At 60.1% G+C, this 660,167-nt stretch carries 518 protein-coding genes, 18 tRNA genes, 1 other RNA gene, 9 pseudogenes, 1 CRISPR repeat array and 1 riboswitch (2 of these 548 only partly in view); of the genes and pseudogenes, 382 read left to right on the top strand and 164 right to left on the bottom strand.

Annotated elements, in window-relative coordinates:
- Positions 1 to 375: 375 nt before the first annotated feature.
- A complete protein-coding gene (locus QRX40_RS03595) occupies positions 376 to 1,212 on the bottom strand; it encodes an alpha/beta hydrolase (RefSeq protein WP_313836325.1) in 837 nt (278 codons plus the stop codon).
- A 566-nt stretch (positions 1,213 to 1,778) separates the two neighbouring features.
- Here QRX40_RS03595 and QRX40_RS03590 point away from each other — a divergent pair.
- The 4 genes from QRX40_RS03590 (at position 1,779) to QRX40_RS03575 (ending at position 9,329) form a co-directional block, all read left to right on the top strand.
- Entirely contained in the window at positions 1,779 to 4,766 is a 2,988-nt protein-coding gene (locus tag QRX40_RS03590; RefSeq protein ID WP_313836323.1) for a glycoside hydrolase family 3 C-terminal domain-containing protein, read from the top strand.
- Between the two features lie 244 nt (positions 4,767 to 5,010).
- Complete coding sequence (locus QRX40_RS03585) at positions 5,011 to 7,440, top strand: glycoside hydrolase family 3 C-terminal domain-containing protein (RefSeq protein WP_313836321.1); 2,430 nt, start codon at positions 5,011 to 5,013, stop codon at positions 7,438 to 7,440.
- On the top strand, positions 7,433 to 8,104 hold the full coding sequence (locus QRX40_RS03580; protein ID WP_313836319.1) for a hypothetical protein: 672 nt from the start codon (positions 7,433 to 7,435) through the stop codon (positions 8,102 to 8,104). Before QRX40_RS03585 ends, QRX40_RS03580 begins: the two co-directional genes overlap by 8 nt.
- A 175-nt stretch (positions 8,105 to 8,279) precedes the next feature.
- Positions 8,280 to 9,329 carry a glycosyltransferase family A protein gene (locus QRX40_RS03575; protein WP_045923746.1) on the top strand — a complete coding sequence of 350 codons (1,050 nt, stop codon included), beginning with the start codon at positions 8,280 to 8,282 and terminating at the stop codon, positions 9,327 to 9,329.
- Here the strand turns inward: QRX40_RS03575 and QRX40_RS03570 are convergent.
- Positions 9,293 to 10,660 (bottom strand): GHKL domain-containing protein, encoded by a 1,368-nt coding sequence (locus QRX40_RS03570; protein WP_313836315.1) that lies wholly within the window; start codon positions 10,658 to 10,660, stop codon positions 9,293 to 9,295. The genes QRX40_RS03575 and QRX40_RS03570 overlap by 37 nt on opposite strands.
- Positions 10,657 to 11,367 carry a LytTR family DNA-binding domain-containing protein gene (locus QRX40_RS03565; protein WP_313836314.1) on the bottom strand — a complete coding sequence of 237 codons (711 nt, stop codon included), beginning with the start codon at positions 11,365 to 11,367 and terminating at the stop codon, positions 10,657 to 10,659. Before QRX40_RS03565 ends, QRX40_RS03570 begins: the two co-directional genes overlap by 4 nt.
- A gap of 220 nt (positions 11,368 to 11,587) precedes the next feature.
- On the opposite strand from QRX40_RS03565, the gene QRX40_RS03560 reads away from it, so the two are divergent.
- Positions 11,588 to 12,517: a DMT family transporter gene (locus QRX40_RS03560; protein ID WP_313836313.1), complete on the top strand. Its 930-nt coding sequence runs from the start codon at positions 11,588 to 11,590 to the stop codon at positions 12,515 to 12,517.
- Here the strand turns inward: QRX40_RS03560 and QRX40_RS03555 are convergent.
- The 8 genes from QRX40_RS03555 to dnaA form a co-directional block, all read right to left on the bottom strand.
- A complete protein-coding gene (locus QRX40_RS03555) occupies positions 12,487 to 13,599 on the bottom strand; it encodes a VanZ family protein (protein ID WP_313836311.1) in 1,113 nt (370 codons plus the stop codon). The two genes, QRX40_RS03560 and QRX40_RS03555, sit on opposite strands and share 31 nt — an antisense overlap.
- 58 nt (positions 13,600 to 13,657) lie before the next feature.
- Positions 13,658 to 14,257: a DUF3566 domain-containing protein gene (locus QRX40_RS03550; protein ID WP_313836309.1), complete on the bottom strand. Its 600-nt coding sequence runs from the start codon at positions 14,255 to 14,257 to the stop codon at positions 13,658 to 13,660.
- Positions 14,258 to 14,361: 104 nt separating this feature from the next.
- Positions 14,362 to 17,079 carry a DNA gyrase subunit A gene (gyrA, locus tag QRX40_RS03545; protein WP_024627119.1) on the bottom strand — a complete coding sequence of 906 codons (2,718 nt, stop codon included), beginning with the start codon at positions 17,077 to 17,079 and terminating at the stop codon, positions 14,362 to 14,364.
- Between the two features lie 43 nt (positions 17,080 to 17,122).
- Positions 17,123 to 19,162 (bottom strand): DNA topoisomerase (ATP-hydrolyzing) subunit B, encoded by a 2,040-nt coding sequence (gene gyrB / locus QRX40_RS03540; RefSeq protein WP_216476353.1) that lies wholly within the window; start codon positions 19,160 to 19,162, stop codon positions 17,123 to 17,125.
- Between the two features lie 292 nt (positions 19,163 to 19,454).
- The gene (locus QRX40_RS03535) at positions 19,455 to 19,952 is read right to left on the bottom strand and encodes a DciA family protein (RefSeq protein ID WP_313836306.1); all 498 of its coding nucleotides are present in this window, start codon (positions 19,950 to 19,952) and stop codon (positions 19,455 to 19,457) included.
- Positions 19,949 to 21,211, bottom strand: coding sequence for a DNA replication/repair protein RecF (gene recF / locus QRX40_RS03530; RefSeq protein ID WP_313836304.1), 1,263 nt, complete (start codon positions 21,209 to 21,211; stop codon positions 19,949 to 19,951). Before recF ends, QRX40_RS03535 begins: the two co-directional genes overlap by 4 nt.
- Before the next feature lie 29 nt (positions 21,212 to 21,240).
- Positions 21,241 to 22,365: a DNA polymerase III subunit beta gene (gene dnaN, locus QRX40_RS03525; protein ID WP_024627115.1), complete on the bottom strand. Its 1,125-nt coding sequence runs from the start codon at positions 22,363 to 22,365 to the stop codon at positions 21,241 to 21,243.
- Positions 22,366 to 22,779: 414 nt separating this feature from the next.
- Entirely contained in the window at positions 22,780 to 24,525 is a 1,746-nt protein-coding gene (gene dnaA / locus QRX40_RS03520) for a chromosomal replication initiator protein DnaA (RefSeq protein ID WP_313836301.1), read from the bottom strand.
- 331 nt (positions 24,526 to 24,856) lie between these two features.
- On the opposite strand from dnaA, the gene rpmH reads away from it, so the two are divergent.
- The 8 genes and pseudogenes from rpmH to QRX40_RS03480 all read left to right on the top strand — a co-directional run bounded on the left by rpmH (position 24,857) and on the right by QRX40_RS03480 (position 33,593).
- Positions 24,857 to 24,991: a 50S ribosomal protein L34 gene (gene rpmH / locus QRX40_RS03515; RefSeq protein ID WP_015022700.1), complete on the top strand. Its 135-nt coding sequence runs from the start codon at positions 24,857 to 24,859 to the stop codon at positions 24,989 to 24,991.
- Between the two features lie 26 nt (positions 24,992 to 25,017).
- Positions 25,018 to 25,410 (top strand): annotated as a pseudogene (gene rnpA / locus QRX40_RS03510) (ribonuclease P protein component); the annotation flags it as partial.
- 107 nt (positions 25,411 to 25,517) lie between these two features.
- Entirely contained in the window at positions 25,518 to 25,829 is a 312-nt protein-coding gene (gene yidD, locus QRX40_RS03505) for a membrane protein insertion efficiency factor YidD (protein WP_045925193.1), read from the top strand.
- Positions 25,830 to 25,831: 2 nt separating this feature from the next.
- Positions 25,832 to 26,854, top strand: a complete 1,023-nt coding sequence (yidC, locus tag QRX40_RS03500) for a membrane protein insertase YidC (protein ID WP_045925058.1) — start codon at positions 25,832 to 25,834, stop codon at positions 26,852 to 26,854.
- Positions 26,855 to 27,031: 177 nt separating this feature from the next.
- Positions 27,032 to 27,568, top strand: a pseudogene (locus tag QRX40_RS03495) (protein jag); the annotation flags it as partial.
- A gap of 541 nt (positions 27,569 to 28,109) precedes the next feature.
- The gene (locus QRX40_RS03490) at positions 28,110 to 28,991 is read left to right on the top strand and encodes a 16S rRNA (guanine(527)-N(7))-methyltransferase RsmG (RefSeq protein ID WP_082067758.1); all 882 of its coding nucleotides are present in this window, start codon (positions 28,110 to 28,112) and stop codon (positions 28,989 to 28,991) included.
- A 2,057-nt stretch (positions 28,992 to 31,048) separates the two neighbouring features.
- A complete protein-coding gene (locus tag QRX40_RS03485) occupies positions 31,049 to 31,996 on the top strand; it encodes a ParA family protein (RefSeq protein WP_045925192.1) in 948 nt (315 codons plus the stop codon).
- A gap of 4 nt (positions 31,997 to 32,000) precedes the next feature.
- The gene (locus tag QRX40_RS03480; RefSeq protein ID WP_313836293.1) at positions 32,001 to 33,593 is read left to right on the top strand and encodes a ParB/RepB/Spo0J family partition protein; all 1,593 of its coding nucleotides are present in this window, start codon (positions 32,001 to 32,003) and stop codon (positions 33,591 to 33,593) included.
- Positions 33,594 to 34,344: 751 nt separating this feature from the next.
- On the opposite strand, the gene trxB is transcribed toward QRX40_RS03480, so the two are convergent.
- Positions 34,345 to 35,289 carry a thioredoxin-disulfide reductase gene (gene trxB, locus QRX40_RS03475; protein ID WP_198189405.1) on the bottom strand — a complete coding sequence of 315 codons (945 nt, stop codon included), beginning with the start codon at positions 35,287 to 35,289 and terminating at the stop codon, positions 34,345 to 34,347.
- 109 nt (positions 35,290 to 35,398) lie between these two features.
- On the opposite strand from trxB, the gene QRX40_RS03470 reads away from it, so the two are divergent.
- Positions 35,399 to 35,749 carry a hypothetical protein gene (locus tag QRX40_RS03470; protein ID WP_313836291.1) on the top strand — a complete coding sequence of 117 codons (351 nt, stop codon included), beginning with the start codon at positions 35,399 to 35,401 and terminating at the stop codon, positions 35,747 to 35,749.
- A gap of 1,141 nt (positions 35,750 to 36,890) precedes the next feature.
- Here the strand turns inward: QRX40_RS03470 and QRX40_RS03465 are convergent.
- From QRX40_RS03465 to QRX40_RS03445, 5 genes are all read right to left on the bottom strand, one after another.
- Positions 36,891 to 38,105, bottom strand: coding sequence for a D-alanine--D-alanine ligase (locus QRX40_RS03465; protein WP_313836289.1), 1,215 nt, complete (start codon positions 38,103 to 38,105; stop codon positions 36,891 to 36,893).
- 3 nt (positions 38,106 to 38,108) lie between these two features.
- Complete coding sequence (locus tag QRX40_RS03460) at positions 38,109 to 39,392, bottom strand: PLP-dependent aminotransferase family protein (RefSeq protein ID WP_045925052.1); 1,284 nt, start codon at positions 39,390 to 39,392, stop codon at positions 38,109 to 38,111.
- Positions 39,393 to 39,631: 239 nt separating this feature from the next.
- Positions 39,632 to 43,837, bottom strand: coding sequence for a murein biosynthesis integral membrane protein MurJ (locus tag QRX40_RS03455; protein WP_313836287.1), 4,206 nt, complete (start codon positions 43,835 to 43,837; stop codon positions 39,632 to 39,634).
- Positions 43,834 to 46,047, bottom strand: coding sequence for a DUF6049 family protein (locus tag QRX40_RS03450; RefSeq protein WP_313836286.1), 2,214 nt, complete (start codon positions 46,045 to 46,047; stop codon positions 43,834 to 43,836). The genes QRX40_RS03455 and QRX40_RS03450 overlap by 4 nt, the downstream gene beginning before the upstream one ends.
- Positions 46,044 to 46,685 carry an NUDIX hydrolase gene (locus tag QRX40_RS03445; RefSeq protein WP_396184227.1) on the bottom strand — a complete coding sequence of 214 codons (642 nt, stop codon included), beginning with the start codon at positions 46,683 to 46,685 and terminating at the stop codon, positions 46,044 to 46,046. Before QRX40_RS03445 ends, QRX40_RS03450 begins: the two co-directional genes overlap by 4 nt.
- 108 nt (positions 46,686 to 46,793) lie before the next feature.
- On the opposite strand from QRX40_RS03445, the gene QRX40_RS03440 reads away from it, so the two are divergent.
- Positions 46,794 to 48,206 carry a CCA tRNA nucleotidyltransferase gene (locus tag QRX40_RS03440; protein WP_313836380.1) on the top strand — a complete coding sequence of 471 codons (1,413 nt, stop codon included), beginning with the start codon at positions 46,794 to 46,796 and terminating at the stop codon, positions 48,204 to 48,206.
- Between the two features lie 123 nt (positions 48,207 to 48,329).
- Here the strand turns inward: QRX40_RS03440 and QRX40_RS03435 are convergent, their stop codons facing one another.
- The 8 genes from QRX40_RS03435 to QRX40_RS03400 form a co-directional block, all read right to left on the bottom strand.
- Positions 48,330 to 52,085, bottom strand: a complete 3,756-nt coding sequence (locus QRX40_RS03435; protein ID WP_313836284.1) for an InlB B-repeat-containing protein — start codon at positions 52,083 to 52,085, stop codon at positions 48,330 to 48,332.
- A gap of 233 nt (positions 52,086 to 52,318) precedes the next feature.
- Positions 52,319 to 52,930 (bottom strand): LytR C-terminal domain-containing protein, encoded by a 612-nt coding sequence (locus QRX40_RS03430; RefSeq protein WP_029676096.1) that lies wholly within the window; start codon positions 52,928 to 52,930, stop codon positions 52,319 to 52,321.
- Positions 52,931 to 52,940: 10 nt separating this feature from the next.
- Positions 52,941 to 53,861, bottom strand: a complete 921-nt coding sequence (locus QRX40_RS03425; protein ID WP_313836282.1) for a 4-(cytidine 5'-diphospho)-2-C-methyl-D-erythritol kinase — start codon at positions 53,859 to 53,861, stop codon at positions 52,941 to 52,943.
- Positions 53,858 to 54,739 carry a 16S rRNA (adenine(1518)-N(6)/adenine(1519)-N(6))-dimethyltransferase RsmA gene (rsmA, locus tag QRX40_RS03420; RefSeq protein ID WP_313836280.1) on the bottom strand — a complete coding sequence of 294 codons (882 nt, stop codon included), beginning with the start codon at positions 54,737 to 54,739 and terminating at the stop codon, positions 53,858 to 53,860. The genes QRX40_RS03425 and rsmA overlap by 4 nt, the downstream gene beginning before the upstream one ends.
- 32 nt (positions 54,740 to 54,771) lie before the next feature.
- A complete protein-coding gene (locus QRX40_RS03415) occupies positions 54,772 to 56,175 on the bottom strand; it encodes a G5 domain-containing protein (RefSeq protein WP_313836279.1) in 1,404 nt (467 codons plus the stop codon).
- A 405-nt stretch (positions 56,176 to 56,580) separates the two neighbouring features.
- A tRNA-Thr gene (locus QRX40_RS03410) sits at positions 56,581 to 56,654 on the bottom strand.
- A 108-nt stretch (positions 56,655 to 56,762) separates the two neighbouring features.
- Positions 56,763 to 57,686, bottom strand: a complete 924-nt coding sequence (locus tag QRX40_RS03405; RefSeq protein WP_313836278.1) for a thioredoxin domain-containing protein — start codon at positions 57,684 to 57,686, stop codon at positions 56,763 to 56,765.
- Between the two features lie 61 nt (positions 57,687 to 57,747).
- A complete protein-coding gene (locus tag QRX40_RS03400; RefSeq protein WP_313836276.1) occupies positions 57,748 to 59,751 on the bottom strand; it encodes a serine/threonine-protein kinase in 2,004 nt (667 codons plus the stop codon).
- Between the two features lie 213 nt (positions 59,752 to 59,964).
- On the opposite strand from QRX40_RS03400, the gene QRX40_RS03395 reads away from it, so the two are divergent.
- From QRX40_RS03395 to QRX40_RS03385, 3 genes are all read left to right on the top strand, one after another.
- Positions 59,965 to 60,327 carry a carboxymuconolactone decarboxylase family protein gene (locus tag QRX40_RS03395; RefSeq protein WP_313836274.1) on the top strand — a complete coding sequence of 121 codons (363 nt, stop codon included), beginning with the start codon at positions 59,965 to 59,967 and terminating at the stop codon, positions 60,325 to 60,327.
- 203 nt (positions 60,328 to 60,530) lie between these two features.
- Positions 60,531 to 61,658 (top strand): sn-glycerol-3-phosphate ABC transporter ATP-binding protein UgpC, encoded by a 1,128-nt coding sequence (locus tag QRX40_RS03390; protein ID WP_313836273.1) that lies wholly within the window; start codon positions 60,531 to 60,533, stop codon positions 61,656 to 61,658.
- 171 nt (positions 61,659 to 61,829) lie between these two features.
- Entirely contained in the window at positions 61,830 to 63,506 is a 1,677-nt protein-coding gene (locus tag QRX40_RS03385) for a DUF4032 domain-containing protein (RefSeq protein WP_313836272.1), read from the top strand.
- 103 nt (positions 63,507 to 63,609) lie between these two features.
- On the opposite strand, the gene rlmB is transcribed toward QRX40_RS03385, so the two are convergent.
- From rlmB to QRX40_RS03360, 5 genes are all read right to left on the bottom strand, one after another.
- Complete coding sequence (rlmB, locus tag QRX40_RS03380) at positions 63,610 to 64,602, bottom strand: 23S rRNA (guanosine(2251)-2'-O)-methyltransferase RlmB (protein ID WP_313836270.1); 993 nt, start codon at positions 64,600 to 64,602, stop codon at positions 63,610 to 63,612.
- Positions 64,603 to 64,716: 114 nt separating this feature from the next.
- Positions 64,717 to 65,493, bottom strand: a complete 777-nt coding sequence (locus QRX40_RS03375) for a carboxymuconolactone decarboxylase family protein (protein ID WP_313836268.1) — start codon at positions 65,491 to 65,493, stop codon at positions 64,717 to 64,719.
- A 107-nt stretch (positions 65,494 to 65,600) separates the two neighbouring features.
- Positions 65,601 to 66,182, bottom strand: a complete 582-nt coding sequence (gene dcd, locus QRX40_RS03370) for a dCTP deaminase (protein ID WP_045925038.1) — start codon at positions 66,180 to 66,182, stop codon at positions 65,601 to 65,603.
- An 854-nt stretch (positions 66,183 to 67,036) separates the two neighbouring features.
- Positions 67,037 to 68,440, bottom strand: coding sequence for an MFS transporter (locus QRX40_RS03365; protein ID WP_313836267.1), 1,404 nt, complete (start codon positions 68,438 to 68,440; stop codon positions 67,037 to 67,039).
- Positions 68,441 to 68,453: 13 nt separating this feature from the next.
- Positions 68,454 to 69,446: a nucleoside hydrolase gene (locus QRX40_RS03360; RefSeq protein ID WP_313836266.1), complete on the bottom strand. Its 993-nt coding sequence runs from the start codon at positions 69,444 to 69,446 to the stop codon at positions 68,454 to 68,456.
- Positions 69,447 to 69,720: 274 nt separating this feature from the next.
- Here QRX40_RS03360 and fbaA point away from each other — a divergent pair, with 274 nt between their 5' ends.
- The 8 genes from fbaA (at position 69,721) to QRX40_RS03320 (ending at position 86,692) form a co-directional block, all read left to right on the top strand.
- Entirely contained in the window at positions 69,721 to 70,785 is a 1,065-nt protein-coding gene (gene fbaA / locus QRX40_RS03355) for a class II fructose-bisphosphate aldolase (protein WP_313836265.1), read from the top strand.
- A gap of 194 nt (positions 70,786 to 70,979) precedes the next feature.
- Entirely contained in the window at positions 70,980 to 72,281 is a 1,302-nt protein-coding gene (locus tag QRX40_RS03350) for an adenylosuccinate synthase (protein WP_313836264.1), read from the top strand.
- A 9-nt stretch (positions 72,282 to 72,290) separates the two neighbouring features.
- Entirely contained in the window at positions 72,291 to 73,259 is a 969-nt protein-coding gene (locus QRX40_RS03345; protein ID WP_313836262.1) for an FAD:protein FMN transferase, read from the top strand.
- A gap of 399 nt (positions 73,260 to 73,658) precedes the next feature.
- Positions 73,659 to 74,915, top strand: a complete 1,257-nt coding sequence (locus QRX40_RS03340) for an MFS transporter (protein WP_195760154.1) — start codon at positions 73,659 to 73,661, stop codon at positions 74,913 to 74,915.
- 266 nt (positions 74,916 to 75,181) lie between these two features.
- Positions 75,182 to 76,231, top strand: a complete 1,050-nt coding sequence (gene ilvC, locus QRX40_RS03335; RefSeq protein ID WP_015022635.1) for a ketol-acid reductoisomerase — start codon at positions 75,182 to 75,184, stop codon at positions 76,229 to 76,231.
- 418 nt (positions 76,232 to 76,649) lie between these two features.
- Entirely contained in the window at positions 76,650 to 79,628 is a 2,979-nt protein-coding gene (locus QRX40_RS03330) for an Ig-like domain-containing protein (protein ID WP_313836259.1), read from the top strand.
- 147 nt (positions 79,629 to 79,775) lie between these two features.
- Complete coding sequence (locus QRX40_RS03325) at positions 79,776 to 82,949, top strand: immunoglobulin-like domain-containing protein (protein WP_313836257.1); 3,174 nt, start codon at positions 79,776 to 79,778, stop codon at positions 82,947 to 82,949.
- A 29-nt stretch (positions 82,950 to 82,978) separates the two neighbouring features.
- Positions 82,979 to 86,692 carry a family 43 glycosylhydrolase gene (locus tag QRX40_RS03320; RefSeq protein ID WP_313836255.1) on the top strand — a complete coding sequence of 1,238 codons (3,714 nt, stop codon included), beginning with the start codon at positions 82,979 to 82,981 and terminating at the stop codon, positions 86,690 to 86,692.
- Positions 86,693 to 86,755: 63 nt separating this feature from the next.
- Here QRX40_RS03320 and QRX40_RS03315 read toward each other — a convergent pair whose 3' ends face one another.
- Positions 86,756 to 88,261, bottom strand: coding sequence for an amino acid permease (locus QRX40_RS03315; protein WP_313836254.1), 1,506 nt, complete (start codon positions 88,259 to 88,261; stop codon positions 86,756 to 86,758).
- Positions 88,262 to 88,465: 204 nt separating this feature from the next.
- Entirely contained in the window at positions 88,466 to 89,941 is a 1,476-nt protein-coding gene (locus QRX40_RS03310; protein ID WP_313836253.1) for an amino acid permease, read from the bottom strand.
- A 96-nt stretch (positions 89,942 to 90,037) separates the two neighbouring features.
- Positions 90,038 to 90,216, bottom strand: a riboswitch (Lysine riboswitch).
- A gap of 311 nt (positions 90,217 to 90,527) precedes the next feature.
- Between QRX40_RS03310 and QRX40_RS03305 the strand changes: the two genes are divergently transcribed.
- The 7 genes from QRX40_RS03305 (at position 90,528) to QRX40_RS03275 (ending at position 102,115) form a co-directional block, all read left to right on the top strand.
- Entirely contained in the window at positions 90,528 to 91,853 is a 1,326-nt protein-coding gene (locus QRX40_RS03305) for an extracellular solute-binding protein (RefSeq protein ID WP_313836251.1), read from the top strand.
- Positions 91,854 to 91,996: 143 nt separating this feature from the next.
- Positions 91,997 to 92,953, top strand: coding sequence for a sugar ABC transporter permease (locus QRX40_RS03300; RefSeq protein ID WP_313836250.1), 957 nt, complete (start codon positions 91,997 to 91,999; stop codon positions 92,951 to 92,953).
- Positions 92,950 to 93,885 (top strand): carbohydrate ABC transporter permease, encoded by a 936-nt coding sequence (locus tag QRX40_RS03295; RefSeq protein ID WP_313836249.1) that lies wholly within the window; start codon positions 92,950 to 92,952, stop codon positions 93,883 to 93,885. The genes QRX40_RS03300 and QRX40_RS03295 overlap by 4 nt, the downstream gene beginning before the upstream one ends.
- A 65-nt stretch (positions 93,886 to 93,950) precedes the next feature.
- Positions 93,951 to 96,116, top strand: coding sequence for a 1,3-beta-galactosyl-N-acetylhexosamine phosphorylase (gene gnpA, locus QRX40_RS03290; RefSeq protein WP_313836248.1), 2,166 nt, complete (start codon positions 93,951 to 93,953; stop codon positions 96,114 to 96,116).
- Between the two features lie 28 nt (positions 96,117 to 96,144).
- Entirely contained in the window at positions 96,145 to 97,230 is a 1,086-nt protein-coding gene (locus QRX40_RS03285; RefSeq protein ID WP_313836247.1) for an aminoglycoside phosphotransferase family protein, read from the top strand.
- Complete coding sequence (locus QRX40_RS03280; protein WP_313836246.1) at positions 97,230 to 98,702, top strand: UDP-glucose--hexose-1-phosphate uridylyltransferase; 1,473 nt, start codon at positions 97,230 to 97,232, stop codon at positions 98,700 to 98,702. The genes QRX40_RS03285 and QRX40_RS03280 overlap by 1 nt, the downstream gene beginning before the upstream one ends.
- A gap of 38 nt (positions 98,703 to 98,740) precedes the next feature.
- Positions 98,741 to 102,115: an endo-alpha-N-acetylgalactosaminidase family protein gene (locus tag QRX40_RS03275; RefSeq protein ID WP_313836245.1), complete on the top strand. Its 3,375-nt coding sequence runs from the start codon at positions 98,741 to 98,743 to the stop codon at positions 102,113 to 102,115.
- Between the two features lie 109 nt (positions 102,116 to 102,224).
- Here the strand turns inward: QRX40_RS03275 and QRX40_RS03270 are convergent, their stop codons facing one another.
- Complete coding sequence (locus QRX40_RS03270; protein WP_313836244.1) at positions 102,225 to 103,682, bottom strand: amino acid permease; 1,458 nt, start codon at positions 103,680 to 103,682, stop codon at positions 102,225 to 102,227.
- A 302-nt stretch (positions 103,683 to 103,984) separates the two neighbouring features.
- On the opposite strand from QRX40_RS03270, the gene QRX40_RS03265 reads away from it, so the two are divergent.
- From QRX40_RS03265 to QRX40_RS03230, 8 genes are all read left to right on the top strand, one after another.
- A complete protein-coding gene (locus tag QRX40_RS03265) occupies positions 103,985 to 105,475 on the top strand; it encodes an amino acid permease (RefSeq protein WP_313836243.1) in 1,491 nt (496 codons plus the stop codon).
- Between the two features lie 159 nt (positions 105,476 to 105,634).
- Positions 105,635 to 107,449, top strand: coding sequence for an FTR1 family protein (locus tag QRX40_RS03260; protein ID WP_313836241.1), 1,815 nt, complete (start codon positions 105,635 to 105,637; stop codon positions 107,447 to 107,449).
- Positions 107,446 to 108,069 carry an iron transporter gene (locus QRX40_RS03255; protein WP_313836240.1) on the top strand — a complete coding sequence of 208 codons (624 nt, stop codon included), beginning with the start codon at positions 107,446 to 107,448 and terminating at the stop codon, positions 108,067 to 108,069. The genes QRX40_RS03260 and QRX40_RS03255 overlap by 4 nt, the downstream gene beginning before the upstream one ends.
- Before the next feature lie 13 nt (positions 108,070 to 108,082).
- Positions 108,083 to 109,357, top strand: a complete 1,275-nt coding sequence (locus QRX40_RS03250) for a DUF2318 domain-containing protein (protein WP_313836239.1) — start codon at positions 108,083 to 108,085, stop codon at positions 109,355 to 109,357.
- A 22-nt stretch (positions 109,358 to 109,379) separates the two neighbouring features.
- Complete coding sequence (locus QRX40_RS03245) at positions 109,380 to 110,690, top strand: ABC transporter permease (RefSeq protein WP_313836238.1); 1,311 nt, start codon at positions 109,380 to 109,382, stop codon at positions 110,688 to 110,690.
- 16 nt (positions 110,691 to 110,706) lie between these two features.
- Positions 110,707 to 111,873, top strand: a complete 1,167-nt coding sequence (locus QRX40_RS03240; protein WP_313836377.1) for an FtsX-like permease family protein — start codon at positions 110,707 to 110,709, stop codon at positions 111,871 to 111,873.
- 44 nt (positions 111,874 to 111,917) lie between these two features.
- Positions 111,918 to 112,745, top strand: coding sequence for an ABC transporter ATP-binding protein (locus QRX40_RS03235; RefSeq protein ID WP_144085191.1), 828 nt, complete (start codon positions 111,918 to 111,920; stop codon positions 112,743 to 112,745).
- Between the two features lies 1 nt (position 112,746).
- Entirely contained in the window at positions 112,747 to 113,298 is a 552-nt protein-coding gene (locus tag QRX40_RS03230; RefSeq protein ID WP_313836237.1) for an FMN-binding protein, read from the top strand.
- Between the two features lie 73 nt (positions 113,299 to 113,371).
- On the opposite strand, the gene QRX40_RS03225 is transcribed toward QRX40_RS03230, so the two are convergent.
- A complete protein-coding gene (locus QRX40_RS03225; protein WP_313836236.1) occupies positions 113,372 to 114,661 on the bottom strand; it encodes a class I SAM-dependent methyltransferase in 1,290 nt (429 codons plus the stop codon).
- Between the two features lie 189 nt (positions 114,662 to 114,850).
- On the opposite strand from QRX40_RS03225, the gene QRX40_RS03220 reads away from it, so the two are divergent.
- Positions 114,851 to 115,273, top strand: a complete 423-nt coding sequence (locus QRX40_RS03220; RefSeq protein WP_313836235.1) for a DUF4186 domain-containing protein — start codon at positions 114,851 to 114,853, stop codon at positions 115,271 to 115,273.
- A gap of 5 nt (positions 115,274 to 115,278) precedes the next feature.
- Here the strand turns inward: QRX40_RS03220 and QRX40_RS03215 are convergent, their stop codons facing one another.
- From QRX40_RS03215 to QRX40_RS03190, 6 genes are all read right to left on the bottom strand, one after another.
- Positions 115,279 to 116,277, bottom strand: a complete 999-nt coding sequence (locus QRX40_RS03215) for a hypothetical protein (protein ID WP_313836234.1) — start codon at positions 116,275 to 116,277, stop codon at positions 115,279 to 115,281.
- Between the two features lie 436 nt (positions 116,278 to 116,713).
- Positions 116,714 to 117,703, bottom strand: a complete 990-nt coding sequence (locus QRX40_RS03210; protein ID WP_029676084.1) for an ABC transporter permease — start codon at positions 117,701 to 117,703, stop codon at positions 116,714 to 116,716.
- Between the two features lie 93 nt (positions 117,704 to 117,796).
- Positions 117,797 to 119,314, bottom strand: coding sequence for a sugar ABC transporter ATP-binding protein (locus tag QRX40_RS03205; protein ID WP_313836232.1), 1,518 nt, complete (start codon positions 119,312 to 119,314; stop codon positions 117,797 to 117,799).
- Between the two features lie 2 nt (positions 119,315 to 119,316).
- Positions 119,317 to 120,276: an ABC transporter substrate-binding protein gene (locus QRX40_RS03200; protein ID WP_313836231.1), complete on the bottom strand. Its 960-nt coding sequence runs from the start codon at positions 120,274 to 120,276 to the stop codon at positions 119,317 to 119,319.
- Between the two features lie 26 nt (positions 120,277 to 120,302).
- Positions 120,303 to 121,397, bottom strand: a complete 1,095-nt coding sequence (locus QRX40_RS03195; protein WP_313836229.1) for a LacI family DNA-binding transcriptional regulator — start codon at positions 121,395 to 121,397, stop codon at positions 120,303 to 120,305.
- A gap of 145 nt (positions 121,398 to 121,542) precedes the next feature.
- Positions 121,543 to 122,583 (bottom strand): LacI family DNA-binding transcriptional regulator, encoded by a 1,041-nt coding sequence (locus QRX40_RS03190; protein ID WP_313836227.1) that lies wholly within the window; start codon positions 122,581 to 122,583, stop codon positions 121,543 to 121,545.
- Between the two features lie 132 nt (positions 122,584 to 122,715).
- Between QRX40_RS03190 and QRX40_RS03185 the strand changes: the two genes are divergently transcribed.
- The 4 genes from QRX40_RS03185 to QRX40_RS03170 all read left to right on the top strand — a co-directional run bounded on the left by QRX40_RS03185 (position 122,716) and on the right by QRX40_RS03170 (position 127,977).
- The gene (locus QRX40_RS03185) at positions 122,716 to 124,002 is read left to right on the top strand and encodes an extracellular solute-binding protein (RefSeq protein WP_313836225.1); all 1,287 of its coding nucleotides are present in this window, start codon (positions 122,716 to 122,718) and stop codon (positions 124,000 to 124,002) included.
- Positions 124,003 to 124,226: 224 nt separating this feature from the next.
- Entirely contained in the window at positions 124,227 to 124,964 is a 738-nt protein-coding gene (locus QRX40_RS03180) for a sugar ABC transporter permease (RefSeq protein ID WP_313836223.1), read from the top strand.
- The gene (locus tag QRX40_RS03175) at positions 124,961 to 125,800 is read left to right on the top strand and encodes a carbohydrate ABC transporter permease (protein ID WP_313836221.1); all 840 of its coding nucleotides are present in this window, start codon (positions 124,961 to 124,963) and stop codon (positions 125,798 to 125,800) included. Before QRX40_RS03180 ends, QRX40_RS03175 begins: the two co-directional genes overlap by 4 nt.
- A gap of 29 nt (positions 125,801 to 125,829) precedes the next feature.
- The gene (locus QRX40_RS03170) at positions 125,830 to 127,977 is read left to right on the top strand and encodes a glycosyl hydrolase 2 galactose-binding domain-containing protein (protein WP_313836219.1); all 2,148 of its coding nucleotides are present in this window, start codon (positions 125,830 to 125,832) and stop codon (positions 127,975 to 127,977) included.
- A 226-nt stretch (positions 127,978 to 128,203) separates the two neighbouring features.
- On the opposite strand, the gene QRX40_RS03165 is transcribed toward QRX40_RS03170, so the two are convergent.
- From QRX40_RS03165 to QRX40_RS03140, 6 genes are all read right to left on the bottom strand, one after another.
- Positions 128,204 to 129,862, bottom strand: coding sequence for an MFS transporter (locus QRX40_RS03165; protein ID WP_313836218.1), 1,659 nt, complete (start codon positions 129,860 to 129,862; stop codon positions 128,204 to 128,206).
- A 475-nt stretch (positions 129,863 to 130,337) separates the two neighbouring features.
- Positions 130,338 to 131,231, bottom strand: a complete 894-nt coding sequence (locus QRX40_RS03160) for a 3-hydroxyacyl-CoA dehydrogenase (protein WP_313836216.1) — start codon at positions 131,229 to 131,231, stop codon at positions 130,338 to 130,340.
- Between the two features lie 101 nt (positions 131,232 to 131,332).
- Positions 131,333 to 132,226 carry a 3-hydroxyacyl-CoA dehydrogenase gene (locus tag QRX40_RS03155; RefSeq protein ID WP_045925005.1) on the bottom strand — a complete coding sequence of 298 codons (894 nt, stop codon included), beginning with the start codon at positions 132,224 to 132,226 and terminating at the stop codon, positions 131,333 to 131,335.
- 258 nt (positions 132,227 to 132,484) lie between these two features.
- Positions 132,485 to 132,871 (bottom strand): VOC family protein, encoded by a 387-nt coding sequence (locus tag QRX40_RS03150; protein WP_396184250.1) that lies wholly within the window; start codon positions 132,869 to 132,871, stop codon positions 132,485 to 132,487.
- A 75-nt stretch (positions 132,872 to 132,946) separates the two neighbouring features.
- Entirely contained in the window at positions 132,947 to 133,951 is a 1,005-nt protein-coding gene (locus tag QRX40_RS03145; RefSeq protein WP_313836212.1) for a zinc-dependent alcohol dehydrogenase family protein, read from the bottom strand.
- Positions 133,948 to 135,045: an NAD(P)-dependent alcohol dehydrogenase gene (locus tag QRX40_RS03140; RefSeq protein WP_313836211.1), complete on the bottom strand. Its 1,098-nt coding sequence runs from the start codon at positions 135,043 to 135,045 to the stop codon at positions 133,948 to 133,950. The genes QRX40_RS03145 and QRX40_RS03140 overlap by 4 nt, the downstream gene beginning before the upstream one ends.
- Positions 135,046 to 135,270: 225 nt before the next feature.
- Between QRX40_RS03140 and QRX40_RS03135 the strand changes: the two genes are divergently transcribed.
- The 3 genes from QRX40_RS03135 to QRX40_RS03125 all read left to right on the top strand — a co-directional run bounded on the left by QRX40_RS03135 (position 135,271) and on the right by QRX40_RS03125 (position 139,144).
- Complete coding sequence (locus QRX40_RS03135; RefSeq protein WP_313836210.1) at positions 135,271 to 136,152, top strand: AraC family transcriptional regulator; 882 nt, start codon at positions 135,271 to 135,273, stop codon at positions 136,150 to 136,152.
- 798 nt (positions 136,153 to 136,950) lie between these two features.
- The gene (locus tag QRX40_RS03130; protein WP_313836208.1) at positions 136,951 to 138,588 is read left to right on the top strand and encodes an anthranilate synthase component I family protein; all 1,638 of its coding nucleotides are present in this window, start codon (positions 136,951 to 136,953) and stop codon (positions 138,586 to 138,588) included.
- Entirely contained in the window at positions 138,569 to 139,144 is a 576-nt protein-coding gene (locus QRX40_RS03125) for an aminodeoxychorismate/anthranilate synthase component II (protein ID WP_313836206.1), read from the top strand. Before QRX40_RS03130 ends, QRX40_RS03125 begins: the two co-directional genes overlap by 20 nt.
- A 243-nt stretch (positions 139,145 to 139,387) precedes the next feature.
- Here QRX40_RS03125 and QRX40_RS03120 read toward each other — a convergent pair whose 3' ends face one another.
- The 6 genes from QRX40_RS03120 to QRX40_RS03095 all read right to left on the bottom strand — a co-directional run bounded on the left by QRX40_RS03120 (position 139,388) and on the right by QRX40_RS03095 (position 145,013).
- On the bottom strand, positions 139,388 to 140,359 hold the full coding sequence (locus QRX40_RS03120; RefSeq protein WP_313836204.1) for a siderophore-interacting protein: 972 nt from the start codon (positions 140,357 to 140,359) through the stop codon (positions 139,388 to 139,390).
- Between the two features lie 178 nt (positions 140,360 to 140,537).
- Positions 140,538 to 141,437 carry an ABC transporter ATP-binding protein gene (locus QRX40_RS03115; protein WP_313836202.1) on the bottom strand — a complete coding sequence of 300 codons (900 nt, stop codon included), beginning with the start codon at positions 141,435 to 141,437 and terminating at the stop codon, positions 140,538 to 140,540.
- A 5-nt stretch (positions 141,438 to 141,442) separates the two neighbouring features.
- Positions 141,443 to 142,522 carry an iron ABC transporter permease gene (locus QRX40_RS03110; RefSeq protein WP_313836200.1) on the bottom strand — a complete coding sequence of 360 codons (1,080 nt, stop codon included), beginning with the start codon at positions 142,520 to 142,522 and terminating at the stop codon, positions 141,443 to 141,445.
- A 2-nt stretch (positions 142,523 to 142,524) separates the two neighbouring features.
- Positions 142,525 to 143,505, bottom strand: a complete 981-nt coding sequence (locus tag QRX40_RS03105) for an iron ABC transporter permease (RefSeq protein ID WP_313836198.1) — start codon at positions 143,503 to 143,505, stop codon at positions 142,525 to 142,527.
- Positions 143,506 to 143,619: 114 nt separating this feature from the next.
- The gene (locus tag QRX40_RS03100) at positions 143,620 to 144,690 is read right to left on the bottom strand and encodes an iron-siderophore ABC transporter substrate-binding protein (protein ID WP_313836197.1); all 1,071 of its coding nucleotides are present in this window, start codon (positions 144,688 to 144,690) and stop codon (positions 143,620 to 143,622) included.
- Positions 144,691 to 144,803: 113 nt separating this feature from the next.
- The gene (locus QRX40_RS03095) at positions 144,804 to 145,013 is read right to left on the bottom strand and encodes a hypothetical protein (RefSeq protein ID WP_313836196.1); all 210 of its coding nucleotides are present in this window, start codon (positions 145,011 to 145,013) and stop codon (positions 144,804 to 144,806) included.
- A 105-nt stretch (positions 145,014 to 145,118) separates the two neighbouring features.
- Here QRX40_RS03095 and QRX40_RS03090 point away from each other — a divergent pair, with 105 nt between their 5' ends.
- From QRX40_RS03090 to QRX40_RS03070, 5 genes are all read left to right on the top strand, one after another.
- Complete coding sequence (locus tag QRX40_RS03090; RefSeq protein WP_313836195.1) at positions 145,119 to 145,814, top strand: lantibiotic protection ABC transporter ATP-binding protein; 696 nt, start codon at positions 145,119 to 145,121, stop codon at positions 145,812 to 145,814.
- On the top strand, positions 145,811 to 146,662 hold the full coding sequence (locus QRX40_RS03085) for a hypothetical protein (RefSeq protein ID WP_261253485.1): 852 nt from the start codon (positions 145,811 to 145,813) through the stop codon (positions 146,660 to 146,662). Before QRX40_RS03090 ends, QRX40_RS03085 begins: the two co-directional genes overlap by 4 nt.
- A gap of 1 nt (position 146,663) precedes the next feature.
- Positions 146,664 to 147,533 (top strand): ABC transporter permease, encoded by an 870-nt coding sequence (locus tag QRX40_RS03080; protein ID WP_198219577.1) that lies wholly within the window; start codon positions 146,664 to 146,666, stop codon positions 147,531 to 147,533.
- A 76-nt stretch (positions 147,534 to 147,609) separates the two neighbouring features.
- Entirely contained in the window at positions 147,610 to 148,341 is a 732-nt protein-coding gene (locus tag QRX40_RS03075) for a response regulator transcription factor (protein ID WP_198219576.1), read from the top strand.
- On the top strand, positions 148,329 to 149,837 hold the full coding sequence (locus tag QRX40_RS03070; protein ID WP_261253488.1) for a sensor histidine kinase KdpD: 1,509 nt from the start codon (positions 148,329 to 148,331) through the stop codon (positions 149,835 to 149,837). The genes QRX40_RS03075 and QRX40_RS03070 overlap by 13 nt, the downstream gene beginning before the upstream one ends.
- Before the next feature lie 1,499 nt (positions 149,838 to 151,336).
- Here QRX40_RS03070 and QRX40_RS03065 read toward each other — a convergent pair.
- From QRX40_RS03065 to QRX40_RS03050, 4 genes are all read right to left on the bottom strand, one after another.
- Positions 151,337 to 153,160: a prolyl oligopeptidase family serine peptidase gene (locus QRX40_RS03065; protein ID WP_082097816.1), complete on the bottom strand. Its 1,824-nt coding sequence runs from the start codon at positions 153,158 to 153,160 to the stop codon at positions 151,337 to 151,339.
- The gene (locus QRX40_RS03060) at positions 153,150 to 154,544 is read right to left on the bottom strand and encodes an ABC transporter ATP-binding protein (protein ID WP_313836374.1); all 1,395 of its coding nucleotides are present in this window, start codon (positions 154,542 to 154,544) and stop codon (positions 153,150 to 153,152) included. The genes QRX40_RS03065 and QRX40_RS03060 overlap by 11 nt, the downstream gene beginning before the upstream one ends.
- A gap of 433 nt (positions 154,545 to 154,977) precedes the next feature.
- A complete protein-coding gene (locus QRX40_RS03055; protein WP_024627010.1) occupies positions 154,978 to 156,408 on the bottom strand; it encodes an ABC transporter permease in 1,431 nt (476 codons plus the stop codon).
- Positions 156,405 to 157,070, bottom strand: a complete 666-nt coding sequence (locus QRX40_RS03050) for an ABC transporter ATP-binding protein (RefSeq protein WP_229281577.1) — start codon at positions 157,068 to 157,070, stop codon at positions 156,405 to 156,407. Before QRX40_RS03050 ends, QRX40_RS03055 begins: the two co-directional genes overlap by 4 nt.
- Positions 157,071 to 157,181: 111 nt before the next feature.
- Here QRX40_RS03050 and QRX40_RS03045 point away from each other — a divergent pair, with 111 nt between their 5' ends.
- From QRX40_RS03045 to QRX40_RS03030, 4 genes are all read left to right on the top strand, one after another.
- Positions 157,182 to 157,568 (top strand): hypothetical protein, encoded by a 387-nt coding sequence (locus QRX40_RS03045; RefSeq protein ID WP_146210942.1) that lies wholly within the window; start codon positions 157,182 to 157,184, stop codon positions 157,566 to 157,568.
- A gap of 453 nt (positions 157,569 to 158,021) precedes the next feature.
- Positions 158,022 to 161,060 carry a cation-translocating P-type ATPase gene (locus tag QRX40_RS03040; protein ID WP_373312885.1) on the top strand — a complete coding sequence of 1,013 codons (3,039 nt, stop codon included), beginning with the start codon at positions 158,022 to 158,024 and terminating at the stop codon, positions 161,058 to 161,060.
- Positions 161,061 to 161,181: 121 nt separating this feature from the next.
- Positions 161,182 to 165,018, top strand: a complete 3,837-nt coding sequence (locus tag QRX40_RS03035) for an AAA domain-containing protein (protein WP_313836194.1) — start codon at positions 161,182 to 161,184, stop codon at positions 165,016 to 165,018.
- A gap of 255 nt (positions 165,019 to 165,273) precedes the next feature.
- Positions 165,274 to 167,742: a P-loop NTPase fold protein gene (locus QRX40_RS03030; protein WP_313836372.1), complete on the top strand. Its 2,469-nt coding sequence runs from the start codon at positions 165,274 to 165,276 to the stop codon at positions 167,740 to 167,742.
- Positions 167,743 to 168,784: 1,042 nt separating this feature from the next.
- Here the strand turns inward: QRX40_RS03030 and QRX40_RS03025 are convergent.
- Positions 168,785 to 168,857, bottom strand: a tRNA-Lys gene (locus QRX40_RS03025).
- Between the two features lie 502 nt (positions 168,858 to 169,359).
- On the opposite strand from QRX40_RS03025, the gene QRX40_RS03020 reads away from it, so the two are divergent.
- From QRX40_RS03020 to QRX40_RS02970, 11 genes are all read left to right on the top strand, one after another.
- Positions 169,360 to 170,097: an ABC transporter ATP-binding protein gene (locus tag QRX40_RS03020; RefSeq protein WP_313836193.1), complete on the top strand. Its 738-nt coding sequence runs from the start codon at positions 169,360 to 169,362 to the stop codon at positions 170,095 to 170,097.
- Positions 170,097 to 171,518: an ABC transporter permease gene (locus tag QRX40_RS03015; RefSeq protein ID WP_313836192.1), complete on the top strand. Its 1,422-nt coding sequence runs from the start codon at positions 170,097 to 170,099 to the stop codon at positions 171,516 to 171,518. Before QRX40_RS03020 ends, QRX40_RS03015 begins: the two co-directional genes overlap by 1 nt.
- 398 nt (positions 171,519 to 171,916) lie before the next feature.
- A complete protein-coding gene (locus QRX40_RS03010) occupies positions 171,917 to 172,822 on the top strand; it encodes a histidine kinase (RefSeq protein WP_313836191.1) in 906 nt (301 codons plus the stop codon).
- On the top strand, positions 172,815 to 173,489 hold the full coding sequence (locus QRX40_RS03005) for a response regulator transcription factor (RefSeq protein WP_313836190.1): 675 nt from the start codon (positions 172,815 to 172,817) through the stop codon (positions 173,487 to 173,489). The genes QRX40_RS03010 and QRX40_RS03005 overlap by 8 nt, the downstream gene beginning before the upstream one ends.
- Positions 173,490 to 173,787: 298 nt before the next feature.
- Positions 173,788 to 174,351 carry a GNAT family N-acetyltransferase gene (locus tag QRX40_RS03000; RefSeq protein WP_313836189.1) on the top strand — a complete coding sequence of 188 codons (564 nt, stop codon included), beginning with the start codon at positions 173,788 to 173,790 and terminating at the stop codon, positions 174,349 to 174,351.
- Between the two features lie 1,060 nt (positions 174,352 to 175,411).
- Positions 175,412 to 176,320 carry an ABC transporter ATP-binding protein gene (locus tag QRX40_RS02995; protein ID WP_198183184.1) on the top strand — a complete coding sequence of 303 codons (909 nt, stop codon included), beginning with the start codon at positions 175,412 to 175,414 and terminating at the stop codon, positions 176,318 to 176,320.
- Positions 176,317 to 177,048, top strand: a complete 732-nt coding sequence (locus QRX40_RS02990; RefSeq protein WP_198177162.1) for an ABC transporter permease — start codon at positions 176,317 to 176,319, stop codon at positions 177,046 to 177,048. Before QRX40_RS02995 ends, QRX40_RS02990 begins: the two co-directional genes overlap by 4 nt.
- Positions 177,049 to 177,273: 225 nt before the next feature.
- A complete protein-coding gene (locus QRX40_RS02985; protein WP_313836185.1) occupies positions 177,274 to 177,837 on the top strand; it encodes a hypothetical protein in 564 nt (187 codons plus the stop codon).
- A gap of 49 nt (positions 177,838 to 177,886) precedes the next feature.
- A complete protein-coding gene (gene ftsY / locus QRX40_RS02980; RefSeq protein WP_313836183.1) occupies positions 177,887 to 179,134 on the top strand; it encodes a signal recognition particle-docking protein FtsY in 1,248 nt (415 codons plus the stop codon).
- A gap of 190 nt (positions 179,135 to 179,324) precedes the next feature.
- Positions 179,325 to 180,590, top strand: a complete 1,266-nt coding sequence (locus QRX40_RS02975; protein WP_254477807.1) for an ammonium transporter — start codon at positions 179,325 to 179,327, stop codon at positions 180,588 to 180,590.
- A gap of 17 nt (positions 180,591 to 180,607) precedes the next feature.
- Positions 180,608 to 180,946, top strand: coding sequence for a P-II family nitrogen regulator (locus QRX40_RS02970; protein WP_313836173.1), 339 nt, complete (start codon positions 180,608 to 180,610; stop codon positions 180,944 to 180,946).
- A 90-nt stretch (positions 180,947 to 181,036) separates the two neighbouring features.
- On the opposite strand, the gene QRX40_RS02965 is transcribed toward QRX40_RS02970, so the two are convergent.
- Entirely contained in the window at positions 181,037 to 182,428 is a 1,392-nt protein-coding gene (locus tag QRX40_RS02965) for an MATE family efflux transporter (protein WP_396184248.1), read from the bottom strand.
- A gap of 417 nt (positions 182,429 to 182,845) precedes the next feature.
- Here QRX40_RS02965 and dnaB point away from each other — a divergent pair, with 417 nt between their 5' ends.
- The 5 genes from dnaB to QRX40_RS02940 all read left to right on the top strand — a co-directional run bounded on the left by dnaB (position 182,846) and on the right by QRX40_RS02940 (position 188,766).
- Positions 182,846 to 184,186 (top strand): replicative DNA helicase, encoded by a 1,341-nt coding sequence (gene dnaB, locus QRX40_RS02960; protein ID WP_045925168.1) that lies wholly within the window; start codon positions 182,846 to 182,848, stop codon positions 184,184 to 184,186.
- A 2-nt stretch (positions 184,187 to 184,188) separates the two neighbouring features.
- A complete protein-coding gene (locus QRX40_RS02955) occupies positions 184,189 to 185,580 on the top strand; it encodes a MurT ligase domain-containing protein (RefSeq protein WP_313836171.1) in 1,392 nt (463 codons plus the stop codon).
- 26 nt (positions 185,581 to 185,606) lie between these two features.
- Entirely contained in the window at positions 185,607 to 186,407 is an 801-nt protein-coding gene (locus QRX40_RS02950) for a glutamine amidotransferase (RefSeq protein WP_313836170.1), read from the top strand.
- A gap of 196 nt (positions 186,408 to 186,603) precedes the next feature.
- Positions 186,604 to 186,963 carry a phasin family protein gene (locus QRX40_RS02945; protein WP_101432988.1) on the top strand — a complete coding sequence of 120 codons (360 nt, stop codon included), beginning with the start codon at positions 186,604 to 186,606 and terminating at the stop codon, positions 186,961 to 186,963.
- 93 nt (positions 186,964 to 187,056) lie between these two features.
- The gene (locus QRX40_RS02940; RefSeq protein WP_313836371.1) at positions 187,057 to 188,766 is read left to right on the top strand and encodes an AarF/UbiB family protein; all 1,710 of its coding nucleotides are present in this window, start codon (positions 187,057 to 187,059) and stop codon (positions 188,764 to 188,766) included.
- Between the two features lie 54 nt (positions 188,767 to 188,820).
- On the opposite strand, the gene QRX40_RS02935 is transcribed toward QRX40_RS02940, so the two are convergent.
- Positions 188,821 to 189,681: an aldo/keto reductase gene (locus tag QRX40_RS02935; RefSeq protein ID WP_313836169.1), complete on the bottom strand. Its 861-nt coding sequence runs from the start codon at positions 189,679 to 189,681 to the stop codon at positions 188,821 to 188,823.
- A 183-nt stretch (positions 189,682 to 189,864) separates the two neighbouring features.
- Between QRX40_RS02935 and QRX40_RS02930 the strand changes: the two genes are divergently transcribed.
- Positions 189,865 to 190,947 (top strand): glycerophosphodiester phosphodiesterase family protein, encoded by a 1,083-nt coding sequence (locus QRX40_RS02930; RefSeq protein ID WP_313836168.1) that lies wholly within the window; start codon positions 189,865 to 189,867, stop codon positions 190,945 to 190,947.
- Here the strand turns inward: QRX40_RS02930 and QRX40_RS02925 are convergent.
- The 5 genes from QRX40_RS02925 to QRX40_RS02905 form a co-directional block, all read right to left on the bottom strand.
- Positions 190,916 to 192,991, bottom strand: coding sequence for an FtsX-like permease family protein (locus tag QRX40_RS02925; protein ID WP_313836167.1), 2,076 nt, complete (start codon positions 192,989 to 192,991; stop codon positions 190,916 to 190,918). The two genes, QRX40_RS02930 and QRX40_RS02925, sit on opposite strands and share 32 nt — an antisense overlap.
- A 293-nt stretch (positions 192,992 to 193,284) precedes the next feature.
- Complete coding sequence (gene upp, locus QRX40_RS02920) at positions 193,285 to 193,923, bottom strand: uracil phosphoribosyltransferase (protein ID WP_015022561.1); 639 nt, start codon at positions 193,921 to 193,923, stop codon at positions 193,285 to 193,287.
- A gap of 247 nt (positions 193,924 to 194,170) precedes the next feature.
- A complete protein-coding gene (locus tag QRX40_RS02915) occupies positions 194,171 to 194,866 on the bottom strand; it encodes a hypothetical protein (protein WP_024626983.1) in 696 nt (231 codons plus the stop codon).
- A gap of 13 nt (positions 194,867 to 194,879) precedes the next feature.
- The gene (locus tag QRX40_RS02910) at positions 194,880 to 195,959 is read right to left on the bottom strand and encodes an NUDIX domain-containing protein (protein ID WP_313836166.1); all 1,080 of its coding nucleotides are present in this window, start codon (positions 195,957 to 195,959) and stop codon (positions 194,880 to 194,882) included.
- 61 nt (positions 195,960 to 196,020) lie between these two features.
- Positions 196,021 to 198,267, bottom strand: coding sequence for an RNA degradosome polyphosphate kinase (locus QRX40_RS02905; RefSeq protein WP_313836165.1), 2,247 nt, complete (start codon positions 198,265 to 198,267; stop codon positions 196,021 to 196,023).
- A gap of 667 nt (positions 198,268 to 198,934) precedes the next feature.
- On the opposite strand from QRX40_RS02905, the gene QRX40_RS02900 reads away from it, so the two are divergent.
- From QRX40_RS02900 to QRX40_RS02845, 12 genes are all read left to right on the top strand, one after another.
- Positions 198,935 to 199,897 carry an ATPase gene (locus QRX40_RS02900; protein WP_313836164.1) on the top strand — a complete coding sequence of 321 codons (963 nt, stop codon included), beginning with the start codon at positions 198,935 to 198,937 and terminating at the stop codon, positions 199,895 to 199,897.
- Entirely contained in the window at positions 199,894 to 200,982 is a 1,089-nt protein-coding gene (locus tag QRX40_RS02895) for an ATPase, T2SS/T4P/T4SS family (RefSeq protein WP_313836162.1), read from the top strand. The genes QRX40_RS02900 and QRX40_RS02895 overlap by 4 nt, the downstream gene beginning before the upstream one ends.
- 12 nt (positions 200,983 to 200,994) lie before the next feature.
- Entirely contained in the window at positions 200,995 to 201,657 is a 663-nt protein-coding gene (locus tag QRX40_RS02890) for a hypothetical protein (protein WP_313836161.1), read from the top strand.
- Entirely contained in the window at positions 201,648 to 202,190 is a 543-nt protein-coding gene (locus tag QRX40_RS02885; protein WP_313836160.1) for a pilus assembly protein, read from the top strand. Before QRX40_RS02890 ends, QRX40_RS02885 begins: the two co-directional genes overlap by 10 nt.
- A 182-nt stretch (positions 202,191 to 202,372) precedes the next feature.
- Complete coding sequence (locus tag QRX40_RS02880) at positions 202,373 to 202,753, top strand: DUF4244 domain-containing protein (protein ID WP_313836158.1); 381 nt, start codon at positions 202,373 to 202,375, stop codon at positions 202,751 to 202,753.
- Positions 202,740 to 203,117 (top strand): TadE family type IV pilus minor pilin, encoded by a 378-nt coding sequence (locus QRX40_RS02875; RefSeq protein WP_313836156.1) that lies wholly within the window; start codon positions 202,740 to 202,742, stop codon positions 203,115 to 203,117. The genes QRX40_RS02880 and QRX40_RS02875 overlap by 14 nt, the downstream gene beginning before the upstream one ends.
- 3 nt (positions 203,118 to 203,120) lie before the next feature.
- On the top strand, positions 203,121 to 203,516 hold the full coding sequence (locus QRX40_RS02870; protein WP_313836154.1) for an Rv3654c family TadE-like protein: 396 nt from the start codon (positions 203,121 to 203,123) through the stop codon (positions 203,514 to 203,516).
- A 71-nt stretch (positions 203,517 to 203,587) separates the two neighbouring features.
- The gene (locus QRX40_RS02865) at positions 203,588 to 206,530 is read left to right on the top strand and encodes a DNA polymerase III subunit gamma and tau (RefSeq protein WP_313836153.1); all 2,943 of its coding nucleotides are present in this window, start codon (positions 203,588 to 203,590) and stop codon (positions 206,528 to 206,530) included.
- On the top strand, positions 206,530 to 207,132 hold the full coding sequence (gene recR / locus QRX40_RS02860) for a recombination mediator RecR (protein ID WP_015022549.1): 603 nt from the start codon (positions 206,530 to 206,532) through the stop codon (positions 207,130 to 207,132). The genes QRX40_RS02865 and recR overlap by 1 nt, the downstream gene beginning before the upstream one ends.
- A gap of 157 nt (positions 207,133 to 207,289) precedes the next feature.
- Complete coding sequence (locus tag QRX40_RS02855; RefSeq protein WP_082067745.1) at positions 207,290 to 208,096, top strand: aspartate kinase; 807 nt, start codon at positions 207,290 to 207,292, stop codon at positions 208,094 to 208,096.
- 23 nt (positions 208,097 to 208,119) lie between these two features.
- Positions 208,120 to 208,683: an ACT domain-containing protein gene (locus QRX40_RS02850; RefSeq protein WP_045924944.1), complete on the top strand. Its 564-nt coding sequence runs from the start codon at positions 208,120 to 208,122 to the stop codon at positions 208,681 to 208,683.
- A gap of 17 nt (positions 208,684 to 208,700) precedes the next feature.
- On the top strand, positions 208,701 to 209,789 hold the full coding sequence (locus QRX40_RS02845; protein ID WP_313836146.1) for an aspartate-semialdehyde dehydrogenase: 1,089 nt from the start codon (positions 208,701 to 208,703) through the stop codon (positions 209,787 to 209,789).
- Between the two features lie 110 nt (positions 209,790 to 209,899).
- Here QRX40_RS02845 and QRX40_RS02840 read toward each other — a convergent pair whose 3' ends face one another.
- Complete coding sequence (locus QRX40_RS02840; RefSeq protein WP_313836144.1) at positions 209,900 to 210,940, bottom strand: sugar-binding domain-containing protein; 1,041 nt, start codon at positions 210,938 to 210,940, stop codon at positions 209,900 to 209,902.
- A 245-nt stretch (positions 210,941 to 211,185) separates the two neighbouring features.
- On the opposite strand from QRX40_RS02840, the gene QRX40_RS02835 reads away from it, so the two are divergent.
- From QRX40_RS02835 to leuA, 8 genes are all read left to right on the top strand, one after another.
- Positions 211,186 to 212,175: a phosphotriesterase gene (locus QRX40_RS02835; RefSeq protein ID WP_101432973.1), complete on the top strand. Its 990-nt coding sequence runs from the start codon at positions 211,186 to 211,188 to the stop codon at positions 212,173 to 212,175.
- A 5-nt stretch (positions 212,176 to 212,180) separates the two neighbouring features.
- A complete protein-coding gene (locus QRX40_RS02830; protein WP_313836141.1) occupies positions 212,181 to 212,855 on the top strand; it encodes a 3-dehydro-L-gulonate-6-phosphate decarboxylase in 675 nt (224 codons plus the stop codon).
- Positions 212,852 to 213,721, top strand: a complete 870-nt coding sequence (locus QRX40_RS02825) for an L-ribulose-5-phosphate 3-epimerase (RefSeq protein WP_313836140.1) — start codon at positions 212,852 to 212,854, stop codon at positions 213,719 to 213,721. Before QRX40_RS02830 ends, QRX40_RS02825 begins: the two co-directional genes overlap by 4 nt.
- Before the next feature lie 213 nt (positions 213,722 to 213,934).
- Entirely contained in the window at positions 213,935 to 214,891 is a 957-nt protein-coding gene (locus tag QRX40_RS02820; RefSeq protein WP_313836138.1) for a sugar kinase, read from the top strand.
- A 133-nt stretch (positions 214,892 to 215,024) separates the two neighbouring features.
- Positions 215,025 to 216,386, top strand: coding sequence for an MFS transporter (locus tag QRX40_RS02815; protein ID WP_313836136.1), 1,362 nt, complete (start codon positions 215,025 to 215,027; stop codon positions 216,384 to 216,386).
- A 94-nt stretch (positions 216,387 to 216,480) separates the two neighbouring features.
- Positions 216,481 to 217,173 carry an L-ribulose-5-phosphate 4-epimerase gene (locus QRX40_RS02810; protein ID WP_313836134.1) on the top strand — a complete coding sequence of 231 codons (693 nt, stop codon included), beginning with the start codon at positions 216,481 to 216,483 and terminating at the stop codon, positions 217,171 to 217,173.
- Positions 217,174 to 217,257: 84 nt separating this feature from the next.
- Positions 217,258 to 217,878 (top strand): DUF5701 family protein, encoded by a 621-nt coding sequence (locus QRX40_RS02805; protein WP_024626962.1) that lies wholly within the window; start codon positions 217,258 to 217,260, stop codon positions 217,876 to 217,878.
- A gap of 254 nt (positions 217,879 to 218,132) precedes the next feature.
- The gene (gene leuA / locus QRX40_RS02800) at positions 218,133 to 220,043 is read left to right on the top strand and encodes a 2-isopropylmalate synthase (RefSeq protein WP_313836131.1); all 1,911 of its coding nucleotides are present in this window, start codon (positions 218,133 to 218,135) and stop codon (positions 220,041 to 220,043) included.
- A gap of 105 nt (positions 220,044 to 220,148) precedes the next feature.
- Here leuA and QRX40_RS02795 read toward each other — a convergent pair whose 3' ends face one another.
- Positions 220,149 to 222,374: a transglycosylase domain-containing protein gene (locus QRX40_RS02795; protein ID WP_313836129.1), complete on the bottom strand. Its 2,226-nt coding sequence runs from the start codon at positions 222,372 to 222,374 to the stop codon at positions 220,149 to 220,151.
- Between the two features lie 194 nt (positions 222,375 to 222,568).
- On the opposite strand from QRX40_RS02795, the gene QRX40_RS02790 reads away from it, so the two are divergent.
- A complete protein-coding gene (locus tag QRX40_RS02790) occupies positions 222,569 to 223,711 on the top strand; it encodes an inositol-3-phosphate synthase (RefSeq protein ID WP_313836128.1) in 1,143 nt (380 codons plus the stop codon).
- A gap of 251 nt (positions 223,712 to 223,962) precedes the next feature.
- Here QRX40_RS02790 and glf read toward each other — a convergent pair whose 3' ends face one another.
- Entirely contained in the window at positions 223,963 to 225,141 is a 1,179-nt protein-coding gene (gene glf, locus QRX40_RS02785; RefSeq protein ID WP_313836127.1) for a UDP-galactopyranose mutase, read from the bottom strand.
- Between the two features lie 236 nt (positions 225,142 to 225,377).
- On the opposite strand from glf, the gene ffs reads away from it, so the two are divergent.
- The 4 genes and pseudogenes from ffs to QRX40_RS02770 all read left to right on the top strand — a co-directional run bounded on the left by ffs (position 225,378) and on the right by QRX40_RS02770 (position 228,476).
- An RNA gene (gene ffs / locus QRX40_RS02780) (signal recognition particle sRNA small type) lies at positions 225,378 to 225,468 on the top strand.
- A gap of 227 nt (positions 225,469 to 225,695) precedes the next feature.
- The gene (locus tag QRX40_RS02775) at positions 225,696 to 226,886 is read left to right on the top strand and encodes a DUF6574 domain-containing protein (RefSeq protein WP_313836125.1); all 1,191 of its coding nucleotides are present in this window, start codon (positions 225,696 to 225,698) and stop codon (positions 226,884 to 226,886) included.
- A 48-nt stretch (positions 226,887 to 226,934) separates the two neighbouring features.
- Positions 226,935 to 226,997 (top strand): annotated as a pseudogene (locus tag QRX40_RS08750) (zinc-ribbon domain-containing protein); the annotation flags it as partial.
- A 6-nt stretch (positions 226,998 to 227,003) separates the two neighbouring features.
- On the top strand, positions 227,004 to 228,476 hold the full coding sequence (locus QRX40_RS02770; protein ID WP_313836123.1) for a hypothetical protein: 1,473 nt from the start codon (positions 227,004 to 227,006) through the stop codon (positions 228,474 to 228,476).
- 89 nt (positions 228,477 to 228,565) lie between these two features.
- Here the strand turns inward: QRX40_RS02770 and QRX40_RS02765 are convergent, their stop codons facing one another.
- Positions 228,566 to 230,848, bottom strand: a complete 2,283-nt coding sequence (locus QRX40_RS02765) for a zinc-ribbon domain-containing protein (RefSeq protein ID WP_313836121.1) — start codon at positions 230,846 to 230,848, stop codon at positions 228,566 to 228,568.
- A 409-nt stretch (positions 230,849 to 231,257) separates the two neighbouring features.
- On the opposite strand from QRX40_RS02765, the gene QRX40_RS02760 reads away from it, so the two are divergent.
- The 4 genes and pseudogenes from QRX40_RS02760 to QRX40_RS02745 all read left to right on the top strand — a co-directional run bounded on the left by QRX40_RS02760 (position 231,258) and on the right by QRX40_RS02745 (position 237,379).
- On the top strand, positions 231,258 to 232,277 hold the full coding sequence (locus QRX40_RS02760; RefSeq protein WP_313836119.1) for a phosphatase PAP2 family protein: 1,020 nt from the start codon (positions 231,258 to 231,260) through the stop codon (positions 232,275 to 232,277).
- 148 nt (positions 232,278 to 232,425) lie between these two features.
- A complete protein-coding gene (gene topA / locus QRX40_RS02755) occupies positions 232,426 to 235,272 on the top strand; it encodes a type I DNA topoisomerase (protein ID WP_313836117.1) in 2,847 nt (948 codons plus the stop codon).
- Positions 235,269 to 235,928: pseudogene (tmk, locus tag QRX40_RS02750) on the top strand (dTMP kinase); the annotation flags it as partial. The gene topA and the pseudogene tmk, both read left to right, overlap by 4 nt.
- A gap of 290 nt (positions 235,929 to 236,218) precedes the next feature.
- A complete protein-coding gene (locus QRX40_RS02745) occupies positions 236,219 to 237,379 on the top strand; it encodes a DNA polymerase III subunit delta' (protein ID WP_313836115.1) in 1,161 nt (386 codons plus the stop codon).
- Between the two features lie 19 nt (positions 237,380 to 237,398).
- On the opposite strand, the gene QRX40_RS02740 is transcribed toward QRX40_RS02745, so the two are convergent.
- Together QRX40_RS02740 and QRX40_RS02735 are read right to left on the bottom strand one after the other, a co-directional pair.
- Positions 237,399 to 238,457, bottom strand: coding sequence for a LacI family DNA-binding transcriptional regulator (locus tag QRX40_RS02740; RefSeq protein ID WP_313836114.1), 1,059 nt, complete (start codon positions 238,455 to 238,457; stop codon positions 237,399 to 237,401).
- Between the two features lie 52 nt (positions 238,458 to 238,509).
- Positions 238,510 to 238,776 carry an HPr family phosphocarrier protein gene (locus tag QRX40_RS02735; RefSeq protein ID WP_024626952.1) on the bottom strand — a complete coding sequence of 89 codons (267 nt, stop codon included), beginning with the start codon at positions 238,774 to 238,776 and terminating at the stop codon, positions 238,510 to 238,512.
- A gap of 233 nt (positions 238,777 to 239,009) precedes the next feature.
- Between QRX40_RS02735 and ptsP the strand changes: the two genes are divergently transcribed.
- The 25 genes from ptsP (at position 239,010) to clpB (ending at position 266,491) form a co-directional block, all read left to right on the top strand.
- Positions 239,010 to 240,659: a phosphoenolpyruvate--protein phosphotransferase gene (ptsP, locus tag QRX40_RS02730; RefSeq protein ID WP_313836368.1), complete on the top strand. Its 1,650-nt coding sequence runs from the start codon at positions 239,010 to 239,012 to the stop codon at positions 240,657 to 240,659.
- Between the two features lie 77 nt (positions 240,660 to 240,736).
- Positions 240,737 to 241,183: a PTS sugar transporter subunit IIA gene (locus QRX40_RS02725; RefSeq protein WP_144084939.1), complete on the top strand. Its 447-nt coding sequence runs from the start codon at positions 240,737 to 240,739 to the stop codon at positions 241,181 to 241,183.
- A gap of 42 nt (positions 241,184 to 241,225) precedes the next feature.
- The gene (locus QRX40_RS02720) at positions 241,226 to 241,498 is read left to right on the top strand and encodes a PTS sugar transporter subunit IIB (protein ID WP_024626949.1); all 273 of its coding nucleotides are present in this window, start codon (positions 241,226 to 241,228) and stop codon (positions 241,496 to 241,498) included.
- 88 nt (positions 241,499 to 241,586) lie between these two features.
- Positions 241,587 to 243,134 carry a PTS ascorbate transporter subunit IIC gene (locus QRX40_RS02715; protein ID WP_144084940.1) on the top strand — a complete coding sequence of 516 codons (1,548 nt, stop codon included), beginning with the start codon at positions 241,587 to 241,589 and terminating at the stop codon, positions 243,132 to 243,134.
- A 205-nt stretch (positions 243,135 to 243,339) separates the two neighbouring features.
- Positions 243,340 to 243,912 carry a YbhB/YbcL family Raf kinase inhibitor-like protein gene (locus QRX40_RS02710; protein WP_306221409.1) on the top strand — a complete coding sequence of 191 codons (573 nt, stop codon included), beginning with the start codon at positions 243,340 to 243,342 and terminating at the stop codon, positions 243,910 to 243,912.
- 192 nt (positions 243,913 to 244,104) lie between these two features.
- Entirely contained in the window at positions 244,105 to 245,631 is a 1,527-nt protein-coding gene (locus tag QRX40_RS02705) for a C69 family dipeptidase (protein WP_313836109.1), read from the top strand.
- A gap of 39 nt (positions 245,632 to 245,670) precedes the next feature.
- Positions 245,671 to 247,191: a formate--tetrahydrofolate ligase gene (locus QRX40_RS02700; RefSeq protein WP_313836107.1), complete on the top strand. Its 1,521-nt coding sequence runs from the start codon at positions 245,671 to 245,673 to the stop codon at positions 247,189 to 247,191.
- 95 nt (positions 247,192 to 247,286) lie between these two features.
- Positions 247,287 to 247,360 (top strand) — tRNA-Lys (locus QRX40_RS02695).
- 302 nt (positions 247,361 to 247,662) lie between these two features.
- On the top strand, positions 247,663 to 248,715 hold the full coding sequence (locus QRX40_RS02690; RefSeq protein WP_313836105.1) for a LacI family DNA-binding transcriptional regulator: 1,053 nt from the start codon (positions 247,663 to 247,665) through the stop codon (positions 248,713 to 248,715).
- Positions 248,716 to 249,042: 327 nt separating this feature from the next.
- On the top strand, positions 249,043 to 249,984 hold the full coding sequence (locus QRX40_RS02685) for a nucleoside hydrolase (protein WP_154312887.1): 942 nt from the start codon (positions 249,043 to 249,045) through the stop codon (positions 249,982 to 249,984).
- Positions 249,985 to 249,998: 14 nt separating this feature from the next.
- The gene (locus QRX40_RS02680) at positions 249,999 to 251,405 is read left to right on the top strand and encodes an MFS transporter (RefSeq protein WP_313836103.1); all 1,407 of its coding nucleotides are present in this window, start codon (positions 249,999 to 250,001) and stop codon (positions 251,403 to 251,405) included.
- 123 nt (positions 251,406 to 251,528) lie between these two features.
- Positions 251,529 to 252,134, top strand: coding sequence for an ECF transporter S component (locus tag QRX40_RS02675; RefSeq protein WP_313836102.1), 606 nt, complete (start codon positions 251,529 to 251,531; stop codon positions 252,132 to 252,134).
- The gene (locus QRX40_RS02670; RefSeq protein ID WP_313836100.1) at positions 252,131 to 252,871 is read left to right on the top strand and encodes an energy-coupling factor transporter transmembrane component T; all 741 of its coding nucleotides are present in this window, start codon (positions 252,131 to 252,133) and stop codon (positions 252,869 to 252,871) included. Before QRX40_RS02675 ends, QRX40_RS02670 begins: the two co-directional genes overlap by 4 nt.
- Positions 252,868 to 253,713, top strand: coding sequence for an ABC transporter ATP-binding protein (locus QRX40_RS02665; protein ID WP_313836098.1), 846 nt, complete (start codon positions 252,868 to 252,870; stop codon positions 253,711 to 253,713). The genes QRX40_RS02670 and QRX40_RS02665 overlap by 4 nt, the downstream gene beginning before the upstream one ends.
- A gap of 2 nt (positions 253,714 to 253,715) precedes the next feature.
- Complete coding sequence (locus QRX40_RS02660) at positions 253,716 to 254,534, top strand: energy-coupling factor ABC transporter ATP-binding protein (protein WP_313836096.1); 819 nt, start codon at positions 253,716 to 253,718, stop codon at positions 254,532 to 254,534.
- Between the two features lie 375 nt (positions 254,535 to 254,909).
- Positions 254,910 to 255,644, top strand: coding sequence for an MIP/aquaporin family protein (locus tag QRX40_RS02655; protein ID WP_313836095.1), 735 nt, complete (start codon positions 254,910 to 254,912; stop codon positions 255,642 to 255,644).
- Between the two features lie 183 nt (positions 255,645 to 255,827).
- Entirely contained in the window at positions 255,828 to 256,292 is a 465-nt protein-coding gene (locus QRX40_RS02650) for a PTS sugar transporter subunit IIA (RefSeq protein WP_313836093.1), read from the top strand.
- Between the two features lie 5 nt (positions 256,293 to 256,297).
- Complete coding sequence (locus tag QRX40_RS02645; protein WP_313836091.1) at positions 256,298 to 256,603, top strand: PTS sugar transporter subunit IIB; 306 nt, start codon at positions 256,298 to 256,300, stop codon at positions 256,601 to 256,603.
- Positions 256,600 to 258,006 (top strand): PTS ascorbate transporter subunit IIC, encoded by a 1,407-nt coding sequence (locus QRX40_RS02640; RefSeq protein ID WP_313836090.1) that lies wholly within the window; start codon positions 256,600 to 256,602, stop codon positions 258,004 to 258,006. The genes QRX40_RS02645 and QRX40_RS02640 overlap by 4 nt, the downstream gene beginning before the upstream one ends.
- 242 nt (positions 258,007 to 258,248) lie before the next feature.
- Positions 258,249 to 258,980, top strand: a complete 732-nt coding sequence (locus QRX40_RS02635; RefSeq protein WP_313836088.1) for a GntR family transcriptional regulator — start codon at positions 258,249 to 258,251, stop codon at positions 258,978 to 258,980.
- Between the two features lie 253 nt (positions 258,981 to 259,233).
- The gene (locus QRX40_RS02630) at positions 259,234 to 260,580 is read left to right on the top strand and encodes an amidohydrolase family protein (protein WP_313836086.1); all 1,347 of its coding nucleotides are present in this window, start codon (positions 259,234 to 259,236) and stop codon (positions 260,578 to 260,580) included.
- A gap of 90 nt (positions 260,581 to 260,670) precedes the next feature.
- Positions 260,671 to 261,714 carry a tRNA glutamyl-Q(34) synthetase GluQRS gene (gluQRS, locus tag QRX40_RS02625; protein ID WP_313836085.1) on the top strand — a complete coding sequence of 348 codons (1,044 nt, stop codon included), beginning with the start codon at positions 260,671 to 260,673 and terminating at the stop codon, positions 261,712 to 261,714.
- Between the two features lie 131 nt (positions 261,715 to 261,845).
- Positions 261,846 to 262,664 carry a YggS family pyridoxal phosphate-dependent enzyme gene (locus QRX40_RS02620; protein ID WP_313836083.1) on the top strand — a complete coding sequence of 273 codons (819 nt, stop codon included), beginning with the start codon at positions 261,846 to 261,848 and terminating at the stop codon, positions 262,662 to 262,664.
- A 66-nt stretch (positions 262,665 to 262,730) separates the two neighbouring features.
- The gene (locus QRX40_RS02615; protein WP_313836082.1) at positions 262,731 to 263,546 is read left to right on the top strand and encodes a fumarylacetoacetate hydrolase family protein; all 816 of its coding nucleotides are present in this window, start codon (positions 262,731 to 262,733) and stop codon (positions 263,544 to 263,546) included.
- Positions 263,547 to 263,707: 161 nt separating this feature from the next.
- Entirely contained in the window at positions 263,708 to 266,491 is a 2,784-nt protein-coding gene (gene clpB / locus QRX40_RS02610) for an ATP-dependent chaperone ClpB (RefSeq protein ID WP_313836080.1), read from the top strand.
- Between the two features lie 74 nt (positions 266,492 to 266,565).
- Here the strand turns inward: clpB and QRX40_RS02605 are convergent, their stop codons facing one another.
- Entirely contained in the window at positions 266,566 to 268,629 is a 2,064-nt protein-coding gene (locus QRX40_RS02605) for a hypothetical protein (protein WP_313836078.1), read from the bottom strand.
- Between the two features lie 174 nt (positions 268,630 to 268,803).
- Between QRX40_RS02605 and rmuC the strand changes: the two genes are divergently transcribed.
- The 11 genes from rmuC (at position 268,804) to QRX40_RS02550 (ending at position 280,284) form a co-directional block, all read left to right on the top strand.
- Positions 268,804 to 270,156, top strand: a complete 1,353-nt coding sequence (rmuC, locus tag QRX40_RS02600; protein ID WP_313836077.1) for a DNA recombination protein RmuC — start codon at positions 268,804 to 268,806, stop codon at positions 270,154 to 270,156.
- Between the two features lie 37 nt (positions 270,157 to 270,193).
- Positions 270,194 to 270,871 carry an orotate phosphoribosyltransferase gene (locus QRX40_RS02595; protein WP_313836076.1) on the top strand — a complete coding sequence of 226 codons (678 nt, stop codon included), beginning with the start codon at positions 270,194 to 270,196 and terminating at the stop codon, positions 270,869 to 270,871.
- The gene (locus QRX40_RS02590) at positions 270,868 to 271,593 is read left to right on the top strand and encodes a TrmH family RNA methyltransferase (RefSeq protein ID WP_313836074.1); all 726 of its coding nucleotides are present in this window, start codon (positions 270,868 to 270,870) and stop codon (positions 271,591 to 271,593) included. The genes QRX40_RS02595 and QRX40_RS02590 overlap by 4 nt, the downstream gene beginning before the upstream one ends.
- Entirely contained in the window at positions 271,590 to 272,537 is a 948-nt protein-coding gene (locus tag QRX40_RS02585) for an ATP-binding cassette domain-containing protein (protein ID WP_313836073.1), read from the top strand. Before QRX40_RS02590 ends, QRX40_RS02585 begins: the two co-directional genes overlap by 4 nt.
- Positions 272,534 to 273,523, top strand: a complete 990-nt coding sequence (locus QRX40_RS02580) for an ABC transporter permease subunit (RefSeq protein WP_313836071.1) — start codon at positions 272,534 to 272,536, stop codon at positions 273,521 to 273,523. The genes QRX40_RS02585 and QRX40_RS02580 overlap by 4 nt, the downstream gene beginning before the upstream one ends.
- A gap of 43 nt (positions 273,524 to 273,566) precedes the next feature.
- The gene (gene gatC, locus QRX40_RS02575) at positions 273,567 to 273,863 is read left to right on the top strand and encodes an Asp-tRNA(Asn)/Glu-tRNA(Gln) amidotransferase subunit GatC (protein WP_015022515.1); all 297 of its coding nucleotides are present in this window, start codon (positions 273,567 to 273,569) and stop codon (positions 273,861 to 273,863) included.
- Between the two features lie 4 nt (positions 273,864 to 273,867).
- Positions 273,868 to 275,421 carry an Asp-tRNA(Asn)/Glu-tRNA(Gln) amidotransferase subunit GatA gene (gatA, locus tag QRX40_RS02570; protein ID WP_045924910.1) on the top strand — a complete coding sequence of 518 codons (1,554 nt, stop codon included), beginning with the start codon at positions 273,868 to 273,870 and terminating at the stop codon, positions 275,419 to 275,421.
- Between the two features lie 24 nt (positions 275,422 to 275,445).
- Positions 275,446 to 276,948, top strand: coding sequence for an Asp-tRNA(Asn)/Glu-tRNA(Gln) amidotransferase subunit GatB (gatB, locus tag QRX40_RS02565; protein ID WP_313836065.1), 1,503 nt, complete (start codon positions 275,446 to 275,448; stop codon positions 276,946 to 276,948).
- Positions 276,949 to 277,193: 245 nt separating this feature from the next.
- A complete protein-coding gene (locus QRX40_RS02560) occupies positions 277,194 to 278,246 on the top strand; it encodes a GNAT family N-acetyltransferase (protein WP_313836367.1) in 1,053 nt (350 codons plus the stop codon).
- On the top strand, positions 278,243 to 278,557 hold the full coding sequence (locus tag QRX40_RS02555; RefSeq protein ID WP_015022511.1) for a DUF2469 domain-containing protein: 315 nt from the start codon (positions 278,243 to 278,245) through the stop codon (positions 278,555 to 278,557). Before QRX40_RS02560 ends, QRX40_RS02555 begins: the two co-directional genes overlap by 4 nt.
- A 137-nt stretch (positions 278,558 to 278,694) precedes the next feature.
- The gene (locus tag QRX40_RS02550) at positions 278,695 to 280,284 is read left to right on the top strand and encodes an NAD(P)/FAD-dependent oxidoreductase (protein ID WP_313836064.1); all 1,590 of its coding nucleotides are present in this window, start codon (positions 278,695 to 278,697) and stop codon (positions 280,282 to 280,284) included.
- 59 nt (positions 280,285 to 280,343) lie between these two features.
- On the opposite strand, the gene QRX40_RS02545 is transcribed toward QRX40_RS02550, so the two are convergent.
- Entirely contained in the window at positions 280,344 to 281,006 is a 663-nt protein-coding gene (locus QRX40_RS02545) for a TetR/AcrR family transcriptional regulator (RefSeq protein ID WP_052692865.1), read from the bottom strand.
- 195 nt (positions 281,007 to 281,201) lie between these two features.
- Here QRX40_RS02545 and rho point away from each other — a divergent pair, with 195 nt between their 5' ends.
- A complete protein-coding gene (gene rho, locus QRX40_RS02540) occupies positions 281,202 to 283,094 on the top strand; it encodes a transcription termination factor Rho (RefSeq protein ID WP_313836060.1) in 1,893 nt (630 codons plus the stop codon).
- 138 nt (positions 283,095 to 283,232) lie between these two features.
- Here rho and QRX40_RS02535 read toward each other — a convergent pair whose 3' ends face one another.
- The 6 genes from QRX40_RS02535 to QRX40_RS02510 form a co-directional block, all read right to left on the bottom strand.
- Positions 283,233 to 284,213, bottom strand: a complete 981-nt coding sequence (locus QRX40_RS02535; RefSeq protein ID WP_313836059.1) for a transketolase C-terminal domain-containing protein — start codon at positions 284,211 to 284,213, stop codon at positions 283,233 to 283,235.
- Positions 284,214 to 284,271: 58 nt separating this feature from the next.
- Positions 284,272 to 285,135 (bottom strand): transketolase, encoded by an 864-nt coding sequence (locus QRX40_RS02530; protein ID WP_313836057.1) that lies wholly within the window; start codon positions 285,133 to 285,135, stop codon positions 284,272 to 284,274.
- 70 nt (positions 285,136 to 285,205) lie between these two features.
- Entirely contained in the window at positions 285,206 to 287,854 is a 2,649-nt protein-coding gene (gene ppdK / locus QRX40_RS02525) for a pyruvate, phosphate dikinase (RefSeq protein WP_313836055.1), read from the bottom strand.
- Positions 287,855 to 288,035: 181 nt separating this feature from the next.
- Positions 288,036 to 288,824 carry a sulfite exporter TauE/SafE family protein gene (locus tag QRX40_RS02520; protein WP_313836053.1) on the bottom strand — a complete coding sequence of 263 codons (789 nt, stop codon included), beginning with the start codon at positions 288,822 to 288,824 and terminating at the stop codon, positions 288,036 to 288,038.
- Between the two features lie 110 nt (positions 288,825 to 288,934).
- Complete coding sequence (locus QRX40_RS02515) at positions 288,935 to 289,804, bottom strand: sugar phosphate isomerase/epimerase (RefSeq protein WP_313836052.1); 870 nt, start codon at positions 289,802 to 289,804, stop codon at positions 288,935 to 288,937.
- A 142-nt stretch (positions 289,805 to 289,946) separates the two neighbouring features.
- Entirely contained in the window at positions 289,947 to 290,999 is a 1,053-nt protein-coding gene (locus tag QRX40_RS02510; protein WP_313836051.1) for a 3-isopropylmalate dehydrogenase, read from the bottom strand.
- Between the two features lie 373 nt (positions 291,000 to 291,372).
- Here QRX40_RS02510 and QRX40_RS02505 point away from each other — a divergent pair, with 373 nt between their 5' ends.
- The 4 genes from QRX40_RS02505 to QRX40_RS02490 all read left to right on the top strand — a co-directional run bounded on the left by QRX40_RS02505 (position 291,373) and on the right by QRX40_RS02490 (position 294,961).
- Complete coding sequence (locus tag QRX40_RS02505) at positions 291,373 to 292,263, top strand: AraC family transcriptional regulator (RefSeq protein WP_313836049.1); 891 nt, start codon at positions 291,373 to 291,375, stop codon at positions 292,261 to 292,263.
- A 201-nt stretch (positions 292,264 to 292,464) separates the two neighbouring features.
- Positions 292,465 to 293,484, top strand: coding sequence for a Gfo/Idh/MocA family oxidoreductase (locus QRX40_RS02500; protein ID WP_313836047.1), 1,020 nt, complete (start codon positions 292,465 to 292,467; stop codon positions 293,482 to 293,484).
- Positions 293,485 to 293,493: 9 nt separating this feature from the next.
- Positions 293,494 to 294,435, top strand: coding sequence for a TIM barrel protein (locus QRX40_RS02495; RefSeq protein ID WP_313836046.1), 942 nt, complete (start codon positions 293,494 to 293,496; stop codon positions 294,433 to 294,435).
- A gap of 238 nt (positions 294,436 to 294,673) precedes the next feature.
- Entirely contained in the window at positions 294,674 to 294,961 is a 288-nt protein-coding gene (locus tag QRX40_RS02490; protein ID WP_313836045.1) for a putative quinol monooxygenase, read from the top strand.
- A gap of 114 nt (positions 294,962 to 295,075) precedes the next feature.
- On the opposite strand, the gene QRX40_RS02485 is transcribed toward QRX40_RS02490, so the two are convergent.
- From QRX40_RS02485 to QRX40_RS02460, 6 genes are all read right to left on the bottom strand, one after another.
- A complete protein-coding gene (locus QRX40_RS02485) occupies positions 295,076 to 295,960 on the bottom strand; it encodes a sugar phosphate isomerase/epimerase family protein (RefSeq protein WP_313836043.1) in 885 nt (294 codons plus the stop codon).
- A 44-nt stretch (positions 295,961 to 296,004) separates the two neighbouring features.
- On the bottom strand, positions 296,005 to 297,432 hold the full coding sequence (locus QRX40_RS02480; protein ID WP_313836041.1) for a sugar porter family MFS transporter: 1,428 nt from the start codon (positions 297,430 to 297,432) through the stop codon (positions 296,005 to 296,007).
- 239 nt (positions 297,433 to 297,671) lie between these two features.
- Positions 297,672 to 299,135, bottom strand: coding sequence for an NAD-dependent succinate-semialdehyde dehydrogenase (locus tag QRX40_RS02475; protein WP_313836039.1), 1,464 nt, complete (start codon positions 299,133 to 299,135; stop codon positions 297,672 to 297,674).
- Positions 299,136 to 299,190: 55 nt separating this feature from the next.
- Complete coding sequence (locus QRX40_RS02470) at positions 299,191 to 300,300, bottom strand: alcohol dehydrogenase catalytic domain-containing protein (protein ID WP_313836037.1); 1,110 nt, start codon at positions 300,298 to 300,300, stop codon at positions 299,191 to 299,193.
- 62 nt (positions 300,301 to 300,362) lie between these two features.
- Positions 300,363 to 301,244: a 5-deoxy-glucuronate isomerase gene (gene iolB / locus QRX40_RS02465; protein ID WP_313836035.1), complete on the bottom strand. Its 882-nt coding sequence runs from the start codon at positions 301,242 to 301,244 to the stop codon at positions 300,363 to 300,365.
- A gap of 14 nt (positions 301,245 to 301,258) precedes the next feature.
- Positions 301,259 to 302,710: a sugar porter family MFS transporter gene (locus tag QRX40_RS02460; RefSeq protein WP_313836033.1), complete on the bottom strand. Its 1,452-nt coding sequence runs from the start codon at positions 302,708 to 302,710 to the stop codon at positions 301,259 to 301,261.
- Positions 302,711 to 303,184: 474 nt separating this feature from the next.
- Between QRX40_RS02460 and iolD the strand changes: the two genes are divergently transcribed.
- The gene (iolD, locus tag QRX40_RS02455) at positions 303,185 to 305,074 is read left to right on the top strand and encodes a 3D-(3,5/4)-trihydroxycyclohexane-1,2-dione acylhydrolase (decyclizing) (protein ID WP_313836031.1); all 1,890 of its coding nucleotides are present in this window, start codon (positions 303,185 to 303,187) and stop codon (positions 305,072 to 305,074) included.
- A 183-nt stretch (positions 305,075 to 305,257) separates the two neighbouring features.
- Here iolD and QRX40_RS02450 read toward each other — a convergent pair whose 3' ends face one another.
- Positions 305,258 to 308,767 carry an InlB B-repeat-containing protein gene (locus QRX40_RS02450; RefSeq protein ID WP_313836029.1) on the bottom strand — a complete coding sequence of 1,170 codons (3,510 nt, stop codon included), beginning with the start codon at positions 308,765 to 308,767 and terminating at the stop codon, positions 305,258 to 305,260.
- 412 nt (positions 308,768 to 309,179) lie between these two features.
- On the opposite strand from QRX40_RS02450, the gene QRX40_RS02445 reads away from it, so the two are divergent.
- Complete coding sequence (locus QRX40_RS02445; RefSeq protein WP_313836027.1) at positions 309,180 to 309,536, top strand: chorismate mutase; 357 nt, start codon at positions 309,180 to 309,182, stop codon at positions 309,534 to 309,536.
- A 65-nt stretch (positions 309,537 to 309,601) separates the two neighbouring features.
- Here the strand turns inward: QRX40_RS02445 and QRX40_RS02440 are convergent, their stop codons facing one another.
- The 5 genes from QRX40_RS02440 to QRX40_RS02420 form a co-directional block, all read right to left on the bottom strand.
- Entirely contained in the window at positions 309,602 to 315,091 is a 5,490-nt protein-coding gene (locus QRX40_RS02440) for an InlB B-repeat-containing protein (RefSeq protein ID WP_313836025.1), read from the bottom strand.
- Positions 315,092 to 315,411: 320 nt separating this feature from the next.
- Complete coding sequence (gene valS / locus QRX40_RS02435; RefSeq protein ID WP_313836023.1) at positions 315,412 to 318,153, bottom strand: valine--tRNA ligase; 2,742 nt, start codon at positions 318,151 to 318,153, stop codon at positions 315,412 to 315,414.
- A 44-nt stretch (positions 318,154 to 318,197) separates the two neighbouring features.
- A complete protein-coding gene (locus QRX40_RS02430) occupies positions 318,198 to 319,730 on the bottom strand; it encodes an ABC transporter substrate-binding protein (RefSeq protein WP_313836021.1) in 1,533 nt (510 codons plus the stop codon).
- A gap of 10 nt (positions 319,731 to 319,740) precedes the next feature.
- The gene (nth, locus tag QRX40_RS02425; protein WP_313836365.1) at positions 319,741 to 320,388 is read right to left on the bottom strand and encodes an endonuclease III; all 648 of its coding nucleotides are present in this window, start codon (positions 320,386 to 320,388) and stop codon (positions 319,741 to 319,743) included.
- A 61-nt stretch (positions 320,389 to 320,449) separates the two neighbouring features.
- Positions 320,450 to 321,280: a response regulator transcription factor gene (locus QRX40_RS02420; RefSeq protein WP_313836019.1), complete on the bottom strand. Its 831-nt coding sequence runs from the start codon at positions 321,278 to 321,280 to the stop codon at positions 320,450 to 320,452.
- Positions 321,281 to 321,443: 163 nt separating this feature from the next.
- Between QRX40_RS02420 and QRX40_RS02415 the strand changes: the two genes are divergently transcribed.
- Positions 321,444 to 322,106, top strand: a complete 663-nt coding sequence (locus QRX40_RS02415) for a hypothetical protein (protein WP_313836017.1) — start codon at positions 321,444 to 321,446, stop codon at positions 322,104 to 322,106.
- A 1-nt stretch (position 322,107) separates the two neighbouring features.
- Here QRX40_RS02415 and QRX40_RS02410 read toward each other — a convergent pair whose 3' ends face one another.
- From QRX40_RS02410 to QRX40_RS02385, 6 genes are all read right to left on the bottom strand, one after another.
- The gene (locus tag QRX40_RS02410; protein WP_313836015.1) at positions 322,108 to 322,671 is read right to left on the bottom strand and encodes a manganese efflux pump MntP family protein; all 564 of its coding nucleotides are present in this window, start codon (positions 322,669 to 322,671) and stop codon (positions 322,108 to 322,110) included.
- 217 nt (positions 322,672 to 322,888) lie between these two features.
- Entirely contained in the window at positions 322,889 to 323,203 is a 315-nt protein-coding gene (locus QRX40_RS02405) for an addiction module antidote protein (RefSeq protein WP_313836363.1), read from the bottom strand.
- Between the two features lie 48 nt (positions 323,204 to 323,251).
- Positions 323,252 to 323,569: a type II toxin-antitoxin system RelE/ParE family toxin gene (locus QRX40_RS02400; protein ID WP_313836013.1), complete on the bottom strand. Its 318-nt coding sequence runs from the start codon at positions 323,567 to 323,569 to the stop codon at positions 323,252 to 323,254.
- Between the two features lie 140 nt (positions 323,570 to 323,709).
- Positions 323,710 to 324,354: a DUF421 domain-containing protein gene (locus QRX40_RS02395; protein WP_024626892.1), complete on the bottom strand. Its 645-nt coding sequence runs from the start codon at positions 324,352 to 324,354 to the stop codon at positions 323,710 to 323,712.
- A gap of 3 nt (positions 324,355 to 324,357) precedes the next feature.
- A complete protein-coding gene (locus QRX40_RS02390; RefSeq protein ID WP_121915011.1) occupies positions 324,358 to 324,804 on the bottom strand; it encodes a DUF3290 family protein in 447 nt (148 codons plus the stop codon).
- Between the two features lie 150 nt (positions 324,805 to 324,954).
- On the bottom strand, positions 324,955 to 325,446 hold the full coding sequence (locus QRX40_RS02385; RefSeq protein ID WP_101432914.1) for an inorganic diphosphatase: 492 nt from the start codon (positions 325,444 to 325,446) through the stop codon (positions 324,955 to 324,957).
- A 157-nt stretch (positions 325,447 to 325,603) separates the two neighbouring features.
- On the opposite strand from QRX40_RS02385, the gene QRX40_RS02380 reads away from it, so the two are divergent.
- Positions 325,604 to 329,497, top strand: a complete 3,894-nt coding sequence (locus QRX40_RS02380) for an LPXTG cell wall anchor domain-containing protein (protein WP_313836010.1) — start codon at positions 325,604 to 325,606, stop codon at positions 329,495 to 329,497.
- A gap of 344 nt (positions 329,498 to 329,841) precedes the next feature.
- Here QRX40_RS02380 and QRX40_RS02375 read toward each other — a convergent pair.
- A pseudogene (locus QRX40_RS02375) lies at positions 329,842 to 330,518 on the bottom strand (aldo/keto reductase).
- Entirely contained in the window at positions 330,458 to 330,847 is a 390-nt protein-coding gene (locus QRX40_RS02370; RefSeq protein ID WP_313836009.1) for an aldo/keto reductase, read from the bottom strand. The pseudogene QRX40_RS02375 and the gene QRX40_RS02370 overlap by 61 nt, the downstream one beginning before the upstream one ends.
- A 491-nt stretch (positions 330,848 to 331,338) precedes the next feature.
- Here QRX40_RS02370 and QRX40_RS02365 point away from each other — a divergent pair, with 491 nt between their 5' ends.
- Complete coding sequence (locus tag QRX40_RS02365) at positions 331,339 to 331,719, top strand: hypothetical protein (RefSeq protein ID WP_313836007.1); 381 nt, start codon at positions 331,339 to 331,341, stop codon at positions 331,717 to 331,719.
- 119 nt (positions 331,720 to 331,838) lie between these two features.
- Positions 331,839 to 333,365, top strand: coding sequence for a DUF2130 domain-containing protein (locus QRX40_RS02360; protein ID WP_313836005.1), 1,527 nt, complete (start codon positions 331,839 to 331,841; stop codon positions 333,363 to 333,365).
- 1,632 nt (positions 333,366 to 334,997) lie between these two features.
- On the opposite strand, the gene QRX40_RS02355 is transcribed toward QRX40_RS02360, so the two are convergent.
- The 4 genes from QRX40_RS02355 to QRX40_RS02345 form a co-directional block, all read right to left on the bottom strand.
- Positions 334,998 to 335,885 carry a hypothetical protein gene (locus QRX40_RS02355; RefSeq protein WP_313836003.1) on the bottom strand — a complete coding sequence of 296 codons (888 nt, stop codon included), beginning with the start codon at positions 335,883 to 335,885 and terminating at the stop codon, positions 334,998 to 335,000.
- A gap of 388 nt (positions 335,886 to 336,273) precedes the next feature.
- Complete coding sequence (locus QRX40_RS08745; RefSeq protein ID WP_396184165.1) at positions 336,274 to 336,678, bottom strand: Rep family protein; 405 nt, start codon at positions 336,676 to 336,678, stop codon at positions 336,274 to 336,276.
- A complete protein-coding gene (locus QRX40_RS02350; RefSeq protein WP_313836001.1) occupies positions 336,567 to 336,866 on the bottom strand; it encodes a Rep family protein in 300 nt (99 codons plus the stop codon). Before QRX40_RS02350 ends, QRX40_RS08745 begins: the two co-directional genes overlap by 112 nt.
- A gap of 1,345 nt (positions 336,867 to 338,211) precedes the next feature.
- A tRNA-Met gene (locus QRX40_RS02345) sits at positions 338,212 to 338,288 on the bottom strand.
- Between the two features lie 95 nt (positions 338,289 to 338,383).
- Here QRX40_RS02345 and metA point away from each other — a divergent pair.
- From metA to QRX40_RS02270, 15 genes are all read left to right on the top strand, one after another.
- On the top strand, positions 338,384 to 339,430 hold the full coding sequence (gene metA, locus QRX40_RS02340; protein WP_313836000.1) for a homoserine O-succinyltransferase: 1,047 nt from the start codon (positions 338,384 to 338,386) through the stop codon (positions 339,428 to 339,430).
- Between the two features lie 191 nt (positions 339,431 to 339,621).
- Positions 339,622 to 340,437, top strand: coding sequence for a F0F1 ATP synthase subunit A (gene atpB / locus QRX40_RS02335; RefSeq protein ID WP_045924886.1), 816 nt, complete (start codon positions 339,622 to 339,624; stop codon positions 340,435 to 340,437).
- A 131-nt stretch (positions 340,438 to 340,568) separates the two neighbouring features.
- Positions 340,569 to 340,796 carry an ATP synthase F0 subunit C gene (gene atpE, locus QRX40_RS02330; protein ID WP_015022486.1) on the top strand — a complete coding sequence of 76 codons (228 nt, stop codon included), beginning with the start codon at positions 340,569 to 340,571 and terminating at the stop codon, positions 340,794 to 340,796.
- A 50-nt stretch (positions 340,797 to 340,846) separates the two neighbouring features.
- Entirely contained in the window at positions 340,847 to 341,389 is a 543-nt protein-coding gene (locus QRX40_RS02325; RefSeq protein ID WP_024626881.1) for a F0F1 ATP synthase subunit B, read from the top strand.
- A 51-nt stretch (positions 341,390 to 341,440) separates the two neighbouring features.
- Complete coding sequence (locus QRX40_RS02320; RefSeq protein ID WP_313835996.1) at positions 341,441 to 342,268, top strand: F0F1 ATP synthase subunit delta; 828 nt, start codon at positions 341,441 to 341,443, stop codon at positions 342,266 to 342,268.
- A 46-nt stretch (positions 342,269 to 342,314) separates the two neighbouring features.
- Positions 342,315 to 343,973 carry a F0F1 ATP synthase subunit alpha gene (gene atpA / locus QRX40_RS02315; RefSeq protein ID WP_045924883.1) on the top strand — a complete coding sequence of 553 codons (1,659 nt, stop codon included), beginning with the start codon at positions 342,315 to 342,317 and terminating at the stop codon, positions 343,971 to 343,973.
- Positions 343,974 to 343,976: 3 nt separating this feature from the next.
- A complete protein-coding gene (locus tag QRX40_RS02310; RefSeq protein ID WP_101432900.1) occupies positions 343,977 to 344,927 on the top strand; it encodes a F0F1 ATP synthase subunit gamma in 951 nt (316 codons plus the stop codon).
- A gap of 8 nt (positions 344,928 to 344,935) precedes the next feature.
- Positions 344,936 to 346,420 carry a F0F1 ATP synthase subunit beta gene (atpD, locus tag QRX40_RS02305; protein WP_101432899.1) on the top strand — a complete coding sequence of 495 codons (1,485 nt, stop codon included), beginning with the start codon at positions 344,936 to 344,938 and terminating at the stop codon, positions 346,418 to 346,420.
- Positions 346,421 to 346,422: 2 nt separating this feature from the next.
- Positions 346,423 to 346,719 carry a F0F1 ATP synthase subunit epsilon gene (locus QRX40_RS02300; protein WP_306221357.1) on the top strand — a complete coding sequence of 99 codons (297 nt, stop codon included), beginning with the start codon at positions 346,423 to 346,425 and terminating at the stop codon, positions 346,717 to 346,719.
- 87 nt (positions 346,720 to 346,806) lie between these two features.
- Entirely contained in the window at positions 346,807 to 347,610 is an 804-nt protein-coding gene (gene nucS, locus QRX40_RS02295) for an endonuclease NucS (RefSeq protein ID WP_313835991.1), read from the top strand.
- A gap of 225 nt (positions 347,611 to 347,835) precedes the next feature.
- A complete protein-coding gene (nrdH, locus tag QRX40_RS02290) occupies positions 347,836 to 348,078 on the top strand; it encodes a glutaredoxin-like protein NrdH (protein WP_024626874.1) in 243 nt (80 codons plus the stop codon).
- A 373-nt stretch (positions 348,079 to 348,451) separates the two neighbouring features.
- Entirely contained in the window at positions 348,452 to 349,105 is a 654-nt protein-coding gene (locus tag QRX40_RS02285; RefSeq protein ID WP_313835988.1) for an amino acid ABC transporter permease, read from the top strand.
- Positions 349,092 to 349,766, top strand: coding sequence for an amino acid ABC transporter permease (locus tag QRX40_RS02280; RefSeq protein ID WP_144084980.1), 675 nt, complete (start codon positions 349,092 to 349,094; stop codon positions 349,764 to 349,766). Before QRX40_RS02285 ends, QRX40_RS02280 begins: the two co-directional genes overlap by 14 nt.
- The gene (locus tag QRX40_RS02275) at positions 349,759 to 350,631 is read left to right on the top strand and encodes an amino acid ABC transporter ATP-binding protein (protein ID WP_313835987.1); all 873 of its coding nucleotides are present in this window, start codon (positions 349,759 to 349,761) and stop codon (positions 350,629 to 350,631) included. Before QRX40_RS02280 ends, QRX40_RS02275 begins: the two co-directional genes overlap by 8 nt.
- Before the next feature lie 86 nt (positions 350,632 to 350,717).
- Complete coding sequence (locus tag QRX40_RS02270) at positions 350,718 to 351,629, top strand: cysteine ABC transporter substrate-binding protein (protein WP_313835986.1); 912 nt, start codon at positions 350,718 to 350,720, stop codon at positions 351,627 to 351,629.
- An 88-nt stretch (positions 351,630 to 351,717) separates the two neighbouring features.
- On the opposite strand, the gene QRX40_RS02265 is transcribed toward QRX40_RS02270, so the two are convergent.
- Positions 351,718 to 352,653 carry an FKBP-type peptidyl-prolyl cis-trans isomerase gene (locus QRX40_RS02265; protein WP_313835984.1) on the bottom strand — a complete coding sequence of 312 codons (936 nt, stop codon included), beginning with the start codon at positions 352,651 to 352,653 and terminating at the stop codon, positions 351,718 to 351,720.
- A gap of 82 nt (positions 352,654 to 352,735) precedes the next feature.
- Here QRX40_RS02265 and QRX40_RS02260 point away from each other — a divergent pair, with 82 nt between their 5' ends.
- The 3 genes from QRX40_RS02260 to QRX40_RS02250 all read left to right on the top strand — a co-directional run bounded on the left by QRX40_RS02260 (position 352,736) and on the right by QRX40_RS02250 (position 355,926).
- Positions 352,736 to 353,812: a hypothetical protein gene (locus QRX40_RS02260; RefSeq protein WP_313835982.1), complete on the top strand. Its 1,077-nt coding sequence runs from the start codon at positions 352,736 to 352,738 to the stop codon at positions 353,810 to 353,812.
- A 5-nt stretch (positions 353,813 to 353,817) separates the two neighbouring features.
- A complete protein-coding gene (locus QRX40_RS02255; RefSeq protein ID WP_313836361.1) occupies positions 353,818 to 354,843 on the top strand; it encodes a hypothetical protein in 1,026 nt (341 codons plus the stop codon).
- A gap of 117 nt (positions 354,844 to 354,960) precedes the next feature.
- Complete coding sequence (locus QRX40_RS02250; protein ID WP_313835981.1) at positions 354,961 to 355,926, top strand: tetratricopeptide repeat protein; 966 nt, start codon at positions 354,961 to 354,963, stop codon at positions 355,924 to 355,926.
- Between the two features lie 18 nt (positions 355,927 to 355,944).
- Here QRX40_RS02250 and QRX40_RS02245 read toward each other — a convergent pair whose 3' ends face one another.
- Positions 355,945 to 356,574: a hypothetical protein gene (locus tag QRX40_RS02245; protein WP_313836359.1), complete on the bottom strand. Its 630-nt coding sequence runs from the start codon at positions 356,572 to 356,574 to the stop codon at positions 355,945 to 355,947.
- Positions 356,575 to 356,938: 364 nt separating this feature from the next.
- On the opposite strand from QRX40_RS02245, the gene QRX40_RS02240 reads away from it, so the two are divergent.
- From QRX40_RS02240 to QRX40_RS02205, 8 genes are all read left to right on the top strand, one after another.
- Positions 356,939 to 357,014, top strand: a tRNA-Arg gene (locus tag QRX40_RS02240).
- 289 nt (positions 357,015 to 357,303) lie between these two features.
- Positions 357,304 to 359,058 (top strand): pyruvate oxidase, encoded by a 1,755-nt coding sequence (spxB, locus tag QRX40_RS02235; RefSeq protein ID WP_045924872.1) that lies wholly within the window; start codon positions 357,304 to 357,306, stop codon positions 359,056 to 359,058.
- Between the two features lie 104 nt (positions 359,059 to 359,162).
- Entirely contained in the window at positions 359,163 to 359,552 is a 390-nt protein-coding gene (locus QRX40_RS02230; protein ID WP_015022467.1) for a Rid family detoxifying hydrolase, read from the top strand.
- Positions 359,553 to 359,595: 43 nt separating this feature from the next.
- Positions 359,596 to 361,353 carry an arginine--tRNA ligase gene (gene argS / locus QRX40_RS02225; RefSeq protein WP_313835978.1) on the top strand — a complete coding sequence of 586 codons (1,758 nt, stop codon included), beginning with the start codon at positions 359,596 to 359,598 and terminating at the stop codon, positions 361,351 to 361,353.
- A 27-nt stretch (positions 361,354 to 361,380) separates the two neighbouring features.
- Positions 361,381 to 362,952: a diaminopimelate decarboxylase family protein gene (locus QRX40_RS02220; protein WP_396184157.1), complete on the top strand. Its 1,572-nt coding sequence runs from the start codon at positions 361,381 to 361,383 to the stop codon at positions 362,950 to 362,952.
- Positions 362,953 to 363,065: 113 nt separating this feature from the next.
- Complete coding sequence (locus QRX40_RS02215) at positions 363,066 to 364,406, top strand: homoserine dehydrogenase (protein WP_082067735.1); 1,341 nt, start codon at positions 363,066 to 363,068, stop codon at positions 364,404 to 364,406.
- Positions 364,406 to 365,458 carry a homoserine kinase gene (gene thrB, locus QRX40_RS02210; protein ID WP_313835976.1) on the top strand — a complete coding sequence of 351 codons (1,053 nt, stop codon included), beginning with the start codon at positions 364,406 to 364,408 and terminating at the stop codon, positions 365,456 to 365,458. Before QRX40_RS02215 ends, thrB begins: the two co-directional genes overlap by 1 nt.
- A complete protein-coding gene (locus tag QRX40_RS02205) occupies positions 365,448 to 366,797 on the top strand; it encodes a Maf family nucleotide pyrophosphatase (protein ID WP_313835974.1) in 1,350 nt (449 codons plus the stop codon). The genes thrB and QRX40_RS02205 overlap by 11 nt, the downstream gene beginning before the upstream one ends.
- A gap of 22 nt (positions 366,798 to 366,819) precedes the next feature.
- On the opposite strand, the gene QRX40_RS02200 is transcribed toward QRX40_RS02205, so the two are convergent.
- The gene (locus QRX40_RS02200; protein ID WP_313836355.1) at positions 366,820 to 367,764 is read right to left on the bottom strand and encodes an AEC family transporter; all 945 of its coding nucleotides are present in this window, start codon (positions 367,762 to 367,764) and stop codon (positions 366,820 to 366,822) included.
- Between the two features lie 143 nt (positions 367,765 to 367,907).
- Here QRX40_RS02200 and dapE point away from each other — a divergent pair, with 143 nt between their 5' ends.
- From dapE to rplA, 12 genes are all read left to right on the top strand, one after another.
- Positions 367,908 to 369,137 (top strand): succinyl-diaminopimelate desuccinylase, encoded by a 1,230-nt coding sequence (gene dapE / locus QRX40_RS02195; RefSeq protein WP_313835972.1) that lies wholly within the window; start codon positions 367,908 to 367,910, stop codon positions 369,135 to 369,137.
- 236 nt (positions 369,138 to 369,373) lie between these two features.
- On the top strand, positions 369,374 to 372,019 hold the full coding sequence (locus QRX40_RS02190) for an Rne/Rng family ribonuclease (protein WP_396184153.1): 2,646 nt from the start codon (positions 369,374 to 369,376) through the stop codon (positions 372,017 to 372,019).
- A gap of 155 nt (positions 372,020 to 372,174) precedes the next feature.
- Complete coding sequence (gene rplU, locus QRX40_RS02185) at positions 372,175 to 372,483, top strand: 50S ribosomal protein L21 (protein ID WP_024626855.1); 309 nt, start codon at positions 372,175 to 372,177, stop codon at positions 372,481 to 372,483.
- 32 nt (positions 372,484 to 372,515) lie between these two features.
- Positions 372,516 to 372,767, top strand: a complete 252-nt coding sequence (gene rpmA / locus QRX40_RS02180; protein WP_015022457.1) for a 50S ribosomal protein L27 — start codon at positions 372,516 to 372,518, stop codon at positions 372,765 to 372,767.
- A 127-nt stretch (positions 372,768 to 372,894) separates the two neighbouring features.
- Positions 372,895 to 374,574, top strand: coding sequence for a GTPase ObgE (gene obgE / locus QRX40_RS02175; RefSeq protein ID WP_313835971.1), 1,680 nt, complete (start codon positions 372,895 to 372,897; stop codon positions 374,572 to 374,574).
- Positions 374,571 to 375,713 carry a glutamate 5-kinase gene (proB, locus tag QRX40_RS02170; protein WP_313835969.1) on the top strand — a complete coding sequence of 381 codons (1,143 nt, stop codon included), beginning with the start codon at positions 374,571 to 374,573 and terminating at the stop codon, positions 375,711 to 375,713. The genes obgE and proB overlap by 4 nt, the downstream gene beginning before the upstream one ends.
- Before the next feature lie 43 nt (positions 375,714 to 375,756).
- Positions 375,757 to 376,965 (top strand): pyridoxal phosphate-dependent aminotransferase, encoded by a 1,209-nt coding sequence (locus tag QRX40_RS02165; RefSeq protein WP_313836351.1) that lies wholly within the window; start codon positions 375,757 to 375,759, stop codon positions 376,963 to 376,965.
- A gap of 120 nt (positions 376,966 to 377,085) precedes the next feature.
- Positions 377,086 to 377,161 (top strand) — tRNA-Trp (locus tag QRX40_RS02160).
- Positions 377,162 to 377,205: 44 nt separating this feature from the next.
- On the top strand, positions 377,206 to 377,430 hold the full coding sequence (secE, locus tag QRX40_RS02155) for a preprotein translocase subunit SecE (protein WP_024626851.1): 225 nt from the start codon (positions 377,206 to 377,208) through the stop codon (positions 377,428 to 377,430).
- A 30-nt stretch (positions 377,431 to 377,460) separates the two neighbouring features.
- The gene (gene nusG / locus QRX40_RS02150) at positions 377,461 to 378,303 is read left to right on the top strand and encodes a transcription termination/antitermination protein NusG (RefSeq protein WP_045924864.1); all 843 of its coding nucleotides are present in this window, start codon (positions 377,461 to 377,463) and stop codon (positions 378,301 to 378,303) included.
- Between the two features lie 138 nt (positions 378,304 to 378,441).
- The gene (rplK, locus tag QRX40_RS02145) at positions 378,442 to 378,873 is read left to right on the top strand and encodes a 50S ribosomal protein L11 (protein WP_015022451.1); all 432 of its coding nucleotides are present in this window, start codon (positions 378,442 to 378,444) and stop codon (positions 378,871 to 378,873) included.
- A 64-nt stretch (positions 378,874 to 378,937) separates the two neighbouring features.
- Complete coding sequence (gene rplA / locus QRX40_RS02140) at positions 378,938 to 379,627, top strand: 50S ribosomal protein L1 (protein WP_029678147.1); 690 nt, start codon at positions 378,938 to 378,940, stop codon at positions 379,625 to 379,627.
- A gap of 90 nt (positions 379,628 to 379,717) precedes the next feature.
- On the opposite strand, the gene QRX40_RS02135 is transcribed toward rplA, so the two are convergent.
- Both QRX40_RS02135 and QRX40_RS02130 read right to left on the bottom strand, forming a co-directional pair.
- Complete coding sequence (locus tag QRX40_RS02135) at positions 379,718 to 380,950, bottom strand: helix-turn-helix domain-containing protein (protein WP_313835961.1); 1,233 nt, start codon at positions 380,948 to 380,950, stop codon at positions 379,718 to 379,720.
- A complete protein-coding gene (locus QRX40_RS02130) occupies positions 380,947 to 382,839 on the bottom strand; it encodes a DUF6020 family protein (RefSeq protein ID WP_313835960.1) in 1,893 nt (630 codons plus the stop codon). The genes QRX40_RS02135 and QRX40_RS02130 overlap by 4 nt, the downstream gene beginning before the upstream one ends.
- Positions 382,840 to 383,361: 522 nt before the next feature.
- Here QRX40_RS02130 and QRX40_RS02125 point away from each other — a divergent pair.
- The 17 genes and pseudogenes from QRX40_RS02125 (at position 383,362) to QRX40_RS02050 (ending at position 419,008) form a co-directional block, all read left to right on the top strand.
- Positions 383,362 to 384,123: a biotin--acetyl-CoA-carboxylase ligase gene (locus tag QRX40_RS02125; protein ID WP_313835958.1), complete on the top strand. Its 762-nt coding sequence runs from the start codon at positions 383,362 to 383,364 to the stop codon at positions 384,121 to 384,123.
- A gap of 64 nt (positions 384,124 to 384,187) precedes the next feature.
- Entirely contained in the window at positions 384,188 to 386,023 is a 1,836-nt protein-coding gene (locus QRX40_RS02120; protein WP_313835957.1) for a biotin carboxylase N-terminal domain-containing protein, read from the top strand.
- Entirely contained in the window at positions 386,020 to 387,591 is a 1,572-nt protein-coding gene (locus tag QRX40_RS02115; protein ID WP_313835955.1) for an acyl-CoA carboxylase subunit beta, read from the top strand. The genes QRX40_RS02120 and QRX40_RS02115 overlap by 4 nt, the downstream gene beginning before the upstream one ends.
- Before the next feature lie 51 nt (positions 387,592 to 387,642).
- Positions 387,643 to 390,639 (top strand): annotated as a pseudogene (locus QRX40_RS08740) (fatty acid synthase subunit beta domain-containing protein); the annotation flags it as partial.
- Between the two features lie 603 nt (positions 390,640 to 391,242).
- Positions 391,243 to 396,969 (top strand): annotated as a pseudogene (locus QRX40_RS08735) (acyltransferase domain-containing protein); the annotation flags it as partial.
- Between the two features lie 2,270 nt (positions 396,970 to 399,239).
- Positions 399,240 to 399,313, top strand: a tRNA-Gly gene (locus tag QRX40_RS02105).
- 342 nt (positions 399,314 to 399,655) lie between these two features.
- Positions 399,656 to 400,147 (top strand): holo-ACP synthase, encoded by a 492-nt coding sequence (locus QRX40_RS02100; protein WP_313835951.1) that lies wholly within the window; start codon positions 399,656 to 399,658, stop codon positions 400,145 to 400,147.
- Positions 400,148 to 400,563: 416 nt separating this feature from the next.
- Positions 400,564 to 403,731: a CRISPR-associated endonuclease Cas3'' gene (locus QRX40_RS02095; protein WP_313835949.1), complete on the top strand. Its 3,168-nt coding sequence runs from the start codon at positions 400,564 to 400,566 to the stop codon at positions 403,729 to 403,731.
- Positions 403,732 to 403,803: 72 nt separating this feature from the next.
- Positions 403,804 to 405,561, top strand: coding sequence for a type I-E CRISPR-associated protein Cse1/CasA (gene casA, locus QRX40_RS02090; protein WP_313835947.1), 1,758 nt, complete (start codon positions 403,804 to 403,806; stop codon positions 405,559 to 405,561).
- Positions 405,558 to 406,283 carry a type I-E CRISPR-associated protein Cse2/CasB gene (gene casB, locus QRX40_RS02085; protein WP_313835946.1) on the top strand — a complete coding sequence of 242 codons (726 nt, stop codon included), beginning with the start codon at positions 405,558 to 405,560 and terminating at the stop codon, positions 406,281 to 406,283. Before casA ends, casB begins: the two co-directional genes overlap by 4 nt.
- Positions 406,284 to 406,405: 122 nt before the next feature.
- Positions 406,406 to 407,542 (top strand): type I-E CRISPR-associated protein Cas7/Cse4/CasC, encoded by a 1,137-nt coding sequence (cas7e, locus tag QRX40_RS02080; RefSeq protein WP_313835945.1) that lies wholly within the window; start codon positions 406,406 to 406,408, stop codon positions 407,540 to 407,542.
- Positions 407,543 to 407,544: 2 nt separating this feature from the next.
- Positions 407,545 to 408,258: a type I-E CRISPR-associated protein Cas5/CasD gene (gene cas5e / locus QRX40_RS02075; RefSeq protein ID WP_313835943.1), complete on the top strand. Its 714-nt coding sequence runs from the start codon at positions 407,545 to 407,547 to the stop codon at positions 408,256 to 408,258.
- Positions 408,259 to 408,267: 9 nt separating this feature from the next.
- Positions 408,268 to 408,957, top strand: coding sequence for a type I-E CRISPR-associated protein Cas6/Cse3/CasE (cas6e, locus tag QRX40_RS02070; RefSeq protein ID WP_313835941.1), 690 nt, complete (start codon positions 408,268 to 408,270; stop codon positions 408,955 to 408,957).
- On the top strand, positions 408,954 to 409,940 hold the full coding sequence (gene cas1e, locus QRX40_RS02065) for a type I-E CRISPR-associated endonuclease Cas1e (protein ID WP_313835940.1): 987 nt from the start codon (positions 408,954 to 408,956) through the stop codon (positions 409,938 to 409,940). The genes cas6e and cas1e overlap by 4 nt, the downstream gene beginning before the upstream one ends.
- On the top strand, positions 409,940 to 410,323 hold the full coding sequence (cas2e, locus tag QRX40_RS02060) for a type I-E CRISPR-associated endoribonuclease Cas2e (protein WP_313835939.1): 384 nt from the start codon (positions 409,940 to 409,942) through the stop codon (positions 410,321 to 410,323). The genes cas1e and cas2e overlap by 1 nt, the downstream gene beginning before the upstream one ends.
- Positions 410,324 to 410,530: 207 nt before the next feature.
- A CRISPR array of direct repeats spans positions 410,531 to 414,652; the repeat unit is 28 nt; unit sequence GTGCTCCCCGCATCCGCGGGGATGATCC.
- Positions 414,653 to 415,809: 1,157 nt separating this feature from the next.
- Positions 415,810 to 416,085: a hypothetical protein gene (locus QRX40_RS02055; protein ID WP_313835938.1), complete on the top strand. Its 276-nt coding sequence runs from the start codon at positions 415,810 to 415,812 to the stop codon at positions 416,083 to 416,085.
- A 2,206-nt stretch (positions 416,086 to 418,291) separates the two neighbouring features.
- Positions 418,292 to 419,008: a hypothetical protein gene (locus QRX40_RS02050; RefSeq protein WP_313835936.1), complete on the top strand. Its 717-nt coding sequence runs from the start codon at positions 418,292 to 418,294 to the stop codon at positions 419,006 to 419,008.
- A 50-nt stretch (positions 419,009 to 419,058) separates the two neighbouring features.
- Here the strand turns inward: QRX40_RS02050 and QRX40_RS02045 are convergent, their stop codons facing one another.
- Entirely contained in the window at positions 419,059 to 420,285 is a 1,227-nt protein-coding gene (locus tag QRX40_RS02045) for a hypothetical protein (protein ID WP_313835934.1), read from the bottom strand.
- A gap of 637 nt (positions 420,286 to 420,922) precedes the next feature.
- Positions 420,923 to 421,252, bottom strand: a complete 330-nt coding sequence (locus tag QRX40_RS02040; protein ID WP_313835932.1) for a DUF4176 domain-containing protein — start codon at positions 421,250 to 421,252, stop codon at positions 420,923 to 420,925.
- Positions 421,253 to 421,571: 319 nt separating this feature from the next.
- Here QRX40_RS02040 and rpsO point away from each other — a divergent pair, with 319 nt between their 5' ends.
- From rpsO to QRX40_RS01945, 19 genes are all read left to right on the top strand, one after another.
- Positions 421,572 to 421,841 (top strand): 30S ribosomal protein S15, encoded by a 270-nt coding sequence (gene rpsO / locus QRX40_RS02035; RefSeq protein WP_024626835.1) that lies wholly within the window; start codon positions 421,572 to 421,574, stop codon positions 421,839 to 421,841.
- Between the two features lie 250 nt (positions 421,842 to 422,091).
- A complete protein-coding gene (locus tag QRX40_RS02030) occupies positions 422,092 to 424,845 on the top strand; it encodes a polyribonucleotide nucleotidyltransferase (protein WP_313835930.1) in 2,754 nt (917 codons plus the stop codon).
- Between the two features lie 80 nt (positions 424,846 to 424,925).
- On the top strand, positions 424,926 to 425,510 hold the full coding sequence (locus tag QRX40_RS02025) for a LemA family protein (RefSeq protein ID WP_144085014.1): 585 nt from the start codon (positions 424,926 to 424,928) through the stop codon (positions 425,508 to 425,510).
- Positions 425,507 to 427,768 carry a DUF2207 domain-containing protein gene (locus tag QRX40_RS02020; RefSeq protein WP_313835929.1) on the top strand — a complete coding sequence of 754 codons (2,262 nt, stop codon included), beginning with the start codon at positions 425,507 to 425,509 and terminating at the stop codon, positions 427,766 to 427,768. Before QRX40_RS02025 ends, QRX40_RS02020 begins: the two co-directional genes overlap by 4 nt.
- Before the next feature lie 78 nt (positions 427,769 to 427,846).
- Complete coding sequence (locus QRX40_RS02015) at positions 427,847 to 428,728, top strand: aldo/keto reductase (RefSeq protein WP_313835928.1); 882 nt, start codon at positions 427,847 to 427,849, stop codon at positions 428,726 to 428,728.
- Entirely contained in the window at positions 428,725 to 429,705 is a 981-nt protein-coding gene (locus QRX40_RS02010; protein ID WP_313835926.1) for a polyphenol oxidase family protein, read from the top strand. The genes QRX40_RS02015 and QRX40_RS02010 overlap by 4 nt, the downstream gene beginning before the upstream one ends.
- Positions 429,706 to 429,824: 119 nt before the next feature.
- Positions 429,825 to 430,616 carry an IspD/TarI family cytidylyltransferase gene (locus QRX40_RS02005; protein ID WP_313835924.1) on the top strand — a complete coding sequence of 264 codons (792 nt, stop codon included), beginning with the start codon at positions 429,825 to 429,827 and terminating at the stop codon, positions 430,614 to 430,616.
- Between the two features lie 22 nt (positions 430,617 to 430,638).
- Positions 430,639 to 431,358 (top strand): pyroglutamyl-peptidase I, encoded by a 720-nt coding sequence (locus QRX40_RS02000; protein ID WP_306221321.1) that lies wholly within the window; start codon positions 430,639 to 430,641, stop codon positions 431,356 to 431,358.
- A 144-nt stretch (positions 431,359 to 431,502) separates the two neighbouring features.
- A complete protein-coding gene (locus tag QRX40_RS01995) occupies positions 431,503 to 433,239 on the top strand; it encodes a cell division protein (RefSeq protein WP_313835921.1) in 1,737 nt (578 codons plus the stop codon).
- A 196-nt stretch (positions 433,240 to 433,435) separates the two neighbouring features.
- Positions 433,436 to 434,416 carry a type II CAAX endopeptidase family protein gene (locus tag QRX40_RS01990; protein WP_313835919.1) on the top strand — a complete coding sequence of 327 codons (981 nt, stop codon included), beginning with the start codon at positions 433,436 to 433,438 and terminating at the stop codon, positions 434,414 to 434,416.
- Between the two features lie 114 nt (positions 434,417 to 434,530).
- Positions 434,531 to 435,895 (top strand): C1 family peptidase, encoded by a 1,365-nt coding sequence (locus tag QRX40_RS01985; protein ID WP_313835917.1) that lies wholly within the window; start codon positions 434,531 to 434,533, stop codon positions 435,893 to 435,895.
- Between the two features lie 145 nt (positions 435,896 to 436,040).
- Positions 436,041 to 437,201: a 3-deoxy-7-phosphoheptulonate synthase gene (locus tag QRX40_RS01980; protein WP_313835916.1), complete on the top strand. Its 1,161-nt coding sequence runs from the start codon at positions 436,041 to 436,043 to the stop codon at positions 437,199 to 437,201.
- Positions 437,182 to 438,402 (top strand): 3-deoxy-7-phosphoheptulonate synthase, encoded by a 1,221-nt coding sequence (locus QRX40_RS01975; RefSeq protein WP_313835914.1) that lies wholly within the window; start codon positions 437,182 to 437,184, stop codon positions 438,400 to 438,402. Before QRX40_RS01980 ends, QRX40_RS01975 begins: the two co-directional genes overlap by 20 nt.
- A gap of 64 nt (positions 438,403 to 438,466) precedes the next feature.
- Positions 438,467 to 439,201 (top strand): 5'-methylthioadenosine/S-adenosylhomocysteine nucleosidase, encoded by a 735-nt coding sequence (mtnN, locus tag QRX40_RS01970; protein WP_313835912.1) that lies wholly within the window; start codon positions 438,467 to 438,469, stop codon positions 439,199 to 439,201.
- 376 nt (positions 439,202 to 439,577) lie between these two features.
- Complete coding sequence (rplJ, locus tag QRX40_RS01965) at positions 439,578 to 440,099, top strand: 50S ribosomal protein L10 (protein ID WP_045924838.1); 522 nt, start codon at positions 439,578 to 439,580, stop codon at positions 440,097 to 440,099.
- Positions 440,100 to 440,202: 103 nt separating this feature from the next.
- Complete coding sequence (gene rplL, locus QRX40_RS01960; protein WP_045924837.1) at positions 440,203 to 440,583, top strand: 50S ribosomal protein L7/L12; 381 nt, start codon at positions 440,203 to 440,205, stop codon at positions 440,581 to 440,583.
- Between the two features lie 367 nt (positions 440,584 to 440,950).
- Positions 440,951 to 442,525 (top strand): FHA domain-containing protein, encoded by a 1,575-nt coding sequence (locus QRX40_RS01955; RefSeq protein ID WP_313835908.1) that lies wholly within the window; start codon positions 440,951 to 440,953, stop codon positions 442,523 to 442,525.
- 8 nt (positions 442,526 to 442,533) lie between these two features.
- On the top strand, positions 442,534 to 446,244 hold the full coding sequence (locus QRX40_RS01950) for a helicase (protein WP_313835906.1): 3,711 nt from the start codon (positions 442,534 to 442,536) through the stop codon (positions 446,242 to 446,244).
- Positions 446,244 to 446,477, top strand: a complete 234-nt coding sequence (locus QRX40_RS01945; protein ID WP_306221311.1) for a hypothetical protein — start codon at positions 446,244 to 446,246, stop codon at positions 446,475 to 446,477. The genes QRX40_RS01950 and QRX40_RS01945 overlap by 1 nt, the downstream gene beginning before the upstream one ends.
- A 9-nt stretch (positions 446,478 to 446,486) precedes the next feature.
- Here QRX40_RS01945 and mscL read toward each other — a convergent pair whose 3' ends face one another.
- The 4 genes and pseudogenes from mscL to QRX40_RS01930 all read right to left on the bottom strand — a co-directional run bounded on the left by mscL (position 446,487) and on the right by QRX40_RS01930 (position 449,018).
- A complete protein-coding gene (gene mscL / locus QRX40_RS01940; protein ID WP_313835905.1) occupies positions 446,487 to 447,014 on the bottom strand; it encodes a large conductance mechanosensitive channel protein MscL in 528 nt (175 codons plus the stop codon).
- A 601-nt stretch (positions 447,015 to 447,615) separates the two neighbouring features.
- A pseudogene (locus QRX40_RS08730) lies at positions 447,616 to 447,954 on the bottom strand (SAF domain-containing protein); the annotation flags it as partial.
- Between the two features lie 72 nt (positions 447,955 to 448,026).
- Entirely contained in the window at positions 448,027 to 448,239 is a 213-nt protein-coding gene (locus tag QRX40_RS01935; protein WP_045924833.1) for an FmdB family zinc ribbon protein, read from the bottom strand.
- 101 nt (positions 448,240 to 448,340) lie between these two features.
- Entirely contained in the window at positions 448,341 to 449,018 is a 678-nt protein-coding gene (locus tag QRX40_RS01930) for a 5-formyltetrahydrofolate cyclo-ligase (RefSeq protein ID WP_313835903.1), read from the bottom strand.
- A gap of 79 nt (positions 449,019 to 449,097) precedes the next feature.
- Here QRX40_RS01930 and QRX40_RS01925 point away from each other — a divergent pair, with 79 nt between their 5' ends.
- From QRX40_RS01925 to rpmG, 13 genes are all read left to right on the top strand, one after another.
- On the top strand, positions 449,098 to 449,751 hold the full coding sequence (locus tag QRX40_RS01925; RefSeq protein ID WP_313835902.1) for a GNAT family protein: 654 nt from the start codon (positions 449,098 to 449,100) through the stop codon (positions 449,749 to 449,751).
- 103 nt (positions 449,752 to 449,854) lie between these two features.
- Positions 449,855 to 451,273 (top strand): hypothetical protein, encoded by a 1,419-nt coding sequence (locus QRX40_RS01920; RefSeq protein ID WP_313835901.1) that lies wholly within the window; start codon positions 449,855 to 449,857, stop codon positions 451,271 to 451,273.
- 178 nt (positions 451,274 to 451,451) lie between these two features.
- The gene (groES, locus tag QRX40_RS01915; protein WP_015022393.1) at positions 451,452 to 451,745 is read left to right on the top strand and encodes a co-chaperone GroES; all 294 of its coding nucleotides are present in this window, start codon (positions 451,452 to 451,454) and stop codon (positions 451,743 to 451,745) included.
- Between the two features lie 119 nt (positions 451,746 to 451,864).
- Positions 451,865 to 452,965 carry a histidinol-phosphate transaminase gene (locus QRX40_RS01910; RefSeq protein WP_313836349.1) on the top strand — a complete coding sequence of 367 codons (1,101 nt, stop codon included), beginning with the start codon at positions 451,865 to 451,867 and terminating at the stop codon, positions 452,963 to 452,965.
- Between the two features lie 178 nt (positions 452,966 to 453,143).
- A complete protein-coding gene (nrdI, locus tag QRX40_RS01905) occupies positions 453,144 to 453,632 on the top strand; it encodes a class Ib ribonucleoside-diphosphate reductase assembly flavoprotein NrdI (RefSeq protein ID WP_313835899.1) in 489 nt (162 codons plus the stop codon).
- Between the two features lie 65 nt (positions 453,633 to 453,697).
- Positions 453,698 to 454,693 (top strand): class 1b ribonucleoside-diphosphate reductase subunit beta, encoded by a 996-nt coding sequence (nrdF, locus tag QRX40_RS01900; RefSeq protein WP_045925134.1) that lies wholly within the window; start codon positions 453,698 to 453,700, stop codon positions 454,691 to 454,693.
- A gap of 175 nt (positions 454,694 to 454,868) precedes the next feature.
- Complete coding sequence (gene nrdI, locus QRX40_RS01895) at positions 454,869 to 455,366, top strand: class Ib ribonucleoside-diphosphate reductase assembly flavoprotein NrdI (RefSeq protein ID WP_101432834.1); 498 nt, start codon at positions 454,869 to 454,871, stop codon at positions 455,364 to 455,366.
- Between the two features lie 51 nt (positions 455,367 to 455,417).
- Positions 455,418 to 457,613, top strand: a complete 2,196-nt coding sequence (gene nrdE / locus QRX40_RS01890) for a class 1b ribonucleoside-diphosphate reductase subunit alpha (RefSeq protein WP_313835897.1) — start codon at positions 455,418 to 455,420, stop codon at positions 457,611 to 457,613.
- Between the two features lie 170 nt (positions 457,614 to 457,783).
- The gene (gene nrdF / locus QRX40_RS01885) at positions 457,784 to 458,779 is read left to right on the top strand and encodes a class 1b ribonucleoside-diphosphate reductase subunit beta (RefSeq protein ID WP_045924827.1); all 996 of its coding nucleotides are present in this window, start codon (positions 457,784 to 457,786) and stop codon (positions 458,777 to 458,779) included.
- A gap of 116 nt (positions 458,780 to 458,895) precedes the next feature.
- Positions 458,896 to 458,977 (top strand) — tRNA-Tyr (locus tag QRX40_RS01880).
- A gap of 1 nt (position 458,978) precedes the next feature.
- A tRNA-Thr gene (locus QRX40_RS01875) sits at positions 458,979 to 459,050 on the top strand.
- A 4-nt stretch (positions 459,051 to 459,054) separates the two neighbouring features.
- Positions 459,055 to 459,128 (top strand) — tRNA-Met (locus QRX40_RS01870).
- A gap of 46 nt (positions 459,129 to 459,174) precedes the next feature.
- Positions 459,175 to 459,342: a 50S ribosomal protein L33 gene (rpmG, locus tag QRX40_RS01865; protein WP_015022386.1), complete on the top strand. Its 168-nt coding sequence runs from the start codon at positions 459,175 to 459,177 to the stop codon at positions 459,340 to 459,342.
- A gap of 160 nt (positions 459,343 to 459,502) precedes the next feature.
- On the opposite strand, the gene QRX40_RS01860 is transcribed toward rpmG, so the two are convergent.
- The 5 genes from QRX40_RS01860 to QRX40_RS01840 all read right to left on the bottom strand — a co-directional run bounded on the left by QRX40_RS01860 (position 459,503) and on the right by QRX40_RS01840 (position 466,856).
- Positions 459,503 to 460,834: a PLP-dependent transferase gene (locus tag QRX40_RS01860; protein ID WP_313835895.1), complete on the bottom strand. Its 1,332-nt coding sequence runs from the start codon at positions 460,832 to 460,834 to the stop codon at positions 459,503 to 459,505.
- Positions 460,835 to 460,936: 102 nt separating this feature from the next.
- Positions 460,937 to 462,724 carry an ATP-binding cassette domain-containing protein gene (locus QRX40_RS01855; RefSeq protein ID WP_313835893.1) on the bottom strand — a complete coding sequence of 596 codons (1,788 nt, stop codon included), beginning with the start codon at positions 462,722 to 462,724 and terminating at the stop codon, positions 460,937 to 460,939.
- On the bottom strand, positions 462,721 to 464,541 hold the full coding sequence (locus tag QRX40_RS01850) for an ABC transporter permease (RefSeq protein WP_313835892.1): 1,821 nt from the start codon (positions 464,539 to 464,541) through the stop codon (positions 462,721 to 462,723). Before QRX40_RS01850 ends, QRX40_RS01855 begins: the two co-directional genes overlap by 4 nt.
- Positions 464,542 to 464,550: 9 nt before the next feature.
- Positions 464,551 to 465,741 carry an ABC transporter substrate-binding protein gene (locus QRX40_RS01845; protein WP_313835891.1) on the bottom strand — a complete coding sequence of 397 codons (1,191 nt, stop codon included), beginning with the start codon at positions 465,739 to 465,741 and terminating at the stop codon, positions 464,551 to 464,553.
- A gap of 50 nt (positions 465,742 to 465,791) precedes the next feature.
- Positions 465,792 to 466,856, bottom strand: a complete 1,065-nt coding sequence (locus QRX40_RS01840; RefSeq protein WP_313835890.1) for a uroporphyrinogen decarboxylase family protein — start codon at positions 466,854 to 466,856, stop codon at positions 465,792 to 465,794.
- Between the two features lie 396 nt (positions 466,857 to 467,252).
- On the opposite strand from QRX40_RS01840, the gene QRX40_RS01835 reads away from it, so the two are divergent.
- The 4 genes from QRX40_RS01835 (at position 467,253) to dapC (ending at position 471,675) form a co-directional block, all read left to right on the top strand.
- Positions 467,253 to 468,482 (top strand): FAD-binding protein, encoded by a 1,230-nt coding sequence (locus tag QRX40_RS01835; protein ID WP_396184136.1) that lies wholly within the window; start codon positions 467,253 to 467,255, stop codon positions 468,480 to 468,482.
- Positions 468,483 to 468,575: 93 nt separating this feature from the next.
- Entirely contained in the window at positions 468,576 to 470,099 is a 1,524-nt protein-coding gene (locus QRX40_RS01830) for an amino acid permease (protein ID WP_045924822.1), read from the top strand.
- Positions 470,100 to 470,156: 57 nt separating this feature from the next.
- Positions 470,157 to 470,474, top strand: a complete 318-nt coding sequence (gene fdxA, locus QRX40_RS01825) for a ferredoxin (protein WP_015022367.1) — start codon at positions 470,157 to 470,159, stop codon at positions 470,472 to 470,474.
- Positions 470,475 to 470,544: 70 nt separating this feature from the next.
- Positions 470,545 to 471,675 (top strand): succinyldiaminopimelate transaminase, encoded by a 1,131-nt coding sequence (gene dapC / locus QRX40_RS01820; RefSeq protein WP_313835888.1) that lies wholly within the window; start codon positions 470,545 to 470,547, stop codon positions 471,673 to 471,675.
- On the opposite strand, the gene dinB is transcribed toward dapC, so the two are convergent.
- Positions 471,672 to 472,943 carry a DNA polymerase IV gene (gene dinB, locus QRX40_RS01815; RefSeq protein ID WP_045924820.1) on the bottom strand — a complete coding sequence of 424 codons (1,272 nt, stop codon included), beginning with the start codon at positions 472,941 to 472,943 and terminating at the stop codon, positions 471,672 to 471,674. The two genes, dapC and dinB, sit on opposite strands and share 4 nt — an antisense overlap.
- Before the next feature lie 226 nt (positions 472,944 to 473,169).
- On the opposite strand from dinB, the gene QRX40_RS01810 reads away from it, so the two are divergent.
- Positions 473,170 to 473,259 (top strand) — tRNA-Ser (locus QRX40_RS01810).
- A gap of 209 nt (positions 473,260 to 473,468) precedes the next feature.
- Here QRX40_RS01810 and QRX40_RS01805 read toward each other — a convergent pair.
- Positions 473,469 to 474,131, bottom strand: a complete 663-nt coding sequence (locus QRX40_RS01805; protein WP_313835885.1) for a YigZ family protein — start codon at positions 474,129 to 474,131, stop codon at positions 473,469 to 473,471.
- A gap of 108 nt (positions 474,132 to 474,239) precedes the next feature.
- On the opposite strand from QRX40_RS01805, the gene QRX40_RS01800 reads away from it, so the two are divergent.
- The 29 genes from QRX40_RS01800 to QRX40_RS01660 all read left to right on the top strand — a co-directional run bounded on the left by QRX40_RS01800 (position 474,240) and on the right by QRX40_RS01660 (position 495,447).
- Positions 474,240 to 474,872 (top strand): AbrB family transcriptional regulator, encoded by a 633-nt coding sequence (locus QRX40_RS01800; RefSeq protein WP_045924818.1) that lies wholly within the window; start codon positions 474,240 to 474,242, stop codon positions 474,870 to 474,872.
- Positions 474,873 to 475,075: 203 nt separating this feature from the next.
- Complete coding sequence (gene rplM, locus QRX40_RS01795) at positions 475,076 to 475,525, top strand: 50S ribosomal protein L13 (protein ID WP_024626794.1); 450 nt, start codon at positions 475,076 to 475,078, stop codon at positions 475,523 to 475,525.
- A 20-nt stretch (positions 475,526 to 475,545) separates the two neighbouring features.
- A complete protein-coding gene (gene rpsI, locus QRX40_RS01790; RefSeq protein WP_015022361.1) occupies positions 475,546 to 476,037 on the top strand; it encodes a 30S ribosomal protein S9 in 492 nt (163 codons plus the stop codon).
- 299 nt (positions 476,038 to 476,336) lie between these two features.
- Positions 476,337 to 479,066: a bifunctional acetaldehyde-CoA/alcohol dehydrogenase gene (gene adhE, locus QRX40_RS01785; RefSeq protein ID WP_396184244.1), complete on the top strand. Its 2,730-nt coding sequence runs from the start codon at positions 476,337 to 476,339 to the stop codon at positions 479,064 to 479,066.
- 287 nt (positions 479,067 to 479,353) lie between these two features.
- Positions 479,354 to 479,662 (top strand): 30S ribosomal protein S10, encoded by a 309-nt coding sequence (gene rpsJ, locus QRX40_RS01780; protein ID WP_006295278.1) that lies wholly within the window; start codon positions 479,354 to 479,356, stop codon positions 479,660 to 479,662.
- A 16-nt stretch (positions 479,663 to 479,678) separates the two neighbouring features.
- The gene (rplC, locus tag QRX40_RS01775) at positions 479,679 to 480,332 is read left to right on the top strand and encodes a 50S ribosomal protein L3 (protein WP_015022359.1); all 654 of its coding nucleotides are present in this window, start codon (positions 479,679 to 479,681) and stop codon (positions 480,330 to 480,332) included.
- Between the two features lie 4 nt (positions 480,333 to 480,336).
- The gene (gene rplD, locus QRX40_RS01770; RefSeq protein ID WP_015022358.1) at positions 480,337 to 481,011 is read left to right on the top strand and encodes a 50S ribosomal protein L4; all 675 of its coding nucleotides are present in this window, start codon (positions 480,337 to 480,339) and stop codon (positions 481,009 to 481,011) included.
- A 5-nt stretch (positions 481,012 to 481,016) separates the two neighbouring features.
- Positions 481,017 to 481,319 (top strand): 50S ribosomal protein L23, encoded by a 303-nt coding sequence (gene rplW, locus QRX40_RS01765; protein ID WP_015022357.1) that lies wholly within the window; start codon positions 481,017 to 481,019, stop codon positions 481,317 to 481,319.
- Positions 481,320 to 481,354: 35 nt separating this feature from the next.
- Positions 481,355 to 482,185, top strand: coding sequence for a 50S ribosomal protein L2 (gene rplB / locus QRX40_RS01760; RefSeq protein ID WP_015022356.1), 831 nt, complete (start codon positions 481,355 to 481,357; stop codon positions 482,183 to 482,185).
- 15 nt (positions 482,186 to 482,200) lie between these two features.
- Positions 482,201 to 482,479 carry a 30S ribosomal protein S19 gene (rpsS, locus tag QRX40_RS01755; protein WP_015022355.1) on the top strand — a complete coding sequence of 93 codons (279 nt, stop codon included), beginning with the start codon at positions 482,201 to 482,203 and terminating at the stop codon, positions 482,477 to 482,479.
- A 21-nt stretch (positions 482,480 to 482,500) separates the two neighbouring features.
- Positions 482,501 to 482,860, top strand: a complete 360-nt coding sequence (gene rplV / locus QRX40_RS01750; RefSeq protein ID WP_045924817.1) for a 50S ribosomal protein L22 — start codon at positions 482,501 to 482,503, stop codon at positions 482,858 to 482,860.
- Positions 482,860 to 483,705 (top strand): 30S ribosomal protein S3, encoded by an 846-nt coding sequence (gene rpsC / locus QRX40_RS01745; protein ID WP_313835877.1) that lies wholly within the window; start codon positions 482,860 to 482,862, stop codon positions 483,703 to 483,705. Before rplV ends, rpsC begins: the two co-directional genes overlap by 1 nt.
- A 3-nt stretch (positions 483,706 to 483,708) precedes the next feature.
- Entirely contained in the window at positions 483,709 to 484,128 is a 420-nt protein-coding gene (gene rplP, locus QRX40_RS01740) for a 50S ribosomal protein L16 (protein ID WP_015022352.1), read from the top strand.
- The gene (gene rpmC / locus QRX40_RS01735) at positions 484,128 to 484,391 is read left to right on the top strand and encodes a 50S ribosomal protein L29 (protein WP_015022351.1); all 264 of its coding nucleotides are present in this window, start codon (positions 484,128 to 484,130) and stop codon (positions 484,389 to 484,391) included. The genes rplP and rpmC overlap by 1 nt, the downstream gene beginning before the upstream one ends.
- A gap of 2 nt (positions 484,392 to 484,393) precedes the next feature.
- Positions 484,394 to 484,660 (top strand): 30S ribosomal protein S17, encoded by a 267-nt coding sequence (gene rpsQ / locus QRX40_RS01730; RefSeq protein ID WP_015022350.1) that lies wholly within the window; start codon positions 484,394 to 484,396, stop codon positions 484,658 to 484,660.
- A 79-nt stretch (positions 484,661 to 484,739) separates the two neighbouring features.
- The gene (rplN, locus tag QRX40_RS01725; protein WP_015022349.1) at positions 484,740 to 485,108 is read left to right on the top strand and encodes a 50S ribosomal protein L14; all 369 of its coding nucleotides are present in this window, start codon (positions 484,740 to 484,742) and stop codon (positions 485,106 to 485,108) included.
- A 1-nt stretch (position 485,109) separates the two neighbouring features.
- The gene (rplX, locus tag QRX40_RS01720; RefSeq protein ID WP_015022348.1) at positions 485,110 to 485,445 is read left to right on the top strand and encodes a 50S ribosomal protein L24; all 336 of its coding nucleotides are present in this window, start codon (positions 485,110 to 485,112) and stop codon (positions 485,443 to 485,445) included.
- Positions 485,442 to 486,014, top strand: coding sequence for a 50S ribosomal protein L5 (gene rplE, locus QRX40_RS01715; RefSeq protein WP_024626788.1), 573 nt, complete (start codon positions 485,442 to 485,444; stop codon positions 486,012 to 486,014). The genes rplX and rplE overlap by 4 nt, the downstream gene beginning before the upstream one ends.
- A 1-nt stretch (position 486,015) precedes the next feature.
- The gene (locus QRX40_RS01710; RefSeq protein WP_015022346.1) at positions 486,016 to 486,201 is read left to right on the top strand and encodes a type Z 30S ribosomal protein S14; all 186 of its coding nucleotides are present in this window, start codon (positions 486,016 to 486,018) and stop codon (positions 486,199 to 486,201) included.
- Between the two features lie 80 nt (positions 486,202 to 486,281).
- Positions 486,282 to 486,680: a 30S ribosomal protein S8 gene (rpsH, locus tag QRX40_RS01705; protein ID WP_024626787.1), complete on the top strand. Its 399-nt coding sequence runs from the start codon at positions 486,282 to 486,284 to the stop codon at positions 486,678 to 486,680.
- A 16-nt stretch (positions 486,681 to 486,696) separates the two neighbouring features.
- On the top strand, positions 486,697 to 487,236 hold the full coding sequence (rplF, locus tag QRX40_RS01700; RefSeq protein WP_313835872.1) for a 50S ribosomal protein L6: 540 nt from the start codon (positions 486,697 to 486,699) through the stop codon (positions 487,234 to 487,236).
- A gap of 1 nt (position 487,237) precedes the next feature.
- Positions 487,238 to 487,609 (top strand): 50S ribosomal protein L18, encoded by a 372-nt coding sequence (rplR, locus tag QRX40_RS01695; protein WP_015022343.1) that lies wholly within the window; start codon positions 487,238 to 487,240, stop codon positions 487,607 to 487,609.
- Positions 487,606 to 488,367, top strand: coding sequence for a 30S ribosomal protein S5 (gene rpsE, locus QRX40_RS01690; RefSeq protein ID WP_045924815.1), 762 nt, complete (start codon positions 487,606 to 487,608; stop codon positions 488,365 to 488,367). Before rplR ends, rpsE begins: the two co-directional genes overlap by 4 nt.
- The gene (gene rpmD, locus QRX40_RS01685) at positions 488,367 to 488,552 is read left to right on the top strand and encodes a 50S ribosomal protein L30 (RefSeq protein WP_015022341.1); all 186 of its coding nucleotides are present in this window, start codon (positions 488,367 to 488,369) and stop codon (positions 488,550 to 488,552) included. The genes rpsE and rpmD overlap by 1 nt, the downstream gene beginning before the upstream one ends.
- A 2-nt stretch (positions 488,553 to 488,554) precedes the next feature.
- Positions 488,555 to 489,019, top strand: a complete 465-nt coding sequence (rplO, locus tag QRX40_RS01680; RefSeq protein ID WP_313835869.1) for a 50S ribosomal protein L15 — start codon at positions 488,555 to 488,557, stop codon at positions 489,017 to 489,019.
- Positions 489,020 to 489,204: 185 nt separating this feature from the next.
- Positions 489,205 to 490,533 carry a preprotein translocase subunit SecY gene (gene secY / locus QRX40_RS01675; RefSeq protein WP_024626782.1) on the top strand — a complete coding sequence of 443 codons (1,329 nt, stop codon included), beginning with the start codon at positions 489,205 to 489,207 and terminating at the stop codon, positions 490,531 to 490,533.
- 241 nt (positions 490,534 to 490,774) lie between these two features.
- Entirely contained in the window at positions 490,775 to 491,347 is a 573-nt protein-coding gene (locus QRX40_RS01670) for an adenylate kinase (protein WP_313835868.1), read from the top strand.
- A 289-nt stretch (positions 491,348 to 491,636) separates the two neighbouring features.
- Positions 491,637 to 493,442, top strand: coding sequence for an ABC transporter ATP-binding protein (locus tag QRX40_RS01665; protein WP_396184131.1), 1,806 nt, complete (start codon positions 491,637 to 491,639; stop codon positions 493,440 to 493,442).
- Positions 493,435 to 495,447 carry an ABC transporter ATP-binding protein gene (locus QRX40_RS01660; protein WP_313835865.1) on the top strand — a complete coding sequence of 671 codons (2,013 nt, stop codon included), beginning with the start codon at positions 493,435 to 493,437 and terminating at the stop codon, positions 495,445 to 495,447. The genes QRX40_RS01665 and QRX40_RS01660 overlap by 8 nt, the downstream gene beginning before the upstream one ends.
- A 447-nt stretch (positions 495,448 to 495,894) precedes the next feature.
- Here the strand turns inward: QRX40_RS01660 and gdhA are convergent, their stop codons facing one another.
- Entirely contained in the window at positions 495,895 to 497,241 is a 1,347-nt protein-coding gene (gene gdhA / locus QRX40_RS01655) for an NADP-specific glutamate dehydrogenase (protein ID WP_045924809.1), read from the bottom strand.
- 384 nt (positions 497,242 to 497,625) lie between these two features.
- Here gdhA and QRX40_RS01650 point away from each other — a divergent pair, with 384 nt between their 5' ends.
- The 14 genes from QRX40_RS01650 to yicI (QRX40_RS01585) all read left to right on the top strand — a co-directional run bounded on the left by QRX40_RS01650 (position 497,626) and on the right by yicI (QRX40_RS01585) (position 509,698).
- Entirely contained in the window at positions 497,626 to 498,087 is a 462-nt protein-coding gene (locus QRX40_RS01650; RefSeq protein WP_029678055.1) for an Hsp20/alpha crystallin family protein, read from the top strand.
- A 184-nt stretch (positions 498,088 to 498,271) separates the two neighbouring features.
- Positions 498,272 to 498,490: a translation initiation factor IF-1 gene (gene infA, locus QRX40_RS01645; protein WP_015022331.1), complete on the top strand. Its 219-nt coding sequence runs from the start codon at positions 498,272 to 498,274 to the stop codon at positions 498,488 to 498,490.
- Between the two features lie 25 nt (positions 498,491 to 498,515).
- On the top strand, positions 498,516 to 498,629 hold the full coding sequence (gene rpmJ, locus QRX40_RS01640) for a 50S ribosomal protein L36 (protein WP_015022330.1): 114 nt from the start codon (positions 498,516 to 498,518) through the stop codon (positions 498,627 to 498,629).
- A 132-nt stretch (positions 498,630 to 498,761) separates the two neighbouring features.
- Positions 498,762 to 499,139 (top strand): 30S ribosomal protein S13, encoded by a 378-nt coding sequence (gene rpsM, locus QRX40_RS01635; RefSeq protein WP_015022329.1) that lies wholly within the window; start codon positions 498,762 to 498,764, stop codon positions 499,137 to 499,139.
- Positions 499,140 to 499,219: 80 nt separating this feature from the next.
- Positions 499,220 to 499,618: a 30S ribosomal protein S11 gene (rpsK, locus tag QRX40_RS01630; protein ID WP_015022328.1), complete on the top strand. Its 399-nt coding sequence runs from the start codon at positions 499,220 to 499,222 to the stop codon at positions 499,616 to 499,618.
- 75 nt (positions 499,619 to 499,693) lie between these two features.
- Positions 499,694 to 500,689: a DNA-directed RNA polymerase subunit alpha gene (locus QRX40_RS01625; protein WP_015022327.1), complete on the top strand. Its 996-nt coding sequence runs from the start codon at positions 499,694 to 499,696 to the stop codon at positions 500,687 to 500,689.
- 126 nt (positions 500,690 to 500,815) lie between these two features.
- On the top strand, positions 500,816 to 501,460 hold the full coding sequence (gene rplQ, locus QRX40_RS01620) for a 50S ribosomal protein L17 (protein WP_144085055.1): 645 nt from the start codon (positions 500,816 to 500,818) through the stop codon (positions 501,458 to 501,460).
- Between the two features lie 78 nt (positions 501,461 to 501,538).
- Positions 501,539 to 502,501: a tRNA pseudouridine synthase A gene (locus QRX40_RS01615; RefSeq protein ID WP_313835854.1), complete on the top strand. Its 963-nt coding sequence runs from the start codon at positions 501,539 to 501,541 to the stop codon at positions 502,499 to 502,501.
- Positions 502,502 to 502,609: 108 nt separating this feature from the next.
- A tRNA-Ser gene (locus QRX40_RS01610) sits at positions 502,610 to 502,695 on the top strand.
- A 111-nt stretch (positions 502,696 to 502,806) separates the two neighbouring features.
- Complete coding sequence (locus QRX40_RS01605; RefSeq protein WP_306221283.1) at positions 502,807 to 503,835, top strand: LacI family DNA-binding transcriptional regulator; 1,029 nt, start codon at positions 502,807 to 502,809, stop codon at positions 503,833 to 503,835.
- A 204-nt stretch (positions 503,836 to 504,039) separates the two neighbouring features.
- Positions 504,040 to 505,332, top strand: a complete 1,293-nt coding sequence (locus tag QRX40_RS01600) for an extracellular solute-binding protein (RefSeq protein ID WP_313835851.1) — start codon at positions 504,040 to 504,042, stop codon at positions 505,330 to 505,332.
- A 113-nt stretch (positions 505,333 to 505,445) separates the two neighbouring features.
- Complete coding sequence (locus QRX40_RS01595) at positions 505,446 to 506,414, top strand: carbohydrate ABC transporter permease (RefSeq protein ID WP_045924803.1); 969 nt, start codon at positions 505,446 to 505,448, stop codon at positions 506,412 to 506,414.
- Positions 506,415 to 506,418: 4 nt separating this feature from the next.
- The gene (locus tag QRX40_RS01590; protein ID WP_024626772.1) at positions 506,419 to 507,276 is read left to right on the top strand and encodes a carbohydrate ABC transporter permease; all 858 of its coding nucleotides are present in this window, start codon (positions 506,419 to 506,421) and stop codon (positions 507,274 to 507,276) included.
- 1 nt (position 507,277) lies between these two features.
- Positions 507,278 to 509,698 (top strand): alpha-xylosidase, encoded by a 2,421-nt coding sequence (gene yicI / locus QRX40_RS01585; RefSeq protein ID WP_313835848.1) that lies wholly within the window; start codon positions 507,278 to 507,280, stop codon positions 509,696 to 509,698.
- 439 nt (positions 509,699 to 510,137) lie between these two features.
- On the opposite strand, the gene QRX40_RS01580 is transcribed toward yicI (QRX40_RS01585), so the two are convergent.
- Positions 510,138 to 510,950: a hypothetical protein gene (locus QRX40_RS01580; RefSeq protein WP_313835846.1), complete on the bottom strand. Its 813-nt coding sequence runs from the start codon at positions 510,948 to 510,950 to the stop codon at positions 510,138 to 510,140.
- Positions 510,951 to 511,090: 140 nt separating this feature from the next.
- On the opposite strand from QRX40_RS01580, the gene nusA reads away from it, so the two are divergent.
- The 5 genes from nusA to QRX40_RS01555 all read left to right on the top strand — a co-directional run bounded on the left by nusA (position 511,091) and on the right by QRX40_RS01555 (position 518,029).
- A complete protein-coding gene (gene nusA, locus QRX40_RS01575; protein WP_313835844.1) occupies positions 511,091 to 512,149 on the top strand; it encodes a transcription termination factor NusA in 1,059 nt (352 codons plus the stop codon).
- Between the two features lie 183 nt (positions 512,150 to 512,332).
- Positions 512,333 to 515,101 carry a translation initiation factor IF-2 gene (gene infB / locus QRX40_RS01570; protein WP_313835843.1) on the top strand — a complete coding sequence of 923 codons (2,769 nt, stop codon included), beginning with the start codon at positions 512,333 to 512,335 and terminating at the stop codon, positions 515,099 to 515,101.
- A 129-nt stretch (positions 515,102 to 515,230) separates the two neighbouring features.
- Positions 515,231 to 515,734, top strand: coding sequence for a 30S ribosome-binding factor RbfA (gene rbfA / locus QRX40_RS01565; RefSeq protein ID WP_045925129.1), 504 nt, complete (start codon positions 515,231 to 515,233; stop codon positions 515,732 to 515,734).
- Positions 515,718 to 516,776, top strand: a complete 1,059-nt coding sequence (truB, locus tag QRX40_RS01560) for a tRNA pseudouridine(55) synthase TruB (RefSeq protein ID WP_313835842.1) — start codon at positions 515,718 to 515,720, stop codon at positions 516,774 to 516,776. Before rbfA ends, truB begins: the two co-directional genes overlap by 17 nt.
- Before the next feature lie 119 nt (positions 516,777 to 516,895).
- Positions 516,896 to 518,029 carry a riboflavin kinase gene (locus tag QRX40_RS01555; protein WP_313835840.1) on the top strand — a complete coding sequence of 378 codons (1,134 nt, stop codon included), beginning with the start codon at positions 516,896 to 516,898 and terminating at the stop codon, positions 518,027 to 518,029.
- A gap of 21 nt (positions 518,030 to 518,050) precedes the next feature.
- On the opposite strand, the gene QRX40_RS01550 is transcribed toward QRX40_RS01555, so the two are convergent.
- The 4 genes from QRX40_RS01550 to radA all read right to left on the bottom strand — a co-directional run bounded on the left by QRX40_RS01550 (position 518,051) and on the right by radA (position 522,091).
- Complete coding sequence (locus QRX40_RS01550; protein WP_313835839.1) at positions 518,051 to 518,818, bottom strand: amino acid ABC transporter ATP-binding protein; 768 nt, start codon at positions 518,816 to 518,818, stop codon at positions 518,051 to 518,053.
- A complete protein-coding gene (locus QRX40_RS01545) occupies positions 518,815 to 519,672 on the bottom strand; it encodes an amino acid ABC transporter permease (RefSeq protein ID WP_045924795.1) in 858 nt (285 codons plus the stop codon). The genes QRX40_RS01550 and QRX40_RS01545 overlap by 4 nt, the downstream gene beginning before the upstream one ends.
- A 25-nt stretch (positions 519,673 to 519,697) precedes the next feature.
- On the bottom strand, positions 519,698 to 520,561 hold the full coding sequence (locus tag QRX40_RS01540; RefSeq protein ID WP_313835837.1) for an ABC transporter substrate-binding protein: 864 nt from the start codon (positions 520,559 to 520,561) through the stop codon (positions 519,698 to 519,700).
- Between the two features lie 123 nt (positions 520,562 to 520,684).
- Positions 520,685 to 522,091, bottom strand: a complete 1,407-nt coding sequence (radA, locus tag QRX40_RS01535; protein WP_313835835.1) for a DNA repair protein RadA — start codon at positions 522,089 to 522,091, stop codon at positions 520,685 to 520,687.
- 90 nt (positions 522,092 to 522,181) lie between these two features.
- Between radA and QRX40_RS01530 the strand changes: the two genes are divergently transcribed.
- The gene (locus tag QRX40_RS01530; RefSeq protein WP_313835833.1) at positions 522,182 to 522,832 is read left to right on the top strand and encodes a hypothetical protein; all 651 of its coding nucleotides are present in this window, start codon (positions 522,182 to 522,184) and stop codon (positions 522,830 to 522,832) included.
- A gap of 67 nt (positions 522,833 to 522,899) precedes the next feature.
- On the top strand, positions 522,900 to 522,989 hold the full coding sequence (locus tag QRX40_RS01525) for a 30S ribosomal protein bS22 (RefSeq protein WP_004268639.1): 90 nt from the start codon (positions 522,900 to 522,902) through the stop codon (positions 522,987 to 522,989).
- Positions 522,990 to 523,075: 86 nt separating this feature from the next.
- Here QRX40_RS01525 and rpiA read toward each other — a convergent pair whose 3' ends face one another.
- The 4 genes from rpiA to QRX40_RS01505 all read right to left on the bottom strand — a co-directional run bounded on the left by rpiA (position 523,076) and on the right by QRX40_RS01505 (position 527,817).
- Positions 523,076 to 523,774: a ribose-5-phosphate isomerase RpiA gene (rpiA, locus tag QRX40_RS01520; RefSeq protein WP_029678040.1), complete on the bottom strand. Its 699-nt coding sequence runs from the start codon at positions 523,772 to 523,774 to the stop codon at positions 523,076 to 523,078.
- Between the two features lie 107 nt (positions 523,775 to 523,881).
- Positions 523,882 to 524,925, bottom strand: coding sequence for a ribonuclease H (locus QRX40_RS01515; protein ID WP_198199801.1), 1,044 nt, complete (start codon positions 524,923 to 524,925; stop codon positions 523,882 to 523,884).
- A 60-nt stretch (positions 524,926 to 524,985) separates the two neighbouring features.
- Positions 524,986 to 526,659 carry a phosphoglucomutase (alpha-D-glucose-1,6-bisphosphate-dependent) gene (gene pgm, locus QRX40_RS01510; protein WP_313835829.1) on the bottom strand — a complete coding sequence of 558 codons (1,674 nt, stop codon included), beginning with the start codon at positions 526,657 to 526,659 and terminating at the stop codon, positions 524,986 to 524,988.
- A gap of 63 nt (positions 526,660 to 526,722) precedes the next feature.
- Positions 526,723 to 527,817, bottom strand: coding sequence for a diacylglycerol kinase family protein (locus tag QRX40_RS01505; RefSeq protein ID WP_313835827.1), 1,095 nt, complete (start codon positions 527,815 to 527,817; stop codon positions 526,723 to 526,725).
- 220 nt (positions 527,818 to 528,037) lie between these two features.
- Between QRX40_RS01505 and QRX40_RS01500 the strand changes: the two genes are divergently transcribed.
- The 7 genes from QRX40_RS01500 (at position 528,038) to QRX40_RS01470 (ending at position 534,173) form a co-directional block, all read left to right on the top strand.
- Positions 528,038 to 528,715 (top strand): serine dehydratase beta chain, encoded by a 678-nt coding sequence (locus tag QRX40_RS01500; protein WP_045924788.1) that lies wholly within the window; start codon positions 528,038 to 528,040, stop codon positions 528,713 to 528,715.
- 12 nt (positions 528,716 to 528,727) lie between these two features.
- Positions 528,728 to 529,603 (top strand): L-serine ammonia-lyase, iron-sulfur-dependent, subunit alpha, encoded by an 876-nt coding sequence (gene sdaAA, locus QRX40_RS01495; RefSeq protein WP_045924787.1) that lies wholly within the window; start codon positions 528,728 to 528,730, stop codon positions 529,601 to 529,603.
- A gap of 143 nt (positions 529,604 to 529,746) precedes the next feature.
- Positions 529,747 to 531,033 (top strand): serine--tRNA ligase, encoded by a 1,287-nt coding sequence (serS, locus tag QRX40_RS01490; protein ID WP_313835824.1) that lies wholly within the window; start codon positions 529,747 to 529,749, stop codon positions 531,031 to 531,033.
- Positions 531,034 to 531,126: 93 nt separating this feature from the next.
- Positions 531,127 to 531,211 (top strand) — tRNA-Ser (locus QRX40_RS01485).
- A gap of 170 nt (positions 531,212 to 531,381) precedes the next feature.
- Positions 531,382 to 531,879 carry a hypothetical protein gene (locus QRX40_RS01480; RefSeq protein WP_313835822.1) on the top strand — a complete coding sequence of 166 codons (498 nt, stop codon included), beginning with the start codon at positions 531,382 to 531,384 and terminating at the stop codon, positions 531,877 to 531,879.
- 139 nt (positions 531,880 to 532,018) lie between these two features.
- Positions 532,019 to 532,486, top strand: a complete 468-nt coding sequence (locus QRX40_RS01475) for a YbaK/EbsC family protein (RefSeq protein ID WP_313835821.1) — start codon at positions 532,019 to 532,021, stop codon at positions 532,484 to 532,486.
- Between the two features lie 127 nt (positions 532,487 to 532,613).
- On the top strand, positions 532,614 to 534,173 hold the full coding sequence (locus QRX40_RS01470; RefSeq protein WP_396184243.1) for a ClC family H(+)/Cl(-) exchange transporter: 1,560 nt from the start codon (positions 532,614 to 532,616) through the stop codon (positions 534,171 to 534,173).
- Between the two features lie 10 nt (positions 534,174 to 534,183).
- Here QRX40_RS01470 and QRX40_RS01465 read toward each other — a convergent pair whose 3' ends face one another.
- Complete coding sequence (locus QRX40_RS01465; RefSeq protein WP_313835818.1) at positions 534,184 to 534,795, bottom strand: Type 1 glutamine amidotransferase-like domain-containing protein; 612 nt, start codon at positions 534,793 to 534,795, stop codon at positions 534,184 to 534,186.
- A 204-nt stretch (positions 534,796 to 534,999) separates the two neighbouring features.
- On the opposite strand from QRX40_RS01465, the gene QRX40_RS01460 reads away from it, so the two are divergent.
- The 3 genes from QRX40_RS01460 to QRX40_RS01450 all read left to right on the top strand — a co-directional run bounded on the left by QRX40_RS01460 (position 535,000) and on the right by QRX40_RS01450 (position 537,969).
- Complete coding sequence (locus QRX40_RS01460; RefSeq protein WP_313835817.1) at positions 535,000 to 535,647, top strand: hypothetical protein; 648 nt, start codon at positions 535,000 to 535,002, stop codon at positions 535,645 to 535,647.
- Positions 535,648 to 536,270: 623 nt separating this feature from the next.
- The gene (locus tag QRX40_RS01455) at positions 536,271 to 537,125 is read left to right on the top strand and encodes a sugar ABC transporter permease (protein WP_313835815.1); all 855 of its coding nucleotides are present in this window, start codon (positions 536,271 to 536,273) and stop codon (positions 537,123 to 537,125) included.
- 1 nt (position 537,126) lies between these two features.
- On the top strand, positions 537,127 to 537,969 hold the full coding sequence (locus tag QRX40_RS01450; RefSeq protein ID WP_029676007.1) for a carbohydrate ABC transporter permease: 843 nt from the start codon (positions 537,127 to 537,129) through the stop codon (positions 537,967 to 537,969).
- Here QRX40_RS01450 and QRX40_RS08725 read toward each other — a convergent pair.
- Positions 537,959 to 539,014, bottom strand: coding sequence for a LacI family DNA-binding transcriptional regulator (locus QRX40_RS08725; protein ID WP_396184120.1), 1,056 nt, complete (start codon positions 539,012 to 539,014; stop codon positions 537,959 to 537,961). The genes QRX40_RS01450 and QRX40_RS08725 overlap by 11 nt on opposite strands.
- A gap of 238 nt (positions 539,015 to 539,252) precedes the next feature.
- Here QRX40_RS08725 and QRX40_RS01440 point away from each other — a divergent pair, with 238 nt between their 5' ends.
- Entirely contained in the window at positions 539,253 to 540,515 is a 1,263-nt protein-coding gene (locus QRX40_RS01440) for an extracellular solute-binding protein (protein WP_313835812.1), read from the top strand.
- 77 nt (positions 540,516 to 540,592) lie between these two features.
- Positions 540,593 to 542,659, top strand: coding sequence for an alpha-xylosidase (yicI, locus tag QRX40_RS01435; RefSeq protein ID WP_313835811.1), 2,067 nt, complete (start codon positions 540,593 to 540,595; stop codon positions 542,657 to 542,659).
- Positions 542,660 to 542,864: 205 nt separating this feature from the next.
- Here the strand turns inward: yicI (QRX40_RS01435) and QRX40_RS01430 are convergent, their stop codons facing one another.
- Entirely contained in the window at positions 542,865 to 543,566 is a 702-nt protein-coding gene (locus QRX40_RS01430; RefSeq protein WP_313835810.1) for a response regulator transcription factor, read from the bottom strand.
- A gap of 99 nt (positions 543,567 to 543,665) precedes the next feature.
- The gene (locus QRX40_RS01425) at positions 543,666 to 544,979 is read right to left on the bottom strand and encodes a PspC domain-containing protein (RefSeq protein ID WP_313835809.1); all 1,314 of its coding nucleotides are present in this window, start codon (positions 544,977 to 544,979) and stop codon (positions 543,666 to 543,668) included.
- 113 nt (positions 544,980 to 545,092) lie between these two features.
- Between QRX40_RS01425 and QRX40_RS01420 the strand changes: the two genes are divergently transcribed.
- Together QRX40_RS01420 and QRX40_RS01415 are read left to right on the top strand one after the other, a co-directional pair.
- The gene (locus QRX40_RS01420) at positions 545,093 to 546,997 is read left to right on the top strand and encodes a PspC domain-containing protein (protein ID WP_313835808.1); all 1,905 of its coding nucleotides are present in this window, start codon (positions 545,093 to 545,095) and stop codon (positions 546,995 to 546,997) included.
- Positions 546,990 to 547,397 carry an ABC transporter permease gene (locus tag QRX40_RS01415; RefSeq protein WP_313835807.1) on the top strand — a complete coding sequence of 136 codons (408 nt, stop codon included), beginning with the start codon at positions 546,990 to 546,992 and terminating at the stop codon, positions 547,395 to 547,397. Before QRX40_RS01420 ends, QRX40_RS01415 begins: the two co-directional genes overlap by 8 nt.
- On the opposite strand, the gene QRX40_RS01410 is transcribed toward QRX40_RS01415, so the two are convergent.
- The 6 genes from QRX40_RS01410 to QRX40_RS01385 form a co-directional block, all read right to left on the bottom strand.
- Positions 547,347 to 548,903, bottom strand: coding sequence for an acyl-CoA thioester hydrolase/BAAT C-terminal domain-containing protein (locus tag QRX40_RS01410; RefSeq protein WP_313835806.1), 1,557 nt, complete (start codon positions 548,901 to 548,903; stop codon positions 547,347 to 547,349). The genes QRX40_RS01415 and QRX40_RS01410 overlap by 51 nt on opposite strands.
- 65 nt (positions 548,904 to 548,968) lie before the next feature.
- Complete coding sequence (locus tag QRX40_RS01405) at positions 548,969 to 549,604, bottom strand: DUF4125 family protein (protein WP_313835805.1); 636 nt, start codon at positions 549,602 to 549,604, stop codon at positions 548,969 to 548,971.
- A 12-nt stretch (positions 549,605 to 549,616) separates the two neighbouring features.
- A complete protein-coding gene (locus QRX40_RS01400) occupies positions 549,617 to 551,656 on the bottom strand; it encodes a DUF4037 domain-containing protein (RefSeq protein WP_313835804.1) in 2,040 nt (679 codons plus the stop codon).
- Positions 551,657 to 551,784: 128 nt separating this feature from the next.
- A complete protein-coding gene (locus QRX40_RS01395) occupies positions 551,785 to 552,366 on the bottom strand; it encodes a hypothetical protein (RefSeq protein WP_313835803.1) in 582 nt (193 codons plus the stop codon).
- Positions 552,359 to 553,561, bottom strand: coding sequence for an ATP-binding protein (locus tag QRX40_RS01390; RefSeq protein WP_313835801.1), 1,203 nt, complete (start codon positions 553,559 to 553,561; stop codon positions 552,359 to 552,361). Before QRX40_RS01390 ends, QRX40_RS01395 begins: the two co-directional genes overlap by 8 nt.
- Positions 553,562 to 553,811: 250 nt before the next feature.
- Positions 553,812 to 553,885, bottom strand: a tRNA-Pro gene (locus QRX40_RS01385).
- Positions 553,886 to 554,013: 128 nt separating this feature from the next.
- Here QRX40_RS01385 and lysS point away from each other — a divergent pair.
- The 4 genes from lysS (at position 554,014) to QRX40_RS01365 (ending at position 558,479) form a co-directional block, all read left to right on the top strand.
- Positions 554,014 to 555,642, top strand: coding sequence for a lysine--tRNA ligase (lysS, locus tag QRX40_RS01380; RefSeq protein WP_313835800.1), 1,629 nt, complete (start codon positions 554,014 to 554,016; stop codon positions 555,640 to 555,642).
- 34 nt (positions 555,643 to 555,676) lie between these two features.
- Positions 555,677 to 556,657, top strand: a complete 981-nt coding sequence (gene menA, locus QRX40_RS01375) for a 1,4-dihydroxy-2-naphthoate octaprenyltransferase (protein ID WP_313835798.1) — start codon at positions 555,677 to 555,679, stop codon at positions 556,655 to 556,657.
- 66 nt (positions 556,658 to 556,723) lie between these two features.
- On the top strand, positions 556,724 to 557,671 hold the full coding sequence (gene menA / locus QRX40_RS01370) for a 1,4-dihydroxy-2-naphthoate octaprenyltransferase (RefSeq protein WP_313835797.1): 948 nt from the start codon (positions 556,724 to 556,726) through the stop codon (positions 557,669 to 557,671).
- A 67-nt stretch (positions 557,672 to 557,738) separates the two neighbouring features.
- A complete protein-coding gene (locus QRX40_RS01365) occupies positions 557,739 to 558,479 on the top strand; it encodes a phosphoglyceromutase (protein ID WP_024626731.1) in 741 nt (246 codons plus the stop codon).
- 192 nt (positions 558,480 to 558,671) lie between these two features.
- Here QRX40_RS01365 and phoU read toward each other — a convergent pair whose 3' ends face one another.
- A complete protein-coding gene (gene phoU, locus QRX40_RS01360) occupies positions 558,672 to 559,349 on the bottom strand; it encodes a phosphate signaling complex protein PhoU (protein WP_313835796.1) in 678 nt (225 codons plus the stop codon).
- A 200-nt stretch (positions 559,350 to 559,549) separates the two neighbouring features.
- Between phoU and QRX40_RS01355 the strand changes: the two genes are divergently transcribed.
- Positions 559,550 to 560,800 carry a HAMP domain-containing sensor histidine kinase gene (locus tag QRX40_RS01355; protein ID WP_313835794.1) on the top strand — a complete coding sequence of 417 codons (1,251 nt, stop codon included), beginning with the start codon at positions 559,550 to 559,552 and terminating at the stop codon, positions 560,798 to 560,800.
- On the opposite strand, the gene QRX40_RS01350 is transcribed toward QRX40_RS01355, so the two are convergent.
- Positions 560,733 to 561,020, bottom strand: coding sequence for a hypothetical protein (locus QRX40_RS01350; protein ID WP_046323256.1), 288 nt, complete (start codon positions 561,018 to 561,020; stop codon positions 560,733 to 560,735). The two genes, QRX40_RS01355 and QRX40_RS01350, sit on opposite strands and share 68 nt — an antisense overlap.
- Before the next feature lie 140 nt (positions 561,021 to 561,160).
- On the opposite strand from QRX40_RS01350, the gene manA reads away from it, so the two are divergent.
- The 4 genes from manA to QRX40_RS01330 all read left to right on the top strand — a co-directional run bounded on the left by manA (position 561,161) and on the right by QRX40_RS01330 (position 565,742).
- The gene (manA, locus tag QRX40_RS01345) at positions 561,161 to 562,546 is read left to right on the top strand and encodes a mannose-6-phosphate isomerase, class I (RefSeq protein ID WP_306221250.1); all 1,386 of its coding nucleotides are present in this window, start codon (positions 561,161 to 561,163) and stop codon (positions 562,544 to 562,546) included.
- Between the two features lie 283 nt (positions 562,547 to 562,829).
- Positions 562,830 to 563,741 (top strand): CHAP domain-containing protein, encoded by a 912-nt coding sequence (locus tag QRX40_RS01340; RefSeq protein WP_313835791.1) that lies wholly within the window; start codon positions 562,830 to 562,832, stop codon positions 563,739 to 563,741.
- A gap of 69 nt (positions 563,742 to 563,810) precedes the next feature.
- Positions 563,811 to 564,524, top strand: coding sequence for a C40 family peptidase (locus QRX40_RS01335; RefSeq protein WP_313835790.1), 714 nt, complete (start codon positions 563,811 to 563,813; stop codon positions 564,522 to 564,524).
- Positions 564,525 to 564,695: 171 nt separating this feature from the next.
- Positions 564,696 to 565,742, top strand: a complete 1,047-nt coding sequence (locus tag QRX40_RS01330) for a universal stress protein (protein WP_045924763.1) — start codon at positions 564,696 to 564,698, stop codon at positions 565,740 to 565,742.
- Between the two features lie 73 nt (positions 565,743 to 565,815).
- Here the strand turns inward: QRX40_RS01330 and QRX40_RS01325 are convergent, their stop codons facing one another.
- Positions 565,816 to 566,229 (bottom strand): OsmC family protein, encoded by a 414-nt coding sequence (locus QRX40_RS01325; protein ID WP_024626723.1) that lies wholly within the window; start codon positions 566,227 to 566,229, stop codon positions 565,816 to 565,818.
- 143 nt (positions 566,230 to 566,372) lie between these two features.
- On the opposite strand from QRX40_RS01325, the gene QRX40_RS01320 reads away from it, so the two are divergent.
- The 3 genes from QRX40_RS01320 to QRX40_RS01310 all read left to right on the top strand — a co-directional run bounded on the left by QRX40_RS01320 (position 566,373) and on the right by QRX40_RS01310 (position 568,545).
- Entirely contained in the window at positions 566,373 to 567,248 is an 876-nt protein-coding gene (locus QRX40_RS01320) for a thymidylate synthase (protein WP_313835787.1), read from the top strand.
- Positions 567,249 to 567,337: 89 nt separating this feature from the next.
- Positions 567,338 to 568,006 (top strand): dihydrofolate reductase, encoded by a 669-nt coding sequence (locus tag QRX40_RS01315; protein WP_313835785.1) that lies wholly within the window; start codon positions 567,338 to 567,340, stop codon positions 568,004 to 568,006.
- Positions 568,006 to 568,545 carry a low molecular weight protein-tyrosine-phosphatase gene (locus tag QRX40_RS01310; RefSeq protein WP_313835784.1) on the top strand — a complete coding sequence of 180 codons (540 nt, stop codon included), beginning with the start codon at positions 568,006 to 568,008 and terminating at the stop codon, positions 568,543 to 568,545. Before QRX40_RS01315 ends, QRX40_RS01310 begins: the two co-directional genes overlap by 1 nt.
- 69 nt (positions 568,546 to 568,614) lie before the next feature.
- Here the strand turns inward: QRX40_RS01310 and QRX40_RS01305 are convergent.
- The 3 genes from QRX40_RS01305 to galE all read right to left on the bottom strand — a co-directional run bounded on the left by QRX40_RS01305 (position 568,615) and on the right by galE (position 569,891).
- Positions 568,615 to 568,687 (bottom strand) — tRNA-Phe (locus QRX40_RS01305).
- 47 nt (positions 568,688 to 568,734) lie between these two features.
- Positions 568,735 to 568,808 (bottom strand) — tRNA-Asp (locus tag QRX40_RS01300).
- Between the two features lie 72 nt (positions 568,809 to 568,880).
- Positions 568,881 to 569,891 carry a UDP-glucose 4-epimerase GalE gene (gene galE, locus QRX40_RS01295; protein WP_313835783.1) on the bottom strand — a complete coding sequence of 337 codons (1,011 nt, stop codon included), beginning with the start codon at positions 569,889 to 569,891 and terminating at the stop codon, positions 568,881 to 568,883.
- A 149-nt stretch (positions 569,892 to 570,040) separates the two neighbouring features.
- Here galE and trmB point away from each other — a divergent pair, with 149 nt between their 5' ends.
- The 5 genes from trmB (at position 570,041) to QRX40_RS01270 (ending at position 575,771) form a co-directional block, all read left to right on the top strand.
- Positions 570,041 to 570,859 (top strand): tRNA (guanosine(46)-N7)-methyltransferase TrmB, encoded by an 819-nt coding sequence (gene trmB / locus QRX40_RS01290; RefSeq protein WP_045924758.1) that lies wholly within the window; start codon positions 570,041 to 570,043, stop codon positions 570,857 to 570,859.
- A gap of 76 nt (positions 570,860 to 570,935) precedes the next feature.
- Complete coding sequence (locus QRX40_RS01285; protein WP_313835782.1) at positions 570,936 to 572,918, top strand: TetM/TetW/TetO/TetS family tetracycline resistance ribosomal protection protein; 1,983 nt, start codon at positions 570,936 to 570,938, stop codon at positions 572,916 to 572,918.
- Between the two features lie 112 nt (positions 572,919 to 573,030).
- Positions 573,031 to 573,417 (top strand): VOC family protein, encoded by a 387-nt coding sequence (locus tag QRX40_RS01280; protein WP_313835781.1) that lies wholly within the window; start codon positions 573,031 to 573,033, stop codon positions 573,415 to 573,417.
- A 57-nt stretch (positions 573,418 to 573,474) separates the two neighbouring features.
- On the top strand, positions 573,475 to 575,007 hold the full coding sequence (locus QRX40_RS01275; RefSeq protein ID WP_313835779.1) for an FGGY family carbohydrate kinase: 1,533 nt from the start codon (positions 573,475 to 573,477) through the stop codon (positions 575,005 to 575,007).
- A gap of 377 nt (positions 575,008 to 575,384) precedes the next feature.
- The gene (locus QRX40_RS01270) at positions 575,385 to 575,771 is read left to right on the top strand and encodes a hypothetical protein (protein WP_313835777.1); all 387 of its coding nucleotides are present in this window, start codon (positions 575,385 to 575,387) and stop codon (positions 575,769 to 575,771) included.
- 359 nt (positions 575,772 to 576,130) lie between these two features.
- On the opposite strand, the gene QRX40_RS01265 is transcribed toward QRX40_RS01270, so the two are convergent.
- Positions 576,131 to 576,202 (bottom strand) — tRNA-Glu (locus tag QRX40_RS01265).
- Positions 576,203 to 576,262: 60 nt separating this feature from the next.
- Positions 576,263 to 577,156, bottom strand: a complete 894-nt coding sequence (locus QRX40_RS01260) for a glycosyltransferase family 2 protein (RefSeq protein WP_045924753.1) — start codon at positions 577,154 to 577,156, stop codon at positions 576,263 to 576,265.
- Positions 577,157 to 577,246: 90 nt separating this feature from the next.
- Here QRX40_RS01260 and QRX40_RS01255 point away from each other — a divergent pair, with 90 nt between their 5' ends.
- The 10 genes from QRX40_RS01255 (at position 577,247) to QRX40_RS01210 (ending at position 589,544) form a co-directional block, all read left to right on the top strand.
- On the top strand, positions 577,247 to 578,686 hold the full coding sequence (locus QRX40_RS01255; protein ID WP_101432721.1) for an AI-2E family transporter: 1,440 nt from the start codon (positions 577,247 to 577,249) through the stop codon (positions 578,684 to 578,686).
- The gene (locus tag QRX40_RS01250; RefSeq protein WP_045924751.1) at positions 578,686 to 579,912 is read left to right on the top strand and encodes a glycosyltransferase; all 1,227 of its coding nucleotides are present in this window, start codon (positions 578,686 to 578,688) and stop codon (positions 579,910 to 579,912) included. Before QRX40_RS01255 ends, QRX40_RS01250 begins: the two co-directional genes overlap by 1 nt.
- 78 nt (positions 579,913 to 579,990) lie before the next feature.
- Positions 579,991 to 580,836, top strand: coding sequence for an ABC transporter ATP-binding protein (locus QRX40_RS01245; RefSeq protein WP_313835774.1), 846 nt, complete (start codon positions 579,991 to 579,993; stop codon positions 580,834 to 580,836).
- On the top strand, positions 580,833 to 582,464 hold the full coding sequence (locus tag QRX40_RS01240; protein WP_313835773.1) for a hypothetical protein: 1,632 nt from the start codon (positions 580,833 to 580,835) through the stop codon (positions 582,462 to 582,464). The genes QRX40_RS01245 and QRX40_RS01240 overlap by 4 nt, the downstream gene beginning before the upstream one ends.
- 86 nt (positions 582,465 to 582,550) lie before the next feature.
- Entirely contained in the window at positions 582,551 to 583,999 is a 1,449-nt protein-coding gene (locus tag QRX40_RS01235; protein ID WP_313835771.1) for a D-alanyl-D-alanine carboxypeptidase, read from the top strand.
- A gap of 19 nt (positions 584,000 to 584,018) precedes the next feature.
- The gene (gene tilS / locus QRX40_RS01230) at positions 584,019 to 585,128 is read left to right on the top strand and encodes a tRNA lysidine(34) synthetase TilS (RefSeq protein ID WP_313835769.1); all 1,110 of its coding nucleotides are present in this window, start codon (positions 584,019 to 584,021) and stop codon (positions 585,126 to 585,128) included.
- A complete protein-coding gene (gene hpt / locus QRX40_RS01225; protein ID WP_101432715.1) occupies positions 585,115 to 585,717 on the top strand; it encodes a hypoxanthine phosphoribosyltransferase in 603 nt (200 codons plus the stop codon). The genes tilS and hpt overlap by 14 nt, the downstream gene beginning before the upstream one ends.
- Entirely contained in the window at positions 585,714 to 587,828 is a 2,115-nt protein-coding gene (gene ftsH / locus QRX40_RS01220; RefSeq protein WP_045924746.1) for an ATP-dependent zinc metalloprotease FtsH, read from the top strand. Before hpt ends, ftsH begins: the two co-directional genes overlap by 4 nt.
- A gap of 82 nt (positions 587,829 to 587,910) precedes the next feature.
- A complete protein-coding gene (locus QRX40_RS01215) occupies positions 587,911 to 588,993 on the top strand; it encodes a dihydroneopterin aldolase (RefSeq protein ID WP_306221232.1) in 1,083 nt (360 codons plus the stop codon).
- Complete coding sequence (locus QRX40_RS01210) at positions 588,990 to 589,544, top strand: DUF3180 domain-containing protein (protein ID WP_313835768.1); 555 nt, start codon at positions 588,990 to 588,992, stop codon at positions 589,542 to 589,544. Before QRX40_RS01215 ends, QRX40_RS01210 begins: the two co-directional genes overlap by 4 nt.
- 108 nt (positions 589,545 to 589,652) lie before the next feature.
- On the opposite strand, the gene QRX40_RS01205 is transcribed toward QRX40_RS01210, so the two are convergent.
- Together QRX40_RS01205 and ettA are read right to left on the bottom strand one after the other, a co-directional pair.
- Complete coding sequence (locus QRX40_RS01205) at positions 589,653 to 590,567, bottom strand: acyl-CoA thioesterase domain-containing protein (RefSeq protein WP_313835767.1); 915 nt, start codon at positions 590,565 to 590,567, stop codon at positions 589,653 to 589,655.
- 39 nt (positions 590,568 to 590,606) lie between these two features.
- Positions 590,607 to 592,283 carry an energy-dependent translational throttle protein EttA gene (ettA, locus tag QRX40_RS01200; protein ID WP_313835765.1) on the bottom strand — a complete coding sequence of 559 codons (1,677 nt, stop codon included), beginning with the start codon at positions 592,281 to 592,283 and terminating at the stop codon, positions 590,607 to 590,609.
- Between the two features lie 305 nt (positions 592,284 to 592,588).
- Between ettA and QRX40_RS01195 the strand changes: the two genes are divergently transcribed.
- The 3 genes from QRX40_RS01195 to QRX40_RS01185 all read left to right on the top strand — a co-directional run bounded on the left by QRX40_RS01195 (position 592,589) and on the right by QRX40_RS01185 (position 595,091).
- Positions 592,589 to 593,215: an ECF transporter S component gene (locus tag QRX40_RS01195; RefSeq protein WP_045924741.1), complete on the top strand. Its 627-nt coding sequence runs from the start codon at positions 592,589 to 592,591 to the stop codon at positions 593,213 to 593,215.
- Between the two features lie 103 nt (positions 593,216 to 593,318).
- On the top strand, positions 593,319 to 594,947 hold the full coding sequence (locus QRX40_RS01190; RefSeq protein WP_313835763.1) for an ABC transporter substrate-binding protein: 1,629 nt from the start codon (positions 593,319 to 593,321) through the stop codon (positions 594,945 to 594,947).
- A 70-nt stretch (positions 594,948 to 595,017) separates the two neighbouring features.
- A tRNA-Ile gene (locus tag QRX40_RS01185) sits at positions 595,018 to 595,091 on the top strand.
- A 596-nt stretch (positions 595,092 to 595,687) separates the two neighbouring features.
- On the opposite strand, the gene QRX40_RS01180 is transcribed toward QRX40_RS01185, so the two are convergent.
- Positions 595,688 to 596,464: a PAS domain-containing protein gene (locus tag QRX40_RS01180; protein WP_313835761.1), complete on the bottom strand. Its 777-nt coding sequence runs from the start codon at positions 596,462 to 596,464 to the stop codon at positions 595,688 to 595,690.
- Positions 596,465 to 596,605: 141 nt separating this feature from the next.
- Between QRX40_RS01180 and QRX40_RS01175 the strand changes: the two genes are divergently transcribed.
- Positions 596,606 to 597,817, top strand: a complete 1,212-nt coding sequence (locus QRX40_RS01175; protein WP_313835759.1) for an aminotransferase class I/II-fold pyridoxal phosphate-dependent enzyme — start codon at positions 596,606 to 596,608, stop codon at positions 597,815 to 597,817.
- A gap of 88 nt (positions 597,818 to 597,905) precedes the next feature.
- Here QRX40_RS01175 and QRX40_RS01170 read toward each other — a convergent pair whose 3' ends face one another.
- A complete protein-coding gene (locus QRX40_RS01170) occupies positions 597,906 to 598,679 on the bottom strand; it encodes a (S)-acetoin forming diacetyl reductase (protein ID WP_154312704.1) in 774 nt (257 codons plus the stop codon).
- Between the two features lie 207 nt (positions 598,680 to 598,886).
- On the opposite strand from QRX40_RS01170, the gene rpmE reads away from it, so the two are divergent.
- The 8 genes from rpmE (at position 598,887) to QRX40_RS01130 (ending at position 607,151) form a co-directional block, all read left to right on the top strand.
- Positions 598,887 to 599,099: a 50S ribosomal protein L31 gene (rpmE, locus tag QRX40_RS01165; RefSeq protein WP_015022244.1), complete on the top strand. Its 213-nt coding sequence runs from the start codon at positions 598,887 to 598,889 to the stop codon at positions 599,097 to 599,099.
- 103 nt (positions 599,100 to 599,202) lie between these two features.
- On the top strand, positions 599,203 to 600,291 hold the full coding sequence (gene prfA / locus QRX40_RS01160; RefSeq protein ID WP_045924736.1) for a peptide chain release factor 1: 1,089 nt from the start codon (positions 599,203 to 599,205) through the stop codon (positions 600,289 to 600,291).
- 23 nt (positions 600,292 to 600,314) lie between these two features.
- Positions 600,315 to 601,238, top strand: coding sequence for a peptide chain release factor N(5)-glutamine methyltransferase (gene prmC / locus QRX40_RS01155; RefSeq protein ID WP_313835754.1), 924 nt, complete (start codon positions 600,315 to 600,317; stop codon positions 601,236 to 601,238).
- Positions 601,239 to 601,359: 121 nt separating this feature from the next.
- A complete protein-coding gene (locus QRX40_RS01150) occupies positions 601,360 to 602,007 on the top strand; it encodes an L-threonylcarbamoyladenylate synthase (protein ID WP_313835752.1) in 648 nt (215 codons plus the stop codon).
- Complete coding sequence (locus QRX40_RS01145; protein ID WP_313835751.1) at positions 602,004 to 603,194, top strand: MraY family glycosyltransferase; 1,191 nt, start codon at positions 602,004 to 602,006, stop codon at positions 603,192 to 603,194. The genes QRX40_RS01150 and QRX40_RS01145 overlap by 4 nt, the downstream gene beginning before the upstream one ends.
- A gap of 66 nt (positions 603,195 to 603,260) precedes the next feature.
- A complete protein-coding gene (gene guaB / locus QRX40_RS01140) occupies positions 603,261 to 604,808 on the top strand; it encodes an IMP dehydrogenase (RefSeq protein ID WP_313835750.1) in 1,548 nt (515 codons plus the stop codon).
- A gap of 194 nt (positions 604,809 to 605,002) precedes the next feature.
- Entirely contained in the window at positions 605,003 to 605,704 is a 702-nt protein-coding gene (gene orn, locus QRX40_RS01135; RefSeq protein ID WP_313835748.1) for an oligoribonuclease, read from the top strand.
- A gap of 40 nt (positions 605,705 to 605,744) precedes the next feature.
- On the top strand, positions 605,745 to 607,151 hold the full coding sequence (locus QRX40_RS01130) for a PIF1 family DEAD/DEAH box helicase (RefSeq protein ID WP_313835747.1): 1,407 nt from the start codon (positions 605,745 to 605,747) through the stop codon (positions 607,149 to 607,151).
- A 33-nt stretch (positions 607,152 to 607,184) separates the two neighbouring features.
- Here the strand turns inward: QRX40_RS01130 and QRX40_RS01125 are convergent, their stop codons facing one another.
- On the bottom strand, positions 607,185 to 607,667 hold the full coding sequence (locus QRX40_RS01125; protein WP_313835746.1) for a GNAT family N-acetyltransferase: 483 nt from the start codon (positions 607,665 to 607,667) through the stop codon (positions 607,185 to 607,187).
- A 220-nt stretch (positions 607,668 to 607,887) separates the two neighbouring features.
- Between QRX40_RS01125 and QRX40_RS01120 the strand changes: the two genes are divergently transcribed.
- Entirely contained in the window at positions 607,888 to 609,702 is a 1,815-nt protein-coding gene (locus QRX40_RS01120) for a proline--tRNA ligase (protein ID WP_313835745.1), read from the top strand.
- Between the two features lie 130 nt (positions 609,703 to 609,832).
- Here QRX40_RS01120 and QRX40_RS01115 read toward each other — a convergent pair whose 3' ends face one another.
- A complete protein-coding gene (locus QRX40_RS01115) occupies positions 609,833 to 610,687 on the bottom strand; it encodes an exodeoxyribonuclease III (RefSeq protein ID WP_313835743.1) in 855 nt (284 codons plus the stop codon).
- A gap of 370 nt (positions 610,688 to 611,057) precedes the next feature.
- On the opposite strand from QRX40_RS01115, the gene QRX40_RS01110 reads away from it, so the two are divergent.
- Complete coding sequence (locus QRX40_RS01110) at positions 611,058 to 611,567, top strand: single-stranded DNA-binding protein (protein WP_313835742.1); 510 nt, start codon at positions 611,058 to 611,060, stop codon at positions 611,565 to 611,567.
- 122 nt (positions 611,568 to 611,689) lie between these two features.
- Here the strand turns inward: QRX40_RS01110 and QRX40_RS01105 are convergent, their stop codons facing one another.
- Positions 611,690 to 613,783 carry a M13-type metalloendopeptidase gene (locus QRX40_RS01105; RefSeq protein ID WP_313835741.1) on the bottom strand — a complete coding sequence of 698 codons (2,094 nt, stop codon included), beginning with the start codon at positions 613,781 to 613,783 and terminating at the stop codon, positions 611,690 to 611,692.
- Positions 613,784 to 613,959: 176 nt separating this feature from the next.
- Between QRX40_RS01105 and QRX40_RS01100 the strand changes: the two genes are divergently transcribed.
- The 3 genes from QRX40_RS01100 to QRX40_RS01090 all read left to right on the top strand — a co-directional run bounded on the left by QRX40_RS01100 (position 613,960) and on the right by QRX40_RS01090 (position 617,178).
- The gene (locus QRX40_RS01100) at positions 613,960 to 614,658 is read left to right on the top strand and encodes an HdeD family acid-resistance protein (RefSeq protein ID WP_313835739.1); all 699 of its coding nucleotides are present in this window, start codon (positions 613,960 to 613,962) and stop codon (positions 614,656 to 614,658) included.
- A 103-nt stretch (positions 614,659 to 614,761) separates the two neighbouring features.
- Positions 614,762 to 615,538 carry a type I methionyl aminopeptidase gene (gene map / locus QRX40_RS01095; protein ID WP_029678693.1) on the top strand — a complete coding sequence of 259 codons (777 nt, stop codon included), beginning with the start codon at positions 614,762 to 614,764 and terminating at the stop codon, positions 615,536 to 615,538.
- Between the two features lie 350 nt (positions 615,539 to 615,888).
- Positions 615,889 to 617,178: a citrate synthase gene (locus tag QRX40_RS01090; protein ID WP_313836343.1), complete on the top strand. Its 1,290-nt coding sequence runs from the start codon at positions 615,889 to 615,891 to the stop codon at positions 617,176 to 617,178.
- Positions 617,179 to 617,197: 19 nt separating this feature from the next.
- Here the strand turns inward: QRX40_RS01090 and dapD are convergent, their stop codons facing one another.
- Complete coding sequence (gene dapD, locus QRX40_RS01085; protein ID WP_313835736.1) at positions 617,198 to 618,157, bottom strand: 2,3,4,5-tetrahydropyridine-2,6-dicarboxylate N-succinyltransferase; 960 nt, start codon at positions 618,155 to 618,157, stop codon at positions 617,198 to 617,200.
- Between the two features lie 146 nt (positions 618,158 to 618,303).
- On the opposite strand from dapD, the gene QRX40_RS01080 reads away from it, so the two are divergent.
- The 12 genes and pseudogenes from QRX40_RS01080 (at position 618,304) to QRX40_RS01025 (ending at position 632,637) form a co-directional block, all read left to right on the top strand.
- A complete protein-coding gene (locus QRX40_RS01080; protein ID WP_255297770.1) occupies positions 618,304 to 618,435 on the top strand; it encodes a hypothetical protein in 132 nt (43 codons plus the stop codon).
- A gap of 107 nt (positions 618,436 to 618,542) precedes the next feature.
- On the top strand, positions 618,543 to 619,676 hold the full coding sequence (prfB, locus tag QRX40_RS01075) for a peptide chain release factor 2 (RefSeq protein ID WP_045924723.1): 1,134 nt from the start codon (positions 618,543 to 618,545) through the stop codon (positions 619,674 to 619,676).
- Positions 619,677 to 619,773: 97 nt separating this feature from the next.
- Positions 619,774 to 620,805: pseudogene (ftsE, locus tag QRX40_RS01070) on the top strand (cell division ATP-binding protein FtsE); the annotation flags it as partial.
- 770 nt (positions 620,806 to 621,575) lie between these two features.
- The gene (gene ftsX, locus QRX40_RS01065; RefSeq protein WP_313835733.1) at positions 621,576 to 622,499 is read left to right on the top strand and encodes a permease-like cell division protein FtsX; all 924 of its coding nucleotides are present in this window, start codon (positions 621,576 to 621,578) and stop codon (positions 622,497 to 622,499) included.
- Between the two features lie 87 nt (positions 622,500 to 622,586).
- The gene (locus QRX40_RS01060; RefSeq protein ID WP_313835731.1) at positions 622,587 to 623,975 is read left to right on the top strand and encodes a CHAP domain-containing protein; all 1,389 of its coding nucleotides are present in this window, start codon (positions 622,587 to 622,589) and stop codon (positions 623,973 to 623,975) included.
- Positions 623,976 to 624,068: 93 nt separating this feature from the next.
- Positions 624,069 to 624,545, top strand: a complete 477-nt coding sequence (gene smpB / locus QRX40_RS01055; protein WP_313835729.1) for an SsrA-binding protein SmpB — start codon at positions 624,069 to 624,071, stop codon at positions 624,543 to 624,545.
- A gap of 278 nt (positions 624,546 to 624,823) precedes the next feature.
- On the top strand, positions 624,824 to 625,762 hold the full coding sequence (locus QRX40_RS01050; protein ID WP_313835727.1) for an ABC transporter substrate-binding protein: 939 nt from the start codon (positions 624,824 to 624,826) through the stop codon (positions 625,760 to 625,762).
- 109 nt (positions 625,763 to 625,871) lie between these two features.
- Entirely contained in the window at positions 625,872 to 626,846 is a 975-nt protein-coding gene (locus QRX40_RS01045; protein ID WP_313835725.1) for an amino acid ABC transporter permease, read from the top strand.
- A 16-nt stretch (positions 626,847 to 626,862) separates the two neighbouring features.
- Positions 626,863 to 627,675 (top strand): amino acid ABC transporter ATP-binding protein, encoded by an 813-nt coding sequence (locus QRX40_RS01040; protein WP_313835723.1) that lies wholly within the window; start codon positions 626,863 to 626,865, stop codon positions 627,673 to 627,675.
- A gap of 97 nt (positions 627,676 to 627,772) precedes the next feature.
- Entirely contained in the window at positions 627,773 to 629,665 is a 1,893-nt protein-coding gene (glmS, locus tag QRX40_RS01035; RefSeq protein ID WP_313836341.1) for a glutamine--fructose-6-phosphate transaminase (isomerizing), read from the top strand.
- A gap of 6 nt (positions 629,666 to 629,671) precedes the next feature.
- A complete protein-coding gene (locus tag QRX40_RS01030) occupies positions 629,672 to 630,424 on the top strand; it encodes a pseudouridine synthase (RefSeq protein ID WP_313835721.1) in 753 nt (250 codons plus the stop codon).
- 110 nt (positions 630,425 to 630,534) lie between these two features.
- A complete protein-coding gene (locus QRX40_RS01025) occupies positions 630,535 to 632,637 on the top strand; it encodes a beta-galactosidase (protein WP_313835719.1) in 2,103 nt (700 codons plus the stop codon).
- Here QRX40_RS01025 and QRX40_RS01020 read toward each other — a convergent pair.
- Positions 632,594 to 633,391 carry a type III pantothenate kinase gene (locus QRX40_RS01020; RefSeq protein ID WP_313835717.1) on the bottom strand — a complete coding sequence of 266 codons (798 nt, stop codon included), beginning with the start codon at positions 633,389 to 633,391 and terminating at the stop codon, positions 632,594 to 632,596. The genes QRX40_RS01025 and QRX40_RS01020 overlap by 44 nt on opposite strands.
- A gap of 145 nt (positions 633,392 to 633,536) precedes the next feature.
- Between QRX40_RS01020 and QRX40_RS01015 the strand changes: the two genes are divergently transcribed.
- The 10 genes from QRX40_RS01015 (at position 633,537) to QRX40_RS00970 (ending at position 643,894) form a co-directional block, all read left to right on the top strand.
- On the top strand, positions 633,537 to 635,183 hold the full coding sequence (locus QRX40_RS01015) for an ABC transporter substrate-binding protein (RefSeq protein ID WP_313835716.1): 1,647 nt from the start codon (positions 633,537 to 633,539) through the stop codon (positions 635,181 to 635,183).
- A gap of 2 nt (positions 635,184 to 635,185) precedes the next feature.
- Complete coding sequence (locus QRX40_RS01010; RefSeq protein WP_313835715.1) at positions 635,186 to 636,163, top strand: ABC transporter permease; 978 nt, start codon at positions 635,186 to 635,188, stop codon at positions 636,161 to 636,163.
- Positions 636,164 to 636,240: 77 nt separating this feature from the next.
- Positions 636,241 to 637,191, top strand: a complete 951-nt coding sequence (locus QRX40_RS01005) for an ABC transporter permease (protein ID WP_313836339.1) — start codon at positions 636,241 to 636,243, stop codon at positions 637,189 to 637,191.
- Positions 637,182 to 637,976, top strand: a complete 795-nt coding sequence (locus tag QRX40_RS01000; protein ID WP_313835712.1) for an ABC transporter ATP-binding protein — start codon at positions 637,182 to 637,184, stop codon at positions 637,974 to 637,976. Before QRX40_RS01005 ends, QRX40_RS01000 begins: the two co-directional genes overlap by 10 nt.
- A complete protein-coding gene (locus QRX40_RS00995) occupies positions 637,963 to 638,811 on the top strand; it encodes an ABC transporter ATP-binding protein (RefSeq protein ID WP_313835710.1) in 849 nt (282 codons plus the stop codon). Before QRX40_RS01000 ends, QRX40_RS00995 begins: the two co-directional genes overlap by 14 nt.
- A 246-nt stretch (positions 638,812 to 639,057) precedes the next feature.
- Complete coding sequence (locus QRX40_RS00990; protein WP_313835709.1) at positions 639,058 to 639,423, top strand: GntR family transcriptional regulator; 366 nt, start codon at positions 639,058 to 639,060, stop codon at positions 639,421 to 639,423.
- On the top strand, positions 639,420 to 640,280 hold the full coding sequence (locus QRX40_RS00985) for an ABC transporter ATP-binding protein (protein WP_313835708.1): 861 nt from the start codon (positions 639,420 to 639,422) through the stop codon (positions 640,278 to 640,280). Before QRX40_RS00990 ends, QRX40_RS00985 begins: the two co-directional genes overlap by 4 nt.
- Positions 640,281 to 640,411: 131 nt before the next feature.
- Positions 640,412 to 641,239 (top strand): hypothetical protein, encoded by an 828-nt coding sequence (locus tag QRX40_RS00980; RefSeq protein ID WP_313835707.1) that lies wholly within the window; start codon positions 640,412 to 640,414, stop codon positions 641,237 to 641,239.
- 90 nt (positions 641,240 to 641,329) lie between these two features.
- The gene (locus tag QRX40_RS00975; protein ID WP_313835706.1) at positions 641,330 to 643,348 is read left to right on the top strand and encodes a RecQ family ATP-dependent DNA helicase; all 2,019 of its coding nucleotides are present in this window, start codon (positions 641,330 to 641,332) and stop codon (positions 643,346 to 643,348) included.
- Between the two features lie 63 nt (positions 643,349 to 643,411).
- Positions 643,412 to 643,894 (top strand): S-ribosylhomocysteine lyase, encoded by a 483-nt coding sequence (locus QRX40_RS00970; RefSeq protein WP_015022202.1) that lies wholly within the window; start codon positions 643,412 to 643,414, stop codon positions 643,892 to 643,894.
- A 79-nt stretch (positions 643,895 to 643,973) separates the two neighbouring features.
- Here QRX40_RS00970 and QRX40_RS00965 read toward each other — a convergent pair whose 3' ends face one another.
- The 5 genes from QRX40_RS00965 to QRX40_RS00945 all read right to left on the bottom strand — a co-directional run bounded on the left by QRX40_RS00965 (position 643,974) and on the right by QRX40_RS00945 (position 649,108).
- Positions 643,974 to 644,873, bottom strand: a complete 900-nt coding sequence (locus tag QRX40_RS00965; RefSeq protein ID WP_313835704.1) for a dihydrodipicolinate synthase family protein — start codon at positions 644,871 to 644,873, stop codon at positions 643,974 to 643,976.
- A 2-nt stretch (positions 644,874 to 644,875) separates the two neighbouring features.
- Complete coding sequence (locus tag QRX40_RS00960; protein WP_313835703.1) at positions 644,876 to 645,673, bottom strand: amidohydrolase family protein; 798 nt, start codon at positions 645,671 to 645,673, stop codon at positions 644,876 to 644,878.
- A 1-nt stretch (position 645,674) separates the two neighbouring features.
- On the bottom strand, positions 645,675 to 646,943 hold the full coding sequence (locus tag QRX40_RS00955; protein ID WP_101432670.1) for an MFS transporter: 1,269 nt from the start codon (positions 646,941 to 646,943) through the stop codon (positions 645,675 to 645,677).
- 8 nt (positions 646,944 to 646,951) lie between these two features.
- Entirely contained in the window at positions 646,952 to 647,743 is a 792-nt protein-coding gene (locus QRX40_RS00950; RefSeq protein ID WP_045924701.1) for an SDR family oxidoreductase, read from the bottom strand.
- Between the two features lie 81 nt (positions 647,744 to 647,824).
- Positions 647,825 to 649,108, bottom strand: a complete 1,284-nt coding sequence (locus tag QRX40_RS00945; protein WP_045924700.1) for an enolase C-terminal domain-like protein — start codon at positions 649,106 to 649,108, stop codon at positions 647,825 to 647,827.
- A 150-nt stretch (positions 649,109 to 649,258) separates the two neighbouring features.
- Between QRX40_RS00945 and QRX40_RS00940 the strand changes: the two genes are divergently transcribed.
- From QRX40_RS00940 to dnaG, 6 genes are all read left to right on the top strand, one after another.
- Positions 649,259 to 650,314 carry a LacI family DNA-binding transcriptional regulator gene (locus QRX40_RS00940; protein WP_313835701.1) on the top strand — a complete coding sequence of 352 codons (1,056 nt, stop codon included), beginning with the start codon at positions 649,259 to 649,261 and terminating at the stop codon, positions 650,312 to 650,314.
- A 146-nt stretch (positions 650,315 to 650,460) separates the two neighbouring features.
- Positions 650,461 to 651,096 carry an N-acetyltransferase gene (locus QRX40_RS00935; protein WP_313835699.1) on the top strand — a complete coding sequence of 212 codons (636 nt, stop codon included), beginning with the start codon at positions 650,461 to 650,463 and terminating at the stop codon, positions 651,094 to 651,096.
- Positions 651,097 to 651,138: 42 nt separating this feature from the next.
- A complete protein-coding gene (alr, locus tag QRX40_RS00930; protein ID WP_313835697.1) occupies positions 651,139 to 652,497 on the top strand; it encodes an alanine racemase in 1,359 nt (452 codons plus the stop codon).
- 70 nt (positions 652,498 to 652,567) lie between these two features.
- A complete protein-coding gene (locus tag QRX40_RS00925) occupies positions 652,568 to 653,026 on the top strand; it encodes an Ohr family peroxiredoxin (RefSeq protein ID WP_024626651.1) in 459 nt (152 codons plus the stop codon).
- 18 nt (positions 653,027 to 653,044) lie between these two features.
- Positions 653,045 to 654,328 (top strand): deoxyguanosinetriphosphate triphosphohydrolase, encoded by a 1,284-nt coding sequence (locus QRX40_RS00920; RefSeq protein ID WP_313835695.1) that lies wholly within the window; start codon positions 653,045 to 653,047, stop codon positions 654,326 to 654,328.
- Positions 654,329 to 654,385: 57 nt separating this feature from the next.
- Positions 654,386 to 656,476, top strand: a complete 2,091-nt coding sequence (gene dnaG, locus QRX40_RS00915) for a DNA primase (RefSeq protein WP_313835693.1) — start codon at positions 654,386 to 654,388, stop codon at positions 656,474 to 656,476.
- 94 nt (positions 656,477 to 656,570) lie between these two features.
- On the opposite strand, the gene QRX40_RS00910 is transcribed toward dnaG, so the two are convergent.
- On the bottom strand, positions 656,571 to 658,322 hold the full coding sequence (locus tag QRX40_RS00910; protein WP_313835691.1) for an alpha/beta hydrolase: 1,752 nt from the start codon (positions 658,320 to 658,322) through the stop codon (positions 656,571 to 656,573).
- A gap of 403 nt (positions 658,323 to 658,725) precedes the next feature.
- Here QRX40_RS00910 and QRX40_RS00905 point away from each other — a divergent pair, with 403 nt between their 5' ends.
- Together QRX40_RS00905 and QRX40_RS00900 are read left to right on the top strand one after the other, a co-directional pair.
- A complete protein-coding gene (locus QRX40_RS00905) occupies positions 658,726 to 659,004 on the top strand; it encodes a helix-turn-helix transcriptional regulator (RefSeq protein ID WP_313835690.1) in 279 nt (92 codons plus the stop codon).
- 50 nt (positions 659,005 to 659,054) lie between these two features.
- A complete protein-coding gene (locus QRX40_RS00900) occupies positions 659,055 to 659,828 on the top strand; it encodes an HAD family phosphatase (RefSeq protein WP_313835688.1) in 774 nt (257 codons plus the stop codon).
- A 10-nt stretch (positions 659,829 to 659,838) separates the two neighbouring features.
- On the opposite strand, the gene QRX40_RS00895 is transcribed toward QRX40_RS00900, so the two are convergent.
- Positions 659,839 to 660,167, bottom strand: the 3' portion of a protein-coding gene (locus tag QRX40_RS00895; protein ID WP_313835686.1) for a nucleotide pyrophosphohydrolase. The gene runs 4 nt beyond the window's last position; only the last 329 of its 333 coding nucleotides appear in the window; its start codon lies beyond the right edge, outside the window — the gene reads right to left on this strand; it ends in the stop codon at positions 659,839 to 659,841.
- A protein-coding gene (locus QRX40_RS00890; RefSeq protein WP_313835685.1) for a DUF2075 domain-containing protein crosses the window boundary here: on the top strand, positions 660,127 to 660,167 show its 5' portion. Its footprint extends 2,221 nt past the window's final position; the window shows 41 of its 2,262 coding nt (coding positions 1-41); the start codon lies at positions 660,127 to 660,129; the stop codon falls past the right edge of the window. The two genes, QRX40_RS00895 and QRX40_RS00890, sit on opposite strands and share 45 nt — an antisense overlap.

Below are 660,167 nucleotides of genomic sequence, written 5' to 3'. Positions count from 1 at the left end.
AGCTATAAGTAGCACAAACACGCTCTTGAGTTCTCAAACCACCACCACACCAACAGCTCCAAGCCCTCCGAAGAGTTCTCATCACTGCCGGGCAGCAAGAAGTAAACTTACACGAGTTTGGGTTGACCCGCAAATTGGCATACTAAAATCACGGTGGAACCCAATAATTTCGCGGTTTCTACGGCGTGTCGGTTTTTGCCGACCAAGCCCCGCTCAATTGGCCTTCACCTATCCAGGAGCCCCGCGCACTCTTCAGCGAGGCTCAAACCAATATCTTCAATGACTCATATTAGTAGATTCGGTTCTTCGCAAGAGGTATTTCTTCCATGCGGATGGGTGCGTGCAGCCAGGCTGCAGTTCCTTCTTACACAGGCGCTACAAGCAGAGGGCTTTAACCGTTGCTGCGAACCGTTCTGGCTCGTCCCACTGTGGGCAGTGCCCTGACCGGTCAAATCGGATGAACCGATGCGTGCTCTTCAGCCCATCAGCAAACCGCTCAACCAGACTGCCTGGCAGATGACGGTCATACTTGCCGCTGATGAAATAAACAGGGGCCCCGAAAGAGGTCTGCCCGTTGAAATCGACCTGCTCCAGCTCAGCGTCCAAGCGCGCCCGGGACTGAGCCACCCCCTTGACATGGTTGAGCAGACGCGACCAGTTGTAGCAAGGCGAGCGCAGGTAGGTCATGATCCGTCCCAGAGATCCGAACAGCATGGCAACCCCGCCACGAGACAGCAGCTCATCTATCATCAGCACCATGTCGGCAGCCCCGCTCTCCTTGCTGACGATCGAACCGAGCCGGGAGCCCAAACTCTGTTGCCCCCAATGCCGTCTTAGCCGAAGAGCGGCGCGCATGCTGACGACCTGCCCAAGGCCGATGTAGCAGCGAACGAGCGAGGGATACCGCTTCACCATCTCCAGTCCCAGGACGCTGCCCCATGAATGACCGACGAGGATGAGGGAATCCTGCCCGTAGGCGCGAAGAAGCTGTAGCACGAACTGGTGAACATCCTCAACCATCGAATCGATGGTCACTACCTCGCCAGGCGCAAAAGGATGGTAGGACAGTCCACTGCCTCGCTGATCCAGGTTGATGAAGCGGAAATCGCGCTCCAAGGCCGCGTTGTAGCGCATGGTCAGCGGAATGCAGGCATCACCCGGACCACCATGGAGGTAAAGAATGATAGGAGCACGAGGAGGTGCCGGATTCATCGAGAAAACAAAGCGCGCACCATTGATCCGCGTCCTATATGGGCGAGAGCGACTGGGAACTACGTCGGCACGACTAGTCATATAGTCATTTTATCTGTACCCTTATCTATCTCTCGCCTTATGGCTGCACACTGGCACTCCCTCCCTCTAGGTGCGGAACCAGAAACATTCAATTGCGATATAATCCGTTTCTTTAAGGGTCTCCCGGCATCATCGCCATCCTGAACGACTCCGTTCTGGCAGTTTGCCGTTCGCTGTAAAAGCAAGCTGCTCCGTATGTGTCCTACCAAGCCAAACCAGATGAGGACCAGTTCTCATCACACGCAAATACACACCACAAAACAGGTCAGGTTATGCGGCAAATTCGACAGTTCGCGCATACGCAGCCGCAGAAACACGTAGTAAATGATTAACTGAAACCGTGGCATAAAGGCGTGTCGATGCAGCTGAAGGTCGCTCGCCCACCCAGGAGGCGGACCACAGTTCAAATGCTCCGTCTGCTGCGTGACCGGTCCATAGTCGTGACCGGGTGAAGCTTCGGCAGAGAACAGAGGAAAGTAGCGAACATGTTCAGTGTCAATCTGAGCGATGTGGTCGCCGTACTCAAGTCGCTGATACCCCAGCTGGTGGTCATCGGCGTCTTTCTGGTACTGGCCCTGCTGATCACGATCGCCGTGAACAAGCACACCGTCAAAAACGTAGCCAACCGAAAGATGATCCACTCCCAGTCCTGGCTGGTGGCCTTCGTGGCTGTCGTCGCAGCCCTGGCGACCATGCTCCTGGGACCCTTGTCCAACCTGATCACCAAGTCCACCAGCAAGCACGAGCTGCAGCCGGCGACCGTTACCGCAGCCCGGAACCTTGCCAAGGACATCCAGCGTGAGTCCGTCACCATGCTGCAGAATTCGGATGGCACGCTCCCCCTGAAGTCCGACAAGGTCAACGTCTTCGGCTGGGCCTCGACCAACCCCGTCTACGGCGGCACAGGCTCCGGCTCCATGTCGGCTGACAACCCCACCACCAGCCTGCTCGACGGCATCTCCTCAGCCGGTCTGAAGACCAACAAGGAGCTGAGCGACTTCTATACCAAGTACCGCGCGGACCGTCCCAAGGTCGAGATGTTCGCCCAGGACTGGACCCTGCCTGAGCCCACGGCCGACAAGTACACCAGCAAGCTCATGGATGACGCCAAGCAGTTCTCCGACACCGCTGTAGTGGTCATCGGCCGAGTGGGCGGCGAGGGCGCCGACCTGCCGAAGGACATGAAGGCCAAGGACATCACCTATCACGACAACGACAAGGCCAACCCGGACTTCAAGCAGGGCCAGAGCTTCCTGGAGCTGTCCAAGCCCGAGAGCGACATGATCGCCAAGGTCACCAGCTCCTTCGACAAGGTGGTTCTGGTCTACAACGGCGCCAACACCTTCAACCTGAACTTCGTGGGTCAATACCCGCAGATCAAGTCCGTCCTCTGGTGCCCGCCCCCGGGCCAGGCCGGCTTCACCGCCCTGGGCGAGGTCCTGAAAGGCAAGGTCAACCCCTCGGGCAAGACCTCCGACACCTTCGTGCGCGATCTGACCAAGACGCCGACCTACAACAACTTCGGCTCATTCACCTACACCAATATGGACGACCACAAGGCCACCTTCACCGGGTTCACCGGCAAGCCCGAAACCAGCACGCCTACCTTCGTGGACTACAACGAGGGCATTTACGTGGGCTACCGCTTCTGGGAGACTGCAGCCAAGGAAGGCCTGATCAACTACGACCAGATGGTCCAGTACCCCTTCGGATACGGCCTGTCATACACCACCTTCAGCCAGAAGATGGGACCGATCCATCATGCTGATGGGAAGATCTCCTTCGATGTGACCGTCACCAACACTGGCGCCAAGGCCGGCCGCGACACTGTCCAGACCTACTTCGATCCCCCCTATATCGACGGGGGCATAGAGAAGGCCAGCGCCAACCTAGTCTCCTTCAAGAAGACCAGGATCCTGGATCCCGGCAAGAGCCAGACCATCCCTGTGAGCTTCAAGGACGAGGACATGGCCTCCTATGATGCCGACCATGCCAAGGCCTACGTGCTGGACCAGGGCGACTACGGCATCTCCATCCGTTCCGACTCCCATCGTCCGATCCAGTCCGACACGGTCAACATCGCCCATACGGTCACCTATGACAAGAGCAATCCCCGCTCCGTCGACAAGGTCGCGGCCACCAACAGGTTCGACGATGCCAAGGGCACGGTGACCTATCTGTCCCGGGCCAACCACTTCGCCAACTATGAGGATGCCGTGGCGGCGCCCAAGAGCACTGAACTGCCTGAGGAGGCCAAGGCCCACTTCTACAACAACAGCAACTACGACCCCAAGAAGTTCGACAACGACAGCGACAAGATGCCCACGACAGGCGCCAAGAACAACGTCAAGCTCTACCAGCTGCGTGACAAGAAGTACGACGACCCCATGTGGGACAAGCTGCTGGACCAGCTCAGCGTCAAGGATATGGACAGCCTGATCGCCATGAGCGGCTATGGTACCCAGGCCGTCAAGGGCATCGGCAAGATCGAGCTCACCGACGCCGATGGCCCCGCCGCCCTGAACAACAACTTCACCAAGGTCGGCTCCCTGGGCTTCCCCTCATCCACCTCCCTGGCCTGCACCTGGAACCCCGGTCTGGCCACCCGCTACGGCGAGATGATCGGCACCATGGCCCATGACATGGATGTCTCCGGCTGGTATGCGCCAGCTTTCAACATCCACCGCAGCGCCTTCTCCGGACGTAACTTCGAGTACTTCTCCGAAGACCCCGAAATCAATGCGGTCATGGGATCCAACGAGGTCGCGGCAGCCAGGTCCAAGGGCGTCTACTCCTTCATGAAGCACTTCGCCATGAACGACCAGGAGACCAACCGTACCAACATGCTGGCCACCTGGGCCAACGAGCAGACCATCCGCGAGATCTACCTGAAGCCATTCCAGGCTGCTGTAGTCAAGGGCGGCGCCCAGGCTGCCATGAGCTCCTTCAACTACATCGGCACCACCTACGTGGCCGCCTATGCGCCGCTGATGCAGGATGTGCTGCGCGGTGAGTGGGGCTTCCGTGGCATGGTGCTGACCGACTACTTCGGCGTCTATGGTTACCAGAACGCCGACCAGTTGATCCGCAACGGGAACGACGCCATGCTGGCCACCACCGAGGTGACCAACCATGTCAAGGACAAGAGCGCCACCTCGGTCAAGGCCATGCGCCAGGCCAGCCACAACATCCTCTATACGGTCGTGCACGGCTACAAGTACGCCAATGGCGACCCCAAGGTGCAGACCCCGGCCTGGCAGATCGCCCTCTATGTGGCACTGGTTGTGCTGGCCCTGATCTTCCTGGCCTTGGAGTACCTGGCCTTCAGAAGGTTCAAGGCACGGCGCAGCGCTGTCGACGTGGGCACCCTGAGCGATCTGGCGGACGACGCCCGGCAGACCCGCGCCCAGGATCCGGCCAGCATGGAGACCACGCCGTCCGAGGACAGCTCCGACCAAGGGCCGACGGCCTGATCCTCCATCTCTGTTGATTTGCTCCTTGGCAGACGGACCTATGCACCGTCCGCCAAGGAGCGGATCGACACCCCCGTTGATGCCCAGGCAACATTCATACCGGGAAAACAACAGGTTATGCAACCCGCCCGAGCAGGCCTCGGCAGTCGGGGAATAATGAAATTCAGTACCAGTCCGAGGCCGATTGTGGAAGCAACGAGGGTTCCCGCAGCAGGATCGGCCCCCGTCACAGAGAGGGAACACTATGGAAGTCAAGGATCTGACAGTTCTGGAACGGGCATCGCTGCTCTCCGGAAAATCCACCTGGGCGACCCGTGCCTTGAAGAGGGCGGGCATCCCGAGCATGGTCCTGAGCGACGGACCGCACGGTCTGCGCCGCCAGACCGGATCAGGGGACAACCTGGGCATGGGCAAGTCCAAGCCCGCCACCTGCTTCCCCACAGCCGGCACGGTGGCCTGCTCATGGGACCCGGAGCTAGCCAAGACCATGGGCCAGGCGCTGGGCAACGAGGCCAGGAGCCTGGGCGTCAACATGGTCTTGGGTCCGGGCATGAACATCAAGCGCAATCCCCTGTGCGGCAGAAACTTTGAATACTATTCCGAAGACCCCCAGGTGGCCGGTCACATGGCTGCAGGCCTGATCGAGGGCATCCAGTCCCAGGGCGTGGCCGCCACCCCCAAGCATTTCGCCATGAACAGCCAGGAGCTGCGCCGCCAGGCATCCGACTCCGTGGTGGACGAGCGCACCATGCGCGAACTCTATCTGACTGGATTCGAGATTGCTGTGCGCCAGGCCCACCCCTGGGCCATCATGACCTCATACAACATGGTCAACGGCACCTATGCCAACGAGAATCCCCACCTGCTCAAGGACATCCTGCGCAAAGAGTGGGGCTTCGACGGCATGGTGGTCTCGGATTGGGGCGGCTCCAACAGCGCGATCGCCGCAGCCGCCAATGGCTCCTCCCTGGAGATGCCCCAGGCCGGATATGACTCCGTCCGACAGGTCGCCAAGGCCGTGCAGGAGGGCCGCCTGGACGAAGCCGACCTGAACGCCCGGGCCGAAGAGGTGGCACGGCTGGCCAAGCTGACCTACCACTCTGACATGGACCCCGATGGGAACCTGACCGCAGACCAGATACGGGACCATCATCAGGTGGCGAGGAGCATCGCCGAGGGATCCGCCGTCCTTCTGGTCAACCGGGAGGGCCGCCTGCCACTGGCCGCCGGCACCCGGGTCGCCCTGGTCGGGGATATGGCCAAAACCGCAAGGTTCCAAGGATCCGGATCCTCAAAGGTCAACGCAGCCAAGCAGGAGAGCATGCTGGACCTGCTCAGGCAGGGCAACGGCGACGGACTGGAGCTGGCCTCCTACAGCCAGGGCTACGAACGCCATGGCGAGAAGAACCGGTCTTTGATCGACCAGGCCGTGGCTGCGGCTGGCCAGGCTGACGTGATTGTCGCCTGCGTGGGCCTGGATGAGCGCAGTGAATCCGAGGGTCTGGACCGTTCCCACATGGACATTCCCAGCAACCAGGTCGACCTGATCAAGGCGCTGGGTGCGACGGACAAGCCCCTGGTGGTCGTCCTGGTGGCGGGCTCCCCCGTCACCACCGACTGGATCGACCAGTGCGATGCCGTCCTCTACATAGGACTGTCCGGACAGGCTGGAGCATCAGCCACCCTGAACATCCTGACCGGCCGGGTCAACCCCTCCGGCCACCTGGCGGAAACCTGGCCCAAGTCCTATGCCGACTGCCCCAGCGCCGACTGGTACCCCGACCCCGCGCACGAGTCCATCTACCGGGAGGGCCCCTTCGTCGGCTACCGCTACTACCTGACCGCCGACGTGGAGGAACGCTTCCCCTTCGGATACGGCCTGTCTTATGCACACTTCGCCTACGCCGATCTGACCGTGGACGACAAGGGAGTCGCCTTCACCCTGACCAACGACTCAGACAGGCAGGGGGCCACTGTACCCCAGCTCTACGTCCAGGCGCCCAAGGGTGGCGTGCTCAGGCCGGTCCGCGAACTGAAGGGCTTCAAAAAGGTCAGCCTGGAGGCCGGCCAGTCAACCCAGGTCCGCATCGACTTCGACCAGACGACCTTCCGGCACTTCGATACGGCCAGCAACTCCTGGCAGGTCGAGTCCGGCGACTGGACCATCATGATCGGATCCGACGCACGCAAGATGGAGCTGAGCGGGCACCTGACCGTCCAAGGCACCGTCGATCCGCAGAGTCCCGACCCTGCCTTGGGCGCCTACCTGACCGGCCGGGTCAAGGAAGTCGACGATGCCGCTGTGACAGCGCTCTTCGGCCACCCGGTGGTCCGACAGGGCGCCGTCAGCACCTTCGGCGCCAATGATCCGCTCTCGTCCTGGAAGGACTCAAGAAGCGCCCTGGCCAGGTTCGTGGCCAACTTCCTAGCCAAGAGCGAGAACCGCCACGAGGCCAAGACCGGCAACCCCGACCTGAACACCCTCTTCCTGCTCAACATGCCTCCCAGGGCCATGGCCAAGATGACCAACGGGCTGATTGACACGGCCATGGTCGAAGCCATCGTCCGCATCCCCAACGGCCACCTATGGAGGGGGCTGGGCGGATTCATCGCCGGATTCTTCAGGAACATGTCCGCCAACCGCAGGACCGGAAAGGAGCTCAATCATGAGTGATCAGCACAGCCAGCAGGCCGGACAGCCGGCCCAGGGGAAAGCGACGACAGCCTCACAGTGGGCGATCGTGCGCTGGTGGCGGCGGTTCAGCGACCGGCACACCACCCTGGCCCAGTTCATTGTCTTCTTCATCCTGTCCAACGGAGTCACCGTCCTGCAGCTGGTGCTCATGCCCGTGCTCAAGGCCATCTTCAACGGCACCTCCCTGGTGGGCACCAACTTCCAGATCTGGCGCATGGGGACCGTCGGCGGCAAGCCCTACTACCTGTTCGACTACGCGGCCGGGTCCATCGGCCACGGCGGCGGGGGCGGCCTGGCCTACTTCCTTGCGGTGGAGATCACCCTGCTGATCGCCCAGATCATCAACTTCTTCCTCCAGCGCAACATCACCTTCAAGTCCAACTCCTCGGTCTGGAAAGCGGCCTTCTGGTACCTGGTGGCCTACGTGATCATCACCATCATCGCGGCGGCGCTGCAGGGCTGGTACAAGGACCCCATCTACGGCTTCTTCCAGCACACCCTGAACTGGGGCAGCCTGGGGACCACCATTGCTGATCTGGTCACCATGATCATCAACTCGGCCATCTCCTTCTGGGTCTTCTTCCCCATCTTCAAGGTCATCTTCCGTCAGGAGCCCACCGAATCCAAGGCGAGCGCCCAGTAAAATTCCGGCCCCACTCCCCCGGCCGCCAATGAACCGGCATGCATCGGCAGCCAGAGGGGCGGGGCCTTTTCCTCAAACCCATCATGTACAGTGGTCGCATACAACGGCCGCCGACGGGATTACGGCAACCCCGCCGGCAACCCCGCCGACCCATTCTTTTGCGAAGTGATCGTTCATGACAGCTGACCGACCGGCCTCTACGAGCCCGCCCGTTCTCACCTTCATCGTCCCCGCCTACAACATGGCCCAGCATCTGCCGACCTGCCTGGATTCGCTCCTGAGCCGGGAGGGGGAGGACCTGGAGGTCATCGTGGTCGATGACGGATCCACCGATGCCACAGCGCAGGTAGTGCAGTCATATCAGGCACGCCATCCGCACACTGTCCGACTGATCAGCCAGACCAACAAGGGCCACGGCGGCGCGGTCAACACCGGCCTGGCAGCCGCCCGGGGCCGCTATGTCAAGGTGGTCGATGCCGACGACTGGGTGGACCCGACCTCCTTGAGTCTGGTCTTGGACCAACTGCGCGACCAGTCACAACGTACGAATCCGGTGGACATGGTGGTCACCAACTACGTCTACGAAAAGGAAGGCCGCAGACATAAGCGGGTCATCAACTTCCGCAGCGTCATGGACCCGGGACGGGTGTTGGACTGGAACCATCTGCGGCGGTTCGGGCTGGCCCAGTACATGATCATGCATGCTCTGATCCTGCGCACCGAGGTGCTCCGCCAGGCCCACACCCATCTGCCCGAGCACACCTATTACGTGGACTTCATCTACTCCTATCAGCCCCTGCCCTGGGTACACACCCTGCTCTACCTGGACACGAATTTCTACCGCTATCACACCGGCCGCCAGGGCCAGTCGGTACAGACCTCGATCATGATCGCCCGGGTCTCGCAACTGCTGCTGGTCAACGGGCTCATGGCGGATTCCACGCCTGACCCGGGGACGGTTCCCCGTGGACTTTATCGTTATATGATCCACTATCTGTCCATTAACTGCGTGGTGACCTCGGTCTTCCTGATTCTTTCACGCAAGCCCAGCAACTACCGAAACAAGGACATGCTCTGGCGAAGGCTGGAGCACCGCTCCCCCGTCATCGCCTCCGACGTGCGCTCCACCCTGCTCTGCCGGATGATCAACATGCCGGGCAGGCCGGGCCGCTTGGCCATTCGCCTGGGTTACAAGGCCGCCGAGGCCGCCATGGGCTTCAACTGATCGCCCACCCGCGGCAGGAGCACACAAAGGCTGAACCAGTGATGCTCGGTCCGCAGGGTCATCTCGCCCTGGTAGCGGTGGGCTATGTGCCGGATGGACTTGACTCCGTAGCCATGCAGGCCATCCTCAGTTCTGGTCTTGGTGGTGGCCAGCTCGCCGTTGCCCTTCCAATTCAGGGGCGATACAAAATAGTTTTCAATGCGAATCACCACGAATTGTCCCCGTGCGTACAGGGCCACCTTGATCAGGCGGCGGTCTGAGTCCTCAACCTTCCTCAAAGCCTCGATGGCATTGTCCAAGGCGTTGCCGAAGAGGGTGGAGACATCCATGGGCGACATCCCCTCCAAGAGGGAGCCGTCGGCCACCATGGTCAGGGTGATCCCCTCTTCGGAGCATATGCGCTCCTTGGTTGACATGACCACGTCCAGGATGGGGTTGCCGGTATGCTGCTGCGACCCGTACCGCCCGACTGCAGCCTCCAGCTCCTCGAAATCCTGGGACTTGCGCTCAGGGTCCATCTGCGAGCGCAGGGCGGCGATCTGATGCTTGAGGTCGTGGGCGAGCCTGCCCATGGCCTCCAGGTTTTCCTTGGACCGCATGTACTCCCGATGCTGGCTGTAAGCCCGGGCGTTGATGGAGGCCAGCTCGGCGCTGGTATGGCTCTCCCGCAGCTGTTCCTGCTGGGCGTAGAGCATGGCGAAGCCGCACAGATCCACCAGAGTGCGGATGTAGAAGACCTCCAGGCCGACCCGACCGGAGAAGGGGGTGTTGGTGGAAACGAAACTCAGGTTGGACATGGCGAAGGTAACCACAGCGATGACCGCGGCTATGAAGACGCTGCGTCCTGGCACAGAAGGCTGGGCATCGGCGAAGTTGCGCCGTTCCGCCACCCAGGCCAGCAGTCCTACGCCCCCGTAGATCAGCACCAGCAGGATCAAGGAGGCCGGGTCGTACAGGCTGTGGCTGGAAGGACGCATGAAGGAGTCCAGCTGCCAGTGCAGGGAGGCAACCAGCTCGGCCAGAACGAAGGCACGGGCCAGCAGATAGGCCCCGTCCAGCGCCCTCAACCCCGAAGCCAGCATGATGATGGCATACATGCAGGCCACGGCCAGGCACATGCTGATGATCCAGAAGGCGATAGGCAGGGTGCCGGCCCAATATTGGACCCCGATGAGCACAGCCAGACCGGGCAGAAGCACAGCCACCATTCTTAGGCGTGAGGTCCTTGCCCCAATAGCCAATAGATAGACCAGGCAACCCAGCCACTCGCTGATGCCCGTATAGAGCCGGGGGATGTCGGGCAGGGCATTGAGGATGTGGGTGCTGGTCATGGCCGACCTGCCACATAGGCGGTCAGAGCCGTCATGAAGGCCTTCTTGCGGGGTCGGCTGACCCGCAGCCGCTGGCCGGTAGACATGATGCAGTCCTGGTCCTCCATGCCCGTCACATGGGCTAGGTTGACCAGGTAACAGGAGTTGGAGCGGAAGAATCCCCGCTGGTCCAGCTGGCCCTCCAGGCTTTTCAGCGTGCTGTTCGTGGTCAGTGAGGAATCCAAGGTGTGGATGACGCTGCTGTGGCGGACGGATTCGATGAAGACGATGTCCTTGAGGGGGATCCTGGTGGATCGGGCACCCTCGGTGATCAGGATGGACAGGTCCACGCGGCCGCGCACCTGGGCGATGGATCGGTCCAGCTCCTGGGAGAAGGCGAACCAGGGCAGGGGCTTGAGCAGGTAAGAAAGAGCGCCCACTTCATAGCCGTTGATGGCGTACTGGGGGGCGGAGGTGATGAAAACGATGACCACCGACTCGTCACGGGTGCGTACCCTGCGGGCCACTTCGATTCCGTCCATGGGGGTCATCTGAATGTCCAGAAGGAGGATGTCATAGACGGGTCGATAGCCATCCGCAAAAGCCTTGCCATCGGTGAAGACGCTGACCGTCAGTTCTTCCTGACGTTCCTTGCGGTAGCGGCTCAGGTAATTGACCATGGTCCGACAGCTGATGGAATCATCATCCACCACTGCGATTCTGATCATCCTGGCACACACTCCTTACCCCGTCGGCCAAGGACCCATGGCCGCCGTTATCACCGTTCTTCAATGATATCGGAGATGTCCGCATGGCAGTCCCCGCTTGCCTGAAGCCGAACGCTGACAAACAGGGGTTGGTTTGGAAAAAGCAAACAAGTTTGAACCACTCGTTTTTTACGCTGCGAATCTATTCTCACTTGTGGGCGGGAACGATTAGAGTCGAAACATGTCTACCTTCGCACCCTCTTCGTCCTGGAAACCCTCCACCTGGCTGGCCCGCCTGATGCTGCTGATGGCTGCGGCCGCCTGGGGAGCCGGATACACCTTCGAAAAGGTTGCCATGGAGACCCTGACCGTGCGCTGGCTGATGGGCATTCGCATCCTCTGCGCCATCGTGATCATGACACCCTTTTTGCTGCCCAGGCTGCGCAGAACCGGGGCCATACATACCCTGGTGCCGGGACTGATCCTGGGAGTCAGTTACTGGGCGGCCTTCAGCCTGCAGATGATGGGGCTGACCACCATCGCTCCGGGCCGGAACTCCTTCCTGACGGCCACCTACTGCATCTTTGTGCCCTTCCTGGTCTGGATCATGGCCCGCCGACGGCCGGCCCTGCTGCACTTCGTCGCGGCCGCCATCTGCATCCTGGGCGTGGCTCTGATCTCGCTGCCGGCCCAGGGCGGGGGACAGGGGCTGGCTCTGAGCACCGGCGACCTGCTGACCCTGGCCGGCGCCCTGCTCTACGGGGTCAACCTGGTGATCACCGGTTTCCTGACCAAGAAGTTCGATGCCCCCACGCTGACCTACCTGGAGCTGCTCTTCGGCGGCATGCTCTTCCTGGTCTGCGCGCTGATCTTCGATCCCTTGCCTACTGCGGCCGACTTCACGCCCTCGACCCTGGGCTCCATGATTTATCTGACGCTGATCTCGACCCTGATGGCCCAGAACTTTCAGAACATCGCCTTCTCCAGGGTCCCCGCCGCCCAGGGCTCGCTGATCCTGTGCTCGGAGAGCCTGTTCGGCATGCTGGTCTCGGTCCTGGTCCTGCACGAGGAGCTGACGGCCACCCATCTGCTGGGCTTCGCCATCATCTTCGCCGCCATCATCCTGTCCGAGGTCAGGCTTCATCCCCGCCGGCTGTCGAGGGATTCCTGAGCAGCCGGATCCTCCCGGTAGGCTGTTCCGGGCAAGAGGTCGTAGGGCATCTGCCGCTTGATCAGGTAGAAGACCAGCAGGAGCAGGGCCAGGATGCGCGTCGCAGTCTGAACCTTGCCGGTCCAGGGGCCGAAGACGGCCAGGATGACTGCGGTCCGGAACAGATAGAAGAGGAAGCGGGACCAGCCATGCCGTTGCTTGGTTTCGACGGTCATGTGGGTGAAGGTGGCGCCCAGCGTCCGTCCCCGGCGGGGCAGGGGTATGAGCAGTTCAAAGATCAGCAGCATGGCCAGATCCACCACGGTCCCGAACACATCCAGAGCGGATGGGGCGATCAGCAATCCGCCAAAGCGGTAGTGACCATCCAGCTGATAGGCGCCCAGGCGATGGACCGCATAGGTCACGCCCATCCCCAGAGACAGGGACAGAATGGTGGCCAGAAGCAGATCCAGAGCCAGGGAGACGGCGCGGTGTATGAACCCGGGATTGGTGACCAGCTGGGCAGCGTCCGCCTGACGAGTGGGAACGAGCTTGTTGGCCGCCATGGCCACCAGGTAGCCGATCAGAGCGCCTGATGTATTCCAAATCAGGTCGTCCACGTCGAAGAGACGGTAGGCGCAGCCCACGATGCCGAAAACCCCGGTCAGCTGGGCCGTTTCGATGAAGAGGGAGACCAGGAAGGCAACCGGCAAGGCCAGGATGAAGCGCCAGCGGAAGACCCGCCCCATGATGAAGCCCAGGGGCAGGAAGAAGGCCACATTGAGCAGGATCTGCAGCATGGCCATCCGACCGCCTGTGCTCAGGTCGGTCAGGAATTGCATGGGGTTGAGCTGGGGGGTCAGATGGTGGGTGGCGCAGAAAGCAGCACGGTCGTCGGGCATGGGCCAGAGGGTGAAGAAGACCAAGGCCAGCAGGTATAAGACGGTCAGGTAGGCCGCCATGGCTGCTGTCAGCCGGAGCCGGTGATAGCGGTTGTAGATCAGGGCAAGAATGGGCAGGGTCAGGATCAGCGAGGCCAGGGGCCAAAAGACCAGAGATATGCCGAAGGAGCCGCTGAAGTAGTCCAGGTATGTCGAGAGCACAGTTCCAGTCTAAATCGTGCTTGGGCCTATCGACCGATTGACTGCGCCGACGAAGAGCTCAGTCGTCGCCCAAGGTTACGTGGATGCCGCCAACCAGGGAGCTGACCAGATTGTAGAGAAAGGCAAAAATGGTGACCAGAGCCACTACTATGACGATCTCGAAGATAGAGAAAATGGTCACCGAGCTCAGGACCGTCCCCAGGCTCAGCACCTGGCCCAGGTCGAAACCACCCGCATCCAGGCCTGTCTTGGAGATGACCTGGGTCAGATTGTCAAAGAGCCCCATAGCGTTGAGCAGAATCCAGAGCAGGGCGGCGGCCACCACCTGAATGATGGCCCCGGCGATGGACAGCAGGAAGGTGACCTTGGCCACCGACCAAGGTTCCAGCCGGGTCAAGGACAGCTGCATGCGCCGGGCCCGAGGCACGTGAGGACGTGTCGTTGAAGAGGCCTTGACCGGACCGGCAGCCGAAGCTGCGGTTCTTGCGGAGCGCCCTGCTGCCGTCCGGCCGGCAGCAGAAGCCGGGGGAGTGGCCGATGAGGGTCGGCGGGACTCGCCCTTTTCGGATTCATCAGCCTTGGTCTTTCCGGCTTTGGGCTTTTCTGTACCCTTCTTACCGGTACCGGCCTTGGCCTGCTTCTGATCATCCTGGCTCATGGGCACTCCTTGATCCTTGCATTCACCAGTCCGCGCACACCGCCGCAGGACCTGCACAACTTCTTACGAGGCTACCAGTCTTGTCAGACTGGTAGCGGACCTGCTCAGTCCTCTTGGGCCAGACCTTGGCCGTCGCCGGTTCCGGTGGTGGCGATGGGCTGATCCTTGGCCGCCAGGGGAGCGGCAGGAGCCAAGTCAGCCTGACCGCCATTCTCCTCCTGGTCGTCACGCTCGGCATTGCGGGCGATGGAGAGGATCTCATCGCCCTTATCGGGCTTGGCCAGAGTGACTCCCTGGGTGTTGCGGCCGGTCCGCTTGACCTCGGCCACATCGGAGCGGATGACCTTGCCAGACTTCATGATGGCCATGATCTGATCGTCCTCGTTCACCACCAGGGCGCCGACCAGGGATCCCCGGCCCTCCACCATGGCAATGGCCTTGACGCCGTAGCCGTTGCGGCCCTGTAGGCGGTACTCGCTCAGGGCAGTCCGCTTGGCAAAGCCTTCATCGGTGACCACCAGCAGATCATTCCCGGACTCCTTGGCGATCACGTCCATGCTCAGCAGTTCATCGCCGGGGCGGAACCGCATGCCTTGGACGCCGGCGGTCTGCCGTCCCATGGGCCGCAGGGTGGAGTCGTCGGCCGGGAAGCGCACGCTCATGCCCTTGCGGGAGACCAGGATGATCTCATCGTCGGCATTGCAGAGGGCGGCACCCACCAGCTCGTCACTCTGGGGCACCTCTTGCCCGTCCTCGTCGGTGACGGTGCCCAGCTCCATCAGCCGCACGGCGATCAGGCCGCCCTGGCGGGGCGAATCATACTCGGTCAGGCGGGTCTTCTTGACCCGTCCGGTCCGGGTGGCCAGGACCAGATAGTCGGCATCGTCATAGTCGTGCAGGGAGAGGACCTGTTCGATCCGCTCGCCCGGGCCCAGCTGGAGCAAATTGGCTACATGCTGTCCCTTGGAGTCGCGGGAACCCTCAGGCAGCTCATAGGCCTTGAGCCGATACACCCGGCCCTTGTTGGTGAAGAAGAGCAGCCAGTTGTGGGTGCTGGTCAGGAAGAAGTGGTCCACCACATCGTCCTCGCGCAGCCTGGCTCCGCGGATGCCCTTGCCGCCACGGTGCTGGGCCCGGTACTCGTCGGCCTTGGTCCGCTTGACGAAGCCGGAGTGGGTGACGGTGACCACCACCTGCTCGTCGGCGATCAGGTCCTCCACGTTCATCTCGCCTGAGTAGGGGACGATCCGGGTCCTCCGCTCGTCGCCGTACTTGTCGACGATCTCGTCCAGCTCATCGCCCACGATGGTGCGCTGGCGCTCGGGGTGGGCCAAAATATCGTTGTAGTCGGCGATCTTGCGCATGAGATCCTCATGCTCGTCCAGGATCTTCTGCCGTTCCAGGGCGGCCAGACGGCGCAGCTGCATGGCCAGGATGGCATCGGCCTGGACCTCGTCCACATCCAGCAGCTCCATCAGGCCAGTGCGGGCCGTCTCCACGTCCTTGGAGGCGCGGATCAGGGCGATGACCTGGTCGATCATGTCCAGGGCCTTCAGATACCCCTGCAGGATGTGGTCGCGATCCTCGGCTTCCCGCTTCAGATAGCGGGTGCGCCGCTCGACCACATCCAGCTGGTGGTCCACCCAATGGCGGATGAAGGCATCCAGACTCAAGGTCCTGGGGACCCCGTCCACCAGGGCCAGCATGTTGGCCCCGAAGGTCTGCTGCAGCTGGGTGTGCTTGTAAAGGTTGTTGAGGACCACCTTGGGCACGGCATCACGCTTGAGCACCAGGACCAGGCGCTGGCCGGTACGGCCCGAGGTCTCATCGCGCATGTCGGCGATGCCCTGGATCTTGCCGTCGCGCACCGCCTCGCGGATGGAGGAGGCCAGCCGGTCGGGGTTGACCTGGTAGGGCAGCTCGGTGACCACCAGGCACATCCTTCCGCGGATCTCCTCGGTGTTGACCACGGCCCGCATGGTGATCAGGCCGCGTCCGGTCCGGTAGGCCTGCTCGATGCCCTTGTGACCCAGAATGGTGGCGCCGGTAGGGAAGTCCGGTCCCTTGATGATGGCGATCAGGGCGTTGAGCAGCTCCTCCTTGGAGGCCTCGGGATGCTCCAGTGCCCAGTGCACGCCCTTGGATACCTCGCGCAGGTTGTGCGGAGGGATGTTGGTGGCCATGCCCACGGCGATGCCGGCTGATCCATTGACCAGCAGGTTGGGGAAGCGGGAGGGCAGAACCGTAGGCTCCTGGGTTTTCCCATCGTAGTTGGGGATGAAATCGACCGTGTCCTTGTCGATGTCGCGCACCATCTCCATGGCCAGGGGGGCCATACGGCACTCGGTGTACCTCATGGCGGCCGCCGGGTCGTCGCCGGGGGAGCCGAAGTTGCCCTGGCCGTCCACCAGCGGGTAGCGCATGGACCAGGACTGGGCCAGACGCACGATGGTGTCATAGATGGCCGCATCGCCATGGGGGTGGTACTTGCCCATGACGTCGCCCACCACGCGCGAGCACTTGTTGTAGCCGCGGTCAGGCCGGTATCCGCCGTCGTACATGGCGTAGATGACCCTGCGATGCACCGGCTTCATGCCGTCACGGACATCGGGCAGGGCCCGCTCCACGATCACGGACAGGGCGTAGGACAGGTAGGATTCCCGCATCTCCTGCTGGAGGTCGATGGGCTGAATCCGCTCGCCCTTAAGGAGGCCGTAATCGGTGTTGTCCATCTCCTGGGGGCTGAGCGGCTCGCGGGACCCGTCGGGCAGGTTGAGGCCGTCCTGGTCCGGGCTGTTGTCATTGTTGTTATCGTCTGCCAAAATCGATCCTTAGCTCAAATGGTTAAAAGGGGAGGCTTCCGTCTCAGGCGTCGATGAAGCGGGCGTCGTGGGCGTTGCGTTGGATGAACAGACGCCGAGGTTCGACCTCGTCGCCCATGAGCATGGTGAAGGTCTCGTCGGCCTGCTCAGCGTCATCGATGCGGATCTTCTTGAGGATGCGGTGATCCGGATCCATGGTGGTCTCCCAGAGCTCCTGGTAGCTCATCTCGCCCAGACCCTTGTAACGCTGGATCCCTTCGCCCTTGGGCAGCTGTCGGCCGGAGGCCTTGCCCTCGGCCAGGACCCTGTCGCGCTCGGCATCGGTGTAGACGAAGCTGTGGGGCCCCTTGGTCCACTTGAGCCGGTAGAGCGGGGGCATGGCCACGTAGACGTAGCCAGCCTCGATCATGGGCCGCATGTAGCGGAAGAAGAGGGTCAGATTCAGGGTGGCGATGTGGGCGCCGTCCACATCGGCGTCGGCCATGATGATGACCTTGTGGTAGCGCACCTTGTCGATGTTGAAGTCCTCGCCGTATCCGCCGCCCACAGCCGTGATCAGGGATTCGATGGTGTCGGACTTCATCATGCGGTCCAGACTGGCCCGCTCCGTGTTGAGGATCTTGCCGCGCAGGGGCAGGATGGCCTGGGTCATGGGGTTGCGCCCCTGGATGGCCGAGCCGCCTGCGGAGTCGCCCTCCACGATGAACAGCTCGCACTCCTCGGGGTCGCTGGACTGGCAGTCCTTGAGCTTGTCGGGCATGCCGGCCGTCTCGAAGATGGACTTGCGACGGGTGTTCTCGCGGGCCTTCTTGGCCGCGATCCTGGCCCGGGAGGCCTCCATGGCCTTCTGGATGATGGACTTGGCCTCGCCGGGATGGGCGTCGAACCAGTCGCTCAGCCTCTCGGTCATGACCCGCTGGACGAAGGTCTTGGCCTCGGAGTTGCCCAGCTTGGTCTTGGTCTGGCCCTCGAACTGCGGATTGGTCAGCTTGACGGAGACCACGGCGGTCAACCCCTCGCGCACGTCATCGCCCGAGAGGTTGTCATCCTTGTCCTTGAGGATGTTCTTGTCCCGGGCGTAGCGGTTGATCATGCTGGTCAGAGCTGCACGGAACCCCTCTTCGTGGGTGCCGCCCTCGGTGGTCGCGATGGTGTTGGCGAAAGTGTGGACCGACTCCGAGTAGGCGGTGGTCCACTGCATAGCCACCTCGGCGGAGATGCCCAGCTTCAGGTCCTCGGCCTCGAAGTCGATGACCTCGGCCTCCACAGGCGTGGCCTTCCTGACCTTGACCAGATAGTCCACATAGTCCTTGATGCCGTTGGCATACTGGTAGCTGACGGACTGGCCCTTCTGCTCAGGGGTCTGCTCCTCGCCCGCCACCTCGTCACCGGCCTGGTTGTTGGGGCGCAGATCGGTCAGGGTGATTCTCAAGCCCTTGTTGAGGAAGGCCATCTGCTGGAAACGGCTGCGCAGGGTCTCGAAGTCGTAGACCGTGGTCTCGAAGATTTTGGGATCGGCCCAGAAGGTCACCGAGGTGCCGGTGCCCTCGTCCGGCCCCATGGCCTGATCCTTGGATAGGGGAGCCGTGGGCTTCTGATTGCGGAAGCTCTGATGCCAGTGGTAACCCTGACGGCGTACCTGGACGTCGATCCGGGTGGACAGGGCGTTCACCACGGATATGCCCACGCCGTGCAGGCCGCCTGAAACCGCGTAGCCGCCGCCGCCGAACTTGCCGCCGGCATGCAGCTTGGTCATGACCACTTCGACGCCGCTCTTGCCCTCGCCCGGCACCTCGTCCACAGGTATGCCACGGCCGTTGTCGTCCACCCGGATGCCGTTGTCGGGCAGAATGGTGACTTCAATGTGGTCAGCATACCCAGCCAGGGCCTCGTCGACCGAGTTGTCGACGATCTCGTAGACCAGATGGTGCAGGCCCCTGGGACCTGTAGAACCGATGTACATACCGGGACGGACGCGAACCGCCTCCAGCCCCTCCAGCACTTTCAGATCGCTGGCGTCATAGTGTTCGGGGGAGAGCGAGTCATCCAGCTGCGCGTCGTCCAGCTGATCCTGGCCCGTCATGCCGTCATCCTGAGGCTTGTCCTCCTCATGCTCCCGGCCCTCTTGCGGGGTCCGGGACGGGTCAGTGTTGAGATCTGCCACGGATAGTCCTTTCTGCACCCCCATGGTCGCCCACTGACGACAAAGCAGCTTCCGTTCGTGGTCGAGCGGGGGATCGAGTCATGGTCACCAGGTTCCAAATCGTCCATAAAGGGGCCTTGGAAGCGTTTGACCCTATAACCTATAGATTACCAGCGCTAGGGGACTTTAGGCTGACAGAAAGCTGGGAAGACGGTATCCACAGATTATGGGTTCACCCATAGGTGTCGCGCACGCCTCGGCCCGGCGGATCGAACCGTGAACGGCGAAAGCTGTAGTTGTGGGGGCCGGTCACCCGGATCTGCTTGACCGGCATGCCCAGCCGCCTGACAATGGTCGCCTTGAGCTGGGGGACCAGGTAGGTCAGCTGGGTGGCCCAGACTGTGGTCTGCGCCTGGATGATCAATACGCCCTCCCGGTAGGAGACCACTCTCGAATGGGCGGCGATGCCGGGTCCCACCACACTGTCCCACTGGTTGCGCAGCCGGGCCACCTTCAGGTGGCTGGTCCACCCGCTCCCGGCAGCCAGGCTAGTCACCACTCCTCCCAGTTTGGCTGGGTCGCGGCCTGGCTTTCCGAACGCATACCAGGCCTTGCGGGAGTTGTCCTCCTGCTGCCGACGAGTGGCCGCCCGTCGTGTGCAACCCTCGAAGACCAAGGCCGGCAATCGACGCTGGTCCAGGTGCAAAGTCTCAACCATGGGCGCCTTCATGACAGGTCGTTCCCCTCTGGCCCATCCTTCATATCCGAGTCGTCATGAGCCGTCCCTCTGGTTCGACGCAGATCCTGCATGGCACTGGCGATGGCCGGATCCTGAGCGGCCGGATCGGATGGTTGCACAGGCCTCAACCTGGACACATCCACCAAGCTGGCACCCTGAAGGGATGGAATATCGCTGTCGGCGGCCACGGTGATCAGCACCTGGTCCTGCTGGCGGGCAAAGTCCAGGATCTGATCCCTGCGGCCCCGATCCAACTGGGCGAAGACATCATCCAGAATGACGATCGGCTCCAGGGCGCGACGATCCTTGACCACCTGCAGCAGAGCCAGCCTCAGAGCCAGGGCCAGGGTCCACATCTCACCGTTGGAGGCGAACTCCCTGGCAGGCATGCCGTTGAGGGTGAAGGCCAGATCATCGCGCTGGGGGCCGATCAGATTGGTGCCCCGGGCCACTTCTCCCGGGTATATCCGCTGAAAGTGACGGCTGACGGCTTCGGCGACCTCGGGACCGGTCTGCCCATCGGATCCTATCTCCTCCAGGGAGGGCCGGTAGGTCAATCGAGCATCCTGATCAGGGCCTGCCAGCCGACCATACAGATCACTGAAGGGCCGGTCCAGAGCCTCTACCAGAGCCGCCCGTCGTCGGCTCAGATCCAGCCCGGTGCGAATAAACTGCCCAGTCCATACCTCTAGGCCGGACAGGGCTGCGTCACGCCCGTCACCCGAGGGGTCGCGGCCCGCCTGGGAGAGCTGCTTAAGCAGGGCGGCGCGCTGCCTGGCCACATGGCGAAAATCCTGCCGAACCTGGAAGTAGTCGGCATCGAGCTGGCTGCCGGCCTGGTCCAGCACGGCACGTCTGGCTGCCGGCTCTCCGGAGACCATCAGCTGATCCTCGGGGCTGAAGGTCACGCAGGGCACCCGGCCCACCAGATCACGCTGATAGAGGGAAGGCCCGCCGTTGATTCTTCCCCGGTTGGCCCCCTTGGCGGCAATGGTCAGCTCATAGTCGGTGGCGGTCCCGTCCTGCTCCAGTCTGGCCCTGACAGTGGCCTTGGACTGCCCACGCTCTACCAGGGGCAGCGAGGATGAGGTCCTATGGCTGCCGCCGGTGGACAGAACTTCGATGGCCTCGACCAGGTTGGTCTTGCCCAGGCCGTTGCGTCCCTCCAGAATGGTCACTCCGGGCTCCAGATCGAGGACGCAGTGCTCCCAGGAACGGAAGTGATCCAGAACCAGACGGGAGATGTGCACGGCGATCGTTCCTCGAACCTGCCCGGGTGTCAGTTGTTGAAACGCATGGGCACCAGCAGGTAACGGTAGTCCATGGACTCCTCGGAATCCTGCTCCTGCTGGCCGTTGAACTCCACGGCCTTGACCGCCGAGGTCATTTTGATACGGACAAAGGGCTCGGCGATGGCGCCCAGCCCGTCGATCAGATAGCTGGGATTGAAGGCCACCGTGATGTCTTCGCCATCCAGATCCGCCTGCAGAACCTCATGGGCCTGTGCCTCGTCAGCCGTGCCTGCGCTCAATGTCACCTCGTTGCCGGAGAAGACCATGCGAATGGGGGCGTTGCGTTCGGCAACCAGGGCCACGCGCTTGATGGCATCGATCAGATCCTGCCTGGCGATGACCGCCTGGATGGGGTACTCGTCCGAAAAGAGACGATCCACGGCCGGAAATTCCCCGTCAATCAGCTGCGTGGTGGATATCTTGCCGGCGTTTTCCACGCCCATGATGGTGGGGTTGTCAGCCTCGTAATCCATGGTCACGTTCTGGTGCTCGTCGAGGGAGCGGGCGATGTCTCGCAGCAGAGAGCCGCGGATCAGCATCGATGTGGAGAAGTCGGCGTCGCGAGGAGTCCAGGTGAAGCTCGAACGGGACAGCCTGAAACGGTCAGTGGCGGTCATGACCACCTTGTCCCCGGTGATTTCGGTTTTTACGCTAGTCAGAACTGGCCGGCTTTCTTCCCGGGAAACAGCGACGATGGATTGGGAGATGGATTGGATAAAGGTCTCAGCATCCACCTGGCCCATGGGTTCGGGAACGGCAGGAAGGTCGGGATACTCGCTGTCAGGCATCAGCTGCAGGGAAAAAGTGGATTTGCCTGAAGTGATGGTCATCTTGGATCCCTCGGTTGATAGGTAGGTCTTCTCCGAGGGCAGTGATTTAGTGATGTCCGCCAGAAGTTTGCCCAACACCAGAGCCGTTCCGGATTCGTCGATGCCTGCCTCGATGTGGTTTCTCGCCGAAACCTCGTAATCGAAGGCAGAGAGCTTCAATGTTCCGTCCGAGGCTTCCATTCTCACGCCCGCCAGAATCGGCGAAGCCGGTCGGGAGGGGATGATGCGGGTGGTCCAAGCCACTGCATCCGAGAGTGCGGATGAATTCACTTCTACTTTCATGGGAGCCTTCTTGTCGATGAATGAACTGGACTCATTCTATCGAACAGGCCAGGGGATGTGGTTGGAGTGAGGAAGTGTGCTTGAATATGACGATGATTGTTGCATAAATATACATAGAGTCATCGTAATAAGCTCGGTGGATGGTGTGGATAAGTTTCCAAATCCTTGCAATGCGGTGGATACACCTCCTCCAGGCGCTGTGGATAAGTGGTGAGATCGATGTGACTAAAAAGCCAAATTATCCACAAGGGCGGATTTTTGCTGAGTTATCCACAAAAGCATGGTGGTTATTCGCTGAAGATCCACCACTTGTCCCCGGAAAATCGGTGGGTTATTCCCAAGGTTTGCCCACATCTGGGGATAAACAGGTGGATATCTTTTTCTGCCGATCCACACCGGTTCCTGCGTGTCGCATCAGTTCTGAGGCTGCTTGAGCCGGACCGTCAGCTCCATGACGTAGTTGTAAATCTCCCGCTTTTCCTGCATCTCATTGGAGATGCGCGTATAGGCATGCATGACTGTGGTATGGTCGCGGCCGCCGAAGACCTCGCCGATGTCTACCAAGGACATACTGGTCATTTCCCGGGCCAGATACATGGCGATCTGGCGGGCCAGGGCGATGTTCTTGGTGCGCGTACGGCCGACGATATCGTCAAAGGTCAGATGGAAGTACTTGGCCACCTGGGAGATGATGTCGGTGGGCTTGATTTCTACGTCCGTGGAGAAGAAGTCCTGCAGGGTCTGTTCAGCCAAGGCCGTGGTGACTGGCTGGTTATTGAGGCTGGCCACGGCTGTGACACGAGTCAAAGCCCCCTCAAGCTCTCGGATGTTCTCGGTGAAGCGTTCCGCGATCAGATCCAGGACCTCGTTGGGAATGCTGACCCCGTTCATGGAGGCCATCATTCTCAGGATGGCCACCCGGGTCTCCCGGTCTGGCGGCTTGACGTCCACGGTCAGGCCCGAGTCGAAGCGCGAGATCAGTCGCGATTCGAAGCCTTTCAGATTCTTGGGGGCCACGTCCGAGGCGATGACGATGCGCTTGTTGGCGTCGTGCAGGGCGTTGAAGGTGTGGAAGAACTGGTCCAGGGTGGCTTCCTTGCCCCCCAGGAACTGGATGTCATCGATAAGGAGCACATCCACCTGCCGGTAACGGCGGTTGAATTCTGCGATCTGGCCCGAGCCTTGGGTTGAGTTCTGCAGGGCGTCGATGAATTCGTTGGTGAATTCCTCCGAGTTGACGTACCGGACCTTGAGCGAAGGATCCTTAACCAGGGCATAGTTGCCAATGGCGTTGAGCAGATGGGTCTTGCCCAGACCTGAGCTGCCATAGATGCACAGGGGATTGAAGTCCTGGCCCGAGCCTTCGGCCACGGCCAGGGCCACGGTCCGCGCGAAGCGGTTGGAGTCGCCTGGGACGAAGGTATCGAAAGTGGCGTTCTTGTTCAGATGAGTCTGCGGATCGCGCTCCACCCGGTTCTGGCTCATGGGGAAGCGAGGCACGGTAAAAGCGGGCCGCGACGTTGTTCGCTCGGCCTCGGCCTGCTGATCGGCATCGGCGCTGGCCGTGGACCTTGTAGCAGGGGAGGACTCGGACAGCTCGGCCTGCATGTCCAAAGTCATGGGCACGTAGGTGCCCTGATGGAAATCATTGGCCGAGACGATCGGGGTTTTGGCGGTCCCTGCGGTCTCAGGCCTCCAATTTGAACGGGTCTTTGTGTCGGAGGAGGATCGGCCGGTGCTGTTCTGGCGCTGGTAGTCGCCGTATGGATCCTGGGCTGGGCCGGGGACCTGACGGAACTCGCCGCTTCCCGGGGCGGAGCCAGCCATGGCGGATGCGCGTTGGTCGTTCTGTTGGTCGGCAGCCATCTGCTTGGCCATCTGCTCAGGGTAGACGATTTTGATGGCCGGGAACATTTCCTGATTGGTGACCAGTTGCAATGCGCTGAGGACGGGCTGGCTGAGCGGTCCCTGAATAGCTTCCTGGGTGGCCTTGGAGGAGACACGCAGAACGATGGTGGTGCCGAAGACCGCCTCGGGGGTGATGTCTTCAAGCCAGCCCTTGTCCCTGGAGGTCAGCGAACTGCTGTAGCGGAGCACCTGCAGGACCGCATCCCAGATTCTCTTGGCCTGGGCAGCGGCATCCAGCGGATCCTGCGCCATCAGTGTGCTCCTCTCTTCTCGACGACGGATTTCCCGTGTTTCCTGCTTCTCTCAAAGTCGACAGTAGCCCATTGTTACACCGACTTTGCGTGGTTATCCACAGGATAGCGTGTTGTGTCTGCGCTGAATGTGAATAACAGTGATGTAATTTGTGGATAAGTGAGGAGGCGCTTTCTCGCGCCATGACAGGGTTTGTGCAGGATACGAGGCGGTCCTTGTCATCTGAGGGGCGGATGCCTGTTTGACTCCGTCCCGGCTCCTGTGTACCGTGATATAGCTTGACTCATAACGAGCCGTACTCGAGTATGTCTACACACGGGAGCAACGAATTATGAAGAGGACATTCCAGCCCAATAACCGCCGTCGTCACATGAAGCACGGGTTCCGCGCTCGCATGCGCACCCGCTCTGGCCGCGCTCTGATCAATCGTCGCCGGGCCAAGGGCCGTCGGACGCTCTCCGCCTGAATCGGATTTCGATCCTTTCGCAAAAGGTGGAACGGCTGAGGAGCCACCGGGAGTTCACGGCGGTGCTCAGGCGACACCATCGGGTCAGCAGCCGGGATCTGGTCATTCATTATTTGATCCCTGGATCTGACCAGACGGTGACCCCGCTGCCGGTGGCATCGGTTGCGCACGAAGGGCGGCATGACATCCTGCCTGCGGGCAGACGCCGCATGGGGCTCGCTGTATCCAAAAATGTAGGCAAGGCCGTGACTAGGAACAAGGTCAAGCGCAGATTCAGGCAACTTGCCGAATCCAAGGAGGGCCTGCTGCCATCCTCCTGTGATCTGGTCATGCGCGCCAAGCCCAGCGCTGCCAGAGCCACCTATGAGCAGCTGGAGGAGCAAGTGGACAGGCTCTTCCGTGACCTTATGCGCAAGACTGGCAAGATTGCCGGCGGCTCTGAAGGGCGAACGCAATCAGGTTTGCAGCTCGTCGGGTCCAAGCGTCAACCGGCTCAACGGCTGGAAGCCAATGAAGGATACAGGGCATGAGCGGCCTGGCCTCCCGGGCTCTGCAGGGTGCAGTCCGCTGGTATCAGCGCCACATCTCACCCCTCTCGCCGCCGCGGTGCCGTTACTACCCGACCTGCTCCCAGTACGCTCTGACCGCTCTGAGGCGGTTCGGGGCCTTGCGTGGAACCATCCTGGCCGTTCTGCGGCTATTGCGCTGCACGCCTTTCAACAACGGCGGGATCGATGACGTGCCCCAGAGGTTTTCCATCTTCTATCGGTTCCCGTGGTCCAAGGCCCATGAGGAGGCCCGGCTGACCCCCATGGCCCCAGACAAGGAGACGGCCTGACAATGTTCCAGAACAACGACACTTTCACTTTCGATACGGGCATATACGGCTTCTTCTATAAGATCCTCTACCCCATCGAGTGGCTCATGACCTACATCATGACCTACTGCCACAAGTTCCTGACCCTGATCGGACTCCATAAGGGTCCCGGGGTGGCCTGGGCGCTCTCGGTAGTGATGCTGGTGCTGGTCGTCAACCTCTGCGTGCTGCCGCTCTTCATCAAGCAGCTGCGATCCATGCAAAAGATGCAGGCCCTGCAGCCCAAGCTGATGAAGATCCAGAACAAGTACCGCAACAAGAAGGATCCAGCCAGCCGAGAGGCCATGAGCCGGGAGACCATGAAGGTCTACCAGGATAACCATGCCAACCCCATGAGTTCCTGTCTGCCCGCGCTGGTCCAGGGCCCGGTCTTCATGACCATGTTCTACGTGCTTTCGGCTGTGCCCTTCATCGCCCGGGGCAAGCGGGCGCCCCTTGGAGCCTTCAACCGACAGGTGGCGCGAGAATTCGAGGAGACCACCTTCTTCGGGCTGCGGATTTCGGACAACTTCATGTCCGCCCAGGGTGCGGGCCGCATAGTCATAGTGGTCTTCATCGTGCTCATGTGCCTGGCCATGTTCTACTCGCAGTTCCACAACGTCCGGCGGAACATGCCCAGGTCGGCCATGCAGGGACAGCAGTACAAGATGCAGCAGATGATGGCCTTCATCTTCCCGGTCATGTACATCTTCTCAGGCATCTACTTCCCCTTCGCCGTGCTGATTTACTGGCTGACCAACAACCTTTGGAATCTGGGCCGAACCCTCTTCCAGGTCCGCCATATGCCTACGCCGGGCTCGCCGGCCGCAGAGAGCAAGGAGGAGCGGGACCACCGCCGTGAGAACGCTCGTCGCAAGCGCCAGGGGCTGCCCTCTTTGGAGGAGGAGCAGCTGATGGAGGCCAAGCGGCTGGAGGAGGAAGCCCGCAACAACAAGAACGTCTCCCACCAGCGTTCTCAGCCCCACCGCAAGCGTCGCGGTCGTTGATGCAGCCACTGGCAGCGGTGGCCGGTGTGGTGACCAAGCTTTCGGTCAGGCGGATACTGGAGTAGTCTGCAATCATCACGTCCGTGTATCCTCAATACTGGACACTCGATTGGTGACCAGGAATCCAGTGGACCTGAGGTTATGAATCGGATGTAAACGCGTGTAAGGAGAGCATAGATGTCTCAGTCTCTGGATCAGGGAAAGACCATCGAGCAACTCAATGAGGAGGCGGATGTCGCCGCCGACTATCTGGAGGGGTTGCTGGACATCGTCGATTACGAGGGCGATATCGAGATGGGGGTGCGCAACCACCGTCCGACCGTGCAGATTGTGGCTGACGACGACACGGATATCAAGCATTTGATCGGCAAGGATGGCGAGGTGGTGGATGCCCTGCAACAGCTGACGCGGTTGGCCGTGCAGCAGAAGATAGGGGAGCGCTCCCATCTGATCGTGGATGTGGACGGCTTCCTGCGGCGCAAGCGCGAGCATCTTCGCGAGCAGGCCCTGGATGTGATCGACGAGGTTCGTGAGACCGGCGATCCCGTCAATATGAAGCCCATGAACTCCTTCGAGCGCAAGATCGTCCATGACATGGTCCGAGAGGAGGGGCTGAAGTCACGCTCCCACGGTGAGGAGCCCCACCGGTACGTCACCGTCTACCTGAAGGCCAAGAACGAAGACGAGGACCTGCCTGACGATGTTGAGGACGAACCAGTCGGGTATGATGCCCCGCTGGACTCGGATGAAACCGATCAGGCCGATGATTCGGCTGACTACGCGGCTGATGACGATCCTGCTGGCGCGGACAGGGAGTGATTGCAGAACCAAGTAGGGCTGTGCGCCGATGAAGTATTGGTGAGGTCAGCCTTGTTTGGATTGTTTCATTGTTTGCTGCAGTCAGACTGTCTAAGTTTGCTGTGCTATCGGCCAGGGTCGTGCCATCTGTCAGATGTATTGCCTTGTCTGGCTCATGATGGTGGTGAGTTTGCCATGCTGCTTAATTCGGAATGATCTTGGTTGGTCATCCCCTATAGGAGGCCGCCTCCTATGCTGGTTCCGTTAGGATACTGATGTGTGCCTTCGACGCTATTTTGTAGTTGAAAACCGCAAGTTGGTAACCGCCCTCGGTATCCAGTGGTTTCAGATTCTGACATGGTGGAATCTTCTGGATGCAAGATGCAAGACAGTATGACGCTGTCGGGGTCTGTGGCTGTGATTGACTGCGCGTCGAATGTGAATGTGAGGAGTTGAAATGGCTGTTGTGGATGATGAACTGAACGATAGTCCCCTCTTGAGGCAGGTGCTTGGCGATGCTTTGGTACCCATGCAGCGTTTCCACGACAAGCTCTTAGGTGAGGGTGTGGAGAGGGGCATCATCGGCCCTCGCGATGAAGACATTATTTGGGAACGGCACATACTCAATTCAGCTGCCATTGTGCCTTTTGTGCGAGAACGATTGACTACTGATGGTCAGACAGCAACGGTGGCAGATATAGGTTCTGGTGGGGGCTTTCCGGGCATTGTGCTAGCTGCGTGTCTTCCGCAGTGCAGTGTTGTGCTTGTCGAGCCAATGGAGCGGCGTGTGCTCTGGTTGCGGGAAGTCATCGATGAGTTGCACCTGGTTAATGCCTCAGTGCTTCGCAAACGTGCAGAGGATCTGGCCCCGCAATCCTCTCACGCATCGAATCGGCACAAGAAAAGAGCTTCACAAGGCCACCGTCATGGTCGTCGCCGAAGCGAGGAAGGGTCCAATTCTGTTTCTGGCCTTGGTTCTTCAACTTTGGTCACCACCAGGAATGGTGATAGTCAGCAAACCGTGAATGGTCCTGAATCATCGGCAGCGATGGGCGGAGAAAGTCTGGCAAGGGTAGGTTCCACGCCTTCAGTACCTGAGACTTTTGATGTCGTGACCTGCCGGGCTGTGGCACCTATGACAAAGCTCGCTGGGTGGACCCTACCTCTCTTGAGATCAGGGGGTCAGCTTATTGCTCTTAAAGGCCGTTCGGCGCAAAATGAGCTTGATAAAGCTGCTAAAGAGATAAAAAAATATCATGGAGTGAATCCACGGGTCAGCCAAGCTCCAGTTGCACCTGGTCTTGAAGAAACCCACGTAGTTCTTGTGGACAAACGCTAAAACACGACGTCGATACAACATTATTTTATGACTGCGTTGTCAGAGCATTTACTCAATAGCGAGATAAAAATCAGGCAACTTAGGAATTTGCTACCTCAGAGAATAAATTATCAGCATTCAAACAGAGCCATGTCAAAGCTTATGAGAAATTATTGAACAACTCTTCTTGATCGAAACTGCCTTTTCCGGACAGCAACATGAGTGGTTGTCTCCTTATCGTGATGGGTGCCATGCTCAGTTAAAGGGAGTGCAAGCACACTTGTGATCCTGTATTGCCTTCCTTAGACTGGTTTTCACTCCGGAGCTTTTATGAACTTTGACACTCCAGCCTCTATCCTTTGTCAAAGAGTAAGGCTGCAGCTGTTTATATATAATTATAATATTTGAAATAATCATGTCTGTCTCATTTGCGATTGAGCACAACGCTTTGTATCTTCCGGTTGCTTTGCTCAGAATCTTAGTTGATACTGGTTTTGTCTCCCGTACATCGTTGGGCTAATTGTATGGAATATATCTTCGAACTTGATATACCGCTAACTTTCTGGTGCTTGATTAACCGTCTCTGGCGATATTGTCCCTTTGGTGCTCAGTGATCTATAAACTGACCTACTTTACCCAGTTCTTGCGTAGACCATACTATTTATACTCGCCATGGTGTGTTCATTTACAGGCCCCATTACATACAGGGGATTTAACGTGTTTGAACCTGTGCATCGCCCTTCGTTGTCTGATCATTAACACTTGCAGAGCAATATTGATCTTTGCACATGTATGAGCGATAGCTTGAGTAATCGATTAATCAGCCCCGGAGAAACTCCGGAATCACTTTTCAACATCGAATATTCTTCTGATGTTGGAGATAGAGGGGAGGGCTGCACTGAGCACAAGAGAGATATTCACTAGTTCCTGATGTGTGCACTAGAGATTGTTTCACGTGAAACATTGCAAATACACATCTTATTTAACATTTAACTGAAAAATCATGCTTCGTTGCTTACAGATGTCACAGGTTAATACCCAGTTGATCGCTGAGGGTATGTGACATACGAGAGAGGTATTCAAGAGAGGTATCCGAGACAGCTATATTCAGCAGCATCTTAGCCATGACCTTATTCAGCTGTTGCTGCTCCTGGTGGATGATTTCTTAGTGGAGATTGTTTGCAATGTTTCACGTGAAACAATCGACGCGGAATTCAATAATCTAGATCACGGTTATTGGAGTACATGTGAAAGAATACGGCACTAGCTTCTATATCTTCATTAGGAAACGGGTAGTCTGTGAACACTTTCTTAGAGTCCTTTATGCAACCACACTTGCACCAGGTAGAATACGACGCTTATCGGTTAGTAAGACCTATCGCTTAACAATAATAAATACATTTTTATAATTTAAAAATTGAGAAGTGTCTATTGAATCCGTAATATTGACTGCTTGTAGAAGGGCAGGCTTTGAATATACAACATGCAAAATTAAAGCACGCAACTACGTGAGCCAACAATCAACAAGGTAATAGTACTTCCCAGACAGTAGAGATGTTTCACGTGAAACACTACTCTGCAGTACAGTTGTACAAGGTCCGTCGCCAAGAGGTTTAATAGGAGCGTTGAAGCAGTGTTATAACCGTTATCCAACAGGTTGATGTATTCATTGACAAGTCCCATGAATAGTATTGCATGCTTAATTGATGTAGTGAATTTATTGATTCCCGATTTTTAAGTTATGCACAATTTAGACCTCAGAAATGAATTATCCACATTATCGTTTGTAGACCATGCTGCCTTGTGGGTAGCGCCAGAATTGTCAATAATCACAAGGCAAAGCTAATAATCTATAGAAAGCGACAGCGCTGGAGGCACCGATGTAACTATCCACACTTATCCACAGTTATGAACAACGGCTGTGTGTAACTAGCGGTTATTCTGACATGTCCAACTAGGACGGGAAAATTGAGTTGTTATCAAAAGGAGGAAGGTTCGTGGCCGCATCGAAGAAGGTGAAACCCGTTACGAGAAATACCTCGGATAGCGGTGAGCAAAGTACGCCGAACGCATCAGGTATGGAGTCGGCAACGGATATTCTGAATCGAATATTCGCTGACGGGTCAGGTTCGGTGTCCGGTGCGGAAATGGCAGATCTTTCTGCACGTTATCAGGCCTTACGTCAGGCTCAATTCCCTCATCCTTCAAAAACCCGCTTCATTGCCGTTGCCAATCAAAAAGGCGGGGTAGGGAAAACCACTACCACAGTCAATCTGGCATGCGCGTTTGCTGAATTCGATGAACAGGTGCTGGTCATTGATATGGATCCACAAGGCAACGCTTCTACTGCGTTGGGTGTGGCCCATGAGTCTGGTACACCATCAACATATGATGTGCTCGAGGGTCGTCTTGGGATCGATGACGTTAAGGTGGTTTCCCCTGAATTCCCCAACCTCGAGGTGGTCCCCTCTTCTATTGATCTAAGTGGTGCTGAACTGGAAGTTGCGGATATGCCCAACCGTAATCAGCTGATGAAAAAAGCAGTTGCCGACTATCTCAAAGTCTGTCACCAACACTATGACTATGTTCTCGTTGATTGCCCACCTAGTCTCGGACTGCTAGTTCTGAATGCCATGTGTTCAGTCAACGAAGTATTGATCCCAGTGCAAGCTGAGTATTATGCTCTTGAAGGACTGCAACAACTACTGCATACTATTGGACTTGTTCAGCAAAGTTATAATCCTTATCTCGTAATCTCCACCATGTTGTTGACGATGTACGACAGGCGGACGTTGCTCAGCAAAGAAGTGTTTGATCAAGTCAAGGAACACTATCCAGAGATAGTGCTGAATACGACCATTCCGCGTTCTGTCAAAATCTCTGAAGCTCCCAGCTTTCGGCAAAGCGTTGTCACCTACGACCCTAAGGGAGCCGGCGCTATCGCTTATGAAGAGGCAGCGTTAGAAATCGCGCAGAGATCCGAGCAAGTGCTGGAACATATTGCCAATAGAAGACAGGGGGAGTGAGGACATGACAAGCCGTTCACGGTTAGGCAAAGGCTTGGGGGCTTTATTCCCTGCCCTGCCAGGTGAAGATGATGAAACCAATGCTGACAATAGTCGGCGAGGAGATAACAAAGTACCAAATCCAAGCAATAAGCAGTCTACTCTTCAAGGTTTGGGTGCGGAGTCGAATGGACGAAAACGCCTAGAGAAGGACGACACAGCAAAAGGCGAGGCAAAACCAGAAAGAAGAACTAAGCATTCGGATCCTGCTAGCTCAGAGCTCGCGGATTCTGAAAGATTGTCTAAAAGCGGTCGTAAACATACCAACACAGGACAAAAGCGAGTCAGTATTTCCAAGTCGCTCGACGGTGATGTTTCACGTGAAACATCATCCTCGAAGAGGGCTACCAAGCGTAGGTCTGTCCCATCCATCAGCAGCTTGGAGCATCCGAGCGATCTATTCTTCGGTTCTACGACGACAAATGTTTCACGTGAAACATCGCCGATTGCGGGATCGATAGAGGCTGATGACCTTCGGACAAAAGAAACTCGGCAAAGCATTAACCGAGCAGCTACTATCGACAATGATAGTGGGCTAAATAAAGTGGAGGGCAATAGCCAAGAGGAGCTGAAGCCTGTCCAAGGCGGGTATTTGGCTGAAGTGCGTGTGGACGACATTAGGCCCAATGCTCAGCAACCGCGGCAGATTTTCGATGAAGATGAACTGTTGGAGTTGTCCCGCTCCATCAAGGAAGTCGGTGTATTGCAGCCCATAGTGGTGCGAAAATCTACTTTTGCAGACCGGCCAAGAACAGTCGAGGATAAAACAACTTCAGCTGCCAGTGCAGGAGGTAAATCCGAAGCATTTGACACTAAGACTGGTGAAGAGCAATCGGGCCAGCATTTAAACCAGAGAAACGCTAATCTGGGGCAAACAACCCATTATGAAATCATAATGGGCGAACGTCGGTGGCGTGCTACTAGGTTGGCTGGTCTGAATACCATACCTGCAATTGTGAAAACAACGAGCGATGACGCCATGCTGCGTGATGCATTGCTCGAGAATCTCCATAGAGTAGCTCTTAATCCCTTGGAAGAAGCAGCGGCTTATCAGCAAATGATCGATGAGTTCGGCTTGACTCAGGACGGTTTGTCTAAGTCAATCTCCAAGTCCAGACCTCAGATCACCAACACGCTTCGATTGTTGAAGTTGCCTCCAAGTGTGCAGAAAAAAGTAAGCTCCGGGGTGTTGTCAGCTGGACATGCCCGTGCCCTGCTTACTTTGCCAGATGAAAAATCCATGACGGCTCTGGCAGACAAGATTATTGCTGAAGGACTGTCGGTAAGATCTACGGAGGAACTCGTAGCATTGCAGACCGGGCAGACGAAGAAGAGAGCAAAAAAGCCTAGGGTCAACGCATGGGTGGATAGTCCTGTACGCCAAGATTTAGAAAGCCGCTTTGATACAAAGGTGGCTATTAAGGGCACTAAAAAGCACGGGAAAATAGAAATCGTGTTTTCTTCGCCTGAAGATATGGACCGCATTGTTGCCATACTCCTGGAAAAGGATCAATCCGCGAGTAATAGCAGTCATTCAGGCGACAAAGGCTGGGTTTGATCCCATTCTGAAACTGCGACCGCAGGGGTTGCTCAATCAAACCCTGCCGATAAGGCAAGCGATTGTTTCATAGCTCGATCTGATTTTGTATGAGCTGATGAGCAATCGCTGCATTTGTCTTAAACCCGGGATGGTTAAATGCCGTTAGTATGTGCCATTCTCTGCACAGATATATCGGTGTTGAAAGGCTGTGTGCAATATATACGCTGACTAACTGTCGGATTCCGAATGACTGCTAACCGAGCAACAAGATAATGTTGCGGGCTCACGACATCAGATCCGATCGGTATCTCAGCTCCTTAGCTGTCATAAATGGATGAGTGCCTCCAATAGTGGGGGCGTGCGGTGAGTCGTTGACTAGCCAGCCAGCTAGTGGGGCATACTGGAATGGTTGCTTATGCGTGTGTCAACTAGATAGGTGAGTCTTCACCGCTTAAAGGTGGTTCTAGAGCAAGCACCGCTCTTGTCTGGTAGGGCGATAGTATACCTGAGCTGGCAGGGCCTTTAGAATTTTCGATGTGGCGAGGGGGCTGGGTTGTGCAATGTCTCCTCAACGAGGAGCAGTTATTTCAGTGGGGGCGATAGTAGCAGCTGTAAGGTCAGTGATGTTCCTATTGAGCGTGCTATTCCGTCGTGACCATTGGAGAATTAAGGGCAGCTGAATAGGCGGCTGTGATGGTCAATAAACGATGTGCCTGGCAATCGTAAACTGCCAGGCACGTAAATTCTTGTTTACAGGGCGTATCAGGCCTTATCGCTTATCCAGGCTCGTAAGATACTCTTGAGCATCCAAGGCTGCACGGCAACCCATGCCAGCAGCAGAGATGGCCTGACGATAGATCTTGTCGGTTACGTCACCAGCGGCAAAGACTCCGGGTACGGAGGTTTTCGTTGACCCACCCTTGACCAGGATATAGCCGTCCTGATCCAGGTCGACTTGGCCATTAAAGAAAGCAGTCTGAGGGGTGAATCCAATGGCAACAAAAACTCCATTCGCCGGAATATTGGACTGCTGACCTGTTGCTGTATTGCGTACATCCAAAGAGGTTACGCCGCTACCGTCGCCGTTGATCCGCGTGACGACTGAATCGAGAAGGAAGCTGATCTTGTCATTGGCCTTGGCTCGGTCCACCATGATTTTTGAAGCGCGGAAGCCTTGGCGACGGTGAATCAACGTGACAGAGGAGCCGAAACGGGTCAGAAAGTCTGCGTCACTCATGGCAGAGTCGCCGCCGCCAACGACCACGATCGGCTTATTCTTGAAGAAGAATCCGTCACATGTGGCGCAGTAGGAAACCCCTCGCCCAGAAAATTCGCGCTCTCCGGGAATCTCCAACTTTCGATATTGCGAACCAGTGGTGATAACGACTGCTCGAGTTTGGTATTCTTCACCGCCATCGGTGGTGATCCGTTTGATGTCTCCACTCAAGTCAACTGAGACGACATCATCGTATTCGATCTGAGCACCAAAATGTTCGGCCTGCTCGCGCATCTGATCCATCAGATCCGGTCCCAGTACGGCTTTTGGAAATCCTGGGAAATTCTCTACTTCTGTCGTGTTCATAAGCTGACCGCCGGGCGTTAGGGCTCCAGCAATAACGAGGGGAGCATAACCGGCTCTGCCAAGATAAATGGCGGCGGTGTAACCCGCTGGTCCGGACCCTATGACAATGGCATCGTGAACAGTTTGCTTCATAACGCTACTGTATCCATGCATGATGACCGGGTCACACGCGGTGGGCGAAAAGGATCCCTACTTATCTCACTGTAAGTCCGTTCCTGACAGAGCAGGCTATTCTTAAACCATGGAGAAAACCGTGATAGTGGCTATTGTAACCAATCTTGGGACGATTCTGGTGCTGATCTGGTTTATGCTCCGAGTTGATCGATTGCTGCGGGAGCATCCCAGCCATCAGACAGATGATAAGGATGAGGATGACAGCTGGCATAGCTGGCGTTTTTGGAATCCTCCAAGCTCTGATGGCAATGAAGACAAGTTGGACACAGATTCTCCGGTAACAGACAAAAGCCTTGGGGCTGATGATGATATGACGGTTAGGTCTGCCGACCGATATACATCCTCGACTCAAGAAGAACCGGGTGAAAGTTCTTCGCGCGCATCGGACAAGGGCGAGGAAAGCGGCGGAGATAAGTAAGGCATATTGAGCAAGGCCGCAGACTGTTCAATCATAGTGGGGTGCGGTTTCGATTGTTTGTTTGATCTTGTCAAATGCAGTCCCTGAACAAGGACAGATTGATGCACTTGGATATATTGATCCACTGATTTGCAGAGTAGTTATGGGCTTGTATCTATAGGTCTTGAAGCGGGCACGGGGGAGCAAACCGCGTCAGCACAATATGACTCGATAAATGAATCCTGATAGGAAGATCATGCTCTCAGCGAGGGCGATGAACAAACTAGGGCAAATGAACTGGGATAACAATGCCTAGGACCGAATGATAATTCGCAGGTGAAAACACAGCTTTCGCTCTCAGTTCATGATGGCATAGTCGAAATGGCCTGATTCTCGATGCTTTAAAAGCAGCATCGCCTATATGCCGCCTTGCGGGTTTTTGATGAGACATCTTGGTGAGATAACTTGAGCAACATGATGCGAAACTTGTTGTGATTGCAACCCTATGAAGGCTGTCTTCATTCTCGCTCGATCATATCTTTATTCGACCAGCACTTTTAACGGGAGAATCCGTTGTCGGTCATAGACCGCTATATCGCGTGAGGCTCTCGCTGGAGTTGATGACGTAAGTTGATCACCTCGGAATGTTTCACGTGAAACATTCGATATCGACTGTGTTTGTATTCAAGGGTGTGTATCAATACTGCGGTTTACTGAGCGTGGAGTCTTGGAGGATGACCCAGTTATTGCAGCATCGACAATTCATTAGTCCGCGTCGCTTCTGCGAGTAAGTCTTGTCGGCAATATAAAAGCCGGAACCTGATTGAACATGCCTTTCGGGCAATGTCGGCCTTGGCTGAACAGTAGAGAAAAAGTTGAGAATACAGCAGATGTGGAGAGGCGAGCACATCACATAGAAGGAGGGAAATAACCGACAACGAATGGTGAATGGTGAATGGTGAACAGCTGTCATTCGATGGCCTGAAAACGATGCTAATGAAAATATGGTGCCTGCCATGGGTGCTATCCGCTCGGCCTGTATTGCAATCCGTGTATATTGCAGATCCGCCTGGCGCATATTGCACGAATTGCAAACTATGCACCAGGCGGACCCTGCTCGTGCCAGTCGAACGATAGGCGGGACCAGAGAGGCTTTGCTATCTCAATCGGTTCGCTTTTGATTCAAAACTGATTGAACCAATGCCGTGTATAGCTCTGGCAGATTGTAACCAGCGGCCTGCGCTGACTGTGGCAGCAGCGAAGTGTCCGTCATGCCGGGTGCCACATTGGACTCCAGGAATTGCGGCTGACCTTGGGCATCAACAATGAAATCGGTTCGTGAAATATCGCGGAGCCCCAGAGCACGGTGAGCAGTCAGTGCGGCATCGCTGACAGCCTGCGTGGTCTTGGCATCCAGTCGGGCTGGAACATAGAACTCTGTCGGGCCGGGTGTGGAACGAGCTTCGAAATCGTAGGTGCCTGAGGGAGTCCAGATTTCAAGCGGAGGCAGCACCAGGGGGTGTCCGTCAAACTCGAGGATGGACACAGAGACCTCGGTGCCCGTGACAGCCTGCTCGATCAGCGCTACATCACCATAGGCAAAGCAGTTGATCAGCGCCTGAGTGAGTTGGCTCTGTTCAGTCACCATGGTGCACCCCATAGCTGAGCCGCCCATGGTGGGCTTGATGAAGAGCGGGAGCCCCAGCGAGCCTAGAAGCATATCGATAACGGGTTCGACACCCAGCTCGCGGAACATGGATTCGGGCAGCGTCACGGAATGCGGAGTGTGCAATCCGGCCATACGGACAACGTTCTTGGCGATGGGCTTGCTCCAAGCGGTCCGTGAGGCCTTGGCCCGGGATCCGATGTAGGGCAGTTCCGCCATCTCCAAGACATCGCGGATGGAGCCGTCTTCGCCGTTGGCGCCGTGCAGCAGAGGCCAGACCAGATCGGGGCGGGTCGACTCGTCGGTCAAGTACGGCAAAAGCGAGCCATCCATGTCGTGGACGCGGACTGTCCATCCGGCCTCCTCCAGGAATCCCTGGACCCGATGTCCCGAGCTGATGGAGACATCACGCTCATGGCTGAGGCCCCCGCAGATCACCAGGATCGACTTATCGGCACGCTTGGTGGCCTTGCTGGCCAGGGAGGCGACATCGTCCATGGTGACTGGCGTAGCCTCACGGATGGAGCGATGTGAGGTCCGCTTGGCTTTTTTGGCCACTTCGCCAGCAGCTGTGGCTGAAGTGGTGGCCGCAGTGCTGGTCGGGCTTGCGACCGTGGTCGTCGTTGCGCTCGCGGTTGCCTTGGTCTTGCTGGCTGCCGCGGTTTTGCCCCCGGTCTGCTGCCGAGGTGTCTTGCTGTGCTTGGGCGCCATGATTCAGCCCCTTTCCTTGCCGCTGTCAGGCTCGAACAGCCGGACGGTGGCGAGTTCGTTCTCGATGACTGTGGACAGTCTGCGTATTCCTTCCCGGATCCGATCGGGGGTGGGGTAGCAGAAGGACAGGCGCATGTGGTCCGCTCCCTCCCCGTTATCGTAGAAGGCTGTGCCTGACACGTAAGCCACCTTGGCGGTGATTGCTCTGGGCAGCATGTCCTTGGCGTTGAGCCCCTGGGGTATCTTCAGCCAGATGTAGAAGCCGCCCTTGGGCTTGAGCCATGAGCAGTAGGGCAAATATTTTTTCAAAGCCTCGTCCATGGCATCGCAGCGTTCCTTGTACATCCCCCGGTAATCATTGATCTGCGATTTCCAGTCGAAGTTGTCCAGGTAGGTGGTGATGGTCATCTGGCTCATGTTGGAGGGGCAGAGAATGGCTGACTCGTTGGCCAGAACCAGCTTCTGTCGGATGCCAGGAGGCGCAACCATCCAGGCCACGCGCATGCCCGGGGCGATGATCTTTGAGAAACTGCTCAGGTAGACAATGCCCTCGGAATCGTAGGAGCGCAGGGCCGGATAGGTCTGGCCGTCGAAGGCCAGCAGTCCGTAGGGATTGTCCTCCACAATGAGCACGTGGTACTTTCTGGCGATCTCGATGATCCGCGGCCGCCGCTCGACGCTCATGGTGGCGCCGGCAGGATTGTGGAAGTTGGGTACAGTGTAGAGGAACTTGACCGCTTTGCCTTGGCGGCGCTGTTCCAGAATGGTCTCCTCCAGAGCCTCGGGAATCAGTCCGTCTCCGTCCATGGCCACGTTGACCACATCGACCTGGAAGGACTGGAAGACGCCCAGGGCACCCACATAATTAGGTGCTTCAGCCAGCACCACATCGCCGGGGTCGCACATAATCCTGGTGATCAGGTCCAGTCCCGACTGGGAGCCGTTGACGATAACCACGTCATCCGGCTGGACATCCTTGATGCCTTCCAGCTCCATAATGGGTAGCACATCCTCGCGCAGGTGGGGATCGCCCTGTGCTGACCCATACTGCCAGGCCACCTGGCCCTTGCTCCGCAGCATGTCGCCAAGCTGGTCGGCCAGCTTATCGAAAGGCATCCGGCCCAGGTAGGGCATGCCGCCAGCCAAGGAGACTACCTCGGGCCGGTTGGCCACAGCGAAGAGGGCACGAATTTCGGAGGCGCGCATCTGCTCGGCCCGTGCCGCATAGGAGCTGTACCAGGGATCGTTCTTGATGACCTTGGATGCGATATTGGGATCATCCGCCATAACTGACTTCCGCCTTCCTGCCGCCGTTGTCTAAGGAAACTGTATTACCTGCAAGGGCTTTGTTGGAGGAAAAATCCAACACATCACCATTTCGGTACACCCATGGTCGGAACCCCGCCTGGGATTCCTGCCCATTGTCCAGGAACTATCAATCCTAGCTGCTTTGAAGATCGGCAACAGCAAGGCAGCGATAAGGATGAACAGCCAAGTTTTTCGCCAAGGACGTGTGACGGACCTGCTTAGAAGGCCTGGACAGACGTGAAGCGTAGGGAGTTGCCCGGCATGCCGTCCATGGGCACCCAGACGACCAGGTCCTGGGTCGTGACCGGTTCACGCAGGGTGACTTGGGTGGTGCCCGAGGGATCGAAGCTGAAGTCGGCCAGCGGCTGCCCCTGGTTGGGCTGGGCCGCTGTGGAGTTCGCGTAGATCTGAGCATGGCCGCCGCTCTGGGGCATGACGATGGTCAGGCGGGAGACTTCCTCCGGCTTGGTCAGATGCATGTACCATCCGAATCCCTGCAGGCCGGCGGGCTTGTTCAGGAAGAGCTGCCGATCCGACTGATAGGCCGTGGTGTTCTTGGGCTTGGGCGGATCGGGGACCTTCTTGGCCTCCTTGTCGGCATGGCTGACCTTGTCGGCTTCGGCCTTGGCTTTGCCGTTAGCCTTGGCCTTGCCATTGCTGGAAGTTGTCGCCTCCTCGTCCCCATCAGTCCCACCGGGGAAGGGGACGTTGGACATGACCGGCCAGCCGCCCTCCTCCTTGCCGGCGTTGGGCCGGGAGCCGGAGATGGTCGAGACCGCCCAGACCAAGGCCACTACGATGATTGCGGCCGCTACCGCAATGACTACAGAGCGAGTCGTAAAACGGCCGAATAGACGGGTGTCGGCCATGTCTGTCTCGTCATCCAGATCCTCGTCCTGGCCATCGTCCGGAAGCTCCGAATAGGTCACCGGCGCCGGCATGGAGTGGATCTCAGGCGTGAAGCTGGGGGGCAGGGGCTCCATGACCGTGGTCTGCTGCTCTTCTTCATCAACATCGGGCTGCTTGGGAGATCGGGGCGCTCGCTCGGCATGCTGATTCGAGTCGACATTCTGCCGCTCTTCGTATGCCTGGTCGGTCGAGCCGCTGGCCACGCGGGCATGGGTCCTGTCGTGTGCCTCGGCGTCATCCTCGCGCCGGGCATGTGAGTCTCCATTGCTCTGTGGGGCGCTCTGTGAGGCGGACCGACTGGATGTCGCCCTGGCCTGACGACCGCCGGACTTGTCGAAGTCCCACTGGGAGAAGCCGCGCTCCACGGGGTTGTCGGCGGTCACGCCGCTGCCGCTGATGGCCTCGGGCGGCCGATGCTGATCGTCTCCCACGGTCGGCATTCGCCCGGTCACTGCCTTGGACTCCTCGTCATGTAAGGCAGCGGGCCTGGCAGTCGTCGTCCTGAGTGCGCTCACATCCATGGCTGCGGTTCTGCGGGAGCGGCTGTTCAGCGAGCGCTGCTGCTGACGTTCGTCGAAGAGCGAGAAGAGGTCGGTGTCTGTGTCTTCGGGATTGAGCATCTCGATTTCGCCCCGGCCGGGGAAGAGCAGTTGGTTGGTCTTCCAGTGTGGCTCATGATGGGTCACAGTCTGTGCGGCAGGCAGGGCGGAGGAGGTCAGCCCATCGGGCAGGGGCAGTACATCCTTGGGATCCACCGGTCTCAGAGCCACGGTCTCGATGGAGGCGCGGCCGTCCATCTCAGGCCAGATCAGATCGCTGTCGGTCAGCTCCTCGGGAGGGATCCAGGGGCTGAGCAGCGCCGACAGCTCGGCCAGAGTGACCAAGGGCACCGGCTTGGCCCCCTGGTCATCAGTCAATCCCAGTCCGCGCATGCAGATGATCCTGAACTCCTCGGGCGTGTGCTTGGGAAGCTCCTGCAGGCTGGGCTGCCGTCCGTCTTGGTCGGGCCGGCGGGTCAGCATGGCGTAGAGCACGCCAGCCAGTTCGCGTATGGCATGCTCCTCGTCCGTCAAACCCATCTCGTTCGGGACTGACGGGTGCGCGATCATGGGCGAGATGGGGGCATCTGCCAGGGTGATAGAGGCCGGCGCCAGCCTGATGGTACTGGTTGAGACTGCATAGTCGACCATGCCGGCGGCATGCAGGGTGCGCATGGCCTCGGTGACCTCGCCCATGATGGTGCCCATGGCCCGGTCGCTCAGCGTCTCGCCGGCGGGCCCGTGCATATAGTCCCTCAGGGACATGCCGGCATCGGGGGCGGTGACGATCAGAGAGACCCCGTCCCGGGTGTGCAGCTGGTAGACCGGAGTGAATCGGCGGTCCTTGTTCAGCGCCAGGCCGGAGGCGTTGACGTTGATCAGGTCCGTGCAGGTCGAATCGCCGGCGATGAAGAGCTGGCAGTCCCTGTCCAGAACCTTGTCCTTGGCCCGCCAGACGCTCAAGCCCTTGGCACGGCGGAGCAGGGTGACCAAGGTGTATCTGCCGAGGATGGTGTCTCCGATATGCGCGTTCATGCTTGCCGAGCTCTCATCAGAAGTGGGGCGTCGCCTGTGGTTGGCGACGCCGTGGTGGACCGTGCTGTTCCTAGGCACAATCCTAACGGGTTGCGGGGCCGGAGGAGCCGGTGGGGGCCCGGCTGTCGCGGATTCTCCATCAGTGCCGGGCTCGCGGGTCTCTTCGAAGTTCTCCAGAGCCGCGTCCATGCCAGGCTGGGTGGAATCAGGAGAGGAGGAGTGCACCACCCTGACCGAGCGGTCGGCCAGTCGGGAGGGCCGTCCGTCCAAGGCGTCCAGGCTGCGGACCGGGTGCCGGGCCGTCCTGCCCAGACGGCGGGCCAGGTCGACCATGAGCCGGGTGAATTCCTCGGTGCGCAGCGCAACCAGGGTCACGGCGTAGATGGCCGCTGTCAGCAGGGTGATGACCACGCAGATAAAGAGCGCCTGCACCCAGCTCATGTGGCCCTGCCGGTCCTGGACCCAGGCGCCGACCAGGCGGGTCAGCGGAGTCTTGACCGTCAGGGAGGCCGCCAGTGCCAGACCCGCCGCCAGAAAAGCCTTGGCGTAGGTGCCAAGGATGCGTCGGCCATCCAAATATCCCTGGAAGGGCCTGCGCAGCATGCCCGCCAGCATGGGGAAGCTGAGGATGTTGCTCAGGGACAGGCTGAGTCCCACCAGGGCCGCCCAATAGCGGGGAGGGGCCAGACGGATGGATGCCAGGACCAGCACCACCTGGATGGTGTTGGAGACGGCTGCGAAGATGAAAGGATGCCGTCCGTCCTCGAAGGCGTAGAAGGTGCGCTGAATGAGCAGGAAGGCGCTCATGGGCACCAGCCCCAGGGACAGGCCTATCAGGGGTCCCGAGATCAGGACTGCCTCGTGGACGCCCACGGAGGGCAGCAGGGCGCGGGTGATGGGCACCGGAATGGCCAGCATGACCGCAGTGAAAAAGAACATCATCAACCCGACATTGCGCAGGGCCTGGCTCAGATCCTCGCGGGCGTCCCCAATGCGGCCGTCCGAAACCGCCTTGGACAGCTTGGGGAAGATGGCCGTGCTGACGGAGACGGCCACCAGGGAGTATGGCAGGATGAAGAGGGTGTAGGCGTTCTGGTAGGAGCCGTTGCCGGCGATGTCCAAGGGGTTGCCCTCCAGGGGGGCGCCGTTGTTGATGCGGGCGTTGATCACATTGGCCAGCTGGTCGATGACCACCACACCCATGCTCCAGGCCGCCACCGAGCCCATGGATCGCAGGCCGATGCCCCGCAGACCCCAGCGCGGACGGTAGCGGAAGCCGCTCATGATCAGGGGGATGAAGAGGACCAGCGCCTGGAAGGCCACCCCCAGGGTCCAGGCTCCGGCGGTCAGGGCCACCTTGCCGTTGTCCCAGAAGCCGACCGGCTGGCTGCGGGCGTTGCCGAACAGGAGGATGAAGACCAGGAAGCCCAGGCAGCTGATCAGGTTGGCGCCCACCGAGCTCCAGGCGTATGCGGTGAACCGGCCCTTGGCGGCCAGGATCTGGCCCAGTACCGTGTAGAGCCCGTAGAAGAAGACCTGGGGCATGCACCAGAGGGTGAAGGAGTTGGCCAGGGCCCGCTGTGCAGGGTTCCACTTGGAATTCAGATAGATGGTGGTCAGCACCGGAGTGCCCAGCATCAGCAGCAGGGTCAGCAGGGCCAGGAGAACCATGGCGACCGTGATCAGCTTGTTCAGCCGGTCAGCTGCGTCCCGCTCCTTGAGTGTGCGCACGATCTGCGGAACCAGGACGGCGTTGAAGATGCCGCCCGAGATCAGGGTGAACATGACCTGGGGGATCATGGCGCCGGTTTGGTAGGCATCGGCTGCGATCCCGGTGGTGCCGATGGCGGCTGCCAGCAGGATGGTGCGGATCTGCCCGGTCACCCGGGAGGCCGCGGTGCCCGTGGCCATGATGGCGGAATTGCGCCCTACGGAGCTCATTCGTCCGGGTCCTTCGTGCGGTGGAACTGCCGCCAGAGCCCCAGGAACCCAAGCAGCACGGCGAAGACAATGATGAGCAGGCCGCTCATGTCGCTCAAACGAAGATTGCTGGTGATCTGGGCCCGGCGCATCTGACCGAAGGGGCGGCCCTGGCTGTCCAGCAGGCCGATATCCACGTTGGCCCTGCCGGCCGTCGCCACTCTGACCTTGAAGGTCACTTGGGCCTCGGAGCGGGCGGGAATGACCACATCCGCCAGGCGGGAGGTGACGATCTCCATGGAGTCGGTGCGGGCGCTGATGCGGGCGTGGACCGGGTAGGGGTGGCTGTTGCTGACGGTGACGGGCATGGAGGCCGTCTCGCTGACCACGTTCAGGGACTCGCTGGGCGTGATGCTGATGCCGTCCAGGAGCCGGTGGGATATGGCGCCGGCCTGATCGGCCAGGCCGGCGGCGGCTGCGGTTCCGCCCAGGGACTTCAGGGCTAGATCGTCATGGGCGGCGGTCAGCCGGTTCAGCCACTGGTGTGGATCCTTGGGCTGGCGGGCGGTGGCGTCAGCATCCTGTCGGGCCAAGGCCTGGCTGTCGGTCTTGCCGGTCGTGGCGCTGGCGGTGGGCTGGGAGGCCTGCTGGCCGTCGGCCAGAATGGAGGAGGCGAACCGGTCGATGTCCGCCCTGCTGGCGATCAGAGAGTCCAAGGTGGCTGTCGAGCTGTCGCCATGCTTGGCGCCGCCCTGAGCGTCATCGGCTTCCAGGGCCTTGAGCAGGCCCGATGAGCCGCCGGTGAAGTCGGGTGCTCGCATCAGATTGTCCATGGGTTCCAGGCGGATCCAGGGAGCGTGTTCCAGCTCGGTCATGATCCTGTCCGCCTGCTGAGTGTCCTGATCGGCATCGAAGCAGACCAGGAGGGAGCGTTCGGCGTAGGGCTGTTCCATCTGATAGAAGGCGCTCTGGGCAATGAAACGTGCCGTCTGCCCCGCCTGGGTCTGCTCCCCGGTGGCCCGCGTGGAGCTGGGGTTGCCCCTTGCCAGGTTGCTGAGTTCGCGCTGGGCCGACAGGACGGTCACCTGTCCGGCCTGGGTGTCGATGGTGTACTTGCCGGTGTGGGCGGAGGTGCCGGCTCCTACCTCGAAGCCCTGCGGGGCAATGACCGTCTGGTAGCCGGCGCGGCGGGCTGCGGCGATGGATTCCATGGTCCACTCCTGCTTGCCCTGCCAGGCGTATGTGCCGGAAGCGGCATCAGGATAGAGCTTGGCTGCTGTCTGGGCGCTCCAGGACTCGGGGGTGATCCCGGCCCTGGCATAGCGATCCTGGTTCTGGGAGGCGTATCCGGTGATGTCGAAGTCGGCTGGCTGAATCAGTCCCTGGATCTTGGGACGGTTGGCGAAGGCGGACAGGTAGACCGGATCGCCCAAGGTCTGCAGGGCCCCGTGCTTGGCCAGCAGCAGACTCTGCTCTTCCTGGCGGCGGCTCCCTTGACGGGTCAGTGTCACGCTCTGGTCTTTATCCTTGCCCGAGCCTGGATCGGATTCGGCACCGGGCTGGGTCATCAGCGCTGTCATGGCCTTGTCGTCAATGTTCCAGTCCGAGGAGATCAGCGGCATGACCATGGTCAGAGACAGGGGGGGTGTGCCTGCAGTGGGCAGGCCATCCCATGTCCGGGTTAGAAAGGTGAACACGTCGCCCAGGACCCGGTTCTGGCTGTCGCTCAGGGAAAGCCGGACGGGTTTGGGCCCCCAGCTGGTCATCTTCTTGATCGCGTCTTGATCAGCCGGCACGTTGACTGAAACCTCGACGCTCTGCCCGGCCGGGATTGTCGGTACGCTCTGAGTGCCCAGCACGTCTGGGGTGGGGATGCGGGCGTGGCCTTCGGACCAGGCCTGCATGTCGGCCCGGGAGCTGAAGGAGTACAGGGCGCTGGTGGACACGCCCAGATGGGCATTTTCCATGGGCTGGTTCGCGGTGTTGGTCACCGTAGCGCGCAGGGCGTAGCCGGATTTGTCAGTCACCACAGGCGTCGACCAGCGCAGGGCCACCTCGGCCGAGTTCTGATGATTGGGGGCAGCCAGGGCCGGTGTTGGCAGCCAGGGAGTCATCACCAAGGCTAGCAGGAGGACGATCGCCGGTAGGATTCGAGCCCACCGAGCCCATCGGTTGAAGGCATGGGTGCGCTGGCTGGTGCGCCCGCTCGGGCGCAGGGGGGTCTGGATCATGGCTGTTTTTTATACTTCCTCGCGTAGAGCCAGGCTATTTTACGCTCATTAGGGTAACTGAGCACGGAGGTCAGGTCGGAAAAGTCCACCCAGATGGCATCTTCGGCCTCATGATCAGGGTCGCCCTCCACGCTCAGGGATCCGCCGATCATACGCAGGACGAAATGATGGACCAGCTTGTGGACCCGTTGGTTGGTTCCCGTGAACCAGTAGTCGATAGTGGCGATGGAATCGGTCACCCTGCCCAGTATCCCCGTCTCCTCGTGGACCTCGCGCACGGCTGTCTGCTCGGGTGTTTCCCCCTTCTCGATATGCCCCTTGGGCAGGCACCATTCCAGGTGGCCCGAGCGGGAGTGCCGGGCGATGATGGCCACCCGGTCATGTCGGTCGAAGATCAGTCCACCCGCCGAATACTCCCGCACTACGGGCAGTTCCTGGGCATCCAGGGAGGCAAAGGTGGAAGGCCCTGAGGCATGCTTATGCCGGGGCATGAGGGCAGGCGTGGGAGCGTCATCCTCGGTCTGTATGCGCTCGCGGACCCGCGGATCCAGACGTTCGCTTACAGTCTCCACCAGGTGGTCCCGCCCCTGCTGTCCGCGGGCATGGGTGCCCGCAGAGTCGGCGCTATGTGCAAGCATGCGCGCCATGTCCGCGGGCGTAATCATACTCCAACTTTACGTAAGGTAATGTGCAGGTGGGGTAACGGTATGCTAGTAGGCGCATCAACTCCGTAGGAAAGGGTGAGCGTGGATTTCCAAGTCTGGCCGGAGGCCATCGAGCTCGGGCGCCTCTTCGCCGAGCAGGGATTTGAACTGGCGTTGGTAGGGGGTCCTGTACGCGATCTGCTCCTGCACCGGCCCTCCCACGACCTGGACTTCTGCACCTCGGCCCGGCCCGAGCAGTTCGAGCCCATCCTGCGCCACTGGGGGTCGGGCTTCTGGGATATGGGGCGCAAATTCGGTACCCTGGGCGCGCTTCGCCGGCGTCCTGACGGCACCGAGGTCAAGGTGGAGGTGACCACCTACCGGCGAGACACCTACGATCCCGACTCCCGCAAGCCCGAGGTGGACTATGGGGACAACCTTGAGGGCGACCTTTCACGGCGTGACTTCACCGTCAACGCCATGGCCCTACGGGTGCCCGACCTGGTCTTCGTAGACCCCTACCGGGGGGCCAACGACCTGGCCAAGCAGGTGCTGCGGACCCCGGTGGACCCCCGTCAGTCCTTCGACGATGACCCCTTGCGGATGATGCGGGCCGTGCGGTTCGTGGCCCAGCTGGGATTCACCATCGCACCGGAGACTGCAGATGCCATCACCCGCATGACCGATCGAATCAGCATCGTCTCGGCCGAGCGGATTCGCGACGAGCTGACCAAGCTCATGCTGTCCGACCACCCCGTCCAGGGCATCGAGGCCCTGGTGCAGTCCGGCCTGGCTGACATCGTTCTGCCCGAGATCCCCGCCCTGCAGCTGGAGATAGACGAGCATCACCGGCACAAGGACGTTTTCGAGCACACCCTGATGGTAGTGGACCGGGCCATCGCCCTGGAGACAGGACCTGACGGACCTGTGCCCGCCCCGGATCTGACCCTGCGCCTGGCCGCCCTGCTGCACGACATCGGCAAGCCCGCCACCAGACGCTTTGAGCCCGGTGGCAAGGTCAGCTTCCATCACCATGATGCAGTCGGGGCCCGGTTGGCCCGCAAGCGCCTCAAGGCCCTGCGCTTCGACCACCACCTGATCGCCGACGTCTGCGACCTGATCTCCATGCACCTGCGCTTCCACGGCTACGTGGACGAGCGGTGGACCGATGCGGCCGTACGCCGCTACGCCCGGGAGACCGGTCCTCTTTATGAGCGGCTCAACCGTCTGACCCGGGCCGATGCGACCACCCGCAACAAGCGCAAGGCCCAGGTCTTCTCCTCCGCTATGGACGAGTTGGAGGACAGGGTGGCTCAACTGCGTCGGCAGGAGGATCTGGATGCCATCCGGCCAGACTTGAATGGACAACAGATCATGCAGATTCTGGGCCTCAAGCCGGGACCGCAGGTGGGACGCGCCTATCAGCACATGCTGGACTACCGCCTGGATCAGGGCCCGGTCGACCAGCAGACAGCCGAGCAGGAGCTGCGGGACTGGTGGCAGAGCCAGGGCTAGAGCCAGGCCTGGTCCGCATTCTGCAGGTTCGGCTGCCGCCGGATTATATGTGGAAGATGTTTGCCTGGTCATCAGGTGCCAGGCTGGTATTGGCTGTGATTGTCGTGTGGCCCGGACTGTTGCTTACTTGTGTGAAGTGTTCATGCTGCCTGTCGTACGGGCCTGCTTTTGGCGGCTTTTGGCGGCTATGGCGGCTCCTGCGGTGAGCAGTCCTGTGGCGAGCAGGAGGAGCATGCCGTCGCCTCCGGTCAGGGGCAGGCTGGCGATGGCTAGGTACCGGTAGGTGTTGCCCTTGTCAGTTTCCTGCTGTTTGCCGTCCTGGGTCCAGTCGATGGCCACGGGCGCCAGCCCCGGCGTGTAAGGGGGAGTGGTCACCTTCCAGGTGCCGTCGGGGCTGGGCTTGAGGTCCTTGCCTGCGGCGAGGCACGTGCCCTGCTCCTGATTCTGGCCGAAGCATACGCTGGTGGTCTGCGGCTCTCCGGGGAAGCCGACCGGTCCCGGCCGGCTGGCCGGCCAGGCGTTGGAGGGGGCGCGCCCCAGCTGACCGTTGCCGTTGTTTCCCCAGGTGTAAAGCTGGCCGTCGGAGCCGATGGCTGCGGAATGATACCATCCCACGCCGGATTGTTTCCAGGCGAATCCCTTGGGCGCCCCCTGGGGCTTGCTGACCAGGGTCGGCGTCTGCCGGTCGGTGGTGGTGCCATCGCCCAGCTGGCCGCTGATGTTCCATCCCCAGGCGTACAGGTTCCCATCGGATCCGGAAGCTACAGAATCCCCGTCGCCTAGGCTGGCTTGTGCCCAAGTGAATCCATTGGGCTTCGCGATCTGAATTGGCGTCTGCCGATTGGTGGTGGTGCCGTCGCCCAGCTGGCTCTCGGAGTTTCTTCCCCAGGTGTACAGGCCGCCGTCGGAGCCGATGGCCGCGGAATGATGTTCGCCTAGGCTGGCTTGTGCCCAGGTGAATCCTTCTGGCGCTCCTTGGGGCTTGCCGATTTGCACTGGCATGTTCCGCTTGGTGGTGGTGCCGTCGCCTAGTTCGCCGTACTGGTTGTCTCCCCAAGTGTAGAGGCCGCCGTCGGAGCCGATGGCCGCGGAATGCCAGCCGCCTAGGTTGACCTGTTTCCAGGTGAATCCTTCAGGTGCGCCTTGGGGCTTGCCTATCAGGACTGGCCTGTTCTGGTTGGTGGTGGTGCCGTTGCCGAGCTGGCCGTACTCGTTGTACCCCCAAGTGTAGAGGTTGCCGTCCGAGCCGATGGCTGCGGAATGAAAGCCACCCAGGCTGACCTGTTTCCAGGTGAATCCTTTGGGTGCCCCATCGGGCTTGCCTATCAGGACTGGCCTGTTCTGGTTGGTGGTGGTGCCGTTACCCAGCTGGCCACTGCCATTGTCTCCCCAGGCGTACAGGTTGCCGTCGGAGCCGATGGCTGCGGAATGCCAGCCGCCGAGGATGACCTGTTTCCAGGTGAACCCGTCCGCCGCCCCCTGAGGCTTGTCGACCAGGGTCGGCCTGCTCCGGCTGGTGTTGGTGCCGTCGCCCAGCTGTCCGTCGTCGTTGCCTCCCCAGGTGTAGAGGTTGCCGTCTGAGCCGATGGCCGCGGAATGGTTGTAGCCCAGTCTGATCTGGTTGAATCTGATGCCTCGCTGTGCGGGCGGAGTCAGGGTCACCTCGGTGCCGCCGGTCTCGGGCCCATGGTCCGGGCTGATGGACCAGTGTTGCGTGTCCTCCCTGGTCCAGTGGGCGGTCAGGGTGGTGTCATGGGTGACTGGCTGGCTGAAGTCGTAGGCGACATCGCCTTGGAACCAGCCGTCGAACAGGCAGCCTTCGGCCCTCGGGTCCGGGTAGGGGCGTTCCGCCTGCCCGTCCTGGGTGACGGACTGGCTGGGGGGCATGCCCGTGGGGGTGGGGCAGGAATCGTTTTTGGAATTGAAGCCGACTTGGTATTGGGGGGCGATGTACGTGTATTGCAGGTGATCGTCCGGCTGCGGCCCGTTCCGGCTCCAGCCGACCGTCACGTCCACGCCCCCCGGCTCATGCTTGGGCGTGGATACCTGCCAGGTGCCGTCTTGGTTGGCCGTGATCCCTGTGGCCTTGGCCTGGCCGAACAGGACGCTGGTGGGCGTGACGGCGCCGGGGAAGTTGACCATGCCCGGCCTATTCCAGCTGGTGGTGGTGCCGTTGCCCAGCTGGCTGTTGCCGTTGACTCCCCAGGTGTAGAGGTTGCCGTCCGAGCCGATCGCTGCGGTATGGTTGCATCCTGGGATCGTGTATTTCCAGGTGAACCCGGCGGGTGCGCCTTGGGGCTTGCTGACCAGGATTGGCCTGCCCCGGGTGGTGTTGGTGCCGTCGCCCAGCTGGCCGTTTTCGTTGCTTCCCCAGATGTAGAAGTTGCCGTCCGAGCCCAACGCCTCGGTATGCCAGTCGCCTAGGTTGACGTGTTTCCAGGTGAACCCGGCGGGTGCGCCTTGGGGCTTGCTGACCAGGGTCGGCGTGTGCCGGTCGGTGTTGGTGCCGTCGCCCAGCTGGGTTCTGTAGTTCTGCCCCCAGGTGTAGAGGTTGCCGTCCGAGCCGATTGCCGCGGAATGTTGCCAGCCTATGCTGACCTGTTTCCAGGTGAACCCGGCGGGTGCGCCTTGGGGCTTGTTGACCAGAGTGGGCGTGTGCCGGTCGGTGGTGGTGCCGTCGCCCAGCTGGCCGCTGAAGTTCCATCCCCAGGTGTAGAGGTTGCCGTCCGAGCCTATAGCTCCGGAATGATTGCAGCTAAGGCTGGCCTGTTTCCAGGTGAATCCTGCTGGCGTGCCTTGGGGCTTGTCGACCTTGATCGGCCTGGTCTGGTTCGTGGTGGTGCCGTTGCCCAGCTGCCCATACTGGTTGTTTCCCCAGATGTAGAGGTTGCCGTCCGAACCGAATGCTGCGGTACTCAAGTCGCCTAGGGTGAATTGTTTCCAGGTGAATCCTGCTGGCGTGCCTTGGGGCTTGTCGACCGGGGCCGGTGTGTTCCGCTTGGTGGTGGTGCCGTCGCCCAGCTGGCCGCGGCCGTTTTGGCCCCAGATGTAGAGGTTGCCGTCCGAACCGAATGCCGCAGAATGGTCCCAGCCTATACTGACTTCTTTCCAAATGAATTTTTCCGGCGTGCCCTTGGGCTTTTTGACTTGGACTGGTGTGGACCGGTTGGTGTTGGTGCCGTCGCCCAGCTCGCCAGCGCCATTGTCTCCCCAGGTGTAGAGGTTGCCGTCCGAGCTGATGGCCGCGGAATGAAGGCCGCCCATGCTGAGCTGGCTGAGTCTGATGCCGCGTTGCGCGGGCGGGGTGAGGGTGACCTTGGCGCCCCCGGCTATGGGTCCTTGACTGGGGCTGATGGCCCAATGGCCGTCTCCCTTGGTCCAGTGGGCGGTGAGGGTGATGCTGCCGGTGACGGGCTGGGTGAAGTCGTAGGCGACGTCGCCTTGGAACCAGCCGTCGAACAGATATCCGTCCCTGGCGGGGTCGGGGCTGGGCCGACTGGCCTGGCCCCCGTCGGGGATGGTCTGCCTGCCAACGCTGCCGCCGCCTGCCGTGTCGAAACTGACCGTCCAGGCTGTGGAGGACCGGGCCTGGACGGCATCAGCATCGCCGGCAGTGTCGAGCGTGGGTGAGGAAGGCATCGGGGTCGTGTGGCTCAGGGGCGAGGACGTTGGCAGGGGTGAGGACGTTGGTGGGGAGGACGTTGGTGGGGAGGAGGACGGCGATACGGCCTGCGGGCTATCATCCCCCTGCTGTTTGTCCAGGGTGGTGGGCGTGACTGCTTCGGATGGACTGCCGGTGCTCCCGGCCAAAGCGGGTGTGCAGGACAGGGCTAGGAGAAAGGCCAGGGCTGCTGCTGCCATGCCCGAACGCTGACGCATGATGAGTCGACCCCCTTCTTCGCAGAGCCTGCTACAGCATCCCCCGGACATCGCACTCAAAACTGTAGCAAAAAGCTGTACTAAGAAACTGTATCAAGTCCCCAAACACCCACGACCCCAAGGTGTTACACCTACTACCATACCATGCGCGCAAACGCCTCCGGTTGAAGGTTCTACAACAGCCGGGTCCGCGCTCCTGGGCGGGATGCCAGGCCGGCAACATTGCTGCGGTGTCAGGCCTTGGGAGCCTTGGGCAGGTTCTTCAGGGAGGAGGGGTCAGCCAGGCAGCCCTTGATGGCTTTGATGTTACGGCCTACGACAGAGGTGCTGTCCTCGTCGTTCAGATCGGTAAAGGTTGCCCCGATGACCACATCGATCAGATCGTCGCTGCGGTCGTCCATGACCAGAACGGCATCGTTGAATTGGGACCCCACCGTGTAGCCGCGATCAATGGCCGAGGCACCGAAGCGTATCTGGGTACGCGCTGTCTCGGTCTTGCCCGGATAGTCCGCCACATCCTGCATGTTGAATCCCCGATTGCGCAGGGCCGACGCCAGGGCAGTGGCCAGACCGGACTTGTTGGTTCCGTTGAGCACCCGCACACGGATGTCGGGGTGGTTGACCAGCTTGGACTTGTCGGGCGGACAGGGCACGGCGACCCCATAGTTGGGCTTGGCGATGGTGGCGTGTTTGGCGGTATGCCCGATGGACCCGAAGATGATCAGACCACAGATGACCAGGATGACCACCAGGGCGCTGACGGCTATAGTGAAGACCATCTTCTGCCGCCGTCGTACGAACTGCCTGCGGGCCTCGCGTTCGTCGAGTGGTTCGGGATTCGTCATGTTGTCTACTCTACTGTCCATGGGTGACTCGCAGGGGGACCATCCTGGGCAGGACTGGCGAGTCAGCCTCAATGATCCTGTCCACGGCATTCTGCTCCCGCCAGAGTCTTATCAGCGTAGCCGCCTGGTCTAAGTGAGGAACCATAGCCACCACCGATGGGCCGGATCCTGAGACGAAAGCCGGCCCTGCCCCTGCCCGCCTGGCCAGATCCAGAGCCAGGAGCGAGCGTGGGTGAAGAGCACAGGCGGTTTTTTGCAGGTCGTTCAGGTCGCCGGGGCTGGGGCCGATTGCGTCGAAGGCCTTGTATACCTGGGCCGTGCTCAGCTGGTCTTCATAGGCGCCGATCAGCAGGCGGCCGGTCAGTCCGGCATTGCGCAAATTTCGAGCCTGCGCGCTTGTCGGATCCAAGGGCTCCAGAACCTGGCCGAAACCCGAGCCGTGGCTGAGGCCACCATGCAGGCAGAAGGGCAGGTCTGCACCCAGGCCGGCGGCGATCTCATCCAAATCAGCCGCGCCCAGCTCCAGCTTCCAGAGCCGGTTCAGGCCCAGCATGGTTCCGGCCGCATCCGTGGATCCCCCGGCCAGCCCGGCACCCACCGGTATCCGTTTAATGATGCGGATGGCCACATCCGGCTGGTGTCCGGTGGCCTGAGCCATGGCTAGAAGGGCCTTGACAGCCAGATTTGCATGGGGATCAGCGTCATTGTTGGCCAGATCGCCCAGATGCTCCCCCTCCATGTGCAGCCGGAAGCCACTGCCAGGCTCTCTTTGGCGCAGTTCCACCCTGTCCAGGATGCTTACGGCGCTGTAGATGGTGTCCAGGCGGTGACGGCCACCCCAATCCGCTCGGGCGGGTCCGACCCGCAGCAGCAGGTTGATCTTTGCCGGGCAGTCCAGGGCGATCCCCTCCCTGCCGACGGCCGGGCTCACGCGTCCACCTCGCGGCCAGCGCGCTCCAGGACGGCGAATTCCGCAATGGTCATGGTCTCTCCGCGTCGGCTCGGATCGATGCCCGCCGCCTTGAAGGCCTCGGGGGACACCAGGCCTTTCAGGGCGGCATGCAGGGTCTTGCGGCGCTGGCCGAAAGCAGCGTCGATCAGAGCGAAAACCCGAATCCGGGTGCGCTCGTCCTCGCCGATGTGTCCTTCCTCGTCACGGACAAAGGAGACCAGGGCCGAGTCGACATTGGGAGCAGGCCAGAAGACGTGACGTCCGATCCTTCCCGCTTGGGTGGCACGGCCGTACCAGGCCAGTTTCAGGCTGGGGGCGCCGTAGACCTTGGAACCCGGGCCAGCCGTCAGACGATCCGCCACCTCCTTCTGGACCATGACCAGGAACCGGCTCAGATTGGCGAACCGGGCCAGGAGGGTCAGGATGATCGGAGTGGCTACGTTGTAGGGCAGGTTGGCTACCAGGGTCAGGTCGGCGGTTCTGCCCGCGTCGTCTGCCAGCTGAGGGGTCAGGGTCAGGGCATCCCGGTTGATCACGGTCAGCCGGTCCAGGGCTTCCGGCATGCGCTCGCTGACGGTCTGAGGCAGACGCCGGGCCAAGCCGGAGTCAATCTCGTCGGCGGTCACCAGGCAGCCCGCCTCCAGCAGCCCCAGCGTCAGGGATCCCAGACCTGGACCCACCTCCAAAACGGACTGACCGGGTTTCACCCCTGCCAGGCGGACGATCCTGCGGACAGTGCCTGGATCGATAACGAAGTTCTGGCCCAGACGCTTGGTGGGATGGATGCCCGCTTGGTCGGCGATGCGTCGGATATCGGCGGCACCCAGAAGGCGGTCGCTCTCGCTTCTAGTGTTCATGTCGGTTCGCTGCTCGTGAATGTAGTAGGAGGTCAGTACCAGTTGTACTGCTCGGAATGGTGCCAGGCCGTGCTGGGGTTTCCGTATCGTTGGCCGATATACCAGAGGCCCCAGTCGATTTGGATGGCAGCATCGTCACGCCAGTTGGCACCGAATTGACTCATTTTAGAGCCCGGCAGGCTTTGGGGGATGCCGTAGGCACCGGAGAGGTTCTCGGCATCCCATTGCCATCCTGATTCCTTGTTCCAGAGTTTCACCAGGTCATCGAATTGCGAACCTGTCCACCCGCGCTGAGCAGCTGCGCCCGAGGCATAGGCTTGGGCTACGCCGGGTCCTGCATGCCAAAGGCCGCTTGGCGGTGGGCTTGGCGATGGCGACGGGGCTGGTGTGTTTTCGGCCTGGCTCGGGGGATCCGGCTTGGTCGTTGCATTCGAGCCTGATGGCTGTGATGCCTGTGGTGGCGTGGTAGTGGTCGTTCCCGACTGCGCATCCTTGTTCGGCGAGGCGCTTGGCGAGGAGGTGTCCTTGGCGTGATCGGATCCCTTGTCCTTGGACTGCTGCCCGCTGTTCTGCCCCTCCTTTGGCTTGTCAGGGCCGACGGCCACCACCTGGTCCACTGGCATGGCCACAGTCTCTTCCTTGACGACCTGCTCCGATTCTGCCTGTCCGTCCACATAGGTGACCTGGATGGTCTGCAGACGCTGGCCGGCTACCCCCTCCTGTCGGATCTGGGTCTGGCCTGGCGCCAGGCTCGGGTCGACCACGGTACGTGTGGCAAAGGCCAGGGGGATGGTCTTCTGGGTGTTCCCGTGGGTGACCCGTCGGACACGCAGCACGGTGGCGCCCTGGTCGTGCTCTACGCTGACCCGGTCCTCCTTGCCCAGCACGATGCCCTTGGAGTCCAGGATGGAGGCGGCTGGGAGCTTGCCGTCGGGGGCCACCGAGGTCTTCCCGTCGGCCACGACCGTGACCGGCCCCGCCTGGTTGATGACCAGACCGCCGGTCAGCTGGTTGTAGACGTTGCCTATATCCACGGTGACCTTCATGGCCTGCTTGCGGTTCTCCTCGAAGAATCCCAGCAGCTGGTCCATGCTGGTGGCTGTGGTCCAGAAGGGCACCCGCTGGCCCTGGATGACGATGGTGGTCTGATAAGCGGAACGCACGGTGACTGCCGCATGGTTGCGCAACTGGCCTCCGGAGCTGGAATCGACCAGGTCGTGGGTCTTGACCTTGATCCCCTGCTGGCGCAGCAGGCCGTCCACGCTGTAGGCGTAGGTGGTCACCGTTTTGGTCTGGCCGTTGACGCTCAGCGCCACGCTCTTGCGTGCGGTGATGCCGAAGGCCAGGACCATGGCCAGAACAACCAGGAGTGCGCAGGATGCCACGCGGATCCTTCTGAGCACGACGAAACGCCGTGGCGTCCAGCGTCTGGCCATGTGCTCGCCTCCCCGTTCCTGCCTTGTGCGTACCTGGCAATTCTAGCGGCGCGGGCATGGAGCCAAGCCAGACAATCAGCAAGGTCGGGCAAACATCCACATTTGTCACAGACGGGTGGCAACAAAAAAGCCGACTTGGCCGTCATCGGTCAGTCGGCTTTTCAAGACCCGGGCCCTGGGGCCGGCGGATCAACGTCAAGAGGACGGGAATGAAGGGGAATGATCCCGTCCTCGAATACGAACGGAGATGGTTGGGGAAAAAGCTCCGTTCGTACTTCGGAGAACGAGCCTCCGAAATGACTTACTCGAGGGAAGTATTTGCAATTATCCAGGTAATGTCCATCATTATAGCCTGCCCGGAGACAAAGCTGAATAGTCGAATTCGATGGTTCGTTCCTGGCGTAGAGCCTCCTGTCAGAGTCGAACTGACGACCTGCCGCTTACAAGGCGGCTGCTCTGGCCAACTGAGCTAAGGAGGCGGTCCCGGTGGTCCATTACAGCTCCGGGCCGCGGTACGGAATGATATCGTACCATCACCGTGCCCCCGAGGGGACGCTGGACGCGAAATTGCTCTCGATCTGCCCGGTTCAGTCCAGCGAGTGCGGTTGGCCGGAGGCGCCGATGGCGGGCATGGCGCCCTTGACGCCCACCTTGGACTGATCCAGGCCCAGAGCCTTGAGCAGGCCCGTGCGGTAGTCCAAACCTGCCTGGGACAGGTTGCCCAGCTCCCAGTAATTGCCGTTGATGCGGACCGTGGGCGTGGTCATCTGCCCCTTGTTGGATCCGGAGGGATTCCAGAGCTCCTTGCGCAGGGGGGTGTAGGTGTCCATGGCCTTGATCCAAGCCCGGTAGTGGCCCTTGACCGCCTGGTCGGCCACTTTGGGATCAACCCCGGCCTTGATGGCCTGTTGGCGGATCTTGTCGTTGCTGATGGGGTGGTAGTCGGACTCATCCGGCTGGAAGTCCTTGGCGTAGAGATTGGCGATGAAGGGCAGCAGGTGGTCCGGATCGTGCTGGGCCACGTAGATGGTGGCCGTGCCCGTCCTGGTCGAGTAGTTGTCGGTGGAGAGCCGATCCATGAAGCTCATGGGATAGATGACCAGGTTGATCTGCCCGGCATCCACCAGACCGGTCAGGGTGGAGTCCAGCCCGCGATGCAGGGCGCCGCAGCCCGGGCACATGAAGTCCATGTAGATCTCCACCGTCGGAGCCTTGGCCACCGGTTTGCCCAGCCCTTGGGAGCTGATCAGAAAGCCGCCCTGGTCATTGGCGGCCGAGGGCTTTTCCTTGACCTTTGCGACGGCCTGACGAGCCTGCTCCAGGTCCTGGGTCTTGACCGGGCGATGGCTGCGCCAGTACAGGAATCCGCCCAGAGCGATCAGCGCGATGAGCACCACAGTGACGATGACGCCGATCATGGTCTGCTGGCGGCGCTCCTTGGCCTCCTGGAGCCGCCGGGCCTCTTCCTGGGCCTTGAGCGCGGCCTTGCGGTTCTGCTTGCCCTTGGACATGACCTGGATCCTTTCCTTGGCGTACTGAGCATAGTGTAGCCGCCAGGGGTGGAGCTCGATCTTAGGCGCGCAGGAGGTGGATGGGGGCCCAGTCCATGGAGGGCTGGGCGATCAGCCCGGCCAGGAGGACGGCAATGATCAGCAGCCAGATCAGGAGCAGGATCCACCTGCGGCGGGGGTTGCCCGGCGCCGTGGGATCCTGGCGGCCCATGGGGATGCGACCCGCCGCCAGCCGCAGGACCATGTTGCCGCTGTTGGCTTTGGGGGTTGAGCGGTCCTGCGTGGGCAGAGTCGTCAACAGCCAGCCTGCCAGCGTCGCCAGGGCCATGGCCAGCCCGCCGGCGGACAGGGGTCTGGCTGCCGGCAGGGGGAGGGTCAATAGGTGTTCACCCAGGGTCAGGCCTGCGCGAACGGTGGTGAGGGCGCCCGCCCAGGTCAGCGGCAGAGCGACCAAAACCTGGACAAGGATCATGCCCGGCAGGCGCAGCAGGGCGGCCCCCAGGCCCTTGAGCAGGTGCCAGGGGAGGGCAGCTGCGTTCAGCAGACGGTCGGTGCCCCGCCGAGGGCCGTCGCGGCGCAGCTCGCGTTCGATCTGGGCTTTGATGCTCCATCCGGCAGTGCTCAGGGCCCAGAGAAGGATTCCGGCGGTTGCCAGGGCCGAGACTGGAGCCAGTGCTGTCAGCAGGGCAGGGAACATTCCCAGCATGACCAGGCAGGGGGTTCCGGCCTTCAGGTAGCGCAGGCGTCGTATCTGGGCAGGGGGCTGGTCTCCCAGCCAGTGGGCGTTTGCGTCATTGCTGTAGCCGCTGGGCAGGGGCTGTGCCGGCGGAAGCGGATCCTGGACGGTAGTGGCTTGCAGATCTTGACGATCGGCTGCAGGCTGGAGATCCTGCCAGGTCTGCGTCTGCTCCTGCTGCTCCTGGGCTGCCGGAAGGGGATTCAAGAGGCTGGTGGGCTGTTCCGAGTCGGGCAGGAGGGTCGTCTGCTCATCGGTTCCCTTATCTGTCGTAGGTCGTGACCAGGCCGTCCGCGGACTGTCTGGATCAGCCTGGGTGATCGGCGGCATGGGCATGGTGGCCGGCTCAACGACCATGGTGGGCGAGTCGGTCTGCTCCTCAGCCTCCGAAGAGCCGCCGCCAAAAGGGCGCATCGTCTCCTGACCGTCCTTGCTGGGTTGCTGATCGTCTTGCTCCCCTTGCCAGGCCTGCGGATCCATGGCGTCCTGGCCGATGGCCTCCAGGAGCTCCTCGGGCGTGCAACGCGCACTCCTATCGGGGGAGAGGGCCGAGCGCAAGGCTCTCATGGTGCCGGTGGGAAGTCCGGACAGGTCGGCATTGCCCGAGGCCTCCCGTTCCAGGACCGCCATCATGGGTTTGTCGCCGAAGACCGCACGTCCGGTGGCTGCATAGGCCAGAACGGCGGCCGTGCTCCACCAGTCGGTTCCCTGGTCGGCCTCGGCTCCGTCGATGATCTCCGGGGCGATGAAGCCGGGGGTTCCCATGACCAGCCCGGTCCGGGTCACATGGCTCTGCCCCTGGCCCATGGCGATGCCGAAGTCCACCAGCACCGGGCCCGAGACCGAAATCATCACATTGGTGGGTTTGATGTCCCGATGGACGATGCCCGCCTGGTGGACGGCCGCGACGGCATCGGTCAGCTTCCGCGCCAGCCGTTCCAGGTCGTCGCCCTGATAGGGCCCGTTGACGGCCACGTCGTCCCGTAGATTGCGCCCCTCGATCAGTTCGGTGACGATGAATGCCAGGGCATCATCAAGCTCCATGTCCACGATCCGGCAGACGCCTGGATGACGGATCCGCTGCAGGGCCAGTGCCTCGCGTCGCAGGCGCTCGCGTGCCGAGGCGCGGTCACGTTCGTCAGAGCTGTCTGGTGACACCTGGCTCTCTTCTTCCAGGGACTCCCGCAGGATCTTCATGGCGTAGTCCTGGCCCCCGCCATCCCGTGCGCGCCAGACAGAGCCCATGGCACCACCGCCCAAGGGCTCAATCAGGGTATAGCCCCCGACAAGCCGTCCCGGCTTCAGATCCAATCCCTCAAGATCGCTCATATCTCCATTGTGCTCCGACTGCTTGAAAAGGACCTGATTGTCCCCTCTTGCTGTTTTGCGTCCTCGACCGCTGGGAATCTGGCAGCCTGATCGGAGCCAGCGGCATAATGCGTAAACAGGCGTTGATACAATATTATCGGTGGGAAAACATCCAAAACAGCAGAAAGAAGGGGCTTCGTGGAAGCTTCGCGCTTTGAAAAAGGATCTGAGGCCTTGGCCGCTATCGATGGCAAGGGTGGTCAGGCCGTTATTGACTCTCTCCAGGACATAGCACCGGACTTGGGCCGCTGGATTGTTGAATTTGCCTTTGGCGACATATACACCCGGAAAGGACTCGATCTCCAGCAGCGGGAGCTGGTCACCATAGGCAGTCTGGTTACGCAGGGCGACACGGCTCCGCAGTTGGCCGTTCACATACAGGGAGCCTTGAATGTGGGGCTGAGCAAGGCGGCCGTGGTCGAAGCCATACTCCAATGTGCTCCCTACGTAGGATTCCCGCGGGTCATCAACGCGATCAACGTGGCCAGGACGGTCTTCGAGCGCGATGCCGAAGATTCCGACAAGCCCGAGGATTGAGTCGGCAAGGGTTCACCGGTCGAATTCAGACCCTGGTGTATAGTGGGCACTGGCTCAAGGGAGAGTTTCTCTTAACCACAAAACAGAAAACCGTCACATGGCCATACCGATGTCGGTGTTGACCCCGGGACGGAAACCACAGTGAACATCAACCCCTTCACTACGGATCGTTCGGCACGTACCTGCCGATGAAAGGATGAATAATGGCAGAAGTGGTATTCGACCACGTCACTCGTATCTACCCGGGCAACGATGAGCCCTCGGTCAGTGACCTCAGTCTGGACATCAAAGACGGTGAATTCCTTGTTCTGGTAGGGCCTTCCGGCTGCGGAAAGTCCACCACCTTGCGCATGCTGGCCGGCCTGGAGGAGGTCAACAAGGGCCGCATCATGATTGGCGACAAGGACGTGACGACCATGCAGCCCAAGGACCGCGACATCGCCATGGTCTTCCAGAACTACGCTCTTTACCCCCATATGACCGTGGCCGACAACATGGGCTTCGCCCTGAAGATCGCCGGCACCCCCAAGGACGAGATTCGCCAGCGGGTGGAGAAGGCCGCCGAAGTGCTGGATCTGACCGAGTACCTGGACCGCAAGCCCAAGGCTCTGTCCGGTGGTCAGCGTCAGCGTGTGGCCATGGGGCGCGCCATTGTGCGTCAGCCCAAGGTCTTCCTGATGGATGAGCCTCTGTCCAACCTGGACGCCAAGCTGCGTGTCCAGACCCGTACCCAGATCGCCGCCCTGCAGCGTCAGCTCAACGTCACCACCCTGTATGTGACCCACGATCAGACCGAGGCTCTGACCATGGGCGACAGGATCGCCGTCATCAAGCTGGGCGTCCTGCAGCAGGTCGGTGCGCCTACCGAGCTCTATGATCGGCCCGAGAACGTCTTCGTGGCCGGCTTCATCGGCTCGCCCTCCATGAACATCAACATCCACCCCGTGGTCAACGGGCAGGCCAAGATCGGCGAGGACACCATCAGCCTGCCGCGCGAAGCCGTCGACAAGCTGACCCCCGACGACCAGGGCAAGATCGTCGTAGGCTTCCGTCCCGAGAATGCTGCGCTGGCCGGTGCCGACGAGCCGGACGCCTTCTCCCTGAAGGTGGCCAACGTGGAGGATCTGGGCTCCGACGGCTACATCTACGGCAACATTCTGACCGACAACAGCGCGGCTGAGCAGGCCATCGTCATGTCTGACCAGAACAAGTTGACCACCATCCGCGTCAATCCGCGCGACCTGCCCAAGGTGGGCGACGTGGTCAAGATCCACATCGATCCTGAGAAGATGCACCTGTTCTCCCCGGCCAGCGAGCTGCGGCTGAACTGACTCTTCCTGCGACCCTGCGGTTCGGCCACGGTTTCCCGCCGTCCGCAGGGCCTGTATCGATTATTGATATCATCTCCTTTCCTTGTTCGACCGGGTGACCAGGAGCCCCGCGCGGCGCATCCGTGCGGGGCTCTTCCCGTATAGGATGGGCGGCGATGGGATGGATGAAGCATGACTAGCGTGAATATCAACCGGGCGACGGCCTCCTCTCTGGATCCCCGCGCCATGAAAGCCACCTCGATAAAGACCACGGCCGACCCCTCCTCCGAGCGGGAGCCGGCAGCCCTGCACATCACAGCCACCAGCTCCAACCCCAGGATGTTCACCCTGCCCTGGGAGAGGCCACTGGCCACCTGGCCCCGGGATCTGCTGGCCAACCTGCCCAGAGGCATATCCCGGCACGTGGTGCGCTTCGTCCACGTGGGCGACGATGTCTATGCCATGAAGGAGATCACCCAGCGGGTGGCCGAGCGTGAGTACGAGCTCCTGCGCAAGCTGCAAAAGCTGGAGCTGCCTACGGTCAACCCCATCGCCGTGGTCACCGGTCGGCACACTCGCGAGGGCGAGCCCCTTGAGGCCATGCTGGTCACCCAGCACCTGAAGTTCTCGCTGCCCTACCGTGCCCTCTTTGCCCGCAACCTGCGTCCGGACACGGCCGAGCGGCTGATCGATGCTCTGGCGGTTCTTCTGGTAAGGCTCCATTTGGCCGGCTTCTACTGGGGCGACGTCTCCCTGTCCAATGTGCTCTTCCTGCGCGACGCCGATGCTTTCTCGGCCTTCCTGGTCGATGCCGAGACCGGCGATCTGCACGCCAGCCTGACCGACGGTCAGCGCGAGTACGACATCGACCTGGCCAGAACCAACATCATCGGCGAGCTCATGGATCTGGATTCCGGCAACCTGCTGGCCGGCGAGGTGGACGAGGTCGGCGTGGGCAACCGGCTGGTGGACCGCTACCACTCCCTCTGGAGCGCCCTGACGGACGTGGACAGCTTCGATCCGGACGAGATGTGGAAGATCGAGCGCCGCGTCAACCGGCTCAACGATCTGGGCTTTGACGTGGACGAGCTGGAGATGAAGACCGAGGAGGACGGCAACCGGGTGCTGGTGCGCCCCAGGGTGGTCGATGCCGGCTATGCCTCCCGCAAGCTGCTGCGGCTGACCGGTCTGGATGTGCAGGAGAACCAGGCCCGGCGGTTGCTCAACGATCTGGATGCCTACCGGGCATCCACCTGGCGGCAGGGCGAGGACCTGGAGATTGTGGCTACCGACTGGATGCGCGAGGTCTTCGAGCCCACCGTGCGCATGATCCCGCCGGAATATCGCTCGCAGATCGAACCGGCCCAGTTCTTCCATGAGGTGCTGACCCACCGCTGGCTGATGGCCGAGAAGGCCGGCCACGACGTGCCCATGGCCGAGGCCGTGCAGAGCTACATCAGCGAGTCCCTGCCCGAGTACCGGCTGGACTCCGAGGACATGAAGACCATCAACGAAGAGGCCGATGCCGGGGTGGTCGATGACGAGATGAGTTGGCAGGACGCCCATGCCCAGGCTGGTCAGAGTAAGCAAACTGCCCGTAATCAGATTGACAAGGATGCAAATGGCCATGAGGAGGGGGGCCATGACGCAGCCAACAGTGGGATGGCTGACCAAACCAGTGTTGGAGGCCAAACCGGAGCGGGCACCCAGAAGGATCGTGACCGGGCAGGCGAGGAGGTGCCGTCGCAGCCAGCCTTTGAAGACGAGAATGGCGGCCGAGGCTCGCTGAGATCGGTCTACGCCCCCGGCAGCCTGGATGCGGCTGCCGACGAGGACGATCAGGACGATGCAGTCTGGGCCTCCAGTTGACTCTTGGGTTTGTGCGGCACCGGTCTGATGCATGCTGGCTGAGGCGCGAAGGCTGTTGCCGCTCGGGTCTGCCCGTCTTCAGATTGCCGGTGCCTGTCTGGGGCTATTTGGCTTGGTTGGCGGACCGTCGGCGTGCCATGGCTACGGAGTAGAGGCTGATGCCGGCCGCCACCGAGGCGTTCAGGGATTCCACCGAGCTGGAGATGGGGATGGAGGCCAGGGCATCGCAGTTCTCTCGGACCAGGCGGCTCAGCCCCTTGCCCTCGGAGCCCAGGACCACCACCAGCGGATCGGTTTCGAAGCCTGTCTCGCCTACTGTGGCGGTGCCTGCGCCGTCCAGGCCGACCGCGTAGTAGCCGCGCTCCTTGAGCCCTTGGATGGCCTTGGTCAGGTTGACCACACGGGCCACGGGCAGATGGGCGGCGGCCCCGGCAGACACCTTCCAGGCTGCAGCTGTGACCGAGGCGCTGCGACGCTCGGGCAGAACCACTCCCGAGGCTCCGAAGGCCGCGGCTGAACGGATCACTGCCCCTAGGTTCTGTGGGTCGGTGACCCCGTCCAGGGCGATGAACAGCGGGCGGGCGGCAACCCTGGTCGCTTGGTCGGCCCCTTCCAGGGCGGCCGCGTGCTTCTCGGCCTTGTCGACCAGGCTCTGCAGGGAGGCGTACTGGTAGGGCTGCACCTTGAGGACCACGCCCTGGTGGTTGCCGGACCGGGCGATGCGGTTCATCTCCAGACGGTCGGCTTCCAGCAGGTTGAGCCCTTCCTGTCCCGCCAGCCGCACGATCTCCCTGGTCCTGTCGTCGTGTTCCATCCGGGCGGCCAGATAGAGCTGGCTGGCCGGGACTCCTACGCGCAGGGCTTCCAGAACGGCGTTGCGGCCGATGACCAGGTCGTCGGAATCGGAGGTGAACCGGTCGGCCCGGCGGCGGGCCGCCAGGCGTGGGTCGGCCGCCTGCCTGCGCTGGGCCGCCTGCCGGGCCTTGTAGGCCTTGTGGTAGACGCGATCCTCGGCCTTGGGCGTGGGCCCCCGGCCGCGCAGTTTGTTGCGGTGCTTGCCGCCCGAACCCTTGGTCGGGCCTTTCTTGTTAGCCATGTCTTCAGTGTAAAGGCAGGCGGGAACCGGTTGGCTGTCTGTCGGTCTCAACATCTGCAGGGTGAAGACACGCTGTACCTTTATCGTTCAGGCCGCGCAGACCGACCGTGCGGGTCATCCCAGAGCGGCTACCTGATCAGGATCTGGGAACTCCATCCACTCGACCGGGGACTGTCCCTTCGATGCCGGGGTGACGGCGATGTGGGCCATGGATGACCGGCCCGAGGCCCCGTGCCAGTGTCTGACGCCAGCCGGGCAGAAGACCACATCGCCTGCTTCCAGTCTGCGCGGCTGATGGCCTTCCTCCTGCTCCCACCCTTGCCCGGCGGTGACGATCAGGAGCTGGCCATGCGGGTGGGTGTGCCAACGGTTGACGCATTCGGATGCGAAGGTCACATTGCTGGCTGAGCATTCCGCGTCCGGATCGGTCAGGGGGTGCAGCCAGACATGGCCGGTGAAGTTGGGTCCGTCAGCCGGATCCCCCAAGGGATAAGGCCCTGAATCCGGCTCGGTCCCGGCTTTAGATGCGGTTGCAGGTGCAGCGGTGTCCCGGCTCCCGTCGTCGTTGTCGCCCTCACCGTAGACCTCCTTGGCCAGGTCGAAGGCCGACCATGCCTTGGGCCATCCCGCGTAGAAGGCCAGGTGGGTGATCAGCGCCACCATTTCAGTGCGGGTGACGCCATTGCCCTTGGCCATGGCCATATGGCTCTTCAACTGGGGGAAGAGCCCCATGCTCATCAGGCCTGCGCAGGTGATCATGCTGCGGTCTCGAGCCGAAAGTTCGTCCTCGCGGGACCAGACCTGGCCGAAGAGCACATCGTCGTTGAGGTGGGCGAATTGTGGTGCGAGCCGACCGAGTTGGTCGTGGCCCGCCGTTTGTTTGATTGCCATGGGTTGATCTCCTTGCCGTCATCTTGGCCGGGTCATTCCGGCAGGTTCAGCTATACTCCTTCGAGTGCGCTCGAAGTCAAGGTGATGGCGGAAGCGGCTGCTGGCAGTCAGCCCGAGACGTCGGCCTTGTAGAAGTTGACGTAGGAGCGGGAAGGGGTCGGACCGCGCTGGCCCTGGTAGTGGGAGCCGTTGTGCTTGGATCCATAGGGGTACTGTGCGGGCGAGGAGAGCTGGAAGAAGCACATCTGGCCGATCTTCATGCCAGGCCAGAGCTTGACCGGCAGGGTGCTCACGTTGGACAGCTCCAGGGTGATGTGTCCTTCGAAGCCCGGATCGACGAACCCGGCGGTGGAGTGGGTCAGAATGCCCAGACGGCCCAGGGAGCTCTTGCCCTCCAGCCGTGCGGCCAGCGTCGAGTCCAGCTTGACGTACTCCCAGGTGGATCCCAGAACGAACTCGCCTGGATGCAGGATCCAGGGTTCGTCCTTGGGCACCTCGAACTGCTCAGTCAGTGCGCCCTGGTCCTCTGCCGGATCCACGTAGGTGTACTGATGGTTGTTGAAGACCCGGAAGTAGCGGTCCAGGCGCACGTCCACGCTGGAGGGCTGGACCATGGCAGGCGTCCACGGGTCCAGATTCAGGTGTCCTGCCTGGTGGGCATCCAGGATGTCATGGTCGCTGAGCAACATGCCTAGGTATCTCCTTCAGGTTCGTTGATCGAGGGTCTCTCCTCTGACGGGAAACCATCCGAAATCCAGTCTAACCGGCCCTATGCCCGCTTTCTGACCTGGCCGGATTCACAGAGAATTTTCAGATAACACTATCGTCACTACAAGGTAGCTGTTCTTTACTATAGATATCGGCTCAAAAACCGAACGGGCGGTTGACCTCCGTCCGACAACTGATTTCCCTTTCTTCTCTCTCGCCCGGCGGTGTTCAAGCACCGCCGGGTTCTCTTCATTTTGGGGGAAGGATCAGTGCGCCGACGTTTCACGTGAAACCACCTGGCCAATGGCTCGATTGAGTTCGTTGAGGCTTATTGCAGGACAGTAGGGCATTCGCAAACCCATGAGACGTCTGGTGTTTGATCGGGCCGGGCTTCTGTTCCTTGAGCTTCCATCTCCTTTGGATTTGAGACTCAAGGTCTGCAGATCTCCAAGATGGGCTCGAAGGTTCCGGGCACTCGCATTCTCTGGTTCAGATTCCTCTTCTCTGATGTCTATATAAATTGTGTTTCGGTGTACGGCCCGAGTCGTAGGCACAGAATTGAAGACAGGAGCTGAAGATATGAAGATATGGAAGGACCCCCGTCAGTTATGGCTATGACGGGGGTCCTCCACCGGGGGGAGGGGCGGCGATCTTCTTGCCTTCGGCGGCTGAGGGAAGAGGGGGACTATCACAATGCCGAAAGCAGTCCGAACTCCGCTTCCTCCCCGGTTCGCGCGGCCGGGTGCCGGGCCTGGACCTGACCCATTCCCAAGGCTGGGAAGAGCGGACCGGGCCGTGCGGCTATCCGACCAAGAATGTGTGGGTCACACCAGCCTTACTCCTGGGGAGCCTTGGCTGACATGGCCTTGTGGAAGACGGCCACGATGATCAGGGCCAGCAGGGCGGCTAGCGCCATGACCCAGAACATGTTGGCCACCTGGGCCTGGATGCCGGTCTTGACGCCCGCCAGTGCATGCGACCCGAATTGTGGGTTGGCCATGAGTCCGCTGTAGACGGCCATGCCGATGGAGGCCGAGGTGTTCATCATCAGATCCCCGATGCCGATGCCGCGTCCGTTCTGGTCCACCGGCAGGGTGGCCGAGAAGGAGTCGTAGAGGGGCGTGTAGGACATGGTGATGCCGGCGATGAAGACCGAGGCCAAGGCGGTCAGGACCCAGAAGCCCGAGGTGAGCATCAGGGCCGAACCGGCAGCTCCGGCGATCATGAGCAGGGCGGACAGGATCAGCATGGGCAGGCGTCCCATGGCGTTCATGATGACTCCGGACAGGCAGCCCACCAGGGTGGCCACGATGTAGACGATGGTCAGGCAGAGGGAGACCTGGCTCAGGGAGATCCCGTAGATGCGGTCGCCGATCACGTTGTAGATGGGTACGCAGGCGAAGTTGAAGAAGTAGAAGACGAAGAGGGCCAGCAGGACAGCCATGTAGGCGCCGTTGGTCACGAACCCGCGGCTCAGGAAGGGGTTGGCGCCCTTCCAGACATAGCCGGCGAAGATCAGGATCAGGACCGCCAGCACTCCCAGCATCCAGGTGGCCGGGAAGGAGAAGTAGACGGCTACGAATCCGGCGATCAGCGCGAACAGGGCGATGCCGAAGACATCGATGCGCTCGCCCTTGATGCCGGTGTCAGGCGTGTACTTGAGCACCGGAGGGATCAAAAGAACGGAGACCAGCGGCACCAGGAAGAGGTAGCGCCAATCGATGGAGGTGATCAGTCCGCCGGCGAAGATGCCCACGGCAGAGGATGCGTAGTAGACAGCGTTGAAGATGCCCAGATAGAAGGCGCGCTCCTTGTCGCTCAGGTATTTCATGGCCATGACCAGGAAGACCGAGCCGGCCACCTGGCCACCCGCGGTCTGGATCATGCGGGCCAGGACCACGGCCCAGAAGTTCGATGCGCCGAAGAAGCCCAGGAGGCTGCCGATGATCAGGGCGCCCACGCCGAACAGGGTCATCTTCCGGGGGGAGATGTAGTCGCAGAGGGTTCCGTAGAGCATGCAGACCACGCCCAGGACGATGCCGGGCAGGGTGCTGATCAGCGAGGCGTTGGCGGACATCCCCAGGGAGTCGCCCACGTTCTGGAAGACCAGGTTGAAGGCCTGGATCATCAGGGTGCCCAGCAGGAAGATGGTCAGCAGGGCCGGCAGGGCCCGCTTGGTGCTGCGGCGGTTTTCGTCCACGGTCGCTTCGGTAGCCTCGGTGGTGATGGATTCGCTCATGACTGCCGTCCTTCTATCGTTCGCTCTCGGTCTTGCGCACCAGGGTCAGAAGCCTGTCCATGAAGCGCCGGGTGAACCGCTCGGCGTCGACCGACAGGGCCACCTTGGTGTTCTTGACCGTGTCCAGAAGCCTGCTGGGGTCGCCGATGGTGCGGGCCCGCTGTGGCCCCTCGGTCTCGACCATCAGGTTGGTGGCGAAGGTGGTGACCAGGCTGGGGTCGATGGCCACGGCGGCGGCCAGGGGGTCGTGCAGGTTGCAGCCGCCCAGGTAGACCCCGCTCTCCTTTTCGCTGATGTCGATGTAGTAGTCGGTCATGTCTGCCAGGAAGCGGCCGGCGCTGGTGCCTGTGGCGCGCAGGGCCTCGGTGTCCTCGCGGCTCATCAGAGCCTGGGTGGTCACGTCCAGGCCGACCATGGTGATGTCTGCGGTGGTGGCGAAGACCCGGTTGGCGGCCTCGGGATCCTGGTTGATGTTGGCTTCCGCGAAGGCTCCTACGTTGCCCGGCTGGGTCAGCGTGCCGCCCATCATGACAATGCTGATGCGGTCGACGATGTCGGGGGCCTTTTCCAGGGCGGCGGCGATGGTGGTCAGAGCGCCGGTGGGCACCACGACCAGCTCGCCCTTGGGGTAGCGGCGGACCGCGTCGATGATGAAGTCCACTGAGCTCTGCTGGCTGGCCTGCCGGTCGGTGCGTGCGGGGATTTCAATGTTGCCGGTGCCGTTGGCCCCGTGGAAGATTTCGGAGTCCGGCGGAACGCTGAAGGATTCGGCCGTGCTGGGGTGATCGATTCCCTTGAAGACCGGGATGTCCTCCCTGCCATACATGGCCAGCAGCCGCAGATCGTTGTCGACGCCTTGGTCGAGCACTACGTTGCCGTAGGTGCCGGTGATCCCGATCAGTTCGGCGTCTGGGGAACCCAGGACGTAGGACAGGGCCAGCGTGTCATCGATGCCAGTGTCCAGATCCAGGATGATCTTGCGGACGGTTTCCTTGCTTGCTGACACGTTGGTCTCCTTCCCAGAAGGATGGGCAGCCCCAACCCTCTGCTTACCTATGTCGTGCCTTCTCTAGGCTGATTCGTTACTGCCGTGAAACAAACAACCTGTTTGATGTAACGTTTCATCAAACTGTACGGAGCTAAACTACCTGCGGCTCGGAGGCTTGTCAAAGTGCGTCGCGGGGTGTTCGCCATCAGAGCAGAGACCTGCAAATCCATCGGTGATGTCTGCAGCTGCGAGTGGCCGGCCGCTTTTCCGCGCAACCGACGATAATGAGGGTATGACTTTAGCGACTCCTGAACGGTATGCGGCAATGCTTAATGCGGCCAGACGGGGGTCCTACGCCTATCCCGCCATCAATGTGACCAGCACGCAGACCCTGAACGCGGCCCTGCAGGGGCTGGACGAAGCACAGTCTGACGGGATCATCCAGGTCTCCGTCGGAGGTGCCGCCTACCTGTCCGGACAGCGTCTGGCCGACCGGGTGGCTGGCTCCATCGCCTTTGCCAGATTCGCCCATGAGGTGGTCGCCCGCTATCCGAGCATTACCGTGGCCCTGCATACGGACCACTGCGCCCCGCAATACTTGGACGAATGGGTTCGGCCCCTGCTGGCCTACGAGAAGGACCAGGTGGCCCACGGTCAGGATCCGCTCTTCCAGTCGCACATGTGGGACGGTTCCGGCCTGCCCCTGGGGGAGAACTTGGCTATGGCGGCAGAGCTGCTGGAGCTGTCCCGCGCCGCCCACACCGTTTTGGAGATCGAAGTGGGAACAGTCGGCGGCGAGGAGGACGGTCACTCGGCGGCTATCGACCAACGGCTCTATTCCTCGCCCGAGGATGGCCCCAGGGTGGTCGATGCCCTGGGTCTGGGTGAGCGCGGCCGCTACATGGTGGCCTTTACCTTCGGCAACGTGCATGGGTCCTACAAGCCCGGTGTGGTCAAGCTAAGGCCCGATCTGCTGAGGCAGATCCAGGCCAGGACGGCCAGAGCCATATCCGATGGGGAGGTCGGCGGCATCCCCGCCCCGGACGCCCCTGCCGACAAGCCCTTCCTTTTGGTCTTCCATGGGGGCTCTGGCTCGCAGCCGGAGGAGATCGCCTCGGCCGTCGCTCATGGCGTGGTCAAGATGAATGTGGACACCGACACCCAGTACGCCTTCACCAGGGCTGTGGCCGGGCACATGTTCGCCAATTATGACAAGGTCCTCAAGGTGGATGGGGAGGTCGGCGACAAGAGCGAGTACGACCCTCGTTCCTGGGGGCGCCAGGCCGAGGACGGGATGGCGGCTCGTGTAGTCGAAGCCTGTCAGCAGCTGGGCAGTGCAGGACGGGCCATGAGATGATTGGTGATTTCCTATCCGAGGAGGGCCCTGCGAGCGGGGAACTTACGATCGGCTGCTGAGCCTGTCGGGCCTTCTGATGCCAGGGTTGGTGCCTGGGTCGGTCTGTCTTCCGCTCCATACGTAGGGTTAGGCTCGTCTATGGATGGTCTGCCTTTGTTTTCCTTGGATGGCGACCAGCGGATAAGGAGCATCGTATGCCGGGAATCGTGATCGTCGGGGCCCAGTGGGGCGACGAGGGCAAGGGTAAGGCAACGGATCTGATCGGCGAGCACATGGACTACGTCGCCAGGTTTAACGGAGGCAACAATGCCGGCCATACCGTGGTCGTGGATGACCAGGAGTACGCCCTCCATCTTCTGCCATCGGGGATCATCCACCCGGCCATCACCCCGGTCATCGGCAACGGCGTCGTGGTTGACCCGGCCGCCCTCTTTGAGGAGATTGATGGGCTCCAGTCCCGTGGCGTGGACTGCAGCCGGTTGAGGATCAGCGAGTCTGCGCACATCATCGCCCCCTACCACCGGACGCTGGACAAGGTGACCGAGCGCTTCCTGGGCAAGCATAAGATCGGCACGACAGGCCGCGGGATCGGTCCGGCCTATGCCGACAAGATCAACCGTGTGGGCATCCGGGTGCACGACCTGTTCAATGTCGACCATCTGCGCGACAAGGTGGAGGCCAGCCTGCACCAGAAGAACCAGATGCTGGTCAAGCTCTACAATCGTCGGGCCATCGAGGTGGAGGCCACCGTTGAAGAGCTGGCGGGATACGCCGAGCGGCTCAAGCCCTACGTGGCCAATACCTCATTGATGCTCAACCAGGCCCTGGAACAGGGCAAGAACGTCCTCTTCGAGGGGGGGCAGGCCACCATGCTGGACGTGGACCATGGCACCTATCCCTTTGTCACTTCATCCAACTGCACAGCCGGGGGCGCCTGCACCGGCACCGGCGTGGGCCCGACCAAGATCGACCGGGTGGTCGGCGTGGCCAAGGCCTATGTGACCCGTGTGGGGGAGGGGCCCTTCCCTACGGAGCTGGACAACGAGCAGGGCGAATGGCTGCGCCGTCAGGGTCACGAGTACGGGGTGACCACCGGCCGCTCCCGCCGCTGCGGCTGGTTCGACGCGCTGGTCAGCCGCTATGCAGTGCAGATCAACGGCCTGACCGACATCGTGCTGACCAAGCTGGATGTCCTCTCTGGTCTGGAGACCATCCCGGTCTGCGTGGGCTACGACATCACCCGCTCCGACGGCTCCAGGGTCAGGGTGGATCAGATGCCCGTGGACCAGGCCGAGTTCCAATCCGCCCAGCCGGTGTACGAGGAGCTGCCGGGCTGGCGCGAGGACATCTCCGGCGCCAAGAGCTTCGAGGAGTTCCCGACCAAGGCCAAGGACTACATCCACCGCCTGGAGGACCTGTCCGGCTGCCGCATCTCGGCCGTGGGCTCGGGCCCGGGCCGCGACCAGATCGTGCAGATCCACTCCCTGATCGACTAAGGAAGATCCATGGCTCTGTCCTGCCTGACCGCCTTCCCTGAGGCGGTCGGTACGGGAATCATCATCTCCACGGACAGGCCTCTGGGAGAACGGCTGCACGGCGCCATCGTCGATCTGATTGAGGGTTACGAGCGTGCCCTGTCACGGTTCAGGCAGGATGCCATACCTGCGCAAATGGCTCGGGCTTCTCATGGGGGCAGGTTTGTCTTTCCTGACTATTGCCAGGGGCTCTTTGACCTATATGACAGGCTGTATACCGCCACTGACGGGGCCCTGGACCCCATGGTGGGCGAGGACCTGACCCGTCTGGGCTACGGAAGACAGCCCACCTTCCGGCTGCAGGCCGATGCCGCCGGTCATCTGGGACGGATCCACGGGCGACCGACCTGGGGTGATGACCTCAGGCGTCAGGGTGCTGTCCTTATGACTACCGGCCCGGTCAGCCTTGATTTCGGGGCGGTTGGCAAGGGCTATCTGGTAGACCTCATTGCCGATCTGCTCGAACCTCGTGTCGAAGAGTACCTGATCGATGCCGGCGGCGACATGCGTATGCGGACCTCTCACCTGGTCTCCATCGCCATGGAGGATCCCGGCGATCTGTCTGCAGGCGTGGGTCGGATCGAGCTCTCCCGCGGCTCCTTGTGCGCCTCGGCACCCAGCCGTCGCCATTGGACCGACCGGTCCGAGGATGCCGCAGCGGCGGGATTGACAGCACTTCACCACATCCTGGACGCCATCGACGGCCGTCCGGTCGACCGTGTGCTGGCCTCCTGGGTGGTGCCCGGGGAAAAGGACAATGAACACCCCACGGGCCTGGCTGATGGTCTGGCCACTGCCCTCTTCCTAGTGCCGCCGGATGTGCTGGCAGCCGGATTTTCCTTCTCCTGCGCCCTGATGTACACCGACCGTCAGGCTGTGATCTCCGACGAATTTCCAGGCCGGTTCTTCACTGACCCCAATATCCATCCGTCCACATAGTGGACCTGTCTCGTTGAGCAAGCCGGTGTCAGGCCTATGGTCGGCAGCAATGCGGATGCGCAGAGAACGCATCCGGTTTGTGAATGATGAAGGGAGGTTCGCCGTGATGACCAGCTTGACAGACACCCGCCGATTCGGCACTGTGTCCGCACGAATTATTAGCCCGTCCTCACCGGCGGACTGACTCGACAATCTTCATTGTTCGACCCCGTCGGAAGGCGGGGCTGGACGCATAGGCTTCATCGCATCAGACCCTGCCAACAGCGGGGTTTTTCTATAAGGAGATGAGATGAAGTGACGGCAAACGACGTCAGTGTTGCTTCCCCGGCCCCGGCAGCGTCCGCGCCCGGCAGCACCCGTGTGACCCGCAGCTCGGTTCGCACAGTCATCGGGGCCTCCATGGTCGGCACGGCCATCGAGTTCTACGATTTCTACGCTTACGGGACGGCTTCGGCCAACTATTTCCCCAAGCTCTTCTTCCCCAAGACCGATCCGACCGTGGCGCTGCTGGCCTCCCTGCTGACCTTTGCCATCGCTTTCATCGCGCGGCCCTTGGGATCCTTGATCTTCGGACACTTCGGGGATCGCCAGGGGCGCAAGACCACCCTGGTGGTCTCCCTGCTGACCATGGGCTGCTCTACGGTCCTGATCGGCGTCCTGCCCACCTATGCCACCTGGGGACTCTGGGCCGTGGTGGTCCTCTGCCTGTGCCGGTTCGTGCAAGGTATCGGCCTGGGCGGCGAGTGGTCAGGCGCGGCCCTGGTGGCCACCGAGAACGCCCCGGAAGGCAAGAGGGCGCTCTACGGCTCCTTCCCTGAGCTGGGCGCCCCCATCGGCTTCTTCCTGGCCAACGGAACCTACTTCCTGCTGGAGATGTTCTGCACCCCCGAGCAGATGCTGAGCTGGGGCTGGCGCGTGCCCTTCCTGCTCTCCGCCATCCTGGTGGTCGTGGGTCTGGCTGTGCGCGTCTCCATGCAGGAGACTCCTATCTTCCAGATGGCCCTGGATCAGCAGAAGGTCGTCAAGACCCCGCTGCTGGAGGTCTTCCGCAAGAGCTGGCGCCAGGTGCTCCAGGCCACCTTCCTGGTCGCAGTCACCTACACGCTCTTCTATACCCTGGCTACCTGGTCGCTGGCTTACGGCACCAAGCCCAAGTCCCAGGGCGGCGGTGGACTGGGCTTCACCAACCAGGAGTACCTGCTCATGCTCATGGTCTCCATCCTGGTCTTCGCCCTCTTCATCGTGCTGGCCTGCGTCTATGCGGACCGCATCGGCCGTCGACGGGTGCTGATCGGCAGCTCCGTCATGCTGGTGGTCTTCAGCCTGGTCTTCCCCTACCTGCTCATGGCCCATCACAACACCTTCCAGGTCATGGTCTTCCTCTGCGTCGGGTTCGCCCTGATGGGCATCGCCTTCGGGCCCATCGGCGCCTTCCTGCCGGAGCTCTTCGACGCCAACGTGCGTTACTCGGGCTCCGGCATCGGCTACAACTTGGCGGCCATCGTGGGCGCGGCCTTCGTGCCTACCATCGCCACCTGGCTCTCCTCCCACTGGGGAGTGCGCTCGGTCGGGCTCTACCTGGCCGTTATGGCGGTCTGCTGCCTGGTGGCAGTGCTGACCTGCCACGAAACCAAGGATGTGGACTTCACCAAGTAAGCCTTGGGACGCATCCCGCCGGCCGGTTCCTCGAATCGCGCCGGTGTCCGAACAACGAATTGCGGACAGTTCATCTGGCCATATCACGAGTATGGTTGGAGGCATACCGTATCCATAGGGTACGGATCGGGGTCAAGGACAAAATCCGTCGCCCCGGTCGAAAGAGCATCGTCCGCCTGGAACAACAACAGGAATTCACAGTATTTTGCGTTCCCCCGGCCTGGAAGAGCCGGTCCGGTTGGACCGCACATAAAGGAGTGTAGATAATGGCAGCACAGATCTGGTATGAGAAGGATGGGGACCTTTCGGTTCTGGATGGCAAGAAGGTGGCCATCATCGGCTACGGTTCCCAGGGACATGCTCATGCGCTGAACCTGCGTGATTCCGGTGTGGACGTTGTGGTCGGCCTGCGTGCCAACTCCAAGTCGGTGCCCTTCGCCAAGGAGCAGGGCCTGGAGGTCAAGACCGTGCCCGAGGCCACCAAAGAGGCCGACATCGTCATGATCCTGGCTCCCGACCAGTACCAGCGCAACATCTGGCGGGACGACATCGAGCCCAACATCAAGGAGGGTGCGGCTGTCGCCTTCGCTCACGGGTTCAACATCCATTACGGCTACATCAAGCCCAGCGCCGACCACCCGGTCTTCATGGTGGCCCCCAAGGGCCCAGGCCATATCGTCCGTCGTGAGTATGTCGCTGGCCGTGGCGTGCCCGTGGTCGTGGCCGTGGAGCAGGATCCGCGCGGCGACGCCTGGGACATCACCCTGGCCTATGCCAAGGCTCTGGGCGCCCTGCGCGCCGGCGCCATCAAGACCACCTTCAAGGAAGAGACCGAGACCGACCTCTTCGGTGAGCAGGATGTGCTCATGGGCGGCGTCAACCACCTGGTCGAGGCCGGCTTCGAGGTGCTGACCGAGGCCGGCTACCAGCCGGAGATCGCCTACTTCGAGGTCTGCCACGAGCTCAAGATGCTGGTCGACCTGATGAACGAGGGTGGCCTGAACAAGGCCCGCTGGTCCTGCTCCGACACCGCTCAGTACGGCGATTTCACCTCCACCGTGGTGGACGAGTCCACCAAGGACAGGATGCGTCACCAGCTGCAGCGCATTCAGGACGGCTCCTTCGCCAAGGAGTTCATCGACGATCAGGATGCCGGCGCCCCCAAGTTCAAGGAGCTGCAGGAGAAGTACTCCCACGAGAAGATCGAGGAGGTCGGCCCCAAGCTGCGCGCCATGTTCTCCTGGAACAAGGACGTCAAGGATGCCGACGAGGCCCAGTCCTTCACCGGCAAGATCGCCCGTTCCCAGGTGCAGTGACCTCTAGGTTCTGAGCATCAGCTGCCATTTCCTTGGCATCGCCGCAGACCAGCATTCGATGCGAATCTGGTCTGCGGCGATTTTTTTTTTTTTTCTTATTTGAGGCATCAGGGTTCAGCGTTGTGCCTGGGCTGCATGGTTCGTCAATCCGTACGGTAATGAGATGCCCGTTATTCGTTCCTGCCAATGCTGAGAATCTATTGTTATTGAATCGTTATCCTTTTCAGGGACAGCGGCTGATTGCAGATGTCAGAATGGATTTTGGCATAGGTGCTGACGTGATGATCAATTATGGGTCATGACCCATCTATGAATACTTGTCGTGCCGACTCAGGGCAGTCATCGAAGCCAAGCCGCAGTCGGCATGACACTGCAGGCGGGATTGCGGTATCCCGATGAGCCAAAGGTGGTGGAGCGCATGAAAAAAATGAAAGCATTGGTGTCGGTCATTGCGACCCTGCCGATGTTGCTGTCCTTCGCAGGAGGTACGGCATACGCCCTTGAGCGGCCTGAGACAAAAGGGCAGGAAGCCAGCTCGCTGACCCCGGTTGCCTCCTATGACTTTAGTCAGGGAAACTTATCGGATTCAGTCAATGGCTATGCCATGACTCTTCACGGCGGGGCATCCATCGGGGCCTTCGGAGACCGAAACGGAAACGAGGCGCTGAATCTGCAGAACGGTCAGTCAGATGCTTCAAAAAACGTTCAATATGCTCAGCTGCCTTCGGAAATCTTCGGGTCAATAGGCAACGAGGCGACCATCGACTTCGCTGCCAAGTCGAGGCATGCTGACGATGGCAATTATTTCTCGCTGGCTATCGGCAAGGATGCCTCACATTACCTTTTCTTCTATCTGAGTAAAACCAGCGCCAAATTGGCTGTTGCGGACAATGGCTGGCACAATGAGCCCTCCTTCAAGGAGCAGCTCGCCGACAATGACGGAATCTGGCATGACTTCCGAATCATCATCAAGGATGATTCCATGGCCCTGCTCAGGGACAACAAGTTGGTGGGAATCAAGACCAAGACCGGTATCAAGCTCTCCGATCTGGGGGGTTCCACCACCTTCATCGGCAAATCCTTCTATCAGGGCGATGCGTACTGGAATGGCGCCATTGATGACCTGAAGATCTACAAGGGGGCCGATCTGGTCATGCCGACTGGGCTAACCGTGACCGGAACCGGCCTGGTGAACGGATCCCTGGCCTTGATGGAGAACGATGAGCGGCAGCTGACCGCAACAATCACGCCTGAGAGTGCCATCAGCAAGGAGGTGAGCTGGGCCTCGTCCAATCCCTCTGCAGCTACGGTCGATGCCAAGGGCAAGGTCAAGGCTGTGAAGGCTGGAACCAGCACCATCACCGCCACCAGCCGGGCTGGCGGACTGGTCAGTTCAGTCGACGTAACCGTCAAACCCTTGGATCCGGAAACGGCTGCCCAAGATGATGTGGATGCTCTGATCACCGGGGTTCCCTCTCAGGCGACAGGGAACCTGCCTTTGCTGGCCAAGGGACCCAGACATGATGTTGACGTCACCTGGACTTCTTCCGACCCTGGTCGCATCACTCCGACGGACAGCAATTACCAGGCACCGGCCAATGGGGCATCCGACCCCTATCGGGGCGCCGGCATTGTCACCCGACCCTCTTATGGGCAGGGTGATTCCAAGAAGGTCAGCCTGACGGCCACGGCCAAGGCGGGCAATGGGCGCACTGTATCGCGCAGCGTCGATGTCGTGGTTAAGGAGAAGCCGAGGTCTGCGTCCAATGTCGGGTACGCCTCGGTCACTTTTCTCTCTGACGCTGACAAGACCGGAGGAAAAATCGGTGAGGCCCTCTATGAATCGGCGACCTCCACCGAGCGCAATGACTTCTTCTCCTTCAGCCCCATCAACAATGGCGACCCCGTCATCACTTCCAAGACAGACACCACCGGCTTGCGCGATCCATACGTGCTGCGCTCGCATGATGGCGACGAATACTATATGATCGCCACCGATCTGAAGGTCTCGCGCCAGGGCTGGGGCCAGAACCAGCAATATGGCTCGCTGAAGATCGAAGCCTGGAAATCCAAGGACATGGTCAATTGGACGCGGACCAACGCCGATGACGGTTCGGATGCAGGGATCGTCGTCAACTCCCCCAACCAGGGGATGACCTGGGCTCCTGAGGCATTCTGGGATGACGCGCTGAACGCCTATGTGGTCTTCTTCTCCTCACGGGCCTATACCGACGGCTCACGCTCGACAGCCGTCACCGGGAAGAAGGGTTCCCCGTACAACATCGTGCGCTATGCCATCACCCGGGACTTCAAAACCTTCACCCCCGCCAAGGACTGGCAGGACACCGGATACTCGCGCATTGACTCCACGGTTTTCAAAATCGGCAGCTACTACTACCGAATGACCAAAAACGAAGAGAACGGTGCCGCAGGATCCTACGTGGTGGATGGCAAGTCCACCTTCCTGGAACGCTCGAAGTGCCTGACCTGCGCCACGTCCAGTTCGGATCCCGATGCTGATGAGACCAGCACCTGGCGATTGCTCGACCAGCGGCTGCTTCCCTTTGAGGGGCCGGAATCCATAGCTCTGAACAAGGATGACGTCAACCAGAACGAAGCCGGTGACGCCATGGTCATCATGGCTGATTCCGGTGGATATCAACCCTTTATGACCAGCAAGACGGATCTGAGCCGCACCGACTGGTCCCACAGGCTTTCGCAGACGCCGGGATGGTTTACTCAGAAGAAGCCGGGCAAGGGCGTCACCGGGTATGTCACGGATGACGGCATGCCCACCCCGAAGAGGCATGGGGCTTTCGTTGCCGTGCCTCGGAATGTTCTGGAAGCCATGCATAGGTACACCACGGCCAACCCCTCGCATCTGGAACCGGTCGCCTCCACAACCCAGGCTGATTATGCCTCGGACAGCCGCAAGCTGACCGTGACCGTCAAGGCCGAAGACCAGGGCGATGTGGCTGGCGCTGTACGTATCACGCAAAGCCCGGCATCGCGGCTGAGTCAGTCTTGGACGGCCGATGTGAAACTGGGGGCTGATGGAAAGGCGACGCTGACTGTACCGGATGAGGTCTCCGGAGATATCAGAGTCGATTATCTGGGGTACACCGACAAACTGGTCAAGCCATCTTCGACCAAGGTGACCGGGCTTGTCGCCAAGGCTGCAGACATTGGCGTGCCTGGCACGTCGGATACCCACCTCTCCCAGACATCTCCCATTGAGCAAGTCAAGGCAGGAGGTGCTGGGTCGGTTTCACCGGACCCGGGGCTTTCTCAAACAGGTGCATCCGTTGGCGTCATTGCCTTGGCTGCGCTCGCATGCGCAGTCCTGGCAATCTGCTGGTTGCGATCGGCCGGGTATAGGTCGGCATCCAGGCACTGACTGCTCTGGCCGGCTGTCCCTATGGGTTTTTCGAGGAACGGCCGGCGTCGGCAGTCCAAGACAAGAGGCTCCCGGAATCAGCTGTTCCTGGAGCATTCAAGAGCCACCGCAATGATGTGGTGGCATTACACAGGAAGAGGCCCGTTAATGAACGGACATGGAAAGAAAGCCCTGGGGTTGCTCCTAGGGTGTGCAACACTGGCATCGGGGTCGTTGCTGCCCCTTGCCGCCTCGGCTGAGGAGGGGGAGAAACCGCTGGTTCACTATTCCTTCGATGCCGCCCCCAACGGCCGGACCATAGCCAACGAGGGCTCTGACGGTCATAGTGACGCCACTCTGGAAGGTGATGCTTCCGTCAAGGATGGCCGTCTCGTGCTGACTGGCACCCAGGACGTAGTCATTCCCACCAGTGCTTTGAAGGATAAGCAGGACCTTACCGTTTCGATCTGGCTGAAGAATAATTCCGGCTCCATGAACACTTCAGCGGCCTACATAGGGAACGCAGATACCACTAAAGGGTATTTCCTGCTCAACCCATCCAACCCTGCGGGGCGGGTCAAGGCGGTAATGACCACAGCGACCGCCAATCAGCCCAACAAATCCCCATGGGGCACCGAAGTAGGTCCAGGATCCACCGGGGCTCCCTCATCAGGCTCCAAATCCACTGACGACATGGCCTTGTACACCACGGTCATCAGCGGCTCCACAGGAACGATGAGCTCCTATCTCAATGGCGCTCCGCTGGGTTCTTCCACCTACTCCATACCCATGGGCGGTCTCAGCAATTACGGGGATCTGGTCGCTTACCTGGGCAAATCCTCCTATCCCGATCCCAAGAGCAGGATCGAGGTCGATGATTACGCCATCTACGATCAGGCCATGGATGCCGCTGGGGTCAAGGGGCTCTATACCAGCCAGGCCTTGGAGAAGATCATGCCGACGGTAGCAGTCCCTGCTCAGGCGAGTGAGAACTTCACCCTCCCCACGGACCTCTCGGGCGTGCATCTGGACTGGGCATCCTCTTCAACAGCCCTGGTCGTGGCCAGTGATGGGGCAGTCACTGTCAACAGGCCTGCTTCCGGGCAGCCGGACGCGCAGGTGACTCTGACGGCCACTTTCAGCCTGAACGGGGTCACTCGCACCAAGGCCTATCAGGTTTTGGTTCCCCATCTTCTGAGCGATCAGGAGCAGGCGCAGGCTGATCTGGATGCCGTGGCCATCGAGAATGCCGATGATGTGCGAACCAATGTTTCCATACCTACGCTCGGTGAGCACGGCTCCTCCTTCACCTGGTCCGTCAAGGATCCAGGAACGGTCGGCGCGGTGATCGTCGATGGCGTCAACGTTTCTTCCAAGACCGTGAAGGTCAACCGTCCCGCCGCTGGCAAGCCGGCTGCAACTGTGGTCCTGAGCCTGGAGGTCAGGCATGGTGACAGCAGGCTGGTCAAGGAGTTCACCCTTAAGGTGCAGCCCATGCCTGCCGACAACTCCAAGGATCAGGCCTATGTCTGGGCATTCTTCACCGGCGAGGGCGTCGGCGGCGAGAAGATCAGCCTGGCCGCGTCCAAGGGCAACAATGCACTGGACTGGAACACGCTGAACAACGGTTCGCCCCTCTTCACCTCAAGCAAGGGCGAGCAGGGGCTTCGCGATCCCTTCATCATGAGGTCCAAGGATGGCGACAAGTTCTACATGCTGGCCACCGATCTGAAGATATCCGGACGCCCCAATGCCCCCGGAGGACTGAGCGGTTTCATGGGTGCCCAGGCCAACGGATCCAAATACATCGAGATCTGGGAGTCGGATGATTTGACCCACTGGTCCCAGGAGCGGCATGTCAAGGTGAGCAACGACTATGCCGGCAACACCTGGGCGCCTGAGGCCTATTACGACGCTGAGATCGGCAAGTACGTGGTCTACTGGGCCTCCAACCTGTATCCGGGCACCGATCCGGCTGAAAGGACCGCGCTGACTTACAACCGGATGATGTATGTCACCACCGACGATTTCATCAACTTCTCCAAGCCCCAGGTCTGGATCGACGTAGACCGCAGGGGTCAGCCCGGCTCGGGATCCATCGATGCCACCGTGCAGAAGAAGGATGGCACCTACTATCGCGTCTATAAGGACGAGAAGACCATGACGCTGCGTCAGGAGAAGTCCAAGGACCTTCTGGCCAAGGTTGCGGGATCCTATCCCACCGCCGCATCCGGCGATGCCAACGACTGGTCTATGGTTGGGGAGCGCATCGGCGGCGGGCAGGCCAACGGATACGGCGGTACTTTCAGCGCCGGCGAAGGCCCATCCCTTTTCCGGGCGAACGATGGGGATGTCAACGGATACCAGTACTACCTCTTCGCCGATCAGCCCAATTACCACGGCGGCCCCAACCACTATGTGCCTATGGCCACGAACAATATATCCAAGGCCGACCAGTGGAAGGTGATCGGCGACAAGATGCCCGAGGCCAACTTCCCGACCAATACGGACGGCGGCAAACCACGGCACGGCACTGTCCTGCCAGTGACCAGGGCTCAGTATCAGAAGGTCCTGGAGGCCTATGCGCCCCATGTGGCGGTCACCTCGGTTCCGGCCATGTCTGTAGAGACGAAGGTCGGTCAGGATCCCACGCCGAACCTTCCTGCCCAGGTGGAGCTGACCAAGGCTGACGGAAGCAAGGAGCAGGTGAAGGTGGCTTGGGATGCCGTGGATCCTTCCTCCTACAGCCACCCCGGAGCCTTCCGAGTAAGCGGAATCGCTGCGGATGCTTCTCGGATGCCCGTGGAGGTTACGGTCAAGGTCCTCTCCAATGACGCCAGCCTCAAGTCTCTGACCGTGGCCGGCCAGCCAGTGGATCTGGCGCAGGCCTTGGCGGGTACTGCCACGCTGGCGCTCGCCGACCTGCCTGGACTGGCTGAAGCCGACATCGCCGCTCTCGCTACGGATGATCAGGCTACTGTCGCCTTGACCTTGGACTCTCCTGGATCAGCTGAAAGGATGCTGACGATCAAGGTCACAGCGGCGGATAAGGCCACCACAAGGACCTACCAGGTCAAACTGACCCAGATTCGCAGCGCCCAGCCTGCACCCGACAAGGACAACGCCCAGAAGCCGGGGCATTCATCATCCGGCAATTCTTCCGGCACTGCGAACCCGCAGGCACAGGCCCGTCCCTCCCTTTCCGCCACAGGTGTGGACCTGTCGAAGGTTCCAGGCCTCCTGCTGGCAGCAAGCCTGGGTCTGGTTCTCATTGCCGTCTGCAGGTTCTTCGTCCGTCGACAGGGGTCGGCATCAGCCATGGATGGAGATGAGCAGAAGTGAAACGATGTGGAAGAATGATCGCCTGGATGATGGCGATTCCGACCGCCTTGGCCGGGTTGGCTTTCATCCCTGCAGCAGCAAGCGCTGTTGAGAGCCTGCCCACCGACGATTTGCTGGCCGAGTACTCCTTCGCCAGCAAGCCATCGGACGGGCGCACGGTCGCCAATACCGCCCCTGGCAGCGCCTTTGGCCAAGCCCAGGTGCAGAACCCGGGAGACGATCTGTGGAAGGATCAATCCCTGGTTCTTTCCGGTGGGGACTGGAACGGAGGGGGCAGCTGGGTTCGGCTGCCTGCGGATCTGCTTTCAGACAAGTCCTCCGCTACCGTCCAGATGGAGGTCAAGGCGGATCCCGACATGCTCAAGAGCTTCCACTTCATGTGGAACATCGGCAACGCCTCCAACCAGGAATACCTGTTCAGTTCCCTCAACTGCGCCTTCGGACGCCAGCCCCTGGTGGGCATCAAGGCGAAGGGGATCGAGCATCTGGTCCAGTCGGGCTCCTGCGCGGTCCGGGCCGACCAGTGGATGTCGGTGACGGCCACCTTGGACGGGTCGGACGGCATGGCCAGGCTCTACGTCGATGGCGAGGAGGTCGCCTCTGGCAAGGTTCCCGTCACCACTGCCGACATTGGTGACCAGAGCCTCAACACCATCGGCCACTCGCCCTGGAAGGATGTGAATTTCAAGGGCCAGGTGGCCAACTTCCGCGTCTACGGCAGGGCCTTGGACGCTGGACAGGTCAGGAGCATCAGCACTGTCGACGCCAACATCCACAGGAGCGAACTGGTGGACGGACGCATCGATGCCCTGGGCTTCCATGACCAGAGTGTGGACGGCGACTACCTGGCTCTGCCCACAGCAGGCGGCACGGTAACCTGGTCCTCATCGGATCCTTCGGTCATCACTGATACGGGTATGGTCAACCAGCCGCCCTCCGGCGCTCAGGATCAAACGGTGACCATGACGGCTACCACCACAGTGCGTGGATTGACCGGCAGCAAGAGCTATCGCATCACTGTCAAACCGAGCACGAAGACCAAGGCCGAAAGGTTGCAGGAGGCGGCTGACGGTTACGTCATCCCGCCCCTGATCGCCTCGGGCGCCAAGCTTCCTGCAGCTCCGGATCATACGACCCTGCAGCTGCAGGCCGCTTCCGGCATCTCCATCCATGACGGGGGCCTGGTCTCCATAGCTGGCGACAAGCCTGTCTCTGGACGGATCACTGCCAGAATCGCCGCCGCGGGGGTTACCGATCCCATTGTCAAAGACTTCGAGGTGAAAGTCCTTCCCAAGTCGAAGGCCAGCACCCTCCTTGCCTACGACCGCAATGCGACCTCGGCGGATACAGCCAATAACGGCGATATCGCGCACAGCATGCATCTGGCCCTCAAGGACGAAGCCTCGGGGCGGTACCAGCCCTACAACGGCAACTATGGCATCTTCTTCCCGCTGGGTTACGCCTCGCAGCCCGTCAACCAGAACACCAGGGACTACGCGCGCAGCCTGAAGGATCCCTCGATTTTCATGATGGGGGACGGGTCCTACGGAATCCTCTCCGTGCGTACCAATCGGGGGACGGATGTGCCGGACAGTCCTGGCCGCCTGCTCTTTGCCCGGTCCGCTGACTTGCTTGCCTATGAGGAGAGCCCGAACTCCGCAGGCCTGATTGACCTGGGCGAAACCAACGGGGTCAACAGCCCCTATGGGGTCTACGATACGGCATCCAAGACCACCATGATCGGGTGGTATGACGACAACGGAGTGCCCAAGTACACCAGCTTTGCTGAGCTCAAGGACAAGGATTCCGTGCATGGGCCTGTCCATGTCGGGCGGTTCGCCACGGTCGGCGGCAGTCAACCGGCGTCAGAGGTTCAAGGTATTGATGACTATCGCCACGGTTCGTCCATCGTTATTGACCTGGACCGTGTCAAGGCCCTGCAAACCCGATTCGGCCGTCTGACCAACACCGGTGTGGATGGTTTCAAGGACATCACCGTGACCAAAGGGAGTTCGGCTGACGGATTGAAGCTGCCGAAAACCGCTCGACTGACCTATTCCGACGGTTCCACGGGTTCGCTGCCCATCAAAGACTGGGATACCTCCCATCTTGACTTGGACAAAGTCGGGGAATATGAGGTCGCCGGCACCATCGGCCAGACCTCCTACAAGGTTCCTTTCGCCGAGGAGCGCGCTGATCCCTCCATCTACAAGTGGCAGTGGAAGCGGCAGGTGGACGGCCACGAACGGGTGGACACCAAGTACCTCATGATCGCCACCAATGACATTGAAGGAGACTGCACCTGGCAGCATGGCAGTCCCCATATGCCTCTGCGGATGGCCGATGCCATTGCCGATCTGGCTGACACCCCTGGCCAGGATTCCGGGTTGATTGATGCCAACGGGTACAACGCCAAGGAGCATATCATCCTTAAGGCGGGGGATCCCGATGCAGAGGGGCAGCCGATCATGCACAGCTTCTGGGCGCCTGAGATTCACGAGATCAATGGCAGGCTGACAGTCCTGTTCATGGCTGGATACGGAAACCAGTGGACCAATGGCAAGGCGGTTTATATGCAGCTCAAGCAGGATGCCGGAGGTCATGACCTCGACCCGACCGTCGCTTCCAACTGGGAGCGGCCGCGAGCTGTGACTCGTTCCGACGGGCGTCCCCTGGCCCTTGCCGCTGATGGAAGTGTCGGCATGTCCTTGGATATGAGCTACTTCCAGGATCAGAAGGGACAATCCTATTATGTCTGGCAGCAGTTGGGCGCTACCTATTTGGCCAGGATGAATCCTGCCGACCCTGCTCACGTCACCACCGACCCGGTGAGGATTGTCGCTCCTGATTACGCTTGGAACGCCACAATCGCCGAGGGGCCCAATGTAACCCTGCACCAGGGCAAGCTCTATCTCATGTATTCCGGTTCCTCGGTCGGCAAGACCTACACCACCGGCATGGCTGTGGCCGACGGATCAGGCAATACCGACCTGACCAATCCAGCCAGTTGGAGCAATCTGAACTACCCCATCCAGAACTCGGGCATTTTCAACGGAAAGTGGCAGCTGGGCACCGGCCATGGCATGTGGAGCGAGGATGAGGACGGCAATCAGATCTACGTCTTCCACGCATACGCCAACAAGACGGATGGCTACCGCAACTATTCCGGGCGGGATACCTTCGTGCGCCGGGTCCATTGGGCAGCAGATGGCCTGCCGGTGCTGGACATGGATGCGAATGAAGAGCTCGCCCACCCTGATGTGAAAGTCCGGGTCAAGGTGGTTGATTCCTCGGTCAAAGTCGACAAATCCGGCCTTTCTGCTGCCTTGAAGAAGGCCGATGGTCTGGACCAGGGCAAATACGAGTCCGGTTCCTGGCTGGCTTTCACTGCGGCTCGAATGCAGGCACAGGCTGTCTATGACGATCCCAATGCCGACCAGGCGGCAGTTGATCAGGCGCTGAAAGGTCTTCAGGAGGCTATCAAGGCCCTGGTTCCCCTCAGCGGACCGGGCGGAAATGGAACGCAAGGCGGCAGTCTGGGACAAGGTACCAGTCTGATCTCTGCCGGTGTCAGCGGAAATGGTCGTCACGACCCTGGCCGTGATGCATCAGTCGGGAGCGGCGGTTTGTCCTCCACCGGAGCGGATGTCGCTGCAGTGAGCCTGGCGGCCTTGCTTATGGTCTCACTGGCCTTGATGGTGGCCATTCCGGTCAGAAGGTCGAAGCCATCGTCGTTGGCCTAGGCTTGGGCTTGGCCTGATGGTGCCCCGCGGATGGAACAGATCATCTGCGGGGCACCTTCTGCTTCAGCGGGCGGATTCGGCGCCGGACACGTCCATGTCCTTGAGACGCACGATCTTGGTATGGTTGACGAACTTGAAGCCCAGGTAGAGGACCAGGACCAGGACCACGCTGAAGTAGGTCATGGCCATGTGCGACCAGTTCAGGCTGAGCAGGGAGGGGATGTCCTGTCCGGCGATGACGATGACGCAGAGCACCATGGCTAGGACCGGGCCCAGCGGATAGAGCTTGGAGTGGTACTTGAGCTCGCTCAGGTCGTGCCCCTGGAGCTTGAAGGCCCTCCGGAAGCGGAAGTGGCTCAGGGCGATGCCGATCCAGGCGATGAAGCCGGTCAGTCCAGTGGCGGTCACCAGCCACATGTAGAAGGACTGGCCGAAGATGCTGGAGGCGAAGGTGGCCAGGGACATGCAGACCGTGGCTACCAGGGCCGCCAGGGGGATGCCCCTCTTGGTGGTCTTGGCGAAGATGGCCGGGGCATAGTGGTCCTTGGCCAGTCCGTAGAGCATGCGGCTGGAGGCGTAGGCCCCGGTGTTGACGGCCGAGAGGATGGATGTCAGCACCACCGCGTTCATGACGCTGGCCGCCGAGGCCAGGCCGGCCCGCTGGAAGACCAGGGTGAAAGGCGACATGGCGATGTTCCCGTCAGAGGCACCCAGGAGGTTGGGGCTGGTGTAGGGGATCAGGGCAGCGATGACGAAGATGGACAGCACATAGAAGAGCAGGATCCGCCAGAAGACGTCGTTGATGGCCTTGGGAACCGCCTTGCCGGGGTTTTCGGACTCGCCAGCGGTCACGCCCACCACCTCGGTGCCTTGGAAGGAATAGCCGGCGATCAGGAAGACGCTCATGATGGCCGGGAACCCTCCTACGAAGGGGGCGTCCTTGTAGGTGAAGTTTTTCAGGCCGACCGCCGGCTGGAACATGATGCCGCAGATCATGGCCATGCCGATGACCAGGAAGACAATGATGGTGGCCACCTTGATCAGGGAGAGCCAGAATTCGGTCTCCCCGAAAGCGGAGACCGTCAGGGCGTTGATCAGGAAGACGATGACCAGGACCAGCAGGCTCCAGATCCATCCCGGGGTGTGGGGCAGCCAGTACTGGATCAGCAGGGCGGCGGTGGAGATGTCCACGGCACCCGAGATGGTCCAGTTCAGCCAGTAGTCCCAGCCCATGGCGAAGCCCAGGGCCGGATCCACGTAGCGGGCGCTGTAGGCGGCGAAGGATCCCGACACCGGCAGGTGGGTGGCCAGCTCGCCCAGGCTGGTCATCAGGAAGTAGACCATGACGCCCATGGCTATGTAGGCCAGAAGTCCGCCGCCGGGGCCGGCTGTGGAAATGGTGGAGCCGGAGGTCATGAACAGGCCCGTGCCGATGCAGCCGCCCAGGGCGATCATGGAGATGTGGCGGGTCTTGAGGTTGCGCTTGACGCTGCCGTAGCCATGATGCTCTTGCCCGGCCCGGTCGGATTGATTGGTGTTCGACGCTGCATTGCTGGTGTTCCGCGTCATGATCCTCCTCCTTTTGGCTGGGCGACGCACCGGGGAGTCCGGGGTCGTACTGAAATTGCGATTCCTGATATGCCGGCTGGATGCCGGAACAGATTCATATGGCCGGGTCCTTGAGCCGGTCCTCGAACGCTTAGGGAGTCTATGCCATTGGTGTGGCTTTCCAGCTCCCATGGTCATAATGTGTCATGCTAGTTGACAAATCTTTCATAGCGATTCTGGATCCCCGCTCAAATCCATCTCATTCAGGGGAACGATACGGGTATGGTATCGGATCTTGTAGCCCAGGTAGAGCGCAAGCACCAGGGGCACGCTGATGTAGGTGACGCCGATCTCCTGCCAGTTCCAGTTGACGAAGGCCTCGATGTTCTGCCCGCCGATGACGATGATGCACAGAATCAGGGCCAGGATGGGCCCCAGGGGGAAAAGCTTGGCATGGTAGCGCAGCTCCTCAACCCGGTGGCCCTGGACCACCCATGCGCGGCGGAAGCGATAGTGGCTGAGTGCGATGCCGATCCAGACGATGAAACCGGTCAGACCCGAAGCGGCCACCAGCCACATGTAGATCCGCTGGCCGAAGATGCTGGCGGCAAAGGTGGCCAGGGAGACCACCAGGGTGGCGACCAGCGAGGCCATGGGGATGCCGTGGCGGGTGGTATGCCCGAAGAAGGCCGGGGCGTAATGGTCCTTGGCAAGGGCGTAGAGCATCCGGGTGGAAGCGTAGACCCCCGAGTTGGCGGACGAGAGGACCGAGGTCAGGATGATGGCGTTCATGACGCTGGCCGCCGAGGCCAGGCCGGCCCGCTGGAAGACCAGGGTGAAGGGCGACATGGCGATGTCCCCCTCGGCGGAGCTCAGCAGATTAGGGCTGGTGTAGGGGATCAGCGCAGCGATGACGAAGATGGACAAAATATAAAAGAGCAGGATCCTCCAGAAGACATCATTGATGGCCTTGGGGACCGCCTTGCCGGGGTTTTCGGACTCGCCGGCCGTGACGCCGATCAGCTCGGTGCCTTGGAAGGAGAAGCCGGCAATCAAAAAGACGTTGAGAATGGCGGGGAATCCGCCCACGAAAGGAGCATCCTTGTAGGTGAAGTTGCCCAGGCCCACGGCCGGGCGGAACATGATGCCGCAGATCATGGCCAGACCGATGACCAGGAAGACAATCACCGTCACCACCTTGATCAGGGAGAGCCAGAACTCGGTCTCGCCAAAGGTGGACACGGTCAGGGCGTTGATCAGGAAAATGACCACCAGGACCAGCAGGCTCCATATCCATCCTGGGGTGTGGGGCAGCCAGTACTGGATCAGCAGGGCGGCGGTGGAGATGTCCACAGCCACGGTGATGGCCCAGTTCAGCCAGTAGTTCCAGCCCATGGCGAATCCCAGGGCCGGATCCACGTAGCGGGCGTTGTAGGCGGCGAAGGAGCCGGAAGTGGGCAGGTGGGTGGCCAGTTCGCCCAGGCTGGTCATCAGGAAGTAGACCATGAGGCCCATGGCCGCGTAGGCCACCAGCGCGCCTCCCGGTCCGGCCTTGGCGATAGTGGAGCCGGAGGTCATGAACAGGCCCGTGCCGATGCAGCCGCCCAGGGCGATCATGGTGACGTGTCGGGTCTTGAGGTTGCGTTGGACCCGGTCGTCGGATGCGGAGGGGCTGACCTTTCCGCCCTGCCTGGTCGCCATGGCTGCTCTTCTCCTCGAACTGACCTGAGAGCCCTATGACGACGGTTCCGGCCGGTTCCGCTCAGGCGAAATCCAGGCGGGTTGCCTGTCTGTGACACTGCACATAGCGCTCCGCAACATCTGGTTGCGACAGTCCCGGACCTGTTCGACCCGGGCCCAACGGGTCGGATGGGCGGATCCGAACCGTTTCGGCCGGACTTCCTTTCGCCGGGAATAGGCGACACCGCACTGTCTGATCCCGGTTACTGATAGGTTCGGCGACCTCTTCAGTGGCTTTGCAATTACGGGTAAGCATAGATGGATTCTCAGACAAGGCCGGATCGCTCGCCTATAGGGCATAGGGTGAAGTCGTCGAAAGCGCCGCTACCGCAAATCACTACTCTCGCTTAGAACGCATTGGATCCAATAGATCGATATCAATTGTGAACGAAGGTAATCAAATCAAAATCCCGTGGTTTAGCACTGCTTTGCTAAATCTACATTTCTTATAATTGAATTAATAAACTATCCTTGCAAATAAGTACTGCTATACTGAATGTGAACTTCGAGGTAAGACAATGATGTTTTTGTGAAGGGGTGAGTCTAGATGAGAACCAGCAACAAACGCATAATGGCGGCCATGGCTGCAGTCGCGGCCTTAAGCATGGCACTGGCCGGGTGCGGGTCCTCCGGCGGATCCGATGCCAACAAGAGCGGTGACACCAAGTCGGGCGGCAAGGTCGAACTGACATACTTGCATCGTCTTCCTGACAAGCAGGGCATGACCATGGTCAAGGACACCGTGGCCAGGTGGAACAAGGATCACCCGAACATCCAGGTTAAGGCCACTAAGTTTAACGGCAGCCCCGGCGACCTGATCAAGAAGCTGGAGACCGACGTCAAGGCCGGCAATGCTCCCGATCTGGCCCAGGTGGGCTACGCTGAGCTGCCTGAGGTCTATACCAAGGGCATCGTCGAGGATGTCACCGCAGAGGCCGGCAAGTACTCCAAAGACTTTGCAGAGGGCCCCAACAAGCTCATGAGCGTGGACGGCAAGGTCTTCGGCCTGCCCCAGGATACCGGCCCCATGGTTTACTACTACAACAAGACTGAATTTGACAAGCTGGGCATTAAGGTTCCCACCACGGCCGAGGAATTCATCGAATCGGCCAAGAAGGCAGCGGCTCAGGGCAAGTACATCATGACCTACCAGCCCGATGGTGCAGGCATGGCCTTCTCCGCCTTGTCAGGCGCGTCATCTCCCTGGTACGAAATCAAGGACGGCAAGTGGGTCGTCAACGTTGACACGCCCGGCTCCAAGGCCACGGCCGACTTCTACCAGCAGCTGCTCGATGCCAAGGCAATGAACCTGACCCCCAGCACCGACCCCTCCTTCGCTGGCGCCTTCCATGACGGTTCCATCATCGGAACCATTGACGCTGCCTGGAACGCCCCGATCATGATGGACTGGATCGGTGATGCCGGCAAGGGCCAGTGGAGGGTTACCCAGATCGGCGACTGGTTCAAGAACGGCGAGAAGACCGGGCCCAACGGCGGTTCGGGCGTTGCAGCCATCAAGGGCACCAAGCACAAGGCAGAAGCCATGGAGTTCCTGGACTGGTTCAACACCCAGGTGCCTGATCTGACCTCTCAGGGTCTGATCGTCGCGGCCTCCACAGAGAAGGCCAAGACCCCCCAGTCCTGGACCGAGTTCTTCGGCGGGCAGGACGTGATGGCGGAGTTCGCCAAGGCCAATGCCAACATGGGCTCCTTCAACTACATGCCCGGATTCTCCGCGGTGAGCAGCGCCGTTGGCGAGGCTGCCGACAAGGCTGGCAAGGGTCAAGCCAAGGTCTCCGATGCCTTCGATGCGGCACAGAAGACATCTCTTGCCACACTGAAGGATTATGGCCTTCCGATCGCCAAGGATTGATCGGTAACCGCTCTTCGGCGGATACAGCAGGGAGGCCTTCCCTGACAATCTCACCAGGTTGGGGAACCCGGGTCTGTGGCCCGTGTTCCCCGCCTGCTGGAAGGTCGCTCGCCTTATAGGTTCCGAGAGGATGGGTTATTCACATGAGCCATCGAACAGCAGCTGAGGCAGGGGCCCAGAAGAAGGGGAGATCCGAGATCGTCAAACGCAACGAGCGGACAGGTTGGGCATTCATGATGCCTTTCTGCATCCTCTTTGCGATTGTCTTCATCATACCCATTGCCTATGCCGTCTATATGAGCTTCTTCCAGCAGGTGGCTTCGGGCGGCGGCGCCTACGGCGGGGGCGAGATGATCAATAAGTTCGTCGGGTTTGAGAACTTCCGATTTACAGTCACTTCCGCAGCCTTCTGGACCGGCATCGGCAGGGTCCTGATCTACACGGTCATCCAGGTCCCGGTCATGATCATCGCAGCCCTGGCTTTGGCCATGCTTCTGGATTCCTTCATCGTCAAGCATGTCACCCCCTATCGGCTGGGCTACTTCCTGCCCTATGCCATCCCGGGCGCGATCGCGGCCATCATCTGGGTATTCCTTTACAACGACCAGTTCTCGCCCATCGTCAAGGGCCTGGCAGCCATAGGAATCCACGTCAACTTCTTCGCATCCAACGCTCTGATCGCCTCCATGGCCAACATCACCACCTGGACCTTCACGGGCTACAACATGCTGATCTTCCTGGCAGCCCTCCAGGCCATCCCGCGTGACCTCTACGAGGCTGCCCGAATCGACGGAGCCAACGGTTTCCAGATCGCCATGAGGATCAAACTCCCCAACGTCAGGGGGGCCGCCCTCCTAGCCATGCTCCTGTCCATCATCGGCAGCATCCAGCTCTTCAACGAGCCCCAGGTCATGCAGACCGTCGACAAGGGCATATCGAACTCCTACACCCCTATGATGATGGCCATGAACACATCACGAGGCATCCTCACCCCCAAGGGTGACGGCCCGGCTTCAGCCATCGCAATCGTCATGGCGCTGATTGCCGGGGTCCTTGCCGCCCTCTACGCATACATCGAGAGGAAGGTGAACGAATCATGACCTCGGCCAATCCCGCACGCCTCGCAAAAAAGCAGGAGAGGCTCCTCAAGCAGAAGGCCGATGAGTTGCCCCGTTCCATGAGGCCCACCAAGGTGGTCAAGATCACTACCATCGTGGTCCTGGTCTTCGCCCTGATCTACTTCCTCTTTCCCATTTACTGGGCCATCATTGCCTCTACCAAGTCGCCCTCCCAGCTGGTCAGCAGCAACGGCCTTTGGTTTGCGGTCGACCTGAATAAGATTCCCCAGGCGGTGGCCACAAACTACTCGATTCTCCTGGGCTGGACCCATTCACAGTTCTGGCACTGGGTCTTCAATTCCTTGATTTACTCGGGGGTCTCCGCCCTGATCGGCACGGTGGTTTCGGTCATGGCCGGGTATGGCACAGCCAAGTTCCAGTTCCGGGGCAGGGGCGTTGTCATGACCATCGCCATGTCCGCCCTGCTGATGCCTTCGGCGCTGATGACCATCCCCCAGTACTCCATCTTTAATGCCCTGCATCTGAGCAACACCATGCTGGCGGTGATCATCCCCTGCTCGGTCTCGCCATTCGGTTTCTTCCTGGGAAGGGTATACGCCCAGAGTTCGGTCCCTACCGAGCTTCTGGAGGCGGCCAGGATTGACGGTGCTGGTGAGGCAAGGATCTTCTTCACGATTGTGCTGAGGATTCTTGCGCCCGCCATGGTGACGATCTTCCTCTTCCTTTTCGTGGCCACCTGGAACAACTTCCTCCTGCCGTTGATGATGCTCTCCAGTGAGAACCTCTTCCCGGTGACCCTGGGCCTCTATGGTCTGGTCTCTCTGCCGGTCTTTACCGATCGAGGGGCGCTGATGATGGGGTCGCTGCTGGGTGTTCTGCCGGTGATCATCCTCTTCTTCTGCCTGCAGCGGTTCTGGCAGGCTGGACTGACCGCCGGTTCTGTCAAGGAGTAAGGGTCCAAGGCTGCACACAGTTTTCAGTCATTCCGTTACGAGATATTCCAAGGAGATTTGATTCGATGACCACGACCGGGCGCTTTACCCTGCCGGGCGAAGAGAACTTTGCCGAAAAGACCAAACAGCTGGCCAAGCTCTGGGGCGCGGATGCCATTCGTAACTCGGACGGCACCCGCTTGGACCAGGAGCTGCTGAACTTAGGAATGAAGGTGTACAGCGCCTACTTCCCTACTCGCGCCCACAACGAGTGGATCTGCAAGCACATGGACGAGACTCCACAGGTCTACCTCATGTCTGAGCGCATACTGGCCCACGAAGACCAAGTGCAGATTCCCTTGATGGACCGCTACTTCGACCAGCAGCTCAGGCCCAACAGGGATGCCGACCCCCACCGGTACTGGGAGGTCATTGACCGCACCGCCGGGAGGGTCCTGGACCAGTCGGAGTGGAGCCTGGATCCGGATCAGGACCTGGTTCGCGTGACCGGGGCCACCCCTATGCATGAGTACACGGCATCCTTCCTGGCCTACATCATCTGGGATCCTGTCGAAATGTACAACCACCTGACCAACGACTGGGGCGACAAGGAACACGAGATTCCCCTGGACATCTACCACCCTGCCACCCGAAAGTTCGTCATGGATGCCTATCGGCAGTGGCTGGATGAGAACCCGGCGACCGACGTGGTCCGGTTCACCACCTTCTTCTACCAGTTCACGCTGATCTTCGACCAGCTCCACCGGGAGAAGCTGGTGGATTGGTTCGGATATGCCTGCACGGTCTCCCCCCAGGCCTTGGACGATTTCGAGACCCGGTACGGTTACCGTCTTCGTCCAGAGGACTTCATCAACAAGGGCAGCTACAACTCCTCCTTCTGCGTTCCTGGCAGGGCACAGCGCGATTGGATCGATTTCCTCTCGGATTTCGTGCGGGAGAACGTGAAGACCATGGTCGATATGACCCACCAGGCAGGCAAGGAAGCCATGATGTTCCTGGGAGACCAGTGGATCGGCACCGAGCCCTACAAGCCGGGCTTCGAGAAGCTGGGTCTGGATGCTGTGGTCGGATCCGTGGGCGACGGCACCACCCTGCGCATGATCTCCGATATTCCCGGGGTCCGCTACACCGAAGGTCGTTTCCTGCCTTACTTCTTCCCAGATACCTTCCATGAGGGCAACGATCCCAGTATCGAGGGACTGGACAATTGGCGCAAGGCCCGTAGGGCCATCCTGCGCAGCCCCATATCGCGCATGGGCTACGGTGGCTACCCATCCCTGGCGGCCAAGTTCCCCAAGTTCGTTCAGACCGTGGCGCGCATCGCAGACGAGTTCCGCGATCTGCACGACAGGACCAAGGGGAGGGCGGCCCAGGGCCAGCTCAATGTGGCGGTGCTGAATTCCTGGGGCGCCATGCGCTCCTGGATGGCCTACACGGTGGCGCACGCCCTGCCCAACAAGCAGACCTACTCCTACTACGGGGTTCTGGAGGCACTGTCAGGCATGAGGGTGAACGTCCGCTTTATCAGCTTCGACGACATTCTGGCCCACGGCGTGGATCATGACCTGGATGTGATCATCACAGGTGGTCCGGCCGATACGGCCTTCAGCGGTGGCGAAGTCTGGAAGAATCCCGCTCTGCTGGAGATCCTGCGGTCCTGGGTCGACGGGGGAGGGGCCCTGGTCGGCATAGGCCAGCCGACTGCTTTGGAAAGAGAAGGGCGCTTCTTCCAATTAGCCGACGTTTTCGGGGTTGATCAGGAGCGTTTCCACACCCTTTCGGTAGACAAGTACTTCCCGAAGGTCACAGAGAGGCACTTCATCACCGCCGATCTGCCCGAGGACGGCAAGGCGGACTTCGGAGAGCCCGTAGTGAACACCTACCCCATCAACGAGGATGTCACCCTGCTCAGGGCCGACCAGGGTCAGGTGCAGCTGGCGGTCAACCAGTATGGTATGGGCCGTGGGGTCTACCTTTCCGGACTGCCCTATTCGGCCGTCAATGCCAGGCTTCTTGAACGGATCCTCTTCTATGCCAGTGGGCGGGAGGACCGGTACAGGGACTGGAGCTGCACCAATCCTCATTGCGAGGTGGCCTACTTCCCACAGGGGGATGTCTACTGCGTCGTCAACAACACTGACTTGCCCCAGGAGACCAGCGTTCGTCAGGCAGATGGCCAGGTCAGAGACATTGTCCTGGAACCCAGCGCCATGGTCTGGCAGCAGGCATAAGGGCAGTTTCGGCAGGAAAGGGGCTATTATGACGACGGTTCAGGATCAGGAGCTGGCCGCAGTTGCCGCCCACTACCCCCTCGAAGGGCGTGTGGAGAGCATTGCGCCTTATGGCAACGGGCACATCAATCAGACTTATCTGATACAGACGGACAAGCGTCGTTACATTCTGCAGCGAATGAACACTTCGGTTTTCCCCGATACGGCCTCCCTGATGCGCAACATCGAGTTGGTGACCGAATTCCTGCGCTCGCAGGGTCAGGAGACCCTGGACATTATCCGCAATAGAGAGGGCAATACCTACTGTGAGCTGGCAAGTGGGGCCTGGCGGGTCTATGCCTTCATCGAGAACACGATTTCCTACGATCTGGTCCCCAGCTCAGATGTTTTCCAGGAGGCGGGCCAGGCTTTCGGACGCTTCCAGAACTCCCTGGCGCTCTTCGATGCCTCTCAGCTGACCGAGACCATCGCCCACTTCCATGACACCCCCAAACGGTTCGAGACCTTCAAACGGACTGTTCAGGAAGATATCAAAGGCAGGGCATCCACCTGCCGGGCCGAGATCGGCTGGTACGTGGAACGTGCCGACCAGTACCCGGTCATCATGGAAGGGCTGGCCGATGGATCCATTCCACTCAGGGTCGCCCATAACGACACGAAGCTCAACAACATCCTGATGGATGCCGCCACCGGTAAGGCCAGGGCCATCATTGACCTGGACACGATCATGCCTGGATCCATGCTCTTCGATTTCGGCGACTCCATCCGTTTCGGCGCCTCGACAGCCCTGGAGGATGAGCGTGATCTGGATAAGGTTCATTTCAACCCCGATCTTTACCGTGCCTATGCTCAAGGGTTCCTGGGAGCCGTGGCCAGAAAGGCCGTGGACCGGGAGCTGAGCCTCTTCCCGGCTTCCTGCAGGATTATGACCCTGGAGTGCGGCATGCGCTTTCTGACCGACTACCTTCAGGGCGACACCTATTTCGCCACCGCCTACCCGGAGCACAATCTGGTGCGGACCCATACCCAGATGCGCTTGGTTGAGGAGATGGAGGCTGACGATGCTCAAATGCAGGAGATGACCGCCCAAGTGGTCGAAGAGGTGAGGGGCTGATGCTGAACCGGGTTTACCGGAGCATTGACGCTCTGATAGGGTACGCCTGTGCCTGTCTGGACCTGGACCCGTCCGATGTCGACTGGGCTCGCAATCAGATCCTGGCGCTTTTCTCCTTGGACTCCTACGATTCCGGGGATGGATCTGCTGATCCCGCTTCCGGCGGCGTCGATGATCTTCTGGAGTCCTTTATACGGGCCTTGGTGGGTACTGGGCTTATGGCTCAGGATGATGCCCCCTCCATGGCAGATACGGTTATGGGAATCCTGTCCTCCAGGCCTTCTCATCTGCAGCGGCGTTTCGCGCAGGTGGAGAGGGCCCGGGGTGGTACGGCCGCCATGCACTGGTTCTACGACTATTGTGTCAGGAACACCTATATCAAGAAGTCCCGCCTGGATAGGAACCCTCGTTTCTCCTCCGGGGGCGTGGTGGTCACCATCAACCTGGCCAAGCCGGAATTCAAGGATATGAAGAAGGCTGCGGCAGGCAACAGCACTGCAGGTGGGTATCCAAAGTGCACCATCTGCCATGAAAATGAAGGCTTCGCCGGGCGCGACAAGCGCACACTGCGGACCATCCCCCTGACTCTGGGCGGGCATGACTGGTTCTGGCAGTTCTCGCCCTATGGGTATTTTCGCGAGCATGGCATCTGTGTCAACGCTGCTCACACCCCCATGCATGTGGACAAGGACAGCTTCGGGAACCTGCTGGATTTCGTGGACCGTTTTCCCGGCTACTTCCTAGGCTGCAACGCCGCCCTGCCCCGCATTGGCGGATCCGTTCTGGCCCATGACCACTATCAGGGCGGAGGACAACGCCTGCCCATGCATCAGGCCGGGGCTTGGCGAACCCTGCACTTGGACGGCCACCCTGATACCCCTATCGAGATTCTGGACTGGCCGGGGACCGTGGTCAGAGTGGTTTCGCCGTCACGGCAGGAGATCATCGAGGTCAGCGAGACCATCAGGCAGGCCTGGGTGGATTACGACAACCCGGACCTGAACATCACCAGCCAGGGACCAGAAGGGCGGCAATCAGCCCTTTCGCCCAGCTTGGTCAAAACCGACCGAGGCTACGAGATGAGTCTGATCCTGCGTAATAACGGTGTCAGTCCGGAGTTTCCGGATGGCATCTTCCACGTGCACCCGGAGTTCTATCCGGTCAAGCAGGAACCCATCGGGCTGATCGAGGCCCAGGGGCTCTTCGTCCTGCCCGGAAGGCTGGTCGGCCAGCTTGCCTGCCTGGAGAAGGCCCTGGTGGCAGGTACCGGGCTTCCCGAACAAGTAGCCGACTTCAGCTTGGAGTATGGCGAAATTACCAAGACTCTGCAGGGGTCGCATGATCCGGATCAGGTCCATGAGGCCCTTAAGAGTGAGATCGGCAGTGTCTGCGCCCGGATCCTGGGCAACACCGCAGTCTTTAAGCGGCCCGAACAGACCGAGGGATTCCTGCGGGGGCTGGGTTGCCGGTAGTGGCGTAGATGAATAACACCAATGACAGGGGATGACCGATGGGCGGAACAATCATGGGCGGAAACCAACCGATCGCGAGGCCGGGCGCCACGGACTCTTGGGAGACCCTGCGTACTCAAGTAATGGAAGTGCGCCTCAGGCCCGACTTTCCTTCGGTGATCGACTATCGGTTGAAGACGCCTCAGGCTGAAAGAACCATGCTTGGGCAGGTCCGGGATCTGCGTCTGGTGGCCATCAACGGCATCGAGATTGAGCTGGGTCCTGACCAGGTGCAGCTGGAGCGGGAGGATCAGACCAGTCTGGTCTATCGACTCCATGTGACCGCCGCAGGTCAGAGGATCGATGCGGTTTTGGCGGTCCGTATTTCAGTCGAGGATGCCTCTCTAAGCTTTAAGGTGCTCTCGATTGGGAACCAGGCTGGACCTGGCCATCCAGTTCAGACGGTGGCCTTCCCCGGTCAATGTCTGATTTCCGTGGCGAGTACTCAGGCGAATGCGGAGTTTACTGGCGCTCGCATGTCTGCGGACGTCTCCATCAGTGGTGATGTGCACCGGGCGGTCACCGAGCAGATGGAGGAGGATCCCATTGGGCATGACTACATGTATGGCTTCCTCTCTGCAGATGGTCTCAGCGCCGGCCTCTGGAGCAACTCCGAGCACGATGGGACTACTGCCAGCAAAACGGGAACCGGTGGCGCGCAGAACACCAGGGTTATGACTGTTCGCGACCAGGTGGACGGAGTCACCATCCTCGGCCTGACCAGCGCACCTTGGATATACAACCGGGTGGTCCAGGATTCCCACGGACGTTCTTATACGGTCGGGGAGACGGACAAGCCCGCCATGGCCGTGGCTCTGGCCGGAGACCTGAATGATGACGGGGTGGTCAACTGGCAGGATGGTGCCATCGCCTTCAGACACATCATGAACAATCCGTATGGTTCTGATGACATCCCGGACCAGGTGGCACGACGCATAGCCATGAACTTCGGCTCTCAGGCCCAGAATCCCTTCATGACGACCTTGGATAACGTCAAGCGGGTTGCCCTGGCTACCGATGGCCTAGGTCAGTCCGTTCTTCTCAAGGGATATGGCAACGAGGGCCATGACTCCGGCCATCCGGACTACGACGACATTGGTCGACGAATCGGCGGAGTTAAGGACATGAATACCTTGATGGACAGGGGCAAGGCCTACGGGGCCCGGTTTGGCGTCCATGTCAATGTGGACGAGATGTATCCCGAGGCCAGGGCCTTTTCTGAAGACATGATTCGCAGGGACGACAAGGGTGGTCTCCGCTACGGCTGGAACTGGCTGGACCAGACCGTGGGCATCGATGGCATCTACGACCTGGCCTCGGGCGCCAGGAGGGAGCGCTTTGCCGCCCTCGCCCGCGAGGTCGGTGACAGGATGGACTTCGTGTACGTGGATGTCTGGGGCGATGGGACCTCGGGGGAGGAGGATTCCTGGCAAACCAGGCAGCTCTCGAAGATTTTGACCGATAACGGGTGGGGGGTTGGCACGGAGTACGCTTCGGCTAACGAGTATGACGCCACCTTCCAGCATTGGTCCCTGGATTTGACCTATGGATCCCCCCGCGACAAAGGTGAGAATTCCCAGGTCATGCGCTTTCTGCGCAACCACCAGAAAGACAGCTGGATAGGTGATCACCGAGCCTTCGGAGGCGCAGCCAACGCCCCGCTCCTGGGCGGCTACAGCATGAAGGACTTCGAGGGCTGGCAGGGGCGCAACGACTTCGATGCCTATATGGATAACCTCTACACTTGCGACCTCTCGACCAAGTTCATCCAGCACTTCAGAATCATGGCCTGGTACAACGACCCAATCAACGTCGATTCCGTCCATGATTCGACCAGGAATCAGGGCAATGAACAGATTGAGCTGGTCAATGATCAAGGTGACAGACTGATTATCTCCAGGGGTTCCGATGAGCAGGCATCACCCGCCTACCGCGAGCGCACGATGAAACTGAATGGCCGCGTGGTTCTTGTCGGTGATCTGGAGGCCAACGACCCCAAGGCCGACAAGCCTGGGATTGAAACTGGAACCGGCGCAGGGGCATATCTGCTGCCCTGGGTCTGGGATGCCAATACAGGGGACCTGCTTGATCCAGACGAGCAGAAGCTCTACCACTGGAATGCTGCTGGCGGCTCAACCACCTGGGAACTCCCGGAATCGTGGAGCGATGTCTCTACTGTCATCGTCTACCGGCTGACCGACCAGGGTAGATCGGAGCCAAAGGAGATTCCGGTGGTGCAGGGCAGACTCACCCTGGATGCCAAGTCCAGAACACCCTACCTGGTCTGCCGTCATACGGGCCGGGGAGTCCAGGTGGACTGGTCGGGAGAGCATCTAGTGGATGCAGGGTTCAACGGCGGTGAAAGGCTGTTCCAGTCGGTCTGGTCCGTGGAGGGGACCGGTCGTGCTTCGATCACCAAGGGCCAGTGCGCCAATTCCATGCTCCGGCTTGAGGGTTCGGTCTGTGCTGTGCAACCCCTGACCAGCCTGGTGCCAGGCAGACGGTATGCCCTCTATCTAGGGCTTGACAACCGTGGCGGCCAGGTCGAGCTGAGTGTGGAGGCGGACCAGGGTGGGGTGCTGGCTCGCAATATGAGCGGCCCGAGCATTGCCAAAAACTATGTCAAGGCTTACGCCCATAACACTGATGCTCCAACGATTGACGGCAGCAGCTACTTTCAGAATGCCTATCTCTTCTTCACGGCGCCCAAGGGTGAGCAGACCCGTCTGGCCTTGGCCCATGAAGGGGATGGTGTCGCGTATGTCGACGACATTCGCCTGGTCGAGAACGACTATGACGGCATCAGCCTGGACCAGGACGGTCATCTGGCTGAGCTTACCTGTGACTTCGAGGATAACGTCCAGGGGATTTGGCCCTTTGTGGTAGCTGGGGCCGAAGGGGTGGAAGACAACCGAATCCACCTGGCCCAGCTGCATGAGCCCTTCACTCAGGCCGGATGGACGGTCAAAAGGATGAATGATGTCCTCCAGGGTAACTGGTCTCTGAAAGTCAACGGTCTGACTGGAAGACGCGCTCTCCTCTTCCAGACCATTCCCCAGAACGTCCCCTTTGCGCCGGGCCGACACTACAGGGTCTCGTTCGATTACCAGTGCGGATCAGACGGCATATACGCCCTGGCAACAGGAAGGGGCGAGTATTCCGGTGAGGACCTGAACCTGTATCCCTTGCACAAGGCTCTGGGGGTCACTGCCAAATGCGAGTTCGAGCTAACTGGCGATCCGAATGGCGATACCTGGTTCGGCATTTACTCCACCGACAGGCAACCAGATCTGGAAGGCAGCAACGGCTCGGAGGCCAACATGGCTGGCTACCAGGATCTGGTTGTCGACAATCTGCGGATTACCAGTCTCTAGTCAGAGATTCCCGGGTCAAGAAGGAGGGGTTGCATGGTCGATTTCCTTAACTTGTTCTTGGCCACACTAAGCAAAACAGCCGGTCGCGCTTTATATTGATTCGTCCATTTCAGGCTCGCCGCTGGGTCAGCTGGTAGGCCGTCAGGAGGACGATCAACCAGATGGGCCCGGCGATGACGGCCACCCGGTAGCTGGACGAGAAGCACATGAGCACCACGATCATGGCCAGGAAGGCCAGGACCAGCCAGGGGGTCACCCGGGCCCAGGGGAGCTTGAAGTGGAGGGCATCCAGGGCTTCCTTCCCGGTCTTGCCGGCCAGGTCGCCCGGCCCCTCGCCTCGTGCCACGGCACGCCGGAAGAGCATCTCGGTCACCATGATCATGGACCAGTTGATGATGGCCGAGATCGTGGCGATGCTCATCAGGTAGTTGAAGGCGAACTGCGGCCAGAGGAAGACCACGACCACGGCCAGGGCGATGATGCAGGCTGAGGTCAGCACTCCTGCGTAGGGTACGCCTCCCTTGGACAGGCGGCTCAGGTACTTGGGGGCATTGCCCTGCCGGGCCAGGGAGAAGAGCATGCGGGAGTTGGAGTAGAGGGCCGAGTTGTAGACGCTCATGACCGCCGTCAGGCAGACGAAGTTGAGGATGCCTGCGGCCGCGTGGACTCCCACCGAGTCGAATATCTGGACGAAGGGGCTGACGACCATCCCCTGCGCGTTGGGCTTGCCGATGGCATTCCAGGGGACTACGGCCATGATCACCCCAAGCGTCAGGATGTAGAAGACCAGAATCCTCCAGATGATGGCGTTGGTGGCCTTGGGGATGGTCCGGCGGGGATCGGAGGCCTCTCCGGCGGTGATGCCGATCAGCTCGGTGCCGCCGAAGCTGAACATGACCACCGCCAGCGACATGAGCAGACCGGTCCACTGGCCATTGGCCCCGTGACGCATGAGTCCGTTGGGCAGGAACCCGCCGCCCACGGTGAACCAATTGGCGAAGGAGGCCCGCAGTCCGTTGGCCGTGGGCAGGGCCATGACCACGACAGCCAGGCCGCCGATGATCATGGCGACGATGGCCGCGATCTTGATGATGGCGAACCAGAACTCGAACTCGCCGAACTTGCTGACTCCCATCAGATTGGCCGCTGTGATGACCACCAGGAAGAAGGCCGCAGAGACCCAGGCGGGGATTGCCGGGAACCAGAAGTTGACGAAGGTGCCCACCACGGAGAGTTCGACCATGGATACCAGGACGTAGTTCATCCAGTAGTTCCATCCCGACACGAAGCCCGCACGCTTGGACCAGTAGCGGGTGGCGTAGTAGCTGAAAGCGCCGGACTTGGGGTCTTCCACGCTCATTTCGCTCATGGCCCTGACGATCATGAAGATGGCCAGACCGCCTATCAGATAGGCGATGATGATGGCCGGCCCTGCCAATGAGATGGATTCCCCGGACCCGTAGAAGAGTCCCGTTCCGATGGCGCCGCCCAGCGAGATGAGCTGGATGTGCCTGTTCTTCAGGGTTTTGCGCAGGTTCTTGCCCTGCGACTCCTTGGGTTGATCCATGGGGATGTCATTCCTTAGGTGGTAGTTGTCAGCTGAATGTGACCGGCTGACAGGGCCAACCCTATAGGAGCCGATCCGAGCGGAATGAGCATGCCTTTGCATTGTGGAACAGAGACGTCCGCCATATGAGATGGTCAATTCACCGAATGGTGACCGTCAGGCCCTACCATAGGCGTCGGTGCCTGCCGTCTGCTCCCGGTTATCGACACCTCTGTGGTATTGCTGTCCTACCGGCCTTGATGGGATACCCCTTCCTGGACGGCGATGATTAATGGGTTGTGAAGACAAGGAGGTGCAGTCGCATGAACCGTACGGGCAATGGCCCTTTGGCGCAGCAGGATCAAGGTGACAGCGCCTCGGCAGGCGACGGCATGGAACGCGGTCTGAGCAACCGTCATGTACAGTTCATCGCCATCGGCGGCACCATCGGCACCGGGCTCTTCCTGGGGTCGGGCAAGTCCATAGCCCTGACCGGTCCCTCCATCATCCTGGTCTACATCGGGGTGGGGCTGATCATGTACCTGCTCATGCGGGCCATCGGCGAGCTCATGTATCGCAGTCCCGTCCAGCACACCTTCATCGCCTTCATCAGCCGCTACCTGGGCCAGGGGTGGGGGTCCTTCGCCGGCTGGTCCTACTGGATCGTGCTCATCCTGATCGGCATGTCCGAGCTGACTGCCGTGGGCACCTACTTCGTCACCTTCTTCGGCACCTTCGGCATTGATCTGAGTGCCTGGCGGGGTCTGATCGAGCTCTGTTTCCTGGCGGCCATGGTGTGCATCAACCTGATTGCCGTGCGGGTCTTCGGGGAGACCGAGTTCTGGTTCTCCATGATCAAGATCACCCTGATTCTGGCCATGATCGTCACGGCCGTGGTCATGGTCATCATGGGCTTCCACTATCCGGCCGTTCATATGCCGGGCCAGGATCGGATCAGCCCGGCCGGCCATGCGGGCCTGGACAACATCACCACCGGCCTGAGCCTGGCGCCCAACGGGTGGATGGCCTTCTTCATGAGCTTCCAGATGGTCTTCTTCGCCTACGAGATGATCGAGTTTGTGGGGGTCACCGTCTCCGAGACCCAGAATCCCCGCAAGGTCCTGCCCAAGGCCATCAACCAGATCATCCTGAGGGTGCTGATCTTCTACGTGGGCGCCCTGGTCGCCATCATGCTGATCGTGCCCTGGCGCTCTTTCCGCCCCAACGCCGACGGCAGCTTCACCTCGCCATTCGTCATGGTCTTCCGCTACGCCGGGGTCGACTGGGCGGCCGCCCTGGTCTTCTTCGTGGTCATCACGGCAGCCAGCTCCTCGCTGAACTCCCTGCTCTACTCCGCCGGCCGCAACCTCTTCCAGCTGGCCGCGGCCGGCCACTCTCCGGTGATGCGCAGCCTGCATACGATCTCGCGCCGCGGCAAGGTGCCCGCCCGGGCCATCGTCCTGTCCGGGGTGCTGATCCTCCTGTCTCCGGTGCTGCATCTGCTGCCCGGCTTCGAGGACACCTTCGTCCTGTTCACCTCCTGCTCGAGCGCGGTCATCATCTTCATCTACATCCTGACCCTGCTTGCTCACCGTCGCTACCGGACCAGCCCGGACTTCATGCCTGACGGGTTCATCATGCCGGCCTACCGGGTGACCGGGGCCGTTGCCATCGCCTTCTTCGTCCTGATCTATCTCTCGCTCTTCCTGGCTCCCGACACCCGGTATCCAGCCATACTGGGATTGGTCTGGCTGCTGGTCTTCGGCGGCATCTGCCTGTGGAAGCACAGGGGCGAGCCGTTGCCGGGCGACTGACCGTCTGCGGGCGCGGGCGCATTATATGGCCTCAAAACGCTATAAACAAGTCTGTTTTTCCACTTGTACTTGAGCTAGATTGATTTCCGGTAGTTGTCAAATCGGCCTTCGTTTCTCGCAGGTTCGATTACGAGGGACTGACGAAGGAGATCATCGCCCATGGTTGCACAGGTCGGAGGGACACGAGTGGCCAGGACCGCTGGCCCCCTGCTCTCATGCTTGCTGCTGGCCCTGATATTCCTGGTTCTGCAGACCCCGCAGTCGGCCATGGCGGCGAGCGGAGCTACGGATTATGACAGCTGGACCCAAGTGGTTGGCTCTGTATCTCGCCAGCTGGATAGAGGGTGTGAGGACTATGCCCAGGGGGATCGTGCCGGGGCGGCCTCGCAATTCATGGGAGCCTACAACGTGGGCTACGTGGGTTCAGGATTCGTCTCGGTCGTGGAGTCGACCCTGGGGCAGGATAGGCGCAACGCTCTGGATGGGCAGTTCCAGGCCCTGCAGAGCCAGGCCTACGCCCCGGATGCCGGGCAGGCCCTGACCCAGGGCAGTGAAAAGCTCAAGGACGATCTGGCTGCCGCGGCCACCCAGCTGGATGCCACCCAAGGGCTGGCCAATCCCCGTGCCTACGCCAAGGCCCAGCAGGAGCAGATCAAGGCGGATCGTCGACGGCTGGACGCAGCCAAGAAGCATCGGAACACCGGCAAGGGCGACCGGACCTGGACCCAGGTGGCCCACGAGATGACGCCCATTCTGGATCAGGCGCTCGCCCAGGCGTCCAAGGGGCAGGGCCAGGCGGGATCTGACCTGGTCAACAAGGCCTATTACCAGTATTACGAAAAGCTGGGCTTCGAGAAGAACGTCATGAACGCCATCAGCGGCAACAGGGTCTCCCAGGTCGAGTACCAGTTCAAGGAGACCCGGATGACCATGGTGGCGGGGAAACCGGCCAAGACCCTGGTGAACGACCTGAAAAGCATGCTGATCGAGGATGCAGCCATTTTGGATGGAGGCGCCGCGGACCAGGTCAATGGGTGGACGTCCTTCCTGACCTCCGCCTTCGGCCAGGCCTTTGTGGTCCTGCTGCGGGAGGGGCTGGAGGCCATCCTGGTGGTGGCTGCCATCATCGCCTACCTGGTCAAGGCCGGCCATAAAGACAAGGTTCGGCACATCTACTGGGGCATTGCGGCAGGTCTGGTGGCCAGCGGGCTGGTGGCCCTGCTCTTCACCCTGCTCTTCAACGGGAACGGTCCCCAGCAGGAGATCCTGGAGGGCGTGGTGGCCCTGGTGGCCATGCTCATGCTGCTCTACACCAGTAACTGGATGCTGTCCAAGTCCTCTGTGGAATCCTGGAACCACTACATTCAAAGCCGGACGGTGGCGGCCATCTCGAAGGGCAGCGTGATCTCCCTGGCCCTGCTCTCCTTCCTGGCGGTCTTCCGGGAGGGGGCTGAGACGGTCATGTTCTACCAGGCCATCTTCGCCATGGCCCCTGGCGGCTCACGGGAGATCTGGACCGGTTTTGCGGCCGCCGCCGTGGTCCTGGTCATCGTTTTCGTGCTCATCCGCTTCACCTCGGTCAAGATCCCCATCCGGCCCTTTTTCATCATCACCAGCCTGCTCATGGCGGTCATGGTGGTCATCTTCGCCGGGGGCGGCGTACATGCCCTTATCGAGGGCGACTTGGTGCCGGCCACCTATCTGCCCGGGGTGCCCACCAGCGACTGGATCGGGCTGTATCCCTATAAGCAGACCATCGGCGCTCAGATCCTGGCGGCTCTGGTCGTGGTCGTGCTGGCAATTGTGTCGACCCGCCGCCTGCACAGGCAGGAGCGTTCGCAGTCGAATCAGGACTCCGGCAGGTCAACGTCGGCAACCGCCCGCCAGGCGGAAACCGAGCAGGCTGCCGAAGGGGCTGTGCCCTCTGAGGTCACGGCATCCATGCAAACACCAAAGAGCGAAGGAAAATCATGAAGAAGAGACAATTGACCGCCCTGGTCGCGCTGGTGCTCTCAGGCACCCTGGCCCTGGCGGGGTGCGGCTCCAGAGGGTCAGGCACCCGTGAGGCCCCCGCGCCTGAGGCTTCCGGTGCCTCCCAGTCCTCGGCGGGCAAGGGGGCCGGGTTCGAAGAGATCCCCATCCCGCCCGACGATCAGCAGAAGGGCCCTCTGAACATCGGCACGGTCTTCTTCCAGCCCATCGACATGGAGCCTGCATCCATGGGTCTGAAGGCGGCTGATGCCAGCCTGCACCTGGAGGCTGATATCCACGCCCTGCCCAACAACAACCTGGGCTATGCCAAGGGCGAGTTCGTTCCGGATCTGACCGTCAACTACACCATTCAGAACAAGGATGACCCCAACGACAAGCAGTCCGGCACCTTCATGCAGATGAACGCCTCGGATGGCCCGCATTACGGGGCCAACATCAAGATGGAGAAGGCCGGATCCTACAAGCTGACCTATTCCATCGACTCTCCTGAGAAGAAGGGCTGGATGCTGCACGTCGACCCGGAGACCGGCGTGAAGGGACACTTCTGGACCGAGCCCATCGTGGTCAGCTGGGACTGGGACTACACGCCCCACCAGTGGTAAGCTGCCATGCACCATGCTTGAACAATTTGTCACGGTCTTGCCGGGGACACTGGCCCCGGCCCTCCTGGTCATGGTTTTCAGCGTGCTTCTAGGGGTTGGCGAGGGCCGCGATCGGCCCCGCTCCTCCTCCTGGCGACTGATTGGCTTGGGGGTCGGCGTGCTGGGGGCGTTGGTCTTCGCCCTCCTGCGCGCCACCGTGATCATCAACCGCCGGACCATGGTCAACTATCCGACCCTGGTGGCTTGCGTTCTGGCCGATCTGGCGGCCATCGCGGTAGTGCTGGTCGCTGACCGGCTGGTTTCAGACTGGCATCGCCACCCCTGGGCCATGGATCTGGCCAACGGTTTCGCGGCACTGGCCATAGCCCTGACCACCTTCCGTGCCCTGCCCGATGTCATCCTGCAGCTTACGGCCTTTGTTGAGCCGGGGGAGCCGGTGCTGACCTCGGCCATGCTCCTGCGGGCCTTGGGTTTCCTGCTCGGCCTGGCTGCCGCTGTGACGGTGGCTGCCATTCTGAGGACCATGCATACCTCCTGCCCCCGGATAGCCTTCCGTCTGGCCGCCCTGCTCATGGTGGTTCTGCTGCTGGTCCGGCACGGCGTAGCCCTGGTGGCCCTGATGCAGACCACCGGCCTGGTTCTTCTACACGGCTGGGCCTTCCGGGTCATGGCCCTGGGATACAACGCCGACCTGATCCTGGTTCTTGCCCAGGTTCTGGTCTTCATCATTCCAGTCCTGGCCTGCCTGGTCGCAGGCTGGCGCATGCCGGTGACCGGAGCCTCCACGGCCGACGACCGCAGCCACCGGGCCTTCCGTCGAAGGGCCCTGGCATCAGCGGTCTGGAGCCTGGTGGCCATGATCGGCGTCACCCTGGCCCTGACCGTGGGCACGGCCAAGGCCCACCAGGTGCCCGTGCTTTCGCCTCCGGAACGCTATTCTCTTACTGCCGAAACGGCTACCATCCGTTTCTCCCAGGTGGAGGATGGCCACCTGCATCGATTCAGCTACCGGGCCAAGGACGGCACCGAGATGCGCTTCATCATCATCCGCAAGAATGGCGCCGCCTACGGGGTAGGGCTGGATGCCTGCGATAACTGCGGGGATGCGGGCTACTACGAAAAAGACGGCAAGATCATCTGCAAGAAGTGCGACGTAGCCATCAACCTGGCCACCATCGGGTTCAAGGGCGGCTGTAATCCCGTCCCCCTGCCCTACAAAACCGGCCGGGGCGCCATACTGATCAGCACCGCCGACCTGGATGCCCTGTCATCGCACTTCAAGAGCTGAAAAAAGGGAAGGAGCGGTTGGTATGTTCTTCATGCGCATGATGCTGCGGTCGTTCAGCCGCCAGTTCGGGCGAAGAATGCTCATCGCCGTCACGGTCTGCCTGTCGGCCTGCGTGGCTACGGCCATGCTGGGGGTGGTCTTCGACGTAGGTGACAAGCTCAACGCGGAACTGTCCACCTACGGATCCAACATCACGGTCCAGGCCAAGGCGGATGCCGTGGTCTCCGACCTCTACGGCGACCAGGAGGGCGGCCCCTCAGGCGATGAGCCAACGCCGACCGCCTTCCTCAAGGAGTCCCAGGTGCCCAAGATCAAGACCATCTTCTGGGCCTATAACATCACCGACTTTGCCCCCCGCCTGGACCTTCGCGGCACTGTGGACCAGGCCGCCGCCCCCCTGGTGGGCACTTGGTTCGGCCGGATCGTCAAGGTCGACAGCGGTGAAAGCAGCACCGCGGGCCTGAAAGGTCTTCGGCCCTGGTGGAAGGTTCAAGGCCGCTGGCCCAAGGATGAGGCCGTATCCGGCGGCAAGTCTGAGGCCATGATGGGTAAGGAGCTGGCTGCACGACTGGGCGGCCGTCAGGTCGGCGACCAGGTCAAGGTCGGCCTGGGTAATCAGCAGCGGACCGTCACCGTTGTGGGCATCTTCGACTCCGGTGATTCGGATGCCTCCTCCCTCTACCTGCCTACCAAGCCGTTGCAGGAGATGTCCGGCCTGACCGATCAGATCGACCAGGTGGAGGTCAAGGCCCTGACCACGCCCGAGAACGACTTGGCCCGCAAGGCCGCACGAAATCCTGCTGCCCTCTCCCAGGACGAGTGGGAGACCTGGTACTGCACGGCTTACCCGTCCTCCATCGCCTACCAGATCGAGGAGGCCATCCCCGGGTCCATGGCCAAGCAGGTCAGACAGGTGGCAGCCCTGCAGGGCGATGTTCTGCAAAAGACCCAGGCGGTCATGATCCTGATGACTGTGCTCAGCCTGCTGGCGGCAGCCATCGCCGTGGCCAATCTGATGGCATCCTCCATATCCGAGAGATCCTCGGAGTTTGCCCTGCTCAAGGCCTTGGGCGCCACTGACGGGGCCGTGTCCCGACTGGTGCTGGCCGAGACGGCGCTGATCGCCTTGGCCGGGGCACTGGTCGGCGCCCTGCTGGGCTCCGGAGTGGCACAGATTGTGGGCAGAGTGGTCTTCGGCTCGGGCATCACCATGAGGCCCATGGTCTTCGTGCTGGTCTTCGTGCTGCTGGCCCTGACTGTGCTGCTGGCGTCCATTTCGTCCATCAGATCGATTCTGCGGCTTCGGCCGGCGGAGGTGCTTCATGGCCGCTGATCGCCATACAAGCCATATGACCAACACCCGCATGTTCCTGACCATGCTCTTCGGGGCCGTCTTCCGCCGTAGGGGCCGGGCCCTGATGGCCGTGGTGGCCTCCCTGGTGGGTGCGGCCACCCTCTTCTGCCTGGCGGCGGTCTGCATCGAGGCCCCCAGGCAGATCAACCAGGAGATGCGCTCCTACGGGGCCAACCTGGTTGTCTCGCCCATTCAGGGAGGCAATCGGTCCGGATCCGGCATCGAGCAGGGCATGGTGGACCACACCACCCACATGGTGACCGCCAAGGCCCCGGCGCGGTACGCCACCTATCGATATGAGACGGTGCAGGTCAATGCCGGGGCTCGCGTGATGGCCGGCATCCAACCCGACCAGGTGCGTCAGCTCAACCGTCACTGGAGTGTGGAGGGATCCTGGCCGCAGGCCGGTTCAGTCATGGTGGGGCGAGATCTGGCAGATTCGCTGGGGCTGACCACTGGCAAGCAGATAACTATTGGCTATCCGGCCGGGCAATCCACCGTCACGGGCAAGACCGGAGGGCAGGGGCGAGACTTCCGTGTGGGGGGCATCGTCGATACCGGCGGTCCCGAGGATCGCATCATCTACGCCGACCTGACCGATCTGGAGCTCCTGACCGGGGCCAAGCGGGGTACCGATGTCATCGAATACTCGGTCAACACCATGACCTCGGGGCTGAAGACCATCGCTGCCAGCATCAACGACATGACCTCCATGGGGGTCAAGGCCCGGCCGGTCACCAGGATCACAGCGGGCGACAGCCACACCATCGCCATGCTCCAGTCGCTCTTCTGGCTGGTTTCGGTGGTGGTGCTGGTCCTGACCTTCGTGGGCGTGGGGACCACCATGGCCTCCATCGTCTCCCAGCGGCGCAGCGAGATCGGCCTGCGCAAGGCTCTGGGCGCCTCCTCGCGGGGGATAGCCATGGAGTTTCTGGCTGAGTCGGCCTGCTACGGATTGGCAGGAGGCCTGATCGGCACCGCTCTGGGCTATGGCTTCGCCCGGCTGCTCTGCCTGTCCGTCTTCCAGCGGCCGCTGGGCTTCAACTGGTGGCTGGCCCTGGGCACGGTCCTGCTGAGCGTGGCCATATCCATGATCGCATCCATCCGGCCGGTCCTCCGGGCTTCGCGTATCGACCCGGCCCTGGTTTTGAGGGAGGAATGACAATGACGCAGGCAAAGGCGAACGAGTCCCCGTCGGGCGGCGGCATGCTGCTGGATCTGGACCATGTATCCAAGATCTACGGCGATCTGCATGCCCTGGACGATTTGAATCTGAGCGTCCCGCAAGGTCAGTGGCTGGCCGTGGTGGGGTCATCCGGCTCAGGCAAGACCACGCTGATGAACATTCTGGGTTGCATGGACACGCCCAGCCGTGGTTCGGTCCGCCTGCAGGGGCGGCCGTTGGAGGATCTGAGTCAGTCCCAGCTGGCCGATGTGCGCAAGAACGTGATCGGCCTGGTCTTCCAGAAGTTCTACCTGGTCCCGCATCTGACCGCCCTGGAGAACGTCATGGTGGCCCAGTACTACCACTCAGTGGTGGACGAGGACCAGGCCATGAAGGCCCTGGACCGGGTGGGTCTGGCGGATCGAGCCCGCCATCTGCCCAGCCAGCTTTCGGGCGGCGAGCAGCAGCGGGTCTGCGTGGCCCGGGCGCTGATCAACGAGCCCAAACTGATCCTGGCTGACGAGCCCACTGGCAACCTGGACGAGGCCAATGAGCGGATCGTGCTGGACCTCTTCCGGCAATTGCATGACCAGGGGACCTCCCTGATCGTGGTCACCCACGATGCCCTGGTGGCCTCCTGCGCCCAGCGGGAGATCATGCTCAACCACGGTGTGCTGGCCGGCGAGCAGTGGAACGATGAGGAGGCCAAGCGGGCCTACCTGGCAGCCGGAGGTCGTCCGGCATTCAGCGGCGCCCCTGGCGATCCAGGGGACCAGGATATTCCGGTGGGCTTCCACGACCCCACCAAGACGGCCAAGACCGGCGGCTCCCTGCCGGGATCGGCTGCTGATGCAGAAGGAGGGCGTTGAAATGGCCACAAGCAAGTCTCGGGGACTGGTCACGGCCTCGGCAACCTTGGCGACCCTGGTGGTGGTGGGCTCTCTTTTGGGCGGCTGCGGAAGCCAGCAGGCCAAGCCCATGGACGACGAGTTCGCCGGGTCAGGCGCAGAGTCCAGCTCTGCTCCAGGGTCAGCGAAAGGATCCGGCGCGGCGGGCGAGGGCAAGCCTACGGCCGTCTCGCGTGATGGGTTGCCGGCCGCTCCGGCCGACACGGGCAACTATCACGACGGCACCTATGCTCTGACGGGCAAGTACGGGCGTGACGGGGCCGACACCATCGATGTGGATCTGGATCTGTCGGGAGGCCAGGTGAGCCGGGTCCAGGTCCAGGGGCATTCGGACTCGCCCATTTCACGCGGTCACATGGAACGCTTCGCCCGGGCTGTGCCCGGTGTGGTCCAAGGGCGTCCGCTCAAGGACCTCAAGGTGGAGAAGGTGGCCGGGGCCAGCTGGACCTCGGACGCCTTCAACAAGGCCCTGGACCTGGCCCGGCTGGAGGCTTCGGCGGACAGGTCTTCCTGAGAACCGGGCTGCACGGGTGGCAGAGACAAAAAGGGGCGAGGATTCGATTCCTCGCCCCTTTTCTTCAGATCAACTAGCGATCCCACCAGGGCCGCAGCGGGTAGGTGTCCGTGCCGGTCTCGGGATCGGGCTTGATGCACTGGAACTGGTGTATTTGAATGTTGTCGAGCTCGAAGTTGAGGCGCGCGCCGGCCATGTACAGGCCCCAGAGACGCGCCTTGGGCTCGCCCACCATGGGCTTGGCCTGGCCCCAGTGCTCCTGGAGGTTCTCAGTCCAGTGCTTGAGGGTCAGCGCATAGTGCTGGCGCAGGTTCTCCTGGGTGATGACCTCGAAGCCGGTGTCCTGGATGGCCAGTTCGATCTCGGCTGGGCTGGCCAGCTCGCCGTCGGGGAAGATGTAGCGGTCGATGAAGCCGCCGGCCCGCTTGTGGTCATGGGAGTTGGTGCGGGTGATCTGGTGGTTGAGCAGGATGCCGCCCGGACGCAGCTTGTCCATCATCTCCTTGAAGTAGGAGGGGTACTGCTTGTAGCCCACATGCTCCATCATGCCGATGGAGCAGATTCCATCGAAGCCGGACTCGGGCACGTCGCGGTAGTCCATCAGCCTGACCTCGGCCAGATCCTGCAGGCCCTCCTGACGAATCCAGTTCTGAGCCCACTCGACCTGCTCCTCAGCCAGAGTCACGCCGATGACGTGAATGCCGCGGCGGGCGGCCGCGATCTCCATGGAGCCCCAGCCGCAGCCCACGTCCAGCAGACGGTCGCCCTTGTTCAGGTGCATCTTGTCCAGAACCATGTTGAGCTTGTGCCACTGAGCGTCCTCCAGGCTGTCGTTCTCCTTCTCGAAGACGGCGCAGGTGTAGGTCATGGAAGAGCCCAGGAAGAGCCGGTAGAAGTCGTTGGACTGGTCGTAGTGGTAGCTGACGGTGGCTGCGTCGCCCCGGCGGGTGTGGGGACGGATGCCCTCAGTCAGTCGCTTGGCCAGGGAGGGCCCTTCGATGGCCGGCGGCTCGGGTACGCGCACCCCGTGTGAGAAGACGGCCGCAGCTGCCCGGGCCAGCTCCATCTTGCTGGGATGCTTGACGAAGTGCTTGAGGCCCATCAGTTCCTTGAGAACCTGGTAGGGGTTGCCTGGCAGCAGCTCGGGAGAATCCAGATCGCCCTGCAGATAGGCCCGGGCCAGACCCAGGTCGTTGGGATTTTCCGTGATGTAGTACATGGCACGGGAATTCTTGACTTCCAGATGCAGCGGCGCTTGGTCCTGCCCGAAGACCGACCCATCGAAGGCGGTCACCTGCACAGGCGCGTCAGGGGTGAGGAAGAGCCCGATCATCTCGGCTACAGTCATCTTGCTTTTGGCCATGAAGCCCCCTTGTGTGACCCGGACATGACCGAACATGGCGGGTCTGGTAGTTAGTGGATACAAGTACTGTCTTCACCCTACCCCTGACACTGGTCCCTATCAGTGTCATGTTCAGTGAATTATTCCGCATGGGAAACCTTGCCTGGGTACAGACTCTTTGGTAAGGCTGAACAGGGAGGCGAGCAGGAAATGACCAGCAGCGGATCAGCGTCGGCCGGGGCAGATGAGGCCTGGATTCAGCACACGCTTGCCAGATTGGGGCATTCGCGCTTCCGGTCCGGTTTCTCCCTTTCGGCCAAGGATCGCGCCTACGCCCGCGCCAAGGGCAGGGATACCATCGACCGCCACGCCCATGAGATGCTGGCCAAGCGTGTGGGGCCTGCCCGCCCTTTGAAGGACGGCAAGCAGACCCCCTACCGCGGGCATCCGGTCTTCACGGCCCAGCATGCCACGGCCACCTGCTGCCGGGGGTGCATCGAGCGCTGGCACCACATCCCTCGCGGCCGGGCTCTGACCGATGCCGAGGTGGATGCCCTGGCCAGGCTGATCATGGCCTGGATAGAGCGCGATTTGGTGAATCATCCGGTCCGTCAGGACAGGCGGACCGGATGATTCGTTCAGGAAGCTTGCTTCTGGACTTGTATGCTTGTCTGAGTCTCCAAATCAGCTCTTTCGCGCCAAGATTGAGCATAGTTGCCATAGATGGTGCGGATTCGAGTGCCAACAGGCAGGGCTGGGGACTCGTTTTCTGTGTTGGTTCCCCAATTCACCCATCCGGATTGTGGCCGCTGTACGATCTGGAAACCGCCTGATGGTTGTGATGTCAGCCAGATCATGCATCGCCCGTTACTGCTGTTGAATTCTGCAGTGCAATCAGCGGCCCCTGGGAAGATGGTTTGGTCTTTCAGGGATGAGACATCAATTGCCTGACTTGGCATATGCCATGGACGCTCATTCGCATCAGCGGTCACGTGTGCCTGGGCGGTCACCTGAGCCAAATGCTCTCGGATCTGCGCATCGGTGAGAGCGTGCTCCCAGTATGAGAACAGCCGCCAGTACAAGTCCCAGTGTGCATTGGTCAAATCTCTGTCCAGAAGATTGCGGAAGTATGCGAATCTTGCTGGTTCTTCCTGGGGGTTTTCCTGGTTCTTGGACTCGTTGATGATGGAAGCCACCTCTTGCTTCAACAGGGCTGCATAGGGATCGCCTTCTCTGTAAGGGGTGCGGTTATAGGAATCAAAGCGGTCAAAGACCAGTCCTCCTTCGCCGCTTTCAAATTCATCCCCAACTGTGATGCGATCTAGGGCACAGCGGCCGTTGACTTCAGTTTCGAAGTGATCCACATGGTATCGGCGGTCGAAAAAGTCGACATCACGGTAGAAAGTAAATTCGACCGAGAAGGATTTGCCGCGCAGCTCTGGACGGAGACCATCCGGTATGCGTCCGCTCAGCAAATATCGATGCATTACCGGTCCGCATTCCTCGATCGTTACGTCTGCCACCACATGCTCGGGCGGGTTGATAAGCCCATTCTCAGGGGTGAAGAATGGTCCATAGAAACCGCCCATGGCGTTGTTGCCGCTCTTAAGCAGGTCGACTTGCTCCTCCTTGCTCATAAAGTGACGAATTCCCCACTTGGATGCGCCTTCTCCCGATCCTGTACCTCTGCACAGTTCGAGGTCGAAGTATCCGGTATCCAGTCTGCATATGGCATCACGCTCGTGAACTGAATGTAATGACCTGATACCTCCGGTGGCTTCAGACGATCCGGATGTGGGCCTAGTTGCGCTTTCCGGTTCATATGATGAATCGTCAAAGACTACAATTTGGCCATCATGCGGTTCTACTATGCCCAGATAGACCGAGTTTTCAGGCGTACTCTCCCCAGCTAGGCGTTGGAAGGGGACAGTCCCTTCTTGCTCGACTTGAGCAGTCAGAATCGGCTGGTCGATTGAGCTGGGCAGACGTATGCGAATCGGTCTGGGGCCCGAGTGTGCTGGTCCGGAATAATGAATCCGATAGCGTGCGGATATATTCATGGCTGTTGCCTCCTTATGCGTCTATGCTGGCTGCTCTTCTCCTCAAGAAGGAGAATGAGAAGGAATTCTGCTTCATGCCATCAATCAGGACTGCAATGATGATGACTACGCCTTTGATCAGCTGCTGGGTGAAGAATGGCACATTCATCAGCACCAGACCGGTTGTTAAGACTCCGAAGATGACCGAACCGATGACAGTGCCTGATATGCGTCCTTTGCCTCCGGCAAGTGAGGTGCCGCCGAGTACCGTTGCAGCGATGGCATCCATTTCATAGCCATTGCCAGCCGTCGGCTGTGCCGATACGACCCTGGCGGCGAAGATGCAGCCTGCCAGACCGGCGCATAGCCCGGCGATCAGGTAGACGGACATAAGGACTGACTTGACATTGATGCCTGCCAGACGGGCGGCTTCTGGATTGCCTCCTACTGCGTAGACATGAGCTCCATACCGGGTTTTGTCCAGGACCACCCACATGACCAGATATACGACGACCATGATGATGAAGGGGATCGGTATGTGCCAGATGTACCCATTGCCGATCGCTCTAAAAGACAGATTATTGTCAACAATCGGCAGTCCGCCAGTGATCGTGTATGCCAGTCCTCTCAGGAATGTCATAGTCCCGAGAGTGACGATGAAAGCGGCCAGGTTGCAATAGGCAATAAGCAATCCATTGACGAGTCCAGCTATTGCCCCAACGATGATGCCAAGGGATACGGCAATCAAAGGATTCATGCCTGAGCGGGCTGCCAGTACAGCCACACATCCGCTGACAGCGATTGTCGAGCCTACAGAGAGGTCAATGCCGGCCGTAATGATCACCAGCGTCATGCCTGCCGCCAGGATGGCATTGATGGATATGGCCCTGGCTACGTTGAACAAATTGCTCAGCGTGCCAAAATTCGGTGCCTTTACCAGCATGAAGAGTATGAGCAGCAAAAGGACGAAGGGCATGCCGACCTTCTCCCAGATTGCCGCAATATTGACGTTTTTGCCTTTCATAATGCTTCTTTCATGTTCCAAATGACGGTTGCCGGCTTCCCGGACGATGCATACGGACGGTGGAGCGGAACCATGTGTTTGCTGTCTTATGAGTCAGTGGAGCAACTGCGGTTTGCTCACTCCGGTGGCATATGACATCACGTTTTCCTCAGTCGCCTCTGTGGCTGGAATATTGGCCACCACCTCGTTCTGCCGGACTACTAGAATCCGATCACTGACTCCCAATACCTCAGGCAAATCAGAGGAAATCATCAGGATTGCCTTCCCTGCTTTTGCGAGGGAATTAATCAAGCCGTATATCTCCTGTTTGGCACCCACATCTACTCCACGGGTCGGCTCGTCCAGGATGAGCAAGTCCGATTTCTTGAGCAGCCATCGGGCTAGAACAGCCTTCTGCTGGTTGCCACCGGACAAATTGTTGATCTCGGTGTGCTCCATGGTCTGGTCGATGTTGACCTCCTGCATGATGTTCCGAACAGATGCCCGCATCTTGCCCTTGCGGAGAAGATGCATGTATTGGAACTGATCCAGTGATGAGATGGCGATATTTTCTTCGACGCTCATGACGGGGAAGATGCTCTGGGTCTTTCGGCTCTCCGGCAGGTAGGCCACTCCATGATTGATTGCTGATTTTGGAGAGTGGAAAAGAACCTTGTTCCCCTGAAGCTGGACGCTGATGGAGGCGCAGCGGTCGGCGCCAATTATGGCACGTGCCATTTCTGTCCTTCCGGCGCCAACCAGCCCGGACATGCCCACAACTTCGCCGGCGTGGACGCTGAATGATACAGGCTGGTCGTCTTCCTTGATTCTGAGATTTTCGACCCTCAGAACCTCGGCGCCTTTCTGTCGGGCATCGTGCTCATAGAGTTTTTCAACCTTTCTGCCGACCATTTTGGATACGACCTGAGATTGGTCGACCTGGGAGAGCTTGTCGGTCAACACAGTCTGGCCATCGCGGAGCACGGTAATCCGATCAGCCAGACGCCAGACCTCCTCCATGCGGTGCGAGATGTAGATCAGTCCAGTGCCCTCGTCGCGAAGAGTGCTGATCAGGGTGAACAGCTGCTCCGATTCGGCTTTCGATAGGGAAGCAGTGGGCTCGTCCAGAATGAGTATTCGGGCCTTCTGGGCGAGGGCCTTGGCTATTTCGACCATTTGCTGTTCGCCGACGCCTAGTTTGCCCAACTCCGTATTTGGATCGATGTCCGCCTTGATGACCTCAAGCTTGCTTTTGGCTTCATCCTTGAGGCGCTTTTTGTCTACCAGACCGTACCGTGTCTTTGGCTCTTGACCCAAGGCCAGGTTTTCTGCGACAGTCATGGTCGGCACGACGTTGAGCTCCTGATGGATAATGGCAATGCCTTGATCCGTTGCCTGCTTGGGGGTTCGGATCTCAACAGGCTTGCTTTCGATGGCAATGGAGCCGGAATCGAGGCTGAGGTTGCCTGACAGGATGTTCATCAGCGTCGATTTTCCTGCCCCGTTTTCTCCCATCAGAGCCAGAACCTCATGGTCATAAAGGTTTAGGCTAACGTTGTCGAGGACTGTTACACCTGAAAAGCTCTTGCAGATGTTCCGTAGCTCCAATAAGGCGGCTTTATTCTCTGACATGCTCACCACCCTTTGTACTTGTTGACGTTGTCGCGAGTGATCATTTCGCTGGGAATCAGGATGGTCGTTTTCTTGGGTGTCTTTCCTTTGACCTTGTCCTGGGCGAACTTCACGGCCTGATCAACCATGGCCCTTGGATTCTGGGTGGCTGCACCGATGAAAGGCGAACCTGCTCGTTTGAGCTCGTCCACTCCTTGTGGGCTGGCATCGATGCCTGTGACGATGATCTGGTCCTGCCGCCCGGCTTGTTCCACAGCCAGGGCTGCCCCGAGGGCAGAGGGGTCGTTCATGCCGAAGATGCCCTGCACGTCCTTGTTGGCGGTGAGCATATCGGTGGTCACTGTCAACCCTGTGGCTCTGTCGTTCTTTGAGGCCTGCTGGGCTACCACTTTGATTCCAGGGTATTTCTTGAGCGCTTGCTTGCAGCCTTTGATCCTATCGGTGATGGTTTGAATGGGTGTTCCATCAACGATTAGGATGTTACCTTTGCTTCCCAGCTTCTCTGAGAGGTAAGAGCAGGCAAGCTGCCCAGCCTGCACGCCATCGGTGGTTACGATAGCATCAGCTCCTTTGGCTGGGGTGTCTACAGCCACAACGATTATGCCTGCGTCTCTAGCCCTCTTGATTGCCGGTTGCAGGCCGCTTTCATCGACGGCGGATACGATGATCAGATCCACGTTCTGCTCGATGAAAGCAGAAATTTGGTTATCTTGGGTAGCCAAATCGAGTTGGGCGTCCTGAACGTTCAGACGTGCTCCGATTCGTTTCGCCTCCTTTTTTGCCTCCTTGTCCATGGAAGAGAAGAAGGGATTCGACATATCTTGAACCATCAGACCAATGCTTTTGATTTCAGTTCGCTTTGGTGCAGACTGCCTGTCTTCGTCGCCATTGCTGCAGCCGGTTAGAGCGAGCGATGCGGACAGAATTGCCGCCATCGCGGCGATGATTTTCTTGGATCTCATAATTTAATTTACCTTTCGCAAAACGGTCAGGCAGCCCCCGTTGGATACCTGCAACCGCACGATTCTCTGATCTTCAGTGATGCTTCAATCGTTTGGTGAATGGGTTCCATCGTCATTTGTGGTTTCCCATCCGGTTTCGAATCGTCGTCACCTCCTTTTCTGTCTTGTTTCTGATCAATCAGTGCAAGAATATGTTCAGCGGCCTTGGCGCCGATTCCATAGCTGTCTTCCGAAACCAGGGTGATGCGTGGTTTCAATAGGTCGGACCATATGAAGTCATCGAACGCCACTAGCGCCAGGTCGTCGGGTATCTTAATCGCCCTTGACTGTAGGGCAGTCATGATCCCTAGCAGTATTGGGTTGTTGCCGGCGATAATGACATCGGGCCGGAATTTATCATGATCCAAAAACTCGTCGAGTGCTTTCCTCGTGGAGAACTGATCGTTGTTGCATTCCAGAACGCGGATGGCGGCTCCGCATCGCGCAGCTGCTTGGCGGAGTCCTGATTCCCTGATATATCGGCTGTTCCAGACCGACGGGTAGATGACTAATAGCCATCGTTTGAAGTGATGCTCTGCCAAATGGTTCCCCAGTTTGTTTGAGGCATCCTTGTTATCTGTTGTGACATAGGAGAAGTCTTCGTGAGCTGATCCAGGAGTCGAATCGACGAAGACTACAGGCATCTTCCACTCCCGCAGCCGTTGCCGGGATGAATCGCTCAGTCCCAGGGTTGATATTATGCCTCCAGGGCGCGTTTCCAAGACATGCTGAAGCAGCAGGCTCTCGGCAGACTCTGAGTAGTGGCCGTCAATGGCGATGTCTGATATGAGCAGGTTTTCGCCCCTTATTTGGAATATGCTTTCGATTCCGCTAATCAGATCCAGGTAGTAGGGATTTGACATTCCTGCTGTAAGGAGACTGACTGAGTGGTGAAGTCCCTTGCGCAGATCCCTGGCATTGACGTTGGGAATGTAGCCCTTTTCTTTAGCGACTTTCAGTACGGCGGCACGTGTGGTTTTGGAGACCCCGCTTAGGTCGTTGATGGCCCTTGACACGGCATACACGGAAAGGTTCAGCTCGTCCGCAATGTCCTTCAAAGTAACGCCAGTGTGTTTCATCATCGAATCCTAAACGTTTATTATTAGCAATATAAAGATACTATCAGGTTAATTTTGTCGGGTCAAGTTATATCTGGAGACGATGGGCGATGATGGCATCTTTTTAATGGCGTCGGACCCTGTGGTCTTTTGCTGTTAACGAAGTGCTTTACTGGCTCGGGGGTATCTCTCCGGAACCTCTGGGGATCAATTCAGTAGGAAGCAGGATGTGGCGAGGTTCGGCAGTCAAGCCATTGATGCGTTCGAACGCCATGTTTGCGGCTATTCGGCCGATGTTCTCAGGATTCTGCTTGATGACCGTGATTCCAGGATCAAGCATGTCAAACATATCGGCGTCATCGAAGCTGATGATTGCTATGCTCTTTTCCAGTCCTCTTGTTCTCAGGGCGCGAATCACGCCTCGGGCGATGAGGTTCTGCCCTGCAAAGATCGCGGTAGGCCGTTTGGTTCGTGCCCTGTCTATCAGTCTGCATGTGACAGTGTATGCTTTGCATTCATCCATATCGTCAACCAGATCAATATTGCCCATCGGCAGGGAGCTCTCTTTGACGGCGGCAAGGAAGCCTTTTCTCCGCTGGCTTACGGTATACACGTTTTTCTTGGCTCCTAGGTAGGCCATGTTCCTATGCCCAATGGATAAAAGCGCCCGGGTCCCATTGATGGCACCGGCATAGTTGTCAGACATGACGGTGTCTGAAGGCAGCCCCATAGAGGTGCTGTCGGCAAAAACGACAGCCAGCCCACGACGCATTTCGGGAATCAGGTAGTCCTGTGAGCTGGCGGCTGTGACCAGGATCAGTCCGTCAATCCGCCGGCTCAGCATTTCGTCTACGGTCTTGGAGTCCCTGTCTTGATTACCGGTAAGCGCCGAGGCCAGAACCAGACTGGAGTGCTGCACGGCGACGCTGTCGATGGACCAGTGCACCGATGAGGAGAAGGGGTTGGGCCTTGCTCCCAGCAGAACCCCGAGGGTTCTGCTGCTGCTTTTGCCGCGTTTCAGATCGGCTGCATGCACGTCGGGCCGATAGTGCAGCTCCTTGATGGCCGAAAGGACGCGCTCCTTGGTCGTTGAAGAGACATAGGGCTCTTCATTGATCACACGGGATACCGTCTTTGGCGCGACTTGTGCAAGGGCCGCCACGTCCTTGATGGTGGGGTGGCTGTTCGCATTGCCGCTGTTCTGTGTCATATCTAGCATTGTCCCCCGTGAATTGACAACGGTCTGTAATTAGTATAGCTTTACATATGTCAACGTTGTCAGACAACGTTGACATATAGTCACTATGAGGTGGCGTTGGTTACGTCCAACGAAGGAGAGACCATGAAACTATCATTCGCTAAGAGGGCATGCACCTGTGCGGTGGCTGCCCTATCCTTATTTGGTTTCGGGGGGTGCGGTTCTTCGCAGCAGTCGGGCACTATCACTTGGCTCAGTGCGAGGCCTGCCAGTGAAGGAAGCATAAAAGCAATCAAGCAGATCGCTAACGAGTACGCGAAGTCGCATCAGGGTTTCAAGCTGGAGTTCCAGAATATCTCTGATCGACCTTCATATAACCAAAAGTTGAAAGTGCTGGCATCCAGTAACCGTTTGCCTGAGTTATGGGATGCGGATCCTGACCCGTACTTCGCCAAGCTTGTCAAGGACGGCCGTGCTGAAGATATTGGAAAACTCTACAAGGACATTGGCGTAACCAACCGCTTTTATCACATATCCACCAAGTACCCGACAATGGCTGATGGCAGTCTGCACTTAATGACTTTCAATGCTAATGCGGAGTACTTTTGGTACAACAAAGACGCCTTCCGCAAAGCAGGCATTGCAGAGGAGCCTAAGACCTTTGACGAGTTGCTGACAGACCTTCAGAAGCTCAAGGACACGGGCGTTATACCGATCGCTCTTGATGGCAAGGACCAGTGGCCTTTTTATAGGTTCCTGGGGATGATTCCATACAGGGAAACCGGCAATGAGTTCCTTGCCAAGCTCAAGGTCGGAAAGGAATCTATGGCCAGTCCGACTGGTCAAGCCGGAATCGCTTTCCTCCAAAAGATGTCAGCTTATTTCCAGCCTGGCTTCACGAATTCGGATGCCACCGCCACTTTGAATCTGTTCAAGAGCAAGCGTGCTGCGATAACGTATGACGGTACTTGGAACCTCCCGTCCTACGTTGACGATTCCGGCAATCTGAAATCGGACATCGGTTATTTCCGCCTTCCCATGCTTGGTAAAGGAGACAAAACTGCGCCCACGGACTTCTTTGCCAATTCGGGCATCGGCACTGCCGTCAGCAAGGGCAAGCTAACTCCTCAGCTGAAGGATTTTCTCAAATATCTATTCGGCAAATACGGTGATGTGGCTTTGAACGACTATCGGGTCATTCCTTCAGTCAAGCCCAAAGGCAGTGTTAAGACCCCCCGCATATATCAGGATGTCCTGTCCGACATAGCCAAGGTCAACGATTATGCACAAGTCTGGGATGTACAACTTGATGCGAATACTGTCAGTGTGCTTGGACGACAGTGCCAAAGCCTGCTGGTGGACAATACCTCTACCCATGAGTTTGCGGCCAATGTCGACAAAGCCATCGCTCAATACAACAAGGCCAAGTGAAGGCAGATATGGAAAAATCTAATCCAGCGGATTCCATCCCGCCACGGATAGTGCGTCGGAGGTGGTCCTGGCCAGGTCATTCGTCCAGGGGCAACAGGGCCATCAGTTCGGGAGCCGCGTGGCCCTATTACCTGCCTGCGGTCATCATCTTTACGCTCATAGTGGTTGTCCCTATCATTTGGTCATTCGGTGCGAGTCTGTTTGACTGGAATGGAATAGGAGCCATGCGATTTTCTGGCCTAGCGAATTTCAAACTGATGCTGACCGATAAGGTATTCCGCGCGGCTTTCCTCAACACCATTTTCTTCACCCTTCTGGGTACCTGCGTTCAGATGCTCATGGGTTTGGTGATGGCCCTGTTGGTCTTGTGCATCGACCGATTTAGGACCATCATCAGAACGGTTTATTTCATTCCGTGCGTCATTTCCTCGGTCGCTATCAGCCAGATCTTCGCCCAGATGCTGGCTGTCAATCCGCCGGGGGTTGTGCCGGCAGTAGGCAGTCTGTTCGGGCTAGCTCCTCACGCTTTGCTCTCTGATCCTCATTGGGCCTTGGTGCTGGTGACGCTCATCGATGCCTATAAGTTCGCCGGCATATACATGGTCATCTATTATGCGGCTCTGCAGTCAGTTGATGCCGAAGTGCTGGAAGCGGCATTGATCGACGGCTGCAATTGGTGGCAACAGCTCATCTATATAAGGGTGCCTCTGATCAGGGCTGTCTTGGAGGTGACGTTGGTGATGCTGGTTTCTGGATGCTTGAAGGGGTTCGATGTCTCCTACGTGCTTACTGGAGGTGGTCCCGGTTCGTCCAGCGAGCTGGTGTCTACCTACCTGTACAAGACAATCTTCATATCCGGGAATTTTGGCTACGGTAGCGCCATCAGCATCTTCCTGGCGGTGGAGTGCCTGGTAACGCTTCTTATTCTGCGCCGCCTGTTCGGGAGAGGGGACAAAGCATGACTACGAAGCCAGGCAAGAAAACCAGGGGATTGGTATATGCGATTATTGCAGTTTTCGTTCTGGTGCAGATATACCCGATTCTTTGGGTCACACTCTCTTCGTTGAAAAGCCCCGATGAGCTCGCAGATACCTTGGCTTATCAACTGCCTAAGGGTCTGTATTTGGGTAATTATGTGAGAGCCTTTGCCACATCAGGTCTGCTGCGATATTTGATCAACAGCACGATCGTTGCCGTGCTGACCATTCTGGTCACCGTCATGGTCGGAGCGCCTGCGGCGTTTGCCATTGAAAAGCTGCGGTTCCGGGGGTCGGATAAGGTGCTTTCCTATTTGCTGGTAGGACTTCTGGTGCCTTCATTCGCAGCTTTGCTTCCGCTGTTCGAAGTATTTAACAAAATCGGCATTACGGACACCTATCTGGCCCTCATCATTCCGCAATTGGCTTTCAACCTGCCGATGTGCGTTTACTTGTATGCTGGATTCATGAAGGAGATACCGGATTCGTTGTTGGAGGCCGCTCGTATAGATGGGGCCGGAACCTGGCAGATCTTTTCGAAGATCGTCATGCCTCTTTCCCGCAACACGACTGTGACTGTGGCGACCTACAACTTTGTCTTCATCTGGAATGAATTCGTGTTCGCCAACACTTTTATGGTTCGCAGCGATATGAAGACCCTCCCAATAGGTCTGAACGACTTTGTCGGCATGTATGGGCAGACCGACCTGGGAGCTACGTATTCGGCCATAGTCGTGTCCATGATCCCGACCCTCATACTCTACTTCTTCCTGAACAGACAGGTTATCTCCGGCATGGTGGCCGGAGCAGTCCGCGGGTAGAGGCGCCAGCAACAGAATTAAGGAAAATAATGAACAAGCAATTGGACATCAGTAGTGATTGGAGCGTTCTACAGGACGTCAATGATGTCGGTGAAAAACTGAGGCTATATGAGGATCGCGACTGTACGCAGGTCGGACCGCAGATATCAGAGTGGGAGCCGTTGCCGGCTCTGGAGCATCTCCAGTGTCTGTTGGATGAGCAGCCTTATTGGGGACGCCGGCTGCGGTATTTCAATCAGGCACCTTGGTGGTATCGTCGGCTCATTGATCTTGATAATTCTGAGATGGACGGCAAGATTCTCCTGCGGTTCAGCAATGTCGATTACTTTTGCAAGGTGTGGATGAACGGGCAACTCCTTGGCTCCCATGAGGGCTACAGTGAGTCGTTCGTCTTTGATGTCAGCAATGTCGTACACTCCGGCACGAATATCCTGATGGTCAAGGTTTGGTCACCTTGGGATAGGCAGATAAGGAATGATGACGTTGAGAACCGTACCTATATGGTTGAAAGGAGATTGGTCAAAGGAACCTACGAGCATGATGACGGCCTTATAGCCCGTGACGTGAATCCCGTGGGCATTTACGGCAAGGTTACCCTATCGATTCATGAGTCTGCTTGTCTGGCTGAAGATCCGCGCCTGAGCGTGTGGATGGATGATCAGGGTCGTGGAAGAATAGCCGTCAGAGGGAAAGTACTCGGTCGCGGTAGTGATTGTTCATCCGTGTTGAGAATCCTGGTGCGAGATCCAGTTGATGGCCGTGTGCTGCTAGATGCAGATAAGCAGGTCCAGGGACCTTTCGAATTCAAAGCTGCCGTTGATGGCGTGACGCCTTGGTTCACTTGGGATCTGGGAGAGCCGAAGCTCTATGACATGACATTGAGCTTGGACGGCGAACAGGAGGAAAGCCGGAAGATCGGATTCCGGAATGTCAAACTTGATCGTGATGAATCGACAACCCGGTTCGTGCTTAATGGAAAGCCGCTGTATGTGCGTGGGACATCCTATTTCCCTGATGTCTATATATCTCGAATGCACAGAATGCGGTACCTGCGTGATTTGCAGGCTATCAAAATGGCTGGATTCAACTTGATCCGGGTGCATGTGCATGTCGAGAAGCCGGAATTGTACGATTTATGCGACCGCATGGGCATTGCCGTGATCCAGGATTCAGAATACAACTGGAACCAGCCCAGGACTTCTGAGTGGGCGGAAACGTTTGTACGGTTGTTTGTCAGTACCGTCAAAACCCTCGATAGACATGCCAGTGTTTTCAGCTGGATATGTCTTAATGAACCAGGCGTAGTGGATGTGCCGAAGGGCACACAGGGCACGGCTATGCAAGTGAGTCCAGGCCCTGCCATCTATCGGGAGGTCACTCGAACAGACCCGACTCGTCCCGTTATCAAAGGCTCGTATTGCGCTGATGATTTGACCAGCGGAGACAGCCACAACTATACGGGATCGTTGGATACTCCTCCCACGTCGTATACGTTGATTGACGGCACGAAAGAGAAGTTCAATACAGAATTTGGTTTCGACGCCCCCGGCTACTTTGGAAATTTGAGGAATCTCGGGACGTTGACAGAGCGTATAGCGGCCTTGGAGCCTTTGACAGGAACATTGCAACGTTATCAGACTGAGCTGCTCAAGTATTACATCGAGCACTATCGGTGTCAAAGAGCTGCACCCAATTGGGGATATGTACAGTTCATGTTCATAGACCTGTGCCCACAAAGCTTCTATGGGCTGTTGGATTGGTGGGGGCAGCCGAAACCTGCATACGAGGTGGTTGCCAGGATCAATCAACCCATAGGTGTTTTCCTGAATAGGTGTAGCAAAAAGATCTCTGGATTGGTTGTTGCCAATGACTCCCCCAAGGATCTAGGTCAGGTTTCCGTTACCTGGCGATTCGTGAATTCGCAAGGGTACGAGGTGCTGAAAGGAAATGCATCTATTTCACTTGCGCCTTTTTCAAGCGTTCAGATACAGGAGGTCTCACTCGCTTCACAGCAAAATGACGGCGACGATTTATCGGCTTACCTGACCCTGTGTGACGGAGAAAAAAGAGTTCTGGCATCAAACAGCTATGACAGTGTCTTCAGCCATCCTGAGCATCCGTCGGGCCATCCTGTAAGGCTTAGCCATGAGTTTGGAGTCCGGCTATATTCTGCCTGAACGGCAGTAAGAAAGTGGTGATGGAATCAAGAATCGGCCGGTGGCTTGAAATGATTTTCTTTTCAAGCCACCGGCCAAATACTTTGCGTGTCGTATTTTCGACACATCGACAGTGAAGCAACTAAACTGTCGCCTTATTCTCCAAGGAGAAAGAGATCTCCCGTATGCAGCTTAGACATAGTCGCCTAAGTAGAGCCTGGATGTTTACGCGGCTTGACGGTGGTAGCTACTTCTTGTTTTTGTCTCCGGAGCGGGGAATGCCCAGAAGTTTGCGAGTCTCGGCAACCAGCTTTTTCGGCGTCTTGCGCACTCCGCTCTCTTCGGCATCCTTGATGATGGTCTTTACGTCCAGATCGGGGTTGCGGTCCTGTGTGGCCACCAGGTCGCGTGCCTCCTGCCGGTTGAGCACGGTGGGCAGGGTGCCAGGCATGGGGCGCCGCGCGGTCTCTGCAAGGAAGAGCACGGTGATCAGACCGCAGGTCGAAGTGAACATGATCCAGTAGGCGGGTGCCAGGGACTTGCCAGTCGCGGTCACCAGTCCTTCCATGATGACAGGTGCGGTTCCGCCGAAGACGGCTACGGCCAGGTTGTAAGACAGTCCCATGCCGCCGTAACGGGAGGCAGTGGGGAAGAGGGCCGGCAGGGTGGAGGCCAGGTTGGCCACGAAGAAGATGACCGGGATGGCCAGCAGAACCAGTCCGCCGAAGACGGCACCTGTGGTCTCGTGCTCCAACAGTCGGAAGGCCGGCAGGGCCAGGCACAGTCCGGTGAAGGCCCCCATGAACAGCACCTTCTTGCGGCCGAAGCGGTCGGAAAGGGCTCCGGTAATGGGGATGCAGCAGGCCACCATGAGCAGGACCGGCAGGGAGAGCAGGTTGGCCTGGGCCGTGTTGTAGTGCAGGGTGCCCGACAGGTAGGTGGGCATGTAGGCGGTCAGCGTGTAGCTCAGGGTGTTGGCCGCGGCCACCAGGATGAAGGCCATGAGCAGCTCTCGCCAATAGCCCCGGATCAGGTCCAAGAGGCTCTTGTGTTGGCTCTTGGTCTTCTCGTCACTGGCATCCTGGGCCTGGCGGAAGGCAGGTGTGTCCTGGACCTTGGCCCGGAAGTAGACCGCGATAGCGGCCAGCGGCAGGGCGATGATGAAGGGGATGCGCCAGCCCCAGGCCAGCATGGCCTGCGGGGAGATGGAGAATTCCAGCAGGGAGACCAAGGCTGCTCCGAAGGCGTAGCCCAGGTAGGATCCCACATCCAGCAGGGAGGCGAAGAAGCCGCGATGCCGGTCCGGGGAGTATTCGGTGACCATGGTCGAGGCGCCCGCGTACTCGCCGCCCGTGGAGAAGCCCTGGATCAGCTTGAGCAGGATGAGCAGAATGGGCGCCAGGGGACCGACGGCCGCATAGCTGGGTAGAAGGCCGATCAGCAGGGTGGCTGCGGACATGCTCAGCAGGGTGAAGGCCAGAATGCGCTGTCGGCCGACCTTGTCGCCCAGCTGGCCCAGAACCACGCCGCCCAAAGGCCGTGCGATGAAGGTGACAGCGAAAACACCCAGGGAGAAGAGCCGCTGCACGGCATCGGACGCGTCGGACAGGAAGACGCGGCCGATCGTCACTGCTAGGTAGCCGTAGACCCCCACGTCGTACCATTCCATGAAGTTGCCGACCACGGTGCCGGCGATGGCCCGCTTGAGGGTGGACCTATCCACCACGTTGATGTCGGTCAGATGCAGGCGTTCGCTCCAGCCCCGATGGGGTTTGGGATTTTGCTTGCGGGCCTTACGCTTGGCTGCGGCCTGCTGCTTCTTGATCTGCTTGGCTGTCTGCCTGCCGCGTCGTTCCTGCTCATGTTGGCCGCTATCTGCAGCCACGATTTTATCGTCCTCTGCCATTGTTCCTTCTCCGGCCCCTAGGCCGTTGTTCGTCTTTTCCGCCTTTGTGATTTCCCTGTCTGCCTCTTCCTTTAGCGGTTTTCACAAAAATGCCATAAATATACAGCTTACCACGCCCCCTGTTGTGAGCTGTGAAAGGCCAAGCTTCGCCCTCACAGCTCACTTGGGAGGATTCGATTCAGACCTTGAGAAATCCGGGACCCCGGTAGTCGTTATCTGGGAAGTGGAAGAAGGCCTATCAGTCTCTTCTCACAGCTTGTCCAGGAAGGGCTTGGCTCGAGCATTGCCGCCCTTGTGCTAGCAGAGGATGCTGTAGGCGGTCCGAAGGAGCCCTTGGGTACGCCTGAGAGCTGCGTGACGATAGGCTCCGATCGAGAATGACTGATGAAAAAGCGGGCCCGCCGGTTGAGGGGGAGGTGCGTCGCAACGCGGTCCCTCAGAACGGGCGGGCTCTGTTTGGCGGAAAGCGGTCCTATCAGGCCTTCAGGAAGTCAGGCTTGGCAAAGGCGGGATCAGGATAGGTGTAGAAGCCCTGTCCGGAGTCCTTGCCGGTCTTGCCCTCGTCCATCATCTTCTGGATCTTATCCATGAAGGGCTTGAAGTCAGGGTTGTCGCCCTGCTGCTCCTTGGTGATATTGAAGGCTGTCCGCAGCCCCACAACGTCGAAGATGGCAAAGGGCCCCATCGGGGCGCCCGTGCCGATCATCCAAGTCTTGTCCACGGTCTCCGGGTCTGCAATGTCGTGGCCCCAGAGGTGGGCAGCGGCGTTGAGCAGGGGGATGAGAAGGGTGTTCAGGACGTATCCGGGTTGCTCCTTCTTCAGGACGATGGGGACCATGCCGATTTCCTTGGCATAGTCCACGATCTCGTTGAAGACCTTGGGGTCGGTCTGCTCGGAGCCCATGATCTCTGCAGTGTTGTTCAGCCAGACCTGGTTGGCGAAGTGCATGTTCAGGAACTTGTCCGGCCTGCCCGTGTCGGGGGCGAAGGTGCTGGGCACGTAGGTGGATGAGTTGCTGGTGAAGATGGTGTCCTTGGGCGCCAGTTTGGCCAGGCTCTGGTAGAAGTCGTGCTTGATGGAGGGCTTCTCGGGGACAGCCTCGATGACCAGGTCAGCGTTCTTGACAGCCTCGGCCATGTCGGCGGTAAAGGACATGTTATTCAGGCCTGCGTCGAACTGCTCATCAGTGGCGTTGATGTCGTGCTTGTAAGAATCGCGTAGGTTCTTGACACGCTCCTCTGCGGCCGCCACAGCCTGGTCGTTGATGTCGTAGATCGTCACTTTTTTGCCTTTGAAGGCTGATTGATAGGCGATTTGGCTGCCAAGCACCCCACCGCCGGCAACCGTGACATTATGAATGTTCGTCATAAAAACCTCTTTCATTCGTGGTATCCATCCTTGGATACGCTCTTCCATAGTAGAGCCAGGTCTTGGACGGGGCCAGGCTCACAGATGTGGCAGACAGGCGATCAGGCCTTAAGGAAGTCCTCATCCTTGTAACGCGGGTTCGGATAGTCATAGAATCCGTGGCCTGCGTCACTGCCGGTCTTCCCCTCGTCGAGCATCTTCCTGACCTTCTCCAGGAAGGGCTTGAAGTCGGGGTCGTCGCCTTTCTGTTCTTCGATGATGTTGTAAATGGTCCGCAGGCCGACCGCGTCATAGGCGCCGAAGGGGCCAACGGGCGAGCCAGTGCCGATCATCCAGGTCTTATCGATGGTTTCAGGGTCTGCTATGTCGTTGCCCCAGAGGTAGCCGGCATCCTCCAGGAAGGGGACCAGCAGGCTGTTGAGGATGTACCCGGGCTGCTCCTTGTGGAGTGGGATGGGGACCATGCCGATTTCCTTGGCATAGTCGACAATCTCATTGAAGATGTCGGGGTCGGTCTGGTCGGAACCCATAATCTCGGCGGTGTTCATGCGCCACACGTGATTGGCGAAGTGAAGGCAGAGGAACTTAGCTGGACGACCGGTGTCTGCGGCATAGGTGCTGGGCACGTAGGTGGAGGAGTTGCTGGCGAAGATGGTCTTCTCAGGGGCTACCTTGGCCAGGCTCTGATAGAAGTTGTGCTTGATGGAGGGTTTCTCGGGGACGGCTTCGATGACCAGGTCGGCGTTCTTGACGGCTTCAGCCAGGTCTGCGCTGTAGCTCAGGTTGTTCAAGCCTGCATCGAACTGCTCGTCGGTGGCGTTGATGTCCCGCTTGTAGAGGTCACGACGGTTCTTGATCCGCTGCTCCGCCGCTGCAATGGCCTCATCATTAATGTCGTAGACTGTGACTTTCTTGCCCTTGAAGGCTGATTGGAAGGCGATCTGGCTGCCCAGCACTCCACCGCCGGCCACCGTGACATTCTCAATGTTCGTCATGAGAAACTTCTTTCATTATCAGGCGCCCCGCATTGGACGCAATGCTCATTTTAGTGGAGGAATACGGGTCGCATTGAAAGGGGTTTTGTGTCGAAAGCGGCTGGTTTCTAGGGAAATTCAGGTGAATTCAGTTCCTTGCAAGCTGCAGATAAATGTGTCTCATTACTCACATGGGATTTCCCGTATGGAGCTCTGCGCTCGCTGTATACAGGATTCGCACGTCAGGCTATGTCTTCTTGCAGCCTGATCGGATGGCGTTCAGAGAATCTGGCAGAACTCGATGGTCTCCTGGTTGGGGCCAATGACGTTGAAGTAGCGGATTCCGCGCTGCCAGAAGGTGGGAATGGACTGGATGGAGTCCTCTCTGATGGTCAATCCCATCTCCAGGGCATGCTTGTAGGCGGCATCGATGTCTGGCGTATCCAGCGCCCAATGGTTGATGGCTCCGGTGCGCATGGGCGCAGGCTCGCCCTCCCAGGTTTCGATGGTCAGATGGCCCAGTCGCAGAAAGGCGCAGCGGTTCTCTCCGTTGGGGTAGATGCCGACCAGCTCGAACCCGAGTTTGTTCGTGTAGAAGTCGATGGTCTCGTCCAGATCGCGGGCGATCATGCCCGAGTGCTGGAAGTCAGTGGTGAAAGCCGACATGTTTTGCATAGTGATGACTCCTCCTTGAGGGTTAAGGTACTTGATAGCATGTTAGGGCTGTTTCAGCAGTTCTTGTCAATTCGGGAATGTGACCAATGCCTTGGTCGTTTCACCAATCTTGCCTTCCATGAGTTCAGGAACTTGTTCCAGTTTCAGTTCGTGACTAATCAGGTCACTTATATTCAACCGCCCGGATTCTAGGAGACTGATGGCATCCATGCAGGAGAGGGGATTGATGAAGGATCCTTTGATGGTCAGTTCTTTCTGGTAAATATCATAGGTATTCATGGTGAAGTGGGCATCGGGGGCGCCCACCCCGAACATGAGGACCTGGGCACCACGTCTGCACGCTTGGATGGCCTGCGCCTGTGTGGCTGGAAGGCCAACGGCCTCCACGACCAGATCATAGGCCTCGACAGGCAGAGTCTCGCAGTCAGTCTTGTACGTGGCGTGGATGTTGCTCAAACGTCTGCCTAAGGCCAGTTTCTCAGCACTGATGCCGGCTAGATCCACCTGGACCAGACCATAGCATTGAAGAATCTGGGCGAAGAGCTGTCCCATGAAGCCGTCCCCGATGACCAGTGCCTTCTGATTGGGTCGCAATGCCATGAGATTTACGCCGTGGACCGCACAGGAGATTGGTTCCATCATGGATGCTTCTCGCAGCGTGACTCCATCGGGTACTTTGTAGACTACTTCAGCAGGGGCCGAGAAGTATTCCGCCATCCCCCCGTTCCGGGTTACACCGATAGCTGACAAGTGACTGCAAAGCCCGGGTTTCCCGCTTCGGCAGTAGTTGCACTGGTGGCAGTAGATGTTGGGATCCACGGCCACATTATCCCCAACCGCTAGACCGGTCACCTGGCTTCCGACGTATGCGATCCGGCCTGAATTCTCGTGGCCTAGTATGATGGGCGGATCAGCTTTAGCTGAACCAGGAAGACCCAGATACAGATCACGGTCGGTGCCGCAAATACCCGCATAAGCAGTGCGGATTAGGACTTCTCCGCTGCCAATGTGGGGCGTGGGCACATCCTCCAGGTCCAGTTCTTGTGGGTTTTTTAGAACAAGTGCCTTCATGACTCATCCCCAGGTTCCTGTGCTCCGGGTTGTGCGTTGTCGGCAGCTTCCTTGAAATCGGGTAGCTCTATCTGGATTTTGACATCCTCCTGGTGCCCCTGGGCTGCCCTGTCGAAAGCCTCCTGGGCCTGATCCATTCTGTAGGTTCGGGAGATGAAGGGCTTCAAGTTGATTTTTCCTGCTGAAACTAGATCAATGGACTTCTGGTAAACATTGGCATACCTAAAGACGTTCTCTATACGGGTCTCCCTGGCCTGGACCTCGGTAATATCCATAGGGACGATTCCTTCGGCTGGGATGCCGACGATAACGGTAGTGTTGCCCGGCGCTCCCAGTTTCCAGAGCTCCTGATAGGCATTGAGGTTTCCAGATGCTTCGAAGACACGGTCTGCTCCCCATCCGTCTGTCTCATCCATGACTCGGTCCAGAAGGCTGTCTTGGTTGATGTCCACAGGAATGACTCCAGGGATTTGGGCAGCTAGGTTCAATTTAACGCGGGATGAGTCGGACACTAGGACGCGTGCGCATCCCCCGGCCATAGCCGAAGCCGCCGTCATCAGTCCAATGGTTCCTGCTCCACTCACTGCTCCGGTGTCGCCTGGTTTTATCCTGGCCTTGGTAGCAGACCACATTCCTACTGAAAGGGGCTCTAAGAGGGCTCCTTCCGCGTAGGACATATTCTCCGGCAACTTGTAGGTGAAGGCTGCGGGGTGAACAATTTTTTCGCAGAGGCAGCCATCAACGGGCGGAGTTGCAAAGAAACGGACAGAGGGGTCAATATTGTATAGTCCCAGCTTGGAGGCTTTGGAATTCATATCAGGGATTCCGGGTTCCATCGCCACCTTATCGCCGACCCTGAACCCTTTGACCCCGGGTCCGACTTCAAGAACAGTCCCTGAGGCCTCATGTCCGATGATCATCGGTTTTTGCACGACGTACTTGCCCACTCTACCGTGCAAGTAGTAGTGCAAGTCTGAGCCACATATGCCAACGGTATGAGGAGCTATGAGCAATTCGCCAGATCCGGGTGCGGGTGGATCGGGGACATCCCGCACCTTGATGATGCCTTGTTTCTCTAAAACGACCGCTTTCATTTGCTGCTCCTTTAACCGGGCTAAAAAGGGGGTTGGATTTACATCGTCATTGACAACTTGCTTCCATACTATGCGTCACTGATGGGATGAATATATTGCCCTATAACCAATAGTGGTATTATTTTGACTTCTAATCTGATCTGCGGGGGAAGGACAGCACGAATAGGCTTTCGATAGCTTTGTTGCACTTGATAGTGTCAGATTGCAGCGGAGGTTTACATATACATGAGAGACAGCGCAGTTGATCGCGGGGCACTTGAGGTTGTGGTGCCACGAGGAGATGAATCAATCCGTTGGCTGGAGCACGGCTACCCGTCCGCTCTGGCCCGGTGGCATTATCACCCGGAGATAGAGATCCATTTGATCAGAGAAAGTAGAGGCTACATGATGGCCGGTGACGGCATGGTCTCTTTTTCTCCAGGGCAGGTCTCGCTTTTGGGAAGCAATGTGCCACACAATTGGATTTCTGATCTGACCGCAGGCACCGTCATCTCGCATAGGGATGTGGCTTGCCAGGTTCATCCCAACCGTATCCAGGCTCTTGCACGGATCTTTCCTGAGGCTGGCCAGATTTCAGCTCTCCTGCAGCGGGGGCATCAGGCGATCGTACTTTCCGGTCAATCCGCCGTCCGTGTGGCCACGATATTGACCGACATGGGGAATCACCGTGAACTTGACCGCCTGATTGACCTCTTGGAGATATTCAGAGTCTTCGTGCAAGCTCCGAGTAACGAATGGTCCACCATGGTCACTCCGGGCTATGAGCCTGATGCTTCAGTAGATGCGGCTAACCGGATCAATCAGGTCCTGGCCTATGTCAATTCACATATTGCGGGCCAGATAAGCCTGAACGGGGCCGCAGAGGTTGTTTCGATGAGTCCATCGGCCTTCTCCAGGTTCTTTAAGAAGGCTGCAGGAATCAACTTTTCCGACATGGTCCGTAGGCTGCGCATCTCCCGAGCATCCCGCCTCCTGGTCACGACCGACTTGCCCATTGCCAGTATTCGAGCTCGAAGCGGATTTGGCAATGTTGCCAATTTCAACCGTCGATTCAAACAGGAAATGGGAACGACGCCAAGAGCCTACCGGCAATCCCATCGGTACTGAGCTGACCAGCTTCCGATTATGCGTGCATAGTTCTGCATTGTCAGATATTCACTAGGAGCCTGCAGAATCGTAATTTTGCTTATAGCGGGGAAGGGGCCGCTTGGGCAAGCTCTTTTCAGCCGATTTTCATCGGCCCGCATGCTGAGGATCTGACCAACCAATGATACTTATTTGTCAAATATTCATGCTGTCTTGCCTTTTTAGGCGTCTCGAGAAATAGGTAGGCATTGCGAATGAGCCATATTATGAAAGTCCTTTCAACGCCATATCGGAATCCGAGCCGCTCTGCTTACGCCAACGAAGTTCATCTGCCTTCATTCGCCATGTTGAGCATAGGGCATCAGCGATCAGGAAGGCTCATGTCATTACCGGATAAGCAGGCTTAATTGTTGAGTTTGCGGTAAGCGTCACGCATGCCACCGTCCATGGCATCGTCCAAGACGGCTGATTTCGTCGCTGACATTGGCATCTATTGAAATGGACAGATTGCGTCCGAATTATGGATACCGGTTGGGCGTTCGCATCCTGGTGCTCTAGCATCGTGGCCATGGAGAAAACGACATCACTGAAGCCTTGGTTGCCCAAGGGTGCCTTCTTCTATGTCGATGCCCGATGGCGTTGATGTTTTAGCCGGTTCTTCTTCTGATTCCTATATTTACCTCGGTGTTTGAGGTTGCTCTTTTATTATCTGCGGACATGTTGCCATAGGAAATCCGTATCCTTGGCCTGCTCAATCGGCACCGGGTGGGGTTTCACTGCCGTTTCCAAACCGCAGTATCTGAACTAGGAAGTGCCCTAATGACTATCAACGTAACTATCGAATCACGCCGATTCTCCAGCGACCTCGATGCCCTGGCCATCTATCACCGGCTGCGCACCAGATACCAGGAGGATCAGCTCTTCCTCCTGGAGTCCCTGAGCGGCCCCGATCCAGACCGGAACCGCTCGGTGATTGGCTTCGAGCCGGTGCTGACCGTAAGCGTGACAGACCACGTCATGACCATCGACCCTTTGGGCAATTCTCAGCTGACAGGAATCCTGAGGCCCTTTGACCGGATTGAGCAGGGAGTGGTCCATCTTCCGGTCTCCGGCATCCAGGAAGTCTTTGCAGTGCTGAGGCGGCTGGAATCCTCCTTCGCTATCAGCGGCGACCACGAAGGCCCCTTCGGAATGGGCTGGTTCGGCTACTTCGGGTATGACACCATCTTCATGATCGAGGATCTGGAGGAGCGCATACCAAGGGACGCGGCCTTGCCGGTCATCTCGTTGACTCTTTATCGGGGAATCATCACCTTGGATCTGAAGGCTGGCGGCTACTGCGCCACTTTGATTCATGCCGAAGAGAGTTCGGCCGAGTGCGGCATTCCAGAGGGCGGGGAAAATCTGCGAGAGCGCGGATCTTCTACACGGTCTGGTGCACAGATCCAGAATGCGGCAATTGAAAGCGGCGGGCACGGTCATGGATTCGCGTCGTTGGAAGAGGTGGTGGAGCTGCTCAAATCCGACGCATTGCCGGAGCAATCTTCTGAATCGCATGCTGACCAGGGTGGCATACAGGATGGCATAGGGCCGGACTATCCATATAAGGCACAGGACACGATTGACCGGGACCTCTTCTATCGGTGGTTTGCCAAGGGCAAGGAGCACATAGCCCAGGGAGATGTATACCAGCTCCAGCTCGGGCATGAGATTCAGGTGGACTCCAGGATTCCGCCCTTCCAGGTCTACCAACGGCTGCGTCGGCAGGACCCGTCCCCCTATATGTACTATTTTGTGACTCCCCAAGGGGTACATGTCATCGGCGCCAGCCCCGAGCTCTTCATCGGGCTGACCCCTGATGGTGACATAACCCTGAGGCCCATCGCCGGAACTGTCGGCAATCCCGGAGATGATGAGGCCCGCCAGGTGGCCATCAGGCAGTTGACCGGCGACCCCAAGGAACGGGCCGAGCACCTGATGCTGGTGGATTTGGGGCGCAACGACGTAGCCAGGTGCTGCACACCCGAATCCTTGGAGGTGGACCGGCTGATGACCACCGAGGTTTACTCCCACGTCATTCATATGGTCTCGGATGTGGTCGGTCGAATTCGGCCTGGCCTGGACAAGTACGACGTCTTCTCGGCCGCCTTCCCCGCCGGCACCATGACAGGAACCCCCAAGGTGCGCGCCGTGGAGATCATCGAGGAGACCGAGGTCAGTTCGCGCGGGGTATATGCCGGAGCGGTGGGCTTCCTCGGATTTGACGGCCAGGTCCTTACGGCGCTGTGCATAAGGACGGCCTCCTACCATTCGGGCAGGTACCACCTGCGCGCCTCGGCCGGAATCGTCGAGGATTCTCAGCCGGAAAGCGAATGGCAGGAAACCATGAAGAAGATGAGTTCGGCCTATCTGGCCATCACCGGAAAGGAGCTGGCCCATGAGAGTCTTGCTGGTTGATGCCTTCGACAGTTTCGTCTATGTGGTCAAGAACTACGTGGACCTGTTGGGCGCCGATACGACCATTGTCCGGGTGAACCACCTTGCCGAGGTGGATCCACTCACCTTCGATGCGGTCATTCTGGGTCCCGGACCGGGTCGCCCGGAGGACTGCGGCTACCTAGAGCTTTTAGACCAGGTGGCAGGACGGAAGCCGGTCTTCGGCATCTGTCTGGGCATGCAGGCCATCGCGGTACACGCTGGAGCCCGTGTAGTCAGGGCCTCCAGTCGTCAGCATGGCAAGGTGAGCGGGATAAGCAACGACGGGAAGGGCTGCTTCAAGGGCCTGCCCGATACCTTCGATGTGACCAGATACCATTCCCTGGTTGCCGACGAGGCCTCGGTCAGTCAGGTCGCCGACCTGGAGATCAGCGCGCGCTCGCTTCTGGATGGCTATGTGATGGGTTTGAGACGGGACCAGTCGCTCATGGAGGGCGTCCAGTTCCACCCCGAGAGCATCGGCAGCCAGTATGGTCACCAGGTTATTGGCAATTTCTTCAAAGAGTACTGCGGCTGATTTGACGGGGACTGTCCCGTCAGGTCCGAACCGGGTTGTTTTTTCCCGCAATCCGCCATTCAGTAAGCAAAGCCAGTAATTTCTCTGGGTAAGTCCGGCAAGATGCTGCGGCGGATTCGATTTGGCAGCCCATGACCTGGACCTGACGCTCACACGATCAGGGGAACTTGTGCGACCGCTCTCTAAACTCACAGGTCAGGAAGGACAAAGGTGGGTGGCCGTCCGTGTGTGAGATTCGGCCGGTCAGGACATCTCGCTGCGGCCCTGGCGCCAATAACCCATGAAAGATACGTTGCGCCGGTCCATTCCCCGGTCTCTGACTAGCATGCGTCTCAGCTCGCGGACGGTGGCTGCCTCTCCGGCGATCCAGGCATACAGGTCGTCGGCATGAATAGTGGCATCGGCTTGGGCGGCATCGGCAGTCTCCCAGAGCAGCTCTTTGTCGATATCGACCTCTGTGAATTCCTTGGAGGATTCAGCGGCTGCGGCCGTAGGCGAATGGATCGGCAGGTCCTCCAGCAGGCTGCGCATGGCTTCAGTCAGGGCGTGCCCATGCCCGGATTCGTCGCAGGTCGTCCAAATTATGCGGATTCCTTCATGCTCGGGCAGTGGAAGACGATCCTTTTCGGTCGGGACTTCGATCAATGCCACCCTGTCGCCCTGCCAGTGGTCACGGATCAGGCTGTCCATTATGGCGGCGATGGCTGGTACCGCCGTCTCGTCGCCTACTAGGAGAAGATGTCTGGATTGGCCTGGGTGAAAGTCCATCCCCGCGACCGGTCCTTCGGCCTGTGCATTAGGGCCGATGATGATGGCCTGATCGCCAGGTCTGGCAGCCTCTGCGAAGGCTCCGGCCGGGCCAGGATGATCGTGGATGACGAAGTCCACATCTATTTGCTCGCTTTCGGGCCTGACCTTGCGAACCGTATAGGTGCGCATGGGATTGCGGCTCTCTGCGGGCAGGGCTCTCCACTGTTGGTACCATGCGAGCGGATCTTCAGGGGATGCTTTGAAGAAGGAAGGAGCCGGAAGGGATCCGTCAGGGAGGGGTAGGAGGATTTTGATTCGTTCATCGTAACCGGCATCTGCGAAATTGCGCAGATCCGGCCCTTGGAAGACGATCCGCTTGAAGTGGGGCGAGAGCGTTTCCGCTCTGGCTACGGAGACACGGAAAGGAATCAGGGGTACAGGATGATTGTCGGCTTGGTGTTCCATGGATAGCTCTCTTTAGGTTGCGATTGATGGGTTGATCTGAACGTCAAGTTGCCTGAGGATGGGGCTCCGTTCAGATTGTCACGGTTCGTGAGTTGGTGGTTTTGAGGCTTTCTGGTTGGAGACGTTTGTGCTCGCGGTGCGGAGGGCGGGACGAGGGGCTGACATCAAGGATTTCACATCATCGGACTATGCGGTGTCGTCCTGCCGAGTCATTCCAGTGTACGTGTACATTACAAGCTCCGCCAGAGTGGGCTTCAAGGCTATGGAGGGGAGCAGGTGTCATCAGTGGAGTTCCGGTGGACTCATCCTTCACCACGGTGGACGCGATGTCGAACACCTCCGTGACCAGGTTCTCGGTCATGACCTCGTCGGGAGCGCCCAGGGCGACCCTCCTGCCATCCTTGATGGCCAGGATCCAATCCGAGTATCTGGCGGCCATGTTCAGGTCGTGGAGAACCATGACCACCGTGACGCCCTCCTGCCTGTTCAGGGTGCTCAGCAGGTCAAGCACCTCAAGCTGGTAGGCGATGTCCAGGTAAGTGGTCGGCTCGTCAAGAAGGAGTATGTCGGTCTGCTGGGCGAGGGTCAGGGCAATCCAGGCGCGCTGGCGTTGGCCTCCGGACAGGCGGTCGATTGGACACCCCGCCATATCGGTCAGTCCGGTCAGGGCGAGGGCCCGTTCCACAGCCTTTTCGTCCTTGGTTGTCCACCGCTCGACGAAGTGGTGGTGGGGGTATCGGCCGCGAGCGACCAGGTCGGCGATGGTGATGCCTGCGGGTGCTGACGGGTTCTGCGGCAGTAACCCCAGAATCGTTGCAACCTTGCGGGTGGGCATGCTGGTGATGGGCTCTCCGTCCAGCATGACGGTCCCCGAGGCTGGTTTCAGTATCCTGGCCATAGCCTTGAGGAAGGTTGATTTTCCGCACCCGTTGGGTCCGATGATGGACCCCATCGTGTGTGGGGGTATATCCAGACTCAGGTCCTCGATGACCGTACGCCCGCCATAGGTGAGGCGAAGGTGCGAGGCGGTCAGCTTATGCGCGCTGCTCCAGGAGTCGTGTGCCGGGGGTGACGTCATGATGTTCAGAGCTCCTGTCTGCGGGTCATGAGGACCATGATCAGGATGAGGACGGGTCCGCCCACAATGCTGGTGATGATGCCGACCGGCACCTGGGTTGTGGGCAGATGTTGGGCGACGATGTCCGACCCCAGAACCAGGCAACCTCCCACCAGGCCCGACTGGATAAGGGCCGATGTTCCCCGACCAACCAGGACTGCGGCGATGGGGCCGGAGAGGAACGAAACAAAGGAGATGGGACCGGTGGTCGCCGTTGCGACAGCCAGGAGCAGCACACCCACGATAATTACCTCGAACTGGACACGGCTTACCCTGACTCCCAGTCCGGCGGCCATCTCCGGTCCCAGCTGCAGTGTGCTGACATTCCTGTCGAGTGCCAGCAGGAGCATGGCGCCGACGAGGGTTGTTGTTGCCAGTATGGGTAGATCGGACCACTGGGCATCGGCCAGGCTGCCCGTCAGCCACCGGGTTGCTGCCTGGATGTCCCATTGGTTGCTGCGAACCATCAGCCAGGAACCCAGAGCATTGAACCCTGCGGCCACTCCGATTCCGATCAGTATCAGCCGGGTCGGGTCGAACGAACCGCGCCAGGCCAGGGCCATGACCAGGAGGGCTGTCAGGAGACCGCCTATGACCGCCAGGCAGGCCAAGGGCATGCCCGACAGGCCCAATACGACAATGCCGAAGATGGCGGCCGTGTTGGCTCCTGCCGTGATGCCGATGATATCCGGGCTGGCCATCATGTTGCGCAGGAGGTGTTGGAAACCAATTCCGGCCATGCCGAATGCGATGCCGGCGGCGCAGCCGATCAGTGCCCTGGGCATGCGGAGTTGGAGAATCACGAATCTGGTCCCTTCGTCTCCCTGCCCCAGAAGCGCTCCAATCAGGTCGCTCATGGAGTATGTGCGGTGTCCCAGAACCAGGTCGGACAGCGCGAGAGCAACCAGGAGTACCACAAGCAGGATGGTGACTGCCAGTGAACGAACGGTATGGGTCCGTCGTATCCGTTGCAGGTCGGTCATCGCATCGGGTCTATGCGATTTCTGAAGGGTGGGGTTATCGCCACGAACGGGAGGAGCGACCATGCCTATACCTCCGCGGTTCTTCTGCGCCCGGCCAGAATCACGAATACGGGAGCCCCAATCAGTGCTGTGACGATGCCGACCTCCACGTCGGATGGGCGGGTGATCATCCTGCCCACCACGTCGGCGCCAACCACCAGAAGGGGGCCGATGAGGATGCTCAGAGCCATGATTCGTCTGTAGTCGGGTCCTATAAGCAGTCGTGCCACATGGGGGACCACCAATCCGACGAAGCCAATCGGACCCGCCAGTGCCGTACAGGAGGCGCAGAGGAGTATCGCCGCAAGCCAGGCCAGGCTGCGGACACGCCCGACGTGCATACCCAGTCCTTCGGCCATCTGATCACCCAGGGTCAAGGCGTTGATTCCGGGTGTCAGACAGAAGGCGAGTATCAGGCCAAGAGCGAGAAGAGGCAGGACCGGCATCATGAGATTGAACCGGGCGCCGGAGATTCCGCCCACCTGCCAGAAGCGATATGAGCTGATGACATTGATGCGCGGCAGAAGGATGGCGGAGGTAAGAGATCCCAGTACTGAACTGATCACGACACCGGCCAGGGTCAGCCGTAGCGGAGATGGACCGGATGGCCCCAGAGAGCCTATGGCCCAGACGACCAGTGCGGTCGTCGCACTGCCCAGCAGTCCCACCCAGACATACTGGGCCGGGGTCGATAGGGAGAAGAAGGCTATGGAGCAGACGATCGCCAGGGCCGCCCCCGTATTGAAACCCAGAATCGACGGGTCCGCCAGTGGATTGCGTGATATGCCCTGCATCAGGGTCCCGGCCACCCCGAGCCCGGCACCGACCAGGAGGCCGAGGACGGTGCGAGGGATTCTCAGGCGGATGGCCGAGACCGCGATGTCATCCGAGGAGGCGGACAGGGCGTGGAGGATGTCGGAAGGGCTGACGGAACGGGATCCGAAAACCAGGGACAGGGCGCAGACCATGACCAGGCAGACCGCCAGAATCAGCCCGGACAAGACCATGGGTCCGTTTCCATTGCGATGCATGGTTGCTCGCCGGGTGCCTGGGCGCGGAGTCACTCCCGACCGCATATATGCGCCACCTCTCCCTCTTTCATCCCCTCACCTGCGGCCTGATTAGACCTTGGCGGCAGCCTCGCCCAGAAGTTGGGCGTATGCGTCGGTCGTCTTCTGGATGGACAGGGCCGAGGGGTCAAGGGCATTGGCCATCTCGCTGTCATTGTCGATGACCACGACGGATCCGCGCTCAACTGCGGGAATCTTGGAGAGGAGGGGGTCCTTGCGCATCGCTTCAAGCAGGTCCGGGGTGCCGTAGGTAACGATGATGTCGACATCCTTGTACCTGTCGGCATGCTCGGAGGAGATCTCCTTGTAGAAGTTCTTGGTGCTCTTGGAGTCCTCCTTGATGGACTCCGGAGTCTCCATGCCGAGGTCGTTCAGGAACTGAGGCCGGGCGTCGGAGGTGGTGTAGACGCTGAACTTGGAGAGCTTGGAAGCATCGAAATACATAACTGCCGCGGTCTTGCCCTTGATGGCCGGTTGGGTCTCTCCGGTCTTTGAGATGCGCTCCTCCAGGTCGGATATCAGCTGCTTGCCCTTTTCGGGTTCTCCGATGGCTTTGGCTGTGGACGTGATGACCTTGCGCCAGGGGTCGCCCCAGGCAACCTCTTGATAGGCGATTGTAGGCGCAATCTTGCTCAAGGTGTCATGCTGCTTCTTGGTCATGCCGGAGAGCAGGCCGATGATTAGATCGGGCTTGGACGCGGCGATGGCCTCGACATCGATGCCGTCCGATTCGTCATGCAGCTTGGGCATATCCGCCTTGGCCACATGCATCTCATCCAGGGTATCCTTGGTCCAGGGCAGATACCCTCCATCCACGGTCTTGCCGAAGGAGTTCTTCTGGATGCTGACCGGCACGACCCCCAAGGCGATGAGGTTGTCGGGAGTGGCCCATCCGACGGTGGCGATGCGCTTGGGCTTGGAAGGTATCGAGGTGGTGCCGTAAACATGGTCAATCTTGACGGGGAAGGAGCCTTGCCCTTCCGAGGCCTTCGACTGGTTGGACTGGTCTGCCTGCGAGCCCGATCCGCAGGCGCCCAGGAAGAAGAGGGCGCTTGCCAGCACCAGGATGACTGCGATAGTGCGCTTGAATCGGGTGAGGGAAAGAAGTGGTCGAATGTGCATGTGGTTCCTTTGATCGTGCTGTCGAATTGGCATGGTGCACCAGAGCCAGGTACCAGATGTAGCATCGGCGCGACGGGAAGAAAAGAGTTGATTTCCCTGGTTGCATGTGTTAATTAGCGCGCTGCGAAAACGAGGAGACGGCAAGGAAAAGACGAGGGTTGGCTCAGATCGGCACCTTTATAGCCTTCGTCGAAACCATCTAGGAAAACCCTTGCTTTGCTGGCCTCTTGCTCTGCCGGCTTGCCGCGGATCCAGTCGGATGTCAAGGTTCGGCCGACGCAGGGTTCTGACTGTTCCAGGTCTTTCAGATCTTCACCCTTCACAGTGCCTTCCTTGGATTGCAGCAGGGCTCTGCTCGCTCCTTTATCTTTCTTTATTTTCGGTCTTTAGTCTGGCTCCTGCCACACGGAAATGAATAGGAGCTGACCATGCGTTACATATTGCGGACCGAGGGACTGACCAAGGTCTTCGGCCACGGACAGCGGGCCGTCGACCAGGTGTCCCTGCATGTCCCCGAGGGCGGAGTCTACGGGCTCCTGGGGCCAAACGGGGCTGGCAAATCCACTACCCTGAAGATGGTCACAGGCATGCTGCACCCCAGTGGCGGATCCATGATTCTGGACGGGCACCCCTGGTCGCGCCGGGACCTCTACGACATCGGTGCTCTGATTGAGCAGCCGCCCGTCTACCCCAACCTGACGGCCCGCCAGAACCTCAAGGTGCGCACCACCCTGTTTGGCCTGCCTGATGAGCGGATCGACCAGGCGCTCTCCATTGCCGGACTTGTCGATACGGGCTCCAAGAAGGCTGGGCAGTTCTCCCTGGGCATGAAGCAGCGCCTGGGGATAGCCAACGCCATCCTGACCAAACCTCGGCTGCTGATCCTGGATGAGCCCACCAACGGGCTGGATCCGCTGGGCATCGAGGAGCTGAGAGGGATGATCCGCAGTTTCCCCCAGCAGGGGATGAGCGTGATCGTCTCCAGCCATATCCTCTCCGAGGTGTCGGTCCTGGCGGATCACATCGGCATCATCGCCGACGGCCGCCTGGCCTACGAGAATGAGCTGCATGCCGGGGAGGACCTGGAGGGGCTGTTCATGGATGTGCTCAGGAGGTCGCGATGAGCAGCAGGAACCTTGAAGAACTGACCCAAGATAATGTGGCTGCATCAGGCGACCAGATCGGGACGCGGGTCAGGGCCGGAGGCATCCCCTTCGGCAGGATCCTGGCAGTAGAGATCATGAAAGGTCGGTCGGCCGCGCCGAGGCGTATGGCCCTGGCCTTTCCTCTGGTGCTCATTATCATCATGGCTGTCCTCGTGTTCGGACTGCATGTCTGGTCGCCCTCTTCGGTCAACTACTGGTATGTCCTGCTCCTTCCAGCCATGGCTGCCCTGATGAGCGCCGCCGTGGCCAGCATCGACGCAAGGCAGCAGTGGAGGACGACCCTGGCCCTGCCCGCCGCGCCCATTCTGGTTTGGTGGGCCAAGATCGTCTACTGCCTGTTCCTGGTCGGCGTCGCCACCCTGCTGGCTCTGGGCCTGCCGGCGCTCATGATCGCCATCTCTGGAGTCGAGGGGCCCTCTCCGGCTGATTTTGTCATCAGCGCCCTGATGCTGGTCCTGGCCTGCTCCTGGATGATACCGGCGGGATTGGCGCTGACCGCCAGATTCGGCATCCTGATCGGATTCGGCCTGCCTTATATGGCGGACCTGCTGGTCTCGACAACCTTCTGGGGAAACCAACGGCTATGGCCCTTCCTGCCGCCCTCCGCCATGATCAGCCTGCCAGTGCCTTTCATGAGGGTCATGCCCGATGGCGTGCCCCTGAAAATCGAGAGCAGTAGTCCGATCAAGACCGCACTGTCCGTCTTCGGCGGTCAGAGCCTGACGGCGCTGGCGGTCTGTCTGGTCTGGTTCCTGCTCCTGTCCCTCCTGACGGGAATCTGGTTCTCGCATAAGGAGGCCGACTGACATGACCGTGCACTACAGACGCGCCGCCAGACAGACCGTTCCGACCAGGCAACCCAGGACAACCATCTGCCGGGCCATAGTCTCGGAGGCCGGACGGCTGCGCGGATCAGCGCTCATCCCCATCCACGCCGTCTGCGGGCTGGCGGCCGGGATCGCCTGCGGCGCCTACTTCGTTGCAGCCCCTTACGACCCCGGGTTCGGGACCGATGCCTTCTTCCAGATTCTGGGTGCCTTCATGCCCCTGATGGTCGCCATCATCGTCGCCTTGAACATCGAAACCGAGCGCGAGGCTGGCGACATGGCCAACCTCCTGGGGATTCCCAGCCGCCGCCTGGGCCTGACAGCCAAGATCATGGTGCTCTGGATCTTGGGCCTGCTGGCTCTGGTCCTGGCCGCCCTGGCCTTCCGCCTGCCCATGGCTCTGGCAGGCCGGGCGGGGACGCCGGTCTCCGCCCTCGCGCTCGCCATCCTGGGCATTGCCGGGGGTTCCCTCTGCCTCTACCTCTTGGCCATAGCCCTGGCCATGCGTTTCGGCAGGAACCTGACCATTGCCGTCGGGGTCGTCGGCACTGGGACCGCCATCGGCTCCCTGGGAGGCCTGCTCAACGGCCTGTACAGTCACACCCTGGCCGGGGCCGGCCCCACTGGGGTCAGCCGGTGGATCCCCTTCACCTGGCCCGCCCGCTTCGGCTCCCTGGGCATTGAGCAGGCCTTGGCCCTGACCATGCCGGGAGGGGACGGCCTACGGGTCTCCATCGGCGTAACTGCCTTGGATAATCTGGTTCCCTGCCTGGACTTTACCCTGGCCTTGGCCGTGGCGCTCATGCTGTGGATCGGCTGGTTCGAAGACCGGCACAAGGCCAGCGATTAGACTGGGCTGAGAAACGCCTGACAGGCATGTATGCCGGCTGAGCCGGGGGAGGCCAAGCGCAGAGAAGGAGCCGATCATGGTTGACACGCAGGCCGACCTTTCCCATGGGGGCGATCGGCATCAGGCCACCATCCTGGTGGTGGACGACGATCCCAGGATCACTGCGCTGCTGATGGCGGCCCTGTCCAAGGACGGCCACGCGGTGACCGTGATCAACGATTCCCGAAAGGTTACGAAGATGGATCTGTCCTCGGTCGACCTGATCCTGTGCGATGTCATGATGCCTCACATGGACGGCTTCGCCCTCCTGGCATCCATCAGGGACCGAGCGTCCTGCCCGATCATCTTCCTGACGGCCAAGACCGACGAGGACAGCGCTGTGCTGGCCTATGGCCTAGGTGCCGACGATTACATACGCAAGCCCTTCGGCGTAGCCGAACTCCGCGCCAAGGTCAGGGCGCGGCTGTCCCAGGGCAGCCGGTCCAGACGCCCGCTTCTGCGTTTCGGCTCCTTGGACATGGATCTTCAGACGCGTCAAATCAGAGTGAATGGGCACAAAGCCAATCTGACGGATGCGGAATACCGCATATGCGCCCTCTTGGCCCAACATCCTGGGCGGGCATATACGCCTCCGCAGATATGGGAGGCCTGCCTGGCCACGGCGGACGACTCGGCCGCCAATAGTCCAAACGGCGATGCCACTGCAGCGGTCAGGGTGCACCTGAGCAATGTCCGGCGCAAGTTCAAAGCCCTGGGAGCGGATCCCATCAGAACCATCTGGTCGGTGGGGTACCAGTGGGCGGCCTGACCGGCGGCGGGCCCGGATCGCCACAGAGGCGGAGCAGCGAGGGGAAGGGTGCGTCCGGCCGCAAAGGGATCCCCATTGTTCTGCTGATTATCAGATACTTTCTTTATGTGCTCCTAGCACTGGTCCTGCTCTTCGCCGGCATCGACGCGGTCTGGACGGGTCTGGGCGCCAGGGGCGACTTCCTTTGGGCCAACTACGGCGAACGGCACCTGGAGGAGGTGGGGCGCACCATCAGCAGTTCGGCCACTGTGGACGACGCCATGATTCCCGCAGCCTACTGGTACCGGACCTATGACCATCGAGGACGTCCCTTGGAGGGCGACATGGGCCCTGGCATGGCGGCTGATGCGGACCTGTTGGCGGCCGATCATCCTGAGCGCGGGGCATCCACGCTGGTGGAGGAGCAGGGAAGGAAGACCGGCCAGCCGCTGGGCACCCGCGTGGGCAAGGAAGCGACGTATGCCATCTATGCCACGGCTGATGGAAGCCGGTGCGTTCTGGCTTATCAGATCATGCCGCAGTGGGTTTCGAAGCAGGCCCGTGACCGGTACCCCAACCCTCAGGACTTCCTGCTGGCGGCATTTGCGGCGGCCCTGCCGATTACTCTGCTGGCGGTCGGGCTGAGGGCAGCTCATGTCATATCTTCCAAGCTCAAGGTTTTCAACCAGGTGGCTGCCGATATAGGGCGCCAGGATCTGGAGGTCGGGCTGCCCCGCACCAACATCCTGGAGATCAACCGGGTGCTGGACTCCTTCGACCGGATGCGCGTCACGCTCAGGAAGTCCCTGGAGGCGACCTGGACGGCACAGGAGGCCCAGCGGCGGCAGGTGGCAGCCCTGGCTCACGATTTGAAAACGCCTTTGACCGTCATGCGAGGCAATGCAGAACTGTTAAGCGAGACCGAGCTCAGCCAGGAGCAGCAGACCTACCTGGGTTATATCGAGGGTGCCATCCGTGAAATGGCTGACTATGCCCAGGCCATCAGCCAGGGCTCCATGGGTGCGGCCTCCGGACGATCTGGGGTCGCCACAGCTGTCCTGAGGGATATGGTCGACAATCAAGCCCAAGGCTATGCGAAAGCCCGGGGGCTGCGGCTTGAGAGCGATGGCCGTCTGGATTCCGCCGCTGGTCACATTTCCGGTGATGCCGCTGACCTTGTCCGAGCGATCATGAACATCGTTGCGAACGCGGCTGACTACTCGCCGGACCATGGCCTAGTGACGTTGACCTGGAGGCTGGAGGGTGGTCAGGAGGGCGGGCGAGCCTTAGTGGTGACCGTGCGTGACCGGGGTCCAGGTTTCAGCAGCCGGGCTCTGGCCCATGCCACGGAATGGCTCTATCAGGCTGACAGCAGTCGGCACGGCTCCAGCGGTCACCATGGCATCGGCCTGGCTGCAGCGCGGTCGACTGTGGAAAGTGCAGGAGGCCGCCTAATCCTGGCCAATGCAGCCAGTGGCGATGGCGCAGCAGTCACTGTATCTTTGCCAGTGCAGTGAATTCAGCGGAGCTGATACCGGTCACAGCAAACTCGGTGTCCAGTTAAGAATTGCGCAGTGGTAAAGATTAGGAAATAGTGTTAGTCGTGGGCTATTAATTATAAAAACATCAATTATTTAGTAATTGATTACAGAGGTTTGCCATTCTTTAGTAGATCTGTATGTTACAGATAACAGGAATTATAAATTTGTAGGGACTGTAGGGACCTGCATGTAAAAATCAGATGACGCTGAACAGAGCGATCGGTCGCTGGAGGAGGTTGTGCGTTCGATTCAGCACAAGGGTTGTGAAAGCCAATCGATAGAAGCCAAAGCCGCCAGCCAAGGGCCTCCGACGGTGTATGACTGGTTGTCGTCGCTGTTCGGCCAGGATGAGGGCGGCATCGCTGTGTGTGGGCTTGACGAGAATCTTAGTCTAGGTTGTCGGTGTCCGTGACGTACAGGAGCTGGAGAAGGCAATAATGGTACAGGGGGAAGAGATGAGTCCCACAAGGTCAAGCCGATTATAGCGAAGGCCTGATTGACGGCAAAACGGTGATTTTGGTTTCTGTTAGCGGCAGATGCATGGATGAAAGACTAATCTACCACAAAACAACAAGCACCAGCACAGGCGGTCATGCCCGGATCCAGGATGCCGATGCCGCATGAAGCCTACACAGCTAAAAGAAACTGAGGTTTTCGGGACTTCCGATGCGATAATGTTTCGGTAGATCCTCAGACCGATGCCAATATGTTGAGCCCTGAAAGACGCCGTATTTTCATAAGCCGCGCTCAACGGAGTGCACCATCTAGTGCAGAGGCAATCATATCCAAAGAACACGCAATCAGATCAAATTCAATAGATGGACATAATGCATGATCAGGCGGCATAGTCAAGGGCAGGGCCTGCAAAAACAACGGGGATGTGATCGTGTTGCAGTCTGCGCGACCGTTAATAGTGTGAACTGCTGGTTTTGAAACTGCCATTGTTTATTGAGTCTACGTGACCGCCTACATCTACTTCCTTCCTCCTAGCACAATGCACTAATAAAGAAAAAGGGACAGAATTATGCGCAGATCAGGAACGAGAAGTGGGAAGAGGACGACCGGAGGAGCTCTAAGACCGTCGCCATGGCCCGAGATGCAAAAATGCCGAAAGGACACGACCGACATAATGCACTGGCTGTACCCTCTTTTTCCTCCTTCCAAGCGCTTTCGTATCATCCCATCATGGCTTAGGGAAGACCGGAGCGCACGGCATCTATTAACTTACGCATACCCGTTTAGATTATTATTGAGTGGCTGAAGTCAGGTTCAGTCTCTTAGGTCTATAGGAAATCATCATCATTGAGATCAGATAATCATAAAAAAGATAGCTGATTGGTTGTTCGGAACAGCATGGGTTATGTTTTGAGAATGAGCAATTCCGAGATTTGTTCCTGTACGACCTATGGAAATTCGCGTGCAACTTCTTCAGCTAAACCTTGCCGTTAGATACTCAACGATCAGTTCAGCAGTGACTACGTATCATGCTGAAAATTAAGCAACCAATTAATTTCATCAAAGATATCTTTAGAAGGCAAGACGAAAGTGTGAGTCGCCTGTTCTCTAGTTGAAATGAAAATCCTGCCGCCAGCGGCTCGTATTTTCCTCGCATATAGATATATATCCGAATTATTCACATTAGTATCAAGTTTATTAACAGCAATGCATATGGGAGGATAAGATTGGTGGGCAACATTTTCCAGAGGAGACCAAGATCTAAGATATTCAATTTCTCGAGGATATTGGGTTCTTCCAAATTCCTCTTGGTCTATAGCAAGCCTAGGGTTTCTGTCATTAAGAACTGCTTTTAGCGGCGAAATAAATGGTGCCACTAAGTATGCGGCATCATATAGATCAGGGCGTTGGTTTAATGCTGCAGCCGCTATCGCTCCTCCCGCACTTGCTCCCGCAGCAATGATGTGCACATCATCCCCAGCACATTCATGTTTTATGGATATAGACACCGATATATAATCATTTATGGCGTTTTGTTTGTTACCCCTCTGGCCGGCGTGATGCCATTCAGTCCCAAGCTCGCCTCCTCCCCTGACATGCGCATAGGCTATATGCATGCCTCTGCTCACCAGATATTGGATGGATGAATCGTATGTAGGATCAAGATTTTTCCCGTAAGCGCCATATACCAAAAGAACCACTACTGTGTTATTAAGCGGAGTTTCTCTCGTGTTTTTAGGACAAATCAATGTAACAGGGATTTTTGCGTTATCGTATGATAGGGGAGTAAGAAATCTAATATAATGATTTGGTTCAATCATTTGGTGATGACGGTCTAGCCCCTTGTGCCAATCAACAATGCCCTTTCCTATATAGGCATATGAAGAGACTTTGCAAGCCGGACAACAAACATCCACCATCATTTGGCAATGCTGAGGACTAAACGCCTGTACCAGAAAAAGCGAAGTATGATGCACGCTTGGTTCCGTTGCTACCATCTTCCATTTCACTTCGCCTGGTTCATTGATGACGCTCATCCAGGTTGTCCATATGATATTTTCATCACCGCCTGTGCGGATAACCAGAAGAATCTCGTCGTTGAAAATCGCATAGTCAGTGATGATGCCCTTGACGCTTACATGGACATATTTCCAAGCTTGTGGTCTCAATAAGCTCTTTTCTCCGTTAACAACGATGATGTATTGCTGGTCTTCTCCATCATTTCCGTACCCAATGAAGTACGTGTTCCCTTTAGCACTTACATCTTGAACTTTTCTCAGGCCATTGACGTTTCGCGAGCATAATTGAGGGGAATCAGCGAGATGACCATCAGTGTGTATAAGGAAGGTGCTGTCTCCCTCATGCAGAAAAAGAAATCTGCGCGAAGGTAACACATCTATCGTGGCCCATTTCCCTACTGACAAAGTCTTAAGGTTAACATCTAGAAATGGGAATGCTGTACGTCTCTTCCTGAGTTCTTTGGGACTTCCATCTCTATCGAGCGATAGATAGTACAACCACGAATCATCAGGCGATAAGCAGACATCACTACCTGCGGTATTGACAGTCGTCAGTAAAGTGGCTGTTTCTAGTGCTATTAGATTCAACTCGTACGACGAATCCAATTCAGAGTGGAGGATGGAGACGGCGATCTTCCCGTTGAAGCCGATTTGCAATCCATAAAATCGGTTAATGACGGAAGCGCTTAATTTGCAGGCGATTTTTGGGTGGCGTTCCTTTGACTTGTCCCCGCATGAAAGCCTTTCAAGAATGAAATCGTTATTGGAATTGCTTGTTTCTGAATACCACCAATCGCCAATGCGAAACGGCTTGCTATTGTCCATTGATGCATCTTTCCTGCATGTGACTTAAATCAATGTCATCCATCCCTGTATTCCTACACAATTGTTGGTACAAAGGATTGTTCATGCTCAGATCAGCATGTGTCCCAACTCCGTTGATGGTTCCACTGGCCAAAACTATGATTCTATCTGACGAAGCGATCGATTCTAATCTATGAGCTACCATAACAATTGTCTGCTCGGGAAAATTGGCATGAATAACTTGTGTGACCAACTCCTCGTTTTTAGCGTCTAAATTAGAGGTTGTTTCGTCAAGCAAGATAATTGGCCGCTTTATGAGCAACAACCTTGCCAGGGCCAAGCGTTGACGTTCACCACCACTCAGCAACACACCGCGTTCGCCTACCAAGGTATCCAATCCATCGGAGGTGCCTCTCACTTTTTGCGCGAGGTTCACCTTATTCAAGGCATCCCAGCAGTCTTCATCAGATACGTCGTTCTTGTTCATCGCCAAATTCGTTCTGAAAGAACCAGAATAGATAGGGGCATCTTGTTCAACATAGCCGATCAGAGAATGTACATAAGAGGAGCTAAGCGTTGAAATGTCAACACCATTAAAGAGAATGTGGCCATGATTCGGCTTATAGAATGCCTCTATGAGGGCCAGCATGGTTGATTTCCCTGCTCCGGATGGTCCGACTATCGCGTAGACGTCACCGCCTTTCATATGTACACTTACATCATTCAATTGGAGCTTGCCACGATTTTCTTGTGTGTCATCATAAGAAAAATCAACATGGTCAAAATCGATGTCAATCCGATCGGGGTTGGGGATCTTCCTTTGGAGCTTACAGGACACTGCTCCTGCTGACGTTGCATCTTCGGTCGACATTCCCATTATTGCTTGAATTCTGGAGTATGCGCCCAACGCTCTGAACAGGCTGCTAAATGCCGACGAAAGTGTCGCCATAGGTGTAAACATCATTTCTAAGTACATAGAGAAAGTTACCAGTTGCTGAACAGTCATCACCCCTTTGACCACTTGGAAAGCGCCGATCCCCAATACAATCATTAGGCACAACTGCATTAAGGCCATTCCTGATGGCTGTATTAGTGATTGCTTCTTGGAAATTAGACGACCAAATGTGTACGCTTGTTTGGCCTTTTCGCTGATTATGTCGGTCTCCTGCTCTGTAGCGTTGAAGGCCCTGATCGTTTTTAAACCCATCAAAGCATCAGTGGCTGCAGACGTCATATCTCCTATGGCCGTTTGAGCCCCTCTGGAGAAGTCTTGTAATTTTCCGGATAAGACTACCAGTAAACCGACGGTAACAAGACAGGTCGAAAGAGAGATAACGAACATGACGGGACTGATTATGACCATTCCCACACACGCGCCTATGAACACCAGTAAAGTGCCAAACACTTCTGGCAATTATCGGTCAGCAATCGCTTCAGTTCATTTGTATCAGATGAAATAATAGAAATTACGTTGCCTGTATGCGACTGGTCCAGATCTTTGAACGGCAAATGCAGAATATGCATTACTAGAGACCGTCTCATATCGTTCAACAGCAGGTAAGCGTCAAAAGAAGTGATTGCTGCGCCGGACAGAAACACTCCTGCCAACGCTATTAGAGGGGCACTGCGGATCGCATGTTATGCTGCACGCGTCCAAGAATGACATTGACAAGCTGTGGCTGAGCCAGATTTAAGAGGGCGCTCGCTATACTTAGCAGACTAACCGTGAATAAAACACCCTTATGGATTTCAAAAGGCGGGGCACGTCTATCAAAGATGCGGTTTTCTCATTACTATTCCGCTTGTGTGGCGACATTTTCGTCCTTTGTTGGGGGTGGTTACTCACCGACTGCACGTGATATGACCCTCACAGAATCCTCGGAACGCGCGCACAGCGCCTGCACGCCTGTGACGAGGGCGCCTACGACAATAGCGAGGAGTGCGATGACCGCCCAATATCCCCATTGAACGCTTATCTTTGCGCTTCCCAGATATCGTTGCAGCATGAAGGCGGTGCCGCAGGTGCTGAGCAGTGTGATGACGAAGGCGAGCAGCACCGAGGTGACCATCGAAATGAGACCATCGAGGGCTCCCAAAATGCGCAACTGTCCGGTACTGGCACCGGATACGTATGTCAGCGCCAGATCCAGGCGTCGCCCTCGTGCGGTGATCATCAGTCCGGAGATTGCGCCCACCAAAGCGATGATGAGCGCAGGGCCGAGCATGGCCATCAGGTTCGTCAGCATGTGTGGGTTCACGTTCATGGAATGGCCGTTACTGGCGAAATTCTTGAGGCTGTCGGTCAGCGTATGCAACACACCAGAGAAAGTCATGAGCAACGACAAGCCGGCCGTCATGGGAATGATGGTCGCGTTCTGTCGTTGGATCCTCCCAACGGCCTGCTGCCTAGCGAGTTTCCAGGTGCTGAATGGCAGGGGGAGAAGATGCGTCCATCCTTTGGTGAACCAGTGCATGACATAGGGAGCCAGAACAGCCAATGCGAAGATCAGGAGGAACATGCCTCCCATGGAGAACCCAATGAATCCTGTCACTCTGGACTCTATGGGATTCCTGCCGGAAATGTGCGTGGCGAGCTCGCCAGAGTCTATCTTGCGTGTAGCTGTCCCCGGGATGATGAGCGCGCATATCGCTCCCACGAGCAACGATGCGCCTAGCAGAACACGGAATGCGTTCACTTGTCTCGGCGGGTTTTGTGACTGCCGAAGCGCCTCTATCGGCCTGATCTTGGATAGTGTGCGCACGGTCAGCACTGTGCCTGCAAGGACGGCGACTCCGGCAATGGCCAACCCAGTGCCGATGGATGCCAGCAGCTGGGTTGCTTGATACGTCAGTTTCAGCTCGAATGCTCTGGCCAGGAGGTCGAACAGATATGGTGCTGCCAGCGGCGTCAGGAGGGATGACGCTACTGCTGCCAAGATGAATAGGACGATGATGATAGCCAGATTCCCGAAGAGCAGCTGCCAGGGCGTGGCGCCTTGAAGGACCAGCAATGCTAGTTGGTGCCTGCGCTGGTTCAGAGCGGCGGTCACGACCCACAGCATCACGAACACGGCTATGACCACGCTGAACAGCATTGCTGGGCCGGAAAGGTTGGCGCCTAACCCGGCATCCGGTCCGTGGTAAGCGGCATCAATAGCCCTGCGCGCGGCGACGATAGTGCACACAGCGGTCTGGGAAACGATTAGTGACAGCCATACGCCGGCCCATACGGCCGGGGCTGCTTTCAGATCAGAGAGTGCGCCCCTCATATGCGGGCCCCGCTCTCCGTATCAGCGTTCAGCACGTGGCCATCACGGACCTCAACGATCTGGTCGCACTGTCCGGCTACCTCTCCACTGTGGGTCACTATTACTACGGTCCTGCCCGCATCCATAGCCAGGCTTTTGAACACCTGCATGACCTTGGCGCCAGATTCCTGATCCAAGGCTCCAGTCGGCTCGTCGGCGAAAATGATATCTGCATCGGAGAGCAGCACTCGTGCAAGCGCGACACGTTGCTGCTCTCCGCCTGAGAGCATCGTCACGCTCCTTTTTTTCTCGTTTGCCAATCCGAAGTACCGCAACATCTCATCCGCTTTTTGCTTGGGGAGTCGACGGCCGCGCAGGGTGAATGGCAGCGCGAGGTTCTCCTCCACCGTCATGCTCGTGATCAGGTTGTAGGATTGAAACACGAATCCCAGATGTCGACGCCGAAACCGAGTGAGCGCGGACGCTCGCATATGTGTGATGTCATGCCCTAGAAGGGAGATGCTTCCGGATGTCGCACGTTCCAACCCCGAAAGGCAGTACAGCAAGGTGGACTTTCCGCTGCCTGAGGGGCCGACAATCCCCGTGATTCTTCCGGGCTCAGCATGGAAGTCGACATGGTCGAGGATGGTGATCGAATCATCCTTCCTCGGAGTCACCGTCATTGTCAATCCATTTGAACTCACTGAAGCACCACTCATCACCGTTCTCCCATCATCGCCGTTCTCGCGACTTATAAATCTTCATCAGAATATTGCTATGGATGCCATACAAGGATGGCGCCCATAGACTTACATGACTGTTGTCCCTGCCGTCATCAGGGCAAAAATGACAGCCCATGCCATTTTGATGAATGCGTCATCGCAGTGGCATATTTTTGTGGATTAGCTGCAGGTCCATCAACTCCAGATATTATCATGCCCACCGCCGTGGCATGCAAATATGCTGACGCCGCTATGATGAGCGGCTTCATCATTCATGGCGATATTACTATTCTGCAGATCGATAATGTTGTGCATTTTGTCCGTCTCTCTCCTCTCTTTCTCGTGTTTAGTGCTATTTCCAATGGTGTCTCCACTGAAAGGATCGTTAGGGCAGACGGCTGGCAAGAACTACCATGGTTGGCCTATAAGACTATTTACTGCTCAGATAACGCCAGCTGAGCCTGTCGAATAATCACAAGAGGGTCTTAAATAGGATTCTCAGGGCAGATAAGGGTTTTTATGCCAGATGAGCCCAAATTGATTAAAGCTTTTCTAATGAAGATCTAGTATTTTTTTTGGGGGGGGGATTCGGCAACTAGGGCGCTGCCAAGTTAAGTGCAGCAAAGATACCGTCTCTGTCATGAGACAGGCCTGAGAATGCATACTGAAGCAAAGGCCTTGACGACTTCGGCCGTGTTTATGTATATTATTGGTTCAACTTGGCAAGCATCCACGCAGCGTTTTGGTCTGGCCGCCTCTGATTTCTTCCAACGGGCCTCTGAAGCGTTGACTACTCCGTGGCATAAGCAGGAGAGTGGCATGACTGGGTTGACCAGCGATCCCAAGCATGAGAAATCGACAGATACCGGCGTGATCCCGACTGCAGGGCAGGGCCATGAGCAGAGGCGCAGAGTGAATGGCCCCGTCCTCAAGGACCCTTCTATAGTAGGTGTCGATCAGGTTGCCCTTGCTCTGAATGTGGACCCCGACCGGGGCCTGGATGAGGCCGAGGCGGCGCGTCGGCTGGACAGGTTCGGTCCTAATGAGCTGGCTGGAGCGCCTCCCGTTCCTGCATGGAGGGAATTCCTTCAACAGTTCAAGGACCCCTTGGTCTATCTGCTTCTGGCAGCCACGGCCATTTCGTTGGTGCCCTGGGTGGTGGAACGCTCACATCCGGCATCAGGAGGCGGGGAGCCCCTGCCCTTTGATGCCATCGTCATCATGATCATCCTCATCCTTAATGCCGCCCTGGGGTACGCTCAGGAGGCTAAGGCCGAGCGGGCTGTGGATGCTCTGGCGAGCATGACGGCCCCGCACGCCTCGGTGCTGCGATGCGGCCGGGTGGTCAGCCTGGAGACCAGCAGGATCGTGCCTGGTGATGTAGTAGTCCTGGCTGAAGGCGATTCGGTCGGCGCCGACGGAAGACTGTTCCAGGCCGCGGGTCTGCGCGTGGCCGAGGCATCGCTGACCGGCGAGTCGCTGCCGGTGGGCAAGCGGCCCGGTCGGCTTGACCAGCCCAAGGCTCTGGGTGACAGAACCAACATGGTCTTCAACGGCACCGCAGTGACCCAGGGGAACGGGCGCATGATCGTCACCTCTACTGGTATGGACACCCAGGTCGGGAAGATCGCCGACATGCTGGCTGATACCCAGGAGGAACCCACGCCCCTACAGAAGGAGATGGCCCGCGTCTCCAAGCTCCTCGGACTGGCCGTCTGCTTGATTGCCGCCCTGGTTTTGGCTGCTTTGGCCCTGATGGAAGGCTTTCAGACAACCCAGGATCTGATTGATTCCCTGCTCATGGCCGTATCTCTGGCCGTAGCTGCTGTGCCGGAGGGGCTGACGGCCATCCTGACTGTGGTTCTCGCCCTGGGCGTGCAGCGCATGGCCAAGCATCATGCCATCGTCAAGAAGCTCAGCTCGGTGGAGACCCTGGGATCGGCATCAGTCATCTGCTCCGACAAGACAGGAACTCTTACACGCAATGAAATGACCGTTGAACGGGTGGTCGTCCCCTCGGGGCAGGTCAGGCTCACTGGCACCGGGTACGCTCCGGAGGGAACCATGCAGCCGTTCGAGGCCAGTGGGTCAGATGATCAACAACTGACAGATACCATTGGTTCATCTCTGGCTGAGGCAGTGGAAGAGACCCTGATGGTCGGGGCCATCGCCAACGACGGAGACCTGCATTGGCAGCCGGTCGAGGCCGAACCTGATTCCCAGGCCCAGTCTGGATCCGGGCAGGGTCACTGGCAGAGCGTCGGCGATCCCACGGAGGTTTCGCTGATTGTTGCCGCCCGTAAAGTCGGCGCTGATGCCAAGGCTGATAGCTACCGTCGTCTGGCCGAGATTCCTTTCACGTCCGAGCGCAAGCTCATGTCGGTTCTGGCTGCCCCGAATGATGACAACGAAAGGGAATCACGTCTCTTCTGCAAGGGCGCTCCCGACGTGCTGCTTGGCCGATGCGACCGGATTCTCGATGGCGGCCAGGTCAGACCTATGACCAGTGCCGATCGGGAAAGGATACTTGCTCAGGTCAGCAGTCTCTCGGCGGATGCCTACAGGACCTTGGGACAGGCTTTCCGGCCTGTATCCGACCAGGAGCTGTCGGCGCTGGCCGAAGCTGACGCGGGGGAGTGGCCGTCAAGCACGGTCGGGACGGATCAGACGGACCGGTTGCCTGAAAAGTCTCAGCATGCTCCTGCAATTCGCTTGTCTGCCGACAAGGTGATCCAGGAAAGCACCCGACTGGAGAGCAATCTGATCTGGACGGGCATGGTCGGCATCATTGACCCGCCCCGCACTGAGGTCCGCCATGCGGTGGATCAGGCTCACAAGGCCGGCATCAGAACGATCATGATCACCGGCGACCATCCGCTTACTGCAGCCAGAATCGCAGGGGACCTGGGCATCATCAAGCCCGGACAGCCGGCCTGCACTGGCGAGCAGCTGGATGCCATGGACTCGGACCAGCTTCGGGAGACCACCTCCAAGGTCTCCGTCTACGCCCGCGTGGCCCCCGAGCACAAGCTGAAGATCGTCGAATCGCTCCAGGACCAGGGCAAGGTCGTGGCCATGACCGGCGACGGCGTCAATGATGCCCCTGCTGTCAAGACCGCAGACATCGGCGTGGCCATGGGCATCACCGGGACCGAGGTCACCAAGGAATCGGCCAAGATGATCCTGGCGGACGACAATTTCGCCACCATCGTCCAGGCCGTGCGAGAGGGCCGGGGCATCTTCGACAACATTCGCAAGTTCCTGCGCTACCTGCTCAGCTCCAACATGGGCGAGGTCTTCACGGTCTTCGGCGGCGTGGTCTTCGCTGGTCTTCTGGGCATATCGCAGCCCGGCATGGCGGGCGTGACCGTGCCGCTGCTGGCCACCCAGCTGCTCTGGATCAACCTCCTGACCGACGCGGCGCCCGCGCTGGCCATGGGCGTGGATCCGCAGACCGACGATCTGATGGACCGCCCGCCCCGATCCGTCAGCGACCGGGTCATCGACCGGGACATGTGGGTTGACATCATCTACATAGGCCTGGTCATGGCCCTGGTCACCCTGATCGGCATGGACATGCACCTGAGCGGCGGCCTCTTCACCGACAGGTCCGTCCAGGCGATCGGCCACGAGGCGCAGATCAGGGAGGCGCGGACCATGGGCTTCACCATCCTGGTCTTCGCCCAGCTCTTCAACGCGCTGGCCTCCCGCTCCTCCCGCAAGTCGGCCTTCCAGGGGCTCTTCAGCAACCCATGGCTCTGGGGCGCCATCGGCATCTCCATCCTGCTGCAGCTCCTGGTGATCTACGTGCCCTTCCTGGGCGAGGCCTTCGGCACCGTCCCCCTCCAGCCCCAGGCCTGGCTGGAGTGCATCGCGCTGGCTTCCCTGGTCCTGATCGCTTCGGAGCTGCGAAAACTACTCAACTGGGCGGTCAGACGGATACGGGCATGAATGCTTATTCCGATGCGGTGATTGGACTGGACAATGCCGCATCGGGATTGTCTCCTATGGCCTCATCCGTGGCTCGAACCTGTTCCTGCACCTGTCCCCGCTTATCCGCATACTGGCAAATATGGGGAACGATGAGCAACAGCATGCAATGGATGTTTTGTCATATTGGTGCGCGGTTGAACTGTTCTCGCCACAAAATTGGAGGGATAACCAGCTCATTGCTTTATCCTCCTCCCGCAACGACGACCAAAGGGTAAGCGTTTCTGAGCAGGAGCGACTTCCATGGAATGACATTCATGCTGATCTTCTCATCGGGCCGGTTGACAATGAGCATCGTTCCTATACAAACCTCTATAACGACCTGCAGAGCAGGAAAATATACCGGTTGCAGACAGACATGAACGCCCGGCTGACCAAACCTTTCTCGTTTGCAGAAGATACTGAGAACTGGCTGCGCGTGCAGGCGGTCAGATCAGGACTTGACGAACAGACTATAACCGGTCTGCTTGGGGAGACGAACCAGCTATGGCTAGAGGTGGCTAAGCAGCCCGATCCTCTGCCGGCAGGTACTGAACTGACGGATTCCATGATTTCGCGCCTTCTGCAGGTGTCGGGAAAGCTGTCAGCAACGGCCAATCGGCCTGGCTCAGCCTGTGCTGTTTACCGCAAGGACTATAACCGTCGATTTGCGCGTCGCCCCGTCCACCAGGCGGTAAAACCCGACGAGAGCTCGGAGCAGCAAGAAGGGGTGGGACGACAAAATCGGTGGCTTAAGCATGAACGTTTTCGAATAGCAGTCGGGCTCTCCCAGCGTGTAGTCACGAATGCGCTGTTGAAAGCCGCCAAGCTTGTTCGAGAGCTCTCGCCAGCCGAGGAGACTGCTCAGGACGAGGTGTTGCAGGAGCTAGCCCATCGGCAGAGTAGGCGCGCCGGCGGTCCTTCTACCGTGGCTTCCCTTATGGAGTTCTGCGTAGGGGATGATGGCTGTCTGGTCCCAAGATCATTGACGCTCTCTCAATATGCCAAGGCGGTTTCCTGTCTGTTCAATCATGAAGGCTGGCCTGATTGCCCGGCTGGGTGGCCGCATATCGAAGTATTTGACGATACGGAAAGCAAACTCAAGTCCGAATTCAATCGTCTGGCTGGGGAAGACTCTGAAGATGGAGCAGGCCGACCGATGTACAAGGCAGGTCCGGTCGGCAGATATGAGATCGAAAGCCTCATTGAGCATGTAGCGGATCGGATGGGACTGGATGACCGCGCGGTGAGTAGATCTCCTCTTTTCGCTCGCGCTGACGGCTCACCACTGATCAGGGATTATGTCAATTGCCATCTGGAAGCCAGCTCAGAATCATTGAATGGCGAAATGATGGATTCCTTCTTCCTAGAAGATCTTGAAGACCTTTATCAAAATGGGACTGAAATATTTTCTGAACCGGTCAGGCAATATCTATCGGTTGGTCATCCTCGACGGTTCAATCTGCAGAAGGACCCTGAGGGGCATTTGGTAGGCGACTTTACGGAACCAGCCAACATGCCGTTCGGGCGATGGCCAAGTGCTTCCAATCAATTTCAGTCGACAGGCCAGCAGCTGGCGATTAATCAAATACGGGCGGCCTTGGAAGGATATGGCAGGTCATCGCTGCTAGGTGTCAATGGTCCTCCTGGAACCGGCAAGACCACACTGCTCAAGGATGTGGTGGCCGAGATTATTGTGGCCAGGGCTCGTCGGTTGGCAGGATTCTCCCGTCCTCAGGATATTTTCACATCTCGGAGGGTGGCTAGAGCAACCTCGGACGAGGACAAGGACTATGTCTACTGGACGCTTGATCCGTCGGTGACCGGCTTTGAGATTGTCGTTGCTTCCAGTAACAACAAGGCTGTTGAAAACGTCAGCCAGGATCTGCCCAGTGCCGATGCTATAGACGCCGAGTGGGAAACCTATATTGACAGTGAATTCAAACAGGTTCCCTGTGGATTCGCTTTTCGAGACTTTGCCGGGCAAATTACCGGTCGCAGGGGTCAGGATAATGAGAGTGGTTCTTCAAATACCTCATCCGCTTGGGCTCTTATATCGGCGGTCTTGGGAAACATGAGCAATAAAAACCGATTCCTGTGGCCCTTCAAAAATGAGTTTATCTATAAATCATTGAGATATAGGCCAGATGAAAGGGCCAGTAGGACCAATTGGGCAAAGGCCAGGAACGACTTTAATGCTGCGCTGAAGAAGGAAGAGAGCATCCGCGCCAGGAAAATTGTCCAGTACAATCTTGTGCGTTCTTATTCAGGCCTGTGCAATCAGCGATCCGATCTGTCAGCCGAGCTGAAAACCCTTAATGAACAACTTCATGGCATGAAAGCAAGCCGCTCAAGGTATGTCGGACAGGTTCAATCGATGGAACGGCAGATGTCGGATGCTGGCCAGGCTGCCAATAATGCGCAAGCTGCTTGGGAACAGGCTGATAGCATTTGTCAGGTTCACTTGTCTTACTGGAAGGCGCATCCACTAAGGTCGTTTTTCCACAGCCGCGAAAGGCAGCAGGACGAGCTTAAGGTACGTACTGATCTGGAGCAGGCACGTCGTACAAAGCAGCATTTCGATGAGCAGGCCAGCACGGTCCATCAGCGGTTGCAGTCCTTCTATGGAGGGTTGGAAGTCGGTGATCAGAAGTTAGGGGAATGCCAAACACAGATTGCGACTTTGAACAGGCAACTTGCTGCCCTTGAACAGCAGATCGCTGAGGCCGAACAGATTCAGTGGCCCAGGCCTGACATTGGCGATGACCATGTTGCGTGGATGGACCAGGAATGGAGCAAGGCGCGGACGGAGGTCTACATCAAGGCGTTGGCTCTTCATCAGCAGGCCGTTATGGGTGCTGCCCACCAGTTCATGTGCAATCTGTCCCTGGCTTGCGCCGTGATGCAGTCGAATGGTTTTACGGATGGCGAGAGGTTGGTGGCTTGGCAGACTTTCTTCCTGGTGATCCCAGTCGTCTCCTCGTCCTTTGCATCAATATCCAGAATGTTTTCGGGGATAGGCAAGGAGGCGCTCGGCTGGGCGATTGTGGATGAGGCCGGACAGGCCCTGCCCCAGGCCGCTGCTGGTCTGTTGCAGCGTGTGAAGCATGCGGTTGCGGTTGGAGACCCTATGCAGCTCCAGCCCGTGGATACCATGCCCAAGCCGATGCGTGAACTCTTGGCGAGCACCCATCATCTCAAGCGTCTGGGCCTGGAGTCCGAAAACATGCAGGCCTTGGTTGATTACCAGACGCCTTGTGGCCTGTTGGACGAGACCGATGATCACTGGCTGGGGATGCCTCTGGTGGTGCATCGGCGCTGTGATGAGCCTATGTTCTCCATATGCAACGATATGGCCTACTCCGGCAGGATGGTTCGCGTAGGGCCGGAGCATCAGCCCTGTGTATATCCGTCCGGTCCTCATGCGGGAGATGAGCTGCCGGCCTCCTGTTGGTACGATGTGCCGCCGAATTCCGGCGAAACCGGGAGAACGCAATGGAGGCCGCAGGAAGGCTACGAACTTCACAAGCGTCTGTGCGGGCTCTTCAAGGGCGGGATCGACCCCACCAATATTCTGGTCATCGCTCCGTTCAGGGCCGTGGCCAACCAGGTGCGTGACACCTTCGCGGATGCCTTGCGGCAATGCACTGGTTGTAACAGCAGCGAAGCGAGCCGGCTGGCATCAAGCCAGGCTGGAACCGTGCACACCTCTCAGGGGCGCGAAGCCGATGTGGTCTTCATCGTTCTTGGCAGCAGGGCCGGCAAGCGTGGAGAAGGCTCTCGTTCATGGGTTAACGGGTCGCCCAATCTGCTCAATGTCGCTGTGTCTCGAGCCAAGCGCCGTGTCTACGTGATTGGCAATCTCGCTGATTGGAAGAACGGAACCTATACGTCCAGGATCGCTAAGGACCTCCCGGTGGAGGCGAGTGCGGAAGTTTGAGTGGGTTGGAATGCAAATGAGTTAAGTCTCGAAGCATCTGCATTTGATTGCAGAGCGATATATGTGTGTCATTCTTGCGGAGAAAAATAGAGTCGGTTTGAAAATGGGGAGGTTACCTTGTGATGGGATACAGGTTTCTAATTGTTAAGGGCCTCTATCTATATCTCATAACTTAATCAATGGATGTCTGATCTAGCAAAGGGGTGCTCGGTGTAAATACAGGGATGGGACTCAGGTGGTGATCTATCCCCTGTGATGACTTTAGTGTCGGAAAAGCACAATGCGAGCATTAATCGCGTGATCCTGTTCTCTCAATGGAAGTCCAAGAATTGTCCATCAGGGCAACTGATATCCGAGATTGTATGCCAGCACGGCTCCTCGTTTATGTACTCTGGGTGTATGAATGAGTGTTCGGAGTCGTATCCTCCATTGCTTCAGGATGAACCCATCAGGTTTGTTGCTGACGATCGATATGGCCGGGACGAGTACGTGCGGAACCTCGCATTAGGTTTGAGGCGGTCCACGGGGCCAGGCCCTCTTGTTGTCGGTATTCAGGGTCCGTGGGGGTCGGGCAAGACTTCATTGAAGAACATGCTTGTCGAACAGCTTGTTGCGGCTCCTTCTGATAAGGTGAAAGGACAAAAGCAAGAACAAGAAAAAGTTATAGTTGTAGAGTTCGAGCCTTGGATGTACTCAGGTAGTGGTCGGCTTGTGTCCCTGTTATTCAGACAGATCTCCTATACAATATCGGGTTGGCAGGGCATCGTGAAACGCCATATTGCAAAGGTGAGCAAGACCGCCTCAGACATTGCCGATTCCATGTCTGATATGGATGTCGCTAGCTTGCAGGCAGCGAATAAGACAATTGCGAAAGGATTCAAAGAAGTTGCGGAAGTTTTGGACCCTAGCAGCGAGGATGTTGAAAGTCTCTCAAAACAACGTCGGAAGCTGCAGAAGAAACTAAATAAGTCGGCGACCAGGATCATCGTGTTCATTGATGACTTGGATCGCCTGATGGATGACGAGGTCACAGATGTGATGCGTGCTGTCAAGGCTGTGGGCGATCTGCCATATATGACGTATGTGCTGCTGTATGACAGGGATTCCGTCACTAGGTCGCTGGATAAGAGCTGCCACGGTAAGGGCGATGAATACTTGGAAAAGATAGTCCAGGTTCCTATTGGACTTCCCGAGCCCGTAAAAGAAGTTGTGCTGGACCGGCTGAAAGATGAGCTACACAATATCGTTGGTGAGCAGGATACCCCTCGCTCCTACGGCGGGTCCAGCGATAGTTCGTCCCGAATGCGAACTATCTATGAATCCTGCGTAATTCCATTTGTCAACAACATGAGGGATGTCAACCGTTTGATAAATGAGTTCAGTCTGCGTTATCAGGTGCTGAAAGATGATGTGGAGACGGGAGATCTGCTTGGCATCACCAGTCTGGAGGTGTTCAATCCCGACCTGCACGAGTGGATCATGGCGAGTAAGAACCAACTGTGCAATCCTGGATACCTCGAGCAGTTTGGCCACGATTTATATAATTCCATGGAAAGCGATAATGAGCTCGAAGAGTACATGGGGAGTATGCCATCGAGCAATACGCCCGCCGAGGAAAGAAACTTACAGGCCGTCGAATCCCTGTTCCCCAGAGTCGGATATGCAGTCGAAAAGGATCGTGTTGCAGAAGATCGGCTTTTTTCACGGCTTTGGGGATATCGGAGCATATTCAAGGCTGAGCATTTCGACGCTTATTTCCGGCTTTCCATAGGTAACGGCCTCCTTCATGAGGATATCTATAAGAAGCTGCTGATCGACGATCCGCTGGACGAAACAGCCTTTAACCCTGAACATTGGTATATCGTTAGTGACGAATATTTTGCCGGTAAAGCAGGGAAATACGCCGAATTGTTAGGTGCTGAACGCTGTGCCAAGATTATGAAATATTGTCTCGATCTCGAAGCGGAGTTCTACGAAGGTCAAGCTGTCACAAAATGCATATCACTTGATGTCGCGCTTAGTTTAATGCGTTCCGAGTCTACCAATGACTATATTGAAGCTATTCTGGATGCAATTGCAAATTCAAATTCTCCGGTGTCAATGTGGGTAGCGGCCGTATTGGTTATGGAAATGCAGGACAAACTTTTTCCCAAGGATTATCCAACAGGAAATGATACGGCTGGGAACAAAAATAATATTGATTGGCTGACTCAATCCGTTAGCCGTAAATTTACATTTGAGGCAGGCGCCAAAGCACAGATATGGAAGAATAGTTTTAAAGCATTAAGCAATAAGCTCAAGCATCAAGAATTCAAATTGCCGAGTAAGCCGCTGTCTGGCCCCTTTATGCTAGCCTACGCGGAAATAATTCCAATTATATTTGATGATGACGATGACAAATATATAGCTTTTAAAGTATTCCATCAATTGGTGACAAATAACATATTTGTTGAATATGTGCTCGAAGCATTGACTCAAGAGTCTGAATCTGGATATGTCTGGGTTAGCCCGCTATTGAAATACCTACTTACTCCTGAATTGTGCCGGTCTTTTATAGATTCTTGGAAGGAGAATCCTGACTCCTGCAACGCGAGGGATATCGCAGCTTATGAACTGGCTTCTGGTAGTGGTGGTCTGGATGGTTCTGGATCCGAGTCTGTGTTTGTGCCTGCGGATAAGGTGAATGGGCTCATTCATCAGTGGATGGGTAGTAAGGCCGAGTAACGATTCCTGCCAAACTCGTTATATGCGAGGTGTCAATAAGGAACCAGAGGGCGTGCAGATCATTGAGAGTATTGGCGTTGAGTCCGCAGGTGAGGCTGATGGTCTCCTGGTGCCAGCAAATAAGTTTGGTGTCAACCTCGGTTATGAACCATCTAGATGCCTGTTCCGGGGGTCGATGTGACGCATATCAGCTTGCGCGGAATCAAGTGACTCAGTGGGTTCGGCCAGCACGATCGGTTTATGTGGAAGTTCTATTCGTTAACATGCGAGCCAAAATCTAATTCCAGGTCTTTTCTGGCTCGCGTGGTGTTGTCTGTGCCATTTGTCATCTAATACGTAGATTTTGTCACCTTGCAGTATTAGAAGACAGTTGAATTTTAATGAAGTAGAGAATTTGTCTGCGGCGTAATCGGCATTATAAATAGTATAAGTCACAAATAGTATAAGAGTGAATTTATTATTTAGTTCTCTGAGGAAAACTGGATCGTGTTTTGCGTTTTGCGGACATCGGTGGTGATGGTGCATGTGCGGCACAGGCTAGATGATCCAGTTTTCTCTCGGTCGCGGTGGATTGGAATATAAAATATAAGAATACGCCATCGCTATCTTGTGCGATTTGGTTATGGCCGAGTCAGCAGGCTGTGAAACATCGCTTCGGGGTGCGTGTCAAGTCGAATATAAACTGCGATAAACAAATGTAGAAAGCCGGTTACGTCGTTAAACCAGGTAGAAGTGTATTAGTTGAAGTTGTGTGTTTCAGTTTCAGATTCAGGAGGAAGATATAGGGCAAGGTGCAGGTTAAAGCTCATATGGGAAACGGATAGTTTAGGTAAAAACCACCCAAGGCATATATAGGTGAGTTTTGCGATTGGCTACCTCTCTTTCTATTTAAGCGTTCCCGCATACTCTGTATGCAGTAGGTAAGCTGTGCAGAAAGCTCATGTTAAGGCTTGTGAAACAGAATTAGTTATTCGTTATAAGAATGGGGGGCAAGCTGATGGACCAAACTCAATTCATCACAAGTTGAGTAAAGAATCTAAAGTGCCCCCCGTGGGATTCGAACCCACAACCCACGACTTAAAAGGACGCTGCTCTAACCATTGAGCCAGAGGGGCAACAGCTCAACACTACATGTTTGATCTGGATTTTTCCAGTTCACGGCAAGCCGGTTCTCGGGCGAAGCATCACTGAAAACCTGTACAGATAGATGAAGAATATCAATATGAAGCGCTACCCTTCCGCCCGCTTAGGAAGGTTGTTGAGGTGGGTGGAGGGCGGTAGGGGCGGCTAGGCGCTGAACTTGTGCGACGGGATCTGTGCCGGACAATAAACGAACCTGTATGCCAGAGTTTCTGCCAAGGTTGTTGTGAGGCATTCTTCACCGTGAGGCGTTGGCTGGTCCATGTTTTGCCATCTGCAGATGGCGAACTGGCGAGCAACGTTGATTCCCCGTACTCGGATTGAAAGAATCATCTCTGCGAGGCGACCTCTTGTCCTCGCAAGTGCGCTGAGGGAGGGAGCTCCGATGAAACATCCGGCTCAATACGCATTGCCGCACGTACAGAGCGTCACAGTCTCATACGGACATTCACCCGTTTGCAGGCGCGGGATACTGCTATGAAGCGTACCGTCGATCCTTCCGGCCAGGGCGAGCCCTTCCCCATCCGCGCATCCAGCCTATGCAAGCAGGTTTCACCCAGGAAAGGGGAGACCATAACTCTCTTGGACAATGTGGAATTCACCGCCTCCTGGAGAGCCATGACCGGGATTGTAGGGCCATCGGGTAGCGGCAAATCAACCCTGCTCTACTGCCTGGCTGGTCTCGAACCAGTCAGCTCGGGCCAGGTGGAAGTCCTGGGTCGGCACATCTCTGCCATGGGGCCTGCGGCATCGGCACGGTTCCGCCGTGCGCACCTGGGCTTCGTTTTCCAGTCCTATAATCTGGTGCCTTCGATGAGTGTGGAGGACAACCTCAAGCTGCCCTTTATTCTGCGCAAGACCCGCTGGCCGGAGGATCAGGCGGCCAAGTTGCTGGACAGACTGGGCATCAGGGGGCTGCTCAAGGCCAATGTGACCCTCCTGTCAGGGGGCGAACAGCAGCGTGTGGCTCTGGCTCGCGCATTGATTTCGGATCCAGATATCATCTTCGCCGATGAGCCTACTGGCGCCCTAGACCAGGAGACCGGCAATGCGGTCGTCAATGAGCTCGCCGCCTTCGCCGATCGACCGGGCCACGCAGTGATTATGGTCACCCACAGCCCGGAAGTCGCCTCCCGTTGCAACACTCTGGTGCACCTGAGCGACGGTCGCATAGCCACAGCCGACAAGGTTCCCATGCCGAAAGTGGGCATCTGATGCGACTTCTTCTGCGAGATTTCAAGGATGCCCCCCTGGCTTGGTCTGGCGTCATCCTGGTGTTGATCGCCTCGCAAACCATGGTCGGCCTGCTTGCCATGATGCTCTCTTCAGCCAAGGCCCTGGGCGATCTCCCCGGCATGGCCGAGCAAGGCCGCACTGCCTACCAAAATTTGATGATTCCTTTCGTGGCTCTTCTCGTTGCCGCAGTATTGATCATTCTGCAAGTCGTTTCGTCGGTGATTAACCAGCGCAGACGCAACCTTGCCCTCCTGACTCTGCAAGGCGCCACGCCCTGGCAACTGACCTCGCTGACTTGTATGCGCGTATTCATTTTGGCGCTCGCGGCTAGTGGAGTCTCGCTGGCGGCCTCTTTTCTGCTGGCCCGTCCCCTCTATGCCTGGCAGACCTCACAGTTCCTGATCGGTAGACAGCCTTTTATCGCCAGCCACCAGCTGGCTTCCTGGACAGCAGGAACCTTATGCGGAGTAGTGGTGGCCTTGATCGGCACGCTGCTGACCATCCGGACCATCAGCAGGATCAGTCCCGTGGAATCCCTGCGGGCCGCAATTATCCCTCCAAAAACAGCAGGTTTTACTCGTCGTATCGCCGCTGCCTTGTGTTTGCTGGCAGCCTTGGCAGTCATACTGATGCCGATTATGCAAGCGCGGACCATTTCTGGTGAGCAACTGGTCCGTTTGCACACCGCGGCACCCATTCTGCCTATCGCCATGGGAAGCACTTTCGGCTTCATGCTCCTGCTGGCCGCAATCTGTTTGGCGGGTCCCTCCCTGCTGGGTGCGGTCACCAGCGGCTGGACCAGGCTCGTCGCTCTTCACAGCCCCTCATGGCTGATCGCTTGCCGGCAAGCCAGCGCCCGCATGCGTAGTCTCAGCTCCACGGTCATACCGCTGGTCGTGGGGGTTTCATTGCTGATGATGACCGATTCCTTCTACCAGACCAGCGCCGATTCCAGTCGCCTGTTGCCTCCCAACCTGGATGTCAGCAGCTCTGATTTCTCCATGCTCATTACCCTTCTGGGCCCCGCGCTGGTCGTCACGCTGGCTGGAGTGTGCGCCGGATACCTGATCTCAGCCCATGGTCGAAGCCTGGATCTGTCCCTCATCTCGATCGCTGGTGCGGACCCGAATCAACTCGAGCTCATGTCCGCCCTCGAAGGGTTCGTCATGGCAACTACCGCCGTATTGATATCCTTCACCTCCAGCATCCTGCCCGTCATGGCTTACGCTGTCGGATTCCGCAAGGTCTTTGGCGCTGCCAGCATCGGCATACCTTGGGTCCACTGGGCGCTGGTCTTCCTGCTTCTGACTTTGGCGGCATCACTGGCTTCGTGGATCAAGGTGCGCAAATCAGCAGGTCGTTCCCCTGCCTGTGTGATAGCACAGTACACTGGCGAATGAACCTGGGGATCCTCGGCATGACAGCGTGAGGGGGCGCGATGAAGGGCATGGCAACCAACCTATTTGAGCTGTTGAGCAATCAACGCTTGACCAGGTTCGTCATGCCTCTGCTGAGCCTGACTTATACGCTTCTCTATGTCAGCGCCCCCACGTTTCCTCCAGTCTGGGCTGGGAACATTCCTTTGCCCGTTTGGAAGACGGACATCGGCCTGATTGGACTTCTGTCTTCCTGCCTGCTGTACTGGAGCAGACAGCTTCCCCTGCTCATCACGACCATGGAGACCCTGCTATACCTCGGCTTGTCATTTGCCACCTCGGACGATAGCTTCCTGATACCACTTGTAGGGGCTCTCTATTTCTGTGTCTGCTTATCGTCGGCACCCAGGATTGCGGCAGGCGTGGGTGAGGCAGTTGCGGCCGTCAGCCTGGTCACCGTCAGCATGCATGCCGGGCACGTGCTCTTTCTGGAATGGTCGGCCCGGATGGCTGTCATCATGGCGGTCGCGGCCGTTGCCGTAGCTGTCAGGTTCTACCGGATTCGACGCGAGATGCAGCAGCGTGAGGAGCAGGAGCGGATCCGCTCTGAGATGCTTGCCAGGCAAAGGGATCAGGCTGTATCGCGCGCCCAGGTAGCAGGGGAGTTGCACGACAGCGTGGGCCACGACCTCACCACGATCATCGCCCTGACCCAGGGATTCGCTGATTCGGTTGAGATCGAAGAGCTGCAAGAAGTGCTTAAGGACATTAATCAGGTTGCCAGGGATGGATTGGCCGACACTCGGCAAGCCGTCCGTACCCTTGTCCAAGAGCATGAGGCAATCCCTCAAGAGCCCGATGATGATGGGCGCAGGTTTGGTTCCAGGCTGCACACGCTCGACGAACTCGACACCGTAATCGCCCATGCCCGCGCAGCTGGTCTGGCTGTCGTGTCTACCGAAACAGGGCATCAGCAGCACGATCCCAGACAGGACAACCTCTGCTTCATAAACAGCAGGGAGGCCATCACTAACACGCTCCGGCACGCCTCAGACCCGAGCACCATCGTCATCTCCCGCGACTATGAGCAGGGCGGCACCCTCCGAATCAGCATCCGCGACGATGGGCATGGGAATGCACATCGACAAGCCTCGGGCGATTGGAAACCGGCCATTCATGACCATCCAGGAGTGGGCCTCAAGCAGATTGGCGAGCAATGCCGACTGATGGGAGGGAGTCTGAGTTGCGGACCGGGCAAGAATGGAGGATGGACTGTAGAAGCCATCCTGCCTTGCGCCGGCGAGAAAGAGGGCAATGCCCATGATTGACCTGATGCTGGTCGACGACCTTGCGCTCCTCCGCAAGGGGTTGGTGCGCATGATCGAGGCCGACCACGATTTACAGGTCGTCAGACAAGCCTCCAACGGTCAGGAGGCAGTGACCATGCTTCGAGAGATGAAAGCAGCCGCCCAGCCGTTGCCTCGGGTGATCCTGATGGACGTTCGCATGCCGGTGATGGACGGCATCAGTGCCACTGCGGTCATTGCCAAGGAGTTCCCCGACATTCGCACGCTGATCCTGACCACCTATGACGAAGACGATTACGCCTTCACCGGTCTGCACGCAGGCGCCTACGGCTTTCTGCTCAAGGACGTATCCACGAGAGATCTGCACCGAGCCATTCACGCAGTGGCCGATGGAGACGCGGTGCTCACCCCCCGTGTCACAGCAGAGCTCATCAATCGCGACAGAGCCTACGCCCGGCATAAGGTCAGTGATCCGCAGGCCAGACAGCAGCTGGATAAGTTGACCCCCAGGGAGTACGAGATAGCCGGGCTCATCGCTCAAGGGCTCTCCAACCAGGAAATAGCCCAGCGCCTCACTCTCGAAATCACCTCCGTCCGGCGCTATGTAAGCCGCATGCTCGACAAGACTGGCCTGCGAGACCGTACACAAATTGTCATCACATGGTTTCAGGCCGGAATGTCTGACTGACGGTCTTTAACCAGCCATTCGGGGCATTGGGATGAGAAAAGTAGAAAGAACGATAGATTCCAGAGCGACGCTTTCGTTGACCTGATGAAGCTGAAGCTGGGAACTAAAGACCAGAACTTAAGTGTGGAAGAACCTTATTGAACATTGTGATTCTTGCTGTATTGAGTTCCGACTATTCACCCATGCGCGCGATGTCCCTGTGGCGCTTGTTCACTTTGGAAACCCCAGTTCCGTTGAATGCTGCTCTTGTAAGCTGAAGCACAAAGGGTGGCCAAGCACTCGACAGAAGAGGTGGACCATGGGAATCCTTCTGGTGAGGATGGACCAGCCGGGGGCAGTGGATGCCGAAATGATCTGGGAATATCTGCAGGCCTGCCGTTCTCAGCCTCAGGATGAAGCGGCTGGTCTCGGCCCCTTGGAGGACTGCCACAGCCTGGATGAAGTTCGTCGGTCGGGTCTGCCCGAGGTGGCTCGTCAGGCGCGTGGCGATGATCTGCCGCCGGGGTTTGTGCCAGCTCTGCAGTTCGCCGCCCTGGATCCCAGCGGCAAACTGGCGGGGATGATTCAGCTGAGGTTGCAGCTTACGCAGGCGCTTCTGCGAGTGGGCGGCAACATCGGCTATTCAGTTCGTCCGGATTGTCGCCGGCTGGGCTATGCCGGGCTGATGCTGGATGAATGTCTTCGACAAGCTGCCACTCTGGGCATGAGTAGGGTCCTGATTACTTGTTCCCCGTCGAATCTGGCCAGCCGCCGGACCATCCTTTCGCGTGGCGGGCAACTGGAGAATGTGCTCCCCAGCAGATCTGGTCAGCCAGTAGAACGGTATTGGATTGATTTGTCTACGAAACGAACAGATCGGTAAACGCAATCTTGGATGCAAAAGCAGCTTTCATGTAATTGCTTCCTGGCTAGGCTCTCTGCAATGATTTTCTCCGGCTATGACGTATATGCGCATCCAGAACGCGAACTTATTTTAAGCTTATTTTGAGCGAATGCCGGTTAGTGTATATTTTGTTTTTATGCACATTCCGTGCATTATGTACGACGGTAAAGGAACCGCCATGAGACAAACAGCTTCGACACAGAAACCATCCGATAAGCCGCAAGTCATTGCTGTCAGGTTTTTTGCCCTGGCATTAATTCTCGCCCATGTTATATCGTTTGCCACCGGTTCACAGTTCTGGAGTTTATGCACATACCCAGTAGCTTGGCTAATGATGATTGTCTTCATGATGGTAAGAGACTGGCGGCGAAACGGTGAAGGCCAGCATCATTCGAGATAGCCAATACGCGAAAAGGGCGAAATAGTGGGTTCCGTCGATAACTTGCAGAGTTTCGCATCATCGCCGTCGCTGTTCGTTCGCGCGGTCTACTGTTGTCGGTGGTCAACCTCCCCACTGGTGAGCATGAGCCGGGGGAACAAGCATCGCACTTTTCTCAATATCCGCTTTTGCTGATACTGGTATGGCTTCTCTTACCAAAGTGCCGATTGGGAACAAAGTAGATGTACCCGTCCGCCCCTTGCGGCCCGCTTGATAAATGGGAATATGCTGTTCCAGCTGCAGGTAAACCAGTAGTGGAATCATTGTTTGCCAGTACGTGCTCTTGGATGCCATAATTTGTGGGACGGTGGCGGTTTTATGTCTGATCCAGCTTGTATTTTATTAGAAAATGCCTGAAATTCTGGGCTCATGGATGAGGAAAGAATATGGATTAATAAGCTATCGTAGTTGAAGCAGATGGTCTCATGGAAAAGACCATCGGAGCCAAAATCACCATACTATGCTGGGCCGGAATTTGGACTGATTCTTTCCTCCACCTGCGCAGACTCAGCAAATTGAAATAGTCATGAATAGACAAGCAGCAATAGACGACACAACCCGCGCTTTACCACATCAGTATTGACGCTGAAAGGCTCTGGAATGGGCAATATCGAAGTAAGCGTATCGAACCTTACTGTTCGAATAAAGAACAAAACGATTCTCTCTCATCTTTCATTGGAGGTTGAAGAAGGGGCCTTCCATGGGGTCATCGGGCCAAATGGCGCTGGAAAGACAACCTTGTTCACCGTCTTGGAAGGACTGCAAAAACCGGTTGAGGGAACGGTCTCTGTTCTGGGCAAGACGCCCTATCCACGCAACTTGGCCCTGCTCCGCCAAATAGGCATCCAGCCTCAAAAGTCGTCCTTCTTCCCTAAAACGACGCTCCTTGAGCACCTTACCGCAGTGGCGGATATCTACCAGGTGCCCCGGTCGCGTGTGGACGATCTTATTGATGCATTGAAACTGGATCATGTGGCATCCAACAAGGTTGAATCATTATCCGGCGGCGAACAGCAGAGATTGGCTATCGCTACGGCCGTCGTCCATCATCCTCGGCTGCTCTTTCTAGATGAGCCCACTGCCGCCCTCGATCCGGAGTCACGCCATGATCTTGTGAGCTTGCTCAAATCGAATCAGCAATTGGCCGCCACGGTTCTTTATACGACGCACCATCTGGATGAGGCGGAGCGGTTGTGCAGCATGGTTTCGATCTTGGCGGATAAGCATATTCTCGTAACAGCCAGTCCCAGCAAGCTTATTGCGCAAGCAGAGATGGAATCGACCATTCTTCTTCCAAATGCCTTGGATCACGCTGATCAAGTAGCCCATCTCGTGGGGGACGACTATGTAAAGGTCACGCCCGATGGTCTAACAGTACGCACCCGGGATACCGGAGTTACTTTCGCGAAATTGGTTGATTCCGGGATCAATACAAGCCAGGCACAAGTCAAGGATGGGCGTCTGGAGGATGTCTACCTTCGCCTTCTCGAAAAGGAGAACGTCAAATGAACAGCTTCAAAACTCTATTCAAGTTGATGTTCCACTACGATATTCGTGACTGGTCCACTTTGGTTTTCACCTTTCTCTTTCCTATAGCCTTGTTGCTGGTCCTGGTCCTGTCTTTTAAGAGCTACGTTCCTGGAGTTGATATTGCCAGTCAAATCAGCGCCAATGTCATTGCGTTTGGTGCGGCCTACGTGGGTATTTTTGCGGGTGCTTCGCACCTTGCCCTCTGGCGTGAGAATGGCATGCTGCAGACGGTTCGCAATTTTCCTCTATCCTGGAATGTGATTATCCTCTCCCAGGCTGTTGTGGGTATCGTCGTCCTTCTGGCGCAGGCTGTAGTGCTTGTCGTCTTGGGGATGGTCATGGGAATGAGGCTGAAACCGACGTTTTTGTCGGGATTGCTTCCCCTGGTCCTTGGCTATCTTTTGTTCTTTTTCCTGGGTGTCATTATCGCCATGATAATTTACTCCATCGCAGGGGTATCCATCCTCGCGAACATCATTATTCTGCCCCTGGGCTTCATTGGCGGAGCTATGATGCCTGTCAATATGCTGCCGTCCTGGGTGCAGACCATCGCCCCGTATACGCCCCTATATCACATGCGGGAGGCCTTATCGATGATGCTGATCGGATCGGGCACCTGGCCTCATGCCTGGCTCGGGATCCTCTACCTGGCCGTGGGCTGCATTGCCTCAGGGCTTGTTTCCATCTACGGATTTCGCTGGAAATGATACTTTTGATGGCTATGCATCTTTTGTCGCCATTGCAGGAGATTTCTCGAATGGTAGTTGCGGACCTTGCTGAGCGTAATTCCTGCGATAGTCTTCCTACTTGCCTGCGACTGCCTTGGGTGTAAGAGGGGTCCTGAGCATCTGCTGACCTGCCAGTGTGAAAGAGACCGATAGATTCCTCGTGTCTTAGCGCGTCTGAGGGGTTCTTCTGAGAGAATGGCAGGTATGGTCTGGCTGATTGTCCTGGTATGGGTGCTGGTGGTTGCGGCATTCATCGTATTTGTCATGCGCTTGGCGCTTGGTGAGTCCCAGGACCGTGCCTTCTCCCAGTCTCTGGATGAGCGTGTACGTCGGGCCGCCCGCCGTCAGCAGGAACGAGAGAATAAACTGCCACGTATAGCAGGAGGGCACCTGTCTTTCGCTCCTGGTTCGGGCGAGGATGCGCCAACCGCTGAAGACCGCGCACATCCCTATCCGGTCTATGTCAATGCATCCTCCGTGGTGGAGGTTCGGGGTATGCTGGCCTCCGATTCCACAGACGAGATCAATGTGCCTCCGCCACCAAGCAGCGATTCTTCATCATCGGTCAATCCGAGACAGAAGAATAATGCCATGCAGTCGGCTTCTACGGCCTCTGGGCCTCCAGCTCCCAGGAACTCCACCCTGCGATCATCCAGCCCTGAGCCTTCGCGTTCGCAGCGACGGGAGCCTCAGTCCACCACCTCCGACGTCATGCCAGCAGTCAAGAGCGGTTCGCAGGCGGGAACGAGCTATCCAAGCGGAAAGTGATCGTTGGTGGTGACCGTCCGTGTCCCTTTTCGCCTTTAGGCTGGTACCTATGACAACACAGCAGCTCCTTATTCTTATCGCGGTGCTGATCGTCCTGGTACTGGCCGTGGTCGGCATTCTGGTGGCGGTCCGTAAACGCCGGTCCCAGGGGGATTCCACGCGTCCCGGCAGGGCGGAAGAGCCTGATGCTTCCCCAGCAGCTTCGTCGGGTGACCAGGCAGCCGGATCTGCCTCGCATGCATCGGGTGCTTCTGCCAATCCGGACGCTTCTGCGGGTTCCGACTCAGTCGATTCAAAGGCATCCAGTCAGTCGTCCTCAGTCGAGCAAGCGGCATCGTCGGCGCAGGAGGAACTGGCTCACCCGGAGTCCTCTGCATCGCGTATGACCAGGCTCAAGGCCAGGCTGGCCAAGAGCCCCAACCCCTTCGGCAAGGCCCTCTTTGCCATTCTGACCAAGGACCATCTGAGCGAATCCGATTGGGAGGATGTGGAAGACACCCTGCTCATGGCGGATGTGGGTGCCGAGGCCAGCGAACAGCTGGTGAAGCAGCTGCGCGACGATGCCCGGATCACAGGGCAGAAGGACCCCGCAGCCGTGCGTCGTGGCCTTCGTCAGCGCCTGATCGATCTGGTCGATCCCAATATGGACCGAACTCTTGTGGCTGCCCGACCCCAGGCCAACAGGCCGTCGGTCATTATTATGGTGGGCGTCAACGGCACCGGCAAGACCACCACGGCGGGCAAGCTGGCCAGGCTTTTCGTGGCCGATGGCAAGTCAGTGGTCATGGGTGCCGCCGATACCTTCCGCGCCGCCGCCGCTGATCAGCTGGAGACCTGGGGCGGCAAGGTGGGCGTGCCCGTGGTCCGCAGCGACCGCGACGGCGCCGACCCGGCCTCGGTGGCCTTCGAAGCCGCGGAACGGGCCAAAAACGATCAGGCGGATGTCCTCATCGTGGACACAGCCGGGCGCCTGCAGAACAAGGCCAATCTGATGGATCAGCTGGGCAAGATCCGGCGGGTGATCGAGAAGAACCTGCCCGTGGATGAGGTTCTGTTGGTTCTGGATGCCACTACCGGGCAGAACGGGATGATCCAGGCCAAGGTCTTCGCCCAGGCCATCGGGGTCACAGGCATTGTCCTGACTAAGCTGGACGGCTCGGCCAAGGGCGGCATTGTCATATCTGTCCAGCGGGAGCTGGGCGTGCCCGTCAAGCTGGTCGGGCTGGGCGAGGGGCCCGACGATCTGGCCGTTTTCGATCCCGAGTCCTTTGTCGACGGCATCCTGGGAGACGAGTAGTCCAGCCGGCCGGTTGGTCATACGGTGGTCATCCAATAGTCACCCGCAGGTAATGCGGCGGTGACCTGACCGTCATCCTCTTCCTGTTTGATGAATCGGGAAGTGGAAGAGAATCTGACGTAGGCTGTCCGGAGGAAAGTCCTCTTTATTGGGGACTGCCCGCCCGGATGGGGAAAAGAGAGGTGTAGGCATGGATTCTGGAAATGCTGCCTGGATGCTGGTAGCGGCATCCATGGTTTTCCTGATGACTCCGGCGGTGGCTTTCTTCTATGGGGGTATGGTCCGAGCCAAGGCCGTGCTCAACATGATGATGATGTCCACGCTGGCCATTGCCGTGACCGGGGTTATCTGGGCCTTCTGGGGATGGTCGATTTCCTTTGCCGGCAAGGACATCGGAGGCGTCTTCGGCGACCCCATCACCGGCTTCCTGCTCAAGGACACGGTCACGGCCAAGGACGGGGTCTTCACCTCGCTTGATTCCGCGAACGCCGCTTACCCGCATACGGTGGACATTGCCTTCCAGGCCGCCTTCGCCATGATCTGCGTGGCCCTGATCTCGGGAGCCTTGGCAGAGCGAGTCAGAATCAGCACCTGGATGATCTTCGTGGCCCTCTGGGTCACCTTGGATTACGCGCCCATGGCCCACATGGTTTGGAATCACGGACTGCTGGCTGCCGATGGACCCATCTCCAACGCCATCGGAGCCCAAGCGCACGACTTCGCAGGCGGTACGGTCATCCACATCAACGCGGCAGTAGCAGCCCTGGTCATTGTGCTCATCATCGGCAGGCGCATCGGCTTCCCCAAGGAGTCCATACGCCCCCACAATGTGCCCATGGTCATGCTGGGTGCCTTCCTGCTCTGGTTCGGCTGGTTCGGCTTCAATGCCGGGTCTGCCTTCGCCGCCAATGGCACAGCTGGATATGCCTGGGTTTCCACGACCATGGCCGCCAGCGCCGCCACCTTGGGTTGGCTCTTTACTGAACGGATCCGCACCGGGCACTACACCGCCATGGGTGCTGCATCCGGCATGGTCGCCGGCCTGGTGGCCATCACTCCAGCGGCCGACGTGGTCTCCCCGCTCTGGGCCATGGTCATCGGCCTCTTGGCTGGTTTCGTCTGCTGCCTGGCCTGCGGGCTCAAGTTCCGTTTCGCCTATGACGACTCCTTGGATGTGGTGGGCATCCACGGTGTGGGTGGTTTATTGGGCACGCTGCTGATAGGCTTCTTTGGTACCGGCACGGGCTTCCTGGCCGGCGGCAATTTCCGGCAGTTGCTGGTTCAGTTCCTGGTGGCGCTGATTGCGATCATCTACGCAGCTGCAGTAACCGGTGTGATCGCCTTTGCGCTGGAGAAGACCATTGGTTGGCGAGTCAGCAAGGATCAGGAGGTCATCGGCGTCGATCAGAGCGATCAGGGTGAGAGCGCCTACGACTTCGGGTCCATTCTGAACTGATCAGAAAGGAAGGCAGCATGAAACTCATTACCGCCATCATTCAGCCCGGGCGGCTGGATCAGATTAAACAGGCCCTGACCGAGGTCGGCGTGCACGGCATGACCGTCTCGACAGCCCAGGGCTATGGCCGGCAGGGCGGCCATAAGGAGGTCTACCGGGGCAGCACTGTCAAGGTGGATCTGGTTCCCAAGGTGCGCCTGGAGGTGCTGACCGAGGATCGCCGGGTCGACGAGCTGGTCAACGCCATCGTCCAAGCTGCCGCCACCAACACCGTGGGCGACGGCAAGGTCTGGGTGCAGACCCTGGACTCGGTGGTCAGGGTCCGTACAGGGGAGACCGGCGTCGACGCCATCTGAGGCAGCCGCCTGCTGACCAGTTTCGCAGGATTCCGTCGCTGTGGCCAATTTCATGGTCGAGCGGTCGGGGTCCTGCTTTTCTATGGCTCTTCAGGCTTGGCTGGCCTGGCCAATGGTCCCCATCCAGACATCGGTGCGCGTTCTCAAGCCATTGCAGATGGCCCTGACGCCAATGAAGAGGACATTGAGGACGGCCCAGAGCATGGCTATCCGCCAGGTGGGCGTCCAGTTCATGGCCAGAGCCGTCATGCCCAGCAGCCCGATCAGGTAGATCACAGCCGTCAGGGAGCAGGTGGCCGCCAGGTAGCGATAGTCCCCGGCCCCGATCAGGATCCCGTCCAGGGCCCACATCCATCCGGCGACGGGCATGAAGACTCCCTGGACGATCATGCCCACGGTGATCAGCGATCTGATGGCCGGCGTGGGGCTGAACAGGGGGGCGGCGAAGAGGCCCAAGGCGATCATGACCAGTCCGACCAGCACTCCCATGACCATGCCGGCCCTGGCTGACAGGTCGGTCATGACCCGTGCCCGCGACCGCCGTCCGGCGCCCAGTTCGGTGGCTACCAGTGACTGACCGGCGATGCCCACGGCATCCAGCATGTTCAGTCCGAAGTTCCAGGCCGAGTTGACCCCCTGGTAGGCCGCCAGCACCTGCTCGCCAAGGTGGGCCGCAGCCACTACGGTCATAAAGAGGCAGACCCGCAGGGCCAGGGTCCGCAGGAAGAGGGGGAAGCCGTCGCCCATGCTGGCCGCCATGCCTGAGAGCCGGGGCCGCAGCTGGGCGCCTTCCCGACGGGCCCAGACCAGGGCGGGGATGGTCAGGAAGAGCCCCATGGCCCACTCGGCGATCAGGGTGGCCAGGCCCGAGCCCAGAATGTCCATGTGCAGGCCGAAGACCAAAAGGACCTCCAGGGCGGTGTTGAGGATGGCGCCCGACACGGCGGCCACCAGGGTGATCTTTACCTTCTGCAGTCCGCGGAAGATGCCGTTGGCCGCGTAGACCATAAGCATGGCCGGAAGGCCGAAGACCAGGGCATTCAGATAGGTCTGCGCCGCCTGCAGGACCGGCCCGCGGGCTCCCATCAGGCTGCAGATGGGCCGGCTCAAAGTCAGGAGCAGGGCGCAGACGACCAGGCCGATGACGAAGGCCAGCCACATGCCGTCCACACCGGCCTGCATGCCCTCCCGTCGGCGGCCGGCGCCCATGAGCCGGGCCACCTGGGAGGTGGTTCCGTAGGCCAGAAAGATGCACAGGCCCACGGTGGTCAGCACCACCGTGGATCCGATGGAGAGCCCGGCCAGGGCCGAGTCGCTGATGTGGCCCACGATGGCGGTGTCGATCATGACGAAGAGCGGGGAGGCGATCAGCTGGCCGAAGGTGGGTATGGCCAGTCCGGCAATGGTCCGGTAGGTCGCCCGCCGTTCTTCCGGCGTGATTGATCCGGTCTTGGTTTCGGGAATGTTCCTGTGGCTGCGCATGGACGCCATGCTAATGCTCTGGACTGAATGCACAACCCCTGAAAGCCAGTCCGTGGACGCCCTGCCGGCAGATGACATATCACCAAACAGCCCTGAGTGCAAGCTGGATTGATGATGTGGAAGACTGTCCCCAAGTTTTGCACAGAGTTATACCCATGAGGTGGATAAGTTGCGCACATGTCCTCTAGGACACGCCTTGAATGTGGATAACTTATTTTTCTGTACACATGCAGGAGCGACCCTGTGCTCCATCCAGTACGGTCGGCGCGCCCTGGTGAATGCCTTGGGTGAAATCCTCCTCTTAGGGCTGTCAAGGACGGCCCTCTTCGTAGAATCGTGGCTATGGCTTCCGACGACTACACCGACTACACCCATCCCGAACAGCGTCCAACCGATCATACCCAGACCGGCCGTGACATGCTCTTCGACCGGGTGCCCCCGCATGACGACGATGCGGAGATGGCTGTGCTGGGCGGCATGCTCATGAGCAAGGATGCCATCGGCGAGGTCAGCCAGATGATCGACATATCCGACTTCTATCAGCCCAAGCACCAGACCATCTATGAGGCCATAGTCACCCTCTTCTCGGCCTCCCAGCCGGTGGATGCGGTCCTGGTGGCCAACGAGCTGCTCAAGTCCGGGGACCTGGAGAAGGTGGGGGGCACCGACTATCTGCATTCCCTGGTGGCCTCGGTCCCTACAGCCGCCAACGCCACCTACTATGCGGAAATCGTCCACCAGCGGGCCATCCTGCGCAATGTGATCGCGGCCGGCACCAAGATCGCCCAGCTGGGCTACTCGGCCGAGGGCTCCCAGGCGGAGGACATCGTCAACCTGGCCCAGGCCGAGGTCTACGAGATGAGCGTGGGCAGGGTCCGCCAGGATTACGAGGCCATCGGGCCGGTCGTCCACGACACCCTGGACCAGCTGGACAAGCTGCAGAACGGCGACATGGAGCGGGGCGTGCCCACCGGTTTCAAGAGCATCGACGACGTGACCCAGGGCCTGCAGCCCGGACAGATGATCGTGGTGGCCGGCCGCCCCGCCATGGGCAAGTCCACCCTGGGCATCGACTTCGCCCGTGCTGCGGCCCTCCACAACAACATGACCACAGTGGTTTTCTCCCTGGAGATGAGCAAGAACGAGCTGGCCCAGCGCATCATCTCGGCCGAGACCGACATCCCCCTGGTGGCCCTGCGCCGGGCGGACGACATCACCCCTGAGCGTTGGAACACCCTGAACACCTTCTGGAGCAGACTCCAGGACGCCCCGCTCTTCCTGGACGATTCGCCCAACATGAGCCTGATGGAGATCCGGGCCAAGTGCCGTCGGCTCAAGCAGACCAACGACCTGAAGCTGGTGGTCATCGACTACCTGCAGCTGATGACCTCGGGCAAGCGGGTCGAATCCCGCCAGCAGGAGGTCTCCGACTTCTCGCGCGCCCTGAAGCTGCTGGCCAAGGAGCTGGAGGTCCCGGTGGTGGCGCTGAGCCAGCTCAACCGTGGTCCCGAGATGCGCAACGACAAGAAGCCCATGCTCTCCGACCTGCGTGAATCGGGATCCATCGAGCAGGACGCCGACGTGGTCTTCCTGGTCCACCGGCCGGACTTCTACAACAAGGAGGACCGCCCGGGTGAGGCCGACATCATTCTGGCCAAGCACCGCAACGGCCCCACCGACACCTTCAAGCTGGCCTTCCTGGGCGAGAAGTCCAAGTTCAAGGACATGCCCCAGGACTACCAGCAGGGAGGGGTCTGATCATGCGGTCCACGACTTCCAAGGCGCAGCCTGCCGATCAGCCCGGTCGTCCCCGTAGGCCTTGGCGCTCGCTCCTGGCCCTTCTGGTCGGCAAGGCGGTGCGTTTCGTTGCGCGTCTGTCCCATCACGGCGGTTCTGCCCTGCCTGGCAAGGTGGTTGAGCGGATCGATCCGGACTTCCTGGCCAGGACCCTGTCGGGGCTGCCTCGCGGGGTGGTTCTGGTCTCGGGGACCAACGGCAAGACCACCACTACCCGAATGGTCGCCTCCATGCTGGAATCCCTGGGCCTCAAGGTCTTCACCAATCCGACCGGGTCCAACTTCACCCGCGGCGTTGTTTCGGCCTTGGTCTCTACATTGGGGCTCTCCGGCCGTCTGCACGCTGACATTGCCGTCCTGGAGCTGGACGAGGCCTATGCGGTCCACTTCGTGCGACAGGTCAAGCCCCGCTACGCCCTCCTGCTCAATGTCATGCGTGACCAGCTGGACCGGTTCGGGGAAATCGATACTACTGCCCGGCTGCTGGGTCAGGTGGCCCAGGCCACCACGGGCACGGTGGTCCTCAACCGTGAGGATCCGCGCATCGCCAGCCTGGCTGCTCAGACGCCGGCCCAGACCGGTGTGGCCTACTTCGGCCTGTCGGACGATCTGCTGAGCTATTTCCCCACCGATGACGACATGCATGCCTCGGATCAGGATGCTGATGGTGCCGGTGCGGCCAGCGCTTCCCGCCCGGTCCGCCCCGGTCACCGGCTGCCAGCCGAGGTTACCCTGGAAAGGGTCATGGACCACAGGGCCGCCTTCCGCCTGGACGGTCGGCTCCTGGAGACCGATCTGCGTCTGGAGGGCGTCTACAACCTCTACAATGCGGCTGCTGCCCTGGCCCTGGTGAGGGTCGTTCTGGAGGACAGGGAACCAGATGATGCAGTGCTCATGGACGCCCTGTCCAAGGTGACGCCCGCCTTCGGCCGCGGGGAGGTCATCACCTACCAGGGCGCGCCGGTTGAGCTGGTCCTGGTCAAGAACCCCATGGGCTTCCGCCTGGCCCTGTCCTCCTTCGACCCTGCCGGACAGGACACCATGATCGCCATCCGCGACGAGTATGCGGACGGGCGTGACATGAGCTGGCTCTGGGATGTGGACTTCACCTCGCTCAGGGATACCGGCGTGGCCATGGTCTCCGGCACCCGGGCCTATGACATGGCCCTGCGCCTGGCCTATGACCAGGTGCCCACGGAGGCGATCGAGACCGACCTGGATCGGGCGCTGACAGCATTCCTTGAGGTGCATCCCGGCCGACCCAAGCGAATCTACTGCACTTACACATCTATGCTCCGGCTGCGGTCCGCCCTCGGCAGGATCGCGAGCGTTGACGATGCGGGGGTGGGCGCATGAGCGAGCGGACCAAAAGGAGCGCAGGAATGCGGCAGACACAGGATAAGGCCAAGGCTGTGGGAGACCATCCGCCATTGCAGATCCTCTCCCTCTACCACCGTGACATGAACATCTACGGGGATTCAGGGAACATACTCAGCGTGACCCGCAGGGCTGAGCTGTACGGGTTCCGCCCCATGGTCCGCTATTACGATCCCGGTGATGCCTGGCCCGAGCGGATCGATATGATTCTGGGCGGCGGCGGCCAGGACCATGGCCAGGAACGGATCATCGACGACCTGAGGAAGCGGGGCGGGGATCTGCGTGATCTGGCTGACCAGGATGTGCCCATGCTGATGATCTGCGGGCTCTATCAGCTCTTCGGCCATTATTTCGAGACCTCCGACCATGAGCGCCTGGAGGGGGTCGGCATCCTTGACGTGCACACCATCGCCCAGCCCGAGCGGATGATCGGCAACCTGGTGGAGCAGGCAGAGGACTTCGGCAGAGTGGTTGGCTACGAGAACCACTCGGGCCTGACCTATCTGGGGGAGGGGGCCCATCCCCTGGGCATGGTGACCGAGGATGGCCGCGGCAACAACGGCAAGGACCACACGGAGGGGGCCCGATGGAAGAAGGTCATCGGCACCTACATGCATGGGTCGCTGCTGCCGAAGAATTCGGCCATCACGGACTTCCTTATCAAGGGTGCGGCCGAAAGGCGGTACGGCCAGGGCACGTTCGCCCAGATGCAGGAAACCATGGACCAGAAGAGCCGGAGCGAGCTGGAGCGTCTGGACTCCCTGGCGGATCAGGCCAGCCGTATTGCCGCATCAAGGCCCAGATGAAGAGGAGCCTGCGGTTCCTTCGGTTCCGGCACAGGGGCGTGCCAAGGAGCCAAGGCGCTGCGGTCCCTCTTGCTATGGTGTTGAATCGGATCGGTCAATGATAACCAGCTAGACTGTAAAGAGAGACGGCCGCTCGTCTCTTGGCGGTCAAAAGGGCCCGGTACTTCAAGGGCGTATGAATGCTGGGAGGCATATCATGTCGGATTTGCATATTGGTGACGGATTGCACAAGGTGCTTCTGGCTGGCATTGGAGCGCTGGCCACAGGCGTGGAGAAGGGCCAGGAGGTCATCGACAGCCTGGTGAAGAAGGGCGAGCTGACGGTCGAGCAGGGGAAGATTCTCAACACTGAGCTCAAACGGAACAGGAAGACCCCTCCCGCTCCTGCACCGGCTGACAGCGCTCCTGCACCGGCTGCTGGCGCGCCCAGGCCTGCGACCCATGTTGCTCCTGACCCCCGTCGTCCCGACCATGATCCCTTGGCGCCAATGCCGAATCGTCGGTCCGGGTCCATCCCCATCACCTCCAATGATCCCATTGCAGGTCAGCAGGGCTGAAAGGCAGTCAATTACTGTCAGCGTCGGTCGTCTGCGCCGGAATGTCTGCCGCTGGTCGGCCATGCGGATAAAGGACGCAGGTGAGTGGTGAGTATGGATGCCATGAACGGACATGATGCCCCGGTGCAGACCATTGGCCTCTTCGGGGTCGGCACGGGAGAGCGGCAGGGGGCGGCAGGAAGGATCCGGCACAGGCGTGGCAGGGCCCGTCGACTGGCTGAGATGATCCGCATCGCCAACCGGTTCGACATCATCCACGGGCTGACTCCGGTCACCATGCGTCGACTGTTCGAGGCGCTTGGGCCCACTTTCGTCAAGGTGGGCCAGATTCTCTCCATGCGTTCGGAGATCCTGCCGGAGGCCTTTTGCCGTGAGCTCTCCAAGCTGCGCGCCGACGCGGATCCCATCCCGTATTCCATGGTGACCAGCACCCTGGCCGCCGAGTATGGTCGTCCGCTCGACCGGATCTTCTCCTCCATAGACCCTGTTCCCTTGGGGTCGGCTTCCCTGGCGCAGGTGCACCGGGCCCGCCTGATCAGCGGTGAGGACGTGGCCGTCAAGGTCCAGCGCCCAGGGATTCAAGAGACCATGGCCCAGGACATCGACATCCTGCGCAGCATGGTCAAGTGGGCCTCCCGGTTCGTCCGCAGCACCCAGGTGATCGACATCCGCGGGGTGGTCGAGGAGCTCTGGGAGACCTTCCAGTCCGAGGTCGACTTCCAGCAGGAGGCCGCCAATCTGGCGGAGTTCAAGGATTTTTGCGACTCATACGCCTACATCGACTGCCCGAAACCCTATCCTGAGCTTTGCACCAGGCATGTGGTGGTGATGGAGTACATCGACGGAATATCGCTCTCACGGCCCGCCCAGCTGGTGGCCCAGGGCTATGACCTGAAGGAGATCGGCACCAAGCTGGTCGACAACTATGCTACCCAGATCATGGACCGGGGATTCTTCCACGCCGATCCGCACCCCGGCAACATCATCATCCGCGATGGTTCCATAGTGCTGATCGACCTGGGAATGGTCGGCCGCCTGGACGAGGTGACCAAATCGGCTTTGAAGGACATGATTTTTGCAGTAGGCCGCGAGGATTCACCAGCCCTGGCCCAGGGGCTGCTCCGTTTCGCCGGTACGGGAGAGGCCAGAGCCGAGGACTACCCTTATCTCCTTGCCGACCTGGATGCGGTCGTCCAGCGGTTCGGCAAGCTGGATCTGGCCGATCTGGATATCGCCGAATACGTCAATGCCGTGATGAGGCTGGCCGCCCGGCATGGCATCAAGGTGCCGGGGTCGGTCACCATGGTGGCGCGGTGCCTGGTCACCCTTGAAGGACTCTTGGACGAGTTCCTGCCTGAGGCCAACATCGTGCAGATCATCACTGATCATGTCGCCTATAGCCAGAGCACGGGGTCCATCCTCAAGGAGGAGGCCCGGAAGCTGGGCATGCAGGGCGACCTGGCCCTGCATGGCCTTTTGGGCGCCCTGGCTGAGTCCCAGACCGCGACCAAGATGCTGACCCGGGGCCAGCTGCGCGCCAATGTGCAGCTGGTAGGTTCCGAGGAACCTCTGCAGCAGCTGTCCGACATGGTCAACAGACTGACCATGGCTCTCATTGTCGTCGGACTCTATGTGGGCTCTTCAATCGTCTACTTCGCCCGCGTCAAGCCGGTGGTCTTCGGCATCCCGGTGGTCAGCATGCTGGGATACGTGGTGGCCTTCATTCTTTCGGTCTGGATAGTCCTGGACATCCTGATCAAGCACCGGGCCCTCAAGCGCCGGCGACGCAACGGCGAAGCCTAGGCTGAGAGCCCGTCCATCCTGCACAGATACTGTCAGATGCTGTCAGATGCTGAATCAGTTGGCGAAATCCTCCACGGTCTCAGGATCCTCATGGTTCATGAAGGCGGATTTGCCGGTGTCCATGGCCCGCAGCCGGCCCATCTCCTGGTCGCTGAGCTGGAAGTCCCAGATGTCGAGGTTCTCGCGCATGCGCTCGCGGTGGGTGGTCTTGGGGATGACGATGACCCCGTCCTGGACCAGGAAGCGCAGGGCCACCTGGGCTGCGGTCCGGCCGTGCGCCTGCCCGATCTCGGTCAGGGTCGGGTTGGTGAACATCCCCTGGCGTCCCTCGGCGAAAGGTCCCCAGGATTCGATCCTGGTGCCGTACTTGTCCATGTAGGCGCGTTCCTGGGGGCGCTGGTGGAAGACGTGGGTCTCCAGCTGGTTGACGGCAGGGACGATTCTGTTGAACTTGACCAGGTCCACATACCGGTCGGCGTAGAAGTTCGAGACGCCGATGGCCCGCAGGACCCCCTGGTCATAGAGGTCCTCAAGGGCGTGCCAGGCTGCGTAGTAGTCGTTGAAGGGCTGGTGGAGGAGGACCAGGTCCAGGTGGTCAGTGCCCAGCTTCTTCATGGACTCCTCGACCGAGGCCTTGGTCTTGTCGTATCCGTAGTTGGTGATCCAGACCTTGGTGGTCAGGAAGACCTGGTCGCGGTCGAGGCCGCTCTGGGCCAGGGCATCTCCGACGGCCTGCTCGTTTCCATAGGCCTGGGCCGTGTCGATGGCCCGGTACCCGGTCTCCAGGGCGTCCAGAACCGAGCGGCGGCACTCGTCCAGGTCGGCGATCTGGTAGACCCCGAAGCCTTCCATAGGCATGAGGACGCCGTTGTTGAGCTTAACGGACGGGACGGAGGCGGATAAATCATTCTGCATGGTATTGCGCTTCTTTCTTGGCAGATTGCTCGACAGAGTTGGCTAAAGGCGAGAGCGTGCCTCTCTGATCTGCTTGTTCAAGGATAGGGCCTTCAAGCAGCTTGAAGTCAAGCTCAGCAAAGCGCGTCCAGCCTCCTGCGATGCTAGCGTGGGTAGTGAAGTAGCTGATGGCTGGAGGCGATGATGGGGTCCAAAGCACGATTGGCCGGCAAGGTCGCACTGGGTCTGGGATTCGGTGTTTTGGGAGGCTGGTGCTGGGCCCTGGCCCCTGGCCTTTCAGTGGTTGTGGGGCGGAGAAAGCCCGTCGGTCTGTCCTTGCATCCCTACGCCCATAGGGGCCTGCACGACGCTGGCTCGGGGATGGAGACGACCAATCCCAACCCTGGACAGACCGCCTACCTGCATCGTATCCATGACTGCCTGAAGGTTGAATCCGATCGTCCCTCAGGCAGGCACGCCTCGGCCCAAGCCAAGTCCCCTCGGGTAGTGGCGCCTGAAAATTCTCTGGCTGCCTTCGAGGCGGCCTGCAGGGCCGGCTACGGGATTGAGCTGGATGTTCATCTCAGCCGGGACGGCCAGGTGGTGGTCATCCACGATGGAGACCTGCAGCGGGTGGCTGGCGTCAACCGGGCAGTGGCGGACCTGACCTATGAGCAGCTGCAGAGGATTCCCCTGTGCCCAAGCCCTGCCCAGGCTCTTGAGTCCGGGGAAGGAATTCCTGGCTCTGCCGACCACGATGGCGGGCCCGAAACGGAGGGCGGGGACGGGGGCCTCAACGATCCCGACGCGCAGCATGTGCCTCTTCTGTCCGAGGTGCTCGCTCTGGTGGATGGCCGGGTGCCCTTGGTCGTCGAGATCAAGATGGACAGGGGCTTGGATCGGGAGCTCATGCGTCGGACCGATGCCCTCCTGTCCAGGTACCAGGGCCCCTATGTAATTGAGTCCTTCAACGTCCTGGCCCTTGCCTGGTATCGGGTTCACCACCCAGGCGTCACCAGGGGGCAACTGGTCGCCCCCTACCATGGCCGGGTGGACTCCCGCTCATCGGCCCTGCGCTGGATGGCCGGGTCCCTCCTCTTCAACTGGCTGGGGCGGCCGGACTTCGTGGCCTGCGAGTGGCACAGCGGGCACTCACTGCCCATGCGTCTCTATCGGTTCCTAGGTGGAACGCCCATTGCCTGGACCGTCCGCTCCGAGCATGCGCAGGAGGAGGCCAGTCCGGACTTTGATGGGATTATCTTCGAGTCGTATCTGCCTGAGAGCTGAACCAGCTATACAGGCCTGAGGCCGCAGCGGCCAGGCCTATGGCCCAGAGGGCCATGATCAGGAAGTAGCCGTAGGGGAGAGGCACGACGCTCATGTCCACCTGGCCGGACAACTGATGGAAGATGACGGCCAGCACCCCCGCCATGGCCAGGGCTGAAAGCAGAATGGCCGAAAGAGCATCGATTACTGACTCCCAAATCGAGGAGCAGACCAATGTTCCACGTGAAACACCGGCAGCCTGCATCCTTCGGTTCTCCTGGCGGCGCTCATTGACTGCGATGGCGCATGCCTGGATCAGGAAGATGGCCGTCAGGACGATGGCCCCGTTGACCATCTGGGGCATGGCCCGCTGCACCTCCTGGGACCTTTGGATTTCGGAACGAATGTACTCCTTCTTGGTGCAGGCCTTGATGCCTTTCCTGTCCCATGAAGCATTGAGCTTATTGATCAGATCGTCTGTGCGAATTTCAGGGGCGGTCCTGGCCAGGGTGGTCGATCCGCTGTTGTCTGGCGCCAGTTGCGACAGGTCGGCATCCGTCATCAGGTATTGGCCCATCTGCCCTGTCGGGGTCATGTCGACTACGGCGGTGATGGTCAGCGTATGGCCTTTGTCGTACCTGTCGATCAGAGTCAGCTTGCGTCCGATGGGGTTTTTCTCCTGAGCGCGGCCACTGGCAATAACGGCGATCTTGCCCGGCCCCAGGTCCGCAGCGGAGCCCTCGATGAAGATTGGGCTAATGGTATTGACGCTCTTGCCTGCTTTATTGACATGCATAGCCATGACGGAGGGTTCGCCATTGCCGCCGGTATCTTCCTTGTCTGCAGTTTTCCAGGATCCCTCGCTATAGGTGACGGCGGATTCGACGTCTGCAGTGGACCGAAGCTGGCGATCCAGGTCTCTTGGATCATTGCTCTCTGCGGTGATCATGGTTTCGGCAGCGACCGGCTTATACCGGCTTATGGCTTCTTGCGCCCAGCTGGACCGTACTAGGGCTATTATTCCGGTCACGATGACCAGCATCAGTATGATCGGCACTGCGACGGCGGTAGAGCTCCGGTTTTCCTTCCGTGCCCTTTGCCGTGCCAGGAGTCCGGCACCTCGGAAGGCCAGTTGGAAGGGGATGCCGATCAGGTTGGCGCAGGCCGGAACCAGGACAGGGGCCAGGGCGCCGATGATGACGAGCAGGCAGCCGGTCGAGGCCAGGATCTGGATTTCAATGTCCATGCCGTTGAAGCGGTGATAGACCATGGCCAGTCCTCCAGCCAGGCCGGCCAGGGCGATTATCAGGCGAAGAGGGCCGATTGACTTGGTCCCTGATCTGTTCTCGGAGTCCTGCAGGGCCTCGATGGGAGAGATGGCGGTAATCCTCCTGGCGGCGAACCAGGTTCCTAGAAGACCTGCCAGGAGTATCCCCACGAAAGCGAAGATAATTCCCATGGGGTGCGGATGCGCGGTCATTTCCAGTGCTTCAAGACCTGAGTTGATCAGGGACTTGGCGAATGCGGGCACCAGCAGGCATCCCGCCGAACTGCCCAGGAGGGCGGCCAAACCTACCGGAATCATGAATTCCAGCAGAGAGATGAATCTCACGGTCCTGGGAGAGGCGCCGGAAAGCCGCATCATGGCATACTCGCGACGACGGCGTTCGATCAGGAACCCCACGGAGGTGATGACCAGGAAGATGGAGACGAACCCGCATATGCAGGCATACGTTATGGATATCAGTGCAGCGCCGTCTTGTAAGGACAGGGTCATAGCGCGGTCGTAGGAATTCATTGCGTGCGTATCCGGCATCCCGTCGCCCCTCCGAGCGGCAATGGCTGCCTGGGCCCAGGCGCTGGTTAGGGCCGAAGCGGCCATGACCGCCAGGACCATGACCGTGTAGGAGGACCGATGCTCATGCAGAAAGGACTGCACCAGGGAGCCCAGTCCAGGAGTGCGTGCCTTGGTTCGACCTGCGGTTTGCGAGCCGCCCCCGCCCATCGGTCCTGGGGTCCCGGTTCCTCCCAGCGATCTACCTAGGGAAAGGGACTTGCCCTCCATGGTGTGCTCCTTTCTCGCCCTTGAATGCCGCTGTTCTTATTGCAACACCGGGCAAAGGCCCACTCAGGGTGTTTTCAGGGTCAGACCAGGGGAGAACCAGGGTGGCGATGAGCGATTGTGCGCTTGGCGGGGGGGGGGTGCGAGAGGGCAGGAGGAGCACGGATGGAATGGCCGCCCTGCCAAGTGTCTTCAGCTAGGGCTGCCGTAGAAGGCGATTGAAAAAAGGACCCGAACCGCGCCAAGTTCGGATCCTCGTCAGAGATGGGGGTTTATGCCCCTGTCAATTTATTGGCTCAGTCGATGACGCCGTAAAGGCGGTCGCCGGCATCGCCCAGGCCTGGCACGATGTAGGCGTGCTCGTTCAGTTTCTGATCGACTGCGCAGACCACCACCTTGAGGTTGATGGAGGGGTCCATCTCCTCCTTAAGGCGGTTCAGGCCCTCGGGAGCGGCCAGAATGTTGATGGAGGTCACGTCCTTGGCGCCGCGCTCGGCCAGGTATTTGGTGGCGGCGATCAGGGTGCCGCCGGTGGCCAGCATGGGATCCAGCAGGAAGCACTGACGGCCGGAGAGGTCCTCCGGCAGGCGGTTGGCGTAGGTGATGATGTCCAGGGTGTTCTCATCGCGCTTGAGGCCAAGGAATCCGACCTCGGCGGTGGGCAGCAGACGGGTCATGCCGTCAAGCATGCCCAGTCCGGCGCGCAGAATGGGAACCACCATGGGGCGCGGGGAGCAGAGCTTCTTGCCCACCATGGGAGCGACCGGGGTCTCGATTGGGTGGTCCTCGATGTCCAGATTTCGGGTGGCCTCATAGGCCTCAAGCATGACCAGTTCGCTGATCAGCTCGCGGAAGGTGTTGGAAGGGGTGTTTTTGTCCCGCAGTACGGTCAGCTTGTGCTCGATCAGCGGGTGTTCCAGTACGTGAAGTTCCATACCTCTCAGCGTAGCTCAGCGGGTCGGCTTCTGGTAGCGACCGGCAAGCCATGCTGTCTTTGATTTGGGAATGGAAATGAAAACGCCGAACCATGCAAGCGCCTGTCGGCGCAAACGCCGCTCGCAGCGGCAACAAACGGAGCCCGGGGCTTAGCCATGGTCCGGCGCAGTCCCCATTGTAGGGCATGCCGGGCCTGATCTGCGCTCACGGCGCGCTTACGCTTCCGGCTTGAAAGGGTGGCGGATCTTACTCCAGCCGTCCCCGCCGCCAGAGCGAGGCGCCCCGCATGAAGTCGCGAGCCGTCTGATTGAGGGAGTTGACCGTGCGCTGTGCCGCGTCGACCTCCTTAGCTTCCTGACCGTCCAGCTGTCGGCTCTGGGCATCCCGAATGGTGGTCTTGATGCCGCGGGCGATCACGTCACAGAAGGCTCCGGCCCGTTCCAGGGCTATGGCGAAGTCGCCGGTGAAGGCTCCGGAGAGGATGGAGTCTGCGGTTCGGATGATGTCATCGGCCTCCGGCGCCTGGTCCACGCCGGCGATGGCTGATGCGGCGGTGTCGGTGGGTTCTCCCAGCCGCCACAGACGACTGATACCGTCAGCGTCCTTACGCATCCAGCTGCGAAGCATGTAGAGCCGCCAAAGAATGCCGGGCAGGGAGTCGGGGTCGCTATCGCTCCAGAGCTCGGCCACGACATCCACGCCCTCGCGGTCCACCAGGGTCAGAACCCGTTTTACGATGACGGGGTCGGCGCTGTGGTGGACCCGGTCCAGCAGGGAGGCTGCAGACACGTGGCTCATCTCGCTGATCTGCTGCGGATCCATGCCTCCGGAGAGCTGGTCGGCGATGGCCGGGTCCAGCTGTCCTGGGCGTGAGGGCCTGGATGCTCCGGTGCCGGATGCCACGAATCCCGTGCGGGAGGAGCGGATTGAGGATGAGCCGATTCTGGAGTTGCTGTCAGTAGACAATGGGAGTCACCTTCTGTATGTCGATGATGGTCGGATGATTGGGGTCGCCGGTCAGACTGAGGACGACGGCGTTGCCGGTGGGCATGAAAGGGGAGTCGTCGGGCAGCCGTTTGGACAGTGATCCGCTGGAGCACAGCCCGCGAAGCTTTTCGAAGATGCCGCCCAGGACCGGGCGATGCATGCAGATCATAGTGGTTCTGTTGCCTGTCAGCAGGTCGGCTATCTGCCTGTCCAACCAGCTGTGGGCCTGTTCCGGGCGGCGGTGGTAGGAGGACTCCGTCAGGCAGGCCACCATCTCCATGGGCAGGCCTACCTCGTCGGCGTAGGGTCGCAATGTCTGCACACAACGGATCCAGGGTGAGGACAGGAGGCGGTCGGGCGCGAAGCAGGCCAGCTCCCTAGCCAGGGCGTAGGAGGTGCCGGCGCCTCTGGGGGTCAGAGGACGATTCGCATCCTTGCCTGTCCACTCCTTGCGTGCCACTGCCTTGCCGTGGCGGACGATGATCAACTGACGGGCCCGGATGCCACCCTGCTCCACCCGATCCACGAAGGCGTCCAATATGGTTCTGTCGCTTGGGTGGGTCAATAGTTTGCGGGCTTCAGAGGCTCCGACCCATCGTATCTGGTCGACTTCCCTGGAATCAGGCCGGTGGATGGGACCTAGCAGCGCGCTCTGACCGGCGGCGTGTTCCGAGTCGGTCGGCGTGGCCATCCAGTAGCAGATATGTTTGAGCCTGCCGCCCTTGCCGCCCCGGCGTCGGCCCTCGTTGTTCAGGGGATATTCGGCATCTCCCAGGTATGGCCCCAGCCGGACAAGACAGCCTGTCTCCTCGCCCGCCTCGCGCACGGCCGCCCGCATGTGGGTCTCACGATTCTCCAGCTTGCCCTTGGGCCAGCTCCAGTCGTCGTATTTGGGGCGATGAACCAGGCAGAGCTCCAGCTCATCAAGGTCGGAGCGTGGGCTGGCTCCTGGGGCTGCCCGGCCGTCGTCGCTGAATTTCATCCAGCCCTGGAAGCTTGTGCGCCACCGGTAGAGAATGGCTCCGGCTGCTTCGACCGTCCTGCTCATGGCCGGATGCCATCCCGATCGTCCACCTCGGCGGCGGACCTGCCGGCCTGGAGGCGCATCATCATCGCCTGGCCCTGGGGGTTCGGGCGTGGCGGTCGATCAGGTACTCCTGCGAGTCGACCAAAGGCTGGCCCTGGTCATCCCGGCTGTGGCGCACGTAGGTGCCGTCGGGCTGCATGTGCCAGGAACTGGTGGTGTCAGCCATCTGCAGATCCACGTAGTCGATCAGTCCCTGCACCTGCTCGGGCGCAGTGATCCGGACCAGCGCCTCCACACGGCGGTCCAGGTTGCGGTGCATCAGGTCGGCAGAGCCTATCCAGACTTCTGGACCGGCCAGGGGACCCTCGCCGATCTGGGGGCCCTGGGAGTTGGCGAAGGCGAAGATACGGCTGTGCTCCAGGAACCGTCCCAGGATGGAGTGGACTCGGATGTTCTCACTCAGCCCGGGCACGCCTGGCTTCAGGGCGCAGATGCCGCGCTCCACGATGTCGATGCGGACACCCGCCTGGCTGGCCCGGTAGAGGGCGTCGATGATCTTTTCGTCCACCAGGGAGTTGACCTTGATTCGTATCCATGCAGGCTTGCCGTTCAGGGCAGTCTCTTCCTCGCGGGCGATCCGCTGCAGCAGCCCGGAGCGAACCGTGCGCGGGGCTACCAATAGGCGGTGGAAGGATGACTTGGGCGCATAGCCTGACAGCTGGTTGAAAAGCCGTGTCAGGTCCTGTCCCACCACCGGGTCACAGGTGAGCAGACCCAGGTCGGTGTACTGGCGGGCGGTCTTGGGGTTGTAGTTGCCGGTGCCTACGTGGCAGTAACGACGCAGGCCGTCTTGCTCCTGACGGACCACCAGGGAAAGTTTGCAGTGGGTCTTGAGCCCCACGATCCCGTAGACCACATGGACGCCGGCTCGTTCCAGCTGACGAGCCCAGGCGATGTTGGCCTCCTCGTCAAACCGGGCCTTGATCTCGACCAGGGCCAGGACCTGCTTGCCGGCGTGTGCGGCATCCACCAGGGCATTGATGATGGGCGAGTTGCCCGAGGTTCGGTAGAGGGTCTGCTTGATGGCCAGCACTCGCGGATCGGCCGCCGCCTGCTCCAGGAAGGCCTGGACCGAGGTGGAGAAGGAGTCATAGGGGTGGTGGAGGAGGATGTCATGCTCGCGGATGGCGGCGAAGATGTCTTGGGCCTGGCTGGATTCCACCTCGGCTATCTGCCGGTTGGTGGTGGGAATGAAGGGGCGAAACTTGAGGTCGGCCCGGTCGATGGACTGCAGCTCGAACAGGACCGTGCAGTCCAAGGGTGCGGGCAGTCGATAGACCTCCTCCTGGTTGACCCGGAGCTTGCTGGCCAGCAGCTGTGAGAGGAAGGGAGAAGCGGAGTCGGAAATCTCCAGGCGGATGGGCGGTCCGAACCGACGCTGCAGCAGCTCCTTCTCCATGGCGTTGAGCAGATTTTCGGCGTCGTCCTCTTCTACGTCAATGTCTTCGTTGCGGGTGACGCGGAAGGAGCGGGCCTCCTTGATGATCATGCCTGGGAAGAGGTATTCCAAGTGGGCGATGATCAGGTTCTCCATGGTGATGAACCCGTAGCGCTCCTCCCGGCCCTCCTCGTCGGTCAGATCGTCCACAGGAACCAGACGGGAGAGGTTGTCGGGAATCTTGACGCGGGCGAAATGGGTCTTGCCTGAGGTCGGGTTCTCCACCAGGACCGCCAGATTCAGGGAGTTGCCTGAGATATAGGGGAAGGGGTGGGCCGGGTCGACGGCCAGCGGGGTCAGGACCGGAAAGACCTGATTACGGAAGAAGTTGGTGAGCCGTTCCTGCTCCTGGCTGCTCAGCTGTGTCCAGCTCAGCAGGATGATGCTTTCGGCGGCCAGATCCGGCAGAATGTGGTTGATGACATAGTGGGCATGCTCGTCCTGCAGCTTGTGCGCCTGCTCGGAGATGGCCCTCAGTTGTTGACGGGGGCTCATTCCGCTGGCGGCCGTCACAGCGATGCCGGTGTCCACGCGACGCTTCAGACCCGCCACGCGGACCATGAAGAACTCATCGAGATTGCTGGCGAAGATGGCGGCGAAGTTGGCGCGCTCCAGCAGGGGCACGCTCTCGTCTTCGGCCAGTTCAAGCACGCGTTTGTTGAACTTGAGCCAGCTCAGCTCCCGGTCGAAATAGCGGTCCTCAGGCAAGGGCGAGACCGGGTGATCCGAGTGCCTGGATACATGCCGTGCCTGGCCGTCGGTCTCGGCAATATGCTCCGCGATCTGGCTGCGTAGCAAGGCCTTGGAGGGTGCGTCAAATTTCTGAACCATACCATAGCACTTTATTCGCAGGTGCCGTCCTCTGCAATCGTTGATAAAGCTTGTGGATAAATAGGAACGGCCCCCCGCAGGAGGCCGTTCCCACAAGGTCGATCCAGATGGAATCTCTGCACAACATCATCGTTGCAACGGTCAAGTCTTATACACCCGTCCAACGTATCGGTCCTAGTGGCCATACACTTTGTGGGCTTCCGCGTTCTCGAACCGTCCTTGTATATGCCATTATGCCAGTTTTCAGACCGCTGGCAAGCCTGTCCATCGGCTGGGGCGGGGAAGGCTGCCGGCTTGGTCTTTTGTGCGATTGCGTGCATTGCGGCAGGCTGAATACGCCAAGTTTGGAGGAATCTGTTGCTTCTGTGTGATCATCTGTGGCCTTTCATGGGCATGGGCTCAAAAATGCTGCAGTTTCAGGCGTGTCGTGGTCTTGATGCGTTTTTACACAGAGAGGGCGAAGCGATGTGGAGGCATAGGGTCATTCGACCACATCCGTTCCGGGGACTGGTGCTGTTGCCAGTGGACGGGTGTACTGGTAGCCATGACCGGAATGAGCATATGTAGACCGCCGAGGATAAACGGCGGCATGGAAGGAAGGGAGCCCGGACGAACTCCGCACTCCTTTAATTCAGTCGGGCTGTCTCCGGAACGCCGACCAGGGAGAGTGGCGGGCGCGGTCCGACGGTTTGATTCTTCAGGATCCTCAGGATCAGGTCGCCTGCAAGACGAGGATGCCGTTGGGTTCGAGCAACCCATCCTGTCCGATCGGCGGATTGTGGGTGAAGATGCTGGATATGAGTCTGCCGTGACCGGTCTGGTCTTTCTCTCGGCCTCGGGAGGAATTGGGCTGACAACCATGACGGCTCTGATGGCCAAACAGCTTCGGGACATGGCCCTGTCATGCGCTCTGGTGGATCTGGACCTGGATGGCGGAGGGATGGATGTCCTGGTCGGCATCGAGGGGGCGCCTGGCATGCGGCTTGGGCGAATCCACGCGCCCCTGGGCCGGGTGGACCCTCAGGCGCTCTGTGAAGAACTGCCGATCTGGGATGGCGTCCCGCTGCTCAGCAACGATCCATGGAGTGCCCCGCCACAGGGCTGGTGGGACCTGGATGCAGCAGTCAGCGCAATGGCTGGATTTGCTGATCTCTTGCTGATTGATGCCGGTCGGGGCCAGGGTCTGGGTAATCTGCGCTCGCTTAAAGGGCTGCCTTCGCTGTTGATGGTGGACATGACCGTGCTGGGCCTTGCACGGGCGAAGGCACTTCTCCATGCCCTGAACGGCAGCAGAGGTGCTGGTGATCGAGCCCGAGACAATCCATTGATTTCATGCAGGCCGCCCATGGCTCTGATTGGAATGATGCCCACACAGCACCGGGTCAGTCATGGCGTCGACCCAGAGCAGGCGGAAGAGTTTCTGGGCCGATCGCTGGACGTGGTTCTTAAGCCGCAACCGAAGCTGTCGGCATCCGTTCTGGATGGGCGTGGCCTGGAACGGGTGCCGCGTGCTTATGCCCGGGCCCTTCATCCCCTGGTTGAGCGGATCGCAGGAATGATCGTCGTAGGGGAAAGAAGAGAAGAACGGATCTCTTCTCGCGAATCGGCTCGGTCCGGGGCTGTCAAATGATCATAGGAAGCGGGGAAAGCAATGAAGGTCGATTCTCTGACGACGATTCCGATCAGCCGCCCACTTTCGGATACTTGGATGGGCTGACGAACGATCCTGCGGTGACTGACATCGCAGTGACCGGGCAGGGCAATGTCTGGATCGACCGAGGCGCGGGCATGGAGGAGGTCCTGCTTCGGCCTGGATTCGCAGGCCCTCGAGCTGTGAGGGACTTTGCCGTGCAGTTATGCGCTCAGCTGGGACGTCGCCTGGACGATGCCCGGCCCATGGCTGACGCTTCCAGCAGGGAGGGGATCAGAGTCCACGCCGTGCTGGCCCCGCTTGTTCCCGAGGGTGCCGCCATTTCCATCAGACTGCCCAACAGACACCCGCCAAGCTTGGAGGAGCTGGCTGCTGCCGGGCTGTGTCCCGCCAGCTGGCTCTTCATCCTTCGGGCGCTGGTGGTCAATCGGGCCAGCATTCTAGTGACTGGTGGCACGGGTGCAGGTAAGACCACGCTCCTACGGGCCCTGCTGGGCATGTGTCCACGGGAGCAGCGGCTGGTCGTCGTGGAGGAGGTGCGTGAACTGGGTCGTATCGCCGGCCATGGGAATATGGTTTCCTTGGCTGTCAGAGAATCCAACGTTGAAGGGGCGGGGGGTGTTGGGCTGGTCGATCTGGTGAAAGCCACATTGCGCATGCGGCCCGATCGGATCATCCTGGGCGAGTGTCGTGGCGAGGAGATAGCTGATCTGCTGCGGGCTTTCAATTCCGGTCATAGGGGCGGCATGGCAACGCTGCATGCCGACAATGTAGAACGCGTTCCCGTCAGGCTGGCGACTCTGGGGTTGCTGGCGGGGTTGCAGCCGAGGGCCCTGGCTGCTCTGGCGCAGGGGGCGTTCGATGCTGTTATCCATCTGGAACGTTCCGGCGGCCATAGACATATCGCTCAAATTGGCCGACTGACAACTGCAGCTGATGGCCGGCTTCTTGGGGAGGCCGTCTGTACATGGACAGGCCGAGGGGCCGCTACGTATGGAACGGCCTGGTCAAAGTTCGCCAGGCGGTGGGGCATTGTGACCAGCGCCCCGGCGAGCGTTCCGTAGTTGAGGTGGATTATGCATGACGAGACTGCAGCCTGGCTGGCTGCAATGATGACGGCTATTGCCTGTCTGGTCTTGCTCGCGCCTAGCGGCAGCGCATCCGCGAGACTGAAGGCCATGTCAGTCAGGCCCTCTGCACAGTCGGATAGGCCCGGCCTGGCGGTGCTGGTCACTTCCCTGCTTGCCTATGTCGACAATGGAGGCGGTCTGGTAGAGGCTTTTGAGGAGGCATCCGGGCGGCGGTTCGCCACCCAGGAGGTCACGCGGGAACGTGTCATGGCCATGCTGGAGAACCGGTGCCTGCCTCAGGAACGGGGGCCGACTCTGACGATTATGGCCCAGGCTCTGATGGCCTGTTATGGTCTCAGCGCCATCCTGGGCTGCCGGGCTTCTGATGGGCTGCGGACTGTGGCGGCTATGCAGAGGCGGCGGGCGGCACTGGATGAGGCGCGAGAAAAAGCCTTTGCTGTGCCTAGGGCCACGATCCGCCTCCTGTCAGCTTTGCCGGTGCTGACCATCATCATGGGAGAGTTCATGGGTGCGCGACCGTTGTCCTTCCTATGCCGCCCAGGCCTGGGAACCATATGCCTGATCCTTGGGGCGGCCTTCTATGTTTTTGGTCTGGTTTGGATACATCTGCTGATGAACGATCTGGGCAGGGAGGATCTATGGATCTGAAGCCACTGATTGCCGCCCTGTCAAGCATACTGGCCTTTCTGCTTATGGAATCCGACGGCCCGGGTGGGCGATTAGCCGATGAGCAGGTCTCCACGCCATCCTTGAGCCTGGTATTGGCCTTGTTGGGAGTCGCTGTTCGTCAGGGGGCCTCCCTGCCCAGGGCCCTGGGTGTGGTTGGTGGGCTGCTGCCAGGCCCTTATGGGCTTCGGATGGCTCGCGTGGCTCACCTGCTCGGACGTGGCAACGGATGGGATCTGTCCTGGTCGGGAGCGATCGGGGATCCTGATTATGGGCAGTCCATGCAGGTCCTGGCTGACTGTCTGGAGCCGTCCTGGCGTTTGGGATCATCGCCTCTGACGCGTATCGAGACGACCCTGCGCCAGCTGGATCACCATGCCCGCAGCGTGCTGGCCCGGGCCGCAGCGGCGATAACCGTCAGGCTGCTGGTGCCGACCGGACTGTGTATTCTGCCGGCCTTCGTGCTGATCGGAGTCATCCCCTGCATTGCGGCCTTCGTAGGCGGGATTTCCTGAGGGTAGAGCCCTTATGGGCAGTTGTCCACAGGCTGCCGACTCAGCTCCGCTCGTCCACATGCATCCGATAAGGCGACCGAGACGGACCGGAACGGGCACAGTGAAAGGTACCGGATGCCGATTCCCTGAGGAACGGCCATTCGCCGGGGCGGGGAAGATAAGGAAAGGCAAAGGTGAGAACGATGACATATTCACAGGAGGTTGCGACGGTCTTCCATCTGCAGGCCAGACATGCAGGAGGGCAATTGGTGCCAGCTGAGACATGGCCTGCTGTAGGTGCCGGATCCCGGTGGCTGCAAAGAATGAGGCAGCGCTTCAACCGGTTCATAACGGCTTTGTACGTTCGCATCAGCCAAGCCATGGACTCTGCAGCGAGTGCCCTGCGTGCGCGGATGAGTGTGGTGCTGGCCAGGCCTGAATCGGGGGCCATCACTGCTGAATACGCTGTGATCATGGTGGCAGCTGCCACGCTGGCTGGTGTATTGCTGGCCATTGTCAAGTCCTCTTCCACGCGCACTTTGCTGATGGGTCTGGTCAAGAAGGCGCTTAGTGTCGTCGGCTGAGAGACGGTCCGTGTGGAGCCGACGGTGGCGATCCGATACCGGTACGGTAACGGCCGAGTTCGCCATCGTGCTTCCCGCCGTCATGGTTCTGGCTCTCCTGCTGCTGACGCTGACCCAGACGATCAGGATCGGCATGGTCTGTCAGGATGCAGCCAACGCGGCTGCCAGGGATCTGATTGTCACCCGGGGCAAGGGTGATTCCCAAGGGCTGGTGCACCGGATGGCCGGTCCGCATGCTCAAGTGCAGTTGAGCCCATCGGCCGGGCAGACGGCAGTCAGGGTGTCATGCCCAGTGGTTTCCGGCCCGATGGGCGTGCTGCCTGCACAGGTCCATGGCGATGCCGTGGCCATATTGGAGGAATGAGTCATGCTCGGACATGTCAGGAGGAAGCGCGCGGAGCGTACCGGTTCATGGCTGGGAGGTTCGGATCCTGGCTCCGGCACGGTTCTGGGCATCATGCTGATGGCTCTGGTTGGCCTGGGTCTGGTTCTGGCGGCCCTGCTGGGCAATCTCATGATCTGCCGGACGCGTGCACGCACCGGTGCAGATGTCTCGGCTCTGGCTGCAGCTTCTGCCCTGGACGAAGGACAGGCGCAGCCCTGTACTCTGGCCTCCCGGGTCGCCCGTCTCAACCGCGGGGTCCTGACAGACTGCCAGGTGGATGGGAGCGACGTGAAAGTCTCGGTGGGGGTAGACACCGGAGTCTCGATGCTGCCGCGTCTGATCCAGTCGGCCCGGGCAGGGCCCGATCCCTGTGAATGAGAAAAGGAAGCGTGGCCAGAAGCCTTAGGAAGGAAAGCGAACGTGTCTAAAGAAATGGATAGCCTTGAACCATGGCACTAGCACTCTATCGGCGGTATCGGCCTGACACTTTTGACGGCATCATCGGTCAGAAGCAGGTCACGGTGCCCCTTACCCGAGCTCTGGATGAGGACCGGCTGACCCATGCCTACCTGTTCTCCGGTCCCAGGGGATGTGGAAAGACCAGCAGTGCCCGGATTTTCGCCCGCTGTGTCAACTGCGCCAAGGGACCGACCAGCCATCCCTGCGGCGAATGTGACAGCTGCAGGGATCTGGCCACGGGAGGCCCCGGTTCCATCGACGTGGTGGAGATTGACGCCGCCAGCCATAATGGCGTCGACGATGCAAGGGAGCTCAGGGAGCGGGCAGGCTTTGCCCCTGTGCGTGACCGCTACAAGATCTTCATTTTGGACGAAGCTCATATGGTCACCCAGCAAGGATTCAATGCCCTGCTAAAGATCGTCGAGGAGCCGCCGGAACACGTCATGTTCATCTTCGCCACCACAGAGCCGGAGAAGGTGATCGGCACTATCCGCTCCCGCACCCACCATTACCCCTTCCGCCTAGTGCCCCAGGAGGTCATGGGGCCTTATCTCGAGGGCATCTGCGAAAAGGAGGGCATCAAGGCCGAGCCCGGTGTCCTCAAACTGGCCATGCGGGCTGGAGGCGGATCGGTGCGTGACACCCTTTCTGTGTTGGATCAGCTCATGGTAGGCGCTGACGAGCACACCATCGCCTATGATGCGGCTGTAGCTCTGCTGGGGTTCACTCCTGCCGCACTGATCGGCGAAGCTGTGGATACGCTGATCGACCACGATGGTGCTGGCCTCTACGGGGTCATCCAAAAGGTGGTCGTCGGCGGGTTCGAGCCCCAGCGCTTCGTCGAGGATCTGCTGGCCCATGTCCGCGACCTGCTGGTTCTCAAGCTGGCGGGGGACCGGGCTGAAAGCGTGCTGAGCGAAGATGGTGACGACGACCAGGTGGCCGATCTGCGTCGGCAGGCGGATGCTTTGGATCTGCAGGTCCTGACCAGAATGGCCGACATCATCAACGATGCGCTGGCGGGAATGAACGGGGCTACTTCGCCCAGGATGCGCTTGGAGCTGCTGGCCGCCAGGCTGCTGGCAATTGGCTGCGAACCTATGGAGCAGGCATCGGCCGCAGGGGCAGCTTCCCCCTCCGGGTCGGCCACGGCGCCCGCCCGCGGCGGGTTCATTGGCGCTGACAGGTCGCAGCGGAGCGGTCGGCCGTCCACAGCATCGCAGTCTGGCAGTGCTGATGGCGCTGATCGCCCCGAACAATCCGGCATGGCAGGCTCGCCATCTGTTGCAGCGCCCGCCTCTTCTGCCGGGCCACAGACCATGGCCGGCTCTCATTCCGATTCCTCCGCTTATGGACAGCGAGTGGGCGAAGAGCAGTCGCCCCATTCCGGCTCTGATCCTATCCAACCCGAGCGCAAGGAAGCTCCCTCCTGGCCGACTGGACAGGCGGAGGGACAAGCTAGGCCATCCAGTCCCTCCAGACCCGCCCGGTCTGCGGAAACACCTCGGCCTGCACAACAGGAGACTGCGCAAGGGCAGGCAAACGAGGTGCCGACTGGTACAGAGCTGGATAAGCGCTGGGATGCCCTGGTTGCTGCCCTGCCTGATGAGGTCCGCCAGTATGTCGTGCGAGACCGGGTGCCCACGGTAGCCATGACAGCAGGCCCCTCCGGCCGCAAGCGGCTGTCTATGACCTTCGACCGTCCACTCAGTCAGCATGCCTTCGCCATGGCCGTGGCTGCACAGTCGGTTGACGGGGAGACCAAGGTGCCGCGTATCGTCATGGTCCGCGCTCGCCAGGAGTTCGGACAGTCCACCATGATCGCCCCATCGGGGACGGCTGCCAACGGTGAGACTGTGGAGTCCGTCAACAGGATGTCTCCCCAGCGCCGGGCAGAGGTCAAGAAGGAGGTGGCTCTAGCGCGAGCCGGGTTAGCCACCATGAACCTTGGGGCGGCGGTCATGCCTCATGCGGCCACAGAGCAGGGGCATGCCCCTAGAGGGATGACGGCCTCGGCCGGTCATGATGGCGGGGCCGGAGCATCGGCATCGGACGGGAAGTCCACTCCTGGAGAAGCTTCAGGCGACGGGAGCTCCGACGATGCTCACCACCCGGTCGGTGGCCCTGTCCAGTCGTCTTCGAAACCGCTTCCAGCGGCGGGTTTCGGCTCGACCGCTTCAACGGTGTTGCCGGACGATGATCCCTGGGCTCACCCCATGCCAGCGACTCATGCGCCGCAAAAGACCTGGCAGCCTGATCAGGGCGGCGATGGATCCACTGGCCAGAAAGACCATGAGTCCAAAAAGGTGGCCCTGCCGGACATGAGCGATGACACGGATCCTTGGGCCGTGCCCGATTCCGGGACCAGCACCGCAGCCTTTGCGGAGTCTTCCAACAGTCAAGGCCATGAAGCTTCGGATCAGGGGCTTGAAGTTTCCAAGTCGGTTGATTCGTCGGGTCAGGGAAGCGCCTCGGTTGCAACCTCGAATTCGACATTGGAGACCGGGTCGGCTCCCGGAGATGTGGCTGCGGCAACGGGCGCCCCAACCTCGTCGGACAGACGGGGTGATGGTCATGGTTCGGGTACCGCCGGTGGCTCGGATGGCCCCCAGGCAATGGCAAAGGCTTCTGGAGCTGAGGGCAGGGCGATGCCAGCAGGCTTCGCTAGTCCGGCCTCCAGTGGTTCCGATCAGGATGGGGCCTCGTCTGCTGCAGTCTCCTCCCAGGCTTCAGGGCCTTCAGTGGATCCCGAGGACGATGTCTATTCCATGGACGATGCCAGGCTCGGGGCGGACAATGCCATGAACCAGGATGAACTGACCAAATTGTTCGACGTGACCAAGGTGGAGGACTTTGCTGCTGACGACCCCCAGAATCCGATCAACGTCCAAAGGCGCCGGCAGGAACAGGCACAACGACAGGGAGGTGAATGATGGCTGCTACCTATGATGGAGCCATTCAAGAGCTGATCGACGCCTTTGCCCAACTGCCGGGCATTGGTCCCAAGGGTGCGCAGCGCATTGCCTTCTACATTCTGGGAGCCGATCGGCGCAGTGCTCAGGATCTGGCCGATGCCATTGTTGCAGCCAAGGAGAAGGTCCGGTTTTGCGAGATCTGCGGCAATGTCTGCGAGACCAGTCCCTGTCCCATCTGCCAGGATCCGAGACGTGACCGCAGCATCATCTGCGTAGTCGAGGAGCCCAAGGATGTCATGAGCATCGAACGTACCGGAGAATACCGTGGTCTTTATCATGTGCTGGGCGGGGCCATCGACCCTATGTCCAACGTCGGGCCCGGCGATCTGCGCATTCCCGAGCTTTTGAAGCGGTTGGGCACGGATCAGGTCAAGGAGGTCATGCTGGCCCTGGATCCCAACATTGAAGGCGAAGCCACCACCACCTACCTGGGACGGCTGCTGGGTCCTCTGGATCTGCGGGTCACCAGGCTGGCCAGCGGCCTGCCCGTCGGCAGCGATCTGGAATATGCCGACGAGATCACCCTTGGCCGGGCAATATCCGGCCGTCGCGATCTGTAAGGCCTGCGGTCACTGATTCGCAGCCTCCCCGGCTGCCGTCAATGTTTCGCATATTGGTGGAGGGGGTCTGATAGAACGGTGTCGTTCGTATAATCCATGTAATCAACATGTTGCAGATGATGGTCTAGTGGCTTAACCGTCGCGGGATGGAACAGCAGTGGCACTTATCGTTCAGAAGTATGGCGGGTCCTCGGTGGCGGACTCGGACTCCATCAAGCGTGTGGCCAAGCGCATTATTGACACCAAGCGCGCCGGCAATGACATTGCTGTGGTGGTTTCCGCTATGGGGGACACCACTGACGATCTGATTGACCAGGCCATGGATGTGGATTCCAATCCTCCTGCCCGAGAGATGGACATGCTCATGACGGCCGGGGAGCGCATCTCCATGAGCCTGCTGGCCATGAGCATCCATGCACAAGGCGAGCGCGCCCATTCTTTCACCGGTTCGCAGGCGGGATTCATGACTGATGCACGCTACGGCGCAGCCCACATCCGCCATGTCCGACCCCAGCGAGTCATGAAGGCCCTGGACCGAGGCGAGGTGGGGATTGTGGCAGGCTTCCAGGGGGTCAACCCCGACGGCGATGCCACCACCCTGGGTCGTGGCGGCTCGGATACCTCGGCTGTGGCCCTAGCCGTGGCACTCAAGGCGGATGTCTGCGAGATCTATACCGATGTGGACGGGGTTTTCACCGCCGATCCGCGCATTGTTCCCACCGCCCGTAGAATCGCCCGCATTTCATATGAGGAGATGCTGGAGATGGCGGCCGGCGGATCCAAGGTGCTGGCCCTGCGCTGCGTGGAGTATGCCCAGCGCTTCCGCATGCCCATCCATGTGCGCAGTTCCTTTTCCCATCGCCCAGGCACGCTGATCATGCCCGACGATGTCGATGCTGACAAGATTCCCAATTTGGAGACCGGCCAGCTGCCGGATCGCCCCGCCGCACGCGCTGACAGGTGACGGGATATGACGGAAGGAAGGAAATGACCAACGGCGAATCCATGGGCGACCTGTTCCCGGACCTGAACGGCCCTGAGTCACCCATCATCTCAGGGGTTGCCCACGACCGCAGTGAAACTCAGGTCAGCCTGCGGGCCGTGCCCGACCGACCTGGCGTGGCCGCACAGCTTTTCACTATCCTTGCCGAGGGCGGCATCAACATCGATATGATCGTCCAGGCTGGGGCGGCTACCGGCACCGTGGACATCTCTTTCACGCTCCCGTCCGCTCAGGCTGATCAGGTGGTCCCCATGCTGGATGACTCCCGCGAGCAATTGGGGTTCCGATCAGTGGACATCAATCCCGAGGTGGGCAAGGTGACCCTGGTAGGCGTAGGGATGAAAACCCATTCGGGCATCACTGCCACCTTCTTCCGGGCCTTAAGCGAGCGACATATCAACGTGCTCATGATCTCGACCTCCGAAATCCGCATCTCCGCCCTGGTGCCCATCCAGGACCTGGACGAGGCGGTACGGGCCATCCATACGGCCTTCCACTTGGATGCTGATCAGGTCGAGGCGGTCGTTTACGGCGGCACGGGTCGCTGAGCGGAGAGGAGAGAGCAATGACGGATAAGGCTGATTTGGCGAGCAACGGACGCCGTGGCATCAATGTAGCCGTTCTGGGCGCCACCGGCCAGGTAGGCATGGTCATGCGCCGGATGCTGGACGAACGGGACTTCCCTGTGGCCGACCTGCGATTCATGGCTTCGTCGCGGTCTGCCGGAGAGCAGCTGCGCTGGCGTGACAGGACCATCACGGTCGAGGATGTTGAGCAGGCCGACCTGAACGGGATCGATTTGGCCATCTTCTCCGCCGGCGGCTCGACCTCAGGAACCTGGGCCCCACGTTTCGCCGAGGCCGGAGCCTACGTGGTCGACAACTCCTCCCATTGGCGGATGGATCCCGAGGTCCCCCTGGTGGTGTCCGAGGTCAACCCCGAGGACCTGGATCTTATCCCCCGGCGGATCGTGGCCAATCCCAATTGCACCACCATGGCCTGCATGCCGGTGCTGAGCCCCTTGGCCAAGGCGTACGGTCTGCGCCGTCTGATCGTCTCCTCCTATCAGGCTGTGTCGGGGGCTGGTCGTGCCGGCGTCCTCCAGCTGCGCGACGAGGCCAAAACCGCCGTGGAGCAGGGTGCCGACCGACTGGTCTTCGACGGATCGGCCATCGAGTTCCCACCGCCCACCAAGGTGGTGCGCACCATCGCCTTCAACGCCGTTCCCTTCATCGGCGCTCTGGTCGATGATGGCAGCGGGGAGACCGACGAGGAGCAGAAGCTGCGCAATGAGAGCCGCAAGATCCTGCACCTGCCTGATCTGGCCGCCTCCTGCACCTGCGTGAGGGTAGGGGTCTTCACGGCCCATGGCATGAGCATCAACGCCGAGTTCGAGCACGACGTCACCCCAGATCAGGCCCGCGACCTGCTGTCCAAGGCTCCTGGAGTAAGTCTTGCGGATATACCCACTCCTCTGGACGCCGCCGGCAAGGACCCCAGCTTCGTGGGCCGCATCCGCCAGGACCAGGCTGTGGAGGGCAAGAGGGGATTGTCCATGTTCGTGGCCAATGACAACCTGCGCAAGGGAGCCGCCCTCAACGCCGTGCAGATCGCCGAGCTGATCGCCCGCAAGCACTTCGCCGACAGGCTCTGATTACGCATCTGGGCTGATTGCGTGGCATACCCAAAGTGTCCTGTGCATCTTCTGAGCATGGGATGACCGGCTCTGCCAGGCCCCGTCTGCCTGATGGCTTTCATGTAGGGTCAGCCCTGCTTGGCCTTTGCTCGGCTCGAAACCTGTGAGGCTGGTCCGCCTGATCCCCTCTGCCGTCGATCCAGCTCAAGTATCCCCTGGGCCGTATCGCGGTCGGTGGCCAGTGCTGAGATAAGCCCGGCTCGCAGACAGGCGAGGATGCTGGCGACTTTTTGCGGCCCCCAAGCCACGCCTATGACCAGGGGGATCCGCTTCAGGCGTTCGAATTCAATCGATATAGTGCGTTCGCACAGGCTGGTTCGGATGTGGCGGCCCTGGGCATCGATGTGGTGCCCGCAGATGTGTCCCACAGCCTTGAGCTCGGTCACCTCCTTGATGAAGGCCGCATTTTCGTAGTCCTTGAAAATGTGCCCCGATCTTCCCGCTTTGACCGATCCCACTCCCACCACCGCAACGTCGGCATGTCCGCCCAGGGTCAGGGTGTCGGCTATCTGGCGTTCTTTGCGCATGGCTGCAGCCACAGGGGTTGAAGACAGGATCATGGGCACTGGCAGCGTGGAGTAGCTGCCCCCCAGTCGTTGGGCCAGCATGCGGCATATCTCCGGTGAGTCTGTCATGGGATTGGTCGGCGACAGGGAGCCGATCATCTGCACGACCTTGGACTTTGTCCAGTTTTGCAGAGGAACTTCGCGAACCGTGTAGGCGACCGCGTTGCCATTGGAGACGGTTATCAAAGAGTCGGGCCTGGTCTGCTCAACCAGGAGAGACGCCGCGCTTCGGGGCACGACATCATACCCGGTGCATCCCTGCGGTGGCTCCGAGACCCGGGCGCAACGGAGATTGAATTGTCGGATCAGCCTGGACTCCAAGTCTTCAAGCCGTTCCAATGGATTCTCGATGGAGATCCTTACCAGCCCTCGCTCCTGGGCCTCTTTCAGCATTCGGGAGACGGAGGGGCGGGAATAGCCTGTCGCTTCGGCGATCTGGGACTGCAGCATGTGATCCTGGTAGTACATGCGGGCTATGCGAAGAAGCAGCTGAACCCGCTTGCGGGCATCCGAAGTGGTCATCATCTGTAAATCGCTGAACATATGTACATTTTATCAGACTCAGTAAAAACTGCTTATTTGCCTTTAAGTGTCAAAAAATACTTGTTTTCATGGGTGAAAATGCAATCTATCTGGGTTTTAATCCATGGTTCAAGTACATATGTTCATCAATATCCTTGTTGTTTATTTACCGCTCACATAGTCTGTCTCCTGTCAAAGGCACTGGGAGGAAGAGCCTGAAGACCGGTGCCGCGAAGTCGCAAAGTACAAACAACAAAGGAGTTCACATGGCATTCGCACGAACCATTCTGGGAGATGTCGACCCGAGCACTCTTGGCGTAGTCAACAGCCACGACCATCTGATCCGGGTGGGAGCCGGTGAGGTCTACCTGGACAAGGACCATCAACTGGATTCGGTCGAGAAGGCAGAGACCGAGGCTGGCTATTTCGCCAAGGCCTCGCTGAAGTGGAGCAAGCAGGGCGGCACCGTGGTGGATATGTGCCCCATCAACTGCGGCCGTGACATCGAGAAGCTGGCCGAGGTGGCCCGCTCGGTGGAGAATCTGCAGATCATCGGAGCCACCGGCTTCCATCGTGAGCATGTCTACCTGGAGACCCAGTCACACTGGATCAACCGCTACAGCGTGGATCAGATCGCCGATTTGGTTATCGCCGATATCCGCGAGGGCATCGACCGCAACGACTACACCGGTCCCTTGGTGGATCGCAGCCCCTATAAGGCAGGCGTCATCAAGATCGGCACTGCTTACGGAGAGATCACGCCCTTCGAGCACAAGTGCATGGAGGCGGCTGCCAAGGCGGCCATCGAGACCGGCGCGCCCATCAACACGCACACCACCTATGGAACCTGTGGTCTGGAACAGGCCCAGACCCTGATCGGACTGGGGGTCCCCGCCGACCAGATCGCCATCGGCCACATCCAGCGCAACGCTGATGTCTACTACCTGGAGGAGATCCTGGATCTGGGCGTCTATCTGGAGATCGACGGCACCAACAGGATCAAGTATCAGCCCGATTCCAACAGGATGATGGAGCTCAGGGCTTTCAAGAAAGACGGCTATGAGGACCGGATCCTCCTGGGCACGGACTCCGGCAAGCGCTCCTACCAGAAGGTCTACGGCTCTGTGAGCGGTGTGGACTACAACCCGGCGGTGGACGGTCCCCGCATGATCGCCGAAGGCTTCGATCCCGACTACGTGGACAAGCTGCTCATCCGCAACGCCCACAACTTCTTCTCCTTCCGTAAGGAGGCCTGAGCGCAATGGCAGCAGACAAGACCCTGGAGCGTCCCCAGCTGCAGATCGCGCTGGACACCTTTGACATGCCTTCGGCCCTGAGGCCTCTGAATGCGTCCATCAGCCAGGTCGATGTCATCGAGTGCGGAACCGTCCTGATCATCGCCGAAGGGCTGAGGGCCGTGCGCGAGATTCGTGCCCTCTACCCCAATAAGACCATCCTGGCGGATGTCAGGATCGCCGAGGCCGGAGCGGTCATCTCCCGCGCCTGCTTCGAAGCGGGTGCCAGCTGGGTTTCGGTGGTCGCCGGCGCCAGCATGACCACGGTCGAGCAGGTGGTCAAGGTGGCCCAGGAGTTCGGCGGCGAGGTCCAGATTGAGCTTGGCGAGACCTACGATCCCGAGCAGGCGCGCGAATGGCGGCGACTTGGAGCCACCCAGGTTATCGTCCACCGTTCCCGCGACGCTGAAGCGGCCGGAAAGCTGACTTGGGGGGAGGACGACAAGGACCGCATCCGTCAGTTGCATCAGATGGGCTTCAAGGTCACTGTGACCGGCGGGGTCACGGCCAAGGATCTGCCCTTCTTCCAAGGAGTTCCCGTCGGAGTGGTGATCTCGGGTCGAGGCATTGTCAAGGCTGACGACCCACTGGCCGCTGCGACCGAGCTGCGGGAGACCATCGGCAGGGTGTGGCCGCAATGAGCGGCAGCATCACCCTGGGCATCTATGAGAAGGCCCTGAAGTCGCCCGCCGAGCCGGATGATTGGGATGCGTTCATGTCCCAGGTGGCGGCCGATGGGTTCACCTTCATGGATCTGTCCATTGACGAAAGCGACAAGCGGATGGCCCGCTTGGACTGGACGGCTGCCCAGGCTTCCGCCTTCCGTCAGGCCGCTGACCGCCAGGGCGTCCAGGTCGGAGGGGTCTGCCTGAGCTGCCACCGCAAGGTGGGCCCCGGCTCGGCCGATCCGGCCATCCGCCGTCAGGCCTACGAGATCTTCCTCAAGGCAATCGATCTGGCTCATGAGGCGGGCATTCCCCTGATCCAGGTAGCCGGTTACTACGCCTACTACGAGAACCCTGATCCTGGCCAGCGCGCTAGGTATGTGGAGGTTCTGGCCAAGGCAGCTGAGTATGCGGCCCAGGCCGGAGTCATGCTGGGCATAGAGAATGTGGACGGCAATGACATCACCTCCATCACCAGGGGGCTGTCCATCTGCGACCAGGTCGGGTCCTCCTGGTTGAGCATGTACCCGGATATCGGCAACCTTTATGAGCAGGAGCTGGATGCCGTGGCTGAGCTCAGGGCTGGAGCCGGCAGAATGCTGGCCATCCATGTCAAGGATGTGCTCCCGGGGCAGCCGCGTCGGATCACCATGGGCGAAGGCTGCGCCGATTTTCCCACGGCTTTCGCCGAGCTGGCCCGGCAGTCCTGGTCGGGGCGGATCATGCTGGAGATGTGGAACGATGATTCGGATCAGGCCGATCAGATCGTCACGAATGCAAGGAAGAAAGTGGAAACCTGGTTGCGCGGGGCCGGCATGGAGGTGCTTGGCCCCAGAGGCTGAAGTAAAGGTCGCAGCCGTCACAGCTGTGATCTGGGGGGTGGTTGTGCCGGTCCTCCACCCCCTTGCCATCGGCAGGGAGGCTATGGCGCCAGCGGTTGTCCCTGGAAGGGTCGGCCCGATCGGTGCGAGTTTGAATGCAAAAGGTCGTAATACGGACTGAAACGGACGTCGTGGTCCATGCTGGAAAACGACCGTGTAGACAAGGAGCGAATGATGGCAGAACATGCATATGATCTTTCGACCATAGGAGAGGGGCAGATCAGGCTCACGGTCAGGACGGGGGAGCGGCTGATGAACGCCCGGTCGGTCCTGATGAATCCTGCCTGTTCCGAGGCCAACGTAGCCGGAGTCCTGGCTCAGCTTCAGCGCAGGACCCTGTGGACCTCCTCACTGCCGGAGGGGGATTTGGGCGAATACATCCTGAGCGAGTACAGGTCTGTGGGCGTTGATCTGAGCACCATGGTCCGCAAGCCGGCCAGCCGGATCGCCCTCTACTTCATGGAGCCGGGCGAGCCCCCCATGCCGGCCAACGTCATCTATGACCGCGAGTACACCCCCTTCAGGTCGACGGGGATCGAGGATTACGACTGGGACCGGATGCTGGACACCCGCCTGCTCTTCCTGACTGGCATCACTGCGGCCCTGACCGATACCACGGCCCAGGTGGTGGCCTATGCTGCCGAGCAGGCGGAGAAGCGCGGCATCGACATCGCCCTTGACGTGAACTTCCGCAGCAAGCTCTGGACCGGCGACCAGGCCAGAAGGGTTCTGGAGCCCATTGCTCACAAGGCCCGCATTCTTTTCTGCTCCATCAAGGACGCCAAAAGCGTCTTCGGAATCGAGGGGACCGGCGAGGAGGTCTGCGAACAGCTCTACCAGCGCTTCGGCAATGAGTACATCGTTTCCACCAATCACCTGGATGGTCCTTACCTGAGGACCTCCAAAGGAATCAAGAAGTACGTCACCACCCCGGTTCCAGTGGTGGACCGTCCCGGTGCCGGGGATTCCTTCGTAGCCGCCACCCTCCATGGCTTCCTCTCCAATGATGTGGAGTGCGGTGTCAGGTGGGGACAGCGGGCCGCCGAGTACGCCCTGACGCATATGGGCGATCTGACCCGTATCCGCGCCCAGGAACTGGATATTCCGCTGGGCGGGGATATCAACCGCTAACTGTTCCTTCACGATTCAGGCTCGCCGCAGTATTCTCCAAGGACGGAGAAGGCAACCCGGATCCTTCGGTCGGCCCCCTACCGTGGTCGGGCCGCCGTCATCATGATCATCCGAGAAAGAAAAGCAACCCATTATGAGTGATACACATGTCACACAGGCCGGGGAGACACTGACCGCATACGAGCAGATAGACGCTCGTCCCCTGACCGGACATCAGAAAAGCATCATCGGCCTGGCCATAGCCGGCAACATATCCGAATTCTTCGATATGTTCCTGATCGGCTTCGTGGTCTCCCTTCTGACTTCGGCCTGGCACCTGACCGGGGTCTCCGCTGGAATCATCCTTGCCTGCTCCGGGCTGGGCACAGTCATCGGATCCATCCTCTGGGGACGTTTGGCCGATCGCTTCGGCCGCAAGCATGCCTTCCAGTGGTGTGTTCTCTGCTTCGTGGTCTTTACGGCCCTGTCGGTCTTCCTGCCTGACGGTGCCTGGATCCTGCTGGCCATCCTGCGCATCGGCGTGGGTATCGGCGTAGGCGGCCTTAACATCATCTCTGTCCCCTACGTCCAGGAGTTCGTGCCGGCCAGACAGCGCGGCATGCTCTCCGGCCTGGCCTCGGTCTTCATTCCTCTGGGTCTGCTCCTGGGATCCGTCTCGCAGAGCCTGATTGGCGACAATTGGCGCGTGCTGGTGGCCCTGGGCGTTATCCCTGTCCTTCTGCTGTTCTGGTTGGCGACGGTGCCGGAGTCCCCTCGTTTCTATCAGAGCGTGGGACGTGACAATGATGCCCGCAAGGCCTTGGCATGGGCTCTGGAGCTTCCCGCGGACCAGGTCGGCGCCCTGCCCAAGGTCGAGCAGGAGCAGAAGGCCAGTTATCGTCTGCTTCTGTCCAAGCATCTAAAGCCGCTGGTCATCATTTCGGTTGGCTCCTTCTGCTTCATTCTGGGTTCCTTCGCCATCCAATCCTGGGGTCAAACGCTGATGAAGGATGCTTTCGGCTTCTCAACGCAGATGGTGGCCTACCTGTTCATGGGCGTCTCCGTGGCCGACTGCATCGGCAGATTCGGCTCTGCCTGGCTGGCTGACATCATCGGTCGGCGTTGGACCATGTTCTCCTTCGGCATCATCGGGGCTCTGGGATGCTTTTACGCGGCCTTCTTCCACAATTCCGGCTGGCAGTTCTATATCGCCGTCCTGGTCATCATGACCTTCGCCGACGGTGTCTTCGGCATTCTCAACGCTTTCGGCGGCGAGCAGTTCCCCAACGATGTTCGTTCCACCGGACTGGGGCTGGGATACGGCATCGGCGCCACGGCCAAGATCGTAGGCCCTATATTCATGGGGCTCCTGGTGGGCGGCGACTATGTCTCCCAGCACATCAACATCGGCGTTGTCACCACGGCATTCACCTTCTTCGGTGTCTGCCTGGTCATCGGCGCTGTTATATATCTCTTTGCCCAGGAGACCAAGGGCAAGGATCTGGAAAGCCTGTGAGGATGCGCAATAGGGTCTGTGCACGCAGGTAAGCAAACCGGGCCGGCTTTTCGCAGGAAGATCCGGCCCCATATTGGAAATGGTGGTGGTTCTTATGACGTCCTTGGCTGATTTTCCTGACGAGGTGCGTGTCGAGGTAGGTCTGGTCCGTGAGCATGTTGCTGCCCTGCATGCGCAGTTGATCAAGTGGGGGCTGGTGGTATGGACGGCGGGGAATGTCTCACAGCGTCTGCATTCAGCCGACTTGCTGGTGATCAAGCCGTCCGGGGTGCGCTATGAGCGGTTGACGCCGGAATCAATGGTGGTCACGGATCTGGAGGGGCATGTGGTGGACGGATCCGCCGCCCCATCCTCGGATGTGTTTTCGCACGCCTACATCTACCGGCACATGCCCGAAGTGTTCGGCGTGGTGCATACGCACTCGACCTTTGCGACGGCCTTTGCTGCAGTGGGCCGGTCGATTCCATGTGTATTGACGATGATGGGTGACGAGTTCGGCGGTCCGGTGCCGGTGGGTCCCTTCGCCTTGATCGGTTCGGACCAGATAGGCCGCGGGGTGGTCGAGACCCTGGCGGAACATCCGGGCTGTCCTGCGGTGCTCATGCGCAACCACGGCCCCTTTACGGTCGGAGCGGATGCTGAAGCTGCGGTAAAGGCAGCGGCGATGACGGAGGAGGTGGCGCGTACGGTGTGGGCTGCTGAGCAGATTGGTACGCCCGTGCCCCTGTCCGACGAGGATGTGGCCAGTCTGAACGACCGCTACCAGCACGTGTACGGCCAGCACTGAATCTCAATGCGATGTCCCGCCCCGGCAGGCGAGTATGGACAGTGCAGGTGCTTGCCGCGGCAGATTCGAATTAGACTGGAGGCCATGACCAGATCTTCCCAAGAAGTGCAGCGGCAACTGGATCGGATCGTGGCCCTGGGCTATCCGGATGTGGCGGACATCAGCGCCGCCGCCTTCAGAGCCTTGGCCCAGCCCCTGATTTCCGCGCTGGAGTCCACTGAGCTGGGCGAGCAGATCCTGCTCATCCCCACCAGAGAGCTGGTCTCGCCCGAGTCGCTGATCGCCCGGACCAGCATCAACCGCATGGCCGGCTTCACCACCATGCCGCCGCGTGACATCGCCAGCTTCCTGCCGCAGAACGGGTTCGAGCCTCCCGAGGGTCCCTTTTACATCGTTCTGGAGCCCCATACCGGCACCTGCTACACCAACCGCGAGCCCGACGTGGCCCGCAAACTGATCGACTCCGACGACCGTCTCCCTCTGACCTTGGAGGAGGGTCTGGCCATCGCCACCCAGCATCCCGACTGGCTGGCGGTCAAGAACGGCTTCAACCTGCTGGGTTCCCACAGCGCCGATGGGCGTGTGCCCAGCATCTGGATGAGCCAGAACGCCCCCCGTCTGGGTTCGGTCTGGCCCAACTCGCGCCACACCTGGCTGGGCAACGCCTACTGCGAGGGCCGTCGCGGCGTCTCCCTCTTCCAGTGAATCCTTTCCACTGAATCTTATGAAGTGAGCACTCTGTCAGCGCTTGTATCGTGTGGTATTTGCATCCTTGGCAACCTCGCGAATTATGCCAGCCTCCGCGCGCTCGCCTTCCGCTGCGTCGTAATGCGGACCCGGACCGCATGTCCCGGCCCTCCTCCGGTAAGATAATGACACCCCCGGTGCGGTTTCGACATGCCCGAACGCCTATAGCCGGGCGACATTGTGGTTTCCGACGAACGAAAGAAGGAGGAGAGATGGATCAGGATCGTGCATCCGTGTTTGATCTTGCGGCCCAGGCCGCGGCGTCCAATGGAGGGAACAACGACCTGCTGCTGCCTCCCCCCAGGTTTGTGGGTTCGCCGCAGAAGCCCAGCGCCATGCCCTACACCAAGTATGTGGCCTACAACAAGCAGGTCCCCTTTGACTATCCGCAGCGCACCTGGCCGGGCAAGACCCTGAAGCGGGCGCCTCGCTGGTGCTCGGTGGATCTTCGCGACGGCAACCAGGCCTTGGTTGATCCCATGGATTCCGAGCGCAAGCTGAGATTCTGGAATCTGCTGATCTCCATGGGCTTCAAGGAGATCGAGGTGGGCTTCCCCTCGGCCTCCGAAACCGATTACGACTTCATCCGCCTCCTGATAGAGCGCGAGCTGATCCCTGACGACGTGACCATCGTGGTCCTGACTCAGGCCCGCGAGCATCTGATCCGCCGTACCTACGAGGCCCTGCGTGGGGCCAAGCGGGCGGTGGTCCACTTCTACAACTCGGTCTCGGTCCTGCAGCGGGAGGTCGTCTTCCACAAGGACAAGGCCGGCATCAAGCAGCTGGCCACCGACGCGGCCGAGCTCTGCCGCTCCCTGGAGGCCGATGCCGGGAGCACCGATCTTTCTTACGAGTACTCGCCCGAATCCTTCTCTGGCGCAGAGCCTGAGTACTCCCTGGAGGTCTGCAACGCGGTCATCGACGTGATCCGGCCTACGCCGGAGCACCCCATGATCATCAACCTGCCCAACACCGTGGAGATGACCACCCCCAACGTCTTCGCCGACGAGGTGGAGTACATATCCACCAACCTCAAGGACCGGGATGCAGTGGTGCTCTCCCTGCACCCCCACAACGATGAGGGCATGGCTGTGGCAGCCACCGAGCTCAGCCTGCTGGCCGGGGCCGACCGGGTCGAGGGTTGCCTGCTGGGCAATGGCGAACGCACCGGCAATGTCGACATTTGCACGGTGGGGCTGAACATGCTGGTCCAGGGGATCGACCCCCAGCTGGACTTCTCCGACATGCCCGGCATCCGTCGGACGGTGGAGTACTGCAATCAGATCGCCGTCTCCGAGCGTCACCCCTATGTGGGCAACTTCGTCTTCACAGCCTTCTCCGGCTCCCACCAGGACGCCATCAAGAAGGGTCTGGATGCCAGGCAGCAGGCGGCTCTGCGTGCCAACGCCAACCCCGACGACTTCCTCTGGCTGGTGCCCTACCTGCCCATCGATCCCAAGGATGTGGGCGGCAACTACGAGGCCATCATCCGGGTCAACTCCCAATCGGGCAAGGGCGGCATGGCCTACCTGCTCAAGGCCAACCACCATCTGGATCTGCCCAAGCGCCTTCAGGTGGAGTTCGAACGACTGGTCCAGAGCTATGCCGACAGGACCAAGCGCGAGGTCAAGGATGCCGACATCTGGCGGCTCTTCAAGGACGAGTACCTGCCCGTGGAGGCCGGAGGAAACGTGGTCGGCGGCGAGTCCATGGCCGATCAGCGCGACGAGACCCTGCAGCAGTGGGGACGCTTCAAGCTCCTGAATGTGGCAGTCACCTCCGGCGAGGACGGCTCCGACACTGTTCTCGATGCCACCCTGCTGGACCGGGGACTTGCCCCAGGCGATCCTGAGGAGCGCCGTCGTGTTCAGGGGCATGGGAACGGTCCTATTGCGGCCTTCCTGGATGCACTCAAGTCCCTGGATCAGAACGTTTCGGTTCTGGATTACGCCGAGCACGCTATGACCGCAGGCACGGATGCTCTGGCCGCCTCCTACGTGGAATGCCGGGTGGGCGAACCGGCCAGGTCCCGGGTGATCTGGGGCGTGGGCATCGATTCGTCCATCTCCACCAGCTCCCTCAAGGCCATCATCTCGGCCCTCAACCGCTTCCAGCGCGGCTAGCGGTCAAAGGGGATAAAACGCAACCCCAGACCAGCTAGACCAGCCTTACGGTCCGATCCGAGCGCAGCTGATTCGTCCGGATCGGACCGGTCTGCCCGGACAGCCTTACTGTTGGGATGACTCTGACCCGGAGTTGCCCTCGGTGGTTCCGCCGTTGCCGCCTTCGGCCCCGCCTCCATTGCCTGAGCCCGAGCCGCTGCCGGCTCCTGACTCCTCCTGCGGGACTATCTGCTGCTGGTTGCGCTGCTGAGGCACGTATTCATAGTTGTAGTTGCGCCTGGGCGTATAGGAGTAGCTCGGCTTATACCCGGTGCCCCAGCTGCCGTCCGGTCCGCCGATCTTGCCATGGTCCTCGGCCGCAGGGAAGCGCTCCACCGGGCTGTTGCCCAGGGCCGACTTCATGTACTGGGTGAACAGCTGGACCGGATAGAACTCGTTCTGATAGACATCAGGCACCTTGAGGGCACTGCCATCCTGACCTTGGTTCCAGACGGCGAAAGTGGTCAGCAGCGAGGGGGTGAATCCGATGAAGGAGATGGCTGTCTGATCGTTGGCTGTACCTGTCTTGCCGGCGATGGGCCGGCCCAAGGAACGTGCGTAGGAGGCGGTGCCGTACTGAACCGTGGTGGTCATGGCCTTCTGCAGCAGGGCCACCTGGTCGGCATTGAAGACCTGGTCCGACTGGATGGCCGCGGTGTAGAGCTCCTGATCCTTGGCGTCCTTGACCTGGGCCACCAGATGCAGCAGGGGTCGCTTGCCCCCGTTGGCCAGAGTGGCGTATCCCTGGGTCACGTCATAGACCGAAAGAGCATCCAGACCCAGGGTGTCGAAGGTGGTCGTGTCGTCGATCTTGCCGGTGATGCCGGCCGTATGTGCCAGCTGGGCCGTCTTCTGGGAGGTCACGTGCTCGCCCAGATCCATGAAGACCGTGTTGACCGAGTTGGCGAAGGCCGAGTAGAGGTTGATGTACCCGTAGCTGACCTGCCCGGCATTAGCGACGGACTTGCCCACGCTGGAGAAGGTGCGTGGAGAGTTGCCATTGAAGACCGTGTTGAGGCTGACCCCATCCTGGATGGCTCCCAACAGGGTGTAGGCCTTCATGGTCGAACCCACCTGGAAGGTGGCCTGGTCCACATTGTTGAGCTGGTGGGTCAGATAGTCGTCCCCCGCATACAAGGAGATGATGGCGCCGGTCTTGGGGTCGACCGAGAGCCCTCCGGTCTGCAGGGTGGGCGGATGGTGCTTGTTGCCGGTGGTTGGACTGGCCACCTGGAACATCAGATCCTGTTTGTCTTTCTGAATGGTGGTGATGATCCGGTAGCCGCCCGTGTCCAGGTCGTCTGCCGTGAAGGGGGCCTTTTTGCCGGAGGACAGCTCGTTGCGGACCATGCGCAGCAGGTAGCCGTTGGGCCCCTGGTAGACGTTCTCCGGCGAGTACTTGATGGTCTGCGGCATCTGGGCGCCGACCCGGTCTTTGTGGCTGATGTAGTGGTCCTCCTCCATGATGCCCAGCACCCGGTGGAAGCGCGATTCGGCCTGCTTGGGGTTGATCGCCGGATCCCAGGAGGCCGGGGCGGGGATGATGCCGGCCAGCATGGCCGACTCTGGCATGGTCAGGTCCTTGGCGTCCTTGCCGAAGTAATTCTGGGCGGCGGCCTGGATCCCGTAGGCGCCGCGGCCGAAGTAGATGGTGTTCATATAGTTGCACAGGACCGTGTCCTTATTCTCGGTCCTGGAGATCTTCAGGGAGAGGATGGCCTCGCGCAGCTTGCCCTTGTAGGAGGTGGTCTCGCCCAGATAGTAGCGCTCGGCGTACTGCTGGGTGATGGTGGATCCGCCCTGTCGGGTGCCCTTGGTCACGTTGTTGAGCAGGGCCCGGCCGATGCCCTTGAGGTCGATGCCGTTGTCCTTGTAGAAGGAACGGTTCTCCGAGGCGACCACCGCATTGCCCACATACTTGGGAAGGACCGTGCAGTCGATGATTTCCCGATTCTGGTCGGCGTAGGTTCCGATGGGGGTAGTGCCGTCCGCATAGTAGACCGTAGTCTTTTGCGCCAGGGCCTGCTTCTCCGGCGGGATGATCTCGGTGGTCAGATACAGGTAGGCGAAGGCCGCCGCCCCGGCGACCAGCACCAGTCCCAACAGGGCCAGGATCCACTTAAGCACACGATGTGACTTGCGACGTCGTCCCCGGCGGGGCCCGTTACCCCGGGGGTTCCGGTCGGCATGCCGCGAGGTGGGGATGTCGGTGCGATTGCCGCCCCCGCGCGACCCGGACTGGGCCCTGCGAGTGGGCGAGGTCGAACTGACTGAACGAGTCTGATTGGCCATGCCAACCACGCTATCCGGCAGGGCTGAAAACTGTTCGACCTAGGGCTGAACGTTCATCATTTTCGTACGTTTGTGCCCTCCCTGGAGGTATGTACTGCCGGCTGGCGCGCATATGAGGCTCCATTCCACGATGCAATCCACCGGGAGAAGGTATGCTTAGGTTGGAAATAACTCAGTAAATCAGAGGAGTTTGTATGAGCATCCGTGTAGCTATAGCGGGCGTGGGCAACTGCGCTTCCTCGCTGGTACAGGGAGTCGAATATTACAAGGACGCCAAGGATGATGACAAGATCCCCGGCATCATGCACGCCAACTTCGGGGGCTACCGCATTCGTGACGTGGAGTTCGTGACCGCCTTCGACGTGGATTCCCTCAAGGTCGGCAAAGACCTGAGCGAGGCCATTTTCGCCTCGCAGAACAACACCTACAAGTTCTGCGACGTTCCCAATAAGGACGTGGAGGTCCTGCGCGGGCCGACCGGCGATGGACTGGGCGAGTACTACAGCAAGATGATCACCGAGTCGGACGCCGAGCCCGTGGACGTGGCCCAGGTTCTGCGTGACAAGAAGGTCGACGTGCTGGTCTCCTACCTGCCCGTCGGCTCCGAGCAGGCCGACAAGGCCTACGCCACCGCCGCCATCGAGGCCGGGTGCGCCTTCGTCAACTGCCTGCCTGTCTTCATCGCCTCCGACCCCGAGTGGGCCCAGAAGTTCCGCGATGCCGGCCTGCCCATCGTGGGCGACGACATCAAGAGCCAGGTGGGCGCCACCATCACGCACCGCGTCATGGCCCGCCTCTTTGAGGACCGCGGCGTGCGTCTGGATCGCACCTACCAGCTGAACGTGGGCGGCAACATGGACTTCATGAACATGCTGCAGCGCTCCCGCCTGGAGTCCAAGAAGGTTTCCAAGACCCGTGCGGTCACCTCCATCGTTCCTCACGATATGGATCCCCACAACGTCCACATCGGTCCCTCCGACTATGTGGCCTGGCTGGATGACCGCAAGCTGGCCTTCGTGCGCCTGGAGGGCACCACCTTCGGCGATGTCCCGCTGAATCTGGAGTACAAGCTGGAGGTCTGGGATTCGCCCAACTCGGCCGGCATCGTCATCGATGCCCTGCGTGCCGCCAAGATCGCCCTGGACCGCCACCTGGCCGGCCCGGTGCTGGCACCCAGCTCCTACTTCATGAAGTCCCCCGCTGTCCAGCATGAGGACAACGAGGCCCGCCAGCTGGTCGAGGATTACATCGCCGGCAAGGTGGAGGGCGACGAGAGCGCCCTGGATGCCGATGTCAAGGCCGCCAAGGAGAACGGCAAGGACGTCTGGCACGCCTGAGCCTGCGGATTCCGCCTGATTGATGTCTGGGGCGCCTCTTCCAAGGTCGTCCCGAAGGCATGAATAGTAGATGCTTGGTCTGGAAAGAGGCCGGTCGCTTTTCATAGGCGGCCGGCCTCCTTGTATTCTGAACGGAACAGCGGCTTCGGATTTGCTGGTTCAACCTGGCGCCGAGTTCTTCAGTCTCAGACTCCCTTCAATGATTCCCTCTGAATTGCCCCTGGAAGATCGTCAGGAGTGCAATCAGGGTTTCAGTCCTTGGTATGGCCTACCAGGGGAGCGATCCGCTTGTCCCAGGCATCCAGAGCTGAATTGATGACCTGGTGCATGTCGTAGTAGGCGTAGGTACCCAAGCGGCCGCCGAAGACCACCTTCGGCTGTTGGGCTGCCAGCTGCTTGTACTGGGTGTAGAGGGCGCGGTCGTCGCCCGTGTTGATGGGGTAGTAGGGTTCGTCACCCTTGCCGGCGAATCGGCTGTATTCCTCCCAGACCACGGTGCGCTCATGGTTCTGCCGGTCGTAGCGTTCGGGGTTGAAGTTCTTGAACTCGATGGCGCGGGTGTAGGGCACGTCGGGATCGGAGAAGTTCATGACCGGGCAGCCGAAGTGGTCGTCCTCGTCATAGCGGCGCTCCTTGAAGTCCACGGTCCGCCATTTGAGCTCGCCCAGGCGGTAGTCGAAGTAGCGGTCGACCGGGCCGGTGTAGACCACGGGGACCTGTCCTGCCAGAGCATCCCGGTTCCAGGGCTGGGAGTTGTCGAAGAAGTCGGTTTTCAGGCTCACCTGGATGCGGGGATCGTCGATCATCCTCTCGAACCAGGCGGTATAGCCGTCCTTGGGCAGGCCCTCCCATGTGTCTTTGAAGTAGTGGTTGTCATAGTTGAATCGCACCGGCAGTCGCTTGATGATGGAGGCGGGCAGCTGTGAGGGGTCGGTCTGCCACTGCTTGGCCGTGTAGTTTTTGATGAAGGCCTCATAGAGGGGGCGGCCGATCAGGCTGATCCCCTGATCGTTCAGGTTGCCCGGGTCGGTCCCGGCCAATTCGCCGGCCTGTTGACGAATCAAATCCCTGGCCTGCTGGGGGGTGTAGTGGGCGTGGAAGAACTGGTTGATGGTGCCCAGGTTGATGGGTAGGGGGTAGACCTCGCCCTTGTGGGTGGTGTAGACCCGATGGGTGTAGTCGGTGAACTCGGTGAAGCGATTGACGTACTCCCAGACCTTGCGGTTGGAGGTGTGGAAGAGGTGTGCACCGTACTTGTGGATTTCGGCCCCGGTCTCCTCGTCCATGTAGGAGTAAGCGTTGCCGCCGATGTGGTCGCGCACGTCGATGATCCGCACCCGGGCTCCACTGTGCTCGACCGCCTGCTGGGCCACGGTCAGGCCAAACAAGCCAGCGCCTACAATCACCAAATCAGCATCCATGTCAGCCATTCGTCTTCAGCCATCCATCCCTTGTCGCTGTGATGCCGGGGTGCCTATTGTCTGTTGTCAGGGTCCGGCATGATCCTTGATCAACCGCTGGAGTACGGCGATCCTGTTGTTTACATGCTAGCGGACGGGCCTGGTTGGGGAAACGGCGGGCGGTGATGTCAACTGAATGCGCACCTGGCACGGAGGGTTCGGTGCCTTTTAGTGGACAAGTGGAGCCTGTCTGCTATCATGGTGACTTGCTCTCACGTGGCGTTATGTCACCCAATCCCCCCAGGGCAGGAATGCAGCAAGGGTAAGTGGCCTCTGGCGGGTGCGTGGGAGTTTTTTCATAGATGTTCGCCGGATGGGGTAATTATCTAGGTGTCGCACCAGGAATTCGTGCGTGTGTGTGCACGAGCGATGCTACCGATTGAGTCCTATTCCCAGCTCTCATCCCACGCTCGGTAGTTGAGCTTTTCTTGTTTGATGTTTACATCCTGTGATTGAATAATGAAGAGTTTGCTCTAGGCTGATTAGCAGCCTGGGGAGGGGAAATCAGAGGAGAGTGACGAATCATGAAGAAATGTACTTCATGCCAGGCCGAAAATCCGGATAGCGCAAAATTCTGCAGAAAGTGCGGCAAGTCCTTTGCGAAGCAGGAGCAGGATGCACCTGCCCCGGGTGCTACTACAAATTCGACTGAGCAATCGGAGGCTCAGCAAAAGCCTGGCGAGCAGACGGAGACTCAGCCCAAGGAGGGACTGACCACTGATGCTGGCGTGCCAAATAATCCTTCTTCTGGTCTTCCCCAGCCGGTCTCTAACCCGGCTGAGCAATCAGGTCAGCCTGGTCCTACCTCTGGTGTCCATCCGACGCCAGTACCGGGCGCTCAGCCACTACAGAACATCAATGTACAATCGCAATCGCCACTGGGACAACCTTCTCCAGATGCCCGCTATTCTGCTGGGCAGCCGACACAGCCGTTCCCGCAGGCGCAGCCAACCCAACCGACCCAGCAGTTCCAACAAGCTCAGGCCACCCAGCCTAACCAGCCGCCTCTCCAACAGCCTATGCCTGGCGCAGCTCCTGGCATGGCCCCGGTTCAGCAGACTGTACCTACACAGTCCAGACTCTTCTTCAACTGGCTGCTTGCTGCCTTGAAGAAGCCCAGCTTACGTATGATCAAGCCAGCCTGGTACGCATGCATACCCATATTTGTAGAAGCTATGATCATTTCTCTGTTGGTTACGATTTGGGAATCGCGGACGGTCTCTGCTGTATCGCATGCTTTTAGCCCTGTGACATCGATATTAGGCTATTCGTCCTCGTCAGCTTCATCTGGTTCTTCGGGTAACTTTGGGTTCTTCTTCCGAGGCTTCATTGCTGTGGCTTTTGTGCTCTACGTCATGACCCTGTCTATATTTATAGGCAAGAAAATATATGGTGACCCTGACGGTTTTCGACAGGCACATGACGCGTTCGCACAGATTATTATTCCTTTCGCGATCCTCCACCTGGTCTTGGTTCTGCTTTCTCTGGTAGGTGCTTCGGTCGTGGCAGGTGTCATTTTCCTATTCAGCGTCGGCTTCATGTCCGCGGTTCCCTCCTATCTGATTGCTACATCCAGGAATACTCACAAACTGGATTCCTTCTGGCTTTGGCTCATTTTCATGGTTGTCGCCTTCCTCATCTTCTTGCTGGTGATGATTATCTTCATAAGCATTGCTGGTGAGGCCTTCATGAGCGCCATCTTCTCCTTGGTCTGACAACAGTCGTGACAAGCAGAAGAACAACGCAGAAAGGCTAGGGCGATTATGTTTTGCATAAATTGCGGCGCTAAGAATGAGCCTGACGCCCAGTTCTGCACGTCGTGTGGACACCTGATGACGTCGGCAGACGATCAAGTTACGACTCTGGATTCTGATGGTGAAAAAGCGAACGGTAAGGAAAGCGTCTCAACATCTACTCTTGATCCCGCCAGTGAAGAGGCTTCTAAGGCAGATGCTGATACCGATGCAGACGATTCTTCCAAGGAGGCGAAGCCTGCTTCTGAGGATTCGGAGTCTTCCGACGAAAATGATGCTCAGTCTCAGCCCGTCTCCTCAGGCACAGCAGATACTGATGATATGGCGGACAAGGAGCAGCCTACTGCAACTCTTTCGCAGATCGAGCAGTATATGGCCGCCGATTCTGGGCCCTCAACTGTGGTTGATTCCCAGTTTCAAACACAGGCCCTACCAAATGTCACGGCATCAATGGAGCAACCGATCGCCGTTCCGGTCACACGTAAGGTGCAGCGAAAGACTCTCATCATCTGGGGCATCCTCATTGGTGTGGCGGTCATTCTGATCGGCGCATATTTTATACTCAAGAATATGATCTTCACGCCTTCAGAGCAGATCAACACGTACGTCTCCGCCGTATCCAGTGGCAATTACAAGCGTGCCAATAAATTGGTTGATCCTGGCGTGGCCAACGACTCACGCATCCTGCTGACAAACGACTATGCCAAGGATGCAGATTCGCGCATCAAGAACGTCGAGGTTGGTCCTCTGGTCCGAAATCCACGAGGCTCTGGCTATCAGGTGCAAATTTCCTACACAGTCAATGGTGTCAAGCAGAATAAGGTGCTAGATATACAGGCCTCTGGCAAGCAATTTTTGATTTTCGACTCCTGGAAGATCGCGACACCCTTGACCACCACCATCAAGGTGGCTGCGCCAAAGACAGTGGACAGTCTCGTGGTTAACGGCATCAATGTCAAGCTGGCAGAAGCTGGTATGAACAAAGAGGTCGTCACTCCTCCCTCTGACTCTTCATCATCTGACAGCAGCGACGAAATGCAATACAGTTCAATGGATCAATACACCTTGCCGGCCTATCCAGGTGTGGCCAAGGTGGGGCTGCCTAGTTCCAAGTACATCCAAGCTCAGCCGGTTAAGCTCGATAATCCCAGTAAGGTCGCTTACATCGCTCCTCAGGCCACTGATGCATTAGAAAAAGGGATCCTGGACAAGGTCCAGCAACGTATCAATGACTGCACGGCCTCCACAGAAACGAGTAAGACTGGCTGTTCCTTCTCCAACGGTACTTTTGAGGATTATGGCAGTCTAAGTTATACCAATATCAAACGGACTGTCAGTAGTCAGCCTTCTTTGAGTGAGTTGGATTTGAGCAATGGCGAGTTTAAAACCAGCTTGATTCAGACCAATATCACTTACCAATATCGTTTTGATTCAGACTCCGACTGGGAGGATAGCAAATCTTCTGCATCAGATTACCTGACCGGCACGTTCGTGATCAAAGATGGTGAACTGGCCGTTAAGATTGACGATTCCGGCAAAAACTACTACTGATTAGCCGATAAACTGTAAGGAGTTCCCGCCATCGCTGCATTGACGAAGACGGGAACTCCTTCTATTTCCATGGCCTGTCAGCCAAGGGCTCAGTTGTTATCTTTCACGAAGATGATGCCCTTTGCTATGATTGCGTCATCAGGGGGTTGGGCCCCGCAACAATTCGCCACAGCAGCCTGCATTTTTTCATCCATGTTCGGTATTGCCTGCCCAGCGGGCACGAAAGTATAGGTCGTCTTCGTCAGGCCTGACCATTCGCGCAAGGAATCCGAAACACCCTTGATCGACTTGGGGTCCAGAGTCAAAGTCTTGGTGCCATCCGAATTATTGGTAATTTTGGAGAAACGGCCGCTGTAGTTATCGGTGTTGCCATCCATGAATTTGGGCCGGTCGGTACGCTCAAAAGTCATGCCAGTAAAACTGCCATCTGACTGGATGGTCATTCTACTGATCAGAGAACCATCGCCGGATTCAGCCCAAAGCCACTTGCCTGCCAAGGCATGAAAGTCTTGGCTGGCCTTGTTGCCGGAATTCGATGCCACGCCTTGGGTTACGGTGTTACCACCTATGGCTTTCCAATTGATTGGATTTTCCACTAGGTAGTAGACGTTCCTCTTGTTCGGAGCTTCTTGGAATGGCTCGGCTTTGCCGTACTGGGTGGGCGCATAGGGGTTCTTGTTCCTGTTGCCATCGGCTGAGCGGTCTGGATACTTGCTGTTGTCGCGCTTGATCAGGTAGGGGCGGTCGGCATCCGGCTTGAAATTGGACCTGCCCGCGAAGTATTCGTCCGAATCTAGTTGGTCGAGCTTAGCGCCTACCGGCATATAGACGAAAAAGTCCTTGGCCTTCCACTTCAACCCGGAGTTTTTGAATCCCGGGTCTTCGCCCAAGGGCACAAATTTGGGAGTGCCGTTGTCGCAAGAGGCAGCGTCAACAGGCATGGTACCGCAGTTGGGCAAGCCGGCGCCTGCGTAGAGTTCGAAGGCTCCGCTCTGTCCGGAGATCAGGTGGTTCTTCATGTATCCTGCCCCTTCGTACAGGTCGGTATTGGAGGGAATGCAGCCGGATGGGTCTTGAGAGAAGGTGCACAGGCTCAAGTAATCACGCCAATTTCCGTCTGGGATAGTTTCGCCGCGCACTTTTAAATACTGCGATGAAAAGCCGAATTGACTACCGGCCTCATCTTTGCTGACTGCGTCCAAGTTCAGACAGTCGCCGTCTTCAGTGCAGTATTGTCCAGCCAAGTTTTCCTCTTTGTCGAGAATGTAAACGGATTCTGCGAATTTGTCGTCTCTTCTAGCGAGCACATCGAGTTTTTTGCTGGCATCTACGCCGTAGTAGAGTGTGGCGGTTTTGGTGTCGGTGGGTTGGCCGATGGAAGGGTTGGCGCCGACGATCTTGCCTAGGTTCTTCTGACTGGAGAAGCGGGGCTGCATGGTGATGCTATAGCCTTTGGCTTCCAGCTGGCTCTGAGCCTGGTCCTTGTCCATGCCGGCGATCTCGATGGGGATGCCTGCCTTGTCAGTGGCAATGCCCACATGGATGCCGTCTTTGGGGTCGAGCACGGGCTGTCCGTCGGACGGGGAGGATGCTGCGACCTGGCCGACATCGGTCTTGGATGAGACAACGTCAGCCACCGTGAGAGGCACCTCCATGGTTTTGAGCGTTTGCACAGCCTTGGCTTTGCTTTGTCCGATGGTGCCTTTGGGTACGCCAGGACCAGCGGATTCAGTGACGGTGACGTGAGTATTCTTGGGCAGATGGCCGGACCTGTCAGCGCCAGACAGGCGGATGAAGGAGCCCTTGCGTTTGGAGCTGAATTGGAGTTGGGTCTTAGCGGGAATGCCGGCCTTCTTGAGTTGTTCGACGGCTTCTGCGGCAGTCTTGGCCTGCACATGGGGCATGGCTCTGGGTGACAGCTGCCGGTAAGCAACAAAACCGCACGTGATTACTAGAACCAGCGCTACAAAAGCTGCTATCAGGATGTAAAGTCGCTTACGGGAGGCAACTACGCTGGCAGGGGCTGAGCCTGATGCTGAGCCTTGTCCAGGGAGGACGGATAGGGGGACGGCTTCCGTATCGCCTGGTTTTCTACCGGTTTTGTTGACCTCAATTGCATCGGTCGCCTGGTTTGAGTCTCTAGACTCAGTATTAACGGCAGAGGCTTCGGCTGTGTCGGAGGCACCTGTGTCGCTCGCTGATTGATCTGATTCATCTTCGCTGGGCTGGCGTCTATCGGTCTGTTCGGTGTCCTTGATTTGGTCGGGGGATTGGTCATCAGTTTTTACAGCTGCATCAAGCGGTTGTCCGCATTGGTTACAAAACTGATCGTCGTCCTCGTTGGCCGCCCCGCATTGGGTACAGTATTTCATCCTCTTCTTCCCTTCTCCCCGCTTCCGCAGCAGTTCAGTTATTCATCTCTTTCAAAGATGATGCTGGAACCGTTTACGTCTCGCGTCCGACCTGGTTGGTGATTAGCCGTAAGTTCGCGGTAACCCTTCTGCCTTTATGCTAGCGGATGGCCCAGGTCGAAGGTGTTGCAGGTGTCTATATTGATGATTATTGAGGATTCTGTGTTTTCAATGGCAGACTGAGTCGTCCTGCGTATCGCAGTGTTTCACTTCCACGTGGCGTAATGCAGCAAGGGTAAGTGGCCTCTGGTGTGGGTGTGTGGGAGCTTCTCATGGTTGTTCTGCCTGAGCTGGTTGAAGTCGTGAAAACAACGCGTTCGTCGGACGAGGTGTCGGCTGTCGGCCCAGGGGTTGGATAGAGTCTTGAGGTATGACCAACAAGCACAAGCAGGGCGAAGCACAGGAAACCTGGTACCGGGATCCGAATGAGCAAACTGAAACGGCCGACAGTCATGCTGACCGGGATCCTTTGACGTCTCGCCCTCGGATTTCAGCCCTGGTTCTGTGCCTGGTCGCCGGCCTAGTCTTCCTGGGTCTGGCGGCTTTGGTCTGGTGGGCGTCTGTGTGGACTGTTGCCGGGCAGACCTATGACGACATGGCCCTGACCAACTTCCGCGGTTTTCTTGACCAGGCGCCTCTTGTCAAGGCTTATCTGGGAGTGTTCGCCATGCCTTATGTGACTGCGGTGATCTGCGTGGTGCTGGGCCTTGCAGCCCTGGTGGTTGTTCTGGTCAGGCGCCGGTGGTGGCTGCTCGGCCAGGTTGCCGTTTATGCTCTGGTGGTCTACGGGGCGGCGCGCATTCTCAAGCGCTTCCTGCCTCGCCCGGTGCTGATCCATTCTCAGGCCTCCACAGCCAATTCGGCCCCCTCAGGGCACACCATCCTGGCTTTGGCGGTGGTGCTGGCTCTGCTCTGTGTGGTGCCGCGTGTTTGGAGGGCTCCGGTCGCCTTGGTGGGGTTTGCCTTTGACCTGTCTGTGGGCTGCTCGTTGGTGCAGGGAGGCTGGCACCGCCCCTCAGACGTGGTCATGGGCGTGCTTATTCCGGTCGGTCTCTGCCTCATTGCTCTGGCCGTCACTCGTGGCACCGGGATGGACGTTCCTGGAACCAGGATGTCCTCGGCTTCGATCCAGATTGTCGCCACCTTGATGCTGGTGGCAGGGTTCCTGGGGATTCTCTATGCCTGGTATGTCATTTGGCAGGTCAGCCCTGGTCTGGAGATCGGCGCTCGGTGGGCGGCCTACGGGGTTCATTGCTCGGCCGTCATACTGATGGCTTCACTTCTGTCGCTGACCCTGGGACTGGTTCTGGCGCTGAGGCAGATCACGGCCTCGCCTCTGACCAGGATGGGCCTTGTCGGTCGGCCTCCGGCTCCTCCCCAAAATGACTGAAGACAGTCTCTGAGCGTACCGAACGTCTTTGATTCATCCACTGTCGACCCCAGGGATCCACACCCGTGCACATGACCTCTTGATTTGCATGGTGACGGAACCTCGTGAGTAAGATGGCGTGCGAAAGACCACAATATAAGGAGAGGCCATGGCATCCGGCAATAAGCTCGTCATTGTTGAGTCGCCAACCAAGGCAAAGAAGATCGGCGGGTACCTGGGCAAGGGCTACACGGTCATGGCCTCGGTGGGCCATATCCGCGACCTGGCCCAGCCATCGCAGATCCCGGCCTCCCAGAAGAAGGCCTATGGCAAGTTCGGCGTGGACGTGAACGATGGCTTCAAGCCCTACTACATCGTGGACGATAAGAAGAAGCACACGGTGTCCGAGCTCAAGAAGGCGCTGAAGAACGCCGACGAGCTCTATCTGGCCACTGATGAGGATCGGGAGGGGGAGGCCATCGCCTGGCACCTGGTCCAGACCCTTAAACCCAAGGTGCCGGTAAAGCGCATGGTCTTTCATGAGATCACGCCAGAGGCCATCAAGAATTCTCTCAAGCACACCAGGGACGTGGATGCCCACATGGTGGATGCCCAGGAGACCCGCAGGGTTCTGGATCGGCTCTATGGCTATGAACTTTCACCGGTGCTCTGGCGCAAGGTGGGTCCGGGGCTGAGCGCAGGGCGTGTCCAGTCTGTGGCGACTCGGCTGATTGTGGAGCGCGAGCGTGAGCGCATGGCCTTTGTCAAGGCCTCCTACTGGGACCTGATGGCGCGCCTGGTGCAGGAGGATGCAGGGGAATCGTCATCATCGGGCGGTTTTCAGGCGCGGATGATCAGCCTGGGGGAGCAGCGGCTGGCGGTCTCCAAGGACTTCACCTCCAAGGGCCAGCTGACGCAGGCTGCAGCCAAGGAGCAGGTCCTGCAGCTGGATGAGCAGCACGCCCGAAGCCTGGCTGAGACGCTGAAAAATCAGGACTTCACGGTGACGGGTATGGAGACCAAGCCCTACCGGCGGCGCCCCCAGCCCCCCTTCACTACGTCTACCCTGCAGCAGACGGCAGGCAACCGGCTGGGCATGAGTTCCCGGGCCACCATGCGCGCTGCCCAGGGGCTCTATGAGAACGGGTTCATCACCTATATGCGTACCGATTCGGTCACCCTCTCCCAGGAGGCCATTGCCGCTGCTCGCAAGGGGGTCGAACGCGAGTACGGGGCCGAATATCTGTCGGCCGAGTCCAAGCAGTATGTAACCAAGACCGCCGGCGCCCAGGAGGCCCACGAATGCATCCGGCCAGCCGGTTCCACCTTCCACAGGCCCCAGGAGCTGGCCGACCGTCTGGCCCCTGACCAGCTCAAGCTCTACACCCTGATCTGGCGCCGCACCTTGGCTTCACAGATGGCCGACGCCACCGGATCCACAGCCACCATCCGCCTGTCGGCGCCGGCGGGCAAGGAGGGCACAGCCCTCTTCCAGGCTTCAGGCACCGTCATCAAGTTCCCTGGCTTCCTTAAGGCCATGGGTTCGGGCTCCGAACAAACCGATGGGGATTCAACCCTGCCTCCGGTCCAGAAGGGCGACGTGCTTCGTGCTGCTGCCCTTGAGCCTGAGGGTCATGAGACACAGCCGCCGGCCCGCTACACCGAGGCCTCCCTGGTCAAGACCCTGGAGGCCAAGGAGATCGGCAGGCCTTCCACCTATGCCAGCATCATCTCGACCATCATCGATCGCGGATACGTCTACGAGCGCGGTCGCGCGCTGATCCCCTCTTGGCTGGCCTTTTCAGTGGTCAGGCTGCTGGAGACCAATTTCCCCAAGTACGTGGACTACCAGTTCACGGCACAGATGGAGAACGGCCTGGATATGATTGCCCATGGCAAGGAGCGGGGCAAGGACTGGCTGACCCGGTTCTACTTTGGCTCTGGCCCGGGCGCCGCTCAGAACGCTGATCAGGCTCATCAGGGTTTGCAGGAGCAGGTGGCCCAGTTGGGAGACATCGACGCCCGAAAGATCAACACCATTGAGATAGGCGATGGCCTGCAGGTGAGGGTCGGCCGCTACGGCCCCTATCTTGAGGATACGGCTGACCTGGATGCCGATGGCAATCCCAAGCGTGCCTCTTTGCCGCCAACGATGGCTCCGGACGAGCTGACTGTGGCAGCGGGCCATGAGCTGATTGCAGCCAACGCAGGCGGTCCTCGTCAGCTGGGCAAAGATCCGGAGACCGGCGGTCGGGTCGAGGTGCGCAAGGGCCGATTCGGGCCCTATGTGGCCCTGATCAGCCCCGAAGAGGATGCGGCCGAACAGAAGAAGCCTGCCACTAAGACTGCAAGGACGGCCAAGCGAACAGGTCCCAAGCCCAAGATGGCCTCGCTCTTCAAAACCATGGATCCGGACACGGTCACCCTGCAGGATGCCCTGAAGCTGCTCAGCCTGCCCAGGACGGTGGGCAGCATCGAGCTGACCGATGCCAAGACTGGAGCAACCAGCCAGGCCACAGTCACAGCCAGCAACGGCCGCTATGGTCCCTACCTGACGGCCACCAAGGCCGACGGCGGAACCGAAACGCGTTCGCTGACCGACGAGGACCAGATTTTCACCATTGACCAGTCCGGGGCCAAGGCCCTCTTCGATCAGCCCAAGTACGGACGGCGTTCCCGGAGCGCGGCCAAGCCTCCTCTTCGTGAGCTGGGTACGGACCCTGACAGCGGCAAGCCCGTCACCATCAAGGACGGATTCTACGGCGTCTACATCACCGACGGGCAGACCAACAGGACCCTGCCCAAGCAGTACACGGCCCAGTCCATCGAACCGGAGGTGGCCTTCCGACTGCTGGCAGAGAAGCGCGCGGCCGGACCCGCCAAGCGGCGCGGCCGCACCACTCGCAAGTCGACCGCACGAAAGTCTACTGCCCGCAAGTCGGCCGCTCGCACCCGCAAAACCACAAAGAAGGCCAAGGCCACCAAGACTTCCAAGACTACGGAGCATCAGGCATGAGTGATGGTTTGTTCATTTCCTTCGAGGGTGTGGACGGGGCAGGCAAGACTACCCAGGTCCAACGAGCACACGATTATCTGCAGGAGTGCGGCCTGCGGTCCCAAGTCACCCGTGAACCAGGCGGCACCCCGGTCGGATTGACCATCCGGGAACTCGTTCTGCACGGCTTGGCCGCCTTTCCTTCTGTTGCCGTGACCGGGGGTACCGACGTGGTTGATGCCTCCGACGATCTGGCCCCTAGGACCGAGGCCCTGCTCTATGCAGCGGATCGTGCCGAGCATGTGGCCCAGGTGGTGCGCCCGGCTCTGGAGCGAGGAGACATTGTGCTCTGCGACCGGTACCTGGATTCCTCAGTGGCCTATCAGGCCGGAGGCCGTGATCTGTCGGCGGATGTGATCCGTCGGCTGAGCCTGTGGGCCAGTCAGGGTTTGCTGCCCAAGCGCACCTACCTGCTGGATGCGGATCCGTCTCAGTCCAAGTCGCGTCTGAATCATGAGCCTGATCGTCTGGAGTCGGCTGGCGACGACTTCCAGCAGCATGTGCGTCAGGCATTTCTGCAGCTGGCTCACAATGAGCCCGACCGGTTCCTGGTTATCGACGCTACCCAGCCCATCGACCAAGTCTGGCAGATCATCCAAGATGATTTGGACAAGTTGGTCGAAGGACGCGAGCCGGATCTGCCGCAGGTCGACGATGAGAATGAAGATGCTCAGGACGATGTCGACGATGATGAATCGGCTGCAGGATACGAGGACGATGAGCAGGATGCCGAGTCGGACTGGACTGAGGCTGCGGATGCGTCCGATCAGATATCGGAGGCTGATCCAGGCCAGGACGACCAGTCCATGGAGGCGGGCACAGTCGGCGGGGATGCTGACGACGATTCGATTCCTGCGGATTCCCCGGCTCGCTGGCTGCTCCGGTCCCGCCTGCTGCGGAAGACCCGATGAGCGTCTGGGATGCCATTGTGGGCCAGCAGCCCACGGTCGATCTGCTCAAGCGGACGGTGGCCGCTCAGGCGCAGGGTCATGACGAGGTGGCGCAGTCCTGGCTGATCTGCGGCCCTCCTGGATCAGGACGCTCCAATCTGGCCCGGGCTTTCGCGGCGGCCCTGATCAGTCCGGATCAGGGCCTGAGCGACCAACCCATCCGCGTCACTCAGCAGGTCCTGGCAGGAACCCATCCGGATGTGACCATACTGTCCACCAACAAGGTCACTATCGGCATCAACGAGGTCAGGGAGCTGATCATGACCTCGGAGCAGATGCCTTCAACCTCGCGCTGGCGGGTCATCATCATCGAAGACGTGGACCGGATGCTGGAGCGGACCACCAATGTGCTGCTCAAGGAGATCGAGGAGCCGGCTGAGCACACTATCTGGCTCCTATGTGCACCCAGCGCCCAGGATGTGCTGCCCACCATCCGCTCGCGGACCAGGGTGCTCAACCTGGCGGTGCCGTCCAACACCGCTGTGGCCGATTTCCTGACCGATCAGGTGGGCGTGGACCGGCCTCTGGCCGCCAAGGCCGCCCGTTTGGCTCAGGGACACATTGGCATCGCCCGTCTCTATGCCACCAAGGATCAGGTTCTGGCCGACCGTGATGAGCTGGTGGTAGGTCTGCTGGGTCTGCGGCGTGCCTCGGATGCCGTGGTCCTGGCTGGTCGGGTGGTTGATGCGGCCCGTGATCAGGCCACTGCCACCGTAGACGACGAGGTGGCCAGGGACGAGCGGGAGTTTCGGCAGATCAACGGGCTCAGGGACAAGGAGCGCATTCCCCGGCAGCTGCGCGGGGCCTACCATGCCTTGGGGGGCAAGGATCAGGTCCGTCGGCGGGTCACCAGGCTGACCCGGGATGTGCTGGACCGCAATCTGAGCACCCTGGCCAGCGTCTACCGTGATGTGGGCGTCCTGCAGAACGGTGCCGAGGAGAAGGCCGGCTTGGTCAATCTGGAGAATCGGGCGGCAATTGCCGATCTGTCCGTCAGACTCTCCAGGCAGGGGGCTATCGACCGCATTCAGCTGATCGCCCGGACTCGCAGGAGGCTGGCTGCCAACGGTTCGCCGCTCCTGGACTTCGAGGCTCTTTTCTGCACCCTGCTGGTCTGAGTGCAAACCCAAGGGTTCATCAGGCGAAAGTGCCTGGCGAGGTCATGTCGCTGCTGCCGATCCTTGGCGACCAGGTCGATTCCCTGCACTCCAGTGCCGGCGGCAGAGCCACGTGGGATGGCAGAATGGACTGTCCCTTGGCGTCGATCAGCCGCAGGGCCTCCTGGACGATGCCCTCCAGGGGGGTCTTGACTGCGGTCAAGGTCGGACTGCTGACCAGGCAGGCCGGGCTGTCCACGAAGGCGGCCACCTTGACTTGGTCGGGAACCCGGAAGCCCAGTTGGTTGCAGGCCATCAGAGCGCCCAGAGCCAGCGAGTCGTCCCCGCAGATGATGGCATCGGGACGGTCGTTTCCCTCGCTGAGCATGGTTATGACGACGTCGTGGCCGCGCTGCATGCTGCATGGGCCGAACTGGACCCAGTCCGGCTGAGGAGTCATTCCCAAGGTGTTGGTCAGGGTGGAGAAGGTCGTGAAGAGCTCGGTGGCAGCGCTGGTGCTGAGTTCGCGGCTCAGATAGGCCACAGCGTGCGCGTTCTGTTCTGCCAGGTGGGCGATGATCAGCCGCATGGAGGCGGCCTGGTCCGTGCCGACCCAGCTGGTGTGGTAGGAGACCGGTCTGCCGCCGACCTGAACGATGGGCAGCCCGGATGGCAGGTCGGCGGGCATGCCGACCGGATCGTCGTCCAGCGAAGGAACGAGGATGATTCCTTCGACCTGTCGGGCCGCCATGGACCTGATGGCCGCCTCGCGCTCCTGGTCGCCCCTGACGGATATGACCAGCAGGTAGCGGCCCTGTTCGGTCAGCCTTCTGCTGAGCAGATCCAGGATGGACCCGTCTAGGCCTGCGGAGGTGCCGCACAGAACCAACCCTATGGTTCTGCTACGGTCCGAGCGGAGCGCGCTGGCAGCAAAGTTGGCCGAATAGTTGAGCTTCTCAGCCGCAGCCCTGACCCGGCGGCTGATGTCGTCATTCTTGCGTCTATGGCCGGAAAGGACGCGGGACACAGTCGCCGTCGAAACTCCGGCCAGAGCTGCGACGTTGGCAATGGAAGGCTTATTGTCCGCCGTGTTTCCCATTGGTTCCCTCGAAGGTCCTCTCCACGGATGTCGGCTGCGGCTGGCGGTGGCGTTACTCGGCCTGGGTTAGCTTGGTGACCAAGGAATCGGCCACGGACTCGGCATCATCGCCGTCGACGGTCACGGTGACCTTGTCGCCCTTGGCGATGCCCAGGCTCATGACCATCAGAATGCTGCCGGCGTCCACGGGATTGCCTTCGCCCTTGGCTATGGTGACCTTGCATCCGCTGGATGCGGCGGCCTGCGAGAATTCCGAAGCGGGCCTGGCGTGAATGCCTACCGGGTCGGTGATGACGGTGGAACGTTGTGCTGTTGCCATGATGACCAGCTCTCCTGAAGATATGGCCGGTCTTGTTGAACCGGCATGTCGAGTGATGAATACGCTGGTTATCTTACCACTGTCAAAAAGGAATTACAGAAAACGATTACCGTTGAAAAACAAATGAATTTGTGTATACTGAACATCGTTGCTTAAAGAACGTTTCCACTGCCGTTGCTCAGTTCGCCTCAGGGGCGGCCTACACGCAGTGGGCAGGCACTAAGGAGTGCGACATGGAGATCCAAGGCGTGGGCATTGGCCGCGGCGTTGCCGTTGGCCCGGTCATCCATATGGCGGCCGGACTGGATGTGCCCGGGGATGAGGCTAGGCCTGAGAACCTGACAGCGGATGCTGAATTCGGCAGGGTCGAATCCGCTCTGGCATCGGTCAACAAGGATCTGCTTGCGCGCGCCAAGGCTGCCCAGGACGGGCAGGGGGCCAAGGATGCCGCTCCGATACTGACTGCTCTGGCACAGATGGCCCAGGATCCGGCCCTGAAGACTTCGATCCGATCCCTGCTGGATGGTGGCAAAACCGCCGAGCGATCCGTCTATGAGGCTTTCGCCGACTTCGAAGGCAAGCTCCAGGCCATCGGCGGCTACATGGGGGAGCGGGCCAACGATCTGCATGACGTGGGCCAGCGTGTCATCGCCAATCTGCTCGGCGTGCCGGCCCCGGGCGTGCCGGAAAGCGACAAGCCATTCGTCCTGGTCGCCCCTGACCTGTCTCCGGCCGACACCTCCAGCTTGGACATGACCAAGGTGCTGGCCATCGTCACCATCGAGGGCGGTCCGACCAGCCACACCGCCATCCTGGCCAGGTCCCGGGGAATCGTCGCCGTCGTGGGCGCCCAGGATGCCGCTGGCCTGTCCGACGGACAGACGGTCATCGTTGATGCCGCGGCCGGCAAGGTGACGGCCGACCCCACCCAGGAACAGATCGAGAAGGCTGAGCAGGCCCGTCGTGAAGCGGATCAGGCCAAGGCTTTGCGAGGCCGTCCCGGCCAGCTCAAGGATGGAGCCAAGATCCCTCTCCTGGCCAATGTCGGCAAGCCCGCGGATGCTGATCCGGCCCTGGAGTATGGAGCCGAGGGCGTTGGACTCTTCCGCTCGGAGTTCCTCTTCCTGGGCAACGAGCAAGCGCCCGGCGTCGAGGAGCAGGCCAAGGCCTACCGTGCTCTTCTTGAACGTTTCCCTGGCCGTAAGGTGGTCATCCGCCTGCTGGATGCCGGCGCCGACAAGCCTCTTCCCTTCCTGACCCAGGCCGACGAGCCCAATCCCGCCCTGGGGCTGCGTGGTCTGCGCACGCTCAAGGTCCACAGCCAGGTCCTGGAGGACCAGCTGGAGGCCTTGGCCCGGGCCGATGCCGAGACCGATGCCGACCTGTGGGTCATGGCGCCCATGGTTGCCGACGAGCACGAGGCCGACTACTTCGTCCGTCTGGGCAAGAGCAAGGGGCTCAAGCGCGTAGGCGTCATGGCCGAGGTTCCCTCGATTGCCTTGATGGCCGACAAGGTGGCCAAGGTGGCCGACTTCGTCAGCATCGGCACCAACGACCTGACCCAGTACACGCTGGCCGCCGACCGCACGCTGGGTTCGGTCGCCTCCTATCAGACCGCCTGGCATCCTGCCGTCCTCAGGGCCATCAAGCTCATCGCTGATGCCGGTCAGGCCAATAACATGCCTGTCGGAGTCTGCGGCGAGGCTGCTGCCGATCCGGACCTGGCCGTAGTTTTGGCCGGCATCGGCGTGACCAGCCTGTCCATGACCCCGGTCGCCCTGGATGATGTCCGCGCCGAACTGGCCAAGCACACCATGGACGAGGCCAAGGCGCTGGCCGCCAGGGCTCTGGACGGTGAGTTCTATCATCCCCAGGGGTGGTGAGCAGCCGGCCGGATCCATGCGAATCCACCGGATCCGGTGCAATCGAGCAAGTCAAACAGCACGAGCAAGGAGCAGACATGACGGATTTCCAAGCCTTCCTTCCCGACACATCCTTCGCCCTGGATGTGCCGGCGGCTGACTGGCGGGATGCCATACGCAAGGCGGGCGACAGGCTGGTGGCCTCCGGGTTCACCACCGATGCCTACACGGACCAGATGATCGAGACCGTCGAGAAGATGGGTCCCTACATTGTCATCGCCCCAGGTCTGGCTCTGGCCCATTCCCGCCCTAGCGAGGCGGTACTGGGAACCGGCCTGAGCTGGGTAAGGCTGTCCACGCCTGTCGAGTTCGGCAACAAGGCCAATGATCCGGTCTCCCTGGTGATCGGTCTGGCCGGACGGGATGAGCAGGAGCACCTGCAGGTGATGTCCGCCATCGCCGGTGCTCTGACCGACGCGAAGAAGACCGAGCAGCTGGCCAAGGCCGGCACCCCTGACGAGGTCCGCGCCATTCTTCAATCGTGAACAAGAAGCAGTAAAAGCAAACAAGGAACAAAGGAGCAACTCATGGATATTCTCTGCGTATGCGGCAACGGCATCGGCACATCGGTCCTGCTCAAGGTCAACGTCGAGCAGGTGGCATCGGAGCTGGGCATGGATGTGACCGTGACCACTTCTGACGCGGGCAGCGCCAAGGGCACAGCTAACATGAACGACCTGGTGTTGACCTCGCCTCAGCTGGCGCCCGAGCTGGAGGGGACCACCACCCCGGTCGAGACCGTCCAGAACTTCATGGACAAGGACGAGATCAAGGGCATCCTGGAGCAGTACGCCGACTGATGCCCCCGGCGGGCATTCATCATCGCCAGGCTGATGGGACGCCCGCTCTTTCGAGTTGAGAACAAGAGAGAATAGTTAAGGACAAATAATGAATGTCTTCCTTGCGGTGCTGAACTTCATCAGCCAGGAGATTCTGAATGTGCCCGCCTACCTGATCGGCATTGTGGCGGCCATCGGCCTGATCGCCCTGAAACGGAGCGCAGGCCAGGTCATCTCGGGTGCTCTCAAGGCGGCCATGGGCTATCTGATTCTGGGTGCGGGCGCCACTGTGGTGACCAATGCCTTGGATCCCTTCGGCAAGCTGGTCTTCAAGGCCACTGGCGCCCACGGGGTCGTCCCCACCAACGAGGTGATCGTGGCCCAGGCCTCCAGCCAATTCGGCGCAGCCTCCGCCTACATCATCGTGCTCAGCTTCATCGTCATGATCCTGTTGGCACGGTTCACCCCGCTCAAGTATGTCTTCCTGACCGGCCACCATATGGTCTTCATGTCTACACTGCTGGCCCTGGTCCTTTCGATCGGGTTCGGCAAGGGCAACAACCTGCTCATCGTGCTGATCGGCTCCCTGCTCATGGGCGTGATCATGGTCGCCATGCCAGCCTTCGCCCAGCCGTACATGAACCGGGTGACCGGCAGCGACAAGCTGTCCATCGGCCACTTCAACACCTTGGGCTACGTGGTCTCGGGCGCGGTCGGCAGTGCTGTGGGCAAGAAGTCGCGTTCCACCGAGGACATCGACTTCCCCAAGGGGCTGAGCTTCCTGCGTGATTCCATGGTCTCCACCACCCTGCTCATGGTCGTCCTCTACCTGGTCTTCGCTGTCTGGACCGCTTTTGTGGTGCCGGCCAAGGCCGCTTTCGCGGTCTTCCCATCGCACCCGGCCAACTGGGGAGCCTTCTTCATGGCTGCCTTCGCCCAGGCCTTGCAGTTCGGCATCGGCGTGAGCATCATCCTCTACGGCGTCCGCATCATCCTGGGCGAGCTGGTGCCCGCCTTCCAGGGCATCGCCAACAAGGTGGTCCCAGGCGCCCGTCCTGCACTGGACATCCCCATTGTCTTCCCCTACGGTGCCAACGCATCCCTTATCGGCTTCCTGGCCTCCTTCGCCGGTGGTCTGGTGGCTCTGGTCATCATCGCCGTCTGGCTCGGGCCTGTCTGGGGTCTGGCCCTGATCCTGCCGGGCATGGTGCCCCACTTCTTCGATGGCGGCGGTGCCGGTGTCTTCGGCAATGCGACCGGCGGCCGCATCGGAGCCGTGGTCGGCGGCTTCATCAATGGTCTGCTGATCACCTTCCTGCCGGCCATCCTGATGACGGTTCTGGGCAGCTTCGGCCTGTCCAACGCCACCTTCGGCGATGCCGACTTCGCCTGGTACGGCACCGTGGTCGGCAAGCTGGCCCAGCTGGGTATCCCCGCCGGGGCCGTGGTCCTGGTGGTCCTGGCTGTGGTGATCTTCGCCCTGGCCTGGATCTGGCAGGTCAAGGTGGTCAACACCGGATGGATGCCTGCCGCCAAGCATGCTGAGTTCATCGCTGATGTCGAGGCTAAAGAGAAGGAGGCCAAGGCTCAGGCTCGTGCAGCCGCCAAGGCCGCCCGCGCCGAGGCCAAGGCCGCCAAGGCAGCAAAAGCCGAATAGGCATGTGCAAGCGCGCCCTGCAGGCGCCAGGAGAAAGGTCCTGCTGATTCCTTTCTCCGCCCCAACTCAGAGTCGCCCGTTTCCTTTCTACGTGGAGGGAAACGGGCGACTCTTGCATTTTGACCCAGCGCGATGGGCTTTATTGCTCCAAGCGTCTTTAACGGATGAACTTGACCCCGTCACTGGAGCGGGCGAGAATCGAACCATGAGGATTATCACAGATTTCGGCACCATTCCCGATCGGTACGCCAAGCGTGCCCCGCAGTCCCTTACGCGCAAGGGACGTCCTGTAGTCTCCTTCCCCTTCCGGCTTGAGGATGTACCTCAGGAGGCCCGTTACCTGCATTGGATGCTGGTGGATCCTGATTCCGTACCGGTCTGCGGCTTCCCCTGGATCCACTGGTCCCTGGCCAACCTGCCTGTTGGCGCTCTGGCTGCCCTGCAGCCTGATGAGGCTGACAGCTCTGTTCTGGCCATTCCCGAGGACTTCTCCAGAAACCTGCCCAATCTGATTCCCGGTGTGCCTCAGGGCCGGACTTCGGCCGCCTCGCCGCTGGTCATGGAGGAGGAGATCGCCGACGATCCCGCCGTGCTCATGCGCTACAACGGCCCCACCCCTCCAGACCAGGTTCATGACTATGTGCTGTCGGTCTGGGCCACGAAGGAAGCTCTGCCGAATCTGGAGGAGGGATTCTGGCTGAACGCCCTGGTCCATGCCGTTCATTCCGCCCAGCCTGTAGCCGCTGCAGCTCGGGTTTGGCTGCCAGCCGATGCATGAGAATTTGATTTAGCGCACATCCCCTGATATTGGGACCGATATTGGGGCGGTCTGGCACTAGAGTGAGGCCATGCCCCAAGTGCGCAGACGGCCGTCATCCCTGCCTGCCCACGCAGTCGGTTGGAACGGCATTCCCCGGCATCCGGACTGGTGATGACAGTTGACCGCAATCAGACAAAGGAAGACGCTTATATGCCCTGCACCACGCTTCTGATAGGCAAGCACGCCAGTTATGACGGATCCACCATCATCGCCCGAAATGAGGATTCAGCCAACGGGGAGTTCCGTCCCAAGCGCTTCGTCCTGGTCGCTCCCGACCAGCAGCCACGGCACTACCGCAGCGTGATCAGCCACTTGGAGATGGATCTGCCCGAGGATCCCATGCGCTACACCTCGGTGCCCAATGCTGTGCTCGATCAAGGGCTATGGGCCGAAGCAGGCGTCAACAGCGCCAACGTGGCCATGTCAGCCACTGAGACCATCACTACCAACGAGCGTGTGCTGGGCGCCGATCCGCTGGTGGAACTCACCCCCGCCCAGGGCCGTCCGGGCGATGAAGGCTACCTGGCCGAGGTGCCCGGGGGCATCGGCGAGGAGGACCTGGTCACCATCGTCCTGCCCTATATCCGCTCGGCGCGGGAGGGCGTCCTGCGGCTGGGTTCCCTTCTTGAGCGCTACGGCACCTATGAGATGAATGGCATTGCCTTCAGCGACGTGGACGAGATCTGGTGGATGGAGACCATAGGCGGCCATCACTGGATCGCCAAGCGGGTGCCCGATGACTCTTATGTGACCATGCCCAACCAGCTGGGCATTGACGAGTTCGATCTGGACGACGCCTTCGGGGAACAGACCGATCACCTTTGCTCGGCCGACCTGCGGGAGTTCATCGCCGACAACCACCTGAATCTTGCCGTGGAGTCGGCCTCACCCTTCAATCCGCGCGATGCCTTCGGGTCCCATAGCGATTCGGATCATGTCTACAACACGCCCCGGGCCTGGTATATGCAGCGCTTCCTCAACCCCTATGACGAGATCTGGGACGGACCGGATGCCGATCATGCCCCCACCAGTGACAACATCCCTTGGTGCCGCCAGCCCGAGCGTCTGATTACTGTGGAGGATGTCAAGTATCTGCTCAGCTCCCACTACCAGGGCACGCCCTACGATCCCTATGGGCGGACCGGCGACGAGCACACCAAAGGGCTCTACCGGCCCATCGGCATCAACCGCAACGACCAGCTGGCCCTGATCCAGCTGCGCCCCTACCGGCCTGAATCCTGCCGGGCCATCCAATGGATGTCCTACGGATCCAACGCCTTCAATGCCTTGGTTCCCTTCTATGCCAATGTGGATCGGACGCCCGACTATCTGGCCAACGCCACTGACCGGGTCTCCACTGACAGCCTCTACTGGTCCGACCGGCTGATCGCCGCCCTGTGCGATTCCGAATTCGCAGGCACCTCGGCGGCTGTCGAGCGTTACCAGCAGAACGTAGGAGGCGAGGGCCACCGGCTGATCGCCGCCGCTGACGAGCAGGTGGCACGGCTGGAGGGCGCCGACCAGGGCACCGACAACGCCGAGGTGCGCCAGGTGCTGGAGGCCGCCAACCAGGACATGGCCGACCGTCTGCGCAAGGAAACCGATGACCTGCTTGGCCAGGTGCTGTATACCGTCAGCATGGGCATGCGCAACGGCTACCACCTGTCCGACAACTGAGCCATCCGATTTGCAAAAACCATTAAGGAGGAGAGCCTCATGAGGGGTTTCGATGATTATGTCAGGCCATACGGCTTGTTTGACAAGATCGATGCCTTCGGCTATTTGAAGGATCTGAGGGAGCATCCGGATATGCCGCGCAAGCAGGGCCGAGTGCTGTTGGTGACCGCCGACACCCCGCTCAAGGCTTCGCGAGGGGAGGGCAAGACCACGACCACCATCGCCCTGATTGACGCCTTGCGCGCCCAGGGAGTGGATGCCGCAGCTGTCCTGCGTCAACCCAGCATGGGCATTACCGCAGCCGGGTCCAAGGGCGGCGCCTCCGGTGGCGGCAAGTCTTCGCTGACGCATCCTGAGCTGGTGGACTGGGGTTTGTGCGGGGAGATGGCGGCTATCGAATCCGCGCAGAACCTGTTGGTCTCCTTTGCTGAGAAGGCTGTGGACGAGGGCCGGCTGGACACCGTCCTGGTGCCCCGGGTCAGCGAGGTGCCTTCACGGTCCTTGCGGCAGATCACCGTGGACCGAGGCAAGGGCGATCTGCCCGAGCGGACCGTGCTGACGCCAACCTGTGAGCTCATGCAGATCGTCGTGCTCTCCCGGAGCATGGAGGAGATCGAACGGCGTGTGGCAGCCATGGTCGCGGGGACCCTGGGCGGTCGCCCGGTCACCTTTGGTGAGTTTGTGGACCTGTGGCGGATCACCGGCATTCTGACCGATGCGGTCAAGCCTGCCTTCACTCAGACCCTGGAGGGTTCACCGGTCTATGTGCATGGCGGACCTTTCGCCAACGTCTCCATCGGCATCCCTAGCCTGGTGTCCGTGGAAATGGCCTGCGCCCGGCACGACGTGGTCGTCGTCGAGGCGGGCTATGGAGCTGATGCCGGTGCCCAGAAGTGGCTGGACATCGCCGCCCGTGAGTATGGGGCCCAGTGGCCTGCCGCCGCAGTGGTCGTCACCCGCGCCACCACCTGGCGGGACGATCCCAAGCTGAGCTGGCGCTATCCCTTCCACGTGCATCGTCTGGAGGGACTGGGCATCCCCACCTTCCCGCTGATCAACCTTTGGGAGGGCGAGGACGACCAGGTGGATTCCCTGCGGGAGACCGCCGACGGTCTGGGCTTCCGCAGGCCCATCGCGGGCAACCTCTTCCGTGACGGAGGCAAGGCCCTTGAGCCTCAGCTGGACGATCTGATCAAGGCCCTGCAGGAGCCTGCGAAGGCCCAGGCGGATACAGCCAGCCTGCGTGATATGTCCGTGCCGGATCGGATTCGCTGGATCGCCCAGAGCGCCTACGGGGTGCCGGCTGATCGGGTTATTGAGCGTGAGGGCTTCCAGGACAGTCTCCAGGCGGCTTCCGACCTCTGCAACAAGGCAGGCATCTCTCTCGAGGATTTGGTGGTGGTGGCGGTCAAGTCGCCGGCCACCATGACCGACGATGACTGGGCTGACCAGGACAAGCGCACAGTCACTCTGAAGAAGGTTGAGGCCCATACGGGGGCCGGTCTCCTGCAGGTGAACCTGACCACCTCCCTGACCACGCCCATGCCCAAGATCGTCTGAGCGGGCCATGCATGGATTCTGCAGACCTGTGACGCGCCGTGTTGCGGGTCCGCAGAAACCGTGTATAGTATCTACTTGGCTCTTGAAAGTGCCCTGCCCCTATAGCTCAGTTGGCTAGAGCAGCTGACTCTTAATCAGCGTGTCCGGGGTTCGAGCCCCCGTGGGGGCACAGAGTCGAAGCCCAGCAATCGCAACGATTGCTGGGCTTTTCCTTTATTCGAACCAAGGCCCGCAAGCTCCAAAATGTATACTAAATTGCAGCAGGGGAATTCTGGCACTCTCGACCTAAGATGAGACCTTGCCGAAGCGGGACGCTTTGAGGTCTGTTGATTAATCGGCTGGCGTGTTCCTCACGTTGCCTGTCTGCCGCCCTTCACCTACGCGGCGGTGGTCGTGAGGTATCTTGATGATGGCAGAAGAGCAGGGAGCCTGCTCTCTTGGGCAGGCATAAGGGGGCTGGCGTTGACGTATGTGACCATTCGCGATGTGGCCGAGCGGGCGGGGGTATCGCCTACCACTGTCTCGCAGATCCTGCACGGCAAAGGCCGCTTTTCAAGCAAGACCAGAGAGTTTGTGCTGAGTATGGTCAAGTCCATGGGTTACGTGCCCGACTCCCGGGCCCGAGCCATGCGCTCTGATCCGGTCAAGACGGTGGGGCTGTTGGTGCCTGACTTGCGTAACGCCTATTTCGCCGACATGGTTGCCTCCATGGAGGAGGAGCTCTATGCCCGCGGCATTTCGACGCTGATTGGTTCTTTCGGCGAGGATTCGGCGCGACAGGACTCTTTTTTGCGCAACATCATGGGCCAGCGGATCGATGGGGCCATCGTTGTGCCCAAGGGGGTGCCCACCCATGGCATCGAGGATGTAGTCAGGTGGGGGCTGCCCCTGGTCTTCGTGGATCGACGGGTGCCAGGTCTGGCTTCGGTGCCTTACATCGTTTCGGACCCCAGCCAGGGTATACGTCAGGCCCTGCAGGCCCTTTTTCAGAAAGGTCATCGACGCGTCGGATTCGTCTCGCATTGCTCGCTGGCTTCGACCACCCTCTATGAGCGGGAGAGCGCCTTCCGTGAGCTGACTGCCGAGATGATGCCGGATTGTGACTGCCCGGTCGTGGATTGCCAGGGGGAGTATGACTCGCGTGTGGCGGGGCTGGATGTGCTGATGGCCCACCAGGTCACGGCTGTCATCTTCGGCTACTCGCCGGACGCCATCACCATGATCGGGTTGATGCAGAAGCGTCAGCTCGTCATTGGCGTGGACATCTCGGTGGTTTCCTTTGATGACATCGAGGTCTTTCGGCTTATGACCCCGCAGGTGTCGGTCATATCCCAACAGGCTCAGGAGATGGGTCGCCGAGGTGTTCGGGAAGTGCTGGAGCTGATCGGGGCCCGCGAGGAAGCTGCTGACGACGGGAAGGCCGCTTCGCCACAAGAGGCCAATGACAGCAGGGAGCGGCACATGGTCGCTATTCCGACCATCTTCATTGCCAGGGATTCGGTCGGCCCGCTGCATCGTGACTGACAGCAAGATCACATACCATACCTGATATTGCAAATCTGGTATTGACACGCCTCTGTTGACAGCGATGATTTAACGTTTTATCGTAATCATACGACAGCGATAAAACGTTAAACCAATGGCGTGAACGCTGTACACCGGATGATGATGAAGCGTCGACTTTCCGTGGAATTGCGGGGGAGAGTAATGCCGGCCATCAACCTCACGGTCACGGCGACCGAGCGGTGGATGACCGCTGATGCGGGATTCGATGCTGACGAGAATGTCGCGTGACAGCTCGTCTGATTCCGGTTGACGGGAGTTCCGAGAGGAACGGAAACGAGGAAATCAATGGAGAGCCGGAAGAAATCAATTCTATGCGTTGACACGGGCGTGGACGATGCCCTCGCACTTTGCTATGCTCTGTCTCACGAGGATCTTGACCTGATCGGGATCTGTGCCTCCTACGGCATGGCTACTGTCCCCAAGACCTACTCCAACACCAAGCACATTGTGAACATGATGGGTCGAGAAGACATCCCAGTCTATATGGGTAGTGAGAAGCCCTTGAGCCGTACCCGTGAATACAACGGCATGTTTCATGGCATGGATGGTCTGGGTAATCAAAATCTGCCCGACATCAGTGGTGACGCCCAGCCCGAAGAATCCATAGACTTCATCATCAACAGCATCAAACAGTATGGTGATGATCTGCAGATTATCACCACAGGTCCCATGACTGATATGGCCAAGGTGCTCATGCGCTTTCCCGAAGGCACCATACCAACTTTTACATTAGTGAGTATGGCGGGTGCGGCTATTACGCCCGGTAACAGCGGCCCATATGGGGAGGCTAACGCCAAGGCCGATCCGGAGGCTTCTAAAATCGTGCTGGAGTCTGGTGTAAACCTCACCATGGTTGGTTTGGATGTCACTAGGAAGACTCTGCTGACCAAGGAAAATCTGGAAGTCTGGCAAGGTTACGATACGCCCATGGCGCATGTGCTGAGCACGGCTGTTGAGTTCTACCTAGCTGAGTATAAGAAGTATCACCCGTATCTGGCTGGATGTGCATTGCATGATCCCCTGGCCGTCGGCGTGGCCATTGATCCGAGTCTGGTCACCACAATTCCCATGAATATGACTGTGACCACAACCGGCGAGGCGACTGGGAACACTATTGAAAATCTCGACAAGGTCGCGGAAAAACCGACGACCAAAGTCGCACTGCTGGTCGATGCCGACCGGTTCATGAAGGATTTCTATGGCCACGTCAACGCGGCCCTGCAGTGAGTAGAGGGAATGCAATGAATGAGACAACTCAAGAGCAGCGTGAGGAGTCGCTGATTCTCAAGGCGATGCCTTTTATGATTTTTCTCTGCTTCATGCAGGTGTTCAGCGATCAGATGTTTGGGATCGTGTCGCCTGATATCGCCAAAACTTTTGCGCTGACGCCAGCTCAGGTAGGTTGGTTGACGACTATCGCCTCGTTGGTTTTCGGGGTCGGAGGAGCAATTTACTCGACTCTGTCAGATGATGTGTCACCTCGGAAATTATTTACTTTTGGAACTGTGATGTTCGGCTTGGGGTCTCTGTTGATGGTGGCCTTGCAGTTCTCCTTCTGGCTGATTATCGTCGCCAGGTCCATCCAAGTAATGGGTGCAGCGGTTATACCGGGCTGCTTCGTGGTTTTTGTGCGCAAGTATCTGTCTGCTGATAAACAAGCGAAGTATCTAGGCTTCAATACAGCCATGTTCCAGCTCTCAGCCGCTCTAGGCGCTGTGTTTGGCGGCATGATCAGCAAGTACATGTCTTGGCAGGTTACGATGATCATCCCTGTTCTGGTGCTGGTCGCACTTCCTGCTTTGCGCAAATATTTGCCTGACACAGCCAAAGCTGATGAGGGACATACATCTCAGCGAATCAATATTCCATCGGTCATTGTTTTCTCTGCAGCGTTCGCATTGATCTTGCTGGCCATTAACAAGAACACTCTTCTATGGTGGGGAATGGCCGTGCTGGGTGTGGTTGTTTACGTGATTTGCTCGAAACTCGTTTCCAATCCCATTATTGATATTGCGCTGTTCAAGGTGCCCAAGCTGGTAACGGGTTCTTTGGTGGGTGCCATCGTCTATGGGACGCAGTCGGCTTTCTTCTTCGTCTTCCCGTTCCTGATGCAGGCCAATTATGATGTCAGCAGCGCCACAGTCGGCATGATGTATCTGCCGGCTAATATCTGTGCCTTCTTGTCAGGCATGTCCTCAGGTTTTATCACCAATAAAGTGGGTGCCAAGAAAGGCTTCCAGATCGGGTGCGCGGTTATTCTGCTCTCGCAGCTAATGTTCGGTTTCTTCATGGGTGGCAATATCGCCTTTATGTGGGTGGCGTTGGTGCTCTTCGGTGTTGGGTACACCATCATTTATCCTGCCTACAATTCAATCCTGCCCAATGCGTTACCCAATGAGGTAGTCGGACGTGGTATGGCGGTCAACAATCTGCTAAAGCGACTGGTGCTTACGGCTATGATCGCCGCCTCAGGTGTGCTCATTTCCGGGTCTGCCCTAGGCAAGCGGTTGGTGCCGACCATGGGCCACACAGATAAATCATTCATCTATTCCAATGTCTGCTTCATCTTTGCGGTGGTCATTGTCATAGGCATGGTGTCCTACTACTTCGTCTTCAAGAACGTGGAAGAGGACAAGCAGCAGGCCTGACGAGAATATTGCGAATTCATCGGCATTCCATGACTGGTTCCCTGCTGTCCTTTGGACTGGTGGGGAACCTGGCATGGACCCGTAGCGCTGGGAGTGTATCTCTTAGCGCGGGAAGGAACCATGATGAAACGTGGTTTGCGATATGACTTCTCGCTGCTGGCCCTCCTGCTCATACCAGTAGGCGTTTCGGTCAACGTGGTGGGTTATCAGCTGTCCTCGATTCTGAAATTCCCTATCTTCATCGATCAGATAGGCACTCTCTTTGTGTCAATGCTCGGCGGGCCCTGGGTGGGCTTGGTGACGGGACTCATGGGCAATGTAATCAACGGCATGCTCAATCCTGTGGCCTTCCCCTATGCTTTGGTTGCCATGACTACAGGGTTTGTGGCCGGACTGCTCTCCCGCTGGCGGTGGTATACGAACATCATCGGCGCAGTGGCCGCCTGCTTCGTGATCAGCATGGCGGCGGCCGTGGTTAAGGCGCCGGTCACCATAGCTGTTTTTGGCGGAGTTACTGGCGCCGGTAGCGATCTGCTGACGGCAGCCTTGCTGGTGACGGGGACTAGCCTGATCAAGTCGGTTTTTTCGACCAGCATCTTCACCGCAGTGGCCTCTACAGCCATCGATGTTTCGGTCAGTTGGGTGATCCTGCGCAAGTTGCCCGACAGGTTCCTGATCAAGTTCAATTACGGATCCCCTTATGTCAGGAAGGTCGCCACGGCATCATGACTGGTTTCATAGATCGACTGTATCCCTCCTCCAAGGCAGCCATGGTGCTGCTTGCCATCATTGTCGGCATCTTCACCCCTGGGTACATTCTGCAATATGCCATGTTCCCAGTCTTTCTGCTGCTGGCAATCATGGCCGGTAACGGCATGAGGTTCTTCAAGGCCTTTCTCTCGTCCGTCGGTACGGTCGTCCTGGTGATCTTCCTGGTGCAGGTCTTCATTGTCCGCTATCCAGACAGCGCGCATATCTGGGCGTTCATTGCTTTGTCTCCTACCGGTCTGGACAAGAGCCTGGGAATCACTTCCAGAATCGTATCCAGCGCTTCGGCCATCATGTGGTACTTCCAGGTGACCACGCCCAAGGACATGGTCTACGCCATGGAACAAGCGCATTTGCCCAAGAAGGTTACCTTTGTGATCATGTCGACCATTGGCATGGTTCCTCAGGTGATCAATCGTTCCAGGACCATTATGGATGCGCAGAAATCCCGCGGCATCGAGACCGAGGGCAACGCCTGGGCACGCGTGAAGTCCTTCGTGCCCATGTTGGGACCATTGATTTTCTCCCTAATTCAGCAGACCGAGGAACACGCTCTGGCATTGCAGTCACGGGCCTTTCTGGCGCCTGTTCCCAAGACCTCCCTTTATCGCCTCGACAAGCACACGATCGATCGGGGGATTCAGGTGATCTGCCTGCTGGTGTTGATTCTGTTCATCGTCTGGAGGATCTGGAAATGAGTGTCATCAGTCTGGAACATGTGGGATACCGTTATCCTCTGGGCTATGAGGATGCCGTGCATGATGTCTCCTTCCAGGTGGAGCAGGGGCAGGTCTGCGCGCTTCTGGGTGCCAATGGGTCGGGGAAGACCACTATCTGCAATCTGATCCGCGGCTTCATACCGCGCTTTTACCGGGGAGAGCCGACGGGTCAGGTTCAGCTGGCCGGAAGGCCTGTGGAGCAATACGATGACGCGGAACTGACCGAAACCGTCGGCTACTCCTTTCAGAACCCTTTTACGCAGATGTCCGGTGTCAAAGACAATGTGCGGGAGGAGATCGCCTATGCGCTGGAGAACCTCGGCATAGAGAGGGAGGCGATGGCCGCGCGCGTGGATGCCATGATTGATCTGCTTCACCTGGACGACATCGCCGATGCCAATCCTCTGGAGCTTTCCGGAGGGCAACGGCAGCGAGTGGCCATTGCCGCGGTGCTGGTGACGGACCCACCCATTGTCGTTTTGGATGAACCGACCTCTCAGCTGGATCCGCAGAGCACCGAGGATGTATTCAACATCATCGCTCTGCTCAAGCGCCAGGGCAAGACCGTCATCCTGGTTGAGCACAAGATCGATCTGGTGGCCCGTTACAGTGACCTGGTCATCCTCATGGAAGATGGCGGGGTGGCCATGAGTGGGCCGGCGCGTCGTGTGCTCACCGATCCGCAGGTCTTGGATCACGGCGGTCAGTTGCCCGAGGTCACCCGCTTCTTCCTGGAACGCAACCAGAAGCTGGGGTTGAATGATCCCGTGCCGCTCTCGGTTGAGGATGCCATAAAATGTTACGGACGGAAAGGGGCCTGAAGATGGCCTATCTTGAGTTGGACAGGGTCGGATATACCTATCCAAACGGATATCAGGCTCTGCGGGAGGTCAGCCTGTCCTGCGAACTTGGGGAAGCTGTTGCCATCATCGGTCGCAACGGGGCCGGAAAGACCACCATGGTCAAGCTCATGAACGGACTGCTCAAGCCCACTCATGGTCGCGTCATGGTGGACGGGACCGCAACCGATCAAGAGGATGCCGCCCATGTGGCAGCCAAGGTCGGCTATGTCTTTCAGAATCCGGATGATCAGATCTTCCAAGACAGCATCCGTCGGGAAATAGCCTATGGTCTGGTGAAAAAGCGTGTTGCCTGGGACCGTATCGGGGGGCGGGTCGCCTGGGCCGCTGAAGTCTGCGGTTTAGATGACAGCTTGGATTCTCATCCCTATGACCTTCCCTTTTCGCAGCGCAAGTTCGTCACCATAGCCTCGGCTTTGGTCATGGACCCTCAGGTGCTGATTCTGGACGAGCCTACCGCTGGTCAGGACAGGGCCGCTACGGACCTGCTGGCAGGGATAATCCAGCAGGTGACGGCAATGGGCAAGACGGTCATCACCATCAGTCATGACATGGAGTTCGTCACTCGTCATTTCCAGCGGGGCATTGTCATGGCCGACAGACAGATCCTCATGGATGGGCCCATCGCTCGGATCTTCAGGGATGATGATCTGCTTGAACAGGCTCATCTGGCCCGTCCCTATCTGGCGCAGTTGGCCCAGGCCTGGGGCTTCCACAACGTGCTCACCTCTGAGGATTTCATGGCGGCCCTGCCCCAGACATCATTACTGACAAATCAGTGACACTGCCCCCCCCCCCCCACTGGATAAGGTTCCAGCGTTTTATGAAGTCTATGTGCCTGGTTGAGTGGGGGGGGGGCTCTGCTCGTTTCCCCTAGAGGTAGTGCACTCCATGGGATTTTCAATGCGTCATAATCAGCAGTGGCTGGCATAGAATATTTATGCCGGCTGAAGTGCAGTCGTGTTGATGGTGACACGCGGTTGGGGCTGGCGCTTTATCGGATTTCACTGAATCACTTGAATCAACGGAGATCATAAGCGCTTCTCGGCCTAGTGCCATCACCTGTTTTTATTGAATGATGCTCATGCCTTGGCCCTTATATGACCGGTTGGGGAAAGGGGTGCCACGGCGGCATCGAGAGAGGGGTGAAGGATTGAATGGAATATTCGCTCATGACCAAGTTGGCCGCTGAATGTGTCGGCACCGCCATATTGATGATCTTCGGGAACGGCGCGGTCGCCGACGTGGATCTGGAAGGCACCAAGGGCCGCCATTCCGGCTGGCTCACTATTGCCATGGGGTATGGCTTCGGAGTCATGTTTCCCGTGCTCATGTTTGGCGGGGTATCCGGAGCCCACATCAACCCGGCCATGACTCTGGGACAAGCCGTCATCGGCATCTTTCCCTGGAGCCAGGTTCTGCCATATATTCTGGCGCAGCTGGTCGGAGCGGCCTTGGGCCAGTTGGTGGTCTATACCTGCTACTTCCCGCACTACCGCATGGCCAAAGACCCTTCGCCGATCTTGGGCACCTTCTGCACCACTGACGCCTCGGGCTCGTTGGTCAACTACTTCATCAATGAGTTCTTTGGCACGCTGGTGTTGGTCCTGGGAGCCCTCTGCTGTCTGCAGGGCCCTTGGGGGTCTAAGGGGTTGGCTGCCGCCTCCATTGTTGTCGGCTTGATCGTCTGGGGGCTGGTCACCTCTCTGGGCGGTCCCACCGGCCCCGGTTTGAACCCCGCACGTGATTTGGTGCCGCGCTTCCTTCACTGGATTCTGCCCGTGCCCAACAAGGGAGATTCGCGCTGGAGGGAGGCTTGGATCCCAGTGGTGGCGCCCATCATTGGTGCCATCGTCGGAGCAGTGATTTTCAAGGTTTTCTTCGCCTCCTGATCAACAGACAGCCAAGGTCCCGGGCTCCTTCTCGGAGGCCCGGGAACCGGCGTCTGAACACGCAAGCATAGACATCATATTGTCATGTTGTTATAATGTTTGCGGAATTCGAGGTTGAAGATTCCGTGGGGAGGCATCCACCCTCCCGCGAACGTTCGCTACGAAGCGGATGGACTTCATTGTATGCGAGGAGGCAAATTGCTGGACGAGTATTTCCCGGAAGGCACCGTCATGTACAGGGACGGCGTGGCCGATTGGGAGGAAGCAGTGGATGTGGTCACCGCTCCGCTGGTTGACTTGGGAAGGACCAAGCCCTCTTATGTGGAGGCCATCAAGGCTTCGATACGCAAACCAGGCGGCACCTACATTGATCTGGGTCAAGGCATCGCCATGGCCCACGCCAGGCCGGAGGCAGGCGTTGTGACCACTTCCCTGTCGGTGCTGAAGGTCGGCAGGCCCTTTTTGCTGGCCGATTCACAGGATCACCCGATCAGCACGTTCTTCTGCCTGGCCGCGCAGGACTCGAACAGCCATTTGAGCCTGATGCAATCGTTGGCGACCTTCCTGAGTGACGGCACCAATCAGGAACGGCTGGGCAAGGCCGCGAACGTTGAGGAATTGAGGACGATCCTCAAGGAAGAAAGGTAATCAATATGAAGGTTCTGACGGTTTGCAGCACTGGACTGGGTTCGAGCTTCATCACTCAGCTCAACATCGACAAGGCCTTGAAAGAACTTGGCGTAACCGGTGTCGAGACCGACCATAGCGATTTGGGCTCTGTCAACAAGGGCGATGCCGATGTTATTTTTGTCGGGCGTGACATCGCTGATGCTGCCAAGGATCTGGGCGACGTAGTTGTTCTGAACAGCCTGATCGATATGAATGAGATCAAAGAAAAGCTGGCCGAGGCTCTGAAGCGTCACGGTGTTGATGTCCATGAAGAGGGGCAGAAGGCATGAACGGTGCATTAAAAGTTCTTTTGGACATTTTCCGACAGCCTGCCGTCATCGTCGCGCTGATCTCCCTGATCGGTCTGGCCCTGCAGCGCAAGTCTGCTACGGACGTCATGAAGGGGACTGTCAGGACATTCGTAGGCTTTCTGGTTCTGACCGCAGGCGCAGGCGTGGTAACCAACGCACTGACCCCCTTTGGGGATATGTTCCAGCATGCCTTCCATGTTCAGGGCGTCGTCCCCAACAATGAGGCCATCGTTGGCACGGTCCTGGTCAAATACGGCTCTATCGCTGCTCTGATCTTCTTCTTCGGGATGATTGTCAACATCCTGCTTTCGGCTACTTCATATTTCAAATATGTGTATTTGTCGGGCCACGTAGCCTTCTATATGGCCACGATGATAACCGTCATTTTCGTCACAGCCGGATTCCCCACCTGGCAGACTTTGCTCTGGGGATCCATCGCCCAAGGGCTGGTCGTGACTCTTTCCCCTGCAATTGTGCAGCCCTTCATGAAAAAGGTCACTGGCACCGATGATGTGGCCCTGGGGCACACTGGTGGCTCGGGCATCGCCCTGGGTGGTCTGGTAGCAACGCTCACCCGCAGCAAGAAGCATCCATCCAAATCGACTGAGGAGATCAACTTTCCCAAGAATCTGGGCTTCCTGCGCGATACCACGGTCATCGTGGCCCTGTCTATGGCCGTGATCTATGTGATTGTGGCACTCTTCGCAGGTTCTGCTTATATTGAGAGCAAGCTCAGCAGCGGACAGAACTTTATCGTCTATGTGATCATTCAGGCAGCCACTTTCTCAGCCGGCGTCTATATCATCCTGGCGGGTGTTCGCGTGGTCTTGGGTGAGATCGTTCCTGCCTTCAAGGGCATCAGCGAGCACCTGGTCAAGAACGCCAAGCCTGCCTTGGACGTTCCCGTCACCTTCACCTTTGCTCCCAACGCCGTTCTGATTGGGTTCCTGTCCAGCTTCGTCGGCGGCATCGTAGGCATGGCCATTTTGGCTTTGGCCGGTACGACCGTCATCATCCCCGGCGTCGTGTCCCACTTCATGACCGGCGGCGCCACAGGCGTGATCGGTAACGGCGCGGGCGGGCGACGTGGAGCCGTTCTCGGTTCCTTTGTCAACGGACTGGCCATCACCTTCCTGCCCTACCTGCTCTTGCCGGTGCTAGGCTCCTTGGGCAAGGGAGCCGCAACGTATTCCGGTCCTGATTTCGGCGTTGCCGGTCTTTTCCTGGGGTATCTCGATAAGGCAGGCGGGCAGATTGCCATGATTGTGGGAATCATTGTCGTGCTGGTCCTGGTCTATGTGGTTTCCTACTTCATGAACAAGCGCAAGAAGGCCATTTCGGCCGCGGCTGATGTGGCTGACAAGGCCAAGGCCACTGCCTGAGTCTGAAACCTGATCCTGCCTGAAGTCGGCAGCGAGGGCGATGAAGGACCATGGTATTCGACGAGCTTTACGGAATCGATACCATGGCCCCTCCGCAGTAGCTGGATGTTCTATTGCAGTTTGCTGTAGCGCGAAAACACGGAGCTTGTACGATATTGTTGAGGATGACAATCCCCGGTTGGCACGGTGGCAGGATTGCAATTCATGAATGCGATGAAGTCGGGTGGGGGGTCGGTTCTGCAATGGTAGATGGAATTCCCAAGTATGTGTCCGTGCGAGACCATTTGCGCGGAAGCATCAAGCGGATGAAGGATGGGGCGCAGCTGCCTACTGAGTCCCAACTTTGCGCACGGTACAAGGTCAGTCGGATCACGGTTCGCCATGCCATAGAAGATCTGATCCGTGAGGGGCTGATCGTTCGTAGCCAGGGCAAGGGGACCTTCAAGCTGAAGTCGCCCGCTTCCTCCCGCGAGGTGATCAACGGCCGCATCAGAGGCTTCTGGCGTCAGCAGCATGACCTGGGCAGAACGGTCAAGACCCGAGTGCTGGGCAACAGGATTGTCAAGAAAGCCGATATTGCATCAAAGCTGGGTCTGGAGGCTGAAGCGGACCTGATCGAGCTGGAGCGGCTGCGCTATGTCAATGGCAACCTACAGCAATATGTCTGCACTTACCTGCCGGATGCACAGTTTCCGGAGATACTCGAGCATGATTTCTCCGACGGATCCCTCTATGATTTCATCGAAGGACGATACGACGTCAGGCTCGCCAGGAATGAGGTCGTGGTCCGCATCGAGAATGTCGATTCGCGGATTGCCGGGTACTTTCATGTGGACAAGGGTCGGCCCGTGCTGGCTATGGACTCCACCGTCTTCGACGGATTCGGCTCAGTGGTGGCATTCGGCGTGGCTCTCCAACCGCCTGCATATTCCGAAATAGAGTTCGTCATCAACGGCGTGCCGGACTCCAGGTAATATTCCTTGCTCAGGAAGGTCGGTGGTGGCCTCTGGCGATGACTGTGATTGTTTCCCGCCCCTGGACAGTCCTTCATGGCGGTGTTCGGGAATTGCGGTCTAGTTCCCGTGGCAGGGTGCGCCTGAATGGGATCCACTGTCTGTGTGTCGTGTTTGTCGTGCTTGAATGGGTCGTCCTGCCATGGATATGATTGACCATATATGCCCGATTCCTCGCAATGAGTGTATCGGAGATGGGAAGGCAGGTGCGACCATGGGGCGTCTTCAAGGCAGGAAAGAGCGCGAGCCGTTTGTGCTCGAGCATGCCAGTATCGCGACCGGAGATGAGCAAGGCACGGTCCAGAAGGATATGTCTGTTCTGGTGTCCGCGGACGGCCGGATAGAGCAGGTCTGCCCGACCCCGCTGGCCTACGTGCCTTCCGGATATCACCGGATCAACGCTACGGGCAAGTTTGTGGCGCCTGGACTCATCAATGCCCATACCCATCTTTTTGCCGACGGCAAACCCCTGTCTGGCGGTACGGATCTGTCGCCGCGCGTGGTCGACGCTGCTTTGAAAGTGGTGCACAGCCCTGCCGGCAAAGTCCTTATGGATGCCAGGATCAAAGGCAACGTTTCCACTCTGCTGAATTCTGGAGTGACGACCATCCGTACCCTGGGTGATGTGGGCTATGAGGCGGTTCGTCTGCGTGACAAGATTGATGCCGACGAGCTGACCGGCCCGCGCATGTTGGCTGCCGGTCCGCTCCTGGCGATTCCAGGAGGGCACGGTGATCCCTTCATCGCCCTGTCCTGCTCCTCTCCCGAAGAAGCCAGGCGTCGGACCCGGGAGAACCTGGATCATGGCGTCAATGCCATCAAGGTGGCTGCGACCGGTGGCGTCACCGATGCCACTAAGCTTGGCGAGGCCGGCAGCCCGCAGATGACCGAGGAGGAAATGGCCGCTGTATGCGATGAAGCCCATGAGTTTGGCGTGCTCGTCGCAGCACACGCTCAAAGCCCCGAGGGGGTCAAGGCCGCTCTCAAGGCAGGCGTGGATACCATAGAACACGGCAGTGCTCTGGATGACGAGATGATTGGGCTCTTCCTTGACAATCCGCGCTCGCTTCGTGGTTTCTCGGCCCTGGACCCCACACTGTCCGCTGGACTGCCGCTGGTCAAGATCAAACAGCAGGAGCTGGGAATCAGCGACATAGTACGCGGCAACTCCGAACTGGTCGTTGACGGCATGGTCAAGAGCGCCAAGCAGGCTCACGAGAACGGCATTGCCGTCGGCGTCGGGACCGACACCGGCATGACCTTCGTACCCCAGTACAGCACTTGGCGGGAACTCGACTATCTTGTGCGGTACGCTGACTTCACTCCGGCGCAGGCCTTCCACGCCGCCACCCAGGTCAATGCCCGAAACCTGGGCTTCGACAATGTCACTGGCTCGGTCGATACGGGCAAGGATGCGGATCTGATCGTCCTTGACGAGGACCCTGCCAAGAATGTGCGGACACTGGCTGATCCCAAGCTGGTCATCGTTCGTGGCAAGCCGGTCTGGCGTCCTAAGGTCAAGCACTTCGAGGAAATCGATCGCCTGCTCGACAGCTTCTGAGCATTTGCCTTGCGCGACCATTCAGGAGCAAGTAGTAGTTTGGCTGCCTGATGGTTTCCCGATGACCGGATGGTATGCAAGCATGTCGGTATGCAAAAGAGTGAACCGAGAGTGGGCCAGGCCGGTCAGGCCAAGGTCGTAGGAAGGTTGGCGCCTTCGCCGACTGGGCGGATGCATCTGGGCAATATCTATGCATGTCTGGCGGCCTGGCTGGGTGTCAGGTCGCAAGGGTCTGGCGGGGTACTGCGGCTTCGCATTGAAGACATAGATACGCCGAGGGTCGTCAAGGACGCTGACCGTTGGATCATGGATGACCTGGCCTGGCTGGGATTGGACTGGGATGGCGAGGTGGTCTACCAGTCCCAGCGCGCCGATGCTTACCATCAGGCATTGAAATTACTGGAATCGTCGCAATTAATTGGCGGGCAGTCCCTGATTTACCCCTGCTTCTGCTCCCGTGCCGACATCCGCGCGGCATCGGCGCCGAATGAAGGCGACGGGTTCATTGTCTATCCGGGTACCTGCCGAGGACTTTCCCCCCAGGTGGCCAGTGAAAGGCTGGCTCAAGGGCAGCGGCACAGCCTCCGAATCGCAGTCCCTGATCAGCCCGACGAGTCGGATGCCATCTGTTGCTTCGACGATCTGATCTTTGGCCCGCAGTCCTTCAATTTGTCCAGGCAGGTCGGCGATGTAGTCGTCAGACGTTCGGACGGCTTGGTTTCCTACCAGCTGGCGGTGACGGTGGATGACCTGGCCATGGGGGTCAATCAGATTGTGCGAGGAAGGGACCTGCTCAGGTCCACAGCCATCCAGATGTGGATCAGGTACCACCTGCAGCCGCAGGCTCCTCGTGTTCAGTATGCCCATTTGCCGCTGATCGATGGCGTAGACGGCAGGAGAATGTCCAAACGCTTCGGATCGCCGGACCTGGGGTTGCTTAGGAGAGACGGATGGACGGCCAAGCAGGTGCTGGGGATCTGCGGCTGGCTCCTGGGAATCTTGGACTGTCCCAGACCTGCAAGTGCGCGGGAGCTGCTGGATGGTTTCACGTGGAACACGCTGGCCGCTGACCGCAAGGACCGGCATCTTGACCTGAGCAAACTGAACGTTTCTGAAGTAAGGCCGGATCTGTGAGCTCTTCGATTTTGAATTTCCTTGCTCGTTTCTGGCATCAGCTTTCTCCCGGGCTTGTGAGCTTGCCGGTATGAGCCACTGGCTACCATGGCCTCAGTCAAGGCTTCCGGATTTTAAGGAGGTAGCGGGTCATGGTCGCCTATATGGACCACAAGGATCTGGGCAATCGGCAGATCAGCCGGGAACGGGCGGTGCAGATCACGGATGGGGTCAAGCGTGTGGCTGACAGGATCGCCAAAGCGGAGGACTCCGCCGGCCGAAAAGAAGGCTCGGTGACTCTGCTGGCGGCTACCAAGACCCGCGATGTGGGCGAGATCATGGCAGCCATTGATGCCGGGGTGCGTCGGATCGGCGAGAACCGTCCTCAGGAGGTCACCGCCAAGGCCCAGGGTTTGCTGGAGCTCTGTCGGGACAGGGGACTGGTCCTTGGCACCGACGCTGCAGACAGTGATTCATCAAGCGCCAGCGTGGGCTTCCGCCTCATTGGGCAGCTCCAATCCAACAAGATCAATAAGATCCTGCCATATGTCGACACGGTCGAGTCGGTCGACGGGCCCTCGCTGGCTCGAAAGCTGGCAACGCGGGCACTGGCGGCGGGCAGAACTGTGGGCATCCTCCTGGAGGTCAACGAGTCCGGCGAGCAGGCCAAGTCGGGCTGCGCTCCCGACCAGGCCCTGGATCTGGCCTATGAGCTGGCCAGTATGGAGGGGATTAGGCTCAAGGGTCTGATGACCGTCGGCGCCCATGTGGATGATGAGGCCGTCATCAGGAGCGGATTCGCCCATCTCCGCGGCCTGCGAGACCGCATCAGGGATTCAGGGGAGCCGGGCACGGACACCTGCACCATGCTGTCCATGGGCATGACCGGAGACATGGAGTATGCGGTGGCCGAGGGGTCGACCGAGGTCCGTGTAGGCACAGCCATCTTCGGCCCTCGGGCTTTTATCTGACCGGCAGCTCTCTGTTTCAGGACCCGAACCTGTCAAGAGGCCCGGCCTGGGGCTAGACTGTGCCCTATGAGAATCGCGCGTTTTTCCTACAAGGACACCCCACGATACGCCTTCGTCCAAACTGACAAGCAGGACGGCAAGGACTACCTGGTCGAGCTGAGCGGCTACCCCCTGACCGGCCAGCAGGTCGAACCCACCGGCCAGCGTTACCCATTGGACGACGAGGATGTGCGGCTACTGGCTCCGGTCATCCCTTCCAAGATTTACGGGGCAGCCAAGAACTACCGCGCCCACGCCGCCTACATGGCCGAGCATGGCCAGTCCTCGAACCCGGTACCACCGGAGAAGCTCATGCTCTTCATGAAGCCCTCCACCTCGGTCATTGGCCCTGACGACCCCATCGTTAAGCCCTCCTACAGCAAGGACATGAATTACGAGCCCGAGGTGGCCGTCGTCATGGGCAGGATGGCACGGAAAGTGAGCGCCAATGAGGCCATGGACTATGTGCTGGGCTACACATGCGTCAACGATGTGACCCTGCGCGACCTGCAGAAGAATGATCCTATGTGGACACGCTGCAAGGGCTTTGACACCGCCTGCCCCCTTGGGCCTTGGATCGAGACCGACCTGGACTATCGGGATGCGAAGATCTCCTTCAAGCTCAACGGGGAAGAGGTGCCCGAGGCCAGCGGCACCACCGCGAACCTGATCCACTCCATTCCTGAGCAGATCGCCTTCATCTCCAGCTTCGCCACCCTGTTGCCCGGCGATGTCATCATGACCGGTACCCCTAACGCCACAGGTTCGTTGAAAAACCGCGACGAGGCCACGGTCCAGGTGGAGGGAATCGGCTACCTGCGCAATGTGGTCATAGACGAGTAACGAATAAGAGGAGAAACAAGCAAGGCAAAAACTTGAGTCGAATGGGCTCAAGTTTGGGAATAGGTGTCCTCCTTCTGCTGTTGTAGAAGACAGATGAACCCGTGACGGGGTCTGGTCGAGTGTTTCGGCAGCCCCCGCCGAAGAATGTTGGAGGATGCTCTATGAACGAAAACTTCACCACCATGGCCCAGCAGGCCATAGGCGATGCTATCCAGTCGGCCTCGGCGGCCGGCAACCCCCAGGTGGATGTGCTCCATCTGTTGGACTCTCTGCTGCGTCAGCAGTCCGGAGTGGTGCCTGGACTGATCCAGGCCGCTGGTGGTGACAGCCAACGAGTCGGAGCAGAGGTCCGTCAGGCCCTGGTGGCTCTGCCGTCAGCCAGCGGATCCACGGCCTCGCAGCCCGATGCCAGCCGTCAGCTCAGCATGGCCCTGGCCCAGGCTGAGAAGGAAATGCAGGCCATGGGGGATGAGTACGTCTCCACCGAGCACCTGCTCATCGCCATAGCCCAGGGTCCCTCGCAGGCCGCCGATATTCTGAATCGGAACGGTCTGCAGGCCGATACCCTGCGCAAGGCCGTGCCCCAGGTGCGCGGCGGCGCCAAGGTGACCAGCCCGGATGCCGAGGGTACCTACAAGGCCCTGGAGAAGTACTCCACCGATCTGACCGCCCAGGCCAAGGAGGGCAAGCTGGACCCGGTCATCGGCAGGGACCAGGAGATTCGTCGTGTCATGCAGATCCTGTCCCGGCGGACCAAGAACAACCCGGTCCTTATCGGCGAGCCCGGTGTGGGCAAGACCGCTGTGGTCGAGGGTCTGGCCGAGCGCATCGTGGCCGGCGACGTACCCACCACCCTGCAGGGCAAGAGGCTGATCTCCCTGGATCTGAGCTCCATGGTGGCTGGCAGCAAGTACCGCGGCGAATTTGAGGAGCGCCTCAAGGCAGTCCTCAATGAGATCAAGAGCGCCAACGGTCAGGTCATCACCTTCATCGACGAGATCCACACCATAGTCGGAGCTGGTGCGGCCGAAGGATCCATGGACGCAGGCAACATGCTCAAGCCCATGCTGGCCAGGGGTGAACTGCGCCTGATCGGCGCCACCACCCTGGACGAGTACCGTGAGAACATCGAGAAGGACCCGGCTCTGGAGCGCCGCTTCCAGCAGGTCTTCGTGGGCGAGCCCTCCGTGGAGGACACCGTGGCCATCCTGCGTGGCCTCAAGCAGCGTTACGAGGCCCACCACAAGGTGACCATCGGGGATGATGCCCTGGTGGCGGCAGCTACGCTGTCCAACCGGTACATCTCTGGTCGTCAGCTGCCCGATAAGGCCATCGATCTGGTTGACGAGGCCGCTGCCCACCTGAGGATGGAGCTGGACTCCCAGCCTGAGGAGATTGATGAGCTTCAACGCCGCGTCACCCGTCTGGAGATGGAGGAGATGCAGCTGAAAAAGGCCGATGACCCTGCCTCCAAGGACCGCCTGAGCAAGCTGCAGGCCGAGCTGGCGGACTCCCGTGAGAAGCTGGGGGGTCTCAAGGCCCGTTGGGAGAATGAGAAGGCTGGCCATAACAAGGTCGGCGACCTGCGCGCCCAGCTGGATGCCAAGAGGGTCGAAGCTGACAAGGCCACCCGTGAGGGCGACCTGGAGAAGGCTTCCCGCATCCTCTATGGAGAGATCCCCGGCATTCGCAAGCAGCTGGCCCAGGCGGAGAACGCGGCCGAGCAGGCCAAGAACGCCGCCAATGATGCTGGTCCCGACGGAGCTGACATCGCCGGGGGCCCAGCCCAGGAGCCCATGGTTCCCGACCATGTTGATGCGGATTCCGTGGCTGAGATCGTCTCTGACTGGACTGGGATTCCCGTAGGACGGCTCATGGAGGGCGAGAACGAGAAACTCCTGCATATGGAGGACTACCTGGGCAAGCGGGTGGTCGGCCAGCAGGAGGCCATCCATGCGGTATCCGACGCGGTCCGGCGCTCGCGTGCCGGCATCGCCGACCCTGACAGGCCCACCGGATCCTTCATGTTCCTGGGCCCCACCGGCGTGGGCAAGACGGAGCTGGCCAAGGCTCTGGCCGACTTCCTCTTCGACGACGAGAAGGCCATGGTCCGCATCGACATGTCAGAGTACATGGAGAAGGCCTCGGTCTCTCGTCTGATCGGCGCTGCCCCCGGCTACGTGGGCTATGAGGAGGGTGGTCAGCTGACCGAGGCCGTGCGCAGGCGGCCCTACTCGGTGGTCCTTTTCGACGAGGTGGAGAAGGCCAACCCCGAGGTCTTCGACCTGCTCCTGCAGGTTCTGGACGACGGCAGGCTGACCGATGGCCAAGGTAGGACGGTGGACTTCAAGAACACCATCCTGATCATGACCTCAAACCTGGGCTCGCAGTTCCTGGTCCGGGACGACCTGGACGAGGAGGGCAAGCGCAAGGCCGTCATGGATGCCGTACACGCCAACTTCAAGCCCGAGTTCATCAACCGGCTGGACGACCTGGTCATCTTCCACCCGCTGACCCGCGACGAGCTGGGTTCCATCGTGGACATTCAGGTCAAGCAGGTGGCCCAGCGGCTGACTGATCGGCGCATCACCCTGGATGTCACCGACTCCGCCCGGGAGTGGCTGGCCAACATGGGCTATGACCCGGCCTTCGGCGCTCGTCCCCTGCGTCGGCTGGTGCAAACCGAGGTTGGCGATCAGCTGGCCAGGATGCTGCTGGCCGGCAAGGTCCACGACGGCGACACGGTTCTGGTGGACCAGACCGGTGGCGACCACCTGGAGCTGACTGCCTGGCCCACCGAGAATCTGGTCGATGACTCGGTCACGGTCGACGATGTGACGGCTGATGGCGATGCCGATGCTGATGCCGGCGATGGCGGACGCGATGGTGGCCGTGGCCGTCATGCCGCTCGTGGCGACGATCAGGATGAGGCCCAGTCCCGCTGAGATCAATTAGGGTCGGCACACGGGGATAATCCCGGGTGCCGACCTTTCTGTATTACAGACTGTGCTCTATGGATTCAGTGCAGAGCGGCCGCCGGATCCTTGCCCTCTTGCATGGACTCCCACTGGCTGTCGACGATGACCTGGGGGCGTCGTGCCGCGACTGTCGGAAGTTGGTCCGTGTCGATCAGGGCGAGGTGTAGCCAGCGACGGCGCAGGTGCCGCAGCCGGTGTAGACGACGAATGTTGAGCATGGCCAGAATGGTGGACAGGGCCCCTGCTGCTGCCGCGATCATGGGGTTGAGCATCCAGCCAAGGAAAGGCTGGCAAATTCCGGTGGCAACGACCAGGGCGATGATGTTATAGACAGTGGACCAGATCAGGTTCTGCCTGATGACCTGGGTGGTGGCCCGGCTCAGTTCTATGGCCCTGCCGGTTCCGTCCAGGTCGTCCTGGTGCAGGATTAGATCCGGTTGCATCGGGTCTGTACCCTCCGCATCTGCTTGAAGTTGGGGACCCAGAGCGATGCTTACTCGGGCCTTGTCTGTCAGCTCATGATCAGCGGTTGTAGCAGCTGCCAAAGCCACTAGGCTTGTTCGGCCCCGTTCCCGGGTGGAGGTGGCGTTTTGACCAGTCCGATCCGCCGGAACCCCCCTGCTGGTCCGGGTCAGGTCGTGGTTGAGCCTATCCATGCACTCGCGTTTGCGCTCGGGGGTCAACTGGGTGATCAACATATCCACGCCCGCCTGACGGGCTGCACGCTCGATCCTGTCGTCCGGCTGGCGGCTCCCGTCCAGGATCAGGCTGCTTACCCGCAGGGCGCGTAGATGGGTGGCGGTTCGGGTCAGGGATTCCGTATGCACTCCTTGGCCCTCCGAGTCATCGGGATCCAGCAGAGAGGAGTCGTCCAGGATCAGGGTCCGCACCCGGCCCAGACGGTTCATGGCTCGTGGCGAGGTGAAGAGCAGTCCGTGGGACAGGCCCGTCTCCAGGCTGGTTCGGAAGGCCATGGGGATGGTCATGGCTGCGACGGCAGGGCAGGCGATGGTCAGTACGCAGACGGCATTGCCTACAGCGTGGGCCAGGTGGGGCTGCGGACCCAGCATGAGCCAGAGCATGAAGGCCCAGACTGCCAGGATCATGATCATGGCGATGGCTGTGTGGACGATCCGATCCATCCTGCGCATGTCGGGGGATCGCTCGACCAGGGCCTGGGGAATGATCTTTGCGAGCCTGGCTGCGTAGGTGTTGTCGCCGACGGCGTCAACGCGGATGGACAGTCGGCCCTCCAGAATTTTGCTGGAGGCCAGGATCCGGTCGCCAGGTCCGCATGGCCGGGGTCTGTCGCCGCCTGTCAGCTCGCTGTCGTCCACCAGGGCCGACCCTGATTCCACAACTCCGTCAGCAGCTGGCCGTTCACCTGTGCGTACCAGGAGCAGATCGCCTGGGCGGATCCGGTCGCGTGCAAGGATCTGGGCGGGGACTGTCTGCGGATGTTCTGGATCGGCTACCAGGCCTGAGGCTGGCCGTATCTCCGTCAGGTGGTTCAAGGAGGCCACCAAGGAGGCTTCCATTCTGGTGCCGATGACCCGAGCCAGCAAGAGGAGGGTGATGACCACGCCGATCAGATCGAAGTAGGGGGATCGGGAGCCCTCCGGCAGCTGGGATCCGGCCAGGCAGGTGACCAGGCTGTACAGGTAGGCCAGGCTTGTGGCCAGCATGGCCAGGAGGTCGGGGCTGCAGCGGTGCTCGGTCATGGCCTTCCAGCCGTCCGTGAGTATTCCACGGCCGCAGTAGAAGAAGACTGGGGTTATCAGAATAGCCTGCACCCAGGGGCTGGTCAGCCAAGAGGGTAGCAAATCGGGGCCGAAACGATCGAACAGATCCAGAACCAGGACGGGCGCGGTCAGCAGGGCGCTGACGATGGTCGGCCTGATCAGACGTTGACCGCGGGAGTCCAGATCGGCCCCCCACCTGCCCCAATCCTCGGGATCGCGCCAGGCACGGTTGGCTGGGGAACCCGTGCCTGCATCCTGGTCATGGACATGAGCCGACGGCATAAGGAAGTACCAGATGATCAGCCAGGTGACCGCACAGGCCACGACCAGATCGGCTATCGCCAGGAAGATATCGATACCCACGGATCTCCTTCGGTCTTGCTCCAACCCCTTGATATTCTCTATTCTGCCCGTCATCGGGGCCTGGCACTGGTCTCAAGGCCGATTCCTTGCGGAAAAAACGAATTTTCGAACTACCGTCGGCAGCCTGCCGGGCTGGGGGCCCTGGGGTCCAGCGTTGGGGGTTAACTAGAACATATGTTCGATTCTACGTCATCAGTGGTCATGGTGGTGCTTCTCCTGCTGATCGGTATGGTCCTGGGGGGGTTGGCCGGGTATGCGCTGGGTCGCACCCAGGGCCGCAGGGCCGTCGGCATGGGGTCTGATAGCCAGGTGGATGAGCTGCGCTCGCAGCTGGATCAGGCCCAGGACCGGCTCCATGGATCCGAGGCGGCGTTGGTGGAGGCGCGGACCAAGGTGGATGGCCTGAACCGAGAGCTTTCCTTCGTCAAATCCCAGCTGGCCCAGGCCCAGCAGGCCGAGCAGATCAGAATCGAGCAGGAGCGCCGCCGTGCCCAGGCGCAGGAGGAGGAGAAACGGCGCAGGCAGGCTCAGAATCTGGAGGAGCAGAGCAAGGTGCTCTCGGCCCTGGCTCCTGTACAGAAGAACCTGGACGCCCTCCAGCACAAGGTGGCCCAGATCGAGGAGGGCCGCAAGCAGGAGATGGGCTCCCTGGGACAGCAGCTGAAGAGTCTGGGCGAGCAGCAGGGGAGGCTGGACAAGGAGACCAGCTCCCTGGCTTCGGCCCTGCGCAACAACAAGGTGCGCGGCGCTTGGGGCGAGGCTCAGCTCAGGAATATCGTCGAGTCTGCAGGGCTCTTGGAGCATGTGGACTTTGACACCCAGGTGGTGGTCACCGCCTCGGATGGACGTGTTCTGCGTCCCGACATGGTGGTCCACCTGCCCGGCGGCAAGACCATTCCCATTGATGCCAAGGCCCCCTATTCCGACTACCAGCGGGCCTGCGAGATCCCCGACACCGCTTCGGATGACGAGCTGCGCCGCCGGGACGAACTGCTCAAGGCGCATGCCCGGGCCCTGCGAGAGCACGTCAAGACCCTGGCTGACAAGGAGTACTGGAACGCCTTCGAAACGGCCCCGGACTTCGTGGTGGCCTTCATCCCCAACGATTCCCTTCTGCAGGCCGCCCTGGAGGTGGATCCCACGCTGATGGACGACGCCTTTGCCCAAAAGGTGGCCCTGACCTCGCCGGTGACCCTCTGGGCTGTGCTCAAGTCGGTGGCCTACGCCTGGCAGCAGCAGAACCTGTCCGAGGACGCCCGCACCCTCTTCACGCTCACCCACGAGCTCTATGACCGCTTTGTGGTTCTGGGCGATCGTGCCAACAAATTGGGGCGCTCCATCACTGCCACGGTGACCGCCTACAACAAGTTCGCCTCCTCCTTGGAGTCGCGGGTTCTGGTCACTGCCCGCAAGCTGCAGCAGATGGATCCCTCCAAGGTCATCGATTCGGTCGACATGATCGATTCGGACAAGGGCAACATCAGGGAGCTGACTGCCCCCGAGGTTCTTTCCGACCAAGGGCAGTGAGTGCCGCTTAGGGGCCTCCGGCGCTAGTGTGATAAGCATGAACGAGGCAACGAAGAGACAAGAGGGCTCATCCTTCAGGCCCACCGGGTCGCCGGATCTGATTGGGCGCGAATCTGGAACGGACCTGCCTGAGCCGGTCGATCAGCTGCGCGAACTCCTGGCCCAGGAGATCGGCGGGCGTCCCTTCACCGAGCTCAGCGGGGTCACCTTCCACCACCGCGGGGCTGAACTGGCCGGGCATGTTCTTTTGGATACTTTGGAAGATGCGGGCTATTCAGTCGATGATTTCGATGCGGTCGGAGCCCTGACCGCCGCTGCCGTGCCGCTGGCCGATGCCATGCTCCATGCCGCAGCCTCACGCGGTCAGGATCTGGACGCTTTCGTCATGGACTTCGTCTACCCCTCCATCAAGGGCCCATCCATCGAGGGCAGGCGGGTCATCCTGTTGGATGCCTGGCTGGGCCGGAAATCCTACGTGCAGACTTCATCCCTGGTCACCCTGGACAAGAACAACGAGCTCAATCTTGACTGCGGGATCATCCAGCGTCAGGGTGCAAAGACATTGGCCATCGCATCTCTGGTGGGTGGCCGGACCGATGGCAGCATTCAGGTGGTCGATCCGGTGGACGGATCCCGGCAACGGCTGCCTTTCATTTGCGCCTATCAGGAGGATCAGTTCATCGGCGCGGCTGACGATTCCCCGGAGCGATCATGAGGGAGCCTGATCCGGTGACCCGAGCGGCCATGGCCTCAGATGAGCCGATCTTCCGCCAGGTGGGGGTCGGCCCCTGGCAGGAAGAGCATCCTGAGCAGCCCCTGCCGACGGACCCGCGCTATGACTGCGAACTGCTGGATCAAGGGGATCGCCGCAATGTCCTGGACCGGTACCGCTACTGGAAGGTAGAGGCCATCCGGGACGACTTGGATCGCCGGGGCCGTCATGAGTTCGAGGTGGCCGTGGAGAACTGGACCCATGATTTTAATATTGGCTCCATGGTCCGTACAGCCAATGCCTTCGCCGCCAGCCGCGTCCATATCGTCGGACCTCACAAATGGAACCGCAAGGGCTCGTTGATGACCGAGCTCTATCAGCACGTGGTCCACGATCCCGACATAGCAACCATGACGACTATCCTGCGAGAAGAAGCAGTCAGGCAGGGAGAGTCCATGCCCCGTATGATCGCCATCGACAACGTCCCCGGGGCCGTTCCCATGGAGACCTACCACTTTCCCCGTCGCTGCCTGCTCATGTTCGGCGCCGAGGGGCCAGGGCTGTCCGAGAAGGCCTTGGAGCTGGCGGACGATGTGGTTTACATCTCCCAGTTCGGATCGGTGCGCTCCATCAACGCCGGGGCTGCGGCTGCCGTAGCCATGCACTCATGGATCTGCCAGCATGCCGGGGTGGCGGGTCAATCAGGCCAGGGGCCTCTGCCATGATCGTTGTCGACTCGCTGACCAAGCGCTACGGCTCCCACAAGGTACTGAACCGTGTCTCTTTCACGGCCAGGGACGGTCGGGTGACTGGGCTTGTGGGGCCCAAAGGCGCTGGCAAGTCGACCACCCTGCGCATCGCTCTGGGGCTGGTTCGCCCTGATGCAGGCAAGGCCCTGTTCGATGGCCAGCCCTTCGTCCGGCTTTCATCGCCCATGCGGACAGCGGGAGCGGTACTGAATCCACGCAAGGCTCATTCTGCCTGCAAGGCCAGGGATCACCTGCTGGCCTTGGCTGCGGTCAATGGCATTGATCATCGTCGGGTGGACCAGGTGCTTGAGATGGTCGGTCTGCAATCGGTCGCCGACAGGCCGACGGGATCCCTTTCTCTGGGGATGAGTCAGCGGCTGGCCCTGGCCGTTGCCCTTCTGGGCGACCCGCACAACCTGGTTCTGGATGATTCCCTTGACGGTCTGGATCCGGAGGGAGCCGACCGGGTGAGGGGCATCTGCCGCAGCCTCGCCTCACAGGGCAAGGCAGTCCTCCTAAGCTCCCGTAAGATTGACAAGGTGGCTCAAATCGCTGACGATCTGGTCATCATCGCCAAGGGGCGGATCTTAGAGAGAACGACCGTGGCCCGGTTCATAGGCGAGCACTCCCGTGACTCCATTTATGCGGTGACGCCGCAGCCTGACCGATTAAAGGCCGCCCTGGCCACAGCTGCCGGAATCAGCATCACCCGTCTGCCCCCAGACAAGAACTGTCCTCCGGATGCCGCCCGCTTCCGCATCCAGGGTGCGCCTCTGGCTTCCACAGCCTCGATTCTGGCCCAGGAGGGTGTGGTGCTCTACGAGTTTCAGCAGGAGGAGGTTTCCCTGGAGCAGGCCTACAAGGACGTCATCCACGGCAGAAAGAATGCGCGGCAGAGTGATCCGGAGGCACGGCCATGAGTGCCGACAACGGTCGCCGAGCCCGTCGGAGCCGGCGAGAGGTACCCGCAGGAACTGATTACGCAACTCCACGGCATGGTTCCGACTTCACTCGGCTGCGTCGAACCTCGGGGCTGCCCTTCCTGGATTCGCGTCGTCCATCCGGTCAGTTGACCCTTTCCGGGGCGGTCCGAGGGGAGCTGCGCAAGATGTTCTCCCTGCAATCGACTTGGGTCCTGCTGCTAATCATCACGTTGCTGCAGCCGTTGAGCACCGGCCTGATGGCTCGTGCGACCAGGGTCTTGGCTGGCCTGGACCGGCAGATCGATGACTTCCCAGCCCATCTTTTGTCTGCTTCCAGTGACGTTTTCTGGGTGGCCGTTGCTTCCGGCCTGTTTCCGGCCATGATCATGGCGGGCATTCTGGGGGTTCTGGTCCTTACGCGCGAGTTTTCTGGCGACACCATTGAGAGCACGCTGACGGCCAACCCTCGTCGAGGCATGGTCCTGATGGCCAAGGGTCTTGCCTTGGCATTGCTGACTTGGCTGGCGGCACAGGTGGGCCTGCTGTTTGGCTGGATCCTGGCAACCCTGCTTCTGCCAGGCAAATCCGGCGCCTTGCCCGCCTGCAAGCCTGGGCTTGCGCTGATTGATCTGCTGGGCGGCCCGCTCATGCTGGTCCTCTTTGCCTTGATGGGCCTGGGTCTGGGAGCCTTGAGTCGATCCAAGGCCGGCGGGATCGGCCTGTTCTTGGGGCTGACTGTGGTCCTGCCGCTGATTCTGTGCCTTCTGAGGGGTTTAATCCCTCATGCCGGCTGGTTGCAGACCCTCTTCAGGCTGACCCCCGCCAGTCTGCTGGGCACCTTCCTCTCAGGTCTGGGCTGGGCGCCAGAAGCAGGCATCGGATGGTGGCCGACCTGGTGGCAGGCGGGCCTGATTCTGACGGTCTGGACAGCCCTGTGCTGTGCTCTGGGAACCCTGGTCTTCCGGCGTGCAGACATCGTTTGACCCTGTCTTCTGCGTGTCATAGAGCACCCATATGATAAGTGGTATGCCAACTTTTACACGTGAAGAGATCAAGCACTTGGGCGATCTGGCCCGAATCGCCTTGACCGATCAGGAGGCCGACCGCCTCAAGGGCGAGCTCAATGTGATCGCCGATTCCATCACCAAGGTCCAGGAGGTGGCCGGCGATGATGTGCCCCCCACTGCCAATCCCATTCCTCTGGAAGCCTACCTGCGCCCCGATGAGGCTGAAGAGCCGCTGACCCAGGAGGCTGCCCTTTCGGGGGCCCCGGTCACCGAGTCGGGCATGTTTGTGGCCCCGCGCATTCTGGGTGAGGAGTGAGACGATGAGCGCACAGGAAGAATTGGTCAAGCAATCCGCCTCCGACATGGCCGCGCAGCTGCGGTCTGGGCAGGTCTCCAGCCGTGAACTGGTTCAGGCTCATCTGGATGTGATCGAGGCTGCCGAGCCCAGCATTGATGCATTTCTGCAGGTCAGCGCCGATCGGGCCCTGGAGCAGGCCGATGCCTTCGACCAGCGTCTGGCTCGTGAAGGCGCCGAGGGGTTACCGGAGCTGGCTGGCGTTCCCATTGCCATCAAGGACATGATCGTCACCGAGGGCATCCCCACTACGGCCGCCTCCAGGATCCTTGAGGGGTGGGTGCCGCCTTACGATGCCACCGTCATCAAGAAGCTCAAGGCCGCGGGGATGCCCATTCTGGGCAAGACCAACCTGGATGAGTTCGCCCAGGGTTCCTCCACTGAGCACTCGGCCTTCAAGACCACACACAACCCCTGGGACACCGAGCGGGTCCCGGGTGGTTCAGGCGGCGGCTCGGCCTCGGCTGTCGGCGCCTTTGAGGCTCCGCTGGCCCTGGGCACCGACACCGGCGGATCCATCCGCCAGCCCGGATCCCTGACCGGCACCGTAGGTGTCAAACCCACCTATGGCGGGGTCTCCAGGTTCGGGGCCATCGCCATGGCCTCCTCCCTGGATCAGATCGGTCCTGTCTCGAGATCAGTGCTGGACGCGGCCCTGCTGCAGGAGGTCATCGGCGGCTATGACCGCCGAGACTCCACCTCCATTCCCAAGCCGGTTCCCCCTCTGGCACAGGCTGCTCGTCAGGGCCAGAAGCGCGATCTGAAGGGCCTCAAGGTTGGTCTGGTCAAGGAGCTGGGCGGCGAGGGCTATCAGCCCGGCGTCGAGGCCCGCTTCAACGAGGCCGTCTCGCTGCTGGAATCCATGGGCGCCGAGGTGGTCCAGGTCTCTTGCCCGCACTTCCCCTACGCGCTGGCCGCCTACTACATCATTATGCCTTCCGAGGTCTCCTCCAACCTGGCCCGTTACGACGGCATGCGCTACGGCCTGCGGGTCATGCCCCCCGAAGGCGTCCCCCAGACGGCTGCCAACATGATGGCTGCCACCCGTGAAGCCGGGTTCGGCGACGAGGTCAAGCGCAGGATCATCCTGGGCATCTACGCCCTGTCTGCTGGCTACTATGACGCCTGGTACGGCTCGGCCCAGAAGGTCCGCACCTTGGTCATCCGCGACTTTGAGAAGGCCTTCGAGCAGGCCGATGTCCTGGTCTCGCCCACGTCGCCGACCACGGCCTTCCGCTTTGGCGAGAAGATGGACGACCCGTTGGCCATGTACCTGAACGACGTGGCCACCATCCCGGCCAACCTGGCTGGCACTCCGGCCATGTCGATTCCTGCCGGGCTCAGCGACGACGGGCTGCCTGTCGGCTTCCAGTTCTTCGCCCCCCAGATGCGCGACGAGGTCATGTACCGGCCTGCCGCCGCTCTTGAGGCGGCCCTGGAGGAGCAGTGGGGCGGGCCCATCTCCAAGAAGCTGTCCACCCCCTGGCTGGATGGCCTGGCTCAGGATTCGACCAAGTAGGCATCGGAAGGAAACGGAATCATAATGGCTGAAAAACTGATGAAGTACGCCGATGCCGTGGCCAAGTACGACCCGGTGTTCGGCCTGGAGGTCCATGTCGAGCTCTGCACCAACACCAAGCTCTTCTGCCCGGCTCATATCGAGTTCGGCGGCGAGCCCAACACCCAGCTGACCCCGGTCTCCCTAGGCCTGCCTGGCAGCCTGCCGGTGGTCAACAAGACCGCCATCGACTATGCGGTCAAGCTGGGCCTGGCTCTGCACTGCAAGGTCAACGAGTGGAGCCAGTTCGCCAGGAAGAACTACTTCTACCCGGACATGCCCCGCGACTATCAGATCTCCCAGTATGACAAGCCCCTGAATGGCGAGGGTTATCTGGACGTGGAGCTGGACGACGGCAGCATTTTCCGTGTGCCCATCGAGCGGGCCCATGTGGAGGACGACGCCGGCAAGAATACCCACGTAGGCGGGGCAGACGGCCGCATCGAAGGCGCCGACCACTCCCTGGTGGACTACAACCGTGCCGGTGTCCCCCTGGTCGAGATCGTGACCAAGCCCATCGAGGGCGCCGGGGCACGTACCCCCGAGGTGGCCGGGGCCTACGTGAGGGCCATCAGAGACATTGTCCGGGCCCTGGGCATCTCCCACGCCCGGATGGAGCAGGGCAACATGCGGGCTGATGTCAACGTTTCCCTGCACGCCGGGCCGGACGCCCCTCTGGGAACCCGGTCGGAGACCAAGAATGTCAACACCTTCAAGGGCATCGAGAAGACGCTGACCTACGAGATCCGCCGTCAGGCCGCCCTGCTGGAGTCCGGCGGGGAGGTGCTGCAGGAGACCCGCCACTGGGATGAGTCCACGCAGACCACTGCCGGCGGCCGGGTCAAGACCGATGCCAATGATTACCGGTACTTCCCTGACCCTGACCTGGTCATGGTCCATGTGACCAAGGACCATATTGAAGAGCTCAAGGCCCAGATGCCTGAGATGCCGCGCGAACGCCGCGCCCGTCTCAAGAAGGAGTGGGACTTCACCGACCGGCAAATGCAGGATGCGGTCAACGCCGATGCCGTGGATCTGATCGAGGATACGGTCAAGGCCGGCGCCACGGCTGCCGGAGCCCGCAAGTGGTGGCTGGGCGAGATTTCGCGCGAAGCCAACGCCCGTGGGGTCAGTCTGCAGGAGCTGCCCATCTCGGCTCAGGATGTCGCTGAGGTGGAGCAGCTGATTGCTGACGGCAAGCTCAATGACAAGCTGGCCAAGCAGACCGTCTCCGGCGTGTTGGCAGGCGAGGGCAAGCCGGCCGAGGTCGTCAAGAAGCACGGTTACCAGGTGGTTTCGGATGACGGGGCTTTGGATGCAGCCGTCGATCAGGCCCTCAAGGACAACCCGGACATCGTGGCCAAGCTCAAGGGCGGCAATATGAAGCCCATGGGCGCTATTATCGGAGCGGTCATGCGGGCTACCAAAGGTCAGGCCGATGCCAAGGCAGTCAACAAGATCGTCATGGAGCGCATCGCTAAGTCCTGATCAGGCCCGGTCCGCCGGCCTGATTCCATCGGGCTCAGACCGGCGGACCTGCCCGGCTTCTCATGGTTTTCCCAGGGGCGAGGGATTACAATTGATTGCCATCGCAAGGTGGCGATCATGGAGGTGACGTGATGTCTATGAGCGGCAGGGGCAATGACCGACCGCAAACGCAAGCTGAGAGACCTGACGATGTGGCGAGCCGACAGCTGCCCGACCGAATCGAGATCCCCTATATCCGGGGCGAGATGTTGCACCTGCGTCCGGCGGTCATCGCCGATCTGACGGCAATGGATCAGCTGGAGGCCTTCTACAATTCCACCGGCATCACCGGTAAGGGACCTAACGCCGAACGAGCCGTCGTCAACGCCTGGGTGCGTAGGTCGGTGGCCTGGTCCAAGGGTCTGGCTGCCCGTGATTCTGGCGTGGGCGACCCCGAGTCCCGCCGCACCTTGGCCTGGGCCATGGTCACTGACGCGGACACCGACCAGGATGGCTCGCCCGATGCCGATGCCACCAAGGGAGTCATCGGCATGATCTTCCTGATCGACGTGGACGGCTGGTCGCGCTCAGCCAGGATCCAGGTGGTCCTGGGCAGGCACTTCCGCGGGCGCGGCTACTCCCGGGATGCCATGCCCAGAATCATGACCTACGGGTACGCTGCCGCTCCTACGGGTCTGGGCCTGCACCGGATCTGGGTGGCTGTGCCAGAGAAAAACACACGCTCCATCTCCGTCTACCAGTCACTGGGATTCATGATCTCGGGCACCTCCCGTGATGCGCTCTGGGACGCCGAGAACGGCAAGTACCAGGATCAGATCGTCATGGACGCCTTGGTTGACGAGTATGATCCCATTCGTTCTCTGAATGCTTTCGGCATGCATGTCATCCGTGAAAATCCTGGTGTGGCCGAAGCCCTTGTTGCACACGGATACGCAGCGGATGAGGATGGCGGCATAAGCGAAGCCAAGTTTAAAGAGTCCACCTCGGCATCTCAGGATTCGCGGACATCAAGCGAACAGATCAGTCTGGCCCCGAAGAGTGGTTTGCATTCAGGAAAATCTGCTGATGGCCATGCAGGACCCGATGGCAGGAATGATGAGAAGGCGGGCCCTGGTCAGACGGACGCTGAGGATGCGGGGGAGGAGTCCGGTTCCAAAGAGTCTGTTGCCGGGCAGTCCGACGAGGAGCATACGGCCTCGGATTGGGCCTATGGATCGGCTGAGGCCAAACGATCCAAACGCGCCTGGTGGCGTACGCTTGGCCATGGCCGTGATCGCGCGAATGGAGGTAGTCGATGAGTGCTGAGGATCTCGACAACTACGAGACCAACGCCGAACTGGCCTTGTACCGCGAGTACCGGGACGTGATCAAGCTGTTCACCTACGTAGTCGAGACCGAGCGGCGATTCTACCTGGCCAACAAGGTGGACTTCAACGTCCGGTCCGCGGGGCAGGACGTCTACTTCGATGTCCGGCTGACCGATGCCTGGGTCTGGGATGTCTACCGGTCCAGCCGGTTCGTCAAGAACGTCCGGATCGTCACCTTCAAGGATGTCAATGTGGAGGAAGTGCAGAAGACAGACATCGATATCCCCGATTCGTTGGGTTAAGCATCGCGCAAGGGCGAGCATCATCACGTTTGATCCACGCAATGGCGGGAATTCGTGTGGGAAGTCGATCGGAAACCTGGGTTTATGAAAGGCCCGGGTACAGTAATAATGATTTCATACGTTTTCAGGAGGATGGTATGGAGCACAAGCAGTCTGTAGTCGTCATCGGCGGTGGCCCCGCCGGCTTGACGGCAGCATGGGAGTTGGTCAAGGACGGCGGCGATAAACAATATGATGTCACCGTTTTGGAAGCTACTGAGCAATTCGGTGGTATTTCCCGCACAGTCCGGCACAACGGCAACCGCATGGACATCGGCGGCCACCGGTTCTTCTCCAAAGATGACCGGATCATGGACTGGTGGAAGGAGGTTCTGCCCCTGCAGGGCGCGCCCTCCTATGACGATAAAAAACTTGGTCGCCATCACGATCTGGAGCCCGGCGGCCCCGACCCGGAAAAGACCGACCGGGTCATGCTCAAGCGTCATCGCGTCTCCAGGATTTACTGGAACCACCACTTCTTCGACTATCCCATCTCCTTGACACTCAACACACTCAAAGCCATGGGTTTCAAGCTGACCATGCAGGCCGGGTTCAGCTATCTGAAGTCCGTCGTCCACAAGCTGCCAGAAGACAACCTGGAGAACTTCTACATCAACCGCTTCGGTCGCAAGCTCTACTCCATGTTCTTCGAGGGCTACACCGAAAAGCTCTGGGGCCGCCATCCCCGTGAGATCAGCGCTGACTGGGGTGCCCAGCGGGTCAAGGGGCTCAGCATCATGGGTGTGCTCAAGAATGCTGTCCAAAAGCTGCTGCCCAAGAAGCGCGATGCCCATCAGGTCGAGACCAGCCTGATCGAGGAGTTCTGGTACCCCAAGCTGGGTCCAGGCCAGCTCTGGGAGACCGTGGAGCGTCGCAACGTGGAGCACGGGGTCCATGTGATCACCGATGCCCGTGTGATCGGACTGACCCAGCATGATGGCCGCATGACCGGTGTGATCTACCGCAACGCTGATGGCAAGGAAGTGACTCTGCAAGCTGACCAGATCATCTCCTCCATGCCCATCAAGGACCTGGTCGAGGCCATCGCCCACGAGGAGCCCTCCACCGACAAGGAAATGGTCAGGGTGGCTCAGGGCCTGCCCTATCGCGACTTCGTGACCGTTGGCCTTTTGGTCCGCCACCTGCGCATCCGCAACACCACCTCCATCAAGACCTTGGGCGATCCGCCCATCGTTCCCGACTGCTGGATCTATGTGCAGGATCCTGGCTACAAGATGGGCCGCATCCAGATCTTCAACAACTGGAGCCCCTACATGGTCAAGAATGTGGATGGCACTGTCTGGATCGGTCTGGAGTACTTCTGCAAGGAGGGCGACGACTTCTGGAGCATGAGCGATCAGGAGACCACTGACTTCGCCATCAAGGAGCTGACCCGGATGGGCATCATCAACGGTCCTGCCGATGTGCTGGACTCGCACCGGGAGCGGGTGGTCAAAGCCTATCCGGCCTACTTCGACACTTACGCTCAGATGCCGGAGCTGGTCAAATGGCTGGACTCCTTCGGGAACCTTTACTGCGTGGGCCGCAACGGGCAGCACCACTACAACAACCAGGACCACTCCATGGCCACATCCATGCAGGCCGTGGCCAACATCAAATCGGGGCGTACCGACAAGACCAACGTCTGGAACGTCAACACCGAGAAGTCCTACCACGAGCAGAAGTAGACAGACCTCGGCTTTTGTTTTGCTTCAGGCCTCCGACCGCAGGGTCGGGGGCCTTGCCATTACGACAGGGCGATGGCTGGCGGCTTCAAGGGCAGGCCGAGAAGCTGCGAGAAGAAGGCTACGCTCTCGCGGACACGTTGGCGGACCACCTCTCTGATCTGCGGGTGTCCGGCGGGTCCTCTGCCGTTGCTGACGATGGACGAGAGTCCGTCGGCCATCAGCCAGGCCACAGTGCGGGTGCTGGCTATTTGGATCAGCTGGGTCTGCGGCAGGTCGCCCCGATCCAGCCAGCGGTCCAGAGCCTTGGTCAAAGGGTCGATGATCTGCCTGACGAAGCCCTCCATCACATTGCTGTTGGTGCTCAGGTAGTTGTACCAGTTGGCCTTGTCCGCGAAGATGACGTCCATCTTCCAGATGGCCCGTATCAGATGCGGGCAGATGTCGTCCAGCGCCTCTTGGACGCTCAGGTCAGCATCCTGCAGAATGTCAACCACATGGTCCACGTAGGAGGCCAGATAGGTGCGCACGCAGGCATCTATCAGGTCGTCCTTGGATGTGAAATAGTAATAGAAAACGCTCATGCCCACGCCCTTGCCGTGGTTCATGGCGTGGATTACGTCGCGCAGGGAGGTGTTTGCAGCACCTTTCCGGTCGAAGACCCGCATGGCGGTGGTTACGAATTCGCTCCGCCGTTGCTCACGCAGAGATGATCGGTCATTCATATGCCCAGTCTAGAGGCTTATCCATGAATTGTTGGACACGCAGGCTGTTCCTTGCACCGGTCGGGCACTCGTTGTAGGCTTATGGAAGTTCGATAAGCCGAGTCGGCATCGAATTTTCATGAGCGGTACCCCCGCACTATTCTCAAGCTATTTGCCTAGCCTAATTAGGCATAGCGAAGGAAAGGCATTACAACAGTGGCAACAAGCCAAGATATTCATTCCATGAAGCTGCCCGAACTCAAGGAATTGGCCAGGCAGCTGGGGTTGCGCGGTATTTCCGGCATGCGCAAGCCGGTCCTGATCGAGACGATCGAGGCGGCACGCTCGGGCGGCAAGGCCCCTGAGGGAGTAACCGTGGGCAAGCCCAAGGCTGCGGCCGCCGTGGCCAAGGGGGGCCAGGCCGCCGAACAGCAGCAACCGACAAAGCAGGAGGCGAAGTCCTCTGCGGAGGGCGGACAGGAGTCTACGGAGACCAAGGAATCCAAGGATGATCGTCCTGTCGGAGACCTCTTCGATGTTTTGGGCATTGACGATCATAAGAGCGGCCATAGCGAGCACCGGAACCGCTTCCCCCATACCGTGGCCGACGAGGAGAACGTGGTCATATCCCGTCGCCGTCACCGCAGCACGGATTCATCCCGGGGCTCCCATACCAACCGTGGCCGGAACGAGCGTGAGCATGGCGAGGAGCGCGAAGGCTCCGGCTCCGGTTCAGTGCGAAATTTGGACGACATTCTGGCAGCATTGCCCTCACGCAATGACCGTCCTCGTCGGCGCAGCTACGAGGATCGCGGCGAGGAGGGGCGTGACTACCGGCACAACGGCTATGATCGTCGAAACCGGGGCGATCGCAATGACCGCAATGACCGCAACGATCGACGCAATCGCAACAACCATCGCAGCAGCGGCCGGGATCGTGACTATGAGCCCAGGGAGAACTTCAAGCCCGAGGATCTGGTCCCCGTGGCAGGCATTGTGGATGTGCTGGACTCCTACGCCTTCGTGCGCACCTCCGGTTACCTGCCTGGCCCCAACGACGTTTACATCTCCATGGGTCAGGTCAAGAAGTACGGCTTGCGCAAGGGCGATGCCGTGCATGGTTCCATCCGTCCCCCCCGCGAGGGCGAGCATCGCAATCAGCGGCAGAAGTTCGTTCCCCTGCAGGCCATCGACACCATCAACGGCATGAGCGTGGAGGATGCAGCAGGGCGCCCCCACTTCAACAAGCTGACCCCCCTCTACCCGCAGGAGCGTATGCGGATGGAGACCCAGCCCAAGAACATCACCGGTCGCCTGATCGACATCGTCGCCCCCATTGGCAAGGGTCAGCGCGGTCTGATCGTTTCGCCGCCCAAGGCCGGCAAGACCCTGACCCTGCAGTCCATCGCCAACTCCATCACCGCCAACAACCCCGAGGTGCATCTGATGGTAGTCCTGGTGGACGAGCGGCCCGAGGAGGTCACCGACATGGAGCGCACGGTCCAGGGCGAGGTCATCTCCTCCACCTTCGACCGCCCAGCCAGCGATCACACCACCGTGGCCGAGCTGGCCATCGAACGGGCCAAGCGCCTGGTGGAGCTGGGACAGGATGTGGTGGTCCTGCTGGACTCCATGACCCGTCTGGCCCGAGCCTACAACATCTCGGCTCCCGCCTCCGGCCGCATCCTCTCCGGCGGCGTGGACGCTCAGGCTCTCTATCCGCCCAAGCGCTTCTTCGGCGCCGCCCGCAACATTGAAAACGGTGGCTCCCTGACCATCATTTCCTCGGCCCTGGTGGAGACCGGGTCCAAGATGGACGAGGTCATCTTTGAGGAGTTCAAGGGCACCGGCAACATGGAGCTGAGGCTGACCAGGGACCTGGCCGATAAGCGCATGTTCCCCGCCATCGACATCAACGCCTCCGGTACCCGGCGCGAGGAGCTGATCACCGCGCCCGAGGAGTTGGCTGTGGTCTACCGGCTGCGTCGCCTCCTGGGCGGCATGGAGACCGAGCAGGCCTACCAGACTCTGGTACCCAGGCTGAAGAAGACGGCCACCAACCGGGACTTCCTGTCGGCTATCAACCAGTCCATGCTGGCTCAGAAGTAGGACTGAGCAGGCGAACATGCGCGCAACCCGGTCCAGGGTTGTAGCCTACAGTTCGCGCTAAGTCACAGATTAACAGGGGCAGGGTGTCGGCAATCCGATACCCTGCCCCTGTTTTGTACCCCTATGACACATCAGAGGTCAGCGGTTAAGATATAGGCGTTTTCTCTCGACGACTTTCCTTACGGCTTCTACTATGTCTTTTGCGGTCATTCCATACTGCTGGGCCAGATAGTCCTGGTCGCCGACCTGGCCGAATCGATCGTGTACACCAATGAATTCCATAGGAACCGGACAGCTACCTGCCACTGCTTCGCTGACGGCAGCGCCCAGGCCAGTGTTGACATTGTGGTTCTCGGCGGTCACGATGGCCCCGGTCTGTTTGGCTGCGTCGATCACAGCCTGATTGTCCAGTGGCTTCCAGGTGAACATGTCAAGGATGCGGACGGCTATGCCTTCATCGCTGAGAGTGCGGGCGGCTTTGATGGATTCAGCCACGCAGACGCCGCTGGCGATGATGGTCGCTTGTGCATCGAACTGGTTCATGACCTGCACAGCTTTTCCTATTTGGAAGGAAGTTCCCTCCCGATAGACCTTGACGCACTGCTTGCGCACCAGCCGCATGTATTGCATGCCGTAGGTTCGGGCCATCCAACCCATCATCCACTTCAGCATGGTGATGTCGGTGGCTTCCAGAACAGTCATTGAGGGGATGCCCCTCATGATCCCCATATCCTCAAAGGACATGTGGGTGCCGCCGTTGGTTTTTGCAGTGATTCCCGGGTCGGAGCCAATGAGTTTGACATTGGCCTTGCTGTAGGCGCCGGAAATGAAGATCTGGTCCATGGCCCTTCGGCTCATGAAGGAGGCGAAGGTGTGTGCGAAGGGTATTTTTCCGGTCAGGGAGAGCCCTGCCGCAGCGCCGATCATATTGGCTTCCTGGATGCCGCAGTCCACCGTCCGTTCGGGGTAGGCTTCCTGGAAGGGCTTGGTGCCCATGGCGCTCATCAAATCAGCATCCAGCAGGACCAGGCGCTCCTCGTTGGCCGCCAGATTGAGGAGGCATTGGCAGAAGGCCTGTCGCATTTCCTGTTTCTCGTTTTCCAAAGTATGCTCTATCATTCCTGTTTCCTCTTCCCCTGTCCGTGTGCAATCGGGCTTGCGCACATGGATCTCACGCTCAGGCTGCATCCATCATTGTTTGGATTTCAGCCAAGGCCTGGTCGCGCTGCTGCTCGCTGATTGATGTTGAATGACTCTTTGGAGTCCCGGCAATCTCGGACCATCCCATGCCCTTGACCGTGTGAAGCACAATCATTGAAGGCCGGCCTTCGCCCTCTCCATCCTGGTCGCCGATTGTCTCTAAAGCTTGAAGAATGGATGAGACGTCATTGCCATCGGGAACGTCAACGACCTGCCATCCAAAAGCCTCGAACTTTGCTGCGGCATCTCCCAAAGAGCAGATGTCCTTGCAGTATCCGTCCAGCTGCAGGCCGTTATAGTCCATGAAGGCAATCAGATTGCCCAAGCGATGCTGGGCAGCGAAGAGGGCCATCTCCCAAATCTGCCCCTCCTGGCTCTCGCCGTCCCCTATGACCAGATAGACCTTGTTGTCCCGGCCATCCATTTTCAGTCCCAGAGCGACACCGGCGGCTACTGAGGCTCCCTGACCCAGGGACCCGGCGGTTACGTCCACCCCGGGAACCTTGAGTCTGTCGGCATGACTGGGAAGGTTGGTCCCGTTGCGGTTGAGAGTATTCAGCCAATCCATGGGGAAGTATCCGCGCAGGGCGAGCGTGGCGTACAGGGCCGGAGCACAGTGGCCCTTGGAGAGGACAAACCAGTCCCGGTCGGTCCACTGCGGATCCTCGGGCTTGATGTTCATCTCCTGTCCGTATAGGACGGCCAAGAGGTCGGCTATCGACAGGGATCCACCCAGGTGGCCGGTCCCGAAGGCCGAGATTTCCTTGACCGTCTCCTGTCTGATCCGACCAGCGAACTGCTTGAGTTCCCTGACCTTGTCCGCATCGGTGCTTTCATTCATGTTGATTTCCTTACTGTTTATGCAGATTGCCCTTGTTGTAGTGGAGCCTGGTTTCTTCCTGATCGCCGTCCTACCTGCGCTCGGGCGCGTGCCTGCCCAGACTGGCCTGGGCGGCAGCTAGTCTTGCCACCGGTACCCGGTAGGTTGAGCAGGATACATAGTCCAGGCCAATGCGATCGCAGAATTCGATGGAGGAGGGATCCCCGCCGTGCTCGCCGCATATGCCGACTTTCAGATTCGGACGGGTGCGTTTGCCATACTTCACAGCCATCTCAACCAGCTTGCCGACTCCCGCTTGATCCAGATGGGAGAAGGGATCCTCCTGCAGAAGCCCCTTGTCGTAATAGTCCTGAAGGAAGGAGCCAGCATCGTCTCGGCTCAGTCCGAAGGTCATCTGGGTAAGGTCATTGGTGCCGAAAGAGAAGAATTCGGCGCCGGCTGCTATATCGCCGGCCAACAGTGCCGCCCTGGGGGTTTCGATCATGGTTCCGACTGAGCAGTACATGGGAAGCCCGGATTCCTTGATGACGCGGTTCGCCGTCTCCTCCACGATTTGCTTGACATATTCGAATTCCGCCGGCTCGCTGACCAGAGGCACCATGATCTCTGGAGCAAGGGACCAGTCAGGATGTTTACGCTTGACCTGGATTGCGGCTTCCACTACGGCCCGGGTCTGCATGCGGGCGATGGCAGGGTAGGTGACTGCCAGACGGGAGCCGCGGTGCCCCAGCATGGGATTGACTTCGGTCAGTTCGTCAGCAGTGTCTTTGATCTCCTCGGCTGTATGCCCGGTCGCCTTTGCCAGGGCTTCAACAGCCTGAGCGGTTTTGGGCAGGAACTCGTGCAGTGGTGGATCAATCAGCCTGACAGTCATCGGCCTCCCGCCCAAGGCCTCATACATGGCGGTAAAGTCCTCGCGTTGCATAGGCAGGAGGGCATCGAGCGCTTCCTGACGTTCTTCTTCGTCTGTGGCCACTATCATCCGCCTGATGGCTTCAATGCGATCAGGCTGGAAGAACATGTGCTCGGTGCGGCACAGGCCGATTCCTTCAGCACCCAGCTCCTGTGAGCGTCGGGCGTCTTCCGGTGTGTCCGCGTTGGCCCTGACTTCCATGCGGCGGAAACGGTCAGCCCATGACATCACGCGTGCGAAGGACCCGGTCTCGCAGGAGGGTAGTGTGGTCAATTTTCCGGCATAGACCTTCCCGGTTTCCCCGTCCAAGGAGATCCAATCGCCCTCCTTTATGTCATGGTTCGCTAGGCGACAGCCGCCGTCATCCGTGAATTCCAGGCTGGACAGGCCGGATACGCAGCAGCGCCCAATCCCCCTGGCTACCACGGCGGCGTGACTGGTCATGCCCCCGCGGGAGGTCAGAATCCCCTCTGCATGGTGCATGCCCACGATATCCTCGGGCGTGGTGTCGCGTCTGACCAGAATCACCTGTTCGCCGCGCCTGCTCCAAGCCCGCGCATCCTCGGCTGAAAACACCACCCTTCCAGTGGCTGCTCCAGGTGAGGCGGGCAGGCCGGTTCCGAGCTCCTTGCCGGTTTGCAGGGCATCCGGGTCGAAACGAGGGTGCAGAAGCGCGCTGACCTGCAGGGGGTCTATTGAACTTACCGCGTCCTCCTGGGTGAGTACGCCTTCATCGACCAGATCACTCGCTATCTGGAAGGCAGCCTGAGGAGAGCGTTTGCCGTTTCGCGTCTGCAGCATGTAGAGCCGGCCCTCTTCGATGGTGAACTCCATGTCCTGCATATCCCGGTAATGGAGCTCAAGCTTATGCGCGATATCGACAAAGGTCTGGTAAATCTCGGGGCTTCGCTCAGAAAGCGTGCTGAGTGGTTCAGGGGTGCGGATACCCGCCACGACATCCTCGCCCTGGGCATTCATCAGATACTCTCCGAACAAGCCCTTCTCGCCAGTAATCGGATTTCGGGAGAAAGCCACCCCGGTTCCGGAGTCCTGCGACAGGTTGCCGAAGACCATGCGTTGCACTGTCACGGCGGTGCCCAGGTCGTCGGGGATGCCGTTGATCTGCCTGAAGTAGACAGCCCGCGGGTTGTTCCAGGATCGGAAGACTGCCTTGATGGATTCGAAGAGCTGGATGGTGGGATCTGTCGGGAACTCACGGTCTTCTTGCTGCTTATAGTCGTCCAGAAAACTGCGGGCCAGCCATTCCATGTCCTCGGCATCCAGGTCGTTATCGCTGCTGACCTGTCGCTCGGCCTTGCGCGCGGAGAGGCGCTGTTCGAAGACGTCCTCGGGAAGGCCCATCACTACATTGCTGTACATCTGAATGAACCGGCGGTAGGAGTCCCAGGCCCAGCGGGGGTTGCCGGTCTTGCTGATCAGAGCCTGTACCACCTCCTGGTTGAGTCCCAGGTTGAGGATGGTGTCCATCATGCCAGGCATGGAGACCTGCGCTCCTGACCTGACCGATACCAGCAGAGGATTATCGCCGTCCCCCAGTCGTTTGCCGGTGGTTTTCTCCAAATCTGATAGACTGCTCAGCACCTGCTCGCGGATTTCCTGGTTGATGTCATCGGAACCGGATAGATAGCTTCTGCAGGCTTGGGTGGTGATAGTGAAGCCTTCAGGTACAGGCATGCCGAGTTTGGTCATCTCGGCCACTCCGGCTCCCTTGCCTCCCAGCAGATCACGCATGGAGGCATCGCCTTCGGACAGTTTGTATACGAATTGTTCTGTAGTGTTGCACATAGCATTTCCCTCATTGGATCGATGACATTGGATAGACAACACGCGCCGTGTTCGTTCCCGGCATTGGCAAAGGTAGTCAGCCTTCAGTTGGTTTCAAGTTCATCTTGGGTCTTTGCCGAGATTGGGAGCATTCTGCCAATTTTTGTGCAGGAATGGGTATTGTTGCCATAATGATGCCCTTTCATACCAGAAGGTTGATGACGGCGATGACTGCGAAGACGTAGATTGCCGCAGTAAAGGCTTTCTGGTTGACATGACTGGCGATTAGCCTGCCGCAGAAGACGGCGAGCAGTGTGAGCGGGAGAACGCATAGGAGGGCAAGCGCGGTTTCCCTGTTGATTGTGTTCAGTCCGACTGCAAAAGGCAACTTCACCATGTTCACCACCAGGTAGAAGGCTGCCGTTGTGCCAAGGAATTGCTTGACTGGTAGCCGCTCGCTGCTGAAATACACGGCTGTGACCGGTCCTCCGGCATTGGCCACCATGGTGGTGAAACCCGCCAGGACGCCGCAGAGCATGTGGAAGGCCGCGCTTATCCACTGCTTCTGCCTGTTTTTGCCTCTGGTTTCGGCTTGGGGAGCTTCACTTGCCCTGCCGTACCGCGTTTTCAGCGCGGTCCCTATGCGTGAGAGGAAGTAGAGCGCAACGAAGCAGGCAAGTATGACCCCTATGGTCTTTTTGGTCGCGTCATTGTCAGCGTGATACAAGAACCAGACGCCGGCGAGGATGCCTATGGTCACAGTCGGCAACAATCTAAGCAGGGAGGCCAGCACGATGTCGTGCCGGTACGCCCAGATGGCGGTCCAGTCGGCGATGATGGCCATGATCAGCGTCAGTTCGGTGGCTTCTTTAGCGGGCATCAGCGAAGCCAGAGCGGCCACTGCCAGGATGGCTGAGCCTGGTATCAACGACTTGTCCAGGCCGATCAGCACAGCAGCTGCAGCCAAACCGATGATCAGCCAGAGATTCATGCTGAGGCCCTTCCTTGTCGGTGCACTTTTACGAAAAATATGTGTCGGCCGACACTGCGTCACTTCAGTGCCGGCCGACATGGCAACTGCTGAAAAACAGACAGCTGCTTTCAGGCTTCCGCCACCAGGCGTTCTATGGTTTCACGCTGGTAGACGGACGTTTCGTGGGCGGTCTCGTCCTCGGCGAATACGTTGGAGACGATGATGGAATCCTCACGGTCCAGGAACCCGTTCTTCTTCAGGGCAGCGAACAGGGCCTTGAAGTCCACATCGCCGTCGCCCACCTTCAGGTGCTGGTGAACGCGGGCGTTGGTCCCTGGGGGATTGGCTATATAGCGTAGTTCATGCGAACGATGATGGTCATAGCTGTCTGAGATATAGACCGTCCTGAGTCGTTTGCCGGCCAGGGCGGTGATCCCGTCCACATTATTGCCGTAGTGGAAGGTGTGAGGAGCCACGTAGACCGCGCCGACCAGCGGACTGTTCAGGCCTCTGGTGATCCTCAGTGCATCGATGCCGTTCTCGACGAAATCGTAGGGGTGCGGGTCGAAGTTGATGCGGATGCCTTCCCGCTCAAGCAGGGGCAGTATCTCCTCCATGGTCGCGTAGAAGGCAGCCTCGGACTCCTCATAGCGCTCCGGTATGCCGCTGAATTCGCTGTTGATGACGTGCACGTCCAGCAGAGCTGCGATTTCGATGGCCCGTTTCCAATTGCGCACGGCTGTCTGCCGCTCTCGCTCGTCGGGCCAGGAGGTCCTGTAGACCGGCAGCAGCGAGCACAGCTCAACATGCGCTTTCTTCAGGGCGGCCGCGAAGTCCTTGACTAGTTCGTCGTCCGCCTTGGGGTGCACATAGAACGGCAGGAAAGCATCGTGTGGAGCCAGCTGCATATACTTGTAGCCTGCGTCCGCTACCGCCTTGGGCAGATCCAGGAATGGCAGATCAGGATGGAATGGTGTGGGATCCAATGCGATTTTCATATTGTCTAACCTCGTTGTCGGAACTTATGGATGCCCCTGGTTCGTCCTGTCCGTCGGCATCCTCGCTGCGGATAGGGTGGTTAGGCGCCCGGAGTTCGGAGTTTCAATCCTCCGGAGCGCTTACAGGTGTGTTGCTGCTTATTTACAGTCTTGCGATGATGTCCTGGCCGATTTGGTCAGTGCTGCGTTTGCGTGAGGAGTTCTCCTCAGCATCCGCTTCCACGGCGCGATCAATGCGGGCGGCTGCTTTGTCGTACCCGAAGTGCTGCAGGAGCATGGCGGCAGACAGGACCGTGGCCGAAGGGTTGGCTATGCCCTTGCCTGCAATGTCGGGGGCGGAGCCGTGGATGGGCTCGAACATGGAGGGATGTTCGTCGGTCACATTGATGTTGGCTGATGCCGAATAGCCGATTCCGCCCACAACTGCGCCGGCCTCGTCGGTGATGATGTCCCCGAAGAGGTTGTCGGTCACAATCACGTCGAACCGGGAGGGATCGGTGACCAGGAATATGGTGCAGGCATCGGCGTGCAGGTAGTCATAGGTCACGTCAGGGTACTCTTTGCCGACCTTGTCCATGACCCACAGCCAGAGTTGACCGGCATAGTAGAGCACGTTGGTCTTGTTGACCATGGTTACGTGCTTCTTGCCTCCACGCTTGCGAGCCAGTTCGAAGGCAAACCTCACCGCCCTCTCGATGCCGAATTCGGTGTTCATCGAGGTCTCGGTCGCTATGGCGTGTTCAGTGCCCATGCGCAGCAGACCGCCCATGCCGGAATACAGGCCTTCTGTGCCTTCTCTGATGACGACGAAGTCGATGTCGCCAGGGTCGGCCAATGGTGATTTGACGCCGGGGTAGAGTTTGGACGGCCGCATGTTGATGGCCTGGTCAAATGCGAAGCGGAGCTTGAGCAGCAGGCCGCGCTCCAGGATTCCCGACTTGACTCGTGGATCGCCGACAGCCCCCAGGAGGATGGCATCCTTTTGGTCCATATCCTTGAGTTGGTCATCTGTGATGAGGGTGCCGTCACGCAGGTAGCGATCTGCGCCCAGATCATAGTCGGTGTAGTTAAAGGAGACGCTGTCGCCAACGGCTTCCTTGAGTACAGCTTGTGCGACTGGCACGATTTCACGGCCGATTCCGTCACCGGGAATGACCGCGATGTCCAATGTCTTCTTTGATGTTTGAGTTTTCATGCCTTTCATGTTAATGACTGCCTGGCGATATGGCAATCAAAAAACCCTTAGAAACACCGATATACGGGATTTTTATATCAATATTTGCACTTTTATAATGAAAATTCGCCATACTCTTGATTTACTTATCAAAGTAAGTAGAGGTCTGTCCAATAGCTGCATAACATGACAAATACAGCGGATCATTCGACAGGCGGTAGGCAGAATATCCGTGCTTTCTGCTGTTTTTTGTGCATCAGTCCTCGGGCGTCGCCTGGGGAAGGGGACATAGAGCAGACAGCATTCCAACAATGCAATTGGATAGAATAAAGCAATAAAAGCACAATTCATGGACCTGAACTGGCAATGATGCGAGTAAAGGGGATCGTGGGATATGACACCTAAGGATTATAAAAAGTGGATACCGGCGGATGAATCCGGCATTCTCGGGAAGAAAGCCATACAGATAAACGACGCAGGAAGGCTGGCGCGCGCCGTCTTCCTCCATCCGCTGTGGGGAGGGACATACCGGGTCAATTCGGACTATGCCTGCAAACGTGAGTATATGAACTCCTTCCTGCTGTTCTTCATTGAGTCAGGGAGTCTTGATTATGTCTATGAGGGTGCTTCATTTACAGCTCACGCAGGAGATGTTGTTTTGCTGGACTGCAAAAACCATAATGATTACAGGTCAAGCGGGCTGACGCGATTCTCATACCTGCATTTTCAGGGCAACGGCGTACAGGCATACGCTGACTATCTGCAGGATGTCAACGGTCCGCTGTTCACCGATTCTCAAGATGCCGGGGATGAACTGATCTCCATACTGGACCAGATGCGCTCCGGGGATGCGTCACTGCCGCGAAGACAGTTGGACGAGTTGCTCCACCGCCGTTTGGAGCATGTGCTGGTGCTGCTTACACGCCAAGTCGATGAAAGTCTGGAGGTGCACTATGACGACAATGTACCCCCGGATCTGTCAGCGGCCATACGATACATCAACAGGCACTTCGACTCGGATGTATCCATCCATGCGCTCAGCAAGATTCTGAATACGAGCGAGTCACAGCTCTCCCACGCATTTAAACGGCATTTGGACATGGGTGTGCATCAATTCGTCCTGGAGTGCCGGATTTCGCATGCCAAATACCTGCTGACGACCAGCAAGATCCCCATCGCCCGGATCACCAAGGAGTGCGGATTTACGGTGAGCTCGCACTTCTCGTCCTCTTTCAAGAAGCTTGTGGGTGTTTCGCCTTCTGAGTTCCGGCGGAATTTTTCATAATCTGCAGGTTTTCTGAAATGGCGATGCCCGATATTCAGATTTCTGCAGGGAAGATAAGAAAAGATGTTTTCCCGGTCGATTGGCAGCAGTCGGGGAGTGCATGGCACCCTACGATGCAATGAGAGGGACGCAGTGCAGCTCCCTCAATAACACAGTAATTGCAGCGATGGCAATTACATCGACAAGGGAAAGTGAACGAAGATGACACTACGTATTGGAATCATCGGTGTTGGAACCATGGGCTCCGACCATGCCAAGCGTCTTTCGACCAGAATCAACGGCGCCACTCTCGCCGGCGTCTGCGATCTGATTCCGGAACGGGCTCAGAAGATGGCCGATCTGTATGGGGCCAAGGTCTATGCAACAGGCAAGGATCTGATTGACTCACCGGACATCGACGCTGTCGTGGTGGCGACCCTGCCTCATGAGACCCATGAGCAGTTTGTTCTTGAAGCCATCAAGCAGAAGAAGTATGTGCTCAGCGAGAAGCCTTTGACCACTTCCGCCGCCGGCTGCCGTCGCGTGGTCGACGCTGAGATCGCCGGAGGCAAGCGTCTGGTCCAGGTGGGCTTCATGCGCCGCTTCGATCAGGGCTACCAGGAGATCAAGCAGGCCATTCAGAACAAGACCTACGGTGAGCCCCTGCTGATTCATTGCGCCCACCGCAATGAGGACACCCCGCTCAACTACAACTCCGATATGGCCATTGTGGAGACTGCCATCCATGAGGTTGACGTGCTGCACTGGCTGCTGGGCGAGGACTACGATTCGGTCTTCTGCTTCCTGCCCAAGAAGCAGACCCGCCACACCCACAAGGGACTGCACGATCCGCAGATCATCGAGATGGATACCAAGTCCGGCGTCCACATCGACCTGGAGGTCTTCGTCTGCAACCACATGGGTTACGACATCAACTGCCGCGTGGTCTGCGAGGAGGGCGAGATCGCCCTGCATGCTCCGCAGAACACCATCGTCAAGGTGGCCGAGTCCGAGCGCGAGTCGATTCCCAATGACTTCACCGTGCGTTTCAAGGAAGCTTATGACCGCGAGATGCAGGCCTTCGTCGACGGCATCAACGCCGACCAGCTGACCGGCCCCACCTCCTGGGATGGCCTCATCGCCTGCGTGACCTGCGATGCGCTCTTCGCGTCCCGCGACGAGGGCGGCGTCCGCAAGAAGATCGAGCTGCCCGAGACCCCGTCCTTCTTCCACGAGCAGTAAGGCGCGATTATGCTGAACAACAAGGGCAAGGCGCGCAATCTGAAGGATCCCAAGTACTCCAAGCTGTCCATCGGCGTATGCCCGGACCAGTGGGGTGTCTGGTTCGACAATGACGACAAGCAGATTCCTCCCCGTCAGACAATGAAGGAGATGGCTGAGGCAGGATTCGAGATTCTTGAAACAGGCCCCTGGGGTTATTTCCCCAAGGACCCCAAGGAGCTCAAGGCCTGGACCGACGAATACGGCATGAAAGTGGTGGCGGGAACCAGCTGGGGAGTCCTGCACAAGCCGGAACAGTGGCCTGAGACCGAGCGGCACTTCCGCGAGATCGCCGAGACCCATGCCGCTGTCGGCGCAGAATACATCGTGCACCTGCCGCCGCTCTACCGTGATGACAAGACCTGGGAGTGGACCGATGACCGCGTCCTGTCCCCCGAGGCTTGGAACACCTATATTACCAATGCCAACAAGCTGGGCAAGATCATGAAGGAGGACTATGGGCTGAAGATGATCCTGCATCCTCACGGCGATTCCCATATCGAAACCCCTGAGGAGATTGCCCGGATCTTCGAGAACACGGATCCTGAATATGTGAATCTGTGCCTGGATACCGGCCATATCGTGTACGGCGGCGGCGACCCCATCGAGATGGTCAGGAAGTACCCTGAAAGGATCACCTACGTTCACATCAAGGCTTTCGACCCGGCTTTGGTCAAGGAAGCCCACGAGAAGGACTGGCCCTTCGGTGAAGCGGTGGCCCGCGGTGCATCGGTGACGCCGCCGGCTGGCGAACCTGATATGCAGAAGCTGGTCGATGCCTTGGCAGCCTTGGACAAGGAGATGTATGTGATTTGCGAGCAGGACCTCTATCCTGCCGATCCCTCCTTCCCTCTGCCTAATGCGATCAAGACCCGCGAGTATCTCGCTTCCTGCGGTCTGGGTACTCTCTGATTCTCAACATGTGAACAGAACCGGTGTCTGGCGATGTGCATCCAAATACTGTCGGATGCCGGTTTTTCTTTTTCAACAGGCCTAGGGGCGGAGTGGGGCAGCAAGTCTGGCTTTTGCGCTCAGCCGTTCTGATCGAACCGATACCCCCCCCCCCTGGCCGATTTGCCGGCGGTCGTCGTATGTCGTAAACCGCCAATAGTCGGCGTGCGGATGTGTTTGTCTGAAAGGGATACAAGTCATGGAAGTCATTTACGCCACGGTTCATGTCAAGGACGAGAACATGGACGAGTTCCTGAATGTGATGACCGAGCTCGCTCGTAAGTCAGCCGCTGAGCCGGAATGCGGCGGCTACCACTTTGTTCAGCGAGTGGATAATCACAACGAATTTGCCTTCATTGAGTTCTGGCCCACGCCCGACAGCCACGAAGCCCACTGCCAGAGCCAACATTTCAAGACGCTTTTCCCTAAGATGTGCGACCTGACTGAGGAGGGCGTTCAGGACATCATCAGCAGGCAGCTGGTCTGATTCTCGCCTGCCGACATTGGCGTATCAACGGATGATCTCATAGAGAACAGCCCGGTCCGGTAAGATCTGCAATGCTGTAGACCTTGCCGGGGCCGGGCTGTTTAGCTGCAAGTTTCAGTAGAGCAGGCTGGCTATGGTCTGCCGGGTGATGGTGGCCATGGTCGCCATATCCTCTTCGCTGGCCCTGTCGGAGAAGATCTCGGGGCAATACCAGCCGTCGAAGCCAGTGGATTTCACGGCATCCAGCCATTCCTGCAGGGGGATGACGCCGCCTCCGATCATGGTGTTGCGGTAGATGTCCATGTTGGCCACATCCTTGCCGGGGGTCAGAGCCAGTCCGTCAGAGACATGGACGGCCCTGATCAGATCGCCTGGCAGGGCCCGCACGTCGTCAGGCGTATCCCCGGCCGAATAGAACTGCCAGGTATCCACTGCCAAGCCGATGTTGGGCCTGGAAGCCTGATCGATGACCTCCAGTATCTGCCTGCAGCGGTTCAGCGGAGCCCAGGCCAAGGGTTCCAGGTAGATGCCCAGGTTGAAGTCGGCTGCGATGTCTGCTGCCTCTTGGACGTTTTGGGCGGTAACGCGGATCATCTCTGCCTCATCTCGGCCAAGGAAGCCTCGGTATCGGGGGTCATCATCGGCGAGCCTGCCCGCAGCATAGTCCTCGACCACCTCCCACCGTCCCGGTCCTGTGCACAGTTGGATGTACTGGGCCCCCAGTTCAGAGGCCACCTGGCACATGCGTCGCACCTCGTCCATCAGATCCCTGGCAGCGGATCCCTCCCGCTCGATGTCCTGAATGGACCCGATGTCGCTGACCGCGAGCCCGTCAAGCAGGGGCAGCAGGCTCTTTGCAGCGAATCCCTTGTCCAGGTAACGGTAGAGTTTGGGTGTCTGCAGGTCAATGCCGTCGTAGCCGGCCTCCTTGGCCAGACGTATATCGGTTCGTACGTTGCCGTACATGGTCACGGTCTGATTCATGCTGATGAGAGCCATGTCGCTCCTCCTGATGTCTGTATGTATTTTTGTTTTGCGTGGCATCACTTAACGCGTTGCCGGGCCTCCGCCTCTATCTGGGCCAAGGTTTTGCCGCGTGTCTCCGGAACCAGGGCCTTGGTGAAGATGAAGGCGCCCGCGTTGATCAGCGCGAAAACGAAGAAGGAGCCTGCGCCGCCCAGTTTTTCGAGCATGACCGGAAAAATCAATGTCAGTATGAAGCTGGAAGTGTTGACGGCGATATTGGCATATGCCATCCCTTGGCCTCTGACCGCAGTGGGGAAAATTTCGGCGATCATCAGCCAGGTGACCGGTGCCATGCTTCCTTGGGCGAAGAGCAGGTAAATCATCATGATGGCGATCAAGGTCCAGGACATAGCCTTGCTGGTGTTGCCCCCCTGAATGAAGAGGTAGCAGATGCCGATAGCAGTGAGGAATATGGTCACGCCGGCCGTGCCTATCAGCAGGTCGGTTCTGCGATCGATCTTGTCGATCAGAATCAGGCCGAATACCACGGCGGCTATGGCCGAGACCAGCATGACAGGTACCATGGCGATGACCGAATCGGTGGAGCCGAATCCCAGGGTGGTCGAGAAGATGGTGGGGGCAAAGAAGTTGATGGCGTTGACTCCGGAGAACTGCTGCATGACGGCCAGGCCGATGCCGACAATGAGCACCCGCCGGAGCCAGGGTGTGGAGAAGCTCTCCTTCTTGGCGTGCTGGGAGCTGTCTTGGCTGGAGGAGGTGAGACTGGCCTGCATGGATTCATAGGTCTGCTGGGCTTCCTGTTCGTCGCGTGTAGAGAGCAGGACGCGCACAGCCTGATCGTCCATGCCATGGCGAATGAAGTAGTTGGGTGTGTCATGAATAAGAAAGGCGATGACGACCAGGCAAAGCGCGGGCACCACACTGGCCCAGAGCATGGCATGCCAGTCGGCGACCTTGGCCAAAATGGCGTTGACACAGGTAGCCAGGAGCTGAGCGATATTGATCATCACCGAGTTGACAGACACCAGTCGGCCACGTTTGTCTGCCGAAGCCAGTTCGCCGATGGCCATGGGAACCACGCAGGAGGTGAATCCAACACCCAGTCCGACTGAGATTCTGGCAATGAGGAAGAAGGAGAAGTCGCTCGCCAGTGCGCAAGCCGCGCAGGCCAGCAGCGAGATGCAGGAACCGGTGATGATCATTTTCTTCCGGCCGTAACGGTCGGCCAACGAGCCTCCCAGGAAGGACCCTACGGCGGCGCCCAGGAGAAGCCCTGCTGTCAGGACTCCCTGTTGGAAGGCGTTGAGTCCCTGCCCGTGGAAGTTCATGGTGACCAGGGCCCCCGATAGGACCACGGTCGTGTATCCATACAGGCCGCCCCCGAAAATGCCCAGAGCGATCATGAGTCTGGAGTATCGCCGCCGGCTGGCGGCCAGCTTCTCTATGTCGAGGTTGCGGCTGATCTCCCTATAGGTGGTGGACATGGGTGTTCCTCCAAGTTGGCATGATGCCGTATCCAATGCTCCGACATCGTTATCGGCGGCGGATCTGACTGCTATAAGCCTAAGGAAGATTGAGCGTTCGAATGAGGAGGTGAGACGTTTTCTATAAATACTGATATCAGATGTGCGCGTTTGCGAAAGAACAAGAAGCGAGCGCCAGCCAAGACATTGATGGTTGGCGCTCGCTTCTGTGGAAGGAAGCTGGTCAGTCTTGCAGACGATCAGGGGATAAGAAGCGTGTACTTGGTGGTCAGGTACTCGTAGATGCCTTCGGCGCCGCCCTCACGGCCTATGCCGGACTGCTTGACGCCTCCGAAAGGCACTGAAGCGTCGGAGAGGACACCGGAGTTGATGGCGAGCACGCCGGCTTGAGTATGGCCCTGGACCCACTCGCTGCGCTTGATCGATCTGGTGTAGGCGTAGGCGGCCAGACCATAAATGGTGGCATTGGCTGCCTTTATTCCCTCTTCGTCGCTGCTGAAGCGGGAGATAGGCAGTACGGGGCCGAAAATCTCCTCGCGGAAGACTTCACACTCCCGCGGCACGCGATCCAGGAGGGTGGGCTGGAAGAAGCACTCGCCGAGATCGGAGCGATGGCCGCCTGCCAGCAGGTCGGCCCCGGCATCTACGGCATCTTTGACGATGCGCTCCATGCGGTCCACTGCCTTCTTGTTGATAAGCGGCCCGATATCCGTGGAGGGGTCCATGCCGTTCCCGACTTTTAGAGCGCTGACCGCACGCTGAAGCTTGTCGACGAATTCATCGGCTATGCCGTCTTGTACGAGAATTCTGTTGGCGGAGGTGCAGGCCTGGCCGTTGTTGCGGAACTTGGCCATCATGACCCCTTGGACTGCCTGGTCGATGTCCGCATCGTCGAAGACCAGGAAGGGGGCGTTGCCGCCGAGCTCCATGGATGTGCGCAGAACCTGGTCGGCGGCCTGCTTCATCAGGGTCTTGCCAACCGTGGTGGAGCCTGTGAAACTGATCTTCCGTAGTCGGCCGTCGGCGAAGAGCGCATCGGATATTTCGGGGGAGTGCTCTGAAGTAATGACGTTGACTGCTCCGTCGGGTACGCCGGCCTGGCGGAGGACCTCGACCATGGCCAAAGTTGTCAGCGGCGTCAAACCGGCGGGCTTGACAATCATGGTGTCACCGGCTGCCAGCGCAGGTCCGATTTTCCGGGTAGCCATAGCCAGAGGGAAGTTCCAGGGCGTCACCAGATAGCAGGGGCCCACGGGATCGTGGGTCACCAGGCCCTTGCGGCCGTCGGGCAGGTGGAAGGTCCGTCCATATGAGCGCATGGCTTCTTCGGCGAACCACTTGAGGAAGCCGGCCCCATAATCGACTTCGCCAAGGGCTTCCTGGTATGTCTTGCCCATTTCCTTGGTCATGAGCTCGGCAAAGAGCTTCTTGTTGTCCATGACCGCCTCGTAGCCGCTGTCCAGCAGATTTCGTCGCTCGACGGGTGTGGAGGCTGCCCAGCCTTCGGCGCTGGAGCTTGCGGCATCCAGGGCATCAATGGCATCGTCAGCTCCGGCATCAGCCAGTTCGAACAGGCGATCGCCGGTTGATGGGTTGTCGACGGCGAATGTTCGTCCCGTGCGTGATTTCCTCCATTGCCCGTTGATAAACAGGGTGTTCGATGCCTCTGGCAGCACTGTGTCGATTTCCTTTGTCCACTTCACTGTGTGTCCTTTCTCGTCAAGGCGTAGGCGGTGCCAGTTCGATTCGGGTCTTGGCTCATGAGTTGAATTCGATGATTTGCCGCAGGGCCTGGCCCTTGTCAAGGTCGTCCATGGCTTCGTTGATGTCGTCCAGCCTGGTGTGATTGCTGATGAGTTTTTCTACTGGCAGCTTGCCGTCCAGCCAGAGCCGGGCATATCTGGGTATGTCTTGAGTAGGAACAGCCGACCCCAGGTAGCTGCCGATGACGGTTCGGGCCTCACCGGTGATGACGCTGGATGGCAGCGACGTTCTGACGGAGGGGTCCGGGAATCCTGCAGTGATGGTTTTGCCGCCGATGCCTGTCAGTTCGAAGGCCTGGTCCAGAACACCTGGCGCACCGGCTGCCTCGATGACGATCGGCGCCTTGATGCCCTTGCTTAGGGCTTCGTCAACCGTGTAGACATCGGTGGCGCCCATGCCCAAGGCGGCCTTGAACTTATCCTTGTTGCGGTCCACCCCTATGACTCGGCCTCGGCCCAGTGCCGCTGCCGTCAGCAGGGCGCTCATGCCGACTCCGCCCAGTCCGACCACCATGACGTCCTGCCCGTCCTGGGGGTCGGCGGCGTTGAGCACGGCGCCTCCGCCAGTGAGGACGGCGCAGCCCAGGACCGCTGCTATGGCAGAAGGAAGTTCGTCTGGGACAGGCACTGCTGAGCGTCGATCGACGACGGCATAGGTGGCGAAGCCGGAGACGCCTACGTGGTGGTATATCCGCTCCGGACCCTTATGGATGCGAATGCCGCCGTTCATCAGGGTGCCGGCTTGATTGGCCTTGGAGCCGGGGGTGCAGGGCAGCCGGCCTCCGGTCAGGCAGTTGGCGCACTTGCCGCATCGAGGCAGAAAGGCCAGGGTGACGTGCTGTCCGACCTTCAAGTCCTCAACCCCAGGCCCTAAGGCTTGCACGATCCCTGTGGTCTCATGGCCCAGCAGCATCGGCATGGGTCTTGGTCTGCTGCCGTTGACGACAGACAGGTCCGAGTGGCAGATGCCGGAAGCGGTGACCTTGACCAATATCTCATCCTGCTGGGGCGGACCCAGCTCAAGGTGTTCGATAGACAGCGGTCTGGTCCGCGCATAAGGGCCTGGCGCACCCATCGTTCTCAGCACAGCGCCGGTGATGTCCATATGGTGTTCTCCTTGTTGGTGGTTGGAGTTATTGCAAGTAGAAATCTGCAATCCGGGTCTCTTTAGTCGGTCATGGGCAGCCGATCGTTGCGGGGCTGGTTCTGCAGGGCTTGATTGATCCAGGTCTGATCTTCGCGGATGGTCACCTTCCAGTCGCGCTGTCCTCCGCCGCCCATCACATTCAGATAGTAAAGGTCGTATCCGGGGGCGGCGATGGAGGGGCCATGCCAGCCGTAGGGGATGAGCACTGTATCGCCGGGATGCACTTCGGTCATAATATTCAGAGGCCGTTCGTCGGCTGTGCCGGCACCCTGGTAGGCCAGGGGCCTGGCCTGTTCGGAAGCGCCCGGCAGCGCCTTCATCTGGAAGTAGTAGATTTCCTCGAGAGCGGTCTCATGATCATTGTTCTGGTCATGTTTGTGGACAGGGTAGGAGGACCAGCTGCCGCTGGGAGTGATGACCTCGCATACCAGCAGCCGTTCAGCTTCGATGTTGTTCATCATGCCGAAGTTTCGGGCCTGCCTGGAGGTGGGCCCGTTGCCCCTGAGGACGGTTTCGTTGTCTTCCGCCTTGACCAGCTGGTCTGGGTGGCGGGTGCTGGCGGGCGCTGATGCGACGGCGACCCGTCCCCCGGATGGGGCATATATCTCCAAGGGCGTTCCCGTGCCTACATATACGACATCGGTTGGTGCAGTGAAGACATTTTGGCGCCCACGCAGATGATAAAGGCCAGCCGGCGTCCTGACATCGAATCCCTGGCAGAGGGGGACGACCAGGCGTTCCTCGTCCGCCGCAGGCAGGGTAAGAACCTGGTTTTTCCGGGGCTTGGCGACCCTGATGCCGGTGTACTGCCAACCTGTGACGGGTTGCGAGTCCGAGGCCCCCAGGCTCACCTCCCAATCACCCTTGGCTGCGCTGCCGTTTGGATACACCCATTGAGTCATCATGTCTCCTTTATTCAATCCTTTGACTTCCGCTGTCCCAAGGCGCGCTCTTCGGCCTCGATCTCCTCCAGGCTCTTCCCTCTGGTCTCGGGAATCATGGTGACTGCAAACACCAGGCATCCGATGTTGATAAGGGCGAACAGCAGGTAGGTTCCCGAGCCTCCCAGGCCGTTGAGCAGGAGCGGGAAGATCAGGGACAAGAGGAAGTTGGCCAAATTGAGCGCTATGTTGGCGTATCCCATCCCCTTGCCGCGGACGCTGGTGGGGAAGACTTCGGCCATCAAAAGCCATGTGACCGGCGCTACCATGCCCTGCACAAACACCAGATAGATCATCATTATGGCGATCATGACCCAGGATGCAGTGCGGGAACTGCTTGAGGGATCGATGAAGCGGTAGCTGATGCCGATAGCGACCAGGAAAATAATCGTGCCGACCAGGCCGACAGTCAGAATGGTCCGTCGATTGATTTTGTCGATGAACCCCAGGCCGCCTATTGTGGCAGCGATGGCGGAGACCAGAATGACAGGTACGGTGGCCAGTATGGACATGGATGGCGCAAAGCCCAGGGTCTTGGTGAAAATAGTGGGCGCGTAGTAGTTGACCATATTCTGCCCGCTGAGCTGGTTGATCAGAGCCAGCCCGATGCCAACGATCAGCACCCTGCGCAGCCATGGTGTAGCAAAACTGCTGTCGGAATTCTTCTGGGCGGCGGTTTGACTGCTGTTCCTACCGGCCTGGGAAAGCGATTTGAAGGTCTGTTCGGCCTCAGGCAGGTCGCGGGTCTCAGCCAGGAGCTGGATGGCCTGATGCTGCAGACCGTGCCGAATCAGATAATCGGGGCTGTCCTTGATGACAAAGGCTATCAGCAGGAGCAGGATGCCTGGAACGACGGCCGCCCACAGCATGGCCCTCCAGCCGATGCCCATCTGTGTCAGGATGGCGTTGACTGATACAGCCAGGAGCTGTCCGACCACGATCATGACTGAATTGACGGAGACGATGCGTCCCCTATTGGCGGCTCCGGTCATCTCCCCCAGATAAATAGGGACGATGGTCGATGTGAAGCCGATTGCCAGGCCGAGAATGACCCTGCCTAGGCACAGGATGGGAATGCTGGGTGTAAGAGCGCAGATTGCGGCACCGGGGATTGCCAGTACTGCACCGGTCAGGATCATCTTTTTCGGCCCAAGGCGGTTGTTCAGATTGCCGCCGGCAAAGGCGCCCGCTGCTGCGCTCAGCAGCATTGCCGAGGTGATGAGCCCTTGTTCGAAGTCGGTAGGATGGCCCAGCTGGCCTGATCCTATGTTCATGGTGATCAGTGCGCCGGATAAGGCTGTCAAAGTGTATCCATACAGCCCGCCTGCGCACAGTCCCAGGCATATCATCAGCCGGGTGTAACGGATGCGGCGTTTGGATAGCACAGCGGGGCTCTCGGCTTTAGCCAGCGTTTCAAATGACGACATGGCCATTCCTTTCAGCTGATATTGTCTGGCACGACTCTGTCTCCAGACATTGGTTGTTCTCAGTTGTAAGTCACCGCTATGCAGTTTCCTGGAGTGATCCTGACAGGTCTGCAAGTATTTATAAGATTCCAAGTCATTTTCTAAGAACGCCTCATTCTGGTTCAACCTCCTCATTAGGTTGGCCATCATTTCACCGTCAGCGGCTGTCTGATGCAGGAAGAATGGCATGGCATTGCGGAGTGTGGGGACGATATACAAAAAATGCAGGATAGTTATGAAATCACTTGCTCTTATGCCGTGGCTGCCAAGAGCGCGGCCGTCGACGGCCATGATTGACCTATGGACCGTTAACCCTAGCGAACTAGGGCAAGCGGTGACGGTTCCCCGCAGGTCTAGTCCATGGCGGACAGTGCGGGGTTTGCATTACCCCAAGTTTGAGAGGGTCACGGCGGCTAATAGGAAAGGTGCGAGGAAATGATAGGGACGAGCAAGGCTGATAATACAGTCAGGCTGACTGTTGGACAGGCCGTCGTTCGCTTTCTGGAGGTTCAGAAGGTGGAAAGGGATGGGCAGGTGTCCACCTTCTTTGGCGGCGCTCTGGGCATTCTGGGCCATGGCAATGTAGCCGGGGTCGGGCAGGCGCTCTTGGAGGAGATCGACCGATTTCGTTTCATCCAGGGGAAGAACGAGCAGGGCATGGCGCATATAGCCGTCGGCTACGCCCGCCAGATGAACAGAATGGGAGCCATGGCCGTCACCACCTCGATAGGGCCTGGTGCGGCGAATATGATCACTGCGGCTGGTACTGCGACGGTCAATCGTCTGCCGGTCCTTTTGCTTCCCAGCGACTATTTCTCGACCCTACGTACAGGCTCTGTTCTGCAGCAGGTCGAGAATGAACAGTCCAACGATATTTCCGCCAATGACTCCTTCAAGGCTGTCAGCCGGTACTGGGACCGAATCGACCGGCCCGAGCAGCTGTCGGCCTCACTGATGAGAGCCATGGAGACCCTGACCAACCCGGCTGCCACTGGCGCTGTGACACTTTGCCTGCCCCAGGATGTGCAGGCCGAAGCCTATGATTTCGACCTTGATCTCTTCCGTGAGCGGATTTGGCGAATCCCCAGAACCAGGCCGGACAAGGCTTCCCTGGCCCAGGCTGCCGAGGTCATCAAGGGTTCGAAGCGTCCGCTGATCATCGCCGGCGGGGGTGTCGTGTATTCGTCGGCCAGCAAGGTCCTGGCAGAATTCGCAGAGAAGACCGGGATTCCGGTCGGAAGCACCCAGGCAGGCAAGGGCGCCATCCCCTATGACCATCCGATGAACTCGGGCCCCATGGGTGCTCTGGGACTGCGCTTTGCCAACCGTCTGGCCCACACTGCCGACCTGGTCATCGGTGTTGGCACACGCTATACGGATTTCACCTCGGCATCCAATACGATGTTCCAGAACCCGCAGGTGCGCTTCGTCAATATCAATGTCCTCTCATTCGACGCGCACAAGGAGGCGGCCATTCCGGTCATTGGCGATGCCCGGGAGACGCTGAGCGAGCTGCAGGAGGTCCTGGGCGATTGGCAGGTGGATGAGGATTATCGTCGTGAGGCCATGGCCCAGGCCGACGAGCAGAGGCAGGCAGTGGACCGCATGGTACAGCATATTCCGGGCACCGAGGGGCTGGGTCAGAAGGAAGTCATCGGCATTGTCAATGAATTCACCCGTCCCCAGGATGTGGTTGTGAATGCCGCTGGGTCCATGCCCAGCGATCTTCAGAAACTCTGGAAGGCAGGCAGTCCGCTTGGCTACTCGGTTGAATACGGCTATTCCTGCATGGGTTATGAGATTCCTGCAGCTCTGGGCATGCGGATAGCTGATCCCAGCAGGGAGATCTTCTCCTTCATTGGTGATGCCTCCTTCATCATGTACCACCAGGATGTATTGACGGCGATTCAGGAACGGGAGAAAATCATTCTGCTGCTTTTGGACAACGGTGGTTATGGATCGATTCATTCACTGTCCATGCAGGTGGGCTCTCAGGGTTTTGAGACCAAGTATTACTACCGGGGAGACAACGGTCGACAGAATCTTAAGGAACCGCTGCAGATCGATTTCCCCAAGATCCTGGAAGGGTATGGGGTCAAGACATATCCTGTCGAGGATGCAGACCAACTGCGGCAGGCTTTGCAAAAGGCGGCCGCCAGCGATCAAATCACCGCCATCTATGTAAGGGTGGCACCGGTGGAACGTGACGATGCAGCTGACGCCTACTGGGAAGTGGCAACTCCTGAAGTGGCTCATATCGAATCCTCTATAAAGGCCCATCAGGAATACGAGAGGATCCGCGATTTGCAGCGGACCTATTTGTGATCTGCTCGTTTCGGGCATAACCAAAACCAGGGCTGAAGAACTGCCGCCCAACTGACTGTCTGTACTGCCTGTCAGAATATTCAGCTGGACGGCAGCTGCTATCGGAAGCAGCGCAACCGCAGCAATTTGGTGATTGGCGCAAGCGGCTATCCCCGTCCCCTATGTCTTGCTTGGGGGCTTCTGTCAAGCTGTCATCTTGTTCTCCCGCCGATGGAATCTGGCAGCCATGGCGGCTCCCATGCCCAGCAGGCCAGCTATGATCAGCAGAATCACGCCAGTGCTGCCGGTCAGGGGCAGGACGGCCAACTGGTCGTAGGTGTAGGGCAGGGTCTGATCCTTTTGATCCACGCCGACCAGGCTCCATTGAATGACGGTATCCACCTGCCCGGGCCTGTAGCGTGGGGTGACTGCCAACCAGGTGCCGTTCTGGTACTGCGGGGTTCCCCCTGCGGACAGTCCGGCGAAGGTGACCGTCTTAACCTGGCTTCTAATCACAACAGCCTGTGGAGTCTTGCTGTTCAGGTCCGGTCCGGATTGGTCGTCGCCCAGCTGGCCGGAATCGTCGGCACCCCATCCGTAGGCCAGGCCGTCGGAGCCTAGGGCCAATGAGCTCGGGCCGCCCGTGCTGACGGCAGTGAAGCTGAAATCTGCAGGCGTGTTCTCGGGTTTGGCCAAGAATGCTGGGTCTGAGCCTTCTGCGGCATTGCTCCAGGTCAGGATCTGTCCATCGGAGCCCAGGGCGGAGGATGCTCTGGTGCCGGCGCTGATCTGCGTGATGGCAAACCCCGTCGGCAGTCCGTCGGGAAGGGTCAATAGGGCAGGGGTTTTCTTGTTCTCGCCCTTGACCTGTCCCCAGGTCCAGATGCGTCCTTGGGAATCCAGGGCCAGAGCCTGGTGGTCTCCGGCGCTGATGGCGCTCATCTCGCCCGTCAGTCCCTGAACGGCAGACGGCGTGGGGTTGGCGCCGTCAGCGCTCACTGGTAGGGAGGGATCGCCCAACTGGCCGGAATCATTGGTGCCCCAGGCGTAGACTTGTCCATCCACGGTCATGGCTAGTGAATACCGGCTTCCGGCGCTTATTGCCGTTGTGGCAGCCGGGATTCCGGTCACCATGGCAGGGCTGGTTCGCCCGTCTGGCGAGACGGTATCGCCTCCGGCATTATCCAGGCCCAGCTGCCCGTATTGGTTGGCGCCCCAGGACCAGACTCGTCCCTGGGAATCCAGAGCCAAGGCATGTCCACCACCGGCGCTGATGGACTGGATCTTGGCCGGCAGACCCGGTACCGGATGGGGCCGGCTTTGGGCATTCAGTGTGGAGTCGCCCAGCTGGCCGACATCGTTGTTGCCCCAGGCGTAGGCCTTTCCATCGGACCCTAGAGCAAGGCCATAGTCCCGGCCCGCGCTGACCTGGGTGAAGACGAAGTCGGTCTCCGCCTTCTCGGGCATGTCCACTCGGACCGGCATGGTGCTGGTGCCGCCCTTGGCGATGTTCGCGTTGCCCAGCTGGCCGCTGTTGTTCTTGCCCCAGGCGTAGGCCTTCCCATCGGACCCTAAGGCCAGGGACCAGTGGGAACCGGCGCTGACCTGGCTGAAGCGAATGCCCCGCAGGGCTGGCGGCGTCAGGGTGACCTTCGTTCCGCCCATCTCGGTTCCATGGCTCGGGGTCATGCTCCAGTTCTGATTCTCAGGGCTCCAGTGGGCCTTGAGCGTCATGGAACTGGTGACTGGCTTGGAGAAGTCGTAGGCGGTTTTGCCTAGGAACCAGCCGTCGAAGCGGTAGTCGGCCTTGGTTGGATCAGCGCTGGGGCGGACTGCCCGCTTTCCCGCTTCCAGACTCTGGCTGGGTGGTGCCGGTGAATCGCTCTCTGACTGGAAGGTTACGGTCACCCCGCCCGACAGGTAACGGAAGGGCAGGTGGACTTGGGTCTGTTCTTGATCGTTCAAGGTCCATGTCAGGGCCACATCCACCAGCCCTGGGGCGTGCGGCGGGGTGCTAGCTGTCCAGGTCCCGTTCTTTTGCGCCTGCATTCCGGTGGTGATATCCGTAGTGTCGAATTTGATTCCAGTCAGCTTCGCCGGCCAGGGGAAGGCGACCGCAGAGGGCCGGTTATGGGCGTCATCGCCGCTGGTGCCCTGACCCAGCTGACCCATGTTGTCGCGTCCCCAGCTGTAGGTCAGGCCGTCGTCGCAGATAGCCAGGTTATACTCCTCGCCAGCGTCGATGCTGATCCAGTGTCGGCCGGCAAGTTTCGGATCCTCCAAGCGTTCCGGAGTGGTCTGGGGGCTGTCTGCTGCAGAGGTCTTGCCGTCGCCCATTTGTCCATAGCTGTTGTCGCCCCAGGCCCAGATATTGCCGTCGGAATCCAGAGCCATGGCGTGGCTAAGATAGAAATTGCCGCCGCTAGTGATGGCAGTGATTCTGGTCCCCTGCGGGAAGCTGACCTGGACCGGGTCTTTGAATATATCGGTCTTGCTGGGGCTTGATCCGTTGCCGATTTGGCCGGCTTTATTCATACCCCAGGTCCAAACCCTTCCCTGGTCATCCAGGGCCAGGGTGTTTGCGAAGCCGTTTGCAATGGCCACCACATGGACCTTGTCAAGGCCGCTGATCTTGATTGGCTTAGAGTTGCCAACGACAGCGCCGGCGGATGGGTCCAACTGGTAGTCAAGGTTGCTTCCCCATGACCATACCGTGCCAGCGTCATCCAGAGCCGTTGAGTAGTTCAGCCCGGTCTGCAGGGCGACAATTTTGTGGTTCTTGTCGAATCCCTGGATGAGGCTGGGCTTGTAGTCGCATATGCCGTCGCAATCATGGCTGCCGGTCTCCCCCTCGCTGCAGGTGCCCCAGCCATAGACGTTGCCATCCGATCCTAAGGCCAGGGTGTGGGTGTAATTGCCGTTGACGGCCTTGTAGGTGAATCCGGCCGGCGCCCCTTCAGGCAGCATCACCTTGACCAAATATTCTGAGTAGTTATGCATGCCGCTGTCAGCCACATTGGGGTTGCCCAAGGTCTTCAGATAGTTGTACCCCCAGGACCAGAGGGTGCCATGGTTGTCCAGGGCCATGCTGAAGAACTGACCAGCGTTGACGCTGACGAACCGAAAATCCTTGTCATTGCGGGCCTCTTCGGGCCTAGGCACCCTTATGGGCGTCGACCTGTTGACAATAGTGCCATCGCCCAGCTGACCAGCACGGTTAAAGCCCCAGGCGTAGACGTTGCCATCCGATCCCAAAGCCAGTGAGAACCTGATGCCTGCGCTGACCTGGCTGAAACGGACGCCGGAGGGTGGGGGCGGGGTCAGGGTTACCCCGGTGCCTCCTGATTCTGGTCCCTCTTGCGGCTGCATGGTCCAGGTCTGGTCGGCCCGGGCCCACTTGGCTTTCAGGGTCAGGTCTGTGTGCACAGGAGCGGAGAAGTCGTAAGCGACCTTGCCTGCGAACCATCCTTCGAGAACGAACCCTCGGCGGGTGGGTTCAGGACTGGGGCGCGCAACCTGGGCGCCATCAGCCACAGTCGAAGTTGTCGGAGTTGCAGACTGCATGTTGTAGTCGAAAGTGACTGTGTGGCTGGTGGCATTCGATGGGGAAGAGGTGGTTGAGGTCGGCTCCGAGGAACCTGCTGTGCCGGGCGAAGGCGAGGACGGCGAGGTGGGCGATGTGCTGGCGGCAGGCGCTGATTGTCCTGTTGCCACCGCACCAGAGCCATTGGACAGGGTGGGCATGCCCGACGGCGATGATGAAGGACCGGGAGCAACCGAAGGAATCTGTCCGGGAGTATTGGTTGCAGTACCAATTGCTCCATTTCCCTGAGTTGCGACTGCGGTCTCATTGGATTCCGGCGCTGCTTGACCGATTTGCAGGCCGAGCATGCCGCAGGCGACCAAGACGCAGCATAGACTGACGAGCACTGTGACGCGACGACTACGTACCATCTTCATGTGAAGGCATCCTCCCCCATGCGTCCGGCACTTGTATAGGCAGGTGTAGACGAACGAGACTCTCTCCCCAAGAGTCAATAATCCCATCCACTACAATAACACCAGTGTCACAGTGGTGGCAGGGCTTGGCGTAGTCGCCTAGGGCGCTTGATTAGACTGGTATTTTATGAGCGATGCGAAGATGGAAACAGTGATCGATGACCAGGTGCAGAGCGGGGGTCCACAGGCCCAGGCTGCCCGCCAGGTGGAGGAACTGCGTGCCGATGTGGACACCATCGATGCCGCCGTTGTCGCCATGCTGGCCGAACGGTTCAGGGTGACCCGCCGCATCGGGCTGCTCAAGGCTCAGGCAGGATTCGCCTCGGCGGATATGCGCCGGGAGAGCACACAAATAGCTACCTTGCGAAACAAGGCTGATGATTACGGGCTGGACCCGGATCTGGCTGAGGCTTATCTGCATCTGGTGGCCGATGCCGCCAAGCGCGACCACGAACGGCTGGCCGATCAGGCCAACTCACACTGAGGAAATCCATCGTATGGTCATGGCCGACGGCTCGGATCAATTCCTATGCCGTCGGCCACAAGGTATCAGCGAGTACTGGTTAGAGTCTGACGAGCCATTTCCAAGTAATGCTGTCTTGCTGCCAGGACAGTCACCGTTATGAAAAGTCCGACAAGCAGCACGATGAGCAGACCCTGGCTACCGGTCAGAGGCAGAATATCCTTGTATGTAAAGGGCAGATTCTCGGTTTGAGGGTTGCCTTGGCCCACATTCCAGGTGATGTTGACTGTTGTCCGGCCCGCTTTGAAGGCTGGGGTATAGAAGGTCCATGTATTCCATGATCCCCATGCGTCGGCTGTGCCGCTCCGGGTCAGTTCAAGAACTGCGGCAGTATCCGGATCCGTGCCGACTGTGACCGAGCTGATGGTCAATTGCGGAGGGCAGACCAAGGTGGCTGCCTTGACGGAAGTGCTGTCCAAATTGGTTCCTAGCTGTCTGCTGCTGTTGTCGCCCCAGCCATAGGCCATGTCATTTGAGTCGATGACCAGGACTTGGCGCTCGCCTGCACTGATCTGTATGGTGCTGCCGTTCTTGCTCACCAGAACGGGGGATGTGCTGATGGATCCCGTGATGGAGACATTGCCCAGGGCGTTTTGACCGTTGTTTCCCCAGGTGTATATCTTCCCTTTGTCGTCGATTCCTGCGCAGAACCATCCTCCGGCGCTGATCTCGGTGGGTTTGAATCCATCGCTGCCTCCGTCGGGATCGGCCACCAGGGTTGGTATTGCGGCATCATTGGTGTCTCCGGTGCCCAGTCGTCCGTCGGTATTCGCACCCCAGGCGTACGCTTTGCCGTCTCTGCCAATGGCCAGGGAGTGCGAGCCTCCTGCGCTGACCTGGGTGGCGAAGAATCCTATCGATCCGTCCTCGTATTTCACGGGTGACGATACCGACACAGGAGTGGCCTGTGAGGCTTTGGCATTGTTGCCCAGTCTGCCGCTGGCGCCGTATCCCCATGCGTAGGTTTGCCCGCTTATACCGATGATCAGAGAGTGCTGATATCCAGCGCTGACCTGTCTGGCCTGGAATCCAGGACTGGTGGCGCTTGCGTTGACGGCTACAGGAGCAGGGGCGTTCCCGGTCGTGTTCCCGTCGCCCACCTGTCCGCCGTTGCTCCTGTCCCCCCAGGCATAGGCCTGATGATCCTTACCGACGGCCAGGGAATGATAGCCTCCTGCGCTTACCTGGGTGTAGGCGAAGTCAGTGCCTGCACCGGAGGGCTTTTTCACTTGGACGGGCGTCGTATTGGTGCCGTCTGCAGCGCCCTTGCCAAGCTGCCCCCTGCCGTTGTCTCCCCAGGCGTAGGCATTACCGTCACTTCCGAGGGCCAACGAGAATCCATATCCTGCGCTTACCTGGGTGTAGGCGAAGTCGGTACCTGCACCGGAGGGCTTTTTCACTTGGACGGGCGTCTTGCTGCTATCCTTGCTGCCGTTGCCGAGCTGTCCCGTGCTGTTGTTTCCCCAGGCGTAGGCGTTGCCGTCACTGCCGACAGCCAGGGTATGGTTTTTGCCTGTACTGACCTGGGCGAAGCGGATGCCGCGCTGCGAGGGCGGAGTGATGGTGACCTGGTATCCGCCAGTGGATGGACTGACGGTTGGGTCGACAGTAGTTGGAGCCGAAGGCGTCCAGTGCGCGACCAGGGTCAACGGGTCCGTGACTGGCTTGCCGAAGTCGTAGGCCACATTGGAACTGCCGTCATCCGCTTTGACGAACCACCCGTCAAAGAGGAAGCCCGTCTTGGCCAGGGTCTGTCGGGGTACCAATTCACCTTCCTCGATGTCCTTGCTTGTCCATGCGGCTCCAGTACCTCCCTCAGGGTCAAGCGTTATGCGCTTCTTGGTCCGATCGAAGGTGTAGTCGAACTGCTGTGTCTGCCTTGAGTCTCCGGTATCGTCGGCAACAGTCCATGTGATGGTGAAACTGGAGGGGCCATACGGGTACGTGGGTGTGACGAAGGTCCAATCCCGGTTTGCATCCCAGGTGTCTTTGTCTGTCCGGGTCAGGTTCGTGGCTGGCTGAGTGCCGCTGGCCATGGTGCCGAAGGCGACCTTGGTCAGGGTGATCTGCGGCGGCTGTGTGGTGCCGGGCACTGAGGATGCCCCGTTTCGTCCGAGCTGGCCGAAGTAGCCGTATCCCCAGGTATAGAGCAATCCGTCAGACCCGACGGCTGTTTGGTGATGGCCGGAGGTGGACACCGCGCGGGCCTTCACCGACTGAGCCAGGGTGATGGCTTTCGGGCTGGTCTGCCAAGCGGTGCTATCGTTCGACCCGTTGCCTAGCTGTCCGTAACCCTCATTGCCCCAGGTGTAGATTTCTCCGCTATCGTCTACGGTTTCGGATCCATCGTCGCCCGCGCTGATGGCGATGATGTTGACAGGGTCGGATCCGAAGCTGATCGCAGTGGATCCTCTCGTGCTGACATTGGTATCGGTAGTGGAGCCGATGGCGGTGCCGGAACCCCATCCATAGAGGTCATGATCCGTATCCAGCGCCAGCACGTGCTGGTAGCCCGCGCTGATGGCGATATAGAACCGGGCATCAGGCTGTCCGGTGTCCAGGTCTTGGACGCGTGTCGGCGTCGGATTGTCACCAAGGGCGCCGTTGCCGAGCTGTCCCTTGCTGTTCTCGCCCCAGGCCCAGGCGTGGCCTTGACTGTCCAGGGCCGTGCCTGTGGTGAACCCTGCGCTGATGGCGGTTATGTTGGACAGCGCCGTGACCTTGGCAGGGGAGGAATGGCTGTTCTTGTCTGAGCTGCCGTTGCCGAGCTGGCCTTGAACGTTGTTGCCCCAGGTGTAGACCGTGCCGTCCGAGGCCAGGGCCATGGCGTATGCCCGTCCCGCGCTGATTGCGGTGATTTTGGCATCGCCTGTCTGTGCCTTTACTGGTTCGTTGGAATTATCGGTAGTGCCGTTGCCGAGCTGTCCCTTACTGTTGCTACCCCAGGTGTAGACCGTGCCGTCCGAGGCCAGAGCCATGGAATAAGCGTCGCCGGCGCTGACGGCTATGAAGATTTTTCCTTTTATGGCATCATTTTCGGTAATCCGCACAGGTGTCGTCGCCGTGCCTGAGCTTTTGCTGTTCCCCAGTCCGCCGCTAGCCTGATTTCCCCAGGCGTAGACGTGTCCGTCAGAACCCACAGCCAGGGTGTGGTAGCGCCCGGCGCTGGCCTGGGCAAACCTCACTGCTCTGGGCTTGGGGGGAGTCAGGGTGATTTTGGAGCCCCCGGTGTCGTCGCCATGGAGGGTATCCGAGGTCTTCCATTTCATGTCTGACGAAGACCAATGCGCTTTCAGATTCAGCGGCCCGGTGACAGGACTGCTGAAGTCGTAGGCCACATTGGAGCTGCCGTCCGCCTCCTTGATGAACCAGCCGTCGAAGAGGAAACCTGCCTTGGTGACGGTGGGGCGCGAAGCCTGCTTGCCTGCGGTGACGAACTGGTCCGAGGCTGATGAGCCTCCGTCCGAATCAAAGGTGATCTTCTGGGCAGTGGGTGTGAATGTATAGTTGCCGATGCTTTGCCCCTGCTGTGCGGCGCCGCCAATGGACCATTGACCGTCATTGATTCTGATCTTGGTGGTTCCGTAGGTGTGGTGCGGGGTGGTGACCGCCCATGGGGTATTGGCGCTCCAGGCGTCGTCGCCTGCTGAGGTTCGGCTGATCGGGCTGTTGCTGTCGGTCTTGGCTACATCCGTCCTGCCGAAGGTCACCTTGGCCAGATCTATCTGGGGCGGGATGACCGCTGCAGGCTTGGTCTGCGAACCGCTTTGAGGTCCCTTGCTGCCTTGTCCCAGCTTGCCGCTTTTTGCTTCCCCCCAGGTGTAGGGGAGCCCGTCCGAGCCGATGGCCAGGCTGTGCCGGCAGACATCGAATGCGGTGACTGTGACGCCTGTCAGGCTCACCTTGGTCATAGTTGATTTGGGGCTTGTGGTGCCGTCGCCCAGCTGGCCGCTGGAATTGCTGCCGAACATATACAGGCTGCCCGCAGAGTCGACTACCGCAGAGGAGTAGTCCCCGGCGCTGGCTGAAACAGGCGTCGCCGCTCCCGTGGGCAGGCTTACCGGACTGGGGTAGAAGGAGTGGACGCTGTCGGCATTGGCGTCATTGCCCTTGGTCAGGGGATAACCCCAGTAGTACACCTTGTCTGTATTGCTCAGTGCAAGGACGTGCAGGTACCCTGCATCGATGTCGGTGTAGACAGTGCTGTCTGGGTTGCCGGTCGAGTCGCCGTAAATGCGCGATGGAGTGTAGACATTGGAACCACTGCTGGTGCCGTCCATGGTGCCGATGCTGAGCTGGCCGCCCTGGTTGCGTCCCCAGGCGTAGGCATGTCCTTGGCTGTCCAGCGCCGTTTGAAAATCGTATCCGGCGCTGATGGTGGTGAAGGTGACGCCGGATGAAGAGACCGCTGCTGGTGAAGCGTTGACGTTGACACCCGTGTGCCCGTTGCCGAGCTGGCCGTATTCGTTGTCTCCCCATGTGTAGATCGTCCCGCTCGAGGACAGGGCCATGGCATGCCAGTATCCGGCGCTGATGGCAGTGATGTTGGCGGTGAGATTCGCCTTTACCGGTACTGAAGAATTCGTGGTGGACCCGTTGCCGAGTTCGCCGCGACTGTTGTCGCCCCAGGTGTAGACGGTGCCGTCCGAGGCTAGGGCCATGGAGAATGTGGTTCCCGCGCTGACGGATATGAAGGTCTTTCCCTTGATGGCCTCGTTTTCGGTAATCCGCACTGGCGTGTTTTTGTTGATTGTGGTGCTGTCGCCAAGCTCGCCCTTGCTGTTGTCGCCCCAGGCGTAGACGTGGCCGTCCGAACCTACGGCCAGGGTGTGGTCGTGGCCGGCGCTGACCTGTGCAAATCTCACCCCTCTGGGTTTGGGGGGAGTCAGGGTGATTGCGGAGCCCCCGGTGTCGCCACTGCTGACGTCGGCTGTCGTCCACTGGGCGTCGTTGACCGACGACCAATGGGCCGTCAGCGACTGCGCGCTGGTGACCGGCTTGCCGAAGTCATAGGCCACATCGGAGCCTTTGAGGAACCATCCGTCAAACAGGTAGCCTGATTTGGTGACGGTAGGAGGGGATGCCAGATGACCTGAGGTTACTGTCTGGCTCAGGGCTGGCGAGCCGGATACCAGCGAGCCCCCGTCAGGCTCGAAAGTGAGGGTATATGAGGATGAATCCCTGGTCTGGGGTGACTTGTCTCTCGGTGAGCTGTCCCTGAACGGTCTGTCCGCCCTTTTGCTGTTGAATGGTTGGACGGCCTTGAATGGTGAAGGATTGTTGCTGGCCAACGGTGACGGTGAGGCGGTCGGGGCAGCGGCTCCAGCCTGTGCCCCGCTGCCTGCCCGGAGCAATGGACTTGCGCTGCTGTCAGGATTGGGCGAGGGCGATTCTGTGGCAGATGCAGGTGTCATGTCGCCGGTGGTTGCGTATGCGCCTGTTGATGCTCCGATCAGCGCCAGCCCAATCATGGCTGTCAACGTCACCAGTCTGCGGATGCCATGAGCATTCCCCATTCGTCTCTTCCTCCCCAAGCGTGCCGATTCCCCAGGTTGTGGCCCCAAAATCTGCGTCGACGCACACTAAAATAAAGTCCCTCTATAACTTTTACTGTAGCATTGCAATCTTTGGGCGGTTTAGAGTGTTGTGGTCAGGGTGTTGCAGGGCAAATTCACTGCAAGAGGCATGCTGTTGATTATGGAAGCTGTACTTTTTGCATGAACGACGATGGCTTGACTGGCATTGCAGATTGCCCTTGTCACCAGTGACACGGATAAGAAAACCGAGGCGGTGCCTATGGCCGAACCGCCTCGGTTGTATTGGGGAGTTGTGGAGCCTACTTGCGAGGCTTCTTGGCCGGGGGCTCGCCCAGCTGGCTGGCTGTTACTCGGATGCCCGCTTCATCCTCGCCGGCTCCCTTGGTCTCGGGCTGGGTGGTCTCCTCGACCAGATTCAGATCTCCGGTGACCCTGCCCGCTTCGGCTATATCGTCCAGGGCGACCTTGACGGCTTCGAGGCCCTCCGGCGCCACACTCAAGGAGGCGGAGAGGATGGGGGTCTTCATGGAGACCTTGGCCTCGGACTTGATCCGTCGCAGTGAAGCCAAGGCCGTGCCTGCCCAGGCCAAAAGAGCTGGATCCTGTCCCTGGGCAGCTGCCCGGTAGGATTCTGGACGTGGCCAGGAGGCCCGGTGAACCGATCCGTCTCCCTGGTGCATCCACTGCCATGCTTCTTCGGTGGCGAAGGGCAGGAAGGGGGCCAGGAGACGGTCGAGAGCGTCAAGAACCAGTCCCAGGGTTGTGCGGGCGCTCAGCACCTGGGCTTCGCCAGGGGTCCTGCCGGTGGCATCCGCAGTTCCGTAAGCCCGGTTCTTGGCCAGTTCGATGTAGTTGTCGCAGAAGTCCCAGAAGAAGGATTCAGTCACCTCCAGGGCCTTGGAGTGCTCGTAGGATTCCAGGGCCTTGGTGGCCTGGTCGATCACTTGGGCAAGGCCGGCCAGGACTGCCCGGTCCAACGGGACTGTGACGTCAGCGGGGTTCCAGGTCGCCTCCGCTGCCTGGGTGACCTTATGGTTCTCATCCTCCCGCCCGATGGCCAGGGCGAACTTGGCGGCGTTGAGAAGCTTGACGGCCAGACGGCGGCCGATCTTCATCTGCCCCTCATCGTAGGTCGCGTCCAGACCCAGCCGGGCGCAGGATGCCCAGTAGCGCACGGCATCAGCGCCATATTTCTTGATGGGTTCGTCGGGCACCACCACATTGCCCTTGGACTTGCTCATCTTCTTGTGGTCCGGGTCCAGGATCCACCCCGACAGGGTGGTGTCGCTCCAGGGCAGGCAGCCGTTTTCCAGGTGGGCGCGGTCCATGGAGCTGAAGAGCCAGGTGCGGATGATGTCCTGGCCCTGGGGGCGCAGGTCCATGGGGAAGGTGGCCTTGAAGAGGGCCTGATCCTGCTCGCCCGGCTCGGCCCAGTGGGTCACGATCTGGGGGGTCAGGGAGCTGGTGGCCCAGGTGTCCATGATGTCCTTCTCGGCTGTGAAGCCGCCGGGCTGGTCGCGCTGGGATTCCTCGAAGCCCTCGGGCACATCGCTGCTGGGATCGATGGGGAGCCTGTCCTCGGCCGGGGTGATGGGATGGGCGTAGTCGGTCTCGCCGTTCTCCTTGACCGGGTACCAAAGTGGGAAGGGGACTCCGAAGAAGCGCTGCCGGGAGATCAGCCAGTCGCCGTTCAGGCCCTCGACCCAGTTGTTGTAGCGCACACGCATGAAGTCCGGGTGGAAGTTGAGCTCCTTGCCGCGCTCCAGCAGCTCCTTGTTGAGTTTCTGGTCGGTGCCGCCGTTGCGCAGGTACCACTGACGGGAGGTGACGATCTCCAGGGGCTTGTCGCCCTTCTCGTAGAAGTTGGTCATGCGCTTGGTGGGCTTGGGCTCGCCGTCCAGATCGCCGGACTCGCGCAGGGCGTCGACGATGATCTTGCGGGCCGAGAAGGTAGTCTTGCCTTCGGTCTGCTCGAAGATGCGCCGTCCGTCTTCATCGGTGATCCAATCCGGCACATCCATGACGATTCGTCCGTTGCGCTGGATGATGGATCTGGTGGGCAGGTTCAGATCCCGCCACCACTGCACGTCGGTTACGTCGCCGAAGGTGCAGCACATGGCGATGCCGGCGCCCTTGTCCATCTCGGCGGCGGGATGGGCCAGGATGGGCACCTCCACCTTGAACAGGGGGGAGTAGACCTTCTGACCGAAGTACTTCTGGTAGCGCTTGTCGTCCGGGTGGGCGATCAGGGCGCCGCAGGCCGCCAACAGCTCAGGCCTGGTGGTCTCGATGTATATTGGCGTGCCGTCCGCGAACCGGAAGGCCACCCGGTGGTAGAAGCCGTCGTACTCGCGCGACTCCAGCTCGGCCTGGGCCACGGCGGTCTGGAAGGTCACGTCCCAGAGCCCGGGGGCCTCCTTCTGGTAGGCCTCGCCCCGGGCCAGATTCCGCAGGAAAGCCTTCTGCGCCACCCGGCGGGGATGCTCGCCGATTGTGTGATAGGTCTGCGACCAGTCCACTGACAGGCCCAGCGACCGCCAGAGCTGCTCGAAGAGCTTCTCGTCCTCGGCGGTCAGTTCCTCGCACAGTTCGATGAAGTTCTGCCGGGAGACGGGCACCTGGTCCTTGGCGCTGATCTTCTTGCCCTTGGTCCCGTGGAAGGGGGGCTTGAAGTCCGGATCGTACTTGAGCGAGGTGTCCACGCGAACCCCGTAGTAGTTCTGGACCCGCCGCTCGGTGGGCAGGCCGTTGTCGTCCCAGCCCATGGGGTAGAAGACGTCGTAGCCCTGCATCCGCTTGAACCGGGCGATCACGTCGGTATGGGTGTATGAGAAGACGTGCCCCACATGCAAATGCCCCGAGACGGTGGGCGGCGGGGTGTCTATGGAGTAGACGCCGGAGCGCTCGCGGGTGTTGCGGAAGCGGTAGACGCCGGACTCATCCCAGTCGCGGCACCACTTTTCCTCCAGGCCATCCACACCCACCCTGTCGGGCAGGGGGGTCAGATGGGCATTGACGATTCCTTGGTGTTCAGCAGACATACCAGCATTTTATGGACGAATGGTGACAAGGAGTCTAGGTCTCCTCAACCCTTGATATGCAGGTTCCACAGGGGCAGGTAGCGGTCCAACAGAGAGCTGGGCATGCCCTGGAGACGGGGAGTGCTCAGGACCAAGGGCGTGCGCTCATACAGCCAGTCGCTGGGGGAGAGGTCGCTGACCTGTTGGGCGAAGGCTCGCAGCCGCTGGGCATAGGTGTTCTGGTCGGTGCTGGCCTTGACCTGCTTCCAGGATTCCTGGACTTCGGTGTTGTCGAAGAGCATGGTGGAGTTGGGGTCGGCGAAGCGGCCGATGTCGTCATTGTCCATGACCAGCAGGGCCATGTCGTAGTCGTGACGGGTGAGCACCTGATCGCGGAATGCGGCCTGATCCACCATGGCGACCTGGGTGGGGATGCCCACCGCCTCCAGCTGCGCGCGGATCAGATCGCCCACCTGGCTGCCGAATTCCTGGGGGTAGACCAGACGCAGACCACCGTGATAGTAGGACGGGGCGTAGTAGGAGGCTCGACCAGCCGCTTGGACACGGTCGAAGGGGAAGGCCTGCAGACCGGGATCGTAGCCTGGGCTCAGCGGGTTGAGCGGTCCGCCCAAGGCCTTGGCTCCGCCGCCTTCCAGATCGGCCAGTGCCTGGCGGTCCAGGGCATAGCGGACAGCCTCGCGCATATGCTGGTCGGACAGCAGGCTGGATGCCTCGTTGTTGAAGGCCAGGACCACATTGTCTGTGCTGGGTGTAGCTGTGGGAGCCTTGCCGGCCTGCTTGGCGGTAGCTGGATCCATGTCCACTACAGCGTCCAGACGTCCCTGGTCCAGATCCTTGACGGTCTGCTCAGGGCTGTCGGCATAGCTGAAGACGACCTTGTGGATGGCGGCCTTGTCCGGGCCTCGGTAGGACTTGTTGGTGGTCAGGGTCAGGCTGGCTCCCGGCTGCCAGTCATCCACTTGGTATGGGCCTGATCCGGCCGATTGGGTGGAGTAGTTGACGCGGGCCTGGCGATCGTAGACAATACCGGACCGACCGCTCAGAGCATTCAGCAAGAGGGCGTTTGGGCTCTTCAGTCCGATCACCAGGGTGGCATCATCCGGGTTGGTGACCTTGGCCAGGCCATCCAGATCCTGGTGGCCCTGATACCGGTGCTCGATGATTTGGTGCAGGGACCAGAGGGCATCCTCTGAGGTCAGCTGGCGCCCGTCGGCGAAGCGGGCGTCGCTGCGCAGATGAAAGGTGTAGAGCAGCCCATCGGCGGAGACCTCCCAGCTCTGGGCCAGTCCAGGAGTAGGCCGACCTTGGGCGTCGGGCCTGGTCAGGGTCTGGTAGACGTTGCCCATCAGGGCCTGGTCAGTGGCCCGGCCGGGCTCAGTGCGGATGTCCAGGGAGACTGGGGCCTGCCGGGCCCGGATGCGCACTACCTGGCCCGAACCTCCAAGGTTCCAGGGCAGCCGCCACCCTCCTCGGCCAGTCAACAATGGCCAGGCCATGTAGGTGCCCGCGGTCAGGACCGCCAGTACCAGGATGAAGATGATTCCGGAGCTGATTCCTCTGTGTCTGCCGCGTGCCATGGTTTTGATTCTATCGAGAGGCCGGTCCGGCCAGGAGTTCGGCGCTGGGACATGTCTCGGCCAGCGGGCAGTGCAGGCAGTCGGGCTTGCGGGCGTGGCAGGTGGCCCGGCCGTGCAGAATCAGCCTGTGCGACAGATTGGTCCAGTCCTCGGGCGGGAAGCAGTCGCAGATTTCGTGCTCGATCTTCACCGGATCGGGGTGAGTGCTGCGCCAGTCGGTCCGCCAGCGCAGGCGGCCGGTGACCCGGGTGACGTGGGTGTCCACCGGGAATCCGGGGATGTTGAAGGCGTTGCCCAGGACCACGTTGGCGGTCTTGCGCCCCACGCCGGGCAGGTTGGTCAGCTCCTCCATGGTCTGGGGGACCTTGCCGCCATAGTCCTCAGTCAGCATCAGGGAGAGCCCCAAGAGGTGGCGGGCCTTGGCGTGGTAGAAGCCTACCGGGTGGATGATGGCCTCCAGTTCGGCCGGCTGGGCCTGGGACATGGCCTCAGGGTCTGGATAGCGCTCGAAGAGTTCGGGGGTCACCGAGTTGACCCGCTTGTCGGTGGTCTGGGCGCTCAGGACCGTGGCCACCAGCAGTTCGAAGGGGTTGCGGAAGTGCAGGGCGCAGACCGCCTCAGGAAAGACCTGGCAGAGGATGCGGTACTCCTCGTGCATGCGGGTCAGGCGCCGGGCCTTGCTCTCCCTGCCTTGGCGGTGCTTTCGATTGGATGATGCATCAGTCACTATGATCGGTTTTCTTCTTCTTGGCATCTTTGGATTGTTCGGACTGGCTGTCGTTTTGACCGGCGGCATCCGGTTCGCTTCCTGCCTCTGTCGTGGCCCTGGGAGCTTGGGCCGTTCGCGTCGATGAGGGCGGGTCGAACCGGTAGCCCACGTTGCGGACCGTGCCGATCAGGTGCTCGTACTCGCTGCCCAGCTTGGCCCTGAGCCGCCGCACGTGCACGTCCACCGTCCTGGTGCCGCCGTAGTAGTCATAGCCCCAGACCTCCTGGAGGAGCTGGGCCCTGGTGAAGACCCTGCCTGGATGCTGGACCAGGTATTTGAGCAGCTCGAACTCCTTGTAGGCCAGGTTGATGGGACGGCCGTGGATTCGGGCCGTGTAGCTTTCGGTATCCACAACCAGGTCACCCGAGCGGACCTGGCCGGTAGGCACCTGCTCCTCCGCCTCTTCTGGCTGAGCATCCGGCTTGTGTGCCGGTGTCACGCGCTGACAGACCAAGCGCAGCCGGGCCTCGACCTCGGCGGGCGATGCGGACTGAATGATCACATCAGCCACACCCCAGCTGGCATTGACCACGGTGAAGCCGCCCTCGCTCAGAATCAGGATGATGGGCGTGGACAGGCCCGAGGCCCGGGTCAGGTTGCAGAGGGTCTTGGCCTCGGCCAGGTCGTCGCTGGCGTCGATCAGCAACACGGTGTCCTCGGGCATTCTTACCAGGGAGGCGGCATCCAGGGGCAGGACGCGCACCCGATGGGAGAGCAGGGCCAAGGCTGGCAGAACCGATGCCGGGTCCTCGGCGCAGGTCATCAAGGTCAGATCCGTCACGGGGGTACCTTCTTCCCTGTCCGTTCGTCCATAGCGGGGGTGGATTCGTTGAACAGTCGTCATCATTGTACAATCGGGCCGTCACAGGGGCTCCGAGTTCACAGGATGGCCTTGCCCTAGGATGTGACGTATGGCTCCCCGACGGGGACAGGCAGGAGGACCCATGGCGCAGACCGTAAAAGAAACCCGGGATGGGCGAGCGCCCGCCCTGACGCAGCTGCTGGCCTTGGCGGCCCTGATTGTGCCGGGCCTGGCGACGGGCTTGCTGGCCGGGCCCAGGGTCGCTCGATGGGTGCAGATCGTCCTGGTCCTGGTGCTGGCATTGGCCCTGTTGGCCGCTTGGCCCCTGGTGGGCAAAGGCATCCGACCTGGCCCTGACCGAGCCATGTTCGGTCTGTTGACCTTGGTCGCTCTGGTGCCGGCCCTGGTGGTGCAGGGGCCTGGTGCCCTCTGGGCCTGGCTGTCGACTGCGGCATTCCTGCTGGCCCTCCTGGCCGTGTTTATGTTTGCTCGGCAGATGCTGCGTCGGGACAGGCGGATGGTCATCCGTGGCATTTCTGCAACCGCCATGGGCGGGGTGACCGCCGTCGCCGCCTCGGGGTGGGTCTTCCTGCCAGAGCTGATCAGAGGCCTGCGACCTGACCTGATGCCGATCCTGGTGGTGCTTGTGGCCTTGCTGCTGCTGTTCGGGCTCATGACGTCGGGCTATCGCTGGGCCCAGGAGGCAGCTGATCGGCGTGGGGCCGTTGGGCTGGCGCTGATGTCGGTTCTTTTGGCCGGATCCATCGTGGTTCTGGCCGTCATGGTCTTGCAGACGACGTTCTGATCTAGGCATTCATCAGGTGGTCCAGAAGGATCTGAATGCCCATGACGATCAGAATGATCCCGCCGGCGATTCTGGCAGGCTTGCGCCAGCGGGACCCGACGGCGTATCCGATGCGCAGCCCCAGAATGGAGGCGGCGGCCGTTACCAGCCCGATGACCAGTGCGGACAGCCAGATGTTGATGCCCAGCAGGGCCAGGCCCGCACCCACGCCGAATGAGTCGATGCTGGTGGCGATGGCTGCAGGAAGCATCTGTCGCCAGGAGAAATTCTCCTCGCCGTTCGCTCCCTCCTCTTCGCCATAGACGCCCTCGCGGATCATGTTGACTCCGATGGCTGAAAGGATGCCGAAGACAATCCAGTGATCCACGGCGGCCAGGGAGTCCTGCAGCATGGAGGCTGCGAAGTATCCTAGCAGGGGCAGCAGAGTCTGGAATCCGCCGAACCAAAGGCCGACCAGCCAATGATGGCGCGCCCGCAGTCGATCCACGGACAGCCCTTTGCTGATGGAGACGGCGAAGGCATCAGAAGATACACCTAAAGCGATAAACAACAATCTCAAAAACACGGCATTCCTTGAAAGGGTTCATCCCCGGTGGGATGGGCCTCGACCAGGTCTCCTCAAACCCGCCTACGCCTCGGGAGCGTCGAGCGCGGAACTGCCGATTGGTGTCGGCTTTGAATTCGTTGAATGCCGTTCACATGCTACGCCATAACAATATGGACATAGATTTTACTTGTCAGCGCTGTGATAATCAAGCATGACAGGCTGTCCGATCGGCCCCTTAGTGAGCCACGGTCACAGTCAGACTGCCCCCTGCCGCATGGACGGCGCTGATGACCGTGCTCAGCGCCGGATCCCCCTGATTGCTCAGGGCCTTGTAGATGCCCGACCGGGATCGGTCGGCATCAGAGGCGATGGTGCTCATATGCCTCTGTGCTCGTGCCACCTCGCCGAGTGCATCTGCGATGATTGCAGCCCCCTGCCGAGAGGTTTCGGCCTTGTCGGCCTCCTCCATGGCAACCTGCAGGTAGCGGACGGCTGTTTGTTCGGTATGTATATGGTCGCCTGCATGGAATTCCCTGATCTTCAACGTCATCACGACTCTGTCCTTAATATGGTCCGTTTGTTGCCCATCTGGATGCTGTCAGCCCTCCAGATATGACTTCCACAGATGTTTTGCCCGGTCTATGTCCCTCTTCTGGTGAGTCTTGCTGCCGCCGCAAAGCAGCAACACGACCTGTTTGCTCTTCAGTCCGAAGTAGGTGCGGTAACCCGGACCATTGTGAAAACGCATTTCAAATATGCCTTCTCCCACAGTCTTCCAGTCGCCTAAAAGGTGTCCGGATCGTTTTACTTGTTCCCATCGGTGTAGGATGCGGGCTGCCGACTGAGTGTCTTTCAATTCATCAATCCACCGGCTGAATTCCTCAGTCTCCAGTACCTCAATGATGGATAAGGGCATGGTGTCGCTTTCCCCTCTTATTTCGAGAAGATGCGTCCCATTCCCCACAAGAAAGTGTACACTACAGTGTACACTGCAACAATTGCTTATGACACCTGAATGTCGAGTGATTCGCGAATTCTGTAGTCAGTTTTCGAGTACTACTGATCCTGGTAGGTGACGGCGTAAAACTCACCGTTCTGGAAGCGGGCCATGTACACGTCGCTGACCTTGTCTATGCCCTGCTTGGCCAGTTGCTCGTTGAGCCAGTCCTCGTCCCGTCCCATGGTATCCAGCACGTCGGGATTGACCCGTCCGTCCATGACCACCGGATAGCGCACGTCCTTGTCACCCTCGGAGATGATGGTCAGGCTGCCGTTCTGCTCGACGATACCCCGTTTGACATCGCGGATGTCGTTGATCCCCTTGGTGCGCAGCTTGAAGTCCACCTCCTTGGCCGTCAGGTTGACCTTGAGGCAGTTCTGGACCAGCAGCTTGCCGTTTTTGATGATGGTGACCGGTTCGCCGTCGATGTACTTGCCCACCGCGTGGATGTGGGTCTTGGCATACCGGGTGATGAGGATCAGCGCCGCCCAGATCAGCAGGATGACAATGTACTGGGCCATGGAGATGCTGTCGCTGTAGATGACCCCGCCGATGATGCCGCCCAGGACGTAGTTCTGCAGCTGGTCCATGGGCGAGGTGGGCGCCAGGTTCCCCTTGCCGGTCACATTGATGAGCAGGGTGATGAAGAGCAGCCCGACGATCAGCTTCAGGGCCACGTTGACGTAGAAATTGATATCCATGGGTCACTCTCCGATCACGGTGATGTCTGGGTGGTACAGGTCGGCGCGCTGCAGCAGGAACTCAGAGCCGGAGCTGTTGAATACCAGGGTGTAGTAGCCCTTGGGGGTCTTGATGATCATGTCGTTGTTGCGCGAGGTGTCGTTGATGCTGATCTGCTCAGGCTTGACCTTGAGCTTGGCGGCGGACTTGTCGATGACCGTGGTCAGCTGTCCGCTCTGCAGGCTGGCCGTGCGCAGATTGGTGTAGTCGCTGTACTGGATGGCCGCAGCCAAGAGGAGCAGGGTGGCCAGGATGATGGACAGATCCTTGTACTTGTGGTTCCAGCGATGGCGGGAGTACATGAACAGGAAGAAGAGAAAGGCCAGGGCCAGAACGACGACCACGATGATCCTGATCATGGTCCAGTTGGTCTGCCCGCCCTTGAGGTATTGGTATGTATAGAAAGTCATAGCCGCTCCTGCCCTTGCGCGCGCACCCGCAATTCGCAATCGTAGACGGCCAGGCGCTTTTTGGGAGGATTTGGGCATGCAAAACCCCGGTTCGGATGCTCGATTGAGCCCTTGCCGGGGTTGTTGCGACCGCTGGGCGGCCTTGAGAAGTCAGTGCTGTTCGGCCAGGCGCTGGCGTGCAGCCTTGATCTGGGTCTCGGCGGCCTCCGCGTTGGTCCAGTAGTCGCCGGGCATGACCTCCTTGCCTGGCTCCAGGGCCTTGTACTGCTCGAAGAAGTGCTTGATCTCCTGCTTGTGGAAGTCGGAGACGTCGTCGATGTCCTTGATAGCGTCGAAGCGCACATCGGCGGGCACGCAGAGGACCTTGTCATCCCCGCCAGCCTCGTCGACCATGTGGTAGAGACCCACGGCGCGGCATTCGACGATGCAGCCCGGGAAGACCGAATCGGGAATCATGACCAGGGCATCCAGGGGATCGCCGTCCTCGCCCAGGGTGCCGTCGATGTAGCCGTAATCGTCGGGGTAGCCCATGGAGGTGAAGAGGGTGCGGTCCAGCCTGATGTGGCCGCTGTCGTGGTCCATCTCATACTTGTTGCGGGAGCCCCGGGGGATCTCGACCAACACGTCGAATGTCTCTGCCATTGTCCTGTCTCCTTTTCGGTCTGGACGGCATAGGTATGTCTCATACACAGCATAACCGTCCCGGGGCACATTCGACCACAGTGCTTCGCTGACGCTCACGCCTGCTCGGCGGCCGCTCATACTCGATTCATGGGGTGGGCGAAGAGTGAGGACAAGTATGAACAAGCGCAGATGGACGGGTCTGCTGGCGGCCTTGGCTGCACTGGCGACCCTTGTCGGCCCAGCGGCCCCAGCCATGGCTGGCGGCGGATCGGGGCATTCCGGCGGTGGTGCTGAAGGCAATGGCCGGTTTTGGCAGGGCTGGACCTACAAGGATGACGATCAGGGCTCCTTCGGTGGCTATGAGATAGGCAGCATCGACAGGGCCTTCTCCAAAATGGGGATTGTGGATGGCGGCAATGCCACCACTGCTCGGGTCAAACGCCAGGCTCTGGATGAGGCTAACGGCAACTGCCAGGCACGCTTTAACGAGGCCCATGCCGACGAATCCGGACAGGGCCACTGCCGGGTGACCGGCGTGGGTGTGGTCACGGGCTATCGCGGCTCTCAGCGGGTCTTCGATGGGGTCAGCATGGCCATCCATAGCATATGGATGGACAACTGGCGAAGCCAGGTGGCCAGCCGCACCTTCAGCAACCGAGGGGTGACCTATCGGACCGGCGAACCTTTTTGGGACCAGCCCGGAGACAGCCTGGACAAGTTCGCAGACATGTATGCCGGCAACGAGCACGGCATCTCCCTGGTGGTCTTCATGCTCAATGACTATGAGCCCAAACCTGCCGATCTGCCGCCGAATCCACCCGACAAGAAAGTGGATCCTGGCACCAGCGCGGATGGTATGACCAACCGCACCCGCATCGAGACAGGAACCGGTCGGGGCGGCCGCGAGTTGACCTTCAGCGATGTTTTCGATCCCCAAGGCAAGCAGTACCATGTCGGCTGGCAGAAGGTCAAAGACCTGACCAGCGGTGAGGATCTGACCAGCAAATTCGCTTTCAACACCGCCGATGGGAGCCGACCGCCCGGCAATAGGGCCACAGCCACCTGGAAGGGCGGGGCTCTGCCCGAGGAGCATCAATGGGCATGGCAGCTGGACGTGACCGTCGAGCAGCCGGACATTGGGGTCATTCTGGACTCTGGAAAAGTGCATTGGAAGGGCAGCATCCGTCAGGTCGACCAGTCGACCCCTGAGCGCCGCACTCCCACATGGAAGCCCAGTCCCGACAAATCCTGGATTCTGCGCGATCCCGCCACCGGGCTCTGGAAGGCAGTCGTTGACCCTCAATGGACCAACAAAACTGGTGGCGACGGACGTGCCTTTCTGGACGGCGACAGAGTGGGGTCGGTGGTCAACGCCACGGTTGAAGCCCATCTGATCGAAGCTCCTAAGGTTTTCGCTTTGGCTGATGACTGGAGCGCTGCCGACTATCTGGTTGATCAGGATGGCGCTCGGGCTATTCGCATCTTCGAGGCCAAGGCCAAGGCGGATGCAGATGGGCACTACCGCCGCAGCAGCATCGAGGACATTGTGGACAAGGGCAGGGATGTGACCGACCGTTTCGAGATCAGTGTGACCGGCACCCGGGCGCGGGCACAGGCCAAAAGCGGATGGCTGAACGGTCTCAAGGGGATGGAGGACCCTAGGCAGGTCACCATGCTGGTTCCCTTTACGGTTCGCTTTGCCAATGGCGGCGGTGCAGCCAAGGTTCGCAAGGATCTGGGCGGAACACCTGACCACGAACTGACCTTTTGCAAGGCCCCGAACGGCCATGGCAGCCAGGGCGCGGCGCTGACCAACTCAGGCTCCCAGACAGTCAATACGCAGAGCGTACAGACTAACAAGCCGGGCATCTGCGGATACCTGCCTCCGGTGCGCAAGGATGTCATCTCGGAGGCCGGCCAAGGCGGGGAGCAGGCCAGTGTTGACGGCAAGGTGGTCTTTCCTGGCCAGCGGTTGGAGTATCAGTTGGATACCCAGCCCAGCCTGCCTGACAATCTGGCCTATCCTGTCAAATCAGTCATTCTGACGGATGTCTACGACCGCTGGTTTTTGCCCGACAAGCAGACCCTTGAAGTCACTGACCTGCAGGGCGGCGATGTCATCGCCAAGACCGGATACGCCACAAAGTGGAAGGACAAGGAGCACAGCCTGCGGGTGACCATCACCGACCCCGCCCGGATCAGCCAGTGGCGTGCCGGGGGCAATCCCAGGATCCGCCTGCGTTTTGAAGGCAGGGTTGATCCCAAGGCTCCAACGGATCATCGGGTGGACAATCAGTGGGTACTGACGCTGAACAACTCGTTGACCCCCTCCAACCAGGTAAGCAATCCACCGGCTGACTTCCGTCCCTCAAAGAACGATGTCAGCGCACATGATCCAGGAGTCAGCATCGACGGCAAGGTGCTTTTTGTGGGCGACCGAGGGGCCTACCGGATCAGTCTGGACGCCCGTCGCAAAGACACCGCCTATCCGGTCTGGCGGCTGGGTATGACGGATTCCTACGACGCTCGGCACCTGGATATCAATTCCAAACATATCGAGGTTTTGGGCTCCGACGGCCGCGATTACACCAAGGCTTTCAATATCCAGGTGGAAAACGGTGTAGTCCTGGTCTTCGCCAAAACCGTGGATACCTATGTTCCGGCCACGGGTGTCACCCTCAAAGGGGATCCCCAGCCTACCGATCTGGCTGCCTATGCTGTTGCTCGCGGTCATAATCCCCTCAGAGAGCCGGCTATTGACCAACGGCTGCTGGGGCGCACCTACGATGTGGTTCTGCCTTACACGGTCATCCGCACAGAATCAGGTCACGTAGTACGTAACCAAGCGACCCAGATCGTCAACGACCTGCATAAAGCGACCAACGTGGTTACCAATCCGGTCAAGCTGCTCAATCCCGCCAAGGATGTGGTGGTCGCCGTGGGCGGGAAAAGCGCACATGGCGGCAGCATATACCGCGATCGGCTCTTCCTCTATCGCCTGGACTCAAGTCTGCTGCCGGCCGGAAGAGCTTACCCGCAAGTGAAAACCTGGCGGATTGAGGATCGGCTGGATCCTACGGTGGATCAGTTCACTGGCCATTGGGCCGTCTACGCAACCCAGGACCTTTACGAGAATGGAAGCATCCTGATTCATCATGGACAGATCATGGCTGGTTCGGACATGTCTGCAGATATCCATGGCGGTCCCTTGTTTACAATGACCGCAGACCCTGCAGGTCTGGTCAAAGTGGAAGCTACACCTCGATATTTGGCCTTGGTCAGCGCTTCAGGCGACCGCCCGGTCGGCTGGAGGGCCTACCTGCAATGCAGGCGGCTGAAGAACGTGGAACGTCATGAGAACCGATTCACTGAGTTCTATCAGGACAAGACCCTGGTCTCCAACACGGTCTGGACCAGAACGCCCGATATGACCCCGGCTCTGCATATCGAGAAATTCGATCAGGCTGGCGGCATGCCCAAGGGTGATCGGGATCAGCCGGAGCAGGCTTTCCGGACTCATGACGATGTCGCCATTGTCTTCCGGATCACCAATGATTCTCCTCGCGATCCCAGTGATGGGACCGGAGCCATTTTCCCAGCTCGGCAACTGCACTTGGAGGATCAGACAGTCCTCGGTCAGGGACGTGTGACCGGGATCCGCTACCCCGACAACTGGTCGACTCTGATGCTCCGACCTGGCCAGTATGTAGATGTGCATGCCACAGTGATGGGCATATCAGGTAGGCACACCGACAGGGCTCGGGTGGTAGGCAGTCCTCTGGTGCCCTGTCCGGTAGATGATCAGGCCTCTCTGCCTCAACTGGAGAATAGCCAAAAAGCAACCGGGAGAGCGGATTCGCGGGGAGTGGAAGTCGATGGTCGTCTGCTCTGTGCCGATCAAGCTGTCGAATCCAACAGTGACGATTGGAACGCTTTGGGAGTCGCATTGCCTAAGACCGGAGCCGCGGTAGTGCTTCCATTAGCGCTCGCCACTGCAGCGGTCATGACTGGGCTTATTATCTTCCACTCAGTCAAAAAGATGTCCGCCAGCAACCATAGGACACAGTGATCCTAAACAAATCTGGAGTTCGGTGTGCGCATCTTGGCCTGTCGATTCGCCTCATTAGGTCAACCGATAGACCAGGGGCGTCGCGACCCGTCGCAGGGCGGTAGAGCTGTGCGAGGCGCATACCGGTCTTCCAGTTCCAAAGTAAGAGGGTGTGGGCAAAAGGATTGCTGGGAATCCGCAGCCATTAGAAGCGTTGAATACGCTGACTGATTTTGAAGATGCCGAGACCTTGGATGTTCCGACTGTTCTGGGAGTCTTCGAAAATTCGGATCATTCAGCAGTAAATGCTTAGGTCTAAGCTATCTGCGCTCCTGATTATGGAGACCAAGCCATAGGGAGTTGTGTTAATGCTTCTCCGCGTCCAGCAGCATCACGCCCTGGGGCGGATTGCTGTCAATGGGTCCCACAGTCTCGTGCGGCAGGTAGGGCTCCTCCAGGGAGGAGATATCCTCAGGCGTGAGCTCCAAATCCAGTGCAGCCACTGCATCATCAAGATGACGGGCCTTGGTGGCGCCGATGATCGGTGAGGCGATGCCTTTGGCCCACTGCCAGGCAATGGCTATCCGGGCCATAGGTACGTTGTGCCACTCTGCCACGTTCTGTACGCGGTCAATGATGGCCAAGTCGTTGTCTTCGGCCCGGTCGTACTTGCCGCGCGAGACCTTATCGGTGGCGCTAAGCAGGGTGTCGGCGGTCCAGGTGGGCCGTGTCAGATGGCCAGCGGCCAGAGGGCTGTAGGGCATGAGCGAGACGTCCGTCTTTTTGCAGAAGGGGATCAGGTCTTTCTCGTCCTCCCGGTAGAGCAGGTTGTAATGGTTCTCCATGGCACTGAAAGGGGTCCAACCGTTGTCTTGGGCGACTTTCTGCATGTCCTGAAACTGGCGGGTGTACATGGCCGAGGCGCCCAGTGCTCGCACCTTGCCAGCCTGGACCAGACGTTCAGCGCTTCCATGGTCTCCTCTATGGGCGTTTCATAGTCGAATCTGTGGATGATGTAGAGGTCCAAGTAGTCGGTACCCAGTCGCTTGAGCGTCCCATTGATCTCGTGATGGATGGCCTTGGATGAAATCGCCCCTCATTGAAGTAGACCTTGGAGGCGATGACCACCCGCTCGCGGCTTGTATGCTTGCTAAGCGCCTTTCCCAGGTACTCTTCGCTGGTTCCGTCCGAGTAGCCGTTCGCTGTATCGAAGAAGATGATGCCCAGATCCAGCGCGTGTGCAACGCCCGCGTCGGTCCCTTCCTCATCCAGTGTCCAGTCGTGTATGGTGCCCGGTTTGCCGAAGCTCATGCATCCCACGCAGATCTTCGATATGTTGATGCCCGTTTCGCCCAGTTGTGTGTATTGCATTTAAGCCCCCTTGGCCTTCCTCGGCGCATATGCGATTATGCTAGCAAGTTCAAGTTGGTGGAAGTCTACTTCTTTGACTTATGGAGCGAACAACAATATTTGTAGGGGCGCATTGTCTTCTTATCGCTCTTTGTCAAAGACATGAGACTTTTATGGCATGCCCGGCTTTTGTGCTCAGTTCCGCAGAATGTGTCGATACCGGTGATGTTATTTCCCGTGAGTGATTTGGAGTCAGTCAGTTCTTAATCTAGAAGTCCCGAGTCTTGTCATTGGTAAATCGGTACCTTATATAACCGCCATGACAGGGTACGCCTGATGTTTATTGATGTACGTCATCTCCGTGTTTTGTTCTTTAGTAAATGGGTGCGTTGCGAGCAATGCGGTCAGGCTAATTACCAACTGAATATGTCATTATTCTCCGCTGATACAATTAACGTAAAAGTTGAAGTTAACCTTTAATGAAGAGGGTTCACGTGACAAGCAGAAATGATATGAGCTGCGTTGCTTTTTCGCATTTGTTGCGTTGCAAGCGCTCGCATTATCCGTATTCCGATAGGTACCTTAGTGAGGTAAGCAATTCGCCGGATACGCATGCAAGAACAGAAAAACAGCATATGGTGCAGTGGTTTGCAGACAATGCGACCCATGGATCGGGCGCCTATTCCCGGCAGAAGCCGAATCAGAGTGCAAAAAAATGTTATAACAAATTGGAGAACGCTGCGTCGCTGTTGTGGATTGCCGAGGCGGTTGGCGTTGAAGAGGCGATCGTAGCAGCAGCTTTCGAGGCTGCAAGGCAAGCAAGAGACTATCGTCGGGCCTGTGGTGCGATCCGCAAGATTATCACCTGGCCCATGATTATTGAATCATTATGACGGCGTAGGCGTAGATCAAATATAGTTTTCATTACGTATCGTAGATACTCAGTTTTCAGCGCAGACTGCTTTGAGCAAAGGTAGTTTTAAACACAGGTTCGTATAGAAAGGGTTTGCATATGCCCGAGATTATTTGCCCCAAATGCGGAACCGCATTCACCATCGACGAGGCCGGATATGCCGATATTCTGAAGCAGGTTCGTGACAAGGATTTTGACAGGCAACTTCATGAACGGCTTGAGCAGGCTGAACGCGAGAATAGCAAGATCCGTGAACTGGACCAGGCTCAGGCCGAGCAGACGCTACAGAAGACCAAAAGTGCAAAGGATGCCCAGATACAGGAGCTGCAGGCAAAGCTGGAATCCGAACAGGCTGCCAAGGAACTGGCCGTTTCGGAAGCCTTGAGGAAAGTCGAAAAGGAGAAAGACGATCTGACTGCCAAGCTGGACAAGGCCGAGTCGGAGAAGCAGCAGGCGCTTGATCTGGCAGAGGCTAATTCGAAGAGCGAGCTACAGAAGGCAGCTGCGGACAAAGATGCCGAAATCGTCAAATTACAGAATCAGTTGGATGCCTTTGAGTTGCAGAAGAAGCAGGAGCTTGCTCAGGCTCTGGGTCTGGTAGAGAAGGAACGGGACGATTTCAAGGGCAGGCTTGAGAGGCTGCAGCTCGAGAAGGAGTCCGAGGAGAAGCTCTCCAAGGAGCAGCTGAAATCGCAGCTGCAGGAGGTCGTCGCGGACAAGGATTCCGAGATAGCGGAGCTGAAGAGCAACCTTGACAAGGCTGAGCTGCAGAGCAAGATCGAGGTCAAATCTCTCAAGGAGCGTTATGAGGTCCAGATCCAGGATCGTGACGAGCAGATTGAGCGGCTGCGTGATCTGAAGGCGAAGCTGTCCACCAAGATGGTGGGGGAGACGCTTGAGCAGCATTGCCAGATTGAGTTCAACAAGCTGCGGTCCACGGCCTTCCCCAATGCCTACTTCGAGAAGGATAACGATGCCAGGACGGGCAGCAAGGGCGACTTCATCTTCCGTGACAAGGATGATTCCGGCACGGAGATCGTGTCCATCATGTTCGAGATGAAGAATGAGATGGACACCACCTCCACCAAGCATAAGAACGAGGACTTTTTCAAGGAGCTCGACAAGGACAGGCGGGAAAAGGACTGCGAGTACGCCATCATGGTCTCCCTGCTGGAGCCTGATAGCGACTTGTACAACACGGGTATCGTGGACGTCTCCTATCGCTACCAGAAAATGTATGTCATCCGTCCGCAGTTCTTCATTCCGATAATCACCCTGCTCCGGGATGCTGCCAAGAACTCTCTGCAATACAAGAATGAACTTGAAGAGGTGAAGGAGCAGAACATCGATATAACGCATTTCGAGGAAGAGTTGGACTCTTTCAAGAATGCTTTTGGTCGTAACTACGAAATCGCCTCAAAAAAGTTCAAAAACGCGGTAGAGGAGATTGACAAATCTATCAACCATCTGAACAAGATCAAGGACGCTCTGCTAGGTTCCGAGAACCAGCTTCGTCTGGCCAACAACAAGGCACAGGACGTAACCATACGAAGACTGACCAGAAATAATGAGACCATGAAGGCCAAATTCGACGAAGTAAAGAAATCCAAATCCATAGGAGACTAAGAACGCGAACGGTGCAGTCATGTGAAGGGATGGATGCAGATGGTTTTCTCTGATTTTGCGGTTGGGCCGTCCACCCGTATCTGGCTGCTCCTTACTGGCCAGTGTTCCGACATGCCCCAAGTGCGCTGAGATAGGAAAAACAAGATAGAACAATAAAGGCTCGGAATCTAAACAATTCCGAGTCTTCCTGGTAGCGGTGTCCGGATTTGAACCTGTGGCCTCTGGGTTATGAGCCCACGTTTTCTCGTATTTATTTAGGTCAATATTATTTAGCATAAGTTAGTTAGTGCTTGGAAATCCGGCGTGTTGACCTGTTTTAGTCGATGTTGCTTGGCAGTTTTGTCCAGATTTGTCAAGAATCTTATAGTCTTGAAGTAAATTCGAGGCGGCTGGATGGCTAGGGGAGACACTTCGGTGTAGATCACAGAGCTTGAGCTTGGTACAAGTATTCCATCCGTATCAGGCTCGCACCCGATGACACACACAAGTCATGGCATTGGTCGAAGTCGTGTAAAGTCATCTGCAACAAGGCCGAGGCTACTGCGCAACTGGTTGCATACAAGCAGGAGTTTGACGAGACAGCCATTGGTAAGAATGTGACTGTCGGTGAGTATGCAAACGCCTCTCAGTCCAATCGGAAGGCGCTCGGGAAGGTGTCCCCACCGCCACTTGAACGCGCTAGGCATGAGATCAGTCTGGTTACAAGCTATCTTGGGGAAAGCCGGGTCATCGATTTATACTCCGTAATCATCGAGAAAGCGTATCTGAAGATGGTGGGGAATGGGGGGCATCTCTCCCGATGGTGCGCACAAGGTGCATATGAAACTGTAGCAGATTATGTGCAAGGCATACCTGAAGAGTCGATCGAACGCAATTCCTGTGATGCTGTGAGGGTATCAAACGCCCCAAACCGGACCAGCGGAAAGAACAGAAGCACAGGGTCATTGAGGAACAAACAATAGCACTCATCCAGAAATTGCTGAATGGGGAGCAGGACGGCAGAATCATCGCTCTATGGCTCGGCGTGGCTACGGGATTGCGGGGGGGGGGCTGGCGTTGGCCTGGGATGACATCGACTTAAAAAAGCACATGTTTTACATCCGAAAGCAGTTCGGTAAAGAGAAGTTACTCAAAGACCCCAAAACTATTCGATCGCGCAGGAAGGTCTCAATTGACGAGCAGACCGTCGAGTTCCTAGCGTGTGGAAATGCGAACGACAGGCGATGCTCTCGATTATGCAGGACTCTGACAAGCGGGCGATTCTCCAATTCGCAATAACGAGCTCTTCGGGTTCATGGACCTCGATGACTTCAGCAGGTTGTGTAGGAAGTTCATCGTCAAGGAGAAGCTTGCTCACTTTGCGAAGGAAGTGAAATATGTGAGCGGGCGCGGTATCGAGCGTGTTCGCAGAACAGGCCATGTAGGTCCGAACTTCCATGTGCTCAGTGTGCGCATGCAACACTGCTTGTGGCAGGTGGTATTGACCTTAAAATTGTGCAGGCAGGACTTGGAAATGAAAGTATGAATACAATTCTGAACATCTACGCGGAGGAAGTCGCTGAGAACGACAACAAGGCAACCGACTATATGGTTCAGTTGCTTGGTATTTTCAACACAATTTTCTGCATAGCGCTATTTGATGTAAGATACCGGAGTTGTTGGAGTATTTGCATTAGGGGAATCCCAAGTATCCAAAACAGGTATGAAGATATTTTTGTTTGTCAGAATGTCCTTTAGTCCTTGTGCGCATTGCGCGGCGAATAATGGTGCTAAACAATGATCCCATACAAGTTTGTGAGATTCGGGATCGGGGCATAATAAAAGTGCTAGTACTTGGAAATGTACTTTAATGTTCTTGATTGCTGAATCCAGTGACGAACTATAAGATTTGAAAGAGGCAACAAGCACAGCGGTAACGATATCCTTCAGACATTTTTTCGTGAGTCCTGCCTGCGAATCTTTGTAGTCGCGTGTGGTTTTTACGCGATTTCCTGGCTTCGTTGCAAGTGAGTTTCCATAAGACGTTTCACGGCTATCTTTAATAAGCTTAAATACCGCATCAACGAATGTGTCTGAGATTTGGCCCGCTATAAATTGATTAATTTGTTCTTCAGCATCCTGTTCCTTGTCAATCCAGCAAACTAACGAGGCAAAGAAATCACACCAAAAATGATCTGAAAATCGTTCGATCTGTTTCTTGGGCAATTCCTTTATGGCTTTTGTCGCGGCTTTTTGGAACTCTTTACGCAGCTTTTCGATTGGCTGTAATCCAGACTGGTTATTATTGATTAGCCAAGTTACTATCTCGACTGTTCGAATATGCTCCTGAAGAATCCGCACACTATGTTGCGAGGGAAGCACTTTCGGCTTTGATATTTTCTTAAGTCCATTTAGGCGCTTACATGCCTTAATTTGTGCATTTTGATAGTCACTGCTTGTGGGATTACTCGCCCAATCAATACGCCCTATGCCATGGTTGACGCCCCCGCATGAACAGGTGCACCCACCTCTACCTCCCACTGCGGTTCTGCATCGGCTTCCTGAGCATTTCATAATTAGATTATAGCTCTTGTGATTGTTGTATGTGGCTTGCAATTCAATTATTTAGGTGATTACATACCAAAGAATTAGTGTCTATTGCAGAGCGGCGCGCCAATACATAAAATCGGCTGCGTCGTATAAACCTAACTGTGGATTATCTGCGGGCTTTGGCAGACTAACGTGAATACCTCCGTTAGTTTTCAGATATTCTACCAGTTTAGTGTAGAGCACCTAATCCTTGCTCCTAATCCCTACTGATGGTGAACATCTATCATCAGGAGTGCTTTACTGCGTGTGACATCGAACAGTATTTGTAAATCGGCGACACCAAGATAATGTGTTTGGGACGGTTCCAGAATGTAGTTTATTATGCATCTCCTCCCGTCTCTCGGCTTCGTACACCATGCCAGTAGCTCCATATGACCTCACGGCAGAAGACTGTCTGACGAGTGGTGAAGTCCAGCAACTCTTTATGCTCTACCTCGCACAGTTTGAGAAGATTCAAGTATCCCGTGGGCTTCTGATCCTCGACAACGAGGACAACTGCAATCGCTGCATCCTTCGTACTTTCCGTCAGTGACAGCCTTGTCCAGTCGATGCTATTGATTTCAAGCACGTCTTGTAGTGGGTACTGCGTTTTCTCGGGATTATCCATATAGGTCAGATAACGAGCCATTCCTCGTAGGCTCTCGAATCTGATGATGGTCTTAGGGCCACCGAACTGGCTGAAGAACTTCTCGGCGTTTTTCCTAGTGGTGGTATTCCTCCACATGGTAATGAGATGACGGTGAGACTTTTTAAACTCTCCGGTTTTTCATTGGCCGCATCCTTGCCATGAAGTGGTGACACAGGAATCTCAAGGCCGCTGAGCTTTATGGCTTCCTGACAATTATCGGGACAACGAATGCCCGGATAGATCAGCCCAACCCAGTACCTGCCCTTATCATTCTCGTTTGGCATGGCTCTCTCCCTCATCCCTACCGGGGGCGTCGTAATAGCTCCCGGGCTTGCTGGGGGTCGCAACGTTCGCGCAGCTGCGCTTGAATGACTTTCCGTATTTAGGCTTCGGTTAAGTTCGCCACTTGGAACAATTTGGTCGGGCCTTGGCCCTTGGTAGACCATGAACGTGCTCGAGCCGCGTTGTTTTCGTGCGAGATTGACCAGCAATACGGTTATCTGCTCGGCCAGCGGCTTCTCATCTTTGCAATAGGCAGTCAGGTACTCCTACAGCTCGTCAATCACGCTTACCACGTAGTTGGTCAGCCGCTCATTCATTTTGCCCTGCGTAGCTGCTCAAGGTATTGGAGCCATTCGAAAACGCCTGTTTGCTGTCATCAACACAGGGAATCGCCAATGCCACAAATGCCTTGAAGCTGTCAACTCTTTTATCGTTGGCAAAGAAAACCTGCATACTGCCCAAATATGCTTCAAGCGTCAGACGCAGCGTCAGAACCGTCTTGCCTGAACTTGGGTGGCCGGCGATACTTATTCCGGTCCTGTCCTTCAGTTCTAGGACGGTCAGCTGCTTCTGATCCTACCCCGCATACAGTCCGGATGTTTGTGGGTCAAGCGGCACAAGTTCAAGGAAGTTCGGGTAGGGAGGTTCGGTCAAAGGGTCGGTTTGCCATATATTGACTTTGGCATCTAAAGTCAACACTTCCTCAACATCGCACTGGTTGACAGTAAGATCATGAGTCAGCTTGTCTGCTTTCAGTACAAGCCTTTCAGCGGGAACCTGCGGGTCGCCGGTCCTTATGAACTATTAGCCATTATGGATGCGACGTTTGAAACCTGTGGGGGTGATGGTGACAATTAAAACGGCCGCGCAAGTAAATTATCTATCTGACCCGATGTACTCTAACGGGCGAACTCATTCCATCCACCAGCATCTTTCCATCAATAATTGTCACATTCGGACGATATGCATATCTATATTCGTATAAATATTCATCCTGTTTCCAGATAGAGCCATCTGTCATCTCGACTAGGGTGTGACCTTTCCACCCTTCCCAGTTGCCTTGGACAGTGTATTTGTAACGATTCATGCTCTTAGTTTGGTTCAATGGTGTGAAATTGTAGAGACCGCGGTATTCCATCTTATTCATATCGACTTGCTTGGGAATGAGTCTCTTGAACAACAGGGGACCTAGAAAAAGGCAATATTGGGTGATAACAATACAGATTTCTATGGGATACAGATTTGACAAGCGTGATTTGACCCTTTTCGTCCAGTTTTGCGGAGTTGTGGATGTAGCTCAAGAAGTAAGTAAAAGGGCTAGGAATCGTTGAAACTCCTAGCCCTTATTGGTAGCGGGGTCAGGATTTGAACCTGAGACCTCTGGGTTATGAGCCCAGCGAGCTACCGAACTGCTCCACCCCGCGTCGGCTGTTCAACACAGCAGTTATCTATATTACGGATTCCAGTGCACTTGTCAAGTCCGTGTGTGGGCAGGCTTTACTTGGGAGATAATGGAGCCATGCCTATCACCATCCCCACCGGATTGCCGGCCAGATCCATCCTGGATTCTGAGCGCATCTTCGCCCTGGAAAGCCACGAGGCGGAGCGCCAGGAGATGCGTCCGCTCAAGCTGGTCATCCTCAACCTGATGCCCACCAAGGTGGAGACCGAGACCCAGCTGCTGCGGCTGATCTCCAAGTCGCCGCTCCAGGTGGAGATCGACTTCATGAAGACTTCCACCCATCAGGCCGTGCACACCAGCATGGATCATCTGGTCAAGTTCTACGAGAATCTGGAGTCCTTCGAGGACAACTGTTATGACGGTCTGGTCGTGACTGGCGCCCCGGTAGAGCAGATGGACTTCGAGCAGGTCGATTACTGGCAGGAACTGACCCGCATTCTGGACTGGGCGTCTACCCACGTCTTCTCTACTATGTATCTGTGCTGGGGGGCCATGGCTGGGCTCTATTACCGCCACGGCATCGCCAAGCGCAACCTGGATCGCAAGGTCTTCGGAGTCTTTCCCCAGTATCTGCAGGACGAGTACTGCTTCATTACCAATGGCTTCGACGAAATCGCCCTGCAGCCCCACTCCCGCTGGGCCGGGATGGACGAGGACCAGGTGCGGGCCTGTCCTGATCTGCAGGTGCTGACCTGGGGTCCACAGTCCGGGCCCGGGCTTATCAGCACCCAGGATTTCTCAGAGATCTTCGTGCTGGGCCACTGGGAGTACGACCGTGACACCCTGGCCCACGAGTACCAGCGCGACATGGCCAAAGGCTTGGACCAGGTGCCTTTCCCGGTCAACTACTATCCTCACGACGATCCGACTTTGGAGCCGGTCTTCTCCTGGCGGGCCCATGCCAACCTGCTCTGGCGCAACTGGCTGAACTGGGTCTACGAGACCACCCCCTACGACCTGAATCAGGTGCCGACTCTGCGGGCAACGGGCCGACTGGGTACCGACCGATCCATCAGACACGCTCCCGGATGCCCGCGCGCTGACGGATATCAGCCTTTGGCGGGTGACGGGTACGGGCTTATTCCGGGCGCTGTCAAGCGTTGATGACGATTGCATTACATTCGTCATCAACCTGTCCACGCCGCGGTTCGGATTCGACTTGCGGCCACTATCTGTGACACACTGGATGAATCTATGGTTACCGTGGCTCTTGGTGTGGGCTACACTACCCATACGGTGCAGCCATGAGTCGCATGCGCGCTATAGTGTTCACTGTGTCGTTCAGGAGGCGATAGATGCTAGAGGCAATGGGAAGTGAAGCTTTCAGTCTGGCCATGGCCAAGCCAAGCGAGCTACCCACCATCGAAGATTTCCTGCCTCCTGAGATTCTTTTCCAGGGAACGCCCTTCGCCATGAACCGGATCATCCTGATCAGGTTCGTAGCCATGGTCATCATCCTTCTGGTGCTGGGAATCACTGCCGCAAGGGCCAAGCTGATCCCATCCCGCTGGCAGGGGGCCATCGAGTGGGTCATCGAGTTCATCCGCGACTCGGTCGTCTACGACACCCTGGGCGAGATTCGGGGCAAGCGCTACGTGCCCATGATCACGACCATCTTCCTGACCATCCTGGTCTTCAACCTCTGCGGCATCGTGCCTGGCATGAACATCGCGGCAACAGCGACCATCACCATGCCTTTGGTCTTCGCCATCTGGACTTTCTGCCAGTACATGGTGACGGGATTCCGTGAGCAGGGCGTCTGGGGCTACTTTAAGTCTGAGCTCTTCCCGGCTGGAGTGCCTTGGCCTCTCTACATCATTCTGACGCCCATCCAGCTTCTGGAGATGGTCATCGTCAAGCCGGCCTCCCTGACCATTCGACTCTTTGCCAACATGATCGCCGGCCATCTGCTGGTTGCGGTCAGCCTGGCCTTCACCCAGTTCTACATCATCGAGGCCAGCAACAAGCTTTTGGCCTTCGCTGGTGTGGGCTGGTTCGTCCTGGGCTTCGCCCTGACGGCCTTTGAAATCTTCGTGGCGGCCCTTCAGGCCTACATCTTCGCCATCCTGACCACGGTCTACATCTCCATGAGTTACCCTGAAGAAGGTTGAGCGAAAAGAACAAGCCGCGGTCGGCGCTTCAGGCGGTCGCAGCCCACATATTCGTCGGTTCCGGCCGGTAGACGGGGGTCGGGGCCGAACCACAATCCAAGAACCGGCAACGGTGGAGGAAAGGAAAATAAATGGACATCATCACACTTGCTGAGGTCTCCGGCAATCTGAGCATCCTGGGATACGGCATCGCAGCTCTCGGCCCTGCACTGGGTCTGGGCATCGCCGTCGGCAAGACCGTCGAGAGCATGGCTCGCCAGCCTGAGATCAGCGGACAGCTGCGGACCACCATGTTCATCGGTCTGGCTCTGATCGAGGTGCTGGCCCTGCTGGGCTTCGTGGCGCTCTTCATCGCCTGAGCCGTGCGATTCCTGCATGATCCGGCTTCGATAAGGGAAAGGAGGAGCCAATGTACGCTCTAGCGGCAGGCAAGGGGATCCAGCTATTTATCCCCCAGCTCTATGACATTGTGTGGTCGCTGGTCATCCTGGTCATCCTGGCCGTCTTCTTCTATAAGTTCTTCATGCCCAAGTTCCAGGCCATCTTCGATGAGCGCTCGGCCAAGATCGAGGGCAATATTCAGAAGGCCGCCAAGGCTCGTGAAGAGGCGGATCAGGCCCGCAAGCAGTATCAGGATCAGCTGGGCAAGGCTCGTGTTGAGGCTTCCCAGATCCGGGATGACGCCCGCGCTGAGGCCTCCAGGATCGTGGCGGACGCCAGGACCCGGGCCGAGACCGAGGCCAATCAGATCACAGAGAACGCCCAGCGATCCCTCAAGTCCCAGCAGCAGCAGGCGCTGGTCTCGCTCAAGGGCGAGGTGGGCACGCTGGCTACGGCTCTTGCCGGCAAAATCCTGGGCTCGCAGCTTCAGGATGATGCCGTACAGTCCTCCATGATCGACTCGATCATCGCGGACCAGGGTGGGCAATCTTCTGACAAGCGGCAGGCATGATGACTGATCGGCGGACGACGGGCGCGCCCGTCTCGCGAAAGGGGAGGTGACATGCGAGGAGAGACTTCGCTGAGCTCCGATAAGGAGACCAGGGCCAAGTATGCCCCTCTGCTGAAGAGCAAGGGGAAGGATGCCCTCCGCGTGGCCATGGAGCTCTATACCGTCGTGACCCTGCTCGATGCCAACAGGCCCCTGGAGCGCGCGCTGACCGACCCCTCCCGTCCGGCTGAGGACAAGTGGCAGGTGATCGACACCATCCTGGCTGATAAGGCCGATCCGCTGACCGTGGACATCCTCCATGATTTGACTGATCATCAGTGGAGCCGTGTGGTGCATATTGCCAACGCAGCCGAGGACATGTCAGTGGATGCCACCGCTTATTACGCCGATGCTCTGGGCATCACCAACCAGGTGGCAGGCGAGCTGGCTGAGATCCATTCGGCCCTGCTCGGGATGCCGCTGGTGCTCTTCCGGCTCTCGGACGAGTACAGTGATTCCACAGCGCGAGCCGATCTGCTCAGGGCGCTCCTGGTTGGGCAGCATATGCATCCGGTCACCGAGCAGATGGCCCTGAACGCCACCATTGATCTGCGCGGACGGCGCTTCCCTGACACCATCATTTGGTTGGTGGACCGCTTTTCTGAGCATATGGACCAGGTCATGGTCACCGTCACCACGGCAGTCTCCATGAATGACCAGCAGGTCAGCCGCCTGCAGGAGGTCTACGCGCGCAAGCTGGGCAAGCCGGTCCACATCAACTCGGTGGTCGATCCTACGGTTCTGGGCGGCATGAAGGTCCAGTACGGCTCGGTCTCCACCGACGGCACGGTGGCTACGCAACTGAAGCATCTGAAGCGGCGGATGGCCGTGGCAGGATGATCGCAGTACCGACAGACTTGAACAAGAACAGAAATAAGGAGTGATCATGGCAGAAATGACCATTGATCCCGCCGTGGTGCGCAAGGCGCTCGACCAATTCGTCGAGTCCTACAAGCCGACGGACACCCCCACCCAGGAGGTGGGCTACGTCCGTACGGCCGGTGACGGCATTGCGCATGTGGAGGGACTGCCTGGTTGCATGGCCAACGAGCTGCTGACCTTCGAGGACGGCACGCTGGGACTGGCCTTCAACTTGGATGCCCGCGAGATCGGCGTGGTCATCCTGGGCGACTTCGCAGGTGTCGAAGAGGGCCAGGAAGTCCACAGGACCGGCGAGGTGCTTTCGGTGCCCGTCGGCGACGGCTATCTGGGGCGTACGGTCAACCCCCTGGGCGAGCCCATCGACGGACTGGGTGAAATCAAGAGCGAGGGCCGCAGAATCCTGGAGGCTCAGGCTCCTGACGTCATGCACCGGCATCCCGTCGACGAGCCCCTGGCCACTGGCATCAAGGCCATCGACGCCATGACACCCATCGGCCGCGGTCAGCGTCAGCTGATCATCGGCGACCGGCAGACCGGCAAGACGGCCATCGCCATCGACACCATCATCAACCAGAAGCGCAACTGGGAGTCCGGAGACCCCAAGAAGCAGGTGCGGTGCATCTATGTGGCCATCGGCCAGAAGGGCACCACCATCGCCTCGGTCCGTTCCTCCCTGGAAGAGGCCGGCGCCATGGAGTACACCACCATCGTGGCCTCCCCGGCTTCCGACTCCGCAGGCTTCAAGTACATAGCCCCCTACACCGGTTCGGCCATCGGCCAGCACTGGATGTACGGCGGCAAGCACGTCCTGATCGTCTTTGACGACCTGAGCAAGCAGGCCGAGGCCTACCGGTCCATCTCCCTGCTGCTGCGTCGTCCGCCGGGGCGCGAGGCCTATCCTGGCGACGTCTTCTACCTGCATTCGCGTCTGCTGGAGCGCTGCGCGAAGCTCTCCGATGATCTGGGCGGCGGATCCATGACCGGCCTGCCCATCATCGAGACCAAGGCCAACGATGTTTCGGCCTACATTCCGACCAACGTGATCTCCATCACCGACGGCCAGATCTTCCTGCAGTCCGATCTGTTCAACGCCAACCAGCGTCCCGCTGTGGACGTGGGCATCTCCGTCTCCCGAGTGGGCGGCGCCGCACAGACCAAGGCCCTGAAGAAGGTCTCTTCGACTTTGAAGATCTCCTTGGCCCAGTACCGCTCCCTGCAGTCCTTCGCCATGTTCGCCTCGGATCTGGATGCGGCCTCCAAGGCCCAGCTGACCCGCGGCGCCAGGCTGACCGAGCTGCTCAAGCAGCCCCAGTTCACGCCCTATTCCATGGAGAAGCAGGTTGTCTCGGTCTGGGTGGGCACCCACGGCAAGCTGGATGACTTGGACCTGGAGGACGTGCTGCCCTTCGAGTCCGGGCTCCTGGACTACCTGGACCACAACACCGACATCCTCAAGACCATCCGTGACACGGAGGACTTCACTGACGACACCGAAAAGGCCCTGGACAAGGCCGTGGACGAGTTCGCCAAGACCTTCGTGACCCACAAGGGCCAGACCCTGGACGGCCACAAGGCCGACCAGGAGCAGGAGCAGCCGGTGGCCGTCCAGCAGGAGAAGCTGGTGGCCGACGGCAAGAGCGGCAGCAAGGCCGGGAAGCGGTAGACCATGGCCTCACAACTCGCATTCAAGTCAAGGATCGCCTCCACCTCGGCATTGGAGAAAATCTTCAATGCCCAGGAGATGATAGCCTCCTCGCATATCGCCAAGGCCAGGACCGTGGCCCTGGAAGCGAAGCCTTACTCCGATGCGATCTTCGATGCAGTCCAGGCACTGGTGGCCCACACGGATGATATCCGCCACCCCATTGTCAGGAAGGACGAGAAGAACCCGCGCGTGGCTGTGCTGGCGCTGACAGCCGACCGCGGCATGGCCGGGGCCTACACCTCCTCGGTCATCCGCGAGACGGAGTCTCTGCTGGCCCGACTGGACCAGCAGGGCCGACAGCCTCAGCTCTTCGTCTACGGTCGCCGCGGCGTCTCTTACTACCGCTACCGCAACCGCAGCATCGTCAAGACCTGGGAGGGCCACAGCGATCGGCCCGGCGTGGATGTGGCCAGGGAGATATCCCAGGCATTGCTGGATACGTATATGACTCCAGCGGCCAAGGGGGGCGTCTCCGAGCTCTACATCGTCTTCACTGAATTCATCAACATGGTGGTGCAGAAGGTTCGGGTGCTGCGCATGCTGCCCCTGGAGCTGATCAGGCCTGACCAGGAGCAGCCTGAGGAGGCCATTGATGCCCCCGTGCCGGACGACGGGCATGGCCGCCAGGGCGACCGCTATGCGGCCCTCTACGACTTTGAGCCCAGCTCCCAGGAGGTCCTGGATGCCGTTCTGCCCAAGTACATTCAGTCGCGCATCCATGAATGCCTGCTCACCTCGGCCGCATCGGAGACCGCCAGCAGGCAGAACGCCATGCATACCGCCACTGACAACGCCAAGGGACTGATCGACGACCTGACCCGCAGGCTCAACGCCAGCCGTCAGGCGGCCATCACGCAGGAACTTACCGAGATCGTCGGCAGCGCCGATGCGCTCAACAAAGAGGAAGAGTAGGAACGCCAATGGTTGCACAGCAAGAACAGCCGACCACAGCGAGCCGCAAGCCGGATTCGGCCTCCAAGGGGCGTGTCACCCGAGTCCAGGGTTCGGTCATCGATGTGGAGTTCCCGGCAGGTCACCTGCCGGACATCTACAATGCCCTGACCGTGGACCTGAGCCAGTCCTCGAACACCGAGGGCGAGTCGCTGACCACCATCATGCTGGAGGTGGAGCAGCACCTGGGCGATTCCACGGTCCGCACCGTGGCCCTGAAGCCCACCGACGGCCTGGTCCGCGGTGCTACCGTCACCGATACGGGCGGCCCCATCATGGTGCCCGTGGGCGACGTGACCAAGGGACACGTCTTCGACGTGGCCGGCAACATCCTCAACAAGAAGGAGGGCGAGCAGATCAAGGTCACCGAGCGGTGGCCCATCCATCGCAACCCGCCCGCCTTCGATCAGCTGGAGTCCAAGACCCAGATGTTTGAGACCGGCATCAAGGTCATCGACCTGCTGACCCCCTACGTGGAAGGCGGCAAGATCGGCCTGTTCGGCGGCGCAGGCGTGGGTAAGACCGTGCTCATCCAGGAGATGATCCAGCGCGTGGCACAGAACCACGGCGGCGTCTCCGTCTTTGCTGGCGTGGGCGAGCGTACCCGTGAGGGCAACGATCTGATCGGCGAGATGGACGATGCTGGCGTCCTGGAGAAGACCGCACTGGTCTTCGGCCAGATGGACGAGCCCCCGGGGACCCGTCTGCGCGTGCCTCTGACCGCCCTGACCATGTCGGAGTACTTCCGCGACGTGGAGAATCAGGATGTGTTGCTCTTCATCGACAACATCTTCCGGTTCACGCAGGCCGGCTCCGAGGTCTCCACCTTGCTGGGCCGCATGCCTTCGGCTGTGGGCTACCAGCCCAACCTGGCCGACGAGATGGGCGCCCTGCAGGAGAGGATCACCTCCACCAGAGGCCACTCCATCACCTCCCTGCAGGCCATCTACGTGCCGGCCGACGATTACACCGACCCGGCCCCGGCCACCACTTTCGCTCACCTGGACGCCACCACCGAGCTCAGCCGTGACATCGCCTCCCAGGGCATCTATCCGGCTGTGGACCCGCTGGCATCCACCTCCAGGATTTTGGATCCGCGCTATGTGGGGCAGGCCCATTACGACTGCGCCAACCGGGTCAAGGCCATTCTGCAGAGGAACAAGGAGCTCCAGGACATCATCGCCCTGATCGGCATCGACGAGCTGGGCGAGGAGGACAAGACCACCGTCAACCGTGCCCGCAAGATCGAGCAGTTCCTGGGCCAGAACTTCTACGTGGCCGAGAAGTTCACCGGCCGCAAGGGTTCCTATGTGCCTGCGGACGAGACCATTGAGGCCTTCACCCGCATTTGCGACGGCGCCTATGACGACGTGCCCGAGCAGGCCTTCTCCGGCATCGGCGGCATCGACGACCTTGAGCACAAGTGGCACGATATGCAGAAGGAATACCGGTAGTCATGGCGGACACGGGCAAGGCCTCCATGCAGGTCAACATCGTATCGGCGGACAGGCCCATCTGGTCGGGTCAGGCGCGGTCGGTCACCGTGCCTGGCACCCAGGGGTCCATGGGCATCATGCCCGACCACGAGCCGGTGCTGGCCCTGCTGCAGGAGGGCAACATCCGGGTTCAGGCCACCGATGGCGGTCGTCAGTCCTTCCATGTGGACAGCGGATTCGCCTCCTTCGACAGCAACAAGCTGACTGTGGCTGTGGACCACTACCTGGAAGACGCTGATCAGGGAAAGCAGTCCTGACTTTCTTCCTCTTCCGCCCGGCCGGTGCTCTTGCATCGGCCGGGTTTTTCTTTTTCGCCCGGAACGGCGGCTGATATATTGGCATCTGTGCGAATCATTGTTGCCGACTGCTCGGCCGAATACTCCGGGCGTCTCAACGCCAGCCTGCCGCCGGCCAGGCGCGTCCTGCTGATCAAGGCCGACATGAGCTGCCTGATCTTTTCGGAGCTGGGCTCCTACAAGCCCCTGAATTGGATGTGCGCTCCCTGCACCATCAGGGAGATCGAACCCGAGGAAACGAGCAAAGACGGCGCAGGCGCCAAGGCTGATTCCGTGGCCGGGACTGGGTCGGATGAGGTAGCCGAAGCTGCTGCGCCCGATGCGCTGATCGCTCAGGAGCAGGATCAGGACCAGTGTCGGCCTATACGCAAGGTTCTGCGTGTTTCGGCCGTCAAATCCAGCGATGTGCTCACCATCAGGCTCTACCAGGTCTATGCCGACGACAGCTACGACCTGGGGGCGGATCCGGGGTTGGTCAAGGACGGTGTGGAAGCACACCTGCAGCGTTATCTGGCCGAACAGATCGACCGCATCGGCCCGGGGGCCACCTTGGTGCGCCGGGAGTATCCCACGCCCATCGGCCCAGTGGACATCATGGCCGTCGACGGCCAGGGGCGGCATGTGGCCATCGAGATCAAGCGGCATGGCGGCATTGATGGGGTGGAACAGCTGACCCGCTACTGCCGCCTGCTCAACCGCGACCCCCTGCTGGCCCCTGTCCGCGGGATCTTTGCGGCCCAGACCATCACCCCCCAGGCCAGGGTCCTTGCCGAGGACAGGGGATTCGAGTGCCTGATTCTGGACTACGAGGCCATGAAGGGCGCCGACAGTGACGAACTGACCCTCTTCTAAGGCATTTTCAGTCCTGTGCATTCGGTATGTCAGGTAGCTCACATATATTTCCCCCAGAGCCTGCAAGACCTGAAAAGCTACTAGATATTGGGGTTTTTGGCCTGACACGCCACTACAGGTGGTATTGTGCTTGTGCCTTGGAGTGTGTAGAGTGCAATCATTAGGTTCCAAGCAGAGAGCTATAGAGCTTGGAGCATCACGGCAACATGTAAGGGAGAGGCGATCATGTCCATCACGGTCTACACCAAGGCGCACTGTCCCCAGTGTGATGCCACCAAGCGTCAGTTGACCAAGCAGGGGCTGGAATTCGAGCAGGTGGATTTGACCGAGGATCAGACCTTGATCGACCAGTTCATCGCCCAGGGATTCAAGCAGACCCCCATCGTAGTCACTGACCAGGAGACGTGGAGCGGGTATCGCCCCGATCTGATCAGGAAGGCAGCACAGAGCGCCAAGGTCTTTGCCTGATCAAAGCACTCGGAGCCCGGTTCACGGATATGTGGACCGGGCTTTTTTGTTAGCTTGGTGAGCAGTAGGGATGATCAAAAACACAGATGCCAGGTAGGCAGGATCTGCAGGTGTCGGTCAGTTTGGTCGGCTAGGGCCATCTCGCCCGCACTGTCCGGTTGCCGGATGGCTTCAGCATCATGGTGAATCGCTGCCCGGGCCGCTGTGAGAGCGGATGATAACGCGGTATCCGGTATTCATATATCGAAAAGCAAAGAAAAGCGGCTCGCGTTCTCTAGGATTGTCGACTGAATGCCGCAGTCGGCGTGAAGCGGGCGAGAAGCAGTGAAGAGGAGACGATGAACAGGACGAGAGCAAGTGGGGAGGCGAGGGCATGAATTGGACTTTCATGGCGCAGAATCTGCACTTCTTCGTCAATGCGGCCTATGTGACGGTCTTCATCTCCTTCTTTGGCGTGGTGTTTTCCATGCTGATCGGGGTGGTCTGCGCCGGGTTGGAGGCCTTCAGGCTCCCCCTGCTCTCGCAGGTGGCCAGAGTATACATCGAGCTGTCAAGAAACACCCCGCTCCTGGTTCAGCTCTACTTCCTCTATTTTGGGTTGCCCAAGCTTGGTGTCAACTGGAGCGCCCAGACCTGCGCCATCGTCGGGCTGGCCTTCCTGGGCGGCTCCTATATGGCCGAGGCCATGCGCGGCGGACTGGAGGCGGTACCCCAGGTGCAGATCGAGTCGGCCCGCGTCCTGGGATTCACGCGCGGGCAGACCCTGTCGAGGATCGTGCTGCCCCAAGCCCTGAGCAGCGCCATACCGGGCGTGGTAGCCAACATCATCTTCCTGATCAAGGAGTCCTCGGTGGTCTCGGCCATCGCTCTGGCCGATGTCATGTATGTCACCAAGGATCTGATGGGCACCTCCTACGACACCTACGAGTCGCTGACCCTGCTCATCGTCACCTACCTGGTCATCCTGCTGCCCATCTCCGTCATCGGAACCATTCTTGAGCGGAGGTTCGACTATGCACGGCGTTGAGGTGCTCTTCCAGCCAGGGGTCATGCCCAGGCTCTTCCAGGGGCTCTGGGTGACCGTCTGGATAGCCGGCGTCTCGGTTCTGCTCTCCCTGCCCTTGGGCTTGGTGGTCGGATGGCTGATGACCCTGCGCAACCGTCTGATTCGTTTCCTGATGAGGGTCTATCTGGACTTCATCCGCATCATGCCCCAGCTGGCCCTGCTCTTCATCGCCTTCTACGGGCTGTCCAGGGCATGGAACCTGAATCTGGATGCCACCGGCGCCTGCCTGCTGGTCTTTGTGCTCTGGGGCGGGGCCGAGCTGGGCGACCTGGTTCGCGGGGCCCTGGAGTCCATCCCCCGCACCCAGGTGGAGTCGGCCTACGTGCTGGGTCTGAGCTCCTGGCAGACCTTCTCCAGGATCATCCTTCCACAGGCCCTGCGCCGACTGCTGCCGGCCAGTGTCAATCTGGCCACCAGGATCGTCAAGACCACTTCTCTGGCAGCCCTGCTGGGCGTCATCGAGGTCATCAAGGTCGGCCAGCAGATCATCGATGCCAACCGTTTCGCCTATCCTCAGGCGACCCTATGGATCTACGGGGTGATCTTCTTCATGTATTTCTTCATCTGCTGGCCCCTGTCCTTGGTGGCGCGGCATCTGGAAAAGAGGTGGGCCCATGACTGAGGGGCAAACGACGGCGAACCAGTCACAGGATGAACAGGAGGAGCGGGCGGTGCTGACCGTCGAGCACCTGGTCAAGCAGTATCCGCAGGCGCAAAGCCCTGTGCTCAATGACATCTCCTTCCAGGTGCCCAAGGGCAAGGTCTTTGTGGTCCTGGGCCCCTCGGGTTCAGGCAAATCCACCCTGCTGCGGACCATAGCCGGACTGGAGCCCATCCAGGGTGGCCGGATTCTTCTGGATGGCCAGGTGGTGGAGACCGGTCATCCTCTGGGCAAGCACAGCGGAGGTCCTGGCGGCATGATGTCAGGCAGCCGCAGCTCCGACCTGCGCACCAGGATCGGCATGGTCTTCCAGAGCTACGACCTCTTCCCCAACAGAACTGTGCTGGACAACGTGACCCTGGCGCCCGTCCTGGTCCAGAAGCGCAAGCGGGACCAGGCGCGGCAGGAGGCTCTGGAGCTGCTGGATCGGGTCGGTCTGGCCGACCGCCGGGATGCCTGGCCCAGCCAGCTCTCGGGCGGCCAGCGGCAACGGGTGGCCATCTGCCGGGCGCTCATCCTCCATCCCGAGATCATGCTCTTCGACGAGGTGACCGCGGCTCTGGATCCGGAGATGGTCCGCGAGGTTCTCCAGGTCATTCTGGAACTGGCCGACCAGGGGCTGACCATGATGATCGTCACCCACGAGATGGCCTTCGCCAGGGGCATCGCCGACCACATCGTCCTCTTGGACGGGGGCGTCCTGGTCGAGCAGTCCGACGACCCCGAGGCCTTCTTCACCCACCCGGCCACTGACCGGGCGCAGCGCTTCCTGTCCACCTTCACCTATGAGCGCAGGCGGGAACAGGACCAGGATCAGAAGTCCTGACTGGGACTCTGCATATTCGTCCGGCGGCAATCGCTGGAACCGCCCACTGGGGCGGCCATAAGAAAGATAAGAGGAAAAGAGGGATCATGACCGCAAGGGTAATGAACCGATTGATACGGGCGGCGCTGGCCACGGGGGCGACGATCGCGATGATGGCTTCCATGGCAGCCTGCGGTCCTTCGGCGGCCACCCCCAGTGATGCCGGAAGCGCCTCGGGGGGTAATTCCGGCTCCTCGGCAGCATCCGGGTCTGCACGAACCCCGGAGCAGATCACCAAGTCCGGCAAGCTCAGGGTGGCCGTCTTCACCGACAAGGCCCCCTTCGGCTACGTGGACAAGGATGGCAAGAACCAGGGTTACGACATCGTTTTTGCCGAGCGTCTGGCCAAGGATCTGGGCGTCAAGCCCGAGTACACCTCGGTGGATCCGGCCGCCCGTGTGGATGTGCTGTCCAGCAATAAGGTGGACGTGACCCTGGCCAACTTCACCGTTACCGATGATCGCGCCCGCAAGGTGGACTTCGCCAAGCCCTATATGAAGGTTTTCCTGGGCGTGGTCTCCCCGGATTCGGCGCTGATCAAAGATGTGAAGGAGCTGGAGGACAAAACTCTGATCATCGCCAAGGGGACAACGGCCGAGCCTTACTTCGAGCAGCACTATCCTAAGGTCAAGCTGCAGAAGTACGACCAGTACGCGGATGCCTACAACGCCCTGCTGGACCACCGCGGAGACGCCATGAGCACCGACAACACCGAGGTGCTGGCCTGGGCCAAGGCCAACAAGGGCTTCTCGGTGGGCATCACCAAGCTGGGGGATGAGGCGGTCATCGCCCCGGCTGTGCGCAAGGGGAACAAGCCCCTGCTGGACTACATCAACAAAGAGCTGGACAAGCTGGGCCAGGAGCGGTTCTTCCATGAGGACTACCGCAAGACCCTGGAGCCGGTCTACGGCAGCGCAGCCAACCCCGACGAGATCGTGGTCGAGGGCGGCAAGGCCTGAACCGGCCGTCTGGCCTATGACAGGGGCCCGCACCCATCCGAATGCGACTGGATGGGTACGGGCCCCTGTCTGTTGGTGGATTGACTGATCAGTAGGCGGCCAGAATGTCGACCACGAAAATCAGAGTCGAATTGGCTGGGATCTTCTGCTGTTGCTGGCTGCCATAGCCTAGGTCAGGCGGAACTACCAGAAGAACCTGGGAGCCCACCGTCTGGCCGGCCAGACCCTGCTGCCATCCCTTGACCACCTGGTCCAGGCTGAAGTCGCTGGCCTGCCCCCGGTCCCAGGAGGAGTCGAACTGCTTGCCGTCGGAGGCCAGCCAGCCGGTGTAGTTGGCGCTGACGCTCTGATGCTGGCCGACCTTGGCCCCCTTGCCCTTGATCAGGGGCTGGACGACCAGTCCTCCCTTGGGCTGGTACCCGTTGAGGTCCAGGGAGGGCTTGCCCTTGTCGTCCAAACTGATTTTCGGCAGGTCGCTGGGCAGGTCGGTCACCTTCTGACCCTGGGCGCGGGTCAGGTTTTTGGACCGGGAGACGAAGGTCAGGGCCATAATATAGGACTCGGTCGCCTTGCTGCTGCCGGAACCTGACTCATCGATGCCTACGGCCACGGTCGAGTTGACCTTGAGGCCCTTGAAGGTGTCATAGTATGCCGGGATGGATTTCTTGCTGATGACGATGGAGCACTCCGGGCTGCTCTGGTCCCAGGTGGAGTTGATCACCTTGCCGGTCTTGGCATCCAGGGCCAGGCTCCTTGTGCATACGCGATCCCCGTCGCGGATGACCTCGCCATCGCCCTTCTGGATGACCTGATGGGTCTGGTTCTCGACCTTGAAGGGAGTCTTGAAGCTGATGTCGGGCTTGCTGCCAAGTTTGCCGCTGGCTGATACGCCCTGCATGGTGTCTCCCGCATGGCCGCCCCCGTCGGATTTCCCGCCGCAGGCTGACAGTCCAAGACATAGGGCCAGAGCGGTCATGGCGCCCAGCAGACGCTTGCTGCCTGATTTTCTTGCGATGATGGTCATAGAAGCCCAGTTTAGGGCTTATGGGTGATTTCCCAGTGCCGGAAACCAGATCATAGGGAGCCGACGGTAGAATGTCGATAATATGGAGCAAGTACCCGAAGAACAAGATGAGATGACGCGGCCTGACAAGCCCTCGCGTCACAGCATGATCATGCGCGGCATCGTCACCCCCATCTTCGGATTGCTGGCTGTGGCGGCCATTGTGCTGGGCATCATGAACGCCACGGTCTGGAGGCCTTCGGCTCACGTGGATGCACATGCGCGCACGAAGGCATCTTATGTAGTGACCGATCCAGGTGTGCTTCCCCTGGTGGACAGCAGGGTGACCATGCGTGTGGATGCGGCCTCTGCCGGGGCCTCCGGGTCCACAGCGCACAAGTCGCAGAAGCCGACCATCTGCATGGCCCTGACCACGGCCAAAGATGCAGCCGGCTGGACGGCCGGGCATGATGTGGCCCGGGTGCGTGGCCTGGATGATTGGCAGACCCTGTCCGTTGGCAGTGACACCAGCCCCGGCAAGGCCGTCAAACGTGATCAGGGCGTGGCCTTTCAGGATTCGGATATGTGGAAACAGGTCACCTGTTCTGACAGCAGCGTGTCGATGTCCCTGAAGACCGACGACCCTCAGGCCGTCCTGCTGGTGGCGGTCCCCCAGGGCTCCCCTTCCCTGGGGCTGGAGATGCTCTGGCAGAGGGACAAGCTGCCTAACTTTGCTATGCCCTTCTACTTTGCCGGTGGGTTGCTGGCCCTGCTGGCCGTTCTTTCGGCCACGGTCTTCGCCATGGATCCGGCCAAGCGCCGCAAGCAGAACGAGCCCGAGCAGGAGTCTGAGGAAACTCCCGAAGTCAGCGTGGCCCAGGCCCTGGGAAGCGCCATTCTGCCTGGCCTGGGGCAACGGCGTAGCTCGACCTCGGGCCGGCGTCGGCGTCATGCCCGCGGCCAGGCGCGACAGGGGGATCCAGGACCACCGCCCAGGCCGCCCGTGGTGATTGACCCGCGCAATCGGAATATGGTCGCCGACCAACAGGAAGATGGTGACGGCCGCACCGTCAGCGGCGATCGGGGAGCCGACGATATGTCGTCCACCAGGGTCATCAGCAGTCAGGAGATGGCCTCCTACCTGGCCAGGCTTGCCCACGAAGGGGAGGAGGAGCGCTGATGAGTATGAACAAGTCGATGAACAGGGTGGCGGCTGCAGCGGCACTGGCCTTATCCCTGGTCCTTCTGCCGGGGCTGTCTGCCTGCGAGGGGCAGGTTCCCCAAGCTCGCCGGACCGAGCCTCAGAGCACTGCAACCACGGCTCCTGAGCCCAATCTGACCCCTGCCCAAGAGGCCCGCATACGCAAGAGCATCGGGGCTGTTCTGGACCAGGCCAACGAGGCCAAGGATCCGGCCGGGCTGGATCAGCGGGTCAGCGGACCCCAGCTGGAGATCCGCACCAGCGAACTGACCATTGCCCAGGCCACCGGGCAGCTGGATCCGAAGACAACCATTCCTACCACCATCGCTCAGACGGTCATCCCCGGCGATCCTGGCTGGCCGCGCTCGGTCTTTTCGATCACCACCACCACGCAGGATCAGCAGTCCAAACGCCTCTTGGTGCTGGACCAGGAGTCCGCCCATGAGAACTACAAGCTCTGGGGGGTGGCCCGGCTCTTCCAAGGGGCCCAGCTGCCCAAGTTCCCGGTGGCCACCATCGGCGCCAGGATGGGGCAGGGCGACGATCAGGGGCTCAAGGCTACGCCGGTGGAGGCCGTGCGCCGCTATGCCGACCTCCTGCAGAATCCCCAGGGCAGCAAGTACGCCAAGGAGTTCGCCCAGGATGACTTCCGCACCTCCCTGGGCACGCTGACCCAGGTGGTTCAGCAGGGGATCGAAGCCAACAAGGGCAACCAGTCGCAGACCTTCACCCCGGCACAGGGGCAGCTGCGGGTCATGCACTCCTCCGATGGAGGCGATCTGGTCGTGGCCCGGATCGATTCGGTCTGGACCAGGCAGGCGGGTGAGGGCCGCGAGTCCTCGCCGGCCTCGGATGCCGAGAAGGCCCTCTTCGGACAGGGCAAGCCCACCAGCACCATGAAGGTCACCTATGTCAACGTGATCGCCCTGTACATACCTTCGGCGGACTCGCACGAACCCATCAGGGCCGTGGGCGCCGAGCGTGAACCCATCAAGGTGGAAGCGGTCTGAAGGGCGGGATTGCGCTGGGTGAACGCCCGGCCCTTGGACTAGATTGGCTCCCAGGAGTATGCAATCGAGGGCGGGCCGAAGCTGCAGTCGGCGGTCGCGAGGTTTAGGAGGACTGACATGGCGAACAAGAACGGACAGGGGCAGCCGGGCGTCTCGCTGGCAGGGGCGGTCGACCTGGGTGCGCTCAAGCATCAGGTCGATGCCGAGCCAGGCCAGAAAGGTGGTGCACCAGCTGCCGGCGGCTACGTGATCGATACCACGGAGGCCAGTTTCCAGGCCATGGTTCAGACCTCAGCCACCTTCCCCATTTTGATCCTGCTCTGGGTGCCCACCGACGACCGCCTCTTCCCTCTGGCGACCCGTCTGGCCCAGACCGTCAATGCCCAGGAGGGGCGCATTCAGCTCTCCCGCATCGACATCGCGTCCAATCCGCAGATCGCCCAGACCTTCCAGGTGCAGGGCGCACCGGCCCTCTTTGCCCTGCTGGCGGGCCGACCCATGCCCATCCTGCAGGGGCTGCCCACCGATGAGGAAATGAACCAGATCACCGATCAGCTCATCCCACAGGTGATTCAGATGGCGCAGAAGGCCGGCATTACCGGCAGCGCCCCCTACCAGGAGACCAACGACCAGGGGCAAGAGGAGCAGGCCGGCCAGGCAGCGGCTGATGCCATCCCCCCTGCCCATCAGGAGGCCCACCGGCTGGCCCAGGAGGGCGACTATGCAGCTGCGGCCGAAGCCTATGGCAAGCTGGTCCAGGCTGACGCGACCGATGATCTGGCCAAGCGTGAACAGGCCAAGTGCCTGCTGATGGCCCGTTCAGCTACGGCCGATGTCCGCAGAGTCCGTCAGGCGGCTGCCGATGCCCCTGACGACCTGCAGGCCCAGTTGGATGTGGCCGATGTGGACATGATCGGCGGCCAGATCCAGGATGCCTTCGATCGTCTGCTGGACTTTCTGGCCGGGCACCGGGATCAGACCGATCCCATCCGCCGCCGTCTGCTGGAGTACTTCGTCATTCCTGAGCCGACCGATCCTCGGCTGGCCAAGGCCCGCCGCCGTCTGTCCACACTGATGTACTGATCAGTTGCCGACTTTGGGTCAGGAATCTCGGTTCTCGTCGAAGTTGGTGAGGAAGCGCGGTCCGTTGGCTTTCAGCTCCCGGTCAAAGTCGGCAGCCCAGTCGCCGAAGGGATGGCCGGCCAGCCCATCGTTGGAGAACCGCGGGTCGTCGGTGATCTCCGTGGCGCAAAAATCAGGGATGGTCAGGTCGGTCACCGGACCGGTCCGCTCCACCTCGGCCACCACCAGGGGGGCGTTGCCGTCCCCGAAGACATCCAGGTTCCACCAGTCCTCGTCCAGCCAGACTCCATACCGGTTCTTGACGATGGGAATGCCGCCGCGCAGGATCAGCTCCAGGGCGATGCCCGGGTCGATGGCCCGTTCGGCCTCGTAGCGGGTGCCGCCGACGGAGGGCCCCTTGGCCGTCATTGAGGCAGCCTCGAAGTGGTCGCCTTCCTCAAGCAGGGTGTGGAGGGCATCGGTCCGGGCCGTCATGGGCACCATCGGGTCCACCTGCCCCTGAAGGCGAACCCGCAGGGCAAAGTTGTCCTCATGCACGTAGTAGCTCTGCACAATCAGGGTCGGCCGACTCTCCCCGAGCAGCTCCCGGGGGAGGTCCCGGCAGAAGAATCTGCGCTCGAACTCGAAATCGTCCTCGTCCTCATTCATGGCCATGCATCCCATGGTACGGTAGGCCGGTTGCGGCCACCATTTCATGTCCACAGCCCACTTCGGAGTCCAGGTATGTGAAGGTCGCTTGTGATGGCCGGGTGAAGGAACTAGAGTGTAGATTATCCCGAGAGAAGATCATCCGGGAATGTTGGCGGCTTCGCGCCACCGCATGAGGATGCAATGGCGCAACCGGGGCGGTGGCACGAAGCCTTGCCATCACAATAACTACGAAACGCCTGAAATCTTGCGGCAACACGCCGAGAGTGGCTGGAGCCGGACCGACACGTCAGGACGCGCATGGGTGCGAAAATGCGCAAAGTGTCCTAGTATGGTCTCTGTTGTCCACTGGAAAGTGGCTGTCGGGTTCGTAGCTCAGCGGATAGAGCGTCTGTCTCCGGAACAGAAGGTCGAGGGTTCGAATCCCTTCGAGCCCACCAAGATGAAATCCCTGCAGCCAGGAAGAGCGCGGGGGTTTTCTTTATACGACTCCCGTCTGTCATTACGCCCGGGATTATGATCATGGCGCTTGCTGGATGAAATAAGCGCACGCGATGCGTCACGATATGTGTGGTGAATCACTAAGCTTTTGAGGAACATGGCCCTTGGCCCGCTCGTGTCCTCATTTTCAGGTGCCATAGTGAAAGGGTAAGACCGAACGTCGCGGAGGATCGACGCTTCCGCGTTGTGGCGGAGCCTCCTTTCCCCCGGTGAAGCAAAGGAGTTCACATGGCCAATCGAATCAATGCAGGGGATGCTGTCCTTCACGTCCTGGAGCAGTGGGGGGTGCCGCGCATCTATGGCCTGCCCGGCGGTTCCTTCGACTCCATGATGAACGCCATCCACAACGAGCGCGAGCGCATCGACTTTATCCAGGTCCGTCATGAGGAGGCCGGAGCTCTGGCTGCCGCCGGCGAGGCCAAGCTGACTGGCCGGATCGGCGTCTGCTTCGGTTCGTCTGGCCCTGGTGCGGTCCACCTGCTCAATGGCCTCTATGATGCGCGTGAGGACGGCGTGCCGGTGCTGGCCCTGGTGGGCGAGGTGCCCCAAGCCTTTATGAACATGGACTTCTTCCAGGCCATGGACGAGGTGCCTATCTTTACCGATGTGGCCGTATTCGCCCGGGCCGCCACCAACGCCCAGGGGCTGCCGGCCCTGGTGGACGAGGCCATCCGCCGCGCCTATGCCAGCCACGGGGTCTCCGTGGTCATCATCCCCAAGGACCTGGCCTGGGCCGAGATCGACGACCGCCCGGTGGCTTCTGCGCCTAACTTCCGCAAGCCGGAGCCTCTGAAGCCTGCGGCCGACCAGGTCAGCAAGGCGGTGGAGATCATCCAGTCCGCCAAGGCCCCGCTGCTCTACTTCGGCCAGGGCGCTGCCGGCGCTCGCGATGAGCTGGTCGCCATGTCCGAGCGTTTCAAGATGCCCATGGTCTCCACCTTCCCGGCCAAGGGGATTGTGGAGGACACCTATCCTGCCTACCTGCAGTCGGCCGGCCGCGTGGCCACCAAGACCGCCACGGAGGCCATCTACACCTCGGATCTGACGGTCTGGGTGGGTTCGGACAACCCCTTCGGATCCATGTTCGTCACCCCCAACACCAAGGTCATCCAGATCGATCTGAACCCGGTCAAGCTGGGCAAGCGCTTCCAGGCCAATGTGGTCCTGGCCATCCAGGCCGATGCCCGCGAGGCCCTCAAGGCTATAACCGCCGCTGGCCAGGACCAGGAGGAGTCCGTCTTCTACAGGGCCTGCCTGCGCAGCAAGGAGAACTGGGACCAGTGGGTGGCCTCCTTTAACGAAGACACTCGCACGCCCCTGCGGCCTGAGCCCGTCTACCACGTCATCGATCAGCAGCTTGAGGACAATGACATCGTCATCCCCGATGTGGGCAATGTGGATATTGACTTCCTGCGTCTGCTGCATCTGAAGCCCACCAACCGCTGGACCGTTTCCGGCAAGCATGCCACCATGGGCTACGCCGTGCCGGCCGCCTTGGCTGCCAAGCTGGAGCATCCGGAATCGACCGTCTACTCCCTGAGCGGCGACGGCGGGTTCGCCATGCTCGGCGAGGAGGTGCTGGCCCAGCTCAAGTACCATGCACCGGTCATCAACGTGGTCTTCTCGAACCGTTCCCTGGGCTACATCGAGGCCGAGCAGCGCGACGACAGCCATCAGCCTCTGAGCGGAGTGGATCTGCCCGACACCGACTGGGCCAAGGTCGGCGAGGGCATGGGCGCCCTGGGCTTCACCGTGCGTACGGTGGCCGATGCCCGCCACGCCTTCTCCGAGGCTCGCAAGGCCGACAGATCCTCGGTCATCGACGTCAAGCTGACAGGAGCCAGCCCTCTGGATACCCGCTACATGCGGTTCCCGGAGACCTGCTCGGATCCGGACCAGGTCGAGAAATTCGTCAAGACCTACGAGGCCGGCGATCTGCGCTCCCTGGCCTACTGGATGGGTCAGGAGGCTCGCAAGGGCTGAGACTGATGCCGCTTGCGCCGGGCGGGCACTCCTATAGTGGACGGTGTCCGCCCGGGGCTTCGGCCCTGCATGGGTGCGGCGGACCTGAAGGAAAGGACGGACTCATGGAAGATGGACCGGAAGAGATCGGCACGCCATATGCGCCCCAGGCCTTGGGGGCTTACAGTCAGGCTGTGAAGGCCGGGGGCTTTGTCTTTGTCTCCGGACAGTTGGGCATCGACCCGGACACCGGAGAGCTGGTGGAGGGCACTGCGGCTGACCAGGCCACCCAGGCCCTGAAGAACGTCAAGAACATCCTGGATGCAGCCGGCAGCGGCATGGAGAAGGTGGTCAAGGCCACTATTCTTATGCGGCGGGTTGAGGATTTCACCCAGGTGGACCAGGCCTACTCCCAGGTTTTCATCGGCTCGGTGCGGCCGGCCCGCGTGGCTTTCGGTGGCGCGGACATCCCCAAGGGGGCCCTGGTCGAGATCGAGGTCGTGGCTCTGGCCTGAGACAGGACGGCTGCTGGTCGCCGCCGTCGCTAGACTTGAGGGCATGAGTCCTGAAGCACTTGCCCGTATCATCTCTTCGACCGCCGTCAAGATGGCCCAGTCAGGCCGCCTGGGGAGTCTGGAGCCCGACATGGTTCCTGATGCCGACCATCTGGCGGTCATGCGTCCCAAGGACCGCTCCCACGGGGATTGGTCCACTAACATCGCCATGCAGCTGGCCAAGAAGGCCGGCATGAGGCCTGCGGAACTGGGGCAGGCCTTGGCTGAGGCTCTGCGGGAGGACGACGGGATCGCCCAGGTGGATGTGGCTGGTCCCGGCTTCATCAATATAACCTTGGATTCGGCCTCGGCGGCAGCTGTGGTCGATGCGGTCCTGGAGGCGGGCTCCGCCTATGGGAGCAACGATCACCTGAGCGGGCGCACGCTCAATCTGGAATTCGTCTCGGCCAATCCCACGGGTCCCATCCATATCGGCGGCACACGCTGGGCGGCTGTGGGCGACTCCATGGCCCGGGTTCTGGAGGCCAACGGTGCCAAGGTGGTCAGGGAGTATTACTTCAATGATCACGGCACGCAGATCGACCGCTTCTCCCGCTCACTGGTGGCGGCGGCCCACGGCGAGCCCGTGCCTGCTGACGGCTACAAGGGCTCCTACATTGATGAGATCGCCTCGCGGGTGGTCAAGGAGGCCGCTGACCAGGGACAGGACATCCTGGCCATGCCCAGGGTGCGCGACGAGGACGGCGCCGAGGGGGACAGTCCCCAGCGTGAGGCTTTCCGTACGCGGGCTGTGCCCATGATGTTCGCCGAGATCCAGCAGTCCATGCGTGACTTCCGGGTCAATTTCGATGTCTGGTTCCATGAGAACAGCCTCTATGAGTCCGGCCAGGTGGACCGGGCCATTGACGAACTGCGGGCCAAGGGCGACATCTTCGAGAAGGACGGGGCTACCTGGTTCCGCTCCACCACCTACGGCGACGACAAGGACCGGGTGATCATCAAGTCCGACGGCCACGCAGCCTACGTGGCGGCCGACATCGCCTATTATCTGAACAAGCGTCGCAGGTCCAAGGATCCCTGCGACGAGGCCATCTACATGCTGGGTGCCGACCATCATGGCTACATCGGCCGAATGATGGCCATCTGCGCGGCCTTCGGGGACACTCCCGGCGTGAACATGCAGATCCTGATCGGCCAGATGGTCAATGTCATCAAGGACGGCCAGGCCGTGCGCATGAGCAAGCGGGCAGGCAACGTGGTCACCATCGACGATCTGGTGGATGCCGTGGGGGTGGATGCCGCCCGGTATTCCCTGGCCCGCACCGACTACAACCAGAGCGTGGACATCGACCTGGACCTGCTGGCCTCGCACACCAACGACAATCCTGTTTACTATGTGCAGTACGCGCACGCCCGCTCTAAAAACGTGGATCGGAACGCGTCCCAGGCGGGCATCGACCGTTCCGGAGCCGATCTGTCCCTGCTGGACACTGCTGCTGACAACGAAGTTCTGGGCGTCCTGGCCCTCTATCCCAATGTGATCCAGACTGCAGGCGACCAGAAGGCCCCCCACCGGGTGGCCCACTACCTGGAGCAGCTGGCTGGGGTCTATCACCGTTGGTACAACCTGGAGCGCGTGGTGCCCATGGAGCCGACCGGCCGGGCGGATCTGGACCAGGACGAGGACAGGAATCCACAGCCGGCCCGGGCAGCGGCGCGTCTGCGGCTCAATGACGCCGTGCAGCAGGTCATCGCCAACGGTCTGGGGTTGCTGGGCGTCCAGGCTCCGGACCGTATGTAAGCCCTCAAGGTCACCAGGAGGTCGTTGATGGAAACAGGGATGTGCGGGCTGGGGCCCTACGGGTTCTGGCCCGAGGCTTTGCAGCGGGACCGTCAGGGCATGCTGACCATGCATGGGTGCCCCATGGAGGACCTGGCCAAGCGTTACGGCACCCCCATGTATCTGATGGACACCGCGATGATGGCGGAACGGGCCTCGGCCTTCCGCCAGGCGGCCTTGCGGGACCTGGGTGGTGCGACCACCAGGGTCAGCTACGCGGGCAAGGCCTTCCTCAGCAAGGAGACCGTGCGGATCATGCTGCGCCAGGGGCTGGATATCGACACCTGCTCCCTGGGCGAGATGCTGATTGCCCAGGCTGCTGGTGCCCCTGGCCGTCGTCTGGTCCTGCATGGCAACAACAAGTCCGACCAGGAGATTGATCTGGCTGTGAAGGAGGGCTACCGGGCCATCGTCATCGATGCGCCCGACGAGCCCGCGCGAATCGCCGCTGCTGCAAGGGCCCAGGGGCGTCGCGCCAAGGTCATGCTCCGGGTGACCGTGGGTGTGCACGCCGGCGGCCACGAGTACATTTCCACTGCCCACGAGGATCAGAAGTTCGGCATCCCCCTGCTGCCCCAGGGCACTGACGTGGGCCTGCTGGACCTCGGGCCTGAGCCTGGATCCTCCGGACAGGCTGGGGCAGCGGCTTCGGCGGCCACAAAGAATGACGCCTCCTTGGCTCCTGGCGATTCCGTGGTCTCCCGGTCGTCTTCAGCCCTGTATTCGGCCGCCAACGGGCCCGCTGAACCTGCTGATCCCGCCCGGATCAAAGCCATGTCCGCCCTGGCTGACGGACCGGCTATCGCCCTGCTCAAGGAGATTCGCTCCCACGAGAAGGAACTGGAGCTGGTGGGCATCCATACCCATATCGGCTCCCAGATCCATGACTCTTCGGCCTTCATCGAGGCCGCCCGGCGCATGATGCTGCTGCGGCACACCTTCTGGGCCACCGACGGATACCTGATGCCCGAGGTGGACCTGGGCGGCGGCTTCTCCGTGCCCTACACCCCGGATGAGGATCGGATGGACCTGGACCAGACCCTGACCAGCCTAGGGGCTGACATGGTCGCCATCAACCGTCGCCTGGGCATGCCCATGCCGGTCATCGCCTTCGAGCCCGGCCGCTGGATCGTGGCACCCTGCGGCATGAGCCTGTATCGGGTGGGCACCGTCAAGCCCGTCCCCCTGTCTGACGGAAGCGTGCGCACCTACGTTTCGGTTGACGGCGGCATGAGCGACAACATTCGTCCGGCCCTCTACGAAGCTCAATACACGGCTGTCCTGGCCAACCGGGATGGCAGCGGGGACCGTATCCAGGCCCGTGTGGTCGGCAAGCACTGTGAATCGGGGGATATCCTGGTGCAGGATGTGGCCCTGCCAGCGGACATTCGCCGGGGTGATCTGCTTTTGGTGCCGGTGACCGGCGCCTACGGGCGGACCATGGCCAGCAATTACAACCAGGCTCTGATCCCCGCCGTGGTAGGTCTGGACCAGTCCGGTGCCCATCTGATGCTGCGGCGGCAGACCACGGATGACCTGCTGGCCTTGGATCAGGGATGATGCGCTCCGTCTTGGCGGAAGCAGGCGCCGGGGTGGATGCGGGTGTCGGATTGGCTTTCTAAGATGGAGCAACACCCTGCGACAGGCCCCGATGGGGCGGATGGAGGATCCATATGCCTGAACGCATGCAGCAGCAGGAGGCCGTCAGGCCCATCCGCATAGCACTTCTGGGGGCTGGGACCGTGGGTTCCCAGACCGCCCGCCTCCTGGTGGAGCAGAGCCAGGACCTGGCCAGTCGAGTAGGCCGTCCCCTGCAGCTGGTGGGCATCGCCGTCCTCCATCCTGACAAGGTCAAGGCTGATTGGATCGATCCGTCCCTGCTGACCACAGACTCAGCCGACCTGGTCACCCGGGCGGACATCGTCATCGAGCTGATCGGCGGCATCGAGCCGGCCCGCACCCTGCTGCTCAAGGCCATCGAGTCCGGCGCCAGCGTGGTCACAGCCAACAAGGCCCTGTTGGCCCAGCATGGCCCTGAACTCTACCGGGCTGCCGAAGAGCGGGGCGTCGACATCTACTTCGAGGCGGCCGTGGGCGGGGCCATCCCCATCGTGCGGCCCCTGCGCGAGTCCCTGGTGGGCGACGGCATCACCAGCCTGGTGGGCATCGTCAATGGGACCACCAACTACATTCTGGATGAGATGACCACCAAGGGTCTTCAATTCGACCAGGCCCTGCGCGACGCCCAGGCCAAGGGCTTCGCTGAGGCGGACCCCACCGCCGATGTGGACGGGCTGGATGCAGCCGCCAAGGCCGCAATCATGGCCACGCTGGCCTTCCACACTGATGTGCGCATGGATGATGTACCCGTGGAGGGCATCCGCACCATCACCGCCGACGATATAGCGGCCGCACAGACCGAGCACCGGGTCATCAAGCTTCTGGCCGTGGCTGAGCGCGGCGAACAGGGCATCTCCGCCCGGGTCTACCCGGCGCTGATTCCCGACAGCCACCCCCTGGCCTCGGTCCATGGCAGCTTCAATGCCGTCTTCGTCACCGCCAAGGCCGCCGACGACCTCATGTTCTACGGCCGGGGTGCCGGCGGGGCGCCCACAGCATCAGCCGTTCTGGGGGACGTGGTCACCGAGGCGCGCCACATCGTCCAGCATGGCATGGGTCCGGGGATCCCCATGTACGCCAACATCCCCATGGCCCCTCTGGATTCATCCCGAGCCGCCTTTGCCGTCCGTTTCCTCATTCACGACAAGCCTGGCGTGCTGGCGGCCATCGCCCAGGTCTTTTCCGAGGCGGGCATCTCCATCAACGGCGTCAACCAGGACATCAAGCCCACCCTGCATGACCCGGGCTACAGCGGCGAGATCCAGCAGCTGCGCGTGGTCACCCACCTGTGCGACGAGGTGACCCTGCGGCAGGTCGTCGAGCGGATCTCCACCTTCGACTCGGTCACTGGGCAGGCCTCTATCCTTCGCGTCTTCGATCGGCAGGCCCAATGATGGCCGCTGCCACAGAGGGCCCGTCTACAGTGCGGGTGCGCGTGCCGGCCACCAGCGCCAACCTGGGTTCAGGTTTTGATGCGGTCGGCCTGGCGCTGGACTACCATGACGAGATCGTCTTCACCCGTTCCGTGGACCCGGGCGACACCACCGCCTATGTGGTCATCAAGGGCGAGGGGGAGCGGACCCTGCCCCGAGACGAGACCCACCTGGTCGTCTCCACCTTCAGGCGGGCCTGCCAGGTCTTCGGACTGCCAAGGTTCGGCTTCATCATGCGCGCGGTCAACCGAATCCCCCAGGCCAGAGGGTTGGGATCCAGTGCTGAGGCCATCGTGGCCGGAATCGCGGCGGCTGCGGCCTTCGCCCACACTGGCCCACTGCGCCGTGATGCCGTCTTCGCCCTGGCCGCTCAGATCGAGGGGCATCCCGACAATGTGGCGCCTGCCGTCTACGGTGGGCTGACCGTCTCCTATGATCTGGCCACTGGCGAGGGCGTGGGTTCCCTGCCCATAGCCGGGGGCGCGCCCCTGGAGGGCGGCTACCACACCCTGCGCTACAAGGTGGACCCGGCCATCAAAGCCACGGTTTTCGTTCCCGGCACCCATCTGTCCACACAGAAGGCCCGACAGGCCCTGCCCAACCGGGTGCCTTACGCGGATGCCGTTCACAACCTGTCAAGGGCGGCCCTGATTCCTGGCGCTCTGAACCCCGAGTCCCTGGATGACCTGGAGACAGAGGCAGCCGAGCAGTCTGCCAGAGCCAACGCCCTGCTCTTCGTCGCCACCCAGGACCGGCTCCATCAGCCATACCGGGCCGCGCTCATGCCCTCCTCAACCAAGCTCCTGCAGCTCCTGCGCAGTCGGGGCTACGCGGCGGCCGTCTCTGGAGCCGGTCCCTGCATCATCGTCCTGCATTACGGTGATGCCGAAAATGAGCTGCGGACCATTGCCAAGGACTATCTGGATTCCGGCCGCTGGCGGATTCTGCCCTTGGATGTGGACTGCCGGGGGGTCCAGGTGGAACGGGACCAGGAAGGCAATCGTGAACACTGAAGACAGGCATATCCCGTTCATTCTGGCATCATCCTCACCCTCCCGGCGGAGGCTCCTGATCCAGGCGGGCATTGACCCCATCATCCGACCCTCAAAGGTGGATGAGCCGGCCGTCCTGGCTGAACAGGCCCGTAAACTGGGCCGCCACCTGGAGGACCTGGATGCGCGCGAGCGGGTCGCTGTCTTGGCTGAGGCCAAGGCTTCGGCTGTCCAAGCGACCATGGATGCCGTCAAGGATGCCGAAAGGCGCTCGCGGGGCGACCTGGTCACGTTCAGGCCTCTGAGCCAGGGTGATCCGGATGCATCCTCCAGGGATTCCATGAGCCAGGTCATCGGAGCCTGGGGCGGGATGCTCGGAGCCGGGCGTGGGCCCCTCCTGCTGGGGTGCGACTCGCTGTTCAGCGTGGACGGCGCCGTCATGGGCAAGCCTCACCAGCCGGAGCGTGCTCTGGAGCGGTTGATGGCCATGCGCGGCCGAACAGGCACCCTGGTCACCGGTCACTGTCTGATCGATCTGGCCACCGGCCGACGGGTTCGAGCGGTCAGTAGCGCCCAGGTGACCTTCGGAGACTATGACCGGGCCTCCATGCAGGCCTATGTGGCCACCGGCGAACCCTTGGAGGTGGCCGGCTCCTTCACCTTGGAGGGATTGGGCAGCGCTTTCATCCAGGGCATCCAGGGCGATCCCAGCGCAGTGATGGGATTGAGCATGCCCACTCTGCGCGCCCTGGCCCAGGAGCTGGGCGTCTCCTGGCCTGACCTGTGGGCCCAACGGGTCCAGCCTGAGCGGCAGCAGGCAGACGGATCGACGCATGGGCCTGAGGGACTGGTCGCCCCTGTGGAGAACGTCCACCAGCCTGGCGACGGGTGGGTGAACTGTGCCTGCGGCAAGCGGCACTGGGGGCTCAACGGGGCTGCCGGCGTCTTGCTGGCCCGGCGCGATGCCCGCACGGGCGCGCCGATCAGCGTGCTTCTGCAACACCGGGCCCGCTGGAGCGCCGAGGGCGGCACCTGGGGTGTGCCGGGCGGCGCCATCTCGGACGGGGAGAACCCCCTGGAGGGCGGCCTGCGCGAAAGCTATGAGGAGGCCAACATCCGTCCGGAGGACATCCAGGTGGTGGGCTCCTACCTGGAGGACCACGGCCCCTGGGGCTATACGACCATCCTGGCCTTCGAGCGCCCCGGCCACCAGGTCGAGCCCCGCATGAATGACGATGAGAGCATTGCCCTGGAATGGGTGGATCTGGACAAGGTCGCGGACCTGCCCCTTCTGAAGGCCTTCGGACAGGACTGGCCGCACTTCCTGCAGCGTTTGAAGGCCCTGGCAGCCGAAGGCTGAGCAGAAGGCCCGGTCCGGCGCGTCAGCTCAGGAGCAGGGCGACCAGGGCGATGATCACGGGCGAGCTGATCGTGCTCAGCAGGATGCCGTCCCTGGCGAAGGTGGTTCCCACCTCGTAGCGGGCCGCGTAGTTGTAGACGTTCTGACCGGTAGGCAGGGCCGCCAGAACCACGCACCCGTACAGCTCCGCCCCGCTGAAGCCCATCATGAACCGGGCCAGCAGGTAGGCGATTATGGGCATGACCAGATTCTTCAGGATCACCGCGCACAGGGTGGCACGACGGTCGGTGCCCTGGCCCATGGGCCGCGAACCCCGCAGGGACATGCCGAAGGCCATGAGGATCATGGGCACGGCCGACTGCCCGATCATGTCGATGGGCTTGTAGACGAAGTCGGGGATGATGAAATGGCCGGCCCGGGCGCTGATGGCCGAAATCACTATGCCGCCTATGGAGCCGATCAGGATGGGCTGCTTCAGGGGCTGTTTGAGGATGGTCTTGATCGAGAGCTTGCCAGAGGTGGTCGCGTCCAGAACGGTCAATCCAATAGGGGTGAACAGGGCCTGTTGCATGACCAGGATGGGTGCCACCAGTGTGGGATTGCCCAGAATATAAGTGGCTACAGGCAGCCCGATGTTGTTGGAGTTCAAATACAGGGAGTCGAGAGCGCCGATGGTGGCTTCGGCAGCCGGCAGGTGAAAGCTGGTTGCGTTCAGGGCTACGAAGAGCAGGCCTACAGCCGCTGCCGACAGGAAGGCCACGATGATGCTGGGGTGGAAGATGACCGACAGCTTCTGCTTGGAGAGGATGGCGAACATCAGGCAGGGCGTTGAGACGAAGAAGGAGTACTTGTTGAGCACCAGCTGGGCCGTTGGACCGCCTACATGGAAGCGGGCGGCCACATACCCTACGGCGATGACCACGCCGATGATGAAGAACCCTTCCATGGCACTGAGCAGTCCAGGCACTCCGGCATCCTCCTCGTCTCGCATGGTGGACGGCGGCCTCCCAGGCGGAGTGCCACCGCTTCCGTCGTCCCCATTGTGCCACCCGGGCCTCATGCTTGCGGCTGCAAGTCCACCTGCGATTCCCGGCCCGCTAGCATGGCACTATGGCCAAGAACACACAGACCGATATTGATCTTCTCGCCGGCGCCCGAGGGGCTGAACCCGCCCAGGCCCTGGCAAGGATACTGGAGTCCATGACCGCCCTGAACTCGGTCAGCGGCCAGGAGGGCGCCCTGGCTGATGCCGTCCAGAGGGCCCTGTCGTCAAGGGCTGACCTCTTGGTCAGACGGTTGGGCGACACGGTCGTGGCCTCCACCCAGCTGGGCCGTCCCCACCGCATCGTCCTTGCCGGTCATCTGGACACCGTGCCCGTGGATGGGAACCTGCCCCCGCGCTGGCTGGAGCCCGGCGACCCGGACATCCGCGCCGACCTGGCCGCCGCCCACCCCGGATCCCGGGTGCTGTACGGCCGGGGCGCCGCCGACATGAAGGCCTCTGATGCCGTTTTTCTCCACCTGGCGCTCACCCTGCAGGAGCCGGTCTATGACCTGACCTTCGTCTTCTACGACCATGAGGAGGTCCAGGCCGATCTGAACGGGCTGGGCCGGGTGGTGGCTGCCCATCCTGATTGGGTGCGAGGGGATTTCGCCATCATCGGCGAGCCCACCGACTGCGCCATTGAGGCCGGCTGCAACGGAACCATGCGCTTCGATCTGATCACCCACGGCACGACGGCCCACTCCGCCCGGGCCTGGATGGGCAGCAACGCCATCCACGCTGCCGCGCCCATTCTGAACCGGCTGGAGCGGTACCGTCCGGCCACGGTGAAGGTGGATGGCCTGGACTATCGGGAGGGGCTCAACGCCACCATGATCGAGGGCGGTCTGGGCACCAACGTCATTCCTGACCGATGCCGGGTGCACGTCAATTACCGGTTCGCCCCCGACAAGAGCCTGTCCCAGGCCAAGGAGCTGATGATGGGTCAGGGAACGGGCGCCGAGCTGGGCAATGGCGAACATGTGGCCCTAGGAGGAGTCTTCAAGGGATTCTCGGTGCGCATGTGCGACGAATCGCCCGCGGCCCGTCCTGGTCTGGACTCGCCTTGGGCTCGTTCGCTGGCGGACCTGGTTGCCCAGACCACGGGTCAGCAGCCTCGCGCCAAGCTGGGATGGACTGATGTGGCGCGGTTTTCAGCCCTTGGCCTACCAGCCGTCAATTTGGGGGCGGGGGACCCCCTGCTGGCCCACAAGGCCGACGAACAGGTGCCCCTGGATGACCTGGTCCGGCTGGAAGCCATACTGGTCGAGTGGCTCAATGGACCTGATGGCCGCTGATCTGTGACATACTAGAGGACGGTGGTTCTGCCTGACCACTTGCAGCGTAGGCGTTGATCCCCCCGGACGGAGACCCAGTGATCCGTACGGGCGTCGGTGTCCGCCTGCGTCAGGAAGACTTTTTGCCAAGGCGTTTCGATCGGGCGCACGCAGGTGCGCGGCTGCAGTGAGAGTGCAGCGTGAGGACGGATCGGAACCGTGAGAGCGGCGCGAGGCGGCGTGCCGCAAGGAGCATTGTGCCCGAAAAAACGAATACTGAGGATACGCAGGATAATAGGTCCGCCATCAGGGATGGGCAGGAAGGGCAGGTCGACCAGACCGCCAGTTCCAGCACCCGTCGCCGCGCTGGACGGCGTGTGGTCAGAGTGGCCGGCGCCGCTGGTGCCGACGTGCCCGTGAAGGTCGAGGCCGAAAAACGCAAGGCCTCCCGCAAGGCCAAGGAGGAGGACGACGAGTCCAAGCCCTCCGCCACCCGTCGCCGTCGCGCCCGCAAGCCCAAGGAGGATCAGGCGGACGATCAGGATGCCCAAGTGGATGAGGGCGAGTCGAAGCCGACCAGGACAACCACTCGTCGTCGCACCCGGACTGGCGCCCGCCGACGCACTGAGGAGCATGCCCAGGAGGGCGAACCTGATCAGGAGCGTCAGGAGCGCGCCATTGAGGCTGTGGAGGCACTGACCTCGGGCCGCAGCCAGAGGTCAGGCCGGAAGGCCGAAGAGCAGGATGAGCGCCCGCGCGCCTCCCGTCCCCGTCCTATGACATCCCTGCTCTTCCAGGAGCCGGTCATACCCGCTTCCCGGCCTGAGCACGATGAGCGCGAAGAACGGGATGACGAGGACGAGGATGCCGAGCAAGCGCCCAAGACCTCTCGCCGCAGCAGGTCCAGGAACACTTCGGAGGGCGGTTCACGCCGTTCCCGCAGGCTCAACGCCGAGGAGCGCAGGGCCGCCGACGAGGTGGAGCGCATCGAGGAGGATCTGGACCATGAGGGCATCACCTTCGTGGTCGACGAGGACCAGGAGCAGGACGAGGAACAGCAGGTGTCCGGCACCCGCACCCGTCGCCGCCGCCGTGCCAAGGGCGCTGATGAAGACTCTGAAAAGTCCGTTTCCACCCGTCGCCGCCGTCGTGGGCACGAGCAGGAAAAGGACAAGGATGACGAGGACGAGGCGCCGCTGACCCGCCGTCGCCGCCGTCGCAGGGGTTCCAAGTCCGCTGAGGGCGAGCCGGAGGTGTCCGGCACCCGCCGTTCCCGCAAGCAGCAGTATATTGACGAGATCACCGACGTGGAGGGCTCCACCCGCCTGGAGGCCAAGAAGCAGCGTCGACGGGACAACCGTCGCGAACGCTCCCGTCAGTCCCAGCTGGTCGAGCAGGACTTCCTGGCCCGCCGTGAAAACGTCAACCGTCTGATGGTGGTGCGTGAGAAGGAGCACCACACCCAGATCTCGGTCATCGAGGACGACATCCTGGTCGAGCACTACGTCTCCGACATCCAGGAGGTCTCCACTGTCGGCAACATCTACCTGGGCCGGGTCCAGAACGTCCTGCCCAGCATGGAGGCCGCCTTCGTGGACATAGGCCAGGCCCGCAACGGCGTGCTCTACGCAGGCGAGGTCAACTGGGACTCCACCCGCCTGGAGGGCCAGCCCCGCCGAATCGAGCTGGCCTTCAAGTCCGGCGACCCCGTGCTGGTCCAGGTCACCAAGGATCCCATCGGCCACAAGGGCGCCCGGCTGACCTCGCAGGTCACGCTGGCCGGCCGCTTCCTGGTCCTGGTGCCCTCGGGCGGCATGACCGGCGTCAGCCGCAAGCTGCCCGACCGCGAGCGTTCCCGCCTCAAGAGCATCGTCTCCAGGGTGGCTCCCAAGGACATGGGCGTCATCATCCGCACCGCGGCCGAGGGGGCCAGCGAGGAGGCCCTGACCAAGGATCTGGAGAACCTGCAGCGTCAGTGGAGCAAGATCGAGGACAAGCGCAAGGAGTTCCTGCACGGCAAGCGCCCCAAGCTTCTGCAGGGTGAGCCGGACGTGGCCATCCGCGTGGTCCGCGACATCTTCAACGATGACTTCGCCAAGCTGGTAGTCCAGGGCGAGGGGGTCTACGAGAGGGTCCGCAACTACCTGGAGACCATGGCACCCGACCTGGAGGAGAAGCTTGAGCACTGGGATCCCGCCGAGCACCAGGGCAAGGATGTCTTCGACCGCTGGAGCATCGACAGCCAGCTGCGCAAGGGCATGGAACGTCAGGTCTACCTGCCCTCCGGCGGCTCCCTGGTCATCGACCGCACCGAGGCCATGACCACCATCGATGTGAACACGGGCCGCTTCATCGGCAAGGGCAAGTCCCTGGAGGAGACGGTGACCCGCTGCAACCTGGAGGCCTCCGAGGAGATCGCCCGGCAGCTGCGCCTGCGCGACATCGGCGGCATGATCATGATCGACTATGTGGATATGGTCATGCCGGCCAACCGCGACCTGGTCCTGCGCCGCCTGGTGGAGTGCCTGGCACGGGACCGCACCAAGCATCAGGTGGCCGAGGTCACCTCCCTGGGACTGGTCCAGATGACCCGCAAGCGGGTGGGTCAGGGTCTGGTCGAGGCCTTCTCCGAAGAGTGCCCCACCTGCCATGGGCGAGGCTTCATCCTACACGACAAGCCGACCATCTCTGCCTCCTATGCCGACCCCTATGCGGTCAAGGGCGGCGACCCCTTCGTCAAGACCAACAAGCATGGGCATGGCTCTTCCTCCAAGGAGACCCTGTCCACAGGCTCGACTCCTGCAGTCAAGGCCAAGCTGGCCAGGATCGCTGCGGCGGCCCAGGCGGCGTCGGACGAGGACGATGCCCAGGCTGAGACGGCGGATGTCGCCAAGGAGTCATAAACTGAATTTCGTTTTGTCAGCGGGGCAGGCACATTTGACGACGCGGTGTGTTTGCTTCTATACTGGTTAGCTGGTGTCTGGACGGGTCCGTCAATCGCATGGCGGGACCCGGATGCCGGGCGCAAACAGCTTTGGACAACAGGCAAGGTAGGGCTATGTACGCGATTGTGAAGGCCGGAGGCCATCAGGAGAAGGTCGAGGTCGGTGACCAGATCACGGTCAACCGTCTGGCTGCCAGGAAGGGCGAGTCGGTCGAGTTTCCGGTCGCGCTGGTCGTCGATGGATCCAAGGTGACCATGGCCGCCAAGGATCTGGCCAAGATCTCCGTCAAGGGCGAGGTTGTGGACGACGAGGCCAAGGGCCCCAAGATCAACATCCAGAAGTTCAAGAACAAGACCGGCGTGGCGCGCCGCAAGGGCCACCGCCAGAAGCAGACCGTGGTCAAGATCACGGCCATCGCCTGAGGGCCTAGGTCGAGGTAGGAAAGGAACCAGACATGGCACATAAGAAGGGCGCGTCCAGCTCTCGCAACGGGCGCGATTCGAATGCACAGTACCTGGGCGTCAAGAAGTTCGGCGGCGAGGCTGTGGTGGCCGGCAACATCATCGTTCGCCAGCGTGGCACCAAGTTCCATCCCGGCCAGAACGTCGGCCTGGGCAAGGACCACACCCTCTTCGCCCTGACGGACGGAACGGTTCGGTTCGCCAACCGGCGCGACCGCAAGGTCGTTGACGTGCTCACCGCCTGATTGCCTTATCGGCATCGGCCAAAGGCCATCTCTGTCATGGGGGTGGCCTTTTGCATATGTATGAAGATGCCGGGCATTCAGCTCTCAGGGGCCGCATGTCAGGCCGGATTGAGTACCATGGGCCCCTATGAGCGCATTTGTGGATCAGGTCACCGTCCATGTCAAGGGTGGCGACGGCGGCAATGGGGCGTCCTCCATCCGCCGTGAGAAGTACAAGCCCCTGGCCGGGCCCGATGGGGGCGACGGCGGCCAGGGCGGCTCGGTCATTCTTCAGGCCGACGCCAACGCCACCAGCCTGCTGGACTACCGCTTCCTGCCGCACCGCCAGGCCGAATCGGGCACCATGGGTCTGGGCGGTGACAAGGATGGCAGCCGCGGCCAGGATCTGATTCTGCCAGTGCCGGTGGGCACTGTGGTCTTCACAGCCAAGGGCGGCCAAGGCGAGCGCAAGCAGCCTGGCGAGCGCCTGGCCGACCTGGCCCATGCGGGAGACCGGTTCGTGGCGGCCCAGGGCGGCGTGGGCGGCCTGGGCAACCGCTCCCTGGCCACCAAGGCCAGGCGGGCCCCCGGCTTCGCCCTGCTGGGGGACCCTGGCCAGGAGCGCGACCTGGTGCTGGAGCTCAAATCCATCGCCGATGTGGCCCTGGTCGGTTTCCCCAGCGCAGGCAAGTCCAGCCTGGTGGCGGCCATGAGCGCGGCCCGGCCCAAGATCGCCGACTATCCGTTCACTACTTTGGTGCCCAACCTGGGCGTGGTCCAGGCAGGGGAGGGCCGCTTCACCATGGCCGACGTGCCAGGGCTGATTCCGGGCGCCTCCCAGGGCAAGGGCCTTGGGCTGGAGTTTCTGAGGCACATCGAGCGCACTGAGATCATCGCCCACGTCATCGATTGCGCCACCCTGGAGCCTGATCGGGACCCTGTGAGCGACTATCGGGCCCTGGAGGAGGAGCTTTCCCGCTATGCCGACCGCCTGGAGCTTCCGGTGGGGGTCATCCCCATGACCGAGCGGCCCAGGGTGATCATCCTCAACAAGGCCGATCTGCCGGAGGCGCGCGAACTGGCCGAATTCGTCCGTCCCGACTTCGAAGCCCTGGGTCTCAAGGTCTTCATAGTCTCCACAGCCTCGCATCAGGGGCTCAAGGAACTGGGCTACTACCTGGCCGGTCTGGTGGATCGTCTGCGCAGGCAGCTGCGGGAGCAGCAGGAGGCCAGGCAGGAGGAGCGCGTGGTCATCCGCCCCCTGGAGCGGCGGCGCAGGAGCGGCGACCAGTCCGGGGACTTCATCCTTGAGCGGCATCAGACCCGGTCCGGGCAGACCTGGTTCAGGGTCTGCGGAGCCAAGCCCGAGCGCTGGGTTCGCCAGACCAACTTCGACAACGAGGAGGCCGTGGGCTATCTGGCCGACTGCCTGGCCCGGATGGGCGTAGAGGATGCCCTGCGCAAGGCCGGAGCCAGGCCAGGTGACGAGGTCCGCATCGGTCCTGGCGACGATGCGGTGGCCTTCGACTGGGATCCGAGCGTGGCGGCCGGCGCCGAAATGCTGGACGGCACCCCCCAGGTGGCCCGGGGCCGTGACCTGCGTCTGGAGGAGAGCCAGGGGCTCAACCGTCGTCGCACCAACAGCGAGCGCCGCCGCCAGTACCACCAGATGATGGATGCCCGGCAGGCGGTGCGTCAGGTCATGGAGCAGGAGCGGCGCCAGGGGCACTGGGCCGACCCCTCCGTGGATGACGATCCCCATGACAGGCAGGGCCTGCTGGGGCGCGGGGATGCGGATACTGCCAGTTCGGAAGAGGCTGGGCAATGACCGGCGGGGAGGGATCCGACGAGGCCGCGGTCCGTTCCCGGGTGGCCCAGGCCCGCACCATGGTGGTCAAGGTAGGATCCAGCTCCCTGACCGATCCCCATGGGCACCTGGACCTTGGCCGCCTGCGTTCGTTGGTGGGCGCCCTGGCCTCGGCTGCTGCGGATGGCGCCCGCCTGGTCCTGGTCACCTCCGGGGCCATCGCGGCCGGCTTCGGCACCCTGGGGTTTGACCAACGCCCCGGTGACGTGGCCACCCAGCAGGCTACGGCCTCAGTGGGCCAGGGTCTGCTCATGGCCCAGTACGAGACTGCCTTCGCCCGTTATGGCCTGCGTGTGGGCCAGATCCTGATCACCGCCCGTGACACCACCCATGCCGTCCAGTACCGCAACGCCCGGCGCACCCTCTGCCGTCTGCTGGATCTGGGGGTCATCCCCATCGTCAATGAGAACGATGCCCTGGCCAGCAACGAGATCCGTTTCGGCGACAACGACCACCTTTCGGCCCTGATCGCCAACATCGTCAGCGCCGATGCCCTGGTTCTGCTGACTGACGTGGATGCCCTCTATTCCGAACCCCCATCCCGGCCAGGGGCCCGCAGAATCGGCTTTGTGCCCGATGTGGCGGCCATCATGGACCAGGTGGATGCCCAGGGGTCCGTCTCAGGGCTGGGGACCGGGGGCATGTCCACCAAGCTGGAGGCGGCGCGGATTGCTGCGGCCTCCGGCATGCCTGTGGTGCTGACCCGCGCCGATCTTGCAGGCCCTGCCCTGGCCGGCGACCGGGTGGGCACCCTCTTCGCCCCCATCCGTCCGCGGGGCTCCTCGCATCGGCTCTGGATCAAGTTCGCCTCCCGCCCCCGGGGCGGCTATCTGGTGGATCAGGGGGCTGTCAAAGCTTTGCGCGGCGGTCGGGCCAGCCTGCTGGCGGCTGGTGCCAGATCGGTCCAGGGCGAGTTTTCGGCCGGGGATCCGGTCTGGATCCACGATGAGTTTGGCCGCCAGGTGGCCAAGGGCCTGTCCGGCTACGATTCCGAGGAGGCCCACGACATGCTGGGCCTGAACACCAAGGAGCTCCGCCGCCGACTGGGCGCCCACTATGCCCACCCGCTGGTGCATCGGGACTCTCTGGTCCTGGTCTGAGCACAGCCCTGGGGGTGCTGGGCGGTAGCATGGCAACATGACTATGGCGCAATGGCAGACCCTGAGCAGACGCATAGACGCAGTGGCCCCCAGTGCCACTCTGGCGGTGGATTCAAAAGCCAAGGCCATGAAGGCCCAGGGCATGAATGTGATCAGCTTCGGTGCCGGCGAACCCAACTTTCCCACGCCTGACCACATCGTGCAGGCGGCGGCCCGCGCCTGTCTGGATCCGCGCAACCACCGCTATACGCCCACGGCGGGTCTGCCCCAATTGAAGCAGGCCATCGCCGACAAGACCCTGCGCGATTCGGGCTATCAAATCGACCCGGATCAGGTGGTGGTCACCAACGGCGGCAAGCAGGCCGTCTACGAGACCTTCCAGATCCTCTTGAACCCTGGCGATGAAGTCATCATCCCCGCTCCCTACTGGACCAGCTATCCTCAGATGGTTCTGCTGGCTGGCGGTCGGCCGGTTCCGGTGCTCAGCGGAGCCGGCCAGGGCTATATCCCCAGCCTGGAGCAGCTGGAGGCGGCCCGAACCGAGCGCACCCGTGCCATCATCCTCAACCTGCCCGCCAACCCAACCGGGGCGATCTGGGACGCCGGCCTGGTGGCTGCCGTGGATCGCTGGGCCATCGAACACCAGATCTGGGTGATCAGCGACGAAATCTATGAGCACCTGACCTACCAGGGGGCGCATACCCCCTATCCGGGCGCTCTGGTGCCTCAGGTACGCGATCAGCTGATCGTGGTCAACGGCGTGGCCAAAACCTATGCCATGACAGGCTGGCGGGTGGGCTGGCTGGTCGCCCCCCTGCCGGTGGCCCAGGCGGCTGCCAAGCTTCAGGGGCACATGACCTCCAACGTGGCCAACGTCTCCCAGCAGGCTGCTCTGGCCGCCCTGACCGGCGGTCTGGAGGACGTGGAAGCCATGCGGTCGGCCTTTGCCCTGCGGCGACGGGCCATTGTGGATGCCCTGAACGCCATGGAGGGGGTGACCTGCCCTGAGCCTCTGGGCGCCTTCTACGCCTTTGCCGACGTGACCGGTCTGCTGAATCGGCCAGTGGGCCCGCAAGGCACGGTCTGCGCCACCTCGGGTGAGCTGGCCGAGGTCATCCTGGAGCAGATCCAGGTGGCGGCCGTGCCGGGTGAGGCCTTCGGCGCGCCCGGCTGCCTGCGTTTCTCCTACGCGCTGGCCGACGATGACCTGGCCGAGGGCATGAGGCGCCTTGGGGCCTGGGTCAGCGCCTGATCCTTCTCCTGGGCAAAATGCTGTGGAGGCAACACGGTTGGACGCAATCCGCCCTTTAGGCTAAACTTGCGATTTGGCGGTTTTTCCTCCCGGTCGAGTAGGCTGGTGGGAAGTTCCGATAGGGAAGTGGCGCAATTGGTAGCGCAACGGTCTCCAAAACCGTAGGTTGTGGGTTCGAGTCCCGCCTTCCCTGCCAAGGCTTGCAGCAGATGATGCAGAACAAACGAAGGACGGATGACCATGGCACAGAAGGATGGGGCTGAGGAAGCCAGGCCGAACTTCTTCATGCGTATCGGGCTCTTCATCAAGCAGGTCATCGATGAGATCCGCAAGGTGGTGACTCCCACGGGCAAGGAGCTGGTGGGCTGGTCCGTGGCGGTTTTCATCTTCGTGCTGTTGCTGATGATCTTCGTAACCGTAATGGACTTCGGACTGGGCAAACTAGCCTTCCTGATATTCGGCTGAGCTGTGACAAGGTAGAAGGTGGAGTGATCCATGAGTGATGATCTGACCAGAGAGGGACTGGACCCCGATCAGGCCGCTGAGTCGGCCCCGTCGGCATCCGAAGATGCCCCCACGCAGGAGGATGCCCAGGTCCAGGATCAGCAGCTCGGAACCTCTTCGGAGCAGGCCGAGCAGGACAGTACACCCGCCGAATCCGCCCAGGCCAAGGACACCCAGGACGATTCTTCCGATTCCGACGACCAGACCGACCAGGAGGATCCCGGTCAGCGTGCCGTGGACGAGTTCTCCAAGAAGCTGCGCACCCTCGAGGGCAAGTGGTACGTTCTGCACACCTACTCCGGCTACGAGAAGCGCGTCAAGGCCAACGTGGAGTCCCGCGTGGCCTCCTTCGGCTTGGAGGACAAGGTCTTCCAGGTGGAGATTCCCATGGAAGAGGTCGAGAAGCACACCGACAAGGGCAAGAAGGTCGTCACCCGGGTTCGTGTGCCGGGCTACGTGCTGATTCGCATGTGGCCAGACGAGAACGCCCGCCGCATCATTCGCGACACCGAGGGCGTCACCGGATTCGTCGGCCCCAGCAAGGAGCCGGCCCCGCTGACCCGCAAGGAGGTCGTCCAGATGATGGCCCCCATGATCGCCTCCGAGGCCCTGAAGGCCGCTGGAGACAAGCCCGAGGCCGCCAAGAAGCGCACGGTGGAGGTCTCCTACGCCGTCGGCGATCAGGTCACCGTCACCGAAGGGCCTTTCGCCACCATGGCTGCCGTGGTCTCCGACGTGGAGCCCACCACCCAGAAGCTGACCGTTCTGGTCTCCATCTTCGGCAGGGACACCCCTGTGGAGCTGGGCTTCGACCAGGTCGAAAAGATCGCCTGAAAGCCTTCGGTCGGTCCTCGGTCGATGCGATAATCATCAAGCTTGTGCTCTCCTGTGGAGCGCATTTGGAAAGAACAGGTTGCGGGAGGGGATCCATGGTCTCCGACATCACCGCTTCGTAGAAAGAAGAACCAGCATATGGCTGCAAAGAAGAAAGTCACCGCGCTGATCAAGGTGCAGATAGAGGCCGGCAAGGCCAACCCCGCGCCCCCGCTGGGCCCCGCACTGGGCTCCCACGGCGTGAACATCATGGACTTCTGCAAGCAGTACAACGATGCCACCAAGGACAAGATGGGCCAGGTCATCCCCTGCATCATCACCGTCTACGAGGATCGTTCCTTCACCTTCATCACCAAGACTCCGCCGGCAGCCGATCTGCTGCGCAAGGCGGCCGGTGTCTCCAAGGGTGCCGGCAACCCGCTGACCACCAAGGTGGGTTCCGTCACCAAGGCCCAGGTTCGCGAGATCGCCCAGACCAAGATGGAGGATCTGTCGGCCCGTGACGTCGAGGCCGGGATGAAGATCATCGAAGGCACCGCCCGTTCCATGGGCATCACCGTCACCGACTGAAATTTTCGTTGTGAGCGGTAGGGCATACGCTTGCCCGCACCGCGACTGCTGATAGGAGAAGCAGATGACCAAGCGTTCCAAGAAGTATCGCGAGGCGGCCGAGAAGGTCGATCGCACCAACCTGTACACCCCGGAGGAGGGCATCGCCCTGCTCAAGAGCATGCCCAAGCGCGGGTTTGACGAGACCGTGGAGGCCGTCTACCGCCTGAACGTGGACCCCCGCAAGGCCGACCAGCTGGTCCGCGGCACCGTCAGCCTGCCCAACGGCACCGGCAAGACCGTGCGCGTCCTGGTCTTCGCCCGTGGTCCCCAGGCGACCGCAGCCGCCGAGGCCGGAGCCGACGAGGTGGGCGACGACGAGCTGGTGACCAGGGTCGCCGGCGGCTATCTGGACTTCGATGCCGTGGTGGCCACCCCCGACATGATGGGCAAGGTCGGCCGCCTGGGCCGCGTGCTGGGCCCCCGTGGCCTCATGCCCAACCCCAAGACCGGCACCGTGACCATGGACGTGGCCAAGGCGGTCACCGAGATCAAGGCTGGACGTATCGAGTTCCGTGTGGACAAGAACGGCAACCTGAGCTTCCCCGTGGGCAAGGTCTCCTTCGAGCAGCAGGCTCTGGAGGAGAACTTCCATGCGGTCGACGAGGAGATCAAGCGCCTGAAGCCGGCCACGGTCAAGGGCCGCTACATCACCAAGGCCACCGTCACCACCACCATGGGCCCGGGCGTTCCCCTGGACATCGCGGTGCTCTGAGCGGGTTCGGCTCTATATTTCAAGGGCGGGAGACCTTCGGGTCCCCGCTCTTTTCATATCCTGGCCAGGCAGCAGCTGGTATGGCGCCAGTCAGTCGGCGCCCGGATGCGACCTGCGGATTCTGCCGATGATCAGGGCTGCCTGGAGGACGAAGGACTCTCGCGGGTCCATGGCATCCCAGCCGGTCACCTCCACGCAGCGCCTGAGCCGGTAGCGCACGGTGTTGGGATGAATGCCCAGCTTCTTGGCGGTGACCTCAAGCGAGTTGCCCGAGCGCAGGAAGGTGAGCAGGGTGGTCGGCAGGGGCCCGTCCGGATCCTGGCCTGCCAGGCTCAGATAGACCTCCTGGTAGAGCTGGTCGGCAGCGTCCCCGTCCCCGTTCAGGGCTCGTTCGGGCAGCAGGTCGTCGGCGTGCAGTGGCCTGGGCAGGGCGGCGGTGATGGGGTCAGCCACTGCCGGGGCTGCCGCATGCGTGCTCAGGGCGGCTCGGATGGAGGCTCCCGCACCGGAGATTCCATGGTGGAAAGGTCCCAGGCAGACAGCTGACTCGTCGGCGAAGAAGCGCAGGATGGATGCGCAGAAGTCGGCCGGGGTGCCCGACCGGTTGGGATCGATCAGAACCACCATGAGCCCTTCGTTCTCGCCCACCAGCGCCCTGCCGCCTTGACGGGCCACCGTGGTGTGGATAGGCTGGCGGGCGTTCTCCATGCCCTGTCCCTCATCGTTGCCTTGGGCCTCGCCAACGACGGCGAAGCAGTCGAATTCGGTCGGCCAGCCCAGCCGGGCCAGATCGTCAACGGTCCGTGTATCCGCCGTTTGCTCAATCAAATGCCGGATGATCCTGGACTCCGTTGTGGCCTTGCGTCCGTTTCTCGCCTCGGCCAGGTCGGCATAGAGAGCGGCTGCTGCGGTGGCGGCATGACGGGTGTAGACCAGCGTGGACCGTTCCCCCTCGGCTCCCATGGTCCGGCCGGCCTGCTCAAGCATGTCCAGAATGGCCTGGGTCAGTTCCATGGCCCGGTGGGGGCCCAGGCTCCGGGAGAGCTCTGCTGGCACGGGGGCGGGGACTTCGCTGTCTTCCGCGCCTTGGGTGTCAAGTCGGGAGCGCAGGTCGTCCAGGGCTGTTCGAACGGCCCCTTCCAAGGTTCTGCGTCCATCGGCGGGCAGGGATCTGGTCCAGGGCAGTGTCTCATCCAGATGGTCCAGTGTCTTCTGGAGAATCTGCTCCATGGCGGCACCGGAGGCGGCAGGTACCTGGCGAGCCTGCTGCGCCTCGGCAGGGTCTTCGTCCGGCGGTCTGGACCGTTTCGACTTGCCGATCATGACGGCCGGTCCATCAGTTCACCGGCACGGGCGCGGCGGCTCTGCCGGACCATGTCCAGGATCAGGAAGGGCACCACCATGTCCACCGGCAGCATGTGCCGTTCGAAGTTGTTGGCCGGGGCGGTGATCATGACCCCCATGATCAGCAGGAGGGGGAACCAACAGAGGACCCCGCGCCAGTGACCGGCTGCCAGGCGGGCGACGATCAGCAGCAGGGCGGCCACCACCCAGAAGTTGGCCCGTGCCACCAGGCCCAGCAGGGGGGTGTCGGCCCAGGTCCTGACGAATCCGGTCACCCCGTTGCGCCAGTCGTGGCACCAGGCCGCCAGCCAGGAGCCCGAGTTCTGCACGTAGCCATTGTTGAGGTAGTAGGACATGGCCACGTAGGCAGGGTCGCCGGGGTCGAAGTAGCCGTAGGCCTCGGCCATGAAGGCGTCCAGGTAGATCACCGGATTGCGCAGTCCCACCTGGAGCCAGGCCCGGTTGAGACGGGACATCTGCTCGGGCGTGACGGTCCTCCAGCGGTAGACGATCAGTTTGGGCTGGTTGCCCGAGGACTTGACCCGGTCGGCCTCCCAGGGGGTGTACTGGATGGCGGCATTGTCCAGGTCCATGATGGGCTCAAGATCAGCCCTTGCCTGGGCCGGAATCCCTTGGGGGTTGCGCTGGGCCACCCGGGCGATCTGCTGCAGCTGGATGCTGCGGCTCTCCACAGGGTCACCCTGAATGACCGTCCCCGTGGCTGTCAGGGCCCCGGTCACCCCTGTGAACAGGACCAGGGGCAGCAGGAGTCCTATCAGGATGGTGGCCCATTGGCGACGGCGGATGATCAGGGCCAGGACCAACTGGACCAGAACGATGTAGAGGGCGTACTTGGCACTGATCAGCATGATCAGGGTGCTCAAGGCCAGGGCAGGCCGCAACCGGACCGCTTGGCTGGCGTAGAGCGGCGAGTCCTTGTCCCCTGACTCCAGCTGGCGCCAGATGCCGAACCACCAGATGAAGGCGAAGGCGAAGAGGGGGGACTTGGTCAGGCTGAAGGTGCTGAAGACCACGAAGGGGGAGAAGAGGAAGAAGAGCATGACCAGGGTGCGGGCCAGGGCACCGACGTGTTCGGTTCCGCTGCCGCGCAGGAAGCGGTCCGCGGTGACGGCGCAGCAGAAGGCCGCAAAGATCACCTGCAGCCCTGCCAGGAGCACGATGCCCGCGTCATAGGATCCAGTCAGATGGTTGGAGGCCATGATGGTCATCCCGTAGACCAGGGTCAACACCATGTTGTGCTGGTCGGTCAGGAATACCGGGTGCCCCGGCAACAGGTAGTGGCCGATGGGGTAGACGTCCATCTGGGTGAAGGCATTGCCGCCGTAGGGGGGCTGATCGCCCTGCAGCTGGGCCAGGAAGTTGGCGCATTCCTGGGCCTGCGCGTACAGGTCGGCCCCATAGGCGGCCAGCAGGGTGAGAAAGGCCCAGGCCCAGCCCAGCAGAAGCAGGCGCATGATGGGCCGCCAGCCGCTGGTTTGCCGGGTGATGAAGGCAGCGTAGGCACGCATCCGTGGGCGCTGCGCCAGGGCGGTCAGCCGCTGTGGCATTCGGAGGGGTTCGCAGCCCAGCAGAATCCGGCGGCAGGCCAGGACCAGGGCCAGGCAGATGGTCAGGGTTCCCAGCATGATCAGCACCTGGGCCAGGCCAACCTGTGTCAGCGAACCCTCTTGACGGTAGATGGGGCCCAAACCAGTGCAGAAAGCGATCCAGAGGCAGGCCAGCAGGGCCAGGACCAGGCCGACGGCCCGAGATGCGCGGGATCCAGGCCTTCCGGTCTGCAAGGCCGAAGTCTGCACAGGTTGTTCGCCCGCCTCTCTCGGTTGCGTCCTTCCGCTGTCTGCGCTCAAAAGAACCCCTTTCGCGGGTCGTGCCTGGTCTACGGCTTCCCCATTTTATCCAGTGCCCATCCGAGGATGCGCTCAAAGCTGTCCATGGGTCTCCTGTGAAAAGATACAAAAACCGGCCGCCGCTTTTGTGGATGGTTCGCTACCGGGGCTGACCCCTTGTGCCGTATAGTGGAACGCGTGCCTCATCAGAATATCAAGTGGCAGCCATCGGCATCGCTGGACAGTGGCGTACTCTCCTCGATCGTGGTGCTCGACACCGTCGATTCGACCAATACGCTCGTGGCTCATGCTCTGGAAGCCTCGGCGTATTCGGATGCGCGCGACCGGGTCGAGCGGCTGTTTGGGGGCGGTGAACCGACAACGAGCACGGAGACCGTGAAGGGACTGGCCTCTGGCACAAGGGGAAAAGCCGAAGATACGCCTCGAAAAAATGCCCGTCAGGGTGTTTCTACGACTACACGGTACGAGGGAAGAGTCGCAAGTAAAGGTATTCGGCGATGGCCGGGCGCCGGGGGGAGCACCATGCCGCTGAGCGTAGCGGTTGCCGATGCGCAGTCCCGGTGCCGCGGTCGTCTTGCCCGAACCTGGGTCAATCAGCCCCGATGCTCCCTGCTGGCTACTTGGGCCCTGCCGCTGCCCACTGGACTGCTGACTGGGCCCTTTGGCGGATGGATGCCTATGGTGGCTGGACTGGCCGCTCTGGAGGGCCTGCAGGATGTGCTTGAGTACCACGGCTGCCGGCTGGCCGACGGCGGCGCTCCTGAACGGGTTCTGACCCTCAAGTGGCCCAACGATCTGTTCTGCCGCGGGGCCAAGCTGGGCGGCATCCTCTGCGAGTTGGTCCGGGTGGATCAAGACTGGTCGGCCCTGGCTGTCGGCATCGGCATCAACCTCTTTCTGCCCCGGCAGGCGCTTCCTATTGCGGAGTCCACCTCCCTGCAGTTCCACTACCGGGACCTGCCCGACTACCAGACCCTGCGCGACGACCTGGTCGATGCCATCAGCTGGCACCTGAGCGGGGAGATGGCCCCCCTTGGCATTGACGGGTCGCTGGACAGGGGCTTGAACGGGCCGCAGGGGCTGCGCTCGCGGATTGCCGCACTCAGCTGGACGCTGGGCAGGCGTGTCAGGGTCGTTCCCGTGGCCGGTGAGCCCGTGGAGGGCCGTGCCCTGGAGATCAATCCGGATGCCTCCCTGCGGGTGCGGTTGCCCGACGGCAGCCAGGTTGACGTGTCCACGGCCGATGTGGGCGTCCTGCCCGAAGTGGCCGTTGTGGGAGCCTAATTCCTGCCTTGTTCATGCTTTTCGTCAGTCCAATCGCCCTTGATCAACCAGTGAGGAGAGGGGAATGAAAAAACTGCTGATCGCCAACCGCGGCGAAATAGCCTTGCGGGTTGTGCGCACCGCCCAGGAGATGGGCATCGCCACCGTGGCCGTCTATGCCGACCAGGATCGGGATGCCCCCTATGCCCAGATGGCGGACGAGGCCTACCTCTTGCCTGGGGACACCAATATGGAGACCTATCTGAACGAGGACCTGATCGTCTCCATCGCCCGCCGGTCCGGCGCTGACGCCCTCCACCCTGGCTACGGCTTTCTGTCCGAGTTCTCCTCCTTCGCGCGCAAGGTGATTGAGGCTGGCATCACCTGGGTGGGTCCGGCCCCGGGGGTCCTGGACGAGCTGGGCGACAAGATCACCGCCTGCAAGGTGGCCGAGCGGGCCCGGGTGCCCGTGGTGCCAGGCCTGAGCGAGCCGGTCACCGACATGCGCCCCCTGCTGGACTTCGCCGACGAGCACGGCTATCCGGTCATGATGAAGAAGGCTGACGGCGGCGGCGGCCGGGGGATCACCCTGATCAACGACAGCGACGAGCTGCGCACCTTCTACATGAACCATGATGCCCTTCAGGGCGGCGACCTGGGCGACTATTTCATCGAGAAGTTCGTGGACCGCGCCCGGCACGTGGAGACCCAGTCCGGCAGGGACAGCCACGGCCAGTTCACCGTCTACTCCACCAGGGACTGCTCGGTCCAGCGCCGCAACCAGAAGCTGGTGGAGGAGGCTCCGGCCCCTTTCCTGTCCGACGATGTGATCGCCCAGCTGGAGGGGTTCTCCCGCCGCCTGTTCGACACGGTGGGCTACGTGGGCCTGGGCACCTGCGAGTTCCTGGTCACCCCCAGGGACGACGTCTACTTCATGGAGGTCAACCCCAGACTGCAGGTGGAGCACACGGTCAGCGAGCAGGTCTGCGGGCTGGACCTGGTCCGTGAGCAGCTGCGGATCGCCGACGGCGGCTCCCTGAACGTGGCGCCCCAGCCCCGTGGCCACAGCTTCGAGCTGCGCATCACCAGCGAAGACCCGGCCACCAACCTGACCCCCAGCTCAGGGACCATCGAGTCGATTCAGTGGCCCTCCGGCCCCGGCATCCGCGTGGATTCGGGCGTCGAGGTGGGCGACACGGTCTCGCCCAGGGATGACTCCATGATGGGCAAGCTGATCGTGACCGCCCAGGACCGCCCGGCAGCCGTGGCCAGGGTTCGTCGGGCCCTGCGCGAGATGAGCATCAGCGGGGTTCCCACCCCAGCCGGCCTCTTCCAGAAGATCTTCACCAACCCCGAGTTCACCGCCGAGGATGGCCACTCCTTCGACGTGTCCACCAAGTGGCTGGAACGGGTCTACCTGAATGTGGAGCCTGCCTCCAACGGCAGCGGCCAGCCCGCCTCGGTCTCCGGCGCTTCCGCCCAGGAGCAGGATCGGGACAGCGATCCCATGGAGACCTACAACGTGGAGATCGATGACAAGCGGGTCAGGCTGGCCCTGCCCCAGTCGCTGCTGGGAGGCATGGGCGGCATGGGCGGCCACGGCGGCATTTCCCGGCCCCGGCAGCCCCTGCGCGGGCGCGGGCTGCGCGATCAGGAGCCCGGCGCACCCCGGCAGGATGCGGCCCGGTCCGGCGTCATCGTGGCCACCATGCAGGCGGTGGTCACCCGCATCAACGTGGCCCCCGACCAGGAGGTCGACAAGGGCGACCTGCTGGTGGTTCTGGAGTCCATGAAGATGGAGAACTACGTCTATGCCCCGGCCAAGGGCCGTGTGAAGACCATCGACGTGTCCGTGGCACAGGGGGTGGATCCGGGCCAGACCCTGGTCACCCTGGATCTGGGCGGGGAGGAGCAGGCATGAGCGTCACCGAATCCACCTTGGGCTCCCAGCCGGTGCGCCAGGGCATCCATCGGGCCGCCGCCCTGGCCAAGCAGGCCGAGGAGCACGCCCGCGACCGTCAGCACGCCAAGGGCAAGCAGACCGCCCGTGAGCGCCTGGACCTGCTCTTCGACAAGGACACCTTCGAGGAGGTGGGCCGCTTCGCCGGTGGCGACATCGCCGGGGACCGCGCGGGATCCGCGGTCATCACCGGCTTCGGCCTGGTTTACGGGCGCAAGGTCGGCGTCTACGCCCAGGACTTCTCCGTCAGGGGCGGCACCCTGGGCCGGGCCGAGGGCGAGAAGATCTGCCGGCTCATGGACATGGCCCTGCGGATCAAGGTACCCATCGTAGCCATGATCGACTCGGGCGGCGCCCGCATCCAGGAGGGTGTGGCCGCTCTGACCCAGTACGGCCGCATCTTCCGCAAGACCTGCCAGGCCAGCGGCTTCGTCCCCCAGATCTCCCTGATCCTGGGACCCTGCGCAGGCGGCGCTGTCTACTGCCCGGCCCTGACAGACCTGATCATCATGACCAAGGAGAACTCGGACATGTTCGTCACCGGTCCCGACGTGGTCAAGGCGGCCACCGGCGAGACCATCAGCATGGACCAGCTGGGCGGCGGCTACGTGCACAACACCCGTTCCGGCGTGGCCCACTATCTGGGCGAGGACGAGGCCGACGCCATCGACTACGCCAGGACCGTCCTGGCCTATCTGCCCGCCAACAGCGGACAGGAGCCTCCCCGGTACGCCTTCATCTCCGGCCATGCCGAGCGCCAGGCCGCCAAGCGACTGGCCACGGTCATCCCCGAGAACGACCGGCGGCCCTACGACGTGCTGGACGTCATCCATGCCATCGTCGACTACGGCGAGCTGGTCCAGGTCCAGGAGCTCTACGCCCGGTCCATCGTGGTGGGCTTCGCCTGCCTGGAGGGCCGGCCGGTGGGGATCGTGGCCAACCAGCCCATGGTGGATGCAGGCAGCCTGGATGTGGAGTCCTCCGAGAAGCTGGCCCGTTTCGTCCGTCTCTGCGACGCCTTCAACCTGCCGGTCATCACCCTGGTTGACACCCCTGGCTACAAGCCGGGCTCGGACCAGGAGCATGCCGGCATCATCCGCCGGGGGGCCAAGGTCATTTACGCCTACGCCAACGCCCAGGTGCCCATGGTCACCATCGTGCTGCGCAAGGCCTTCGGCGGCTCCTACATCGTCATGGGCTCCAAGGCCATCGGCGCGGACCTCAACTACGCCTGGCCATCCTCGCAGATCGCCGTGCTGGGGGCCCAGGGCGCGGTCAACATCATCCACCGGCGCGACCTGCAGGAGGCCAAGGAGGCCGGCCGGGACGTGGATGAGCTGCGAAACAAACTGGCCCAGGAGTACGAAACCAGCACCGTCAACGCCAATCTCTCCCTGGAGATGGGCGAGCTGGACGGCATGATCGACCCGGAGCAGACCAGACCGGTCCTGGTCCAGGCCATGGACCTCCTGGCAGACAAGCAACGCGTCAGGGTCAACGACAAGCACCACGGTAACCAGCCTCTATGAGCTTCCCCTCGTCATTATCAGCAATCCCCAACTCTCTATGAATAGGACATCATGACCAGTACATTCTTCATCAACCGTCTCGCCGAGCAGCCGCACGCGCTCATGTTCGCCGGCCAGTCCAACCCCTGGACCGTGGCTCTGGCCGATCTGCAGGGCGATCCCGACATCGACAAGGCCCTGAGGGAACGGATGGCTGCGGCCACCGACCTGCTCAGGGCGGTCAAGCCCGACCTGCTGGCCACCAACGGCCGTCAGCTGGACCTGTTCGGCTACAAGCCCGACCTGGTCAGACTGGGACCGGCCGCCGACGCGGCTGTCAGCGTGCCCGGCATCGCCCTGGTGCAGCTGGGCGCCCTTATGGACATGGACCAGCTGGGCTACGACGCGGCCCAGGCCCGTCCGGTGGCCCTGCTGGGGCACTCCCAGGGCATCATCGGCGTCCACATGGTCCAAGAGATCCAGGCGGCTGGATCCATGAAAGCCGCCCAGGGCGCCATCGACCAGATCCTGGCCACCGCCATGCTGATCGGCGCGGCCGGCACCCGTCAGGCCCGTCGCCTGGGCATCCACCGCCAGGGTGAGGCCACCCCCATGCTTTCGGTGCGCGGCGCCACCCGCCATCAGGTGGAGGTCCTGGTCGACCGGGTGCCTGGCGCTCGCGGCCCCATCAGCGTGGCCGTGACCAACTCGGACCGCAACCTGGTCCTGTCCGGCTATCCGGAGGATTTGGCCGCCTTCGCCATCGAGGCGAGCAAGGAGAGCGAGCATCAGCGTCAACTGCGCGAGGACAAGGTCCGTGGCGGAACAGCCTTCTCGCCGGTTCTGGAGTACCTGGATGTGACCCTGCCCTTCCATTCCCCGCTCATGAAGGAGGCCGTGGACCTGAGCGTGGACTGGGCTTCACGCTGCGGCCTGGACACCGAGCGTGCCCGGGTCTTGGCTGAAGAGGTTCTGCTCAACCATGCCGACTGGGCCGGCCGGATCGCCGAGGTCATGGACCAGCAGGATGCCGCCTCCCTCTGGCTGGTGGATCTGGGCCCGGGCGAGACCCTGGGCAAGCTGGTGGACAACCTGGTCCAAGGCACCGGCGTGGGCGTGGTCGAGGCCTCCAACCAGGCCCGGCGCGCACAGCTGTCCACCATGGAGGAGGATCCGGCCCGGACCCAGGACTGGTCCAAGCTGGCCCCCCGTCTGCTTGAGACCCCGGCTGGGCCCCGGGTGGAGACCGCCTTCAGCCGGTTGACCGGCAAGCCCCCGGTCATGCTGGCCGGCATGACCCCGACCACCGTGGAGCCCGAGATCGTCGCTGCAGCCGCCAATGCCGGCTACTGGGCCGAGCTGGCCGGCGGCGGCCAGGTGACCGCCGAGGTCTTCGACCGCCATGTGTCCCAGCTGGAGGACCAGCTGCAGGAGGGCCGCACGGTCGAGTTCAACGCCATGTTCATGGACCGCTACCTGTGGAACCTCCAGTTCGGCAGCCAGCACATCGTGCCCAAGAAGCGCGCCTCCGGCACCCCCATCGACGGGGTGGTCATCTCTGCCGGCATTCCCGAGCTGGACGAGGCCGTGACCCTGATCCGTCAGCTCAACGAGGAGGGCTTCCCCTACGTGGCCTTCAAGCCCGGCACTGTGGACCAGATCCGCCAGGTCGTGGCCATCGCCCGCAAGGTCGCCCCCACCCATATTCTCATGGAGGTCGAGGGAGGCGCCGCCGGAGGCCACCACTCCTGGGAGTCCCTGGACGACCTGCTCTCGACCACCTACGCCGAGGTCCGCGCCTGCCCCAACATCGTTCTGGTGGCCGGCGGCGGCATCGGCACCCCTGAGCGGGCGGCCGACTACATCAGCGGCCAGTGGTCCCGCGCCTACCACCTGCCGGACATGCCCGTGGACGGCGTCATGATCGGCACAGCGGCCATGACCGCCAAGGAGGCCCACACCAATCCCGAGATCAAGCGGGCTCTGGTGGCCACCCCCGGCATCGACAGTTCCACCCCCGATCCGGACCCCTTCGCTCCCATGGGCGAGAAGTGGGTGCCCAGCGGCAAGTCCGTGGGGGGCGTGGGCTCCGGCCTGAGCCACCTGCACGCCGACATCTACGAGATGGAGAACTCCTCCGCCGAGTGCGGCCGCCTGCTGGTCCGGGTCATGAAGCACCCGGAGGAGCTGGAGACCCGCCGCGGGGAGATCATCGAGGCCCTGAACAAGACCGCCAAGCCCTACTTCGGCGATCTGGAGACCATGACCTACCAGGACTGGGCCCAGCGTTTCGCCGACCTGGCCTACCCCTGGGCCGACGACACCTACATCGACCGCTTCCTGCACCTGCTGCGGCGCATCGAGGCCCGTGTCTGCGAGCGTCAGAGCGGCGAGTTCGACTCCATCTTCGCCTCCAGGCAGGATGTGGCCGAGCCCGAGCAGGCGCTTCGCCGACTGCATGAGGCCTACCCCCAGGCGGCCGAGCTCAAGGTGGTGCCCACCGACGTGGCCTGGTTCCCCGTCCTGGTGCGCGAGTACCCCAAGCCCATGCCCTTCGTGCCGGTCATCGACAACGATCTGCTGCGCTGGTGGGGCCAGGATCAGCTCTGGCAGTCCGAAGATCCCCGCTACGGCGCCGACTCGGTCAGGGCCATCCCCGGACCCATCTCCGTGGCAGGCATCACCACGGTGGACGAGCCGGTGGCCTCCATTCTGGGACGGTTCGAGCAGGCGGCCATAGACCGGGTGCGCGACCTGGGCAGCGGTCCCGCCAAGGCCTACAGCCAGCTGGCAGGCGCTGCTGATGCGCAGGAGTTCATCCGCCGCAGCCCCAACATCTCCTGGGTGGGCCATCTGATGGCCAATCCGGCCTACGGGACGGCCATGGACGACCCCAACTACACCATCACCGCCACCGGCCAGGACGACCTGGGCGAGCACTACGACCTGGACATCCACCTGGATACCTACTGGGACGACGACCCCGACGGCGGTCTGGACCGGCATGCGGTGCGCGACATCGTCGTGCCGCTGACCATCAAGAGCGACCAGGTCGGCCTCTTCCCGGTGGTCGACCGCACCCGCCTGCCCAAGGATGTCTACGCTCTGCTGGCCGATACAGCCGGCATCGGCAACACCACCATCACCGGCGACAAGCTGGAGGCCATGCCTGCCATCGAGAAGGACGATGACCCCGAGCACCCCTTCGGCCTGGCCCACAGCGGCTACACCCTGGCATCCAACCTGGGCTTCGACCATGAGGCGGCCACCGGAGGCGCCCTGCCCGATGCGCTGATCCCCTCCGGCTTCGCCCCCGATGCGCTGGTGGGTCCGGCCTGGCCGGCCATCTACGCAGCCCTGGGATCCGTCTATGTGGATGGCTTCCCCATCATCGAGGGACTGCTCAACGCGGTCCATCTGGACCATCTGATCGAGCTGGAGGTCAGCGAGAAGCGCCTGCTGGAGCATACCGGCCAGCGGATCGAGCTGACCAGCTGGGCCGAGCCCTACCAGGAATCCTCCTCCGGCCGGGTGGTGACCATCCATGTGGTCCACGCCGCCCAGGACGGGACTGTGCTGGCCCGCGAGGTCGAGCGCTTCGCCATCCGCGGCCGCGCCTACAGCGACCAGCTGCCCCAGGAGGCTCCCGAGTACGGCGGCATCCGCGCCGACACGGTGGACACGCCGCGCAGGCTGCTGCGTCGCGTCACCGTCACCGCCCCCAAGGACATGACCGCCTTCGCCCGCACCTCAGGGGACTTCAACCCCATCCATACCTCCAAGCGAGGTGCCGCGGTCTCCGGCCTGTCTGCGCCGCTGGTGCACGGCATGTGGCTGTCGGCCACCGCTCAATATGCGGCCCAGGCCACCGACGAGCAGGGTGTCCACTACGAGATCGCCGGATGGACCTACAACATGTACGGCATGGTCCAGCTGGGCGACAAGGTGGAGATCAGCCTGGAGCGTGTGGGCAAGGTCCGCCATGGCGGCCTGGTCCTGGAGGTCACCTGCAGGATCGACGGCCAGCTGGTCTCCCGCGGCACGGCGATCGCCCGCGCCCCAAGGACCGCCTACGTCTATCCCGGCCAGGGGATTCAGCAGCAGGGCATGGTCTTGGACGAGCGGGCCAAGTCCCCGGCGGCCCGTGAGACCTGGGAACGGGCCGATGCCCTGACCCGCAGCAAGCTGGGGTTCTCCATCCTGGCCGTGGTGCGTGACAACCCGCACACCCTGACGGCCAAGGGGGTCACCTACCACCATCCGGAGGGTCTGCTCAACCTGACCCAGTTCACCCAGGTGGCCCTGGCCACCGTGGCCTTCGCCCAGACCGCCCGCCTGCGCGAGTCCGGCATGGACATCTGGCCCGCCTACTTCGCCGGCCACTCCCTGGGCGAGTACAACGCCCTGAGCTCCTTCGCCGGGGTCATGTCCCTGGAGACGGTTCTGGAGCTGGTCTTCCACCGCGGGTCCACCATGCACTCCCTGATCGAACGCGACGAACAAGGGCGCAGCAACTACCGGATGGGCGCCCTGCGTCCCAACCAGTTCGGCGTGGGTGACTCCGGGGTCAAGCAGTATGTGGAGTCCGTATCCAAGGAGTGCGGCGAATTCCTGGAGATCGTCAACTACAACCTGGCCGGCCAGCAGTACGCCATAGCCGGAACCATCGCCGGTCTGGAGTACCTGCGTGCCGACGCCAACCGCCGGGCCAAGGAGGCGGGCGGCAAGCCGGCATTCATGTACGTGCCCGGCATCGACGTGCCCTTCCACTCCACACTGCTGCGCAAGGGGGTGCCCGAGTTCCGCGACACCCTGGACGCCCTGCTGCCCGAACACATCGACTACTCCCGCCTGGAGGGTCGCTACATACCCAACCTGGTTGCACGGCCCTTCCAGATGACCAAGGAGTTCGCGGCCTCCATCCTGGAGGTGGTTCCTTCCGAACGCATCAAGCAGGCTCTGGACGATCCCCAGGTCTGGGATCAGTATGCGGCCGACGACCAGAAGCTGGGCCGTCTGCTGCTGACCGAGCTGCTCTCCTGGCAGTTCGCCTCTCCTGTGCGCTGGATCGAGACCCAGGCGATCATGTTTGATGCCCCCGAGCAGGGCGGCCTGGGCGTGGAGCAGCTGATCGAGGTAGGGCTGGGCCATTCGCCCACCCTGGCCAACCTGGGCACCAAGACCCTGAAGCTGCCAGACTTCCGCGAGCGTCACGTGAGCGTCTACAACCTGGGCAGGGACGAGAGCCGGGTCTATCTGACCGACACTGATCCCATGGCCCCGGTTCAGGAGGAGCCCGCAGCTCCGGTCCAGGAATCCAGCCCTGAACCTACTCAGGCTGCTGCGCCCGCGCCTGCCCCTGCAGCAGCCGAGGACTCGGCCCCCGCTCCGGCCCCGGCGACCGGCGGCCCATCGGGTGCCGATGTGGCCGACCTGCCCTTCAAGGCCTCGGATGCCATCGCCGTCCTGCTGGCCTACTCCACCAAGATCCGCCCCGAGCAGATCGGGCAGACCGACACCACCGACACCCTGACCAACGGCGTCTCCTCCAGGCGCAACCAGCTGCTGATGGACATCAGCTCCGAGCTGGGCGTGGCCAGCGTGGACGGCGCCGCCGAGGCCAGCATGACCGACCTGAGCGCCCTAGTGAACAAGGTGGCCCCCAACTATCGGCCCTTCGGCCCGGTGCTCTCCGACATTGTGCGTGAGCGCATCCGCGACCTCTTCGGCCCCTCCGGCCTCAAGCTGCAGCAGGTGGAGCAGCGGGTCTCCAACGTCTGGCAGCTGGGTGCTGGCTGGGTCTCGGCCACGGTGGCCAGCCTGGTCCTGGACACCCGTGAGGGCGCCTCCTCGCGTGGCGGCGACCTGGCGCTCCTGCCCACCGAGGCTGTCTCCACTGTGCCTGCGGCCAATGCGCTGATCGACCAGGCCGTTCAGCAGGTGGCCCAGCGTCACGGCGTCACGGTCTCCATGCCCTCTGCAGGCGGTGCCGCCGGCGGTGCCGTAGTTGACTCCGCCGCCCTGGATGCCTTCGCAGCCCAGGTGACCGGCTCCGAGGGTGTGCTGGCCTCCACGGCCCGCTTCCTTCTGGACAAGCTGGGGCTTGAACCCCCGACCGTCCAGCCTGGCGAAAATGAGGATGCTGCCGTCGTGGCTGCCGTCGATGCCGAGCTGGGCAGCGACTGGCCCGAGCAGGTGGCGCCACGGTTCGAGGCCTCGCGCGCCGTCCTCTTCGACGATCGCTGGGCCAGCGCCCGTGAGGATCTGGCTCACATCTACCACGAGCACGACGACGACCGCAGCAGCCTGAGCTTCGTAGGAGCCGGACGCGAGGTGCACGATCAGGCCGTCTGGTACGCCGACCAGGCAGGCAAACGCGGCGAGCAGGATCTGGCCCGGGTCTTCAGCGGCATAGCTGACCAGGCCATGACCCCTGCCGACTCGGATCAGACCGCAGCACGGTTCGCCAAGGATGTGGCCGTAGTCACCGGCGTGGCTCCCAAGTCCATCGCGGGATCTTTGACTGCGGGCCTCTTGGAGGGCGGGGCGACGGTCATCGCCGTCTGCCACTCCCTGAAGCCGCAGACCGTCATCTGGGCCCGCGACCTCTATCGCCGTCATGCCGTAGGCGGTGCTCGTCTCTGGATCGTGCCCGCCAACCTGTCCAGCTACCGGGATGTGGATGCCCTGGTCGACTGGGTCGGCAACGAGCAGCGCAAGACCACGGGGGCTACGACCACCGTGCTCAAGCCTGCTTACGAACCCACCCTGCTGCTGCCCTTCGCAGCCCCCGCCATGCACGGGACCATGGCCGACTCTGGTAGGCTCTTCGAGTCCCAGGCCCGGCTCATGCTCTGGAGCCTGGAACGCCAGATCGCCGGGTTCGCTGGCATCGGGGCGGATACCGACGTCGACCACCGTCTGCATGTGGTTCTGCCTGGCTCACCCAACCGCGGCATGTTCGGCGGCGACGGAGCCTACGGGGAGGTCAAGGCCGCCCTGGATGCCATCGTCAACCGGTCCCGCCCCGAGCAGGACTGGTCCGGCCGGGTCACCTTCGCCCACCCGCTGATCGGCTGGGTTCGGGGCACCGGGCTCATGGGCGGCAATGATCCGCTGGTCCGGGTGGTGGAGCGCCACGGCATCCACACCTACTCCACCGGGCAGATGGCTGATTCCCTGCTGGATCTCTGCACTGTAGAGGCACGTCAGCAGGCTCTTCAGGCCCCGATTAAGGCCGACCTGACCGGTGGATTGGGCTCCAGCCCGCTGGACCTCAAGGCCCTGAAGGCTGAGGCTGCCCAGGACGACGATCCGTCGACGCCGGCTCCAGCCGGAAAGCCCGGGGATGCGCCCGCAGATGCCGACAAGGATCCAGACCGGGTCATCAAGGCCCTGCCTACACCCCGGGTGCCCGCCCAGGCCCCGGTGGATCTGCAGGATTGGCAGGGCGTGACCGCTCGGCCCGAGGATCAGATCGTCATTGTCTCCATCGGCGAGATGGGTCCCTGGGGTTCTGGCCGCACCCGCTTCGAGGCCGAGATGGGCATCCACTCGGATGGCCAGGTCGACCTGAGCGCCGCCGCCGTCCTCGAACTGGCCTGGAACATGGGTCTGGTCGAGTGGCAGGACAGCCCCAAGCCGGGCTGGTACGACACTGACGGCGAGCTGGTGCCCGAGCAGGACATCGCCGAGCGCTACCACGACCAGGTGGTGGCCCGCTCCGGCATCCGTCCCTTCGACGACGGCATGGGTTCCGACTACCGCCAGGGCACCAACGAGGAGGAGGTGGACGTCTTCCTGGATCACGACGTGGCCTTCTCGGTGCCCACCAAGGACATGGCCCAGGAGTACGTGGCCCAGGATCCTGACCACACCAGCATCGCCCGCGACGAGGAGTCCGGCGAGTGGACCGTCACCCGCCTGCCCGGTTCCCGCATCCGCGTGCCGCGCCGGGCCACCATGTCCAGGACCGTGGGCGGCCAGTTCCCCAAGGGCTTCGACCCGGTCAAGTGGGGCATTCCCGCCTCCATGGTCGGGGACGTGGATCAGATCGCCCTCTGGAACATCGTGACCACCGTGGACGCCTACCTGTCGGCCGGATTCACCCCGGTGGAGATCCTCCAGGCCGTGCACCCCTCCAAGGTGGCCTCCACCCAGGGGACCGGCTTCGGCGGCATGGCCTCCATGCGCAAGCTCTACCTGGACCGCTTCCTGGGCAAGGAGATCCCCACGGACATCCTCCAGGAGGCCCTGCCCAACGTGGTGGCCGCGCACGTCATGCAGTCCTACATCGGCGGATACGGCAACATGGTCCAGCCGGTCTCGGCCTGCGCCACGGCTGCGGTCTCCCTCGAGGAGGGCGCCGACAAGATCGCCCTGGGCAAGGCGGACTTCGTGGTCACGGGCGCCATTGACGACATCGGCGTGGAGTCGGTCATCGGCTTCGGCAACATGAACGCCACCGCCGATTCCGCCGAGATGTACGCCAAGGGCATCCAGCCGAGGTTCTTCTCCCGGGCCAACGACCGTCGGCGCGGGGGTTTCCTGGAGTCCCAGGGCGGCGGGACCATCCTGCTGACCCGCGGCGACATCGCCCTGCGCATGGGTCTGCCCGTGGCTGGTGTGGTCGGGTACATCCACTCCTTCGCGGACGGCGCCCACACCTCCATCCCCGCACCCGGGCTGGGGGCGCTGGCCGCCGGCATGGGCGGCAAGGACTCGGACCTGGTGCGCTCGCTGGCCAAGCTGGGCGTGAGCCCCGACGACATCGCCGTGGTCTCCAAGCATGACACCTCCACCAACGCCAACGACCCCAACGAGTCCGAGCTGCACAACACCCTTGCCCACGCCATCGGGCGGACGGACGGCAACCCGCTCTACGTCATCTCCCAGAAGAGCCTGACCGGCCATGCCAAGGGCGGCGCCTGCATCTTCCAGATCAACGGGCTCACCCAGCTCTTCCGGTCCGGGGTCATCCCGGCCAATGCCTCCCTGGACTGCGTGGATCCGGTCCTGAGACGCGACGACCATCTGGTATGGCTGGAGCAGCCTCTGAAGGTGGGCAGGATCAAGGCCGGACTGGTTACCTCCCTGGGCTTTGGCCACGTCTCCGGCATCGGGGTCATCGTCAGCCCCGGAGCCTTCGAAGAGGCTGTGCTCAAGACCTCCGGCCAGGAGGCCCTGGATCAGTGGCGTCGCCGGGCCAACGACCGTCTGGCCGCTGGTCAGCGCCACCTGGAGGAGGGCCGCATGGGTCGGGCCCCGCTCTATGAGCCCATCGACAACCGTCGCTTCCATGAGGACGGCCACGGGTATGTGGGCCACGAGATTGAGAAGGCCATGCTGCTGGATCCCCAGGCCCGCCTGGGTGCCGACGGCTACTACGACCGGAGCTGAGAGCAGTGTGAACCAGCAGGATTTCCGTCTGAAGCAATAGGCGGGAGTCCGGTGAGGGAACAGTCATTGCGATGATCGGGGAGGTGGGCCAGACGGCTTGCCTCCCTTATTGTCTTGCCATTGGGTGCGGCTGTCCCTTGTCTTCATGCCTTATGCACAAGGGCTCCCTTGCAGGTATACGAGCTATCTAGTCGTAGGGACTTATTGGTCATTGGAGCTGTGGTAATGGCTGCGCATAAGGGATTTTGTCCGAATATTGCCCGTATGTTGCTCAACCGGCGGTGTGCTATTGCCAGGCTGCGATTGGAGCCTTTTCACAAAAAGGTATAAAAAGTAGATGGGTGACCCAGATTTTACTTGGGATTATTGCTGGGCCACCCAAATGGCCGAACTCGTCTTGGGGGAGTGTCCGGCTTCTTACTCGTGCGAAGTTTTAGTGCTAGTGATCGCTGTAATGGAATTCCTACTGCTGAGGTTTGCTGCCATAATACTCATGGCAAGAAGCCCGACTATCATAGCCACGCCGATATTTTCCCCTTCAGCTGTGGGCAGGACGCCTACAGTAAGGGGGAGTCGCTGGTTGTCGATGTCGCCGGATCGGTCGATCGAATTGAACGTTTAGCGGACGGCCACTGTCACCATAATTGGTTGTATGCGGGGGTTGGGGGTGACAGTCCAGGTGCTATCGCTGTTTTGTTTCAGTCAGGTTTTCTGTTTCCGCTCAAGGATCACCTCATCTGACACACCGCTTGTAGGGAAAGGCATTTCGGCGGTACGAGGATTGACTGCATTGAGGGGATTCCCTGTTTTCAGCGGTCTATTCGGGTTGATTTCCTGGACATGAATCCTTATGTCTGGAGCAAGGCCCTGGGAATGGAAGGCACCTATGCTGCATGAAGTGATTTGTAAGGAGTACCGCTTTATTATTCGGAACAAAGGCAGGCAAACCCCGCGTGTGCACGATGTCGTCGCCCAGCTCTCACTAATTATTGACGCCACACGGATAGGCGCCCCTCATAGGAAGCGGCAGCCAGTGAATAAGGGTAACTCGTACTGACCGAGCGTTTCCGCTTAGGAACCGCACTCATCGGTGCTCACTGCGCTCGCGTGCATAGTCATATTGCAGCAAGGTATCGTTCATGTCTAAGGGAATACAAGGAACATCGTGACACCGAAAGCGACACCGCAAAATCCGAATATCGTAGCCCCAGCAAGTTGCTTCATGTAATCCGGCTTTCCCCAATTGTTTTTGAGGTCATTTGAACATGCTGACAGACAATGTTTAATAACTGATACCATTTCATTCCCTTTCTTAAGAAGGAGCTGCAAGATGCAAGACTGTCAAAATAGGTAGGGTCAATCCCGTCGATGCTGAAGCAGAACAAGTTGTCGCATAGGCTATGGTGCTAGCTGTGCATCAGCAAGTAGCATCCGACCTTATCTGCAAACAAATTTCATCTCTTCGTTAGTCAAAGCAGAAGAACCTGGCTAGCTTCTCGTCAATTATGTCTGGCTATAGTTCCCTTCTCGATTATGGTCAACTACTTGTTTTCCGCCATTCTCGTTTTTGAGAACCGCGTAATAGATATCTACTGATGTTGCTGTAAATGCTATCAGAAGAATTGATGCTCATACTGTTATCGCCAACATGATTTCAACTTTTGCAATCGATGCTCGGGCATAGTGGAACTCCCATTCTCGAAAGATAAAGTTGTTGTGTGTGGCGAATTTGTCGATGCCAATGTCAATTACTTCTGATTTTCATTCTCTAACACCGGGTGGCAGCACGTTATCAGTCTGATTCCCCTTGCTCTGCAAGAATGAATAAATCTTGCGGAAATCTGTCAGCCAAGTTCCGCGTAGAACATTTATTCTTTCCATCCATATCATCCGACAAGGAGTGGTCACCGCGTGAGCATGGATGATCCCGCGGTACTCCGGCAGTCACTGGAACGGACGAGGTGTTCCTTGGATCCACGGGATTGATCCATGGATACGCAGAGAAGCGATACTGGCGACGGCGCGATCTCTTATTCAGGGTGGATGAACCGCCGGAGGCTAGTCCACAGCCGCCAGGGATCAGAATTTCTGTACGGATCTTCACGATTACTCGCAGGGGAGGGGTAATCAGCGCCGGTTTCCATGGCGCCGAGGGGTTCTCCCCAGTGATGTATACGTACGTTTATTGCCAAGTTCAACCGGGCGATGACCGATGTACTGCATGTTCCGGCCGGCCCATGTGCTATGCTCTGTACCGAGCCAACGGCTTTGCGGGCGTAGCTCAATGGTAGAGCCTCAGTCTTCCAAACTGATTACGCGGGTTCGATTCCCGTCGCCCGCTCCACGATAATCGCTGATATTCCGCTATTTTTGGCGGGTTTCTCAATCACTTGGAGTGGTCAGGGTCAGGCCTGACTGAGCGAGATTCTCCCTAGTATTCGGCACTTTACGGGCTAAATGGGTACACGATAGGGTGCACATCGAGGACTGTTGGATAGTGGCGGTTGCCAGGCGGGTCAACAGCGTTATGCCAGCGTTGTGACTCCTGCTACTAACGCAGCGAAATCTTCTTTATTCTTTGCTCTTCTTTGTCGCGCTCGCTCACGCAGGAACAGAACTATCAATGAGGAAATTGGGATGTTGTGGAGTCTTCGAGTCCTGACTGGGTGATTTGCTGCATTGGCCGATGAGGGGCATACTCGGGCCTATGGATGATGCCGGGTTTGGACAAGTGCTGGGGTTGGGACATGATCTGGTCGATCTGGAGAAGTTCGGCCGACAGTTGGCTATGCCAGGCACGCGCATGACAAGCTTATTCTCGCCAAGGGAGCGGCGGCAGGCCGAGCAGCGCGCCCTGCTCAAGCATGACGACACAACGGCGCACTTGGCGGTGCGCTGGGCTGGCAAGGAGTCGGTGCTCAAGGCCTGGTCTCAGGCGCTGGGGTCTGAGCCGTCGCCCTATGGTTTGGATGATTTTCCCTGGAGCGGTGTGGAGATTCTGGACGACGGCCGGGGTCGGCCGAGTGTCAATCTAGAGTCCTCTGTGGAATCCAGGCTTTATGATTCCTTGCCTCTAACCGGTAGTCAGGTCGACCAGGTCGAGTTGTGCTGGCACATCGCTCTCAGCCATGATGGACCGGTGGCTTCGGCGGTTGTGCTTCTGTGCAGGTGCGTCTGAAATTAGGCCAGGCCATGTGACGCGTGTGACGTGAATTCCTAGTTATCGTGTTAACCAGCCAAGTAGAAGTCTTCGGTAGGTGGAGTGATGCTCTGACTGTGCCGAAGTCGAATTGGATGTTTAAGGTTTCAGATTCAGTAAGTGCGTGTATTACATGCGTCGTTCTAAGGGTTGACTGTGGCCCCCGTGTAGACTTTATACAGCCTCTTCTTGAGGCTTGTTCCCTGCTTCCGTGGGGATGATCCGTTGTGTCATTAGGATTTTATGTGTTCCCTGAATAGTCAGGGCATATAAAACAACTTGTGTCATTAAGAGATTATAAATTTGGTGAATTCCACTTCTTCGTGCTATGCTCAAAAATTGTTACAACGAAGTTGTCCAATTGACAGAGTCGCTGAGCTGAGAGCGGGGGAACAATGAGCGGAGCGATACCAACAGATTTGGATCTGGATGCCAAAGCCATATCCCTGTGGGGCAAGACTAATCTGCTTAACGAGGATGACTGGCTACAAGTTTTCGCGCATTTGAGCGATTCCGCTGCAGTGGCCAGGTATCTTTGGCGTGACTGGGTGCCCTGGGGCACTCGAGAGATCATCATCCGCGATGTTGGTGATCCGGAATTGGCTCGCAAAGTCTGCATGTTCATCACCGGTGTCCATGATATCGGTAAGGCAACCCCGGTTTTCCAAAGCAAGCCGTTGACACATGCACCGGGCATGCAGGATCTCTCCCTGCAATGGAAGCCTAGACAGGCTGGCCTGCGGTTCCCTGATGTTCCGATTACGGTTACCAATTATCCCACCCATCCCATAGCGGGCCAAAGAATTCTGGAGTCTTATCTGACGCAGGTACAGCATTGGAGCAAGTCAGTGGCTGAATCCTATGCCTGTGTTGTTGGGGGGCATCATGGTCAACCGCCGACGCGTCAGGCTCTGTGCAAGTCCGATGAGGATGTGCGGATGGGCACTGCTCCGGGTTATGAGGACTGGGCTGAAGTCCAGCGCCAACTGATTGAATTCGTGGCCAAACAGTGTGAGCTCAGTGACGATGACTTCACTCAGCTGAGCAGAAGGCAGCTCAATATATATGCCGAATCTGTGCTGGAAGGTCTTGTTATCATGGCCGACTGGATCGCCAGCAACAGTGACGATGCTCTGTTCCCCCTGGTGCCGCTCAATCCTGCGAGCTACGACGAACAAACCTGGGACAGGATGAATTCAGTACGTACGCGCGCCGGCCTTAAGGCCCGTCAGGAGCGCGGATGGCGTAACCTCGACCTGCCTCCTAAGTGGCAGCCGATTCACGAGCAGATCAGCATAGAGGAGCGCTTTGCCTCCAGGTTTGATCTGCCGGCAGGTGCCAATCCCAGACCAGTCCAAGAGAAGGCCGCGCATTTGGCGGAAACGATCAAGGACCCGGGCATCATGGTTATCGAAGCGCCCATGGGCGAAGGCAAGACCGAAGCAGCCCTGGCCTGTGCGGAAATTCTGGCTGAACGAACAGGCAGGGGAGGAGTCTGCGTGGCCCTGCCGACAATGGCTACTACCGATGCCATGTTCTCACGGTGCAAGAGCTGGATCGACAGATTGCCTCAGCCTGAAGGGCGTTCTGAGAAATCCACCTCACTCAGACATGGCAAAGCTGCTCTCAACAAAGAATTCATATCAATGACGGCTTCAGCTAAGGGTTCCGCTACATCATCAGTCTTTGATGATGATGCCCCTCAAGGCTCTGGTGCGCAAAAGGCCGTCTATCCCGAGGCAGTGGTGAATGACTGGCTGCGAGGCAGGAAGAAAGGGGTGTTGGCTAACTTCCTGATCTGCACTATTGATCAGGTGCTCATGGCCGCTTTGCAGATGAAGCACGTAAGTCTGCGGCAGCTGGCTCTAGCCAACAAAGTTGTCATCATCGACGAATGCCACGCTTACGACACCTACATGCGTGAATACCTCAAACGGACCTTGGAATGGCTGGGAGGATTCCACAACCCAGTCATTCTTCTGTCGGCAACCCTGCCTGCATCGCTGCGACGTGAGCTGGTTGATGCTTATATTAAAGGGTATGCCTCGGTGCTCAACGGATCGAGTAACCATGCGGAGCAGTCCCCCGAAGTTGCACCACGTCGTTTTGCAAGCATGGAGGCGTTTACTGATTGTTACTCCAGACCGCACACCGATAAGGCTTCGTCCCTTTTACAGTCAGGCGACAAGCAGCCCTCTAATGAGGAGAAGGACTCTGACGACCTGCATGCTTATCCGCTGATTACTTACACGTCTGGAACGACCTGCCAGGCTAGCTCGGTGCAGCCTTCGGGTCGTGTGGTAGACATCGAATGTCATGTCATTGACGACGATCTTGAGCATCTGTCAGATTTGCTGCAAGAGCGTCTGGCTGTAGGTGGCTGCGCCGCTGTGATCTGCGACACCGTAGATCGGGCCCAGCAGACTGCTGCAGCTTTGACCCATGTATTTGGCCCGGACCAGGTCAGACTCACGCATTCACGTTTCATCGACCGGGATCGTATGGACAACGAACGAGAACTCCGAGAGCGCCTTGGTCCGGATGCAACCCTAGCCAATGGAGGACGTCCTAGTCGATTGATTGTCGTGGGCACGCAGGTTCTGGAGCAATCCCTGGACATCGATTTTGACCTTATGGTCACCGATATAGCCCCGGTGGATCTGTTGCTACAGCGCATGGGTCGTTTGCATCGCCATCGCCGTGGACAAGGTGAGCGTGACCGTCCAGCTGGTCTGCGGAAGGCCCTCTGCTATCTGCGGGGCATAGCCTCTTGGAACGCGGATGGCCCGGAATTTCCTGACTATGTAGACAGGGTCTATCCACCGGCATCCCTGCTTGAAGCCCTTGCTGTGCTTGGACTGCAGGGGGACAGCGCCCACCGCTTGCTGCAGCTTCCTGATGATATCGCTCCGCTGGTTCGCACAGCTTATGATTCTGATGCAGTTGCACAGCTGATACCCAAAGCTTGGCAAGAACGGTATCGGCTGGATGCACATAAGCGTGCCGAAAAGGATGCGGAAGAGATTGACAAGGCCCAAGTCTATTTGATGAAAGATTCGGCCCATCTACTGCAGCAGTCTCACACCTTGGTGGACCTATTTACGAGCACTGTGGACGCCAGGTCGGAAGCCAAAGCCAGACAGGCTGTCAGAGACACTCATGATTCAGTGGAGGTGGTGCTTCTGCGTCGGTGCGGTGATAAGTATGCGCTTCTGCCCTGGATTGGAGGCGATAGGGTACCTTGCGGGGCTCCTGTGCCTACAAAAACCGAGCCTGAGAACCGGCTGGCGCAAGTGGTGTTGCGTTGCTCGGTAAATCTGCCGGATCGCATCTGTCGTGACATTGATGCTCTGATCAATGAACTAGAGCTCCGAGCCAGTGACTGTGTTGATGCATGGCATCAATCGCCTTGGCTGGATGGCTGCTTGCCTCTGGTCTTAGATCAGGAGAAATCCAATTCGGATCGTCGGAGATTTGTCACCACTGTGCATGGTTACCTTATCGGATACACCCATGAGGATGGGCTGACGTGTGCGAAAGCCGACGAGGACGGAAAGAGCTGAACTTTGCAGTGCCGCGCTAGTTGCCGGCATTTCCACGTATGAGCAACCGAACAAGCAGAAAGGACAATGATAATGAATGATATTGGAGCGACCGGCGGAGGTCGGCCGTCGTTCAATCTCTTGGAGCAGCCTTGGATCAGGGTTACATGCTTGGAAGGACGCGTCGGCCTGGTCTCCATGCGTGACCTTTTGGTTGATGCCCATCGAATCCGTGAGATTTCCAGTGACATGCCTCAGCAAACCTTACCTCTCCTGAGGACGGTCGAAGCCGTGCTCTACCAGGCATATGCCCAGCGGTATCAACCCTTGATCGGGGATGATAATCCGACGGCCTTGCTGCAACTGTGGTGGACGCTTTGGCAGACTGGGCAGTTCGACCCTCAAGTTATCGACGACTACTTTGAGCGCTATCACGACAGATTCGATTTGTTTGACTCTGAGCATCCCTTTTATCAAACGCCGGGATTGACCTACACGTCCGATGATAAAGAGTATGACAGCATTGGCGAACTTCAGGCCGACGTGCCAAAGCCCAAGAAGTTTCTCTTCACCATGCGCGCCAAGAACGACCTGGGCTCGCTTACCTTGCCTGAGGCAGCCCGATGGCTGGTCTTTCTTCAGGCCTATGACCCTGCAGGAATCAAATCGCCGGTGGACGGAGAGACCCATGTGCGGAACAATAAGGTTTATCCGCCCAAGTCCAAGGTGGGAACCGGCTGGTTGGGTGCTCTGGGCAACGTTTATTTGGAACAGGACAACTTGTTCTCCACCCTGATGCTCAACTGGTGCTTGATCAATCCTCGAGGCCGTGGGGGTGATGATATCTGGTTCGGCAAGCCTGGTGATTTGGCGCCCTGGGAGCGTGAGCCGGCCGGTCCTGACATGAATCCTGACTATCAGCCTACGGGCATTGTGGATATGCTCACTCTGCAATCACGCAGGGTGAGGCTGGTGCCCGATAGTTCTGGTTCCCGTGTGGTCGGTATCATCGTCTGCTACGGCGATGTCATCAGCGCTGACAACATGGACGCTTATGAACCCATGACGGCATGGCGTTACGGCAGCGAGAACCTACGAAAGAAACTGGGACTGCCGACGGCTCCTCGCATGCCAGTCACATTCACTTCCGACAAGGCCATCTGGCGGCAGCTGCAGCCTTTGATCAGTGCGGGAAGCAACGGTGCAGGTCAGACTGACGACACCCGTCCTGGTGTTATTCGGTGGGTTGAGACTCTACTGAATTGGAATCAGGATGAAGCCGGGTTCGGAAAAGTGATGCAGATGGCTCGCATCCATACCCAGAGCATGATCTATGGTCCGCAGAACAGCTTCTTTTCGGACGCTATTGATGATTCGCTCGACGCAAACCTTCAACTGCTTCATTTGGATGCCGCTGCCGTGGATGTGGTGGTTCAGGTTGTTGAGCGTACTGAGGATTCCGTCAAGGCATTGGACTCCATGGTTGCCCAATTAAACCAATCCGCAGGCGATAAAGCGCAGAAGGACCGCTTCTATGCTGCAGTAGCCCGCGTCAAGGAACGTGCATATGCTTCCCTGGATCAGCTATTCAGACAACGGATTGCGGAGTTCGGTCCTTCAGAAGATATCGAACGTTACCGGAATGACTGGTTCCAGGCCATTCATCGGGATCTGATCGGCATAGCTGGTGAGTACCGCGATCAGTCTCCGGCACCGTCTTTCCTGCCCAAGGCCAATGGCGCGCGATCTTCTGAGCAGATCTTCGATAGATTCCTGAGCCAATTGAATAAATATCTAGGTCCACTTCCCTCGCGTGAGGGCGAGACCGTGAATGAAAAGGAGGTTCAATGATGACTGCAGACACCATGGTAAACAATCATGTCTTGTCAGTCGACGACCGCAAACAGGCCGTCGGGCGGTATGCCAACTACCGGATCGGAAAACTGCAGTACGCCTATACGGTTCAGGCCAGCAGCGTGGCCAGGGCTCATCTGTCCCTGCTGCGCCAAGGCATTGACGACGGCAGAGTGCGATGGATGAATGTCGGGTTTGATCTATATGAGGATTGGCCACAGGATACCCTGGGAAACCCAGCCCTCGACAACGACTCCAATATTGTCACTGAAACGCGGGCAATTGCCACTGCCCTGCAGATGTATGCCCTTCATCAGCAATCGAAATCTCAGGGTATGGCCTGGATGCCTGATCATAAGGGCACAGGGAATGGCGCCGAGGCTAAGCAGCGGGCGCGATCCGAACGCTTCCGCTACAGTCTCGGCCACGCATGCCGCATGATTGACACCGACCAGGACGGTTCCAAGGCCACCCCGGTTCTTCGAAGGCTACAAATCATGGAGGATGCTCCTGATTTCGACGGCATCCGGCATCAGCTGTATTCGCTGATAAGGATGATGCGGGATCAGGATGTGAAGCTGGACTACCAGGCTTTCGCCCAGGATCTTTATCTGCTGCAGCTGCCTGGTCGGAGGGCCTCTGTCTTTCACCGTTGGGCTCGGCAGTATTACGCCGTGCGCAAGGCTACGGAGGCAAAAGAGGGCGAGGAAGGCCAATAAAACTGCTGAGGTGCAACAGAAGATTCGATGATGACAAATCTTTTCAAATGATTCGTCATTTGGCAAATACAACGATACAAGAACATCGATTTTTCACAAATGAATATTAAGGAGAATATGCCATGTTTATGGATATTTATGCAGTTCAGAACGTACCGCCGAGCAACATCAATCGTGACGAGACGGGCAATCCCAAGACCGCTCAGTATGGCGGTGTCTTGCGCTCGCGTGTCTCCAGCCAAGCCTGGAAGCGGGCCATGCGCGAGACCTTCAAGTCTTTGCTGGACAAGAAACAGCTGGGGGTGCGGACGAAGAATGCAGTCGAGCTGATCGTGAAGGCCATGGTTAATCAACGGCCTGAATCGGCGGACCGGGCTGAAAGCTACGCTTCCATGGTCTTGCAGGCCACCGGCGTTAAGGTCGTCGCTTCAACTCGTGCAGGAGCAGCCAGTGGCAAGCCGGTCACTCAATATCTGATCTTCATCGGCAACACCGAAATCGGCAAGCTGGCTACTATAGCGCTGGAATGGATGGATCAGGGAAAGGACCTGGCCAAGGCTCCGGATTCGGCTATGAAGAAGGAGGTGTCAGCGGTCTTCCACGGTGAGCAGGCCGTCGACATAGCCCTGTTCGGCCGTATGCTCGCTGATGCCCCTGACCTGAATACGGATGCCAGCGCTCAGGTGGCTCACGCTATCTCCGTGGATGCCATCAAGCCTGAGTACGACTATTTCACCGCCGCTGATGACTTTACAGAAGCGGACAACGCTGGTGCCGCTATGATTGACTCCGTCGGCTTCAACTCATCTACACTGTATCGCTACGCGACCGTAAACCTGGATGCCCTGCAGGAGCAGATCGGCAATGCGGAGGCTACTGCGAGAGTGGCTTCGGTCTTCGTAGAGGCTTTCATTCGATCCATGCCAACCGGCAAGCAGAATTCCTACGCCAACAGGACTCTGCCCGAGACCTGCATTGTGGCATTCCGTGACAGCCAGCCTATCAATGTTGTGGAAGCCTTCGAACGTCCAGTTGCGGCCGAGCATGACCAGCCGATCTCGCAAGTCGCTGGCCGCAGGCTGGTTGAGGAACTGCACAGGATTCAGGATGCCTATGATGAGCAGCCTGTGCGTGCTTGGGCGATCAGCACGGATTTGTCAGCGCAGGACTTAGCGCCGGTGGCTGAGTCCGTTGGTCTCAAGGATTTGACCAGCAAGGTGGATGCTGAGACTATGCGCGTGCTGGGTCAGCAGGAGTAACCATGAGCATACTGCTGTTGCGATTGTCGGGACCTTTGCAGTCCTGGGGGAGCTCCTCGCGTTTTACGATTCGAACCACGCAACGGGAGCCTACCAAGAGCGCGGTGATTGGTCTGCTTGCTTCGGCGCAAGGGCGCCAACGCGGTGACGACATTGAGGACCTGTTGCATCTAAGCTTCGGTGTCCGCATCGATCAACCGGGCATCTTGGTCAATGACATGCAAACAGAGCATGGTGCCAATGTCAAAGCCATGCCACTGACCACACGGTACTACCTATCCGATGCAAAATTCCTGGTGGCTTTAGGTGCTGATTCTGCGCTTCTGGAAGGTCTGGATCAGGCTCTGCGTCATCCCCGGTGGCCTTTATATTTGGGTCGCCGGGCTTGCCCGCCGGATTACCCGGTCACGCTTGGGTTGGTCCAGGAGGACTGTGTGGATCAGGCTTTGCGCACCCATCCTTGGATGGCTGCTTCTTGGTACAAGAGGCGCCATCAGGGCTGTCGACTGGAGGTGGTCTGTGATGCGGACTGCGTCCAGGGCGAAGACAGTGGGGTTGTCTCTTCCCAAGCAGATGTTCCGCTGAGTTTCGGCGCTGCTCGCAGTTATGCGGTCAGGACGGTTAGCCGATACAGAATTTCCAACCCGGATGGTCCCGGTCCTGACGAGCAGCGGACTAAAGCCGTTCCGGATCATGATCCAATGTCGTTCTTCTAGGAGGCAAGCATGTATATATCCAGAATGCCGCTGAATATTGCGCGGTATGCGGCCAAGCAGCTGATTGCCTCGCCTTACCGGCTTCATGCCGCCGTGGAGAAGTCCTTCCCCCCGGGTGCTGTACGAAGTGGCGATGGGGGACGCATCCTGTGGCGATTGGATTTCTCCCGTGATGGAGATTCGACCTGGCTCTATGTGGTGAGTCCCGAGCGTCCTGACTTCACCCATATCATTGAGCAGGCTGGTTGGCCGACCCATGTTGAGTGGGAGGTGAAGGACTACGAGCCTTTGATCACGCATATAGCCAAGGGACAGGAGTGGGCCTTCAGGCTCCGGGCCAATCCTGCCAGACAGGTCTATGTCGATAAGGGGCGGCGGTCCAATCATGCAGTAGTCGGCAAGGTGATGGGTCATGTCACTGCGGATTATCAGCTGTCTTGGCTGGAGAAGCACAGCGAACGCAACGGGTTTGTCCTCCTGGGCAGCTCGGATGAGAGCCATGGGCCGTCCTGCCTTGTTTCCCAGCGCCGCAAGGAGCAGTTCGACCATGGAGGCAGCAAAGTCACCTTGGTTACAGCCCAGTTTGATGGACAGCTCCGTGTTACCGATGCACAAGCTTTTCAACGTTGCCTACGGCAGGGCATCGGCAGGGCTAAGAGCTTCGGCTGTGGGTTGCTGACGGTGGCTCCGATCCGATGACTGGGGATCAGTCTAGGGGGTCTGCCGGAAGAACCGAGATTCCCGGCAGCCCCCCTCCTGAATTGGGTGATCTGGTGCGGGCCGAGGATAGGCTCTCGTTCGCTTATTTTGAGCACTGTGTTATCACTCGCGAGGACAATGCCATCGCGATTACCAGAGATACCGGGACTATACGGCTGCCTGCCGCCAATCTGGGTGTGCTCATGCTGGGTCCCGGCACCACCGTCAGTCATCAGGCCATGGTGGTTATCGGCGACAACGGTGCCAGCGTGGTATGGGTGGGGGAGCGCGGTGTGAGGATGTACGCGTTCGGCCGTCCTCTGACGCATTCGGCTGCCCTCCTACAAAGGCAGGCGGCTTTGGTCTCCAATACCCGTAAGCGTTTGGCTGTGGCGAGGGCCATGTATCAGATGCGCTTCCTTAACGAAGATGTCAGCTCTTGTACCATGCAGCAGCTGCGTGGGCGTGAAGGTGCTCGAGTTCGACAGGTTTACCGTCACTGGTCGGAACTGACCGGCGTAGCTTGGGATAGGCGAACCTATGATCATGAGGATTTCGATGCCGGTAACGAGATCAACAAGGCCCTGTCGGCTGCTCATACGTGCTTGTACGGAATCGCTCACTCGGTGATCGTGGCGCTTGGGTGTTCACCGGGCTTGGGATTCGTCCATGTCGGCCATGAGCGCTCCTTTGTCTATGACGTGGCTGATCTGTACAAGGCCGAGATATCGATTCCTGTAGCTTTTAAAACTGCTGCAAAGCAACCTGATGACATCGGGTCGGCTACCCGGCATGCCATGCGTGATGCTGTCTATGACCTCTCGCTCATGCGACGGATGGCTCGCGATATTCCACGGCTGCTTGGGGCACCTGTTTCTTCCTCTTCCGATGAAGATGGTGGGACCTTGGAGCTCTGGGATGAGAAGGTCGGTGGTGTCCCAGCCGGGAGATCCTATGCAGATGAAGAGGAGGAGATGAGCTGATGGTGGTCGTCGTTTTGACGGCATGCCCAGTGGGTCTGCGCGGGGATTTGACTCGATGGCTCCTGGAGATAGCCTCTGGAGTTTTCGTTGGCCACGTCACCGCTAGAGTCCGGGACCGGCTTTGGGAACGCATCACAGGGCAAATCCGAACCGGCAAGGCCATTATGGTCTATTCCGCCCGCAATGAGCAGCATCTGGCATTCAAGGTGCATCGCTCGGATTGGAACCCAGTTGACTGTGAAGGATTGGCTCTTATGGAGAAGCCTGCTGATGGTGGCGATGGCAGATCCGCAGGTGGTGGAAACCGATACCGTCGGACTGGTTGGAGCAATGCCAGCAAGTACAGACGTGCGGCAAGGTTCCGTCATTCGCGTTCCAGCTGAGCGCAACCGGACCTGTGTACTTTTCAAACGAGCTTTACCGATGAGTGCTGAGCACTGATTACTGGATGAGTGCATGGCTAAGGAGCTCAGTGTAGATGGTCTGAATTGCAGCGGCTGAGACGGGAATAGAGAGGGCTCGAAATACAAACTCATTAAAAAATAGAGATCTTGTCTATTATATTGTTGGGATTGCGAGGATTTCTAAGTGTGCTCCCCGCATCCGCGGGGATGATCCCCGGATACTTGCCTACCAGTATCTCGCTTTCAGGTGCTCCCCGCATCCGCGGGGATGATCCGGCTTGCTGAGGATGCTCCCGATGGTGTCCCAGGTGCTCCCCGCATCCGCGGGGATGATCCGTTCACCGACTGCCGAAACCCGATATTATGCTTGTGCTCCCCGCATCCGCGGGGATGATCCCGGGTCAGCACGCCGCTTCAGATTTACGGGACCGTGCTCCCCGCATCCGCGGGGATGATCCCACGGTGACACCAAGAGTGAGTATCCCATCAGCGTGCTCCCCGCATCCGCGGGGATGATCCGGCCATGGGCGAGGCATCCATCAGCGCCGAAGTGTGCTCCCCGCATCCGCGGGGATGATCCCGGCGATCTTTGGACATTTCCGGAGTTTCAGTAGTGCTCCCCGCATCCGCGGGGATGATCCCTCTCGACTAACACCAACGAGTTCCTAGAGGAGGTGCTCCCCGCATCCGCGGGGATGATCCCGGGTATGTGATCCACGACTACACGGAGCACAAGTGCTCCCCGCATCCGCGGGGATGATCCCGCAGCCTGCCCCGCCATCTGGGCTGCCCAAAAAGTGCTCCCCGCATCCGCGGGGATGATCCCACAACCCCTACTCCTCAAACGGATGCAGGGGTGTGCTCCCCGCATCCGCGGGGATGATCCTCGCTTTGCTCAAAATCGCCGGATGTCACACCGGTGCTCCCCGCATCCGCGGGGATGATCCGCAGATGATCAAAGACGAGCGGTTTTTCCCGTTGTGCTCCCCGCATCCGCGGGGATGATCCCGACCACGCACGCTCTAAGCTGATGGAATTACGGTGCTCCCCGCATCCGCGGGGATGATCCGGGCTGGCCCTCCGCAGCAGCCTGGACGACTACGTGCTCCCCGCATCCGCGGGGATGATCCCGCCTTTGGGCTGTTGATGGCGACATGATCATCGTGCTCCCCGCATCCGCGGGGATGATCCCGTCCAAACCCTAATGCGGATTTTCCCGAATTTGTGCTCCCCGCATCCGCGGGGATGATCCTTTTGTACTGACACGCTCGGCCGCTTGGTGGTGGTGCTCCCCGCATCCGCGGGGATGATCCTTCTATACGTCATGGAGACTAGCTGATGATGGCGTGCTCCCCGCATCCGCGGGGATGATCCTAGGCGCTATAAAGCCGCCAACAGCCGACCATAGTGCTCCCCGCATCCGCGGGGATGATCCTGCCATGTCATATGGATTAACAACACCAGCCAAGTGCTCCCCGCATCCGCGGGGATGATCCCACCATCGCCACCGGCGTGCAGATAAACGGACAGTGCTCCCCGCATCCGCGGGGATGATCCGTACTGCAGGGACTGGATGGGCCTGAAGATGGTGTGCTCCCCGCATCCGCGGGGATGATCCCCGGTAAGCCGAGCGAACTTTTCGATCTCCGCGGTGCTCCCCGCATCCGCGGGGATGATCCTGGACCACACCGTGTCGCCGGCCACCACGGTATGTGCTCCCCGCATCCGCGGGGATGATCCCGCTGTTTCGTTGTTGGCGCCGTATGTCGGATTGTGCTCCCCGCATCCGCGGGGATGATCCGAAGGCGAGGTTGGCCAGGCTGGACGCACCGCCGTGCTCCCCGCATCCGCGGGGATGATCCCGCCCACAGGCTCACCCGCTCCAGACTGTCCGCGTGCTCCCCGCATCCGCGGGGATGATCCTTGTCTGGGGTGTGACGGTGATCTCTGCTGCCTGTGCTCCCCGCATCCGCGGGGATGATCCCTTTGTGGACGACCCTGATAAGGCCACTCCGCGGTGCTCCCCGCATCCGCGGGGATGATCCTGCTCAGCACAGGCACATTCTCCCCAGCCGCCAGTGCTCCCCGCATCCGCGGGGATGATCCTGGGCCGACGACCTGGGCCGTCTGGACATGCAGGTGCTCCCCGCATCCGCGGGGATGATCCGCATGGTCAAAGGCGAGCGGTTCTTTCCGCTCTGTGCTCCCCGCATCCGCGGGGATGATCCTCAATGGTGTACTTGCGCCATACTGGCTCAGCCGTGCTCCCCGCATCCGCGGGGATGATCCCTCGTGCCTTGTATGGGCTGGGGGGTGGGTCTGGTGCTCCCCGCATCCGCGGGGATGATCCCTGGTGGCGAGTCTACGGCCTAGGCCTGCTGGGGTGCTCCCCGCATCCGCGGGGATGATCCATGAGCTACTACAACGGAACTCGCTGGGGCACAGTGCTCCCCGCATCCGCGGGGATGATCCCATTCAAGCCATCGTAGAATCGTGGGAAGATGAGTGCTCCCCGCATCCGCGGGGATGATCCGGGCGATGCGGGTTCCAATGCAAGCATCCGGATGTGCTCCCCGCATCCGCGGGGATGATCCTTGCTCGCCAAACTGGCATCCAGGATGGGCAGGGTGCTCCCCGCATCCGCGGGGATGATCCTTTTTGCCGATCACGTCAACGCTGAACGGCAACGTGCTCCCCGCATCCGCGGGGATGATCCTAGATACAACTACAAGAGTTAACAACCGCGAAAGTGCTCCCCGCATCCGCGGGGATGATCCCGGGACGGGGACCAAGATCTACGAGGAGATCAAGTGCTCCCCGCATCCGCGGGGATGATCCCACCATCCGCTCCCTGCAGGCACCCAACCAGGTGTGCTCCCCGCATCCGCGGGGATGATCCTGCGTCCTGTTCAAACCCGTGATCGCTGAGGAAGTGCTCCCCGCATCCGCGGGGATGATCCGCCTCCTGCACAAACCATATCAATGATATGGCCGTGCTCCCCGCATCCGCGGGGATGATCCTCCATCCTGTCGGTCAGGAAATCCTTCAAAGCGGTGCTCCCCGCATCCGCGGGGATGATCCCGCTTCCTGAGTCACATGGCCTGCTGCCTTGCCAGTATGTGCTCCCCGCATCCGCGGGGATGATCCTGGAACTCCACCTCCCTGTCCGTGGGCAGGTAGGTGCTCCCCGCATCCGCGGGGATGATCCGTCTATGGCCAGGAGGTTGGCCCACAATGATAAGTGCTCCCCGCATCCGCGGGGATGATCCCAGTGTTGGCGCGCTGATTGAAGGTGCGATACAGTGCTCCCCGCATCCGCGGGGATGATCCTTTGGGCTCAGAGATCTGGGGCGCGATCCGTGGGTGCTCCCCGCATCCGCGGGGATGATCCGTCGTCGTACTGCTCGTCCGGCAGGTAGGCCCAGTGCTCCCCGCATCCGCGGGGATGATCCGCGTGTACGGCATGATATCCGCTGTCGGCAGGAGTGCTCCCCGCATCCGCGGGGATGATCCAGTCATAATCCCTGGTTTCGGGCTTGCCGACGAGTGCTCCCCGCATCCGCGGGGATGGTCCCAAGCCGCAGACCTATGAGGCGAGAATCAAGGGGTGCTCCCCGCATCCGCGGGGATGATCCCGCTGATTGACCCAGACAAAGAGTGGGGCAATTGTGCTCCCCGCATCCGCGGGGATGATCCCTGGGGCCTCACCTTTCCCAGACTTTTGCCGAAGTGCTCCCCGCATCCGCGGGGATGATCCTTTTGTCCAGTCGGCTCCCAGCAGGACGGCCTTGTGCTCCCCGCATCCGCGGGGATGATCCCCTGACGCTGCCCTGGTCGGCTCTGCCCGCGGGGTGCTCCCCGCATCCGCGGGGATGATCCCATATCTCTGATAGGAGCGATAATGGCACAGTTGGTGCTCCCCGCATCCGCGGGGATGATCCCCGCCTCTCCTCAGCTATCTCCTCCAACGGGGTGTGCTCCCCGCATCCGCGGGGATGATCCCCCGCACAGCAAGAGCTAAGCAACAACATCATTGTGCTCCCCGCATCCGCGGGGATGATCCGTTACGACAAACAAAAGAGCAGAAAATGAGCAAGTGCTCCCCGCATCCGCGGGGATGATCCTGCCGGCAGGATCGTTCCCACCACCCAGTCCACGTGCTCCCCGCATCCGCGGGGATGATCCGGCTTCCCGGCTATTGGGTGCTTCCCGGCCAACGTGCTCCCCGCATCCGCGGGGATGATCCTTTCACACCGATGAAGACACCAGAGGGGTATGTGTGCTCCCCGCATCCGCGGGGATGATCCTTTGTGGGCTTCGTCCCTAAGACAGTGCCATAGGTGCCTTTTATCTGCAGGGATAACTTTAGTACGGAAATCCGACAATCACACTGATCTACAACGATGCCGTACCTTTCTGCATTAGAGACGAATTTAGCAAACATAGTATGGGAATGAGCTTAAACTGTAAAAAATGTGTTTTCATTCCGAAAGCACAATGTGCGGGGAGCTGTCCATTCTTATAGCTATATAGGACGTCCGTCTTTGTTGCTTCCCTGTCAGTGGCAGTGAATCTTGTGGACTCTTCGGGATCTCTTCCGGCTTCTGGGGATGTCGACAGCTGGGTTGTGGAATACAACGACGAACTTAGAACTCTCGGTTTCAGATGTCACTGATAGAGTAGCAATAATTGACCAAAACGGTCAGGAAAAGATACTGTGAAGCTTCCGAAAGAGAATTAGTGTCTATTGTTAGCGAAATAGCGGCCCGAGTTCTTTCCTCTATCCTTATTCCCATTGTCGCTGCCGTGGTCGTCACTAATCTTCCGTTGCTTCCGGGCAAACTCGTAGCATTCGGTTGCTGATTCTTTGAGCAAATACTTGCTCACGTCCATTATCGGTGTAAACACCGGCCAAAGAAGTGCCGTTTGCAACAGTGCATCCCACTTTAATTAGCTCACATGAGCAGATATCAAAGATATAGAGTATCTACGTTTTGACGCCATATAGTTGCATTGTTGTGCGAATCTGATATTTCTTTGTACTCGAAAGAGCAGAAGATGGAGAACAGGATCTCTTGCTACCGCACCAGAAACTATACCTTGCCAAGATTTAGAATGCTGGGCCCCCTGTCTTCAAAGACCCAAGCAATGTAGTACTGCGTCATGTCCGTGGAAGATAGGTGGAACGGATAGTAGTGGATATACCCGCCCCTACTGGACCGGTACTGCTTTGCATTTTTAGGCGGATGGCCATTGATTATTTCTGATATGTACTTCGTAAAGGCGAGGTACAAAGGCAGATCACTGCCCTTATACAAGTCTAACTGCGACTGTGCTTCTGGCTGTATATAATTAATCACTGTAACTCCTCTTCATCAATATCGATTGTGACGATGTGACAATTGTTCTTATGTATCTTGTTATTCTTTGTTATGATTTACTCCTATATAGCAAGGAGAAAATAATGAAAGTAGCAACCACTGCGCCGCGTTCGCCAGGGGAGTCAGCACTCATGTCCCCAGATTCCAGGGGGCGTATATCGCTTGGGAAAGACGCTGACGACCTCTACGCGGTGACCAGGACGACACAGGGCTACATCCTCGAGAAGTTAGACGTAGAGCCCGCCAAGACCTATCCTCTTTCGTCTGAGGAACTTGATGCTCTGGAACATAATAAAGAGTTCATAGCTAAGTTGGAAAACAGCTATAACCATATGATTGAAGAGCAAAAGGAAGACTAGGGGCTGACTGGGTTGATGCGTCGGTGTACCCCTGTTGGAGAAGAACCTCGAAGTTTCCTAAGCAATTTCGGAGGTAGTTGGAATCTTGATTTCATCCCTGAAATACTTCTAAGTTCCTTTCGGACCGCTGTGTACCAGGGGGCTCACGATTTAGGAGACGATGAGATGTGACGGACCTCTCGTCTGCCTAAATTCAACAGTACCTGTTGGATCTGTGCCCGATACTGGGTGTACATTCAGCTTTTCCGCCGGTATCCGCTGCATTCTTTCCCCTCCATTTCCATTGAGCACTTTTATTATACACCATTTTTTGAATTCAAAGTATTGGTCGTATTGCTCACTCATTCATGTGATATGAGTTCCGCTAGGATCGGAAAACAGAATAGTGTGCGTATGATGTGAAAGAAAGCCGGGCTTTCGATGTTTTCTCCATCGTCGGCAAGGAGCAGATGAGCATGAATAAAGGTTCCATAGATGTAGCTGCAGATTCGTGGCCGTCTGAGACGCGTTGACACAGTGGACTTAGCCATGGCCTATATGTTGTTGGCCGGTTTGTGCGAGTTTCAACACCAGTGGATCCGGTACGCTATGTGGCTTGACCTTGAGTGAACCAAACTGACCAACATTGTGGCCGTGAGGAAAGTGAGCTCCGGGCGTAGCACGCCGTAGTTGGTGCATGCGGATCAATGCTTGCCTCTGATATGAACTAAGCGTCCCTGACGTGCGAACGGCATTGAGCTCTTGTTTGTCTGTTCTTTGTTCGTGCCACGATATTCGAGGATGAGCGTAGGCGAGTCGAGATCGTTGCCAGCGAGAGGATACTCGGGCAGCCAGGACCTCAGCCATTGTGGTCGATTCAACAAAAGATATAATTAGAGTGCTGTCTGAAGGTTTTGATCCAGGTGACAGTGTCGCGGCTGGTAATTGGGAGCTTGGCGAGGTCATTGACCTTTTGGTTGAGGGGCGGTGTGCATGCCTAATCTCGGCAAGGAGTCCGGACAGATTGATGACATCGTTCATCGGTGGTATATCCATCCGATCTGACTCTGGGCTACCCGCATATGCGGAGACCACTTATCAAGCTCCGATATCGAACGTGTTTTGGTTATACTCTTTGTCTTCGTTGGATGATTTTATGGGCAATGTATTATAACAAATACGTGCTCCCCGCATCCGCGGGGATGATCCTGGAAAAGGAGCTTATTCACAAATTCGGAAATTATGTTCCCCGCATCCGCGGGGATAGTCCGGTGCAACCTTATAAAGGTACCGATAGAGGTTTCTGAATGATAGTCAACTTTTCATATCTATCGTATAGGTTTCTTACTATGAGTTTGATGTATTTGTTAGAAATTAGGCTTTTTACCTCACGTGTGTCATTTATGGAATGAATCTTCATAGTGACGGAGCGTTTACATGGTGTTTTCAAGTAAGTGAGAGGAATACTGCTTTATCTCATCTGCGCCACCTATCCGCTCGTATGAGTAGTATCTTGCCACGCTCCTAGTTTTTGCCTTCTTTGCTTTCCTGGAAAGTGATTGATGTTTTAAAGCTGTATTGAAAGTTGATCTTTAAAATCCCCTATATTCATATTTCTTGTGTAGTTTGAAAAGTAATTGCTTATAGGTCTTGTGTTTTTGCTTTCTCTACTATTGGAACTATTGATTGTAAGTTTTTTCTGGCAGATTGAGTTTTGCTTGTGATGGCGGCAAATAAATGATCGATAAAGGTCTCTTTTAAAGCTAAGTGTGGAGAATACAGATATTGAATATTTATGATTGAGAGTATGTTTGAGAAGCACTTATAGGAAGAATGCTTGAAAGCTACACCTTCCGGCGTCGTATCAAACTTTGAACGCTATCCATGGAGCAAGCATTATAACAATGAAGTCTTCGTACAGTAGTAGCAGGTTCTTAATGAGATTACTTTGTTAGAATCGAAATAATGGAAACACGTCGAACCACATCACTCATATCTAAAACAATTGCCAAATGTAGGGGTGAATCCGGAAATTCGCTGCGAAATGACTCTATTGATTGTATGTGCAGACAAACTTTGTTTGAGTAAAGCCAATCTAGTTATTTAATCTCTGCTTAATTTAAGTTGTCCGTATGTAGTCGCTGCATTCGTGGGCGCGGATGCGCCGCCCGGTATAAGCTTGTAGGCGATGTGTCCACGAGCAGCGGACTTGGAGGTGTGGTCGCCGATGGAGCAATTCGACGATGCGGATGGCGCGGAATCCGGCAGAAGCGATGCAAAGGATTCCGCAGTCGTGCAACCGCACCCGGATGAGGCGACCGCAGTGAACAAGGTTTCGGCTCATCCTGAGGCGACCATTCCGGACTCTGAATACTCTCTGGCTGAGATTGAGCAGCGCCGTGCTCGCCCGGTCCGCTGGGTGGTCTTCGCGCTGGCGATTCTCTTGGCCATCGTCATTCCTTATGGATATGGGCGCTCGCTGGCCATCAACCACACCCAGGGCGTGCTCCACTATGCTTCGGTCCTGGATCCGCGCGGCATAGCCTTGATCGCCTGGACGGTGACCGTGCTGACCTTTATGGGCATCGGCATGTCCATCATCGAGTCGTCCTCCTGGTTCTGGCGGGTGGTCTTCGTGCTGGGCTTGGCCGCCGAACAGCTAATCGCCGGCCTCTGCCTGCTCAAGATGAACTTTTGGTACAGCACCTTCGTCGTCTATCAGCATCAGGCCATCCTGGCCAACGCGGCCAACTTGGGCATCATCGCGGCCGGGTTGGGTGTGGCGGTCTTTGCCGTTATTTTTGTGGCCATCCTGGTCTGCGTGCGCAAGGATTCTCCCTGGAACACGCTGACTCACAGCTGGTCGGCCCTGTCCATGTTCTTCATCATCGAGCTGGCGGCCATCGCCATCGTCCTCTTCGGAGGCCTCATCACCGCGGCATGAATCATAGGATCGCGAATTTACTAGGGGGAGGGGGCTGATGCATATTGGCTTTACTCCGCTAATTCCCGATCCAGGCGTTTGGCTATCCGCTCGGCGTAGGAGGTATCTATGATGATTAGGCTCCCGCAGGTCACAAACAGAGCGACCAAGGGCCAGCCCATGAGGGTATGGACCCATTCGGGAAGGGTGAAGAAATCAGTGAGGAACATGAGCGGCACCAGGATGTAAACGCTGTAGCCGAGGACATGCATGGTGTAGGGGATGGTAGTTCCTGTGATGTATCGCATGCCGATCCAGTAGTTGTCGAGGGCGATTTGGAGTTCGCGGCTGCTGGCCGGGGTCATTTGGTGTTGGGGGAATTGCCGGTGGGTGGCCCAGACCCATGCGCCGACGCCGATGGCGAGGCCTAGGACGCAGCTGACGATCGCTGTGGTCCGTCGGGGCATGCCCAGGAGGACATCGCCGCCCTGGAGTGGATGGTACGGTTCGTATCGGTGCCATGCGCGGGCTATTTTTAAGGCGGATATGAAGATGATGACGATCAGCGCGACGATGGATAAGGGGACAGAGTAGTGTCTTCTGTTGTATTCCCTGGCTTCCGGGGTCCGGTAACGCATGGGGGCCTTAACGGGCTGGTTGCGGACGCGGTCCCAGTAGACGCGGGTGAACCGGTCGGGCAGGAAGCCGATGGCTTCGTAGCGCCACCATGCGGGGCGGCTGGCGTGCCAGCTCGGTGTCGGCCGTGTCCGGCGGCGAACCTGGTCCTCCCGCCGGTGATCGCGGGCGAGGGCGCGGACCTGGCGGGCGCGCAGGAGCCTGGTGACGGGGTTGTCGGGTCCCTTCCAGGCCAGAAGGCTGACCTGGTCCTGGGTGAAGATGACCAGGTCGGGGTCGGGGGTGTGGCCGACGCCGACCTCGGGCAGGGGGGCGTCGCCCCCGGGAACTACGCCGGGTCCGCAGGCAAGGCCGCCCACGGAGCAGATCCTGCCCGCGTACCATGGACCGGATGACCCGGTGGTCTGTTCGGGTGGCTGCACATACTGGCCGACCAGGCGGACCACTAGCCCGTCCTCTCCCAGACCGTCGAACCATCCGGTGCCTCTGTAGGCCCCGGATACGGTGGCAGGCCCGTCGGCCAGGACAACCAGCGAGCCCAGGGGCAGGACCTGCCCGGGCCGGGGCCGGCCGATCCTGCCGCGCCGCCGCCACACATGCCCCTGGAAGGTCTGCAGGCACAGGCCCCGCGCCAGGAGGTAGGGCGCCAGGACGTGGTCCATCAGCCGCCTCGACCTCCACGCATTGAACGACATCAACACAAACAACCAGACCAGTATCGCCGGAGAGCCTAATAGGACATCTATCAATAGGTACAGCATCAGTATGCATCCCCTGATATCATTCCTGATTTCAATCCGAGCCGCGCACATGGCAATGCAGGAGACAGCGGGAAAGCTACCATAGATTGTCCTTAATGTGGCCCCACATGTCATCTCCGTTCCTGCGATTGACGGAATTGTCGTAAAAAGTGTTGCCGGCTACTGTACCGAGGTAACCTACGACTAAACCAATTCCAGCTCCTACAATCGTACCTGGTCCAGGGATGGTTGAATCCCACAACTGCTCCAGCGGCAGCTCATGCTGCAGCACCGATAACACCACCAGAGGCAGTGATCAGGCCATGAACCATAGCATCTTGGGTAGCTGCCTGTTGTCAGTATGTACCGAAGGAATCGGCAATGCCGCTCAATGATTCAAAACCGCCAGAAAGAAAATCGCCGACCATGAAAGAGCGGTTCAACGTACTCAGTTGCATAGCCTTGGCGGTTGCTTCATCAACGCATCCGTCAAGGTCGTTTTTGGTCTTCTCCCCTCTATCTCTTTTATCGAGTATGTCCTATGTGACCGGTGACTGAATCAGAGATGAAGGTGGGGGTAGGAGGTTGATTTGGTGACTTCATCAAACCTTCGTTCATAGGATCGTTCCTCGGCGTTGATATATCCCATGAACACCATTTCCGTCACGTCTTGGCGGTTGAAGAAAACGATCTTGGCCGGATCAGTCATGCCATACGGGAATTGTACGGCACCATAGTCAAAGTAACCCGTTGTTCCATGCATGACTGTCAACGGAGCGCGGGCGATGATAACTAGCAGGGTACCCGGGTCTCTTCTGGTTTTCACCACGGATCCCAAAGGAAGAATGGTATTTTCTGATTTGATGGAGTTCTGCTCGGATTGTTTCATTAGGTGCCCTCTTTGGTGGATGAATGAAGTTACATTCCTTCAACTTCTCTAACAACCTATGGTAGGACTACACGGAAAAACACAGTCGGTTCGTGCAACACAGTGCGACATTTTCGCTACATCGGAGTGAAGTGACTCATTTCTCATTGGCGCCAATCCAATTTTCGCTGCGCTTTCCTCCACTTTGTTGATTCCGTCACTGTTCGCTTGGTCCGCAAAATGTGTATAATGGACTTTTGGCGTGTTTCGCCCGCGGATCGAGAGCGCTTCAGCATAGGGCTGGTGCACCGCGTAACGGAAGAATGCAAGAGGAGGAGCCGTGGCTCTTACGAGTGAGCAGAAGCAGGCAATCGTCAAGGAATACGCGACCCACGAGGGTGACACCGGTTCCCCCGAGGTCCAGGTGGCTCTGCTGAGCAAGCGCATCTCCGACCTGACCGAGCACCTCAAGCAGCATCAGCACGACCATCATTCGCGTCGCGGCCTGCTGCTCATGGTTGGCCATCGTCGCCGGTTGCTGGATTACCTCAAGAAGGTGGACATCAACCGCTACCGTTCCCTGGTGGAGCGTCTTGGACTGCGCCACTAATATGCATGCTTTCGCCCGGGCCTAGCGCTCGGGCGCTTTTGCATGACTGAACCAGGCACCGTCAACCCCGGGATGGGGTTGCAGAAGATGGTGCTGAATTGAAATGCAAGGTTGGTCCGTAAGGCATGAAGATGGCCGGACATGGGGTTCGGCAGGGCCAGACCGAAGTACAAGGATCTCCGGCAGCTAATTGATGCCGAGCATCCTGACATCAGGTAGTAAACAAGCAGTAAACAAAAGGAGGAACCCTATGGAGGGTCCCGAAATCACGGCTGTAGAAGCCACGATCGATAACGGATCATATGGCAAGCGCACGGTGCGCTTCGAGACGGGTCGTCTCGCCCAGCAGGCGGATGGGGCAGTAGCCGCCTATCTTGATGACGATTCCATGGTGCTGTCCACCACCACCGCCGGGTCCAGTCCCAAGGAGAACTACGATTTCTTCCCGCTGACCGTCGATGTGGAAGAGAAGATGTACGCTGCGGGCAAGATCCCCGGCTCCTTCTTCCGCCGCGAGGGCCGGCCCTCCAATGAGGCCATCCTGGCCTGCCGGCTGATTGACCGCCCCCTGCGCCCCCTCTTCCCGCACACCCTGCGCAACGAGGTCCAGGTTGTGGAGACCATCCTGGCTGTCAACCCCGAGGATGCCTACGACGTGCTGGCCCTGAACGCGGCCTCCGCCTCCACTCTGATTTCCGGTCTGCCCTTCGAAGGCCCGGTCTCGGGTCTGCGCCTGGCCCTGATCGATGGCCAGTGGGTGGCCTTCCCCCGCTGGAGCGAGCGCGAGCGCGCTGTCTTCGAGCTGGTCGTGGCCGGTCGTGTGGTCGAGGGCGGGGATGTTGCCATCGCCATGATCGAGGCGGGCGCCGGCAAGAACGCCTGGAGCCTGATCTATGACGAGGGCCAGATCAAGCCCGACGAAGAGGTGGTCGCCCAGGGTCTTGAGGCCGCCAAGCCCTTCATCAAGGTTCTGTGCGAGGCCCAGAGCGAGCTCAAGGCCAAGGCCGCCAAGCCCACCAAGGACTTCCAGCTCTTCCCCGAGTACACCGACGAGCTCTATGAGCGCATCGACCAGGTGGCTCATGCCGACCTGGACCAGGCCCTCTCCATCGCGGAGAAGCTGCCCCGCCAGGAGCGCATCCACGAGATCAAGGAGAAGGTCCGCGAGGCTCTGGCTGACGAGTTCACCGACATGGACGAGGCCGAGAAGGACAAGGAGCTGGGCAACGCCTTCAAGGAGCTCCAGCGCCAGATTGTCCGCCGCCGCATCCTGACCCAGGACTACCGCATCGACGGCCGTGGCCTGCGCGACATCCGCACCCTGTCCGCCGAGGTGGACGTGGTGCCCCGCGTGCACGGCTCCGCCCTCTTCCAGCGCGGCGAGACCCAGGTGCTGGGCGTCACCACCCTGAACATGCTGAAGATGGAGCAGACCATCGATGCCCTGTCCGGCCCTACCACCAAGCGCTACATGCACAACTACGAGATGCCGCCCTATTCGACCGGCGAGACCGGCCGCGTGGGGTCGCCCAAGCGCCGCGAGGTGGGCCATGGCAACCTGGCCGAGCGCGCGCTGATCCCGGTTCTGCCCAGCCGCGAGGAGTTCCCCTACGCCATCCGTCAGGTTTCCGAGGCCATCGGCTCCAACGGGTCCACCTCCATGGGCTCCGTCTGCGCCTCCACCCTGTCCCTGCTGGCTGCCGGCGTGCCTCTGAAGGCCCCTGTTGCGGGCATCGCCATGGGCCTGGTCACAGGCGAGGTCGACGGTCGGCCCACCTACAAGACCCTGACCGACATTCTGGGCGCCGAGGATGCCTTCGGCGACATGGACTTCAAGGTGGCCGGCACCTCCGAGTTCATCACCTCCCTGCAGCTGGACACCAAGCTGGACGGCATTCCCGCCGACATCCTGGCCGCCGCCCTGCAGCAGGCCAAGGAAGCCCGGGCCACCATCCTCGACGTGATCAACGAGTGCATCGACGGGCCCGCCGAGATGAGCCCCTATGCGCCGCGCATCATCACCACCCAGGTTCCTGTCGACAAGATCGGCGAGGTCATCGGACCCAAGGGCAAGATGATCAACCAGATCCAGGAGGACACCGGCGCCGACGTCTCCATTGAGGACGACGGCACGGTCTACATCGCCTCCGAGGGCGGCGAGGCAGCGGCCAAGGCCAAGGAGGTCATCGACCAGATCGCCAACCCGCACGTGCCCGAGGCGGGAGAGACCTTCAACGGCAAGGTGGTCAAGATCACCAGCTTCGGCGCCTTCGTCAACCTGACCCCCGGCACCGACGGGCTTCTGCACATCTCGCAGATCCGCAACCTGGCCAACGGCGAGCGTATCGACTCCGTGGAGGACGTCCTCAAGGAGGGCGACACCGTCGAGGTCATCGTCCAGGGTGTGGACGACCGCGGCAAGATCTCCCTGGCCATCCCCGGCTTCGAGGATCAGGAGTCCGCAGGCGGCCGTGATCGTGGCGGCCGCACAGACCGTCGTGAACGTGGTGGCGACCGTCGTGAGCGCGGCGGACGTGGTGACCGTGATCGTCGTGCTCGCCGCAGCCGTTCCTCCGACCGTGAGGATCGGTATGAGGCCCCGCGCCGTTCCCGTTCCGAGCGTGATGATCGCTACTACGACGACGAGGATCAGGAGGACCGTCCCCGGCACCGTCGTCAGAGCCGCGACCGCGACTATGAGGACGGCGGAGACTGGTTCGAGGACGAGGACCGTGGCTCACGTCGTGATCGTCGCCGGGTCTCCCGCGACGATGACGAGGATCGTGGCGGCCGGGGCCGTGGCGAGCGTCGTGGCCGCGGTGATCGTGGCGGTCGTCATGAGCGTCGCTCTTCCGGACGTGGCGGCTATCGTGGCCGCAGGGAGAATCCGCGCTACGCTGCCGACGAGCACTACGACGAGTACCGGGCCGACCGGGAGGAGCGCTCAGAGCGTCCCCGTCGCCGCGTACGCAGGGACTTCGATCCCTTCGACAGTGAGGACTGATTCCCACTGATGCCGGGACCCCGTTCCATTGGACGGGGTCCCGTTTTTGTCTCTTCTGAATTTAGTGAGAGAATGATGGCATGTCCGTATCAATGATCGTGCTCATCATCATCGTTTTGCTGGTCGTGTTGCTGGTCATCTGGGGAATCGGTATCTACAACGGTCTGGTCAACCTGCGCAACCGGGTCGCCAATGGCTGGGCCCAGATTGACGTCCAGCTCAAGCAGCGTGCCGACCTGGTGCCCAACCTGGTCCAGACGGTCAAGGGCTACGCCTCACACGAGTCCACCGTCCTGGAGGAGGTGACCAAAGCCCGCGCCGACGTGGCCCAGGCACAGACGGCTGGCGGAGACCAGATGCAGGCACGTGCCGATGCCGAGCAGCGGCTGGGTCAATCCTTGGTCACTCTGATGGCTCGGGCGGAGGCCTACCCTGAGCTCAAGGCCAACCAGAACTTCCTGGACTTGCAGCGTCAGCTCAAGGACCTGGAGGACAAGATCGCCTACGCCAGGCAGTTCTACAATGATGTGGTTCAGAAGTTCAACACCCGCATCGAGACGGTCCCCTCAAACATCATCGCATCCCTCTTCCACTTCCGTCAGGCCCAGTACTTCCAAGCCGACGAGGGTAGCCGCCAGGCGCCAGTTGTGGACTTCGGACAGTGAACGCCCCAGCAGCCTCCTCCGGGAAGGCGGCCTCGAATCATCCCTCCTCGGGCCATCCCTCCTGGAGCACCTCACGCTTTTGCGGAGCCTTGGCGCTGGCTCTGGTGGCAGCCTTGGTGACGTGCCTCGCTGTCCTGTATATCTCCAACAGGAATCGTCCCGACCTGGTATACGATTCGGTGGATTATGATGTCCAGGTCCTGGATAATGGGGATTTGCGTATCAGTCAGACCCTGACTGTCACCATGAATTCCCGCGAGGACGACCACGGCAAAAAACGCCCTTGGCGGGAGCTCTACCAGCGCTATCAGATCAAGCCTGACCGGCTGACCGGCATCAGCGACGTAAGCGTGACTGACCTGACTAATGGCTCCACATACAGGCAGACCAACCCGCTAAAGTATCCTGATGATGTCAAGTACATTCACGACTGGGACAAGAACTGGGCTGGCACCTGGTATATGGGCATGGTCTCGGATTGGAAGCTGAAATCCTACAAGCCGGGCGATGCGGGCCAAGGGTCCGCCTGCGGCGATCTGGGGAATCAATGCCAGGTGGAGCTGGGCTGGAACATTCCACAGACTGCCAAGGATTCAGGTCGGCGCTTCCGCATCGACATGACCTTCCACGGGGTCACCACTGCCCATCCCGATGTGGCCGAATTCCAATGGGAGCCCGTGGGCGACACCAACCAGATTCCCGTTGAGCATGTGAACGCCAATGTCAAGCTGCCCAAGCAGACAGGAACGGAGAAGGGCAAGGACGCGAAGGCCTGGCTGCACTTCGCTGGCAGGGGTTCCTACGATGTGGTAGATGACAGCCGTATCCGATTCTCCGCAGACAGCATCGAGCCGGGCCAGCATCTGGATTTGGTGGTGCTCTTCGATGCGGGGAGGACTTCCTCGGTGGTCAGGACCGATTCTCAGCCGGCACGTGACCGTATTGTTGGGCAGGAGCGTCCGCAGTACGAGCGCTGGCACGCTGACCAGACCAGGCGGGCGCGGATCGCACTCTTGACGGGCGTCTTGGTACTCTTGGCCGCTATCGGGCTGATTGCAGTGATGCTTTGGCATGCCTTCCGCAATTATGGAGACTCCCAGTACCAAGGCGATATCATCTACTACCGTCAGCCTCCTGATCTGTCACCCGCCGTGGCTGCCGTTATCAACGATGTGATGCTGACCCGAGAATCCCCTATTGGCAGGCAATTGTCAGCAACCATTCTCTCCCTGGCCTCCAAGCGGGCCATCGCTCTTGTTCCCGTCAAGTATGAGGACCGGGCGAGTTTCGGCGAAGGACCCGTGACCCAGGTGATGCGCTTGCTGCTCAAAGGCAAACAGCAGTCCATGGAGGTGGTCATCAATCCGGTCTGCAGCAAGGATCGAGCATCCCTGGCCCTGTCCTCAAGCGAGGAAGCCTGCCTGAGCATGCTGGAAGGTGCCTCCACTCTGATTGGCTCCGAGAATAAACGCTTCGACCTGTATGAGATGATTGCGCTCTTCGCCAGGACTGAATCCGATAATGGCAGGGCCTACCTGGAAGCTTTCTACCAGGCTGTCGAGTATGAGACCAACAATGCCGACCTGCGCGCCTATCGTCATAATGTAGGGGTCTTTGCCTTCCTGGCCGTGCTCTTGGCTGCTTTCATTCTGTTGGCCGGATTCCTGCCGGGCACCGTACTGGTACGTGCGCCCTTGGCCATGCTTCTGGTGGCTGTGGTGACATTCTCCTTGCGCTATAACTGTTGGCGGGTGCTGAGCAGGAATGGACAGCCCATGGCCGGACAGGTGTCGGGACTTCGGCGCTATCTGCTTGACTTCAGCGATTTTAGCCACCGGGGTGTGGAGGATCTGGTGCTCTGGGACCGTTACCTGGTTTACGCTACGGCCTTCGGCATAAGCGACCGGGTCGTCGCTCAGCTGGCACAGGCCAGCCCTGAACTGATCGACTCCGACTGGCTGAATGACAATGCGCGCGGTAGCCTGCTCTACTGGACCTTCCTGCCTTACAGTCAGAATGATGCGGCGGCTTCCTCCCTGAGTGACCCTGAAGCATTGGCTGTCAATTCAGCGCTCGGCCAAGGTGGCGTGATTGATTTGGGTACTCAATTGACCCAGGGACTCGACCAGATTGGCGGCCTGATTGGCATGGCCAGCGGCAACGGCTCTGGCAGTGTTATTGGTGGGTTTGGCGACGGCGGTGGCTCCTTCGATGGTGGCGGCGGTGGTTCCGGTGGCGGATCCTTCGGCGGCCGCTGAGACCGGGCCGCCAGTTAAGCTCGATGGGAGGCCGGCGGTGTCGAAGCCGGCCTCAATCTACAAGACGGGAGTACATGCATGACATCGTCGATGCGGGCCTTGGGGCCCTTTACTACGACAGCGGTCGGACTGGGTTGCATGGGATTGTCCATCGAGGGCAAGCCGGACCAGGCAACGGCCATCGACGTCATCCATCAGGCCCTGGATGCCGGATGCCGACATCTGGATACCGCCTGGTCCTACTACGAATCGGGCGGCCCCGAACAGACCAACGAACGACTGGTCCGCCAGGCTTTGGACTCCTGGCCGGGCCCCCGTCAGGACGTGCTGGTGGCCACCAAGGTAGGACACTACCGCAACTTCACTGACGGACGGCCCACCTGGGCTGTGGACGGTCGGCCGGAGAGCCTGATCCGGCACGCCAAGGAGTCCGCCCAGGCCCTGGGCGTGGACACCATTGACTTGCTCTATATGCACCGTCCTGACCCGCAGGTGCCCTACCAGGAGTCCCTGGAGGCCATGGCTGAGCTGGCCAAGCAGGGCGTGGCCCGGACCCTGGGCGTCTCCAACGTAGACATCGAGCGGATGGACCTGGCTCGCAAGATTCTGGGCGATGATCTCGTAGCCGTGCAGAACCAGTTCTCACCCACTTTCACCAGCTCCCGCCAGGAGCTGGACCATGCGGCCGGGCTGGGTCTGGCCTTCGTCTGCTGGAGCCCCCTGGGAGGCTTCCGAGCGCCCAAGGACGAAACCCGTTATGATGCCTTCCGGCAGGTGGCTCAGGAGCGCGGGGTCTCCCATCAGCGCGTGGTCCTGGCCTGGGAACTGTCCCAGAACAGCAACGTCTTTGTGGTTCCCGGGGCTCACAGGGCGGCCACCATTCTGGATTCCCTGCAGGCGGCTGACATGGAACTGAGCGAGGATGAGATGGACCGCCTGAACCGGGCGGCGACTGCATGAGTCCCAAGCCTGAACCAAGAGAGCAGGGCACCCAGAGCGCTCAGGGCCAAGCCTGGGATCGGGAACGGACCCTGCTGGACAGCAGCCCCCTGTCGTCACTGGACGATCATGGCCGGCCGATCCCGGTCACCATTCCCATAGCCCTGGCGCCTGGGATCAAGGTGGTCTACACCACCAGGCTGGGCGGGGTCTCCTCAGGCGATTATGCCCAGCTGAATCTCGGCGGCAAGGGGGGCGATGACCCACAGGCGGTGGCTGCCAACCGTCAGGCCCTGGGCCGCCAGCTGGACCGTCCCATGGTCCTGGTGGATCAGGTTCACTCAGCCAGGGTCTGGGACGCTGACCAGGGTCAACCCCAGGGGCGCTGCGAGGCTGATGCGCAGGTGACCACCCGTCGTGACCTGGCCCTGGGCATCTTCGCGGCCGATTGCCTTCCTGTGCTGCTGACCGACCCCCAGGCCGGCGTGATGGGTGCGGCACATTGCGGTCGTCGTGGTCTGGTGGCCGGTGTCATTCCAGCCACAGTCCAGGCCATGACTGACAGGGGCGCCGACCCGTCCAGGATCGTGGCAACGCTGGGGCCTCGGATCTGCGCAGACTGCTATCAGGTGTGTTCGAACCTGGCGGATGACTTCGAGAAGCGCTTCCCCGGTGCATCCGGACCATGTCGATTCGGCGGAATCGCCATCGACATCGCCGCTGCAGCCAGGATGGAACTGAAAGCGGCAGGAGTGACCCGTATCGTGGACTCCACCCCGCGGGTCGCTGCCGCCACCAGCTACCTTTGCCAGGATCCGGATCTGGAAGAGCTCTGCAGCCATGACAGTGAGGGCCCCTCCCTGTCGAAGCGTCTTGAGGATCTGCGCCGACCCTTGTGCACGCTGGAGAATCCGCTCTGGTACTCCCACCGCCGGGCCTCGCTGGCCAGCAAGGCGGGGGAGGGGCGCATGCTGGCCCTTATCCTGGCCGACGACTGATGCAGTATGTTGATTGACCCGGCTTCCGGTAGCTGGGGCAGGCCTCGGGTGCAGATGTTCGGTGCAGATAGCGCCGGGTCTGCGCCCCTTCCTGTCCTCGCGTGAGTACCGTTGAGTTTATGAGTGAGAGCAGAGCATCAGCAGCCCCGTCCGAGGTCAGTCAGGATAACGCAGAGCCGGAGGAGCAGATTCAGCCAGTTGTAGCGGTGATTCTGGCAGCCGGGCTGGGCGTTCGGTTTGACGAGAGCAACCCCAAGCAGCTGGTGCAGGTGGGCGGCAAACCCATCATCGCCTGGTCAATTGATGCCTTCCAGTTCAATGCCCGGGTCACCGACATCCTGGTCGTGGTCAACGATCGGGTGCGGGAGGCTGTCGAGGCCATCGTGGGCGACGACACCTACGACAAGGTCCGCACGGTCATCCAGGGCGGCATCGAGCGCATGGACAGCACCGAGGCGGCCCTGCAGACCCTGGCCGAAGCGGAGATCCCCCAGGATGCCAAGCTGCTCATCCACGACGCGGTACGTCCCTTCGTCAGCCAGGAGTCCATCAATGGCTGCATCGATGCCTTGGATACCTTCAACGCCGCTACCGTGGCCGTGGCCTCGACCGACACCATGCTGATGGCCGGCGACCTGGGCGAGCGCAAGGTGGTGCGCCAGGTGCCCGACCGAGACAGCATGTTCCGGGCCCAGACCCCGCAGGCTTTCCGCTTCGGCACCCTCCGCAAGGCCTACGACCTGGCTGCCGCAGACCCCGACTTCCATCCCACCGACGACACCCGGGTGGTGGTGGACCGCCTGCCCGAGGAGCCGGTGGCCATCGTGGCCGGCAGCGTGACCAACATGAAGATCACCCTGCCCTCGGACGTGCCCATGGCTGAATGGATAGCGCGCTCCCTGGCCGGGTGAAGTCCTGTGTACCATGGGGCACATGGAGCAGATCAAGGTCATCGTCGCCGGATACGATCATTACGAGGGTGTTGATGTCAACCCCTCCTATCAGGTCTCACAGGCTTTGGCCGAGCATGGCATGGAAGGCATGCGGCCAGTCGGCCCCACCGAGGAGGATCCCTTGGAGGGCGTGGACCTGGCTATTTCCTCCGTTACCATGCCTGTCAGCTTCGCCAAGGCCTGGCCCATCCTGCATGAGGCCATAGAGCGCGTGCGCCCTGATATCATCATCGCCACAGGGCTCAAGCGTCGGGCTCGCGGCATCGCCATGGAGCGCTGCGCCGTCAACCTCAAGGAGGACGACGCTGACGATCGTGAAAACCTGGGGGAGCAGGAGTCTCGAGATACCGTCCCTCGTGCCAGCCGCCAGCCCATCGACCCCCAGGGCCCGGCCGCCTACTGGACCCGACTGCCGCTGAGGGCCATCCTGCACGACTTCGGCACCTGCGGCATTCCTGCCACACTGAGCTCAGACGCGGGCACCTATGTCTGCAACGCGCTCTTCTACAACCTGCTGGCATGGGCTGCAGGACACAAGGATGTCCTGGCCGGGTTCGTCAGCCTTCCCCTGGTCAACGAAAGCGGCGGTCAGGAGTGCGGCCTGCCCCTGGATCAGCAGATACAGGCTGTGCGCGAGGTGGTCAATGAGACCATTCGCTACTATCGCAGGCCCTCCTCCAGTCCCATTCTCATTGCCTGAGACCCGTATGTAAGGCCAATGTGTCGGCGGCAGGTCAGACGGCGACTTTAGGCCGGTCATGGGGTAGAGTCGAGGTAAATCCACCGGACCGAAGACATTTCTGTCACGGGCCGGCATGTCCTGGTGGCGAAGAGGAGTGTTTCCATGGCCGAAGATCAGTTTCCCGTTGTCCTGCGAGGCTATGACAAGGAGCGGGTCGACCAGGCCTTGGCGGCCTCGCGGAGCAATCTGGCCCGGTTGCGTCAGCAGATCAAGGCCGATGACGATCGCATTCTGAAGCTGGAGGCGGAACTCCAGGAGGTCAAGTCCCGCAAGGCCGAACAGCCGCGCAACTCCTTTGCTTCACTTGGAGCCAACGCCCAGCAACTGCTGGCCTCGGCCGAGCAGACCAGCACCGAGCTGCTCAACCGCGCCAAGCAGGATGCGGCATCCACCAAGACCTCCGCCCAGGAGAAGGCGACGACCCTGGTCAACGAGGCTCAGCTTGAAGCCAAGCACATTGTGGACGAGGCCAACGCCAAGGCCAAGTCCATCGTTGAGGCCGCCAACGACGAAGCCAGGACAGTCACCACCACCGCCAAGCAGCAGAGCGAACAGAGCAAGTCGGCTGCCGATAAGGTGGTGGCCGAACGTCGTCAGGCTCTGGATCTGGAGCTGCAGAACTCCCGCGAGGAGCATGAGAAGCGGCTGGCCACCAGCAAGGCCACCCAGGACAAGGAGCTGTCCGAACAGAAGGCCAAGGCCGCCAAGGAGATTGCCGACAAGCGGCGCAAGAGCGACGAGGAGATCGCCAAGCTCAAGAAAGAGGCCAACGATCAGATCCAGAAGGCCCTGGCCGAGGCCAACAAGAAACTGGCCGACGTGCGCGAGCAGGTCTCCAAGAGCCTGAATGACGCCCGTAGGCAGGCTTCGGAGATCACCGACAAAGCCAAGTCCGAGGCCCAGCAGATCGTGGATGAGTCCAAGGTCACCAGCGCCGAGACCATGGCCAAGGTCAACGCCGAGGCCGAGCAGGTCCGCTCCGACATCGCCGCCCAGCAGGAGGATGCCACCAAGAAGGTGGGCGAGCTGCTCAAGAGCCTGGAGGATCGGCGGGTAAAGACCGAGAAGGAGACCCAGGAGCTGATTGAACAGGCCAAGGCCACCCGCAAGGATGCCGATTCGTTCGCCTCCTTCAAGCGGGAGGAGTCCGAGCGCAAGGCCAACCAGCTGCTGGATGAGGCCAAGCAGCGCGCCCAGGCCGAAGTCGACGCCCATCGCAAGGCCGCCCAGGCCGAGCTTGACGGGCTCAAGGACCACATCACCAAGCTGCAGCACCGGGAGGCCACCATTACTGCTCGGGTCGACGAGCTGCGGAACATCTTCTCCAAGTCCTTCGGCAACTTCGACGGCTTCCACGATGAGGCTGTGGTCAATGACCAGGACGAGGGGCAGGCGCCCAGCGTGCCCGTGGTCAATGCTGTGCCTGCCGCGGATCCGCTGCCGGCCCCTGCTTCATCGGCTTCGGCGGCATCCTCGAAGGCTGAAGACGAGGATCAGGCCGTCGACCAGCCCCTTGCCGACACCCAGGCAGAAGCCCCTCAGACATCAGTCGATCCGGTCCCAGTCAGCCAGTCAGCCGATGGTGCGGCAACTGATTCCGACAGTAATTCCGGGGATGATGCCAGCGCGGCTGAGGCTGCGACTGTCAGGCCCTCAGCCAATATGCCCACCCAGGTCCTGCCCTCACCAGCGCCGAGCGCCCTTCCCGATGAACCCGTCCAGGCCGATGACGCGCCGGCCCAGAGTGAGGACGGACAGGTGGAGAAGGCAGTCACCGATCAGGAAACCACGGTTATTCCGCCCATCAACGACGACGCTACCCCCACCGATCAGGACTGATCAGCAAAGGACATTGTCCGTTGGGGCCGGATCGCAGGCATGGTCTGCGATCCGGCCCTGTCTTTCTGCCTTGCCTGGAAGTTGGTTGGCTGCGTGCCGAAACCGGCGTGGCTCAATCTCGGGCCGAACCCCTGCTGAGGCCTAGAGTCGATGGTGAAGAGGTGCAGGCCAAGGGTCGTAGGGTTGGGAGAGCGTCATGCAGCAATCACAGCACGCATCATCACAGATGTCTGCCACGGGGTCATCCGGGTCGGCTGTTTCGCGCCCATGGAGTGCCCAGGTGCGCCGTGGGGTGGACCTGCAATCCCTCTATGCCCTGGTGTACCTGGTGGTGGCCAACCTGATCGCGGGGGTTTTGAATCTGCCCTCGGTGGCCGCGGCCCTGGGCATTGCCCGTCAGCCGGGGCTGGGCGATCTGCTGGGCGATCTGGTCATGCTGGTCTTTCTTTTCGGCACCCGCAGCCAGGATTTGCTCGGGCGTGGCTCCAACCCTGTGCAGTACAAGGCTCAGACCAATCCTGGCCCAGCCGTGCTGATCGGAGCCATCCTGCTGATCATGCTGGCCAGCAGCATCGAGACCGGCTTCACTTGGGTGGTCAACCAGGGATCCCAGGCCCTTGGGCTGGTCTACCACTCCACCACCTCCCAGATCGCGGCAGGCCAGCACGGGTTCCTGTCACCCCTGGACACGGCTATCCTGGTCCCTGTCGTCGAAGAGTTCCTGCTGCGCGGCGTGGTCATGGGCCGACTGAAGCCCTACGGACGGACCTTCGCCATCGTCACCTCCTCCCTTATCTTCGCCTGCCTGCACGGAGACATCACTCAGAGTCTGTTCACCTTCCTGCTGGGCCTGGTTCTGGGTGTCATCGCCATGGAATACTCCATCCTCTGGTCCATGGCCCTGCACATTTTCAACAACCTGGTCCTGGCTGACGCCATGATGTGGCTGACCCAGACAGTGCCGGCCCGCACCGGCTCGATGATCAACCAGGGCATGACCCTGCTGGGCCTGATCGGGGGACTGGTCGTCCTCTGGCTGATTCGTGGACAGTTGGCAGACCGCCTGCGCGCCAATCGCTCACGCCCCGGAACCTATAAGGGCTGGGTCTCTCTTGGTCTGGCGGTCCTGGTGGCCCTGGCCGTGGTCAATGCGGCCCAGCGCTTCTCCCTGGCTTGACAAAGGTACAGTTGTCCACATCCTCCGCCAGGCGAACCTTTGAGGACCGATTCCCGCTATGCTGGATGCAGGGATGCAGATACATCCGTATGAAAGGAAACAAGGATAGACCGTATGACATCAGTACTGACACCACTGGATCAGACCCGTCTGGAGGGCCTGCGCACCGCCTTTGATGAGCGCGAGGCCAACCACGTCGCCATGAACGCCGTCACTCAGGTAGGCATTGACGAAGTGGCCCACAACTATAACCGCTCCCGCCTGCTCCAGCACCGATTTTCGGTCAGCATCGATAATGGCACGGTCACCTCGCAGGCGCATTCCGGACGTTGCTGGCTTTTCAGCTCGCTGAATGTAGCCCGATTTGTGGCCCGCAAGGCTCTGAACATCGATGGTAAAAGCACTGCCAACCCTATGGGCGACTTCGAGCTGTCCCAGAACTACGCCATGTACTATGACAAGCTTGAGCGCGTCAACTACTTCCTGCGCGACGTGGCGGCTCTGGTGCGGGCCGGCGAGCCCGTCGACTCCCAGCTCATGCGCTTCCTGATGGGCGATGTCATGGGCGATGGCGGCCAGTGGATCATGGCCATGAACATCTATAAGAAGTACGGTGCAGTGCCCAAGCAGTTCTATCCCGAGACCGCTTCCTCCCAGAACACCAGCCAGATGAACGACCAGCTCCGTCGCCTGCTTCATCAGGCTACGGCTCACATGGTGGCCAACCCGGACGGGATCGACGGGATCATCGATCAGACCCTGGAGGCCGGTCACCGTATCCTGACCATTCATCTGGGCACCCCGCCCACCAGCTTCGACTGGGAGTGGACCGACAAGGACGGCGTCTTCCACAGGGATGGGCGGATCACCCCGCAGGAGTTCTGGAAGCGCTACGTGAATGCCGGACTTGAAGACTATGTCTGTCTGGTCGACGATCCGCGTCCCGAGCACCCCAAGGGCCGCAAGATCGGCATCGAGCATCTGGGCAACGTGGCTGGCGGCGATCCCACCGAGTATCTGAACGTTCCGGTGGAGGTCATGAAGGACTGCGCCCGTCGTCTGATGAGCGAGCAGGGCCTGCCGGTCTGGTTCGGCGCCGACTGCCACCCCATGATGGACCGCAAGGCCGGTCAGTGGGCTACTGACCTGTTCGAGTACGGCCGGGTCTACGGTGTGGATTTCGACATGGACAAGGAGCAGCGGGTGCGCTTCGGCGACTCGGCCCAGAACCACGCCATGGCATTCGTGGGTGTGGATGTGGCCGATGACGGCCGGACCACCAACCGCTGGCGGGTGGAGAACTCCTGGGGCGGGGACATCGCCAACAAGGGTTACTTCACCATGAGCGACGACTGGTTCAGCCAGTATGTCTATGAGGTGGCCGTGCCCAAGTCCATGCTGTCCGAGGAGTATCGCCGGGCCTTTGACCAAGAGGCCATCATGCTGCCCGCCTGGGATCCCATGGGCGCCCTGGCCTGAGCAACGTCACCAATTTATCCATTCAGCTGTTCGTTCCCGTGGTCTGCATGGATCGCGGGAACGGACCGTCCGCATTGGCCCGGACGCGGATGGTCATAAGGAATTCGGGCAAGATCGTCGAAGTACGACAGAGAGGAGAGCGACCGTGGCATTCGTCAAGGAACCGGATATCATCCCGGAAGAGGAACGGCAGTATTTTGCCGATACGGCCGTCTTTCCCGAAACAGTGGACGTCAACATTCGTCAGCTGGATCCCATCCCGGCCCCCAGGGTCTTTTTGCGCTCGCGACCCCTGGATCCGGAGCGTATGGGGTTGGTGCGGGACTCCCGTCAGGCCATTCGGGATGTTCTGCATGGCCGGGACGATCGGCTGCTGGTCATCACCGGCCCCTGCTCAGTCCACGACCCGGAGGCTGCTCTGGAGTACGCCCGTCGTCTGTCGGCCGTCAATGAGCGGTTGAAGGATCGGCTGCTGATCGTCATGCGGGTCTACTTTGAGAAACCCCGGACCACAGTGGGCTGGAAGGGGCTGATCAACGACCCCGATCTGGATGGAACATTCAACATTCGCAAGGGGATTCGCCTGGCCCGTCAGGTGCTCTGGCAGGTTCTGGGACAAGGGATTCCGGCGGCCACGGAATGGTTGGATCCCATCACCCCGCAGTATCTCTCCGACGCGGTCAGCTGGGGGGCCATCGGGGCTCGGAACACGGAGAGCCAGGTCCACAGGGAACTGGCCAGCGGCATGTCCATGCCCATGGGTTTCAAGAATTCGACCGAGGGCAGCGTAAAGGCAGCGGTTGATTCCTGCCTGGCCGCAGCATCCGAGCATCACTTCCTGTCCATCAACCTGGACGGCCATGTCATCGCTGCCGAGACCAGGGGCAATCCAGATTGTCACTTGATTCTGCGCGGTTCCAGTCATGGCCCCAACTACGATTCGGAGTCCGTCCGGTCCGCCCTGGAGGCCATGCATCAGGCCCCGCTGGGCCCTGGTGCCTGCCGGGGGCTGATCGTCGACGCAGCCCATGGCAACTGTGGCAAGGATCCAGTGCGTGAGGCCCAGGTGGTCGAAGAGCTGGCAGAACGTATCGCCAAGGGTGAGCAGGGCCTGTCAGGCATCATGATGGAGAGCTTCCTTGAGGGCGGTCACCAGGCTCCGGCCCCGCTGGATCACCTGGTCTTCGGCCGGTCCGTCACTGACGCCTGCATTTCCTGGGACAGGACCGAGGAACTGCTGCAGATCCTGGCCGATGCCGTGCAGGCTCGTCGGGAAAGGAGAAGGCATGAGCCGGATGAAGGATGAGCCACAGGAGCCTCTGCCCCGACCCAGCAAGGCCTACGAGGTTGAACTGGTGCACAAGGCGCTGGCGGCAGGCGTCAACCCCTTGCAGACCGGGAACGTGCCCAGGTGGGAGGACGAGGTAGGCATAGGCCGGATCGTCAACAGGAGGGTCTTTGAGCTTGACCGCCTGCCTTCGCCCGCGCAGATGCTGACTCGATATCCCTTGGACGGGTCGGCCAAGGATCTGGTCATCCGCTCCCGGCAGGAAATCGTGGACTGCCTGCATGGGCGGGACGACCGGCTGCTGGTCATTGTGGGTCCATGCTCCATCCACGACCCCGATGCTGCGCTGGACTATGCCCGTCGTCTGTCGGCTGTCAATGAGCGGTTGAAGGATCGGCTGCTGATCGTCATGCGGGTCTACTTCGAGAAGCCTCGGACCACGGTCGGTTGGAAGGGCCTGATCAACGACCCCGACCTGGATGGCAGCTACAACATCCAGAAGGGCCTGGTCCTGGCACGGCGCATTTTGCTGGGTGTGCTGGAGACCGGGCTTCCGGCGGCCACGGAATTTCTTGAGCCTACATCGCCCCAGTACATTTCTGACGCGGTCAGTTGGGGGGCCATTGGTGCCCGGAACACGGAGAGCCAGGTCCATCGGCAGCTGGCCAGCGGCATGTCCATGCCCATCGGCTTCAAGAACGCCACGGATGGCAGCGTGGATGTGTCCATTGATTCCTGCTATGCAGCCTCTCAGCGCCATACCTTCTTCGGAATAGACCATGAGGGTCAGGCTGCGGCTGTGGCGACCATGGGCAACCCCGACTGCCATCTGGTTCTTCGCGGCTCCAAGTCCGGCCCCAACTATGATCAGGATTCGGTGCGGGCAGCCCTTGCCGTGCTGCGCCAGCGCATGCCTAAGGACAGCGCGGCTGCCCACGGACTGCTCATCGATGCTTCCCATGGCAATTCCGGCAAGGACGAGCGGCGCCAGATCCAGGTTGTCCATGAGCTGGCCCAGCGGATAGGCGACGGTGAGGAAGGCGTCACTGGCCTGATGATGGAGAGTTTCATACGTGGAGGCAATCAGAAGCCGGCCCCATTGGATCAGCTGGTCTACGGGTGTTCGATCACCGACCGTTGCATCTCCTGGCCTGATACCCAGGACCTGCTGGAGGAGCTGGCAGGAGCAGTGGATCGTCGTCGAAGCGCAACTCGTTGACTTGCGCCTGCAGTAGTCTGGTCGGGCTGCAGTTGCAGGTGGAATCTTGGATAAGGAGTCAGGTATGAGCGAAGCGGATGCTTCCCCGAAGGGTGAGGATCGGCGGCCGGTTGCCGTCATCGGGGCCATGGATGAGGAGGTGGCCCTGATCGGCCGAGGTCTGCAGCAGGCGGATCAGGATCCCCGGGCCGGTGAAGCTGGCCTGAAGGTCATATGCGGCGCCCTGAATGGGGCGCACGGCCCGGTTCGTCTGGCTGCCACCGTGGGTGGCATGGGTACTGTCAACATCGCCGCCACCACACAGTATTTGATCGATGCCTTCCACCCCAGGGCCGTTATCTTCTCCGGCATTGCGGGCAACCTGAACAAGGATCTGCACATCAACGACGTGGTTCTTGGCGGCACCCTGCGTTATCTGGATACCGACATGCGATTGGTGGCCCAGTCGGCGCCCGGCACCGAGGAGTTCCACTCGGACCCTCGCCTGCTGGATCTGGCAAGCCGGACTCTGGACTCCATGGGGATCAAGCACATCGTCGGCACCATTGCAACAGGTGACTACTTCGTGGACAGCCCGGAGAAGATCGCCGAAGTCAAGGAGCAGACCGGGGCCGACGCGGTCGAGATGGAGGGAGCGGCTGTCTGCCATGTGGCGGCCCGCAACAAGGTGCCAGCCCTGGTCATCCGCGCTCTGAGCGACAACGCCGACACCGACTACGAGGTCTTCCGGGAGTTCGACATCTCCGAATATGCAGACACGGCCGCCAGGCTGGTGCTGGGCATCGTGCGCGAGCTCTGAGCGCAGGTCAGCAAGGAGCCCTCAGCCGTGCAGCTTGGCGCCTATGGGCCTGCGATCTGACGGGTTGCGCCCGTCAGGGCCTAGATGCCGTGAATCTGCTGCAGTTCTGCAGTCCCCGAAGCTGGCTGGCTTCGAACTTGCCGTGCCTGTGAACTTGACGGCTGCACCCGACCTGTGTAGTATTGCCCCTTGCATACCAAAGACCGTTGGTCGGGACCCTTGGGTCTCCTAAGTTCGGTTGATCGAGCCAGCACAGGTTGAGTTTCAAATCGGTCCTTGCGACCTGTTTTTGCTCTGCCTGTCGGCAGGGCTTTCTTTTTGCCTGCCATGCTCGGTCGTCCGGCTCCCTCCAGAGGTCTGTCTAGGAAGGAACGCCATGAAAAGGCCCGAAAAGGAAGAGGCTGTCGCCAGGCTGACGGACAAGTTCCGTGACGCCGACGCCATCATCCTCACCGAGTACCGCGGGCTCAGTGTTCCGCAGGTCGCCGATCTGCGGAACAAGCTAGGCCGCGATACTTCCTACAACGTGGCGAAGAACACGCTAGCCCGGATTGCGGCCAAAGAGGCTGGAATCGAGGGTCTCGATGAGATGCTTGCCGGCCCCTGCGCCATCACCTTCGTCAAGGGTGATTACGTCAATGCCGCCAAGGCGCTGCGTGATTTCGCCAAGGACAACCAGGCACTGATCGTCAAGGGCGGCTTCATTGATGGAGCTGTTGTTGACGCGGATGCCATGAAGAAGATCGCGGATCTGGAATCCCGCGATGTTCTGCTCTCCCGGATGGCCGGCGCGCTCAAGGGCACCATGTCCAAGGCCGCCAACCTGTTCGTCGCTGTGCCTACCAAGGCCGTGCGCACGTTCGACGCCCTGCGCGAGAAGCAGGAAAAGGCCGCCTGAGTCCACGGCCACTGGCCCGGATTCATACGGCAAACACAAAAAAAGATGTTCGGTGATCGGCCTACCAGTCAATGCCGGTCGCCACAAATGAAAGGAAGCCATTATGGCCAAGCTCTCCGCTGACGAGCTCATCGACGCGTTCAAGGAAATGACTCTGGTCGAGCTGTCCGACTTCGTCAAGAAGTTCGAGGACGAGTTCGACGTCGAGGCCTCCGCCCCCGTGGCCGTGGCCGCTGCCGCCCCCGGTGCTGCTGCTCCGGCTGAGGAGGAGAAGACCGAGTTCGACGTCGTCCTCTCCGCCATCGGCGACAAGAAGATCCAGGTCATCAAGGCCGTCAAGGCCATCACCAACCTGGGCCTGGCCGACGCCAAGGCTCTGGTTGACGGTGCCCCCAAGGCCGTCCTGGAAGGTGCCAAGAAGGAGGACGCCGACAAGGCCAAGGCTCAGCTGGAAGAGGCCGGCGCCACCGTCGAGCTCAAGTAGTCATCGGCTCTTTCTGAGCCCTTGCATGCTGGAAAGCCCTGTGCCGTCACCGACGGCCCGGGGCTTTCCCATATCCGGCCATGCCATGGGGGATGGGTGTGCCTATTTGTTCGGAGACTATCTGTGCGAGGGTGGACCAAAGTGTCTGAATTGATTCATGGCAGGCAATGAACCACGTGCCGTTTTCGCAATCAGGACTGCAGATGCTCCCGATCCGGACGGCTCCAAGCGCTGCTCTATGCCTGCGAACCGATCATGTGTCCTTTATCAGGTAATTCGGCACGCAATCAATCCTATCTCTGGGTTTCATGACAGAATAGGCGATAGTACCGAGTGAAGGCGGCTGCAGATTTGGGAGGTCGAAAACGTGAGTGACGATCGGCGACCGGGGCAGGTGTGGATAGTCAAGTTCAATGGGGCGGAAGAGACCCGGCTCAAGCCTGGCGAGACCGTCGAGATCGGCCGCAAGCCTCTGCGTCCGCTGGCCGATGACGGTCGGCGTCGTCTGGAGGTGCCCGATCAGACTAAATCCATGTCCAAGCGGCATGCCATTTTCGCCGTCGACCAGGACGGTCTGGCCACCCTGCGCGACATGGGTTCCACCAACGGCTCCTATCTGATCCAGTCCGACGGATCGCTGGTCAGGCTGCCCGTGGACGCCGCCTTCCCCCTGTCCAGCAGCTCGGCTCGCTTTCAGTTCGGTGATGTCCCTGTCGACTTCGTGCGCATCAACAATCCCGAAGAGGATAAGACCGATCCCTCGCCCCGGGTGCCCGACCTCTTCTCATACTCCACACAGCCCCGGGGCATGGTGGAGCCTGATGCGGCAGAAATGTCCGTCGACGACATTCTGGACATGCGCGCCGGCGAGCCCACTGGCATCTTCAAGGCCGACGGGGTTCGCAACCGGGTCACTGCCCTTCACGATATGGCCCTGGGCGCTGCCAAGACGGCCGATTCTTCCCAAGAGGCCGGCGGTGCTTCACCAGATCGTCCTGGAGCTGCCCCAGCCGCTCGCGGTTCGGAGGGCAATCCGTCGTCGCCTTTCTCAGGAAGACCGGAGCCAGCAGATTCCCGAGGCCCGCAGGTTCGGTATTCTGACAATGCTGATTCAGCCGAGCATGGCCAGACCGGCAGGAGACCGGCCGATGTCGGCTCGGCTGATGGTCAGGGATCATACCCTCGCAGGGCCTATGCCGACCAGCCGGATGATAGAGCATACGAAGACCGCGAAGGTGACCGGCGTGGTGGCGAAGCCCGCCAGCCTCTGCCATGGCAGGAGCACGAATCCGAGCAGAGTCTGCCGCTGGTCGGCACTCGGCAGGAGGACAGCCAGCCGGTCGACCGCGATCTTTTCGCTGATGCTCGTCGTTCCCGTTCCGCTGAATCCGCCCCTGATCAGGATCGCTACGACCAGGATGCTCGCGATGCCCGTGATGATCGTCGGCATCACGATGATCGTGCAGCTTCTGGCCGCAGGGGCTATGCAGATGGTCAATCACGACAAGGCCGGGGGAGGCAAGCGGACACCGCCCAGGGATTCACCCCGCTGGGAGCCGTAGAGCTGGCCCGCCTTTCCAAGAAGGAATCGGATCAGGCCCGACGTCCTCAGCCAGCGGATCAGCCGGATGATGACCAGCAGTATCAGCCGGCCTTTGAGCCCGGCTCGGTCTTCGAGCGGGTCTCCAAGGGTGACTATGACCGTGGCCAGGAGGCCATCGTGGTGGACGGAATGAGCTCCGATGATGCCAAGCGTACTGGTGACTTTGCCCTGCAGTTCGCCATGGCCAAGCATCGCCAGCTGCTGCCCTTTCTGGCGATGAATCCGGCCCTCTATGATGATCTGTACGCCTGGTTGGAGGCTCAGGGCGACCAGGACATCGACGCGGCCCTGCGCAACAATGACGGGTATCACGAATATCTGAACGCCGTGCGGAAGTGAGTGGACGGATGAGCGAGACGGTAATGAGCACCGGGGGATCGGAAGAAGACAAACGGGCCGAAGATGCACAGGCATCAACGGCCGGGTCCTCCTCCGACCGTACGGCAGAAGAGGTCAAGGCCCCGTTGACTCCACTGGAGCGAATCCGGGGATGGCGCCAGGGCTACCAGAACCAGGTGGGACTGACCCCACTGGAGAATGTGTCGCAACTGGCGGCGCAGATGGACCTCACGCACGCGCATCCTTCAGGCATTGCCCAGCTCTTCGCCAGCGGCCAGGTTCATCTGGATGCGCTTTTCCGGGACCGCGGCATGCTGCGCGCGGCCCACCGTCGCATGGAGCGGGTCCTGGACGATCAGGCCGCCAAGGAGCGCGCCAGCGGTTTCGCCCAGCTCTCCATGGTGGTAGGGGTGGCTGCCTGGCAGGGGCGCGACATGCCCGTACTGCTCTATCCCGTGCGCATCGATGAGAGCGCACAGGGGGCCTCCAGGGCTTCCATCAGATTCACAGGCAAGGTGGATCTCAATCCTGCCTTGATCTCGGCCATGCGCGAGCGGGGCATCACCCTGGATCCGGAGCGTCTGTTTTCCGCCTCCCACTATCAGGGCGGCACCCCTGAAACCTCATCGCTTTTCAAGGACATGACGGCCCTGATCACGCCGCATATCAGCGACTTCACCATTGAGCGGAAAATCGTTCTGGGGTGCTTTATCGAGCCATCGGCCCAGCTGCTGGGCGAAAGCCTTCGGATTCTGGATCGGATGACCGCTGGATCCACAGGCAACGATCTGCTGGATGCCTTGGCTGGCGACCAGGCAGCCTCCGAGCGGCTCAAGGGCGGACCAGTGCCCGACTACAGCCCCTTCGATGCTGACCCTCACAGCGAGTTTGAGGCTGGAGATGTGGACAACCGGGTCCGTTATGCCGCCCAGCTGGTGGCGACCGGGCACAGCGTGCTTGTGGATGAGCAGACCGGCCTCCACAGCGCCGACGATGCCCTGGCCATCGCCTCGCGCTGCGTCACCGCCGGCAGGACCGTGCTCTATGTGCCCTGCGTGGTGGAGGAGAAGCGGCGTTTCCAGCATCGTTTGGATGCTGCCGGGATGGCTGACATGGCCCTTGATCTGACCGATGACCAGCTGGGCAGGGTCCTGGACCAACGGCTGATCGATGCAGTGGGGTTCAAACCCGGCAAGGCCAGCGAGCATTTTGATCAGGTGGCTGACGAGCTTGTGGGTGTCCGCTCCCGACTGACCCGCTACCTGGGCGATCTGCATGGGGTGGATTCCAACTGGGGGGTTTCGGCCTACCAAACCATTCAGAATCTGGCCAACATTGCCAATATGCCTACGCACCCCGCCACCCGTGTCCGTCTGGGCGCGGCCACCGCCCACGATCTGCAGCCCGATTTGGATGCGTGGGCGGACAAGCTGGAGAGGGCTGCCGAGTTGGGCGAATTCGTCATCGGCCCCCAGGACACTCCCTGGTTCGGTGCCACCCTGGTCAACGAGAACGAGGCTGTGGACGCCTACTCCCGTGTGGTTCGTCTTCTGCAACGGCTTCTGCCGGACACCCGTGAGCAGGTCAAGTCCACTGTAGAGACCTGCGGATTCCCCGTGCCCGCCACCGTCAAGGATTGGGGACGGCAGGTGGTGGTCCTCAAGAACCTGCGCCGGGTCCTGGATGTATTCCAGCCTTCCATCTTCGAGCGCGATATTCCCGCCATGATCGAGGCCACCAAGTCCAAGGCCGATCGCAAGGCCAATGGCACCAATCTGGGATTCTGGGAGCGTCGGCGTCTGGTCAAGGAGGCCAAGAGCCTGCTCAGGCCCGGCGCCCAGGTCGAGGATCTGCATGAGTCGCTGGTGGTGGTCTCCAAGCAGGCCGAGCAGTGGCGGACCTTCGTCCCCCACGGCGGCTGGCCGGTCCTGCCGCCCAAACTGGACGTCATCATCGACACGCAGGAATCCCTGATCCGCGACATGACAGCTCTGGACACCGTCCTGGACTCGACTCCGGCTGGCGGCGATCTGGAGACCATGGACTTCAACAAGGTGGAGGAGCGACTCAAGGCGCTCTTTGACGACCATACAGCCTTGGACACCTTGCCTGAGCGCTGCGCTTTGGAGGGTGAATTCAGCAAGGCAGGGCTGGAGGAGCTGGTCCAGGATCTGCGCAACCGCCAGGTTGAAGGCAAGGCGGTAAGGGCCGAGCTGCAACTGGCCTGGTGGACCACGGTCTTCGACGACATCATGCGCTCCTCGCAGATCATCTCCAACCAGGATGGCTCCGCCCTGTCCAACGCAGCCGACCGCTTCAGTCAGGTGGATGCCCAGCATGTGGCCAGCGTAGGGCCCATGGTTGCCCAGGAGAGCGAAAAGCGTCTGTCCGAGCTGCTTTTCTCGCGCACCCAGGAGGCCAATCAGCTGCACACCATGCTGGCCGGCAACCCCGGTGCCTCCCTTGCGGTCTTCCAACAGGCCCACCCCGGCATCCTGTCGGCGGCCAAGCCCATCATCATCGCGACTCCGGCCACGCTGGCAACCAGGACCAATCCGACACAGCTGGCCGATACGGTCATCATCGATGCCGGGGCCCATATGCCTTCCATCCAGGTGCTGACTGTGTTGGCTCGGGCCCGGCAGGTGGCGGTCATCGCCCACCGGCCCACCATCACTTCGGATGGCCTTTTGCAACTGGTCGACCATCTGGTCCCGGTCACTGTCAAAGCCCGACCCTCGCGCCGTTCGATTCGGTTGGACGCCTTCCTGAAGGATCACGGTTATGGGGATCTGTCGGCACCTGTCCCCGATTGTCGGGAACCTGGCAGGGTGACCCTGACCAGGGTGGAGGGCGCTGGCGTCCCGGTCATGGCCACCGGTCTGGTCGAGTCCAGCCAACAGGAGGTCGCTGCCGTTGTCGACATGCTCAAGCGCAGGGCCGGATCCTTCTCCCTGGTGCCGAACAGTTATCTGCTGACTGTGGTCACCCTGTCGGCTACCCACCGCTCAAGGCTGGGCGCCGAACTCAAGTCGGCGGCAGCCAAGGACAGGGTCTTCGCCAAGTTCCTGCGGCATGTACGCATCGTCGGCATTGACGAGGTCTGCGGCGCCCGTGCCACGGACGTGATCCTCACTCTGGGCTTTGCCAAGACCACCCACGGCCGTCTCCTGCAGCAGTTCGGCGATCTGGAGGGCGAAGGGGGCAAGGGCATGCTGCTGGATGCCCTGGTCCTGCCGGATCGGAATCTGGATATCGTCGCGGCGTTCTCTGCCGATGATCTGGAGGACGACCGTCTTCACCAGCCTGGACCGCGTCTGCTCAAGGAGCTGTTGACCTGGGTTGAGCATCCCGACGCGGAACCGGCCCGGCCCGAGCAGGCCGAGCAGTCCACTAATGTGCTCTTCCGGGATCTGGCCCAGCGGCTGCGGACCCGGGGGCTGGACGTGGCCTTGGATTACGGGTACGACCAGGCGCCCCGGATTCCGCTGGTGGTCGGGCTCAAGAACAAGCCCTTTGCTTTGGCCGTGCTAACCGATGACGCCGAGTTCATGCATACCCAGTCCACACGGGAACGCCACCGGTTCACCACCGAGGACCTGCAGTATCTTGGCTGGTCGGTCATGACCGTTTGGAGCGTTTCGGCCTTCGTCAACCCCGACAAGGAAGCCGACAGGATCGTCGCCCGTCTTGCCGATATCTATCAGCAGGCGCGTTGATGGCGGATGATCAGCTGGACCACGGCGATCAGGCCGGTGAGCCTGCGGCTTCACGCCCGCGTCGGCATCGCCGCGTGGTGCGCCCAGGCAGGGAACGGTTCGATGTCGACGGCATCGAGGAGGATCCCCAGGACAGGATCTGTGCGCAGGATCGTCTTGACGGGGATGACCGGCGGATCCTGGGCGAGCTGCCGCCCCACTGGGGACTCTTCCCCAATGAGCGCGGCGACTGACTGCCGGTCCTAGTCCTGGCCTTTGGGCAGTCCGGTTCCGGCCTGTTGACTGTCTGAACCTGTTGACTGGTGGATGTCTTCGGCGATCTGGCGCAGCAGCTGAAGGGTCTGGTCCTGAGGGCTGGGTGCGTTGGGCTGGTCCTTGATGCCCGAGGCTGCCCGGCTCAACTGCCGCAGTTTGTTGATGGGCATGATGATGCAGAAGTAGACGGCGATGGCGATCAAGAGGAAGTTGAGCAGGGCCGTCAGAATGGCGCCAAAGGAGATGGTGGCGTTCCGGTAGCTGATGGTCAGGAGTCCCGACAGATCCGGTTTGCCGAAGATCATGGCGATCAGTGGGCTGATCAGATTGTTGACGATGGCATTGACCACGCTGGTCACCGCAGAACCCATGACCACGCCCACGGCCATATCCACCATGGATCCACGTGAGATGAACTGCTTGAACTCGCCCAACACCCCCTTGTTGCTGATCTGCGAGATCTTGTGGACTGCTTCGGTGGTATCCTTGGCCGCCACCTGATTGATCGAGGCCATCCTGCATCCTTCCGTAGCCGATGTGAGGCATGGAGCACCCATGCCTGCTTCTTCCTCCATTATCGCGGGCCCTGGATGGTTTCGGTTTTCCGACATGATCAGAGGGTGTCGGTGCAGAAGTGCCGTCGGGACGGATGGCGATGACGGGTGTGGATGGATCCAGCGATAGCAAGAGCAGAGCCTGACTGGCATTCAGGGCGAAGACGGCCTGGGACGCTTGCCGGACTTGGTTGCCCTCCCGCTCTTCCGGGTCGGATCGATCTTTGGCGATGGTCTGCGCCGGTTGCAGCGCCAGTGCCTGCTCGGCTATCATGCAGTGTCCGCCGCCTGAGGTCTGCCCGGGAGTCGGCGTCTGCATGTCGTTGACTTGCTGGCTATGGGGAAGCCCTGGCGCCCTATCAGAACCTGGTCGGTCTTGTGTGGAGGATGGTGGCAGAGAACTGGGTTGGGCGGGATGCGTGCTGGCGGCGGCTGGGCAGTTCCCCGAGGCCAGCAAACTCGCCTGGTCGCCAGCCTGCAGGTTTCCCGGGTCGTCGGCAAGGCGAACAGTCACCGGGGTGGTTCCAGGTGGCTGTGCCGGTCTGCTGCTGATCATGGCCGTGGTCAGCGGTTGCCCTGTGTGGACGCTGATCATCAGCCGCTGCCCACGTACTTGCGCAAATGAGGGGATCAGGCCGGGCAGACCTTCCCTGCCATGCAGGATTCGCGTTTCAACCATGGCGGGCTCGATGGCTGATCCGCGTGCAATGGGCCGCGCAGCGACCAGTACAGATAGGCGGCCCTGAGCCTGAAGCAGGATCTGCAGGGTGCAGAAGACCGCAAGCCCTAATGCCAGGGCGGCCCCTACACGCCGCAACCGAAAAAGCCGCCGTCGGCGGGTCAGGGATCCGGCTGCCGATGAAGGCTTATCCCTATTGCTGAAGATGGAAAAATCGGCCATGCCCCCAGCCTGCCAGGATCTTGGCCGGCGTATGGGTCTGCATGGTCGATGTGGTCGAATGTGCTTCTCGGTCTACTTGCTGCTTGTGGAGCCCGAGGAGGAGGATGAGGCTCCGTCGGTCCGGTAGAAGCCATGGCCCTTGAACTCGATGGGCACTGCGGAGAAGATCTTGCGGACCTGCTGTTGCCCGCACTTGGGGCAGATGGTGATGGGTTCGTCGTTGAAGGACTGCTCCTTGGTGAAGTCGTATCCGCAGTTCTTGCAGCGATAATGATAGGTGGGCACCGTTCTTTCCCTCCGCTGATGGTCGGTTCGCTCGACGATTGGTTCAACACCCAATATCCTAGTGGTGGCTTCGACCAGAAGAATCGGCACCGGGCCTCTCGTCAGCCTTGTTCATCACCATTATGGTCTGTGCCGGGCCTTCGTGACAGACCTGCGGCTGTGGGCGTGAAACCTTCAGGCGTCAGGACTGCATCCACAGGGAGATCATGGTCCAGATGGGGCAGAGGGGCTTCCACGAATTCGCCGGGCCAGCAGATGCCCACTACCGGGGTCCGGTCTGCACGCAGGACCAGGGCACGGTCATACCAGCCGCCGCCCCGGCCCAGGCGAATGCCGGCATGGTCGATGGCCAGCGCTGGCACCAGAATCAGATCGGCCTTACCTAAGGCCTGCGCCGGCAGGGCAGGCATATCGGGTTCGTCAGGCCGCCAACCTGGAATCCGCTTCATGTCATCCAGATCCTGCCGTGATTGCAGTCGGCCCCAACCTACTTCGGTGCCTGTGCCCAGCATGGGGATGAGCACCTGGTCGCCACGGCCCAGTAGGAGATCCAGGCTGGGGTCCATGGCTATCTCCCCACGAATGGAGGCGAAAGCAGCCACGGTCAGGCTTTGGCCGCCTGGGGAGCGTTCGATCCTGGCAAGCACCTGGCCTGCCAGCAGATCGGCAAGCTTGCGGCCTGCGTCCAGGCATCGGGCCGGGTCGATACGCCGTCGGGCTTCAAGCAACCGGCCGCGTCGATCCTGCTTGTCCGTATCGATGCGTTCCTGCTCGTTCATGTCCCCAGTTCTACCAGCAGGGGCTCTCCCTGGTGGACGCATGCCTGCCTTAGCAGCCGTTCGGTGAGAACATGGAGCCATGTCGGTTCTGCATACCTTCCGCCAGGTCTGGCAGGGTTCCCGAGCCCGTTCGGAACATGCCCTGGATCTGCCTGATCGTCTGACTCCGCCCCCGGGCCATGGGGACTTCCTGCTGAGGCCCATCCGCGAGGGCGACCAAGCAGCCTGGAACGCGGTCCGATGGAGGAATCGCGATTGGCTGGCCCCATGGGAGTCGGGGGATCCCCGCCACGGGCCTGGCATGACCTATGCCCAGTGGATGCAGGAGCTGGCACGTGCCCGGCAGGAGGGCTCTTCAGCGGTCTTCCTGATGGAGTTTCATCAGAGCATCGTGGGGCAGATTTCCTTGGGTGCCATCCGCTACGGGTCCATGCGTGCAGCGACAGCGGGCTACTGGGTGGACCAGGATTGGATTGGTCACGGGTTCGCGCCCCTGGCTCTGGCCATGCTGGCTGACTGGGCCTTCAGGGACAGGAACGGACCCCATCTGCACCGGCTTGAGGTGGCGATTCTGCCAGAAAACGAACGGTCCCTGCGCGTAGTCCGGAAGCTGGGCATGGAGCCGGAGGGGCTGCGCCGCAGCTATATGTACGTCAACGGACAGTGGCGGGACCACCTGACCTTTGCCTGGATCAGTGACCAATTCGATCCGGATTTGCTGGCTCGTCTATGAGCTCCTGGGACTGACATGGTCGACACGCTGGGTTTGACTTGCCGCTTGGGGCATACCGTCAACTAACGTAGTACCTATGGTTTATGAATCACTCAGCAGCATCGTGGTTTTGGTGATTGCGGTGATTCTGGTGCTGGGTTGGCTGCCGTTTCGCACCGTCAAGGGCATGAAGCGGGCCTCGGAGCATCGCCAGGACAGGCTTTCCACCTCCCTGCACATGGTGGGTCGGGAAGACGGCATGAGGTTCTGCGACAGGCAGTCGAGGACGGTGAAAGGGTTGGTCATGCAGCAAGGGCAGCAGGATGGCAACCGGCGCAGTCAAGCCCAGCGCATCAAGCAGATCAGACAGTTGCGCCGCGCGGCCATACGTCGTCGTCGCATCCTGGTTCTTGCCCTCTTGGTCATCACCCTGCTGGTGGCCGGCTGCTCCTTCCTTGTGGACTACAGCCCATGGTTTACGCTGGTTCCTCTGGCGCTGGTGGTAGTGGTGTTGGCCGCCGGCGCGCATGCCTCGGCCCAGGCCCGGGCTTGGGAGCGCAATTTAGCCCAGCGGCGTGCCCGGCAGCGTCGTCAGCAGGCAGCCAGTCTGACTAAGAGCAAGACCTCCGGCAAACCCGGTCAGGCCAAGAGTGAGGGCCGCACGGAAACTGCCACGGATGTGCTGGACCAGGGCGAGATCCGTCGAACGCTGGCCCAGGCCAGGGCTGATCAGCAGGCAGCTCTCAAGGCCAGGCAGCACAATTCCGCCAAGCCCGCAAATCCGACAGTCGGCAGCAGCAAGACTCAAGGTTCGGCTGGGTCCGTCAAGTCGACCGAGAAGGCCGCTGCGCAGACCGGGCATGCGACGAGCAGGCCATACGCTGCCAAGAAGGCCTCTGATCGGACCCCAGCCAAACAAGCGGCTTCTCGACCGAAGGCTTCCAAACCGGCAACCACCAAATCTTCAACGGCCCAAAAGGCTGCATCCAAGCCCGCAGCGCCCAAGTCGTCAGTGGACAAGTCCGCTGCATCTCCGCAGTCGGCATCCGTGCAATCCGCCGCTGCCCAGTCAGGCAAGTCGGGATCGGTCTCTGCATCTGCTGGCAACGAGCACCCAGCTTCGTCGGCTCAGTCCTCCGCATCTGGGGTATCGTCGTCCTCGGCAAAGGCCCAGGACGACGCCACCAATGAGCTCAAGCGCATCAATCCCTCTCCGGCCTTGGATGCCTTCGGCATGGCAGCAGGCCAGGATCTGATCTCCTTCTCCCTGGGATCAGCCCACGACGAGGGAACAGACGGGGACGGCAGGAATAGCGAGGACGAGGGTCCTCACAGCCTGGAGATCAAGTCCACCCGGCAGGTCTCCGTGGCCCGTCCCCCCGAAAAGAAACAAGCGGATCAGAAGAAAGCCGACAAGCGGCCCGACGACTTTCACAAGCAGGAGATGCAGGCCCAGGTCGAGGTGCCCGACCGCAGCGAGGACTCCCTGTCCATCGGCGTGGAGGCCATATTGGCCCGGCGTCGTCCGGCAGCCAAGTCCTGAGGGATCAATCGACGATTGGTCTTTCACCACCAGCGTTAGCACTCAAGTTGGCAGAGTGCTAATTTCGCGCTACTATGGCTTGTAGCGCAAAGGAATGCGTGGTGAGTGTTCGTCAGCCTCTCATCGACGTTCCGGCGTGGGTTCATTGGCTGTTCTCACAAGATGTAGGAGGTCCACAGTGTCGATTTCACTCACACCGTTGGAAGACAAGATCGTCATCAAGCAGGCTGAGGCGGAGACCAAGACCGCTTCCGGGCTGGTCATTCCCGATACCGCCAAGGAGAAGCCCCAGCAGGGCGAGGTGCTGGCGGCAGGCCCCGGCCGTCGTGACGACAAGGGCGAGCGCATCCCCATGGATGTCAAGGTTGGCGACAAGGTTCTGTACTCCAAGTATGGCGGCACCGAGGTCAACTACGGCGGCGAGGACTATCTGATCGTGTCCGCGCGCGACGTTCTGGCCATCCTCAAGTAAAGAGGCGGTGATAGTGGCCCCTGGTCCTGTGCAAGGACCGGGGGCCATTCGCGTCTCGGGAGGACCGTGCAGCGGAACAGACACCGCAGGAGCATATGGCGGCCACTAGCATGGTGCCCATGTACTATCGTCATCGCGCCAGCATTGATTCCCTGCCCGGATACCGGCAGGGCAGCCCGGCACCAGCCGTTGCCGGGTTGACCAGCTACAAGATCTCCAGCAACGAGAACCCCTATCCGCCCCTGCCGGGCGTGCTCCAGACCGTCTCCGAACAGGCCTTGGGCCATCTGAACCGTTATCCGGATATGCGTGGCACCCGTCTGGTAGAGCGGCTGGCCCAGCTGCACGGGGTGGATCCCGCATGCATCCAGCTGGGATGCGGGTCCACTGAGGTCATCACCCAGCTGGTTGACCTGGTGGCCGGTCATGGCGACCAGGTGGTCTATCCTTGGCGCAGTTTCGAGGCCTATCCCATCATCGTCACCTCGGCTGGAGCCACAGGGGTGCCCGTGCCCTTGGATAAAGAGGGGCGGCATGACATCGAGGCCATGATCGCCGCTGTCAACGAGCGCACCAGGCTGGTCATCGTCAACAACCCCAACAATCCGACTGCGACCAACGTCGACCGCGACCAGGCCGAACGGCTGCTGCAGGCCCTGCCTGCGGATCTGCCGGTGCTCTTTGACGAGGCCTATATACAGTTCAACGACGACCCTGCCCGCGCAGACGGATTGTCGTTCATGCGCGAGCATCCCAATGTGATAGTGGCCCGGACCTTCTCCAAGGCCTACGGACTGGCCGGTCTGCGGATCGGGTACGCCGTGGCTGCCGAGCCGATCATCGCCGGGATGAACAAGGTGGCCCTGCCCTTCGGCGTCACCGATGTGGCCCAGACGGCGGCAATGGCCAGCCTGGATGCACAGGACCGCCTGGCCGAACGGGTCCAGGCACTCAAGCAGGAGCGGGCCAGAGTACTGGCTGGTTTGCAGGAGCAGGGGTGGAAGATCCCCCAACCTCGGGCCAACTACTACTGGCTGCCCCTGGGCCAGGCCTCCGCGCAGGCTGATCAGCGTTTCCGCGACGCAGCCTTGTCGGTCAGGACCTTCCCTGGCGAGGGCATCCGCATCACTGTGGGGGAGAGGGAGGCCAACGACCGGGTGCTGGAGGTCTGCGCCGACCTGCGTCGACAGGGTTTGCCGCAGGATCCGATCGCCGACTGAAGGTTGCGCTGGCGCAATCGTAAAAGCATTTGACTGCCGTCCCTGCTGTTGTATGGAATGTCACAGCGGGGGCGGTTTTGCTCCTGTGAACTTGTGTCGTCTTGGATAAACCTATATATTGTGGTTGGCTGGCCAATTATATCCAACATATAGTGTTTATCAAGGAGCAGCAGTCACTATGTCTTCAGCAGATGCGGATCGGCACGATCCTCCCGATGGCGCCTCCAGGCTGGTGTATTTCTCCAGCGTCTCCAACAACACCCACCGCTTTGTGCAGCGGCTGGGCGTGGAGGAGCCCATCCGCATCCCCCTGTATGAACGGCGCCAGCCCATGCCTGTTATGGATGCGCCCTACCTTCTGCTGGTGCCCACCTATGGGGGCGGGTCAGCCAAGGGTGCTGTGCCCAAGCAGGTCATCCACTTCCTGAACAACCCGGTCAACCGCGGACTGATCCGCGGGGTCATCACCTCGGGCAACCGCAACTTTGGCAGCGCCTATTGTGCGGCCGGCCCGTTGATAGCCCGCCGGTGCGGTGTCCCTGAGCTCTATCGCTTCGAGCTGCTGGGCACCTCCGAGGATGTTCAAGCGGTCAGGGCCATTCTGGCCGGAATGGGAGTGCAGCTCCAGCAGCAGTCGACTGATTCACGAAAGGCGGTTTTGTCATGAGCCAGCAGGAAAGCACCGAAGAGAGCACCAAGTCAGCGGCCGGCGTCTATGCCGACGACGAGATGATGCGCCAATCCATCACCCCGCCCCAGTACCGTGTCACCCCTGAGGCCAGGATTCGCCCGGTCAATTGGAACAAGATCACCGACGAGAAGGATCTGGAGGTCTGGAACCGCCTGGTCTCCAACTTCTGGCTGCCCGAAAAGGTGCCCCTGTCCAACGACATCCCATCCTGGAACACGCTGACCGATCACGAGCGCCAGACCACGGTCCGCGTCTTCACCGGGCTGACCATGCTGGACACCACCCAGGCCACCATCGGCGAGCTGGTGCAGATCGATCACGCCCGCACCGAGCAGGAGCAGGCCATCTACACCAATATCGCCTTCATGCAGTCGGTCCATGCCCGCTCCTACTCCTCGGTCTTCTCCACCCTCTGCTCCAGCGAGGAGATCGACAAGGCCTACCGCTGGGCCGTGGCCAACGATGTCCTCCAGGAGCGCGTCCACACGGTCCTGCACGAGTATGTCAGCGAGGATCCCCTGAAGCGCAAGGTGGCCTCCACCATGCTCTCCTCGCTTATGCTCTATGCGGGCTTCTACCTGCCTCTCTACTTCTCCAGCCATGCCAAGCTGATGAACACGGCTGACATGATCCGGCTGATCCTGCGCGACAAGGCCATCCACGGCTATTACTCGGGCTACAAGTATCAGCGGGGTCTGGAGGAGAGGACCCAGGCCGACCAGGCCATGCTGGAGAAGTTCACCAACGATTTGCTGGACAAGCTCTACGATCTGGAGATGGTCTACTCCGGGCAGATCTATGAGGGCTTCCCCTTCGTCGAGGATGTCTTCGCCTTCGTCCGCTACAATGCCAACAAGGCGCTGATGAACCTGGGTTACCCGGCCCGGTTCGCAGCCGACCAGACCGATGTCAGCTCGGAGATCCTGGCGGCCCTGTCGCCATCGGCCAACGAGAACCATGATTTCTTCTCGGGTTCGGGCTCCTCCTACGTCATGGGGCATTCCGAGTCCACGGACGACGATGACTGGGACTTCTAGGCCAGTTGGAGACGGTGTGATATTGGGCACAGAAAACCCTATATATGCTCACCGTTTCCGATATCAACAGCACATATAGTAGTTCAGGCTCGCGCTGGGCGGGTTCTGATCGGTCCGTCCTCAGGGCGGGCATCACCGTCAAGACAGGCTCTGGATGGCCTGATCAGGAGGAAGCATGGAGCAACAGCAGACCGCCGGAACTGATTCGGAGCTCAGCGCTCCCGAGTTCGCCGCCCAGGGTCAGCGCCTGGGGGCTGTGGTCTACTTCTCATCGGCCTCGCGCAACACCGCCCGGTTCATCGCCAACTGCCATTTGGATGAGGAGGGGATTGACGTCTTCCGCATCCCTCTGAGGCCCAAGGACCCGCCGCTCAACATTCGACAGCCCTACATCCTGATCGTCCCCACCTATGGGGGCGGATCGGCCAAGAAGGCGGTCATGCCGCAGATCAAGCGCTTTCTGAACGACCCGGCCAACCGGGCCGGCATCCGCGGGGTCATCGCCTCGGGCAACACCAACTTCGGGGAGGCCTTCTGCATGGCGGGGGACATCATCTCCCGCAAGTGCAATGTTCCCTTCCTCTACTATTTCGAGCTCATGGGCACCAAGGAGGACCAGGAGAAGGTCCGCCGCGGGGTTGTGGATTTCTTCCGCAACCACCCCGAGTCCTGAGCCAATTTCATTACACGCATCATCACCGCAAAACTCATGAAAGGACACCCGATGGGAGCAAACGAGGACACGTCCCTGGCCCTGGACAGGACCGCATCCGAGGATGAGGAGACCTTCGATCCGGCTCACGACTACCATGCCCTGAACGCCATGCTGAACCTGTACGACAAGGACGGCAGGATCCAGTTCGACAAGGACCACGAGGCCGAGCGCCAGTACATGGACCGGCACGTGCGGCCCAACACCATGACCTTCCCCTCCACGGCCGAGAGGATCGCCTACCTCCTGGATCACGAGTACTACGACCGGAAGGTCTTCGATCGTTACACCCCTGAGTTCCTGGACAGGATCTACAAGCATGCGGCCGAGAGCGGCTTCGAATTCGAGACCTTCCTGGGCGCCTTCAAGTTCTACACCTCCTACGCGCTGAAGACCTTCGACGGCAAGCGCTACCTGGAGGACTTCCCCCAGCGCTGCGTGGCCGTGGCCCTGGAACTGGCCGACGGGGACGAGCAGGCCGCCATGAAGTACACGGACGAGATCATCTCCGGCCGCTTCCAGCCCGCTACACCCACCTTCCTGAACCTGGGCAAGGCCCAGCGCGGCGAGCCGGTCTCCTGCTTCCTGGTGCGCATCGAGGACAACATGGAGTCCATCTCCCGCGGCGTCAACGCCGCCCTGCAGCTGTCCAAGAGGGGCGGCGGCGTGGCCCTGCTGCTCAGCAACCTGCGCGAGATGGGCGCACCCATCAAGCACATCGAGAACCAGTCCAGCGGCGTGGTCCCGGTCATGAAGCTCCTGGAGGATTCCTTCTCCTACGCCAACCAGCTGGGCGCCCGCCAGGGTGCCGGCGCCGTCTACCTGTCGGCCCACCACCCCGACATCATGCGCTTCCTGGACACCAAGCGGGAGAATGCGGACGAGAAGATCCGCATCAAGTCCCTGGCCCTGGGCGTGGTCATCCCCGACATCACCTTCGAGCTGGCCAAGCGCAAGGAGCCCATGGCCCTCTTCTCGCCCTACGACGTGGAGCGGGTCTACGGCAAGCCCTTCGCTGACATCCCCATCACCGAGCACTATGAGGAGATGGTCAAGGACAAGCGGATCCACAAGAAGTACATCGACGCCCGTGACTTCTTCATGACCCTGGCCGAGATCCAGTTCGAGTCCGGCTACCCCTACATCCTCTTCGAGGACACGGTCAACAAGGCCAACCCCATCGACGGCCGGATCACCATGTCCAACCTCTGCTCGGAGATCCTGCAGGTCCAAGAGCCCAGCACCTACTCCGAGAACCTGGACTACGAGCATATCGGCCGCGACATCTCATGCAACCTGGGGTCCCTCAACATCGCCAAGGCCATGGACGGCGGACTGGCTGACACGGTCGAAACCTCGGTGCGGGCCCTGACCTCCGTCTCCGACCACACCAACATCGAGGCTGTCCCCTCCATCAAGCGGGGCAACGATGAAGGCCATGCCATCGGCCTGGGTCAGATGAACCTCCATGGCTTCCTGGCCCGCGAGGGCATCCACTACGGATCCGAGGAGGGGCTGGACTTCACGGACATGTACTTCATGACCGTGGCCTACCACGCCTACAGGGCCTCCCACGCCCTGGCCGTGGAGCGGGGGAAGGCCTTCGCCTCCTTCGCCAAGTCCGACTACGCCAAGCCGGCAGGACAGGGGAACTACTTCGACAAGTACACCGAGGGCAACCGTTCCCTGGAGCCCAGGACCCAGCGGATCAAGGACCTCTTCGACCAGTATCAGGTCCACATCCCCACGGTGGAGGACTGGAAGGAACTCCAGGCGGCCATCCTCAAGGACGGCATCTACAACCAGAACCTCCAGGCCGTCCCCCCGACCGGGTCCATCTCCTACATCAACCACTCCACCAGCTCCATCCACCCGATCGCCTCCAAGATCGAGATCCGCAAGGAGGGCAAGATCGGGCGCGTCTACTACCCGGCCCCCTACATGACCAACGAGAACCTGGACTACTTCGAGGACGCCTACGAGATCGGCTGGAAGAAGATCGTGGACACCTACGCCGAGGCCACCCAGCACGTGGACCAGGGGCTCTCGCTGACCCTCTTCTTCCCAGACACGGCCACCACACGCGACCTGAACAAGGCTCAGATCTACGCTTGGCGCAAGGGGATCAAGACCCTCTACTACATCAGGATCCGCCAGCAGGCGCTGGAGGGCACCGAGGTCGAGGGCTGCGTCAGCTGCATGCTCTAAGGCGCCTGTCCTCAGGAATGTGCAATCTCTGGTCGGTGCCGTCTTTGAGAGCGGCGCCGGCCCTTTGGCATCCGCATCCACAGGTCAGGTCCGTCCATGCGGTAGACTGACGGTCCAGTCTTGATCCGCTTCGCACTGTCGAACACCCATCCAACAAGGAGCAATCAACCATGGTCCCACCCATTTCCATTCCCCGGCAGCCGCTGAAGCTGATCGACCGGGTCTCCGCCATCAACTGGAACCGTCTGGAGGACGAGAAGGACCTGGAGGTCTGGGACCGTCTGACCGGCAACTTCTGGCTGCCTGAGAAGGTTCCCGTCAGCAATGATCTGCCCTCCTGGCAGTCTATGAGCGAGGAGGAGCACACCCTGACCATGCGGGTCTTCACCGGCCTGACCCTTCTGGACACCATTCAGGGGACGGTGGGCGCCGTCAGCCTGATCCCGGATGCGCTGACCCCCCATGAGGAGGCGGTCTACACCAACATCGCCTTCATGGAGTCGGTCCATGCCAAGTCCTACTCCTCCATCTTCTCCACCCTGGCCTCCACCCCTCAGATCGATGCCGCCTTCGAGTGGAGCGAGCACAACGAGTTCCTCCAGCGCAAGGCCCAGATCGTCCTGGACTACTACGAGGGCGACAACCCCCTGAAGCGCAAGGTGGCCTCCACCCTGCTGGAGTCCTTCCTCTTCTACTCGGGCTTCTACCTGCCCATGTACTTCTCCAGCCATGCCAAGCTGACCAACACGGCCGATCTGATCCGCCTGATCATCCGGGATGAGGCCGTGCATGGCTACTACATCGGCTACAAGTACCAGAAGGGGCTGGCCAAGGTCTCCGACTCTGAGCGTCAGGCCATGAGCGACTACACCTACGAGCTCCTGGGCGACCTGTACGACAACGAGGTGGAATACACCGAGAGCCTGTACTCCGGGGTGGGCCTGGTGGAGGATGTCACCAAGTTCCTGCGCTACAACGGCAACAAGGCCCTGATGAACCTGGGCTATCCCGCCCTCTTCCCCTCGGACACCACCGATGTGAATCCGGCCATCATCGCATCCCTGAGCCCCAACGCCGACGAGAACCACGACTTCTTCTCCGGCTCTGGCTCCTCCTACGTCATGGGCAAGGCCGTGGAGACGGACGACGAGGACTGGGATTTCTGACCGGTCTGTCCCGCCCTGACGCGGAAGACACGACGTTGGAGCGGGACTTGCGGAAAACAGAAAAACATGTCATTATAGGCAAGTTGCCGTACGGAGCTCCGGTTCTAGTGCGGCATGGCGGATTTCCCAAGCGGTCAAAGGGAGCTGACTGTAAATCAGCCGCGTAATGCTTCAGAGGTTCGAATCCTCTATCCGCCACGCCTCGGTAGCTCAGTGGCAGAGCACTTCCTTGGTAAGGAAGAGGTCGTGAGTCCGATTCTCACCCGAGGCTCTCTGGCGGGGTAGCTCAGCTGGCTAGAGCGTACGACTCATAATCGTAAGGTCAAGAGTTCGAGTCTCTTCCTCGCTACTGTGGCCGACATACGTCGGTCGTGCAACGACTATAGAGGTGAACCATGGCAAAAGCCGCAGATATCCGTCCTGGCATTACGCTGGCGTGCACCGTGTGCAAGGAGCGTAATTACATTACGACCAAGAACCGTCGTAACACTCCTGACCGTCTGGAGCTCAAGAAGTTCTGCCCCCGTTGCGGCAAGCATACCCTGCACCGGGAGACCCGCTGAGTTCTTCCCGTCTTTTGGCTTCATCGGAACCCGACCATCTGGTCGGGTCCTTTTTTATACAAGCGTTCTTCCTTATGCAAATCCGCCTATGTTTCTGCCCCGCATTATCTGCGGATAGTGTTGGAAGCAGAACGGGTTTGGCGATGTAGGGGCTCAGCCTTCAGAGAGCGCCCTGGTAGGCAGCCGCAAAGGCCTGATCCAGATCGGCGATCAGGTCGTCCGGGTTCTCCAGGCCTACGGAGATTCGAATCAGGTCGTCGCCCACACCGGCGCTGAGGCGGTAGGGTTCTGGAACCTCCCTGTGGGTGATCCTGGCCGGGTCCACAATCAGGGTGCGGCAGTCGCCGATGTTGGGCATGTAGCTCATGAGACGCACTGAGTTCACGATGCGCTTGACCTGCTCGTAGCCCCCTTGGACCTTGAAGGAGAGAATCGTGCCGACGCCCTTGGGCAGCAGGGTCGATGCCAGGTGGTTCTGCTGATCTGCATCGCCCTGGTGCCGCCCCTCGGGTATGCCCGAATAGTTGACCTGCTCCACCTGGGGAATGGTCAGCAGGTGGCGGGCCAGGGTTGTTGCCGTTTTCACCTCGGTGGCGACCCGCTGGGCCAGAGTCTCAAGGCCCGTCAGCTGCAGATAGGCGGTGAAGGGGCTCATGACCGCCCCAAAGGTGTGCAGGTACTTGGTATGGATCCTGTGCAGGAAGGCCATCTTGCCGAAGGCATCCAGAAAGCTGACCATGGACCCGTGCCGCTCGTCGCTGATGATCAGCTCGGGCTGGCTCATCTGCGGGAAGCGGCCATTGCCCCAGTCGAACCGTCCCGCATCCACGATGACCCCGCCCAGGGCATTGCCGTGGCCGCTGATCCCCTTGGTGGTCGAATGCACGACGATGTCGGCGCCGAAGGCGATCGGATTGAGCAGGTATGGCGTGGGCACCGTATTGTCGATGATCAGGGCCAGTCCATGCCGGTGGGCCAGTTCGGCCAGGCCAGGGATGTCGGCTATGGCTGTGGACGGATTGGCCACGGACTCAGCGAAGATGGCCCTGGTGTCGTCCTGGATCAGGGATTCCACTGCCTCAAGGTCGTTGATGTCGTCCACAAAATCCGTTTCGATGCCGAAGTTGGGAAAGAAGGTCTTCATGGTATCCACGGATGTTCCATAAAGATCGACAGGGGAGATCAGCCTCCCGCCACCTTCGGCTGCGCACATGAGGGCGGACGACACGGCGGCCATCCCCGAGGCCATGGCTACAGCCCCCTTGCCACCCTCCAGACTGGCCAGGCGGTCCTCCAGGACCTTGACCGTGGGGTTGGCCAGGCGGGAGTATGAGAATCCTTGAATTTCGCCGGCGGCCAGGGCGTCTGCCCGGTCGGCGGTGACCATGTCAAAGGCGGCCGACTGGTAGATGGGGACGCTGGCTGCGCCCCCGCCCTGGCTCTGACAGTCATAGCCGTCATGGACGGCTCTTGTTGCGAATCCTCTGCTCATACGGTTGTGCCCCTCTGCTTGTGTCCGGTCGGGAATCCCTTGCTAGCCCACCATCGAATCTTCTTTCAGAGCCTCAGGCAAGGTTGCTCCCATAGGTGTTCCTTATCGCCCGCTATCGGAGGTTGCCTTGCCCAGGTATGCCTGGCGGACACGTTCATCATTCAAGAGCTGTTGGGCAGGCCCCTCCAGACGGATCAAGCCGTTCTGCAGCACGTACCCGTAGTCGGCGATGGACAGGGCCAGCTCGGCCTGCTGCTCGACCAGAAGGATGGAGATGCCCAGCTGGTCACGAAGGGAGGCGATCTGCTCAAGCACCTGGTCGACCAGCTTGGGCGAGAGGCCCATGGTCGGCTCGTCCATGCATATCAGCCGGGGGTGGCTCATCAGGGCCCTGCCGAAGGCCAGCATCTGTTGTTCGCCTCCTGAAAGGGTGCCGGCCTGCTGCCCACGGCGTTCGGCCAGGCGGGGGAAACGCTCATATATAGCATCCAGATCCTGTTCGATCTGATTGCGCTCCCTTTGGGTGTAGGCGCCCATGCGCAGGTTCTCCTCCACGCTCATGGCCGCGAAGACCCTTCTTGCCTCCGGAACTGAGGCGATTCCGGAACGGACCCGATCCCTTGTGGGGGTGTGGGTGATTTCCCGTCCGTCCAAATGGATGGTTCCCTCCTTTGGAGCCAGCAGGCCCAGGATGGTCTTCATGGTTGTGGACTTGCCTGAAGCGTTTCCTCCCAGAAGCGAGACGATGCCGCCTTGGGGAATGCGAAGACTGACATGGTCCAGGGCCTTGACCGGGCCATAGCTCACATCGACGCCATCCAGGGAGAGCAATGGTCGTTCCCCCTCGGCTGTCGGCTTCCCCTCATCATCAGAGGCCTCAGCCTTGGCTCTCAGCCTGGTTCCCGTGCTGTCGGGATCCTGGCCATCAATCGGTTCCGCAGCGGTGGCCGGGGCCAGGGCGTTCTGCCGGGCCAGGACATCCGCTTGCCCGTTCATGGGGGCATCGTTGCGGGGTCTGCGGTCGCCCAGGTATGCGGTGATGACGCGGGGGTCGGCACTGACCTGCCTGGGAAGTCCGGAGGCGATGATCCGGCCGCCGTCCATGGCGATGACCTGGTCGCAAAGCGCTTCGATCAGATCGATCTTGTGCTCGACCAGAAGCATGGTCTGACCCTGGGCCTTGAGCTCCAGGAGCTGTTGCAACACCTCGGCCGTCTCCGACTGGTTCATTCCTGCGGTGGGTTCGTCCAAGACCAGGATGTCGGGGGAACTGACGTGGGCTCTGGCGATCTCGGTGCGGCGCCTGTTGGCGTAGGACAGGGTGTAGGCGGCCTGGGTGCGATGCTCCTCCAGGCGCTCGCTGAATCTGTCGATCTCGGACTGGACGGCCTTGCGCTCGACGACCGCCTCCCTCCTGCAGGCGGGACCGGGCACCAGCGTCAGCCAGGTCTGCGTCAGCAGGGGGATCCATCGCAGGATGGGCCACCTCTCCAGACGGCGAAAGGGCCTGCGGGCTTCCAGGCGCCTATGGAATCCTACGGCCACGTTCTCCTCAACGCTCATGGCCGGGAAGACCCTGCCGTTCTGGAAGGTGCGGGACACCCCCTGCTCGGCCATGTCCGTAGCGGGCAGGCCGGTCACGGTGCGTCCCCTCAGGCTGATCTGGCCCGAGTCGGGCTTGAGAAAGCCGCAGATCAGGTTGATGGTCGTGGACTTTCCTGATCCGTTGGGGCCGATAATGCCTATCACCTGGCCGGATGCCACATCCATGTTGACGTCGGCCACCGCCTGCAGTCCCTGGAAGCTCTTGCTCAGATCGCGCACGCTGAGCAGGGGTTGATCGGGATTGTCGCGTGCAGGTTCGGGACTATGCTGACTGCCTGTCATCATGCCCTCCTTTTGGTTGAGAACAGGCCTTGTGGTCTGCAGATGATGAAGATGATCAGGACGAGTCCGTAGGCCATGATTCTCACCTCGGGCAGGATGCGCAGCAGTTCAGGGGCGCCTACCAGGATCAGGGAGCCGATCACGGCTCCGGTCGGGGACTTCATCCCACCCAGGACGATGATGGTCAGGATCAGGGTCGACATGGTCGGGTTGAAGAGGGTCGGATCGATGTAGGTGTATTGGTGCGCCAGCAGAGCACCAGCGATACCCGCCGATCCGCATGCCAGGGCGTAGGCCAGCGCCTTGTAGGCCCCTGTCCTGATCCCCAGGGACCAGGCCGCTTGTCCGTCCTCGCCGATGGCCTCGAAGACGTGGCCCAGATGTGAGGACCGGATCCGGGAGGTCACCGCAAGGACCAGAAGAAGAATGACCAGATCCAGCAGGTACTGCATCTGCTGGGTGTAGAGCGGCTTGCCCAGGAAGGTCGGCAGGGGGATGCCCTGCAGACCTAGCGAGCCCCTGGTCAGAGGTTCCCAGATGCGGATGATGGCGACCATGACTGCTCCCACGCCTATGGTGGCGATAGCCACATAGTGGCCACTGAGCTTCCATACCGGGAATGTCAGCAGGGATGCGGCCAGGGCGGCGATGACGGCCGCGCCCAGCAGGGAGAGGGTGAAGGGCCAATGCAGACGCATGGTCAACAGAGCCGAGGCGTAGGCTCCCACGGCCACAGGTCCTGCCAACCCCAGGATGGTCTGACCGGCCGAGCCCGAAATCAGCGTCAGACCCACTGCGGCAATGGCGTAAATAGTCACCTGGGTCCCGATACCAGCCAGATGGTCGGAGAAAATGAAGGGGGTGGCCAGGGCGGCTGCCGCAAGGCCGAGGTTGGCCCAAAGCGGCAGACGGATGGGTCTGGCGGCTTCCGGGAGGGTTCCGGTCATGGGCTCCTTGCCCATGTCTGCCTTGCGGCCCAGGAATCCCGAGGGCTTGAGGATCAGAACCAGCAGGAGGGTGCCGAAGGTGATCAGGTCATGTACACCATCGCCGAAGAGTCCTACGCCGACGGCCTCGGCCAAACCCAGCACCAGGCCACCGATGATGGCTCCGGGGATGGAGCCCAGCCCGCCGATGGCGGCGGCCACGAAGGCCGTCATGCCGATGGCGTTGCCGTCCATGGGGTTGATGTTCGTCTTGAACAGGCCGATGAAAATTCCGGCGATACCAGCCAGGACCGAGCCGATAACGAAGGCTATGGTGCGAATGGAGGTGACAGGTACTCCCATCTGCAATGCGGCCTGGGAATCCTGGGAGGTGGCCCTGATGGCCTGTCCGGTCCTGCCGTAGGTCAAGAAGGCCCAGAGCGCAACCATGCTGGCCAGGGCGACCAGACCCATGACCAGGTCGGAGGTGCCGAAGCTGATGCCCAACGCATGCAGGTTGTGGGTGGGCAGCAACTGGGGGAAGGCCCTGGTCTGGGAGCCAAAGATCAGCTGCATCCCGTTATCCAGCACCTGCCCTAGGCCGACAGTGCCCAAGAGAGCGGCGATCGGCTGCCGGCCTTCCAGGGGAGTGATGACCAGGAGGTTGGTGACCAGACCGACCAGACCCGTGACCAGGACGACGGCCAGTATGGTGGGAACGAGTCCCCAACCGAGGGTGGAGCCCACCCACCAGGCCGTCATCATGCCTACCGCTACCAGGGATCCTTGTGCGAAGTTGGCCACATTGGTCACTCCGAAGACCAGGGACATCCCCACGGCGGCCAGAGCGTACACACCGCCGTGGATGAGTCCGGAAAAGAGCGTCTCGACCATGATCGCTGCTCACTCCTCGATCTGTTTGAATTTGCCCTGATCCACCTGGAGGAGGATGGGCTTGATCGTGTCCGCCCGTCGGGTCTTGGTGTTGAATCGGAAAGTCCCTCCCTGGCCTTGGTAGAGCGGGAAGTCCTTGACCTTGCTTAGGGCCTCCTGGATGCCCTCCCTGGTGGGGCTGGTCTTCTCGCCTGCGTAGGCCAGGTCCTTGATGGCCTGGTAGGCAGTGATTTCGAAGTTGCCCGGAACGGTGTGATACCGATCCTCAAAGCTCTTGACGAAAGCCTTGGCCTTCGCATCCTTGGTGCCTGTCGCAGAAAAGACGCCGGTGATAATGGCCCCTTGGGCGTTCGCTCCGGTCAGGGAGAGGAACTCCTTGGTCTCCTGACCGCCGAAGAAGGGTCCCTTATAGTCCAGTTTGTCCCGCAGGGTGTTGGCGATCAGCGCTCCATCCGGTCCGTAGCCGATGTCCACCACGGCCTCGGGGGCGGCATTCTTGGCCGGGATCAGTATTGGAGTCAGGTCCGTGGAATCGGGCAGATAGGAGGACTGGTAGACGATCTGCACCCCGAGCCGTTCCGCAGCCTCCTTGAAGTACTGGAAGGATTCCTTCCCCCAGTCGTTTTCTATATAGACGACGGAGATCTTCTTGGCTCGCTTGGACACCGCCTCAGCGTTGGCTTCCTGGTAGGTCTTCTGCGATATTTGAGGTGTCCATACATGATCACCCGAATTCGTGAAGGTCGGCGAGGAGTTGTTGAAACCGTAATGGACCAGTCCAGCCTGCTGGAAGATGGGCGATGCGGCTGAGGAGGCCGGCGAGGAGTAGTCTCCCACAACGGCGATGACTGATTTATCGGAGGCGATCTTTGGGGCGACGGCGGCGTCCTGTTTGGCATCTGATTGGGTGTCGTAGTAGTCGATGTCCAGGCGCTTGCCCTGTATTCCGCCCTTCTTGTTGACCTGGTCCTTGGCCAGGTCGAAGCCCTGCTGGAACATCTTGCCGTACTCGGCGTAGAGACCGGTCTTAGGGTAGATGGCAGCGACGGTCACATGATCCGACGATCCTGCGGAGGAGCCCTGGTCGCCTCCCAATCCGCAGGCCGACAGCGCTCCGGCCATGGCCATGGTGGTCATGAGGGCAACCATTGCCCTGATGGTGCCACGGTGCTGCCGGTGCTGCTTTGATGTGATGACCATGATGTCTCCCTTGGAGTTTGACGGTTGATGTCGGTGGGTTGTTTGTGGTTTCAGACTTGCTTGGGGGCCCGGGTTCCGCTCAGAAGGCGCAGGGCCTCCTCGTCGGCGGGCGTTGGGATGGTGCATGAGGGCGCCAGGAGGAAGGGACGGCCTTGACGGGCCTGGATGGTCTGATCCAATTCCTTGCGGATCTGGTCCACGTCGCCGCCTGGGCTGAAGAGTTCGAAGTCGGCTCCGCCCACGGGTACAGCAGGAAAGTCGGTGCTGATTTCAGGATTGCCTGGGCGGAACTGATCCCAATGAAGAAAATCGGGATTCAGGTCGGTGAATTCTTCAGGATGCGCATCCTCCCGGCAGGTATGCACCAGGACCAGGGCTTCCGGATTGGCCTGTCTGACCGCTTGGATCACGATCCGGTCATAGGGCTTGGCCCATTCCTCCAGTTGCGCCTGGTTGAAGTAGCCATGGCTGGCCAGACCCGTCTCGGCGAAGAAGATGCCGTCCAGACCAGCCCCGCCCTGCTCCTTGGGGCTGACCAGCAGGGTAGCGTAGTCGGCAAGGGTCCGGGCGATGTTGTCCAGCGCTGACTTGGCCGCCTCGGGCTGGTCGAAGATCAGCGTCTGTCTGTTCAGGCCCCTGTCATTCTCCTGCGCGGAGCCCTGCCCCTCGGGATAGAGGGGGAGATCGGCCAACTGAAGGAGGACCGAGAGCGGGGAGAAGACCGTGTCGATGACTGCTCGGTCCTCAAGGCCGTCTCGGATGCCTCTTGCAGCCTGGATCTGCTCTTGGAGCACCTTATTGGTTTCAGGGTCGCGATAGTCGATGCGGGCGGTATCCCCTGCCTCCTGGATGGCCGTGCGGACGGTGCGCGGGATCAGCCAATCATAGTGATCCTTGTCGTAGACTGCGTCCCAGACCTCGGCATAGTAGATGGCCCTCGGGTTGATCTTGACCCAGTCCCAATCCCACTTGCGAACGAAGTCCAAGGTGGCTGCGGCAAAATTCTCAGCACCGTACTCGTGCCCGATGTGGTGCTGCCAGGCGGAGGTCAGCCAGGGGCGGCTTGTCTGGCCATGGGCTATCTGGTGGAACTGGGTTCTTCTGTCTTCTGTCATTGCATGCTCATTTCCTGGTATGTGTCCTATGAACGCCCGGTCAGGCGTCCAGGTGGTTCCGGTGCCCTTCGTCCGGAAACAGGGCTTTGGAGATTCCCCTTCCCAAAGCTCTTGTCACATAAAACCCCCAGGAAGCAGGCCCGTCAACGACCTGGCATATAGGTAAAATCTATCGCTGCTAATCATCCCCTGACCCTGCGAGGGTCTTGCGAAAGCTATAGGAAAAGCTGATAGGGGGGGGGTCAGACAGGACTTCGCAGTCACCTTGATGCCCTTGCTTTGCTATCCGAGTATGGCCGATTGATGATCGCCAAGGGCGACAGGGGGCATTTCAGGTCTGGCATGGCTCCGGCTCGGGAGAGGCCCTCATAAGGGGACGATGATACAGTGAATTGCATGTCTGACGTATCCTCCAGAGACACCATTCCGACCTTTGCCGATATCACCACTGTGGGTGTGGGCGGGAGCATGGCTGCCTTCGTTCAGCCCCGAAGCCGTGTGGGCATGATCGAGGCTGTGGAGGGCGCGGATTCCCAAGGGTTGCCCCTCTGCCTGATCGGCGGGGGATCCAACCTGCTTGCCTCTGACCAGGACTTTCCCGGCGTGGTTGTGCGCGACACCCGTCAGGACATCAGCGTTCCCGACGAGGTGGCTCCGCCTGAAGGTGGTGCTCCTGTTGTTCACATCAACGCAACGGCTGGGACCAATTGGGATGATCTGGTCTCCTACTGCGTGCGCATGCACCTGATCGGGGCAGAGGGACTGTCCGGTATCCCCGGGAGTGTCGGGGCCTCGGTGGTTCAGAACATCGGCGCCTACGGCCAGGAGGTCGGACGCCTTGTCGACTCGGTCGAGGTCTGGGACCGCCGAGACAAGGTCACCACCGAACTGCGGGCCTCGGATCTGGATTTCGGATACAGGACCTCCCTGCTCAAGCAGACCATGTACCAGGCGCCGGCCGTGCCCGACGCACGGTTCTTCCCCACGCCGCGCTACGTGGTCCTTTCGGTCACCCTGGTCCTGCGACACGGGTCCGCCGCTCAGGTGGGTTCCGCCCAGCTGGCCAGGGCCCTGGGTGTGGAGGTCGGGGTAACCCTTCCCCTAGAGCGGATCCGTCAGGCGGTTCTGAGCGTCAGAGCAGGCAAGGGAATGCTGGAGGATCCCTACCGGTACCTGACCGATTGGATGGGATCCTGCCGTCGGACCTCCGACCTGGAAGAGGCTCTGGAGGCAGTCCAGGATGACCTTCACGGCCCCAGGGGCGAGCGGGTGCTGCTTGACCGTCATAGCTGCGGGAGTTTCTTCACCAATCCGATCATCAGTCGCAAGGCCGCGGATGCCCTGCCGGCGGATGCCCCGCGCTATCCTGTCGAAGACTCGGCATTGGTCAAGACCTCAGCAGCCTGGCTGATCGATCATGCAGGCTTCCACAGGGGATTCGCCCTGGAAGAGGGGTCGGCCGCCGCCCTGTCTGATGTGCACACACTGGCCTTGACCAACCGCGGAGGTGCTCGCTCAGACGACTTGGTGGCCTTGGCCCGTGCCATCCAGAAAGGTGTGGATTCCACCTTCGGCATCCATCTGATTCCCGAGCCTGTTACCCCAGGCATCGACCTGGCCTGGTAGCTCCTGCTTTCACGTATTGAGCGTATTTCGGTTTTGTATGGCACCATATCCTATGATTACTCGCCGGAGCGGGACTCATGAGTCGGGAGCAAGATGGAACTATTCAGGAAGAAATCGGTTGAACAGACCCTGGCAGAGACCGGGGAGGAAGGCAGGTCGCTCAAGCGGACGCTGACCACCTGGGATCTGGCCATCATGGCCGTCGCAGTGGCCGTGGGCGCGGGCATCTTCTCGGTGGGGGCCCAGGCAGCGGCCTTCCATGCGGGTCCGGCTGTCATCATCTCCTTCGTCATCGCAGGCATCGTCTGTGCGGCGGCCGTCATGTGCTACGCGGAGTTCGCCTCCATGATCCCGGTTTCAGGTTCGGCCTACACCTTCACTTACAACACCATGGGCGAACTGGTGGCTTGGATCATCGGCTGGGACCTGATTCTGGAGATGCTCATGGCCGCCTCGGTCATCTCCAAGTACTGGGGCGTCTACCTGAACGACTTCATCCATCTGATGGGCGGCACCTCCTTCAGCTCCAGCTTCCATCTGGGTGGCCTGGATGTGGACCTGGCCCCGCTGGTGGTCGTCACCCTCTTCACGGTCCTTCTGGTCCTGGGCACCAAGCTTTCAGCCCGGTTCGACGGCGCCTTGACCGTCCTCAAGATCGGCATCGTGGTCTTCGTCATCGTGGTGGGCTTCTTCTACGTAAAATTGGACAACTACCGGCCCTTCATCCCGCCTTCCGAGCCGGCTTCTGCCGTTCCGGGGGCCAGCGTGCCGGGAATCATGGGCCAGCCCCTCTGGCAGTGGGTCTCAGGCATGCAGCCCACCATCTACGGTATCCCCGGCATCCTCTCAGGCGCGGCCCTGGTCTTCTTCGCCTTCGTGGGATTCGATATTGTCGCCACCACCTCCGAGGAGGCCAAGGAGCCCCATAAGACCATCCCCCGCGGAATCGGCCTGGGCATGCTGATCGTCATCACCCTGTACATCCTGGTCGCCATCGTCACCACCGGCATGGTCTCCTACAAGGACCTGGCCAAGGCCAAGAATCCCTCCCTGGCCACAGGCTTCGAGATGGTCGGTGCTCCCTGGGCCGCCAAGATCATCTCCTTCGGCATCGTGGTGGGGCTGACCACCGTGGTCATGGTGCTCCTGCTGGGGCTGACCCGCATCGTCTTCGCCATGAGCCGGGACGGGCTTCTTCCGCGTGCCCTGTCCCGCACTGGCCGTCATGGCACGCCGGCCCGCATTCAGATCCTGGGCGGCATTGTGGTGGCTGTAGTGGCCTCCTGCTTCCCCATAGACGTCTTGTCCGACATGGTCAACATCGGCACGCTCTCGGCCTTCCTGCTGGTGGCCATCTCCCTGCCCATCATGCGCAAGCGCCGGCCTGACCTGCCCCGGTCCTTCAAGATGCCCGGCAACCCCTGGGTTCCCATTCTGATCGCCCTGGCCTGCCTCTGGCTCATGCTCAACCTGACCGTGCTGACCTGGATCCGGTTCGTGGTCTGGCTGGCTGCAGGACTGGCCATTTACTTCGGCTATTCCTACCGGCACTCCCTGCTCGGCCGTCATCAGCTCAGCGGGAAGATATCCAAGGCCACCCAGGCCGGTCTGGACTGACCTGGAGCGTCGGCGCTGCAGTGTAGAGTGAATATTCGCATACTCAGGAGGTAACCCATGACCTACGTCATCGCTCAGCCCTGCGTGGACGTCAAGGACAAGGCCTGCGTGGACGAATGCCCGGTGGACTGCATCTACGAGGGCGTCCGTTCGCTCTACATCAACCCCAACGAGTGCGTGGACTGCGGCGCCTGCGAGCCGGTCTGCCCGGTGGAGGCCATCTTCTACGAGGACGACCTGCCCGAGGAGTGGACCTGGTACAAGGACGCGGCGACTGATTTCTTCGCCCAGGTGGGGGATGCCGGCGGCGCTGCCGCGGTCGGCCCCTACGATCACGATCCGGAGGGTGTGGCAGCCCTGCCGCCCAACAAGTAGTCGATTCAGGCTGATGAGCCGCGGACGGGAGCCATCCCACCGCGGCTTATTTATAGGAGAAAGGCGGACCATGGGTTTCCACTCTTTCGAATCCCCCTACGACTGGTCAAGGATCGACCCCTATCGGCGGCGTGCTGAGCAATGCCCCGGCGGCCTGGTCGACCTGTCGGTAGGTTCGCCGGTGGATCCTGTGCCCAGGTCGGTCAGGGAGGCCTTGGCTGCGGCTGCGGATGACGGCCAGGCACGAGGCTATCCAAAAACTGCCGGTGATGGCCCTCTGAGGCAGGCCGTGGCCGACTGGTTCCGTCGTTGCCGCGGGGTCGATCTGGATGCCCTTGGAGCGAACCTGGTTCCCACCGTCGGATCCAAGGAGGCGGTGGCGCTCATGGCCTCCCTCCTGCATCTGGGGCCGGGGGACCGGGTGGTGCAGCCGAGGGTATCCTATCCCACCTATGCCATCGGAACCCAGCTGGCCGGGGCCCAGGTGACGACCGTGGATGATCCGGCTGATACGGATTCATGGGTGGACCTGCCCGGCGTGCGAGCCATATGGATCAATTCGCCGGGCAACCCCAGTGGACGGGTCATCGACCGAGCCGGGTTGGCGAAGATTGTACAGGCAGCCCGTTCGATAGGGGCTACGGTCCTGAGTGACGAGTGCTATGCCCTGCTGGACTGGTCAGGATCCGCCCAGGCCTCACCCTGCATTTTGGAGTCTCAAGTCTGTGGCGGCAATGCCAGCGGGATACTGTGCCTGTACTCAATGAGCAAGCAGTCCAACATGGCCGGATATAGGGCTGCCCTGGTGGCCGGCGATGCTCAACTGGTGAAGGCCATGACCGCCTACCGCAAGCAGATCGGACTGATTGTGCCAGGTCCAGTGCAAGGGGCCATGCGGGCAGCTCTGGAGGATGGCGAGGCCGTGACGGCCCAGCGCGATGTCTATGCTTGTCGCCTGCATGCACTGACTGAAGCTCTCGGAGCTTACGGATACGATGCCGTCATGCCTCAAGGCGGCCTTTATATCTGGGCAGAAGCCCGTTCGGGCGATTGCTGGGCAGACATGGCTGAACTGTCCCGTCTGGGGATCCTGGCCAGCCCCGGGGAGTTCTACGGGGATGGCCGCTATCTGCGGTTCTCGTCAACCATCACTGACGAGCAGCTGGATCTGGCCTTGGGGCGTCTGCGGAGCGCCGCTTAGAGGCCCATGCTGACTGAGCCCTTGCCGTAGCGGTTCCTGATGGAGTCCATGGTGGCCTCTGCCTGATCCAGGCGCTGGGCCTCGCTGCCGGTGCGACGTTTGCTCTCGTGGATGATGTCGTCCAAGGACGGCTGGATGGGAGTGTCCTCCACCCGGCTCAGGCCGGATGCGCTGACACCTGCCAGACGGATCAGCCTGGGCAGGGGTGTGTCCATGGGCACGCCATCGGGCAGCCCCAGCATGGCCTTGAGCAGGCCGACTGCTTGCGGATAGATGCGGTTGGCTGAGTTGACCGGGGTTTCCAGGGTGTGGGCCTTGGTCATATAGCGCAGATCATCGAAGCGCAGTTTGACGGTGATGGTTCGGGCGATCAGGTCGTGCGATCGCAGTCCGGTGGCCACTTCGTTGCTGCAGACGCGCAGGAGGTCGCAGACCTGCTTCATGCTGGTCGTGTCGTGCAGGAAGGTGCGTTCCGCGCCTAGGGATTTCTCCGGCGCTCGCGGCTGGACCGGATCGTCGTCCAGCCCGTGTGAGGCCTGTGCCAGCTTCCTGGCGGTAAGGTTCGATCCCGTGGCCCGAGTCAGATCCCGCTCGCTCATGGTGGCCAGGTCGGCCACGTCCTTGATGGCCCAGGCGTTGAGCCGCTTCTCCAGGGCCGGTCCGATGCCGGGGATGCCGCGCAGGGGCATCAGCTGGACGAACTCGGCCTGCCGGGCCTTGGGGATCAGCAGCATGCCGTCGGGCTTGGCGTTGGTGGAGGCCATCTTGGCTACCAGCTTGTTGGTGGCGATGCCCACCGAGCAGGTCACGTGGAATTGTCGGGCCACGCTGGCTCGAATCCACCGGGCGATGGCCGTGGGCATGCCCCAGCGCATGAGCGCCCCGGACACGTCCATATAGCATTCATCTACTGAGACCTGCTCGATCTGATCAGTAATTCGTGAGAAAACCGTATCAAATATCCTTCGTGAGATATTCCGGTAATAGGTCATGTCGACCGGGAGGAACACCCCTTGAGGGCACAGTCGCTCGGCACGTGCCAGGGGCATGGCCGAGTTGATGCCGAAAGCCCTGGCTTCATAGCTGGCCGCGGAGACCACCGACCGCCGTCCGGTGCCGATGATGACCGGCCGGCCCTGCAATTGAGGGTGTCGGGCGACTTCGCAGGAGGCGTAGAAGGCATCCATGTCAATGTGCAGCACCGTGCAGCCGGTCTCGTCATGTCCCCAGTCTTTCTTGGCGGCTGCAAGCCTTGGTGCGGTACTCATGGCTCCATGATATAAGGGGGCCCCAGAGGAACATGCAATAAATTATTCTCAAACGCAAATTCTTGGAAAAGATTCACAATTCTGGTTTTTATCCATGAAAATGAATGAATCTGTCCTGTGCTTTATTGCATCCTGTCGCACCGGCGAGTCAGGTCGGTCAATCATGGTAATCTATTGTTTTGTTCCCAAAACTCTGGGGCTAAGGCCTTGGATCGGGAGCCTGCATGGAGACGTGCCTGAGTGGCCGAAAGGGGCACCCTGCTAAGGTGTTGACTGCGCAAGCGGTCCAGGAGTTCGAATCTCCTCGTCTCCGCCAGATGACCGGTGATCGCTGATTCTGCACGATCACCGGTCCTATTCATTACTGGGGATTCATTGCCAAAGACGTTTGTTCCCATAGACTTTGTGGAGCTGCGGCCTGGGAAGGTCCGAGTCTGTGAGTCGGCGGACCGAAGATGCTTGGCGTGAGCCTGTCCGGCAGGGCAGATCACAGCTGGGCAATGGCTGCATGGCCCGTCCCGCTGATCATGTGGCAGATGAAGCCTGGTCCCCAGACAGGGGAATAAGTCTTTGGCCTTCGCCCAGTGCACTGGGTTCTGCCCGGCCTTGCAGAAGGTCGTCCAGCCGACCATGGAAGGCTGGCACCGCTGCGGGCTCCAGGTCGTAGGTCAGCCGGACCTGATCAGTGAAGTCCTCGGTCTCCACGTGCCCACCGGAGGTGCGGATCAGACGGCGCAGAGGATCGTACTCTGGATAGTCCACGGTGATCGCGAATCGCTGGGTCGGGAGCACACGTGCCTGCTTTGCCGCCTTGAGCGCCAGGGAGGCTGCTGAGGAGTAGGCCCGGATCAGCCCTCCTGACCCGAGAAGGATCCCCCCGAAGTAACGGGTCACCGTCAGGACGCAGTCGGTCACTCCCTGCCGACGCATGACCTCAAGTATGGGCTTGCCGGCCGTCCCCGAGGGCTCCCCGTCATCGCTCATGCGTTCGCTGGTGCGGCCCTCCGGTCCCCAGATCGCGCAGTGGCAGACGTGCCGGGCCTTGGGGTGCTGTAAACGGACCTCTTGGACGAAGGCCATGGCCGCCTGCTGGTCCTCCACATGGCAGGCCTGGCCGATGAACTCGGACTTCCGCTCGGTAAGGGAACCCGTAGCCGGTTTCTGCGGCGTATCCAGTATGGTGAGCAAATCGGCTTGCCTCCTATGCCTGTCGTCTCCTCGGCTCTTGCACTATCTCCATGCTAAGGGGGATCCCGGGCCGGGTCTGATATCAAGGAGAGGACCTAAGCTGGCCGCATGACCAATCCCCAGGACCAACCGGACACCGAATCCCCATCAGCCGGCAAGCCCCATGAGGCCCTGACCGTTTTCTATGAAAGGCTCAGGCATTCCACGGATACGGCCGAGCTGCACGAATTCGCCCGCAGCCCCCTGCCCGACAGGTCCGACCAGGCCGCCTTCTCGCGCTTCACGGCACTGCTGGAGGCAGTGGCTGGCAATGAGCATACGCCGGTGGAGGACAGGGTCTACCTGGCGCAGACCATGCCATTCCCCAACATTCTGGTCAAGCTCTCCCAGGATTCCAGCCCTGAGGTCCGACGGGCGGTGGCCGCCAACAAGGATGACAAGAACTGGCTGGTCGGTCTGCTCACCAAGGACGAGGACGCTGGTGTCAGGGCTGCTGCGCTGACCAACCCCATGACCTCCTGGAAGATGCGCCTGGAGGGCGCCCAGGACGATCGGACCGATGCCGATACCCTGGACTTTCTCGGGGCTCTGGGCACTCGCGACGAGCAGGACGCCCCCCATGTGCTGGCCGCCATGGTGCGCCGGGCCGTGGCCCTGAATCCCAACACCGGGCAGGCGACCCTTGAGGCCCTGCGCAAGGACCCGGACGGGCAGGTGGCACGGGCAGCCGCCTCGCGCTGAGACCGGTGCCGACGCGAATTTTGACGAACGGCCCACAGGCGTTACAATAATGGATTGTTGTGTTTCCCTAAGGGGTCCTCAAAGCGCTTTTCCCACTCGCCGTCTAGGACTTTCAGGGAGCCCACGGAATACATGGCTTTCGGCCAGCATGGCAGCATGCGGCGCGGAGAGCCCGAAACACAATGCAAGGAAAAGGTTGAATCGTGAAGACTTTCACCCCGAAACCAGCCGATCTGACACATGACTGGTATATCGTCGATGCCTCCGGTGTGGTGCTGGGGCGTCTGGCAGCCCAGGTGGCCGATCTGCTGCGCGGCAAGAACAAGCCCACCTATGCGCCATACGCCGACTCCGGCAACAACGTCATCGTCATCAACGCGTCCAAGATGGTGCTGACGGGCAACAAGAACGACAAGGTGCTCTACACCCACTCCGGCCGCCCTGGCGGTCTGCGTCGCGACTCCTACGGGCAGTTGATGGAGCACAACCCCGAGCGCATTATCACGACGGCGGTCAAGGGCATGCTGCCCAAGAACAAGCTGGCCAAGGTCCAGCTGACCAGGCTGCGGGTCTTCGCAGGCGAGGAGCATCCTCACACCTCGCAGCAGCCCATTGAGTACAAGATCCATCAGGTCGCCCAGCAGGCCAAGTAGGACCAGAGGAGATAATCACCATGGCTGACAACAACAACAGCTCCGCGGTTCTTGAGGCCGAGGAGACCAGCGCTTCCTACACTTCCGAGACCAACGCCGGTGCAGGCACCGGCACCTCCGCCATCGAGCCGGGCTACGGCACCGGCCGCCGCAAGGAGGCAGTCGCCCGCGTCCGTTTGATCCCGGGCTCTGGCAAGTGGAGCATCAACGGACACACCCTGGAGGAGTACTTCCCCAGCAAGCTGCACCAGCGCGAGGTCAACTCGCCTATCGTGCTGCTCAAGCTTGAGAACAAGTTCGACGTGGTTGTGCGCGTCGAGGGCGGCGGCGTGACCGGCCAGGCCGGCGCAGTCCGTCTGGGCGTAGCACGCGCCCTGAACGCCATCGACCGGGACGCCAACCGTCCTGCTCTGAAGAAGGCCGGATTCCTGACCCGTGACGCCCGCGTGGTGGAGCGCAAGAAGGCCGGTCTGCACAAGGCCCGTCGCGCCCCGCAGTTCTCCAAGCGCTGACGTTCGCAGTTTTTTCCATCCCCGAGGTTCCCCCGGACCTTGGGGATTTTTCATGCCTGGATTCATGCCTGTTCATGCTTGGACGGCCCAGTCTGAAGCGAACGTTCGCTCATCCGGGGGCTCAATAGTGCCCCCTCTGGTCTATATTGTGACTTTCGTCACGTTATGACGGATGTCTTTCGTGGGCCGGCACGCTCTGAGACAGTCTGGGACTTTCTGCCGGCCCTCATCGGCATCCGCGGAACATGAGGAGGGCCAATATCTTGGCTGGAACGCAGAAGCAGAAGCATGACCATCAAGTGAAGGAGCCGGCAGCCGGCAGGGAAGGCGGCCAGCCCGACAGCAGTGATCTGGCCCGCAGGGAGGTTGATGCCCTGGTCGTCCGCGCGCAGTCGGCTTTACGCGCCTTTGAAGAGCTCGACCAGGAGCATGTCGATCGGATCGTGGCCAAGGCCTCGATCGCGGCCCTGAACAAGCACCTTCCCCTGGCGCAGATGGCCGTGGAGGAGACCGGGCGCGGCCTGGTGGAGGACAAGGCCACCAAGAACATCTTCGCCTGCGAGCATGTGACCAATTACCTGGTCAAGCAGCGCACCGTGGGCATCATCAGCGAAAACGACGTGGACGGCATCATCGAGGTGGCCGAGCCGGTGGGAGTCGTGGCCGGCGTGACCCCGGTGACCAATCCCACCTCGACTGCCATCTTCAAGTCGCTGCTGGCTTTGAAGACCCGCTGTCCCATCGTCTTCGGATTCCACCCATACGCCCAGCGCTGCTCGGTGGAGGCGGCCCGGATCGTCCGCGACGCAGCCATCGAGGCGGGCGCTCCGCGCGATTGCATCCAGTGGATCGAGCACCCCTCAGTCGAGGCCACCGGCGCGCTCATGCAGCACCCCGGCGTGGCCACCATACTGGCCACCGGCGGTCCTGGCATGGTCAAGGCCGCCTACTCTTCGGGCAAGCCTGCCTTGGGTGTAGGAGCCGGCAATGCTCCGGCATATGTGGACCGCAGGGTCAACGTTCCCCGGGCCGTCAATGACCTGATCCTGTCCAAGCATTTCGACTACGGCATGATCTGCGCCACGGAGCAGGCCGTCATCGCCCATCAGGATGTGCATGACCGGGTGATCGAGGAGATGAAGCGGCGCAAGGCTTACTTCGTCAATCCCGAGGAGAAGGCCAAGCTGGAGGAGTACATGTTCGGCGTGCGGGCCCATGCTGGTGACGACGCTCCCGCTCCCAGGCTCAACTCCGAGGTTCCGGGCAAGTCTCCACAGTTCATCGCCCGTCAAGCCGGGTTCGAGATCCCCGAGGACGCGACCATCCTGGCAGCCCAATGCGACCAGGTGGGCCCCATGGAACCCCTGACCTTGGAGAAGCTGGCTCCGGTGCAGGCCGTGCTCAAGGCCCGCAACAAGGAAGAGGGCTTCGCCCTCTGCGAGCAGATGCTGCGCTACGGCGCCGGGCACACGGCAGCCATCCACACCGATGACGAGAGGCTGGTGCGCGAGTACGGGCAGCGCATGCACGCCTGCCGGATCGTCTGGAACCAGCCCAGCTCCCTGGGCGGCATCGGTGACATCTACAATGCCATCGCCCCCTCCCTGACCCTGGGCTGCGGCTCCTACGGCGGCAATTCCGTCTCGGGCAACGTCCAGGCGGTCAACCTGATCAATATCAAGCGGATCGCGCGGAGGAACAACAACATGCAGTGGTTCAAGGTGCCGGCCAAGACCTACTTCGAGGCCAACTCCGTCCGCTACCTGCGCGACATGTTCGGCATCCGCCGGGCCGTCATCGTATGCGACAAGGTCATGGAGCAGCTGGGGATCGTCGACAAGATCATCGATCAGCTGCGGGCCCGGCCCGAACCGGTCACCTTCCGCATCATCGACTATGTAGAGCCCGAGCCCAGCGTCGAGACAGTGGAGCGCGGTGCGGCCATGATGCGCGAAGAGTTCGGCCCCGACACCATCATCGCCGTGGGCGGCGGCAGCCCCATGGACGCGGCCAAGATCATGTGGCTGCTCTATGAGCATCCGGAGATCTCCTTTGCCGATGTTCGCGAGAAGTTCTTCGACATCCGCAAGCGGGCCTTCAAGATTCCGCCCCTGGGCACCAAGGCCAGGCTGGTCTGCATTCCCACCTCCTCGGGCACGGGTTCGGAGGTCACCCCATTCGCGGTCATCACCGACCATAAGACCGGATACAAGTACCCCATCACCGACTACGCCCTGACCCCCAGCGTGGCCATCGTGGACCCGGTTCTGGCCCGTACCCAGCCCAAGCGGCTGGCCTGCGACTCGGGCTTCGATGCCCTGACCCACTGCATGGAGGCCTTCGTCTCGGTCTACGCCAATGACTACACCGACGCCATGGCCCTGCACGCAGCCAAGCTGATCTGGGACAACCTGGAGCCTGCCGTGGGTACTGCCGGCGGCGAGGCCAAGGTACGCGCCCAGGAGAAGATGCACAATGCGGCGACCATGGCCGGCATGGCCTTCGGCTCGGCCTTCCTGGGCATGTGCCACGGCATGGCGCATACCATTGGCGCCCTCTGCCATGTGGCTCATGGGCGGGCCAACTCCATCCTCCTGCCCTATGTGATCCGCTATAACGGACGGATCCCGGACGAGCCGACCAGCTGGCCCAAGTACAGCGAGTATGTGGCCCCGGAGCGCTACAGGCAGATGGCCCATGTGCTGGGCATCGAATCCGCCACTCCCGAAGAGGGTGTGGAGCTCCTGGCCCGTGCCGTGGAATCCTACAGAGATGAGCGACTGGGTATGGATGCCTCCTTCCAAGCTGCCGGAGTGGACGAGGATCTCTACTGGCAGTCCTTGGATCAGATTGGCATGCGTGCCTATGAGGACCAGTGCACGCCCGCCAATCCCCGCATTCCGCTGATTGAGGACATGAAGGACATAGCTGTTGCCGCCTACTATGGGGTGAGCCAGGAGGAGGGCCACCGGATGCGGGTTGACCGCCAGGGCGAGGATGTGGTTCAGGAGGCCTCCCAGCGGGCTTGACAGGGCCTCAATTGAGTCGAGGGTTCCCCCAGGAAGTGGCGCGACACGCCCGGATTCTTCTAGGGGAACCCTCGTGCTTTAATAAGAAAGTTGCCTGTTTTGGGCTCGCATTTTGTCAATCACAATAGCGGGTGCAGCGAGGAGTCCCATCCCCACGGGATTCTCCACGGCTGCGCATGGATCCGGCTGAGGCCTGTCGGGAGGAATGTCTCCTTGCGGCCGTCGTTCCGTGCCCTCGAAACAGACTGGGTAATCAGTTCATAGATCGCTAGAAAGGGCGGACGGCAATGGCGGGACAGAAAATCCGCATCAGGCTAAAGTCCTATGACCATGAGGTCATCGACCAATCGGCGAAGAAGATCGTCGAGACGGTGACGAACGCGGGCGCAACTGTGGTTGGCCCCGTTCCGCTGCCGACTGAGAAGAACGTGTATGTCGTCATCCGTTCTCCTCATAAGTACAAGGACTCCCGCGAGCACTTCGAGATGCGCACCCACAAGCGCCTGATCGACATCGTGGATCCCACGCCCAAGGCTGTGGATTCGCTGATGCACATCGATCTGCCGGCGGACGTCAACATTGAGATCAAGCTGTAGGGGAGGAGGAAACCGCATGGCTGAAGAGCAGAGGAACCGCAAGGCTCTCTTGGGCCGCAAGCTGGGCATGTCCCAGGTCTGGGACGAGAACGGCTTCTTCGTCCCGGTGACCCTGGTGGACGTGTCCACCAACGTGGTGACCGCGGTCAAGAACCAGGAGAAGGACGGCTACCAGGCCATCCAGATCGGCTACGGGCAGATCGACCCCACCAAGGTGACCAAGCCGCTGGCCGGCCACTTCGCCAAGGCCGGAGTGACCCCGCGTCGTCATCTGGTCGAGGTTCGCACCGCCGATGCCGACAGCTACCAGCCCGGCCAGGAGCTGGGCCTGGATCTGCTGCCCGAGGGCAGCGAGGTCGATGTGACCGGCACCACCAAGGGCAAGGGCTTTGCCGGCACCATCAAGCGCTGGGGCTTCAAGTCCTACCGCCGCACCCACGGCTCGCACAAGAACGAGCGCCGCCCCGGTTCAGTGGGCGCCTGCGCCACGCCCAGCCGCATCCTCAAGGGCAAGCGGATGGCCGGCCGCATGGGTCATGACACCTCGACCGTCCAGAACCTGACCATCGTCTCCGCAGATGCCGAGAAGGGCGTCATCGCCATCAAGGGTGCCCTGCCCGGGCCCCGCGGCGCCATCGTCCTGGTTCGTTCGGCAGTGAAGGGAGCCTGAAACCATGGCTAAGTTGACTCTGAACATCACCGACGCCCAGGGCAAGAACACCGGGACCGTGGATGCGCCCGAGCAGATCTTCGGCATTGCCGAGGAGGATGTCCGCTCGCATGTGCCGCTGATCCATCAGGTGGTCGTCGCCCAGCTGGCTGCAGCCCGCCAGGGCACGCACTCGGTCAAGACCCGGTCCACCGTCTCCGGCGGCGGCCGCAAGCCTTGGAAGCAGAAGGGCACCGGTCGTGCTCGTCAGGGCTCCATCCGCGCTCCCCAGTGGACCGGTGGCGCCATTGTCCACGGCCCCCAGCCGCGCGACTACTCCCAGCGCACCCCCAAGAAGATGAAGGCCGCAGCCCTGCGCTACGTCCTGTCCGACCGGGTCAACGCCGGACGCGTGCACGTGGTCGATTTCGGCATTGGCGAGACCCCGTCCACCAAGGCCGCCAAGGCAGCCCTGCTGCCCCTGGTCGACAACAGATTCACCACCGTCGTGCTGTCCCGTGAGAACATCAACGAGTGGCTCTCCGTCAGGAACCTGCCCACCGTCCATGTCCTCTTCGCCGATCAGCTCAACACCTACGATGTGGTCACGGCCGAGGATGTCGTCTTCAGCAAGGATGGCTTCGACGCCTTCCTGGCTGTCAAGGGCGGCGCCAAGTCCGAGACCGTCAAGGAGGCCTGATTTTCATGGCAGCTATTCACAAGCCAGCGCACGACATCATTCTGCGTCCGGTCGTCTCCGAGAAGAGCTACGCCAACTCGGACCGCGGCCAGTACACATTCGTGGTGGACCCTGATGCCAACAAGGTCGCCATCAAGCAGGCCATCGAGCAGATCTTCAATGTGAAGGTCACATCGGTCAACACCCTCAATCGTCAGGGCAAGCGGACCCGGACCCGTACGGGCTGGGGTCGCCGCGCCGCCGAGAAGCGCGCCATCGTCAAGGTGGCCGAGGGCCAGTCGATCGATGTCTTCGGTACCAACAACTGAAGGCTAGCCGAGAAAAGTTAAGGAAGAACTAGATTATGGCTATCCGTACATACAAGCCGACGACCGCGGGCCGTCGCAACGCCTCGGTTTCGGACTTCGCCGAAATCACGCGCTCCAAGCCCGAGAAGTCGCTGGTTCGCAAGCTGAGCAAGACCGGCGGACGCAACTCCTATGGCCGCGTCACCAGCCGCCACCGCGGCGGCGGGCACAAGCGCCAGTACCGTCTCATCGACTTCCGCCGCTGGGACAAGGACGGCGTGCCAGCCAAGGTGGCTGAGATCGAATATGATCCCAACCGTTCGGCCCGCATTGCCCTTCTGCACTTCGCAGACGGCGAGAAGCGCTACATCATCGCCCCGCAGGGCATCAAGCAGGGTGACGTCATCGAGACCGGTCCCCAGGCCGATATCAAGCCCGGCAACAATTTGCCTCTGCGCAATATCCCGACCGGCACCATCGTCCACGCCATTGAGCTGCGGCCCCTGGGCGGCGCCAAGATCGCCCGCTCGGCCGGTGCTGCCGTCCAGCTGGTGGCCAAGGACGGGGCCTACGCCCAGCTGCGTATGCCCTCCGGCGAGATCCGCAACGTCGACTCCCGTTGCCGTGCAACCGTGGGCGAGGTCGGCAACAACGACCACGCCAACGTCCAGCTCGGCAAGGCAGGACGTGCCCGCTGGATGGGACGCAGGCCCATCACCCGCGGTGAATCCATGAACCCGGTCGACCACCCGCATGGCGGACGCACTCGTGGCGGCAAGCCGCCAGTGTCTCCCTGGGGCAAGGGCGAGGTCCGCACCCGCAGGCCCAAGAAGGCCTCCAACAAGATGATCGTGCGTCGTCGTCCAAATGGTAAGAACCGCAAGTAAGGGAGTGTCGGAAAGATGACTCGTAGCATCAAGAAGGGCCCATTCGTCGACGCCCACTTGCAGAAGAAAGTCGACGAGCAGAACGAGAAGGGCACCAAGAACGTCATCAAGACCTGGTCCCGTCGTTCCATGATCACCCCGGACTTCATCGGGCACACCTTCGCTGTGCACGATGGCCGCAAGCATGTCCCGGTCTTCGTCACCGAGGCCATGGTCGGCCACAAGCTCGGCGAATTCGCCCCCACCAGGACCTTCAGGGGTCACGTGAAGGACGACAAGAAAGCACGCCGCTGAGGCGAGGGAGAGTAGAGACACATGGAAGCTAAGGCAATTGCACGTCACGTTCGCGTGACGCCTCGCAAGGCTCGCCGCGTCGTCGACCTCATCCGAGGCAAGCAGGCGACCGAGGCCGTGACCATTCTGAAGTTCGCCCCCCAGGATGCGGCCGTTCCGGTCCGCAAGTGCCTGGAGAGCGCCATCGCCAACGCGCGTGTCAAGGCGGACAAGGCCAACCAGCCCTTCCGCGAGAACGAGCTGATGGTTCGTGAGACCTACGTGGACGAGGGCACCACCCTGAGGCGGTTCCGCGCCCGCGCCCAAGGTCGTGCGGCCCGCATCAACAAGCGGACCAGCCACATCACCGTCGTGGTGGCCGACAAGGAAGGAGCCCGATAATGGGGCAGAAGATCAACCCGTTTGGGTACCGACTCGGCATCACCGAGGAGCACCGCAGCAAGTGGTACTCCGACTCCAACAAGGCGGGGGAGCGTTACAGCGACTTCGTTCTTGAGGACGACAAGATCCGCAAGGAGATGAACAAGGATCTGGAACGCGCAGGCGTCTCCAAGATCGTCATCGAGCGGACCCGCGACCGCGTGCGCGTCGACATCCACACTGCCCGGCCGGGCATCGTCATCGGCCGTCGCGGCGCCGAGGCCGAGCGCGTGCGCGCCAAGCTGGAGAAGATCACCGGCAAGCAGGTCCAGCTGAACATCTTCGAGGTCAAGAACGCCTCCATAGATGCCCAGCTTGTTGCTCAGGGCATCGCCGAGCAGCTGACCAACCGCGTCACCTTCCGCCGGGCCATGCGCAAGGCTCAGCAGGATGCCATGCGGGCCGGCGCCAAGGGCATCAGGATCAAGCTGTCCGGCCGCCTGGGCGGAGCCGAGATGAGCCGTTCGGAGTTCTACCGCGAGGGTCGTGTGCCCCTGCAGACGCTCCGCGCCCTGATTGATTACGGCTTCTTCGAGGCCAGGACCACCTATGGCCGCATCGGCGTCAAGGTCTGGATCTACAAGGGCGACATGACCGAGCGTCAGTTCGAGGAGCAGCAGGCTCAGCAGAACAACCGCCCCGGTCGGCGTGGCGATCGTCGTCCCCGTCGTGGCGTGCGTCCCTCCGAGGGACGCACCCGCCGCGAGCAGGATGCAGCCAAGCAGAACAGCGGTGTATCCGCGCCGCCGGCGGCGGCTCAGGAGCAGACCGCCTCGGCCCCCGTCGCAACCGAAGCAAAGGAGTGAGCCGTGCTTATCCCAAAGAGGACTAAATACCGCAAGCAGCATCGTCCGGGTCGTTCGGGCATGTCCAAGGGCGGCAACGAGATCGCTTTCGGCGATTACGGCATCCAGGCCCTGGCTCCGGCCTACCTGACCAACCGGCAGATCGAGGCGGCCCGTATCGCCATGACACGGTACATCAAGCGTGGTGGCCGCGTCTGGATCACGGTCTTCCCGGATCGCCCCCTGACCAAGCACGCTCTGGGATCCCGAATGGGCTCCGGCAAGGGTGCGCCCGAGTTCTGGGTGGCCAACGTCCGTCCCGGCCGGGTGCTCTTCGAGATCGGCGGCGTGAGCGAGGATGTGGCCCGCGAGGCCCTTCGCCGCGCTACTGACAAGCTTCCCATGAAGTGCCGGATTATTGCACGTGAAGGCGGTGACATCTGATGTCAGTCGGAACAGCCGAGTATTCCATCAAGAATCTGAATGAAAAGACCAATGCGGAGATCGAGGATTTCCTGAAGAAGTCCAAGGAAGAGCTGTTCAACCTGCGCTTCCAGTCGGCCACCGGTCAGCTGGAGAACACCTCCCGCCTCAAGGCCGTCAAGCACGACATCGCCAGGATGTACACCGTCCTGCGTGAGCGCGAGCTGGGCATCAGCCAGGAGCCCGCCGAAGCAAAGGCCGAGAGCAAAGCTGAGGAGAAGTAAGCATGGCTGACAAGCAGGAGCGCAACTTCCGCAAGGTTCGCAGCGGCTACGTCGTGTCCGACAAGATGGACAAGACCATCACCGTAGAGCTGGAGCAGCGTTCGACCCACCCCCTGTACGGCAAGGTCGTCCGCAGCAACCGCAAGGTCAAGGCCCATGATGAGAAGAACGAGGCCCATGTGGGCGACTTCGTGAGTATCATGGAGACCCGTCCTCTGAGCAAGACCAAGCGCTGGCGTCTCGACTCCATCGTCGAGCGCGCCAAGTAACAAGTTCGGCCAGGCTCCGCATTTCATCCCGCCCTGGTGCGGGGTGTCTGCGGAGAACCAGCGCGGCTAAGGAGAATCAATGATTCAGCAGGAATCGCGGCTTCAGGTCGCCGACAACACGGGTGCCAAGGAGATCCTGGCCATCCGCGTGCTCGGCGGGTCGAAGCGACGCTATGCCGGCATTGGCGATGTGATCGTCGCCACCGTCAAGGATGCCATTCCCGGCGGGTCGGTCAAGAAGGGCGAGGTCGTCAAGGCGGTCGTCGTCCGCACGGTCAAGGAGCATCGTCGTCATGACGGCTCCTACATCAAGTTCGACGAGAACGCGGCGGTCATCCTCGGCACCGGCCGTGAGCCCCGCGGCACTCGTATCTTCGGACCGGTCGGTCGTGAGCTGCGCGACAAGCGCTTCATGAAGATCGTGTCCCTGGCACCGGAGGTGATCTGAAGTGGTAGCCAAGATCAAGACAGGCGACCAGGTCAAGGTCATCCGCGGCAAGGATCGCGGCAAGGAGGGCAAGGTTCTGCGGATTCTGCCCAATGACCGTCTGATCGTCGAGGGTATTCAGATCGTCAAGAAGCATGTGCGCGCCACCCAGCAGGGTCAGGAGTCGGGCATCGTCCCGACCGAGGCGCCCATCCATCGCTCAAACGTGATGGTCATCGATCCGGAGACCAAGAAGCCGACTCGCATCGGCGTAAACATCAAGGAGGAGGCGCGTGACGGCAAGGTCAAGGTCGTGCGCACCCGCTTCGCCAAGAAGTCAGGCAAGGAGCTGTCATGAGCGATACCACCGTTGAAGCACCGGCAGTCCCTCGTTTGCTGCAGCAGTACCGCGAGAGCATCGTGCCCGAGCTGGAGAAGGAGTTCAAGTTCTCCAACCCCATGCAGGTGCCCAGGATCGAAAAGGTCGTGGTCTCCATGGGCGTGGGGGCCGCGGCACGCGACTCCAAGCTGATCGAGGGTGCGGTCAAGGACCTGACGGCCATCACCGGCCAGAAGCCCAAGATCACCAAGGCCAAGAAGTCCGTGGCGCAGTTCCACCTGCGCGAGGGACAGGCCATTGGCGCCTTCGCCACCCTGCGCGGCGTGCGCATGTGGGAGTTCCTGGATCGTCTGCTGACCCTGGCTCTGCCCCGCATCCGCGACTTCCGCGGCATCAGCGACCGTCAGTTCGACGGCCAGGGCAACTACAACTTCGGTCTCACGGAGCAGTCCATGTTCCACGAGATCGATCCTGATCAGATCGATCACCAGCGTGGTATGGATATCACCGTGGTGACCTCCACCAAGAACGATCAGGAGGCCCGGGCGCTGCTCAAGCAGCTGGGCTTCCCCTTCAAGGAGAACTGATATGGCAAAAACCGCTCTGAGAAACAAGGCGGCACGCAAGCCGAAGTTCAAGGTGCGTGGCTACACGCGCTGCCAGGTCTGCGGTCGTCCCCATTCCGTCTATCGCAAGTTCGGCCTGTGCCGCATCTGCCTTCGCGAGAAGGCCCATCGCGGCGAGCTGCCGGGTGTGACGAAGTCCAGTTGGTAAAGATCGACGCTGAAGGTCCGCGGTCGCGGCAGTTTGCTGCCCGGCGGCGGAAACCACGGCGAGGAAGGGCATAAGCCCACATGACAATGACAGATCCCATCGCAGACATGCTGACACGTCTGCGTAATGCGAGTGCGGCCAAGCATGAGACAGTCGACATGCCGTACTCCAAGTTCAAGGCGAACATCGCGCAGATCCTCAAGCGCGAAGGCTTCATCGCCGATTACCGAGCCAAGGAAGCGCGCGTCGGGCAGGATCTGGAGATCACGCTCAAGTACGGTCCCGATGGACGTCAGTCCATTCAGGGCATCAAGCGCGTCTCCAAGCCCGGTCTGCGCCGCTACGCCAAGTCGGATTCCCTGCCCATGCCCCTGGGCGGTCTGGGAATCGCCATCATCTCGACCAGCTCGGGACTGATGACCCAGAAGGAATGCCTCGACAGGGGCATCGGCGGCGAAATCGTCGCCTACGTATGGTGAGAAAGGAGAGCTGAACATGGCATCGCATATTGGCAAGCTCCCCATCGCCGTTCCGGCAGGTGTGGAGGTGGCCTTCAAGGGCCAGGAATTCACCGCCAAGGGCCCCAAGGGCTCCGACGGGTACACGCTGCCCGAGGGCATCACCGGCAAGGTCGAGGGCAATCAGATCATCATGACCCCCGCCGACGAGGACCGCACCACCAAGGCCAAGCACGGACTGAGCCGCTCCATTGTGGCATCCATGGTCGAGGGCGTCTCCAAGGGCTACAGCAAGCACCTGCAGATCGTCGGCACCGGCTACCGCGTGGTCGCCAAGGGCAAGTCCCTGGAGTTCTCGCTGGGCTACTCGCACACCATCACTGTCGACCCCCCGGAGGGCATCACCTTCGAGACGCCGAACGCCAACGAAGTGGTCGTCTCCGGCATCGACAAGCAGGCTGTCGGCCAGGCTGCGGCAAACATCCGCGCCCTGCGTGCACCCGAGCCTTACAAGGGCAAGGGCATCAAGTACGCCGACGAGCACATCCTGCGCAAGGCTGGAAAGGCTGGTAAGTGATATGACGGTCTCGATACTAGGCAAAGGCAAGAAGATCGCCCGTCTGCGCCGCCATGCCCGTCTGCGCAAGCACGTCTCCGGCACGGCAGAGCGTCCCCGTCTGGTGGTCACACGTACCAACCGCAACATGATCGCCCAGATCGTCGACGACACCAGGGGCGTCACCCTGGTCAGCGAGTCGACCATGGCTTCGGACTACGGCTCCTTCAAGGGCACCAAGACCGAGGCTGCCCGCAAGGTGGGCGAGCAGATCGCGGCCAAGGCCAAGAAGGCCGGCATCACCACCGTGGTCTTCGACCGTGGTGGCAACAAGTACCACGGAAGGGTCGCAGCGGTTGCGGAAGGCGCCCGTGAGGGAGGTTTGGCACTGTGAGCGACAACGAAACGACAAAGGAAACAACCCAGGTGACTGAAGATTCCACAAATGCTCAGTCCAGCCAGGGTGGCAGAAGAGACCGGAACGACCGGAACGATGATCGCCGCGGTGGTCGTCGTGGCGGTTCCCGTGACGGCCGCAGGGATGGTCGTCGTGGCCGTCGCGACCGCGACGACCGTGACGACATGCTCGACAGGGTCGTGACCATCAACCGTGTGTCCAAGGTCCACAAGGGCGGCCGAACCTTCAGCTTCGCGGCTCTGGTGGTCGTGGGCGACGGCAAGGGCACTGTGGGCGTTGGCTACGGCAAGTCCCGCGAGGTTCCGGCAGCCATCTCCAAGGGTCAGCTGGACGCTAAGAAGCACATGTTCACTGTTCCCCGCATCCGCGGTACCGTCACCCACCCGGTGATCGGCCACGATGCGGCCGGCACTGTCCTCCTGCGGCCTGCGGCCCCCGGAACCGGCGTTATCGCCGGTGGTCCGGTCCGCGCCGTCCTGGAGTGCGCCGGCATCACCGACATCCTGAGCAAGTCCATGGGATCGGCCACGGCCGTCAACATGGTGCGGGCCACTGTGGCTGCCCTGAAGCAGCTGGAGGAGCCCGAGGAGATCGCGGCACGCCGCGGTCTGCCTCTGGAGGAGGTCGCCCCCGACTCCCTCCTGCGCGCACGTGCCGCCGGCATCGCCGACGAGCGCAAGGAACGCGAAGAGGCCAAGGCCAAGGCTGACGAGCAGTCGAAGGCAGGTGAGTGATGACCAAGCAGATCAAGATCACCCTGGTCAAGGGCGTGGCTCACGCCACCGACCGCCAGAAGGAGAACGTCAGGTCTCTGGGCCTTCACAAGATCGGCCAGTCGGTCCTGCGTGAGGACACCCCCGTCTACCGGGGGATGGCCGACAAGGTCCGCCACCTGGTGAACGTAGAGGAGGCAGACTGATTATGGCCAGCGACAAGCAAGAGCCCACCATCCTGCAGATGCATGACCTGCGTCCTGCTCCGGGCGCCAAGCGCGACCGCATTCGTGTGGGTCGCGGCGAGGGGTCCAAGGGCAAGACCTCCGGTCGTGGCAGCAAGGGCACCAAGGCCCGCTACCAGGTCCGCCCGGGCTTTGAAGGCGGCCAGCTGCCGCTGTACATGAGGCTGCCCAAGCTGCGCGGGTTCAGGAGCCCCTTCAAGAAGGAGTACCAGGTAGTCAACCTGGGTGCCCTGGAAGGACTCTTCCCCAAGGGAGGCGAGGTCACCGTTGAGGATCTGGTCAACAAGGGAGCCGTTCGCAAGGGCCGCCCTGTCAAGGTCCTGGGTGACGGCGACGTCAAGGCCGCTTTCACCCTCAAGGGCGTCAAGGCCTCGGCCTCGGCCAGAAGCAAGATAGAAGCCGCAGGCGGGTCCGTCTCCGAGAACTGATATTCGCAGGGGACAGACCGCAAGGCAGATGATTCCGGCCCTCCCCGCTCCAAGCGGGCGGGGGCCGGAATTCGTTTCCGACCCGGTTGCCATCATGATTTGACGAAACCATCGGTTAAGCTGGTCGGAGCAAGAAGGTGCGATGCACCGAGACCAACGCGCGGTCGCGTAGGGAGGGAACTTAGGTGAGGACGTTAATCCAGGCCTTCAAGACCAAGGAGCTGAGGAAGAAAATCTTCTTCGTTCTTGGCATCATCATCATCTATCGCATTGGGTCGTTCATACCTACCCCAGGCGTGGATTATCCTTCCGTGCAGAAGTGCATCACCACGGCCGGCAATGAGGACTTCATCGGTCTGGTAAACCTGTTCTCGGGCGGAGCTCTGCTGCAGCTGTCCATCTTCGCACTGGGCATCATGCCCTACATCACCGCATCCATCGTGGTGCAGCTGCTGCGCGTGGTCATTCCCCGCTTCGAGGCTCTGCACAAGGAGGGTCAGTCGGGCGAGGCCAAGCTGACCGAATACACCAGGTATCTGACCATCGGCCTGGCCGTGCTGCAGTCCACGACCATTCTGGTCACAGCCCGCAACGGTGCGCTTTTCAACGGGGCCTGCCAGCAGCAGGTCATTCCCGACAGCTCCGTTTGGAATCTGGTGGTCATGGTCCTGATCATGACCGGCGGCACCGGTCTGATCATGTGGATGGCCGAGTTGATCACCGACAAGGGCATCGGCAACGGCATGTCCGTCCTGATCTTCATCTCCATCTGCTCCGGCTTCCTGCCCCAGCTCTGGAACATCGGTTGGGGAACCAACGGCAAGAACGGCGACTGGGTCAAATTCGGCATTGTGGTGACTGTTCTGGTGGTCATCCTGATTCTGGTCGACTACGTAGAGCTGGCACAGCGCCGCATCCCCGTCCAGTACACCAGAAGAATGATCGGCCGCAAGATGTACGGCGGATCCTCCACCTATCTGCCGCTCAAGATCAATATGTCAGGCGTGATTCCCCCCATCTTCGCCTCCTCCATTCTGGCTATTCCCACCCTTATCGCCCAGTTCGGCAAGTCCGATCAGAACTGGGTCAAGTGGATCAACGCCAACATGGCCAATACGACCTCGGTCTGGTACATCGTGCTCTACTCGGTCATGATCGTCTTCTTCTGCTTCTTCTACACTTCAATCACTTTCAACCCTGACGAGACTGCCGACAACATGAAGGAGTACGGCGGCTTCATCCCGGGCATCAGGGCCGGACGGGCCACCAGCCGGTACCTGTCATATGTAATGAACCGGCTGAACACGGTCGGAGCCATCTACCTGCTCTTTGTGGCCCTGATTCCCACGGTGCTGATCATGCTGCTGAAGATCAACTCCAAGCTGCCCTTCGGCGGTACAACCATACTGATCATCGCCGGCGTCGGCCTGGACACCCTGCGCCAGGCCAGGGCGCAGACCGAGCAGTTCCAGTACACCGGCTTCCTGCTGGAGGGCGACCACAAGGAGGGCTGACCCTTCGGTCAAACATCTGCTGGTGGTATCAGTCCAAACAGATTAAGGTCCGGCCCTGTCACTTGTTGGCATGGAGCCGGACCATTTGTGTGTCAGGCCTGTGCCAGGAAGACCGTTCGTGTGAGTTTGGGAGCGGAACCTGCTCTTGGACCGGGCAGCCGCTAGCATACGTTAAAGAGGGTCCTGCGCGGTTTGGTCCGCCTGGGACTGCAGACCAAGAACATCAAGCAAAGGACAGGGAATGGCACAGCGACTGTTGATCATGGGACCTCAAGGTGTAGGCAAGGGCACGCAGGCGGCCTTGCTCAGCAAGCATTACGGGATTCCGGCCATATCCACTGGTGACATTTTCCGCTACAACCTAAAGAACGGAACCGAGCTGGGTAAGCAGGCCAAGTCCTACACCGACAAGGGCGAGCTGGTTCCAGACGAGCTGACCAACAAGATTGTCAAGGACCGCTTGGGCATGGATGATGCGGCCCAGGGCTGGATTCTGGACGGCTACCCCCGTTCGGCATCCCAGGTCGAGGCGCTGGACAAGATGCTCAAGGAGCTGGGCACTCCGCTGACGGCTGTGGTGGCCCTGGACGCCGACCATGAGGTGCTCATGCAGCGCATCGCCAAGCGGGCCAAGGAGGAGGGGCGAGCAGACGATACCCCCGAGGCCATAGCCAAGCGGCTGGATATCTATGCCAAGGAGACTGCCCCCCTGCTGAATACCTATAAGTCCCGTGGCCTTCTGGTCGCAGTGGACGGCCAGGGTGAGATCGACCAGATATCCAAGGAGATTGTCGCTCAGCTGGACAAGCGCTGATTCATAGCTTGTCAATTCATAGCTTGTCAGTCGAGAGGCCGGTCGCCGGCAAGACTCGCTGATAAGACGACCTGGAGCATAGAAGCTGCATGACCCCAAGGGGCGTGACAGCTTCTTTTTGTGCAGGGCGGAAAACCCACGAGTCCGCCCAACTCTGGCGAACAGGATGATAGCCTTGGTGCATTCAGGCCCTCTTGCGAGGGATATTGCATGTCGGTGATCGGCCGTAAAAGATAGAGCAATCGGTACAGAAACAGAAGAGGTCCACTTGAAGGGGTCTACGGTATCCGTGGTCAGATCGGATAAGCAGGAACCAGCGCGTCCAAAGCACACCATCCGAACCATTCTGCGCTCCCTGCGCGAATACCGGAAGGCCAGTTTTCTGGCTCCGGCCTTCGTCTTTTTGGAGAGCGTCCTTGAGATTGTGATCCCGACCATCATGGCCTCCCTGATTGACCAAGGGGTCTCGGGGAGGTCCATGCCGGCCATCTTCAAATTCGGGCTGATCCTGCTGGCCTGCTCGGCCGTCTCCCTGTTCTCCGGATTCATGTCCGGACGGTATGCGGCCATCGCCTCTTCCGGCCTGGCCAAGAATGTCCGCAGCGATCTGTTCGCCAAGGTGCAGTCCTTCAGCTTCACCAACATCGACCGCTTCTCAACCGGGTCCATCATCACCAGGCTGACCACCGATGTGACCAACCTGCAGAATGCCTATCAGATGGTTATCAGAGTGGGGGTCAGGGCGCCGATCATGGTCATTGTGGCCTGGCTCTTTTCCTATAGGATTTCCAGGCCCATATCCCTGGTCTTCCTGGTCGCCATCCCCATCCTGGGCTTCGGTCTGATTGGTCTGTCCCTGCTGGTTCATCCCATCTTCGAGCGGGTCTTCCACACCTACGACCACCTCAACAACGTGGTGGACGAGAACCTTCAGGGCATCAGAGTGGTCAAGTCCTACAACCGTGAAGACTACGAGGAGCGCAAATTCAACGGTATTTCCTCGGCCATCTACCGGGCCTTCTGCAAGGCTGAGCGGATTATGAGCCTGAACCCGGCATTGCTGAACTTCTGTATTTACGCCTCTCTGCTGGTCATATCCTGGATGGGTGCCTCCCAGATTGTGGCATCCGGGAACAATGCCGCCCTGGGGCTTACCACAGGAGATCTGACCGCCCTGGTCACCTATGCCATCCAGATCATGATGGCCATGAACATGGTCTCCATGATCGTGGTCATGGTCGTCATCTCCCAGGCCTCGGCCGAGCGCATCTGCCAGGTGCTCAACGAGGTCAGCACCGTGCATGATCCCGCCAAGCCGGTCATGAAGGTGGCCGACGGCTCCATCAGCTTCCAGGATGTGACCTTCCGCTACTCGGAGCGGTCCGAACGTCCCGTTCTGAGCCACATCAATCTGCAGGTTCCCTCGGGCTCCACCCTGGGCATCGTGGGCGGGACCGGCTCCTCCAAGTCCAGCCTGGTCCAGCTCATCCCCCGTCTCTACGACGTGACCGAGGGGTCCCTCCAGGTGGGCGGCGTGGACGTGCGCCAGTACGACCTGACCGTCCTGCGCGACCAGGTGGCCATGGTGCTCCAGAAGAATGTCCTGTTCACCGGGACCATCGCCGAGAACCTGCGCTGGGGCAATCCTCAAGCCACGGACGAAGATCTGGTGCGCGCCTGCACCCTGGCCCAGGCCGACGATTTCGTGCGGGAGTTTCCTGATGGCTATCAGACCTATCTGGACGAGGGCGGCACCAACCTTTCTGGCGGCCAGCGACAGCGTCTGTGCATAGCGCGGGCCCTGCTGAAGAAGCCCGACATTCTGATTCTGGACGACTCGACCAGCGCTGTGGACACCAAAACCGACCAGCTGATCCGCCGCGCCTTCAGCCAGGAAATCCCTGACACCACCAAGATCATCATCTCCCAGCGTCTGGCCTCTGTGGAGGACGCTGACATGATCGTGGTCCTGGAGGAGGGCAGGATTCTCGACAAGGGCACCCACCAGGAACTCCTGCGAACATGTCAGGAGTACCGATCCATCTATGAATCACAGACCAGAAACCAGAGCGAGGAGGACAAGGACCATGAGTGACGGATCATTCAAGGACCGCAAGCCCCGCCTGGACAAGGCCGCGCCGGGAACGACCCGTCGCATCCTGAGCTACCTGCTTGCCTACCGCTGGCAGCTGGCGGTGATCGTGGTCTGCATCATCATCAGCGCCGGGGCCCAGGCGGCATCGGCCTTCTTCCTCCAGCCGCTGATCGACCACTACATCCTGCCGCTGGTCGGGGCCGCCGACCCTGACTGGGGACCGCTGATGAGGACCCTGATCCTGATGGGCTGCCTCTATGCAGTGGGGACCTTCTGCTCCTGGTTCTGGAACTGGCTGATCGTCAAGGTGGAGCAGGGCACCCTGAAGACCATCCGCGATCAGATGTTCGCCCACCAGCAGGAGCTGCCCATCGGCTTCTTCGACACCCATGAGCATGGCGACACCATGAGCCGCTACACCAACGACACGGATACCCTCCGTCAGGCCATCTCCCAGTCCTTCCCGCAGATGGTCTCCTCGGTCCTGTCCGCCCTGGCAGCCCTGATCTCCATGCTCTGGCTCTCCATCCCCTTCACCGTCCTGACCCTGGTCTTCGCGGCGGTCCTTATTGTGGTGGTCCGGGTTCTGGTCACCCGAAGCGGCCGGTACTTCGTTCACCAGCAGCGCTATCTGGGCCAGGTGAACGCCTTTGTGGAAGAGGCCGTCAACGGGCAGAAGGTCATCAAGGTCTTCAACCATGAGGATGCCACCGCCAAGGTCTTCGAGGAGAGGAACGAGGAGCTCTTCCAGGCCTCGGCCCAGGCCAATACCTACGGCAACGTCACCATGCCGGTCGTGGGCAACATGGGCTACCTGCTCTATGTCATCCTGGCCATCGTGGGCGGTCTGGCCGGCATCGCGGGCATGGGCAATGTAGGACTGACCGGGGCTGGGCCGCTGACCCTGGGAACCATCGTCTCCCTTCTGACCCTCTCCCGCTCCTTCATCAACCCCATCGGCCAGGTCTCCATGCAGTTCAACATGGTCATGATGGCCCTGGCAGGCGCCTCCCGAATCTTCGACCTGATGGACCAGCCCGTCGAGTCCGACCAGGGCACGGTCAGATTGGTCAGCGTCGAACTGGCCTCGGACGGCCGGACCATGACCCCAGTCGACCATGAGACAGGGCACTGGGCCTGGAAGCGCGAGGCGGATGACGACGGCAGGCGCTCGCTGGAGGCCGCCATGAAGCTTCCCGGCGATGCCCGTGATGTGGCCCTGAAGGTCAAGGATCAGGCCATCACCTCCCCGGATGGGCGATACACCCTCCTCCAGGGGGATGTGCGATTCACCGACGTCAGCTTCGGATACGACCCGGGCAAGCCTGTCCTGCACGACATCACCTGGTTCGCCAAGCCCGGGCAGAAGGTGGCGCTGGTCGGTGCCACTGGTGCCGGCAAGACCACGATCACCAACCTGATCAACCGCTTCTATGACATCCAACAAGGCCAGATCCTCTATGACGGGATCGATGTGAGGAATATCCGCAAGCCTGACCTCCGCCGCTCCCTGGGCATCGTCCTTCAGGATGTCAACCTCTTCACAGGCACCGTCCTGGACAACATCCGCTACGGGCGCCTGGATGCCACGGACGAGGAGTGCATCGAGGCTGCCAGGATGACCAACGCCGACAGCTTCATCCGCATGCTTCCCCAGGGCTACCAGACCGTTCTTGAGGGGGATGGAAGCGGACTGTCCCAGGGTCAGCGACAGCTGATCTCGATTGCCAGGGCGGCGGTGGCCGATCCTCCGGCCATGATCCTGGACGAAGCCACTTCCTCAATCGACACCCGCACCGAGGAGGTGGTCCAGCAGGGCATGGACGCATTGATGCGCGGCCGGACGGTCTTCGTGATCGCCCATAGGCTCTCCACGGTTCGCAACTCCGATGTGATCATGGTCCTGGACCACGGGCGGATCATCGAGCGCGGCAATCACGATGAGCTGATGACCAGACACGGCGAATACTACCAGCTCTACACCGGCGCCCTGGAACTGGAGTAGGGCTCTCCGGAATTGCCAAACGTTGGGAGAAGGTATCGGTAGTTTTTGATTCGGCAATGAACAAAACCTGTGGGGCGGCACGTGACTGATGCCCCGCCCCTACGTGTAGCTGATGACTGGAACTTCGCCTGCAACCAAACTGGTTTCATCTGGCTCAAACCTCATATGGCAAGACTTTTCCCAAGTACTGGTGCACTAGGCACATGGGGAGTGGGCGCATCCGATGCCTGCTACTACCGGCTGCCGGACTTCGGCGAGCAGCACTTGGCTGTCTGGCGAATTGGGCCACAAGGGGATTCTTACTGGGAGGAAGATATGGTCAGGATTGCTTTCACTGGAGCCTGGCGGGTTCATTCCCCATCTGAGCTATTGGTATGCCATTAAAAGAAGGGCCTGACCCGCAAATTCAGCAGGCCAGGCCTATATGAATAGGAGTCAGATTCGATTTCAGAGGATGCCCTGGGCGACCATGGCATCGGCCACCTTGGTGAAGCCGGCCACGTTGGCGCCCAGCATCAGGTCGCCCTCATGCCCGTATTCCTTGGAGGCCTGGTAGGACTTCTGGAAGATCCCCGTCATAATATCCTTGAGCCGCTGATCCACCTCGTCGAAGGTCCACTGCAGGCGCAGGGAGTTCTGGCTCATCTCCAGGCCGGAGACGGCCACGCCGCCGGCATTGGCGGCCTTGGCGGGTCCGTAGAGCACCTTGTTATCCTGGTAGACCTGGATGGCCTCGGGGGTGGAGGGCATGTTGGCGCCTTCGCATACCACGGTGCATCCGTTGGCGACCAGGGTCTTTGCTGATTCCTCGTCGATTTCGTTCTGCGTGGCGCAGGGAAGGGCGATGTCGCAGGGCACAGTCCAGACGCCCTTGCAGCCCTCGTGGTACTCAGCGGAGTCCACACGGTCCGCATACTCGCGAATTCGGCCGCGGTGACCCAGCTTGATGTCCTTGACGACATCCAGGTCAATCCCCTTGGGATCGTAGACGTATCCGTTGGAGTCGGATGCCGTTACCACCTTGGCGCCCAGTTGCTGGGCCTTTTCGGTGGCGAAGATGGCCACGTTGCCCGAACCGGAGATGACGACGGTCTTGCCCTGGAAGGAATCCTTGCGCAGCGTCTGCAGGGCCTCCTGGGTGTAGTAGCACAGGCCGTAACCCGTGGCCTCGGTCCTGGCCAGGGAGCCGCCGAAGGTCAGGTCCTTGCCGGTCAGCACGCCCGAGTACTCGTCGCGCATTCTCTTGTACTGGCCGAACAGGTAGCCGATCTCGCGGGATCCCACGTTGATGTCGCCGGCGGGCACGTCGGTGAACTGGCCGATGTGGCGCTGCAGCTCAGTCATGAAGGCCTGGCAGAAGCGCATGACCTCGGCATCCGAGCGGCCTTTGGGGTCGAAGTCGGATCCTCCCTTGGCGCCGCCCATCGGCAGCCCGGTCAGCGAATTCTTCAGAATCTGCTCGAAACCCAGGAACTTGATGACCGACTCGGTCACGGTCGGGTGGAAGCGAAGGCCGCCCTTGTAGGGGCCGATGGCCGAATTGAATTGGATCCGGTAGCCGCGGTTGACCTGCACATGGCCTTGGTCATCGGTCCAGGCCACACGGAACTTGACTGCACGCTCGGGCTCGACCAGACGTTCCAGCACGCCGTTGGCCTCATACTCTGGATGCCGTTCCACCACGGGTTCCAGGCTGGAGAAAACTTCACGAACAGCCTGCAGGAATTCCGGCTGGTCGCCGTCGCGCTTCTCAACCTGCTGGTATACGCGCTTAATGTATTCGTTGGTGAGCATCTGAGCTCCTTTGACTAGGAATGGCCGGTCCGTCCGGTCCACATGCGATTGGGTCCGCCCTCAAGAGCCTGCGGGGGCTGGCGGAATCTTATCCTATGGTAAATGCCCCAAAGTTACGTCACAAGAATTCTGGCCCGTAATGTCTGACATGTGGTCATTCAAGGCCCGCAGAATGAGAGAACAAGGGAGGGCAGACAAGGCTGATGACGAAAGTTGAGTCTCATAGACTCAACTTTTATTCCTTGGGTGAACATCGGGTATGGAACCTGGCTCCCGCGGTTTGGACTAAGTGAAGGGCAGGGAGCCCAGGAGGACAGGTCAGGATGTCCACCCGGGGTTCCGGTCCGCAGAAACTATTGACTTTGAGAATCAGGAGATGCGATTATGGCTATGTTTCCCGCATTGATGAACAATTCGATCTTCGGCGACTTCTTCGACGATCCCTTCTTCAACAACTGGCGTGACGGGCGTCGGCAGGGCCAGGGCGCCAAGAACGCGCTGAACAGCCCCTTGATGAACACGGATGTGCGCGAGAAGGACGGGCAGTATCAGCTCTCCATCGACATGCCCGGCTTCGACAAGAAAGACATCGGCCTGCGTCTGGAGGACGGCTACCTGATCGTCTCCGCCCAGAAGAACGGTGACCAGGGCGACAAGGATGACCAGGGCCGGTGGATTCGGCGTGAGCGCTACACCGGGTCCTGCTCCCGCAGCTTCTATGTAGGCGACAAGGTCCGTCAGGAGGACATTCATGCCCACTATGCCAACGGCACCCTGGAGGTGACCCTGCCCAAGACCAGCATCGAACCGGCTGACAACACACAGAACATCGCCATCGAGGACTGAGGGATTCGGGTCCTTATCGGACCGTCTGAATGACTGCTATACTGATTGAGCGACAGCCGTTCAGACGGCCCTTTTGTCGTGTCAACACGCTATTGCCCAATTTTGGGCCCATCAATGCTATACTTACCATTTGGCGTGTCTTTCGGCGCGCTGTGTAACCGGCCGAGGATCGGATAGAAGGCTTATGGCAAAAGATGGTGTGATCGAGGTGGAAGGGCGTGTGGTCGAGGCCCTCCCCAATGCGATGTTCCGCGTCGAGCTCGAGAACAAGCACCTGGTGCTGGCCACCATTTCCGGCAAAATGCGCAAGAACTACATCCGCATTCTGCCCCAGGATCGGGTGGTGCTCGAAATGAGTCCCTACGATCTGAACCGCGGACGGATTACGTACCGTTATAAGTAACAAGGTACACAAGCAAAGGAAAACCATGAAGGTCAGCCCTAGTGTGAAGAGAATCTGCGAGAACTGCCGCGTGATTCGTCGTCACGGCCGCGTCATGGTGATCTGCAAAAACCCACGCCACAAGCAGCGCCAGGGCTGAGCGGATTCCCAGCGGCAACGAACACCAAAGGCGCTGAGTCACAGCCGACAGGCTGAACCCCGGGTGCGCAGGCCCGGGCCGGGAGACCGGAAGACTCGGTGCACGACCTGCGTAGAACAAAAAGGAATCGCAATGGCACGTCTTGCCGGAGTCGACATCCCCAACGAGAAGCGCATAGAGATAGCCCTCACCTACATCTTCGGTGTGGGGCGTACTCGCGCCAAGGAAACACTTGCCGCGACCGGAGTGAATCCGGACACCCGCGTCAAGGATCTCACGGACGAGCAGCTCATTACGCTGCGTGATTACCTCGAAGGCAACTACAAGATCGAGGGTGATCTGCGTCGTGAGATCGACGCCGATATTCGCCGTAAGATCCAGATCAATTGCTATCAGGGCCAGCGCCACCGCAGGGGCCTGCCCGTGCGTGGCCAGCGGACCAAGACCAACGCCCGCACCCGCAAGGGGCCCAAGCGCACCGTCGCCGGAAAGAAGAAGGCGACCAAGTAAGGCCGAATGCGAAGCGGGGATGAGGGTCCCCGGTGATTCGCACTAGCAATCAGTTATTCGTGACAAGGAAACGAGGATCAATGGCAGCAGCAAAGCAGGCCGCGCGCAAGCCTCGTCGTCGGGATCGCAAGTCGGTTCCGGTCGGGCAGGCGCATATCAAGTCAACATTCAACAACACCATCATCTCCATCACCGATCCTTCCGGTGCTGTAGTGGCCTGGGCTTCAGGCGGCGACGTAGGCTTCAAGGGCTCCCGCAAGTCCACCCCTTACGCAGCGGGCATGGCCGCCGAATCCGCAGCCCGCAAGGCCATGGAGCATGGGGTCAAGAAGGTGGATGTCTTCGTCAAGGGCCCGGGTTCGGGCCGCGAGACCGCCATCCGCTCCCTGCAGTCCGCAGGCCTGGAGGTCGGTTCCATCTCTGATGTGACCCCACAGGCACACAATGGCGTTCGTCCTCCCAAGCGCCGTCGCGTCTGAGCACTAAAAAACCCATGAATCCACCCGCGAAGACCGGTGAGTGCACCACCGGTCGGAGCTGAAAGGATAGCAACAGTGCTTATTGCACAGCGTCCGACTCTTACTGAAGAAGTCGTCAATGCCCAGCGCTCCCGTTTCACCATCGAGCCGCTGGAGCCCGGATTCGGGTACACCCTGGGCAACTCCCTGCGTCGTACCCTGCTGAGCTCCATACCGGGAGCGGCTGTGACCTCGGTCCGCATCTCGGGTGCCCTGCACGAGTTCACCACGCTGCCTGGTGTGGAGGAGGACGTCACTGAGATCCTGCTCAACATCAAGGGCATCGTGCTGACCAGCGAGTACGACGAGCCTGTGGTCATGTATTTGCGCAAGAGCGGCAAGGGCGAGGCCACCGCCGGGGACATCACCCCGCCGGCCGGCGTCACCGTGGCCAATCCTGATCTGCATATCGCGACCCTGGCCGAGGATGGCGAGCTGGAGATCGAGTTCACGGTGGAGCGTGGGCGTGGATACGTCCAGGCCCAGCTCAACAAGCAGGACAACGATGAGATCGGGCGCATCCCGGTCGATTCCATCTACTCTCCCGTGCTCAAGGTCAGCTACAAGGTCGAGGCCACCCGTGTCGAGCAGCGCACGGATTTCGACAAGCTGATCCTGGACGTGGAGACCAAGCCTGCCATCTCGCCGCGTGATGCGGTGGCCTCCGCTGGGTCGACCCTGGTCGAGCTCTTCGGCCTCTGCCGCGAGCTCAACACTCAGGCTGAGGGTGTGGAAGTCGGACCCGAGCCGGTGGTGGAAGAGGCGGATCCGCAGATGTCCGTGCCGATTGAGGACCTGAACCTGACGCAGCGTTCCTACAACTGCCTCAAGCGCGAGGGAATCCATACCATCGGCGAGCTGGTCTCGCATACCGAGCAGGATCTGCTTGACATCCGCAACTTCGGCATGAAGTCCATCGACGAGGTCAAGGAGAAGCTTGAGGGCATGGGGCTGTCGCTGAAGGCCTCCCCGCTGGGCTTCGACACCAATAATCTCGAGGGAGGCACCTTCTTCTCGCCTGACGACGAGTGAAGTGCAGCAGCCTTCGTATGAGCAGGCGAGGGGGAAGGGTTCCGTCGCCTGCTGACAGCAATTCCGGGAAGTCGGATGTTCGGGCGTATGCCCACCTGTCCTCCCGGGCCGTAAGGAGATAATCCAATGCCAAAACCTAGCAAGGGCCCACGTCTGGCCTCCAGCCCGGCGCACGAGCGGCTGATGCTGGCCAACATGGCCACCAGCCTCTTTGCCAACGGCCGTATCACGACCACTCTGCCCAAGGCCAAGCGCCTGCGTCCGCTGGCCGAGCGGCTGATCACCTTCGCCAAGCGTGGGGATCTGCCTGCCCGCCGTCGTGTCATGCGCGTCATCCGCGACAAGTCAGTGGTCCACATCCTGTTCACGCAGATCGCCGAGCAGATGCAGCAGCGTGAGGGCGGCTACACCCGCATCACCAAGATCGCGCCCCGCCGCGGAGACAACTCCCCCCAGGCCGTGATCGAGCTGGTCACCGAGCCCCTGTCGGCCAAGAAGGCCGTCGTCAAGGAGGCTGAGTCCGCAGCCAAGGTGGCCGCCAAGGACGACAATGCCGAGGTGGCTGCGGCCACTGACGCCGCCGTCGCCGAAGGCGCTGCCAAGGATGCCGTCGACCAGGCCGTCGAGGCCAACGAGTCCGATCAGGACGTGTCCCAGGCCGACCAGGCCGCCGAGGATCTGGAACAGACCGCTGACAAGGCGGATCAGGCCGAAGCCCAGGCTGAGGAAGATGCCGACGTGGCTGAGGATGCCGAGAAGACTGCCGAGTAATCGGTTATTGCATTCGATGACGGGGTCGGGGAGCATGGCTCTCCGGCCCCGTTTGTCGTTGCTGCCAGGGAGGTCTTGATGGAAGGTCAGGAGGGGAAGATGTCCCTTGTCAGGCTGCGCATGGATCTGGCCTATGACGGTGGAGGCTTCCATGGCTGGGCCCGGCAGCCAGGGCTCCGTACGGTCCAAGGTTGCATTGAGCAGGCTCTGTCTCTGATCACTGGAGCCCGCAGCTCACAAGGCGGCGTTCCCCATAACCACGACGTCTGGGAACCAAGACTGGTCGTGGCTGGCAGGACCGACACCGGGGTCCATGCGTCTCATCAGGTGGCTCACCTGGACATTCCCGATGTTGTGCTCGAGTCCTGCAGGGGCCATATGGAGGTCAATGGTGTTGTGGCCTTGGAACGCCGTCTCCGGCACCTGCTGCCTGCCGACATCGTTCTGCTCGGTCTCGGATTGGCCCCTGCGGGATTCGACGCCCGCTTCTCTGCTATGGAACGCACCTACCTGTACCGGGTCAGCCAGGGGGGCCAGCCAGGGGATCCCCGCATGCGGGGCTATGTGCTGGATCTGGAGGGGAGCCTGGATCTGCAAGCTATGAACGAGGCCGCAAGAGCGTGTATCGGCTTGCATGACTTCGGATCCTTCGCCAGGCCAAACCCTGGCGGCACGACCATCCGCAAGGTCCTGGCCGCACACTGGGATCTGGTTCCGGCCGTGAATCTGTTCGGTGCGGCTCCGGACCAGAGTGTTGTCGGGTACCTTCCTACTTTCATGGAATCCGGGCTGACCGTCTTTCGGATCGTCGCTGACGCATTTGCCCATAATATGGTTCGCTCACTGGTAGCAGCATGCATCCAGGTGGGCCTGGGACGCCGGTCCGTGCCATGGTTTGCCGACAAGGTGGCCCACCCCCTGCGCGAAGGTTCCACCGGTCCCATAGATGCTCGGGGTCTGACCCTGGAGCATGTGGCCTACCCGCCTGATGACCAGCTGGCTGAACGGGCTCAGGCCATCCGAGCCCGCCGTACACTGTGACCCTCTGCCTGTTCATGGTAACCGTTGCCTGCGCCACGCCGCTTGCCTGGTAGGGACTCTGTGGCATAATAGAAAAGTTGTTGTTCGGCAGTGTCGGGCAACGACCATGGTTGAGTGTCCGAGCGGTCTAAGGAGCACGCCTCGAAAGCGTGTGAGGGCAACTCCCTCCGCGAGTTCGAATCTCGCCTCAACCGCCCCCACTGGTCCCGGCCCCACGGTCGGGGCCTTTTTTCGTATACTGTCTGGTGATGGCATGTGCATGATTGCGATAAAAGGGCTCATGCCTTCCTGCTGAAGGAGGTCCTTTGGTCGGCATCAAGGACGTGGCCGCTCTGGCGGGGGTTTCCATAAGTACTGTTTCCTATGTATTCTCGGGCAAGCGACCGGTAAGCGACGCGACGAAGATCAGGGTTCTCAAGGCAGTCCAGCAATTGGATTACCACCCCGGATCAGGAGCCGCCATGCTCCGAAGGGACCGCAGAACCCATCTGATCGTGCTGAGCTCGCCAATGCATCCCTATACCGACTATTCGAACTACGCCACCTTTTTCTTCGCCGTAGTTGCCAGGGCCAGACACTACCACTACAACGTGGTCCTTTTGATGGATGAGGACGATACGGACGAACTCCTGAGAATGTCATACAGTGGCATGATCGATGGCGTCCTCCTCTTGGATGTGACCATGGAAGATCCGCGGGTAGCCCAGGCACATACCTCCTTGGTGCCCTATGTCTCCATTGGATATGCCAGAGATTCGTCCAAACTGCTTTCCGTTGACGTGGATTTTCATGCCATGGGCCGACGTGCTGTCGATGAGTTCTATCGGATGGGCCATCGGCATATGCTCATGATCGGATCCAACAGTCAGTCCTATGAGGAAGGTTCCAATTTCCTGGTTCGGACCAAAAAGGCCGCCATAGACAGGGCCCGGGTGCTGGGTATAAAGACGACTTTCCTGTGTTCCACTGGCGACGATGCCAGGCATGTCAGTCAATTGATCGATCAGGCTTTCCGGTTGGACCCTGAGATAACGGCGATCATGGCCCAGACCAGCATCAGCCACATGAACAACACCATTGTTGCGTTGTCAAAACGAGGGCTTTCGATCCCGAAGAATATTTCCATGCTGGCTTTAAGCACTTTTGGCAATGCTTCCGTTCTCGAGCGTCCTCTTGATGAGATTCCCATGATGCCGCATGAAACATGTTCCCGCGGGGTGGACATGCTGATGGAGTGTTTGGAAGGCATCGGGAAAAAGCCGGGAACAGTGGAGCTGATCCGTTCCGACTATAAGCGTAGGGGATCTGTGGGCCCGGTTCGGCCACATAGCTGAGAACCGTAAGCGATCGCTGTGGCGCCCAGGCTGCCACATTGGCGGAAAACCGGAGTCTCGGTAGCGTCATAGGTTATCGAAAAACATCGAAATACTATGTCAATTATAGTCAAATCATTAAATTAACAAATGGTTGTCCAATAAGGAGAATCATCAAGCGATGAAGCTAGGAAAAGAGGAGCGATGAAGTTTCCCCGGAGAATCATGGCAGCTGTTACGGCTGTGGCAAGTCTGGCGGGCATCATGGCCTTATCCGGATGCGGCGGCAGTGACAGCGCCCAAGAGGAGCATCCTGATTCCATCAAGATCTGGTATTACGAGGAGGATAACGGCGCCCAGGGCAAGGCCTGGAAGCAGGCCATTGCTGATTTTCAGAAGAAGACCGGCATCAAGGTCAACTTCGAGAAGAAGACCTTCGAACAAATCAGGCAAAACGCCAGCCAGATCCTCAACTCTGATGACGCCCCGGATGTGATGGAGTACAACAAAGGCAACGCCACTGCGGGTCTGCTTTCCAGCCAGGGTCTGCTGTCCAACCTCAACGACTATGTCAAGAAATACCAATGGAACAAGAAGATCACTGGATCCTTGGCGGTCCCGGGCCGTTATGACGAGAAGGGCGTTATGGGATCCGGCGACTGGTACGGCATCACCACCTATGGCGAGGAGGTGATCATGTACTACAACAAGGACATGTTCGACAAGTACGGCATCGCCATACCCAAGACCATGTCCGAATTGGAGCAGGCCATGCAAAAGTTCAAGGACAACGGCGTCACAGCCTTGTCTGAGGGTGTGGCTGAATACCCGCTCCAACATCTCTGGTGGCAGTTGGTCCTTCAAAAAGCCGACCAGCGCTTGATCAACGCCTATCAGCGCTACGACGGCAAGGTGGACTGGCAGGGCCCGGCCATGACCTATGCCACTGATACCATCAAGGACTGGGTCAACAAGGGGTACATCAGCAAAGACTCGACGGGTCTCAAAGCCGAGGATGCCGGACAGAACTTCATGAAGGGAACCTACCCCATGCTCTTCTCGGGCTCTTGGTGGTTCGGACGTTTCCAAAGCGACATCCCCAATGTCAATTGGGAGGTCAGCCTCTTCCCTGAGACCAAGAAGATTCCCGGCGGATCGGGCAACATCTGGGTGATTCCCGAGCGTTCCAAGAAAAAGGACGCTGCAGCGAAGTTCATCGACATGACGCTGAGCAAAGAGAATCAGAACCTGATGGGCAACTCCGGCGGATTGCCCATTGCAGCAGATCCTGCCCAGATAAACGATCCCAAGAGCAAGGAGCTGATCGCCGGTTTCAACCAGGTCATCAAGGATGATCGTCTGGGCTACTATCCGGACTGGCCGACCTCAACCTTCTATGACGAGCTCAACGCGGGTCTGCAGGAATTGGTCAACGGGACCAAGGACACCAAGGCCGTGCTTACGGAGCTTCAGGGCAAGTATGACAAAGGCGTCGAGACATCGGGGCTGAAAAAGTAGTCAAACCATAGGCCGGCGGGTGCGCTCTTGATCAGGCAACCGCCGGCCTCCGCTCCGCTGCCATCTGCAGCGGACCCTGATAGGCACATTTTCAGGCTGAGGAGAAACGAACAATGGGATCTCGAAGTACAAATCCTGCACCGGTCGCTGCCAAGACCGATGAGGAACGTGGGATGTCCAGGATACCGGGCAATCCCTCAAATCGATTCTGGTGGTATCTGATACCGGGGTTGTTGGTTCTTTTATGGATCATCATCGTGCCGGCAATCTGGAACATCTACTTGAGCTTTACCAACTACCGGGGGATACGGCCCCCGCGGTGGACCGGGATTGACAACTGGTCGCGGCTGATCAGGGATGCTACATTCTGGGCCTCTTTCCGCAACTCCATCTGGATGATCGTGGCCATGGTCGTCATCCCCATTCTGATCGGCCTGGTTCTGGCCTCGCTGGTCTTCGATGTGGTCCAAAAACGGTTCGGAGCCAAGACCGCTTCAACCATGCGCGCTGTTTACTACTTCCCTCAGCTCCTGCCTATCTCGGTGGCGGCGCTGGTCATGGGCTGGATCTTCCGACCCGAGAACGGCGCTCTGAATGCCATACTCAAAGGCATGGGGCTGGGACGTTTTCAGCACAACTGGCTGGGATCGCCCGACACCGCCTTGATATTCCTGATGATCATCATGATTTGGATCCAGCTGGGTTATCCCCTGGTCATATTCATGTCCGGTCTGCAGCGTGTCGATCCTGAGCTCTACGAGGCAGCGAGTCTGGACGGGGCCAACTGGTGGCAGCGGTTCAAAGTCATTACCCTGCCGGCAATCAAGCCGGAAATCTTCGTGGTGGCCCTGACCTGCACCATCGCAGCCTTGAAGGTTTTCGCTCCGGTGTACATGCTGACTAAGGGAGGGCCGGGCGACAGCACCATTGTGCCCTCATACTATTCGTACACACAGTTCTTCCAATCGCAACAGGTCGGCTATGGCGCCGCCATATCCACGGCTCTGACCATCGTCATCATCGTGATCTCTGTCGTTTTCACCAACGTCCAGCAGCGGGTCGAGCAAGAGGACGAGGAGTAGCATCATGACAGCTGTAAGCAAGATTCCCAAAGCACGGAAAAATAGGACAACAGGAGATTGGCTGATCCTGGCCTTGCTGATCGTCGGCGGACTGATCATGCTCTTTCCGTTTTTTGTTCTTCTGCTGAACGCCTTCAAAACCACGGCGGACTACAACGCCTCAGGTCCTCTTTCCTGGCCGCACGAATTCAGCGCCGTTGGACTGGTGAAATTCTGGACCAGAGTTCGATTCCCTCAGAAAGTCTGGAACAGCGTATGGATTTGTGCGTTGGTGTCATTCCTGGCTGTCGGGCTGTCAGTGCTGAACTCCTTCGCTCTGGGCATCGGCCGCGTCAAGGGCAGGCGCTGGATCGTCCTGCTGATTATGCTGGCTAATATGATGCCGCAGGAAGCTCTGCTCTATCCGCTCTATATCATGTTCAAGGCCATGGGCCTATACAACTCACAATGGTCGATCGTCATCATATTCACGGTCATCCAGAGCGCATTCGGCACCTATCTTCTGTCCAGCGTCTACGGAACCTTCCCCAAGGCCATTCTGGAAGCTGCCACCATAGATGGGGCCAGCCGTTGGAGAATTCTCAAAGACATCGTCTTCCCCATCTCCAAGCCGACGCTGAGCGTCATGCTGGTCTTCTTCTTCATCTGGACCTGGAATGAGTACATGATTCCCATGGCCTTCCTGATTGACAATTCCAAGCAGACGGTGCCCATTGCCATAGCGTCGTTGACTGGAGACAGGCTGATGGATGTGACCACCACGGCTGCGGCCTCACTGATCAGCATTGTGCCCACGCTGATCTTCTATCTGATCTTCCAAAGGACCCTTTCCAAGGGCATTACTACAGGAGCTGTGAAATAACATGAAGTTCACCAATGGATATTGGCTGACCCGGCCCGGCGTCGAGGCTCTCTACGCACGTTCTCCCTATGAATTGTCGGTAGGGCCAGATGGGAGGAGCATCGATGTCCTGGCTACGACCAGGGTCGTGACCGGCCGGGCCGACACCCTGAATCTGCCGACCTTTCGGATCCATGCCACCTCGCCGGCTGAAGGGATCATCCGGGTGCAGGCAACCCATTGGAAGGGTGCCGGAACCTGTCCGGGCTTCCCTGTTCACGAGCAGGATCCGGATTCCGGATTCGTCAAGGCCAGCGCTCAAGGTGCTGGCGACGGCGAGGTCGGAGAAGACGGGGCTTCGGTGACTCTGACATCGGGCAACCTGAGCCTGACCATGACCAAGGGGCCCGTCTTCGACATGGCTTTTGCCTGCGAGGGCAAGGAGCTCACCCATGCCAGGGGCAAGTCTCTGGCAAGGTTCGCTTTGGCTCCCGACGCTGCCGTAAGTACGCAACCGGTGGGGGAGTTCGGCGTAGCGCCCACGGCCAGGGCCTATGATGAGTCTCCGGTCTTCACTGCCATTCAACTTGGCTTGTCAGTCGGGGAAAGGGTCTACGGCTTTGGCGAAAGGTTCGGCCCATATTTGAAGAACGGGCAGAGCATAGACATCTGGAACGAAGATGGCGGCACAGCCAGCGAGCAAGGCTATAAGGACATTCCCTTCTATATGACCAGCAAGGGCTACGGTGTTCTGGTCAACAACCGCGGGCATGTCTCCTTCGAGGTGGCCACGGAGAACACCGAGACCGTCCAGTTCAGCGTACCCGGCGAAGTTCTGGACTTCTATCTGATCGCCGGACCGAATCCTGAACGAATCCTGGAGCGATACACGGCTCTGGTGGGTCGTCCGGCCAAGGTCCCCGCCTGGTCATACGGTCTCTGGCTGACCACATCCTTCACCACGAAATATGACGAGAAGACCGTGACATCCATGATCGATGGCATGGCTCGACGGCATATTCCCCTGAGCGTTTTTCACTACGACTGCTATTGGATGAGGGAATTCCACTGGACCGACTTCCAATGGGATCGACGCTTCTTCCCTGATATAGAGGGGACCCTGGGACGCCTCCACCGCGAGAAGGGGCTGCATGTCTGCGCCTGGATCAATCCGTATATCGGGCAGGAAAGCGCCCTCTTTGACCAGGCTGCAGACCAGGGCTACCTGGTTCGCAAGCCCAATGGAGACATATGGCAAACCGATCTTTGGCAGGCCGGCATGGGGTTGGTGGATTTCACTAATCTGGACGCTTGCAAGTGGTTCAAAGAGCAGGTCAAGCATCTCCTCAAGCAAGGAGTGGATGCCATCAAGACCGATTTCGGTGAGCGCATCCCTGCCGATGTGGTCTGGTTCGACGGCTCGGATCCTGCGAGCATGCATAACTGGTATACGCAACTGTACAATCAGACCGTCTTCAAGGCCATCGAAGAAGTGTACGGAAAGGGGCAGGCTTGCCTGTATGCCCGATCGGCCACGGTGGGAGGCCAGCAGCAGCCTGTCCACTGGGGCGGCGACTGCGAATCCACCTTCAACGGCATGGCGCAGACCCTGCGGGCCGGCCTGTCGCTGGTAAGTTCCGGTTTCGGTTTCTGGAGCCACGATATCGGCGGTTTTGAAGGAGCAAGACCCGACCCTGCCGTTTACAAACGCTGGATAGCGTTCGGCCTGCTCTCCTCTCACTCCAGGTTGCACGGTTCCACTGTCTACCGGGTCCCCTGGCTCTTCGATGAGGAGGATCAGCGCAGGGGAGTGGTCAATCCTCCTGAGCAGACCGCAGTGAGCGTGCTGCGAAAGTTCACCAGGTTGAAGATATCCATGATGCCCTACCTGTACCAGGTCGGACTTGGTGCACACGAGCGCGGCCTCCCGGTCATGCGTTCCATGTTCATGGAGTTCCCTGACGACAGGACGGCGCTGGATTGCGACCGCCAGTATATGCTGGGGCCGTCGCTGTTGGTGGCGCCGGTCTTCTCCTACACGGGTGATGTGGAATACTACCTGCCCAAGGGGGTATGGACGGATTGGTTCACCGGCCGCCAGGTGGACTGCCGACAGTCCGGCCAGTGGATGCATGAAAAGCATGGCTTCGATACGGTTCCGCTCTGGGTGCGCGACGGGACTGTTTTGGTCACCCGCCAGGGACAGGAATCAACTGAATATGCTTATGGAACCGATTCTACGGTCTCGGTCTTCCTGGCTCACGATGGAAGAGCCAGTGCGACGGTGACCGAGGAAGATGGAAGCAGCCTGGTTTTCCAGGCGGAACGCTCAGGAAGCACAGTAACCATCACTTCCTCGGACGGTCGGGAATTCACCGGTTGCCTGGGGATGGGTGAGGGGAAGCCTTCTCGGAACGGGCGTCTGGTTCTGTCAGCTGATTGAACAAGGGCGGCAGCATCCTTTCGGCTCGATGTGGGTTTGCCGACTGGGTCAAATGCTTGCGCAATACCGCAGGTAGTCTGGCGTGGCTGCGGGCGTTGATGCTGAGCCGATAAAAAGACCGTCCAATGCAGAAGGCGATGTGGTGGTCAGCACCGGGTCACCTTCTGCATTGCACGGGTTCATACCCCCCGCGTTCCTAGGGAATGCTCCTGTGGAACACGTTCTATAATATCACCACCTGAACCGGTAATGCCACCCGCAACGTTTCGTGAAAACTGCAGTAAGTGAACGTTCATTTGCTGTGTTCGGCGATTGATCTTCATGATCGATCAGGTGTTGAGCACGCATTGGCAGGGTTTAGGGTTTGCTCGTCTTTGCGGATGAGGAAACCTGAGAGTGTGATCAGAGCAGCCTGTGGTTGAAGGGTCCGTCCTGGACGTCAGTGCTTTGGCGCCTGCAGCAGGGCTGACGATGTGGCCGGGTAGCCGAGGTTCATGGCCATGGATATGTGGGCTACGATCATGTCGACCAGGGCCGATGTGGCCTCTTGGCGGCTTTTCGCGTTCTGGCTGGCCTCAGTTCGTGTAAAGCCTGGGGAGCCGTTCAATTTTCTCCCCACGGCCAGAAGGGTCCGTGCCGTATCCATCTCGATCAAGGCCGGGGTAGGGGCCTGTATGCCGTTGGCGGGATCGGTGCACTCGTCGGGGTGCGCCAGCAGATCAGTGGTGGGATAGACCCCCTGCCTGGGATCGTGCTTGGCCTGGCCGACCAGGATCTGCGCAGCTGCAGTGTGCGCATCGGCTAGGGTCAGCATCCATGCAGCATCCGTCTTGCGGGCCGCAAGGACCGAGAGTTCGAATCCGGAACGGTCTTCGCCGGTGATGGCCTGATCAGCTAATTCGGCGGGCAGCGCCTTGGCCAGCGGATCCAGCCGCTGTGCAGCCTGGACCAGCCTCAACGTAGCTGTTCGACGATCAGCCTGCCCGCTCTGGGAAGTCGCCAAAGCCTGGGCTGCGTGTACCGTAGCTTCGTCCAGGCGAGCAGGGCACTCGCGAGCCGCTTGAACCCAAGCTTGGGCTCGGCTGTCTGGCTGATCTTTTTGAAGCCGTTCCGATTGCCGGGCCCGCGTCCATGCCTGTTCGCAGGCGGTGGGGCGGAGGTTGTCGGGGTCGTGCTGGCTGATGTGCACCGCCGAGGGTGCGCATCCTGAAATGGTGACGGCCAGCAGAAGTACTGCGATGCCGGTCCTCATCCGTCGTGCCAGGATCGCTGGCCGACGACTCGCCCACCCGTGGTATTCAGGAACCGGCTGTGTCTGCATGAAAGGCTAGAATAGTAGGCATTGCAGACTAAAAGAAGCGCGGTCTGAATAACTTCATAGGAGGTCTTGACATGGAACTGGACCTGGCTGAAATTCATCAGCTGGCACACGAACAAGGGATTGATGCCGAGACCTTGGATCAAGCACTGAGCGAGGCTCTTCTTCTGGCCTACCAGAAGTCGCCTCACGCAGCCAAGCACGCACGGGTGGAGCTGGACGAACGTGCGGGGACTTTTACCATTTGGGCACAGGACGAGATCGCTCGCGAGCCCACGCCAGAAGGGCCTGAACCGGGATATGACCTGGGCGAGGAATACGACGACACACCGAAGGATTTCGATCGGCTGGCAGCCTCCACAGCCCGTCAGGTCATCCGCCAGCTCTTCCGTCAGGCTGATGACGAGCGTGTCTTCGGAGCTTTCTCGGGCCAGAAGGGCCATCTGATCACTGGGGTTGTACAGCAGGATGCCAGCGATCCCGGCAATGTGCATGTGGCCGTGGACAATGTCGAGGCCATTCTGCCCCGCCGCGAGCAGGTGCCTGGAGAGCATTACCGGCACGGCCAGCGGATCCGCGTCTACGTGGTCAATGTCTCCCGTGGGCTCAAGGGGCCGGAAATCATCGTGTCGCGTTCCCACCCGGAGCTGGTTCGCCGCCTCTTTGAGCGGGAGGTGCCCGAGCTGGTCTCCGGTGCAGTCTCCATCATGGCCATTGCCCGTGAGGCCGGGGCCAGAACCAAGATCGCGGTCCGCGCCAACACCAAGGGGGTCAATCCCAAGGGTGCGCTGATCGGTCCGGCTGGCGCTCGCGTGCGTGCCGTCATGGAGAATCTGGGACCTGAGAAGATCGACATTGTGGACTGGTCCAAGGATCCCGCCGAATTCGTGGCGGCGGCCCTGTCCCCGGCCGTAGTTCGCCAGGTGCAGATCGTCAGCGAGTCCAACCGCACCGCCATTGCCTTCATCAAGGACGCCCAGCTTTCCCTGGCCATTGGCAAAGAGGGACAGAATGCCCGTCTGGCCGCCAAGCTGACCGGATGGAAGATCGGCATCGAATCCGAGGAGGCCCACCAGCAAAAATTGCGTGAGCTGCAGGCGCAATCGGCTTCGGCTGCTGGTGAAGACGCCTGAGAGCAAACATCCGACGACACGAGTATGCTGGATCCGGTATCCCGAGTCCGGTGGTTCATGCCGTCGGCCCCGGCACAGAGACGAGGTAACACGATCATGGTCGCACGATGAGACAGGATATGTTCGCCGTCATCAAAGAGTGATCGCGCCGGTCATATGCGCGGTCCGGTAAGGAGAAAGTAAGTGCCCAAAGCACGCGTGTATGAGCTGGCCAAGGAATTTGGCGTAGACAGCAAGACTGTTCTGGCGAAATTGAAGGACATGGGCGAGTTCGTCAAATCCGCATCCTCCACGGTCGAGGCCCCTGTGGTTCGTCGACTCAAGAACGCTTTCCCTCAGAAGGGACAGGGCGACGCTGGCCAGGCCGCTGCACGAAATGCCCGGCCAGGCAGCCCTAATCATGGAAGCGGCCAGGGTCAGCATGGCCGCCCGCAGTCCGGCGGCACCCACCAGTCCACGCCTGGGCCCAAGCCCGGACAGGACCATCGGCCTTCGGCCGGTGGCGACGCGCCACGGGGTCAGCAGCGTCCCGGTGGCCACTTCCCTAAGCCCGGTGCCCCCCAGGGCAACCGCCATGAGCATGAGCAGCGCAACCAGTCCCGTGGGCCCAAGCCTTCAGCCATGGGCAGGCCCGGACCCCAGGGGTCGCGCAACAACGGTCGTCCCGGCGGATCCAACGCTGCAGCAGCGCGTCATGGTGCACGGCCGGGAGCATCCACGCCTCGTCCAGGCAACAATCCTTTCAGCCGCAAGCAGGGGATGAAGGCTCCCATGCCTTCGGACATCCCCAGGCCGCATCCTATGGCCAGGCCCACCGTCAACGACTCCCGCAGGGGCCGGGGCGGATTCCGCAACGGTCGTGGCGGTCGTTCCGGGCAGGGCGCCCGTCCAGGCCAGTGGGGCCATAACCGTCCAGGCCAGCAGACGCATCAGGGCGGCACCCGTTTCGGCGGCGCTTCGTCGGCACCCTCAGGCGGCTTCCGCGGCGGTTCAGGTCGCGGCGGTCGTGGTCGCGGCGGCGCTGCCGGAGCCTTTGGCCGCCAGGGAGGCAAGTCCTCCAAGGCCCGCAAGAACCGGATGGCCAAGAGGCATGAATTCCAGGAGATGAAGGCACCCGTCATCGGCGGCGTGCGTATCCCCGCTGGCAATGGGCGTACCGTCAAGCTGCGCCAGGGCGCCACCCTGGCCGACCTGGCTGACAAGATCAACGTCAACCCCGCTGCCCTGGTCACGGTGCTCTTCCACCTGGGCGAGATGGCTACGGCCACCCAGTCCCTGGATGAGGCAACCTTCCAGATTCTGGGCGACGAGATCGGATGGAAGATTCGCATCGTCTCCGCCGAGGAGGAGGACAAGGAGCTCCTTCAGCAGTTCGACATCAACCTGGACGAAGAACGCGAGGACCAGGATGACAAGAACCTGCAGCCCAGGCCTCCGGTGGTTACGGTCATGGGCCATGTCGACCACGGCAAGACCCGGCTGCTGGACACCATCCGCAAGACCAACACGACCACCCAGGAGGCTGGTGGCATCACCCAGCGCATCGGAGCCTACCAGGCCACGGTCACCCTGGACGGAGAGAATCGCAAGATCACCTTCCTGGACACCCCTGGTCACGAGGCCTTTACGGCCATGCGTGCCCGTGGTGCCGAGCTGACGGATGTGGCTGTCCTGGTGGTGGCCGCGGACGACGGCGTCATGCCGCAGACCGTGGAGGCCATCAACCACGCCCAGGCCGCCCATGTGCCCATCGTGGTGGCTGTCAACAAGATCGACGTCGAGGGAGCCAATCCCCAGAAGGTGCGCGGTCAGCTGACCGAGTTCGGCCTGGTATCCGAAGAGTATGGCGGCGACACCATGTTCGTCGACATCTCCGCCAAGCTGGGCACCAACGTAGACAAGCTCCTGGAGGCCGTCCTGCTGACTGCCGACGCCGATCTTGACCTTCGGGCCAACCCCGACATGGACGCTCGCGGCGCCACGGTCGAGGCCCGCTTGGACAAGGGCCGTGGAGCTGTGGCCACTGTGCTGGTCCAGCAGGGGACCCTGCATGTGGGCGATGCCATCGTCGCTGGATCGGCCTATGGCCGTGTGCGCGCCATGCTGGACGAGAACGGTAGGCAGATGGATGCCGCAGGCCCGTCCACGCCCGTGCAGGTGCTGGGGCTCACCTCGGTGCCCACCGCCGGCGACCTCTTCCTGGTCGCGCCCGACGATCGCACCGCTCGTCAGATCGCCGAGAAGCGCGAGGCTTCGGCCCGTGCCGCTCAGCTGGCCAAGCGCCGCAAGGTGGTCTCCCTGGAGAGCCTGAAGGAGCAGTTCGCCAAGTCCGAGGTGGACATGCTCAACATCGTCATCAAGGGCGATTCCTCCGGCTCGGTCGAGGCCCTGGAGGACTCCCTGATGAAGATCGAGGTATCCGACGAGGTCGGTATCCAGGTCATCCACCGGGGCGTGGGCGCCATTACCCAGAACGACGTCAACCTGGCCACGGTCGACAAGGCCGTCATCATCGGCTTCAACGTCCGGCCCAACCGGCAGGTCCAGGATCTGGCCGACCGCGAGGGTGTGGAGATCAAGTACTACTCGGTCATCTACAACGCCATCGAGGACATCGAGGCGGCGCTGAAGGGCATGCTCAAGCCGGAGTACGAGGAGGTCACCACCTCCCACTCCGAGATCCGCGAGATCTTCCGTTCCTCCAAGTTCGGCAACATCGCGGGCGTCATGGTCCAGGACGGCACCGTCAAGCGGGGCACCAAGGCTCGCATCGCCCGCAATGGGGTGGTCACCATCAACGACCTGGAGATCTCCTCCCTGCGCCGGTTCAAGGACGATGTCAACGAGGTGTCCGAAGGCTATGAGGCTGGCATCAACCTGGGCTCCTTCAACGACATCGAGGTCGGCGATATCATCGAGACCTACGAGATGCAGGAAGTGGAACGCAAGTAGAGCCTGTCGGCCATCCGACTGTGCGTCGGAGGGTTTGTGGCGATCCGCCCCGGTCCGGGTACTCCCTGGCCGGGGCGGATGTCCATGAATGCGACGATTAGTCGCAGACGGTTCGAGAAAGGAATCATGATGGCTGGAAATCCCCGCGCTGTACGCATAGCGGCCCTGATACAACGGGTCGTGGCCTCTGCGCTGGAGTCCCAGATGCACGACAAGCGCCTGGCAGGGGTCACCGTCACTGAGGTTCGGGTCACCAACGACCTGCAGATAGCCAAGATCTACTGGACCCAGCTGGGTCGGTCCGGTCATGAGGCCGGGGAACGCAAGCGCGCCCAGCAGGCCCTGCGGCAGGCCTCCGGCAGGCTGCGCACCCTGGTCGGCGCCCGGGCCGGTCTCCGGCTGACGCCTACGCTGCGCTTCATCTACGACGAGGTGCCTGCCGAGGCGACCGAGATCGAGGATGTGCTGACTGCGGCCCGTCACCGGGACGAGGCCATGGCCAAGGCCCGGGTCAATGCCAGCTATGCCGGCGACCCCGACCCGTACCGGCATGACGACGAGGAAGAGTCCGATGGGTCGGGCTCCGCCCCTGACGAACCTGCGGCAGAGGATACGGATGAGGCCGACCGCTGAGCCGTCGGACGGTATAAAGTCCGGTGCTGGTGAACCGACCTCGGGCATCATCCTTGTTGACAAGCCGAGCGGTGTGACCAGCCATGACGTGGTGGCAGCCGTCCGGTCCAGCCTCGGCATGCGCCGCGTAGGCCACGCTGGCACCCTGGATCCCATGGCCACCGGTCTGCTGGTCATTGGATTCGGACAGGCCACGCGGCTGCTGACGGTCATCGTCGGCCATGACAAAACCTACCGCGCCACCATGCGCCTGGGGCTGGGCACCACTACGGACGACGCAGACGGGAATCTGCTGCCGGTGCGTCCTGGAGCTGCGCAGAGGGTGGACGAGCTGACAGCCCAGGGTCTGCAGGATTTGATTGATCGCTGCTTCACCGGCTGGATCGACCAGGTGCCGGATGCCTTCTCCGCCATCAAGGTCAAGGGCAGGCGGGCCTATGACCTGGCTCGCGCAGGCCAGGAGGTCAAGCTGGAGCCCAGACGCATACGGATTGCATCCTTCCGTCTGCTCGACTTTCGCCGTGTGGATCTGCCCGACCAGGGCACCATAGTGGTTGATGCGGATGTGGAGGTTACCTGCTCCAGCGGCACCTACATCCGGGCCCTGGCTCGCGATCTGGGCGAGCAGCTGGATCTGGGCGGCCACTTGACTGCTTTGAGACGGATTCGCGTGGGTCCCTTTGACTTGGAGAATCCCGGCCTGGCGTCTACGGTTGCGGGCGGTCATGTGGTTCCTCACACATACCGGAACCGACAAGGTCAGACGGTTGTCCGCAGTCGTATGGTCCTGGACCGCGACCGGCAGGCGATCTTGGATGGCTCGCTTGACCTGGCGCAGGCAGCACGCATGACCATGCCCGCTCTGAACCTGGATGCCGGCCAGGCTGCCAGAGTGGCCAATGGTGGATTCCTGGATCTGCCGGTTGCTGGGCCCACGGCTGCCCTGGCCGGACCTGAGGGCAGGCAGCGTCTGGCTGCTATCCTAGTGCCCAGTACACGAGGCGGGGCCAAACCGGATGTGGTCTTCCACCCCGAGTCCTGAGTGTGCAGGCTCGGGTTGAGCCCCAGGGTCTTGCCAGGGTGCGACGGTGGGCATACAGTGCTTAAGGAATTTTCGGCGCCCGGGTTCGGGGGCCGCCATGACTAAGTGATGGGAAGCGGATGAAGGTCAGCCAGGTCAGCCCGGATGAGTCGGGCATTGTCAGTTGGCCGGGAACCTTGGGGGCCCGGTCCAGTGTGGTCACCATCGGTGTCTTCGATGGCATGCATCGGGGTCATCAGGCCCTCCTGCGCCGGGTGGTCGAGCTCGCGGCCAAGGGCCAGGATCGGCCCATGGCCCTGGTCTTCGACCCCAGTCCCAAACTGGTCCACAGCTACGCCGACAGCCATGACATGGTTGAACCGCCCTCGGATCTGATTCGCCATGACCCTGATCAGATCATGCCGATGGAGGAGCGCTTGCGGCTCATGGCCCAGCTGGGGCTGGAACAGGTTGTGGTGGTGCGATACACACTGGCCTTTGCGGCCAAATCCTATCGGTTCTTCCTCAAGCAGCTTACCGAACGGCTGGCCATGCGAACCCTGGTCTTGGGCCGTGATGCGCGAATGGGCGCAGGGCGAAGCGGCGACATCGGAGCCATCGGCGCCCTGGCAGACACCGGACTGTTCAACCTGGAAGTCGTGGACGACCAGGGCCCCGGCGACTGCACGCTGCCTGACGCTGACGGCCTGGAGCGACATCAGGTCAGGGCTTGGAGCAGTACCCACCTTCGGCAACTGATCCAGGACGGTGACGTGGATACGGCCTTGGATATTCTGGGTCGGCCTCACATGGTTCAAGGCACAGTGGTCCATGGGGAGCAGCGGGGACGCCGCTTGGGATTTCCGACTGCCAATCTTGCGTCCGACAGCCAGGGGATGATGCCCGCGGATGGTGTCTATGCGGGCTGGCTGGTTGACCTGGGACTGCCTATGGATCCCATGGCCACGCCGGAGGGCCGTGAGGGTCGGCTGGCTCAGGGATCGCCCTGGCGGATGCCTGCCGCTATCTCCATCGGCACCAAGGAGACCTTCTTGGCCCCGGGTGAGCATATGCCACAAGTTCTGGAAGCCAACGCCGTGCGGCCGGATTGGGTGGACCTGTACGGCCACCGGGTTCGCGTGGAGTTTCTCAGCCGTCTGCGCGGTCAGAAGCGGTATGCGGGCGAGGACCCCCTCAAACAACAGCTGGCCTTGGACGCCGATCGCACCATGGGGCTGACCAAGGCGGCAGAAAGAGCGTTTTCCGCCAACTGAAGACTGCAGGAATCTGGGAGCTCACAGCCCTCGGAAGTGACTGAAGAACTCCCTGGTGCGAGGATTCTCGGACTCGTCCATGACCTCTTGCGGCGTTCCGTTCTCGGCGATGACACCGTCCAGCAGCAGAACCACCCGGTTGGCTGCATGATGGGCGAAACTCATTTCGTGGGTGGCCATGAGGATGGTGGTGCCTCCGGCAGTCAGCTCGGAGACCATAGCCAGGACCTCGCCCACCAGCATGGGATCCAGGGCTGAGGTGATCTCATCCAGCAGGAGCAGTTCCGGGTCGGTCATCAGAGCTCGGGCGATGGCCACCCGCTGCTGCTGGCCGCCGGAGAGCTGGTCGGGGTATGCTCCGGCTTTCTTCCTCATGCCGATCCGGTCCAGCAGTTCCAGGGCCCGCTCTCTGGCTTCTTCCTTGGGCATGCCATGAACCTTGACGGCCCCCAGGGTCACGTTTTTCAGGACGTTCATGTGGGGGAAGAGGTTGAACTGCTGGAAGACCACGCCGATTCTGGCTCGGCAGGCATCCTGGTTGATCCGCGGATCGGTGATGTCGGTGCCGCCCAGCCAGATCCTTCCGTCGTTGACAGTCTCCAGCAGGTTGATGCACTTCATCAAGGTGGACTTGCCCGACCCGGATGGGCCCAGCAGGGCCACGGTCTCATGGGGCATGATGGTCATGGAGATGCCGCGCAGGACCTTGTTGCCACCAGGGTAGGTCTTTCGAACATTCTCCAGACGGAGCACCGGCTGGTTCTGTTCGGCGCCTGCCTGTTCGCTCATACCATGCCTCCGCTCTGTTCGCGCTTGCGCAGCCGGTTGGAATACCAGTCGTTGAGAAGAATGAAGGGGACCGAGGTGGCGATGAAGAGCACCGAGGCCACCACGTATGGAGTGAAGTTGTAGGAGGTGGCCACGATGATCTGGGCCGCTCTGACCGCGTCCACAGCCCCTAGAACCGAGATCAGTCCCACGTCCTTCTGCATGGAGATGAAGTCGTTCATCAGTGCCGGAGCCACCTTGCGCAGGGCCTGGGGGATGACGACCAGACGCATGGTCTGCCCCGAGGTCAGGCCAAGTGAGCGTGCCGACGCCCTCTGGGAGGGGCCGACGTCCTGGAATCCTGCCCTCAGCACCTCGGCGATGTAGGCCGAATAGGAGAGGATGATCGCCACAGTGCCCAGCAGGGCTGCCGGAATCCGGTTGAAGATGGCCAGCCCGGGAATGCCGAAGCCGATCAGGTAGAGAACCACGATCATGGGGATGCCTCTCATGATCGTGGTGTAGACCTGGGCCAGCACCCGCAGGGGGAAGAGCAGCGGGTTCCGGCTGGTGCGGATCATGGCCAGCAGGGTGCCCAGCAGTGCCACGCCGATGACTGCAAAGAAGAGGACCTCCAGATTGAGCCAGAGCCCCTGGAGGACCTTGGGGAAGGCTTGGGCGAAGTAGGCACCGGAGAAAAACGACTGCTTGACCCGGGGCCAGCCAGGTGAGGCGTGCAGACCCAGGGCGATCAGCAGGGCCAACACCAGCGTGCTGGCGATGCTGATCGCCACAGAGCGCAGATTCTGTCGACGCCCGTAGCGTTCCCGTTCCCGTTGGATATCGCTGACCGCGTCCTGTGCCGAGGTGGCCATGAACGACAAGGTTTCCTTTCTTCTCTCAGCCCAGCATGGGCAGGGAGGTGTAGACGTGCAGCCACTGCTTCTGCAGCTTGTCCAAGGTTCCATCCTTCTTCAGGGCCGTGACAGCCTTGGAAGCGGCAGGGGTCAGCTTGGAGCCCTTGGGCAGGACTATGCCCATGCCCTCCGGGTCCTGAGAGCCCTTGATCTGCCCGAGGATTTTGGCGTTCTTGACCTGTCCGGAATCGACCATGGTCACGGCTGACGGGGTGTCCACGACCAGCGCGTCGATCTGATTGGCATCCAAGGCCTGGGACGAAGCCACGTCGTCGTTGAAGGTGTCGATGTCAGGCTTGACCAGTTTGTGAGCCATCTCGTAGGAGGTAGAGCCGACCATGGCTCCTATCTTGGCGTCCTTGATCTGGGCAAGGGAGGTGGCGGAAGCATACGGAGAGTTTTTTCTGACGACCAGCGACTGGGTGGAGTTGTAATAGCTGGGCGTGAAGTCCACAGCCTGCCGACGCTCCGAGGTGATGGAGAACTGCTGGATGTTCAGGTCGTAGTCCTTGCTGCCCGGGGCGATGGCGGCATCAAAGGTGGTCCGGGTCCAAGTGACGTGCGCCTTGTCGAAGCCCATTTTCTCTGCCACAGCGTAGGCCACGGCCGCCTCGTAGCCCTTGCCGGATTCGGGCTTGTTGTCCTGCACGTATGGGGCGTAGGCCGGATCTCCGGTGGCAATGGTCAGGGTGCCGGGTTTGATGGTCTGCTGGGTGATGTCCTGCTTGTCTGCTGACTGCCCGCTATTGCTCGATGAGGAGCCACAGGCCGCGCCGGCCATGAGCGTGACTGTCGTGAGTGCGGCCGCCGTCAGCCTGCGTATGGTTTTCCGGGTGAAGATGGTCATGCTGATCTGCTCCTCGCGATGATGATGGGTGTCGGTCTTCCGGCGACTCCATCCTAGTCCGGCAGGTTAACGAGTCGGCAGGTGAGCGCCATAGGGTGCGATAGGGGACCAGCGGCCGCTGGCTCAGACCAGTCCCAAGGCCTCCAGGGCCTCGGACAGATAGGTGACCTCGACCACTTCCAGTCCCTGAATGGGCTTGCGGCCTCTTGAATGCCGGTCGGGCGGGACCAGCGCTCGCGTAAATCCCAGACGGGCGGCCTCCTGCAGCCGGTGGTTGAGCTGAGGCACAGGCCTGACCTGCCCGGTCAGCGATATCTCGCCCATGGCACAGGTCGTGCGCAGGATGGGCCGGGACTTGGCTGCACTGGCCAGGGCGGCCACAATGGCCAGGTCGCATCCGGGCTCCTTGGCCAGCCCGCCGGCGATGGTGGACACATACAGGTCCCTTGTCAGCAGGTTGACCCGGCCGTGACGGTAGAGCACAGCAGCCAGCATGGCCAGGCGGTTGGCATCGATCCCGTTGGTGTTGCGTCTGGGCGTGGGCAGAACCGAGGAGGTGACCAGTGCCTGGATCTCGATGGGCAGGCTGCGGTGGCCGTCCAAGGTGAAGGTCACACAGGTGCCCTCCACCTCCTGCCCGGCCGTGGACAGGAAGAGCCCGGTGGGATCGCTGACCTCCTCGATGCCCTGTTCGCCCATGTCGAAGCAGCCCACCTCGTCGGTGGGGCCGAACCGGTTCTTGACGGCCCTCAGCAGGCGCAGGGCGGTCTGGGAGTCGCCCTCGAACTGGCAGACCACATCGACCAGATGCTCCAGGGTCCGCGGCCCGGCTATGGAGCCGTCCTTGGTCACGTGGCCGACCAGGAGGATGGGGATGTCGTGCGACTTGGCCATGTCGATCAGGCTGATGGCCACCTCACGCACCTGTGTGGAGCCTCCGGAAATGCCGTCAACCTGGTTGGAGACGATGGTCTGGGCGGAGTCCACAATGGCCAGCGCCGGCTTCTCACGCTCGATCAGCCCCAGCACCGTGGCCAGGTCGGTTGTGGAAGCCAGCAGCAGCGAGTCCTTGAGGGCCCCCACCCGGCTAGCCCGCATCCGCACCTGGGCCTGGGACTCCTCGCCCGACAGGTAGAGCACCTTGCCTCCCTGGCCGCCCCGGCCGGCTACGCGGCCGGCTGTCTCCAGCAGGAGGGTGGACTTGCCTATTCCCGGCTCGCCGGCAAGGAGGATGACCGACCCGGGTACGATGCCTCCGCCCAGCACTCGGTCGAACTCCTCGAATCCTGTGGGGATGCGCTTGACCTGGTCCGTGCCCACCCTGGTGATGGGCCGGGCCAGGCCGGTCTTTGGAGGCGCAGGCGCCGTATGGCTGCCTCCTGAGGAGGACAAGCCCCCTCCTGCACCCACGCGGGCTTCGTGGAACTCTTCGATGGTTCCCCACTGGCCGCATTCCGGGCAGCGTCCGAACCACTTGCCGCCGGTCCATCCGCACTCCGTGCACACGTATTGCGTCGTCGTCTTGGCCATACCTGCACGCTATCGGGATTCAGGGACGAGGGCCCGGGCTTTCACGTCATCTTCGCAGTGCCGACACCCCTCCCATGAGAGAATGGAGGCATGGCTGACAATCCTTCTGCACCCCTGTCCTCTTCGCCCGATTCCTCTGCGCATGCCCGGCAACGCCGTCGACGTATAGGCGTGGTCATCGCCCTGGCTGCGGTAGTGGTTCTGGTGCTCCTGTCGGCCTTCGTATGGCCGCACTGGGCGGTGCGCAGCCAACAACCAGACGCACAGGCTCAGACCTCCGCTTCTTCCCGTCCCTCCCAGGCCAGTCCAAAGGCCACGGCGGCGCCCCTGCCGGACTCGGCCTCGGAGCTGCTCAAGGCCATGCCTGACACAGTGGGCGGCTTCGCCCGAGTCAAGGCTGATTCCGACAGCGAGTGGAGCACCCGTACGCCTATAGAGGAGTACAGCCTGGTCTACTCCACCGGCAGATCGGGCGGGGACGTGACCCTCCACCTGGCCCAGTGGTCCAGGAGCGAGGATGCCAAGGCCCTCTACGACAGCCAGTCCACAGGCATGTCCGGCAAGGAGCTGGCCTCGGGCAAGGTTCGCAGCGGCGGCACGGTCACCGGATCCTACCTGGAGAAGGCGGATGGTGACGACGAGCACAAGGCGCTGGTCATCTGGCAGAACGACACGGTGGTCTTACGCGCTCAGGGTCAGCGGACGGCGCTGGAGGCTTTCTATAAGGCCTTCCCGCTCTGATCGTCCCCCAAGCGGTGTACGATAAGCAAGTTGGACACTTCCAGGTAACTAAGGATCGGAGGCTCGGATGGGTTCTGTCATCAAGAAGCGCCGCAAGCGGATGAGCAAGAAGAAGCACCGCAAACTGCTGCGCAAGACTCGTCACCAGCGCAAGTAGCTCTTTATGGCTTATGGCCCGCTAGGGCCGACGAAGCCCCCCGCATCGATTGGACGCGGGGGGCTTCGTGTATATCCGTCTATTTTTCACTTGTTGGCGTTGGTCATGACCCTGGGACCATTGGGGTCGCCCACGATGACTGTGTCAACCATGTTGAGGAAGAGACCGTGTTCCACGACGCCCACGGTAGTGATCAGGTCCTGAGCCAGATCCTGAGGGTGCTCAATCCGATCCAGATGCAGGTCGATGATGTGGTTGTGCTCGTCGGTCAGGACCGGCTGTCCCTGGCCGTCCAGCCGCAGTACCGGGTTATAGCCGCGCTCCTTGAAGCGGTCCAGGACGTGGCGCTCGCCGAAGGGGATGACCTCCACCGGCAGGGGGAAGCGGCCGATGGTGTCGACCACCTTGGACTCGTCCACGATCCAGACGATCCTTCGAGAGTTGACGGCTACGATCTTCTCCCAGAGCAGGGCTGCGCCGCCGCCCTTGATGCCGTTGAAGTCCTTGTCGACCTCGTCGGCACCGTCGATGGTGACGTCGATGTGGTCCACCTGGTCGATGTCGACGATACGGATTCCGTAGCCTTCAGCCTGCTCCTTGGTACGCCGAGAGGTGGTCACGCCGGTGAACTCCAGGCCCTCTTCCTTGACGCGTCGTCCAAGCTCATCCACGAAGAACCGAACCGTGGATCCGGTGCCCAGCCCGGCGGTCATGCCGTTCTCGACCAGCTTGGCTGCCTCGATGCCGGCGGCCTTCTTCAGTCTGTCCTGCTCGGTCTTGTCCATAGACGCTCCTTCATGCCCGCCATGCCCTTAACGGCTGATATCCGCGGGTCTTGTTCGTTCAGGTTCACTCCAGTGTAGACGATGGCCCTTGACGGTCCATGAACAGCTCAATCCTTGACTTCGATGGCATGCAGACGGAATGGGGCCTCCTGGATGTTCACGTAGCCGTCAGGGTCGATGGCGGCGTCCAGATCAATGCTGCCGACTATATGCAGGTCCTGTCCGGTGAACATGCTGCTGCCAGACGGAGGAGGCGTGATGCGGATCCGGCCGCTGGCTCTCAGCCCTCGAGCGCCGGAATTCTTGGTCTCTTGATCAACCGTGTCGGTGTCCGAAGTATCGTTGAAAGCCGGCGAGGGGTTGTCTTTTTGATCATCGGCTATGTCAGAAGCGGGCGTGTCATTGATGGCTTTAGACGGCACGTCGTCCCGCTCATCTGCTGCTGCGGCCGGCGACCCTGAGAATGTTGCGGCTACGGACTCGGCTTGCTCGGCATCCACGGCCTCGGATTCGACGGCGGTTTCGGCCAGGTCCTTCTGCTCTTTCTGGTCCAGGCGAACCTTCTTGCGGCCAAGATCGTCCAGAACCTGGGGTCCTCCGTCCAGCTCCTCCTTGACTGTGGACGGCACCTGCGTGCCCTTGGCGTAGGGGGAGGCCAGCAGTGATCGCCAACCCTCAACGGGCAGACAGCCTTCCCGATCGCCTTTGCCTGCAGCTGTGGCGTAGCCGCGGGCCAAAGTGTCCACTTTCTCGTTGAAGGTGTCGCCGGCGTGGCCCTTGACCCAGACAAACCTGACTGATCCCGGCCGTGCCTGGATCTCCCGATCGATAGCCTCGATCAGAGGACGGTTCTTGACCGGCTTACCTTGGGAGTTCTTCCAGCCCTTCTTCTTCCACCCGGGCACCCAGGTGGTGGAGCAGTTGATGGCATATTGGGAGTCGGTTTCGATGACCAGCGGGCGCTCGCCTGGGTGGGCACGCAGCGCCTGCAGCACGGCGCATAGCTCGCCGATCTGATTGGTGCCGTTGCTTGCGCCGCCTGCATCCGCGTCGCCGCCCTCATGATCGGCCCAGGCCCAGCCCATGGGGCCGTTGGGATTGCTCAGTGCGCTGCCGTCGGTCGAGACGACCAGATTCTTGTCATTGGTCATGATTCCAGTCTAGACAGGGAAACAAAGAACCCTCGTGCCAGCGATGGTCTTGTCTGCAGTTCAGCCCAGGGCCTTGGCGACCACCTGGTCGGCGTCGTCCAGAACCTGATCCAGGGCCTCGGGGGAAACGAAGGATTCGGCGTAGACCTTGTAGATGTTCTCGGTGCCGGAGGGGCGGGCGGCGAACCAGTTGTTCCGGGTGGTCACCTTGATGCCGCCGATTTTGGCCCCGTTGCCCGGGGCTTCGGTCAGCTTGGCAGTGATGGGCTCGCCGGCCAGGGTGGAGGCCGTCACATCGTCGCCGTTCAGCCGGGCGAACTTCTGCTTCTGCTCCAATGTGGTCGGGGTGTCCACCCGCTTGTACCAGCTTTGGCCGAAGCGCTCCACCTGCTCCTGGTGGAGCTGGGCCGGGTTCTTTCCGGTCTTGGCTGTGATCTCGGCAGCCAGGAGGTCGGGGATCAGCCCGTCCTTGTCGGTCGTCCAGACGCGGCCGTCCCGACGCAGGAAGCTCATCCCGGAGCTCTCCTCGCCGCCGAAGGCCACCTCTCCCTTGAAGAGGGGGTCGACGAACCACTTGAAGCCCACAGGCACCTCGATCAGCCTGGCGCCTATGGAGGCAGCCACACGGTCGATCAGGGAGGAGGAGACCAGGGTCTTGCCGATGCCGGCGCCCTTAGGCCATCCGGGACGGTTGCCGGAGAAGAGGTATTCCACGCAGACGGCGATGTAGTGGTTGGGGTTCATGACCCCTGTTCCTGGGCAGACGATGCCATGCCTGTCGGCGTCCGGATCGGTGCCGCCCACCAGGTCGTAGGAGTCCCAAGCCCCTGCATTCAGGCGATCCACCAGGCCCTTCATGGCATAGGGGGAGCTGGGATCCATGCGGATCTTCCCGTCGTGGTCGATGGTCATGAACCGCCAGGTCGGATCCACCTCGGGGTTGACGACGCCGATGTTCAGCCCGTACTTTTCGTTGATCAGCGGCCAGTAATTGACCGAGGCCCCGCCCAGCGGATCGATGCCCAGGCGGACCCCAGAGGATCTGATCAGGTCGAAGTCGATAACATTGCCCAGGTCGGCCACGTAATGTTCCCGGTAGTCGAAGCGCTCCACCAGGTCGGATTTGATGGCATCTTCAAAGGGGATCCGCTTGACCCGCCTGTAGTCGCCCAGGAGCTCGTTGGCCCGTTGCGCTATGGCATTGGTGGTTTCAGCCGGAGCCGGGCCGCCTGTGGGCGGGTCATACTTGAATCCGCCGTCGGTGGGCGGGTTGTGGGAGGGGGTGACCACGATGCCATCGGCCAGATCCTTGCCGGAGAAGCGCTGGGTCCCGTCGGCCGCCCGGTTGTGTGTCAGGATGGCCTGAGAGACGGTGGGGGTGGGAGTGTAGTCATCATTGGCGTCAATGCGCACCCGTACGCCGTTGGCTGTCAGGACCTCGATAGCGGTCTTCCAGGCGGGCAGGGAGAGGGCGTGGGTGTCGCGGCCCAGATAGAGCGGTCCGGTGACTCCATCCTTGGCTCGCTGTTCGGCTATGGCCTGGCTGATGGCCACAATATGGGCCTCGTTGAAGGAGGTGGTCAGGGCGGAGCCACGATGCCCGGAGGTGCCGAAGGACACCCGCTGGGAGGGCGTGGAGGGGTCGGGGATGAGATCGTAGTACCTGCCGATCAGATCGTCGACGTTGATCAGATCTTTGGGGCTGGCAGGCTTGCCCGCGTTCTGTGCTGTCATGGCTCCCATCATGCCACCCCGGCATGAGAAAGCGTGCAGATGGGGGAACAGACTCCTTCGGTCTCAGTCGGACTGGGGAACCCGCACGTTCAGAGCCCGGTGCTCCACGCTGAGTGCGATGTGGCAGGTTTCGCCCAGAATGTCGCCGTCCACCTGAGCCAGGGCGGGCTTCTCCAGACGGATTTCTGCCTTGGTCCCCTGCAGCTGGACGATGGTGGAGTTGGTCGACAGGGGGCTCTGGCTGGCCTTTCGGGTGATGGTCTGATGCATGACGTCTCCGAAGAGATTGGCCCAGCCGATCAGGCCAGCGGAGGTGTCGATGATCTCGAAGTCCAGGATGCCGTCTTCGTAGGAGGCGTCGGGCATCAGGGAGAATCCTGGAATCTCCCCGCAGTTGCCGGCCATGAAGGTGCGGAAGGTCACCGAGGTGTTGGTCTGTGTGACCTGGTCGGGCCGGGTGATGGTGATGTCGGCTGTGTACTTGGGCGCGAACAGATGTTTGGCGCCGCTGATGAAGTAGGCCAGCCAGCTGACCGTCTTCTTCAGATTGGGATCGGTGTCATCAATCATCAGGGCGTCGAAGCCGATGCCGGCGATGATCAGGAAGGCATGACCACGGCCTTGTTCCTGATCGTCCTGGTCCAGCAGAGCCATGCGGCCCACGTCGACTTGGGTGGATCCGTACGAGGTGGCCACGGCCAGGGCGGCGTCCAGATCGCCAACGGGAATGCCCATGTTCCTCGCGAAGAGATTCCCGGTCCCTATAGGGATGATGCCCATGACATGGTCGCTGGATGCCATGGCGCTGGCTACGGTGCGTACGGTCCCGTCCCCGCCCACGGCAACGACTACGTTGGCTCCGCGCTCCAGTGCCATGCGGGCGCAGGCCTTTCCGTCCCGATCCAGCTGGGTTTCGATGAAGCTGAATTCGCGGATGCCCTTGTCCCGGCAGTATTGCTGGATGCGCTCGCGGGCAGCAGCGGCCTGGGGCTTGGAGGGGTTGATGACGAAAGCATAGCTGAGCTGGTCGTCATCCCGGGCCAGGATCTGCATGGCGAACCTATGCCGTCTTTGGGCGCGGATGATCAACACCACTGCTGTGACGACAATGGCCGCCACCGCCAGGATGCCGAGGATGACGACCGCTGGAATTGGCATGACTCCATTTTGCGCGTGGTGTCGACCCGAACCCCTTGGGTGTGTCCGACGTGAACGAACCCTCTACAGCAATCACGCTGACAGTATGAGCTGATTGAGTTATGAAAAGCGGAAAGTTATGATGTCATTCGGTCCATGTGGTCCCTTCGGCCTGGAGCTGCAACGGCTTCGTGCGCTGGAAGTCCGGGAAAGCCCGGGGGTATGGGAAGAGGAGGCAGGCATGGATAAGTACAAGAGCGTGTTCGACATCATAGGACCCATCATGATTGGACCCTCCAGCTCGCACACAGCCGGGGCAGTGGCCATTGGACGGGTTGGGCACATCCTTGCCGGCGGTGTCCCCAGCCGTGCCGACATTCATTATTATGATTCTTTCGCTCGCACGCACAGCGGCCACGGTACCGACTATGCCATCATCAGCGGCCTGCTGGGTTTTGCGCCGGATGACTCCCGGGTGCCGGATGCCATCGGCATCGCCCGCAGACAGGGCATGGATTTGACCTTCCACGAGGAGGACGAACCCAGTCCCATCGACCACCCGAACACCGCCGTCCTGGACTTGCAGGGCCCAGCCGGTCGGGTGATCTACGCGGCTTGTTCCATCGGAGGCGGAACCATTGAAGTGCGGCGTATCAACTTGGACGGCTGCTTGATCACTCCTCCAGGGCTGCTGCCCATCCTGTTGGTGGAACTGGATGAATCCGACAAGGGTTCCGGTCGGCGCTTGGAGGGCATACGCGATCTGCTCCGGGAAGAGGGCGTGACCAAGCAGACCAGGTATGAGCCCGCAGGTCCGGCCGGCATGGCAGTGTACGAGTTCGATTTGGACAATCCGCTGTCCAACCAGCGGCAGCAGCAGATCGCCGATCACTCGTCCCGGATGATTTATATCGACTAGGAGGCATGGCGCATGTTCACTTCGATCGCTGAACTCGTGAGTATGGCTAAAGAGCGCGGCTCGTCGATATCTGAAGTGGCCATCGACGAGGAAGTGCGGCGTTCGCGCCAGACGCGTGAGCAAATATGGGCAAGAATGGCCAAGAACCTGCAGGTCATGCAGGCTGCCGTGGCCAGGGGGTCACAGGGCGATGGCGTGTTTTCCAAGACTGGGCTGAGCGGTGGCCAGGCTGCTTTGCTGGAGCATTACCGGAAGACGCGAACCAGTCTGAGCGGCGATGCCATGTTGCAGGCCGTTGAGGCCGCCATGGCCACCAATGAGGTCAATGCGGCCATGGGCATCATCTGCGCGACGCCCACGGCCGGTTCCTCGGGAACCCTGCCCGGAGTGCTCACCGTGCTCAAGAACCGACTGGGGCTGGATGACGATGGGCTGATCCGCTGCCTGTTCACGGCAGGCGCTTTCGGGCTGGTCACGGCCAACAAGGCGATGATCTCAGGAGCTACAGGCGGCTGCCAGGCCGAGGTGGGCAGCGCATCCGGCATGGCTGCCGCTGCTGCGGTTGAGGGTGCAGGAGGCGATCCTGATGCCAGCGCCCAGGCCTTCGCCATAGCCATGAGCAATCTGCTGGGACTTGTCTGTGATCCCGTGGCTGGACTGGTGGAGGTGCCTTGCGTCAATCGCAACGCCATCGGCACTGCCAACGCTTTGATCGCTGCTGACATCGCCTTGTCGGGTGGCGTCAGCAGGATCCCGCCCGACGAGGTCATCGCAGCCATGAAGTCCATCGGCGAAAGCATGCCCTCATCGCTGAGAGAGACCGGCATAGGCGGACTGGCTGGCACTCCCACCGGCAAACGGTTCCGCAAGACTGTATTCGGCAAGTGATGCGTGGCAGACGCATATAAGGGACGGATGGTTCGCGTCTGCCTTCCCACCGCGGCCGGGCCGGTTGCAGCAGAGGCCATGGGACTTGGAAGGAGGTGTGCGGGGCCGGTTTTCGTGTCCCTTGAAAGTCATACAATTCAGATATGTTAGATATCAGGTTCATTCAGGAACATCCGGATGTTGTCCGTGAATCACAGCGCAAACGCGGCGAATCGGTCGAACTCGTCGACGAGGTGCTGAAGGCGGACAGCGAGCGCAGGGCTGCACTCCAGGATTACGAGAGCTGCAGGGCCGAGCAGAAGTCGCTTGGCAAGCGCATGGGTTCGGCGTCTCCTGATGAGAAAGCCGACCTTCTGGCTCGGACCAAGAGCCTGTCCGAGAAGGTGAATGCCTGCAAGTCAGCTTCCGACCAGGCCAACGCCAGGTACACCGATCTCATGTGGAAGTTCAGCAACGTAGTGGAACCCGAGGCGCCGGAGGGCGGCGAGGATGACTACGTGGTGGTCAAGAAGGTCGGCACCCCGCGCGACTTCACCAAAGAGGGCTTCGATCCTAAGAACCACCTGGACCTGGGCGTGGGCGTGGCTGGCATCGACATGCGCAGGGGCGTCAAGATTTCCGGTTCCCGCTTCTACTTCCTGAGGGGGGATGTGGCCCGGCTGGAGATCGCCATGCTGACCATGGCCGTGGACCAGGCCATGGAGCATGGATTCATTCCCACCATTACGCCCACCTTGGTCCGGCCTGAGGTCATGGCCGGCACCGGCTTCCTGAATGCCCATGCCGACGAGATCTACCGTCTGCGTGAGCCTGACGATCAGTATCTGGTGGGCACGTCAGAGGTCTCCCTGGCCGGCATGCACGAGGATGAGATTCTGGATCTGAGCCAAGGCCCGCTGCGCTACTGCGGCTGGTCCAGCTGCTACCGGCGGGAGGCTGGCTCTGCCGGCAAGGACACCATGGGCATCATCCGCGTCCACCAGTTCGACAAGGTGGAGATGTTCGTCTACTGCAAGCAGGAGGACTCCCGTGACCAGCACCAGCAGTTGCTGGCCATGGAGCAGGAGATGCTGGCCAAGGTGGACGTGCCCTACCGGATCATCGACACCGCTGCAGGAGACCTGGGGTCCTCAGCCGCGCGCAAGTTCGACTGCGAGGCCTGGGTGCCCACCCAGGGTCGCTACCGCGAGCTGACGTCAACCTCTAACTGCACCGAGTACCAGGCCCGCCGCCTCAACGAACGCGAGCGGTTGGAAGACGGCTCCACGCGTCCTGTCAGCACCCTGAACGGGACCCTGGCCACCACCCGCTGGCTGGTCGCCATCCTGGAGAACCACCAGAACGCCGACGGTTCCATCGTCATCCCTGAGGCCATGCGCTCCTATGTGGGCGGCAAGGAGGTCATCGAGCCCAAGACCTGGGAGGCCTGAACCGCCTCTGCCGAGGTTGGTCGACATTCCGTTGGTGGTTGGACCAACCTTGATGTCGTATGATGAGTGACGTGCCTGATCGGCACGTCTGATGGACAGGTGTCTGAGCGGCCGAAAGAGACGGTCTTGAAAACCGTTGTGGCGCAAGCCACCGCGGGTTCGAATCCCGCCCTGTCCGCCTGGTGGATGCCCCGGAGCTCATTCCGGGGCATTCTTGTATTCGCTTAAAATCCCGTGTCCGCAGAGCGGTTTGGGCTGGAACCTGGTGCCTACAATGATGGATGGTAGCCATGCGTAATCACGCGAGCCGGCCCTTGGGCGCCGACTCTGCAAGGGAAAGGTCGGGTCGTGGATCAATTCATCGCCATTGTCTCTCTGATCGGGGATTGGTTGCTTTTCACATTCCCTCTCTTCCAGGGGCTGATGGAGCTGCAGGAATATCAGGAGCTCCTGGACGACTTTGATCAGCTCAGCAAGAATTGGGATGAGGTCTCGCCCTGGTGGTGGCTGGTGCCCATCGTCAAGATTCAGCTGGAACGTAAACGCGGGCACGAAATTCTCCGTCAGGCTACCAGGACCAGATCAGAACGTCGACGGGCGCTGAGCTTCCTTGACCAGGCAACTGCCTGGTACTTCGTGTCGGTCGCAGGCTGGCTGAAGATGATCTCCTCCTCTTATGAATTGCTTGAGACATATGATGCCGAAGAGAACATATGGCTGCTGGTTCTCCTTGTCTTCCTGCTGACCTCCGGCGGTCTCTTCAACGCTTACTATCGCATAGACAGAAAGCGGATAGGCCAGAAGGAGAAGGAGCTGAAGCCCGACTCAGAGGTGGCCAACGACTGACGAGATGATCTCGAGACCAGGCAATGACAGCACTGAACCTGCAGCAGCGGATCCTGGCGTCCTGGACGATAGGGGAAAGAAGTCGATGGGTTCGGGGAACAGGATGGTTCCCTTGTCCGTCTGAGAGCATTTGGACGGCTTGGGGACGAATCGGCGCGTCGTACAGCATCCGCCCTTGGACACCATCGACCAGGGCATGGAGCTGGGCACTGCTGACCTGCTGGGGCTCTCTGTAGAAAACCTCTCCAAGTTCCTGCTGCTGGAGGACGCTGGAGGTCTGCTAATACTTCTGGTGTCCAAGGGCATAGTGCGCCCTGATTTGCACCAGGTGCGGGAAGTGGTCGGATGCCGAAGGCTGCACATGGCCTCGGCTGCCACCCTGCACCAGTGTCTGAATACGGTGCCGGGCCGGGTCTCGCTGCTGGATCTGTTGGATCATCAGGGCCAGGTGGACACCGTCGTTCTGGACGGCAACTTGATAGCAACTGATCAACAGACCGCTCTGCCGCTGGGCTCCGACGATGTATCCGTCTGTTTGCCTGCCTCCTGCCTGCCGGAACTTGCTCGGAAGCTGGTATCCCGGGTGTTCATACTGCCGGAGAGTTGAAGTCGTCGACTGGGTCATTGCTTCTGGTCTTTGCCTTGGGGGATGCTGGAAACCGTTGTGTGCGAAGGCGGGAAGGAGCAGGCCGGTGAGGCTGAATCTGTCTAACAGAGGGTCGTCGGCAGATGAAATGGATCAGACCTATCCTTCCGACTCGGTGCAGGCCACAAGGCCGGGTCGTGCCAGCCAATGGCTGGTAGCGTTCAGGGCCGCCTGCTGCGGACTGTTGGTGGGAGTGCTGGTGGTGTTCTACCGCCAGGGCATCGGCTACGGCACTCAGTTCGCTCGATGGGCCTATGCACAGATGCGTGATCGGCCCCTGATGATTCTTCCTTGGCTGCTGGCCGCCCTGCTGGTGGGCCTGGCCCTGGCCTGGATGGTCGGCCGGGTTCCCATGGCCTCCGGTTCCGGCATTCCGCAGGTGGAGGGCGTGGTCATCCACGGTATGCGCATGCCTGCCCTGCCTGTGCTGGGCGTACGATTCCTGGGCGGTCTGGCCTGCGGCATGTTCGGCCTGTCTTTGGGGCGCGAGGGGCCTTCGGTGCAGATCGGCGCGGCCGGTTCCCAGCTGGTTTCCCGAGGATTGCGCCGAGACCGTGTGGAGGAGACCTGCCTGGTGACCTCCGGCGCGGCTGCCGGCCTGTCTGCAGCATTCAACGCGCCCTTGTCGGGGATGGTCTTCGCCCTGGAGGAGATCCACCGGTCCTTTTCTCCAATGATTCTTCTGTCAGCAGCCATGGCCTGCCTGAGTGCTGATTTCATTGCCAAAAACCGTTTCGGCCTGCGTCCGGTCCTGGATTTTACCGCTATGCCCCAGTTGACCATTGCCCAGTATCTGCTGATGATCCCCCTTGGGCTGGTGGCCGGCCTTGTGGGAGCTGCCATGAACCGTCTGCTGCTGGGCGCGCAGAGCCTTTACAGCCATCTGCCCTCGAAGCTGGGACCGGTGATCTCCCTCTTCCTGGCCCTGCCGGTCGGATTGGTGCTGCCTGCTGTCCTGGGTGGAGGCGAGGACCTGATTGGCAAGGCGGAAGGCGTTCGTGAGCTGGCCTGGTCGGTGGCCGCCAACCTGATGGTTCTGCTTCTGGTCAAGATGCTCTTTACGGCTACCTCCTTCGGCAGCGGCGCCCCCGGCGGCATCTTCATGCCCATCCTGGCAGTTGGCACGCTGACCGGATCACTGTGCGGGATGGGTGCGGCCGCTCTGGGAATGCCTGTCAGGATTATTCCAGTCTGCGCGGTCTGTGCCATGGCGGGCACTCTGACGGCCTCGGTCAAGGCCCCCATAACCTCCATCCTGCTGACGGTGGAGATGTCCGGCTCTCTGGTTCATATGCTCCCTGTAGCCCTGTGCGCTTTTACGGCTTTGATGGTGTCCGATTTGCTGGGTGTCCAGCCTATTTACGAGGCTCTGCTGGAGCGTTATCGCCGAGGACGTGCTCCCGATGCTCAGGTTCCTGACAGGGTCACTGTGGAGTTCCCCATAGAGCATGGCAGTCCGGCGGCTGGTCGTCTGCTTGGGCAGGTTCCCTGGCCGCACGGATGTGCCGTAATCGGTCTTCGTCGGGGTGAGCATCGGCTGATTCCTGCTGGTGATCTGAGGTTGCTCGCCGGAGACGGTGTCATCCTGCTCTGTGCCGGTGATCGTCTGGATCAGGCCCGACGGGTCATGGAAAGCCTCTGTCGCTGACTGATGTTCTCTAAAGGATGGTCAGGCACTGCCCGTGGACTGCCACGGCCTGGCTGTTGTTGATGGCCACCATGGGCGCATCGTCGCCGTAGCGGTCCAGAATTTTCCTGGTCACCTCGGCGAAGGGTTCGGAATCAAGGTGGGGGAGGAGACGGAAGTCCACCAGACCCAGCCCGGCGGTGGAGTCCAGATCCGGGGCGGCCGAGCGCGGATCCATGGCATCCAGGAAGCCGATATCGGGACCGGTCACCACAGTGCCAGCCGATTCGCCGATGTAAGGTTTGCCCTGATCCACCTGCTGTCTGATCAGATCAGCAGCACCTGAGCGGCACAGCTCCTGCAACAGAAAGAAGGTGTTGCCGCCGGACAGGTAGATCAGGTCGTCCTCCTCCAGGCTGCGGCGTATGGTCTCTGGATCCGCAGTCGAGACTTCCAAATCGTCGATTTGGCAACCCATGTCGGTGAAGGCTCGACGAGCCTCCTGGACATAACTATCCGAACGCTGTGGAAGGTTGGCCGTGGGAATGAAAGCCACCGTATGATTCTTGGGCGAGCCTTCCAGAAAGGCTGGCAACCTGTCAGCGGTAGCGGAGAATGAGGATGTAAGCAGCAGCCGACGCATAACGGCTCCTTTCATGCCAGGCGGGACTTCCGCCCCGGGCAGGTCGCAAAACGAAAGATCCGACCATTGCTGGTCTCAATATATCCAAGCAATGGTCTTCGCCTAGTGATTGACCGCGTTGTAGGCTCAGATGCCTAGTCTGGGGGCATGGCAAGGCAGCATCAGGAGTTATGGCAGGGATCTGGTCAAGGCGTATCGCGCGACATGTCAGGCGAGGATTTATACAGCGACGACCGCCCCGATACCGTAGCCCCAGGCGGCAGTATTCTCTTCGCTTTGCCCGGAACCCTGGTGGATTGGGACCCGCGCCGAGCCCTGGCTGGGCAGTATCCTGACGGTGTAGTCGATATGGTGCTGGATCCGAATGACCCTTGGGGCTTTGCCTGTGTCAGCAGACAGATCAATCTGGGCGTGGATCCGCAACGAGCTTTGGCCGACTATGAAACCACTCATGGGCCCGCCGTCGCCTGGGTGGTTCGCGTCTGCTTGGAAAACTACACCCTGGCAGTGAAGGGCCTGCTTCCCGGAGCATCCGATCTGCTGGAGGATCTGCAGCGAGCTGGCCTGACCCTTTGGGGTCTGGCGGCAACGACCCGTCAGCTGGCTGAGTCGGCATCCAAGGTCCTTTCGCCGCTCTCTGCCTTGAAGGACATCCTGATCTCGTCAGAGGAGCATCTGGATCTTTCCGATCCGCTCTTCTATCGTCTGGCCCTGCGTCGTTTCGCCATCAGCCCCGAGCATACGATCTTCGTTGATGCGGATCCTGAGCATGTGGCAATTGCTGACAGGTTGGGCATGAAGGCGGTTGTCGTTCATGACATCAGCAGTCTGCATCAGCTTTTTCATCGATGAAGGCGGCAGCGCATGCTCCGTGTAGCAGATGCAAAGCGAAGCTGTGGTAATTGGACGTGCGACATCGATCCCAGTCAAATTGGTTACCACGGTGCCCACCTCTGGTAGGTGATGCTTTGAATATTCTCCATCCGAAGCTCTTTCGGCTTCCAGTCTGTATTATGTGACGCTTATTGATTCCGTTCTCAAACTTCAAACGATATATTCTTGCTTTATTTCTTGAGTTGATCAGATTGTCATAATTTTGCATTGTGCAGGAGCGCAAAGAGCATCGGTGTCAGTTCTGACAGTTACTGATAAGAGTATTGAATGTTGCGATTTCTGATGCGACTAACCGTTGAATTGATTATTGCAACCGGTTGCTGTATTCTTAAGGCGTCATGAGATGCAGACAACCACGAGGGAGTGTTGGTGCGTTCTCTGGCGTTATGGCTTTTACGGAGTTGCTATAGCAAGGCGGATTCCAAAGGAGGATGCCGGTTCAGTCCCCTTGACTCTGGAAGGTGTTTCTGCCGTGATTACGGCTTGATGATTGAAGGTCATGGCACCGAAAAGTGGCTAAGCCTATGCGAATGTCGTGCATGCATTGTGCGACTGACTAAGTGCAAGCAAAGGAGTTGTGCATGAGACGACGGAAAGGGCCAATTCTAATGGTCTTCCCCGGAGTTGTTCTGTTGTTCTGTTTTATGACCGTTCCGGCTTTGATGGGTATGTTTTACAGTCTGACGGACTATAGGGGCTACGGGGGATGGAAGTTCATTGGCTTATCGAATTATCAGAACCTTGTCAAAGACTCCAGCATTCTGCATAGTTACATTTTTACCCTGGGATTTGCTTTTCTTGCTGCCATATTGACCAACATAATCAGCCTCCTCTTGGCAGCGGCTTTAACGCAAAACATTAGGCTCAAAGGGTTTCTGCGAGGTGTTTTCTTTTTGCCCGCGGTCTTGGCAACCATTGTTATCGGGTACGTTTTTAACTTTATTTTTTCGCAGGCGATTACCTCCATAGGCAAAGGTCTTCATAACGATTTCCTTTCGCGAAGTTTGCTTGGAAATCCGCAATGGGCATGGGTTGCTATAGTCATCGTTGCAGTCTGGCAGGCTTGTGCGGTTACGACGGTCATCTATATGACTGGGATCGAATCTATCTCATCAGACATATATGAAGCTGCCAAGGTGGATGGTGCCAATAGGCGGCAGGTGTTTTGGAGAATAACCCTGCCTCTGGTCATGCCTTTCGTGGCAGTGAATATGGTTCTTCAGCTCAAGAACCAATTGCAGGTTTTCGATTTGGTGGTGGCTCTGACAAACGGCGGGCCGGGTACAGCGACTCAATCAATATCATTCCTGATTTATCGAAACGGATTTCAGGGTGGTCAGTTTGCCTACCAGTCTGCGAACGCTGTCATGTACTTTGTTTTGATTCTTTTCATCTCGCTTGTACAGATGCGCTTGTTCAGGTCAAGGGAGAACTGATATGGATATCAAAAGCAATACCATCAGGAGACGAAGCAACTGGCTTCTCACGGTTTTTCTGCTTTTTTGCTCGCTCACTGTTCTGATTCCTATGTATATAACCTTGACGACAGCCGTGAAAGATAGGCAGCAGAGCGCCAACAGCTTGTGGGCTCTTCCAACAAGCTGGCATTGGGACAATTTCTCCAGAGCAATTGCTGAAACGGGTTTTTGGAGGGCGTTGTGCAATAGTCTTCTATTGACTGCGATCTCAGTAATTTTGGCTGTGTTGACCAACTCGATGGTTGCCTATGCCATTGCGAGGAATATGAATCGCAAGGGTTATAAGTTTGTCTATTACTACATCGTCTCGGCCATGTTCATTCCATTTTCAATACTCATGCTTCCACTTGTCAAGGAGATGAGCCTGCTTGGATTGGATAACTTATATGGGTTAATTCCGCTGTACGTTATATACAACTTGCCGTTCAATACCATGTTCTATGTTGGCTATCTTGAAACCATACCGACCAGTCTTGATGAAGCAGCCATGCTTGATGGTGCTAATACCTGGCAGACCTTTTGGCGTATTATTTTTCCGCTCATGGGACCGGCCAATGCCACTGTCGCCATTCTGCAAACGCTCTGGGTCTGGAATGATTTCATGATGCCATTAGTCATGATCTCGAAGCAGAATCAATTCACCATTCCCCTTACTCAGTATATGTTCCAGAGCACCTTTAACACTGATTACAATCTGTCTTTTTCCTCCTACACCTTGGCGATGATTCCCATGCTAATTGTTTATCTGTTTGCGCAGAAGCAGATTATAGGAGGTGTTGCAGCTGGCTCCGTTAAGGAGTGAGAGGCTCGCTTTGACGAGGACGAGCGGTCGAAGTTCGTATTACCAGAGGCGATGGGAATTCTTCGAATGGAGCATCAACCGTTTTGTCGTTGAGCAACCTCAAGATCTTCTCTCCTATACCACGGGCCATGTCTTCGGGATCCTGATGGGCAGTAGTCAAATTGAAAGGTTCAGCATATGTTGAATCGTCAAATCCAGTAATGGAAACGGTATCTGGTATCGACAGGCCCTTTTGGCATAGTCGACAGGCTAGCGGAATTGCGATTCCGTCTTGTTGGCAGCATATCGCAGTAGGTAGGTGAGGAAGCTGAAGTATTTGTGTAATAACGCGTTCAGGCTCAAGGATATCGTCAACCACGTCATGTTCGTCCAAAGTGATGATGCTAGTACGCACGGGGGTAATGGCATTGCTACAGGCTTCTCGGAATCCCTTGAGCCTTTCCATAGCGCTGAACTGAAGGGAGTTAGAAGGGGAGAAACCTATATAGGAAATGTCTCTATGGCCGAGAGAGATCAAATGATTGACGATTTCCCTCATGGTTGTGCGGTCTTTGATGAAAGAGTCCAAAGTGAGGCCTGCCTTATTTTGCATGTTGATTCCGGCGATGGGAATGCCGAGATTGCTCAGGCGGTCTATACCCACTTGGCTGATATTGAAGGAGGGCACGACAACAGCATCCGCATTTTTTCTTGTAGGGAGGTCGTTGAAAAACTGTTCCTGATCTGCTGTATTGCGTATCCGGTAAAAAGAAAGGTCGTACCCTTTCCTATGCAATACCGAATCCAAACCAGCGATGATTTGCGAAAGAAACCAGGTGGCTGGGCTGCCGGGTAGCAATACGGCAATTCTGTAGGACCTGCGCGACCGCAAAGCTCCCGAGGAACGGGCAACGGAAAAGTCTAGATCTTTTGCAACTTGAAGTACTCGGTTCCGTGTATTGGTGGCAACAAGATCAGGCCGAGAGAATGATCTGGAGACAGTTGAGATGGAAACCCCTGCGCGTTCAGCGACGTTCTGTATCGTCGCGGGTTCTTGTCGTTTCAATGGTTTCCCCGAAGATTGTATGGTCAATTACCTGTACGTATACAGTGTAAGCCTCAGCAATTGTAGTTTTTAATCTTTAGAAAAAGTAGAAGGAGGATTAGGTGGTTGCAACCGGTTGCACTAGAATGAATTAGATAACAATGATATTGAGACGTGAATATATTGGTATTTCGTTTTAAAGTTTGAACAATTCGGGGGATTGCTGAACTTTTTTCATCACTCCAAAGGAGGAGATCAGATGAAGAACCCTAGGATGGGTAAAGTAATGGCTTTTGCCGCTGCCGCATCTATGTTGGTGACAACAGCTGCTGCATGCGGGAATGATGCGGAGGGAGAGAACTCCGCTAATGGCAAAGTTGAGATTCAATTTTTCCAAAAGAAGCCTGAGTCTGTAAAAATCACTAACAAGTTGATTAAAGAATTCGAATCAAAAAATCCTAATATCAAGGTTGAGCAGCAGAATGCATCTGATCCGCTAACGGTATTGAAATCTCGCATGGCTAAAAATGATGTGCCTGATGTGATAACTGCAGATGGTACATACTACAACGATCTAGTCAAGGCAAACATACTTACTGAGCAAAAAGGTACTGAGGCATACAAGGCTGTTGCTAATAAAGGATATTACGATTACCTGCGTAAAATTGGGCAAACCGACAAGGATTATGCTGTGCCTTGGTCCATTATTGGCGAAGGCGTGCTCTATAACGTAGATATTTTCAAGAAATATGATCTGAAGCCTCCTACGACTTGGGATGAATTCATCAACCTGGCGCAGAAGCTTAAGCAACAAAACGAACAGCCTTTCATATTCACGTGGAAGGATTCCGATCCAGCCAATAAGACAGCGATGGCGGTTGCTGCTCCAATGCAAGGTGACCATTTTTGGGATAATCTGCAATCAGGCAAGGAGACTTTCTCTAAGAACAAAGGATGGAGAACGGCTGCCGAACGAATGCTGAAGCTGAGGGAATTCGCTCAGGGCGACCCGAACGGCACCGATTACAACGACGGGAATTCACAGTTTGCCAATGGCAAGTCCGCGATGTACATAACGGGCATCTGGGCCATACCTGCCATCAAGGAGGCCAATCCCAATATCAACCTTGGTTTCTTTGTTCTCCCCACCAGCGATAAACCCAACGAAACCAAGTTAATCTCCGGCACTGATGCTCTCATTGGGGTTTCAACAGCTTCCAAACATCAGGATGCGGCTCAAAAGTTTGTTACATTCCTGCTGTCTAAGAAAGCCCAAGAGGAGTACACGACGGATCAGAATCTGCTTTCAGTTCGTTCAGATGTGCCTGCGGGGACCGATGTGCTTACGGCGATGAAAGCCGATTACATCGATAAGGGCAAAACCTGTATATTCCCGGATGTCATGTTCACTGGCGCGAGCGATATGAAAGGTCTGAGCCAGATTTTCCTGACGAATGGGGACGTTGACGCCTACCTCAATGGTCTTGACGCGGACTATCAAAAGAACGGTATCCGCAAGTAAGAAAACGACGGTCAATGGACGGCTCCTGCTGCTTTTGGGGCCGCCCTTGGCATATCAATATCTAGAAAGATAAACTGATGAAATTCCTTAACGGTGCCTGGCTTGTCAAACAAGGATATGAGGCCAACTATGTTTCCAGCGTGTACAGCGCGGATATCGAGTCGGATAAGCTGACCCTATATTGCCCGCTTAATCAACCGATCCATTCCTTGGGCGATACCCTGAACAAGGGGCTTTTGACCATTGAGGTTACCAGTCCCCATGCAGATGTAATAACTACAAGATTGATTAACTATAAGAGAGATCGCAGCCATCAACCAAGTTTTGAACTGAATCCATCGAATACGGCAGTGACGATTGAAGAAACTGAAGATGATTGGCGGTTCACATCAGGTAAGCTGACTCTTGTTGTAGCTAAGGGAGACAGTCTCGATTTTCAATATATTCGTGAAGGAAAGTTGGTCACCAGGGCAAGTCTCAATAGCAAGGCGGTAGTCATTGATCCGTCGGGGCAGACGTTCATTGTGGATCAGCTTGATCTTGCCGTAGGAGAGAAGATATACGGTCTTGGAGAACGCTTTACCAACTTTGTCAGAAATGGCCAAAGTGTTGATTGCTGGAATCTTGACGGAGGTTCGCAAAGCGAGCAGGCTTATAAAAACATTCCTTTCTATCTGAGCAATAAGGGATATGGTCTTTTTGTTGATACCACAGGTCTGGTCAGTTTTGAAATAGGTACTCAGAATGTATCTCGTGTTGAATTTGCTGTCCCTGAACAGGAAATGAGCTATTCGGTGATATCCGGGAACAGTCTTAAGGGTGTGCTTGATAACTATACTGACTTAACTGGTAAACCGCCCAAGGTGCCTGATTGGAGTCTTGGACTATGGCTTTCCACATCGATGAGTCCTTATTTCGATCAGGAATCGATTCTGGAAATGGTCAACGATATGGCAGCACATGACATCCCACTTAGTGTCGTGCATATCGATAGTCACTGGATGAAAGAACTGGAATGGTGCAGTTTCCAGTGGGATGAGAAGAAATTCCCTCAACCAGAAAGGCTGCTTTCCGAGTTACATCAGAGGGGCATAAAATCTTGCGTATGGATCAACCCTTATATCGCGCAAAAATCCCCTATATTCAAAGAGGGTGCAAGGAACGGTTACTTCATCAAGAATACCGATGGGACCATCTGGCAGTGGGACATGTGGCAGCCAGGTATGGCAATCGTCGATTTCACTAATCCAGCGGCGACGAAGTGGTATCAATCCAAGTTACGGCATCTTCTGGAACAGGGGGTCGATTGTTTTAAGACCGACTTTGGCGAACGCATACCTACTGAGCATGTGGAATATTTCAATCATGCTGATCCGGCACTGATGCATAATTATTACACTCTCCTATACAACAAAGCGGTGTATGAAGTCACTGCAGCGGTTCATGGAGAGGAAAACGCCGTCGTTTTTGCCCGTTCAGCCACTGTCGGCAGTCAAAAGTATCCAGTTCACTGGGGTGGGGATCCTACCGCCACCTATGAGGCTATGGCTGATTCGCTCCGTGCGGGCTTGTCCCTGGGCATGGCAGGATTTGGATATTGGAGTCATGATATTGCAGGTTTTGAGGACCGTCCTGTTAGGCCCACACCCGATTTGTATAAGCGGTGGACACAGTTCGGACTCCTCTCTTCGCATTCCAGGTATCACGGATCCAATGAGTTGAAAGTTCCTTGGAGATATGGCGATGAAGCTGTACAGGTGACGAGTGAATTTGCCAAGCTCAAGAAGCGTCTGGCTCCCTATCTCTCACGCATGGCACAGGAAGCTCATGAAACTGGAGTGCCGGTCATGCGGGCTATGATTCTGGAATTCCCAAATGATCCAACTTGTGAAGATATAGATACTCAGTACATGCTGGGTGGCGATCTGCTGGTGGCTCCGATATTTTCGGATGATGGGTTCGCCAGATTCTATGTTCCTGCTGAGAATGGAGATCATGCGGGAGACGTCTGGAAGAACCTCATTACAGGCGAGGAATACAAGCCCGGCCGTTGGTACGAGCAGCAATATGATTATCATACTTTGCCACTCCTGGTCCGTCCGGGTGCTGATCCAATGCATGTGTCCAGCGATTCCGCAAGCTGAGTTTTCAGTAGTTTCTCAGTTCATTTGTCACATTTGCATGGCAAAAGGCTGTGATTCGGTCAGCGGATACGGGAAGACTACAAGATAGCGACTATTTAAGACGCGCGGGTTCTGTTTATTCGGGACCCGTGCGTTCCTGAGAACAGGGTGATAAACGGGACTCCACCTTGCTGAATTTAGATAGGCCAGGGTGATATCTGGCTATTCAGACGATGCGGCGGTCTGCGGCCCAGCGTGTCAGCTCGGTTCGGTTTGAGAGTTGGAGTTTGCGCAGGACGTTGGAGACGTGGGTCTCAACAGTTTTGATGGAGATGAACAGCTCGGAGGCCACCTCGCGGTAGGTGTAGCCCCGGGCGATCAGGCGCATGACCTCCTGCTCGCGTGCGGAGAGCCGGTCCAGTTCGTCGTCTTCTGCCAGACCGGCATCTGCAGCTTCGTCCTCCTGGAAGGCGGAGAGCACGAATCCGGCCAGCTTGGGGGAGAAGACCGCGTACCCCTCGTGAACCTGGCGGATTGAGGAGACCAGGTCCTTGGCGGAGATGGTCTTGGTCACGTAACCACGGGCTCCGGCGCGGATGACCGAGCCCACGTCCCTGGGCGAGTCGGATACGGAAAGAGCCAGAAAGACCGACCGGGGGGAGAGGGGATGCGAGCGGCTCAGGATTTCTGCGCCTCCGCCGCCTTGGCCACCGGGCACGTGCACATCCAGCAAAACCACATCGGGACGGGTCTGTCTGACCATGAGAATGGAGGACTCCACGTCTGCCGCCTGACCCACGACGTGGAAATGCGGCTGCAGGGTGGTGATGACGCCGGTACGAAACATCTCATGGTCGTCGACGACGGCCACGCGAATACTTGCCGCCCCATCCTCGGCTTGATGGGGCTCTGCTGCAGTCGTGGTCATGGGCGTGGTTCAGCCCGCCTTTCCCGACGCGGGTCCTCAAGTACAAGTGAGATCCGGACCGGCATGCGTCTGTGAATGAATGGTTCACCATGCATCCTATCATTGCTGGGCCTCAGTCCCCTTTTCAGTCTGACTAACCTTGCCCTCCTGGTGTTGGCTGGCCTCGGACAGAGGCATATGCATCCTGACCTCGGTGCCCCAGCCCGGGCGCGAGACGATCTCGACCCTGCCGCCACGCCGCCGAATCCGGCCGATGATGGACTCTCGGATTCCCAGACGGTCGGCTGGAATCGCATCCATATCGAAGCCAGAACCGTGGTCGCGCACGTAGACCTCAACCTGATTCCTGCGGGCCTCGCAATAGACGGAGATGGGTTCGCCACCGTGGGTTACGGCATTGACCAGGGCCTGTCGGGCCGCGTTGAGCAGGGCATCGGTCTGGGCGCAGGGCATGGCGTCGCCCACGGTGACCACCTCGATCGGCTTGCCGGAATCGTCCTCCACCTGTGCGGCTATCTGGCTCAGCCCAGTGCTGACTGACCGGTCTGAGGGGGTGCGTTCCTGGTAGAGCCAGTTGCGCAGATCACGCTCCTGGGATCGGGCCAGGGTGAAGACGGTATGCGGATCGTCGGCATGCAGCTGGATCAGCGCCAGGGTCTGCAGGACGCCATCGTGCAGGTGGGCTGCCATGTCGGCTCGCTCCTCCTCGCGTTCCTTCATGGCTCGTTCGTCGCCCAGCTGGCTGAGGATCGAGCCTACCCAGGGCACGACCACTGCGGTTACGCCTATAAGAAGCAGGCCGGCCAGGACTATCAGGGTCAGGGCCCAATGCAATTCCTGGGTGGACAGCAGGAAGATCACCGCGGCAGACAGGATCAGGGCAAGGCTGCCGATGAGGGCAGGCAGGTGGTAGCCCGTTCCTTGGTTTTCCGGCCTCAGCCAGGCCAGGACCAGTCCAGCGCAGAAAAGCAGGCAGGGGACGACAAAAGCGGGGCGCATGCCGCTGTTGAGCAGAAAGACAGCGGTCAGCAGAAGGATGATGCCCAGGCCCGCCAGCAGTCTGGTTATCCGCCCGGGACTGATGCTGTGCTCCTCCTTCTGATCTGGCTGTTCAGTGAGGATGCTGGGCGCCAGCGGGGCTGACTTTGGGTCATTCGGTTGGACTGCCTGGGTGGGGTCGCCCTGGGGGAGCGTCAACCACAGAAAGCAGTAGATTACACAGGTGATCAATTTGGGAGCCATAAGCACCATGCCCAGGCGGATCCAGAAGACGGGAATGCCTAGGTGTAGGCTGACGCCCTTGCAGACTCCGCACAGGATCCTGCCCTTGTGTGGCCTCATCAGGGGCATGCGCGCAGGGTGCAGAGGAGGTGGTTCCCTCAACGTTTGTTCTTCCTGCATGGCTGCGTTCATGCCTCCATTATCGGTTTCGGATCGTACCGATAAGGCAATAAGGGGAAGAAATCAGGGTCGAATCAGGGTGTTCCCCCATGAGATTTGCGCTCGCAGGGTGTTGTAATGAAGATATGAGTAGCGACATGAACGGCAATGGCCCCGACAACGGCTGGCAGTGGAAGTTCGACAGGTTCTTCCGCGCCTGCAGGGAGTCCTATCTGATCCGTGACCAGGGATGGGTAGGCGGTGTTTGCGTAGCCTTGGCCCGTCGCCTGGGTTGGAGCGTGACCCTGGTCAGAGCCTTGATGATTCTGGCGGTCTTTTTCTTCGGCGCCGGTGCCGCCTTCTACGGTTTTGCCTGGTTCGTCCTGCCGGACCGGCGTGGGGTCATTATCGCCCAGGAGCTGATCCACGGGATTTGGCATGCTTCCATGGTGGGCATTATCATTTACTGGCTGCTGGCCATCCTGATTCCTGGAGTCGGAATCTTTTCACTGGCCTTTGGTGCCCTGGTCCTGTATCTATTCATCCGGTGGAGCCGCAACAAGGCCCTGGAGTACCAAAGAGGGTACTGGACTGGGCCGGATGCCGGCAGACCGGTTTCGGGCGATCCTTGGGTGATGGGACCGCAATATTCGGACCGGCCGAATGGTGCAGGCTCGCAATGGTACCCGAATCAGCCTGACTACCCAAGCTTTTCGGGGTATGAGGGGTACCAGGATTACACAGGGACTCGCAGCAATACGCAGACAGACGGCAATGCGAGCACAGAAGGATACAGGAACCAGCCAGGGGATTCCGATTCGTATGGAGCTCGGGAACAACAAGGGGATGCGACTGCTTCCGGACATATTTTTGAGACAGCGGATTCGGCAAACGCTGCCAGCGATTCGAATAATACGCAAGGCTGTGAGAATCCTGTCACCGGTGCAGCTCCCGGAGTTTGGACGGGGGCAGAAGGCCCTGCAGAACCTGTTGGGAACATGAATCAGTCATATGGATTCAGTGACTGGACGGACTATGGCACAGCCGGGTCATTCTCGACAGGGCCGGGAATAGCCCGTAAGACTCCGTCGGTTCCGCCCCGGATACGGCGTCGTCCCGCCGGACCTGCGCTGGTCAGTCTTCTGTCAGGACTGATCCTGGTCTCCGGCGCAGGGGTCTGGTGGATGGCCACGAACCCCTATCGCGGATTGAATGTGGCCTTGACTTTCGCTCTGATCTGGGCTGGAGGCGTCACGCTGATACTTGGCGTGGTCATACTGATCCTGGGCTTGATGGGCCGCAGGTCTGGAGGACTGACCCCCATTGCCCTGATGGCCTGCCTGGTTGTCCTGATGCTGGCTTCTGGTTCGGCCATACCAGGCATTGAGCAAACCCAGAACCGCAGGATCCTGGCCGAATACGCCACAGTTCAAGTTAACGGCAACAACCATGGACGCTTGTTGGGGGCGGACAGTGCAGACATGAGGCGTTACCGCCGTGGCATCGCGCTGGTCGGAGACCCGCAGGATCAGGGAAGTGCCGTCATTGACCTGACTGGTTATGAGCAGAAACACGGCACTCATCGCGTTCAGATTATGGATGATGCGGAGAGTACAGTCTCAGGCTGCCCGACGGGCACTGTCCGCCTGGCTGTGGCCTATGCTGACGTTCGCCTACTCATTCCTAAGGGATGCAGTCTGTCCTATAGGGAACACACCGACCTCTATAGGGTCTTGGGATCAGGCGCGGCTGACTGGATAACCGAGACGGAACAGGGAAACCGGATGTGGTGGGGCAATACGTCGCCATCAGCTGAACGACGCAATTGGGAGGAGGCCCTGCGAGCGTCCAAGGAGGATCAGTGGCATATGCCCGACGATCCCGAATTGATCGTCGATGCCAATCTCATGGCCGGTGCGCGGGTCACCGTGCAAGCCCAGGGGAGTGCTACCCAGCCGAAGCGGGCGCAGCTCTATAGCGGATCGATCAATGAATATTGGGATTATAGCTACAATCCATGGCAGTTTGGGGAGGATCAGGAAGATGACTGATATGCAGCAACCAGAAGGAGGCCAGCCGCTGGATCGTCAGGAGCGCACCACCAAGGTCATGCCCGTTGAATCACAGGCACCCCCGATATACCAGGTTCGGATGCAGCCGCCGGAGCCGGTCCGTCCTAGCGGCCCCAGCATGCCTACCATCATTTTTGGCATCCTGGTTGGACTTTTGGCCCTGACCATGTTGGCTTTAGGATTGGTCTTTCTACGTTACGGTACGGATCTGACACTAGTCATACCCTGGCAGCGAATTATTCCATTGATTTTTGCCGGCTTGGGCGTAGTGCTGATTGTCGCTGCTATATCAACTTGGCTGGCATCAACAAAGCACGTTCGTCATGACTCAAAAGACCAAGATATTCCAGAAGATCAGGCTGCCAAGGATGGACAGTGACCCAAACAGGGTTAGGGTCAGGGTCAGCCAGTGGCCCGCCCCGGCAACAGCTGGCTTGCCGTCAGGCCGGCTGAAGATGGAGGTCAGGGTGCTCGCCAAAAGCAGAATGAGCATCAGACAGAGACCTGATAGTAGGAACCAGGAGAATGTCATCATCGGGGACAGATGGACCAGGCCGAAGGCCTGGCGGACCACAGTCAAGGCATAGGCCAGCAGAGCGGTTATCAGTCCTGCGGCCAACAGTCCCAGTGCCCAAAGCCGTCCGGCCAGACCTTTGCTGAAGCCGGACCGTTGTCTGACATTGCCTCGAGCCCGCAGATGTGAGTTCAAGGCTCCTATCAGGGCAGCAATGAGGGCAGCAACCAGCAGAACGGGGCCAGTGGCCATCAAGGTCAGCAGGGCGGTCAGCGAGGAAATCAATCCGGAATCAGTACGATCAGGTACTTGATTGAGCTGGTGGGGCTGGCTGCCGGCAATCATGGGAGTGGACCATTGATCGGCCTGGGTGCCTAGAGCTACGGCGTTGATCCAGTCTTCCAGATTATGGGTATAGCGGGGTTCCAGAGGCAACCCGTCCTTGGCCAGCCGGCTGCCGGTGCGTATCTGATGATTGGTGGGGTAGTAGCGCAGTGTCACATTGTCGTTGCCGCCAGCGTGGGCTCTGCGGATGATCTCCTGCGCTCCCTGTTCGACTGGCATGGAGAAGTCCATGGTGCCGAAGTTGATCATGACGGGCATCTGCAGCTGGTCCAGATAAGGCAGTGAGGGGAAGTCGGCGTACTCCAGGCCCAGCAGGGACAGGTCCATGCCGATGAACCGGGGTATAACGTTGCGGATTCCCTTGGGCGCGCCAATCAGATCCAAGTAGTTGGTAGCCGCCATGGCCATCTGCCGCCGTCCCGGGTAAACCGGAGGAGAGGTCAGGATGGAGAAGGCAATGCTGGGGTCCTTGGCAGTCATGATGGTCGATATCCAGGTGCCCTCGGATTCGGCGTAGAGCCCGACCTTGGCCGGATTCACGCCTGGCCAGGAGCGTAGTTGGTCAAGCGAGTGCACGTAGTCGGCGGCTAAGGAATGATAGTCGCGGTGGAAGGCGGTGTAGTTATCCAAACGCTTGTCAGGCACCAGGGTGGTGATGCCGGCCGAGGCCATGGCTGAGGCCAGATCGCCATACACTTCTGAGGATTTGCCGGTTCCGGCGCCATGGATGAACAAGCAGGCTGGCCCCGTGCCCTCTCGATCGCGCGGCTCTCTGACGATGGCCTGGATGCGGACTCCGCCATCCAGAGCAATGCTGATTTTCCGTTCTTTGACCTTATAAGTACCTTCAGGGGTGGTAGCTCCAAGGCGCGAGGCGATAGCTGTGGACCGGGTCGGGATCTTGATGTGGTCTCGATAGGGTTCCACCTGCCAGTCGGGTGTCATGGCTTGGCCCAAAAGGAGCATGACCAGCAGGATGACTACGAAGGAGGCGGCGGTAAAGCCCGCCCGTTTCAGCTTTTGCACCCGTCAACTCTACCCGACCGCTCGACTGGTTGGTCAGATGAACCTCCTGATTGTGGTTCAGGAGGTCAGTCCTGGGCCTGTTCGGCTTCGTCCAGGGTCTCGAAGCCGTTCATTTGCACTGTGGCCAGGATGGTTTCCTCGGTCAGGTTGCCACCACGGGCCTCGATCTGATCCACCATGGACTGGTAAAGATCCAGGGTCCGGGTCGAATAGGTGCCCAGTTCGCCACGTAGATAAGTCTCGAAGGAGGTGGCCTCCGGCGTGTCCTCGCTGGTACGCAGGACTCGCATCTCCTGGCCTAGACGGGGGTAGCGCTCGCGAAAGTCCTTGGCCCAGGCCACTTGCCTGTCGATGATGCGCTCCTGCTGTTCCTGACGGTCCAGGCCCAGCTTGGGCAGGTAGGGGGCGATGCTGCTGTGGTACTGGTCCGGGGCAGTGGACTCCATCATCCGCCCGTACTTCTCGGTCAACAGGTTGCGCCCCGCTTTGTCGGCCTGATCCAGGTCGTCCGCATAGCTGGTTAGCAGGGGATGTGGCCAGGTTAGAAACTGGCTTAGGCGCATTTGGTGGAACATGGGCCAGTTGCCCTGACAGTTGGCCGGGCCACCCTCGTTGTTGACCTGCTGGAACTGTTCCCATTCGTGGCGGACGATCCGCTCGCGCAGGGATTCCTCATCCTGACATTGCTCGTCGTTTGCCATCTTTGGCTCCTTTCAGATGCTGTGCAGAACCGGATCGTCGCTGGAAATGTGAGCCTCGACGTAGGGGCGCTGCCATTCCAGGAAGGTTTCGGGGCTGTTGGTCAGGCCTTCTACTTGCAGCTCTTCTACGATTCTGGCGCAGATTGACTCCACAAGCTTGGTGACGTGTTCGGCAGCCGGCCGGGCCCCCTTGCCGCCTTCGCCGAAGCCTTGCCCTCCGTAACAGGCAGCCGAAGCCAGTCGCAGGATGTCCTCCAGCTGCTCGGTCAGGTCGGCCAGCCTGGTGGCCATTCGTCCGCTCAATCGCCGCAGGGCTGCGAAGGTCCACTTGTAATAGGGCAGATAACCGACGGTCAGCGGATTGTTGATCAGGAAGATCAGGGAGGCGCAGGCTTTGATGAATTCGTTGATTGACAGCATGGCTGCAGCCCCGTCGCCCCGCTGCAGACTCCGCGGCAGATTGTACTGGCCCGCCTGGGCGATCATGCCCAGCCGGCGGGAGATCAGGCAGAAGCGCACATCGTCGGGCATGGCCTTGAACCCCTGCCGGGTGGCCAGCATCTGCCCCAGAGGATCCGCGAAGATTCTGCCATTGGTGGCCGCCGCCAGCGTGGCCTCGTCCAGGAGCAGCCACTCGTGGGGGTGATCTTCCGGGGGCGCCTGCCGGTAGCCGGTCAGGGATTCGAAGAAGGCGCCGATCTCGAAGACACCCACGCGGCGGTCGGCTCCCTTTGCTCTGACGCTGTCGGTTCGCGAGCCGAATCCCATGAATTCGGTGGGCAGGGCCTCGTAGTCCTTCTGCAGCTGGTCTCCGATGGCCTGATAATCCTCGCTGGTCAGCCACAGGCAGAAGCCGGGGCCGAAATCATGATCCCGGGAGATGGCGTCGTCAAAGCCATAGCAGTCCGAGCCATGGCCCATCAGGCCTACGGCGATTCGGCTGCGATACTGGGGGTAGCGTTCATCCAGCATGGGACGACCCACATGCTCCCAGTAGGCCTTGGCCAGGTCCAGCCCTTGAATATCCGTGCGGGGGCCATGCAGATCGCTGTCATTGTTCTGATTCCTGGCCGGATGCCGGTTTGAACCGGTCTTCGACCGGCTCGATACTGCTTGCTTAGCCTGGTCGGATTGGTCCTTGTCCCCGTTTTTATCAGCAGCGGCCTGGGCCTGGTCCAGATTGGCCTTGGTGATCTGGTAGTAGTCGCTGCCCTTACCGTATCGATCCTCAATGATGGCCAAGGCCTTGCGATAGGTGTCTGCCGATTGACTGAAGCGACCGGTCATATAACAGACTTGAGCAAAGCCGGCCAAGGCTGAGGCATAGTGTGCGCTGTTTTCCAGGTGGCCGGTTCGATAGATATCCAGGGCCGTGCGAGCTTGGTCCCAGGCCTCTTGCAGAGCCTGCGGACTGTCGCTGCGCTGCATGAGCAGAAGGGCCAGATTGGTGTGGGTGGTGGCCAGATCCAGATCCTGGGAAGGATCAGTGCTGGAATTCTCTAGGATGTCCATGGCTTGGCGCAGCTCCTGCTCGGCCTGGTCGGGTCGGTCGGTTTCGCTGTAGAGCATGGACAGGTTGTTGTGCAGGGCCGCCAGGCGTCGATCCTTGGGCCCAAGGGTCTTGGCTGCGGAGGCAAGCGCCTGCCTGTATAGGTCTTCGGCCTGGTCATACTTCTTGGCTGCCCGCAGTCCTGTGGCTGCATTGATCAGGGTGGTTGTCCAGGCATCGGACCCCTCAATGCGCATGCGTGTGGCTAGCTCGATGGCGCGCTGGATCATCCACATATTCTCCTGGTGGCGACCCTGGGACCGGTAGAAGCCCATGATTTCGTTCAGCACGGTCAGCAGTCCGGCATCATTACCCGCATTCTCCGCATCCACCAGCGCCTGCTGCAGATAGGGTTCAGCTTCGTCGCGGGCCTTGCCCGCATTGAAGATGGCATCCAGTCCGTCCAAGAAGGCCTGGGTGTCGAAGCTGCCGTCCGGTTGCAGGTAGGACTGTTGAGGCTCTTCCTGCTTGTTGTCTGGGATCGGTGTCTGGTCCTGGCTCATTTGGCTCCCTTGCTGTCAGGGTATCTGTAGGTGCGGGTCCCTCATGGAGCCCTAGCGCCCTGGTCGCTTCTATCTATCAGTCTAGGCTGATGGTCTTTGATGGACTTCAGTCGGCTATGTCGCCTAGGTCACACCTGCCCGGTGCAGCTGTCTGAATGGGTAACGAGGAGCTCGGCCAAACATCGCTCATGGTTTTGGAAGTGATGGTTTCTTCGATACAACTCGATGACACGACAGAGCTCATCCGCGTCATTCCAATATTGGTGCAAGAAAGCATACTGCTTGATCTTGTGCAGCCCCAGTTTCTCCTTGCAGAATTCGCTGGGTTTCATGTTATTGACGTGCGTCCAGTCCCTATAGGCCCCCTCTTTGATGATGGCCAGGATCTCGATCTCAGGACGAGTAGTCAGTGTAAGTACACGGGCTTTAGACTGGTACAGAGGCGACAAGTGAAAGCGTTCATTTGGTGAGTCAATAATACGGACGATATTCACGCACGAAGAACCATAGGTCACGGAAAAGAACCGTTCCTCGATTTCCCTATCTTTACGGCAACGGGTATAAAACCGACCAGTCTGCGGATCTTCAATAAGGGAATCTTTAGGAATAATAAGTTTTCCTGCTGTCAGTAGGAGTTCAAAGATGACGCTTTCGGCAGACCCTTCGCAGATAACCAAGGTAGGTTCATTATAAATCGCTTGACTATCCATGAACCGTTTCCTTGACGTAGCTCCGCAAGGCGCTGATGGAAGCGGCTGAGGGCGCGGTTCCTTGCAGGGCACCCGACATGAACTGGACGCTCTTCTTCAGTTCACCGCGGGTGACCAGCTTGTTATACCGGATCAGTTGGAATCCGGCGTTCTCATGCCTGACAGCGAACCAAATGTTGTCCTTTCTGGTGAAATGGTCCAGCAGTTCTGGATAGTGCGTAGAAAAAACGAGCACCGCCCCATGCGGGTTAGTAGCAGGAGAGGAGAACAGGTCGATGATAGCGAAGACCAACTGCTTGTTTATGCTGTTTTCGATTTCGTCGAATAGTAAGTAGCCTCCTTGCGCAAGTGTTTCGATAGCATGTTGTGCCAAGGAGGTTCCACGGAATGTTCCCGCCGATATCATGGCCATAGCTTGCGAGGGATCACAGTCGCGCTCAACCTTTTCATTGCGGAACTTGATATGGAACTGGTGATCGCTTACCTCTAAGTGCTCGATGGTCGGATCGAAAAGACCCACCACTTGCGATGGGGGAGTGACAGGAATGGACATTTGCAGCGGATTTTGCAGACAGAGGGTGACCACGGTCTCCTTGGTGCGCAGAATCCCCGTCGTCAGAGAGCGATCTGGGGGCAAAAATCTCTTGACATCCTCGGCCAGCTCCTTTTCGTCGCCCGACTTATTCATTCCTCGAGTCGCTACAGTCCACCAGGATTCTTCGTCGCCATCTATGGTTCTTTTCAAACGAATCTTGCTCAGACTTCTGCCTGCATACTGGCACAGCCGTTCCTTTTCGAAAACTAAGGGGGAGTCGGCGGTGGCCTCGTCCTTATCGGCGCGCCGGAGTGTGGCATTGAGCAGCCAAGCCTCGCCGTTTTCCTCGAAGATAATGCGTGCTGTAATCGTGGGCTCAAGAATGTCCATCAGCGGATCGATGGTGGAGCGTTGAGTTCCCAATGAAGCGCCTCTGGCAATGTTAATGATTAGAGAAAGCAGGCGTAGATCAGTGGTTTTGCCGGAGGCATTGATACCGGAGATGCCAATGGCTGTGACGATGCCAAGCGGTGAGGTGGTGCCCTGAAGGCGATGGGTGAAGCTGCCATCGGTAATCCTATCTTCGGCGAATAGGATCATGCGTAGTGCGCCCTTGTCGTATAAGCGAAGTCCTTTAAGGTCAAAGGCTAAGATCCGCATTATGCTCCTTTGAACAGAATATTTGTTTATATACTACATCTGGATGCTGATAATGCGTCTTTCTGTTCCGAGAAACCTAAATATTAATGCAGTGGAAGATTTCCGGGTTGTTGGAGCTGTGATCCCGAACTCATAAAATACAAGAGCTTATTAAAAAAGCAACAGATAAGATAAGTTTTTATTCCTGCATACAGCTATGTCTAAAAGTTGCGAATACAGAAATTCCGGCCCCTGGGAACCGGAATGCTTGTCGGGGTAGGGGGATTTGAACCCCCGGCCTCTTCGTCCCGAACGAAGCGCGCTACCAAGCTGCGCTATACCCCGTGACAACGTTCTATATAGTACACGTACCGTCGGCCAAACGCTATTGTCTGCGCGGCGCGACCATTCAACCGCTTGCCGTCAGGCGGCAACCGGGGCCAAGTACCGGCTCATGCGTAAAATAGCGATTTATGAATGACTCATCGGAAGAAACCCCTCGTCTGACGACGGTCGAGCGTGCTCAGGCGCTGCTTGACCAGGATATGGCCATCGCGGAGAAGATTGATCAGGGCGCCCAGTTGGATGACGCCATTGATCCCGGCAACCTAGAGGAGAGCGCTGAAGGCCATCCCGAACAGGTGCGCATGCGCGTGGCCAAGAGGGCGCTCATGCTCAAGGAGGGTATTGAGCCTTACCCGGTCCATCTGGATGTGACCGACCGCATCGAGGATGTGCGTCGCAAGTATCAAGACCGCCTTGAGCCAGGCCAGGAGACCGAGGATGTGGTCGGCATTGCCGGCAGGGTCCTCTTCCTGCGCAACGGTGGCGGCCTCTGCTTCGTCCAGCTGGCGGCAGGCGATGGCACCCGTATCCAGGGCATGATCTCCAAGCGTGAGATCGGCGCTGATTCTTTGAAGCGCTTCAAGCAGCTGGTCGACTTGGGCGACCACCTCTACCTGCGCGGCCGCGTGGTCGCTTCCAAGACCGGTGAACTCTCTGTCTTCGCAACCGAGTGGAACATCGCAGCCAAAGCTTTACAGCCCCTGCCTGCCCTTCACAAGGAACTGACCGAGGAACAGCGCACCCGCAAGCCTTACCTGGCCATGATCGCCGATGAGGATGTGCGGGCCATGGTCCGCCGCCGTTCCAAGGCCGTCTCCTCCCTGAGGCGCACCTTCGAGGATCACGACTTCATGGAGGTCGAGACCCCCATGCTCCAGACCGTGCATGGCGGTGCCGCGGCCCGACCATTCACCACGCATATGAACGCCTTCGACATCGATCTCTATCTGCGCATCGCTCCCGAGCTCTTCCTCAAGCGCTGTCTGGTCGGCGGCATTGAGCGCGTCTTCGAGATCAACCGCGACTTCCGCAATGAGGGCGTGGATGCCACGCATGCCCCGGAGTTCACCATGCTGGAGGCCTATCAGGCTTACGGCACCTACGACACCATCGGGGAACTGACCAAGGAGCTGATCCAGAAGGCGGCCATGGCCACGTCGGGATCACTGAAGGTGACCCTGCAGGACGGCAGCCAGTACGACTTCGGCGGCGATTGGCGCCAAATCAGCATGTACGATTCCCTTTCCGAGTCCCTGGGCGAAAAGATTACCCCGCAGACCAGCGTGGACCATCTGCGGACCATTGCTGACAAACTGGGCCTGGAGGAGGAGCCTGCCGAGAACCACGGCAAGCTGGTCGAACACCTCTGGGAGCATTTCTGGCAGGACAAGCTCTACGAGCCGACCTTCGTGCGTGATTTCCCTGTCGAGACCTCGCCCCTGGTCAAGGCCCACCGCACCAAGCCGGGAGTGGTTGAGAAGTGGGATCTCTACGTTCGCGGGTTCGAGCTGGCCACGGGCTACTCCGAGCTCAACGATCCGGTGGTCCAGCGGCAGCGGTTCGTCGAGCAGGCCAAGATGGCCAGCCGCGGCGATGTCGAGGCCATGGATATTGATGAGGACTTCCTGGAGGCCCTGGGCGTAGGCATGCCTCCGGCTGGTGGCATGGGCATGGGCATCGATCGGCTGTTGATCGCCCTTACCGGCGCATCCATCCGCGAGACCATCACCTTCCCCTTGGTCAAGCCGCTGGTCTGAGACGATATGAGATGATGACAGGGAAGGGACGGTCATGAATATCAGGCTGTGGATGGATGGCATGCGTCCCAGGACGCTGCCTGCCTCGATGGCGCCTGTCTGCGTGGGCGCTTCGGCAGCACTCCTGGAGCGGTCACGGCTCTTGGAACAGTGCACCAGCTCCTGTTCGCCCAGGCCTGTCGACCCTGCCCTGAAGGCAGCCACACCGGGAAGGCTGGCCCTAATCGTGGTCCTGCTGGTCCTGCTCGCCCTGTCTATGCAGATTGCAGCCAACTTCGCCAACGACTACGCCGATGGTGTTCGCGGCACCGACTCCGGCCGTGGAGGCGAGGAGGCCGCCTCTGGCAGACCGAGGCGTCTGGTGGCCGCCGGCGTGCCGCCCAAGAAGGTGCTGTACGCCACCATGATCTCGGCGGCCTTCACCTGCCTGATGGGCCTGATTGTCATGGCTCTCACCGGTCACTGGTGGATGATCCTGGTCGGAGTCTGCTGTCTGATAGCCGGCTGGTGTTACGTAGGCGGTCCGCATCCATACGGCTACCACGGGCTGGGCGAGGTCAGCGTCTTCATCTTCTTCGGTCTGGTGGCCACCCTGGGCACCGAGTACTTCCTCATTAATAGGGTCGATGCCGCCGGCATCCTGGGCGCCTGCGTCTGCGGGCTCAATGCCGTGGGCCTGCTCATGCTCAACAACTACCGGGACCTGGATGACGACCGCCGATCCGGCAAGCACACATATGCTGTTCTGGTGGGGGCGCGTGCTGCGGCTATCTCCATCTACCTGGTCTACATCCTGAGCCTGGTCCTGGGCCTGATCCAGTTCGTTCCGGCTGTCATGCGGCGTGGCCTGCCTGGCTTCCCCCTTGTGCTGGTCCTCCTGCCTGTGGCTGTTGTCTTTCTGCTGATCTGTCGAGCCTTTGCCCGCGGCCAGGTGCCCAAGGCCTTTGGCATGGCAGGCAAGGGTACTCTGGTCTCCGCCCTGTGCTGGTCGGCGGGCCTGCTCCTGCAGCTGTGAAAATCTTGATACGCTCATAAGAGAGCAGTCCGACTTTCAAGCGATTTGGTGGATAATCAGGCAATCATGTTCATCACACTTCGGGAATACAAGGACGCACTGCGACCCTCGGCCCTGCTTTGCTCGCCCACGCCGGTGCTGATCGGCACGGCGGTAGCCCTCCGGCAGCTGTTCAGCCAAGGGTTGAGTCCGGATATGCGCTTCTGGCTGATCGCTCTCTTGTGCTGTCTGACGGCTGTGTTCATCCACAGCACCTGCAATCTGGCCAATGACTACTTTGACGGCATCAGGGGCACTGACGAAGGCCGGAGCAGCCTTTCGGGAGCTGGCGCCGACGGTTCGGTGCCTGATCTGCCCAGAAGAGGTGTGGCCGGTGGTGTGGAGCCTCGCAAGGTCCTGCTGTCCGCCTACCTCAACATCCTTATGGCTTGCCTGTCCGGACTGACCCTCTGCTGGATGACCGGCTACTGGTGGATGATCCTGGTCGGCATCTTCTGTCTGCTGGGAGCCTGGTTCTACACGGGAGGCAAACACCCTTACGGCTATAGGGCCATGGGCGAGCTGAGCATCATGATCTTCTTCGGCCTGGTGGGCGTGCTGGCCACCCAGTACCTGGAGACTGGCAGCATCGACCGTCACGGGTTCATCGGCGCCCTGGTTGGCGGTCTTGTCTGCATTCCTGTTCTGGAGATCAACAATTATCGAGACATTGATGCTGATCCTCTGGCCGGCAAGTACACGCTGTCTTCCTTCATCGGAGCCAAAGGCACACTGATTCTGATGGGATCCTGTTATGCCCTGGCTGTGATCCTGGGCGTGGTTGAGTCATGGTCCCTGTCTGACGGTTCCCTCGCGGCCGCTTGGCCCCGCCTGGTCTGTCTGCTGCCTGTCCTGGCGCTGGCCATTGCCACCACAGTGGCCAGTTGTCGGAACCGCTTCAGCAGGGCCTTTGCACTGTCGGGCTATACCGATCTGCTGACAGGGTTCTGCTGGCTGGGCGTCTGCCTGCTTTAAGCGACTGCTCTACAGGGGGAGCTGTAGGTCCGCCAAACAGTCCCTCTTAGGTCTTAGAATTTTCACTATGACCTACAAACTAGTATTGCTCAGGCACGGCCAGAGCGCATGGAACAACACCAATCAGTTCACCGGCTGGGTGGACGTCCCGCTGACCGAGCAGGGCGAGCAGGAAGCCCGCAAGGGCGGCAAGCTGCTCAAGGATAAGGGTGTCCTGCCGGACATCGTCTTCACCTCCTTGCTGCGCCGCGCTATCAACACCGCCAACATCGCCTTGGACGAGGCTGACCGCCTTTGGATCCCCGTCAAGCGTGACTGGAGGCTGAACGAGCGTCACTACGGAGCACTGCAGGGCAAGAACAAGACCGAGATCCGCGAGAAGTACGGTGATGAGAAGTTCATGCTCTGGCGTCGCTCCTATGCCACCCCGCCGCCCGAGATCGACCCTGACGACGAGTACTCGCAGTCCCATGATCCCCGGTATGCCGGAGCCCCCGTGCCCCGAGCCGAGGCACTGGCCAACGTGGTCAAGCGCGTCACCCCCTACTGGGAGAGCGACATTGTCCCGGAACTCAAGACAGGCAAGACCGTCCTGATTGCCGCCCATGGCAACTCGCTGAGGGCCATCGTCAAGATGCTCGACAACCTGACTGAGGACGAGATCGCCAAGGTCAACATCCCCACGGCCATCCCCCTGGTCTACGAGCTGGATGAGAACTTCAAGCCCATCAAGCCTCGCGGCGAGTATCTGGATCCGGAAGCAGCCGCTGCCGGTGCTGCTGCAGTGGCGGCCCAGGGCCAGAAGTGAGATCCTTCAGATAGATCTATCCGATGATGTGAATCGGGCTTTGGACGCAGAGTGTCCAAGCTGATTGGGCGGTGTCTTCTCCCTTTGTGGAAGACACCGCCTTTCGTATTTATTCCTGGCCGTTGGCGAAGTTAAAAAACGGTTCGTCACCTGATTAACTGTCAGGTGACGAACCGCACAGTTGCTGTCTGTTCAGTCCAGGTCGATGTCCAGATCCTTGGGATCCTTGGAGGGGTCGAAGCCCGAAACGATGTAGACCACACGCCGGGCCGCCGAGACGCCGTGGTCTCCCAGTCGTTCCATGAACCGTGCCACCAGGACCAGGTCGATCAGCTGCTGCCTGCTCCCCTTCCAGTCGTCCGAGAGGGCATAGCTGAAAGTTCTCTGATGGAGCTTGTCCATCTGGTCATCGCTGACGATGATCTGTTCGGCTATAGTCGTGTCCCTGTCGGAGAGCATGTCGACCAGACGGTCAGCCATGACGTCCAGAAAGTCCTGCATCTGTTTGAACAGGGGAATGACTTCGTCGGGCAGGGTCGGTTCGGGGTAGGAGCGCCTGGCTGTCTCGGCGATGTGCCTGGCCAGGTCTCCCATGCGCTCAAAGGTGGCTGACAGGCTCAGCGTGGAGACCACCACCCGCAGATCAGTGGCCACAGGGCTCTGCTTAGCCAGGAGCCTGATGCATTGATCGATAATGCTGGCCTGCAGGTTGTCTATATCGGCATCCCCGTCGATGACCTCCTGGGCTGTCTCCACGTCGCAGTCCATCAGGGATCGCCCGGCCTTTTTGATGGCATCGCGAACCTTGGCAGCCATCCGATCGAGATCGTCGGCCACCAGCCCCAGTTCCTCGTTGAAAATCACGCGCATTGTTCTTCCCTTTCGGCCTCGGTCAACGATATGACTCCAGTCTATGTGACCAGGATGGCAAGAAAAAGCCAGTCCTGAAGAATGTCGGGCCATGGGAGCGGCAATCAATGTCGGATATGCGAGAATAAAGCCAGAACTGCCGATGAGACTTGGTTGATGTCGCACGTCCGGGGTCGGCGCCGGACTGGAGGGAAGTCCTTATGAGACGGTTTGTGGACCGCCTGCGCAGCTTTATGGGCAACCGCGGCAAGGATGGTGAACAGGCCGATGGCGGGGCATTGGAAGGCTCGACGCAGGCTCTGCTGGCGCTCATTCCTGCCGCCACGGTAGTGGTCGATGGCGATGACGAGGTTGTTCGCTCCAGCCCGGATGCCTACAGGCTGGGAATCGTCAGCAACGATGAGATTGCGGATCCGAAGATCACCGAAGCCATTGCGCAGGTACGCCGCTCAGGCGGTCGACGCAGCTTCAATCTCACCACGCGAACGCCTACGGAATTTGCTCTGGATGCCGCTACCGAGAGCCCGGAATCCGAAGATTTGGCTATTGACGAGGTCGAAGATCGCGTGGATGCGACCCATGTTCAGGCCCAGGCGGTATCCAGAAGGAACTGGCTCAAGGTCACCCTGGGACGCATAGACAAGTCACTGGTCGTCGTGCTGGTCGATGATGTGAGCGATTCGGTGAGGTTCATTCGGACCAGGGATGCTTTCATGACCAATGTATCCGAGCAGATGCTCAAGCCGGTCCAGGCCTTGGAGGAGCTTGCAGCGCAACTGAAAACCACCTCGCACCTGGAGGGGGATGACCCGGATCTGCTACGCAGCCACCTGCGCAGCGTCTCCAAGGATGCCTCCTCGGTTCAGCGCTACAGCGCCTATCTGGGGCATGTGCTCAAGGATCTTCTTCTGCTGATCCGGGCTCAGGAGCGGATCAAGCCCAGCAGGGAGAACGTGCTTGACGTGGCTGAGCAGATAAGGACAGTGGTGCATGATGAGCAGGATGGGGCTGATCAGGCCCATGTGACATTACGGTGGCGATGTGACCAACCACTGACGATTCATGGTGACGGGCAGCAGATCAGAGTGGCTTTGGCCAAGCTGGTGGAGAATGCTATATCCTATTCACCTTCGGGCTCGACTGTCTCCTTGGTGGCGCAGGCTTCCAAGGACGGGCACTACGGGATCATCAGGGTGGTCGACCACGGCCGAGGCATATCCAAGGCGGACCAGGGCAGGATCTTCGAACGCTTCTACCGTGCAGACAATCAGAATGAGCAGACTGCAGTGGGCATCGGCCTAGGGCTGGCCATCGTCAAACATGTGGCCCTGACCCACCATGGATCGGTCACTGTCTGGAGTGCGCCGGGAGAGGGGAGCACATTTACGCTGATGCTTCCTCTGGCTCAGGGTCCGGTTGCTGGGCCAGACGGCGATAATCCCAGCGATTGAAGTGCTCCCAGATCAACAGCAGGATGCCCACGCCAACCCCGGAAAGGCAGACAATAAGGGGCTTAGTGACCGTCATTCCAGTCAGAGCTAGGATGCCGACTACGGCCAGCGCCAGAATCCAAGCTCCTGTGCCGAGCAAGAAGATGCGCCGCAGGTCCACCTGCACGGGACGCGGCGATGGCCTGCGGGCGTCCGGATCGAAAATGGGAGCCAGCTTCATACCCCTCACTGTACCGTTCGCAATGACATGCGGCGACCCCCACGCCTTGCCCAGGCCTTGGCCCTTGTCCTATCATGACGGGGATTGGTGGGTTCGTATGCACCGGCCCATGGAGGGATTTCCCGTGGAAAGGGGAGTGCGTGTATCCGATCCAAGCTGTGGAGAAGCACTACGCCTGGGGCTCGCATGACCGACTGCAGCGCATGTTCCATCTGCATGAGTCAACAGAAGGCCAGGGGGACACCCTGGCGGAGATGTGGTTCAGCGGGCATACCGAATCCCCCTCGCCCCTGACACTGCCCGACGGTTCGCTCATGCCGTTGACCGAGGCCATTCGCCGCAATCCCATGACCATGCTGGGAGAGCGCGACTCTCGCCTCTTCGGTCCTACACTGCCCTACCTGTTCAAGATCATCTCGGCCCGCATTCCTCTCTCCCTGCAGGTGCATCCCCTGGATTTCGAGGCTCGTGCCGGTTTCAACCGTGAGAATGCCCAAGGGGTGCCTGACGACGATCCGAGACGCTCTTTTCACGACAGTCTGGCCAAGAACGAAATGGTGGTAGCCTTGGAGCCCTTCCAGGCCTGTGTAGGCTTCGCAACCATTTCCACTCAGCTGACCCTTTTGCGCGCTGTGGACCACCCTCTGGCCGAGCTGATGACCCAGGCGCTGACCGCCCGTACCTTCCACCTGGGAGTTCCGCCGGCCCGCTTCGCTTCGGCTGATGCCATGATGCCGGTCTCCTCCTTGATCTGGCCGGATTCCCGCCGGCGTATTTTCCGGGCCTTCCACGCCGCCGTGACTGCCCAGCCAGAGGCGGCCCGAGGCATGGAAGAAGCCTTGGAGGCTGCCGCTGGGCGGCTGCGTTCGAAACGAGCGGGAGCCGTACTGAATCATGCCCTGTGTGCCGCCCGGGCTTTCCCGGAGGACCCGGCTGTGCTCTGTCTGCTCATGCTCAACCCTGTGGACCTGGAGGAGGGCGATTCGGTCTATATCCCTGCCGGGACTCCTCACGCATACATCCACGGCACTGCTGCAGAGATCATGACCAACTCCGACAATGTGCTCAGGGCAGGCATGACCCCCAAGCATCGGGACATTCCCAACCTCCTGCATAGCTTGGACTGTCAGCCTTCGGCCCCTATTGACCCATCCAGCTCCATGATCGCCACCCTGATCATGCACAATATGGTGACCTACCGGCCCAAGATCAACGAATACATGCTGGTCTACGGGCATGTGGAGGAGGGCGGAGCCACGTGGCCCCTGCTCAACAGACTCCAGCAGCGTTACGGGGATCTGATAGAGCGCCTAGGACCTCGTCACCTGATGATTCCGCGCCGCGGGCCGCGCATCATCGTCTGTACTGATGGTCGGATCCGTTGTGCAACCGCTGACCAGTCCTGTGTGCTGGACCAGGGCCGGGCCCTATTCATTCCCTCCCAGGACGGCCGTGTCGACATCACCATGCCTCAGGATTCCGAGAATGCCGGCGGATCCTTCCTCTTGGCTTCGACCCCGGTTTGATCAGGGTTCGCTCAGGGTGGACCACACAGGGCTCAAAACAGAGAGACACGCCGTGGCAGGCGGCACGCATGCGGGTTTGCCCATGTCCGCCTTATGTCCGTATAATCCTAGCGTATTCCGTGGTTGTCGAAGATGAGCGACCACCGAAGCCATGCTTGAGTACACCAGTATGGACAATTCAGGTCATTTGGCCTGGGTTCCCGCTTGCGTTATGGTGTTCCCTTGTGATGGTTCGTGATACGGCACGAAAGTCGCGTCGGAACATAAACGGGAGTGATTCTACATGAAGCATGCTGCGCACAGGGCTTCGGCCACGCGGGGCGCAGGTGTCGGCAGTTCGCCGACCAGCCGATCGACGGATGCAACCCGGGAGGCCGGCATTCAAGGCGCCGATGATGCCTTGGCGGCCAAGCTCAACGAAGTAGCCCCTCGAACCCGACGTTCTATTCGTTTGGCGGCCAAGGCCTCAGCCCGTCGCTCCCATATCATGACTGGTTCGGCCCTGACTGTCCTTGTCGGTGCGGCAGCTTCCTCGATGGCTGTTAACCAGGCTCGGGGCGACTGGTCCCTGCCTATGGCCGGCAGCGTCGCGATCAACCTTGTCACCCCCTCATCCTCCACCGGCTACTCTGGCGCTAGTGGCAGTTCAAGGGTCTCCCGTTCCGACTACCGTCAGCCTTTGCCGACGGCTTCACAGCGCAACGAGGGCAGTTGGGACCTGGGCGAGTCTGAGCTCGATGCCGGGCAGATGTCCAAATCCTCGGCAAACAATCCGGCCGTGGCGGCGCTGATGGATGCCAACCGATCGGTTCTGCCGGCAGGGTTCAATCCCAACCATGCCACGGGAGATGTGGGCAACGCCTATGAATTCAGCCAGTGCACCTGGTGGGCCTATGTCCGTCGTCACCAGCTGGGTCTGCCAGTGGGCTCCCATATGGGCAATGCCAAGGACTGGTCAGGCTCGGCCCGCACTTTAGGCTACTGGGTGGATGACACGCCGCGCAACGTCGGCGACATCGTGGTATTCCAGGCCGGCCAGGAGGGTTCGGATTCCGCTTATGGCCATGTGGCCATTGTGGAGAAGATCAATCCCGATGGCTCCATCGTCACCTCCGAGTGCGGCGCCGTGATGAACGGGAAGACCTACTCCCGCACTCTGACGAATGTGCACGCTCTGCGCTATATCCATTACTGATCCTTGGTTGCGCGGATCGTGTTCCCCAAAGTTAGTTTCTGTTCCCTACACGTGATAGAATTGTGCACGATGAAAAAAACACGCAAGTATGTGAGCATGATGGCAGCGGCCACAATCTGTGGCACGCTTTTCATCGGTATACCCGCCGTGGCCCAGGCCAGTGATGGTAGTGAGGCTGTAGCCACTTCGTCGCGTTCATTCACCCCAGGCAGCAAGGTGCGTGCCGACCTGCTGACCGAATCGACGGCGACCACCGTCGAAAAGGACAGCCGCTGGGGTGGCATCGAGTCATTGAACGTCCCTGCCACCAAGTCCCAGGCCGAGAAGGATGCCGAGGCCAGGGCTCAGCAGGCCCAGGCGGCGGCCAGCCAGCGCCAGGCCGCGCAGGTCAGTCGCTCGGCTGCTCGTGGCGGTGCCGCTGTTCGGATCTCTGACGTGCCGGCCACCGGCACGGGTGCAGATGTGGTCAACTACGCCCTTCAGTTCCAGGGGGTTCCCTATGTGTACGGGGGAACCGATCCTGCCAGGGGCTTCGATTGCTCTGGATTCACCCAGTATGTGTTCGCCCACTTCGGCATCGGCCTGCCCCGAGTAGCTGCCGATCAGGGTTCCATGGGCGTGCCGGTTACGGATCCGGCTCCAGGCGACCTGATGGTAGCCCCCGATGGCAGCCATGTTGGCATCTATGTCGGCGGCGGACGCATGATCCACGCTCCGGCTCCCGGCCAGAGTGTCAAGGTTCAGGCGGTCTATCAGACTTTCAACTACCGTCGTCTGGTCTGAGGCATAGGTTTTATGCAGCGTTAACGCCCCCTATGGGGGCGTTTTGCATATTCAGAGTCGAGGTTTCTCGCGTGTTGGTTCCGGCAGACTTATTGATCAGACCTGCATGCGATATTCTGACAGAAGGAGCGGTGTCGGTTTGTCACCGCCAAGTATAAAGGAGGTCGTCGGATGAGCAACGACAAGGCTGTTCTGGTAGGCGTCGATGGCTCGGACGCCAGCTACAAGGCGGCGTGGTGGGCCGCCAACTACGCTAAGCATGCAGGGTTGACCCTGCAAATCGTCTGCGCCTATTCCCTTCCCTCGTATGCGGCCGTCTCTTTCGATGCGACATATACCACCATGGGTGACGACGTGGCCGCTCACAACGACGCCCAGGAGATCCTCTCCAAAGCCAAGGCCATCGCCGATGAGCAAGGCGTCAGTGCGGCCACGCTGATCGTGACGGGGGATCCCTCCTCGGTCTTCGTGGAGCTGAGCCGCAATTACCGGCTGATCGTCATCGGGAACCGGGGCAAGGGCGGCTTGGCCGAGCGACTGCTGGGAACTACCAGCTCCAGCCTGCCCGCTTATGCTTACTGCCCGATCGTGGTCGTTCCCTACACCGACGACGACGGCAAACTGATGCATCTGAGCAACGATATCAAGCGGGTCGCCGTGGGCTCCGACGAATCCAAGTGGGGCCTCAAGGCCCTGCAGATAGCCGCCTCCTTCGCCGACAGCTGGGATGCCGAGCTGGATGTCATGTCTGCAGTGCCCAATATTTCCGGACTGACCGGTACGGGGTCGGCCGAGGAGCGCAGCGTCATGGATTCCTACCTGGATGACCTCAATACCCGAATCGCGCCGCTTATGAAGACCTATCCGAGTCTGCGCATCAACAAGACCGTGGTGCCGGGGTCGGCTGTGGAAGCTCTGACCCAGGCCAGCAAGACCCATGATGTGGTTGTGGTCGGCTCGCGTGGTCGCGGCGGCTTCACAGGGCTTCTGCTGGGGTCGACCAGCCAGGGGCTCCTGCAGCATGCAGTCAGCCCGGTCTACGTGGTGCCGCGCAAGTACGTGGAGGCTGAGGAGTCCGGGCTCAAGGCCGCAGCAGAGGCGGCTGAAAGCACGGATGTGGCTGAGATTACCGGCGTGGAGCGTATCTCCGTGGATTCGGCCAAGCCCGAGCAGTTGGCTGATCTGGAGTCGACCATCGATCCCGAGCACAAGGAGTAAAGGCAATAACAAGAGCGGGGATCCCCGAAGTTCCATGAACTCAGGGGGTCCCCGCTCATCCATTGTTGCTGGATCAGTGGCGAACCTTGACGGAGATCCTGACCGGTGTCTCCCGCTGATAGGTGTGTGCCACGGTGCAGGACTTGGCTATATGGCGGCGGACCCGCTCCTCCAGCTTGTCTGCATCATCCTGGGCCAACCTGGCAGAAGTGGCATCGACGTCCACCTGCTCGTCGAAGCTCAGGTAGGCGTCGTCGTCGGCGTCATAGGTGCCGTCCACCACGATTTTCGCTCCCTTGCCCTTGCCTAGGGCGCTCTCCACGGCGAACTGGCTGGATAGGGCTCCGCAGGCGGCCAGGGCGATCTTCATCAGGTCACCGGGGTTGAACTGGTCCTCGCCCTTGCCGAAAGTGATATGGGCCCCATTGTCGCCATAGGCGTTCCAGGTACCGTCCTTGTCGCGTTCGACCCAAAGTCTCTTGCCCATCTGTTCCTCCTTGTCCGGCACACGCCCGGGTGCGCCATCCGGATCCGACCCTGTGGCCGGACCTGCTCCTCCAATCTAACCCGGACTGTGCAATTCGTCACCGGGGCGCGCTCAGCTGACCGAGGACTTGATAGTATGGCCGCATGGCCTTGACTTCCGAAGAACTGCAGCGTATTCGCACACGTATCCCCGAGCGTCCCGACTCGGACATTCCCACCCCCTATGAGGACTTGGTGCGCACCATTCTGCGCGAGGGCACTCTGAAGTCCGACAGGACGGGCACCGGGACCATATCCCTGTTCGGGAAGCAGATGCGCTTCGATCTGTCGCATTCCTTTCCGCTGATCACCACCAAGAAGGTCTACTTCCGTGGCATCGCCTACGAGCTGCTTTGGTTCCTCAAGGGCTCGCAGAACGTGCGCTGGCTGCAGGAGAACCGCGTGCATATCTGGGACGAGTGGGCCGACCCGGAAACAGGGGACCTGGGACCGGTCTATGGGGTCCAGTGGCGCAGCTGGCCCGCCCCGACGCCCGAGGACCCCCATCGCACCATCGACCAGATCGCCAAGGTGCTGGATCTGATCCGCACCCACCCGGACTCCCGCCGAATGATCGTCACAGCTTGGAATCCAGCCCAGATTGACAGCATGGCCCTGCCTCCCTGCCATGCGCTCTTCCAGTTCTATGTGGCCGACGGCAGGCTGAGCTGCCAGCTCTATCAGCGCTCCTGCGACATGTTCCTTGGGGTGCCTTTCAACATCGCCTCCTACGCCCTGCTGACCCTGATGATGGCCCAGCAGGCAGGTCTTGAGCCTGGGGAGTTCGTCTGGACCGGTGGCGACTGCCACATCTACGACAACCATGTGGAGCAGGTTCTGGAGCAGCTGTCGCGCAAGCCCTATCCCTATCCAACCATGCGCATTCGCAAGGCCGACTCCATCTTCTCCTATCAGTACGAAGACTTCGAGGTGGTGGACTATCACTGCCACCCCGCCATCAAGGCCCCTGTGGCAGTCTGATGGTGCGGTGAGCGGAATACGGGCACCGTCGGATCCGCAGATTAGAATGTACTCGTATATCTACTCGCTATGAGGAGTGAACGCAACAGATGGAGCATGACAATAGTCGAAGCGGCTATCACGAACCCGAGCCCGGTCAGGCCGGGCTTTTAGGTGATGAGGAATGGCGGCATCAGGAAGAAGAGATAGGCCGCCGCTCATCGGTCAATATGATCTGGGCGCAGGCGCAGGCCACTGACGGTCGGCGCGGCGCCATTGGTTTCCACAATGCACTGCCCTGGCATCTGAGCGAGGACATGCGGCACTTCAAGGAGCTGACCGTCTCCCATCCTGTCATCATGGGGAGGCGGACCTGGGTCTCCATAGGGGAGCGGCCCCTGCCCAAGAGGGACAACATCGTTCTGTCCAGTGATCCAGGGTTTCGGGCACCAGGCGCCACGGTGGTATCTGCGGCTGACGATGCTCTTGAGCTGGCCAGGCAGGAAGCCATTCCCGACGATGGGATGGATCGCAGTGAAATCTGGGTCATCGGCGGCGCAGGGGTCTTCAGCACCTTCTTCCCGCTGGCTGATGCCGCCTATGTGACGGATCTGGATCTGCGGACTCCAGCTGATGTCTTTGTGCCTGATATGGAGGAGCTGGTCAGCAAGCGGTTCTGGCAGGTGCGCGACGAGAGCCAATGGATGAACCCTGCCAAACCAGACCAGGCGGCTGCCATCCCGCGGTTCCGGTACATCACCTATGGGAAGGTGCGTTGATGGGCCAGGATTCTGAAGGAAAGGCCTCACGGGGTCCCTACAACGTCATGACCGTCTGCACCGGCAACATCTGCCGGTCGCCCATGGCTGAGGTCATCCTGCGCAAGTTCTTCCAAGATCGCGGACTGGATGAGGATCAGGTCAGGGTGGAATCCAGCGGAGTCAGTGACGAGGAGTTCGGCAACCCCATAGATCGACGTGCTCAGAAAGTTCTGCGCGAGCGGGGCTATGAGGTGCCGGCTGACCACTTCGCCCACCGGATCACCCGGGAGGAGGCCGAAGACGCCGACCTGCTGCTGCCCATGACGGCCGACCATATGCGAGCCCTTCTTCGTCTGCTGCCCTCCGGCAAGCGATCCGCTGTTCACCTGTACCGCAGCTTCGACCCGGACCTGCCCAAGCCGGCACCGGGACGGGAGAGCCAAATCGACCTGGTTGACCCTTGGTATGGCGGCCCCCGTGAGTTCGAGGTGGCCATCGATCAAATCGAGCATACGGCACCCTACATCGTCGATTGGGTGACGGATCAGCTGTCGTGAACGATCGATGAACGCAAATATCAATTAAGCCCCTGGATTCCTTATGAATCTCAGGGGCTTAATGGCGGGTGGCTCCGAGCGGGATCGAACCGTTGACCTAGCGATTTTCAGTCGCTCGCTCTACCAACTGAGCTACAGAGCCATGAACAGTCGAAAAGACCCGGAAAAACCGGGTCAGACCATTCCCAGCGACTCCGGCCGGACTTGAACCGGTGACCTCCGCCGTGACAGGGCGGCGCTCTAACCAACTGAGCTACGGAGCCGAGACTGCTTGAACAGCCAAGAGGAAAGTTTACATGAGCGCCGGAGGAATGCAAGCCCCGGCGCGTCGCTGCCTAGTCCTGCTGCTGCCAGCCATCGGTGTCGATGTGGTGGGCAGGGTTGGCCTGCCAGGCCTTCCATGCAGATTCGACGATCTCCTCAACACCATACTTGGCATGCCAGCCCATCTCGGTGTTGATCCGGGTGGGGTCGCCGATCAGGTGCGGCGGGTCGCCAGCGCGGCGGGGCTTGATGGCCTCAGTGAAGGGCAGGCCCGTCACCTTCTTGACCTCGTCCACGATCTGGCGGACGGATGTGCCCTGGCCGGTGCCCACATTGAAGGCATCGTAGCGGCGCTGATCGCGGTCCAGGTAGTCCAAGGCGGCGATGTGGGCGTCGGCCAGGTCGGAGACGTGGATGTAGTCTCGCACGCAGGTGCCGTCGGGCGTGGGGTAGTCGTCGCCGAAGATGGCGGGCGCCTTGCCCTGCCGCAGCCTGTCGAAGAGCATGGGGATCAGGTTGAGGACCGCCGGATCCTCCAGGCTGACCGGTCCGCAGCCGGCCACGTTGAAGTAGCGCAGGGCGCAGAAGCGGATGCCGTAAGGCTGCTCGCAGGCCCGCGCCATCCACTCGCCGACCAGCTTGGTCTGGCCATAAGGGTTGATGGGGACCATCGGCTGCACGTCCTCAGGGACCACGTCGACCGGAGGCTCGCCGTATGTTGCGGCCGAGCTGGAGAAGACCAGCTTCTTGGCGTTGGTCTTTGCCATGGCGGACAGGACGTTGATCATGCCGTTCAGGTTCTGCCGGTAGTACCAGATGGGCTTCTCCACTGACTCGCCCACCTGCTTACGGGCAGCAAAATGGATGACGGAGTCGACCTTGTTCTCCTGGATGATCTCGGCCAGACGCTGATCGGCGCCCGGTGCGGACACGTCAGCGCCATAAAGACGGGCATTCCCGATCCGATCAGGCCTGCCGTAGCTGAGGTCATCGACCACGACGACCTCCTTGCCGGCCTCCTGCAAGGCGTGAACCACATGGGCGCCGATGTATCCGCAGCCGCCTGTAACCAAAACTGACATCTGCATGCCTTTCCTGTCGAAAATCGGACGTAAGAGACTGTTCGGTTTTGCAACATTTTGTTGTGTTTTGTTCTAGATTGAGTATATCACGGGCACATGTGCACGCTATGTCCGCTTGTTTGTATTTTCTAGGATATATATGAGCTGTGATGAGTGAAGAAAGACAGAGCAAGGCCCCTAGGCGGTCCATCGTCTCCTATGTGAGGCGCTCCGAGAAGCTCAGCGAACGGCTGGCGAAGGCTTGGGCCCGGTATTCCTCCAGATACCTTCTCGATTTGGGCCAGGCTGAGGGTTCGTTGACAGTTGCCGAGGATCTGCGTTGTGATGCAGCAATGGTCAGGTCGGCCTGGGGGCGACAGGCCCCGCTGATCGTCGAGATCGGATCCGGCCAGGGAGAGAATGTAGTGGCCTCGGCCCGGGAACACCCTGATCGGAACTATCTGGCCCTGGAGGTCTATCAGCCGGGGTTGGCCCATACCATGCTGATGGCCGGTAAATCGGACTTGGATAATCTGCGGCTTGCCCAGGTCAACGCCCCGGACCTTCTGGCCCGAATGGATCCTGGACTGATCAAGGAGGTATGGACCTTCTTTCCTGATCCCTGGCCCAAGATGAAGCACCACAAGCGTCGTCTGGTCCAGCCGGCTCTGGCTGATGACTTGGCGGATTGTCTGGAGCCTGGTGGCCTTTGGCGAATTGCAACTGACATCGAGGATTACGCTCTGCATGTGCATGAGGTGATGGATGAGAATCCGAGATTCAGAAACCTGGGCGATCTGCGGGTCAGTCTGCCAACCCAACATGTCGGCAAGGGGACGGCTGATCAGGCCGAATCCCTACCTCATGCCATGTTCATGGAGTCGGAGCGGTTCGACGGCAGAATCGTGACCAATTTCGAGCGTAAGGGGATTGAGGCCGGCCGGGTCATCCACGACCTGACTTATCAGGTTTCGGCAGACAGACCATAGAGTGCGCATAGATAGGATATGCGTCTGTTCCCTGTAGATGTGACCTTGTAGGTGTGAAGAGTGAGGGAGGCCCCCGGTGGTCAAGAGGATAGTGGCGGGAATGCTGGCCCATGTGGATGCCGGCAAGACCACGCTCTCGGAAGCCATGCTCTACCGGGGCGGGGAAATTCGCCGTCCGGGCAGGGTGGATCATGGCGACGCCTATCTGGACACCAACGATCTGGAGCGTCAACGCGGTATTACCATCTTCTCCAAACCGGCATGGCTGACCTATCGTGATGTCGAGCTGACCCTTATCGATACACCCGGCCATGTCGATTTCTCGGCCGAGATGGAGCGGGTCCTGTCAGTCTTGGATTATGCCCTCCTGGTCGTCGATGCAACCGCTGGATTAGAGGGGTATGTCGATACTCTCTGGCGGCTTCTGGCAGGCTACGAGGTGCCCACCTTCATTTTCGTCAACAAGTTGGATGCCCCTGGAGCTGATGCTGCCCGCATTCTTCAAAGCTGCAAGCAGCGCTGGTCTCAGGGCTGCTTCGATCTGAGCCGTGGACTTGAGCATGGCGATATGGAGGATGTGGCCTTGCTCGATGAGGACGTCATGGATGAGTACCTCAAGACCGAGGGCATATCTGATGAGAGCCTGGCACGGCTGGTTGCCGAGCGTCGTCTCTTTCCCTGTTTCCTTGGGTCTGCCCTGCGTCTGGACGGGGTCGACGCCCTCATGGAAGGGCTGGAGCGGTACACCTTTTCGCCTGGGTACGGCAGAGAGTTCGGCGCAAGGGTGTTCAAGGTATCGCATGATGACAAAGGCGCCAGGCTGACCTGGCTCAAGGTGACTGGTGGCGACCTGCCGGTCAAGTCGTCCGTGATTACCGATTTGTGCAATGGATCCGAAGGCCAATCAGGTTCCGGGAAGACAGGATACAGACAGATCAGCGAGACGATTGACCAGCTTCGGCTCTATTCGGGAGCGGCTTATAGGCTGACGGATTGCGCTCAGGCCGGGAGCGTCGTGGCTGCAACCGGGCTTGATCTGACACATCCAGGACAGGGGCTTGGCTGCGAGCGGAAGGATCTGGAGCCTGTGCTGGAGCCGGTGCTGACCTACGCAGTGACGGCTGAGGGGCTGGATCCGCATCAGGTGTTGAAGGCCTTGCGCATCCTTGAGGATGAGGATCCTCTGCTGCATGTGGTCTGGCAGGAGCAGCTTCAAGAGATTCACTTACGACTGATGGGCCAGGTCCAGTTGGAGGTGATCCAGGAGGAGCTGGAGCGGCGGTTCGGCATGCAGGTCTCCTTCAGCCAGGGCGGAATCCTCTATAGGGAGACTATCGCGACCCCCGTCGAAGGGGTTGGACATTTCGAGCCCCTCCGGCATTATGCCGAAGTCCATCTGCTCCTGGAACCTACGGGGCCGGGCAGCGGTCTCAGCTTCGCGTCGACCTGCAGCCTGGACCGCTTGGACGGCAATTGGCAGCGGCTCATCATGACCCATCTGGCCGAGAAGGAGCATCTGGGCGTCCTGACAGGTTCGCCCATCACAGACATGCGCATCACCTTGCTGGACGGCCGCGGGCATATCAAGCACACCGAGGGAGGAGACTTCCGCCAGGCCACCTACCGGGCCGTCCGGCAGGGGCTGATGAAGGCAAGCAGTATTCTGCTGGAGCCCTGGTACCACTTCAGGCTCGCCCTTCCGCAGGAGAATCTGGGCAGGGCTATGTCGGACATCTACCGGATGAAGGGCAGCTTCTCGGAACCTCAGGCAGACGGGGACACGGTTGAACTGGAGGGAGATGCACCGGTAGCACAGATGCGTGATTATGCCATCGAGGTCAGCACCTACACCCACGGCCGCGGACATCTGACCTGTTTCTTCAACGGGTATCGTCCCTGCCAGGACCAGGATGCTCTTGTGGATTCCATCGGCTATGACCCCGAGTCCGACCTGGAGAACACCCCTGATTCGGTCTTCTGCGCCCACGGGGCAGGATACCCGGTCAAATGGAACAAGGTGGAGGACTTCATGCACCTGCCCGGCGGCCAATACATCTGAAGCACAGCCTTGAGGATTGAGCTTGGTTATCCCCAGCACTGAGCGGCATGCGGAAAAGATCATTCTGGGCGGTCTGCCATTGTTGGTTGATGGGTCACCTAGAATTACGGACATGATTGATCATCTGACGCTGAAGGTTCGGGACATTCAGGCTTCCATCGATTTCTATAGCAAAGCCCTGGAGCCATTGGGGTACGTGGCCAAGGCCCACCATGAGCCCACCATTGGGTTCGGTGCAGAAGATGATGGGGCCCACTCGGACTTTTATCTGACGCCTAGCGGGGATGGGACCGGTTCGCCGGTGACCCACATAGCCTTCAGGGCTGCCGATGCTGCAACGGTGGATGCCTTCTACAGAAAGGCGCTCGCTGCCGGTGGCCGTGACAATGGTGCTCCAGGGCTGCGAGATTATCATCCCAAGTACTATTCGGCTTTCGTTTTGGACCCGGACGGGAACAATGTCGAAGCAGTGGTGGACTGGTCAGGGGCCCAGGGGTGACTGCGTCGGTCCACATACGGAATCATGTCGGCATCCGGGCGGTTGGGAAGTCCTAGGATGACCGGTATGACCTATACAGCCGCATTCGACGTGGGGACCACGCAGGTCAAGGCCGTTCTTGTGGATGACCAGGGTTCCGCCAGGGTGTGCGCGTCCAGCGGCTTTCTGCCGATTGACACAGGTGATGGGCGTATCGAGCAGAATCCCGAGGATTGGTTGCAGGCCTTCATCGAGGTGTCCCGTGACCTTTTGTCCAGAGCCGGGCGGAGCATCGAGCACTTCAAGAGCGACCAGGTCACCGGCATCATCATGAGCGGGCAGATGCAGGATCTGATTGCCTTGGATGTACAGGGGCAGCCCGTCGGGCCGGCGATTCTGTACGCGGACGGCAGGGCCGGAGAAGAGTCTGCTGAGCTGACTGAAACCTATGGGGCTGAGTCCTTCTGTGCCGCAGTGGGGAACCCGTGCGACGGGTCCCTGCCGGTGGCTAAACTGATGTGGATGTCCAGGCATCAGCCCGACCGGTATGCGCAGGTTCGCCATGTGCTCATCGATGCCAAGGATTATCTGATTTGGTGGCTGACCGGTGTCTACTGCGGCGATATGACGGCCTGCTCGACGGCAGGCGCCATGGATCTGCACTCGCAGAAGTGGAGAAGGGACATTCTGGAGGCAGTAGGCGTGGATGCCGCAATCTTCCCGGAACTCTATTGGCCATGGGAAAGCGTCGGCATCAGCACGCCGGGTGCATCCGCTGCCACGGGATTTGCTCCGGGAACCACGGTCTATGCGGGAATGGGGGATGCTGGCGCATCTACCTTGGGCGGCGGGGTATTCCATCCCGGTCAATTCAATATCAACCTGGGCACATCCGGGTGGATCGCCACAGTGACAGACCGGGCTGTAACCGACCGCCCTGGAATGGTCAATCTGGCCTATGTGGGCACTGACAGCATTATCAATACAGTGCCTTTCCTCAATGCCGGCAACGTGCATGCTTGGGCCACCGGAGTCTTTGCAGGGGGCAGTCCGACCGAGGGTGACAGCGACCTCTATCAGCGCATGGGGTATTTGTTGGAATCCAGCCCTGCAGGGGCACGCGGCGTGATTTGCATGCCCTATCTGGTGGGGGAGCGCTTCCCTATGATGAACCCTTCGATTCGCGGAGCCTATGTCGGCATTTCTTCCGAGACCGAGGCCTGCGACCTTGCCAGAGCCGCGCTGGAAGGCGTGTCTTATTCGATTCGTCAGGGGCTTGACCTGCAGGGCACGCCTATCGAACGCGTCACCCTGATTGGTGGCGGCACCCGCGAACCCCAATGGTGCCAGATGTTGGCGGATATCCTTGACGCGCCCGTTCAGGTGCTTGATGATGCACATCTCATGCCTGCCGTGGCCCTGGCCCAACTGGTCTCTGTTGGCAAACAGACTGGCTCGACTTCACAGCCTGATTTGCAAGCCTTGGAGGAGTTGATGGAAGCGAACCTAGTTGGACGGGTCTATTCCCCCAACGACGCAAATCGCCAAGTGTACGATGTCGGTTACAACCGGTTCCGGCGGCTATATCCGGCTTTGGATTCCCTCCGGTAAACAGCTCCTTGATGCGAGCGTCTTTTATGACCTTTGCGAGTGCGGTCGAGGTTGGCAAAATGATCAATCTGGAAATTTACAGTTTCCAAGCCTTTCTGATTGCAGATAATCATGTCTTCGAATGACAACAACAAATTAGTGAGTGTTCTCACGTATTCGCGCATTCTACTATGTGAGATTGTCGAAATCCGAACAAGTAAAACTCTCATGTCAATCCCCTGATGGACCTGACATTAGGTTCAATGATTGAGAGTATAGATGTTTCGAACATTTGAAAAGGGAACTTTTGTTCATTTTCAATGTTTGTCTGTGTACAGTAACTATAAGGGCAGCAATTTGGTTGCTCAAGAAAACAGGCTGAAGGGTAAACTAGTGATATGGAAAATTGTGAACGCATGTACAGTATAAAGGAAGCCGCAAATGAGCTCAAGCGTGACGAAAAGGAGGTAAAAGAAGCTGTGAGGTCATTAAAGCTAACCCTTCCACTTTCTAGAAGAAATCTGAAGGAGGTTGAAGAAAATATTGTCCATTTTAATGAGAAGAAAAAAATTGAATGTGCTCGAGAGCGAGTTCAGGAAAACGAGGAACAAGAAGAGACGGAAAGAAAACAGCTACAGGAAAACAGTCGATCGTATCGAGAACGAGAAAAGGAAAGTGTACAACCCAATTGTCATCCTTTAAATGCACTTCAACAGCTCCATAAAGACGCAGAAGCAATAGAGTCGCAAAATCAAGAGGATGAAAATACGCTAGATTTTGATTGACGTACTGTGTCTGTCGGTTTGACTATGCAGCGATATACCGATATTGGACTTCAAACACTCTTTTTTTACAATAAGTAAGATAATAATAACTTTTATTTTTACCGACGGTACATTAGATGTGATGAGATGATTCTTCTCAGATCTGCTCAAATCTAACAACTTTAATTGTATGATGCATGGCGATTACACATTTAGCGCTAAAGCAAAAGAAGATCCGAACCCTGTATTACGGCTTAGCATATAACTATATAAGGCATAAGGCTTGCCTCATGAGTGCAAATCTCTATTTGGTAGAAAACGGAAATAAAACAAGATCATAAATCATCAAGCTAGATTTAAATCTATATAGTGCACTTTTGTACCCCCGGAGAGAGTCGAACTCTCGCTGTCAGATTGAAAGTCTGGTGTCCTAACCGTTAGACGACGGGGGCGAACGTGCCCATGATACCCGCCCCCTATGGACCAGGCAAGCCTGGTGTGCCGTCCGCCGGTCAGTGATCCTCCTGGTCCAGTTCCTGGTCGCGGCGGTGGAAGAGCTCCATCTGTTCGCGGATCCAGACACGTTCCGCAGGGTTGATGTCGGCGGATTCCAGGTACTTCTGATAGACGGGGTAGAAGGCCCTGAGGATGGGGTAGATGGCGTAGAGGGTGTGCTCGGGCTTCTGCTCCCTGGTGTGTTGCGGGTGGGCGTCGAAGGTGTTCTTGAAGCGTTGCATGTAGTGGCGGAAGGATGTGAAGGAAGTGTCCATCCGGCGGGCGCTGATGCCCACGTTCATGTCCTTGCAGTAGACCGTCTTGAACCCCTGATCAATCAGGTGCAGGGAGATATCGACATCCTCGTGCATGATGTCCTCTTTGTCCCTGCAGACGTGGCTGCGTATGGCCCGCCAGGCCGTGGCGCGCAGGGCCATGTTGGAACCGTAGAGCAGGTATTGCCCGTCGTCGGCCCGGTAGATGGCCTTGCGGATGGTGTTGTCGCCCTTGAGCCCGATCCGCTTGCCTGGCATGTCATAGTAGGCCACCGGTCCAGTGGCGCCCATGGCCTTGGGGTCCCGGGTGAAGATGCCGGAGACCACCTCCACCCAATTGGGACGGAGCATGCAGTCGGCGTCAATCCGGCCCAGCACATCGCCGGTTGCCCGGTCAAGTCCGTAGTTGCGGGTGGGGATCAGCCCTTGTTCACTGTCCTGATGGAGAAGCTTGACATGCTGGTCAGGGTGCTGATCGATGAAGTGCTGGACGATGGAGGCCGTTGCGTCTGTGGAGTGGTTGTCGACTACCAGCACCTCCTTGGGTGCCTGGCTCTGCCTGGTGGCGTTCAGGAGGCAGTCCTCAATGCGTTCTTCCTCATTCCAGGCGGGTATGACTATGGAAACGGTCAACATACCCCTCAGGATACGTGTGCCCGGATACACCGTCGGCTCAACCTGTGCCCTACAGCCCGCCATGTCAGCCATCTTGGGATAATGGAACATATGGCCAACGAGCAAAAGCAGCGCTTCGATTTCGCGACGGTCTTCCCGCCCAAGGGGGATCCGCGCCGACCTCCGGAATGGTTCGGCCGTGCCCTCCTCTATGTAGTGATAGCTGTCTTTCTGGCCTGGTTCGCTTACGCCTCCTGGTGGAAGATCGAATTCCTGGTGCTGGATGTGGTGATCGCCATCTTTGTCTCCCTTGCCATGGAGCCTCTGGTGCTCAGACTGGTCAGGCATGGCTGGCGGCGGGGAGCAGCCTCTGCGGTTACGTTGATAGGTCTGATCATCATTGTGATCGTCCTTATGGGCATGTTCGGCAATTTGCTGGTTCAGCAGGTCATTGGCATGGCCAACGGGGCGCCGGCACTCTATGAGCAGGTGGCGGAATTCATCGCCAGCCGCACACCCTGGCACCTGCCGGCCATGCAGGATCTTGGCGGTGAGATCGTCAAGAACATCCAGACCTCCTGGGTGACGGACTTCGCAGGACAGGCCCTGAACACCACCGTGGGCCTGGTCGGGTCCTTCATTAATATCATGACCGTCCTGCTGGTCATCTACTACATCTCCGCCGCAGGCCCCAAACTGCGCCGCAGCCTCTGCCAGTGGCTGGCCCCCAGGAGCCAGCGCCGTTTCCTTTTTGTCTGGACCATCGCCCAGGACCAGATCTCCAGCTTCCTGTTCAGCAGAACCATTCTGGCGCTCATCTCTGCGGCCTGCATGTCGGTCTTTCTGGTCATTCTGAAGGTGCCCTACTGGCTGCCGCTGGCCCTCTTCTGCGGGCTGGTTTCCCAGTTCGTGCCAACCATCGGCACCTACATAGGCGGAGCTATTCCCGTAGTGGTGGCCTGGGGAAGCCGCGGACTGCTGGTGGCCGTGATCGTGCTGGTCTACATCATCATTTACCAGCAGATCGAAAACATGATCCTGGCTCCCAAGATCTCCCAGCGGACCATGGACCTCAACCCAGCCATCGCCTTCCTCTCCGTACTGGCCTTGGGTGCGGTCTTCGGCGCCCTGGGTGCCTTCCTGGCCCTGCCTCTGGCGGCCAGCTTCCAGGCTATATTCTCGGCTTCGGTCAAGCACTACGAGCTGATCGACTCCCCGCTCATGCAGGATCCCAAGCCGGTCGGCAAGTCCAAGGTGGTCGAGGGTGTCGAGGCCTTCAACGAGCACGTGGTTCAGCCCGTGGCCAGCCATGTGGGCAGCCGGTCGGCCAAAGGGACCAGCGCCAGGGTCAGAGTGGACGATCCGGTCATGACGATTGCCCGCGAGCTCTACCCGACCTCTTCCCCGACGGCCAAGGATCTGGATGAGTCAGCCACGGTTCCTATACCCAAGTCCGCCTCGGCTCCGGTAAGGCACAGGCCGCTCAAAGGCACCGAGACCACCAACGAGGCCTCCGAGGAAGAGGATAACCCTCGCAAGGAGTGGCGCTGATGGCTCTGCTCAAAGTGCTGGACGTTCTGATGATGCTGCTGGGCGGGGTGGGCATCGTCTACCAGGCCATCTGCATCGTCATCTCCTTTGTCTCCAAGCCCACGGTTTTTCCCGAGGCCCCTTTCGACAAGCGGTTCGCCGTCCTTATTTCAGCCCGCAACGAGGAGCAGGTGGTCGGTCATCTGATCAATTCCATCAAGGAACAGACCTATCCATCCTCCATGATCGACATATGGCTGGTGGCCGATAACTGCACTGACGACACCGCCGGACTGGCCAGGTCCCTGGGCTGTCATGTGGTAGAGCGGCAGGATCCGAACCAGGTGGGCAAGGGCTACGCTCTGACCTTTCTGCTGGACCAGATACTTGAGCGGGGCCTTGCCTCCCGCTACGATGCCTACTTCGTCTTCGATGCGGACAACCTCCTGGACCGCCATTACATCGAAGAGATGAACAAGGCCTTCCAGTCCGGCTTCCGCATACTGACCAGCTACCGCAACTCGGTCAACTTTTCGGACAACTGGGTCTCCTCCGGCTCAGCCCTATGGTTCATCCGTGAATCCCGGTTCCTCAACACCTCAAGGATGGTCATCGGCTCCAGCTGTCACGTGGGCGGCACCGGGTTCATGTTCTCCAGGGAGGTTATGGAGCGCAACAACGGCTGGAAGTTCCACCTGCTGACCGAGGACCTGGAATTCACCATGGACTCGGTTCTGCACGGCGAGCGCATCGGTTATTGCGGCACCGCCATCCTTTATGACGAGCAGCCGGTCACCTTCAAGCAGAGCTGGCGGCAGCGGCTGCGCTGGAGCAAGGGCTTCCTTCAGGTCTTCCGCTATTACGGGCCCGCCCTGATCTCCAGAGCTTTCCGTGAACGCGACTTCTCGGCCGTGGACCTGACCATTCTCATCTGCCCGCTGACCGTCCTGGCTCTGGTCCGCTGCTTCTTCGGTCTGCTCTTCCCGGCTCTGGGCTTCGTGACCTGGACCAGCCAGGTGACTGAACTGATCAATGGCATCGCAGCTGGAGTTCTGGGTGTCCTGGCCATGATGGGCCTGGCCGCACTGACGGTCCTGGCCGAGCGGGACAAGATCGGCGCATCCAACAAGGAGCTTTTCGCCTACTGCCTGAGCTTCCCCATCTTCATGCTGAGCTACCTGCCCATCTCATTCCAGGCCATCTTCGCCAATCCGGGATGGAAGCCCATCGAGCACTCGGGGCACTGAGACCGGGCATCCGCCGACATGCGAACTAGATTATGGAGGTGGCCAGGAGCGAGATAATGGTGGGATAGACTTAAGGCCATGTCCGATGAAGCCCGATCAGCCAGCATGACCGCCCACACGGCAGTGGCTCCTCCGCCCGATCCACAGGCAGCGGTCTCTATTCGCGCCCTGGTCAAGTGCTACCAGGGCCGGCCTGCTGTCAATGCCCTCTCTCTGGATATTCCCAGGGGGTCCTTCTATGGGATTGTCGGCCCCAACGGCGCGGGAAAGACCACCACGCTGAACATGGTGACCGGCCTCCTGGCGCCTGACTCCGGAAAGGTCATGATTCTGGGCAGGGACGTATGGTCTGACGTGGATACAGCCAAGCGGATCATAGGCGTCATGCCCCAAGGCGACCAGATCTTCGACAGGCTGACCGGTCTGCAATTGCTGGTCTACTCGGGCATGCTGCGTCGAATGCCGCGCGAGGAGGCGCTGAGCAGGGCCAGGGACCTGCTGGAGGCTTTTGACCTGACCGATGCCGGAGGAAAGCGCGTCTGCGATTATTCATCCGGAATGACCAAGAAGATTTGCCTGGCTACTGCCATGATTCATTCCCCCAGACTCCTTGTACTGGATGAGCCTTTCGAATCGGTCGACCCGGTCTCCAGCGCCAATCTCAAGGACATCCTTGTCGAGTATGTCGATACTGGAGGAACCGTGGTCATTTCCTCGCATGTCATGGCCCTGGTGGAGCGGATGTGCACGCATGTAGCCATCATCAATCATGGTCTGGTTCGGGCTGATGGCACGGTGGCCCAGGTCGCAGCAGGGGAGGATCTGGAGGATCGCTTCCTGGATCTCGTCGGCGGCCGCCATCAGGCCCGCCGGATCGCTTGGCTGAACGGTTCCGGGTCCGAGGAAGACCAGGAGGCGGAATGAGAACGGCAGCCACCATCATCGCCATGCGTTGGTCCATTACCTGGGGAACGGTCAAGCACTCCTCCTGGCAGATGGTCGGCGCCATCATCAGCCTGCTCATGGCCATTGGCATCTGCCTGGCCTCATGGCAGGCTGCGCTGGCACTGGGGGGATGGCTGCCCAAGGCCGATCCGGGCGACCGCCAGCGTATGGGAACCATCTTGGTCCTGTTCCTCGTCGGGCTGACCCTGGGAGTGATTCTGATCCAACTGACCTTTCTGGGCCAGGGGTCGATACTGGGCCCTTCGCGATTCGTCCTTTACGGGATTCCTGACGGCCAACTGCAGGTGGGGCTCTACCTGGCCGGGCTGACCGGGCCTGCGGGATTGACCGGTCTTGTCTGCTTCCTGGCTCTGACGGCCATCTATGCCCGCATGGGTGTCGGAGCTTCGATCGTGGCTTTAATCGCAGCCCTGCTGGCTGTCATGGTGTTGCTGGCCTTGTCCCGTGCAATTTTGGACCTGGTCGGTACACTGATGGTTTCTCGGCGCACCCGGTCCGGGCTCTATCTGCTGGTCACCATGGTGATCATGGTTTTGTGCATGCTGCCCTCTTTGCTGAGCAGTGAGATTATGAACGGCATGGCAATGGACGCCGACTCCATGAAATCCGTGGCCGATTTGCTTGCTTGGACGCCGCTGGGTGCCGCTGTCCGTCTGCCTGAGGATCTTATTTTGGGATCATGGTGGGCTCTGGCCGGACGTCTGTTTATGGAGCTGGCCACACTGGCTCTCTGCTTCATGATCGGCATGGTGTGTCTGCGTCATGACCGTTTGCATACTGGGGCGAGGGCTGAGCGGCCGACAGCTTCCAAGGGACTGGGGATGCTGGGCCGGTCCCGGAACACTGTGGATGCAATGATCGCACGGCTCCTGATCTATCTGCGTCAGGATTCCCGCAAGCTGTCTATCTATCCGCTTTTGCTGGTCCTGATGGTTCTGTACGCAATACTCTTCCGTCAGATGCCCATGCTGATATGGCTGGGACCGGTTTTGGGCGCCCTGATACTGGAGATTCCCGAGGGCAACGCTTTGGCCTACGATGGGCTCGCCCTGCGCATGGAGATAGCTGCGGGAGTGAAGGGTCGTGAGGACCGGCTGGCCCGTGTCCGCAGCCATCTGATCGTGGCCATGCCCTGCATGCTCCTGCTCGGGCTGGTGACTTTGATCCTCTCCGGGGCAATGAAGGGCGGAAGGGACCTGGCCATCTCCTTGGATATGCTTGCTGTGACGGTCGGATTGCTTCTGTCTGGTCTGGGAGTTGCTCAGATTTTCTCGGCCCTGCTGATCTATCCGGTCCCCTCTATGGACCAGCCCTTCACTTCGCCCCAGGGGCGTGCTGTTGCCCAAGGCTTCCTGCCAATGCTGCAGTTGCTGGCTAGCCTGGTGATCATGCTGCCCACTTTATTAGTGGCGCTGCTGTCCATGACCAAAGGCGGGATGCTTCCGCTCTGGCTGCCTATGCTGGTAGCACTGGCCAACGGTTTGATTACCCTCGCCATAGGTGTAGCTTTAGGGTCCCGGATCTTCGATCGTCGACAGTCGGCCATTCTGCTGACTCTGGACCGCTATGCCTCTCTGCAGTCCTGAGGCAGTGACAGAACCAGTACTAGGCTGGTTGGATGATGCCTACCGATCCGAACTCGGTTGGCGAACACAAGTCCGGGAGTGAGCAATTGGGTGACAGACATCAGCTGCGCATGACACGCCGTCGTCGGATCAAGCGACGCTGGCGGGTGGCCCTGGCCACGCTTGTGGCTGTCATACTGGTTGCCGGCTATGCATGCATGGACCTGGCTGACCTGGTGCCTGGACCGCTGACCTTGGCCAAGACCAGTCATTCTTCGGTCCCCCCTGCGGTCATGATGGGCGTGCCGCCGACCCTTGCCGCCGACAAGCCTGGGTCCGCAGCGGATGCCGCCCAGGTCCAGCAGCTGGTCAACGCTTTCGCCGATACGCCGGGCCTGGGCAATGGCTACTCGCTGGTCGTGCGACAGGCTGACGGACGGGTGCTGGCCCAGAAGAACGCCGACCAGGCGCGCCAACCGGCCTCCACCATGAAGACCTTGACCGCAGCCGCAGCCGCCTCTGTTTTGGACATGTCCTCACAGCTGGATACTGAGGCGGTTCTGGATTCCTCTGCTCCCTCGCAGGCAACGCTGACCCTGCGCGGTCACGGCGATATGCTCCTAGGGGTAGGCAAAGACGACCCCATGCATGTCAATGGCCGGGCCGGTCTAGGGACTCTGGCCGAGAAGACGGCTCAGGCTCTGCGCCAGCAGGGGATCGACCGAGTGGCCCTGGCCTACCAAGACACGCTTTTCGGCGACGATCGGGAGCCGGAGGGAATTGCAGAAAATAATCCTGATGGAATCTACTTCCAGATGCCGGTCTCCATGGCTGTGGATGAGGCCCGGCAGGGACGGACTGAGCCTGTTGTCTACCCGGATGCAGGGGTTTACTTGCCCAGGGTCGAAAACCCGGCTCAGGCCGCTGCAGTATCCTTCGCCAGCCGCCTGATGGAGTCCGGGATCCAGGTGGACAATGCCCAAGGCCCGGACCGGACCGACCACGCCCAGGGCAGGGTTCTGGCCCGTATCAGCTCGGCGCGGCTCAGCGAGGTCATGTCGCTGATGCTGCGCAACTCCGACAACAGCCTGGCCGAGCTTTTCGGCCGTCTGACCGCCTTGGCCCTGAACATGCCCAACAGTCCAGCTGGGGCTATGAAAGCCGTTGTCAGCACGCTGAACAAGCTGGGCGTGGACACCGCGGGACTCAACATGGCCGACTGCTCGGGGCTTACTCCTGGCTCCGTCCTGCGGGTGGGCACCTTGGCTGACGTCCAGCAACTGGCTCTTGCTGACAAGGGCTTGACCCCCCTAGTCAAGGGCCTGTCTGTAGTGGGCCTGACCGGCACAGCGGCCAGCCGAAAGGTGGATGACCAGGCTGATGGACTGATTCGGGTCAAGACCGGCACTCTGGATCAGGTGACCTCGCTTACGGGCAATGTGATTCGTCGCTCTGGCGGCGTTTTGGTCTTTGCTGTGGTCATCAACGATTCCGAGGACGCGGCTGCTGCCCGACAGGCTGTGGACACCTTGGTCGGATCCTTGGATCGGATTTGAGCAGGAAGAAGCCTGGACCATGGTCTATTCAGCGGCAATGAAAAAGGCGGTGGGGCTCCTGCGTTCGACCCTTGACGGGGAGGGCTTGGGCCTGCAGGATCAGCGGTTCGCCCAGCACGGGGTGCATCGGCCCGATCCGGATGCCCCATTGATTCTGGTGGCCTGCTCTGGAGGCCGGGATTCCCTGGCCCTGGCCTGTGCGGCCCACCTGGTGGCCGACATGACCGGGCTGCGGTGCGGTGCCCTGCTGATCGATCATGGTCTGATGCCTGATTCGGATCAGGTCGCAGAGCGCGCGGCTGGAACCTGCCGAAAGCTGGGATTGGATCCGGTCCGCGTCACCAGAGTGGATGTACCGGTCACCTCGGCCGGCCCTGAGGCCGATGCACGTGCAGCCCGCTACCAGGCGCTCTCCGAACAGGCCCTCGAGCTGGGGGCCAAGGCCGTCCTTCTGGCGCACACTCGTGACGATCAGGCTGAGACGGTGCTGATCGGACTGATTCGCTCACAGGGGCTGGAGGCCATCACCGGCATGGCTCGGCGTGTGGAGCGTGGGGGAATGCGTTACCTGCGTCCCTTTCTGGACCTGGACCGGAAGGATACCACGGCTATTTGCCGCCAGCAGGGGATCGACTGGTGGGATGACCCTACTAACGGCGATGATCGACCGGCTGATTCCACGCTTCCCGAGACCCTGCCGCTGCGCTCGCGGATCCGCCACGACCTGCTGCCGGCCTTGAATCGCTTCGCTGGGCGGGACATGGCCCGCCGCCTGGCCCTTGGCGCGGATATGGCCCGTCTGGATCAGGATTATTTGGACACCCAGGTGGATGGCTTGTTCCAGCGGCTGGTCTCCCGCCCCGATTCGGACCAGATAGCCAAGGGGGTGCTGGCCTGCTTGGATGCCCACGGATTGGCCGACTGCCATCCAGCTCTGCGCACCCGCTTGCTGGCCCAGGTACTGACCAAACTGGGCATACGGTTCACGGCCGTGCAGGTCCAGGCTCTGGATAATTTGGTCTGCCGGTGGCACGGCCAGCAGGGCCCTCGTTTTCCCAGCTCTCATACAGCAATCCGTAAGGGTCAAGTCATTCTCATATGCAATGATGGAGACCATGCGCATCGCTGATATTCAATCCCATATCGACCATGAACTGGTGTCCAAGGAACGGATAGAAGAGCTGATCAACCGGACGGCCAAGCAGGTCAGCCGGGATTACCGGGGCAAGAACCCGATCATGCTGGCCGTGCTCAAGGGGGCTTTCAACACGCTTGCCGCCCTCTCGCAGGCCGTCACCATTCCGGTTCAGATCGAGTTCATGAGCATCTCCAGCTATCCGGCAGGCAAGACCAGCGTTTCTGAGGGAGACCTGGACATCAGGATGGATTTGGACTGCGATGTGCGCGGTCGGCATATTCTGATCGTTGAGGATATTATCGATTCCGGCTACACCTTGCACTGGTTGGTCGAGCATCTCAAGGAGCGAGGGGCTGCATCGGTGGAGATCTTCACTCTGCTGGACAAGACCTCGCGGCACGAGGTGGAGGTGGATGTCAAATATCCAGGGTTCGCCATACCCGACGAATTCGTTGTGGGCTTTGGGCTGGATTACGACGAGCAGTACCGTAATCTCGACTCGATAGCCGTACTCAGGTCCGAGGAATACATGGACCCGACCCAGAAACAGGATCATCAGGATCAGGGGGAGCAGTCATGAGCTACTCGCAGGGACCGCAGCAGGGTCCGCCCAATGGGGGCAAGGACAACGGAGACAAGGGCAACAACCCCTTCAACTTCAACCTGGGCAACAACGGTTCTGGCCCCAATGGGGGCAACCGCTCATTCTGGCGTTCCCCTTGGCTCTGGGGGATTCTGGCCGTGGTCATCATCCTGGCCATCTTCGGCTTCTTCAGCAGCCAGAACGGCGCTCAGACCATCGATACCCAGGACGGCCTGGAGCTGCTGAACGACCGCAGCAGCATGGTCAAGAAGGCCGAGATCACCGAGAAAATGCAGGTCGTCGAGCTCAAGCTCAATAGTGACTTCGTCAAGGATGTGCCCGGCTTCCGCGGCAACCGCACCTCCAAGAACTTCGGCAAGGACGTGCAGTTCTACTACGTGGAGGCTCAGGGGCAGCAGGTGGTCAAGGCCGTAGAGAAGGCCAAGCCCTCCGAGGGGTACAACTCGGTGGTGCCGCAGACCAGCATGATGAGCTACCTGATCTCCTCCATCCTGCCCATGCTGATCATTTTGGGAGTCTTTTGGTTCCTGCTCTCGCGCATGTCCTCGGCGGCCGGCGGCGGCATGTTCGGCATGGGGGGCAAGAAGAACTCCGCCAAGCTCAGCGACGGGCAGACCCCCAAGACCAAGTTCTCGGACGTGGCCGGCGAGGAGGCCGCAGTCCAGGAGGTGGAGGAGATCAAGGAGTTCCTCAAGGATCCCTCCAAGTACAAGGCCCTGGGCGCTCGCATACCCCGTGGCGTCCTGCTCTATGGCCCCCCTGGAACCGGCAAGACCCTGCTGGCCAGGGCCATCGCCGGCGAGGCCAGCGTGCCCTTCTACTCCATGGCAGGCTCTGACTTCGTCGAGATGTTCGTCGGTCTGGGCGCCTCTCGAGTGCGCGACCTGTTCGATGAGGCCAAGAAGAACGCGCCGGCCATCATCTTCATCGATGAGATCGATGCTGTGGGCGGCAAGCGCGGCTCCGGAATGAGCGGTGGCCATGACGAGCGCGAGCAGACCCTGAACCAGCTGCTGGTGGAGATGGACGGCTTCGACAACGACACCAACCTGATCATCATTGCAGCCACCAACCGTCCCGACATTCTGGATCCGGCCCTGCTCAGGCCCGGCCGGTTCGACCGCCAGGTAGCCGTGGAAGCTCCTGATCTGGAGGGCCGTGAGGCCATCCTCAAGGTCCATGCCAAGGGCAAGCCCTTCGTGCCTGACGTGGATCTGCACACTGTGGCCGTGCGGACGCCTGGCTTCACCGGCGCCGACTTGGCCAACGTGCTCAACGAGGCTGCTCTGCTGACCGCACGTTCCGATGCCCAGCTGATCGACAACCGGGCCATCGACGAGGCCATCGACCGCGTGCTGAGCGGACCTCGGCGGCGGACCAAGGGCATGGCTCTGGCCGAGATGCGCAACACCGCCTACCATGAGGGCGGCCATGCCATGGTTGCTGCGGCCCTGCACCACACCGACCCGGTCACCAAGGTGACCATTCTGCCTCGCGGGCGGGCCCTGGGCTACACCGCGGTCATGCCCACCACGGACCGCTACTCGCAGTCCCGCAACGAGCTGCTGGACCAGATGGCCTATGCCATGGGCGGCCGTGTGGCGGAGGAGGTGGTCTTCCATGACCCGACCACTGGCGCCTCCAACGACATCGAGAAGGCCACCAGCATCGCCCGCCAGATGGTCCTGCAGTATGGGTTCTCATCCAAGTTAGGCGCCATCAAGTGGGCTGACGAAAATGACCAGGACGCCGGACTCGATGCCCTGAAGCCCCACAACTACTCAGAGAAGACGGCCGAGGCGATCGATGAGGAGGTCCACAATCTCATCGAGACGGCTCACGAAGAGGCTTGGCGGATCATCACTGAAAACCGTGACGTGCTGGATGAGCTCGTTCGACAGCTCCTGGTCAAAGAGACTCTGAACAAGGACGAGCTGGCTGCGGTCTTCGCTGGTCTGCGCAAGGCTCCCGAACGTCAGCTCTGGCTGTCTGCGCCGGATCGGCCGGACTCCGAGCAGCCTCCGGTGGAGATTCCTGAGGAGCTCAGGCGCAGCGTAAACGGACCGTCCGCAGAGGACCAGCACTGAATTCTGAATCGGCTCGGTGCCCTGCATATGGTTCCGGGGCCGGTGCCAGTGAATCTTCCAAGGCGAGGGAGGAGCGTACATCATGGATTCCATCCGTCTGAGTTCCATCAAGGTCGCACCCCTGCATGGCCAGCAGAAGCCTGGGCTCGGCTACCAGGTCGATGCCGTCCTCTACCTGGATTTGAGTGAGGCAGGCAGGCTCAACGACGGCACTCAGACCGTGGACTATGTGCAGATTGTCCGGCGGATCGTCAACCTGGTCCAAAACGAGCCGGCTGATGAGATTCTGGAGTCCCTGACCGCCAAGGTGGCTGATGCCATCCTGCTCTCCCATCAGATCCGCCGCACCCGGGTCACGGTCACCCGTCTGGGTGCTGACCAGGGAACAGGGGTCGGTTTCCAGGTGGGCGTCACCCTGGAGCGTGCGGCCGACGATCAGGTGGAAGGCAACCCGGCCAGCATGGAATCTGGACGAGTCAGGGGCGGCGGGAATGCTGCTCTAGGGCATCCCTCCTTCCTGCTGTCTGGTCAGGCCGATTCTGGCCATGCGGCACAGGCCCGGCTGCGTCACCCCGTAACCTCCTCCACGCAGAACGGCCTGTCCTCAGATTTGGAGAATGATAACGAAGCGTCTAGTCAGCCGACTGTCGAGGGGGCCAAGCCAAAGGGCCTTCTGATGCGTGATGTGATTGCGCTGGAGGGAGCATCGGGAACCGACCGGCTGACCATGCTTCGTGCTCTCGCAGCCTTGGACGGGATCCCCGGCAGCCAGTTGGTCGGCATCTCGCCCCTATATGCCTATCGGGACGACCAGGGGGATCAGCGTCTATCGGCCGTGGTTATTCTGCAGACACCGCTGAATCTGGAGGAACTGCGGTCGGCCCTGGACATGGTGGCCGCCCCTATCAGACAGATGGGCGGATTGGATGCAGACGTGGTCGAGGTGGAGAGCTTGGATGGTTCGGTTCTGTCCTCTCAGGACCGTCCGCCTCTGCTGGCTGCCCATGCTCCATCGCGCATTTTGATTCCCTGGGCTTACTTGGAGCCTGAACACAGTCTGCCTGGAGCTGACGGATCCTGTCTGGCAAGCCTGGCCAACCGCGCTCCTGACCGGGATCGCATCAGCCTGGTCTCGGAGGACTGGATTCTGGACGGGTTGTCATGAGGGCCCGCCGCACACCGCTCGTGCACTATCTGGTCGCCCTGGTCTTGGGGCTGATGGGAGGCGCCGGCATCTCGGAACTGGGCATGTCCACCAGGACGGACCTCATGGGGGTTCCCTGGCTGGTCAGCGTATTGCTCTTCCTGCTGGGGGCGGCCATCCTGATCATGGCCTTCCAGGTGCATCGCTACGCCAAGGGAGACCGCAAGGAGATGGATTTGCGCTTCGCGGTCAACGTGCTGATCATGAGCAAGGCCTTGGGCGTTGCCTGTGCCGCCCTGTTGGGCTGGTATGGCAGTCAGGCACTGATCAGCATGGGGCATGCAGGCGCGCCCTATTACACGCGGGTCATGCAGGAGTGCCTGGTCGCCTCCCTGGTCTGTCTGATCGATGTGGTGACCGGAGCTGTGGGGGAGTGGCTCTGCCAGTTGCCCCCGGATGACGGGCCTGAGAACCCCGATCGGCGCAAGTCCTCACGAAGACCCATGGCCGATGCGACCGATACCGCTGACAGGGCGAAGATAAAGGCCAATTCAAGTAAAAGGCCGGGCTGAACAGCGTTCGAGGCCGTAGCCTAAGGCATTTCCGAAGATGGCCGACCTGCTGCAGACCAGGCTGTTGACTCTTCGCCTTGGAAAAATACGCGATGACCTTGTGGCCGCTCAGTTTTTAGGCACCCTGATCATGGCCTCCTGAACCATGTAGGCTGCCAAATCACCCTGACGGTTGTAAACCTTGGCCATGCACAGGCTGCGGCCGTGGTCGGCCACTGGGGACTCCTGAATAAAGCAGTGCCAGTCGCAAGGATCCAGATCCTGATACCACCACATGGCATGGTCGATGGAGGCGAAGGAGATCCCCGGGGTGGTCATGCTCAGCCCGGCACGGCGCAGGGCGGGCTCCATCATGATCTGATCGCATTCCATGGCCAGCAGGGCCCGGCGCATCAGCGGATCCAGGTCGGCACTTCCCTGGGTGCGGCTCCAAACGGCCTGGCGGCTCCTGCTGTCATCCTCGGAATCCCTTTTGTCTGCCTCATCTGCATCATCCAGCAGGACCGTGCCGCCGACGTGGCGCATGTCGAAGGGGCTCTGATGGGCATAGTAGTCAGCGAAGGGGGACTGGTCGGCATAGGGTTCCATCAGCTCCCGGGAGCCGGGCAGGTCCTCCGGATCGGGCAGCCCCGTCGGCATGGGGTCGGCATAGCGGATGCCCTCCTGGCCGACCTGCTGGTAGGAGAGCAGGGCGTTCAGGATGGTCCGTTCCCCCTGGTGCAGATCAACACGTCTGGAGGAGAAGGAGTGCCCATCTCGAATGGTCTCGACTTCAGCTTGAACGTCCTGATCCAGGAGTCCAGTGCGCAGGTAATAGGCGTGCATCGAGTGGGGCAATCGACCTTCCGGCACGGTCCGCCCGCCGGCCATGATGGCCTGACCCAGCAGCTGGCCCCCGTAAAGGCGGCCTGTGGGGAAGTCCAGCGATTTGCCTAGAAAACGGGAACGGCCATCGGCAGGCTGCTGTTTTTGCAAATTCAACCCGGCGATGGCCTGGGCCAGTGCTTCATCCTCGGTGCTCATGCTTCTCCTGGGCCCTCGATCCCTCGTGATGTGCTTCGTTTAGCGGGTCAGCTTGCGGTGGATGCGGTGGGGCCTGGAGGCCTCCTCGCCCAGACGCTTGACCTTGTTCTCCTGGTAGGCCTGGAAGTTGCCCTCGAACCAGTACCAGGAGGCCGGATTCTCGTCCGTGCCCTCCCAGGCCAGAATATGAGTGGCGATCCGGTCCAGGAACCAGCGGTCGTGGGAGATGACCACAGCGCAGCCGGGGAAGGCCAACAGGGCGTTCTCCAGGCTCTCCAGGGTTTCCACATCCAAGTCGTTGGTCGGCTCGTCCAGCAGGAGGAGGTTGCCGCCCTGCTTGAGGGTGAGTGCCAGGTTCAGTCTGTTGCGCTCGCCGCCGGATAGGACGCCGGCCGGCTTCTGCTGATCCGAACCCTTGAAGCCGAATGAGGCCACATAGGCGCGGGTGGGCACCTCGATGCCGCCGACCTCGATGAAGTCCAGCCCGCCGGAGACCACCTCCCAGAGGTTCTTGTTGGGGTCGATGCCCTCGCGGTTCTGATCCACATAGGAGATCTTGACCGTGTCGCCGACCTCCAAGGAGCCCGATGTCAGAGGCTCCAAGCCCACAATGGTCTTGAAGAGCGTCGACTTGCCCACGCCATTGGGCCCGATGACGCCCACAATCCCGTTTCGAGGCAGGGTGAAGCTCAGATCGTCGATCAGGACGCGGTCGCCGAAGGCCTTGTGGATGTGCTCGGCCTCCAGCACCTTGGAGCCCAGACGGGGACCCGGCGGAATCTGAATCTCGGAGAAGTCCAGCTTCTTGTTGTTCCGGGCCTCGTTCTCCATCTGCTCATAGCGCTCCAGACGGGCCTTGTTCTTGGCCTGCCGGGCCTTGGGGGAGGAGCGGACCCATTCCAGTTCGTTGTTGAGACGCTTGGCCAGTTTGGCGTCCTTCTGCCCCTGGACCTCCAGACGCTTGGCCTTGGTCTCCAAGTAGGTGGAGTAGTTGCCCTGGTAGGGGTAGAGGTGGCCGCGGTCCACCTCGCAGATCCATTCGGCCACGTTGTCCAGGAAGTACCGGTCGTGGGTCACGGCCAGGACAGCGCCCTTATAGGTGTGCAGGTACTGCTCCAGCCAGAGGATGGACTCGGCATCCAAGTGGTTGGTGGGCTCGTCCAGCAGGAGCAGGTCGGGGGCTTCCAGCAGCAGCCGGCATAGAGCCACCCGGCGGCGCTCCCCTCCAGAGATGACCGAGACCGGGGTGTCCGGGTCGGGGCACTGCAGGGCATCCATGGCCTGATCCAGCTGGGAATCCAGATCCCAGCCGTTGGCGGCATCAATTTGCTCCTGGAGCTGGCCCATCTCGGTCATGAGGGCGTCGTAATCGGCATTGGGATCGGCCATCTGCTCGCCGATCTGGTTGAAGCGATCCACCTTGCTCATGATGTCGCCGAAGGCCATGCGAATGTTCTCGCCAACGGTCTTGTCCTCGTCCAGCGGCGGCTCCTGCTGGAGGATGCCTACCGTGTAGCCGGGGGTGAGCTGAGCCTCGCCGTTGCTGACCGTGTCCAGGCCAGCCATGATCCGCAGCAGGGTGGACTTGCCCATGCCGTTGGGGCCCACCACGCCGATCTTGGCGCCGGGCAGGAAACTCAGGGTCACATCGTCCAGGATGACGCGGTCGCCGAAGGACTTGCGCGCCTTGATCATCTGATAAATGAATTCGGCCAAGAAGCTACCTCACAGAACCATAGAAAAGACAGTGGAAACTGCATTCATGGTAGTGGGAACTTCTGACTTATGCGCCGGGCTGATAAGCAAGGTCAGGCAGGCGGATGGCCGCCTATAAACAAGACCTATGACCAGACCCTGGTTCTGCCGCCGTGGTCGGGGTAGCCTTGAGTCGACGTTCCCGCCCGGCATGCGCAGGTCAAGGAACGCCGGACGGACCTTTGCCGGCTTGGGCGGGTTCCCTCCTATCGCTGTGCGCATGAGGAACGGGCCGTCCGCTCTATGACGGTTGCAAGGGAGTATCAATGACGGAGAAACAGCAGCAGGGTCGGATTTCCACAGCTCATCGGTTGCGTTGGAGGCCGCTTGACATAGCGGTCGGCGCAGGCCTGGGCGCGGTGTCGGGGTTGATTTACTGGTTGGCCAGCCTGCTCGCCTCGTGGATATTCCCGCTGATGACGGCCCTGCTTCCGGGGATGGCGGCCCTTTTGCATGGGGTCTTCTACTTTCCCTGCACCCTTTCCCTGCTGATACTGCGCAAGCCAGGCGCAGCCGTCTACGTTGGCATCATCAGTGTCCTGGTCGAGATTCTGCCTGGCAACGCCTATAACGTGCCGATGATTTTGGTGGAGGCCATCGTCGAGGCCCTGTGCGCGGAACTGGCCTTCGGAATATTCCGCTACCGTCGTTGGACCCTGGGAACGACCGTTCTGGGGGGTGTCCTGATAGCCTTGGTCTATAACGCTTTTCTCCTGGCCTTCTATTATCAGGGGGTCTCCCTCCTCAGCCCGAGGGGGATCATCGGCACCATCTGCGAGCTGATCAGTGGAGTGGTCCTGGCTGGACTGGTCAGCTGGTTCCTCTTCCGGGCCATCGGCAGCACCGGCGCTCTGGATCGGCTGGCATCCGGGCAGGATGTCAGGCAGGTCTGAATATCGGCATCCTCGCCCAACCGACCGTATTGACCATATGTTTATTGACTCAGTGTTTCCCGTGCAGCTGTGACAGCCCATACCGGGCAGGAAGGGCCCTACTATGACCAAACTTCGTTCCTACCTTGCAGCAGCGGTGCTTCCGCTCATCCTGGCAGCGGGCGCCTGCGGCCCCTCCCAGGCCACACAAGAAGACAGGATTGACCCTCAGGCCGCCATCAGCGTCAACAATGCCGAACCTACGGCTCCGCTGATTCCCTCCAGCACCAACGACACCGCGGGCTGGAAGGTGGTGACCCAGCTCTTCGACGGGTTGGTCACCTTCGATGCCAAAGGCGGGATGACCCTGGTCGAGGCCAAATCGATTACTCCCAATGAGGATGCAAGCCAGTACACGATTGTCCTCAAACCAGGACTCACCTTCAGCGACGGGGAGAAGATCACAGCCAAGACCTATGCGGATTCCTGGTCCTTCGCGGCGAATGCAGCCAATGGGCAGCTGGGCGCCTCGGCTTTTTCGACCATCGCCGGGTACGAGCAGGTGCAGGATGAGCATGGCGACCCCAAGGCTCCTCTGTCCGGTCTCCGGGTGGTCGACGACCTGACCCTGGAGGTGACCATGGACAAGCCGGATTCCTCCTTCCCCTACAAGGTAGGAGATGTGGCCTTCCTGCCACTGCCGGCAGCCGCCTACAAGGACATCAAGGCCTTCGGCAAGAAGCCGATCGGGAACGGGCCCTACCGCTTCAAATCATGGGTGCCTAATCAGGGCATCAAGCTGGAGAAGGATCCCTCATACAAGGGACCGCGCAAGGCTCGGAACGGAAGCCTGGAGTTCAGGGACTACCAGAGCCTCGATGCCGCCTATGCCGATATCCAAGCCGGTCACCTGGATGTGCTCGATACGGTTCCGGTCTCCCGCCTGAAAACCTTCCATACCGATTCGGGCCTGCAGCCCCTGATCAAGCCAGGGCCGGCCTTCCGTTCCCTGACCATCCCGCAAGGCCTGCAGCATTTCCAGGGGCAGGAGGGCGCCCTTCGCCGGGCGGCCCTGTCGTATGCTCTGGATCGCGCGAAAATAGCCGACAAGGTCTTCGCTGGTTCGGTTACGCCGGCCACTGATTTCCTGGCACCCACCATCAAGGGCAATGCCTCCGACATCACTGGCAAAGAGGTGCTGAGCCACGATCCGGACCAGGCCCGTAAACTGTGGAAGCAGGCTGATGCCATATCTCCCTGGGAGGGCACGCTTCGCATTGCCTACAGTGCCGACGGGGCAGACAAGGACTGGGTTGATGCGGTTCTGCATGAGTATGCCCAGGTTCTGGGAATCAAGACGGCACCGAATATCTTCCCGACTGGCAAGGAATTCAATACTGCAGTTCATAACCGTCAGGTCAACAGTATTTTCAATTCGGGCATCACCTCGGACTATCCCCACCCCGAAGGCTACTTGGTTCAGGGATATGCCTCCAGCCAGGCCGATGGCAAGGGTTTGAACAATGGGGACTACAGGAGCGCCGAATACGATGCCATTCTTTCCCGTGCCGCGTCAAAGACCGATCAGGACGAAGCCATGCAGGATTACCGCGAGGCTGAAGCCGTTCTCTTCAAGGATCTTCCGGTGCTGCCGCTCTGGTACAGGAAGGTCTCAGCGGTGGCCGGCAAGCAGGTTCGCCAGGCTCCTTTCGGATACATGGGTCTGCCTGTCTACAACCAGGTCACCAAGTAAGTCCGACAACCCGGATCTGGCTGATGACGAGTCGTTTTGATACCATGACTCTGGCCGGTACAATCGGCGCGGGGCCTTAGCTCAGTCGGTTAGAGCAAACGACTCATAATCGTTCGGTCCAGGGTTCAAGCCCCTGAGGCCCCACACAGACAAGCCCCCCGGAACCTTTAGAAGGTTCCGGGGGGCTTTATTGATGGATCGAATTAAGAGGTTCAGGTTTCTCAGCCCAGCACTGGTTCGCGTCTTCGATGACTGCCAGTGGAATGACTAAGGTTTTGTCCCCCGAACTTTCTTGATAGTCTTAGTAGAAGGACCAGCCCCGGCTAATGTCGGGGCCGTCCTCTCGCCGCCTAGCTCTAGCATCCATGATTCACCGATGCAAATATGTATGGCTTCACATGTAAGCCGGGGGAAAAGAGCTAGGCGCGTTTTTTATGTCGGATCATAGAGCACCCTCGGTGTATATCCACTTCTCGGTGCCCCAAACGTGCTTACGTAGACAGCCATCAGATCTGCGCACGGCACAATAATCCGGAAGCGCTTCCGTAGAACCGCTAAGTATGAGAATTTATCAGGGAAAAGAATACGGGACGGGCTCGAGTAGGAGCCGTCGGCTTATGCCGGGAAACTATACGCATGTACATCTCCTCTGGAACTGAAAATAGTTCAGCCCCTGTAGGTCCATCGTGTATACGTCCCCCGTATATCTTGTACTAATCATACACCTTGGAGGGGGTGTGTCAAAGCTGAGCAGGGCGAGCCGGGGTGCTCTGATCTGGGTCCGCAGCCGCATTGCGAATCGTGTGTAAATAGCGATAGACGCTGGGTGAGGAGATCCCTAGAGCCCGGGCAACCGTGTCCACCGAGCCCTTGACCAGGAAGACCCCTGACCCATCCAGGCGCGTGATCAGCTGCAGTCGCTCCTGCCGGTTCATTCTTGCCGGAGGAATACCAAGCTCTGCGGCGAATTCGGCAATATTATGCGTAACGACTTCGTCTGTGTTGACTGAGAGCACTTCACGGGTCGATTGGCCGGTCCCGGTCTCAGCATCCGATTCTTCTGATGCGGCTCTATCGTCGTTCAGTACCGCAGCAGGATCGGCCAGTCCCAGAGCGTCCAGATAAGCGCTTGCTCGTCTGAGCTCTTTGCTGGCCTGTCGGAAGGCGGAGCTGTCGAAATTGATGCAGAGAAAGCCGATCACCCGTCCTCTGGAATTACGCAAGAACAGGGTGGACGAGACCACGGGATGCCCCTGGATGGTGTAGCCAGCGTAATGGGTCAAATAGTTGTGCTGGTCGTATTCGTGGTTCCGCCAGATGTGCAGGACCAGGTCGGTGGCGGGACTGCCTATGGTGCGTCCGCTCAAGTTGCCGTTGGCGATGGCAACCACCGAATGCGAGAAATCCCTGACATTCTGAAGCACAACTTCCGTCTTGGGGCCGAGGATCTTACCCAGAAAGTCCACCAGCGGGACGAAAAGCTGCAGAGAAGATGAAACGGGCTTTGATGCACTCATTTGGTCACCCCATCCACTGACTAAAGCCAGATAGTACCATCGCTGCTCTGGTATTAGACGCAGACACTCGGACGGAGCCCACGGCTGTAGACTGGCGGAAGGTCGCTGCGAGCACATCTGCACGGGATGAGAGGTTGACTAATGACATACGATTTCACCAGTATCATGGACAGGCACGGCAAGGACGCCATTGCGGTTGACGGCCTGGGTGCCGAGCCTGGATTCGCCCCCGATCCTCCCAAGGAGGGCTTCGATGTCATCCCCATGTGGATTGCCGATATGAACTTCCCTACGGTGCCGACCATACCCGAGGCCATCATCGAGCGTGCCAAGCACCCGGCTTTCGGCTATTTCAATCCCACTGACGAGTACTACGACGCCATCATCAACTGGCAGCGCACCCGCAATGGTGTGGAAGGCCTGACGGCTGAGGACATCGGCTATGAGAACGGGGTCCTGGGCGGGGTTGTCTCGACTTTGACTGCCTTTGCGGCTCCCGGCGACGCGGTTTTGCTCCACAGCCCGACCTACGTCGGCTTTACCTCCTGCATCGAGAACAATGGCTACCACATCGTGCACAGCCCCTTGAAGAAGGACGAGCAGGGCGTCTGGCGCATGGACTTCGATGACATGGACCGCAAGCTCAAGGAGAACAACATCCATGTGGCGGTCTTCTGCAGCCCGCACAACCCCTGCGGCCGTGTCTGGGAGAAGTGGGAGATCGAGAAGGCCATGGAAGTATATAAGGAGAACGACTGCGTGGTCATCTCCGACGAGATCTGGTCAGACTTGATCCTGTCGGGCCACAGGCACATCCCCACCCAATCGGTCAGCGAGGATGCCCGCAACAGGACGGCTGCCTTCTATGCACCCAGCAAGACCTTCAACCTGGCCGGGCTGGTCGGCTCCTACCACATCATCTACAACAAGTATCTGCGCGACAGGATTGTGGCCAAGGGGTCCAAGGCCCACTACAACGATATGAACGTGCTGTCCATGCATGCCTTGATCGGGGCCTATAAGCCTCAAGGTCAGGAGTGGCTGGATGAACTCCGGCAGGTCCTGACCGGGAACGTGGACTATGCCTACGATTACATCCAGCGGCATTTCGAGGGAGTCGGGCTTTCCAAGCCCCAGGGCACCTACATGCTCTTCCTTGATTGCACGCAATGGTGCAAGAACCATGATCTGGACCTGGACCAGCTGCTCAAGCGTGCCTGGGATGTGGGTGTGGCCGTCCAGGACGGGCGGCAGTTCAAGGCTCCCTGCGCCATCCGCATGAACCTGGCTCTGCCTTTGAGCCGTGTCCAGGAGGCCATGGATCGTCTGGACAAGTACGTCTTCAACGCCTGAACAATCACTGAACGATCGTGGACCCTCGCTGTCGGGCAGAGCCGATCGGCGAGGGTCCATCATATGCGGGCGAATCCTTGCTAAAGACTCACTGGAACTGCATGCCGCCGTCCACAATCAGGGTCTGGCCGGTGATGTAGTCAGAGTCGTGCCCAGCCAGGAAAGCTACGGCATTGGCCACATCCTCGGGCTCGGAAAGCCGCCCCAGGGCGATGCCGTCCGAGAAGGTGGACATGCCCCACTCGTCATCCTTGCCGGCGTTGGCCCCGACCTGATGTGCGATGTCCATCATCATGGGCGTCTTGACGATGCCGGGGGCGTAGGCGTTGGCGGTGATGCCCTCCTTGGCCAGATCGCGTGCAGCCACCTGGGTCAGGCCCCGGATGGCGAACTTGGTGGAGGAATAGAGCATCAAATTGGGATTGCCCACCACCCCTGCCTGGCTGGCGGCGTTGATGATCTTGCCCCCGTGGCCTCGATCACGGAAGGCCTGGACGGCGGCCTGCATGCCCCAGATGGTTCCTGCCACGTTGACGTGGTAGACCTTGTCGAACAGCTCCGGGGTGATGGAATCGATGGGGGTGGTCGGTCCCAAGCCAGCGTTGTTGACGATCACATTGAAGTCGCCCAGTTTGGTGGCAGTCTTCTCTACCGCCGAGCGCACCTGGACACGATCGGTCACGTCCAGGGTGACAGCCATGGCCCGTCCCTCAGATTGATTGATGGAGTCGGCCACTGCCTGGGCCTTGTCGGTGTTCATGTCCGCCACGGCCACGGCGAACCCGTCCTTGGCCAGACGGCGGGCAATGGCCTCGCCGATTCCCTGAGCCGCCCCTGTAACGAACGCCACTTCCTGCTGCATTGCTGCCCTCCTTTGTCGCCTCGCCGGGCCGGTCGGTCCGACTGTTTGATTCTAAAGGGCGCGCGGTCCGCCACACCGGTTGGCTGATTCGGCGTGTGGCGCAAGGGGGTCGTATTCTCCCCGGGTTGCGCTAGACTATTACGCGGTTGCCGGTTCACGTCCGCCACAGGGGCGGTCGACCCGGGGCCCTTGAATCTAGGAGTAACCATGAAGCAGGGAATTCATCCCGATTATCATCCCGTTGAGGTCACGTGCTCGTGCGGCAATACCTTCATCACCCGTTCGACCGCTCCCGGCGATCATATGACGGTTGATGTCTGCTCGCACTGCCACCCCTTCTACACCGGCAAGCAGAAGATTCTGGACACCGGTGGTCGCGTGGCTCGGTTCGAAGCCCGTTACGGCAAGAGGACCAAGTAGCACTTCCAACGCCAGTCCCTTCCGGGTCGCTCTGCTATGCCCGGCGGGGACTGGCGTTTTTTATGACTTGAACCATGCGGATGAGCGGACGGGAAGGGTGTAGATGAGCGAGGAGCAGTTTCCGGCGGCGGTGGCTGCCGTCGAGGAGTACGGTCGCCTGGAAAAGCAGATGAGTCAGCCCGAAACGGCTTCAGATCCGGCGCAGATCCGCAAGTTGGGCCGCAGGCATGCTGAGCTCGCACCCATCGTTGAAGCCTACAAGGCCTATCAAAGCGCCTTGGAAGACAGCCAGGCCGCCGAACAAATGGCACGGGAGGATCCTGACTTCGCGCAAGAGGCCAAGGCCATGGCTGACCGAATACCGGATCTGGAACAGGCCCTGCGCACCGCGCTTATTCCGCGTGATCCCGATGACGGCCGCGATACGATCATGGAGATCAAGGCCGGCAGCGGCGGCGAGGAGGCGGCCCTCTTCGCTGGCGATCTGATGCGCATGTATGTGCGTTATGCCGAAAAACGCGGCTGGACCACTGAGATCATGAGCGAGAACCGTACCCAGCTGGGCGGGGTCAAGGATGCTCAGCTGGCCATTCGCGCTCGCGGCCAGGTGGCTCCGGCCGACGGCGTCTGGGCTTCGCTCAAGTACGAGGGCGGCGTGCATCGGGTCCAGCGCATCCCCGTCACCGAGTCCCAGGGCCGTATTCAGACCTCAGCTGCCGGAGTCATCGTCTTTCCAGAGGCTGACGAGGACGACGACGAGATCGAGATCGACCCCAAGGACCTCAAGGTAGACATCTTCATGAGCTCCGGCCCGGGAGGACAGTCCGTCAACACCACCTACTCTGCTGTGCGGATGACCCACATTCCCACCGGCATCGTGGTCTCCATGCAGGATGAGAAATCCCAGATACAGAATCGCCAGGCCGCCCTGCGGGTGCTCAAGTCCCGTCTGCTGGCCATGAAGCACGAGGAGGAGGCCGCCCAGGCTGCAGACATGCGCCATTCCCAGGTCCGTTCCCTGGATCGGTCCGAGCGTATCAGGACCTACAACTTCCCAGAGAGCCGGATCGTGGATCACCGTACCGGCTACAAGGCCTACAACCTGGAACAGGTGCTGGACGGCGATCTGCAGGCCGTCATCGACTCCGACATTCAAGCTGATGAGGCCCGCAGAATGGCTTCGCAGGGGTGAATCAGCAGGAGCGCGGGACCAGTATGGCTGAGCTGGTCGATAGAGGCCATCACCTGCTGGCCCAGGCTGGCCTGCCCACTCCGCTCAATGATGCCAGGCTGCTGCTGGCCGATGCCCTTGGGTGCGATCTGCACCAGCTGGATCAGGCGCTGCTCTTGGATCGGACTGCTGAGGAACTGCTGACGAACGGTGTTGGTCGCAGACAGGCCGATGACTCCCAGTCGGCGGCCCTGGACCGTTATCAGTCCTATCTGCAAAGGCGGGTCGGACGCGAACCCTTGCAGTACATTCTTGGCCACGCCTGCTTTCGTTATTTGGATCTCCGCCTGGGTCCGGGGGTCTTTATCCCCCGTCCTGAGACCGAAACGGTGGTTCAGGCAGGTATCAATGCCTTGACTGGAGTGGATCATCCACTGGCAGTGGATCTGTGTTCCGGCAGTGGAGCCATCGGCCTGTCCTTGGCCACAGAGGTTCCAGGGGCGCGGGTTCGGGCCGTGGAGGTGTACAAGGAGGCATATCGGTGGGGTGCGTTGAATGCCGCCGCTCAGGAGGCTGCCATTCGGGAGGCTGGATCCGACTATCAGCTGCTTTTGGCTGATGCCACGGATTCCGCCGCCCTGTCTGATCTGGATGCCCATGTGGATTTGGTCATCAGCAACCCTCCCTACGTCCCCATGGATGCGATTCCTAGCCAGCCCGAGGTGCGTGACTGGGATCCGGACCTGGCCCTCTATGGCGGTTCACCCGACGGGTGCCTTGTGCCCTGCCGCATTCTGGACAGGGCCATGGTTTTGCTGGCACCCGGCGGTCTGCTGGTCATGGAGCATGACGCCTCCCAGGGGGCGGCCATGGTTGCAGCTGCACAGGAGCGAGGGTACCTGGATGCGCGCACACACCGGGATCTGGCTGGCCGCGACCGCTACCTGACAGCCCGACGGCCAGGGTGACGGGACGCAGATCCGCGGTTCTTCAGGTCCTGGCGGGCTGCCGGGGTCCTGGGATAGATTGGTAGCTGGTCACATGAACATGTCGAGCCGAAAGGTCGTGATGCAGGGTATGAGCCGGGTGATGACCTATGACAGTCGGTCGCCGCAGTTACTGGCCCAGGTGGTGGCCGCCGGGGGGCTGGCGGTCATTCCTACCGACACGGTCTATGGCATCGTCTGCGATCCATGCAATGACGCGGCCATCGATAGGCTCTTCCAGGCCAAGCACCGTCCCAGGACCAAGTCCATCCAGGTGCTGTTGGATGGGGCGGAGGCCATGGACCGTCTGGATCTTAGCCTGCCTGCGCCTCTGGATCGCCTGTCCGATGCCCTGTTGCCGGGCCCCTTTTCGCCTATTGCCCTTGTAGGAAGTTCCTGCCCTCTGCGCACCCCTCGAAGGGAGCCCGAGGGTCCCACCCAGGCCGTCAGGGTGCCTGACTCGTCCATTTGCCGGGCCCTCCTGCAGGTGACCGGACCTTTGGCTGCTTCCAGTGCCAATCGATCCGGCAATCCCAGCGTGGAGACCGTCCAGCAGGCCGAATCCGAGCTGGGTGACAGCGTCGATCTCTACCTGGACGGGGGGCCGACCCCTGGCTCAGTGGCCAGCACGGTGGTGGAAGCCGACAAGAATGATCCTGACGGAATACACGTGCTGCGGCAGGGCGTCATAGGCGAGACTCGGGTCCGTGCAATACTGTCCGGCCAGACCAGCAGAGGGGAGGGTCAGTGAGGGTATACCTGTTCATTGCTGCCATCGCTGGCGGAGCCACCTGGCTGGTCATGCCCATGGTTCGTCATCTCGCCATCCGGGTCGGTGCCGTAGGTGTGGTCCGCGCTCGGGACGTGCACAAGGTGCCCACCCCCCGTATGGGCGGCTTGGGCATGCTGATAGGCTTTGCCGTGGCCATGTGCTTCGCCTCCCGCATTCCCTTCATCACGGGCCTCTTCCAGTCCGGACATCAGGCCTGGGTCATTCTGGCCGGGGCCGTGGCCATCTGCCTGCTGGGCATAGCCGACGACCTTTGGGACCTGGACTGGATGCTCAAGCTGGCCGGCCAGCTGCTGATTTCGGTCTTCGTCTCCTGGGGTGGCATCCAGATCATCTCCCTGCCTCTGGGATCCCTGGTGGCGGCCTCGCCCAGCCTGTCCATGGCCATCACAGCCTTCCTGATCGTGGCCTCCATCAATGCGGTCAACTTTGTGGACGGCCTGGACGGCCTGGCTGCAGGCATCGTAGCCATCGGGGGCATCGCCTTCGCCATCTACTCCTATATCATCGCCCGCATCTCGCCCGACTATGCCTCCCTGGCGACCCTGATCGACGTGGCCATGGTGGGCATTTGCGTGGGATTCCTCCTGCACAACTGGCATCCGGCCAAGCTCTTCATGGGCGATTCAGGATCCATGCTGCTGGGATACTTGATCACCTGCGCTTCGATTGTGGTGACTGGTCGGCTGGATCCGGCCACCATTCACGCCAGCATCTATCTGCCGGCCTTTATGCCCATTCTTTTGCCCATCCTGGTGCTTTTTCTGCCCGTTCTGGACATGTGCCTGGCCATCGTCCGGCGGCTCAGCCACGGGCAATCACCCATGCACCCCGACCGCATGCACCTGCACCATCGTATGCTGCGCATCGGTCACACGGTTCGGTCCGCGGTCCTGATCCTCTGGGGCTGGGCCGCCCTGATTGCCTTCGGCTCGCTCTTTATTCTTTTCTTCCCACTGAGATATGTCTTGATCGGTCTGGCCCTGGCCGCCATGCTGCTGACCTTCGCTACCCTCTACCCCTACTATCGTCGTCGCCTTCCCGAAATCAGGCGTGAGAACGCTCTTCTCGCCGCCCAAGGTTCACAGCATGCGGCCAGACCGCACTGGCATCGCAAGAGCCGCCACGACAAAGATGAGGACAATTGATTCACCCAGTGAAATAGTGCGGACACGGTGCAGTGAACGGTCAAGAAGCACTTGTAGCATGGTGCTATGGCTATGGAAAACCCACAAAGCGAACCCTCCTCCTACACTCAACTTCCCGACGCCTTCCAGAAAATCGGTCTGGCCTATGACGACGTCCTCCTGCTGCCCAACGAATCCGATGTCATCCCCTCCGAGGTAGATACCACCACCCGGCTGACTCGGAACATCACCATGAAGTCCCCGGTCCTTTCGGCTGCCATGGACACCGTCACGGAGGCCACCATGGCTGTGGCCATGGCCCGCAACGGCGGCATCGGCGTCCTCCACCGCAATCTCAGCATTGAGGATCAGGCCAATCAGGTCGACATCGTCAAGCGGTCCGAGTCCGGCATGATCTCCGACCCCCTGACCGTCACCCCGGATGCCACGCTGACCGACCTGGACAAGCTCTGCTCCACCTACAAGGTCTCCGGTCTGCCCGTGGTGGATCGTCGGCAGCAGCTGGTGGGCATCATCACCAACCGTGACATGCGCTTCGTCAATCCTGCCGACTTCGACAGACTCAAGGTCAGCGACATCATGACCAAGGACCATCTGATCACCGGCCCGTCCAACATCACCAAGGAAGATGCCCATGAGCTGTTGGCCAAATACAAGGTGGAGAAGCTTCCCCTGGTCGATGACGAGGGCAAGCTGACCGGGCTGATCACCGTCAAGGACTTCGTCAAGACCGAGCAGTACCCCGAGGCCACCAAGGATGAGCGCGGACGGCTGCGTGTGGCTGCAGCTGTCGGATTCTTCGGCGATGCCTGGCAGCGCATCACGGCCCTGGCCGATGCCGGGGTCGACATCCTGGTCGTGGACACCGCCCATGGCCATGCCAAGCTCATGCTGGATATGATTCGCAGGATCAAGGCAGATCATGCCTTCGACCATGTGGATGTGATCGGCGGCAACGTGGCCACCCGCGAGGGCGCCCAGGCGCTGATCGATGCCGGCGTTGACGCGGTCAAGGTCGGCGTGGGCCCCGGCTCCATCTGCACCACCCGCGTGGTTGCCGGTGTGGGCGTGCCCCAGCTGACCGCCGTCTACGATGCTGCACTGGCCTGCCGCCCAGCCGGGATCCCGCTGGTCGCCGATGGCGGAATCCATTACTCGGGCGACATTGCCAAGGCCATCGTGGCAGGGGCCGATTCGGTCATGCTGGGCGGTCTGCTGGCAGGCACTGAGGAGGCTCCTGGCGAGAAGGTCCTCCTGCATGGCAAGCAGTACAAGGTCTATCGGGGCATGGGCTCGCTGGGTGCCATGGCTCCGCGCGGCAAGAAGAGCTACTCCAAGGACCGCTACTTCCAGGCCGATGTCACCAGCTCCGACAAGGTGGTGCCCGAGGGTGTCGAGGGCGAGGTGCCCTACCGCGGTCCGCTCAACTATGTGCTCTACGAGCTGGTCGGCGGCCTGCATCAGACCATGTTCTACACCGGTGCCCGAACCATCCCCGAGCTGCAGCGCAAGGGCCGGTTCATTCGGATCACCGATGCCGGTCTGCGTGAATCGCATCCCCATGACATCGTCATGACCAAGGAGGCCCCCAACTACTCAGGCTTCCACAACTGAGCCAAGATAGGCAGGTGATCGGCGCAGGATCTCATCAGGACCTGCGCCGATTGCATATCACAAGTCAGTCATGGTCCGGTCGGCTGTGCTGGCGGACCCCCCGCCGGTCACGTGCTGGCGGTATCTTGTAATGTTCCGTTCAAGACGGCGGAAGAAGCGATCCGGTGCGCGACCCGGATCTGAAAGGCGTACAGATGAGCGATAACAATGATCTGACTTTCTCTGCGGAGGAATCCCGCATGATCTGGATTGACTGCGAGATGACCGGTCTGGATATCTTCCATGACGAGCTGTGCGAGGTCTCCGTGGTGCCTACCGACTTCAACATGAAGGTCCTGGACAAGGGCATCGACCTGGTCATCAAGCCCTCCCAGGCGGCCCTGGACCATATGGGAAACTTCGTCAGGAAGATGCACACCTCCTCCGGCCTGATCGAGGAGATGAAGACCGGCCTGGATCTTGAGGAGGCCCAGCGTCAGGTGATCGAGTACGTCAAGCCCTTCCTGCCCAAGAACGGCAAGGCTCATCTGGCAGGCAACTCCGTGGGCTCCGACAAGAAGTTCCTCGACAGGTACATGCCTGAACTGATGGATCTTCTGCACTACCGGGTCATCGACGTGAGCACCCTCAAGGAGCTGTCCCGCCGCTGGTACCCGGACGTCTACAAGAACAAGCCAGCCAAGCATGGCGGCCACAGGGCCCTGGCCGACATCATCGAGTCCATGGACGAACTGCGCTACTACCGCTCCATGTTCTTCCTTCCGGCTCCCGGACCTGACCAGGCGCAGTCCAAGGCCGGGGCGGAACAGATCGAACAGACCAGCCTGCTGCGTCATTACGAAGAGTCCGGCAATCCGGTCGAGGACGCCAACAAGCCTGAGAAGACCGACTACTGACAGGCATGGCCATGTACCTCTGACGTGGCACCATGGAGGCATGCAGCAATCCGAAGCCTTGACCATATTGAGTGCGGGGGCCAATGCCTTCATCACGGGCGCCCCCGGGTCAGGCAAGACCTTTGTGCTCAGCGAGTTCGTCGCCCAGGCCCGTCAGGCCGGGGCGGTGGTGGCGGTGACCGCCTCGACCGGCATCGCCGCCACGCACATCAACGGCCAGACCATCCACTCCTGGAGCGGAGTAGGCATCGCTACCTGCATGACCGAATCGCTCTTGAAACGGATCAAGACCCGCCGTCGCAGACAGATCGAGGGCACCGACATCCTGGTCATCGACGAGGTTTCCATGATGCACGCCTGGCTCTTCGACATGGTGGACCAGGCCTGCCGGGCCGTTCGCCACAGCCCTGAACCCTTCGGAGGGATCCAGGTGGTCCTTTCCGGGGACTTCTTCCAGCTGCCGCCGGTGACGCGATCCAACCGTGCTGCAGGAATACTGCCCAGCCCTGAATTGCAGGCTGCCCGGGAACGCTATGCCCAGGCCGGCAAGGACCCGGATGGGTTCGTAACAGAATCACTGGTCTGGCAGGACCTGGACCCGGTCATCTGTTACCTGACCGAGCAGCACCGCCAGGACGATGGCCAGCTCTTGACCGTCCTGACTGACATCAGAGAGGGTGGCGTCACCCAGGAGGACCATGAGGTCCTGGCCGCCCGTGTCGGCGCAGTGCCCGCCCCCGGCCAGGTGGCGGTCCACCTCTTCCCGGTCAACAAGCAGGCCGACACGCTCAATGATCAGCGTCTGGCCGCCATCGACGAAGAGGCCCACCATTACCAGGCCACATCCCGCGGCGAGGCCAGGCTGGTGGAACGGCTGAAGAAGAACATGCTGGCCCCCGAGGATCTGGCCCTGAAGACCGGGGCCGCGGTCATGGCCCTGCGCAACGACCAGGACCATCAATATGTCAACGGCTCTATCGGCACCGTCAGCGGATTCACCAGCTCGGCCAAGGGGGGATGGCCGATCGTCTCCTTCCAGAACGGCAACGTGGTCACCATGAAGCCGGCCGCCTGGGAGACCATGGACGGGGACACGGTCTTGGCCGCCGTCAATCAGGTTCCCCTTCGTTGCGCCTGGGGAATCACCATCCACAAGTCCCAGGGGATGACCCTGGACAGGGCAGTCATGGACCTGAGACGGACCTTCGCGCCAGGTATGGGCTACGTGGCCCTCTCGCGTGTGGAAAGCCTGGATGGGCTCTACCTGACGGGCATCAATGAGCACGCCTTCCTGGTCTCTCCCGATGCCGTCGTTCTGGATGCGGGTTTGAGGGCCGAATCCAAGGCGGCCTGCGCCCGTCTGAAGGATGAAGGTCCCGAGTCCTTCACCAAGCGGGCCGTCGGTCAGGAGCCAGAAGACGAATTCAGCCAGGACCAGCTTTTCTGAAGGGTCGTCCTTATCGGTCTTGGCCCGGTGCGGTCATTTGGGCAGTTCGAGACGCCATGACAGGCGGACCATGTCTCTCAGGGTGATTCCGTTCTCGACAATGGGATGCGCGTAGCGATTGACAAAATAATCCCGTTCAATGCGGTCCATGCGAAACCCGCATGTCTGGTAGAAGCAAAGGGCCCCAAAACTGGTGGATCCGGTCCCGACTTCCAGCCTTCTCAGGCCCAGTCTGACGGTCTCCATCTTGGCTCGGTCTATTAATCTGCTTCCGACTCCCAGTCTGCGTAAAGCGCGGTCCACACTGATATTGGTAATTTCCAAGGTATCCGTGTTCGGTCTGGCAAGCAGCATGACACCGGCCAGAGTTTGTCCCACTCGGATTTCGTAGGCGCAGGAATGGGCGAAAACGTCATGGATTATCCGTTCTGAGGGATCGGCCTCTAGGAGGAGCGTCATGTGCTCTGCGTCGAGGTTGGTAAAGGTCTGGATGGTCACACCCGGCTCTGATGACATAGGTGCCCGCCTTGTCCTTGTAAATCAGAAAACCTGTTCGATATACAACCACTATATCTTGGCTGTCCCAATGAAGGGACTTAGAGCTGGATAGATGCCCGGTTATGAATTTACCGACTTTCACCTGCATATGCTGTTTGGTTTCGGGCCTGGTTGCGCGAATCGTCATGTAGCTTCCCCTGGAGCTGCTTGTCCCTTTGCGCGCATATCTTTGGGAGGTATGAGAACCAAAGCCATGCGCATGTCAACCCTCTTTCTGCGGACCCTCAGGGAGGATCCGGCCGACGCCGATGTGGACTCGGCCAAACTCCTGCAGCGGGCCGGCTATGTCCGCAAGGTAGCCCCCGGCATCTTCACCTGGCTGCCGCTGGGTCTGAAGGTCCTTGACAAGGTCCAGGCCGTCGTCCGGGAGGAGATCAACGGCATTGGCGCCCAGGAGGTTCACTTCCCGGCCCTGTTGCCTCGCGAGCCCTACGAGGCCACCCACCGCTGGGAGGAGTACGGGGAGAATCTCTTCCGCCTCCAGGACAGGCATGGCGCCGATTATCTGCTGGCCCCCACCCATGAGGAAATGTTCACCCTTTTGGTCAAGGACATGTACTCCTCATACAAGGACCTGCCCGTGGTTCTCTACCAGATCCAGACCAAGTACCGCGACGAGTTCCGTCCCCGTGCCGGGCTGATCAGGGGTCGCGAGTTCATCATGAAGGACGCTTACTCCTTCACCGTGGACAAGGAGGGGCTGCAGAAGGCCTACCAGGATGAGCGCGGCGCCTATGAGCGAATCTTCAAGCGTCTGGGCGTCAATTACGTGATCGTCCACGCGGTCTCCGGACCCATGGGAGGATCCGAGTCGGAGGAATTCCTGGCTCCGCTGCCCATAGGCGAGGACACCTTTGCCCTGGCTCCCTCGGGGAAGGCATGGAACGTGGAGGCGCTGACCACCCCGCGTCCCGATCCCATCGATTACACTGCGACCCCGGCCATGCAGGAGCTGGACACTCCCGACTCGACTACCATCGACACTCTGGTGGAACGGTTCAACCAGCTGCATCCTCGTGAGGACGGCCGGGACTGGACTGCTGCCGATACTCTGAAGAACCTGGTTGTGGCCGTCAAGCACCCTGCGGATGATGACCATCCCGAGGGCTGGCGGGAGCTGGTGGCCGTCGGCCTGCCGGGCGACCGTCAGGTGGACATGAAGCGCCTGGAAGCCCAGTTCGCTCCTGCCGAGATTGAGGAGGCCAGCGAGGCTGACCTTGCTGCCCACCCCGAGCTGGTCAAGGGATACATCGGACCCCGCGTTTTGGGTCCTCAGCGTTCGGACACTGAGTCCGCCGCTCATATTCGCTACTTTCTCGACGCCCATGTGGCGCCCGGTTCAGCTTGGGTGACCGGGGCTGATGCCGAAGGCGTGCACCTGGCCAATGCGGTCTACGGGCGTGACTTCCAAGCCGACGGAGTGGTGGAAGCCGCCGAAGTGCGTCACGGTGACATGAGCCCTGACGGTTCCGGGCCGCTCAGCTTCGAGCGTGGCGTGGAGATTGGCCAGGTCTTCCAGCTTGGGCTGAAATACTCTGACGCATTGGGTTTGAAGGTCCTGGACCATAACGGCAAGGCTGTGCCGGTCTGGATGGGCTGCTACGGCATCGGCATCTCCCGTGTGCTGGCCTGCATCGCCGAGATGCATCACGATGACAAGGGTCTGGCCTGGCCCAAGGCTGTCGCTCCTGCCGCGGTTCATGTGGTGGCCACCGGCAAGAAGCAGGAGGCCTTCGATGCCGCTGAGAAGCTGGTCGCCGACTTGGAGGACCGTGGCGTTGAAGTCATCTATGACGACCGGCCCAAGGTGTCTCCTGGGGTCAAGTTCAAAGATGCAGAGCTGATCGGGGTGCCCCTGGTCGCCATTGCCGGTCGAGACACCATCGCCAACGGCACCATTGAGATCCGCAATCGCGACGGCTCGGATGTGCAGGCAGTTCCTGCCGATCAGGCCGATCAGGTGATCGTGGATAGGATAGGCGCCCTGCAGTAGGTTATGCCGCACTCATATAGTTGCTTATCGCAACTGATACAGAAGGGTGGGGTCTTGGTCACGTCATGATGTATGCGACCAAGACCCCACCCTTCTGGTTGTATCGGTTTGGGTTCAGGAATCTATCAGGTCAGATGCGCAGCAGAATGGGCAGATGATCCTGGCGCTCGCCGGTGTCCACCGGTTCGCTGGTGCTGACTTGGCCAGCGATCCGGTTGGAGGTCAGCCAGTAGTCGATGCGCCAGCCGGAGTTGTTGATCTTGCTCTTTGGGGCCCGCTGGGCGAACCAAGTGTAGACGCTGCGGTGATCGTCGTAGAAGCCGGCGGCATCGCCATGGATCTTTCGGAAGGTGTCGGTGAAGCCCGCATCCAGCAGAAGGCCGAACTTCTCGCGCTCCTGGTCGGTGAAGCCGGCTGAGTGATGGTTGGAACCCGGGTTGGCGATGTCAATCTCCTCGTGGGCCACGTTGAAGTCGCCACAGGCCAGGACCGGCTTGCGGGCATCCAGCCCCTGCAGGTAGCGGCGGTAGCAATCGTCCCAGACGCCACGTGGTTTGAGCCTGACCAGTCCCGATCCGGAATTGGGGGTGTAGACCGTGGTGACGAAGCAGTCCGGGAACTCCAGAGTGAGCATGCGGCCCTCGTCGTCCATGGTGTCCGGAGCGCCGATGCGGGGGCGGGTCACGATAGGCTCCGGCAGGCTCTTGCGGTAGAGCATGAGCGTGCCTGCATAGCCTGTGCGGGCCGGGGGCTCGGAGCGGCGGTCCACCTCCTGGTAATCGGGGAAGTAGCGCATGAGCGCCTTAAGGATGCCTGCGGATTTCTTCTGGTCACCGTTGAGTTTGGTTTCCTGGATGGCTACGACATCAGGGTCCAGATCCCGTATGGTCTCCACCACCTTCAGGGAGAGGGCGCTGCGGCTGCTCTTGCCAAGCAGGGCGGCGTTGAGCGAATCGATGTTCCAACTGACCAGCGTGTGAACCATGACTGCGGGTCCTTCCAAACCGTGCCGATGTATCTGCTCTCACAGTTTAGCCCAGGACCGATGCTCAATGGTCCGGGGCGGTGACGGGGGCATTCGGAACCCAGCCATGGGGTGGCTTGTCCACCACGGGAACCAGGCCGAGGCCGTTCGACCACAATGGCCAGCAGGTCGGGTGCGGGGACGTGTGCGGAGGCAGGATGGATTCACCGTTCGACGGAGGGTTCCTGGCTGGGGCCAGTCCCTTCCCCCGCTCCGATTATCCGCGCTCTGGCTTGGGATTCTCCGTCGGATGGCTTCACCGCCGCGCAATTAGTGATAGACCGACAGGTTTACCGCGTCGGATTCATACCATCGACAGAGAGGTTCCGATATGTCCATCAACGAAATAAAAACGACCGTCTTCGGCTTTATGGGGACCCAGCCAGCCCGTCTGGGACAGCCGGGCACCACACCGGTCTGCTCCTTCAGGCTGGGCTCTACCCCGGCCTATTACGATGCCTCTGCTGGGGTGTGGAAACGAAAATCCACCACCTGGCTGACGGTCAAGGCTTTCAGGACTCTGGCGGTTAATGCCCTGGCCTGTCTGCACAAGGGCGATCCGGTCATCGTATCCGGATCCTTGGTGACGGAGGAATGGACTAGTGATGGTCAATCGCACAACAGCCTGGTCTTGGTGGCCGATGGCATCGGTCACGACCTGGCCAGGGGACAGGACACCTTCACCAAGATCCAATCAGGTGCTGGGCCCGTTGATGAGGGGGCTGCCGGTCCGGATCCTTGGACCACTCCGCTGACATCATCGCCGCCCGACACTGCCTCAGCATCATCTGCATCATCTGCAGCCGAGCGGACATCGGCGGAGGCTTCCAATGTCGGATGAGCAAAGGTTGTTTTGGCCGAGCAAGACGAAGGTGGGAGGCCGACTGACTCCCGTCGGCCTCCCACCTTGATCAGCAGGCTGATTGAAACCGTCAAACAGCCAACGATCTCAATCGAGCTGGCTTACCAGATCCTGACCCGTGCGGCGGGTTCCAGCCACATGCCGTCCTTGGCGGTGACCCCGAAGGCCTGATAGAAGCGATCCACATTCCTGACGATGCCGTTGGTGCGGAATTCAGCAGGGGAGTGGGGATCAATCTGTAAATACTGTTCAGCCAGTTGATCCCTGTTCTTGGTCCTCCAGATGGAGGCATAGGACAGGAAGAACCGCTGCAGGCCGGTGTAGCCGTCCATGACCGGAGCCAAGGCCAGCGCCTGGTCCATGGCCGCATCGTCTGTCCCGGCTGTGCCGCCCCGGCGCTTCTGCAAGGAGAGGGCATAGGCCTTGATGGCGATGTTGACGCCTCCCAGGTCTCCGATGTTCTCGCCGATGGTCAGCGCCCCATTGACATGAGGTGCCTGCCCGGGCTTGTCGGCGTACTTCTCGGCAAGCTGTTGGGGGACGAACCCGTTGTACTGCTCGATGAGCGCCTTGGTCCGCTGCTCGAAGTTCTCACGGTCCTGCGGGGTCCACCAGTCCTGCAGACGTCCGTCGCCGTCGTACTTGGAGCCCTGGTCGTCGAATCCGTGACCGATCTCGTGGCCGATGACCGACCCTATGCCTCCGTAGTTGACAGCATCGTCGGCTTCCGGGTTGAAGAAGGGCGGCTGCAGGATTGCTGCGGGGAAGACGATGACGTTCAGGGTGGGCTCGTAGTAGGCGTTGACTGTCTGAGGGTTCATCAGCCACTCTTCCTTGTCCACGGGCTGGCCGGCCTTGCCGAACTGATAACCGGACTCGTAGAGGTTGGCCCTCCGTACGTTGTCGACCAGGCCCAGCTTTTCGTCCACAGCCAGGGCCGTATAGTCGCGCCAGTGCTCGGTGTAGCCGATCTTGGGCGAGAATTTGTCCAGCTTGGCCAGTGCCTTGACCTTGGTCTGTTCGCCCAGCCAGTCGCTGGAGGTGATGGAGACCCGGTAGGCGTCGATCAGGTCTTTGACCAAGGCCTCCATACGAGCCTTGCTGGAAGCAGGGAAGTGCCGGCGCACATACTCGCGTCCGACCTCCTCGCCGCAAATGCCGTTGACCAGGGAGACGGCTCGCTTCCAGCGGTCACGCATCTTGGTCGTGCCTGAAAGGACCTTGCCGTAAAAGTCGAACCTGGCCTGATCGAAGTCGCTGCTGAGCAGACCTGCCCACTCGATCAGAGTGTGTACGCGGGCCCAGAGCTTAAGGTCATCCAGGTCGCTGGTCTTCCATAGCTCGTTCAACCCCTGCAGGAAGGAGGGTTCATGCACGATGGTCCTGGACAGGGCTGCGTTCAGATCGACTGGTTGCCGATTGGCGACCGGGCTGGAGGCATAGGCCCTCTGCCAGGACTCGATCCAAGTGTGCAGATCGAAATCGGCAAGCGTTGACTCCAAGTCTTTTAGGGTGGTGGGATTGTAGGTGCGATCCTCATCTCTGGTGGATACATTGTCCCAGTGGCGTGCCGCTACGCGCGTCTCGACCTCAAGGAAAGACTCCGCCTGCCTGTGGGCTTCCTCCTGGTCGTCGGCGTAGCCGGAGAGCCTGAGCAATGAGGCGACCATGTCGGTGTAGGCCTGGCGGACTGGAGCGTAGCTCTTCTCCCGGTAGTAGGCCTCGTCGGGGAGCCCAAGCCCGGCCTGCTCCATGTGAGCCACGTTGACGCCAGCGTCGCCCGGATCGCCATAGATGGCGATGCCGAACAGGTCGGGGCCGCCAGTCGGATTGAGCTGGCCGAGCAGTCTGGTCAATGCCTTCTTGTCGGGTGCAGCATCGATGGCCTGCAGGTCGGAGCGGATGGGTTCCATTCCCGCAGCCTCGATGGCATCGGTGTCCAGGAAGCTGCGATAGAGCAGGGCCGACTTGATGGCCGGGGATTCCGGATCCTCAAGGATTTCATGGATCTGTGCTTCGGCATCCTCGGCAAGCTTGTCGAAGGAGCCGAACCGGGAGCGGTCCTCGGGCAGACTGTAGGTGTCGATCCAGGGGCCGTTGACGAAGCGGAAAAGATCGTCCTGAGGGCGAATGACCGAAGAGAAGGAGGCCGGATCAAGTCCGGAGGAGGTCGTGGATTCTGTAGATTGTGCCATGGTACAAGCCTAGCCATCTTTGGTGACATGCCATGCCCTGCGGTCACCGGAAATCGGCGGACCGGCGAATCATCCGCCGAAGGGAAAAGCCGCGATTGCCTCTGTTGGTGATTTACACTTGGAAGACGGTAACGGGGCGGCCCATTGGCCGCCCTGAGCGAGCGAAAGAGGACGGTATGACGGATCCCATGCAGGGCGGTCAGCCCAACCAGTACGGTGGTCAGGATTCTGGGCAGAATAGCGGCCAATACCAGAATAATTATGGTCAGTATGGGCAATACCCCGGCTATCAGGGGCGCCCGCCACGGATGGATCCTTTCTCCATGATCGCCGAGGATCTGGGATTCAGAACCCTGCGGGCCATCCGCGTCATCATGGGTGTCATGGGCGTGATTGGAGTCATCCTGGGTCTGGCCTTGCTGCTCAGGCCGGACAAGACCCTGATCGCCGTGACTGTGGTGCTGGGCATCTACTTCATCATCTCCGGCGTGGTCCGTCTGGCCACCTCCATTGTGTCCAGGGGACTTCCCGGCGGTTGGCGGGTGCTGGGTGTCCTCTTTGGCGCTCTGATCGCCGTCGGCGGCATCGTTATCGTCAGGAACACGGCCCTGTCCGCTTCAGCGCTGACCCTGCTGGTCACCATCATTGTGGGCATCAGCTGGATCATGGAGGGCGTGATGAGCCTGGCCGCCTCCTGGGGGCTCCCGCATTCAGGCTGGGCCATCTTTTCCGGCATCGTCTCCATCATCGCCGGGATCATCGTCATGATCTACCCGTTGAGCTCCGTCATCTTCCTGGTTATCTTCAGCGGGTGCGCTCTTCTGGTGCTGGGAGTCGTCTCCATTATCAGGGCCTTCACCTTCGGCCGGAACTGAGAGCCGGACTCGTCCGAGTGACCCGATAATACTGAGAGGTAGTACTTGGGCAGGATCCTGAGGGGCGGCACCCGCGGGCACCAATCATGAAAGGACGCAGAGGATGATCGAGCTCAAAACCAAGCAGGAGATCGAACAGATGAAGCCGGCGGGCAGGTTTGTCGGCAGCATCCTCAAGGAGCTCAAGGCCATGAGCAAACCTGGGGTCAACCTCCTGGAGCTGGACGACTACGTCAAGGACAGGATCAACTCCCGCAAGGGAGCCACTTCCTGTTATGTGGATTATGCGCCTGATTTCGGCACCGGACCCTTCGCCCACTACATCTGCCTATCCGTCAACGATGCCGTCCTGCACGGGGTGCCTTATGACTACAACCTCAAGGACGGCGACCTGCTCTCCCTCGATCTGGCCATCAACGTGGACGGCTGGGTAGGCGACTCGGCCATCAGCTTCGTTGTGGGCGAGCATGCCGATCCGGAGGATCTGCGGCTGATTCGGACCACCGAAGAGGCCCTGAAGGCCGGCATCGCCCAGGCTCAGCCAGGTAACCGCCTAGGCGACATCTCCGCTGCAGTCGGTGAGGTTGCCCATGAAAACGGATACAGCGTCAACCTGGAGTTCGGCGGACACGGGGTAGGGCGGATCATGCATGGTGATCCCCATGTGCCCAACGACGGCACTCCCCATCACGGCTACAAGCTGCGCCCGGGTCTGGTCATCGCCATTGAGCCTTGGTTCCTAGCGACCACCGATCAGATTTACCAGGATCCCAAGGATGGGTGGACCCTGCGTTCTGCAGATGGATCGCGCGGCGCCCACAGCGAGCACACCATCGCCATCACCGAGCAGGGACCTGTCATCCTGACGACCAGGGACTGAGCCAGAAGGCTGTCCGAGGCCGAATCAGGACTATAAGGGATCTAGGAATGTCCACAATGTGGATGCTCTTGGATCCCTTTTTGATGCCGACCTTGTTGGATACCTGCACTTGCTTCATTGGCCTTGTGCCCGCAAGCTGGTGCGGGAGCAAAGACGGCACTGGCTTGGACCTGCGCATCGTGGGTAGAGGCGGCGGATTCCTGCTTGCGGTTACAAACCGGTAATCGAAGTCGTGATTGTTTCTGTTAGCATGTCGGCAATTCCACGCCGGTACAGGTGCCGGTAGCCTGATTCGGCATGGCCGTCGACTCTCACTGGCACCTCACTGGTTGATTGACAGGAGGTGCGTGGTGTCTACAGCACGGTTGTCCATCGGTTCCGACCAGGTTGATCTGCCATTGGTCCGCGCCACCGAGGGGCCCGACGGCATTCTGGTCTCCTCCCTGCGCAATGACGGATGGGTCACGCTCGATCCCGGATTTCAGACCACAGCTCAGTGCGTTTCGGGAATTACCTTCATTGACGGCAAGCGATCCATACTGCGCTATAGGGGCTATGCCATAGAGGACTTGTGCGCCCAGTCCAATTTTCTCGAAGTGGCCTGGCTGCTGTCCCATGGCGAGCTGCCTGATGCCGAGCAGTACCAGCAGTTCCGCAGCCATGTTCTGGGTTACACAGTCGTAGGGGAGGACTTCCGCCATCTGCTCTCATCCTTCCCCCGCCAGGCTCATCCCATGAGTGTGCTGGCCGCAGCGGTCAACGCCCTTGCAGGCTTTCACCCCGACACCTGCAATGTTGATGATCCTGATCAGCTGGAGGAGGCCAGCGCCATCATCATGGCCAAGGTGCGCACCATCGTCTCTCTAATCCACCGTCGTCGCCGCGACCAGCCCCTGCTTTACCCGGACAGGACCTGGGGCTATGTGGAGGACTTCCTGCGGATGAGCTTCGCCGTGCCCTACCAGCCTTATCAGGCCGATCCTCTCAAGGTGCAAGCCTTGGACAAGCTCCTGATCATCCATGCCGACCATGAGCAGAACTGCTCCACCTCAGTGGTGAGGATTGCCGGATCGGCCCGGGCCAATCTGTATTCTGCGGTGGCCGCCGGCATCAATACCCTGTCAGGCCCCCTGCACGGCGGCGCCAACGAGGCCGTGCTGCGCCAGCTGAAGAACATAAGGGATTCCGGTCTGGGCGTGCGAGGCTATGTGGACCAGGCCAAGAACGTGGGGCGGAAAATCGCGGGTCTGGGCCACCGGGTCTATAAGTCCTATGACCCGCGCGCGGCAATAGCCAAGCAGTGGCTCTACAAACTCATGGACGAGCCCTACCAGGATAGGAACGCCGAGGACGCAGAGCTCTTCGACGTGGCCCTGGAGCTGGAGGACCTGGCCCTGCATGACGACTACTTCGTCGAGCGGCACCTCTATCCCAACGTGGATTTTTACACCGGGCTCATCTACCGCGCCATCGGCTTCGATCCGGAGATGTTCACCACGCTCTTCGCCTTGGGTCGCATCCCCGGATGGATCGCCCAGTACCGGGAGATGCTGGACGATCCTGACACGAAAATCGGTAGACCCCGGCAGGTCTATACCGGTCAGGGGCCACGCGACTACCTGCCCATAGAGCAGCGCTGAATCCTATGGCTGCCTGGGTTCAGTTGGCGTGCAGCCGCTCGTTCAGCTCGATCCCCTTCTTGCGAGGCAGGGCTCTGACCTGGCCCGTGCGGGAGTCGCGGATGAAGAGCAGATGATCCCGTCCGCTGAGTTCCGCCCCCTTGACCTCCTGGTCGCCCAGGCCGATCTTGGTGCCAGCGGTGACGTAGAGCCCGGCTTCAACCACGCAGTCGTCGCCCAGGGAGATGCCGATGCCGGCGTTGGCTCCCAGCAAGGAGTGCTGACCGATGGAGACCCGATGGCGGCCTCCGCCGGACAGGGTGCCCATGATGGAGGCTCCGCCGCCGATGTCCGAACCGTCGCCGACCACGACTCCCTGGGAGATCCGTCCTTCGACCATGGAGTGGCCCAGAGTTCCAGCGTTGAAATTGACGAAGCCCTCATGCATGACCGTCGTTCCCGGCGCCAGATGAGCGCCGAGCCGAATCCGGTCGGCGTTGCCGATGCGCACTCCCTCGGGAACCACATAATCCACCATGCGGGGGAACTTGTCCACGCTCAGCACCGTTACTTGTGTCACCGGGATGCCCGGCATGGACCGGCTGGCTGCAGCCATGACCGCTGACCTGCGCAGGGCGAAGTCCTCAACGGCAAAGGGTCCGTAGTTGGTCCAGACCACCGTGTTGAGCTGTTCGAAGATCCCGTCCAGGTTCATGCTGTTGGGAGGAGCCAGGCGCATGCTGAGCAGATGAAGCCGCAGATAGGCATCGGCTGCATTGGCTATCGGGCCATCCAGATCGGCCACAGTGAAGACCGGAACCTTTCGGATGCCGCGGGCATCCGGCTGGCTGTTGACTTGGTCGCCAAAGCCGTGGTTGGGACGGCTTGCCGGGGTCGGCGGCGTCGAGATCTCGGCCTTGGGGTACCAGACGTCCAGGGTCCGGCCCTGCTCGTCCTGGCTGGCCAGGCCCCAACCCCATGCGGTGCGTGCTGTGCTCATCGTTCCTCCTTCAGGCGGTGCTCTCGTATTGGCATAAGCTGTCTTACAGGATAAACCGGTCGACGCTCAAACAGAGACGGTCCGTCCGACAGTCGGGTCTGGATGGTCGCCAGCCAGGTCCCAGCCGATAGGTAAAATTATCAACTATGAGTGCCTACAGTCATGAGCGCGAGCGCCGGGAACGTCGGCGCCGCAACACAGCCAGGGCGGTCTGCCTGGTCATTGCCGTGGCTTTGCTGGCCAGTCTTGTCATTCCCGCCATCTTCAGCGGCCTTTGACCCGGTCCGTCCGGTCGGCGGGAATCCGGCCGTCACAGGCAAAGGCAAATGGGAATGAAGATGGCGACCGACTCGCGTGGAGCCGGTCTGGAAAGCGGTGAGACGGTATGGCAGAGATGGATTTTGCCCAAGCATTGGATCAGGCCAAGGCCAAGTACGAGATGATTTCCAAGGCGCTGGACCCGGAGGGTTTGCGCTCGCGGATTGCTGATCTGGAGCGTCAGGCCAGCGCGCCCGGACTCTGGGACGACCAGGAGAACGCCCAGAAGGTGACCAGCAGGCTCTCGGCCCTGCAATCCCAGCTCAAGCATCTGGAGTCCGCATCCTCCCGGCTGGAGGATGTCCAGGCTCTGGAGGAGCTGGGTCAGGAGGAGCATGATCAGGACACCTTGGTGGAGGCCCGCAAGGAGATCGACTCGTTGAGGTCCGACCTGGCCGATATGGAGATCCAGACCCTGCTGGACGGGGAGTATGACGAGCGTGCTGCCGTGGTCACTATCCGCTCTGGCGCCGGCGGGGTGGACGCGGCCGACTGGGCCCAGATGCTCCTGCGCATGTATATGAGGTGGGCTGAGCGGCACGGCTTCTCCACCAAGGTCATGGATACCTCCTATGCAGAGGAGGCCGGCATCAAGTCAGCCACCTTCCAGGTGGATGCCCCCTACGCCTACGGTCGGCTGTCGGTGGAGGGCGGCACCCATCGTCTGGTGCGGATCTCGCCCTTTGACAACCAGGGGCGACGGCAGACCTCTTTCGCCGCCGTCGAGGTCATCCCCCTGGTGGAGCCAACCGACCACATCGACATCCCCGATTCGGATATCCGAGTGGATACCTACTGCTCCTCCGGCCCCGGCGGCCAGGGTGTCAACACGACCTATTCGGCCGTGCGCATTACCCATTTGCCGACCAACATCGTGGTCACCATGCAGGATGAGCGCAGCCAGATCCAGAACCGTGCGGCTGCCATGGCCGTTCTGCAGTCCCGCCTGCTGGTGCTGCGGCACGAAGAGGAGGCCAAGAAGAAGAAGGAGCTGGCCGGCGACATCAAGGCCAGCTGGGGTGATCAGATGCGCTCATACGTCCTGCATCCCTACCAGATGGTCAAGGATCTGCGCACCGGATACGAGACCTCTGATACCCAGGGCGTTTTTGACGGCAACATCGATGCCTTCATAGAGGCCGGCATCCGTTGGCGGCATCAGCAGCGGGTTCAGGCCCGTGAGGAGGAAGCCAGCAAATAAACCTGCGCTCGGCCTCATCCGGGTCGGTGTTTCATGAGTGTGTAGTGTCGGTCTTCTTGATAGCCTCTGTAGGGGAATACCGAGGAACGGAGAGTCAATGGCGTTGATTTCGCTCAAGGACGTGACCAAGATCTACCCCAAGGGGTCCCGTCCCGCCTTGGATGACATCAACCTGGATGTCGATCGTGGGGATTTTGTCTTCCTTGTGGGCGCCAGCGGGTCGGGCAAGACCACCCTGCTTCGCCTGCTTCTGCGCGAGGAGGAGGCCACCGAGGGGGAGATCCGCGTGGCCGGCAACGATCTGCGACGCCTGCGCAACCGTGAGATTCCCGGGTATCGGCGCTCCATCGGCTTTGTGTTCCAGGATTACAAGCTGCTCAACAACAAGACTGTATGGCAGAACGTGGCCTTCACGCTGGAAGTCATCGGCGCTCGTCGATCCACCATCAAGACTCTGGTTCCTCAGGTGCTCAAGACCGTGGGGCTGACGGGCAAGGAGCAAAACTACCCCCATGAGCTTTCCGGCGGCGAGGCGCAAAGGGTGGCTTTGGCCCGCGCCTACGTCAATAATCCGGAAATCCTGCTGGCTGACGAGCCCACAGGCAATCTAGATCCCACAACCTCCCTGGGCATTATGGAGGTTCTGGATGCCATCAACCGGACCGGCACCACCGTGGTCATGGCCACCCACAACGAGGAGATCGTCAACTCCATGCGCAAGCGGGTGGTGGAGCTGCATACGGGTCGGATCATGCGCGACGAGGCCCACGGCTCCTACGATTCTTCGCGCTTCTTCCCCGATGCCGAGGTTGCGGCGCGCTCCCATCATGCCATCGGGGATCCCGCCGACGGCGATGCCCTGGACCGTGCTCGTGAGGTTGGTGTTGGAGGGCGCCGTCCGGTGCAGGTTGTCGTGCAGGATGGGAATAGCTCGGCTACCGAACCCATCGCGGATGGAACCAAGGGGGCCAAGCAGGTGGTCCAGGCGGCGGCACAGGCCGTCGACCAGGGTCAGTATGGCGATGATGGAATCGCACGGCTGGCCAAGTCCATGCATTCGGGGAGGACAGGACGTTATGGGCAGGTCTTCACCTCGGTGGAGGACACCCTGACCTGGGGGAAGGGCCTGGGCAGTCTTGAGTCTGCGCAGGAAGATTCCAGTCAGCATGAAGAAGCCTCTGCGGGGCAGCCCGATCGGAAGGCCGATTCCGATTCTGACGAACGATTCCGCAGACCTGCACCGGTGTCTCAGGGCAGCCAGGATCGACCGGGTCAGTCGAGTGAAGGTTCCGGTGACAAAGACCAGTGCAAGGCAGGAACTGATCGCGCCGAATCCGGGAATCGTCCCCAAGCAGAACCTGCAGAACCTGCAGCCTCCAGGAAGTCTCGGAAGTTCGCTCGTGGTTCGGAAGCTGCTCCGCGGCCCGAAGATGCGGGCAGTCGAGAGCAGGATAGGAACCCAGGTCGTGACCGCAAGGGTCTCGCGAATGACGATCACAATCATGACCATGGTCAAGGCGGGCCCAAGAAAGATGACAAAGTCAAAAACCGCCAACCGTTGAAGGAATCCTCTGCTGAGGCTTCTGATCGTGAACAACAGTTCAAGAGGCCCGATGTCTCCAGCCCAGCCCAACGGACCGGCGAATCCGGTCAGGCTGCGGTCCGAATGAAGCAGGACGGCGCGCAATCCTCAAAAGAACCCTCCGGCAAGAGCAGGACCAGTAAAAAGGACTCGACGAATGAAATAGATCATGATGTTGAGTCTCACGATGCCGAGTCCATGGGGGCCCCGCCGGCCCCGCCCGCTCCCCCTGAAGCTCCCAAGGCGGCCAGGAAGTCCCAGCAAAAGAGCGGCGCACAGGCTCGTGACGAGCGTCATGACAAGAAGAAGGCGGCACGATGAGACTGCGGTTCATCCTTTCCAGCACCTGGGACAACCTGCGGCGCAACGGTTCCATGATCCTCTCGGTCATGCTGGTCACGTTCATCTCCTTCCTCTTCATCGGCGCATCGGGACTCATGCAGGCCCAGATCAGCAAGGCCAAGGGGGACTGGTACGACCAAGTAGAGGTGGTGGTCTGGCTATGCCCGGACGGCGCCAGCCAGGCGGCATCCTGCGCGACCGGCAAGGCGCCCACCAACGCCGAGATCGTCAAGCTGGAGAACACCATCAATACCGAGCTGCGCGACTCTGTGGCAAAAATCACCTACCAGAGCAGGGAGGACTTCTTCAAAAACACCTTCCTCAAGCAGTACCCCAACGGCACATACGAGGGAAGGACCATGACCGCAGCGGACATGCAGGCCTCCCTGCGTCTCAAGCTCAAGGATCCAACCAAGTACCAGGTGGTCTCCGAGGTGCTGTCCGGACGCGACGGCGTTGAGGAGGTGTCCGACCAGCGTCAGATATTCGACCCGGTCTTCAAGATCCTAAACAGGGCTACGGCAGTCACCCTGGTCCTGGCTGTAGTCATGGTGATCGTAGCCATCCTGCTGACTGGCACCACCATCAGGATGAGCGCAGCCTCGCGTCGCAACGAGACCGAGATCATGAGACTGGTGGGAGCCTCCAACTGGACCATACGACTGCCCTTCATCCTGGAGGGCGTGGTGGCGTCCTTGCTGGGATCTCTTCTGGCTGTCGGCGCTCTGAGCGCCATCGTCAAGCTTTTCATCACGGATTGGCTGGCCCGGACGGTCCAGTGGATACCCTACGTGGACCAGTCCACGGTCCTGCTCATGGCCCCGGCGCTGATCCTGGGGGCCATGCTTCTGTCCGCATTGGCTTCTTCCATCTCCCTGCGGCGGTATTTGAGGACCTGATCCGCAGCGACGGGCCGATTGTCCTTATGGGCCCGAACTCTGCCATAATGATGACTAGCATGGATAAGTGATAGTGAGGACTTGACCATGAATCGTACGAAGCACTTGGAAGCCATCTGCGGCCTGGTGGGGTCGTTGGCCATGATGCTGGGCGGTGGGATCCTGGGGTTGACAGTGGCCCCCGCACCGGCCCGGGCTGATTGGAGTAGCTATCAGCAGAAGGTACAGAGCCATGAGGCTCTGAAGAGCAAGCTGGCGGGTGTCAACAGCGAGCTGGCCAACCAGATTCTCAGTCTCAGCGATCTGACTGCCAACCAGATCCCGGCGGCCCAGCAGAGTGCTGTCGAAGCTCAGCAGCAGGCCGAGCAGGCCGACAGTTTGGTTCAGGCCACCAATGACCGACTGCAGGCGGCCCGCAAGGATCGTGCCGACCTGGAGGCCAAGATCCGTCAGACCGGCATCGACTATGACGACGCCAAGGCCGGTGTGGCGCAGATGGCGAGAAAGAGTTTCCACGGCTCTGAGGCCTCCCAGGTCATGGACGTGGTGACCAAGTCCTCCAGCACCAAGGACTTTGTGGACAAGATGCAGTCCGATGCAGCCGTGACCCGATCCGAGGCCAACACGGCCAATGATGCCGCCAACACCCTCAATTCGTCCATGAATCGCAAGCAGCGTCTCGAGGCCATTGAGGAGCAGATCAGCACCTTGAAGGCCAAGGCCGACCAGCAGCAGGCGGCAGCCCAGCAGGCGGCAGCTGCGGCGCAGGCCAAGCAGGACAGTCTGCAGGCCTTGCGCGACCAGGGAACTGCAGCACGCAAGCAGCTGGAGGGGCAGAAGGCTGCCCTGACCACGCAATCGGCCCGTGAGGCCGCTGATATCGTGGCCACCGAGTCTATGATCGATTCCCTCAACACAGGCAATGCCGGTGGCGGGGCCGATCCCCATGCCGGCGGCGCCCAGCAGGTCGGCGGTGGCGGCTCCGCATCATCGCCGGCTCCGCAGCAGGCTCCGCCGAGCAACGGGGGCGGTGGAGGTGCCTCCGGCATGAATTACGGGGTACCTGGCAGCTGCCCTGAGGGTTCTGGGTTCTGCTACGGCCATCCCACCGGCAACTCGGTGGGCGGCAGCGCTTATCCCGCCCGTCAGTGCACCCTCTGGGCCTACATCCGCCGTTCGCAGCTGTCCCTTCCTGTGGGATCCTACATGGGCAACGGGGCTGAATGGGCCAATACCGCACGCAGTCTGGGCTACTTGGTCAACAACACTCCACACGTCGGAGCCGCCATGGTCTTCGCCCGTGGCCAGCGGGTCGGTTACTGGAACGCCGACTGGACCTATGGCCATGTGGCTGTGGTCGAGCGGGTCAATGCAGATGGATCGGTGCTCATCTCCGAAGGAGGCACTGGATTTGCCTCATTCCCCGCCTATGAGACGGTTTACGGGGCCGGCAACTACCAGTACATCCATTACTGACATCGAAGCGGACCAGGTCCGCCACCTGGGACGCCACTCCTAGCCGTCCGGCCTACCAGGCGACATGATCGGCATGGTCCGGAGGAGAACATCATGGCTAAGGAGACCGGCACGTCGATGATTGCCCAGAACCGCAGGGCTCGTCATGACTACCAGATCGAGGATCGGTATGAGGCAGGCATCGCTCTGACCGGGACTGAGGTCAAGTCCTTGCGCGAAGGGCGGGCTTCCCTGTCCGAGTCATTCGTCAGCATCGACCGTCGCCACGAGGTCTGGCTGGAGAACGCGAATATCCCTGAATATCTCAACGGCACCTGGAACAACCATGCCCCCAAGCGCAAGCGCAAGCTGCTTCTGCATGCCAGGCAGATCATTCGCCTGGAGCGGCAGATTCAGGCCAAGGGCTACACCATTGTCCCCCTGAGCCTGTATTTCAAGGATGGCAGAGTCAAGGTGGAGATCGCCGTGGCAAGAGGCAAGCGCGAGTATGACAAGCGTCAGTCCCTGCGAGAGGAGCAGGACCGCCGCGAGGCCCAAAGGGCCATGCGCTACCGGAACCGTCGGGGCTGAGACGCCTGCTGATGCACTTTCTGATTCTCGGATAGGCCGGCTGCCTCCTGATATTTCCTTGCACTATGCAGATCGACACGCCCGGAGCTAAGACGGTTGGCAGTGTTCTATAAGCTTCTGAAGCTTGAGCTGGAGCCAAAATCTGCCCTGCAGAACAAACTGCAACAGGTGGTCAACAATCAGCTGGATGCATAAAAATACAAATGTGTGCATAATAGTGCATGTCGATCAAGGGATACGGAGGGTCGCCTCGGGCGGTCCGGAAGAGGAGAAGAGACATGGGCAAGATCAAGGCGGTGCTGGCGGCGGCTCTGAGTGTCACCCTGCTGGCCTCCCTCGGGGCCTGCGGAACCACCGACGAGGCGGACAGCAACAATGCGTCGGGCAAGTCCACAACAAGTTCCCATCCGGCGGCTTTTGACGTCAGTGGCATCAAAAAGGATCCGGCCATCGCGGCCAAGGTGCCCGAGTCGGTTTCCAAGGACGGCAAGCTGACTGTGGGCATGGAGACCTCGTATGCTCCGGGTGAATTCATGAATGAGGACGGAAAGACACCGATCGGCTATGACATCGACCTGTCCAACGCCATCGCCAAGGTGATGGGGCTCAAGGGGGAGATGGTCAGCGCTTCCTTCGATACCATCATCCCGGCCATCGGCAGCAAGTACGACGCGGGCATCTCCAGCTTCACCATCACCAAGGAGCGGATGCAGTCGGTTGACTTCGTCACTACCTTCAAGGCAGGCACGGCCTTTGCAGTCAAAAAAGGCAACCCCAACAAGATCAATCCTGACGACATCTGCGGCGTCAAGGTCGGTGTGCAGACGGGCACCATCGAAGAGCAGCAGGCGACCGACAAGATTTCGGCCGAGTGCAAGGCCAAGGGCAAGAAGCCGGTGGATGTGCAGTCCTACAAGCAGCAGACCGATGCCGCCACAGCGGTGGTCAACGGCAAGATCGACGTCTTCTACGCCGACTCCCAGGTGACCGGATATGCCATCAAGCAGACCGACGGCCAGCTGGAGAAGCTGGGCAAGGATACCGACATCGTCCTGCAAGGCGCCGCTCTGAAGAAGGGCAGCGGCATGGCTGAAGCCACTCAGGCGGCGCTCCAGAAGCTGATCGACGACGGCACCTATGCCAAGATCCTCAAGAACTGGGGCGTCCAGAGCGGGGCAGTCGAAAAGGCGGAGATCAACCCTGCGGTCTCTGACTGAGACAGGCCTCTAGGCGCGGGTCGGCTCGACAACCGGTCTGCGCCTAGCGGTTGGCCCGGCCGGATAGGCTGGGCCTGAATACGTTCAGCGGTGCGGAAGGAAGCAGGAGATGCATACCAAGAAGGGGACGGACCAGATTCAGATCCCCGGCAGAATAGAGGCCAGGCCGGTGCGCAAGCCGGGGCCGATCGTGGCCGCCGTCATCGTGGCCGTTTTCGTGGCCATGCTGATCCATGGCATGGTGACCAATCCCAACTTTGATTGGCCCACGGTCTGGAAGTATCTCTTCAACGAGCATGTCCTGGACGGCATCAAGTGGACCCTTCTGCTGACCGTCTACGCCATGGTTCTGGCCACAATCCTGGCCATCATCCTGGCGGTCATGCGCAAGTCGTCCAATCCGGTCCTGCGTTGGGTCAGCTGGTTCTTCATCTGGTTCTTCCGCGGCACTCCTGTATATACCCAGCTGGTCTTCTGGGGCCTGCTCTCCGTGCTGATTCCCAAGCTGGCCATAGGCATCCCCTTCGGGCCGGAGTTCTGGAGCATCGACACCAAGACCGTGCTCAACGCCACCGTGGCGACGGTTCTGGGGCTTGGACTGAACGAGGCTGCCTACCTTTCCGAAATCGTCCGCGCCGGCATCGAGGCTGTGGACCCCGGCCAGGAGGAGGCCGCCAAGGCTCTGGGCATGCCCCCGTCCATGATCATGCGGCGAATCGTCCTGCCTCAGGCCATGCGCATCATCGTGCCGCCTACCGGCAATGAAACCATCGGCATGTTGAAGACCACATCCCTGGCCCTTGCCGTGCCCTTCACCTTGGAGCTCCAGTTCGCTACCAACGCCATCGCTAACCGCATCTACAAGACCATCCCGCTGCTGATCGTGGCCTGCATCTGGTACCTGGTCATCACCTCCGTTCTGATGGTCATCCAGGCCCAGCTGGAGAAGCACTACGGCAAGGGCTTCGACTCGCGGCCCCTGGCAGGGTCGGGGGACAAGGACGGCAAGGATGGCGAGGACCCGCAGACCCGTCAGGAAACTGACAAGGTCAACAAGGTCATGATGGCCGGGCTGAACGCCTGAGCGCAGGAGGAAAATCATGGACGAGGACAGGCAGACCAGGAAAAATGGGCAAGTCAATAGGAATCCGGCTATTGTCATCAGGAATGTGCACAAGGTATTCGGCGACCAGCATGTACTGCGGGGGATCAATCTGGAAGTCATGCCCGGCACGGTAACGGCCGTCCTGGGGCCTTCCGGCTCAGGCAAGTCGACCCTGCTGCGGCTGATCAACCAGCTGGAGACCCGCACAGCAGGCGAAATCTATGTGGACGGCGAGCTGACCGGATACAGGAAAATCAGTACCGGCAAAGGTTCTGTGCTGCAGACCCTGGATGACAAGGCTATTGCCAGGCAGCGATCCAAGATCGGCATGGTCTTCCAGCGTTTCAACCTCTTCCCCCACATGACTGCCTTGGAGAACGTCATGGAAGCGCCGGTCCATGTGGGCCGGGTTCCCAAGGCCGATGCCCGCCAGGAGGCTCAGGCCCAGCTGGAACGTGTAGGGCTGGAGGACAGGATGGACTATTATCCTGCCCAGCTCTCCGGCGGTCAGCAGCAGCGTGTGGCTATCGCGCGAGCCCTGGCCATGCACCCCGACATCATGCTCTTCGACGAGCCCACCTCAGCTCTGGATCCTGAGCTGGTGGGAGAGGTTTTGGGGGTCATGAGGCAGGTTGCCCAACAGGGCATGACCATGGTGGTGGTCACCCATGAGATGGGCTTCGCCCGCGAGGTGGCCGAGCAGATCGTCTTCATGGATCAGGGAGTCGTGGTGGAGCAGGGAGGCCCTGACATCATCGACCATCCGCACTCCGAGAGGTTCGCTGAATTCTTGCATACCGTACTCTAGGCTCAGCAGGCTCAGGCCCTGTTCAGGTTGTAGAAATTCCGGCAAGAAGCTTTTCCGGACAGGCGACGGCGGAACTCCCATGGTTAGACTGGGGTCCATGTGCGGAATCGTCGGTTATGCGGGATCAGTGCGGACGGCCTGCGGCAGGCCTTTGGAGGTCTGCCTCAAGGGTCTGGAGCGTTTGGAGTACCGGGGCTATGACTCGGCTGGAGTGGCTCTTGCTGCCCCGGGAATGACGCAGGTGGCCATACGCAAGAAGGCGGGGCGCCTGGGCAATCTGGTTGCTGATCTGAAGACCAAGCCCATGCCCGAAGCCACCGTGGGCATCGGGCACACCCGCTGGGCCACCAATGGCGAACCCACTGATGTCAACGCTCATCCCCACACCAGCCGTGACGGCAAGGTCGCGCTGATCCACAACGGGATCATCGAGAACGCCTCAAGGCTGCGGCTGGACCTGGAGACCGAGGGATACACCTTCGTGTCCTCCACGGACACCGAAGTGGCGGCCAAGCTTCTGGGCAAGATTGCCCAGGAGATCGTCGATGCCACCGGCCAGCCCGACATCTTCGAGGCCATCAGGCGGTTGGCCCGCATGCTCAAAGGAGCCTTCACCATCCTGGCTGTGGACTCACGTCAGCCTGATCTGGTGGTGGGCGTCCGACACGATTCGCCGCTGGTGGTCGGCCTGGGAGACGGGGAGAACTACCTGGGCTCCGATGTGGCGGCCTTCGTAGCCTATACACGCCAGGCCATGGAACTGGGGCAGGACCAGGCCGTCTGCATCAGCGCGGACCAGGTCAAGGTCACCGACTTCCAAGGGCACCCGGTGGAGCATCCCCGTCGTTATACCGTCGACTGGGATGCCTCGGCCGCCGAAAAGGGCGGATGGGACTCCTTCATGGACAAGGAGATCCACGAGGACCCTGCGGCGGTCTCCAACACCCTGTTAGGTAGGTACGACGAGTCAGGCGACCTGGATCTGGACGAGGTTCATATCGATGAGGAGGTCTTCCGCCAGATCGACAAGATCATCGTTGTGGCCTGCGGAACGGCCTCCTACGCAGGGCTGGTGGCCAAGTACGCCATCGAGCACTGGGTCCGCATCCCGGTGGAGGTCGAGCTGGCCCATGAGTTCCGCTACCGTGATCCCATTCTGACCCCGCGCACCCTGGTCGTGGCCATATCCCAGTCAGGAGAGACCATGGATACGCTGATGGCGCTTCGCCACGCACGCGAGCAGGGTTCACGGGTTCTGGCCATCTGCAACACCCAGGGGTCCACCATCCCCAGGGAGTCCGACGCTGTGCTCTACACCCACGCCGGCCCCGAAGTGGCTGTGGCCTCCACCAAGGCCTTCCTGGCCCAGATCGTGGCGGCCTACCTGCTGGGTCTCTACCTGGCCCAGGTCAAGGGGACCATGTATCGAGACGAGATCCACCAGACCATCGACAGCCTCAAGGCCATGCCGGCCAAGATCCAGAAGGTGCTGGACGGACAGGCCGAGGTCATCAGACAGACGGCTCAGCGCATGTCCAAGGCCCGCTCCTTCCTCTTCCTGGGGCGGCATGTGGGCTATCCGGTGGCCCTGGAAGGGGCGCTCAAGCTCAAGGAGATCGCCTACATCTTCACCGAGGGGTTCGCCGCTGGCGAGCTCAAGCACGGGCCTATCGCCCTGGTGGAGCCGGGGGAGCCTGTGGTAGTCATCGTGCCCAGCGCACGGGGCCGCAATGTGCTGCATGACAAGGTCATCTCGGCCATCGAGGAGGTCAAGGCCCGTGGCGCCTTCACCATTGTCGTGGCCGAGGAGGGCGACCCGGACGCCGACCGCTATGCTGACGTGGTCTTTTGGAGGCCGCCCTGCCCAACCCTGCTAAGCCCCCTGGTGGACGTGGTCCCCCTGCAGCTGTTCGCCTTGGACATGGCCCGGCTCAAGGGTCTGGATGTGGACAAGCCCCGCAATCTGGCCAAGTCGGTCACGGTGGAATAGGATCCCATGGCTGTCGGGTCCGGGCAGCGGGGGCACCGGATGGTCCTGGAGGAGCCGCAGATCCCCTTCGAACCCCGAATCATATACGAGGACCAGCGCATCATCGTGGTCGATAAGCCCCATTTTCTGGCCACTATGCCTCGAGGGATGTGGTACGCCAGTACTGTGCTGGTCCGAATGCGCCGGCTCTACGGGGAGCCCGACATCATCCCTGCCCACCGGCTTGATAGGGCCACGGCAGGCGTGCTGGTCCTGGTTCGAGATCCGGCTGCCAGGCGGGCCTATCAGATGCTCTTCCAGGAGCATCGCGTGCGCAAGGTCTACCAGTGCCTGGCGCCGGTGCGACCCATAGTGCGTCCGCGGACCGGCACTGTGCGACACCTGGATTCGCCCCGGGTCTTCCCGCTGGAGCGCCGTTCCAGGATGATCAAGCGCCGTGGGGTTCTCCAGGCCTGGGAGGAGCGAGGGCCTGTCAATGCGGTTACTCGGATCGATTTGACGGCGGGCCTGGGATGCCTGGCCACCTACACCCTTTACCCGAAGACCGGCAAGACCCACCAGCTTCGTGTGCACATGAACGCTCTGGGGCTGCCCATAGTGGGTGACGATCTCTACCCCCGAATCCAGTCCCGGGCCTATGACGATTTCTCCAGACCACTGCAATTGGTGGCCCGTCGCTTGGAATTCACGGACCCCTTAACCGGGGTTGATCGAACTTTCACCTCTTCCGTTCCCTTGGAGCCTCAAGGAAAAGCCTGAACAGTCAGACTGGTAAGACATAATGGTCAGGGGATCCCCGAGCCGCGGGACGACGTGGACGCGGCAGGCATCCCTGTCCGAGAGTCGAGACGGACCAGGAGGTTCTACCCATGAGCAAACCGACACGGCGGCCCTATCGATGGCCCAAGCATCTCAAGGGTCAGCAGTCCCTCTGGTACGGCTGCGACTACAACCCCGACCAGTGGCCTGAGGATACATGGGATGAGGACATCAGGCTGATGACCAAGGCAGGGGTCAACGTGGTGGCCTTGGCGGTCTTCTCCTGGTCGCGCATAGAGCCCAGCCAGGGGGTTTTCGATTTCGATTGGCTGGACCGGATCATCGACAAGCTGGGCCGGGCGGGCATCGGGGTCAACCTGGCCTCGGCTACGGCCTCGCCGCCGCTCTGGCTCACCCAGGCCCATCCTGAGGTTCTGCTCAGGGACGAGCGAGGCGACACGGTCTGGCCCGGGGCCCGGCAGCATTGGCGGCCCACCTCGCCGGTCTTCCGGTCCTACGCCTTGAAACTCTGCCGGGCCATGGCCGAGCACTACCGGGACAACCCCTATCTGGTGGCCTGGCATGTGGGCAATGAGTATGGCTGCCACAATCGCTTCGACTATTCCGACGATGCCATGCGGGCCTTCCAGCGCTGGTGCCGCCGCCGCTACAAGGACATCGAGGCCGTCAACCGCGCCTGGGGCACGGATTTCTGGTCACAGAGGCTGAGCGACTTCTCGCAGATTCTGCCACCGCGTTTCATCGGCCAGGGGAATTTTCAGAATCCGGGCCGCATGCTGGACTTCGAGCGATTCAGCTCCGATGCCCTCAAGGATTTCTACATGGCCGAGCGGGACACCCTGGCTGAGATCACCCCGGACATCCCCCTGACCACCAACTTCATGGTCAGCGCCGACGGATTCGCACTGGACTATGACGACTGGGGCGACCAGGTGGACTTTGTGGCCAACGACCACTATGTGACGCCTGGCAGGGATCATCTGGAGGAGCTGGCCTATTCCTCCAGCCTGGTGGATTCCATCGCCCGCCGGCGTCCCTGGTGGCTTATGGAGCAGTCCACCTCGGCGGTCAACTGGCGGCCGGTCAACCCCCGCAAGGAGCCCGGACAGCTGGAGCGCGACTCCCTGGCTCATCTGGCGCTTGGTGCTGATGCCATCTGCTACTTCCAGTGGAGGCAGTCCCGGGCTGGCGCGGAAAAGTTCCACTCGGCCATGCTGCCTCATGCCGGCGAGGACACGGCAGTCTTCCGTGACGTCTGCCAGCTTGGAGGGGACCTGCAGGGACTCTCGCAGGCTGGTTTGGCCGGCAGTACGCTGGCCAAGGCCCCGGTGGCCCTGGTCTTCGACTACGCAAGCCAGTGGGCCAGCTCCCAGGCAGCATCGCCCAGCGACCGGGTCGAGCATGGCCAGGAGCCGCCGGTCTGGTACCGGGCCTTTCTGGACAACGCCATCCGGCCCGATGTCCTGCCGGTCAGGGCCGGATGGGAGGAGTATCCGCTGGTGGTCCTGCCAGCCCTCTACCTGATCGACGCTGACCTCTCCAAGCGGCTGCACAAGTATGTACACAGTGGAGGGCGGCTGATCGTCACCTGGGGCAGCGGCATCGCCGACGAGCAGGACCGCGTATGGACCGGTGGGTATCCGGGGCCGCTTCGGGACCTGCTGGGTCTGTCGGTTGAGGAGTTCGCACCCATGGCTCCCGGCGCACCTGGCCTGCTGGATCACCTGGACCTGACCAACGGGGTCACGGCGCACGACTGGGCCGATGTCATCGGTCACCTGGACAAGGGCACCAAGGTCCTGACAAGCTACCGGGCGGATCCATGGACAGGGATGGATGGCATGCCGGCCATGACCGTCCATGACTGGGGTCATGGCAAGGCCGCCTACCTGGGTTGCCGTCTGGATGCCCAGGATCTGGCCAAGGTTCTTCCTGCCCTGCTGGAGGCCCTGGATGTCGCCGATATGCGATCGGCCCATGGAGACCCTGATCTGTTGAGAGTTGAGCGAGTCAGTAAGGATGATCGGACGCGTTTTGTCTTTCTGTTCAACCGGTCCAGACATCCAGTGCAGGTTCAGCTGGAGGGCCAGATCCTGGTGGGCTCGCTGGCCGGCATTGACGGGGAGGGCAAGCAGGCCAGTCTGCAGGTCAATGGCGCGCTGGTGCAGCGTGTGGTCGGCCATCGGCATTGAGCTGGTGAATCCTGTACATGCCGGCGAAGATCAACTCGGGATCATAGACCTCGATCAGATCGGTGTCTTCTGAGAAGGTACGACCCATGCCGCCCGTGGCCACCACGTGGAAGTCCCGGCCTATCTCGCTGCGGTACTGGCGGACGATCCGCTCCAGGCCGCCAAGGAAGTTGTAATAGAGCCCGGCCTGCATGGCCGTCCTGGTACCCGTGGCCATGATGGTCTGAGAGCGGGTGATCTCCACCTGGGGAAGTTGGGCGGTCTGACCGGCCAGGGCCTGGGCCCCTGAACGGATGCCTGGCACGATCAGGCCTGAGCGGATGGCGCCCCTGTCATCCACATAGTTGAAGGTGGTGGCCGTGCCGAAGTCGATAACCAGTACAGGCCCTCCGTAGCGGTGGAAGGCGCCCACGCAGTCAGCCAGGCAGTCGGCGCCCAGGGAACGCGGGTCGTCCAGACGGATGTTCATGCCCGTCTTCACGCCAGGGCCCACCACCATGGGGTCGATGGAAAAGAAACGGATCAGACAGGACCTGACGGCGTGCATGACCGCGGGAGCTACCGACGAGATGATGGCATCCTGCACATCCGCAGTCTTGTAGCCGGCCAGGGCCATGAGCTGCCCCAGCAGAAGTCCGAACTCATCGGCCGTGTGGTCGATCCTTGTGGTCAGCCTGTAGGAGGCGGCGACCTGGTCGCCCTCCATGAATCCGACCTCGATGTTGGTGTTGCCGATGTCGATGGCCAGCAGCATGTCTCTTCCTCCCTGCCGTTGTCCGGGCGCGTGGCGCTTTCCGAATCCATCCTAAGCGCATAAGCCTGGGTGATGGCTTCGGGGAGTATGCTGGTGGGCGGTGATCGACCAGAATGGCGGTCAACCACAGCATAAGGATTCGTCAATGAACGCAGATCGACACGGCACGCATGCCCATGGCAGCGTGACCGCAGCAGATACAGAGGCGGCCCAGGAGCCAGGCCCAAGCACTGACCCCGAACTCAACGCCAGGATCAGGCCTATGAGGTCGGGCGGCAACACCCTGCCCTGGAAGCTGCTCAGTCTCCTGCTGGCCCTGGCCTTGGCACTCTCCCTGTGGACCGGGCATCGTGGACCTATTGGCCAGGCCGAGGGAGGAACCGTTGCGGACACGGTCACGGTGGGGCTCAAGCTGGCTCCCACCAATCTGGACATCCGCAACCAGTCGGGTACGGCGCTGGATCAGCTTCTGATCGGCAATGTCTATCAGGGCCTGGTGTCGCGGGATTCCCGGAACCAGGTGCGCCCAGGGCTGGCCAGGAGCTGGAATGTCTCCGAGGACGGCCTGGTCTACACCTTCCACCTGCATGAGGGCATCCGCTTCTCCAACGGTCATGCTCTTCGGGCCCAGGACGTGGTCGACTCCATTCGCGGGCTCATGGCAGGCCACTATCAGGGCAGCGAGATGCTGGAAGGCTTCCAGGGCGTTGAGGCCACAGATCCTCTGACGGTGCGCCTGACGCTGTCCAGACCCTACCAGGACCTGCTCTGGCAGTTGAGCGGCCGGGCTGGCCTGGTCTTTGACCGTCGTGCTCATTACGACATGAAGACCCAGGCCGTGGGATCCGGCCCGTACCTGCTGGAAAGCTTCCGGCCAAACGACTCGGTCACCCTCAAGGCCGATCCGCACTACTGGGGCAGCGACAAGCCTAAGACGCCAACCATCGTCATCCGTTACCTCAACGACGACAACGCTGCCGTCAACGCCCTGCGCAGCGGGGATGTGCAGGTGCTGGCTCCGGTCACCGAGAACCTGGCCAGTCCCTTCCGCAACAGCCGCGACTTCCAGGTCAAGGCGGGCGACGACACCGACAAGTACGTTCTGGCCATGAACGGCAAGGGTGCCGCCACATCCGACCCGCTGGTGCGGCAGGCCATCCGCCATGCCATCGACCATCGGCAGCTGATCGCCTCCCGGGGCGGATCGGACAGGGCTCTGGGCGGCCCCATACCCTCCCTGGATCCCGGCTATCAGGATCTGACAGGGCTCTACCCCCACGATCCTGAGCAGGCGCGGCGGCTTCTGGCCCAAGCCGGGTACGGTCCCGGTCACCGGCTCAAGCTGCGGCTGACCTACGCCAACACCTACGGCAGCGAGTTGGGCGATCAGCTGCGCTCGCAGCTGCGTCAGGTGGGCATCGACCTGGATGTGCGGGTAGTGGAGTTCTCGGTTTGGCTCCAGGACGTCCATGTCAACAAGGACTATGACCTGTCTCTGGTGGATCATGGCGAGAGCCACGACTTCCATCAGTGGGCCAACCCCGGCTACTACTACAACTATGACAATCGTCAGGTCCAGGAGCTCTATAGGCAGGCCATGGCCACGACCTCCGCCGATGACTCCGACAGGCTCCTGGCCCAAGCCGCCCGGATTGTCAGCAACGATGCGGCGGCGGATTGGCTCTTCAACTACCGGGTGACCACGGCCTGGCGGACGGGGTTGGAGGGCTTCCCGGTCGATCTGAACCAGTCCCTCATGCCCTTGTCCGGCGTGACCTACAGGCGGGGATAGCCATGGCCAAATTCCTAGTGCGGCGCCTGGTGCTCTTCATCTTGGCGCTGATGGGCATCTCCCTGCTGATCTTCCTGGCACTGCGCATCCTGCCCGGTGACGTGGCCGCCGTCATGGCCGGGCTGGATGCTCCGCCTGTGCGTGTTGACCGGCTGCGTCGGCAGATGGGCCTGGACCGCTCTTACCCAAGGCAGTATCTGGACTGGATCAGCGGCTTTCTGCAAGGGGATCTGGGCAGGTCCATTCTGACCAACCGTCCCATCGCCTCCCAGGTTGGTATCCGGGCCCAGATCACCTTCCCGCTGATTCTTCTGGGACTGGGTGTGGCCCTGCTATTGGGCATTCCCCTGGGCTGTGCGGCCGCTCTGGCGCGCTCGCCAAGGATGCAGTCCTTCAGCCACATGGCCGCCATCGTGGGCGGATCCGTACCCGCCCTCTGGTCAGGACTGCTGCTGATCATGCTCTTCGCCAAGGGCAGTGGCCTGATTGGTCTGCTGCCCTCCCAGGGCTTTCCTGCTCTCGGCTGGGCTCAGCCGGGTCAGGCCTTGGCGGCTTTGATTCTGCCTGCTCTGTCCACCGGCATCATCGTGGGCGCCGGCATCATGCGGTACACCCGCTCCCTGCTGGGCGACATGCTCTCTTCGGGGTATGTGGACATGGGCATGGCTTGCGGGATGACCAGAACCCAGGCCGCCCTGCGCATCGGTCTGCGGCTGGCTTCTCCCCAGTTGGTTTCGGTGGTCGGGCTGACCATGGCCGAGATGATCACCGGGGTCATGGTCAGCGAGAACCTGTTCGCCCTGCCGGGACTGGGCTCCATGCTGATCACCGATGTGGGCAACCGGGATCTTCCGGCCGTTCAGTCCGAGCTGCTTCTGCTGGCGGCCTTCTTCCTCTTCCTTGGACTGCTGGTGGACGTTATTCATAGGCTGATCGATCCGCGTTTTCGAGGTGCGGCCAGACAGGAGGTGGCTGCCTGATGAGTTGGGGACACGCAGACAGGCCCCATCTGGGATTGAGGGCCACATTCCCAGGCCAACTGGGATTCTTCGGACGGATGCGGGTGGTGTTGTCCAGCATGTGGCGCAAGGCCTCGGGGCGATACTCGATGACTGTTCTGGCCATATGGATCCTGGTCTCCCTGATTTCCAGGTTCTGGACCCCGGTTCCTATTTGGACTACCGACGGGTACCGGATCTGGCAGGCCCCCAGCCGCGACCACCTGCTGGGAACGGATGGCACCGGGGCAGACATTCTCTCCTGGCTCATGGCGGGATCGGCCACCAACCTGGCCATCAGCCTTCTGGCGGTCCTCCTATCAGGCGTTCTGGGGCTTCTTCTGGTCATGGCCATGGTCTCGCGCCGTTCAGGAGTATCCCAGACGGTCGTGGTCCTGGTCGATGCCCTGATTTCTTTGCCCACTGTTCTGCTGGCTCTGATCCTGGCTGTCCCCCTAGGCCCCAGCATCGCCGTGGTCGTCGTGGCCTGCGGGTTCGGATACGGACTCAACCTGGCTCGGATCGTACGACCCCAGGCGCTCCTGGTGGCAGAGTCGGACTATGTGCAATCCGCCCGGCATAGCGGGGTCGGATCCTTCAGAATCTTCTTGACTCATTTGGTGCCCAATGTCATTCCGGTCCTGTGCGTGCAACTTTCCATGTCGGCGGGGACCTCCGTGCTGGCTGAGGCAGGGTTGACCTACTTGGGGGTGGGTGTTCCCTCCGGCCTGCCCTCCTGGGGGCACTCGCTGACCACCTCGGTCAAGTTCATCAACGTCTTTCCGCTGACCGTGCTCTGGCCCGGCATGGCGGTCACCATGGTGGTGGTGGCGCTGAACCTGTTCGGCGACGCCCTGCGTGATGCCATCGATCCGGTTACCAACCCCAGGCTCAGGGCTGCCGTAGCTGCCGCCGGACGGTCCACTCTTCAATCCGGGCAATCAGATGACGCTGGTCATCATGTCGAGAATGCGGTCCATACAGGCGAGGGAGGCCAATCATGTCGCTGAATATTGACGGCCTGAGCCTGTCCATCAATGGCCGCACCATTCTCGACCAGGTGGACCTCAAAGTCGGGGACGGCCAACGGGTCGGCCTGATCGGCTCCTCAGGCTCCGGAAAGTCGATGATCGCCCGCTGCGTTTTGGGCACCACACCACTGACGGCCTCCCTGTCGGGATCCATTCTGGTGGACGGCCTCCAGATTCTCGGCTCGGATGAACGGTCCCTGGCGGACCTGCGCGGTTCCCGGATGAGCATGGTCTTTCAGAATCCTTCCACGGCCCTGAACCCGGTCAAGAAGGTCTACAGCCAGGTTGAGCTGCCTCTTCGCCGCCACTACCGCTTGAGCGCTCAGGAACGGCGCAGGCGGGTCATGGAGATATTGGCCCAGGTCGGGTTGGATGCGGATCTGGCTGGATCCTATCCACATGAGCTGTCCGGGGGACAGCAGCAGCGGGCGGCCATAGCCACGGCCCTGGTCACCAAGCCCAGACTGATTCTGGCAGACGAGCCGACCACGGCCCTGGATGCCATCACCCAGCGGCAGATTGTGGACCTGTTGGTCTCCTTGGTCGACCAGAGCGGGGCCTCCCTGCTGTTCATCACCCATGATTTCTCAGTCCTCGCCCGGGTTGCCGATTACTGCTACATCCTCGATGCAGGGCGAGTGGTGGAAAGCGGGCAGACGCAGAGCATTCTGCGCAGCCCATCCAGTCCACAGGGCAGGACTTTGGTGAGAGCGGCCAGAGAGCTGACGCTGCGCGCAGATGGAGGCAAGCATGAACGCGACTGACGGTGCACATGCCGATCCGATCCTGATCGGGGAGGGCCTGACCAAGGTCTATGCCTCTACCGGCAGCGGCATGGCTCGGAAGGCTGCGGTTGACGGAATTGACATCTCCCTTCTGTCGGGGGAGTGCCTGGCGATCATAGGGGAGTCCGGTTCAGGGAAGACCACGCTTTCCCGTCTGCTCCTAGGTCAGTTGAGGCCTGATGCCGGGCAGGTGACATATCAGGGCAGACCGGTTCTCCACGGTTCCCCGGCCGCCAAGGCGCTTGCCCAAGACTCTGCTCTGGTCTTTCAAAACCCCTTCACCTCCCTCGACCCGCGGTGGACCATCGGCCGGTCAGTCGCCGAACCTCTTCTGGCTGCCAGGCGCAGGGGGAGTGGGCACCTATGGCATCGTCGTCAAGATGGGACAGACCTTGCTGATCGGGTGGCCAAGGTCTTGTCAGAGGTTCAGCTTGACCCAGGCGCGATCATGACGGCTTATCCCTCCGATCTGTCCGGAGGCCAGGCTCAGCGGGCGGCCATAGCCCGGGCCCTGATCATCAAGCCCCGGATACTCTTGGCCGATGAGCCCATGAGCGCCATCGACGTCTCGGCGCGCGTTGGGATTCTTCATACCCTTCAGTCCATCATGGCCCAGTCCAGAAAGCAGAGCAATCCGTCAAATAGCATGTCCATGATCATCATCTCCCATGATTTGGGCGTGGTTCAGCACATCGCGGACAGGGTCATGGTGCTCAGTCAAGGAAAGGTGGTGGAGGAGGGGCCTGTGAAAGCCATCCTCGATCACCCCAGTCAGTCTTATACCCGTCAGCTACTGGCAGCTGCGACCCTATAGGTACCGGTGCTCATCGGCATTCTGGCCAAGCAAAATTACATGAGTGCATGCCCGTCCTTGACGGAATGAAGGAGGGCAGCGAGAGCATCTGTGCAGAGAAAACAGACGGTTAAAGACTGCATCTGATTTGACGGTTGGTAGAGCAAATCGTAGACTGTTGGTTAGTTACTCAAGTAACTAAGTAATAAACAGTAATGCAGATCCTAATTCGACGCCCCGAATCAAGGCAGACAAGGCGGTCAAACGATGGCGATCGAAATACCGGATGGTCGGCCCGTTTTCGTGAAGGTGGCAGACCGGTTGACCGAAGCCATAGCCGAGGGACTGGTCGCCGATGGTGAAAGGATTCCCAGCACCACGGAAATCTCGACTGCCTACCAGATCAACCCGGCCACAGTCCTCAAGGGGATGAACCTGCTGGTCGACCGGGGCCTTCTGGAGAAACGGCGGGGGCTGGGCATGTTTGTCACTGCCGGTGCGGGCCGGAGCGTTCGAGAGCGTCGCAGGAGGGAACTCCTGAACGGCAGGTTCCAGGATCTGGTCGAAGAAGCCAAGTCTCTGGACGTATCTCGTGAGGACCTGGACGCCATCATAGAAAGGGTCTACCAATGAGTCTGACAGTTTCCAAGGTGGACAAATCGTACGGAAAGCTGAAGGCCCTGGATGAGATCTCACTCTGCTTTGAGCCCGGTAATATATACGGACTCTTCGGGCGGAACGGGGCCGGCAAATCCACCCTGTGCAATCTGATGACGGGCAGGACACTTCCTGACCAGGGGCTGATCCACCTGGATGGAAGCGATCTGGTCAGCGACTCAAGAATCGTTCGCCGCGTGGCCCTGGTCAACGAAACCTGGCCCTATCCATCCCGACGACACATTAGACAAGCATTCGCCATGGCCGAGGGGTTTTACGGTGGTTTTGACTGGCACTTGGCTGAGCGTATTCTTAAGAGCTTCGCATTGAGGCTGACTGACACTTTTGCTTCCCTCTCCATGGGGCAGCGTCAGGTGGTCAAGGACGTCATCGGACTCTGCCTGCCTGTGGAATACCTCATTCTGGATGAACCGACGACAGGAATGGATGCGGCGGCCAGGGAGAGGATCTACTCCTTCGTTCTGGAGGCCTATCAGCACCGCGGACCGACCATGATCATCGCCACCCATATCATCAACGAGGTCAGCCAGCTCATCTCCCGCGCCACGATCATCGACCAGGGGCGGGTCCTGCGATCTTTCAGCGTGGATGATCTGTCTGCCCTGGGGACCACTGTCACGGGCCGTCCGCCTGACGTGGAGGACTATCTTGCCCAGAGCGACCCGCCGCTGCTGAGCAGGCAGCGTATCGGCGATCTGCTGCGCGTCAGCTTCGAGGGGCCGGTGCCTAACGAGCAGCCCAAGGGGCTTATTGTCGCCCCAATGGATCTGCAGACCTACTTCGTCCAGATAACGGAAGGAGCGGCACAATGAATAACACGCAAGTTGCAGGGGCAGTGCGGACGAAGACCAAGCTGGGGCCAGAAAGCCCCTACCTGGGTGCTGGACCGGCTGAAGGGTGGGCCCGAATCAAGAGTTTCCTGTCGCCTGCGGTGCAGACCCGGATGACCCTGCGCGTACAAGCGATGCCGAGGCTGACCGTCTTTGTGATTTGGGCCCTCGTCCTCGCTCTGGGGGTTATGGGGTTTATCCCCCTGGGCTCTGGATTCACCGGTCTGTTCACCGAGATGGTGCTCATGGCCACCGCCTTTGTCTGCTCACTGACGACTTTCCGGCCCTTGATCTCCAATGCTGTGACCCGGTCCACAATCGCATGGACCCAGATCATCTCCAATGTGGTCATGGCCCTGGCGACAAGCACTTTCATGATCGTGGTCGCGATTATCAGCAGCCTAGGCCAAATCGGATGGATGCCCTTTACAGAAAGTTACCAAAGGTTTCTCGTACAGGGCTGTTCGCCTTGGAGACTGACTCTTGATCCCTGGAGTGTGTCATGCTTTAACCAGTCGTATGCCCAGCAGCCGTCCCGTTGGCTGGCTCTGGCGCTGCATGTCTTTATGGTGCAGGTAGCCTTCGTTCTGCTTGGCCAGGTGCTGGGTGACCTGGCCGCCCGTCTTGATCGAAAAGGCAGATGTCTGCTGCTGGTAGGGCTGTTGATCTGTGTTGGTTTCTGGCATTCGATTTCCGGCTGGAATTTCTGGGGGTGGCAGCAAACGGCGGTTCAGATGATCAACCTTATGCGCGGCCATTGGATGTACAAGACCTTAAGCCCCTTCATGAATGTTGATTTATGGGGATACGTCACCGTGTATTTACTCTGGCCCCAAGTGGTCTTCACATTAGTCTTCTCCGCCATATGCATCCTGCTCAGCTACTGGCTCACCAGCCGTCGGCAGCTACCAGCTATCCAGGGGCTCAGCATTCTGGGTTAGTGGCAGGATAGCTAAGAATTCCAGCGACGATTGACCACATGGTCGTTCGCCCACTGCTTGACTCCTGTCGGGGCAATAGACTGGGGAATCATGGTGGACATCCAGGATGCAGGGCAGGCGCTGAAGAGGTATTTCGGATATGAGTCCTTTCGCCCGGGTCAGGAGGATTTGGTCAAGGCTATCCTGAACGGGCAGGACTGCCTGGGTGTTATGCCGACCGGTGCCGGCAAGTCCATCTGCTATCAGATTCCTGCCACTCTTCTGGATGGTCTGACCATCGTCATTTCTCCCTTGGTTTCTCTGATGAAGGACCAGGTGGACGGGCTGGAGGATGCCGGCATTCAAGCTTCATTCGTCAATTCCACCCAGGATATGGATGAGCAGTCCCTGGCCCTGGCTCGGGCTGCACAAGGGCGCAGCAAGATCCTCTATGTGGCCCCAGAGCGGCTGGATGCCCCCAGATTCAGGGAATTCGCCCAACATACAAAAATTTCCCTGCTGGCTGTGGACGAAGCCCACTGCGTATCCCAGTGGGGTCAGGACTTCCGCCCTGCCTACCTAGGCATCGGCGATTTTATCAGGTCCCTGCCCGACCGACCTACGGTGGCAGCCTTCACCGCTACGGCGACCGAGAAGGTTCGGCGCGACATCGTATACATGCTAGGCCTTGACGATCCTTACGTGGCGGTGACGGGATTCGACAGGCCCAACCTCTTCTTCGACGTGATCAAGCTGGAGAGCAAATACAAGAATCGCTGGGTGGTCCAGTACGCACTGAAGCATGGCGATGATTCTGGCATCGTCTACTGCGCCACCCGCAAGGAGACCGAGGCTCTGGCTGATGATCTGACCAAGGCCGGTGTCAGTGCTGTCAGCTATCACGCTGGCATGGATGCCCAGGACAGGGAGCAGGCGCAACGGGACTTCGTCAACGACAAGGTGCAGGTGGTCGTGGCTACCAATGCCTTCGGCATGGGCATCGACAAGTCCAACGTACGTTATGTCATTCATCACAATATGCCTGAAAGCATCGAGGCCTATTACCAGGAGGCCGGCAGAGCGGGACGTGACGGCGAGCCAGCCCGTTGCTCCCTGCTGTGGAACGAGAGCGACATCGTCACCCGCAGGCGCCTCTTGGACATGGACAACGGCAATGACAGGCTGACCGGTGAGCAGGCTGAAGCAGTCAGGGCCGAACACCGGCGTCTGCTCAACGTCATGATCGGTTACTGTCGAACCACCGGCTGCCTTCACCAGTACATGCTGCGGTATTTCGGCGAGGAGGTGGACCAGGCGGCCGCAGGTCTTTCGCCTGCCGAGGCCGATAAGGGCAAATCCGTCCCAGTCGGGCATCCTGACACGGGCAGCGGCGGCTGCCAGAACTGTTCCAACTGTCTGAGCACCTTCACGACCATCGACGTCAGCGGTGTGGCCCGTGCCATCAGCAGGTGCGTGCATGATGTGAACCAGGGATTCGGCTCCGGCAAGATCGCCCAGATTCTCCGAGGTTCGCGCTCGCAGGATCTTCTTCGGCGAGGGTTGGATCGGTGCCCTAGCTATGGCGCTCTGGATCAGGTTCCAGAGGCGCGAATCCGTGACGTGCTCAACCAGATGGCCTCGGACGGGTATCTGTACATCACGGAGGGGCGGCTGCCCATGGTCCATTTCGGGCCCAAGGCCGCACAGACGGTCAGCCCAGACTTTCACTACGAAATCAAGCGGACGGAACGCCCACGTGCCTCGGGCAAGGTCTTCGGCGGCAGATCCTCTTCAACCGTCGACGATGATGGTCTCGACCAGGCCGGTGCAAGCGATGCCAGCCCAGAAGATGAGGAACTTTTCCAGAAGCTACGCGACCTGCGGACCAGCATAGCCCGCAAGATCGGCAAGCCTCCCTACATTGTCTTCTCCGACAAGGCACTGCGCGATATGTGCCGTCTTCGTCCGGCTGATGATGCAACCTTCTTGGCCGTCAATGGTGTGGGGCAGCACAAGCTGGAGCAGTATGGACCCCAGTTCATGGGTGTCATCTCCGAGTTTTCGGCCAGAGGAGGGGTGGATGTGGCCAAGGGCACTTCCGGATCTGATAGGCGGGTCGGCCTACCATGAGACATACACGACTTCATCGCGGCTGCCTTTCATACCCGGCGCCCGACAGGAAAGGAAATAACAATGGCTGACAAACCAATCGTAGAGAGCTTCCAGCTGGATCACACCAAGGTCAAGGCGCCCTACGTTCGTCTGATCGACGAGGAGAAAGGGCCCCAAGGAGACATCATCTCCAACTATGATCTGCGCCTGGTCCAGCCCAATCAGAACGCCATCCCAACTGCTGGGCTGCACACCATCGAGCACACCATCGCCGTGCTCCTGCGCGAGCGCATCCCCGGCTATATCGACTGCTCGCCCTTCGGTTGCCGGACGGGCTTCCACCTGCTTGCTTGGGGCCGTCATTCGACCGAGGATGTGGCCAAGGCCCTGAAGGAGTCGCTGGAGTTCATCGCCGACAAGGCCACCTGGGACGATGTGCCCGGCACCGAGATCACCTCCTGCGGCAACTACCGCGACCATTCGCTCTTCTCGGCCAAGCAGTGGAGCCGCGACATCGTGGCCGCCGGCATCAGCTCCGATCCTTACGAGCGCAAGCTGGTCTGATCGCTGACAGGCAAACAACTGGGCCTGAGGAAGGGTATGTTCCTTTCCTGAGGCCCAGTTCGATCTAACAGACGAAAGCTCAACTACGCAGTATGGTTTCGATCTGTTTCATCTGATCGTCATCAATCTGCATGGCAGGTTCGCGGATGCGTGTGCTGATGGGCAGACCCTGCAGTCGCACAGCTCCCTTGATGGCCGATACGAACAAATCCGCAGTGTCGTAAATCGCCATCAGGTGGTTGATGCGTCGGGCCTTGTCTAGAGCAGTCCGGTAATCGCCCTCTTGATAAGCCTGATGCATGGCCACGAAGGTTTCCGGCTCCACGTTGGTCAGGCCCGATAAAACACCGTTGCCTCCGCAGATACGATTGACCATATAGTATTCGTCGAATCCGGAGAACACCGAGAATCCAGGGCTGACACGTCTGACTGCCGATACGACTAGGCGTGTGTGGCTGATTGTGTCCACGGTGTCTTTGATGCCAACGATGTTTGGACATTCCTGGGCCAGTTTAGCGACCAACTCCGGGGAGCAGTCGTTGCCAGTACGAGCAGGGAAGTTGTAAAGGATCACCGGCACAGCCGAGGCCTGGGCGATGCTGGTGAAATACCTGTAGGCAGTCGGTTCCGAAGGACCGAAATAATAAGGGCTGACAGCCACCACGGCATCGGCGCCGATTTCTCCAGCAAACTTTGTCAGATCCAAAACCCGGTCCATGTCAGTGTCGCCTACTCCGACGAATACCTTCATGCGCCCCCGTATATGGTCGACGGCGAATTGCAGGGCTGAGCGCTTTTCTTGGAGATCATAGGCATAGAACTCGCCGATGCTTCCGAACAGGAGCACCCCATTAATGCCAGCCTGGATCAGATGGTCCAGATGTCGTCCCCACAGGTCGGTGTCGATGACTCCTTGATCGTCGCTGACGGTTATCGACGGGCAGAATATTCCCTCGAATTTGGCTGATGATGTGCTCATGTTCACCCTTCCACAGTAAGCATATCGGCATCGATCCCATAGGCCCTCATGGCATTGTGCTTGAAGAAGTCCTCATCAGGGCCAAAGATGTCCAGCATCAGTTGCCAGTGTTCCCTGAGTGAGGAGTGCACGGTGACGACCGGCCAGTTGGAGGCATAGAGGATCCTGTCCGGGGGAAATGTGTCCCTGACGAAGGCGACGATGTCGCGATCGACCGGCAAGTCCCCTGACACCTTGATATAACAGTGCGGCAGGGCCGCCATGGCCTCTATGGCCTTTCTGGAGGCCGGCGACAAGTCGGGCATGTTGCCCAGATGGTCCATGATGACAGTCAGGGAAGGAACCTGAGAGAATGTCTGAGCCATGTCCGGCAGTTCTGCCCCCCTGTTGCATAGCTCAAAGGGCAGGCCCTTATCAGCCATGGCGCGGAGCCCAGCGATGAAGGAGGGTTCCATGCAACGGCCGCGAGGGGCAGAGTCAGTGTGCAGCGGCTCTCTGATGCCCGTAGCATTGATGGGCACCCTCATATAGGGCCCTACCTGGACTCGGAGCATTCGAGCAAGAATCTTGGGGTCATTGTTCTCATAGACCAAGCGGTCCTCTAATAGGGGGTCGTCCGAGTCTACTTCCACATAGACTCCGCCCAGAAATTCCACTCCCAGCTGCTCGTACTCGCTTTCCAGCTCATGAAGGGGAAAGCTCCGGTTCAGTGAGGGCATTCCGTCCAGCCAAGGCAGATGCTGCCGTTCGAGATCCCACATATGGAAGTGAGCATCGATGACCTGTAGTTGTCGTGTCATGTCAGGCCCCCTGCTTAAGACCTATGCGGCACCCGCGGAAGGCATACCAGGCGATGTAGAGGAATCCGGGCACGGTCACCAGCATGGCGATTTCGATGCCCATGGCATCCTGGATGGCACCCAGCAGCAGCGGGATCAGGGCTGCTCCGACGATGCTCATGACCAGCGCCGAAGAGCCGGTCTTGGCGTCGTTGCCCCTGATGCCCTTGAGCGTCAGCGAGAAGATGGTGGGGTAGCCGATTGATATGAACAGATAGGCAACCAGGAAGCAGATGACCGAGAATCGTCCCAGACCCAGGAATACCAGAACCATCAGCACGGCTGTGACGCACATGTAGATGCCCAGTATCTTGCCGGCATCGAATTTGGTCATTAACGGAGTGGTCAGGAACCGTCCAAGGGTGAACAGCAGCGACAGCAATGCCAACAGTGTGGCAGCCAGACCGGCGGTGATGCCAGCGCCCCAATGTTTGAGAGCATAAGCGGAGAACATGGCCATGCCCGCCACCTGCAAGCCGATAAAGATGAACTCGGCTATCACGCCCAGTACGAAGTAAGGGCGTTTCAGCAGGCTTGAGGTGCCGGAACCGGTGCCAGTTTTCCCTTCCTGCTCGTCATCGCCAGGTGGTGTTGGCAGTTTGAAGACGATGAAGACAGCCAACACCAGCAGCAGAACGATGCCGATGACGATATAGATCATCCTGGTATCAGACAGGAACTTGACCTTGGCTTGCTCAAAGCCTGGCTCTTTTGGGGTCAGGGTTTTGGACAGCACTCTGCCCAAAATCAGAGGCCCCACCACGTTGCCGACGCCGTTGAAGCTCTGTGCCAGATTGAGTCTGAAGGATTCGCCTTTTTCGTCGCCTAGCTTGGTGACGTAGGGGTTGCAGTTGGTCTCCAGAGATGAGGCTCCCAGCGCTACCACGAACATGGCGAACAGAAAGAGTCCGTAGCTGGCCATATTTGTGGCCGGCACCACGATGAATGCTCCGACTGCGAACAGTATCAGTCCGGAGATGACCCCGCCCTTGTAACCGAAGCGCTTGGAGATGATTCCGGCTGGGATGGCCATGACGAAGTAGGCTCCGTAGTAGGCCACCTGCAGCAGTGATGCCTGGGTGCTGTTCAGCTCCATGTAGTTGCTGAACGGACTGTTGAGGGCGTTGACCAGGTTCATGGTCAATCCCCAAATGAAGAAGAGTCCGATGACCAGGGTTATGGCGACGGTTGCCTTGGACCCGCCCTTGTTTCGCGTATTTGTATTTTCCATGTCAGAGCTCAATTCAGTGCCCGGTCCAGGTGGACGTATCCGCCATCGACGAACACCCATTGGCCGGTGGTGTGTGATGCGCGATCAGAGAGCAGGAAGGTGGCGGTGTTCCCAATCTCCTCGGGTGTGGTCATGCGATGCTCCAGAGGAATCTTGTCTGTGATGACCGACAGGCGTGCCTGCTGGGCCTTTTCATCGCCAAAGGTTTTGATCCAGTCGGCATAGAGCGGGGTCCAGCATTCCGAAACCACGATGGCATTCACTCGTACGTCATCATGGACCAAGGCCGCAGCCCATTCCCTGGTCAGGCCCAGAACCCCGCCCTTGGCTGCCGCGTAGGCGCTGGTCTTGCCCTGACCGGTCACAGCGGTTTTGGAGGTGATGTTGATGACTGATCCGTGGCTTTCCTTGAGGTAGGCACAAGAGGCATGCATGAGTTCGTAGTAGTGGGTGAGGTTGCCGTGTACGGAACGCTCGAACTCGCGCCAGTCAGTGGTTTCCAAAGCCTTGTTGTCGTTGACTCCAGCGTTGTTGACTATGCCATCGATATGGCCGAATTCCTTGTGTACCTGCTCCACAATGGGTGCAATGCCGTCGGTGTCATTCAGATCCAAAATGAAGGTCCGGTAGGTATCGGTATAGGCCTCGATGTCTTTGCAGAACTGGTCCCTGGCTGACTCGTCACGGTCTATGACTGCGGTTATGGCACCCTCCTGGGCCAGTTGTAGAGTGATGCCCCTGCCGATGCCCTTGAAGCCGCCGGTGATGATGAATACCTTGTTCTTGAGATGCAGATCCATGAGAACTCCTTTGTCTATATGGATGGATGATTTGTTAGAGGTCCAGTGATTGGACCGGATTTTGATTGAGGTGGGCCGCTCTCACTCCTGGTGCAGGTAGCGCTGTGCGGTTTCCACGGTCATTTCGGCCCCATTGCCAGGAGCGGTCGGTGCCTGATACATGCCTTGGCTGATACGCACGGGGTTCACGAAATATTCGTGCTGGTTGTCTACGTATTCGATCATTCGGCCCTGTGTGGTGCAGGAGACGGCTGCGTAGTCGAACATGGCGAAGTGGCAGACCATCTCGCACAATCCGACCCCGCCGGCGTGGGGGCAGACTATCTTGTGGAACTTGCGAGCCAGCAGGTATTCCAGAACTATCTCCTGGGGGCCTGCCACTCTGGTGGCGTCGATCTGCATGATGCCGAAGGCGTTGGCCTGCAGGAATTGCTTGAACATGATGCGGTTCTGCATCTGTTCGCCGGTTGCTACGGGGATGGGATTGATGGCCCTGGCAATGGTTGCGTGGCCGATGATGTCGTCGGGGCTGGTGGGCTCTTCGACCCATGCCAGGTCGAAGTCATGGAAATGGTTGATCCAATCAATGGCTTGCGGGACATCCCAGACCTGATTGGCGTCGACGGCCAGGCGGACGTCGGGACCGATGGCATCCCTGGCCAGTCCCAGGCGGCGTATGTCATCATCGAGGTTCTGGCCTACCTTGAGCTTGATTTGCTTAAAGCCCTTCTCCTGCGTCTCCCGTTTGGCGATCTCCACCATTTTTTCGTCGCTGTAGCCAAGCCAGCCTGGTGCTGTCGAATAACCGGGGTACCCGTGCTGGCGAATGTCCTCGATGCGTTCCTGCTTGCCGGATTGCCCATCCTTGAGGATATCTATGGCCTCCTCGGGGCGCAGGGCATCGGAGAGGTATCTAAAGTCCAATGTGCTGACAAGATCCTCAGGATCCATTTCAGCCAGCAGCAACCACAAGGGTTTTCTCGCCCTTTTGGCTTTCATGTCCCAAAGGGCGCTCAGCAGTGCGCCAATGGCCATGTGCTCGACTCCCTTTTCGGGCCCCAGCCAGCGCAGCTGTGAGTCATGGACCAATAGGTCCCAGGCCAGACCCATGCTGTCCAGCAGACGTTCAACCTCTAGGCCACGCAGAGTCTCTCCTATGGAATCTATGGCTCTGCAAACAACATCGTTGCCTCGTCCGATGGTGAAGACCAGACCACAACCTTTGATGCCGTCGTCAGCCGAGGTGTGTATTTCCACATAGGCGGCCGAATAGTCGGGGTCCTTGTTCATGGCATCCGACCCTGAGAGGGTCAGAGAAGTGGGAAAACGAAAGTCATACGTTTTCACCGCAGTGATAGTACTCATCGTGGCTCCTTTGCCAATCTTGTGAACGTATACCCTACTATAGGCGTAGAAATAGAAATTTGAAAATCAGAAATGTAAAAATTCTAATTTCGACATGGATGCTTTCGCTGCTTCCTTGGTTACGATTGGTGGGTAATGGAAAGGACGCACATGGCCAGACAGGAACCAGGCAATCCGCACGTTGGCGCCATAGCCGAGCAGCTCGGCATCTCTGCTTCGACCGTCTCCAAGGTGATCAACGGTCGACCGGGCGTGGCGGCAAAAACCCGTCGAAGGGTCGAAAAAGCTTTAGCAGACGAGGGCTATGCGCATCCGCTTGTCAGCACGAAGATTGCTCAGACTATTGAGCTGGTTGTGGATTATATTGCCAACAATGGCACTATCGAGATGATACGTTATGCCTCAAAGTGGGCTTTGGATGCCGGTCTGGCTCTGACGGTGACACAGACCGATCACCAGCGGCGTGCCGAGGAATGCCTGAGGGGGATCATTGATCGCAACCCGCTGGGTGTGATCACCCAGATGTCCTCCATAGACCAGGAGGGCAAGAATGTGCTCAAGGCAAGGGGCATTCCCCTGGTGGCGGTCGATCCGGTGGACTTGGTAAGCGATGAGGACATGAGCATAACGCTGGACAATTGGACTGGAGGATACCAAGCGGCCAAATGCCTTCTTGACGCCGGGCACCGGTGCATTGGCGTCATCGCCGGACCGGCGAATGTGCAATCCGCGCAGGCCAGACTGGCTGGATACCGAGCAGCATTGGCAGCCATTGGTGCCACCCTGCCGTCAAACATGGTTCAGCAGGGAGATTATTTGCCTGACAGAGGGTACCAAGCCGCCTGTGATCTGCTGGACCGCGATCATCGTCCGACTGCGATTCTGGCCTGCAACGACTTGACAGCCGTCAATATCTACAGAGCGGCTCGCGAACGTGGGCTGGAGCCCGGGCAGGACCTGTCCGTGGTCGGATTCGACAACGTATATCCATCCTCTTATCTGATGCCCGCCCTTACCACGGTGGATCAGCCATTTGATCTGATGGCCAGGATGGCGGTGGGAATGATCCTCGATGCGCGCCAGGGCAAGGAGTTCCAGCGGCATGTGGTCATGCCAACCCGCCTGGTCAGCCGACACAGCGTGGTCAACCTGACCCGTGCTCGCCGTTTGCGCTTGGAAGGCCGGGTCCAGGAGAGCGCAGAATAGCCCAGACTATTCCCCGATTCGCTCAATGCGTACTCACTTCGTGACAGCTTCCTGATGGATACACTCGTACTTCGGCAATCGCGGGGGCGGGTCTCGTCCCTGCCGCACCGGTCGAGAAAGAGGTAGCCACAGTGAGCAGGTACGCGATGGAGACTGCACGTTGGATCCGTCATGCCACCATGGACGACTTTGAGGCGATCATGCCTGTCTACGCCTACGCCAGAAAGCGGATGGCCGAGACCGGCAACCCCCGTCAGTGGGGGGACAAGTACCCCCTGCCCGAACGCATCCGCGAGGACATCTCCGGGGGCCACACCATGCTCTTGGTTGACGATGCGGCTGGCATGGATCAGATTCCTGACGATCCTGCCTACCCTGAACCTGAGTTGGACGAGCACAAGGGCAGCCACGAGCGCATCATCGGCGTTTTCGCCCTCTTCCATGACCCGGAACCTGATTATAAGGTCATTGACGGCAGCTGGCTGGACGACCGGCCCTATACCACCATCCATCGGGTGGCTGCCTCGGGACTAGGGCGTCATGCGGCCGGGGACCTGCTTGACTGGAGCATGCGCCGGTACGAGAACATCCGCGCCGATACGGGACTGAAGAATTATGCCATGCAGCACATCCTGGAGACCCACGGTTTCACCCGATGCGGCAACATCATCATGCCTGAGAACAAGGAGATCGAGAACGTGCGGGTGGCCTACCAGCGGCACGATCGGCCCCTTGACCTGGCTGAGCGCGAAAGGGCCGCCAGGCGCTTGGTTGCCGTCTGAGGGCGGAGGCAGACCGTCGCAGCGCTGTCGCACAATGGAGCCATGACATTGAGCGCAGCACCGGCATGGCGGTTCTCCGGGCCCGAGGGCCAGCGGCATTACGAGCAGGCTCTTCGGGCCTATCCTGGACAGATCATCGTGGACTTGCGGACCTTGAAGGCCAATATGGCCACCCTGGTGAAGCTGGTTCGTTCCACGAACCCCGGTGCTGCAGTCATGGGTGTGGTCAAGGCTGATGCCTACGGCCACGGGCTCATCCCCGCCGCCCTAGCGGCACTGGCGGGCGGGGCAACTTGGCTGGGAACGGCCCAGTCCAGCGAGGCCCTGCGTCTGCGTCGTGCAGGCATCGGCCCCGACCGTTGCCGGATTCTGTCCTGGATGTTCAATGGGGACCGCGCCCCCTTTGATCAGTTGATCCAGGCTGACATCGATCTGGGCATCGGTTCCCTAAAGACCATGGACATGGCAGCCCAGGCGGCAGATCTGGCCGGCAGACCTGCACGCGTCCATATCAAGGTGGACACCGGCTTTGGACGCAACGGCTTCACCCCTGAAGCCTTCGGGGATGCCCTGCACGAGCTCTCAAGCCTGGCCGCCAAGGGGCTGTTGGAGCCTGTGGGGCTTTTCAGCCATCTGGCAGTGGCCGACATGCCTGGCGTGGACGAGTTTGTGTCGTCCACTGACGAGCAAATCGCGCTCTTCGAGGAGTTCTCCGACAAGATGACGGCCGCAGGCATGAAACCCGAAATCCGGCATTTGGCCAATACCGCCGCCACGCTGACCCGTCCTGGGATACGTTACGATCTGACCCGTCCGGGCATCGGCCTGTACGGATACGAGCCTGATCCTTCCATGGGGGTTTCGGCCGATTATGGTCTGCGTCCGGCCATGACCCTCCAGGCCCAGCTAGGCACTGTCAAGGATATGCCGGCCGGTCATGGCATCTCCTACGGGCGCACCTATTTGACGGAGAAGCCCACCAGCACGGCCATCATGCCCCTGGGCTACGCCGACGGGATCCATCGGTCTGCCTCGGGCTTTGACCGCCAGGGCGCCATGGGCCGGGAGCACCGGGGCGGACCCGTCCGTCTGATGACTCGTCAAGGGCCCAAGTTGGTTCGCGTCGCTGGCAGGGTCTGCATGGACCAGTGCGTGCTTGACCTCAAGGGCATGGCTTCCGATCTGGGGGTGAGCGAAGGCGATACCGTTGTTCTCTTCGGTCCAGGCAGTGGAGAGGATCAGGCCGAGCCAACCGCTGACGACTGGGCCCGGGCCGCCGACACCATCAGCTATGAGATCTTCACCTGCCTGCGCAGCCGGATTCCACGGCTCTACTTGGGCGTGCATGAGGTGATCGACCCTGCCGACCTGCATCTGATGGCCGCTGAATCCATTCTTTGAGACCACTATCACAGGTAGAACCTGGGCTTGGGGCCTTGTCAAGGGGCAATATAAGTGGTGAGATGAGGTTATGACTACATATACAGGAAATGAACCCAGCAATATCTCATACACAGCCGTAGCTGACATCACCGGAGGCCGCGAGGGCCATGCGGATAGCCACGAGCCCGATCTCTCCCTGGACCTGGATACACCCAAGGCCATGGGGGGCAAGGGCCAGGGCACCAACCCCGAGCAGCTCTTCGCCATCGGTTGGGGAGCCTGCTTCCAGGGAGCCATGGGACTGGCCGGCAAGGAGTTGCGTGTGCCAGCCACCAAGCTAGCCCAGAGCAAGGTGCGCACCCATATCTCCCTCGGCGACCAGGGCGAGTCCTTCGGCATCAAGGCTCTAATTGAGGTCTGCCTGCCCGGCGTCGATCGTGATCTGGCCACCCGCCTGGTGGAACGCACCCAGGAGCTCTGCCCCTATTCCAAGGCAACGGCGGGCAATGTGCCCACTGAAGTGGTGGTCGTGGACAATCTGGACTGAACGGAGCGGGCGCGCCTGATGGGCACTGACGAGGAGGGCGGATCCCGCCTGCTGGCAGAGGGCTACTCCGCTCAGGATCAGGAACGGTGGGCGCCAGAGCCTCCAAAGACCAGCAGCAGGACCGCCTTTGAACGTGATAGGGCGCGTCTTGTCCATTCTTCAGCCTTGCGTCGGTTGGGGGCCAAGACGCAGATCCTGGTCGCCGGCACCGACGACTTTGCACGTACGCGGCTGACCCACACCCTGGAGGTGGCCCAGATTGGTCGGCAGATCGGGACCATGCTGGGCTGCGACCCCGACGTGGTGGATTGTGCCTGCTTGGCCCATGACCTGGGCCATCCGCCCTTCGGCCACAACGGCGAACGCGCCCTGTCTTCGCTGGCCTCCGACATAGGGGGATTCGAGGGTAATGCACAGACCCTTCGATTGCTGACCAGGCTGGAGCCCAAGGTCTTCCATTCGGACGGACGCTCGGCAGGGGTCAACCTGACCAGGGCTGCCTTGGATGCTGCGGTCAAATATCCCTGGACCCTGGCCGAGGCCTCGGCTCATCCCAAGGGGGAGAGGACGGCCAAGTTCTGCGTCTACCCTGACGACCAAGAGGTCTTTCATTGGCTTAAGCAGGGGGCGCCGCAGGCCAGCACTCCTATGGAGTGCCAGGTCATGGATTTGGCTGATGACATCGCCTACAGCGTCCATGACGTGGAGGATGCCATCGTGGTCGGTTCCTTCGTGCCTGAGCGACTGGCTGAGCCCAGGATCATCGATGGTGTGGTCCGGGCTGCCCGATCCTGGTATGGCGACCGATGGGATGCTGACCAGCTGGTACGAGCCTTGGAAACCGTCCGTGGCATGCTGCCGTTGGGCTTCGACGGTTCACGTCGGGCCCTGGCTACGTTGAAGAACACGACCAGCTATCTGATAGGGCGCTTTGCCGACTCCGTGGAGGCGGCCACCCGAAGCCGCCATGGCCAAGGTCCGCTGACCAGGTACTCGGGGGGGCTGGTCATTCCTCCCCGGACCTCCTATGAGATTGTGGCCTTGAAGGGGATTGCTGTCTACTTCGTCATGGCTCCCCGTGAGAAGGAGCCCTTCCATGCAGAGCAGCTGAAAATCGTGACCGACCTGGTTGAGGTGATGATGGCCGACTCGCCAGCACCTTCGGATGCTCTGGAGGATGTCTTCCTGGAGGATTGGCGCCAGGCGGGTTCAGATGGGGAGCGCCTGAGGGTGGCCATCGACCAGGTGGCCTCTCTGACCGACGGCTCGGCGTTGGCCCTGCATTCCCTGGTCTGCCCCTAGGCCTGCGGCATTTATGCCGGGCGCAACACATCGGCCTGGCCCGGTAGGCTGGGTGTCATGTCCGGAATGATCAAGAAGGAAGACATCGAGAAGGTCAGAGCCAAGGCCGATCTGTATGAGATCGTCTCTGAAAGCGTGACTCTGAAGCCTTCAGGTTCCGGCACTTACATGGGCTTGTGCCCCTTTCACGATGAGAAGTCCCCGTCCTTTTCGGTACGTCCGTCCATGGGGGTCTGGCACTGCTTCGGTTGCGGCCTGGGCGGCGATGTCTTTACTTATGTCGAGCAGGAGGAGAACGTCGAGTTCGGTGATGCCGTCGAGATTCTGGCAGACAAGTACCAGATTGAGCTGCATTACGAAAACTCCCGCCAGGACAAGCGCCGGGGGTCCAAACGTTCCCGGTTGCTGGAGGCCAACGAGGAGGCCCAGCGTTTCTTCGTCTCGCAGATCATGAGCAAGGAGGCGCTGGCAGCGCGCAAGCTCTTGGCGGGCAGAACCTTCTCCCAGGCTGACAGTGCGCATTTCGGCTGCGGATACGCCCCACGCGGATGGGACAATCTGGTTCGCCACCTCGCTACCAAGGGTTTCACACAGCAGGAGATGCTGGATGCAGGTCTGGCCAGGCAGGGGCAACGGGGGGTCTATGACTACTTCCGGGGCAGGGTCACCTGGCCTATCAGGGATTCCACGGGCCGCACCCTCGGCTTTGGCGCTCGCAAGCTCTACGAGGACGACGGCATCAACGCCAAGTACATCAACACGCCGGACACCCAGCTCTACCGCAAGAACCAGGTGCTCTACGGCATCGATCTGGCCAAGGACGCCATCGTCAAAAAGCGGCAGGTGGTCATCGTGGAGGGCTATACCGACGTTATGGCCTGCCACCTTGCCGGTGTCGATACGGCTGTAGCCACCTGCGGCACTGCCTTCGGCGAGGATCATGCCAAGATCGTCCGCCGGCTCATCTCCGACGACGCCCTCGGCGCCATCCAGCTGGTGGGGCCGGTCCAGGGCTCTCGGGTGGTCTTCACCTTCGACGGTGATGCCGCCGGGCAGAAGGCCGCTCTGCATGCCTTCGGCCTTGACGGAAGCTTTCTGACGCAGACCTTCGTGGCGGTGGCTCGGGAGAATCTGGATCCATGTGATCTGCGCATCCGCTATGGCGATGAGGCCGTGCGTTCCCTGGTCGAGCATGCCCGGCCGCTATACGACTTCGTCATCGACACCGCCGTGGCCATGTTCGATACCCAGTACACCACCGGGCAGATGGGAGCAGTCAAGGCCGTAGCACCAATCCTGGCCCAGATCAGGGACCGCTCCCTGGTGGGGGCCTATACCCGTAAGACCGCCAGAAAAATAGGCGTGGATCTGGATCTGCTGCGCCAGGAGGTCAACAGGGCCCGTCGCAAGCTGCATGTGAAGGACCAGGATGCCTATGCGGTCCGCACTCCTCACCGCGGCGCGGGTGAATCGGAGGGTCGTGCGGGCCAGGGCAGTGACGATGCCATGCGACGCCGCAGAATACAGCGTGAGGACGCCCTTCGACAGGGCTACCACCACATCGATGATGCCGTCTTCATCTGCGAGCAGCAGTTCATGGGCGTGCTTATCCAAATTCCCAGAGCGGTCGGATCGAATGCCTTCGCCCAGCTGAGTCCGGACAGTTTCGAGGTTCCGATTTTCCGCTCCCTTTATCGGGCGGTGCAGGCCGCCGGAGGGCTGCCTGACAGGAAGACGCCCCAAGGACTGTGGATGCATAATCTGACCAAGGCTGGCGGGCCCATGCTGGAGTCGGCCATTAACGAGCTGGCCGTCATGCCTCTGCCGCTGAATCTGGATAAGCAGGAGGATAAGCAGAGGGGCTCAGGACCCGGCTCCAAGAAAGGCGACAAGGGGGACGATCAGAACACAGGCTCCGAGGGCGCGGATGTTCAGCTGAAGCAGCCTAGCCCGGAGGAGCGTCAGTATGCCTCCGAGCTGTTGGCAAGGCTGTTGGATGCCACCTACATGCGGCTTATCGCCTCGGTCAAGCACCAGATGAATCAGCTGCCCGACGGCCAGGAGAAGTTCGACCTTCTCGGCCAGCTCACTCAATACGAGACCCAGCGCAACGAATTGCGCAACCAGGTCTTCGGCAACGCCGAGTGATCTGGTGGCCAGAAAAGTTGATCCTCCCTGTCCTTGTCGAAGTTTTCCTTGTAGACAGGGACGGAGAGGACCTGGGGTTGGTGTGGTCTCCCCGTTAGGCGGGGAAGGGTATCTGTGAGTTGATGCAGGTCATCACAGTAACAATGATCGCGGTAATGATGCCACCCAGATAGGGATTTCTGGTGTGACGGTAGATCGCCCGGGTCACCAGAGGCATGACAGCCAGCGGGACCAAGGGTGTCAGCATCCAGTCTGGTATCTGTGTGTTGTTGCCGAACAGGCCGTTGACTCCAGTGACGAAGAAATACCCGTATCCAACCACTGCTATAAGCAGAGCCGGCAGCATGTTGAAGAATGCCAGCAGACCTATGTTGGCTGTTGAGTTCCTCCCGAACGAGGTGGAGTAATTCAGGCTATTGATGAAGACCGATGTGGTTCCGTAGGCTACAAGGAAGAAGGGCAGTAGCTTGAGCATCTCAGGAATCTTGTCAGCGGTAAATGGTCTGGCGGCCCAGTACCAGAACCGGAAATCGGAGTTGAAGAGGAACTTGCATGTGAAGATCAGCAATATAGCCAGAAGACTGACTGTCAGTGCAAGCGTTATTGTCTGCCAAAGTCTTCCTCCACCGACGGGCAGATCAAGATCCGAGACTTTAGTCCCCCTCTTTCGCGCATACAAGCGGTACCACAGAATTGTCAACGCGATCATGAATATGGCATTCAGGCAGCCCCACACACCGTAGAACAAGGGCATACCTTGCCGAAAGTAGTTGCCGATATGCTTGTCGACTTTCAGCCCGAACAACGTCAAGGCGCTGGCAACTGAGAAGGCGGTGGCCGACAGAAGGCAGACCCAAAGCCATACTGAACCTCCCTTATAGGCATCAGCTTGACGCATGCGTGCCGGTTCCTCTGATCCAGCCTTTTCGAAGAGGCTGGTTTTGACCAGGCAGAGTGTTCCATAGACCATGAAGAGCATAAGGCCGATCAGTCCAAGAAGCCCTCCGACCATTTTGACAGGATAGATATGATTGCTGTCGGCAAGGTCGGTTTTCATGTTGAAAGCCTTAACCATGAATTGAATAGCATCGGTGCATGGTTGGGATAGGAAGAGCACTGTTCCGTGCGTCCCGTTCTCCATATAAATGACGTGTGAGGCTTGATGGCCATTGATCTGCTTGCGGTACCACCGGCCGCTGATCCCTGCAGGTGTATGGTCAGTGGGCGTGATGCCGAAGTTGAGGAAGGAACGTGCGTTATTTGATTTGAGGTACTGCGGGTTGGGCTTAATTTTTCCAGTTGACGTATCTTTTTCCTTGAAAGAGTAGTCGTCGTATTTGCCGGCGAGTACTCCTACGGTGCGCTCGCGATAGTAGTTGAAATACTTACCGTTGGTATTCTTCTTGGCTGCTTCGACGACGTTCGTCTTGCCGGGAGCATACCCGAAGGCGGCCGTCTCGTTGTCCTTATAGACCGGGTCTCGGCTGACATAGAGCACGGTCTTGATCAGTGGATGCTGGCGCTTGTTGTCGATCAGGATGGATTCATGGATGGTGTTCCCGCCTCTTGAATGCCCTGAAACCCCTATCCGATCAGCATCGACAAAGGGGAGAGAGGTGAGGTATTCCACCGTGTCATACAATCCGCGTCCGTTCACAAGCCATTCCTGGTCATTGAGAATTTTGGACTCGCCATGGCCATAAAGGTCGAAAGATACCACGACGAAACCTCTGCGAACCCACTCAATCTGGAAATCGTCGCTTTTCTCCTTGTTGGTGTTGCCTCCGTGAGCAAAGACAATGGCAGGTGCTGGGTGCTTAGGAGAAGCCGATTTTGGCTGGAGCATATCCATGCTCAATCGGTGGCCTGAGGGCGATTCAATCTGTAGCGTCTCCTTGGTAACGCGTCCCCCCATCGGTTTGAGCCAGATTGGACATAAGCCCACACGCCAGACAGAGAATTAGGGAAATGACCAGACCGATGGCCGGATTATGAATAATGTTGGTTTTTCTCATGGATTCATCCTTTTTACGATGTTCGCGTAGTCGTCCAGGATTGTTTCTTTCATTGATGATCCTCTTTGTTCATCGGATATATGGGTGCCGAAACCAGCAACGACTACGACAGACCCAGTTTTGGTGCAAGACAGAGCACAGTAATCGATCCCCTTTCAGAAAAAGGCGATGCCTTACTGATATAGTATTACCGGTAAGGCATGACAACATGTTTTTTATGAATACTTTGGCTTTGTGGCACATTCTCAAGTACCGAGCGGATGGGCGGAATACGCCGTGGTATTAGGCTTGAACGTACAACGCCGAAGAACGGCTTTACATTACAGCCAAGAGTTCGTCGCCTATAATGCCAACCTTTCTCGGTTTGCATATCAACAGTTGGAGCATGGCCAGTCACGGCCTGGGAGTCCAGCCAATCCCAGTTTGATCAACATAATGGCAGTTGCTCAAGTACTTAATGTGAGCCTGGATGAGTTACTGCCTGCTCCATGGCCAGATCTTCATGCTAAGTAGTGCGGGGGTGGAGCCATTCTCAAGACAAGCCCTGCCGATAGGGTGAATGCATGAACAAGGAGCATCAAAAGAGAGCAAGTCGTGCCGGTTCGGCTGACAAAGCCCGTTCTGTTGAAGGTCGTCGACCGCTTGCTGTCTTCTGGGATATGGACGGAACCCTGATCGACTCAGAGCCTTACTGGCATCAGGCGGAGGTAGATCTAGCGCGCAAGCATGGAGGAGACTGGAATACTGACATGGGTTGGCAGGTTTCGGGCAAACCCCTGCCCAAAGTAGCAAGGGTGATGCGCGAGCGGGGTCTTGACCTTCCAGAGGATCAGATTCCGGATCTGCTGATTGACGGGGTGATTGCCATGGAGGAGCGTCACATGCCATGGATTGAAGGAGTCCGTGACGTCTTGGCAGACCTAGTTGAGGCTGGCATCCCCTCCATTCTGGTCACTACTTCGCCACGCCGCATGGCTCAGGCTGTGGTCGCCAAGGCTCCTGACGGGGCTTTTGCCGACTATGTGTGTGGGGATGACGGACTGGCGCAAAAGCCCGACCCCGCTCCTTATCTGCATGCGGCGGGTCTGCTGGGCATCACAAGTCCTGATCAAATGGTCTCTTGCTTGGCTTTCGAAGACACCCTGACTGGCATCACTTCTGCTGTGGCATCGGGAGCCACCACTGTGGCCTATACCGGCACCAACCCGGTCGACACCTCTTCAGGTCCCCAGTTCGCTTCCATGAATAGCTATGCTGGAGTCACCTTGGATGATCTGTCAGCATTGATCGCCAAGCGACTCGAACGATCGGGGTCACCGGCTGCGCAGACCTGCTGAATCAAGCTGTCTACTGCAGGGGGCGATATTTTCGGCTGGAGCCGCGCGAAGTAGCCACCGGATACCTGTCGGCCGTCCTGTGCAGTTTGTCCATGATGATCCGATCCATATCCAGATCCAGTCGATCCGCCAGTTGGATGCAATAGGTGAGCACGTCAGCCAGTTCGTCGGCCACGTGGCCTTCATCTGCGTCCCTGGGGTCATCCCCCCACTGATAGCATTCCAAGAGCTCGGCAGCTTCGATGCAGATTGATTTGGCCAGGTTGGCTGGCGTGTGGAATTGATCCCAGTCGCGCTCATGTACAAAATTCATTACTGCTCTGTCGGTTTCCTTGCTGA

The organism is Bifidobacterium sp. H6bp9, assembly GCF_032193695.1.
Taxonomy (GTDB): domain Bacteria; phylum Actinomycetota; class Actinomycetes; order Actinomycetales; family Bifidobacteriaceae; genus Bombiscardovia; species Bombiscardovia kimbladii.
This window is presented reverse-complemented; position numbering and strand designations above follow the sequence as displayed.

What these genes read in the sequence shown, in the direction of transcription:
- QRX40_RS02650 (WP_313836093.1), top strand. Translation starts at nt 255,828, where the DNA reads ATGCGAGGAGGCAAATTGCTGGACGAGTATTTCCCGGAAGGCACCGTC.
- QRX40_RS01525 (WP_004268639.1), top strand. Translation starts at nt 522,900, where the DNA reads ATGGGTTCTGTCATCAAGAAGCGCCGCAAGCGGATGAGCAAGAAGAAG.
- yidC (WP_045925058.1), top strand. Translation starts at nt 25,832, where the DNA reads ATGTTCCAGAACAACGACACTTTCACTTTCGATACGGGCATATACGGC.
- QRX40_RS03300 (WP_313836250.1), top strand. Translation starts at nt 91,997, where the DNA reads ATGAGCCATCGAACAGCAGCTGAGGCAGGGGCCCAGAAGAAGGGGAGA.
- QRX40_RS03155 (WP_045925005.1), bottom strand. Translation starts at nt 132,226, where the DNA reads ATGACGAACATTGAGAATGTCACGGTGGCCGGCGGTGGAGTGCTGGGC.
- leuA (WP_313836131.1), top strand. Translation starts at nt 218,133, where the DNA reads ATGGATCAGGATCGTGCATCCGTGTTTGATCTTGCGGCCCAGGCCGCG.
- QRX40_RS02740 (WP_313836114.1), bottom strand. Translation starts at nt 238,457, where the DNA reads ATGGGAAACACGGCGGACAATAAGCCTTCCATTGCCAACGTCGCAGCT.
- QRX40_RS02045 (WP_313835934.1), bottom strand. Translation starts at nt 420,285, where the DNA reads ATGGACCACGTCCTGGCGCCCTACCTCCTGGCGCGGGGCCTGTGCCTG.
- QRX40_RS01175 (WP_313835759.1), top strand. Translation starts at nt 596,606, where the DNA reads ATGACATACGATTTCACCAGTATCATGGACAGGCACGGCAAGGACGCC.
- QRX40_RS01470 (WP_396184243.1), top strand. Translation starts at nt 532,614, where the DNA reads ATGGATCAGACCTATCCTTCCGACTCGGTGCAGGCCACAAGGCCGGGT.
- QRX40_RS02725 (WP_144084939.1), top strand. Translation starts at nt 240,737, where the DNA reads ATGACGGATTTCCAAGCCTTCCTTCCCGACACATCCTTCGCCCTGGAT.
- QRX40_RS01580 (WP_313835846.1), bottom strand. Translation starts at nt 510,950, where the DNA reads ATGAGGACCGGCATCGCAGTACTTCTGCTGGCCGTCACCATTTCAGGA.
- nrdH (WP_024626874.1), top strand. Translation starts at nt 347,836, where the DNA reads ATGTCCATCACGGTCTACACCAAGGCGCACTGTCCCCAGTGTGATGCC.
- QRX40_RS03365 (WP_313836267.1), bottom strand. Translation starts at nt 68,440, where the DNA reads ATGAGCGAATCCATCACCACCGAGGCTACCGAAGCGACCGTGGACGAA.
- QRX40_RS02275 (WP_313835987.1), top strand. Translation starts at nt 349,759, where the DNA reads ATGACTGAGGGGCAAACGACGGCGAACCAGTCACAGGATGAACAGGAG.
- QRX40_RS02115 (WP_313835955.1), top strand. Translation starts at nt 386,020, where the DNA reads ATGAGCGTCACCGAATCCACCTTGGGCTCCCAGCCGGTGCGCCAGGGC.
- QRX40_RS03140 (WP_313836211.1), bottom strand. Translation starts at nt 135,045, where the DNA reads ATGAAAGCGGTCGTTTTAGAGAAACAAGGCATCATCAAGGTGCGGGAT.
- QRX40_RS01005 (WP_313836339.1), top strand. Translation starts at nt 636,241, where the DNA reads ATGCGGGTGGTGTTGTCCAGCATGTGGCGCAAGGCCTCGGGGCGATAC.
- QRX40_RS02790 (WP_313836128.1), top strand. Translation starts at nt 222,569, where the DNA reads ATGAGCATCCGTGTAGCTATAGCGGGCGTGGGCAACTGCGCTTCCTCG.
- QRX40_RS03030 (WP_313836372.1), top strand. Translation starts at nt 165,274, where the DNA reads ATGACTTTAGTGTCGGAAAAGCACAATGCGAGCATTAATCGCGTGATC.
- QRX40_RS02230 (WP_015022467.1), top strand. Translation starts at nt 359,163, where the DNA reads ATGGAAGATGGACCGGAAGAGATCGGCACGCCATATGCGCCCCAGGCC.
- QRX40_RS02645 (WP_313836091.1), top strand. Translation starts at nt 256,298, where the DNA reads ATGAAGGTTCTGACGGTTTGCAGCACTGGACTGGGTTCGAGCTTCATC.
- alr (WP_313835697.1), top strand. Translation starts at nt 651,139, where the DNA reads ATGACATTGAGCGCAGCACCGGCATGGCGGTTCTCCGGGCCCGAGGGC.
- gdhA (WP_045924809.1), bottom strand. Translation starts at nt 497,241, where the DNA reads ATGCTCACCAACGAATACATTAAGCGCGTATACCAGCAGGTTGAGAAG.
- QRX40_RS00965 (WP_313835704.1), bottom strand. Translation starts at nt 644,873, where the DNA reads ATGAGCACATCATCAGCCAAATTCGAGGGAATATTCTGCCCGTCGATA.
- rpmE (WP_015022244.1), top strand. Translation starts at nt 598,887, where the DNA reads ATGAAGCAGGGAATTCATCCCGATTATCATCCCGTTGAGGTCACGTGC.
- topA (WP_313836117.1), top strand. Translation starts at nt 232,426, where the DNA reads ATGGCATCCGGCAATAAGCTCGTCATTGTTGAGTCGCCAACCAAGGCA.
- QRX40_RS03080 (WP_198219577.1), top strand. Translation starts at nt 146,664, where the DNA reads ATGACCGTGCACTACAGACGCGCCGCCAGACAGACCGTTCCGACCAGG.
- QRX40_RS03195 (WP_313836229.1), bottom strand. Translation starts at nt 121,397, where the DNA reads ATGATGAAACACACTGGCGTTACTTTGAAGGACATTGCGGACGAGCTG.
- QRX40_RS02550 (WP_313836064.1), top strand. Translation starts at nt 278,695, where the DNA reads ATGGAGCACAAGCAGTCTGTAGTCGTCATCGGCGGTGGCCCCGCCGGC.
- QRX40_RS00940 (WP_313835701.1), top strand. Translation starts at nt 649,259, where the DNA reads ATGGCCAGACAGGAACCAGGCAATCCGCACGTTGGCGCCATAGCCGAG.
- QRX40_RS02905 (WP_313836165.1), bottom strand. Translation starts at nt 198,267, where the DNA reads ATGGTTCAGAAATTTGACGCACCCTCCAAGGCCTTGCTACGCAGCCAG.
- rpmG (WP_015022386.1), top strand. Translation starts at nt 459,175, where the DNA reads ATGGCAAAAGCCGCAGATATCCGTCCTGGCATTACGCTGGCGTGCACC.
- QRX40_RS01995 (WP_313835921.1), top strand. Translation starts at nt 431,503, where the DNA reads ATGGCCGAAGATCAGTTTCCCGTTGTCCTGCGAGGCTATGACAAGGAG.
- QRX40_RS02840 (WP_313836144.1), bottom strand. Translation starts at nt 210,940, where the DNA reads ATGTTCAGCGATTTACAGATGATGACCACTTCGGATGCCCGCAAGCGG.
- QRX40_RS01600 (WP_313835851.1), top strand. Translation starts at nt 504,040, where the DNA reads ATGGCAGCTGTTACGGCTGTGGCAAGTCTGGCGGGCATCATGGCCTTA.
- QRX40_RS03235 (WP_144085191.1), top strand. Translation starts at nt 111,918, where the DNA reads ATGCTGCTGGATCTGGACCATGTATCCAAGATCTACGGCGATCTGCAT.
- QRX40_RS02655 (WP_313836095.1), top strand. Translation starts at nt 254,910, where the DNA reads ATGGAATATTCGCTCATGACCAAGTTGGCCGCTGAATGTGTCGGCACC.
- ppdK (WP_313836055.1), bottom strand. Translation starts at nt 287,854, where the DNA reads ATGTGCAACACTACAGAACAATTCGTATACAAACTGTCCGAAGGCGAT.
- rplK (WP_015022451.1), top strand. Translation starts at nt 378,442, where the DNA reads ATGGCTGCAAAGAAGAAAGTCACCGCGCTGATCAAGGTGCAGATAGAG.
- pgm (WP_313835829.1), bottom strand. Translation starts at nt 526,659, where the DNA reads ATGACAGCACAGAACGCGGGCAAGCCTGCCAGCCCCAAAGATCTGATC.
- QRX40_RS03390 (WP_313836273.1), top strand. Translation starts at nt 60,531, where the DNA reads ATGGCAGAAGTGGTATTCGACCACGTCACTCGTATCTACCCGGGCAAC.
- QRX40_RS00945 (WP_045924700.1), bottom strand. Translation starts at nt 649,108, where the DNA reads ATGAGTACTATCACTGCGGTGAAAACGTATGACTTTCGTTTTCCCACT.
- QRX40_RS03580 (WP_313836319.1), top strand. Translation starts at nt 7,433, where the DNA reads ATGAGTGATCAGCACAGCCAGCAGGCCGGACAGCCGGCCCAGGGGAAA.
- QRX40_RS03050 (WP_229281577.1), bottom strand. Translation starts at nt 157,070, where the DNA reads ATGACGGTGACTCCGAGGAAGGATGATTCGATCACCATCCTCGACCAT.
- QRX40_RS02995 (WP_198183184.1), top strand. Translation starts at nt 175,412, where the DNA reads ATGGGCAATATCGAAGTAAGCGTATCGAACCTTACTGTTCGAATAAAG.
- QRX40_RS03465 (WP_313836289.1), bottom strand. Translation starts at nt 38,105, where the DNA reads ATGGCGCCCAAGCACAGCAAGACACCTCGGCAGCAGACCGGGGGCAAA.
- QRX40_RS02715 (WP_144084940.1), top strand. Translation starts at nt 241,587, where the DNA reads ATGAATGTCTTCCTTGCGGTGCTGAACTTCATCAGCCAGGAGATTCTG.
- QRX40_RS03295 (WP_313836249.1), top strand. Translation starts at nt 92,950, where the DNA reads ATGACCTCGGCCAATCCCGCACGCCTCGCAAAAAAGCAGGAGAGGCTC.
- QRX40_RS01170 (WP_154312704.1), bottom strand. Translation starts at nt 598,679, where the DNA reads ATGCAGCAGGAAGTGGCGTTCGTTACAGGGGCGGCTCAGGGAATCGGC.
- nrdI (WP_313835899.1), top strand. Translation starts at nt 453,144, where the DNA reads ATGTCTTCAGCAGATGCGGATCGGCACGATCCTCCCGATGGCGCCTCC.
- QRX40_RS02675 (WP_313836102.1), top strand. Translation starts at nt 251,529, where the DNA reads ATGAAACGTGGTTTGCGATATGACTTCTCGCTGCTGGCCCTCCTGCTC.
- QRX40_RS02300 (WP_306221357.1), top strand. Translation starts at nt 346,423, where the DNA reads ATGGCGGACACGGGCAAGGCCTCCATGCAGGTCAACATCGTATCGGCG.
- QRX40_RS03270 (WP_313836244.1), bottom strand. Translation starts at nt 103,682, where the DNA reads ATGGATCAACCCAAGGAGTCGCAGGGCAAGAACCTGCGCAAAACCCTG.
- QRX40_RS03315 (WP_313836254.1), bottom strand. Translation starts at nt 88,261, where the DNA reads ATGACGCGGAACACCAGCAATGCAGCGTCGAACACCAATCAATCCGAC.
- QRX40_RS03385 (WP_313836272.1), top strand. Translation starts at nt 61,830, where the DNA reads ATGACTAGCGTGAATATCAACCGGGCGACGGCCTCCTCTCTGGATCCC.
- QRX40_RS01150 (WP_313835752.1), top strand. Translation starts at nt 601,360, where the DNA reads ATGACCTATGACAGTCGGTCGCCGCAGTTACTGGCCCAGGTGGTGGCC.
- recR (WP_015022549.1), top strand. Translation starts at nt 206,530, where the DNA reads ATGGCTGCTACCTATGATGGAGCCATTCAAGAGCTGATCGACGCCTTT.
- QRX40_RS03160 (WP_313836216.1), bottom strand. Translation starts at nt 131,231, where the DNA reads ATGACGAACATTCATAATGTCACGGTTGCCGGCGGTGGGGTGCTTGGC.
- QRX40_RS03470 (WP_313836291.1), top strand. Translation starts at nt 35,399, where the DNA reads ATGGAGAAAACCGTGATAGTGGCTATTGTAACCAATCTTGGGACGATT.
- orn (WP_313835748.1), top strand. Translation starts at nt 605,003, where the DNA reads ATGAGCGATAACAATGATCTGACTTTCTCTGCGGAGGAATCCCGCATG.
- QRX40_RS01545 (WP_045924795.1), bottom strand. Translation starts at nt 519,672, where the DNA reads ATGGCCACCTCGGCACAGGACGCGGTCAGCGATATCCAACGGGAACGG.
- nrdE (WP_313835897.1), top strand. Translation starts at nt 455,418, where the DNA reads ATGGGAGCAAACGAGGACACGTCCCTGGCCCTGGACAGGACCGCATCC.
- QRX40_RS01000 (WP_313835712.1), top strand. Translation starts at nt 637,182, where the DNA reads ATGTCGCTGAATATTGACGGCCTGAGCCTGTCCATCAATGGCCGCACC.
- QRX40_RS03225 (WP_313836236.1), bottom strand. Translation starts at nt 114,661, where the DNA reads ATGGCCAAAAGCAAGATGACTGTAGCCGAGATGATCGGGCTCTTCCTC.
- atpA (WP_045924883.1), top strand. Translation starts at nt 342,315, where the DNA reads ATGGCAGAAATGACCATTGATCCCGCCGTGGTGCGCAAGGCGCTCGAC.
- iolB (WP_313836035.1), bottom strand. Translation starts at nt 301,244, where the DNA reads ATGACTCAATGGGTGTATCCAAACGGCAGCGCAGCCAAGGGTGATTGG.
- QRX40_RS02530 (WP_313836057.1), bottom strand. Translation starts at nt 285,135, where the DNA reads ATGAATGAAAGCACCGATGCGGACAAGGTCAGGGAACTCAAGCAGTTC.
- QRX40_RS02770 (WP_313836123.1), top strand. Translation starts at nt 227,004, where the DNA reads ATGACGTCGGCAGACGATCAAGTTACGACTCTGGATTCTGATGGTGAA.
- QRX40_RS01590 (WP_024626772.1), top strand. Translation starts at nt 506,419, where the DNA reads ATGACAGCTGTAAGCAAGATTCCCAAAGCACGGAAAAATAGGACAACA.
- rplE (WP_024626788.1), top strand. Translation starts at nt 485,442, where the DNA reads ATGAGCGATACCACCGTTGAAGCACCGGCAGTCCCTCGTTTGCTGCAG.
- QRX40_RS02760 (WP_313836119.1), top strand. Translation starts at nt 231,258, where the DNA reads ATGACCAACAAGCACAAGCAGGGCGAAGCACAGGAAACCTGGTACCGG.
- QRX40_RS02095 (WP_313835949.1), top strand. Translation starts at nt 400,564, where the DNA reads ATGAGCGGAGCGATACCAACAGATTTGGATCTGGATGCCAAAGCCATA.
- QRX40_RS00935 (WP_313835699.1), top strand. Translation starts at nt 650,461, where the DNA reads ATGGAGACTGCACGTTGGATCCGTCATGCCACCATGGACGACTTTGAG.
- QRX40_RS02485 (WP_313836043.1), bottom strand. Translation starts at nt 295,960, where the DNA reads ATGGCTCTCATCAGCATGAATCAGACCGTGACCATGTACGGCAACGTA.
- QRX40_RS01460 (WP_313835817.1), top strand. Translation starts at nt 535,000, where the DNA reads ATGTCAGGCGAGGATTTATACAGCGACGACCGCCCCGATACCGTAGCC.
- QRX40_RS03200 (WP_313836231.1), bottom strand. Translation starts at nt 120,276, where the DNA reads ATGAGATCCAAGAAAATCATCGCCGCGATGGCGGCAATTCTGTCCGCA.
- gatC (WP_015022515.1), top strand. Translation starts at nt 273,567, where the DNA reads ATGCCAACTTTTACACGTGAAGAGATCAAGCACTTGGGCGATCTGGCC.
- QRX40_RS02630 (WP_313836086.1), top strand. Translation starts at nt 259,234, where the DNA reads ATGGGGCGTCTTCAAGGCAGGAAAGAGCGCGAGCCGTTTGTGCTCGAG.
- thrB (WP_313835976.1), top strand. Translation starts at nt 364,406, where the DNA reads ATGGCCGCTGCCACAGAGGGCCCGTCTACAGTGCGGGTGCGCGTGCCG.
- rpsS (WP_015022355.1), top strand. Translation starts at nt 482,201, where the DNA reads ATGACTCGTAGCATCAAGAAGGGCCCATTCGTCGACGCCCACTTGCAG.
- nrdF (WP_045924827.1), top strand. Translation starts at nt 457,784, where the DNA reads ATGGTCCCACCCATTTCCATTCCCCGGCAGCCGCTGAAGCTGATCGAC.
- QRX40_RS02940 (WP_313836371.1), top strand. Translation starts at nt 187,057, where the DNA reads ATGGATGCCATGAACGGACATGATGCCCCGGTGCAGACCATTGGCCTC.
- QRX40_RS01255 (WP_101432721.1), top strand. Translation starts at nt 577,247, where the DNA reads ATGGCCAACGAGCAAAAGCAGCGCTTCGATTTCGCGACGGTCTTCCCG.
- QRX40_RS01930 (WP_313835903.1), bottom strand. Translation starts at nt 449,018, where the DNA reads ATGAACGAGCAGGAACGCATCGATACGGACAAGCAGGATCGACGCGGC.
- trmB (WP_045924758.1), top strand. Translation starts at nt 570,041, where the DNA reads ATGAGTGAAGAAAGACAGAGCAAGGCCCCTAGGCGGTCCATCGTCTCC.
- cas1e (WP_313835940.1), top strand. Translation starts at nt 408,954, where the DNA reads ATGACTGGGGATCAGTCTAGGGGGTCTGCCGGAAGAACCGAGATTCCC.
- yidD (WP_045925193.1), top strand. Translation starts at nt 25,518, where the DNA reads ATGAGCGGCCTGGCCTCCCGGGCTCTGCAGGGTGCAGTCCGCTGGTAT.
- QRX40_RS03450 (WP_313836286.1), bottom strand. Translation starts at nt 46,047, where the DNA reads ATGATCCAGACCCCCCTGCGCCCGAGCGGGCGCACCAGCCAGCGCACC.
- QRX40_RS02775 (WP_313836125.1), top strand. Translation starts at nt 225,696, where the DNA reads ATGAAGAAATGTACTTCATGCCAGGCCGAAAATCCGGATAGCGCAAAA.
- menA (WP_313835798.1), top strand. Translation starts at nt 555,677, where the DNA reads ATGAATATCAGGCTGTGGATGGATGGCATGCGTCCCAGGACGCTGCCT.
- QRX40_RS02850 (WP_045924944.1), top strand. Translation starts at nt 208,120, where the DNA reads ATGACCAACGGCGAATCCATGGGCGACCTGTTCCCGGACCTGAACGGC.
- QRX40_RS02970 (WP_313836173.1), top strand. Translation starts at nt 180,608, where the DNA reads ATGAAACTCATTACCGCCATCATTCAGCCCGGGCGGCTGGATCAGATT.
- rplA (WP_029678147.1), top strand. Translation starts at nt 378,938, where the DNA reads ATGACCAAGCGTTCCAAGAAGTATCGCGAGGCGGCCGAGAAGGTCGAT.
- QRX40_RS01455 (WP_313835815.1), top strand. Translation starts at nt 536,271, where the DNA reads ATGAGACGACGGAAAGGGCCAATTCTAATGGTCTTCCCCGGAGTTGTT.
- QRX40_RS02665 (WP_313836098.1), top strand. Translation starts at nt 252,868, where the DNA reads ATGAGTGTCATCAGTCTGGAACATGTGGGATACCGTTATCCTCTGGGC.
- rpmA (WP_015022457.1), top strand. Translation starts at nt 372,516, where the DNA reads ATGGCACATAAGAAGGGCGCGTCCAGCTCTCGCAACGGGCGCGATTCG.
- QRX40_RS01110 (WP_313835742.1), top strand. Translation starts at nt 611,058, where the DNA reads ATGTCCATCAACGAAATAAAAACGACCGTCTTCGGCTTTATGGGGACC.
- QRX40_RS00980 (WP_313835707.1), top strand. Translation starts at nt 640,412, where the DNA reads ATGACCCTGCGCGTACAAGCGATGCCGAGGCTGACCGTCTTTGTGATT.
- QRX40_RS02965 (WP_396184248.1), bottom strand. Translation starts at nt 182,428, where the DNA reads ATGCGCAGCCACAGGAACATTCCCGAAACCAAGACCGGATCAATCACG.
- prmC (WP_313835754.1), top strand. Translation starts at nt 600,315, where the DNA reads ATGGCTGAGCTGGTCGATAGAGGCCATCACCTGCTGGCCCAGGCTGGC.
- rpsQ (WP_015022350.1), top strand. Translation starts at nt 484,394, where the DNA reads ATGGCTGACAAGCAGGAGCGCAACTTCCGCAAGGTTCGCAGCGGCTAC.
- galE (WP_313835783.1), bottom strand. Translation starts at nt 569,891, where the DNA reads ATGTCAGTTTTGGTTACAGGCGGCTGCGGATACATCGGCGCCCATGTG.
- cas2e (WP_313835939.1), top strand. Translation starts at nt 409,940, where the DNA reads ATGGTGGTCGTCGTTTTGACGGCATGCCCAGTGGGTCTGCGCGGGGAT.
- QRX40_RS03585 (WP_313836321.1), top strand. Translation starts at nt 5,011, where the DNA reads ATGGAAGTCAAGGATCTGACAGTTCTGGAACGGGCATCGCTGCTCTCC.
- QRX40_RS03245 (WP_313836238.1), top strand. Translation starts at nt 109,380, where the DNA reads ATGTTCTTCATGCGCATGATGCTGCGGTCGTTCAGCCGCCAGTTCGGG.
- QRX40_RS02935 (WP_313836169.1), bottom strand. Translation starts at nt 189,681, where the DNA reads ATGCAGAATGATTTATCCGCCTCCGTCCCGTCCGTTAAGCTCAACAAC.
- QRX40_RS02930 (WP_313836168.1), top strand. Translation starts at nt 189,865, where the DNA reads ATGGGGTCCAAAGCACGATTGGCCGGCAAGGTCGCACTGGGTCTGGGA.
- QRX40_RS02670 (WP_313836100.1), top strand. Translation starts at nt 252,131, where the DNA reads ATGACTGGTTTCATAGATCGACTGTATCCCTCCTCCAAGGCAGCCATG.
- QRX40_RS03110 (WP_313836200.1), bottom strand. Translation starts at nt 142,522, where the DNA reads ATGGTCGCTCCTCCCGTTCGTGGCGATAACCCCACCCTTCAGAAATCG.
- QRX40_RS03565 (WP_313836314.1), bottom strand. Translation starts at nt 11,367, where the DNA reads ATGATCAGAATCGCAGTGGTGGATGATGATTCCATCAGCTGTCGGACC.
- QRX40_RS03000 (WP_313836189.1), top strand. Translation starts at nt 173,788, where the DNA reads ATGGGAATCCTTCTGGTGAGGATGGACCAGCCGGGGGCAGTGGATGCC.
- rplD (WP_015022358.1), top strand. Translation starts at nt 480,337, where the DNA reads ATGGCTAAGTTGACTCTGAACATCACCGACGCCCAGGGCAAGAACACC.
- QRX40_RS02950 (WP_313836170.1), top strand. Translation starts at nt 185,607, where the DNA reads ATGCGGCAGACACAGGATAAGGCCAAGGCTGTGGGAGACCATCCGCCA.
- dnaA (WP_313836301.1), bottom strand. Translation starts at nt 24,525, where the DNA reads ATGGCGCAGGATCCGCTGGATGCCGCTGCCCAGGCCAAGAGAATCTGG.
- nrdI (WP_101432834.1), top strand. Translation starts at nt 454,869, where the DNA reads ATGGAGCAACAGCAGACCGCCGGAACTGATTCGGAGCTCAGCGCTCCC.
- QRX40_RS03180 (WP_313836223.1), top strand. Translation starts at nt 124,227, where the DNA reads ATGCGATTTTCTGGCCTAGCGAATTTCAAACTGATGCTGACCGATAAG.
- valS (WP_313836023.1), bottom strand. Translation starts at nt 318,153, where the DNA reads ATGTCTGCTGAACACCAAGGAATCGTCAATGCCCATCTGACCCCCCTG.
- phoU (WP_313835796.1), bottom strand. Translation starts at nt 559,349, where the DNA reads ATGCGCGTGATTTTCAACGAGGAACTGGGGCTGGTGGCCGACGATCTC.
- QRX40_RS01550 (WP_313835839.1), bottom strand. Translation starts at nt 518,818, where the DNA reads ATGAGCGAACAGGCAGGCGCCGAACAGAACCAGCCGGTGCTCCGTCTG.
- QRX40_RS02815 (WP_313836136.1), top strand. Translation starts at nt 215,025, where the DNA reads ATGAGTGATACACATGTCACACAGGCCGGGGAGACACTGACCGCATAC.
- QRX40_RS01240 (WP_313835773.1), top strand. Translation starts at nt 580,833, where the DNA reads ATGAGAACGGCAGCCACCATCATCGCCATGCGTTGGTCCATTACCTGG.
- QRX40_RS01190 (WP_313835763.1), top strand. Translation starts at nt 593,319, where the DNA reads ATGACCAAACTTCGTTCCTACCTTGCAGCAGCGGTGCTTCCGCTCATC.
- prfB (WP_045924723.1), top strand. Translation starts at nt 618,543, where the DNA reads ATGGCAGAGATGGATTTTGCCCAAGCATTGGATCAGGCCAAGGCCAAG.
- QRX40_RS02810 (WP_313836134.1), top strand. Translation starts at nt 216,481, where the DNA reads ATGACGTCCTTGGCTGATTTTCCTGACGAGGTGCGTGTCGAGGTAGGT.
- QRX40_RS02955 (WP_313836171.1), top strand. Translation starts at nt 184,189, where the DNA reads ATGCGGTCCACGACTTCCAAGGCGCAGCCTGCCGATCAGCCCGGTCGT.
- QRX40_RS02445 (WP_313836027.1), top strand. Translation starts at nt 309,180, where the DNA reads ATGAGCGATGCGAAGATGGAAACAGTGATCGATGACCAGGTGCAGAGC.
- QRX40_RS00970 (WP_015022202.1), top strand. Translation starts at nt 643,412, where the DNA reads ATGGCTGACAAACCAATCGTAGAGAGCTTCCAGCTGGATCACACCAAG.
- ftsY (WP_313836183.1), top strand. Translation starts at nt 177,887, where the DNA reads ATGACAACACAGCAGCTCCTTATTCTTATCGCGGTGCTGATCGTCCTG.
- QRX40_RS03220 (WP_313836235.1), top strand. Translation starts at nt 114,851, where the DNA reads ATGACCAGCAGCGGATCAGCGTCGGCCGGGGCAGATGAGGCCTGGATT.
- QRX40_RS01500 (WP_045924788.1), top strand. Translation starts at nt 528,038, where the DNA reads ATGGATAAGTACAAGAGCGTGTTCGACATCATAGGACCCATCATGATT.
- QRX40_RS02635 (WP_313836088.1), top strand. Translation starts at nt 258,249, where the DNA reads ATGGTAGATGGAATTCCCAAGTATGTGTCCGTGCGAGACCATTTGCGC.
- QRX40_RS01320 (WP_313835787.1), top strand. Translation starts at nt 566,373, where the DNA reads ATGGCCTTGACTTCCGAAGAACTGCAGCGTATTCGCACACGTATCCCC.
- QRX40_RS00925 (WP_024626651.1), top strand. Translation starts at nt 652,568, where the DNA reads ATGACTACATATACAGGAAATGAACCCAGCAATATCTCATACACAGCC.
- QRX40_RS02385 (WP_101432914.1), bottom strand. Translation starts at nt 325,446, where the DNA reads ATGGCAGAGACATTCGACGTGTTGGTCGAGATCCCCCGGGGCTCCCGC.
- tilS (WP_313835769.1), top strand. Translation starts at nt 584,019, where the DNA reads ATGGTCTATTCAGCGGCAATGAAAAAGGCGGTGGGGCTCCTGCGTTCG.
- QRX40_RS02545 (WP_052692865.1), bottom strand. Translation starts at nt 281,006, where the DNA reads ATGAATGACCGATCATCTCTGCGTGAGCAACGGCGGAGCGAATTCGTA.
- atpD (WP_101432899.1), top strand. Translation starts at nt 344,936, where the DNA reads ATGGTTGCACAGCAAGAACAGCCGACCACAGCGAGCCGCAAGCCGGAT.
- QRX40_RS02865 (WP_313836153.1), top strand. Translation starts at nt 203,588, where the DNA reads ATGGCACTAGCACTCTATCGGCGGTATCGGCCTGACACTTTTGACGGC.
- QRX40_RS02680 (WP_313836103.1), top strand. Translation starts at nt 249,999, where the DNA reads ATGAATGAGACAACTCAAGAGCAGCGTGAGGAGTCGCTGATTCTCAAG.
- QRX40_RS02310 (WP_101432900.1), top strand. Translation starts at nt 343,977, where the DNA reads ATGGCCTCACAACTCGCATTCAAGTCAAGGATCGCCTCCACCTCGGCA.
- QRX40_RS02830 (WP_313836141.1), top strand. Translation starts at nt 212,181, where the DNA reads ATGGCAGCAGACAAGACCCTGGAGCGTCCCCAGCTGCAGATCGCGCTG.
- rplL (WP_045924837.1), top strand. Translation starts at nt 440,203, where the DNA reads ATGGCCAAGCTCTCCGCTGACGAGCTCATCGACGCGTTCAAGGAAATG.
- guaB (WP_313835750.1), top strand. Translation starts at nt 603,261, where the DNA reads ATGGCTATGGAAAACCCACAAAGCGAACCCTCCTCCTACACTCAACTT.
- QRX40_RS03460 (WP_045925052.1), bottom strand. Translation starts at nt 39,392, where the DNA reads ATGGCGGATGATCCCAATATCGCATCCAAGGTCATCAAGAACGATCCC.
- QRX40_RS01420 (WP_313835808.1), top strand. Translation starts at nt 545,093, where the DNA reads ATGAGTAGCGACATGAACGGCAATGGCCCCGACAACGGCTGGCAGTGG.
- QRX40_RS01125 (WP_313835746.1), bottom strand. Translation starts at nt 607,667, where the DNA reads ATGTCATCAGAGCCGGGTGTGACCATCCAGACCTTTACCAACCTCGAC.
- rlmB (WP_313836270.1), bottom strand. Translation starts at nt 64,602, where the DNA reads ATGGCTAACAAGAAAGGCCCGACCAAGGGTTCGGGCGGCAAGCACCGC.
- dapC (WP_313835888.1), top strand. Translation starts at nt 470,545, where the DNA reads ATGGGTTTCCACTCTTTCGAATCCCCCTACGACTGGTCAAGGATCGAC.
- secE (WP_024626851.1), top strand. Translation starts at nt 377,206, where the DNA reads ATGGCACAGAAGGATGGGGCTGAGGAAGCCAGGCCGAACTTCTTCATG.
- QRX40_RS01440 (WP_313835812.1), top strand. Translation starts at nt 539,253, where the DNA reads ATGAAGAACCCTAGGATGGGTAAAGTAATGGCTTTTGCCGCTGCCGCA.
- QRX40_RS03575 (WP_045923746.1), top strand. Translation starts at nt 8,280, where the DNA reads ATGACAGCTGACCGACCGGCCTCTACGAGCCCGCCCGTTCTCACCTTC.
- ftsX (WP_313835733.1), top strand. Translation starts at nt 621,576, where the DNA reads ATGAGACTGCGGTTCATCCTTTCCAGCACCTGGGACAACCTGCGGCGC.
- gyrB (WP_216476353.1), bottom strand. Translation starts at nt 19,162, where the DNA reads ATGACGGGCCAGGATCAGCTGGACGACGCGCAGCTGGATGACTCGCTC.
- QRX40_RS02870 (WP_313836154.1), top strand. Translation starts at nt 203,121, where the DNA reads ATGCTCGGACATGTCAGGAGGAAGCGCGCGGAGCGTACCGGTTCATGG.
- rmuC (WP_313836077.1), top strand. Translation starts at nt 268,804, where the DNA reads ATGTTCGATTCTACGTCATCAGTGGTCATGGTGGTGCTTCTCCTGCTG.
- rpsK (WP_015022328.1), top strand. Translation starts at nt 499,220, where the DNA reads ATGGCAGCAGCAAAGCAGGCCGCGCGCAAGCCTCGTCGTCGGGATCGC.
- QRX40_RS03480 (WP_313836293.1), top strand. Translation starts at nt 32,001, where the DNA reads ATGACAAGCCGTTCACGGTTAGGCAAAGGCTTGGGGGCTTTATTCCCT.
- QRX40_RS02990 (WP_198177162.1), top strand. Translation starts at nt 176,317, where the DNA reads ATGAACAGCTTCAAAACTCTATTCAAGTTGATGTTCCACTACGATATT.
- QRX40_RS02910 (WP_313836166.1), bottom strand. Translation starts at nt 195,959, where the DNA reads ATGAGCAGGACGGTCGAAGCAGCCGGAGCCATTCTCTACCGGTGGCGC.
- QRX40_RS03230 (WP_313836237.1), top strand. Translation starts at nt 112,747, where the DNA reads ATGGCCACAAGCAAGTCTCGGGGACTGGTCACGGCCTCGGCAACCTTG.
- radA (WP_313835835.1), bottom strand. Translation starts at nt 522,091, where the DNA reads ATGGCCAAGACGACGACGCAATACGTGTGCACGGAGTGCGGATGGACC.
- rplB (WP_015022356.1), top strand. Translation starts at nt 481,355, where the DNA reads ATGGCTATCCGTACATACAAGCCGACGACCGCGGGCCGTCGCAACGCC.
- rplV (WP_045924817.1), top strand. Translation starts at nt 482,501, where the DNA reads ATGGAAGCTAAGGCAATTGCACGTCACGTTCGCGTGACGCCTCGCAAG.
- atpB (WP_045924886.1), top strand. Translation starts at nt 339,622, where the DNA reads ATGCTAGAGGCAATGGGAAGTGAAGCTTTCAGTCTGGCCATGGCCAAG.
- QRX40_RS03105 (WP_313836198.1), bottom strand. Translation starts at nt 143,505, where the DNA reads ATGGTCTTGTCCGGGCTGATTCTGGCGGTCTGCCTGGTCATGGTCTGC.
- QRX40_RS02320 (WP_313835996.1), top strand. Translation starts at nt 341,441, where the DNA reads ATGCGAGGAGAGACTTCGCTGAGCTCCGATAAGGAGACCAGGGCCAAG.
- QRX40_RS02535 (WP_313836059.1), bottom strand. Translation starts at nt 284,213, where the DNA reads ATGATAGAGCATACTTTGGAAAACGAGAAACAGGAAATGCGACAGGCC.
- QRX40_RS01325 (WP_024626723.1), bottom strand. Translation starts at nt 566,229, where the DNA reads ATGGGCAAGAGACTTTGGGTCGAACGCGACAAGGACGGTACCTGGAAC.
- ptsP (WP_313836368.1), top strand. Translation starts at nt 239,010, where the DNA reads ATGGAGATCCAAGGCGTGGGCATTGGCCGCGGCGTTGCCGTTGGCCCG.
- QRX40_RS01105 (WP_313835741.1), bottom strand. Translation starts at nt 613,783, where the DNA reads ATGGCACAATCTACAGAATCCACGACCTCCTCCGGACTTGATCCGGCC.
- rpiA (WP_029678040.1), bottom strand. Translation starts at nt 523,774, where the DNA reads ATGGACAAGACCGAGCAGGACAGACTGAAGAAGGCCGCCGGCATCGAG.
- QRX40_RS08745 (WP_396184165.1), bottom strand. Translation starts at nt 336,678, where the DNA reads ATGTGGAGGAATACCACCACTAGGAAAAACGCCGAGAAGTTCTTCAGC.
- QRX40_RS01710 (WP_015022346.1), top strand. Translation starts at nt 486,016, where the DNA reads ATGGCAAAAACCGCTCTGAGAAACAAGGCGGCACGCAAGCCGAAGTTC.
- QRX40_RS01910 (WP_313836349.1), top strand. Translation starts at nt 451,865, where the DNA reads ATGTACTATCGTCATCGCGCCAGCATTGATTCCCTGCCCGGATACCGG.
- QRX40_RS01395 (WP_313835803.1), bottom strand. Translation starts at nt 552,366, where the DNA reads ATGGATAGTCAAGCGATTTATAATGAACCTACCTTGGTTATCTGCGAA.
- rbfA (WP_045925129.1), top strand. Translation starts at nt 515,231, where the DNA reads ATGGCTGGAAATCCCCGCGCTGTACGCATAGCGGCCCTGATACAACGG.
- QRX40_RS02250 (WP_313835981.1), top strand. Translation starts at nt 354,961, where the DNA reads ATGGCGAACAAGAACGGACAGGGGCAGCCGGGCGTCTCGCTGGCAGGG.
- QRX40_RS02975 (WP_254477807.1), top strand. Translation starts at nt 179,325, where the DNA reads ATGGATTCTGGAAATGCTGCCTGGATGCTGGTAGCGGCATCCATGGTT.
- QRX40_RS01415 (WP_313835807.1), top strand. Translation starts at nt 546,990, where the DNA reads ATGACTGATATGCAGCAACCAGAAGGAGGCCAGCCGCTGGATCGTCAG.
- gatB (WP_313836065.1), top strand. Translation starts at nt 275,446, where the DNA reads ATGGCTGAAAAACTGATGAAGTACGCCGATGCCGTGGCCAAGTACGAC.
- QRX40_RS02895 (WP_313836162.1), top strand. Translation starts at nt 199,894, where the DNA reads ATGATCATAGGAAGCGGGGAAAGCAATGAAGGTCGATTCTCTGACGAC.
- QRX40_RS02400 (WP_313836013.1), bottom strand. Translation starts at nt 323,569, where the DNA reads ATGCCCTTATCCATCATTGAGGTACTGGAGACTGAGGAATTCAGCCGG.
- rplF (WP_313835872.1), top strand. Translation starts at nt 486,697, where the DNA reads ATGGCATCGCATATTGGCAAGCTCCCCATCGCCGTTCCGGCAGGTGTG.
- QRX40_RS03130 (WP_313836208.1), top strand. Translation starts at nt 136,951, where the DNA reads ATGACTATCAACGTAACTATCGAATCACGCCGATTCTCCAGCGACCTC.
- serS (WP_313835824.1), top strand. Translation starts at nt 529,747, where the DNA reads ATGTTAGATATCAGGTTCATTCAGGAACATCCGGATGTTGTCCGTGAA.
- QRX40_RS03280 (WP_313836246.1), top strand. Translation starts at nt 97,230, where the DNA reads ATGCTGAACCGGGTTTACCGGAGCATTGACGCTCTGATAGGGTACGCC.
- QRX40_RS01250 (WP_045924751.1), top strand. Translation starts at nt 578,686, where the DNA reads ATGGCTCTGCTCAAAGTGCTGGACGTTCTGATGATGCTGCTGGGCGGG.
- QRX40_RS02585 (WP_313836073.1), top strand. Translation starts at nt 271,590, where the DNA reads ATGATCGTTGTCGACTCGCTGACCAAGCGCTACGGCTCCCACAAGGTA.
- QRX40_RS00960 (WP_313835703.1), bottom strand. Translation starts at nt 645,673, where the DNA reads ATGACACGACAACTACAGGTCATCGATGCTCACTTCCATATGTGGGAT.
- rplN (WP_015022349.1), top strand. Translation starts at nt 484,740, where the DNA reads ATGATTCAGCAGGAATCGCGGCTTCAGGTCGCCGACAACACGGGTGCC.
- QRX40_RS03115 (WP_313836202.1), bottom strand. Translation starts at nt 141,437, where the DNA reads ATGACGTCACCCCCGGCACACGACTCCTGGAGCAGCGCGCATAAGCTG.
- QRX40_RS02825 (WP_313836140.1), top strand. Translation starts at nt 212,852, where the DNA reads ATGAGCGGCAGCATCACCCTGGGCATCTATGAGAAGGCCCTGAAGTCG.
- metA (WP_313836000.1), top strand. Translation starts at nt 338,384, where the DNA reads ATGCCTATCACCATCCCCACCGGATTGCCGGCCAGATCCATCCTGGAT.
- QRX40_RS02495 (WP_313836046.1), top strand. Translation starts at nt 293,494, where the DNA reads ATGCTGAACAACAAGGGCAAGGCGCGCAATCTGAAGGATCCCAAGTAC.
- rpmJ (WP_015022330.1), top strand. Translation starts at nt 498,516, where the DNA reads ATGAAGGTCAGCCCTAGTGTGAAGAGAATCTGCGAGAACTGCCGCGTG.
- QRX40_RS01800 (WP_045924818.1), top strand. Translation starts at nt 474,240, where the DNA reads ATGACCAATCCCCAGGACCAACCGGACACCGAATCCCCATCAGCCGGC.
- QRX40_RS03430 (WP_029676096.1), bottom strand. Translation starts at nt 52,930, where the DNA reads ATGACGAATCCCGAACCACTCGACGAACGCGAGGCCCGCAGGCAGTTC.
- QRX40_RS02805 (WP_024626962.1), top strand. Translation starts at nt 217,258, where the DNA reads ATGACCAGATCTTCCCAAGAAGTGCAGCGGCAACTGGATCGGATCGTG.
- QRX40_RS01830 (WP_045924822.1), top strand. Translation starts at nt 468,576, where the DNA reads ATGGAACTATTCAGGAAGAAATCGGTTGAACAGACCCTGGCAGAGACC.
- glmS (WP_313836341.1), top strand. Translation starts at nt 627,773, where the DNA reads ATGTGCGGAATCGTCGGTTATGCGGGATCAGTGCGGACGGCCTGCGGC.
- fdxA (WP_015022367.1), top strand. Translation starts at nt 470,157, where the DNA reads ATGACCTACGTCATCGCTCAGCCCTGCGTGGACGTCAAGGACAAGGCC.
- ilvC (WP_015022635.1), top strand. Translation starts at nt 75,182, where the DNA reads ATGGCAGCACAGATCTGGTATGAGAAGGATGGGGACCTTTCGGTTCTG.
- argS (WP_313835978.1), top strand. Translation starts at nt 359,596, where the DNA reads ATGAGTCCTGAAGCACTTGCCCGTATCATCTCTTCGACCGCCGTCAAG.
- QRX40_RS01990 (WP_313835919.1), top strand. Translation starts at nt 433,436, where the DNA reads ATGCAGCAATCACAGCACGCATCATCACAGATGTCTGCCACGGGGTCA.
- QRX40_RS02415 (WP_313836017.1), top strand. Translation starts at nt 321,444, where the DNA reads ATGGCGCAGACCGTAAAAGAAACCCGGGATGGGCGAGCGCCCGCCCTG.
- dapD (WP_313835736.1), bottom strand. Translation starts at nt 618,157, where the DNA reads ATGAGCACAGCACGCACCGCATGGGGTTGGGGCCTGGCCAGCCAGGAC.
- QRX40_RS03445 (WP_396184227.1), bottom strand. Translation starts at nt 46,685, where the DNA reads ATGCTTGCACATAGCGCCGACTCTGCGGGCACCCATGCCCGCGGACAG.
- QRX40_RS01335 (WP_313835790.1), top strand. Translation starts at nt 563,811, where the DNA reads ATGAAAAAAACACGCAAGTATGTGAGCATGATGGCAGCGGCCACAATC.
- QRX40_RS03595 (WP_313836325.1), bottom strand. Translation starts at nt 1,212, where the DNA reads ATGAATCCGGCACCTCCTCGTGCTCCTATCATTCTTTACCTCCATGGT.
- gatA (WP_045924910.1), top strand. Translation starts at nt 273,868, where the DNA reads ATGAGCGCACAGGAAGAATTGGTCAAGCAATCCGCCTCCGACATGGCC.
- QRX40_RS02480 (WP_313836041.1), bottom strand. Translation starts at nt 297,432, where the DNA reads ATGTCCACCACCTATAGGGAGATCAGCCGCAACCTCGACATAGAGAAG.
- QRX40_RS01040 (WP_313835723.1), top strand. Translation starts at nt 626,863, where the DNA reads ATGGACGAGGACAGGCAGACCAGGAAAAATGGGCAAGTCAATAGGAAT.
- QRX40_RS03415 (WP_313836279.1), bottom strand. Translation starts at nt 56,175, where the DNA reads ATGGCCAGACGCTGGACGCCACGGCGTTTCGTCGTGCTCAGAAGGATC.
- QRX40_RS03590 (WP_313836323.1), top strand. Translation starts at nt 1,779, where the DNA reads ATGTTCAGTGTCAATCTGAGCGATGTGGTCGCCGTACTCAAGTCGCTG.
- QRX40_RS00955 (WP_101432670.1), bottom strand. Translation starts at nt 646,943, where the DNA reads ATGGAAAATACAAATACGCGAAACAAGGGCGGGTCCAAGGCAACCGTC.
- QRX40_RS03405 (WP_313836278.1), bottom strand. Translation starts at nt 57,686, where the DNA reads ATGTCCAAGGGCAAGCAGAACCGCAAGGCCGCGCTCAAGGCCCAGGAA.
- QRX40_RS02520 (WP_313836053.1), bottom strand. Translation starts at nt 288,824, where the DNA reads ATGAATCTCTGGCTGATCATCGGTTTGGCTGCAGCTGCTGTGCTGATC.
- QRX40_RS01330 (WP_045924763.1), top strand. Translation starts at nt 564,696, where the DNA reads ATGAGCAACGACAAGGCTGTTCTGGTAGGCGTCGATGGCTCGGACGCC.
- QRX40_RS03075 (WP_198219576.1), top strand. Translation starts at nt 147,610, where the DNA reads ATGGTTGACACGCAGGCCGACCTTTCCCATGGGGGCGATCGGCATCAG.
- QRX40_RS02765 (WP_313836121.1), bottom strand. Translation starts at nt 230,848, where the DNA reads ATGAAATACTGTACCCAATGCGGGGCGGCCAACGAGGACGACGATCAG.
- QRX40_RS03185 (WP_313836225.1), top strand. Translation starts at nt 122,716, where the DNA reads ATGAAACTATCATTCGCTAAGAGGGCATGCACCTGTGCGGTGGCTGCC.
- QRX40_RS01615 (WP_313835854.1), top strand. Translation starts at nt 501,539, where the DNA reads ATGGAAGGTCAGGAGGGGAAGATGTCCCTTGTCAGGCTGCGCATGGAT.
- QRX40_RS02660 (WP_313836096.1), top strand. Translation starts at nt 253,716, where the DNA reads ATGGCCTATCTTGAGTTGGACAGGGTCGGATATACCTATCCAAACGGA.
- QRX40_RS02845 (WP_313836146.1), top strand. Translation starts at nt 208,701, where the DNA reads ATGACGGATAAGGCTGATTTGGCGAGCAACGGACGCCGTGGCATCAAT.
- QRX40_RS02835 (WP_101432973.1), top strand. Translation starts at nt 211,186, where the DNA reads ATGGCATTCGCACGAACCATTCTGGGAGATGTCGACCCGAGCACTCTT.
- QRX40_RS03090 (WP_313836195.1), top strand. Translation starts at nt 145,119, where the DNA reads ATGCGTTACATATTGCGGACCGAGGGACTGACCAAGGTCTTCGGCCAC.
- QRX40_RS03015 (WP_313836192.1), top strand. Translation starts at nt 170,097, where the DNA reads ATGCGACTTCTTCTGCGAGATTTCAAGGATGCCCCCCTGGCTTGGTCT.
- QRX40_RS02030 (WP_313835930.1), top strand. Translation starts at nt 422,092, where the DNA reads ATGGAGGGTCCCGAAATCACGGCTGTAGAAGCCACGATCGATAACGGA.
- glf (WP_313836127.1), bottom strand. Translation starts at nt 225,141, where the DNA reads ATGGCTGACATGGATGCTGATTTGGTGATTGTAGGCGCTGGCTTGTTT.
- QRX40_RS01025 (WP_313835719.1), top strand. Translation starts at nt 630,535, where the DNA reads ATGAGCAAACCGACACGGCGGCCCTATCGATGGCCCAAGCATCTCAAG.
- QRX40_RS03325 (WP_313836257.1), top strand. Translation starts at nt 79,776, where the DNA reads ATGAACGGACATGGAAAGAAAGCCCTGGGGTTGCTCCTAGGGTGTGCA.
- QRX40_RS03045 (WP_146210942.1), top strand. Translation starts at nt 157,182, where the DNA reads ATGGCGCCCATAGACTTACATGACTGTTGTCCCTGCCGTCATCAGGGC.
- menA (WP_313835797.1), top strand. Translation starts at nt 556,724, where the DNA reads ATGTTCATCACACTTCGGGAATACAAGGACGCACTGCGACCCTCGGCC.
- QRX40_RS02285 (WP_313835988.1), top strand. Translation starts at nt 348,452, where the DNA reads ATGAATTGGACTTTCATGGCGCAGAATCTGCACTTCTTCGTCAATGCG.
- QRX40_RS03175 (WP_313836221.1), top strand. Translation starts at nt 124,961, where the DNA reads ATGACTACGAAGCCAGGCAAGAAAACCAGGGGATTGGTATATGCGATT.
- QRX40_RS03275 (WP_313836245.1), top strand. Translation starts at nt 98,741, where the DNA reads ATGGGCGGAACAATCATGGGCGGAAACCAACCGATCGCGAGGCCGGGC.
- yicI (WP_313835848.1), top strand. Translation starts at nt 507,278, where the DNA reads ATGAAGTTCACCAATGGATATTGGCTGACCCGGCCCGGCGTCGAGGCT.
- QRX40_RS02265 (WP_313835984.1), bottom strand. Translation starts at nt 352,653, where the DNA reads ATGACCATCATCGCAAGAAAATCAGGCAGCAAGCGTCTGCTGGGCGCC.
- dnaB (WP_045925168.1), top strand. Translation starts at nt 182,846, where the DNA reads ATGCTCTTCGACCGGGTGCCCCCGCATGACGACGATGCGGAGATGGCT.
- QRX40_RS03535 (WP_313836306.1), bottom strand. Translation starts at nt 19,952, where the DNA reads ATGAAGGCGCCCATGGTTGAGACTTTGCACCTGGACCAGCGTCGATTG.
- QRX40_RS02720 (WP_024626949.1), top strand. Translation starts at nt 241,226, where the DNA reads ATGGATATTCTCTGCGTATGCGGCAACGGCATCGGCACATCGGTCCTG.
- QRX40_RS02165 (WP_313836351.1), top strand. Translation starts at nt 375,757, where the DNA reads ATGGCGCAATGGCAGACCCTGAGCAGACGCATAGACGCAGTGGCCCCC.
- QRX40_RS01840 (WP_313835890.1), bottom strand. Translation starts at nt 466,856, where the DNA reads ATGACAGAAGACAGAAGAACCCAGTTCCACCAGATAGCCCATGGCCAG.
- QRX40_RS03100 (WP_313836197.1), bottom strand. Translation starts at nt 144,690, where the DNA reads ATGCACATTCGACCACTTCTTTCCCTCACCCGATTCAAGCGCACTATC.
- QRX40_RS01925 (WP_313835902.1), top strand. Translation starts at nt 449,098, where the DNA reads ATGTCGGTTCTGCATACCTTCCGCCAGGTCTGGCAGGGTTCCCGAGCC.
- QRX40_RS02705 (WP_313836109.1), top strand. Translation starts at nt 244,105, where the DNA reads ATGCCCTGCACCACGCTTCTGATAGGCAAGCACGCCAGTTATGACGGA.
- QRX40_RS02505 (WP_313836049.1), top strand. Translation starts at nt 291,373, where the DNA reads ATGACACCTAAGGATTATAAAAAGTGGATACCGGCGGATGAATCCGGC.
- QRX40_RS01060 (WP_313835731.1), top strand. Translation starts at nt 622,587, where the DNA reads ATGAATCGTACGAAGCACTTGGAAGCCATCTGCGGCCTGGTGGGGTCG.
- QRX40_RS03035 (WP_313836194.1), top strand. Translation starts at nt 161,182, where the DNA reads ATGGGGAACGATGAGCAACAGCATGCAATGGATGTTTTGTCATATTGG.
- QRX40_RS01280 (WP_313835781.1), top strand. Translation starts at nt 573,031, where the DNA reads ATGATTGATCATCTGACGCTGAAGGTTCGGGACATTCAGGCTTCCATC.
- dapE (WP_313835972.1), top strand. Translation starts at nt 367,908, where the DNA reads ATGGCCAAGAACACACAGACCGATATTGATCTTCTCGCCGGCGCCCGA.
- QRX40_RS01855 (WP_313835893.1), bottom strand. Translation starts at nt 462,724, where the DNA reads ATGATGACAGGCAGTCAGCATAGTCCCGAACCTGCACGCGACAATCCC.
- QRX40_RS01465 (WP_313835818.1), bottom strand. Translation starts at nt 534,795, where the DNA reads ATGCGTCGGCTGCTGCTTACATCCTCATTCTCCGCTACCGCTGACAGG.
- QRX40_RS01515 (WP_198199801.1), bottom strand. Translation starts at nt 524,925, where the DNA reads ATGACCAATGACAAGAATCTGGTCGTCTCGACCGACGGCAGCGCACTG.
- QRX40_RS02280 (WP_144084980.1), top strand. Translation starts at nt 349,092, where the DNA reads ATGCACGGCGTTGAGGTGCTCTTCCAGCCAGGGGTCATGCCCAGGCTC.
- mscL (WP_313835905.1), bottom strand. Translation starts at nt 447,014, where the DNA reads ATGGCCTCGATCAATCAGGTGGCGGCCAAGGATACCACCGAAGCAGTC.
- nrdF (WP_045925134.1), top strand. Translation starts at nt 453,698, where the DNA reads ATGCGCCAATCCATCACCCCGCCCCAGTACCGTGTCACCCCTGAGGCC.
- QRX40_RS02000 (WP_306221321.1), top strand. Translation starts at nt 430,639, where the DNA reads ATGGAGCAGATCAAGGTCATCGTCGCCGGATACGATCATTACGAGGGT.
- QRX40_RS03550 (WP_313836309.1), bottom strand. Translation starts at nt 14,257, where the DNA reads ATGAGCCAGGATGATCAGAAGCAGGCCAAGGCCGGTACCGGTAAGAAG.
- QRX40_RS02925 (WP_313836167.1), bottom strand. Translation starts at nt 192,991, where the DNA reads ATGGAGGGCAAGTCCCTTTCCCTAGGTAGATCGCTGGGAGGAACCGGG.
- QRX40_RS01210 (WP_313835768.1), top strand. Translation starts at nt 588,990, where the DNA reads ATGAGGGCCCGCCGCACACCGCTCGTGCACTATCTGGTCGCCCTGGTC.
- QRX40_RS01430 (WP_313835810.1), bottom strand. Translation starts at nt 543,566, where the DNA reads ATGACCACGACTGCAGCAGAGCCCCATCAAGCCGAGGATGGGGCGGCA.
- dcd (WP_045925038.1), bottom strand. Translation starts at nt 66,182, where the DNA reads ATGTTGCTCAGCGACCATGACATCCTGGATGCCCACCAGGCAGGACAC.
- QRX40_RS03145 (WP_313836212.1), bottom strand. Translation starts at nt 133,951, where the DNA reads ATGAAGGCACTTGTTCTAAAAAACCCACAAGAACTGGACCTGGAGGAT.
- QRX40_RS01350 (WP_046323256.1), bottom strand. Translation starts at nt 561,020, where the DNA reads ATGAAGCTGGCTCCCATTTTCGATCCGGACGCCCGCAGGCCATCGCCG.
- QRX40_RS03490 (WP_082067758.1), top strand. Translation starts at nt 28,110, where the DNA reads ATGGCTGTTGTGGATGATGAACTGAACGATAGTCCCCTCTTGAGGCAG.
- QRX40_RS01275 (WP_313835779.1), top strand. Translation starts at nt 573,475, where the DNA reads ATGACCGGTATGACCTATACAGCCGCATTCGACGTGGGGACCACGCAG.
- QRX40_RS02215 (WP_082067735.1), top strand. Translation starts at nt 363,066, where the DNA reads ATGCCTGAACGCATGCAGCAGCAGGAGGCCGTCAGGCCCATCCGCATA.
- QRX40_RS00910 (WP_313835691.1), bottom strand. Translation starts at nt 658,322, where the DNA reads ATGCTCCAGCCAAAATCGGCTTCTCCTAAGCACCCAGCACCTGCCATT.
- QRX40_RS02370 (WP_313836009.1), bottom strand. Translation starts at nt 330,847, where the DNA reads ATGCAATACACACAACTGGGCGAAACGGGCATCAACATATCGAAGATC.
- obgE (WP_313835971.1), top strand. Translation starts at nt 372,895, where the DNA reads ATGAGCGCATTTGTGGATCAGGTCACCGTCCATGTCAAGGGTGGCGAC.
- QRX40_RS03190 (WP_313836227.1), bottom strand. Translation starts at nt 122,583, where the DNA reads ATGACACAGAACAGCGGCAATGCGAACAGCCACCCCACCATCAAGGAC.
- QRX40_RS02055 (WP_313835938.1), top strand. Translation starts at nt 415,810, where the DNA reads ATGAAAGTAGCAACCACTGCGCCGCGTTCGCCAGGGGAGTCAGCACTC.
- QRX40_RS03210 (WP_029676084.1), bottom strand. Translation starts at nt 117,703, where the DNA reads ATGAAAGGCAAAAACGTCAATATTGCGGCAATCTGGGAGAAGGTCGGC.
- QRX40_RS01315 (WP_313835785.1), top strand. Translation starts at nt 567,338, where the DNA reads ATGGAGCATGACAATAGTCGAAGCGGCTATCACGAACCCGAGCCCGGT.
- QRX40_RS03170 (WP_313836219.1), top strand. Translation starts at nt 125,830, where the DNA reads ATGAACAAGCAATTGGACATCAGTAGTGATTGGAGCGTTCTACAGGAC.
- QRX40_RS03485 (WP_045925192.1), top strand. Translation starts at nt 31,049, where the DNA reads ATGGAGTCGGCAACGGATATTCTGAATCGAATATTCGCTGACGGGTCA.
- ftsH (WP_045924746.1), top strand. Translation starts at nt 585,714, where the DNA reads ATGAGCTACTCGCAGGGACCGCAGCAGGGTCCGCCCAATGGGGGCAAG.
- QRX40_RS01945 (WP_306221311.1), top strand. Translation starts at nt 446,244, where the DNA reads ATGGCGGATGATCAGCTGGACCACGGCGATCAGGCCGGTGAGCCTGCG.
- QRX40_RS02260 (WP_313835982.1), top strand. Translation starts at nt 352,736, where the DNA reads ATGGAGCAAGTACCCGAAGAACAAGATGAGATGACGCGGCCTGACAAG.
- QRX40_RS02440 (WP_313836025.1), bottom strand. Translation starts at nt 315,091, where the DNA reads ATGGGGAATGCTCATGGCATCCGCAGACTGGTGACGTTGACAGCCATG.
- QRX40_RS03165 (WP_313836218.1), bottom strand. Translation starts at nt 129,862, where the DNA reads ATGGCAGAGGACGATAAAATCGTGGCTGCAGATAGCGGCCAACATGAG.
- QRX40_RS01310 (WP_313835784.1), top strand. Translation starts at nt 568,006, where the DNA reads ATGGGCCAGGATTCTGAAGGAAAGGCCTCACGGGGTCCCTACAACGTC.
- rpsC (WP_313835877.1), top strand. Translation starts at nt 482,860, where the DNA reads ATGGGGCAGAAGATCAACCCGTTTGGGTACCGACTCGGCATCACCGAG.
- QRX40_RS02360 (WP_313836005.1), top strand. Translation starts at nt 331,839, where the DNA reads ATGCCCGAGATTATTTGCCCCAAATGCGGAACCGCATTCACCATCGAC.
- QRX40_RS02885 (WP_313836160.1), top strand. Translation starts at nt 201,648, where the DNA reads ATGGATCTGAAGCCACTGATTGCCGCCCTGTCAAGCATACTGGCCTTT.
- QRX40_RS02350 (WP_313836001.1), bottom strand. Translation starts at nt 336,866, where the DNA reads ATGCCAAACGAGAATGATAAGGGCAGGTACTGGGTTGGGCTGATCTAT.
- QRX40_RS02245 (WP_313836359.1), bottom strand. Translation starts at nt 356,574, where the DNA reads ATGAATGAGGACGAGGACGATTTCGAGTTCGAGCGCAGATTCTTCTGC.
- QRX40_RS02580 (WP_313836071.1), top strand. Translation starts at nt 272,534, where the DNA reads ATGAGTGCCGACAACGGTCGCCGAGCCCGTCGGAGCCGGCGAGAGGTA.
- atpE (WP_015022486.1), top strand. Translation starts at nt 340,569, where the DNA reads ATGGACATCATCACACTTGCTGAGGTCTCCGGCAATCTGAGCATCCTG.
- QRX40_RS03305 (WP_313836251.1), top strand. Translation starts at nt 90,528, where the DNA reads ATGAGAACCAGCAACAAACGCATAATGGCGGCCATGGCTGCAGTCGCG.
- QRX40_RS02430 (WP_313836021.1), bottom strand. Translation starts at nt 319,730, where the DNA reads ATGGCACGCGGCAGACACAGAGGAATCAGCTCCGGAATCATCTTCATC.
- cas6e (WP_313835941.1), top strand. Translation starts at nt 408,268, where the DNA reads ATGTATATATCCAGAATGCCGCTGAATATTGCGCGGTATGCGGCCAAG.
- QRX40_RS02460 (WP_313836033.1), bottom strand. Translation starts at nt 302,710, where the DNA reads ATGTCGTCATTTGAAACGCTGGCTAAAGCCGAGAGCCCCGCTGTGCTA.
- QRX40_RS02945 (WP_101432988.1), top strand. Translation starts at nt 186,604, where the DNA reads ATGTCGGATTTGCATATTGGTGACGGATTGCACAAGGTGCTTCTGGCT.
- QRX40_RS02395 (WP_024626892.1), bottom strand. Translation starts at nt 324,354, where the DNA reads ATGGATATCAATTTCTACGTCAACGTGGCCCTGAAGCTGATCGTCGGG.
- QRX40_RS02005 (WP_313835924.1), top strand. Translation starts at nt 429,825, where the DNA reads ATGAGTGAGAGCAGAGCATCAGCAGCCCCGTCCGAGGTCAGTCAGGAT.
- QRX40_RS01080 (WP_255297770.1), top strand. Translation starts at nt 618,304, where the DNA reads ATGAGTGCCTACAGTCATGAGCGCGAGCGCCGGGAACGTCGGCGCCGC.
- QRX40_RS03255 (WP_313836240.1), top strand. Translation starts at nt 107,446, where the DNA reads ATGAAGAAGAGACAATTGACCGCCCTGGTCGCGCTGGTGCTCTCAGGC.
- QRX40_RS02745 (WP_313836115.1), top strand. Translation starts at nt 236,219, where the DNA reads ATGAGCGTCTGGGATGCCATTGTGGGCCAGCAGCCCACGGTCGATCTG.
- proB (WP_313835969.1), top strand. Translation starts at nt 374,571, where the DNA reads ATGACCGGCGGGGAGGGATCCGACGAGGCCGCGGTCCGTTCCCGGGTG.
- QRX40_RS01355 (WP_313835794.1), top strand. Translation starts at nt 559,550, where the DNA reads ATGAGACGGTTTGTGGACCGCCTGCGCAGCTTTATGGGCAACCGCGGC.
- QRX40_RS01205 (WP_313835767.1), bottom strand. Translation starts at nt 590,567, where the DNA reads ATGAGCACCGAGGATGAAGCACTGGCCCAGGCCATCGCCGGGTTGAAT.
- QRX40_RS02615 (WP_313836082.1), top strand. Translation starts at nt 262,731, where the DNA reads ATGAGAATCGCGCGTTTTTCCTACAAGGACACCCCACGATACGCCTTC.
- rpsJ (WP_006295278.1), top strand. Translation starts at nt 479,354, where the DNA reads ATGGCGGGACAGAAAATCCGCATCAGGCTAAAGTCCTATGACCATGAG.
- rsmA (WP_313836280.1), bottom strand. Translation starts at nt 54,739, where the DNA reads ATGAACACTAGAAGCGAGAGCGACCGCCTTCTGGGTGCCGCCGATATC.
- rplR (WP_015022343.1), top strand. Translation starts at nt 487,238, where the DNA reads ATGACGGTCTCGATACTAGGCAAAGGCAAGAAGATCGCCCGTCTGCGC.
- QRX40_RS02620 (WP_313836083.1), top strand. Translation starts at nt 261,846, where the DNA reads ATGGTCGCCTATATGGACCACAAGGATCTGGGCAATCGGCAGATCAGC.
- QRX40_RS02255 (WP_313836361.1), top strand. Translation starts at nt 353,818, where the DNA reads ATGAACAAGTCGATGAACAGGGTGGCGGCTGCAGCGGCACTGGCCTTA.
- QRX40_RS03350 (WP_313836264.1), top strand. Translation starts at nt 70,980, where the DNA reads ATGCCGGGAATCGTGATCGTCGGGGCCCAGTGGGGCGACGAGGGCAAG.
- QRX40_RS02500 (WP_313836047.1), top strand. Translation starts at nt 292,465, where the DNA reads ATGACACTACGTATTGGAATCATCGGTGTTGGAACCATGGGCTCCGAC.
- QRX40_RS02685 (WP_154312887.1), top strand. Translation starts at nt 249,043, where the DNA reads ATGGAGAGCCGGAAGAAATCAATTCTATGCGTTGACACGGGCGTGGAC.
- rplO (WP_313835869.1), top strand. Translation starts at nt 488,555, where the DNA reads ATGGCCAGCGACAAGCAAGAGCCCACCATCCTGCAGATGCATGACCTG.
- QRX40_RS01505 (WP_313835827.1), bottom strand. Translation starts at nt 527,817, where the DNA reads ATGCCAATTCCAGCGGTCGTCATCCTCGGCATCCTGGCGGTGGCGGCC.
- QRX40_RS03400 (WP_313836276.1), bottom strand. Translation starts at nt 59,751, where the DNA reads ATGAGCGATCTTGAGGGATTGGATCTGAAGCCGGGACGGCTTGTCGGG.
- QRX40_RS02325 (WP_024626881.1), top strand. Translation starts at nt 340,847, where the DNA reads ATGTACGCTCTAGCGGCAGGCAAGGGGATCCAGCTATTTATCCCCCAG.
- QRX40_RS01100 (WP_313835739.1), top strand. Translation starts at nt 613,960, where the DNA reads ATGACGGATCCCATGCAGGGCGGTCAGCCCAACCAGTACGGTGGTCAG.
- QRX40_RS01660 (WP_313835865.1), top strand. Translation starts at nt 493,435, where the DNA reads ATGAGTGACGGATCATTCAAGGACCGCAAGCCCCGCCTGGACAAGGCC.
- QRX40_RS02120 (WP_313835957.1), top strand. Translation starts at nt 384,188, where the DNA reads ATGAAAAAACTGCTGATCGCCAACCGCGGCGAAATAGCCTTGCGGGTT.
- QRX40_RS02270 (WP_313835986.1), top strand. Translation starts at nt 350,718, where the DNA reads ATGACCGCAAGGGTAATGAACCGATTGATACGGGCGGCGCTGGCCACG.
- QRX40_RS03150 (WP_396184250.1), bottom strand. Translation starts at nt 132,871, where the DNA reads ATGTCGGCTTTCACCACTGACTTCCAGCACTCGGGCATGATCGCCCGC.
- casA (WP_313835947.1), top strand. Translation starts at nt 403,804, where the DNA reads ATGAATGATATTGGAGCGACCGGCGGAGGTCGGCCGTCGTTCAATCTC.
- QRX40_RS01425 (WP_313835809.1), bottom strand. Translation starts at nt 544,979, where the DNA reads ATGAACGCAGCCATGCAGGAAGAACAAACGTTGAGGGAACCACCTCCT.
- QRX40_RS03020 (WP_313836193.1), top strand. Translation starts at nt 169,360, where the DNA reads ATGAAGCGTACCGTCGATCCTTCCGGCCAGGGCGAGCCCTTCCCCATC.
- QRX40_RS02700 (WP_313836107.1), top strand. Translation starts at nt 245,671, where the DNA reads ATGAGGGGTTTCGATGATTATGTCAGGCCATACGGCTTGTTTGACAAG.
- QRX40_RS02710 (WP_306221409.1), top strand. Translation starts at nt 243,340, where the DNA reads ATGAGGATTATCACAGATTTCGGCACCATTCCCGATCGGTACGCCAAG.
- truB (WP_313835842.1), top strand. Translation starts at nt 515,718, where the DNA reads ATGAGGCCGACCGCTGAGCCGTCGGACGGTATAAAGTCCGGTGCTGGT.
- QRX40_RS02490 (WP_313836045.1), top strand. Translation starts at nt 294,674, where the DNA reads ATGGAAGTCATTTACGCCACGGTTCATGTCAAGGACGAGAACATGGAC.
- QRX40_RS02380 (WP_313836010.1), top strand. Translation starts at nt 325,604, where the DNA reads ATGAACAAGCGCAGATGGACGGGTCTGCTGGCGGCCTTGGCTGCACTG.
- clpB (WP_313836080.1), top strand. Translation starts at nt 263,708, where the DNA reads ATGAACGAAAACTTCACCACCATGGCCCAGCAGGCCATAGGCGATGCT.
- QRX40_RS02365 (WP_313836007.1), top strand. Translation starts at nt 331,339, where the DNA reads ATGAGCTGCGTTGCTTTTTCGCATTTGTTGCGTTGCAAGCGCTCGCAT.
- rplW (WP_015022357.1), top strand. Translation starts at nt 481,017, where the DNA reads ATGGCAGCTATTCACAAGCCAGCGCACGACATCATTCTGCGTCCGGTC.
- QRX40_RS02015 (WP_313835928.1), top strand. Translation starts at nt 427,847, where the DNA reads ATGACATCGTCGATGCGGGCCTTGGGGCCCTTTACTACGACAGCGGTC.
- nth (WP_313836365.1), bottom strand. Translation starts at nt 320,388, where the DNA reads ATGCACGAGGAGTACCGCATCCTCTGCCAGGTCTTTCCTGAGGCGGTC.
- QRX40_RS01270 (WP_313835777.1), top strand. Translation starts at nt 575,385, where the DNA reads ATGGAAAATTGTGAACGCATGTACAGTATAAAGGAAGCCGCAAATGAG.
- QRX40_RS00950 (WP_045924701.1), bottom strand. Translation starts at nt 647,743, where the DNA reads ATGGATCTGCATCTCAAGAACAAGGTATTCATCATCACCGGCGGCTTC.
- gnpA (WP_313836248.1), top strand. Translation starts at nt 93,951, where the DNA reads ATGACCACGACCGGGCGCTTTACCCTGCCGGGCGAAGAGAACTTTGCC.
- QRX40_RS01975 (WP_313835914.1), top strand. Translation starts at nt 437,182, where the DNA reads ATGAGCCGGATGAAGGATGAGCCACAGGAGCCTCTGCCCCGACCCAGC.
- QRX40_RS03135 (WP_313836210.1), top strand. Translation starts at nt 135,271, where the DNA reads ATGAGAGACAGCGCAGTTGATCGCGGGGCACTTGAGGTTGTGGTGCCA.
- QRX40_RS03205 (WP_313836232.1), bottom strand. Translation starts at nt 119,314, where the DNA reads ATGTCAGAGAATAAAGCCGCCTTATTGGAGCTACGGAACATCTGCAAG.
- QRX40_RS01650 (WP_029678055.1), top strand. Translation starts at nt 497,626, where the DNA reads ATGGCTATGTTTCCCGCATTGATGAACAATTCGATCTTCGGCGACTTC.
- QRX40_RS02100 (WP_313835951.1), top strand. Translation starts at nt 399,656, where the DNA reads ATGAGGGGCATACTCGGGCCTATGGATGATGCCGGGTTTGGACAAGTG.
- QRX40_RS03260 (WP_313836241.1), top strand. Translation starts at nt 105,635, where the DNA reads ATGGTTGCACAGGTCGGAGGGACACGAGTGGCCAGGACCGCTGGCCCC.
- rpmH (WP_015022700.1), top strand. Translation starts at nt 24,857, where the DNA reads ATGAAGAGGACATTCCAGCCCAATAACCGCCGTCGTCACATGAAGCAC.
- QRX40_RS02735 (WP_024626952.1), bottom strand. Translation starts at nt 238,776, where the DNA reads ATGGCAACAGCACAACGTTCCACCGTCATCACCGACCCGGTAGGCATT.
- QRX40_RS03250 (WP_313836239.1), top strand. Translation starts at nt 108,083, where the DNA reads ATGCTTGAACAATTTGTCACGGTCTTGCCGGGGACACTGGCCCCGGCC.
- QRX40_RS03120 (WP_313836204.1), bottom strand. Translation starts at nt 140,359, where the DNA reads ATGGAACACCAAGCCGACAATCATCCTGTACCCCTGATTCCTTTCCGT.
- cas5e (WP_313835943.1), top strand. Translation starts at nt 407,545, where the DNA reads ATGAGCATACTGCTGTTGCGATTGTCGGGACCTTTGCAGTCCTGGGGG.
- QRX40_RS03375 (WP_313836268.1), bottom strand. Translation starts at nt 65,493, where the DNA reads ATGGCAATCAAACAAACGGCGGGCCACGACCAACTCGGTCGGCTCGCA.
- QRX40_RS01180 (WP_313835761.1), bottom strand. Translation starts at nt 596,464, where the DNA reads ATGAGTGCATCAAAGCCCGTTTCATCTTCTCTGCAGCTTTTCGTCCCG.
- QRX40_RS01245 (WP_313835774.1), top strand. Translation starts at nt 579,991, where the DNA reads ATGTCCGATGAAGCCCGATCAGCCAGCATGACCGCCCACACGGCAGTG.
- prfA (WP_045924736.1), top strand. Translation starts at nt 599,203, where the DNA reads ATGAGCGAGGAGCAGTTTCCGGCGGCGGTGGCTGCCGTCGAGGAGTAC.
- QRX40_RS02040 (WP_313835932.1), bottom strand. Translation starts at nt 421,252, where the DNA reads ATGAAACAATCCGAGCAGAACTCCATCAAATCAGAAAATACCATTCTT.
- cas7e (WP_313835945.1), top strand. Translation starts at nt 406,406, where the DNA reads ATGTTTATGGATATTTATGCAGTTCAGAACGTACCGCCGAGCAACATC.
- QRX40_RS01530 (WP_313835833.1), top strand. Translation starts at nt 522,182, where the DNA reads ATGGCTGACAATCCTTCTGCACCCCTGTCCTCTTCGCCCGATTCCTCT.
- QRX40_RS01595 (WP_045924803.1), top strand. Translation starts at nt 505,446, where the DNA reads ATGGGATCTCGAAGTACAAATCCTGCACCGGTCGCTGCCAAGACCGAT.
- QRX40_RS03240 (WP_313836377.1), top strand. Translation starts at nt 110,707, where the DNA reads ATGACCAACACCCGCATGTTCCTGACCATGCTCTTCGGGGCCGTCTTC.
- QRX40_RS02220 (WP_396184157.1), top strand. Translation starts at nt 361,381, where the DNA reads ATGGAAACAGGGATGTGCGGGCTGGGGCCCTACGGGTTCTGGCCCGAG.
- QRX40_RS02890 (WP_313836161.1), top strand. Translation starts at nt 200,995, where the DNA reads ATGCATGACGAGACTGCAGCCTGGCTGGCTGCAATGATGACGGCTATT.
- QRX40_RS01670 (WP_313835868.1), top strand. Translation starts at nt 490,775, where the DNA reads ATGGCACAGCGACTGTTGATCATGGGACCTCAAGGTGTAGGCAAGGGC.
- QRX40_RS01120 (WP_313835745.1), top strand. Translation starts at nt 607,888, where the DNA reads ATGAGAACCAAAGCCATGCGCATGTCAACCCTCTTTCTGCGGACCCTC.
- QRX40_RS01340 (WP_313835791.1), top strand. Translation starts at nt 562,830, where the DNA reads ATGAAGCATGCTGCGCACAGGGCTTCGGCCACGCGGGGCGCAGGTGTC.
- QRX40_RS03085 (WP_261253485.1), top strand. Translation starts at nt 145,811, where the DNA reads ATGAGCAGCAGGAACCTTGAAGAACTGACCCAAGATAATGTGGCTGCA.
- QRX40_RS01030 (WP_313835721.1), top strand. Translation starts at nt 629,672, where the DNA reads ATGGCTGTCGGGTCCGGGCAGCGGGGGCACCGGATGGTCCTGGAGGAG.
- rplQ (WP_144085055.1), top strand. Translation starts at nt 500,816, where the DNA reads ATGCCAAAACCTAGCAAGGGCCCACGTCTGGCCTCCAGCCCGGCGCAC.
- QRX40_RS01050 (WP_313835727.1), top strand. Translation starts at nt 624,824, where the DNA reads ATGGGCAAGATCAAGGCGGTGCTGGCGGCGGCTCTGAGTGTCACCCTG.
- QRX40_RS02470 (WP_313836037.1), bottom strand. Translation starts at nt 300,300, where the DNA reads ATGGACATCACCGGCGCTGTGCTGAGAACGATGGGTGCGCCAGGCCCT.
- QRX40_RS01540 (WP_313835837.1), bottom strand. Translation starts at nt 520,561, where the DNA reads ATGACCATCTTCACCCGGAAAACCATACGCAGGCTGACGGCGGCCGCA.
- QRX40_RS02985 (WP_313836185.1), top strand. Translation starts at nt 177,274, where the DNA reads ATGGTCTGGCTGATTGTCCTGGTATGGGTGCTGGTGGTTGCGGCATTC.
- fbaA (WP_313836265.1), top strand. Translation starts at nt 69,721, where the DNA reads ATGACTTTAGCGACTCCTGAACGGTATGCGGCAATGCTTAATGCGGCC.
- QRX40_RS01405 (WP_313835805.1), bottom strand. Translation starts at nt 549,604, where the DNA reads ATGGCAAACGACGAGCAATGTCAGGATGAGGAATCCCTGCGCGAGCGG.
- QRX40_RS01835 (WP_396184136.1), top strand. Translation starts at nt 467,253, where the DNA reads ATGTCTGACGTATCCTCCAGAGACACCATTCCGACCTTTGCCGATATC.
- QRX40_RS01195 (WP_045924741.1), top strand. Translation starts at nt 592,589, where the DNA reads ATGACGGAGAAACAGCAGCAGGGTCGGATTTCCACAGCTCATCGGTTG.
- QRX40_RS02560 (WP_313836367.1), top strand. Translation starts at nt 277,194, where the DNA reads ATGTTGCACCTGCGTCCGGCGGTCATCGCCGATCTGACGGCAATGGAT.
- rpmC (WP_015022351.1), top strand. Translation starts at nt 484,128, where the DNA reads ATGTCAGTCGGAACAGCCGAGTATTCCATCAAGAATCTGAATGAAAAG.
- QRX40_RS03125 (WP_313836206.1), top strand. Translation starts at nt 138,569, where the DNA reads ATGAGAGTCTTGCTGGTTGATGCCTTCGACAGTTTCGTCTATGTGGTC.
- upp (WP_015022561.1), bottom strand. Translation starts at nt 193,923, where the DNA reads ATGGAACTTCACGTACTGGAACACCCGCTGATCGAGCACAAGCTGACC.
- QRX40_RS02510 (WP_313836051.1), bottom strand. Translation starts at nt 290,999, where the DNA reads ATGAAAACTCAAACATCAAAGAAGACATTGGACATCGCGGTCATTCCC.
- mtnN (WP_313835912.1), top strand. Translation starts at nt 438,467, where the DNA reads ATGAGCGAAGCGGATGCTTCCCCGAAGGGTGAGGATCGGCGGCCGGTT.
- QRX40_RS00995 (WP_313835710.1), top strand. Translation starts at nt 637,963, where the DNA reads ATGAACGCGACTGACGGTGCACATGCCGATCCGATCCTGATCGGGGAG.
- QRX40_RS03570 (WP_313836315.1), bottom strand. Translation starts at nt 10,660, where the DNA reads ATGACCAGCACCCACATCCTCAATGCCCTGCCCGACATCCCCCGGCTC.
- QRX40_RS02135 (WP_313835961.1), bottom strand. Translation starts at nt 380,950, where the DNA reads ATGATCGGCAAGTCGAAACGGTCCAGACCGCCGGACGAAGACCCTGCC.
- QRX40_RS01215 (WP_306221232.1), top strand. Translation starts at nt 587,911, where the DNA reads ATGGATTCCATCCGTCTGAGTTCCATCAAGGTCGCACCCCTGCATGGC.
- QRX40_RS01860 (WP_313835895.1), bottom strand. Translation starts at nt 460,834, where the DNA reads ATGAGCAGAGGATTCGCAACAAGAGCCGTCCATGACGGCTATGACTGT.
- QRX40_RS01400 (WP_313835804.1), bottom strand. Translation starts at nt 551,656, where the DNA reads ATGAGCCAGGACCAGACACCGATCCCAGACAACAAGCAGGAAGAGCCT.
- QRX40_RS02010 (WP_313835926.1), top strand. Translation starts at nt 428,725, where the DNA reads ATGAGTCCCAAGCCTGAACCAAGAGAGCAGGGCACCCAGAGCGCTCAG.
- rplU (WP_024626855.1), top strand. Translation starts at nt 372,175, where the DNA reads ATGTACGCGATTGTGAAGGCCGGAGGCCATCAGGAGAAGGTCGAGGTC.
- QRX40_RS02515 (WP_313836052.1), bottom strand. Translation starts at nt 289,804, where the DNA reads ATGAAAATCGCATTGGATCCCACACCATTCCATCCTGATCTGCCATTC.
- QRX40_RS00975 (WP_313835706.1), top strand. Translation starts at nt 641,330, where the DNA reads ATGGTGGACATCCAGGATGCAGGGCAGGCGCTGAAGAGGTATTTCGGA.
- smpB (WP_313835729.1), top strand. Translation starts at nt 624,069, where the DNA reads ATGGCTAAGGAGACCGGCACGTCGATGATTGCCCAGAACCGCAGGGCT.
- QRX40_RS00985 (WP_313835708.1), top strand. Translation starts at nt 639,420, where the DNA reads ATGAGTCTGACAGTTTCCAAGGTGGACAAATCGTACGGAAAGCTGAAG.
- QRX40_RS02405 (WP_313836363.1), bottom strand. Translation starts at nt 323,203, where the DNA reads ATGACGTTGAAGATCAGGGAATTCCATGCAGGCGACCATATACATACC.
- QRX40_RS03340 (WP_195760154.1), top strand. Translation starts at nt 73,659, where the DNA reads ATGGTCGGCACGGCCATCGAGTTCTACGATTTCTACGCTTACGGGACG.
- rplC (WP_015022359.1), top strand. Translation starts at nt 479,679, where the DNA reads ATGGCTGAAGAGCAGAGGAACCGCAAGGCTCTCTTGGGCCGCAAGCTG.
- QRX40_RS03005 (WP_313836190.1), top strand. Translation starts at nt 172,815, where the DNA reads ATGATTGACCTGATGCTGGTCGACGACCTTGCGCTCCTCCGCAAGGGG.
- rplJ (WP_045924838.1), top strand. Translation starts at nt 439,578, where the DNA reads ATGAAAAGGCCCGAAAAGGAAGAGGCTGTCGCCAGGCTGACGGACAAG.
- rpsI (WP_015022361.1), top strand. Translation starts at nt 475,546, where the DNA reads ATGGCTGACAACAACAACAGCTCCGCGGTTCTTGAGGCCGAGGAGACC.
- QRX40_RS01365 (WP_024626731.1), top strand. Translation starts at nt 557,739, where the DNA reads ATGACCTACAAACTAGTATTGCTCAGGCACGGCCAGAGCGCATGGAAC.
- QRX40_RS03285 (WP_313836247.1), top strand. Translation starts at nt 96,145, where the DNA reads ATGACGACGGTTCAGGATCAGGAGCTGGCCGCAGTTGCCGCCCACTAC.
- rpmD (WP_015022341.1), top strand. Translation starts at nt 488,367, where the DNA reads ATGACCAAGCAGATCAAGATCACCCTGGTCAAGGGCGTGGCTCACGCC.
- yicI (WP_313835811.1), top strand. Translation starts at nt 540,593, where the DNA reads ATGAAATTCCTTAACGGTGCCTGGCTTGTCAAACAAGGATATGAGGCC.
- QRX40_RS01450 (WP_029676007.1), top strand. Translation starts at nt 537,127, where the DNA reads ATGGATATCAAAAGCAATACCATCAGGAGACGAAGCAACTGGCTTCTC.
- iolD (WP_313836031.1), top strand. Translation starts at nt 303,185, where the DNA reads ATGATAGGGACGAGCAAGGCTGATAATACAGTCAGGCTGACTGTTGGA.
- QRX40_RS03435 (WP_313836284.1), bottom strand. Translation starts at nt 52,085, where the DNA reads ATGCGTCAGCGTTCGGGCATGGCAGCAGCAGCCCTGGCCTTTCTCCTA.
- QRX40_RS01390 (WP_313835801.1), bottom strand. Translation starts at nt 553,561, where the DNA reads ATGCGGATCTTAGCCTTTGACCTTAAAGGACTTCGCTTATACGACAAG.
- QRX40_RS01020 (WP_313835717.1), bottom strand. Translation starts at nt 633,391, where the DNA reads ATGCTGCTGGCCATCGACATCGGCAACACCAACATCGAGGTCGGATTC.
- QRX40_RS01045 (WP_313835725.1), top strand. Translation starts at nt 625,872, where the DNA reads ATGCATACCAAGAAGGGGACGGACCAGATTCAGATCCCCGGCAGAATA.
- QRX40_RS00900 (WP_313835688.1), top strand. Translation starts at nt 659,055, where the DNA reads ATGAACAAGGAGCATCAAAAGAGAGCAAGTCGTGCCGGTTCGGCTGAC.
- rpsM (WP_015022329.1), top strand. Translation starts at nt 498,762, where the DNA reads ATGGCACGTCTTGCCGGAGTCGACATCCCCAACGAGAAGCGCATAGAG.
- nusA (WP_313835844.1), top strand. Translation starts at nt 511,091, where the DNA reads ATGGAACTGGACCTGGCTGAAATTCATCAGCTGGCACACGAACAAGGG.
- QRX40_RS02125 (WP_313835958.1), top strand. Translation starts at nt 383,362, where the DNA reads ATGCCGCTGAGCGTAGCGGTTGCCGATGCGCAGTCCCGGTGCCGCGGT.
- QRX40_RS01130 (WP_313835747.1), top strand. Translation starts at nt 605,745, where the DNA reads ATGCAGCAATCCGAAGCCTTGACCATATTGAGTGCGGGGGCCAATGCC.
- QRX40_RS01010 (WP_313835715.1), top strand. Translation starts at nt 635,186, where the DNA reads ATGGCCAAATTCCTAGTGCGGCGCCTGGTGCTCTTCATCTTGGCGCTG.
- QRX40_RS00920 (WP_313835695.1), top strand. Translation starts at nt 653,045, where the DNA reads ATGGGCACTGACGAGGAGGGCGGATCCCGCCTGCTGGCAGAGGGCTAC.
- QRX40_RS02820 (WP_313836138.1), top strand. Translation starts at nt 213,935, where the DNA reads ATGGCAGAACATGCATATGATCTTTCGACCATAGGAGAGGGGCAGATC.
- dinB (WP_045924820.1), bottom strand. Translation starts at nt 472,943, where the DNA reads ATGAGTACCGCACCAAGGCTTGCAGCCGCCAAGAAAGACTGGGGACAT.
- casB (WP_313835946.1), top strand. Translation starts at nt 405,558, where the DNA reads ATGATGACTGCAGACACCATGGTAAACAATCATGTCTTGTCAGTCGAC.
- QRX40_RS02595 (WP_313836076.1), top strand. Translation starts at nt 270,194, where the DNA reads ATGAACGAGGCAACGAAGAGACAAGAGGGCTCATCCTTCAGGCCCACC.
- QRX40_RS01845 (WP_313835891.1), bottom strand. Translation starts at nt 465,741, where the DNA reads ATGGTCATCACATCAAAGCAGCACCGGCAGCACCGTGGCACCATCAGG.
- QRX40_RS01985 (WP_313835917.1), top strand. Translation starts at nt 434,531, where the DNA reads ATGACATCAGTACTGACACCACTGGATCAGACCCGTCTGGAGGGCCTG.
- QRX40_RS01850 (WP_313835892.1), bottom strand. Translation starts at nt 464,541, where the DNA reads ATGGTCGAGACGCTCTTTTCCGGACTCATCCACGGCGGTGTGTACGCT.
- QRX40_RS01115 (WP_313835743.1), bottom strand. Translation starts at nt 610,687, where the DNA reads ATGGTTCACACGCTGGTCAGTTGGAACATCGATTCGCTCAACGCCGCC.
- QRX40_RS03055 (WP_024627010.1), bottom strand. Translation starts at nt 156,408, where the DNA reads ATGAGGGGCGCACTCTCTGATCTGAAAGCAGCCCCGGCCGTATGGGCC.
- QRX40_RS03345 (WP_313836262.1), top strand. Translation starts at nt 72,291, where the DNA reads ATGGCTCTGTCCTGCCTGACCGCCTTCCCTGAGGCGGTCGGTACGGGA.
- QRX40_RS03455 (WP_313836287.1), bottom strand. Translation starts at nt 43,837, where the DNA reads ATGAGCTCCGTAGGGCGCAATTCCGCCATCATGGCCACGGGCACCGCG.
- QRX40_RS01950 (WP_313835906.1), top strand. Translation starts at nt 442,534, where the DNA reads ATGAGCGAGACGGTAATGAGCACCGGGGGATCGGAAGAAGACAAACGG.
- gluQRS (WP_313836085.1), top strand. Translation starts at nt 260,671, where the DNA reads ATGCAAAAGAGTGAACCGAGAGTGGGCCAGGCCGGTCAGGCCAAGGTC.
- QRX40_RS02640 (WP_313836090.1), top strand. Translation starts at nt 256,600, where the DNA reads ATGAACGGTGCATTAAAAGTTCTTTTGGACATTTTCCGACAGCCTGCC.
- QRX40_RS02795 (WP_313836129.1), bottom strand. Translation starts at nt 222,374, where the DNA reads ATGGCCAATCAGACTCGTTCAGTCAGTTCGACCTCGCCCACTCGCAGG.
- QRX40_RS02555 (WP_015022511.1), top strand. Translation starts at nt 278,243, where the DNA reads ATGAGTGCTGAGGATCTCGACAACTACGAGACCAACGCCGAACTGGCC.
- QRX40_RS02025 (WP_144085014.1), top strand. Translation starts at nt 424,926, where the DNA reads ATGTCCGTATCAATGATCGTGCTCATCATCATCGTTTTGCTGGTCGTG.
- QRX40_RS00990 (WP_313835709.1), top strand. Translation starts at nt 639,058, where the DNA reads ATGGCGATCGAAATACCGGATGGTCGGCCCGTTTTCGTGAAGGTGGCA.
- QRX40_RS03065 (WP_082097816.1), bottom strand. Translation starts at nt 153,160, where the DNA reads ATGGACAATAGCAAGCCGTTTCGCATTGGCGATTGGTGGTATTCAGAA.
- QRX40_RS01260 (WP_045924753.1), bottom strand. Translation starts at nt 577,156, where the DNA reads ATGTTGACCGTTTCCATAGTCATACCCGCCTGGAATGAGGAAGAACGC.
- QRX40_RS01015 (WP_313835716.1), top strand. Translation starts at nt 633,537, where the DNA reads ATGAACGCAGATCGACACGGCACGCATGCCCATGGCAGCGTGACCGCA.
- dnaG (WP_313835693.1), top strand. Translation starts at nt 654,386, where the DNA reads ATGTCCGGAATGATCAAGAAGGAAGACATCGAGAAGGTCAGAGCCAAG.
- nusG (WP_045924864.1), top strand. Translation starts at nt 377,461, where the DNA reads ATGAGTGATGATCTGACCAGAGAGGGACTGGACCCCGATCAGGCCGCT.
- trxB (WP_198189405.1), bottom strand. Translation starts at nt 35,289, where the DNA reads ATGAAGCAAACTGTTCACGATGCCATTGTCATAGGGTCCGGACCAGCG.
- dnaN (WP_024627115.1), bottom strand. Translation starts at nt 22,365, where the DNA reads ATGAAAGTAGAAGTGAATTCATCCGCACTCTCGGATGCAGTGGCTTGG.
- QRX40_RS03310 (WP_313836253.1), bottom strand. Translation starts at nt 89,941, where the DNA reads ATGGCGACCAGGCAGGGCGGAAAGGTCAGCCCCTCCGCATCCGACGAC.
- QRX40_RS02590 (WP_313836074.1), top strand. Translation starts at nt 270,868, where the DNA reads ATGAGGGAGCCTGATCCGGTGACCCGAGCGGCCATGGCCTCAGATGAG.
- QRX40_RS01555 (WP_313835840.1), top strand. Translation starts at nt 516,896, where the DNA reads ATGAAGGTCAGCCAGGTCAGCCCGGATGAGTCGGGCATTGTCAGTTGG.
- infA (WP_015022331.1), top strand. Translation starts at nt 498,272, where the DNA reads ATGGCAAAAGATGGTGTGATCGAGGTGGAAGGGCGTGTGGTCGAGGCC.
- lysS (WP_313835800.1), top strand. Translation starts at nt 554,014, where the DNA reads ATGAATGACTCATCGGAAGAAACCCCTCGTCTGACGACGGTCGAGCGT.
- spxB (WP_045924872.1), top strand. Translation starts at nt 357,304, where the DNA reads ATGGCCAATCGAATCAATGCAGGGGATGCTGTCCTTCACGTCCTGGAG.
- rpsH (WP_024626787.1), top strand. Translation starts at nt 486,282, where the DNA reads ATGACAATGACAGATCCCATCGCAGACATGCTGACACGTCTGCGTAAT.
- QRX40_RS03560 (WP_313836313.1), top strand. Translation starts at nt 11,588, where the DNA reads ATGTCTACCTTCGCACCCTCTTCGTCCTGGAAACCCTCCACCTGGCTG.
- sdaAA (WP_045924787.1), top strand. Translation starts at nt 528,728, where the DNA reads ATGTTCACTTCGATCGCTGAACTCGTGAGTATGGCTAAAGAGCGCGGC.
- QRX40_RS02050 (WP_313835936.1), top strand. Translation starts at nt 418,292, where the DNA reads ATGGAGCAATTCGACGATGCGGATGGCGCGGAATCCGGCAGAAGCGAT.
- QRX40_RS03265 (WP_313836243.1), top strand. Translation starts at nt 103,985, where the DNA reads ATGAACCGTACGGGCAATGGCCCTTTGGCGCAGCAGGATCAAGGTGAC.
- QRX40_RS03330 (WP_313836259.1), top strand. Translation starts at nt 76,650, where the DNA reads ATGAAAAAAATGAAAGCATTGGTGTCGGTCATTGCGACCCTGCCGATG.
- QRX40_RS03320 (WP_313836255.1), top strand. Translation starts at nt 82,979, where the DNA reads ATGGCGATTCCGACCGCCTTGGCCGGGTTGGCTTTCATCCCTGCAGCA.
- map (WP_029678693.1), top strand. Translation starts at nt 614,762, where the DNA reads ATGATCGAGCTCAAAACCAAGCAGGAGATCGAACAGATGAAGCCGGCG.
- hpt (WP_101432715.1), top strand. Translation starts at nt 585,115, where the DNA reads ATGCGCATCGCTGATATTCAATCCCATATCGACCATGAACTGGTGTCC.
- QRX40_RS02880 (WP_313836158.1), top strand. Translation starts at nt 202,373, where the DNA reads ATGACATATTCACAGGAGGTTGCGACGGTCTTCCATCTGCAGGCCAGA.
- QRX40_RS03215 (WP_313836234.1), bottom strand. Translation starts at nt 116,277, where the DNA reads ATGAGCAAGGAGGAGCAAGTCGACCTGCTTAAGAGCGGCAACAACGCC.
- QRX40_RS02390 (WP_121915011.1), bottom strand. Translation starts at nt 324,804, where the DNA reads ATGACTTTCTATACATACCAATACCTCAAGGGCGGGCAGACCAACTGG.